Raw genomic sequence first — 922746 nt, 5'->3', positions numbered from 1 at the left:
ACTTGGCCAAGTCGCGGTGCCCCTGGGTCAGTTCGCCCTTGGGGTCACGGCGCGGGCCGAGCAGCGCTTCGAGTTCAGGCGAGAACAAATCGCCGATTTCGGGAATGCCGTCGGTCCACTGATATTGCGTGCCTTCCTTGTGATGCTTGAAATATTTCAGGTTGAGCTCGAAGCTGCCATCGCCCTTGAGCTTCACGATTTCGCGCATCGCGTCGATCTGGGTCGGCTGGCCATAGGGCGCGAGGCCCATCACCTTATATTCGTCGCCATAATGCGGGAAGCCGAGATACTGGGTCAGCGCCTGGTAGAAGATGCCGAGCGAATGCGGGAAGAACACGCGGCCCTGGATATCGATCTCGCTGCCATGGCCGATCGCCCAGGCCGCGCTGCTGAAATCGCCGAACCCGTCGACCGACACGACGCTTGCGTCCTGGAACGGCGAGACGTGAAAGGCCGATGACAGATGTGCGAGATGATGCTCGATCGGCGCGTGCACGCCCTTGAAGGTTTCGCCGGGGAAACTCTCCTCGAGATACTCGGCGATCCCTTTGCGCGCTTTGCGGTTCTTCAGCCGATCCATGACGAAACCGAGATCGGGCCGCTTGGTCGCGACATAGGCGATCTTGCGCAACAGATTGGCGCGGCTGTCCTGATTGACCGCGATGACATCGACATCGCCGAGCGTCAGCCCTGCCTCGGCAAGGCAGTAGCGGATCGATTCAGACGGGAAGCCCGCCCAATGCTTGATGCGGCGGAAGCGTTCTTCCTCGGCGGCGGCGATCATTACGCCGTTGCGCACCAGACATGCGGAAGAATCGCCGTGAAAGGCGTTGAGGCCCAGGATGATCAAGCAAAAGTCTCCGTGACTCGGCCGACGCTGGTACGCGGCATGACGATGTGGTGCGACCCCTCGCTCGAGTGCGCTTATACCGAAAATGTTGCAGTACGGAAGAGATCACAAATACCCAATTATCTCTTCGGGATATGCAGGGTTTTCAGGAACAGGGTGCGAACGCGGCCGGTGTTGCGCTCGAACAGCCACCACATCGCTGCGGCGTATACGAGGGCAGCGACGATCAGAGCAGTGGCGGCGGCAAAGCCTGCAGGACCGACCGCGAACTGTGCCGGTGCGAGCAGTGCGAACCATAACAAGGCGATCAGTGGGAAATGTACGACGTATAGCGTGAAGGAGATTTCGGAGAGCCAGAAGGAGAAGCGGCCATAAATCCCACCGGGATTGGCCAGTCGCGCAAGGCAGGGCAGTGCGGCAGCGCAAGCGATGCCGAGTAGGATATCGGTGGGAAGGCCCGACCGGGCGAGCGATGCTGCGAGCCCGACAAGGAACGCCAGTAGGATCGCGGCGGCGAGGAGGCGGAAGCGTCCCTCTGACATTGCGCGAACACCGTCGCCAAGCGACCAGGCGAGCGCGCCCATTACCCAGATGCTGCCGAGCGCGAGGATGGCGAATGGCAGAAAGGCCAGAATGGCGAGGGAGAGGATCGCTGCAGCCGCGCGGGCGCCGGGCGAGACACTGCGCCCCGCCAGCGCCAGCCAGGCAAACGGCACGAGGAAGTAATACCAGAACTCGTTGGCTAGGCTCCACAATGGCCCATTTGTGCCGAAGACTGGAACCGCGATCGTCTGAAGAAAGGCGATATTGCCGAGGAAGGCCGCCAGCGTCGGGGTGGGGTCGCTACCCGGATAGGGGCCGCTTGAGAGGATACCCCAATATTGCGCGCCATAGCCGCTGAGGCGAAGCAGATCGCGGCCAATCCAGTCGAGCAATGCCGTGGCGATCAATGCGGGGATCAAGGCAGTCCACAGTCGTGCGAATCTATGCACCGCATAATCAGGCAAGTTCCATTTGCCCTGGCGGATCTCGCGCATCGCCCGCCCGCCGACGAGAAAGCCGCTCAGCGCGAAGAACAGTATCACTGCCTGATGACCGAGGCCGCCGATCACGTAGAACGGCGCCAAGGCGAGTTTCGAGCCGGTCAGGTCGGAATAGTCGACGAACACGAAACCACGGACATGACCGACAAGTACCAGCAACGCAGCAAGGCCGCGGACCATGTCGAGATGCTCGAAGCGGCGTCCGCGCGGGCTGCGATGACTGGTCGCGTCGCTTTGGTGCCGCACGGCCTCATCTTCTGCGCCCCGATCTTCTGCGCGCTGAACCGACGTCACACATATCCCCCGGCGAAGATTTGCCAGTCCCGAGCAAAACCGTGCCGCACAAACCGCACGTTATGGCGCGACCAAGGCTTGATCGAGCATCGCGATGCCTATAGCCGCGCACTCGAAGGGGCAACCTTATGAATCGCGTAATGGTTACCGGCGGCGCGGGATATATCGGCTCGCACGCCTGCAAGGCGCTCCGGGCGGCCGGGTGGGAGCCCGTCGTCTACGACAATCTCGTCTATGGTCATCGCGAGGCGGTGAAATGGGGTCCGTTCGAGCAGGGTGACATTCTCGACGAGGCGCGACTTGCCGAGGTGTTCGCGGCATATCGACCGGTCGCAGTGATGCATTTCGCAGCTTTCGCCTATGTCGGTGAATCGGTCACCGATCCGGAAAAATATTATCGCAACAATGTCGAAGGCACGGCGGCGCTGCTGCGCGCGATGCGCAAGGCAGAGATCGGCCGGCTGATCTTTTCCAGCAGCTGCGCGACCTATGGCATGGCTGAGACGATCCCGATTTTGGAGGCTCAACTGCAGGCGCCGATCAATCCCTATGGCCGCACCAAGCTGATCGGCGAGCAGATCGCGCGCGACTACACGCATGCCTATGGCTTCGATTGCATCGCGCTGCGTTACTTCAACGCGGCCGGCGCGGATTTGGATGGAGAGATCGGCGAGGATCACGACCCCGAAACGCATCTGATCCCGCTGGTGCTGCAGGCCGCGGCGGGGATTCGTCCGACTATCACGGTGTTCGGCGACGATTACGATACGCCCGATGGAACCTGCATCCGCGATTATCTCCATGTTGCCGATCTCGCCTCGGCCCATGTCGCCGCGCTGGAGCGACTGGATGCCGGATCGAAGGGTTTCGCCGCGCTCAATCTCGGCACGGGGCAGGGGACGAGCGTGCGCGAAATCATCGAAGCGGCACAGCGGGTGACGGGAAGATCGATCCCGGTGACAATGGCGCCGCGCCGCGAGGGCGATCCGGCGGCGCTCGTTGCCGATCCGAGTGCGGCGAACGACATGCTCGGCTGGACGGCACGGCATTCGGATCTGGATACGATCATCTCGACCGCCTGGAATTGGCTCGACCTCAGCACGCAAGGGGCCCTGCGCCGTGCTTGATCAGATCACGCCGATGGTCATCACCTATAACGAGCAGCCCAATATCGCGCGGGTGCTCGACCAGCTGACCTGGGCAAAGCGTATCCTGATCATCGATAGCGGCAGCACCGACGAGACGCTGGCGATCATCGCGCGATATCCCCAAGCGGAGGTGGTGACGCGCAAGTTCGATACCTTCGCAGCGCAGTGCAATTTCGGCATGGGTCTGATCGAGACGCCGTTCGTGTTGTCGATGGACGCGGATTATGTCCTGACTCAGGCCTTGATCGACGAGATCGCGCAGCTGCGTCCGGCCATGGCAATATCGGGCTATCGCACGGCATTTCGTTATTGCATCTATGGCCACCGGCTGGGGGGACGCTGTATCCCGCGCGCGTGACTTTATATCGGCCGGAGCGTGGCGAATATGCCGATTTCGGCCATGGCCATAAGCTCGCGATCGAGGGGGCGGTCGAGGATCTGCGCGGAACGATCGACCATGACGACCGCAAATCGCTGCGCCGCTGGCTCGTGTCGCAGGACAAATATATCGTGCGCGAAGCGGATCATCTGCTGAGCATGGATCCGGCGAAGCGGACCAGGATCGAGACATTGCGTGCCATGGCCTGGCCGGCGCCATTTGCCGCCCTGTTCTACACGTTGATCGTCAAGCAATGCCTGTTCGACGGCTGGCCCGGCTGGTTCTATGCGCTGCAGCGCACCTATGCCGAGTTGCTTTTATGCCTGGAAATCGTCGATCGGAAGCTGGCAGCGCGTCAGCGGGATACCAGGCCTTCATAAGCTGTAACCATGCGCGCGGCGATCGCGCGCCAGCCGAAATGGGCGAGAGCGGCTTTGCGTCCCCGCACGCCCATTGCCTGCGTCTCGGCCGGCTCATCAATGAGCTCGCGGATCGCGATGCCGAGCGCTTCGGCGGTGGGTTCGGCAATCAACCCGCATTTCGCCTCCTTCACGACCTCGGCAACGCCGGCGCCGCTCGAGACGATCACTGGCTTTTCGCGGATCATCGCTTCAAGCACGGTGTTGCCGAAATTCTCGTTGAGCGAGGGGAGTATGAACAGGCCGCACTTGGCGAATAGCCATTCCTTGTCCGAACCGATGACGTTGCGGTCGATCAACATGACGCGATCGGCAACATCGGCATTGGCGATCGCCTCTTGTAGCTGGACGGCGTGATTTTCGTCATCGGTTCCGGCAATGATCAGGCGCGTTTCGGGGGCTAAGGCGAGCGCATCGATTAGCGCGACGAGGTTTTTCTTCCAGTTGAGGCGACCTAGATACAGCGCGTAACCGGGCTGTGCGGTTGCTGCGATGATATCCGGTGAGACGGTGTCGGGAATCGTCGGCGCATCGACCCCGTTAGGGATAATCACCTTGCACGGCGTTTTGAGGCCGAGCGCGTCGAAGTCGAGCGCTTCGCGATCGGCGGTGAAGTGGATCGCCGCCGCTTCCCGGATCGACCTGCGCTCGAACAGGGTGAGCCAGCCATTTTTGATGACGCTCGATTTTGCCCGGATCAGGTCAGCGACGAGCATGCCGCGCGGCGACAGGATGAACGGCGTTCCGGTCTTCTTCGCGGCGCGAGCTGCCGCCAGGGTGGGCCAGAGAAACACCGAATGAAGATGTACGATGTCGAAATCCGCGATCTGAGCCCGTAGTGCTGCACTCATTGTCGGCGCGCGGTAGAGACGACGCGGAGATCCGATCTGAAAATAGGTGACTGCGACGCCGTCCATATCCACCGGCATTCCCACAGGAACATCCGAGATACCGGGGCCATCGACATTGGTCGTGAAGACACTCACCCGGTGGCCCAAGGCGGCCTGGCCGGCGGCGAGGCCGTGGACCGAATAGATCGGTCCACCATATCGAACGGCCGGGAAATAGCTCGGTGTGACGTGAAGGATTTTCATGACGGCGCCGACCAGCCGAGCATATTGGTAACGATTCGGGCAACGCGCGTGCGATAATGTGCCCATTCCGCACCCTGAGCCGAGGCGAGCGCGGCGGGCCGCATCGCGCGGATGCCGGCGGGATCCGCGGCATATTTCGCAAGAGCCTGGGTCAAGGCATCTGCATCGTTGAACGGAATGATGGCGCCATTTTCTCCGGGCACGATGAAGTCGCTTGCGCCGACATGGTCGGAAGCGAGCACTGGCAGGCCGCACGCCAGTGCTTCCGGCACGACCAGGCCGAAAGAGTCGAAGCGGGAGGGCATGACCAGCAGGTCCGCCCAGCGGTAGAGCGTGGCGAGCTCGTCATGCGGTACCTTGCCAAGCAAGGTCGCGCGGGCGCCGAGACGTGCCACGAGATCGGGCATGCCGTCGGTACGCGCGGCGGCAACGCGGCAATCATAGGGGATGCCTTGCTCGACGAGAGTCTCGAGTGCGGTGGCGAGGAGGTCGGCGCCCTTTACCCCGGTAAAGCGGCCGACAAATGCCAGGCGCAACGGCCCTTCGTGCGGCATCTGGTCCAAACCGGGGCCGAACGAGCCCGGCTCGAAGCCCAGTGGCACGGCATGAACGCGGTCCTCCGGTACGCCGGCCGCAATATAGCTGTTCGCGGCGAGCGTCGAACAGCACAGGATATGATCGGCCAGCGCGATCTCAGCGTCCTTGCGAGCATTGACCCGGTTGCGGAATGCCGTCCCGATATCGTTCAGCCCGCCCTCGGCCTGCATGCTGTGATGGACGCTGGCGGCGTCGAGGATCGTGGGCAGGCCCAGCCGTTTTGCCGCCTTCAGCGTGTCGAGCGCCCCGTTTTCATAAGCGATTACCGCGCGGGGCGCTATTTTCGGCAACGCACGGGCGACGTTGCGATCGAACTGCGCGTACATATGGTGCGCAAGGCGATAGGCGAGAGGCAGCGGCAACAGCTTGTTGCCGGCACGAAAGATCAGGCCGGTCAGCGGGTGAAGCTGGTGATGCCCGGTCAATGTTTCCACCAGGGCAGGGCGAATCGGCGATGCGTGATGCAAGGTGGCATTCCACCCCGATTCGACCATTGCCGTGGTGAGCTGGTCGGCATGCTGCCGTCCGGCAATGGCGATCAGGATGTCGCAGGCGCGATCCCCGCCTTGGCCAGGGCGTCGCGGATTCCGTCCAGGCATTCGCGGTAACTCCAGTGATCGATAATCCGGTGGCTGGCCGCGCCCATTGCCATGCGTTTGGCCGGATCGGCAAGGACGCTGCGAATGGCGGCGGCAAGCGCGTCAATATCGCCGGACGGATAGGTTGCGCCGTTGACGCCGTCCCGCACCAGGTCGCGGACGCAACCGACTTCCTGCGACACGATGACGGGAAGCCCTGCGCACATCACCTCATTGACGATCAGCCCCCATGGTTCATTCTCCGACGGCAGGACGAACAACTCGCTGGCGGCGTAGACGCGCGGCAAGTCGCTCTGGTTGAAGAAGCCCGGGAAATGGATATTGGGATCGGCCGCCGCGACGGCGGCGTTGTGTAGATCGGCTTCGAGTTCGCCTGATCCGACCATCACGAGATGCGCGTCGAGGCCCGCGCGCCGGAGTCGAAGAAAGGCCTGGAGCAGATCGCCCGGGCGCTTGCGGGCCTGGAATTTCGAGGCGAACAGGATAATCGGCGCATGGTCGTCCACGCCGAGTCGCCGGCGCCAGTCCTTGCGTTCCTGTGGCGTGATCCGGGCGGCGGCGATGAAGCGATCATTGTCCACGGTGTAGGGAACGAGCGAAATTCGCTCCTCCGGCACGCCCATCGCGCGGTAGAAATCATGGTTGGCGGCACCGATCGCGAGCAGCCCGGTGCACTGGCGATAGAGCGCGCCGATGACCGCATGTCGTGCTGCCGCCTTTGCCGGGCTGATCCCGAGGCCGAGATGGGTTTCGCCGCGCATGAAGACGGGCACGCCCTTCAGCCGGGCTGCCGCCAGCGCGATCATCTTGGCCGCATAGCCATGGCCATGGATCCACAGCGCATCGTAGCGCTTTGGCGAGATTTCCGCGAAAAGCGCCGGAGAGACGGTCGAGAAGAAACCATAGGGTTCGATCGTGCCGACATTCCTGCCGATGAACCGCGACTCGTATCCGGCCAGCAGATCGACATCCCAGGTCACCGCCTTGCCGAAATCGCGATCATGCGCGCCGCGCAGCGAGAAATCGGACAGGTAAAGCGCGGTGATCTCCAGATCATCGGCACGGTTGAGGGCGGCGTAGAGCGGCGCGAAATACTGGATCGGATGAGTGTTGACCACAGCGATCCGGATCGGCCGGCCAGCCTGGCCGGTCGAGGGCATCATACCAGAGCCACTTCTCCGAGCGGATAGCCGCGCTCCAGATAATAATTCTGCTGCGATCGGCTTCGCCGCTCTGCCATCTCGATGCGGAACGCCGCGATCGAGACGCCGACGATCGTCCAGTACATCAATCCGCCGGTCGGGTTGTTGACCGTGAATAGTACGAGGTGGACCACGACGAAGATCAGGCTCGCCATATGCGTCGCGATCATCAGCGGCGATTTCGATTTTCGCAGATGGCCTAGCACCAGGATGATGACGAAGACCTTGGGAAGGAACACCAGAGTGAACCCGACAAAACCCAGTTCCTGCATAACGCGCGCGGTTTCCAGCTCATAGGCGTTGCCGTTGAGCCACCAGAGATAATCGCCGCCGATCAACGACATTGCAGCGTTGGAATTGCTGCCGATGCCAGTGCCGATGAGCGGAGAGGTCTCGAACGCATCGGCCGCCTCGGTAATCGGGGTGGCAAGCCGCGCGACCGCGCTGTCGGCGTTGTTGGCGCGGTATTCGAGCGCGGAAAAGGCAGTGCCGAAAATCGCCACGGTAGCGATGCCGACAACGGCCAGGCCGACCGCGAAGCGGAGTGCCACCTGGAACGGCAACAGGCCTTTCCAACCACCGATCAGCAAGAGGAGTGGACCCGCAAAGGCGAAGACGACCATCGGTGTTCGCGCACCCGTGGTCGCCGCGCCGCCGATGGACAGCGCCAATGCGGCCGTAACGATCAGCAGCGTCCGCCGCTTGGGGACCGATGCCAGCAACAGCGATGCCGCGAGCGGTGCCGCGAGCAGCAGGAAGGTCATGAATCCGCCGATATAGGAGAACGTGCTCGAGGTTCGCGCCCGCCCGTATTTGAAGTCACCTTCGCCCTGTTCGCCGAACACCGACACGACGGCCTCGACCCCTTCTTCATGGCTCACATATTGATTGACCCAGGACGTGGGCGGTTGGGAAAATTGATACAGGCCAAGCAATGCAATCGGAATCGCCAGATAGCAGGTCTGGATCATGATCTTGCGCAGCTGCAGCCGATCCTTGATGATATCGGGGATGATGAATGCCAGAGGCAGATAGATCAGGTAATTCTTCAATCCGAACAGGCTCAGCAGCGATGATGGCGAGTTGGGATTGATTAGCTGAATTACGCAATAGACGGCCTCGAGCAATAGCAGAAACAACAATGTCCCGCTCTTCGGGCCGAGGTCTTCGCTGCTGCGGGCCGAGATGAAATACCCGAGATAGGCGAAAACGAGGATGAAATCCTTGACCAGCAGGAGCTGCGACTGAAAGCCCGGCAAGACCCATTTACGCACTGCGCCTTCAAACATCGCCCAGACGAGCACCGCGATGATCGCTGTACCCCAGAAGCGTATCGCGGCGAAGCAGAGCACGATGATGATGGGTAGAAGCGGAATGAAATTCAGAAGCATCTCAAATGCGCCCCGTGGTCGCTGACGATTGCCGCAGCAGGCGGCCGATTACGTCCGCACTGCTTTTCAGCGAGTGCGGCTGATACCAGTTTTTCGCGCCGTGCTGCAACGCCTCAAGCGCGGCATCATCCACGACGGGCGTAGCGTCGTCCGCAGCGAGCTTGAGATAAGTCTTGCCCGGCCGAAGCCCGTCATTCTGTCCGGCGGCATCGCTGAGGCAGATCGGGACCGCACCATGAGCGCAATAGGCGGCGAAGATCGTCGATTTCGCCAGGCGGTCGGCGTCATAATCAAGCAGTCCGAACCGCGCGCTGCCGAGCTCCTCGCGAAGCACGGTGGTCGATGCCTTTCCGACGCTGCGGACGCGTGCCGCGCCGATCATTGGCGGCGGTGCTTCGGTGCGATGGCCGATGTCGATGATCTCGTCGATCTTGTTGGCAATGACGAACGCTTCGATCTGAGTGATCCGTTCGCGATAGACGGCGTCATAGATGCCGGCCCGGCCGAATATCGCAAGCGAGGCGCGTCGCTCTACCGCCGGAATCGGGTTCTCGATATCGCCAATGGTCGAGAAGACCGGCAACGCGATGGTCGATCCGGGCCGTTCGCCGCGCCAGCCCTCAAGCAGCGCGGCATAAGGGCCGGTGGTCGCAATGCCGGCCGTGCTGAGCCGCTGGATGCGTCGCGCCACCCAAGCCTGGATCGGGCCGAGCCAGAATGCGCTGCCCCAGATCGGGCCGGTCGCGAACAATTCGTGAAATATCGTGACGAAGGGGGCGGCCGCATGGCTGCGACGCCAGCGTTCGAGACCGGTTGCAAGCCATAACGGGGTGCCCTTGTCCTGATATCCGTAGCCGGACAGATGCAGCAGGATCGGCACGGGGGCGCCGCCGGTAATCCCGTCCAGGGTCGCGCGCAGTGCCGCGGATGTCCGCTCGGCAAGCTCGTGCGTTTCCCATTCGTCGCGCAACCGTTCGTGTGGCGGCAGTGGTGAACCCGAGACGAACACCGTCCGAATGGCATGATCGCGCAGCAACTGCTCGGCAAGGAGGCGTGCATAGTCGCCGACGCCCTCGGGCGAGATGGAACGGCGCGGAACGATCTGGATCAGCCTCGTGGTCATGGTCGTGCGGTCACCAGGCCGGGGCGGAATGCGCCGATGAGGCTGATCGCCAGCCCCTGCAACAACAGCGAGCCGCTCAGCATCATGCTGAGCAACAGCACCGACAACGGGGTGGAGAAGTCCCAGAAGGGCACGGTCGCAACCAGCAAGGCGATCTGAATCAGCGCGACGAGCGGGTCGAGCCGGACCCAGCCCTTGGCGCGATTGAGCAGGACGGTCGGGGTCGAAACGAGCGTGATTGCCGCGGTGGTGAGCGCGGCAAGCAACTCATGATCGAGCTGCGCATATTGCGGCCCGAGCAGCCAGAGCAGCGGCCCCGGCAGCAAGGCACCGACCGCGATCACGCCAAGTCCGACAATCGCCATGGCAGCCTTGGCGATCCAGCCAGCCAGGATGAAGCGGCGGATATCGGTGATCCCGGCAAGGCGTGGGACGATGACGACGATCGAGAAAGTCGACAGCACGCCGACGATCGCCGTGATACGGTTGACGGCGAAGACCGAGGCCACGACGTGCGGACCACCGAAACGCGCCGCCAACCACAGGATCACGCTGTCCTGCAACGCGAACGCCAGCACGGCGGGCGCGGCCGGCCCGACATAGCGCATGATCGCCTTGAACAGGCCGGGGACGGGAACGCGGTTGCGCTCGATCTTGCCGCGCAACATCCAACTGCTCGCCCCCAGCGTCACCGCAGAGCACATGAGACCGCCGAGCAAGGCCATCCAATAGGATCGCGAGATGCCCAGCACCATGATCGCCGCGGCCAGGACACGCATCGACTGGCCGGCAATGTCGCAGACATAGGAGCGGCGAAACCAGCCGAGCAGACGAATCATCTGCAGGTTGATGCCCGCGCTCATTTGCAGGAGCGCGCTGACCAGGAGGAGTGTCAGGGCGATCAGCAGCGCGTCGAGGCCATAATGCGAACGTTGGCCAACCGCAGGGAAGATCGCCGCGGCGATCAGGCCGACGCATAGAAACAGGATCAGGCGCAGGCGGCGAATGCCCACGAGATAGTCGCCGAACGCTGTGCCGCCCAGCCGCGCCCGTCGCCAGAAATAGGTGATCGAGCTGTTGAGACCGAGGTCGCTGGAAATCGTGACGAAAGTCAGCGTCGTCGCGGCAAGGCCGTAAAGCGCATAGTCCGAGATCGGCATGTACCGGACATATACCAGGCCGGAGATCATGCCGATTGCCTGTGCGAAGCCGCTCGACAGGCCGAACTCGAACAACAGGCGGAACCAGGCAATGAGGCGCTGACGCAACATGATGGAAATGTCAGGCCGCCGGTGCGATGTGCTCAGCCGCAATCAGGCGGCGGAGCAACTCGTCGAAATCGACTGTCGAGCGCCATCCGAGCAGCCGTTCCGCCTTGCCCGGGTCGCCATGGCTGGTCGCGATATCGGTTGCACGCATCAGATTCTGGTCGACCTCGACATGATCGCGCCAGTCGAGATTCTGGAGTTCGAAACAGCGCTGCACGAAATATTCGAGGCTATGGCTCTTGCCCGTCGCGACGACGAAGTCGGTGGCATGGTCGAGCTGCAGCATGCGCCACATCGCGTCGACATAATCCTCCGCCCAGCCCCAGTCGCGCACCACGTTCAACGCGCCGAGCTTCAGTCGCTCGCCTGATCCCGCCGCGATGCGTGCCGCCGCGCGGACGACCTTGCGGGTGACGAAGCGTTCGGGGCGCAGCGGCGATTCATGGTTGAATAGGATGCCCGAGCTGGCGAACAGGCCATAAGCCTCGCGGTAATTGGCAACTTCCCAAAAGGCGGTTGCCTTGGCGACACCATAGGGACTGCGTGGGTGGAACGGGCTTTCTTCGGTTGCGGGCCTGGTTTCGGTCGTTTCGCCGAAACATTCGCTGGACGCTGCGTTATAAAGCCGTGTGTTGCCGCCCATGAAGCGCAGCACTTCGAGGAGGTTGAGCGTGCCGAAAGCGATGCTCTCCAGCGTCTCGACCGGCTGAGCGAAGGAGAGGCCGACCGAACTTTGTCCGGCGAGGTTGTAGACTTCGTCCGGCCTGGTTTCCGACAGGACCTGGAGCACGCTGCGAAAATCCGTCAGCGTCATCGACAGGGTGGTGACCCGATCGAGAATGCCCAGCTGTGCGAGGTTCGAGAAGCGCGACACTTCCGCATCGCGTGAGGTGCCGAACACCCGATAGCCCTTGTCGAGCAGCAGCTTGGCCAGCAACGCACCGTCCTGGCCCGAAATCCCGCAGATGAGCGCGTGCTTGGTCAAGGCCTACCTCGTTGTGACGCCCCATTTTATTGCGGATGCGAAGAGCATGATTTGGCGGGCGAGGAAAGGCGTAAATGCAGCATGCGAGCCTGGCGCGGGCCGAAATCCCCTGGTTCAGGTGGTGGTGCGGTAATGATCGAGCAGATAGCGCGACCATTCGCGCGACAACAGGCCGTTATTGCCCGATGCGACAGCGCTGCGCTCCGCAAGGCCGTCTATACCCGACATCCAGCTGGCATAGGGAATACGGAAACCGGTCTTGCTGCGATGACGGTGCCAGCCGGGCAGGGCGATAACCGGCGCATCGGCAAGGAGTTGTTTGCCTTCGCCGGCCTTCAGGTGACCGATCAGCGGAGCCAGTTCGCGGAAGAGCGCGATATCGACCAGCGGGGTACGGATTTCCACACTGTGCCGCATGCCGGCCCAGTCGGCGTCGCGCAGCAGCTGATTGCGCATGTAGAAACCGAGTTCGAGCAATGTGACCGATGCCTGGTCTGAATCCGGCATCGGATCGAGGACGTCGTTCATCCGTCCGACGATACCCAATCGGGAAAGTCCGGCTTTCACGAACGCCGGATCGAGAATGGCGGAGAAATCATCGGGAAGTCGCAGCGCGCGACGCACCAGATATGCGCCCCCCAGCGTGCCGGTATAGCGCAACAGACCGGCCGCCTTGGGGTTGTTGGCGGCAAAGCCCGGCATCAGCGTCTTCACAAGCGTGCCGATCACGGGGCCGATTCCGGGCGTGCGTGCGATCAGACCATAGCGCGAATGCCAGGCCGGCACGTCGTTGAAGCTGGGATAGCCACCAAGCATTTCGTCGCCGCCGACACCCGACAAGGCGACTTTCAGACCCTGCTCCTGCGCGGCCTTTGCGACAAACCAGGTATTGATTCCGTCGATCGACGGCTGGTCCATGGTTGCCAATATTTCGTCGATATCGGCGAGGAATTCGTCACGGCCGATGCGCCGCACATTATGCTGTGCCCCGTAAAAGGCCGCGATGCGGCCGGCGATCGGAACTTCATCGTCATCCGTGCCTTCGAATTCATCGAAACCCAGCGTGATGGTGTGGATCGGGCGCGTCGCACCTTCCATAGCAACGCCGAGAATCGCCGCCGAGTCTATTCCGCCCGACAAGAACAAGCCGACCGGGACATCGGCGAGCAAATGCGCCTTGATGCTGTCGCGTACCGCATTGTGCGCACGACGAAGCGCGACGCCGTGGTCGATACGTTCGCGTTCCGCGGATACCAGGATTGCCGCGGCATCGACATAGCGACGCTGCATGACGCCACTTGCGTCGACGGTCATGCAATGGCCGGCCGGGAGCGAAGTGATATCGGCGTACCAGGTGAAGGGTTCCGGCACGCTGCCCAGCAACAGGAAACCAATCACGCCTGCCGGATCCCTTGCATCGCTGATCCCGCTGCCTGCACGAAGTGCGCGGACCTGCGATGCGAAACGAAAAACCCCATTCTTGTGGGAAAAGAACAAGGGTTTGATGCCGAATGCATCGCGCGCGAGAAACAGCGAGCGCGTGACATTGTCCCAAATGGCAAAGGCGAACATGCCGCGCAGCGTGTCGAGCATCGCCGGGCCATGTTGTTCGAACAGGTCGAGCAGGATTTCGGTATCGGAGGTGGTGACCAGGGTGCGACCGGCGGCAAGCGCTGCGGCGCGCAATTCGGGATAGTTATAGATCTCGCCATTATAGACGATGACGTAGCGACCATCGCGGCTTTCCATCGGCTGCAAGGCGCGATCGGATAGGTCAAGAATCGACAATCGCCGATGGCCCAGCACGCAGCCGCCATCGTCGTTCGCCCATAGACCAGCGCCGTCCGGTCCGCGACGAGCCATGGAGTCGCGTACCTTCACTACCTCTTCCCGCGCCGATACAGGCACGTTGGACGCATAGGCAAAAATGCCATTCAACCCACACATTAAGCGGTTGATCCCCCCAGACCAACAGAGTAATCTCTATATTAAACTATTGAAATTCCTTCAGAAATATCCTTTTCTCTTCGAGTGGTCACGGGCGGATCCCAACATCAAGTCCGTTTCGGTCCTGGTGATTCAGATCAACCGCCGATGGCATTTTATCGGCCATTAGCCAAACAACATTTCACCCAATCGGCGTCCGAAGTTCGGAAAGGCGAAATAGCCAAGGCCTTCCGGTATTTCCTTCGGGCCATTCAGCGCCTGGAAGATCGCGCTTTCCAGCTCGTCCAGATTCGCCGGATCGATCGCGATGCCGATCGCACCGTCACGGATCGCCTCGAATCCGCCATCGGAGCGACTTGCGATTGCGGGAACTCCACACGCCATGGCTTCGAGAAACACGAAGCCAAAGCCCTCCCCCGGCTCGGCATGGTGTAGACATCGGCCAGGCGGAAATAATCGGCTTTGCGCTCCTCCGGGACCATTCCGGTAAAGACGACATGGTCGGCGACGCCGTGTTCGGCTGCCTTGGTCTTGAGCCGCGCCATATCGTCGCCCTTGCCCGCCGCGACATAGATGAACGAGGGGTCCTTTGCCCGCAGGCGCGGCAGGATTTCGATCATCTCGTCAAAGCCCTTGGCGCGCTCCTCTCCGGCCATGCGTCCGAACGTCATCAGCACCTTGCGGTTCGCCAGCCCATATTGGGCGACCAGGTCGGCCGCCTTGGGGGCGATGCCATAGTCTTCGAGATGGATGGCGTTGGGCAGAATCTCGGTCCCCAGGCGCGGCGGGGTGGCCCAGGCCAGATAGCGTTCCAGCGTCACGCGGCTGATCGAGATCACCGTATCGATTCGCGAGACGCAGCGATCGGCCAGCGCGCGACCGGTCGGCTGCCAGACTTCGATCCCGAAGATCAGCATGACGAGCTTCGCGCGGCGGGCCGTTGCGATCAAGGCGCAGAGCGGCAGCAAGTTGATATGGCCGCAGATGACGATATCGGGCTTGGGCCCGGCCAGGCCGCGCGTCAGCGCGACGCGCGTAAAGCGCGCAATGCCGCCCAGGCCGTCGAGATTGAACACGAGCTTGGACGGCAGGTCGCCGACCGGCGGAACGGCGATCCGCGGCAAGGCCTCCGCACTCGCGACTTCGGGGAGGGCGCAGAGCGCATCCAGGAAGTCGCGATTATACTGCGAGATGCCGCCAAAGCCGCCATAGGCATCGGACAGGAGCATCAGGATATGCGCGCCTTTCGGCGCCGGACCGGTCATCGCGTCGCGAACACCGCCAGATGACATCGGCCTGTCCTCAACGGTCGCGGTTGGCAAAGAAGTCGATCGTCGATTTCAGGCCCTCGGCAAGCGGCACCTTCGGTTGCCAGCCGAGAATCGTCTGTGCCTTGGTGATGTCCGGCTTCCGCTGCTTGGGATCATCGGCCGGCAACGGCATGCGGATCAGTGGCGACCGCGAGCCGGTCTGCTCGAGCACAAGCTCGGCCAGTTCGATCATGGTGAATTCGACTGGGTTGCCGAGATTGATCGGTCCGGTGACTTCGGGGCCGGTATCCATCAGGCGGATAAAGCCATCGACCAGATCGTCGACATAGCAGAAGGAACGGGTCTGCGATCCATCTCCATAGATGGTGATCGGCTCGCCCTTCAGCGCCTGAACGATGAAATTGGAGACGACGCGTCCGTCGGCCGGATGCATGCGCGGACCATAGGTGTTGAAGATCCGCGCGACCTTGATCTCAAGATTGTGCTGGCGGTGATAGTCGAAGAACAGGGTCTCGGCGCAGCGCTTGCCTTCGTCATAGCAGGAGCGCGGGCCGATCGGGTTGACGTTGCCCCAATATTCCTCGGGCTGCGGGTGGACCGAGGGGTCGCCATAGACCTCGCTGGTCGATGCCTGGAATATCTTCGCCTTTACGCGCTTGGCGAGGCCGAGCATGTTGATCGCGCCATGCACCGAGGTCTTGGTCGTCTGGACCGGGTCATGCTGATAATGGATCGGCGAGGCGGGGCAGGCGAGATTGTAGATCTCGTCGACTTCGACATAGAGCGGCAGGCACACGTCATGGCGCATGAATTCGAGCCGCGCGTGATTGTGCAGATGCTCGATATTGCGTTTGGCGCCGGTGAAGAGATTGTCGACGCACAGTATCTCATGGCCCTGCTCGAGCAGGCGGTCGATCAGGTGCGAGCCGACAAAACCGGCGCCGCCTGTCACAAGGATACGTTTTCTGCTGTCGTAAAGGCGGGCCACGATATTCTCCGGGTAAGTCTTGAATTCAGGCCGCGTGTTGCGACCGAAGGTCCGCGCCATTGTCGAGGAACCAGCCGTAAACATCGGCAATCCCCTGGTTCAGCGATATCGAGGGCTTCCAGCCAAGGGCGTTCAGCTTCGTCGTATCGACCAGCTTGCGCGGCGTCCCGTCGGGGCGGGTGGCATCGAACGCGACCTCCCCCGAAAACCGACCGCATTCGCGACCAGATGCGCGAGGTCGGCGATGCTCACTTCATCGCCGGTGCCGATATTGACGAACTCGTCGTCGGAATAGCTCCGGGCAAGGAAAACCAGTGCGTCCGCGAGATCGTCGACATGGAGGAACTCGCGCAAGGGCGTACCGCTGCCCCAGACCGACAAGATATCCGCGCCGGCAAGCTTCGCTTCATGCGCCTTGCGCATCAGCGCGGGAAGTACATGGCTCGATTCCAGGTCGAAATTGTCGAACGGGCCATAAAGATTGGTTGGCTGGGCAGAAATGAAATCACAGCCATATTGCCGGCGATACGCCTCGCACAGCTTCAGTCCGGCGATCTTGGCGATCGCATACCATTGGTTGGTCGGCTCGAGCGGTCCGGTGAGCAAAGCGCTTTCGGCCATCGGCTGCGCCGCCATTTTCGGGAAAATGCACGACGAGCCGAGAAAGACGAGCTTGGCGACCCCGGTGCGACGCGCGCCCTCGATCACGTTGGTTTCGATCATCAGATTATCGTAGAGAAACTCGCCCGGCCGGTCGTTATTGGCCGCAATTCCACCGACTTTCGCCGCCGCGAGAAAGACCAGGTCGACCGGGTTGGCCGCCATCCAGGCGAAGGTCGCTGCCTGATCGCGCAAGTCGATTCTCGTGTCCGGCGAGACGATCGTGCAGCCTTCGTTCGCCAGCCGCCGGATGATCGCCCGGCCGACCATACCGCGCTCTCCGGCGACCCAGATCTTCTTGTCCTTCAGATCGAACATCGGCTCAGCCGGCCTTTTTGCGATAGGTGACGACCATCGATTTCGCGAGGGCGGGAATACGGCCGACGCGGTCGAAGCCGATCTCCTCGAATCCGGCGCGCGAGAACAGCGTGCCGAGCGTGTCACGGCTCCAGAATTTGATATGTCCGCCTTCCCACAGCGCGGTGAAGTGGTTTTCCATCTTGCCGCTGGCGGCGAGCACGAGATTCTTCAGATAGGAATGGTAAGGCGTGCTGATGATCGCGATGCCGCCGGGCGCGAGCAATTCGTCGATCGCCTCGGCATAGCGTTTCGGCGAGAAGACATGCTCGGCGACCTCAAGGCTGACCAGAGCATCGAACTGGCCGAAGCGCGCGGCGAGATTCTCGTCGGACGAACCGAGTTCGAGCCGGCATTGTGGGAAGTTCCTGTTGGCGATCTCGATGCCGGTTTCCGAAGGGTCGATGCCGGCAACCTCATAACCCAGCGCGGCGAGCGCAACGGCATTCGAGCCGTTGCCGCAACCGAGTTCGAACAGCGTCTTGCCCTTGGCATTGGCCTGGAGCGATGCGCGCACGGCCGGGAAAAGATAGGCATGGGTGTGCGACACCCCGCTATTGGAAAATCCATAGTCGACGATTGACGATGTCTGGGTCATGCCGGTTGCTCCAATTCCCGCTGGTGCTTCGGCCGGATCAGCTCTTGATCACATAGAGCGCAGCAGGGCGCTCCTCGTCCGGGCGGCGCGTCTCGGCCTCGCGAGCAATGACCTTCAGATCCTCGCGAACCATCTCGGCACACAGTTCGTCAAGCGTGGTGGTGGCCTCCCAGCCGAGCAGCCGCTTGGCCTTGGCCGGGTTGCCGATCAGCAGGTCCACCTCGGTGGGGCGGAAATAGCGCGGATCGACCTTGACCAGCGTCTTGCCGGTCTTGCTGCAGGTGCCGACCTCATCGACGCCGGTGCCGCTCCAGTCGATTTTCTTGTCGACCTCGGCAAAGGCTTTTTCGACGAACGAACGCACCGTCTGTGTCACGCCGGTGGCGAGCACGAAATCATCGCCCTTCTCATGCTGGACGATGCGCCACATGCCCTCGACATAATCGCGGGCATGGCCCCAGTCGCGCTTGGCATCGAGATTGCCGAGCCACAATATGTCCTGCAGGCCGAGGTGATTGGCGGCCACCGCGCGGGTGATCTTGCGCGTGACGAAGGTTTCGCCGCGCAATGGGCTTTCATGATTGAACAGGATGCCGTTCGACGCATGGATGCCATAGGCTTCGCGGTAGTTCACCGTGATCCAATAGGCGTACATCTTGGCGGCCGCATAGGGCGAACGGGGATAGAAGGGCGTCGTTTCCGACTGCGGCACTTCCTGCACCAGGCCGTAAAGTTCCGATGTCGATGCCTGGTAGATGCGGGTCTTGTCGACCAGGCCGAGCAGGCGGATCGCCTCCAGCAGGCGCAACGTGCCGATGCCGTCGGCATTGGCAGTATATTCCGGCGTCTCGAAACTGACCGCCACATGGCTCATCGCCGCGAGATTATAGATTTCGTCAGGCTGAACCTCCTGCACGATCCGGGTCAGATTCATCGAATCCGTCATGTCGCCATAATGGAGATGAAGCCGTGCGCCCGCCTCGTGCGGATCCTGGTAGATATGGTCGATGCGTCCGGTGTTGAACGAGGAAGACCGGCGTTTGATGCCGTGAACTTCATAGCCCTTCGAAAGAAGCAGCTCGGACAGATAGGCTCCGTCCTGTCCGGTCACACCGGTAATCAACGCGGTCTTCGTCATGAAATAGCGCTCCAAGCGTTATTCTGCGGCCCGTATCGGGGCGGCTCTGCAAGCGCCGTTGCCATAGCATCCTGCGCTTTTACGTCTAGTACCGCAGTTGCGAAGAGAAAGCACATGGTATCGGAACGCTCGATTGGCCAAGCAGCTGTTCTCACACAATTTTTATAAGAACTAGGTGCCTTTGTAGCTGCGATACCAGTCGACGAAACGCGGCACACCGTGCTCGATCGAGGTTGTCGGCGCATAACCGAGATCGCGCTGGATCGCGTCGATATCGGCAAATGTGTCCTTCATATCACCAGGCTGCATCGGTAACGGCACGCGGATCGCGGGCGTGCCGCAGGCTGCCTCGACCAGTTCGATCAGCCGGTCGAGCCGCTCCGATTTATGGTTGCCGATATTGTAGAGCCGGTGCGGCGAGATGCTGCCGCCGGCTTTGACCGCGCCGTCATCGGAGGGTGGATTGTCGAGGCAGGCGACGATGCCGGCGACGATATCGTCGATATAGGTGAAGTCGCGTCGCATATCGCCGCCGTTGAAGACATTGATCGGGCGGCCTTCGAGGATGGCGCTGGTGAACAGCCACATCGCCATGTCGGGCCGTCCCCAGGGGCCATAGACGGTGAAGAAGCGCAGGCCGGTCAGTGGCGTGCGATAGAGATGGGCATAGGTATCGCTCATCAGTTCGTCGGCGCGCTTGGTCGCGGCATAGAGCGAGAGCGGACGATCGGCGCGGTCGTCGACCTTGAAGGGCAGGGTCGCGTCGCCGCCATAGATCGATGAGGACGAGGCATAGACCATATGCTCGATATCGCGGTGACGCGCGAGTTCGAGCATGTTGAGGTGCCCGGCGATGTTCGAATGGATATAAGCGCGCGGGTTGTCGATCGAGTAGCGCACCCCGGCCTGCGCGCCGAGATGCACGATGCGATCGAACGCATGCGCCGACAAAGCGGTGTCGAGCGCCTTGTCGTCGGCGAAATCGAGTTCGAGAAACTCGAAGTCGCGATTTGTGCCGCGCCCGATCTCGGCGAGGCGCGCATGTTTCAGCCGCACATCGTAATAATCGTTGAGATTGTCGATGCCGATCACGCGCTCGCCCCGCGCGAGCAGCTGCCGCGTGACATGCATGCCGATAAAACCAGCGGCGCCGGTAACGAGGATCGCAGACTTGCTCATGTCCAGCCTCCTACGCGCAAGCCGTTGCCAGATCGATACCGTTTGTCCGTCGTGGTTCAGCCGGCGAGGCGAAGTGGTTCGGTGCGGGGTTTGAGATGCGGCTGGTCGGGCCAGATGCCACGCGTGTCATAGACGACCTTGTCCGCGCGCTCGTCGAGCGGGACCGATTTGAAGATGTCGTGATCGACCAGCACGATCATGATCCCGCAGCGCTCGATTGCCGTATCGATGTCGGTCAGCGTCGCGCCCGATCCGTCGAATGCTTCGGGCAGGGTGTCGGCATAGGGCTCGACCACATGCACGCGGTCGCCGAAGCGCCGGGCGAGCTCGCTTGCGACTTTCAGCGCCGGGCTCTCGCGGAAATCGTCGATATTGGCTTTGAAGGCGAGGCCGAGGCACGCGACCGGGGTGCCGGGATTGGCCTCGATCATCGCTGCGGCGCGATCGATCGCATAATCGACCTTGGCGTCGTTCACTTCGCGCGCGGTGCGGATCAGCGGCGTGTTGGCGCGGTCGGCATGGACCAAGAACCAGGGGTCGACCGCGATGCAATGTCCGCCCACGCCGGGCCCGGGGGAGAGGATGTTGACGCGGGGGTGACGGTTGGCGAGGCGGATCACCTCCCACACATCGACCTCCATCGTATCGGCGACCCGGCTCAGCTCATTGGCGAAAGCGATATTGACGTCGCGGAATGCGTTCTCCGTCAACTTGGTCATCTCCGCCGCGCGGCACGTCGTGGTGACGCAGGCGCCGCGCACGAAGCGGCGGTAAAAGGCGAGCGCTTTGCGCGCGCAACGCGGGGTGATGCCGCCGATCACGCGGTCGTTATCGATCAGCTCGACCAGGATGCGTCCCGGCAGCACGCGTTCCGGGCAATAGGCGATGGCGATGTCCGGCCCCTCACCGGTGGCGCCACCGGTCTTGCCGGGAACCTTGAGATCAGGCCGAAGCTGGGCGAGCAGATCACGAACCTTCTCGGTCGTGCCGACCGGCGAGGTCGATTCCAGGATCACGACATCGCCGGCCTTCAGCACTGTCGCGACGGTGGTCGCGGCCTGCAGGACATAACCGATGTTCGGCGCATGATCCTCGGCAAAGGGAGTGGGCACGGCGATGACGAACACATCGGCCGGCTCGATCTGCGTCGAGGCCCGCAGCGATCCGCGTGCGACCACGCCGGACACGAGCCCGTCGAGATCGACTTCCTCGATATGCACCTTGCCTGAATTGACGGTGTCGACGATCGACTGGGTCACATCCACGCCAAGCACCTGCGCGCCGGTCCGCGCGATCACCGCAGCGGTGGGAAGCCCGATATAGCCGAGGCCGACGACGACCACCCTTAACTGAGTATCCGAAATCATCGAGCGTCCCTGCATGTCCCTCGCGCAGGGTTTGGGCCAGGATGATAAATAATTCGCAAAGAACCCCGTCTCGCCCTATCCGGCGGCTGCCAAGGGGGCTTGGCACTGCGGGCAAAGTACGGGGGTAAAGTGCAGGCGAGCGGGGCGCTGAACAGGACTGGCGCGGGGCAGGCCCGATGGGCGTATTGGCCGGAGATTGACGGCCTGCGCACGATCGCCGTGCTGTCAGTGCTGTTGTTTCACCTCAGGCGCGGCGTGCTTCCCGGCGGGTTTGTCGGGGTCGATATCTTCTTCGTCATTTCCGGGTTTCTGATCAGCTCGATCCTGCTCGATGACATTGCGAAGGGCGAGTTCTCGGTCGGGCGTTTTTATCAGCGCCGCATTTCGCGGATTTTTCCGGCGCTGATCCTTGTCCTCCTTGCCACGCTCGCGGCGGCAAGTCTGATCTATTCGGCTCAGGATATGGCTTCCCTGGGGATCAATAGCGCCGCGGCGGCCGCCTCACTCATCAACATGAAGCTCGTGTCGCAGGGCAGCTATTTCATTCTGTCCCCCGATGCGCAGCCGCTGCTGCACTATTGGTCGCTCGCGGTGGAGGAGCAATTCTACATCGTCTTCCCGCTCTATCTCTATGTCGTAACCCGCTTCACGCGGTGGCCGCTGGCGATCACCTGCGTGGCTGCTGTTGCAAGCTTCGCATTGTGCGTCTGGCTGACGCCGATCAATCAGCCTCTGGCCTTTTATTCGCTGCCGACCCGCGCGTGGGAGTTGTTGACCGGATCGGGCATTGCGCTCTTCCGTGCGGGCGGGGGGCGGGTATCGCGCCCGCTCGCGCATGGATCGGTGTGGGGCGGTGTCGCCCTGATTGCCGGGTCGATCCTATTGCTACAGGAATCCGATACCTTCCCCGGCTGGATGGCGGCATTTCCGGTGATCGGCACTGCATTGCTGATCGCGCCGATCGGCGACGTCCGATCCGCGCCGCTCAGGCTGCTTGCGCATCCGATGATGGTTGCGATCGGCAAGCGATCCTATTCGCTTTATTTGTGGCATTGGCCGGTCTTTTCGCTGGTCGACTATCGACTCTACACAGCGAGCGAACCGACGCGCATGGCGTTGAAAATTGTGCTGACACTGGTGCTGACGCTCCTCAGCTATGGCCTGGTCGAGCGCCCCGCACGGGCCTATCTCAACGTTCGGTCACGCAGAGTGCCGATATTCATTGCCACTGGAATGCTCGTTGCACTGATTGCCGGAGGCGGCCTGTGGTTGCGGTCCGCACTCTATTTCGATGTGCGGCCGGGCACGATTGCCAGTGGCGGCGCCACCGTACGTGGCGGCAAGGCGGGGGTGGTGATTCTTTCCGGCGATAGCCAGGCGGCGATGTACGGAACCGAGATCGCTTCGATCGCCCGTACACGCGGCTTCACGCTTCATGCTCTGGGTACCGCCGGCCGCAATCAGTTGCCTGACGAGGATGGCACCTCATGGCCTGCCGTCGCCACGTTGATTGCTGAAAAGAAGCCCGATCTGGTGATCCTCGTCCATGCCTGGGGTGCAAAGCTGAAGGGCGACCCGGCAGCGTTGAAAAAGGCGCTGGGCGAAATCGCCGCCCATGCGGATCAGGTCCTGCTCGTCGCCGAGCCGCCGGTCGTGCCGGAAACCGTCAGTCGTGAGGGGCTGCGCGGTGGTTTCAGGCCGCCCTTCTTCGAGCCAGCTGAAAGTCGCGCTGCGCGAGCGGCGAGCATGGCCATGCTGCGCGGGGTCGCGAGCGACAAGGTGCATATCGTTGATGTTGCCGAACTGTTCGTCGATGCCGACGGTGCGTTACGCATCCTCGCCTCCGACGGACGGCTGAGCTTCGCCGATCCGCATCACCTCTCCGACAGCGGCACTGCGTTGACTCATCCGCTGCTTGATGAAGCGATTGCCAACGCTCTGGCGCAATGAGCGTGATGTGGCGCTAGCACACAACAATTCAAGGTAACTATTTGATAAATATGTAATTATGTGGATTTCTCGCCAAGGCTGCGGCGGGAGATATGTTACACGACCGGTGTAACATATCTCCCGCCGCTGGTCCTTCCCGGCTCTAGCTGTCGAGGCCCAGGCTTTGGGCGATGACCCCGGCGATCCGCTCGCTGGCATGGCCATCGCCGAACGGGTTGTGAGCGCGGGCCATGGCCGAATAGGCGCTCTCATCGTCGAGCAGAGTGGACAGTTCCGACACGATACGATCCGCATCCGTCCCGATCAGCTTTGCCGTACCGGCGGCAACGCCTTCTGGCCGCTCGGTCGTCTCGCGCATCACCAGCACCGGTTTCCCCAGCGCCGGCGCCTCTTCCTGCACCCCGCCCGAATCGGTCAGCGCGATCTCGCACAGGCTGAGCGCGCGGACGAAGTGTGGATAATCCAACGGGTCGATCCGCGCGACATTGGCGCGCGTGCCGAGCAACGCGTCCATCACTGACACGACATTGGGATTCGGGTGGACAGGGAAGAGAATCGCGGTGTCGGCACGGTCCGCAATGCGGTCGATGGCACGGGCGATATTGGCCATGCCGTCGCCGAAATTCTCGCGCCGATGCGTGGTGACGAGGACGATGCGCTTACCGGCAAAACGCGCTGTTATCTCGTCCAGTCCAGACGCCAGCGATGGGTCCGCGGCGAGCTTGGCCTGCGTCGCGTAGAGTGCGTCGATCACCGTGTTGCCGGTGACATGGATGCCGGCGGGATCGATATTCTCACGACGCAGCGCCTCGGCCGAAGTTTCGGTGGGGGCAAAATGCTGGTCGGCGATCGGCGCGACGATGCGTCGATTCACTTCCTCCGGCCAGGGCTGGTAGATATTGCCCGAGCGCAGGCCTGCCTCGACATGGCTGACCGGGACCTTGCGATAATAGGCGGTGAGTGCGCCAACCATGGCGGTCGCGGTATCGCCCTGCACGATCACGCGGTCGGGCTTTTCGGCGTCCATCACCTCGCCGAGGCTCGTCAGCAGGCGGGCGGTGAGGCGATCGAGCGACTGGCCCGGCTCCATGATGTCGAGATCGATATCGGGCGTGATACCGGCGATCGACAGCACCTGGTCGAGCAGCCCGCGATGCTGCGCGGTGACACAGGTACGAACTTCCAATCCGGGGAGGGCCTGGAGTGCGGCAACAACGGGGAACAGCTTGATCGCCTCCGGCCGAGTGCCGAAAACGAGCAGGACTTTGCGAGGAGCGGGCGTGGTCATATCGCCCGCATAGGTCGGATAGCCTTAAGGCCGCGCTAACCGCAGCTGGTGCAGCCTGGATCCTTGGGCAGGGTGATCGTACGGAAGCGGAAGGCAAGCGCATCGGCAAGCAGGATCCGCCCAGCGCTGTCATCACCGAAGTCGACAATCGCGCGGACCACTTCAAGCGCTGCAAGACTGCCCATCACGCCGGTCATGGCACCGAGCACACCCTGTTCGGCGCAGCTCACCTCGTCGCGATCGGGATCGCTGCCGACAAAACAGCGGTAACAGGGCTTGTCCGCCTCCCAGCCGCGAAACACGCCGAGTTGCCCCTCGAATTGACCGACCGCCGCCGAAACAAGCGGGATTCGCGCTGCAAGCGCGGCATTGGCCACTGCAAGCCGGGTCGCGAAATTGTCGCAACCGTCAAGCACGACGTCGGCGCCCGCAATCAATTCGGCGGCATTGGTTCGATCGATCCGCACGCTGTGCGTCTCGACGCTCACATTGGGATTGAGCCGTGACACCGCGATCGCCGTGGCAGCAACCTTGGGCTGGCCGATATCGTCGGTACCGAACAGGGTCTGGCGCTGCAGGTTGGACAAATCGACCGCGTCGTCGTCGATCACGATGAGCCGGCCAATCCCCGCAGCGGCAAGATACTGGATCGCCGGCGATCCAATGCCTCCCGCGCCGATCACCGCGACACTGGCCTGGCGCAGCCTGAGCTGGCCAGCGCCGCCGACTTCCTTCAAAACGATATGGCGGGCGTAACGATCGAGTTCCGCGTCGGAAAGGGTCATTTGCCCCAGGTAAAGGTCATGCTGGTCCGATACCAGGTGTCCGTTGCCGGCGATGCCTTGATATTATCGCGCGACATCTTGAGGATCAGGCCCGCGCTATATTGCTCGACCGTCGGGCAGTCGATCGCTTGCGGTACGATGCGCTTCACGCTGCCGCCGGGCACGATCAGCACGGCGAGCGAAATGTCGACCTGACTCAATCCATCGACTCGCTTGGGCGGAACGCAATGACCGGCCTTGACCTCGTCCTCGACGAAGCTGCTCAGGCTGGCGGGATAGTCGGGCTGCGTGGTGAAGGGCAGGGGGGCAAGCGCTGACCAGTCACGCGGCGGGCCGACATCGGGCGCGACAGCGGCCGCCTGCAGTGCAAGCGCCATGATCAGCGAAGCCGTCATCGTCCTGTCGACCCAAACCCTCCGGTACCGCGAACAGTATCGTCGAGGTTATCGACTTCGTCCAGCACAGCGCGCTGGACCGGGGCCGGAACGAGTTGGGCGATCCGCTCGCCGCGCGCAATGACGAACGGTTCCGTGCCGAGATTGGCCAGGATGATCTTCACTTCGCCGCGATAGTCGCTGTCGATCGTGCCGGGCGTATTGAGGCAGGTGACGCCATGCTTGAGCGCTAGGCCCGAGCGAGGCCGGACCTGTACTTCATAACCCTCTGGAATGGCGATGGCGAAGCCGGTCGCGACGGCCGCCCGCTCGCCGGGCGCCAGTATTTTGTCCTCGGCCGACACCACGTCCATGCCAGCTGCGCCATGTGTCGCATAGGCGGGAAGGGGAAGGTTTGCGCCGTGCGGGAGGCGCTTCAGGGCGATGGTGATCGGAGTCGTCATGGGCGTCTCAATAACGTTCGGAAGGCGCTTGTCGAAGGGGCGTTCTGCTCGTGTCCGGTAAAGCTGATATTGGATCAGGCACCCCTCGGCTTCAACGCCTCCGCAATCCGGGCCGCCAGCCGGGTGGCGACATCGGCCTTGGGAAGCTTTTCCCAGCTTTCGACCCCGGCATCGGTCACGATATGCACGGTGTTCGCTTCTCCCCCCATGACATCGCCCGAGACGTCGTTGGCGACGATCCAGTCGGCCCCCTTGCGCAGGCGTTTGGCGGTCGCGTGTTCGATGACTCTTTCGGTTTCAGCGGCGAAGCCGATGAGCAGATCCGGGCGTCGGGCACTTTTCGCGAGGCCTGCCAGAATATCCGGATTCTCGACCAGTTGCAGGACCGGCGGCGCGCCATGCTTCTTGATCTTCTGGCCCGCGCTCTCGACGCGCCAGTCGGCGACGGCGGCAACCATCACTGCGACATCCGCGGGAAGCGCCTGTGCCACCGCCGCTTCCATCTGTAATGCAGTCTCGACATCGACCCGGTCGACCCCTGCGGGGGTCTCGAGCGTCACCGGCCCGGCGATCAGCGTGACTCGCGCGCCGAGTTTCGCCAGCGCACCGGCAATGGCGAACCCCTGACGCCCCGAAGAGCGATTGGCCAGGTACCGCACCGGGTCGATCGGCTCATGGGTCGGCCCGGCGGTGACGAGGATATGCTTGCCGGACAGCATTCAGGCGGAAAGGTGATGCTGGATTGCGGCGAGGATCGCTTCCGGCTCGGGCAGGCGGCCGGGGCCATATTCGCCGCACGCCATCGGGCCTTCATCGGGCTCGATCACCGTGACGCCGTCCCCGCGCAGCGTCGCGACATTACGGCGAGTCGCGGCATGGCCCCACATGCGTACGTTCATCGCGGGGGCAGCGAGCACCGGCTTGTCGGTCGCGAGCAGCAATGTCGTTGCCAGATCGTCGGCGATGCCGGCCGCCATCTTCGCCATCAGGTCTGCGGTTGCGGGCGCGATGACGACCAGATCGGCCTCGCGGCTGAGCTGAATATGGCCCATCTCCGCCTCGTCCTTCAAATCCCACAAGGTCGTATAGACCTGATTTTCCGATAATGCGGCGAGCGTCATCGGCGTGACGAAATGCTGCCCACCTGCGGTCAGCACGCACTTCACCTCAATCCCGGCCTTGCGGCACAGCCGGATTACTTCGCACGCCTTGTAGGCCGCGATGCCGCCGCCGACGATCAGAAGGATTTTCATTGCCTCAGCTCCCTCTGGTCAGCCGGGTCACGGTGATCTTGCGCCGGGCTATTGCCGCGCTGACAAGATCGCGCAGGCCATCCGGCACAAAGGCAAGGCCGACCAGGATCGTGGGTGCGATCATCAGTCCCCAATAGAAGGTATCGACCCGTCCGAACAGGCCAAGCAAGGCGGCATAGGCGCAGAAGATGGCGAGCGCGCGCAGTGCCAGCGCATCGTTCCATGCCGCCCAGCCGAACAGGGTCAGGCCGATGAGCAGGGCAGCGATCCAGGCGGGCGCAAGGTTGAGCGCGGTCGAGAGCGTGATCGTCTTCACGAAGAAGCCAAAGCCAAGCAGTCCCGCCCAGCCCGGCGATGCGGGGTCGAGCGGACGGACGACCTGCCCGACGGCATGGGCGTGAAGCGCCACGACGGCTGCGAGGACGACGACCGGCACGCACCAGCCCAGCGCCTCGCGGCGATGCCCCTCGGCAAAGGCGAGAATGGCCATGATCGCGACATAGAGCGCGGCGGTTTCGCGGATCAGCATCGCGATCAGTCCGAAAGCGACCGCCTCGATCCAGCGGCCCGGCCGGCGCAGCGCAAGCGACAGTGCGATCAGCAGGCCCGCCCACACTTCATGGAAATTGGCGAGTTCGGGCTGGACGAACACCACCATTCCCGCGGCGAGCAGGACCAGTGCGATGAACAGGGGCGGCGCGCGCGCGAATGCCGGGCGCAGGCGAATGAACCAGGCGAGCATCACCGCGGCGGCCAGGATATAAAGCAGCAGAACGGTCACTTCGTTCGGCAGCGCCGCCTGCACGACCGCCAGCGTTGGCAGGCGGAAAGTGACGAACGGCCGCAGCGGATAATTGCCTGCCCGCAAGGCGTCGGCGGTGACGGTGTAATAATTGCCACCCGCCCGAACGCCGGAGACGATCGATTCGTAAAGGACGACATCGGCCTGGTCGTCGGCGCGCTGGGCGGGGTCGTGGCTCACCGGCGGGGGGCCGGGTGAGGCGAGGGCAGTCAAGGTGGCGGCGAGCAGGAAGGCTAGCAGCGCGATGCCGATCCGCGCCAGGGGCGGTTTGATCCCGGCAAAACGGCTTGGTGCGGTGAGCCAGAGCGGGGCGTGCAAGCGGGCCATCGCTAGCCGATGATCGCCCATACCGCCGCCGCGCTCACGACCGCGCTGAGAATGGCGACCGCGGCATAGCGCCAGCCGCCACCGATCCTCACCACTTCGATCTCGCGCAGCGGCGGCGTCGGCGGCGCGCCACCCGGCGCCGGATAGCGCAATTCGATATTGCGGATGAGGTCGGGCAGCCGCGCGAGCGTACGCAAGTCGGTGATGAGGCGGTCGGCGACCGCGGCTTCAGGGCCGAGCTCGGTCCGGATCCATTCGCGCACGAACGGCGCCGCCGATTCCCACAGGTTGATATCGGGGTCGAGGCTGGTCGCCACGCCTTCGACCATCACCATGGTCTTTTGCAGCAGCAAAAGATGCGGCTGAGTCTGCATGTCGAAATCGCGCGTGATATTGAACAGCCCGTCGAGCATCATGCCGATCGACATGTCCTTGACCGCCAGCCCGCGCATCGGCTCGCCCACCGCGCGCAAGGCCGTGGCGAACTCCGCGACATTGTGATGGGCGGGCACATAGCCCGCCTCGAAATGGATTTCCGCCACGCGTTTGTAATTGCCGGTGATCAGGCCGTAGAGAATCTCCGCCAGCCATACCCGTGCGCGCCGATCGATCCGGCCCATGATGCCGAAATCGATCGCTGCAATCTTGCCGTCGGGCAGCGCGAACAAATTCCCCTGATGCATGTCGGCATGGAAAAAACCCTCCGCGATCGCCTGGCGCAGAAAGGCATGCACCAGCGTATCGGCGAGCTTTTTGCGATCATAGCCCGCCGCGATCAGCGCATCGCGGTTGGACAGCTTGATGCCGTCGATCCAGGCAATGGTAAGCACCTTGGTCGTAGTGCGCTGCCAGTCGATCGCGGGAATGAAGAAATCCGGCTCGGCGGTCATCGCCTCGGCCAATTCGGAGGCAGACGCCGCCTCGCGCCGCAGGTCGAGTTCACGCAAGGTCCAGCGCTTGAAGGTCTCGATCACCAGACGCGGGCGCAATCGCGACAATTCGCCGCCCATCGCCTCGATTTGCGCCGCGGCCCATTGATAGGTGTCGATCGCCCGCGCGAATTCCTCCTCGACGCCCGGCCGCAGCACCTTGACCGCGACCTGGCGGCCATCGGTGGTGACGGCACGATGGACCTGGGCGATCGACGCGGCGCCGACCGGGACCGGATCGATCGACTGGAAAAGCTCCGCCGGGTCGCGGCCGAACGCTCGCGTCATCGCGGCGTGGATCGTCTCGTACGGAACCGGCGGCAGCGCATCCTGCAGGCGAAGCAGGTCGTGCGCCGCGACATCGCCGACGATATCGGGCCGAGTCGCCAGCGTCTGGCCAAGCTTGATCGCGGCAGGACCGATCGCCTGCAGCGCATCGGCATAGGCCGGCACCTTGGGCACGCGGGCGCCGAACCGGGCGATGCGCGCCAGGCGGCGCACCGGTATCGGCGTGTTGGGATCGCGCTCGATACCCCGCAGCGCGCCGTGGCGTGCGAGGATGCGGCCCCATTTGAGGAGGCGCCAGAGATGGACTGCGGGGGCGGTCACGAGCAGCTAGATCTTCCAGCCGCTATGGATCGCGACCAGCCCGCCCAGCATCGGCTCGACCTTGGTCTGCACGAAGCCGGCCTCGGCAATCATGCCCTTGAACTTTTCCATGTCGGGAAAACGGCGGATCGATTCGATAAGATAGCGATAGCTATCCTCATCCTGGGCCAGGAGCTTGCCGACCTTGGGTACGATTTTATGTGAATAGGCGTCATAGATTTCGCCGAAGCCGGGCCACAGAGTGGTCGAGAATTCGAGGCAGTAGAAACGACCGCCACGGCGCAGCACCCGATGTGCCTCGCGCAATGCCTTGGGAATATCGGTCACGTTGCGGATCCCGAAGGCGATCGTATAGGCATCGAAGAAGCGGTCGGGAAAGGTCAGTACCTCGGCATTGGCCTCGGTCCAGACCAGCCCGTCAATGCCGCGCTTGGCCGCGCGTTCCATGCCGACCTCAAGCATCGCCGGATTGATATCGGCGACCGTTACAGCCGCGCCGCTGGCTGCGAGGCGAAAGGCGATGTCGCCGGTGCCGCCTGCCATGTCGAGAATCTGTTCGTCCTCGCGCGGTTTTACCCGGCGCACGAAACGGTCCTTCCACAAGCGGTGCATGCCGCCTGACATCGCATCGTTCATCAGGTCGTATTTGGAAGCGACGCTGGTGAACACACCGCCAACGCGGGCGGTCTTTTCGGAAGCGGCAATATCTTCATAGCCGAAGGAGACGGTGTCGGTCATGGGCGTCGCTCTAGCTAAGCATCGGCTCAAGCGCAAAGCCGCGTTGACCCTTATTGTCATTCCCGCGAAAGCGGGAATCCCGCCGCCTCGATACTGGGTGGCGTAGAAGAAGCGGGATTCCCGCTTTCACGGGAATGACGGAGATCAGATGCCAGAACTTCCCGAAGTCGAAACCACGGTACAAGGTCTGCGTCCCGTCCTCGAGGGCCAGCGCCTGTCGAACGTCGAGACCCGACGCGGTGACCTGCGCCATGCTTTTCCTGTCGATCTGCGCCAGCGAATGACGGGCGCGGTCGTGACGGGCCTTGGCCGTCGTGCGAAATATGGCCTGATCGACACGGATCGCGGCGATACGATGATCTTCCATCTCGGTATGTCGGGACGGTGGCGAGTCGATCCGGGCGAGTTGCTGGCACACGACCATCTGCTGATCGACACCGATGCGGGGCGCCGACTCGCGCTCAACGACGCACGGCGATTCGGCTTTGTCGATCTGGTGCGAACCGACGCGCTCGATCTTTATCCGGCGTTCGCGGCGATGGGGCCGGAGCCGCTCGGGCCCGGCCTCACCGCCGATCACTTGCTGACCGCACTCACCGGGCGCAAGGCGTCGATCAAGCTGATGCTGCTCGACCAGCGCATCGTGGCAGGGCTGGGCAATATTTACGTCTGCGAGGCGCTGTTCCTGGCCAGGATCTCACCCAAACGCGCTGCGGGCCGTATTTCGCTGCCGCGACTCGAGCGGCTGGTCGAGGCGATTCGCGAAGTCCTGCTTGCCGCGATCGAGGCCGGGGGCTCGAGTTTGCGCGATTATGTCAGGCCCGATGGCGAGCTTGGCTATTTCTCCAAGCAATTCGCGGTCTATGGCCGTGAAGGGGAGCCATGCGCCTGTGGCGGTACCGTCCAGCGCTACAGCGAGGGCGGGCGTTCGACCTTCTGGTGTCCGAAATGCCAGCGCTGATGGTTGACCAACGAGGCGGTCTTGCGTAAGGACCGCGCTTTCCGGGGCCGTGGGCTTTGCCGCCTGCGCCCTTTTCTATTTTAGATCAGAGGGCTTCATGGCGAACACGCCACAGGCGAAAAAGCGTATCCGTCGCAACGATCGTCGCGCGGAAGTAAACGGCAACCGGGTTGGCCGCATCCGTACCTTCATCAAGAAGGTCGAATCGGCGATTGCGGCGGGCGACAAGGGTGCGGCGACCACTGCACTCGCAGCGGCACAGCCGGAACTGGCGCGTGGCGTTGCCAAGGGCGTGTTCCACAAGAACACCGCCTCGCGGAAGTTCGCGCGCTTGACCAAGGCAGTCACCGCACTCGGCTAAGTCTTTATGGCTTAGCGATAAACGCCCGCCAGGACCTGTCCCGGCGGGCTTTTTGTCGTCCGTGGAGCGGTGTTGGCGCATCCCGGGGGCACCCTGAAGCATGCTGCGACGCACCCCGAAATCGACCGCCGGAACATAAATAGAAAAGGCAGGATTCACCGCGATTCGCACCGGTACGATTCGGCCTGTTCTTAAATTAGTTATGCTAATACAGTGGCTTGTAAGATTTCTGACGGAAATCCGTGGCTCAGGCCGAGTCAACCGGATTATTTCAATTTTCTGACAGGCTCAGGCCTTGATCGACTCGCTGCGATCTTCATAATCAGCCCTTCGCCGCGACGCCATCAGTCGTGCGCGCTAATTGCGAAAGCTTTGCCGTCGGCGGACCTCGATTCCGGCTGCGCGATGCTTTTGCCGGTCGAAATCAAGCGATGCGGGGGCAGAAATCCAGCATCGCGCGGAGGGGTTAACGCGTGACGGGGATGGATAACGGGTCAGCCAAACGACCCGGACATCAGAATGACAGTGGGAAGGCATGGGCAACCGTGCGTGGCCATCTGCGCGAATCGGCAGGGGTGCGCCTGTTCGACCAGTGGCTGAAGCCGATCGAACTGATCGACAGCGGCGAGGCCGATACGATTCGGCTCGCGCTGCCGTCCGCTTTCATGACCAACTGGGTGCGCAACCATTACGCGGACCGTCTGGTTGCCGAATTCCGTGCGCTGCTGCCCGACATACGCAAAGTATCGATCGAGACTCGCGCCGCCTCGGTCGCTCCCGCCGTACTGACGGTCGAGACATCGAGCGCGCCGGTGGTCAAGCCTGCGGCGCCGTCCGCGCGTCCTGCACTCGATTCGCGCTTCACCTTCGATCGGTTCGTGGTCGATTCGTCGAACATGGTGGCCTTCAACGCCGCCAGGGCGCTGGCCGAACCCGGTAAGCCCCGCTTCAGCCCCTTGTTCCTTCATAGTGGCACGGGGCAGGGCAAGACCCATCTGATGCACGCGATTGGTCATGCCTTTCTTGCGGCATGCCCCGAGGCGTCGGTCATCCTGATGTCGGCCGAGCGCTTCATGTTCGAATTCGTCTCGGCGATGCGCGCCAAGGATACGCATGCGTTCAAGACGCGGTTGCGTGCGGCTGACATGCTGATGATCGATGACCTGCAGTTCATCGCCGGCAAGGACGCGACGCAGGAAGAGTTCTTCCACACCATCAACGAAGTGATGGGTGCGGGGCACCGGCTGGTGATCAGCGCCGATCGTTGCCCGCAAGGGCTCGATGGAGTCGAGACGCGGATCACGTCGCGCCTGTCGGTCGGCTTGGTTGCGGATATCAAGACGCCCGATCTGGCGCTGCGTCGCGCGGTGCTTGAGCGCAAGCTTGCCGATCTTCCCGAGGCGAAGGTGCCGGCCGACGTGCTCGACCTGCTTGCGACGCGCATCACGGCCAATATCCGCGACCTGGAAGGGTCACTCAACCGGCTGGTAGCCTATGCGCAACTGACCGGTGAGGCGATCGACCTCGACTTCGCGGTGGCGACCCTGGGTGATGTGCTGCGCGGCGCAGAACGCCGCGTGACGATTGATGAGATCCAGAAGGCGGTGTCGGCGCATTTCGAGCTGAAGCCGGTCGACCTGGTTTCGGCGCGCCGCGCCGTTGTCGTCGCCCGTCCGCGCCAGATCGCCATGTATCTGGCCAAGCGGCTCACCACCCGCTCACTGCCGGAGATCGGCCGCAAGTTCGGCGGCCGCGACCATTCGACCGTGATCCATGCTGTGCGCCGGATCGAAGCGCTGCGTGACACCGATCGTGAGATAGATGGAGCGGTGCGGATGCTGCTCAGGGAGTTGGAGGGCTAACCTTCCGGTCTAGTTGCCCGAGTCCCGGCTTTCGCCGGGGAGACAGTTCAGACGTTCAGGCCGACCGCACGCTGCGCTTCTGCCAAGGTTGGTGCCGCAAGTGCGGTCGCCCGGGCCGCGCCTTTGGAAAGAGCCTCGGTCACGGCACCCCGATCCTCCAGCAACCGCGTCAGCCGGTCACGAATCGGGCCGAGCTTTGCAACGGCCAGATCGGCGAGCGCCGGCTTGAACGCGCCGAAGCCCTTGCCAGCGAACTCGGTCATCACCGCATCCGGCGAAATATCCGATAGCGCCGCATAGATCGTCACCAGATTCTTCGCCTCGGGCCGGTCGGCCAACCCGCCAAAGCTGTCGGGCAGCAAATCGCCATCGGACTTCGCTTTTTTCAGCTTCTGGACGATCGTGTCGTCGCTATCGATCAGGTTGATGCGCGATCCGTCCGACGGGTCGGACTTGGACATCTTCGCCGATCCGTCGCGCAACGACATGATGCGCGGTGCCGCGGCCGAGATTAGAGGATCGGGTAGCGGGAACAGTTCGACGCCGAAATCCTGGTTGAACTTGGTCGCAATGTCGCGCGCGAGCTCGAGATGCTGTTTCTGGTCGTCGCCGACCGGCACATGGGTCGCTTTGTAGAGCAGCACATCCGCGGCTTGCAGCACCGGATAGGTATAAAGACCGACGCTTGCGCCCTCGCGATTCTTGCCCGCCTTGTCCTTCCACTGCGTCATCCGGTTCAACCAGCCGGTGCGCGCGGTGCCGCCCAGGATCCAGGCAAGCTCGCTATGCTCGCGCACGCGCGCCTGATTGAACAGGATCGCGCGGTCAGGATCGATGCCGGCGGCAAGCAGGGTCGCGGCCATCTCGATCGTGTTCGAATTAAGCTCTTTCGGGTCGATCGCGACGGTCAGGGCATGGAGGTCCGCCAGGAAGAACAGGCTATCTTCGCCCGGCCCCATCGCATCCTGCATCGCGACCCATTGCTTGATCGCACCGAGATAATTGCCGAGGTGGAGATTGCCGGTTGGCTGGATGCCGGAGACGACGCGCATTGGAACTTCTTTCACATCAAACAGGAGTACGACGCAGCAATGCGCGCAGATCGGCGGGGCGATAGGCGCGCAACACGAAGCAGGCGATCGCGTAGACCAGCCCGCCGGTGCCGACCAGTATGAACATCGCCAGCCAGCGAGTCAGGCTCGCTCCGGTGGTGTAGGGCGTGAACAGATCATCGAGGAAATACATCGCCACGCCCATGATCAGCGCCGCGCCGAGCAGCCGGACCGCGCGGTGACGCAGCCGCAGGTCAGCAACGAAATGTCCGCGCTTCTTCAGCGCCAGATAGAGCAGGGCGACGTTGACGCAGCTCGCCAACGCGGTAGCGAGTGGCGGCCCGAGATGTTGCAGCGGCACGATGAAGGCGAGGTTGAGTATCAGGTTGATCGCGATCGAAATGGTCGCGAAGCGCACCGGCGTTTTGGTATCCGAACGGGCATAGAAGCCGGGGGTCAGCACCTTGACCAGGATATAGGCGGGCAGCCCAACCGAGAAGGCAGCGAGCGCCCCGGCCGTCGCCAGCGTATCGGCGCTGGTGAATTTCCCGTGCTGGAACAGGGCGGAAATGATCGGCACGCCGCACACGATCAGCGCGATCGTGGCGGGCAGCGTGAAGAACAGCGCGAGTTCCATGCCGCGATTCTGCGTCTCCATTGCCTCGGTCTCGAGACCTTTGCCGAGCTGGCGCGAGATGGTCGGGAGCAGGACGGTGCCGAGCCCGATGCCGATCAGGCCGAGCGGCAGCTGGTTCAGCCGGTCGGCGTAATAGATGTACGAAACCGACCCTTCCGGCAGCAGGCTGGCAGCGAGCGCGGTCGAGATGACGAGATTGATCTGCACCGCGCCCGCTCCGGCGGCCGCAGGCCAGATCAGCGAGAGTAATTTTTTCACGTCCGGATTGAGGCGCGGCAGTCTGAGGCGAAGTTTTACTCCGCTCGATCGGCACGCCAGCACCAGCCAGAGGAGCTGCAGCGCGCCCGAGACGGTGACCGCGATCGCCTGGTTGCGCGCCGTGCCGAGCGGATCGCTGGCATGGAAGAACAGCAGGGCGGCAATCAGCGTTGCGTTGAGCAGGATCGGCGCCGCGGCGTTGACCCAGAATTTGTGCAGCGAATTGAGGATGCCGCCGAGCAGCGAGACGAGGCTGATCAGCAGCAGATAGGGAAAGGTGATCCGCGACAATTCGACCGCAAAGTCGAATTCGGCCGGAGAGACGCCATTGAATCCGCCCGACAGGGCCCAGGTCACCGGATAGGCGGCCAGCTCCATCACGATCGTCATCACGATCAGGATCGGCAACAGCACCGACAGCGCATCCTCGGCAAAGGACACGCCCTTGACCAGGCTGCCTTCCTCATCCTCCGCCATCTTGCGATTGAACATCGGGATGAACGCGGCGGAAAACGCGCCCTCGGCGAAGAGGGCGCGGAACATATTGGGCAAACGAAAGGCGATCAGAAACGCATCCGACGCGAAGCTCGCGCCGATGAAGCGTGCGAACAGCGAATCTCGCACCAGCCCGAGCACCCGGCTGGCCAGCGTCAGCCCGCCGACCGATCCGAGTGCACGGGTAAGGTTCATCGCGAATGCCTAGCCAGAAAATCCGTTCGGGCTGAGCCTGTCGAAGCCGTGTCCTTCTTGCCCGGCGGCGGAGAAGAAGAGCGGTCCTTCGACAAGCTCAGGACGAACGGAGGGGTTGGAGCGCGTATCGTATCAGGCCGTGCCGGTTTCCGCGGTGGTCACCGCTGGTTGGCCTTCGGCCAATGCCTGCTGCTGGTACAGCGCGGCGAAGTCGATCGGCTCGAGCAGCAGCGGCGGGAAGCCGCCATCGCGGATCGCATCGGCCAGCACGCGGCGCGCGAAGGGGAAGATCAGGCGAGGGGCTTCACCGAGCAGGAAGGGCTGGATGTGCTCGGCCGGCACGTTGCGGATGCCGAAGAGACCAGCATAGGCGAGCTCGGCGATGAAAGCGACCTGGCCATCAGCCTCGGCGCGGACGTCGATACGCAGCACGACTTCATGCACGTCTTCGCCGACCTGGCCCGATCCGATGTTGAACTGAACGTCGATCTGCGGCTGGGCCGGGTTCTGATAGACCGCCGGCGCGTTCGGATTCTCGAACGACAGATCCTTCACATATTGCGAAATAAGGCCGATCGCGGGCGTGGTGTCCTCGCCATTGGCATAGGGCTCGCCACCGTTCGCGCCATTGTCCTGTTCGTCCATCGAAACTCGATCCTCTTGTATCCGTAAAGAATTTGGCCCCCGCGTCCGATACCCTATCGCCACGTGCCGGTCGGGCGCGACTAGCAGGGGGCGACGGGTTGTTCAACGGGGGCGACATGTGCTTATCGTTCCGCTGCGTGCATCATTTGAAACATTCGCGCGTTGCGCCTATGTAGATCGTTCGCCGATATCGGAGACTTGGGTGTTTTACGTTGTTCTTCTCGCGATGGTGGCCGGGTTCCTGGCGCTGCGTCTGTACATGGTGCTCGGCAAGCGGACCGGGCATGAGCAGCCTTTGCCCAAACCGGCCGAGGACCGCGCACCGATCACTACGCTGCCGCGTCCGATCGAATCCGCGCCGGAGCCGCGCGAGCTGGTCAACCGCAACATCGATCCCAAGGCCGAGGCTGGCCTGCGCGCGATCGTCCATGCCGAACCGGGGTTCGACGTCGGCCAGTTCGTCGAGGGCGCGCAAAGTGCCTATCGCATGATTCTGGAAGCCTATTGGAAGGGCGACGAGGACTCGCTCGACTGGCTGGTCGAGGATGACGTGAAACAGGCATTCGCCGATGCGATCAAGGCGCGCCAGGAGGCCGGGCATGTGCTCGACAACCGGCTGGTGTCGATCGAGCGGGCGATCATCGCCGATGCCGGGCTTGAAGGCCGCAATGCGCGGATAACGGTGCGCTTCGATGCCGACATCGCCGCGGTGACGCGCGATGCAGAAGGTAATCTGGTTGCCGGCTCGCTGAGCGATGCAGTCGAGACGCATGATGTGTGGACCTTCGCGCGGACGCTGAAGAGCAGCGATCCGAACTGGAAGCTCGCCGACACCGACGAAGCTTGAGTTTTTGAACGGGGGAATGAGTATGCGCCGCTGCGGGGTGGTCGCGCTGGCGCTGATGTTGGGCGCGTGCGGCGGTGGCGTGGTGCCGCGTCCGTCCAATCCGTCGTCTCATGAACCGCCGGTCCGCAAGCCAGTTGCTGCCAAGCCGATTGCGCCGATAACGGTGGCGCCGCCGACAGGCGCGCTGAATGCAGCGGCCGCAGGTGTGGTGGGCGGGCCGCCAATCTCTTCATTGCCGATCACCGATGCCCAGGCGGTACGCGCGCTGGCCGCATTTCGGTTGAGCTGTCCATCGCTGATGCGACGCACCGATGCATCGGGTCTGACACGCGGTGCCGATTGGCAGCCGGCGTGCAGCGCGGCCGCCACCGTGCGTGGAAACGATGCACGGGCATTCTTCGAACAATGGTTCGAAAGCGTGCAGGTCGGCGACGGGCGCGCCTTTGCGACCGGCTATTACGAACCGGAAATCGCTGGCTCACGTGACCGGCGTAGTGGTTATGATGTGCCGATCTATGGCCGTCCCACCGACCTGATCGAGGCGGATCTCGGCCAGTTCAGCGACGATCTGAAAGGCAAGAAGATCCGCGGGCGGCTCGATCGCAATGCCCTGGTCCCCTATTATGATCGCACGCAGATCGAGGAGGGGGCGCTTTCCGGCCGTGCGCCGATCATCGCCTGGGCAGCGGACCCCGTGGAGATATTCTTCCTGCAGATCCAGGGCTCCGGAAGGCTCAAACTGCCCGACGGATCCGTGATGCGGATCGGCTATGATACCCAGAATGGGCGGGGCTATACCGGCATCGGCGCGCTGATGAAGGAACGCGGCCTGCTCAAGCCCGGGCAGACTTCGATGCAGGGTATCGTGGCCTGGCTACGTGAAAATCCCGCTCAGGGCCGCGACATCATGCGCGAGAACAAGAGCTTCGTATTCTTTCGCGAACAGAATGGCCCGCCACTCGGCGCACTTGGTCTGGCGGTGACCGGGCAGGTCAGCGCGGCGGCGGATCCCAAGTTCATTCCGCTGGGTGCGCCTGTGTTCCTCTCAGCCGACCGCACCGACGCGACCGGCCTGTGGGTGGCGCAGGACACCGGCGGGGCGATCCGCGGGGCCAACCGGATCGACACATTCTGGGGCGCCGGCAGCGAGGCGCGCGCGATCGCGGGCGGTATGAGCGCCCGGGGCTCCGCGTTCCTCTTGTTGCCGATCGGCACGCTCGACCGTCTGACGGCTGAGAAGGCATCGGCGGTCCGTTGAGGTTGTGGATCGGCCTCTAACTCCAGATGAGGCCGCGCTCTGGGCGCGAGTGCTCGAGACCGTCCGACCGTTGCGCGTGGCGAAGGCAAAGCCTTTTGCTGCAGTCGTGGGCGCAGGTGCCGAGAAAAGTCCGGCGCTCAAGACTGTGCCACTGCCGCCGTCCAAAATGCAGAAGGTCCGCAAAACCCTTCCGCTCCCTCCGCCACAAGCCCAAGCCGCCAAACCGCTCCCAAGGAAGGAGGAGCGAAAGGAGCATGCCACGCTCGACGGCAGCTGGGACCGTCAGCTTTCGCGAGGTCTGATCTCGCCCGATCGGACGATCGACCTGCACGGCCACAATCTGTCCACCGCTTATGCCACGCTCGATAACGCGCTCGACCGGGCGATCCGCGACGGCGCCCGGGTGATCCTGCTCGTTACAGGCAAGCCGCCGCGCCCCGAAAGCGAGCGCCCGCATGCGCGTGGGGCAATCCGTGCCGCAGTCGGCGACTGGCTCGCGGGATCGCGCCATGCCGTCGCGATCGCTGCCGTGCGCGGCGCGCATCCGCGTCATGGTGGGACCGGTGCACTCTATATCATCCTGCGAAAAGCCGCACTGAAACCCGGTAGCGCCAGAAAAAATTAACCTCTTGCGTCCAATGTCCGTTTTTGGACCGGAATGGCCGGATTGATACGGCAGGGGACCCGTAATCGCGATGGAGGGCGTATCGCTGAAGAGTCGCGCCATCGCGTTCGCGGTGTGCGCCGGCGCGGTTGCGTTCATTCTCGCGCTCGTCGCGACGTCCAATGGCACGATCGATATCGGCAACGTCTCACGTGCACTGATCCCGGCGATCGTCTGCGCTGCGATGTGCTGGGCGTCAGCGGAGCGGGCGATATCGACCACCGCATCGGCGATCGATTCCGCCATCGCGCGACTGACGCGTGCGGCGCATGGTGATCTCGATGGTGAAATCCCCGAGGAAATCGCTGAAAACGTACCACAATTGGCGAATGCAATGCGTGGTCTGTTCCAGCAGCTCAGCTGCAATCTGGAAAGCGTCCACCGCCTGGCGATGTTCGATCCGGTGACGGCGCTACCCAATCGCACCAATTTCCGCCGGACCTGTGAGCGTATGCTGGCGGACCTGCCTCAGGACATTCATGCCGCCCTGTTCTTCATCGATCTTGATCGGTTCAAGGTGGTCAACGATACGATGGGCCATGCGATGGGGGATATGCTGCTTGGCATGGTCGCCAATCGCCTGCGTGCCGTCGCCGACCGGGTGGTGACCGAGAGCGGCGCACCGCAGCCGTTGATCGGTCGTCTCGCGGGCGACGAGTTCACCATGTTCTTTCGCGATCTGCGCGACCCTGCCGACGCCGCGAGGATCGGACGCGGCATCCTGTTCGCGCTGGCCGAGCCGTTCGACCTGGCCGGCACCGATGTCGAAATCGGCGCGTCGATCGGCATCGCGGTGCGGCCTGAGCATGGCGTCAATCTGACCGACCTGATGCGCGCCGCCGACGCTGCCATGTACCACGCCAAGGCCAATGGCCGCGGCCGGGTGGAATATTTCAGTGCCGCGCTTGCCGAGGAGATCGCCGACCGTGTGCAGCTTGAAAGCGACCTGCGCGAGGCGATCGACCAGAATGAGTTTGCGCTGGTCTTCCAGCCGCAGATCAGCTTGCCGGGTGGGCGGATTGTCGCGGCAGAAGCGTTGCTGCGCTGGCGCCATCCCCGCGATGGGCTGAGGTTGCCGGCGACCTTCATCAAACGTGCCGAGGAAACAGGGCTGATCGTCGAGATCGGCGAATGGGTCATCGCGACCGTTGCCGATACGATCGCCCGCTGGGGCAAGATGGGGATCGAGCAGCGTCTTGCGATCAATATCTCGCCGCGCCAGCTCGACCATGTTGCATTCTTCCGCCGCCTGCGCGCGGCGATGAAGGCCGCCAATGCACCGGCCCATCTGCTTGAACTGGAAATCACCGAGACGCTGGCGATGCATTGCAGCAGTGAGGTGGTCGAGGCGATCGCACAATTGCGCAACGATGGCGCGACCATTTCGATCGATGACTTCGGCACCGGCTATTCCAACCTCGCGCGACTGCGCGATCTGCCGGTGGACCGGGTCAAGCTCGACCGCAGCCTGATCGAGCATATCGCCACCAACAATGAAGCGCGCACCATTGCCCATGCCGTGATCGGCCTGATCCACGGACTGGGCTGCGAAGCGGTGGGCGAGGGGATCGAGACCCAAGCGCAGGCCGATGTGTTGCGCGTGATCGGTTGCGACGTGATCCAGGGCTATGCGATCGCGCTGCCCATGGATGAGGACGCCTTCATCGCCTGGTCTCGCACCGACGAGCGCCGCGCGCTGGCGGGTTAGATAGGCTGCTCCACCAGCTTCCGGTACACGATGAAGCCGCTATTCTCGCCGACTTGATCGTAGAGCCGGCGCGCGACCGAATTGCCATCATGAGTCTGCCAATAAACACGTCCCGCACCAGCCAGCCGGGCGCGATCATGAACTGCGGCGATCAGCGCACTGCCGACGCCTTTTCCCCGTGCCGCTTCGGTCGTGAACAGGTCCTGCAGATAGCAGGTGTCGGCGATCGAGTTGGTGCTGCGGTGAAAGATGAAGTGCGTCAGGCCGAGCAATTGCCCATCGGCCTCGGCGACCAGTGCATGGACCGGCTCGTGCGGGTCGAGGAAGCGCTCCCAGGTCGTTCGCGTGATCTCCGCGGGGAGCGCGGTCGGGCCGGACCGTTTGTAAAAGGCGTTATAGCCGTCCCATAATGGCAACCAGGCCGCAAAATCGCCCCGCGTTACCGGACGTATATGGATCTGGGTCATTTCGATTCCTCCAGCGCGCGCTGGAGGATCTCGGCATAGATTCCGGTCAGCGCCATGAGGTCGTCAACTGCGACCGCTTCGTCCAGCTTGTGCATTGTCGCGTTGAGCAGGCCGAACTCCACTACCGGGCATAGTTTCGACAGGAAGCGCGCATCGGACGTGCCGCCGGTGGTCGACAGTTCCGGGCGAATGCCACTGCGCGCTTCGATCGCATCGCCGATCAGGGTCGAGAAATCCCCCGGCAGAGTCAGGAACGCTTCGCCCGAGATGCGCGCTATGAGCTTGCCTTCCGGCGCATGCGTCGCGACGATGCGCTCGATCCGCGCGACCAGATCTTCGCCGCGCTGCAGATCGTTGAAACGGATGCTGAGCCGGGCCGAGGCATGGGCGGGAATGACGTTGGTCGCGGGATTGCCGACGGTCACGTCGGTCACCTCGATGTTCGACGGCTGAAACCACTCACTGCCCCGGTCGAGTTCGATCGCGCCAATCTCGGCGAGGATCGCCACCAGCTTCGGGATCGGATTGTCGGCGAGATGGGGATAGGCGACATGGCCCTGCTTGCCCGGCACCTCGATCCACATATTGACCGATCCGCGCCGGCCGATCTTGATCATGTCGCCCAGCCGATTGACGCTGGTCGGCTCGCCGACCAGACACAGGTCGGGTGTCAACCCGCGCGCTGCCATGCGCTCGATGATCGCGACGGTGCCATAGGTCGCGGGACCTTCCTCGTCGCCGGTGATCACCAGGCTGATCGTGCCGTCGATCTCAGTCGGTATGGCCGCGACAAAGGCGGCGATCGCGCCCTTCATATCGACTGCGCCGCGCCCATGGAGCAGGCCGCCGCGAATCTCCGGCTCGAACGCGCCGCTGGTCCAGCCGCTGCCCGGCGGCACCACGTCGAGATGCCCGGCAAAGGCGAAATGCCGCCCGCCCGAACCTCGCACCGCGAGCAGATTCTCGACCGGCCCGTCGGGGGCTTCCCCGCTGACGAAGCGCTCCACCTCGAACCCCAGCGGGATCAACGCCGCCTCCAGCACGTCGAACACGCTGCCGCGCGCGGGTGTTACGCTGTCGCAGGCGATGAGCTGCTTGGTCAGGTCAACCGGGTCGATCACAAGTGTCTCCGTCATCCCCAGGAAAGCGGGGATCGTGCTTTTCTTCTGCCGCGGCGCGCGCGAAAGAAGAAGCGCGATTCCCGCTTTCGCGGGAATGACGGAAAAATGCGATGCCCAAACTTGACCTCGATGCCATCCCGCAGACCAATCGGACCGGTTATCCGCCGCACTATGCCGACGTCGTGCAAGGGCGCTGGTACCGCCGGCTCGGGCTGGCGAGCGGCCTGACCGATTATGGTGTCAGCCATGTCGTGCTCAAGCCCGGCGCCTGGTCGTCGCAACGCCACTGGCATGCGGGCGAGGACGAATTCGTCGTGATGATCTCGGGTGAGGCGGTGCTGGTCGACGATGATGGCGAACACCCGATGCGCCCCGGCGACTGCGCGGCGTTTCCGAAGGGCGACGGCAATGGCCATGTGCTGCAGAACCGTAGCGACGCGGAGTGCGTGTTCATCGCGGTCGGCCGGCCCAATGCCAGCGACTGCCACTACCCCGACATCGACATGTTCATCGCCGATGGCGGGGGTTTCACTCGCAAGGACGGGAGCGCGTTCTGATTGCGCCCTTTACCCCTCATTTCACCATCGCAGCACTCTGGTCGACCGGCACCACCGGTAGCCACACCCGGCTCGGCGTCGCGCCGCCGCGCTCGATCGTGACCGTCGCTTTGCGGTAGTCCGATTTCTTCGCGAGGAAGATGTTCGGCACATAGGCCTGCGGATTACGATCATAGAGCGGGAACAGGCTCGACTGCACCTGCACCATGATGCGGTGGCCGGGCTGGAAGACGTGGTTCACGGTCGGCAGGCGGAACTTGTATTGCTGCACCTTGCCCGCCGGGATCGGTGAAGGCTTGGCGAAGCTGTCGCGGTATCGCCCGCGGAAGATGTCGAGCGCGATCGGCAGCTGGTATCCGCCCATCTTCGGGTCGGTCGCGACCTCGTCCGGATAGACGTCGATCACCTTGACCACGAAATCGCCGTCGGTGCCGGTCGTCTTCGCGAAGATATCGGCGATCGGCGCACCCGAGACGCGCACCGCCCTGGTCAATACCGGTGTCTGATAGGTCATCACGTCGGGGCGTCCATCGACCCCACGCTGATCGCTGACCAGCCAGTCGCCCCAGCGGCCGTCGCCGAAATTCACCGGGCGCGGCAGATGCGGTACGGGCTTGGCGGGATCGGAGACATAGGAATCTTCGCCCGACGCGGCCTTGTCGAAGCCGAGCGCACCATCGTCCTGCAGATAGATGGGCGTGAGCGGCGCAGCGCAACCTTCCTGACATGCCAGCGGCCAGGTGGTGAAGCGGTCCCAGCGATTCTCACCGGTATTGTAGATCGTCGCGGCGGGCAGGGCGACCGGCGGGCCATCCTTCAGATACTGGTTGAACAGGGGCAGGACCATTTCATCGCGGAACTGCGCGGCGGTGTCGCCATTCCACTGGAACACGCCGAGCGAGCGGCCCTCGCGGTTGATCTGGCTATGTCGCCACGGCCCCATGACAAGGAAGTTGTTGCCGGTCTTGCCCTTGGCCTTCAGCGCCTCCCACGCAGTGATCGCGCCGTACATATCCTCCTGGTCCCACAATCCCTGTTCCCAGATGGTCGGGATGTTCGACGGGTTGGCGGCGAGTAGTTTGTCGAGCGCCTGGCCCTGCCAGAAGGCGTCATAGGATGGGTGTTCGATCATCCGCTGCCAGAAGGGTAGTTGATCGTATCCCGACTTCTTCGCCCAGTCGCCGGCCGAGCCGATGGTGCGGAAATTGTCGTAATCGTCATAGCCGCCGGTCGGTGGCGCCTTGCCTTCCCCCTTGTACCCGGTCTGTCCGCCGAGCCAGGCGATGTTGGCGAGGCGGAACGCGCCGTAATGCAACCAGTCGTCGCCCATCCAGCCATCGATCATCGGGCTTTCCGGCGCCGCGACCTTCAGTGCCGGGTGCGGTGCGAGCAGTGCCATGACCACGGTAAACCCTTCATAGGACGACCCGATCATGCCGACCCGGCCATTGGATTCGGGCAGGTTCGCCTTGTTCACCAGCCAGTCGATCGTGTCGTACGCATCGGTGACATGATCGACCTTGGTCCGGTTGAGCGGGCCGATCACCGGACGTGTCACGACATAGTCGCCTTCCGATCCGTACTTGCCGCGCACGTCCTGATAGACGCGGATATAGCCGGCCTTGACGAACCCTTCGTCCGCCAGCGGCAGCGTCGACAGCATGCTCGGGCTGGTCGACCGCTTCGCTCGGCCCATGGCGTCATAGGGCGTGCGCGTGAGCACGATCGGCGCGTTGGTCGCGCCCTTGGGTACGACGATGACCGTGTAGAGCCTGGTCCCGTCGCGCATCGGGATCATCATCTCGCGCTTGTCGTAATCGGCGTTCCCAACCGGCGGCGTGAATTTTGCCGGAATATCGCCACCCGGTGCCGCGGCGCTGGGTGACCTCGCATCCTGGGCGATCGCCGGTGACAGGGCGAGCGCGGAAGCCGCGACGAGCAGAAAGGGCTTGATCATGGCAGGGGATCCTGGGGAAGTCGTTGATCGTACAGTGGTGCCGCCGCGTGATGCCGAATGCAACCGACTGGTGCGGGAAAGCTGCCCGACGTCGCGATGCTGCAGGTCGCCGGCCTTGACGAACGGTCACAGAAGGAGGGCGGAGGCCGAGTTGAGGATGACCCTTGTCCTCGCGTCAACCGTCGGTCAGGAAATTGCCGAGGCGGCGGGCTGCGGGAAAAGACCCGCCGGGACCATGGCGGTCCGGTCCACTTCGCGCTCGCGCTGCTCGGCCAGCACCTGGCGGTACAGCGTGACATTGGCCCGGGCGAAACGAATCCAGGGCAGGTTCGCGGCGCGATCGAGCCCGCGCTGCCGCAGCGCAGCGCCAAGGCCGGCTTCGCTCGCGATGCGATGCAAGGCCGTTGCGATCGTCGCGACGTCGCGGGGATCGATCAGCAGCGCCGCACCACCGGCGACCTCGGGCATCGCCGACACATTGCTGGTCACCACGGGGCATCCGCACGCCATGGCCTCGGCGATCGGGTTGCCGAATCCTTCGTAGAGCGACGGATGGCACAGCGCGAGCGCGCCATTGTAGAGCATGATGAGCTGCTCGCGGTCGAGATGGGGTATGAACAGCACGCGGTCGGCCACGCCCAATGCGGCTGCACGCGGTAGCAGGGCCGCTGCCCCGTCGCCCTGCCGCTGGACGAAGACCAGCGCTACACCGGGATCGTCACGGAACGCCATGGCGAACGCCTCGAGTGCGGCGACATGGTTCTTGTAGGGCGCATATTGTCCGACGGTCAGTATATAGCGGCGACCGGCCAGTGCGGGCAGGGTGGCTGACCCGCCGTCCTGCGCAGCCAGTCGGCGAAAATCCGACGCGACACCCGATGAGGTGACGCAGGTCCGTTCAGCGGCCGCCGGATCGATCGTGGCGATCTCATCGCGCGTCGCCTGACTGACCGTCGCGATCCGCGCCGACCGGTTGAGAGCGTGCCTCAGACCATGGCGGTAAAAGGCGCGATCGATGCGACCGCGCAGGCCAGGTTTCGCCGCCCAGTCGGGGTGTTTCAACCACATCACGTCATGAACCGTGGTGATGCTCGGCATGGTCAGCCCATGGGGCAGGATGTTGGAGGGCGCGTGGAACAGATCGACCTGGCTCAGGTCGGTCAGGCGCGACATCATCCACATCGTTGCCGGACCATTGGCGGCAAACGTCACGGTGCGTTCCGTCACGTTCGGCGCACCGGACAGGATCGCGGGCGCCTCCGGGTGCTTGAGCAGCAGGAAGCGCAAATCGGGCGCCAGCGCGGGGGCATGGTCTACCAGTGCCTGCACCACTTCCCCGATCCCGCTCGGTCGCTCGCGAATATAGCGGCAATCGATGCAGATCAGCGGCGCGGGCGACACGGTGCGTTCCGCAACTCCGTTGATGTCCGGCTCCGCACCCGGCACGGCAATATTCCCGCTCGCCTCGGCCATCGGATCGGGACTGTTTCCGGGACGGGAAAGAGGGATGACGAAGAACCTTCAGTCGAGGGTTTTGATTTGCGCGGCGCGGCGCGTGTGATGCCTGTGCCGGGCTTTAATTGGCGGGAACCTCAAACTTCTCGATCACCCATTCTTCTTCCTGCGCGCCGGCGATCCAGTCCTGCATGAAGGGATGCTGGATTACCGCATCCATATAACCGGCAGCGAAACGGGCGATCGGCAGGCTGTAGGTGATGATGCGGGTGACGACCGGCGCGAACATGATGTCCGCTGCGCCGAACTCCCCGAACAGGAACTGGCCATCCCCGCCGAAGCGTGCCCGCGCCTGTGCCCAGAGTTCCATGATGCGGCCGAGATCGGCCAGCACATCCTCGTCCGGTTGCTTGGGCGGGAAGACCTGGCGGATGTTCATGCTGTGCTTGCGGCGAAGCGCGGTGAAGCTCGAATGCATTTCCGCCGACATCGACCGCGCCATCGCGCGGGCGCCATCGTCCTCTGGCCAGAATTTGGCGCGTTCGGTCTTCTCGGCGAGATATTCGACGATCGCCAGGCTGTCCCACACCACCGCGTCGCCGTCCCACAGGATCGGGACCTTGCCCGATGACGGGGCGAACTCGTCGCCCTCGCGGCGCTTGTCCCATTGCTCGTCATAGAGTGGCACGACCACTTCCTCGAACGGCAGTCCGGACTGTTTGCACGCGAGCCAGCCGCGCAGCGACCAGGAGGAATAGGCCTTGTTGCCGATGATGAGCTTGAGCATGCGGGTTCCTAGCCAAGATGGTGCCCGCGAGTCGAGGGCGCTCGCGTCGGGGTGCGATTTGCCGCCTAAGCTGGCTGTTATTCGGCGAAAAGTGTTTTTGGCTGCCGAGCGGGGCGGATTTTCAACGATTTTTATTTGATTCTCAATGGGTTGGATCTGATTGGCTGTTATCGAAGAACAGCCAGCGAACAGCCAGCGAACAGCCAGCATAACAGCCAGGTAACAGCCAGGTAACAGCCAGGTAACAGCCACGAACAGCGAAGGGCGCTGGCTGTTTTTGCCGGAACAGCCAGCGGCAGTTGGTTCGATATTCAGGCTGAGAAAGAGCGCGGCAGGGCACCGGATAATGCCCTGTCCGTCTCCACGTTGCCCTGATCCGTGCCGGCGTTGAATCGGGCGTGAGGCCCGCCGCCGATCGTTGATCCTAGAGGCCCTTGCTCGGGTTGATCAGGAACTTCTCACCCGTCGCCTTTTTCGCATAGGCGGCAATGATCTCGGGCTGCAGTGCCTCGGCCAGCGAGATTTCCGACGTGTAATGGCTGGCGAACGTGGTGGTCAGCTCGGCGGCAACGCGCGCGCGCATGCGCTGGCCGACCTCCGGGCCGGCCTTCATCAGGAAATAGGTCAGCAGAAAGCCGCCAATGCCCCAGGCCATGCCGGTGTTGCGGCCGATCTCGGTCGGACGCAGGTCGAGCACGCCATAGATATAGACCTGCTTGTGCGTGGTCGATCCGTAGCGGCTGTAGTCGGTCATCTTGCGCGTCGCGGCGACTTCCATCGCGGCGATGATCTGGCCGGCGAGCGGGCCACCGCCGACCGCGTCGAAAGCGAGCGTCGCGCCCGTCTCCATCAACGCGTCGATCAGCTTGGTGCGGAAATCGGGTGTGGTGCTGTCGACGACATATTTCGCACCGATATCGGTCAGGATCTTCGCCTGCGCCTCGCTGCGCACGATGTTCACCAGCGGCACGCCATCGGCGATGCAGATACGGTTGAGCATCTGGCCAAGGTTCGATGCGGCGGCGGTATGGACCAGTGCGGTATGACCCTCGGCGCGCATCGTCTCGACCATGGCGAGCGCGGTCAGCGGGTTGACGAAGCAGGACGCACCCTGTGCAGCAGTCGTGCCTTCGGGCAGCACCAGTGCATCCGATGCCTTCATTACGCGATATTGCGAGTACATGGAGCCGCCGAGCAGCGCGACGGTACGGCCGATCAAATGCTTGGCGTCATCGCCCGCGTCGACCACCACGCCAGCGCCTTCATTGCCGACCGCCATTGCTTCGCCGAGCCGGGCCTGGAGCGAGGGCAGGATGGCCGGGGCGACAGAAGCGGTCACGGTCGGGCGATCGGCGCTGCCGCCGGCCTTGATCGTCGACAGGTCCGCCGGGCCGAGCAGCAGGCCGAGGTCGGACGGATTGAGCGGCGACGCCTCGATCCGCACCACAACCTGGTCAGCGCGCGGGGCGGGGATCGCCACATCATCAAGCGACAGGCGCAATTCGCCCTCGGCAGTGATCAGCGAGCTCAGTTGCAGGCCGGTGGTGATGGTCATCGCGTCTCTCCCAAAATTATGGGTAGCGATATGCAACGGATGTCGCCGGAGCGCGAGGGGGAATCGGCGGGTTGAGGGAATGGGCGGGGCAACAGGAAATACGTGCTTCCCCGGCGCAGGCCGGGGTCCAGTTGGAATGGCTGATGTGACGGGCCGCAGCAGCGGTTACCGACTGTTTTCCGACTGGGCCCCGGCCTGCGCCGGGGAAGCGTGTCTTTGGAAGGAAGCGCCGCAATCAGCTCATTTGCGGTCGTTCTTTTCTCAGCCGATCGCTTCGAGCACCGCTGCGCGCAGCTCGGGAATCCCGAGCCCCGTCTCGCTCGACGTCTCCAGCACATCCGGATGCGCCGCAGGGCGCTTGCGCGCTTCCTCGGCGGTGCGTGCCGCGACTTCGGCGAGTTCGGTCGGCTTGATCTTGTCGGCCTTGGTCAGCACCAGGCGATAGCTCACCGCCGCCTTGTCGAGCATCTCCATGATCTCGCGGTCGACATCCTTGATGCCGTGGCGCGCATCGATCAGCACCAGCGCGCGCTTCAGTTCCTGGCGTCCGCGCAGGAAGTCGTTGACGAGGAAGCGCCACTTCTTGACCATGTCCTTCGGCGCCTTGGCAAAGCCATAGCCGGGCATGTCGACGAGGCGGAAGGCGAGAGGTTCGCCGACGTCGAAGAAATTCAGTTCCTGCGTGCGCCCCGGCGTGTTCGAGGTGCGCGCAAGCGAATTACGCCCGGTCAGTGCGTTGAGCAGCGACGATTTGCCGACATTGGAGCGGCCGGCAAAAGCGACCTCGGGCACGCTCGCATCGGGAATGAACGCCAGCGTCGGAGCCGATTTGAGGAACGCGACCGGCCCGGCAAAGGTCTTGCGCGCCGCCTCGATCAGCTCGGGGGTAAAGCCGAGCGGATCGGGGGTGACGGGGCCGGCAGGATCGGAGGCCTCGGTCATTTTGCCGCAGCCTCTTTCAATCCCGGATGCCGCGAATAGAGCAGCTTCTGCTGCAGGATCGTCAGCACGTTCGAGGTGATCCAGTAGACCTGCAGGCCGACCGCGAACGGCGCCATCACGAACATCAGCACCCAGGGCATGATCGCAAAGACCTGCTTCTGCGTCTCGTCCATCGGCGCAGGGTTGAGCTTGAACTGGAAGTACATCGAGATGCCGAGCAGGATCGGGATGATGCCGATCGCCAGGAATGCCGGGGGCGTGAAGGCGAGATAGCCGAACAGGTTGAGCGGCGTGAGCGGATCATGCGCCGACAGATCCTTGATCCACAGGATGAAGGGTTGATGGCGCATTTCGATGGTCAGCAGCAGCACCTTGTAGAGCGCGTAGAAGATCGGGATCTGCAGGAAGGTCGGCAGACAGCCGGCAAGCGGATTGACCTTCTCCGTCTTGTACAGCGCCATGACCTCCTGCTGCTGCTTCTGCTTGTCGTCCTTGTAGCGTTCCTGCAGCGCCTTCATCTTGGGCTGCAGCGCGCGCATTGCCGCCATCGAGGCGAACTGGCGCTGTGCGATCGGGAACATCAGGCCGCGGATCGTGACCGTCAGCAGGATGATCGCGACGCCGAAATTGCCGACCATCTGGAACAGCCAGTGGAGGTAATAGAAGATCGGTTTTTCGACGATGCGGAACCAGCCCCAGTCGATGCCGTGATCGAACAGCGCGATCCCTTCCTTGTCGGTATAGCGGTCGAGCAGCTTCACTTCCTTCGCACCGGCAAAGAAGCGCGAGGTCTGAGTGACTGCCGAACCCGGCTGGACCAGCCGCGGGGTGACCGCATAATCTGCCTGATAGGCTTTGTTCGGGCCCGGGCGGAACTGGCCATCGAATGCCACGCCCTGATCGGGGACCAGAGCGGTCAGCCAATATTTGTCCGTGAAGCCGAGCCAGCCGCCGGTGGTGTTGAACTTTTGCGGACCGGTGTCGACGTCACTGAAATTGACGTCGTAATGCGCGCCGCCATTATGCGCCGACATCGGGCCGATCTGCACCGTCCAGGTGTCCGGATCGTGAAAGATGCCGATACGGTTGATCAAGCCATACGCGGCGACGGGGACCGGCCCGGCACCGGCATTGGCGACAGTCTGGCGTACTGTGAACATATAGCCGTCATCGACCGAGATCTGGATGCGGAAGCGCTGGCCACTGGCATTGGTGGCATCAAGCGTGACCGGCTTGCCGATCGACAGCACGTCACCGGTCGCCTTCCAGATCGTGTCCGATGCAGGCGGCTTCAGGCCGTCGTCGCGCCAGCCAAAGCCGGCGAAATAGGCGCCCGCGGTGCCCGAGGGCGAGAGCAGGCGGATCGGCGGCGAATTCTTGTCGATGGTTTCCTTGTAGGTGACCAGCACCAGGTCATCGATGCGCGCGCCCTTCAGGTTGATCGACCCCTGCAGATTGGGCGTGTCGATGCGCACGCGCGGGGTTTCGCCCAGCACGATATTGCGGTCGCGCACGGCGGCGGAGCCATCGGCGGCGGGAACAGCGCCGGTGTTGGCGCCCGAGTTGGCGCCGGGATTGGGCAGGGGCTTGCTCTTGCCGTCGACAATCTGCGTCGTCGGCGGATTGGATGGAAAGAAATAGCTGACCACATATTGGCCGCCGAACATGATCAATGCCGCGAGCACCGCGAACAGGATGAAGTTCTTGTTGTCGTTGTTCACCGCGCTTGGATCCCGATCATGTTGGGGTAGTCTGAAATGAGCTGAAAATCAGGGAACTGGGTCATAACCCGACCCGCCCCAGGGATGGCAGCGCCCGATACGCCGCGCCGCCAGCCATCCGCCCTTCAGCGCGCCATAGCGGCGAAGTGCCTCTATTGCATAGGCCGAACAGGAGGGGGCGTAGCGGCAGGTGGGCGGCAGGACCGCCGACGGCCCGATCTGCCACAGCCGCGCCAGGCCGATAAGCAGCTTCGCCATCATCGCGCGATCTTCTGCAGCGCTTTGGCGAGATCGGTGCGGAGCTGCGCGAAATCGCGCTCGATGCCACCATTGCGGCCGATCAGCACATGGTCGGCGCCGCGAATGCCCGATTCGGGCAGCAGATCACGCGCGAGCGCGCGCAGTCGCCGCTTCATACGATTGCGGACCACGGCATTGCCGATTTTCTTGGTCACGGTGTAGCCGATTCGCATCGTCGCATCACCGTCGTCGCGATCGCGCACCAGCAGGACAAATCCCGGCATCGGTGCGCGCTTGCCGGCGTTCGCCGCGAGGAAGTCGCGGCGAACGGCCAGAGTCTTAACCCCGGCGTCGCCGGCTGTGATGTTCAGGCAGACAGCTTCTTGCGGCCGCGATTGCGGCGTGCGCGGATCACGTTGCGGCCGCCCGGGGTCGCCATGCGCGAGCGGAAGCCGTGACGACGGGCGCGCACGAGATTGCTCGGTTGAAAGGTCCGCTTCATCGGTCATTCCCTAAGAATTCTTACCCAAGGGGGTATTTCTGAATGTAAAAGGGCCGCCACGAGGACGGCCTTGAAGGCGGTGCCCATAAGCAAAGCCGGTGCCCAAGTCAACGCGTTCGCGCGTCTTCGGCGCGCGATTGGCGCCGGGCACGGCTCGCGCGGCGCAGGCCGCGGTCGGCCAGGTCGCCCGCTTTGGGCCAGCGCCGCTTCGCTCCGACGAACTGACGCTTCGCCCAAAGCGAGTTGCGCAGCATCAGCGCAAGCCCGGCGGCGAACACCACCACACCGCCCGGGCCCGGGATGATGCCGACCACGGGTGAAGCGATCACCAGCACGACGCCGAGCGAGAACAGGCCGGTACGCAGCAGCGGGCGAGGGGCTGTGACGGTCATGGGAAGGATGTGGGGAGGGTGTGTTGCTTGCACAAGGCACCTGGAGTCAGGAAGATTTGGGGCCGGGATGAAAAGCGCTGACGATCATGATCCGTTCAATTAGAGGGTGCGGCTCCACCGGAGACAGACATGCCCAATCCCGACCTCGCCCTGGATGACCTTGCTGTCGGCGACAGCTGGTCCGGCGGGCCGATCACCGTCACGGAGGCCGATATCATCCGCTTCGCGCGCGAATTCGATCCGCAGCCGATGCATACCGATCCGGACGTCGCGGCGCAGGGCCGGTTCGGCGGCCTGATCGCCAGCGGCTGGCATGTCGCGTCGCTGGTGATGCGCGATTTCGTCGATACGGCTCCATTCGGCGCGACGCCGATGCTCGGCTTGCGCGTCGACGAGCTGCAATGGCTGCACCCGGTGCGTCCCGGCGACATTCTGCAGATCCGGCGCGAGATCGTCGCCATCGCACGATCGAGGAGCAAGCCCGATCGCGGCACGATCAGCATGAAGATGACCGTCACCAATCAGGACGGGGCGGTCGTGCTGTCGTTCCTCAATCTGATCCAGATGCCGGCGCGGTCAGACGCCGGCGCCTGACACCGCATCCGGCGCGGTATCGCGCCGCGCGGCGAGGATTTGCGGGAGCCGGTCCTCGATCCAGTCGGCCAGGCCGGCGACCTTTTCCGCTGCTTCCTGGCCCAGCGCCGTCAGCGTGTATTCGACATGTGGCGGCACCACCGGAAAGGAGCGGCGGTCGACCAGCCCGTCATTCTCGAGGCATTGCAGCGTCTGCGACAACATCCGCTCGCTCACCCCGGTGATGCGGCGGCGCAGCGCGCTGAACCGCAAGGTCCCGCCCTGTAGCGCGACCAGCGTGAGTACGCCCCAGCTGCTCGTCATATGCTTCATGATGCTGCGCGACGGGCAATCGCGCGCGAACACGTCGCCGCGCTGCAGCCGCTCGGCCAGGTAGATGCGATCGTTATCCACCATTTTACACTAACCTTTTCGTACGTACTTATGATTAGTTAGCTAGGGCATTACCTGCGGGGCATCAACCATAGAAGGAGTGCCCCGCCCATGTACGCAATCACCGGAGCCACCGGCCAACTGGGTCATTTGGTCATTACGGCCTTGCTCGAGAAGGTCCCGGCCGGCGAGATCGTCGCGGTCGTCCGCTCCCCTGAGAAAGCGGCCGATCTTGCCGCGTTGGGCGTGGTGGTGCGGGCCGGCGATTATGATCGCCCGGAGACGCTGGCGGCCGCCTTTGCCGGGGTGTCGAAGCTGCTGCTCATCTCGTCGAACGAGATCGGCCGGCGCGAGGCACAGCATCGCACGGCGATCGAGGCGGCGCGCGATGCCGGTGTCGGGCTGATCGTCTATACCAGCCTGCTCCATGCCGACACGTCGACGCTTGATCTCGGCGTCGAGCATCGGGCCACCGAAGCATTGCTGCGCGATGCCGGCGTGCCGTTCGCCCTGCTGCGTAACGGCTGGTACACCGAAAATTATGCCGCCCGGATCGATGCTGCCCTGTCCACCGGCGCACTGGTCGGCAGCGCAGGGGCGGGGCGGATTTCCTTCGCTGCGCGTGCGGATTATGCGGCAGCGGCGGCCGCCGTGCTGACCGCCGATGAGGATCAGGGCGGCCGGATCTATGAGCTTGCCGGCGACAGCGCCTATACGCTGAGCGACCTTGCCGCGGAGATCGCACGGCAGGCGGGCAGGGATATCGCCTATACCGATCTGCCCGAGGCGGCTTATCGGGAAACCCTGATCGAGGCCGGCCTGCCCGAAATCTATGCCGGACTCCTGTCCGAAAGCGATGCGAAGTCGGCAGCAGGCGCATTGTTCGACGATGGCGGGGATCTTTCCGCGCTGATCGGCCGGCCGACGACGCCGCTGACGATATCGGTCGCAGCGGCGCTCGCCTGAGGAACGAGGTACCCCGTCCTCAGCAGAGCGCCTCCAGGACAGCCGGCGCGTCGCGTGTCAGCAACTCTTGCCGAAATGGATCAGTTTTGGAACACATTGCCGGCAATGACACGCTATCCATTCATAACCCTCCCCTTGGCCGTCATGATCGTCCGGATCATGACGGCCGTCTTTTTCATGGCGCATGCGGGAGTGCGGATCGCCAACGGCACGATCCCGCGCTTCGGTGCCTTTATGGAAGCGGCGGGTTTCCCTTACGGCATTCAGCTGGTCTGGCTCATTACGCTGAGCGAATTGATCGCCGGAACCTTGCTGATCCTTGGTCTTTATGTGCGCTGGGCGACGATCCCGCTGCTGGTCATTGCGAGCATGGGCATCGTCATCATCCACCGCCATGCGGGATGGTTCGTTGGCGAACATGGCACCGGGGGCAGCGAATATAGCGTCGCGCTGATCCTGTTGCTGCTGATTGTGGCAGCGAGCGACCGGTCATCCTCCACCAAAATGGACCGAAATGGAGCATAATTTGCGTATCCCGGACCATTGGGCGACGGATTGACCGTCGGTTCGGTGCAGGGGGGGCTCCGACCGGACCGGTGAGGCCAGCCTATTGCTTGTTTTCCCTCTCGGCCTTGCCCTTGTCGTACGCGTCGAGCGCGGCCTGATCTTCCGTCAGCACCAGCTCACAGGCCAGCAGCGTCTTGCCGGCCAAGCCTTCGCTCTCGCGCGCAATGATCGATACCACGCCCGCATCCGGACTTGGCTGCTCAGCTGCGGGCAGGGCGCGCGAATAGCCCTTGGTCGAAGCCCCGAACAGCGTCGAGCGTTCGCGGGTGAGGTTATAGCGTGCGGCGAGCGCGTCGGCTTGCTGCCCCTCGACCAGGACGCCGATCGACGAGCCGGCGAAGACCACTTCCCTGGTCTTGAAGCCGTCCTGCCCGATCTCGTGCGGCATTTTATAGACGGCCGCGGTGAGCAGCGATGTATCGGGCTTGGTGATCTTCTCCGCCGCTTCATACAGGGTGTTGGCGGAGTCCATGCTATAGGGTGGCTTGCACACAGCCGCGTCGAAAAATGGCGGCAGCGCGTCATCCGCCGCGCGAGCCGCGCCGCTGATCGGCGCCAGAACCGGGAGAAGCAGCAGCAGGGCTGTGCGACGAAGCGTGCGAGTCGATGTCATGCCTCTCCGCTGCCATGCATGGCGGCCCGTTGCAACGGTGCGGAGAGCGTCCTACCGCACAAGTTATGGAAAACGGCGCAAAATTGCGCGGACTGATAAATATATGTTCCGGCTATTCTTGGTTTCTGGTGCTGAAATTTGAGGTGGAATAGGTTGATCGAATTTAAAGTAGAATAGATTGGAATTAAATTTGCGAAATATCAAAAACAGTAATTATCATAATTGATATAATTCGGGATATTGCATTCACTTGATCGGTTAAATGTCGAAAATGACACGAAAATGATTAGTTTGTGCTGGCAGTGTTACACAAAATGTAACAATATTGACCTATCATCTGTGTAGCCGCCGCCCCAGCAGGACAAGAGGTCCTGAAGGGGTTTTGACACATGCGATATCATTCACGCTTCCGCCGGCATCTGCTTCTGGGCGGCGCCCTGCTGGCCATGACGGCATCGCCGGCGTTTGCGGACGAGAAGCCGGCTGCTGATCCGGTTGCGGTCGACACCGCTCCGGCGACGGACGCACCGGCCCCTGAGGCAGAAGGAGCGCAACTCGACGATATCGTCGTGACGGCAACCAAGACCGAAACCAATCTGCAGAAGACGCCGATCGCGATCGCGGTACTGAGCAACGCGGCACTGGTCGATCGCCATGTGCAGAGCCTGTATGACCTGGCCGATGGTGCGGTCCCCTCGCTGCGCGTCGCGACGTTCGAAGCGCGCCAGACCGCACTGACCATCGGCATTCGCGGCATCGTGCCGCTCGACGCCAACCAGCCCGCGCGCGAGCAGGGTGTCGGCGTCTATATCGATGGCGTCTATCTCGGCCGCCAGCATGGCCTGAACGCGGCGCTGTTCGATGTCGAGCGAATCGAGGTGCTCAAGGGACCGCAAGGCTCATTGTTCGGCCGCAACACCGAGGGCGGTGCGCTGAGCATCGTCACCAAGGCGCCAAGCGGCGTTTTCGGCGGGACCATTTCCGCCGGCGCCGGCAATTACGGCAGCCATAGCGGACAGATTCACCTCGACCTGCCCGAAGTCGCCAATGTCAGCGTCAAGCTCGACGCGATCGAGCAATATCAGGGCGCAACCACCAAGAACCCGCTCGCCGGCCAGACCGGTTGGAATTATTACGACCGTTACGGTTTCCGCGCCGCGGCGCGGTGGAAGCCGTTCGAAGGATTCACGGCCGATTTCTCCTATGATATGGGCCATGATTCCAACTCGCCATTCTACAGCCAGTTGCTGAACTACAATCCGAACCATTGCGTCGCCGGGCCGGTCTCGGCCAGCCCGAACTGCGTGTTGCCAGGTACCGCACCAACCACCTTTACCGGTGCGGTCAAGGGGCTGCCGCCGATCGTGGTGGTCAATGGCACCACGCGGATGAAAGTGGCCGATATCGGCGTGCCGCAGCAGCCCAGCATCGACAAGACGCATGGCTATACCGCCAATCTGAAATGGGCTGTGGCGCCGTGGGTCGAATTGCGCTCGATCACCGCCTGGCGCGACGTCAGCTCGAACCAGTGGGACAACAGCGGCGGTGCGCATCGTCCGCCGGTGACCGGCATTGGCTGCTCGGGTACCACCGGCTGCAATTTCAGCCGCTATAGCTTGGCCGATCTTTACCAGCATCAGTTCAGCCAGGAACTCCAGGCGGTCGGCCATTTCGACAAGATCGATTATGCCGTGGGCGCCTATTATTTCAACGAGACCGCCAATGACGATGCGGCGACACCGAGTTCCAACGCGTTCAACGCGACCGGCACCGCCGTCACTGTCCTTGATCCCTGCACGGGATCCGCCGGTTTCGGATCGCTGCCGAGCTGCCGCTTCATCGACCGTGCCAGCATTGCTCACGCCAAGAGCTATGCGGTCTACGGCCAGGCGACCTATTCGCCGATCGACACGCTGCACTTCACGGTTGGCGGGCGCGGAACCTGGGACGAGAAGGACGGCGCTCTGTACGTCGTCAACAATGCTCCCCGGCCCTTCACATTCAAGCAGAATACCAGCCGGTTCAATCCCACGGCGATCATTGCCTGGGACGCCGCCGACGGGATCAATCTCTATGCCAAATATGCTACCGGCTATCGCGGCGGTGGTGCAAGCTCGCGCTCGGTGACCTATCGTCAGTTCGGTCCGGAAGACGCCAAGTCCTATGAAATCGGCGCCAAGACCGAATTCTTCGACCATCGGGTCCGGTTGAACCTTGCCGGCTACATCATGAACCGCACCGGCAGCCAGATCGACTTCAGTTCGGTGTCGTTCGATCCGGTCACCGGCACGAACCGCAACACGATCGAAACGGTCAATGCACCAGGCAATACCAAGATCCGTGGTGTGGAGGCCGATCTGACGGTCAACCCGCTGCGCGGTCTGACGCTGTCCGCTTCCTATGCCTATACCTACACCAAGATTCCGCCGGTGGTGAACCCGTTCACCGGTGTGATGCAGAATGTCTATATCGTGTTCACACCGCGCAACGCGGCAAGCGGTGCAGTCGACTATGCCGCGCCGCTCGGCGGGATGACGTTGAAGTTCCACCTCGACGCCAATTATGCCGACGCAACCCAGACGTTCGATCAATATGCGACCAAGAATGACTCGTCGTTCGTCGTTAATGGCCGCATCGCGCTGGCCGATATCGAGCTTGGCGGTGGCAGCAACAAGCTGACTCTCTCCGTCTGGGCACGTAATTTGTTCGACAACCAATATGTCTATCGTCGCGATCCGACCAATAGCCTGGGGGGATTGCCCGCCGTCACCAGTGCCCCGGGCGTGACGCCGGTTGTTTACAGCCCGAATTCGGGCATCGGCAATATCCTTGGCGACTATGGCAATTTCAACGCGCCGCGCACCTTTGGCGTTGAGGCCGCGATCAAGTTCTGATCCTTTGTGACATCACCCGGCCCTTTGCAGGGGCCGGGGAGTGAAGATTCCTTCTGCCGACTTCCGTTCGTGTCGAGCGACGTCGAGAAACAGGCCGGATCGTCGGCCATGTTGCTCGGTCGCGCTCGACGCGAACGGTTTTTTTGTTGAGATATTCCAGAGACCGTTCTTTTTATGCAAATATCAATCAAGTAATTGATATATAACAAACTTATTTGCCTTGTGCTTGGGCGGCAGAGGCAGAGATATGGGACATATCCGGTGTCCCATATCTCCCGGCGCATGGCCTGAACCCGCTCATGTGTCGCGGATAGCACTCAATGACGGGATGGTCCGCTAATCGTCGATCGGCAGATCGACCACTGCGCGCAGGCCCGGCTCTGCATCGCCAAGTATCAGCGTACCATGATGCAATCGCGCGATCGCATCGACCAAGGTCAGGCCAAGCCCCTGGCCGTCGGGCTTGTCCGGTGCCTCGAGCCGTCCGAAACGCCGGATCACAGTCTCGTATCGATCGGCCGGAATGCCCGGTCCGTTATCGGTGACAATCACCCGAACCGCGCGCGCGCGCCGTTCCAGCATCAGGTCGATGCGCGTTCCAGGCGGAGTGTGGTGGATCGCATTCTCGACCAGATTGACCAGCATCTGCCGCAACAGATTGATATCGCCGCGGAGCGTTACGGCCGGGATCGCGCCGATGGCGAAGCCGCGTCCGGCATCCTCCGCCACGACCTGCAGCGATTCCGCCACCTCCTCGGCCAGTGCACCGAGATCGACCGGAGCGAATCGCTCACGGCGATGCCCGCCCTCGATCTCCCACAGCCGCAACAGGCTGGAGAAGAGATCGAGCAACTGGTCGGTCTGCGCCAGTGCATCGTCGATCTCGCTTTGCAGCGGATTGCCCTCGGCATGCCGGGCCATCGCCGCGATGCGGCCGCGTAGCCGGGCAAGGGGACTCTTCAGCTCATGCGTGACGTCGCGTGCGGCGTGCTTGATGTTCGCCATCAGCGCGTCGATCCGGTCGAGCATGCGATTGAAAGCTTCGGCCTGGCGGTCGAATTCGCTGTGCGTTCCGTCGAGGGGGATGCGGCTGTGCAGGTCGCCTGCGATCACTGCATCGACCGTGCGCTGCATCGCGCGCATCCGCCCGCCGATCGCCAGCGCGATGCCGATCGCGCCGCCGATCACGATCAGTGCAGTGATACCCAGCCCGATCAGCTGCGTGTTGGCGAGCAGCCGGTCGAACGCGACCACCTCGTCATTGTCGGAGACCACCACCAGCGTGCTGCCGTTCGTCAGGCGCCGGACCAGCGCGCGGCCATGGGCGACGCCATCGACCTGCGCCTCTTCGCCGAAGTTCGAATAGCCGAGGGGCAAAGGCCGGTGCGGCCGAAGCGTCCCTGCCAGCCGCTGTCCCGCCTTGTCGGTGAGCAGATAGAAGAGGTCGGCGGTGTCGTGGTTGCCCTGAGCGGCGATGATGCGCGCGGTCATCGCGGCGACATCGTCTTTCGCGCCGGCGATCGCGGACGCCTCGCTCGCCAGCCGCCGATCGACCTCCCATATCAGCGCATTATGGGCGACGGTGTAGTTGGCGGCGCGGACGGCGATCAAAGCGATCAGGAACAGCGCGACGAAGATCGCCAGGATCGCGCGCAGGGACCTGGGTCTGATCGTGAGGCTGCGCACCTCAGTCCTGGTCGCTCAACCGGTAACCGACCCCGCGGATGGTCTGGATCGGATCGCGCTCACCGGGCAGGTTGATCTGGGCGCGGAGCCGCCGAATATAGGATTCGGCGATGTTGGTGGTCGGCTCGAAATCATATTTCCAGACATTCTGATACAGCATCTGGCGCGTGACGATGCTGTTCGCGTTACGCACCAGCTCGCACAGCAGCTGGAATTCCAGCTTTTGCAGCTTGAGTATGCGGCCGGCGCGGGTGGCGCGATATTTGACTTCGTTCACCTCGATATCGCCGGCGGTCATGATGCCGGATTCATTCGTCCGCGTCGCGCGCCGCGCGATCGCCCGCAACCGTGCATCGATCTCCACCGCCGCTGCCGGCTTGACCAGATAATCATCCGCGCCGGCATCGAGCCCGGCCAGCCGCTGGTCGAGATCGCCCAGCGCGGTCAGCATGATGATCGGCATGTCGAGCCGGCGTTCGCGCAACAATTTGGCGACCGCGACCCCGTCGACATAGGGCAGCATCACATCGAGCAGGATCGCGTCGACCTTGTCGTCCGTAGCGATCGCGAGCGCGGCGCGGCCATCCGGCGCGACAATGGTGTCGTGTCCCAGTTCCGCGAGGTCGGCGACGAGTTGCTTTGCCGCGCGTTCGTCGTCCTCGACGACAAGAAGTCGCATCATGGTCGCCCCGGTGTGAGTCGTGACGAATGCAATCCCACCTTTACCGGCGGGATTCAAATGAACTGTGGCTGCAAGGGTCGTGAAAGCGCGGGCCGGAGGATCAATCGACGACCGACTTGCGCTGGCTCGCAAACCAGCTCTGCACCAGCGCTTCGACATCCTCGACGCCCAGACGCTCGCCGGCACATTTGATCCATAAAGCCCCCCGTTCCGCTGCACTGCGAAAGCGCAGGCTGCGCGCCAGGATCATGATCGGGCCACGTGCCAGTTCGGTGTTGCGGCAGATCGTCCTGCCGTCGATCTCGACCCGGTCCAGCCGATAGAGAATAGCCTCTGCTCTCATATCGGGTACCGGCATTTGGTCTCCACGCGCTCGTCGTCAAAGACTGAAGACGGAACCGATCGACGGATCCCGTATCGGGTCCAATTGTTACAGGCGGTATGCCCTATTCCGCTGCGCCATAAACCCGCTACCAATGGGATTCAGCGGGGAGAGGTGAATGGTTTCGGTCGTGTCGACAGTGGCGTATCTCGGGCTCGAGGCGCGTGCGGTCGAGGTGCAGGTGCAGCTCATCCCGGGCCTCCCCGCCTTCAATATTGTCGGGCTCGCCGACAAGGCGGTGGCGGAAAGCCGCGAACGGGTGCGCGGCGCGATCGCCGCGATGGGCCTGTCGCTTCCGCCCAAACGCATCGTCGCCAATCTGTCGCCCGCCGACCTGCCAAAGGAAGGCTCGCATTTCGACCTCGCCGTCGCACTGGCCCTGCTCGGTGCGATGGGCGTGGTCGATGCGGAGACGCTGGCAGATTATGTCGTGGTCGGCGAACTCGGGCTCGACGCGCGGATCGCACCGTCGCCTGGTGTGTTGCTCGCGGCACTGCACGCGTCGGAGATCGGCAAAGGCCTGATCTGCCCCGCGTCGCAAGGGGCGGAGGCTGCCTGGGCCGGGTCGATCCAGGTAATCGCAGCGCCCGACATCCTGTCGCTGCTCAACCATTTCAAGGGGCATGGCCTGTTGTCCCCGCCCGAGCCGGGCGACGCCGAGGAGGCGACGCACGGCCCCGATCTGGCACAGGTCAAGGGGCAGGAAACCGCCAAGCGTGCGCTGGAGATCGCCGCGGCGGGCGGGCACAATCTGCTGATGGTCGGTCCGCCCGGCGCGGGAAAGTCGCTGATGGCGGCGTGCCTGCCCGGCATCCTGCCGCCGCTTGACCCGGGGGAAGCGCTGGAGGTGTCGATGGTGGGCTCGGTTGCGGGGACGCTGAACGGTGGCCGGCTGACCCGCACCCGTCCGTTCCGTGCGCCGCATCATTCCGCGTCGATGGCGGCATTGGTCGGCGGCGGGCTGAAGGTGAAGCCGGGCGAAGTCAGCCTCGCGCATCTCGGCGTTCTGTTCCTCGACGAACTGCCCGAATTCCAGCGTGCGGTGCTCGATTCGCTGCGCCAGCCGCTGGAGACCGGCACGGTCAGCGTCGCGCGTGCCAATGCGCATGTCACCTTTCCGGCGCGCGTTCAGCTGGTCGCAGCGATGAATCCGTGCCGTTGTGGCCATCTCGGCGATGCCGCGCTCGCCTGTTCCCGCGCTCCCAGATGCGCGGCGGACTATCAGGCCAAGGTGTCCGGGCCGTTGCTCGACCGCATTGACCTGCACGTCGATGTCCAGGCGGTCAGCGCCGCCGATCTTGTCTTACCGCCGCCGACCGAGGGATCGGCCGAAGTCCGCGCTCGCGTTGCCGCCGCGCGGACGGTGCAGGCGGTGCGCTATGCCGATCATCCGGCGCGGACCAATGCCGAGATCGACGGGGCGCTACTGGAACAGGTTGCGACCCCCGACGAACCGGGCCGCAAGCTGCTCGCGCAGGCATCGGAGGCAATGCGTTTGTCAGCGCGCGGGTACACCCGCATCCTTCGCGTTGCGCGCACGATCGCCGACCTGGCGGGAAGCGAAGAGGTAGGACGCATTCATGTCGCCGAAGCGCTCAGCTATCGGCGTCAAGCGCCGAGGAGTTGAGAGAACCGCTTTCCCAGTTACGGCAAGGCATCCGCCCAGATTCGCTCTGAGAGCCACGATCAGCAGCACTGGCATCCAGGGCTGCAAGGAAGTCGTAAACGATCGCTATTCCGGGCTTCGTCGTGACCGGGCGTGCATTGGAACGACACCGAGAGGCGCGTCGCCTCTCAAGCGCCCGCGTGTCAGTGTTCCCGAATATCTCAAATCGGCCTTCCGACCGGAATGCCCGACAAATCGGCCGCCTTTATCGACGGATGACGAAGGCCGCCCTTCTGGATTCTCGAGCCAAACACTGAGTCTGCTACCGGCCACGCAGCAGCTATCGCATGAGGCGTCAGGCGCTATAGCGCAGACCCCGGAACGTCGCCCGTCCGCTGCCCGCGGCATACAGGCCTGGCCGCAGACTCAGAAAGCCGTCGGCGACATTGTGGTTGTAGCCCGTAACCTCGAAGGATCGCTCCTTCGTCCATGTGCGGCCCTCGGCGCTGTGGTAGAGGGTAACGATGTTCTCCTCATTGACGAGGCGCAGGTGGATACGGGAGGCGTTGGTAGCAGCACCTTGAGGCCAGCGTTCACGTTGTCCGATGCGATAAGCCTGGAAGCGGTCCTTGCCGAGGCCGAGGCCGCAGAACAGTTTCTCATTGTAGAACAGCAACAGCCCGGCCTCGACGTCGCCGTCAAGTTCCACCTCAACGTCGATCTGATAGGAGCGGTCGCCTGCCACGAACAGCAGCGGTGAGGAATCGGCGGGACCAGTGCCTTGACCCGCCAGCTGCAAGGTATCTGCCGCGATCCGCGTTCGCTTCAGATAATTGGTTCGCGGCGCATAGAAGCACAGCTTTTTGCCGATCGCGTCCGCGCGAAAGCCGGACAAGGGCTGGCCGCCCGGCGCGGCGCCGGGCGCCGGCATCGCCATGGCGCGCGAAAGGTCGCCACCTGTCGCCCGCGGCCAGCCGTCCGCGGTCCACACAATCGGCTCAAGCAGCATCTGCCGCCCGAGCGTGCGAAACCCGTTCTCATAGCCATGATAGACCAGCCACCAGCGCCCGTCCGGCCCTTCCACGGCGGTGGAATGGCCTCGCGACCACCACGGCTCGTCGCGGTGCGTGGTGCGGACTATCGGATTGTGCGGGCAATTCTCCCATGGGCCATGGATCGATTTCGATCGCGCGACCACCACCATGTGGCTGGTCGGCGGCCCGGCGGTACCGCCCTGCGCCACGAACTGGTAGAAATAGCCATCCTTGCGCAGGACCTTCGGCCCCTCCATCGCGAAGCCTTCGATGATCCAGTCTTCGGGGATCGGCCAGCCGTCATATACGTGCTCGATCGGTCCGGCGGCGGCAAGACCGTCGTCGCTGAGGCGCACCCGCTTGCCGCCGTTGAAGAACAGATATCGCTTGCCGTCCTCGCCCATAGCATGACCGGGATCGATCATGCCGTCGATCTTCATGTCAATCGGCTCGCTCCACGGCCCGCGCATCGACTGTGCGTGGATGACATAGGTGCGCAACGGACGGGCGTCGCCGTCCTGCGCGAGGACGGGGATATAGATGAAGTAGCGATCGCCGTGTTTCGCGATGTCGAGCGCCCATATGGTGCCGATGTTGGTCGTCAGTGCAGCGGCGACCGGCGTCCAGTTGACCAGGTCGCGCGAGTGCCAGATCGGCACGCCAGGATAATATTGGAACGATGAGAAAGCGGCGTAATAGTCCGCGCCATCCTTCAGCACCGTGGGATCGGGGTGATCGCCCGCGAGAACAGGGTTGAGATAGCGCCCATCGCCCAGATCGGCGCGCCGCTGACCTTCTATTCCTGCGCGCCAGCGCGCGGCGGGCGTGGGGCAGGGGACGCGCCGGTCGGATTGCGGCGCGGCGGATGCCGTTCGTGGCAGCGTCGCGCCAGCGGAGGCAAGCGCGAGAGCGAGGGCCTGACGACGGGTCGGGTTCATCATGCTCTCGCTTATTTCTTGCCGCGGTGGATGGGTTCGATCGTCGCCAGCACGACGTCGTTGCTTCGCATCGGCACATCCAGTGCATGGCGCCCATCGCGGCCAATTCGCACGATGCCGCTGGTTTCGGGCAGGTCGCGGGTCAGCGCTTGCAGCTCGGCGAGTTGCTTCGCGTCGAGCGACGCGGGCGATCCCATCTCCAGATAACGCGTGTGCGCGTCATTGGCGCGGAACCCGGTGCGGTGCAACGTCACGCGGTAACGGCCCGGCGTCAGCCCGGCGAAGCGGAGCGTGGTGGCCGGACCGTCGGTCGGGGGCAATATTCTGGTAAAGAACGGCCGGTTGCTGGTCCCCTGTACCGGCTGTCGCCAGTTCCACAGCAGCACGCCGGTCTTACCGCCCGCCGTCGCCGCGATCGAGGAAGCGTCGCGGGTGGCGATCTCGCGACCCTTCAGCGCATTGAGATACTTGTAGGCGAACCAGGCAGGCTTGCGGATTCCTTCACGATTCATCAGCCCAAAGCCGCCGTGGAAGGGGGTCGGTGGCGGCCCGGGCTCCTCGAACAGGTCACTGTAGGTCCAGTAGCTCATACCCTGCGCCAGCCCGCGCGTGTCGTGCAGTTTGGTCAGGATATAGGCGGCGCTGATATAGCTGTCGTGCACCGGATCGCGCGGGCTGTAGCTCGCGCTCCACTCGGTGAAATACAATGGCAGCCCCTTGAACCCCGTCGCGTCGATTTCGCGGCGCACCTTGCGCACGTCGCCGATGATCGCGGCGGGGTCGGACGACAGCTTGTTGTCGTCCTGGCCCTTTTCATCGAGGAAACCGCCATCGACGCCATAGGTGTGCGTCGTGACGAAATCGACCGGGATGCGGCGCTTCGCCGCGCGGTCGAGGAATTCGGGCACCCACGCCGCGCCTGCAGTGGCGGGCCCGCCGACGCGCAGCGCGGGATCGATCGCCTTGATCGTGCGGGCGCTGGATTCGTACAATTCGAAATAGGCTTGTTTGTCCGCCTTCTCCCAGAAGCCGTCGAGATTGGGTTCATTCCAAACCTCGAAGAACCAGGTTCGCACCTCGGCCTTGCCGTAGCGCGCCCGCATATGCCGGACAAAGGCATCGACCAGCGCTGCCCATTCCTTCGGTTTGGGGTGCGAGGTGTTGCCCTTCCAGTAGAAGATCGTCTGCTTTGATGTCGCGATTGCCTCGGGTGTGAAGCCCAGCTCGACGAACGGCTTGATGCGGCGCGCGCGGAGAGCGTCGAACAGGCGGTCGAGTCCAGTCCAGTCGTAGACGATGCGCCCATCCCGCAGCTTCACCGTACCGAGCACGTCGTGGAACGGCGCGTGGAAGCGGACATAGCGGAAGCCGAGTTCGTCCACCGCGGTCTTCAACTGCGCCAGACTGTCCGGGCGATCGAGGGTACCCGGGAAATCGGATCCCACCGAAAGTTTGAACGACTGGTCGAGCGGGGCTCCTGCACGGGCAAGGTCCACATCGATCGTGCGCGCCTGCGCGAACGTTGCCGCCGGAACGAGGCTCGCGATCGCGAAGGCTCCGGCGAGCACGGCCTGCCGGACCCAGCGTGCCGGGGTGTGAGAAGCTGTCATCGATCGACCTTCAACGGAATATTGCCTCAACCGCAGGGCAGACTCGGTTACCGTGCGATCCGGTTGTCTTTCATGCGGCTATCGCCATGCAGGTTCGCTCAATGAAGCGATCATGCGGCGGCATCTTTTCGGCGGCACGAGCCAGGGCGTCACGGCGTTCGGCGAAAAGTGCTGCAAGCCGGGTCGCATCGGTCTGGCCGGCGGTCGCGTCCCATCCCCGCGGCAAACGCTCCTGGCCGGTCAGGATCGCGACCCAGCTTGGTTCCTGGTGCGATTCGAGATCATAGAGCGGTACCCGCGCCGACGCGTCCCAGGTCGCCAGCTTGTGTGCAAGCGTATCCGGCAGCGTCATCGCGCGGCATTCCTGCCATAGCGGCTCGTCGCGCTGGGTGAGGCAATAATGCGCGATCAGGAAATCCCGAATCCGTTCATATTCGGTGATCGTCTGGCGATTATATTCGGTGACGATCGCCGGGTCGATCACGCCCGATGGCAGCAGCTCGATCAATCGTGCCAGGCCCGTCTGGATCAGCTGGATACTCGTCGATTCGAGCGGCTCCATGAACCCCGCGGCAAGCCCGATCGCGACGACATTATGTTCCCAGAATCTCGCGCGACGGCCAGTGGTGAATTTGAGCGGGCGAGGGTCCCCTAGTGGTGCGCCGTCGAGATTGGCGAGCAGGGTCGCTGCGGCCTCGTCATCGGACAGATGGCGGCTGGCATAGACCATGCCGTTGCCGGAACGATGCTGAAGCGGGATGCGCCATTGCCAACCGGCTGCGCGCGCGGTCGAGCGAGTGAAAGGCGTGAAGCGCCCGCCGCGGGCCGACCCGACCGCCATCGCACGGTCGCAAGGCAGCCAGTGCGTCCAGTCGACGAAATCCACCCCGAGCGTGCGGCCGAGCAACAGGCTTACAAAGCCCGAGCAGTCGATGAACACATCCCCTGCAATCTCGCGTCCGCCGTCGAGGTTGAGGGCGGTTACGTCACCGCTCTCGCCGTCACGCAGAACCTGGGCAATCCGCCCCTCGATGCGGGTCACTCCGTTGGCTTCTGCATGGCGGCGCAGCAATTGCGCATAGAGCCCGGCGTCGAAATGATAGGCATGTTTGAAGGCGGCGGCAGCGCCGTTCATTGCCTGTGGCGGCGCGAACCGGTCGCGCGAAGCGGCCGCCCAGGGCATTGACCAATGCTCGATCGGCTCCGGCATCCCGGCGGCGTGGAGGCGCAGCCAGTGATGGTGCGGGGGGACGCCATCAATGTCTTCGCCATAGTCGCCAAAGCCGTGGAAATGGCGGTTGCCGACCCGGCACCAATCGACGAATTCGATGCCGAGCTTGAACGTGCCCTGCGTCGCCGCGACGAAATCCGGCTCATGGATGCCGAGCACCTGGTTCAAATGCTGGATCAGCGGCACGGTCGCCTCGCCGACGCCGATCGTGCCGATCGCGTCGGATTCGACCAAGGTGATTTGCGCATAAGGGGCAGGGCGAAATCGCGCGAACAGTGCGGCGGCCATCCACCCGGCGGTGCCGCCACCGACGATGACGATGCGTTGCGTGGCGGTCACAAGGCTTCTCCCAATAACGAATAGCCAATGCCTAAAGGATCGTTCGTTTCGAGCGCCGTCAATATCGGGTCTCGCGCGGTGCTTCCATCGATAGCAAAACGCCTCGGTCCTGGGAGGGCCGGGGCGCGAGATGGGCAGCGCCTAGAAGACGCCGCGCACCAGGATCGAGAAGCGGCGGTCTGAATCGGTCCAGCTATAGCGCGGTTTCAGATCCGGATCGCCGACATCCAGGAATGTTCGCGAATTGAGCAGGTTGGTACCCTGAACGCCGATCTTGAAGTGTTTGTCGACGGCGTAGAGGATCGATCCGTCGAGCTGGCCATAACTTTCAGACCAGACCGGGAAGTTGATGTTCGCAGCCGACGTGGTCAACAGATAAGTCGATCGCCAGTTATATGCGAGGCGTGCCGAGATACCGTATTTCTCATAGATGCCGGTTACATTGAAGGAGTATTTCGACAGACCTTCAAGTGGCAACGCCTTCGCTGCCTGGGTTGTCTGATTGGCGTCGAACACGTTGATTGCGGTGTTCTTGCCACCGGTCGAGTCGACGAAGGTGAAGTTGCCTTGGAAGCCGAGCCCGCTCAGCGCTCCAGGCAGGCCGTCGAAGAATTGGGTGTAGCCGACTTCGAAGCCTTTGATCGTGCCGCGTGAGCCGTTGGTCTGCTGGGTTACGTCGAACGTGACGGTTTGACCGTTACTGGTATAGGTCTGCTGCGTCGTGCCGGCGAAGATATAATTGCTGATCCGCTTGTAGAAGGCCGCGAATGTCAGGCTGTTCGACCGCCCGAAATAATATTCCAGGCTGGTGTCGAACTGATTCGACCGGGTCGGTTTCAGGTCGGGATTGCCTGCGGTGCCGGTGAACGCCGTGCGTCGCCCGTTGACGCCGACGCCGTTGGCAATGCCGTTCGCATCGAACGAGAAGCTTAGCGACGTGAAAGGATTAAGCTGTGCGAAGGTCGGACGGACGATCGCCTTGGCTGCGGCGAAGCGCAGCTGGAGGTTGTCCTTCAGGAAGAAGCGCAGATTCAGGCTCGGCAGAGTGTCGGTGTAGCTGCCGCTCGTATCCTGCGTCAGCGCGCCGATATTACCTTGGGTGAATGCAATTGCCTGAGCGAGCAGGTTACAATCCGCTTGTGTCGCACCACCGGTGCCGACGGTGCAATTCGGGTTGGTGATCGTGCCGACGCGCAGCGCCGACCCCGTTGCGCCGGTTTCGGTCTTGATCACGCGCACGCCGATATTGCCATCGAAATGGCCAAGCATGCCGGCGTCCTGGCCGAAGCGCAGCAGCGCATAGCCGGCATAGGTCTTTTCACTCTGGTCGTTGATACCGCCCGAGACATTGTCGCCGGCCGGCGCAGCCAGCGAATAATCGCTGGAGAGTGGAGCCCAGCCCCAGCCAGCGGCCTGGGTGGCACGCAAATAGCTATAGGCATTGGCGGTGCCGTTGCTGACAAGGCTGGCACTTGGAAACCAGAAGCCCGGCCCGATCGACGGTACGTTCCCGCGGAAAAAGTTGTTATACGGCTGGAACATGGTCTGATTGGGCAGCCCTGGGTTTTGCAGCGCGCCTGGAACAGGAAGCCCGTTCGCACCGGTGAGGCCGGTCTGGTTGAGATAGATCTGGGGGCCGCCGCCCCAATATTGGGCCGACAGCAGCGACCAGTTGTAACCGGTCTGACGCGTGATCGCATTGCGATCGGTAGCCCGTGCGCCGATCCGGAACGATTTCAGGAAATCATTCTCGGTGAATGTATATTCGACATCGGCGCGTTCTGCCCATTCATGCGCTTCGTTGTCCTCGATATGATCCATCGCCGCGGCCCACCAGTACAGGCTGCGGTCGGTCAGTGTGCCACCGGCGGCGGTCGGAGAAATGCTGAGCGACGGATTGCCGCTGCTGAAGTCGAAATCGATCGTCGCGGGCGTGCCGACCTGAGTGAACGCGGTCATGCTGTACACCTGCGCGGTCGACTTCACATACTGAACATCCGCACCGAACGACCAATGGTCGTCGGGCGTCCAGCGCAGGTTGAGCGAATAGTCGCGGGTCTTCTTGACCTGCTTGCCCGAGCGCGTGTCGAAGTTCAGGTTGCGGTTGTTGAGCGTGCCGGCTTCGAGAACGTGGTCGTCGTTGTAGCGCAGGCCAGTGTTCACCAACTGAAGGTTGTTGTCTCGAAGGTTGGGGTTCGGCGTATCATAGTCGCCCACCGCATATTCAATGTCTTGCGGAGTGGCTTTCGAGATCAACGCTTCACCGGTGATCAGCAGCGTGTCGCTCGGTTTCCATTGGATCGATCCGTCAAAGGCGGTGCGCCGTTGCTTCCAGTCGATACGACGGAAACCCATGCCGGCGGGTACATAGACGTTCGCCCCCGCGGGAAGACCGTCTTGCGCATTGTCGAGCTCGGCGCGGTCATAACGTCCGGCGCTGATGCTGTCGGTCCGATTGCCGACATTGCCGATGGAGTAGGACAGCAGCACGCCGATCTCACCGACCGGTGTTTTCCAACGCCCGCTGCCCAGTATGTTGCCGGACTGGAAGCTCTTGTTGAGCAGATCGCCATAGGTCGAGTCCCCGGAGAAGGCGAAGATATAGCCGCTGGCGTCGAAAGGCTTGCGTGTACGTAAATTGACGATGCCGCCTATGCCACCTTCGACCAGTTCCGCCGAAGGGTTCTTGTAAACATCGACACCGCCGAGCAGGTCGGCCGAGACGTCTTCGAAAGAAAGGCCGCGGCCGTTGTTGGCGGAGAACACGTCGCGCCCGTTGAGTTCGGAGCGAACGAAGGAAAGACCGCGGATGAACACGCCGCCGCCTTCGGCAGAGAGACGCGCGGGGTCGCGATTCTCGTTGGTGCGCTGGAGCGTTATGCCCGGGATGCGCTGCAGCGCTTCGGACACCGAGCGGTCGGGCAGCGCGCCGATATCCTGCGCGGTGATCGAGTCGACGAGCTGCTCAGCATTGCGCTTTCGGTCGCGAGCACCTTCGAGCGATGCACGGATACCGGTGACGACGATATCGCCCTCGGTATCGCCAACCCCAGTGGGGTCGATGTTTTGGTCGGCAGGCTGGTTCGCGACAGCCTGTTCCTGTGCAAAGGCGGGGGCGGACAGGGCGATAATAGTCAGCGCGGCAACGGATGCCCCGGCGCGCAGAGCACGAATTTCAAGCCGGCGTGCGACGCCCGCAGATATAGTTGTGACAGCCCTCATTTCAGTTCCCCTCCTGAACCGTCCTCGATCAGGGACGGCATTTATTACCCGGCAATCCTACCTGCGCCTGTGTGATGATAGCGCTATCACAACCCGGCGCGGTGAATCGGCTCGTATGTTGCTTGCCCACCTGAATCAAACAAGCTGGCGATTGTTAGCATTGGGCCGAACCGGTAGCAACAGCAATATGCAACAATATGTGGACCGCTAACATGATGCCCCATATAGGCAACGGCAGGAGAGAGGCTCAATGCGCACCGTTCCCGAACGTGGACCCGCTACGCCGGATGAACTGGACGGAATCGTCGCTGCCGCACGCCCGATAGTGCTGCGTGGCCAGGTTTCGGACTGGCCCTCAGTCGCGGCGGAGCGGGCAGGGCGGCTCGATGCGTATCTGCGTGATGGCGCCAGTGCGCACCCCGCGTCATGTGTCGTCGGTCTACCCTCGATCGGAGGGTATTTTTTCTATCGCGAGGATATGGGGGGCATGAACTTCGGCCGCCGCGATGCGCCGCTGGGTGATGTGCTTGATCAACTCGCGCAGCAGAAGGGCACGGCGCCGGCGCTCGCGCTTGCGATGCAATCCGCGCCGACAGATGTCGTGCTGCCGGGCTTTGCGGAGGCCAATGTCCTGTCCCTGCTACCCGAAACGATCCGACCACGGATCTGGATCGGCAACCATATCCATGTTGCGACCCATTATGATTCGAGCGACAATATCGCCTGCGTGGTCGGCGGGCGGCGGCACTTCACGCTGTTCCCGCCAGACCAGGCGGCAAACATGTATATCGGCCCGCTCGAAGTGACACCGGCCGGCACGCCGGTCAGCATGGTCCGCGTCGATGCGCCGGATCTCGCGCGATACCCACGCTTCGCCGATGCGCTGGCGGTAGCCGAAACGGCCGAACTTGCGCCCGGCGACGCGATCTACATCCCGTATCTGTGGTGGCATTCGGTCCGTTCACTCGATCCGCTGAGTGTGCTCATCAATTACTGGTGGAACCCGCAGGCCGAGCCGCTTTGGCCGGTCGACGCGCTCCTTCACGCGCTCGCGACGATGCGCGCATTATCGGCGAGTCGTCGGGCGGCGTGGCGTCCGCTGTTCGACCATCTGGTGTTCGACGATGCACCCGCCGCGCACCTCCCGAAATCGGCGCGCGGGGTACTCGGCGATCTATCCGACGCGGAACGCCGCGCGCTGGCAGGGCATCTGGCAAAGCAACTCAGCGAACGATCCTGAAGACACGAAACGAATGCGGCGGAAGCGTGAGGGCGAAATCCGCCCGATCGGGAGCGGCTGTTGCGCTGCCGGCAATCGGGGCGGTCGCCGAAACAATTGTGCCCGACGGCAGCTCGACAAGTTGTCGTCCCGCCGCGTGGACGGCGACCGGTGTCGTCTCGCCGCGGAAAGACTGCACGACGAACGTGTCATTGTCATAGGCGAACAAGGAGACATGCGCGGGCGCCTCGATCATCACCGGCATATCGCTGCTCGCCACCTTGCGGATTTGCGCCAGCATCGCTGGCGGCATGGCATAGAGGTCGGCCGGGTTTTCGGGCACGGTCAGCATATAGAGTGTGCCTGCCGAATAGCGGTTCATCAGGATCAGCGGAAAGCCTTTGGCACCTGCCACACCGCGCACGATTGCCCAGCTATCGTTGGTATAGAAGCGGATGTCGGGGAACAGGATCGGCTTCTGCGTGCCTTCGGTCGCGTTAAGCGGGGTGCCGTTGCCCGCGCCATAGCCCTGAACGAACTGGTCGATCAGCACGCGCCGCCCGGTCGGTACCCATTCGGCGAGGTCGCGAAAGCCACGATCCTGCAGCTTTTCGACGAGCCCCGATGTGACGATGACGGTCGCGCCGCGCTTCAGCGCGCGCTGGATTTTTGCGACGATCATTGGGTCGGCGGCTGCGGCTTCGGTCAGCAACATCGTCTTTGCAGCTTCGGGAAAGTGCGGGGAAAGCTCGATCGGCAGGCCTATGGTACCGAGATAATTGTGCAGAAAATCCTCGCCACTCGACTGATATGGCTTGTAGCTCGCAATGCCGATCGGCTGGCCCAACTCGCCGAGCACGCTGTCCACCGTCTCCAGCGCATAGCCCGCGGCGCGGCCCCAGCCGGCGGGAAGGCGGGCGCCGCTTGCGCGCCACCGGCGTTGTTCGGCCTCCCAATCGAAACTCGTCTGCGCATTCGCCCAGGGACGCTGCCCGGCTTCGGCGGCGGCATCCTCGGACATTGGATGCCAGTTGAACAACGTGATCTCCGGCGCCTTGGCGAACAGCGTGTCCCAGAGCTGCTCGGCGTAGCGATCCAAGTCGCGTGTCGAAAAGGTGTCGACCCAGCCACCGCCATTCCCGCCGGGGCGGATGTTGCCGTAATAGCGGATGATCCCATAGCTCTCATATTGCTGGAGCAACTGGTCAGTCAGCGTCGGATCGCGTGTCTCGGTGCCGGTATAGATGCCGTCGAACGCCTGCGCTTGCTGATCGAGATCATAGCCGAGTCCCTGGAAATGTTCGTACCAGTTCGGGTATTTGATCACCATCTTCACGCGAGGATTGACCGCATGGGCGGGGGCCAGGACGAGATCGCGCGAAACCTTGCGCATCGTCTCCAGCCGGTATTGGGTCCAGCTCTGCTTTCCTTTGGCGGCGATGTCGGCATCGCTTTTTGAGGTGTAGAAGAAGAAATCGTCCAGGATCACCTCGTCGAAATGCCTGGCGGCGAGGCGCACCGCTTTTTCGCATTCGGCGCGGTCGGCGGGTTTTTCATAGTCGAAAGTGCCGAACTGTCCGCCCTCACCGCCCGCCGCCAGCGTGATGCCGCCGGCGGTCGCGATACCCTTTTCGGCGAAATAGCTTTTCACCCGTTCGAGCTCGTCATCGGTCGCGAAATCGCGGTCGCGGTACGCCTCGATATAGACCTTGTCGAAGTGAAGCTGGCTGGCCGCGCGGGCATATTGCCGGTCGAACGTCGCACGGTCGGCGAGCCGCCGCGCATCGCCGACCGCGATATAGATGGCGGCGCGGAAATTCTTGTATTTGGGTGGAATCGTGATCGCCGTCGGCGCGGTCTGGGCCATGGTTGGAAGCGCGAAAGACGTAGCCAGGAGCGCGGCGAACGCCGTGGTGCCAAGGCGCATGATCATTTCCCCCTGTGGTGGTCGCGCCGCGGCGCTGAAGATCGAAGCGCGCTGGTGATCGCGGCTGCGGCGACCGGCGCCATCCGCGTATACCCCATGGAGTTGGGATGCAGGCCATCACCGGTGCACTCCGCGCACAGCAGTCCGCGCTTGTCCGCCAGCGGCGCGGCGTAATCCGCGTAGACATAGCCACGGTGGCGGGCGAGGTCGCGCAGAGCGACGTTGATCGCGCGGAGCGTTTCCGGCGGGCGCTCCTTCACGACGTGACGCGCATTGTCGGTGTAATCATTGACCGGCAGGATCGACGACAAAATGATGCGGATACCGCGCGCATCGGCGATGTCCGCCATCGCGGTGATGTTGGCGAGGATCGTCGCGGGCGTTTCGACCTGGAGGAATCCCGATACGTCGTTGGTGCCGGCGAGGATGATCACCGCGGAAGGTTTGAGCGCGACGACATCGGTCTCAAACCGGACCAGCATTTGCGCGGTCACCTGCGCGCCGATGCCGCGATTGATATAGGGCTTGCCGGGGAATGCCGACGACAGATTCCACATGTCAGTGATCGAATCGCCGAGGAAAACCACGCGATGCTCACCTCGTGTCGGGGGCGGCAACGCGGCGTTGGCAGGAGCGTAGATATAACGCTCGCCGAAATCCCGCATCAGTGCCGGTACTAACTTCGCCCGAAACGGTCCGCCCCAAGGTCCCCAGTCCCGCGTTTCGACGACGGCAAGGCGCGCGGGGCTGCTCTGATAAGGTGGCGCATCCGCCGCGATCAGCGTGGCGGTAAGCAGGAACAGTGCCGCGCGCTTCATGCCGGAAACACGCCGCTGCGTTTGGCATAGGCCGTAAACAGGGATGGCCAGGCCGAAGCTGGAACCGTTTTGGGAAGCCGCGCGCCGAAACCATGCCCGCCCTGGTCGAAAGCGTGCAGTTCGGCGGGGCGCTTTGCATCGAGCATCGCCTGATAGAGCGCGATGCTGTTGGCAATGGGAACGAGCCCGTCGTCGCTGGCATGAGTCAGAAAGATCGGCGGCGTATCCGCGGTGACGCGCGTTTCGACCGAGGCGGCCTGGAGCGTCGCAGCGCTCTGCGCTGGGCCGAACAGCATGTCGCGGCTACCGCCATGGGTGAAGGGCGCCGCCAGACTCACCACGGGATAGATCAGCCCGGCCAGATCGGGCCGCGCCGAAAAATGGTCGGCGCCGTCGACCGGCGCATATGCCGTTTCCGCATGGCGCGTCGCGAGGCTCCCGGCGAGATGTCCACCGGCCGAAAAGCCGAGTACCGAGATGCGTTTCGGGTCGACTCCATAGCTGCCCGCATGGGCGCGGATCAGCCGCAAGCCGCGCTGCGCATCGGCCAATGGTACGGTCGCACGATCCGCCCAACCCTCGCCGGGCAGGCGATAAGTGAGGATGAAGCAGGTGATTCCTAGCGCGGTCAGCCAGCGGGCCTGCTCCTCGCCTTCATTATCCCAGGCGAGAAAGGCATAGCCGCCGCCGGGAATAAGCATGACCGCGCTGCCGTTAGGCGTTGCCGGGCGGCGGACGGTCAGCATCGGTCGATCGACGCCGGTGATCCAGCGATCGTTGAAGTCCGCCTTGGTGGAACGCTGTTCGATCTTGCGGATCGGGAGCTTCGCGGGCGCCCCGGGGGCGGTGCCGGGCCATAGCGCGATCGTCTCGTCGGGCTTGCCCTGCGCAAATAGCGGGGCGGCAAGCGCTGCCGTGGCCAGCCCGGTGATCACCGTGCGTCGCGTGGGGCCGCTCATTTTGGGCACACCGCGCCGGCGGGATCGGTCGCGAGCCGAAGGTCCGAGATTGCGATCGAAAACGGCGCGGTCGCTGTCAGCGCCATTGGCTCGGTCACTGCGGCCATGTTCGCACCCTTGTCGCGGAAGCATTTGAGCGGCACGCGCAGCACCTGCCACCCGCTCGTGGCAGAGATGATGGGGCCGATATCAACCTTGCCGCCGCCGAGCGACAGCATGGCGGGCCCGGCCGGCGCCTTTATCGTGCGGTACGTGATCTGCAGGTTGAGATCGCCATTGACCTCACGGACCAGCGCCAGTTCCGGGCCGGTGATCCGTGCCGTGCCGGCCTGTGTCCAGGTGAATTGCACCGCACCTTCCTGCGTGGTCGCACTGTCGGCCGCGCTACGCTGGACACCTGCATCGATTGCCAGTGAGAACGGTGCGGGCACCTTGCCACGCGTGAAGAACAGGCTGGTATTGGCAAGGCTTGCATCGACACCCGCCACCTCGCTCAGCGCGGGGACACTGCCCCCCCTTGGCGTAGCTGAGGCCATGGCCGAACGCGAACAGGGGATCATAGCCGGGGGTGCCCTTGTTAAGCGTGAACTGCCCTGCGGTTTTGGGCCAGCTATAGGATAGCCGCCCGGTGAAATCGCGCTTGCCGCCAATCAGCACATCGGCGATCCCGGCGCCTTCCGAACCCGGGAACCAGGCCGCGACAAACGCATCCGACTGGTTCATTTCCGGATTCACCCAGAGCGGACGGCCGGACAGGAAGACGGAGACGGTCGGCACGCCCGCCGCCTTCAGTTTTTTGAGCAGCGCCAGCGCCTGCTTGTCGCCCGCCTCGAATTCCAGCGTGCGGACGTCGCCGCGCATTTCGGCATAGGGCAGTTCGCCGAACACCACGATCGCAACATCGGGTTTGGCCGTGAAGCTGCCATCGGGTGAGAGTGTCGCGGTGCCGCCGCCCGCCTTCGCCGCCTCGGCGATGCCGGCGTAAATCGAGGTGGCACCCGGGAAGTCGGCATTGGTGTTGCCGTCGCCCTGCCATGACAGCGTCCATCCGCCGGACTGGCGGCCGATATCGTCAGCGGCGTCGCCCGCGACCAGGATGTTAGCGCTCGCCTTGATCGGCAGCACGCCTCTGTTCTTCAGGAGTACGAGGCTTTTCGCCACGGCATCGCGCGCAACCGCACGGTGCGTGGCAGATCCGATCGTATCGCTCTTCGCCTCCCAAGGTCGTGCCGGATCGAACAGTCCGAGCTTCATCTTGACCCGCAGGATGCGGCGCACCGCATCATCGATGCGCGCCATCGGAATCGTCCCCGCCTTCGCCGCAGCGAGGGTCGTTTCGTACATGCCCTTCCAGCTATCGGGCGCCATCGCCATGTCGAGCCCAGCGTTGAAGGTAGCAGGGCAGTCGGTATTGGTGCAACCGGGCACCTGGCCATGGCCGTTCCAGTCGCCGACGACGAAGCCGTCAAAGCCCATCCGGCCCTTCAGCACATCGGTCAACAGGCTCTTGTTGCCGTGCATCTTGATGCCGTTCCAGCTCGAGAAGCTGGCCATTACCGTCATCGTGCCATGGTTGATCGCGTCGGGATAACCCGCCGCGTGGATGCGGATCAGCGTCGCTTCGTCCACCTGCGTGTCGCCCTGATCGATGCCGTCCGCGGTGCCGCCATCACCCAGGAAATGCTTGGCGGATGCGGCGACACGACCGCGCTGGATGCCGCCCTTGCCTGGCAGGCCCTGCAAGCCATCGATCATTGCTCCGGCATAGGAGGCGACGATGGCGGGATCTTCCGAATAGCCTTCATAGGTTCGGCCCCAGCGATCGTCCTGCGGGACAGCGAGTGTCGGGCCGAACGCCCAGTCGATCCCGGCGGCAGCGGTTTCCTCCGCGGTTACCGCGCCGATGCGGCGGATCAGGGCGGGGTCGCGCGCCGCGCCGAGCGCGATATTGTGAGGGAAAATCGTAGCGCCGACGATGTTGTTGTTACCATGGACCGCGTCCACCCCGAACATCAGCGGAATGGTGACATGGCCGGGACGCTGCTCCATCGCGACCGCATTGAACGCGCGGCTCGTCGCGATCCAGGGTGCAGCAGGGGAGCGGTCCGGGCTGCCGATCGGCGGTGAACTGCCGCCCGCGAGGATCGAGCCGAGCGGATAGCGACGCAAATCCTCGGGCGTAATGGCACCGATGTCTGCCTGGATCATTTGGCCGACCTTTTCCTCGATCGACATCCGCACCATCAGTGCGGTGACCTTCGCCTCGGTCGCGGCATCGATCAGGCCTTGGCTCTTGGCCTTCGGCCAGAGTGCGGGATGTGCCTCACCGGCAACGGTCTGGGTCGACTCCTGCGCGGTCGCCGCAATCGCCGTGCCGCACAGCGCGGCTCCCAGCATGGCCCGGTACGCTCGTCCCATCTTCACTCTCCCACGTGCTTTTCAGGCAGCATAACCGATTGCTATGCTAGCGCTACCATAAATTGCTAGGCGACCGCTTTAAGACAGGCTGTGCAACACGCTAACACCTGCTAAATGCGTGCCAATGGTCACGAACCCCCGCAAGCCTCGCGCCGGCTCAGGCCGCCAGAGCGGCGCACCGACGATCGCCGATGTCGCGGCGCTCGCCGGCGTTTCGACAATGACGGTCAGCCGCGTGATCAACGCCGAGAGTAATGTCCGCGCGTCGACGCGGGAGGCTGTGAATGCCGCGATCGGCCAGTTGAACTATGCGCCCAATCGCGCGGCGCGTAGCCTGGCCGGTGCGTCGCAACTGCGGCTCGGGCTGCTCTATTCCAACCCAAGCGCCGCCTATCTCAGCGAATTCCTCGTCGGCAGTCTCGATCAGGCTGGGCGATCGGACATTCAGCTCATTGTCGAGAAATGCGAGCTTGGCGATCATGAGCGCCGGGTGGTCGAGCGGATGATCGGAAGCGGCATCGACGGCGTGATCCTGCCCCCGCCATTGTGTGATTCACGCAGCGTGCTCGACGTGCTGATCGCGGCCCGAGTGCCAACCGTCGTCGTTGCGACCGGTTGCCCGCCACCCGAATGCGCCGCGATTTCGATCGATGACCGCGGTGCCGCGCAAGCAATGACACGCCATCTGATCGAACTCGGCCATGCGCGGATCGGCTTCATTACCGGTAACCCCAACCTGACCGCGAGCGGCGAGCGGCTGGTGGGGTATCGGGCCGCCTTGACGGAAGCGGGCATGCCGTTCGATGAGAATCTGGTGGCCGACGGCCTGTTCACCTATCGCTCCGGGCTCGATGCTGCGGACGAACTGCTCGAGCGCGAGAATCCGCCTTCGGCGATCTTCGCGAGCAACGACGATATGGCGGCGGCAACGGTCGCGGTGGCGCATCGTCGCGGGCTCGATGTGCCGGGTGACCTGACTGTTTGCGGCTTCGACGACAGTGCGCTCGCGACGACGATCTGGCCCGAACTGACGACGATCCATCAGCCAATTGCGGACATGTCGCGTGCCGCGGTCGAGCTGCTCGCGGCCATGCTGCGCGCCAAGCGGGGCGGTGGCGAGGTGCGCCATGTGACGCTCGATTACACGCTGATCCGGCGTCAGTCCGACGCGGCGCCAAGGCGGCGGCCACCAGCCAGGACGCGCGGCTGATTATCCCCGGATCGCCATCGTGATCTCGCGGCGCGCGCCGGGGATGAGAATATCCGCTGCGCCGCGATTGACCGCATCGGGCATCGCGCTCACCGGCTCTGCACAGAAATAGTCTTCCCCCGGCGGTAGATAGAGATGCAGCATCGGCGTGCCTGTAGCCGACAGCGTGATGACCCCGTCGTCGCGCGCGATCGTCGCGCTTCCCGCCCAGCCGGTATAGCAATTGTCGATCAGGTCGCTGCGTATGACCGTCACTCCGACCGACCAGTCTCCGAACGCTGCCGGTTCGACGTGTTCGGTTGGCAGCAGGTCATCGTCGATCCGCCACACGCCTTTCGCCGTGAAAGCGAGCGTGCGAACACCATCACGAGTGAAATAGGGATGGAAGCCAAGGCTGACCGGCATCGCCCGATCATCGTCACTGGTGATAGCCAGCGCGACGTGCAGCCCGCCATCGTCGAGTACGAACCGTTGCGTCGCTCGGTAGCGCCAGGGCCAGGCGGCATCGCCATGGTGCTGATGGACGAGCGTGGCGCTCGTCGCATCCATCGTTTCGACCGACCAGCCTGTCAGCCAGCCCACACCGTGTAGTGGGTGCGTCTGGCTGACATGGTTGCGCGGCAACCGATAGACTTGGCCATCGAACGCGAACGCGCCGTCGGCGATCCGGTTGGCATAGGGAACGAGCGGGAAGCTGGCGAAGGCGAGCGGACCTGTCGCACCTGCGGGTGTCGGGCGCAACACGTCAACCCCTCGCCGGGTGAGCGAGGCGATCGCGCCGCCTATCTCTGGATCAAGTGTCGCGGCCCAGTCGCCGGCGGCGATTCTCATCCCTCCATGTCTTCCAACTCGCGTCCACGCGTTTCGCTGACCATCGCCTTCACGAAGAAGAACGATATCGCGGCGGCGACGGCATAGCCGATATAGGTCACCGCCAGCCCCGGCGAGACGACCAGCGACGGGAAGCTGACAGAGATCGCGGCATTGGCGATCCACTGCGCAAAACCCGACACCGCCAGTGCCGAACCGCGAATCTGATTGGGAAACATCTCGCCCAGCATCACCCACATTACCGGGCCCCAGCTGACGTTGAAGAAGATGACGTAAAGGTTGGCGGCGACAAGGGCGATGATGCCTGAATTGCCCGGCAGCGAGACCGCGCCGCTCGCATCGGTGACTGCGGTCGAGAATGCCCAGGCCACCACGGCCAGCGTCACCGCCATGCCGGCCGAACCGATCAACAGCAGCGGTTTGCGTCCGATCTTGTCGATCAGCGCAATGGCAAGCAGGCATGCGCCGATCGAGAGTACGCCCGACAGGATATTGGTCTGGAGCGCGTAATCCTCGGTGAAGCCGACCGCTTCCCACAGCGTGGCGCCATAATAGAAGACAACGTTGATACCGACGAGCTGCTGGAATACGGCAAGGCCGATGCCGACCCACAGGATCGGCCGGATTTTGCCGGTGCCCTTGTCGATCAGGTCGGACAGCTTGGGCCGATGATGGTCGGCGGCGAGGCTTGCGCGAATCTCGGCCACCTTGCGGCGCGCTTCGGTCGCACCGAACAACCGGGCGAGAACGCCTTCCGCCTCCGCATCGCGGCCCTTGACGACCAGGTAGCGCGGACTTTCCGGGATGAAGAACAGGGCGATGAAATAGATCGCGGCTGGAATGACCTGCAGCCAGAACATCCAACGCCAGGCCTCATAACCGCCCCACAGGATCGCGGTCGATCCACCTGCGTAGCGCGCGAGCGCGAAGTTCGCGACGAACGCGCCGGTCAGGCCGGAAATGATCATCACCTGCTGAATGCTGGACAGTCGCCCGCGCACGCTCGCCGGTGTCACTTCGGAAATATAAACGGGGGAGGTAACGCTGGCCGCACCTACGCCGAACCCGCCGATTATCCGCGCGAAGATGAAGATCGCCGAGGATTCCGCCGCGCCCGCCAACAGTGCGGAGAAGATGAACAGCGCCGCCGCCACCATCATCGTATTGCGGCGCCCGATCATGTCGGAGAGCCGGCCCGCGCCGAACGCGCCGATTGACGATCCGACGAGGATCGCACCGACATTGATGCCGACACCGAGCCGGCCAAGGTCGAACGCAGCCTCCAGCCCCTTCTGCGTTCCGTTGATGACGCCCGAATCATAGCCGAACATGAATCCGCCGATCGTCGCGACCGCGACGACCAGCGCAATGAGCGCCTTGTTGACCTGACCTTGTTCCACGCAATGATCCTCTCTGTTCGGACGCCTCTTGCGGGCGCTCAGCTATTGGCTCGTGTGACAGGCATTCCCGGTATCTTGACCGGAAAAGTGAAAACATCGCCGGCAAGCGGCTGCGCGGCGAGGGCATCAGCGCTCAATCCCTGCCGCGCGGTGGTCGCATAGGCGGTGCGCCCGTCGGAGCCGCCCAACGCGACCTTGGTGACGTTGGAGACCGGGAAGATTATCTCATCGGTCATGTGCCCGTCGGTGTCGTAACGCCGCGCCGCGCCGCCGCCATAAAAGGCGATCCACACGCCGCCCTCGGCGTCGCAGATCGCGCCGTCGGGATGGCCCTCGTCACCGGTGAAATGGAGGAAGGTCGCGCCGGCGCCGACATTGCCGACCGCGTCGATCGGGTGGATGCTGACGCGGCGCGCGAGCGTATCGACATGATAGAGCCGGTCGCCCGCCGGCGCGATCGCGGGGCCGTTGGTGATGACGCACGGATCGATCCCGGTGGCGCGCACCGCGCCGCCATCGAGCAGGAAGACGCGACCGCTCGCCATGGCCTCGTCATTGTCCATCGTGCCGAAATAGAGGCGGCCCGAGGGATGGATCGCAGCATCGTTGAGGCGGTTGGCGGGCAGATCGGGATCGATCTCAGCAATCCGGGTGAAAATCCCGCTCTCGGGCGAGAAGCGGTGCGGGCCGGACTGCAGCCCTGCGATCAGATCGCCCTTGGTGGCGGGGAGGATCCAGCCGATGAATTCGGGCGCGTCCCATTGGTCGAGCGCACCGGTGATCGGCACCTGGCGATAGATGCGCCGCCCCTTGATATCGACGAACCACAATGCCCCGTCGATCCATACCGGGCCTTCGCCAAGTTCGGCACCGACCGAAAGCAGGTGTGTTGCTTGCATCACCGCCACCCGGCGTCGACGAAATAATCGTGGCCGGTGCACATCCGCGCATCGTCCGAGGCGAGAAACAGGGCGAGCGCCGCCACGTCGGCGGGCTGGATGCGTCCGTCCAGACACTGCGCCGCGACGATCTCCGCCTCACCTGCGGGCGTGTACCATTGTTCCTGTCGCGGTGTTTGTACATTGCCCGGTACGATCGTGTTCACCCGGATGTTACTCCTGCCCAAGTCCCGGGCGAGTGCGCGGGTCAGCCCCTCGATCGCCGCCTTGGAGGTTTGATAAAGGACGAGATCGGGCAGCGCGAGGTGCCAGCTGATCGATCCGAAATTGACGATCGCACCACCGCCGGCGCGCTTCATCGCCGGGATCACTGCCTTGGCGGCAAAGAAATGATGGCGCAAATTGACGTTGAGGCGTTCCTCCCAGATTGCGGGCGTCACATCGTCGATGGTGTGGCGGTCATCGTTGGCGGCGTTGTTGATCAGGATATCGACCCCGCCGAGCGCGTCCTCCAGCGTCGCCATCACCGTCGCGACCTGGTCGAGGTCGGTGAGGTCGCAGCGGTAATAGACGGGGGGGTGAACGGCGTTGCTCGAAAGGCGCGTGGCCAGTGTTTCGGCTTCGCCGTCGGCGATATCGACGAACGCGACGTGTGCACCCTGCGCGACGAATGCCTCAACCAGCCCCGCACCGATCCCGGACGCGCCGCCGGTGATGATCACGCGCTTGTCCCGCAGGGTCGGGTACACCGCGCGGGAATCGGTCAGTGTCGTTTGCTGCAACATGTTGGTCTCCGTCGGCATCACGCCGAGAGCAGCCCGCGGGCCGCCAGATTATGCATCAGGTCGCCGATGCCGAACCGCCAGGCGGGCGCATCGCGCGACGTAGTGACGGTGTTGACGAGCGTTCCGAGTTGCGCACTCGAGATCGTCACCACGTCGCCGGGTTTGTGGGTAAAGCCGCGGCCTGGTTCGTCGCGGTCCTGCGTTGGCGCGAAGAGCGTTCCGCAAAACAGCACGAATCCGTCGGGATAGTGATGTTCGCTCATCGCCTGGGCAAGCAGCTCCTCCGGATCGCGGCTGATCTCTCGCATCGTACTCGCGCCTTCGAGGACATAGCCGTCGGTGCCGCGGATCGTTAGCGAAACATCGGCGGAGCGCACATCGTTCATGGTGAAATCGTCACCGAACAGCCGGATCAGTGGGCCGAGCGAACAGGAAGCATTATTGTCCTTTGCCTTGCCGAGCAGCAGTGCCGAACGCCCCTCGAAATCGCGCAGATTGACATCGTTGCCGAGCGTCGCGCCAACCGCGCGGCCGCTCGCATTGGCGACCAGCACCACCTCGGGCTCCGGATTGTTCCAGGTCGAATCCGACCGCACCCCGATCGGTGCGTTCAGCCCGACCGTCGACAGCACCGGTGATTTGGTGAATATTTCCGCATCCGGGCCGATCGCGACTTCCAGATATTGCGACCACATGCCGTCGGCGATCAGCGCCTCTTTGAGCGTCGCGGCCTCGGGAGATCCCGGCACCACCGCGCGGATGCTGCCGCCCAGTGCAGATTCGAGGCGGCCGCGCACGTCGGCGGCGCGCCTATGATCGCCGCGCGCGCTCTCCTCGATCACGCGTTCGAGCGCGGACACTGCAAAGGTGACTCCGGCCGCTTTGACGCATTGAAGATCGATGGGACTGAGCAGATGGGAACAGTCGATCGTGTCGAGGTCACCGATCGCTTCGCCCCCGTCGAACGCGTTCGCTTCGAGCAATGCGGAGACGGTAGGGGCGACACGCGACATGTCGAAGACCGCGCCGTCGCGGACCATGATCGGCAAGGGGCCGTCCCCGATATTGATTCGCCCGACGAAACGGGCCGCGCGCCAGTCGCGCGGCAATGCCTCGGCGAGTGGCAAGTGTTCTGTCGACACGTGATCCCCTCCGTTGTGTTAGCGGTATCGTCTATGCCATAGGGGATCGTCAAGGGACGTGTCGAATAGCGATGCGCCGAGAGATACAGAGGGGAGGCGCAAGAGGGTGAAGCACCGAATCGGGAGCATGATCGCGATCGCCGTACTCCTTTGCGGGAGCGGTCCCGTCGTCGCCAAAGAAAATGTCGCTACCCCTTATCGCTGGACCAACGTCGCGGTGGGGGGGGGTGGTTACGCCCCCAACATCATCTTCAGCCAGGCCGAACGCGGTCTCGCCTATCTTCGCACCGACATGGGCGGCGCTTATCGCTGGGACGCGACCGCCGGGCGCTGGATGCCGCTGCAGGATGGCAATGCGGTGCCGAGTTATATGGGTGTCGAGAGTATCGCGACCGACCCGCGCGATGCGAATATCGTCTATCTCGCCGCAGGGATGAGTGCGCGCCAGCCTGCCGCAATTTTGCGCTCGGCTGATCGCGGGGCAACATGGCGCGCGACGACGGTGCCGTTCGCGATGGGCGGCAACGAACCAGGCCGTGGCCTTGGCGAACGACTCACGATCGATCCCAACCGGACATCCACACTGTTCTTCGGCTCGCGCCATGACGGCCTGTGGCGCAGCGATGATTCGGGCGCGACCTGGATGAAGGTGACGGGTTTCCCGGTCGCGGGACTGGGGCAGCCGGCCGAGAAGCAGACGCATGGCGGCATCGCGTTCGTCGTTGTCGACCCGATCAGCGGCGAGGCGGGCCAGGGCTCGAAGCGGATCTGGGCGGGGCTGGCCGATCCCGCCGCGGAGCATCTCTTTCGCTCCGACGATGGCGGCAGGAACTGGGCCGCGGTGAAGGGACCGGCAGCCGATCTGCTGGCCACCAAGGGGGTGATCGGCGCCGACGGCACGCTCTATGTCGGTTATTCGAGTGGAATCGGCCCCAGTGATGCCAAGACCGGCGCGGTTTGGCGTTTCGCCGCTGACGGGGCTGCGCGCGATATCACCCCGGGCGATTACGGGATGGGCGGCTTCCTTGGTCTCGCTGTTTCCCGCAGCACGCCGGGTACGGTCGCCGTTTCGACGATCGATCGCTGGAATCCCGGGGACACGGTGTGGATATCGCACGATGGTGGTAAGGCGTGGGACGATGTCGGCAAGCGCAGCCGCCGCGATGTGGCAGCGACGCCCTATCTGCTGCACGAGGGTAAAGGCGCCGACTTCGGGCACTGGATTTCCGGATTGGCGATTGATCCGTTCGATGCGAGTCATGTCGCCTATACCACCGGAGCGACCGTCTATGTGGCGGATGCGCTGAAACCGACTGGCCCGATCGTGTGGAAACCATGGGTGAAAGGGGTCGAGCAGACCGCGATCATTACACTCGCCTCGCCGACCGGTGGTGCGTCGCTGATCTCAGGCTTCGGCGACCTTGCCGGCTTCGTCCATACCGATCTCGATCGGTCACCGGCACCGACCTTTATCGACCCCTATCTGTCGAACACCAACAACATCGACTATGCTGGCCGCGCGCCGAACATTGTCGTTCGCAGCGGCAGCCTTTACGCGAATCGCCCGCGCGAGGCGACGCTCGGCTGGTCGGACGATGGCGGGATGACATGGCATCCGCTCAAGGCGCCGGCGATCCGCCCGGCCGACGATCAGCCCGGCAAGCGCTACGATCTTGACGGGGACGCCGCGGTGATCGTCTCGGCCGATGGCGCGACCTTCATCGTCTGCACACCGGTTCCGCTCGTCACGCGCGACCGCGGTCGGAGCTGGGGATTGGCGCACGGGTTGAGGCTCAATGCTCGGCCGGTTGCCGACAAGGTCGATGCGCAGCGCTTCTATTCGGTCGATTTCGATCACGACGGGCTGCTTGTCTCGACCGACGGTGCGAAGAGCTTCGCTCCGGTCGCCGCTGCCGGGCTGCCGCCGCAACTCTGGCCCGGCAAGGTCTATTGGCGCGAACAGCAGTATCGCCTGGTGGCGTCGCCATTCGCCGCCGGGGATTTGTGGTTTCATGTCGGTGATGCGCTCTATCACAGCGTGGATGGCGGGCGCAGGTTCGCCCAGGCGAGCGGCAAACTGAAGGTCGAACTGTTCGGGCTCGGCAAGGCCGTGGTGGGTGCATCGGCGCCGGTAATCTTTGCGGTCGGCACGATGGGGACACAGCGCGGCATCTGGCGCTCGGTCGATGGGGGCAAGGACTGGACGCGGATCGATGACGACGCGCATCGCTGGGGCGGGCGCTACCGGGTAGTCTCGGGCGATCCGCGCATTGCGGGCCGCGTCTATCTGGGCACGGACGGGCGGGGGTTGTTCTATGGCGACCCGGCGGGAGGAGAGAAATGATGAAGCTGGTCGCGGCCGCCTTGCTAGCGGCATTACCATGCACGGCTTTAGCACAGCAGGCGACGCCGGTGCCGAAGATCGTCTCGAAGAATGGCCGCCACGCGCTGATCGTGGATGGCGCGCCGTTCACGATCCTCGGCGGGCAGGTCAATAATTCGAGCAACTATGCCGCGCCGCTCGATGCCGCCTGGGCGGTGCTCGACCGGGTTCACGCCAATACGGTCGAGGTGCCGATCGCCTGGCAGCAGGTCGAGCCGGTCGAGGGGCGGTTCGACCTGTCTTTTCTCCAGACGCTGCTCGATGCCGCGCGCAAGCATGACAAGCGCGTCGTACTGCTGTGGTTCGGCACGTGGAAGAATACCTCTTTCGCCTATACGCCTGACTGGGTGAAGCTCGACAACCGCCGCTTCCCGCGCATGAAAACCAAGGACGGCAAGGACCATGGCGTGCTGAGCGCGCATGGTGCGGCCACGCTTGCTGCCGATCGGCGCGCTTTCGTGAAGGTGATGGAATATCTGCGCGATCATGACGCGCAGAACACTGTGATCCTGGTTCAGCCCGAGAACGAAACCGGCAGCTATCGCAACCCGCGTGACTATTCGGCCGCCGCGAATGCGCTGTTCGCCAAGCCGATCCCGGCGGTGCTGGCGGCGCGGACCGGCAAGCGCGGCACCTGGACGGAGGCGTTCGGCGCGCAGGCCGATCGTGCCTTCAACAGTTGGTATGTCGCGTCCTATGTCGACGCGATCGCGGCGGCGGGCAAGGCGATCAAGCCGCTGCCGATGTACGTCAATGCGGCACTGGCCGGTCCCTCGAACGTGCCCGATCCCGATGGCGTGGCGAGTGGTGGGCCACAGCAGGACGTGCTCGACATCTGGAAGGCGGCCGGCCCGAATATCGATTTTGCCGCGCCCGATATTTATGATCGGGCGAGCGCGAATGTCGTTCAGTATCTCGACAAATATGCCCGTCCGGACAACGCGCTGATGGTGCCAGAGATCGGCAATGCGCGCGAATTTCACCGCTTTTTCTATGCCGCGCTGGGGCGTGGCGCGATTGGCTATGCGCCGTTCGGGCTCGATGCGACCGGCTATTTCAACTATCCGCTCGGCGCGAAGGATTTGGACGACGCAACGCTCGAACCGCTTGCGCTGCCTTATGCCGCGATCGGGTCGATCATGCGTGATTGGGCGCGAATTGCCTTCGAGCATCCGACATGGGGAGCGGCGAAGCCCGACGATGGCACGGCTCAGGCGACGGTGATGGGCGACTGGACGATCGCTGCGTCATGGGGCGAGTGGCAGTTCGGCATGAAGGACTGGACCTGGCTCAAATCCGAACCCGCGCCATGGGGCAAGGATCCGATCGGCGGCGTTGCCATCGCCCAGCTTTCGGCCAACGAATTCCTCATTGTCGGCGACCATGTCCGACTCAATTTCGGTACGGCCGATGGCAAGCCGAATGGCCTGGTCGTTCGCGTCGAGGAGGGTGTTTTCCGCGACGGCAAATGGGTCATGGCCCGGATATGGAATGGCGATCAGACCGATTATGGAATCAATCTGCTCGACCGGCCGCAGATATTGAAGGTCACAATGGGGCGTTACCGCTGAGCGGTGCCTGAGAAAGATGAAGGGGATGAACATGAAAAGAGCAATCATCGCGGTGCTCATGCTTGGTAGCGCTATCGGAACGGCGCAAGCGCAGACGTGGCAGAAGACGACGGACGGCGTGGTGGTGACGCCTGCCAACGGTCCGGCGGCGCGTGTCGAGCTCTCTGTCCATGGTGAGGGCATCATTCATATCGTCGCCCTGCCCAGGGGCGTTGAGGGCATCACCCGCACGCCCAGCCTGATGGCGCCCAATCCGCCGGTTACAGGGCCGTTTACTGTCGCCGAGACGAAGGGTCATGTCGTGGTCAAGGCGGCGAAGGCTGTCGCCGATGTCGATCTGACGACCGGGCAGGTCCGCTTCCTCGACGCCGCCGGGCGCGTTCTGCTTGGCGAAAGCGCGGCCCCGGTATTCCGGCCGACGACGATCGAGGGTAAGCCATTCGTCGCCGTCTCGCAGCAGTTCAATCGCGGGACCGATGAGGGGCTTTACGGCCTCGGCCAGCATCAGAATTCGCAGATGGATTATAATGGCGAGGACGTCGAACTCGCCCAGCACAATATGGACATCGCCGTCCCCTTCGTCATCTCGACGAAGAAATACGGCTTGCTGTGGGACAATGACGGGATCAGCCGCTTTGGGAATCCCAAGCCCTATACCCTGGTCGGCGAGGGGATGAGCGTCTCCAGCGGCGGCAAGGCCGGCTGGAAGGCGGAATATTTCCTCGACGGCAAATCCGCCATGACGCGGCAGGAAGCGACGATCGACTATCAGTTCCTGAAGGATCAGGCGAAATGGCCCGAAGCGGCCAAGGCGAAGACGGTCGCAGCGACTGGTGGTCAGAACACTGCCGGCAATGCGGTGCAGAAACAGACCGTGGTGTGGACCGGCGACGTACTGCCGGACGCGACCGGAATCCATAAATTCCAGCTCTACGGCTCGAGCTATTACAAACTCTATGCCGACGGAAAGCTGGTGCTGGATCGTTGGCGGCAGAACTGGAACCCTTGGTACGCCAATTTCGACCTGCCAATGACCAAGGGCAAGCCCGTCGCGATCCGGATCGAATGGGAGCCCAATGCGGGCTATATGGCGCTGCTCCATAGCGATCCGCTGCCCGTGCCCGATCGCCATTCGGTGTGGCTGACCAGCGACGTGGCGCAGGCCAAGAATTACTGGTTCGTCCCGGGCGACAGCATGGATGGCGTGATCGCGGGGTATCGCCAGTTGACCGGCAAGGCGGAGATGATGCCTAAATGGGCCTATGGCTTCTGGCAGTCGCGCCAGCGCTACGACACGTCGAAGGAGATCACCGACGTCGTCGAGAAGTACCGCTCGCTGAACATCCCGCTTGATAATATCGTGCTCGACTGGCGCTACTGGCGCGACGACGATTGGGGCAGCCATCGCTTCGATCCGAAACGCTTTGCGGATCCCAAGGTGCTGATCGACCAGGTCCATGGCGACAATGCCAATTTCATGATCTCGGTCTGGCCGAAATTCTATCCGACCACCGATACCTACAAGGAACTGACCGCCAAGGGGCTCACCTATCAGGGCAATCTGCGCCAGGGGAACACCGACTGGGTCGGGCCGGGGTATAAGAGCACTTTCTACGATCCCTATGCGCCGGAAGGACGTCGCATCTTCTGGAAGCAAGTCGAGGACCGGCTGGCGACATTCGGCGTCGATGCGTGGTGGGCGGATGCGAGCGAGCCCGACATGCATTCGAACCTGTCGATTCCCGAGCGGATCGATACGATGGGGCCGACCGCGATGGGCCCGGCCGCGCAGTTCTTCAACAGCTACCCGTTGATGAACGCGCGCTCCTTTTTCGACGGATGGACCAGCTATAAACCCGATGTGCGGCCGTTCCTGCTGACCCGTTCGGGCTTTGGCGGTTTGCAGCGTTACGGCGCCGCGATCTGGTCGGGCGATGTGGCGAGCCGCTGGTACGATCTGCGTGCGCAGATTTCTGCCGGCGTGAACGCCTCAATGTCGGGCATTCCCAACTGGACCCATGACATTGGCGGCTTCGCGCTCGAGGATCGCTATTCGACCAAGGTCCCGACCGCGGCCAATCTCGACGAATGGCGCGAACTCAATCTGCGCTGGTTCCAGTTCGGCGCCTTCTCCCCGCTGTTCCGCAGCCATGGTGAATTCCCGTATCGCGAGATTTACGAAATCAGCCCCGAAGGTTCACCGATGCGTGCCTCGATGGTCTGGTACGACATGCTGCGCTATCGCTTGATGCCGTATATCTACACGCTCGGCGCCGATACCTATGTGAAGGACGGCAGCATCATGCGCGGCCTGGCGATGGATTTCCCGGCCGATGTGAAGGCACGGCGGATCGACGACCAATATCTGTTTGGCGACGCGTTCCTTGTCGCACCGGTCACCGACTACAAGGCACGCACCCGCAGCGTATATTTCCCCGGCACCGGGAACTGGTACGACTTCTCGACCGGCAAGGCCTATCGCGGGGGTGCGCGCGCCACGGTCGATGCACCGTTCGAACGCATGCCGCTGTTCGTTCGCGCAGGCGCGGTGGTGCCGATCGGGCCGGTGACGCAATATGTCGACGAGAAGCGCGGTGCGCCGCTGACCATCGCGGTCTATGCCGGCGCGAACGGCAGCTTCTCGCTGTACGAAGATGACGGGCGCAGCGAACGATACAAGACTGGCGCGTTCAGTCGTATCCCCATGAGTTATGACGACCGCAGCGGCGTGGTCACGATCGGTGCGCGCGAAGGAGCCGGCTGGACGGGCATGCCCGCGACGCGGACGATCCGCGTGAAGTGGGTCTCGCCAGGCAAACCGGTGAGCGATGACAATGGCTATGATGCCGAGGTGACTTATACCGGCGCTGCGGTCACCGTCAGAAAGCGCGGATGATGCCGGCCGGATGGCATCGGCGCGGTGTGCTCGCCGGCCTCGCTGCGATGCCGGCGATGCCCGCGCTGGCGCGTCGCGGCGTCGTCGCGACGGGGCCGGTCCAGCCGACCTGGCCCTCGCTCGTCGAGCATTATCGCTACCCTGACTGGTTCCGTGATGCGAAGTTCGGGATCTGGTCGCATTGGGGTCCGCAATCGGTGCCGGAGCAGGGCGATTGGTACGGCCGACTGCTCTATATGCAGGGACATCCGATGTACCGGCATCACCTGGAAACGTATGGCCATCCTGCCGACACCGGCATGATGGAGATCCAGAATCGCTGGACCGCCGATCGATGGGACCCCGATGCGCTGATGAAGCGCTTTGTGAAAGCCGGGGCGAAATATTTCGTTTCGCTCGCCTGCCACCACGACAATCTCGATTGTTATGACAGCGCGCATCACGCCTGGAACAGCATGCGCGTCGGGCCGAAGCGTGACGTGGTCGGCATCTGGGCGAAGACCGCGCGGGCGGCCGGGCTCCGCTTCGGTGTCTCGAACCACGCCTCGCATGCCTGGCACTGGTATCAGCCCGCTTATGGTTACGACCCAGAGGGGCCGCGCAAGGGCCAGCGTTACGACGCCTATCGGCTGACGGCGGCGGACGGGCGCGGCAAATGGTGGCAGGGGCTTGATCCGCAGGCGCTCTACACCGGACGCCATATGGTTGCGCCCGACGAGATCGACACGATCGCGGCAATGGACACGTGGCACGCGGCGCATGACGGCCAGTGGATCGAAACCGCGCCGCCGGGCGATGCGCGTTATGCGCGGCAATGGCTGTTGCGACAGACCGATCTGATCGAGAAATATCGCCCCGATTTCTGCTACATGGACAATTACGAATTGCCGTTCGGGCCGATCGGGCTGGCGGCGGCGGCGGATTATTACAACCGCTCCATTCGTTGGCATGGCAAGGTCGATGTCGTCCTGACCGCCAAGCAGTTGAAACCCTATGCGCGGTTCGGGCTCGTGCAGGATGTCGAGCGCGGCTTTTCCGACCGTTTGTGGGAAGAACCATGGCAGACCGACACCTGCATCGGCGACTGGTTCTACAATCGCGCGCGTTTCACCGACCGCAGCTACAAATCGGCCGAGGATGTCGTCCAGCGGCTCGTCGACGTCGTCTCGAAGAACGGCAATCTGCTGCTTTCGATCCCGCAACGCGGCGACGGCACGATCGATGCCGAGGAAGAGCGTATCCTCGACGATCTCGCAAGGTGGATGGCGATCAACGGCAGCGCGATCTTCGGTTCGCGGCCATTCCATGTCTATGGCGAGGGGCCGACGCAACTCGCCGTCGGCATGCAGAATGAGGGCTCGTTCAAGGGCTTCGATACACGCGATGTGCGTTTTACGGTTAAGGGCGGCGCACTGAACATCTTCTTCCTGAAGCCGCCCCGCGGTAAGGTGAAGATCGCGGCGCTGGGCGCCACGCGTTGGCCAGGACGAATCGAGCGTGTGGAACTGCTCGGCGGCGGAGAGGTCACGTATCGGCATGGCGCCGAAGCGCTTGAATTGGATATGACCGCAGGTCCGGATATCGTTCCAGTGGTACGGATTAACGGGCGCGGAATTGAGCCTGCAAGAAATGGCGGGTCAGCGCGAGCGTTGGTGCCTACTGCCTCTCGGGCGCCGCTACCCGTATAATACGAACTTCTCCGTCGATCTTGATGGACGTGCCCAACGAGGCCGAGGCCTTTTGCATATGTCGCGGGATGCCAACTTTGAAAACGCCCGATCGAAGCCAAGATCGATCGGGTGCAGCCGAACTTCCTGCAGCCCGTTCTTTTGTCCGCTGCTTTGTGAGGCAATTCGCTGAGGACCTACGCCGTCGAAAAGCTTGAAGCCTGGGCAGCCTGCGAAGATGCGATTCTATTTCGGATCCAGCCTGAAACCGACATCGAGAAAGAACTGAAGTCAGGGTCTGGAAATTCGCAAGGCGCTCGCCTATAGGCTCTTAAATCGTCGATCAGTGGCCGTTAAAAGCGCCTCGTCGGCATGCGGGCGTGGTGGAATTGGTAGACGCGCCGGACTCAAAATCCGGTTCCGAGAGGAGTGTGGGTTCGATTCCCACCGCCCGCACCATCTTTCTTGGACGCACCTGGTTCATGGTGGCCCCGGCCATCATCCCGGTCCTTCGACAGATCGGCGGCGCCAGCGATTGCCGGCGCCGCCGTCCGGCCGGCTAGGCGATGCGTATCGCGATCTTGCCCTGGTGGCCCGCGCCGCGCAGATGGGCAAAAGCCACATCTGCCTGATCGAACGCAAACACTTCATCGATGACCGGACGAACACCGGACGCGATCGCCGCGCGCAAATCCGCGACGGCCCCGACATAGACGCCGCGCACCGCGACCGCCTTCATCAGGATCGCGCCGGTATTAACCGGGCCGCCAAAGCCGGTCAGCACGCCGACCAGCGCAACCTCGCCGCCATACCGGACGGCGATGAGTGCCTGATCGAGCGTGCCGGGTCCGCCGACATCGAGCACGAAGTCCACGCCCGCGCCACCGGAGATCTCCGCCGCGCGGGTGCCCCACCCAGGCGTGGTGCGATAGTTGATCAACTCGTCCGCCCCCAACGCGCGGGCACGCTCCAGCTTGGCGTCCGAACTGGAGGTGGCAATCACCTGTGCCCCGGCCGCCTTGGCCAATTGCAACGCGAAGGTCGAGACACCGCCGGTCCCTTCGACCAGCACGCTACTGCCCGGCCGGATGCCGCCACCGCCGAACAGGCACGCCCAAGCGGTCACGCCTGCGCAAGGATAGGCCGCCGCCTCCTCGAATGACCACGCATCGGGAAAGGGCACCACGCCGCTGGCGGGAACAGCGATGCGCTCGGCCAGCACGCCATCGACAAAGCCGCCGCCCAGCGCACCGGCCTGTTTCGTGACGCTGAACGCACCATCGATCCAGTTCGGCATGAAGCCGATCGTGACGCGCTCGCCGATCCGCCGGTCCGTGACGCCTTCGCCGATCGCTGAAATGACACCGGCGCCATCTGATAACGGGATCAGGTCAGCCCGCTGCGCGCCGCCATAGCGGCCCTGTCGCACGATCGTGTCGCGGTAGTTGAGGGTCGCCGCCTTGAGATCGACGACCACCTCACCGGGGCCGGGCAGCGGATCGGGTTCCTCGACAAGCAGGAGCGGTCTGTCGGTATCGGTCAGTCGATAGGCACGCATGGGTGATCCTCAGCTGTTGAAGCGAGGCTGGACGTAGTACTGAAGGATCGATAGCGTCAGTACGTACAAAATGAGCATGTACTATCATGAATGATACTACCCCCAACCTGCGCCGCCGCGCCGGCCGGACCGGCTGCGCGGTCGAGGCGACGATGAGCGTGCTGGGCGGCATCTGGAAACCGGTGCTGGTCTTTCACCTTCTCCCGGGACGGGTACGCTTCAACGCCTTGTGTCGGCTGACGCCGAATGCGACGGCGCGCATGATCACGCTGCAACTGCGCGAGCTCGAAGCCGACGGCATCATCCGGCGCATCGTCTATCCCGAAGTGCCGCCCAAGGTGGAATATGAGCTCACCGCGCTGGGCCGGACGCTTGAACCGATCCTGCTCAGCCTGCGCGAATGGGGTGCGGCCTTTCAGGACCGGCATGCGAATACTGCCGCCTGACCCGTAACGCGGCGATGTTGCCGGTGTCGTTCAGTACCGCGCGCAGAGCGCGATCAGCCAGTCGATAAAAGCGGGACGACTTTCGACCGCGCGGTAGACCACGAAATAGCCCATGCCGTCGTCGAGCATATGGGCAAAAGGCTGGATCAATGCGCCGCTCGCGAGCAAAGGTTCGAACAGTGCAGGGGTCAGCAACGCCACGCCTTCGCCCGCGACCGCTGCTTGCGCCAGCAAGTCCTGGGTGGGGTATTCGATCGTGCCGGTCGCCATGTCGACCGGGTCGACGCCGGCACCGCGAAACCAGGCTTCCCAGCCGCGATCGGTAATCAGTGGACCGTGGAGCAGGATGGCGGGGTCCTCGCCACAGTTGATCCGCCGCGCGAGTACGGGTGATAGCATCGGCGTGCGCTTCAGTCTGAGCAGGCATTCCTGCGCCAGCCCTGGCCATCCGCCGATGCCGCTGCGGATCGCGACGTCGCAGAGCCCGGGTTCAACTGTCCGTACCGTCTGTGTCACGTCCAGGCGGATCGGGTTGCCCCCAGGTTGCTGGCGATACTCGGCGAGAAACGGAGTCAGGAAGCTGGCGAATGTCGGGGTGGTGCTGACCAGCAGCGGCCGCTTTACCGGATCGCGCACAGTATCGACTGCGTTCCGGATGCGGACCAGAATATCGGCCATGTCCGACGCCAGCCTGGTGCCGGCTTCGGTCGGGCGCACCTGCGGCCCGTGGCGCACGAACAAGGGCTGGCCGATCTCGCGCTCCAGGTTTCGGATGCGCAGGCTGACTGCGCCCTGAGTGATGCCGAGCTCCTCGGCGGCGCGTGTAAAATTCAAATGCCGGACACAGGCGTCGAGCGCACGCAGCGAGTCCAGCGGCGGAAGTCTGGCGGCCATAGTATATCATTAGCAATACTTATGATAAAAGTCGCTATTGATCGTTATGGGTGAGCCAACGGCCAGGCTAGTTTCGGGTAATGATCTCTTCGCCGTTCCACGCTGATATAACCCGCCGTTCGCTCCTCGGCGGTGTGATGGTGACCCCCCTTATGTCTGGATCGATACTGCCTGCCCGGTCGAGTGCACCCTCGGATATTGCCCTGATCGAGGCGCCGACCAGCCTCGGGCTGCGCCCGCTCACGCCGGGTCATGAGCCTGGCTGCTGGCGTGCGCCTGCCGCCCTGATGCGGGCCGGGCTTGGCAAGGAGCTGCAACCACAGCGCCACGTCGCCCTGCCGCATCCCACCTATCGGTTCGATCGCGACCCGGGATCGACGATCCGCAACGGCACCAGCCTGCGCGCCTATTGCGGGGAGATCTCCGGCACCGTCGCGGCGGCGCTGAGCGACGGCCTGTTCCCGCTTGTGATCGGCGGCGATTGCAGCATTTTGCTCGGTTGCCTGGCTGGGGCGAAACGCAGTGGCCCCTGTGCGCTGATCCATGTCGATGGCCATGCCGATTTTTACCATCCGGGCAATTATGATGTGGCGCGTCCCGGCTCGGCGGCGGGCATGGATCTCGCGCTGGCAACGGGGCGGGGCGAAGCTTTGTTGTCGCGTTGGGGAGAACCGGCGATGCCGCTGGTCGACGATCTGCAGGTTGTACAGATCGGGGAGCGTGAAAGCGAGGTAGCCGATTATTCCTTCCCGGATTTCAGGACCTCGTCGATCCACAAGATGACGATCGAGTCCTTCCTGCGCGACGGCCCGGCCCGGGCGGGGGCTCAGGCGCTGGCCAGGTCGACCGGGCGTGTCTGGCTGCATGTCGATGTCGATGTGCTCGACCAATCGATCATGCCGGCGGTGGATTCTGCCCGGCACTCCCGGCATGACCTTCGATCAGCTCAGTGGCCTGATCCGCACTCTGTTGGTGTCGGGCCGGCTGGCGGGCGCGAATATCGCGATCTTCGATCCAGAACTCGACCCGACCGGAGCAATCGCCGGGCGGCTGGCGCACTGCATCGCAGCGGGCTTCCACGCGCTTCGGACGGCGCGTATATCCGGGTAATGTCTCCGCTTCGCTTCATGCTTCTGGCAGGCGTGCTGATTAGTCAGCCAGCGGCGTCGCGTGATGATGTAACCCCCTGGACACCCGTCGGGATCGCTTCAGACCAGTTCGAATCCCATGCTGCTTTCGACCCGGCGACCGGTGCTATATTCTTCGTGCGCAGCGCGAAGGACTTCTCCGGCTGGCGCATCCTCACCAGCCGCTGCTCACCGATGGGCTGGACACAGCCGGTCGATGCGCCGTTCGCCGGTGACGGCGTCGAGGCCGATCCGTGGTTCGAGCGAGGTGGGCGCGGGCTGTGGTTCATATCGACCCGTTCGACCGACGGCGTTCATCGCAAGGATCTCGACGTCTGGCGGGCCGAACGCGACGTTCGGGGGCGCTGGGGCCTGCCCAAGCGCTTGCCCGCGCCAGTCAATTCGACCGGCAACGAGTGGTTTCCGCGCATCGGGAAGGATGGATGGCTCTATTTCGGCTCTGATCGCCCGGGCGGCCTGGGCAAGACCGACATCTGGCGCGCGCGCCGCAACGGGACGCGCGGTTGGAGAGTCGAGAATGCGGGAGCGGGGCTCAACGGTCCGGGTGACGAGTATGAGGCATTGCCCGCGCCCGATGGTCGCTCGATGGTCCTGATGGCGAGCGATGGTTTGTATCTCACCCGCGCGACGCGGACCGGATGGTCGAAGCGGGTCAAGCTCGGCGCAGCGATCAACGCCACCGGATCGGAGATCGGGGCGTTATTCTCCCCAAGCGGCCGGTCGCTGATGTTTGCGCGAGACCTGAAAGGTCGGCGGAGCGGTGAGTTCTTCGTCTGGCACATCAATGGCCGCGAAGCATGGCCACCATCCTGCCCGGGAGCGACCGCGAGGTAGGGATCGCTTTCACCTGTTCTGCAGAATATCGTGTATGATATTGTAATTGTTCGATTCAATGGGGAGGCCATGACTGTGCACCTTTTCAAGGGCCCGGGTCGGATTTTCGCTGTGACGGCAGATGAAACGGGCGGCAATCTGCCCGCGCGTTACGCTCCCTGGACGGCATTCAAGTCGCTGGAGATGACCCGGGGTGAGGCGCTACCCGGCGTCGAGGTCGATGAGTGTCTCGACGATATCGAACGCTTTGGCTTCCACATCACAGATGCGCATGTTCGGATCAGGGACCAAGGGGCAGACTGAGGCCGCTACGCGACCCGTTCCGCGATCACGGCAGCGAAGCCGCCGAGGCGCCAGGCATCCGCATGCCCCGTGCTATGGATCACGCGCCACGCGTCCGGCGTTGCGGGTTGCCAGTCGACGGGCTCGGCCGACAGGTTGAATATGCAGAGCAGGCGTTGGTCAGGCGTCGCGCGTTCGAAGGCGAGGACCCTGTCGGATGCCTCGACAATCGTCAGCGTGCCGGTCATCAGCGCCGCATTGGCATGGCGCAGCGCGATCATCCGGCGGGTGACGTGAAGCAGCGAGAGTGGGTCGCCTTCCTGCCGGTCGACCGCCAGCGCTTCATGGTCGGGACCGGGCGGCAGCCATGGTCTGGCATCGGAGAAGCCGGCGTGCGGCGCGCCGGCGCGCCACGGCATCGGCGTGCGCACGCCGTCGCGCGACAGAGTCAGCGGCCAGTTCGCGATGGCTTCGGGATCGCGCAGATCCTCGAATGCGATCTCGACCTGAGTCAGGCCCAGTTCCTCACCCTGATAGAGAAAGACATTGCCGCGCAGGCACAGCAATAGCGCCATCTTCATTCGCGCGAATGTCGCATGATGCTCCGGTGCCGCCCAGCGCGACAGGGCGCGGGGCGCATCGTGGTTCTCGAATGCCCAGCTCGGCCAGCCAATCCCCGGCGCGTCGGGCCATTCGGCGAGCGCGTCGCGCACCAGTGTCGGCGTCAGGGTAGGGGCGTAGAGGAAATTGAAGCCATAAGCGCTGCTCAGCCGCGTATCGCCCGACGTGAAGGCGTGCATTTCCGCCTCGGGCGCGGGGCCTGCGACCTCCGCCACGGTAAAGCGGTCGCCGTCATAGCGGTCGATCAGGGCCCGTAGCCGTTCGAGCAGCAGCGGGATTTCCGGCTGGCTTTGATTGTGCAGATGCTGCTGATAATCGAATGGGCGTGTGCGCGGGCCGGTATCGGTCGCCGGCGGATTATCGGTCAGCGCGAGATCGTGCATCGAGAAGTTGATCGCATCGATGCGGAAGCCGTCGACCCCCCGATCGAGCCAGAATTTCGCGATTTCCAGCGTCGCGTCCTGTACCGCCGGCGCGTGTTGATTGAGCTGCGGCTGTTCGCTGAGGAAATTGTGCAGATAATATTGGCCGCGCCGCGCGTCCCAGGTCCAGGCGGGGCCACCGAATACCGATTGCCAGTTGTTCGGCGGCGACCCATCGGCTTTCGCGTCGGCCCAGACATACCAGTCGGCGCGCGCATTCGTCCGATCGGCGCGGCTTTCGAGGAACCAGGGGTGCTGGTTCGAGCTGTGCGCATAGACCTGGTCGATGATCAGTTTCAGCCCTAGCGCATGGGTGCGGGCGATCAGCGTGTCGAAATCGGCGAGCGTCCCGAACACCGGATCGACATCGCAATAGTCCGACACGTCATAGCCGAAATCGGCCATCGGTGAAGTGAAGAAGGGCGACAGCCAGACCGCATCCACGCCCAGCGACGCGATATGGTCGAGATGCCGGGTGATACCGGGCAGATCACCGACGCCATCGCCATTGCTGTCCGCGAAACTGCGCGGATAGACTTGATAGACTACGGCGCCGCGCCACCAGGGAAGGGGGAGCGTCACCATCTAGCGTGGCAACATGATGATGGCGTTCAGTCCACCCTCGGGCCGGTTCTCCAGCCGGATATCGCCGCCTGCATCGCGCACGATCGCGCAGGCCAGCGCCAGGCCGAGGCCGATCCCGCCGGTTTCCTTGTTGCGCGACGTTTCCAGCCGGGTGAACGGGTCGAACACGTCGGACAGCCGGTCCTCGGGAATGCCGGGCCCCTGATCGGCGACCACGATGCATACCTCATGCGGGCTGCCGATCACGCTGACCTCGGCACGAACACCATATTTGACCGCATTCTCGATCAGGTTGCGCACCGCGCGGCGCATAAGCGACGGGCGCAGCCGCATCTGCAACCGCGGCATCTCCGCGAAGGTCACGTCATGATCGAGATCGCGGAAATCCTCCACCACCGCATCGACCAAAGCGGCGAGGTCGACCTCGGTTGGCGGCTCGGACGGACGACCGAGCCGCGCCAGCGACAGAATATCGTCAAGCGTGCGGTTCATCTCTTCGATCGTGTCGGCCATCTTGTTGCGGTCGGTATCGTCCTCGACCGATTCGATCCGTACGCGCAACGCGGCGAGCGGCGTGCGCAAGTCATGGCCGATCGCGCCGAGCATACGGTCCTTTTCGTTGAGCATCGCGGTGACGCGCAGTCGGAGCGCGTTGAACGCGGCGATCACGTCGCGCACGTCCTGCGGCCCGCGCGGTTCGATCGGCACATCGGCCTCGCCGGGCTTGAAGGTCCGTGCCGCCGCCGCCAGCGAGCGCAGCGGGCGCGAAATGCGCCGCCCGATCCACAGCACCGGCAGCAGCACGATGCCGTACAGGATCAGCGTTTGCGCGATCAGCGACCAGAACAGCGGTGCTTCGCTGCGTTGCCATGGCGTGCTCAGCACCAGCCAGCCGCGGCCCGGCTGTTCCACCGCGATGACCAACTCGCCGCCCATCCGCGCGAAACGGCCGGCGCGGCGCGGGCCGAAACGGTCGAGATCCGGATCGTTCGGGTCGACCGGCCGGACGCTGGTGGTGAGGTTGCGGAAGTGAAAGCCGGCCTCGGTCAGCGCGTCCTTCATATTGCGCTCGACATCCCTGACATGCGGGCCTGCGTCAGGGGCCGGCGGTTGAGTTGCAAGCCGGACACCGCCGCGTAGCCGCTCGTCCGGGCGCAACGGACCGATATTGAGGCGCTCGCTTGCATCGACGAAGCGCGCCACGGCAGGGCCGATGACCAATTGCAGCCGCAGCTGTCGGCGCCCTTCAAGCAGCATGGCGAAATTGATTGCCTGGGCGATGAACAGGGCAATCGCGACGAGCAGCGCGATTTGCCCGGACAGGCTGTGCGGCCAGAGCCGGAGCCGCTTCACAATCGCGTGACTTCGGCCGCCAGCGTATAGCCGCCGCCCCATACCGTCTTGATCAGGTCGGGATTCTTCGCATCGAGCTCGATCTTGCGGCGCAACCGGCTCACCTGATTGTCGATCGCCCGGTCGAACGCGGCGGCTTCGCGGCCCTGAGTCAGGTCGAGCAGCTGATCGCGGGTCAGCACCTGGCGCGGCCGCGTGACCAGTGCCAGCAGCAGATTATATTCGCCGGTCGACAGCGGCACCGACACGCCTTCGCGGTCGACCAGCGCACGCTCGCCCGATTTCAGCACCCATCCGGCAAAGGCGAACGATCCGCTGTCGGGGGCATGCTGGCGCGTGCCCCCTGCGGCGGCGCGGCGCAGGATGACCTTCACCCGGGCGGAAAGCTCGCGCGGGGAAAAGGGCTTCACCACATAGTCGTCGGCGCCCATTTCGAGCCCGACGATGCGGTCTGTCTCCTCGCTGCGCGCGGTGAGCAGGATGACCGGGGTGTCGCTGGTCTCGCGGATATGGCGGCACAGGCTGAGGCCATCCTCGCCCGGCATCATGATGTCGAGGATGACCAGGTCGATGGCGTAAGCGGTCATGCGCGTCCGTGCGGCTTCGGCATCGCCGGCCTGAGTCACGCGGAACCCCTGCTTGGTCAGATATTGCGCGAGCGGTTCGCGGATCGAGCGCTCGTCATCGACGAGCAGCAGGTGCGGCGTGTCTCCCATCGGTTCGGGACTTAGCATGATAATTCCCAAGCGAAAGTGCCGGGCGGACCGCGGAGGAGGAAGGGCTGCCCGCCCGGCAACCGACCAATGGGGGGATTATTGGTCGGTATCTGGTTTGGATGCGCCGGCGCCGCGCGCTGCCTTTGCCCGGTCGCGGCTCGCCTCCATCTCGCCCTGGTCGATGAAGCCATCGCTATTGGCGTCGAGCTTTGCAAAGCGCTTGTCGTCCCGCACGCGCATCTCGTCGCGGCTGATCCGGCCGTCGCCATCGGTATCGATCCGCTGCAGCATCTTCGCGCGATGATCGCTGCGCAGGCCGCCCGTTGCGGCGCCCGGTGCGTTCGGCGTTGCGGCATCGGGCTGGCCACCCATGGGGCCACGGCGTGCACCCCTGGCGTCGCGCATGGCCTGCATCTCGTCGGCGGAGATCTTGCCATCGCCATTGGCGTCCATCCTGGCGAAACGCTCGCCGGCCTTCGCCAGATAGGCCGCTTTGGTCATCGGCGCGGCGGCATCGCCACCCGTGGCCGCCTGGCGGCCGGGACGCCGCATCTCATCGCCGGCGATCTGGCCATCGCCATTGGCGTCCATACGGGCAAAGCGCGCTTCGGCCTGAGCCATATATTCGCTGCGCGAGATGCTGCCGTCCCCATCGGTATCGGCGCGCATCATGCCTGCGCTCCGCCCGGCCTGGCCAGGCGGGTTGGCGATGGCGGCGCCGGCCAGCGCCGTGCTGGCGAGTGCGGCAGCGATCAGCAGCTTCTTCATGACAATTCCCTCGCAACGTCAGACGGGATCATCCGCGCCCTGAACAGCCTAATGCATCGGGGGTGTCGCGGCGCTGTGTCAGCGTGCGGGAAAATTGTCGCAAATTGTCGCAGGCGGCGCGTTTGCCATGGCTCGCAAAACAAGGCCCGATGCGATAATCGCGTCACCGGACCATCCTGAGGAAACCACCATGTTTGCGTTCATGCTCATCCTGTCGCTGGCACAATCTGCGCCGTCGGCGGGCGAGAAGGTCACCCCTCTGAAACCGCGCACCAACCCGGGGAGCTGGTTTCCACAGGATTCCTATCCGAAGCAAGCCAGCGACGAGCATGCTGCGGGTCATGTGTCGATCGAGCTCGATGTCGATGCGACCGGAAAGCCGACAGCCTGCAGAGTGACCGTCTCGAGCGGCTTTGCGTCGCTCGACGATCATACCTGCCGGATCGCCATGAAGAACGGGCGATATACGCCGAAGCGCGTCAACGGGCTCGCAGTCCCGACCAAGACGTTCATTCGGAACGTCATCTGGCGGCAGCCGTGATGGGATGGCCGAAGGCGATGGCTGACGGCTAGGCGAAGATCGCCACGCTCTGCGCACCTTGTGCGATCGGAACGCCGTCGGCGTTCCACATCGTCATGATCTGACTGGAACAGCCATTGCTGGCATGATCCGATTTGGCGGAGAGCAGCCACCAGCCGTTGGTGGTCGCCGGACTCGGGGTCAGCAGGTTGACGATCCAGGTCAGCGAGCTGATCGGGGCAGGGGTCTTGCCGAGGAGCTTGAACGCAGCCGGCGGCAGCGCATCGGCCAGCGCCATCACCTGCACCATCGGATCGAGCCCGTCATGCGCGCGCAGCCGCGCCCAGCGTAGCCATTCCGCTTCACCCCTGGCTTCATCTTTCAGGTCGAAGAATTTGAAATTGCCGGTGAAAAACTCTTCCGGCCCGGTGTAGAGCTTCGTGTCGGGCAAGGGCGGACGCAGCGTGGTGACGAGGCCGCCCTCAAGCTGGATGCGCGATTCCTGGTCCGACATGAACACGAAGGTCGCGCGATAGCCAAGTCCGGCGTCGGACACGATGTCCGCCTGAATGAACGCCGCGTTGCGCCCGCGGCGCAGCTTGGTGGCGGTGACGCGGACCTCGCCCGCCAAGGGACCGATGAACGCGACCAGCGCCGATCGCAGCGGCGGGAGGTCGGGCTCGCAAGCTTGCGCAGCGTGCAAGGCCAGCGCGCTCGACAGGCCGCCATAGGCGGTCCGCCCCTGCAGCCAGCTGGCCGGGATCGTGGTGCGAAATCCACCTTCGATCGGCGTCGCCGTCGCGAGGATATCCTGCAGCGATGTCATGCCGCGCTTGCCGCCAGCCGGTCGCGCAATTCGCGCTTCAGCACCTTGCCGATCGCGCTGCGCGGTAGTTCCTCGATCGCGTGGAGTTCGGCCAGGCGCTGAGTCTTGCCGAGCTGCGCGTTAGTCCAATCGCGGATCTCCTCGACGCTCGCGTCGACCCCGGTATGCGGGACGTAGAAGCCGACCGGCGTCTCGCCCCAGGCCTCGGACGGCACACCGATCACGCTGCAGTCCGCAACCGCCGGGTGCTGCGACAGCACCGCCTCCAGATCGGTCGGATAGATGTTGAACCCGCCCGAGATGATCAGGTCCTTCTTGCGGTCCATCAGGATCAGGAAACCGTCCTCGTCGAGGCGCCCGACATCGCCGTGGCGGATATATCGATTGCCCTCGGCATCGAACCATTCCGCCGCTGCCGACGCTTCCTTGCGGCCATGATAGCCGGTCATCATGGTCGGCGAGCGGCCGACCACCTCGCCCATTTCGCCCGGCGCAACTTCATTGCCGTCATCGTCGATCAGGCGGATCTCATGGCCCGGCAGCGGCTGGCCCACGGTGTGGAGCTTGTCGGGGAACATGGTCGCGATCAGCGCGGTGGAGGCGCCGCCTTCGGTCATACCGTAATATTCGACCAGCAGGCCGGGCCAGCGCTTGAGGATATCCGCCTTGAGCGCAGGCGAGAAGGGCGCGCTGGTGCAGGTCTTGAAGCGGAAGCTCGACAGGTCAAAACTGTCGAAATCGGGCAGCGCCATCAGCCGCTGATACTGTACCGGCACCAGCATGGTGTGAGTCGCGCGGTGGCGTTCGGCGAGTTGCAGATAGCCGCGTGCGTCGAACTTCTTCATCAGCGCCGCGGTGCCGCCCCAGCCCAGCGTCGGCAAGAAGCTGACCAGGGTCGTGTTCGAATAGAGCGGTGTCGCGATCATCGTCACCGCGTCGCCGAAACCGGCCGCGGAATTGCGCGCGATATGCGCCCAGCGCATCGTGTGGCTCTGCACGATGCCCTTCGGCGTGCCGGTGGTGCCCGAGGAATAGATGATGTTGAAGCCGTCCTCCGGCGCGATCGTCACCGGTGCGGGCGCGGCGCCTTCGGGGGCGAGCCAGGTGCCGAGCGATTTCAGATGCACCAGCTTGCCCGGAATACGCTGCCCGGCGAGTGTGGTCGCGGCGTCGGCGTCGATGAAAGTGATCGGTGCGCCGCAATCGGCGATCATCGCGACGATCGCCTCGCCGGTCGCCGACGGCGCGAGAGGTGTCGCGACGCCGCCGGCGCGCAGTGTGCCCAGGAATACGGCGGCATATTCGATCGAGGCGGCTGCGACGATCGCGACCGAATCGCCCTGCTTGACGCCATCGCGCTGCAGCGCGGCGGCGACGCGGTCCATCAGCGCATCGAGTCCGGCATAGTCGAGTTCGCCGCCGGCTTCGGCAAGCGCCAGCCGGTCGCCGCGCTCGGTGGCATGGGCGCGGATCAGGTCGGGCAGAGTAGCGAAGTCACTCTCGAGCAGGGCGGCGGCGGTCATCATCTCTCCCACGATCTCTACGAATTCCCAATGTTCGATCCGCTAGGCCAAGGGCGATGAAAATGCCATACGCACCGTTCGAAAAACGAATCCGCCGACACGATTCAGGGGTGAGGGACAATGCTCTTCTACGACGCCGTCAATCCGGCGCCCAATCCGCGCCGCGTACGCATCTACCTCGCCGAGAAGGGGTTGAGCGTTCCCACGGAGATATTGTCGATCATCAAGGGCGAGCATAAAAGCGAAGCATTCCGCGCCGTCAATCCGCTCGGCCAGATTCCGGCGCTGCAGCTCGATGACGGCAGCGTGATCACCGAAAGCGTGTCGATCTGCCGCTTCTTCGAGGCGATGCATCCCGATCCGCCGATGTTCGGGGTCGGTCCGAAGGGCGTGGCCGATGTCGATATGTGGACGAGGCGGATCGAGATGCGGCTGATGGTCCCGCTCGGCATGGTGTGGGCCCATACCCATCCGTTCACCGCGCGCGTGGTGAAGCCGCAATATACCGAGTTCGGAGAGAGCCAGCGGCCACGCGTTCTGACGGCGATGGCGGAATTCGATCGCGCCCTCCAGGGACGCGAATGGCTGGATGGGAAAGGATATTCGATGGCCGATATCGTGTTGCTGACGACGATCGATTTTGCCCGCTTTGTCGGGATATCGATGCCGGTCGAGCTGGAGACGCTCCGCGACTGGCATGACAACGCGTCCGCGCGCCCGAGTGCGCAGGCGTGAGTGGGGGGCATGAGCAGCGCCATGAAGGGATCGGTCGCGATCGTCACTGGCGGCGGGACGGGGATCGGCGCGGCGGTCGTGCGGCGGCTTGCCGAACGCGGCGTGCACTGCGTGATCAACTATGCCTCGAGCCGCGACGATGCCGAGGCGCTGGCGGACGAGGTGGGCGAGGGCGCGATCGCGGTGCAGGGCGATATCGTCGAGGATGCCGCGTGCCGCGCGCTCGCCGCCTCTGCGCTGTCGGCGTTCGGGCGGATCGATTTCCTGGTCAACAATTCGGGGCGGACCAAATTCGCCAACCATGAGGATCTCGACGCGCTGTCGGCGGAGGATTTCATCGACATCTACCGGCTCAACACGATTGCGCCGTTCCAGATGATCCGTGCCTGCGCCGCCGCGATGAAGCAGGGGCCGCACAGCGCGGTGGTCAATGTCGCTTCGGTCGCGGGAGTGTTCGGCAATGGATCATCGGTCGCCTATGCCGCATCGAAAGGTGCGCTGACGACGATGACCAAAAGTCTCGCCCGCTCGCTCGCCCCGGCGATCCGCGTCAATGCGGTCGCGCCGGGCTATGTCGGCACCGGCTGGTTCGAGAAGCGCCTGGGCGAGGCGGGCTTCGCGGCGCTCAATGCGCAGATCGCGTCGAAGACGCCGATGGCGATCGCACCGGGCCCCGACGATATCGCCGGGCCGATCGTCATGCTGCTCGATCCCGCGAGCCGGGTGATCACCGGCGAGACGATGCTGCTCGATGCGGGCGCGCATCTCGATGTGGGCCTGTCGCGCCGGCCGGGAAAGGAGATTTAGGGGCGATCGACCGGCTGCGGCGAGCGAGTTGCGTACGACATTTCGACTCGCATTGCGGCGGTTTTCCGCTGTTCGCCGGAATAAAAAAACGCACCCCTGTTATGTTGGATTTGGCGTGCGGATTTTCCGTATTCCTTCAAAGGGTTGCGGCCAATTTCCGCTGTTCCCGATAACAGGGGTGGAGCAGCGCAATAACAGCGGTGAGCCACCCCTGTTATTGCCCGAACAGCGGTCGCGGCAGCGCCCGGTTTTTTCCAGTCATGTCAAAGAGCGGGATGGGGCGCCGGCTGGTATCCCGTCCACCGCCACGCTGTCATGATCCGCACCAGGATTGAATCGACGCCGCCCGATTTTTCCGGTCGGCTTTTGGTGCCTCTTACTGGCTGAGCAGGCACACCGCTCCCTTCCGGCATGGGCCAGGTCACAAACTCAATTAGAACGGGCTTTCCGCTTTTTCCGTGCGGAACAGGCTGACATGCGTTTCGCGTCGGCTGATGCGCGGCGCTTTGGCGATCTTGCGCCAGGCGTCGAGAGACGCCTGATCCTCCCAGCGTTCGAAGACGTTGATCCGTTCCGCGTCGAGCGCATCCGCGCTGATCGCGATATCCAGACAGCCTTTATAAGCTCGCGCACGCGCCACCATCGGCGCGAACGCGGCAACGGCATGGTCCCGCGCGTCGGCGGCAGTGCGGGTATAGCCAGCGATGATGATCATGATCTTCTCCCACTGCACGTTGCGGGCAGCGCCATCCTCTTTAGTTATCTTTTATAACTATGCAACGGCCATAGCGCAGGGCTCGAAATAATTGCCGGCATGTCCGGCAATCCGGCTTGTCGGCGGCAAGTCCCTTCGCCAAACTGCGACAGCGCTGACAGACTCGCCCGCCGCAGCGCATATCAGCCTGAAAGGACCTCCCCGAATGAAGGCTCGCAGCCATTCCGCGTCGATCGTGCTCGCCGCATTGCTCACCACCAGCGCGATGCCGGCTCAGGCCGCCCCGTCCGATCCCCGCGCTGGCGAGCCCGCTTTCCGCGCGCTGTACAAGGAACTGGTGGAGACGGATTCGAGCTGGCCCGACGGCAGCTGTACACTGGCGGCCGAGCGCATGGGCGCGCGGCTCAAGGCAGCGGGCTATCCAGCCGGGGATGTGACCGTGATCGTCGACCCGGCGCATCCCAAGGAGGGCAATCTTTCCGCCATCCTGCGCGGCAGCAATGCGAAGCTGCCGGCGCTGCTGCTGCTCGCCCATATCGACGTGGTCGCCGCGAAGCGCGCCGACTGGACCCGCGACCCATTCGCCCTGGTCGAGGAGAATGGCTATTTCTACGGGCGGGGTACGTCGGACGACAAGGCGATGGCGGCTGCCTTTACCGATGCATTGGTCCGCTTTCGTCAGGAAGGCTATAAGCCCAAACGCACGATCAAGCTCGCGCTGACCTGTGGCGAGGAGACCGAAAAGGCGCTGAACGGCGTCGAGTATCTGCTCAAGAACCAGCCTGAGGCTCTGGCCGCCGGATGGGCGCTGAACGAAGGCGGCGGCGGGTCGCTGGACGAGGCGGGAAAGCCGGTCAGCAATGGCGTTCAGGCGGGTGAGAAAGTCTATCAGGACTATATTTTCGCCGCGACCGCGCCGGGCGGGCACAGCTCGCGCCAGGCGCCGCATTTCAACGCGATCGGCTGGATGGCGGAGGCGCTCGCCCGGGTGAACGCCTATGATTTCCCGGTCAATCTGACCCCTGCGGCCAAGGCGTTTTTCGGCGCGTCGGCGTCGCTCTATCCTGCCCAGACCAAGGCAATGGCGGCGGTCGGCGCGGGCAACGCGAACGAGGCGGATTATGCCGCAATCTCGGCGGCGAATCCGAGCTGGAACGCGACGCTGCGCACCACCTGCATTCCGACGATGATCTCGGGCGGCCATGCGACCAATGCTCAGCCGCAATCGGTGACCGCGAACGTCAATTGCCGCATCATCCCGGGCGAAGGCGCGGACAAGATCCTTGCCAAACTTGCCGAGCTTGGCGGTGACAAGGTGAAAGTCAGCTTTTCCGATCCGCCTCAGGCCGGATCGCCTGCGCCACCACTGACTCCGCAGATCATGGGACCGATCGAGGCGATTTCGAAGGATATGTGGCCGGGCGTGCCGGTGATCCCGCGCCTCGCGACCGGTGCGACCGACGGGCGTTTCACCAACGCTGCCGGGATTCCGACCTATGGCGTATCGGGGATGTTCGCCGATCCCGATGGTCAGGGCGTGCACGGCCTGAACGAGCGGATCCGGGTCAAGTCGCTGCTGGACGGGCGGGCGTTCCTGTACCGGCTGGTCAAGGCCTATACTGAGTAACGCCCGGCTTCATACCGGTGGGAGACAGAAGTGGTGACGGACCCGTCGAGCTTTGCGGCAGAATGGTGCGATGCCTGGAATGCGCATGACCTCGAGCGCGTTTTGGACCATTTTCACGATGACGTCCTGTTCACCTCACCGGTTGCCGCTGCGATCCTCCCCGAAACGCGCGGGCAGGTTCATGGCGAGGATGCGCTGCGCGCCTATTGGTCGGAAGGATTGCGGCGGATTCCCGACCTGCATTTCACGGTCGAACAGGTCTTTGCCGGCGTCGACACGGTCGTGATCCAGTATCGCAACCAGAAGGGCGTGTCGGTCAGCGAAGTGCTGATCTTCGATGGCGACAGGGTGAAGAGCGGGCACGGCACCTATCCGGTCGGTGCGGAGAATCCGGCGGGGGCGTGAGTTCTACCCTCCATTCGTTTCGAGCGACGTCGAGAATTGTGAGTAGCCAGAGCGAGATCGGACTCACTGGAATCGCCCTAAATCCGTTCGTGCTGAGCTTGTCGAAGCACCGCCTTCCTTCACCTGCGTTGGAAAGAGAAGAGCGGCCCTTCGACAAGCTCAGGGCGAACGGGAGGGAGTGGGGCAGAGTGCAATCTCGGTGTTCGGAGGAAATGAAGCTCAGACGTCCGCTGTGGCCGGCTCCGGCGGCGGCACGCGGTCGAGCACTTTCCACACGATCGTGCCGAGCGCGGTCAACGCCAGCACGCCGGCGACCAGGAACGCCGCGCCGGGAAAGCCGTGATCGACCCCCGTCGCAAGCGCCTGGGTGAGTAGCAGCGGCCCGAGGATCTGCGACACGCTGCCCATGCTGCCGATCCCGCCCTGCAGCGAACCCTGGCGCGTTGCATCGACCATGCGCGAGAGCAGCCCGTTCATCGCCGGGAAGACCAGTCCCGAACAGGCGCTGAGCAGGAACAGGGCATAGGCCTGCCAGCTGGCGGTGATGAAGGCGAAGATCAGAAAGGTCAGCCCGCCGCTGCCCAGCCCGATCACGAGTGCGCGACGTTCGCCGATGCGCGCGATGATGCGGCCCGACAGCCCGGCCTGGAAGATCACGCTGATCAACCCGACAAAGGCGAGGCTCCAGCCGATCTCGGCCGGACTCCAGCCGAAGCGGATCGCCGCCCAGAACGCCCAGGTCGCGGGATAGACCATGTGCGCCAGCTGCCAGAAGAACCAGGCGAGCAGCAGCGGGGCGGCATTGCCGGCGGCGAACAGCGGGCGGAATGCGCCGACGATATGCGCGTCGCGCAGGTGAAAGGGGCGGCGGTTTTCCGGCGCCAGCGTCTCGGGCATGGCGACGATCATCGCGAGGGCGTTGAGCAGCGCCAGCACCGCCGCGGCGACGAATGGCGCGCGCGGCCCGAAATCGGCGAGCAGCCCGCCGATCGCCGGCCCGATGATGAAGCCGACGCCAAAGGCCGCACCGATGAACCCGAACACGCCGGCGCGCTTTTCCGGTGGGGTGACATCGGCCAGCACCGAGCTGGCCGGGCCGTACACTGCGCCCGCGATCCCCGCGATCGCCCGACCGAGGAACAGCCAGGCGAGCGTCGGTGCGACCGCCATCAGTGCATAATCGGCGGAGAAGGCGAGCATCGACGCGATCAGCACGACCCGCCGCCCAAACCGGTCACTGAGATTGCCAAGCACCGGTCCGGCGAAGAATTGCGTGAAGGCGAAGACGACCAGCATATAACCGGCGATGCGCGTCGCCTGCTCCAGGTCGACGGCCCCGAGATGCGTGATCAGTTCGGGAAAGACCGGCATGACGATGCCGAAGCCGATGGTATCGACCAGCACGGCGGCAAGGACGATCGGTACGGCACGGTGTTCGAATCGCATGAGTGGCTCCCCTGCGGCGCTTTTAGCGGGTGAGCGCGATAGTCACAAAGGTGGAGAAAGGATGTCTCGCCATCGAAAAAGAGGTCAGACAAGTCGACGGAACGGCCGATCCCCTCCGCCTAGTCTTCGCTTGGATCTTGGGATTTCGAATGGTCGATCACCCGGATGGCGATGCGTGACTGCCTGAAACGTTGATAAGATCCCTTTTGCCGTCCGCCCGCCGCTCCCGACCCCGTTGCGCGGCGATACACCAGGCGGCCTCGCGAGAGGTCGCGGGCGAGATGCTTGTCGAAGATCGGCTTGATCCAGTTCGGTGTACCGGGTGTATCCGTTCTGAACGGCCTCCCGTTTGCATCCTTCGCCCGCATCAGTCCGTCCTGTCGTACGACCTCGCAGACCGGGCGCAGCTGGACCGGCAATCCGGCGGCATTGCGATAGGAGTTGTCGAACAGGACGGCGCGATCGCACAACCGCAACGCATACGGTAGCAAGGAGAGGCACCGGATATAGCGTTTTCGTATCCGGTCTTCCGGCACGTCATGCCCGCCCAGGGCGACACGCTGGGCAACGCGCGCGACGTTCAGATCGGGGGATTCGAGCGCAACGAAGAAGAGTATGACAATGTAATCGAGTTCCTTTGCGTGGCGCAGAATGTCGATCTTCGATTCATGCGACATCACTGTTTCGAACGAAAAGCTTTGCCCGTCGGCGAGGCAGGCCTGGCGTCGCTCGTCGGCAATGCGCTGTGCCTGTCCCGAGACCTCGGCAACCGTGCCGTTCAATCCAAGTGCGATATCGTCGGGATTGATATAGGTCCCCATCGCAATCCCGGCCTCCATAAGATGCCGGGTCAACGTGGTTTTGCCCGACCCGTTCGGGCCGGCGATCATCGTCAGAACCGGCCTATCCGGCATTTCCGGTCTTGGTGCTGCGGCTCTTGAGCGTCTTCGGCCTGCTCGTGGGTACCAGCCGGGCGGCGGGCGTTATCCCGGCCCGCTTTGCCTGTAGATCGGCTGCCGCCGCCGCTGTTTTGGCAAGCGCCGCGATCTCGGCCATCGAAAGTGTCGCGGGTGTCTTGGACATGATTTCATTCTATGCGCACGATCGACTTTTGCCAACCTCGCGGCAGAGCTGCATGTCCAAAGGCAACTCAAGGAAAAGGGACTCTCGATCGCCCTGGGCCGCGCAGGTTCGCACTCTCAGCCTCTCCGCCACTCGCGAACCTCTCTTTCACTCGCTGGCGAACTGTGTCACACCGCTGACCATACCCGATATTCAGATTCGGTCCCAAAGGAGAGGATTTATGGCGACTGCCGCCGAACTCGACGTTTCCGTCAAGCCGCTCGATGCCTTTCGCGCCGAAGCGCGCGAGTGGCTCGCCGCGAACTTCCCGCCTGCGCTGAAGGGCAAGGACAACCCGCTGTCGGCAATCGACGGGCCGACCGAGTTGTCGGCCGACGAAGCGGCGTGGAAAAAGGCGATGGGCGACAAAGGCTGGGGCGTCCCGACCTGGCCGGCGCAATATGGCGGCGGCGGTCTCGACCGGGCGCAGGCGCGCGTGCTGCAGGAGGAGATGGGCCGGATCGGCGCGTGGAACCCGATCGGCGGCATGGGTGTGATGATGTTCGGCCCGACGTTGCTCGAATATGGCAATGAAGCGCAGAAGAACGAGCATATTCGCGCGATCGCCAAGGGTGAAGTACGCTGGTGCCAAGGCTATTCGGAGCCGGGCGCGGGATCGGATCTCGCATCGCTGCAGATGTTCGCCGAGGACAAGGGCGATCATTACGTCGTCAACGGCCAGAAGACCTGGACCTCGGGCGGACAATGGGCCGATAAATGCTTCGCGCTGGTGCGCACCGATAAATCGAAAAAGCATGAAGGCATCAGCTTCCTGCTGATCGACATGACCAGCCCGGGCGTCGAGGTGAAGCCGATCCGGCTGATCTCCGGTTCGTCGCCCTTTTGCGAAACCTTTTTCAGCGATGTGAAGGTGCCCAAGGATAATCTGGTCGGGCGCGAGGGCGAGGGCTGGACGATCGGCAAGCGCCTGCTCCAGCATGAGCGGCAGAATCTGTCGGGCGGCGGATCGGCGGCGGGGCGCATGTTCGCCGGCAAGCCGGTCAGCGCGCTGGCCAAGGAATATCGCGGCACCGACGAACAGGGGCGGATTACCGACAGCGACCTGCGCATGCGTATCGTGCGGCACGAGATGGACCTGCGCGCCTTCTCGCTGACGCTGCGCCGCGCCGCACTGGAGTCGAAATCGAACCAGGGGCCGTCGGCGGCGACGTCGATCATGAAGAATGTCGGCGCACGCATCACTCAGGATCGTGCCGAGTTGGGAATCGAGATCATGGGCATGAACGGCCTGGGCTGGGAAGGCGAGGGCTTCACCGAGGACGAACTGACCCAGACCCGCACCTGGCTGTGGGGCAAGGCGGTGTCGATCTATGGGGGATCGAGCGAAATCCAGAACAATGTCATCGCCAAGCGCATCCTCGGCATGCTGGACCATCAATAATTGCCGGCCCTCTCCCCGCCGGGGAGAGGCAGGCAAGCAAGCGAAGCGATGCCGGGAGAGGGCAAGTGCGGAGAGGGCGGTGGGACACACTGCCTCTCTTCCCGCAGGGAGATGGAGTTAAGACAATGGCCGTACTCAACGACGAACAGACGATGCTGCGCGATATGGCGCGCGAATGGGCGGACAACGAAGCGCCCGTCACCGCTTTCCGCAGGATGCGCGACGCAGCGCCGGCGGAAGGGTTCGATGCCGATAGCTGGGCAGCGATCGGCCAGATGGGCTGGGCCGGGGTGGTCATCCCCGAAGAGCATGGCGGGTCGGCATTCGGCTATCTCTCGCTCGGCCTGGTGCTCGAACAACTTGGTCGCAACCTGACCGCGTCGCCGCTTGCTGCAACCGCCGCTGCATCGACTGCGATCGCACTCGGCGACAATGACGCGGCCAAGAGCGAATGGCTGCCGAAGATTGCTGCCGGTGAAGTGGTTGCGACGCTCGCGATCGATGAGGGCCCGGTACATGATCCGGCGAAGCTCGCCACCAGTGTTTCAGGCGGCACGCTGACCGGAACCAAGCAGTTTGTCGCGGAAGGTGATAGCGCGCAGCTCTTCGTCGTTTCCGCAGCCGATGGCCTGTACCTCGTCTCGGGCGACGCCGGCGTGGAGCGCTCCCCGCGTCACATGGCGGATTCGCGCAGCCATGCGCAGGTCAGCTTCGACGGCGCCAAGGCCGAGAAGCTTGGCGGTACCGAGCTGACCGCCAAGGTCGTCGATCGCGCGACCGCGGCACTCTGTGCCGAGATGCTCGGCATGGCGGAACAGGCGTTCGCGGTGACCAACGACTATCTCAAGGTCCGTGTCCAGTTCGGTCAGCCGCTTTCGACCTTCCAGGCGCTGCAGCATCGCATGGCCAAGATGTTTACCGAGCTCGAACTGGCGCGCTCGGCGGTCGAGGGCGCGCTTGAGGCAATCGATGCCGGCCGTTCCGACGTCGATCAGGCGGTCAGCCTGGCCAAGGCGATCATGGGCGACACGCTCCACCTCGTCAGCCGCGAGATGGTTCAGCTCCATGGCGGTATTGGCATGACCGACGAACATGATGCCGGCTTCTATCTCAAGCGCGCTTATGTGCTGGAGACGATGTGGGGCAACGCCGCCTATCACCGCGAGCGTTTCGCACAGCTCAACGGCTATTGAAAACCCGGCGGGACGGCGGCGATGCCGTCCCGATCCGGTACGGACTTTGAAAGATTCGAATACACGTTCTGGCCGACCCGGATGTTTTTGCCGGTATGACTTTTTGGCAACAGGCCTCAACAAGAGGGCAAGTTGGTGCGGGTTGTGCTTGACGTAACGGAAGTCTCTCTATCTATTCGAGTGTGGGGTACGGAACCGATCAGCGTTTCGGCCTAACGGGAGATAGAGATGCTCAAGAAGCAATATATGTCGGCGTGCGCCCTTGCGGTCCTGGCTCTGGGACTGGCGACGCCGGCATTGGCGCAGGATGCGCCCGCCGGCGCTGCGCAGGATCAGGTCGAAGACACCAGCACCGACATCGTCGTGACCGCGCAAGGCCGCGCTCAGGCGCTGGCCGATGTGCCGGTCGCGATTTCTGCCGTCACATCGGAATCGCTGCAGAATTCCGGCGCCAACGACATTCGCCAGTTGAACCAGCTTGCACCATCGCTGCTCGTCTCCTCGACCGGGTCTGAAGCCAATGGCTCGCCCCGTATCCGCGGCATCGGCACGGTCGGTGACAATCCCGGCCTTGAAAGCTCGGTCGTGGTGTTCATCGATGGCGTGTACCGTTCACGCTCGGGCATCGGACTCAACGAACTCGGCGAAATCGAGCGCATCGAAGTGCTGCGCGGGCCGCAGGGTACCCTCGGTGGCCGCAATTCGTCCGCGGGCCTGATCAGCATCGTCAGCAAGAAGCCGTCCTTTACCTTCGGCGGGAATGCCGAAGCGACCTATGGCAATTATGATTTCCTGCGCCTCGCCGGCAGCGTGACCGGGCCGATCTCCGAAAAGATCGCGGCGCGGATCGACGGCGTGTACGTCAAGCGCGACGGTTTCTACAAGGACGCGACCAACGATACCCGCGTCAACGATCGCAACCGCTATTTCGTGCGCGGCCAGTTGCTGTTCGAGCCGTCTTCGGACTTCAGCTTCCGGCTGATCGGCGACTTCAGCCGCCGCAAGGAGGCTTGTTGCGGCGCCACCTATGTCGATCGCAGCGTTAATCCCTTTATCGGCAATCTGAACAACCCGGCGACTCCGCTGACCACCGGTCTTCCGAATGGCAACAACATCGTCAATGTGCTGCGCGATCTCGGGCAGAATCTCGGCGGGCTCAATCAGGGTTACTCACGGAATATCTCGGTGTCGCGCGGCCGTACTTATGACGGCACGACGCAAGACTGGGGCGTTTCCGGTCAGCTCGACTGGGATCTCGGCGGCATCAACCTGACCTCGATCACGGCCTATCGCGATTATTACAATGAGCAGGGAACGGACACCGACTATAGCTCGGTCGATATTCTCTACAACGCCAACGATGGCAATAATCGACGCGAATTCAAGACGTTCACTCAGGAAATTCGCCTGCAGGGCAGCGCGTTCAACGACAAGCTCGACTGGCTGGTCGGTGGCTTTTTTGCGGATGAGAAGTTCCGCGGCAAGAGCAACCTGCGCTTTGGCAGCCAATATGGCCGCTTCGCGACGTGCCGTATCATCTCGGGCGGAGGCCTTGCCGGACTGTATTCGCCGACCAGCCCGGGCTGCGTAGCGCCCGGCGTCGGTCCGGCGACGCTCGCCGCGGTCGGAGGCGCCGATGTGGCTGCGGGCTTCATGACTCTCGATGGCATCAACGACCGCGGATCAACCGTCGACCGCTACAACCAGAACAGCCGCAGCTTCGCGGTGTTCACGCACAACATCATCCACGTCACCGACAAGGTCGATCTGACTCTGGGCCTCCGCTATACCGATGAGCGCAAGCGCTTTTCGGCGACCTTCGGGAACGATAATACCGGCTGTGTGGCGCTGCAGTCGACGCTGACCGACGATCTCGTCGCTGTCATTCCGCCCGGCCGGCCCAATGCCGGCCAGCCTGACGCTACGAGGCGGGCGCTTGCAGCGGGGCTGATCGGTCTGGGCTGCCAGGGCAATGCGACCGCGGAACTGAACGGCGTCAGCATCAGCGACAAGCGGCACGAGGACGAGTTCACCGGCACCGCGATCCTGTCATGGAAGCCGATCGACGACCTGCTCCTCTATGCGAGCTATTCGCGCGGCTACAAGGCCGGTGGCTTCAACTTCGATCGCTCCGCACTGAAGGCGCCGATCGTGGCACCGACCGCCACCTCGCCGCTGCCGACCACGACTTTCGCCGCAGTCGGTGGCGCGCAGGCGCTGGTCGGCAACCTTCAGTTCGAACCGGAAAAGGTGACCGCCTATGAAATCGGCGCGAAATACTCGACCGGGCCATTCAGCCTGTCGATTGCCGGTTTCCGGCAGGAGTTCAAAAGCTTCCAGCTGAACACGTTCGACGGCACCGTGTTCATCGTGCAGAACGTCAATGGCTGTGACGCTAGCCTGAATGGCGGAGATCGCGATCAGAGCACCTTCACGACGGCGCCGAACTACAATGCCTCCGCGTCGACCACTGGCCGGTGCGCATCCGGCGATGTCGGCTATGGCGTTCTCTCGCAGGGTGTGGAGCTGGAGGCCTCCCTGGTGCCGGCGCGCAACTTCCGCGTCTCGGCCGGCCTGACCTATGCCAAGACCAAGTATCGAGACAATCTGGTCGGCAATAATTCCGGCGCGCCGCTCAACCCGGCGCTGCACAAGCTGCCCGGCGACAATCTGTCGAACGCACCCGAGGTAGTGGTGACCGGGTCGGCCGCATGGACGCCGGACATCGGCAGCACCGGGCTTTCCGCTTTGTTCTATGTCGATACCCGCATGTCGAGCGACTATAACACCGGTTCCGACCTGTTCCCGCAAAAGGAGCAGGACGGTTTCGCGCTGGTCAATGCGCGGGTCGGCATCCGCGGCCCGAACGAGCATTGGTCGGTCGAATTCTGGGGGCAGAACATCTTCAATCAGAATTATGCCCAGGTTGCGTTCAACTCGCCGTTCCAGGCCGGCGCGAACACGGCGAACTTCCAGGATCCGCAATATCCTGGCGGTCGCCAGCTCCTGTCGCAGTTCCTGGCCGAACCGCGCACCTATGGCGTGACGCTGCGCGGCAAGTTCTGATCGTGACCGGCTTGCCCGTGCCGATATGGGCTGAATAACCTCCCGCCCGCCGTCCGATCCTTCGGGCGGCGGGTTTGTTTTCGATCTCCAGCGTAACCGGAGCTTTCATGCCTATATCCGCCGCGAGCCACCCCGAGCTCGACGACACATTGGCGCTGCGTCGCCGCACACTCACGCTTGCCCTGCTCACCCTGACCTATTTCTTCAGTTACATGGACCGGCAGATCCTCGCGATCCTGCTCGAGCTGATCAAGGCCGACCTGAAGCTCAGCGATACGCAACTCGGCCTGCTTGCGGGCTTTGCCTTTGCGCTCTTCTATGCCGGGCTCGGCATCCCGGTCGCGCGCTTCGCCGACAAGGCCAACCGGCGCAACATCATCGCCGTATCGCTTGCGCTGTGGAGCCTGATGACGGCCTTGTGCGGGCTGGCGCAGAATTACGTGCAACTGCTGCTCGCCCGGATCGGTGTCGGCGTAGGGGAGGCGGGGTCCAGCCCGCCGAGCCATTCGATCATCGCCGATCTCTATCCGGTCGAGAAACGCGCCAGCGCGATGGCGATCTATTCGCTCGGCGTGGTGCTTGGCGGCGGTTTCGGGACGATGATCGGCGGCTGGCTGGCGAGCCATTATGGCTGGCGGGTCGCGATTATCGCGGTGGGCATTCCCGGCATCATCCTTGCGGTGGTGGTGCGGCTGTTCGTGGTCGAACCCAAGCGCGGCCTGTCCGATGCCGCGCGGGTCGCCGACGACAGCGCGATGCCGAGCATCTGGTCGGCCTTTGCCGATATGTGGCGCAACGGCGCGGCGCGCCACCTTGTGCTGGCGGTGACGCTGACCTCGCTGATCGGCTATGCGACGACCAGCTGGGGGCCGAGCTATCTGCAACGCTCGCTTGGCTTCACCGTCGGGCAGGTCGCGCTGATCGTCGCGCCGATCGCGGCGATCATCGGCACGATCTCAGGCGTTGGCGGCGGACGCGTCGCCGACTGGGCGGCGAAACGCTGGGGCATCCATGCGCAAAGCTGGATGGTCGGGTTGCTCAAATGCGCCGCTTTGCCCTTCACCCTGTTGTTCTTCATGACCGATGTGCCGGCGGTGGCGATCGGTGCCTATGTGTTCAACATGCTGTTCGCCAACAGCTATCTCGGCCCGACCTTCGCCATGTTGCAGGGCCTGGCGCCGCTGCGCATGCGGGCGATGTGGGCGGCGATCACGCTGCTGGTCATCAACATGATCGGCCTGGGGCTTGGGCCGACCATGATCGGGGTGCTGAGCGACCTGTACCTGCCCTATGCGGGCAAGGCGGAATCGCTGCGCTGGGCGCTGATCACTGCCGTCGCCGCCACGCCCTGGGCGATCTTCCATTACTGGCGCGCGGGTGTGATGCTCAAGCGGCAGCAGGAAATGGTGGCGTAGCGCGCGCCAGCCTCTATCTCTGGGCCCATGCCTAAGAATAATGCGCCCAAACCAACTCCCGGCCTACCGACGCGCGAGCAGATTCTCGATTTCATCGCCACCTCAAACACGCCGGCGGGCAAGCGCGAGATCGCCAAGGCGTTCGGCCTGACCGCACAGCAGAAGATCACGCTCAAGGCGATGTTGAAGGACATGGCCGATGAAGGGCTGATCGACAGCGCGCCTGGCCGCGCCTTCCACAAGATGGGCGGGGTGCCCAAGGTGACCGTGCTGCGCATCGTCGATGCCGATGACGGCGGCAATGTCTGGGCCGTGCCGGAGAATTGGCAGGCCGAGGCGCCGGCGCCGCGGCTGCGCGTCCGCGAACGCAAGCGCGGTGCGCTGGGAGTGGGCGACCGCATTCTCGCGCGCACCGAAGAGGCCGGGAATGGCTGGATCGCGCACCCGATGAAGGCGCTGGCCAGGGGCGAGGAGCTGATCCTCGGCGTGCTGCGGCAGGAAGGCAGCAAGCTCTGGCTGCAGGGCGTCGAGAAGAAGGAACGGCGTGAATTCCAGGTTTCGGATGCGGGCGAAGGCAAGCCCGGCGACCTGGTCCTGGCGGAGAAGGCCGGCCGGCCGCCGCGCATCACTGCGCGCGTGACCGAAGTACTGGGCGATCCCTTCGCGCCGCGCAGCTTCTCGCTGATTGCGATCCACAAGCTCGGCATCCCCACGGTCTTTTCGCCCGAGACGATCGAGGGGGCCGAGAAGGTCGCCAGGACACCGCTGGGCGATGACCGTGAGGATCTGCGCCATGTTCCGATTGTCGCGATCGATCCGGCGGATGCGCGCGACCATGACGATGCGGTCTGGGCGACCCGGGACGACGACCCGAAGAACGAGGGCGGCTGGAAGGCGATCGTCGCGATCGCCGATGTCAGCTTCTATGTCCGCCCCGGATCCGACCTCGATCGCGAAGCGCGGCGGCGCGGCAATTCGGTCTATTTCCCCGACCGCGTCGTGCCGATGTTGCCGGAGGTGCTGTCAGCGGACGTGTGTTCGCTGAAGGAAGGCGCGGATCGCGGCGCGCTCGTCTGCCATATGCAGATCGGCAAATCGGGCGAGCTGAAATCCTGGCGCTTCACCCGCGCTGTGGTGCGGATCGCCGCCAATATCGCCTATGAGGACGCGCAGGCGGCGATCGATGGCGAGATCGAGCATCCGCTGACCGAAACTGCGCTGAAGCCGCTCTGGGCATGCTGGCACGCGCTTTACAAAGCGCGCGAGAAGCGCAGCCCGCTCGATCTCGACTTGCCCGAACGCCGCGTCGTCCTTGACGAGAAAGGCCGCATCATGTCGGTTGCGCCACGCGAGCGGCTCGACGCGCACAAGCTGATCGAGGATTACATGATCGCCGCCAATGTCGCGGCGGCCAAGGCGCTCGAGGCGAAGAAGGCGCCGGTCATGTACCGTGTGCATGAAGAGCCGAGCCGCGAGAAGCTGGTCGCGCTCAAGGACTATCTCAAGACCTTCGGCGTCGAGTTCGCGCTCGGCCAGGTCGTGCGCCCGGCGACCTTCAATCATATTCTCGACAAGGTCGGCGAGGTCGATTTCCGCCAGCAGGTGATGGAGCAGGTGCTGCGTACCCAGACCCAGGCCTATTACGCCCCCGCCAATCACGGCCATTTCGGGTTGGCGCTGGGCAGCTATGCGCACTTCACCTCGCCGATCCGGCGCTATGCCGACCTGATCGTCCACCGCGCTCTGGTCAGCGCCTACAAGCTCGGCCCGGGCGGGCTGACCGAAGGCGAGGCCGCCGGCATGGAGCGGATCGGCGAAGGGATCTCCGCGCTCGAGCGCCGCGCGATGGAGGCGGAGCGCGACACGATCGACCGTTATGTCGCGGCCTTCCTTGCCGAACGCGTGGGGCAGGTGGTCGAGACGCGTATTACGGGCGTGACCAATTTCGGTTTCTTCGCGACCGTCGAGGGGATTGGCGGCGACGGCCTGATGCCCGTGCGCGATATCGGCGGCGAATATTTCCGCTTCGACGAGGCGGCCCGCAAACTGGTCGGCGAGCATAGCGGCACCGAATATGCCAGCGGGCAGCGCCTCTCGCTGCGCCTTGCCGAGGCGAATCCCGTATCGGGTGCGCTGCGCTTCGAGATGGTCGATGGCAAGGGAGCGTCACCGGAGCGCGATGTTAAACCTGCGCGAGTGATCAAGCGGCGCGGTCGGCCGGCGAATATCCGGCATCAGGGACGCAAGCGATGATTGCGCGCGATGGCAGCCGCGTCGGGGTGCGCGTACGCGGGAGGACGGCGGAGATTTTCCTCGCGCGCCATGCGATCACGCCCGGGGATGCGATCGAGCATGTGCCCGCGGAGCGTGACCGCAGGGCGTTCGAGCGATTGCTGGCCAGGGGTATCGTTCGCGAGGTCGCGCCGGGGCGATACTGGTTCAACATCCCCGCCGCGCTTGCCGATGCCGATGCGCTGAGCCGGCGCATGGTGCCGATTGCGATCGTCCTGGCGCTTGCCATTGCGGGTATCGCGATGCTTTTCTATCGCGGTTGAGATGATGGTATGATGGGTCATTGATACGGAGCATGAGGCAGCGTTACTGCCCACTTCTCCCCTCCCATAAAGGGAGGGGCTTTATGGCCGATAAGCGTCGGGCCATTCACCCCGCCGTAAAGGTCAGCCCCGCGCGCTCCACCAACCGCTTGCGCAGTGCATCGCCCATCAGCGCACCCGGCGTCCACAGACCGCCGCCTTTCTCGCTGCCGCTGGGTACATCATGGACCAGGCACAGCGCGGCCTCGGAGATCATCTTGCTGGTCGATCCGTACCCGGGGTCGCGGTCGCCGGTGACTACTGCGTCGATCCGCGTACCGTCGGGCATCTCGCCGACGAACAACAGGTCGTAATAGCCGTTCTCGCGTTCTTCCTTCGACGGTCCTTCGCCGGGCTTCGGGCCCTTGTCGCTGGCGAGCGGGTTGATCCTGGCGATCGCCTCGGCCGCCGCCTTGCCCATATCGCCCAGGCCGGGGGCAACCATCATCTCGTCATAGACGAAGTCCGCGCCATAGCTCTGGCCGAGCAGGAAATTGGTGCGGTGGACATTCTTGGTGTTGATCGGCGCCATGATGAACGGCGCGACCCAGGCCTCGATCGTGCGGTCATATTCCGGCAACAGCCCCTTGGGCTGGCTCGGACCGGTAAAGCCCGGGGTCAGCGCGAACGGATTGACCAGCAGGCCGAGGATCGACGGATCCCTGGCGGCGGCGGCCAGCGTCGCCTTCAGGCTCGCGACCGTGCCGCCCGAGGCGCCGCCCTGCATTTTCCGCACCCGGCACTTCACCCGCGGCGCGGGCTTGCCGTATTTGGCCTTGGCCGCCTCCTGCAGGGTCAGCACGCCAAGATCGAACGGGATCGAATCGAAGCCGCAACTGAGCACGATCCGGGCACCGCTGCGCTTGGCGGTTTCGTGATGCGCGTCGATCATGTGCCGCATCCAGGCCGGCTCGCCGCACAGGTCGACATAGTCGGTGCCGGTTTCGGCACAGGCGGCGACCAGTTCATTGCCGTAAAGCTGGTACGGACCGACCGTGGTCAGCACGACCTGAGCTCGCTCGCACATCGCCTTCAGTGTCGCGGGGTCGTCGGAATTGGCGGCGATGAGGACCGTGTCGGCCGGCGCGCCGACCTCGTCTCGTATCTCTTGCAGTTTGGTCAGCGAGCGGCCGGCCATCGCCCAGCGCGGCGTGTTGGTCTGGATGAGATATTCGACCACCAGGCGGCCAGTGAATCCGGTGGCGCCGTACACGATGATATCGAAGTCGCGGGCCATGTCATTCTCTCCAGATTCATTACCCCGGACTGGTTCCGGGGCCTGTCGCGCCGATGGCGATGGCGCATCTTGCGGCACGGTGGGGGCCGGAACAAGTGTGGCGGGGGGTTATTTTGGAGGGTGATGACCGGCGTGTGTCCAGTTCCACGACTGCCCCGGCCAGCAGCGGGACCAATGGCAGAGCGAATATCTGGCTGTTCCTGGCTGTTATTTCGGAAAGTTAATTTTGCTGGCTGTTAAGTTGGATTTTCGGGTCTCATTTATTGTGTATTGTCAATGATTTATACCATGGCTGGCTGTTATCGAATAACAGCCAGGTAACAGCCAGCATAACAGCCAGCATAACAGCCAGCTAACAGCGAACGATGCTGGCTGTTATCGCCAGGAACAGCCAGCGCAGAACGCGTCAATATTTTCAGTCATGAGAAAGAGCGGGGCGGGGCTTCGCAGCACCTTGTCCGGCCTCGTGCTGCCCTGCTCCGTGCCGCTCTTGAATCGGGATATCGAAATCCGAAGCGGTGCGTCGCCGATTATGGATCCGTCCTAGGCCGCTTCGCTGAACTGCAAGCTCGCCAGCCGGGCATAGAGACCATTCTGCCCGATCAGCCCGCTATGCGTGCCGCTCTCGACGATTTGCCCGTCGCTCATCACGATGATCCGCTTTGCCGCGCGGACGGTGGCGAGGCGGTGGGCGATGACCAAGGTGGTACGCTGTTCCATCAGTCGTTCGAGCGCGTCCTGCACCAGCCGCTCGCTTTCGGCATCAAGCGCGCTGGTCGCTTCGTCGAGCAACAGGATCGGGGCGTCGCGCAGCAGAGCGCGGGCGATCGCCACGCGCTGGCGCTGCCCGCCGGACAGGCGCGCGCCGCCTTCACCCATGAAGGTGTCGAGGCCTTCGGGCAGCTTGCGCAGGAATTCGGCGGCATTGGCGGCTTCGGCCGCGGCCCATAGTTCGTCGTCGCCCGCTTCCCATTTGCCGTAGCGCAGATTGTCGCGTGCGGATGCGCCGAAGATCACCGTTTCCTGCGGCACCATGGCGATGCGGCGGCGGACCTCCGCAGGGTCGGCCTGGGGCAGGGGAACGCCGTCCATGCGAATCTCGCCGGCATCGGGATCGTAGAAGCGCTGGATCAGCTGGAACAGGGTCGTCTTCCCCGCCCCCGACGGGCCGACCACCGCGACCGTTTCGCCCGGCGCGATCGCCAGCGAAAAATCGGCCAGCGCGGAGACTTCGCGGCGGGTGGGGTAATGGAAGCGGACATGGTCGAACTCGATCGCGCCGCGTGCCGGCAAGGGCAGGGGGGTGGGATTGGCCGGCGCCGCGATCTCGGGCCGTTCGGCGAGCAGTTCACCGAGTCGCCCGGCTGCGCCCGCGCCGCGCAGCAGATCGCCATAGACCTCGGTCAGTGCCCCGAACGCCCCGGCAACGATCGCGCCGGTCAGGACGAACGCAGCGATCGATCCGCCGCTGATCCGGCCCGCAGCGGCATCGATCGCGCCTTCCCACAGCACCAGGGTGATCGATCCGAAGATCATGCAGATTACGATTGCGGTCATCACAGCGCGCAACCCGATTCGCCGCCGCGCCGCAGCGAAGGTCGCCGCCACCGCATCGGAGAAGCGCGTGGCTTCGCGCTGCTCCTGCCCGAAGGCCTGCACGATCTTCATCGCGCCAAGCGTCTCGGTTGCGATCGAACCGACATCGGCGACGCGATCCTGCGATGTGCGCGATTGATTGCGGATGCGCCGTCCGAGCAAGGTGATCGGCAGGATGATCGCGGGAATGCCCAGCATCAGCATGCCCGCCAGCTTGGGCGAGAGTGCGAACAGATAAATCAGCCCGCCAACGCCGGTGAAGCTGTTGCGCAACGCCACCGATACGGTCGTGCCGACGACCTGTTCGATCAATGTCGTGTCCGACGTGAGACGCGATGCGATCTCGGACGGGCGATTCTCTTCGAAGAAACGCGGCGTCAGGGTGAGAAGATGGCTTTGCACCGAGGTGCGGATGTCGGCCACGACGCGTTCGCCGAGCCATGAAACATAGTAGAACCGCACCGCAGTGGCGATCGCGAGCACCACGACGATCATCAGCAGATAGTGGAAGGAGGACGCGACAGCCTCGGCATGGCCGGGCACGAAACCGCGATCGATCACTTGCCGAAAGCCATAGGGTATAGCGATCGTCGCCGCCGATGTCGTGATCAGCGCCAGGCCGGCAATGGCGATCTGGCGCGGATAGCGCGACGCATGGTGCCAGACCATCGCCAGATCGCCCAGGCGGCGCTTCTCAGGCGGCTTGGCCGGCGTATCGGTCGGAGCGATTTGGGGTACGGAGTCGGCCATCGCCAGCGCCTAGCAGGACGCGGACCGTCTCTCAACGGGGCAAGCTGTCCAAGGGGCAGGGGATTTGTCGTATTACCAAGGGTATTGATTGCCAGTGCTGCACTGCACCACTATGCCCGGATGCTTAAGATAACCGTTTTTACCCGATAGGGGCGTCCATGCTCTATAATGCCTATGAAATGCAGCGCTCGATGCTCGCGGGGGCAAGCGCATTTGCCGATTTCAGCGCCGGGATGCTGTCGAATCCGGTCAACCCCTTCGCCTATTTCGGCGGCGGCCCGATCATGGGGTCCGCGCTCGAGGTTTTTGCGCATGCCTCCGCGCCGCGCGGCAAGCCGGCTTTCGCGCTCGATCATACGGTCATCGATGGACGCACCGTGCCGGTGGCCGAGGAAATCGTGCTGCGCAAGCCGTTCGGTCAGCTCAAGCGCTTCGCGCGCGAGAGCGTAACCGGCGGCCCCAAGCTGCTGATCGTCGCGCCGATGTCGGGCCATTACGCCACGCTGCTGCGCGGCACGGTGGAGCGTATGCTGCCAGTCGCCGATGTCTATGTCACCGACTGGCGCGATGCGAAGCTGGTGCCGCTCGCCGATGGACGGTTCGATCTCGATGATTATATCGATTATATCGTCGAATTCCTCGACGTGATCGGCACCTCCGGTGATGGCGAGCGGCCGCATATGCTCGCAGTCTGCCAGCCCTCGGTGCCCTGTTACGCCGCCGCGTGCCTGATGAGCGCCGACAAGCATCCCAATCGTCCCAAGACACTGACCATGATGGGCGGCCCGATCGACACGCGCGAGGCGCCGACCGCGGTCAACACGCTGGCGACCGAGCGGCCCTATGCCTGGTTCGAACAGAATGTCATCGCGACGATCCCGGCGACCTATCCTGGTGCCGGCCGCCGCGTCTATCCCGGCTTCCTGCAACTCGCCGGCTTCATGACGATGAATCTCGGCAATCACATGATGTCGCATTGGGAGATGTTCAAACATCTCGTCCAGGGCGATGACGAAGGCGCCGACGCGACCAAGGATTTCTACGAGGAATATCGCTCGGTCTGCGACATGACCGCCGAATTCTATCTGCAGACGATCGATGTGGTGTTCCAGGACCATGCCCTGCCCAGGGGCATCATGACGCATCGCGGCCGTCCGGTGGATCCGGCGTCGATCACCGATATCGCGATCCTCGCGATCGAGGGTGAGCGCGACGATATTTCCGGGCTGGGGCAGACCAAGGCTGCGCTGACCATCGCCACCAAGCTGCCGGCATCGAAGAAGAAATATATGATGGCCGAGGGCGCTGGTCATTACGGCATCTTCAACGGCAGCAAATGGCGCAACAAGATCGCGCCGGTGCTTGAGGAGTGGATGGCCAAGCACGCCTGACCACACCACGGGGAATGATCGTGACGTTCGCGGACTATCTCCAAGCACTGCGCCGCGTCTATGCCGATCACGAAGCGGGCCTGAGCCTGAACCAGCCAAATACGGCCGGCGCGCTGACCGAAGCGGAGACGCGGCTTGGTTTCGCGCTGGACGCTGGTTTGCGCGAAGCATGGCGGACCGCCGATGGCAGCGAAAATGAGGTGCGGGTTTTTCTCAGGCCGGGTTTCCTCACCGGATATGACTTCCTGTCACTGGCCTCGGCCGAAGAAGCCCGGGCCGGAATGGAACGCAGGTCGCCCCGATATCTTGGCTATGTCGAAGAGACGCCACGCGACCGGCGCATCCGTGACGGCTGGTTCCACGGCGGATGGGTTCCGTTCGCTACCTTTGGCGGCGGCTCGCTGCTGCTGATACAGGATCATTCGCCCGCTGAGGATGGGGCAGTGGGGCAGATCATTGCCTTCACCCATGATCCCGATGAAATCAGCTATGTGGCGCCGGATTTCCCGACCTTTCTTCGACTCTCGCTGAAGGGGGTTCAGGAGGATCCCGAGGAATTCCTCGAGATATTCTAGTTGCCGGCTCTCGAGGTCAGGATGGGCCGAGCGTGCGGTGGAAGGTCGGCACGTAAAACTCTGCCGTCGACGATAATTTGTCGGAATTGGCGCAAAGTTCGGCGACAATGACGCTTGGCGTGGCCCAAGGCTTTTTCGGGCCAAGCTCAGCATCCTGCTCTCGTACGGCTTCGTCGTCCATTTGATCCCCATCCGGTAACCGGTGCTGCTCGCGCGGGGCTATGCCGGCTCCGGATGAGGATCAAATTCGTACTGAGTCGCCGTCCATACGCTTCTGGTATGGCTGGCCCTGATGTCGCCGGCGTCTGTCAGGCGGCGGTCGTCTCGACCTTGGCGTGATGGCCTTCCTCGCTCTGGTCGATCTTGCCGCCGAACAGCATCTTGACCTTGCCGGCGAGCGACAAATCGCTTTCCCATAATTCGGCGCTGTCGATGTCGAAGCGGATCAACGCGAGATTGGGATCGTCCTTGCCGCCCGGGAACCAGGATTCGACTGGCTTCGACCATAATTTCTCGATCATTGCGAAGTCATTGTCCTGGCGCACCTTGCCGGACAGGCAAGCGAAGAAATCATGTCCCTTGGACACGAACTGCGCCATCGCCGCGCCGCCCTTGATGAGCCGGTTGTCCTTGCCAACGAAGAAGTACAGCGTGTCGACCTGATCCTTGTCGAGCTGAGCGGTCAGCGGTTCGCTATGCTCGCCGCTGTCGGTCAGGCCGATCATCAGGAACGGGCTGGCGGACAGTTTGTCCCATAGGGTTTGCTTGATTTCGGTGTTGGTCGACACGGTATCTCTCCTCGGTTCAGGGGGATAACGCTCGGGAAGGAAAGGGTTTCCGCTCGCTATTCTCCCCGTCATTTCCACGAAGGCGAGGACACCTATGGTAGTGGTTTGGCCGGTTGCAGTCAGTCGGCTTCTAGGCGGTGGGTGCACGTCAAGCGGACAGCCAGCGAATACCGCGGCTTGCCGCACCGCAAGCTTGCCCCTTAATATATGAGGCCCCACTCCGCTGATTTACGCCGCGAACTGTGCCCAAATATTCTGACGACGGACAATATCCATTTTGATGCAAAGCGAATCCTCATCAACGTTGCCGAAGGCCAGATTCAACCCGCGCCGCTTCATCTTTCTGGCCGCGCTGTGGATAACGATAGGGGCATTTTTCGGTTTTATCGTCGCTGGCGCGAACGGTGTGGCGCCCGATTCGTGGATACCATTCGTGGTGTTCGGATTCATCGCTGCAAGCTTCCTGTTCAGCAGCTTGTTCGTGGCGAGCATGTCACGCAATCTCAAACCGATCCTTGAGTCCGCACAGGGCGGGATTGCGAAACGGATTCTCGAGTCCGCCAAGGGCGGAATTTCGCCTGGCAGACGGGTACTGGCGCGTGTCGGCAAGCTTCAGGAAGCGGGGCTGACGGTTTCAAACTTCAAACATCTGTTCATCTTCACGCTGACGGTGTTTCCGGAACATGACGCTCCGTACGAAACGGTAATCCGCCAGTTTATCACGATGGGCGAGTTGCCCAATTTCTACACCGGACGTTTTGTCGTGTTTGTCGAAGATGCGGAGAGCCCCGGCTATGGCCTCATTGACAAAGACCCGCCAGAGGATTGGCAACAAAAGGCCGCCGAACCGCCCGACACGTACAAGACACAGAAAGCCGAGAGATCCTATCCCGACAAAGGCACGGGGTTGTTGGGCGGCGAACTGCATCTGTCCGCCCGGATGTCACCGGCACGGCTAACCGCCAATGTAATCGCGACGCTGGTCTTCCTTGTGCTCGGCTTCCTGGCTCCCTTTGCCTTGGTGACGGGCGGGATCGATACGGTGGCAACCTTCGTACAGGACTTGCCGAAAACACTCACCGGACGAGATGAAGGAAATTTCGATCGAGAGAAGCTCCGCAAGGTATATGATCGTGCTGTAGCCTATGCGGGCAACCGGCAAATCCACAGCATGAATATCTATAAGGGGTATGTGAAGCTTACGATCGAAAATCCAGCTCGGGAAAATGCTTACGACGACGTCGTCATGCGCGGCGCAGTCGTTGATTCCCGACCGGACGGGACAAGTGCTTCAATCAAGCCCGAAGAGACTTTCCGCATCTCCGATACGAATTTCGCAACACTCGAACATGCGCTGGGCGATGCGCTGATGCACGGAGACAAAAATCAGCTTCTTTATATCGGATTCCGCAATCGATCGGAGGCCTCGACAATAAGGAACAATAATACGTCCGGCATTACGATAGACGAGAGGAAATTCATTGTTGTCACAGTTGGGTTTGACGGCGATTATGGATCGACTTCCCGAACATATGATGTCGCGACCGGACAGTTTTTGAATTAGATCCGACAGTCATTGCGCCCTCTCAGGCGTAACTCACCACCTCGAACTCGATGCCGTCCGGGTCGAGGAAATAGAAACGCCGCCCCGGTTCGTAATTGCCGTGCGAAAAGGGCGTGAGCCCCAGCGCTAGCACGCGCTTTTCGACTTCGTCGAGATCGTCGACCAGCACGCCGATATGGTTGAGCGGCGCGCCTTTGGGATAGCGCGCGGTCAGATCCCGGCCGTTCGGGCCGGTATAGAAGGCGATATAGTCGGTTTCGCTCCCGGCATGGACGGTGAAGCCGCCGTCGCGCGCCGGGCCGCGCCAGCGTTCCTCCCAGCCGAACAGCATCTCGACCATTTGCGCCGAGCGCTCGGGATCGCTGACGGTGATGTTGGCATGTTCGAGTTTGGCCTGCGTCATGATGGGCTCCGTATTTGCCGATTCGCGTTGACGCACGGCTTGTGCAATCTCAACCTAAGTTGAGGTCAAGCGATTTTGAAAAGAAGCGATCATGCAGGCAAGCGACATCATCTCGATCGGCGATCTTGCGGCGCGCACTGGCGTGTCGGTATCGGCGATCCGCTTCTATGAGGCGAAGGGCCTGCTCAGCCCGTTCCGCAATGCGGGGCGGCAGCGGCGCTTTTTGCGCTCCGACATCCGTCGGCTGTCATTCATTCTGATCGCGCAGCAGCTTGGCCTTTCGATCGAGGCGATCGGCATGGAGCTGGCGAAATTGCCGGGTGAGCGCACGCCCAATGCGACCGACTGGCGGCGGATGAGTGGGGGGATGCGCCGGCTGCTCGACGAACGGATCGCGGCACTGACGCGGACTCGCGACCGGCTCGATGATTGTATCGGCTGTGGCTGCCTGTCGCTCAGGAAATGCGCGCTGTACAATCCCGGGGACCGCGCCGCGGCGAACGGTGCCGGACCGCGCTACGTGATGGGCGACTGCGCAGCGATGGGAGCAGAAGGGTTGGCGGACCGGGACGTGCCCGATCCGCCAACCAGTTGTTAGAGGACTTCGAACAGGCCGGCGGCACCCTGGCCGCCGCCGATGCACATCGTCACGACGACGTATTTGGCGCCGCGGCGCTTGCCTTCGATCAGCGCATGGCCGGTCGCGCGCGCGCCCGTCATGCCGTAAGGGTGGCCGATCGAGATCGCGCCGCCGCTGACATTGAGCAACTCATCCGGGATGCCGAGCTTGTCGCGGCAATACAGCACCTGCACCGCGAATGCCTCGTTCAGCTCCCACAGGCCGATATCGTCCATCTTCAGGTTGAAGCGCTGCAGCAGCTTGGGGATCGCGACGACCGGGCCGATACCCATCTCATCGGGCTCAGTGCCACCGACTGCCATACCGACATAGCGGCCGAGCGGACTCAGGCCGCGCTTGGAGGCGATCGCCTCTTCCATCAGCACGCTTGCCGATGAACCGTCGGACAGCTGGCTGGCATTGCCGGCGGTGATCGTCATGTCCGGGCCCATCACCGGCTGCAGCGCGCGCAGGCCTTCGATCGTGGTGTCGGCGCGGTTGCCTTCGTCCTTGGCGATCGTGACTTCCTTGTAGGTGACCTCCTTGGTCTCCTTGTTGACGATCGCCATGTTGGCGGTGACCGGCACGATCTCCTTGTCGTAATAGCCGGCCGCCTGGGCCGCGGCGGTGCGCTGCTGCGACTGGAGCGCATATTGGTCCATCGCTTCGCGACTGATGCCGTAGCGCTTGGCGACGACTTCGGCGGTGCCGAGCATCGGCATGTATACGTCCTTGTGCATCGCGATCAGCTCGGGATCGGGCGCGACGCGCATCTGCGGGGTCTGGACGAGCGAAATGCTTTCCACGCCGCCGCCGATGGTGATGTCCATATTGTCCGTGATGATCTGCTTCGCGGCGGTGGCGATCGCCATCAGGCCGGATGCGCACTGGCGGTCGACCGACATGCCGGCGACCGAGACGGGCAAGCCGGCGCGGAGCAGTGAGGTGCGCGCGATATTGCCGGCCTGGTGACCCTGTTGCAGCGCGCAGCCGAACACCACGTCATCGACCTCTGCACCGTCGATTCCGGCGCGCTCGACCGCGGCCCTGATCGAATGGCTGGCGAGCGTGGGGGCGGGGGTGTTGTTGAACCCGCCGCGATAGGCGCGGCCAATGGCGGTGCGGGCGGTGGAGACGATGACAGCGGAACGCATGAGTGATGATCCTCATTCTTCTCCCCTCCCTGCAAGGGAGGGGGCGGGTGGGTGCCGGCGCTTCAGCGCCGGCGGCAATGCTTGGGGCTGGTGTTGACGCTCGCTGCGCTCGCTACCCACCCATCGAAAGCTTACTGCCGGGTCGAAATGCCTCCCAGGCATTTCTCAATCATGCCGGGGGCATGATTGACCCGGCAGCAAGCCTTCGATCCTCCCTTGCAGGGAGGGGAGATAATTAGACGAAAATCTGGCTGATCCATTCGGCGATCATCGCGGGTTTGTCCTCACCCTCGATCTCGACGCTGAACTCATTGGTCTGCTGCCACTGACCGGGACGCTTTTCGGCGAATTCGATCAGTTTGAAGCGGCCGCGCACGCGCTTGCCGGAGCGGACCGGAGTGAGGAAGCGGACTTTGTTGCCGCCATAATTCACGCCCATCTTCACGCCTTCGATCGACACCGGATCGATGATCTTCGACGACAGAAGCGGCATCAGCGACAGCGTCAGGAAGCCGTGTGCGATGGTGCCGCCGAACGGTGTCAGCTTGGCCATTTCCGGGTTCACATGGATGAACTGGTGATCGCCGGTCGCATCGGCGAACTTGTCGATCATCTCCTGGCTCACCTCGACCCAGTCGGAAACGGATTCGGTACCGATACGGCCCGCCATTTCCTGTACGCTGATCGTCGTCATCGCATTCCTTTCGCGCCTGTTGGCTGGTTGCCGGTCAGATAGGCGTCGTCACCCCCCTTGGGCAAGCCTCGACCGACCGTAAACCGGAAGATTACCTGTTCCGTAGCGTCGCCGGACGACAAATCCGTGACTTTTCTATGTCGATGAAACGGACCCGATATTCAAAAGTGCCTGATGCCCGGATTCGTTGCACCGCGCACAGGGCATCCAAACCGGATCGATCGCTCAAGGCGCGGCTTGTTTCATCCGGCGATTCGCTGCCAAATCGAGCGGAGGGCATGACGATCCAGATTGCGGTGATCGCGACTGCGCTGGCCATGGCCGTGAGCGATCCGGGGACAAGACCTGTCTACGTCGCTATTTCGACCGCCAATGGCGGGTTGGGCCTTTAGGCGGCGTTGCTGAGATCGTTGCGGCCGGGCAGAGGCTTTCCGTCCGATCCTTCGATGAACGGCGAAGGTCCGGCCGCGGACACCGGCTGGGGATAACCCAGCAGAAAGCCCTGTGCCTCGTCGCAACCCTCGCGCCGCAGCACGTCAAGCTGGAGATCGGTTTCAATCCCCTCGGCGAGAACCGGTATCGACAGGCTCTTGCCGAGCGCCAGGACGGCGCGGATGATGGCGATCGTCTCAGGACTGCCATCGAGCTCGGACACGAACAGCCGGTCGAGCTTGATCTTGTCGAAGGGAAACGCCCGCAGGGTTTCCAGCGACGAATAGCCGGTGCCGAAATCGTCGAGCGCCACGCCGACGCCGAGCGCCTTGATCTGGCGCAGAACGTGAAGCGCATGGGCGCGATCGGCCATGATGGCGGTTTCGGTGAGCTCGATCTCCAGCCGGCGCGGCGGAAGGCCGGTGTCGAGCATGATCTGGTGGAACAGCCTGGGCAGATCGGCATGGGCGAGTTGCACCGGTGACACGTTGACCGCCACCTTCAAGTCGTTTTCCCAACCCACGGCGTCGGTGCAGGCACGGCGCATGACCCATTCGCCGAGCGGCAGGATCAGGCCGTTCTCCTCCGCGATGGGAATGAAGACGGACGGTGATATCGGGCCGCGTTCCGGATGCGTCCAGCGGAGCAATGCTTCATAGCCAGTCACTTCCTGCGTCGCGATCGAGGCCTGAACCTGATAATGGACCTCAAGCCGATTCTCGTCGATTGCGCGGCGCAGATCGTTTGCCAGTTCGCGCCGGTCGCGGATGATCTGGTCGAGCGGTGCATCGTAGAAGCAAGGCGTTGGCGACCCCTCACTCTTGGCGCGATACATTGCGAGATCGGCATTGTTCGCCAGAGTTTCGGCATCGCCGGCATCTTCCGGATAGACCGCTATGCCGATGCTCGCTCCGACGCTGGTATCGAACTGGCCGATCGAAAGCGGCGTCTTGAGCGCCGTCTCGATGCGGGTAACGAACGCAGCCAGCTGAAGGCGATCCTCGAAACGGGTGATGGCGACGAACTCGTCACCACCGAGGCGCGCGACCACGTCATGCCGGCCCATTTCGCCGCGCATGCGGTGCGCCAGCGCAGCCAGGACATCGTCCCCCGCCTTGTGGCCATGGACGTCGTTGATCTCCTTGAAGCGATCCAGGTCGATGGCGACGAAACCGAGGCGCGTATTGGTGGCACGCGCGATACCGAGCTGGCGCGTCAGCTCGTTCTGGAAGCCTACCCGATTCGGCAGGTCGGTGAGCGCATCGCTCATTGCCATGTGATGCAGGCGCTGCATCGCATCCGATCGAGTCCAGCGATCGATCAGCGCCGCGAACACGCCGGTGGCGATCACCACCAGTCCGACCAGCGCGGTGGCGAGGCCCAGTGCATGCATTTGCGCCGGATCGAGCGGAGTCGCGCTGAGCCGGAGCGGTACGATGCGCAGCGCGGTCATCGCCACGAAATGCAGTGTCGCGATGGCGGTGACGAGCAATCCCGTACCGATCGGGATGCGATATCGACCGAGCTGCCCGGTACCGAGCGCGGCAAACGCCGCGCCCGCAAATGTCACGGCACACAGCAACGATGCGATGACATAGGGCCATCGCCACTCGATGATGCCGTCGACGCGATAGGCGGCCATGCCGGTGAAGTGCATTGCGGAGATGGCGGCACCGACCAGAATGCCGCCGGCGATGGAACAGAGGCGGTTCTGGCGCCACGTCGCGACGGCGAGGCCAATACTCGTCCCGCCGATCGCGACGATCAACGAAACGATCGTCAGCACCGGGTCCAGGGCGACTGGCACGCCGGCCTTATAGGCGAGCATGGCGACGAAATGCGTGCACCAGATCGTTGCCCCGGCACCCACCGACGTCAGGAACAGCCATCCGAAGCGCTGCATTCCCGCCGTTCCCTGGGCGCGGTTGAACATCTGGACGATGGCGAACGCACCGGTGCAGCAGACGAAAACAGCGAGCATAACCAGCCATGGGTCATGTTCGCGAGCGATGCAAAAGGCGACCTCGGCCATGAACACAATCCGCAAATTGCGGACTGGCACGCTGCCTGGACCGCTAAACTATCACCGGTCTGCGCAGCAGCTCGTTAAAATGCCGTGAAAAATATACATGTTATACGTAATCGGCGGTCCAAACCGCATATTGGGCTGCTTAACCGCCCGCTCGGGGATAGGGCCGGGCCGGCGCCGGTTGTCGCCAGTACCGGGAAGCCGCAGCGAAAAGCCCGGCTTTCCGGCGCTTCAAGAATTCGGCTCAGCAAGCCCGGGCGTGCGGATCTGATCTGATGGTTAGAACGGCTCCTTGGCGACGAACTTGCCGTCCTTGTAGCTCGCCCCGAAATATACATCGACGCCGTGGATCTGGCCGTCGCGCACGGTCAGATATTCAGTGTTGCGGAACTGCGCGCCACTGTCGGTAGTGACGAAATAGGTCACGAACGCGCCATCGGCATCGACCGTTACCCGCTCGATTGCGAAATCGACGAAATGATCGCCACCCGGCCAGCACCGCTCAAAGAAGGTGTCGCGGTCGATCGCGTCGTCATAGGGGCTGGTGAAGGTGAAGTCGGCGGCGAGCAAAGCCTCGCTATCGTCGCGGCGGCGGTCGCGGAACGCCTCATATTGCGCGCGTACGACTGCCTCGTGGCTGTCCTGTTCGATCATGTCTGATGTCCGTCCTGGTCGACCGCGGATCGATCCGGCGACGGCACCGGTGGTCCTTTTGGCTTGGGCGGCGCTGCCTTCACCCTCGGCTCAACCGGTTCTTCCTCGCCCGGATAGGGATAGATCATCCCGCCCTGCGGCGCGGCAGTGAAGGCGGTCTGGGTCGGGTAGGCGAACTCGATATTCTCGTTGTTGAAGCGGCGGATGATCGCCAGCCCCACCGCGTTTCGCGCGTTGAAGAAATCCTCGTATGCGGCGGTTTCGGAATCGAACTCCAGGTCGAAATCATAGCTGCTGGCGCTGAAGTTCAGGAAGCCCGCGCGCACGAACTTGTAGCCGCAGCCCTCGACCACTTCCTTCAGCATGTCGGGCAGGTGATCCATCGTCTCGATCGGCGTCCATTGCACCAGTCCGAGCGTGAATTTGATGCGGCGATATTCGCGCTGGCTGTTGTTGAGGATTTCCTTGTCGAGCAGATTCTTGTTGGCGATGATCCGCTCTTCGCCGGTGGCGGCGCGGATCCGCGTCGATTTCAGCCCGATCGCCTCGACCGTGCCCGATGACTGGTCATAGGTGATCGCATCGCCGCGTCGGAAGGGGCGGTCGAAGATGATCGCCAGCGCGGCGAACAGATCAGCGAAAATGCCCTGTGCCGCGAGGCCGATGGCGATGCCGCCGACGCCGAGGCCCGCGACCAGGCCGGTCACATTGACCCCGAGATTGTCGAGCACCACGATCAGCGCGATCGCGAACAGCGCGAAGGTCACGAGCAGGCGAATGATGCCCATCGCGCTGCCCAGCGCTTCGCCCGAATAATGCTCGGACTGGGTGCGATGCTCGATCGAGCCGAGGATGATCTCGCGCGCCCAGATCGCAGCCTGGAACACTGCCGACAAGGTGAACAGGAAGTTGATCGTCGTAGTGATTTCGGGCGGTGCATTGGCGTAGCCGCTGACCAGTTTCGCCGCGACCATGATGATAAAGAAATTGCCGGTCTTGATGATCGCGCGGCCGAACACCTTGCCCCAGCCGGCGGTGCCCGGGCTGCGTTCGCACAATTTGTTGCCCAGCCGGCGCGCGAAAAACAGCGCAAGCACGATCGCAGTGGCGACTGCGATGGCGATGATGATCTGCAGCCAGTGCATCTGGAACCAGGCAGTGCTGGCGTTGATGAAGCTCTGCGCCTGCTGGTCGATATTGGCGGGATCGATCTTCGGCGTTCGCGCGGCGGCGATGGAGTTGTTGGTCGTCATATCGGGAGACCTAGGCGGCCTTGGCGCTGGGGCCAAGGCTTCCAGAGTCGAGGAAGTCGATCAGCCCGCGTTCCGCGCGCGACAGATATTGCGTGCGACGGGGCAGGGAGCAGCCCTCGCGAAATATCGTCTGTCCTTCCTTGACCAGAGCGATCAGTGCGGGGTGGACATAGGATTTTCGCGCAATGGCTGGCGTGTTGCCGAGTGCCTCGGTAACCGGCTCAAGCATCGCCTGCAGGCTGATGTCGTGATCGGCGCAGGCCAATGCCTCGAAGGCCAGCACGCTCGCGCTCCAGGTGCGGAAATGCTTGGCGGTATAGTCCTCGCCCATCGCGTCGCGGATATAGTCATTGACGTCGGATGAGGTGACCGGCCGCGCTTCGCCATCGGCATCGAGCCAGCGGAACAGATGCTGACCGGGCAGGTCGGAGCATTTCCTGACGAAGCGGCTGAGCGATCCGTCGGTGATGGTCAGCACGCGCAGTTTACCCGACTTGGCCTTGTATTGCAGCTTCAGCGTCTGGCCGCTGAGCCTGGCGTGACGCTTGCGCAGGGTGGTCGCACCGAAACTCTTGTTCGCCTTCACATAGTCTTCATTGCCGATGCGGACATGGCCGAGATCGAGCAGCCGCACGATCGCCGCGACCGCCGTCTCCTTGCCGATGCCGCGGCGCTTGAGGTCCTTTTCGACCCGGGCGCGCAGCTTGGGCAGGTCGCGACCGAATGGCGCGCACAGCTCGTATTTGGCGGATTCCTGGGCTGCGCGAAACTCGGGATGGTAGCGATATTGCTTGCGGCCCTTCTCGTCCCAGCCGACTGCCTGGATATGGCCATTGGCCTTGGGGCAGTACCAGGCATCGCGGTACGCGGGCGGCAGGCCAACCGCGTTGAGCCGGTCGATCTCGTCACGATCGGTGATGCGCGCGCCTTCGGCGTCGAAATAGCCCCAGCCAAGACGCATCTTCTTGCGCGTGATGCCGGGTTCGCTGTCGTCGCAATAGATGATCCTGGACATGGCGAAGGGAATGCGCGGGGCGGCGAGGAAGTTCCCTTCACTCCTCCCTGATACGAGGAGGGGGACCAGCATGGTGAAGGGGGAGTGCTGCAGGCGTGGTGCTTGAGGAGGCCCCTCTCCACCGCCGTGTGGCTCTCCTTTCCGTGTCGGGGAGGAGCGCGAGTGAATTGACCCATCGCTGCGCCGGGCGTTCGACCAGGTGATACAGCGCGACCGAACTTGCCAGCACCAGCATCAGGAACAAGCCGATCAACGCCGGCGATACCGCGTGAGGGTCATCGACAAAGACGAGCTTGAACGCAACGAACAGCAGGAAGTGACCTAGATAGGTCGCGTAGCTGATCTCGCCGAGATAATGCAGCGCGCCCTTGTCGAGCGGGTTGTGCCTCATGCCCGAAGTCAGTGCGAGCGTCAGCAACAGCGCAGCGAACAGCGCGGGCGCTGCCAATGTTTCAGGAAGACCGGACCACCACGACAGAGCGATAGCCACGATAATCAATACCGAAATGGCCGCAGGCGTGACGGGATGTGCTTTCCACCTCAGCCACAGCGCACAGATCGCAGTTCCGGCGGTGAACTCGGTCAAGCACCGGATCAGCCCGAAGCGGGTGATATCGGTGCCGAGCGTCAACGCCCCGCCGCGCACCATGACCGCATGGAGCAGCACGACCAGTGACCCGATCGCCGCCAGCACTGCCCAACTCGGTATGCGTCGCCAGTCGATCGCCAGCGTCAGAAAGGGGAAGAACAGATAGGCGCCCAGCTCCGCGCTGATCGACCAGCTCGGGTCGTTCCAGCTGAGCTGGTCGGTAAAACCCCAATTCTGTATCAGCGCGATGTGCAGCGGCAGCTCGCGGAACGGGTAATTCACATCGTCCTGTCGCCCGGTCACGGCAAACAGCAAGGCCAGACCCACCGCACAGGCGAGCATGAACAGGTGCAGCGGCCAGATCCGCGCGACACGCTTGCGCAGAAAGCCGGGTACCGCTGCGAAGCCCCGGTCGCGCAACGTCTCGCTCCAGCTCAGCCAGATGACGAAACCCGAAAGCAGGAAGAAGAAATCGACCGCCAGATAGCCCTTGGCGAGGAACGCCACCCATTCGGATGGGAGCCCTGCGATCGACAGACGGATATGGTAAAGCACGACGAACCACGCCGCGATGCCGCGCATGCTGGTCAGCGCGCGAAGTTCGGGTCTGGCGTTCATGACAGGATCGGTTCGAGCGCGGTCGGGCGGGCTTTCCGGATCGGTCGCCACGACGCTTCGCGCCGTTTGCGGGCGAGATAGGTGTCGAGCCCGATCTGCGCGCCGATCAGCATATAGACAAAGGGCTGGAAGGCGATGGCGATGAAGGTCGCACCGAGCAGATAGACGATGTGCCCGCTCTGCAGCGCGCTGGCCAGAGGCGCGATCCATTCCTCACCTGGCATCGGCTTACGATAGCGTCGGCGTAGCACCTCCATGCGTACGATACCGATCAGGTTGATGATCAGCCACAGCGCCAGTCCGGGATAGCCCTGTTCGCCGAGCATTTCGAAATAAGCGCTGTGGAAGGCGCGCGCCTGGTCGACCGTCAGCTTGCGCTCGATCGTCTGCTGTCCGGCGACTTTCTCGACCTTCTCGGTGTCGTAGCGGATCTGGTTCTGGCGATACATTTCAAAACCGCCGCCGAACGGATGGGCTTTGGCGTACTCCATCGTCCATTTCCACACCGCGAGCCGGGTCGAGGCGGATTCGTCTGCCTTATAGGTCTTGATCGTGCTCATTCGGTCGGTGAAGGTGCTGGGCAGGAAGGGAATGGCGGCGACCGCCATCAATGCCAGCGCGCCGACATAGAGTCCCTTGCGCTTCGTATCGCGGATCATCAGCACCGCGAGCAGCCCGATGCACAACAAGCCGGTACGGGTCGAGGTGCCGACCGGGATCAGCAGGCAGGCAAAGATCAGCGCATAGCAAAATGTCTTCACCATCCAGTCGGGCTTGAAGATCGTGCCGTGCCGCGTGAACCACAGGATCACCGGGATGATCGCGATCGCCACTGCGGAAATCGTGCTGCCCTCGTAGAGACCAGAATTGTTGGTCACCATCAGGTTGAGCTCGCCATAACCGCCGCCGCCCGACGCGATCGTCTTGATCCCCCCGACGATGATGATCGAGGCAGCGGACAGGATCATGATCAGCAACAGCGCCTCGATGCGCAGTTTGGTGCGCAAGGTCAGCGGCAAAAAGGCAGCGAAGGCCAGCGCCTTCCATACCCAGTCCCATTTATCGAGCGCCTCGATCGGGAAATCGGCGGAGCGCGTCGTCTGGGAACAATAGAGGAGGAGCAGGACGATGAGGAACTGGCGCGGTGCGATGCGCGTATCGCGCTTGTCATCGACCAGTGCCCAGGCAGCCACCGCGAGTCCCGCCGCGATCAGTGAGATCGGCACCGAATTGAGCATCAGATAGGTCAGCCGCTGCGGGCTGACGATGTCGATATAGACATAGACCAGGACGAACAGGAACGGCTTGCGAAACCCGAGCGCGAAGAAGGAAAGGAGAAAGGCGACGAAGACGAGATCACGCACCGGGCTTTCCTCCGATGGCCGATTTCGGGTCACTCGTCTGCGCTTCGGGGGTGTCGCCGGGTTCGGATTCGCGATCGAGATCGGGGCGGCGCAGCAACAGCCACGCAGCAAGCAGCATCAGGCCATGGCTGATCGCGAGCGCGAGATTGTCGATCATGTCGCCTTGTCCGTCCCTTGCTTCCGTTCGTGTTGGCGTTCGTGCTGGGCTTGTCGAAGCACCGTTCTTCTTTCATCGGTCGGCAAAGGAAAAACGGCCCTTCGAATAGCTCGGGGCGAACGGACGTTGGACGATGCTCTAGCGCCCCCGGGTTGACGGCCCGTTAAACACTGCTGTGCCAATCACGCTGGCGATGCGCATCCTCCACGTCCTTGATCATGGCCTGCCGTTGCAGAGCGGCTATACCTTTCGCACGCGTGCCATACTGAAGGCGCAGATGCGCCGCGGATGGCAGGTCGCGGCCGTCACCGGCCCGCGGCACGGGGCGAGCGATGTCATGTTCGAGCAGATCGACGGGATCGATTTCCACCGCACGCCGGTGATGAAGGCATGGCCGAGTCCGCTGGGCGAACTTCGCGAGATACACGGCTTCGCCAGGCGAATCGCGGCGGCTGTCGACGAGTTCCGGCCCGACATCCTGCATGCACATTCGCCGGTGCTGGATGCGCTTGCGGCGCTTCGCGTCGCGCGCAAACGCCATTTGCCGCTGGTCTATGAAATCCGCGCTTTTTGGGAAGATGCGGCGGTCGGCAACGGCACGGGCCGCGAGGGATCGCTCCGCTATCGCGCGACTCGCGCGCTGGAAAGCTGGGCGGTGGGCAAGGCGGACGCCGTCGCGGTGATTTGCGAAGGCCTGCGCCAGGATCTGGTGTCGCGCGGCGTCGATCCGGCGAAGATCATGGTGTCGCCCAATGGTGTCGACCTGACCGTGTTCGGCGCGCCACTCAACCATGATGCGCCGCTTGCCCTGTCGCTTGGCCTCAATGGCACGGAGGTGATCGGCTTTATCGGCAGCTTCTACGATTATGAGGGGCTCGACGATCTGATCGCGGCGATGCCGATGCTGGTCGCGGCGCGTCCCAAGGCGCATCTCGTGCTGGTCGGTGGCGGGCCGATGGAGGAGGCCTTGCGTGCCCAGGCCGCCGCGTCGCCCGTTGCTAAGCACATCAGGTTCATCGGTCGCGTGCCGCATACCGAGGTCGATCGCTATTACAGCCTGATCGATATCCTCGCTTATCCGCGCAAGCGCATGCGGCTGACCGATCTGGTCACGCCGCTCAAGCCATTGGAAGCGATGGCGCAGCGCCGGCTGGTCGCCGCGTCCGATGTCGGCGGTCACCGCGAACTGATTCGCGATGGCGACACCGGCACGCTGTTTCCGCCCGATGATCCCGCCGCCCTGGCGCATGCCCTGGCCGACCTGCTTGCCGACCGGAATCTCTGGGAGGAGCGGCGCGACAAGGGCCGCGCCTTCGTCGAGGCAGAGCGTAACTGGGAAATGAATGTTGCTCGTTACGGTCCTGTTTACCAAAAACTTACCGGCGCTGGTGCATCACGCGACTCATGGTCGCGATCTCCCGCAGTAAACGCCTGAATCTCTCGCTGGCGCCGGTTGCTGCCGGTGCTTTGGCTATGCTCGCAGCGCTGGTCTTTGCGCTGCTGCCCACCAATATTCTTGAAGGACTGGTGCTCGACAGCGGCATCGCCGCGCTTGTGCCCGCCGCTGCGCCGCCGCTCGGCGTTACCGCGCGCGCTGCGCTGATCCTGATCGTTGGCGGTGGCATTGGCCTGGTGTCCTGGTTCTCGCTGTTCCTGCTGGTCGGCGCGCGAACCATTTCCTTCTCCGGTAAGCCGGTGAGTGCCGATACGCCTGTATTGCGTCGTGCCGACGCCCATCCCGACGCGCCGGCGCGTCGCCCGGTCTATGCCAATCAGGATCTCGGCACTCCCTTCCTCGAAGTGCGCGCTCGTCCGGTCCATGCCATGGCCGAGGACTCCGAAGCGATCGACCTGGTGACCGAGCCTGAAATGGCTGAACCGGAAATCATCGCGCCGATGATCGAAGAAGCAGTGTTCGAACCTGCTCCTCTGCCCATGTCGTCGCCGATCCGCGCACCGGTCGTGGAACCGCTTCCGATTGTGGAGCAAGCTCCGATCGCGCGACAGGCCCCGATCGTGGAACACGTGCCAACCGTGGTGCAGAGTCTCGTCGAGCAAGACCTGCCTGCCGATCTCGATACGCCGCTGGCTGCGTATGATCCTGCCGCGATCCCGGACGAACCGATCGACTGGTTCCCGCCTCCCGCGCAGATCGCCTCGCGTCCGCGCCCGCCGGTATTCGATGCCAGCGAGCGCTTCGAAACGTTCGAACTGACTCCGTTGACACGCCCCGAACCGGAACCCGTTGTATCGGTGCCGACACCGGTCGCGCCAACCCCGCGCCGCGCATCGGACTATGATTCATCGGCGAGCATTCATGCGTTGCTCGACCGGCTGGAAAAGGGCGTGACTAGGCGTGAGGCCGTTGCACCGATTGCGCCTCCGCCGCCGCCGCACCGCGAAGAATCATTGCAGGAGGCGCTCGTCTCGCTTCGCCGGATGGCGATGCGCGGCTGACGATCATTCCTCGACGGTCAGCGCCTCAAGCTCGATCGTCACCTCATTTTCCGATCGCCGCACTGAATTGACCGCTACGCTGGCGAGCAGGTGCCCGCGCACGTCGATATCAGCCTCGGGCAAGGCGGCGAGCCAGTCGTCCAGCGCGGGCGATGCCGACGCCCGCAGGTTTACCAGATGCCGCGCGCCGGAAAAAGTTGCGCTGGCCCATGGCGTCCAGGTTGCCGTGGAGATCATCGCCGGGCAGCCCGCGCTTTGGGATTCACGCTCGATCGCGCGCGACAGCAATGTGCTGGGGTCGGCGCCGCGGCTCATCGCGACGCCCCAGCCTGAATGAATGCTTCGATCCGGGCAGCGGTTCGCGCACCCGGTTCGCGCCCATTGCGCAGGTCGCGCACCAGCCGCGGATCGTTCAGCGCCAGCCGCCCGAACCGTGTCTCCGGCATGTTGTTCGTGCGCAGATATATTTCGACCTTCCGTAACACCGACATCCTCACATCCTCACCGAGTCACGTTGATGTTCATGGTCTGTTCCTGCATTTCCAACTTGTCTAGGAAAATTCCTATGCTATTAGATCCCCTATGGATGCGATCGATCCACGCGCGGCTCTCGACGCTCTCGTGGCGGACAGCGGCGAGAGCTATGCCGCATTGTCGCGCATGCTCCGGCGCAACGACGCCTATCTTCAGCAGTTTGTGAAGCGCGGTACGCCCCGAATCCTGGCCGAACGCGACCGCAAGTTGCTCGCGGCCTATTTCAACGTCGATGAAACCCTGTTGGGTGGAACGCCGTCGTCGTCGGGTGCTGCGATGATCTCGGTGCGCCGGCTCGATGTTGCCGCATCGGCAGGGCCGGGCGGGCTGGTCGAGGATGACAAGGCGATCGGCGATGCCCGATTTGACCGGGCGCTGCTCGACACCCTCGGCATTCGTACCGGAAAGCTGGCGATGATCCGTGCGGAGGGAGATTCGATGAACGCACTGATCGAGGATGGCGATCAGATGCTGGTTGACGAAGGAGATCGGCGAACCGGCCCTCGTGGCGGCATTTATGTGATCCGGCTTGACGGCGCGCTGATGGTCAAGCGCGTATCGCGGAGCGGGGATCGCCTGACGATCGTGAGCGACAATCCTGCCTTTCCCGCGATACCGGAACGCGGCGTGGGCGATGTCGATGTTATCGGACGGGTGGTCTGGCTATCGCGCAGCTTGCGATAATCTTTCCGCTGATCGCGGAAGTTATCGTCTCCGGTCGAACAGCCAGATTGCAACGGCGATCGCGATGCCGCTGCCGCTGCCGATCAGGAAGCCTGCGGTGGGCTGCTCAAGGAACAGCCCGACAATCGCGCCGAGCACCGCGCCGAGTGCAATCAGGAAACCGCCGGCGGCGGGGGAGCGGGAAGTATTGGCCATGGCGCGCGCTCTGCCATGTCCCGTCTCTGGACGCCAGAGTCCCGCGACGGGATGGATGATCCATCTTTGGGCATGGCATTTAAACTTGTTTACCAATGTCATCCCCGCATTTGCGCGGGCAGGCGGTTCTGGCACGCGGATTGTAAGCCTTGCGCGCGGACGCCGCGGGGAAACTTATGTCGTATATGCCGTATCTTGCCAGCCATGACGTGGCCGACGCTACCGACCTTATCGCGCGCTTCGGCGACGATGCCGGTTTCGAAGCGGCGGCGCGGGCGGACAAGAGCCGGGATATCGGCAATCATCTCCATTTTTGCCGCTGGCGCCAGATCGAACGGCTGATTCTGCTGCTCTCGGTCGACCGTGCCGTGGGCACGGTTCACTAATCTCTCTCCCAAGCCCCCTGTTGCTCGGGGAATTGTCCGTCTAGGACAGGGCCATGTCGTTGTCGGTCGGGCGGCGTGGCGCGTTGTTGTGCGCCGCTGCGGGTCTTTTTGTAGTTGTCGCTCCCTGCGCTGATGCGCAGGACAGTGCAGGCACCGTTGCGCCCGACGTCGGCACGCTCGATCCCAACTCGCCGCTCGCGCCGCTGCCCGATATCGGCGTCGACTGGCCGGACCTGTCGGTGGCGCCGGACGAGCCGGTCGATCCATCGGCGACACCCGAACTCACGGGCGAGACGCGGTACAGCTTTGCAGTCGACGGGATCGATGCGGTCGCGACGCCGTTGCTGCGCCAGCGCTTCGATGCGCTGTCGACACTGAAGACCCATGACGGTGATCCGGCCAATGCGGCACAGCTCGACCGGCGCGCGCGTGAGGATGCGCTTTTGCTGACCGAATTGTTGCGTGCCGAGGGCTATTATGATGCGCGCGTGACCAGCCGGATCGAGCCCAAGGGCGGCCGTCCGCTGGTCACGCTCGATGCCGAGCCCGGGGTGCAGTATAAATTCGGCGGGGTCACACTGAAGGGCCTCGCTGCCGCCGGTGACAAGAGTGACGGGTTGCGCACGGCATTCGGCGTCAAGGCCGACGACGCGGTCAATTCGGATGCCATCGCCGCGGGCGAAGCGAATTTGCGCACTCAGATCGGGCAAAAGGGTTTCCCCTTCGCGACCGTTGGCGAGCCGGAGATCGTGGTCGATCGGAGCGCTCGGACCGCGACGCTCGAGATAGCCGTCGATCCGGGCGGCAAGCGGCTTTTCGGGCGGATCACGTCTCCGCCGAACAAGGTGTTCGACGCCGACCATATCGAGGATATCGCCCGCTTCACCCCCGGGCAGCCGTTTGACCAGAGCGCGCTGGTCGATCTGCGCCGCGCCCTGATCCAGACCGGCCTGGTGTCATCGGTCGATATCAAGCCGGTCGAGGGCAAGGATCCGGGTACGGTCGATATCGCGGTGGCGCTCGAACCGGCGCCGCCGCGCACCATAGCCGCCGAACTTGGCTATGGCACCGGAGAAGGGGCGCGGGCGGAAGTCAGCTGGACGCATCGCAACCTGTTTCCGCCCGAAGGCGCGCTCACCCTGCGCGGCGTGCTCGGCACCAAGGAACAACTCGCCAGTGTGATCTTTCGCCGCAACAATTATCAGGCACGCGACCGGGTCCTGACCTTCCAGGCGGTGGCCTCGAACCTCAATCGTGACGCCTATCAGGCAAAGACTTTCGCTTTGTCCGGGACGCTTGAGCGTCAGACCAACATTTTCTTCCAGAAGACCTGGACCTGGTCGCTCGGTGGCGAACTGGCCGCGTCGGACGAACGTGACGTCATCTTGAGCACCGGCGCGCCGCGTCGCCGTACCTTCTTCATCGGCGCTCTGCCGACCAGCCTCAGCTATGACGGCTCGGACGATCTGCTCAACCCGACCCATGGCTTCCGCCTGAGCGGGCGCCTGTCGCCGGAATTGTCGCTGCAGGGCCGGGTGTTCGGCTATGCCCGGGTACAGGTCGATGCCAGCGCCTATCAGCCGATCAGTGACGGGGTAATCATGGCAGGCCGCGTCCGACTTGGTACGATCGTCGGTGCGCCGCGCGATGCGATCGCACCGTCGCGGCGTTTCTATGCCGGGGGCGGTGCATCGGTGCGTGGCTATGGCTATCAGGATATCGGGCCGCGCGACCCCAATAACGATCCGATCGGCGGGCGCAGCCTGACCGAATTCTCGCTTGAGGCGCGTGTGAAGGCGTTCGGCAATTTCGGCGTGGTGCCGTTCATCGACGGCGGTAATATCTACACCTCACCTTTGCCGAAATTTGCCGAATTCCGTTTCGGCGCGGGGCTTGGCGTACGATATTATTCCAATTTCGGCCCGATCCGCATCGATGTCGGCACGCCGCTCAACCCGCAACCTGGTGATGCGCGGATCGCGGTCTATGTTTCGCTGGGGCAGGCATTTTGACCGAAGTAGCGGCCGCCGCGCCGGTCAAGCGCACGCGCTGGTGGCGCTGGCTCATCACCGCGTTGCTTGGCCTGGTCGCGCTGCTGGCGGCGGCGTTGTTCATTCTCGACACGAGCATCGGGCATCGCTGGGTCGCGGATCAGATCGCGGCTCAGAAACCGTCCAATGGACTGCGCTACAGTGTCGGGCGGATCGATGGCTCGCTCTTTTCCAAGGCCGTGCTGATCGACGTACGGATTCGCGATCAGAAAGGACTGGTATTCCGGGCGCCCCGTGCCGACCTTGAATGGTCGCCTTTTGCCTGGTTCTCGAACCGCCTCGACATCAGCCGCCTGGTCATTCCCCGAGCGCTCTTCGCCAAGGTTCCGGAGACGATCAAGACCGGCCGCAAGGGGCCGACCCTGCCGAGCTTCGACATCCGTATCGGTGAGCTGCGCGTCGATCGGCTGACCATTGCACCGGCAGTTTCCGGCGCTGCGCGCACCGCGCGGCTGGCGGGCAGGGCGGATATCCGCTCGGGCCGCGCGCTGGTCGATCTGACCGCTGTCGTTGCGGGGAGCGATACGCTGGTCGTGAAGCTCGATGCGGAGCCCGATCGCGACAGGTTCGACGCGGATGTCCGCGCCCGTGGCAGTGCGAGCGGTGTGCTGGCAAAGCTGATCGGCATTGCCCGTCCGATCGCGTTCGATGTGGCGGGGAACGGCACATGGAAGACCTGGCGCGGCAAGGCGCAGGGCGACATCGGCGATGTTCGCGCGATCGACCTGGCGCTAGGCAACAAGGCCGGCAGTTATTCGCTTACCGGGACCCTGACCCCGGCGCCCTTCACCAAGGGCAAGCTGATGCGCCTGACCAGTCCGCGCATCGTCGTGAACGGTGCGGCCACGCTGCTGAACCGGCGGCTGGACGGCACGCTTGGCCTGCGCTCCGCCGCTTTGGTCGTCGATGCGACCGGCGTGATCGATCTGGCCGAAAACAGCTATCGCAATGTCCGCGTCGCCGCGCGGCTGCTCCGCCCGCCAGCCTTGTTCCCCAATATGAGCGGCCGTAATATCCAGTTGCGCGCCATTCTCGACGGCGCCTTCGCCACCGCGGCGTTCGATTATCGTCTTACCGCCGATCGCTTCGCCTTCGACCAGAACGGTTTCGAAGTGGCGCGCGCCGCAGGCAAGGGGCGGTTGTCGAAATCGCCGGTGTCGGTGCCGGTCAAGTTCAGCGCAGTGCGCGTCACCGGCGTAGGAGACGTCGCCGGAGGCATCTTGCACAACCTGACGCTCGACGGCGTGTTGCGGGTGACCAGCAAATTCATCACCGGCGACAATCTTCGCCTGCGCTCCGACAAGCTTACCGGGCGGATCAATCTGATCCTCGACCTGAAGACCGGGCATTATGAGGTCGGCATCAATGGGGCACTTGGCCGCTACCTGATCCCGGGGCTCGGCATCGTCGATGTGACTTCTAAGCTGCAGGCGGTACCCGGGCCAAATGGCAAGGGTTTGCGCATCATCGGTAGCGGCACCGCGCAGATGGTCCGGCTCGACAATGCGTTTTTTCGATCGCTCGCCGGAGGGCTGCCGCGCATCGTCACCGGGCTGGAGCGGACCCCCGATGGAATTCTCCACTTCAAGGGGCTGGTGCTCACTGCACCGCAGATCCGCATCACCGGCACCGGTTTCAGACGCCGCGACGGCACCTTCTATTTCGAAGGCAGCGGGCGTCAGGCGACCTATGGCCCGTTCACCATCAAGCTTGACGGCCGAATTGAGAAACCGACGCTCGATCTGGTGTTCGAACGGCCCAATGAGACGATGGGTCTGACCAATGTCATCGCCCATCTCGATCCGACTGCGGAGGGCTTTGCCTTCACCGCACGCGGCGGGTCGCGGCTTGGACCCTTTACCGGTAATGGCGCGATCCTGTTGCCGCGCGGCGGCAACGCAATCGTGTCGATTACCCAGCTCGATGTCAGCGGCACGCGCCTGAACGGCGCCCTGGAAGTGGTCGATGGCGGCTTCAACGGGCGGCTGGCGGTGGCCGGCGGCGGCATTTCGGGCGAATTGCTGCTCCGGCCAGTGGGTGATGTCCAGCGGATCGAAGCGCATCTCGACGCCAGTTCGGCCAAGCTTGCCGATATGGTGACGCTGCGCCGGGGCCATCTCGATCTCGTTGCCCTGCTCGATCCGGCGGGGACCTCGATTGAGGCGACGGCGACCGGCAACGGCCTGAAACGCGGTTCGCTGACCATCGGGCGCTTTGCCGGCAATGCGACGCTGCGCGGCGGCGTCGGCCAGATCAAGGCCGCGATTTCCGGGTCGCGGGGTCGCGCCTTCGATATCCAGTCGGTGACCCAGGTGACAGCCGACAGCTATAGCGTCTCGGCGCAGGGAACGCTCGACCGTCGTCCGCTGAAGCTGATCACCCCAGCTGTCTTCACCCGCGACGGAGACGGCTGGCGGCTCGCGCCGACGAAACTGAGCTTCGCTGGTGGCGATGCCCAGATTGCGGGCCGCTTTACCGGCCGATCCAGCGCGATCGATGCGAGCATGACGCGCATGCCGCTGGCGATCCTCGATATCGGCTTCCCGGGCCTCGGGCTCGGCGGCAGCACCTCGGGCAAGCTCGCCTTTTCGCAAGGGGAGGGGCAGGCACCGACCGGCCGAATGGACATGACGGTGCGCGGCCTGACTCGGTCCGGGCTGGTGCTGTCGTCGCAGCCGATCGATGTCGGCATCGCAGCGGTGCTTCAGCCCAACAAGGCAGCGGCGCGTGCGATCATGTCGAGCGGTGGCAAGACGGTGGGGCGTGCGCAAGCGCAGCTGACGCCGCTTGGGTCGGGCGACCTCGCGACACGGCTTACCCATGCGCCATTGTTTGCGCAGCTGCGCTATAACGGCCCGGCCGATACGCTGTGGCGGCTCGCCAATATCGAATTGTTCGACCTTACCGGTCCGGTCGCGATCGGTGCCGATCTTGGCGGTACGATCAACGATCCCAGCATCCGCGGCGTGCTCCAGGCGAACGGTGCGAAGATCGAAAGTGGCGTTACCGGTACGGTGCTGACCAATGTCCAGGCGACCGGCCGGTTCGGCGGATCGAAACTGGTCATCGACCGCTTCAATGCCGATGCCGGCAAGGGCGGGCGGGTTTCGGGCACCGGCGTTTTCGACCTCGCTGCCGCGCGTGGCTTCGGTATCGACCTGTCCGTTCGCGCCGAAAATGCGCAATTGATCAACCGGGACGATATCGCTGCAACCGTGACGGGCCCGCTCAGCTTCAAATCGGACGGCTCGGGCGGTGTCATCGCCGGCGATGTCGTGCTCGACAAGAGCCGCTATCGGCTCGGTCAGGCGAGCGTCGCCAGTGCCGTGCCGCGCCTCAACATCCGCGAGATCAACATACCGGGCGGCGATGATGACGGCGATATCGTGCCGAGCAAGCCCTGGCGGCTCGACGTTCGCGCGCGCGCGCCGAACCGGCTGACAGTCAGCGGTCTTGGCCTCGCCAGCGAATGGTCAGCGGACCTGAAGATCGGCGGTGTGCCGGACAACCCCGCCATCACCGGCCGTGCCGACCTGATCCGCGGTGATTATGAATTCGCCGGGCGTGAGTTCGAGCTGGAACGCGGCATCATCCTGTTCGCGGGCGAGGTACCCGCCAACCCGTCGCTCGACATTGCGGCGAACGCGGATTCGACCGGCCTGCGTGCGACCATTCGCGTCACCGGCAATGCGCTGAAACCCGATATCAGCTTCGCCAGCGTTCCTGCCCTGCCGGAAGACGAACTCCTGTCGCGCTTGTTGTTCGGTACGTCGATCACCAATCTGTCGGCCCCGGAGGCGCTGCAACTGGCTGCGGCGGTGGCGGCGTTGCAGGACGGCAAGGGCGGTCTCAACCCGATCAATGCAGTGCGCCGCGCGGCAGGGCTGGACCGGCTGCGCATCCTTCCCGCAGATCCGCAGACCGGGCAGGGAACTTCAGTCGCGGCGGGCAAATACATCACGCGCAAATTGTTCGCGGAAATCATCACGGACGGCGCGGGCTATTCGGCGACCCAGGTCGAGTTCCAGGTCACGCGCTGGCTGTCGTTGCTGTCGAGTATCTCCACCCTTGGCCGGCAAAGTGCCAACGTCCGGGTGTCGAAGGATTATTGAGAACGCTTCGCTCGGGACCGGCGTACCAGGTGAATCCCGCCACCGATAATCGCCGCTCCGACCAGCACGCCGATCACGACATGCTCGACCGACTTTATCTTGCCGAAGAACCGCTCGATCCCATCGGCGAACACATAGCCGATGCCAGTGAACAGGACCGCCCAGACGGCGGCGGCCGCCGCATTGATCGCCGCGAATCTGTGCGTCCTGATCGCCGAGGTGCCGATTGCGATCGGGCTGACCGTCCTTAATCCGTAGAGAAAGCGGAACCCGAATACGAACGCGGTGGGGTGGTGCTCGAATAGCGTCAATGCGCGAGCGAATGCAGGCTTTGCCTCGATCCGCTTGATCCGCGGATGATCGCGAAACCGTCGTCCCAGCGCGAAGAACAGCTGATCGGCAATGAAGGAACCGGCCGCAGCGGCGATCGCCACGCCGAAGAAAGGCAACAGCCCGTTATGGGCAAGCAGCCCGCCGGTCACCACGATCGTCTCGCCCTCGATACCTGCGCCGAGGAACACGGCGGCAAGGCCGTAACGGGCCAACAAGGTTTCGATCGCCATGCCGATGCGTTGCCTGCGATCGATCGCCGACGCCAGCCCTGTGAAGGGACATTGTTACGGCGTTGTGAGGTTCGCGCTCATGTCATCGCGCGTCTTTACCAGTGCGTCGATCAGCGCGTCGGCAAGTCGCCCCGGCAATTCCGGCTCGAGGTGCGGATAGAGATCGGGCTCGATCACCTCCAGCTCCATCAGCGCCAGACTGCCATTGGCCAGCCGCAATAGATCGACCCGCGTATAAAGCGCCGGTTCGGGAAGCGCCGCGACAACGCGGTCGGCCAGCCCACGCTGATCGGCGTCCGGGTCGAAACGTGAGAAGATGCCGCCGAACTGCGGCTGAATGCGGAAATCACCCTCCGCCGCGACTTTGCGCACGGCGTGGCTGAACTCTCCGGCGACGTAGAGAAAGGAGAGTTCGCCTTCGCCCGATACCGCGGGCACGAAGGGCTGGATGATGGCGTCGTCCAGCGGCCTGACGGGATCGCTACGCCCGACGCGCACGGTGCGGTAGCTGCCGCCCGACACCTGCGGCTTGATCACCAGTTCGTCAGCACCGAAATGGTCGAAGGCCGCCGGGACGCTCGCCGCATCGGCACGCCCGAACCAGCTTGGGACGATCGGGATGCCGCCCGCCTCGAGCTCGGCGAGATAGGTTTTGCGCGTATTCGAGGCAAGCAATGCGGGTGCGTTGAACAAGGGCTTGTGCGCCGGCCATGCCGCCAGCATGGCCTCCCACCGCAGCACGTCGAGATGATAGCCCCAGGCGAACAACGCCAGCGCCGCGTCTCCGTCGTCCGGCCCCAGATCCCAGGGCCGGGGACAAAGCGTCATGCCGCGCCTGGCGAACGCAGCGCGATAGTCGCCCAGGATCGCTTCGGCGGCGGCGCCATATTCGCTGCCCGCCGCCGGCATCAATACATCGATGGTCAGCATCATGCCCGGTTACGCGGGCTCGCCGACGATCGTCTTTAACTCCATGAAGTCGGCCAGGCCATATTTGCCGCCTTCACGGCCATTGCCCGATTGCTTGTAGCCGCCGAACGGCGTGCCGCCGCCGCCGGCCCAGGCGTTGATCGTGACCAGTCCGGCGCGCAGCTTCGGCGCTACCTTGGCCGCTTCCGCCGGATCGCCCGAGATCGTCGCTGACAAGCCGTAATCGGTATCGTTGGCCATCTCGATCGCCTGATCGCCACTCTCATAGGTGGTGATTGTCGCGACCGGGCCGAACGTCTCCTCGCGATAGATGCGCATGTCCGGAGTCACGTCCGTGAACAGCGTCGGCTTGATGAAGAAGCCGGCGTTGCGCCCGTCAGGCCGTCCGGTGCCACCGGTGACCAGGGTCGCGCCCTCGTCGATCGCCGACTGGATCAAACCCTGGATCTTCTCGAACTGCGCCTTGTTGACCACCGGGCCGATATGCGCGCCCATCACGCTCGCCGCATCGACCGTGACCGCTTCCATGATCGACTTGACCACCTGCGTCGCCTCGGCCGCCTGGCTCTTGTGCACGAGCAGGCGGGTGGGGGCGATGCAGCTCTGCCCTGAATTGGCCAGCACGCCTTGTACCGTTGGCGGCAGCACGTCAGCGAGATTGGCACCCTCGAGCACCACGTTCGGGGCCTTGCCGCCCAGTTCCTGATGCACGCGCTTGACCGTCGCGGCCGCCGCCTGCGCCACCGCGATGCCAGCGCGGGTCGATCCCGTGAAGCTCACCATATCGACATGCTTGTGCGTCGACAGCGCGGCGCCGACGCCCGGACCATCGCCATTGACCAGGTTGAACACGCCCGCCGGCACGCCCGCCTTGTCGAGGATCTCGGCCAGGATCACCGCACAGCCGGGCGCTTCTTCCGACGGTTTCAGGATCATGGTGTTGCCGGCGGCAAGCGCAGGCGCGACCTTGGCGCAGATCTGGTTGAGCGGCCAGTTCCACGGCGTGATCATTGCGACGACGCCGAGCGGCTCGTGCACCACGCGGTTCTTGCCGACCTGCTCGGAAAAGCTGAATTCCTGCAACGCCTTCAGCGTGCCGATGAAATAACCCAGTCCGGCCGGGGCCTGCGCCATGGTCGCAAAGCCGATCGGCGCGCCCATCTCTTCGCTGGTGGCTGCCGCCAGATCGGGCATGCGCGCCTTATATTCCTCGATCACGCGCTGGAGCAGCGCGATACGGTCCGCAACGCTGGTCTGCGAATAGCTGTCGAAGGCCTTTTTCGCGGCAGCCACCGCCTTGTCGACATCGGCCTGGCTGCCGAGCGTGATTTCGCTCACCGGCTGTTCGGTCGAGGGATCGATCACCTCGTGGCGCTTGCCCCCATCGCTATCGATCCAGGCGCCATCGATATATTGCTTCAGGTAGCTTTTCATCTCGCTCTCCGATTTTTGAACCTGCGGTATGCTTCACGCGCCTAGATGGCGCGCGCAGCGATCCGTTGCAACCTGAAACGCAGCACCTATTTTCGCTTCGTCCTGGCAGGAGATCGACCGATGGCCCGTATTGCTCAAATCACCCGCACCGGCGGTCCGGAAGTCATCGAATGGGTCGATATCGACCTGCCACCGCCCGGACCAGGTGAAGCGCGGATGCGCAATACCGCGGTCGGGCTCAATTTCATCGACACCTATCACCGTAGTGGCCTCTATCCGATCGAGATGCCCGGTCGTCTGGGCGGCGAGGCGGTCGGCGTGGTCGAGGCGCTGGGCGAGGGCGTAAGAGGCCTCGCAGTCGGCGACCGCGTCGGCACGTTCGGCCCGGCACGCGGCGCCTATTCGACCGCACGCAACCTCCCGGCCGATCAACTCATCAAGCTGCCCGAGAACGTCGATGACCGGAAGGCAGCGGCGCTGCTGCTGAAGGGCGGCACGACCGAATTCCTGGTCGAGCGCTGCGCCAAAGTCGAGCGCGGCCAGACGGTGCTGGTCCATGCAGCGGCGGGCGGCGTTGGCCATCTGCTCGTCGGCTGGCTGAAGGCGGTCGGCGCGACGGTGATCGGCACGGTCGGCAGCGAGGAGAAGGCGGTACAGGCACGGGCCGCCGGTGCCGATCATGTCCTGCTTCACAAGCAGGTCGATGTCGCAAAGGAAGTGCGGGCGATCACCGACGGCAAGGGCGTCGGGGTGGTGTTCGACGGCATCGGCAAGGCGACCTGGGAGATATCGCTCGCCTCGACTGCCCGGCGCGGCCTGATCGTCAGCTATGGCAATGCGGGCGGTCCGGTTGATGGCGTGAATCTCGGCATCCTGGCGCGGCACGGCTCGCTGTTCGTTTCGCGCCCGACCATGGTCGATTATTATGTCACCGCCGAAGAGCGGAAGAGCGGCATCGACCGCGTGTTCGAAATGCTGGCCAAGGGAGCGATCACAGCGGAGATCGGCCAGACCTTCGCGCTGGAGGATGTGGCCGACGCGCACCGCGCGCTCGAGGCAGGTGAGACAAAGGGTGCGACGGTGTTGCTGCCGTAATGCCCGCCTTGACGGAGGAGGCGTGGAAGCCGGGCGGTCAGGCCATGGCCGACAGTCTTTTGAACACTGCCATCACTCGATCGACATCACCCGCACATAGCTTTCGAGCAGGCGCGCCCGGTCGCGAGTGAGCGTTGCCGCAGAATCCGCCTGCATGGGAACATACATCGTTCCCTGACGTGTCGCGTAGATTCCGCCCTGCGCATTGAATTCGCTGTCCCGATAGACAAGCCAGGCGCGCTGCGATCGTTGCAACTGGCCCTTTGCCGATGGCGGCAGCCGCCGCATCAATGTCGTGTAGGACGCATTCATTCGCCGATCATAGGCTTTCGCGGCCGCCTGCTCGCACTCGACCTGACCGGCTGTCGACGCATTGGCCGGCAATGCGAGGCAATGGTCCAGCGCGGCCTCCGTGGCATCGCCGGGCGGGGCGGCATAAGCCGCCGACGCCATTGCCGCGATCATGAGGGCAAGGATCGAGCGTATCGCGACCATTTCAGGACTGGCTGCTCTTCCAGCGTGCGAAAATGCCGGCGGCAGTCACGGCCGCGCCAAGGCCGAGCAGAAACATCGCCAGAGTGTTTCCGCCGACTTCACTATTATTGGCTGCGCTGATCGCGCGCGCCGCCGAGTCCGCGTCCGTTGCGGTCATGGCAGCAGCAAAGGCGGCTTCGTCGCATTTCGCCACCATGTCAGGCTGATCCCGCATCCGCTCCTTGCACTGAGCAGCGATCGCCACATCCGCCCTGGGCGGCCCGCCTGTGAAGTTCAGCGCAGCACCGGCCGCCAGCAAGACGAGCCCAAGGACAATCAGCAGCACAGGATTCTTCATTGCGGCCCTTTCGATGATCAACATACCGCAACACCGAACTGCCGGCCGGGGCATGTGTTCCGGACGAAAAATTTAATCGCAGGCCCAATCGACATTCAGACGGACAGTGGTTGCGATGCGAGTCGCCGTCACCAGGGTTGTGATTTTTCCGCTGTTGTTCGGAATAAAAAAAGCCACCCCTGTTAAGTTGGATTTTGGCGGTGGATTTTCTAACTGTTTTCAATGGGTTGATTTCCGCCACCGCTGTTATCCATAACAGCGGTGGGAAAGCGCATGAACAGCGGTCAGCTCACCGCTGTTCCTGCCGAACAGCGGCCGCAAAGCGTCCTGTATATTCCAGTCATGTCAAAGAGCGGGGCGGCGGTACCGGCTGGCTTCCCGTCCGCCGTCACGCTGGCACGACCGGCAGCGGGGTTGAATCGGCGCGGCCAGGTGCAGCGAGTGAATGCCGATCCAACCGGGGTTATCACCACTCGGTGCTGTTGAAACAAAAGGGGCGCCCGGATCGCTCCGGACGCCCCTGATGCGCAGCGGATCGTAGCGATCAGTAGCTGTAATACATGTCGAATTCGACCGGGCTGGGGGTCATTTCCCAGCGCGCCACGTCTTCGTACTTCAGTTCGATATAGGATTCGATCTGCTCCTTGGAGAAGACGTCGCCCTTGAGCAGATAGTCGTGATCGGCAGCCAGGCTTTCCAGCGCCTCGCGCAACGAACCGCACACGGTCGGGACCTGGGCGAGCTCTGCCGGCGGCAGGTCGTACAGGTTCTTGTCCATCGCCTCGCCGGGATGGATCTTGTTCTGGATGCCGTCCAGGCCGGCCATGAACAACGCCGCATAGCAGAGATACGGGTTGGCCATCGCGTCGGGGAAGCGCACTTCGACGCGCTTCGCCTTGGGACCGGTGCCGTATGGAATGCGGCACGATGCCGAACGGTTGCGCGCCGAATAGGCGAGCAGCACCGGCGCCTCATAACCCGGGACCAGCCGCTTGTAGCTGTTGGTGGTCGGGTTGGTGAAGGCGTTGACCGACTTGGCGTGCTTGATGATCCCGCCGATGAAGTAGAGGCAGGTGTCGGACAGACCGGCATAGCCATTGCCGGCGAACAGCGGCTTGCTGCCTTCCCAGATCGACAAATGGGTGTGCATGCCCGAGCCGTTATCTTCCTTGATCGGCTTGGGCATGAAGGTCGCGGTCTTGCCGTAAGCATGCGCGACCTGATGCACGACGTACTTGTAGATCTGCATGCGATCGGCGGTGGTGGTCAGCGTACCGAAGGTCAGGCCCAGCTCATGCTGTGCCGCAGCAACCTCATGGTGATGCTTGTCGCACGGCAGGCCCATTTCGAGCATGGTCGAGACCATCTCGCCACGGATATCGACCGCGCTGTCGACCGGCGCGACCGGGAAATAACCACCCTTGGCGCGCGGGCGATGGCCCATATTGCCGCCTTCATAGGTGGTGCCGGTGTTGGTCGGCAGCTCGATATCGTCGATCTTGTAATAGCTGGTGTTGTAGCTGTTTTCGAACTTCACATCGTCGAACATGAAGAATTCGGCTTCCGGGCCGACATAGACGGTGTCGCCGATGCCGGTGGTCTTGAGGTACGCCTCGGCGCGCTTCGCGGTCGAGCGCGGATCGCGGGCATAAAGCTCGCCGGTTGCCGGTTCGACAATGTCGCAGATCAGGATCAGCATCGGCGTTGCCGAGAACGGATCGATATAGATCGCGTCCAGATCCGGCTTCAGGATCATGTCGGATTCGTTGATCACCTTCCAGCCCGCGATCGATGAGCCGTCGAACATGAAACCGTCGGTCAGTTCGTCTTCACCGACGACGCCTGCGACCATCGTCAGGTGCTGCCACTTACCCTTGGGGTCGGTGAATCGCAGATCGACCCACTCGATCTCCTCATCCTTGATCTTCTTCAGGACGTCGTTCGCCGAATTCGCCATAATATCCCATGCCCTTTCGTGGTCGATAGTCGCTCCGGTCTCCCGGAGAATCATGTTACGTGCGCAGCGCCTGCTGTCACACAATGTTGCGGCGCGTCAAATTCCTTCGAGCCGCTTAAATCGCGTCGTCGTTGCGCTCTCCGGTGCGGATACGCAGCGCGGTCTCAACCGGGATGACGAAGATCTTGCCGTCGCCGATCCGCCCAGTCTGCGCCGCCGCGGCAATCGCCTCGACCACACGCTCCGCCAGGCTGTCCTCGACAACGACCTCAAGCTTCACCTTGGGCAGGAAGTCGACGACATATTCGGCACCGCGATAGAGTTCGGTGTGACCCTTTTGCCGGCCGAACCCCTTGGCCTCGGTAACCGTGATGCCCGATACTCCAACTTCGTGCAGCGCTTCCTTCACCTCGTCCAGCTTGAATGGCTTGATGATCGCTTCGATCTTTTTCACGCGTACTTGCCCCTGATGCCGGCGAAAGCGCCTCTTCCTACCGCGCGTCTTACAACAAGCGTGCCAGTCGTGCGAGGGGCGGCATACCGTGGGGCACCGGCGCGAGAAGGGAGAAATGCGGGTTAAGCAATGCCTAACGGCCGTGCATCTGCCGGCATATGCCTGCTTTTGAGGCAGGATTGATTACTAGCGAATTCGTGACTACATCATGTGGACACTAAGGATGATGCGATGACTGTTCACGCGACCATTGTCGGAGTCCGCGAGCTACGCGGCAAGCTGAGCGACTATCTTCGACGCGTCGCTGCGGGTGAGAATTTTGACATCGTGTCGCGCGGCAAGAAGGTCGCAGAACTCCGCGCGCCGGAACCCGATGCGAATTTTCGCAAGCCTGGTGCTCTCAAGGGGCGTGGCTGGATCGCCGATGACTTTGATACGTGGTCGCCCGAGATCGAGGCGACGTTCGATGCCGACATCTTTCCGCCCGATCGATGAGACTGTTGCTCGACACCCACGCGCTGATCTGGTGGATATTCGATCTGCCCAAGCTCGGCTTAAAGGCCAGGACCTTGATCAACGATCGTGGGAACGAGATATTGTTCAGTCCAGCATCGCCATGGGAAATGGCGATAAAGATCAGTACCGGAAAACTTGATATCGATGTCGGTGAGGCGCTCGCCGTGTTCGCCGAGCGCGGTTTTGTTCAACTCGATATCGCGAACAGCCATCTCATCGCGCTGGCCAGACTTGAACGGATTCATGGCGATCCGTTCGACCGAATGATCGTTGCCCAAGCCATGGTTGAGGGCGCGACGATCATGACAGAGGATGCGGCGATCGCTCGTTATGCCGTTGGTACGATAGGCTGTAGCTGAGCTCGCTCAGTAAGGCGGCTGGTGGAACCCGCCCGGGCTGACCGTGAAAATCTCATTGCCGTCTTCAGTGATGCCGATCGAGTGTTCGAACTGCGCCGACAGCGAACGGTCGCGCGTCACGGCGGTCCAGCCATCGTCGAGCAGTTTCACGTCCGGGCGGCCGATATTGATCATCGGTTCGATCGTGAAGATCATGCCGGGGCGCAGTTCCGGGCCGGTGCCGGGACGGCCGACATGGACCACTTCGGGTGCATCATGGAACAGCCGGCCGAGGCCATGGCCGCAGAAATCGCGCACCACGCCGAAGCGATGCTTCTCGGCATGGCTCTGAATCGCGTGTGCGACATCGCCCATCGTGTTGCCGGGCTTGGCCTGCTCGATGCCGAGCATCAGGCATTCATAGGTCACATCGACCAAGCGCTTCGCCTTGATCGGCACATCGCCGACCAGATACATTCGGCTCGAATCGCCGTGCCAGCCATCGACGATCGGGGTCACGTCGATATTGACGATATCGCCGCTCTTCAGCGTCTTGATGCCGGGAATGCCGTGGCACACGACATGGTTGATCGAGATGCAGCTCGCATGCGTATAGCCGCGATAACCGAGCGTCGCCGGGATACCGCCACCCGCGGCGATGAAATTGCGGATCAGGTCGTCGAGCTCGCCGGTCGATACGCCGGGCACGACGTGCGGCACGATCATGTCGAGCGTCTCGGCGGCCAGCCGCCCGGCCTTGTGCATGCCATCGAACGCATCGCGCCCGTGCAGCTTGATGGCGCCGGTCCGACCCAGCGGGGCGTCGGCGGTGACGGTTACATAGTCAGTCATAAAGACGATATAGCGAGCTTGGCCGGGCTTTGCGAGGGCGGTTTGAAGGTCTATGCGCAAGCCCATGACGACACGCATCTGGACAGCCGCGCTGGCGGTGATTGGCGACGAGATCCTGTCGGGCCGCACGCAGGACAAGAATGTTGCGCAGATCGCCGCGTGGCTCAACGTCCAGGGCATCCGTCTGGCCGAAGTTCGCATTGTGCCGGACAAGACCGATGCGATCGTCGAGGCCGTCAATATTCTGCGTGCACGCAACGATTATCTCTTCACCACGGGCGGCATCGGTCCGACCCATGACGACATCACCGTCGATGCGATCGCCGCAGCGCTGGGGGTAGGGGTGGAGTACCACCCCAAGGCGCTCGCCGTGCTGGAACGCTATTATACCGACCGCGGCGGCCTGACCGATGCGCGCAAACGCATGGCGCGGGTACCCGAGGGATCGGACCTGATCGAGAATCGCATGTCCGGCGCGCCCGGCATCCGGCTTGGCAACATCTTCATCATGGCCGGCGTGCCGCATATCACCGCCGGCATGCTCGACGCGCTGACCGGTACGCTGGAGGGCGGCCTGCCGGTCCTCTCGCGCACGATCGGCTGCTGGGTACCGGAGAGCGAAGTCGCCGACCTGCTCGGGGCGGTCGAACGGGCGCATGAGGGCGTCGCGATCGGCAGTTACCCATTCTTCCGCGATGGTCGCGTCGGCGCGAACTTCGTCGTGCGGGCGACCGATGCGGCATTGCTCGACGCGTGTATCGCGGAGTTGACCGAACGGCTCGAGGCGGACGGGCGGATCGTCATCGCCGACGGCATCTGACCTGGGAGGAGCGACCTCATGACAGTCCGAACCATGACCATCATCCTGGCCTGCGCCGCGCTTGCGGCCTGTGACGGATCGACCGCGCCTGCCGGCAACGCCGCGACCGCAGCGGCGCCCGACCCGATGGAAGCGAAGATCGCCGCTCTGTCCGAGCCGCTGCGCGAGGTGACATTCTTCCGCGCGATCAACGATGCCGATTATACCTGCCAGCGTATCGTCAATGTCGTGTCGCGCGGCCGGATCGAAGGCAAATTGTCCTGGGCGGTCGAATGCGAGCAGGGCGCGCAATATGTGATCGAACTGCAGCGCGGCGGCATCTTCCATGTCAGCGGCGTGCCGAAATCGGCGCGATCCTGATCGGGTGAGCGCCGGCCGCCGCTAGCCGGCGGTGTGCCCATAGGGCGATGCCTCGCCCAGCCATGGATCGCGTGTCGCACGTCGCCATTCGGTCAATTGCCGGCGCAGTCGTTCGAGCATGTCCCGCGCACCCGGCGCATCGACCAGATTCGCCACCTCATCCGGGTCGTTGCGCAGGTCGTACAGCTCTTCCGCTGGCCGCCGCAGATAGGCGGCCTGAGTGCGCCGCCCGAGCCGCAGCGACGGATTTGCGACAATCGCCTGCCAGCTCGGCGACCCCGCGACATCCCCGGCGATCGGATAGTCGAGTGGATGGGCGAGATTGACGATATAGCTGTGCGTCCGGGTACGGATCGCGCGCATCGGATAATATTGGTTGATCTCGTGAAATTCGTGGCTCGCAAAGACCGCGTCATGCTCCGGCGCATCCGTCTTGCCGAGCAACGGCAGCAGCGACCTGCCCGGCAGGGGCTGGCGCGGGCCCGCCGCCCCGGTCCAGTCGAGGATCGTCGGGACCACATCGATGAAGCTCACCATCGCGCGGTTGACCGCGCCGGCATCATGGCCGGGCGCATGGATGATCAGCGGCAGATGCAGCCCGGGGGCGTAGAGATTGGTCTTGGCGCCGGGAAAGGGGCGGCCATTGTCGCTGAGATAGAGGATCAGCGTATCCTCGCCATGCCCTGCGGCGTTGAGCCCGTCGAGCAGCAAGCCGATGCCACTGTCGAGCCGGCTTACCGACTCATAATAGGCCGCCAGGTCGGCCCGTACTGCGGGCAGGTCGGGCAGGTGGGAGGGCAATGGCACCGTCGCCGGGTCGTAATGGACCGGTGCGATGCGCGGCCAGTCGCCATTGCCATAACCGCCCGGCGCCCGGTGCGGATCGCTATAGCCGATCGTCACGAAAAAGGGCCGCTCCCCGGCCGAGCGGATGAAGTCGAGCGTCGCCCCGGCCATCGCGGCGACATCGCGCACGCCGCTCCGCTCGGGCAGCAGTTCGGCGTCATAGGGGAAGGCCGCATCGGGCCGGACATGCTTCTTGCCGACCAGCGCGGTCGCATAGCCGGCCTTTTTCAGCAGCGCAGGAATGGTCTCCACCCCGTCGAGCAGCGACTGGTTATGGAAATCATGCGCCAGCCCGTACATGCCGTTCTGGTGCGTGTAGAGCCCGGTATAGATGACCGAGCGGCTCGGGCTGCACGAGGAGACTGCGGCATGCGCATTGGCGAAGCGTGTGCCGGTGCGGGCCAGCGCATCGATATGCGGCGTGCGAACGCCGGTGCCATAGCATCCCGCATCAAGGCCCTGGTCATCGGCGATCAGCAGCAGGACGTTGCGCGCGGTGCCGGTGCGGCGTCCCGACGCTCCCACGCCGCTCGCCGGCAATGTCAGGCCGGTGGCGAAGGCCGCGGCAGAGGCCAAGAGCGAACGACGATCCATCGGCCATCTCCCATTTCGACCGCAAACATCCTGGCCGATCTCAACGTCTTGGCCAAGAGCGAAGCGGTCTGCGCAGCAGGTTCTTGGAACAGGGGAGATGGAGCGGGTGAAGGGAATCGAACCCTCGTCGTAAGCTTGGGAAGCTTCTGCTCTGCCATTGAGCTACACCCGCGACGCGCGCCGATTGCCACAGCCGGACGGCATCGGTCAATGTGAAGCTGGCGAATTCGCGAGATGCATCGGCGGATCGCTGTTTGACCCGCGCGACTCCCGTTTCGTCCCGCGCTCGCCGGCATGTGCGACGGGCCGTTCGATATCGCTGAAATCCGACGCAACCAATTGACCCGCGGATGCTTATATCGCCGATGAACAACCCCGACGCCCCCAGCAAGCAGTTGACCCGAGCCTATCGATTGTCGCGGGAAGCGAGCAATTGCCTCACCATCGCGATCGGCAGCCGATCGACCAGCGATGCGGCCGAACTGATCGACGAGGCGATCAAGCTCGCGACCCGCGCGCGCGAACTGCGCGAGTGCGCCTGATCTCCTGCGCCTAGGATCTGGCGCGTGCCGCGCGCCGTGGTGCCGGCCGTCAGGCCGCCCGGGCCGGTGCGCAGCAACGACCATTCCGACGGCAGGTAATCGACCGACATGTAGAAATAAAAGGCGCAGGATCCGTCGCGGCGATAACTGCCGCCCTTCAGCATGCCGAATGCGGTCGTGCCGCTGAACACCGGCGACCCACTGTCGCCGCCATTGCAGGTTGGTCCCGACACGGTGACCCAGGTCGGCAGGCACGGGCCGCCGCACAGATCGCCGGCCGGCGCGAAATCGGTCAGCTCGACCAGCGCGCAGCTATAGCCGGTACGCTCGCCGCGATGGCATACGAAATCGCCCGCCCGGGTCGCGGCGCGGCCGCGCTGCCCGGTGACCGGTCGCAATCGCGTCTTGGCGGTATCGGCATAGAAAAGCGGCGCCGGCATTTCGCTGCTGCCGTTGACCTGCACGTCGCGATAGCCCCAGCCCCATTGCGCGATGAAGTCGAGCGGCAGGTCGCCGCGCTGCCGATCGCGATAGGACAGCGCATCGAGGCAATGTGCGGCGGTCGTCACGCCATATCGTACCCCGTCGCTGACCGTGAAGCCGGTGGTGCAGACATAGCGTTTGCCGTCGGCCGGGCTGGTGCCCTCGACCCGCGCGCCGCCGGCAATGTCGAGATTCTTGTCGATCCGGTCGGTGATCCGCACCTGCACCGGCACGCCGGCGATCGCTTCGAGCCGTGTCTTGATCACGTCCGCGCCGGCAGCGCCATCGGACGTGCCGATCGTGACGGTCAGCTCTCCGGTGCGCGGGTCGAGCCCCATGCCCGGCGGCCGGCGCAACGCCGCGCGGATCGCGCTCTGATACCAGGTCATCGCCCAGATCACCCGCTCCCGCGACACGCGCGCGCCGGTGCGGAATAGGATCGGCACGGTCATCCCTCCGGCCCACACCGCCATCGTCGGGACCGGGGTATCGCCGGTCAGATAGACGATGATGCGATAGGCCGGCCGATGCTCGATCGCGATGCCGGCGAGCCGGTCGCGATACGTCTCGGCGATCCGGTCGGTGGCGGCGACGCTCTCCTCTTGCGCGGCGAGCCGGCGGATCGCCTCGTCGACCGGCACGCCGAACTGGCGGGCATATTCGACCCCGTCGCGTGCCCGTGCCTCTGCCGGCGTCTCGACGATTGGCGGCGGCTTTTGCTCCACTGCTTTGGTGGGAAGGGGTTGGACTGTGAGAGGGAGGGGGAGGCATCGGAAGAAGCGGGTGCGCCGGCGGCCGGCGGCGTCTGCGCCTTGCCGGGCATGCCGAGCGCCGCCGAAAACATCAGAAAAGCCGCGAGGATCACCGTGCGCACCGGTGCCCGCTAACAGGATTGGCAGGGGCTGGCGAGCACGACTCGCAGGAGCAGTGATGCCTGTTTGTCGACGGCCATGCATTCCAGGATCAGATGAAACGACTCATCGACAGAATTGCACGACTCGCCGCTCATGATATACAGTTCCACTGTTGAATCGAAACCGAGATCAACGCGACCACAGCGAGCGTTGTCACCTCTCTCGACGAGATGTGATGATACGCGATCGATCGGACATGAAATCAGGTGATATAGTATATATCATGTATATTATGCGGTATTTCTATCGCTATGTGAAAGAATAACTGAAAAATCTTGTGGAGAATAACTATATAGCCTCACCATATTCATGATATTTTCAACTAAATATGGATATTTGTACTTGTATTATAGAGTAAAAATCTACTAAAGATAGAAAATCTGTCTGGACTGTTTTTATATATTCCCGTAAAAGAGCCGCTGTCTCAAACAGACAGGTTCCACATGTCGCTTAAAAATATGGTATTGGACCGTTCCGCGGTCCTGCTGGTTGGCGTATGCGCCGGCGCCGCAATCGGGTTTTCGTTCATCGGGCACTCGGACTCCGCTCAATCCACAGTAATCGCGCGACCGATGTGCGCGACGGCACCGCTACCGGGCGTCGACAGGACGCCTGAGGTCGCGGCGGCGTTGCAATGCGCGGCGCCCGCCCAGCGACAATTGCTCGGCACGCTGAAAAAGGGCGGACCGGTGCGGATCGCAGTGTTCGGCGACAGTTTCGGCGACGGTGTCGCGTTCGGTCTCCAGCAGCAACTGACGCGCAAGGCGGGCTATGACGTCCTGAAATACAGCCAGCCCGCGACCGGTTTCACCCGCTACAAGCGGCTCAATCTCGAAACCCGCGCCGGCGAGCAGCTTGGCGAAGGGCCGATCGACATCGCGGTCATCTCGTTCGGTGCCAACGATGCGCAGGGGATCATTACCGACAAGGGCGAATATGCCGCACTGATGGGCCCCAAATGGCAGGGCCAGATCGGCGAGCGGCTCGACCGGTTCGTCGCCTTGCTGCGCCGGCATCATGCGATGGTCTATTGGGTCGGCCTGCCGCGCATGCGCGACGCGGCGCTCGATGGCGATGTCGGCGCGATCAACGATTTCTATGCCCGGCGCATGGCCGCGCTCGACGTGCCGTTCATCGATACAAGGCCGGTCGCCTCCGACGCCAAGGGGCAATATGCCGCCTATCTCGACGATCCCGCGACCGGCAAGCGCACCCTGGTGCGCGAAGGCGACGGCATTCATATGTCGATGACCGGCTATAAATGGATCACCCACGGCCTCAGCGAACGCATTCGCGGCTATGTCGAGGCGACGAAGAAGATCGAGACTGCCGGCGCAACATCCGTTGCGGCGGGCGGGCAATGAAAGCGGCCCTCGCCGCACTCGCATTGCTCGCGGCGCCTGTAGTGGCGCAGGCCGCGCCGTGCACCGGCCCGGTGTGCAATTTCGACACGCTTGCACCCTATTTCGCCAGACTGGCGGCGGCCGGCGATGGGCGCGGCATGCCGCCGGTGCATATCGTGCAGATCGGCGACAGCCACACGGCGGGTGACGCGCTGACCGGCGCCTGGCGCGACCTGTTGCAGGCGCGCTGGGGCAGCGGGGGCAGGGGCGTCCTGCCGCCCGGCCGTCCCTATGACGGCTATCTCACCCGCGGCGTCACCGCTGCCATGTCGCCCGGCTGGAGCATCGCGGCGACCTTCGGCAAGGCATCATCCGAGCCCCGCCCGCCACTTGGCCTGACCAGCTACAGCCTGACCTCGCTCCGCCCAGGCGCGGCGATGGGCCTCACCGCCGACCCGGCAATGCTGTTCGACCGCGTCACGCTCTGCGCGATCGCCGGCCCGGCGGCGGGGACGCTGGCGGTGCAGATTGGCACCGGCAATGAGCAGCGCCTCGACTTCGCCGCCGATACAGTCGTGCCGCGCTGCCAGACGATCCGCAGCGCCACGCTGCAATTCACTTTGTCGGTCACCGCGCTCGACCGCCCGGTCACCATCACCTCTTGGGCGACCTTCCAGGACGATGGCGGTGTCGCCTTGTCCAATCTCGGCGTGGTCGGCGCGCAACTCGTGCATTTCGGCCGTACCGACGACGCACTGCTCGCCGAGGAGCTGAAGGCTTACACGCCCGATCTGATCGTGCTGGCCTTCGGCACCAATGAAGGGTTCGCGCCGCGCTTCGATGGCGATGCCTACGAAGCGACGCTCCGCGCGCAGATCGACCGCCTGCGCACCCTGTCCGGCGCCGCCCCGATCCTGCTGCTCGGCCCACCCGATGCGCTCAGCCGCAATCCGGCGCTGCGCACCAATGCGCCGGGCATGGCGATTGGCTGCGCCGGATCGCTGTTCGCGCCGCCCGCACTCGACCGCGTCCGCGCCGTCCAGCGCAAGGTTGCCGGCGATCTCGGCATTGCCTTCTGGGACTGGCAGGCGCGAATGGGCGGGCCGTGCACGGCCGCGCGCTGGGTCGCTGCGGTGCCGCCGCTGATGCGCCCCGATCATGTCCATTTCCGCACCTCCGGCGGGGCGACGCTCGCGCGCCTGCTTCAGGACGATCTCGACCGCGCGATGCAGGATCAGTGAGATGCTTTTCCCAACCCTCAGCTTTGGCCTGTTCTTCCTGATCGTCTTTGCCGGTGTGTGGTCATTCCGGTCCAACGACTGGCGCAAATTGCTGCTGCTGGTCGCCAGCTGGGTGTTTTACGGCGCATGGGACTGGCGCTTCGTGCCGCTGCTCATCGTCTCGGCGGTGATCAACTGGGGCACCGCCGCCCTGATCGCACGCAGCGAGGATTCGCGCCGCCGCAAGGCGCTGCTGATCGGCGGTGTCGCGGTCAATCTGGCGATGCTCGGCTTCTTCAAATATTTCGATTTCTTCGCCGAACAGGCCGGCGGGCTGCTCGCGCTGTCTGGCATCGCGCAGAACCCCGCGCTGATGCAGGTGATCCTCCCGGTCGGCATTTCCTTCTTCACCTTTCAGGGCATCTCCTATGTCGTCGACGTGTCGAAGGGGCGCGTGCCGCCGGCGCGCCTGCTCGACATCCTGCTGCTCATGTCCTTCTTCCCGCACCTCGTTGCCGGGCCGATCGTCCGCGCCGCCGATCTGGTGCCGCAGTTTCAACAGGTGCCGCGGATCAATCGCGGCATGGTGTCGATGGGCCTGTTGCTGATCGTCTGGGGCCTGTTCAAGAAAGCGGTGATCGCGTCCGAGATCGCGACGCAGTTCGTCGATCCGGTGTTCACCGCGCCACAGCTTCACTCGTCGCTTGACCTGATCCTCGCAGCCTATGGTTATGCGGTGCAGATCTACTGCGATTTCTCGGCCTATTCGGACATGGCGATCGGCATCGCCGCATTGCTCGGCTATCGTTTTCCGCGCAATTTCGATCGTCCCTATCGCGCGGAATCGCTGCAGGAATTCTGGCGCCGCTGGCATATCAGCCTGTCGCGCTGGCTCCGCGACTATCTCTATATCGACGCGCTCGGCGGCAATAAGGGCGGCCGGTTCCGCGTCTATCGCAACCTGATGATCACCATGTTGCTCGGCGGGCTATGGCATGGCGCGAGCTGGACCTTCGTCATCTGGGGCGGGCTGCACGGCGCCGCACTGGTGGTCGAACGCGCCTGGTCGCGCGCGCGCCTGACAAAGGGTGTAGTGCTGCCGCGCTGGGCGCGCATTGCACTCACTTTCCATGTCGTGGTGCTTGGCTGGATCTTCTTCCGCGCGGCAAGCTTCGGCGATGCGCTGGCCTATCTCGGCGGCATCGTCGCCCCGGCACAGGACGGGCTGACCACGGTGACGCCATTGGTGCTGCTGCTGATCGCGTTCGGCCTGGCGATCCACGCGCTCTCCTGGGACGCGATGACTCGCGCGGCGCAGCGCATCCGCGCCTTGCCCGCGCCGCTGGTCGCGGCCGGGCTGGCGATGCTGATGCTGGTGGTCGACGCGATGCGCTACGAAGGGGTCGCCCCCTTCATCTATTTCCGCTTTTGAAGGGGCCGCTTCAATGGACAGCTATGAATTCCCGACCGATCTCCCTGACGATACCAATGACGGGGCCGATGGCAGCGCGGGCACGCTGCGCTGGACCGCGACGATCGTCGTCCTCACCACAATGTTCCTCGCGCTGTTCAATGCGCACACCCTCACTGGCTGGGCCGAGGATCTGCCGCCCGGGCCAGCGGTGGTGAAGGTCGTGGCCGCCGCAAACACCTGGGAACAGGCCACTGCCGATCTCGGCCTGGGCTCAGGCCATGCACGCATGCACAAGGCGTGGACCCGGCTCGAGCGCAAGGGCTGGTCGGGGGAGGGCGACGTCCAGATGGCGCAGCGCTGAATTGGTATCGGCATTGCCGTCATGTCGAAGCGAGGTGCGACTGGCCCGCCCAATCACCCATCCTCACCCCGCACCACGACCCTGCACGCCTTGGGATCGAACAGGATATCGTCCGCATAGAATTGCGTGATGTCCCCGCGCTCATTCTTGCGCTCGCTGATCTCCTTCTGCTGGGCGTCGCGCTCGAACACGTTGTAGATCGCGACTTGCGTCTGTTTCTGGTCGGCTTCGGCCTGCCGCACCAGCTCGGTCCAGCGGCGCATCGCGGTGGGATTGCCGTTCAGCGCGGCCAGCGCCAGCGATCGCATCACCGCCTGGCCCATCCGCATCTCGACCGTCTTGCCGTCGATCTCCACGGGCACCATGCGATACGCTTCGTCCAGGATCATCCCCCGGGTCGGTTCATCGGATCCGCGCAGGCGGTCGCCCGGCGCGCCGGTCGCGCGCGGGCGTCCCGCCGGGTTGCCCGATTGCCCTTTGCGGAATTGATGCTCGACCGGCGGCCGGCAATTCCCCACCGCATAGCCTTCGCCTTCGTGCTCCGCGGCATCCCATCGCCCGGTCTCTTCGCGGTTCATCGCGCCACTCCGGTGCACGAATCGATGATAGGCGATTCAATATAAAAGCTGGTCATGGCAGTGCTCCGTCAATGATGAACGATCACTCCCTCAAAGCCGATTTTGCGACCGGGTTGAATCGGTTCTCCCTGTTTAGAATCAGGTGCTCCCTGTTCGCGCCGCGGCCTCTCCCTGTTCCCGGGCATCATTCTCCCTGTTCCGGGATAACAGGGAGAATGACGGATATTTCGTTGAAAAACAGCGATATTATTTCCAGTAAAACCGGTCGATCGGGACAAAAAATATACCGCTCCCTGTTATTCTCCCTGTTATCGTCGATGAACAGGGAGCACGGCGCCGGCACCGCCGCGCATGAACGGCCAATGGAGAGCCTGATATGGAAACACTGCACCTCGTCGATCCGGAACTCCGCCCGCTGCTCGACGTCTGGCCGACCCTGACCGTTACTGCGGACAATCTCGCCGACATGCGCGCGCGCCAATTACCGTTGCCGGAGATCGACACCAGCGGTTCGACGCTCGAACGGTTGAACGTGCCCGGTCCGGCCGGCGCCCCCGAAATCGAGCTGCATGTCTATGCGCCGATCGGTGCCGCTGCGCCGCTGCCGTGCATCTATCATATCCATGGTGGCGGCTATATTGGCGGCGCGGCCAAGTCGATGGAGCCGGTCCACCGCCTGATGGTCGCTGACCTTGGCTGCATCATCGTCTCGGTCGATTATCGCCTCGCGCCCGAGACGGTGTTTCCGGGCGCGATCGAGGATTGCTATGCCGGCCTCGCCTGGACCTTTGCCAACGCCGCGCGTCTCGGCATCGACACTGGCCGGATCGGCGTGATGGGTGAAAGCGCGGGCGGCGGGCTGGCGGCGGCGCTGGCGCTGCTTGCGCGCGACCGCGGCGAATACCGGCTGGCATTCCAGCATCTGATCTATCCCATGCTCGATGACCGTACCTGCGTGTCGTCCGACCCGCACCCCGTCGCCGGCGAGTTCATCTGGCATGCCCACAACAACCGCTTCGGCTGGGCGTCGCTGCTCGGCGAGGAACCGGGCGGGGAGGGTGTATCGCCCTACGCCGCCGCTGCTCGCGCGGAGGATCTTACGGGCCTGCCGCCAACCTTCATCAGCACTGGCGGGCTCGACCTCTTTCTTGAAGAGGACATCGACTATGCCCGTCGACTTATGCGCGCCGGGGTTGCGACCGAACTGCATGTCTATCCCGGCGGCTTCCACGGCTTCGACATACTGCCGGGCACGCGTATCGGCGGGGCGGCTCGACGCGACAGCCGCGCCGCGCTCGCGCACTTTCTCAAATCGACGAATTGATGGCGCAGTGCGTCCGACGCGACTTCCGGCCGTTCCGGACCGACCTATCGGATAGGATTGCAATCATGCCCCGAACGATTATGGCCCATTGACGGCCAGCAGAGTCGAAGGGAGAGCGCCATGGAAGCCTTGCCGAAGCAGACACCGATCCAGGCAGTGATCGTGGCGCCCGAAATGACCACCCTGATCGGCATTGGCGACATGGACGGTGTGGTGCTTCCCGCCGAGTCCGCGCTGCTCGTCTACAACTTCGGCGGCGTCGGTACCCCGGCAACCTTGCGCATCGCCCATGATGCTGCGGTCGAGCCGCTCGGTGAGGCGGTGGAGGGACCGGCGAGCATCTCGTTCGTCGTCACGCATGAAGTCATGGGCCGGCTGTTCGGCTGGGACTCGGCGGCCGAGCACGGCCGACGCTATCATCTGACCTCGGAGCAGCGCGCCATTGGCCTTGCGCTGCGCGATTATCCGGCAGGGACATTCTGTGAAGCCTATCGCACCGGCAAGAGCATCGAATTGCTGTGCGAGACCGGCCGTCTGCTTGCTTCAGGCGAGCTGATCCCGGTCGCCGCCGACGGCGTCCTGTCGCTCGCCGACAGCCGCCGGCTGGTCGATGCCCGGCGCATCATCGACGAACGCTGGTCGGAGAAGCTGACGCTCGACGGGCTCGCGCGTGCCTGCGGCATCAATCGCGCCAAGCTCACCCGCGGTTTCCGTGAACTCTATCATTGTACCGTGGCCGAAGCTCTGGCCGAACGGCGCCTCGCGGAGGCGAGCCGCCGACTGCTGTCGACCGACCTGCCGGTATCGAAGATCGGCTATGAAAGCGGCTATCTCAACAATGCCAGCTTCGCGCGCGCCTTCGGCCGCCGCTTCGGTGTGTCGCCCAGCGAATATCGCGGTCGCACGCTCGCTGCCTGAAGCGGCTCGCGGCACGATGTCCGACACGATGATCGATGGCGGCGGATCGCTGGTCCGCCGCGCAATGGATGCGGTCAATGCCCATATCGTCGGGCAGAAGCTGCGCGTCGGCGATACCTTGCCGGGCGAAGGGCATTTCGCCGAGCAGCTCGGGGTCAGTCGTGCGGTGATGCGCGAGGCGTTCGGGGCGCTCGCCGCACTCAGGCTGCTCGATGTCGGGAATGGCCGCCGCGCACGGGTCGGCGCGATGGACGGGTCGGTCATGGCGACCTCGCTCAGCCATGCGATCAGCACCGACCAGGTGACGGTACCGGAAATCTGGGATGTACGCCGCACTCTTGAGGTACGCACCGCCGCGCTCGCTGCCGCCAACCGCAGCGCTGGTGATGCCGCGCGCATCACTGAACTGGCCGAGGCGATGGCCGGTGACACCGTCGATATGGCGGACATCACGCGCTACGATATCGAGTTCCATGACCGCATCGCTCGCGCCGGGCGCAACGCGTTGTTCGTGCAGATCGTCCAGTCCTTCGCCCCGTTGATGCAGGTCGCCGTGCCCGCCGCTTGGCGAACCCGCGTCTCGATCGAGCATCGCGACCTGATGATCGAGCGCCACCGCGCCATCGCCGTCGCGATCGCCGACCGCGATCCGGAGGCCGCTGCCGCCGCGATGGAAGCGCATTTCGACACCGCGGTCGGCGCAGTGCTGAGCGAACTCGCCTAGGCTGGGATACCATTGGTTCAATTGGTTGAACGACCGTCGTCCCGCGAAAGCGGGGATCCCGCTGCCTTGCCCCGCACTCGGAAGAAGAAGCGGGATTCCCGCTTTCGCGGGAATGACGGAGGGAGGTTCGTCTAAGGTCTCGACCCCAGCGGCCCGTTCAATTGCGAGCATCGGCGTTTCGCGATAAACAGGGCACTCAAGTGACGGGGGTCAGCCATGCTTCGCTATGTCGCCATGTTCTTGGGTCTTGTGCTGCTCGCGGGCACCACGTCGGCTGGCGCGGCCAGCTTCGATTGCGCCAAGGCCTCGACCCGGGTGGAGAAGCTGATCTGTTCCGACCCGCAACTTTCGCACCTCGATGACAGCCTGGCGGCCGCGTACCGCGAGGCGCTCAAGCTCTGGGACGGCCGGATTGCCGCCTATGTGAAGCTCACGCAGCGCGGCTGGATGGGGGAGCGCACCCTGCTGCCGGCCGGGACCGGTATGGGCGGGGTTTATTGTGAGGATGATGCGCAACGCCTGTCCTGTTTGCGCGGTCTCTACATCGACCGGATCGCGATCCTCAAAAGCCCCGGCTTCCGGCTGAGCGGCATGTATTATCGCGGCAAGGACATGCTCAGGATCACGTCGCGTCCGGGCGGGCTGGAACTGGGCCTCGCGCAGGCCGACCCCAATGCGGTGCAGGTCTTTACCGAAGAGGGCAAACCGGTGCCGGTGGCGGCCGGCCAGACCACGATCGTCTTTCCGCTGATGGGGGAGGGGAATGAAGCTTGCCGGCTCGAGGCCGCGTTCACCGTCGATGCCGTGGTGCTGACCTCGCGCGGCCCGTGCTCCGGTGCACGGCTGGGCGGCCGCTGGTTGCGCAACCAGGCCTTCGATCCCGAAGGCGAGCAGTTCTAGGCGGCGAATGGCCGCCGATTCAATATGACGGTTCGATGACCTATTGCTTTACCCGGCGAGTCTGATCAGTAACTCGCGAAATCTCGCGGGGGAAAAATGTCATTACGGGGGCGCCGCGCCATATTGGCCGGTTCAATGGGGTTCGTGTGCGCGAGCCTTGGGACAAGTTCAGCATTTGCTCAAGCTGTGCCAGGAGCGTTGCCAAGTCGTGAGCAGGTGGAGATTCCGCGCACGACCGGTATCAAGCCCGAGGCACGCGCAACGGTGCGCGACGACAGCCCCAAGGCCGCGACATGCCCGTTTGCTGACTCATCGATCGAAGTCCGCATCGATCGGCTTCGCTATGCCCAGCCCGACGGCACGTCTTTGCCGTCGGGGGCGCTCGATGCACTGAACGGCCTTGCGCCCGCGCCTGACGTGCGCAAACTCTCCCAGCTATGCGATCTCCGCGACAGCGCCGCCAACATCCTACGCGCCAGCGGCTATGTCGCTGGTGTGACGATTCCGCCGCAGGAGATCACCACCGGTGAGGCGATCCTGACCGTTATCCTCGCCCGCCTGACCGATGTTCGGATCGAAGGCGCTCCCGGGCCGTATCGCCGCGCGCTTGAGGCGCGGATTGCCCGACTCAAGGCGCTGCCGGCGCTCAACACACGCGAAATCGAGCGCATCCTGATCGGCGCGAATGACCTACCGGGATTGCAGGTGGCGATGAACCTCCGCGCCGCCGGCACCGGCCCGGGCGAGGTGACGGGTGACCTTGCCGTGCGCTACACGCCGTTCGCGATCCTCGCCAATGTGCAGAATATGGGATCGCGCACGCTGGGCCGCGAAAGCGGTACATTGCGGCTCGAATATTATGGGCTCACCGGCCATGCTGATCGTACCTTTATCGGCGTGTCCTCGACCGCCGATGTCGATGAGCAGCAGGTGGTTCAACTCGGCCAATATTTCGGCACTGATCGCGGCACGACATTTGGTGGGCGATTCAGCTACGCTTGGTCGCGTCCGTCGATCGGCGCACTCAAGCTGAGTTCGCGCTCCTTGATCGGCGGTTTCGATGTGTCGACTCCGCTGGCGCGTAGCGTGCGCGCCACGGCGGATCTCGGCGGCGGCTTCGAAATCATTCAGCAGCAGATTCAGCTCAAGACCAGCATCGGCGGTATCCCGATTACCGAGGATAAATTGCGCATCGCCTATCTGCGCCTCTCGGGTAGTCTGCGCGCGCCGCAATTCGCCGGGCCCGACCGCTGGGCACTGGGCGGATCGCTCGAAGTTCGCAAGGGATTCGACATTTTTGGCGCCACTGAAACCGGTCGACTGACGCCGGCCGGCTATGGGCCAAGCCGCTTCGACGGCGACGCAAGCGCGACGGTGGTTCGTGCCGGACTGAACGGTTTTGTCGGTCTTGGTCGATTGGTGAGCATTGGTGGGGTGGTGCAGGGTCAATGGGCGAGCGACCCGCTGCTTAGCTTTGAGGAGTTCTCGGTCGGCAACCTGACGCTCGGCCGGGGTTATGATCCGGGTGCGACCTCCGGCGATAAGGCGGTTGGTGCGCGGATCGAACCGCGCGTTCTGTTGCCGATCAAGTCGCGGATCGGCGCGCAGGTCTTCGGCTTCTATGACGTGGTGCGCATCTGGAACGAAGACCCGTTCACGCTGGAGGATGGACGCAGCCTGCGTTCGTTCGGTGGCGGCATTCGCGCCTCGCTGGCGGGCAAATTGTCGCTTGAGGCGATGTACGCACATCCGCTCGACCCGGAACTCCGATTCCCGGGCACGCGCCGCGCATCCGACCGCGTCCTGCTGTCGCTCAATTTCCAATTCTCCCCGCGCCGTTGAGCCGAGAGGAAATCGCCATGATCAAATGTATCAATCTCCGTAACAATCTTTCCGCCACCACCGTGCTGGCCGGTGGCCTGTTGCTGCTCGCGGCCCCTGCGGCAGCGCAGAATCTGCCTGATACGGGCAATGTCACCTCGGTGACCGCAGGCATCAGCGGCGGCGCGCCGGGGTCGACCAATCCCGTGTTTACGACCAGCGGGGCTGTCGGCGCGCAGACGCTGAAGGTCGATTTGAAGGATAACCGGACGATCCTGACCTGGGGGGGAGCGGGTTTGACGTCGCGACCGGCAATAGCGTTAATTTCAAGGATTCGCGCGAGACCAGCGGCGTGACCGGCCGTACCGATAATATTGCCGTGCTTAATCGTGATATCAGCGGGCATGCTTCGCAAGTGTTGGGTAAGATAACGTCCGATCCCAATGTCGGTGTATATCTAATCAATCGCGAAGGCATCTATTTTGGTGGTCAATCATCGGTCAATACCGGCTCCTTCTTTGCGAGCGACATTGACCTGTCAAACGACAATGACTTTTTGAACGGCAGTTCAACGCTGCGCTTTTCCGTCAGCGGTTCCGTCAATGGCGGCTACGGCATTCTTTTCGGCCAGGAAGGAACCGTTGGTACGAAGATCACGACGACTTCGAATGCGGGCGTGACCGGTGGCCGCATGGGCGATCTGGTGATCCTCGGCAGGCGCATAACGGAGCAAGGTTTCCGGGTGCCCACTCTGACCGCTAACGGTGGCGACGTCGCACTCGTTGTCGCTCGCGATGTGACGATTCAGAACAGTCCGGGCAGCCCGCTATCGCTGACAGTCACGACCGGTGTACCCGATGCGCGGCTTTTGCTGAGCGGAGTTACCATTAAGGGGCGGAACGTTCTTATCGGGGCCTTCGGTGAGACGGCGACCTCGATCGACATGATCGACGCATCAATTACGGCAACAGGTGCGGCATTGACCGATCGTGGCGTTGTGCTGACGGCGGATGTTGCAGTGCCCGGCATAACAATCGCCGATGACAGTGTTTTCGCCGCTGACGGTTATATCAGAGCCTTCAATAATTCGATCGTCAGCGCGCACGACATCAATCTCGCTGCGAGTGGTAGATATCAGCTTGGTAGCATTCGAGCGGCTGGAGCAGCCGACCTCTACGCTGGCGCGTCTGACAGTACGATAAATTCTGTCGAAGGAAAGTCGGCCAATTTCTATGGCAATGGCCCGGCGAGTGTGCAGAACAGCGTCGTCACCACTGGTGGTGATCTCTCGGTAACGAGCTCCCTGTTTTACGCTGGCAGCATGAATATCGCAGGCAATATCGTCGGTATGCCCAGCGGTTCCTTCATAAGCACGGGTGGGGCGACTGTAGCAGGTACGGTTTCGATCACAGCCGACGGTATTGCGCTCCAGGATCTCGTCGCGAATGGGAAGATCACGCTGACCAGCAGCAAAGGAGTTTCGGGACGCTCGCTGCGCTCAACCATGGGCGATTTAACTCTCACCGGGCCGACGGGAATCATTTTCGATACAGTATATGCCGGCGGCAAGCTCAATCTTACCTCCGACACACAAGTCTATGTTGGTGATGGAATGGGTGTCGGTGGCGTGACCATCGGTTCCAGCACCGCGCTCCTCGGGTTAGGTAACGTGGCCGCGGGTGCCAATGCCGATCTCGTGCTAAACGGCTTGGCGCTGATCTCGTTCAATAATGGTAACATAACTGTATTGCCAACGCTTTCTGCTGGTCGTGATATTACTGTTACCACTGGTGGACAAATCAGCACCAAGACAATCGATGCTGGACGCAATCTTTCAATTACAGCTGTCGATTGGCTGTCAGCCGATAAACTCACTGCAGCAAGTGGTGATGTCTCGGTGACGGTTACTGGCGGGGCGCTATCTCCAGGCTCCGGCTATAACGTCAGCATCAATTCGATCTCGGCGGGCACAAGCGCCAGCGTAAGCGGTCTCGCGCTGTATGTCGGCAACGCGACTGGCGGGGCCAACCTCACCCTGACCGCCGGCGAAGACGTCTATCTGACCAGTGCCAGCTCAGGCGGCAGCATTGGCGTGACCGCGACAAATGGTGTGGTCAATGTGCTCGGCAATATCACCGCCGGCGGGGACTATGCGGTTTCTGGCAAGGCTGGCATCAGCGTAAGCGGGGTGCAGCTGGCAAAAGGAGCGCTCACACTCGCTACCTCCTCTGGTGGGATCTGGGGATATGGGGTCGAACTCAGGAGCAACAGCGACGGGATCGGCAATGAAGCGCTGAGCCTGTCCGCGCTGTCGGACATAGTCTTGCGCGGCGGATCCAAGCTCTTCGGCGGCCCCATGGACCAGTCCGATATCGCGATACGTTCGGGCGGGGAGATGCTTTTCCAGGCGGGTTCGAACTTGTCAGGACGCAATCTGATATTGTCAGGCGCAACCTTCATCAACGACGCGGGATCAAATCTGCTCACGGCGTCGGGTCATTGGGTGATTTACCTCGCCCGACCGAATGGCCTCAACACCTATGGCAATCTCGACAGTCATAATACCGCGATCTGGAATGCAACGCTAGCGACGCGTGCACCCGATACGATCTCGGGCAATCGTTATGTATTCGCGTTTCAGCCGACGCTGACATTTTCCACGGTCGATTTCTCCAAGATCTACGGTGTGACTCTCAACGGCTCGTCTGGAATTCCGTTCGGCATAACGGGCTATCAGCCCGGAATTGATGGGGCCTTTCTTGCCGACACCAGCTCAACTGCCTTTTCCGGCGTGCCGTTGATCGGATCGAACGGTTTCGCCGAGCGTGCAACGGTCGCTGGCGGGGCCTATGGAACCTCGATCACACTCGGCTCACTGCAAAGCGACGCCGGCTACGCTTTCGCCTTCACCAACCCCGGCATGCTGACCGTAATACCCAAGGCGATTACCGGCACAGTCACCGCCAACAGCAAGATCTATGACGGGGCCGCCACGGGAAGTGGCACGGTTGCACTCAATGGCGTGCTTAGTGGCGATGGCGTCGGGACGACAGGCACAGTCTTCACTTTCGCCAACAAGAATGCGGGAATAGGCAAGACGGTCACTGTCTCAGGGACCCAACTGACCGGCGACGATTCGGGAAATTATGCCCTCACGTTTCCAACAACCGTATTGGCGGACATCCTGCAGAAAGCGCTCACCGGTACCATCACTGCTAACAACAAGGTTTATGACGGCACGGTCACCGGAACCGGCGCTATCGTTCTCAATGGCGTGGTGTCTGGCGACGATGTCGGCACCACCGGCACAATGTTCAGTTTCGCAAATAAAAATGCCGCTACCGGCAAAACCGTCAACGTCAGCGGGACCACATTGAGCGGACCCGATGCAGCCAATTATACGCTCACCCTCCCGGCGAGCGCGCTGGCCGATATCTTTAAAAAGGCGATCGCCGGCTCGATCAGCGTCAACGGCAAAACCTATGACGGCACAACCAGCGCGACCGGTGTGGTGACGCTGAACGGCGTCGTTGCGGGTGATGCGGTCGGCACCTCTGGCACAGCCATGGCCTTCGCGGACAAGAACGCCGGCACCGGCAAGACTGTCAACGTGAGCGGTACGACGCTGACCGGTGGTGATGCGGGCAATTACACACTGACCATCCCGACCTCGGCATTTGCCGATATCCTCAAAAAGCCCTGACCGGCACCGTCACTGCAAATTCGAAAACCTATGACGGGACCCAGGCTGGAACTGGCACCGTTTCACTTGGCGGCGTGGTGAGCGGCGACCATGTCGGCACCACCGGCACCGCCTTCGCGTTCGCGGACAAGAATGCGGGGGCCGGCAAGACACTGACTGTGTCGGGCACCGCGCTGACTGGCGCGGATGCGGGGAATTATACCTTCACCATCCCGGCCAGCGCTCTCGCCGATATCTTCCAGAAAGCGCTTGCCGGAACCGTGATCGTCAATTCCAAGACCTATGATGGCATCGCTGCGGGAACGGGGACCGTGACGCTGAACGGCGTTGTCAGCGGCGATGCAATCGGGACGACGGGCACAATCATCACTTTCGCCGACAAGAATGCCGGCACGGGCAAGACCGTGGCGATTACCGGCACCACGCTGACCGGCGCGGATGCGGGCAATTATACCATGACGCTCCCCGCGAGCGCGCTCGCCGATATCTTCAGAAAGGCGATCACCGGTTCGGTCACCGTCAACAGCAAGACCTATGACGGCATCACCAATGCCACCGGTACGGTCGCGCTGGACGGCGTGGTCGGCGGTGACGCGGTCGGCACTGCCGGCACGGTCCTGACCTTTGACGACAAGAAAGCTGGCACTGGCAAGACCGTCACCGTCAGCGGCACGACGCTGACCGGCGGCGATGCGGGCAATTATACGCTCACAATTACCACTTCCGCGCTCGCCGATATCCTCAAAAAGGCGATCAGCGGTACTGCTGCCGTCGATAGCAAGACCTATGACGGGACGACCAATGGGACGGGTAGCGTGGCGCTCAATGGTGTGGTCGCTGGCGACACAGTTAGCGCGACCGGCACCGTCTTCACCTTTGCCGACAAGAATGCCGGCGCGGGCAAGACGGTGAGCATCACCGGGACGACCCTGAGCGGGGACGACGCGCAAAACTACACCTTGGCGATCCCCTCGACCATGCTCGCCGACATCTTCAAGAAGTCGATCACCGGCAACGTCGCGGTTGACAGCAAGGCCTATGACGGCACGACCAGCGCGACCGGTATGGTGACGCTGAACGACCTCGTTGCGGGTGACGCGGTCGGTACCAACGGGACGCTCCTCTCGTTCGCCGACAAGAATGCGGGGACTGGCAAGGCCGTGACGATAAGCGGTACCGCACTCATCGGGGCTGATGGGGGCAATTATACACTTGCACTACCGTCGAGTGCACTGGCGGACATCCTCAAAAAGGCGATTACCGCGACGGTAACGGTCGCTGACCGGGCCTATGACGGCACCACCTCCGCCACAGGTACCACGACGCTCAACGGCGTCATCGCCGGGGACAGTGTCGGTACGGTCGGCACCGTATTTTCGTTTGCCGACAAGAATGCCGGAGCGGGCAAGGCCGTCGCGGTCAGCGGAACTACGCTGACCGGTGGGGATGCGGGCAATTACACGCTGACTGTGCCGGCAAGTGTGCTTGGTACCATCTCACGGCGTCAGGTTGATATCCGGCCTGACGATATCACCAAGGATCAGGGTACTCCCGATCCGGCGCTGACCTTTACGATCAGCGGCGGATCACTGGTGACGGGTGACTCGCTTACCGGCGCGTTGGGGCGTGCGGCGGGTGAGCTACCGGGCAATTATGCAATCCTGATCGGCACGCTGACCGGCGGGGCGAATTATGACCTGCACTTGCAGGGCGGCACATTCATGATCGTGACCCGGCTGTCGGATTCGATCGGGGAACTCCAGGCGCTTAGGGTGGTAATGCTGCCGGCGCAGATCCCTGACCTCAGCGCGTCGGGTGCGGCGGTGACGGTCGGCAAGCAGGACATCTGCGGCACCGACGAGACCTGCACTACGGGCAACTGATGCGGGATGGTCCCTTCCGGTGAGCCGGCATCGGAAGAGGGCGCCTTGAATGTGTGGCTGCCTCAGCTTTTCACCGCTTGCCTTGACGGTGCATCAGGCCTTTCTGTGCCATGCGCCATGTCAACTGGTCGAAGCGATCCTGGCCGAAGAACGGCTCGCCGTCGAACAGCATCAGCGGCACGCCGTAATGGCCGCCGGCGCGTTGCGCGTCCTGCGACGCTTCGATCGTGCGGTCGAAGCGATCCGGGTCGGCGGCGATCGCGGCGTCCAACTCGGCCAGGTCGAGCCCGGCCCGGCCGACAGCGCGGGCGAGATGATCGCCCTGATGCCAATTGTCGGTCGTGCCGTCCCAGATGATCCGGCTGACCTCGTCGATGAAGCGCAGGCCATGGCCGCGTTCGGCTGCCGCCTGGCCGAGCCGGGTGAGGCGGTGGATATGCGGCTGCTCCTTTGGATAGGTGCGCGTCACCGGGTCCATCAGCACTGGATCGGGCACCGGCCAGCGGATCGGCAGGCCGGCGAACTCGGCGCTGCGCCGCATGTCGAGCATGAAATAGCTGAACCACAGCGGATCGGATTTGGCGAAGAAGTCCGGCTGGCGGACAGCGATCGGATAGACCGGGCGGACGGTACAGGTGACGTCGTAGTCGCGCTCCAGTTCGACCAGCCGCCGTGTGACCAGATAGGAGTAAGGAGAACGGAACGACCAGTAGAGATCGTAGCCAAGCGTCACAGCGCGGCGCCTTGCCTCTTGAGATAGGGTTGCCCGGCTTCAGAGCTCATCGCCTGACCATCGGCGCGAACGAAGGAGTCGATGATCGCGCACAATTGCTCGGGTGCGTCCTCCTGCAGGAAATGGCCGGCATTCTCGATCGTCACATGCGGCTGGCCTTTGGTCCCGGGTACGCGTTGCAGAAAGGGCCGGGCGCCGCCCGCCGTCACCGGATCCTTGTCGCTGAAACAGGTGAGGACCGGCTTGTCGAACTGTTCCAGCGCCCCCCATGCGGCGAGGTTTTCCGGGACCGATGCCTGGTCGGGCTGGATCGGCACCAGCGTCGGGAAGATGCGCGCGCCGGCCTTGTAGCTCTCGTCCGGATAGGGCGCGTCATAGGCGGCCATCTCGGCGGCGCTCAGGTTCCGCACCACGCCGCCATTGACGATAAAGCCCGTAGGGAAGGGGTCGACCTTCTGGCTGAACTGGCGCCACGCCTCGAACGCGTCGGAAAAGCCCGAGCCGGTGGGCAGGCCGGTATTGCCGACGATCACCCGTGCGAAGCGGTCGGGAAAGGCGGCGACCAGCCTGAGCCCGATCAGCCCGCCCCAGTCCTGGCAGAACAGGGTGATGTCGGTCAGGTCGAGCGCCTGGAGCCAGGCGCTCATCCAGGCGACATGGCGTTCATAGCTATAGTCGCTGAGCGCGACCGGCTTGTCGGACTTGCCAAAGCCGATCAGGTCGGGCGCAATGACACGGTGGCCCTTCGCGGCGAGCGTGGGCACGAATTTGCGGTAGAGATAGGACCAGCTCGGCTCACCATGCATCAGCAGGACAGGAGCAGCGTCGGCGGGGCCTTCATCGACATAATGGAGGCGCAGTGCCGTGCCGTCCGCATCGACCACGGTCCGGTAATGCGGTGCGAAGGAATAATCCGGCAGGTCGGCAAAGCGCTCGTCGGGCGTTCTCAATACCAGCACGTCGCTCTCCTCGATATATTGGCATTGTAGATGCCATATGTTCAAGAAGGCGTCAACGGTTCGGTGGCGGCTTGCGGTTATCGACCAGGCGGAAACCGATATGGTCGGTGCCGAGCCCGCGTTCCTGGAATTGCCGCGCGGCGGGGCGATAGCGCGCGCAGTAATTGCCGGCGCAGAGATAGGAACCACCCTTGATGACATGCATGTCGGGCGCCGGGCCGGCAGCGTTGCTGGTCCATTCCCAGACATTGCCGATCATGTCGTGCAGGCCATAGCCATTGGCCGGGAAGCAGCCGACCGGCGCGCGGCCCTTGTACCCGTCCGTGCCGAGGTCGCGCTGCGGGAAGACTCCCTGATAATAATTGGCGGTGGGCTTGCCGTCGGCGGCGACCGGTTCGGGCAGCGCGCTTTGCCCGCCACGTGCGGCATATTCCCATTGCTCTTCGGTTGGCAGTTCCTTCCCCGCCCAACGCGCATAGGCGACGGCATCGTCATAGGCGATCTGCACGACGGGGTCGGCCTCATGACCGGCGATCGACTCTTTCGGCCCGGACGGGTGCCGCCACTGCGCACCGACCGCCCAGCGCCACCAGCGCGGATCGTCCTGCGAGGGCACGGTAAATACCGCAGACCCGGGTACGCGCATGTCGGGCGGCGCATCGGGCAGCACGGGCGGGTTGCGTTCGGCAAGCGTGCGGTATCCGGTCGCCTTCACGAAAGCCGCGAACTCGGCATTGGTCAATTCATGCGTATCGATCCAGAAGCCCTTGATCGCGATTGTCCGCGCCGGGCCTTCCTCGGGATAATAGGGATCTTCGCCCATGATGAAGTTGCCGCCGGGGATCCAGCGAATCGATGGGGCAGGGTCGGCGCAGCGGGCGGGCTCGGCGGTATCGGGCGCTCGGCCGCATGCGGCGAGCGACAGGATCGCCAGCGCCACGACGAGCCGGAACGATAGGGGGGCGAGGGTCACTCGGTATAGCGCAGCCAGAGATGTGAGCGCCCGACGATCGCCCGCATCACCTCGTTCAGCCGCTCGATCTGTCCACTCATATTGTACAGGGCACAGAAATCGGCTGCGATCGGTCCGATCGTCGCCGCATCGGGCGGCACTGCCCGCAACAGCCCGAGATAGGAGGCGCCGATGCCGATCAGCTCATAGCCATGAACTTGGGTGAAATGCCGCGCGACGGCCGTGGTCAAGGCGGGACGGAGATCGCACACGAAATAGCCATTGGGAAAAGCGGCAAGCGCGTCATGGCCCTGCTCGGCCGGCACGAGCATTGCCGACAATGGCTGATCGAGCAGCGATACGGGATCTCCCTGGTATTCGATCCACTCCGCCCAGCCTTCCTCATCGAGCGTGAGGCCATGACCGCAGGCATCGGTGAACGATGCATCGGCCACCATTCTCGCAAAGTTGCGCGCGCGGATCGGGAATTCGGCCTTGGTAGTGAGGTAGCCCAGATGCTCGCCATTCTCGAAGCGCTCCGGCGGCAGGTTGCTGAGATCGGCGCCGCTCGTATCGTCGAGATTGAGGACATCGCTGATATGGCCCGAGGTGTAGCTGGCCTGGGGAAAGTCATCGAGCGTCAGCAATGGCCGGAACCCGGGATGATCGGCGGCGATCCGCCGATACGCGGCAACCAGCTCGGCGAAAACGGTGATCCCGCTCAGCCGATATTCGTCGCACAGCCCGCCCGACGGGTTGGCGCGCTCTTCATCGCCGCAGAACCGGACGTCCATCGTCTTGCCTCCCCGGGGTCGCGCGGATCAACCGTCGCTTTGCTCAAGAACGGCATCGACCAGCCGCAGAAACACCGCCCGTGCCTCCGCCACGCCAAGCTCCTGGTCATGGCGCAGGACGCGCCAGCACTGGAAGCTGAGCGACATGTGCAGGACGTTGCTTTGCACCGGATCGGCGAGCAGCGCTGGCGGCAGGATCGCCTCGATCGAGCTGCGTTCGATGCGCAGCATGCGGCGATAATCCTGCATCAGGAAAGCCGACTGGAACCGCTTCAGGCTGGCGGTGATGCGATAGGGCAGGATTGCCTCATACACTTCGCAGCGCCGCGCTGCCAGTTCGCGCAGCTGTTCGCGCCAGCTGCTGGTGGTGAAGGGCCTGAGCATGACCGGCAGCACACGTGCCTCGATCGCCTCGGACATTTCACGGTAGAGCGAATCCATATCGTCGAAATGCCGGAAGACGGTGCGCAGCCCGACCCCGGCAGCCTCCGCCACCCGTGCCGCGCTCGGCTGGACATCGCCATTGCCGACCAGGTCGAGCATCGCCGCGACGATCTTTGCGCGGCTCGACACGCTGCGCTCGCGGCGTCCGTCGGGCGATCGGGATTTCGGGCCGGATGCCGGGGGCGTTGCCATGCGTAAGATCGAACTCCGGACCAGCTGTTAAAATGGCACTATACGCGCCAATAGATTGGTGGCAATGACGCATCATAGAAGGGGAGGGACGATGATGCCAGTCGCAAGCCGGCGCGCAAGGCGCGGTGTCGCGATGCTTGCCATCGCCGCGCTGGTCGTGGCGGGCGGCTATGCCCTGTTCCAGCACTACAAGATCTATCTGCCGGGCATCATCGGCCAGTGGCGTGAGCCGATCCTCGCCAATCGTCCGGTGGCGTGGGCGCAGGGGCCTGCGGTCGCACCGGTTGGCAAGCGGCCACCCAATATCATCCTGATCCTCGCCGACGATCTCGGCATGAACGATATCAGCCTGTATGGGCGCGGCGTCGCCAATGGTGCGGTGCCGACGCCGAACATCAACGCGATTGCCGCGCAGGGGCTGAACTTCACCACTGCCTATGCCGCCAATGCGACCTGTTCGCCATCGCGCGCGGCACTGATGACGGGCCGCTATCCGACGCGCTACGGCTTCGAATATACTGCCGTGCCGCCGAGTTTTGCCGCCAATCTCGCACATTCGGGCGGGCCGTCGCCTTATCCCATCATCTATCACCGCGAACTCGACCATGACCTGCTCGACTATCCCGAGATGGGCGTGCCGACGAGCGAGATCACCATCGCCGAAGTGCTGAAGGCGCGTGGTTATCACACCATGCATATCGGCAAATGGCATCTGGGCGAGGCCAAGGCGCTGCGGCCGACGGGGCAGGGCTTCGACGAGAGCCTCGGCTTTCGCGCCGGCGGGGGCATGTACATGCCCCCGGACGATCCGGGCGTGGTGAATGCCAAGCTGCCCTTCGACCCAATCGATCGCTTCCTGTGGCCCAATCTGCCTTATGCGGTCTATTGGGGCGACGATCAGCGCTTCAAGCCAGTCGGCCATGCCACCGATTATTTCACCGACAATGCGCTGAAGGCGATCGAAGCGAACCGCAACCGGCCCTTCTTCCTCTACCTCGCCTATAACGCGCCGCACACACCGCTTCAGGCGCTGAAGCGGGACTATGACGCCCTGCCGCAGATCAAGGACCATACGCAGCGTGTCTATGGCGCGATGATCCGGCAGATGGATCGCCGCATCGGTGACGTAATGGCGAAACTGAAGGCGCTGAACCTGGACAACAATACGCTGGTGATCTTCACCAGCGACAATGGCGGGGCGTGGTATACCGGGATTCCCGATCTCAACGCGCCGTATCGCGGGTGGAAAGCGACCTTTTTCGAAGGCGGCATCCGCATCCCGATGATGATGCGCTGGCCCGGTCATATCGCGCCGGCGACGACGCCGGTGATCGCGGACCATCTCGACATCTTCGCGACGATCGCGGCTGCGGCCGGAGCAAAGGTGCCGAGCGACCGGCCGATGGACGGCTTCGATCTGCTCGGCCCGCCACCGAAGCGCGATGCCTTGTTCTGGCGGTCGGGCGATTACCGCGCGGTGCGGCAGGGCGACTGGAAGCTGCAGGTGTCGAAGCGGCCGGACAAAGCCTGGCTGTTCGACCTCGCCACCGATCCGACCGAACAGGTCGACCTCGCCGCGCGCGAGCCGCAGCGCGTCGCGGCGCTGCGCGCGATGATCGAGCGGCACAATGCCGGGATGGCAAAGCCGCTCTGGCCGGGATTGATCGAGGGGCCGGTGCGGATCGACGTGCCGATCAACGCACCGTGGAGGCGAGGCCAGGAGTATGTCTACTGGGCGAACTGACCTGCCTCTTTGAATGTCGCGCTGAGCTTGTTTCAGCGTTCGAGCGAGAGTGTGTCGGGGGAGGCACATTCTTCGGCTGGCCGGGGGGCAAGCCTAAGCTCGAGCGCTGAAACAAGCTCAGGGTGGCGGGATTTGTGGTCGAATGACGAGACTTTAGCGCCGGTGATGCGTTCGGGGTCGCAATGAAAAACCTGTGGTTCATCACCAATCCATCCTCCGGCTCCGCCACGCCCGAGAAATGCGCTGCGATCGAGGCGGTGTTCGCGGAGCGCGGGCTGACCCTGATCGGACGAACCGGCTTTCCGGACGAGAAGCTGCCGACCCCGCAATCACTCGATTCGGCGAACGTCGATACCGTCGTGCTGTTTGCCGGCGACGGGACGATCAATGCGGTGGTCGGCGCGCTGGCCGAGTGGGGCGGCGCGATCCTGATCCTGCCGGGCGGGACGATGAACCTTCTCGCAAAGGCATTGCACGGTACCGCCGATCCCGCTGCGATCATCCATGCCGCGCATGAGGGCGGCGAGAAGGTCGCGCTGCCGTTCGTCGAGGCGGGGGCGCGTCGTGCGCTGGTCGGGTTGATCCTCGGCCCCGCCGCGAGTTGGGTGCGGGCGCGGGAGATGGTGCGGTCGGGCAGGATTCGCGGGCTTGGCCGGGCGATGCTGACGGCGTGGCGGCGCACCTTTGCGCGCGGGATCAAGCTGGAAGGCGTGCGGGGCTTGCGCGAGCGCGCCCAGGCGGTGTTCGTTCGCCCCGAGGTCGATCATCTCGATGTTGCGGCGGTCGACGCGCGCGATTTCCGTTCGATCACCGCACTTGGCTGGGAATGGCTCACTGGCGACTGGGTGGCGGCCGCCGCTGTCACCCAGGTTCGTGCGACAGTGATCCGCATTGCCGGGCACAAGCCGGCACTTGCCCTGTTCGACGGCGAGCCGGTGATGCTCGAGCCGGATATCCCGATCACTGGCGGGATGACTGCCCGGCAATTCCTGAAGACGATAAAGGCAACAGGATGAACGGGAGGACGATCCGGCTGTTCCATGTCAGCGATGTGCATTTCGGGCGAGAAGATCGCGCGGCGATCGCCTGGTTCGAGCGTCTCGTCCATGCCGAGCGGCCCGATGCGGTTATCATGACCGGCGATCTGACAATGCGTGCCCGGCACCGGGAATTCGCCGCCGGGCTGGCCTGGCTACAGGGCCTTGGTGTGCCGACCACGGTCGAGGTGGGCAACCACGACCTGCCCTATTTCAACCCGATCGCCCGTTTCTTCCGGCCCTATCATCGCTACGAGGCGGTCGAGCGAATGATCGAGCAGCCGCTCGACCTGCCCGGGATCATGATCGTGCCGATGGTCACTACCGCGCGTTTCCAGTGGCGGCTCAACTGGTCGAAGGGCCTGGTGAGCCGCCGGTCGTTGCAGCAGGCGTTGGCGCTGGCGGAATCGGCACCGGTCGGCACCTTGGTGTTCGTCGCGTGCCATCATCCGCTGATCGAACCGCGCACCAGTGCGACATCGGCGACGCGGGGTGGAGCGGCGGCGTTCTCCGCGCTGGCCAGGGCGGGCGTAGCGGCGGTGCTGACCGGCCATGTCCATGACCCGTTCGACATCGCGCATGAGGTCGAGGGGCGTAGGGTGCGGATGATCGGCGCGGGCACGCTGTCGGAACGGCTGCGCGATACGCCGCCGTCGTTCAACGAAATCCGGGTGGAAGGCGGCCGGTTCGATGTGAAGCTGCGCACGCTGAGCTCTGAGCCGGATGCGGTGTTGCCCAAGGAGAAGGCGGAGCCGGTTTAAGGCGCCGCACTCTTGGATATCATTCTGCCGCAGGGTTGCCCGGGCGATGCCGCATCCGTGTACGGCCAATGAATCCCGGAGCTATCGGTAACGGAAGTTCGGTGAACTGCGTTTCGAATCTGCTCTGCATTGCCTGTTAAGCCTCATCGCTCGTCAGCAGCTCTTGACTCTCTATTTGATCTGTAGTTTCTGTTAAAACAGAAATATCGGAATAGGAGGAAGAAATGGCAAGCCTGGCCAACATCCCCGCAGCGGCGCTCCTCCGCCATCCCGCGCCGCGCAACACGACCGTGGTCGACCCCCGATTCCGTCAGATGCTCGGCGATCATGCCTGGGCGTCCCTGCCGCCGAGCGTCCGGGCGCGGTTCGGGCGCAAGGCGCTCGCCACACAGACGATCAACTATGTCGGCGAAGTCAGCGAGTGCCGCATGAACCTGGCCGGACGCATCCTTGCCAATCTCTGCCGGCTGGTTGGCGCGCCCTTGCCGCTCAATACCGATACCGGGGTCGCGGCCGCAGTCTGCGTGACCGAGGATGCAGCGGGTCGCGGCCAGTTCTGGACCCGGCAATATTGCCGTCGCAGCGGCTTTCCGCAGATCATCCACAGCTCCAAGCGCTTCGCCGGGCCGACCGGGCTCGAGGAATATCTCGGTATGGGTTTCGGCATCGCGCTGGTGCTCAAGGTCGAAGCGGAAGTATTGTATTTCGACAGCGACCATTATTTCTGGCGCGCCGGGCCGCTCAGATTGAGGCTGCCGAAATGGCTCGCACCGGGGCGGTTGCGGATCGGTCATATCGATTGCGACCATGGCTGGTTCGCTTTCACTCTGGCGCTCGATCATCCCTGGTTCGGGACGCTGGTGCGCCAGACCTGCCAGTTCACCGAATATCGTCCGGGAGAGGCACGATGAACGATCCTGTCTTCGTCACGCTATTGTTCGCACAGGTCGTCATGGGCGGGTTCGACACCGTCTATCACCACGAACTGACTCAGCGCCTCGCCTGGAAGCCGGGCCAGGCGACCGAACTGCGCCTGCACGGCGTGCGCAACATGATCTATGCGCTGGTCTTCCTGATGCTTGGCTGGACCGAGCCCCATGGGCTGGCGGCGATGTTGTTGATCGGCGCGTTGTCGGTCGAACTCGGCATCACCTTGTGGGATTTCGTCGAAGAGGACCGGGTTCGCGCACTGCCCGCCAGCGAACGCGTGACGCATACAGTATTGACGCTCAATTACGGCGTGCTGCTGGCGATGCTCGCGCCAACGCTGGTGGCGGGTGCAAGGCAGCCGACGGCGCTCGTCGTGCAGGCGCATGGCATTGTCTCGCTCCTGCTGACAGTTTCGGCAATCGGGGTGATGATATGCGGCATTCGCGACCTGTTCGCGGCGGCGCGCAATCATCGCCTCGATGATACACCGGCAGGTGAACTTGCGGCTATGCTCGGCCCGCGCAAGGCAGTCCTGGTCACCGGCGGCACCGGGTTTGTCGGTCGCCGGCTGGTCGCGGCTCTAGTCGCGGCAGGGCATGACGTCACCGTGCTGACCCGCGACGCGCGTCGTGCGCTCGGACTGGTGACGCCGCTGAGGATCGTCACCGACCTGGCCATGCTGCCCGACGACTTTCGTTGCGATGTTGCGATCAACCTGGCCGGAGAGCCGATTGCAGCGAGGCGCTGGACGGCGAAACGGCGGGAATTGCTGATCGGCTCCAGGCTTGAGGTGACCCGTGCCTTGCTGGCCTTGGTGGCGCGGTTGGAACGCCGCCCCGAAGTTTTGATCAGCGGCTCCGCGATCGGCTTTTATGGCATCGACGATAAAGGTGCGATCGACGAGAGCGTTGGGCAGGGCAAGGGCTTCGCCGCTGAACTTTGCGCACGGTGGGAGACAGAAGCGCGACGCGCCGAGGGGCTTGGCGTGCGCACCGTGCTGCTGCGTACCGGGCTGGTGCTCGGCAATAGCGGTGGAATGCTGGCCGGCCTGTTGCCGATCTTCGAGACGGGGCTTGGCGGCCCGGTCGGCAATGGCCGTCAGATGATGAGCTGGATCCACCGCGACGATCTGGTGCGGCTGATCATCGCGGCTGCCGCCGATGCGGAAATCCATGGCGCACTGAATGCGACCGCACCCAATCCGGTGAGCAGTGCCGCCTTCGCAAAAGCGTTGGGCAAGGCCCTCCATCGTCCCGCGATCTTGCCGCTGCCTGCCGCGCCGTTACGGGTTGCAATCGGGGGCCTGGCTGAAGAGCTGCTGCTCGGCGGACAGAAGGTGTTGCCGGTAAAGGCGATCTTCCATGGCTTCCGGTTTCGCTATCCGCGCATCGAACAGGCGCTTGGCGATTGTGTCGGTCATCTGCCGGAGCGGCTCACGATGCCGGCCAGGCCGTTTGTCGAGGCGCGGCTGTTGCATTGAGCGAAGGGGAGACGAACCCGCCCCGCCGCGCGTGGGCAGGTCCCTCAGCGGAGCCAGCGCTGCATATGGGGAAAGGGCAGCGTGCCCTCTTCCGCGGCCCTTCGGGTATCGAACGCCAGGCCGAAATATTGCAACATCGGCAGGCCGACATAGGTGCCCTCGGCAAACAGGCCGGCCATGTGGCCGCCGCCGCCGCGATAGCCGCCGTCATGGAACACGATGCGGGGATCGAGATCCATCGCCAGCGCCGCCGCATAGGACCAGCATATCGCCGACATCTCCTCGCCCGGATCGGGGCTGACCATGTGCAGGGTCGGTCGTTTTTCGGGCTCGGTCACTGCGATATGCCCGGCTTCGTGCAACAGGTCGCCGGGCCAGGTAAGCTGGGCGGGGTCGACGATCAGCACGCCGTCGCGGATCGTCATGCCCGGCATGAAGGTTGTATCGTCCAGCGCGGCGATCGCAGTTGGGATACCGACACCTTCGATAAAGGCGAGGATCCGTTCGGTGGTGGCATCCGGGGCAAGGGTCGGTGCGGCTGTATCCATGCGCCAGCCTAACCCAATCCCGCGCAACGAAAAAGGGCGGCCCGCTGCCGGACCGCCCCTTCGCGTTTGATGGCGAGAAAGCTTAGCGCTTCGAGAACTGGAAGCTACGACGGGCCTTCGCCTTGCCGTACTTCTTGCGCTCGACCGTACGGCTGTCGCGGGTCAGGAAACCAGCGGCCTTGACCGGCGCACGCAGGATCGGCTCGAACTTGGTCAGTGCCTGGCTGATGCCGTGCTTGACCGCGCCGGCCTGGCCCGAAAGGCCACCGCCCTTGACGGTGCAGACGACGTCATAGGCGCCGTCACGCTCGGCGACGCCGAACGGCTGGTTGATCACCAGGCGCAGCGTCGGACGTGCGAAATACACCTCCTGGTCGCGGCCGTTGATGGTGATCTTGCCCGAACCCGGCTTGATCCACACGCGGGCGACGGCGTCCTTGCGGCGGCCGGTCGCATAGGCGCGGCCCTGCTTGTCGAGGATCTGCTCGCGCAGCGGCATCGGCTCACGCACGACGACCGGAGCGGCCGGTGCGTATTCGTCACCGGCGAGAACCGGGGCCGAGGACGCGACAGGTGCCGGCTGGTTGGTCAGGCCGGCGAGATCGGAAAGGGACTGGCGATTGTCGGACATCAGTTGCCCACCTTGTTCTTGCGGTTCATCGAGCCGATGTCGAGAACCTCGGGATTCTGTGCTGCGTGCGGATGCTCTGCACCAGCGAAGACGCGCAGGTTGCGCATCTGCTGACGGCCGAGCGGGCCACGCGGAATCATCCGCTCAACGGCCTTTTCGATGATCCGCTCCGGGAAACGACCCTCGAGGATCTTGCCCGCTGCGACGCCCTTGATGCCGCCGGCGTAGCCGGTGTGGCGGTAATAGATCTTGTCCTTGAGCTTGTTGCCCGTGAAGCGGATCTTGTCGGCGTTGATGACGATGACATTGTCACCGCAATCGACATGCGGGGTGAAGCTCGGCTTGTGCTTGCCGCGCAGGACATTGGCGATGATCGACGCTGCGCGACCGACCACCAGGCCGTCGGCATCGACGATATGCCACTTCTTTTCCACTTCGTGCGGCTTGGCCGACTTGGTGGTCTTCATCAGCGCCTTCATGGGGCCAGGACCTTTATCGTTGAAACGGAACGCGCCGCCCGATGAGGAGCGGCGCGATTGAGGCGGCTAATGATCGCAGGGCTTGTGAAAGTCAAGCAATCTGCGGGTTTCCTGACGGGTATTATAATACCAGGTTGACGACTGATCCTTATAACGCTCGTTTACCGATGGCATGTGCCGCGGATGTCGCTGCGATCAGCAGCAGCGCGGCATTGACCTGATGCGCGACGGCGATGTCGATCTGCACGCCGCTGAGCAAAGTGAAGATGCCCAGCAGGATCTGGAAGATGACCAGCGCGATCACCGCATAGGCCGAGCGCCGCGCGCCCGCACTCGCCGCGCGCCACGCCAGCGTCAGCAGGCCGGCGGTGGCGACAAAGGCGAACCAGCGATGAATGAACTGCACCACGACCGGATTGTCGACCGCATTGGTCCAGGCCGGCGTGGTCATCGGCACGCCGGCTGGGAACAGCGTGTCGCCCATCAGCGGCCAGCTCGCAAAGGCATAGCCGGCGTCGAGCCCTGCGGTGAACGCGCCGAACACGATCTGGACGAACAGCAGTAGCAGCGCCGTTGCGGCGAGCGGGGTGAAGCGTGCCGGCGTACTGAGCCGGTGCCGGGCGACGGCGCGCAGATCCATCGCAGTCCAGATGATGCCCGACAGGATCACCAGGGCGGTCACCAGATGCACCGCGAGCCGGATATGGCTGACATCGGTGCGCACCGACAGGCCGGAGGCGACCATCCACCAGCCGATCGCGCCCTGCAGTCCGCCGAGGGCAAGCAACGCGGTCAGGCGCCAGCCATAGCCGGCCGGAATGCGCTTCCGCATCGCGAACCAGATCAACGGCAGCGCGAACGCCATGCCGATCACGCGGCCGAGCAGGCGGTGCAGATATTCCCAGAAGAAGATCGCCTTGAACCCGGCGAGTGTCATGCCCTTGTTGAGCAGCTGATACTCCGGAATGCGCTGGTAATTGGCGAATTCGGCCAGCCATTGTTCCTGAGTCAGCGGCGGAATGATGCCGCTGATCGGCTTCCACTGGGTGATCGACAACCCCGACTCGGTCAGCCGGGTAATGCCGCCGACCATCACCATCAGCACGATCAGCGCGGCGACCGCGAACAGCCAGATCGAGACGGTGCGGGGACGCGCGGGATAAAGGGTCGAGGACGCTTGCAACATGCCGTGCGCCTAGCGCGAAACCGGTCGCGCGTCGATTGCCGAAGGCGCATCGTTCCGGCGCATCGTTAATGTCCGTTTCGGAACGAAAAACGTCGATGATATATTGTAACTCCTGCCTTTCTGTGCCACATCGGCTTCACGATGTCGGAACAAGTCTATCCTCGGTATCTCGGCTGGATCGAGTCGCATGCTGATCGCCTGGCGATCGGCCTGTCCGGGCTGTGCATGGTGCATTGCCTGACCAGTGCGGTTCTGTTTGCGCTGCTGTCGACCGCGGGGGGCTGCTGCTCGCGCCGATCTTCCATGAAGTGGGGCTGACCATCGCGATCGGCTTCGGCATCATCGCGCTGGGCCGCGGCATTATCACGCATGGCTATATGATGCCGGCGGCGGTCGGATCGATGGGGCTTGGTATCATGGCGGGCGCGATGAGCCTGCCGCATGACGGCAGCGGCGGCGAGACGATCTGGACTCTGGTCGGCGTCGGTATTCTCGCGCTCGGTCACGATCTCAATCGCCGCGCGGTCAACTGAGCGCCACCTTGCCGATTGGCGCGACAACGCCTAGATTCATGCCCATGGCCGCCCATCATCACCATCACGAACCGCAAGGCGCCGATCTCGCCAAGGCCGCGCAGGCGACGCTCGAGAAATCGGGCGAGCAATGGACTGCGATGCGCGAGCAGATCTTCAAGGCGCTGGCCAGTTTCGACAAGCCGGCATCGGCCTATGACATTGCCGAGGCGGTGTCGAAGGCCGAAGGGCGCCGCGTCGCCGCCAACAGCGTCTATCGCATCCTCGACCTGTTCGTCGCGTCGAACCTGGCGCGCCGGGTCGAAAGCGCCAATGCCTATGTCGCCAATGCGCACCCCGATTGCCTGCACGACTGCATTTTCCTGGTCTGCGACAGTTGCGGGCAGACGGTGCATATCGATGACGATCATATCACCAAGGGCGTCCGCTCCGCCGCGGCCGCAACCGGTTTTTCGCCGGTGCGCCCGGTGATCGAGGTGCGTGGCACCTGCGCCGAGTGCGATACGCCGAACTAAGCCAGCGCTTCGCATCTTAATATAGCGACCATGGTCATGTGCGATGCTGCTCGTCGGCGGGGTCGCGGCGATGTTGTTTTTCTCCGACAATAAGAAAGAGCGCGTTGGTATCAGTCCGGCAGGGACGGTGCATGCCCGATCTCGTGCGGTGGTTGAATCGCCGCGCGCGACACGGTTGCGGAGATAAGCGGCGACAGCGACCTCTGGCTCGTCAGGCGGATTGAGCCATAAGAGCGTGGCTCTCGCGTGCTGACGTTGAGCCTGACGAGACGTTTTCAAGCGAGATATGGGACACCGGAATGTGCCATATTTTGAGCCGTCATTCCGGCGAGGGGGTGGAGATATGGGACACCGGAATGTGCCATATTTTGAGCTGTCATTCGGGCGAGGAGGTAGAGATATGGGACACCGGGATGTCGCATATCTCAGGCCATCGCCTCGGTATCGATTGTGAAATATTACAGTTTTATATCAGATACTTATACTTGATGTTGTGCCGGCGGAGCAGGCCGGCCCGGTCAGAAGCCTGCCGCAACTTCGCGCATCGCCGGCGCACTGGGACCGATCTTCTCGATGCGGATCGCGGCCCGATTGTCCGGCAGATAAAAGTCCGCATCGAACGCATCGATGCCCATGGCTTTCAGATAGGCATCCAGCATGTCGAGCGTAAAACGGCTCTGGATCTTGCGTTGCGCATAGCGTGCCGGATCCTCGAATGGTTGAACCGCGCCGGCCGTGCTGAAGCTCCATTTATATCCGTCATAGGTCGATGCTACCGAGCGGATATAGTTCAGGAACTCGGTCTTGTGCGGCCCATAGATCTCCAAAATCGTCGCACCGAATAGCTTGTCTTCCGGCGCATGGGGGTTGGCCGTCGCCCGGACGCCCTCGCAACCAAGTTGCTGCGCGAGAAAGGAAACGGGTGCGAAAACATCCGTTCCGTCATGTCCATTATCGAGGAACGCAGTCCATGCGGAATGGGTCGGCAGAAACAGGAAGCGTCTCGTCTCTACACTGGTGAGCGGCAGCAACGACCTGAGTGCGTTCGGCAGCGGCCCGCTGACCGACTGCTGGGCCAGCCGCACGCCGCGCTTTTCCTGAATCCCGACCTGCCAATCCAGATAGGCGCGTGCGGCGCGATCCGGATCGCATTTCAGGAAGCCGATGGAGTTGGTGACCGGAGAAAAACGATTGTCGAGCAGGAAGCTTGTCACGTGCCACCGCCGTTTCCTGATGCGGGGAAAAGCCGCGGATAAACCACCCGGCCGCGATCGGAGAGCCGATAGCCGCTGTGCAGGCTTTCTGTCAGGCCGAGCTCCTTGAGCAATCTGATCTTCCGTTTCAGCGCCAGCTTTTCAATGCCAAGGCTATCGGCGATTTCGGCGGCGGTCCGTCCATCGCGCTCGCTGATCAGGCGGAGCGCCTGAGCCGTCCACGCACCGGATCGGTCGAGCAAGGCCAGTCGTGCCTGCAACGCGGCCACACCATGATCGTCAAGCTGATCATCCTGGCGGAGAGCATCGCGTGGGTCGGGGCCGGACAGATGGAATTCGATCCGGTAGGCCGTACCGTCCCGCCTTTTGGCGAGATCGTTCACGAGCCTCTCGCGTGAGTCGAATCCGGCCCGCCGAGCCTCATCGTCCGAGATTTCCGTGATCTCGATTGCCCTGACATCCCCGATCGCGAGTACGCCGATCGCTGTTCGCAACGAACCGCCCGTGCGCACCGTTGGTCTGGTCCAGTGCCGGAAGGCGAGCGTTACCCGACCTTCCTTGATGCCATCAAGAATATGGCTTTTAAACAGCATGTTGCGACCTTCCGGATATTCGCCTTAAACATCGTTGGACAGAGTCATATTCTGGATCCTTGCGGAAGTTCAGGCGCCCTGCCAAGATGGCTTGTATCGTCTATCGGAACGAAACATGGCCGACATTTCTGTCATTTTTGCTCTTACGCTTGCAGCAATTTCCGTATCTCTGCTCGTGATCAAGCGGGCTAGCCTGCAAACGGCTAGATATTTTGCCTACAGTGCAATGACGATTTTCGGAATGCATGCGATCGGCGTGCAAATTGTCGCGCCGATTTCATCGGCAACCGTTGAAAAATGCGAAATCGCCGGCGGTATCTGGCTTATTGCTGGCGTCGCAATAGTCATGGTTCGTGGCCTGCGCCGCGCCTTGGCAGGCGGTCAGCTGGAAGCGATCAGTCGCTAACATCTTGCCTGCGACATCGCTCGCAACGTCGCATTACCATCTCAGAGGCTCTTCCCCATCCGGACGCCGGGTACCGGCGGCCCCTCCGCAGACATCTTCACCACTCGCTCGATCGGTCGATATCCGCACGCGAGGTAAAGCGGTTCGCCCGACAGCGTCGCCATCATTTCAGCGCGCCTGAAACCGGCCGCGCGGGCGGCCGCTTCGGATAAAGACAGGATCAGCCGGCCGACGCCGCGCCGCACGAAATCCGGATCGGTGTACATTGCGCGAATCCGTGCCGGCTCGGTTGCCGGATCGAGTAGCCGGTCGTCGCGCAATTCGGTGCTGTGGTTGCCGCCATAGAGAGTCGCGCGGTGGCTCCAGCCGCCGCAGCCGGCGAGGCGGTCGCCTTGCTCGATCAGGAAATAGGTGCCGTCGGCGATCAATTGCGTGTCCAGGCCCATGCTCAGCCGGCTCGCGGCGACCTCTTCGGGCGACAGGAAGGGGCTTTGCAGCGAGTCGATCGCCCGGTCCATCAATGCGGCGATGGCGGGAATGTCGTCCGCAGTGGCGAGACGATGTGCGAAGCCGGGAAAGAAATCGGGAGGGGGGCTGGTCATCGCCCTTTGTCGTAGGGGGTATGCAGGTCGCGTCAAGAAGCTGTGCAGGTTGATCCGCGGCAATCGACACGAGTTGCCCGCTCGTCTAAGCTCGCGCGATGTCTGACGTTCCAGAAACGCCGTTGCTCGATACGGTTCATAGCCCTGCGGATCTTCGCAAGCTCCCGGTGGCTCAGCTTCGGCAACTCGCCGACGAGTTGCGCGCGGAGACCATTTCAGCGGTGGGCACCACCGGCGGACATCTCGGCTCCGGGCTCGGCGTGGTCGAACTGACCGTCGCGATCCATTATGTGTTCGACACGCCCGGCGACCGGCTGGTGTGGGACGTCGGCCATCAATGCTATCCGCACAAGATCCTGACCGGCCGGCGCGACCGGATTCGCACCTTGCGCATGGGCGGTGGCCTGTCGGGCTTCACCAAGCGCAGCGAGAGCGAATACGACCCGTTCGGCGCGGCGCACAGCTCGACCTCGATCTCCGCGTCGATCGGCTTTGCCGTGGCCAATCAGCTGTCGGGCAAGCCCGGCAAGGGGATCGCGGTGATCGGCGATGGCGCGATGTCGGCGGGCATGGCCTATGAGGCGATGAACAACGCGGCCCGCGCCGGCAACCGGCTGATCGTCATCCTCAACGACAATGACATGTCGATCGCGCCACCGGTCGGCGGGCTGTCGGCCTATCTGGCGCGAATGGTGTCGTCGAGCGAGTATCTCGGCCTGCGCAGCCTGGCCAAGAAGCTCACCCGCAAACTGTCACGCCGCGTCCATCAGGCAGCGGAAAAGGCTGAGGAATTCGCGCGCGGCATGGCGACCGGCGGGACCTTGTTCGAGGAACTCGGCTTCTATTATGTCGGGCCGATCGACGGCCATAATCTCGACCATCTCATCCCGGTGCTGGAAAATGTCCGCGACGCGGCGGAAGGGCCGATCCTGGTCCATGTCGTGACCAAGAAAGGCAAGGGCTATGCCCCGGCCGAGGCGTCGGCGGACAAATATCACGGCGTGCAGAAATTCGATGTGATCACCGGCACCCAGGACAAGGCACCACCCGGACCACCAGCCTATCAGAATGTCTTCGGCGATGCGCTGGTCGCGGCAGCCGCAAAGGATGACCGGATTTGCGCGATCACCGCGGCGATGCCGTCGGGGACGGGACTCGACAAGTTCGCCAAGGCCTATCCGGAGCGCTTCTTCGATGTCGGGATCGCCGAACAACACGCGGTGACCTTCGCGGCCGGCCTTGCGGCGCAGGGCATGCGGCCATTCTGCGCGATTTACTCGACCTTCCTGCAGCGCGCCTATGACCAGGTCGTGCATGACGTGGCGATCCAGAACCTGCCGGTGCGCTTTGCGATCGATCGTGCCGGACTGGTCGGCGCCGATGGCGCAACCCATGCCGGCAGCTTCGACGTGACCTATCTCGCGACCCTGCCGAATTTCGTGGTGATGGCGGCGGCGGACGAGGCCGAGCTGGTCCATATGACCTATACTTGCGCAATGCATGACAGCGGCCCGATCGCGGTGCGCTATCCGCGTGGCAACGGTACCGGCGTGGCGCTGCCCGCGGTTCCGGAGCGGCTCGAGATCGGCAAGGGCCGCATCCTGCGCGAGGGCAAGAAGGTCGCGATCCTGTCGCTCGGCACGCGCCTTGCGGAGGCGCTCAAGGCGGCCGACGCACTCGATGCGAAGGGGCTGAGCACGACGGTCGCCGATCTGCGCTTCGCCAAGCCGCTCGACGAAGCGCTGATCCGCAAGCTGCTTACCACCCATGAGGTGGCGGTGACGATCGAGGAGGGGGCCGTTGGTGGTCTCGGTGCGCATGTGCTGACGCTGGCGAGCGACACCGGGCTGGTCGATGCGGGTCTCAAGATCCGCACCATGCGCTTGCCCGACATGTTCCAGGATCAGGACAAGCCCGACAAGCAATATGCCGAGGCTGGCCTCGATGCCGATGCGATCGTCGAGACGGTGCTGAAGGCGTTACGGCATAATTCCAGCGCGGTCGTGGAGGGCGCGCGGGCTTAGCGGCCCCGGCGTTTCCACCGAAACGCATTCACCCGTTCGCCCTGAGCTTGTCGAAGGGCCGTTCTTCTTCTCTTCGTTGGAAGAGCGAGTGCGGTGCTTCGACAAGCTCAGCACGAACGGGAAGTGTTTTACCCCGTCACCGGCCGAGATAATGTTCCTGCGCGGCTTCGGTCGCGTTGATTGCCAGGATCGAGCGTGCATCGCCCGGCGCGCGCGGCTTGCCCTTCCTGTCGCTGCCGGCGGCGATAACCCGTTCGAGCAATTCCTGCCCTTCGTTCCACCAGCCGATGCCGCTCGCCGCATTGAGATGGCCCTGTTCGCCGGCGTCGACGAAATGGCTGCCCCAGGACACGGCCAGGCTGTGCGCGCGGTCGAGCTCGATCCATGGATCGTCGCGGCTCGCGACGACGATCGAGGGAAAGGGCAGGGGGGTGGTCGGGGTCGGGCCGAATGCCTTCAGTTCAGGCTGAGCCTTGGCCCGGTCGGCATCGGCCGGTGCGACCAGCAATGCACCGGCGACCGGCCAGCCATAAGGTTGCCGAGTCAGTTCCGCCCACCACGCGACCGCAAGACAGCCCATGCTGTGCGCGGCAAGGATCACCGGCGCCTGGGCCTGGCGGATCGCCTGGTCGAGCTTGGTCACCCAGGCATTACGGTGCGGGGTGTTCCACATGCCCAGCTCGACCCGGACCGTGTCGGGGCGCGAGCTTTCCCACAGGGTCTGCCAGTGGGACGGCCCCGAACCGCCCAGCCCCGGGACGGTCAATATGGTCGGTTGCGCAGGGTCGAACGGCGAAAAACTGCCCATCTTCTGTCTCCCGAATAACTGGCGAAAAACTGGTCGAGAAGACGTGGCCAAGCTTTGCTCTAGGGGACGCCGCGCGGCCACGCCTCCCATGTCGAAAGGTATTCCTACTGAAATGATAGGCAATAGGCATTGCGACGAAATGAGGACCGGCAGCGCCCATCGGAAAAACGCCCGTCGCCTGGACGCGATCCGGGTGGATTTCGTCGTGCCAGGTCAGCTCAATGGGATGATCGTAGCCTGGGCGACGGCAGCCAGTACCGGCGGCGTGCCGTCCGATTCGGACCAGACATCGGCGCGCACGATCACCTGCCGCTTGCCCGCCTTGACCACTTTTCCCGTGGCGCGAAGGCGATTGCCGGTGGCGGGCGAGAGAAAATTGATACTGTATGATCCGGTTACCACATCGCCGGCGACCGAGCTTGCCGCCCAGGCGCAGGCATTGTCCGCCATGAGCCCGACGATCGCGCCATGCGCGAAACCATGATGCTGAGTCATGTCGGGCCGCACGTCCAATGTCAGCTCGGCTTCACCCTGCCAGCAGGTGACCGGTTCGACACCGAGAAAATTGGTGAAGCCCGACGCCGCGACCGCGACTCGCTTCATATAGGCGACGGCTTCGTCATTGTCGGCGAATGCGTGCGAGGGCATGGGTCACTCCATTAAGTCTGTAAAGCAGACTATATCCCTGCTATGCCGACCGGCGCAACCTTCGTAGACATCCGCGATATGAAATCCTTCACCCCGTCCCGTTCCCCATGCCCGATCGGGCGCGCGTCACGGATCGTGGGGGACCGTTGGGCGCTGCTGATTTTGCGCGAGGCGTTTCTGGGCGCGGAGCGGTTCGAACAATTTCTCGATCGGCTCGACATCTCGCGTGCGGCGCTGACCTCGCGGCTCGGCATTCTGGTCGCGGCCGGCGTGTTCGAGCGCGTACCGCCGGAGGGAAAGCGCGCAGCCTATCGCCTGACCGACGCAGGACGAGACCTTCGGCCGACCATCGAGGCCTTGCGGGCCTGGGGTGACGCCTGGCTGTTTGCGGAAGAGGCTCGGGCCAGCAAAGGCACTGGCTGATCCTGGCCGGGCAGGCACAGGATCAGCCAGCAACAGGGCATGTTTTCAGCGCTTGCAGCCTCGTGCGCTTTGCAGACCGCGCAGGAACCCGCGCCGGGCAATGCCGGCGCTGACCGCCGCCTGCAGACGGCGTTCGGCAGGGCCTGCACCGCTGACTTCGCGCACCAGGCCGCGGAACGGGATGAGCGAATTCACCACTGCCGCGCCGCCGGCCTTGGCGATGTTCTGCTTCTTGGCCGATTGCGGACCGGTATAGTCAGGGCCGAGCACATCGGTGAGATCGTCGATCGAGGCTGCGATCTGCCGGCAGGTGCCGGCGCCGCCCATGCCATAGGGTGCGTTGCTCACCTCGACCAGCAAGGGCGGAATCTTGGTTTTCTCGATGCCGACATCGCGCACCGGCTGCGAGGCGACTTCCTTCACGTCGCTTGCCGTCGAACTTTTGTCCTGCGGATCCTTGTCCTGCGCCTGAACAGCGGTCAGGGGGCGGCCAGCAACGCCAGCGTTGCGACAAAGGACCATGGTGTCGTGATGCGGGTTCGGGATGTAGCAGCCATGGTCATACCTTATTGTTGCTGGCCGATGCGGCGAGCGTAACGATAACCGTTGCGCACCTGTCCGGTTCCGCCCCGCTTCCGCTATTGTACCGATCACGCCGTGCGTCGTCATGGCCGAGCCGCTAAAGAACGGCACGAATCGAGAAGACAGGCATGCCCAAGACTCGTGTTGACCAATTGCTCGTGGATCGCGGCCTGGTCGAAAGCCGCACCCGCGCCCAGGCGCTGATCATGGCAGGGCTGGTATTCGCCGGCGAGCGCAAGATCGACAAGCCGGGCCAGGCGATTGCCGACGACGTCCTGCTCGACGTGCGCGGGCGCGATCACCCCTGGGTATCGCGCGGCGGCATCAAGCTGGCGCACGGGCTCGACCATTTCGGCTGGGATGTCACCGGCGTGGTGGCGATCGATGTCGGGTCGTCGACCGGCGGCTTTACCGATGTGCTGCTCCAGCGCGGCGCGAAACGTGTCTACGCGGTCGATAGCGGCACCAACCAGCTTGCCTGGAAATTGCGCCAGGACGACCGGGTCATCGTTCACGAACAAACCAGTGCACGCATTCTGACTTCCGCGCATATTCCGGAGGCCGTCGACCTGATCGTCTGCGACGCCAGCTTCATCGGGCTGGCCAAGGTGCTCGATGTGCCGCTCGGCTTTGCGGTACCCGGCGCGCGACTGATGGCGTTGATCAAGCCGCAGTTCGAGGCCGGTCGCGAGGAAGTGGGCAAGGGCGGAGTGGTGCGCGACGCCGCGATCCATCGCCGCGTCTGCGACGAAGTGGCGGCCTGGTTCGGGTCGCGCGGCTGGAGTGTCGCGGGGGTCGTCGAAAGTCCCATCACGGGCCCCGAAGGCAATGTCGAATTCCTGATCGCGGCTGTTCTTCAATAAGCCAAAGTCGAAAACGTCCTGATTTCGTTCGCATCTGCGGAATTTAAAGCTCCGCTTCCGCTTGCGTTCTTCTATATTGCGAACAAGGTGTCGCGGGACCGACAGGGGCGCTTATCACGGCGTTCCGGCCCGCGGCAGGACGGAAGGGCGACTGAGTTGAGGGAAATCGCATCGAAACAGCAGCTTCGGCTGGCGTTCCTGCGCTGGGCGATGGTCACCGTGCCATTCATCCTGTTGCTCGGCTTCGCCTCGGCGCGGCTGGTGCCGACCGGCTCGGCGAATCGCTGGTACGCGGCGCTGACCAAGCCCGACCTGACGCCGCCCGACTGGGCGTTTCCGGTGGCCTGGACCATCATCTATATCTTCATGGGCCTGGCGCTGGCGATGATCATCCATGCGCGCGGATCGAAGCTGCGCGGCCCCGCCATCCTGCTGTTCGCACTGCAACTGGTGGTGAACTTGATCTGGAGTCCGTTATTCTTCGGCGCGCATCAGGTGTTCTGGTCACTGATCGTGATTGCGATCATGTTCGTGCTCGCGCTCGCGACGACGCTTCTGTTCGGGCGGATTCGTGCCGCGGCGGCCTGGCTGTTGGTGCCCTATCTGGCCTGGCTGGTGGTCGCAGGGCTCTTGACCTTACAGATCGATCAGTTGAACCCGAATGCCGAAACACTTGTGCCATCGTCGAGCAGCACCCAAATCAGCCTTTGACGATTTTATTCAGGAATAAAATACCCATGCAGTCCGACAACAAGCTCTTCGACGATTTCGTGAAGTTCGTGAACGGCGCCGCCGGCACGCTCGCCGGGGTCGGCCGCGAAGCCGAGGCCGGCGCCCGTTCGCGCGCGAAGGAATGGATCGGCGGGCTCGATTTCGTGTCGCGCGACGAGTTCGAAGCGGTCAAGGCGATGGCCGCCGCGGCGCGCGACGACGCCGATGCGTTGCGCGCACGGCTCGATGCGCTCGAAGGCAAGGGTACCGAAAAGCCGGCGAGAAAGCCGAAAGCCGGAGCCTGATCATCTTTTCCACAGTTTTTTCGAAAGCCTTGCCGGTCTGCGGCTTGCATGAGATCATCCACCCCGGCACCGCTGTGTATATGAGTGATGCCGCCAGGGGGCACGAGTGATGCTCGACGAAGCCGATTACGAACGCGACGATGCCGCGCCGATCGATATGCTCGAAAGCTATTTTTCGGCGCATGGCTGGGAGCATGAGCGCCTCGAGGATGAGGTGATCGCCAAGGTCAAGGGCAGCTGGACGCAGTACGAGCTTCGCGCGCTGTGGCGCGACGAGGACAGCGTACTGCAATTCCTCGCTTTCCCAGACATTCGCGTAACCGATGAGCGCCGCGCCGCGATCTACGAGGCGATCGGGCTGATCAACGAACAGCTCTGGGTCGGTCATTTCGAGCTCTGGTCGTCGAGCGGCATCCTGCTCTATCGCCACGCCGCGATGATCGAGGGCGATGGCGGCACCTTGTCGCTCGGCGCCGCTGAACTGCTGGTCGAATCCGCGATCGACGAGTGCGAGCGCTTCTATCCGGTGTTCCAGTTCGTCCTGTGGGGCGGCAAGAGCCCGAAGGAAGCGATGGCCGCGGCAATGACCGAGACGCAGGGCGAGGCGTGAGTTCGCCGCGATTATGGCTGGTCGGCTGCGGCAATATGGGCGGCGCGATGCTGCGCCAGTGGGTCGCGAGCGGGGTGGTGGCGCCCGACCGGATCGACATCGTCAACCGTGGTGACCGCGACTTCCCGGGCGGCGTGCGCCAGGCGCGCGACCTGCCGGACGGCGACTTGCCCGATATGGTGATGCTGGCGATGAAGCCGCAGCAGATCGACGATATCGCGGCGCGTTATGGCGAGCGGCTGGCTGGCGTGCCGGTGCTGATCTCGATCCTGGCCGGCGTCGAAGAAGCCGCGCTGGCGAAGCGCTTCCGTACCGGCGCGATCGTCCGCGCAATGCCCAATCTGCCGGTCGGTATCGGCAAGGGCGTGGTCGGCCTCTATTCGGAAAGCGCCGATGCGGCGGCGCGCGACCAGGTCGCCGCGCTGATGACACCGCTCGGGCTGGTCGAATGGATCGATGACGACGCGCTGTTCAACGTGCTCACGGCGGTTGCCGGCAGCGGCCCGGCCTTTCTCTACCGCTTCATCGATGCACTGGCCGCGGCGGGTGCCACGCTCGGTTTGCCGGCCGACCAGGCCGAACGGCTGGCGGTCGCCACGGTGCAGGGCTCTGCGCTGCTCGCGGCCGCGGCCGACGTGTCGCCGGCCATATTGGCCGATCGCGTGGCCAGCCCCGGAGGCTCGACGCGCGAGGGGCTGAATATTCTCGATCGCGAGGATGCGCTGAAGACGCTGTTGGTCGAAACGATCCGCGCTTCGGTCCGGCGCAATGCCGAAATGGCGGCCGCCGCGCGCCAGAGCGCCGTAGGCCTGGGTAGAATCACCCTTTTCCCGTTCGTGCTGAGCTTGTCGCACCGTCCTTCTTCTCCTCGCACCGGAACGAGAAGGACGGCTCTTCGACAGGCTCAGGGCGAACGGCAGGGCGGTAGCTCAAGCCGAAACCGCACCAAACGCCTTAGTTGGTGCCGGAATGGAGCCAATAGCGATTGCCTTGAAGGGGCCGCTATGGTCCCACTCTACCCTTAGGGAAACGGATCATCTTATCGATCCTGTGCTGCAACCGGCGCGTCGCTGTCGATCGCCGGGTTGAGCCCCTGTGTACCGCGTGGCCATGGTTCAGGAGATCGGTGATGCGCAGCACTCGCTCGTTCGGAAAGCTCACTTTGGCGGCATCGGTCGCCACCAGCCTGGTCCTGTCCGGTACCGTCCTGGCGAGTGGAGCGGTGGGGCAGGATACACCTGTTGCGGCGGCGACGCCCGCGGTCATCTTCCTCGATCAGGGCGGCGCCTGGACCGATGCCACACGGAGCGATTTCTACAGCCGGGACCAGGGGTCGCAGATGATCCCCTATGCCTGGCTCGCGGCGCTGAAGACGACCGATGGCCAGCCCTTTCTCGGCGATCAGCTGGCGCGCTACGGTTATCTGCCCAATCCTGGCGCCGACTTGCCGGTCGGCTTCACCAAGGCCGGCCCGGCGGGCCAGGAAATGGCCGGCATGACCTGTGCTGCCTGTCACACGCGCCAGATCAGCGTGGGCACGCAGCAATATCGCGTCGATGGCGGTCCGGCGCTGGTCGATTTCCAGGCATTGCTGTCCGACATGCTCGACGCGGTCGACCGGGTGCGGGCAACCAATGCGACCTTCGCCGCCTTTGCCGCGGAGATTTTGGGGGCGAACGCACCGAAGAAGAAGGTGACGCAGCTCCGCCAGGATGTGGATTTGTGGTTCTTGCGCGAAAATGCGCTGCGCACCGGCGCCTATCCCACGCCCTTATGGGGCGTCGGGCGGCTCGACGCGGTCAGCATGATCTTCGACCGGCTCGCGGGCCTCGATCTCGGCAAGCCGCCCAGCTATCTGATTCCGGGCAATATCAAGCTCGCCGATGCGCCGGTCCGCTATCCCTTTTTGTGGAACGCGCCGAAGCAGGATTACACGCAATGGCCTGGCTTTGCCGCCAATGGCAGCGACATTTACGGCCTGGCGCGCAACACCGGCGAAGTGGTCGGCGTGTTCGGCAAGTTCCGGCCGCGCAAATCCTTCTTCCACCTGTTCGGCGTGGACTTCCTCAACAAGGGTACGCCCAACGCGACCTCGGTCCAGTTCGACGGGCTGCTCAAGCTGGAAGATCTGGTCAAGCAGATCGGCGCGCCGAAATGGCCCTTTGCCATTGATCAGGCGCTGGCCGCGCGCGGGCAGGCGATCTTCAACCTGCCCGACAGCCAGGGCGGCTGCGTCTCCTGTCACGGCGTCACGCCGGGCGTGAAACGAATCCCGGGGCAAAGCACCTGGGCGACGCCGCTGCTCGATGTCGGCACCGATACGCGGCAATATGACATCCTGGCGCGGGAGTCGGATCCCGGCGTGCTGAAGGGCGCGCATATCCCGTTCCTGACCAAGCCGATCCCCAACCCGGCCACGACCTTCAGCCTGCTCGGCGTGGCGGTCGGCGGCGCGATCCTGCAGAGCGGGTCATGGGTGCCGGCGATCTGGCGCGACCGGGGTGCCAAGGCCAGTCTGGCTCTGAGCCCGGAGGTGCAGGCACCGACGCCGTCGAACGATGTGAAGCAGGCGCTCGACGATTCGTTCAACGAGGCGGCGGCGGCGCCCGCCGATGGCAAGCATCGCTATGAGTCACGCGTGCTGTTCGGTATCTGGGCGACCGCGCCGTATCTCCACAATGGATCGGTCGCGACGCTGGCCGACCTGCTCAAGCCGGCCAGCCAACGCGCCGCATCGTTCAAGGTCGGTGCCGCCTATGACATCCAGGCGGTGGGGCTGGCCGCGGTACAGCCGGGGCTCAACAGCGACCGGGTGACGACGGGCTGCGATAATCTCAATTCGGGGAACAGCCGCTGCGGGCACGAATTCGGCACGACATTGTCCGACGCCGACCGGCGGGCCCTGCTGGAATATCTCAAGATGCTCTGACCGGGTGCTCGTGCACCCGGATCAACTGTGTGCAAGTCGACAGAAACCCTGTGCCTCAGTCGCGCAGGCCCTCGACGCGGGTCCGTTCCTCGGCCGGGATCAGCCCCTCGAGTACTGCCCAGAAGCCGCCCACCGCCGCCTGTCCCGCACTTGCATAAGCGGCCGACAGGCGTTCGCGCAGCGCCTCGAACAACTCATTTTCCAGTGCGGCACCGTCCGCCGTCAACCGCAACAGCCGCTGCCGCCGGTCGCGTTCGCCGGGGCGTACATCGATCAGCTTTCGGTCGGTCAACTCATTGAGAACACGGCCCAAAGACTGTTTTGTGATAGCGAGCAGGCCAAGCAACTGGCTGACCGTCATGTCGGGCTGACGCGCTACGAAATAGAGCGCGCGGTGATGCGCGCGGCCCAGCCCCTGCGCCGCCAGACCGCGGTCGATTGACCGGGTCAGATGGCTATTGCCGAAATACAGGAGTTCCACGCCGCGCCGGATTTCGGGTTCGCGGAGGAACAGGGGTGAAGCAGAGGAGGTTGGGGCAGCCATGTTGACCCGTTTTGCCATCCGTCTTACGCGTTCGCAACCTGTTTGCCGCCCCGATCCGGGTGCGGCAGCCCCGAACCCGTAGAGGAAAGTCATGACCGCGAATACCGGCCTGTCGTTCGAAATCGAAGCCAATGCGTCGCCCGTTGCGGCCAATGAGCGCGCTGAGCGTTTGATCGATCCCGGGTTCGGCCGAGTCTTTACCGACCATATGGCGGTGGTGCGCTATACCGAGGGGCAGGGGTGGCACAGCGCAAAGATCCAGGCGCGTGCGCCGCTGCAAATGGACCCGGCTTCGTCGGTGCTTCATTATGCGCAGGAGATTTTCGAGGGCATGAAGGCCTATCGCCTCGCCGATGGCGGTACCGCGCTGTTCCGGCCCGAGGCGAACGCCCGGCGCTTCCAGGACTCGGCACGCCGCATGGCGATGCCCGAACTGCCCGAGGAGATCTTCCTCGAGTCGGTCCGTCGGCTGGTCGAGATCGATCGCGACTGGATCCCGGAAAGCGATGGCGGGTCGCTCTATCTTCGCCCTTTCATGATCGCGAGCGAAGTGTTCCTCGGCGTGAAGCCGAGCTCCGAATATCTCTATATGGTCATCGCCTCGTCGGTCGGCGCCTATTTCAAGGGCGGCGCACCGAGCGTCTCGCTCTGGGTATCGCAGGATTATACGCGCGCGGCGCCAGGCGGCACCGGCGCGGCGAAATGCGGCGGCAATTACGCCTCCAGCCTGCTCGCCCAGTCCGAGGCGATCCGTCATGGCTGCGACCAGGTCGTGTTTCTCGACGCGGTCGAGCGCCGCTGGATCGAGGAACTGGGCGGCATGAACATCTTCTTCGTGTTCGACGACGGATCGATGCTCACCCCGCCGCTGACCGGCACGATCCTGCCTGGCATCACGCGCGATTCGATCCTGAAGCTGGCACGCGAGCAGGGCATCACGGTGCGCGAGGAGCCCTATTCGCTCGACCAGTGGCGCGCCGATGCCGCGAGCGGCCGGCTGACCGAATCCTTTGCCTGCGGCACCGCCGCGGTGGTGACGCCGATCGGCAAGGTCTCGACGCCGGAGGGCAGCTTCACGATCGGTGGCGGCGGCGCGGGCCAACTCACCACGCAGATGCGCAGCCGTCTGGTGGAAATCCAGCGCGGCCAGGCACCCGATCCGCATGGCTGGGTCACGCGTCTCGACTGAACTGCGGCCGGCCGGCGCTTTGCCTCTTTTCATGAGGCATTCTCGGCCTTAAGGCCGCGCATTCTCGTTGGGGCGTCGCCAAGCGGTAAGGCAGCGGCTTTTGATGCCGCCATTCGCAGGTTCGAATCCTGCCGCCCCAGCCAGTTTCCTTTGCAAGCGGCCACTCGCCAAGCCGGTGATGCGCGGGGGCAGAGCTCCACACCGTGTCGGCGGCATCGATTCTCTCGACCTGCACCAGCGCGCCCGGCCGCTTATCCGAGGAGAGGCGGCGATCCCGCGGCTTTCGCGGCTTGCCGACCAGACCCAGGACACCGGGCTGCAGCTGAAGGCGGCCCTGTCCATGGTGCCGCCGCTTACCCCTGTTCCTCAAAATAAAAAAACATCGCGCGATAACAGGGGTCGTGTTGGATTCTGGATGATATTTCTTCGTTCCTGTTCAATGGCTTGAGGCCTCCCACCCCTGTTATTGAGATAACAGGGGTGGGACGGTTGATAACAGGGGTGGGCGGGCCGCCCGTTCAGCCCGGAACAGGGGCATATCCTGCAGTCGTTTTCATGATGAGAAAGAGCGTAAGCGAGCAATCGGAGATCGGTCAGTGCGACGCTGCTATCAACGCCATCCAAAGTGAATCGACGCTTGGGACCGTCCACGCGGCAAGTGCCCTGATCCTTGTGGCCATCGGCTCAATCAGCCGCGCTTCGCCATCTCGTCGAGTGCCGTGCTGATCCTGGTTGCCGTACTCCAGTTGCGATTGGTGCCGACCGCGCCAAGCGATTTCAGGCCGAAGCCGGCGATCATTTTCGAGCCCGCCATCTCGCCGGCGCCGAACCAGCAATAGAAATCACCGCTGGCGATGCGCTCGATACGCTCGGCGCCCTGGGCGCGCCGGCGCAGTTGTTCCAGGCCCTGATTGGGCAGCGGATCGCGCATCGCCCAGAGGATCAGGTGCGCCGGCTTTTCGTGCGCCTCATGCTCGAACGGATTGGCGGCGAGCATCGCGCGCCATTCCTCCGCTGTCTTGACGACGATCTCGGTGGCGCGGCCATATTCTTCGGCACAGGCCGCTTCGAGCTCTTGCTCCAGACGGCTCACGCTTTTGCGCGACCGGAACACGAGATTGCCGGTGGCGATCACCGTGCGGGCATCGGCCCCGCCGACTGCCTCGGCGATGCGCAGCAACGCCTCGCGCGTCAGCCGGCGGTCGCCGATCACCATGCTGCGGAACAGGGCGATCTTGATCGGCATCCGATCGCTCAGGCGCCGGCAGGGTTGCAAGATTGCAGGGCGTACATGGTGAAAGCCGTATGGCTCGACCTTTAGGTCGATGTCGATACAAGAGATCATCGGCTGTGAAGAGTTTTGTCATGTCCCGGATTTACCTGTCGCTTATCCTGTTGCTCGCTGCGCTCGGCTGGTCCGCGCCGGCAATGGCAAGCGGTGATTTCGGATGCTCGACCTCCTGGAAGCTGAAACATCGCGACATGACCGGTTGCGACAATATGGCGATCCTGTCGCCCGGCAACGATACGCGGGTGAATCTGGTGCTCCTGATCGGTCGAGGCGCTCCGAAACAAGGTCTGACCCCGCCGGACTCTGCAGCGAAACCGGGTGCCTTGTTCGATTGGGCGATGTTTGCGGGTTATAATTATTCCGGCCCGGAAACGACCGCCTATCTCAATTATGCCAATGGCGAGGGATCGCGCTGCCTGAGCAACCATTTGGGCGCCGATGATTTCGTGGCGGCGGTCGAGGCGGAGCGCAAGGTCCCGCAACGTGATCGCGACGAACTGGTCCGGGCCCGACGCGCCTTGCAACCGAGCTGCGCGGGCGCGGCCGGAGCGGCGCCGATCGCTCAGAGCATCCAGTCGCCGCGCGGAAAGCTGTTCGAGCGCTATCTGAGCGGCGCGGCAGCCTTTTATGCGGGGGACTATGACGCCGCCGCCACGGTGTTCCGCAGCCTGGCTGGCGCGGACCAGTCATGGATCGCGGAAACGGCGCGCTATATGCTGGCGCGCGTCGAAGTGAACCGTGCCCAGGTCGATGCCTTTGATGAATATGGTTCGCCGAAAGAGGGGTTTTCGGCTCAGGCCGGAATCATCGACGCGGCCGAGGCCAATCTGCGCGACTATCTCCGCGCCTATCCGCAGGGGCGCTACAGCAACTCGGCGCGAGGCTTGTTGCGGCGGGTCTATTGGCTTGGGCGGCGAACCGACAAGCTGGTGGCGGAATATGTCGCACTGTTTCGGCTCGCGCCGGAAAAGCGCGGTATCGATACCGCGGACCTTGCGCAGGAAGTGGACAACAAGCTCCTGCCGCTGCTCACCACAGCCAATACGACCGATCCGATCCTGCTCGCCGTGATCGATCTCGCGCGGATGCGCGGACCTGACAGCGATAAGCCAACGGACTGTTGCGGCACGCCGCTCACCCTTGATGAGCTGCAAGCGCAGCGCGCGCATTTTTCGGGCAATCCGGCACTGTTCGACTATCTGCTCGCCGCCCATGCGTTGTTCGTCGACAACCGTCCTGCCGACGTCCTGCGGCTTATTCCGGATGCGGCGCGGCAGCGCGTGTTCGACTATTTCCAGTTCAGCCGGCAGATGCTGCGTGGCGTGGCGTTGGAGCAAAGCCGGGATCGGAACGCGCGTGGTTTCTGGGTCGAGATGCTTCCCGGTGCGACATTGCCGTTCGAACGCCCCGCGCTCGAACTCGCGCTGGCGCTGCACGACGAACGTTCCGCTGGCCTCGAGCGTATCTTCGCCAAGGAATCGCCGGTTCGAGCACCGGATATCCGTGAGATATTGCTCAAGAATGTCGCGGGTCCGCAATTGCTCCGACGCCAGGCCAGTGACGGCAGCATTTCGCGCCACGAACGCGGCGTGGCGCTTGCCACCTTGTTGTACAAGGAGATGGGGCATGGATTGTATCAGGACTTTCTCGACGACCTGAAATCCGTGCCGGCCAATGCGCCGGTCGAGGGCAGCCTTTATGATTTTGCCGCGACGAATGACCCGCCATTGGGAGTCTTTTTGAAGCCCGGCAACATGGGGGATTATGGCTGCGCAACTTTCCGCCAGACCATGATGACGCTGGCGAAGGCGCCGCGCGATGTGACGGCGCGCCTGTGCCTGGCCGAATTCATGCGGGCGAACAATTTCGATCAGTCCGAGTTCGACCGCCAGCCACCCGCTGACCAGCTTGGCGGCACGCAATCGCTGTTCCCGGGCCAGCCCTATTCGCGGCTGGAAGTCTATAAATCGATTATCGCCGACCCGCAGGCGCCCGCGCGCGGCAAAGCCTATGCGCTGTATCGCGCGATCAATTGCTACGCGCCGAACGGCCGCAACGAGTGCGGCGGAACCGACGTGCCGCGCGCGCAGCGCAAGGCCTGGTTCTCCCGATTGAAGAACGACTATCCGACGTCGCAATGGGCTCAGGATTTACGATATTATTGGTGATCGATGATCCGCGGAGCGATCGCCCTGATCCTGCTCGCGGTCGCGAGTGTGTCGCAAGCACCGGTTCCCGCTGGGACGGTCGATGCGCGCCATTATGATGCGTTCTGGCTCTGGGCCGGGGTGAAGCCGCAACCGGTCCTGAAGCAGGCGAAGCGGATCTATCTGCTGCAAGGGCAGGTCGAGGCTGGTAACCCGGTTCGGCTGGTGCAGCAGCGCCCGGCCGTGCCGCATATCAAGGGCCGGGACATATGGATGGTGGTGCGGGTCGAAACGCTGGCCTGGTCGCCGCAGATCCATCAGCAGGTGAGGGCGCAGCTTGCCCGGTGGCGTGCCGCCGGCAATCACGTGGTCGGGATCCAGATCGATTTCGACGCCCGTACGCGCCATCTCGACCATTATGCCGTGTTCCTTGCCGACCTGCGCCGCCGCCTGCCGGCCGATTGCCGGCTGGGCATCACCGGATTGCTCGACTGGAGCGCCAATGGCGATCCCAGGGGGCTCGACGCACTGGCCGGCACGGTCGATGAGATCGTGCTGCAAATCTATCAGGGCCGTCGGGTCATTCCCGGCTATGCGAGCTATCTCTCCCGGCTTGATCGCATGAAGACGCCGTTCCGGATCGGTTTGCTGCAGGGCGGCGAGTGGCATCCGCCCGCCGCGCTGGATTCAAATCCGAACTTCAGGGGCTATGTCGTCTTCCTGCAAAACGGCGCGGCCGAATGAGCCGCGCCGGTCGCCCGAGCGTCGACGATCAGGCGCCGATCAGTTCGCGCCCGATCAGGAAGCGGCGGATTTCATTGGTACCTGCACCGATATCGTAGAGCTTGGCGTCGCGCAGGAAGCGCTCGACCGGCCATTCCCTGGTATAGCCGGCACCGCCGAGCGCCTGAATTGCCTCAAGCGAGGTCTTCACCGCATTTTCGGACGCCAGCAGGATCGCACCGGCCGCGTCGAAACGCGTGGTCTTGCCCGCATCGCAGGCACGCGCGACGGCATAGACATAGGCGCGGGCGGAATTGAGCGCGACATACATGTCGGCGACCTTGGCCTGCATCAGCTGAAAGCTGCCGATCGGCGTGCCGAACTGTTTCCGCTCGCGGACGTACGGCAGCACGACGTCGAGGCACGCCTGCATGATGCCGATCGGTCCGCCGGCAAGCACGGTGCGCTCATAATCGAGCCCCGACATCAGCACGCCGACACCGCCATTGACCGGGCCCATGACATTCTCGGCCGGGACTTCGCAATCCTCGAACACCAGCTCGGCGGTATCGGAGCCGCGCATGCCCATTTTGTCGAGCTTCTTCGAGACCGAAAAACCGGGCATGCCCTTTTCGATCAGGAATGCGGTGATGCCGCGCGGGCCGGCCTCGCCATCGGTCTTGGCATAGACCACCAAAGTGTCGGCCTCGGTCGAGTTGGTGATCCAGAATTTGGTGCCGTTGAGCAGATAGCGATCATTGCCCTGCAAGGTCGCCTTGAGCTTCATCGAGACGACGTCGGAGCCGGAACCGGCCTCCGACATGGCGAGGCTGCCGACATGTTCGCCGGAGATGAGCTTGGGGAGGTATTTCGCTTTTTGCTCGTCATTGCCCCAGCGGCGGATCTGGTTGACGCACAAATTGGAGTGCGCGCCATAGCTGAGCCCGATCGAGGCGGAGGCGCGGCTGACTTCCTCCATCGCGATGACATGTTCGAGATAGCCAAGGCCAAGGCCGCCCCATTCTTCCTCGACGGTGATGCCGTGCAGGCCGAGTTCGCCCATTTCCGGCCAGAGCGAACGGTCGAACTTGTTGTTCTCATCGATCTCTGCGGCGCGCGGTGCGATCCGGTCGGTCGCGAACCGCTCGGTCGTGTCGCGGATCATGTCGGCATTTTCGCCCAGGTTGAAATCCAGGGTCATGCTCATTGTCGCTCTCCAGAACTTGGTTGACCGGAACCCGGTTGGAGCTTCGTCCTACCCGCCGATCTGGCGATGCGCCACAGCGCCACTATGCCGATCAGCAGCCATAATATGTTCAACACGGTCGAAGGCAGCGCGCCATGCCAGCCGCTGTTGACGATGAAACAGGCCGCGCCGACCAGATTCATCCATTGGAATACGGCGGACTGGCCGGTCAGCCGGCCCGCCGAGACCATCAGATAGGCGACGAGAATAAGGATGGCGCCGGTCCATCCCACAATCTCGATCGCGATTATCAAGCGGCGAGGTTCCGCAGTACATATTGCAGGATGCCGCCGTGGAGGAAATATTCCAGCTCGTTGACGGTATCGATGCGGCAGCGGGTCATGAAGGTTTCGACCGTGCCGTCGGCGCGGGTCAGGGTGACCTCGACATCCTGGCGCGGGCGGATTTCGGCGACCTTCATGATGGTGAAGCTTTCCGAACCGTCGAGCTTCAGTGTTTGCCGCGTCACGCCTTCGGCGAATTGCAGCGGCAACACGCCCATTCCGACCAGGTTGGAGCGGTGGATACGCTCGAAGCTTTCGGTGATGACTGCGCGCACGCCGAGCAGGTTGGTGCCCTTGGCCGCCCAGTCGCGCGACGATCCGGTGCCATATTCCTTGCCGGCGATGACGACGAGCGGCACGCCGTCCGCCTTGAAGCGCATCGCCGCGTCATAGATCGGCATGACTTCGCCCTTGTACGACGACATGCCGCCTTCGATGCCGGGGACCATTTCGTTCTTGATGCGGATATTGGCGAAGGTGCCGCGCATCATCACTTCATGGTTGCCGCGGCGCGCGCCATAGCTGTTGAAGTCGGCCTTGCTGACCTGATGTTCCTGCAAATAGGTGCCGGCGGGCGAATCCGCCTTGATGCTGCCGGCGGGCGAGATGTGGTCGGTGGTGATCGAATCGCCGAGGATGGCGAGCGGCCGCGCCTCGATGATGTCCTGAACCGGGGCCGGGGTCATCGTCATGCCGTCGAAATAGGGCGGGTTGGCGACATAGGTCGACCCGGCGCGCCACTGATAGGTGTCGGAGCCGGTCACGTCGATCGCCTGCCACTTCGCATCGCCGGTGAAGACATGGGCGTAGCGCGACTGGAACATGCTGCGGTCGATATTGGCGTCCATCACGGCGCGGACTTCGGCGTTCGAGGGCCAGATGTCCTTGAGGTAGACGTCAGTGCCGTCGGTCGCCTGGCCGATCGGGGTGGTGGTGAAATCCTCGGTCACGGTGCCCTTCAGCGCATAGGCGACGACCAGCGGCGGCGAGGCGAGGAAGTTGGCGCGCACGTCGGGCGAGACGCGGCCTTCGAAGTTGCGGTTGCCCGACAGGACCGAGGCGGCGACGATGTCATTCTCGTTGATTGCGGCGGAGATCGGCGCGGCGAGCGGGCCGGAATTGCCGATGCAGGTGGTGCAGCCATAGCCGACCAGGTTGAAGCCGACCGCGTTGAGATCAGTGGTCAGGCCGGCCTTGTCGAGATAGTCGGTGACGACCTGCGACCCCGGTGCGAGCGAGGTCTTCACCCAGGGCTTGGGCTTCAGGCCGAAGGCATTGGCCTTGCGTGCGACCAGGCCGGCGGCGACCAGCACTGACGGGTTCGACGTGTTGGTGCAGCTGGTGATCGCGGCGATGACCACGTCGCCGTCGCCGATATCGTGATCGCGGCCCTCGACCGGAACGCGCTTGGCCGAACCGTGATTATAGACCTTGGCGAGGTCGGCGTTGAACGTGTCGTCGACCTCGGTGAGGATGACCTTGTCCTGCGGGCGCTTCGGCCCGGCGAGCGACGGTACGACATTGGCCATGTCGAGTTCGAGCGTGTCGGTGAACACGGGGTCGGGCATGTCGGCGAGGCGCCACATGCCCTGTGCGCGGGCATAGGCCTCAGTCAGGGCGATCTGTTCATCGGTGCGGCCGGTCAGGCGCATATAGTCGAGCGTCGCATCGTCGACCGGGAAGAAGCCGCACGTCGCGCCATATTCGGGCGCCATATTGGCGATCGTCGCACGGTCGGCGAGGCTGAGCGCGTCGAGGCCGGGGCCGAAGAATTCGACGAAGCGCCCCACCACACCCTTGGCGCGAAGCATCTGCGTGACGGTCAGCACCAGGTCGGTGGCGGTGATGCCCTCGGCCAGCTCGCCGATCAGCTTGAAGCCGACCACTTCCGGGATGAGCATCGATACCGGCTGGCCAAGCATGGCGGCTTCGGCCTCGATCCCGCCGACGCCCCAGCCGAGTACGCCGAGGCCATTGACCATGGTGGTATGGCTGTCGGTGCCGACACAGGTGTCGGGATAGGCGATATTGCTGCCGTCGGGCGCCACCGAGGACCAGATTGCCTGAGCGATATTCTCCAGATTGACCTGGTGGCAGATGCCGGTGCCGGGGGGGGACGACCTTGAAATTGTCGAGCGCCTTCGATCCCCATTTGAGGAATTCATAACGCTCATTGTTGCGCTGATATTCCAGCTCGACATTGTCCTCGAACGCCTGGGGCGTGCCGAATTCGTCGACCATGACCGAGTGGTCGATGACGAGATGGACCGGGACAAGCGGGTTGATCTTGGCCGCGTCGCCGCCAAGCTTGGTGATTGCGTCGCGCATCGCCGCCAGGTCGACCACGCAAGGCACACCGGTGAAATCCTGCATCAGCACGCGCGCGGGGCGATACTGGATTTCGCGGTCGGAGCGGCGCTCCTGCTGCCAGTCGATGATCGCCTGGACATCGTCGGTGGTGACGGTCTTGCCATCCTCGAAACGCAGCATGTTCTCGAGCAGGACCTTCATCGAGAAGGGAAGCCGCGAGATGTCGCCATATTTCGCCGCCGCGGTGGCGAGCGAATAATAGTCGTAGGACGTGCCGTTCACGTCGAGCGTGGTGCGGGCGGAGAGTGTGTCCTGGCCGATGGCGGTCATGTGGCGGAGTATCCTTCCATTAAGTGCGCGTACCGGAGCGCGGCGGGGAGGCGGGAAACCCGCGCGGGCGCGCTTGCGGCATGTGCGGATGCCTAGAGTCGGGCGGGCTTTAGCAAGGGGGTGCGGGTTGGGGAAGGGCGCGCGGGCGATGGCGGCCATGGGCATGGATGCCATGGGCGGCCTGTCGGTGACGGCCGGATATTCTTGAACGCATGGAGTCAGGCGTGGGCGGGTACGAGAGACAGTCTCGACCCGCCGCGTGCTTCAATCTTCATTATCGCCAAATCTCGGCAGCAACCGTGAGCGTTCTTCGCCTAGCACCGATTTGACCAGTTGGCCGAGCTCGGTGTTCCCGAGCAACCAGGAAAAATCCTCATTGGTTTCGGAAAAACGAGACGGCAGATTATCCCACGCCTCTTTGATACGGTGATCGGATAGCGATTTGGCCGGGATGACGAGCACTGAGGATTCGTAGACGTTACGATCACTATTGACGCCGATCATGAATCCCATGAAAAATTGCGGGGCTCGCTGGATTTCTTCGCGCAGTACCAGAAGTTCCAACCCTTCATGCCCTTCGATTTGCATGGCGGCATATACATTGCGAATGGATCGCAGAACAAACCCATGAGATTTGGTAAACGCCTTTGATCGCTGTTGATGACGGTGGGTTATGGATAGGTATGTAGTGAGGTCCTTTACATGCGATTTGACCGATAGCTCGGATTTCATAAATTCGTGACTGTTTATGGTCGATTTGCGAAGCACATAATGGTTTCCGACGAGTTTGCTCGACAATTCCCTCATGTCGCGCCCGGAGACATTAAGCCAACGCTGTGTCCCAATCGCGTAAGGGGCCAGCACCTCGTCAATCGTCGCCATATCCTCGTCGGCCAGGCGCTTCAGATGTAACGCATCACGATTGGCAAGAAAGACCTTGTGCACATCGGGGTGAAAGCGGTGATAGTCACCAACAATATAGTCATATAGAGCTTCAAGTGTTGTGTTTGTCTTGTTGATCCTATGAGCATCTGGTGTTCCGAGTCTGCTCACGGAATTGAGGAATTGGCGGATCGTATCCGATCCTACAGTCATTCTGGTTACGACTTCGATTCGCCGCGAAAGCCAGACAAAAGTATGTTTCGGTCCATTTCCGCGTGGGCTGTCCAACTGGGCGCGAATAATGGCTCCGACAGCGAGCGCGACTTCCGTTACATCGGGAAGGGCGCGCATATTCATTTTATAGAAGCTGGACATATCGGATCTCCCGAAAAGCCCGCCGCCCATCGGGCGACGAGCTTCCTTGATCAGGCAATCACCCCGGAAAGAGCGGCTGCCAGGAAAGTAAACGAGAAGAATATGGCGGCTGTTGTCACCAATGTGGATTGAAGAATGCTCCAGCCAGGCTTGCGGTACATGACATCTCTCCTTTTGCTATCGGCGCCGAGAGCCTGTTTGGCTTCTTCGGCAGAGCCTAATTGGTCTGCCAATTTCGGAAGAAGCGCAATGGGAGGGCCGGGTATAAATCCGGTGCAAAACCGGATAGATTTCGCTCTTATCGGACTAAATTCCGCGCACATAATATCATTACGACGGCGGCAGTTTTGACGCATCAATTGTACAACAGGAGGGGCGATTATGGTAAAAACTGCGCCGACTGAATTGGGTGTGGCTCAAAAATCATAGATTAGACCGGTTGAGAGAGAAAATACCGCAGATACATCCGGAACTCGACCACGGTGCCCGGCCGTACGAGCCGAAAGAAACACGGGCGGATCGGTACAGCGTCCTTTCAGAGGAGGTGATCGTGCGGCCTCGGGGTGCCGAGCTTGCGAGCCGGAATAGAGCCCACGGTATTTCGGTTTTTGCAAGGGAACCCTTGCCCCTGGAAACGGTTCGCCCAATAGACTGGGGCCAATGCAATTTCCCCGATGCAATTTCATCGCTGCTGAGGCCACACGGAGACACGATATGCGGACGATTCTGATCGGTACGGCGGCGCTGGCGATCCTTGGGCTGGCTGGCTGCAAGGAAAAGGCCTTGGAAACCGGTGCGCCGGTCGCGGGCGGTGCACGTGCGGTCGCGACGCTCAAGACTGCGGCGGGTGCCGAGGTCGGCCGGGTCACCGCCAGCGAGGTGGCCGGCGGCCTGCGCTTCACGATCGATGCGAAAGCCATGCCGTCGGGCACGCACGGCGCGCATGTCCATACGACCGGGCTGTGCGAAGGACCGGACTTCGCCAGCGCGGGCGGACATTGGAACCCGACGGGCATGAAGCATGGTTCGATGAACCCGCAGGGTCCGCATGAGGGCGACCTGCCCAATCTGATCATCGGCACCGATGGACGCGGGACACTCGGCATCACCATCCCGGGCGCGACCATGGCCGGCCTGCTGGATGGCGATGGCTCGGCGCTGGTCGTCCATGCCGCCGCCGACGACCTGATGACCGATCCGTCGGGGAACAGCGGCGCGCGGATCGCTTGCGGGGTGTTCGGGGCTAGCTGAGTGCTGCCTCGTCGAGCGGCCACCGGCCGACCGGCTCGTAACGCGCGCCGTCGCTGTCGAGATGGCTTTCGTAGAGAATGATATGGTCGGCCCGGAAAGGCTCGCTGCTCAGCGCGGCATGCGCGGCGAGCCATTGGGCGGTCTCGACTTGCTGGCCGGCACGCTTCGACAAGCGTGCGAGTGTGATGTGCGGGCGATAGGCGCGACCTTCCGGTGGCAGGCCGAGGCGGACCAGCGCATGATCGATCTTGCGATGCAGTGCCCCCAGGGGCTCATGCGGTACAACTCCGGCCCATAGGCTGTCATTGCCGCTCTGCGGATCGAACTGGCCGACCCTGGACAAATGCAGATCAAGCGCCGGAGACCGCACGCTTCCCAGCATGATGGCGATATCCTCGGCCATATGGCGATCGACCTTGCCGATATAGCGCAGGGTCAGATGTAGCTGCTCATCATCCTGCCAGCGCGCCTCCGGCACGCCGTCCATGATGTCGGCCAGAGTATCGCGGATCGCAGGCGGCGGGCGGAGTGCGACGAACAATCGATGCATCGCGCCGCTTTAGCCTGTGTCATACGGCCAACGCCAACCGCTTTTGCTTGAAAAGCGGGGCCGGAGCGGCGATATTCAACCTATCCGGCATCAAGTCGGGCATCAGGAGTTTATTCGACATGGCTAATTGGTCTGACCCCCAGCCGAACGCCGCGCCTTTCGCGACGGCGGGCGCGCGTACGGAAGCGTACGACGCGGGTCTCCGCGCCTATATGCTGTCCGTCTATAATTACATGACCTCGGGCATCCTGCTCACCGGCGTCATCGCGATGCTGTTCGCATCCTCGGGCTATGCCGAAGCGGTGTTTCTGAACCCGGGCATCCTGAAATATGTCATCATGTTCGCACCACTCGGATTCGTCCTGTTCATGAGCTTCGGCCAGGGCCGGATGTCGTTCGGCACGCTCCAGGCGATGTTCTGGGGCTTTGCGATCGCCATGGGCCTGTCGCTCTCGACCATCTTCCTGCGCTACACCGACACCTCGATTGCCCAGGCATTCTTCGCCACGGCAGCGGGCTTTGCCGGGCTGTCGCTGTACGGGTACACCACCAAGCGCGACCTGTCGGCGTTCGGCACCTTCCTGATCATGGGCCTGGTCGGGCTGATCGTCGCGATGATCCTGAACTTCTTCTTCCAGTCGCCGGTCATGGCGCTGATCATCAGCATCGTTGGTGTGCTGATCTTCGCTGGCCTGACGGCTTATGACACGCAGAAAACGAAGAGCATGTACGCCCATGTGGCGGGCACTGCCGATGAAGGCCGTGTGGTCATCATGTCGGCGTTGAGCCTGTATCTCGACTTCATCAACATGTTCCTGTTCCTGCTGCGCATCTTCGGTTCCAGCCGGAACTGAGGCGCGGCGCAGCGAGAAAATCCGGCCCGGCGGGGAAACCTGCCGGGCCTTTTTCTTTGCGCTGCGGAGACGAAGTTGAGCGAAGTCATGTTCCTGCAGGAACAAGCGCCTATGGCGAGGGGATTCGCCATGTCGCCGCCATGTCGGCCGCGACGATCATAGGAACATCGATGCGCCTCTCGATCGACGTCTTGCTGGATTATTTCGTCGACGACAGCGCGGAAGTGCTGCTGCAGATCGAGGCGGCGGCCATGGCCGATCAGCGGCTCGAACAGCAGGATCTGCGGGTTTATTGCGATAACCCGCTCCGCGCGATGAGCGGCGAGGAGGGGATCGGGCAGCGAACATGGGCGCGCGCCTCGGGCTCGTTTCAGGCCGAATATCGCGCGGTGGTGGCGATCGATCGCGCACCTGTCGATTTGTCGAGCTTGCCGCCGACCGCCATGGCCGAGCTGCCGGCGGAGGCGATTCCCTATCTCCTGCCCAGCCGTTATTGCGAGTCCGACCATTTCGAAGGTTTCGTTCAGAGCGAATTCGCCGGGCTGGAGGGCGGGGCGCTGGCCTCGGCGATCGGAGACTGGGTGCGCGAAAACCTGACCTATGCCTCGGGGTCGAGCAGTGGCGTGACCACCGCGATGATGACCTTTGCCGACCGGCGCGGGGTGTGCCGCGACTATGCGCATCTGCTGGTCACGCTGGCGCGCGCCGGGGGCATCCCGGCACGCTGCGTGTCGGCCTATGCGCCCGGCGTCGATCCACCCGATTTTCACGCGGTGGCCGAGCTCTGGCTGGCTGGCGGATGGCACCTGATCGATGCGACCGGCATGGCAAAATGCGGTGAAATCGCACGTGTGGCGGTGGGGCGCGACGCGACCGACATCGCCTTCATGACGGTGTTCGGCACGGCGACGATGTACAGACAGGTCGTGAAAGTCACTCGGCTGGACGACGCGGTACGGAACGGGGGCGTGGGCTGATCGTTCTACTAGCGGAACAGCCGAGAGAGGATTGGCCATGACCGAGGACAGCAAGACGATCGACCCGAAGGCGCTCGACAGCCTGTCGGTCGCCCCGCCCGACCCCGAGACGGATTCGGACCCGCATGAGAATGATCAGATCCATCACCCGCGCCAGAATGCCGGGCAGGATGAATCGATCATGAAACGGCTGGAAAAGGATCCGGAGAATGAGGATGCGAGGCTTGACGCCGCGCTGGATGAATCGATGGATGCATCCGATCCGCCGGCCTCGACTCAGCCGGTGCATAACGTCGCGCCGCCGGCGTCGTCCGGGTTCGATGCCGAAGCAGAGGAAAAGATTCAAGCCGACAGGAAATAACCCCGCCGCTCCGCGCATGCGGGAAGAATCCGGGAAAAATGTTGCGTAACTGTCGCACTCGGCGATGTTTTTGATCGCAGAGAACCGTTCGTCGCAACCTTTGTTGCGTCGCAGCAAGAACTATGATTCCATGCTTAACGCCGGACGACAGGGCGTTAAGCATGGCGTTAACCATCTTGGCGCATAGTTCATCCGGTCCAACAATGCGGGCGGGGTGACGACATGGCTTCGAGAATGAAACCAGCCAACGGCGCAATGACACTGGCTGAGATGAAGGAATTTGCCGGGTTCAGTTCGGCGACGCAGCGCTATGTGCGCCGTTCGCTCGATATCGGGCTCGATCGCGACGATGCGATGGCGCGCTGGTCGCGCGACGTGGTCGAAGCGGCGAGTATCCGGGCGCAGGCGCGTCTCTATGAGCGGCTTCCCGATATTCGCGCGATGGTCCCCGATGATAGCGGCCTTGACGCGGTCGAGCCTTTCCTCGCGCCGCTGATGACGGTCACCGCATTCGATCTGGGGCAGGGACGGCTGACGACCTTTTCGGCCTATCGTTTCCTGTATGAACGGCTGATCAGCGCCGACGTGCGCCCCTGGCTGCCGGCAGCGTTCTGCTCGGCGGCGGCGTTGCCGCACCTCCATCCCGATCTGCGGCGCAAATTGCTGCAGTCGATCAGCGAAGCGGCAGCCACGGCATCGGGCTGGTCGAACCGGGCGCCGGCCTTCTTCCCCAAATGGGTCGAGAAGGTCGATATGGCAGCGCTGCCGCACTGACCCGATGTTCGTCCCCAGCGAAGAAGCCCGGCCTTAACCGCCGGGCTTTTTTGTACCGGCGCCGCGGCTCATCGGCACGTGCGCCAGCTCAGCGTGCCGCGCTCCGCTTCGTCGAGATGCAGATGATCATGATGCGCCGCGTTGTATTCCGGCGACAGCGTGGTCGAGAACAGCCGGCACGCACCATTGCGCACGCTGCGCAGGAAGGTGCCCTTGTCGCCATTGTCCGCCCAGTCGCCGATTATCGTGATCTTCGTCCCATCCTCCAGCGTGAAGCCGGCAATATCGATCGCGTCAGCGGTGGCGTGCTCGCTCAATGGCCCGGTCGCACGGCCATAGATGTTGCGGCAATTATAGCTGCCGAGATGGTCGATGCTTGCCACGCGCTGCCCGAAATAGCGCCGCGCGGCGGGCTGGACGACAGTCCATTCCCACACCGACAGCGCGGCAGCGATCGGGCAGGAGGTACCGGTCGTGGCGGGCGCGTAGCTGGCAAGCCGTGAGCCGCCCGGCGCGAAGCGGACGCCGTCGGCATAGCCGCATCGCCCGGCGTTGACCGGCGGCATCAGCGTGTAGCTGACCCCCGCCTGGTCGAGCAGCGCACGGCATTTGGGAAAATCCCGCGTCAGCGCAGCCAGCTTGGTCCCGGTGAACATGCCGACCGGCTGGCCGAGGTCGAGCGGTGTCCAGGGCAGGTCCTGCGGCCGTCCGCGCAGCGCGGCGAACAGGGCGAGAAAGATCGCCAGTGCAATTGCCGCCACGACGCCCGCGGCGGCGATGCGGCGCAGGCTATTCATCCTCGCCCGATCTCATCACCCACGCATTGCGCTTGCGATTGCTTCCGACGCGACCGGATAGCCGATATCGGACGGGATACAGAGAAACTCCGCGCCGTCGCGCTCCTCGATCCAGGGCGTGACGGTCCTGATCGGATGCCGGATCGTATCGTCGACCGCATCGGCAAAGTCGCGATATTGTGCCAGTCGTTCGAGGTTGCGGCGCGTCGGAAAAATGATCCGCACATCGCCTGCGTCGGCATCGTCGAGCACCTGCCGCGCCGTCGTCCAGAGCAGCCGGACATTTTCGGTCGCATCGACCTGCGGCAGCGGCGCGTCGGCGGGCAAGCGAGCGAGATAGAAACGCGTGTCGAAGATCCGCATATGCGCATGACGTGGCAGCCAGCGCGCGAACGGGACGAGCGAAGAGGGATCGAGCGACAGGCCGGCATCGGCCAGCGCCTCGCCGAAGGAGGTGCCGCCGTGCAGCGCTGCACGTAGTGCGGCAAGTGTTGCTGGCGTGGGCGCGGGAGTCAGGCCGATCGGCATCGCCACTTCCTCGATCGTCTCGCGGATCGCGGCGACGCGCGCGGCCATATCCTCGGCATCGCCACCAAGGACCGTCGCCAGCGAATGGTCGCCGGGGTCGATCCGCCCGCCCGGAAAGACCAAGGCGCCCGCCGCGAATACCATCGCCTTGGCGCGTTCGACCATCAGCAATTCGGGCGGCCCGTCCGGCATGTCACGGAACAGCACCAGCGTGGCGGCGGGGATCGCGTCGGGAAACTCTTCGGGAAACGCATCGCTCATGGGGTCACCCTAATATCGCGCCGACCGCGGTGATAGTTCCTTGGCAGGCGCATCCGAATGCCGCTAGTCTTTCGTCCATGACCCATACCGCTCTTCGCGCGCTGCTCGGCGTTGCCCTTCTCGCCCCCAGCTTCGTTCTGGTCCCCACCGCCGCCGATGCCAAGCTGAGCACGGCCGAAGTGCGCATGGCGAAAACGGTCGATGCCGAATATGAGCGCTCGGTCGCGTTGCTGCAGAAGCTGGTCGATCAGAATAGCGGCACGATGAACTTCGCCGGGGTCGATCTGGTCGGCAGGATGATGCGCGCCGAACTCGAACCGCTGGGCTTCACGGTGGAATGGAAGCCCCAGACCGCGGCCAACCGCGCCGGGCACCTGATCGCCACCAAGAAGGGCAGAGCGGGCGCGAAGAAGCTGCTGTTGATCGGCCATCTCGACACAGTGTTCGAAAAGGATTCGCCGTTCCAGAAATTCACCCGCAAGGGCGAAGAAGCGGAAGGCCCCGGTGCCGGCGATGACAAGGGCGGGATGGTCGTGATGCTCGCCGCGCTGCGCGCAATGCAGGCGGCGGGGACGCTGAAGGACGCCGAGGTCGAGATCATGCTGTCGGGTGATGAAGAGGATGCCGGCGACCCGATCGAGGTGGCTCGTGCGGACCTGATCGCAGCAGGCAAGCGCGCCGATGTGGCGCTCGATTTCGAAGGGCTGTCGATCGAGGACGGCAAGGACATGGGATCGATCGCACGGCGCTCGTCCAACAGCTGGACGATCACCACGACCGGGAAGACCGGCCATTCCTCGCTGATCTTCTCGAGCGAATATGGCGATGGCGCGATCAACGAAATGACACGCATCCTGGCCGCGTTCCGCAAGGAATTGCCCGAGCCGAACCTGACCTTCAACACCGGCATCATCGCTGGCGGGTCGAGTGCTGCGCTCGATGCCGATGCGGTGCGCGCGACGGCGGCGGGCAAGGGCAATATCATTCCCCAGACGGCGGTCGCGCGTGGCGATTTCCGCACTTTGTCGCCCGAACAGACCGACCGCGTCCGCGCCAAGATGCAGGCGATCGTTGCGGCGCATGCGCCGGGCACCGATGCGAAGATCAGCTTCGATCCGGGCAGCTATCCGGCCATGGCGCCGACGCCCGGCAACAAGGCACTGCTCGATGCGCTGAACGCAGTGAACAAGGATATGGGGCTCGAGCCGATGGCGGCCCTCGATCCGCTGAAGCGTGGCGCCGGCGACATCTCGTTTGTCGCGAGTGACGTCGACGGGCTGGTCGGTCTCGGCACCAGCAGCCGCGGCGACCATGCACCGGGCGAGACGGTCGATCTCGACAGCATCCGGCGCCAGGCCAAGCGCGCTGCGATCCTGATGACCCGGCTCTCCGCGGCGAAATGACCACTGACGTGACCGCCGCCTTGCCGCAGCACCACGCGGCAACCCAGAGCGAGAAGCTCGTCATCGCCGCATCGTCGCTTGGCACGGTGTTCGAATGGTACGATTTCTACCTCTACGGCCTGCTCGCGACGATCATCACCGCGCAATTCTTCTCCGGCGTGAACGAGACCACCGGCTTCATCTTCGCACTCGCGGCGTTCGCGGCGGGCTTCGCGGTGCGGCCGTTCGGGGCATTGCTGTTCGGGCGGATCGGCGATCTGGTCGGACGCAAGAATACGTTCCTCGTCACCATGGGCATCATGGGCCTGTCGACCTTCGTCGTCGGCCTGTTGCCCAGCTATGCGGCGATCGGCGTCGCCGCGCCGATCCTGCTCGTCGTGCTGCGCCTGCTGCAGGGCCTGGCGCTGGGCGGCGAATACGGCGGGGCTGCGACCTATGTCGCGGAGCACGCGCCCAACCATCGCCGCGGGCTCTACACCAGCTTCATTCAGACCACCGCGACGCTCGGCCTGTTCGCGGCCCTGCTGGTGGTGATCGGCGTGCGTACTGCAATCGGGGAGGCCGCGTTTGCCGAATGGGGCTGGCGCGTGCCGTTCATCGTCTCGATCGTACTGCTTGGCGTGTCGCTGTGGATCCGCATGCAGCTCGAAGAGAGCCCGGTGTTCCTCAAGATGAAAGCGGAAGGCAAGGGCTCCAAGGCGCCGCTGACCGATGCATTCGCGAAATGGGGTAATCTGCGCATCGTCATCATCGCGCTGGTCGGTGCGGTCGCGGGACAGGCAGTGGTCTGGTACACCGGACAATTCTACGCGCTGTTCTTCCTGGAAAAGATGCTCAAGGTCGATGGAGCGACCGCCAATATCCTGATCGCCATCGCGCTGGCGCTCGGCACGCCCTTCTTCCTGATTTTCGGCTGGCTGTCGGACCGGATCGGGCGCAAGCCGATCATCCTCGCCGGCTGCGCGATTGCCGCGCTGACCTATTTTCCGCTGTTCCACGCGCTGACCAACGCCGCAAATCCTGCACTGGCGGCGGCGCAGGCCAGTGCGCCGGTGACGGTCACCTCCTACAACGATGCCTGTTCGTTTCAGTTCGATCCGATCGGCAAGAACCGTTTCGATGCATCGAGCTGCGATGTCGCCAAATCCTATCTCGCAAAGGCCGGCATTCCCTATGCCGCAGTCAATGGCGCGGATGCCGTGCTGCCGGGCGCGCCGACGCTCGACCGTCACACGGTGATCGCGGTTGGCGGCACAACCCTTGCGATGCCCGACCCGGCGGCGATGGCGCCAGACGAGCGCAAGACGGCAATCGCCAAATTCCAGAGCCAGTTGCAGGAGAAACTGACCGTTGCCGGCTATCCCGCCAAGGCCGATCCGGCACGGATCGACAAGCCGATGGTCGTTGCGATCCTGTTCGCGCTCGTGCTGCTGGTGACCGCCGTTTACGGCCCGATCGCGGCGCTGCTGGTCGAGCTGTTCCCGACCAACATCCGCTATACCTCGATGTCGCTGCCCTATCATATCGGCAATGGCTGGTTCGGCGGCTTCCTGCCGACCACGGCGTTCGCGATGGTCGCGGCGACGGGGGATATCTATTACGGCCTGTGGTACCCGATCGTGGTGGCCGCTTTGACCGTCGTGCTGGGACTATTCCTGTTGCCCGAGACCTTCCGTCGCAGCATCGATTAAAGGCTGCCTGGTCGTGATCGACCTTCGCCTCGCTAGAACAAGTGGCATGGCGACCCGCGTCATCCGGTATGTGTGTGCAGACCTCGCAATCGCTGGAGCATCGGGCATCGCATGGATATCGCACTCATGTCCTGCTTCCGATTGCACTCGGTATGGCTGGATATTTCAACGTGCGCCGCCGTGTGCTGCACAAGAAGTCGTCGCGCTTCCTGTTATGCGCTTTCGAGAATGGCGGTGCTGCGAACGAAGCCCGGCCGGCAGCTGAAGCCGCCGTCCCCCGGGAGTGGACGCGGTAGCTCCCGGCGAAGGTCTGGCGACACGCTGGTTGTCTGATGCTGGGAGATAAGAAGATGTGGCAGACTATCCAACGCTCGATCCTGGTGCTTGGTCTCGGGATCGCCGGCTCCGCCCAGGCCCAGGCCCAGACCGCGCCGCAACCGCCGGTCGGCCTGGTCGACGATCCGTGCATCGGCGCGCCACAGATCACCCCCGGACTGGAACGCTACCGGCAATCGCTGTTCGACCGCTCGCCCGGTGCGAAGATCGTTCCGCCGCCGGCCGCCGAGGTCGAGGCGTACAAGCTCGCCCAGGCCGAACAGGTCAAGCGCGATTGGGCCGGCCTGTGCCGCTATCGCGCTGACAATGCGCGCGTTGCCGCCCGGCCGGCGGCGGAACGGCGTATCGTCTTCATGGGGGATTCGATCACCGAGAACTGGTCCGTCGCGCACCCCGACTTCTTTGCGAACGGCGCGATCAATCGCGGCATCAGCGGCCAGACCACCCCACAGATGCTGGTGCGATTCGAAGCCGATGTCGTCGCGCTTCGGCCCAAGGCGGTACATATCATGGCCGGCACCAACGATCTCGCCGGCAATACCGGCCCGACGACGATGCGGGACATTCAGAACAACATCATCGCTATGATCGCGCTGGCCAAGGCGAACGGCATCCGCGTCTTTCTCGCTTCCACGCCGCCGGCCGGGTCATTCTCCTGGCGTCCGGGCCTCAAGCCGGCGGCGCAGATCATCCAGCTGAACGACTGGCTGCGCGGCTATGCCCGGCGCGTCGGTGCGACCTATCTCGACTATCATGCCGCGCTCGCCACCAGCGATGGCGCGCTGAAACGTGAATTGTCGCCGGACGGCGTGCATCCCAACAATGACGGTTATGCGGTGATGGAGCCAATCACCCGCCGCGCCATTTCATTACTGCGCTAGGCGGAGAGCCGGAGGCCGATTTTCCTTGTTACTTTGGCCCGGATCATCTTCTCCGGCGGTTTATTGGCGATCCCCGGTCGTCGCCACATAAACCAGCTCATAGACATAGGACTTCGCGCCCTTCCTGCTGACCCAGATGCCCTCGGGAGGGAAGTCGGGCTGTTCCGATGATGGAATATCCCAGGCGCGTCCGCTCAGCGCGCCATCCTCCCTGTTCCAGGTCGACCAGCCGAAGCGGGGATCATGAACGATCTCCACCAGCTTGTCGTTTCGTTCGTAGATCGCGGAGGCGCCGGCGCCGGCGCGCCTTTCGAATACATAGACCAGGCTATCCGATTGCCGTCTCAGTTCGAACCGTTCACGCATCGGGAGTACTCCGGCTGGTAACGGCATCCTGCCATCAGCTCGGGGCGATTTCGATCTCTTATCCCTGCTTTGCCGGGCGGCAGAACGGCACCAGCACCAGCGCAGCGATGAATAGCCAGGCCATGATGCGGAACACATCGTTGAACGCGAGCGTCAGCGCCTCGCCGCCGACGACATGGCCGAGCGTCGCCTTGGCCATCAGTAGCGCTCGATCGGGATCCGGGGTGGTCTGGCTGAAACGGGCGGCAAGCCGGGCAACCATCACTGCCGCACCATCGCCGATCGAGCCAAGCGTTTCGGACATGCGCAGCGCATGCAGCCGCGCGCCATCTTGCAGCCAGGTATTGACCAGCGCGATGCCGATCGCACCGCCCAGATTGCGCATCAGGTTGAACAGGCCCGAGGCATAGCGCAGCTCCGGCCCGGCAAAGCCGGTGAGCGCCAGATTCACGCTCGGCACGATGCACAGCATGATCGCGAAACTGCGCACCGCCTGCGGCCAGAACAGGGCGGCGAAGCCCCATTCGGGCGTCATGTACGAAAACAGCCACAGCCCGAGCGCGAACAGGCTCAGGCCGAAAGTGATGACGATGCGCGGATCGACGCGCTGCGACAGGCCGGCGGCGATCGGCACGCCGAGCATCTGCACCACGCCGGCGATGAACACCGTTGTGCCGATCTCCGACGCGTTATAGCCGCGCACCTGGCCGAGGAAGAGCGGCACGAGATAGGTCGCGGAATACAGGCCGAAGCCGATCACCAGGTTGAATACACAGGCGAAGATGAAGGTCGGGCGGCGGAACGGCGACAGGTTGACGATCGGGCTGGGCGAGCGGATCGACCGTTCGAGGAACAGCAGGAACGCGACGAACGAGAACCAGGCACCGGTGGCGATTGCGCTGTCCTCGAACCAGTCGTTGCGTGGACCTTCCTCCAGGACATATTCGAGCCCGCCAAGGAACACCGCCATCGCCGCGAGATGGACCCAGTCGATCCGCTTGAGCATCGACGGATTGGCGCGATCGACGCGGATAAAGGCGATCGCGAGCAGGCACACCAATGTGCCCGGAACGATGTTGATATAGAAGACCCAGCGCCAGCCGAACGCATCGGTGATCCACCCGCCGAGCGTCGGCCCGAGCGTCGGCGCGAGCACCGAGACCATGCCGAGGATCGCCGGGATCATCGCGCGCTGCTTGCCCTCGAACATGGCAAAGCCGGTCGCGAACACGGTCGGCACCATTGCCCCGCCGACGAAGCCCTGCAGCGCGCGGAATGCGATCATCGATTCGATGCTCCACGCCAGGCCACAGAGCGCACTCGCCAGCGTGAACAGCCCGGCCGACAGCGCGAACAGCCAGCGCGTCGACATCGACTGCGCGAGAAAGGCGGCGAACGGGATCATCACCAGCTCGGCCATCAGATAGGCGGTCTGCACCCAGCTGATTTCGTCGGCGCTGGCGGACAGGCCGGCGCGCACCTCGTTCAGCGACGACGCGACGATCTGGATATCGATCAGCGCCATGAACTGGCCGAAGGCCATCACGCCGAAGATCAGGAACTTGATCCGGTCGGGCAGCGCCATCGGGTTGATGGCCGGAGGGGCAGGGGAAGCGGCGGCGTCGGACATGGGCTCTCTTGCGGGACCCCTTGCACGCCGGGGCATCATTATATTATATGCATCATATAAACGGAGACGACAAGATGCGCTACGACAGCGATCATAAGAGCGAGACGCGCAAGCGCGTGCTGACGGAGGCCGCGCGGGATATCCGTGCCAAGGGGCCGGGCGGCATCGCAGTCGCCGGGATCATGGCGCGCGCCGGGCTGACCCATGGCGGTTTCTATGCCCATTTCAAATCGAAGGACGAACTGATCGCTGAGGCGATCGGCACCATGTTCGACGATGCGCGGGGCCGCTTCGACAAGGCGATGGCGGAAAGCGATCCGGCCGCCGCGCTGCGCCTCTATCTCGATTTCTACCTTTCGCCGCGCCACCGCGACACGCGCGAGCGCGGCTGCCCATTGCCTGCCTTGTCGTCCGATCTGGCGCGGCTCGATCCGATCCCGCGTGCCCGCTTCGGCGAAGGCGTTGCTGCGCTGACCGGGCGGCTGGCCGACGCGCTCGACCGGCACGGTATCGCCGATGCGACGGTTGCGGCATCCTCCATGCTGTCGGAAATGGTCGGTGCGGTATCGCTGGCGCGCGCGGTAGATGACGCGGCGCAATCCGATGCGATCCTCGAAAATGCTGCAGCCATGCTGCGGCAGCGCTTCGGGCTGGAGGTGGCGGAATGAGCGACCTCAGCGGACTGGAGCAATTGCGCCGGATGATCGCCACCGATGCGCAGCCACCGATCGGCCGGACGCTCGATTTCTCGTTGGTCGAAGTGGGGGATGGTCGTGCGGTGTTCGAAGGCGATCCCGATGGGCGGACCTATAATCCGCTCGGCACGGTACATGGCGGCTATGCCGCGACCCTGCTCGATTCGGCGTGCGGCATCGCGACCCACTCGAAGCTCGCGCCCGGACAAAGCTACACCACGCTCGAGCTCAAAGTGTCGTACCACCGCGCGATGACCGCCGACACCGGGCCGGTCCGTGCCGAAGGGACGATCACTGCGTTCGGGCGCCGTGTCGCCTTTGCCGAGGCGAAGCTGACCGACGCCAATGGCCGTCTGCTTGCATCTGCCACCTCGACCTTGCTGGTGATCACGCCATGAACGCCATTACCATGCCGCTCGACGTGCCCGTAAAGGCAAAGCGCAAGCTGCCCCGTGCGCTGGTCGTTGGTGCTGGCGCTGTCCTGCTCGCCGGCGCTGGCGCAACCTGGATCGCGATGCCCGGCGCAAGCGAAAGCACCGACAATGCCTATCTGCGTGCCGATACGACCATCGTCTCGGCACGGGTTGGCGGCACCGTCACCGAAATGCTGGTGCGCGACAACCAGCAGGTCCGCGCCGGCGACCCGCTGATCCGGATCGATCCGCAGGAATATGATGCGAAACTGGCGGTTGCCCAGGCCTCGGTCAGCGATGCCGATGCCGGCGTCGCCAGCGCAAGGGCCGCGCTCGTCACGTTCGTCGCCGACCGGCAGGTTGCCGAAGCGGACGTCGAAGTGGCGCAAAGTACGATCGCCTCGGCTGACGCCGAACGCCGCCGCGCCGAAGCAGACACCGTGCGCTATCAGGCACTGGCGGAGCGCGGCTTCGTGACTCAGCGCGATGCCGAACGTATCGCGGCGGCGGCGGTGGATGCGCGGGCGCAACAGCGCCGCAGCGTCGCCAGCCTGGCGGTCAGTCGCGACAGAGCGTCGGCGACGAGTGTCCGGCGTGCCGCGCTCGAGGCCGATCTGGCCAAGGCGCAAGCGGTGGCGGCGCGCGCGCGGGCCAGCCTGAGGCTGGCGCAGCAGGATCGCGGCTATGCCTTTGTGCGCGCGGCGGTCTCGGGCACGATCGGCAATCGTCAGGCGCAGACCGGCGACCTGGTCCAGCCGGGCACGCGCTTGCTGACCATCGTGCCGCAGGCCGGTCTCTATGTGGTCGCCAACTTCAAGGAGACTCAGACCGGCCGGATGCTGATCGGCCAGCGCGCGCAGGTGAAGGTCGACGCGCTGGGCGGCGAAGCACTGAGCGGGCGGATCGACAGCTTCGCGCCGGCCTCGGGTTCGGAATTCGCGCTGCTGCCGTTCGAGCCTGGATCGGGCAATTTCACCAAGATCGTGCAGCGCGTGCCGGTGCGTATCGCGCTTGATCCGGGACAGGCAATGCTTGCGCGGCTGCGCCCCGGGCTGTCGGTGACGGCAACCGTGCGGGTCAAGCCTTAGCGCGGGATTGAACGGCAGTAGCCCTGAGCCTGTCGAAGGGCATCACGGCACATGGGCTTCGACAGGCTCCGCCCGAACGGAGGGGAGAGGCTTATCCCGCCTGGGCCGTCTCGCGGTGGAGCAATGCCGCCATCGCGATGCCGCTCAGGATCAACACCATGCCGGCGATGTGATAGGGATGGAGCGCCTCGCCGAGCAGAGCCGCCGCCAGCCCCGCGCCGAACAATGGCATCAGGCTGATCGTCTGGCCGGCGCGTGCCGCACCGATCTCGTCGACCGCTGAGTTGAACAGGAAATAGGCTACCACCGACGGCAGGATCGCAACATAGGCGAACGCGCCGATCACCGCCGGCCGCCATGTGATGTCTGCAACGGCGCGCCATTCGGAAAGCGCGAGCGGCAGCATCGTCAGGGCCGCGATGGTGAAGGTGACGGACAGGAAGGTCAGCTGGTGGATTGCCGGCCGGATACGCAACAGGCTGGTATAGATCGCCCAGGCAAGCACCGCGCACAGGATCAGCAGATCGCCAAAGCCAAGCTGCAGCCTCGCCAACACTTGCAGGTCGGCGCGGACCACGACCACTGCCACGCCGAGTGTCGACAGGATGACGCCGCCGACCTGCCATTCCCCGGCGCGCTCGCGGAAAAAGACCGCATTGCACACCAGCACCAGTGCCGGGATCGCCGCCTGCAGCAGCAACCCGTTGGTCGCGGTGGTATGATGAAGGCCCCAATAGAGGAAACCGTTGAACCCCGCGACGCCGACCAGGCCGAGCAGCAGCACCGGCCGCCATCCCGCGAGCAGCGCCGCGCGGTCGCGGCGCAGCGAGGCCCATGCGATCGGCAACAGGATGATCAGCGCGCCGGTCCAGCGTACGAAGGCGAGGGTAAAGGGCGGGATATCGTCCTTCACTGCCCGTGCGACGATCGAATTGCCCGCCCAGAACAGCATTACGATTGCGAGCATGAGATAGGCGCGGGTGACGTTGGGGGCAGGGCGGATCATGGCGCATCCCTAGCGATCAGCTCCTCCGCAAGCCAGTGCGCGGGAGGCGCTCTCTTTCCCGTCTTTCCCCGTTTGTTTCGAGCGAAGTCGAGAAACAAACCACAATAGTTGCGCTCAGTTTCTCGACTTCGCTCGAAACGAACGGCAGGGTGATGCATAGAAGGAGACGGGAATTCCATGATCCTTTTTGGCCGATCGTGCGTATAACGTAACAATGTTCGCGCGCCGTCTCCGCACTTTCTTCACTGAGGAACAATGGACCTTCGCGCCGCACGAACGCGCGATGATGCCGGGATCGCCGGCATCGCCTGCTCATCCGACCGGGCGGCGCTTCGCTTATGGTGCGATCGCGATCCTGGTCGGGCTGACCGGCGGGCTCGGCAATGCGCTGATCTCGGTCAACACCACGACCTTGCAGGGCTCGCTCGGCCTCGATCCGGCGGAGATTGCGTGGCTGCCGACGGTCTATGTGATGACCAACACGTCGATCAACCTGCTGCTGATCAAGTTCCGCCAGCAATATGGCCTGCGTCCGTTCACGATGATCTTCCTCGGGCTCTATGTCCTGCTGACCTTCGCGCATCTGTTCGTGCATGATTTCTGGTCAGCGATCGCGGTGCGCGCAGCCAGCGGCATGGCGGCGGCCGCCCTGTCTACCCTGGCGCTGTATTACATCATGCAGGCATTGCCGGCGAAATGGCGGTTGAAGGGCGTGGTGCTTGGCATCGGCATTCCGCAATGCGCCTTGCCGCTGGCGCGACTCTTCTCGCCCGACTTGCTGGCGATGTCGCAGTGGCGCGCGCTATACCTGTTCGAACTTGGCCTGGCGTTGGTCTCGTTCGCGGCGGTCGCGTGGCTCAGGCTGCCGCCAACCGAGCGCAAGCCGGCGTTCGAGCCGCTCGATTTCGTCACCTTCATCCTGTTCGGTGGCAGCGTCGCCTTGTTCGCTGCCGTGCTCGGCGAGGGGCGGATCGTGTGGTGGACCGAGGCGAGCTGGATCGGCTGGGCACTGATCGCCGCGATCCCGATGTTCGGCGCCGCGCTGGCGATCGAGCATCGCCGCGCCAATCCGCTGCTCAACACTCGCTGGCTGGGCAGCGCCGATATCGTGCGCTTCACCATCGTCACGATCATGGCGCGCATCGTCCTGTCGGAACAGACCTTCGCTGCGGTCGGGCTGCTCAATACGCTGGGCCAGAACAATGACCAGCTCGGGCCGCTGTTCGCGATCATCTTTCTCGCCTCGGTCGCCGGCGTGGTGGCGAGTGCGGTGACCTTGAACGTCGAACGGCTGACTCACCCGATCATGCTCGCGATCGGGCTGGTCGCGGTCGCTGCTTTCGCCGATTCTTTCTCGACCAGCCTGACTCGTGCACCGCAATTCTATCTCACTCAGGCGGTGATCGCCTTTGCCGCGACCTTCTTCCTCGGCCCGGCTTTGCTGTTCGGCATGACTCGCGCGCTGCAACAGGGCGCTGGGCATATCATCAGCTTCATAGCGCTGTTCGGGATCGTCAATTCGATCGGCGGGCTCGGTGGCGCGGCCCTGCTCGGCACCTATCAGACGATTGCGGAAAAGGCGCACAGCGCAGCGATCGTCCAGTCGATCAGCCCGACCGATCCGCAGGTCACCGCGCGGCTGGCGGCGGGTGGGGCCGGGGTCGCGCGCGTGATCGGCGATCCCACGCTGCGCGCGGCGGAGGGCGGCGCATTGCTCTCCCAGACCGCGACGCGCGAGGCCAATGTGCTGGCCTATAACGACACGTTCCGGTTGATCGCGGTACTGGCCGCGCTCACTACATTGTACCTCGCTTTCCTGCTTGCGCGCCGCAGCTGGCGCGCTCGCCGGGCGGCGATGATCGAGGCTGCGACATGACCGATACCCAAACGCCATCACCAGGTCCGCCCCCAGGTTCTCCGACCCCACCGGCACCCCCGTCGCCGCGGCGCCGGTGACCGAGGAGCGCGCTGCCGAGGCACCGGCCGCACCGGTCGGGTCGGGCTGGAAGCCGCCGCGCGATTCCCGCACCGTGCTGATCGTCATCGCGGTGATCGCGGTCGCCGGGATCCTTGCGGTGCTTGCCGCCTGGCGGCTGCCGCCCTTTGCGAGCGATTTCCAGTCGACCGACAATGCCTATGTGCGCGGCCGCACCACGGTGATCAGCCCGCAGGTCAGTGGTTATGTGACTCAGGTGTATGTGCGCGACTTCGATGTCGTGAAGGCCGGGCAGCCGCTGGTCCAGATCGACGACCGCATCTATCGTCAACGCGTCGAACAGGCTGGCGCGCAGGTCGCCGGACAGGAAGCGACTCTGGCCAATAGCGAACAGGCGGCGCGGTCGCGCGCGGCAAGCCTGCAGGCGCAGGACGCGGCGGTCGCCAATGCGCAGGCGCAATTGCTCCGCGCTCAGGCCGACATGAACCGGATCAATGATCTGGTCACGGACGGATCGGTGTCGCTGCGCGAGCGCGACCAGACGCTGGCGGCGTTGCGACAGGCACAGGCCGGCGTGTTGCAGGCGCGCGCCGCGCGTGAGATCGCGCGGCAGGACATCCGCACCGTCGAGGTCGGCAAGGGCGGGCAGCAGGCCGGGGTGAGCGGCGCGGAAGCGGCGCGGCGGCTGGCGCAGATCGACCTCGACAATACGGTGATCCGCGCGCCCGAAACCGGGCGGCTGAGCGAAGTCGGCGTGCGGCTCGGCCAATATGTCACCAGCGGATCGCAGCTGATGTTCCTGGTCCCGCCCGAAACCTGGGTGATCGCCAATTTCAAGGAAGCGCAGACTGCGCGCATTCGCGTCGGCCAGCCTGCGAGCTTCACCGTCGATGGCCTGGCCAATGCGCGGCTGACCGGGAAGGTCGAGCAGTTGTCACCAGCCGCCGGATCCGAGTTCGCGGTGCTCAAATCGGACAATGCAACGGGCAATTTCACCAAGGTGCCGCAACGTATCGCCGTGCGCATCCGCGTCGATCCGGGGCAACAACTGGCAGCGCAGCTTCGTCCCGGCATGTCGGTACAGGCGCGCGTCGACACCGCCGGTGCGCCGAAGATCCGATGAACCTTCGGCTGCTCCCCTTGCTGCTTGCCGCCGCGGCCCCGGCATGCACTGGTCCACGACCCGAAGCGCCGGCGGCGACTGCCGTGGTCGCGCCGCCGGCCTGGCGCACGGCGCTTGGCCCGGGCGAGCCGGTTCGCGCGGACTGGTGGGCGGCATTCGGCGATCCGGTCCTGACCGGGCTGGTCGAGCGTGCCTTGACCAACAATCCCGATCTCGGCGCTGCCGCCGCGCGCGTCGAGGAGGCGCGTGCGCAGGAGCGGTTGTCGCGCGCGCAATTGCTGCCTCAGGTCAATGTCGCCGCGCCCGGCTCCGAAGCGCGCGCGCTCAACCCATTTGGTATTGCGACGACCAATACCGGCGCGCAACCGGCGATCTCGGCCAGCTACGATCTCGACCTGTTCGGCCGCTTGCGCCAGGCCAATGCCGCCACCCGCGCGCAATTGCTGGCGAGCGAAGGCGCGCGCGATACGGTGCGCCTGGGCATCGCGAGCAGCGTCGCGAGCGGGTACATCACGCTCCGCGCGCTGGACGCTCGCCTCGCGGTGGCGCGCGATACGCTTGCGTCGCGCGGCGAGGCGCTGCGCATTGCTCGCCGCCGTGCCGAAACGGGGTATACCTCGAACCTCGAACTGCATCAGGCGGAAGGGGAGTATCGTTCGACCGAGCAGCTTGTGCCGCAGGCCGAACTTGCGATCAGTCGGCAGGAAAACGCACTGCGCCTGCTGCTCGGCGAGACGCCCGGTGCAATCGTTCGCGGCACGGCGCTTACCGCTTTGTCAGCCCCGTCGATCCCGGACGGGCTGCCCGCCGACTTGTTGCGCCGCCGCCCCGACCTGTTCCAGGCCGAACAGAGCCTGGTCGCGGCCGATCGCTCGCTCGACAGCCTGCGCGCCGCCATGCTGCCCAATCTCAGCCTGACCGGATCGGTCGGTCTGGTCCTGTCCACCGCCTTGTCCAACCCGGTCGGCGTCTTCTCGCTCGGCGGCAGCGTGCTGTCCCCGATCTTCGATGGCGGCCGGTTGCGCGCCCAGGCCGATGCCGGCGCCGCGCGCCGCGATCAGGCTGCGTTCGCATACCGCAAGGCTGCACTCGCCGCGTTCCGCGAAGTCGATGACAGCCTGGCCGGGGTGCAGCGATCGGGCGAACAGGCCGTCGCCATCGCCGGGCAGCGCGATGCGCTGGCGGCGGCGCTGCGCAACGCCAGCAACCGCTACCGGGCCGGCTATTCTTCCTATCTCGACCAGCTCGATACGCAACGCGGCCTGCTCACTGCCGAACTGGCGCTGGTACAGGCACGCGCCGACCGGCTGACCGCCTATGTCGCGCTGTATCAGGCATTCGGGGGCGGGTGGTCGCAGCAGGATGTGGAACGCGTATCGCGCTAATATTTGCCCCTGTCACTCAAGCCGCCCGGCCGGCAATTTCGTCGGGCGAGGTGCCGTCGCAACTGGTTGGGCCGTCGCCCCACCGGCGGGCTTCCTTGAAATCGAGCGCGGCGGCGGCCTCCATGCGCCGCCGCAGACGTTCGATTTCATCGACCATCAGGCGAGCGTGCGCACGCCCGGCTCGCGCGCCCAATAGCGTTTGGCCGCGGCGGCGGTGAAACCCTTGTCGAGTGGAACCACACCGTCGTCGGGCGTCACCCCGGCCTTGTCGAGCAATGGCTGCGCTTCGGTGGTATGACCGATCGCCTTGAGATGGCCGAACGCATCCATCACGAATTGCACCGCCGCCGCTTCCTTGAGCAATGCCGCGCAGCCTTTGTCGGACAGCGCCACGACGATCGCATCGGCGAGCACCGAGGGATAACCGGCGAGCTGCGCGTCGGCCTTGAGCAGCGAGCCGTCGGACAGCTTCGCGCCACCGACGCGTGGCGCGACGATCACCGCGCGGGCGCCGGCATCGGTGATTGCCCTGGTCATGCTCGCAACGACCTTGGCGTCCGATCCGTCGGCGACGAGCAGCGCGATCGAATGGCCGGCGATATCCTGCGGCGCGCGGGGTCCTTCGATGATGCGCAGAGCAGGGGACGGGGTGAGATCCTGGGCCGGCTTGGCCGCTTTGGATGCCTTGGGCAGCGGCATGTTGAGTCCGGTGGCGACGCGTTTTGCTAGGTCGGGATCGACATTGACTAGGTTGGACAGCATCCGTGTGCGGACGTGCTCGAGGCCCACCTTGGACAGTTCGAACACCAGCGCCGAGGCGAGATGCGCCTGTTCCGGCGCCGCAAGCGAGCGAAAGAACAGCCGGGCCTGGCTGTAATGATCGGCAAAACTGTCGGGCCGGATGCGCAGCTTGTCGCCTTGCTCATCCTCGCCGTCGCGGTCGGGAAAGGTCGTGAACCCGCTCATCGGGCATTCACGAGGACCACCATCCTCACCCGCCTCGGACAGGCTGTTGGGCTCATAGTTCGCCCGCCCCTTGGGCACCGCCATCTGCATATGGCCGTCGCGCTGGAAATTCATCACCGGGCATTTTGGTGCATTGATCGGTAGCTGATGGAAATTAGTCGAGCCAAGGCGCTTCAACTGCGTGTCGAGATAGGAGAACAGCCGCCCCTGCAGCAGCGGGTCATTGGTGAAATCCACACCGGGCACGATATTCGCCGGGCAATAGGCGACCTGCTCGGTCTCGGCGAAGAAATTGTCGGGATAGCGATCGAGCACCATGCGCCCGATCATACGCACCGGCAGAACTTCTTCAGGAATGATCTTGGTCGGGTCGAGCACATCGAACGGCAGGCTGTCGGCGAAGTCCTGATCGAACGCCTGAATGCCCAGCTCCCATTCGGGGAAGTCGCCGCGATCGATCGCCTCGAACAGGTCGCGACGGTGGAAATCAGGGTCGGCCCCTGCGATCTTCACTGCTTCGTCCCAGCAGGTCGACTGTACGCCCTGTTTCGGCTTCCAATGGAATTTGACGAAGGTCGATTTGCCCTTCGCATTGACCAGCCGGAAGGTGTGGATGCCGAACCCCTCCATCGTGCGCAGCGAGCGCGGGATGGTGCGGTCTGACATCGCCCACATGATCATGTGAGTCGATTCCGGCATCAGGCTGATGAAATCCCAGAAGGTGTCATGCGCCGAGGCCGCCTGGGGATAGCCGGTCTGCGCCTCCATTTTTACCGAATGGATCAAGTCGGGGAATTTGATCGCATCCTGGATGAAGAACACCGGGATATTGTTCCCGACCAGATCCCAATTGCCCTCCCGGGTATAGAATTTGACCGCAAAGCCGCGCACGTCGCGCGGCGTATCGACGGATCCCGCACCGCCGGCGACGGTGGAGAACCGCGTGAACAGCGGGGTCTTCTCGCCGGCGCGCTGGAACAGGTCGGCCTTGGTGATGTCGGCCAGGCTTTCATATAGTTCGAAATAGCCATGCGCGGCCGAGCCGCGGGCATGGACGATGCGCTCCGGGATGCGCTCATGGTCGAAGTGGAAGATCTTCTCGCGCAGCACGAAATCTTCAAGCAGCACCGGCCCGCGCGCGCCGGCCTTGAGCTGATTCTGGTTGTCGGAAACGCGGATGCCCTGATTGGTGGTCAGGCCAGTCGCGGCCTCATCACCCGCCTGCTGATGGGTCTCGCCGCCATTGCCTGGCTTGATCGTGTCGGACTTGGCGTCGCTTTTGGTGACCATGGTGCGTTTCCTTTTGGATGTACCCGGTCAACCGCCGGGTACGCCCTTAAGGTCCGCCTTTTTCAGACCAACTTGCTTTCGATCAGGACGATTTCTTCCGCTTGAGCCGGCGCGCGTTGGCGGTCGCCTGTTTGTGGATCGGCGCGAGGCCAACCGCACTGAGGTTGGCGCTGCGCTCGGCGGTATTGATCGCATAGCGCGTAGCGCGCGAACCCGCGCTGCTCATCTCGGCCAGAGTCGGCGCGCGTCCGCGCAGCGCCATGCCCCAAAAGGCCTGGACTTCGGTCAGCAAGGCAGTTTGCATCGACCACCATTCATTGGCCACGGCCAGGCCGGATTTCGAAAAGGCGTCGACCTTTTCCGGAATCATGCGCGAGAACTCGGCATAATCACCGGCCAGCGGATTGCGCATCGCGGTGTCGATCATGCCCGTACGGCGCTCGACCACGCTGTTCGATGCCGCCAGCGTTTCCATCGCGCGCAGTCCGGTGCGCGACATATCTGTCCAGATCGATGTGAGGCGCAGCCAGGACGAAAAGGGATCGGACATATCGGGACTCTCCGTCACCCGGGATCGGGCGCATGGTGAACGCGGCGCATCGGTGAAAGGGCCCGGACGACGGGCTATATATTTATGGCGGAAAACTATGCTCGGCGCGGCAGGTCTGGTGGAGCTGAGGGGAATCGAACCCCTGACCTCTGCAGTGCGATTGCAGCGCTCTCCCATCTGAGCTACAGCCCCGCTCCACCCCGGCAGAGCCGGAGTGTCGCCTCTAGCGAGGCTTTTTCCGGGATGCAACCGGGTCCCTCACCGCCGTAAAAGACGACATTGCGCCGAGCCGCGCGTTGCGGGCGATGACGTGTGGAGCGGACCTCGACCGGAGCTTTTCTGCGACCTATTGATCGCTGATTGCCCTTCTTCTGCGGAAGGGCAATTGCGTGGTGGCGTGAGCTGAGGGCGATCTCCCTTTCTTGCTCTCGCTTGCGCGTCGCGCTCCTCCCCTCTCCCTGATCCGGGAGAGGGGATTTTGTTATGCCGGTTCAGTCCCGCTGCATTACCAGCAGCGGATAGGGGCGGCCCTCGCCGTCGAGCGGCTTGCGGTCGATCGTGCGGAAACCCCAATGTTCATAGATCGCGCAAGCGGCGTGATTCTGCTCATTGACCTCGACGAACAGCGGGACGCCCCGCGGCAGGGCGGCGTCGACCAGGGCGCGTCCGATGCCCCGACCATGACAGGCCGGATCGACGAATAGCGCGTTGATCTCTACGCCCTCCTCGACATCGATAAAGCCGAGCGGGCGATCATCATGATCGACCGCCACGGTGAAGGAAGCGGTCGGGAAATAGTCGGTGCGGACCATCTCGGTGATCCCGGCAAGGTCGTCAGGCGTCAGGAAATCATGCGTGGCGTGGACGGCTGCCTGCCACAGCTCGAACAATCTTGGCCGATCCGCATCGGCCACCGGTCTGATTCTCATGCGCCGCCGTTGAATGTGTCGCACTGGCGCGGGTCGCCGCTGTCGATTCCGCGTTTCAGCCAGGCCTGACGCTGCGCCGAGCTGCCATGGGTGAAGCTGTCGGGCACGACGCGGCCCTGTGCCTCGCGTTGCAGCGTGTCGTCGCCGATCGCCTGCGCTGCGGTCAACCCTTCCTCAAGGTCGCCCGGCTCCATGCGGTCGCGATTCTGCGCGGCCCACACCCCGGCATAGCAATCCGCCTGCAACTCGAGCTTGACCGACAGCGCATTGCCTTCGGTCCGGCTGCTGCGCTGCATCGCCGATTGCACCTTGTCGGACGTGCCGAGCAGATTCTGGATGTGATGGCCGAATTCATGCGCGATGACATAATCTTGCGCGAAATCGCCCTTCGCGCCGAAACGTTGTTCCAGTTCTGCGAAGAAGCTGGTGTCGAGATAGATGCCCTGATCGCTCGGGCAGTAGAACGGGCCCATCGCCGATTGCGCGGCACCACAGCCCGACTGGCCCTGGCCACCGAAGAACACCAGCTTGGGCGCGCGGAAATTGCTGCCGAGCAATTGCTGCCAGGTCTTGTCGGCGGAGCTGAACGCGTTGCACGCGGCGCGTGCCGATGCGTCGGTGGTGCAGGCCGACGCCGCGGTGCCGTCGCTTACCCGCGGTCGTTGCTGGCCGACCTGTTCGGTCGGGGCGGAAAGCTGCGAGATTCCGCCAAGGCCACCGCCGAAGAAGAACATCACCGCCAGCAACACCGCAACGCCGGCACAGCCGAACCGGCTGAACACCAGCGGGAGCAGGCCGAGCAGCAAGCCGCCGCCGCCGCCACCGCCGCCAAGGTTGAAACCGCCGCCACCCTGGCCGCGCTGATCCTCGACATTGATGTTGGGATCGAAATCATCGAGCCGCATGGCGAATGCCCCGTTCGTTGCCGTTATGCCATGAATGCGCAGGGAATGGCCTGGTTGCAAGAGAAGGTCCGATTCCTTCCATGACACCGAATTCATCAAACTGTCGTTGAACCGGGCGCATCGGTCGCCCATGTGCGACGCCATGGCCGATACAGACCCCGCTTCGAAGCCGCGCCGCAAGGCAAAGGCGATGCCGCTGCCCGAGTGCGTGGCGCTGGTGTTGCAGGGTGGCGGCGCGCTGGGCAGCTATCAGGCCGGGGTGATCGAGGGCCTGGCGAGCAGCGGAATCGAGATCGACTGGGTTGCCGGTATCTCGATCGGTGCGGTCAATGCGGCGATCGTTGCCGGCAATCCGCCCGAGCGGCGAGTCGAGCGGCTGAGCGCCTTTTGGGACACGGTAACGGGTTCGCTGCCCAGCTTCCCGATCTTCCCCAACGATCATGTGCGCGAATTCGTCCATGAATGGTCGGCGGGTTTTGTCGCGATGACCGGCGTACCCGGCTTTTTCCGTCCGCGGATGGTGGCGCCCGCCTTTGCCACGCCGGGGTCGCCCGAAGCGCTGAGCTTCTACGATTCCGCGCCCCTGAAGGATACGCTCAACGAATTGATCGACTGGGACCTGCTCAACCATGGCCCCGTACGGCTGTCGGTCGGCGCGGTCGATGTCGAGAGCGGCAATTTCCAGTATTTCGATACGATCGAACGCACCATCGATGCGCGTCACGTCATGGCGTCGGGCGCGCTCCCGCCGGGCCTGCCGCCGATCGAGATCGACGGACGGCTGTGGTGGGATGGCGGCCTGGTATCGAACACGCCGCTGTCGCATGTGCTCGACCATCAGAGTGACGAGATGCTGGTATTCCAGATCGACCTGTTCTCGGCCACTACCGAGAAGATGAAGACGATCATGGACGTGATGGCGCGAGAAAAGGAAATCCGCTTTTCAAGCCGGACACGCGAAGTGTCGAGCCAGTTGATGCGCCTGCGGCAGGATCGCGAGGCGATCCGCAAGGTGCTCGCCAAGCTGCCCGAGGGGATGCACAACGACCCCGACGTCGTCGCGCTGACCGCGCGCGCGGCGGAGGATCCGGTCAATCTTGTCCATCTGATCTACCGCGCCAATGCGTGGGAAGGGGGCAGCCGCGATTTCGAGTTTTCGGCGCGGACGATGCGCGAGCATTGGGAAGCCGGTCAGTTGGCGGTGGCCGAGACGATGGCGAATTCGCAACTGGTCGCGGCCAACATCCTGACCGGCAAGAGCGCCGCGTTCGACCTCACCACACGTTAAAGTTTCCAGCAAAGGAGTTTGTCGATGTTCCTCAAGGGCAAGAGCGCGATCATCACCGGGTCCACATCGGGCATTGGCCTTGCCTATGCCAAGGCGTTCGCCGCCGAGGGCGCGAGCGTCGTGATCAACGGTTTCGGCGATGCCGCGCAGATCGAGAAAGAGCGCGCGGCGCTTGAGGCGACGAGCGGCGCCAAGGCGCTCTACGATGCCGCCGACATGACCAAGCCCGACGAGATCGCGGCAATGGTCGCGCGCTGCCATGCCGAGCTGGGCGGGCCGGACATCATCGTCAACAATGCCGGCATCCAGCATGTCGCGCCGATCGAGGATTTTCCGGCCGACAAGTTCGAGGCGATCATCAAGATCAACCTGACCTCGGCCTGGTATCTGATCCAGGCCGCGGTACCGCTGATGAAGGCGGCCAAATGGGGACGGATCATTTCGACCGCCTCGGCGCACTCGCTCGTCGCGAGCCCCAACAAGAGCGCCTATGTGATGGCCAAGCACGGCATTGCCGGCCTGACCAAGACGATCGCGCTGGAAACGGCGACGCACGGCATCACGGTCAACTGCATTTCGCCGGGCTATGTCTGGACGCCGCTGGTCGAGGGGCAGATCCCCGACACGATGAAGTCGCGCGGGCTGACGCGCGAACAGGTGATCAACGACGTGCTGCTCGACGCGCAGCCGACCAAGGAGTTCGTCACGCCCGAACAGGTTGCGTCGCTGGCGCTCTATCTGTGTGGCGATGCGGCGAAGTCGATCACCGGCGCGAACCTGTCGATCGATGGGGGCTGGACCGCCGCCTGATCGGTCAGGCGCCGTTCGGGCAGGCCGGCCCTACCCAGAACGACCCGGAAAACCTGAAACGCCTTGGCAACCATGGCGAGACGTGGTTCGTTGACGGATACAGAGTCAAAAAACTGGTCGCGCATTGATGAAAAGATTCGGGTTCGCCCTGGCCGCTTGCGGGGCGCTTATGGCGTGCGGTGGCAAAGGTGCCAGTCCCGCGACAGCATCTACCCCTGCTGCGCTGGACTGGCGCCAGGTGGCGACCAAGGGCGACCGGATACGCCTGCGCAACTGGCGTGACGCCTGGATGACGGCGCTGGCCAAGGCGCAAGCGTCGGGCAATGGTCAGGCGATCGCGGCGGAGGGCGTGCTGTTTGACCCGGATCGTGCGTTGAGCAATGCGCTGCCGCCTGCCGGGAGCTATCGCTGCCGGGTGTTCAAACTCGGCGCCAACGGCACGGCGGCGCATGATTTCATAGCCTATCCCTGGTTCGGATGCCGCGTCGACGCCGAGGGCGAGGTGTCGAGCTTCTACAAGTCCAACGGGTCGCAGCGGCCGGTCGGGCTGGCATTTCCCGACGGCGATATGCGCGGCGTGTTCCTTGGTACGATGGTGTTCGGTGATGAGACGACGGCGCTCGATTATGGGCGCGACGCTGACCGCGACATGGCGGGGATCATCGACCGGGTGGACGACAAGAGATGGCGAATTGCGCTGCCCTATCCGAAGTTCGAATCCATCCTCGATGTCGTCGAGATCGTGCCTGCGAGCTAGGTCTGGTCGATTTGGGGGAATCCTTCCCCCGTTCGGGCTGAGCCTGTCGAAGCTCATGCACTGGGCGTGCCCTTCGACAAGCTCAGGGCGAACGGGAGTGTGGGGCAACTCATACCAACTGCATTGATGCCGACCTACCTCTACTGTTTCCCCGGCGAAGGCCGGGGCCCAGTCGGGAAGGTCGAGGCGGCAACGCGAAGCGCCAGACCAACAAACCCTTACCAACTGGGCCCCGGCCTTCGCCGGGGAAGCAGGTAGGATGAGTCAGCGTCAATGCGAGCTGTCTTGGCTCGGAAATGCCCAAGCAGCGTGAGTCATGCACGAAGCCATTGCGCTGGTAGCGCCGTGGCAATGCTGTTTTCCCGACACTGAGAAAGAGCGCGCCGGTATTAGTCCGGCAAGGGATGATATGCCCGATCCCGCGTCATGCTTGAATCGCCGCCAGCTCATCGAGGGGCGGGCGGTACGAGATATGGGACACCGGTAGTGCCATATCTCGGGCCTCCGGTTCGCGGCATCGCGAAAACAGGCGGCAGAGATATGGGACACCGGTAGTGTCATATCTCAGGGCCCCGTCAGCAGCACCGCGAAGACCGGCGGCAGAGATATGGGACACCCGCCGTCCCGATGAGTGGCTGGAATATTATAATTATTTATCAAGTAGTTAATGTATAATCAGCACTGGAGCGCTGCCAGATTCTGCGTGCGAATCCGGGCGATCGCCGCGCGTTACCGATCGCCGGTCGGGGCCCCTTCATTCACCTCGACATTGAGGCGCGGCGCGTCTTCGGCTTTCTCCGGGCGGATATAGATTGACGACAGCATCGGCTCGGCTGCCTTCAACTCCGCCTCGATCCGTTCGATCAGCGTCTCGGCCTCGCCCATCGACAGAGTATCGCGGAAATCGGCGCTGATCGCGACGAAGATCCTTTGCGGCGCCGTGTGGATCGTGCGGACGTGATTGACCGTGGTGATGTCGGGATAGCGATCGACGATCTTGCGGACCTTGGCGACGACCGCGGCATCGGCGCCTTCGCCGATCAGCAGACCCTTGGCTTCACGGGCGAGGAGGATCGCGACCAGCGCCAGCACCAGGCCGATCGCGATCGAGGCAATACCGTCGAGCCGCGCATCGCTGAAGAAATGGCTCGCCCAGATGCCGGTCGCGGCGATGATCAGGCCAGCGAGTGCCGCGCTGTCCTCGAACAGGATGATGAATCCCGCAGGGTCCTTGGATTCGCGGATCGACTGCCACCAGCCGGCCGATCCGCGCGTGGCGTTGAATTCGCGCATGGCGATGAACCAGGACGATCCTTCCAGCGCAAAGGCCACGCCAAGCACGATGTAATTGAGCGTCGGGTTGGACAATTCCTCCGGATGGATGAAATGTTCATAGCCCTCATAGACCGAGATGCCTGCGCCGACCGCGAAGATCAGGATGGCGACGACAAAGGCCCAGAAATAAAGCTCTCGACCATAGCCGAACGGGTGCTCCTCGTCGGGCGGTTGCTTGCCGCGCTTCTGGCCATAGAGGAGCAAGATCTGGTTGAGGCTGTCGATGACCGAGTGAAATCCTTCGGTCAGCATCGACGACGACCCGGAAATGCCCGCAGCGATGAACTTGGCCACCGCGATGCCGAGGTTCGCGGCGAGTGCCGCCAGGATGACCAGGTTCGACCCGCCTTGTTTGGATGCCGACATCGTGGATGGTCCTGCCTTTCGGCAGTCTTATGCGCCCGATGCCGGGAGCGCCAACGGAAATGCCCGCCGCGATTGCGCGCGGCGGGCATCCTTTCCTCCCCAGGAAACTCTCAAGGCCTTGGCAGTGCAGTGACGGACTTTACAAATCCGCCTGTCCACCACTGCGAAGTCGAGGTCGAACTCGCCTAGTTTCCGGGGCTGTGCCAGTCCTCATCGATATGCTGCTTGGTCATGTTGTCACGAAGGATCGACAATTTCTTTGTTGGTTTGTAAAGATATGACATTGAATGCGCTGCCCTGTGGCATCCGCACGGTGAGAGGTATCATGGCCGATCGCAAACTCTTCGCCGGGCACGCCATACGCCGGCTGCGGCGTCAGGCCGGCCTCACTCAGGCGGCGATGTCGGACGCGCTGGCGATCTCGCCCAGCTATCTCAACCTGGTCGAAAAGAACCAGCGGCCCTTGTCTGCGTCTTTGCTGGTGAAGCTGGCGGAGACGTTCGATTTCGATCCGCGCGCGCTCGCGGCGGGCGAGCCGGGTGGTGGGGAATCGGCGATCCGGCGGCGGCTGGCCGACCCGATCTTCGCCGATCTGGAAATCGATCGCAACGAGATCGAGGAATGGCTGGCCGGGGCTCCGGGCGGCGCGGAGGCATTTGCGCGCGCCTATGACCGGATCGGGGTCGGCGGCGGCGATGCGCCGGGGGCTTTGACGGCGGATCCGATCGGCGAGGTGCGGCGTGAAATCGAGCGGTGGCGCGGGCATTTCGCCGATCTCGACACGATGGCGGAAACCCTGGCCGACGAATTGCGGCTCGGCGCCGGCGATCTTTATGGTGCGATCTCGGATCGGCTGCGCGTCAAGCATCAGCTGACGATCCGTGTGCTGCCGGTCGATGTGATGCCCGATCTGCTTCGCCGGACCGATCTGCATGCGCGTCAGTTGCAATTGAGCGAAACGCTCGACCCGGCATCGCGGACCTTTGCCGCGGCTTATCAACTCGCGCAGATCGAGGCGCGCGGCGAGATCGAGGCGCTGGCCAAGGGGGCGGGCTTTGCCGATCGCCAGGCCGAGCGGCTCTACCGGCGGCACCTCACCAGCTATTTCGCCGCTGCCGTAATGATGCCCTATGTCCGCTTCCTGCGTGCCTGTGAGGCGACCGGCTATGATCTCGAATTGCTCCAGCGGCGTTTCGGCGCCGGATTCGAGCAGGTCGCGCACCGGCTGACCACCTTGCAGCGCGTCGGGGCCCGTGGGTTGCCGTTCTTCATGGTGCGGATCGACCGGGCAGGGCAGGCGTCGAAGCGCTTTTCCGGCGCGAGCGGCGCAGCGCTGGCCGAAGCGGAGGGGCGGTGTCCGCTGTGGCGACTGCATCATGCGTTCGACCGCCCGGGCAGCCTTGCGGTGCAGCTGGTCGAGCTGGAGGACGGCTCGCGCTGGCTGACCCTGGCGCGGTCGGTATCGCCGCAGGGCCGGCATTATGGCGCGGTGCCGGCGGAATTCGCAGTCGGCCTTGGTGTCGCGGCGGAGCAGGCCGGCTCGCTCGCGGTCGCGCGCGGCATCGACCTGAAGCGCGAAGCGACGCCGATTGGTCTCGGATGCCGGGCGTGCATGCGCGGAGGGTGTCCGCAGCGCTCCGCGCCACCGGCCGGGCGGACGCTGGTGATGAATGACCGCGAGCGCGGAGTCAGCGCTTTGACCTTCGGCGGCGATTGATGGAGGCATAGCATCGCGCGCGAGGCGTCTTGGTCTGGTGCCTCGATATTCCCTGCTGACACGGCGGCGATTTCTGCGACAAGCAGGGGAGGTCTTGGGGGAGATAAAGAATGCGCCGTCGTCCGATCGCTGCGCTTATTGCATTGTCAGCGATGCTGTCCGCTTGCGGCGGCGGGTCGTCAGGATCGGGCGGCGGATCAACGCCGACAGCGACTCCAACCCCGACACCGACACCGACGGCGGTGGCGGGCTGCTCACTGCGCGAGCGGCAGGATTGGGCGGCGGCACAGCTGCGCGAATGGTATCTGTTCCCGGAGACGTTGCCAACCGGCCTGAACCCGGCATCCTATAGCTCGGTCGACACCTATATCGACGCGTTGACCGCAACGGCGCGCAGCCAGCGGCGCGACCGCTATTTCACCTATCTGACCTCGATCGCCGAGGAGGATGCCTATTATCAGTCCGGCTCCAGTGCGGGGTATGGCTTTCGCCTCGGGCTCGATACGTCGGGGCGCCTGTTCATCACCGAAGCGTTCGAGAATACGCCGGCCCAGGCGAATGGCGTCGGCCGTGGTTCGGAAATCCTCGCGATCGGCACCAGCAATGCCAATTTGCGCACGGTCAGCGCGATTCTCGCTGCCGAGGGCACGACCGGGCTGATCAATGCGCTTGGTCCCGATACGGTCGGCACCACGCGCGTGTTGCAATTGGGCGGCGTCGGCGGCAGCCGCACCGTGACCATCGCCAAGGCCGATTTCGATCTGCAGCCGGTGTCGTCAATCTATGGCGCGAAGATCATCGACGATGGCGGGCGCAAGGTCGGTTATGTCAATCTGCGGACCTTTATCTCGACTGCGGATCCGCAGCTGCGTGCCGCGTTCGCCCAGTTCCGCGCTCAGGGCATCACCGATATCATCGTCGATGTGCGCTATAATGGCGGCGGCCTGGTTTCGATCGCCGAGCTGTTCGGCGACTTGCTCGGGCGCAACCGGTCAACCTCGGATGTGCTCAGTTACACGACCTTCCGGTCCGAGAAATCCTCCAACAACCGGACCCGCAATTATATTACGCAGGCGGAATCGGTCGGCGCGACCCGGATTGCATTCATCGGCACGGGCGGCACCGCATCGGCGAGCGAATTGGTGATCAATTCCACGCTCCCCTATCTGCACGCCAATGCCGGACTGATCGGCACCAACACTTATGGCAAGCCGGTGGGGCAGATCGCCCTCGACCGCGTGGCATGCGACGACCGTTTGCGCGTCATCGCATTCGCTACGCAGAATGCCGCGCGCCAGGGTGATTATTTCAACGGCCTGGCGGGCACGGTCGAGGCGAGCTGCCAGGCGTTCGACGATATCGGCCACCAACTCGGCGATCCGCAGGAATCCTCGACGCGGCAGGCGCTCGATTTCCTCGCCGGACGGTCCTGCACGGCGATCTCCGCCGCCCCCGTTTCGGCATCGGGACAGCGGACAGCGGCGCAGGCGCAGCGGCTCGCGCGGGAAAGCGAGCGGGAATTGTTGACCCCGACACGCCCATCGACGCCGCAGCGCGAAGTGCCGGGGCTGTTCTGAGGTTGTAATTTTATTTACAACATGACTCGCGAACTCGGCCGGATTTGACAGGTAAACTTTTTAGAATGGCGAATTGCCGTTCGATCGGCTGTAAATTTGTTTATCTCCGCATCATTCAATGAAGCGGGAATACTCAAATGACCTACCAGAACCACATCACGCAAACGGCTCAGCTGATCAAAAGCCAGAACGGCACCTGGGACGGGATCGACGCGGAAGCCGTCGCGCGGATGCGGTTGCAGAACCGCTTTCAGACCGGGCTCGACATCGCGCGCTATACCGCAGCGATCATGCGCAAGGACATGGCGGCCTATGACGCCGATCCGGCCAATTACACCCAGTCGCTGGGCTGCTGGCACGGGTTCATCGGCCAGCAGAAGATGATCAGCATCAAGAAGCATTTCGGCTCGACCGAGCGCCGCTATCTCTATCTGTCGGGCTGGATGGTCGCGGCGCTGCGTTCCGAATTCGGCCCGCTGCCGGATCAGTCGATGCATGAGAAGACCAGCGTGCCTGCGCTGATCGAGGAACTCTACACCTTTCTGCGCCAGGCCGATGCGCGCGAACTGGGCGGCATGTTCCGCGAGATCGACGCGGCTCGCGAGGCCGGTGACGAACTGACCGAGCAGCGGCTGTTGCAGGCGGTCGACAATTACCAGACCCATGTCGTGCCGATCGTCGCCGATATCGATGCCGGCTTCGGCAATGCGGAGGCGACCTATCTGCTGGCCAAGAAGATGATCGAGGCCGGCGCCTGCGCGCTGCAGATCGAGAACCAGGTCTCCGACGAAAAGCAGTGCGGCCATCAGGACGGCAAGGTCACCGTGCCGCATGAGGACTTCCTGGCGAAGGTTCGCGCCTGCCGCTACGCTTTCCTCGAACTGGGCGTCGAGGACGGCATCATTGTCACGCGCACCGACTCGCTCGGCGCCGGCCTGACCAAGCAGATCGCGGTCAGCAAGGAACCGGGCGATATCGGCGACCAGTATAACTCGTTCCTCGATTGCGAAGAGATCGATCCGACCACTGCGCGCAATGGCGACGTGATCCTCAATCGCGACGGCAAGCTGCTGCGTCCGAAGCGGTTGCCGTCCAACCTGTTCCAGTTCCGCGCCGGATCGGGTGAGGATCGCTGCGTGCTCGACTGCATCACGTCGCTGCAGAATGGCGCCGACCTGTTGTGGATCGAAACCGAGAAGCCGCATATCGAGCAGATCGCCGGCATGGTCGACCGCATCCGTGAGGTCATTCCCAATGCCAAGCTGGTCTATAACAACTCGCCATCGTTCAACTGGACGCTGAATTTCCGCCAGCAGGTGTTCGATGCCTGGGCAGCGGAGGGCCAGGACGTCTCGGGCTATGATCGCGCCAAGCTGATGAGCGTCGATTATGACGGTACCGCGCTCGGTGACGAGGCCGATGAACGGATCCGTACCTTCCAGCGCGATGCGGCGGCGCGGGCGGGCATCTTCCACCATCTGATCACCTTGCCGACCTATCACACAGCGGCGCTGTCGACCGACAATCTCGCCAAGGAGTATTTCGGCGACCAGGGCATGCTCGGCTACGTCAAGGGCGTGCAGCGCAAGGAAATCCGTGAAGGGATTGCCTGTGTGAAGCATCAGAACATGTCGGGCTCCGACATTGGTGACGATCACAAGGAATATTTCGCGGGTGAAGCGGCGCTGAAGGCCGGTGGCGCGCACAATACGATGAATCAATTTGCTGCCTGACGGCAGCGGGGAATCAGTCTGCCGCCTGACGACGGCGGGGAACAAAATCGCCGCCTAAGGCGGTAGAGAACCAGTTCGCGGGATAAGCGAACGGTACATCTCCTCGGGAGAGGATGGGGAGGCCCGGTGCGCAAGCGCCGGGCCTCTTTGCATGAGAGGCTGCCGGGTCTTCGCATGCGAGCTGAATGGTCGCAGGGCGCTCCTTGCTGTGGCCCGATTGTCACGCCCCAGCAATCTTTCGTTACACGATCGGCGCGTCACGAATGGGTCACAATCGCGGCCTAGCGGCGCGAAGAGGCGAGGGGTTCACGATCACGCACAGGCGATGAACCGTCCGGCTGAATGCCATGAATTGGCATTCATGCAACGGGCGGACGTCCGCGCGCGGTCGCAAGACGATTGATATTTCAGGTTTTTAGAGGGTCACAATGTCCAAGATCATGTTCGCACGTAAATCGCTGCTTCTGGGCGCCGCAGTCGGCGCGTTGTTCTGCGCCGGCACTGCCGTCGCGCAGGAAGCCCCAGCCGTCGCGGCGCCGGAAGCGGCGTCGGGCGACGGGCTCGAGGATATCGTGGTGACCGCCGAGCGCCGTTCGGAAAACCTCCAGAAGGTGCCATTGTCGGTCGGCGTGGTCGGCGGCGAAGATCTGCGTGCCTTCCAGGGCGGTGGCGAGGACATTCTCGCGCTCGCCGGCCGCGTTCCCGGCCTTTATGCCGAAACCACCACCGGCCGCATCTTCCCGCGCTTCTATATTCGCGGTCTCGGCAATATCGATTTCTATCTCGGCGCATCGCAGCCGGTGTCGATCATCCAGGACGATGTCGTGCTCGAGCATGTCGTGCTGAAGTCGAACCCGGTGTTCGACGTCAATCAGGTTGAAGTGCTGCGCGGCCCGCAAGGGTCGCTGTTCGGCCGCAATACCACCGCCGGCATCATCAAGTTCGACACGATCCGTCCGTCGAATGAATTCTCGGCCCGCGCCTCGGCGTCCTATGGCAGCTACAACACCATCACCTTCGACGGCGGTATCGGCGGCCCGATCGCCGGCGACGTGCTCTCGCTGCGCATCTCGGCTTTGTACCAGCATCGCGACGATTGGGTCGACAACACCTATAAGGGCCCGAGCGCCGACGGCACCGTATCGCCGAAGAAGAACGCGATGGGCGGCTTCAACGAAAAGGACATCCGTGCGCAGTTGCTGTTCACGCCGAGCAGCGATTTCTCGCTGCTGCTCTCGGCGCATGCGCGCGACTATGATGGTACCTCGACCATCTTCCACCGCGCCGCACTGAAGAAGGGCTCGAACGATATCTCGGCCGAGCCGCGCGACCGCATCGCGCTCGACGAGGCGGACAATAATCCGCAGGCCTACAAGACCTATGGCGAGCAGCTCAAGATGACCTATGACTTCGGTCCGGTCGCGCTCACCTCGATCACCGCGTTCGAAGGGTCGCATGGCTATAGCCGTGGCGATACCGATGGCGGCGCTGCCGCGAACTTTCCGGTCGGCGGTGTCGCCAATGGCTTTGGTGAGAGCCAGGGCAATCTGCGCCATCTCGGTCAGTTCACCCAGGAACTGCGCCTTGCCAGCGATGGCGACGGCAAGTTCAAATGGCAGATCGGTGGCATGTATTTCGATCAGCGCGACACAACCGAATTCTACCAGCGCGCCTATTTCCTGACCACGGCTGCCAAGAATCCGAACAATTTCGTCCGGCTGCACAATATCAACACCTCCTGGGCGGTGTTCGGCCAGGCGAGCTATGAAATCCTGCCGAGCCTGACCATCACCGCCGGCGTGCGCGAGACGAATGACACCAAGTCGACCCGGCTGCTCAAGGCATCGCTATCGGCAGCGGGCGTGGATGGCTATAAGGGCCGCCGCTATGTTCGTCTGTCGGACGACAAGCTCAGCTGGGATCTGAGCGCGCTGTACGAGGTCAGCCCGGAATTGAGCCTGTATGCACGTGCTGCGCGTGGTTTCCGTGGCCCGACCATTCAGGGACGGTCGGCCGTGTTCAACTCGGACTTCACCACTGCGGATTCGGAAACGATCCTGTCTTTCGAGGGTGGTTTCAAGAGCAGCCTGTTCAACAACACGCTGCGCCTGAATGCGACCGCGTTTACCTATACGGTCAACGACATCCAGCTGAACGGCAATGATTCGGACGGCAATGGCGTGCTGTTCAACGCCGACAAGGCGAAGGCTTATGGTCTTGAAGCCGATCTCGACTGGCGTCCGATCCGTAACCTGACGCTGACTGCGGGCGTCAGCGCGCTGCACAGCGAGATCAAGGACAAGCGCGTCTTTGCTCAGGTTTGTGCGCTGAATGGTGTGGTGGTTTGCACCGTGCAGGATCCAACGATCACCCGGCCCGTTTTCGGAGCACCGACCGTGTTTGCGCAGATCGACGGCAACCCGTTGCCGAACGCGCCGAAATACACCGTCGACATGACGGCACGCTACGATCTGCCGATCAGCGACAGCGGCAAGGTGTTCATCGCGACCGACTGGAACCTGCAGGGCTACACCAACCTTGTTCTGTACAAGACCAAGGAGTTCTATTCGAAGGGCAATTTCGAGGGTGGCCTGAAGGTCGGTTACACCGGCGGTCATGGCGATTGGGAAATCGCGGCGTTCGCCCGCAACATCACCAACGAGAAGAACCTGAAGGGTGTGATCGAGAACTACATGGCCGCTGTGTTCAACGAACCGCGCATCATCGGCATCTCGTTCAGCGGCAAGCTGCACTGAGTTTTACACCTGATGCCTGAAAAGCCCGCGGCGTCACCCGGCGTCGCGGGCTTTTCAATACCTGCCGCTCGCGCTTGAAGAAGTTTCGTGGCCGTTACGAAATTTCGGTGATAGCGATGCCGGCTGAGGATCGGAGCGCCGGATGGATATCGCCCTTCATTTCATCAACCGGTCAACCGATGCCGGCAATGCCCATATCGTGATCTTTCAGCAGGCAGCGGCGCACGATCTCGATGAGCCGCTTGCCGCACTGAAAGTCATTCGCAACCCGGGGATCGACGAACGTCATGATTTCGTCGCCGGTACGGATGCGGGCGAAGCGATCTGGATCGGTGCCGCGCGCAATGTCTGTGACGAGGACCTTGTGCCGCCCGAACTTGCGGCCGGCGGCGCAACGCTCGTGTCGTTCGCCGGGATTGCCGAGGCGACCATAATATTGTCCGGTGGCGGCGGCGAGCCGCAGGTCTTTTCGCTCACCGATATCGTGACGCGCTGACCCGAACCGAGTCAGGCGCCGGCCGCGTCCAGCCGGTCGAGTTGCGCCTTGCTCAGCTCCAGCGTCATCGACCCGAGCAATTCCTGAACCTGCGCCACGCTGGTCGCGCTGGCGATCGGTGCGGTCACGCCCGCCTGGGCGGCAAGCCAGGCCAGGGCGATCTGCGCCAGCGACGCCCCCGTCTCGGCGGCGATATCGTCCATCGCGGCAAGCACCGCCAGGCCCTTGCCCTTGATCAGCTCGCCCATCCGGCCGCCGCGCACGCTTTTGCCGAGATCGGCCTCGCCGCGATATTTTCCGGTCAGGAAGCCCGAGGCGAGACCGTAATAGGGCACCGCGCCGATATTGTGCGTAACGCAGTAATCCTGCAGTTCGCCTTCAAAGGCATGGCGGCTGACCAGGTTATATTCCGGCTGCAGCACATGATAGTGTGGAATGCCGGCAGCGGCGGCCGCCTCATTGGCCGATTTCAGCCGTGCGGCATGGAAGTTCGACGCGCCCAGCGCATTGATCTTGCCGGCCTCGGCCAGTTTGGCGAAGGCCGCGAGCGCATCCGTCTGGGCAACCGCATCATCGTCCTGATGCGCGAAATATAGATCGATCCGTTCGACGCCGAGCCGGCGCAGCGACGCGTCGCACGCGGTGGCGATGCGCGCCGGTGCCAGCTTCGCGCCACCCTCGCCGGGCAGCATCCCGACCTTGGTCGCGATCTGCACCTTGTCGCGCTTGCCCGATTGCTTGAGCCACTCGCCGATCACGCTTTCGGATTCGCCGCCCTGATGCCCGGGCACCCAAGCCGAATAGACGTCGGCGGTGTCGATCATCGTCCCGCCGCCATCGACGAACGCATCGAGCACGGCGAAACTCGTCGCCTTGTCGGCGGTCCAGCCAAACACGTTGCCGCCCAATACCAGCGGGGCGATATGAAGGTCGGTTGCGCCTAATCGACGTAGATCGGTCATTGTGGCTGGGCCTCGTTTTCGCCGTCGACCTCGATGGTGGCGGCATTGGCGTCGACGCTGTTCGCATCAAGCATCGCGGCGGCATCGTTCAGCGCCTGCGCCTCACCGGGCGTCACCGCTCCGGGGCTGTCGGAGCTGCCCGAGCCGCAGCCGGCGAGCAGGAAGAGCGCGCCCAGACCGATCGATTTGAGTCCAGACATTCGCGCCATCTCCCGGCTCGTTTTCGAGCGTGTTCAATCTGTCCCGCAGAGTATCGCAAGACAGGCAATCAAGGGTCGTTCCCCAAGGTGTCCAGGGGGCGGAGCTCCGAAAAGCCCCGCCCGTAATTCCTTTAGTCCTCGATCGCGTTGCCGGCATCCTTCAGCGCGGCGCCGGTCTTGTCCGCAGCTTTATCGGTGGCGTTGCCGAGCGCTGCGCTGGCATTGTCCATCGTCGCTTCGGCCGAGCCAAAAGCGCGGTCCGCCGCGGCATCGGTGTCGTTGACTGCCTGCCCCAGGGTCGCATTGGCATCGGCGGCGATCTGGTCGGCGGCCTGTGCGGTCTCGTTCTGCGCGGCGGGCGTGCAGGCGGCGAGCGCGGCGGCGGACAGGGCAGTGGCGAGAGCAACGATTTTCTTCATGAGAGCGATTCCCGGCTTGTTGATCAGGGTCGCGACGCTAGCGGAGCCGTCGGTCCGCTTCAATACGCACAGGTCGGCGCATGTTTCCCTGTTTGTTTCATGTCATCCGGCCATGCTGCGTTGACCTGATATAAAGATATCTTTATATCTTATATCGACATGACGATCGCACTCGACATCTTCCGCGCCCTTGCCGACACCACGCGGCTGCGCATCCTCGCCTTGCTGCGCTCGATGGAGCTGTCGGTGGGCGAGCTGGCGCAGGTGCTTGGGCAGAGCCAGCCGCGTGTCAGTCGCCATGTGAAGATCCTGTGCGATGCCGGACTGGCCGAACGCCGCAAGGAAGGCAGCTGGGTCTTTGTCGGTGTCGGCAAGGAAGCGCGGGTCGCGCCGGTGCTTGCCGCACTCGACGGCTGGGCGGCGATCGAACCGGATCATTGGGCAGTGGCCGATGTCGCCCGGCTGGCGGCGGTCCGCGCTGACCGCGCGGCTTCGGCGGCGGCCTGGTTCGAGGGCAATGCCGGCCAATGGGATGCGATCCGCTCGCTCCATATCGCCGAAAGCGAAGTCGAAGCGGCGATGTCGGCGGTGCTGGGTGATGCGCCGATCGGCCAGTTGATCGACATTGGTACCGGCACCGGGCGGATGCTCGAATTGTTCGCCGGGCGCGCCAGGGCGGCGCTCGGGATCGATCGCAGTTCGGAAATGCTGCGGCTGGCGCGGGCGAAACTGTCCGAGCGTGGCCTCGTCAATGCCGAGCTGCGCCAGGCGGATCTTTATGCCTTGCCGCTTGGCGATGGTGCGGCGGATGCGGCGATCATCCATCATGTCCTCCATTTCGCGCAGCAGCCGGGCGCCGCGATCGCCGAGGCGGCGCGGGTGCTGGCGCCTGGCGGGCGGCTGCTGATCGCGGACTTTGCCGCGCATGACCGCGAAGAGCTGCGCACCAAGGATGCGCATACCAGGCTCGGCTTTTCCGATGACCAGATCATGGGCTGGTTCGAGGCGAGCGGTCTCGCCGCGGCGCGGACCGAGACGCTCGAGGGCGGTGAATTGACGGTGAAATTATGGCTCGGCCGAAAGATCGCCCCGACTGATAAAATTCCGATGCATGAGGTGAAGGCGGCATGACGATTTCCATCAACCAGCTGGAAGAAGCGCGCCGCGCGCTTGATGCGCCGTTGTTCGCCGATGTCGCGGGCGACGCGGAGGTGTCGTTCGAATTCTTCCCGCCCAAGACCGACAAGATGGAAGAGGCATTGTGGGAAGCGGTCAAGACGCTTGAGCCGCTCGGCCCGCGCTTCGTCTCGGTCACTTATGGTGCCGGCGGATCGACCCGCGAGCGTACGCACGCGACGGTCGCGCGAATCCAGCGCGAAACGTCGCTGGCGGCGGCCGCGCATCTGACCTGTGTCGAGGCGACGAAGGAAGAGATTGACGAGGTGGCCGAGGCCTATTGGGCGGCGGGCATCCGGCATATCGTGGCGCTGCGCGGCGATCCGCCGGTGGCGGGGTCGAAATTCGTGTCGCATCCCGGTGGCTATGACAATGCCGCCGATCTGGTCGCGGGTCTCAAAAAGCTTCACCCGTTCGAGATATCGGTTGCGGCCTATCCCGAATGCCATCCGGATTCGGGCAGCGTCGATGTCGATCTCGACAATCTCAAGCGCAAGCTCGATGCTGGGGCGAACCGCGGCATCACGCAGTTCTTCTTCTCGCCCGAGGCCTATTTCCGCTTCCGCGACCGCGTAGCGGCGGCGGGGATCACCGCCGAGATCGTGCCCGGTATCCTGCCGGTGTCGAACGTTGCGCAGACGCGTAAATTCGCCGCGATGTGCAATGCCGAAATCCCCGACTGGATGGGGCGGCTGTTCGAAGGGCTCGACGATCATCCCGCCGCGCGCCAACTGGTCGCGGCGACGGTGGCCGCTGAAATGTGCCGCAAGCTCTATGCCGGCGGCGTGCGCAGTTTCCATTTCTATACGCTCAACCGTGCCGAACTGAGCTTCGCGATCTGTCATCTGCTGGGGATCAGGGCGAAGACGCAGGCCAAGGTTGCAGCCGCGTGAGTTTTCCCCGTTTGCCTTGCCCGGCCTTCGCCGGGGAAGTGCCCATGGTGTTTGGAGTGTGTCATGACCCCGCGTGAGAAATTACTGGCCGAAGCCGCCAAGCGCATTCTGATCACGGATGGTGCGTTCGGCACCGAGATCCAGAACTGGAAGCTCAAGGAAGAGGATTATGCCGGCGATCTCGGCCTGGCCAAGGATCAGAAGGGCAATAACGACATCCTCGCGCTGACCAAGCCCGAGGTGCCGGAGAAGATTACGCGCGAATATCTCGAGGCCGGATCGGATATCGTCTCGACCAACACCTTCAGCGCGAACCTGATCAGCCAGGCCGACTATGCCGCCGAGCATCTGGTGCGGGAGATCAATGTCGCATCGGCGCAGATCGCACGCCGGCTGGCCGATGAATTTGCCGCGAAGGACGGCCGCCCGCGCTTCGTCGCCGGCGCGATCGGGCCGACCAACAAGACTCTGTCGCTCTCGCCGGACGTCAACGATCCGGGCTTCCGCGAAATCGACTTCGATTATCTGAAGGGCGTGTACCGCGAACAGACCGACGCTCTGATCGAGGGCGGGGCGGACTTCATCCTGATCGAAACGGTGTTCGATACGCTCAACGCCAAGGCTGGCGTCATGGCGGTGCTTGAGGCGGCCGAGGATCTCGGGCGCGACGTGCCGATCATGATGTCGATGACGCTGACCGATCTGTCGGGACGCAATCTGTCGGGTCATACCGTCGAGGCGTTCTGGCACGCCGTGCGGCATGCCAAGCCGGTGACGATCGGGCTGAATTGCTCGTTCGGTGCAGAGCAGTTGCGACCACATGTTAAGACTCTGTCTCAAATCGCCGATACGCTGATCATGGTTTATCCCAATGCCGGCCTGCCCAATGAACTGGGTGAATATGACGAACAGCCGGCGACCACTGCCGGCCTGGTACGCGAATGGGCGGCGCAGGGGCAGGTCAATATCCTGGGTGGCTGTTGCGGCTCGACTCCGGCGCATATTGCCGCGATCGCCAAGGCGGTCGGCGAGCTGCCGCCGCGCGAACTGCCGGTGCCGCCGGTGGTGACGCGTCTTGCAGGCCTGGAACCGATGACGATGGCGGCTTGACGCCAAGGCCTCAGTTTGGGGCAAAACCTAACCCGTTCGTTTCGAGCGAAGTCGAGAAACGGGAGCTGGCACGACCTGATGGTTTCTCGACTTCGCTCGAAACGAACGGAATTATCTTGGCCTCTGCACCTTCCACCGCCCAGTTCGTCAATATCGGCGAACGCACCAACATTACCGGATCGGCGCGCTTCAAGAAGCTGATCATGGGAGATGATTACGCCGCTGCCGTGGAAGTTGCGCGGCAGCAGGTGGAATCGGGCGCGCAGGTGCTCGACATCAACATGGACGAAGGGCTGCTCGACGCCGAAAAGGCGATGACCACCTTTCTCAAGCTGATCGCCGCCGAACCCGATATCGCGCGCATCCCGTTCATGATCGACAGCTCGAAATGGTCCGTGATCGAGGCCGGGCTGAAATGCGTATCGGGCAAGCCGATCGTCAATTCGATCAGCATGAAAGAGGGTGAAGCTCAGTTTCTGTCTCAAGCACGAAAGGTCATGGCATACGGCGCTGCCGTGGTCGTGATGGCGTTCGACGAGGTCGGCCAGGCCGATACCCAGGCGCGGAAAGTCGAGATTTGCGGACGGGCTTATGATCTGCTGGTCGGGATCGGATTCCCGCCCGAGGACATCATCTTCGACCCCAACATCTTCGCTGTCGCGACCGGCATCGATGAGCATCGCCGCTACGCGATCGACTTCATCGAGGCGTGCAAGGAGATCAAAATCCGCTGCCCGCATTGCCATATTTCGGGCGGCCTTTCGAACCTGTCGTTCAGCTTCCGTGGCAACGAGCCGGTGCGCCGCGCGATGCACAGCGTGTTCCTCTATCACGCGATCCCCGCCGGGCTCGACATGGCGATCGTCAATGCCGGCCAGCTCGACATTTATGACGATATCGATCCCGAACTGCGCGAAGCGTGCGAGGACGTCGTCTATGACCGCCGCGACGATGCGACGGATCGGTTGATTGCACTCGCCGAACGCTATCGCGGCACCGATGCGGTGGCCGAGAAGGCGGCGGCGGAATGGCGCAGCCTGGATGTGAACAAGCGGCTCGAATATGCCCTGGTCAAGGGCATCGACCTGCATGTGGTCGAGGATACCGAAGAGGCGCGGCTTGGGTTCGCGCGGCCGATCGAGGTGATCGAGGGTCCGCTGATGGACGGCATGAACGTGGTCGGCGACCTGTTCGGATCGGGCAAGATGTTCCTGCCCCAGGTGGTGAAATCGGCCCGCGTGATGAAAAAGGCGGTCGCCCATCTGCTGCCCTTTATCGAGGCGGCAAAGGAGCCCGGCGCGCGCGGCAAGGGCAAGATCATCATGGCGACCGTCAAGGGCGACGTGCATGATATCGGCAAGAATATCGTCGGCGTGGTCCTGCAGTGCAACGGCTTCGACGTGGTCGATATGGGCGTGATGGTGCCCTGGTCCGATATCCTCAAGGCCGCGAACGAGAATGACGCCGACATGATCGGCCTGTCCGGCCTGATCACGCCGTCCTTGGACGAGATGGTCACCGTCGCCGAGGAGATGAAGCGTGCCGGCATGAAGATGCCGTTGCTGATCGGCGGTGCGACAACGTCAAAGGTGCATACCGCGCTGCGTATCGCCCCGGCCTATGACGGCCCGGTCGTCCATGTGCTCGACGCCAGCCGCGCGGTCGGTGTCGCTTCGACCCTGGTCAGCGACACGCAGAAGGATGGCTTCGTCCAGCGTACCGCGGACGAATATGAGGCAGTGCGGGTTGCGCGCGCCAATAAGGGGCAGAGCGAACTGGTCCCGATCGCGGCGGCGCGCGCCAATGCTTTCCCGACCGACATGGCACTCAAACCCGGCGCGCCGGCGCAGCCCGGCCTGCATATCTTCTCCGATTGGGATCTCAACGACCTGCGGGAAGTGATTGATTGGACGCCATTCTTCCGCGCCTGGGAACTGGCGGGAAATTATCCCGCGATCCTTCAGGACGCGATTGTCGGTGAAAGCGCGCGCTCGCTGTTCGACGATGCCAATGCGATGCTCGACAAGATCATTGCGGAGAAATGGCTGACCGCCAAGGGGGTGGTTGGCCTGTGGCCGTGCCGCCGCGAAGGTGACGATGTGGTGATCGAGACGGAAGAGGAAGTGCGCATGCCCTTCCTCCGTCAGCAGATCGCCAAGCGCGAAGGCCGCGCCAATATGTGCCTGACCGATTTCATCGATCCGGCGGGCGACTGGATCGGCGGCTTCGCAGTGACGGCGGGGCACGGCATCGAACCGCATCTCGCGCGCTTCAAGGCCGACAATGACGATTATTCCGACATCCTGCTCAAGGCGCTGGCCGATCGCCTGGCCGAGGCATTCGCGGAACGGCTCCATCAGCATGTCCGCACGACGTTGTGGGGCTATGCTGAAGGCGAACAGCTGACCAATGAGGCGCTGATCCGCGAACAATATCGTGGCATCCGTCCGGCGCCTGGCTATCCGGCATGTCCCGATCATAGCGAAAAGCCGATGCTGTTCGACTTGCTCGGCGCGACCGAGGCGACGGGGATCGTCCTGACCGAAAGTTTCGCGATGATGCCGACGGCGGCGGTCTCCGGCTTCTATTTCGGGCACCCTCAAGCGGAGTATTTCGGGGTAGCGCGCATCGGTCCGGATCAGGTGGCTGACTATGCGGCGCGACGTGGTGCGGACCTGCCGACGGTGGAGCGTTGGCTAAGGCCGAACCTCGATTGATCGTCATCCGGATCGAAACGTGCCGACCGCTCCGGCCGGGATCGCATAAGTGGCTTGCGCGGCGCAGGAAAGGGCATACTCTCCAGACAAAATAAAAGAGGGAGAAGGAGAGTATGCGATGGGAACCCTGAATGCGCTTGAAGGCTCGGGTGACGAGAGCCTGGTCATCCTGCAAAGCCTGCTTTGTCTGTTGCGCGAAAAGAATCTGCTGACCCGCGCGGATATCGAGGAATTGTGCGACCGCGTGTCGAGCCGTGCCAAACAGGCCGAATGCGCGCCTTTTCCGTGCAGCGAGAAAGCCGCGAATGTGGCGGCGGCCGAGATGGCCCGGATCGGCGGCTATATCGGCACCCGTTATGGCGGCAAGCATCGCCGCGGAGTGTGAGCGGCGAGCTTTTACGGCAGCGCTTTCCGCGCTGACCTGATCGCGGAGGCTGGCCTGGCTTGCTCGGCCTGAGCAAGTCGGGGAGCAGGCCGTGCGGTGCATCGCGGAACCGATTCAACAGCGATTTGGTCTGTGGCAGCGCAGAGCGGACGAACAGTCTCGGATTGTGGTCCGCTCTTTCTCATCATCGATATTCCGGATGATCCGGTCAGCTGAGAACAGCCAGAAAGCTGGCTGTTCGTTGGCTGTTATCTGGCTGATACGCTGGCTGTTACCTGGCTGTTCCTTGGCTGTTATTCGACAACAGCCAGCATCGAATAAGATGCTGATAATTAAAATAAATTCTCCGATAAATTCCAACTTAACAGCCAGCAAAAAACTTTTCCGCAATAACAGCCAGCCGGGCGGCGGCCGTGGGGCATTCATCACAAGGTTTCGAAGGTCGACGGTTAACTCTCAATTTGCCTTCCTTCGCTAGGCTCCACGCGGCATTCCCCGCCCAAAGGAGCCGCCTCATGCGCCGTATCATTCCATTGATCGCCCTTGCCCTGACAGTGCCTGCCGCCGCGCAACAGGGGCGGGCGCCGTTCACAATTCAGGAAACCGGGCAGGGTTTCGCCACGATCGACGATGCGGTGCAATCGGTGCGCATGGGCACGGCGACGATCCTGATCGCACCCGGCACGTATCGGCAGTGCACGATTCAGGCGGGCGGGCGCATCACCTTCAAGGCAGTCCAGCCGGGCACGGCGATCTTCGAGGGTGAGGCGTGCGAGGGAAAGGCGGCTTTCGTGTTGCGTGGCCAGGAATCGATCGTCGATGGCCTGATCTTTCGCGGCATCCGCGTCGATGACGGCAATGGCGCAGGCATCCGCACTGAAATGGGCAATCTGACCGTGCGCAATTCGATGTTCCTCGACAGCCAGGAAGGTATTCTGGGCGGCGAGCCGAGCGGGCAGAAGATCGTCATCGATCGATCGACTTTTACCGGGTTGGGGCAGTGCGACGAAACGGTGGATTGCAGCCACGCCATCTATCTCGCCAATCAAGGGTCGGTGACGATCACCAATTCACGCTTCGAGCGCGGCACTGGCGGACATTATGTCAAGCTGCGCGCGCCCAATGTCTCGATCACCGACAACAGCTTCGACGACACGGCGGGCAAGAAGACCAATTACATGATCGACCTGCCGGAAGGCGGCACCGGATTGATTGCGCGCAACACCTTCGTGCAGGGCCGCAACAAGGAAAACTGGACCGGCTTCATCGTCGTCGCGGCGGAAGCGCGGAAATATCGCTCCGCCGGTCTCAGGGTCGAGGGCAATGATGCCTCGCTCGCGCCGGGCGAGACGCGGTCACCGGCGTTCGTCGCGGATTACAGCCATGAACGTCTCGCGATTGGTGCTAACCGGCTCGGCGCCGGGATCAGGGCGTTCGAGACGCGCTGAACCTTATAGCCAGGGCCGCTTGGGCTGCGGCTCGGCCGAATACATCGTCAGATACTGGGCGAGGCGGGGGCGCGGTGAGCGATTGGGGCTTGCCCCATGCGGCAGGTCTTCGCGCCAGATGACCAGATCGCCCGCTCTGGCCGGAATCGTCACTGCGTCCGCCGACAGGTCTACTTCGCGTGGATGCCGATCGCCCAGACTATCGAGCCAGGCGTCGATGCGGCGATGGAAACCAGGCACGAGTTGCAGAGCCCCCTGATCGGCTGCGGTGTCGGTCAGGTAGAGGATGCCCTGCGTCCCGAACGGGATTGGCCGGGTCAGGCTGGCGTCCCAATGGAGATGGGGGCCGGGAAAGGGATCGCCCGGCCGCTCGGGCGGGTTGAAACTCATCCGGTCGGTGGTCATCCACAGATCGGCCGTGCCCCATAGCTGTGCGAACGCCTTGTGGATGCGTGACGAGCGGCGGATGACGGCTTGTGCCGGGTGCTGGAAATGCTGGATCATGATGCCTTGCCGGCGCGATCTGTCATACCAGCTGTCCGGATCCGCGGCTTGCCCGCCGACCAGTTCCCAGAGCGCCTCCGCTGCTGCTTCTGCCTCGGCGGCGGTGATCGCATTCCGCAACACCACCACGCCGTCTTCCGCCCAGCTGGCCAGTTCGGCGTCGTTCAGAGCAGGCGGGGCGGCATCGATCGCGGCGAGCTGCGATCGAACGAGGTCCGGCGGCACCGTGCCGTCGATCTGGGCATGATAGCGCGCCACCGTTACGGGATCGGGCATTCCCGCAATGTCCAGGATCCAGGCGACGAAGCCGTCATAATCGGGCCGCTGGCGGCCGGCATGCGTCGTCACCTGTTCGATTCCCAAACCCAGCGTGTCGAGCAGGGTGCGCCACTGCTCATAGGGCAGGGCCTCACCCGATCGCCCGGTCAGCGAGGCCCAATAGGTCGCCAAGCCGCGCACATGATCGAGCGGGCCGGCAAATGCGGCGGACAGTGGCGCGCTGCTCAACGGCAGGGTGCGCCTTTGCCTGCGCCGAGGTCGAGGCACTTGCCGTCGACTCCGGGCACGGGCAGGCCGATCAGCGCCGCGAGGGTCGGGGCGATATCGACCGTCTCGACGCCGGCCGGCTGCTCGAACCCGGTCATGCCCTTGCGCCAGAACAGGATCGGTACGCGGCGGTCGTAATTATAGGGGCTGCCATGCGTCGCGACATAGCCGCCACTGGCATTGGGAATAGGCGTGACGCGCGGCTTCAGGAACACCAGCAGGTCACCCGAGCGAGTCGGATCATAGGATGCGCGGGCCTTCTGGATGAACGACCAGTTCTCCGGCGGGCCTTTCGGCATCGGGCTTGCCGCGATCTGCGTGCCGGTCAGCACCTCGGCGACCTGCGACATCGCCTTGTAGCGGGCAATCGTCTCGGCGATCACCGCCTTGCGCTGGTCGGCGGTCAGGGCGGTGGAAATCCACACATCGCCATTGGGGATATCGCCGAACAGCAGCGGCATGGTCAGGCCGAGCTTCTGGCCGATGGCCCTGCCCATATTGGCCGGCGCGAGCGCGACATCGACGCGCTGCGCCTCCGGCATGCCTTGCAGGACTTCGCGCTCGGGCAGGTCGTTACCGCCATGGTCGGCGGTGAGCACGACCTGATAATCGACCCCGGTCCGGTCGAGCACATCGAAGAATGCGCCGAGCGTCGCATCGAGATTGGCCAGCTGGATGCACATCTCCGCGCCATCGGTGCCATAGGTATGGCCGACATAGTCGGTTGCCGACGCACCGACCGAGATGATGTCGGTCGCCGGGCCCTGGCCAAGCTTCATGTCCTGCACGAGCCCGGCGGCCAGCGCGACGATCGACGCGTCGAACGCGGGCGATGCGCGAAAGCCGCGCGTGTCGCCGGCTGCGCGCTCGAAATGGCCGGTGCCGACGGTCTTGTCGCCCCCGATCGGGATCGCCTTGTCGCGCACCGTGCACCAGGCGGGCACCTCCAGTGCAGGCTGGGCCCTGGCGATCAGTGCGGCGGTCGCGGTGTTGGCGCGGGTCACCACGCCGGGTTCGGCGCGCCCGGCATAGGAGACAAAGGCCTTGCCGTCCCACCACCACAGCTCGTCGACCTTGTGGCCGCCCATCATCACCGCGGCGCGGTCCTTGCCCGCAACAGAGACGACGCGGGTACGCGGATCGGCCGCTTTCATCCGCTCGCCCAGTGTCGGGACCTTCAGATGCTTGTCGGACACGGTGTATTTGCCCGAATTGCTGCCCGGCACGCTCTCGTCCTCGGCGCAATAGACCTGTTTGTCGGTCCGCGCCGCGGCCTGGTCGATCCAGTTGTTGGCGATGATGCCGGTGTTGGCCGGGCGGTTGCCGGTCAGAATGGTCGAATGGCCCGGGCAGGTCTCGGTCGCGGCATGACTCTGAAAGCCCGACGGGAACACGGCGCCCTTCAGCAGCCGGGCAAAACCGTCGGTGAAATAAGCCCGGTTCTTGTCGAGCAGGTCGGCGGAGAATTGATCGACCGAGATCGCCACGATCAGTTTCGGCGCGTTCTTGGGCGGGGTCATCTTGACCGGTGCAATCGCCGGTGCGGTCGATCCCGGTGCCGTTTGCGCGCTGACGGGTGTAGTGACGAGTGCTGCGGCAAGGGCCAGAGTCGACGCCAGAGTCTTCATGCTATTTCCTTTGGGCAGGCCGGTGCATTGCGCTTCGCGGCAATGTATGGGCGAGGTCTGATGATGCGGCAAGGATGCCCAATGCGCGGTTTGTATTGCCTGATTGTGACGCTGCTGGCGCTGATGGCCATCCCCGCCCGGGCGGAATCGCCCGCCGCTCCGGGGGCCGGGCCGCACCTCACCATTACGCTGGTGGCGGAAAGCGAACGGCCGGCGGCCGGGAGTGAGGTGACCCTGGCACTCGACACGCGCCCGGAGTCCGGCTGGCATGGCTATTGGCTCAATCCGGGCGATGCCGGCTTTCCGGCAAAGCTCGACTGGACCCTGCCGGCCGGTGTGACCGCGGGTGAACCGCGCTATCCGGTGCCCGGCACGCTGCTGATCGCCGGCCTGATGAACTATGTGTTCGAGAAGCCCTATGCGCCGCTGGTCACGCTGACGATCCCGGCGGGGCTGGCAGCGGGAAGCAAGCTCCCGGTGCGGCTGAAAGCCGCCTATCTGGTCTGCTCGGCGCAAGTCTGCGTGCCGGAAAATGCCGACCTGGCGCTCGATCTGATCGTTGGCGACGGATCGATCGCGCCGGCGGCGCGTGCGACCTTCGACGCCTGGCGGCGGGCGATCCCTAGGCCACTCGATGCCAGGGCGACCTGGCAGGTGACGAACGGCATCGCGACGATCGCCATACCCTATCCGGCGGCAGCGCCGCTCAAAGACGCCTATTTCTTTCCTCTGACCATGAACGCGATCGATTACGCCGCACCGCAAAAGGTCACGCGTGACGGCGACCGGGTGATCCTTTCGACCAAAGGCAAGACGGCCGGCGCGCTTTCCGGCGTGCTGCGGATCGGTGAAGGCCAGGGGCTTGCGGTGACGGCGGAGCCCGGCGTGGTTGCCGGGGCAACGCAAGGTGGCGGCGCGGCCGAAAGCGGCGGCGTGCTGGTCGCGACACTGTTGGCGTTCGGAGGTGCGGTGCTTGGCGGCCTGCTGCTCAACATCATGCCGTGCGTGTTCCCGATCCTCAGCCTCAAGGCACTAAGTCTTGCGCGCGGGCATCTCGACGAACGTGCGGCGCGGCGCGAGGCGCTTGGCTATACCGCCGGGGTCGTTGCCGTATGCGTGGCGCTCGGCGGCGCGATCCTGGCGCTCAGGGCAGGGGGCAGCGCGGTCGGCTGGGCGTTCCAGCTGCAGGACCCACGCATGATTCTGCTGCTGCTGCTGCTCACCGTGGCGATCGCGCTTAATCTGGGCGGCCTGTTCGAGATTCCGACCCCGACCTTTGTCGGCAATTCCGGCGGCGTGGGAGGCGCCTTTGCCACCGGAGCCTTGGCAGCATTTATTGCCACGCCGTGCACGGGGCCATTCATGGGCGTGGCATTGGGTGCAGCGCTGATCCTGCCCTGGCCCGCTGCACTAGCGGTGTTCGCGGGGCTCGGGCTTGGGCTGGCCTTGCCCTTTCTCGCGCTCGGTTTCGTGCCGGCCTTGCGCAAACGGTTGCCCAGGCCGGGGGCGTGGATGGAGACCTTCCGTCACATCCTCAGCGTGCCGATGTGGCTGACCGCGATCGCGTTGGCCTGGGTGCTGGGGCGCCAGGCTGGGATCAACGGCATGACGCTTGGCTTGATCGCCGCGCTCGGCATCGCCCTGATATTATGGTTGGCAGGCCGGCGACAGGCGCGCGGCTTGTCGTTCGGCGTCGCTGCGACGCTCGCTATGCTGGCGATCGCGGGCGGCGCGCTCGCCTTTGTCGAGCGATCGGCCGCCGCACCGGTACAGGCAGCGGGCAGCGAGGCATTCAGCGAAGCGCGCCTCGCCGCCCTGCGCGCCGAGGGGCGGCCGGTCTTTGCCTATTTCACCGCCGATTGGTGCCTGACCTGCAAGGTCAACGAAGCGGCGGCGATCGATCTCGCTTCGACCCGCGACGCGTTTGCGGCCGGCAAGGTCGCGGTACTGGTCGGCGATTGGACCGATGGCGATCCGGTACTCGGCCGCTTTATCGAGCAGCATAATCGCGCGGGCGTGCCGCTCTATCTCTATTACGCCCCCGGCGCGGCCGAGCCGCAGATCCTTCCGCAAGTGCTGACACCGGGCCTGCTAAGCGATCTGGCCAGGAAGTAGCAGGCAGTAGCAGGCAGTAGCAGGCTCCTTCGCGGCGCGACGTTGAAAGCCCTTGTGCGCCGCAGCAATTCGTCGCAGCATGGAACTTGTCGGTGCTGGGGGGCTTTAAGGTTTCGATGGGGAAACGACACGCGTTCGACGAGATCATGGGCCAGAGCGGTAGCGCCACGCCGCGCCCCGAACTCGCCGCGCTTGGCCGCTGGATCGACGAAACCCCCGATGGTGAACTGCGCCGCCGCCAGCAAAGCGCCGAGGCGACCTTCCGCCAGCTCGGCATCACCTTCGCGGTGTATGGCGATAGCGACGCGAGTGAACGGATCATCCCGTTCGACATCGTGCCGCGCATCTTCCTCGCTGACGAATGGGCGCGGCTGTCCGAAGGGCTGATTCAACGGGTCGAGGCGATCAATGCGTTTCTCGATGATATCTATGGCGCGCGGAAGATCCTTGATGCCGGCGTGCTGCCGCCCGACCTGATCTTCGGCAACCCGCAATTCCGTCCCGAAATCGCCGGCATCCGCCCGCCGCACGGCATCTGGGCGCATATCTGCGGCATCGATCTGGTGCGCACCGGCCCGGACGAGTTCTTCGTGCTGGAGGACAATGCCCGCACGCCCTCCGGCGTCAGCTATATGCTCGAAAACCGCGAAGCGATGCTGCGGCTGTGCCCCGAACTATTCCGCGAATTCCGCGTCGCGGCGGTCGATTCCTATCCCGATCGCCTGCTCGAAACCATGAAGTCGGTCGCGCCCAACGGCGTGGTCGCGCCGGTGTGCGTCGTGCTGACGCCGGGCCATTACAACTCGGCTTATTACGAGCACAGCTTCCTTGCCGATTCCATGGGGATCGAACTGGTCGAGGCGGCCGACCTGCTGGTCGATGACGATGTGGTGTGGATGCGGACCATTGCCGGGCGCGTGAAGGTCGATGTGATCTATCGCCGCATCGACGATGATTATCTCGATCCGCTGGTGTTCAACCCCAACTCGATGCTCGGTGTGCCCGGGCTGATCTCGGCCTATGCCGCGGGCAATGTCGCGCTGATCAACGCGCCGGGCAACGGCATCGCCGACGACAAGGCGATCTACAGCTACATGCCCGAGATCGTGAAATTCTATTCCGGCGCCGAACCCAAATTGCCCAATGTCGAGACCTGGCGCTGCCGCGAGCCGCAGGCGCTCAAATATGTGCTCGACCATCTCGAGCAGCTGGTGGTCAAGCTGGTCGATGGCTCGGGCGGCTATGGCATGCTGGTCGGCCCGACCGCGACGAAGCAGGAAATCGAGGATTTCCGTGCGGCGCTGATCGCCGAGCCGCATCGCTACATCGCCCAGCCGACCCTGGCGCTGTCGACCGTGCCGACGCTGAGCGATGCCGGCCTGTCGCCGCGCCATGTCGATTTCCGGCCTTTCGTGCTGATGGGGTCGAAAGGCGTGCAGGTCGTGCCCGGCGGCCTGACGCGCGTGGCGCTGAAGGAAGGGTCGCTGGTGGTGAACTCGTCGCAGGGCGGCGGCACCAAGGACAGCTTCGTGCTGATGGATGGCGGCAACGTGCAGCGGCAGGCCCAGTCGCACGGCGGCATGACGCAGAGCCAAGGCGCCTGATGCTCTCGCGTACCGCCTCCTCGCTTTACTGGCTTGGCCGATATATCGAGCGGGCGGATTTCATCGCTCGCCTGGTTGAGGCCACGGTGCGTCTCGATGTTCTGTCGCCGCGGCCAGCCGGAGAGGCGGCCTGGGCCAGCGCGCTGGCGGTGACCGAGACCGACGAGGCGTTCAAGGCGAGCGGAGAAACGGTCAGCCAGCAGCATGTCGCGCGCTTCCTGACGCTCGATATCACTCATCCGGGGTCGATCGTCCGCTGTCTCGACATGGCGCGCAACAATGCCAAGGCGGTGCGCACCGCCTTGACCCGCGAGGCGTGGACCGCGATCAACCGCGCCTGGCTGATGTTCAATGGCCGCTCGAGCCCGGGCGGAGCGATGGCGACGCTCAATCTGGTCGAGGCGGTCAAGACTGAAGCGCGCGGGTTCGAAGGCGCGATCCACCGCATGCTGCGCAACCAGACGACCTGGTTCATCCGTCTGGGCCAGGCGGTCGAGCGCGCCGACAACACTGCGCGGCTGCTCGACGTGAAATATCACCTCTTGCTGCCGGAGGGCGAGCGGGTCGGTGGTGTCGTCGATCGCGACCAGTGGACGACGATCCTGCAGACCGTCTCCGCCGTCACCGCCTATCGCTGGCTCTATTCGGAAGGATTGAAGCCGGCGAACGTGATCGACCTGCTGATTGCCCGGCCCGAATTGCCGCGGTCGCTCGCCGCGTCGTCGGAGGAGACATTGGAGATCCTCAACCTGCTCGCCAAGCGGACCGGTTTGCACGGCGAGGCGGATCGCATGGCACGCATGCGCCAGTCGCGGCTTGCCAAGACACGATCCGGGGAAGTGATCACGAGCGGGCTGCACCAGTATCTTCAGGCGTTCAACGCAGAGAACAACCTGCTTCACGATGCCATCGGGCGGCAGTTCAAATTCGGATGAGACTCACTGTCGATCATCGCACGACCTATCGCTTTTCGTCTCCGCAAGGGCGCCTCATCCAGCTCCTTCGCCTCACACCGGGCGGAACCGACGGTCAGGCAGTGGCCAATTGGGGGATCCATGTCGATTGTGACGCACGGATGCGCCACGGGCGCGACGGCTTCGGCAATCGCACCACCATGCTGTACGTCGAGGGGCCGGTCGAAAGCATCGAGATCGAGGTGTCGGGGGAGGTGCTGACCCATGGTAGTGACGGGGTACTGCACGGTGCAGTCGAACCGCTCCCGCCCGCCTTGTTCCGCCGCACGACGGTGTTGACCGAAAGCGACGCGGCGCTCGCGGCGTTCGCCGGCGATGCAGTAAGTGGGCAGGGTGATGCCGTCGGGCGGTTGCATGCGCTCAATCTGGCGCTGCACGACCGGTTCACGCTGGATCGCGGCCGTCCGGTGGCGGGGCGGACCGCAGCCCAGGCCTTTGCGCTGGGCACCGCAACATCTCGTGACCTCGCGCAGATATACACCGCTGCCGCGCGCGCGCTTGACGTGCCGGCGCGTTATGTCTCCGGCTACAGTACCGCCTGCTTCGCTGGGGACGTAAGCCCGGCGCCGCATGGCTGGGCTGAGGCGCATGTCGAGGGGCTGGGCTGGGTCGCGTTCGACCCCTGTACCGGCCTGTGCGCCGATGAGGCCTATGTTCGCGTCGCCGTCGCGCTCGATTCAGCCGGCGCAGCGCCCGTCGCAGGATCGCGGCTGGGGGAGGGCGATGAAGAGCTGGATGTCGATGTCATGGTCGAGAAGGGGCAGTAAGGCCGACCGACCGGATCGGGCCGGTGGTGTCAGGCGAGTTCGCCCTCAAGCGCAGCCTGGGTCGTTGCCGACACGGCGACAGGCTCGTCGACCAGCAAATGCCAGCCCGACGGCCCGAGCACCTCGAGCGGACGATAGCGCGTCTTATATTCCATCCGCGCCGATCCCTTCACCCAATAGCCCAGATAGACATAGGGCAGGCCGGCCGAGCGAGCGCGCAGGATGTGATCCATGATGATGAAATTGCCGAGCCCGGGACGGTCGGCGGCATCGGCGTCGAAGAAGCTGTAGATCATCGACAGCCCGTCGGCCTGCTGGTCAGTCAGGCAGGCGCCGATCAGCCGGCCCTGACGGCCGTTCTGCGCGGGCTCGCGATATTCGATGATGAAGCTGTTGACCGGCGAATGTTCGACCATGTCGGCATAATCGCCCTCATCCATGCCGGCCATGCCGCCACCGGGATGGCGCGACGCGAGATAGCGGCGCAGCAGCTGGAATTGTTCGTCGGTTGCCCAGGGACGGCATGCAGTGACGTCGAGATCGGCGTTGCGCTTGATCAGCTTGCGCTGGGTCGCATTGGGTTCGAATTCATGCGCCACGACACGGACCGAGACGCAGGCGGTGCAGCTGGCGCAGCTGGGGCGATAGGCGACCGACTGGCTGCGCCGGAAACCGATCCGGCCAAGCGCATCGTTCAGCTCACCGGCATGCGGGCCGTTCAGTTCGGTAAAGACCTTCCGCTCCTGGCGGCCGGGCAAATAGGGGCATGGTGACGGGCTGGTCACGAAAAAGCGTGGAAAACGAAATGGTGCAGTCACCGCCCGAAAGCCCTTTTTGCGCCGGCGCGAAGGCCCGGCTCAGGGGTGTTATGAATCGTGCTGATCGTGATGAAAAGCGGCTTTACCATGAATGAAGGTTAACGCAGTGCTTTTCGCTTAGAAAGGGCTGGTTTGCACAGTCTCGTACGCTGGCGAAACAATTTAGCGCATCGCTCTGCGATGCGGAAGTTGTCGGCATGCGGCTGGGCGCACGCCAGATTCGATTCACCGATTATCTTCACCAAATAACGCCGGCGACGCGGCGGTCGCCCGCCTGAGAAAGTTCGGTCGGATCAGGCGAGTTCGACCGGGCTCGCTTCATATCCCGCTTCGGTCAGAGCGACCATCAGCCGATCGAGATGTGCACGGTCGCGCGTTTCGCACTCGATATCGGTGATCAGGCCCTTGGCCGGCAGGGTCGTGAAGACGCGCTGGTGGTAGATTTCGATGATATTGACGCGCTGCTGGTCGAAGATCCGCGCGACGTTGAACAGAGCGCCAGGCTGATCCTGCAGGCGGATCCGCAACCGGGCGAGCCGGCCCGAGCGGGCCAGGTCGCGCAGCAGGACATTGGCAAGCAGCCGCGTGTCGATATTACCGCCGCACAGGATGATGCCGACAGTCTTGCCCCTGAAGCGCTCGGGATGCTGAAGCAGCGCGGCAAGGCCCGCGGCGCCCGCACCCTCGACCACCGTCTTCTCGATCTGGAGCAGCAGGCTGACCGCTTCCTCCAAGCTTCGCTCGCTCACCAGCACGATATCATCGACCAGCTGCCGGACCATCCCGCTGGTGATGACGCCGGGCTCCTTGACCGCGATGCCCTCGGCCAGCGTGTCGCCAGCGCAGGGCATATTGGTGCCGTTGATGCGGTTGTACATCGACGGAAAGAGTTCGGCCTCGACCCCGATCACTTCGATCGGGCGCCCGCCCGCCTTCTCGCTCACGGCGCGCGCTACGACCGCCATGCCGGAGATCAACCCGCCGCCGCCGATCGGTGTAATGAGCGTGTCGATCTCCGGCACGTCTTCGAGCATCTCGATCGCGACCGTGCCTTGTCCCGCGATGACGCGGACATCATCGAACGGGTGGACGAAGGTATAGCCGCGCTCTCCTTCCAGTTCGCGGGCATGGGCATAGGCCGCATCGAAGGTTTCGCCGTACAGCACGACATTGGCGTGGTGCCCCTCGGTCTGTGTAACCTTCACCGTCGGGGTGTTGGTCGGCATCACGATCGTCGCGGGGATGCCGAGGCGATGCGCATGATAGGCCAGCCCCTGGGCATGATTGCCGGCCGATGCCGCGATCACGCCCTTGGTCTCGGAATCGAGCTGCATCAGCGTGTTGAGCGCGCCACGCTCCTTATAGGCCGCGGTGAACTGGAGGTTCTCGAACTTGAGATAGACCGTGGCACCAGTCAGCTGCGACAGCGTCTTGCTGACGAAGGTCGGCGTCCGCACGATCGAACTGGCAATACGAATATGCGCGGCGCGTACGTCGTCGATAGTGACGGGGAGCTGTTCAGCGGCGGGCAGGGGATCGGTAGCCATAAGTGATCGCGCCTAGACCATCTGGCGCAGCGGGGGAACACGGCTTATGCGCTGCGCATGGCTGAAATCGCATTCATCGGAACCGGCGTCATGGGCGCGCCGATGGCGGGGCACCTTGTCACCGCCGGGCACAACGTCACCGTCTATAATCGCTCACCCGAAAAGGCAGCGGCATGGACGGCACGCCATGGCGGGCGATCCGCCGCGACCGCGCTCGAAGCGATTGCCGGCGCCGAGGTGCTGGTTACCTGTGTCGGCAACGACGCCGATCTCGACGCGCTGCTGCTGCAGAGCCCCGAAGCGATGGAGCAGCTGCGCGGCGGGCTGATCATCGATCACACCACGGTATCGGCGCGTATCTCACGCAATATCTGCGATGCCGCTGCGGCGTTCGAGATCGAGTTCGTCGACGCGCCGGTGTCGGGCGGTCAGGCTGGTGCCGAAAAGGGCGCCTTGTCGATCATGTGTGGCGCGCGTTCGCCGCAGGTCTTTGCCCGTGCCGAGGTGATCGTTGCGGCCTATGCCGCGCGGACGATCCATGTCGGCGGTCCGGGCGCCGGGCAGCAGACCAAGATGGTGAACCAGATCGCCATCGCCGGCGTGCTGCAGGGCCTGTCCGAGGCATTGCGCTTCGCTCAGGCGAGCGACCTCGACACCGCCAAAGTGTTCGAGGCGATTTCCGGCGGCGCGGCGCAGAGCTGGCAGATGGTCAATCGCTGGCAATCGATGAGCGAGGATCGCTTCGATTTCGGCTTTGCGGTCGACTGGATGCGCAAGGATCTGGGCCTCGCGCTCGATGAAGCGAAGCGCAACGGCGCGGTGCTGCCGGTCGCGGCGCTGGTCGATCAATTCTATGCCGAGGTGCAGAAACTGGGCGGCGCGCGCCAGGATACGAGTTCGCTGGTGAGGAGATTGCCGAAGTGAGGTATTTCCCGGCTGCGGCGGGCTTGGCGCTGGCGCTTTCCACTACTCCCGTTCTGGCTGACGCGCTGGTCGATAATGTCAACGGCATGACGATGGACAAGGATGGCAAGGTCATCCAGTTCACCGGCCTGGTGATGACTCCTGACGGCAAGGTGGTGAAGCTGCTCAAGCAGGGTGAGAAGCGCCCCGATAAGCTCGACTGGCGCGCCGATATGAAGGGCAAGGTCATGTTGCCCGGCTTTATCGACGCACATGGCCATGTGATGGACCTTGGCTTCCGAGCGCTCGAGCTCGATCTGTCCGGCACGAAGTCGCTTGAAGAAGCAAAGTCGAAGATCGCCGCCTATGCCGCCGCCAACCCGGACCGTAAATGGATCCTCGGCGGTGGCTGGAACCAGGAGGTCTGGGGACTTGGTCATTTTCCGACCGCAGCCGATCTCGATGCGGTGGTCAGCGACCGTCCGGTCTGGCTGTCGCGCGCCGACGGGCATGCCAGCTGGGGCAACAGCCTGGCGATGAAGGTTGCGGGCGTGACCGCCAAGAGCGTCTCGCCGGCCGGGGGCCGGATCGAAAAGACCGGTGCGCTGCCCAATGGCGTGTTTGTCGATGCGGCGCAGGCTCTGGTCGCCAAGTTGGTGCCACCGCCGCTGCCGCGCGACCGCAACAGCGCGCTGCTCAAGGCGCAGGAAATATTGCTCGGCTTCGGCATTACCGCCACCGCCGACATGGGTACCACGCTCGACGACTGGCTCGCCTATCGTCGCATGGGCGACAAGGGGTCGCTGCGCATCCGCATCATCAGCTACTCGTCAGGCGTCGAACCTGCGATCCAGATCGCCGGCAATGGCCCGACGCCGTGGCTCTACAATGACAAGCTGCGCCTGATTGGGGTGAAACTCTATGCCGATGGCGCGCTCGGCTCGCGTGGCGCGTGGCTCAAGGCGCCTTATGCGGATGCGCCAAAGGAACTCGGCCTCGGCTTCATGTCCGATGATGTGATGCGCAATCTGATGAGCCGTGCCGCGATGGACGGCTTTCAGGTCGCGGTCCATGCGATCGGCGACCGGGCGAATGCCGAAGTGCTCAATGCGATCGATGCGATGGCCGACACCTATAAAGGCGACCGCCGCTGGCGCGTCGAACATGCCCAGATCGTCGATCCGGCCGATCTGCCGCGCTTCGGCAAGAACGGTATCATTGCCTCGATGCAGCCGGTTCACCAGACCAGCGACCGCGGCATGGTCGAGGCGCGGTTGGGTGAGGCCCGCCTGACGGGGGCCTATGCCTGGGCGTCGATGCTTCGCAATGGTGCGGGGCTGGCGTTCGGATCGGACTATCCGGTCGAAAGTCCCGATCCCTTTGCCGGCTGGGCCACTGCCTTCACCCGGATGGACGCGAGCGGCCAGCCCTTTGGCGGTTGGCGTCCCGAAGAGCGGATAAGCCGTGAACAGGCATGGTGGGCTTTCACGGGCGGTGCCGCCTATGCCGGGTATGCAGAGGACAAGTTCGGGCGGCTCGGCGTCGGGCAGCGCGCGGATTTCATCATCGTCGATCGCGATCCTTTGCTCGCATCGCCGACGGACCTGCGTGCGACCAAGGTGCAGGAAACCTGGGTCGGTGGTGAGAAAGTGTGGGAGCGGCGGTAGAGGCGCTGCCCGGCACCCGCGATCGGTGCCGCACGCAAAAGGGCCGCGGCTCCCCCGGAGGCCGCGGCCCTGTCGATCCCCGATAAGGGGGAAGAGTGTTCAGGCGACTTCGGGAACCGGTTCCGCATTCTCGTCCGGCTCGCGCAGCACATAGCCGCGGCCCCAGACGGTCTCGATGTAATTTTCGCCGTCACAGGCCAGGCTGAGCTTCTTGCGCAGCTTGCAGATGAATACGTCGATGATCTTCAGTTCCGGCTCGTCCATTCCGCCATAGAGATGGTTGAGGAACATTTCCTTGGTCAGCGTGGTGCCCTTGCGCAGCGACAGCAGCTCGAGCATCGCATATTCCTTGCCGGTCAGATGGACGCGGCTGCCATCGACTTCGACCGTCTTGGCGTCGAGATTGACGGCAAGCTTGCCGGTGCGGATGACCGACTGGCTATGGCCCTTGGAGCGGCGCACCACGGCATGGATGCGCGCGGTGAGCTCTTCGCGATGGAAGGGCTTGGTGACGTAATCGTCGGCGCCGAAGCCGAAGCTGCGCACCTTGGAATCCATTTCGTTGATGCCCGACAGGATCAGCACCGGGGTCTGCACCCTGGCGACGCGGAGCTTTTTCAGCACGTCGTAACCATGCATGTCAGGCAAATTCAGGTCGAGCAGGATGATGTCGTAATCATACAGCTTGCCCAGATCGAGGCCTTCCTCGCCCAGATCCGTCGTATAGACGTTGAACCCTTCGGTCGTCAGCATGAGCTCGATCGCCTTGGCGGTCGTCGGCTCGTCCTCGATCAGCAACACGCGCATCGGCCGTTCCCCTGTCACTCGCGGCGTTCGATGCCCCCTTCGGCTCGACCCAACCTGCGAACAAACCATTAACCTGATCAGTGATGAAGGTAAAAGGTTAATTTCAAATTAATCGGCCTGACTCCACGAGTCGCGAGGAATCTCAAGTAGCGGATTCGTCGCAGAGGTTGCGGAACCGTTCGCTCAGAAAGGCAATCAGCGCCTCCACGCGGGCCGGGCGCAGGCTGCTCGGCGGGGTCATCAAGTGCAGCGCGATCGGCGGGCCGCGCCAGTCGGTCATGATCGCTTCGAGCGCACCGCTGAGCAGGTCGGGCCCGACGATGAAGTCGGGCAGGGTGCCGATGCCGAGCCCGGCACGGAGCGCCGGGAGCAACGCATCGCCATTATTGGCGCGGAGCGGCCCGGTCGGCCGAACCGCCGCTTCGCCACCGTCGGGCCCGGAAAAGCGCCAGGGTCCGGTGACATTGGTATAGGCGAAGCAGGGATGCTCGCCGAGCTGCGCCGGATGGGTTGGGCGGCCATGTTCGGCGAGATAGGCCGGGGACGCGACGATATGCGTCTTGATCGCGCCAAGACGACGGGCGCGCAGCGAACTGTCGGGCAGGTCGGCGATGCGCAGCGCGATATCGAAGCCTTCGGCGACGATATCGACCTTGGCATCGGAGAGATGCAGGTCGATCTCGATCCCGGGGTGCGCGGCGAGGAACTCGGCGACCGCGGGCGCGACCTTTGCCAGGCCAAGCGTCATCGGCGCGGTCATGCGGACCAGCCCGGTCGGTGCGGTCGCCGCATCGCGCGCCGCCTCTTCCGCCGCGTTGGCCTCGGCCAGGATGCGCGCGGCATGTTCGGCCAGGCCCTTGCCGTTCTCGGTCAGGGTGAGGCGGCGTGAATTGCGGTGGAACAGCGACTGGCCGAGATGCGCTTCCAGCCGGGTGATCGCCTTCGATACCGTCGCCTTGGACACGCCGATCGCATCGGCCGCGCCGCTGAACGATCGGTGATCGACCACGCTGGCGAAGATCGCCCAGGCTTCGAGATCGGGTAGGCGCATAATCAAATCCTTCCGGGGAGGATATATATCGTGAAACGATCAGTTTCCAGCGTTTCCATTTACCGCATGATCGAAAGGCCTATCTTGGCGGCAACAGATGAAACCCAGGAGGAGCTTCGACATGATCGGCACTCAGGAACCAACCAAGGGGCAGATCGACCGGCGTAGTTTCGACAGCCTCGGCCATGCCGACCATGGCTGGCTCAACGCGCGGCATCATTTCTCCTTTGCCGACTATCACGACCCCCGGCGGATGGGCTGGGGTGCGATCCGTGTGTGGAACGATGACGAGATCGCCGCGAACAGTGGTTTTCCGCCGCATCCGCACCGCGACATGGAGATCATTACCTATGTCCGCAGCGGTGCGATCACCCATCAGGATTCGATGGGCAACAAGGGCCGCACCGGCGCGGGCGATGTGCAGGTGATGAGTGCCGGCACCGGTGTACGTCATGCCGAGTATAACCTCGAACCCGAAACCACGACCCTGTTCCAGATCTGGATCGAACCAAGCCGTACCGGCGGCGCGCCAAGCTGGGGTGCCAAGCCTTTTCCCAAAGGCGATCGCAGCGGCAAGTTCGCGGTGCTGGCCAGCGGCTTTGCCGAGGACAAGAACGCGCTCCCGATCCGCGCCGATGCTCGCGTGCTCGGCGCGACGGTGAAGGCCGGCGAGAGCCTGACCCATAATGTGGGCGAGGGGCGCCACGCCTATCTCGTCCCCGCGACCGGCGCGATCGAGATCGACGGCGTGCGCTTCGATGCGCGCGACGGGGCTGCCCTTAGTGGCGGTCAGACGGTCGAGATCAAGGCGATCGAGGATGCCGAGATCGTCCTGGTGGACTCGCAATAACCCCATACTTCCCCGCCCCCTACGGGGAAGTCTTGGGAGGAGTTGATCGCTCCCCCAACGGATCAGCTCCTCTCTTACCCCTCCCGCTTTGACCCCTGATTGCGGGAGGGGGACCCATCACCTCAACCGAAAGGAATGTCCCATGACCAAGGTCCTCGTGCTCTATTACTCATCCTATGGCCATCTCGAGCAGATGGCGGACGCCGTCGCCGATGGCGCGCGCGCCGGCGGTGCCGAGGTGGATATCCGCCGCGTCCCCGAGACTGCCCCGCCCGAAGTCGCTGCCGCCGCGGGCTTCAAGGCCGACATTTCGCATCCGGTGATCGAAGGGATCAGCGCGCTGGCCAATTACGACGCGATCGTGATCGGCGCACCGACCCGCTTCGGGCGGATGCCCAGCCAGATGGCCTCGTTCCTCGACCAGGCCGGCGGGCTGTGGATGAGCGGTGCGCTGCACGGCAAGGTCGGCGGTGCCTTCACCTCGACCGCGACGCAGCATGGCGGACAGGAAACGACCCTGTTCTCGATCATCACCAACCTGTTGCACTTCGGCCTGACCATTGTCGGGCTGGACTATGGCTTCCAGGGCCAGATGGGCGTCGATGAGGTCAAGGGCGGATCGCCTTATGGCGCGACGACGATCGCCGACGGCAATGGCAGCCGCCAGCCGAGCGCGACCGAGCTCGACGGTGCGCGCTATCAGGGCAAGCGGATCGCCGAAACGGCAGCCAAGCTCGCTGCCTGAGCGATCGAACCTTGTTTGAACGGCCGGTCGATCCACATGGATTGGCCGGCCGTTCGCGTTTCAGGGTTTGGTCGGTGAGTTCGGTTTCGGCAGGGGCGCGGGTGCGAAGGGATTGGGCGGCTGGCGCACGATCCGCAGCCAGGAATCTGCCGTGTCCACTACCGCTGGCTTGGCCGGGAAGCTGGTGCGGGCCTGGGCGAAGATCGTGCGCGCCGTCGTGGCGCCGGGCGCCTTTGACGATGTCCCGACCCAGCGCCAATGCCATGGTTCCCAGGTGACCTTTTGTGGATTGCCGATCGGGAAGGATAGTTCGAAACCATATTCACGCGCATGCGCCAGCAACCAGCGGCCGGCTGGGGTCAGCGAGATACAGGCATCGACATCGGGACAGCCGGGTGCGGGGCGCAGGCCGAAATCCACTGCATAGCCGGTCGAATGTTCGCTATATCCCGGCGGCGCCACGACCCGCGCGCGCTCCATTGCGTTGTGATAGGGCTTGTCCGGACCGACCGGGCCGCAGAACACCGCGCGTTGCCGCTCGGTCGAGCGATGGCAGGACACCGCGCGCAGCGTCCCGGCGATTTCCGGCACCTCGCGCGTGGCGCGGATCAGCCGGGTCAGATCCACCGCCGCAGCGCGCTGGATCAGGCATTGGCCGAGCGCGAAGCCCGGCGGCGCCGCGACCAGGTCCGATGCGAGCGCGTCGCCATAGGGTAGATGGCCCAGGACGCGGCCATCGGTGCCTGGCGTGGCAATCTGATCGATGCAGAGCTGTATCGGGGCGGCCAGCGAGAGGGTTGGGATCAGCCCGGCCGCACAGGCGGCAAGGGCGATGAGATTTTTCAACAGGGTTCGCACGGGTGTTTCTCTGGCATGAGCGCGCGCGGAGTGGCAAGAGCGGCCCATGCTTGCAAATCATGTTCTTTTTCTCGACGGCGAAGCGCTGGTCATCGACAAACCCGCCGGGCTCCCCGTCGATCGTCCGCGCGACGGCTCGATCAGCCTCGAAAACCATCTCGATGGTCTGAAATTCGGCTTCAAGCGCTGGCCGGTCGCGGTCCACCGGCTCGACCGCGATACTTCGGGTTGCCTGCTTCTGTCGCGCAACCCGAAGGCGCATGCCCGTTTCCAGCAGGCGTTCGAACAGGGACTGGTCAGGAAACGCTATCTCGCCGTGCTGGAGGGAATACCCGAGGGCGAGAGCGGCATGATCGACCTGGCGCTGGGCAAGACCAGCACTGCAGAAGACGGTTGGCGCATGCGCGGCGATCCCGCCGGCAAGGCAGCACGTACCGGCTGGCGCCTGCTCGAAGTCAGGGATGGCCGCTCGTTCGTCGAATTCACGCCTGAAACCGGCCGTACTCACCAGATCCGCGTCCATGCCGCCGAAGTGCTCGGCGCGCCGGTGGTCGGCGACCCGATCTATGGTAGCGGCGGCAAGCATAGCCTGTTGCACGCCGCATCGCTGACCGTGCCGCGCGAGGGCAAGGATCCGATCATCGCCGAGGCGCCGTTGCCGGCGCGGTTCGTCGAGGCCGGATTCACGCTATAGTGTCCGGGCCGGTTTCGGGCGGTATTGCCCACGACGCCGGCAAATCGCGAAAATGGAGCCAGCTCCCATTCCGGCGCAATTTCGTCGCGTCGATTGATGACCATCGCTCAAGACGACGCGAGATACGGGCTTCCGCAACCTGTCGGCATGCCGTTCCCGGCCGCTATTGGGCGGGAGCGAGCGGGAATATCTCCGGCGGCAGGACGATCATTGCGTTGACGATCGATGAAAGCTGAGCCGGCGTAAGGCTCGCCGCCGTGCCGGAGCCTCCGGGCAGATCGACCGCCATCGTGATGGCATGAGCCAGCCATAGCGCAGACTCGATGTCCGCAAGCAGGTTCCGGTCATGGCCGAGCAGCGCCACCAGAGCAAAATAACTCATCCACAGCCGATCGATGCCGGCGAGATAAGCCGGATCGGTGAAATGGCTGTCGGCCATCCCATGATCGGCAAGCAAGCGCCGTATCTCGGCTTGCAACCTGTCCTGCCAGACGACGGCATCCTTGAACGGCTGGCGATACGAAGCCGCGATTCTCGGGAAGTCGCGGACCGGTCCCGGCAAATGGGCGAAGCCGGCGACGAAGCCGTCATGATAGGGGGGCTGGCCGTCGATGAAGGCGAGAGCGGCGGATTGAGCGGCCGCACGGTCGGTCCGCGCGGCAACCAGCGCGGTGTAGAAGGGGCTGGGTGCAGTGCCGGCATGATAGCCGATAAAGCCGGGGGCCTGCATGTCCCCGCGGCTGGCAGGGGCGTCGGTCATGTCGCGATCCATCGTGTTTCCTGTCGGGGTAGAGGTCGATACCCGGCGCACCCCGTCGGGGAGGCGGCGTGCGCGGTCGGGCTATTCCGAATTTGGCGTTGAAAGCTTAACACTCTCGCATGCGTGGTTTATTTCTGCGCGGAAGGCCGCTCAGTTCCGCGCGACAACCATATTACGGATGTCGCGCCAATATTCATCGGTGACATCGGTATCGATTTCGACCGGCATGGTGCTTTGATCGTACAGGCGATCGCGGCCGTCCTTGCGCGGACCGGAAATCCAGAAATGGCCTCCGGTCGTTTCGTCGAAGTAATTGGCCTTGAACCCCTGGCCGCTCAAGCGGCCGAATCTGCGCCCGGCATAATAGAGCGACAGGCCAGATTTCGAGAAGGTGACGCGGCCGATCCGCGCCGGCCCGTTCAGGCTGTCGCTCTTGTCCTCGATATACATGATGCGCGTCTTGCTGCTGCTCATCGACCGGTTCCCCTCTTTGCGCTCAATCGACCGGCTTGCCGCGCAGGCTCTTCACCGTCGACCGCTTCGCCTTGCCTTCCATCCGCCGCGCCTTGGCCGCCTTGGACGGCCGGGTCGGTCGCCGCTTCTTGGGCACGATCGTCGCCTCGCGGATCAGTTCGAACAGCCGCTCACGCACTTCCTGCCGGTTGAACAATTGCGACCGGGCGCCCTCGCTCTTCAGCACCAGCACGCCGTCGCGAGTCAGCCGGCTTCCCGCCAGAATCTCCAGCCGCGCTTTCACCGCTTCGGGCAAATTGGGCGAATTGCGCACGTCGAAACGCAGCATCACCGCGGAATCTGTGGTGTTGACCGATTGGCCGCCGGGCCCGGACGACCGGGCGAAGGATTCTTCCAGCTCGTCGCTGTCGATGGCGATCGATCGGGTAACGGGGAGCAGGGGCATCGAACCATCTTCTAGCGTAGCGAGGGGCGTTCCATAGCCCGGTTTGGCGGTGTATGTCGCCTTGCATGGCCAAGCCCGTTTCATCGTCGCCCGCGCCCCCGCGCATTGCTCCTTCATCCGGCCCGTCGCCCAAACCGTTGCGCCGCTACACCAGCCTGCCGGTGCTGCTCGACACGCTGCTCAAGCGACGGCTGACCCTGGTCAGCTATTCGGCCTGGAAAGACGCCAATGACCGCCGCTCGATGGAAGTCTATCAGGAGACGATGCATTACGGCTTTGTCGGCGCGATCTGCCTGACCGAGGCGCCCGAGACATTCCATCACTGGCAGGTGTTCGCGGGCGATACATCCGGCGTATGCGTCCAGTTCGACCGCGCCAATTTCGAACAGGTGATCGCCGGCACGCCGCACTGCCTGTTCGCGCCGATGCGCTATGTAAAGATCGACGAAATCGCCAAGATCGATGCGTCGGATATTCACAGCCTGCCGTTCCTGAAACGCCGCGGCTTTATCGATGAGGCCGAACTGCGTGTCGTCGGGCATGCGGTCGAACCGGTCACCGCGCTGCATATCGATATCGGCCCGGCCGTGCTGCGCCAGGTCACCTTCAGCCCGTTCATGCACCCCGAACTGGTCGCCTCCGCCCGCGCGGTAATCCACGGCATTCCGGGCTGGGAAAAGCTGAAGATCATCCAGTCACGACTGACCGACAGCGAGCGCTGGCAGCGCGCGCTGTCGTCATTCCCGCGAAGGCATGGGGTGGTCTATGGCGATGGCTCGTCGCCGGATGGGGGATCGGAACCGGGCTGAGTTTTATGGCGGGCTGACATGGCCCGGCATCCTGGTTTTCGACAATAAGAAAGAGCGAGCCGATATCCGTCGGCAAGCGATGACATGCCCGAGCCGGCGTCATGGTTGAATCGCCGTTGGCGACGATCAGGTCGAGAACTGAAGGGGCGGGAGAGATATGTTACACCAGTAATGTAACATATCTATTCTGCTGTGGTCTGCGACAAATTCAGAAAATATTGTTATATATCAGGTGTTTGGTGTATTTTTATTGAGGTCGGGCCCGGGCGCAGCAGTCACATGCAAGCCGCCTGAGTCCATGAACGCCCCGAGCCTGTGCTGCAGATGCGGTACCGCCCTGGCGTGGGTCACGAAGTCGCGGATCGGCATCATCGTCCAGCGCTGGCCTTCGTCGCCAAAGCGGATCCGCGCAACATCGTCATCGCCGATCGCCATGGCGCAGAAATAGGTATCCAGCCCGCCGGCCCGGCTGTGATGGCGCTCGATCAGCAGGACGTCGCCTGGATCGAGCAACAGTCCGAATTCCTCCTCGACTTCGCGCAGCCCGCATTCGACCGGGCTTTCGCCGTTCTCGCGCCCGCCGCCCGGCAAATCCCACAGTCCCGGAAAAGGGATGCCGGGCTTTTCATCCCTGAGATAGGCAACGGTATCTTTGCCATGGAGAAGCGCGATCTTCGTTCCACTGAAATCGGAACCATCCCACATGAACCTTGCTCCCTTGCCCGGGCCTCACCTGACTAGGCGGGATCGACATTCAGTTTTGTAGAGAATTCATCGCCCGCCCCTGCCGCCACTCCGGGCTTGTTCGATGCCGATCCCCTTCAATCACGGGATCGGCATAATCGAAAGCGATCGCCGCTTTCCAGCCATTGCGGATGTCCGTCATTTACAGCAAGTCGGGGACGTGGGTGGGGCAGGCAGCGGTTCGTGACATCTTTTCAACGTCGGTTACGATTTGCTCTGCCATTCAGTTTGCAAAGTCTCCTGCGCGGATAGCCAAGATCGAGGACCGCTGGACGCTGGAGGTCACCTTCATCCCCGAGCGCGATCTGCAGATTCAGGCGGTCGATATCGAAGATACGCAACTGATCATCGACTGACCGCTCGCCTCCGGTGCGGGGCATGTGCGGCACCGAGCCGCCGCGCAAAGCGGCTCAACGCCATAACCATGGCGCCGGTCCGGAGCGCCTCCCTTGCGACGACAAAGGCTCACCCTCATCTTGCGAAGCGAAACGCTAGCCGACATGAGGCCGGCAAAGGAATTCCCATGTTCGACTTCGCGATCAATGCCGACTCCAAGGCCGATCTCTATCACGACCTGCATGCCGCGCTCGACGCGCTGACCGCGGACGAGCCCGACGCGATCGCCAATATGGCCAACACCGCCGCCCTGATCTGGGAATATCTGCCCGATCTCAACTGGGCCGGCTTCTACCGTGCGGTCGACGACGAACTGGTGCTTGGGCCGTTCCAGGGCAAGGCGGCATGTATCCGCATCGCAATGGGCAAGGGCGTGTGCGGTACGGCGGCAGCGACGCGCGAGACGCAACTGGTCGACGACGTCTTCGCCTTCCCTGGCCATATCGCCTGCGACGCGGCGAGCCGGTCCGAACTGGTCGTGCCGATCGTCCATGAGGGGCGGCTGATCGGGGTGCTTGATCTCGACAGCCCCAGTCCCGCGCGCTTCGATGCTGATGATGCTGCCGGCTGCGAAACGCTGGTCGCACTGATCGCGGCGCGGATCGCGCGCTGACCCGTTCCGGGACATTCTGAATTCTGGTGGAAAACCGCCGGAAATGGTAACTCGATCGTTAAGAATAATCGAGGTCGTGCGGAGGGTGCGGCGTCTTATCGGGAGTGTTTACCATGCGAACCCTCATAATTGCTGCCTTTGCACTGATGCTTGGCTCCACCACGGCGCCTGCCGATGCGCAGCGACTCGGGGGGCAGGGCAACCCGCAGGCGGGTACTTTCCGCCAGATGCCGAATCGGCCGGCGATGCCGCAACAGCCGCGCCCGCAGACCTGGAATGGCGGCGGCCACTCCGCTGGCGGTCAGCGCTGGAATGGCGGCCAACGCTGGAATGGCACCCAGAATCGGAATGGCGGTCAACGCTGGAACACCAATCAGAACTGGAATGGTGGTCAACGCTGGAACGGCAACCAGCGCTGGAATGGTAACCAGCGTTGGAGCGGCGGGCGTTGGGGCGGCCAGGTCAGTGGACGCTGGTACGGCGGATCGCATGCCCCCGGCGGCTGGAAGGCCTATCGCCGCCCGGTGCGTGGCTGGACTCTGCCGCGCTACTGGATCGCACCGACCTTCTTCATCAGCGACTATTCGTCCTACGGCCTGTCGAGCCCGCCGAACGGCTATAACTGGACGCGCTATTATGACGATGCGGTGCTGACGGACAGCCGCGGCCAGGTTTGGGATTCGGTCAGCGGCCTCGACTGGGACCGGTATGACGATGGCTATGATGGCGGTCAGCATGGCTATGACGATGGCTATGATGGCGCGGATGCCGGCTATGTGCAGCAGGATTATTCATCCTCGCGCTACGGCGCGCCCTATGGTCAGCCGGGATATCGCGAACCATCGGTGGTCTATGCCGAGCCGAGCGAAGTCGTTCAGCCGCGCAACTATGCCGGGTCGAGCTATTCCACATCCAGCTATGGCGCTGGCTATGGTCAGGGCGGTTACGCCCAGAGCGGCTATATCAGCGGCGGGTACTGGTATCCGCCGGCCACCACCACGACCGTGACGGTGCAGTCCGCGCCGGTCATCGAAACCACCACGACCACCTATATCGACGAAGTCACCTACACGCCGCGCAAGGTCTACCGCGCAAAGAAGGTGTGGAAGGCGAAGCCGCGCCGTCAGTGCGGGTGCAATTGCGCTTGCCGCTGATCGGCTGAAGCCGTCCCTTCGGGGACAAAGGTGAGCGATTGAGCGCCGTGCGGGAAATCCCCGCGCGGCGCTTTGTCGTTGCGGCCGATTCAATGTCGAGCCTGCCCATGCCAGCGTCGCACCCGACGGCGCTCTGGCCAGTGCTTTCTCAACCGCTCTTTGACATTGTTGACGACAGATGATGCTTGGAGCGGTTTCGAGCTGAGTTGATCCAACACCCCTCGGTTGGCCTGAGCTTGTCGAAGCGTGAACGCCCGCCTTGGCAGGGCCATGAGACTCTAAAGCTAGATGACGTTAGGTAACTCTTCTCGGTCATACCCGCGAAAGCGGGTATCCCGCTGCCTTGCTCCGCACTGAGAAGAAGCGGGATTGCCGCTTTCGCGGGAATGACCGGTGGTTCAAGCAAATATCTTCCCACCCTGGGCGCGCGAGGGCGATCTCACCCCTGTTCCGGCAAGGCTGACCCCTGTTAATTCGCGTCCCACCCCTGTTACTGATAACAGGGGTGGGGTCTCATAAGTTATTGAAAAATGTCGTGAATTTTGAGTGCGAAATCCAACTTAACAGGGGTGGCTTTTTTTATTTGCCAATAACAGCGGAGTTGCCCGGCCTGCTCAGCGTTTTTCGCGCTCGCCGAAAGTCACCAGGCTCTCATCGCCATTGGCGGACAATGCCGAGACGCCGATGAAATTATCGTCGACCGGCACGTCCTTCAACACCGTGTCCGGCTTCGTCACGTCGACCGCATTGGTCCAGTTCTGCGCATCGCTGCGCCGCCAGCGCACACGATAGCTCGCGGCGCCGGGAACGGCGGCCCATTTGACGCTGGTATCGCGCGACAGGGCGCCGGACAGCGCGACGGTCGCCGGTGCGGCCGGGGCGGAGGCGAGGCGGCGGATCGTCGCGACATTGATCGCGGTGACCTTGGCAAGATAGTCGAAGTCCATCCGGTCGGGTGTGTCGCCATAACGCACGCCCTTGTCGGTGCGCAGGTCCTGGTGCTGCGCATCCCAATTCTCGACTGCCGAGGTGAAACGGATCGCGGGGAAGCCGAGCTTCAGGAACGGCTCATGGTCGCCGCCGCGGCCGAACCGGTCGGGGCGGCGGACGACGAACACGTCGAGCCCGGCGGGCAGGGTGGCCGCAACACCGTCGACCGCCTTGGCCAGTGCACGCGACGGGCCGTCATCCTCGCCGCCCGATGCGCGGCGCGCGATCTGCGCGGCGAGGTCTTCCGACGCGCGGACACCCTCGGAAAAGACCCGCACCCGATCGGCGACGCGCACGCCGCCCTGGCCCAGGCTGTTGCCGACGATGTCATTGTTGAGCATCGCACTGACGGTCCATTTCTTCTGCTGCGCGGTCTCGGCGAGCAATTGCCCGCCCCACAGGCCCTGTTCCTCGCCCGACAGCACCGCATAGACGATGGTCGCCTTGAACTTCTGCTTCGACAGCAGCCGCGCCGCTTCCAGCACCAGCGCGGTGCCGGAGCCATTGTCATTGGCGCCGGGCGCGTCGCTTGTCGCATTCATCTCGTTGCTCACGCGGCTGTCGATATGCGCGGCGACGATAACCACGCGGGTCGGCTCCTCGCCCTGCTGGAAGCCGAGCACATCGACGACATTGACGCCGTTGGGTGCGCGGGGGCCGACAAAGGTGCGTGCGATATTGGCGACGGTGATGCAGCCGTCACAGGCATCGGCAATCCGCGTCAGCTCGGCACCCGCCCAGCCGCGCGCCGCATCGATGCCGCGTCCGGGCTTGTCGGGGGTGGAAAGCGTGTGCCGCGTGCCGAAGCCGACCAGCTTTTCGACCGTCGCCTTGAGCCGCGCGGGGTCGGGTGCATCCTGCGCCGTGGCGGGCGTGGCGAGAATCAGGGCGGCGAGGGGGAGGGCAGGGATATAACGCATCCCGGCATGATGGCGGGGCGGGTCAGGCAGGGCAAGCGCCCGGTACTATCCCTTTTCCCGACACTCCTCGCGGGAGCACAAAAGTAAGGGGTAATCGCACTCGATCAATGCCGGTTCCTTAGCCGAGTAGGATAACGCCGACAGGCCCAAAAACGAACGGTCTATGCTGGTGCTCTCGAATTCTCAGCTCAGCCGGTCGATCGCGTCCCTGTCCAGCGATCCCGGAATGATCATCAGCGGGATCGGCAGCGCACCGGCATCGGTCCCGGCAAAATGGCTGACCAGCGGCCCTGGCGCGCCGGTCGCCGCTGCGCCGAGCACCAGCGCCGCAATGTCGGGATTTTCGGCGATCATCTCGCGGATGATCTTCGGACCGTCGCCCTGTTTCAGCGTGATCGATGGGCGCAGGCCCGATTCTTCCATCAACGTGCCGGCCGCGCCTGCGACCAGCGCTTCGGCATGCAGCCGCGCTTCTTCCTCGATCGTCGCCTGGACGCCGCCCCATTGCACGAAATCGACCGTCGGCAGCAGCGTCAGTATCTCCACCCCGCCGCCGGTCTTGACCGCGCGGCGCGCGGCGAAGCGCAATGCGATCACCGCCTCTGGACTTTCGTCGATCACCACCAGATAGACACGCATGCCTTCGCTCCCCTGCACATATAGGTGACGCGACGGTGTCTCCGGCGCAAGGGGCGCGTGTCCGGGGCGATGCCTGTCCGGCCCCCGGATCGGACGACCGGAGCGTTTTTGCGCGCACGCCGGTCTTGACCGGAGCCATGCCGGGGGCGAAGGAAACGGGCCGCTACGGATTCGGTCAGAGGACGCTACCTGATGCCCATCGAGATCAAGATGCCCGCTTTGTCGCCAACGATGGAGGAAGGCACGCTCGCCAAATGGCTGATCAAGGAGGGTGACACGGTCAAATCGGGCGATCTGATGGCGGAGATCGAGACCGACAAGGCGACGATGGAGTTCGAGGCGGTCGACGAAGGCGTGGTTGCGAAGATCCTGGTCGCCGAGGGCACCGACAATGTGAAGGTCGGCACCGTCATCGCGACGCTGACCGCCGAAGGCGAGGAAGCCGGTGCCGAGACACCAGCACCCAAGGCCGAAGCCGCCAAGGTGGAAGCCAAAGCCGAGCCTGAGCCCAAGGCTGAAGCAAAGCCCGCGCCGCAAGCCGCAGCACCGGCTCCTGCACCGGCGCCAGCCAAATCAGAGGGCGACCGGGTCAAGGCGAGCCCGCTCGCGCGCCGCATCGCAGCGGAAAAGGGCATCGAACTCTCGGCGCTCAGCGGATCCGGCCCCAACGGGCGGATCGTCAAGGCCGATCTGGAAGGCGTCAAGCCTGGCGCCACTCCAGCCGCCGGGGCGGATGCGCCCGCGGCTGCTGCGCCGGCTGCCGAAGCGGCGTCTGCACCGGCCGCTGCCGCAGCGAAGCCTGCCGCCATTCCGGACATCCCGCATGAGGCGGTCAAGCTGTCGAACGTGCGCAAGACGATCGCGCGCCGCCTGACCGAATCGAAGCAGACCGTGCCGCATATCTACCTGACGCTCGATATCCGGCTCGACGCGCTGCTCAAGCTGCGCGCCGATCTCAACGCAGCGCTCGAACCACGCGGTGTGAAGCTGTCCGTCAACGACTTGCTGATCAAGGCGCTGGCGGTTTCGCTGATGCGTGTGCCCAAGTGCAATGTGATGTTTACCGGCGACCAGTTGATCACCTTCCAGCGTGCCGACATCTCGGTCGCGGTCAGTGCGCCGTCGGGGCTGATCACGCCGATCATCACCCATGCCGATACCAAGGCGATCTCGGCCATCTCGACCGAGATGAAGGACCTTGCCGGCCGCGCGCGCGAACAGAAGCTCAAGCCCGAGGAATATCAGGGCGGCACCGCGAGCCTGAGCAATATGGGCATGTTCGGCATCAAGCAGTTCGAGGCGGTGATCAACCCGCCCCAGGGCATGATCATGGCGATCGGTGCGGGCGAGAAGCGGCCCTATATCATCGACGACGCACTCGGCGTCGCCACGGTGATGTCGGCGACGGGCAGTTTCGACCATCGTGCGATCGACGGCGCGGACGGCGCCGAACTGATGCAGGCGTTCAAGGCTTTGGTGGAGTCGCCCCTTGCTATGGTTGCTTAAGGGGATGACGCGGACGCTCGTCGAGCTTCTGCATATCGCGGCAGGCGTCGTCGCGACCGCCTTGATTGCGTCGCTCGCGGTATGGGCAGTACCGGCCGCGGGACGGACGATCTGGTGGGTCGCCTATTTCTCGATGCTGGCCGTCGCCTTCATGGGCATCCGCCCGCTGCGAATGGCGTGGAAGGCGGATCGCGCGCGTCGCAACGGCGCGAACCCGAATGAATGATCTCCTGCCTGCGGGCGCACCGGCGATCCGGGCGACCGGCATGGCGGCGGACGCCAACCCCTATGGCAAGATCTTCGTCGGCTGGCTGATGGGCCAGATGGCGCTGGCGGCGGGATCGGTCGCGTCGCGGCATTGCCGGGGCCGTGCGCCGGTGGTGGCGGCGGACGGGTTCAGCTTCACCGCCCCCGTCTCGATCGGCGACGAAGTGTCGTTCTTCGCCGAGATTGTCGCGACCGGTCGGACATCGATGACCGTCGCGGTCGAGGTATGGCGGCGCGACCGGCATGGCGAGGGCAGCGCCCGGGCCGCCAAGGGTAGTTTCACACTGGTTTCGATGGGGGAGGACGATCGGCCTTCCCCGCTGGTTTCATAAGGAAATATGCGTGGCTGATACCTACGACCTGATCATTCTCGGTTCCGGCCCCGGCGGCTATGTCGCGGCGATCCGCGCGGCGCAGCTTGGCCTGAAGACCGCGATCGTCGAACGCGAGCGGCTCGGCGGCATCTGCCTGAACTGGGGCTGCATCCCGACCAAGGCGCTGCTGCGCACTTCGGAAATCTACCATTATATGACTCACGCCGCCGATTACGGGTTGAGCGTGGAGAAGCCCGGTTTCGACCTGACCAAGATCGTCGAGCGCAGCCGCAAGGTTGCCGGTCAGCTCAACATGGGCGTCAAGGGCCTGATGAAGAAGAACAAGGTGACCGTGGTCGAGGGTAATGGCACGCTTACCGGAAAGGGCAAATTGTCGGTCAAGCAGGGCGACAAGGTGACTGAGTTGGAGGCGAAGAACATCATCGTCGCCACCGGCGCGCGTGCGCGCGACCTGCCGTTCGCCAAGGCGGATGGCAAGCGCATCTGGACCTATCGTCACGCAATGGTGCCGGAGGAGATGCCGACCAAGCTGCTGGTCATCGGATCGGGTGCGATCGGCGTTGAATTCGCCAGCTTCTACAATGATATGGGCGCTGATGTGACGATCGTGGAAATGCTTCCGCGGGTCGTGCCGGTCGAGGACGAAGAGGTCAGCGCCTTCATGGAAAAGGCGCTGACCAAGCAGGGCATCAAGATCCTGACCAGTGCGGGGATCGAGAAGCTCGAAACCGGCGCCAAGGGCGTCACCGCCTCGATCAAGGGTAAGGACGGCAAGGTCGAGACGGCCGAGTTCAGCCATGCGATCGTCGCGATCGGCATCGTGCCCAATACCGAGGAGATCGGGCTCGAGGCGCTCGGCGTCGAGACCGACCGCGGCCATATCAAGACCGACGGCTATGGCCGCACCAATGTCGAGGGGCTGTTCGCGATCGGCGATGTGACGGGCCCGCCCTGGCTGGCGCATAAGGCAAGCCATGAGGGCGTGGTCTGCGTCGAGGCGATCGCGGGGCAGAAGCCGCATCCGTTCGAGACCTGGAACATTCCCGGCTGCACATACTCACGCCCGCAGGTTGCGTCGGTCGGCTTTACCGAGGCCAAGGCCAAGGAAGCCGGGTATGAGGTGAAGGTCGGCAAATTCCCCTTCATCGGCAATGGCAAGGCGATCGCGCTGGGCGAAGCGGAAGGGTTCGTGAAGACGGTGTTCGATGCGAAGACCGGTGAGCTGCTGGGCGCGCATATGGTCGGCGCGGAAGTGACCGAGCTGATCCAGGGCTATGTCATCGCGCGCCAGCTCGAGACGACCGAGGCGGAACTGATGGAGACGGTGTTCGCGCATCCGACGATCTCGGAAACGATGCATGAAAGCGTGCTCGGCGCTTATGGACGAACTCTCCACATTTGACTGCTACGCGACGGCGGCACTGTATCGATCGATCATTTAACCTGGGGGCTGAACGACCATGCTGAAATATCTGGGCGCCGCAATGCTGGCGCTGACGTCCGTCTCCGCCGCCGCCGAGACGGTGGTCGTCACCGCCGACAAGATGGTCGATGTCATCACCGGGAAGGTGATCGAGAGCCCGGCGGTGGTGATCGAGAATGGGCGCATCACCAGCATCCTGGATTCGCGTACCGCTGACTGGAACGGCAAGGCCGTGAAGCATATCAACCTCGCCGGGAAGACGATCCTGCCGGGCCTGATCGACATGCACGTCCATCTGACGGCGGTCGCCGAGATCGGTGGTTATCGCGGCCTGCAATATACCGACAGCTTCTGGAGCGCAGTCGGCGTCGCCAATGCGAAGAAGACGCTGGCGGCCGGCTTCACCTCGGTGCGCAATGTCGGTTCGGCCGGATTTCAGGATGTCGGCCTGCGCGAAGCGATTGATGGTGGCTGGGTGCAGGGCCCGCGCATCACCACTGCGGCTTATGCGATCGGCGCGACCGGCGGGCATTGCGACGACAATAGTCTGCCCCCCTCGCTCGACCGGCAGCAGCCCTCGGTGATCAACACGCCGGAAGAAGCGCGCGCGAAGGTGCGCTGGCTGCACAAATATGGCGCGCAGGTGATCAAGATCTGCGCCACCGGCGGGGTCTTCTCGCTCGGTGACAGTGTCGGCGGGCAGCAGCTGACGGTCGAGGAGATGAAGGCGATCGCCGACGAGGCGCATATGCTCCATCTGAAGGTCGCGGCGCATGCGCATGGCGATGAAGGGATCCGTGCCGCGATCCTCGCCGGGATCGACACGATCGAGCATTGCAGCCTGGCGTCGGACGAGACGATCAAGCTTGCCGTGCAGCACCGCACCTGGTTCGACATGGACATCTATAACGACGATTATATCCTCGCGACCGGCACCAGCAACGGCACCGAACAGGAAAGCCTCGACAAGGAAAAGGCGATCGGCCTGAAGCAGCGCCAGACCTTCCAGCGTGCCGTGAAGGCGGGCGTGCCGATGCTGTTCGGTACCGACGCCGGGGTCTATCCGCATGGCGACAATGCGAAGCAGTTCGCCAAGATGGTCGAATGGGGCATGACCCCGATCCAGGCGATCCGCGCGGCCACCTCCGACGCGGCGGTGGCATTGGGCAAGACCGCCGATGTCGGCGCGATCGCGGTCGGACGTTACGGTGATATCGTTGCGGTGGATGGCGATCCGCTGACCGATGTGCGCGTGCTGGAAAAGGTCAGTGCGGTGATCAAGGGCGGCGAACTGGTCAAGTGATGCGGGTCGCCGCGGCATAGTCCGCGACGATCGGCTGATACTGTTCCATCGCCCGGAAGGTTGCAAAGCTGTGCCTGGCCTGGGTCTTTGCCCAGGGCAGCGCCTCGTCGGTATAGGTTTCGACAAAGGGCACAAACCAGCTCGGGTCGTCGAGCATGGTCGCGCGGACATTGACGAAGCCCATATCGGGCTCGATCCGGGTGAAGACCCAGCTCTTGCACCAGTCGCAATGATGGTGCTTCGCCTGATCGCCGTGCAGGCCACCGATCACGGCCTCGCCCCGGGTCACGGCAAAGCCGTCGCCCGGAACGCAGACCGTGGTGGAAAAGGCGCTGCCGGACATCTTCTGGCAGCCGGTGCAGTGACACACAGCGGTGAACAAGGGCGGGCGCGTGATGGTGAAGCGCAGCCGGTCGCAGCGACAGCCACCGATCATCGGCAAGGTCGGGTCGGTCATCATGGCGGATCCTTTCGCGCTGGACAGAGTGCTGGTCGGGCGGAACAATAACCTCGGAACGGGGGAGATGGTGACATGACGACAATCGCAATTCTATGGCCGGTCTTTGCCATGGTCGTGCTGGTGACGATCGTATGGTTCACAATGTTCGTGCAGCGGCTCGGCCATATGAAGCGCAACCCGCCGACCGCGCGCGATTTTGCCGACGGCGAATCCGCGTTGCGCTATTTCCGCCCGGTCGAGATGCCCGCGAACAACTTCGCCAATCTGTTTGAAATGCCGGTGCTGTTCTTCGCGCTGATCCCGCTGCTGATGATCACGCATCATGCGAACCATATCCAGGTCATTCTCGCCTGGATCTATGTCGTGCTGCGCGCGGTCCATAGCTTCATTCATATCGGCCCGAAAAAGATCCAGCCGCGCTTCATGGCCTATCTCTTGTCCTGCGCGGTGCTGATGGCGATGGGGATCGGCTTCTTCATCGACATGCTGAGCGCGGCGAACACGCTGTCGGGTATCGGCTGATACGATCGCGGATGACGGCGCTGTCAGCATGCGGTAAGCAGGCTGGGGGTGGGGGATGAATGATGCGGAACGTGAAGCTGTTATCGGCTGTGGCTGCGGCAATGGCGCTGATCGGCGCGGCCGATGTGCCGCCGATGGCGCGCGATCTGGGCGCCAATCTCGAACGCTTCGATTATCCCTGGCCGGTCCAGACCATGACGGTCGATATCGTCGGCCAGCCGGCCCGGATGGCGTTCATGGATGTGGCGGCCGACCGGCCCAATGGCCGTGCGGTCGTGCTGCTCCATGGCAAGAATTTCTGCGGCGCGACCTGGGAGAGCAGCGTACGGTCGCTGACCCGGGCCGGCTACCGTGTGCTGATCCCCGATCAGATCGGCTTCTGCAAATCCTCCAAGCCGCGCGCTGCCCAATATAGTTTCGCGATGATGGCGACCCTGACGCGCAAGCTGATGGAGTCGCGCGGCATCGCCAGGGCCTCAATCGTCGGCCATTCGATGGGCGGGATGCTCGCGATGCGCTTTGCGATCATGTTCCCCGACAGCGTCGACCGGCTGGTGCTGGTCAACCCGCTTGGCCTGAAGGACAGCAGCGAGGAGGGGCTCGGCTATGCCGATATCGACACCCTATGGGCCGGCGAGAGAAAGGCCGACTTCGCCTCGATCAAGGCCTATCAGTTGACCAATTACTATCACGGCAGCTGGAAGCCGTCCTACGACCGATGGGTGTGGATGCTGGCGGGCATGTATCAGGGGACCGGACGGGATACGGTGGCCCTGGTACAGGCCAAGGCCAGCGAGATGATTTATACCCAGCCCGTCGCACATGAGCTGGAACGGATCACGCCGCCCACGACGCTGATTGTCGGCACGCTCGACCGGACTGCGTTCGGACGACAACGCGCGCCCGCATCGCTGCAGCAATTCATGGAAGCGATCCCGCATGCCGCACCTGCCGCAGCGCGGCGGATGAAGAGCGCCGTATTGGTCCGGCTGGATGGCCTGGGTCATTCGCCCCAGATCGAAGCGCCGGAGCGCTTCGAGCCGGTGCTGCTGAATGCGGTCAGGCCGCTGCCGCGTCGTTAGACTCGACAAAGAGCGTTTCGTCGCTGGGCGCGCCGATCAGCATCGTCGTGGCCGGCGCGGCGCGCTCGAGCGTGCGTACGGCATCGATCGCGACATGCTTCAGCCGGCCATCGATCGATGCGCCATTCTCGATCGAGATCGTTTCATATTCGACGTCGCCGGTGATGCGCGCGGCACGCTCGATGGTCAGCTGACGCACCGATACGGCGCCGTCGATCGCACCGGCCAGCCGAGCAGTTTCGGCTTTGACGAGGCCGACGATGCGGCTCTCGGTTCCCTGGACGAGACTACCGCAATCGACATCGCCTTCGACCCGCCCATCGATGTGCAGGTCGGCCGTCGCCACGATATTGCCGGTGATGATCACATCGGGGCCCAGCACCGAAAACATGCCGCGCTTGGCCCCCGGTACATGCGGTTGCGACCCCGGTGAATTGGTCGCACCACCGGTGTCACGTCCGCGATTATTGCTGTTGAACATCGAATCGAATCCCCGCTCTCGAATCCACGAATCACGCAATTGCCTATCATAGGTTACCGCTCTGTTCGCAGCGCAGATCGTCAAACCGTGCGCGCGATCAGAGGATTGTCGTTCGCGGCGGGTTTGAGCAGCGGACGCGCAAGCTGGAAGGTCGCCGCGATCATCGCGACCGCGCCCAATATCGGGAGCGCATCGATGCCGCTGGCATGGCCAAGCAGGCCGAGAATCGACCCGGCCTGGACCAGCGCCGCGATGCGGATGCTGCCCAGGTCGCGCAGAGCGAGCGCCATGACCAGGGCTAGAATATTGGCGAGGAAGAAATCGCGTTCGTGCATGCCGGGCAACAGGCCCGCCATCAGCAATATACCCAATAACGCTACCGAGGTGGTCGACTTGTCGGTCAGTGGTTGCGCCGAGAAATGCGCAACATAGGCAATGGTCGTGCCGATCGCGGCGGCGAGGGCGAGGCCGAGCAGCGGTGTGCCGCCCAGCGGCAGTGTCTGTGCGATCGCCCAGATATTCGGCGCGTCGAAGGACAGAGCGACATAGGCATCAATCTGACGCTCAGAGGCGGATGCGAAATCGAAGACGGGCCTGCCAATGCACCAAGCAGCCATCATCGTCGCTGCGGTCGTCAGCGGCGCGATGGGCCAAAGCCGAATCGGCACCCTCCGATTGATCAGCAGCGCGAGGAAGAAGGGTGCGATCAGGAGCGCCTGTATTGTGAGGCCAAGGGCCAGGCCGCACCAGGCGAGCATCGTGATGGGGCGGCGCTGAATGGCGGCAGCGATCGCCATGACGACCGGCGTAGCCCAGAGCGTATCGTATCGACCCATCAGCCCTGCGCTGAGTGCGATGACCGGCAGAGCGAAGATCAGGGCGGCAGCGCGGTCGGCGTCAGTGACGCCGAGCAGGCGCAGCAGATAATGTGTCGCGAGCGCCAGCGCGGCAGTATCTGCCAGCGACAACAAAGTGATCGGTGTCGTGTCGTTCCCGGACGGCGGCAACGAGGCAAGCATGATGACCATGGAAACCGCCAACGTCATCGCGACAGGCGGCAGGATTACCGATGGGGGTGGGGGCCGAAATCGGCTGACGATCGACATGAATACCCTGTGACACAGGCGTGGTTGAGGGCGTGTTAAGCGTGTCGTGCAAATATCGGGTGAAACGTCGTTTTAGAGCTTCGCTTCGGCTCGTCCTCAGGTTAGGCTCGGTTCATCTCGAAAAAGGGGCAGTTGCCGGCAAAGTCCGGCCACACAGGGAAGGGGCGCCATGTCAGAAGGAAGGAAGATGGCCCCGAGGCTTGGGGTCTTTCAAAAACTCGCATGCAAGCTGGGGCACCATCATCGCGACGGGAACAATGTCCGTCGGGTACAGAAGATGTGGCGCAGCGTGTGCATCGGGTGCGGGGCGAGCATGGTCAAAACGGATGATGGCTGGATTCGTCGGATCGACCTGCCCGGCGCGGACACATCGACCAAGGCGGGCGAACACGGGCTCTGACGCTCGACGGAGTGCGGCCATCTTATTTGGCCGCTTCGGTTGCACCGCGCTTCGCACTGTGTTGATGTGCAGACAGAACGGACCGGAGGTGATGGATGGCGACAGCTCCCGCGGTTGATCGGCCGACGATACCGTCGCCGCCAGGGCTGCCGGTCGTCGGACATCTTCATCAGATCGCCCGGTCGGGACTCATCGGATATCTGCTGCGCGTCAGTCGTGAATTTCCCGGCGGCATCTTCAAGCTGAAATTCGGCAGCCGCGTCGGCCTGTTCGTCACCAGCCCGGATCTGGTCGCCGAATTGTGTGACGAAACCCGCTTTCGCAAGATGCCGGGGCCGGGCCTGCGCGTCGTGCGTAAATTCGCCGGGGACGGGCTGTTCACCGCATTCAGCGAAGAGCCCAATTGGGGCAAGGCGCACCGCATCCTGCTGCCGGCATTCAGCCAGCGCGCGATGCGCGGCTATTACGACATGATGCTCGAAGTCGCCGACCAGATGGTCGCGAAATGGAGCCGGCTGTCGGGCACCGATGTGCTGGTCGCCGACGACATGACCCGCTTCACGCTCGATTCGATCGCGATCGCCGGGTTCGGGCACCGGTTCGACAGTTTCGAGAAGGAGGAACTCGACAGTTTCCTCGAGGCATTGGCGCGGGTGCTGGGCGAATCGCTCAACATGATCACGCGGATGCCGATTCAGCAGCGCTTCGCGAAAAAGGCCGAGCGTCAGTATGAAGCGGACATCGCCGAGATGAACGCGCTGGTCGACGGCATCATCGCTGAGCGGCGTAAAAATCCGAACGACGGCAAGGATCTGCTCAACCTGATGGTCAGCGCGATCGATCCGGAAACGGGCGAGGGGCTGGACGATATCAATATCCGCTATCAGGTGCTGACCTTCCTGATTGCTGGGCATGAGACGACATCCGGCCTGCTGACCTTCTCGCAGCATTTGCTGCTGCGTCATCCGCACGTGCTGGCCCAGGCCTATGCCGAAATCGACCGCGTGCTGCCGGGCGACAAGCGGCCTGATTATAGCGACATCGCCAAGCTGGAAGTGATCGAGCGTATCCTGAAGGAAGCGATGCGGTTGTGGCCGACCGCGCCCGCTTTCACGCTCGCGGCCTATGAGGACGAAGTGATCGGCGGCGCCTACACGGTGCGCAAGGATCGCCCGATCAACGTCTTCTCGCCGGGCCTGCATCGTGATCCGAATGTATGGGAGGATCCGGACGAGTTCGACATCGATCGCTGGCTGCCCGAGGCGGAAGCCGCGCGGCATCCGCATGCCTATAAGCCGTTCGGCAATGGCGAGCGTGCGTGCATCGGCCGGCAATTCGCGATGGTCGAGGCGAAGATGGCGCTGGCCATGATCCTGCAGAAATTCGCGATCAGCGATCCGCATAATTACCGGCTGCGCATCAAGGAGACGCTGTCGATCAAGCCGGACGAATTCTACATGCGGGTGCGGCTGCGCCAGCCGCATGAGCGGATCGCGGTGCCGCTCGCTTTGGAAACGGTGGACGAGGAATCACCGGTCGCGGCGGTGTCGGGCAGCGGCCAACGTTTCGCGGTGATCTATGGATCGAGCTTGGGTACGGCGCGCGACATTGCCGAGGAGATCGCTGCGCGGGCGAATCTCGACGGGTTCGAGACCATTGTCCGGTCGATGGATGAGAGCTTCAAGGGCGGGTCGGAACCTGAGGACAAGGTGATCGTGGTGGTCACCGCGACCTATAATGGCCGGGCGCCGGACAGCGCGATCGAGGTCGAGCGCGGGCTCGATGCCGGCGCGTTCGACGGCGCGGATTGGTCGGGCGCGCGTTTTGCCGTGCTCGGCATCGGCAATTCGCAATGGCCCAATTACCAGAATTTCCCCAAGCGCGTGGATGCCGCGATTGAAGCGGCCGGCGCGACGCGGCTGCTGCCACGGGCCGAAGCCGATGGACAGGGTGATTTCGACGGCGCGGTCGCCGGCTTTGTGCGCGATTTATGGAAGGCGTTGGGTAGCGAGGCAGAGCCGAGCGAGTCGACCTCGACCCTGTCGCTGCAAGTAGTCGACACGTCAGACGTGCGCGCTCAAGCTTTGCCTGAACATGCCCAGCGGCTGGAGATCGTCGCGAATGACGAGATGATCCGGCCCGCCGACGGGTTATGGGATTTCGCCAAGGAGCCGCCCCGGCCCTCCACCCGGTTCATCCGTATTCGTCTGCCCGAGGGGCAGCACTACCACAGTGGCGACCATATCGCGGTTTATGCGCGAAATCGCCCGGAACTGGTGACGCGCGCGATCGAGCGGCTCGGGCTGGCCGGTGCCGCGCAACTGCGCGTCGACGGGCAGGGCGGGCGGTTCAAGCATCTCCCGCTCGGTCAGACCGTGACGGTGCGCCAGCTGCTGACCGACTTTGTCGAACTGTCCGATCCGCTGCCCAGACGCGCGCTTGGCGTGATTGCTGCGCAGACACGCTGTCCAAACACCAAACGCGAGCTGGCGCAGCTCGAGGAGACTTACGATGCCGAGGTCGCAGGTAAGAGGCTGACTTTGCTCGATTTGCTCGATCATCATCCGGCCGCCGAACTGTCGCTCGACAGCCTGGTCGAACTTTCGGCAGCGATTGCACCGCGTTTCTATTCGATTGCCTCGAGCCCGCTGGTCGAGCCGGAGATCGCCGACCTGATCGTCGGCACCATGGCGGCGCCCGCCTGGTCCGGCCTTGGCGAGCATCGTGGGTTTGCCAGCGGCTATATGCAGGGCGTGGCCGCAGGCGATCATGTCTTCGGTTATGTTCGGCGACCCAATCCGCCGTTCGCGCCGCCCGCCGATCCGACCGTGCCGATGATTCTGATCGGCCCCGGCACCGGCTTTGCGCCGCTGCGCGGGTTCATCCAGGAACGCAGCAGTCAGAAGGCGGCGGGCGAAGAGGTCGCGCAAAGCCTGTTGTTCTTCGGCTGCCGCCACCCGGATCATGACTGGTTCTGCCGTGACGAAATCGAGGCTTGGGCAAAAGAGCAGGTAGTCGATCCGTATCTCGCTTTCTCGGCGGTCGAGAGCCATCCGTGGAAATTCGTCCAGGACGCGCTGTGGGCCGAACAGGAACGGGTCTGGGCGGCGATCCAGGCGGGCGCACATATCTATTTATGCGGGGACGGGCGCTTCATGGCGCCGGCGGTGCGCGATACGTTGATCCGGATCCAGATGCAGCAGATTGGCGACGAGCATGCGCAGGGGTCGGAATGGCTTGAAACGTTGATCGAAGACGGGCGTTTCCACCAGGACGTGTTCGGGTTCGGCAAGTGATGCCGAGTGACATTCCGGCGAGTGGGTGAGTTGATCGAATAATAGCACCGCAAAGCGGGCGGAACGGGGAGAGAGTGATGCTGCAACTGTCGGGCCAGGATGCCTCGTTCGTCTATCTGGAGACGCCGCATACGCCGATGCATATCGGATCGGTCGGCATCTATGATCCATCGACCGCGCCGGGCGGGTTCGTGCGCTTCAAGGATGTGCTGAGTTTCATCGAGAGCCGGCTGGGCGGCGCGCGCAGTTTTCGCCAGCGGCTGGTGCGCGTGCCGTTCGATCTCGACCATCCCTACTGGATCGAGGATCCCGAGTTCGACATCGAATTCCATGTTCGCCACATCGCATTGCCCAAGCCGGGCGACTGGCGGCAGTTATGCATCCAGGTCGCTCGGCTGCATTCGCGGCCGATGGACCTGAGCAAACCGTTATGGGAGTTCACCGTCGTCGAAGGGCTCGACAATGTCGAAGGCCTGCCGCCGGGCTGTTTCGCCTTGGTGTCGAAGGTGCATCACGCCGCGATCGATGGCATGTCGGGGGTCGAGATGTCGGCCGCGGTGCATGATCTCGATGCAAGCATGAAGCCGCCGGAAAAGACCGATGACTGGCAACCCGAGAACATGCCTAATGTGGCCGACCTGCTGACGCGCAGTTATTTCAATTCGCTGCGCCAGCCGATGCGCGTGATGGAGACGATTGGCCGGTCCTTGCCCGGCATGGCCAAGCTCGCCGCGACGGTGAGCAAGGGCGATGTCAGCATCGCCAACACCAAGATGGCGCCGAAGACGCGCTTCAACGGCAAGGTCTCGGCGCATCGCGTCTGGGATGCAGTGCCGTTCAAGCTTGCTGATATCCGTGCAATGAAGGAGGCGGTGGCTGATGCGACGGTCAATGACGTGATCCTTGCGATCGTCGGCGGCGGCCTGCGGCAATATCTCGATGACAAGGCTGAGCTGCCCAAGGAGTCATTGACTGCGATGGCGCCGATCTCGGTGCGCGGCGAGGGCGAGAAGGCGGCGCTGGGAAATCTCGTCTCGGCGATGGTCATTCCGCTCGGCACGCATATCGCCGACCCGATGGAGCGGCTGCAATATGTCCATGACCAGGCGGTCAACTCCAAGGCGATGACCAATGCGGTCGGGGCGCGTACGCTGGCCGATTACAGCCAGTTGATCCCCTCGGGCCTCGCTGGGCTGGCGGCGCGGCTCTACACCCGCGTCGGGGCGGCCAACACGCATGCGCCGGTGTTCAACACGGTGGTGACGAATGTCCCGGGTAGCCGCGTGCCGATGTATTTCTGCGGCGCGCGCATGGTTGCGATGTACGGCACCGCGCCGGTGTTCGATTCGATGGGGCTGATCAATCCGGTCTATTCCTATGGCGACACCATCGCAGTGTCGTTCACCTGCGATCGCGACATGATGCCCGATCCGCAAAATTATGCGGCTGCGCTACGGTCGTCGTTCGAGGCGCTGAAGGCGGCAGCCACCGGCGCCCCGGCAACCCCCCTCAAAGTGGCCAAGGCGGCGCCGACGGTGAAACCCAAGGCGGCCGCCAAGCCCAAGACTGTGCCAATGAAGCCCGCTACCCCCAGGAAAACCGCGGCAAAACAGACCGCTACAGGCCGGAAACCGGCAGCCCGCAAGCAAGGAGCAAAATGATGGCCGACAAGAAGAGCACCGCCGACAAGGTGAAGGACACGATCAACGAACGCGTCGTCGATCCAGCGAAAAAGGCCGGCGAGGCGATGCAGTCATCAGGCAAGAAACTCGCCGAGGGCAGTTCGGCGGTGGGCCTGAAGATGCTCGACCAGGCTGAGGCGAACACGCGCGAGGCGTTCGCTGCGATGCGTGCCGCGGCGAGCGCCAAGGACCTGTCGGAAGTAATGAAGATCCAGGGCGATTTCCTGCGCGACCAGGGCAGCCGCAGCATGGGGCAAGCACGCGAGATCGGGGAACTGATCATGCAGTTCGGCAAGGACGCTGTCGCGCCGCTGCGCGGCAAGGACTGAGCCTTTTTCTTTGGAGCGGATTGGCCAGCCACGCACTTCCTGGGCATGGCTGGCCGTCTGATTCCAGGTGTCAGGCGTATAGAGCGTTCAATACCGCAATGATCATGACTCCGCTGGATCATGACGTTCTCATGAAGAAATTATGAAAAAAAGTTCATTTGAATTAATAACTTGGCAAGAGCACCTCGGTTGCGCCGGTTAAAGCCGGCTGATCGAGGAGATGGAAGATGTCATGGTCGACCACTACCGCACTATCGATTGCGGGAAGTCTATTGATTCTGGCAAGTCCTGCTTCGGCTCGGACTTATGATTGCTCGAAGGCCGGAAATGCCAATAAGGTTGCTTGCAAGGGAACGACGCCCGTCACCTCGCAGCCGGCAAAGCCCGTAGCTGTCGCACAGCCGAAAGCGGCCCCGGTCAAGACTGCGACGCCCGCAGCCACCGCAGCGCGGAACTATGACTGTTCCAAACCCGGCAATGCGAACAAGAGCGTTTGCAAAAGCGCGGCAGCGCCGGTGTCCCATGCCGCTCCCGTCGCAGTTGCAGCTCCGGCCAGAGCGCTGCAACCGCGCCCGGCGGTTCAGCGCGCAGCACCGGCTCAGCCATCGGCGCGGACAGTCGCGTGGACGACCAAGACCGGCAAGGTGCTGCATTATGACTGCTCAAAAGCCGGCAATCTGAACAAGCAGGCCTGCAAATAATATCGGCTGGGCCAATATCGGATGAATCGTCTGACGGGAGGGTAGAGCGGCTTTCCGTCAGCCGGCAACGCCTCAATCAAACGATTATGCGTGTCCGGCGAAGGGGTAGACCAAAGCCTTCAGTCCGTCGCGCTTGAACGGATGCCAGTCGCCATCGGCCTGTGCCAATCGGTCGGCAATCGCATAGAGCACCGCCGGGTTGACGCCCAGACCGCAATGGCTGCCATGGACCTGGATATTGTCGGTCTGCGGATCGCGCGGTTCGATGCAATTCTGCCAGGCAACGACGCCATCCTCGCGCGTGAAGATCGAGGTCGAGGGAACAGGCGGCGGGGCTTCGCTTTCGCGCATCTGCGACCGCGCATCGTCGCTGTCGATATGATGGCCGGTCAGTATCTGATAGGCGCGCCACGCATTGGTCGCGCGCGGTGATCCGGTAAAGGGCGAGCCGAGCGTAATGACCTGCCGCACCGCATCGGGCGCGCGACGGGAAAGCTGGCGCGCCATGACGCCGCCCAGGCTCCAGCCGACGATGCTGACTTTCTGGCCGGTCAGTTCATGCACGGCCTGCAGCCGGGCAACCAGCTTCTCGCCTTCGCGTCCGATCGCCTTGGGGCCGAGATTGCGGCCGAGCTCCCAGGCATGGGCTTCATAGCCGAGGCCGGTCAGGAATTTGCGCAGCACCGTGGTCGACATGTCGGAAGTGACGAAGCCCGGCAGCACCAGCACCGGGTGACCGTCACCGCGCGGTGCGGTCGCGAGGATCGGCGCGGCGAAGCCAAGGGATCCGAACTCGGCGAGTGCGCGGGGCAGTTCCGTCAGCGCGAGCAGCGCGGACGGCGCGCGGATCGCTTCCGGATTATATGCCTGACTTGCCATCAAATTTCCTTTCCTTCACTCCGGTCTAAATGCGCCGGATGTACTTATTGTTCATTCGTCGAGGCCGAAGGCCCGGTGTTGTGCGGCGATCCGCGCGATGTCGTGGCTGAGAATGGCGAGGTCATGCGGCTTGCCGGCGCGGTCGCGGACATGGTCGCGCAACAACGCTTCGGCGCGAAAGCCGAGACTTTCGAACAGCATGACCGACCCGATCTGGTCGGGAGTCATTTGTGCGGTGAGCTTCTCCAGGCCGCGTTCCATCGCCACCGAATAAATTGCCTCGAGCAGGTCGCGGCCGAGGCCGGCACCGCGCTTGCCCGGCGACACCAGCAGGCGGATCTCGCCGACATGCGCGCTCCAGCCGAGCGGATCGCGCACCAGTGCGGCAGTGCCGACGAACTTGCCATTGTCCTCGGCGACCAGGCTGTCGATCCAGCCTTCTTCGATGGCCGAAATCCACGCTTCGACGACGCGAGGGTGTTTCAGATCGCGGCCGAGGAACAGCAGGTCGTGTTCGGGCAAGGTTTCAGCAAAGGCGAGCATGGCGTCGCGATCGGCCGCCGCGAACCGGCGGATATGATGGCTCATGTCGATCGCTCCCCCAGCCAGTCGATCAGTTTTGGCCATAGCCGCTTGATCGCATTGCCCCCGGCGACAAGGCTGACATGCCCGCCCTTCATTGTCACCTGTTCCTTGTCGGTCGAGCCGACCTTTTCAATCAACGGCGCGGACGCCGCGGAGGGGACGATATGATCATGTTCTGCCGTGACATGCAGGAACGGCGCGGTGATCGCCGACAGATCGACCGGGCGGCCAGCGACTTCCATCGTGCCGTGATGGAGTTGGTTGTCCCACATCAGCTTCTTGGTCGTCTCGCGGAAATATTCGCCCGCCAGCGGTAGCGTGTCGCCGGCCCAGCGATCGAACATGCGAAAAGATTTGACGAATTCGTCGTTCCACAGATTGTCGAGCAACCGGATATTGCCTGCGATGCGCGCGCCGGGACGTAGCATGTCGAACGCGGTGTAGAGATAATCGGCCGGGCAATTGCCGAATGTATCGACCAGCTTGTCGACGTCGAAGAAGCGTTTGTCGGCCCAGGCCTGGAACATCTCCATCTTGGAGAAATCCACCGGCGTGGTGAAGCACACCAGATTCTTCATCGGCGCCGGATTCTTGGTAGAAATTGGCGGGTTGAGCGCTGCCCACAGAATCGAGAGCACGCCGCCAAAGCAATAACCGACCAGACTGAATTCCTCTTCGCCAGTTTCCTCCTGTACTCTGGCGATCGCGGTAGGGATGAAGTCGAGCACATAGTCGGCGAGTGTCAGGCTCTTCTCGTCGCGGCGTGGCGGCGTCCAGTCGAGCATGAACACATCGTATCCGGCCTTGAGCAGATACTCGACCAGGCTTTGGCCCGGCACCATGTCGAAGATATAGCCGCGATTGGTCGTCGCCATGACCAGTAGCAGGGGTACGCGATACACTTCGTCCGACATTGGGCGATAGTGATAGAGATTCATGGTGCCACGTTGAATCAGCAGATCCTTGGGGCTCGCACCGAGCGTTGGGCCGGATGAGGCGAAATATTCCAGCCCCTTGAAATTGCGCTGCAAGGCGCGGTCGAACGCGGTGCGGGCCTGGTCGAACAGGTCGGGGGCGCTCGCGTCCATGCTCACGCTGTCTCGCTCAATCTTTGGCCGGCGGTTTGCGGGTGCGTTTCGGCTTCGGGCGTTCGGGCGGCTTTATCCCAGCCTGTGCCATCAGCAGCGCCTCGATCCGTCCGACCGTTTCCTCAACGCCGCGCAAGCGTGCCGAGAGATCCTCGACTTCGCTGCGGCTTGGCATGTTGGCGGCGGCGAGCGCCTTGTCCATCATCTGGTGCGCGGCGGCCTGGGCTTTCATCTGAGCGGTGCTGGCGCCCTGCACGACCCGGGCGAACTCGCCCGACTTCATCATCTCGCCACCAAGCTGATTGGTCATCTGTTCCCATTGGCCGAGCATTTCGCGCATGAAGGCGGATGGGTCGGGCGTGGGAGGCAGTGCCATGGGTGCATCCTTCACCGCGCGCGCGTCGCCGTCAAGCAACTGTGCTGCACTTGCGCGATGCAGCATCGCCGCAGCATCAATTCGACGGCGGCCTGTTGGCTGGCGTGCCGGTGGGTACAGGGCCGTGTGCCGTAGCGTCGAGCTGCGCATCGCCGCCGAGCGTGCGATAGAGATCGACCAGGTTGGTCGCGCCGGTCAATTGTGTCGCGACCAGCGAACGCTGCGCGGAATAGAGCGAACGCTGCGCATCCAGGCTTTGCAGGAAGGTGTCGATCCCGCCGCGATAGCGCGCATCGGACAGGCGGTAATTGTCCGACGCGGCGGCGGCAAGCGATTGCGCCGCACGGGTCTGCGCTGCGATCGTTCCGCGGCGGGCAAGCGCGTCGGACACTTCGCGAAAGGCGGTCTGGATCGATTTTTCGTACGTGGCGAGCGCCGCGTCGCGCTGCGCCCTGGATTGCTCGACACCTGCCCGTCCGGCGCCGGCGCTGAAGATTGGGTAGCTGGCGCTCGGTGCGACCGAATAGTTGAACGCGCCGCCGGTAAACAGGCCGCTTAGCGCATTGCTGGCAAAGCCGAGCACTGCGGTCAGGCTGATGCGCGGGAACAGCGCCGCGCGCGCCGCGCCGATCTCCGCATTGCTCGCACGCAGGCCATATTCGGCCTGAAGTACGTCGGGACGGCGCAGCAGGATGCCGGAATCAAGCCCCGCAGGCAGTTCGGCGACCGTCTTGCCGGCTTCGTCGATCGTGCCGGGGAGTAGCGCGGTATCGACCGGCGCGCCGACCAGCAATTGCAGCAGATTGACGTCCTGCGCGAGGGCAGTGGTTTGCTGCGCCAGGTCGGATTGCGCCTGAGCGAGGACGAGTTGCGACTGACTGAGATCGGTGCGTGGGGCGACGCCGCCGTCGAGCCGCGCTTTGGTCAGCTTGACGCTGCGTTCAGCGCTGGCGGCGGTATCCTGTGCGATCTTGAGCAGACTCTGGTCGGCGGCATAGTTGAGCCAGGCATTGGCAATGTCGCCGACCAGGGTCAGCCGCGTTGCGCGGGCTGCGGCTTCGGTTGCAAAATAGCGGTTCTGCGCTGCGTCGGTGAGCGAGCGGACCCGGCCGAACAGGTCGATCTCGAACGCGGTGATGCCGAGGTCCGTGCTGTAATTGGTGCGCGCGCCGCCGCTGACCGCACTCCCGCCGGTATTGGTTCGACCCGTGCCGCTGTCCGCGCGGGTAACGCTTGCCGAGGCATCGACCTGGGGCAGCAGGTCGGCGCGCTGGATGCGATATTGCGCGCGCGCTGCGACGATGTTGGCGGCGGCGACGCGCAGGTCGCGATTGTTGATTAGCGCTTGTTCGATGATCCGCCGCAACCGGTCGTCGCGGAAGATGTCGCGATAGGAAACGCTCGGCAGCGTTGCCTCGCTCTGTTTGAGATAGGCGTCGCCGGCTGGCCAGGATGCCGGCACCGGAGCCTCGGGGCGGGCATATTTGGGCGCCATGCTGGTGCATGCGCTGAGCGAAACGCCAGCCAGGAGCAGGGCGAGCATGGGCCTCATGCGCTTGGCTCCGGTTTGGGCTCGTCATGCGGCGCCTCGTGATGGAGCTTCTTGAGCACGTCGCGGGTGCCGCGGCGGACCAGCACGAAGAACAGCGGGATGTAGAAGATCGCGAGGATCGTCGCGGTCAGCATGCCGCCGATCACTGCAGTGCCGATCGCGACGCGGCTATTCGCACCGGCGCCGGTCGAGATCGCCAGCGGCAGCACGCCGAAGATGAAGGCGAGGCTGGTCATCAGGATCGGGCGCAGGCGCAGGCGTGCCGCCTCGATCGCGGCGTCGATGATGCGCTTGCCCTTCTTCTCCGCCTGTTCGGCGAATTCGACGATCAGGATCGCGTTCTTCGCGGCGAGGCCCATCGTCGTGAGCAGGCCGATCTGCAGAAAGACGTCATTCTCCAGCCCGCGCAGCGTGACCGCAAACACCGCCCCGACCAGGCCGAGCGGAATGACCAGCAACACCGCGACCGGGATCGACCAGCTTTCATACAGCGCGGCAAGGCACAGGAACACGACAAGCAGCGAAATGGCGTAGAGGAACGGCGCCTGGCCCGACGAAAGCCGTTCCTGGAACGACAGGCCCGACCAGGCGACCGAGGTGCCCGGATATTGCGCCGCAAGCTGCTCCATCCGGTTCATTGCGTCGCCCGAGCTCTTGCCCGGCGCGGCCTGGCCCTGAATCTCGAACGCCGGCAGGCCCTGGAAGCGCAGCAGCGACGACGGCGCGGTCGACCAGGAGATGGTCGAAAAGGCCGAGAAGGGCGCCATCTGGCCATCGGCCGAGCGGACATACCATTGCGCGATATCGTCCGGGCTGTGGCGATAGGGTGCGTCGCCCTGAACGTAGACGCGCTTGACGCGTCCGCGGTCATTGAAGTCGTTGACGTAGCGGCCGCCCCAGGCAGTCGCGAGCGTTGCATTGACGTCGGCCTGGCTCAGGCCAAGCGCACTCAGCTTTTGCTGATCGATCTCGATCTTGAGCGTCGGCTGATCCTCGAGGTCGGTCGGGCGGACTGCGGCGAGGTCTGGATCGGCGCGCGCGGCGGCAAGCAGCTTGTCGCGTGCCGCCTTGAAATCGGCGCGGCTCATGCTGCCGGTGTTCTGCAATTCCAGGGTGAAACCGGCCGACTGGCCAAGCCCACGTACCGCCGCCGGTACCGTCACGAAGATGTCCGCATCACGCAGGCCGCCAAGTGCTTTCGACGCGCGCTGGGTGACCGCCTGGGCGCTGTTCTTGCTGCCCGGGCGGTCGGCCCAGTCCGTCAGCGCGAGGAAGCCGCGTCCGGTATTCTGCCCGCTCGCGCCGCCGCCGCCGCCACCGGCATTGGTGAACAGCACGCTGACATTGGCCTTTTCCTGGGTGAGGAAATATTGCTCGACCTGCTTCTGCACCGCGACCGTGCGGCCCTGCGTCGCGCCGGGCGGCAGGTTGAACTGGACCTGCGCAGCACCCTGGTCTTCGTTGGGCAGGAAGCCGGTTGGCAGGCGCACGAACAACAATGCGAGCAGCGTCACCACGCCGGCATAGATGAGCAGGAAGATCAGCTTGCGATCGACCACTTTTGCCACGCTGCTGGTGTAGCGTTCGGTCATCGTCTCGAAGCTGGTATTGAACCAGTCGCGCGCACCCTGAGTTTTGCGCGCGATCCAGCTATCGCCCTGCTTCTCCTCGCTACGCCGCCTCAGCAGCGTGGCGGTCAGGGCAGGGGTCAGGACGAGCGCAACGACCACCGACAGGACCATCGCCGACACGATGGTGACCGAGAACTGGCGATAGATCACGCCGGTCGATCCGCCGAAGAATGCCATCGGCAGGAACACCGCCGACAGCACCAGCGCGATTGCGATCAGCGCGACGGTGATTTCGTTCATCGATTCGATCGTCGCATCGCGCGGCGACATGTCGGGATTCTCGTCCATCAGCCGTTCGACATTCTCGACCACGACAATCGCGTCGTCGACGAGCAGGCCGATCGCCAGCACCAGGCCGAACAGGGTCAAGGTGTTGATCGAAAAACCGGCGAGCGAGAAAACGGCGAAGGTGCCGAGCAGCACGACCGGCACCGCGATCGTCGGAATCAGCGTCGCCCGCCAGTTCTGCAGGAAGACGAACATGACGATGACGACGAGGATGATCGCCTCGATCAGTGTCTTGACCACTTCCTCGACCGACAATTTGATGAAGGCGGTCGAATCCTGCGGAAAGGCATAGGCGAAGCCGTCAGGCATCGACTTGGCGGCATTTTCGATATCGGCCTTGACCAGTTCCGCGGTCGATAGCGCGTCGGCACCCGGCGCAAGCGATACGGCGATGCCGGCGCCGGGATGGCCGTTGACCCGGCTGACGGTCTGATAGCTTTCTGCGCCCAGTTCGACCCGCGCAACGTCGGACAGGCGCACGATCGATCCATCGCGGGCGGTCTTGACGATGATGTTGGCGAATTGCTCGGGCGTCTGCAGGCGCGACTGGGCGGTGACGGTCGCATTGAGCATTTGCGTCGTCGGCATTGGCTGGCCGCCGACTTCGCCCGCCGCGATCTCGGTATTCTGTGCGGTGATGGCGTTGATCGCGTCGCTCGGCATCAGCGAATAGGCAGCGAGACGATCGGGCCGCAGCCACACCCGCATCGCATATTGTGCGCCGAACACGTTGGTATCGCCGACGCCGGGAATACGGCCGAGCCGATCCTGGAAATTGGCGATCAGATAGTCCGACACGTCCTGGTTGGTGACGCGGTCGGTCTTGTCGTAGATCGACACCAGCAGCAGGAAGTCGGGATTGGACTTGGTGACCGTCAGGCCCTGTTGCTGGACCTGTTGCGGCAAGCGGCTGATCGCCTGCTGCACCTTGTTCTGCACCTGGACCTGCGCGATGTCGGGGTCGACGCCCTTTTGGAAGGTCGCAGTGATCGTCACCTGGCCACGCGAACTGCTGTTCGAGCTGAAATAGAGCAGGCCGTCGATACCGGTCAGCTGTTGCTCGATCACCTGGGTGACGCTGTTTTCCAGCGTTTCGGCCGATGCGCCGGGATAGGTCGCGCGGATATTGACGTTGGGCGGCGCCACGTCGGGGAATTGCTCGATCGGCAGCGTATAGATCGCGCCGATGCCGCCCAGCATGATGATGATCGCGATGACCCAGGCGAAAATCGGCCGGTCGATGAAAATGCGCGAGATCACCGGGGTCTCAGCCCTTGGTCTTGGCGGCGGATGCGCCTGATTTGGTGGGTGCCTGCAGTTTCTGCGGCGATCCGGCGGGCACGGGTTTGACGGCCTCGCCGTTCTTTGCCTTGGCGGTGCCCTCGACAATCACCTTGTCGCCCGGATTCAGGCCCGCCGTCACGACCCAGTCGGCACCGACCACGCGCTGGGTGGTAACCTTGCGCTCGATCGCCTTGTTGCCAGGACCGATCACCAGCACCGTGGTATTGCCCTTGGGATCGCGCTTCACCCCGGCCTGGGGAATGAGATAGGCGCTGGTATCGACCGATTGTGCGAAGGTCGCGCGGGCGAACATACCCGGCAGCAGCAGTCCTTGCGGATTGGGGAAGCGGGCGCGCAACGTGACAGTGCCGGTGCTTTCGTTGACCACCACTTCGGAGAATTCGACCGTGCCGGTCGGACCATAGACGCTGCCGTCCTCCAACTTCAGCCTGACGCTGGCCTGGGCGGGTACAAGGCCACCGCTGCTGAGCGCGCGCCGCAGCGTGAGCAGGTCGGCGCTGGATTGCTGGATATCGACGAAGATCGGGTCAAGCCGCTGAATCGTGGCGAGCGGATCGGCCTGGCTTGCCGTGGCCAGCGCGCCTTCGGTGAGCAGCGAGCGCCCGATACGCCCAGTGATCGGTGCCGGAACATTGGTGAAGCGCAGATTGATCCGTGCGGTGTCGAGCTGCGCGCGGTTCTGTGCGACGGCCGCCTTGGCCTGGCGCGCCTGGGCGGCAGCGTCGGTATAGTCCTGCTTGGCGACCGCCTCGATCTCGGCCAGCGGGCGGAAGCGGTCGGCCTTGGCGCGGGTCGCTTCGGCATTGGCCTGCGCACTGGCCAGGTTGGCGCTCGCTTCATTGGCGGCGGCGACATAGAGGCTCGGGTCGATCTGGTAGAGTGTCTGGCCCTGCTTGACGATCGATCCCTCGGTGAAAAACCGGCGGCGGATGATCCCCGATACCTGCGGACGGACTTCGGCGCTTTGATAGGCGGTGACGCGTCCGCCGAGTTCAGTCGAGAGCGGAACGCTGGTCTGCTGGGCGACGATATAGCCGACCTCCGGCGTGCCTTGTGCACCGCGCCGGCCAGCCTTGTCCTGCGCGCCGCCGCCCCCGCACGCAGTCAGCATGAGGGCGAGAGTCGCTGCTATCGATATCCGAGTCGGCGTGAAGTGGCGCAATCTAAATCCTACCCATCGCTGAAGACCGCCGACGCCGCGCGATGGCATCCTGAGTGGTCGCGGTCAAACCTACCAAAGCACTGCCGGTTCCTGATATCGACCGATAATCGCCCGATGCGACAATTTGCGACAATTTTTTAGCGCAGCAGCTTCACCAAAGCGGCGTCCAATGCGGACAGAAAGCGCGATCGATCGGCCTTGGCAAAGGGGGCGGGGCCACCGATCGAGTCACCCGCTCCGGCGCGCAGATCGGCCATGATCGCACGCGTCGCCACCGCCGCGCCGATCGAATTGGCGGTGAAAGGCTTGCCGGTCGGGCTGAGCACCGTCGCACCGGCTTTTATGCAACGGTCGGCAAGCAGGATGTCGGCGGTCACCACCACCGATGCCGCGTTTGACTGTTCGGCGATCCAGTCGTCCGCCGCGTCGAAGCCATCACTGACCACGACGCGGTCGATCAACGGGTGCTGCGGCACGCGGAAATGGCTGTTGGCGACGATCGTGACCGGCACTTCCAGCCGCCATGCGACCTTGTAGATCTCATCCTTGACCGGGCACGCATCGCCATCGACCAGGATGCGGATGGGTGGGTTCATATCAGGGGTGTCCCCCTTATATCAAAAGGGAATGCTTCCCCGGCGAAGGAGTATCGGGTCGGATCGTCCCCCGGACGATCCTTGAACATGCGGGGTATGTTCAACCCGATGCTGGTCCAGTCGGGAAGGCCGTGGTGACGAAGCGGAGCAGCCGTTACCGACTGCTCCTCGACTGGGCCCCGGCCTTCGCCGGGGAACGGCCAAAGCATGTCGGCTTCGCTCCCCATTAGCGGCTAATTCCGGGCCTTACCGCTGCCGGTCATTGGTGCGGCGGTGGGGCTTGGGCTTGTGCCGCGCGGCGGGTGGGCCGCTGGGGCGGGCGCTTGGTGTCAGGCGAGGGCGGCGCTCCGCCTCGCGTGGTTCGCCCTGGACGCTTTCGATCTTGATCCCGCCTTCGTCACCGCCTTCGGTACCTGCAGTGCGCAGCACCGAGGCATTGAAGCGGTTGGCGACGGCACGCGGTATCTGGAACAGAGTCTCGCTGGCGGAGATGCGGATCGCGCCGATCTCGCTCTTGGTGATGTGACCGCGACGGCAGATCAGCGGCAATAGCCAGCGCGGATCGGCATTCTGGCGGCGCCCGATATCCATGCGGAACCAGACGATATCCTCGAACCCCGGGCGATGGCCGTCCTGGCGCGGCGCAGGATCATTGCCCTGGCCGAGCAATTCCTCGGCGGCCGGCATACGAGCGCGGTGCAGGCGGACGAGCGCTGCGGCGATGTCCTCCGGGCTGCGCGTCTCGAGCAGCTTTGCGCCCAGCGCGCGATCATCGTCATCGACCTCGACCGGCTCGAGCAGAGTCACGAGCAGCCGTTCATGATCCTTGGCGTTGATGTCTTCGAGCGTCGGCGGGTTGATCCATTCGGAATTGATCCGCGCGCCTTTCAGCATCGATTCGACGCGGCGGCGGCGCGGATAGGGAACGATCAGAACCGCGGTGCCCTTCTTGCCCGCGCGGCCGGTGCGGCCCGAACGGTGCTGCAGCGTTTCGGCATCGCGCGGCAGTTCGACATGGATGACCAGGCTGAGCGTCGGCAGATCGATACCGCGTGCGGCGACGTCGGTCGCGACGCAGACGCGGGCGCGCTGGTCACGCAGTGCCTGGAGCGCGGCGTTGCGCTCGTTCTGGCTATGCTCGCCCGACAGCGCGACGGCGCTGAAGCCGCGCTCGATCAGACCGGCATGGAGATGGCGGACATTGTCGCGCGTCGCGCAGAACAGCATCGCGGTTTCGGCTTCATGGAAGCGCAGCAGGTTGACCACGACATTCTCGATATCGGCCGGCGCGCAGGTCACCGCCTGATAAGCGATATCGCCATGCCCGCGATCTTCGCCGACGGTCGAGATACGCACCGCATCTCGCTGATAACGCTTGGCAAGTGCTGCGATCGGCTTGGGGATCGTCGCCGAGAACATCAATGTGCGGCGTTCGCCCGGCGTGCCGTCGAGAATTTGTTCGAGATCCTCGCGGAAGCCCATGTCGAGCATCTCGTCGGCCTCATCGAGGACCGCGACGCGTAGCTTGCTCAGGTCGAGCGCGCCGCGTTCGAGATGGTCGCGCAATCGGCCCGGCGTGCCGACGACGATATGCGCGCCATAATTCAGCGCGCGGCGCTCCTTCGACGCGTCCATGCCGCCGACACAGGTGACGATGCGTCCGCCGGTCTTGGCATAGAGCCACATCAGCTCGCGGCTGACCTGCAGCGCGAGTTCGCGCGTCGGCGCGATGATCAGGGCAAGCGGACCTTGCTGGGGCAGCCGCCCCTCCTCGTCGAGCAGCTGTGCCGCCATGGCGAGACCGAAGGCGACGGTCTTGCCCGAGCCGGTTTGTGCAGAGACGAGCAGGTCGCGGCCGAGCGCTTCCGATTCGAGCACGCCGGCCTGAACCGGGGTGAGGGCGGTATAGCCGCGTTCGGTGAGCGCTTCGGTGAGAAGCGGAGGAAGGTTGGAAAAGGGCATGAGTCTCTCAAAAATAATGGGCTGCGCCGCCACCACGGCTAAGGCGCAACATGTTGTTCTGCGGTCAAATAGACTGTGCCGCGGCCCATCCGCTCGCCCATGCCCATTGGAAGTTATAGCCGCCCAGCCACCCAGTGACGTCGACCGCTTCGCCGATCGCATACAGGTTTTGTAGGCGTTTGGCTTGCATTGTTTGCGATGACAGTTCCGCGGTGCTGATTCCGCCCGCCGTGACCTCCGCCTTGGCATAGCCTTCGGTGCCGTTCGGGGTGAAGCGCCAGTCGGCCAGGCGCTGCTCCGCCTCGGTCAGTTTGCGGTCGGTCATGGCCGACAATTCGCCGCTCAAGGCAAGGCGGTCGGCCAATGTCTCGGCGAGGCGGGCGGGCAGGGCACTCGCCAGCGTCGAGGCGAAACCGGCGCGCGGGCGGGTGCGTTTCGCTTCGATCAGCCAGCCGCTGCCATGCGAAGGCAGGAAATCGATGCCGACCGTCTCGCTCGATCGCCAATAGCTGGAGATTTGCAGGATCGCCGGGCCGGACAGCCCCTTGTGGGTGAACAAGGCTGCCTCGCGGAACTGCGTCTTGCCGCATTTGGCGATCACCTCGGTCGCCACGCCGGAGAGTGATCGGAACAGCGTCTCGTCGCCGCCAAGCGTCAGCGGGACAAGCGCAGGGCGCGGCTCGACGATCTTCAGCCCGAAGCGCCGCGCGACATCATAGGCAAAGCCGGTCGCGCCCATTTTGGGGATCGACGGCCCGCCGGTTGCGAGAACCAGCGAGGTCGCGGTGACGGTGCGGTCGCCGATCGCGACTCGAAACTGGCCATCGGCATGATCGATCGCACCGACCGGCTGCCCGAGCGACAGGTCGACCTGTCCGATGGCGCATTCGTCGAGCAGCATGGCGACGATCTGCTTTGCCGATCCGTCGCAGAACAGCTGGCCGAGCGTCTTTTCATGCCAGGCAATGCCATAACGATCGACCAGCGCGATGAAATCGGCAGCGGTGTAGCGGGTCAGCGCCGACTTGGCGAAATGCGGGTTGGCCGAGAGATAGCGGTCGGGGGCGGTGTGGATGTTGGTGAAATTGCACCGCCCGCCGCCGGAGATGAGGATCTTCTTGCCCACTTCATCGGCATGATCGACCAGCAGCACGCGGCGCCCGCGCTGGCCGGCGGTGGCAGCACACATCAGGCCGGCGGCGCCGGCGCCAAGGATGATCGCATCATAGTTTCCGGTCACGGGCACGTGGTTACAATTCCTGTCGTCAGAATCCGGCCAAAACCTTGCGGTGCATCTGCCGGGCGGCGAGCCGCCTTCTCCCTGTTATTGGCCGATAACAGGGAGAATAACAGGGAGCGGCACTTTATCTGGCACGATTCTGGCCATTTGGTTGGATAAATTCGTTAGAATTTTCAATATGATAAGTATCGATCTCCCTGTTAATCAATAACAGGGAGATCGTCGATGCGGAACAGGGAGATGGAGAGGCAGGAACAGGGAGCTGCAATCGATAAAACAGGGAGTGCCGATTCAACGGCGCGGGAAACTCGGCTGTATTGTCGGTGATATCCATGTGTCCGGCGATGGCATGGACGCGCATCACATTGAATCGAGGGCGACAGCCTGGATCAGCGCAGCTTGGCGATATTCAGCGAATCCTCCTTGGCGCGTTCCTTGACCGATTCCTCGGTGCGGGTCAGCGCCTTGGCGATCGCCTTCAGGCCCATGCCCTTCTTGGCGAGCGTGTGCAGCTTCTGGATTTCATCCTGTTTCCAGGGCTGGCGGTGACGTTCGAATTTTTCGGCCATCATGACTCTCCGACTGCAACGCTATCGAGAATTTCTATGCTCTCGGGAACGCCGTTGAAATCGACTCGTTCGCCAATCTCTCCGCCGACCAGTGCCTGGGCGAGGGGGGCTGCGAAGCCGATGCGCCCCGCCGCCGGATCGGCCTCGTCGCCACCGACGATCTCGACCACCCGTTGTTTGCCGCCCATGCGAATCGTCACGCGCGATCCGATGCCGATCTCTCCCTTGGCCGGTGGGGTCGCGACTTCGGCGGTGGTCTGGCGGGTGTGCCAATAGCGCAGCTCGCGCTTCAGCACTGCCAGTTCCGGTTCCGCAGCGGCTTCGACCGCCGCTTCCAGTTCGATCACTTTCGCGTCGATCAGCTTCAAACCGCGCGGCGTAACGATATTCGGTCCCGGCGCGATCGGGATTTCGAATTTCGGCTCCAGATGCTCCTCGTCGCTTTCGCGACGGAATGCGACGCTCATGTCACTCTCCTCAATCCTCCCCCATGAAACATTCGAAGGCGTACCGCTACCACTTGGGGCAAGCTGTTTCCCATGCTAGGGGCGCGCCCATGCTGAATATCAACGGTATCACGGTGCGCCTGGGCGGGCGGACGATCCTCGACCGCGCGAGTGCGGCGCTGCCCCCGAAAAGCCGTGTCGGGCTGATCGGGCGCAATGGCGCGGGCAAATCGACCCTGATGAAGGTCATGATCGGCCAGCTCGAGCCCGATGACGGCGAGATCGAGATGCCGCGCAAGACGCGCATCGGCTATATCGCGCAGGAAGCGCCGTCGGGCGTCACCACACCGATCGAAGCGGTTCTCGGTGCCGACACCGAGCGCGCGGCATTGCTCGAAGAGAGCGAGACCTGCGAGGACCCCGACCGGCTCGGCGAAGTCTATGAGCGGCTGATGGCGATCGACGCTTATACCGCCCCGGCACGCGCCGCCGGCATCCTGGTCGGCCTCGGCTTTGACGAGGAAATGCAGAATCGTCCGCTCGACAGCTATTCGGGCGGCTGGAAGATGCGCGTGGCGCTCGCCTCGCTGCTATTCTCCGAACCCGATCTGCTGCTGCTCGACGAGCCGTCGAACCATCTCGATCTCGAAGCGACCTTGTGGCTGGAGAATTTCCTCAAGGCCTATCCGGCGATGATGGTCGTGATCAGCCATGAGCGCGACCTGCTAAACAATGTCGTCGACACCATCCTTCATCTCGAGGGCGGCAAGGTGACGATGTACACCGGTGGCTATGACAGTTTCGAGCAGCAGCGCGCCGAGCGCGCGGCGCAGCTTGCCGCCGCCAAGGCGAGCCAGGATGCGCAGCGCGCCAAGCTGCAGGATTATATCGCCCGCAACAGCGCGCGCGCCTCGACCGCCAAGCAGGCACAATCGCGCGCGAAAATGCTCGCCAAGATGCAGCCGATCGCGGCGCTGGCCGAGGATCCGACACTGTCGTTCGACTTTCCCAGCCCGGACGAACTGAAGCCGCCTCTGGTCACGCTCGACATGGCGGCGGTCGGCTATACCGAGGACAAGCCGATCCTGCGCCGGCTCAATCTGCGGCTCGATCCGGATGACCGGATCGCGCTGCTTGGCCGCAACGGCAACGGCAAGACCACGCTCGCCCGCCTGCTCGCCGCGCAGCTTGCGCCGATGGAGGGCGGGATGACCGCGTCGGGCAAGATGCGCGTCGGCTATTTCACGCAGTATCAGGTCGAGGAGCTTGATGGCGACGATACGCCGCTTGAGCATATGACGCGCATGATGAGCGGCAAGACGCCGGCCGCGGTGCGCGGTCAGCTCGGCCGGTTCGGTTTTTCGGGGCAGAAGGCGACGACCAAGGTCGGCAAGCTGTCGGGCGGCGAACGCGCACGGCTCGCGCTGGCGCTGATCACCCGCGATGCGCCGCATATGCTGATCCTCGACGAACCGACCAACCATCTCGACGTCGATGCGCGCGAGGCGCTGGTCCAGGCGCTCAACGCCTATGAGGGCGCCGTGGTGGTGGTCAGCCATGACCGGCATATGATCGAACTGACCGCAGACCGGCTGGTGCTGGTCGATAACGGCACCGCGACCGAATTCACCGGTAGTCTCGAAGATTATACCGACCTGATCCTGGGCAAGAACCAGCCCAAGCCGGATGGGACCAAGGGCGGTAAGAAGGACAAGAAGACGGCAGCACAGGATCGCGAAAAGGCCCAGGCGCTGCGCAAGGCGGCGCAGGATGCCGAGGCAGTGACGATCAAGCTCACTGCCGAACAGAGTGCGCTTGACAAGGCGATGTTCGACCCGTCGACCGCCGAGCCGGCATTGTCCAAATTGCCGATGAGCGAATTGATGAAGCGGCGCGCGGATGTCGCCGAAAAGCTCGAAGCGGCAGAGGCAAAGTGGCTGGAAGCGAGCGAGGCGCTGGAGCAGGCGGCCGTCTGATCGCCGCCAAAGTGGGGCATTCGCTTCTTTTGCCGATGCAGCATCCGGTTGCGCGGCAAGCGTAAAATCGCCACAAATAGCATGGCCGCGGGGGTGGTCGGCGTCATGGGGATAGCGCGCTTGTATCAGTATACCGTTTCCGGGCTGTCAGTGGCGAGCGAACTGGTCCTGCCCGGGCTGATCGCCGCCGAGGATATGCCGGGCGTCAGCCCCGACGTGGTCATTCGCGAAGGCGAGGTTCCCGGGGCACTCGAGGATGTGGAATCGCTTGGCCCGACCTGGCAGGTTGGCAAAGGCCGCTTCCTGCTCGAAGTCCCCGGTATATTGCGCATGCTGCTGACCGAAGGGCGTGAAATCGTCTTTGCGACCGCCGAGGGGGTCGCACGGGAAGAAGCGACGGTGTTCGTCAGCGGCACCGGTTTCGGTATCCTGCTGCATCAGCGGGAGCGCATCGTGCTCCATGCCAGTGCGGTCCGGGTGCGCGACAGCGCCGTGCTGTTCTGCGGGCCGTCCGGAGCCGGAAAATCGACCCTGGCGGCCGCCTTGTCGGATGCCGGCTATGATCTGGTCACCGACGATTTCTGCGGCATCGCGATGGATGCCGACGGACTGCCCTGGGTCCAGCCCGACGGGCGCCAGTTGAAGCTGTGGCAAAATTCGATCGACAGGCTCGACATGGCCGATCGCCGCGCGGCGCCGGTGCGCAAGGTACTGGAGAAATTCTATGTCGAGCCGCGCGCGGCGTCGACCGTCGCCCTGCCGCTGGCCGCGATCTATGTGCTGCGCGAGGCGCGGCCACCGGCAGTGCCGGGGATCCAGCGTCCCAATATCGTCGATGGCGCGCTGATGGTGCGCGGCAATGCCTATCGCCCGGCGATGGTGCGGCGGATGAATCAGCAGGCGCTCTATTTTCAGGCAGCCGCCGCGATCAGCCAGCGCGCCGGCGTGTTCACGCTGACCCGCGAGCTCAATTTCGCCAAATTCCCCGCCGTGATTGGCTGGCTCGAGGCGCATTGGACCGAACTCGGGCTGCTGGAGCAGGCGGCTTGAGAAAGACGTACTGGCTCGCCTCCTATCCGAAATCGGGCAACACCTGGTTCCGGTTGCTGGTCGCCAATCTGCGCCGCGACACGCCGGTCGATATCAACGATATCCCGGAGCGCAGCGGCATCGCCAGCGCGCGGGGCGCATTCGACTCGATCATGATGTTTCCGTCCGCGTTGCTCACGCATGAGGAGTGCGATCGGCTGCGCCCCATGGTGTATGAGGTGCTGGCGGAGGACGACCTTGAGGATCCCGACGAGGTCGAGACGAAGATCGGTCATACCCGCTTCGTGAAGACGCACGATTCCTATAGCTATAATCCCGACGGCAGCGCCTTGATGGCGGGAGCGAAAGGGGCCGATGGCGTGATCCTGATCGTGCGCGATCCACGCGATGTCGCACCGTCGCTCGCCAACCACAACCGTACCAGCATCGACGAGGCAATCGCGTTCATGGCCGATGCCGCGTCGAATTTTTGCGGCCACCGCGACCGCCAGCCCAACCAGCTGCGCCAGCAACTGATGGGCTGGAGCGGTTTCGCCGAGAGTTGGCTGTCACAGGTCGACATACCGGTGCATCTGGTGCGGTATGAAGACATGCACGCCGATACCAGCGGCGTGCTCGGCGGCGCACTGGCTTTTGCCGGTATTGATGCAGCACCGGATGAAACTGTGCGTGCCGCGGGGTTCGCCGAATTCGGGGAACTGAAGAAACAGGAGGAAGAGCGCGGCTTTCGCGAGGCGCCACGGCCAAAGATGGGCAAGGGGCCGGGCAGTTTCTTCCGCCGCGGGGTTTCGGGCGGGTGGCGTGATGAGCTGGATCTCGACCAGATTGCGCGGATTGAGCGTGACCACGCGCCTATGATGGCGCGACTCGGTTATGCGCCGGCTGAAAACGCGGCAGTGGCAAAGAGCGCGCCGCCGACACAGGACAGGATCGAAAGGATGACGGGTTGATCGAACGACGGGGTGACTGGCTCAGCGCGCGCGTGGGCGACGAGATCATGATGATGAGCGCAGAGAAGGGCAATTATCTCGGCGTCAACGAGGTCGGCGCGCGTATTTGGGAATTGATCGAGACGCCGAGCGACCTCGATACGGTATGCGCGACATTGCAGCGCGAGTTCGTGATCGAACCGGATATTTGCCGCGCCGAAGTCGAGATATTCCTGGAGCAGATGGAAAAACATGGCGCGGTTGCGATCACTCGCGCGTAAGGCCCGCACGCTTGGCGGCGTCGGCCATCACCGGCGTGCGCTGGTGATCGAGGCAGCCGCGAGCATGTTTTCAGCGCGTGTGCGGCTGTTGGTGTTTCCGTTCAGCAAGATCGCCAGGACCCTTGGCGCCTTCGTGCCGCCGAGCGATCCGCGCGTCGCGGGGCATGCCGAGGGCGCAACCGCTGATCAGGTGAAACTTGCCCGCGATATCGGCTGGGCGGTACGCGCCTCGGCGCCGTTCATGCCGTTTCGCTCGGTATGCCTGCAACAGGCCATGGCGGCGCAGGTGATGCTGCGGCGGCGCGGCATCGCCACCGTGATGCATTTCGGCGCGGGCCGTGGTGACGAGAAACCGATCGACGCGCATGCCTGGCTCGATGCGGCGGGGGTCAAGGTGACCGGCTATCCGATCGCGCCCAATCTCGCCGAAATCGGCTGTTTCGTCTGAGCGCTGTCTTCGGCATTCTGCGCTTCGATGGCGAAGAGGTTCCCGCGCGCGATCTCGATCGCATGCGGGCCGCACTGGCCGATCGCGCGCAGGATGGCGCATTCGCCGAAATAGTCGGGCCGGTCGGGCTGGGCGTTTGTCTGAGCCATCTCCGGCATGTCGATCTGGGCGAAATGCAGCCGCTATACGATCGGGCGAGTGGCATCATGCTGGTCGCGGACAGCCGGCTCGACGATCGCGAAGCGCTTGGCGCTGCACTGGATGTTCCAGCGGCGGATTTGCCGGCTACGCCCGACAGCGCGCTGATTCTTCGGGCCTATCTCAAATGGGGCGATGAGTGCCCCGCGCACCTGCTTGGCGATTTCGTCTTTGCCGTGTGGGACGGTCGCCGCAAACGGTTGCTGCTGGCGCGCGATCCTATGGGGCAGCGCGATCTCAGCTACCATCTCGGCGATGGCTTGCTGGCCTTTGCACCCACTCCCAAGGCGCTTTGGGCGGTGCCGGATGTACCGCGATCGCTGAACGACGACATGATCGGCCGGCGGCTGATGCAGGCGATGGACCTGCGTCCCGGTCAGACGATGTTCGACGGCATCCTCAACCTGCCCGGCGGGCACAGCCTTTCGGTCGGGCTCGACGGCACCGTATCGCTGCGCGCCTATTGGACGCCGCAGGCCGATCCTCAACATGTCGGGCGCGATGAAGCCTATTACCTCGCGGCGTATCGCCAAGTGCTGGGCGAGGCGGTGGCCTGCCGGTTGCGCGATCTGATCGCCGCGCCGGGCCTGCAATTGAGTGGCGGTTACGATAGCACGGCGATCGCTGGCCTCGCCGGTCCCGCGCTGGCGGACATCGGGCAGAAGCTTGTATGCGTCAGTTCGGTCATGCCCGCGGAGTATCAGGGCACGATCCGCCACGCGCGGCGCTGGGCCGAGATGTGCGCGCGCGACATGCCGTGGATCGACCTGCGCTGCATCACGCGCGACGGGATCGACGCAATGACCGATCTCGATCGCAACCTGGCGGAACGAGAGGCGCCGCGCTCGAGCTATGGCTTCGTCCATGACGCCATGCACGACACGCTGGCGGCAGCGGGTGCGCGGCTGGTGATGGACGGTCATGGCGGCGATTATACGCTCAACCCGCGGGGGCATGCGGCGCTGGCACGCTTTCTGAAGACCGGGCAGTTGCGGCGTTTCGCGCACGAATTTCGCGCGCACCTGCGCCGTTCGGGGCGTTCGTTGCGTACCACGATCATGCTCGACCTGTTGCCGCATATCGCGCCCTGGCTGGTTCCGAGCCTGTGGCGCAAAAGGTTGCGCCCTGCGCCCGCATGGCAGGGTCAGCCGGTTCAGCGCCAGTTCGCCGAGCAGTTGATCGCCGATGGCCTCGTTGATCCTGCGAAGCTGCGTTCTGCGCCGCGCGATCAGACCGCGATGCGCGCACGACTGTCGGAGACGATCGATCAGGTGCGCTCGGGCAGCGGGGCTGGCGCTGCGGCCGCCTGTCATGGCCTCACGCTGACCCGGCCGTTCCACGACAAGCGCGTGGTCGAGCTGGCCCTGGCGATTCCCGAAGATCTGTACCTGAAGGATGGCCGCAACCGCTATCTCGCGTGCCGCGCGCTGGCGGATGTCTATCCGCGCGAATTCCAGCATCGCTGGCGCCGCAACGATGACGAGATTCCCGACTTCCAGCGCATGGTCAGCAGCATCGCACCTCAGCTGCATGCCGAGTTGGACCGGATGGAACAGTCGGAAAGCCTGTCGCGGATGATCGACTTTCCCAGATTGCGCGGGCTGCTCGATGCACGCGGCCCCGACGATCACAATTCAGGCTGGGAGCAGGAAACGCAGGCGGCGCTGGGTGGCTATATGACGGCGCGATTCGTCGAATGGTTCAGGCGTGAGAACCGCTAAAGCATCATTCCTGCGCCATAATATATAGCCTTGACTATATAATAACGATCGCTAGATTTTTTGACTTCCAACCGGAAAAGGGGGAGGGCGGAAATGGTGTATCGAAAGATCCTGCTGGCGGCAGCGAGCGGCGTTGCGCTGATTGCGGGAGGCCAGGCTCTGGCGCAGGAAGCGCCGGCCCAGACGGCAAGCGTGCCGGATCAGGCGGCGGACAATTCGGGTGGCCTCGACGACATCATCGTCACCGCGCAGAAGCGCGAACAGTCGCTTCAGGACGTGCCGATCAGCATCACCGCCTTCAGCTCCGAATCGATCGCGGCGCTCGGCGCGCAAAGCGTCGGCGATCTCGATACCTACACCCCGGGCCTGTCGATCAACGATTCCTCGGTGACTCAGCCATCCTATACGATCCGCGGCGTCAGCACCGACGATTTCGGCATCGGCACCGATCCGGCGGTCGGCATCTTCATCGACGGCGTCTATTCCGCGCGTTCGGGCGCGGCGTTGATCTTTTTCAACGATATCGAGCGCGTCGAAGTGCTCAAAGGCCCGCAGGGCACCCTGTTCGGCCGCAACACCTCGGCCGGCGCGATCTCGATCATCACCCGCAAGCCGGTCGACAAACTCGAGGCTGCGGCGACGGTGCGGATCGGCAATTACGGCAAGCATCGCATCGACGCGATGGTCAATGCGCCGATCACCGACACGCTCTTCCTGCGGGTCAACGGGGTCTACAACAAGCGCAACGGCTATCTGACCGATGCGGTCACCGGCGCGCGCTATGAACGCGAGAATAACTGGTCGGGCCGCGCGGCGCTGCGTTTCGAGCCGAGCAGCGATACCGACATCACGCTCAGCTACGATCATGACGATACCGACAAGGACGGCCCCGCCGCGATCGGAATCAGCAAATTCGCGCTCAGCCAGGATCCGGAGGGTCCGTTCACCAACGATGTGCTCAAGTCGCGCGAGGCGCGCATCCTGAACGCGGTGACGCTGACCGCCAATCACGATTTCGGCCCGGTCACGCTGACCAGCATCAGCGCCTACAAGAAATTCACCACCAGCAACCGCGAGGACGAAGACGGCACCAATATCCGCGCACGCTATCTCGACACCGAGAATATCGAGAAGAACAGCAGCTTCTACCAGGAGCTGCGGCTGGCGCATTCGGGCGACACGCTGAATCTGGTCGCCGGACTAAGCTACTTCCAGGAGCGCGGGCGGCAGACGAGCAGGGTTACGGCATTCACCGACTCGATCGACACCACGCTGAATAGCGTCGTGCAATTTCCAATTTTTTCGATTCTCGATGGCGCCGGCTTGCCGGTATTCGGCTTGCCGTGGATCGAGGAGATGAACAACTACAGCCGCAACAAATCCTATGCGGCGTTCGGTGATGCAACCCTGGCGGTTACGCCGAAACTCAATCTTACCTTTGGCCTGCGCTATACGCGCGACGAGAAGAATTTCTCCTGGCTGAACGGCCCGCGCTTCTCACCGGGTTTGAGCGCGGTGACCGCGCCAGGAGCGCTGTACAATGCGATCATTGGCGCGCCGTTATTTCCCGACGCTGCGATGATCGACGTCAACACCTTCTTTGACGCCGTTGCGGGAGGGGACGTCATCTTCAACGCCGGTTCGCTCGAGGGGATTCGTTTCACCAGTAAGAGGAAATTCTCCGACGTCAGCCCGCGCTTCGTGATTGATTATAAGGCGAACGATGATGTGCTGCTCTTCGCCTCGGCCACGCGTGGCTACAAGGCGGGCGGTTTCAACAGCGTCGAGATCAATTCCTTCTTCGCGCCGGAATCGGTGTGGAGTTACGAAGCGGGTGCAAAGACCGAATTGTTCGACCGGCGCTTGCGGTTCAACGTCTCGGGTTATTACTTCAAATACAAGAACCGTCAGTCGATCGTTCTGGACAGTGCCGCCGGATCGGCCGTCCCGCAATATGTCACGCAATCGGGCGATAGCGAGGCCTATGGCATTGATCTAGAAACGCAATTCGTCGTGTCGAAGAGCCTGAAGCTCAGCGGCGTTGCGAGCTATATCGATTCGACCTGGTCGAAGCGCGTCGAACGGGATGTCGATATTTCCGGGCAGCCGACGGGAGAGCCGAGCTTCCGTTTCGTCCTCGGCGCACATTATGATCATCGATTGAATGGTGGCTCATCGATCTTTGCCGACGCCAGCTACAGCTACACCTCACGCGTTCGTCTCAACGGGGCGATCACCGATCCCGTCAAAGGCAGCGATGCGTCGATCGCGGACCTAGTCGATTTCTCCAAGCTCAAGAAATTGCGGTCGAGCCGCGAGATCGTCAATGCGCGGATCGGCTGGCGTTTGCCCAATGACCGGCTCTCGGTGGCATTGTTCGCGGACAATCTGTTCGACGTCCGCACGCCGCGAACGCTCAACCTGATTTCGGCCGAGACACTCGACACACCCTATGTCCGGATGGATCGCCCGCGTTTCTGGGGCATCGAGTTTGGGGTTCGATACTGACTATGGGGCAGGGACAGATCGAGAGTTCGACCAACACGCCCCAACTGCGCTTCCCGGCGGATTTCCGCTGGGGAGTCTCGACATCCGCCTATCAGATCGAAGGCGCGGTGACCGAGGATGGCCGCGGGACATCCACCTGGGACACATTCTGCGGCGAACCCGGGCGGATCATCGACGGGTCCAGTGGTGCCAGGGCGGCGGATCATTATCACCGCTACCGCGAAGATGTCGCGCTGATGCGCGATCTCGGCGTGACCGATTATCGTTTCTCCATTGCCTGGCCGCGGATCGTTCCCACCGGTAGTGGCGCGGTCAATCCGGCCGGGCTGGAATTCTATGATCGGCTGGTGGACGAACTGAACGGCGCCGGCATCAATCCGGTCGTCACACTGTTCCATTGGGACTTGCCACAGCCGCTGGAGGATGCGGGCGGCTGGCTCAACCGCGATACCGCCTACCGTTTCGCCGACTATGCGGCGATTGTCGGGGAACGGCTCGCGGATCGGGTCGGCATGTGGATCACGCTCAACGAGCCGATGGTGCTGACCAACTTCGCCTATGCGCTTGGCGCGCATGCGCCGGGGCGCACGCTGGGGGTCGGCGCGTTGCCGGTCGCGCATCATCAGTTGCTTGGGCATGGGCTGGCGGTGCAGGCGTTGCGCAGCGCCGGCGCGCGCCAGATCGGGATTGCCAATAATCAGGCGCCGGTCTGGCCGGCGAGCGATTCCGCCGAGGATCGCGGCGCGGCAGGTTTTTATGAAACGCTCGTCAACTGGCTCTATTCGGACCCGCTGTTGCTTGGGCGCTATCCGGACGGGCTCGAGGCAGCGATGCCGGGGCCGGTCGAGGATGATCTCAAGATCATCTCCACGCCGCTCGATTGGTATGGGCTCAACTATTATAATCCAGTGCGGGTCGGGGCACCCAATGCGCAGGTGCGGCATGTCGATTCATTCGAGATGCCGTCCGATCTGCCGTTCGATCTGCCCGAGATCGAGGGCTATCCCCGGACCGATTTCGACTGGCCGGTGATCCCCGACGGCCTGGCCGAGATGCTGCGCCTGCTGCGCGAGCGCTATGGCGATGCGCTGCCGCCGATCCACATCACCGAGAATGGTTGTTCCTATGCCGATGGCCCCGATGCGACGGGCCGGGTTTCCGATCAACGCCGCATCGAGTTTCTCGACGGGCATCTTCGTGCGCTGCGCCAAGCGATGGATGAAGGCGCTGATGTACGCGGTTATTTCACCTGGTCGTTGCTCGATAATTTCGAATGGGCAGCGGGCTATGCGCAGCGCTTCGGACTGGTCCATATCGATTATGACTCGATGGCGCGGACGCCCAAGGATTCCTATTTCTGGTATCGCGATCTGATCCGGTCTCAGGCGGTCGGCGGCGCATGACGACCGCCGCTCCAGTCGCGTGGCCGGCAGCCGTCGATGAACCGCGTAATGCGGTCGGATGGTCCTGGATCGCGGCGATTTCAGGCGCCAATTTCGGTTTGTGGCTCGCCTTGTTCGGGCCGATCCAGTTGCTGCTCGGGGTTCAAGCGCAGGCGATCTCGCCCGAGCATAAGGTGGCGGCGCTGGGGATCGTCACGGCGGCCGGTGCGGTCTGCTCGCTGGTCGCCAACCCGCTGTTCGGTGCGCTCTCCGATCGCACCGTATCGCGGTTCGGCCGGCGGCTGCCCTGGGTGTTCCTCGGCGCCGTCGGTGGCGCGCTGAGCCTGGTGTTGCTCGCCACGGCGCAGAGCATCACCATGATGACGATCGCCTGGTGCCTGGCCCAGACATCGCTCAACGCCATGTTCGCGGCGGTGGTCGCGGCGGTGCCGGATCAGGTTCCGGTCGCGCAGCGTGGCGCGGTCGGCGGCTGGCTCGGCATTGCGCAGATATTGGGGCTGGTCTGCGGGGTTGCGGCGGCGGAAGCCGCACTGCCGAGTATTGCGGCGGCGTATCTTATCCTTGTCGCGATCCTGATCGTGATGACGATGCCCTATCTCGCGTTGCGCCGCGATATCGTCCTTGACCGGCGCACTCGGCCGGCCTTTGCCTGGCGGCCATTTCTCGCCGGTTTCTGGATCGATCCGCGGCGCTATCCCGACCTGGGCTGGGCGTGGATGACGCGTTTCGCGATCAACCTCGTTTATGCCGTCGGCACATTATACCTGCTCTATTATCTCGGCGACGTCATGCACCGCCCCGATCCGGCCGGCGACGTCGTCACGATGACCGCGGTCAATGTCGTGACGATGGTTCTGGTCATGATCCCGGCCGGGTTCCTGTCCGACCGGCTGGGACGGCGAAAGAGCTTCGTCGTCGTGGCCGGAATCCTGCTGGCATGCGGCATGGCAATCCTCGCCGCCGGACCTGGCTGGACCGGTGCGTTGATCGCGGCTGCCATCCTCGGTGCGGGCTTCGGCATCTACACATCGGTCGAGTTCGCGCTGATCACTCAAGTGTTGCCCAGCGCCGCCGATCGTGGCCGCGACCTGGGCGTGATCAACGTGGCGAACGCATTGCCGCAGGTGCTGGCTCCGGCGATTGCGGCATTGGTCGTGAGCTATGCCGGCTACCCGATACTCTATGCGCTCTCCGCGGGGCTGGCGCTGTGTGGAGCGGTCATGATCCGTCAAATCCGGAGTGTGGCATGACCGGTTCTGATTCCTTTTCGCCGGTGCCTGACGCGACTGAAACGGCGGCGATGATCCGGCGCAGCGAGATCAGCGCGGTGGAAGCGGTCTATGCTGCGATCGCGCGGGCGGAGGCGCTGCAGCCGGTGCTGAATTTCATGGTCACGCCCTTATTCGAGCAGGCGCGTGTGCGCGCTGCGGGGCCAGACCTGAAGGGGCCGTTCGCCGGCGTGCCCTATCTCGTCAAGGATATGTACGACGTGCCCGGCGCGCCGACGCGCTGGGGTTCGCGCATGACGAAGGCGTTGCCTCCGGCGACCGCTCCCAGTTCGTCGATCGCCAAACTCGAAGAGCAGGGGCTGGTGGTGATCGGCAAGACCGCGCTGGGCGAGTTCGGGTTTCTGCCCACCACCGAACCGATCGCCTTCGGACCGACACTCAATCCCTGGGACCTGACCCGTACGCCGGGCGGCTCGTCCGGCGGCTCGGCGGCAGCCGTTGCTGCGGGTATCGTGCCGTTCGCCGATGCTGCGGACGGCGGCGGGTCGATTCGCATCCCGGCCTCGGCCTGCGGCCTGTTCGGGATGAAACCGTCGACCGGCCGGTTGGTCGGCGCACAGGCACCGGCAGGACGATTCGACCTGACCGTCGAACATTGCCTGAGCCGCAGCGTCCGGGATTCAGCAACTCTGTTTGCCGCCACCGAGCGACCAAGCGAGGAATCGGGGTTGCCCTTGGTCGGGCTGGTGACTGGCCCTTCGAAACGCCGGTTGAGGATCGGCTATCTGAGCGAGGGTATCGCCGCCCAGAAGCCGCATGCGGAAGTGGCCGTCGGCCTGGATGCCGTCACCGCCTTGCTCGACCAACTCGGCCATCATGTCGAACCAACGTCATGGCCGATCGACGGCAATGTCCTGGCCCGGGATTTCACCCTTGCTTTCTCGACCGGTGCAGCGGCGGCGGTCGGCATGGCGCGCGACATGCTTGGCCGTGAACCCGACGACACGATGTTCGAGCCCTTCACGCTGACTCTTGCGCATCTTGGCGCAACGATCAGCGCCGATGATGTGGACGCAGCGATAGACCGGCAGCGTGCCATGGTTCGGGCCTATCGGGACTGGTTCGCACGGTTCGACGTCATCCTGTCGCCGGTTCTCCTGACTCCTCCGGTGGCGATCGGCGAGATCGCCGGCGATGTGCCGCCCGCTATCCTGTCGGCGCGGATCTTCGAGTTCATGAATCTGACCAACCTGCAGAATTACGTCGCCGCGCCAGCGATGAGCGTGCCGCTGCACTGGACGGGGGATGGCCTGCCGGTCGGCATGCAGTTCGCCGCCGATATCGGCCAGGAACGGTTGTTGTTCGAACTCGGCTTCGAGCTCGAGGATGCGAGCCCCTGGGCGCACCGACGCCCGCCAGTCTTTGCAGTGGGGCATTGATCGCATGACATCGAACACCATTGCGACGGATGAGATCGACACCAATCATTGGGTCGGCGGCCAGGCCCTGTCGGGACGCGAGATCGTCGCGGCGCTGACATTCGGCGTGGTCGGCATCATGATCCCCGGACTACAGCCGCTGCTGCTCGGCGCGCTGGCCGAAAGCGGACGGTTGTCGGCGGAGCAACTCGGCTATGTCGCGACCGCCGAACTGCTCGCAATGGGAGCGTCTGCCGTGCTGGCCGGCGCCTTGTTCAAGCCGGTACGGTTGCGCTGGATCGCCGTGATCGCGTGCCTGGCACTCGCCGCCATTGATGGCCTGACCACTCATCTTCAGGGACTCGACCTCGTATGGGGACGAGCGGCGGCGGGCGTGCCGAGCGGCGTGCTGATCTGGATCACCTTGTCGATGATTGCGCGGTCACCAACGCCCGAGCGATGGGCCGGCATCTATCTCACCATCCAGACGCTGGCGCAGTTCCTGTGGGCGACGATGCTGGCCGCAATGGTGATGCCGCGCTGGGGTGTCGATGGCGGCTTCATGTCGCTGAGCGTGCTGTGTTTCGCGGCGATGCTGGCGGCGTTCGCGCTGCCGGACCAATTTGCGGCGTTACCCAGCGGTGCGACGGATAGCGGGTCGGCCGGCTTTCCCCGCGCGCGCGGCTGGATCGCGCTTGCCGCTTCATTTCTCTATCTCGCCGCGATCGGTGCGGTCTGGGTCTATAGCGAGCCGCTGTCGCGCCAGGCCGGGCATGGTGTCGCGGTGATCGGTGCTGCGGTCTCGATTTCGCTCGCCTGCCAGGTGGCGGGCGGTGCGATGGCGACGATGCTGGCGGGACGAGTGCGCTGGAACCATATGCTGGCACTGTGCGGTCTCGCCGGTTTGGGCGTGCTGGCCGGCTTTGCAACGCTTCCTTCCGCTGCCCTGTTCCTGCTCCTCTCGGGCCTGTTCGGGTTCATCTGGCTGTTTGCGCTGCCCTTCTTTGTGCCCATGGCGATCGAGGCCGATCCGACACGTCGCGCCGCTGTTTTGCTGGGCGGCGCGCAGTTGCTGGGCGCGAGCCTGGGGCCGCTCTTCGCGTCGATGCTGGTGAGCGATGCCGAGGCGCGTGGCGCATTGGGTCTGGGTGCCGCCGCTTTGTGTCTTTTCCTGATCATCACGACCTGGCTGCACCGTACCCGCGCGCACCAGGCCTTTGGTACGATCGGGAGCGAAATTTGACGGACATGACGCAACCCGCCGCAGCGGCCTCGACCGATGCCGTTGTCGTACCCAAGGCGCCGCCCAAACAGGCGCGCGCACAGCAAACTCGCGAACATCTGCTCGATGTCGCCGGCGAGTTGCTGGCCGAGATCGGGATGGAACGCATCTCGACCAATCTGATCTGCAACCGCGCCGGCGTGACGCCGCCCGCACTCTATCGCTATTTCGAGGATAAATATGCGGTGATCGAGGCGCTCGGCCGGCGCTTGATGGACCGCCAGAACGAGGTTCTGGTCGCCTGGATGGATCGATATCTGCCGCAAGGCATCGATGCCGTTAACGCCAATATCGAGGAACTACTGCGCGAAACCGCGCGAGTCACCGAATCCGAGCCTGGCGGTGTGTGGATCGAGCGCGCTCTCCACGCCACGCCGAAACTCGCCCATGTGCGCATCGAATCGCACCGCTACGTCACGGATCGCCAGGTCGAGGCCTATGCGCCGTTCTTTCCGCATATTCCGCGGCATGTGCTGTGGCGCCGCATCCGCATGGCGGTCGAATTTGGGTACGTCACCGACGAGATGTTGAGTGAGGAGGACAGCATCTCGCGGGATGACGTCTTTGCCGAGGCGGCACGCATGCTGCGCCTCGTGCTGCACGGCGAAGACAAGGGAGGGTCGGAATGACCGAGTGGCATAACTGGTCGGGCAGCGTTGTGGCGCGACCAGCGAATATCCTTCATCCGGAGACGGAGGAGGAGCTCAGCAGGCTGATCGCGCAGGCAGACAAGGTGCGCGTGGTCGGTGCGGGGCACTCCTTCATGCCGCTGTGCGAGACCGACGGCCTGCTGCTCTGTCTCGACGCGCTGGACGGTAGTATCGACGTCGCGCCGGACGGTCGCAGCGCCTGGGCTCCGGCCGGCTGGAGTCTCGCGCGTCTGACCCGCGCCTTATGGGACAAGGGCTACTCCCTGCCCAATCAAGGCGACGTCAATCCGCAATCGCTTGCCGGGGCGATCTCGACCGGAACGCATGGTACCGGTGCGGAACTCGGCAGTCTCGCGACCTTTGCGCGTGGTTTCCGGCTGGTGCTTGCCGATGGGTCGGTGGTGCAATGTAGCGCGACCGAGCGCCCCGACCTGTTCGAGGCGCAGCGCCTGTCGCTCGGGCTGCTCGGCGTGGTTACGCGGATCTCCATCGATCTCGTGCCCGCTTACCATCTCCAGGAGCGTCTCAGCGTCAAGCCGCTGGCGGAGGTCATGGAACAATGGACCGACCTTGCGGCGCAACAGCGCCATGTCGAATTCTGGATCTTCCCCTATTCCGACAATGTGATCCTGAAGACGCTCGAATTGTGCGACCCCGCGCCCGAGCCGAAGGTAACGTCGGACGTGTCGGAGCGGATCTTCAAAGTCTATTGCGAACTGGCCATGCTCGTGCCGGGAATGACGCCGATCCTGCAACGGACGCTGATGCGGCTGGTCGGGACCGGACGGCGGCGCGGGCCCGCCTATAGCGTATTCCCCTCGGATCGCACGACGCGATTCGAGGAGATGGAATATGAACTGCCTCGCGCTGCCGGCTTCCCCGCGCTGAACGAAGTTATCGCCTGGATCCGCAAGAACCGGCTGCCGGTGACCTTCCCGTTCGAATATCGCCTTGTTGCTGGCGACGATATCTGGCTCAGCCCGTTCAACAACGGGCCGGGAACGTCGGTCTCTATGCATCAATATGCGAAGATGCCGTGGCAGGCGGTGTTTGCCGCGGCCGAGACGATTTTCCGTGCCCATGGCGGGCGCCCGCACTGGGCCAAGCGGCATAATCTGACTGCCCGCGATGTCTATGATCTCTATCCGATGGCGGACCGCTTCAATGCGATCCGGCGCGAGGTTGATCCGGCCGCCAAATTCGCCAATGCGCATCTGACGGCCTTGTTCGGCATCGACCGGCAATCCCCTTGATCTTCAGGACCACTCCATGACCGACCTTCATCTCCACGACGGGCTTATCGATCAGCAGGGTTCGCGTGCCGCACTCAATACGCCGGTGCTGGTCATCGATCGAGACGCGCTCGATCGCAATATCGCGCGAATGGCCGATTTCGCCTCCGCCAAGGGCGTAAAGCTGCGGCCGCATGCCAAGACGCACAAGAGCCTGGATATCGCGCGCCTCCAACTCGCGGCGGGGGCAGTGGGCATTTGCTGCGCCAAGCTGGGCGAGGCCGAAGCGCTGACCGAAAGCGGTGAGATCGGCAATGTGCTGATCACCTCGCCGGTTGTTTCGGCACCGGCGATTGCTCGGCTGAAGACGCTTCACGACCGGATCGCCGATCTGATGGTGGTGGTCGATCACCCCGACAATGTCCGCGCGCTCGCGGCGGTGTTTTCTGCCGATCGGCCGCTCGGCGTGCTGATTGATATCGATCCGGGCATCCGCCGCACCGGTGTCGGCTCGCTCGAAGCCGCACTGGCGTTGGCGAAGGATATCGCGGCGCAGCCCTCGCTCAAATTCAACGGGCTACAATGCTATTGCGGCGTGCATCAGCATATCGCGTCCTACGCCGATCGCCGCACCGCGATCGAAGAGCGCACTGCCTATCTCTCCAGTATTATCGATGCACTTGCGGCGGCCGGTGCGCCGTCCGCGATCGTCAGCGGCGGTGGCACCGGGACGCACCGGATCGATGGCAATCTGGGCGCCTTTACCGAGCTGCAGGTGGGCTCCTATGTCTTCATGGATCGGCAATATGCCGAATGCGACCTGGGTGGTGATGGCGGGCAATTGTATGAAACGGCGTTGGTCGTCGATGCCCGCGTGGTCAGCGCCAACGCGCCCGGCATGGTCACCATCGATGCGGGCTATAAGGCATTCGCCACCGATGGCGGGTCGCCTGTGGTGCTCGCCGGCGCGCCTGAGGGGGCAACCTATCGTTTCATGGGTGATGAACATGGCGCGATCTTTCCCGTAGGGGAGGGGTGTCGTCTTGCCGATGTGGTGAGCCTGCAGGTTCCGCACTGCGATCCGACCGTCAATCTGTACGATGCCTATCATGTGGTCCGCGGGGATACGCTGATCGACATCTGGCCGGTCACGGCACGCGGGCGTTCACGCTAAAGGCTCTCGATGGTTCCTGGAATGCCGCTTGCGCCGGATCGAGAGTGCTGCCGGTGCCGGGCAGAGTGTACGGGGCTCAACGACAGATCAATCGACATAAGCAATCGCAACATTATCAGCGCTGGGTTGTCCTGCACCTCACCTTGTCATCGCAGCCAGGCGGCAATGATCAGTCCAAACCCGATCGCCGCACCTGCCAGCAGGATCGCTCTTCCGATCCATCGTCCGCTTGCGGCAATCGCCTCGGCAACATCCTGCCCGCTCGTGCCGGCGTTCGCCGAACCGCCCTCAAGTTTCTGGACGGCGGCGCGCAGCAGGCGCGGGGCGTCATCGCCGATCCTGGCGAGTTCCCAAAGCACGGCGCCAAGTGCCGGGCCCCAGTTCCCCGGTGACAGGCGGGCGGTAATGATCCGCATATAGGAGCGGCGCATCGCCGCCGAGAGATCGAAGCCGGGCTGGATGCCGGTCAGCACGCCATCGACCGTGACCAGCGCTTTGAAGATCAGCAACAGGTCGGGCGGCATCACCAGCCCCTCCTTGCGCAGCAGCGGCAGGAAATCGGCCACCATCGCGCTGAGGATCAGGCGCTGGCCGCCATGGCGCGCGACAAGCTGTTCCGCCGCGACCAGGATACGTTCGCGCGGCACGCCGCTGTCTTTCGACCAGATCATCAGCGTGTCCGCCAGCGCGGCCGGATCACCGGAGGTCAGCGATTGGACGAAACTCAGAAACTCCTCGCGCCGGCGCGGGCTGACATGGCCGATCATGCCCATGTCGAGCAGGGCAAGGCGATTGCCGGGAAGGCAAAGCAGATTGCCCGGATGCGGATCAGCATGGAAGCGGCCGTTGATCAGCACCATGTCGAGTACCACGTCGGCACTCAGGCCGGCGATCTCGGCCGGGTCGATCCCGGCGGCACGCAGCGTCTCGCCGTCGCGGGGCGGTACGCCATCGATATAGTCCATGACGAGCAGTGTCTCGGAGGTCCATTCCCAATGGATTTCTGGAATGACGAGTCGGTCGTTGCCGGAAAAATCGTCACGCAGCCGGTCGGCATTCCGGCCTTCATTGCTGAAATCCAGCTCTTCCAGCACCGCTTGCGTCAATTGCCTGACCATCGCGACCGGCGCGAAGCGGCGTGCCTCGGCATTGGTGTTCTCTGCGATCACCGCGACCTGAGCGATCAGGCGGAGATCGGCTTCCATGACCGGCCGGATGCCGGGGCGCCGAATCTTGAGCACCACCGGGCGCCCGTCGGCAAGCGTCGCCCGGTGAACCTGCGCCATCGAGGCGGCGGCCAGCGGGGTGGCGTCGAAGCTGGCAAAGGCGGTTTCCGGCGGCTGGCCGAGTGCTGCCTCGACCTCCGCCCGAAGCGTTTCGAAGGGCAGGGTCGGGGCGCGGCTGTGCAGATGCTCAAGCTCCTCGATCCATTGCGGCGGTAGCAGATCGGCACGTGTGGCAAGGATCTGCCCCAGCTTCACGAAGGTCGGGCCAAGCGCCTCCAGCGCGAGCCGGGTGCGATGGGGCAGGGTGTCGGCGTCGATTGCACCCTCGACCTCGCGCGCCTTCGCCTCAAGCCCGAGCCGCACGAGCAGGACATCGAGCCCATAGCGCGTGGCGATGCCGATGATCTCCGCGAGGCGATTGCGATCCCGGGCCGCAACCATGAGTGTCTTGATCATGCGGAGATGGATAGCGGATGAGCAGGGAGGAGGCGAGGCAGGAGCATGGCTCAGCCCGTCATTCTTCCAAAGGGCAGCAGTTTTCGCGCCAGCGTCGCCGCCGCCTTGCCGTTATTGGCGCGCAGCGCCGGCAGGATCGCCACGGCACTGCGCTTCATCAGGATATCGAGGGGGTGGGCGTGGCGGCGCGGGTCGCCGCTTCTGCCAGCTTGCGCGCTTCAGCGACAGCGCTGCTGTCGGAACGTATCCGCATCATCGCCGCCAGTCCTGGAAAGAATGCGCCCTGCCCGCCAAGCGCAACGGCGCGGGCCAGCGCCGCGTCACCTGCCTGCGCCTTGGCGCCCAGCATCGTCCGGGCCATGAAGCCGCCCAACTGGTCGATCGCATCGAGATGCCAGCCGGCAATGACCATTTGCGCCTCGGGATCCCGGGGATCGCGTGCGGCCAATGCTTCGAATATCGCCAGCGAGGCGCGTGCGTCGGACCGGCTTCGCGTGAGCTTGGCGCGGTAACCGATCGCCACGCCGCGCTGAAGCGTCGCCTCATGATCGCCGGGGCGGGCGGCCAATATCCGGTCCGAGTCGGCGATCGCTCGCCCGATCAGCGCCAGGGCCTTGGCCTTGTCGGTGGTCTGAAAGGCCGCCACGGACAATAATTCGCGCGGTGTCTCCGCCAGGGCCATGACGGGTGCGACTGCGAGCATCGCTGCGACACAGGCAATGACGGGGCGCGATATGGCCATGGTGATCGGCATGTAGAGCTCCTGGATGGCCTGGCAGTTGCGCGTGCCTGGTGATGAAATGCGCCTGCACGATGATGGCAGACTGCCTGCCCTGCCTAGTGGCTTTCGTTATCAGATGCGATGTCGGTGTTTGTCGATCGCGCTCGCAGGAGGTGATCGAGGACACCGGGGGTAATGCTGGAGCGCATCGTTGCGCTGTTCGGCAATTCGACCCCTTGCTCCGCCGGGCCAATGGGGCAACGCCTTGAAAACGCGTTTGCCTGACGGTTTTATCCTGAGCTTGCTGTTATCGGGAGCGGGACAACCCGGCGGCCGCCATGTCCAGGCGCGGGGCGCTGTTCAACGTTATGCCGGACGGGGCGGTGAGGGGAATGGCATGACGACATTTGCCGCCTCGCTCGCGACCGACAGCAGCATGATCCGCATCGACCGCAGTGCGATCCGCATCATTTTGGCCAGGTCCGGGTGGAATTGGTCGGCCGGTGGCACCGCGTCGTCATCTTCCAGCATGTCGAGCAGATGGCGTTCGTCGAGCGTGAAGGCGACATCCGAGGGACCGCCGGCTTGAAAGCGCCGCTCGAACCGGGCCTCGAACAGCATCATCACACTGTCGAGCACTGGTGCCAGAAGGCCGGCCCCCAAGGCTTCGAGCCGCTGATACAAGCTGACCTGCACCGGGTCCCCGGTATCGCGCGCGATACGCCAGCTCCGTGCGCCTTCGATGATGGTCCAGACGGCGGAGGGGGCGGGGGCGAAACGCATGGGGGTGCCTTCTCAACTGTCCCCTTCGCCTGACTCGCTTTTTGCGACTTATTCGCAAGCGATAGACGCGCTCTGTGACATCTGCAAGGCAGAATGCGGCGGTTTTCCGCCAAAATCTTATGGAATTGTGCAGGGTGCGGAGGATCGTCCGGTGCCCGCTGAAAAAGCAATTGCTTCCGATCGACAGCCTCCCCCACAATTCGCTAAACTTGCGGAGTTTGGCGGCGAGGAGGGTTCGCGGATGGCGGCTGACGAGATCGAGATCGGCAAGGTGCTGGATGAGCTTTACGACACCGTGTCCGGACCCGCCGGCCCACGCGACTGGTCGCGGCAAAAGGCGACCTTCCACGAGGACAGCCGGCAGATGCGCACCTGGATCGACGCCGACGGCAAGCCGGCGATCAAGATCATGGATCCGGAGGCTTACGCCGCCGACACGACCCCATTCTTTGCCGAGAATGATTTCTACGAGATCGAAACCGCGCGGCGGATCAACATCTTCGGCAACATCGCCCATGTGTGGAGCATCTACGAGGCGCGGCGCGCGCTTGATGCCGGCGATCTGGATCGGCGCGGCATCAACTCGATCCAGCTCTACAAGGACGAAAATGGTTGGCGTGTCATCAGCATGATCTGGGACAATGAACGTCCAGGCGTGACCGCCAGCCTGTAACGCCAGCCTATAACGCCATCCCATAACGAAGGTGCTTCGCCGCAGGCTGTCCTCGTCGCCAGTCCTTCGGCCAAGGCATTCCATCATCGGACGGTGTGCCGTTCGGCCATGTAGCGTCCTGGCGACACGCCGATCGCCTTGCGAAACATGGTCACGAAGCTGGGCAGGCTTTCATAGCCGAGATCGCTTGCCACTTGCTTGATCGAAGCACCCCCGGCCAACCATTTTACAGCGAGCATGACGCCGAGTTGCTGACGCCAGCGGCTGAAACTCATACCCGTCTCACGCGCGATCAGTCGCGCCAGGCTACGCTCGCTCAACCCCGCGCGCCCTGCCCAGACGTCCATCGTTCCTCGATCCGCCGGACAGTCGATCATCAACTCGACGATCCTGCGGAGGCGCTGGTCGGATGGCATCGGCAGGTGGAGATCCTCCGCCCGCGCCGACGCGATCTCGTCGAGCAGGACCATCACCAGCCGGGACTCCGCGCCACCCTCTTCATAAAGCGGAGGCAGCCTTGCCGAGCGGATCAGAAGCTCGCGCAGCAGCGGCGAAACCGAGACGGCGCAGCAGAGCTTGGGCAAGCGCGCGCAGAAATCCGGATCGACAAAGGCGTTATAGCCTTCCAGTGCTCCGGTCGTTTTGACGGCATGCAGCGCACCACCGGGGATCCAGATGGCGCTGCGTGGCGGTACGATCCACAGCCCTTCTTCGACCTCGCAACTGAGCGCTCCTTGCTGCACCAGCAGGAACTGGCCCTTTCGGTGACGATGGAAGTCGATTTCGATCTTGCGAACTTCCGCGATCGCGATGCCGACCGTTACGATCGGGCGGTGTATTTCATCCGGATCGAACCGGTCGGTCCCGGCGGATGGATCGCTTAAAATCGGCATGCTTGCCTCTGCCTCGGGGCATTGTTTTGGCGGAAATGAATAATATTCTGTCGGAACTTCGGAATGACGCCACCGGCGTTTGCCCTTATTCTCGTTGCACAAGCCAGTCGAGCCCGTTTGGATGCCGACACCATATGTCGGGCCGGGACACTGGAGGAATTTGCCTTGATCTATGATGTGGTGATTGCCGGTGCCGGCCCCGTCGGCTTGTTTCTTGCCTGTGAGCTGCGCCTTGCAGGGCTCTCCGTGCTGGTGCTGGAGCAGGCCGATGACCCGCGCTCTCCCCTCAAGCGCCTTCCGTTCGGCATGCGCGGTCTTTCCGCGCCCACCATTGAGGCCTTTTATCGTCGCGGGCTGTTGAAGGACATCGCCGCGCCGCAAGCCGTAAAACGCGAGGCCGAGGGCCGCAACGCTGCGAATGCCGCGCACTGGATGCAGCAGTCACGCCGCCCGGGCGGCCATTTCGCCGGGATCCAATTCTATCTGGATAGTATCGACACGTCGAAATGGCCGTATCGCCTGCCCGGTCCGGCCGGCACCAGCTTGGCGGTCGAGATGGAGCATTTCGAATCCGTCCTCGCCGCTCGTGCAATCGCGATGGGTGTGGAGGTCCGGCGTGGCCTCGGTCTCGATGGCTTCGACCCGTCGGAAAAGGACGTGACCGTTCGGGCCGGCGGCGAGGTTTTTCGTGGACAATGGCTCGTCGGTTGCGACGGTGGGCGAAGCACGGTGCGCAAGGCCGGCGGCTTTGAGTTTGTCGGCACCGATCCCGAATTCACCGGCTATTCCGTTCAAATCGAAATGGCGGACCCCGACCAGCTCAAGCCGGGGCGCCACTACACCCCGACGGGCATGTATACATACCAAAAGCCCGGCATCATCGCGATGGTCGATTTCGACGGGGGTGCGTATCACCGGACCCAGCCGATCACGGTCGATCATATTCAGGCGGTGCTGCGCCATATCTCCTGCACCGATGTGACGGTGACCGCCCTTGAGCTTGCGACGACCTGGACGGATCGCGCCTTTCACGCGACAGCGTATCGTCGGGGGCGAGTGCTCCTCGCGGGCGATGCCGCGCACATCCATTCTCCCTTGGGTGGCCAGGGCCTCAATCTCGGCCTTGGCGACGCGATGAATCTGGGGTGGAAGCTGGCGTCCACCATCCGCGGCGATGCGCCGGATGGGCTGCTTGAAAGCTATACCTGCGAGCGGCATCCGGTGGGCGCGCAGATTCTCGACTGGTCGCGCGCGCAGGTCGCGCTCATGCGGCCAAGCCCGGGTACGCGTGCACTTGAAGCCATCCTTCGTGATCTGATCGACACGCGCGATGGCGCGACCTATTTCGCCGAACGCGTATGGGGTGTTTCGCTCCGCTACGATCTTGGCGGCGACCATCCGCTGGTGGGGCGCAGTGTTCCCGACTTCGAACTGGTCAATGGGACGAGACTGGGTGAGCAACTCGGGGAAGGGAAAGGCCTGCTCCTCGACTTCGACGCCCGTCCCCCGCTTCAAATGCTGGCGAGCCGCTGGGGTGGTCGGATTACCTATATCGCAAGCGACGTCAGGGATCGCCTGGGCATCAGCGCAGTGCTCGTACGCCCCGATGGCGTGGTTGCCTGGGCCGGTGAGGCGGCTCCAGATCCTGAGGAAGCGGCCGAGGCAGCGTCGCGGTGGTTCGGCAGGCCCGGCGGGCCCCATGGGGCTGGTTGAGCCGAACGGCGCCAATCGAATTTGATGCGATACAAGTCGAGCGTTGACCGGCAAGATGTTACAACATATCTTGACTGTAGCGAAATGACTGTCACGTTCCACTGAATGCGAATGCACCGGCCATTTCGGCTAACCACCCCGCACCGACGCAGTGCGTCCAATGGGCGGGGCGACTGGCTGCGCATGGTCTGGCTCACCGCGTTGCTGGTCGCCCTGTCGTGGCAAAGCGTTGTCCTGCAGTCGCATGTCCACGCGCCCGTAGCGCCCTCGTTTGGGTTCACCGAACAGGCAGGGCATTCCTCCGGCGAACATCGGTCTCCGCTTGCGCCGGACAATTGCCCGCTCTGCGACGAAATCGATGCCGCCGGCGTTTATACGCTCGGCGCGTCGATCATCCTGGTCGAGCCGGTCGCTCATGCTTTCTGGTACGGCGCCGAGGAAAAGCCGCAATCGATCGATGGTGAGCCAGCCCATCATTGGCGCAGTCGTGCACCACCTCTCCAGCCTTTGATCTGATTTCGACGGGACCCTTGAGGTCCCTCGCACCGGATGCCGGCCTCGGCCGGCGTCCGCAAAGGTTCATGGAGTTTTTCAAAATGCGAAACGTATTTCTGACGGGCGCGGCGCTTGCCGCGCTCCTGCCCGCCTGTGCCCAGGCGCAGACCGATCCTCAGGCTTCGACCACTCCGCCGTCTGGTGCTGAGGCGCGGGGCCGCCCCGAGCCAGCAGCGAACAAGGGCGACATCATCATCACCGCATCGCCCTTTGCCGTATCACGCGACGACACGGCCGCCATTGCAGTCAAGGTCGACCGCAACGAGATCCTGGCAGCGGGGGGTTCCAGTCTTGCCGATTCGCTGGCGAGCGTGCCCGGCATTTCCGCGACCGGCTTCGCCGCCGGCGCGTCGCGCCCGATCATCCGCGGCATGGACGCGACCCGGGTGCGCATCCTGGAAAACGGCGTCAGCAGTTCCGACGTGTCGGACATCGGCCCCGATCACGGCATGCCGATCGACCCCCTGTCGGCGCAGAGTATCGAGGTCGTACGCGGTGCCGGGACCTTGCGCTATGGCAGCCAGGCGATTGGCGGCGTGGTCAACGCGATCAACAATCGCGTGCCGACCTTGCTGCCGACCGAGGCGCTGTCGGGCGAATTGAACGGAAGCTTCGGAACCGCCGCCAATACCGCGGAAACCTCCGGCCTGGCGGATGCGAAGCTCGGCAACTTCGTGCTGCACGCCGATGGCTTTTATCGCCATGCCGATGACTACGACACGCCGCTGGGCACACAGGCCAACTCCTTCTTCCGCGGTCATGGCGGGGCGCTTGGCGGATCCTATTTCTTCGGGCCGGAATCGAAAAGCCGGATTGGCGTGGCGGTCACGCAATATGACGCCAAATACGGCATCCCCAGCGACACGACCTATATCGACATGCGCCAGACCAAGATTCTGGGCCGCGCGTCGTTCGACCTGGGGTCGGGCGTGCTTCACACGCTCAACATCGATACGAGCTATGCAAATTATAAGCATGACGAGGACGATCCCGACGGCACGATCGAGGCGACCTTCAAGAACAAGGAACTGGATGGCCGTGCCGAATTGCTGTTCGGGCCGATCGGCCCGCTGAGCAACACCGCGCTGGGCGTCGAGGTGCAGCGTCGCAAATTCCAGGCGCTGGGGGCGGACAGAAGCTATCTGTTCCCAACCACGACGCAGAGCGAAGCGGCGTTCCTGTTCACCGAAATGCCGCTGTCAGATGCCCTCAAGCTGCAGGCGAGCGGCCGGGTCGAACATATCCATGCCGACGGCACGCCGGCATCGAACATCTTCACCAGTTCGGAATTCACGCCGGTCAGCGGCGCGATCGGCGCGCTGTATTCGCCGGCCCAGGCGGTCAAGTTCGGCCTGACTTTTTCAAGCACTGGCCGAGCCCCGGCAATCACCGAACTGTTCGCGCGCGGCGGGCATGACGGTCCTGACACGTTCGAGACCGGCGATCCCCGCCTCAGGATCGAGCGGGCCAATTCGCTCGAAGGTTCGGTCCGCGTGAACAGCGGCCGGTTCAAATTCGAAGGCAGCGTCTACAGCACCTGGTTCAAAAACTATATCTACGGCAATCTGACGGGCCGTACCTGCGATGACGATGGCGTGTGCAGCCTGGATCCCGATGGCGAACTGAAAGAGCTCAACTATCTTCAGCAGGGTGCGCATTTCCGCGGACTGGAGGGCATTGCCTCCTATCAATTGCTGAAGACCGAAAGCGGCGGGCTCGAGGTCAAGGCGCAGGGCGATTATGTTCGTGCAACGCTGGACGACGGCAGCAACGTGCCGCGCATCCCGCCCTATCGCTATGGCGGTGGACTCTCCTGGACCAGCAGCAAGCTCGACGCCGGCTTCCTGTTCCTGCACTCGGCGCGGCAGGATAATTTCGGGGCGTTCGATACGTCCACGCCCGGCTTCAACTCGCTCAATGCACAGGTCGCGCTGCATCCGTTCAAGGACCATCCCGGGATCGAGTTCGCGGTGGTGGGACAGAATCTGACCAACGATGTGCAGCGGGACGCTGCCGCGCTCAACAAGGATGTGGTGGTCATGCCGGGGCGGAACATCCGTTTCGTCCTGCGCCTCGCGACCTTCTGATCCGAATAGCCGCCGTCACTCGCCTGCGCGAATGACGGCGGCTTGTCGTGAGGACATAGCACGGAGCGTTGAACATGAACGCAATCCGACGGGGCGCAAGCGCGTTGGCGCGCGCATCGGTACGACGCACGCCCTCCTATCCGGCGTCGCTTCTGGCGAAGGATATCGTCAACCGACTGACGCAATCCGGCGTGCCGCTCAGCGCCTATGATCTGGCCACCGAACTCAGTGTCGATGGTCGCCGCATGTTTGTCGTCTCGATCTATCGGGCGCTTGCCAGGCTGTGCCTGGATCGCGTGATCGAGCGAGTCGAAATGACCTCCCGCTACCGCATCAAGGACGTCGATCGCGCCGTGCTGATGACGTGCACCGAATGCGGGCAAACCTTTGCGATACCGGCCGGTGCGGAACACGAAGCGCTCGAACATGCCCTGACCGGCGCCGGTTTCGTGACGAGCAAGCTCGCACTTGAGGCGGCAGGCACGTGCCTGGCTTGCCGGGACGATCAGGGCTGCAACTTGCTCAAGACCGCGTAGAGATGCGGGAGGCGTCGGTGACCGGGGCAAAATCCGAAGACATATTTCGGCGCAGATGGGGTGGAGGAGTCGCTCAAGCCTGCGTCATCTGCGCTTTGCCTGGCGCGAGCCAAATTTCATAAAATGAATTCAAGCATTTGCTTGGTGACCCCTACGGGAATCGAACCCGTGCTTCAGCCGTGAAAGGGCCGCGTCCTAACCGCTAGACGAAGGGGCCGTACCCGCGAGCGGGATGAGCAGGTGACGCGCCTAGGGAAATGGTGCGCGCGGGTCAAGCCGCTGTGTCGTCATATTTACGATGACACACCGCCTGAAGCTTGTTTCCATCGGGATCGCGCACATAGGCGCCATAATAATTGGCATGATAATGCGGCCTGAGACCCGGTATTCCCTCATCGCTGCCGCCGTTCGTCAACGCGGCGGCATGGAATGCATCGACTGCCGCACGATCGGGCGCAAGGAGGGCGGTATGCGGTCCGTTGCCGGGATGTGGAGCACCCCCATCGAACGGCGCTCCGATAAAAAGCTTCGGTCCCGCCAATTCGCCAAAGACGAGCCCTTGGTCGAGTTGAAATGGCTGGCCGATACCAAGGGCTGTCATCACCGGTTCGTAAAAGGCGCGCGAACGATCGATGTCGCTGCTGCCAAGGGTGATATGGCTGAACACGCCTCTCTCCTCAATCCGTCCCTTCAATCCGCCCATGCTGCGTCGTCGAGATGGAGTTCGGCGGCCGGGCGCGACCCCCAGTCATCGATCCGGGCACGTCCGGCGAGCCATAACTTGCGGTGCGGCGGGGCGCCAAGCAGGGCGAGTCCAAGCGCGGTATCGGCCTGCCGGAACGCGACGGTCTTGATCGTGCGCCCGTCATCGCCTGCGACCACCGCACGGACATGGCCGTTGCCGACGATATCCGCTTTGATGATGCGCACCGGTCCGGCCACCACCCGGGGCTGGGGCCAGCCCATGCCGTACGGCCCGCCCAGATCCATCGCCTCGACCAGCGCGGGGGTGATGCCGCCCGGCGCGAGCAACGCATCGAGCAACAGGGCGCGGTCGCCGATCGACCGCGTAACGGCATCGGCAAGGCGCGATTCGAGGAAATCGCCGAACGCGTCGAGCCGACCTGCGTCGATGGTCAGCCCTGCCGCCATGGCATGGCCGCCGCCGGCGACGAGCAGGCCGCTGTCCTTTGCCGACAGCACCGCGGCACCAAGGTCGACACCGGAGATCGAGCGGCCCGATCCCTTGCCCACGCCATGCTCGTCGATCGCAATGACGATCGCCGGGCGGCCATATTTCTCCTTCAGCCGGCCCGCGACGATCCCGATCACGCCAGGGTGCCAGCCATGACCGGCGACGACGATCACGGCCTGGTTGCTCTTGGTCAGCGCCAGCGCCTCGGCGCCCTCCTGTACCAGCGCCTCGATCGCGCGGCGCTCCTCGTTCAGCCGGTCGAGCTCTGCGGCGATATCGGCCGCTTCCTGCGGATCGCGCGTGGTCAGCAGGCGTACGCCGAGATCGGATTTTCCGACGCGGCCGCCGGCATTGATTCGTGGTCCCAGTGCGAACCCGAGATCGGTCGCGGTCGGCGCGCGCGTCAGGCGCGAGGCGGAGATCAGCGCGTTGAGCCCGATATTGCGCCGTTGCGCCATCACCTTCAGGCCTTGTGCGACGAACGCGCGATTGAGGCCCTTCAGTTGCGCGACATCGGCAACGGTGCCGAGCGCGACGATATCGAGCAGGTCGAGCAGGCGCGGCGGCTCACGTCGCTCGAAATAGCCGCGTCCCTTCAGCGTGCGGATCAGCGCTGCGCCAAGCAGGAAGGCGACACCGACCGCGGCGAGGTGACCATGCGCCGCACCCTCGGTCTCGTCGAGCCGGTTGGGGTTCACCAGCGCATGGGCATGGGGCAGGGCAAGCGCGCATTTGTGATGATCGACCACGATCACATCGACCCCGGCGACACGCGCCTGTTCGAGCGCGTCGAATGCCTGTGCGCCGCAATCGACCGTGACGATCAGGCTCGCGCCCTCGGCCTTCAGCCGCACCAGCGCTTCGCCCGACGGGCCATAGCCCTCCATCAGCCGGTCGGGGATATAGGGTTTCGCTTCAAGTCCCAGATCGCGCAGCAACAGGATCATCAGCGCGGCGGACGTTGCGCCGTCGACATCGTAATCGCCGAAGATCGTCACCGCCTCTTGCGACTGCACGGCATCGGCCAGCCGCTCGGCTGCCTTGTCCATGTCATGGAAGATCGACGGATCAGGCATGAAGCCGCGAATGCTGGGCGACCGGTGCGCCTCCAGTTCTTCGCGAGGACAGCCACGCGCCAGCAGCAATTGCGTGACCAGGTCGTCGGGCGCGAGATCCCGGATCGCGCGTGTCGGTTGCCAGCGCGCGCCAGCGCCAGGGCTGGCCGAGGATCGAGCGGGTAATGTTGAGAACAGTGCTCATTGGGGCGACGCGACGGGAATGATCTGAAAAAGCTGCATCGGCTCACACTGGCATATTTGCGCCACGCTGGCACGATTTGTTCTGCGGACGGATCGCGCTGCGTCGATATCGCCACGGCATAATTCCCGATTCAATGCGAACTGCCGATCGTGCCAGGATGAGGCCGGAGATGGTGTTCACGCGCCGTCCGGCTCTTTCTCATCGTTGTAAATCATGATCGCGATCGACCCCTGTTCCGGCAGAAATCGACCGCTGTTCCACCCCTGTTATTCAATAACAGGGGTCGATGGCCCCAAGTTATTGAAATATTGGTGTAAATACCTCGGAAAAATCCAACATAACAGGGGTGAAACAGGAGCGATTTTTTTAAAGGCGAATAACAGCGGAAAAACAGGGGTGGACCTTGGGATGGGATCACATTTGATTGGACCACCCGGTCATTCCCGCGAAAGCGGGAATCCCGCTTCTTCTTCTTCGTCTCAGTGCGGGGCAAGGCAGCGGGATACCCGCTTTCGGGGGTATGGCTGAGAAGGGTTCCCTAAAGTCATCTGGCTCTAGCGCCAATCCCGGATCACGCGCTCCAGTCCCGTCACGACCCGCGCCAGCCGCTCGTAATTCACCTTGTCGGGCGTGTCCGCCGCGGTGTGATAATGCGGATAGCGGAACGGCGCGGTATCGGTGATCATCAATGCCGGTATGCCAACCTGGCCGAACGACCAGTGATCCGACCAGTCGATTCCCTGGATGAAGGCCGGCGCGGCGCCGCCGACACTGGGGAAGGGGGCTCGCGCCCGGAACGATCCGATCGTCTTGCGCACGAACGACCGCGAGGAAACCGTGCCGGCAAAGGCGATGAAATCCCCTTTGTCCGGATAGAGCATGTCGAGCGGGGTGGGATAATGCTGGCTATGTGCGCGGTCGCTGTAGAAACCCATCGTCTCCAGCGACATCATGCCGATCACGCGCTCGCCCGACTGTTTCAGGCGTTTGGCATAGACCAGGCTGCCCATCAGCGGGGTCTGAAAATAGGGCGGTTCCTCATTGACGAACAGCACCAGCCTGATGCGATACCGCGCCTTGCCGCGCAGATCGGCGAGTTGCCGCGCCAGTTCGATCACTCCCGCGGTGCCCGATCCATTGTCGTTCGCGCCGGGGGCCAGGCCGGCACTGTCGTAATGCGCGCCGATCACCAGCGTCTGTGCGGTGGGGAGCGTCGGTTCGATCACCACTTCGATGTTACGTACGATCTGCCCATCGGCGCCAAATAGCTGGCGCTGCACCTTGTAGCCGATCCTACTCAACACGCCCTCGATATAGGCGGCGGATTGTTCGAGCTCTTCGGGATGTTCGATATTGTGCGGCGTGCTGGCGATTGCCTCGACATGCGCGCGCAACCGTGTCGCCAATGCGGCCTGATCGGCGGTCGGTGGCGGCAGCTTTCCTGCGTGGGAAATGCCCGGCACTGCGGTCATCCACAGCACCGCAGCCACGGGCAGCAGGAAGATCGCGGCGACGATCGATGCCGCCAGCACCTTTATCCTGCGCTCGCTCAGATCGCCGATCCACTGCAGAAACATCTGCGTCCCTTCACCACCACGTCATGCAGGGTAGCAGCGTTCCGGGCCGGTACTAGCCTTTCAGCCAGGCCCCTTCGCGGAACCATTTGGTGACGATATATTTGGTCCCGCGCACCACCGGCATGCCTTCGTGCAGCGTCTTGTCGTTGGGGCTGCCATCGGGGTTCATATTATTCCAGGCGAGCAGCAGGCCGCGCTTCGGCGCGACGCGGATGCCGGCCTGTGGGAACCAGGTCGCGCCGCCTTCCTCGACATCGTTGAGATAGATCATCGCGGTCCAGGTGCGCTGCCCGCCGCTTGCCTGCATCGCCGCCCAATAGCTTTCGCCCTGATGGAAATAGTCATGATGCGCGCGGAATTGCTGGCCGGGCGCGTATCGCTGGCCCTGCATCGTCTCGCCATGGCTCGGGTCGATGCCGAGCAGGCTGGCGATCGCTTCGTCGGTCGGGCGCACGTCGGGTGACCAGCGATCCATGTCGCAACTCTCGCTGGTGCGGAAACCGTCATCGGCCCGGTCCGACAACAGGGTCGAGGGACGGCGGTTGGCGTCGATTAGCTTGACCAGCTTGCCGCACTGCACCGGGTTGAGGAAATCGAGATGGTAATAGACCTGCGCGGCGTCGATCTTGGCGCGCTTGATCGCGGGATTGGCCTCGAGCCGGCGCGCGGTGGTCGCTCCGGCAAGCTGGCGAACGGGCGAAGCCAGTGTGGGCTTTTTGGCGAATAGGGTCACGACGGCGCAATTTGCCGAGCGAACGCCAAAAGGCAAGACCCGCCGGATTTCTCCCTCCAAAGACAAAGCCCGCCGGGTTTCCCCGACGGGCCTGTCCTGACGAAAAGAACTCGGCTTACCAGAAGATGCCGTACACCGTGTCGACCACTTCGCCGCTGTAGATATCGACCAGCAGCGCATCATTGTAATAGCGCACCCAGCGATATGGGCCATAAGCCTCCGGCAGGCCGTAGCCGTCCGTATCGTCGATCCAGTAACTCTGGTTGAACAGGATCGAACTCAGCGTGAAGCCGATCGAGAAACGGCGATATCCGCCATTCCAGCCATAGGGCGCGTAATAGCGCGGCAGGTGATAGGCATTGCGGTTGCGCAAACGCCGGTCGCTCCAATTATAGCGGCCGTCACGACGCCAATCGCGGTTCCAGGCGCGGTGGTCATTGCCGCGGTTGCCGCGCCAATCGCCATTGCGACCGTCATTACCGCCGCGATTGCCACGCCAGCCGCCATTATTGTCACGGCCGTCATTGCCGCCGCGATTGCCGCGCCAGCCGCCATTATTGTCACGGCCGTCATTGTCACCGCGATTGCCGCGCCAGCCGCCATTATTGTCACGGCCGTCATTGCCGCCGCGATTGCCGCGCCAGCCGCCATTATTGTCACGGCCGCCATTGTCACCGCGATTGCCGCGCCAGCCGCCGTTATTGTCCCGGCCACCATTGTCGCCGCGATTGCCGCGCCAGCCGCCGTTGTTGTCACGGCCGTCATTGCCGCCGGGGCGCGGCTGTATCTGTGGCCGAGGCTGGGGCTGCGGTTGCTGAACGTCGGGCCGCTGCACTTGCGGGCGGCCTTCCCAGCCGCGACCACCCTGTGGCCGGCCTTCCCAATTGCCGCGGCCCGGACCGTTGCCACGACCTTCAAAGTTCGGGCGTGGCTGGGGCTGGGGTTGCTGGATTTGCGGGGCCGGACGCGGGCTTTCGCTGCGCGGTTCCGCACGCGGGGCGCGTTGCTGACCGCCATCATTTCTGTCGCTTTGACGCATCTCGCGACCACCGCGATCTTCACGCTGGCCATTCATATCCCCCGCCGAAGCCATCGACGGGATCAGAGCTGTCGCGGCCATCAAGGCCGCCAATATCGATGCACGCATTTCGAACCCTTCCATAGCACCGGCGCACAAAGGCCCGGTTGATAGGCGTGATGTGCGCCATTCCCGATGAGCCGTTTCTGAATTGCGATGACAGCATTGCGAAAGGTTTCGGGGCAACGCCTATTTGGTGGGCAGCAGCGCGGGAACAAGCCTTGCCGCATCCGCCGGGTCGATCCCGGACGGGACACCAGCGGGAATTGTTTCGTCGCCGCGTTGCGCGCGCGCTGCACGCAGCACCGTCTCGACCAGGCGCGGGTAGATGCCGCAGCGGCACAGATTGGTGATGCCCTCGCGGATATCGTCCTCGGTCGGGTTGCCGTTCTTCTTCAGCAACACGGCAGCCGCCATGATCATGCCGGGAATGCAGAAGCCGCATTGCGGTACATTCTCGGCGATGAAGGCAAGCTGCGCCGGGTGATCGCGCTCGCGCGACAGGCCCTCGATGGTGGTGACGAAGCTTCCTTCGATCGAGCCAATCGTGGTCTGGCAGGAGCGCACCGCCTGGCCGTCGATATCGACCGTGCACGCACCACAATGACCGTTGCCGCAGCCATATTTCGTGCCGGTCAGATTGGACGCGTCGCGCAATGCCCAGAGCAACGGCGTCGCCGGATCCATCCGGTAGTGGACTGGCTGATTGTTGACGGTGAAGCGGGTCATGTGCCGACCTTAGCGATATGACGGGCTTTGCGAAACGGGGCGTTTCCGAACGGCGCATTGCCGGCGAACGACGTGCGGGCGATATTCCCTTCATGACATTGCCCAGCCTTTTCGTGCCCCATGGGGGCGGACCCTGCTTCTTCATGGACCCGGCCGGTGGTCCGCCGGATGCGATGTGGCGGCCGATGCAGGCCTATCTCGCCGGGCTGATCGCTTCGCTGCCCGAGCGGCCTCGTGCGATCCTGCTCGTCTCCGGCCATTGGGAGGAAGATGACATCACCATGCATTTCGGCAACGGCCAGCCGCTGATGTACGACTATTCCGGTTTTCCAGCGCATACCTATCACCTGCAATGGCCCGCGCCCGGCGCGCCGGATGTGGCGCGTCGCGCCGGTGAACTGCTCGCCGCGTCCGGCTTCCCGGTGCGCGAGGAATCGGTGCGCGGCTGGGATCACGGCGTGTTCATTCCGATGATGGTTGCAGTGCCCGGTGCGGACATTCCGCTCGCGCAAATGTCGCTGCGCAAGGATCTGGACCCGGCGGCGCATATTGCGATCGGCCGCGCACTGGCGCCGTTGCGCGATGAAGGTGTCCTGATCATCGGTTCGGGCATGAGCTTCCACAATCTGCGGGCTCGCGGGCCCCAGGTCACGCCGGTCGCCGACCAATGGGATGCGGCATTGACCGCAGCGGTGACTGATCCCGATCCGGCGGCACGGACCGAGCGCGTGATACGGTGGGAAGAACTGCCCCATGCCCGTTTCGCGCACCCCGAGGCGGAGCATCTGCTGCCGTTGATGGTCGCGCTCGGCGCCGGCGGCGATGATCCTGGGGTGTGCGATTATCGTGATCATGTACTGGGTTGGACTGTATCGGGATATCGCTTCGGCTAGATGATTTGCGAACGTTCCCAACGATTATACGCGAGCCCGATTGCCAGATAGTGCGGCAATGCGCCAAGGTGCTTTTCGAGTCACCGGTAGCGTAGACGCCGGACGATAGGGAGCGCCTGAATGCACGTTGATCCGACCACCACGGCACCAGGCACGCTGCCTGTCGATGAAACCGCAACCAAGGGCGTCGATGCACCCGACCTTCAGGTGTTCGTCTTCGCGCTGTTCTTCATCTTCGGCGGCATCACATCGCTGAACGATGTGATCATCCCGAAGCTGAAGGACCTTTTCACGCTCAGCTATGCCCAGGCACTGCTGGTGCAATCGGCCTTCTTCGCCGCTTATTTCATCTTCTCGATCCCCGCCGCCGCGATCGTGCGCAAGGCGGGCTATATGCGCGCCGCATCGATTGGCCTTCTGACCATGACGGCGGGCTGCCTGTTGTTCGTTCCGGCCTCGCAATCGGGCACCTTTGCGGTCTTCCTGCTGGCGCTGTTCGTGCTCGCCGCGGGGATCACCACGGTGCAGGTGGTCTCCAATCCGTTGATCTCGCTGCTTGGTAACCCGCGCACCGCACATAGCCGACTGACCTTTGCCCAGGCATTCAATTCGTTCGGCACCACGATCTTTCCTTATGTCGGATCGATCCTGATCCTCGGTTCGCTGGCTACGGTCGACGTCTCGACGCTGACCGGTGCCGCGCTTGACGCGTATCGCACGGCTGAGACGCAGGTGGTGGTGCGGACCTATCTCGGCCTGGCGGTTGTGCTGGTGATCGTCGCCGCGGTGGTCTGGACCCGCCGCAATCGCCTCGGCAATGTGGTCGATGATTCCGGCAGCGTCCTGAAAGCGTTCGGGCTGCTTGAGCGGCCGCGCTTCGGCCTGGGGGCGATGTGCATCTTCCTCTACGTCGGCGCTGAGGTTGCGATCGGGTCGCTGATCGTGAACTATCTGATGCAGGCTGAGGTGATGGGCTTGGGCGCGGAGAGCGCGGGCAAGCATGTGCCCTTCTATTGGGGCGGTGCGATGGTCGGCCGCTTCATCGGCGCATATCTGCTGCGCATCGTCTCTCCGGGCAAGGTGCTGGCGGCGGTCGCTACGGGCTCGATCACGCTGATCCTGATCTCCGCGAACACCACCGGCGCCGTCTCGGGCTGGGCGCTCCTGGCGATCGGCCTGATGAACTCGATCATGTTCCCGACCATCTTCAGCCTCGCCAGCGAAGGTCTCGGCCGTCGTGCGGCGGAGGGATCGGGGATCATCGCGATGGCGATCGTCGGCGGCGCGATCATCCCGCCGCTCACCGGCCTGATCGCGGATCACTCAACCCTGCAGTTCGCGATGCTGCTGCCGGCACTGTGCTACGCCATCATCCTTGCCTATGGTATTTACGCGCGCCGTCCTGCGCCGGAACTCGCGGCAAGCTAAGCGGTCAGCGCGGCGATCTCGTCGGGTGAGAATCCGCACTCGGCGAGGATCGTCGCGCTCTCCGCGCCCGTCGGCGATGTCGGCGCGACGGTCTCGCTGACCGAATAACGCGGGGCAGGAGCGGGCTGGACGATTCCGCCCACTTCGACGAACGCGCCACGCGCGACATTGTGCGGATCGGCGACCGCCTCGTCGAAACCGAGCACCGGCGCGAAGCACACTTCGTGCCCCTCGAACGCGGCGCACCATTGGTCGCGGGTGCGGGTCTTGAACATCTCGGTCAGGCGCGCCTTGAGCACCGGCCATTGCCGCGGGTCGAACTGCGCGGCCCATTCCTCGCCATCCAGCGCCATGACCTGGCGGAGTGTTGCATAGAATTGCGGTTCGATCGCGCCGATCGAAACCCATTTGCCATCGGCGGTCTCATAGGTGTCGTAGAAATGCGCGCCGCCGTCGAGCAGGTTGGTGCCGCGCGCGTTGCTCCAGCGGCCGGTACCGCGAAAGCCCCAGATCATGCTCATCAGCACGGCCGAGCCTTCGGTCATGGCACAATCGACCACCTGGCCCCGGCCTGTCGCCTTTGCGCTCAGGATCGCGCTGAGCATGCCGAAGGCGAGCATCATGCCACCGCCGCCAAAGTCCCCGACCATGTTGATCGGAAAGCCCGGCTTGCCGCCGGCCGGACCATAGGCATGCAAGGCGCCCGACAGTGCGATGTAATTGATGTCGTGGCCCGGCGCCTGGGCGAGCGGCCCGGTCTGGCCCCAGCCGGTCATGCGGCCATAGACGAGCCTGGGATTGTCGCCGATCAGCACGTCGGGACCGAGTCCGAGCCGTTCCATCACGCCGGGTCGGAACCCCTCGAACAGGCCGTCGGCGGTCGCTGCGATCCGACGCACCGCAGCGATCGCCTCTGGCTGTTTGAGGTCGAGCGTGATCGTGCGACGCGACCGCAGCAGCGGATCGGTGCTTTCCACAGTGACGCTCCTGGCGCCGCCTGGGCGCGCGATGCGGATCACCTCCGCCCCGTGATCGGCGAGCATCATGCCACAGAACGGACCGGGACCGATGCTGCCGATCTCGACGATGCGAATGCCCTGAAGCGGTGGCGCGGTCATGGGGCGGTCTCCGGATTGTCCGCCCCGAGCATCGGTGCTGCGCGGTCGAGCGCGAGGCTGGAGTCGGAGAAGGCGATCGGGGTACGCAGGCCGGGGAGCGTCTGGCCATCGCGATCGAGCGTCAGCGCCATGCCGCGATGGATCACTTGCGGATCTGCAAAGGCCTGAGCGACGGTGTTGATCGGCCCGGCAGGCACGCCGACACCTTCCAGCGTGGCGAGCAACGGGTCGCGATCGAGCAGCGAGGTTGCTGCGGTGATCGCGGCGAACAATGCCGGTTTGTGTTCGAGCCGCCCGGCATTGGTCGCATAGCGCGGATCGCTCGCCAGCGCATCGAGCCCGAGCGCACTGCAAAAGCGCTGATACTGAGCGTCATTGCCGACCGCGAGGATGAACCAGCCGTCGCGCGTCGGGAAGACGGCATAGGGCGACACGTTCATATGCGCGTTGCCGACCCGCGGCGGTGTGACGCCGCTGACGAAATAGTTCATCGCCTGATTGGCGAGCACGCCGGTCATCGTGTCGAGCAGCGACATGTCGATCTGCTGTCCGCGCCCGGTCTTCTCACGCGCCGTAAGTGCGGCCTGGATGGCGATCACCGAATACAGGCCGGTGAAGATATCGGCAAAGGCCACGCCGGTCTTTTGCGGCGCGCCATCGGGCTCGCCGGTCAGGTCCATGATCCCGCCCATGCCCTGGATGATGAAGTCGTAACCGGGGCGATGGGCATAGGGGCCGGTCTGGCCGAAGCCGGTGATCGAGCAATAGACCAGGCGTGGATTGAGTGCGCTCAGGCTGGCATAATCGAGGCCGTATTTGGCCAGTGCGCCGACCTTGAAATTCTCGATCACGACATCGGCGTCGGCGATCAGCGCATGGACTTGCGCCTGGCCTTCGGGCGTACGAAAATCGACCACGACAGACTTCTTGCCACGATTTGTGGCGTGGAAATATCCCGCATCGCGGCTGCCGTCGGGATTGGTGATGAAGGGCGGCCCCCAGGTGCGCGTGTCGTCGCCCTCCGGGCTTTCGACCTTGATCACCTCGGCGCCGAGATCGGCGAGCGTCTGGCCCGCCCATGGTCCGGCGAGGATGCGGGCGAGCTCGACGACCTTCAGGCCGATGAGGGGTGGCGCACCCATGGTCAGAATGCCGCAATCCCCGTGATCGCGCGACCGAGGATCAGCGCGTGGACGTCATGCGCGCCCTCATAGGTGTTGACGGTTTCGAGGTTCATCAAGTGACGCATCACCTGATATTCCCCCGAAATGCCGTTGCCGCCATGCATGTCGCGGCTCATCCGCGCGATGTCGAGCGCCTTGCCGACATTGTTGCGCTTGACGATCGAGACCATTTCCGGCGCGAACCGGCCCTCGTCCATCAGTCGACCGACGCGTAAGGAGGCCTGCAGCCCAAGTGCGATCTCGGTTTCCATATCGGCCAGCTTCTTCTGGTAAAGCTGGTTGGCGGCGAGCGGCTTGCCGAACTGGTGCCGGTCGAGGCCATATTGCCGCGCGGCGTGCATGCAGAATTCGGCCGCGCCGAGTGCGCCCCAGCTGATCCCGTAGCGTGCGCGGTTGAGGCAGCCGAACGGCCCCTTCAGGCCCTGCACTTCGGGAAGCAAGGCATCCTCGCCCACTTCGACGCCGTCCAGCATGATCATGCCGGTGATCGAGGCGCGCAAGCTCAGCTTGCCCTCGATCTTGGGCGTTTCCAGCCCCTTCAGGCCCTTTTCCAGGACGAAGCCGCGAATGCCGCCGCCATGATGGTCGGACTTGGCCCAGACGATGAAGACATCGGCGATCGGCGAATTGGAGATCCAGGTCTTGGCGCCCGACAGGCGATAGCCGCCGTCGATCTTCTCCGCCTTGGTGCGCATCCCGCCCGGGTCGGAGCCGGCATCGGGCTCGGTCAGGCCGAAACAGCCGATCCATTCGCCGCTCGCCAGCTTGGGCAGATATTTATGCTTCTGCTCCTCCGAGCCATAGGCGTAGATCGGATACATCACGAGGCTCGACTGCACGCTCATCATCGAGCGATAGCCGGAATCGACTCGCTCGACCTCGCGCGCGACCAGGCCATAGGCGACATAGGAGGCGCCGACGCCGCCATATTGCTCCGGCACGGTCGGCCCGAGCAGGCCCAGCTCGCCCATCTCGCGGAAGATCGCGACATCGGTCACTTCGTTCTGGAATGCGTCGATGATGCGCGGCGCGAGCTTTTCCTGCGCATAGGCGCGCGCCGTATCGCGGATCATCCGCTCGTCATCCTCGAGCTGGTCGTCGAGGAAAAAGGGGTCCGCCCAGTCGAATTGGCCCATGCCGCTCATGTCAGTCTCCAGAATCTGATCCGCCGTTGCCAGTTTGGCGGGGTTCTTGTCCAGCCGTGGCGGTGATTTGAGCGGCCTTGTCGATGGTCGGCGAACGGTCGGTGCGGTTGGTACCATGGGTTGGAGCAACTCGCAGCCGATTCAACCGGACGACAATATCGTGTTCAGTACTGACACTCTTCGAGTTAACTTTCGAGTAATAATGTTGAGACTGGTGTCCGTTTGATTTGGCTCTAATGCGGGGTCGATCAGCGGATTTATCTCATCCGAACGGGGGCAAATATGTGGCGGAAACAGAGGCTCTGGGCGAGCGCGGCTTGCCTTGTGATTGTCAGCGCGGCGGTTGATGCGCAGGCGCAGTCAATAACCTATCGCTATGACGAGTTTGGTCGGCTGATCGGCAGCACGTTCAGCGGCGGTGTGAACAATGGCCGGCAGACCGCGACATGCTTCGATGCCGTAGGAAACAGGATGCGCTATGACGCAACTGCTGCGGTTCCCGCGGCGTGTGGTGCTGGTCTGTCGATCACCCCCAGCGCGCAGGGCCTTGAAGGGGGGCGGCAACCTTCGCCGTCAGAAAAATCGGATCGACTGCGTCGGTCGTCACGGTATCCTATGCAACCGTCAATGGAACGGCTGTCGCCGGCTCGGACTATACAGCGGCGACAGGAACCCTGACATTCAATCCGACCGATACGGTCGCAACCCTTACAGTAGCATTACTACCCGATAATCTGCCGGAAGGCGTGGAAACTTTCACGGTGGTTCTTTCAAACCCGTCAGGTGCTTCAATATTGAATTCTACGGGTATGACATCGATCGCTGAAAATATCGATACGTGGTTTTCCCCTATAACTGCAGTATCGGGCCAATATCTCCTGTCAAAAGACGGCCGATTCAAATTGATAATGCAAAGCGACGGCGATCTCGTCTTGCTATTCGGTTCCGATAAAATCTGGTCGTCTCAAACAGCTGGAAACCCGGGTGCCTATGCAACATTCCAGGCAGACGGAAATCTGATCGTCTACAAAGCTAATGGGGCAATGGCCTGGGCCACTAACACCGCCGGCAACACAAATGCCCGATTGGTGGTCCAAAGCGACGGAAACCTGGTGATCTATCGATCGAATGGTACAGCGGCTTGGGCAAGTAATACGTGTTGCCGTTAATAACCCTATAAAGCTGTTGGATCGCAGAATATTTCTGTTCTAGAAAAGTTCTATGTATTTAGAGCTTTCTGCCAAAATATATCCAAATAGATAATAAAATTTAGCGGAGAAATTTGATGTCACGCAGGCTCTCGGGCACACGAGTTAGGCGGCATGATCGTATCTTGCTGGCGGTTGTCGCGGCTATTTCTTTTTCTAGTCCCGCGCTGGCGCAAACGGAAGCGCCGGAGGTGGATACAATTGATGAAAATGGTATAAATCTAAAATCATTACGTTTTAGCTCTAGAGCTGAAGATATTTCTATTGGAGCTGGAGAATTCCCGAGTCGACTTAGTATTAATAGAGTCAGTTCACCTGGTCGGTATCATGCATTCGGCATGGGGGATGCAATAAATCTCGATATATTTATTGGAAACGAATATAATGGAGACACGTCTCCTTTGTCGATGAGTAATAAGCAGGCACTTCGTCTGACGATGGGAGGTATAAGCCGGGTATTTGATGTAGATGGATCGCTAACGAGGTTTGAGCCGAGAGATCGTAGCGGTGGATACATTCTGAAAACAGATGAAAATGGAGTAATGGTATTAACCTATTATTCATCGACAGGAGGAGAGTTAAGATTTTTAGTTATTAATAATACAGTTTGCGGTAGAAGCGTCGAGGCCGTCGGGCAGGGAAATATTAACTGCTCCAGGATTTCGCGATGGAGGTCGGCTGAGGGTGTGGATGCCAATTTCTCTTACGCTGTGCGCGGTGGGAGGTCTGTTGGTGCTTTTAAAGAGACAGATTTATTGGAAGTATCTAACACTTTGGGGTTGTCTCTAAAGTTCACTTATTCGAGTTTCAAGGATTCTGGGAGATATACGGAGCCTACCTATGGCGTGACTCAGGTGGTGGCTTCCTCAGATCAACTCGGAGTATGCAATGAAGCAATCGCATGTTCTAGGAAAACGACGTATCAATATAATGTTCTCCCGCCGGTTCTACCAGATGTTTTGGATGACACTAGATTTTTAGTATCAAAAATCACTGATTCAATGAATCAGGAGACGCAGTATCTGCATCCTAGTGACGGAACGTTCCGTATTCGGCGTCCCGCCAACCCGAGTACGGATGCCATGGTTTTGACTATATTGTCGCAAGGCGCGTCAGGGAGCATCAGGCTGGCTGACGGCCTCGGAAATATCTGGAATTATTCGCAATCCGTCAGTTCCTCGAATGTAACGACAATAACGCGTACGGACCCGCTCAACAAATCTCGTGTTTATGAACTCGATGCGCGGGGAAATCTGGTGCGCTTCAAGGACGAGCTGCAGCAGGAGACGCTGTGGACTTACGATTCTGTTGGGCGCTTATACAGATCAAAACAACCAAATGGTGTTGTGACTGATCTGGGCTACGATGGCAGGTATAATATCCGTTATACCGAGGTCAGCGCTGACCCGCCCGGATCGGCCTCAGACATCGTGACTAGCGCCGTATTTGACGATCCGTGCGTCAATCCGAAAACCTGCAACAAGCCGAAGTCGACCACCGATGCGCGCGGAAATGTCACTGATTATACATATGACCCGGTTCACGGCGGCGTCCTGACCATCACCGGGCCGGCTCCATCAGTCGGACAGCCAAGACCGCAGACCCGATATACCTATGCTCTGGTAGCAGGCAGCTATGTCCTTTCGAGCACGTCCGCCTGCCGGACAGCAGCTTCCTGCGCGGGAACGGCGGACGAGATAAAAACTGTTTTCGGCTATGGCGCGAATGGCGTGCTGCCGATATCGACGACCACTCAGTCGGGTGATGGTGGCTTGGTATCCAGTACCAGCATGTCCTACGATGCTCTAGGTAATCTGGTGAGCGTGGATGGCCCTTTGTCGGGTACCAGTGACACGATCTATCGCAGATATGATCGCCTGGGCAGGATGGTCGGGGGAGTGGCGCCAGATCCCGACGGGGCCGAGAGACTAAACCGACCCGCGCAACGGATAACGTACAACGCTAACGGTCAAACCACCAAGACCGAGGACGGCTACGTCAACAGCCCATTGGATGCCGGTTGGGCGGGATTCACGGCAATGCTGTCATTGAGCAGCAGCTTTGATGTCAATGATCGTAAGCTGAAAGATGTGCGCGAGGCCGGCTTCGGTGGTGGGCCGGTTTCTGTAACTCAATACAGCTATGATGCCGTTGGGCGGCTCGATTGTACGGCAGTCCGGATGAATGCGGCGCAATTCGGTACGCTCCCGCCAACTGCATGCACATTGGGGCCGGAGGGAACGTTCGGTGCGGATCGTATCACCCGGAACACCTATGATGCGGTCGGACAGGTGATCAAGGCGACCTCGGCTTACGGAACTCCCCGCCAGGCGGATGTCGCTGCCATGACTTATACCAAGAGTGGAGAGGTCGAGACCGCAAGGGACGCCAATGGCAACACGACCACCTACAGCTATGACGGGTTCGGGCGCCAGATAAAGGTCCGCTATCCGCTTCCCGCAACGGCTTCGGGAGCAAGTTCGCAAACCGATTATGAGGAGTTGGGCTACGACGCCAACGGCAACATCACCAGCCGACGGCGGCGCGACGGGCAAACCATCGGCTATTCCTATGATGCGCTCAATCGGATGACGGTAAAGGATATCCCCGGCGGGACTGCGGCGGATGTCTATTATGGCTATGATCTGAGTGGGGCGCAGACGTTCGCCCGATTTGGTTCGGCAACTGGTGGCGGAATCGTCAACCTGTATGACGGGTTTGGGCGATTGCAGAGCAGCACCAACACGATGGGAGGCGGGGCGCAAGGGGTATCGTATCAGTGGGACGTCGCCGGCAATCGAACCAGGCTGACCCATTTCGATGGCGTATATTTCACCTATGACTATGACGGTGTTGGCCGCGTTACGAAGATCAAGGAGAATGGCGCCGCCACCATTGCCGAAATCGATTATAATGATGATGGACATCGTCGAAGCTTGACCCGCGGCGGCGTTACCACTTCCTATATCTATGGTATAGACGGCTGGCTGACCCAGATATTCGATGATCTCGCTGGCACCGAAAATGATCTCATGACGGGCTACGATAATAACAATGCAGGACAAATATATAGGAAGTCGCTTTCGAACGACGCCTATTCCTTCAAGGGGTATTTTGCCGCAAATGGTCAGCCGATCGCGGATATCAACCGATCATATACGACCAACGGACTGAACCAGTATGTCACGGCAAGCCCGGCGTCATTTTGCTATGATAGCAACGGCAACCTCACATCGGATGGGACCTCGGTTTATCGATACGATATCGAGAATCGGCTGATCGAGAAGCGTGCGCCGATCGGGACCGGCTGTCCCACCGACTATACGGGCGGTCTTGATGTGTCGCTGACCTATGATCCCTATGGCCGCTTGTGGAAGATAGCCCGTACGGTCGGCGGTAAATCGGTTTTCATCTATGATGGCGACAATCTGATAGGAGAGGATCTGGGGGCATCGGGAAGCGATCCGACAACTTTTCCTGCGCCGACGAGCCGGTACGTATTTGGCCCTGGTGCAGACGAGCCGATGATCTGGTACCCGGGCGGCACCTTGAATGGTCGTCGAAGCTTTCAGGTCAATGAACAGGGATCGATCGTATCGGCTGCCGATGCGACCGGCGCGCTGGTCGGCGTCAATGCCTATGATGAATATGGCATTCTCAGCTCGACGGTTGCGGCGCCGGGAACCCGGTTCGCTTATACCGGGCAGACTTGGATCCTTCCGCTCGGCATGTACTATTACAAGGCACGCATCTACTCGCCGACCTTGGGACGTTTCATGCAGACCGATCCGATCGGCTATGGCGATGGGATGAATCTGTATCAATATGTCGGAGGGGATCCAATCAATACTACCGACCCAAGCGGATTGGCCGGCAATTGCCCGTTCATTACTCTTTGTGCTGGCGGGGGTGGGGGGCTACCCGGCAACGACAATGGCAATGGTGGCGGCGGTGGGAATCCCATCCGTGACAATAGCGGCCAATCCAATTTCGGTGGCTGGAACGCATTGAACGGGATGGCCAACAATGCGTTGAAGTTTCGGAGTACGGTTGGCGCTGATACGTTGGCGAAAAAGGATTGCTATTTCACACCGGGAGTAATGACTTGCCGCCCTCGCGAACCAAGGCCTGATCCTAGAAAGACTGCGGCGAGAAACATCTTGGTTTGCAGTCTACTTGCACAGTCGCGCTGGAGCTTTGAAGGTGCGCAACAGCGCGCTTTGGACGTAAGGAATCCCGCACACGGCCCCAAAGATTGGAACAACGAGACATACCGGAATGCCGAGAATTTCCTGTATGCTGCTGAAAAGGGATACAATGATGCCGAGGTGTGGACCTATCAGAATCTAATAAAGCCTTTAAAGCGGATCACCCGTGGTAGTAGTCCATATTCTGTAGACGCATTGCAGGCGGGCTATGATGGTAATGATTTTCATAAAGCAACTAAGGCTGATATGAGGAATTGGTGTAAAAATGTGGGGTAAAAGATATTGGGGTCTTCGCGTAATCATAAACGCGACTCTAGCAATCTTGATGGCGCTCTATTTTGTTTCATTGCCTGAGAGAAGTTTGATGCTTTGGCCAAGGGTATTAACTACCATACTTCTTTTTGTTGGCGTTATTGGCTTGATTGCTGATATAAAGAGCGCCAGGATTTTTGGAGTTTTTGGTATCATTATTTCGTGGATTGTAATGTTGCTGCTTGCGCTTCCTGACTTGTCGCAGTCCACTACGCGTTTGGAAGTATATTTACGTGGTATGTTAATAACAGGGGCCGCCATCGTCTGGATGTCCTTATACCTTATGGCCGGGACGAAGGCGCTTAATATACAGGAGTTTAGCGAGCATGATTGAGCGCCTGAGCGCCTGAGCGGTTGGCATGCCGCATAACTGCAAATGGGCATTGCAAAGCAGCAAGTGTCGGGCAGATTAGCGCGGGTTTGTTGGACGGAAAGAACAAGTGGCAGACCATAAATACCAATGATCAGCTGGGGCACGCGGAAATCGCAGAACATCCTTGGTAAAATGCCAAAGGAATAGTTACGGTGGCGTCCAGGTGCGCTCTGCAAATTAGTACCAATTTTGGTTCTGGCGTAGTCGTTAGTTATACGTTCACATTTTACGTTGGTGTGCCTGTGTCGGCTGTTGCGATGTACGGTCGCCGCCGAAGAGGTGATAAATGCGAAGCGCCTGCATCAAGGTGGGATTGAAAAGGGCGCACCAATTAACGGCTGAACTAAACATCAACTGCCGCCTAAACCCCCAGCACCCGATCATCGAACAACCCGAACGCCAGCGTCGAGGCATAAAACGCCACCGCCCGGTCGCGCGGCATGGTGCCGGCCCATTTGCGCATGTCGAACGCGGCGTTCTGCAGCGCCATCAGCGCTTGCGCCGCGATCAGCGAGTCGATCGCACGGATCGAGCCTTCGGCGATGCCGTCGCTCATCGTGCCGGCATAACGGCGGGCGATGCGGTTCGAGCGTTCGACCATCGCGCGGCGTACGCTGCTGGGCAGGCCGTGCAGCGCCGTGGTGCGGAGCAGGGGGCCGCGTTCCGAGAACTGGATATCGCACAGCGTCGCGATGGTGCTCGACAGGCGGTGCCAGTAACTGCCGCCGCGTTCGTCGGCCTGATGCTGGGCATCGGCGATCGTGTCGAAGCTGCGCTTGTAGCAGGCGATGACCAGATCGTCCTTGGCGTCGAGATGATGGTAGAAGCTGCCCTTGGTGACGTTCAGCTCCGACGCGATCTTCTGTACCGAGGCGCCGCGATAGCCGAGTTCGTTGATCAGCCGCGTCGCGGCGAGCAGGAACGCCTCGCGCCCCGGCTCCGACTCGTCATGGTCGAGATCGATCAGCTCCGGCGTCCAGTCCTGGCCCATCGCGGCAATCCCGCGTTCGAACACATCCATCAGCCGCTTTTCGACCCGGTCGAACTGGTCGAGCTCGTAACGCACCAGCCAGACCGGCAGCCAGAAGGTGTTTTCGAGCAGGACGTGCGCGCGCGCGCCGAACAGGTCGGTCTGCGCGCGGTTCCTGCCCGGTCCCCACAAGCTGCGCGTCTTGCGGAACACGTCGCGCCAGGCGGCCATCAGCTGGCCGCGCATCGGTTCTTCCATCGCGCGCAGGTCGGACAGGACGGCGAACGGCGTTTCGAGTCCCTGCTCGATGCGGGTCAGTCGTTGCATGTTGATCGACAAATACCGGGCGACGCGCTGCTGCGGCGTCGGCTCCTTCATCGCTTCGTCGAGCATTTCCTGCAGCCGGTCGAGCGTGTTCTCGAAACAGGCGGTGGCGAGGTCGTCCTTGCGCTTGAAATAATAAGTGACGCTGGTGGTGTTGAGCCCGACACGGCGCGCCACGTCGGCGAAAGTCATGCCTTTCGCGCTCTGTTCGTTGATCGCCTGGGCGGCGGCGGCGAGGATCGCGTCGCGCTTCGCGCGGAAACGCTTCGTGCCGCTCTCGTCGTCCTGATAGGCTGTGTCCGGTTCCCCCATGACGGATATGTATCAGTATCTTTTCGAAGAAACAGTGTTTTTTCGAATGGCGCGATATCCGGCTATTTCATCGCTTATGACGCTTTACCGAAAACGCGGTACGGTCTAACGAACCCGGGCTAGAGCCGTAGGAGAAAGCATATGGATTTCACGTTGAGCGAGCGGGAGACCTATTTTCGGGACCGCGTAAAGAGCTTTATCGATCAGAATATCCGACCGCGGCAGGACGATTACAACAAGCAGAGCCATGAGGGCGATCGCTGGAAGGTGATCCCGGTGATCGAGGAGATGAAGGAAAAGACCAAGGCGGCCGGCCTGTGGAATTTCTTCATGCCGCCGCATTCCGGGCAGAGCCATGTCGACGACAGTTTCGAGTTCGAAGGCACACAGCTCACCAACCTCGAATATGCGTTATGCGCCGAGGAAATGGGCAAGGTCGGCTGGGCATCGGAGTGCTTCAACTGCTCCGCGCCGGACACCGGCAATATGGAGGTGCTGCATCGCTACGGCACGCTGGAGCAGAAGGAAAAGTGGCTCCGCCCGCTGATGAACGGGGAGATCCGCTCGGCCTTTCTGATGACCGAGCCGGCGGTGGCATCGTCGGATGCGACCAATATCGAGACACGCATGGAGCGCGATGGCGATCACTATGTGATCAACGGCACGAAATGGTGGTCGTCGGGCGTCGGCGATCCGCGCTGCAAGATCGCGATCACCATGGGCAAGACCAATCCGGAAGGGTCGCGCCACAGCCAGCAAAGCCAGATCCTGGTGCCGATGGATGCGCCGGGCGTGACCATCAAACGCATGCTTTCGGTTTATGGGTATGATCATGCGCCGCACGGGCATGGCGAGGTCGTGCTCGAAAATGTCCGCGTGCCGGTCGAGAATGTGCTGCTCGGCGAAGGGCGCGGGTTCGAGATCGCGCAGGGCCGGCTCGGGCCGGGCCGCATCCATCATTGCATGCGGACGATCGGCGTTGCCGAAATGGCGATCGAGTCGATGGCCAAGAGGTTGCTGACGCGCGTCGCATTCGGCAAGCGCATCGCCGATCATTCGGTGTGGGAGCAGCGTATCGCCAAGGCGCGCATCGATATCGAAATGACCCGGCTGCTGTGCCTCAAGGCGGCCGATATGATGGACAAGGCGGGCAACAAGTCCGCGCAACTCGAGATTGCGATGATCAAGGTGGCGGCGCCCAATATGGCACTGCAGATCATCGACGATGCGATCCAGGCGCATGGCGGCGGTGGCGTATCGAGCGACTTCCACCTTGCGCATGACTGGGCGGCGATGCGCACGCTGCGCTTTGCCGATGGTCCCGACGAGGTGCACAACCGGGCGATCGCACGCAATGAATTCGGCCGCTACGCCGATCTGCCCGAGGCGATTGCCGCCAAGGAGCAGGTGCGCCGCTAACGACCTCGACCGGCACCGACGAAACACCCCGGCCTGTACCGGGGGAATGGAGATGGAATGAAAGCAGCCGTTCTTTTCGAGCCTGGAACACCGCTTCAGATCGAGGATGTGACAATATCCAGCCCCGGCCCGCGCGAGGTGCTGATCCGCACCGTCGCGGTCGGTGTGTGCCGGTCGGATCTGCATTTCGTCGACGGCGCTTACCCGCACGCACTGCCGACCATTCCCGGCCATGAAGCGGCGGGCGTGGTCGAGGCGATCGGCAGTGACGTCTCCACGGTCAAGGTCGGCGATCATGTCGTGACCTGTCTCAGCGTGTTCTGTGGCCACTGCGAATTCTGCGTCACCGGCCATATGCATCTCTGCATCGACAGCAGCGTACGCCGTCCCAAGGGCACGGCATCGCGGCTGATGCTGGGCGACCGTATCGTGCATCAGATGCTCAACCTGTCGGCCTATGCCGAACAGATGCTGGTGCATGAACATGCCTGTGTCGCGATCGACCGGGACATGCCGCTCGATCGCGCCGCGCTGATCGGCTGTGCGATTACCACCGGGGCGGGTGCGGTGTTCAACGTCGCCGATGTGACGCCCGGCGAAACCGTCTGCGTGGTCGGCTGCGGCGGGATCGGGCTGGCTGCGGTCAATGCGGCAAAGATTGCCGGCGCGGGCAAGATCATCGCGGTCGATCCGGTACCGGAAAAACGCGCGCTGGCCGAAAAGCTCGGCGCGACGCACAGCGTCGATGCCCTGTCGGACACGGCGGCCGAGCAAGTGGTCGAGGCATCGCGCGGCGGTGTGCATCACGCGATCGAGGCGGTCGGCCGGCCGCAATCCGCGGCAACCGCGGTCAAGGTGCTGCGGCGCGGCGGCACCGCGACGATCCTCGGCATGATGCCGCTGGGCGAGAAGGTCGGGCTATCGGCGATGGACCTGCTTGCGGGCAAGAAGCTGCAGGGCGGACTGATGGGCGGCAATCGTTTCCCGGTCGATATTCCGCGGCTGGTCGATTTCTACCTGCGCGGCGATCTCGATCTCGACTCGATCATCGCCGACCGGCTGCCGCTCGCGCGGATCAACGATGCGTTCGACGAATTACGGCGCGGCGACAGCGTCCGCTCGGTGATCGAGTTCGCGTGATGGCGAGCGATGCGCAAAAGACCATGGTCGGCACCGTCGCGGTCGAGGAGCGCGATCGGCTTGATCTGGCGGCGCTCGATGCCTGGCTGAAGGGTCATGTCGCGGGCTATGCCGGGCCGCTCAGCTACACCAAATTTGCCGGCGGCCAGTCCAATCCTACCTATCGCCTGGAAACACCCGACCGTGCCTATGTGCTGCGGCGCAAGCCGTTCGGGCCGATCCTGCCCTCGGCGCATGCCGTGGACCGCGAATATCGCGTCATCGCCGGGCTGCATCCGACCGGTTTTCCGGTACCGCAACCTTACGGCCTGTGCGAGGACGATGCGGTGATCGGATCGGCCTTCTACGTGATGGAGATGGTCGAGGGGCGAACGATCTGGGACGGGTCGATGCCCGATGCGACACCGGCCGAGCGGCGCGCCCATTATGACGCGATGGTCGACACATTGGCGGCGTTGCACAATCTCGATTACGCGGCGGCCGGGCTCGAGGCCTATGGCAAGCCGGGCAATTATTTCGAGCGCCAGGTTGCACGCTGGACCAAGCAATATCGCGCCTCGGAAACCGAGCCCATGCCGGAGGTCGAGGCACTGATCGAATGGCTGCCCTCGACCCTGCCGGAACAGACACGCACTTCGGTGGTGCACGGCGATTTTCGCATCGACAACATGATCTTCGCTGCCGGTGAAGCGAAGGTGATCGCAGTGCTCGACTGGGAGCTGTCGACGCTGGGCGATCCGCTGGCCGATTTCTCCTATTTCCTGATGAACTGGGTCACTCAGCCCGAGGGGCGTTCGGGCGTGATGGGCCTGGCGGGCGAGGAAACCGGCATTCCCACGATCGAACAGGTGGTGGCGCGCTATTGCGCGGCGACCGGGCGCGACGGGGTGCCGCAGCTCGACTGGTATTTTGCCTATAATCTGTTCCGCCTGACCGGCATCGTCCAGGGGATCAAGAAGCGCATCGTCGACGGCACGGCATCGAGTGCGCAAGCGGCCAAGACCGCTGAGCGGGTCGGCGGGCTTGCCGCGGCGGCATGGGCCTTTGCGCAAAAGGCCGGCGCCTGACACGACCGAATAGGGAGAGGGTGAGGATGAGTTTGTTCGATCTGACCGGCAAGGTCGCCATCATCACCGGATCGACCAAGGGGATCGGCAAGGCGAGCGCATTCGAGCTGGCCGAACACGGCGCCAGGGTTGCGATCTCAAGCCGCAAGCAGGATGCCTGTGAGGCAGTCGCGGCGGAGATCAACGCGAAATATGGTGAAGGCACCGCGATCGCGGTCGCGGCCAACATCTCCGACAAGGACGGGTTGCAGAATCTGGTCGATGAGACGCGCCTCGCGTTCGGGCAGGTCGACATACTGGTCTGCAACGCCGCATCGAACCCCTATTACGGGCCGCAATCGGGTATCTCCGACGAGCAGTTCCGCAAGATTCTCGACAACAACATCGTGTCGAACCATTGGCTGATCGGGATGGTCGCACCGGAGATGCGCGAGCGGCGTTCGGGCAGCATCGTGATCATCTCCTCGATCGGCGGCATTCGCGGTACCCCGGTGATTGGGGCTTATGCGATCTCCAAGGCCGCCGACATGCAGTTGGCGCGCAACCTCGCGCATGAATTCGGACCTGACAATGTGCGGGTGAACTGCATCGCGCCGGGGCTGATCAAGACCGATTTCGCCCGCGCCTTGTGGGAAGACGAGGCGGCGACCGCGCGGCGCAATGCGACGACGCCGCTTCGCCGCATCGGCGAGCCCGACGAAATTGCCGGCGCCGTGGTGTTCCTCGCCGCACCGGCCAGCGCGTTCATGACGGGTCAGACGATCGTCATCGATGGCGGTGTCACGATCTGATGAGCTGACGCGCTAACCCATCCCCGTTCGTGCTGAGCCTGTCGAAGCACCATCCTTCTGAGAGCGATGCGGGGAAACAGAAAGAACGGCCCTTCGACAAATGCGGGGCGAACGGGAGTTGGAAGATGGCAAGGTTCACCGGCAAATCGATCATCGTTACCGGCGCGGGGTCGGGCATCGGGCGCGCGGCATCGTTGCTGTTCGCGAGTGAGGGCGGGCAGCTGCTGTGCGCCGACAAGAGTGATGCGGTGAATGAGACGGCCGCACTGATCGCCAGCGCCGGCGGCACGGCACATGCGCTCCAGATCGATGCCGGCACCGAGGAGGATGTGGTCCGCGCGGTCAATACCGCGTGCGACCATTATGGCGGGCTCGACGTGATGTTCGCCAATGCCGGTATTTCGGGCGGCATGGCCAATATCTTCGACACTGACGTGTCGCTGATCACCGAGGTGCTCAGGGTCAATCTGATCGGCCCCTATCTGGCGATCAAGCATGCCGCACCGAAGATTGCGGAACGGGGCGGCGGGGCGATCGTGCTCACCGCGAGCGTCGCGGGCATTCGCTCGGGTGCGGGCAGCCCGGCTTATTCCGCGTCGAAGGCGGGCGTGATCAACCTGGCGATGGTGTCGGCGCAGCAGCTTTCGGGATCGAATGTCCGCGTTAACGCGATTTGTCCCGGGCTGACCGAGACGGGCATGACCAAGCCGACCTTCGATTATGCCCGGGAAGCCGGCAAGACCGACCGCATCGGGCGGCTCAACCCGCTGCGCCGCGGCGCGCAGCCCGAGGAACTGGCCAAGGTCGCGGCATTTCTTGCCTCAGACGATGCGAGCTATGTCAACGGACAGGCGATCGCAGTCGATGGCGGCCTGTCGTCGAGCCATCCGGTGACCAAGCAGGAATATGGCAAGACGGCAGTTTAGGAGATTTCTGACACGTGGTTCGGTCGATCTGAACTCGCTGACGGACAGGTTTCTGAAGGGAGCCAAAGACAGAAATGAGTGCTTCCCCGGCGAAGGCCGGGGGCCAGTCGGGAGACAGGTGTAACTGCTGTTGCGCTCCATTATTTCTTCTATTTCAACTGGGCCCCGGCCTTCGCCGGGGAAGCATTCTTGATTTGAGAATTGCGCGTTAAGCTGCGTCAATAGCGAGGCCGAAAACGGATCGACCTCAGAAGGGGGAGAGAGCGATGACCGACACACCGACGGGCTATCCACGCGCCAGGGGCTGGTTCGCCGCCCTTGGTCTCATCCTCATCCTGGCCGGCGCATGGCTTGCCGCATCGATCCAGACCTCGGGTGGGATCAGTGTGCGCGATATCCGCTTCGCCGGCACCAACGGCACGACGATGAGCGCGTTACTCTACGTCCCGCGCGCCGCGACGGCGGCAACGCCAGCGCCGGGCATCCTTGCGGTGCACGGCTATATCAATTCACGCGAGACGCAGGATGGCTTCGCCATCGAATTCGCGCGGCGCGGCTATGTCGTGCTGGCGCTCGACCAGACCGGCCATGGTTACAGCGGTGGCAAGGCCTTTTCGAACGGCTTTGGCGGGCCGGACGGGCTCGCCTATCTTCGCTCGCTGCCAATGGTCGACAAGGAGCAGATCGGGCTGGAGGGGCACAGCATGGGCGGCTGGACCGTGCTCGCCGCCGCCGCGGCGATGCCTGATGCCTATCGCTCGATCGTGCTCGAAGGTTCCTCGACCGGCGCGCCCTACGCCAAGGACGGCAGCCCGGCCTGGCCGCGTAATCTGGCACTGGTGTACAGCCTGTACGACGAATTCTCCGGGCTGATGTGGGACAGTCCGCGCGCAATGGATCTTGCCGGCAGTGCAAAGCTGCAGCGCGTGTTCGGGTCGGGCGGGGCGGTCGAGCCGGGCAAGCTTTATGGTTCGGTCGATGCAGGGACGGCACGGGTGCTTTACCAGCCGGCAACCACTCATCCTGGCGATCATATTTCGTCCGCCGCGATCGGCCATGCGACCGACTGGTTCGCACGCACATTGAAGGGTGGTACGCCGCTGCCGGCGAGCGATCAGCTTTGGTACTGGAAGGAAATCGGCACCGGGATCGGGCTGGTCGGGTTCGTGCTGCTGATCCTCGGCACATTCGACCTCCTGCTGCGCAACACACCGTTCCGTGTATTGCAGGCGGCGGCGATCCCGGCGGTCGCCGAGCGCGACGCCCGTTGGCGGCGCGGCATGTGGCTGACGACACTGGTGCCGGTTCTGCTGTTCTTCCCTGTCTTCATCGCGATCTTTTTGCTGGTTCCGGCGACGGTGGTCCTGCCGCAGACCGTGACGACTCAGGTCGCGCTCTGGGCACTGCTCTGTGCGGGCGCTGGCATATTGCTGCGGCGCTTCGGCCCGGTGCCGGTGCCGACGCCCGCATCGCCCTGGCTGGCCGCGATCGGCCTTGCGCTGGCGACGGTGGCGGTCGGTTATCTGGTCGTCTTCCTGGTCGACCGTCTGTTCATCACGGATTTGCGCCTGTGGATCCTCGCGGTGAAATGGCCGAGCGCGTGGCAATGGAATATCGCGTCAATCTATCTGGTACCGATCACCATCGCCTATCTTGTGACCTTGCGCGGGGTGCACGGCCTGATGGTGCAGGGCGACAGCGCGGGGCGGCAGTATCGCACCGCGATGACCGCCATGGCGGGCGCCTTCGCCGGTGTGTTCGCGCTGGTCTATGCCGGCTTTTTCGTCACCGGCACGCTGATCACCGGCTTCGATCCGCTCAGCACGGTGATCGCGTTGCAGTTCGTCGCGATCCTGCCGGTGATCGCGATCATCGCGACCTTTGCCTGGCGGCGCACCGGGAGCCACCGTGCCGGTGCGCTGATCGTCGGGTTGCTGGTCACGCTTTATGTCTGCGCAGGGACCGCGACGCAGGGCTAGATGGGGATTTGACAGGCGTTCCGATCCTGCGCACCCTTGCGTCATACACGGGGAGGCAGCGATGCGGGGGTTTTTCATCGGCTTGGCGGCGTGCGGATTTCTGGTGAGCGCGGTACCGGCCTTCGCGCAGGATGCGGGAGACTCAGGGGCAGGAGCAGGAGGAGGCGAGGAGATCGTCGTCACCGGGATGCGCAGACTGGATCCCGACGACGACGACAATGATCGCGCCAAGGAAAAGCCGGTGCCCATGCCGGCGGCGATTCAGATGCTCCGCCGCACCGCCGACTTCGCGATTCAGCAGGTCGTCATTGTCGGCGACACCAGCGATGAGGATGAGCGCCACACCGAAATCTACGCGATGACGCGCAAGGCGATCGACCTTGCCCGCCAGGGCGGGGTGCAGGTGGCAAGCGGCGAGATCGTGGTCGAACCGTTGACGCCCGCCAATTACAAGGACCTGAAGATCGTCGAGGACGACCACAGCCGCGGCGAACTGGTCAAGTTTCTCGTCAAGGTGCCGCTTGAACCGAACATCGATGCGAAAGCGGCGCTCGCTCGGATCGACAAGTTCATCAAGCTGGTGCCCACCGTGGGTCGCGCCGAGATGAAGGCTTATAGCGAATTGACGCTGAGCGTGGTCAATCCCGAACAATATCGCGGGGCGATCATCGATCTGGTGGCGAAGGATATGGCGGCGACCAGTACGCGCTTCGGTCCCGGCTATGGCGTTGAGGTCACCGGGCTCGACCGGCCGGTACAATGGAAACGCGCAGGCTTGACCGAAGTGCAACTGTTCCTGCCGTCGGCGACGACGGTACGCCCGCGCAACTGAATGCGCTTTGTCGACAAGGGGGAGGATGGACATGCGGATCGTTTCGAAAATGCTGATCGCGACGACGATGCTCGGCGTCGCAGTACCGGCATTGGGGCAGGAAGTGCTCGTGACGGCGCAGCGGCGCGGTTATAATAATGGCGATGCGAGCTACAGCGACGGCGTCGTTGCGTCGTCGCGCCCGATCATCAATCTGAAGCGCACCGCGGATTATGCGGTGCAGACGGTCCGCGTGGTGGGTGATGCGCGTGATTCAACAACGCGGCGCAATGACCTGCGTGCCACGATCAGCAACATGATCGCGACCGCCGGAAAGGCGGGCGTCGAATTGGCGACGGGAAATTATGTCCTCGAGCCTCTGACGCTTGCCAGATACGGGAATCTGGCTTTCTCCGGCGACGGACGACCGGACACGGACCAGACCAGTTTCCTGGCCAAGGTTCGGCTCACGCCCGGAATGACCATTGACGCCGCGAAGGCAAAGATCGCGCAGTTCGTCGCGTCGGTGTCCAAGGTTGGCCGGTCGCAGGTCAGCGCCACCGACGGCCTGACATTGTCGGTGATCAACCCTGATCAATATCGCGGCCAGATCATCGACCTGATCGCTGCCGATGCCGCGCTCTCGGCCGCCAAGTTCGGTACTGGTTCCGGGGTCGATGTCACCGGGCTCGACCGGCCCGTCGAATGGGCGCGCGGGGGACCGACCGATGTGTTCCTGTTCCTGCCGTCCACCTATACGGTGCGGAAGCGCTGAGCGTCAGGTGGTGTTCGATGGCGCCGCCCGCGGCTCCAGCGCGGGCTTAGAGAAATGCCCGTCTCAGGCAAAACCCGTCCATGCTGACGGTTCCCCGGCGAAGGCCGGGGTCCAGTAGGGAAAGGTCGGGGTGATGACGTGGGAGGCGAGGCGCTCGGGCCGGGCGCCGATTCAACGCTACGGCGAAATATGAAAACGTGGCGATGGACGGGAAGCCATTCGGTTTTCCGCCGCGCTCTTTGACATGACCGGAAAAAATGCTCGCCGGCCCGGCTGGCTGTTATGGCCCGAACAGCCAGCAACGCTGGCTGTTATTGGCTGTTCCTTCGCTGTTATGCTGGCTGTTACCTGGCTGTTCGGTGGCTGTTATCCGACCTTAGCCAATTCAGCGTAATGCACTGAGATTAAATCTTAATCTGAGTAAAAAATCCAACATAACAGCCAGCAAGAATTTATTCCCGAAATAACAGCCAGCAATTCGTGCCACGGATCAGGCTTTTGCCGTCGTCGTCCAGCTGTCCACCACCCGCTCGAGAACGCTGAGCGGCACGCCGCCGACGCTGACGACGAGATCGTTGAACTGCTTCACGTCGAACCTGGCGCCGAGCGCGGTCTTCGCCTTGGTGCGCAGCCGGTTGATCTCGTTATGCCCGGTCTTGTAGCCGAGCGCCTGGCCGGGCCAGGCGCAATAACGGTTGAGTTCCGACCGGCATTGCGACGCAGTGTAGCCGGTCGCCTCGCCGAACCAGCGCATCGCCTGTTCCATGGTCCAGCGCTTGTGATGCAGCCCGGTGTCGGCGACGAGCCGACAGGCGCGGAAGTTCATCGATTGCAGATAGCCGAGATGCGCGAGCGGATCGTTGGCATAGGCACCAACCTCGTCCGTGAGCTGCTCGGCATAGAGTGCCCAACCTTCGCTATAGGCATTGAACGCCAGCAGAGTGCGGATCAGCGGCAGGCTATAGGTATATTCGCCCTGCCAGACATGCCCCGGTATTCCTTCATGACTGACAAGCGTCGGCAAGGCGAACCGCGGCCAGATGCTGGTGTCCTTCAGGTTGATGTAGAAATTGCCCGGAGACTTGCCGTCGATCGATCCGGCCCCGGCATAGGCGTTGGGCGCGCCGCCCTCGATCGAGACGGGGACACGCTTCACGATCAGCTTGCCCGCGACGACCTTGCCGAACACCTGCGGCATCTTGCCGCGAATGCCCGCCACCGTGCGGTTGAGATAACCGAGCAACTCGGTGCGCCCGGCGTCGGTACTGGGAAAAAGCAGGTCGGGCCGTTTGCCGAGTTCGGCCAGCCGCGCGCCCACGCTGCCCTGGGTCAGGCCCTGCGCCTTCAGGAGCACATCCATTTCGGCGCTAAGCTTCGCGACCTGTTCCAGGCCGGACTGATGGACTTCCTCCGGCGTGCGCTTGGTCGTGGTGCCGGCCTCGACCAGCCAGGCATAGGCGCGCTCGGCGTCCGGCAATTTCCACATGCCGGGCGTGTCGCTGGCCTTGGCTCGCACTTTGGTCAGCGCGGCTGCCTGACGCGTCAGGGCTGGGGCGATCCTGTCCTTGGCGATCTTCGCTGCGTTCTCGCCCCACGGGCCCGCGACGCCCGCCTTGCTGGCCTTCTCGGCGAACGACCGGATCAGGCCCCAGTCTGCGATCGGTTGGGTTGCGGCGCTGTTGAGCTGGCCTGCCGTGATGTCGAGCAGGAAGTTGGGCAGCATGATGCCCTTGGCCGCATCGGCCTCGATCCGCGCGGTCTCGGCATCGAGCGAGGCGGCATAGGCCTCCAGCCGCGTCAGATAGGCATCGGCGTCGGCGCGGGTGGCGATCTCGTGCTTGCTCTCCATCATATCGGGCACTTCGGCGAACGCGCCGGTACCCTGCGACACGATATAGGGCGTGCTGCGATAGGAGACATTCTGGTTGAGGATCGCGACATCGCCGCCGGGCAGCGCCGCCCAGCCGCCGACCGCGAGCTGATAGGCCGCCTGGACCACATCGACATCGAGCGCGACCTGGGCGGAGAGTGTCGCGCGGTCGATCGCTTCGAGCTGGCGCAGGCGGGCCCTGGCCGTATCGCGGTGGCTGGCGTCGCCGGCTGCGCTTCGATCGGCCAGCTTCGCCTTCAGTCCGCTGCGCTTGCCCGTGTCGATGCCGAGCGTCGTCGCATTGTCGGGGAAGGTCGCGAGCATTTCCTCCGCGATTGCGGCAAGGGCGTCCGCCGCTGCCGCATCGCCGGGCGCGCCGGCTTTGCCCGCGGCAAGCGCAGGGAATGTAGCTGCGACGCCGGCGATGCCGGCACCGGCGAGGAGGTTTCTACGATTGAGCAGCATGGGTGGTCCTGTGATGAGCGATTGGCGCCATGCTGCCACAGGTCGGGCGAGGGATGACAGCGAATTGCTGCAGCGGGATCACTCGCGCAGCCGCATCAATCCTTCCTGTGCGCAGCTGGCAACCAGTCGGCCGTCCCGCGCGTAGATCTTGCCGCGATTGAAGCCGCGCGCATGCCCCGCCCAGGGGCTGTCGGTCGTGTAGAGCAGCCAGTCGTCGGCGCGGAAATCCTCGTGCAGCCAGACCGAATGGTCGAGGCTGGTGCTCTGCAGCTTGTGAGTCATCCACGACACGCCGTGCGCGAGCGAGGCGGTGCCGAGCAATGACATGTCCGATGCATAAGCCAGGATCGCGCGGTGCATCGCGGCATCGTCGCCGATCGGCGCGACGACGCGGAACCAGCTGCTCTGGCGCGGCTCCTGCTTGACCGGGTGAAGCCAGCTACGCGGCGTGACCGGGCGGATCTCGATCATGCGCGGGCGCAGGAACTGATGGCGGAAGCGTTCGGGAATCTCGTCCATCATCGCGAGGCGCAGCTCGCGGTCGGACTTGAGTTCTTCCGGCGGCGGCACGTCGGGCATCGCATCCTGGTGCGCCAGCCCACCCTCGGGGGTTTGCAGCGAGCAGGCCATGTTGAGGATCGGCTGGCCCTTTTGCATGGCGATCACGCGGCGCGTGGCAAAGCTGCGCCCGTCGAAATCGCGCACCACGCGGTAGATGATCGGCAATTCCTCCGCCCCGGGCCGCATGAAATAGGCATGGAGCGAATGCGCGATCTTCGGCGCATCGGTCGAGCGCTGCGCGGCCTGCAGGGCCTGTCCGATCACCTGCCCGCCGAACACCCGGCCGAACCCGTCATTGCCGACCTTGCCGCGATAGAGATCGGTGTCGAGTTCCTCGACATCGAGGAGATCGACAAGCTCGGTGGCGAGCTGTTCGGGTGTGGGTTCGGTCATCGGAACGCGCCTATCAATAGCCCGCCGCGAGCGCCAGCCGGTCGGCATGGAAGTTCGCATCGCCGAACATCTCGGCCAGTACGCGGGCGCGCTTCATGTAGAAGCCGATGTCATACTCGTCGGTCATGCCGATGCCGCCATGCATCTGCACGCCTTCCTGCACCGACAGGGTCGTGGCCAGGGCGGTCATCGCCTTGGCGACCGACACTGCAGCGTCTGCCTTTTCGTCACCCTCGTCGAGCAATTGTGCAGCCTTGAGAACGGCGGCGCGCGCAACCTCCATTTCGGAATAGAGGTGCGCGGCGCGGTGTTGCAGCGCCTGGAAGCTGCCGATCGTCGCGCCGAACTGCTTGCGCTCCTTGAGATAATTGACGGTCAGGTCCATCGCGCCGCCGCCCACGCCGAGCAATTCGGCCGAAGCGCCGGTGCGACCAGCGCGGAGCAAACGGTTGAGCGGATCGCTGCCGGCATCGACTTCGCCGATCACCGCATCGGCATCGACCTCGACGCCGTCGAAGGTCAGGCGTGCGGCGAGGCTGGAATCGGCGAGGCGCTCGGCCTCGGAGGTCAGGTTGGCTGCACTCTTGTCGACTGCGAACAAGGTGATGCCCTGTTCGTCATCCGCCGACCCGGCGGTACGCGCGGCGACGATGATCAGGTCGGCGATATGGCCATGGGTGACGAACTGCTTCCTGCCGGACAGTTTGAAGCCATTGCCTGAGCGCTCCGCTTTCATCGCCACGGTGCCGCGGTGCTTGGCGGCTTCGTCGATCGCGAGAGCCGCGACGGTCTCGCCTGCGATTATGCCGGGGAACCAGCGTTCGGCCTGGGCGCTGCCCTTGAGCGCTTCGACCGCGGCGACGGCGGTGGACAGGAAAGGCGAGGGGGACAGGTTACGGCCGATCTCCTCGAGCACGACACCGGCTTCGACATGGCCGAGGCCCAGGCCGCCTTGGTCCTCACCGATCAGGATGCCGGTAAAACCCATTTCGGCGAAGCTCTTCCACAGGTCGCGTGAAAAGCCCGTCACGTCCTTCGCATCGCGCAGTGCGCGCATATGCGAGACCGGGGCGTGCTCGGCGACGAAATCGCGCGTCGTATCGCGGAGCATCGTCTGTTCGTCATTGAGATAGAGAGGCATCGAATATTCTTTCTTTTCGTCATCCCCGCGAAAGCGGGGATCCCGCTTCTTCTTCTGGCTGCGGGGCAAGGCAGCGGGATCCCCGCTTTCGCGGGGATGACAGTTAAGCTGAAGGCAAATCCAGGATCCGCTTGGCGATGATGTTGAGCTGGATCTCGCTGGTGCCGCCCTCGATCGAGTTCGCCTTGGTGCGCAGCCAGGCGCGCGCCGCGCCGCCGCCCGAGGAGCGTTCGCTCTCCCATTCAAGCGAGTCCGAACCGCCGGCCGCCATCATCAGTTCGTAGCGCGACTTGTTCAGTTCAGTGCCGTAATATTTCATCATGCTTGGCTGGGCAGGATGGGCGCGGCCGGCCTTGAGCTCGTCGATGAAGCGTTCGGACATCATGCCGAACGCTTTGGCGCGAACTTCGAATAGCGCGATGCTCGCGCGCAGCAACGGGTCGGCGAGCTTGCCGTCGTGATCGAGCCCGACGGTAGCGATCGCGCCGTCGATCAGCGGATTGCGACCGGTCGAGGCGAGACCCATGCCTGAGATCATCTCGCGCTCATGGCCGAGCAGGTATTTCGCGACGTCCCAGCCCTTATTCTCGTCATGGATGCGATTGGCCTTGGGCACTTTCACATTGTCGAAAAAGGTCTCGCAGAACGGCGAATAACCGCTGATCAACAGGATCGGCTTGGTCGATACGCCTTCGCTCGCCATGTCGAACAGCACGAAGCTGATCCCGCCCTGCTTGTTGGTCTTGTCGGTACGCACCAGGCAAAAGATCCAGTCGGCCTTGTCCGCATAGCTGGTCCACACCTTCTGCCCATTGACCAGATAGTAATCGCCCTTGTCTTCGGCGGAGGTCGCCAGGCTGGCGAGATCGGACCCGGCGTTCGGTTCGGAATAACCCTGGCACCAGCGGATTTCGCCGCGCGCGATCTTGGGCAGATGTTCGAGCTTCTGCTCCTCGGTGCCGTATTTCAGCAGCGCCGGCCCGAGCATCGAAATGCCGAACGAGTTGAGCGGGTTGCGCGCCTTGATCGCGGCAAGTTCCTCGCGCAGGATCTTGGTCTCGGCCGGGCTCAGCCCGCCGCCGCCATAAGCCTTGGGCCAGTCAGGCACGGTCCAGCCACGGCTGGCCATCGCGTCCATCCATTCCTTCTGACCGGGCTGGAAATCGGGATTGCGACCGCCCCATGTCGCGTCCTTTTCGGAACGGACGGGTTCGCGCATTTCGGGCGGGCAATTCGCCGCGAGCCAGGCGCGGGTCTCGGTGCGAAAAGTGTCGAGGTCGGTCATCTTGGTTCCTGAATCTGGCAGTTCAACCGATCGCGCCGTCGACAAGACGGGCGACCGCAATGGCGGTGTGATCACGGTGCGGCGCGGCAATCACCTGCATGCCGATGGGCAGGCCATCGGCGGTCTTGCCGATCGGCACTGCGGTGGCGGGGAGGCCGGGGAAGGTGGCGATGCCGGGCCAGGCGAATTGCACCGCGAACGGCGTCTGCTCGCCATCGATCGGCAGCATGCGGCTGCGCAATGCGGTGTCGTCATGCGCGAATGCGGCACTGCCCAGCACGGGCGCGAACACCACGTCGAACTCCTCGAACAGCCGCACCCAGGCGCGCTTGTTGCGCGCCTGATCGTCGAGCAGGTCGAACCATTGGATCAGCGTTGCGGGCGTGCCGCCCTGCGGTGCGAGGCCGCGGGCGATCGCAATGCCGAGCATGCGCATATAGTCGCTTTGCTGCTTTGCCAGATCGGGCAGCAGATCGGTCTTGCGCGTCACCAGCGCGCCCGCCGCTTCCAGCGCCTGTGCGGCCGTTTCGATCGCCGCGACGATCGCGGGATCTACCTTGGCCGATGGATGCTCGGTCAGCAGCAGGATGCGTAAGCCGCGCGGGCTTTCGATCGCGGCACGCGGTTGCGGCACATCGGCGACCAGATCGAACGCCAGCGCCAGATCGGCGCCGTCGCGCGCCATTGGCCCGATCACCGCCAGGACCGAGCGCGCGCCATCGGTGCCGGGGAAGAAATGTCCTTCGTTCGGCAGCACGCCAAAGGTCGATTTATGACCCCAGACACCGCAGAAATGCGCCGGCACGCGGATCGAGCCGCCAATGTCGGAGCCATATTCGAGCGGCACCATGCCCGAGGCGAGCGCCGCCGCCGCGCCGCCCGACGATCCGCCCGGCACACGCGACAGGTCATGTGGATTGCTGGTGCGGCCATAGACCGGATTGACCGATTGCAGATCGGCAAGGCTGACCGGCACATTGGTCTTGCCGAGGAAGACCGCGCCGGCCGCCTTCAGCCGCTGGACCGCAACTGCGTCCTTTTGCGCGATATGGCCGCGATGCGCCTCAAAGCCCCAGGTCGTCGGCAGGCCGGCGATGTCGTAGCTTTCCTTGATCGTCATCGGCACACCGAGCAGCGGCGCGGTGTCGCCGGCGGCGAGGCGGCGATCCATCTCCGCCGCCTGTTCCCGCGCACGATCGAAATCGCGCACGATCACCGCATTGATCGGGCCGTCGCGTTCCTCGATCCGCGCGATTGCGGCCTCGCACTCGAGGAGAGCGCTGCTCTCCCCGTTGCGGATCGCCGCGGCGGTTTCGAGTGCGGTCCGTTCCATCAGTTGAAACGCCCGCCGCTTTCCGCCTTGCTCTTCAGCAGTTCGGCGACTTTGAAGCCGTGCTTCTCCAGGCCGGCGACGATCTTCTTCAGGCCTTCGGTGTCGGCCCAGAACATCGGCCCGCCGCGATAGACCGGCCAGCCATAGCCATAGATCCACACCACATCGATGTCCGATGCACGCTGCGCCATCTTCTCCTCAAGGATCAGCGCGCCTTCATTGACCATGGTGTAGAGCGTCTTTTCGATGATCTCTTCATCGCTGATCTCCCGCTTCTGCAGGTTCGATTTGCTGCGGAATTCCTCGATGATCTCGGCGACGCGCGCGGACGGGGTCGGATTCCGCTTCTCGTCATAATCGTAGAAGCCCTTGCCGGTCTTCTGGCCCCAGCGGCCTTCGGCGGCGAGCGCGTCGCGGATATTCTCGATCCGGGTCGGATCGCGGTGCCAGCCGATATCGACCCCGGCGAGATCGCTCATCTGGAACGGCCCCATCGGCATGCCGAATGCGACATGGACGCGGTCGATCTGCTCGGGCGTCGCACCTTCCATCAGCAGCTTGTTGGCCTCGACCTGGCGCGGCATCAGCATGCGGTTGCCGATAAAACCGTGGCACACGCCCGCGACCACCGCGACCTTCTTGATCTTCTTGGCCAGCGCCATGACCGTCGCCAACACGTCGTCCGCGGTCTTCGCGCCGCGCACCACTTCGAGCAGCTTCATGACATTGGCGGGCGAGAAGAAATGCATGCCGAGCACGTCCTGCGGACGCGCCGTCACGGCGGCGATCTCGTCGATGTTGAGATAAGAGGTGTTGGAAGCAAGGATCGCGCCCGGCTTGGCAATCGCGTCGAGCTTGGTGAATATCTCCTTCTTCACCTCCATCGTCTCATACACGGCTTCGATGATCAGGTCGCACTCGGCGAGATCGGCGAAGTCCAGCGTCGGCTTCAGCGCACCCATCGCCTGCTCGACCTGTTCGGGCTTGAGCCGGCCCTTGGCGGCCGAGGCCTCGTAATTCTTGCGGATCACGCCGGTGCCGCGATCGAGTGCTTCCTGCTGCATCTCGACGATCGTCACCGGAACACCGGCCGACAGGAAGTTCATCGAAATACCGCCGCCCATCGTACCGGCGCCGATCACGCCGACGCGTTTGATGTCGCGCAGCGCGATGTCCGATGCGACGCCGTCGATCTTCGCGGCCTGGCGCTCGGCGAAGAAGATATGACGCTGCGCTGCGGACTGCACGCCCATCATCAGCTTCATGAATTCCTGACGCTCGAAGGCAATGCCTTCTTCGAACGTCGAGCCGTCCGCTGCCTTTTCGACGCAGGCGATGTTGGCGGCGGGCGCGTCGAAACCGCGGAAGCGCTTGGCGTTGTCCTTCTTGAACGCGGCGACCGCGTCCGGGTCGGGCGTGGCGGTCTTGCGGCTTGCGATTGGCAGAGGGCGCACGGCGGCGACTTCGCGGGCGAAGGCGATCGCGTCGGCGACCAGGCTGTCCTCGCCGGCGAGCCGGTCGATCAGGCCCACCTCAAGTGCTTTTTTGGCGCTGATCGGGTCGCCCTTGGCGGTCAGCTCCAGTGCGATCGGCACGCCGGCAAGGCGCGGGATGCGCTGTGTGCCGCCGGCGCCGGGGAGCAGACCGAGCTTCACCTCGGGAGTACCGATCTTCGCCGAGGGTACGGCGATGCGGTAGTGGCAGCCAAGGGCGGTCTCGCAGCCGCCCCCCAGCGCCGTGCCGTGGATCGCCGCGACGACCGGCTTGTCACTTGCCTCGATGATCTCGATCAGGGTCGGCAGGCCGGGCTCCTGCATGGCCTGGCCGAATTCCGTGATGTCGGCGCCGGCGAAGAACGTGCGGCCGTCGCAGCGGATCACCATCGCCTTGATCGATGCGTCGGCGAGACCTTCCTTGAGGCCGGCATCGAGCCCCTGGCGCACCGCGGCGCCGAGCGCGTTCACCGGCGGGTTGTTCGAGATGATGACAAGGATATCTTCATGGCGTTCGGTGGTGATCGGACCGGTCATTCTAGTCTCCTCTTTGTTCCCCGGCGAAGGCCGGGGTCCAGTTGGGAACGCTGGGTAATTCAGCGCCACCCATGATGATTCTGGCCTTCAACTGGCCCCGGCCTGCGCCGGGGAACAGGGTCAGGTCAGCGCGGAATAGATCAGCGTCTTCAGCTCGCGCCGGATCGGATAGACGTTCGATGGGCTCATCTGAGTCATGAAGATCATGTGCAGCTTCTCGACGGGGTCGATGAAGAAGGCAGTCGAGAACATGCCGCCCCAATAATATTCGCCGACCGAGCCCGGGATCATCGAGCGCGCGACATCGATATTGACCGCGAAACCAAGCCCGAAGCCGGTGCCGGCATTGGCCGCCTCGCTGAACAGCGACTGCGACATGGTCGCGAGGTCCGAACCGCCGGGCAGATGGTTCTGGGTCATCAGTTCCAGCGTCTTGCGTCCGACGATGCGCGCGCCGTCGAGCTCGCCGCCATTCAGGCACATCCGGCAGAAGCGATGATAATCGAGTGCGGTCGAGACCAGCCCGCCGCCGCCCGACAGGAGTTTCGGCTTGCGGCTCCATGCGCTTTCCGTACCGCGATCATACATCACGCGGCCCTTGCCGGTGACGAAGGTGTAGCAGTCGGTCAGCCGGTCGATCTTGGCCGCCGGCACCTCGAAGAAAGTGTCGTGCATCTTCAGTGGCGCGAAGATGCGCGCGCGGAAGAAATCGTCGAGCTTCATCCCCGACACGCGCTCGACAACCGCGCCGAGCACGTCGGTCGACACCGAATAGTTCCACCCTTCGCCGGGCGAGAATTCGAGCGGAATCTTGCCCAGCGCCCCAATAAAGCCGTCGAGATCGAGATTACCGTGCCAGTTCTCGATCTTGCCCTCGCGATAGGCGGCATCGATGTTGGAGCGGTTCTGGAAGCCATAGGTCAGGCCCGAGGTATGGCGCAGCAGATCGACCATGCGCATCGGCTCGGTGGTCGATCTGGTCGCGAACGGCACCCCGGCACCGCCGCCATTATAGACGCCAAGTCCCTTCAATTCGGGCAGTACATGATGGACCGGCGTATCGACCGCCACCAGCCCCTGTTCGACCAGCATCATGAAGGCGATTGAGGTGACCGGCTTGGTCATCGATGCGATACGGTACAGTGAGCTTTCATCGACCGGCTTGCCGCCTTCGCGCGCTGCACCCTGGCTGCTGAAATGGACGATCTCGCCGTCGCGCGCGATCAGCAGCTGGGCATTGGGGAGCTTGCCCGAATCGACATAGCGCTCCTTCAGCAGGCCATCGATATGGGCCAGCCTTGTGGCGTCCAGACCGTGCGATCCTGGCTTGGCGATCTTCATCTGGCTTTTCCATACCCCCGGTTCGAAACTGGTCGCACCCTATTGCCTTGAGTGGCGCGCGAATCAACACTAACCTTGGTTGGAACGGCAGATAAGCCAAACCCGAAGTTCAGAATATGGAGAGACGCGTCTTGGATATCGAACCTCTCATCGCGCTCGACCCCAGCTGGCCCGTGATCTCGCTGGCGCAGGCGCAGGCCGCGCTGACCGTGCCGGGCAGCAAGTTCGAAATGGACGTGGCCGAGATTCGCGGCGTGCCGACCCGGGTATGGAAATATGCGCCGCCGTCGCTCGCCTTCCTGATCCAGGCCGCCCGCGCCTATGGGCAGAATGTCTTCACCATCTATGAGGACGAGCGCGTCACCTATGAAGCGAATTACCGTGCCGTCGCGACGCTGGCGACGAAGCTGCTGGAAATGGGTGTGGCGAAGGGTGATCGGGTTGCGATCGCGATGCGCAACCTGCCCGAATGGCCGGTGATCTTCTTCGCTGCCGCCTCGATCGGCGCGATCGTCGTGCCGCTGAACGCGTGGTGGACCGCCGGCGAGCTGGAATATGGCATCGACGATTCGGGCACGCGTCTGTTGTTCGTCGATGATGAGCGGCATCAACGGCTGGTCGAGTCCGCTCCGGCGCTCCCCGCGGTGGAGCGGATCATGGTTGCGCGTGCGTCCGGCCCGCTGGAGGGCAGGGCGTCGCGGCTGGAGGATTTGATCGGCACGCCGACCGATTATGCCGCGCTGCCCGATGTGCCGTTCCCGCAGGTCGCGATCGACACCGACGACGATGCGACGATTTTCTATACCAGCGGCACGACCGGCCATCCCAAGGGCGCGCTCGGCACGCATCGCAATTTGATGACCAATATCATGTCGGCCGGCTATGCCTCGGCGCGATCGGTGCTGCGGCGCGGCGAAACGCCCCCCGACCCAACGCCGCGCACCATGCTGACGGTGATCCCACTGTTCCATGTCACCGCGTGCAGCGCGAGCATGATGGGGGTGATCGCGACCGGATCGACCATGATCTTCATGCGCAAATGGGACGTGGTGCGCGCGATGGAGATCATCGAGCGCGAAAAGGTCAACATCACCGGCGGCGTGCCGACCATCGCCTGGCAGTTGATCGAGCATCCCGACCGCCACAAATACGACCTCTCCTCGATCGAGGCGATTGCCTATGGCGGAGCGCCTTCGGCACCCGAACTGGTCAAGCGCATCCATGAGGAATTCGGCGCTTTGCCCGGCAATGGCTGGGGCATGACCGAGACGATGGCGACGGTGACGAGCCATTCGAGCGAGGATTATCTCAACCGCCCGACCAGCGCGGGGCCGCCGGTCGCGGTCGCCGACCTCAAGATCATGGACGATGAGGGCACGACCGAAATGCCGCTCGGCGAAGTCGGCGAGCTATGGGCGCGCGGGCCGATGATCGTGAAAGGCTATTGGAACAAGCCGCAGGCGACCGCGGAGACCTTTATCGAAGGCTGGGTGCGGACCGGCGATCTCGCCAGGCTCGACGAGGAGGGCTTTGTCTATATCGTCGACCGCGCCAAGGACATGATCATCCGCGGCGGCGAGAATATCTATTCGAGCGAGGTCGAGAATGTCCTCTACGCGCATCCGGCGGTGACCGACTGCGCGCTGATCGGCATCCCGCACCGGACACTCGGCGAGGAACCGGCGGCGGTGGTCCATCTCGCGCCGGGTATGGAAGCGACCGAGGCGGAATTGCAGGCCTGGGTGCGCGAGCGGCTTGCGGTCTTCAAGACACCGGTCGCGATCCGCTTCGTGCATGAGACATTGCCGCGCAACGCCAATGGCAAGATCCTGAAAAAGGATCTGAAGATATTGTTCGAGGACAGGGTTGGGGTGGCGGCCTGACGCGGTTAGACCGCGTCGATGCGATTTTTCCGTCGGCTCATGCTTTGCGTTGCTCCGGCCTTGCTGGGGGTGGCGGCAAGCGAGCCGCTGTCCGAATCGTTCGATGTCAGTGTGCCGCAGCTTCCGCAGATCGTCGCGACCGATGGCGGAAAAGCGGTCCGTTACGAGCTTCATCTGACGAATTTCGCCACGGTGCCGTTGGCAGTGCGCGGGATTCTCGTCACCGATGCCGATACCGGCAAAATCCTCAGGAGCTTCAGCCGCCGCCCGCTGCTGACGCATCTGATCCCGCTCTCCGGGACCAGGGACGACCCGAGTTCCGCGCGGGTGACGATCCAGCCAGGTGCAAGGGCTGTCCTCTATGTCGAACTGAGCGGACCATTGCCGCGGCGGATCGGCCACACTGTGGATTATGTCGCGGCCTGCGAGACGTGCCCGTTGCGTCTCGAAATCCCGGCGGTTGCGGTGAACCAGGCCGCGGCCGTGACGCTCGCGCCGCCGCTGGCAGCGGGCCCCTGGGCGGCGGTGCAGTCACCGGACTGGCCGCGCGGCCATCGCCGGGTGGTCTATACGCTGGACGGCAAGGCGCGCATTCCCGGACGTTACGCGATCGACTGGGTCGGCCTCGACGATGCCGGGCGCACGACGCGAGGTGATCCTGATCGCGCCGTGGATGCGATCGGCTATGATGCGCCGGTCCTGGCCGGCGCCGACGCGCGCGTTGCGGCAGTGCGTGACGGGATGGTGGAAAGCGCCTCGATCGCCCGCAATCCCGATCATGTGCTCGGCGATGGATCGGGCAATTATGTCGCGCTCGACCTGGGGCAGGGCCGCTACGCTTTCTACGAGCATCTGCGGCCGGGCAGTATCCAGGTGAAGGTCGGGCAGCGAGTCCGTCGCGGGCAGGCGATCGGCGCGCTGGGCTTCAGCGGCGACACGACCGGCCCGCATCTTCATCTGCACGTCGCGAACGGGCTGGATCCGCTCAAGGCGGAGGGCATTCCCTTCGTGATCGATAGTTATACCGAGATCGGCCGGTATGACGATATCGGCGCGCTTGGCAGCAAGCCGTGGCAATCGGCGGGACCGACGCGCAAGTCCCACGAATGGCCTGCGTCCAACGTTGTGGTGCGCTTTCGCTGAAAGTCAGAGGCCCCGGCGCATCCCGCGCCACATGAGACACCTGCGCCGGTAGCGCTGCGGCGATCCTGCTTTCGACAAAGAGAAGGAGCGTGCCGCGGCAAGTCCGGCAAGCGGTGACACGCTTCAGCGGGTCAGCCGACCACCTTGTCGACCGCCGTTTTCCAACCGGCCAGCCTTGCCGCACGTATGTCGGCATCGATCGCCGGCTCGAACGTCTCGACGCTGCCGCGCATGACGCTCGCCGCTTCGAGTCCGTCGAATAGGCCGCACCCAACCCCCGCCAGCATCGCCGCGCCCAGCGCAGTGGTCTCGGCGAATTTCGGGCGTTCCACCGATACGCCGAGCATGTCGGCAAGATCCTGCGCCATCCAGTCATTGGCGACCATGCCGCCATCGATGCGAACGCTCTGCCAGTCGACGCCATCGGCGGCAAAGGCGGTCTTCAGATCGTGCGCCTGATGCGCCATCGCCTCGAGCGCGGCACGGACGATATGCGCCTTGCTGGTCGAGAAGCTGAGCCCGGACAGTGCCCCGCGCGCCTCGGGCTGCCACCACGGCGCGCCAAGCCCCGAGAGCGCGGGCACGAGATAGACGCCGCCATTGTCGGGCACGCCACGCGCCAGCGCTTCGGTTTCGGCGGCGGTGCCGATCAAGCCGATCTCGTCGCGCAGCCATTTGATCAGGCTGCCCGCGACGAACACCGACCCCTCCAGCGCATAGGCGCGACGCCCGCCCAATTGCCAGACGATGGTCGAGAGCAGCCGGTTGCGCGAGGTCGGCGGGGTCGGTCCAGCCTGAGTCAGCACGAAAGCGCCGGTGCCGAAAGTCGCTTTTGTCTCGCCGGGCTTGAGGCAGGACTGACCGATCGTCGCGGCCTGCTGGTCACCGGCGATGCCGCAGATCGGGATCGGCGCGCCGAATAGCGTCGTTTCGCCGAACCGGCCGGCGCAATCGACGATCTCGGGCAGCGCCTTGCGCGGGGCGCCGAACAATTCGATCAGCCCATCGTCCCAATGCCCGCTGCCGATCGCCATCAGCGCGGTGCGGCTGGCGTTGGTCGCATCGGTGATGTGCACGCCGGCCCCATTTTCCCCGGCAGTGAGTTTCCAGATCAGCCAGCTTTCGATCGTGCCGATGGCGAGGCGGTTTCCGGCCTCCTTCAGCTGCGGCCAGTTCTGCATCGCCCAGCCGATCTTCGACCCAGAGAAATAGGGGTCGAGCAGCAACCCGGTCTTGGCCTGCACGGCGGGCTCATGCCCGGCTTCGCGCAGGTCGCGGCAGATCGCGGCGGTACGCCGGTCCTGCCAGACGATCGCCGGGGCAAGCGGCTCGCCGCTCTCGCGGTCCCAGAACACCACCGTTTCGCGCTGGTTGGTGATGCCGATCGCGGCGATCCGCTCCGCGCCGCCGGCCTGATCGACCATCGCGCGGGTGACCGCCAGGGTTCGCTCCCAGATTTCAGCAGCATCATGTTCGACGCGGCCCGGCTCAGGATAATGCTGGGTGAGTTCAGCGGCCTTGCTGGCCAGGCACTTGCCGTCGGGAGCGAAAAGCATGGCGCGGGTCGAGGTCGTGCCTTCGTCGATGACCAGGATCAGGTCGCTCATGTCGTGGCCTTGTCTGAGAGCAGGATACTGGCGATCAGGCCGCCGATTGCGAGAATGAAGGCCAGGCCGATCAATGCGGTCAAAAGACCCAGCGGGAAATTGCCCGGATTTGTGCTGGCCGGATCGAATAGTTTGCCGAAGAAGCTGCCGTACAGCATGCCCACGGCCACACCCCAGGACGCGGAAAAGAAGGATCGCGTCGCGCGCGTCGGACGGCCGACGGCGATCGCGGCGGCGATCATCATCGCGCCGGCCAGCATATCGTCCATCCAGAATGCGACCGGCCGCCCGGCGCCCCAGGATCGATACGCCTCGCCGGCCATGAGCAGAATTGCGCCGATGATCGCAATGATGCGCAGCGCCTTCATCTCGCGCGAACCCCTTGTCGATCGAGCCCACACCGCATCAACGCTCTCCCCATCCCGCTGCCTTTATCGGCATGGCGCGGAACGACCATATCCCACGATAATCAACCGCGACAACCGGCACGGCGACAGCATCGCTTGCGATAGCCGTCCGCGGAATTCATGCTGGATCGCATCGCTTTTCCCATCAACCACGGGTAGTCGAATAGCAGATCCGAGCGAGAGAAAGCGTTGAAGTCAGGGGACTGGCTCGGCGCAAGTGGAGGACCATCCGGATGGTGTTTGGCTGGAACAAGAAGAACCGCGCCGGGGAAAAGGATGACGCTATTGCCGAGCGCTGGAATCGGCCCGGGCGTGATTATGCGCGACGAATTAACGGGTTCATTGCCGACCAACGCGCCGGACGGGCTGTGCCTGACGATTGGCCAGGTGACTCGCGTGACCTGGATCTTGCCGGCAAGGTCATCGGCCAGGTCGAGCGGCTCCATCGCGACGGTCAATATGGTGCCGCCCGCAACCTGTTTGATCCGGCACATGAGCCGTTCATTCCGCTGCTCGATGAAGCGGGGCAGAATCTCAGCTGTGCGGTGATACTGGGCCCGGATGACTATCTGGTGCGTCTGGGATCAAGTTATCGACCCGGGCCGACACTGCGTATCACCGGCAATGAAACGGTCGAGCTGCCGGAGATACTGGCTGCCGCCACAAGCCGGGATCACGAGCTGTTGTTGCTGGTTCGCGCGCGGGGGTTCGCGATTTCCCGGGGCTTTGACGGCGCGGTTGTGGCGGAACTGCCCTGGCCGGAGGGTATCGAGCCCGGCGCGCTCGACGATATCCATATCAGCGAGGACGGCTTGCGTATCGCCTTTTGCCAGGACGACGCCCATGTCTGGCTGGGGCACGTCCTGCCGGATGGCGGCGCACATTGGGACAGAGTCTATCCTGATGATGCTTTTCTGGCGGAGCGGCGCGAAGAAGACGACGACCCCGATGAAGACGAAGCAGATGGCGGCTGGTCCGACAGCATGATGCATTGCGCGCTATCACCCGATGGCTGTTTCATCGCTTATGGTTCGCAATGCTATGGGCACTACATCGATGCGATCGATGGTCCCGGCAGGGTACGACGCTGGGCGGCGCTCGGATACATCAGCGAATATCCCCATAACGCATGTTTTTCCGACGATGGTGGTTTTGTTGCGCTCAATTCCTGCCATTTTTACCATGGGAGAACGCTCGGGGCGCGGATTGCCGCAGTCGAGGGGATCGTCACCGAGCCCTATCAAGAAACCGATCTGACCAGGGAGATTGACGGGGCCTTGCGGGTCTATGCCTCCACCTGGCTGCCTGCCGACGTTGCCGGTCACGCCTCCGGCGCCTTTGCCTTGGCAGGTGCGGGTTATCTCAACATCGTGACACCTGATGGGGAAATTTTAGCGAGGCAGTGTTTCGGTTCCAGTGCGTCATCGATCGATTACTGCCCCAAGAGCAAGCAATTGCTGTTGGGGTCTTATTCCGGTTTTCTGCATGTATATGATATCGCCGAAAACGAGGAAGCGGACCTTGCCATCGGCGATCGGCCGCGGCGCGAACGGTCGCGCTGGGTTTTATGGAAAGACCGTCCGCCTTTTCGTTGGTAGCCGAATAGGTGCGCGCGCAGATGATATCCCGCGACCATCCATCACGACAACTTGCGTGGTAGCTGTATCGGCCGCGATGGCTGTCCTCCGATTTGGCGCAGCGGATCGGGATTACAAGCCGCGGGAATTGAGGCTAGTGTCGCTGAGAATAGCGAGGGGCAGGTAAGAAGTGGCGGACAAGGCGACGGAAGAACAGAAGCCGATCGAGCCGCCGGTGATCACGCCGGCGTCGACATTCGGCGCGTTCGGCCTGCCGCTGGTCGGCACGGTCGAAGCGGGCGAGGATTCGCGGATCGCGATGCGCCGCGATCGCCTGCTTGCCGCCCTGACCCTGATCTGCGGCATCGGCCTGGCGCTGGCGCTGCCCTTCGCCCTGAAGGCCGGGGCGGAATTCTTCCTGCCGACCACCGCTGCGCTGGTCATTGCGATCGCGCTGGTGCCGGTGCTGGAATGGCTCGAGCGGCATCATGTGCCGTCTGCGCTGGCGGCGCTGACCTGCGTGCTGCTGTTCCTGGTCGCTGCGAATATCGCGCTGGCGGCGATCATCGTGCCGGCGACCGAATTCTTCCGCAAATTGCCCGACCGGATCGACCGTATCCAGATGAACATCCAGCCAGTGCTGGATCTCTATTCGACCCTGGAAAAATACATCAACCGCACGGTACGTCAGCTTGCCGCGAACGACGCGGTGCGCCAGCCGCAGACCGTCGCCGCGACACCGCCCAATTCGATTCTGGAACTCGCCGCGACCTCGGCGCCGACATTGATCATCCAGGTCTTCTTTGCGATCCTGGTGGTCTATTTCTTCCTTTCCGGCTGGACCCGGCTGCGCAAGAAGACGATCACCAGCCGGTCGAGCTTTGGCGGCGCGATGGCGACCGCGCGGGTCATTCAGGACGTGGTCGACGATGTGTCGGCCTATCTCGGCACGATCACGGTGATCAATCTGTCGCTCGGCCTGGTCATAGCCTTCACATTATGGCTGCTCGACATGCCGTTCCCGCTCATGTGGGGCGGCATCGTCGCCTTGCTCAACTACGTGCCCTATTTCGGACCGATCATCGCGGCGATGCTGTTGCTGCTCGGCGGGCTGATGACGTTCCAGGATGTGTGGGTCGCGGTGCTGCCCGCGATCATCATGATCGGCGCGCATCTGATCGAGGCGAATGCGGTGACGCCGTTCATCGTTGGGCACCGGCTGACCATCAACCCGATTCTGATTCTCATCTCCTTGAGTTTTTGGGGATGGGTATGGGGCACGACCGGCGCCCTGCTTGCGGTGCCGCTGCTGATCATCCTGCAGACCGTGATCGGCGCGGCGGGCAAGCCCGATATCGCCGGTTTCCTGTTCGAACACGGCACGTTGACGCAGCAGCGCAAGCGCCGCGGACGGAATGATTTGCCCGAAGGCTAAACAGTCTGTTGACAGGGTAGGGCACCTCGCTTAGGTGCCGCGCCTCACGCTTCATAAGCGGGTGTAGCTCAGTTGGTTAGAGCGCCGGCCTGTCACGCCGGAGGTCGCGGGTTCGAGCCCCGTCACTCGCGCCATTCCTCAGATGGAATGGCCCTGAACGCGATCTCGACCGATCAAGCGATCGATCGAAAAACCGCCGGCGCCGATCGTCGCGAAGACCAGCCCGAACAGGATCAGCGCGACCGACGGAAACGCACCGCGGATCCCCAGCACGGCGTCGACCATCACCAGCGCAACGATGAAATTGACGGTACAGATCAGGCCGGCCCAGCGCGTCGCCAGCCCGAGAATCAGCGCGATGCCGGTCAGGAACTGCGCCCAGACCGAGAGCGGGGCCATGATCTCCGGTGCCGCGAAGCGATTGTGGCGCAGAAACGCAGCGAACTCGTTCATCCGTTCGGTGCTGACGACATTGTCCCAGGTGCCCCAGACAAGGAACGCGCCGATCACGACACGCGCGAGGAGCAATGCGGCATCGCTCCCGCGTGCGAGAAAGTCAGCTTTTACCCACTCGCGTCGCATTGCCCGTCTCCACCTGGCGCCAGCGTCCCGTTTCCATCCAGAGCAGCATGCGCCGCATCGGCAGAATCCACAGCCAGATGATGCCGGTGACGACGTAAAAGACAAGCTGCAGCAGCCAATGCCACGTGCCCACCCAGTCGGATGCCGTCGCCACCAGTATGACCCAGATCGTGATCATCGCGAGAATTGCCAGCATGCCGACCGGCTTGCGCCAACTGGGCGTCATCGGGTGATCCATTCTCTTTCGGTGGCGATGGCGTGGAGCGGTACGTCCCACGACTCGACGGGTAGCGATTCGGCCTGCTGTATCGACCAGGCGATGCCGATACGCCAGCTGTCGGGAAAGCGCAGGAACGCGCGGTCATAATAGCCGGCGCCCTGGCCGAGCCGGTTGAGCGAGCGGTCGAATGCGACCAGCGGGGCAAGAATGATGTCCGGGCTGAGCTCGGCGGCATGTTCGGCCGGCTGGTGCAGACCGAAGGGTCCTGCGATCAGCGCCGCTTCGGTATCCCAGCTGAGGAAGCGCATCGGCGTCGCGCGGTTGACGATATGGGGCAGGGCGATGATGCATCCGGCTTCGACCGCAGCGCGCGCGAGCGGGCTTGGATCGGCTTCGCTGCCCATCGGCACATAGGACGCCACGGTCATGCCGTGCGACAGCCGCTCCAGATAGGCGGGGGGCGGGGTCATCACGGGGCATGTGGCCGCGACAAAGGCGTCGCGCGCGGCGCGCGTCGCGGTGCGCACGGCTTGCTTGTCGGGCATCATATCAAAATGCGGTGATTGTGGCGGGACCACCGTGGCCGTTTGCCTGAATATCCTCTGACGCCAGTAGCATCAGGTGGGGATCATGTACGACAGGCCAAGACCTGCGCAGGGACAACCCCCTAGGAAGAATAATCGCCTCAGGGATAATCGGTAAGGCTCGTACCGGGCAGTGCCCGCCACTTATTGTTATAGGGATTGAGAGGTTAATTCTCAAGTGCTTCGGCCAGGCTTTCCAACCGGTCGGCGAGTCGGTCGAGCAGCGCGCTGCTGACGCCTTCGGGCGGGCGGTTCTGGGCCTCGTCGAGCGAATCGGCGAGCATCAACGCAATGAACAGCATCGTACGTTCGGCATTGAGGCCACCTGCGGCACGCGACGCGGCTGCCCATTGCGCATCAAGCATGCTGGAAATGCGAAGCAGCTGGTCCTCTTCCCCATCCCGACAGGCAACGGTGTGACGGCGGTCGCCGATGGTCAGCGTGACGTCGGCCATCAGTCCTCATCCTCCTGCGCGATGATGTCGTCGAGTGCCGCAATCGCTTCGATCATGCGGCTGCGCAGCGCTTCATGACGGATGGCAAGGACCTCGGTTGCCCGGGCCCGGGCAGCCATGGCGGCTTCGATCCGGGCAATGGCGACCTCGATACGGTCGGTGGCGGAAGAAGGGGCATCGGCCATGTTGTTGCGATAGCACGGCTTCGCGCTGCGACAAGATCGATTTGGACCGCACCGGTTGACGCAGCGTTCGGGCCACCGCAAAGACCGCGCACATTATCGACTCGCCGGCTGCCCCCAACCAAGACTTTTTGCGCCAGGAGCTTTTGGGGCCCGGTAACCCGAGGAAACCGATGTCCGCATCCGATACCGATCTCGCTAATGCCATCCGCGCGCTTGCGATGGACGCCGTCGAGGCCGCCAATTCCGGGCATCCCGGCATGCCGATGGGCATGGCCGATGTCGCGACCGTGCTGTTCACCCGCTACCTGAAATTCGATCCCGCCGATCCGGCCTGGCCCGATCGCGATCGTTTCGTGCTGTCGGCCGGGCACGGGTCGATGTTGATCTACGCGCTGCTCAACCTGACCGGCTATGCGCGTCCGACGATGGATGACATTCGTCGTTTCCGGAAACTCGGCAGCCCCTGCGCCGGCCACCCGGAGAATTTTGAACTTGCCGGCGTCGAGGCGACGACCGGGCCACTGGGACAGGGCTTTGCCATGGCGGTCGGCATGGCGGTCGCCGAGCGGCATCTGAACGCGGTGTTCGATGACAGCCTGGTCGATCATAATACCTGGGTGATTTCAGGCGATGGTTGCCTGATGGAAGGTATCAACCACGAGGCGGTCGGCCTTGCCGGGCATCTCGGCCTCGGCCGTCTCAATGTGCTGTGGGACGACAACAAGATCACCATCGATGGCGCGACCAGCCTGTCGACCAGCGAGGATATTCCGGCGCGCTATCGCGCCAGCGGCTGGCATGTCGTGTCGTGCGACGGCCATGACACCGCCGATATCGCGCGGGCGATGGACGAGGCGCTGGCCGATCCGCGGCCCTCGCTGATCCAGTGCCACACGATCATCGGCAAGGGCGCGCCGAACAAGCAGGGCACGTCGGCGACCCACGGCGCGGCGCTGGGCGCGGCGGAAGTCGCCGCAGCGCGCGAGGCGCTCGGCTGGCCCTCGGCGCCGTTCGAGATTCCCGCTGATATCCGCGATACCTGGCTTGCCGCGGGCGCACGCGGTGCTAGTGTTCGCAGGGATTGGCAGGAGCGACTGGCAAATCATTCGGATCGTGTAGAATTCGAACGCCGCATGGCCGGCGACTTGCCGGCCGGCAATGTCGTCGCCAAGGCCTTTGCCGGCTGGACGAGCACGCCGCAGAATGTCGCGTCGCGCAAATCGTCCGAGCTCGCGCTCGACGTCCTGACGCCATTGGTACCCGAGATGCTCGGCGGATCGGCTGATCTGACCGGCTCCAACAATACCAAGGCCAAGGGGCAGCAACCGCTGACGCGTGCCGATTATGCCGGGCGCTATGTCTATTACGGCATCCGCGAATTCGGCATGAGCGCGGCGATGAACGGCATGGCGCTGCATGGCGGCGTCATTCCCTATGGTGGCACCTTCCTGGTGTTCAGCGACTATGCCCGTCCTGCGATCCGCCTCTCGGCATTGCAGCATGCGCGCGTGATCTACGTCATGACGCATGATTCGATCGGGCTGGGCGAGGATGGTCCGACGCACCAGCCGATCGAGCATCTCATGTCGCTCCGCATGATCCCCAATCTCGACGTCTATCGCCCGTGCGATGCGGTCGAGACGGCGGAATGCTGGGCGCTGGCGCTCGAGAAGAAGACCGGCCCCGGTCTGCTCGCGCTTTCGCGGCAGAATCTGCAACAACTGCGCACCGGTGGCGAAATGCTGAGCGCAAAAGGCGGCTATCGTCTGCGCGAGGCCAATGCGGCGCGCCGGGTTGTGCTGATCGCGACGGGATCCGAAGTGCATATCGCGATATCGGTCGCCGACCGGCTGGAAGAACATGGCATCGGCGCCGATGTGGTCTCGATGCCCTGCACCTCGCGCTTCGATGCACAGAGCGAGGATTACCGCGCCGATGTGCTGCCCGACGGCGCGCTGCGCGTGTCGATCGAGGCCGGAGTGACTTGGGGGTGGGAGCGCTACACTGGCGATGCCGGCCTGCGCTTCGGCATCGACGGCTTCGGTGCCTCTGCGCCGATCGAGCCACTATATGAGCATTTCGGCCTGACCGCGGATGCGATCACGCCACAGATTATTGCTGCATTGGATTAATGCCCCGGAATTAACGCCCAGCCGTTCGCCCTGAGCTTGTCGAAGGGTGCGCGCTTGGGCTTCGACAGGCTCAGCCCGAACGGGTTGAGGAGATCAGGAGGAAGACTATGACGATCAAGGTTGCGATCAACGGGTTCGGACGCATTGGCCGGCTTGTCGCACGCGCGGTGCTGGAGCGGGGCGATACCGGCCTCGAACTCGTCGCGATCAACGATCTTGCCGACGCCAAGTCGAACGCATGGCTGTTCAGCCGCGATTCGGTGCACGGCAAATATCCCGGCAAGGTCTCCGCCGAGGGCCAGGATTTGGTGGTCGACGGCAAGCGCATCCGCGTTACCGCAGAGCGTGATCCGGCGAACTTGCCGCACAAGGAACTGGGCGTCGACATCGTGCTGGAATGCACCGGCTTCTTCACCGACCGCGAAAGCGCGCAGAAGCATCTCGATGCCGGCGCCAAGAAGGTGCTGATCTCGGCCCCGGCCAAGGGTGTCGACCTGACCGTCGTGTACGGCGTCAACCACGACAAGCTCGAGGCGGGCCATGACATCGTCTCGAACGCTTCGTGCACGACCAACTGCCTGGCGCCGGTTGCCAAGGTGCTGAACGATGCGATCGGCATCGAGCGCGGCCTGATGACCACCGTCCATGCCTATACCAACGACCAGAAGATCCTCGATCAGATCCACCCCGATCTGCGCCGCGCACGCGCGGCTGGCATGTCGATGATCCCGACCACCACTGGCGCTGCCCGCGCGGTCGGTGAAGTCCTGCCGGAACTGAAGGGCAAGCTCGACGGCTCGGCGATCCGCGTGCCGACCCCGGACGTCTCGCTGATCGACCTGACCTTCACCCCGTCGCGCGACACGACCAAGGATGAAGTCAATGCGATCCTCAAGGCGGCGTCGGAAAGCGGCCCGCTTAAAGGCATTCTCGATTACACCGATGAGCCTCTGGTCTCGATCGACCTGATGCACACGCCCGCATCCTCGACCGTCGACAGCCTGGAAACCGCGGTGCTGGACGGCAAGCTGGTCCGTGTGGTCAGCTGGTACGACAATGAATGGGGCTTTTCCAACCGCATGGTCGACACGGCCGGCGCGATGGCCAAGTTCATCTGATGACCATGCCGTCGCCCCGGTTGCCGGGGCGGCGGTGCGGTATAGGGCGCGCCACGCGTCATTGATGTGATCGGGAATTGAGAAGTATGGCCAGGCCGTTCAAAACACTCGATGATATGGGTGATGTCGCCGGCAAGCGCGTGCTTGTCCGCGAGGATCTGAACGTGCCGATGGCGGACGGTGCGGTGACCGACGACACGCGGTTGCGCGCGACCTTGCCGACGGTAGGCGAACTGGCCGACAAGGGCGCGATCGTCTTGATCCTCGCGCATTTCGGGCGTCCCAAGGGGCAGCGCAATCCGGATCTGTCGCTGGCGATGCTGACCCGGCCCTATGAAGCGGTGCTTGGGCGCCCGGTGCGCTTCATCGGCGATTGTGCCGGCGCGGAAGCCGTGGCGGCGGTGGCCACGTTGCAACCCGGTGATGTTGCGATCCTCGAGAATACGCGCTTCCATGCCGGCGAAGAGAAGAACGATCCGGCGCTGGTCGCCGATATGGCGAAGCTCGGCGATTTCTACGTCAACGACGCTTTTTCCGCCGCGCACCGCGCTCATGCCTCGACCGAGGGCCTGGCGCATGTCCTGCCGGCCTTTGCCGGCCGCGCAATGGAGGTCGAACTCGATGCGCTCGACAAGGCATTGGGAAATCCCGAGCACCCGGTCGCCGCGGTGGTCGGGGGCGCCAAGGTGTCGACCAAGCTCGACGTTCTCAAGCACCTCGTTGCGCGTGTCGATCACCTGATCATCGGCGGCGGCATGGCCAACACCTTCCTGGCGGCACGCGGCGTCGATGTCGGCAAGTCGCTGTGTGAGCATGATCTGACCGGTACCGCGGAAGAGATTTTCGACGCGGCGGAGCGGGCGAACTGCACGATCCATCTGCCCTATGACGTGGTGGTGGCGAAGGAATTCCGCGCCAATCCGCCGGTCCGCACCGTCAATGTGCATGAGGTCGCACCGGACGAGATGATCCTCGATGTCGGCCCTGCAGCGGTCGAGGCACTGGCCGATGTGCTGAAGAATTGCCGCACCCTGGTGTGGAACGGACCGATGGGCGCGTTCGAGACGCCGCCGTTCGACATGGCGACGGTGGCACTGGCCAAGACGGCAGCGGCCCTGACGCGTGATGGATCCCTGGTCTCGGTGGCCGGTGGCGGCGACACGGTCGCGGCGCTCAACCAGGCCGGTGTCGGCGATGACTTCACCTTCGTCTCGACCGCGGGCGGTGCGTTTCTGGAGTGGATGGAAGGCAAGGAACTGCCTGGCGTCGCGGCCCTGACGCGCTGATACCGGGAACTTGCTGCATCGCAGCATAAATTGCCCGTGATTGGCCGTTGCGTCGGGGCTCGTGAAAACCCGCGGGCGCGGTCGGCTCTGCCGGCAACGTTCCATGACCGGCTCGCGCATCTCAGCCGCATGACTGACGAGAGCGGGGGAGGGCGCCTACCTCTACCGGTTTTTCATGCATCTGCTGCCTTAGGTCGACGGATCGACAGTCGGCGGCAAGCGTCGCTCTCGACTGTCCTTGATTCAATAGTGGTGCGCGTCATGGCAGGGTGAATCCCGATGGAGCGCTGTTCAGGCCTTCCGCCCGCTCTTTGACATGACAGGAAAATCTCGAACATCTCTGCGCTGGCTGTTCCGGCCATAACAGCCAGCATCGTTCGCTGATATCTGGCTGATAACTGGCTGTTCGCTGGCTGTTATCGACAACCGCCGGATTCAGCTTAAGCCTTTGAAAAAGGATGGCATCAAGCTTGCAATCTCAGCGTAATGGCCAGCAAAAAAACTTATCCCGGAATAACAGCCAGGAACAGCCAGCACAGCCCTTTCCAACTGGGTGCGACTCGCGGTTCGCCTTGCTTGGTTGAAACTCGATCCGTCCTAGGACGCCGGAACAGGCTCGTTGAGCAACGGCACCAGGTTGGCGTTCAGATCTTCCAGGTCGAAAGAGGCCGCCTTGGCATAGCGAATACGGCCACTGCGATCGATGATATAGTTGGTCGGCACCGCCTTGATCTGGCCATAGGGGCCGGAGATTTTCCGCACCGCCGGCATCTTCATCATCGCGAAGACCTTCTTCAGCTGATAGATTGGCAGGGATCCCTCGGTCGTTACCGCAAAAACCTTCAGTCCATTCTTCTGCTGCAATTCATAATAGCGATCGAGCAGTGGCAGCTCTTCCCGGCAAGGCGCGCACCAGGTGGCCCAGAAATTCAGCACGACGACGTTGCCGCGCAATTGATCCAGCGTGACCTTCGACCCATCGACCAAGGTGATTTCGAATGGCGGGGCCATGTCGCCGACCTTGGGAATTTTTGCGCCGACCAGAGCGAGCGCCATTACCCCAAGTCCCAACGCTTTGAACAACCCCCGCACGCGCTTCGTCATGTGACCATCCCCTGTCACCGAAAAGAATGTGTTGTGTTCCGTGACGCGTCAAGCACCGCTCGGCTCACCGCACATTGCCCCGCAGCGCTTGCCCCGCTAACAGCCGCGCCAGCACATTCGTATCGTATAGGGGATTATGATGACGCCGATCGTGAAGGCTATTCTCGACAAATATGAATCGGACAATCCCGGCGTTAAGGCGAACCTCGCGCGCATCCTGATGCAGGGCAAGCTCGGCGGCACGGGCAAGCTGATCATCCTGCCGGTCGACCAGGGTTTCGAACATGGCCCGGCGCGCAGCTTCTCGGTCAATCCCGCTGCCTATGATCCGCACTACCATTATCAGCTCGCGATCGATGCCGGCCTGTCGGCCTATGCCGCGCCGCTCGGCATGCTCGAGGCGGGCGCTGCGACCTTCGCCGGCCAGATCCCGACCATCCTGAAGGTCAACAGCTCGAATAGCTGGGCGACCGGCGCCAACCAGGCGGTGACCGCCGGCGTCGAGGATGCGGTGCGGCTTGGCTGCTCCGCGATCGGCTTCACCATATATCCCGGCTCGGACGATCTGTTCGACATGATCGGCCAGATCCGCGAACTCTCCGCCGAGGCCAAGTCGGTAGGCATCGCCACCGTCATCTGGTCCTATCCACGCGGCGGCGCGCTGCCCAAGTCGGGCGAGCTCGCGCTCGATGTCGGCGCCTATGCCGCGCATATGGCGGCGTTGCTCGGCGCACACATCATCAAGGTGAAGCTGCCGAGCGACCATATCGAGCAGAAGGAAGCCAAGCCGATGTATGAGGGCACCGACTGGTCGAAACAGTCGGACCGGGTGCGCCATGTCGTGCAGTCGAGCTTTGCCGGCCGCCGCATCGTGGTCTTCTCGGGTGGCGCCGCCAAGGGTGCCGATGCGGTCTATCAGGACGCGCGCGACATTCGCGACGGCGGCGGCAATGGCTCGATCATTGGCCGCAACACCTTCCAGCGCGAGCGTGGCGAAGCGCTGGCGATGCTCGAAAAGCTGGTGCGCATCTACAAGGGCGAAGAGTGAGTGACGACATGATCGTCAGGCGGCGCACCTTGCTGGGCGCCGCCATGGCGATCGCTGCGGTCGGCGCGTCGTCGCCGGCGATAGCATTTGGGGGCGCTTTGGAGGGGGCCATGGAAGAAACCGCAAAAGGCGAACCCTATGGTATGATCGCCCGGATATTGGCCAAGCCCGGTCAGCGCGCTGCACTCGCCGTGCTGCTGAGCGCCGGCACCGACATGATGCCCGGTTGCCTGAGCTATGTGGTGGCCGAGGATCTTGCCAATCCCGATGCACTCTGGGTGACCGAGGCGTGGGAGAGCAAGGCGGCGCATGGCGCGTCCTTGTCCCTGCCGGCGGTGCGGGAGGCGATTTCCAAGGCACAGCCTTTGATCGCCGGTTTCGACAGCATTGCGGAGACGCGGCCGATCGGCGGCGTGCCCGTCGCGCAAGAATGAGCGATCTCGCCTGGACCCGTGTCGATGAGTATATCGCGGCTTACCTGCTCGGTCCCGACGACGCGCTGGACGCTGCATTGGATGCCAATGAAGCCGGCGGGTTGCCGCCGATCGACGTGTCGGCGACGCAAGGGAAGCTGCTCCATCTGCTGGCACGCATCGCCGGCGCGCGCCGCATTCTCGAGGTCGGTACGCTCGGGGGGTATTCCACCATCTGGCTGGCGCGCGCACTGCCCGAGGATGGCCGGCTCGTGACGCTGGAGCTCGATCCGCATCATGCCGAGGTGGCGCGGGCCAACATTGCCGGAGCCGGGCTGGCGGACAAGGTCGATATCCGCGTCGGCGCGGCAGAGGACACGCTCAATGCAATGACCGCAGCGGATGAAGGGCCGTTCGACTTCGTCTTCATCGACGCCGACAAGCCCGGCAACGTCGCTTATCTCCGCGCCGCGATCGCGCTGTCGCGGCCGGGCGCAACGATCATCGTCGACAATGTCGTACGCGAGGGCGGGGTGCTTGAGGCCGCTAGTGACGATCCGCGGATTCAGGGAACGCGTGCCCTGTTCGAGGCTGTCGCCGCCGAGCCGCGGCTGAGCGCCACGGCAGTTCAGACGGTCGGCACGAAGAAATGGGACGGTTTTCTGATCGCCGTGCTAGGGGCGCCGGCATGACTGACATAGACCCTCTCGGCCCGCTCGACCCGAATTTCGCCGCACGCTTCACGCGCGATATCCGGCGCCCTCCATGCCAGCTCTATCTGATCTCGCCGCTCGATGTCGGCGGCACTTTCCCTGATCGCCTGGCGCGCGCGCTTGAGGCCGGGCCGGTGGCGGCATTCCAGTTCCGCGTGAAGGATGTGGACCAGCACGAGGCAACACGGCTCGGCGAGCCGCTGCGCGCGATCTGCGCCGCGCATGATGTGGCGTTCATCGTCAATGACAGCATCTCACTTGCCAAAAGGCTGGAAGCGGACGGCGTGCATCTCGGTCAGGAGGATGGCGACCCGCGTGAAGCGCGTTCGGTGCTAGGCCCCAATGCGCAGATCGGCGTGACCTGCCATGACAGCCGCCACCTGGCGATGGAAGCGGGTGAGGCCGGTGCCGATTATGTCGCGTTCGGCGCTTTCTACCCGACCACGACCAAGGCTGTCAGCCATGTGCCAGATCCAGTAATTCTGAGCTGGTGGGCGACCGTATTCGAAGTGCCGTGCGTCGCGATCGGCGGGATCACCCCCGCCAATGCCGCGCCGTTGATTGCCGCCGGCGCGGATTTCCTTGCCGTATCGCACGCCGTCTGGGGTGGGGACGAAGCGGCGGCAGTCAAGGCGTTCGGGGCCGTGCTGGGATGAGCGGGACGTTCAACGGCGGCTGTGAGTGCGGCGCGACGCGCTACCGCATGCACGGCGACCCGATCATGACCAATTGCTGCCATTGCCGCGACTGCCAGCGCATCACCGGGTCGGCTTTCGCGATCAACGCCATGACGGAAACCGATCGGATCGAGATACTCCAGGGCGAACCGCTCGTGCGAAGCCTGGAGCGCGAAGGGGCGGGCGATACGCGGGCTTGGCGTTGTGGCGTATGCGATACGCTGTTGTATGCCGATCATCCGATGTTCGGGGACAAGGCACGCTTCGTTCGCGCCGGGACGCTTGATCAGGGCGAGCTCCTCACACCTGATGCGCATTACTTCATCCGGTCGAAATATCCCTGGGTCACGATCCCGGTGGGGGTGGCGCAATTCTCAACGCTTCCGGAAGATGGCACTGGCGTCGATCTGGGCGAGCTGCGAACCGCTCGGCTGATGGCGACTTTGGTCGAGTCGCCGCACTAGGCGCTTACCAGTGGCGCACGCGTCCGGTATCGACATGGACGAAGCCGTCGCGTGGATAATAGCCGACACCGCCGCCGCCCAGCGCCATTGCCGCGCCGCGCAGTCGCTCAAGCGACACGCCCGGAATCATGATGTCGCTCGCCTTGCCGAGCATATGCTGGCTCTGGTTCGCTACGCCGGTATGTTCGCCGCCCCTCGCGCGAAGCGCTGCATTGGTCTTGGGTGAGCGATAGCCGGAGATCAGGTCGATCTTGCGCGATCCCGAGACGTCGAGCTTCTCGCGCAACTGCACCAGCAGCGACAATAATTGTGGGTCCATGTGAAACATCTCGCCGGTGCGCCAGTCGCGCAGGCCATGATTCAGTTCGGCCAAGCCTTCCGGCACCAGGCGCCCGGACCGGACGAAAACGGCATCGACGCTTTCATTGGTATGGACATTGCGAAGCGCGAGTCGCCATTCGTCGCTCGCGGCGAACGCCGGGAACGGCATCATCAGCGTGGCGCCACCGGCAACCGCCCCGCGAATCAGTGCGCGGCGTGACAGGACAGGTGTAACGGGATGCTCCAGGCCGGAAACATGCCCCCCAATCATCGTTGTCTCCATGAAGCAAGATGTAGGAGATTGAAACGGTGAGGAAAATCGCGACCGCAGCAGCTTGTCTGGCAATAGTCTCCATTGGTCCCGTTGGCGCAATGGGGCAGGGAACAAAACCCGCGGTGAAGCCAGCGCTCGATCGCTCGATTCTTCATGCCCAGGTCATTCTCGACCATCTCGGCTTTTCCCCGGGCGTGCTTGACGGCCGGGCAGGCAAGTCGCTCGCCGCTGCCCTGAAAGGGTTTCAGGAATCGCGCAACCTGAAGAAGACCGGTGCGCTGGATCGTGCGACGATGCGTGCGCTGCATCCGTTCCGCGGACTGCGTCCGACCAAGAATCTGTCGCTTGAGCCGGAAACGCTGGAGGGGCCATTTGTCGATCCCATGCCAAAGGATCCGGCTGAACAGGCCAAACTGCCCGCGTTGGGATATCGCTCGGCGCTGGAGAAGTTGAGCGAGATGTTCCACACCACGCCAGAAGTGCTGGTAGAGCTTAACGGTCCGACCGCCAGCCTCACGCCGGGATCGGCATTGGTGGTGCCCAATGCTTTGCCGGTATCGCGTAACTATGACCCGAAACTGCCGGCTGACTGGCGCAAGACGCTCTCCGACCTGAATGTCGACGCCAACCAGCCGCAGGGCGTGAAAGTGGTGGTCGACAAATCCGATCAGGTGCTGCGCGTGCTCGACAAGGACGGCAAGCTGGTCGGCCAGTTCATGGCGACGATGGGCAGCAGCAACGATCCGCTGCCGATCGGCAAATGGACGATCAAGGGCGCATCCTATAATCCACCCTTCCATTATAATCCGAAGCTGTTCTGGGATGCCGATAGCAGTGACAAGGCGGCAAGACTGCCGCCGGGGCCGAATGGTCCGGTCGGGGTGATCTGGCTCGATCTGTCCAAGCCGCATTACGGCATTCACGGCACGCCCGAGCCGAGTACGGTCGGCCGGGCGGAAAGCCATGGCTGTATTCGCCTGACCAATTGGGACGCGGCGCGGCTGTCGCTGATGATCAAGCCGGGCACGCCGGCGGTGTTCCAGCCCTGAGCGGCTTGCGCAAATTGGGCTATGGCCTGCTGGCTGCCCTTGCCGCGCTGATCGGCATTTGGGTGGCACTGCTGGTCTTTTTACCAGATGCGCCGGCCGGGGTCGCGCCGCATGGAGCTGTGTCGCGCGCAGTGGCGAAAGCCACGCCCGCCGCACCGACGGATATGGGGCATGCGGCGCTCGCCATGCCCGTCACGAGTGTTCCGCGCGAGCAGTTGCGCGACAATTGGGGAGATCCGCGCGACAATGGCCTGCGCGCGCATCATGGGACCGACATCATGGCGCCGGCCAACACGCCGGTGATCGCCGCTGCGCCAGGTACAGTAGAGAAACTTTGGAGCAGCGCGGCGGGCGGCACGACGATCTATGTGCGTTCGCCGCAGCGCAACTGGACCTATTATTATGCCCATCTTTCAGGGTACGCGCCGGGTCTGCATGAGGGACAGGTGGTGAAGACCGGCGACCCGCTCGGCTTCGTCGGCGACACCGGCAATGCAGGGGCAGGCAATTATCACCTGCATTTCGGCCTGACCCGCACGACGCCCGAACAACATTGGTACGAGGGGCAGGATGTCGATCCCTACCCATACCTTGCCGGAAAGCCCTCCTCCCGCTAAAGGCCGCCCCTTCGCTCTTTCCAGCTTGCAGGTTTCCCATGAAGATCAACGCGGTCGAGATTCGTCCCGGCAATATCCTCGAATTCGAAGGCGGCATCTGGAAGACCGTCAAGATCCAGCATACCCAGCCGGGCAAGGGCGGGGCCTATATGCAGGTCGAGATGAAGAATCTGATCGACGGCCGCAAGAACAATGTCCGCTTCCGTTCTGCCGAGAGCGTTGAGCGCGTGCGCCTCGACACGGTCGATTTCCAGTTCCTTTTCCGTGAAGGCGACACGCTGACCTTCATGGACAAGAATAATTACGAGCAGATCACGCTTGATGCTGACATCCTCGGCGATGCCGCTGCGTTCCTGCAGGACGGCATGGATGTCGTGATGGAATTGTGGGAAGAGCGCCCGATCTCGGTACAACTGCCCGATACGATCGAAGCGCTGATCGTCGAGGCCGACGCAGTGGTGAAGGGGCAGACCGCATCGTCGTCCTACAAGCCCGCGATCCTCGAAAACGGCGTACGTGTGATGGTCCCGCCGCATATCGGTGCCGGCACGCGTATCGTCGTCGATGTGTACGAGCAGACCTACGTAAGACGGGCCGACTGAATTAACGCCCGCCTGCCTGAGGAACGAGGAGGGGGCTGCCCCATCGTTGCTCGCGTGACACACACTTACCCGATCCCTCCCGCATGCGAGAGGGGAGGAGAATGACATGGTTTCCCATTCCGGCCTGATGACTGTCATGGATCGCGCCGCGCGCAAGGCGGGGCCGCGGCTGCGCCGTGACTTCAACGAGGTCCAGCAGCTCCAGGTCAGCCGCAAGGGCCCGGCCGATTTCGTGACGATGGCCGATCAGCGCGCCGAGCAGACCTTGTTCGAAGAGTTGTCGCGCGGCCGCCCGGATTGGGGTTTCCTGATGGAGGAACGCGGCGAGGTTGCCGGCGACCCCAACAAGCCTCGCTTCATCGTCGATCCGCTCGATGGCACGACCAACTTCCTGCATGGCATTCCGCATTTCGCGATCTCGATCGCAGTTGAGGAAACCCTGCCCAACGGCAAGCGCGAGGTCACTTCGGCGCTGGTCTATCAGCCGCTGACCGACGAAGCCTTCTGGGCCGAAAAGGGCCGGGGCGCCTGGGTCCAGTCCGAACGGCTGCGCGTATCTGCGCGGCGTGACCTGGCCGACTCGCTGATCGCGACCGGCATTCCGTTCCTGGGCCATGGCAATTTCGCCGAATGGAGCCGCATCTTCGGTGCGATCGCACCCGAAGTGGCCGGCATCCGTCGCCTCGGCGCGGCCTCGCTCGATCTTGCCTGGGTCGCGGCCGGGCGGTTCGATGGCTTCTGGGAATCGAACCTGCAGCATTGGGACACGGCGGCCGGCATGCTGCTGATCAAGGAAGCGGGCGGCTTCGTCACCGACTTTCGCGGCGGTGAGAAGATGGTCGAGCGCAGCGAATATCTCGCGGCAAACGACGTGCTGCAATCGAAGCTGCACAAGCTGCTCGCCGGGGCGTTGCGCTAGGCATTTGGCTCGCCGATTGCGCGGCTATTTGCGAGTCATTCTCACCCGTCAAAGCCTTGCCCGGTAACGGCCATCGGCCTAAAGCCGCGGCATCTGTTCGCACATGCGAGATGCCCTTTGTTCGACCTGTCGCAATATCTGCCGATCCTGCTGTTCCTGGGCGTAGCCATCGTCCTGTCCAGCGCGTTCGTGTTCCTGCCGATGATCGCATCGCGCTTCACCGGGTCGCACAAGCCGACCGCCGAGAAGCTGACCGAGTATGAATGCGGCTTCCCCGCGTTCGAGGATCCGCGCAGCCAGTTCGACGTGCGCTTCTATCTCGTCGCGATCCTGTTCATCATCTTCGATCTCGAAGCCGCGTTTCTCTACCCCTGGGCGGTGAGCGTGTTCAGCCTCGGGTGGACCGCGTGGATCTCGATGATGATCTTCATCGCGGAGCTTGCGCTCGGCCTTGTCTATGCCTGGAAGAAGGGAGCGCTGGAATGGGAGTAGAACTCACTGTGCCGCCGCCCGCCGGCACCTTGCCCGATGTCTCGTTCCTCAACGACATCAACGGCGAGCTCAACGACAAGGGATTCCTGGTTACCTCGACCGAAGATCTGTTCCAATGGGCGCGTACCGGGTCGCTATGGTGGATGACCTTCGGGCTTGCCTGCTGCGCGGTCGAGATGATCCATGTGAACATGCCGCGCTACGATCTGGAGCGTTTCGGCGCCGCGCCGCGCGCCAGCCCGCGCCAATCCGACGTGATGATCGTGGCGGGCACGCTGTGCAACAAGATGGCCCCGGCGCTGCGCAAGGTCTATGATCAGATGTCGGAGCCGAAATACGTCATCTCGATGGGCTCGTGCGCCAATGGCGGCGGCTATTATCATTATAGCTATAGCGTGGTGCGCGGTTGCGACCGGATCGTGCCGGTGGACATCTATGTCCCGGGTTGCCCGCCGACTGCCGAGGCCTTGCTCTATGGCATCATGCAACTGCAGCGGAAGATCCGCCGTTCCGGAACCATCGAACGGTGAGGGCGCCCGCACCGGCTTACGCCGCGAATGACGGCATCATCGACTCCGCTGGCGCAGTACTCGGGGCGGCTCTGCTGTCGTCGCTCGATGCGGTCGGCGAAGTCGCGCTCCATGTCGATCGCGTCTCGCTGGTCGAGACGATGGTCGCGCTGCGCGACACGCCCGGCCTCGAATATCAGCAGCTGATGGAAATCGCCGGCGTCGATTATCCGGATCGCGAAGATCGGTTCGAGGTGGTCTATTGTCTGCTCTCGCTGACGCGCAATCACCGCATCCGCGTGCATGTGCAGACCGACGAGGAAAAGCCGGTGCCGTCGGTGACGGGCATCTGGCCGGTCGCGGGCTGGCTCGAGCGCGAAGTGTACGACATGTACGGCGTGCTGTTCGAGGGGAATCCCGACCTGCGCCGCATCCTGACCGATTACGGTTTTCGCGGCCATCCGCAGCGCAAGGACTTCCCGCTCTCCGGGTTCGTCGAACTACGCTACTCCGAGGAAGCGAAGCGCGTCGTGTACGAGCCGGTGAAGCTCGCACAGGATTTCCGTACCTTCGACTTTACCTCGCCATGGGAGGGCGCCGAGTACATCCTGCCGGGCGATGAAAAGGCTGCACTGCCCGAAGCCAAGGGCGCGCCGACGCCGCTGAAGGCGGACGAGATCGTCAAGGCCGATGCGGCGAAGAGCGAAGCCACCGCACCGCCGCCCAAGCCGAAGACCACGGAATCGCCTGCGCAGACCGGCGCCGGCAAGGCCGAGCCTGATGCGACGCCCAAGCCCGCCGCTCCCGATCTGGTAAAGGCGCCGCGCAAGCCGCGCGCCAAGCCCGCCGCATCCGGTGATGCGCCTTCCAAGCCGCGTACGCGCAAGAAGCCGGATACGAACAATGGCTGATTATCTCGACGAGATCGAACGCCGCACGGATGCCGCTGATCCGACCTCCGGTGACGTGGAAATCCAGAACTATACGATCAATTTCGGCCCGCAGCATCCGGCCGCGCACGGCGTGCTGCGCCTGGTGATGGAGCTTGACGGCGAGATCGTCGAGCGGGTCGATCCGCATGTCGGCCTGCTCCATCGCGGCACCGAGAAGCTGATCGAGTACAAGACCTACACCCAGGCCTTGCCCTATTTCGACCGGCTCGATTACTGCTCGCCCCTCTGCATGGAGCACAGCTTCGTGCTCGCGATCGAGAAGCTGCTCGACCTCGAAGTGCCGATCCGCGCGCAATACCTTCGCGTCTTCTTCGCTGAACTGACGCGCATCTCGAACCATATGCTCAACCTGGGTTCGCACGTCATGGACGTCGGCGCGATGACGCCTAACCTGTGGCTGTTCGAGATTCGCGAAGACTGTATGAACTTCTTCGAGCGTGTGTCCGGCGCGCGCATGCATTCGGCCTATTTCCGGCCCGGCGGCGTGCATCAGGATACGCCGCTCAAGCTGCTGACCGATATCGCCGACTGGCTCGACACGCGCTTGCCGCGTTTGTTCGAGGATGCGATCAGCCTGGTCGCAGACAACCGCATCTTCAAGCAGCGCAATGTCGATATCGCCACGGTCAGCCGTGACGATGCGGTGAAATGGGGCTTTTCCGGCCCGATGATCCGTGGTTCGGGCATTCCCTGGGATCTGCGCAAGTCGCAGCCATATGACGTCTATGCCAAGATGAACTTCGACGTGCCGGTCGGCACGCGTGGCGATTGCTATGACCGTTTCATGGTGCGCGTCGAGGAAGTGCGTCAGTCGGCACGGATCATGAAGCAGTGCCTGAACGAGATGCCCGACGGCCCGATCGCGTCGCTCGACCGCAAGGTCGTGCCGCCCAAGCGCGCCGAGATGAAGCGCTCTATGGAAGCGCTGATCCACCACTTCAAGCTCTATACCGAAGGCTTCCATGTACCGGCGGGTGACGTCTATGTCGCGACCGAAAGCCCCAAGGGTGAGTTCGGCGTGTATCTGGTCGCCGACGGCAGCAACAAGCCGTATCGCTGCAAGATCCGCCCGACCGCGTTCAGCCATCTCCAGGCGATGGACTTCATGGCCAAGGGGCACATGCTCGCCGACACCACCGCCATTCTCGGCGCGATGGATATCGTGTTCGGGGAGTGCGATCGGTGATCGCCGGCAGCGTGAATAATTGGAATGCGTTGGTGCTGACGGCTTGTCTGTCATTCACTCTTTTATGTGTGCTCGTTGTCTCTGAGGTTATTGTCATGTCCCGTTGGGGAATGTGGGTTGTCGGTGCCATAGGCGTCTTCAGCCTCGCAACTTTTGGCAAGGGCCTTTACGCACGCCGAGCAATCGAGCCGACCGGAGCCGTTAATGGCTGAAGCACCTAAAATCCCTGACGAAGCCGAAACCCGCGCGCGCTGGGGCGCGTTCGCGTGGACCGACGAAAACCAGAAAAAGGCGAACGAGATCCTCGGTCGCTATCCCAAGGGGCGCGAGCAATCGGCGTCGCTGCCGTTGCTCGATCTCGCCCAGCGCCAGGTCGGTGCGGAAACGCAGACCCAGGGCTGGCTGCCGGTCCCGGTGATCGAGTTCGTCGCGCGCGTGATCGGCGTGCCCTATATGCGCGTCTATGAGGTCGCGACCTTCTACACCATGTTCAACATGGCGCCGGTCGGCCGCTATCATGTCCAGGTGTGCGGTACGACGCCGTGCATGCTCGCCGGATCGGACGATGTCCTGTCGGCGTGTAAGAATCATGGTCTGATCAAGGGCAAGACCACACCCGATGGCCTGTTCACTCTGACTGAGGTCGAATGCCTCGGCACCTGCGCCAATGCGCCGATGGTGCAGATCAACGACGATAATTACGAAGATCTCGATTACGACCGCACCACCGCGATCCTTGATGCATTGGCAGCGGGCAAGACGCCGCCGCCGGGATCGAGCACCGGGCGCAAGAGCAGCGAGCCCGCCGGCGGGCCGACCTCACTCAAGGCGATGGTCGACGAGAATCACGATTATCGGGGAGAATGGTGATGAACAAGAATACGCTCATCACCATTCTCGCGATCATCGGCGGCATTGTCGTGCTCGGCTGGGCGCTCAAGCTGACCTTCAAGCTGCTTGGCCTGTTGATCGTCATCGGCATCGGCCTGGTAATCTATTTCGGCGCGCAAAAGATGCTGGGAGGACCGAAGTGAACATTGGTCTGAACATCGCTCTGGTGACCGGACTGGGCATTTCGCTGACCATGGCCGCAGTCGCGCTGTGGTTCATCGTATCCGCTCGCCGCAATCGGAAGGGCGAAAAATAATGCTCGCCGACAAGGATCGCATCTTCACCAATGTCTACGGTTTTCAGCCGTGGAACCTTGCCGCCGCGCAGAAGCGCGGCGACTGGGATAATACCAAGGCGCTGATGGCCATCGGCCAGGATGCGATCATCGACAAGGTGAAGGCATCTGGCCTGCGCGGCCGTGGTGGCGCGGGCTTCCCGACCGGCATGAAGTGGAGCTTCATGCCCAAGGAACCCAAGCCTGACCGGCCGAACTTCCTGGTCATCAATGCCGATGAATCCGAACCCGGGTCGTGCAAGGACCGCGAGATCATCCGCCACGATCCGCACAAGCTGATCGAGGGTGCGCTCATCGCCGGCTTTGCGATGCGCGCGCGCGCCGCGTACATCTATATTCGCGGCGAATATATCCGTGAGGCGGAGACACTCTTCGCCGCCGTCGCCGAGGCGTATGACAAAGGGCTGCTCGGCAAGAATGCCTGCGGGTCAGGCTATGATTTCGACGTGTTCGTCCATCGCGGCGCCGGTGCCTATATCTGCGGCGAAGAGACCGCGATGCTCGAAAGCCTGGAGGGCAAGAAGGGCCAGCCGCGTCTCAAGCCGCCGTTCCCGGCCGGTGCCGGCCTGTATGGCTGCCCGACCACGGTCAACAATGTCGAATCGATCGCGGTCGTCCCGACGATCCTGCGTCGCGGGCCGGAATGGTTCGCCAGCTTTGGCCGCGAGAAGAACGAGGGCACCAAGCTCTTCCAGATCAGCGGCCATGTGAACAAGCCGTGCGTCGTCGAAGAGGCGATGAGCATCTCGTTCCGCGAACTGATCGAAGTGCATTGCGGCGGTATTCGCGGCGGCTGGGACAATCTGCTCGCGGTGATTCCGGGCGGTTCGTCGGTACCGCTGGTGCCGGCGGCGGAGATCATGGACGCGCCGATGGATTTCGACGGGCTCAAGGCGCTCGGCTCGGGCCTCGGCACCGCGGCGGTGATCGTCATGGATAAATCGACCGACATCGTCCGCGCGATCAGCCGCCTGAGCTATTTCTACAAGCATGAGAGCTGTGGCCAGTGCACGCCATGCCGCGAAGGCACTGGCTGGATGTGGCGCGTGATGGAGCGGATGCGCACTGGCGATGCCGATGTATCGGAAATCGACACGCTCTATCAGGTGACCAAGCAGATCGAAGGCCATACCATCTGCGCGCTCGGTGACGCTGCTGCCTGGCCGATCCAGGGCCTGATCAAGCATTTCCGCCCCGAAATGGAGCGGCGGATCATCGAAAAGCAGGGCGGCGGATTATCGCCGATGATGGAGGCGGCGGAATGATGTTCCGAGGCGTTGGCGTGGCCTGCCTGGCAATCGGGATGACCGTTCCTGCCGCAGCGGAAACGCGCGAACATGGCACGCAAGCCTCGATCAGGGCGGCGCAGGAGTTTGCAGCTTGCTTGGTGGAGCGCCGCAGGGAGGATGCCCGGCTGTTTCTCGATACGACGACACCGGACGTTGCCGCGCGAGTTAGTCGCCCGCTGTTTCGCGAGGCGGACTGCCTCAACCTGCCCAATGCGACCGCGTTTACCGAGTCAATGAAGGTGCAGTCGCCGGCTGCGATCCAGCGGGGGTTGTTGGCAGAAGCGTTGATCAACGGAATGATAGATCAGCCGGTACCGGAAGCTCAGCCGCTCAGGGCCAATTATCGCAATCCGTGGTTTAAGGTGTCCGCGCGGGAACAGGCCGTCGACGAGATGGCTATATGCGTTGCCGCGACAAATCCGTCAGGCATTATGAAACTCGTCCGCGCCGAAGCGGAAAGCGCCGAAGAGCGGGCTGCGATTGCGAGCCTTTCGCCATCGCTTAATCCGTGCCTGGTAACCAACGCCAAATTGATCGCCAATCGGCAATCGCTGCGCGCGGCGCTTGCCGAAGCGCTGTATCACCGTATCGCAACGCCCGAGTTGTTGATGACAGCGGAAGCTGGTGACGATCGGCCGGCCCCGACATCGGCGGTGAGAAACTGATATGCCTAAACTTAAAGTAGACGGGATCGAGATCGAGGTCCCCGCCGGCGCCACTGTGCTGCAGGCGTGCGAAATCGCCGGTAAGGAAATCCCTCGTTTCTGTTATCACGAGCGGCTGAGCATCGCCGGCAATTGCCGCATGTGCTTGGTTGAGGTGAAGCCTGGTCCGCCCAAGCCGCAGGCGTCGTGCGCCTTGCCGGCGGCGGACAATCAGGAAGTCTTCACCAATTCCCCGATGGTCAAGAATGCGCGCGAAGGCGTGATGGAATTCCTGCTCATCAACCATCCGCTCGATTGCCCGATCTGCGATCAGGGTGGCGAGTGCGATCTGCAGGATCAGTCGGTCGCTTATGGCCGCGGCCAGTCTCGCTATGACGAGAACAAGCGCGCCGTGACCGAGAAATATATGGGGCCGATCGTCAAGACGGTGATGACGCGCTGCATTCAGTGCACGCGCTGCATCCGTTTTGCCGAGGAAGTCGCCGGGGTCGAGGAAATCGGCGCGATCGGTCGCGGCGAGGACATGCAGATCACGTCATATCTCGAAAGCGCGGTGACCAGCGAGCTGTCCGGCAATGTCGTCGATCTCTGCCCGGTCGGTGCGTTGACCTCCAAGCCCTACGCCTTCGAAGCGCGGCCATGGGAGTTGAAAAAGACGCTGACCATCGACGTGATGGACGCGGTTGGCACCAATATCCGCCTCGACAGCCGTGGCCGTCAGGTGCTGCGCGCGCTCCCCGTGATCAACGAGGACGTCAATGAGGAATGGGCGAGCGACAAGACGCGCCATGCCGTTGACGGCCTGGTGCGCGGCCGGCTCGACCGGCCCTATGTGCGGACCAATGGTAAGCTGGTGCCGGCAACCTGGGATGAAGCCTTTGGCGCCATTGCGGCGGTGAATGCCGGTTCGAGTGTCGCGGCCGTGCATGGCGACCTGGTCGATAGCGAGACGCTTTACGCTGCAAAGGCGCTGCTTGGCGCGATGGGCTCGACTTTGCTCGAAGGGCGGCAGACCGGCATGGCGTACGACGCCACATCGATGGCGGCGGTCAATTTCAACACCACGATAGCTGGCACCGAAGACGCTGATGTGATCCTGCTCGTCGGCACCAATTTGCGCTGGGAAGCGCCGTTGGTGAACACGCGTATCCGCAAGGCGATCAAGAAGGGCGCGAAGGTCTTCGCGATCGGACCGGAGACTGACCTGACCTACAAGGTCGAATGGCTCGGCAGCGACCTTACTTTGCTCGGCAAGCTGCCCAAGGCCGCCGCCGATGCGTTCAAGGATGCGGCCAAGCCGATGGTCATCGTCGGCGGCGCGGCACTCAAGGGCGGCCACGGCGCGGCGCTGGCGCTGGTCAAGAAGCTCAATCTCGTTCGCACCCTTGAAGGCGGCGGGGTGTGGAATGGCTTCAACGTCCTGCACATGGCGGCGAGCCGCATGGGTGGCCTGATGCTCGGTTGGGCGCAGAAGGGCGGCATCGCCGATATCGCTGCGGCCAAGCCAAAACTGGCGTTCTTCCTCGGCGCGGACGAGGTGGATTTCTCGGCCTTCGACAAGAGCTTCAAGGTCTATATCGGGCATCATGGCGACAAGGGCGCGGCGCATGCCGATGTGATCCTGCCGGGCGCCAGCTATGCCGAGAAATCCGGCACCTGGGTCAATCTCGAAGGCCGCGTGCAGCGCGGCGAGCGTGCGGTGTTCCCGCCAGGCGACGCGCGTGAGGATTGGACGATCCTGCGGGCCTTGTCGGCGGTGCTGGGCAAGACCTTGCCGTTCGACACGATCGAGCAACTGCGTGCGGCGATGGGCGCGGACACGCCCGATCTCGCGACGCTCGGCCTGCGCAGCTTTGGCTGGAACCCGCCGGCGCTCGAAGCCAAAGGCGAGGGTGAACTCACCGGCTATCCGATCAAGGATTTTTACCTGACCAACGCGATCTGCCGCGCGTCACCGACGATGCAGCGCTGCTCGGCCGAACTGGTCCATGGCCAGGAATTCGCGGAGGCGGCGGAGTGAAGGGCGTGAGTTTTAATTGTTCCCCGGCGGAGGCCGGGGGCCAGGCTCGGCGCGCAGCGCCGATCGCGCTGTCGCGCGAGTCTTTCCCGGGCTGGGCCCCGGCCTTCGCCGGGGAACCGAAACTATGACCGCGTTCTTCCAAAACTGGGTCGGCATGCCGTTCGAATGGGCGTGGTTCACCTCCACCATCGTCGGCATTCTCGTCATTGCGCTGCCGCTGATGCTGGCGGTGGCCATGATCATTTACGCCGATCGCAAGATCTGGGCTGCGATGGCATTGCGTCGCGGTCCCAACGTGGTCGGTCCGTTCGGCCTGTTGCAGAGCTTCGCCGACGGTCTGAAGGTCTTCCTGCAGGAAACCATCGTACCCACGGCCGCGAACAAGGGCCTGTTCCTGCTCGCACCGATCATCACCTTCACGGTCGCGCTGATCGTGTGGGCGGTGGTGCCGTTCCAGGTCGGGGTGATGCTGTCCGACATCAATGTCGGCCTGCTCTACGTTCTCGCGGCTTCGTCGCTCGGCGTTTACGGCATCATCCTGGCTGGTTGGTCGTCCAACTCCAAATATCCGTTCTTCTCGGCGATCCGCGCCGCGGCGCAGATGGTCAGCTATGAAGTCGCGATCGGCTTCGTGCTGATCTCGATCGTATTGTGGACCGGCAGCTTCAACCTGTCGGCGATCGTCGAGGCGCAGAAGGGGCTGTACGGCTTTGCCAACGGCTTCATCTTCAACCCGCTGCTCTTTCCGATGGCGATCGTGTTCTTCATCTCCTCGCTGGCGGAAACGCAACGCGCGCCGTTCGACCTGACCGAGGCGGAGAGCGAACTGGTCGCGGGTTACCAGACCGAATATTCGTCGATGAGCTTCGCGCTCTATTGGCTTGGCGAGTACGCCAACGTCATCCTCATGTGCACACTCAACGCGACCCTGTTCTGGGGCGGTTATCTCCCGCCGTTCGACTGGGCGCCGCTCTACTGGGTGCCGGGGATCATCTGGTTGTTCGCCAAGATTCTGTTCTTCTTCTTCCTGTTCAGCTGGGTGAAGGCGACCGTCCCGCGCTATCGCTATGACCAGCTGATGCGTCTGGGCTGGAAGATCTTCCTGCCGCTGTCGCTGTTCTGGGTATTTCTCGTGTCGGGCTTCCTGATGCTGACACGTGTTGGAGTTCCGTCATGAGCCTTGCTCAGATCATCAAATCCTACACCCTGTGGGAATTCCTCAAGGCGCATGCGCTGACCTTGCGGTATTTCTTCAAGGCGAAGGCGACGATCAACTATCCGTTCGAGAAGAACCCGCTGAGCCCACGCTTCCGCGGCGAGCATGCGCTGCGGCGTTACCCGAACGGCGAAGAACGCTGCATCGCATGCAAGCTGTGCGAGGCAGTGTGCCCGGCGCAGGCGATCACGATCGAGGCCGAACCACGCGAGGACGGCAGCCGCCGCACCACGCGATACGATATCGACATGACCAAGTGCATTTTCTGCGGCCTGTGCCAGGAAGCGTGCCCGGTCGATGCGGTGGTCGAAGGACCGAATTTCGAATATGCGACCGAAACGCGCGAGGAGCTGATCTACGACAAGGCGAAGCTGCTCGATAATGGCGATCGCTGGGAACGCGCGATTGCCGCGAACCTTGCCGCCGATGCACCGTACCGTTAAGCGCCAGCCGACTTAGAGGGGCCTCCCGATTCCGTGATCCAAGCAATCGCCTTTTACCTGTTCGCGACCCTCGTGATCGTCAGCGGCGCGCTGACCATCACCGCGCGTAACCCGGTCCACGCCGTGCTCTGGCTGATCTTCGCCTTTTTCAACGCGGCGGGGCTGATGGTGCTGGTCGGCGCCGAATTCATCGCGATGCTGCTGATCATCGTCTATGTCGGCGCGGTCGCGGTGCTCTTCCTGTTCGTCGTGATGATGCTCAACATCGATTTCGCCGAGCTGCGTGCCGGTTTCGCGCGCTATGCGGCGATCGGCGTGGTCTTCGCGATCGCACTCGCGGCGGAGATCATGGTGGCGTTCGGTGCGTGGAGCGCGGGCGCGATCGAGCTTGGCCGTCGCGCCGCGCCGATCGATCCCACCATCAACAATATCGAAGCGATCGGCCGGCTGCTCTACACGCGCTACCTTTTCGTGTTCGAAGGCGCTGGCCTGGTCCTGCTGGTCGCGATGATCGGGGCGATTGTCCTGACGCACCGCGAACGCGGCGGGGTGCGCGCGCAAAATGTGTCGCGCCAGAACGCTCGCCGTCCGCAGGATGCGACGCGCAATACGCAGCCCGGCGTCGGGCAGGGGGTGGAGCTGTGATCGGGCTGACGCATTATCTGGTGGTCGCGGCGATCCTGTTCGCCCTCGGCGTGCTGGGCATCATCGCCAACCGCAAGAACCTGATTGTCATGCTGATGGCGATCGAACTGATCCTGTTGTCGGTGAACATCAATTTCGTTGCCTTCTCGGCCTATCTTCACGATCTGGTCGGACAGGTGTTCGCGATGTTCGTGCTGACCGTCGCCGCGGGCGAAGCGGCGATCGGCCTGGCGATCCTGGTCATTTACTTCCGCGGACGCGGTACGATTTCGGTCGACGACGTCAACCGGATGAAGGGGTAATCGCAGCGTGACGTCGATCCTCTTCATCGTTTTCCTGCCGCTGCTCGCTGCGATCGTCGCCGGCCTGGGCAACCGCATGCTCGGCAACGTGCCGACCAAGGTCATCACGACCGGCGCGCTGTTCCTGTCCTGCGCGCTGTCCTGGCCGATCTTCTTCAGCTTTATCGCCGGCAGTGCAGAGCCCAGCGTCGTGCCGGTGCTCCATTGGCTGCGTTCGGGCGATCTGCAGGTCGACTGGGCATTGCGCGTCGATGCGCTGACCGCGGTCATGCTCGTGGTCATCACCTCGGTCTCTGCGCTCGTCCATCTGTATAGCTGGGGCTATATGGCCGAGGACGACAGCCAGCCGCGCTTCTTCGCCTATCTCTCGCTGTTCACCTTCGCGATGCTGATGCTGGTGACCGCCGACAATCTGGTTCAGATGTTCTTCGGCTGGGAAGGCGTCGGTCTCGCCTCCTATTTGCTGATCGGTTTCTGGTTCAAGAAACCCAGCGCCAATGCCGCCGCGATCAAGGCGTTCGTGGTCAACCGTGTCGGCGATCTCGGTTTCATGCTCGGCATCTTCGGGACGTTCCTGGTGTTCGGGACCGTCTCGATCCCCGAGATCCTCACCGCGGCGCCCGGCATGGCCGGCTCGACCATCGGTTTCCTCGGCCATCGTTTCGATACGATGACCATCCTGTGCCTGTTGCTGTTCGTCGGTGCGATGGGCAAATCGGCGCAGCTTGGACTGCATACCTGGCTGCCCGACGCGATGGAGGGGCCGACCCCGGTGTCGGCGCTGATCCATGCCGCGACGATGGTCACCGCCGGCGTGTTCATGGTCTGCCGCCTGTCGCCGATGTTCGAAACCAGCGCGGTCGCACTGAGCGTGGTGACGACCGTCGGTGCCGCGACCTGCTTCTTCGCCGCGACGGTCGGCCTGGTGCAGACCGACATCAAGCGCGTGATCGCCTATTCGACCTGCTCGCAGCTCGGTTACATGTTCTTCGCCGCCGGCACCGGCGCGTACGGCGCGGCGATGTTCCATCTGTTCACGCACGCCTTCTTCAAGGCGCTGCTGTTCCTCGGCGCCGGCTCGGTGATCCATGCAATGCACCACGAGCAGGACATGCGTTACTATGGCGGGCTGCGGAAAAGCATCCCGATCACCTTCTGGGCGATGATGGCCGGCACGTTGGCGATCACCGGTGTCGGTATCCCCGCGGTGTTCGGCAATCATCTCGCGATCGGCTTTGCCGGCTTCCATTCCAAGGACGCGATCATCGAAGCGGCCTGGGCCTCGGGCCAGTCGGGCGCATCGATTGTCGGCATGATCGTCGCGCTGCTGACCAGCTTCTATTCCTGGCGGCTGATGTTCCTGACCTTCTACGGCAAGCCGCGCTGGACTCAGTCCGAGCATATCCAGCACGCGCTTCACGACGCGCATGATCATGACGATCACGCCGCCGCGCATGACGATCACGGGCATGACGACCATGCTCATGCCGATCATGCCCATGGTGGGGGTGATGGCACCGGCGGCTACCATCCGCATGAAAGCCCGTGGTCGATGCTCACTCCGCTCGTGCTGCTCTCGGTTGGTGCGGTCGCGGCGGGCTTCGCCTTCCATGGCTTCTTCATCGAGCCCCAGGCTGGGGAGATCTTCTGGAAGGGCAGCATCGCGTTCAGCGAGCATCTGATGCACGAAATGCACGAGGTGCCGCTGCTGGTGAAGCTTAGTGCGACGATCGCCATGGCGCTCGGCCTGTGGGGCGCGTGGATGTCCTATGTCCGTGCGCCAGCTTTCCCGGCACAGGTGGCGGACCAGTTCCGCGTGCTGTACCGCTTCCTGCTCAACAAATGGTATTTCGACGAACTGTACGACTTGCTGTTCGTGCGCCCCGCCTTCGCCATCGGCCGCCTGTTCTGGCATCGTGGTGACGAAAAGACGATCGACCGGTTCGGGCCCAATGGCTCGGCCTGGCTGGTCCAGCAGGGCACGCGCGTCGCGGGACGGTTCCAATCCGGATATGTCTATAGCTATGCCTTCGTCATGCTGATCGGCCTGACCGCCGCGATTACCTGGGCGATCACACGATGAGCGGCTTTCCGATCCTTACCGTGATGCTCGCGATCCCGGCGATCGCCGCGATCGCCTGCCTGTTCGTCAATGCGAATACGGCGCGCTGGCTCGCGCTTGGCGCGACTTTGGTCGATCTGCTGCTCGGCATCGGCCTGTGGGCGCAGTTCGATATCGGCGGGCCGCAATGGCAGTTCGTCGAACATCATGAACATCTGTTCGGGGTGTTCGGCTGGTCGCTCGGCATCGACGGTTTCGCGTTGATGCTGATCATGCTCAGCGTGTTCCTGATGCCGATCTGCATCGGGGCGAGCTGGAGCGCGATCACCAAGCGCGTGCCGGAATATATGGCCGCGTTCCTGATCACCGAAGTGCTGATGATCGGCACCTTCGCGGCGCAGGACCTGTTCCTGTTCTACATCTTCTTCGAAGCCGGCCTGATCCCGATGTATCTGATCATCGGCATCTGGGGCGGTGCGAACCGGATTTACGCCAGCTATAAATTCTTCCTCTACACGCTGCTCGGCTCGCTGCTGATGCTGATCGCGATGCTGTGGATGGTGCAGGAAGCCGGCACGACCAGCATTCCGGTGCTGCTCAACTATGACTTCCCGGTTCAGGCGCAGACCTGGCTGTGGCTTGCCTTCTTCGCCTCCTTCGCAGTCAAGATGCCGATGTGGCCGGTCCATACCTGGCTGCCCGACGCGCACGTCCAGGCGCCGACGGCGGGGTCGGTCATCCTGGCCGGCGTGCTGCTGAAGCTCGGCGGCTACGGCTTCCTGCGCTTCTCGCTGCCGATGTTCCCTGAAGCCTCGGCGCAGCTCGTCTGGCTCGTCTTCGGCCTGTCGGCGGTGGCGGTGATCTACACCTCGCTGGTCGCGCTGGTGCAGTCCGACATGAAGAAGCTGATCGCCTATTCCTCGGTCGCGCATATGGCGATCGTGACGATCGGCCTGTTCGCCTTCAATCAGCAGGGCATCGAAGGCGCGATGATCGTCATGCTCTCGCACGGCCTTGTCTCGGGCGCCTTGTTCCTGTGCGTCGGCGTGATCTACGATCGGCTGCACACGCGTGAGATCGACCGTTACGGCGGCCTCGCGATCAACATGCCGAAATATGCGCTGTTCTTCATGCTCTTCACCATGGCGTCGGTCGGTTTGCCCGGCACCAGCGGTTTCGTCGGCGAGTTTCTGAGCCTGGCGGGCACGTACAAGGTGTCGACCACGATCACCCTGTTGTGCACGACCGGCATCATCCTTGGCGCAGCGTACATGCTGTATCTCTATCGCCGCGTCGTGTTCGGCGACCTGACCAAGGACGATGTCCGCGCCATGCCCGATATGAGCTTGCGCGAAATCGCCTTGCTCGCGCCGATCGCGGCGGTCGTGCTGTGGATGGGCGTCTATCCGGAAAGCTTCATCGCGCCGATGCGCGGTGATGTGCAGACCCTGGTCGCTCGCGTGGCCCGCGCCACGCCTCCCGGCGACTCGCAATTGAAACTCGGCAAGCCCGCGCCCGCCGCGGCGCACGGCGCCGCACCTGCCGCGCATGAGGGCGCTCACTGATGGATTACAGCGCTTCACTCCTCATGACCCTGCCTGAGCTGGTGCTCGGGATCGGCGCGATCGCGCTGATGCTGGTTGCCGCCTGGGGCGGCCAGGCGTCGACCCGCGCCGTGTCCTGGACCGCGGTCGCGATCCTGGCCGGTGCCGGTATCTCGCTGATCGGCCCGGCCTCCAGCGGCGGTGAGGCATTTTATGGCCTGTACCGTGCCGATGCCTTTGCCGCCTTTGCCAAGGTGCTGATCTATATCGCCGCTGCGGTGGCGATCATAATGGCGCCGCGTTTCTTCGCGCGCACCACTGGCGACGATCTGCGTCCCGAATATCCCGTGCTGATCCTGCTCTCGGCGGCGGGCATGGGCATGATGGTATCGGCGGGCGACCTGCTGACGCTGTATGTCGGTCTCGAACTGCAGAGCCTTGCTGCCTATGTGCTGGCGAGCTTCATGCGCCGCGACACGCGCTCGGCCGAGGCGGGCCTCAAATATTTCGTGCTCGGCGCACTCGCCAGCGGCATCCTGCTTTACGGTATTTCGCTGGTCTACGGCTTCTCCGGCAGCACCATGTTCGACCAGATCGCCACGGCTTATGGCGCGGGCCATTCGCTCGGCCTGACCTTCGGGCTGGTGTTCGTATTCGCCGGCCTCGCCTTCAAGATCAGCGCCGTACCATTCCATATGTGGACGCCCGACGTCTATGAAGGCGCACCGACCCCGGTCACCGCATTCTTCGCCAGCGCCCCCAAGGTCGCGGCGATGGCGATGGCGGTGCGCGTCGCGATCGAGGCGATGGGCCCGGCAACCGATCAATGGCGCCAGATCGTGATCTTCGCGGCACTTGCCTCGATCATCCTCGGCGCGGTTGCGGCGATCGGCCAGAGCAATATCAAGCGGCTGCTTGCCTATTCGTCGATCAACAATGTCGGCTTCGTGCTGGTCGGTCTTGCCGCCGGCACCGAAGCGGGCGTCGCATCGGTGCTGTTCTACCTGACCGTCTATGTCGCCATGACCCTGGGCAGTTTCCTGGTCGTGCTGCAGATGCGCGACGCCGATGGGCAACCGGTCGAGACGATTGCCAGCCTGTCAGGCCTGTCGCAGACTCGCCCGGCTCTCGCGCTGGCGATGCTGGTCTTCATGCTGTCGCTTGCCGGCATTCCGCCGTTGCTTGGTTTCAATGCCAAGCTGGCGGTGTTCAATGCAGCGATCGGTGCCGGGCTTTATCCGCTGGCCGTGGTCGGCTTCGTCGCTTCGGTGATTGGCGCCTATTATTATCTGCGTGTCGTGAAGGTGATGTATTTCGACGAACCGGCACCGGCATTCGAACGCAATGACAGCATCGTCGAAGGCGGACTGATCGCGGCGGCGGCAGTCTTCGTTTCGCCGGTCGGCTGGGTGCTGCTCGCGCCGCTCGGTGCGCTGACCCTGGCTGCCGCACGGTCGCTGTTCTGAGCCATAGCATCCGCACCGTCGCCGAGACGGGATCGACCAACGCCGATATGCTGGCGCTCGCACGGAGCGGCACGGAGGAAGGCGTCTGGCTGCGCGCGGAGCGCCAGACCGGCGGTCGCGGGCGGCAGGGCAGGGCCTGGGCCTCGCCAGTCGGCAATCTCTATGCCTCGACCCTGGTGCGGCTGCGCGCCAGCGACCCACAGGCAGCCACGCTGGCATTGCTCACCGCGGTGGCGCTTGAAGAAGTGGTTCGCGCTTACCTCCCCCAATGTCATTCCCGCGAAAGCGGGAATCCAGCTTCTTCTTCCGCGAGCGCTGAAAGGCAGCGGGATCCCCGCTTTCGCGGGGATGACGGGGCGAGATCTTCGCTCCAGCTCAAATGGCCCAACGACCTGTTGCTCGGCGGGGCGAAACTCTCCGGCATCCTGCTCGAAGGAGCCGGGGATGCCGTGGTGATCGGCATCGGCGTCAACCTGGCGCATCATCCAACCGAGCTTGATCGCCCCGCCACCAGTCTCGCCGCGCAGGGTGTCGCGCCCGATCCGGCCGATTTCCTCGACACCCTGGCCGAGGCGTTCGCGCTCTGGCTCGCGCGCTGGCGCGGCGAAGGTCTCGCGCCGATCCGCGCGCGCTGGCTGGAGCGTGCGCATGCCGTTGGTACAGCGCTGACCGCCCGGCTGCCCGATGGCAGCGCGACCGACGGCCTGTTCGCCGGACTCGACAATGACGGCGCGCTTATCCTGCGCTTGGCGGATGGCACGACCCGTGTCATTCACGCCGCCGATGTGTTCCTGATCTGAAAGGCTGCCGCATGCTGCTCGCGATCGATGCCGGCAATACCAATGTCGTGTTCGCGCTGGTCGATACCGGTGGTGGCAGCGGCAGTGGCGTCAAAGCGATCAAGGCGCGCTGGCGCATCGCCACCGACCCGCGCCGCACCGCGGACGAATATGCCGTGTGGCTCAGCCAGCTGCTGACGCTCGAAGGCTATGATCGCAAGGACGTAACCGCGGTGATCATCGCCACGGTCGTGCCGCGCGCGCTGCACAATCTGCAGATGCTCGCGCGCAAATATTTTGGTGGCGAGCCGCTGATCGCCGGCCAGCCGCCGGTCGAATGGGGCATGCACCTCGATGTCGAGGAACCGCATGCGGTCGGCGCGGATCGCGCGGTCAACATGATCGCGGCGCATGCGCTGTATCCCGGCGACCTGATCACGATCGATTTCGGCACCGCGACGACCTTTGATTTTTCCGATTATTCGGGCGCGTACAAGGGCGGGATCATCGCCCCCGGCATCAACTTGTCGCTCGACGCGCTGGTCACTGCCGCCGCCAAGCTGCCGCGTATTGCGATCGAGGCGCCGACCGGCAATCTCTCGGTGATCGGCCGCGATACCGTCAGCCAGATGAATATCGGCATCTATTGGGGCTATATCGCGATGATCGAAGGGCTGGTCGCGCGCATGAAGGAAGAGGTCGGCCGGCCGGTAAAGGTCATCGCCACCGGCGGTCTGGCGACCCTTTTTGAGCAACACACCAATGTTTTCGACTATATCGAGGGCGATCTGACCATTCAGGGGCTGGCGATGCTGTGGGATCGCGCCCATATAAGGGCCTAGAGATTTGCGAGAGCGCGCCCGGGAATGGCGCCCCGCTCCATCCTCAACCAGATTATCGCGCTGAACGCGCACTCCTATGGCCGTCCGCTATCGCGGGACTGGCCGAACCAGAAAGACAATAATTTTAGTGACTAATCCAAAGAAAGAACTCCTTTTCGTCGCGCTCGGCGGCTCCGGTGAGATTGGCATGAACGTCAATCTCTATGGCTGCCAGGGCAAATGGCTGATGGTCGATTGCGGCATCACCTTCGCCGATCCGGCCTATCCCGGCATCGACGTGATCCTGCCCGACCTGCAATTCATCGAAGAACGCCTCGACGATCTGGTCGGCATCGTGCTGACTCACGGCCATGAAGACCATATCGGCGCGCTGCCCTATCTCGCTGAGGATCTCGGCGTGCCGCTTTATGCGACGGCGTTCACCGCCGGCCTGATCCGCGGCAAGCTCGAAGAGGAAGGCAATGCCGACCGCGTGAAACTTCACGTGAAGCGGCCCGGTGAGCCCTTTGATCTCGGCCCGTTCGGTGTCCAGTTCGTGCCCATGTCGCATTCGATTCCCGAAGCGAGCGCGCTGCTGATCGACACGCCTTATGGCCGCATATTCCATACCGGCGACTGGAAACTCGACGCGGCGCCGGTGCTCGGCAATCCGGCGACGACGGAACAGCTCGCGGCCATCGGCGATGCCGGCATTCTCGCCTTGGTGTGCGATTCGACCAATGTCTTCAATCCGGAAGCCTCCGGCTCGGAAAGCGATGTCCTGCTCGGCTTGATGGACACGATCGGCAAGGCCAAGGGCAGGGTGCTCGTCACCTCCTTCGCCTCCAACGCCGCCCGCCTCCACACGCTGGGTGAGGTCGCGCGTGAAACCGGCCGCGCGCTGTGCGTTCAGGGCCGCTCGCTCGATCGCATTCTGAAGGTCGCCCGTGCGACCGGCTATCTGAAGAATTTCCCCGAAACGATCGACGCCGATGCCGCGATGCGCCTGCCGCGCAACAAGGTGCTGGTCGTTGCCACGGGCGGCCAGGGTGAGGAGCGCGCTGCGCTTGGGCGCGTCGCCAATGGCCAGCATCCGATCAGCCTCGACGCCGGCGATACCGTCGTCTTCTCGTCGAAGCAGATCCCCGGCAATGAAGTCGCGATCGGTCGCATCCAGAACCAGCTTGCGGCGAAGGGCGTGGTGATGATCACTGACCGCCAGGCGCATGTCCATGTCTCCGGTCACCCCGGTCGCCCCGAACTGGCGCAAATGTATCGCTGGATGAAGCCCGATGTGCTGATGCCGGTACATGGCGAAATGCGCCATCTGATGGAGCAGGCGCGCTTCGGCCTGTCCGAAGGCGTGCCGCAGGCACTGGTGCAGACCAATGGTGATATCGTGCGGCTGGCACCGGGCGATCCGCAAAAGATCGGCCATGCCGCGGTCGGCCGCCTCGTACTCGATGGCGATGTGATCCTGCCGGGCGACGGGGCGACGATCAACGAGCGGCGCAAGCTGTCATTGTTCGGCCAGATATCGGTCGCGGTCGCGATCGGCAAGAATGGCGCACTGCTCGGCCAGCCGCAGGTCCAGCTTCAGGGCATTCCGGTCGAGGAAGACCGCGACCCGTTCGTTGCCGAGGCCATCGACGCCGTGGTCGAGGCAGTCCGCTCGGGCGGCCGTGATCGATCCAAACTGCGCGAGGGCGTCAGGCTCTCTGTCCGCCGTGTCGCGACGCGCTGGACCGGCAAGAAGCCGATCGTCGACGTGCTGCTGATCGAAGCCTGATCCGGCGATGCGGTGGACCTCGGCTCTCGCCATCTATTTCCTGTTCTGGGCCTTTTCGGTGTTCTTCGTGCTGCCCTTTGGGGTGCGCACGTCGGACGAGGCAGGGGTGGCGCGCGTGCCGGGTCAGGCCGAGAGTGCGCCGCATACCTTCCAGGCCGGCAAGGTCGCGCTCCGCGTGACCATCGTTGCCACGATCCTGTTCGGGCTGTTCATGCTCAACTATCATTTCGGATGGGTCACGCCGAACACTGTCGACCTGTTCGACAGGCTGGGCAACGAGGGGGCATAGGGGCGGGATTCGCCCTTTGAGCCTGGCTTCGCTGGTTCGGGGTCAGTGCGTTATCAGCAAGCATGACGTGCTGGAATGAAGGGGGGAGACATGACGTCAGCCGAGATTGACGAACCGCCGAGCCTCTCCAAACTCGACCTTATTCGGCGCTTCTTGCAAGCGACGGGCATCCAGGAGCGCATTGATACAGGCAGCTTCTTGCAGCGGTTCGCGCTGCCCGGCACGCCATTGTTCACGCGGCTATTAGATGGCGGCGCGGTACCGATTGATGCCGTAATGCAGGGGACGCGGAAGTTAGAGGCCGCATATGCCTGCCATCGACAAATATGGCAGGATGAATACGAAACCCATATCAACTGGGAGTTCACCGAGACCGAACTTCAGATCATAGTGGCTTTCTTCGAAGCGCCGGAAGGGCAGCACTTTCTTGAGGGGCGTTGGCGGATGGACGCCTATATCAGCACGAACACGGAGGAATTGGTCGAGCAGATTATTGCCGAAGCGGAGCGCGCCAGCCCCGCGCCTGATTGATCGGCGGCTTTTCGAAAATCGACTGGGTAGCACGCGACCCGATGTCGACCAGCTTGATCGTCCGCGAGGTGGATCCCCTTACAATTGGTACCAGTAGATAAACAGGCGAACCTCGTCCTGGCCCGCCGGCGCAATGCCCAGATTCAGCGATTCCGCCCCGCCGTGCCAGGGCAGCTGGACCGTTTCCAGCCCCTTGGCCTTACCGGGAGTCCATTGACCCTTATCCGCACCAAGATGGAAGTTCGCCTCCGCCTCGAATGGCGCCTGATCGGATTCCGGCATCGGCAACCGTGCCAATAACGCTTTCCAGTCGCCCATGGGCATCACTGCCACCAGCCGGGCTGAATCATCCTGCCCACTGTTCTGCTCGGCGAATTCGCTCTTGGCGGTGGGCGGCAGTTCAAGCCCAATCCGTTTCAGGATTGCAGCGGCGTCGCCCTGCGTCTTCTCGGTCGTCATCCGTGGTTTCTCCTGCGCGGGCGAAGCGCTGCATGCGATAAGGGTGAACGCCGTCGCCAGCATTGGCAAAGCCCGCATCACGATCGTCTTTGCCGTGTGAGAATAGATTGTTCGGGGGGAATGTGGCATCGCCATCCCAGGTAATGGCGCGGCGTACGGATCCGACGCAATCGAACTCGCGAGCAAGCCCCTGGCGGTGGAATTCGCCCATGAATTTATCGGTGACGAGCACGCCACCGATCACCACCGCCTTGCCGCCATCCCAATTATACCGGTCGCGAAAGCAATAGGTGAAATCCACCTCATAACGCCTGCCATTCTGGGAGGGGGTGATGGTTGCCTCACCCTTGCCCCAATAGGAGTAGCCGCCAATCGCGAAGTACCACTCCGGGTTCTCGCTCTCCTCGTTATACGAGCTTTCGGTGTTGCTTGACGTGAACAGATGTCGGCCGACCGGCATTCCCTGGAGGAAACGTTGCGCCTGGCGAAATTCAGCCACCATCGCGCGCTTCGCGCTGGGCACACAGCGAATCATATCCTCCAGATCGATCGTATAGGTCTGGCCCGAATTGTTGAGATAATGTCGCAGATGGCGGGTCGCGTTGACCCCGGGGTAAACCATGGTCGGCAACCCGACCGCGGCATCGAGGAGCGCGTATTGCGCGACCGTTTTGGCCGTCACCGGCTTGGATCTCCAGGGCCCGGCGCCTCGATCGGCGGGGGTGGGCGGATCGACGGTACCAGTGCGGTAATGCCGGCCCACGCTGTAAAAGTTCGAGATTGGGGTGGACGCGGAAGGGTAGCGGTTTGATCGTGACATGGGCGCGGACCTCAGCGCTGTATCGGCAAGCGACAGGGGTGGGGCGCCAAACGAAGAAACGACATTCGGTCTCCTGTGCCTGATTGTTGGCCGGAGGATATCATCGATGAACGCACGTTTATAGCCGATCCTACATCGATACAGCGCGTTGCGATGCCATCCTGCCATGGTTCGCTGTTGCTACGCCCAGCTCCCGGCGCGCCGTTGTTGAGGGCCTGGTGCCTATCGTCCAGTTCCGGTGAGGGCGATTCAAATCCAATATCGACCCTGGCAGCATATACCGGACGGGGCTCTACCGGGCCTTCGCCACGCTCTTTCTCATTGTCGTCAAAACTGAACGCTCGCGCATGCTGTTGCGTCGAAAACAGCATGCTGTTCCGTGCTGTTTTCATGCTGTTATTCAATAACAGCATAATTGATCGTAAGAGACTGGAAACAGGATAGAATTTTGAACCCGAAATCCAACTTAACAGCATGGAAAAAATTGGCGCCGAAATAACAGCAGAAACAGCATCATTTCGGCCCCGAATCGCTCTCGTGAAGAGATGTCGGCGAGTGGGGCGCCTCGCGGCGCGATCAGGTGCGCAGGCGCTCGATTGCCTGGGCGAGCGCAACGTACAGCTTGCCCATATCCGACGACAGCAAGGTCACGCCCAGCGGCGATCCGTCGCGTTGCGCCAGGATCGCGCGCAGCATCGCCTCAAAGTCGTGGATATAGCGATTGACCTGCTGGCGGAACGCCGGGTCCTCGTCATAATGCCGCAGGATCTCGCGCGCCTCTCCGGCGTCGAGCAGGCGCACCGCGCGGCGGGTGAAGACGCCGCGATCGCCCTTCAGATAGGCTGCCCAGGCACTGTCGGAGACTTCGGCCGAGACCGATTTGGTGATGTCGATCGAAACCGAGTTGAGCGATTCGATCAGCAGCGACACACGCCGGGCGAATGTATCGCGATCAGCGGCTTCGCGTTCCTCACGCGCATCCTCGATCCGGCTTTCGACCATCGCTGTCGAATCGGCGATGGCAAGCATCTGGCGCGTCAGCCGCTCGGATGCGCGTTGCGCGGCTTCCGCCGCCATCTCCGCGGCTTCGCCGATCGATGCGATCTGCTGCAGTACGGCATTGCCAGCGGCACGCTCCATCGCCGCGACGCTGGCCGTCTCGAGCGCCTGAGTCGCCTCCGGAATGACCGTGGCCAGCGTTTCGCGCGCGCGGTCGGCGGCGGCACTGGCAGTATCGCGGACGCGGAGCAGCGCTTCGACCAGCCGGGGTGCGGCTTCCTCGGCGAAGCGATGCGTGCGGCCGATCGTGTCGTCGACCATCTGGCCGAGCGCATCGGCCTTGGCCTGGCCGCTGGTCAGCGTTTCGAGCAATGTGCCCGACAGCTTGTCGACCGTATCGCGCTGATGCGAGATGACCTGAGCGATCGCTTCGATCGCGTCGTGCGTGCTCTCGGCCGCAGTAACGAGCGCAAGAAGTTCGGGCTTGGCGTCGCCGATGACCTTGCGGCTGTCGAGGATGCGCGTGTCGAGCCGGGTGAGCGCGTCGGGCAGCGTCTCGTCGATCTCGCGCGCTGCGGCGTCGAGCGCGAGCAATAGCCGCTCGGTCGTGGTGATTGCGCTGGTCGCCATCAGGTCGCCGGTCTTGAGCGCTTCGGTCATCGCATCGGCGGATCCGCCCAGCGCGCTGATCGATGCAGCGAGCGTCTGGGTTCGATCGACCCCCTGTGCGTGAAGCGCATCGAGACGTCCCGACACATGGGTAATGCCGTCGTCGAGTTCGACGATGATCGCGTCGCTCGTTCCCCGCTGCTGATCGAGTCGCGTAGCGATCCGGTCGATCAGCGCCTCGATCGTGCTCATCCGCGCGGCCAGCGCCTCGGCGCCGTCCTTGCCGGCACGGTCGAGCGCCGCCTGGTTGGTGCCGAGCATCGCCAGCATCGCTTCGCCCTGCGCAGTGATGCCCTTGCGCGCTTCATCGACGGCATCGGCGGTACGGCCGAGCAGGCCGTCGACCGCTTCCGACATCGCTTCGGTAATCTGTTCGAGCCGCGTGCCGGCGGTCTCGCCGGTCGCTTCCATCCGCGTGATGTGCGCGGCGAGTCGCTGCGCCGCGCCGCCGGCGACGGCATCGGCCTCGCGCCCGCGTTCGGCCAGCGCGGTCAGCTGCGCATCGAGTGCACCGGCCTGTTCTGTCGCGCTCAACCCGGTACGTTCAAGCGTCCGCGCCATTTCGGCTGTTTCGCTGTGCGCGCGGGGCAGCATCGCCATCAACACATCGAGCTTGGCATGGGCGATCGCCGCGGCCTCGGCCAGGGTCCTTGCATGCGTGTCTGTCTCGGCCACTTGAGTCGCAAGGCCGGTGCCGATCGTCGCCAGCTTGTTCGCGGCGCCGTCGCCCATCGCCATCAGCGCGGTGGTCTGTTCTGCGAGCTTGGTGCGATTGGCGTCGATCGTGCGCGACAGCACCGCGACCGTTCGCTCCAGGCTGGCGGCCTCGGCGCGCATCGCCTGAGCGGTGATGCCGAAACGATGCGCCTCGGCCCTGCTGGTGCGCAGCGCAAGGATCAGCAGGATACCGATCAGCGCCGGGGGGACACACAGCGCAGCGATGAAGCCGGTCAGCGCCATCGGCTCGGCCCGCGTCAGGCTCGGCCAGGACAGCCACAGCATCGCGCCGACCCAGCCGATCGACACCAGCACGCCGAGGGTGGGCGCGACCCAGCCGAATCGGGTGCGCGGCGCGTCATCGGCGTCGTCATCGTCGAACTCGGGTGTCAGTTCGGGCGTTTCGATGGGCAATGGATCCGACAAGATAAGATCATCCTCCGGGGCGGCCTTGCCGTGCCCCGGGCGGATATCGACAATGCGCGAACCCCCATTCATATCCATTGTTTACCACGATTTGCAGCGCCGGAAAGCGAATAGCGAAACCTCGCCTTAAGAGTTGCGATGTACGACAGCGGCATGGCGTATGATCCTGGTGCAATCGATGCGACGCTGGCGGCAGCGGTGGGTGACGAACCTGCCCTGATTGCCGAGCTGCGTGAGGCGTTTCTCGACAGCGTGCAGCGCGGGCTGGACGGCCTGGAGCGTGCGCGCGATGCGGAAGGGTGGCAAGCGGCGGCCTGGCGGCTGAAGGGCTTGGCGGCAAGCTTTGGCGCGATCCGGCTGATGGCGATCGCCACTGAAGCCGCGACCGTTCCGCCACATGATGTCGTCCTGTTGCGCAAGCTGCGCCGCGCGGTCGAGCGGCTCTGAGAGTCACTGGGAGAGTCACTGGGAGAGTCATCGGGAGCGCGGTTCGACGGCGTCTTCCTTTCGGCGCACGGATGGGTGCATCCATCTCCTAACCGCTGCCTCGGTCGATTGGGGCCGACGCGGGTCTTTGCCATTCGCGCCGTGACGCCCTAACAGCCGGATGATGCTGGCTGGATTGATTTTCGCGACTGAGGATGCCGACGACCGGCGCGGCACGCTGGCGGCGACCTTGCCGTTCGGTGGACTGACGCTGATCGAATTCCAGGCGCGGCTGGTGGTCGCCGCCGGCGCATCGCAGCTTATCGTTGTCGTTGCGCGGCTCACGCCCGAACTGCTTGGTGCGATCAGCCGGATCGGGCGGCGCGGCGTTTCGGTCGATGTCGTGCGCAACGCGGTCGAGGCCAAGCAGAAGATCCACCCGCTCGCGCGCGTGCTGGTCGTCGCCGATGGCCTGGTCACGACCGGCGATGTTGTCGCTCTGCTTGCCGGCGATGGCGAGGATGCGATCCTGACCATGTCCGACCGCGACGCGGTGCCGGGCTTCGAGCGTGTCGGTGTCGATGCCGCCTGGGCCGGTCTGGCGCGGCTCGATCCCAAGCGGATCGCCGAGGTGGCGGCGATGCCGAGGGACTATGACTTCCAATCAACGCTGCTGCGCGTCGCCGCGCAAGCTCAGGCCGTCCAGATTGCCATGCCGCCCGGTGCTGCCGGCGGTGCGCACGGCATCGAACGCGATTCGCGCACCTTGGCTGATCGCGGGAACGTCATCCTCGCGGCGCTGGTGTCCAAGCCAGTCGCCTGGGCCGACCGATTCCTGCTCGCGCCTCTCGCCCGGCTCGTGCTGCCCGCTTTGATGGCGCGCGGAATGCCGACCTGGGCCCTGGGAGCGACGGGGTGTGTGATCGGCCTTGGCGGGCTCGCAGCGATCTGGTTCGCCTGGCCAGGCACAGGGGTGGCGCTCACCATTGTCGCCGCGCTCGCCTTCACCATCGGGCAGGCGCTCGCCTGGCTGCGCGACGAGGAGGGGCTTTCGCGCGCGCAACGTACCGCGATTCCCGGATTCGCGGCGCTCGCCGCACTTGAACTCGGGCATGCCAGCATGCAGACCGGCACGGCAACCGGATGGACTCTGTCGATCACGCTGATCGCCGCAGCGGCGCTGGTCGAACGCGCTGCACATGACCGGACGCGACGGGCCTGGTGGGCGACGTCGGTCGCCTATCTGGTGGCGATGCTGATTCCGGTCGGTGCAGGATATCCGCTGATCGGGTTATCACTGGCGGCAATGTATGCCGGGGTGACGCTTTTCGCTGCCATTGAGGCATTTCGCGAAAAGCCTTAGTTTCGTTTTAACGACATTTCCCTAAGCCGAGACACATGTCGATCAACGTTCGCGACATGGATGATGGCACCCAGAGGGGGCCGGCCCGCTGCTTGTGCGCGCAGCCGGTGCAGACGCGCGTGCCGATCATCGGCTCGCGGTAGCGATCGACGATTTTTTCCTGCCCGATGATGCCCGGCTCGACGATCGATCGCGATCGGCGATGGCGACCGCGCTTGCCGCGATGGTGGTGTCGATCGACGGTGCGCTGCGGCAGCATGCGGCGCGCCTGCTGGCCGCCCGCGAAGAGACAATGTTGGCTGAGACCCTGACTGCGGCCAGCGTCTCGGTACTGGATCGCCTGGTCGTTGCCGGCTTGCTGCGCGATGTGGATCTGATGCGTGAGTTGATTGCGCGTGTGCAGCAGGATGCGCTGGGCGACGCGCTGCCGCCGGCCGCGCCCGACGAACCCGAAAAGCCCAGCCTGCTCGCGCGCCTGGTCAATCAACCCGATTCGGTCGTGGCGGCCGGGGCAATGGCGCTGATGACGGCGGAAAGCCGGCGGCGCGGCGCGATCGATGGCGGCATGGGCTCGCATACCGACTTGCCGGCCGATCTGCATCACCGGCTGGTCTGGTGGGTCGCGGCGGCTCTGCGCGAACGGTTCGCGACCGATGCCGACGCACCGATGGCAGCACTGGATCGCGCGCTCGCGGAAGCGGCTGCGCGGAGTCTTGCGGCACATGACGAGGGCGACCGGCTGGAAGCGGCAGCGATGCGGCTTGCGGCGGCAATCGAGGCATCGCCCGGGGAACTGCCCGCCTTGCTGCTCGAAACGATCGGCGACCGCCGCATCGCCCTGTTCATCGCCCTGATCGCGCATGCGATGGGTCTGGACTTCCACCAGGCGCGCGAGGTCGTGCTCGATCCCGATGCCGCCCGGCTCTGGCTGGTTCTGCGGGCGCTCGAGCTGGGCCGTGAACCGATCGCTCGCATCGGGCTCGCGCTATGCGAAGCCGATGCACGCCGCGATCTCGAGGCCTTTGCCGATCTCGATCGACACGATCGTCGCGACCCCGGCCGATACGGCGCGTGCTGCGCTTGCGCCGCTCAGGCTTCACCCCGATTATCGCGCTGCGCTGCGCGCACTGGCGCGGAAGCGGGCGTGAACATGCTCGATTCAAGCCTGCCGCCGGTGCGCGGTCTGCTCGATCCCGCCGGCCGGCTGATCGAGGCCGATCAGCGGTTGCACGAACTCAACACCCGGGCCGGTGGCGGCCTCGGCCAGCCAATCGCGATCCCGCAGGTCGCGACCCTCGCGCGGCTCGCTCAGCGGCTCGGTATCCTGATCTCGCGTGGCGTGGTCGCGGGCGATGGGGATGGCGACGTCGATCTGTGGGTTCGCGCCAATCCCGATGCTCAGGGTGTTCGTCTGGAGATCACTGGCTGGCGCATGCGCTCGGCCTGGCGCTCCGGCACGCCCGATGGCGAGCGCGAGGGCGATTTCCTGCGCAGCGGCGCTGACTGGCTGTGGGAGACCGATGCAGCGCTCAGGGTCAGTTTCCTGTCGATCACCGTGGGCGCGAAATACGGCTTCGATGCAGGCGAGATGCTCGGCCAGCCGCTGACGCGCCTGTTCCTGCTGGGGGAGGACCGCGAAGGCGCGTTTCCGATCCTTGGCGGGCTGGCGATGCGGCAGCGCTTTGACGATCAGCGCGCGACCGTTCGCCCCACCGGGCAGGCGGTGCGACTGGCTGCAACGCCGCGCACCGACAGCCAGGGCGCGTTTGCCGGCTTTATCGGCGCCGCGCACATGATCGATCCCGATCCGGCGCCGGTTGCGCCCTTTCCGGAAAATGAAGGCGTGTCGGGCGCCTTTGCCGCGCGGCTCGATGCGGCGCTGCGTTCGCCGTTGGGGCGGATCATCGCCAATGCCGACAGCATCAATGCGCAATCGGAGGGGCCGTTGCGTCAGGACTATGCCGATTATGCCGCCGATATCGCCAGTGCCGGCCGGCACCTGATGGGGCTGGTCGACGATCTGGTCGATCTGCAGGCGATCGAGCGGCCCGGCTTCAAGGTCGCGGCTGAACCGATCGATCTCGCGGACGTGTCGCGTCGCGCGGCGGGCCTGCTCGGTGTCCGCGCGAGCGGCGCCAAAGTGCGGATCGACAAGCCTGCGCCTGACGACATGCTCCCCGCGACTGGCGAATTCCGCCGCGCGCTTCAGATATTGGTCAATTTGATCGGCAACGCCGTGCGCTATTCTCCGGTCGACGGCATGGTGTGGATCCGCACCGAACGCGAGGGCGATATCGCCGCAGTGATCGTCGCCGATCAGGGCAAGGGCATCGCGATCGAGGACCAGAAGCGCATTTTCGAAAAATTCGAACGCGTCGACCCGCACGAAGCGGGCGGCAGCGGCCTTGGTCTTTATATCGCGCGCCGCCTGGCGCGAGCGATGGGCGGCGACATCACTGTCGACAGTGCGCCGGGGCAGGGCGCGCGGTTCGTCTTTACCTTGCCGTATCGCGAGTAACTGGGTCGGGTCGAATGTCGCCTGGCCAGGTCAGTCTCGCCTGGGCGGTTCCTGCAAATGTGGCAATGCGCTATGGCTGCTGCACCTGCAGTCTTCGCGAGTCCGTTATGACGCGATTGGATCGACGAACCGCTGTGCTGAGCCTTGGATTGGCCGCCGCCGGCCTCGCGGTGTCTGCGCGAGCCGGCTGGTGGCGACGCGGTGCCGAACCCGCACGCGCCAATCTGTACAATTGCGAAGGGTGCGAGGCGGTTGCCGAACGCGCACCAGCCGGGCTTCCGGCATCGCTGCGGATGGCAGGCAAGGCCGAGCCGGGCGAGCGCATGATCCTTACCGGCCGCGTGCTCGCCGCCGATGGCACAAGGCCGGCGGCGAATGTGGTAATCTATGCGCATCATACCAATGCCGCCGGGCGCTACGCCAACGGCACGAGCGAATCCGAATGGAGCCGGCGTCATGGGCGCCTGGGTGAAGACGGGCAGAGACGGCGTGTACACTTTTGATACGATCAAGCCCGCGCCCTATCCGAACGAGACTATGCCGGCGCACGTCCACCTGTTCATCGCCGAACCGGGGCATCCGGCCTATTATCTCGACGATGTCGTGTTCGACGGCGAATTCGGCGTCACGCAGGCCTATCGCCGGGCGCAGGAACTGCGCGGCGGAACGGGGATCGTTCGGCTGGAGCGGAATGCGGCCGGGGTATGGCTCGCCCGCCGCGACATAAGGTTGGAGCGGCACGCCTGAATTGGATCGTCCGGCTCAGAAACGCCGGCTGAAGACGATCAACCCGATCCCGAACAGCGCAATGATCGCGCCGTAGATCGCCCATTGGCCCTGCGCGAGCATGAAGCTCTGCGCAGGCCACATGATGAGGCCGAGGCCCTGACCGCAGAAGAACAGGCCGGACAGCGTCACCAGGACGCCGCCGGCCCGCAATGCGGTTTTGATCAACGCTTGTCCACGGTGACGTAGTCACGCTGCGTCGGACCAGTGTAAAGCTGACGCGGGCGGCCGATCTTCTGTTCCGGATCGGCGATCATCTCATTCCACTGCGCGACCCAGCCGACGGTGCGGGCAAGCGCGAACAGGGCGGTGAACATCGTCGTCGGAAAACCGATCGCCGACAGGATCACGCCGGAATAGAAATCGACGTTGGGGAACAGCTTTTTCTCGATGAAATATGGGTCGTTGAGCGCCATCTCTTCAAGCTTCAGCGCGACGTCGAACACGGGGTCGGTGACGCCGAGTTCGCCGAGGACCTCGCGTACCGTCTCCTGCATCACGGTCGCGCGCGGATCGTAATTCTTGTACACGCGGTGGCCGAAGCCCATCAGGCGAAACGGATCGTTCTTGTCCTTGGCGCGGGCGATATATTCCGGAATCCGGTCGACCGTGCCGATCTCGCGCAGCATGTTGAGCGCGGCTTCATTGGCGCCGCCATGCGCCGGGCCCCACAGGCAGGCAATGCCGGCGGCGATGCAGGCGAACGGATTGGCGCCCGACGAACCGGCAAGCCGCACGGTCGAGGTCGAGGCGTTTTGCTCATGGTCGGCATGGAGGATGAAGATCCGGTCGAGCGCGCGCTCGACCACTGGATTGACGACATATTCCTCAGCCGGCACGCCGAACGTCATACGCAGGAAATTGCCGGTGTAGGACAATGAGTTGTCGGGATAGAGGAAAGGCTGCCCGACAGTATATTTATACGCCATCGCGGCAATCGTCGGCATCTTAGCGATCAGCCGGTGGCTGGCGATCATCCGCTGGCGCGGATCGGTGATGTCGGCGGAATCATGATAAAAGGCCGAGAGAGCGCCGACCACGCCGCACATCACCGCCATCGGATGCGCGTCACGGCGGAAGCCGCGATAGAAGGTCGCGAGTTGCTCGTGCACCATGGTGTGGCGGCTGATCGTGTAGCTGAAATTGTCGAGCTCGTCCTTGGTCGGCAATTCGCCGTTGAGCAGCAGGTACGACACTTCCATGAAGCTCGACTGCCGGGACAATTCGCCGATCGTATAGCCGCGATGCAACAGCACGCCTTCATCACCGTCGATATAGGTAATCGCGGAATCGCAGCTGGCGGTCGAGGTGAAGCCCGGGTCGTAAGTGAACTTGCCGGTCTGGGCATAGAGTTTGCGGATGTCGATGACATCGGGGCCGACTGTGCCCGGCATCACGGCATAGTCCAGATCCTTGCCGCCAACGCTCAGCTTTGCGGTGTCGCTCATCGAATAGGTCCTTTACGTTCCGGCTCAGCTGGCCATCTGGTCGGCGATCCGGCCGAGGCTTTCGTCACGCCCGAGCAGGTCGAGCACTTCGAATATCCCGGGCGAGGTCTTCTTGCCCGTCAATGCCGCGCGCAACGGTTGCGCGACCTGACCCAGCTTCGTCCCCGCTTCGTCGGCAACTTGCCGAACCGCGTCTTCGAGTTTCTCCGTATCCCAGCCGTCGAGCGCGTCAAGCTTGCTGTGTGCAAGTGCGAGAATTCTGCGCCCGTCGGCGGTCAAGAGATCGGCCGCGGAATGGTCGATTTCAAGGGGACGGGTGCGAAACAGGAAGGCGGTACCGCTCGTCAGCTCGACGAGATTGGCAGCGCGCGGCTTCAGTGCCGCCATGCTGCGACGCAAAAGATCGCGCTGCCGGTCATCGACTTCGAAGTCGAGTCGTCCGGCCACCATATCAGCCAGCCGCGCATCGTCGGCGAGGCGCATATAATGACCGTTCAGGTTCTCAAGTTTTTTCAAATCGAACCGGCTTGGTGATTTTCCGACGCCGTCCAGAGTAAACCATTCGATCGCCTGTTCGCGGCTGATGATCTCGTCATCGCCATGCCCCCAACCGAGCCGGAGCAGGTAGTTGTTCAGCGCCTCGGGCAGGATGCCGAGTTCGTCGCGATAGGAATCGACCCCGACCGCACCATGCCGCTTGGACAATTTACCACCGTCCGAACCATGGATCATTGGCACATGGGCATAGATCGGCTCGGGCCAGCCCATGCCGCGAATCACCGCGAGCTGGCGGAAGGCATTGTTGAGATGATCGTCGCCGCGGATGACATGGGTGACGCCCATGTCGTGATCGTCGACCACCACTGCGAGCATATAGGTCGGCGTGCCGTCCGACCGGAGCAGGACAAAGTCGTCGAGCTCGGCATTCTGCACGGTGATCGAGCCCTGTACCTGGTCGACGATCGTCGTCGCGCCATCCTTCGGCGCCTTGATCCGCACCACATAAGGTGCGCCCTCCGGCGCTTCGCTCTCGTCCCGGTCGCGCCAGCGGCCGTCATAGCGCATGGGCAGTTTGGCGGCCTTTTGGCTTTCGCGCAGCGCGGTCAGCTCCTCGGCCGTGGCATAGCATTTATAGGCATGGCCCGAGGCAAGCAGTTGATGTGCGACCTCGGCATGGCGCGGTGCGCGCTCGAACTGAAAGATCGCCTCGCCGTCCCAATTCAGGTCGAGCCAGGTCATCGAATCGAGAATTGCGTCGATTGCCGGCTGGGTCGAGCGCGCGCGGTCGGTGTCCTCGATCCGCAGCAGGAACTTGCCGCCGCTCGCCTTTGCGAACAGCCAGTTGAACAGCGCGGTGCGCGCGCCGCCAATATGCAGGAAGCCGGTCGGCGATGGTGCGAAACGAGTCACGACCTGCCCGGGCACCGGGGTAGCCGCCGAAACGCCCGGAGCGGCGGCATCAGTAATTGCGCTCAAGCGCGCATCCTTTCAGAATTGAAATCAGATGGCCAGTTCAGCCGACCACGCCCCTAGCACGCGACCTTGGCCGCTTCAAATCGGCCTGGGCGCAGGTATGGCGTCCATGCGCGATGCGCTAGAGCGCTGGCTCGAGGCGGAACGCGACCAGTTGGTGCTGTGGCTGCCAGTGACAATCGGGGCGGGTGTTACTCTCTGGTTCGTGCTGCCCGACCCATTGTCATGGGGTACGGCGCTGACGGCGATGATCGCGATCGCTCTGTTGGCGTTTGCGGTGGGGCGCGGGGGCAGGGCAGGGCATGCTCTGGGCGTTGGCGTGCTGGCAATGGCGCTTGGCCTTTCCCTTGTCTGGTGGCGGGCGAACGATGCGGCGGGCGCTGTGCTGACGCGGCCGGTGATCACGACGTTCGAAGCACGGGTCGAAACGATCGAGCCGCTCGCGGCCCGCGACCTGGTGCGATTGCGGCTTGCGACGATCCGGGTCGTCGATCAGGCAGCGGACCGGTTTGGTCGTGCTATCCAGCTGCCCGCACATGTACGGGCCAATCTCGCCGAAACCGATGTGCCGGCCGGGCTGACGCGCGGTGCGACGATCCGATTGCAGGCACGACTGATGCCACCCCCGCAGCCCGCCGTGCCGGGCGCCTATGACTATGCGCGCGTGGCATGGTTCGACGAGATTGGCGGTACAGGGCGCGGATTTGCGCCGGTCACAATCGTGACGCCGGGCGATGCGCCAGGGGCGGGGCTGCGCGACCGGTTGTCGCGGCATATCCAGTCTCGCGTCGGGGGTAGCGCGGGCGGGATCGCCAGCGCGCTCGCGACTGGCGATCAGGGCGCGATCGCGGAGGAGGACGCCGAGGCAATGCGACGCTCCGGCTTGGCGCATCTCCTGTCGGTGAGCGGCTTGCATATCACGGCGGTCGTGGCGGCGACGATGCTGGTGGTGTTGCGCCTGCTTGCGCTGAGCCCATGGCTTGCGCTGCGCTTCCGATTGCCGCTGATCGCGGCGGCGGCGGGCGCGGCGGCAGCGATCGGCTACACCCTCCTGACCGGATCGCAGGTGCCGACGATCCGTTCCTGCGTTGCGGCGCTGCTGGTATTGACCGCGCTGGCGATGGGCCGCGAAGCGATGACCTTGCGACTGGTCGCGGCAGGTGCGGTGGTCGTGCTGCTGCTGTGGCCGGAATCGCTGGCGGGGCCCAGTTTCCAGCTTTCCTTTGCCGCGATTACGGCGATTATCGCGCTGCACGAGCATCCGCGCATCAAGGCATGGTTCGCGCCCCGCGACGAACGCTTGGTCGCCAAGATCAGGCGTAACCTTGGCTCGTTGGTGCTCACCGGGCTGGCGGTTGAGTTCTCACTGATGCCGATCGCACTGTTTCATTTCCACAAGGCGGGATTCTACGGTGCGGCGGCAAATATCGTCGCTATTCCCTGGACCACCTTCATTGTCATGCCGCTCGAAGCGCTGGCGTTATTGTTCGATCTGGTCGGCCTGGGGGCGCCGCTGTGGTGGCTGACCCAGGGAGCACTGAACCTGTTGCTTTGGCTGGCGAGGACGACCGCGGGCCTGCCGGGGGCCGTGGCGGCACTGCCGGCCATGCCGGATATCGCCTATGCCCTGATCGTGATCGGCGGCTTGTGGGTCGCGCTGTGGCGGACGCGGTGGCGACGGTTGGGATTCGCTCCTCTCATCGCCGGGGTCGTCTGGGCGCTGATGACTCCGGCACCAGATCTGCTGGTAACGGGGGATGGGCGGCATGTCGCGGTGCGGACGGCGCGTGGAGGGCTGGCGCTGCTGCGCGATCGGGTCGGCGACTATACGTCGGACATGCTGGCGGAAAATGGCGGTGTCGACGGCACGCCGCTGCTACTGGCTGATCAGCCCGAAGCACGGTGCAATCGAGATTTGTGCCTGACCGAGCGCAAGGTAGGAGGGCGAACTTGGCGCATCCTCGCCACGCGCAGTGCTTATCTGGTCCCGGCGCGCGAGCTGATCGCGGCATGCCGGGGCGCCGATATCGTGGTCAGCGAACGGCGCTTGCCCCAAGGCTGCACACCGCGCTGGCTGAAGCTCGATCGCCCGACCCTGGCGCAGACAGGTGGGGTGGCGATCACGCTATCCAACGGCAAAATCACCACCGTTTACCGGCCGGGCGACCGCCATCCGTGGCGGAACCCCGGCGCGGATATCAATCGTAGCGGCGCAACAGGCCGGCGAGCTTACCCTGAACGCGGACTTGGGCGGGGGAATAACGCTGGGGATCATAGGCACGGTTCGCCGGGTCGAGCCGAACCATTGCGCCCTCGCGGCGGAAATATTTGAGCGTCGCTTCGCTCTCCTCGATCAGCGCGACGACGATTTCCCCGTCGCGCGCGGTATCGGCGCGGCGGATGAGTGCATAGTCGCCGTCGAGAATTCCTGCTTCGACCATCGAATCGCCTGACACTTCAAGCGCATAATGTTCGCCATTGCCGAGCAGCGCCGCGGGCACCGCGAGCATCGAATGACCCTCGAATGCCTCGATCGGCACGCCGGCGGCGATGCGGCCGTGCAGCGGGATTTCGATCACATCGTTGGCGGGCTCGGGCAAGGTACGGATGTTGGGTGCAGTGACAGGCGTCTTGCGCGCGGCGTCGCCGCGTTCCGGCATCTTCAGCACTTCAAGCGCGCGGGCGCGATTGGGCAAGCGGCGGATGAACTGGCGTTCCTCGAGCGCACTGATCAGGCGGTGCACGCCCGACTTCGACTTGAGGTCGAGCGCCTCCTTCATTTCCTCGAACGAAGGCGATACGCCGGTTTCGGCAAGGCGGTCGTTGATGAAGCAGATCAGCTCATGCTGTTTGCGCGTTAGCATCCGTAAATCCTTCGTCGGAACAGACTGGGAACGTTGTCGCAATGTTCCGTTGGATTGTCAAGCGATGCGCAACACTTGGACCATATCTCCCGCGGCAGCGGCATGCGCATGGGGCGGACGGACGATCAGGCAGTCCGCGCGCGCAAGCGTGAGCAGCATCGACGAGTCCTGGATGGTGGAGGCGAAGACTCGACCATCGCGGGATTCCGCGCGCAGATAATCCTGGCGATGATCATTCGCGGGGAGAGGTTCGCCAAGCGTGGCGGTCGTCGTCACGGGCAATGGGTTGGCGGCTCCGGCCATGGCGGCGATCAGCGGTCGCAGGAACAACATCGCGGTGACGAATGCCGATACCGGGTTGCCGGGCAGGCCGAGCACCACGGTCTCGCCGATCCGCCCGGCCATCATCGGCTTGCCGGGGCGCAGTGCGATCCGCCAGAAATCCACGCTGCCCCCTGCTGCCTCCAGCGCGGGGCGGACCAGATCATGATCGCCGACCGAGGCACCGCCGGTGGTGACCAGAATATCCGCATCGACCTGGCCGAACGCTGCGGTCATTACATCGAGCCGGTCGGGCAGGATGCCGAGGTCGATCGTCTCGACCGGCAGGTCGGCGAGCAATGCGACGAGCATCGCACCATTACCTTCGGGCAGATCCGCGCCGGTAATCTGGCCCCCGGGCGGGACAAGTTCGTCGCCGGTGGCGGCGATGGCGACACGGATCGGCCGGTTGACCGCCAGCGTGCCGTGCCCGGCGGTTGCCGCGAGTGCGATCCGTGCGGCGGTGAGGCGTTCCCCATGGCGTACCAGCACATCGCCGGTTGAGAAATCCAGGCCCTTGCCGCGCATATTGCCACCCAGCCTGTGCGGCCCTTCGCCGGTCAGGTTGATGATGTCCCCGTCACGACCGGCTTCCTCCTGAACCATTACCGTGTCCGCGCCGTTGGGCATGGCCGCGCCGGTGAAGATGCGGACGGTTTCGCCAGTACCGACGATTCCGAAAAAGGGGCGGCCAGCGGCACTTTCCCCAATCAGCGCGAAGGGGCCTGGCAGGTCGCCGAAGCGGATCGCATAGCCGTCCATCGCCGAGAGATCGGTGGAGGGCTGGGTGCGCCGTGCAAGGATATCGGTGGCAGCCCAGCGGCCAGCCGCGCTGCGCAACGGCTGCGTCTCGCTGGGGACCCGGGCGACGAGCGCGAGGAGTCGCGACTGAGCCTCGGTGACGGGGAGAAGGGGCTTGGGAATCATGTGGTGAGGCGCGTGATCTGCCGTTCGGCCTCCCTCGACGGGTGACGGTAACGGTGAAAAGTGAATGGGAGCATGAAACCAACGCTGTCACATTTGGCGCTGGTGGGACAGACGGATTCTCTTCCCCGGCAATCTTATCGACCGACTCCTCGATGAACGACGCTGCCACAGCGGGTTCAGGAACGTTGGTCCATCGTCTACGCTTTGGGGGGCATCAAGGAGTTGGATGCCATGACCATGAAAATCTCCCAGCGCGTTCGCCAGGCGAGCGCTGTCATTGCGATCGCGGCGTCGCTGGCCCTTGCCGGCTGTAACCCAAAGGCGGCGACCGAAGAGAGCAAGGTCGCCTCTCAACTGCCTGAATTGCCGGCCACCTTGCCCCTCGCGTCGGGCGGGGCGACGGTGGTTCGATCCGCCGCAGCGGCTGCCGCACTTCCTGCAGCCAAGCCAATCCGGGTGGTACAACTGGCCGATCCGGGCCAATCCTATGCCTATGCTGACGATGCCCGGGGATTTGCCGACGCAATCGGCGATGCACCACCGGATTATGGCTTCGACTATGATGATGTCGAGCCATGGGCCTGGCAGGGGTATGACGATTCGATCGCGTTCGCCGAACCGATCGATGACGGCTATCGCTATTATTATTACCGGCCGGGTGCCGTATCGCCCTATTTCGTGCGCGACCATGACTATGGGTACGGCTATGATAATGGGCAACTCGCAGTGGTCTATGCCGCCAGCGGGGCGATCCTGCCTTACGCCGCCTATGGACCACGCCAGGACTATGCCGCGCGCTATTATGCGCGAGGCCGCGATCTCTACCGCTCGTCGCACCAGCGCCGCCCGGTGATCGCGGCCAATTGGGCGGCTCGCCAAAATGCCATTTCCGCGACGCAGGCGCGCTGGGCCGCGGCGCGGTCGCGTGAAGCCGATTGGCAGCGCTATCACGCCAGCGTGGTCCAACGGCAGCAGCGCCACTGGGGCCAGGAGCAAGTGCGTCGTCGTGCGGATACCGTGCGCTACGACGCATGGCGCGATCAGCGATTCAGCACGCGACCACCGCCACGCGCCATTCCAGCCGCCTGGACACTGGCGCCCTGGGCGCGTGACGCCAATCGTTACGCACCGGCCGCGCGCGGTTTTGCCGGTGATCAAGGCGAGCGCCAGCGCGCGGCCGCTGTCGAGCGCCGCCGTGTCGCTATGTTGGCGACACGACCGGTCGACGATCGCAGCGAAGTGCAGCGTGCAATGATCGAACGACGACGCGCGCTCGCCGAGCAGCAGAGCCAATTGCGCTTGCGGGAACGCGACAACGCCGAGGGCCAACGCATTCAGGCGGCCCAGCGTGCCGAGGCGGCGCGGCGCCAAGGCGAGCGAGCGCGACAGATCGCGGCGGGCGAAGTCGCGCAACGCGATCGGCAGGCGCGCGCGGTGGCGATGCAACGGCGCTACATCGCGATCGATCGGGATCAGTCGGCTCGGGTCGCGCAACAGACCAGGCGCGCCCAGGCACGGAATGACGAGCAAGCCCGCGCGGTACAGGCACGCCAACGCCAGCAGGCTCAATCGCAGGCGCGTGCGGCGCAGCTTCAGCAGCGTCGACAAGGCCAGGTTGCGGCGCAGCGGACCGAGGTCGAGCAACGCCGCCGGGGTCAGGCCAGGGCGGTCGAGGCCCAGGAGCGTCGCCAGGCGCTAGCGCAAACGCGCGCTGTCCAGATTCAGCAGCGACAACAGGGCCAGGCGCAGCAACGCCAGGCGCAAATACAGCAGCGCGCTGCGCAAGCTCAGCAACGTCAGGCGGGACAAGCTCAACAGCGCCAAGCTCAGGCGCAGCGCCAACAGGCTCAGGGGCAGGCTCGCGCTGCTCAGGCGCAACGGCAGCAGGTGCAAGCCCAGGCACGCGCGGCGCAGACGCAGGCGCGTGCCGCAACACGGCCGTTATCTGCCGCGCCTTCGGCAGGACCGCCGCGGCCCGATCGCGGCCCTGGTGGCCGGGGCCGTGATCCCCGGTAATCGGCGTAACTGGTCGGCCGATCAGGCCGACCAGTTGCCGGATTTGCCGCCGGTCTTCGACAATAAGCGCACACTGTCGATGATCATCGCCTTATCGATCGCCTTGGCCATGTCGTAGATCGTCAGCAGCGCGATGGAGACGGCGGTGAGTGCTTCCATCTCGACGCCGGTCTTGCCGTCGGTCGTGGTGGTGGCGATGGCCTCGACGCCGCTTTCGTCGATCTTCAACTCGATCGTGACGCGCGACAATGGCAGTGGATGGCAGAGCGGGATCAGGTCGCTGGTGTGCTTGGCCGCCATGATGCCGGCGACCCGCGCGACCGCGAGCACATCGCCCTTGGCGGCCGCGCCGTCGCGAATCGCGCTGACCGCGGCGGGGGACATGGTGATGCGTCCGGTGGCGATCGCCTCGCGCGCCGTGACAGGCTTGGCTGAAACATCGACCATCCGCGCGGCTCCGGCTTCATCGAGATGAGTCAGCCCGGTCACCCGATCAGCGCCCTGGTCGCGGCCTCGACATCGTGCTGGCGCATCAGCGCCTCGCCAATCAGGAAGCATTTGACGCCGCGTTCGGCCATTGCATCGAGATCGGCGCGCGTGGTCAACCCGCTTTCGGCGACGAAAGTACAGCCGGCGGGCGCTTTCGACACCAGTTCGTAGGTGCGGGCGAAATCGACCGTGAAGTCCCGCAGGTTGCGGTTATTGACGCCGATCAGCCGGGATTTAAGCTTCATCGCGCGGTCGAGTTCCTTTGCGTCATGAACTTCGACCAGCACATCCATGCCGCATTCCAATGCCGCAACTTCGATTTCCGCAAGCAATGTGTCGTCGAGCGCGGCCATGATCAGCAGGATCGCATCGGCGCCGATCGCGCGTGCCTCCGGCACTTGCCATGCATCGACCATGAAATCCTTGCGAAGCACCGGCAGGGTACAGGCGCCGCGCGCCGCGGTCAGGTAGGAATCGGCACCCTGGAACCAGGTCTCGTCGGTCAGCACTGACAGGCAAGCCGCGCCACCGGCTTGATAGGCGCGAGCATGAGCGGGTGGGTCGAAGTCTTCGCGGATCAGCCCCTTGGACGGGCTGGCCTTCTTGATCTCGGCGATCAGCGCATGACCGGCCGCGGCCTTTGCGTCGAGCGCGGCACGAAAACCACGCGGCGGCGTTTGTTCGGCGATCCGCGCATCGAGATCCGCCAGCGGCGTGGTCGCCTTGCGTGCGGTGACCTCAGCCCGCTTGGTTTCGAGGATGCGGTCGAGAATATCGGTCATGAATAAGCGATCCAGCGATCGAGCAGTGCGTTGGCCAGGCCGGAATCGATTGCCTCGCGAGCGGCGTCCGCGCCGTCGGTCAGCGTGTCGCTATGGCCCGCGACCATCAGCGCGGCGGCAGTGTTGAGCAATACGGCGTCGCGATAGCCGCCAGTCTCGCCGGCAAGCAGGCGACGCAACGCTGCGGCATTATAGGCCGGGTCGCCGCCATGGATCGCGGCGATCGAGTGACGCGGCAGGCCTGCATCTTCTGGCGCGATACGGGCCGGCATGTTCAGGCTGCCGACGCTGACGGCGATGCTTGGGCCGGCGCCGGACAGTTCGTCGAGCCCTTCCTCACCGGAAACCACCAGCGCAGCCTCGGTGCCGAGTTGTTCGAGCGCCCCGGCATAAAGCGGGACGTAGTCGGGGCGGGCGATACCGATCAGCTGACGCCCGACCCGCGCGGGATTGGCGAGTGGGCCCATCAGATTGAAGATGGTGCGGCGACCGATCTTCTTGCGGATCGGAGTGATGCGCTTCATCGCCGGATGGTGATTGCCCGCGAACAGGAAGGCGATGCCGATGTCGCGCAGGCTCCCTTCGGCCAAGCGCCCGGCGCGCTCCATGTCGAGGCCGAGCATTTCGAGCGTGTCTGCGGCGCCGGCCTTGCTGGAGGCGGCACGGTTGCCGTGCTTGGCGACCGGGATGCCGCACGCCGCGACGACCAGCGACACGGCGGTCGAGACGTTGAGCGTATGGTGCCCATCGCCGCCGGTGCCGCAGACATCGACTGCCCCGGCTGGCGCAGCGATCGGGATCAGGCGGGCGCGCAGCGCGCGGGCGGCCTCGGCGATCTCGATGCTGGTCTCACCGCGTTCGGTGAGCGCGATAAGAAAGTCGGCCACAGCCTCTTCCGAAGTCCGCGCATCGAGAATGTCGGCAAAGGCTTGTGCTGCGGATTCGTGCGACAGCGGTGAGCTGGGATCGGGCAGCAGGACGACGGCGGTCACGCCAGCGCCTTTACCGTGATGCCGGCCAGCCGCAGGAAGTTGGCGAGCAGGGCATGGCCGTGTTCGGTGGCGATGCTCTCGGGGTGGAACTGGACCCCGTGGATTGGCAGCGTGGCATGGCGGACGCCCATCACCGATCCGTCGCTGGCGGTGGCGTTGACGAGCAGGCCGTCGGGCGTGTCCTCGACGATCAGCGAATGATAGCGCGTGGCAGTGAACGGGCTGGGCAGTCCTTTGAACAGGCCGGTGCCGTCATGGCTGACAGGCGAGGTCTTGCCGTGCATCAATCCGCCGCGGACGACTCGTCCGCCAAAATGCTGGCCGATCGCCTGGTGACCCAGGCATACGCCGAGCAGGGGCTTGTGCGCCTCGGCGCAGGCCGCGACCAGATCGAGGCTGATCCCCGCCTCATTGGGCGTGCAGGGGCCGGGCGAGATCAGAAACGCCTGGGCATTGCTTGCAATCGCATCGCGGGCGGTGAGCGTATCGTTGCGCACGACCTTCACCTCGGCACCCAACTCCATCAGATAATGGACCAGGTTCCAGGTGAAGCTGTCATAATTGTCGATGACCAGGATCATGCACGCGCCGCTAGCGTGTTTGCGTCACTACGACAATCGGCACCGATCGTCGCGCGACCGTCACTCCGCCGCGATCGATAGCGGAACAGTGGCGCGAATCGGCTGGCGGTGAGGGGGCGCGATGCCGAAAAAGCTTCCCTGAGGATGATGTATTGTCTCGTCGCGTCGTTCTATTGGCGAGATAACGCGTACGCTGCCCGTTTTTGGCCCCAATCAGGGTAGAGGAGGCTCATACAGGGTGGAGCAATTGGCGTTGGCGGACGTTGATACCGCCACAGGAGTCGCAACCGATGATCCGTTTTCCCATTGCGTTTATGTTGCTCGCCCTACCTGCGGCGCTCGTTGCCCAGGATAAGCCGGCGGAGGATGCCAGCAAGCCGTTGAAGCGCATTCGCAATGTGCAGCTCAACCAGGGCGAGCGATGCCCGCCGGCGGCAGATGACGAGATCGTCGTGTGCGGGACGCTGGATGAGCCGTATCGTATCCCGAAACAGTTCCGCGAATCGAAACCGGACGCCGCCAATCAGAGCTGGGTCAATCGCGCCGCGACAATCGACGAGGTTGGCCGCGTCGCCGGCGGATTGCCCAATACCTGTTCGCCGGTCGGTACCGGCGGTCAGACTGGCTGTGTCACGAAGATGCTGCGTGAATACACGGCGGAGAAGGTGGAGAAGAAAAGGCTCGAATCGAGCGTTCCCTGACAGGGGGCTACCGATAGCGTCGCAACGAGCTGTGGCAGCTATTGGCCGAAGCCAGCCTCGCTGGCGCGCGCGATCGCTTCGCGGGCAGCCGCAAGCAGGGCGCCGGCCTTGGCCTCGCATTCTCGCTGCTCATAGGCCGGGTCGCTGTCGGCGACGATGCCGGCTCCAGCCTGCACGTGCATCATGCCGTCCTTCACGATCGCCGTTCTGAGCACGATACAGCTGTCCATCGAGCCGTCGGGTGAAAAATAGCCCACGCCGCCCGCATAGGCGCCGCGCTTCTCCGATTCGAGCTCGGCGATGATCTCGCACGCGCGGACCTTCGGCGCGCCGCTGACCGTGCCGGCGGGGAAGCCGGCAAGGAGCGCGTCGATCGCGTCGTGATCCTTGCCCAGTCGCCCGACCACGTTCGAGACGATGTGCATGACATGGCTGTAGAATTCGACGGTGTAGCTGTCGGTAACGGTGACCGTCCCGGCATCCGCGACGCGGCCGACATCGTTTCGGCCAAGATCGAGCAGCATCAGATGCTCTGCGCGTTCCTTGGGGTCGGCGAGCAGGTCGCTGCGGTTGTTCTGGTCTTCCCCGGCGGTTTTTCCGCGTGGCCGGGTGCCGGCGATCGGGCGAATGGTAACCTCACCATCGCGGACGCGGACGAGGATTTCGGGGCTGGAGCCGGTCAATGCGAAACCGGGCAGGTCGAGATGATAGAGAAAGGGAGAGGGGTTGATACGGCGCAGCGCCCGGTACAGTTCGATCGGCGGCAGCGCGAAGGGCAAAGTGAAGCGCTGCGCGAGGACGACCTGAAAGATGTCGCCTGCGACGATATAATCCTTCGCCCGGGCAACCATCTCGCCATAGCGGCCGGACGGCAGGACCGGGTCGAGCGTGACCTCGGGCAGGTCGAGCGCGCGCGCCGGGGGCGGCAGTCCGGCACTGGCCAGGCGCGCGGCGACCATGTCGATCCGCTCCTCGGCCTCGGCGATGATCGCCGCGGGATCGCGCGCGGCATCGGGCCAGACCGGCGCGACGATAAACAGGGCATCGGCCAGCCGGTCGAAGATCAGCACGATGGTCGGGCGCACGAACATCATGTCGGGCAGACCGAGCGGGTCGGCGTCGGGGCGCGGAAGCTTCTCCACCAGTCGTACGGTCTCATAGCCGAAATAGCCGACCAGGCAGGCAAGCGCGCGCGGCAGTTCGGCCGGCACATGGTCCATGCGGCAATCGGCGACCAGCGCGCGCAACGCATCGAGCGTGGGAGCATCGCAGGCGACGAAATCGTCGCGATCGGTGAGCCAATGGCGGTTGATCTCCGCCCGGTTCCCTTCCGCGCGGAAGACGAGATCGGGGGCGAGGCCGATCAGGCTGTGCCGGCCGCGGATCGCGCCGCCCTCGACCGATTCGAGCAGGAAGTCACCGCGCCCCGGCTCGATCAGCTTGAGCGCGGCGGCGACCGGCGTTTCGGTGTCGGCGATCTGCCGGCGCCACACCAAAGCCGGTCGGCCCGCTGCGAGCGCGCCGGCAGGATCGGACCCGCTGCCGGACCCCACAGGCTTAATTGGCGCCGCCCTGGCCGGTCAGCGCCGCCCGGACCGTGGCGATCGCCTTGTCGTTCTTCTTCACGCCGACCTGGCGGCGTATGGCCCCGACGAACTGCTCGGCATATTCATTGCTGAGCACCTTGCCGAGATCGGCGCGGGTCGCCTGGACGATGTTCGGTTGGTTCGCGGCATTACCGCGTTCGATATGGTTCAGATAGACGATCGCCCAGCCTTCGTTATTGCCCAGTTCGAGCAGCTTGCCGGTCTTTTCCGTCATGCTGAACATCAAGGCGAGCGGAGCCGGGACATTGCGGCCGGCACTGGCCAGCTGCGCGCGCGAGGCGTTGATCGGCTGGATCGGGGGCGCCTTCACACCGCTTTGCGCAAAGGCCTGCGCGATCGGCGTGCCCTTGTTGATCTTGGCGACGATATCGGCGGAGATCTTCCGTGCGGCGACCCGGGCGCGGTCGATCGCGAAGTCACGCGCGATGGCCGGGCGAATCTGCGCCAGCGCTGGTGCGGTCGCCGGAACGACGCGATCCAGGCCGACGATTGCAAAGCCGCCTTCCTGGTCCATCGGTACCAATTGTGGGCTGTCGCCCTGTTCCGCGGCGAAGGCTGCGGCGACCACCGGCAGGAAATCCGGGGCCGCCTTGACCGTCGCGTCATCGGGGTTGCGTCCGTCCGACAGCAATGCAGGAGTGACCTGCGCGGTCAGCTTCTGATCGGCAACGACCTCGGCAAAGGTCGCCTTGTCGGCGATCGCCTCGTCGATTGTATCATGCATCGCACTGAGCGCCCGGGCGGTCTTGTCCTTGGTCAGCGCGGCGATGAGTTCGGGCTTGGCCTGTTCCAGCGTCTTGCCCGCGACCTGCTCGATAGCATCGACGCGGACGACCGCGAAGCCGAGCGCCGAACGCAACGGTCCGACGACCGCGCCCTTGGCGGCGGCGAAAGCCGCGTCGGCAAGAGCGGCTGAGCTTTGCCCAGCATAAGTGGCCTTCTCAACCGCGGTCAGCGTGGCCGGCTCAAGCCCGGCGGCACGCGCGGCGGTTTCGATCGGTGTGCCTGCCTTCACCTTGGCGGCAAGGGCGTTGGCCGATGCCTGGTCGGCGAGGATGACCTGGACGAGCGTGCGTTTCTCGGTCGGCGCATATTTGGCGCGTTGCGCCTGATAAGCGGCGGCGACCTCTGCCTCCGTCGGCGTCGTGGATCCCTTGAGCTGGTCATGGGTGACGATGGCGTAGCGGATCACGCGTCGTTCGGGGACGGTGTAACGGGCGATGTTGCGCTTGTAGAAGGTCGCGACCTCGGCATCGGTCGGCGGCGCGCCCTCGGCCATCGCGCGGGTCGGAATGAAGCCGACCTGACCCTCGCGCTTTTCGAGCAGCAACGAAGCATAGGGCAAAGCAAGTTGCAGCGGCACCGGATTGGCGCGACCCATCTGCGCCATGAGCTGCTGCCCGATTATCGACCGTGCGATATCGGCGCGCACCTGCTGGTCGGTCAGCCGCTGCTGGGCGAGCAATTGCTCATAGAGTTTCTGGTTGAACTTGCCGTCCAGGCTTTGCAGCGAAGGAAAGCTTGCGATCTGACCATCGATCGCACGCTTGCTCACCACCATGCCTTGAGCCAGGCCGTATTGCTCGAGCGCCAAGCCATCGATCGTACGATTCAGACTGCCGTCGAGTCCGCCGTTGTTGACGAAGCTGATCATGTCCAGGCCGGGTTGCTGCTGGCGGGCATTCTCCATTTCGCTTTGTACGCGTGACCTGAGTTCGGTCTCGGTAAGCTTCCGCTTTCCGATCGTCGCCACGGTATCGCCGGTCGGCGTCGCCGCCGAATTGAGCCCATTGATGTCGGTCGCCGCGAACGCCAGCCCGATGATCGCGAGAAAGGCGAAGGTGATGATCAGGCCGACCTTTGAATTGATCAGGCGGCGGATAAGGCTGAGCATGAGGAACCGATCTGTTGAACGCGCGGAATTGCGACTGCTTTACGGGCAGCATCGCGCGGCTTCAAGCGTGTGCAGTCGGCCAATGGCGTCGGGTCGATGGAGACGGGCCGGATGGAGACGGCTTGTGGAGTCACGCGGGAGCGCTCTATCGGGCGGAGAAGGTTTTGGAGGGCACAGATGACACGACGCAAGCTGATCGCGGGCAATTGGAAGATGAACGGCGATCTCGCCGCACTGAGCGAGCCTCGACGCGATCGCCACTGTGGCGCTGGCCCATCCGGGCGTCGATGTCGGCATTGCGGTGCCGGCAACGCTGATTGCGGCGGCCGGGCGCGGCCCCGATCTCGCGATCGGCGCGCAGGATGTCCATGCTGCCGACAAGGGCGCGCATACCGGGTGCGTTTCGGCGGCGATGATCCGCGAGGCCGGCGCGCGCTTCTCGATCGTCGGCCATAGCGAGCGCCGAGCCGATCAGCATGAAAGCGATGCGGAGGTGAAGGCCAAGGCCGAGGCACTGCACCGCCAGGGTCTGGACGCGATCCTGTGCGTTGGCGAAACGCTGGAGGAACGTGACGCCGGGCGTGCCGAGGCGGTGGTGACGGGGCAGCTTGCGGGGTCTCTGCCCGAAGGTGCTGGCGCAACCTGGTTGTCGATCGCTTATGAGCCGGTCTGGGCGATCGGTACCGGGCGGACGCCGACCATCGCCGATGTGGCGGCGATGCACGGTGCGATCCGCGTAAAGCTGCGCGCGCTGATCGGTGATGAGGCGAATGCGGTACGGCTGCTCTATGGCGGTTCGGTAACGGGCGACAATGCAGGCCAGCTGCTCGGTGCGGGCGATGTCGATGGCGCACTGGTCGGCGGGGCGAGCCTGACGGCAGCGAAATTCGTGCCGATCATCGAAGCCGGGGCGGCACTGTAATTGACCGCTGTTTTCCGCTGTTATTTCGACAAAAAAACCTCACCCCTGTTATGTTGGATTTGGAACGCCAATTTTCAGCCCATTCACAAGGGCTTGACCCCTCTTCCGCTGTGTTCGTTAACAGGGGTGGAACAGGGGTGGAGCAGCGGAATAACAGGGGTGAGCTGACCGCTGTTACGATCAAAACAGCGGGCGCGAAAACGCGCGATATTTACCGGTCATGTCAAAGAGCGGGGCGGAGCGCCGTTGGCATCCCGTCCGGCGCAACGCTGTCATGACTCGCTCCAGGGTTGAATCGGCACCGCCGGCGCTGGCTGGCGATCCGTTTCGGAACCGCTATCGCTTACCCATAGCGCGTTTTGAGCAGCGCCCAGGTTGCCCTGAGGCCAAGCGCATCGCCGCCCTTGGGGCGCCCCGGTTTGGCCGATGGCCGCCAGGCGAAGGTGTCGAGATGGGCCCAAGCGGTCCCTTCGGGGATGAAGCGACGCAGGAACAAGGCTGCGGTGGTCGCGCCGGCGAAGCTGCTGTCGGCCGAATTGACCAGATCGGCGATGTCGGATTTGAGCAACTCGTCATAACCGTCCCATAGCGGCATGCGCCAGAGCGGATCGCCGACCTCGGCAGCCGCTGCGAATAGCGCCTCGGCCAGCGGCTCGTCATTGACGAAGGTCGCCGGGAGGTCGGGGCCGAGCGCGACGCGCGCCGCGCCGGTCAGCGTGGCGAAATCGATGATCAATTCCGGCTTGTCCTCGGCTGCCCTGGTGATCGCATCACCAAGCACCAGCCGGCCTTCGGCATCAGTGTTGGTGTTTTCGACCGTCAGGCCCTTGCGGCTCGCGAGCACGTCACCGGGGCGAAACGCATTGCCGGCGATGCTATTCTCGACTGCCGGAATGAGCAGATGGAGGCGAACCTTAAGCCGTGCGGCCATCACCAGCCCGGCCAGTGCCAATGCGTGCGCCGCACCGCCCATATCCTTCTTCATCAGCCGCATGCCGGCGCTCGGCTTGATGTCGAGCCCGCCGGAATCGAAGCACACGCCCTTGCCGATCAACGCGATGCGAGGATGTTTCGGGTCGCCCCATTCGAGTTCGATCAGTCGTGGTTCGCGCCCCTTGGCGGCCGCCTGGCCGACCGCCTGGATCATCGGATAGCCCTTGGCGAGCGGCTCGCCCCTGGTCACGGTCAGCGTCGCGCCGTGCATCTTGGCCAGCGTTGCAGCCTCGGCCTCCAGTTCAGCCGGGCCGAGGTCGGCGGCGGCGGTGTCGACCAAGTCGCGGACCTGTGCCGTGGCGGCGGCGAGGCGGACGGTCTCCTCGATCCTCGCAGGTTCCCCGGTGAGCAGGATGCGCGGGCCGATCGCCTCGCGCTTGCGATAGCGCTCGAAGCGATGCTGCGCGAGCATCCAGCCGAGCATCCCTGCGCCGGGTTCGCCGGTCGCGAGCCTGTAGCTGCCCTCGGGCAGCGACTCGCCGAGCGAGGCGATCCGCCATGGCGAACTGGCCGCCTCGTTGCACACCAGCAGCACCGACCAGTCTTCGGCCCCGTCACCCGGCAGGACGGCGCGGTTGCCCGCCTTACCGGTCAGGCGGTGCGCCGCGACCGCTGTTCGCACACGCGCGGGTTGGCTGGCGAGCCAGTCGGCGAAGGCGTCGGGATGGACGACATGAATGGTGCGAGCCGCCTGGCCGCGATCCGGCTGCAGCAGAGTGGCGAAGTCGGTCATTTCTGTACCTGCGCAACGAGGAATTGTTCGATCCGACCCCCATCGCCCGGTTCGGCATAGGTGCTGATCCCGACGGCGCGATCGGCAAAGGTGACGCGGAAATTTCGATTGACGAAGCCGCCGCGCAGTCGTGACTTTCCCATCTGGGTGAAGTCGCTGATCTTCCCGAGTGGCGCGAGACTGGCCTTGAAATCGGCCAGTACGACCGGCGTGAAATAGAAATCCGCATCCTCCGTCAACAGGCCGCGATCGAGCGTACCGTCGCGGAGCTGGTCGAATATGGTGCGAACCTTCTTCATCGCAGCGCTATCCGCGGCATCGGCGGGAGGCGGCGGTAGCACGGTCTTGATGATGCGCTGGGCGATCTCCTGATAGGCGTCGCCGGACCAGGTGTTGACCAGGACGGTCACCGCTGCCTTCTCGTCAGGAAAGACGATATTTTCGCTCAGAAAGCCGACTGCCTCGCCGCTATGCTCGATATAGCGACGGCCGTTCGAATTGCCGGTCGAGACGCCCAGGCCATAGCCATTGGTCGATCCGTCGGTCAGCCGCACGGCGGTTTCCTGTGCCGCCCAATCCTCGGGTGGCAGGATGGCGCGATTGAGGCGCGCAACATTCCATTTGGCGAGGTCGCGCGCGCTCATCGACAATTCGCCGGCCGCAAACAGCCAGCCATGCGCGGCGGGTGTCGCGACGCGAACGGGGCCGAGCGCGTTACGGCCATAGCCCTGCGGATAGCCCGGGCCCACCGCCAGGTCCTGATCGATCGCCTTGATCCCGAGCGGCTTGAAGATCTTGCGGTCGAGATAGGACAACAAGGATTCGCTCGAGACTTTTTCGACGATCATGCCGGCGACGACATAGCCCGTATTGGAATATTGCCATTGCGCGCCAGGTGCGAAATCGAGCGGCTTCTTCGCCCAGCGATCGACGATGCCCTGCGGCGTTACCGGCGTCGCCATCGCCTTGAAGCTGTAATCCTGCGGCCAATAGTCCTGCAGGCCCGAGGTATGGTTGAGCAGTTGGCGCAGCGCGATGGTATCGCCACCAGTGATGTCGGGGATATATTTCGAGACCTTGTCGTCGAGGCTGAGCTTTCCCTCATTTTCGAGCAGCAACAGCGCCGCCGCGGTGAACTGCTTCGACACCGATGCGATCTGGTACGGCGCATCGGCATTCGCCGCCTTCATGGTCTCAGACTGCTTGCCATAGGCCTTGGCGAAGACGATCTGGCTGCCCCGCACAATTGCGACCGACGCAGAGGGTGCGCCGGTTCTCGCGAGCGTCTCGGTCACGAGCGAGTCTATCTGGGTCGTTTCGGCCGGAGTCAGGGCCTGAGCGTAAGCGGCGGGCGCGGCGGTCAGCAAAGCGAGGGAGAGCAGCGGGCGAAGCGTCATCATGATCCTCTGGGAAGAGCGGAATGCATAGATGCACGAGCCGCACGTCCGCTTCCAGTCCCATGCGATACTGCCCGGACAGCGAATGCTGGCGATGCCAGGCAACTGTCCCGGTATCCGCCCATAACGAGAGGGGCAGGAGATTTGGATCACACCGTCACGTTGCGTCATCTGCCTGGTTCTGCGGCCTGGTGGCTGACCTTTCGCCATTATCGCAGCGAGCAGCGGTCGTTGTGGGTATAGTAAGTTGAATGTCGAAGAAAAGATAAGTTGGCCAAACCCAAAGAGAAGTTACAAGTAATGTGCAAATCAACACCAGATCGGTGGAAACTTTCCTTGAATCGCTCTCGAATGAGAGGATGATGTTCCCCGGGGCATGGCAGAGACAAGTCGATGCTCACCAAGGCAGGGAGGTTGTCATGGAATATGCATTCTTGGCGATGATGGGTTGGTGCGGGACGAAATGGCCCGGATGGTGGCGCGGGCCGCGGCCGCCGCAGCCTGACCCCTGGTGGTGGATCGTCAGCATTGCCGGCGCGGTCGGCGGGATTATCGCGGTGGCGGTGTTCAAGCCGGTGATCGGTGACGCCGGTTTCTTCGCCACGACGATTACCGCTTTCGCTGGCGGTATCCTGGTCGGCAGCATTGTCGACGGCATAGGTGGATTAACGAACAAGGGTTGAGCCACCCATTGTGGTGGAGGGAGACAGCATCTCGGGATGCCGTCTCCCTTCATTGCGTTTCCGTTGCCGACGGATTCGGCCCGGGGCTCGACCGATGCGTCTCATAACGGGCAGTACAGCGTTCTCGATCAGCCTGTTTGGCGGCGTGAAATAGGGAACTGTTATTGTCCCTTTTCGTTTGATCCCCGCACGCTCGATCAAGGACATTCGCCATGCCGAACCGCCGCAGCTGGGCCGCCATGATCCTGGGGTTCGTGATCGGGCTGATCGGACTGGTCCTCGCCATCGGTGGCGCCTGGCTCGCGGTGCTGGGCGGATCGCTATATTATCTCGTGACAGGCGTGGCGATGCTCGCCGCTGGGGTGCAGCTCATTCGCGGGCGCATGGCCGGCGTGTGGCTCTACATTGCGATCTTCGTGTTGACCCTGCTCTGGGCCTTCTGGGAGGTCGGCACCAACCCCTGGGCTTTGGTACCGCGCGTGATCGCGCCGCTGGTGTTGCTGTTCGCGGTGTTGCTGGTGATGCCGACACTGAGCCAGGCGGCCAATCGCTGGCGGATCGGGCTGGGCGCTTCCGCTGCCGTGCTGCTCGTCGCGGTGATCGGCGGTGTGGTGATCGGATCGAGCGCGCAATCCCCGGTGAGGGCAGCGCTGCCGTCTCAAGCGGCGCCGGGCATGACCGACAGCTCCGGCCAGGTGGTCGGTGCGGACTGGCCCGCTTATGGCGGCACCTATAGCGCGCGCCGCTTCTCGCCGCTGACGCAGATCAATGTCTCCAATGTCGGCAAGCTCAAGCGTGCCTGGCTGGCACATACCGGCGACATGCCGGCCACGCCCGATGCGGCCAAGATGTATGGCGCGGAGACGACGCCGCTGAAGATCGGCGATACGCTGTATATGTGCTCGGCCAAGGGAATCATGATCGCGCTCGATCCCGCGACCGGGGCGGAGAAATGGCGCTTCGACCCGAAGGTACCGGACAAATGGATTCCCTATACCGCGGCATGTCGCGGGGTGAGCTATTATGCCGTGCCCAATGCGACCGTCGGACAGGCCTGCGCGACGCGGATCATCGAAGGCACCCTCGACGCGCGACTGATCGCGGTCGATGCTGCGACCGGCAAGCCGTGTGCCGATTTCGGCACCAATGGCCAGGTCGATACCAAGATCGGCATGGGCGAAGTCTATCCCGGCCTGGTCTCGATCACCTCGCCGCCGACGATCGTGCGTGGGGTGGTGGTGACGGGACACCAGATCCTGGACGGGCAGGAACGCTATGCGCCGTCAGGTGTGATCCAGGGCTATGACGCGGTCACCGGCGCGCTGCGCTGGGGCTGGGACATGCTCAAGCCGGACTGGACCGGTGCACCGCCGGCGGGCCAGCAATGGTCGCGCGGTACCCCGAATATGTGGACCACCGCTTCAGGTGATGAGGCGCTCGGACTGGTCTATCTGCCGCTCGGTAATTCAGCAGTGGATTATTGGAGTTCGCTGCGCACGCCGATCGAGAACAGCTTCGCCAATTCGCTGGTCGCGATCGATGTCGCGACGGGCAAGCCGCGCTGGTCGTTTCAGACGGTGAAGAAGGATGTGTGGGATTATGATCTCGGAAGTCAGGCGACGCTGATCGATTATGCCGGTGTGCCGGCGTTGCTGCTGCCGTCAAAACAGGGCGATATCTATGTGCTCGATCGCCGGACCGGCCGGCCGCTGACCCCGATCGGCACGATCAAGGCGCCCGGGGGCGGGATCGAGCCGGCGGAGCGTTCGCCGACGCAGATCGTCTCACTGTGGCATACACTGCGCAAGGACCCGCTGACCGAGCGCGATATGTGGGGCATGTCGCCGATCGATCAGATGATCTGTCGCATCCAGTTCCGCCAGGCGCGCTATGCCGGCTATTTCACCCCGCCCGAGACCGGCAAATATACCGTCGAATATCCCGGCTATAATGGCGGCAGCGACTGGGGCGGCATTACGGTAGATCCGCAGCGCGGCGTGATCATCGCCAATTACAACGACATGCCCAACCATGTCCGGCTGGTGCCGCGCAAGATTGCCGACCAGCGCGGCTGGAAGACGCGCGAGCAGGCCGGTGGTCCGACCCCGGGCGCGGAAGGTGCGGGCGACCCGCAGGCGGGCACACCCTATGCGGTCGACGTCAATGCCGGCTGGCGGATGAAGTTCACTGGCCTGTTGTGCAAGCAACCACCTTATGGCGGGATCCGAGCGATCGACATCCGCACCGGCAAGACGATCTGGGATCGCCCGCTCGGCACGGCGCGCACCAATGGGCCGTTCGGCATTCCATCGATGCTGCCGATCAATATCGGCACGCCCAATAATGGCGGATCGGTGGTGACTGCGGGCGGACTGGTGTTCGTTGCCGCGGCAACCGACAATCTGATCCGCGCAATCGATATGCGCACCGGCAAGGTCGTATGGTCCGATGTGCTGCCGGCGGGCGGGCAGGCGACGCCGATGGTCTATGAACAGGGCGGACGCGAATATCTCGTGATCATGGCCGGCGGGCACCATTTCATGGAAACGCCGATCGGGGATTCTCTGGTCGCCTATGCCTTGCCGAAGAGCTGATTTTCAACGTCATGCTGAATTTGTTTGGCGCCTATCTCTTCTTGTGTTCCCGCGAAGGCGGGAACCCAGCCTGGGCTCCCGCCTTCGCGGGAGCACAAAGAGGGATTGCTCTCAATTTAAGCCGATCCCTTCGCCGATGGGATGAGTGCCAAATTGGTTTAGGGTGACGCTGGGGTTTAGGCCGGCACCCCGAACAGATCATGTTCGTCGGCATCCTCGATCTCGACGCTGACGATATCGCCCTGTTTCAGATGCCCTGCATCGCGCAGATGCACTTCGCCGTCGATTTCCGGCGCATCGGCCTTCGAGCGGCCGGTCGCGCCGTCCTCGTCCACTGCATCGATGATCACATCAAGCGTTCGGCCGATCTTCGCCTGCAGCTTGTCGGCAGAAATCCGCGCGGTCAGCTCCATCAATCGGGCGTAGCGCTCTTCCTTGATCTCTTCGGGTACCTGGTCGGGCAGGGCATTGGCCGCGGCGCCCTCTACAGGCTCGAAGCGGAAAGCGCCGACACGGTCGAGCTGCGCTTCCTCGAGCCAGTCCATCAGATATTTAAAATCATCCTCGGTCTCGCCGGGGAAGCCGACCACAAAGGTCGAGCGGATCGCGATGTCGGGGGCGATGGTGCGCCAGTTCTTGACTCGCTCGAGCACCTTCGCCTCGTTTGCCGGGCGCTTCATCAGCTTGAGCACATTGCGGCTGGCATGCTGGAACGGGATGTCGAGATAGGGGAGGATCAGTCCCTCGGCCATCAGCGGGATGACCTGGTCGACATGCGGATAAGGATAGACATAATGCAGCCGCACCCACGCACCGAGCTTGCCCAGCTCGCGCGACAGGTCGGTCATATGGGCGCGGACTTCCTCACCTTTCCACTGGCGCGGCTGATGGCGGATATCGACGCCGTAAGCCGAGGTGTCCTGGCTGATCACCAGCAGTTCCTTGGTGCCCGCCTCGATCAGCTTTTCGGCTTCGCGCAGGATCGCGTCGGGGCGCCGGCTGACCAGGTCGCCGCGCAATGACGGGATAATGCAAAAAGAGCAGCGGTGGTTGCAGCCTTCGGAAATCTTCAGATAGCTGTAATGGCGCGGGGTGAGCTTCAGGCCGCTTTCCGGCACCAGGTTGAGAAAGGCGCTGGGCGGCATCGGCGCCGCCTCATGGACTGCGCCGACCACTTCCTCATATTGATGCGCGCCGGTGACGGCGAGAACGTTGGGGAAGCGCGCACGGATCGTCTCGGCTTCCTTGCCCATGCAGCCGGTGACGATCACGCGGCCATTCTCGGCAATCGCCTCACCGATGGCTTCCAGGCTCTCTTCCTTGGCGGAATCGAGGAAACCGCAGGTATTGACCAGCACAACGTCGGCGCCGGCATAGTCGGGCGACATGGCATAGCCATCGGAACGGAGCTTGGTCAGGATGCGTTCGCTGTCGACCAGATTCTTGGGACAGCCGAGCGAAACCATGCCGATTTTCGGCGGGGTGGGGAGGATTGTTGCCATGGGAAGCGCGGCACATAGGCGATTATGACGGGATTTTCTAGTGACCCTATCTCTTGGCGCTTTGCTCGTCGCTCGTTCGGGCAGCAAATTGTGGCGCGAACGGCCAGCTTGCTCGACTTCGCCCGAGATGAACGGATAGAGTGATGGAGACGGGGTCGACAGGATCGGCTCCGATGGTGGAGCATTATGGCTGAGTTCGAATTGATCCCGCATCCCGCCTTGCCTCGCGGCCCCCTGAACAGGGTGACGGTCACCGCCGAGCGGCCGTCTCGCGATCTGCTGACCCTTCATTACCATGTGGCCGGCGCGATCGATGCCGTGTTGTGGCCAGTGCCGATCGCGCCGGCCTTTACCGACAATCTGTGGCAGCATAGCTGTTTCGAGGCGTTCATCGCGCCGGGCGCCGGTGACGATTATACCGAGCTCAACGCGTCGCCGTCGGGCGGATGGGCGATCTATGAATTTGACGGTTATCGCGACGGGATGCGCAATTCGCAAACCGCGCAGTATGAGAATGAAGGATGGCGCATGGCGCCGGATGCGGCCGAGCTGACGGTGTCGCTCACTTTGCCTCTACTTGCCGACGGGACTGTGTGGCAGGTCGGCCTGACCGCGGTGATCGAGGCGAAGGACGGCACCAAGTCCTTCTGGGCGCTCACGCACCCGACCGACACGTCCGAAATACCCGATTTTCACAACCGGGATTGCTTTACCGCTGAGCTCGCGGCACCCACGGCGGCATGAAATTCGGTCTCGATCGCCTTCTCGCCGACCCTGCGCTGCGCAAGCCACTCGAGGGTAAACGTGTCGCATTGCTCGCGCATCCCGCTTCGGTCACGGCCGATCTGACGCATTCGATCGATGCTTTGGTCGCAAGCGGTCTCAACGTCTCAGCGGTGTTCGGCCCGCAGCATGGCGTACGCGGCGACCTGCAGGACAATATGATGGAGTCGCCCGACTTCACTGACCCGATTTACGGCATGCCAGTGTTCAGCCTGTACGGCGAAGTGCGCCGGCCGACCGGCCAGTCGATGGGCACGTTCGACGTGATGCTGGTCGACCTGCAGGATGTCGGGTGCCGCATCTACACCTTCGTCACGACGCTACTCTACGTGCTGGAAGCCGCGGCCGCACATGGCAAGTCGGTCTGGGTGCTTGACCGGCCCAATCCGGCTGGACGACCGGTCGAAGGGCTGACATTGCTGCCGGGCTGGGAGAGTTTCGTTGGTGCCGGGCCGATGCCGATGCGCCACGGGCTTACATTGGGCGAGCTGGGGCATTGGTTCATCGACCATTTCAAGCTCGATGTGGATTATCATGTGGTCGCGATGGAGGGATGGGAGCCCGATGCGGCGCCCGGCTATGGCTGGCCGGCGGATCGCGTCTGGATCAATCCAAGCCCCAATGCCGCCAACGTCAATATGGCGCGGGCTTACGCCGGCACGGTGATGCTGGAGGGCACGACTCTGTCGGAAGGGCGCGGGACGACGCGGCCGCTCGAACTGTTCGGCGCACCTGATATCGACGCGCGTGCGGTGATCGCCGAAATGCACCGTTTCGCACCGGCATGGCTGGCCGGCTGCACGCTGCGCGATATCTGGTTCCAGCCGACCTTTCACAAGCATGTCGGCCAGTTGTGCAGCGGTGTGTTCATTCATGCCGAGGGGGCAGGATATGATCACCAGGCATTCAAGCCGTGGCGGGTGCAGGCGCTGGGTTTCAAGGCGATCCGGCGGCTCTATCCGGATTATGATCTGTGGCGGGATTTCCCCTACGAATATGAATTCGGCAAGCTCGCGATCGACGTGATCAATGCCGGTCCGGGTTTGCGCGACTGGGTCGATGACGCTCTTGCCGAGTCGCGCGATCTCGATGCGGTTACCGGCCCGGATGAGGCGGCATGGGTGGCCGAACGGGGCCGATTCCTGCTTTATTGACTTGTCGGACAACCGTTCGGCGCGGATTCGCGACATTCCGGCCCAAAATATTATATTTGGTAATGTTTCTGCAGCATCACGCTGGCGACTGGGAAGTCGTTTGCGGGGACGAATTCAGTGGAATCCAATCTTCATTATTACGCACGGCGCGCAATGCAGGAACATGCTGCGGCGCGGACGGCGGTTACTGCTGAAGCGCGCAGTCGCAGGCTTGCGCTGGCGCAGCAATTTCAGGCCAAGCTTGAGGCGTTGAACGCCTGATTCTCGGGCATCCAGCGACGACTCTATTCGATGATTTGAGCGGCCGTCCCCGATCACGGGGCAAGGGCTAGCTACACTCCCCGATTCTAACGCTTCCGCGTCAATTCCCGCATCCCGTCATCCAGTCCTGCCAGCGTCAGTGGATACATGCGGTCGTTCATCAATTCGCGGATGATGCGCACGCTTTGCGAATAGCCCCATTGCTGTTCCGGAATGGGGTTGAGCCAAACCGCTGCCGGATAGGTGGTCGTCATGCGGTGCATCCACACCGCGCCCGATTCCTCGTTGAAATGCTCGACGGAGCCGCCGGGATGGGTGATCTCATACGGACTCATCGAGGCATCGCCGACGAATACGAGCTTATAGTCGTGCCCAAACTTGTGCAGCACGTCCCACATCGGCGTCCGCTCGGTGAAGCGGCGCTTATTGTCCTTCCACACTCCCTCATATGGGCAATTGTGGAAGTAGAAGAATTCGAGATTCTTGAATTCGCTCGTGGCGGCCGAGAACAGTTCCTCGCACAGCTTGACCCAGGGATCCATCGAGCCGCCGACATCAAGGAACAGCAGCAATTTGACTGCATTGCGGCGCTCGGCGCGCATCACGACGTCGAGCCAGCCCTGGCGCGCAGTGCCGTCGATCGTCGCGTCGATATCGAGTTCGTCCGCGGCGCCTTCACGCGCGAACTTGCGTAGGCGGCGCAGTGCGATCTTGATGTTGCGCGTACCGAGTTCGCGCGTGCTGTCGAGATTCTTGAAGTCGCGCTGGTCCCACACTTTCAGCGCGCGCTTGTGCTTGCTCTCGCCACCGATGCGCACGCCTTCAGGATTATAACCGCTATTGCCATAGGGCGAGGTGCCGCCGGTCCCGACCCATTTGTTGCCGCCCTGATGCCGGCCCTGCTGTTCCTCGAGCCGCTTTTTCAGCGTTTCCATGATCTCGTCCCAGGAGCCGAGCGACTTGATCGCTTCCATCTCTTCAGCGGAGAGATATTTCTCGGCGACCGCTTTCAGCCAATCCGCGGGGATATCGGTGGGCGCCTGGCCGAAGGTGGTGGCGACCCCCTTGAACACCTTGGAGAAGACCTGGTCGAAGCGGTCGAGCAGCCCTTCGTCCTTCACGTACACGGCACGCGAAAGATAATAGAAATCCTCCGGCGTGCGATCGATCACGTCTGCATCGAGCGCTTCGAGGAGCAGGAGATGCTCCTTCATGCTGGCCGGAATGCCAGCGGCGCGAAGCTCGTCGAGGAAGTTCAGGAACATTGCGAATCCTTCGCCGGCGAGGTCATTTCGCGCTTTCCATGACTATATCCATGCGAGTGTCACCCGTCGCCAGGAGCTTCACGCTTGCTTGACGTGAGGTGCCCTCGGTTGCCGTGCCGGAAAAAAGAGCATTGATCTGGGTGACGGACGGAATCGCATCATAGCTGCCATAAATGTTCGCGACGCCAATCTCCGCCACCTTGAAATCATAGCCTGGCGATGTGAGCGCCTTTTCGATCACCAGCATCGATCCCGCGTCGTTGATGACACCCACAACGGTGTCTGGATCCGCCAATCCAACCGGTTGCAGCAGGTCGATCGAGCTATCGCCATGTTTAATGGTGCCACGCACGCAGGCCTGCTGGAGGCCGTTGTTCGGAAATGGCCGGGCAAGATCGTCCTTCTTGCCCTTGGGATCGATCGTGACAACGGCAGAGTTCATTGCAGCGGCGAGAACCCGAGCCGTTGTCTTGTCGGTTTTCGGGACAACTGCTGCCGGGCGATCGGCGGCCGGGCAGGGCGCGGCGAGCTGAAGCAGCCCGACCGGATGAACATAGGTGCCCTTGTCGATGCGTAGCCCGGCTAGGAGCCCGTCGAGCACGGCAACCACTTCGGATCGACGCTCTGCCGGGCCGCTGGCGCGCAACTTCACGATCCACCCCGACGCGCGCAAAAAGGCGGCTGCAGTTGCTACAGGTTCCCCGCCATTGACCTTCTCGGCCCTGCCGTCGGAATAAACCAAGCGAATGACCGTGCCGGGGTGCCCATCCGATGCGACCACACTCTGCTCGGTGAAGGTAATTGCTCCGAACCGACCGCGGATACTTCTATCGGTTTGGTACGCGGTCAGTGCAACGTCAGGATAAGCTGGCAGATAGACATAGGCGGTGCCGAAGATCTTGCGGTCAGGCGTTTCGAATTGCGCCACATTGTCCAATCCCTCGCCTTTGCGCGAAAATTCATGGGTCTCAGTCATTACCGCCGAGCCGGCGGTTTTGGACAATGAAAGATGGGCGGTCGGCACAGCGATGCGATCGCCCGAGGCTTGCCAGCTGAGCGGCGGTTTCTTGGCCGCGACGGCAGGCGCCGAGAGGAGGAGCGCAGCAGCGACCTGAACACCGACCCGCAATCTCATCCACGCTACTCCCATTGTTGGAATAGCGTGCCGCAGCGGGCCGGTTCGCGCAAGCGGGTCAGCGATAGGCGTCGATCAGCGCGCCGACGTAGTCGGGATCATTGCCGCTGAGCTCCGGCGCTGCATGCGCTCTGGTGACGGCGCGTCCGGCTGTCTTGTCCGGCATGCCGTAAATGAAGCCATAGACCGGATAGACGGTGCTACCCAGGCCGTCCATGTCACGGTACCAGACCTTCACTTCGCTCCAGTCTTTCTCCGGCGAGACGTCCGTCAGGGTCACGTCCTGCTCGGCATGGCCGCGCTCGCCATTCTGGCGCGACCAGTTGGCATGAGTGACCATGACGACGCGCGGCGTGACGACACGGCTGATCACCGCGACATGACCGAGATGCAGCCGTGGCGATTTTCGGAACACGACGACCGCGCCGACCTTCGGCGTGTCGCCGCGGCGATATTTGCCCTCGGCGGCGTCCCACCAGGTCCAGGCGTCGCCATAAATCTGGATCCCGGAAGCGGCCCGCGCAAAGGGCACGCACTCACCGACATAATCGAGCAGGGACTTGGCACCCGCGGGCATACTGACGGTCGAAACCGCGGCGGCGAGCCACACAAGGCGGGAGGATAGGTGTCCCATACCCCGCAGATCCTTGCCCATTTCGCGTGCCAAAACCGTTGGGAGGCGTGGTTTAGGGTGCAGTTACCATAATGCGGGAAGGCTGTTCCGGCCGGTGCAGCAGCGACACCAGCACGAATGAAATGATCATCAGCAGATACCAGGCGCCGAGCTTCTGCGGCGAAACCATCGACCATTCCGCCTTTTGCGAGGGATAGGCCCAGGCGCGCGTATAGGTTCCGATATTCTCGGCAAACCAGATGAACAATGCGACGAGAAACCAGCCGATCAGCAACGGCATCGACCGGGCCTTTCGAAACGGCTGAAACCACACCCGCGTCCGCCAGAACAATATTGCGGTCGCCGCGAAGAGCAGCAGACGCGCATCGGGCAGCCAGTGGTGCGCGAAGAAGTTGATATAGATCGCTGTCGCCAATGCGATCGTCATCCAGCGCGACGGGAAATGATCGTAGCGAAAATCGAAGATGCGCCAGACCCGTGCGATATAACTGCCGACTGCCGCGTACATGAATCCCGAGAACAGCGGCACGCCGCCGATGCGCAACAGGCTAGGCTCGGGATAGACCCAGGATCCGTGTGCCGTCTTGAATATCTCCATGATCGTGCCGACGACGTGGAAGATCAATATGAGCTTCGCCTCGCGCAGGCTTTCGAGGCGGAAGAGGAGCATTGCGGCCTGGATCAGGATCGCGCCGATGGTCAGCACGTCGTAGCGCGCGATCGGCGCATCGACGGGATAGAAGAAGTGCGTGGCGAAGAGCATTGCCAACATCAGAGCGCCGAACAGGCAGGCCCATCCCTGTTTGAAACCGAACAGCAGGAATTCATAGAGCGCCGCCGTCCAGCCGCGCGTCGGCTGCGCTGCTTCGAGGCGAGCGCGGACTTGGGCAAAACGGGTTGCGCCGGGCGGTGATACCGAAACGACTGATTCGCTTACGGTACCATCATTTGCTGGGTGCGGCTGACTGTCGACTGGATCCACTCTGCTCTCCCCGCCGGCCGGCCTGGTAATCGGCATGGTGCGGCAGGAGTAGCAGGAAACCGGGGGCAAGCAGCCCCTGCGCGAAAGCCTCCTCTAATATGCGTTAAAGGGGGTGGGTTTCTGGACACCGCTGGACTTGCGCTGTTCTACCAGCTCATGATCCCGGCGATTGCGCTCGTTCATTTCCGCCCATTCGGCCCTGGTCAGGCAATAGGATCGTGCCAGGATCGTGCCGGTCCCGACGATCGGGCGGCAAATCTTCTTTTCCTTCGCCGGCGGTGGTGCGGCTGAATCATCTGATTTTCCTGCGACTGCCCCTGCAACTGTTGGTGCCGCCACGAGAAGAGTGGCCAGCGCGGCCAACGACAATTGTGGAAAACGCACGGCAAACCTCCCTGATCAGGGTGTCTGCATAGGTCGATCGCGGGCATGGGTACCGGCATGTCGGCCAAACGTCATATATTGTCGGCCGAACGTCATGCCCTGACCATAGTTGGCAGGGCGAGGCAGATTACCCCTTGTTCTGCTGACGCTTGGCCATGAAGGCCAGCCGTTCGAACAGCATCACATCCTGCTCGTTCTTGAGCAATGCGCCGTGCAGCGGCGGGATCGCCTTGGTCGGGTCGCGGTTCTGCAGCACATCGAGCGGCATGTCCTCGTGCAGCAGCAGTTTGAGCCAGTCGAGCAATTCGCTGGTGCTCGGCTTCTTCTTCAGGCCCGGCACGTCGCGCACGTCGTAGAAGATGTCCATCGCCTTGTTGACCAGGATCTTCTGGATGCCGGGGAAATGGACGTCGATGATCGCCTGCATCGTGTCGCGGTCGGGAAATTTGATGTAGTGGAAAAAGCAGCGGCGCAGGAAGGCGTCGGGCAACTCTTTTTCATTGTTCGAGGTGATCACGACGATCGGGCGTTCCGCCGCTTTCACCGTCTCCTTGGTCTCGTAGACATGAAATTCCATACGATCGAGCTCCTGGAGCAGATCGTTGGGGAATTCGATGTCGGCCTTGTCGATTTCGTCGATCAGCAGCACCGGCGGCTTGGGGCGCGTGAACGCCTCCCATAATTTGCCGCGGCGAATATAGTTTGAAATATCATGGACCCGCTCGTCGCCGAGCTGACCGTCACGCAGGCGAGCGACCGCGTCATATTCATAAAGACCCTGCTGTGCCTTTGTCGTGGATTTGATGTTCCACTCAATCAACTCGGCATCGATCGCGTTGGCGATTTCATAAGCGAGGACGGTTTTGCCGGTGCCGGGTTCGCCCTTGACCAGCAGCGGGCGACGCAGCGTGACCGCCGCGTTGACCGCGACCTTCAGATCGTCGGTCGCGACATAACTTTGGGTGCCCTCGAAGCGCTTCATGCCGCAATCCCGTTTCATTTGAATACCGGGTTTGGCGATAGAGGGAATTCGGCTCTTGGCGCAAGCGCGCGATTCAAATGTCAGAGATGGTTGCGCGCGCTCGCACGTGCTTCGAGCAGGTCCCACAGCCCGCGATGCTGCGCCAGCAACTGCTGCGCGCCGAACGCCATCGCCCGCTCGACACCGGGTGTGTCGCCAAGGGACGCGGCGACGGTGGCGATTTCCGCCTCGATCGGTAGCGCCGATGCAGGTGGCGTGACCCCAAAGCGATTGGCGGCGGCATCAAGTGTCATCCGGATCGTCGCCCAGTCGAGCACCAGTGCGATCGCCGCGCCGGTCGCGCATCCCGCGCGGTCGGACTGGGCGAGCATCTCCAGTGCATGACGCTGACCGATCACGGCGGCTTCCGACTCGGCCTGGCCCGGGGTTGAGGGCAGGGGGCCTGCAGCAGCGGTCAGCGTGGCGAGATACGTGCGTTCGACGGCGAATCCTTCGGCCGCCTCGATCAACCAGTCCTGGGCAAGGGGTTGCACATTACGATCGGCAGCAAGATCGATCACGCCGGGATGGCGGCCATGCAGGGCGCAAAGCGCATGAACGCAGTCCGCGAAATCGCGTACCGCCACATGCCGGTTACCGAGCGTCCGCGGCATCGGGTGCGTCGCGCTGCCATCGGCGTCGGCAAGCGAGGCGATGATGCCCCAGCCGCTGTCCCGCCTTACGCTATGAGCCGAATCAAAAGCCATGATCCCCCGAATTTCCAATGCGCGAACCGGATCATTCCGGTTCGTGCTTCTCTGTCGGGTCAGGGGATATACCGAAGCACGTAAAGACCTGGTGTACTGGCGATTAATCCTGTCTCAACCAGAGTGTCGGGAAACGATCATCGCCGACACCGCCTCGATCGCCGCACCGCGTCGGAGCGCCGCCAGGCCGATCTGTACCGGCACCGCCTCACCCCGATTGACCAGCATGGTGGCGGAGACGGCCTTGGGATGGCCGCCGGCGATCACCGCTTCGATCGCTTCCGCAACCCCGACTCGGGAAGCGATGTCGAGCAAGGTTACGAAGCGAACGCTCGACAATGCATCGATAGACAAGCCGGAAAGCCTGGCGAGTGGGGCTTCGGGGTGATCGAGGTAGCCACGCAGGTTGATTCGCGCGCTGGCGATGCCGGGAATGGCGGCAATTGTCTCGCTGGTTGCGTGGCGTTCGGCCTCCGCGTCGCGCAGGTCGCTGGCGATCGTGACGTCGTGGACAAACAGTGCAACGCCGCCCGGATGCGGCTGGATCGAAATGGTCAGGCTACGATTGCCGTAACGGATCGACGGCAGGTCCAGCGACTCGGTCAGGCCCGATGCCGCGACGCGGTGGATTGCCTCGGCGAGAAATTGACGCGCGGCGTCGGGTCCCAGCGCATCGATCGAATGGCCGGGATCGACCGCTGTGCCGAAATAACAGCGCGCGGACCGGCTTGCGGCGGTCACACGCAGATCCTGATCGGCAAGAATGACCATGTCATCGACCGAGTCGAGCAATGCGGCGCTCGCCGGATCATTGCCGCCGGCACCGGCCGCATGGGGTGCGCAAAGGGCATCCATGACGTCGATCGATGTCAGGATCAGCCGCGGCCGTCCGCGATGCAGGATATAAACCGGCGAGCGTATCGCTCGCTCCTGCCAGACTCCAAAGTGACGCACCAGATCCGATGCCGTGACGATATGGTCGCGCGGGGGATCAAACGGAATGACTTGGGCAGATGCGGTCATGTCATTGCTCCCTTTCTTGGGAACCTGAACAAGCGGCGCTTATTGCCGCAACTGCAAGGCTACTGATCCGATCCGGTTGAGTATTTTACATGGTTACCGGGAGGAACCTCCAAAACGGATATAATTCATCCCGAATTTGCCGCGATTTCAACGCCGCCCGGCCGTGAATCATGGGATTCGGAACCATTGTCCGGTGGCGCAATGGTAAATAGGCGCCGCTAAAACTCGATCAAGACAAGAGGGAAAGCGGGGCACTTCAGATACCACCCACCAAGTTTCAGGGTTTCCGTCGGGATAGCAGGTCCCGCGCTTCCGACGGAAAAAGCGGCACGTCGCCACCCTCCGGAGGCGTGCCCGGTCCCGGCGGAAGAATGGTCCCCTTCCGCCGGGGCGCACTTCTCCCCGATTGCGAGCGCCTCGATCTATGATCTGCGCCGAACTGACGAGAGATTGCGTGACCGCTGCACGCTTCGCCTGGACATCCGTAACATAAAGACGGCGCACCGGCATAGTCGCCGTGCGCCGTTATTCATCCGGGCCGTTTGCCGATGCGATCGGATCGGCGGCGGATGTGCTTGTCGCTTGGACAAGCTCACCCGCCGGCCAGGGCCATTACTGGTCGAGGAAGCTGCGCATTTTCCGCGAACGGCTCGGATGCTTGAGCTTGCGCAGTGCCTTGGCTTCGATCTGGCGAATACGCTCGCGCGTCACGCTGAATTGCTGGCCCACCTCTTCCAGCGTGTGATCGGTATTCATGCCGATGCCGAAGCGCATGCGCAGCACGCGTTCCTCGCGCGGGGTCAAGCTGGCCAGGACCCGCGTGACGGTTTCCTTGAGATTGGCCTGGATCGCCGCATCGACCGGGATGATCGCGTTCTTGTCCTCGATGAAGTCGCCGAGATGCGAATCTTCCTCGTCGCCGATCGGCGTTTCGAGGCTGATCGGCTCCTTGGCGATCTTCATCACCTTGCGGACCTTTTCGAGCGGCATCGACAGGCGCTCGGCCATTTCCTCGGGCGTGGGCTCACGGCCCTGCTCGTGGAGGAACTGGCGGCTGGTCCGCACCAGCTTGTTGATCGTCTCGATCATGTGCACCGGAATACGGATGGTGCGCGCCTGATCGGCGATCGAGCGTGTGATCGCCTGACGGATCCACCAGGTCGCATAGGTGCTGAACTTGTAGCCGCGGCGATATTCGAACTTATCCACCGCCTTCATCAGGCCGATATTGCCCTCCTGGATCAGATCCAGGAATTGCAGGCCGCGATTGGTGTATTTCTTGGCGATCGAGATGACGAGGCGGAGGTTCGCCTCGACCATTTCCTTCTTGGCGATACGCGCCTCGCGCTCGCCCTTCTGCACCATGTTGACGATGCGGCGGAACTCGGCGAGGCTCATGCCGGTCGCCTGGCTGATCTCGGCGATCTCCATGCGAATCCGGTCGACGGCGTCGCTCTCATTCTCGACGAACGCGGTCCATTTCTTGTCGAGCTTGCCGAGACCCGCAATCCACTGCTCGTCCAGTTCGTGGCCGATATAGCGGTCGAGGAAATCCTTGCGCGGCACCTTGTGGCGCTCGGCAAGGCGCAGCATCTGCCCGCCCAGCGCGGTGAGGCGCCGGTTGAAGGCATAAAGCTGATCGACGAGATATTCGATCTTGGCGTTATGGAACTGGACGCTCTCGACCTCGGCGGTGAGGTCTTCACGCAGCTTGTGATATTTACGCTCATCCGCGGCCGACAGTTCGCCGCCGGCGCTCATCGCCTCCAAGCGTTGCTGCTGCACCTTGGAGAATTTCTTGTACAGCGCGGTGATGCTCGCAAAGCGCTCCAGCGCCTGCGGCTTCAACTGCTCTTCCATCTGCGCGAGGCTGAGGGTGTTGTCCTCCTCCTCGTCATCGGACGGACGCGGCGTGCGCCGCTCGGTCATCGAATCCTCGTCCTCGTCGGCGGGCGCCTCTTCAGGCTCCTCTTCTTCCTTGAAGGAAGGGCCGGCGGTCTTTTCGGAAATCTCGCCCGATCCTTCGCCATCCTCGTCGTCGGTCAGCGATTCGGGGGCCGGGTCCTTGGAAAGCATGGCATCGAGATCGAGGATCTCGCGCAGCTGCATCGTGCCCTCGTTGAGTGCGTTCGACCAGTCGATAATCGCGTTGAAGGTGATCGGGCTTTCGCACAGACCCAGAATCATCGTGTCGCGGCCGGCCTCGATGCGCTTGGCGATGGCGATTTCGCCCTCGCGGCTGAGCAGTTCGACCGCGCCCATCTCGCGCAGGTACATCCGCACCGGATCGTCGGTACGATCGATGACTTCTTTCTTCTTCACGTCGAGCGAGGGCGCGCTTTCCTCGGCGGTATCGACCGATTCGACCTCGTCCTCGGCCTGCTCGTTATCCTCGCCATCCTCGCCGGCTTCGTCATTTTCGACGATGTTGACGCCCATCTCGTTCAGCGCGGACATGACGTCCTCGAGCTGATCGGATGACATCTGATCCTGCGGCAGCGCCTCGTTGAGCTGCTCGTACGTGATGTACCCACGCTTCTTGGCGCGTGCGACCAGCTTCTTGATCGACGCGTCGTTAAGATCGATCAACGGCGCATCGGTCGTCTCGGTCGTATCAGTCATTCATTGCCCTCGGTACTAAAAGCTCTGGCGTCTTCGTTCGCCTGCACTAGATTTGCAAGCCGAGCGTCAAGCGCCTGTTGTTCCTTCACCAGCGCGACCTGCTTTTCGAACGCCCCGTCCCAATCGAACGAGGTATCCGAATAGTGCGCCTTCATCGTCGCCGTCGCCTCGGCCAGTGCCGCATCCACTTCGGGTCGAGACACCAGGATCGCGATCGCCTCGTCGAGGTCTTCGCGAGCCCGTTGTGGCTCGGCATCCTTTTGCGTAAACGAACACGATAATTGGTCGGCCCGCAGAAGATCATGCGCGATTATATCAAATTCAGATGAGGCCAATATGGTGAGAAGGCCCTCGCTATCAAGCGCTCCGCCATTATTTGCATCTTTAATCGCCAGATTCACCACCGCCTCGAACAATTTGGCGAGCGCTTCGTCGGCCAGTTTGAGTGATCCCAGCACCTCCATATGGCGTGCGATCTCGGCCGGGTGACGGATCAGACCGGCCAGAATTGCCTTGGCGAGGATGCGGTCGATGCCCGTGGCGCCGACGCTTTTCGCATAGTCCGTCACCGGGCCCACCGGCGGTTTCCATTTATCTCGCGGACCACCGCGCTTGCCCGGTACGAAAGGCGGGCGGGGAGTCCATTCCTTGCGTTCCTTCTCGTACATCTTGTCGAAGCGGCGGCGGAATTCGGCGAGATATTCGGTGCGGACGTCCTGGTCAGCGATCGCATTGGCGAGCTCGGTGAAGCGGCGTTTGAAGCCCGCCTTCTGTTCGGGCGTGTCGAGCGGCTCCGCGTCGCGTTCATGGTTCCATAGGCGATCGACCAGAGGTTCAGCGGCCTGAACCAGCGCTTCGAAAGCGGCCGGCCCCTTGGCGCGGACCAGATCATCGGGATCCTGACCCTGTGGCAGGGTGACGAAGGCGAGGCTGCGGCCCGGCCCGAGCATCGGCATTGCCCGGTTGGCGGCGCGGATTGCCGCTTTTTGCCCCGCCGAATCGCCATCGAAGCACAGGATCGGTACATCGGAAAGGCGCCATAGCCGTTCGAGCTGCGCCTCGGTCAGCGCGGTGCCGAGCGGGGCGACTGCCTCGCCGAACCCGGCCTGAGCGAGAGCGATGACATCCATATAGCCCTCGACGACCAGCACGCGGCCTGCTTTGCGGCTTGCGGCGGCCGCCTTGTCGAGATTGTAGAGCGTGCGGCCCTTGTCGAAGAGCGGCGTTTCCGGGGAGTTGAGATATTTCGGCTCGCCATCACCAATGATCCGTCCACCGAATGCGACGGTGCGTCCGCGCGGGTCGCGGATCGGGATCATCAGCCGCCCGCGAAAGCGATCGTACGGATCCTTGCCTTCGACCGAGATCAGCAGGCCAGATTCGACCAATAACGGGTCGCCATACTCCTTGAGCGCATCCTTGAGCTTCCCCCGCGAATCGGGCGCAAAGCCGAGCGCGAATTCCTTGGCGGTCGACGCCTTGATGCCGCGCCTCTCCAGGATCGTACGGGCTTCGGCGCCGCCGATGCCGTTCAACTGATCGGTGAACCAGCTTGCGGCATCGGCGCAGACTTCATGCAGCCCCTTGGCGCGCTCGGCCTTTTCCGCCGATTGCCGGTCCATCGCCGGCAATTCCATGCCTGCAGCCTGGGCGAGCTCCTTCACCGCGTCCATGAAGGGTAGGCCGCGCTGGTCGGTCAGCCATTTGATCGCATCGCCATGCGCCGAGCAGCCGAAGCAATGGTAGAAGCCCTTGTCGTCATTGACGTAGAAGCTCGGCGTCTTCTCGTTATGGAACGGGCAGCAGGCGCGGTATTCCTTGCCCGCCTTTTGCAGCTTGGTGGTGCGGCCGATCAGCGCGGACAGCAGGGTGCGGGCGCGGAGTTCGTCGAGGAATTGCGGGGTGAGGGTCATTTTGTTTCACCCCTCCCGCTTGCGGGAGGGGCAGGGGCGGGCTCGCGGTCAGCCACCATCGCCGCGTTCACGATATTTTCCAGAACACCGTCCATGTTCTCATTCAGGTCATTGTTCCAGAACCGGATAACGCGATAGCCTGCGGCCTCGATCGCTCGAGTCCGCGCTTCGTCATGCATTGCTGCATCGGCATGCTGGCTGCCATCCAGTTCGAGGACCAATTTGCATGATCGGCAAACGAAATCGGCGAAATATCCAGCGATCGGTATCTGGCGGCTGAATTTGAGGCCATTCAACCGCCCACCTTTAAGCTGCTGCCACAGCATCTGCTCATGCAGCGTCGCGTTGTTGCGCAGGTCACGCGCCCTTGCGGTCGGCCTTCCCAGCCGAAACCGAGAGCCCACCCCTCGATCCCCTCCCGCAAGCGGGAGGGGAGGAAGAAGGGCGTCGTTGTCCATTTACGACAAAGCCGCCTTCACCAGGCCGCTCGCCTTGCTCATATCCAGCGTCGTCGCATGCCGCGCCTTCAACTCCGCCATCACCCGGCCCATATCCTTCATGCCGCTGGCGCCCAACTCCGCCTTGATCGCCTCGATCGCGGCGCTGGTATCCGTCTCGCTCATCTGCTGCGGCAGGAAAGCCTCGATCACTGCGATCTCAGCCGCTTCCGCATCGGCCAGTTCCTGGCGCCCGCCCTTCACGAACATGTCGATCGATTCGCGGCGCTGCTTGACCATTTTCTGCAGGACTTCGACGACCAGCGCATCGTCGCTCTCGGGCGCCTTGCCGACCCGCGCTTCGATGTCGCGATTCTTGATCTGCGACTGAACGAGGCGGAGCGTGGCGGTACCGGCCTTGTCCCCGCCCTTCATGGCGGTGACGAGGGCGGTCTTGATGTCGTCGCGAATCATTTTAACGTCCTTCGAAGGCAATCTCGACGCCTAGCCGAACCGTCATGTCTTTAACAGATTGACGCATCGGGCTCGCGCCTCTAGCTCCCGCCCCTTAGCGACATTGAAACCCCATGGAGTGCCCGCCACGATGGCCGACGCCAAACCTATTGCTGCGCCTGAAGGAGCCACGGGGGTCTTGGTCCTCGCATCCGGAGACGTCGCATGGGGGCGAGGATTCGGTGCCGAAGGCGTCGCGGTGGGCGAAGTGTGCTTCCATACCGCGATGACCGGGTATCAGGAGGTGATGACCGACCCCTCCTTTGCCGGGCAGATCATCACCTTCACCTTTCCGCATATCGGCAATGTCGGCGCCAACCCCGAGGATCTCGAGGCTAACGACCCGCATGCGCTCGGCATCATCGTGCGCGAGGACGTGACCGAGCCGTCCAATTTTCGCTCGGTCGAGCGGCTCGACAGCTGGATGAAGACGCATGACCGGATCGGCCTGGCCGGGGTCGACACGCGCGCGCTCACGCGCCGCATCCGCACCGGCGGTGCGCCGAACGGCGTGATCGCGCATTCCGCGACGGGCGAATTCGATATCCCGAAGCTGCTGGAAATGGCGCGCGCCTGGCCCGGGCTTGAAGGCATGGACCTCGCGATCGAGGTCACGACCGAGACGCATTATGGCTGGGAAGGCGGCATCTGGCGGCTTGGGTTCGGCTATGACAACGCATCAGGCGCTGAGGCCCGCCCCCATGTCGTCGCGATCGACTATGGCGCCAAGCGCAACATCTACCGCAACCTCGTCAAAGCCGGCGCGAAGGTCAGCGTCCTTCCCGCCACCGCAACCTTCGATCAGGTCATGGCGCTCAAGCCCGATGGCATCTTCCTGTCGAATGGCCCGGGCGATCCCGCCGCGACTGGCGAATATGCGGTGCCGGTGATCCGGCAATTGCTCGAAACGCGCATCCCGCTGTTCGGAATCTGCCTCGGTCACCAGCTGCTCGGGCTCGCGGTCGGTGCGGAGACGACCAAGATGTTCCAAGGGCATCGCGGCGCCAACCACCCGGTCAAGCGGCTGAGCGACGGCGCGGTCGAGATCACCTCGATGAACCACGGCTTTGCGGTGATGAGCGAAACGCTGCCCGCGACGGCGCGCGAGACGCATGTGTCGCTGTTCGACGGCAGCAATGCCGGCTTCGAACTGACCGACCGGCCGGCGTTCAGCGTGCAATATCATCCCGAGGCGAGCCCGGGGCCTCAGGATAGCCTGTATCTGTTCGAGAAGTTCGTTGGGTCGTTGCTATGACAACTGCAAGAGCCATACCATATATTGCTGCGGCGCTTATTAACTATGCTCAGTCAGTCGAAGAGCAGGGGGTCATTAGGGGGGACGTTGATACTATCTCGGAGTTGGCAACTGCCGCCGTGGATTTCGACGTTTCAGAGCTCATTGCATCGGCCGCGTTGAATATTCTTGTGGAGACTGGTTTGGCGACGATCGCTAGCGATGATTTTGCGGGTAAGTTTTATAGAATTAACGGCGCGGGTCTGAGTGGGCTCGTTTCCATGGCCGCAGAACAGGGGCGTCTATTATCCAGGCAGATGCAGCGGGATGGGCTCTTTAATGAATCCGATGCATTGGAAAGCGGTGATTATACAGAGTTTTATCTTTTGAAATCCATTCCTGTTCTGCAGAAGTATTCTGATTTCGGTGCAGTTTGGCTGAATAAGGCTCTGCAGAATTTAAAAACAGAGCCCGACGATAGTGAAATTATACTGCCTAGTGACGCTGACTTACGTCAAACCCAAGCTCGAACTATTTCTTTAGATATGCATGATGCCTCAGTCGTAGGCGCTATTTCTACACTTGATGATCTATCAAAAGAAATCGATAGAAATAATGAAGTCGGAGACAAGTTGGGTGATGATAAAATTGTTATTCAGGCGGAATTGAAAGCTGCATCGATATTGCTTGCAGCTGGAAGGTTGAGAGTTAAGCCATTTATTCGGCTTTTGAGTAGTACATTGCGCTGGCTGATAGAAAAAGCCGCGGGAACAGTAGTGGCGGAAGCAGCAAAACACCTTTGGAAGCTTATCAGCGGGCTAGTTTTTTAATGCCAAAACGCACTGACATCTCCTCCATCCTCGTCATTGGCGCTGGCCCGATCGTGATCGGCCAGGCGTGCGAGTTCGATTATTCCGGCACGCAGGCGATCAAGGCGCTGCGCGAGGAGGGCTATCGCATCATCCTGGTCAATTCGAACCCGGCAACGATCATGACCGATCCCGAGCTGGCCGACGCGACCTATGTCGAGCCGATCACGCCCGAGATCGTCGCCAAGATCATCGCCAAGGAACGCCCCGACGCGGTGCTGCCGACGATGGGCGGGCAGACTGCGCTCAACACTGCGCTGGCGCTGTTCAACGACGGTACTCTGGAAAAATACGGCGTGCAGATGATCGGCGCCGATGCCGAGGCGATCGACAAGGCCGAAGACCGGCAGAAATTCCGCGAGGCGATGGACCGCATCGGGCTGGAAAGCGCACGCTCGGCGATCGCGCATACCATCGATGAGGCGCTTGCGGGGCTGGAACGCACCGGCTTGCCGGCGATCATCCGCCCCAGCTTCACCATGGGCGGCTCGGGCGGCGGGATCGCCTATAATCGCGAAGAATTCGAGGAGATCGTCCGCAAGGGTCTCGATGCTTCCCCGACCACCGAAGTGCTGATCGAGGAATCGCTGCTCGGGTGGAAAGAATATGAGATGGAGGTCGTGCGCGACCGCAACGACAATTGCATCATCATCTGTTCGATCGAGAATATCGATCCGATGGGCGTCCATACCGGAGATTCCATCACCGTCGCGCCGGCGCTGACGCTGACCGACAAGGAATATCAGATCATGCGCAACGCGAGCATCGCGTGCCTGCGCGAGATCGGCGTCGAGACCGGCGGCTCGAACGTGCAGTTCGCGGTCAACCCGAAGGACGGTCGCCTGATCGTGATCGAGATGAACCCGCGCGTGTCCCGTTCGTCCGCGCTGGCCTCCAAGGCGACCGGCTTCCCGATCGCCAAGGTCGCGGCGAAGCTGGCGGTCGGCTATACGCTCGACGAGATCATGAACGACATCACCGGCGCGACCCCGGCTTCGTTCGAACCCACGATCGACTATGTCGTGACCAAGATTCCGCGCTTCGCGTTCGAGAAGTTCAAAGGCGCAGAACCGATCCTGTCGACTGCGATGAAATCGGTCGGCGAAGTGATGGCGATCGGCCGCAACATCCATGAATCGATGCAGAAGGCGCTGCGCGGCCTGGAAACCGGTCTGAGCGGCTTCAACATGGTCGAGGCGCTGCAGGGCGCACCGCGCGCCGAGATCGAGGCTGCGCTGGCCCGCGCTACGCCCGACCGGCTGCTGGTCGCGGCGCAGGCGCTGCGCGAGGGCTTCACCGTCGCCGAGGTGCATGCGATCGCCAAGTACGACCCGTGGTTCCTGGAGCGCATCGCCGAGATCATCGCGGCGGAGGAGCAAGTCTGCTCGAACGGCCTGCCGCGCGACGCGGCCGGCTTGCGCAAGCTCAAGTCGATGGGCTTCAGCGATAAGCGCCTGGCCTATCTCGCGCTCAAATCGGCCAATCTGCGCGGCGGCAGCGAGCGTGGCATCGCGCGCGGCTCGGGCCTGATCCATGAGGCGGTCAAGGCGATGACCGGCGGCGTGACCGAGGACGAAGTGCGCGCTTTGCGTCACAAGCTCGGCGTGCGCCCGGTGTTCAAGCGTATCGATACCTGCGCTGCAGAGTTCGACGCGAAAACACCCTATATGTATTCATCCTACGAAGCGCCGAGCTTCGGCGAACCGGAATGCGAAAGCCAGCCGAGCGATCGCAAGAAAGTCGTCATCCTCGGCGGCGGGCCGAACCGGATCGGGCAGGGGATCGAGTTCGATTATTGCTGCTGCCATGCCTGCTTCGCGCTGGAAGAGGCGGGCTATGAGACCATCATGGTCAACTGCAACCCGGAAACCGTGTCGACCGATTACGACACGTCGGACCGGCTCTATTTCGAGCCGCTGACTGCTGAGGATGTACTCGAAATCCTTCATGTCGAGCAGCAAAAGGGCACGCTGGTCGGCGTGATCGTCCAGTTCGGCGGCCAGACCCCGCTGAACCTCGCGCATGCGCTTGAACAGGCCGGTATCCCGATCCTCGGCACGAGTCCCGACGCGATCGACCTGGCCGAGGATCGCGAGCGTTTCTCCGCTCTCGTCACCAAACTCGGCTTGCGTCAGCCCGCCAACGGCATCGCGCGCAGCCGCGACGAGGCGATCGCCGTCGCCGAACGGATCGGCTACCCGGTGCTGATGCGGCCAAGCTATGTCCTTGGTGGTCGCGCGATGGAAATCGTCGATTCGCCGATCCAGCTCGACGATTACATCCAGACCGCGGTGCAGGTGTCGGGCGACTCGCCCGTGCTGATCGACCAGTATCTGCGGGATGCGGTCGAGGTCGATGTCGATGCGATCTGCGACGGCACCGATGTGACGGTCGCCGGCGTGCTCCAGCATATCGAGGAAGCCGGCGTCCATTCGGGCGACAGCGCCTGCTCGATCCCGCCCTATAGCCTGTCCGAAGCGGTCATTGCCGAGATCGAGCGCCAGACGATCGCGCTGGCGCATGCGCTGTCGGTGGTCGGGCTGATGAACATCCAGTTCGCGGTCAAGGACGGCCTGGTCTATCTGATCGAAGTCAATCCGCGCGCCAGCCGTACCGTGCCGTTCGTCGCCAAGGCGATCGGTGCGCCGGTCGCCAAGATCGCGGCGCGGGTGATGGCGGGGGAGAAGCTCGCCGACCTGCCCAAGATCGATCGCCACATCGATTATTTCGCGGTCAAGGAAGCGGTTTTCCCGTTCAACCGTTTCCCCGGGGTCGATCCTGTTCTCTCACCGGAAATGAAGTCTACCGGCGAAGTGATGGGAATCGATAGCAATTTTTCGATCGCATTTGCAAAAGCAGAGCTCGGGGCCGGGACCATATTGCCTCGCTCGGGTACCGTGTTCATCAGCGTCAAGCCAAGCGACAAGTCAGTCATTCTGCCCGGGGCCAAGCTGCTTGCCGAGCAGGGTTTCCGGATCGTCGCGACGGACGGCACTGCGGCTTTCCTCGAAGCGAACGGCGTACCGGTCGAGCGCATCAACAAGGTGGCGCAGGGGCGGCCGCATATCGTCGACCGGATGAAGGACGGCGATATCGACCTGGTGTTCAATACCACCGAGGGCTGGCAATCGCTCAAGGACTCGCAACCGATCCGCGCGGCAGCACTGGTGCAGAAGATTCCGCACTTCACCACAGCCCCTGCAAGTGTCGAAGCGGCACAGGCGATTGCGGCTCTTGCAACGCACGACCTTGAAGTACGGCCTCTGCAATCCTATTATTCGCACTCGCACAACTAATTCCCCACATGAGAACAACGTGCGGGCGGGCCCATCAGGGTCGGCCAACGGGGAATTTTTGAAGACGAAGGACTAGAGGGATGGCTACCGTCGAAAAGATGCCGATGCTGCAAGAGGGCTATGAGAAGCTCAATGCGGACCTGAAACGGCTTAAGGCGGAGCGCCCCCAGATCGTCGACGCGATCGAGGAAGCGCGCGCCCATGGCGACCTTTCCGAAAATGCCGAATATCATGCCGCCAAGGAGCGGCAGGGCCAGATCGAGGCGTCGATCAGCGATATCGAGGATAAATTGTCCCGCGCGCAGGTCATCGACCCGAAGGAATTGTCGGGCGACAAGGTCGTGTTCGGCGCGACCGTGACCTTGCTCGACGAGGACGAAAAGCCGGTGAAGTACCAGATCGTCGGTCAGACCGAGGCGGATGCCAAGGGCGGGCGCATCTCGTACAATTCGCCGCTCGGGCGTGGATTGATCGGCCGCAAGGTCGATGAAGAGGTCGAAGTGACCGTACCGTCGGGCGACCGCTGGTACGTCGTGTCGAAGATCGAATTCATCTGAACGGGATCGACCTTCCGCGCGGACGCTTCACCGATGCGCTGATCGCGTTTTCGGTCTTCGTACTGCTGTTCGCTTTCGCCGTGATCGGCCTGGCCGAGGCGTCGATGATGTTCGGCTTCATTCCGCGAGATTTCGTGGCCAGCGGCTGGCGCGACGACCCGGTTCGGTCATGGCTGTCGCCGCTGGCATCGGCGTTTCTGGCGCGCGACTTCGTCTCTGCGACCTTCAACCTGATCTTCCTGCTGATCGCTGGCCGCTATGTCGAAAAGGCGTTGCGGCCGGTCGGGCTGGGTATTCTTCTCCTCGCCGGGGCTTATGCCGGCGCGCTCGCGCGCCTCGTGCTGACGCCCGGTTCGCTGCTGCCGAGCGCCGGGCTCGAACCGGCCGTCTTTGCGGTCATCGGCGCTTATTTCATGCTCTACGGTGTGCCCGGCGCCATCCCGATCGGCCATGGCAAGAGCCGCTGGGTGCAGATCGCGATGCTGGCCGGCGTCTGGCTCGGCATCCAGCTGGTCTTTTCGCTCATCGCACAGAGCTTCGAGCTGTCCGTTTCGATCATCGAACCGCTCGGCGGCCTCGCCGCCGGTGTCGCGCTGGCGCGGCCGCTGCTCAAATGGCAATATCGCCGCGCGTGACGTGAACGTGGCTCGTCAAAGCGTTCCCGAGCTGAGCTGATCTACCCCTTCCGTTCGCCCTGAGCCGGTCGAAGAGTACGCGCAGCGCATGGGCTTTGACGGTGTCAGCCCGAACGGATGGAGGGGATTCCGGCCAGGTCGATGCTCTGGCTCAAACCTACGCCGCGGGCGGTGACATCAGGTCCGGCTGGAGCAGCCGGTGCAGGTGCACCACGACATATTTCATCTCGGCATCGTCGACGGTCCGCTGTGCCGCCGAGCGCCATGCTTTTTCCGCGCTTTTATAGTCCGGGAACACACCGACGATCTCGATCGAATCGAGATCGTCGAAGTCGAGAGTGCGCGGGTCGCTGACGCGGCCGCCGAAGACGAGGTGGAGTTTGCTCATGATATGCGTGCCCAGGGAGAGGAGTCGCGCATGTCCTTAGAGCGAGGCTTCCAGCTATTGAAGTGCTATTCCTTCGTTTTCGCCGTCTGGGCCGCGGCGGCGCCTGCCGTCGCCAGCGCCTTCACGACGCCGCCGAGCAACTTGCCCGCCTGATCTCGTGCAGCTGCCTTGTTCAGCCCGAGCGAATCCAGTTCAGCTTTGCCGGCATCGCGTGCTGCCTTGGCGGCCGCGCCCGCGGTGTCGGTGATGCGCTTGCCGACCGGTGCCAGTAATTTGCCTTCGCGCTCGCTGCGCGGGACCAGCGCACCGATCACTGCACCCAGCGCGATGCCGCCGGCGAGCAGCGTCATCGGGTTGGCTTCAAGGCTCTCGGCGGTCGAGCGAGCGGTCTTCAGCGCGGTTTTCCGGCCCTTGTCGATCGCCTTGGCGGCCTTGTCATAGGTTTTTTCGATCGTGCTGCGCTTCGGGGCAGGGCGAGCGGCAGTGTTGGGGGTCGCGTCGGTCATGGTTTTGTCCTCTTGCCACGGGCGCCGGCCCGTTCCTTGGTCAAACTCGTCGGCGGGGCAGGGGTTGCATCGCCCGCCGGCTCGCGAGTGGTGGTTTCGGCTTGGGTTTCGCCGAATTCGCTGATCAGCTTCGACAGCGGCTTGCGTGCCAGGAAGATTCCGACAGCGGTCGCCGCGCCCGCCAGTGTCAGGGGGTGACGTTTCGCCGCCTCCAGGCCCTCGCGCGCCATTTCCTGCCCCGCTTCCTTCAACTCCTGGATTGCTTCGCGCGCCAGCGCCTTGGGGTTGAGGCGTGCCTGGAGTTCGACCAGCGTGCCGGCGAGCTTCTCGCGCGCTTCCGCCGAGCGCTTCTTCGCGAAAGCAAGGTCCGGCTCGTCGGTTTCGGTCTCGACGCTCATTCCGCGTGATCCTTGATCGCGGTGACCTTGCGGATCTTGTCGATCGCGATCTTCACCAGCACGGCGGCGATGGCCAGGCCTGACCCGATAACGATGACAATCGCCCAGGCCGGCCCGATCGCACGTGCCAGGATCAGCACCAGTCCGACAAACAGCGCGATAAAGGCGCTCTGGGCAAGCAGAAAGGCCGTCACGCCGAGCAGGATCGCGGCCTTGGCATCGCCAATCCGATCGAACAACTGCGCGCGGTATAGCCGAATCTCGGCTCGTACGAACCGCTCGGCGTCGTCGATCAACCGCGAGAACAGCCCTGCGATGCTGTTCTCGTCGGGCGACGGCTGATCGTCCATGTTACCCCCTGAAACCTGGCGCTGCCCGAATTGAGCCCGAGGCTAAGCCTTGTTGTCGGTTGTGCGGTCTGCGGCGTCGATGCCCGATTTAATCAGGCGGACCAGGACGAAGCCGATCGCTGCAGCCGTACCGATCGCGATCACCGGGCTCTTTTTCACGAAACCGCGCGCATCGGCGATCAGGTCGTCGATTTCCTTCGCCTTGAGCGATTCGGAAAAGCCCGACACCGCTTCGGCGGCGGTGCGGGCATATTGGCCATATTGCGCACCGATCTTCTCATCGACGGTGCCGGCGGCATCGTTGATCATCTTCGATAATTCGTCGAGCGCACCGCCTGCGCGCGCTTTGCCGTCCTCGGCATAGCTGCGTGCCTTGTTGCCGGCGTCCTTGGTGATTTTTGCAGCACCGTCCTTCAATGCCTGCGCCGAGATCGGGTTGGTGTCGTTCGCAGCCTTGCTGGTGGTCGTCTTCGGATTTTCGATGGGGTCCACGGTCGGGCCTTTCAGAGGTTTTGCGGGCTTTGGCTTGGGGGTCGGCTTGGCCGCGACGGCACCGTTCAGCGCTTTCGCCCGAGGCGTGGCGGTGGTGGCGGCCTTCTTCACCGGCTTGGCCGGTTTCGGAGCCTTGGGAGCGTCTTCGGCCATGTGAACCCTTTCTCGAATACTCGTGTCGATCAACCGGCCAGTATGGCTTCCGGTTCCATCGACCCCCCGCGAATTGCCGCCCGCGCCGTTAGCCGATAGAGGCTCGGCCCGCATCCACCGCAACCTTGGCGCCCGCCCACGATTAGAAGGATCGTTCCGTGACCGCAATCATCGACATTCATGCCCGCCAGATCATCGACAGCCGCGGCAATCCGACGGTCGAAGTCGATGTCATGCTCGAGGACGGCAGCTTCGGCCGCGCGGCGGTGCCCTCGGGCGCTTCAACCGGCGCGCATGAAGCCGTGGAGAAGCGCGACGGCGACAAGAGCCGCTGGTTGGGCAAGGGCGTGCAGGCGGCGGTCGACGCGGTCAATTCGGAGATCGCCTCGGTCGTGCTCGGCATCGATGCCGAGGATCAGGCCGATGTCGATCGCGCGATGATCGAACTCGACGGCACACCGAACAAGGCGCGGCTGGGTGCCAATGCGATCCTCGGCGTAAGCCTGGCGACGGCCAAGGCTGCCGCCGATGCGCGGGGTCTGCCGCTCTATCGCTATGTCGGCGGCGTCGCCGCACACGTCCTTCCGGTGCCGATGATGAATATCATCAATGGTGGAGAACATGCTGATAATCCAATCGATTTTCAGGAATTCATGATCGTTCCGGTGGGCGCGGATTCGCTGTTCGAGGCGGTGCGTTGCGGGTCCGAAATCTTCCACACGCTCAAGAAGGGGCTGCACGACAAGGGTCTCGCGACCTCAGTCGGCGACGAAGGCGGCTTTGCCCCCAACATCGCCAGCACCAGCGATGCGCTCGATTTCATCATGACGTCGATCGAGAAGGCGGGATACACCCCGGGTGACGATGTGATGATCGCACTCGATTGCGCGGCAACCGAGTTCTTCAAGAACGGAAAGTACGACATCTCGGGCGAGAACAGGATCCTGTCGAGCCATGAGATGGCGGAGTATCTCGCCGACCTGACGCGCCGCTATCCGATCTTCTCGATCGAGGACGGCATGGCAGAGGATGATTTCGAGGGTTGGAAAGCGCTGACCGACCTGGTCGGCAAGAAAGTCCAGCTGGTCGGCGACGATCTGTTCGTGACCAATCCAAAGCGCCTGAAGCAGGGCATCGCCGATGGCCTGGCTAACTCGCTGCTGGTCAAGGTCAACCAGATCGGCACGCTGACCGAAACGCTGGAGGCGGTGTCGATGGCCAATCGCGCCGGCTATACCGCAGTGATGTCGCATCGCTCGGGCGAGACCGAGGATTCGACGATCGCCGACCTCGCGGTCGCGACCAATTGCGGGCAGATCAAGACCGGCAGCCTCGCGCGCTCGGACCGGTTGGCCAAATACAACCAGCTGATCCGCATCGAGGAAGAACTGGGTGACGCCGGTCGTTATGCCGGGCGTGACGTGCTGCGCGGGTAAGATGGTAAATTAAAGCTTGATCCCCGAGTCGCGTGCAGTAAGAATCACGCAATGACAAAGCGTTCTCCCTTACGCCTCATGCTCCGCCGGGCCCTGGGCCCGGCGGTTCTATTGATCGTGATGGCGGTGTTCGGGACTTACGCTGTGCTCGGCCCCAATGGCGCGCGTGCTTATGGCGATATCAAGCGTCAGTTGACCAAGCGCGATGTCGAACTCGCCGCTCTCAAGCAGAAGCGGGCGGAGTGGCAGAACCGGGTCAATCTGCTCGATCCGAAAAAGGCCGACCCGGACATGGTGGATGAGCTGGTGCGCAAGAAACTGAACGTCGCGCATCCCGACGATGTCATCCTGCCGATGCAGCCCTAGGGCCAATCGACATTTAGTCGGTGGCTGATGAGTGTGTCGGACTAGTATCTGATATATAACGATATTATATGAATTTCTGCCGTAGCTCGGCCTGAGATATGTTACACGACCGGTGTAACATATCTCCCCCGTTTGCGGTGGGGTCGCCGGCGGCGATTCAACCCTGACACGGAATTGGGCATGCCATCCCGTACCGGACTTGTACCGATGCGCTCTTTCTCAATGTCAAAACCGGATAACACAGTGCGACTAGCGCCGATGGCGACCCGAAGCTCTGGGGCGGTTTCGAGCCGAGTTGCTCTGCTCCCGCCCGTTCGCCCTGAGGTTGTCAAAGGGCCGTTCTTCTTCTGCGGCAAGAAAGAACGAGCTTCGACAGCCCCGGATCAAGTCCGGAGCCGGGTAATTCCACCCAGCCTGATGTTGCTCTAGCCCTTGGCCGAGCAGAATTTGTCGAAATAGGCCTTGAGTGACTCCCCGCTCGCTGGCAGCTCGGTCTTCATCGCCCCCGATTTGCCATCCAGCGTCGCCAGCGTCAGCGCGAAATTCTTTGCGGTAAGGATCGCGTCACGAAACGCTTCGGCACTCTCAGCCTCCACGTTGAAGCTGCTCCGCGAGAATTGCACGGCCTTGAAGGGTTTTCCATCGATGTCGATCGCCATGGTTCCGCGATCCTTGCCATTTGTGTCGTAAGCGACGTCGAAGGGCAGGTCGACCGATGCGGCCCATTTCATATTGCTGGAACTGCCCCAGTTCGCCGGGCATCGCAGCGTTATACGGGTATTGCGAAAGGCCATCGGACCTTCGTTCGCCAGTCCCGCCAGGGTCAGGATGGCGGTTCCCTGAAAACTGTCGCTGCCGCCCGGGCTGGGCGCGGTGATCTGCCAGCGCTTGCCGGCAAGGATCTCCGTCCCACCGGCGAGCGCCTCTACCTTGCCGACATCGCCGGACTCCTTGAACCCCAGCGCAGCGTAGCAAGCGAGTTTCTGCTTGTCGTCGGCGATCGCGACACATTCGGCCAGCCGCCATCCCTGCGCCGAGAGAGTACCGGCGGCGGTGTCGAAGGCGGCCGGGATTGGTTGCCCATCGCCCTTGGTGCTGCCCGAACCTTTTGGCTCGCTGCTGCAGCCGCTCAACCAGGTGGCGGCCGCGATCAGGGAAATCGCCAGGGTGCGAGTGCGAATCATCAGGACTCTCCGGGGTTGTCCAGCCTTGGGGCTGATTCGAATGGAATATCAGCAATTCGATATAAATAGCTGCGAAGCAATATAATCTATCTTCTACTTGCCAAGAAATGTCAGCAGATCCTTGGTGAACCGATCACTCTCGGTGACGGTCAGGCCATGCGGCGCGCCATCATATTCGACCAGCTGCGCCCCGGCGATGCTTCTTGCCGCTTCTCGTCCGGTGGCGTCGATTGGAACAATCTGGTCGGCGGTGCCATGAAGCACCAGCGTAGGCACGCGGAACGCCGCCAGGTCCGCCCGGAAATCGGTATGGCCGAACGAGTCCGCACAAGCGAGGATCGGTTTGAGGCCAGCCAGCCGGGAAACTTGCCACGCCCAGTCGAGGATTTCCTGACTGACCGGGCTCGAGACCAGGCCGACCCCGAAGAATTGTTTGAAGAAGGTCGCGAAGAAGGCATGGCGATCCTTGCGGATCCCATCGCCGATCGCCCGGAGCTGCTCCTCGGGCACGCCGTGCTGATTGTCGTCGGTCTTCAGCATATAAGGCACGATCGACGAGATCAGGCCGGCGCCCACTACGCCTTTGCTGTCATGGCGGCTCATATACCGTGCGACTTCGCCGCCACCCATCGAGAAACCGACCAGCACGGCATCGTTATCGGCGCCGGTTGCCGCCATGACGTCAGCGAGATCATCGGCAAGCGTATCATAATCATAGCCGCTCCACGGCTGATCTGAACGCCCGAAGCCGCGCCGGTCATAGGCGATCGCGCGAAAGCCGGCATCGGCCAGCGCCAGCGCCTGTGCATCCCAGCTGTCCGCCGAGAGCGGCCAGCCATGGACCAGCACCACCGGCCGGCCGCTGCCCCAATCCTTCACATACAGGTCGGTGCCGTCGCGGGTCTTGATATAGGGCATGGGAAACTCCCGGATACGCTCGGATGGAACAGGCTGAACGAGCTGGCTCGGGGGCAGGTTCCGGCCGGACTGGCGCGCGCCATCGCAACCTGCCAGCATCGCGGCAACGACGACTCGAGAGGATTTTCATGCGACTGAAATTGCTGGCGGGGATTGCGGTCCTCGGGCTTGCTGCGTGTGCTCCGTCAACCACGACGGTGAGCAACACGACCATCGAACTGACGCTGCCGACCGCCAATTGGGCTGGTTTTCGCGATGCCTTTATTGAGGGCTGGTTCAAGATCGACCCGGCCAATGCAGTCTATCAGGGGCGGCATGATTTCGATGGCGGCCTGGGCGACTGGAGTGCGGCGGGGCTGAAGCGGCAGGGTGACTTCCTGCGCGATGCGATCGTCAAGGCACGCGCTTTCGACGCGGCGAAGCTGGGCAAGCAGGATGCGTTCGAACGCGATTATCTGGTCGGCGTTGCCGAAGGGAAGCTATTCTGGCTCGAGGATGCGGATCAGCCGCACACCAATCCGGCCTGGTATGTCGGTGCCGGGCTCGATCCCAATGTCTATATCGCGCGCAACTATGCCGATGCGCCGACGCGGATGAAGGCGATGATCGCTTTCCTGCAAAAAGTGCCGGCGGCGGCGGCGAATATCCGCGCCAATCTGAAAACGCCGATGCCGCTGAGCTATATCAATTACGGCGCCGCGGGCTTCAACGGCTTTGCCGATTACTACACCGGGGACGCGAAAAAGGCGTTTGCCGGCGTGCAGGACGCCGCGCTGCAAAAGCAGTTCGACGAGGCTGCGGGCCCGGCGTCGAAGGCGATGAAGGATCTCGGGAGCTGGCTGGAGAGCCAGAAGGCGACCGCGACACAGGATTTCGCGCTTGGCGCGGACAAATTCTCGCGCATGATCAAGATGACCGAGGGTGTCGACGTGCCGCTCGACCAGCTCGAGAAGGCGGGGCGTGCCGATCTCAAGCGCAATCAGGATGCGCTGAAGGCTGCCTGCGCCCAGTTCGCGCCCGGCGCGACCATTCCCGCCTGCATGGCGAAAATGAACGCCAACATGCCCGAAGGCGGGCCCGTTGCCGAGGCGCGCAAGCAGATTCCGCTGCTGAAGGCGTTCGTGATCGCCAAGGATATCGTCTCGATTCCCGATAACGAACAGGCGCTGGTCGAGGAAAGTCCGCCCTATAACCGGCAGAATTCCGCCTATATCGATCCGCCCGGGCCGTTCGAGAAGGGTATTCCGTCGATCTATTACATCTCGCCGCCCGATCCGAGCTGGAGCAAGGCGGAGCAGGACGGTTTCGTGCCGGGCAAGATGGACCTGCTGTTCACCTCGGTGCACGAAGTCATGCCGGGTCATTTTCTGCAGTTCCGCCACGCCAATGCCTCGCCCTCGCTCTTCGGTCGGCTGTTCGTCGGCTATGCCTTTGCCGAAGGCTGGGCGCATTATGCCGAGGAGATGATGTGGGATGCCGGCCTGAATGATGGCGATGCGGAGACGCATATCGGGCAGCTGTCCAACGCGCTGCTGCGCAATTGCCGGTATCTCTCGGCAATCGGCCTGCATGCGCGCGGCATGACGCAGGAACAGTCGCGCAAGATGTTCGTCGACGAATGCTATCAGGACGAGGGCAATGCCAAACAGCAATCGGCGCGCGGCACCTATGATCCGGCCTATCTCAACTACACCATGGGCAAGCTGCTGATCCGCAAGCTGCGCGACGATTGGGTCGCGACGCGCGGCGGGCGCAAGGCATGGAAATCATTCCATGACGAGTTCCTGAAATATGGCGGTCCGCCGATCCCGTTGGTGCGCCAGGCGATGATGGGCGAGCCGACGGCCAAGGCCGTCTTCTGACACAGGTCTCCGGGTCGCCCGGCTGCGGTTTCGCAGCCAGGCGACCCGGAGGTGTTGCGGCTTTATCGGCTGATCATATCGAGCAGCAGCTTCGCGGTCACAGCCGCCCCGTCGGTGCGGATCGTGCCCGCCATGGCGGTTGCTCGCGCGCAGGTTTTGGGCACCAGGGCGGTTTTGAGTGCGGCGGAGAAGGAGTCGAAGGTTGGTGCTGGTCCGTCATGGCCGGCGCCGATGCCCAGTTCGGACACCCGGCGGGCCCAATAGGGCTGATCCCCGATCTGCGGCACGACCAGCTGAGGCGCACCCGCTCGCGCCGCCGCCGTCGTGGTGCCGGCGCCGCCATGATGCACCACGGCGGCCACCCGACCGAACAAGACCTGCTGATTGACCTCTCCGGTGACGAAGCAATCGTCCCGGTCGTCGGTCAGTGCCAGGTCCGCCCAGCCTTGCAAAAGGAGTACGCGGCGTCCCTGCGCCCGGATCGCCTCGATCGCCACTCTTCCGGCCTCCCTGGCAGCGCTCATCGGCATGCTGCCAAAGCCGACATAGACCGGCGGGGTCCCGGCATCGAGGAACGCCAGCAGCTCCGTCGGCAGCGGGCGTTCGTCCGGCAGGATCCATGCGCCGTTCTGCACGACGTCGCGCAGGTCGGTCTGCTGCCATGGGCTCAGGACCGGATCTGACGCCAGCCACGGGCGGTCGGTAAAGACATGATCGCGCACATTGTTCACCGGCGGTAAACCGATCCATGTGCGGTGCGCATTGACCCCGCCACCGAACACCGCATCCATGGTCTGGATGTCCCGGTCCCACAGCACCCGGTTGTCGGTCACCTCCGCCGGAACGGGGTGGCCCGGATAGGCGTGCGGCCGGTGATGCGTCGAGGGCAGCCAGTGCGGGCAATAGGTCGCGTACACGTAACGGATGCCCAATTGCTCGGCGACCGACTGTGCCGCCGCGGTGGACGGGAACAGGCCGGCTGCCAAGATCAGGTCACACCCCTGAGCCGCCGGGGCGATCGCGTCGAACTGCGCCGCGACGATCTCGGCGGCACGCGTCGGCAGATCGACCGCCGCCTTGTTCTCCAGCGCCTTGGTCACCCATTCACGCACTGAAGAGAAGGCCGGTATCAAGGGCAAACCGGCGCGGTCCAGCAAGTCCATAAAATCCTGATCCGGCGGAGCACACACACGCACCTCAACGCCCATTGCGCGCAACTCGACCGCGAGTCCCGCTATCGGCTCGACGTCCCCGCGCGACCCATAAGTCGTTAATAGAACACGCATTTCGCTACTCCCATTTCTTGAGCTGGGTCGCGTTCATGGCGCATGTAGGGGGGACTTGCCGCAAGCCCCCCGGTCCGCTATACGCTCCGAATAGCAAGGGGGAATGCCTCCCATGCCCTTGGCGTCGAGTATCGATGCGCCCCCCTCGATCTCCAAATCATATGCCCTGCATCGGCTTGGCCTGTCCGAGCGAGTCGGCCAGGAGACGCTACTTCACTGAGCTCGCCGGCTGAACGTCCTGAGTTTCCTCGCGCTGCGGATTGCGGATCGAGGGGCGCAGGCGCGCAATGCTGCATAGCCCGGCGATCAGGGCGAGGCCGGCAGCGAACAGCGGCGGTGCCATGCCTGCACCGATGCCCATGGCGAGGAGCGCCGCGACCAATGTTGCGCCGGTGGTCTGCCCGACCAGGCGCACGGTCGACACCAGCCCGCCCGCGGCGGCAGCGCGCTCGCGCGGTGCGCTACCGATGATCAGGCGCGCATTGGGCGGCAGGAAGGTGCCGAAGCCCGATCCGCACAACGCCATCCGCCACGCCACATCGAAATAGCTTGGATCTGCCGGCATGAAGGCGATCAGCAGTAGTGCGGTGATCGAGATCGCCATGCCGATGCCGCCAAGAATACCCGCCGGGATGCGGTCCGACAGCCAGCCGGCCAGCGGCGCGACGATCATGTTGGTCAGCGGCCAGGGCGCGATCGCTGCACCGATCGCGGCGGCGGTGAAGCCGTATTCATGCAGCCGGAAGGGTGTCGAGATCAGCAAGGTCATCGACGCGATAAAGGCAGTGAAAGCTCCGACCACCGACAGCGCGAGCACTGGACGCGAAAGCAGGTCGATCGGCAGGATCGGCTGCGCCTCTCCGCGTTCGCGCCGCACGAACAGCACGCCGACCAGTGCACCGGTCAGCACGATCGCGCCCGAGACGATCGGGCTGTCGCCATGCACGCCGGTTTCCAGTCCGCCGATGATCAGCCCGAACATCGCCGCGCACATCACCCCGCCGAGCACATCGAATGGTTCGGGTCGCGGCTTGGGGTCGGGGAGGGCGCGACCCAGCGCGAGCGAGGCAAGCGCGAAGGGCACCGCGCTGGCGAACACCCAGGGCCAGGGTGCGATCGCCAGTACCAGTCCGCCGACAGTCGGTGCTGCAGCGGCGGCGCTTGATACCACGACCGAGTTGATGCCCAGCCCGCGGCCAAGTTGCTTGGCAGGATAGATCGACCGGATCAGCGCGGAAGACACGCTGAGTGCCGCGGCAGCACCCAGCGCTTGTGCAGCGCGTACGATCAGCAGGAAAGGCAGGCTCTTGGCGAAGAAGCACAGGATCGTCGCCACGGTGAAGATCAACTGGCCGTACTGGTACATGCGCTTCAGGCCAATGCGGTCGCCGAGTCCGGCGAGCGGCAGCAGCAGCATGACCAGCACGAGCTGATAGACGGTGACCACCGTGACGATTGCTGAGCTGTCGACCTTCAGGTCGCGGGCGATGGTAGGCAGTGCGACATTGGCCACGCCGCCGTCGATGATGACCAGCGCCGTGCCGCATGAAATCGCCGCGATGGCGGCGTAGCGGCGAGGCAGGGGAAGGCCGTCTTTCACCGGTTCCGAATAGTCCTTGTTCGCCGCGACGCAACCTCGACGCATTTGTCAGACATGTCTTGCTGCAATGCAGCATATTGTGCTAAGGTGCGAACATGAAGTATCCGGAACATGACGGCCCCGAGGCCGCGCCGCAGGGTCCCGTGCCGACCATTTTCGAAGCGATCGTGCGCAAGCGCTGCATCGGGCTGACCTATAACCGGGTCAGCATGACGATGGCGCCGCATGTCATCTATACCAAGCATGACGATCTGTTCGTCGATGGTGTGGTGGTCGATCGCGAGGGCAAGCCGCCCAAGGAATATAAGGTCGGCACCTTCAAGCTGACCGGCCTCAGCGAGCTTGCGCTGACCGATCGCCCGTTCGTGACCAGCGATCTCTTCGATCCAGGCTCATTCAAATATGCCGACGCGCTGATGGCGGTCGATCCGGCCTGAACCGCCGGACCTGGCCGCCGGGCTGAATCAGAGCCCGCCGCCGAGCGACCGGTAGAGCTCGACCAGATTGGTGCCGCGGTTAAGCCGGGTGGTGACCAGTTGTTGCTGAGCGGCATAGGATGTGCGCTGCGCATCCAGTGATACCAGGAATGAATCGATCCCCGCCGTATAGCGGGCCTGCGACAGCTTTGCGGCGACTCGCGCCGCTTCGGCGCGTGCGGTCTGTGCTGAAACCTGCTCGTCGATCGTCCCGCGCTGCGCCAGTGCATCGGCGACTTCGCGGAACGCGGTCTGGATCGTCTTTTCGTACGTTGCGACGGCGCCCTTCTGGGCCGCTTCGGCGGCGCGCAGATTGCCCTTGTTTCGACCGGCGTTGAACAGCGGCAGCGAAATGGCCGGCGCGACATTGTACGTGCCCGTGCCGTTGCCGAAGAGCCCGGAAAGCGCGGGGCTGATCGTCCCCAGCGTCGCGGTGAGCGAAATGCTCGGGAAAAAGGCTGCCCGCGCCGCGCCGATATTGGCGTTCTGCGCGATCAGCTGATGCTCCGCCTCGAGCACATCGGGACGGCGCAGCAGCAATTCCGACGACAGATTTCCCGGCAGCGCGCGGACCATCGCATCGCCCTCGCCAAGCTCGGCGGGAAGCAAAGCCGCATCGACCGTCGTGCCGACCAGCAGGTTGAGCGCATTCTGGTCCTGCGCGATCCGGGTCGAGAGCAGGGCGATATCGTTGCGGGCGGACTGATAGTTGGTTTCGGCCTGGCGTGCTTCCAGCTCGGACGCCACGCCGATTCGGAACTGCGCGCGAGTCAGCGACAGCGTCTGTTCGAACGCCTTCAGCGTCTCGCGCGACAGGCGCAGCTGGTCCTGGTCGGACGCCATGGTCAGCCAGGCCGACGCGATCTCGGCGATCAGGGTGATCCGGGTCGAACGCTGCGCTTCCTCGCTGGCGAAATAGCGCTCCTGCGCTGCCTTGGTCTGGTTGCGAATGCGACCGAACAGGTCGAGCTCGAACGCCGAAAAGCCGACATTCGCCGAATAGGTCGAGATATCGCTGGACGCTGCGCCGGCGACCCCACCAAAGCCGGCCGCTTGCGCAGCGGTGTTGGTATAGGTCGCCTGCCCGTTTGCATTGATCGTCGGCAGCAGGTCGGCACGCTGTACGCGATATTGCGCGCGGGCCTGGAGCACATTGGCCGCCGCCAGCCGCAGGTCGCGGTTATTGTCGAGACCCAGCGCGATGACCTGCCGCAGCCGATCTTCGACGAAGAAATCGCGCCAGCCGATCTTGGTCACGTCCGGCGCGTCGGTCGGCGCAGTCGGATAGACTCCGCCCTGCGGCAGGGTGGCGGGCACCGCGCCGACCGGACGGACATATTTCGGCGCCAGGTTGCAACCGGCCAGTGCGACGCTTGCAGCGAGCGCGGCGAGGGTATGGGAACGAAGGGTCACGGTCAGGCTTCCTGCGGTGCCGGGGAGGGGGCGTTGGTGTCGGGAGCGGCATCCGTGGATGTCTTCTCGCCACCATGGCCGAACAGGCGCAGGACAACGACGAAGAACATCGGCACGAAGAAGATGCCCAATATGGTGGCCGAGAGCATACCACCGACCACGGCGCGGCCGATCGCATTCTGCCCGCCCGCGCCGGCGCCGGTCGAGATCGCCAGCGGCATCACGCCGAAGACGAAGGCGAGACTGGTCATCAGGATCGGCCGCAAGCGAAGCTTGGCCGCGGCAACCGCCGCGTCGAACGCGTTCATGCCTTCTCGCATACGCTCTTCGGCGAACTCCACGATCAGGATCGCATTCTTCGCCGACACGCCGATCGTCGTGATCAATCCGACCTGCAGGTAGATGTCGTTGTTGAGGCCGGTCATCGCCGCGGCGAGCAACGCGCCGAGCACGCCGAGTGGCACCACGAGCATGACCGATACCGGTACCGACCAGCTCTCATAGAGCGCGGCAAGGCACAGGAAGACGATCAGCAGCGACAGGCCGTACAGTGCGGGTGCCTGGCCACCGGAAAGCTGTTCTTCATAGGACAGCCCAGTCCATTCAAGGCTCGTCCCTGGCGGCAACTTGGCATGGATTTCCTCCATCGCCTTGATCGCATCGCCCGACGAATAACCGGGCGCAGCGGTACCGAGCAGTTCCATTGCCGGCTGGCCGTTATAGCGGGTGAGCTGCGACGGCGCCTGTATCCAGTTCAGCGTCGAAAAGGCCGAGAAGGGCGCCATCGTGCCGGTCGCGCTGCGCACGAAGAATTTGTCGATGTCCTCCGGCGCCATGCGATAGGGCTCGTCGGCCTGGACATAGACGCGCTTGACCCGGCCGCGATCGATAAAGTCGTTGATATACGAGCTGCCCCAGGCAGTCGCGATGGTGCTGTTGATATCGGCCAGATCAAGCCCGAGAGCGCGCGCCTTGTTTTGATCGACGTCGACCTTGAGCTGTGGCGCATCGTCGAGCGAATTGGGACGCACGCCGACCAGGCGCTTGTCCTGCATCGCCATGCCCATCATCATGTTGCGCGCGGCGACGAGCTTTTCATGACCTATCCCGCCGATATCAATCAACTGCATGTCGAACCCCGTCGCATTGCCCAGTTCCGGCACCGCGGGGGCACGATGGTGAAGATCATTGCATCCTTGAACTGCGAGAGAGTGCCCATGGCGCGACCGGCAATCGCCTGCGCCTTGTTGGCTGCACCCGAGCGTTCGTCCCATGGCTTCAACCGGACGAACACGATGCCGCTATTCTGGCCGGATCCTGCAAAGCTGAACCCGTTGACGGTGAAGACGCCGTCCACATTAGCCTTTTCCGCAGTCATCAAATGGTCGCGCACCGCATCCAGGGCTTTTTCGGTACGGCTGCTGGTCGATCCGGATGGACCTTGGACCAGTGCCAGCATCATGCCCTGATCTTCATCGGGCAGGAAGCTGGTGGGCAGGCGCACGAATAGCACCGACATGCCGACCGCGATCAGCAGATAGACCAGCATCGAGCGCTTCCAGCCGCGCGCCATGCCTTTGACGCCGCCTTCATATTTGTTCTGGCCACGCTCGAACTTGTCGTTGAACCAGCGGAAGAAGCGCGCGAGCAGGCCATTGCCTTCGCTCTTTTTGGGATCATGCGGTTTCAGGATCGTCGCGCACAAGGCCGGTGTCAGGATCAGGGCAACCAGGATCGACAGGACCATCGCCGCGACAATGGTGATCGAGAACTGACGATAGATCACGCCGGTCGATCCGCCGAAGAACGCCATCGGCAGGAACACCGCCGACAGCACCAGCGCGATGCCGACCAGCGCGCTGGTGATTTCGTCCATCGATTTGCGCGCCGCTTCCTTCGGCGACAGATGCTCGGTGGTGATCAGGCGTTCGACATTCTCGACCACCACGATCGCGTCATCGACCAATAGCCCGATCGCCAGCACCATGCCGAACAGGGTGAGCGTGTTGATCGAATAGCCGGCGACCGCCATCACCGCAAAGGTGCCGAGCAGCACCACCGGCACCGCGATCGTCGGGATCAAGGTCGCGCGGAAATTCTGCAGGAACAGGAACATCACCAGGAAGACCAGCACCACGGCCTCGACCAGCGTCTCCACCACCTGCTTGACCGAAAGCCGGACGAACGGCGTCGTATCATAGGGATAGACTATTTTGACGTCGGACGGGAATTGCTTGGCGACTTCGGCCACGCGCGCCTGAACGGCGGTGACGGTGGCAAGCGCATTGGCGCCCGGCGCCAGCTTGATCCCGATGCCCGCTGCGGGCTTGCCATTATATTTGGCCGAGGCGCCATAGTTTTCCGCGCCGATTTCGACCCGTGCGACATCCCCGAGCCGCACGACTGACCCATCGGTATTGCTCTTCAGCGTGATGGCGGCGAACTGTTCCGGGGTGGTCAGACGTGACTGGACCGACACCGTTGCGTTGAGCATCTGCTCCTTCGGTGCAGGCTGCGCGCCGATCTGGCCGGCCGATACCTGGGCGTTCTGCGCCCGCACTGCGGTCGTCACGTCGGTCATGGTCAGCGAATAGGAATTGAGCTTCAGCGGATCGACCCAGATGCGCATGGCATATTGTGCGCCGAACACCTGCGTATCGCCGACACCGTTCACACGGCTCATCGGATCCTGAAGCCGGGAGACGGCATAATCGGCCAGATCGATATCGCTGTGCGACCCATCCTCGGAGTAGAGTCCGATAAAGAGCAGGAAGTTGGCGGTTGCCTTGGCGACCTGGATGCCCTGCAGCTGGACTTCCTGCGGCAGGAGCGGGGTGGCCGCCTGCAGCTTGTTCTGTACCTGCACCTGCGCGATGTCGGGGTCAGTGCCCTGTTCAAACGTCAGGGTGATCGTGACGATGCCATTCGAGCTCGAAGATGACGAGAAATAGCGAAGGTTGTCGATCCCCTTCATCTGCTGCTCGATGATCTGCGTCGTCGTATTCTCGAGCGTCTGGGCATCCGCACCCGGATAGGTCGCAGTGATCGAGACCGCCGGGGGCGCGATCGTCGGGAACTGCGCAATCGGCAGAGTGTTGATCGCCAACACGCCCGCAAGCATCAGGATGATGGCGATCACCCACGCAAAAATCGGGCGATCGATGAAAAAGCGGGCCATGAGTCTTTACTTCGCCTGAGCTGCGGGGGCGCCTGGGGCGCCGGCGGGCTGCTTTGCGGGGGCATTCGGGTTCCAGGGCGACGGCTTCACCGGCATTCCGGGACGCAACATCTGACCGCCTTCGACGATCACGCGATCGCCCGACTTCAGGCCCGAGGTTACCAGCCAGCTGTCGCCGACCGTGCGGCTGGTCTTCAGCTGGCGCAGTTCGACCTTGTCGCCGGCACCGACGACCAGCGTGGTCGGGTTGCCCTTTTCGTCACGGTTGACCGCACGCTGCGGCACCAGCATCGCCTGGGCCTGAGTGCCCTCGACCAGCTCGGCGCGCACATACATGCCGGGCAGCAACAGGCCGCGCGGGTTGGGGAATACGGCGCGGATCGTCTGCGACCCGGTGGTGGGATCGACCGACACATCCGTGAATTTCAGCGTGCCCTCGATCGGGTAGGTCGAGCCGTCCTCCAGCTTCAGCCGGACCCGCGCATCGCCGCCGGTCGAGACCTGGCCGGCAATCACTTGCTGGCGCAGCCGCAGCACGTCGGCGCTGGCTTGAGTCACGTCGACATGAATTGGGTCGAGCCGCTGGATCGTGGTCAGCGCATCCGCCTGCGAGGAGGTGACCAGCGCGCCGGTAGTATAGATCGAGCGCCCGATCCGGCCGGAGATCGGCGCGGTGATCGTGCTGCGGCGCAGGTCGATCTGTGCGGTGCGCAGTGCAGCCTGTTGCACGGCGACATCAGCGCGTGCCTGCTGCGCTGCGGTCACGGCATTTTCGTAATCCTGGCGCGAGATGGCGTTGATCGCGACCAACTCGCCATAGCGCCGTGCCAGCGCCTGGCTCGACGCGATCGCCGCTTGAGCCCGGCTCAGTGCCGCGCGCGCGTTGGCGACCTGTGCCGCATAGGGTGCGGAATCGATGCGATAGAGCGGCTGCCCAGCGCGGACCTGGTCGCCTTCCTGGAACAGTCGCGCCTGAATCAGGCCATTGACCTGTGGTCGAACGTCCGACGTCTCGAAGGCCGCGGTCCGGCCCGGAAGCTCATTGGTCAGCCTGATCGCCTGTTCGCGAATCGTGACGACACTCACCGGTGCGGGCCCGGGCTGCGGCTGCTGCGGCGCCTGGCCGCAGGCGCTGAGCGTCAAAACCATCAGGGGGCCGCGTAGCGAAAAAAACCATGCCATTCCTACCGGAGTTGGGTATGTGAGTGATCGTTCACTCTCTGTCGGGGCCGCTACTGCAAAGGCTCTGGCGGCGTCAAGGCTTTAGGAGAAGTTCGGGGCAATGAATTTGGTAGACCTTGTGGCGAAAGAGCCGAAAGGGGCGGAGATCCGGCGCCGTAAGATACTCGACTGCGCGCGGGCTCTGTTCATCGACCATGGATTCCACGCGACCGGCGTTGCCCAGATCTCTGCCATGTCGGGCGTCGCGGTGGGCCAGATCTATCGCGACTTCGCCAGCAAGGAGGACATCGTCGTCTCGATCGTACAGGACGATTGCGTCAGTTTCATGGATGCGGAAACGCTGCGCGATGCGATTGACCATCGCGACAAACCCGGCGTGCGTGAATGGCTCCGCCATTTCGTCAACCCGCAGGACGAGCGTGGCGATGAGGACGGGGCACGCCTGTTTGCGGAAATCATCGCAGAATCGGCGCGCAACGAACGGATCGCCAGCATCTTCACGACGATCCATGACGATGTCCGCGGCAAGACGCTCGACGCGCTCGAAGTCCTGTCGGAGGGAAAAGACGAGGTGCCTGCGCGGGAGGTCGTTGCCGATCTGATCGCGACCATGTCGCTGGGGTTGATGCACCACCGCATGATGCGCCGCGACCTGGCGATGGAACCGCTGGTCGAGGCGCTGGAGCGGATCATCGACCGCGAGATCGAAGCGCTGAGATCCGGGCACCAGTGACCTAGCGCGGTTTCCAGTCGGGTGGGGCGAGTTCAAAGCCCGCAAAATCGAACGCCGGCGTCACGACACAGCTGACCAGGGCCCAGCCCGCGCGCGCCTCGGCCGATTGCCAGGCTTGCGGCGGAACGATTGCCTGGGGCGCATCGCCGGTCAGCAAGTGTTCGCGGGCGTCTCCGTCATCGATCAGCAAGGTGAGCGGCGATCCGCTATGCCATAGCCAGAGTTCGGCGGCGTCGACTCGGTGCCAGTGCGAGCGCTGACCGTCTTCCAGCAGATACAGGATCGCGGTGGCCAGCCCGCGCCCGCCATCGGGCGCGGGCTGGCGCATCGTCTCACGGTACCAGCCGCCCTCGGGGTGCTGCGCCAGTGCGAGGCGGTTTATCAGGGTGGCCGGGTCGGTCATCTGGCACCGTTGTCGAGGAACTTGCGCACCAGCGCCACGGTGGCGGCCGGATTCTCCTCCATGATCCAGTGGCCCGATCCCGGCACCACATCCCCGGTCACGTTTGTCGCACCCGCGCGCATCACGGTTGCCATCATCGGGCCGAACGATTTTTCGCCGCCCAAAGCGAGGATCGGCATGGTCAGTTTGCCCTTCGCGGCAAGCCATGCACGGTTGTCGATCGCGTCCTGGTCGAAGGCGGCGAACTGCGCAAAGCCCGAATGCATTGCGCCGGGCATCGCGTAGAGTGCGGCATAGTGAACGCGTGAGCCCTCCGTGAAGCTGGCTGGCGTGGCGGAGAATTCATTCCAGAAACGGTCAAGATAGATGCGCTCACGCCCCGCGACCAATCGCTCCATGTCCGGCCCGCCAAAGCGGAAATGCCAGAGGAGCGGATTCTTCAGTATCTCCTCCCATGGACCGACGCCGGGGATCGGCGCGTCGATCAATACGAAGCGACCGACCCGATCGGAATGAAGTGCGGCAAAGGCGAAGCCGACCATATTGCCGATGTCATGCGTGACGAGGTCGACCTTGCCAACCTTGAGCCGGTCGAGCACCGCGACAACATCCCCAGCCTGCGTCTTCTTGTCGAACCCTCCGGCGGGCTTTGACGACAGGCCCAGGCCGCGCAGATCGGGGACGATCAAGGTATGGTCGCGCATCAGGTCGGCAGCCAACGGCGCCCACATGTCCCCGGTCTCGCCATAACCATGGAGCAGGACGACCGCTGGTCCCTTGCCACCCACGCGGACATGGATCGTCGCGCCATTGCCGCTGACCTCCTGTGTCTTGAAGCTGGCGGGAAAGGGCGGCACCTGTGCCGTTGCGGAGGCGGCGAGGGTCAGCGCGGCGAGCGCCGCAAGAGTGATGCGGATCATGATGGACCTCAATTCCTGATAAAGGCGAGGAGGTCGGGATTGATCACCTCCGGATGCGTCGTACACATGCCGTGCGGGAAACCGGGATAGATTTTCAGGGTCGGTTGCTGCACCAGTTTGGCGGAGAGCAGGGCCGCGTCCTGATAGGGCACGATCTGATCGTCGTCGCCGTGCAGGATCAGGCACGGGATATCGATCTTCCTGAGATCCTCGGTAAAGTCGGTCTCGGAAAAGGCCTTGATGCATTCATAATGCGCGAGGATCGAGCCGGCCATGCCCTGCAGCCACCAATGATCGATGATCCCCTGGCTGATCGTCGCGCCGTCGCGGTTATAGCCATAAAAGGGATACGGCACGTCCTTGTACATTTGCGCGCGGTTGGCCGCGAGCTGCGTGCGGAACCCGTCGAACACTTCGATCGGCAGGCCGCCGGGATTGGCGGCGGACTTGACCATGATCGGCGGCACCGCGCCGATCAGTACCGCCTTGGCGACGCGCGCCGTGCCGTGACGGCCAAGATAGCGTGCGACTTCGCCGCCACCGGTCGAATGGCCGATCATCACGGCTTGCTTGAGGTCGAGATGCTCGAAGAGCACGGCGAGATCGTCGGCATAGGTGTCCATCTCGTTGCCGGTCGCTGTCTGGCTCGACCGGCCATGGCCGCGACGGTCATGCGCGATGACGCGGAAGCCGGCCTGCAGGAAGAACAGCATCTGCCCATCCCAGTCGTCGGCGCTGAGCGGCCAGCCATGGCTGAACACAATCGGCTGACCGCTGCCCCAGTCCTTGTAGAAGATTTCGGTGCCGTCTGCAGTCGTGACGTAAGGCATGCGGTGTCTCCCGGAATGGTGCCGCGCGCGGCCGACTCCGGCCGCTTCATCGGTCGCCGGGATGATGCCAGCGCGGGTACCGCTCGACCAGTGGAGATCATCGTCTATTCGCAATAAACCCAAGTAAAATCGCCCGCAAATGGGTCGAACTTTCCCCTGTTCGCCCCTGTTATCGCGGCATGTATTTTCTGCCCCTGTTATGTTGGATTTCCGGGAAGAAATAACGCTTGATTTTCAGGAGTCTGCGATCGTTCGCCCCTGTTATGAATATCAGGGGTGGAACAGCGGATAACAGGGGTGAGCCATCCTCTGTTCGCGTGGTAACAGGGGACGCATCCTTTAGTGTATTCATCATGAGAAAGAGCGAGGCCGGACTTGAGGCGTTCCGTCCGGGCGACGCTGTCATGGATGATGGCGCTATTGAATCGCCGATCGGCGAATGCCTCAATTGGCACGGCGCGCGGGGATGGCAATCAACAACGCAGTCCGAATATCGGGGCGGCGGTTGCCGCCGCCCCGATCGTTCAGCGGCAGATGCGCACACGGCGATGGTGGCGCCATTCGGTGCGGCAATGGTCGCGGCGGTTGTTCCAGCCATAGCGATTGCCGCCATTGTGACGGTTGTACCGGCGGTCATGGCGGCGATCGTCGCGACGATCATAGCGGCGATCGCGGCGGTCGTAGCGGCGGTCGTCACCGCGAGCTTCGCGGCGGTCATGGTCGCGATATTGTTCGGACTGGCGCGACTGATCGCCGCGGTTGCCGCCATTATATTGCGCGCTGGCGCCGGCCGACATGCCGAGCATCGCCAGTGTGAGGCCGGCTGCATATAAGAGTTTCATGATTCATCCTCTCGGGTCCGGGATATCGGACTGTGGCGATGATACGATCCGCCAACGGCATCGTTCCTGAACCGCTTGGTCAGGTCCTGTATTGGTTGGCTGCGCTGATTGAGCGATGCCCGGATCCGGTGATGCTTATCGCACATGCACCTGCCGGTCCTGGCGAAAGGGCTCCCAGATCGAGATATCGCGGTCGCAAGCGAGCAAATCGGGCAACGCATCGTGCCACGCGGCGCGATAGGGACGCTGGAGCTGCACCTCGAGTACGTCCTGATGATTCTCCCAGGTCTCGTAGAGCATGTAGCGATAGGGTGATGACGGATCGCGGTGGAGTATGGCCTGATGAAACATCGGCTCCGCCCGCATCGCATCGAGCACGTCCGTCAACAGGGCCAGGAAACGATCATGCGCCGCGGGCAGGACGTCGAAGATGATCGTATAGGTTATGGCCATGTGCCGCGCTCCTCTTGTGTCGAATGCGCGGCGGGATGCAGGGTTGAGGCCGAAGCGTCGATTACCCGACGGGTAATTGCCCTCATCGCATGCCCCGATTTCGCGAAACCGGCGACGATGGCAAAGTGTCGTGATATGGGTCGGCAATGAACCGGACCCGCCCTGTTCCGCCGCAGCATGCAGGGCACCGCCCATGAACTTTGTGCAATTCCTGAAGTCGCTCGACGATTTTCTCTACGAAGCGATGAGCTGGCTGGTCTTCTATCCGATCACCCTGGTGCGCACGGTACAGCATCCGCAATCGATGATGGACTATGCCGACACCGAACTCGGCGACCGTGAGGAGGAACAATATACCGACACGCTGAGCCCGCCGCTGTTCCTGCTCCTGACCTTGATCCTGTCGCACCTGATCGAGCTGGCGCTGGTCGGCGAGAACCCGATCGTGAAGAGCAATCGCGGCGTTTCCATGCTGATCGACGACGATACCAGCCTGTTGCTGATGCGGCTGGCGATCTTCAGCATCTTCCCGCTGATCATGGCCGCTGGCCTGTTGCGGCGAGAGGGCACCCGCTTCACGCGCAAAACGCTGAAGCTGCCTTTTTACAGTCAATGCTATGTGGCCGCGCCGTTCGCTTTTCTGATCGGTTTCGCGGCGACCATCGCGCAATGCCATTGGAGCTGGTCTGGCCATGCCGCGCTGGCGATGATGGCGGTTGCGTTCCTGTGGTACGGCACGCAACAGGCGCGCTGGTTCGCCGGCCATTTGCATACGAGCCTGGTGCGCGGTTTCGGGATCGCATCGATCGGGATGATCGAATGCGTGGCCGTCTGCATCGTGGTGCTGCCGCTGCTATCCTGAACGACAGGGTCTGGACCCTAGAAGCGCCGGCCGTCGCTCCAGTCACCGATATCGCAGCTGCCACGGAAGTGTTCGATCCCGTCGATCGCGATCCGGCCGCTCCGGCGATCGATATCGACCCTTGGGCTATTGAGGCCGTTCAGGCGATATTTCGCGGTGATGCGGTTCCGGTCTACGCGCAGATTGGTCAGGTCCCACCAGCCGTCGCGGCCGCCCGAATGAATCGGCGCGACCAGCTTGCCGGTCAGATGGATGCGGCCACGCCCATTATAAATCTCCACCTGCACCTGGGAGTCGAAATTCTGTCGTCCACTGACATAGCCGCCGCGATATTCGTAGCGGCGGCGATCGTCATTCCACTCATAGCCCGACCGGTACTCAGCGCCCGGCTTGTTGCCTTCGCCATAGCAGATCAGGGTCAGCGACCCGCCGCGATCATAAGTGTCGTCATAGCCGCCGCGCCCGGGCGGCCGTCATTGTCCGGAGGATATCGGGATGGCCGCCGGTCGTCATCCCGATCCCGATCGTTTCGCCCGCGATAATCATCGCGCTGGCCGCACTCCACGGACGGGACGCTGTTGATCGCACTGTAGCGGCCGTTCGACGTGGTGATCTGCACGCATTGGCGGTTGCGGTCGTTCCACCACAAAGACCATTTCGCGGTGCCGCCGGTGGTGGTGCGGACGAAGCGATACCCGCGCATCTGCATCTGTGTGTCGCCGCCGGCGGCGCGCGCATAGACGAGATCGAGGAGATCGGACGGCGCCTGTGCGGGCGCACCCTGGGCGCCCGGCGCCAGCGTTGCGGCAGCGAACATGAAGGCGAGGGAGCTGACCATGGTCGTGCCTTTCGATAATCTTGTCGGCGTAACTCCGGCTAACCGATTCCGGCTCATCACGCGATGTGTTTTCTATCCGGTTCGGCCCCAGTTACAGTCGATATTGTTCGGATCGATGGACATTCATGTCGAAACCGAACCGGATCAAATAGTGATTGGACCATCCAAATAACCGGATTATGCGGGAGCATGACCAAATTCGACGGGGCAAGTCCCGATCATCATCACCTGAAAGCGGAAATCGATCGCTTGTTGTCGATCTGCGATACGCTGGGCGTCGGCGTCGTGGGCTGCTATCTGCAAATGGCGGCCGATACACTGGAAACAGAGATGTCCACGGCGTTTGTCGCGCCGGCACCGGTCAAGCAGCCTTATTACTCCAACTGATCTTGCCGGGCGGGTGCCGATGGCATCGCCCGGCGTCGGTCGAGCCGGACATGGCTCTTCCTGACCCTTCTCGTCGGGCGCGGGTAATCCGCGTCCGTTGTGATTCTCCCACCTTTGATCTTGCTTAACAGCGGCTTCCGCCTGATTAACGGCGCGAGGGAAGGGGGAGCCGTAGCGGGGAATGCCGGAATCGCGTTTCGACAGATTGACGCTGCGCCAGAAGGATTGTCTCCGGCTGGTGGCGCAGGGCTATACCTCGAAGGAAATCGGCCGCGAGTTGGGTATTTCATACTCGACCGTCGACAATCACCTGCTGGCGGCGACGCAGGCGCTGGGTGCCGGCAGCCGCGCCGAAGCAGCGCGCCTCTTCATGCGGCATGCGGCGGATGAAGGCGGGGATCAAGGCGAGTATCCGGTGGGGGATTCTACTGGGCAGCAACTGCCTAGGCAGCCGCAAACCCTTGCCGTTCAGCCATTTGTTGCCGATCCATTGCCCCGACAACAGCGGGGCCCGCAGGACATTCTGTCGCGGCTGGCCCCACCCATCGGGGGTAGAGACAATGACCTGACCCGTTCGCAACGATTGTCGGCGATCGCACGGATCGCCTTCTTTTCGGTGCTGGCTTTTGTTGCCTGCATCATGATCATTCGGATGAGCCTGCAAGCGCTGTCCTGATCACCGAACCCGTTATTCGTCCGCATTTTATCAACGTGCCGTGTTCCGGCGCGAGGAGATTCTCATGACTTTTTTGACCGAAGCCGCGGGGCGCGTCATTTCGAGCGACATGGTTGCCGTGTTCCACGCAACCGATGATGCGCTGCTGAGCAGCGCGCGTGTGGCGGCATCGATGCTGGAGGGAACTGCGAAATCCGACCTGCACCCCCGGGCCAAGCAGAAGCTGCTCGAATCGCTCAGTGCCGGGTTCGACAAAATGCTGGCCGGGCGCCGAGACATGGTGAACGCGCATGGCCAGATGATCGTGATCCAGCGGCAGAGCAATCTAGCGCCGGTCGGGTTTGGCTGCTGGGGCGCGCCGGAGAAGGTGCTGACGGGCCAGGATCGTGCCGCCCCGATGGTCGAGCCGATGCCATCGGCGGTCGCCTGAGCCTTGGAGGCCGAAGCCGCCGTCTTGACGCATTCGTGACGTCTGTGTTGGGGCAAGGCGATGGTGAGCCAATTATTTACGATCCTGTTATTTGCCAGCTGCGGCTATGCCTGCATTGCCGGCGGGAAAGACGGACGATGGATTTCGCTGTTCATCATCGCCGCGGCGCTGCTCAGCATCCCGGCATCGTATCTCGAACAAAGCTGGGCGCACACGCAGTTGCCGGTCCTTGGCGTCGACCTGTTGCTGCTCGGCGCGCTGGTTGCGGTATCGTTGCGCAGCCGGTATTTCTGGCCGCTCTGGATGACCGGGTTTCATCTCGGCAGCATCGCCACACACCTCGCGACGATCGCGGCACCGGTCCAGCTCAAGCCGATGTTGTACTTCGCGATGCAATCCTTCTGGAGCTTACCCATGCTGCTGGTGATGGTGGCGGGAATCATGTTCGACCGCCGTGCCGCGCGCATGCCGTCGCGGCACGCGTCGGGAGGCGGCGCTCGTGAGTTCGGCCGATCCGCCCTGCCGGGGCGCGATGGACTGGCGCGGCCTGACGACGAAACCCGCGTCCAGCCTTGATCTTCCGTGCCTGAACGAGGCGGGGCTTTCGGACGCAAGGCTGTTCGATGGCGGGCCGCCGGACCATCTGGACATCGTGCGCGATTATCTGCGCGCCCGACGCGGGCGTACTCAATTGCTGCCGGCGGAGCTTTTCGCCGAGCCGGCCTGGGACATTCTGCTCGATCTCTATGTGTCGCACATCGAGGGACGGTGCGTCAGTGTCGCGAGCGCTTGCGACGCTGCTGCCGTTCCCCCAGCGACCGCGTTGCGCTGGCTCGACCGGCTGGTCGTGCTTGGCCTGGTGCAGCGTGCGGGCAATTTCGACGACCAGCGCCTGTCGTTCGTTGACCTCAGCCCGACGGCGCTTGAAGCGATCGAGCGCTGGGTGGAGGATTTCCTGCTCGCGGCGCGACGTGGAGGTGCGGAAGGCTAGGGAGCGGGTGGAGCTCGCTTCCAACCGCGGCCAGGCGAATCCGTGTACGGTGTGGGACGAACCCGGTAATCGAGGCTTTATGCCGATGCTGCCTTCGCCTAGGATCGCAGCCATGCGGGGATTTCAAGCGACGCGGATCGGGAGCGTGGCGGTGGCCGTGTTGATGCTGTCGGCCTGTGGCGGCGGCAATTTTCGTCCCGTGAGCGATATGCCCGTCCGGATTGGTCAACCTTATCAGATCCGCGGTACGACCTATGTGCCGGCCGCCGATCCGCGCTACGACGTGCTGGGCTATGCCAGCTGGTACGGTAATGAATCCGGCAACCGCACCGCCAATGGCGAGCGCTTCCGCCCCGGCTGGATCACCGCTGCGCATACCACCCTGCCGCTGCCCAGCTATGTCGAAGTGACGGCGCTCGATACCGGGCGGCGGATCATCGTGCGGGTCAATGACCGCGGGCCGTTCGTGCGGGGTCCGCGCATCATCGATCTGTCGCGCGGTGCAGCGGAGATGCTCGGCATGAAGGCGCAGGGGCAGGCGCCGGTCCGCGTGCGCGCGGTCGAACCGCCGGAGAAGGACCGCAAACGCCTGCGTGAGGGCAGGCCCGCGCGCGACCTGTCGCCGGTTGGGGAGCGCGTGCTGCAGAATCTGCGTGCGCAATTGTCGGGGGCGGGATTCTAGCGAGGCGAAAGATCGATGGCCGAGACGGATGACACCTGATGATCGAAATGCCGGGTCTGGTCCCTGAACTGGATGTTATCAGCCTCGAAGCGTCGCTCGCCATCTATCGCGGCGTGCTGGGCTTTGAGCTTCTGGCGGAGCGCCCGGACGAAGGTTTTGCCTATCTCGGTCGCGGAAGGGCGCACCTGATGCTGCAGCAGGCGGACGGGCCGGGGCGACGGTTCCGAACGGCGCCGCTGGAGAAGCCCTATGGGCGCGGCATCAATCTGCAGATGGAAATCGACGATGCCGACGCGCTATACCGCCGGGTGGTCGATGCGGGTCTGACAATCGTTCTCGCGCTGGAGGAACGATGGTATCAGCAAGGGGCAATGAGCAGAGGCCAGCGGCAATTTGTCGTCAGCGACCCTGACGGATATCTGCTCCGGTTTTTCAGCACTCTGGGCACACGCGACGCATAGCTGCCCGACTGGGCGTGTACCGCGGTTACCTCACCATGATGAGCGGAGAGGAAAAATCGCATGCCGTGCCCCAGTTCCATATCCTGATCTCGCCCGCCTGGAGCTTTTCGAACGCGTCGGGCATGATCGGGCAGGCGCGGAGCTTGGCTGGCGAGGCCTTGGTAATCTGTCGCTGGATCTTGCCGATGATCGACCGCAATTTCACCCAGTCCACCTCATCCAGGAATTCCTCCGGAAAGATCGACTGGCCGCGCGCGCCCTTTTCGGTCCAGCACGTAATCGATGAATCGGCGAGGCACCCCATCTGATCATTGTTGCGGTTCACTCTGATGCAGGCAGGGCTGAGCAATATCGTCCGCCCCTTGCCTCCTAATTCTCTCTGCATTTCGGGTGTGAAGGTTATTCGGTCGATGCGCGGCTGGCCGCCGACACCTTGCGGCCAGGCGGTGAGAGTCCAGCCGCCATCATCGAGGTAGCGGGAGACGACATCCCAGCCCTCGAACCAGCGATTGGGTTTATCGGGCCGTGAATATCCCTCGAACAGCTTCATCTCCGGCACGTCGAAAAGCCATTGCCAGACCTGGGCAATGTCCGATTGGGTAGCGAAGAAGGTCATGGTCATTGGCTATTGTCGCCTTGCCGGCGGCATCGGTCTAGCGATCATACTCCGGGGGCGGCAGCTTCACGGGCGTGGGATTGAGTGTCACCCAATTGACGGCAAGCTCGCACATCCGGTTCGTATCGCCGTTTCGTCTCTTGATCTCGGTGATAATCTCCCGCGCGTCGGTCAATTCGGCGTCGGGAAGTGGGGTGCCGGTGCCGACATACGCGAGGAAGGCATCGGCCATTTTCCTGAAATCGGCGTCCCAATTGCCCCCGCCATTGCCGTCGATCTCGCGGCGGATCTTGCCGGCGATGCGGATCACTTCGCCCTGTGTGGTGCTGGCAGGACCTTTTGACGGGATCAGCAATTCCCAGAGTTCCTGAAAGCGGTCTTCCCAGCGCGCGGCCCTGGCTATGATCGGCGATGTGCCGTCATGCATGGCGCGGCGGGGAACTGGTGGCACGTCGAACAGGGCATAGAGTTTGTCGAGCCCGGCGCTTGTTTCGTCGAGATAGTCGGGGTTGAAACCGGCGCGATGAAATTCGAAACCGGTGCCAATCCGCGTGACGAACGCCTTCATTGCCGGCGTCTGATGCGCATCCGCCTTCCGGCGCGAGCCAAAAACGGCGGATAAAAGTCCCTTCTGCTTTGGCGCCTGGCGCCGGCCTTCCTCGATCAGCAGTTCCGCCAGCGTCGCCATGTTCTTGATATTGGCGTTGCTGCAGGACTGCAGCGCATGGGCCAGCGGCGTCTGTTTCGCGCGGTTGAGGGCATCGACCCGCGCGCCATGCTCGATCAGCAGGTGTGTGGTGCGGAGATTATAGTGTCCCGCCGCCTTATGGAGCGGCGTGCCGTGCAGGTTCTCGCCATGATGAAGGTCCGCGCCAAGCTCCAGCAGAATCTCGACATTCCCCTGCCAATGTCCTGCCCGCGAATGCAGCGGAGTTTCCCCATAGGTGTCGACCGCCGAGAGATCGGCACCTTGCTCGACCAGCCAGCGTGTCAGTCCGTCAGGACACTGGTTGAACGCCAACGCGGTCTGCTTGCGGTAGCCGCCCCGCGCATTGATGTCGCAGGTGTCGAAGATCGCCTTGAGCGCGTCCAGGTCGCCGCTTTCAAGTTGCGCCTCGAAATCCTTCGGCAACAACTTCTTCCTGGCTTTGGCCATGACGCACCTCCTGATCGCGATCTACAGGAATATGGGCCGATCGGAAGCCGCATCAGCGACGCATGCGCTGTGCTCGCCTGTCACGCGGCGGTGATGGCGTCGCCCAGGTTGAGCATCTCGCCGCGCGTCACGATTACCTTGTCGCCCAGCTTGACCGCGCCGAACAGCTTCTTCGCAAACGCGACCGGAATGCCGACGCAACCATGCGTGACGAAGCCGTCGCCGACCTTGCTGCCATGGATCGAGATGCCGTCATTGGTCATGCGCAGCATGTACGGCATCGGAGCGTTGTACAGGTTGGAGACGTGGTCGGCGTCCTTCTGCGTAATCGGGAAGATGCCGAGCGGTGTCGGTGTTCCCTCATCGCCATAGATAATCACCGCCGTGCCGATCTCATAGCCGGCGCGGAACACCGACAGGGTCTGCGCGGCGAGGTCGACCGTGACGACCATCTGGCCGGTCGCGGGCGCGCCGCTTTCGTCCCAATAGGAATCGCCCTGATGCATCGGGCCGGGGATCGACAGGATGCGCTTCACGACGAAGCGGGTGTTGACGGGCGCGGGCGCAACGGCCGGGATTGTTGCCGCCGCCTTGGCGGGGACGGGAGCAAGGTTGGGGGCGGGTAGCTTTGCACTGGCGATCGGTGTTGTCGCGTTCGTCGCCGGGGCAGCGATCAGGCCGATGCCACCGACGAACAGGGCCGCGCCGAACAGCAAGGGGGCGATCAACTGGATGCCCAGGGTCTTGCGGCCTGCCGCCAGGGGGATTCTCCAGCTCATCTGCCACTCTGTCCTGCAAAGCGGCGCGCGTCGCCAGCCCCTGTTTTCGAACGTGCCGGGCCGGGACGAATTAACGGGTCGTTTACCTTGATTGGCGGGCTACGCAGCCATGCGGGCGCATTGCGCATTGCCATCGCGAACCTGCTGGACGATCACGCTGCCATGCCATTCTTACCATCAGTGCCCCGAACGCTTGCGGTCTGCCTGTTGGCAGCGGCAAATCCGATCCTTGCTTCGCCAGCCCAGTCCACGATCGACAGCAAAAGAGAGGGGGCGCAAACAAGGGAGGGGCTCCGGAGCACCTACAAATCAGGGCTGTCGGCATGGGATAAGGACCATGATTCGCGCCTGAGCCGCGTCGAGTGGTCTATGATGGTCGACGCCGTTTATGCACCGGAAAATGTCCACCTCGAAGCGGAGGAGTTGAAGCGTGCGCGTGATGGGGAGATGGCATTCTTTTCCGCCACGGATGGCAATCACGACGGCTCGCTGACCTTGGAGGAAATGCTTCGCCTGCCGCTCGCCACGTTCGATTGCCTGGACACGGACCGCAACGACAGCATTGCCGCGGACGAAATTTCGGACGGCGTCGGGCATTGCGGGTCATTCGATGCCGGTTCCGGGAAGATCATTATGCCGACGCGCGGCGGCAATTGACGATCTGCTGGCTCTGAGTCCGCCGAACGACGCGCATCGGAGGCGTGCATAAGAACGCGCTCCGATACGCCGTGTTGGGTTCCGGGTTCAGCGATACGCAGGCGTAAGGACCGGCGCCCTCATCATGCCGCGACCTTGTTCCCCCGCGCCGCGATCAGGTTCGTCAGCACGGCGATGCGCTGGCGCTCAACCGTGGAATCACGCGAAGGGTGCGCCTGAAGCTGGTCGAGCAAGGCGCGCAGTTCCTTTTCCCATTGTTCGGTGTTGAGCTCGGACATGGTGCCTCTCCTCGGCGTCGTGATGTGCAGGTGAAAACGAGTATGGGGAGGAGTGAGTTCCTCAAGGGCGGCGCAGCAGGGCGATCGTGCCGTGCCCGCCATCGGCACAGACGCTGACCACCGCAAACGACCCCGACGGCTTCGCCCATAGCTCCTTCACCGCCTGGCTGAGGTCGCGCGCGCCGGTTGCGGCGAAGGGGTGGCCGATCGCGACCGACCCACCATTGGGATTGACCCGGTCCCACGGGAAAGGGCCGAAATCGAAGTCCACGCCCGCCCGGTCGCGCGTCCAGCCGGGCTTTTCCAGCGCGGCGACATTGGCCAGCACCTGCGCGGCAAACGCCTCATGGATTTCCCACAGTGCGATGTCTTCATATCTGAGGCCATGGCGCGCGAGCAGGCGGGGAATGGCGAAGCTCGGCGCCATCAGCAGCCCGTCGATGCCGTGATCGACCGCGGCGATCTCATGATCGATCAGCTCGGCATGGAAGGTCCCGGCTGGAAGCTTTGCCAGCCCCGCCTCGGTCGCCACCCAGCACGCCGCCGCGCCATCGGTGATCGGCGAGCTGTTGCCCGCGCTGAGCGAGCCCTTGCCCGACTTGTCGAATGCCGCGGGCAATGAAGCGAGCTTTTCCGCCGAGGTGTCGGCACGCGGATTGGCGTCGCGCGTGATCTCCGGCAGCGCGATCACCAGATCGTCGAAAAAGCCATTGTCCCACCCGGCCACTGCGCGCTGATGACTCTTCAGTGCCCAGTCGTCCTGCGCGGCACGGCCGATCTCCCAGATTTGCGCGGTCTCTTCCATATGGTCGCCCATCGTCCGCCCGGTGATCCGGTTGGCCCAGCCCTTGACCGGCAGGACGAGATCGTCGGGGGTCAGGGTCTGCAGCGCGGCAAGCGCTTCGCCGGGATTGGTACGGAACAACTTCACGATGCGCTTCGATGCCTCGAGCTTCAGGCCGATCGGCGGGTTGCTCATCACCTCGGCGCCGCCGACCATGACCAGATCGGTGCCGCCGCCGAGCAGCCCGGCCGCTGCGAATGCCGCGACCATGGAGGTCGAGCAGGCCAGCACCGCGGAAAAGGCCGGGACGGTGGGATCGAGTTTCGCGTCGAGCCAGATTTCGCGCCCGATATTGCTCCATCCCAGGCTCGGGATCACCGTGCCCCAGATGAACAGGTCGGGGCGGGCTTTCTCAGCCATCGCCTGGACCAGAGGTACCGAGAGGCTGATCGCATCATGATCCGCCAGCGCCCCGCCGCCGCGGCCGAACGGCGTCCGCAATCCAGAAGCGATAAAGGTTTTCAGAGCAAAACGCTGCATGCTGTGTCTCCGGGCGTGGCCGCCGATGCTGTTGCTGGCTGGAAGATCGGGAGCCAGTCGGGGAATGACAAGACGGGCCGTCATGCGCCGGAGGCAGGATGGTCATGCGCTCAATCCGGACGGCGAGTGCGGCTGAATCGTGCTGAACACCAGAAAGCAGCGAGAGTGCGCAGGGTCGGGCGATCCTCCAGCGAATGGCTTCATTCGGGCGCCATATCGCGCTATACTCCCCGCCATGACGTTCATCATTCTCAACCGCGCGGCTGCGTTTCCGCTGATCTGAGCGGGCCGATTGCGGCCTCGCTTCGTGCAGCGCTCATGGGCTGCCGATCCTTTGCGTTTGATATGATTGCGAGACACTCATGGACCTCGATCCTGCGCGAGCGCTCAGCGCCGCCGACATCCATTCGTTCATCCGCGACGGCTTTGTTCGCCTCGACCAAGCCTTCGCCAAACAGACTGCCGAACAGGCGCGCGCCATCCTGTGGCAGGCGACGGGATGCGATCCCGATGACCCAAGCAGCTGGACCCGCCCGGTCATCCGCCTCGATCAGTTCGGCCAGCCGCCGTTCCGCGAGGCGGCCAATACGCCGGTGCTGCGCCGCGCGTTCGACCAGCTGGTCGGGCCGGGACGCTGGATTCCCCGCGTCACGCTGGGGACGTTTCCGGTCCGCTTTCCCTCCTCCGATGCGCCTGGCGACACCGGCTGGCATGTCGATGTGAGCTTCGGGACCGATCATCCGGACTTCATGGAATGGCGCGCCAATGTGCGCAGCCGGGGCCGGGCGCTGCTGATGCTGTTCCTGTTTTCCGATGTCGGCCCGTATGATGCCCCGACCCGTATCCGGATCGGGTCGCACCGCGACATCGCCCGGCAGCTGGCGCCGGCGGGGGAGGCGGGGCTGACCCTGCGCGAGCTGGCGGCCGACGGCTTCGCGGCGTCGGCGCATCGGCCGGAAGTGCTGGCCGTGGGCGAGGCCGGCACGGTGTATCTGTGCCATCCGTTCCTGGTACATGCCGCCCAGCCGCATCGCGGCACGACCCCGCGCTTCATGGCGCAGCCCCCGCTATTGCCGCGCGAGCCGCTGTGCCTCGACCGGGCCGATGGCGGCTATTCGCCGGTCGAGCGGGCGATCCGGGAGGCGATCGGGACGCCGGGCGGGCCGCTTCTGTCGCCCTGACGGCCGGTCAGCGGTCGAGCCGAAGCGCATCGGCGCTATACAGCACGCTGCCGAAATGATGCCGCCACAAATTGGCGCCCAGATCGGCCGACCGATCGAGCGACGATCCGATGCTGAGCCATTTGAGCAGGGTCGGGTGAAGCCCGGCGTCGAACAGCATGAAGCCGGCGGCGAGGCAGCATGTGTCGGCCTGCACGCCGCACACCAGCACGCGGTCGACGCCAAGCGATTTCAGGTGATCGATCGCGTCGGCCGGCGGCAGATAGCCGTGTTTGATGAATATGCGGTCGGCCGGCACCAGGCTGTCGTCATCAGCGCCGGGATGCCAGCCGAGCTGCCGCTCGAACGGGGTTATCGCCTCGTCGTGCCGCTCGACCGTGGCGATGGTGTAGAGTCTCCGGCTCAGCGCCGTGATGTCGCGGATCATGCCCTCGGGCACCGCGAAGCTCGGTTGGACGTCGACGACGAGCAAGGCCTGTTTTCGAAAAATCATATGCAGCGCCATATCCGAACCAGCCCCGCGCCGAACAGGTTGCTTTCCAGAAACGCAGCTTTGATGACGAACGACAGGAGATATGGGACACCGGTTTGTGTCACCTTCGCTCTGCCCTGGTCTCGACAAAAATCCTGCATAATTCATTGAATATCAAGTACTTAAGATAATAATCTCCAATAGATTGCGCAATACAGGCAATGACTTCCGATCCCGACGCGCCGCTGCTGACCATCGAAGACCTGCGCCCTGTCGCGCGCTGGGCCGCCGATTGCGCCGAACGTGCGCTGCCGATTTTCGAAGCGAAGGCACCGGACGACACCCGTCCGCGCGAGGCGATCGCGGCGAGCCGGGCCTTTGCCGACAGCGGGATGCGCACCGCGGCGCTGCGCAAGATCGCCTGGGCAGCGCATGCCGCCGCGCGAGAGGCTGGCGATCCGGCTGCCGCGGCTGCTGCGCGGGCGGCCTGCGCTGCCGCGGCAACCGCATACACCCATCCGATTGCGAGCTCGCATCAGGTGAATCACATCCTCGGTCCGGCGGCTTACGCCGCGCAGGCGATCGCGCTCAGCGCGGGCGAAGCCGGCCACGGGGAGGCGGAAATTCACTGGGCGATCGCTCAGGCATCGCCGGAGGTCCGGCACGTCGTGCAGCGGATGCCGGAGCGTGCGCCAGGTAAGGGTCAATTGGGCGCGCTGTTCCTACAGCTGGAGATAGGGTTGCGCCGCTGATCGGGGATCGGCACCGTCGAGCCCCATGCCGGCGCTTGACTTTGGCCGCTCAGTCAAATCTCTGGACGGCACTGGGGGGCATCGATGAACAGATATTGGGGCAGCGCCGTGCTTGCGGCGGCGATTTCCGTGACGGGGAGCATGGCAGAGGCGAAAGAGGCGGCGAAACCCGCCAGCCCCTGGACCGGTTGCGGTGAAAACCAGGTCTCCGGGACGACCAAGTTCATGATGGGCCCGACCGCGGCCCGCGCGCTGACGCCCAGGACAGTGCCATCGGTCGGCATCGAACGCTGCACCGCGGCGCTCGATGCGCTGGATCCGCAGGCCGGTTGGGAGCGGCGGGCGGCGCTGCTGCGGTCGCGCGCCAAATTCCGGGTCGCGGCCAAACAGCATCGCGAGGCGCTGGCCGATCTCGATGCGATCGCCGCGATCGAGCGCCCCGATACGGCCTATGCGCGCAGCTTCGGCGTTTCGCTGCACATGCTCCGCGCGATCGCCTATCTCGAGGCAGGGCGGCGCGACGATGCGGCCGACGAGGCGGTTCGCGCGATGCAGGCGCGGCCGTGGAACGCCAGGATCGCGGGGTTCGCCTTCTCCCTGTCCGGCTTGCGAACCACGATCCCGCCGCGGGAAAAGGCGCGCTGGGACAATCTCGTCCGGCTCGACGGCGATTATATCGAGCGGCGTGCCGCGGCACTGGCGCGGGCGGGCGAATGGGCCGAGGCGCTGACCGACTGGCAGAATGTCCCGCTGGCGCCCGGTGGGATCGGCCAGACCTTCATCAACCTGCCCAACATCCGGGTCATAGGCATGCCCGGCCTCGCGGTGACCGGGGTGAATGCCGGGCGCACGGCACAGGCAGTGATCACCGCCGCCGTGGCCGGACGGTCCGACCTTGCCGAGCTGTGGCTGGAACAGGCGCGCAAGAACATTGCCGCGCCACGCGAGCCGACCGCGATCGAGCGCAATTTCAAGATCAATAGCGACCCGGCCGAGCAACGCGCCGCGCTCGACACATGGTCGCCGCTGATCGAGGCTGCGACCCTGCTCGGCAAGGGGGATGCGCAGAGCGCCGCGACCCGGCTGGAGGGCGTGAAGGAAATGCCGGTCGGCCAGATCACCCTGGCACTGATCCATGCCGTGATCGGCAAGCTGCCTGCCGACAGCCATCCGGGCCTGCGATCGGCTCTCGCCCAGGTCGAGGAACAGCATCAACTGGACGGCAATGAGCGCTTCGTTGTCGGATTCGATCCGGCGGCGCTGATCGACGGGATGCCCGATCATGAGGAGGTCATGCTCGCCAATCCCTACCGCTCCGCCGTCAAATTCCTGCGCGCGAACGGTTTTTCGGTGAAACTGGCGAAGGACGGAAAGAGCGCGGTGGTCACCTTCTTCGGCAACAAGTCGCACCCCTTCGCGCTCGGCGAAATGGCGTTGCTGCGCGCCGCCGAACTGACCGTGGAGCAGGGCAAGCCCGCGTTCAGGGTGACCGGCAATGACGAATATACCCAGACATCGACGATGACCATGAACGGCACCCCGGTGGGGCCGTCGACCGTGTCGGGGCATAGCGTCAATCTGACCGTCGAATTCGTCGATGCCGGGGCGTCCGACCGGCCGGAGAGCATCATCCAGGCGGCGGATGTGCAGGCGGCGCTGGCGCCGATTTATGTGAAGGCCGATGGGTCGTGACGGGAGGCGTTCAGGGACATTTGCGGCCACGTTCCGCGTGAGCTGCGCGGCCCTGAACCTAACCGCAAGACAATGGACGATCACCTTGGTCCAGCAGATCGCAACGCGGGCGCGGCGGGTTGCGCTCAAATCATACCCGACAATCGAAAACCATATGTAAAACCGGAAATGCGTTGTATTGGCGATACCGATATAACGAGAGTGACATGTTTATGACCACGGCCAACCTGTTTTCTCCCTTCACCTGCAAGTCGTTGACGCTCCGCAACCGGATCGTGATGGCGCCGATGACCCGGTCGCATTCGCCCGGCGGCGTGCCGACCGACGAAGTGGCCGGCTATTATCGCCGGCGCGCGGCGGCCGATGTCGGGTTGATCGTGTCGGAGGGGACAGGGGTCAATCGCCCCGCATCGCTCAACGATCCCAATGTGCCGCGCTTCCACGGCGAGGCCGAACTGGCCGGCTGGCAGAAGGTGATCGACGAGGTGCATAGCGTCGGCGGCGTGATGGCGCCGCAACTCTGGCATGTCGGCGCGGTCAAGACGCGGCACGCAGACTGGACGCCGCCGGGCGCCTATGACAGCCCTTCGGGCCTGTCCCGGCCGGGCAAGCCATTCGGCCAGGCGATGGCCGATCACGAGGTCGCCGACGCGATCGCCGCCTTTGCGCAGGCCGCCGCCGATGCCAAGAGGCTCGGGTTCGAGGCGGTCGAACTGCACGCCGCGCATGGCTATCTGATCGACCAGTTCTTCTGGGAAGGGACCAATGAGCGCAGCGATCCCTATGGCGGTCCCTCGCTGGTCGATCGTTCGCAATTCGCCGCGCAAATCCTGAAGGCGACACGCGCTGCGGTCGGCCCGGACTTTCCGATCATCATCCGCATCAGCCAGTGGAAGCAGCAGGATTATGCCGTGCGCATGGCCAATTCGCCGGCCGAAATGGAACGCTGGCTGACCACTTTGGTCGATGCCGGCGCCGACATCCTGCATTGTTCGCAGCGTCGCTTCTGGGAACCGGAATTCGAGGACCAGGGGTCGGACCTGAACTTTGCCGGCTGGGCGAAGAAGCTGACCGGCCAGCCGACAATCACCGTCGGGTCGGTCGGCCTGTCGGGCGATTTCTTCAGCGCGTTTGCGGGGCAGGGGTCGGAGACTGCCTCCCTCGACGAGCTGGTCCGGCGGCTGGATCGTGGGGATTTCGATCTTGTCGGGGTTGGGCGCGCCTTGCTGCAGGATCCGCTCTGGGCGACCAAGATCAAGGAAGGGCGGACCGGCGACCTTGAGGCGTATCGAGGGGACGCGCTAGCTACGCTGTCCTAGCTAGGCGATGGCGCTGTGCTCGCCGTCATTGGTCGGGGGGCGATGGTTCGGAGGATGGGCCATGGCGGCAGTTCGCTAATTGTCGCTGCGTCTTGCGGCCGAAGAGTGAGAAAAGTGGACTGTCACCGTAACTCAAAAGTGGAGTGTTGTCGTAAAGATGGATACATTATGCGGTCGGCGAAAACGGCGGAATGGAAGCACTGAGCTGTGTGGAGATAGGCAAAGTAAGGCGCCGACGTAATTCCTTTCATATCCTAGCGGGTTGTCGGGAGCGAAAAGCTCCGCTTATAACGAGCCCGAACCGAAAAACGTCCAGCGGGAGGTAACAATGGCCGAGAGCGATTTCGTCGTACCGGAGACCTGGATAACTTCGGTCGAGGTTGAAGGGCTTCATAACCGACTGAGTTTCACTGTGGCGCTCAGAGCTGGCGTAAATATCATTTATGGCAAGAACGGTATTGGCAAAACGACGCTTCTTCATGTGATTGCTAATTTGTCGGAAGGAGACGTCGCGCGGTTCTCTTTCCTAAGATTTAACCGCATAGAGGTTACTAACAATCATGGGCAGACCATTAAGTTAGTCAAGTCGGATAGTTCCTTAACGGTTTATATCGACGATCAAGAAACCTCCTATCAACACGGGATCAATGATCTCTCCGAAGCTGAGCAACAAGCTATTCGCGCTGCACTGGGAAATCGTGCAACTTATCTCCCGGCGTTCAGATCGGTTTTGGAGCGGATGCGTGAAAGTGCATACGCTGCCCAAGAAGATCGCGGCAGACCGGAGTATGAGGCGTTACGCCGATCAGAGTGGGAAGCCATTCAAACAGAAAAAGGTTATGACCGTGCGATGCGCCGCGAAGGAAATCTTTTAGAGTCGAATGTTTCAAAGACTCTTCGTTGCCGGGAGTGGTTTGGGCATTTTGTACCCGTCATCCGCTATCCTTCCATCACAGATGTTGTTGCTGGTCTAAGTGATGAATGGACTACCGCGCAGATTGCCATAAATAGGATCGAACAGAAGCAGTTTGAGACGGCTTTCGTGGAGATATTCTCCGCGATCGCAAAAGGAGACATCGCGACCGAAGATCTAGATCACGGCCCCTTGTTAGAGGAAATACGCGACCTGGTGACTCTTGATGATAGTCCTTTCCAAGGACCAACAAAAATGTCTGCATACTTGCAACTTGTTAATATCGCAGATAGCCCATCCAATGCTGGACGGAACTATGGCAATGTTCTTCAAATATATAGGGATAAGCTATTTGAGCGTAAAGTCGAAAGGGAGAATGCTCTAAAATCTGTTAACGCATTTCAAGATTCAGTAAACGTATTCCTATCAACGAAATCATTTTGCATTGGAAATCGATCTTCGTTTCGAACAAAGTTGCGGGAGCGATCGGTATTTATCGAGCCTGAACAAGGGAAACCTTATGGAGTGATGGCTTTGTCTTCTGGTGAGCGCCAGATCGTTACGATGCTATTTTCTGCAACTCGTTCGCTATTTAGGGGCGGGTGCTGCTTAATTGATGAACCGGAGCTGTCGCTTCATGTTGATTGGCAGAGAATTATCCTTAAGCAAATCGAAGGGCAACACCGAGGCCGTCAGATCATTGCATGCACGCACTCGCCTGAAATTGGCGCCGACCATGAGGATCGCGTTCAGTTTTTTGAACCGAGAATTATTCAGACGAGTGACGATGATAGCAATGAGTTAGAAGAGAGTGTTGGTCTGTGAGTACGAGTTACTCCCTTGGAGGCTATAGAATCGCAATTCAAGCTAGAACAGCAAAAACGATTTTAGTTGAGGGACGTGACGATAAGCTTTTACTGGACTCGTTAAGGCAATGCTGGGCCAACGTGCGTGGTATCGTCGTTGACTCTGTTGATATTATTTCGGACGTCGCGTTAACGGGCTTTGGTGCCAAGGCTAAAGTTGATCATGTCACTGCCAATATTCCCGCAGCGCTAAGTGTACTTGACAAGTTTGTCGCCTTTGTTGATCGTGAGTGGGAAGAGCTTATCGATCCGAATACGTCTGATCCTCTACCATGGTCCTTTCCATTACAGACTGGCATTCGTATTAAGACGCCTGGGCATTCGATCGAAAACTTTGGCTTTGCTAGAGAATTTGTTGAGGTTTATCTTCGACATTTCGGCGGTTCAGTGGCCACACCAGCATTACTTGCGGACGTGGGCGCTGCGATTCCAGAATTAATGAGAGCAGGTGCGGCTTTCTCGGAGATAGCACGAAAGCATAGCATTATTGGAAAGTGCGCCAATATCTTTGAATTATCCGACATCCATTGGAACGGCCGCTCAGTGACCTTGTCAATTTTATTGGAAGCACGCTTAGCGAGTCGCGGTGCGCAGAATGTCGTCGGACTGATAGCCCAGTTCACGAACGAGTATCACGGAAAGTGGTCGCAAGCGCCACTTTCTCATGAAACTCATTTCCATGCCCATGGCCATATTGGTGAGGCAATTCTTTGGTTCGGTATCGCAGAGATTGCGGTTAGTCATGGGTTTAGTGCCGAGATCGGTCGCGAGATCGCTTCTGGGCGACGGGAAGAAAAGCGGCGCGTGTGGCATACCTGGATGTGCAGTTTAGCACCGGCGACCCTAGCGCCGATCGACCAAGCACTAACATGAGCCGCTGAAACTGAAACTTCGGACCGGTCGTCCTATTGTTTGCTAGGCCCGCGTCACGTGGAATAGATGCATGGGCGGTTTAGGATCGCCTTGTGTTCGTAATAATGAGGCGATGACTTGCCAAAGCGGTAACAAGGCGGTTGTCGATTATTTCAAACGGGCAAAGGGTTGGACTGAGGCCGCTCGCTCCAGCGGCAATCGCTGACGAATCGGAAATGTCGCGTAACACCCTAGATTGCCCGAGCAGAGTCAAAATTGTGAGTCAGTCGCTTAGTGATCGGCCCCAAGCCACAAAAAACCCTACATTTTCGCATATTGTAGGGGTGACTGGCGGAGACGGAGGAATTCGAACTCATAGTACTAGTGAGCCGCCCGAATGCTAAAATAAGCATGATATTATCGCTCACCCGACAGTAACAAAACTATCCATAACCCGCTTCCGCCCCGCAGCCTCGAAATCGATCTCCAGCTTATTCCCCTCGATCTCGGCAATCTCGCCATAACCGAACTTCTGGTGGAACACCCTCATCCCGACCGCGACGTCGGACCGCCCCTTATTCCCGATGCTCACCGCGCTGGCCCGGCTTTCCACCACCCGCGAAGGCTCGCGAGTGAAGGTACGGCTGGTAAAGCTACCGCCCGGGTTCACGCCCGCCGCGCGCTGCCAGCCCGGGCCTCTTCCCGTACCGCGCGCCACATCCGCAAAGGGGTCGGCGCGTTCGGACCAGTTGGCGCGCCACAGGCTTTCGCCGCCGGACATGCTGCTCTCGCTCTCGGTATGTGCGTCGGGCAATTCGCCGACGAAGCGCGACGGGATGCTGCTGGTCCATTGGCCATAGATGCGGCGATTGGCGGCGTGGATGATGACCGCGCGGCGCCGGGCGCGGGTGATCGCGACATAGGCGAGGCGGCGTTCCTCCTCCAAGCTGGCCAGGCCGCCTTCGTCGAGTGAGCGCTGCGAGGGGAACAGCCCTTCTTCCCAGCCGACCAGGAAGACCGTGTCATACTCCAGGCCCTTGGCGGCGTGGATCGTCATGATCGTCACCTTGGCCTCCTCCGCCGCCGCCTCGTTATCCATCACCAGGCTGACATGTTCGAGGAACGCGGTCAGGCTCTCATATTCCTCCATCGCGCGGACCAGTTCGGTGAGGTTCTCCAGCCGGCCGGCGGCCTCGGCGGATTTTTCCACCTGCCACATCGCGGTATAGCCGCTTTCGTCGAGGATCTGGCGCGCCAGTTCGGGGTGCGGCGTATCATTGGCGAGCGCACGCCAGCGCGCCATGTCGCCGACCAGATTGCCGAACGCGCGGCGTGCCTGCGGGGTCAGCTCATCGGTGTCGAGGATGCGCGCGGCGGCGGTGGCGAGCGGAATGCCTTCCGCGCGGGCGAGCTGGTGCACTTTCTGCACCGCCTTGTCGCCAAGCCCGCGCTTGGGCACGTTGACGATGCGTTCGAAGGCAAGGTCGTCGGCCGGCTGCGCGACGACGCGCAGATAGGCGAGCGCATCGCGGATTTCGGCGCGTTCGTAGAAGCGGAAACCGCCGACGATGCGGTACGGCATGCCGATCGAGATGAAGCGGTCCTCGAACTCGCGCGTCTGGTGCTGCGCGCGGACCAGGATGGCGATGTCGTCGATGCTCTTGCCCGCGCGCTGGCAGCTTTCGATTTCCTCGCCGACGCGGCGTGCCTCTTCCGGGCCGTCCCATACGCCGATCACCTTGACCTTCTCGCCGTCGGGCTCGTCGGTCCATAATGTCTTGCCGAGGCGGCCGCTGTTGTTGGCGATCACGCCACTCGCGGCGGCCAGGATATGCGGGGTGGAGCGGTAATTCTGTTCCAGCCGAATGATCGCCGCGCCGGGAAAGTCCTTCTCGAACTTCAGGATATTCTCGACCTGCGCGCCGCGCCAGCTATAGATCGATTGGTCGTCATCGCCGACACAGCAGATATTCTTGTGTTCCTGCGCGAGCAGGCGGAGCCAGAGATACTGGACGCTGTTGGTGTCCTGATACTCATCGACCATGATATATTTGAAGCGCTCCTGGTACATTTTCAGCACCTCGCGGTCGCGCTTCAGGATGACCAGCATGTGCAGCAGCAGGTCGCCGAAATCGCAGGCGTTGAGCGCGATCAGGCGCGCCTGATAGGCGGCGTACAGCTCCTTGCCGCGGCCATTGGCGTAGAGCTCGCTCTCGCCGGCATCGAGATCGGCGGGAGTGAGCCCCTTGTTCTTCCACCCGTCGATCAACCCGCCCAGCGCGCGCGCCGGCCAGCGTTTCTCATCCAGATCGGCGGCGGTGATCAGTTGCTTCAAAAGGCGCAGCTGATCGTCGGTATCGAGGATGGTGAAGTTGGATTGCAGTCCGACCAGCTCGGCATGGCGGCGCAGCATCTTCGCGCCGATCGCGTGGAAAGTGCCGAGCCACGGCATGCCCTCGACCACATCGCCGACCAGCCGCCCGACGCGGTGGCGCATCTCGCGCGCTGCCTTGTTGGTGAAGGTGACGCTGAGGATCTCCGACGGCCAGGCGCGCTTGGTGAACAGCAGATGCGCGAGCCGCGCGGTCAGCGCCGCGGTCTTGCCGGTGCCGGCACCGGCGAGGACCAGGACGGGACCTTCGGTGGTCAGCACGGCCTCTCGCTGCGGCGCGTTGAGGCCCGAGAGATAGGGCGGGTCGTCGGGGGAAGGCGCGGGAAGACTCATCGGTGAACAGGTAGGGAACGCGCGCAAAGAGAGCAAGCCGGAATGGGGTTGCGCGGCGGCGGCTCTTGTGGAACAAAACAGGAAACAATGAGGGAATCAACGATGCCGACGGGACGATGCCATTGCGGGGCGGTGACCTATCAGACGACGGGCGAGCCAGTCTATCACGCGCTGTGCCATTGCGACGATTGCCGCCGCGCGGCGGGCGCGCCGATGGTCGGGTGGATGGCGCTGCTCGCCGGGCAAGTGACGGTATCCGGCGAGACCGTCACCTATGCCTCTTCGGAACATGGCCGGCGGCAATTTTGCGGCACGTGCGGGACGGGGCTGTTCTACACCAATGCCGAGGTGCTGCCGGGGATCATCGATATCCAGTCGTCGACGCTCGACGATGCCGCCGCCCATGCCCCGGCGATCCATGTGCAGGTGGCGGACAAGCTTGGCTGGGTCGACGGCATTGCCGGCCTGCCCGCGTTCGAACGCTATCCGGGGCAGTGATGTCGGCGGCACTGCGTGGTGACTTGTCCGCGTGCGACCGCTAGCCTGATCGCCGAACGCGCACACCGGAGGGGATAGGCATGGACGTCGTCGGACGCTGGCACGACTATATCGAGAGCAACGACCCGGCAAAGCTCGATGCGCTGATCGCCGAGGACGCGGTGTTCCTTTCGCCCGCGGTACATCGGCCGCAGGCCGGCAAGGCGCTGGTGATGCACTATCTCCGCGCGGCGATGGTCGTGCTCAACAATGACAGTTTCCGCTATGTCGACGAATGGCATGGCGAAGGTTCGGCGGTGCTCGAATTCGCGCTGAGCATCGATGGCATCGAGATCGAGGGCGTCGACATGATCCGCTGGAACGAGGCCGGGCTGATCACCGAATTCAAGGTGATGCTGCGGCCGTTAAAGGCACTGAACACGGTGATCCCGCGGATGGCGGCAGTGCTTCAGGGTGAGGCGACTTAGGGCAGGCTTATTTTCAGCATATGTTCGCGGCGGCGAGCAAACAGGGGTTCGCATAGAGGCGCAGAGCGCGCGGAAGTCCCAATGGGCGCTCCATCGCGCCCGTTATACCCAGCTGCGTTGATGCTGACTTATCTTTCACCTGCTTCCCCGGCGAAGGCCGGGGCCCAGTTGGTAGGCATTTGTTGGCCTGGCGCTTCGCGTTGTCACCTCGATCCTCTCGACTGGGCCCCGGCCTTCGCCGGGGAAGCAGTAAAGTTGGGTCAGCAGCAAGGCGAGTTGGTATTGCTCCCTGCTTACGGATCGGTTGGCCATTGCAGGCTGCCCATGCCGCCGGACACACCATCTCCGCGTCCTCTGCGCCTCTGCGCGAACCTTACTACTGCGCCACCGACCACCCGGGCCTGAAAGTCGACGCCCCGAGGGACACCGGCTTGCAGCGGCGGGCGTCATTTTCCGATGCAATGCCCGGCGGCTGGATAAGCGCGATTCAACAGCGATGCCTGTCATGGCAGCGAGACTATGGACGAGAGTGCCACAAGCCTCCGGCCCGCTCTTTGACATGACCGGAAAATCCTCAACGACTTGGTGCTGGCTGTTCCGGCCATAACAGCCAGCGTCGTTCGCTGTTATCTGGCTGATAGCTGGCTGATAAGCTGGCTGTTCGTTGGCTGTTATTCGGCGACGGAAATATAATCTAAATTATTGAAAATATTATATAAATTATCACATCGAGGACGAACTGGCGGCCTGCAAAAAAACAAATACCTGAATAACAGCCAGGAACAGCCAGCAAATGGCTCTCTTGTCCCAACTTGCAGTCCCGGCGCGAGCCATCGACGGCGATTGTCATGTGATTGTCATAATCCCGCGCAAGGGCGTGACCATGTCTACCACATTCCCCGCGACCCTTGCCGAGTCGCCACAACCTGCCTTGCGCGGCCGGTTCGACTCGCGCTCGCATCCGATTGCGAAATGGGTCTTTATCGGCGTGCTGCTTGGCGGGCTCGTATATGCCGGGCTCAGCGTGATGACCGATACGCGGGACGTGGGCGAACAGCTTGCGTTCGGCGCCTTCGCCTTTCTCGCGCTGGCGCTGGTGATCGCGCTGGGGTTCGAGTTCGTGAACGGGTTTCACGACACCGCCAATGCGGTCGCGACCGTCATCTACACCAATTCGATGCCGGCGCAGCTGGCGGTGGTGTGGTCGGGGTTCTTCAATTTCCTCGGCGTGATGCTGTCGAGCGGCGCGGTCGCCTATTCGATCATCACCTTGCTGCCGGTCGACCTGATCCTCAATGTCGGCAGCAGTGCCGGTTTCGCGATGATCTTCTCGCTGCTGCTGGCGGCGTTGCTGTGGAATCTCGCCACCTGGTATGTCGGCCTGCCCAACAGTTCGAGCCACACGCTGATCGGGTCGATCCTCGGCGTCGGCTTCGCCAATCAGCTGATCCAGTCGGGCGCGAAGGGCGGTACGGCCGGGGTCGAATGGGGGCAAGCGTACAAGGTGCTGACCGGGCTATGGATGGCGCCGCTGATCGGTTTCGCCGCCGCGCTGCTGCTGCTGTTCGTGATGCGCCGCGTGGTGCGCAATCCCAGGCTCTATGCCCAGCCCGACGCGGGCGCGCCGCCGCCGCGCGGCATTCGCGCGCTGCTGATCTTCACCTGCACCGCGGTCAGCTTCGCGCATGGCGGCAATGACGGGCAGAAGGGCATGGGCCTGATCATGCTGATCCTGATCGGCTGCGCGCCGACCGCCTATGCGCTGAACCGCTCGCTTCCGACATCGGCGACCCCCGCTTTCGTCGCCGCCGCAAACGGCGCAAGCGCGACTTTCGACGCCAAGGCGGGCGACGTGACGGTCACCCCGGCGGAGGCGCGCGGCGTGCTGACCCGGGCGCTGCAGGTCAAATCGGTCGATACGCCCGAGGTCTATGCCGCGATCGAGACGGTGTCGCGCGGCCTGGCGCAGCGCGTCGGCGATTATGGCGCGCTGAGCAAGGTGCCGGCCGAGGCGACGCCCAATCTGCGCAACGACATGTATCTGGTGCTCGACACGACCAAATTGATCACCAAGGCGAAGGATGCGGGGACACGATTCAGCGAACCGGAGCTGAAGGCGATCACGGCGTATCAGGGGCTGCTCGAACAGGGCACGCGCTTCATTCCGCTATGGGTCAAGATCACCGTCGCGATCGCGCTCGGCCTGGGTACGATGGTCGGCTGGAAGCGGATCGTGGTCACGGTCGGCGAGAAGATCGGCAAGAGCCACATGACCTATGGCATGGGCGCATCGGCGGAACTGGTCGCGGCATCGGTGATCCTGATGGCGGAGCGGTTCGGCCTGCCGGTATCGACGACGCACATCCTGACCTCCGGCGTGGCGGGCGCGTCGGTCGCCAATGGCCAGGGGCTGCAGGGGCGGACGATCCGCAACATGGCACTGGCCTGGGTGCTGACCTTGCCGGCCGCGATGTGTCTGTCGGGCGGGCTCTACTGGGTGATGCTGACCATCGTGCAGGCCGGAGCGACACGCTAACAACCTTTCGGCTGGTTCTGGGGAATTGTTGGGGCGGGACGAAATCACCTTTCTCCGTTCGGGCCGGACTTGACCGGCGCGGTGCGCCGCGCGAACGCTGCGGCATGACAAGCCCCATGAAAGCGCATCGCCGCGTGCTGCTCGCCAGCCTCATTGGCACCTCGGTCGAGTTCTACGATTTCTACATCTATGCGACCGCGGCGGCTTTGGTATTCGGACCGCTCTTCTTCCCGTCGGAGAGCCAGTCGGCGCAGCTGATGCTGTCCTATGCCAGTTTCGGGCTGGCCTTTTTCGCGCGGCCCTTGGGGGCGGCGGTGTTCGGGCATTTCGGCGACCGGCTGGGACGCAAATCGACGCTGGTCGCTTCATTGATGCTGATGGGCGGATCGACCGTGCTGATCGCTTTCCTGCCGGGTTATGCGCAGATCGGCTGGGTCGCGCCGCTGATCCTGTGCGTGCTGCGCTTCGGACAGGGGCTGGGGCTGGGCGGCGAATGGGGCGGGGCGAGCCTGCTGGCGGTGGAGAATGCGCCGCGCGGCTGGGAGAATCGCTACGGCATGTTCCCGCCGCTCGGGGCGCCGATCGGGTTCATTGCCGCCAATGGCTTCTTCCTGCTGCTCGGCGTGCTGCTCACCGACGAACAGTTTCGCGACTGGGGCTGGCGGGTGCCGTTCCTGGCCAGCGCGATACTGGTCGGGCTGGGGCTATGGGTACGGCTCAAGCTGACCGAGACGCCGGCGTTCCTCGATGCCGCCGCGCATGAGGCATTGCCCAAGGTGCCGATGGCGACGCTGCTGCGCACCCATCTGCGCCCGACGATTGCCGGGACGGTCGGGGTGATCGCGTGCTTCGCGCTGTTCTACCTAACCACCGCCTTCGCGCTGAGTTACGGCACGACTACGCTCGGGCATGGTCGTCAGGCCTTTCTCGGGCTGGAAATCGGCGCGGTGCTGTTCCTCGCGCTCGGCGTGATCGTATCATGCGTCTGGGCCGATCGTCGCGGTGCGGCGGCGATGCTGAAGCTCGGCTTTGCCGGATGCGTGATCGCGGGCCTGCTGATGGGTCCGATGCTTGGCGCGGCGTCGCTGGTCGTGGTGTTCGCTTGGCTCGCCTTCGCGCTGTTCGCGATGGGCTTTGCCTATGGGCCGCTGGGTGGGTGGTTGCCGTCGCTGTTCGAGCCGGGGGTGCGCTATACCGGTGTGTCGGTGGCGTTCAACCTCGGCGGGATCGTCGGTGGGGCGCTGGCGCCGATCTTCGCGCAAATGCTGGCCGATCGCGGTGGATTGAACCTGGTCGGGGCGTATCTGGTCGTTGCGGGCGTGCTGAGCCTGAGCGGGTTGATGCTGCTCAAGCGGCCCGCTTCGGCAGCTTGAGTCCCCATCCGCTCGTTCGAGCCCTAAATCGTCCGCAGGATCGTCAGCTTGGCCTTGCCGTGTACCCGCTCGACATCGATCGCGAAGCCGTCGACTGCGACGGTCTCGTCGCGTGCGGTCTCGATGCTGATCCAGGTCGCCGGACCGGTCCAGCCGAGGCGCGACAGCTTGTCGAGCGCGACCGCGCCCGCACCGGTGCCATAGGGCGGGTCCATCAGGATCAGGTCGAGCGGCTGCGTCACGCGGGCCAAGGCGAGCACGGATTGCGGACGGACATCGCCCTTCGTCTCGAGCTTGGCGAGATTGGCGCGCAACGCGTCGAGCGCGGCCTTGTCCTGCTCGACGAACACGCAACTTGCCGCGCCGCGCGACAGGGCCTCCAGTCCGAGCGCACCTGAGCCGGCGAACAGGTCGGCCACCGCCAGTTCCTCGAAACTGCCCAGGCGGCTGGTCAGCATCGAGAACAGCGCCTCACGGGTGCGGTCGGCGGTGGGGCGGGTGGCGTCGCCCTTCGGCGCGATGATCTGGCGACCGCGCCAGGTGCCGGCAATGATACGCATGCTTTACTTCCGGGTTTTCGGCGGGCGCGCCGGGCCGCCGGGCTTGCTGCCGCTGCGGGGTTTTGTCGGGCGCGAGGAGGGGCGGGCGTCGGCGCCTCGATCAGCGCGCGGCGGACGGGCAGGGCGATCGCCGTGTGGCGCTCGCGCATCGGGCTTGGCGCGGACGTTGCGGCCGAGTTCGGCGTTGAACACGCGCTTCGGCCGGTCGCCGCCTTCGCCGCCGACGCCCTGTTTGGGCTTGGCGTCGTAGAAGCGCTTCGGCTTGGGCGCTGCGCCGCTGGTCGGACGCGCATCGCGTGGTGGGCGCTCCCCGGGGCCCGGCGTCGTATCGGGCGCCCAGCCGGCCGGTTTCTGACCGCGAGGCGCGCGTGGCGGCCGTGCGTCGGTGAAGGATTCACGGTCGGCACGCGACGCGGCAGCGCGATCGATGCGCGGTGCGGGGGCCTTGGGCCGCGCGGGGCGCTTGTCGCCGATCGTCACCGGCTCGGGACGCGCTGCTCTTGGACCGGCCGATGGTGTGCGTCGATCGCCCGGACCCTCTGTGCGGCGTGGCGCGGGTGACGGCGGACGCCGCGCGCCGGCTACGACCGGCGTTGGTCTCGGCCGAGCGCTGTATTTCTCGTCCTGCTTGAGCCGCTCGGGTGGCGGGTTGCGGGTCGGGTTCTTGCGGAAGGCGACTACGTCATGCTGGCGTACTTCGCCGATATCGCCGGGCGGCAGGTCGCCGAGTACGAACGGGCCATAGCGGGTGCGGATCAGGCGCGAGACCTTGAGCCCGAGATATTCGAGCACGCGGCGCACTTCGCGATTCTTGCCTTCGGTCAGGATCATCTCGATCCAGACATTCGCTCCGGTACGGCGTTCGAGATTGGCGTTGATCGACCCATAGCGCACGCCCTCGATCTCGACGCCGTGGATCAGATCCTCGAGCTGCGCCTGAGTCACAGCGCCATAAGCGCGGGCACGGTACGCCCGTTCGACGCCGGTCGCGGGCAGCTCGAGCTGGCGCTTCAGCTCGCCATCGGTGGTGAGCAGCAACAGCCCCTCGGTATTGAGATCGAGCCGACCGACCGGAACCAGGCGCGGCAAGTCCTTGGGCAGCTTGTCATAGATGGTCGGTCGCCCGCCGGGGTCGCGCTCGGTCACCAGCAGGCCGGACGGCTTGTGATAGAGAAACAGGCGCGCAGGTGCGGCGGCCTGGACCGGATTGCCATCGACGGTCACACCGGCGAGCGAGGTCAGGATCGTCGCGGGCGTTTCGATCGCGACGCCGTTCAGCGCGACGCGGCCTTCCGTGATCATGCGTTCGACTTCACGCCGCGAGGCGATGCCGGCCCGAGCGAGCAGCTTGGCAATGCGCTGGGAATCGCGGGACGACTCCCCGGGCGCGTCTTTGGATGGCTTATTCAGGGTCACATTCCGGCTGATACAGGCAAAATGCGGGGTGACCCGAAAAAAATGTTGCGGCAGATCGCGCGACAGCGCGTTAAGGGACGCAGGCGTAACGAGGTTATGGGGAATTCTTCCCGGCCCAGTGTGTAAAGGCGGACCCCCGGACCATGTTGTTCGGCAAGAAAAAACGGCGAATTTGCAAGCTGTTGATCGTGGAAGACGAGCCTTTGGTTGCGTTCGACACGGAACATTTCCTGCGCGAGGCCGAATTCGAGATCGTCGCCACGGTCGATCGCGTCGTTGACGCGATGACGGTGATTCGCGGCGGGCATGATATCGACCTGGTACTGGTCGATATCAGCCTGGCGGACGGCAGCGGCATCGATGTCGCGCGCGAGGCGCACACGCACGACCTGCCGGTGCTGTTCGTGACCGGTGACTGCCCTGCGGGTGGGCAGGATGTCGCTGTGGGGTGCCTGGCCAAACCCTATACGCAGCGCGACCTGCTCACCGCGATCGACGTGATCGAGGCGGTACTCGAGGGCAAGAAGGCGAAGCGGCTGCCATACGGGCTGAAGCTGTTCGAAAAGACGGCGTAAAAGTCGCTTAGAGCCGCGCCTCCACTTCATCGTGGAAATGCCGCATGCCGGTTTCCAGCGTGCCCAGAGTCAGCCGGTCGATCGCGCCCGAGGAGAGCCCCTCCTGGCCGAGCGCGGCGGCGCGGAAATCCTCCGACGCGAATACGCCGCCGTCGAGCAGATTCCAGCTCTTCTCCCAATGCGCCAGCGCCTTTTCACTCGTCGGCGCCTCGGGGATCAGCATGAAATCCTCGATCAGCACGCGACCTTCCGACTGCGGCATCAGCGTCATCAGGTTCATGTAATCGGGACTGACGATCAGCACGGTGCCGGGGAACATCTGATAGGTATAGGTCATCGCCGCGCGCAGCGTCGGCCAGTCGTCCGACTGCGCCGCTGCCAGCGCTGCCTCGCGCCCGACCACCGATCGCTGATGCGGGCCGATTCGATCGCCGGTCGAGACGCCGTCCTTGAAGAACGGGCCGATCGTCGCGGCATGTAGCCGCTGGACGTGATAGCTTTCGAGGAACGCGTCCATGATCAGTTTCCAGTTCGCCGCCACGTCGTGGGTGCGGCGACGGAACAGATGCTGGCCGGCCATGTCGAAGGCGTCGAAATCATGACCCAGTGCTTCGGCTTCGGCGAAATCGGCCTGTTCGTCGAACGCGAACCAGATCAGTCCGCCGGCTTCGCGTGTAGGCAGGCGCCTGAGACCGAACTGAGTCTTGTCGAGGCCGGGAAAGGCGTCGGGTCGGGGCAGGCCGGAAAGCGCGCCGTCGAGCGTATAGCTCCAGGCGTGATAGGGGCAGATCAGGCGTGGCGCGCAGACGGCCTCACCGCCCTCGACCAGGCGCGTGCCGCGATGCTGGCAGACATTGAGAAAGACATGCGCAGCGCCGCTCTTGTCACGGGTGATGAGCAGCGGCTTGCCGAATCCGTCATGCGGCACGGCCATGTTCGGCTGCGGCAGCAGCGCGGACGGTGCGATGACCAAAGGTAGTTTGGAGAAGATCCGCTCCTGTTCGGCCGCATGACGCGCCGGATCGGTATAGGCGGTGGCATCGATATGCGTGATGCCCTGATTGGGGCGCGTGCCGCCATTCGCCAATATCGTGGCGAGCGCGAGTTGCCCCTCGGTTGGTCGTACGATCTTCACGGGTGCGTTCATCGACGCTTCCTCTCCCAGCTTTTCCCGCTAGTCTCTGCGTCTTGAGCGCGGGGAGCAAGAGTTTGATGGACGAAGCGGCGACCAGGCACGGCAAAAGCTGGCTGGACGGACTGAGACCCTATGTCGAAAAGGCGCCGGTCGCGTCCTTCTTTCTCGGGGTCTCGTCGGGCGTACCGTTTGCGATGATCGCGGCGACGCTGACCACGCGCCTGGCGCAGGTCGGCATCGAGAAGAAGACGATCACCGCCTTCACGCTCGCTTTTCTGATCTACAATCTCAAGCCGCTCTGGGCCTGGGTTATTGATGGCGTCCGGCTGCCCGGGCTGCATCGGCTCGGCCAGCGTCTGTCATGGCTGATCGTCGCCGGGTTGATGTCGGTCGCAGCGATCATCAACCTCGGATTGACCGATCCGACCGCGAGCATTGGCGCGACCGTTGTGGCGGCATTGCTCGTCGCGTTCGCCGGCGCGACCTATGACATCGTCATCGATGCCTATCGCATCGAGCTGCTCGAGCCGTATCAGATGGGCGTCGGCTCCGGGATGACACAATATGGCTGGCGGATCGGCTCCAACGGCGTGGCCGCGCTCGCACTGGTGCTTGCGGTCCGTTACGGCTGGTCGGTGGCCTATATCGCGTGCGCCCTGTTCGCGCTGTCGGCGATCGTCACCGGATTGATCGTCGGTGAGCCGGTGCGACACCGCGAACCGACCGGGCGACGCGGGATGAGTGAAATCGGCGCGTCGATCGTCGGGCCGTTCGTCGAATTCTTCCAGCGCCAGGGTGCAGCGATCATCCTGCTCTTCATCCTGATCCACAAGATCGGTGACACGCTGGGCCAGTTGGTCGTGCGTTTGCTGTTCGACGACCTCGGCTTCACCAATGACGAGATCGCGCTGTACGATGTCGGCGTCGGCTTCTGGACCTATCTGATCGGTATCTTCGTGGGCGGGGTACTCTATGCGCGGCTGGGTATGAAAAAGTCAGTGCTGATCAGCCTGATCCTGATGGCGGTGTCCAATGCCAGCTTCGCATTGCTGGCTGCGTCGGGCCATTCCAATCTCGGTATGGCGGGCGCGATCGGCTTCGAGAATTTCGCCAGCGGGATCGGTGGTGTTGCGGTCACCGCTTATTTCGCGGCCTTGTGCGACCTGCGCTTCACCGCCGCGCAATATGCGCTGATCTCTGCCGCCGCGAGTATCGTCGGGCGTATTCTGACCGGTACGACCGCAGGTGCGCTGGTCGAACGCTTCGGCTTCGTCAATTATTACTGGATGACCACTCTCGTCGCATTGCCCGGCGTGCTGTTGTTTTGGTGGATGATCCGGACTGGCATCGTGGACGGTGCAATCGGTACGGCCGGGACCGAGGCGGCGGAGGCTACGGCAGAGCGCGCTGAAGCACGACGCGTGGCCGATGAGGAGGAGCGCCAATGACGCGCCGGCAATATTCTGACCGCGGAGTCGGGATCACGGCCGAATGATCCTCTATCTCGCGATCCTCGCTATTCAGGTGATGCTGATCATCGATGTAATCCGCAACGGGCGGAACCAGTTGTGGATCATGGCACTGATGTTCCTGCCCGGGCCGAGCACGATCGCGTACCTCGTGATCGAGGTCTACCCGCGGTTGCAGGGCAATCGTCATGTGCGCACCGCGCGGGCGAACGTCGTCGCGAAGCTTGATCCGGAGCGCGAGGTTCGCACGGCGCGCGATGCGCTCGACCTGGCCGATACCGCCGCCAACCGCATCCGGCTGGCCGACGCACTGGCCGGATTGGGCCGTTATGATGACGCGCTGCCGCTATACCGCGAAGCGACCGAGCGCGGCCCGCTCGACATGCGGACCGGTGAGAAGCTGGCGCGCGCACAGTTCGAGACCGGCGCCGCGGCAGAGGCATTGGTGACACTCGACGCCAACCCCGCGCCGAGCACCCAGAGTGACCGCGACCGGCACGGCCTGCTCCGCGCCCGCATCTTCGAAACATTGGGGCGCAAGGAAGAAGCGCTGGCCCTCTATGCCGATCTGGTCACGCGCCTGCCGGGTGAAGAGGGGCGCTGCCGCTATGCCGCGCTGTTGCTCGATCAGGGGTGGGAGAAAAAGGCGCGTGCGGTGCTGGAGGAAGTCGAGGGGCGGATGAAGCGCCTCGACCGGCAACAGCGCGCGGCCGAGGCGGATATGTATCGCTGGGCGACGGAGAAACTTGCGACGTTGCGCGCGCAGGGTTAGGCCGCGATCGGCCGGCCAGCATCGGCGAATGCCTGAGTTACCGCGGTCGCGCTGGCCAGAACACCATCGGCATGGCGCAGGCCCAGCAGGTCCGCGAGCAGGAAATGTGCCGTTTCAGGGGCAGTTTCGGTGCGCGCCAGGACGGTCAGCAAGATGCTCTCCGCCGGCGTCATTCGGCCGCAGCAACAGGGTGCGATCGCGATCGGGCACTGCGCCGCGCTGGCGAGATCCGCCATGAAGGCGCGCATCAGCACCAGCGGGCGACGAAAACTCTCTCCGAAACCGGTGATCATCGCGTGCGTGGCGGGCGCATCGGACAGTCCGCGCGCGCCCATCCGGCGCATCGCGAACAGAGCCAGCCGGGCATTGGGGCAAGGCGGCACGGCGTGCGGCAGCAATGTCGCATGGGTGAGGGCCGGATTGGGAGACGACATTGGAGCGGGCGTCATGGGGGACTCCGTTAAGAACCCCATGATCGTCGCTTGTCCGTTATTGCAAGTCAATAGCAATAAGATCTAATCCGGTGCTTCGTCGTTTTCGGCGAGCACTTCACCGGCAAGATAGAGCGATCCGAGGATCAGAATGATTGGCGGGGCGGTGGAATCGCGTGCGATAGCGGTCAGCGCCGCGACGGAATCGGGTGCGACAAAGGCGGGAATGGTCATGGCACGCGCGATGGCGGCGAGATCCTCCGGCGCATGGCAATCATGGTCAGGGACCGGTACCGCATGGAGCGATGTGACGAACTCCCTGATCGGGGCGAGCAGTCCTTCGGGATCCTTGTTGGCGAGCATGCCGAGGACAAGGTGAATGCGCGAGCCGGCGTCGACGATTTCGCGAAGCGCGGCGGCAACCGCGATGCCTGCCGCCGGATTATGACCGCCGTCGAGCCAGAGCTGGCTGCCTTCCGGCAGAAGCGCGGTGAGCGGGCCTTGGCCGAGGCGCTGCATGCGTGCGGGCCAGCGTGCCGCCCCGGCGGCCGTTTCATACGCCTTGGGCGGGATTCTCAGCTGACGCTGGTGCCGCAGCATGGCAATGGCGAGAGCGAGGTTTTCAGGTTGATGCGGACCGGCAAGCGCGGGGAGCGGCGTCTCGATGCTGCCGGCCGTATCCTTGTACGTCAGATGCCGGTCGTCAGCGCTGAATTGCCAGGTCTCGCCAGCCGCCGAAACCGGCGCGCCAGCGGCATGTGCGACGCTGGCGACACGCTGCGCAACGGAGGCCGGATAGCGCATGGTGACGAGCGGCACGCCGGCCTTGGCGATGCCCGCTTTCTCGCCGGCAATCTCCTCGGCGGTGTTGCCGAGAAAGAATTGATGATCGACCCCGAGCTGCGCGATGCCGGTCGCGGCGGGGCTGGCGATGACATTGGTCGCGTCGAGCCGCCCACCCAGGCCGACCTCGACAATGCAGGCATCGGCGGGGGTGCGTGAAAAGGCGAGGAATGCGGCGGCGGTGGTGACCTCGAAGAAGCTGGCGCCGATGCCGTCGGCATGATCGAGCACTTCGGCGAGCAAGTTGGCGAGCGCATCGTCCTCGATCAAACAACCGGCGATCCGGATCCGCTCGTTGAAGCGCACGAGATGCGGGCTGGTATAGACATGCGCGGTCCGTCCCGCGGCCTCGATCGCCGCGCGTAGAAAGGCGCAGGTCGAGCCCTTGCCGTTGGTGCCGGCGACATGGAAGACCGGCGGTAGCCTATCCTGCGGGTTGCCGATCCGGGCGAGCAATTCGGTGACCCGCCCCAGGCCGAGGATATCGGCGCCGGGGGAGAGCGACCAGAGACGGTCGAGCTGAGTCTGCACCGCCGGAGAGGCGGAGGTGGCATGGTCGGGCATCAATTCCCCTCCGGCATCGATGATAGATGGACGAAGGCTAGGCCGCCTTCTTCGCGCAGAGATAATCGATCACGCTGGCGAGCGTCTCGCGCAGGTCCTTGCGATGCTTCACCATGTCGAGCATCCCGTGCTCGAGCAGATACTCGGCGCGCTGGAAGCCTTCGGGCAATTTCTCGCGGATCGTCTGTTCGATCACGCGCTGGCCGGCGAAACCGATCAGGGCACCGGGCTCGGCAATCTGCACGTCGCCGAGCATCGCATAGCTGGCGGTGACGCCTCCAGTCGTCGGATCGGTCAGCACGACGATATAGGGAAGGCCCGCATCGTGCAGCATGGCGATCGCCACGGTCGCGCGCGGCATCTGCATCAGGCTGAGAATGCCCTCCTGCATGCGCGCGCCGCCCGCCGCGGTGAAGATGATGTAAGGGCAGTTGTCCTCGATCGCATTCTCGACGCCGCGCACGAACGCTTCGCCGACCGCCAAGCCCATCGATCCGCCCATGAAGGCGAAGTCCTGCACCCCGACCACCGCTTTGTGGCCATGGATCGTGCCGCGTGCGTTGATCAGCGCATCGCCTTCGGAGGTCGCGGCGCGCGCGGCCTTGATGCGGTCGACATAGCGTTTTGTATCGCGAAACTTCAGCGGATCGTCCGGCACTTTGGGCAACGGGATGATCGTATAGCTGCCCTCATCGAAGACGTAGGAGAAGCGCAGGATCGGCCCGATGCGGTCATGATGGTCGCAATGCGGGCAGACATGGAGATTCTCCTCCAGTTCCTTGACGAAGGTCATCGTCCCGCATCCCTTGCACTTGTGCCAGAGATTGTCGGGCGTGTCCTTCTTCGCCGGAACGACGAACGAGAGCGCGTTACGGACGCTGGTCAGCCAGCTCATGCTAATTCCTTCCGGGCGGCGCGGATCGCCGTCGACAGACTTTCTATATAGGCGCGAACAGGGCCGGACGCAGCCTCGCCATGTTCGGCGATCAGGTCGATGATCGCGGAGCCGACCACCACGCCGTCCGCGACCTTGGCGATGGCCGATGCCTGTTCCGGCGTGCGGATGCCGAAGCCGACCGCGACGGGCAGGTCGGTCGAGACCTTGAGGCGGGCAACGGCTTCATCGATCGACACCTGCGCCGCCTGTTGCAGGCCAGTAATGCCGGCCACCGACACATAATAAAGAAAACCGCTGGCGCCATCGAGCACGGTTGGCAAACGCGCCACATCGGTGGTCGGCGTGGCGAGACGGATCGGGTCGATCCCGGCGGCACGCAGCGCCGGGCCGAGTTCCTCGTCTTCCTCCGGCGGGATGTCGACGCAGATCACGCCGTCCACGCCCGCGTCCTTTGCCGCGGCAGCGAACCAGTCGGCACCGCGAATGGTCATCGGATTGGCATAGCCCATCAGCACCAGCGGCGTTTCCGGATGGCGGGCGCGGAAGGCCTTGGCGATGGCGAGGATATCGGCGGTTTTGGTGCCGGCACCGAGGCTGCGCAGGTTCGCGGCCTGGATCGCCGGGCCATCGGCCATCGGGTCCGTGAACGGCATGCCGAGTTCGATCACGTCCGCGCCGCCCTCGACCAGCGCGTCGAGGATCGTGGCGGTGGCAGCGGGGTAGGGTCGCCGGCGGTGACGAAGGTCACCAGCGCGGGGTGGCCTTTGGCGAAGGCAGCGGAGAGGCGGGTCATTCGGCCCACCCCTGCATGGGCTTGGGCCAAATTTTGTCGAACAGCGTCGGCATCCTCAACAGTATCAAGACTGCCACGCTGCCGCTCAATCCACCAACCAGATGCCCCGGAAAGCGCATTGAGATCGCAACGGATATTGCGGTCAGAACAAGCAGGATTGTTGCGACAAAGGCAATTCGGGCGAGCGTCCGCTTCACATCGACACTCCCAGCGCTTCGGCGACGGTGAAGATGTCCTTGTCGCCACGCCCGCACAAATTGGCGAGGATGATCTGGTCGCGGTTCATGTCGCGCGCGCGCTTCGCGACGGCGGCGATGGCGTGGCTCGGTTCGAGCGCGGGGATGATGCCTTCGGTGCGGCACAGAAGCTGGAATGCGTCGAGCGCCTCGACATCCGTCGCGCTGGTGTATTCGACCCGGCCGATCGAATGCAGCCAGCTATGCTCCGGCCCGATGCCGGGATAGTCGAGCCCGGCCGAGATCGAATGCGCTTCGGTGATCTGGCCGTCCTCGTCCTGCAGCAGATAGGTCTTGTTGCCGTGCAGGATGCCGGGCGCGCCGCCGGCGAGGCTGGCGGCATGTTCCTTGTCGAGGCCATGGCCGGCCGCCTCAACGCCGAGCATCGCGACGTCCTTGTCGTCGAGGAAAGGGTGGAACAGACCGATCGCGTTCGATCCACCGCCGATCGCCGCGACCAGCAGGTCGGGCAGGCGGTTGATGCGCCCGAGCATCTGTTCGCGCGCCTCGCGGCCGATCACGCTCTGGAAATCGCGCACCAGCTCCGGATAGGGGTGCGGGCCGGCAGCAGTGCCGATGATGTAGAAAGTGTCATGGACGTTGGCGACCCAGTCGCGCATCGCCTCGTTCATCGCATCCTTCAGCGTATGCGCGCCGCTCTTCACCGGGCGGACTTCCGCGCCGAGCAATTTCATGCGGAACACATTGGGCGCCTGACGTTCGACGTCCTTGGCGCCCATATAGATCACGCAGGGGAGCCCGAAGCGCGCACAGACGGTCGCTGTGGCGACGCCGTGCTGGCCCGCGCCGGTCTCGGCGATGATCCGCGTCTTGCCCATGCGCATGGCGAGCAGGATCTGCCCGACGCAATTATTGATCTTGTGCGCACCGGTGTGGTTGAGCTCGTCGCGCTTGAACCAGATTTCCGCGCCTTTTCCTTCGGGCGCGGACTCGCGCAGCGCCTCGGTCAGGCGTTCGGCATGGTAGAGCGGGCTCGGCCGGCCGACATAATGTTCGAGCAAATCCTCAAACTGCGCCGTGAAGGCCGGGTCGGCCTTGGCGGCGCGATAGGCCGTGTCGAGGTCGAGGACCAGCGGCATCAGCGTTTCCGCGACATAGCGGCCGCCGAAATCACCGAAATGGCCACGTTCGTCGGGCTGAGCCCTGAACGAATTGGGCGCGAGGGGTTGAGAAGCGTTCATCGTGGCGGGCTTTACCACCCTCTTCGTTGGTGTCGAGCGGGTTAGAGCGTTGCGACGGCCTTCAGGAAGGCGGCGATCTTCGTCTCGTCCTTGATACCGGGCGCGCTTTCCACGCCGGACGAGACGTCGACCAGCGTCGCTCGCGTGCGGCGGATCGCCTCCGCGACATTGTCGGGATCGAGTCCGCCGGACAGCGCCCAAGGCATTGGATGTCGAAAGCCGTCGAGTAATGCCCAGTCGAACCGCACGCCCATTCCGCCTGGCAGTGCTGCGCTTTCGGGCGTTTTTGCATCGTAAAGGATGCGGTCCGCCGCGGCCGTATAGGTCCGTGCGGCGTCCAGGTCGGTACGAGTCTTCACCGCGACCGCAGCCCAAAGCTCCAGGCCGGTGCGCGCCTTGATTTCGGCCACTCTGACAGGGCTGGTCTTGTGGAGTTGCAGTGCGTCGAGCCGGCCGGCGTCGATCGCAGACTCGATCTGGGCATTGTCGGGATCGACGAAGACGCCGACCCGGGCGACATGATCGGGCACGCGCGCGGCAAGCTGGGCTGCGCGTTCGCGCGACAGGTGCCGCGGCGAGGGCGGGAAGAAGACGAAACCGACATGACTCGCCCCGCCCTTGATCGCGGCATCGAGGGTTTCCGGCGTCGACAGGCCGCAGATTTTGGCGGTGATGGGCATTCCCGCCCTCTAGCGCCATTCGCGCGAAAGCGTGACTCCCGTTTGGGCTTTGCAGAGGAGAAGAAAAAGCAGCGGAACTCTACAGCGTTGCGCCGATATCCCGCGCTGCCTGATCCGGATCTTCCGCCTGGGTGATCGGTCGCCCGACCACCAGGATCGAGGCGCCGGCATCGATCGCTTCGCGCGGGGTCACGACGCGTTTCTGGTCGCCCACACTGCCATTTGCCGGGCGTACGCCGGGGACGACGAAGAATCCCTTGGGCCACAGTGCTTTGGCGGCGGCGACTTCGGCACCGGAACAAACCACGCCATCGACGCCGGCCGACATCGCCAGCTCGGTCAGCCGCATCACTTGCTCATGCGGGTCGCCGGCATAGCCGATCGAGCGGAGATCGCTGTCGTCGAGGCTGGTCAGCATGGTGACCGCGACAACCTTGGTGCCGGTCGGCGCGGCGGCCTTGGCATCCTCGAGCATGGCACGGCCGCCGGCGGCATGGACGGTGAGGATGGCGGGCTCGAGCGGGCGCAGCGCCATGATCGCCTTGGCCACGGTATTGGGGATGTCGTGGAATTTCAGGTCGAGGAAGATCGGCAGGTCGAGCTCGGCCATTTCGCGCACACCGGCACGACCATTGGCCATGAAGAATTCCAGGCCGAGCTTGATGCCGCCGACATGGTGACGGATTTTGGTGGCCAGTGCATGCGCCTTTGCCATGTCGGGCGTGTCGAGCGCGGCGAAGATGCGGCTGCTCATGCGACGCCCGGCGGCACGGCGGTGGGGACGGACGCGGGCGGCACCGATGGCGTGGATAATGCGGGGGGCGATGCCGGTTCCGGGTCGGGAGCGAGAACCGGCGGCGGCGGTGCCGCGGTCGCGTCGCGCAGATCGGTCATTGCGCGCTGCGAGGTGGAAAGACGATTGCGCAAGCGCCAGATCACCGCGCGGTAATAGGCCATGGCCGGGAGGAAACCGATCAGGAAGGTGACGAGCAGCAGCAGCGGCAGGTTCACCTCGGCGATCAATCCACCCCACAGTTTGAGCGGTACGGTCGTCCAGTTCCCAATCGTGAAGATCGCCGCGATAAAGGCGAGCAGGCACCAGAAGAGGATTTTCAGGAATTGCATGACGCCACGCTAACGCGAGCGATGGCGATTGGCCAGCCCATGCGGGATCGTTACGGTGTCATATCGGTGCAGATGTCCGCCGTCATGCTGAAACAAGGTCAGGGCGACGAAACCAAGTATAGCTACCCAATCTCCTTTCGCAGGCTCTCGATCAGCGCCGTGATCGCGGTGAGCTTGGGCGCTTCCTCATCGAGGATCGCGTGGAACACGGCGCGCTTGATTGCGGCGATGCGGCCGGGTTTCAGACGGGCCGTATCGGGCAGCGAGGATACGACGATGTCGATCACCCGTTCGGACCCATGGAGGCGGCCCCACAGATAGTCATTCTCGCGATACGCGCGGCTGAAGAACGCGCCGAACGCGTTGAACTGGATGCCCTTCAGCGTCGCTTCGGCGCCGCCGCCGCGGATCGATCTGGCGTCGTCGGGTGCGATACGGTCGACCTTGACCGGATCGAATTCGTCCAGCCCTTCGCCCTGCAGCAGCGGCAGGGTGGCGACATCGAAATAGGGAAAGCCGAGATAGGTCAGCAGCATTGGCCGCTTCACCTCGCGCTGCAGGCCGGCAAAGGCAGCGGAGAGCCGCTGCTCGGTCTGTTCGTCGAGCGTCTTGAGGTCGAGCGACGCGGCAAGCTTGTCGAGCAGCGGACCGGCGTTACCGCGCAATTGCCGCACGTCGCGGCGCAGGGCGGCGTGATGCTCCGTACGTTTGACGTCGAGATAGGCGGACAGGGAGATATAGATCGCCTCGCGCAGCTGGCCGATATCCGCATCGGCATTCTCTTCCTCCAGCGCGGTCAGACGGCGGGCCATCAGGCGCAGCCGGCGGATGCGGAAGCCGAGATCATAGGTGCGCAGGAAATCGATCGTCGTTGCGCTGGCGCCATCGCTGAACGACGGGGTCATGTCGTCGAAGCCGCGTTCGCGGACCGCAGCGGCGATATGGCCGCGAATGGTTGCCCAACGCTGCGGCCCGGGCTCGCTCCCGACATGATAGAGCAGGTCCGTGATCAGTTCGATCACCCCGGTGATCTTGAGATGGCCATAAGCGACATAGCCATAGCCGGCCTTGCTCGCGGCGGCGGCCTGGGCGCGGCGGCGCCAATGACCCAGCCGCGCGGGCGTCGGGGAATCGAGGAACAGGGTATAGTCGAACAGCGATTCGACCTGTGCCTCGACCTCCGGGCGAATCGCCTCGACGATCATCCGCATCCGCTCGATCCGGCGCGAGCGCCCTTCGATCGCTTCGAGATTGTCACGGATCGGTTGCTGACGCGGCAGTTCGGAAACCGCGCCAAGGATCGTCTGGAAAAAGCTCGGCGCAGCCTGCGCCTTGGCTCCGAGGTTGAGCTTCATGCCGGGGGAGGGGTCGATATAGACGAAGCGGCGGTCGACCTGGCGGCGTGCGGGGCGTTCGCGCAGTGCATCGATCGCCGGCTTGAACGGGGCGTTGGCAAGTACCGATCCGTCGATCAGCACGGCCTCTTCTTCCGCACCGATCGCCGCCTGGCGCGGCAGGATGCGCTTGAGGAATTCCTTGCGGCTGGGCCAGTCCATGCCGCGCTGCTTCAGCACGCGATCCATTTCCTTGACCGTGAAAGGTGGGAAGGCGCCGGGAAAGCTTGATGTGGCGCGGCCGGCAAAGGCGAGTTCGGCCGGATGGGCGAGGGTTTCGCCGGCCATGCCGCGATCGGTGAAGTTAACCACCAGCCGGTGCTCGGTTTCCATCACCTCGGAGGGGGAGTTGAGGCTCAGCCGCTCCGGGTGGCCGCGAAAATCGGTCACGGTGACGAACAGGTCGAGCGGCTGGCCGACCGGCAGCAGGCGCTCGCTCTTGGGCCCTTTTTCCATCGCGTCGAGCGCGTCGAGGATCAGATTGGTGAAGCGCTCACCGCCAAAGGGCGGCGCGAACCAGCGCGAGCGGATGAAGTGCGACAGCTTTGCCCGCACCTCGTCACGCGCACCCGCTTCGACAGTTTCGTCGATCTTGTCGCCGCTGCGCCGTCCCGCCATCCAGGCGATCGGCAGTGCCCAGACCTTGGTCAGTTTCGACGCCGGTGCGGCGTCTTCCGCGATCAGCGCCTCGACATCGGCGGAATCGAGCCAGAGCTGGGTGAGCGGTTCGAGGCTCTGGCCGGTGGTGATCGCCTGAGCCAGAAAGACGCCGTTGAGGCCGCCCGCGCTGGCTCCGGCGATGATGTCGACCAGTACGCGCAGGCGAATCCCGGTCTCATCCTCGATTTCCTGAAGCAGGGCGCGGTAGATGCCCTGGCTGCCGCTGATCGGGGCCTGGCCGTCGAGAAAGGCGCGGCTGGCGCGGGCGAGCCGCCAGATCTCCTTGGAGATGCCGTGCATATAGACAGCGAGGCTGATGCCGCCATAGCAGATCAGGGCAAGGCGGAGTTCCTTCTCGCGCATCAGGCGGGGCTGCCGTCGATCAGCGCCCAGACGGGCAGGTGATCCGATGCCTTGCGCGCGGCTGCACTGTGATGGACGCCGCAATCGACGATGCGCAGGTCGTGCGACACCATGATCTTGTCGAGCCGGCCGACCGGGCGACGGGCGTGAAAGCTCGGCCCGGTGGCGGCGAAACTGAAATGATGCGCGAAATCGCGCAGACAGCCCGATCCGGCGCTCCAGTCGTTGAGGTCGCCCATCATGATGGTCGGCCGTTTCGTGACGCAGGACTCGACATGGCTCAGGATCGCATGTGCCTGGCGCCGGCGCCACAGGCCCGACAGGTCGAGATGCATGCCGACCACCCGAATCGGCGCGCCATCGACCCGCACATCCGCCATCACTGCGCCGCGCGGTTCGAGCGTGGGCAAGTGAATCGCTTCGCAATCCATTACCGGCGCATCCTTGCGCACGAGCAGGCCATTGCCGTGCCACCCCATGCTCGCCGCGCGGATGCCGAACGAGACCGCCTTCCACGGGCTATGCTCGCTCAGCAGGTGCGCGCTGATCACCGCGGCCTTGCCCCCGAAGCGCCGGTCGCACTCCTGCAGCGCGATCACATCGGCATCGATTTCGCGCAGCACCTCCAGGATACGCTCCGGGCTTCGGCGGCGGTCAGTGCCCACCCCTTTGCGCATATTGTAGCTGGCGACTTTTATGGGGCGGTTCGGGATCATGCGGGTAGGTAACGCCGCCCTTCAAAAATGGTGCCCCTGTCGGACGAGGCCGCGACCGGGTGCGATCCCTCTTTCGTCAGTTGGTCGCCTAAATCAAGCGGTCGCGTTTGCGCAAAAAGCAACGCTGGTTTTCGCATATGGTTATTCTCCATGTCGGATAGTGCAGAGGCGGTCCGGTTTTTCCCGATAATAGGTAAGGGCAAGCCGGCATTGGCCCGGCGAGCAATGATATGCCCGGCTCTGTGCGATGGTTGAATCGTCATCGAGGGCGAGCGGCGGGAGATATGTTACACCAGTGATGTCCCATATCTCAGGCCGCGGCTTCGGTGGGTGAGTTGAGATATGTTACACCGGTGATGTCGAATATCCCGGGCCACCGCCTCGGTGGGCGAGGTGAGATATGTTACACCGGACTGTCCCATATCTCTTGCGCTGACACTTTTGCGGGTGGTTAAAATAACTGTTATATATCAGATATTTATCTTGTATATTTAGCTTTTCTGGCAAGGCGTTCGGGGGTATTGGTTCATCCAGCTTTGCCCGCAGGAGATGGGCTCGCGCTGCCGGATATCCGTCTGGCCGGATCTCGATATGGCTTGGGCCGTCCGTGGGGGCCGGTTCGTGATTCTGGCCAGGAATGGTGCCGGTTGCAGGAATCGAACGCGCGACCTTCGGTTTAGGAAGCCGTTGCTCGACCAGCCGAGAAAAAGGGCAGCGCCCTGAAAGCCGCAGAACCTTTGACCCGCTTGCGCATGTTCATCCTCCATCCCGCCCTAAAACCAGCAACCCCTTGCGGAACGGAGGTGGGCGGCAACTGGCAATCTGCCGGGCGCGCCCGGCGGGCCGCGTCCAGAGGGAGCGCTGCCCACACGCGCGACAAGATGATGCGCTTCCGCGGATTCGGCGGTGCCCCGAGTTGCGGTGGGGGCACAACTGATGAGGCGCTTCACAGCGTTCAAATCTGACCATCTTCCAACGATCTCCCGGGCTGGACGTCCGGTCCAAAGGGCTGCACTAATAATTATTACTGATATAATGTTTAACGATTATCAATTTGACTTACCCTTGCCCGTCTTCAGATTGATCGAAACCGGAAAAATCAAAAAGGGGGGGACTACAATGAACCAAACAGCTATGTGCGGCGTGCGGATTAAACGCCTGGTTTGGCTGACACTGCTGGCAAGCGCGAGCCTTGGTCACGCTGCCGTGGCACAGGCGGCCGGCGGGCAAGAAGGTCCTCTGCCCGCGACCGACACGGCATCCACCGAGGACGAGATCGTCGTCGTCGGTTCGCGTCTGGCGGGTGGGCCGGCAAAGACGGGCACCCTGCCGGTCGAGGTCATCGGGGCGGACGAAATCGCCGCCACCGGCGCGACGACGTTACAGCAGGTTCTGACCCAGCTGCCGTCGGCCGCCGGCGCGATGAAGCTCGACGGATCGGACATATACGGCGTCGCATCGATCAATTTGCGCGGCCTGGGTGATCGCTACACGCTGGTCCTGGTCAATGGCCGCCGCATCGTCGGCGAAGGCCCCGGCAATCTCAACCTGATCCCGACCAACGCCATTGAGCGTATCGAGGTGTTGAAGACCGGCGCTAGCGCCGTCTACGGTACCGATGCGCTCGCCGGCGTCGTCAACGTCGTCCTCAAGAAGAGCGACGACGGGCTGCGCGCAAGCCTCCGCTATGGCGCGGCCGACCGCGGCGGCCTGAGCACGCTCGACGGTTCGCTGTCGTTCGGTACGGAAAGCGAGACCACGCGCTTCTATGCCATCGCCGGCTATTACAAGCGCGAACCGCTGCGTCAGGCCGATCGCGGCGCCGGATCGAACGACGCGCGCGCGTTCGGTGGATATGACGGCCGCAGCGACTTCACCTCGCCGGCCAATTTCGACCTCAATGGTGTCCAGTATATCCTGAATACAGATCGCGTCGGGCCGGGGCAGTTTTCCAACAATCCTGCCGATTATCGCCCCTTTGATTTCGAGCGCGATGCGCATGATCGGGCCGCTTGGGGGGCGACGTTCATCGGGGAGTCCGAACGATACAGCGGTTATGTCAGCCTGGAGCACGACCTGTCCCCCAGCACAACGCTTTACGGCGATCTGATGGCCAAGACCGAAAAGATGCGCGTGACCGCCGGCAGCAATGTGCTGCCGATTGGGGAAGGCGGGCTGATCGGGCCGGTCCCGGCGTCGAACCCGTATAATCCGTTCGGCACCGACATCTCGGGCCTGAATCTGCGCCTTCTGGACCTCGGGCAGAGCGGCACCATCGTGCGCAACCGCGAAATCCGCGCATCGGTCGGGATTCGCGGCGAGCTGGGCGGGGGCTGGAAATATGACGTCGGCACTGATCTCTATAGCGGGAACCAGCGCATCTCGTTCTTCGGATCGGCCGGCTTTTCGTCCGTCGGGCTGAGGGCCGCGCTCAATCGTACCGGTGCGGATGCGCTCAATCCCTTCTGTAACCGGTGCAACACCCCGGCCCAATTGGCGGGGGTGAAGGCGGACCTGACGACGACGCAAAAGGTCACCGCCTGGAACATCAGCCCGACCATTTCCGGCGAACTGTTCGACACGGGCTCCGGCCCGGTGAAGCTGCTGTTCGGCGTCGAGTATCGCAATCTCGTGCTGACAGAGGACTATTCGACCGGACTGCAGGACGGCACCGACCTGTTCGGCCGGCGCCTGGTTCCGTTTAAATATAGCCGCAACAGCAAATCGGTGTTCGGTGAACTCAAGATCCCGCTTCTCGGGGAGGGTGAGATCAACCCGGAACGGTTGGGCGTGAGCATTGCCACGCGCTACGAACGGTTCAGCGACGCTGGCGGCGCCTTCGTCCCGGCCGTGTCGGCAGCGCTGGAGGCGGTGCCCGGATTCCTCGTGCTCCGGGCGTCCTATAACAAGGCGTTCAATGCACCGTTCCTGAGCGAGCTCAATCAGCCGGAAACCTTCTATATCGAAAATTTCAACGACCCGAGAAACAACAATCAACCGCTGCGCGCCCGCTTCGTTTCGGGGGGCGATCCGAATCTGAAGCCTGAGAAGGCGGACAATTTCTCAGCTGGCTTCGTCATTAAGCCCAGTTCCATGCCCGGTCTGACCTTCGGCGTTGATTACTTCTCGATCCGGCAGCGCGACGTCATCGTCGCGCCCGATGCAAATGCCATCGTGCTGGGGCGTGTTGTTCCTGCCCGGCCATTCGTGGAGGGTGTGAACGTCGATGGCGCTGGCAGCGACATCATCATCTACCAGAACCTTTTCAATGGAGGATCGAAGCAGTTCAGCGGTTTGGATGGGGAACTGTCCTATTCCTACAAAATGGGAGAGGCTGCGCTCAAGACGACGATCACCGGCAGCTACCTGCTTGATGTCAAGCTTGATACGGGCAACGGCGCGGGCAGCCAGAGTGTGCGGGGTACCTACGACCCGTCATTCGGCGCCTATCCGCGTTTTCGTTCCCGCGCGATCCAGTCCGCGACGATTGGTCCGGTGAGCGCCAGCGTGACGCTGAACCACGTCTCTTCGCTGCAGGACGCGGTGCCCGGGGGCGTAATGGGTTCGGCGCGGATCGGTGCCTACGACACCGTCGATCTCAACGCCATGATCGACATCGGCAAAATCACCAACAGCGGCGTGCTTGGCGGCACCGTTCTCACGGTCGGGATCGACAATATCGGGAACAGGCGCTCACCGTTCATCCTCGGCCTCAACGAAGTCGACTTGAACGGCACCTACGACCTGCGCGAGCGGTTCTTCTACGTCGGCATCAGCAAGAAGTTCTGATAGGAGGTGCAGGTGAAACGCGCGCGGCCGATCACGCCGCCGGCGCAGCGGTCACGGCCGACAAAGGACATATATTTGGGGGACGATGTGGTCCGGCTTCTGCTGGATCATATCTCCCCCCTTTTGTATGGCCGATCGTGCCATATGCCCGCCAATGGGCCACTTGCACGACCCGTACGCAGACCGATCGCGGGAGGCTTGATATGGCGCCTGAAGGCCAAATAGTAAGAAAATTCCATGAAAATTAGCTTTGACATGGATTTGCTAAGAACTCTTGTCGCTTTCGCGGATACCGGAAGTTTCAAGGCGGCATCTCAAATAATATTTCGATCTCAGCCAGCCGTCAGTACACAGATGAAAAAACTTGAAGAGATGGTTGGAGTAGATTTGTTCGTCAAAAAGGGACGGGAGATCGTTTTCACCGAGAGCGGAGCAAAATTTGCTCTTCAGGCGAGACAGATATTGTCCCTGCACGACAGAGTGGCCGACGATTGGCGCAGAAGAATAGTTTCAGGAAAGGTAAGATTTGGGATTCCAGATGATTATGCTCAGATTGTGCTTCCGAACATATTGAATAATGTCATCGATAAATATGAAGATTTATCCGTCGACATATTGACTAATACATCGCCAATTTTGATAAAAATGCTCCAAGATGGTGAACTGGATCTCGCGGTGATTGCGACATCGTCTCCGCTGGAGGATGATATTGTTCTGCGACGCGAGGAGGTCGTGTGGGTCACGGCCCCTGATCGCGACACGCACAAGCAATCCCCGCTTCCGCTGGCTTTGTTCTCGGATGATTCCCCTGTTTATCGGACAACTTTGGCGGCGCTGCAGCGCTTCTCAACGTCAGGCGGGGAAGAACCGCTGCGCTTCCGTATTGGCGTCACGAGCAAAAGCTGGGTCGTGCTGACGACCGTGGCCGCCAACGGCTATGCCGTCACGACGATGGCGAGAAGCGTCGTTTCGAGCGGTTTGCGGATTTTGACTGAGGAAGACGGTTTTCCCCAACTCGGGCAGATCGCCCTTGTTCTGCGCGGCACGCCCGATAGCCAGTCGATTGCCACTTCGCACCTGGCTCAGGAGATTCTCGATTTCTTCAAGGCGAAGCCAGTGCCAAACTGAAGATCGGCGCCGATAGCGGGCGCTTTGCGATTCCCGCCGACCTCGGTCTCAAGGCAATCGCTCATCTAGTTCCCGAATCGGCTTTGCACATAGGCAGGTGATTTTACACCCGCTCCGGTCAACAGGATAACGGTGGTCTCTCTCGCATCAATCTCTCCGGCCTCGACCAGCGATTGAAAGGCTGCATTGGCAACGGCGGAGGTCGGCTCGACGAACAGGCCCGAGGCCGCCAAGTCGAACAGCGCCGCTGCGATCTGGTCTTCCGATACGGCCACCATCTTGCCGTTCGACCGCCGGATAGCCTCCAGAACCTGACGCAAGCGTACAGGAAAGCGGATAGAGGCTCCCTCGGCAATGGTCGGCGCCACATCGATCGATAAGGCATCGAACGTGTTCGCCCGCCATGAAGCTGTGATCGGCGCGCAATGCGCCGGCTGAGCCCCGAACAGGCGAGGCAGTCGATCGATCTGGCCTGCTGCGAGCAATTCGGAAAAGCCAATGTCGCAACCTAGGACATTGCTGCCCGCGCCGGTCGTGATGATGACATTGTCGGGCGCCTTGTAGCCCAGATCTTCCCATATCTCGTACGCCGTCATCTTCGTTCCCTGAAGGAAGAAGGGGTGCCAGTTGTGGCTCGCGTAAAATATCTTCTCGGCCTGTCGCAGCGCCTCGCGCTCGGTTGCGTCGCGCGGTCCCGGCACTAGTTGCACCTCGGCGCCGAAAACCTGCATTTGTGCGATCTTGGCCGGGGACGCGCTCTCCGGAGCAAGGATGCGGACGCGCATGCCCGCGGCAGTACCATAGGCGGCAATCGCGGCGCCGCCATTGCCCGAGCTATCCTCCAGGATAGCGGGGACGCCCAGTTGCTTCAGAAACGAGACCATCACCGCGGCCCCCTTGTCCTTAAAGCTGCATGTGGGTGAAAACCATTCAAGCTTGAACAGCCCCGTCTTGCCGCCGACCTTGCGTTCCACCATCGGGGTACAGCCTTCGCCAAGCGATACAGGCTGGCCGATCTCAACCGGTAAGGCCGCAGCATAGCGCCATAGGGTTCGGGATGCTTTATCGATGTCATCCCGCGAAATTCCGGGAAGCGATTCAACCATCAACGGAGAACCGCTTTCTGCGCGCCAACGCGGTTCATCCATATCATAAGTCTTGTTCGTCGACGGATCGACAAATCTGGCAGGCGCTGCGCTCATCTGGAATTCTCGAATCAGGACGTCATTCGCCGGCATTGGCGAAGTGCGCGCATATCGTCCGCGGTGCGTGCCTCTTCAAATCAGTAATGTCGAAGCGAGACATTCGAACTAATCAATTGTCCGGGGCTGGTCGCACCTTATCGTCAAATTTCCAGTCTGCCGGGTCGGGCAAGCAGGGGGGCGGCGAATATGAAACACAAATGGGGGCGAACGGCCGCTCGGAACATGATCCTGCTTTCCGGCATGGCCCTGCTTACCGGCATTCCAAACGCGACGGCGCAGTCGAGGCCCGGCGCCGCCGCGCTGACGTCTCAACCGGCGCTACTGCGTCTGGACGACGGCGGCCTTGTCGCGATCCGTCAGGGATGGTTCCGCGTTCCGGAAAACCGGGCAACGAAGGACAGTCGCCAGATCGAATTGCCGTTCATCCAGATTCCATCGGCCAGCAAAGATCCCGCGCGCCCGGTCATTTTCCTGCTTGCGGGCGGTCCCGGCAGTTCGTGGATCGATTTCTTCAACGGCCCCCAAGGCCGTGAGCAGGTTCTTTTCTATCGTCAGTTCGCCGATGTCGTCCTGTTCGATCAACGTGGCGCGATTCATGCTGCACCGGCTCTCGACTGTCCTGCGGTCGAGCGCATTCCTGCCGCAACGCCGCTGACTGATGCCGTCTATATCGACGCGATGCGCAAAGTGGCTATGGCGTGCAAGACGGGCTGGGAAAAGGCGGGCGTGGATCTGCGCGCTTATGAAACCATCGCTAACGCCGCCGACGTCGATGCCTTGCGAGCCGCATTGGGCTATGGCCGGATCAGCCTGATCGCTGGCAGCTACGGGTCGCATCTCGCGATCGCGCTCATGCGCTATCACCCGCAATCGATCGAGCGGGCGATCATCTGGGGAATGGAGGGGCCGGACGATACATACGACATCCCCGACGGAATCCTGCAAAGCCTGAAGACGCAGGCGGCAGCAGCGGAAGCCGACCCCAAACTGCGTCCTTATCTTCCGCCGGGCGGCCTGATCGCGGCATTGCGGACGGTTGTGGCCCGGCTGCGCGAACGGCCGACGACGGTGGAGATCGAAGGCGGCGGCACCATCACCCTCGGTGCCCTCGACCTGCAACGTGCGCTGACAACCCAAGCGAATCGCGGCGGCGAATGGCCCGCCTTCGTCACTGCGCTCTATCGCGGCGACTATCGTCCGCTCGCCGATATAGCGCTGCGCCAGCGCGATATCCGGTTGAGCCGCAGCGTGCTTTTCGCGATGGACTGCGCCTCGGGCCTCAGCGAGGTGGGACAGCGCCTGATCCGCGACAGTCCCGCGACACCGCTGCTCGGCGACATCAACCTGCCTTATTTCGCCACCTGCGACATCTGGGACAGCCCCGATCTCGGACCCTCGTTCCGCGCGCTGCTCCAAACTGACATTCCGATCCTGTTGTTCCATGGCGACTGGGACGTATCGACGCCGCTCGCCAACAGCCAGGCGGCGATACGCGGTTTCTCGAAAGGCAAATTCGCGGTCGTCCACGGCGGCACCCACGGCGTGTGGGAAGAGCTGTTCCAGTATTGGATGCCGCTGCGGAGCACCGTGCGCGACTTCATGCTCGGCGACGATCCTGACCTGCCGGCAGAGATTGCTCTTCCGGCGATCGATTACCGTATCCCTGAAGAATGAGGCAGCCGATGTCCTTACCTCTCCACAGTGAAGAACAGATCGCTGGACCGCCCAGGATTGCAGGAGACCATTCGGGCGGCTTTCGCCTTCCAGAATCCGGTTCGTTCAACGCATGTCCTATGCGCCGCGTCCGCACTCGCCCTCAGCGTAGGGTGTGATCGCGATGCATGACCGAAACAAGGATTGCCTCGCTGCATTGCGTGAAGGGAAAACAGGCACCTGGATTCGTCCGCGCATCTCCGGCGCGGATGCGCTGGGCCATGTCATCAGCGGCGGAGACGTCGATGCCGCCGCCGAACGCTTCGTGCGTTTCGCTCCCATCTTGACCATGCTTTTCACCAGCGGCGCGTGGGATGGGCATATCGTGTCCGAGCTGCTTGATTTTCATGGCCCCGACGATGCCAACTGGTTGGTGAAGGGCGATCATGCGCTGCCCATGACGGGATCGATCAAGGCGCGGGGGGCGTCCATGAACTGCTCTGCATCGTCGAGCAGATCGCGCTCTCCAACAACCTGTCCCTGGATCGGCTGACCACTCCCGAGGCGCGATCGATCCTTGGCAGCTATCGGGTCGTGGTCGCCAGCACCGGGAACCTTGGATATAGTATCGGGGTCGTTGGACGCGCTTTTGGGCTGGTGGCGGAAATTCATATGTCCGCCGACGCGAAGGCATGGAAGAAGGATCGTCTTCGCGACATCGGCGCCGATGTCGTCGAACATGCGTGCGACTATTCGGAGACAATCGCCCGTGCTCGCGTCGCTGCGGAGAATCGCCGCGATACGATGTTCGTCGATGATGAGGGTAGCCGCCATTTACTCACTGGTTATGCCGTGGCCGCGGACGAACTTGCCCGCCAGCTCGATGCCCGTGGTGTTCGCGTTGACGCCGAGACGCCGCTGGTGGTTTATTTGCCTTGTGGCGTCGGCGGCGCTCCGGGCGGCATCACCTATGGCTTGAAGCGTCGCTTCGGCGACGCTGTCGCCACCGTGTTTGTCGAGCCGGTGGCATCGCCGTGCGTGATGGTGGCATTGGCGTCGGGCCTCGCGTCGCCTCCCTCGGTCTATCAGTTCGGCTGCGACAATGGCACGATCGCGGACGGTCTCGCCGTGCCCCGCGCCTCTGCGCTGATGCTGGATGCGGTCGGCGAGGCGATTGACGCGGTGGTGGCGGTAACGGATTCGGCGATGCTCGATTGGGTCCGGACCGCCTGGAACCGATCGGCGTTGCGACTGGAGCCGTCGGCGGCAGCCGCCTTCGCGGCGCATGCCCCGTTCAATCTCGCCGCCAAGCACGAACCGGAGTGGCCGAGACTCGACAGGGCGACACATCTGTTCTGGGCAACGGGTGGCTCGAAAGTCCCGGATCCTGAATTTACCGCGCTGTTGTCGCCGGACTACGCCGACGCAGAAGGATAGATGAGGGGGATGGCCGTGACCGCTGGAGATTATTCAGGACGCCTGATCCATGACTGTATCGCGCTACGGGAGAATGACGAAGATTCTCCCCGTGGAAGCTGCATCGCGCCAGCGAGATTCCGATCAGTTGCATTGGCGGCGTTCGTTTTCAGTTCCCTGGCCGCCCAGCCTGTTCTCGCCAGGCAACCCTATGACATTCTTGTAAAGGGCGGCACGATTTATGACGGGTCGGGGCAAAAGCCCTTTCGCGGCGATGTCGGCATCCGGGACGGCAGGATCGTCCATGTCGGGCGCCGCACACAGGGGCGTGCCTTGCGGACCATCGACGCGCGCGGAAAAGCCGTCGCCCCCGGCTTCATCAACGCAATGAGCCAGACGGCCCTTTCCCTTTTGACCAGTCCGTTGGCCGAAAGCGACCTACGGCAGGGCGTCACTCTGGTGGTCGTGGGGGAGGGAACGTCTGCGGGACCACTGACGCTGGGAATGCTGGAGGAACTGCATCGGAGCGGCGGGGTGCCGGCCGATCTACAATGGCGGACATTGGATCAGTTCGCGAAGCTGCTGAAGTCGCGGGGAATCGCGGTCAATGTCGCGTCATGGGTCGGCGGTTCGACCTTGCGCCAAAATGTCGTGGGCCTTGCAGATAGGGTGCCATCGGCCGACGAGCTTGCCCGCATGCGAGCGCTGGTCCGGGAGGCGATGGAAGACGGTGCATTGGGAGTTTCGACCGCACTCATCTATGCGCCGGGAGCCTATGCGAAGACCGACGAACTGGTCGCACTTGCCGAACAGTCGGCGCAATGCGGCGGTCTGTTCGCCAGCCATATCCGCAGCGAAGGCGATCGCTTTCTGGAAGCGCTGGACGAGCTGATCGCCATCTCGCGTCGCTCGGGCGCACCGGCCGAACTTTTCCACATCAAGGTCGGCGGCCCCGCCAACTGGCCGGCGATGCCCATCGCGCTCAACCGGATCCAGGCCGCACGCGAGGCGGGAATCCGCATCAGCGCGAACATGTACAGCTATGCCGCGTCCGGCACTGGACTCACCGCGTCTATTCCCCCTTGGGTACAACAAGGTGGGTGGGATGCTTTCATGGCGCGGATCAAGGATCCCGCCATCCGTGCGCGGGTCATCGCCGAGATGCGCGATCCCAAGCCGGATTGGGAAAATGTGATGCGCGGGGCGGGCGGTCCCGATGGCGTGGTCCTTTCCTCCTTTCGAACCGATGCGCTGAGGCGGTTGGCCGGCAAAACGTTGGCCGAGATCGCGAAATTGCGCGGCACCGACCCCGAGGAAACGCTGCTGCAACTCATCGAGGAAGACGGCAGCCGGATCGAGGCCTTCTATTTCACCATGAGCGAGGACAACTTGCGTCTGCAATTGCGCCAACCCTATGTTTCCATCGGTTCCGACGCGGCGGCGCTTTCGATCACGCCCCAGATCATCAAGAGCGGCGCGCATCCGCGCGCGTTCGGTACCTTCGCCCGGATATATGCGAAATACGTCCGCGAGGAGAAGGTGCTGACGATGCAGGAAGCGGTGCGGCGCATGACCAGCCTTCCTGCCGCGCACTATCAACTGGGCGATCGCGGCTGGCTGAAGCCCGGCTTCACGGCCGATGTCGTAGTGTTCGATCCGGCGCGGATACGCGATCGCGCCACCTATCAGCAGCCTTTCCGCTTTGCCGAAGGGGTGGAGGAGGTGCTGGTCAACGGGGTGCCCACCGTCGTCGGCGGAGAGCCGACCGGCGCGCTTGCCGGCCGGTTCGTGCGCGGGCGGGCGTGGACCGGCCGCAAGGATGGCGGATGTCGCGCCGCTGCAAATGATTGGCCCTGGCCGCTCGCGTAATGAGCAGCGCAAGTCATTTAGGAGAAGATCATGCTAGCCCTGACCGCACTTGCCTTGTCCGTGTCCGGAGCGCCGGTCGACGATGCCGCCATTCGCGCGTGGGTTCGTGAACGAGCGACACCGGTCCGCACCGTGGAGATCGTCCCGGACGACGAAGATCTAACTCCCATCGGCAAGCTGGCAGAAAATGCGCGGGTTTTTGCCTTGGGGGAGGAGGGGCATGACGCCCGCGAATTCTGGAAGCTGCGCAATCGCCTGTTCGCCTATCTGGTCGAGAAGAAGGGCTATACCGCGATCGCCGCGGAGACCGGCTATGGCGGCTCGATCGCGGCCAATGACTATGTGCTGGGCGGAGATGTCGATCCGGCGACAGCGGCCAGGGGTGTCTTTTCCTGGACCCCAGGCGCCTATGCCGAAAATCTCGAACTGCTCAACTGGATGCGCGCCTATAATGCGCGCCGGACGACGAAGCGGAAGATCCAATTCTATGGGCTGGAGATGGTCGGCTGCATGCGGCCGGACGGCGCATCATTACTGGCAGCGACATCCACCTATCTCGCGCGCGTCGCCCCAGACCATACGCGGGATCTGCGCCACCGCCTTTCGGCCATGGGTCCTACGTTCAATCGTGCCGCCTATCCCCCGCTGTCCGAGGAAGCGCGCAGCGAGATGACGGTCGCGGCACAGGATCTTGTCTCGCTGTTCGAACGCAATCAGAAACCGTGGATCTCCAGGTCATCGACCAAGGAGTATTTCGAAAATTACAGGCTGGCCGTGGCGGCACGCCAGTTCGCCGCTAATCTCCGCATGGTGAATCAGGGACGCGACATCGCCGACGCCGAAACGCTGCGGTGGGTATTGGAGCGCGAGGGGGCGGACGGGCGCGTGTTTGTTTTCGCCCACAATATGCATATCACCAAATGGCGCGGGCAGCCGGACGATCCGTTGATGCTGCACAGCAGCTTCGGTGAACTGACGCACGATTATCTGGGCGATCGGCTCCAATCGGTTGCGACGGTGTTCGAGGGCGGTGATGGCCGAGATATCCTGGGCATTTTCCGGCCGGCCAACCGGACCTATCGGATCGCGCCGACGATCGAGGGAACCGCCAATGCCCTGCTCGCGGGAGTTGGCTCCGATCGCTATTTCCTGTCGTTGAAGGACGACGGGGCTTCACCCGCTGCCAGCCGGTGGCTGACGACGCCGACGCAGTTTTGGAATCTCAATACGCCAGATCAGGACACGCTGATTCCATCGGCGGCGTTCGACGGGATCATCTTCATCCGGTCGCTTACCCCGCACGTGCCACTCGCCGCAAAGCCTCTTCAGCCCGAGGCGTTCCCCTGTGAGCCCGGGGTACCGGAGCGATGACCGGGATGCAGGCTCATATGCCGTGATCGCCAGCCTTCTGTGTGCCGCGCCGGTCCAGGCGAAAACGCAGGACGGTACAACCGGTCGGCGTACCGCCTCAGCGCGCCACGGACGCGGGAATCGCGGATTGAATCGCGCCTGCGCCAGCAAGAATATTTGCGCGCGCGCCGCGATTTCGATTGGCCTGCTTCACGATTGACGCTCAACTGATCGTCTGCAAGGCTTGATTGCGTGGCGAATATCAACCTCGAGCTTTCTCTTCTCCGCACGCTGGTCGCCTTTGCCGACTCGGGCAGCTTCAGCTTGGCCGCGCAACTCGTGGGGCGAACCCAGCCGTCCGTGAGCATGCAGATGCGCCGATTGGCGGACTTGGCGGGCAATGAAATTTTCGAGCGGCGTGGACGCCATATCAACCTGACCGACTTCGGTATCAAGATGGCCTTGCAGGCCCGTGACATGCTGACAATGCATGACAGAATCGTTGATGATCTACGCGGTTCGGTAGTCCAAAACCCTATCCGCATCGGGATTCCGGATGATTATGCGACGATCGTTTTGCCGCGGATCATGGAACATCTGGATCGACTTCACCCGAACGCCCCGATGAACATCACCACCAGTACGTCGCCCAAGCTCAATAGGTTGCTTGAAAGCGGCGATCTCGACCTGGCGATCGTCGCGACGGCCAGCCCCGAAAAACGTGATGTCTTCATTCAGCGGGAAACGATCGTTTGGGTAAGCGCGCCCGATCATGACGTTCATCGTCGCAACCCCCTGCCTCTCGCCCTGTTTTCCGATGAATCGCCGATCTACCGGGCAACCGTCGCAGCGCTGCCGGAACTGAAATGTCCCAAGGGCAATGTTCGCGACATCGATATTCGGTTGCGTAGCGGCAGTTGGTCGGTGTTGACGACGGCGGTGACGCATGGATTTGCGGTGGCGACAATGGCGGAGGCCGTCGTTCCGCCGCATTTGCAGATCATGCGTGAGGCGGATGGCTTTCCGGACATCGGCCATATCGACATCGTCTTAAGGCCGACATCGGACAGCCAGTCGGTCACCACGGCCAAGCTCATCAAGGAAATATTGAAGACGTTTCAAAGCGAATCTCACCCGGTTTAAGTGTCGGAAGCTGCACGTCATGACGATCGGCGAATCTGCGCGTCTGCACGTCGTCTAATCGCAGAGAGCAGGCCAGCGCGGAACGCGTGAACGATCAAGGGGATCTATCCCACGCCCCTGGTGGAGATGTGCGTCCCAGAACCGACCGCCGTGCCATCGAACAACGGAAACCGTGCTGCCGTGGCAAACCTCAGGTTCAAAGCTTTGCGGTATGATCAATGACTTGTTGGTCGAATTTCAAGGATTCAGAGCGGTGCTCCGGCGAGATTCGAACACGCGGCTTACGGTTTAGAAAACTGCAGTTCAACCAGCCAACTCAACCCCGCATACATCCGGGAGCCGCAGAAATCTGCGGCTTTCAGAGCTATGTGACCTGTTCCGAAAGCGTCAAGCAAGAATTAGGTCACAAATTTGGACACAAAGCGGGCGATTGGAATGGCCGAAGCGACCAGCTTTCCCGGTTCATCTTGGAATAGCATCGCAAGGTGGTGCGACTGTGCTGACTCTGCGAATCTCCTCCTTGGTCCTGACGCCCTTAATCAGCGACTACCCCGTAAACAGGGGATTGAAATCGGACTGCCGGGCGACGAGGCTGCCCCATCGCGTATGGACCGATGCGCAGGCCCATTGAAGCATGAGTGAGCGAGAGACGTGAAAGCGAACGTCGTCATTGTCGAGGACGATCCTCTCGTCGCCGCTCATGTAGGACGCGGCGTGGCAGCGCATGACGGCTTGTCACTAGTGGCCACGACAGGCACGCTTGCGGGCGCACGGGCTTTGCTCGACCGGAAGGTAGATCTGTTCATCCTCGATCTCGGCCTTCCCGACGGAAGCGGGATCGAACTGATCGAGGAAATCCGCGCACGAGGCGGTCTGGAACCGAAAATACTCGTCCTTTCGGTGCTGGGCGATCAGGACACGGTGCTGGCAGCTGTACTTGCAGGGGCGGACGGCTATCTGCTGAAAGACATCGACAGCCTCGACGTCGGCCGGCAAGCCGCCGATGCATTGATCGGCGGCGCGCCGCTGTCGCCCAGCATTGCGGCTTATGTGCTGCGGCACCTGCGCCGGCAGCGCGAAGACGCGAAACCCGACGACACGGACCCGCCACTGTCGCCACGCGAAATCGAGCTGCTGCAGCTGCTGGCGCGCGGGTACAGTAACCGGCAGGCGGCGGCCGAACTCGAAATATCGCCGCACACGATCGGCGATCATGTGAAATCGATCTACAGAAAGCTCCGGGTGAGCAATCGGGGCGAGGCCATGGTGCGTGCCTTTCGCAGCGGATTGCTGCGCCAGTGAGGATAGTGCCCCGGTTGAGGGGATGGCGTCGCGCGCTCGCGATCATCCTAGGGGTGCAATTGCTGTTCTGGGGCGCCTATGCGCTCATTGTCGCCGGCCTGCAGCCGGCGGGCACGCTGGAGCTTTACCGGCTGCCCGCGGCGCGGGCGTTGCTGGCGTCCGAGCAGGGCCAGTCGAGCGCTTTTGCGGCCGGGCTTTCAGGGCCGGCCCTGCTGCGCATCCCTGGCTGGCAGCCGGTAATCCTGTATCCCGCTCGGGCGAGTCTGTTGACGCGGGACGAAACGGCGACCGGGATTGAATGGTCGCTCACCTGCCTGGAAAACCCCTGCCCAAAGGCGGTGACTGCCTATGCCGGGCCTTTCGACCCTATGGACCAGGCGGCCGACTGGGAAAAATTCCTGCGTTTCGACATGGTATGGCTGGTCGTCGCAACCGAAATCATGATGGGAGCGGCGCTGCTGGTGCTGTTGCCGGTCAACCGATTTTCACGCCTTCAGGGTATTACCGGCCTGCTGCTCATCCTGGTCGGCGTCGATGCCTGGCTCACGACTTTTGGGGCACTGAGCCTGCCCTATGGCTGGTTTCCGCTGCTGCGCTACGGCACGGAATATCTGATGTTGACGATGGCGGCGCTTGCCGTGAACGGCTTTGTCGACTGGCGGCCGCGCGAGGCCTGGGCCGCCTGTGGCTGTTTCATCGTCGTCTTCACCATATTGCTCGGGACCATGATCGCGGGCGCCAGCTTCGCGGCAATCGTGCCCTGGCTCGATGCGATCACACTGACCCTGTTGCTCGGATATGGCGTCGTCGCTTTGCTGCGGATGGGGCGGACGGCGCCGGGGCCGGCGATCCGGGTACTGGCGATATTGCTCGTCGCCCTTGCCTCGATTGCCTTCGACCTGTTCCTCCTGCCGCCGCCGACCGGCTTCGCGCTGCAGGCATCGGTTCTTGCCCCGCCGCTGACGATGTTCGGCATCCTGTTCGAGATCGCGTTGCAGGGGCATCGGCTCAATCAGGAGGCGGAGGAGGCGCGCAGCGATCTGGAGCGTCAGGTGCTCGAACAGGACGCGAGCCTGCTGCGCTCATCGCAATTGCTGCGTCATCAGGAGCGGTTGATCGCGATCGACGCCGAGCGCCAGCGCCTGCTGCGCGACATGCACGACGGGGTGGGCGGTGTGCTGACACACCTTCTCCTCGATGTCCGCGAGAATCGACTGACTGCACCAGAAATCGAACAGGGACTGCAATCCGCGGTCGATGACTTGCGAAATATGGCGAGCGCGATCGACGCAGGCAACGAACCGATCGACGAAGCGCTGGCGATGTTCCGGGAACGCATGGTGGGCCGTCTCGTCCGATCGGGCATTGCCCTGGACTATCGCTGCACGCTGCCGATCCCCGCGCCGAGCCTCGACGTCCGGCGGTTGCTCAGTCTCTACCGGCTGCTGCAGGAAGGCATCGCCAACACATTGCGCCATGCGTCTGCGACGAGGATCGACCTTGCGGTGGAGCAGGGCGACGATGGCGCCATTCTCGTCATCTTGTCGGATGACGGCACGGGATTCGAGCCCGATAGCGCCGCCGGCGCGGCGGGCGAAGGGCGAGGTTTGGCCAACATGCGCCACCGCGCCGCCCAGATGGGCGGCCGCCTTGGCATCGAAAGCGCGGCCGGGCTGGGTACGCAGCTGACCTTGGCCATCCCGATCGCCTTTGCCGCAGGACGAAAAGCGTGAACTGATCACATTATCATCCCGGCATCCCCTGAACGCGGGATTGTTGTGACGGCCCCAAGGTGGGAAATTTCATCGCTGACGTAACCAACGCCAGTCCTGACGGGACTGGCGCTCGCAGCGTGGGCGGTGAGGGGGAAGGTCGAAGTGCCGGGCAACCGCAAGATCATGAACACCGAGCGACAGGGGCTTGCGGCGGTGGGGGTGAGCCTGCCGATCGCGTCAATGTGCCTCACCGGTGTTCGGCGAAGAACGCTTTTTCCGAACTGGAAATTCAGGGGAGTTGGATAATGGTATCTCGACGCATTGTATTGGGCACGGCGGTGGGCGCCGCGACGATCGCTTCGCTTCCCTTGTTCGCCGCGGAGAATCCCGCCAGCGGCCCGATTGCGCGCTATGACATAAAGGCGGGGACGGTTTCCGGCACGGCTGCGATGGGCACTGGCTCGATGATAGGCATGATGCTCGGTGGTCGAACGGGCAACAATGTCCAGCATGAGCTGCTGTTGCGGCTGGGATCGTCGCAAGTCGCGACCAAGGGCGAGCCCAGGGCAGAGCATTTCATGCCCGCCGCAGCCAGGCTCGGCAAATCGGTGCTTCTGAGCACACCCAGGGTGGAACGCGAAGAGGGGGATCAATTGCCGCAGAAGCCGAAGGGCCGGCTGTTGCTCTTCTGGGGCTGCGGTACGAATGTGCCCAAGGGGCAACCCGTGGTCATCGACTTTGCCAGGGCTGCTGCCGGCCAGGCGCCTGCAGGCATATGGACGACCACGATCCCGCGCGATCGAGGGCCCAGCTTGCAGAATAGCCGGACGTTCGGTCATTGGCCCTATGACGATGGCAAATCCGCAAAGCCGGACAGCTCGTTGATCGGCGCGCATCGCATCGCCAGCAACTATGCGCCGGAAATAGGTTTCACGGCCACCAGGGACTTCATGCAGCCCTTGCAGGTTACCAACCGCCAGCAAGCCGGTGGTGCAACCATGCTGAGCTGGAACAGCATTGCTGATGCGACCGGATATCTGGCGTTTGTCACCGGCGGCAAGATGGGGCCGAATAGCGAGATGGGTGATATGGTGATCTGGACCAGCAGCGCCACGCGTCAATTCGGCGGCGGGCTGTCGGACTGGCTTTCGCCGGTTCAGGTGGCCGGTCTGGTGAAGGACAGGACCATCCTGCCCCCTGCCGCCACAAGTTGCGTCGTTCCGGCCGAAGTGCGGCAGGCAATGCCGGACTTCAGCTCAGGCACCTTGACCGCTTTCGGGCCGGAAGAGGATTTCTCCTATCCGCCGCGCCCGGCCTCTGCCGCCGCCGCCTGGCGGCTCGAATGGACGGCCCGGATCCGGCATCGTTCCGTGACGAGCTGGGTGGAAGCGCAGGGCAGGTCGATGGGTGCCACGGGGCTGCCGGGTGGGCAGGCGCGGGAGAAACAGGAACCGCAGAAGCGGTGCAAACCCAAGGGTCTTGGCGGAATGCTGGGTGGGATCGTACGCGGTGGAGGCGGTTGCTGATTTCCTCCCCTGTGGCGAGGCAAACCCCGAATTTACCAACATTATCGTACTGACATCCCCTGAACGCGGGATTGATGTGGCGCTGTCGGCGCAGCACAAGTGCGGCCGGATCTCTCCAGCGGGAATGGAGAGCAATCAAACGATTACGGTCCCGCCGACGGTGGCGTGGGGTGGATGCCTGCGCGCGCCGCCTTGCATACCCGCGCGGCCGGCCGTCGCAAGGGGACAGGAACGATGACCGCAAGGAATTCCGGCAACAGCAATCGTTCGCGAACGATCTCCCTCAAGGCATTGTCGCTTACGACCTCGACACTCGCGCTCCTTGCGATCGCCGTCTCGCCTCAGTCAGTGCATGCCCAGACCTATACTGGCAACGACACGACCAACGGCCCGTTCAACTCCCCGGGCCTCGCGCAATTCAGAGATTCCAGCAAGCTAGATGCGGCGGCGGCCAATACGGTGACCGATGGGACGCAGATGTTCTACGACACCAGCACGCTGGACGCGTCGGTAGCCAATGCGGTGAACGGCGGGCTGCAATATTTCAAACAAGCCAGCGTTCTCACCGCGCGGGCGGCTAACAGCATCCACGGCGGACAGCAGGACTTCAGCGGCGACAGCATCTTGAACGTGAATGTTTCACGCGCGATCGGCGGCGGAACACAGTATTTCAGGGAACGCAGCAGCCTCAACCTCAATGTCGCAAACGCTATCGGTGGTGGGACCCAGACCTTTTTCGAATACGCTACCCTCAACATCCGGGCCGCCAATGCGCTGGACAACACCAATGCTCTGATTTTCAGCAATCAGGTCGGAGGCGGCATCGGGGGTTTCATGTACCTAAATGGTATCGATACCGTCGTTGGCCGTATCACCAGCGCCGCCAACAACAGCGGCTGGATCGCGAACAATGCGGCTACGGCCGCAACCCTGACGATCGACAGTTCACTGCTCGGCGATTCTTCTTTCTCGGGGGTCATTGCCGATGGGGGTGCTCCGCTTGCGCTGGTCAAACGCGGGTCGGGTGCGCTCACCCTTTCCGGCTCGGATGGCTATTCGGGCGGGACAACGATTGAAGCGGGCACATTGCTGCTCCGTGGTGGCGGCTCGCTGGGCGCGCAGACCGGTTCGCTCACGATCTACAGCGGAGCGGTGCTCGACCTTGGTGGTGCATCCGGAAGGGTTGGCGGGCTCTCCGGGGCAGGTACCATCACCACTACCCAGCCATCGTCCAATGGCCACCTGTTTTCCATTCTCGATCAACCGGCGGACATGACGTTTTCCGGCGTCATCAAGGACGGGATCGACAGCGCCGCCGGTGGCGCGGCGATTCAAGTCGGCCTGCGCAAGGCAGGCGCCGGCACGCAGACCCTGAGCGGCGTCAATACCTATACTGGCGGGACGACCATTGAATCCGGCATGCTGCGAGTCGCTGGCAACGGGACATTGGGCGCGGCCACCGGGTCGCTCAACATCGGCAGCGGCGGCACACTCATTTTTGACACTACGGCCCTGAAGGTCGGCTCGCTCTCCGGCGCAGGCACTATCACCCGGTCGAACTTCAATCCCGGCATGCTCACCGTCGATCAGGCGATCAACACCAATTTCAGCGGCGCCATCAACGACTATTTCGACGAGATCAACGGCGTCACCACCATGACCGGGCTGACCAAGGGCGGCACTGGCACGCTGACCTTGAGCGGCAACAGCGCCTATACCGGCGCCACCAATGTGACGGGCGGCACGCTGCTCGTCGACGGGGCGCTGGGCAACGTAATGTGGGGCCCCATTCAGCTCGGCACGTCGCAGGTTGCGGTGGCGTCAGGCGGCAGCCTGGGCGGAGCCGGCTCGATCAGCGGCGGCGTTTCCGTCGCATCCGGCGGCACCCTCATCGGGCGGGCCGGCCAGACCCTGTCGATGGGGTCGCTGGCGCTGGATGGCGGCTCGGTGGTCGATGTCTCGCTCGGCGCACCGGGCAACACCCGCCTGTTCGAGGTCGCCGGCAATCTGACGCTTGCCGGCACGCTCAACGTGGCCGATGCGGGTGGCTTCGGCAATGGGCTCTACCGCCTGTTCGACTATGATGGGACGCTGACCAACAACGGGGTGACCGTTGGCGCGACGCCAACCGGCTATGCCGCTGGCGACCTTACCGTGCAGACGTCGGCCGCCAATCAGATCAACCTGCTGGTCGGGGCGGTCGCGCCCGGCTCCTACAACTTCTGGAACGGCGCACAGACCACGCCCAACGATATGGTCAATGGCGGCGCGGGCACCTGGACCGCGGCCGGGACGAACTGGACGAACGCGGGCGGCAGCGCGAGCGGCGTCTACGATCCGGCCGCGATGCTGATCTTTCAGAGCACGCCCGGCACGGTGACGGTCAGCGCAGGCGGCGGCGCGCTCGACGTGAACGGCGGCATGCAGTTCTTCGTCGATGGCTACACGGTAGCGGGTGACGCGCTGAATCTCACGGCGGCCGCCACGCCGATCCGCGTCGGCGACGGCAGCGCAGCCGGGGCGAGCATGACCGCGGCCATTTCCTCCGCGCTCACCGGGACCGGCGGTCTCGACAAGACCGATCTCGGCACGCTGACACTAACGGGCGCCAGCAACTTTGGTGGCGAGATCGACATCGACGGCGGCACACTCGCGATCCGCAATGGCGGCAGCGTTGCCAATGGTGCCGGCGTGATCGCGAAGGACGCCGGCACCACAGGCACAATCGTGGTCGATGGCGCGGGCTCGATGTGGAAGAGCAGCTCTGGTGTTCTCGTCGGGGTCGGCGCGAACAGCAGCGGCACGTTGAACATCACCAACGGCGGCAACGTTCTCCAGACCGGCGGCGACGGCATCGTCGGCTATGGGGCCACTGGTACGGCCACGGTCGATGGCGCGGGTTCGACGTGGATCAACAGCGGCACGACGAGCGCCATTCAGGTCGGTTGGGGCGGCGGCAGCGGTACACTGAGCATCATCAATGGCGGCAGCGTTTCCGACACGTTCGGTCAGATCGGCTATTCTGGTGGCGACGGCATGGTCACGGTCGATGGTCCGGGTTCGACATGGACGAATAGCAGCAACCTCAACGTCGGCGCATTCGGCAGCGGTAGGTTGAACATCAACAATGGCGGCAGCGTTTCCAGCGCCACCGCCATTGTGGGAAACGGAACCGGTGCCAATGGCACGGTCACAATCGATAGCGCAGGCTCATGGACCAACAACGGCTCCCTTGTAGTCGGCCAGGGCGGTTCCGGCACGCTGAACTTGAATGGCTTGGCGGGCGCGCGCGGCGTGCTGAAAACGCAAAGCATCACAAAGGGCCAGGGCGCCGGCGCCGTCAATTTCGATGGCGGCATCCTGCGCGCCGCGAGTTTTAACGGCGACCTGCTGGGAAACTTCGCCGCGGGAGACGTGACGATCAAGGCGGGCGGCGCGTTCATCGACAGCAATGGCGGGGCCGGCAGCATCTCCTCGTCGCTGGGCGGCATAGGTGCCCTGACCAAGCAGGGTGCAGGCTCGCTGACCCTGACCGGCGCGAACACCTATGCCGGCGGCACGGTCATTGAATCCGGTACGTTGCAAGTCACCAGCACCGGGACATTGGGCGCCACGACCGGGGCGCTCAGCATAACGAGCGGGGCCATGCTCGATCTTGGAGGCACGTCGCAGACGGTCGGTGCGCTGTCGGGCGCGGGCAACATCACCAGCACTGTCCTGGGCAACCTGAGTCTGCTGACTGTCGATCAGGCCACCAATACCATTTTCTCCGGCATCATCGGCGACGGGTTCGATTCCATTGCGGGCGGTACGGCCCAGGTCGGATTGTCCGTGCTCGGCGGGGGCGTTCTCAGGCTGTCGGGGGTGAATAGTTATACCGGGCCGACCACAATTTTCGGCGGCGGCGAAATCCAGGTCGATGGTTCGATCGCCAGCGCCGTTACAGTCAATAGCGGCGGCGCATTGTCCGGTGCCGGTACGATCTTCAACGCGGTGACGCTGAACCACAACGGCGTTCTGGCCGGAAAGTCGGGTCAGACATTGACCATGAACAGCCTGACTCTGAATGATGGGTCGGTAGTTGTCGCGGTTCTCGGGGCACCGTCCACGACTGAATTGTTTAAGGTCCACGGTGATCTGGTGCTTACCGGAACCTCAACGCTGGGTGTTTTTCCCGACACCGGCTTCGGCGCGGGCCTCTATCGGGTGATCAGCTTTGACGGCAACCTGACTGGCGGCGGCAGTCTAACGGTCGACCCGGCGGCGAACCCCGCGTGGAACCTCGAGGTTCAGACCGCAGCCCACCAGGTCAACTTGCTGGCGGGCACATCGGCCAACCCCGGCGCCTTTGCCTTCTGGAACGGTGCGCAGACAGCGCCCAACAATATGGTCAATGGCGGCACAGGCATGTGGAGCGCTGCTGGAACCAACTGGACGAATGCGGGCGGGAGCGCGAGCGGCGCGTACGATCCGGCCGCCATGCTGATCTTCCAGGGAATGCCCGGCACGGTGACGGTCAGCGCAGGCGGCGGCGCGCTCGATGTGAACGGCGGGATCCAGTTCTTCGTCGATGGCTACAAGGTAGCGGGTGACGCGCTGAACCTCACGGCCGCGGCCACGCCGATCCGCGTCGGCGACGGCACCACTGCCGGGGCGAGCATGACGGCGACTGTCTCCTCCGTGATCACCGGTAGCGGCGGTCTCGACAAGACGGACCTCGGTACGCTCGTTCTTTCCGGGTTCAACACCTACACCGGTGACACGACGATCTCGGCGGGCACGCTGAAGTTCGACGTCGACCTGGGCGGCACGCTTGGCGCACCCACTGGAGCGCTTGCGATCGCCGGCGGCGCCACGTTTGATCTGACCGGTACCAACCAGACGGTCGGCGCGCTGTCCGGTGCTGGCAGCATCACCAGTTCGGTATATGGTGGCCGGCAAAGCCCGCTCACGGTCAATCAGGCGACCAACACCAGTTTCAGCGGTGCGATCACAGACGGATACATGACGGGTGCCGGGGACGGCACCGTATGGCTGATCAAGGAGGGTGCGGGCGCGCTGACCCTGACCGGAAACAGCACATTTGCCTTCACGACCGTCGATGGCGGTACGCTGGCGATCGCAAATGGCGGCACGGTTGCGAACGAAACCAGCTATTTGGGTAACGCGGCGGGCAGCAATGGTACGATTCTCGTCACCGGCAGCGGGTCTATGTGGAGTACGGATTATCTGTACCTCGGTTACGCGGGCGCGGGCACGCTTACCGTCGCGGATGGCGGCAGGGTCAGCATCGACACGGTGGATATGGCGCACGCAAGCTCCGGCAGCGGCACGTTGAATCTGAACGGTACGGTCGGAGCGCGCGGTGTGCTGGAAACGGGCTTCGCGGGGGGGAACCGCGGTGAGGTGACAGTCAATTTCGACGGCGGAATCTTGCGCGCCACCGATGCCGACACTTTACTGAACGGCGGCGCCCCAGGCTCGGTGACGATCAAGGCGGGCGGCGCCTTCATCGACAGCAATGGTTATCAAATGGAGATCGCCTCTCCGCTAGGCGGCGTCGGCGCGTTGACCAAACTGGGCGCTGGGACGCTGACCCTGACCGGCACCAACAGCTATGCCGGCGGCACGATCATCGACACAGGGACGTTGCAGCTTGCCGGGGCGGGGACGCTGGGTGCGCCGACCGGAGCCCTCACCATTGCGGCCGGCGCGGCGCTCGATCTCGGCAGCACATCGCAGACGGTCGGTTCGCTGTCCGGCGCGGGCGATATCACCAGTACGGTGACGACGGGGACACCCAGCCTGCTCACCGTCGATCAGGCCACTGACACCATTTTCAGCGGCGCCATCAAAAATGGCATCCAGATACTCAGCCCCGGTAGCGCCACCCTCCCGCCGATTCTCGCGCCAACCCTTGTCGGGTTGACCAAATCGGGCACGGGTGCGCTCACCTTGAGCGGCAGCAACACCTATACCGGCGATACCAATGTGACCGGCGGTATGCTGCTCGTCGATGGAGCTTTGGGCAATACCAAGGTTGCGGTTGGGTCGGGTGCTGCCCTGGGCGGCGGCGGCACGATCGCCGGCGATGTTTCCGTGGCGGATGGCGGTACCCTTTTGGGGCGGGCGGGCCAGACCCTGTCGATGGGGTCGCTGGCGCTAAGCGGCGGCTCGTTCGTCAATGTTTCGCTCGGCGCACCATCGACGACCGGATTGTTCAACGTCGCGGGCGATTTGGCGTTGAACGGCACGCTGAACGTCGGGTCTGCCGGCGGCTTTGGAGACGGGCTCTACCGGCTGTTCGATTATGGCGGCGCGCTGAGCGGTTCCGGCCTCGCCATCGGCGCGACGCCCGCGGGCTATGCCGTTGGCGACCTGACAGTGCAGACCTCGGTCGCCCATCAGGTAAACTTGGTGGCCTCGTCGGGACCGTACATCTTCTGGGACGGCGCCAATACCACGGCGAATGGAACAGTCGACGGCGGCTCCGGGATATGGAGCGCTGCCGGCACCAACTGGGCCAACACCAATGCCACCGCCAATGGCGCCTATAGTCCCGCGACCATGCTGATCTTCGTCGGCACGCCTGGCACCGTGACTGTGGATGCGGCCGGAGCCGGCGCGCTCGACATCGGCACCGGTGTTCAATTCGCGAACAATGGCTTTGTGGTGCAGGGCGACGGCCTGTCCCTGACCGGGGGAGCCACTGCTATTCGCGTGGGCGACGGCACTGCTGCGGGTGCGGGCATAGCTGCGACCATCGGCTCTGCGCTCGGCGGCTCCGGCCGCCTCGACAAGACGGATCTCGGCACCCTGATCCTCACCGGCGCCAATAGTTACAGCGGCGGCACGACGATCTCGGGCGGCACGCTACAACTCGGCAATGGCGGGACAACGGGCTCGATCCTCGGCAGTGTGACCAATAACGGCACACTGGCTTTCGACCGTTCGGATATCGTGACCTACGATGGCACAATTTCCGGATCCGGCGCGCTCAACCAGATCGGCGCCGGCACGACCATTCTCGCTGCGGCGAACAGCTATGCCGGCAGCACGACGATCTCGAACGGCGCGCTGGAGATCGCCGCAACCGGCAGCGTCACCTCGGACATCATCAACAATGCCGCCTTCCGGAATGCCGGCACGGTGGCAGGGCGCATGACCAATAATGCCGGGGCGACCTTCACCCAGACGGGCGGCAGCGTCGCGAACGGTGTGATCAATGCCGGCACGGTCAACGCCAATGGCGGTGCGCTGAACGGCGCCATCGCCAACAATGCGGGCGGCATCTTCACTGTCGGCGGTGCTGTAACTGGCAACGGCATCTTCAACAATGCCGATGGTGCGACGCTCGCCGTGACCGCGACCGGCAGCTATGCCATTGCCGGGCTCCTGAGCAACAGCGGCAGCGTTACCATCGCCCAGGGCGGCTCGCTGACCGCCCCGGCCGGCATCCGCAACAATGCTGGCGGTGTCATCACCAACAATGGAACGGTGACGGATGCTCTCGATAATGCCGGGACCGTCACCAACAACGGCACCTACAATGCCAGTGTCGCCTCCAATACCGGCACCATCAACAACAGCGCCGGCGCGACCTGGAACGGCAATTTCAACACGGCGGGAATCGTCAACAATGCCGGCACGATCAACGGCAGCCTGACGCAGAGCGGCGGAATGACGGCCAACATCGGCGCGGTCACCGGCATGGTCACGGTGCTGGGTGGCCTCTTCACCGGCACGGGTTCGGTCGGCGGCCTGAACATCGCCGGCGGCGCGACGGTCGCGCCGGGCGGCAGCGGTATCGGCACGATGACTGTGGCCGGCGCCATTACCTTCAATCCAGGCTCGATCTATCAGGTCGCCGCGAACGCCGCCGGACAAGCCTCCCGCATCAACGCGACCGGGCAGGCTATCGTCAACGGCGGGACGGTCAGCGTGGTGGCTGGCGGGGGCAATTACCGGCCGCAGACCGACTATACGATCCTGACGGCGACCGGCGGCGTCAGTGGCACCTTCGCCGCCGTGACCAGCAACCTTGCCTTCCTCGATCCTTCGCTCCGCTACGATGGCGGCAACGTCTATCTGCGGCTGCGTCGCAACGACATCAGCTTTGCCGGGGTCGGCCAGACGGCGAACCAGATCGCGATCGGCGGGCCGACCGAGAAGCTGGGCTGGGACAACCAGGTATTCGACGCGGTCGTGAATCTCTCGGCCGATCAGGCACGCGGGGCCTTCGACCAGCTTTCAGGCGACATCCATCCATCGATCCGCACCACGTTGCTGGAGGATAGCCGCTTCGTGCGCAACGCGGTCCGGGACCGTTTGGAGGGAAGTGCCGGCGACGAAAGAGGTGGTGTCTGGGGGCAGGTGATCGGCTCGTGGGGGCATTCCGGCAATGATGGCAATGCGGCACGGCTTGACCGCTCGACCGGCGGCCTGCTGATGGGCCTCGACGCCGGAAGCGAGAATGTCCGGCTGGGTGCCGTCTGGGGCTATAACCGCACCAGCATCGACGCCGACGTACGGGGATCGGCGGGTACGATAGATAGCTATCACGTCGGCGTCTATGCGGGCGGCCAATGGGGTGCGGCAACAATCCGCACCGGCATCGCCTATAGCTGGAGCGACCTGCACACGACGCGGAACATCGCTTTTCCGGGCTTCAGTGACACGACGCGGGCGAGCTACAATGGCGGCACGGTCCAGGCGTTCGGCGAACTCGGCTATGGCTTCGATCTCGGCCGCACCAAGATCGAACCCTACGCCAATATTGCCTATGTCCGCGCGCGCACGAGCGCGTTCAGCGAAAGAGGCAGCGATGCCAAGCTCTCCGGGGTCAAGGCAGCGACCGCTGTGACCCTCGCGACGCTCGGCTTGCGGGCCGCGACCGGTTTCGACCTGGGCAACGCCCATGCGACGCTACGGGTCGGAGCAGGATGGCGCCATGCGTTCGGCGATGCCACGCCGGTCACGGCAATGCGCTATCAGGCGGGCGGCGGCGCATTCCCCATCTCGGGCCTGCCGATAACCCGTGACGCCGCTGCCATCGATGCGGGTCTCGATGTCGCCATTTCCGATTCTGCGATCATCGGTATCTCTTATGGAGGCCAGTTTGGAGCCCGCCTCTTCGATCAGACCGCGAAGGCGAGCCTGACATTCAGGTTCTGAGATGGCGGCGATTGGACCACTTCCGCTGTACACCGCTCTTTGATTATGCCGTGGCCGGATTAGGAAAGCGACGGTAGAAGCTCGCACGGCTCACGCCGGCCCGCTGACCTGCTCCCCATTTTCAGGCCGCGGATAAGTTAGCTTCGGTGTCCATATGCCCCCGGCGTGGGCGGTTAGTAAACTCGGCGGGTGCCAACCCGCCAAGGCTGCTGTGCGGACGCACGTTGTTGTAGTTCGTCCGCCATGCCTCGGTGATCCGTCTCGCTGTTGCCAGCGATTCGCCGCCGGTACAGCCACAGCTTCTTTCCGCCGGCGCGAACTTCAATCGAGAGCCCCGGTGTGGCCGGGTCAACTTGATTTCCTGCTTTCAGCGCATCGATGCTGGCAGGTGTCAGGGGCCTTCCTTCTTTCCATTTTCCGACTCCAGGCCGGTCTGCAGGTCAAAAATCAGGTCACAAATCGGGAGCCAAGAGGTGTCCAGCCGGGTCTAACCCGGTCGAATCCAGGTAAACCTTTTGGGCGACTTTAAATTTGTGGGATCAATGACTTAAGGGCCGAATCACTAGGACTCGGATGTGGTGCCGGTTGCAGGAATCGAACCCGCGACCTTCGGTTTACAAAACCGCTGCTCTACCAGCTGAGCTAAACCGGCGATCTTCAGAAAACCGCGGGATTCTGCGGCGCTGGTTCCTATCTGATCTTGGCCCTGAAGGGTCAAGAGGAAATTGGGGTGCGAAACAGGTCGCAACGCGAGCCGGTTGACCAGGCTCGCGCCACCCGGTCGCTGATCGGGTGGCGCTTGCAATGTTCGGGAAATCAGGCGGGCTTGCTGGCCGCCTTGCGACCTGCCGGCTTCTGGCCGGGCTTGCGGCCAAGGCCGATCTTCTTCGCCATTTCGCGCCGCGCAATCGAGTAGTTCTCGGCGACCATTGGATAATCGGTCTTGAGATTATAGCGCTGGCGATAGTCTTCCGGCGACAGGCCATGCGTCGACAGATGCCGGCGCAGCGTCTTGTAGGGCTTGCCGTCGATCAGCGAGATGAGGTGATCCTTCGATGCGAGCGACTTGCGCACCGTCACGGCAGGCGTGAAGTCTTCGCCGGACGCCGCATCTTCGCCGGCGGCCGATCCGGTGCCCGACGAGCCGGTTGCCAATTCATTGACGGTTGCATGCATCGTCCGCAGAAATGCCGGAACCTCGTCGGCGGACACGCGGTTATTCTGGTTGGACAGCCAAGCGATGGTCAGTTCGGTTGCCAGTTCGACGGCATTCAGGGAAGTTTCTTCGGTCACGATATTCTCCACTCGCAGTAATGCTCTGCGCGCCGAGCATATCGTCAAGATCGGTCAATTGCTACAATAATAGAACTATTGGAACTTCCAGATCATCTGCCGAGCGGATGGAAAAGACTCTCGGAATGCGGCTAGGCCCGGATCCGTTGGATGAATGCCTCGACGATGCGGTTGAATCGGTGGGGGTCATCAAAAGCGCGTGCGGCCAGCATCGCGCCGTACACTGCCGCCATGAACGTCTCCGCCTCGATCGTCGGTGATGCGGCAAGTTTCATCGTGCCCTGCTTCACGCCGAGCGCGAAGACCAGTTCGAGCCATCTGGCAAGATCGACGAAGTGCCCGCGGACAGAATTCGCGACTTCTTGCGGCAGGCTCGGCAACTCGGCGGCGAGGATCGCGGCAAGGCAGAATGGCGCAGTCTGGTCCTTGATGCAGCGCTCCCAATAGCCGGTGTACATCAGCAGTTGGTCCATTGCCTCGGGCGAGCCCTGATCGAGAGCGGCGATCTGCGCCCGGATGGCCATGCGTGCCTGCTCCACGACGGCGACGACCAGATCGACCTTGGATGGGAAATGGTGGTGTATGCTTGCGTTGCGGATGCCAAAGCGCTTCGCCAAGTCTGCGTAGCTGAACCCATTATACCCGCCGCGCATAATCAGCTGGGCGGCGCCGTCCACCAATTTTCCCGCCGTATCGCTCAAGATCGCGCTCATGTTCCCTACCTTCTGATAGGTCGATATATTTCGCGGCCAACTGATTGCAAGCCGCGAAAACCTGGCCTCGACCGTTGCATAACGTCGCCGTCACATCCGCCCGTCCGCCCGGGTATCGACCGGGATGGACGATGAAGGGGGTTGATTACCGCTAGTCTACCTTCTAGTAGGTAGACAATCAAACGGAGCAGTCATCATGTCAATCCAAGCCATCGACCAGCACCCCATCGAATCTTCCTCCAGCTGGCTCAAAAGCTATTATTTCATCCGCTTCGCGGTTTCGGCCATCTGGGTCGCGGCTGCCTTTACGATAGCGAAGAGCATGCCGGCGCTCGCAGCCGTCATGCTGGTCGCCTATCCGGCATGGGACGCGCTCGCCAACGTCATCGACGCCAGGCAGAGCGGCGGGCTGGGTCGCAACAAGAGCCAGATGCTGAATTTCATCGTCAGCGCGATCACTGCGGCGGCCGTCTTCGTCGCGCTCGGCAGGAGCATGAATGCAGTGCTCGCCGTGTTCGGCGCATGGGCTGCACTCGCTGGCCTGTTCCAGCTGGTGACGGGCGTCCGCCGCTGGAGGGCCGGGGCACAATGGGCGATGATCCTCAGCGGCGTTCAGTCTGCGCTCGCCGGCATCTTCTTCGTCATCATGGCTGGCGGGACCAAGGCCGTCGGCATTACGGATATCGCCCCGTACGCGGCGTTTGGTGCGTTCTACTTTCTGATATCCGCGATCTGGCTGACGGTGAGCGATGCTCGTCACGGCTCGAATCGCGTCGCCGCCTGAACGTCACTGAAAAGAGCGGCCTGAATGCCGGAATTCGGAGTGGTGCCGGGCGCTGGACACAAACCGGCGGTATCAATTTCACAAGGCGGCTGCCCCCGCGCCGGAGGGCAGAGGCCGTCGAGTCAGGGCACGCCGAAGGTCCAGCCCTCCGTGCGGGCAATTTCGGGAGTCATGGCAACGGGCTGCCACAACTCGCGTCGATGCGCATTGGCACGGAGCCAGGCGGCGGTGAGGATCGCATCGGTCGCGTGGTCGGTATAGCGGGCAAGCGGGACGTGCGGCCGTGAACCGATTGCCGCTAGAGCGGTATCGAGCGCGGCCGCATCACGAAGCTTGCTCAGGCCTTTGCGAAGTCCCGAGGCGCGGGCGGCGATCGCGGTGTAGATCTCGACGATGCACGCGCCGTTTTCCGGAATAGGATCGAGCGGCCAGACGGGAATTGCTCCACCCAGGTGATACAACACGCGCATGCCGGCAAAACTTGCCTTGGCGACCTGCGCCGCGCCGATCGCGTCATAGACGGTGGTCGGCTTGCCGCCGCCATTGGCCTTGTGATGCGCCTCGACACGGCGGAGATGCATGAAGTCCGCCTTGGCACCATCGGCCGCGCCGAGATAGAAATGCGTGCCGCGCCGGTCTTCGAGGAACGATGCGGCGCCAAGATCGGCATCGGGGCTATGTGCATCGACATAGGCCCAGAAATCGCGCGGATTGGTGGTGACGGATTCGCCGGGAAGATAGGCGCCGCGTTCGAGAAAGGGCGGTGAGAAGCTGAAGTCGAATCCGACCAGCAGTGGCGTATTTGCACGGGCGCGGAGCCAGTCGAGAATTTCGGTTCGCGACCAGGCTTTGCCGGGGGGATCGACGATCACCGGCGCGGCATCACCGGCTTCGCACAGCGCCAGCGCAATGCCGGGATGGCTGCTGCCCTTGGCGCCCGACCAGTCGATCGCTGCGAATTGGGAGAAATGATCAGGGACGGTCGCCACCGCGCTCCGCTCGCTGCGCGCCGGTGGCACGATCCCACCAGGCGCGTTCGATCAATGTCTTCAACCGCTCCGGGTCGGCAGCGTCGGTCCGCACCAGCACTGTCGGCCAGCCTTCATATTGCGGCGTCTGCCAGAAGCAGTCCGGGTCGGTTTCTTTCAGCACCTCGATCTCCTCACGCGTGGCACGCAGGACGAATGTGCCGGGTGCCCGGCCTTGCGAGATAAGCTGTTGTCTACGGATTTGCGGTGAGGTCGATCCTTTCGCGCCGACGCCGATCGCGACGCCGGGAAGCGACAGCGCAAAGGCGACCGCCTCGTCCCAGCCGAAGCTCATTGTTTCGCCTTGCGCGGCTTCACTTCGGGCTTTGCGGCGGCCCAGTCGTGCGCGCGTTCGATCATCGCATGGACCCGTTCGGGATCGCTGCTGCCATAACGGACCAGCAGGCCCGGCCAGCCATGATAGTGCGGCGTCTGCCAGAAACTGTCGGGGTCCGTCTCGATCAGCATTTCCTTGGTGTCCTGATCGATCGCCAGCACGAACGATCCCGCCTCGCGGCCGGTATGAATGAAGGCACGACCATTGGAGACGATCTTGACCGCCGGACTGCCATAGCTGGTCGAAATACCGGTATCGGGCAAGGCGAGCGCGAAGGCAGTGACGCTGTCCCAGTCGAGGCTCATCGTCCGCCGTCCCTGGCCCCACCGTCCTTCATCTCCTGCCACCAGGCCATGCGCTCTGCGATGCGCTTTTCCATGCCGCGGTCAGTCGGTTCGTAAAAGGTCTGCGGGCTCATTTCCTCGGGCCAGTAGTTCGACCCGGAAAAGCCGCCTTCAGCATCATGGTCATAGGCATAGCCCTTGCCGTAACCGATATCCTTCATCAGCCGGGTCGGTGCATTGAGGATATTCTGCGGCGGCATCAGCGAGCCGGTTTCCTTCGCGCTGCGCCATGCCGCTTTTTGCGCCACATAGACGGCGTTCGATTTGGGCGCGGTCGCGCAATAGAGGCACGCCTGGGCGATGGCGACTTCGCCTTCGGGACTGCCGAGGAAATCATAGGCGTCCTTGGCGGCAAGGCACACCACCAGCGCATTCGAATCGGCGAGGCCGATATCTTCGCTGGCAAAGCGCGTGATGCGGCGCAGGAGATAGAGCGGTTCCTCGCCGGCGGTCAGCATGCGCGCGAGATAATAGAGCGAGGCCTGGGGATCGCTGCCGCGCATCGATTTATGCAGCGCGGAAATGAGATTGTAATGGCCCTCGCGGTCCTTGTCATAGACTGCGACGCGGCGTTGCAGAAATGCCGATAGACCGGCCGGGTCGAGCGGCTCGGGCAGGTCGACCGAGAACAGCGTCTCGGCCTGGTTGAGCAGGAAGCGGCCATCGCCATCGGCCTGCGCGATCATGGCCTCGCGCGCCTCGAGCGTGAGGGGCAGGGGGCGTTCCTCGACCTCTTCAGCGCGGTCGAGCAGTTTGCCCAATGCGGCTGCATCGAGCCGGTGGAGGATCAGCACCTGCGCACGGCTGAGCACGGCTGCGTTGAGTTCGAACGACGGGTTTTCGGTGGTCGCGCCGACCAGCGTGACGGTGCCGTCCTCGACATAGGGGAGGAAACCGTCCTGCTGTGCACGGTTGAAGCGGTGGATCTCATCCACGAACAACAAGGTGCGCTTGCCGATCTTCGCGTGCTCGCGTGCCTCAGCAAAGGCTTTCTTGAGATCGGCCACGCCGGAAAAGACTGCGGAGATGGCGACGAAGCGCAGATCGACGGCATCGGCAAGCAGTCGTGCGATGGTGGTCTTGCCGGTGCCCGGTGGGCCCCACAGGATCATCGACGACAGGCGGCCGGCCGCGACCATCCGGCCGATCGCACCCTCGGGGCCAGTGATATGTTCCTGCCCCACGACATCGCCGAGCGTGCGCGGACGCAGCCGGTCGGCCAGGGGCGCATTCTCCGCGATGGTCTCGCGGGCAGGGGGATCGAACGTCGCGAACAGGTCGGCCATCTGTTGAAGATAGGGGCGTGCGCGCGCGCTCACCACCCCGTTTACACAGGATGTTCCCCGGCGAAGGAGTATCGGGTTGGATCGTTCCGCGGACGATCCTTGAACATGCGGGGCATGTTCAACCCGATGCTGGTCCAGTCGCAATGGAGAAGGGAACTGGCGTGGCGCTCCGTTCCGCAAATCCTTCCGACTGGGCCCCGGCCTTCGCCGGGGAAGCGATGGAGGGAGAGGGGGCCCTCAAAGCGATGAAATTTTTTCACCCTCCCTATTGTCTAAACTGTTTCAAGATATATCTTAGTGCCATCGTGACATATGAAAGGTATATGATGTTCAATACACAGAGAGGCGGCTGCCATGGCCGCATGGGCGGTCATCACATGGGTCCGCGCGGTGGTTCGCGTCGCTGGGGTCCGTTCGAGGTCCGCTGGGAAGTCAGCGATGAGGGCCGCGGCGGTCGTGGCCGGGGTCGTGGACGGATGTTCGATGGCGGCGAGCTCAGGCTTGTGCTGCTCAAGCTGATCGCGGATCAGCCGCGTCACGGCTATGACCTGATCCGCGAGATCGAGGAACTGACCGGCGGTGCCTATGCGCCGAGCCCGGGCGTGGTCTATCCGACCATCACCTTGCTGTCCGATATGGGGCTGATCGAGGAACAGGTCGCCGAGGGCGCCAAGAAACTGTTTGCGGTCACCGAAGCCGGGGCGGCGCACCTCGCGGAAAACCAGGAACAGGTCGATGCCCTGTTCGCGCGGCTCGCCGAAGTCGGTGCGCAGCGTGAGCGGACCGATGTCGCGCCGGTACGTCGCGCGATGCACAATCTTCGCTCGGTGCTCCAGCATCGGTTGATGCGCGAAGATATCGAAGGCGATGCGCAGCATGAGATCGCAGCATTGCTCGACGAGGTCGCGCAGAAGATCGAGCGGCTGAAATGAGCGCGGTGGCGGCTGTCGCTTCGGTTCCGACCGCGAACGGGAGCCGCTACCTCCAGCAATTATGCAAGCATTGGCAGCATAATCTGGAGGTGGCGTTCACCCCCGAACACGGCACCGTGGTGTTCCCGAAGAACGCGCGCGGCGCCGACTGGCCCGGTGACGGGCTGGTGACGTTCGATGCCGGTGCCGAGGCGCTTGAGGTGCGGATCGATGCGAGCTCCGTCGGGCAGCTCGACGGGTTGAAGGATGCGGTTGCGCGTCACCTCGACCGCTTCGCGTTTCGCGAAGCACCATTGGCGTTCGACTGGAAATAAGCCGCGCGCGACGGGCGCGGCTTCAAAGTCCGCGGCGTGCCATCACGTCGAGATAGGTGTCGATCACCGTCTGGTTGATCGCGTCCCACTCATAGGCCGCCGCCCTGGCATGGCCCGCCGCGCCCGCAGCGTGGCGGGCCTCGTCATTCTGGACCAGCCGCGCGATCGCGTCGGCATAAGCGCCGACATCGCGTGGCGGCACGAGATAGCCGTTCACGCCCTCCTCGATCAGGTCGATCGCGCCCGTGGCGCGCGCCGCGACTACCGGTACGCCGGCCGCCATCGCCTCCAGCGTGACATTGCCGAACGTCTCGGTCACGGATGGATTGAACAGCACATCCATCGACGCGACGGCACGGCCGAGATCGTCGCCGCGCTGGAATCCGGCAAAGGCCGCATCGGGCACGCGTTCCGCGAACCAGTTGCGCGCCGGGCCGTCGCCGATCACCAGCACACGGTGCTTCACGCCGCGTCGCTGCAGCGTCGTCACCACATCGGCGAAGATATCCAGTCCTTTTTCCAGCACGAGACGGCCAAGAAAGCCGATCGCGACCTCATCATCGGCAATGCCGAGCGAGCGGCGCCAGGCGAGGTCGCGCGCGCCGGGGCGGAAACGGTGATGATCCACACCGCGCGACCAGATCGACACCGGCGTCGTCACGCCCCAGCTGCGGATCAGCGTCGCCACCGAGTCTCCGGGCGTCACCACCTGATCGAACCGGTTATAGAAGCGGGTCAGCAACCGGATCATGATCGGTTCGAGAAAACCCAGGCCATAATAGCGCGGATACGTCTCGAACCGGGTATGGAGCGAGGCGACCGCCGCGATGCCATGCTTGCGCGCATAGCTGACCGCGCGGTGGCCCAGCATTTCGGGCGCCGAGACATGGATCACATTGGGCGCGAATGCGGCCAGGTCGCGCCGGATGCCGGCGGGCAGGCCGCGCGCGATCTTGTATTCGTCGCGACCGGGAAGTTTCAGCGACGGCACGCTGACCAGGTCGCCGGTCGGCGCGAAGGCCGGACGGCGGCTGGTCGGCGAATAGACGCGCACCGTCACGCCCTGTTTCAGCAAATGCCCGACAAGCAGGTTCAGCGCCTGGTTTGCCCCGTCGCGCGTATAATTATAATTGCCGCTGAAGAGGGCTACGCGGAGGTCGGTTGCCTGCATGGTGGCGGGGCATAGCGAAGCCGGAGGCGCGTGACTATCTCCACCGCGAAGGAGACCTCCATGACCGATCTTGCCGATTTTCCGATCACGACCCGCTGGCCGGCGCAACATCCCGACCGTATTCAGCTTTACGGCCTGCCGACCCCCAATGGCGTCAAGGTATCGATCATGCTGGAGGAGACCGGCCTGCCTTATGAGCCGCACCTCGTCGATATCGGCAAGAATGAGAGCTGGACCCCGGAATTCCTCTCGCTCAACCCCAATGGCAAGATCCCGGCCATCATCGACCCCAATGGCCCGGGCGGCGCGCCGATCGGCCTGTTCGAATCCGGCGCGATCCTGATCTACCTTGCGGAAAAGACCGGCAAGTTCCTCTCCGCCGATCCGGCCACACGCTATGAAACGATCGCCTGGCTGATGTGGCAGATGGGCGGCCTTGGGCCGATGTTCGGCCAGCTTGGCTTCTTCCACAAATTCGCCGGGCGCGAATATGAAGATAAACGGCCGCGCGATCGCTATGCGGCTGAATCGAAGCGGCTGCTCGGCGTGCTGGAGCAGCGGCTCGAAGGGCGCAGCTGGATCATGGGTGACGAGTACAGCATCGCCGATATCGCGACTTTGGGATGGGTCCGGAACCTGATCGGCTTCTACGAAGCCGGCGAGATCGTCGAGTTCGACACGCTGAAGAATGTGCCGGCCTGGCTGGAACGCGGTCTGGCGCGGCTTGCGGTGCAGAAGGGGTTGGCGATTCCGGCCAGAGCATAAGGTCTATTTATAGTGCGGCACCCTCTTTCTCCCCTCCCTGGAAGGGAGGGGTTGGGGTGGGTACCGCCGAGGCACTCGGCGGTTCTCGACAGAACAAGTTCGGCGCTTCCTTCCGGATTCATCATCACGTCGCTGTTCCACAGGCGAATGACGGTCCAGCCCAGATTTTCAAGATAAGTGGTTCGCTCAGAATCGTAGTCAGCCTGGTCATGATGCTGGCTCCCATCGAGTTCCACTGCGAGCTTTGCCGTCCGGTTGGCCAGATCGATGATGTACCGGTTGTCGACCGAAAGCTGCCGCGTGAACGCAGGCCGATAGCGCGATAACAGTTTCCACAGCACGCGCTCAGCATCACTCGGCTCTCGCCGCATTGCTCTGGCTCGGTCGGTCATTAGTTTCGAAACGCGGCGCATGAGGGAAGCTTAGAACGGCTCGCTGTGCTCGCCAACCCACCCCTAACCCCTCCCTTTCAGGGAGGGGAATAAGTTGTCTGTTCCCCTATCGTTCCATTTCTGATAGCGCGCGCTGATGGCAAAACCTCAGAAACGCTATGTCTGTCAGGCCTGCGGATCGGTCTCGCATCGCTGGGCGGGGCAGTGCGCCGATTGCGCGGAATGGAACACCCTGGTCGAGGAAGCGGGCGGCACCGTCACGCCGTTTCAGGCCAAGCATAACCTTCAGTCCGGCGGCCGCGCGTTCCAGTTGGTGGGTCTCGACGCCGAGATCGCCCTGCCCGAGCGGATGCCGAGCGGGATCGCCGAACTGGACCGCGCTCTTGGGGGCGGCTTCGTCGAGGGATCGGCGACGCTGATCGGCGGCGATCCGGGGATCGGTAAATCCACCTTGCTGTTGCAGGCTGCCGCAAAGATGGCGCTGGCCGGGCTGTCGATCGTCTATGTCTCGGGCGAGGAAGCGGCAGATCAGGTACGGTTGCGCGCGCGTCGGCTCGGCCTCGGCAATGCGCCGCTGCAACTCGCTGCGGCGACCTCGACGCGCGATATCCTGACCACGCTGGGGCAAGGGCGGCCACCCGCGCTGCTGGTGATCGATTCTGATCCAGACGATGCATTCCGACCTGATCGAAGGCGCGCCGGGCACGGTCAGCCAGGTGCGGGCGTCGGCACAGGAGCTGATTCGCTTCGCCAAGGAGCGCGGCACCGCAGTGGTGCTGGTCGGGCATGTCACCAAGGACGGCAGCATCGCCGGTCCCCGCGTGCTCGAGCATATGGTCGACACCGTGCTGAGCTTCGAAGGCGAGCGCAGTCATCAATATCGTATCCTGCGCGCGATCAAGAACCGCTTTGGCGGCACGGACGAGATCGGCGTGTTCGCGATGGTCGCCGAAGGGCTGGCCGAGATATCCAACCCCTCGGCATTGTTCCTGACGCAGCGCGATGAAGGCGTGACCGGCACAACGGTGTTCCCGGCGCTTGAGGGCACGCGGCCGGTATTGGTCGAGATACAGGCTTTGGTGGTGCGGCTGGCCTCGGGAGCGACGCCACGGCGTGCGGTGGTCGGCTGGGACTCGGGCCGGCTGGCGATGGTGCTGGCGGTGCTCGAGGCTCGCTGCGGGCTGAGTTTCTCGACCTCGGAAGTCTATCTCAACATCGCCGGCGGGTATCGGGTGCAGGATCCGGCAGCCGATATGGCGGTCGCCGCCGCTCTGGTCTCCGCGTTGAGCGAGCGGCCCGTGCCGGTCGATGCCGTGGCGTTCGGCGAAATCGCGCTGTCTGGCGAGATCCGGCCGGTCGCACATGGCGCGCTCCGATTGAAGGAAGCGAGCAAGCTCGGGTTCGAGCGGGCGCTGGTTCCTGCTGCCGTGACGGACGACAAGAGCGGCCTGAAACTCACCGGGTTCAGGACCCTCGGCGATTTCGTCGATCATATGCTCGGGCGTGGGTAGCGCCGACCGGTTCGGCGCTCTATCTCCATCGCTCTGGGACAATCACCCCGCGGTCGTCTCGCGCGACGTCGAGAAACCTTGCCACGATCTCAGCGGCCTGTTTCTCAACGTCGCGCGAAACGAGCGGTCAGGGGCGAGCGAGCGCTAAAGGCATGAAGGCACGATGGGACTGACCGCACTCGATATCCTGGTGCTGATTGCCGTGATCGGTTCGGCCGGCCTTGGGCTGATGCGCGGCTTCGTGACCGAAATATTGTCGCTGTTCGCCTGGGTCGCGATCGTTTTCGCGCTGAAGCTGTTGCACATGCCGGTTTCGGCGATCCTGGCGCCGATGGTCGGCACGGCATCGGGCGCGGCGGTGCTGGCCTTCGCGATCATTGCCGGCGTGACCTATTTCGGCGGGCGGATGGTGGCGGGCGCGCTCGGCAACCGGACGCGGACGTCAGTGCTCGGACCGGTCGATCGCGCGCTCGGCTTCGGCTTCGGCGCGATCAAGGGCCTGATCCTGGCGAGCCTGGTGTTCCTGCTCGTGGTGCTGGTGACCGATACGATGAGTGGCGGGGCGTCGCATCGCCCTTCATGGCTGACCGAATCTCGCACCTATCCGTTGCTCAACACGACCAGCGCAAGCATCGCCGATTTCGTCGACCGGCGACGCAAGGGGCAGCCAGTGTTCGGCGCGGGAGACAATATGACCGAGAGCGGCTCCAACATGACCCGGGGAGCACGGCGATGAACGCACCGCTCTACAATACCGAAATCCTGCGGCTCGCCGCGACCATCCCCCTGTCAGGACCGACTGACCGACCCGATGGGATCGTCGGAAAAACGCTCGCCGGTGTGCGGCAGCCGGGTGACGGTCGATGTCAATCTCGACGCCGAAGGCCGGGTCGGTGAGGTCGGCATGCTGGTCCGGGCGTGCGCGCTGGGACAGGCATCCTCTTCCCTGCTGGCAGCAGACATTGTCGGCAAGACACCACAGCAACTGGCCGAGGCCCGCGACGCGCTGACCGCATGGCTGGCAGGTGAAGGACCGGTGCCGGGCTGGACGGGATTCGACCTGTTCGTGCCGGCCTTACCGCATACCGCGCGGCATGCTTCGATCCGCCTCGCTTTCGAAGCCGCTGCTGACGCTGCCGCTCAGGCCGCGCGCTGATGGAGCACGGCGCTTCTCTGCTTCGCGACGGCGTTGTGTTGCTTGGCTTCGGCCTGATCTTCGTGCTGATCTTCCGGCGCTTTGGGCTCGGTGCCACGCTGGGGTATCTCGTCGCCGGCGCAGTGGTCGGGCCGCAACTGCTCGGCCTGGTCGGCGGCGCCGAATCGAAGATGGGCATTGCCGAGCTCGGCATCACCCTGTTGCTGTTCATCGTGGGGCTTGAGCTGAATCCGTCGCGGCTGTGGCGGATGAAGCAGGAGATTTTCGGGCTCGGCACGCTGCAGGTCGTGTTGTGCGGCCTCGCCATTTCCGCCGTCGTGTGGGTCGGGACGCGATCATCGGTCGCCGCCACGCTGGCGCTTGGCCTGCCGCTCGCCCTGTCCTCGACCGCTCAGGTCCTGCCGATGCTGCAGTCGGCCGGACGCATGCGCACGCCGTTCGGAGAGCGCGCCTTCTCGATCCTGCTGTTCCAGGACCTGTCGATCGTGCCGCTGATCACGATCATCGCGGTGATGTCGCGCAATCCCGCCGATGCCGATGGCCCACCGGGCTGGCTGCTGTTCATCTATACGCTGATCGCGATCGCCGGGCTGATCCTGGCCGGGCGCTTCCTGCTGCGTCCCTTGTTCCGCACCATCGGCAATATGGGCGAGCGCGAGATGTTCGTCTTTGCGGGGCTCTTCACCGTCATCGCCAGCGCGGCGGTGATGGAATCGCTCGGCCTGTCGACTGCGCTCGGCGCATTCGTCGCCGGCGTGATGCTGGCGGATTCGCCTTATCGCCATGAGCTGGAGGCCGATGTCGAGCCGTTCCGCTCGATCCTGCTCGGTCTGTTCTTCCTGACCATCGGTATGTTGCTCGATCTGCATGCGATCGCCGAACGGCCCTTGTTTGTTGCGGGGATGGCGCTGGCCCTGATCGCGACCAAGGCGGCGATCATCATGGGCATCGGATTGCTGTTCAAGATGCGCTGGCGCGAGGCGCTGGCGCTCGGTCTGTTGCTCAGCCAGGGGGGCGAATTCGCCTTCGTCCTGTTTGCTCAGGCGCAGAATGCGCTGTTGATCGCGCCCGAGGCGGCGAGCCTGTTCGGGGCCATCGTCACGCTGTCGATGGCGACGACACCATTCCTGATGCGGGTGACTCAACGCATCCGGACCGAGCCGGTCAGGCTGGAGGATCGCGAGGGGCCGACCTCGGACGGTGCCAATGCACTGATCGTTGGTTACGGGCGGTTCGGCCAGACCGTAGGCCAGATGCTGGTTGCGCAGGGCATTCCGGTGACCCTGATCGACAATGATATCGAGATGATCGACGTAGCCGGCAATTTCGGCGCGAAGGTCTATTATGGCGACGGCACGCGCATGGATTTGCTGCGCCAGGCCGGCGCGGCGGAGGCGGAACTGATCATGTTCTGTCTCGACAAGGATCAGATCGGCCCGGAAATGGTCGAGGCGGTACACAAGGCATTTCCCAAGGCGGAGATTTTCGTGCGTGCCTATGACCGTCGTGCGCTGCTCAAGCTGAAGGATGCGCCGACCTCGGGCGTGGTGCGCGAGGTAATGGAATCGGCGGTCAAGATGGCGAGGATGGCGATGCGCAGCCTCGGAATCGAGGAGGAAGAGATCGTCCGGACCGAGGAGCACTACCGGGCGCGCGACAAGGAACGGTTGAAGGCGCAATATGAGGCCGGCGATCTCCGGGCCGCGCGCGACCGGATCATCACGCAGGATCCCCGGAGCGGCATCGACGAGTCCGGCTCGATATGACGACTTGTTTGATATGAAGAATCGTCCGCTGCGCGATCGGCTGGGCTTCGCGGTGGCGGGCTGGCAGGCGGCGTGGCGGAGGGAGCGTAGCTTCCGGACTCAGGCGTGCTGCGCGGTATTGGCGATCGTCGCGCTGCTGATCCTGCGTCCATCGCCAATCTGGTGGACTCTGATCGTGGTGACGAGCGCGCTGGTGCTGGCGCTCGAGCTGATCAATTCGGCGCTCGAGGCAGTGATCGACCGGTTCCATCCGAAGATTCATCCCGAGATCAAGGCGGCCAAGGATATGCTGGCGGGCGCGGTGCTGGCGATCAGCGTCGCGGCCTTGATCGTCGCGGTGGCGCTGGTCACCACACAAGCGCCGGCTTTGCTGGGGGAACTCGCGACATGGCAATGATGAGGCTGACTGCGATGATGACGGCGTGGCCGGTGCTGATTGGGCTGGTATTGGCTGTCCCGCTATCGGCCAGGGGGCGTGCCGGCGTCGCACCGGAATTTCGGCATATCGATGCGCGCACGATCAAATCCGCGCGATTGGTCCTGTCCGAGATCTGGCCGATCAGCGATTTGGCCAAGGGGGAGAAGGGGTATTATGCCAAGCGCAGCGACGGCGTTGTTCCCGTCCGCCGTGCAAAGACATGCTGGCTGACACGCGGGCAGATTGCCGTGACGATCGCTGCGCTGAAACGGGCGCGACCGCGCAGCGACGATCTCGACGCGCTCAGTGCGGACATTGCGATTCACTACCGAACCAAGGCGGGCAAGGAAATCGTTGCGGTGATCAGTGACCCCGACCCCGGCGAACCGCTGCTGATTTTCTTCGACGATCGTCTGGCGACACTGAAACAATCCGATAGAGGCCGGATCAAACGCGTTGCGGCGCAAGCGGGGTGTGGATGACACAGATATTGATGATTCTGGCGGCGCTTTCGGGCGCGCTTGCGGTTGGGGCGGGCGCATTCGGTGCGCATGGTGCGAGCGGTGCTGCCGCGGAATGGCTGAAGACCGGCGGGTTGTACCAGTTGATCCATGCGGTTGCCGCGCTTGCCGTGCTGCGCCTCGACGCGAAAGGACCGGCAGTGCTGTTCCTGTCGGGCGGCGCGCTCTTCGCCGCCTCCCTTTATCTCATGGCGCTAGGGTTGCCGCGATCGATTCTCGGCCCGATCACACCAATCGGCGGCATGCTGTTGATCATCGGCTGGCTGTGGCTGGCCTGGGTCGCGTTCCGCACGCCGGCCTGAGTATCGGCTCAGGCCGACACGCGCTCCGCCTGCGCGTCGAGGAAGCGCGTCACGTCGGCCAGCTCCACCGACTTGTCGACAAAGGTCTGGCCGATGCCGCGCGCGAGCAGGAAGGGCAGGGTGCCGGCATCCATCTTCTTGTCATGCAGCATGTGCGCGACCAGCGTTGCGCCGTCGGCCTGAATGCCAGCGGCAGACACGCTGTCGGGCAGCTCGACAGCTCGCAAATGTGCCGCAACCCGCCTGGCGTCCTGGCCCGGGCAAAGCCCGCGTTCCGCCGAATAGCCGAACGCCAGCGCCATGCCCGCCGCGACACCCTCGCCGTGCAGCAGTCGGTCGGAAAAGCCCGCCTCGGCCTCCAGCGCATGGCCGAAAGTATGGCCGAGGTTGAGCAGCGCGCGCTTGCCGCTGGTCTCATACTCATCCTCGGCAACGATACGCGCCTTGGCGGCGATGCTGTGGGCGATCGCATGGGTGCGGGCGTCGGCATCGCCGGCGAGCAGGGCGGAGGCATTGGCTTCGCACCATTCGAAAAAGCCAAAATCGTCGATCAGGCCGTATTTCACCACTTCGGCATAGCCGGCGCGGACCTGGCGCAGCGGCAGCGTGTCGAGGGTGGTTGGATCCACCAGCACCAGCGCCGGCTGATGGAAGGCGCCGATCAGGTTCTTGCCGGCGCGCGAATTGATCGCGGTCTTGCCGCCGACCGACGAATCGACCTGGGCGAGCAGCGTGGTCGGGATCTGGACGAAGCCGCAGCCGCGTTTGACGATACTGCAGGCAAAGCCGACCAGATCGCCGATCACGCCGCCGCCGAGTGCGATGACATGATCGCCGCGTTCCACGCCATGGTCGAGCAAGCTGTCGGTCAATAGTTCCAGCGTTGCCCAGCTCTTGCTGCCTTCACCGGGCGGGGAGCACGATTGCGTCGCTCGCGACGCCCGCTGTGTGCAGCGACGCCTGTAATGTGGCGAGATGCGGCCGAAGATTCTCGTCGGTCACGATCGCCATCGTCCGCCCGCGCGACAGCGGCGCAAGATGCTCGCCCGCCCCGGCAAGCAGGCCGTTCTCGACCATAACCGTGTAGCTTCTCGCGCCCAGCTCGACGGTAATGATGGTCATGAGCCGAGCGCTTTCAGGATTGCGTTGACGGTAACTTCGTGCGGAGCGTGGTGGCTCGGCACCCGGATCGGCGCCATCGCGTAGAACGGGTTGCGCACCTTGGCGAGTTCGATCAGCACGTCGCGCGGATTGCGGCCGCGGAGGAGCGGACGGGAATCGCGGCGCTGCACCCGATCGGCCAGCACATCGGCGTTGGCGTCGAGCCAGATCGCGATCGCCTGCTCGAGGATCAGCGTGCGGGTGTCGTCGTTTATGAAAGCGCCACCGCCGGTCGCAATGACCTTCGGCGTGCCGTCGATCAGCCGCGCGATGACGCGGCGTTCGCCGTCGCGGAAATGCGCTTCGCCGAATTTTTCGAATATATCGGCGACCGACATACCTGCAGCGGCCTCGATCTCATTGTCGGCATCGACGAAGGGCAGGCGCATGCGCGCGGCGAGCCGACGGCCGACGGTTGACTTACCCGCACCCATCAGGCCGACAAGGACGATAGGCAGGCCGGTCCAGGGCTCGGGAGGGGAGTGGCTTTGCAACATTGCGCCGGGGCTATACAGCGACCCCGCGTCTGCGGCAAAAGGTCGCTGCTCTCGACTTGTAATTCGTTTTCACAGGGTTTTTTTCATGTCCCGCTTGATGGTTACGCTCATCGTCGTTCTGGTCGTACTGATCGGCGGACTGTTTCTGCTGGCCGGAAGCGCCAAGGAAAAGGCGCCGGTTCGAGTCGAGAAGGTGGTTCCGCTTGCGAATCTCTCGAACTAGCGCTTCGCTCGGCGCACTGGCGATAATGTTGCTTGGCGCGGGAATACCCGCGCTGGGACAGGACAAGCCTGAATCGCTGCTGCCACCCGGATTCAACGAACCGGTCACGACGCCTGCGCCGGCTCCGCCGCCGCGCCCACGTCCGACGACGCCCGCAACGACGCAAGTGCCGCGTCCGACGGCGTCCGGAGTCGTGGCCGTGCCGACATCCGGGGCAACCGACGTGCCGGACGCGCCTGTCGCGGAGGCGACGCCGGCGCCGGTCGACCCCACGCTGCCGCAAGTTACGACGAGCGTTCGGTACGAGATGCCGGACTATGCTCGGCGGTCGCTGGCCAGCGTCGGGGCTGCCGGCCCAGCCGAGGGCGCGCTTGGGCCGACGGCATTCCGCGGCGCCGATGGCATCTATCTCGAAGCGCTGATGCGGTATCTGGACGCGCCGGTCGCTTCGCGCTGGCTGTCGATCGGCCTGCGCCGGGCGCTGATGGCGCGAATCGACACGCCCGCGCGGGTCAATGGTGCCGATTTCGCCGCCGAGCGAGCCTGGCTCCTCGTTCGCATGGGCGAATCGGTTGCGGCGCGCGCGGTCGTGCAGAGCGTCGATTCGGACAATTACACGCCAAAACTCTATCAGGCGGCGATGCAGGCGGCGCTGGCGACCGGGGATCCCGGCGCGCTGTGCTCGCTGGCCGATCAGGGCGCCAAGGTTGCGCGCGAGCGCGCCTGGTTGCTCGCTCCGGCTATCTGCGCGGGGCTGGCCGGATTGCCGGCCAAATCGACCCCGGCGCTCAACGCGGCCGAAAAGGCGGGGGTCGCGCGTGGCATCGATATTCTGCTCGCCAAAAAGGTCGCCGGCACCGGGTCGCGCGGTCGCCAGGCGATCACGATCGAATGGGATGCCGTCTCGCAGCTGACCGCGTTCCGCTACGGCTTGGCGACCGCTACCGGCACGGAGATTCCCGACAGCTTGCTCAAGACCGCCGCGCCGCATGTGCAGGCATGGCGTGCGCTGTCGCCGATGCTGGATACGCGCAGCCGGATCGCGCCGGCCGACTATGCCGCGGCGCGCGGTGTGCTCTCCAACGCGGCTCTGGTCGATCTTTACGGCGCACTTGATGCCGAGGACGATCAATCGATCGCCGAGATCGGCGTGGCCCGCGATCTGCGTACCGCCTATAATGGTGCGACCCGGGCCGAGCGCATGGCCGCCCTGCGCACTCTGTGGGATGAACCCAAGACCGCCGATGGCCGGTTTGCGCGACTGATCCTGACCGCGCGCGCCGTAGCACGCCTGCCAGTTGATACGGTGGAGGCCGATGTCGACCGCGTCGTCGCATCGATGCTGACTGCGGGCCTGGACAGTTTCGCGCAGCGCTGGCGGAGTCGCGCCGAGCGAGGCAGCGACGCCTGGGCGATGCTGGTGCTGGCCGAAACCGATTCAGGCACTGGCTATAGCTATGGCGATGTCAGCGGTTATGCCGGGAAGAATGACGGCACCGGACTGAAGCGGCGGATGTTCTTTGCCGGGATGGCCGGGTTGGGCAAGATTTCCGCTGCTGAAGCGGAGAGTGGGGCGCGTTCGCTCGACGTGCCGATCGGCAATGAAAATGGCTGGACCCGGGCGATCGACCGTGCCGCGCGACAGAACCAGCCTGGCCTGGTCCTGCTGCTTGCGGCGATCGGGATGCAGACCAGTGACTGGCATGGGGTTCCGCCTGAGGTGTTGTTCCGTACGGTCAGTGCGCTTCGCGCGGTCGGCCTGACCGGCGAGGCACGGATGATCGCTGCCGAGGCGATTGCACGGCTTTGACTGCGCCGGTGGACCGGTCGCCGCCCGACAGGGATTTGGTCGAGCGGTTCCTGGAAATGATGGCGGCGGAGGCCGGGGCGGCGAAGAACACGATCGCCGCCTATCGCAGCGACCTGATGCTCGCATCCGAGCATCTCAAGGGGCGGCTGGCAACGGCATCGCCGGCCGATCTTGGTCGTCTGGGCGAGCATTGGCTGACGCTGTCGCGGTCAAGCGTGGCGCGCAAATCAGCGGCGTTGCGGCGCTTCTACGCTTTTCTCGCCGATGAGGGGCATCGCGCCGACGATCCGGGTGTCGCACTGCCCCGTCCGGGCGCGCAGCGTGCGCTGCCCAAGACGCTTGGCCATGGCGATGTCGATCGGCTATTCGCTGCCATTGCCGCAAGGATCGCGCGCGATCCACCCGATCCAAACGATCTTCGCCTGCTCGCTTTGGTCGAACTGCTTTACGGATCGGGGCTGCGCGCGACCGAACTGGTGTCGCTGCCGCGCAATGCCATCGCACCCGACCGGCCCTATCTGATTCTGCGCGGAAAGGGGGGGCGCGAACGGCTGGTGCCGATCTCGGATCGTGCGCGTGCGGCTGTGGCGGGGTGGCGTGATCATGTCGCCACCGATCGTGCATGGCTGTTTCCATCCGGCAAGAGCCATTTGTCGCGCGTGCGCCTCTATCAGTTGATGAAGGCGCTGGCGGCGGAAGCGGGCATTCCGCCGGACCGGGTCAGCCCGCACGTTCTGCGCCATGCCTTTGCGACTCACCTGCTTGAGGGCGGCGCGGATCTGCGCGCACTGCAATCGATGCTTGGCCATGCCGATATCGCCACCACCGAGATTTACACCCATATCGACAGCGCGCGGCTGGTCGAACTGGTCAACAGCCGTCACCCGCTGACCGATGCGAAGCACCGGCCGGACGCAAAGGAGCGCGTTGACGTGAAAGGGCAGGGGGCTTAACCGACGCGACCTGATGGCAAGCTTCCTCGACTTCGAAAAACCGATCGCCGACCTGCAAGGGCGGATCGATGAACTGCGCGAAACCGCCGCCGACGGCACGGTCGATATCGACGCCGAGGTCGCGCGGCTACAGGCCAAGTCGGACAAGGCGCTGCGCGATACCTATGCGCGGCTGACACCGTGGCAGAAGACTCAGGTCGCGCGGCACGGCGAGCGCCCGCATTTCCTGACATATGTCGCCGGCTTGTTCGACGGCTTCATGCCGCTCGCCGGTGATCGTGCCTTTGGCGACGATCAGGCGATTCTCGGTGGCTTTGCGCAGTTTCGTGGCCAGCGGGTGATGGTGATCGGCCATGAAAAGGGCGACGATACCGCCAGTCGCCTGCGGCACAATTTCGGCATGGGCAAGCCGGAGGGCTATCGCAAGGCGATCCGCCTGATGCAGCTGGCCGATCGGTTCGGCCTGCCAGTCGTTACTCTGGTCGATACCTCAGGTGCCTTTCCCGGTGTCCAGGCCGAAGAGCGCGGCCAGGCCGAAGCGATCGCGCGCTCGACCGAGCAGTGCCTGGCGCTTGGGGTACCGATGGTCGCGGCGATCGTCGGCGAGGGCGGCTCGGGCGGCGCGATTGCGCTGGCCGCCGGCAACAAAGTGCTGATGTTCGAGCACGCCGTGTATTCGGTGATTTCGCCCGAAGGCTGCGCGTCGATCCTGTGGCGCACCGCCGACAAGGCGGCTGACGCGGCAGAGGCGATGAAGGTGACGGCGCAGGACCTGAAGGGGCTGGGTATCATCGACACGATCGTGCCGGAACCGCTTGGGGGCGCGCATCGCGATCCGGCCCTGGCGATCGCGACATTGGGCGATGCGATCGGCGACGCACTGGACGAATTGAATGGCCACGACTCGAAACAATTGCGTCAGGCGCGCCGTGAAAAGTTTCTTGCCATGGGGCGACTCTGAAGATCGAGCTAACAGGCAATTAACCATAGCTCTCGCGAATAACAGAAAAAGGGCGGCGGAACCGAAGTTCCGCCGCCCAATTCTTTTAAGCTTTAGAAAAGCTCAGGTAGCCTTCATGTTCGACGACACGTTCGTGAACGTGGTCTTCAGCTGGTTGCCCAGGCCCTGCATCGCGGCGATTGCGGCGACGGCGATCAGTGCGGCAATCAGGCCGTACTCGATGGCGGTGGCGCCCTTGCTATTCTTGATGAAGTTGCGAATCTTCTGCATTTCCGGTCTCCCTTGTCAGACTTCAGTTACCCGGCTGAACCGGAGAACCGGGACAGCAACCACAGGTGTAGGAGCGCTAGGTTGATGAAAGTTTAAGCTGGGGCGAAAAAACGCGTCGCGGATGCGATTGTGCGGAACTTTTTATTAGTTCGCGCGTGCGTTTTCCATTTTGTTGTTCACATTGCCCCACATGCCGGTGGTCGTGTTGGCGACCTCGACAAAGGCGGCGATCATGGTGATGACGACCAGCGCGGCGATCAGGCCGTATTCGATGGCGGTGCCACCTTTGCGATTTCCCGCCAGCCTTTTTATCGCGCTCATGATCATGCGGGTTCGCCCGTGTCGGATATAGACACCCGATTTAGGGCAGGAGAGTTAATCAATGGCGAACGCCGTCATCGAAAGAGCGGAACTGGTCCTATTTCCCGTCGTCGCCGCTGCGCTGATCGATGGTGAGGGCAGGGTATTGGTCCAACAGCGCCCGCCAGGGAAGATGATGGCCGGACTGTGGGAGTTCCCTGGCGGCAAGCTCGAACCCGGCGAAACACCGGAGGCGGCGCTGATCCGTGAGTTGCACGAGGAACTCGGCATCACGGTTTCGGCGGCGAGCATCGTACCCACCGCCTTTGCCAGCGAAAGGCTGGGTGAACGGCATTTGCTGCTGCTGCTCTATCTCTGCCGTACGTGGAGCGGAACGCCGCGCGCGTTGGATGCGGTGGCGATCGACTGGGTCGCACCGGCCGACCTCCATGCTTTGGCCATGCCGCCCGCCGATCTGCCGTTGATCGGCCTGCTCGAGCGGCTGATCTGAGATGGTGGCTTTTGCCGGCACGCTCGGGATATGATCGTACGCGGCGACGGGGAGCACAAGCGATGAAACGGGGACTGATCGGCAATCTGCTGCGCGATCTCGAGGCACCGATCGAGGCGCGGGGCTTTGGTACGGGCTGGTTTGCGGGGTTCTTCTCGCTGGTATTCGCCGTGGCCGGGCTCTGCTTCGTTGCAGCGCTTCGCTGGCCCGACTGGTTCGCCATGCCACAGCTCGAACTGGTCCGCGGGCAGAGCGGCTTTCGCGCCTTTGTCCATGTCACTCTGCTTGCCGCTTATGGTCTGGCGCTGCTCAGCCTGTTGCTCCGGCCGCGCAAGGCACTGGGCGCCACTGCGTTGATCATCGCATTGGTCGCCACCCTGCTTGGCGGTGCAGCCGTCCAGCCGGCCGAGAGCCATAATTGGGGGATCTTTTTCGGGATCGATTTCTTCGCGCTGAACATGATCGCGACGGGGCTGATGTTTGCCCCGATCGAACGAATCTTCCCGCACCGCGGCGATCAGCGCCTGTTCCGCACCGAATGGCGCGAGGATCTGTTCTATTATCTTGTCAGCTCGATGATGGTGCAGCTGATCACTTTCCTCGCGCTGGCGCCGTCGACCTTCATCATGGCCTCGACCAGCAATTTCGGCCAGTTCCGCGCTTGGGTCGGCGGCCTGCCCTGGCTGGTGCAGTTCGCTGCGGCGATGTTCCTCACCGATCTGATGCAATATTGGTTTCACCGCGCCTTTCACCGCTGGCCCTTTCTATGGGGATTCCATGCCGTGCATCATTCGGCCAAGTCGATGGACTGGCTGGCGGGTTCGCGAATGCACTTCGTGGAAATCATCCTGCTGCGTGGCGTGACCTCGCTGCCGCTGCTCACCTTCGGCTTCGCGCCCTCGGTGATGCAGGCCTATGTCGCGATGGTCTATATCTACGCCTCGCTGGTGCACGCCAATCTGCGCGGTGATTTCGATACGCTCGGCAAGTTCCTCGTCACGCCGCGCTTCCACCATTGGCACCACGGGATCGAGGATGTCGCGATCGACAAGAATTTCGCGATCCACTTCCCCTGGCTCGACCGGTTGTTCGGCACGCATCATTTCCCCAAGGGCGAATGGCCCTCGGGATATGGCGTGATGGAGGAAGTGCCGCGCGGCTATCGCGCGCAATTCGCCTATCCATTCCGCAATTTGTTCAAGCGGAAGGCCGGCTAGAATGATTTCGAGCTGAGTTGATCCACTCCCTTCCGTTCGCCCAAGTTCAGCACGAACGGAAGATGTGATTCCATCCAGGTCGACGAGATTCTAATCAGTCGCTTTCAGCAGCTTCAGGAAATCGACATCGGACCAGCGCTTGGCCGGGTCCTTTGGCGGATTCATCAACGCGGCGATATCCAGATCGGCCATGCGCACGATCGTCAGCCCGAGCGACGGAATGACATAGAGCCGCTGGTCCCCGGCGCCGGCGGCAAGGACGATATCGGCGGGCAGTTCCGCCGCCCTCCGCCCGATATCGGTGCCGGCGGTGATCGGGTCGGCCGCTTTCCCTACATGCGGCAGCCACCAGGTCAGGCCATAGGCTGGATTGACCGCGCCGCTCTTGAACATTGCAGCGAAGCTGGCCGGGTCGACGATCGGCTTGCCTGCCACCGTGCCGCCGGCGCGGATGAATTCGCCGAACTTCGCCCATTCCGCCGCGGTAAGTATCGCACCTTGCGGCAGCAGCGGATTGCCGTCGATGCCCTTGCGCCAGTCGGCATAGCGCAGGCCGATCGGATCGAGCACGCGCCGCGCGAGATAGGCCAGCACGTTATCCGATTGTCCGGCCGCTTTCAGCTTGCGCTTCAGGATTTCGCCAAAGCTCTGCATCGGCGTCGGGCCGTACAGAAAGCGGGTCCCCGGATCGGCAACGAGCGCACCATCGAGCGAGTCCCGATAGGTCGGCGGCTTGCCGATCACGCTCGGCTGACCGCTGGTCATCGAGAGGATCTGCCGGATCGTGATCCTGCTTTTCTGCGGATCGCCTTGCCATTCGATCAGTGTCGCCGAGGCCGGCTCATCAAGGGTGAGCAGGCCATCCTGCACGGCGGCTGCGGCCATGATGCCGACGAAGCTCTTGGTGCCCGACCAGAGCTCGTGCGGGGCCGTGTGGCCACCCTGCGCCGTATCGCAGACGATCTTGCCATGATCGAGCACATGGACCGCCACGCCCCGATGTGCGTCGGAATAGCGCGTTGCGGCGGCGCAGGACATGGCGTCGGGCTTCGCCGTCGCGGGCGCGGCGATCGTCATGGCGGCAAGCATCGTCGAGATGAGCAAGGCCGGGCGCATATGCCTCTCCAGTATGAGTCGTTATATTATCGATAATATTGCATATGCTGGCGAATACGCGCTACCGATAAGTGATCAGCCGGGTATATCTAGGGCCATGACCGATAGCATCGCTTCCGAACCGCCGCCGCAGGACCGCCTGATTGCCGACGCCCTGATCGAAGACATTGTCGAGTGGCGGATCAAGCCGGGATCATGGATCCGCGAGCGCGAGATCGCCGAGCGTTTCGGCGTCTCCCATGCCCCGGTGCGCGAAGCGTTCCGCCATGTCGCCAATATCGGCTTCATCCAGGTTGTGCCGTGGCGCGGCGCGCATGTGATCGAGATCGACCGGCATGCGGCGACCGAAGTGCTGGAGTTGTGGAAAGCGATGTTCGGCGTGGTCTGCCGCCTCGCCGCGACGACGATGTCGGATGAGGATGGTGCCGAACTGTTGCGCCGGGTGGAGGCGTACCGGGCGATCGTGCGGCAAACCGACAATACGTTCGAGCATCTGGCGGTATCGAACCGGGTCGGGGCGTTCATCGCGCGGCGCTGCGGCGCGGCGCTGGCAACCAACATGCTCGACCGGATCGCCCTGTTCGCGCGCTGGCAGCACCATGTGATCTCTGCCAATCATTTCAGCGAGAAGGGCGGCCACCACTCGGCCGAACTATTCGCCATATTGTGCCGTCACATCGTGGCGCGAGAGCCGGATGCGGCCGACGATGCCGCGCGCGCTCTGCTCGGCTATCTGCAGGATGGCTTCACCGCACCACTCGAAGAATATCTTGCGACGAAAAAGGTGGATCCGCCCAAGCGGCGCGCCCGCAAGGAGTAATGGCGAATGGCGGCACCGACGCGGCGCGATGTGTTGACGGCATCGGGGGCGACTCTTGTCGCGGCGCCGGCTGCGGCGCTGGCGGATCCGGCAGTCACCGATCGCCTGTCTGCCGATCTCGACCGGTATATCGGCTTCGGCAACAAGGCGTCGGGTGGCGCCGGCGATACCGCCTGCGGTGAATGGCTGCAGGCAGAACTGGCGGCGGCCGGCTTCCGGGTCGAGCGCCAGACCTTCACCGTGCCCTGGTTCGAGGCACGCCATGCATCGCTGACCATGGGCCGCGACTCGGCACCGCTCATTCCGCAGGCCATCGTCGTGCCGACCGGGGCTGGCGGCGTCTCCGGGCCGCTGGTGCGGATCGACCCCGGCGCCGGCGCGAGTGGCCCGCTCAGGGGAGCGGTCGCCTTGCTCGATCTGCCGTTCCAGCGCTGGTCGAGCGCGGTTGCCAAACCGATCCGCGAACCGGTGACGGCCGCATTCGCCGCGGGCGTGGCCGGTGTCGTGATCGTCACCAATGGCCCGACCGGTGAAGCGCTCGCACTCAACGCCACGGGCACTGCGCCAATGTTTCCCGGACCCGTAGGCGTCATTGCCCCGAAGCAGGCCAGGCCGTTCCTGGCCGACGCGATCGCCGGCAGAAGGGCGACATTGCGGATCGACGGGGAGGGTGGGGCACGCGCCGCGTTCAACCTGATTGGACGGATCGATCGCGGGGCGGAAGATTGGATCGTGGTGTCGACACCGCGATCGGGCTGGTTCGATTGCGCGGGCGAACGCGGTCCGGGTATCGCCGTGTGGCTTGCGCTGGCGCGCTGGGCCGGGCGTGAACTGAAGAGCCATAATCTGGCGTTTCTGTGCAACAGCGGCCACGAATACGAGAATCTGGGATCGGAACATGCGCTGCGCGCTGCCGCCCCGCCGCCCGGCCGGACGACATTCTGGCTTCATCTCGGCGCGAACGTCGCATCGCGCGACTGGCACGAACTCGGTGCAGGGATGCTCATGCCACTGCCGAGCGCCGACCCGCAGCGTTTCCTGGTCACCAGCCCGGCATTGGTCGATGTGGCGCGGCGTGCCTTTGCCGGGCAGTCCGGGCTCGAAATGGCGTATCCGTCGGGGCAGGGATCGGCGGGCGAACTGACCAATATTCTTGCCGCGGGATATGCCGGCGTCGCCGGCATTTTCGGCGCGCACCGCTTCCATCATGCCGCGACCGATGATGCGCGCTGCGTCAGCACGGTGCACGCGGCGCAAGTGTTCGACTCCTGCAGGGTTATGATCTCCGGGATTTCCGCGCTTTAGCGCGGCAAACGCCAACTTCATTGACAAGCGGGGCGTGGAATCGTCTAAATTATCGATAATTCGAGTATGACTCGATATCGGCAAGGGGTGGACGATGACTCGCAAGGCAGTGCTGCTGGCTTCGGCCGGATTGATTTCCGCAATTCTTCCCGCCGCCGTGCAGGCACAGGCTACCTCGGAAATCGAAGATTCCACCGCCCTTGGCGCTGACGACAATCAGGGCGATGTGGTGGTCACCGCACGCCGTCGCGAAGAGCGGCTCGCCGATATTCCGACTGCCGTCTCGGTGATCGATGCGGAGTCGCTGGCCAGCCGGGGCGGCGCGACCGATTCCCGCGAATTGCTCGCCGATCAGCCGAGCGTCCGGTTCAACAATCTCAACTCGTCGATCACCTCGGAAATCTCGCTCCGCGCTTCATCGACCGCGCGGGCGACCAATGGCGACCCGAGCATCGGTCTGTACGTCAACGGCGCCTATATCGGCGGCGGCGGGGTCGGCGGGCGGAACTTCACCCGGCTCGATTTTCTCGATGTCGGACGGATCGAGGTGCTGCGCGGCACTCAGGGTGCGCTTTATGGCCGCAACGCCGTGGGCGGCGCGATCAACATCGTATCGGCGCAGCCGCAATTCGATACGTCGGGCTTCATCAAGGCGCGCTACGATTTCGAGACCGAGGGCAAGCAGGTCCAGGGGGCAGTGAATGTCGCCCTCAGTGATTCGGTCGCGGTGCGCTTCAGCGGCGACGGCATCTCGCAGAATGGCGGTTTCTTCTACAATCCCGACCACGACACCTATTTCGATCGCCAGAAAGGCTATGGCGCGCGCGCGCAAATCCGCTTCAAGACCGGGCCACTCGACCTGACCCTGCTGGCCGAGCGCCAGGATCTCGATACGCCGTCGATCCATTATCAGGTATCGATCGCGCGCGGCACGCCCGGCTACCCGAACGGCTTCACCCAGCCGAAATTCTCCTATTCCTGGAATACCCGGCCGCGCGCGACGCAGGATCACAACACCTATCAGGCGTTCGGTACGCTTGATCTGGGCGGTGTGACGCTCAGCGCGACCAGCTATTATCGCAATCGCAAGTCGCAATATGATCTCGACAATGACGGCATCGACGCGGCGACGGTTGCCGCGGCGGTCGCGGCGGGGCAGATTCCGCTGGCAACGGCGCAGCGTACCGATGTGTTCGGCGCATCCTATGTCATCGACCGGACCAGAAGCTTCAATCAGGACCTGCACCTCAGCGGCACGGGGTTGGACGGCAAGCTGACCTGGCTGATCGGCGGCGACCTGCTGATCCTCAACAGCGACTATCAGGTCACCACGTTTCGCACCCCGACCGCGCTCAACATCTCGACCGGCACGCGTGCGCCGGTGTCGCTCAGCTACAAGAGCTATGCGGGCTATGGTTCGCTCGGTTACGATGTGACCGACAGCCTCAATCTGACCGGTGAAATCCGCTATACCAAGGATGATCGCTCGCTCAGCGGACGGTTGTTCGATCGCGGCACCGGCACTCCGGCGGGCGGTGCGGCCCGCGTCATCGACGTCCGGATCAAGCCTGATAACATCGCCTATAACGTGACGGCTGCGTACAAGGCAGGCGGCGGCGTTCTGGCCTATGCCAAGGTCGGGTCGAGCTACCGCGCCGGCGGCTTCAATACCAATCTCGGCGACCCGCGCCAGCCCAATGCCATCCCGGCTGCGTTCGGCAACGAAAACTCGACCACCTATGAAATCGGCGTGAAGGGGGCGCCGGACCGGTCATTGTTCTTTGCGTTCGCCGGCTATTACAACAATCTCAGGAGCCTGATCGCGCAGCTCGACAATGGCTGCATCCTGACCAACCCGACCTGCCCGGTTGCGGCGACGACCTATCTGACCAACGCCGGCGACGCCAAATCCTATGGCGTCGAGGGAGAGCTGACCATGACTCAGCCCGTCGCCCATGGCCGCTTCCGCGCGTCGCTCAGCGCGTCATGGCAGGGCGGCAAGGTGACCAGCGGGCGCTACGACACTCTGCGTTTGCCGCAGGTGCCGGATTTCATCGGCGCAGTGAACCTGAACTTCCGCCACGGCTTTATCGGCCAATCGACCTTGGTCGCCAACGCGCTCTATTCGGTTCAGTTCGGCGGCCTGCAGGAATTGCGGGTTAATTCGGTCAAGCTCGACGATTACAGCCTGGTCAATCTGCGTCTCGGCATCGAGATCGACAGGGCGACCTTCAGCGTCTTCGCCAATAATGTCGGCAATCAGGTGTACCGTGTTGCGCGCGATACGACCGTCAACCGCTACAGCACGCCGCGCGTGATCGGTGTGGACGCATCCTATCGCTGGTAGGGCAGGTATTGCCGGAGCGGGACGCTTGCGGATGGGCCTGCGTCCCGCTGCGCCATCGACCGGCAATCAGCACCATCATGCCGCGGCTTTTGTCGGCGCCAGCAGGTTGAGCGCGGCATATTGCAGCAGCATGATGGTCTTGCCGTCCTGGATCGCTCCGGCGCCAATCATTTCAAGCGCAGCGTCGATGCCGAGTTCGATGACCTCGATATCCTCGCCTTCCGATGCATTTCCGCCGCCCCGTCCGGTGCGCATGATCGGGTCATATTCAGCAACGAAGAAATACAGCCGTTCGGTGACGGAGCCGGGGCTCATATAACAGCTGAAGATCGCCCGGGTGGCGCCAAGCGTCAAACCCAGCTCCTCTTCCACTTCGGCGCGGATACGGTCCTCGGGTGACGCTTCGTCAAGCAGGCCGGCCGCCGCCTCGATCAGCAGATCGTCGCATCCGTTGACATAGGCGGGAAAGCGGAACTGCCGCGTCAGCAACACCGTCCGGCGAATGGGGTCATAGGGCAGCAAGGTGGCGCCATTGCCCCGATCATAGGTCTCTCGATTCATCGTCTGCCAGCTGCCATCGGCGCGCCGCCAGTCAAAGCTGGTCTTTTTCAGAACGTACCAGTCGTCCGACAGGGTGGTGACGTTGTGAATGCGGATTCGATCGCTCAGTGACATGTGCGTATTTTCGTGCAATATCGTGCAGAGTCAAGAAGGATGTGTCAGAGAATGTTGACCGAGCAACGCAAGCGCCACCTTCTTTCCCTGCTCAAACAGGACGGACGGATCGTGGCGAAAAGCGTGGCGGCCGGCCTCGGGTTGTCGGAAGATACGATCCGGCGCGATTTGCGCGAACTTGCTGCCGAAGGTCTCCTGCAACGAGTTCATGGTGGCGCACTGCCGGCATCTCCCGCGGTGGGAACATTGGCCACCCGGTTGTCGATCGGTGCGGCCGACAAGGCTGCAATCGGGCGATATGCGGCGTCGATGATCCGGCCGGGACAGACTGTCTTTGTCGATGGCGGCACGACCGCGATGCAACTCGTCAATCATCTCGATCACCGGCTGATGGCGACGATTGTCACGCACAGCCCACTCGTCGCCGGCGCGTTGGCGGACCACGCCGTCGATGTGCTGTTGATCGGCGGCAAGCTGTTCAAGCATTCGATGGTGAGTGTGGGCGTCGCCGCGCTGCGGGCCGTGAGCGAGATCCGGCCCGATATATTCTTCATGGGCGTCACAGGTGTTCATCCGACCGCAGGGCTGACCACGGGTGACCCGGAAGAGGCGGCAATGAAGCGGGCGATCGCCGATACTGCCGCGGAACTCGTGGTCATGGCGTCGTCGGAGAAGATCGGCGCCGCATCGCACTTTGTCATCGCACCGATCGAGCGGACCGATATTCTGATCACCCCAGCCGGCACCGATCAGGATTCCAGCACGCAATTCACGGCGCTCGGGGTTGACGTGAGGCGGGTCTAGGAGGCCCGCAAACGGACGGTCGTGCGTTTGCCGTCACATCTGCACATTGGAGGCCCGACCGGGAATCGAACCCGGGTGCGAGGATTTGCAGTCCTCTACGTCACCACTCCGCCATCGGGCCCCGATGCGAGCCGCGCGAAATGCACAGGGGGCGGGGTACCTGTCAACCGCCACCGTGAACATTGCCGAGAAAATCAGCCAGGCCGGTTGCAACGCTCGCTTGGCGCGGAGGCAGTCGCACGATACAAGCCGGCCAGAGAAACAAGTGTATTGCGTGACTAAAACAGTTGTGCAACAAGGTGGCACCATGAAATTGACGGCAATCGACTCCGACCGCTTTACCGCCATGCGCCATGCGATGGTGGCAAGCCAGTTGCGCACCAACGCGGTCAGCGACCCGCGTGTGGTCGCGGCCATGGCGCGTGTCCCGCGTGAGGCTTTCCTGCCCGCCGAGGCGCAGGCGCTTGCGTATCGCGACACCGCGCTGCCGCTTGGGCAGGGACGCTTCCAGAATGTGCCGATCGCGACCGGACGGCTGCTGACCGAGGCTTATCTGCTCCCCGCCGACAAGGTTCTGCTGATCGGTGCGGCTGGCGGCTATACCGCCGCTGTGCTCGCCGAACTGGTGACGTCGGTGGTTGCCGTGGAAAGCGATGCCGCGCTCGCTGCACTGGCGCGCGAGGCGCTGGTCGGCACGGCCGGGGTGACGCTGGTCGAAGGACCGCTCGAGACCGGGCACGCCGCTGGCGCGCCCTATGATGTCTTGATGGTCGACGGCGCGGTCGAGCAGCTGCCCGATTCGCTCGTCGCGCAATTGCGCGATGGCGGACGCGTCGTCGCCGGAATCGCCGACCGTGGCGTCACCCGGCTGACATCGGGCCGCAAGAGCGAAGGCGGTTTCGCGTTGCTCGATTTCGCCGACATCGATTGTGTCCCGCTGCCTGGCTTCGCCCGGGCCAAGACCTTCACCTTCTGAAAGATGCCGCTGATTATGCGTCGGACCTATTTTCTCGTCGGAACCGCGCTGGCGCTGGCTGCCGCACCCGCGTCGGCGGAAACGCTGCGCGATGCGCTGGTCAAGGCGTACAACACCAACCCGACGCTGTCGGGCGAGCGCGCCCGTGTCCGGTCGCAGGACGAGAATGTGCCGATCGCCAAGGCGCAGGGGCGGCCCTCGTTGAGCACGGACGGCGGGTTCACTCAGAATGTCCTCAATGGCCCCGGCGCGACGAGCCTCAATTCCCCTGAGCGCACGCTCAATGCGACTGCCCGGTTCTCGGTGCCGCTCTACAATGGTGGTGCGGTAAAGAATTCGGTGCGCGGCGCGGAAACACGCGTCGAGGCCGCACAGCTTGGTTTACGCGGGACTGAAGCCGATCTCTTCAACGCAGTGGTCGGCGCGTACATGGACGTCATTCGCGACGAAGCGATCGTCGGATTGAATCAGCAGAATGTGAAGGTTCTCGACGTCAATTTGCAGGCGAGCCGTGATCGCTTCCAGGTCGGTGATCTGACGCGCACCGACGTTGCCCAGTCGGAGGCACGTCTCGCCGTCGCGCGAAGCCAGTTGCAGACCGCGGAATCGCGCTTGATCTCCAGCCGCGAGAATTATGTCCGGCTGGTCGGGGATGTGCCCGGTTCGCTGGAAACGCCCCCTGCCGTTCCCGGCACGCCGGCCGGCTCGGAACAGGCGGTCGAGATTGCGCTCGACAACAATCCCAACCTGCTTGCGGCACAGAAGAACCGCGACGCGTCCGATTTCGACATCAAGGCTGCACGGGCCGGCCGTCTCCCGCGCATCAGCGGCGTCGCGACTGGCAATTATTTCAACTATCTCGGCACGCTCGGCGATGGGCTGAATGTGCCGGGCGGCCTTGGGTCGCAGAACGGCACCTCGGCGAGTGCCGGCCTGTCGTTCACGCTGCCGCTATACCAGGGCGGGCTTCCTGCCGCTCAGGTTCGCCAGGCACAGGAGCGGCGCGGCCAGGCGATCGAACAGGTCACCGAAACCGAACGGACCGTCATCGCCAACACGCGCTCGGCCTATGCGGTATGGAAATCGTCGGAAGAGGTGATTGCATCGTCCGAAGTCGCGGTGAATGCCAACAAATTGTCGCTTGAGGGCGTCCGCGCCGAGAACAGCGTCGGCAACCGCACGATCCTCGATATCCTCAACGCCGAACAGGAATTGCTCAACTCGCAGGTCACGTTGGTGACGGCGCGGCGCGATGCCTATGTCGCACGCTTCGCATTGCAGGTGGCGATGGGCCGGGCCGAGGCGCGCGACCTGGGACTCGACGGCGGGCCGCTCTATGATCCGGTGACCAACTACAAGCGGGTCCGTGGCAAATGGAACGACTGGGCCTCGGACCCGGCGCCGCAGCCGGTCGCCACCAGCACCCGGCAGACCAGGGCGCAGGGCTCGGAAGTCACCCGTCCGCTTGACCCGATCCTTGACGCGCCGGTTGACAGGGGTACTGCAAATCCCGCAGGTGAGCCGAAGTAGGACCGCTCTCGATGCGGTTGCTCGGGTTTTAAGGGTTGCCGATGGGGGATGTCAGCGCCGAACCGTCGATGGAGGACATCCTCTCGTCGATCAAACGCATCATCGCCGAAGAGGGCGACGCGGCCGTGTCTGCGCGGAACGCGCGCAAGCCCGCTCGTCCTGCTGCGCCGGACTCACCGGCCGATATCGATGATTTCGGCCATAGCGAGATCCTTGAACTGAGCGACCCGGTACGCGCCACGCAGCCGGTCGTGATCAAGGCGCCCGCGGCGGACCCCCAGCCACAGCCCCAGACGACGCCAGCCGAATCGATTCTCTCGCCTCAAACCACCCAGGCAAGCCGCGGCCCGCTCGAGGCCTTGTCGCGCATGGTGGTGAAACCCGAAGTGGCTGGATCGGATACGCTCGAGGGCATGGTGCGCGAGATGATTCGTCCGATGCTGCGCGACTGGCTCGATTCTGCATCTGCCGGCGATGGTCGAGACGATGGTCGCGCGTGAGATCGCCCGCATCACGGGGCAACCCCGCTAAGACGATTTCGAGCTGGGTTGATCCGCCGCCTTCCGTTCGCCCTGGGCCTGTCGAAGGGCAGGCGCAGCGAATGGACCTTCAACGTCGAGCCGATGCCGCCTTTTGGCGCGGACCGTGCGGCGGATTGGGCATAGTCGCGACGCACGGCGTGCAGGTCGATGGTCTCCGGCAACCGCATATTGCGCGTCACCCCGAAGGCCTCGCGCGTAAGCGACGGGTCGCTTGGAGCCCCTGGCGATTGTTTGCCGACCAGGTCTCCGCCGGCCGATTCAATTGCCAGCCCGGTCATATCAATATGCTGCCCATGAACCCTCACCATATCAAAGCAACATTGCCCGATCGGTCGAATCGGCGCTCCCTGTTATGTCCTCCCGCACTCCCTGTTCGGGCCGCGGCATCTCCCTGTTCCGTGGTGACGAACTCCCTGTTCCGGATTAACAGGGAGAATTGCAATCAAGCTGTTGATATAAAATGCGATTTTATCCAACAAATGACCCGAGTCGCGCCAAAAAAATATGCCGCTCCCTGTTATTCTCCCTGTTATCGCTCATGAACAGGGAGCGGGCTCGCGATCGGTAGCCGGTTTGAATGGCGGTTGGAGCAGTTTCGCGCTGAGTTGCCCCCTCTCTCCCATTTGCCCTGGGCTTGTTCAGCGCTTGTCCCCTTCGATCAGGGGACGGAATAATCGAGAGTGATCGCCCCTTCCTTAGTGCTCCCGCGAAGGCGGGAGCCCAGACTGGGTCCCCGCCTTCGCGGGAGCACAAGCTTCCTTTCTGAAGGAGATATGCTGACTTGTTCCGGGGATGACGGAATATTTCGAAAAGCAAACTCTCCAAATCTGAATGTCGATCCGCTCTGGATCCGTTGTTGTCGGGTATCTTGCATGGGCCATGGTCGGGGCGTTGCTCAGGCGGCGTCATCTGCTCTATCGTTGCGCTCATGAAGATGATCCTGTCCGCGAGCCTGATCGCGATCGCTACAGCCTCCACTCCGGCCGCTGCCCGCCAACTCACCATCGACGACGTCACCATGCTCTCGCGCGTGTCGGCTCCCGATGTCTCCGCCAATGGCCATTGGCTGGTCTGGCAGCAGCGCGAGACCGATCTGGCGGCCGACAAGGGGCGCTTCGACCTGTGGCGGCTCGACTTGACGAAGAAGAATGCGAAGCCCGAAAAACTCGCTGCGGAAGCGGATGTCAACGAAACCAGCCCGCAAATCTCCGCCGATGGCGCGACGGTCTATTTCCAGTCGGACAAAGGCGGAGATGACGCTATCTGGTCGATCGCGATCACTGGCGGCGAGCCGCGCAAGCTGACCGGTTTCCAGGGCGGTTTCGGCGGTTTCAAGGTCGCGCCGACCGGGGACAAGATCCTGGTCTGGGCGGATCGCAAGCCCGGCGCGCCGAGCCTCGCGCCGGCGATGGTCAAGAAGGATCCGAATGCCGGCGCGGCGCGGTCCTATGATCAGATGTTCGTGCGGCATTGGGATAGTTGGAGCGACGGCAGCCGCTCCCAATTGTTCGTGCTGCCGCTGACCGCCGACGGTGCGAGCGGCGACGGCGTGGCGATCGGCGGCAAGCTGATCGGCGATGCACCGTCCAAGCCCTTTGGCGGCGGCGAGGAAGTGGCGTGGAGCCCCGACGGCAAGACGGTCTATTTCGCATTGCGTGAGGCGGGCCGGATCGAGCCGCTATCGACCAATCTCGATATCTTCGCTGTCCCGGCCGATGGTTCGACGGCGCCGGTCAATCTGACCGATGCCAATGACGGCACGGACAATCTGCCGACCATCTCGCCCGATGGCCGCAGCCTCGCCTATTTCGCGATGAAGCGTCCCGGCTATGAAGCCGATCGCCAGGTGCTGATGCTGCGCGATCTCGCCACCGGGCAGGTGCGTGCACTGACCGAGGCCTGGGACCGTTCGGTCGCGTCGATCGCCTGGGCGGGGAACGGCAAAACCCTCTATGTCACGGCGGACGATACGCAGGAAACGCCGGCCTTTGCGGTCGACGCGGCGACCGGAAAGGTCACGCGCCTGACGCAGCTGGGGCATGTGTCCGGTGTCGTGCCGACCGCCAAGGGCATCGTCTTCGCGCTGAACAGCCTGACCGCGCCGGACGATTTCTGGCTGCTCTCGGGCAGGAAGACCACGCGCCTGACTGCGGTCAATGCCGGAAAGCTTGCCGGGATCGACATGCCGGCGGTGACGCGGTTCAGCTTCACTGGCGCGAACAAAGACACGGTCTGGGGCTATGCGGTGAAGCCCGCCGGCCTCGCGGCGGATGCCAAGGTGCCGGTTGCGTTCATGGTCCATGGCGGGCCGCAGGGGTCGAGCAACAATAGCTGGTCGTACCGCTGGAACCCGGCCGTATTCGCCGGTGCCGGCTATGGCCTGGTCGCGGTCGATTTCCACGGCTCTACCGGTTACGGCCAGGGCTTCACCGATGCGATCACCAACAATTGGGGCGGCTGGCCACTGGAGGATCTGCAAAAGGGCCTCGATGCGGCGACGACCAAATTCGGCTGGCTCGATGGCGACAATGCCTGCGCACTCGGCGCGTCCTATGGCGGCTACATGATGAACTGGATCGCGGGGCAATGGCCCGACCGGTTCAAGTGCCTCGTCCAGCATGACGGCGTGTTCGACGCCCGCGCCATGGCGTACGAGACCGAGGAATTGTGGTTCGACGAATGGGAACATGGCGGCAAGGCCTATTATGAGGATCCTGCCGCGTTCGAGAAATGGAACCCGGTCAACCATGTCACCAGCTGGAAGACCCCGATGCTGGTGATCACCGGCGAGAAGGATTTCCGCATTCCCTATACGCAGGGGCTGGCGGCATTCACGGCGCTGCAGCGGCGCGGCATCCCGTCGCGTCTGGTCGTCAATCCGAACGAGAATCATTGGGTGCTCAAGCCGAAGAACAGCCGTCAATGGTATGGCGAGGTGCTTGGCTGGCTAGGGAAATATACCGGGAAGGCCAAATAGCCTTCTTCCGTTCGTGCTGAGCTTGTCGAAGCACCGCCCGTCTTCGAGCGAAGAAAGTGCGGCCCTTCGACAGGCTCAGGGCGAACGGAGGTTTTCATTCGTGAAGCAAACGGTAAAGCCGCAATGCTATGACCGAACTTCCCAAAACCTTCGACCCCGCCGAAATCGAATCCCGCTGGTACGCCCATTGGGAAGATAAAGGCCTGTTCCGCCCCGATCGCCCCGGCGCGGAGCCCTGGACGATCGTCAACCCGCCGCCCAATGTGACGGGCAATCTGCATATCGGCCATGCGCTCGACAACACGCTGCAGGATATCCTCGCGCGTCACGCGCGGCTGAAGGGCAAGGATGCGCTGTGGGTGGTCGGCACCGACCATGCCGGCATCGCGACGCAGATGGTGGTGGAGCGCAACATGGCGCTGCATCAGCAGAAGCGCACCGACTTCACGCGCGAACAGTTCGTCGAGAAGGTCTGGGAATGGAAAGCGGAAAGCGGCGGCATCATCACCCAGCAGCTGCGCCGCCTCGGCTGCTCGATGGACTGGAAGAACGAGCGTTTCACCATGGACCCGGGCTTTTCCAAGGCCGTGCTCAAGGTGTTCGTCGACCTCCACAACCAGGGCCTGCTCTACCGCGACAAGCGGTTGGTGAACTGGGATCCCGGTCTCGGCACCGCAATCAGCGATCTCGAGGTCGAGACGCGCGAAATCAACGGCCAGTTCTGGCATTTGCGCTATCCGCTCGAGGACGGTTCGGGCTTCATCTCGGTCGCGACGACGCGCCCGGAAACGATGCTCGCCGATATGGCGGTCGCGGTGAACCCGACCGACGAACGCTACACCGCGCTGATCGGCAAGCATGTGAAGTTGCCGATTACTGGCCGGCTGATCCCGATCGTCGCTGACGAGCACGCCGATCCGGAACTCGGCTCGGGCGCGGTGAAGATCACGCCGGGTCACGATTTCAACGATTTCGAAGTGGGCAAGCGCGCCGGGTTCAAGGCGGCCGACATGCTCAACATGCTCGATGCCAAGGCACAGGTGCAGCAGACCAGCGACGGGCTGATCCCCGCCGAACTGATCGGCCTGACCACCGCCGAAGCGCGCAAGGAAGTCGTCGCGCGGCTGAAGGCGGGCGGATTCCTCGTTCCGCACATCGACAAGGAAGGCGCGGAACACGAGTCCGAACCACGCACGATCCAGACGCCTTATGGCGACCGGTCCGGCGTGGTGATCGAGCCCTGGCTGACCGACCAATGGTATGTCGATGCGGCAACGCTTGCGAAACCGGCGATCGAGGCGGTCAGGTCCGGCGCGATCAAGATCGTGCCCAAGACCTGGGAAAAGACCTTCTTCAACTGGATGGAGAATATCCAGCCCTGGTGCGTCTCGCGTCAGCTCTGGTGGGGGCACCGTATCCCGGCATGGTTCGCCGAGGATGGCCGCATCTTCGTCGCCGAGGATGAATCCGGCGCGCAGGCGCTGGCGGGGAGAGGGCGTTGCGCTCACCCAGGACAGCGACGTGCTCGACACATGGTTTTCCTCTGCGCTCTGGCCCTTCGCGACGATGGGCTGGCCTGAGGATGGCAATCCGACCCTGCACGGCCGTTATCCCAATGACGTGCTGATCTCCGGCTTCGACATCCTGTTCTTCTGGGATGCGCGGATGATGATGCAGGGCATGCACTTCATGAAGGAGGTGCCGTTCCGCACGCTCTATCTTCACGGCCTGGTCCGCGCCGCCGACGGCTCGAAGATGTCGAAATCGAAGGGCAATACGGTCGACCCGCTCGGGCTGATCGACCAGTATGGCGCCGACGCGCTGCGCTTCTTCATGGCGGCGATGGAAAGCCAGGGCCGCGACATCAAGATGGATGAGAAGCGGGTCGAGGGCTATCGCAACTTCGCGACCAAGCTGTGGAACGCCGCGCGTTTCTGCCAGTCGAACGGCATTGCCGCGAGCGCCACGCTCGAAGCGCCCAGGGCCGATCTGGCGGTCAATCGCTGGATCATCGCCGAGACGATCCAGACCGTGCAGGCGGTCGATCTCGCGCTGGCGGACTATCGCTTCGATGGCGCGGCCAATGCGATCTATCAGTTTGGCTGGAGCCGCTTCTGCGACTGGTACATCGAACTGATCAAGCCGGTGCTCGGCCAGATGGACGCGCCCGCGTCCGGTCCCGAAGCGGACGAGACGCGCGCCGTGGCCGGCTGGGTGCTCGACCAGCTGCTCGTGCTGCTCCACCCCTTCATGCCCTTCATCACCGAAGAGCTGTGGTCGAAGATGGGCGCGCGCGACACCGACCTGATCGTCGCGAAATGGCCGATGGCCGATGCGCGCTCGATCGATCCGGAGGCGAGCAAGGAAATCGACTGGCTGATCCGTCTGGTCAGCGAAGTCCGCACCGCGCGCAACGAGCTCAACATCGTGCCCGGCGCACGCATGAAGGTCTATGTCCGTGACGGCTCCGCCGCGACCTTCGATCGCCTCGCACGGCAGGCTGCCGTGCTCGGTCGTCTCGCCCGGATCGATTATGTTGCCGGCGAGCCGGCCGAGGGCGGCGCGATCCAGATCGTGGTCGATGAAGCGACCTATATCCTGCCGCTCGAAGGCGTGATCGACCTCGACGCCGAACGCGCCCGCCTGACCAAGGCGATCGCGGCGGCGGAGAAGGAGCGCGATGCGTTGGCGGGCCGGCTCGGCAATGCCAGCTTCGTCGAACGCGCCAAGCCGGAGGCGGTAGAAAAGGCCAAGGCGGACCATGCCGACAAGGCGGTCGAAGCCGAGCGGCTGACCGCGGCGCTCGGGCGGTTGGGGTGATCGTCCATACCGGCTATAAGGGGCTGATTGGCTCTCCCTCGCTTTCCATGGGCTGTTCCCCGGCGAAGGCTGGGGCCCAGTCGCGAAGGCCGCTTTTGCCGGGCGCCGCATACCGCAACGATTGCCTCTCGACTGGGCCTCGGCCTTCGCCGGGGAACGGACTTATCCATGCTTGTTCGGTCACAGACTCAGCCAGGGCGGAGTAAGGCAGGGCAATGGCAACACAACCGACCCGTCCCGGTCAGCGCGACCTGACGACGGGACCGATCCGCCGCACTCTGCTGTTGTTCGCGCTGCCGACGCTTGCGTCGAATATCCTGCAGACGCTGAACGGCGCGATCAATTCGATCTGGGTCGGGCGCTTCCTGGGGGAAGGCGCCCTGGCGGCGACTTCCAATGCCAACATCATCATGTTCCTGACGTTCGGTGCGGTGTTCGGGTTCGGCATGGCAGCGACGATCCTGATCGGCCAGAGCGTTGGCCGACGCGATATCGAAGGCGCGCGCCGCGCATTCGGGTCGGCGGTCGGCCTGGTCGTCGGTGGCGCGATGGTGATCGCGGTGCTCGGCTGGATCTTTGCGCCGGATATCCTGCACCTGCTCGCCACACCCGGCGACGCGATGCAACTGGCGCTCGACTATCTGCGCGTCATCTTCCTTGGCTTGCCCGCCTCGATGCTGCTCGTCCTGCTGACCATGGGCCTGCGCGGCTCGGGCGATTCGATGACGCCGCTCTGGTTCATGGGCCTGACGGCGCTGCTCGATACGATATTCAACCCACTGCTGATCATCGGTGTCGGTCCGTTCCCGGCACTCGGTATCGCAGGCTCTGCGCTGGCGACGCTGGCGGCGAACCTGATCTCGGTCATCGCCTTGCTCTTCTATATATATCGGCGCGACTTGCCGATCCGGTTGCGCGGCCCGGAACTGCGCTTTCTGCTCCCAGAGGCGGCGCTGGTACGCACGATCGTCGGCAAGGGACTGCCGATGGGAGCGCAGATGCTGGTCATGTCGACCGCCGGCCTGACCATGGTCGGGCTGGTCAATCGGCTCGGCGTGGACACCGCCGCTGCTTATGGCGTGACGCAGCAGCTTTGGGGCTTCATCCAGATGCCCGCGCTGGCGATCGGCGCGGCGGTCAGCGCGATGGCGGCGCAGAATATCGGCGCTGGCCGTTGGGATCGGGTGGCAAGCATCACCAATGCCGGGCTGCTGACCAATTTCGTTCTGACCGGCGCGATGGTCGTAGCGGTGATCCTGTTCGACCGGCCGGTGATGGGGCTGTTCCTCGGCGATCACAGCCCGGCTCTGCCGATCGGGCGGCATATCCAGCTGATCGCGAGCTGGAACTTCGTGCTGTTCGGCATGACCATGGTGCTGTTCTCGACGGTGCGCGCCAATGGCGCGGTGTGGGCACCTCTGCTGTCGCTGATCGTGGCGCTCTATCCAGTGCGGATCGGCTTCGCTGTCTTCGCCAAGCCCTGGCTCGGTGCGGATGCCCTGTGGTGGAGCTTCCCGATCGGTTCCAGCGTCACGCTGGCATTGGCGTTCCTTTATTATCGCTATGGCGGGTGGAAGCGTGGCGTCCTCGCGGTCCCACCGGATCCGGAAGAGACCGGCGAAGCGGCACATGCGACGAGTGAGCCTGCAGGTCGGCAGCATCCGACCGGGTAGGAGGGCCGGTGTGCGAACGATCAGGCCGGCACCATGACCTGGATGATTCCGGCGGCAACCCGGGCCGTCACCGGTGTTTTCGCCAGAACTTCGCCATCGATCGAGATCGGCAAGGGCGGCTCGGTGCGAAGCTTTAGCGACGTGCCGCTGATCTCCACCGTGGTTTCGTGCCGTGCGTCGAGCCGCAGGACACTTGTCGCCCAGTTCTGGATCAGCCGGCGCTTCACATGGCCGGTCACCGCCTGAACAACGATCACGCCATTATCGACTTCCGCCTGGTCGTTCAGCGCGGTGCCGCCATGATAAGGACCGTTGGAAATGCGTACTTCGACCGCCGGAATGCGCTGCTCATCCGGGCCTTCACCGACGATCAGTGTGAACGGCTTGAAATGGAGAAACTCCCACGCCGCCCAGCCGAGATAGCCGATCCGGCCGAGATATTTCTTCAGCCCATGCGGCACGCTTCGCGCAATCTGCGGGGAAATGCCGATCGCCGCGCAATTGGCGAAATAGTCGCCATCGATCATGCCGAGATCGATCCGTTTGAGCTGGCCGGTAGCGAGCACCGCAACCGCTCCCTCGACATCGAGTGGGATGCCCAGCGTGCGGGCGAAGCTGTTGGCGGTGCCGAACGGCAATATCGCGAGAGCTGTGCCGGTCCCGACGAGCTTGTCGACCAACCCGCTGATCGTGCCGTCGCCGCCGCCGAGGATCATCAGGTCGGGCTTTTTCGCCAGTGCGCGATCGATCACAGCCTCCAGCTGGTCGGGGTTTTCAACCGCATGCGCGTCGACCGGAAAGGGCAGCGCTCTCATGGCGGCGCAGGCGCGTTCGAACAGCGCCTGGCCTTTGCGCGACTTGGCATTGACGATCATCGCGGCGGAACGAATCTGGGACATTAGCCGGGCTGACTTTCGCTGTTATTGTCAGCCCCAACGCGCCGGGCGCGGTTTCGCCCCCGTAACGCTTGCACGCTGTGGCGCGATCAATCAAAAAGCGCGCCATGTCCGCTCAATATCCAGCCCTCCGTCTCCGCCGCACCCGCGCATCCGCCTGGAGCCGTCGGCTTCATGCCGAAACCATACTCACCCCCGCCGATCTGATCTGGCCGCTGTTCATCGCCGAGGGGCAGGGGGTCGAAGAGCCAATCCCGTCCCTGCCGGGCGTGTCGCGCTGGTCGGTCGACGGAATCGTCGCGCGGGCGAAAGAGGCGCGCGATCTGGGCATTACTTGTATCGCATTGTTCCCGAACACGCCTGCGGGGCTTCGGACCGACGATGGCCGCGAGGCGCTCAATCCCGATAACCTGATGTGTCGCGCGATTCGCGCGATCAAGGACGCGGTGCCGGACATCGGTGTGCTGACCGATGTGGCGCTCGATCCCTATACTGCGCACGGCCATGACGGGCTGGTCGATGCGGCCGGCTATGTCATGAATGACGCCACAGCAGAGATACTGGTCGGCCAGTCACTCAACCAGGCGGCGGCGGGCGCGGACATCATCGCGCCGTCCGACATGATGGATGGCCGCATCGGCCTGATCCGCGAGGCGCTGGAAAGCGGCGGCCATCACAATGTGCAGATCATGTCCTACGCCGCCAAATATGCGAGCGCCTTTTATGGGCCGTTCCGCGATGCGGTCGGTTCGCGCGGGCTGCTGAAGGGCGACAAGAAGACGTATCAGATGGATTCGGCCAATGCCGAAGAAGCGATGCGCGAAGTCGCGCTCGACCTGGCCGAGGGTGCGGACAGTGTGATGGTCAAGCCGGGCCTGCCCTATCTCGATATCATCCTGCGGGTGAAATCGGAGTTCCAGGTGCCGGTCTTCGCCTATCAGGTGTCGGGCGAGTATGCGATGATCGAGGCGGCGGTTGCGGCCGGTGCGGGCGAGCGCGACGCGCTGGTGCTCGAGACATTGATGGCGTTCAAGCGTGCGGGCTGCTCGGGCGTGCTGACCTATCATGCGGCCCATGCGGCGCGCCTGCTGCGCGCATGATCGAAACCGAACGCCTGATCCTGCGCTGGCCGATTCCGGCTGACCATGCCGCGCTGCACGCGATGTGGGCAGATCCGTCGGTGATGGTCGATCTGGGCCCGGTCAAGACGCCGGCCGACAGCGATGCGGCGCTCGTGCGCCACGCGGGGTATCGGGACAGCCATGGTCTTGGCTTCTGGACTGTCGAACTGCGGCAGGATGGTAGCGTGATCGGCTTTTGCGGGCTGAAACCCGGCGCCGAGAATACGCCGGCTGAAAACGAAGTGGAGATCGGCTGGATGCTCGGCCCACTTTGGTGGGGTAAGGGCTATGCGCGCGAAGCGGCGATGGCGAGCCTCGATTGGGCCTGGACGAAGCTGGCGGCACCGCGGGTCGTGGCGATCACTGCGGCGCGCAACCTGTCGAGCCAGCGGCTGATGGCGCGGCTCGGTATGACCAAGCGTGCCGCGAATTTCGAGCATCCGGCCTTCCCCGAAGGCGATCCGCTTCGGGACAGCGTGATCTTCACGATCGACCGTCCGGCCACGGCATGATTGCGACCGAACGCCTGATTCTGCGCGCGTGGCGCGACGATGATTTGGTGCCGTTCCATGCCATGGGCCAGGACCCGGAAGTGATGCGCTATCTTGGCCCGCCATTGTCGCGCGAGGCGGTTGCCGTACAGATCGCGCGCCAGAATGCGCTGATCGATGAGACAGGCCATTGCTTCTGGGCGCTGGAGCGGCGCGAGGATGGCGCGTTTCTGGGCTTTTGCGGGGTCAAGCTTGGCCCGCCGGGCACGCCGATCGCGGGGCAGCTGGAGATTGGCTGGCGGCTTGCGCGCTCCTTCTGGGGGCAGGGCTATGCCAGGGAAGCAGCGCAGGCGAGCCTCAACTGGGTCTGGGCCAATCTCGAGGCGACCGAAGTTGCGGCGATGACGGTTCCCGGCAATAGCGCCAGCTGGGGGCTGATGGAGCGCCTCGGCATGACGCGGATGGTCGAGGAGGATTTCGACCACCCCGCGCTGGCCGAAGGCGATCCGCTGCGACGCCATATCGTGTACAGGATCGCACGACCCTGATGCCATTTCCGGCAGTGCCTGCTCGTTTCGCGCGGCCCCTGTTTGTCGTCACGATCCTGACGGGATCGTTCTTGTTGTTTCTCGTCCAGCCGATGATTGCACGGATGGCCTTGCCTCGGCTCGGCGGCGCACCGGCGGTATGGAACTCGGCGATGCTGGTCTATCAGGCCTTGCTGCTTGGCGGTTATGCCTATGCACATTGGCTCGGCCGGCTTGGCCCGCGCCGGCAGGCGGTGATCCATCTTGCCATATTGCTGATCGCGGCGCTGTGGTTGCCGATCGGATTGATGTCGATGCAACTGCCCCCCGATGCACAACCAGCGATCTGGGTGCCGTGGCTGCTAGGCGCGTCGATTGGCCCGTTATTCTTCGCCGTGTCGGCGCAGGCGCCGCTCCTGCAGCGCTGGTTTAGCATTTCAAGTAAGGGAAGCGATCCCTATGCTCTCTACGCGGCATCGAATTTCGGCAGCTTTGGCGGGCTGATCGCCTATCCGCTTATTGTTGAGCCCGAGCTGGCGATTCGCGGTCAAAGCATCCTGTGGAGCGCCGGCTATGGGCTCCTGATCATCTTTGTCCTCATCTGCGCGCTGACTTTGCCACACCGGCCGGTGACGGTGGTCGACAAATCGGCTGCGGTCAGCGCACCACCAGCTTGGAATCGTGTCACGCTTTGGATCGCGCTGGCGCTGGTACCGTCTGGGCTGATGCTCGCGACTTCCACCTTCATCACTACCGATATCGTGGCGATGCCGCTGCTTTGGGTCATGCCGCTTGGCCTATATCTGCTGAGCTTCACGATCGCCTTTGCCGGCAATCGCATGATCGCCGACCTGCTCACGCGGATCGCTCCAGTCACGATCCTGCTTTTCGGTGGGGTGATGGCGACCGGCTATCAGCACCAGCCCTATCTGACCGCCTGTCTGGCGCTCGTCCTGCTGTTCATGGCGGCGGTCGCGTTGCACACTGCCATGTACAGATTGCGGCCAGCGCCCGATCGGTTGACCGGTTTCTACCTCGCCATGGCGGTGGGCGGCGCGCTTGGCGGCGTATTCGCTGCGTTGATCGCGCCTTTGGTGTTCGACTGGACCTATGAATATCCGATTCTGATCCTGGCCGCAGGCGCGCTGGTGCCGCAATCCTTCCTGGTCGATCCGGTCCGGCGGCTTTGGCGTGGAACCGCCCGGCGACGACGAATCGCGACACTGGCGATCGGGCTGGTCACGCTGGTGCTGATCGTGACGGTAATGAGCGATCCTGCGACGCTGGATTCCGAAGGTAAAGCGCCATCCCCGTTGGCGTTCTTCATCATCGTGGCACTCGGCCTGATCGCCGTGGGACGGCGCGTGGCGTTCGTGATTGTGCTGGCGGGCGCGTTGGTGGTGTTTGGCGGTTATCGATCGATCGTCATCTCGATGGAGCCCGGGGCGCGGGTGCGAAGCTATTTCGGCGTCTATACGGTGCGCAGCGGCCCAATGTTGCAGGAACTTGCCCATGGTACGACCGTCCATGGCACGCAGCTGATCGGCAGCGAAGCGCGTGAGCGTACCCCGACCGCCTATTATGTCCGTAAATCCGGCGTTGGGCAGGCTATGCTGGCATTGCCTGTCCTCTATGGCGACAAGGCAAGAGTCGGCGTGGTCGGCCTGGGGGCCGGGACTCTCGCCTGTTATGCGCGGCCCGGCCAGGATTGGCGTTTCTATGAGATCGATCCTGTCGTCGTGCGCATCGCGCGCGATACCGGCCAGTTCACCTTCCTGTCGCGCTGCCTGCAAAATCCGAAAATCGTGATCGGGGATGCGCGGCTCAGCCTGGGTGCCGAGGCGACTGGTGCGCTGGATATCCTGGCGCTCGACGCCTTCTCGTCCGATTCGGTGCCCATGCATGTCATGACGACCGAAGCGTTCGCCACTTATGGCCGGGTGCTGGCGCATGACGGCGTGCTGCTGGTCCATGTGTCGAATCGCTTTCTCAACATGGAGCCAGTCGTGTCATCGGCGGCGGTCGCGGGTGGATGGAGCGCGGCGCAGCTCGAATATTATCCCGGCAGTGATGCGGGCCCGGCCGAAAGCGCGTCGATCTGGATCGCCTTGTCGCGCGATCCGGGCACCATCGCCACGCTAAAGGCCCGCGATTCTGCCTGGGCACCGGTGCCGCGCTACCCGCATTTCACGCCTTGGAGTGACGATTATTCGTCCATCCTGCCGCTGGTGAAAGGCCTGTGGTAAATCAGACTGCGGGCATCGAGGCTTGCAGGGTTTCAATCCTTTTTGTCTGCAGGTCCAGTTCGGCCTGCGCCGCGTCGCGAGCGGCTTCAAGCGAAGGATAAGGCGGCTTTCCTGCCGCGGCGCGTGCGATCGTCGCATCTTCCAGATCGGTGAGTGCTGCTGACGATGTCGCGCGGAACGCGTCCAGCTCGGCCAGCGCAGTCTGCGCTTCGATCCAGCGATCACTGCCGACTGCCTGGCCTTGGGCTGCTTTAGCCAAAGCTTGCGCTCTGGTTGCGGCAGTTGCGAAATCCTTTTTCGCGGTGTTGATCGTCGCACCGACCTCGGTAATCCGCCGGTCGAGTGCCGGATCCGGCTCAAGCGCGACCGGCGCAACCACCGGCTCGGCGTCGCCACGCGATTCGATTGGGCGCGGCAACAGCGAAGGATAAGGCCCCTTGCTCCGCTCCGCACAGCCGGTTGCGATCAGGGTGAAACCCGCGATCAAGGCGAGGCGCGCAAGGGGCCGAGCAAGGGGGCGGGCAGGAGTTTGGCGGTGCATCATCGCTTATTGCTCTATGCGTCGCATCAAGCATGCGCAACGCACTTGCGCCCCGCGCATCACGCCTCTATGAGCCCCCTTCCAGTGCGCACCCGTAGCTCAGCTGGATAGAGCATCAGACTACGAATCTGAGGGTCGGGCGTTCGAATCGCTCCGGGTGCGCCAATTTTTCAATAGCTTAACTTTCCCCTCGGGGACCGTTCCGACTTTCCCCAGTCGGAATTCCGACTTTTTTAGATTTGTCGGATCTCGCGCGCCGTCGCCATCGCGATTCGGTTGCCGCGACGGAAAATGATTTTCCTGACTGGTGATTTCGATGTGAGTGGTTTGATCTGCCGCTTTTAGCGGCCGACAAAAAGGGATTCGAGAAAATCATCCCGTCAAATTTCAGCTTTTATATGCCATATTCGAGCAAATGTATAAATTATTGAGCGATAGAGAGCGTATGCATATTCGTTTCATTAAAGAAATGATCAAAGATCCTTCCAAAATCCCGGCATGTACTCGCCGGACTCGCCAATGAATGAGGATAGGTTGTTACAAGACTTTTATCGAACGGAAGTTTTTCGTGCCGTGCTCCGGCCAATCTTGACGCTGAACTTTATCCATTGGATGAACTGACCGCGTGCCGAAAACTCCGATGAATCGGAACGGCCGCAAGGGTCGGCCCCCGCCGACCCACCAACAGGAGCGAAATGTCTATGCGTACCCGTTCATTGTCAGCTTGCGCCGCAGTTGCCGGCCTCCTTCTGCTCGGTGCCTGCTCGGGCGGCACCAAGGCGGGCGATACCGCCGCCAACACGGTAGATGCTGCACCGGCAGCCCCGGCTGCCGCGAAAATGCCCAAGGCAGGCCTTTGGGAGCTCAAGACGACGTCGATGGGCGTTGCGGTCCCGGCAATGAAGGTTTGCGTCGGAGAGACCAAGCCCGGCGACAATCCATTCGTTGCGAAGCAGGCGGGCGCGAACTGCACCAAGAGCAATGTGACGTCCAATGGATCGGGCTATGACATCGATTCGGAGTGCACGTCCAACGGTATGACCATGACGACCAAGGGCAGCGTCACGGGTGATATGTCCAGCGCCTACAAGGTCGAGATGGCCACGACGATGAAGGGCCCGAACCTGCCGCCCGCGGCGCAGAAGGAAACCAAGGTCGTCATCGAAGCGAAGTATCAGGGCGCTTGCCCGGCGGACATGCAGCCCAAAACGGCTGGCTGATCCGGTGAGGGAGGGGAAGATCGCTTCCCCTCCCAAGCTGGACGCTGCTGAAAGGCTGCAGCAGTTCGGGTCAATTGCGTGCCAGATATTGATGGATCTGGGCGACCACCGCCGCCCCTTCACCGATCGCGCCGCCGACGCGCTTGACCGATCCCGCCCGGACATCGCCGATCGCAAAGACACCGGGCACACTGGTCTGCAGGGTCAGCGCATCCTGGCCGGTGGCGATAAAGCCCTTTTCATCCGGTAGCACGGCGCATTCGCCGAGCCATTCGGTTGCCGGATCGGCGCCCACGAACATGAACACATTGCGAATCGGCGCTTCCATGCTGTGCCCCGAATCGCGATTCTTCCAGGTCACCTGCTCCAGCCCGGCAGTGCCGCCATCCAGTGCGACCACCTCGGTCCGGCTCATCAGTTCAATTCGTGGGTTGGCGGCGATGCGGTCGATCAGATAGCGCGACATGGTGGCGGCCAGCCCATCGCCGCGGACCATCATCCGTACCTTGGCGGCATGGCCGGCAAGATAGACCGCTGCCTGACCCGCCGAATTGCCGCCGCCGACCAGGATGATTTCCTGCCGGCTGCAGAATTGCGCCTCGACCGGGGAGGCCCAGTACCACACACCGCGTCCCTCGAACTCTTCGAGCCGGGTCAGGGCAGGGCGGCGGTACCGCGCACCCGATGCGATAACCACGCTGCGCGCGCGATAGATACGGCCATCGTCGATATGCAGCCGGTGGATGCCGTTGGCGTCGCTGCATTCCAGCGTCCTGACACAGGCTGGAATGGCGATCTCGGCACCGAATTTCTGCGCCTGGACAAAGCCGCGCGCGGTCAGCGCCAGGCCGGTGATGCCGGTCGGGAAGCCGAAATAATTCTCGATTCGTGCGCTGGCGCCAGCCTGGCCGCCAAAGCCGCGCGCATCGAGCACCAGCACCGACAGGCCTTCGGAGGCCGCATAGACCGCGCTGGCCAGGCCTGCCGGCCCCGCACCGACGATCGCCACGTCATAGACGCATTGGTCGTCGGGTTTGCCGATCATGCCCATGGCGACCGCGATGTCGGTATCGGACGGCGCGCGGAGCACGGTGCCGTCGGGCAGGATCGCGAGCGGCCAATCGGTCGGCACCGGCTGAAGATGCGCGACGATATCCGCCGCTTCGTCGTCCGTCGCCGGATCGAGCGACCGGAAGGGCAGGCCGTTGCGGCGCAGGAAGCCGGCGATCCGGACGCGGCCGGGATCGTCGCCCGGCGCGATCAGGATCGGGCCGCCCGCCGCCGCATCGATCAGGCGAGTCCGACGCAGGATCAGCGCACGCATGATCCGTTCGCCAAGATCGGCCTCGGCAACGATCAGCGCGCGCAGGTCGGCGGGCTTGAGGATCAGCGCGTCTACGGGCTCTGCGGCGTCCGCATCGACCAACGCGGGACGGCCGGACAGGCTGGAGATTTCGCCGATCAGCGATCCCGGCCCATGTTCAGTGATCGGGCTGACATGGCCGGCGCCGTCATGCTGGACGATCGATACACGCCCCGAGAGCACGACCAGCAGCCCGATGCCGCGATCACCGGTGGCGAAGAGCCGCTCGCCCGCCTGATAGCTGCGCTGCCCGCCAAACCGGGCGACGCGGGCGATGTCGTCGGCCGATAGAATGGGATACATCTGTTCGCGGCGCTGCACCGGGACGAGTGCCGGCGGCGTCTCGTCATGATCGTCGATCGTTACAGCCATTTGACGCGCCGGAACCGGACATAAAGCGCGGTGCACAGCGCCAGGATCACCGCGACCGTGACGAAATAGCCGTATTTGGTCTTGAGCTCCGGCATATATTCGAAGTTCATCCCGTAGATACCGGCGATCGCGGTCGGCACGGCGAGGATCGCGGCCCAGGCGGCGAGCTGGCGGGTGATCGCGCCCTGGCGCTGCTGTTCGAGCAGGGTGCTGACCTCGAATACGGAGGTCAGCACGTCGCGCAGGCCGCCGACCATATTTTCGACCCGCCGGACATGATCGAGCACGTCCTTGAAATAGGGCTTTGTCTCGGCGTCGATGCACGGCACGTCGAGGTTGAACAATTTGCTCGTCACCTCGCCCATCGGGCCGATCACGCGCTGGAATCGGATCACCTCGCGACGCAGCGTGAACAGGCGCTTGGTGTCGTCGTATGACAGCGATGCATCCATGGTCTGGGTCTCGATCTCGAGCACTTCCTCCTCGATCGTCTCGACGATCGGCAGATAGCCATCGACGATGAAGTCGAGAATGGCGTGGAGGACATAATCGACGCCGTGGCGCAAGAGCCCGGGTGCCGCCTCGAGATGCGCGCGCAGGCCGCTATGCGCCCGGGCGGAGCCGTGACGGACGGTGATGATGTGATTGGGGCCGACGAAGATCGCGGTTTCGCCATAGTCGATATGATCGTCGTTCAGATGCGCGGTGCGGGCGACGACGAACAGCTGGTCGCCATACACGTCGATCTTGGGCAATTGATGCTTGTTCTGGGCATCCTCGACCGCCAGCGGGTGCAGGCCGAATTTCTCCTGCAGCGTCTCCAGTTCGGCATCGGTCGGCTCGTGCAGGCCGATCCACACGAATTCCTTCTTGTCGCCATGGCACGGCGTCGGTTCGTCGATTTCGATCGGCCGGATGCGCTGGCCGTCACGGTAGAGAAAGGCAGCGATTACGCTCACGGGCACCTCATTCGACGTCTCGGAGCGCCGGAGGTAGCAAAGCGCGTGCGAAACGTCGCGTTCCGAAATGCGCTCAACCCAGCACCTGTCAGCCGCCCGGTGACTGGCCGGCGTCCCGGATCGCCGCCAGAACCCGGTCAGCCAGTTCCTCGCGGCAGATCAGCAGGTCGGGCAGGAGCGGATCGACGCAATTATAAACCAGCGCACTGCCGTCGATGCGCGAGGCGTGCAGCCCGGCCGCCAGGGCCACGGCGACCGGTGCGCAATTGTCCCATTCATACTGGCCGCCGGCATGGAGGTAGATGTCGGCGCGACCCTCGACCACCGCCATCGCCTTGGCGCCGGCCGAGCCCATCGGGATCATTTCCGCATCGAGTGCTGCGGCGACGGCAAGTGCAATCTCGGGCGGGCGCGAGCGGCTGACCACCATGCGCGGGCGAGTGCCGAGCGGCGGGTATTCGGGCGGCGTGTCGTCAGTGACGAACACCTTGTGCGCGGCGGGCAGGGCGACCGCGCCGGTGACCGGCACGCCATCGATCGCCAGGCCGATATGCACCGCCCAATCGTCGCGTTCCTCGGAAAATTCACGCGTGCCGTCGAGCGGATCGACCACCCAGACGCGTCGCGCCGAACAGCGCGCGCGGTCGTCAGCGGCTTCCTCGGACAGGATGAAGTCGTCCGGTCGCGCGGTGCGCAGATGCGCAATGATCGCGGCATTGGCGCGTTCGTCGCCGCGCTTGCCAAGCGTTGCGCCCGAGCAATCCCCGGTGGCGCACAGCGTGCGGAGCAAGTCTCCTGCCTCCAGCGCCACGGCGCGGGCCAGTTCGGCATCGGTTTGCAGCGTCTGTGTCAAAGGTCCGGACTCCACACGCCCATGATATGTTCGACGATCCGTTCGGCGGCGGCCTCCGGCGTTTCGCGTGTCGTGTCGACGCGGACATCGGGATTGACCGGTGCCTCGTAAGGACTGGAAATGCCGGTGAAATTGGCGATCGCGCCGCTGCGCGCCTTGGCATAGAGCCCCTTCACGTCGCGCGCCTCCGCCACGTCGAGCGGCGTGTCGATGAAGATCTCGACGAACTCACCATAAGGCAGCATGCCGCGGACCAGCTCGCGTTCGGCGCGGAACGGCGAAATAAAGGCGGTCAGCACGATCAACCCGGCATCGGTCATCAGCTTGGCGACTTCACCGACGCGGCGGATATTCTCGATCCGGTCGGCATCGGTGAAGCCGAGATCCTTGTTGAGGCCATGGCGGATATTGTCGCCGTCGAGCAGGAAGCTATGGCGGCCCAGCGCGTGCAGTTTCTTCTCGACCAGATTGGCGATGGTCGATTTGCCCGACCCGGACAGGCCGGTGAACCAGAGCAATTTTGGATTCTGCCCCTTTTGCGCGGCATGCGCGGCGCGGGTGATATCGACCGCCTGCCAGTGCACGTCCTGCGAGCGGCGCAACGCATAGGTCAGCGTGCCCGCTGCGACGGTCGCATTGGTCAGCTTGTCGATCAGGATGAAGCCACCGAGATCGGTCGAATCGGCATAGGGTTCGAAGACGATCGGCCGGTCGGTATAGACTTCGGTCACGCCGATATCGTTGAGGCCGAGCGTCTTCACCGACAGTTCGGCCAGCGTATTCACGTCAATCGCATGGCGCGGCTGCTGGATCGTCGCGCTGACTGTCTGGGTCGCCAGTTTCAGCCAATATGCGCGACCCGGAAGCAGTTGCTCCTCCGCCATCCACACCAAGGTTGCCTGGAACTGGTCGGCGACCTGTGGCGGTGCCGCTGCGGCGACGATCACATCGCCACGTGAGCAATCCACCTCGTCGGCGAGCGTCAGCGTCACCGACTGGCCGGCAACTGCTTCGTGCAGGTCGCCGTCCATCGTCACGATCCGTGCAATCGTGCTGGTGCGCCCGGAGGGCAGGACGCGCACCGCGTCTCCCGACCGGATCGATCCGGTCGCGATCGATCCGGCAAAGCCGCGGAAATCGAGGTCGGGCCGGTTGACCCATTGGACCGGCATACGGAACGGACCTGCCTGTGCCGCATCGCCCTCCAGGTCGATCGCCTCGAGATGCTCGATCAGCGCCGGTCCCTGATACCATGGCATCGCCTCGGAACGGCTGGCGATATTGTCGCCGGCCAGGCCTGACAGCGGGATGGCGGTGAAGGTATCGATCCCGATCGATGCGGCGAAGTCGGCATAATCGGCCACGATCTGGTCGAACACGATCTGGCGGTAATCGACCAGGTCCATCTTGTTCACCGCCAGCACGATGTGGCGGATGCCGACCAGATGGGCGAGAAAGCTGTGGCGCCGCGTCTGAGTCAGCACGCCCTTGCGCGCGTCGATCAGGATCACGGCGCAGTCGGCGGTCGATGCGCCGGTGACCATGTTGCGGGTATATTGTTCGTGGCCGGGCGTATCGGCGACGATGAATTTGCGCTTTTCGGTCGCGAAGAAGCGATAGGCGACGTCGATGGTGATGCCCTGTTCGCGCTCGGCGGCGAGGCCGTCGACCAGAAGTGCGAAATCGATATTTTGCCCCTGCGTCCCGACCCGCTTGCTGTCGGCTTCGAGCGCAGCGAGTTGATCCTCGAAGATCATTTTCGAATCGTAGAGCAGGCGCCCGATCAGGGTGGATTTTCCGTCATCGACCGAGCCGCAGGTGATGAAGCGCAGCAGCGACTTGCGCTGATGCAGCGCGAGATAGGCGCCGATATCGGCGGCGATCAATGCGTCGGGAGTATAGAGATGATCGCCATGACCTTCGTCATCCCCGCGCAAGCGGGGATCCCGCTGCCTTGTCTCGGTCGCGACAGAAGAAGAAGCGGGATTCCCGCTTTCGCGGGAATGACGGTTGAGGGGAGCGTTGCTCATCAGAAATAGCCCTCCGCCTTCTTCTTTTCCATGCTCGCGCTCTGATCATGGTCGATCGCGCGGCCCTGACGCTCGCTTGTAGTGGTCAGCAGCATTTCTTGAATCACCTCGGGCAAGGTTGCTGCCTCGCTCTCGACCGCGCCGGTCAGCGGGTAGCAGCCAAGGGTGCGGAAGCGGATCGAGCGTTCGACCGGCGCTTCGCCGGGGCGGAGCCGGAAACGATCGTCATCGACCATCAGCAGCAGTCCGTCGCGCTCCACGGTCGGGCGTGGTGCGGCGAGATAGAGCGGAACGATCTCGATATTCTCGGCCAGGATGTACTGCCAGATATCGAGCTCGGTCCAGTTGGACAGCGGGAAGACGCGGAAGCTTTCGCCCTTGGCCTTGCGCGTATTGTAGAGCCGCCACAATTCGGGGCGCTGGTTTTTCGGATCCCAGCGCTGATGCGCCGAGCGGAAGCTGAAGATCCGTTCCTTGGCGCGGCTCTTTTCCTCGTCGCGCCGCGCGCCGCCGAACGCCGCATCATAGCCGCCGGCCTCAAGCGCCTGTTTCAGCCCCTCGGTCTTCCACAGATCGGTATGCAGGCTGCCATGATCGAACGGATTGATTCCGCGCGCCTCGGCATCGGGATTCTTGTGGACGATCAGCTCCATGCCGGCCGCCGCTGCGGCGCGGTCGCGCAGCGCATACATGTCGCGGAATTTCCAGGTCGTATCGACATGGAGCAAAGGGAAGGGTGGTCGCGCGGGGAAAAAGGCTTTCTTGGCCAGGTGCAGCATTACCGCCGAATCCTTGCCGACCGAATAGAGCATCACCGGGCGCTCGGCCTCGGCGACGACTTCGCGCATGATATGGATGCTCTCGGCTTCGAGGCGCTGGAGATGGGTAAGGGTGACGCTCATTCTCGCCTCAGATAGTGGCGAATTGCCGCGGCGCGATCAACTTATGCTGTTGCGCCTTAAAGCTGAGGGTCAGTCGGCCTGTTGGCGCTCGATCGAATCGAGGATTCGCGCACCCGCCATGAACACCGCGACCGGGCAGACCGAGAAGAGCAGCCAGCCGCCGACCCCGGGATATTGATGGAGGTAATGCACCCCGCGTTCGACCGCGCCGAGGCCAAGGCCATAAATGACCAGGAACGCCTCGAACTTGGACTTGATGACGAACAATCTGGCGAATTTGGTCCACATGCCAGTGATGAAGCAAGCAGCGGACCAATGGCGGAAACGCGCGGTTTCGTTTTAACGAATATGGTTACCTGTCAATTAATCCGACAATCTTACGTTCATCGAGGCCCAAGTTCGTTGAGGCCGAGCGCCTCCAGCAGCGCCGTGCGCGCTCGCTCGATCGTCGCGATCAGTGCCGGATCGGCGATCATCGCGGAATCGATCCGTTCGGGCCAATGCGCCGCGACCACCGCGGCGATGCGGTCGAGTTTCGCGTTATCGACCAGAAAGCGCGGATCGACCTTTGCCGGGTCGCATACGACGCGCAGCCGCAGACAGGCCGGGCCGCCGCCATTGGCCATCGACTGGCGCACATCGACAACTTCGAGATGGCGGATCGGGCCATTGCCCGCCACCATGTCCTGCAGCCAGGACCAGACCGCGGCATTTTCGCGTGCTTCCTCGGGCAGGATCAGCGCCATGCCGCCGGAAGGCAAAGTGACGAGCTGCGCGTTGAACAGATAGGATGAGACGGCGTCGGCCAGGCTGACTCGCGCTGCCGGGACTTCGACGATCTCGACTTCGGGCAACCGGTCGCGCAGTTCCTTGTAGAACCCTTCCTTGCCCTCGAACGCCAGTTCATGGGTGAACAGCACGCGCTCGTTCGCGACCGCCACGACATCATTGTGGAATGCGCCGGCGGCGATCGCCGCTTCGGATTGCGCGACGAACAGGGTGCGCGCCGGATCGAGCCGATGACGCCGCGCCACGCTGGCGCTGGCTTCGCGGTGCTGGCGGGCAGGGAAGGGGCCGCCCGATACGCCATAGACGAACACTTCGACCGCGGGCCGGCCATGTTCGACGCAGAGCCGCATATGGTTGGCCGCGCCCTCATCGCCGAACGGCGCCGGAACGGCGTCATGAACGGCGAAGGCGGGGTCGGCAAAGGCAATGCGCAACTGCGCGAGCGTGCCGCGCCATTCATGGCTGCGATGCGGCATGGTGACGAGATTGGCGGCGCTGAGATGGCACCGCCCGTCGGCGGTATCGGGCGCGGGCGAGACGGTCGCGGCATTGGCGGCCCACATCGCCGAGGCCGACAAGGCCTGTGCCTGAAGATGCGGGGCGGCATCGGCATAGCTGGTGGCGAGGCTTTCGAGCCAGTCGTGATCGGGCCGCGCCAAGGGCAGCAAGATGCCCTGAGTCAGGCCGAGCGCGATATTGGCGCGCATCTTGGAGATGCCCTCCAGCGCCGCGGCGCGCGGTTGCGATACCTTGCCGGCATTATTGGTCGCGGCGAGATTGCCATGGCTGAGCCCGGCATAATTGTGGCTCGGGCCGATCAGCCCGTCGAAATTGATCTCGGTCAGCATTCAGACGCGCCCCGCATAGCTTGCCATATCGCCCGGACCGACGCCGAGCGCCGCCGCACAGGCCTGGTCGATCGTGATGCCGTCGTCACCCCGGCGAATGCGGGCGTGCGAGCAGCGAAAATCGGCCAGCCGGCCGGTGGCGACCAGTGCCTGATCGCCGCCTTCGTCATCTACCGCGACGACCTGGGTGGTCACCGCTTCGCGGATGGTGCGGACATTGTCGGTCTTGGTGGTCATGGTCGGGCCGCCGTCGAAAATGTCGACATAGCGTTCGAACGCGAAGCCTTCATTTTCCAGCATGCGCATCGCGGCGCGGCCGGACGGGTGTGGCAGGCCGATCGCCGCACGCGCGCTTTCCGACAGCATCGCAGTGTAGATCGGATGCTGCGGGAACAGGTCGGCGATGAATTGATGTCCATGGATCGCATTGAACTGATCGGCGTCCTGGAAATTCATTCCGAAGAACCGCCCGGCCAGCCCGTCCCAGAAGGGCGAGCCGCCCGCTTCGTCGATGATGCCGCGCAATTCGGCGAGGATCCGGTCGGCGAAACGCGCACGATGATTGGCGATGAACAGATAGCGGCTGCGCGCGAGCAGCATGCCGAGCCCGCCGGCGCGTTCGCCGGGGTGAAGGAACAGCCCGCCGACCTCGCTCGCGCCTTCAAGGTCAGTGGTCAGCGCCAGATTTTCGGCGTGGAAAGTGCGGTTCAATTCCTTGCTGTGCTGCGACAGGGTGCTGAGCCGGTAGCTGTAAAAGGGATAGCGTTGCCCGACCTGAGAGAAGAGCTGGCAGGTGCCACGCACTTCGCCGGTATCGACATTTTCCAGCACGAGGACGAACAGATCGTCGCCAAGCGCATCGTCATCGCGCGCAAAGGCCTGCGCCGCGCGGTCGAGCTTGGTCTGCAGCGAGGCGCGGTCGGGCGGCAAATTGGTGAAACCGCCCCCGGTCAGCTTGGCCATTTCATAGAGCGCCTGCAGGTCCCCTTGACCGGCGGCGCGGATGCGAAAAATTCATGAAAGTCCCCGTTCGGCGATACGCATGATGGTGAGGGCGGAGAGCGCGGCGCGCTCGCCCAGGCTGTCGATGATAAGGAATTCGTCGGGTGAGTGAATCGCGCCGCCGCGCGCGCCCATCGTGTCGACCACCGGCACGCCGCAGGCCGCGATATTATTGCCGTCGCACACGCCGCCCGAATGGCGCCAGGCAATGTCGAGGCCGAGATCGGCGCCGGCATGTTTGACCAGGTCGAACAATTTTGCTGCCCCGTCATCGATCGGCTTGGGCGGACGGTTGAAGCTGCCATGGACTTCGATCCGGACATCATGCCCGGCGGCGACCATCGCCACCGCGCTGTCGATATGCGCCCGGGCGCGAGTGATCTCCTCCAGCGTGGCGGGGCGGAAATTGACGCGCAGGATGGCGAGGTCGGGGACGACATTGTTCGGTCCGCCGCCATCGATCCGCGCCGGGTTGACCGCCAGCCGGGGGCCGCGCGCCTGAGTCAGGCGCAGCGCGAGATCGGCTGCCGCGACGATCGCATTGCGCCCGTCCTCGGGATTGCGGCCGGCATGGGCGCTGAGGCCATGGACGACGATCGAGAAATTGCCCGTGCCGCCACGTGCGCCGGCCAGCGTGCCGTCGGGCAGAGCGGGCTCATAGGTCAGCGCGGCGATCTTGCCGCGGGCGGCGCGCGCGATCAGGCCGGCGGAGGAGAAGGAGCCGGTTTCCTCGTCGGAATTGATCACCACCTCATAGCCGATCCGGTCGCGCAGCGGCGACGCCTCGACCGATTTGAGCGCGGCGAGCATCAGCGCCAAGCCGCTCTTCATGTCGGCGACGCCCGGGCCGTTGAGCGTGCCGTCATCGCGGAAGGTCAGCGACTGGAACGGGTGATCGACCGGATAGACCGTGTCCATATGGCCGGTGAACAGCATCTGTGCCGGTGCGTCGGGGCGGACCCTGAGATGGAGATGCCTGCCATGCGCGAGCGGGGTGACGGTGCCGTCCATACCGACGCTTTCCGCTGCCTCGGGCTCGACCAGGGCGATCTCGCCGGGGAGTGCGGAGAATTCGTCGACCAGCAAGGCGGCGACTTTTTCAAGGCCGGCGAGATTGCGCGTGCCGCTGTTGATCTCGCTCCAGCGTTCGACCTGCGCCAGCATCGGCTGGCTGCGTGCGACATCGAGCGCGTCTGATTCTGCAGTTGAAAGAACGGACATCGGCCTCGTCTAGCGAGTCAGATGGCCCCGCTCCACCCACTTTGGTTGCGCTTCAGAAACTATAGACCAAAGACGCGCGGCTGGTGGTGTCCGTACCGACACGCCCGATCGGCGGCATGCTTTCATATTGCACGCTGTAGGAAAGTTTTGCGGCAAGCGGGCCGATCAGCTTGGCGTTCAGCGCGGTGGTGCCGGTGATGCTGCTGTTGAAATGCTGGATATAGGCCGAGGCATCCTGGCTGAGCGTGATGGCGCTCGACAATTTCCAGTCGAAATCGATCGAGCCGCGCGCGGCGATGCTGCTCTCCACCGTCGTATCGGTGTAGTTGGTGTGGCGATAGGCCGGGCCGAGTTCGACATCCAGTTTCATGCCCGGCTGCTTGATCGCGCTGTATCCGGCGCCCAGCGACGCCGAATAGCGGTCGGTATAGCCGAGGAACCGGTCGCTTTCATATTGTGCCGCGCCATAGACATAGCCGCGCTCGCCGAATTTGAAATTGGGCTCATAGGCGGCGAGATAATGCTCGCGGCTGACCAGTCCCAGGCTTTCCTGATAATCCGCGGCGAGCCGGACCTTGTGGCGCCAGCGCAGCGTCTCGCGCTGCAGGTCGAGCGCGGCGCTGAGGCCGATATTCTCGGTATTGCCGGTGGTGAAATAGCCGCCAATCTCGGCGCGGCCTTTCCAGAGATCGAACGGCCCCGCCTCGCGCAGCTTTTCCTGCAGCTTGGCCAGGCGGTCGGCGCGCCAGGCAGCGGCGATCGCGGCGATCGCATCGGCATTATCGGGCGCGGCGGCGCGGGCATATTTGACGATCGTCGCGACCTCGCCGTCATTGCCCGAAGCAAGGGCCGCGTCGAGCATGGCCCTGACCTGCGGCGGAATCGCCGCCGGATCGGCGTTGGCGAGGAGGAGTGGGGCGGCGAGCAGCAGCACGGCGGCGGGCAGCAACGAAGCGGCGGGCAGGGTGGGGAGGATGCGCACCAGTCGGGCATAGCGTCCAAAGCATTGTTCCGGAACCGGGTGCAGCAACAAAATATCGTTGGTTGGGGTCATTTGATCGCGGGGGTGGTCAGATCCGTCGTTCCGATGGCGGGGCAGGAAGAGGGCGCGCGCGGAGGCGCGGAGGACGCGGAGGTTTTTTCAGGCGCGGTCATCGCGCTTCGATACTTGCCTGCTTGCGGAGCGGTCGTTCCTTGCGGATTGACCGTTTCGTGGCGCGCATCCTCTCTGCGTCCTCCGCGCCTCTGCGCGAGCCGTGATCTATCTTGCGTGTTCCCCGGCGAAGGCCGGGGCCCAGTCGGGAAGATCGTGGTAACGAAGCGAAGCGCCAGCCAACAACTGCTTCCCGCCTGGGCCCCGGCCTTCGCCGGGGAAGCAGAAAGAAAAGGTTCGCGATCGAGCTCAATCCCAGTTTCCGGGTCGTAAATCGGCATAGAGTTGCTCCCATTCCTCCTCCTCGGTGAGTTTGCGCACGCGGCGATACATCTCGGGCCACACCAGTTCCTCACGCGGCAGGACCGGTGCGGCGAAGGTCAGCGCGAGCGCATCGGCATCGTCGGGCGAGGCCAACCCGCGCGCTTTCATATGCTGTTTCTTTTCGAGCAGGATCGAGACCTGATCGGCGGCATAGCCATATTCGACCCCGGTCAGATCGGTGGCCAGTGCGTCGTCGTCGGGGATCGCGCCGGCCTCCAGCCAGCCGCGCATGTTGCTCCACATCTCGGAGCGCTTGTTGGCGGTCCTGACCCGCATATCGCCCGACCAGGCGGCGTCTTCGCCCTTGCCGCCGAACCAGACTTCATGGACATTGGCGACACCGAGCTGGCGCAACCGGTCGACCACCGCGGCACCGATATTGCCGGCATCGACGAAGATCGCATCGGGCCGGTATTGCTGCGCCGCCAGCGCGACATCGCCGGCCAGCGTCATCGCATCGGTCTGGCGCCAGCGCTGCCACGGCCGGCTGCGCGCATCGCGGCCGCAGCGGATGGCGAGCGTCGAATGATCATCGCCAAAGCGCGCGCAATCGAGCCCGAAAATGATCGGATCGCTGACGAGATTGTGGAACTCGCGGACGCGGGCTGCATCGACCACGTTGCTGGCGATGAACTGCATCGAGGAGGCGCTGGGGAACTGGCCGCGCACCCGGACCCGCACAATGTCGCTGTCCTCGCCATAGGTCGCGACCAGCTCATCGAGATAGGCCTTGTTGGTGCCCTCGACCTTGCGGCTGTCGATTTGCGCCGTGTTCCACAGATGGCGGTGCGCGCCGAAGCAATCTCGGAATGCGCCGGAGTTGCTGGTCGGGTTGCCGAAGGCGAGGAAGATGATCTCCGTTTCCTCGTCGGTCAGTGCGCCGAGCGCCACTTCCCATACTTTAGCGGGAATGCCGCTGGCTTCGTCGAACACCAGGATCAGGCGCTTGCCCTGATTGTGCAGGCCAGCGAATGCCTCGGTGTTGGTGAGGCTCCAGGTGACCAGATCGGCGCGCCAGCTTCGGTCATGGCCCGGGGTGGTCGAGACGAGCGACGTCGCGCCGACCCGGAACCAGTCGCTGGTCAGTGACAGGTTGGACCATTTCGCCAGTTCTGGCGCGGTCTTGGTGAGGAGTTGGTTTTCGGTGTTGGCGGTGACGACGACGCGCGTGTCGACGCCGGTATCGAGGCCCCATTTGATCAGCATCGCGATCAGCGCCGATTTGCCGATGCCGTGGCCCGAAGCGCGGGCGATGCGGCATGGGGTGTGCTGGGTGGCAGGGTTTTGGAGATGCTCCCGGATCACCTCCATCACCTCGCATTGCCATGCGCGCGGGCCGCTAACGCCCTTCAGCGCGCCTTCGCCCCAACGATAGGCGAAGTCGGCATGGGCGAGAGGATCAAGCCTGAAGGCATGCATATACTCGACAAGATCATCGTCCGGCGCGGCGTCGGCCGCTGGATTATTCTCGGGCATGATAGCGCAGTGCCTCGTGAGATTCCGGCGATTTCCGGTTGGCGACCCGGGCGGCCGCCTTGCGGAGTTCTTCGGCCCAATTCCTATCCTTCTCAGGCGGCGGGGTCGGTCGTGCCCAGAGTCCGGGGCGGCGCGCGCGCAGCCATTGCAGCGCGGCGGCGGCATCGGGGCGGACTTCGCGCTGGTAGCGCACGATCACCGGCTCCGTCGTGCCGGTCGGGTAGTAGACGCTGACCGCTTCCTCCTCATAGCCGATCGCACGCTCGTACAGCGCGCGTTCGACACGGTCGTCGGCCACATCCTTCCCGAGCCGGGTCGCCTCGGCGAATTCGGGATAGGCGGCGCGCCAGCGGAAGATGGTGCTGCGCGAGACGCCGAATGCTGCGGCAAGCTCGCGATCGGTCAAGCCCTCGGCGTAGAGCTCCTGCGCCTGGCGGACATAGTCGGGGTCGAAGGTTGAAGGGCGTGTTTCCATGCTGCCGGGATAATGGCGATTGCAGGGGGTTTGAATCGAGGGCGCGATAAAAGGCGCGGGGAGATATGGGACACCGGTTTGTTCCATATCGCTGGCGCGCGGCCATCGCTAGCGGCGCATAAATATATAATTATATCAATATCTTATGAATTTATGCGAGGCACGCATAGCGAGATAAGTATTGTGCCCCCCGAAATAGAATTGCCGGCCCGGCGCGACAGCAGCATTGGCTCAGTCCGGCAGCGCCCAGCGTATTTTGGGTCGGAACCGCACCCCAATCGCGTTGTCGCCGTTCTCCAGCTGCTCCTTGACGATCGCACGCATATACAGGCGATCAGCCATACCCGTGAAATAGGGTGCGTTTTCCGGGGGATCGAAGGATATATCCTGGCAGATGACCGACCGATCCGTTTGGACCTGACATTCGAATAGCTGAGCGCCCGCGCGTGCCTCACGCCTCGCTCGCGCCGGATAATTATCCCCTCGAAGAGCGGTGCCGGCTTGCAGCACGATCTGCCTGACATCAACCAGCACACCAGTGGTGAGGTCGATCGATGGCCGGGGCATCTCCCGGGTTCGCACCGTCAGTCTTGCCAGCCTGAAGAAAGGTGGCTTGTTTCCTTCCGGGGCATGGGCGCTAAAATTTATCGCCGTGCTCCAGAATGGAGAAACGGCACGCGGCGGCAACCCAAGGGCTGCGCGGTCGATCGCCGGAAAGACCGGCAGTGCCGATGGGGCCATGGCACGCAGCAGCTGTATTGCGAGCGACTGCTCCCGATCCGACCAGCTGTCGGGCTGGCAGGTGCGGCGGTCGATCGCGCCGTCATCGCCGATCTCGCAGGTGATCTGCTTTTCCAGCGCAGGCACCACGCCGCCCCATTGCGTCGTATGGCGATACCGTTCCGCGATGGAGAGTATTGCGGGGTCGATCTCGATCGGCGGCACGTCGTGCGTTTCGGCGGTGAACGGAGTTTTGCCGGCATCACCACCACCACTGGCGATTTGCGCAGGCGCGGGCATTGCCGCCGCGACGGACACGGAAGCGGCGGCGCAGAGCATCGCCAATATCTTCACTGGTTTGATCATTACCGCCATATATCCCCCGGATGCTCGATCCGTCTTCAAGCACCGGATGCTGGCGGTTTCAATGTCTCGCTTCGCCCCGAATGAATGTGCTTCCCCGCGCCGGACTCAACTGCGGCGCTGAAGCAGCGCCAGTACGACCGTGGATGCGGCAAGGATGGCGGTGAGGGTCAGCGGCGCGATTGCGCCATAGGTGTCCACGGCATAGCCGCCGACCACCGCGCCGATGGTGATGGCGACCTGGAACGAGACGACCATCAGGCTGCCCGTCGCCTCCAGTGCGTCGGGCGCGGCGCGAGACAGGTTGGTCGGCAGCACCACCGGCGCCATGCCGAACGCGAAGCCCCACAGCGTCACGAAGATGAAGGCGACCGCGACATGCGCGCCGGCGAGCACCAGGGCGAAGGCGGCCAGCCCCATCAGCGCGCTGGTGGTCACCAGGGCCATGCGGATATTCGCATCGGCCAGGCGGCCACCGGCGACATTGCCGACCACTGCGGCGATGCCGAACCCGAGCAGCGCGAGAGCAATGGGAACCGTCGGCAGCAGCGCCACCTGTTCGAGGAAGGGGCGGACATAGACCGACCCGGCGAAATGCCCCGTCATCAGCAAGAGAATGGCGAGCATGCCGAGCTGGATGCCACGCCGCCGCGTCAGCCGCAGGACGTCGGAGAGGCTGTTGCTGGTGGTTGCCGGCAAGCTCGGGAGGCTCAGCGCCTGTAGCAGCATGGCGAGCGCGGCCAGCCCCGCCGTCATCGCCATCGCGACGCGCCAGCCCAGCCAGTCGCTGATCAATGCGCCCAGCGCCGGCGCCGCGATGGTGGCAAGCGATACGCCGAGCGTGACGATCGCCATGCCTCGGCCGATCGAATTGACCCCGGCCACCCGCGCCACGACCGCGACCGACAGCGCCCAGAAGCCGCTGAGCGCGATGCCGAGCCCGGCCCGGCCGAGCAGCAACCACCAGAAATCGGTCGCCAGCGCGGCAAGGATGTTGGAGCCGATCGCCAGGGCGCTGAGGCCGACCAGCACAGTCTTGCGGTTCAACCGGCCGATCAACACATTGCTGAACAAGGCGGTCACGGCGCCGACCGAGGCGGTGGCGGTGACGACCTGCCCGGCGACGCCCTGGCTGACGCCGAGATCGCGCGCCATCGGCGTCAGCAGGCCGGCGGGCAGGAATTCGGCCGAGACCAGCGCAAAGCTGGCGGCCGCCATCGAGAGGACCGCAAACCAGGTCGATGCGCCCCATGCGGCTTCGTCCGGCGCGGGGCTGTCGCTGGTTGTCGCCGCGCCGTCGAGGTGCAGGGCTATCGTGTCGGACATGAAGAACCTCCTGGATGGGAGGGCCTATATAGGGTGGCGTTTTCGGATTATCTGTATCCTATGATCCGAATTCCATGCCTATTCGTCCGGAATTGGTGCGGCGCACAATGCCCGGCGAGACGCGCGTGATGCGCTTGAAGGCGCGAGCGAACGATGCCTCGGACTTATAGCCCAGGCGGCCGGCGACCGCGGCGACCGACTGGTTGCCCTGGCCGAGCCATTCGCGGGCAAGCTGCATGCGCAAGCCTGCGAGGTAGCGCGCCGCACCTTCGCCAAGGACCGTGCTGAAGCGTTCGGCAAAGACCGATCGCGACTGGCCGGCCAGCGCGGCGAGGCTTTCGAGCGTCCAGCCATGGCCGGGGTCGCGGTGGATGGCGGCCAGGACACGGCCGAGATGGGGGTCGCGGATCGCGGCGAGCCAGCCGATGGTCGAACTGTCGGCACCATCCACCCAGCAGCGGATGAGCCGCGCGGTGAGCAGATCGGCCATGCGCGACAGGATCGTGGCGCTGCCCATGCGCGGTTGCGACGCCTCCACGGTCATGGCCTCCAGCAAGGGGCCGATGATCGGATCACTGGCGGCCACGTCACAGCCCTTGATCAGTGGCGGCATCAGGTTGATCAGGGGGTGAAGCGCATACGCGTCCAGCGCCATGGAGCCGCAGAAAAGCGTGCTGGTCGCGCCGGTCCCTTCGCGCACGACCTCACAGACATTGCCGCCCAGCCCGACCACCTGACACTCCTTGAGGCAGTCGTTGACGACATGGGGAGAGCTGGCCAGCCGGTGCGCGATGCCTTGCGGCAACAACACCAGATCGCCGTCATTGAGCGGCTGCCAGCCCTGCGCCTCGGTGTGGATGAAGCATGGCCCCTTGCTGACGAAGTGGAAGCGCAGCAGGTCCTGATGCGGGAAGCCGATGCTCCAGGGGTGCCGGAGTTCGCAGCGGCCATAATTGACGCCGCTCAGGCGGAAGTCCTGCAGGACCTGGCTGAGCGCGTCCATCGCGACTGGGGGTGGGGAGGGGCTGGACGATGGGGTGGGCATTTGGGTGATTTATGTGCCGGGCGTCTGGGTCGCAACTGGGTGATGAGAGGGCGGTGAGGTTGAGGCGAGAGTCTTCCGTGTGGCGTCGGGCTGCTTGCTTAAATCCTTGCCAGATCCTGTTTTGAACCGGGTTGGCCAAGGCCAGCGCACAACTGATACGGGCGCATTTGATACGGGCGCATTCAACCATCTATACAGCATCAGCCGATTGCGGGCGGGTCAGGGGTTAAGTAAACTGTCACCGTAATGTGTTCGGCAGATGGCCTAATGTGATTAGCTTGTTGCTCCGACCGCGTGCATTATCTTGCCCATAACGACGCGCGAGACATTGATTAAATGAGCAACGAAACGCCAAATGCGGCTGAAGCGCCGGGCGAGATCACAGCCGACCGGCCGCGCACCAAGCTCGAGGAAGATGAACTCGGCTATCGCGATTTCGCCGAAGCGATTGCGGCGGGTCTCGCTTCGCGCGCTGGTGACGACGGCTTGGTGATCGCGGTCCACGGCAAATGGGGCAGCGGCAAGACCTCCGCGGTTAACATGGTTGTCGATGCGCTGGCCAAGCGCGAGGCGATCCTCGACGAGGATACACGAACGATCGTTGTGCGGTTCAACCCCTGGTGGTTCTCCGAACAAAAAGACTTAACGCGCGCATTTTTTGGCGAACTAAACGCCTCGATCGGCCAAAAGCTGTCGGTCGGGGTCCGCGACGGCCTGCGGCTTATCGCGAAGAAGGTGACCGGCGCAACCGATCTCGTCTCGGCTGCACTGGCTTGGACGCCGGCGGGCGTGCTCGCGAAACCGATCGCCGATGCGATCAAGGCCGCGGGCGAGGAAATCCCTGACGAGCGCAGTCTGGAGAATGTCCGCGATGATCTCGCCAAAGCCCTCCGCAACGAGAAGCGCAACATTGTCGTGATCATCGACGACGTCGACAGACTTGTCGCCGACGAAATCCGACAAATTTTCCGGCTCGTGAAGTCGGTCGCGGATCTACCGCGCGTGACCTATCTCCTCGTGTTCGACCGTGACATCGCGGTCCGCGCACTCGAACGACCTTCCGATCCCGACGGCCCCGAATGGCTTGAGAAGATCGTTCAAGCGTCTTTCGATTTGCCGCCGGTAGCGCAAACCGATCTCAATCGGCTGTTCGTGCATCGACTCAGCTTGATTGTCGGCGACGAGCCGGTAATTGACGTCGTGCGGTGGGGCAATATCCTGCATGGAGCGGTCGCACCTTGGCTGCGTACCGCGCGCGATGTAGGCAGGCTGGCTAACGCGATCGCCATGGCATGGCCGGCCGTAAAAGGGGAAGTCGATATCCCCGACTTCATCGCGATCGAGACAATGCGCCTATTCGAACCGGCGCTCTACAGGTTCATCCGCCACCATCCTGACGAGTTGACCGGTGCCGAGCCGCATCACGGTGGCCGTGAGGATCGCGACGCTTTCGGACAGATGCTTCTCGCCACAGTCGATGAACACCGACATAGCCGTGTGAAGCGCGCATTACCCTATCTCTTCCCGCGGCTCGATGCGATCTTTTCGAACACTTGGCATGGCGGAGATTGGCGGCAGACAGAGCGCGAGCGCCGTGTGTCGTCCAAGCGGCGATTTCCAGTCTATTTTAGTCTGGGACTGGGGGATGGCATCATCTCGTCGGCTGAGATCGAGGCATTCCGGACAAGCTTTGACGATCCGGCGAAGACCCGCGCAGCGGTTCAATCTTTTGTCGATGCGCACCGACGCGCCGGCGGCACCAGAGCGAGCGTACTGCTTAATGCGCTGATGGCGCGAGCGGATGATGTTGCGGTCGCCGACGCCGAGAAAACGGGCCGCGCGCTGCTCGCGGCGGCCGACCTTTTTTTAATCCTATTGATGGCCAGCGCACTCCGGAGGATTTGCCGATGCGCTGGGCGGTCTCATTCGCTATCGAGCCGGTGCTCGCTAAGTTGACTCCTGAAGGGCGCGCGGCGCTTCTTGCCGAAGCGGTCGAGGGACCATCGCCTATATTTGCTACGTATATGGTGACGAGGATGAGTGTCGAACATGGCCGCGCCGGCGATCAAGAAGCAAAGAGCGAGCACGAACGCAGCCTGCCACTCGCGGCGGTGGTAGATCTAGAACAGGCGCTGGCGACGCGGATCGCGCGGGACGCAGCGTCGGGCGCGCTTGTCCAATTCGACGATGCCGCTGGCATGATGTGGACTTGGGCAAACCTAACGAGTGAAGCGACGGTGCACGACTGGATCGCGAGTAAATTCGACGAGCCCAGCTTCGCCGCTTGGTTGATGAAGACCTTCACTGGCGAGGGCACTTCGCATTCGTTCGGCGATATGGTCGGCCAGCGAATTTACACGGTTAGTCGCGACAGTCTCTCGAAGTTGCTCGATGTCGATAAGTTGCAGGCGATTGCAGAGCAGATGGTGGCGGACGGCAAGGACGACCACAGCGCCGCCGAGCATTTTCTCGCCGGCCTGAAGGATCGCTTCTAGTGATCATCTGCAGCACGTCTCACGGGTGACAAGGCGTTCATTAGTGCAGCTACTTTTTCTGCCCCATGATCGAAAGCTGCCAGACGTCTTGCGGCCAAAACTGAGCAGTTTGGTAGAGCATCTCGTTTACACCGAGAGGGTCGGCGGTTACGGTGACGTCAACTAAACAAACGCACTAAACTAAACGTCGCCGAAACTTAACCTCCGTCACCGAAACCCACCAGAACCAGACCTCCCTCAACTCACCCCGGATGGGCTGCCGACCAGCGGCCATTCTGGGTTCGCCCGCCATAACCATAGGCATTGCCGTTCACCTCATGCACGAGGACATAGCTTTCCTCATGCAAGGGCCCGAGCAACGCCTGCATGCCGTGAAAGGCGGCGTTGACGAACGCGATCGTGTCGGTCTTCACATTGGTGCCGCTGGTGATCTTGATGTCGAGCCAGAAGGCGGACAGTCCGTTATCGGTGGGGTGGCTGCCGGCGATGAACCAGCTTTCGGGCGCGGCGGGTTCGACCAGGACGGCGGTCACGCCCTGATCCTTGAATTACCGTGACACGTGCAACAATCCCTTATCTTCGGAGGGGCCGCATGAAAGGGGGTTATTGCACGTGTCACCGAAACCCGCGCGTCACCGAAACACCGGTTGCAGCGGCGCTGTCACCGCATTTCCCGAACGCCCACCCAATTCTGAGGGTTACTCCGCAAGATCGAAGCGGGTGGCGCGCGCCGAGCGCTCCTTGCCGGTTCGCCGGGTGAGCGCGGCATAGAGTTCGGGGCGCCGGCCGGTCATCCAGCGCCGTCCGCTGCTGGAGCGGACCAGGGTGAGATCGAGATCGGCGATGACGATATCGTCCGCGATCGACCTGCTTTCGGCGACGATGCGGCCATAGGGATCGAGGATCATGGCGTTGCCGGTGCGCAGCTCGTCCTCGTCCCGGCCCACGCCGTTGCTGAACAGGACGAAGACGCCATTGTCATGCGCCCGCGCGGGGAGCCAGCGCAGGAGCCATTCCCGGCCATTGGGTCCCGCGAACGCGCGCCGGAGGGGTTCCGGATCTTCGTGCCGGCCTTCCCACAGGTCCAGCGGGATCGGCTTCATGCCATGCGGGCTGCGCGAGTGCGTCCCGCCGGTCTGGTGCGGCGCGAGGAGAATATCGGCGCCGTCCAGCGCGCAGGCCCGGACATTCTCGACCAGATTATTGTCCCAGCAGATCAGGATCGCCATGCGCACGCCCCAGGGCGTGTCGAACACCGTGAAGCCATCGCCGCTGCGGATCAGCGGATGCTCGAACGCGTGCAGCTTGCGATGGGTATGGCCGGAGCCGTCGGGAAGGCAGAGGCGATAGGCATTGTAGAACTGCCCGTCGGCAGCACTCTCCAGCCATCCGACGCCGATGGCGAGGTCGAGCCGCGCAGCGAGCCGCGCCACGCGGCGCAGCGACGGGCCGTCTTCGGGTTCCGCAAGACCTGCCAGGCCGGCCGCATCGAGCCCGGGAATGTGCCAATATCCGGTGATGCACATCTCGGGCATCAGCGCGAGTTCGGCGCCGGCGGCGCGCGCGTGGTGTGCGAACGCGGCAACCCTGGCGAGATTATACGCCTTGTCGCTCGCCCGATGCCGGAACTGGACGGTGGCTGCTCGCAATGTCGATGTCATTTCCCGTCTCCAGCGGATTGGATGGGCGGGATTTACGGTGGTGGTTCATAAATCACAGTGAGAAATTTTCCGTCTGTGATAATCGATGGGAATGGAAGTATCGCAGCTTCGCGCGTTCGTTACGCTCGCCGATCTGCAGCATTTCGGCCGCGCGGCCGACCGGCTGCACATCACTCAGCCCGCACTGACCAAGCGGCTTCAGGCGCTGGAGGCGAGGATTGGCGCCAGATTGTTCGAACGCGACCGGACCGGCACGGCATTGACGCCGGTCGGGAAAGCGCTGGTGGCCGATGCGGCCAGGATCGTCGCCGACGCGGAGGCATGGTCGGCGCGTGCGCGCGCTGTCGTGAACGGCATTGAGGGCCGTCTCGACATCGGCTTCGGCCTCTCGACCATCGACCTCGCGCCGAGACTGGTGGGGGCGTTCCGCCGCGCTTATCCGACTGTGGCGGTGTCGCTGAACGACTTCTCGTCCAGTGAACAGATCGAGCGCCTGCGCGACGGCCGCCTCGATCTCGGTTTCGTGCGCTTTCCGGTCCCGGCTGCGGATATTGCGAGCCGCCCGCTGATGACCGGCCAGCTGGCGCTCGCCAGCTTTGCGGATGGGGCCGGGACGCGCGGCACCGCTGACCTGCAGTCGCTCAACGAGATCGGGTTCATCCTGATCGACCGGACGCGCGGGCCCGGCCTGCGCGCGCAGATCGACCGGTGGTGCGATCTGCGCCGCTTCGCCCCGCGCATCATTCAGACCGCTGATGATATCCAGACGGTGCTGGCCCTGGTCGCCGCCGGCGTCGGCGTGTCGATCGTGCCGCACCAGGCGGCGCGGCTGATGGGAGAGTCCGTTGCGCTCGAGCCGTTGAGCGGCGCGGAGGCGGAGTGGAGCCTTGGCGCGGCCTGGCGCTCCGGCGCCAGCAATCCGGCATTGCGGAATTTTCTTGGACTTATGGACAGCATGGCCGGGGTTGCTGGGCCATCCGCGGCGGAGGCGAGCTAGGCCTTGGCTGGGCGTCATTCGCCAATCGTGCAATGTCGCAACGACACCTTCAGCCTTATTCAGGGGCCTGAATCAGTCACTTGCTCACCCGGCAAGCCGGCTTATGAATTCACGGCCCGGACAACATCCTGCGGATTGGACATATGGCGCTCAAACGAATGGACAATATGGGCATCGTCGTCGACGACCTCGATGCAACGATCGATTTCTTTCGCGAGCTCGGGCTTGAGCTCGAAGGGCGGGGCGCGATCGAAGGAGAATGGGCCGGACGTGTCACCGGGCTGGGCGATCAGCATGTCGAGATTGCCATGATGCGCACGCCGGACGGCCATAGCCGGCTCGAACTGTCCCGCTTCCTCAGGCCGGCTGTCGTCGCGGATCACCGCAACGCCCCGGTCAATGCTCTGGGCTATCTTCGCGCCATGTTCACCGTGGATGATCTCGACGAGACGCTTGAACGGCTTCGCAATCGCGGCGCGCAGCTCGTCGGCGACGTGGTCCAGTATCAAGACACGTACAGGCTCTGCTACATTCGCGGGCCTGAAGGCCTCCTCATCGGCCTTGCCCAGGAACTCGGCTGAGCGCTCAGGCCAGATAATCCGCAAACCCGGCCAGCACTTCATCGTACAGCGCCTTCTTGAACGGCACGATCACCTCGGGCAGTTCGGCCGGGTCGGCCCAGCGCCAGGCGCGGAATTCCTGGTGCTTCGTCGCGATGTCGACATCGCTGTCCTTGCCGAGGAAGCGGTAGAGGAACCAAAGCTGGCGCTGGCCGCGCCATTTTCCCTTCCACACCTTGCCGATCATGTCGTCGGGCAAGTCGTAGTACAGTTCGTGGTCGATCGTCGCGATCAACTCGACCTTGTCGGGAGTGATGCCGGTTTCCTCAGCCAGCTCGCGGATCGCGGCCTGTTCGGCGTCCTCGCCGTCGTCGATTCCGCCTTGCGGCATCTGCCAGGCCTCGAGCGTTGAATCGATGCGCTGGCCGACGAATATCTTGCCTTGCGCGTTGAGCAGCATGATTCCGGCGCAGGGGCGATAGGGGAGGGTTGCGGGGTCGGTCATGATTTTGTCCCGGTGAGATCGGTCGAAACTGAGATCCTCCCCCGTGCAGGGGAGGATCTGCAGCGCTAACTCGCAGCTTGGGCCATCACACGATTGGCTTCCGCCTCGGCGATGATGGTCCTGAACGCCGCCAATGCCCCGGCGACATCGCCTTGCGACGACGGGATCGCCTGGCGCAGCGTGATGAAGCCGTGGACGTTGCCGACGGCTTCGCGGAAGATCGTCGGCACGCCGGCGGCGATCAGGGCGGCGGCATAGGCGCGGCCCTGGTCGCGCAAGGGATCGAGGCTGGCGGTCACCACCAGCGCGGGCGGCAGCCCGGCGAGCGGGCCGAGCAGGGGTGAGGTGCGGATATGGGTGCGTTCGGCCCGATAGGCGGCCTCGAACCAGTTCATGCTGTCGCGGGTGAGCAGATAGCCTTCGGCGAATTCGCTGAAGGAGGGAAGCTCGCGGCTTGAATCGGTCGCCGGATAGATCGGGAATTGCGCGATCACCGGGACCTTTGCGGGGGCATCGCGCAGCGCGACGGCGGTGACGATCGACAGGTTGCCGCCCGCGCTGTCGCCGCACACGATCAGGCTGGTGACCGAGCGGCCGAGCTCGGCCGGGCTTTGCGCGACCCAGCGCGCGGCGGCTTCGCAATCGTCCGGCGCAGCGGGCCAGGGATTTTCCGGCGCAAGGCGGTAATCGACCGAGACGACCGGAAGATCGAGCACGCGCGCGGTCTCGGCGCAGAAGCTCGCATGGCTGACGATATCGCCGATAACGAAGCCGCCGCCATGATAGAACAGCACCACCGGCCCCGGCTCGCGCGAGGCGCGGGCGTCGAACAGGCGGGCGGGGATGTCGCCGGCGGGGCCGGGGATCTTCAGGTCGGTGATCGTCGCCAGTTCGCCGAGCGGCAGGTCCGCGACGTCCTTCATCGCGACATACAGTGCGCGTGCGGCGGTCGCATCGAGCTCGTGCATCTTCGGGCCCGGCACATTGTTGAGATAGGTCAGGAAGCCGCGGACATCGGGGCGGACGAACGGATCGGACATAGAGCGGCGTCTCCTGACGGGGCCGGAGCATGGCGAAGCCCGGCATTCGCGCTTACCTAGGCACGATGATCGCCCTCGTCCATCATCCGGATTATGTTGCGCCGGCCCCGGCGCGCAGCAGCTATCCGTGGAACAAGAACGGCCTGATCCGCGATCTGCTGAGGGCCAGCGATGCGGCGCTGGAGTGGTTCGAGCCCGACGCGATGCCGGTCGCCTGGCTGGAGGCGGCGCATGATGCCGACTATGTCGCCGAAGTGCTGGAAGCGCGCGTGCCGGCGATCAAGGAGCGGCGGATCGGCTTTCCCGTCACGCCGCTGGTCGCGCGGCGTGCGGCGGTGGTGCCGGGCGGCACCTGGCTGGCGGCGCAACTGGCGCTCGATCGCGGCTTTGCCGCCAATACGGCCGGCGGCAGCCATCATGCACTGGCCGATACGGGCGCGGGCTTTTGCGTGTTCAACGACCTGGCCGTCACCGCAATCCGGCTGGTCGAGGAACGCATTGTCGAGCGGGTGCTGGTGGTCGATTGCGACGTGCATCAGGGCGACGGGACGGCCGCGCTGACCGCCGGGCGCCCGGAGATCGCGACCTATTCGATCCATGCCGAGAAGAATTTTCCGGTGCGCAAAGCCCGCTCGACGCTGGATGTGCCGCTCGCCGACGGGGTCGGGGATGATGCCTATCTCGAAACATTGCGCGCCACGCTGACGCCGCTGCTCGATGAATTCCGGCCCGGGCTGGTGCTGTATCAGGCGGGTGTCGATCCGTTTGCGGGCGATCGGCTTGGCCGTCTCAGCCTGACGCTGGACGGGCTGGCGCGGCGCGAGGCGCTGATCGCCGGGCTGATGATCGAGCGTGGCATCGCGCTCGCCAGTACCGTGGGGGGCGGTTATGGGCTGGATGCGCTGGAAGTCGCCCAGCGGCATGTGCGCTCGATCCTCGAGCTGGGGGGTGTCTTTGAAAAGAAGCGGTTGCACCCGCCCGCGCATTTTCTACCTTGGGCTCGCAGCGTCGCGGGCCTAGACGACGCACACTGAAGTTTACAGGATGATGACAATGGCGACCGCCGTCCATGAGGTGACACCCGAAGAGGCGTCCGCCCACCCGCTTGCAGAATCCGTCGTGGTTCGTTTCGCCGGCGACTCGGGCGACGGTATGCAGCTGACCGGTGGCCAGTTCACTCTTTCGACTGCGCTGTCGGGCAACGACCTGGCCACCTTCCCCGATTTCCCGGCCGAGATTCGCGCGCCGCAGGGCACCTTGTTCGGTGTGTCCGCCTTCCAGATCAATTTCGGATCGACCGCGATCGAGACCGCGGGCGATGCGCCCGACGTGCTGGTGGCGATGAACCCGGCGGCGCTGAAGACCAATGTCGAGGCGCTGAAGCCCGGCGGGCTGATCATCGCCGATGAAGGCGAATTCTCGAAGCGCAACCTCGACAAGGCGAAATATGAGGTCAGCCCGCTGACCGATGGCAGCCTGGCCAAATGGCAATTGCTGGCCTTCAACATCTCGCAGCTGACGCTCGATGCGGTGAAGCCGTTCGGGCTCGGCAACAAGGAAGCGCTGCGCTGCAAGAATATGTGGACGCTGGGGCTCGCGCTGTGGATGTTCGATCGTGACCGCCAGCCGATCGTCGACTGGCTGAAGAGCAAGTTCGCCAAGATGCCGGTACTGGCCGAGGCGAATATCGCCGCGCTCAACGCCGGCCATGCTTATGGCGAGACCGCCGAGCTCGCCGGGCCGATGAAGCAGCATCATATCGCGGCGGCGCCGGCGGAGGAGGGGCTTTACCGCACCGTCACCGGCGCGGAGGCGATCTCGCTCGGGCTGGTCGCGGGCGTGCAGCTGGCCGATGTGCCGATGTTCTTTGGCGGGTACCCAATCACGCCGGCTTCGGCGATCCTGCATCACCTGAGCCGGCTCAAGGAATATGGCATCACGACCTTCCAGGCGGAAGACGAGATCGCCGCAATCGCCAGTGCGATCGGCGCGTCCTATGCCGGGCAGCTTGGCGTGACGTCATCGTCGGGACCGGGCATTGCGCTGAAGGGCGAGGCGATGGGGCTGGCGATCATGACCGAGCTGCCTTTGGTCATCGTCAATTCGCAGCGTGGCGGTCCTTCGACCGGCTTGCCGACCAAGACCGAGCAATCCGACCTGTATCAGGCGGTCTATGGCCGTAATGGTGACGCGCCGATGCCGGTGATCGCCGCGCGCTCGCCCGCCGATGCGTTCGACTGTGCGATCGAGGCGGTGCGCATCGCGGTGCAATATATGACTCCGGTGATGCTGCTGACCGACGGCTATATCGCCAATGCCGCGGAGCCGTGGAAAGTGCCCGACATGAGCAATTACGCACCGTTCCCGGTGACCTATCTCGACCATGTGCCGGAGGGCGGGTTCCTGCCCTATGGCCGCGACGAGAAGCTGGCGCGTCCCTGGGTCAAGCCCGGCACGCCCGGCCTGCTCCACCGCATCGGCGGGATCGAGAAGCAGATCGGCACCGGCAATATCGAATATGGCGCCGCCAACCACCAGAAGATGACCGAGATCCGCCGCGACAAGGTGGCGAACATCGCCATTCCCGATCAGGAGGTCGAGCTTGGCGAGACGAGCGGAAAACTGGCGATCGTCGGTTGGGGATCGACCTTCGGGCCGATCCATCAGGCGGTGCGCCGTATGCGCCGCAAGGGGCATGACGTGTCGCATATCCATATCCGCCATATCTGGCCGATGCCCGCTAATCTCGGAGACTTGCTAAAGGGTTACGAGAAGATCATCGTGCCCGAGATGAATACCGGTCAGCTCAAGACGGTGCTGCGCGACCAGTTCCTGGTCGATGCCCGGCCGCTCAACAAGATCTCCGGCCAACCCTTCATGATCTCCGAGATCGAAGCCGCCATCGAAAGCGCACTCGCATGAACGACATGACTCCAATCGCCAAGACCACGCCGAAGGACTGGGAAACCGACCAGGAAGTGCGCTGGTGCCCGGGTTGCGGCGATTATGCGATCCTGAAGGCGGTGCAGCGGACCATGCCCGAATTGGGCGTGTTGCCGGAAAATACCGTGTTCGTCAGCGGCATCGGCTGCTCGTCGCGTTTCCCTTATTATATGGAAACCTACGGCTTCCACACCATCCATGGCCGTGCGCCGGCGGTGGCGACGGGGGTCAAGCTGGCCAATCCCGATCTCGACGTGTGGATCATCACCGGTGACGGCGATGCGCTGTCGATCGGCGGCAACCACACGATGCATTTGCTGCGCCGCAACCTCGATTGCCAGGTGCTGCTGTTCAACAATGAGATCTACGGCCTGACCAAGGGGCAATATTCGCCGACCAGCCGGGTCGGTACGCGTTCGCCCTCGACGCCGTTCGGCTCGGTCGACCGGCCGGCCAGCCCATGTGCGTTCGCGCTGGGTTCGGGCGCGCGCTTCGTTGCCCGGGCGATCGACGTGAACAAGAATCTGCCGAGCGTCCTCAAGGCCGCGCATGCGCACAAGGGCGCGAGCTTCATCGAGATCTATCAGAATTGCATCGTCTATAATGACGATGTGTTCGCCAGCTTCACCGACAAGGACAAGGCGCAGGCCGGGCAGCTGTGGGTCGAGCATGGCCAGCCTTTGCTGTTCGCTGGCGGCACCAAGGGCATTGCGCTCGATCAGGAGCGGCTGATCCTCAAGATCGTCGATGTCGTCGATGGCGACTGGGCGGCGGCCAAGGTCATCGTCCATGACCAGACCAACCGCGCGGTCGCGCATATGCTGGTCGAACTGCCGCTGGGCACCTTCCCGGTCGCGCTTGGCGTGATCTACAACGACCCGGCGCCGACCTTCGAAAGCGCGGTGGTCGCACAGAACAAGCAGGCGTCCGAGGGCAAGAAGCCCGACCTGCAGAAATTGCTGTCGCAGGGGCAGACCTGGCAGGTGGAAAAGCAGCCGCACGCGATGTGATGACCCCAGCGCTGGCCTTGCTTGCGTCGCTGCCCTTGCTTGCGTCGCTGCCCTTCGCGCAGACTTCCGAACCGCCGGCTGCAAGGCCGCATCTGTCGATCGTCATTGCCAGGATGGTGACGAAGAAATGGACCGGGGAAGACACGTGTCCCCCAGATTTCATCTGCATGCGATATCCCAATCGAGCGACATTCGATCGGGGCAAGACGATCAGCGGACCGTCCGTTCCGGCAAAGTTCGTTGGCCGTATCTGGGTTCATGCCGTCCAGCCCAAGACAAGGCTGGGAATGCTGGTCGAACGGGTCGGCGATCGCTATGAGATTCGTGCCTAGGTCTATCCATCAAAAGATCATAAATTCTGCTTTCAACAAACGGTATTGGCGGAATTTTCGGTTGATTTGACCGGTGCGAACAGGGACGGTGAGGATGCCTGCATTGCCGAATGACTGACCCAGTTCTGCTCTGGCTGCGCCGGGATCTGCGCCTGAGCGATCAGGCCGCGCTGACCGCCGCTGCTGCCGAGGGGCCGGTCATTCCGGTCTATGTCCTCGACGACGACACGCCGAAGCATCGCAAGATGGGCGCCGCCTCGCGCTGGTGGTTGCACCATAGCCTCCGGTCGCTTGACGCCAGTTTGCGCGACAAGGGTTCGCGGCTGACCCTGCGACAGGGTAAGTCCGGTGAAGTGCTGGCCGAACTTGCCAGGGAAACCGGCGCGACGCGGGTGCATTGCCTGCGGCATTACGAGCCATGGTGGCGCAATGCCGAGCGCGCCGTTGCGGCGTCGCTCGATCTTGTCTGTCATGATGGCAATTACCTGACGCCGCCGGGGTCGGTGACCACTGGCGCAGGGCAGCCCTACAAGATCTACACACCGTTCTGGCGCGCGCTGAACGAGCATATGCCGCCGCCGCAGCCCGCGCCGGTGCCGCGCGAGATTCCGGCGCCGGAGCATTGGCCGAAAAGTGAGGACCTGGACGATTGGGGTCTGCTGCCGACCAGGCCTGACTGGGCAGGAGGCTTTCGCAAGGAATGGTCGCCTGGAGAAGCCGGGGCGGCCGAAAGGCTCGACGACTTCATTCCCAAGGCCGCGCATTATGATATCGGCCGCAACCTGCCTTCGGAGGAATCGAGTTCGCGCCTCTCGCCGCATCTGCATTTCGGCGAGATTTCCCCTGCCACGGTATGGCACCACGCGATCCGGGCGCGGGGAGACGCGACCATTTTCCTGAAGGAGATCGCCTGGCGCGATTATGCGCAGAATGTGATCCTGCAATATCCCGATTATGGCAAAACCAATGGCCGGGCGGCGCTGGACGGTCTGGCCTGGCGCAGCGGCAAGACGGCCGATGCCGACCTCAACGCCTGGAAAACAGGGCAGACCGGCTATCCGATCGTGGATGCCGGCATGCGCCAGCTCTGGGCCACCGGCTGGATGCACAATCGCGTGCGGATGATCGCGGCGTCCTTCCTGATCAAGCATCTGCTGATCGACTGGCGCATCGGCGAGCAATGGTTCTGGGATACGTTGGTCGATGCCGATTACGCGAGCAATAGCGTCAACTGGCAATGGACCGCCGGCACGGGCGTCGATTCAAACATGTTCGTGCGAATCATGGCGCCGCTCACTCAGTCGGAGAAGTTCGACGCAGGCGGTTATATTCGCGAATGGGTGCCCGAGCTTGCCGGGCTGGGTGACGATGCGATTCACGATCCCGATGCGTTCGGGCGGCGCCCGGCAGTCTATCCGGTAAAGATCATCGGCCACCGCGAAGCGCGGGAACGCGCGCTTGGAGCCGCCAGACAGGCGAAGTGACGGCACCATCAAGAATCGCTTTTCGCCGCCCCGCGCCGGGTGCATGAGGCTGCGGATATGAACGCAACCGTGCCAAACAGGGGGCGCCGGTTCGGGACGCGCACAGCGCGGGGAGTGGGAAGCGCCGGCTGGCTGCTCAACCGCTTTTCGTGGGCGTTCCACCGTATCCTCGACCGCATCGACCGGGGGCTGGAACAGGGCGCGATCGAGGTGTCGTTGCCCGATGGATCGCGACGCCTGCTCGGCGGGCGCGCACCGGGGCCGGTGCCGGTGGTCGACCTGCGCAGCTGGCGGGCGTTGCTCCGACTGGTCCGCAACGGCTCGGCCGGCTGGTATACCGCCTGGGTGGCTGGGGAATGGTCCAGTCCCGACCCGGTGCCTCTGTTCGACCTGTTCATGCGCAATGGGCGGTCGCTCGGCGATACGGCGCGGGCCGGCGGCATGGCGCGGCTTGCACGGCGCATCGGCCATTGGCTGCGCCGCAACGACAAGGCCGGTGCGCGGCGCAATATCGAATTCCATTACGATCTCGGCAACGACTTCTACCGCCTGTGGCTCGACCCGGGCATGACCTATTCGAGTGCGTTGTTCGCGGAGCCGATCGACCCGGCGCAGTCGCTCGGATCAGGGCAAGCGGCCAAGCTGCAGGCGATGCTTGACCGCACCGCGACCAAGGCGGGCGACACGATCCTCGAAATCGGCAGCGGTTGGGGCTCGTTTGCCGAACTCGCCGCGCGCGCAGGGCGCAAGGTCCATGGCATCACGCTGTCGGCGGAGCAAAAGGCGATGGTCGACCAGCGTATCGCCGATGCCGGGCTGGATGGCGTCACCGTTTCGCTGACAGATTATCGCGATGTCGCCGGAAGCTATGACGCGGTGGTCAGTATCGAGATGGTCGAGGCGGTCGGGCAGCGATATTGGCCGGCCTATCTTCGCGCCATTGCCGATGCGCTGAAACCCGGCGGTCGCGCCGCGATCCAGTATATCATCATCGATGACGCGCTGTTCGAGGGGTATGCGCGCAACGTCGATTTCATCCAGCGCTTCGTTTTTCCGGGCGGCATGCTGCTGTCGGAAAGCCGTTTCCGTGCGCTCGCCGAGCGCAACGGGCTGGCCTGGCAGGACCGGGTCGGCTTCGGCCAGCATTATGCCGAAACGCTGCGACGCTGGCGGGTGAATTTCGATGCCGCGGTCGAGGCAGGGCAGCTTCCGCCGGAATTCGATACGGATTTCGTGGACTTGTGGCGCTATTATCTGATGTATTGCGAAGGCGGATTTCGCGGCGGCGGTATCGATGTCGCGCAAGTGACGCTGGTAAAACAATAAAAGGGGAGATGAGGATGCGGCGGCTGGCGATATTGGGCGCGGTGGCGCTGGCGGGGGTCGCAACTCATGTCGAGCGGAGCCATGCGCAAGCGGTCGAATCGCCTGAAGTCCGCCTTTCGACCGGCGATGCGGACAAATTGCGCAGCGCGGGTGCGACCATCCTGTTCTGGTCGCAAGCACAGCGCGACGAGAACTTCCCGGCCATGGAGAAACTGTTTCCCGGCCATATCGTCAAGGCGGGAGGCAAGATCCATCCATTGCCGCAGGGCAAGCCGCTGCCGCTCGATGCCGCGGTGGTCGACGCCTATATGGCGGCGCAGAATGTCGCCGGCCTGATCGTCCTGCAGGACGGCAAGATCCGGCTCGAACGCTATGCCCGGGGCTATTCCGCCGAGGGGCGTTACACATCCTTCTCGGTCGCCAAGTCGTTCAGCTCGACCCTGGTCGGCGCTGCGATCCGCGACGGCTATATCAAGTCGGTGTCGGAGCCGGTGACCAAATATATCCCCGACCTGGCCGGCAGCGGCTATGACGGCGTGACCATCAAGCAACTGCTGACGATGACCTCGGGCGTCAGATGGAACGAGAATTATACCGATCCGAAATCCGACGTGGCGACGATGTATGCCAAGCCGGTGCCGGCGGGCGTCGATCCCACGGTCGCCTATATGCGCACCTTGCCGCGCGAAACACCGCCGGGCGAGAAATGGGTCTACAAGACCGGCGAGACCAATCTGATCGGGGTGCTGGTGACCAAGGCCACCGGCAAGCCGCTCGCAACCTATCTCAGCGAGAAGGTGTGGAAGCCCTATGGCATGGAGCGCGACGCGTTTTGGATGATCGATCAGTCGGGCCAGGAAATCGGCGGCTGCTGCCTGTCGGTCTCGCTGCGCGATTATGCGCGGATGGGCCAGCTGGTGCTCGACGGCGGCAAGGGCATCGTGCCCGCCGGCTGGTTCGCCGATGCGACTCGCGCGCAGGTCGAGACCTCGCCGGCTTATGGCTATGGCTATCAATGGTGGACTTATCCCAACGGCTATTTCGGCGCGCAGGGGATTTTCGGCCAGAGCATCTTCATCGACCCGGCAAAGAAGATCGTCATCGCGGTGTCGGGTGCCTGGCCGAAAGCGACCGGCGACGATCTGAAGGCGGAGCGGGCGGTGTTTCAGCTTCAGGTGATCGAGGCGGCGGGGAAGTAGGTCCTGGTTTCTGCTCGGTGCTTAGCCCCTTCGGTCAAGGGATTGGCATAGTCGAGGGGGATCGCCCCCTCCTTGTGTCCCCGCGAAGGCGGGGACCCAGTCTGGGCTCCCGCCTTCGCGGGAGCACAAGCTTCCTTATGTAAAGGGAATAAGCGCCAAACAAGTTCGGGACTATGTCAGTCTCAATCAGTCGATCCGCTCGAAATGCCCGGTGTCGAAATCATCGGCGAGCAGCGCGACGATCCGGTTCGCTACCACTTCCGGTTCCTTGACCGAGGCGGGGTCCTCGCCGGGATAGGCGCGCGCGCGCATCGCGGTGCGGGTCGCGCCGGGATCGATGATCGCGGTGCGGATCGAGCTGATTCGCTGCATCTCGTCGCCATAGGCCGCGATCAGCGTCTCGAACGCGGCCTTGGATGCGCCATACAGCCCCCAGAAGGCGCGCGGCTTGCGCCCCACGCTGGAGGTGATGCCGAGCAGGCGGGCACGCGGCGATTTGCGCAGCATCGGATCGAACGCAGCGATCAGCGCGGCCTGGGCGCTGACGTTGAGCGTCAGGACCTGCGCCAGTTCCTTCGCATCGATCGCCGGTACCGGCGCGAGACTGCCGAGCATGCCGGCATTCAGCACCATGATGTCGAGCTGTTCCCAGCGTTCGCCGATCGCCGCACCGAGTCGGGCGATGCTGTCGGTCTCGGTCAGGTCGAGCGGCGCGATCGTTGCGCTGCCGCCGGCGTCGAAGATCGCGGTCTCGACCTCTTCCAGGTCCTTGGCGGTGCGCGCGGTCAGCACGACATGCGCGCCCGCCGCGGCAAGCGCCTTTGCGGTCGCGGCGCCGATCCCGCGGCTCGCGCCGGTGACGAGGGCGATCTGGTTGGCGAAGGGTTTGTCGGTCATCATTCTTCCTCCGCCACCCCCCGCCGCCCAAGGGCCGGGGGTCAGCGTGACGTTTGAGAATTTGGCTTAGCTGACCCGCTCGGCCAGCAGCGCGAACTGATCGACCGATGCGACGTCGTCATGATCGGTCAGCATGGTCGGATAATCGCCGGTGAAGCAGGCGTCGCAATGGCTCGGCCGGGTATCCGACCGATTCGCTTCGCCCAGCGCCTTGTACAGGCCGTCGATCGACACGAACGCCAGGCTGTCGGCCTGGATATAGCTGTTCATCTCGTCGATGTTCATGTTGGCGGCGAGCAGCTTGCCACGCTCCGGCGTATCGACGCCGTAGAAGCAGCTGTGCCGGGTCGGCGGGCTGGCGATGCGCATATGCACCTCGGCCGCGCCGGCATCGCGCATCATCTGCACGATCTTCAGGGAAGTCGTGCCGCGCACGATCGAATCATCGATCAGGACGACTCGCTTGCCCTTGATCAGCGCGCGATTGGCATTGTGCTTCAGCTTGACGCCGAGATGCCGGACCTCGTTGTTGGGCTGGATGAAGGTGCGCCCGACATAGTGCGAGCGGATGATGCCGAGTTCGAACGGAATGCCCGATTGCTGGGCATAGCCGATCGCGGCGGGCGTGCCCGAATCCGGCACCGGGATGACCAGGTCGGCATCGACCGGGCTTTCGATCGCCAGCTGCGCACCGATTTCCTTGCGTACGGTATAGACGCTGCGGTCCTCCGAGATCGAATCGGGGCGCGAGAAATAGACATATTCGAAGATGCAGGGCCGCGGTTCGGTCGGCGCGAAGGGGCGATGCGACGATACCTCGCTGCCCTTGACGATGACCAGCTCGCCCGGGTCGATCGAGCGCACGAAGGTCGCCCCGACCACGTCGAGCGCGACGGTTTCCGACGCGAAGATGATCGCATCGTCGAGCTTGCCCATCACCAGCGGACGGATGCCGAGCGGATCGCGGCAGGCGATCATGCCTTCCGGCGTCATCACGATCAGCGAATAGGCGCCCTCGACCCGCTTCAGCGCGTCGATGAACTTGTCGACAAAGGTGCGGTAGTTGGAGGTGGCGACGAGATGGATGATCGTCTCGGTGTCGGAGGTCGACTGGAAGATCGAGCCACGCCGCACCAGGTCGCGCCGCAGCCGCATCGCATTCGAGATATTGCCGTTATGCGCGATGGCGAAGCCGCCCGAGGCGAGATCGGCATAAAGCGGCTGGACGTTGCGCAGCGCGGTCTCGCCGGTGGTCGAATAGCGCACATGGCCGCAGGCGACATTGCCGCGCAGCTGGCCGATGATCGCCGGGCTGTCGAAATTGCCCGCGACATGGCCCATTGCGCGGTGCGTGTGGAATTCGGCACCGTCGAAACTGGTGATTCCCGCCGCCTCCTGGCCACGGTGCTGCAGCGCGTGCAGGCCGAGCGCGACGAGCGCGGCGGCGCCTTCGCTGCCCGAGGCGCCAAAGATGCCGCACTCTTCGCGCAGCTTGTCCCCATTTGCATCGGGGAGGTCGAACGGATTGGTTGTCAGCATGGCGCCCTTCGGGGAGTAAGCGGCGCCCGCCATATAGGCATGCGATCCGCGTTTGTCGCGTTTTTGTCACATCGATCGGGACCAATCTGCCGCATCGGCAGTTTTCCGTGGATCAGGAGGCACTTAGTCATGGTCAAAAATCACGGCCCGACGGTCAAGAACGACAAGCTCTATGAGGATTTGCGCCGCGACGGCGCGTCGAAGGAGAAAGCCGCGCGGATCGCCAACGCCAAGGCGGCCGGCACGCTCGACCATCGCAGCACCCAGCTGGAGGATCGCAGCAAGGCGGATCTGCTGAAGGAGGCGCGCGAGATCGGCCTCGAGGGCCGCTCGAGGATGGACAAGGCCGAACTGGTCAAGGTGATTCGCAAGGGGTGAGTCGGGGATACCGAATCTAGGCGAGGAAGCTTGTGTCCCCGCGAAGGCGGGGACCCAGTCTGGGCTCCCGCCTTCGCGGGAGCACAAAGGAAGGGGCGATCAGCGAGACTTGGTGTGAGCCGCCCGCTTTCGCCCGCTTCGCGCCCGGCGTATGGCTGGGCCATGCCTGATTCCCGCGATATCGGCCTCGAGCTGAACCCCAATTACGATGCGAACGGCCTGATCACCGCCGTCGCGACCGACCGTGCGACCGGTGAACTGCTGATGCTCGCGCACATGAATGCCGATGCGCTCGCCGCGACGATCGCCACCAGAGAGGCGCATTTCTGGTCGCGCAGCCGGAGCAAGCTGTGGAAAAAGGGCGAGACGTCGGGGCATGTCCTGCACGTCACCGATATCCGCATCGATTGCGACCAGGATGCGATCTGGCTGATCGTCGATCCCGCCGGTCCTGCCTGCCACACGGGTGAGCGAAGTTGCTTCTACCGCCGGATCGATGGCGATGCGCTGAGCCCGGTAGAGTGAAAGCCAGGCCGATCCTGCTCTTGCTGGCGCTGGCCGCCTGTTCGCGCCAGCCGGAGTCGCCGGCCAAAAAGGCGACGCCGGCGAACGGGCTGGAGGCCGCGGCGATCGAGGCCGGTGTGATTCCCGATCCCGACAGCAGTGACATTACCGGGCTCTATGCCCGCGACACCGACCGGGTGTGCATCGTTCCCGCCGCCAGCGCCTACCGGATTGGCGTGTTCGTCGATTATGGCGATCAGAATTGCGGAGGCAGCGGGGTGGTCACGCGGGCAGGAGAGACGCTGACGCTCGATTTCCCCATCGCACCGGGCTGCAGTTTCGACGCGCGATTCGAAGGCGACCGAATCGCATTCCCGGGCAAGGTGCCCGACGCCTGCGCGAAACTGTGCGAACGCCGTGCCTCGATCGCCGCGCTCAATGTCGACCGGTTGAGCGAATCGATCTCGGAAGCCTCCACGCTGCGTGACGCGAAAGGCAAACTGCTTTGCGGCGGTGCCAATTGACATTGACGTTCACGTAAGCGGCACTAGAATGCGCGGCATGTCGACCGTCGCCGCCTATGCCGTCGTTCCGCAACGTGCCGATCGGGATCATTTTTCGATCTCCGATTTGTCCGCCGAGTTCGGCGTGACCGCTCGCGCCTTGCGTTTCTATGAGGACGAGGGGCTGATCGCCCCCGAACGACGCGGCACGACGCGCATCTATTCGCATCGCGATCGCGCACGGCTTGCCTGGATCCTGCGCGGCAAGCGCGTCGGCTTTTCGCTGACCGAAATCCGCGAGATGATCGATCTTTACGACATTGGCGATGGCCGCAAGGCGCAGCGCCAGGTGACCATCGAGCGCTGCCGCGAGCGAGTCGCGCTGCTGGCATCGCAGAAACAGGACATCGATGCGGCGATCGCCGAACTCACCGACTTTGTCGCCGTCCTCGAAAATTCCCAGATTCCCTGAATTCCAGCAAGGCTGAAGGACTTACAATGCCGCAATATACGCCCCCGGTTCGCGACGTGCGCTTCATTCTCGAGCATGTCGTCGGGCTCGACCGTTACGCCAATCTGCCGGGTTTCCAGAACGCGACCCCCGATGTGGTCGACGCAGTGCTCGACGAGGGCGGCAAGTTCGTTGCCGAAGTGCTGTTCCCGCTCAACCATTCGGGTGACCAGGAAGGCTGCACGCGTCATGACGATGGCAGCGTGACCACACCCGCCGGGTTCAAGGAAGCCTATCAGGCGTTCGTCGAATCCGGCTGGGGCACCTTGTCCGCGCCGGAGGAATTCGGCGGCCAGGCAATGCCGCATGTCGTGTCGACCGCGTTCCAGGAATTCATGATCTCCTCGAACATGGCGTTCGCCATGTATCCCGGCCTAACGCATGGTGCGATCGCCGCTTTGCTGGTCAAGGGCACGCCCGAGCAGCAGACGAAGTATGTCCCCAACATGGTGTCGGGCAAATGGGGCGGCACCATGAACCTGACCGAGCCGCAATGCGGCACCGATCTCGGTCTGATCCGCACCCGTGCCGAGCCGCAGGCCGATGGCAGCTATGCGATCACCGGCACCAAGATCTTCATCTCGTCGGGCGAGCATGACCTGACCGAGAACATCATTCACCTCGTGCTGGCCAAGACGCCGGGCGCGCCGGACAGCTCGAAGGGCATTTCGCTGTTCGTTGTGCCGAAGTTCATGGTCGGTGACGATGGGGCGCTGGGCGCGCGCAATGCGGTGTCGTGTGGCTCGATCGAGCACAAGATGGGCATCCACGCCAATTCGACCTGCGTGATGAATTATGATGGTGCGATCGGCTGGCTGGTCGGCGACGAGATGAAGGGTCTCGCCGCGATGTTCATCATGATGAACGCCGCGCGGCTTGGCGTCGGGCTGCAGGGACTGGCAGTGGGCGAGACGGCCTATCAGAATGCGGTGCAATATGCGCAGGATCGCCGTCAGGGCCGCGCGCTGACCGGGCCGAAGGAGCCGAACGAAAAGGCCGACACGCTGTTCGTCCATCCCGACATTCGCCGCATGCTGATGGATGCCAAGGCGCTGACCGAAGGACTGCGCGCATTGTGCCTGTGGGGAGCGCTGCAGGTCGATCTGGAGCATGCCGCGGCGACCGATGAGGAGAAGCAGCTCGCCGCCGATCTGATCGGCCTGCTCACCCCGGTGATCAAGGGCTATGGCACCGACAAGGGCTATGACATCGCGACCAATGCGCAGCAGGTCTATGGCGGCCATGGCTACATCGCCGAGTGGGGCATGGAGCAATATGTCCGCGATGCCCGGATCGCGATGATCTACGAAGGCACCAACGGCGTGCAGGCGATGGACCTGGTCGGCCGCAAGCTGGCGCAGAATGGCGGCCGCGCGGTGCAGGCCTTCTTCAAGGTCGTCGCCGACGATGTCGCGGCGGGCAAGGCAGATCCGGCCACCGCCGCGTTCGCGACGGCGCTCGAAAAGGCAGCCGGCGAGCTGCAGGCGGCGACCATGTGGTTCATGCAGAACGGCATGCAGAACCCCGACAATGTCGGCGCCGGCGCGCACAGCTATATGCACATCATGGGCATTGTCGCGACTGGCCTGATGTGGCTGCGCATGGCGAAGGCCGCGGTGGCGCTGAAGGCGGCGGGCGAGGGCGATGCCGCTTTCCTCGACGCCAAGCTGGTGACCGCGCGTTACTTCGCCGAGCGGATCATGCCTGACGCCGGTGCGCTGCGCCGCAAGATCGAGGGCGGTGCGGAAGCGTTGATGACGCTGCCGCCGGAGATGTTCGCGGCTGCCTGAGGGGCGGACGGCGACTGGAGCAGCGTGACCTCTGATTAACCCGCCACCGTCATTCCCGCTTTCGCGGGGATGACAGAAAAGGGTAATTTCAGAGCCATCTGATTTTAGACGCTTCCGCGCTCATTATCCCGATGCGCTGCCTCGCCCGGGGGCCGCATCGGGCGACTTACGGTCTGGTTGCCGGTATTGTGGTCGGCTGCGGCGCCGGCTTTATCGGGCTGGCTGAAAACTCGCTGCGGCGTCGGACACCGGTCAGGCCGTCCGTTGCCGGTTTCAGCGTGGTCGACAATGGCGGCGGCAGGACCCGCGCGCCGGGCAGGTTTTCGAGCCGGAAGGTCTCGGTCGGGCGAACCACGGGCACGAACACCTGCAGCTTCATGCACTGGTTCAGGTCGGGGCGACGATATTCGGCGCAATTCCACAAGGCCTTGTCATAGCCCTTGGCACGGTCGCGCAGATAGCTGAACGACATGGCCGCGACCTGATTGGACTGCAGCGGCAGCGCGGCCGGGGTCTTGGCCTTGCTGTTCCATGCCATGACCTTGCAATAGGGCCGCTCGCCGCAGGTTGCCGAGGCCAGCGTGGCAAAGCTTTCGGGCGGCATTTTTGCATCAAGCGTGATGAGAAAGCTGTTCGTATCGGTCGCGATCGGCGGCGGCAGGGTGCCGGCGAGCGCGGCGCCTTCGATCGTCGCTGCGGCCGCCTCCTCCAGCGCGGCGCCCATCCGGTGCGCGTCGGACAATGCGGCAAGCTTCGCGATGACCGGCTCGCTCGACAGGACGCGCCGGCCGAATGCAGGCGGCGTGCCCCACCAGCCGGTCCAGCGGAAGAACAGATGGGTGCGGACCTTGGTGACCTTGTCGAGGCTCGAGCTCCAATACGGCACCACCCAGTCGGTGTGATAATGCGTCGAATAGCCGACCGGTTTGAACACCGAGCCGGTCAGCGCCAGGATCGCGGTCTCCCGCGCCCGTTTCCATGCCACATCCGACCAGCGGTGCCGGACGAGTGCGCCATCGCAGGTGAAGGTGAACTGGCAGCCGGTGGAGCGCTCCGACCCCTGGAACACTACGCCGCAGATCGTCTTGGGAAAGGCGGGATGGCGGGTGCGGTTGATGATGACCTGCGCCACGGAGCGCTGGCCGAGCGTATCGTCGCCTGCCTCGTACAGCACGGCCGCGGCCATGCAGTCGATCGCGCGTGCCTTGTCCTCATCTGTCCCATCCAGCGCGAAGGGTCGCGCCGCGGGATTGGGCGCGGTCGAATAGGGAATCGTCGCGTTGAAGCTGCGCGCATCGTCCGGCGGCAGGTCCTGATATTTGAGCGGTTCGACCGGCGGCAGTTCCGCCTGGGGGACGATACGCTGCGGCGGCATGACGATGTGGCGATACGGCCGGACCGGCGGTGCAAAGATGACGATCAATGCCGGCACGGCGATGGCGGCGATTGCCAGCAGGGCGAGCAGCAGCCGAAGCGCGATGCCCGGCCGCATCGCGACGCTCGAACCGGCGAGGGTAGGGGATTCTGGTCACGGAAGGGGCGTCAGCAGCGGTCGGTCTGGAGCGGGAAGGGGATCACGGTCGGCTCCTGGCGGATCGGGCAGCGGCCTTTAGCGCAGAATGCCGGGAATGAGAAATCGGGCATGCGAATGGCGGCTTTGCCCATTTTTATATCGCTTCCCCGGCCTTCGCCCGGGAAGCGATATAAAAGAAGTGATAAAAGGGTTGGTCAGCTTTCCGGGAGGAAGTCCGGCACCGACAGATAGCGCTCACCAGTGTCATAGTTGAACCCGAGCACCCGGACATTCGCCGGCAGCTCGGCCAGCTTCTGGCTGATCGCGGCAAGCGTCGCGCCTGAGCTGATCCCGACGAGCATGCCTTCCTCGGTCGCTGCGCGGCGTGCGAAATCCTTGGCGGCGCCGGCCTCGACCTTGATCGCGCCGTCGATCGCCTGGGTATGGAGATTGGCCGGCACGAAGCCCGCGCCAATGCCCTGGATCGGGTGCGGGCCGGGCTGGCCGCCGGAAATGACCGGCGAGGCCTCGGGCTCGACCGCATAGACTTTGAGGTCAGGCCATTCCTTCTTGAGCGTCTCGGCGACGCCGGTGATATGGCCGCCGGTGCCGACGCCGGTGATGATCACGTCGATCGGCGAATCGCGGAAATCATTGAGGATCTCCAGCGCCGTGGTGCGGGTATGGACCGCGATGTTGGCCGGGTTCTCGAACTGTTGCGGCATCCAGGCGCCGGGGGTCTGATCGACCAGCTCGAGCGCGCGCTCGATCGCGCCCTTCATGCCCTTTTCGCGCGGCGTCAGGTCGAAGGTCGCGCCATAAGCAAGCATCAGGCGGCGGCGTTCGAGCGACATGCTCTCCGGCATCACCAGCACCAGCTTGTAACCCTTGACCGCGGCGACCATCGCCAGGCCGACGCCGGTATTGCCGCTGGTCGGTTCGATGATCGTTCCGCCGGGCTTCAGGTCGCCCGAGGCTTCCGCCGCCTCGACCATGGCGAGCGCGATGCGGTCCTTGATCGATCCGCCGGGATTGGAGCGCTCCGACTTGATCCATACTTCGCGGTCGGGGAACAGTTTCGCCACGCGGATGTGCGGGGTGTTGCCGATCGTCTCGAGGATCGTGCTGGCTTTCATCGTGCTGCCTCCATCTCAATGTCTGCGGCGTCTCGCGCCGTTTCGGGTGGATCGAACGTCTTTGCGTTGCGGATGCTGGGGAACAGATAGGTCCACAGGATCGTGACCACAATCGCCCCGCCGCCGCCAACCAGCACTGCGCCGACCGGCCCCAGCCCTGCGGCGAGGAACCCCGATTCGGCCTCGCCCAGTTCATTGGAGGCCGAAATGGTCAATTGCGAGACCGCGCCGACCCGGCCGCGCTTGTCGTCCGGCGTGTAGAGTTGAATCAGCGACTGGCGGATATAGACCGAGAACATGTCGGCAGCGCCCGCCACTGCAAGGGCGATCAGGCTGAGTACCATGATCTGCGACAGGCCGAAGACGATCGTCGCGGTGCCATAGACCAGCACCGCAACGAGCATCTTTGGGCCGACATTGGTCTTGAGCGGGCGGAACGAGAAGAACAGCGCGACGATCGAAGCGCCGACGGCGGGTGCCGCGGCGAGCGCGCTCAACCCCTGTGGGCCGACCTTCAGGATATCGTGCGCATAGATCGGCAGCAGCGCACTGGTGCCGGCCAGGAAGACCGCGAACAGGTCGAGCGTGATCGTGCCGAACACCATCTTGTTCTGCCACACATAGGTCAGGCCGTCGGCGATCTGCTTCAGCGGATGAGCGTTGCCGACGGCAATGGAGCGCGGCACCTTGCCGATCAGGAATACACAGACCAAAGCGATGGCGAACAGCGCGCTGGCGAGCCAATACGCGCCCGAAGGGGTGATCGCATAAGCGAATCCGCCGACCGCCGGGCCGATGATCGTGCCGACCTGCCAGGAGATCGAGCTGAGCGCGATCGCGGTCGGCAATACTTCGCGTGGGACCAGATTGGGGGCGAGCGCACTGAAGGCGGGACCGGAAAAGGCACGCGCAAGGCCAAGCAGTACGGCGACCCCGAACAGCACCGGCAGAGTCATGGCGCCGTCGAGCGTGACCGACGCGAGAATCAGTGCACAGCCGAGCTGCAACGTCACCGTCACGCGCGTGATCCAGCGGCGGTCGAAGCGGTCGGCGACCCAGCCGCTGATCGGCGTGGTCACGAACAGCGGCACGAACTGCAACAGGCCGATCAGCCCGAGCTGCGCCGCGGCGGCGCTGGGCGACATGGTCTGGCGCGCGATGGTGTAGGTCTGCCAGCCGATCACGATGATCATCGCGTTCTGCGCGATCGTCATGGCGAAACGCGCCGCCCAATAGGCGCGGAAATTGGCAATGCGGAAGGGGTGCGGGGCGGAGGCCATTGCCGAGACCTTTAGGCGCGAGGATTGCGGCGGGGCAATCGCCGATTGCTTTGCAGGCGCAAACTTCGCCTGTTTTCCCAGACGATTGATGTCCGGCCCGAAAGGGGCTTATAGGCACCGCTTCCTCCCCTACGGAAACGAGGTTTTCCCATCGTGGCAAAAGCCCCCGCCGCTAACAAACCAGCCGCCCGCAAAGCTGAACCGCCGACGCCCAACCGCGAACGCCCCGACGAGCCCAAGCTCTACAAGGCGTCGAAGGAGGAACTGCTTGAATTCTACAAGCAGATGCTGCTCATTCGCCGCTTCGAAGAGAAGGCCGGGCAGCTTTACGGACTCGGCCTGATCGGCGGATTCTGCCACCTCTATATCGGCCAGGAAGCGGTCGCGGTCGGCCTGCAATCCGCGCTGTCGGACAAGGACAGCGTGATTACCGGCTATCGCGATCACGGTCATATGCTGCTCTGCGGTATCCCGCCCAAGGACGTCATGGCGGAGCTGACCGGGCGTCAGGCCGGCATCTCCAAGGGCAAGGGTGGCTCGATGCACATGTTCAGCGTCGAGCATAAATTCTATGGCGGCCACGGCATCGTCGGCGCGCAGGTCTCGCTCGGTACCGGCCTTGGCTTCAGCCACAAATACAAGGGCGATGGCGGCGTGTGCCTCGCTTATTTCGGCGATGGCGCGTCGAATCAGGGCCAAGTTTACGAGAGCTTCAACATGGCCGAGCTGTGGAAGCTGCCGGTCATCTATGTGATCGAGAACAACCAGTACGCGATGGGCACCAGCGTCAACCGCTCCTCGGCGGAAGACCAGCTCTATCGCCGCGGCGAAAGCTTCCGCATTCCCGGCATCCAGGTCGACGGCATGGACGTGCTGGCGGCACGCGGTGCGGCGGAAGAGGCGCTGGCCTGGGTCCGCGCCGGCAAGGGGCCGATCATCCTCGAAATGAAGACCTATCGCTATCGCGGCCATTCGATGTCCGACCCGGCGAAATATCGCAGCCGTGACGAAGTCCAGGCGGTGCGCGACAAGTCCGACCCGATCGATCATTGCAAGAAACTGCTCGAAGCGGAGGGCGTCAAGGAGGACGAACTCAAGACGATCGAACAGGAAATCCGCAAGATCGTCAACGAAGCCGCCGACTTTGCCGAGAGCGCGCCCGAACCGGAGCCCGCCGAACTCTATACCGACGTGCTGGTGGAAACCTACTGATGCCGATTGAAATCAAGATGCCCGCGCTCTCCCCGACGATGGAGGAGGGCACGCTTGCCAAATGGCTCGTGAAGGAAGGCGATACGGTCAAGTCCGGCGACATCATGGCCGAGATCGAGACCGACAAGGCGACAATGGAGTTCGAAGCGGTCGATGAAGGCACGATCGGCAAGATCCTGGTCGCCGAAGGTACCGACAATGTGAAGGTCGGCACCGTCATCGCCACGCTGAATGCCGAGGGTGAGGATGCGACCGCGGCCCCGCCTGCGCCTGCCCAACCGGCACCCAAGGCGGAACAGCCGACTGAAAAGGCTTCCGAAACGCCGGCGCCGCAACCGCAGGTCAAGACCGGTGCAGGTCATGAGCCGACCAAATATGACGGTCCGACCGACCCGGCGATCCCGGCCGGGACCGAGATGGTCAAGCTCACGCTGCGCGAAGCGCTGCGCGACGCGATGGCCGAGGAAATGCGCCGCGACGATCGCGTGTTCCTGATGGGCGAGGAAGTCGCGCAATATCAGGGCGCCTACAAGGTCAGCCAGGGCCTGCTCGACGAATTCGGCGACAAGCGCGTGATCGACACGCCGATCACCGAATATGGCTTTGCCGGCGTCGGTACCGGCGCGGCGATGGGCGGTTTGCGCCCGATCGTCGAGTTCATGACCTTCAACTTTGCGATGCAGGCGATCGACCACATCGTGAATTCTGCCGCCAAGACCAACTACATGTCGGGCGGCCAGATGCGCTGCCCGATCGTGTTCCGCGGACCCAATGGCGCGGCGAGCCGGGTCGGCGCGCAGCACAGCCAGAATTACGGCCCGTGGTATGCCAGCGTACCCGGTCTGATCGTCATCGCGCCCTATGACGCGGCCGACGCCAAGGGCCTGATGAAGGCCGCGATCCGCAGCGAGGATCCGGTCGTGTTCCTCGAAAACGAACTACTCTATGGCCGCACTTTCGAAGTGCCGAAGCTGGACGATTATGTCCTGCCGATCGGCAAGGCGCGCACCATGCGCGAGGGCAAGGATGTGACGATCGTCAGCTATTCGATCGGTGTCGGCCTGTCGCTCGAGGCTGCCGAGGAGCTGGCCAAGGAAGGCATCGACGCCGAGGTCATCGATCTGCGCACGTTGCGCCCGCTCGACAAGCAGGCAGTGCTCAGGAGCCTGAAAAAGACCAACCGCATGGTCGTGGTCGAAGAAGGCTGGGCGACCTGCTCGATCGCGTCGGAGATCGTCGCGATCTGCATGGAAGAAGGGTTTGACGACCTCGATGCCCCGATCCTGCGCGTCGCCAATGAGGATGTGCCGCTGCCTTATGCGGCCAACCTCGAAAAGCTCGCGCTGGTCAGTTCGGCCAAGATTGTCGAGGCGGTGAAGAAGGTGACGTACCGCTAGCGAAATTAATCCCTGACCGGGCCATCCCGGTCAGGGATAAGAGCCGGACCAATGCCGAATTCAGCAGCGCGATATCGCGGCACCTTCGGTATTGAGCAGTTCCTCGCCCTGGGATGTCGTCTTGGTGGTGAGGTCCCGCCGGTCGCGCACCGACATTGACGCGACCTCGACGAAATCTCTGCTCGGTGCGAGTGAGCCCAGACCGATCAGCGGTACATATTCGTAATATACCTCGACATACATTGTCGCATTGCTGTTCTGGACGGTCACCTGGCGGGTGGCCGGGCCCATTCCGTCCATATTATCGCGGCCTGCCAAACCATAGGTCGAGACATGGTCGGTCTTCGTGCCGCGACACCGCTGCCATTTGATCCGGTACTTTCCGGCATGTGCCGGATCGATTTCAAGACTCGAGAGAATTACCCGGCCATGGCCGTAGAGCGGGATTTCGCCCGCTTGCAATTGGGCACCTGTCAGCAGGTCGTTGACGTCGGTCTCCGTCACCGTTTTTGCGCTCAACTGGCTTCCATTACCCATGCGCGCGGCATTGTCCGCGACATGAAGCGCGATCTGGCTGATCCGCATCTTGACCGTGATGTAATTGGTCAATTCGGCGCCGGTCAGGCTCATCAGGACCAGAATCGGCAGGACAAAGGCGAATTCAAGCACCGCCGTGCCGCTCCTGCTGACCCATAAACGGCGCGTGATGCGAAGGAGGGTGATATTCATAATGGGCAGTACTTTACGATACCGACGTAATTGCTCTGGTCGCTGAAAGGCTGGTTTTCGAGCACCGTCGTCGCGGAGATGCGGGTCGTGCTTGCTTCGGCCCGCGCCGCCGGAGTCGTGGCAATCAGGTTGTAGAGCGGGAAGAAGCGCGGATAGCTAACGGACACGGTGTAGACGGTGCGGTCCTTGGCGTTGCCCTGGCCGCTGCCACCACCGTCTGCGTCCCAGGTGTTGGTTCCGTTCTCATCCTGATACGGTTCACCCTCATCACAAGTGCCGTTATGGTTGGTGTCGGTAAATGGCTCGGCCACCGGAGTCGCGATGGCGTCATAGCTGCGAAAGAATCTGCGGCTGAAAGTGATGGTCGCATTGGTGGCGATCGCGCGCACGGAAGCACGCACCTTGTTATCGAGCGCAATCTGCTGAGCTTCTGCGGTACCCGATTCCAAGGCTCCATCTCGGGCGACCTTCTGTACAACGCCTTGCAGCACTGCCCTCATGTAGAGCGAATGGGCGGTGTCGAAGGCGCCGAGCAGCAGCAATCCCATGACCGGCGCGACGATTGCGAACTCGATGGCCGTCACGCCGCGTCTGTCGGCGGCGATCCGGGCAAATGCTTTGCGGCTCATCGTGTCAGCCTCAGCTGCGAAATCTGATTGGCGATGTCGGCAAATGTCCGCTGAAGCTCTGGTGAATTGCGTGCGGAAAAGAACCGGCCCGATGTGGCGCAGGTGCGCATCTGTGTTTCAACCGCCGGTGCGCTCGCGCCGAACCAGATCACCCACAAGGTGATGTTCTTGTTCTTGATCGCCGTGCACAATGCGTTGGTCCGTGCATTGACCTGATCGGTCAACGTGCCCGGCTGGCTGTCGGAAGAGCAGCCGCTGGTCGGGACCTGCGACGGATCGGTTTGCCGCCGATCGTACCAGGCCAAACCATAAGCCTGATAATTCATCGTGCTGGTACAGGATTCACCGTCCGTCATGAAGATCAGGTGGCGCTCAATCTCTCCGCCGCCGGGAACTGTGGTTCCGTTCGGCAGGGTGTTGGGCAGTGTGAATTCATTCTCCGCGCGGAAGATTCCGGTCGGGGACAACAAGCGCGCGCCCCAGACCAGGCCGATGTCATGATATGTGTTGCTGCCCTTGTGAAGAGAATCGACATAGGCGTCAAAAACGCTCGGATCGGTCCATTTCTTCATCTTGGTTGCCGAAGTGAGGCAGGAATAGCTTTCGCCAGTATAGCTCTGGTTGAAGGTGGTGACATCGTCCGTCGTGTATGAACCACTATTGGAATAGCTGCTCTTGCGGGGGTAGATGACCTGATTGAGGACGGGCCCCCATTGGGTTTCCGTGTTGCTTGCCGATGGTGCGGAATCGATATCGAGATCGTTGGCGCCGGCCGGGATCGGGCTGTAGCTTGCCTGACGCACGGTGTGGCGTTCCTCGACGCAACCGTCCCATGTTACCGTCATGTCGGTATGATTGTCGCCGATGGGCAGCGTCATGCTGCTGTTCCAGCCGCTGCCGTTCTTCAGGCCGGAAACATTCAGATTCGTCTGCTTGTACAACCAGGCCGGGAAAGGCAGGACATTGGCAACATTCTGGGTCGAGCGATTCCAAAATGCCCGTCGTTCCAGCTGCCGTTCACGGTACTGCAGCTTGCAGGTTCGGTTGTTGCCCGATGTTCCGGTCGAATTGATGGTATAGTTGCGATGCTTGGTCATCACATAGGCACGCCATTGCGTAGCGGATTCCTGGTCGGCCCACGAACTTGGATTGCCGTTGATGGTATAGGTATCGGCCGGCACCGCGATCCCGGTGGTCGAACTGCTGCAACTGCTGTTCTTGTTGATCGTCACCGCAGCGACCGATGTGTCGACCCATGCACCATAGGCCTGGGCATTGCGGGTCGAACTGTCCCACGACGAAAACAGGCCGTACACCGTCGTTCGCTCGCGAGACTGGTACGGCCAGCTGTCGGCAAAATAGCTGCTGGGCAGCAAATAGCCGACGTTGACGTTGGTGTCATAGGGCACAAAGCCGAAGCGGACCTGTACCTGATCGCCGGTCCCCCCACTTGGCGTGCCCGCAACACAGGTAGCGTTGGTGTTCAGTCGGGCGACGATCTCATAGAAACATTTCACCGCAATCTTCAGGCCGTCGAGCTTGGGCGCTGTGTCGCCAGCCAGTGTGTCACCCATGGAACCGGTGTTATCGAGTACGAACATCACATCGGTATTGGGCAATCGCATTTCTGCGTCACAGGTAACGGACAGCGTTTCGGTCGACTTCTGAAAGATCTTCATCAGTGTCATCGGCAGCACCGTCGATGCGCTGCCCGATACTTTACCTGCGCTTTCCGTGAACGTTTTCGAGACCGTTCCCGAACCATAGGAGCCCGATTGAAAATTGGCATCGAAGAATTGCTTCGCCACGTCATTATCGTCGGTACCCCATACGCCGCCGCCCATCGCCTTGCGGCCAGCGAGGGCGCCGGCATCGCAGGCGTGTTGCAGTCGCGTCTTGGTGATGTACATGCGACTGATGTCGATGCCTCCGCCGACCAGCCCCGCGAGAGGGATCAATGCCGCCGCCATGATCGCCAACGTGTTGCCACGGACGTCGCGTGCCAGCCGCCCCAGAAAGCCACGCGCCACCGTTTGCTCGATCGCCCTGATCCCCGACATTAAGCCGCCCCGCAATAATCGTATTGGTCCCAACCAGGGGCCTATGCGTCGGGAAGGGATAATCGCGGCTCAAGCGACGTGGTTAACGTTACGCTCACGATCTGGGAGGCGATTGCGCCGATGACCGACCCCGAGCGCATTCTGGCCCTGTCCTATGCGCCGCCTTCGCAGCGCGCGGGTGTGTCGGCGCTGTTTGCGCTCGACGATGCGTTGGCGGCGGTCCTGCGCACTACCAGCGAGCCGATGATCGGCCAGATGCGGCTGACCTGGTGGCATGAAGCGCTGAGCCGGCTGGATAGCGGCGTCGTGCCGGCGGAGCCGGTGCTGGCGACGCTGGCGGCGGAGGTGATCCCGCACGGCATTTCGGGCGCCCGGCTGGCCGACATGATCGATGCCTGGGAAGTGTTGCTCGATCCCGACCTCCCCGATGATGCCACGCTGGAGCAATATGCGGCGCGCGGCGTCATCCTGTTCGGTGCCGCCGGAAGCTTGCTGGGGATCCCGCCATCCGATCCGGTCGCCCCGGCTGGACGAGGTTGGGCGCTGGCCGACCTGGCGCGGCATATCCAGGACGCTGACGTCGCACGCCGCGCGCTTGGCCTGGCGCAGGGGCCATTGGCGGCGGCCACCGCGGCGCGGTGGAGCAGGGCGGGCCGGCCACTGGGGGCGCTTGCCCATCTTGCGCGGCTTGATCTTGCCGTGCCGCTTGGCGAGGCGATTGCGCGGGGCGCGCCGCGACGCGTGTGGCGCGTCTTGATTCATCGCCTGTCGGGACGTTAGCTTCTGTTCATCCTGGCTGAGCGATAACGCCGGCGGGACTGAAGAACGGGGAGAGTGGGACGATGTGGCGCTATGTGGCAGGCGGCGTGGCGGCATTGCTGCTGATCGGGGCGGGGGTCGTGCTGTTCAATGGCCCTGCACGTTCGGTCTCTCCATTGGCGGCGGTCCCGCCGCGTGCCGGCCAGGTCGCCGATGACGATGAAGCGATGCCGGAGACGATCCCGGAGGCTGGCGCCAAGACGCGGGAGGAGAAGCGCTTCAACCGTTACGACAAGGATCGCAACGGGATTATTGCGCGCGAGGAGTATCTCGCGCAGCGCCGCAAGGCCTATGCGAAGCTCGACACCAACCATGACGGGCAATTGTCGTTCGACGAATGGGCGACCAAGGCGACCACCAGGTTCGCCGAGGCGGACAAGGACAAGTCCGGCAGCATGAATGCCGTCGAATTCGCCACGACTGCGCCGAAGCGCAAGGTCAAGGCAAAGCCGGACTGTCCCGCAGTTGCCGCACCGCGGGACGAGGACAGCTGAGGAGAGCGGGGGCGGCTTCCCGGTTTCGACTTCCGCCGCGTGCCCAGCCATGGCTTGACCCAACTTCACTGCTTCCCCGGCGAAGGCCGGGGCCCAGTCGAGAAGGTCGAAGTGACAACGCGAAGCGCCAAGCACCAAGCCAACAAATGCTTACTTACTGGGCCCCGGCCTTCGCCGGGGAAGCAGGTGGAAGATAAGCCCGCATCATGTGAGTTGGTAACAGCCAGCATTGGCCCGGCATATTTTCAGGATCCAGGATGCCATGTTCGATACTGGATCGAATCAGGCTGCGCGGCCGCCAGTGGCTGCTACCCATTCCTCGAGCGCCGCGCGGGCCCGATCGGTGTACATCTTCTTGCGATCGGCCTTTTTGGTGCGGCCTTCGATCGGCGGGAACAGCCCGAAATTGACGTTCATCGGCTGATAGGATTCGGCCTCCGCGCCGCCGGTGATATGGCCGAGCAGCGCGCCGAGGGCGGTCTCCACCGGGGGCGGCGCGAGCGTGCCGCCGGCCAGTTCCGCCGCCGCAAAGCGTCCGGCTAGCAACCCGATCGCGGCGCTTTCGATATAGCCCTCGCACCCGGTGATCTGCCCGGCGAAGCGAACGGTCGGGCGCGCCTTCAGGCGGAGGGTTTCATCAAGCAGGACGGGTGAGCGGATGAAGGTGTTGCGATGCAGCCCGCCGAGCCGCGCGAACTCGGCATTCTCCAGCCCCGGAATGGTGCGAAACAAGCGGACCTGTTCGGCATGTTTCAGCTTGGTCTGAAAACCGACGATGTTCCACAAGGTGCCCGAGGCATTGTCCTGGCGCAGCTGGACCACGGCATGCGGCCAGCGCCCGGTCTTGGGGTCGTCGAGCCCGACCGGCTTCATCGGCCCGAAGCGCAGCGTGTCGAAGCCGCGTTCGGCCATCACCTCGATCGGCATGCAGCCCTCGAAATAGGGCGTGTCCATTTCCCAGTCGCGGAACGGCGTCTTCTCGCCATCAATCAGCCCCTGATGGAAGGCGGCGTACTGATCGCGGTCCATGGCGCAGTTGATGTAATCCTTGCCTTCTCCCTTGTTCCAGCGCGACTGGAACCAGGCCGTCTCCATGTCGATGCTGTCGAAATGGACGATCGGCGCGATCGCATCGAAAAAGGCCAGCGCTTCGGAGCCGGTCGCAGCACCAATGCTCTCGGCCAGCCCCGCAGCGGTGAGCGGTCCGGTCGAGATGATCACCGGGCCGTCGGCGGGGATCGTGTCGACTCGCTCGCGCACGATGGTGATGTTGGGATGCGCCTCCAGCGCAGCGGTCACGCCGGCCGAGAAGCCGTCGCGATCGACCGCCAGCGCGGAGCCGGCCGGCACCTTGTGGATATCGGCCTCGCGCATGATGATCGAGCCGAACGCGCGCATTTCGGCATGGAGCAGGCCGACTGCATTGCTGGTCGCATCGTCGGAGCGAAAGCTGTTCGAACAGACCAGTTCGGCCAGGCCATCGGTATGATGTGCCGGGGTCATCTCGCCCGAGCCGCGCATTTCGGAGAGCTTTACACAGTACCCTGCTTCGGCAAGTTGCCAGGCGGCTTCGGAACCGGCCAGGCCGCCACCGATGATCTGAATGTCATGAGTCATGCGCGTCAGATAGCGAGGCCATCGACCAACACAAAGTTTCTTGTCCGATGGGCTGCGAACCTCGTGCTGGACGGATGGCGCGGCCCGACGAACGGTTGTGGCGATTGAGGCGGAGATGCCAAGCTGCCGGGAGCCCTTGCCGTGGTTGGCGCCTCCTCGCTGCGCCCCTGAAACCGATCCTTTGTTGATGGGGGACGACGCCGTCGCTAGGCAATCGACATGAATGTCGACCATCGTCTCGCAACCTATGGAACGCTCGCACCCGGCAGGCCCAATCATCACCAGCTTTCTCACCTTGAAGGAGATTGGCGGGTCGGGAAGGTCAAGGGCACGATGGTGCAGAAGGGGTGGGGCGCGGCGCTTGGATACCCGGCCCTGGTGCTGGCGGACGATGGCGACGACATCGACGTCCAGCTCTTTGTGTCGCCGGACTTGCCGGCACACTGGGAACGGCTCGATGCGTTCGAGGGAAGCGAGTATCGGCGCGTCCAAGTCCGGGTCGAGACGGCCAAGGGCTTGCTGGAAGCGTGGATCTATATCGACGCGGATCAGCGCGCTTAGCGTCTGAGCCGGAAAATTCGCGCGTTGCCCAACAAGCCAGATCCGATATCTGGGATGCCACTTGTCGTCAGGGACCTTCGGCCAATGGGCATTCTTCCCAGCTGACGCCGCGGCGGCAGAGCAGCGCACAGATTGCGCCAGTGATCACCAAAGCGATTCCGGGGATGGATACCGTGCTATCGGGTTCTGCGAGCATCGTAACGAACGCCATCGACAAGACACCGGCCAATGCCCAACTGACCGGCAATTGCATGGCCGGGTTGCGGCCGCCCAGCCACATCATCGCCTGGAGCCCGATAAGGTTCGGAACGATCGACAGGAACGCGCCACCGATCATGCTGAACATCGTCAATGGCAGGAGCGCGGCGACCCAGCTCCAGTCATTCGGCAGTTGCACCGCCGCACTCATATCCGTCGTCCATATGGCGATGCCCATGCTGGTGACGTAGATCGGGCCCGCCAGGAAGGTCGCCAGCGCAAAGCCGTGATAGTTTGTCGCCGCACGATGACGAGTGGGCATCATCACTCTCCAGATATGCAGTGGCGGGGCAGTACGCCCGCCCCGCCCGAATTGCTCACACGGTCAGTTTTGCGGAATCGCCCTGTTCGTTCAGCCAGCCATTCACCTTGCGGCCGAACTGCGCGATCGCGCCCATGTTGAAGAAGTGCATCGCGCCCAGCACCACGACTGCCAGCCCGACCTTGCCGCTGAGGAAGCGTATCGCACCGGTCAGCGTGGTCGGTTCATTGCCAAGGCTCAGCGTCAGGGTGATGAATCCGATATTGATGAGATAGAACCCCACCACCAGCAAATGGTTGGTGGACCGCGCCAGTACTTCATTCTGGCCGAAGCACTGGATCAGGAACACGACGCCATTTTTCGACAATGTGCGCGCGACCCAGATGGTGATGGCGATCGTGATGACCAGATACAGGGCATAGACAGTCTCGACCATGGCTTGTTCCTTTTTCAATCTGAAGTTTCTGTAATTTGAGAAATATCGAGGCGTGGCAGGGCGGAAGAGAGGGCATGATTGTCTCCTCAGTCCTTGGACTTGCCGGGAATGAAGCGTGCGACCTTGCCGCCGAGCTTCATCAGCGTGACGAGCGTCGGTTTGGGCAGGACGCGGACCTGATCGTACCAGGTGCCGAGCGTGGAAAGGAATTCATGCATCCGCGTGATGCGGTCGCGAACATGTTCTGGCGCCTTGCCATCGGCTTTCAGCCGCTCCGACAATTGCCTCATCAATTCGATCGTCGGGTCGATCTCGCGCCGCTTGCGCTCGGCGGCGATGCGCATGAGCATTTCCCACAAATCGGTTTCGGCAGTGAAATGGTCGCGCCGGTCGCCCTCGACATGGACGCGGCGAACAATAGCGTAACCCTGCAGTTCCTTGAGCGCGGTCGACACGTTGGACCGTGCGAGGACCAGGGTCTCGACAATCTCCTCGGCATGCATCGGACGGTCGGACAGATAGAGCAGGGCATGGATCTGCGCGACCGAGCGGTTGACGCCCCAATGCGTGCCCATCTCTCCCCAATGCAGGATGAAGGCCTTGACGTCGGGATGCTCGGTTATCTGCATGTGTCTTTCATTTCTGTTATTTCAGAAATACAGGATGTGGTGAGTTAGGTCAAGGGCCGGCTGGATTGGGGCGATCGACCTTCTCAATACCGTCATCCCCGCGAAGGCGGGGATCCCGCTTCTTAGCAACGGTTGAGAGTGAGCGGGATTCCCGCTTTCGCGGGGATGACGGTGGGAGAAACGAAAAACCAAGCTTTGGTTCATTGCCTGGCAAGAAGGGCCACGTCGTTATTGCCATATTCACCGCCGCCTGATAGCCGGCGCGCATGTCGATGAAGATCAGCACCATGAGCATTATTAAAACGACCGCGAAAGCGGGCGTTCTCTGGTGCGCGTGGTGATCCCCACGACATAGCAACAGAGGCCCCGCCGGAAACGGACGGGGCCAGTCGATCCAGACAGCGCCGTCCTCCGCATCATGGAAGGAAGCGTTATGCTGAACACACTATCCAATCCCAATTCTCTCCGACACGACGACGGTTCTGCCGATACGCCGGTGATCGCCCCGATGATCGCTATCGTCGGTGCGACCGGCGCGGTCGGTGTCGAGCTGATGCGATGCCTGGAAAAGCGTGGCTTCCCGGTCGGCGCCCTGCGCCTGCTGGCGTCGGCGCGATCGGCCGGCAGCACGCTGCCTTATGGCGCGGACCAGGTTCAGGTCGATGAATTGCGCGACGACAGTTTCGCGGGCGTCGATGTGGCATTGTTCTCGGCCGGAGCGACCATTTCGCGCCGCTATGCGCCGATCGCGGTCGCCGCCGGTGCAATGGTCGTCGACAACAGCTCGGCGTTTCGCATGCAGGCCGATGTTCCGCTGGTCGTGCCCGAAGTGAATGGCGCGACGCTGGCCGGACATAATGGCATCGTCGCCAATCCCAACTGCGTCGCCGCGATCATGACCATGGCATTGGCGCCGCTGCACCGCGCCGCGCCGATCCGGCGGGTCTTTGCCGCCACCTATCAATCCGCCTCGGGCGCCGGCGCGGCGGCGATGGAGGAGTTGCGGCAGGCGACGGCGGCACATCTGGAGGACCGGCCGTTCGAAGCGAAGGTCCTGCCGCATCCCTATGCCTTCAACCTGTTCAGCCACAATGCCGATATCGATGGCGAGAGCGGCTATAATGGCGAGGAATTGAAGGCGGCGGCCGAGACGCGGCGCATTCTCGATACCCCGGACCTGCCGATCGGCATTACCTGCGTCCGCGTGCCGGTGCTGCGCGCGCACTCGATCGCACTCAGCGTGGAGTTCGGGCGGCCCGTTTCACCGGATGAGGCACGTGACCTGCTTGCCGCGGCGCCGGGTGTGCGGGTGGTCGACGACCGCGCTGCCAACCATTTCCCCATGCCGTCGGAGGCCAGCGGGGTCGACGATGTGCTGGTCGGCCGGATCCGCACCGACCTCGGCGATCCGTCCGGCCATACGCTCGCCTTGTTCGTGTCGGGCGACCAGTTGCTGAAGGGCGCCGCGCTGAATGCCGTGCAGATCCTGGAGCGCCTGCTCGGCCGCTGATCGTCGTTGCAAGCCGCATGGCGTGATCCGCCAGGATTGCGCCATGCGGCTAAACCGATGCGTCGCTCATGCGTTATGTCCGGCAGCCAACTCAGCAAGGGACAGCAACATGATCGACCATATCGGCCTTGCCGTGACCGACATTGCCCGGTCACGCGCCTTTTACGAGGCGGCGCTCGCACCTTTGGGCATCCGCACGATCGAGGTTATCGACCCGAGCCAGACCGAGAGCGGCGGCACCGCAGTGATGATGGGCGCCGATGAAATCTTCTTCGTCATCGCCGACAATGAAGCGATCGGGGAGGGGACGCATGTCGCGTTTCGCGCCGCGTCCCGTGATGACGTCGATGCCTTTCATGCCGCCGCCCTGGCGGCCGGCGGGCGCGACAATGGGGCACCGGGAATCCGGAAGAGATATCATCCCGATTATTATGCCGCATTCGTCCATGACCCTGACGGCATCAATGTCGAGGCTGTGTGCCATCTGCCGGAAAGCTGACGGTCTCTGGGCCGCGAAAGGCGGGGCTGACACTGGCGTGCGATGCGATACAAGGTGGGCCATGTCGAACCGCCTTCTTTTCATCGCTGCGCTGATTGCCGGGGCAAGCTATTACTTCGTCGATCATGTTCTGGCGCCCGGGACGGCTGCGATCGTCTGGAAAGGGGCGGGTGTCGGGCTGCTCGCCTTATGGGCGGCGACACAGGCGCGCGATCGTGCCGGCTGGCTGATCACGGCGGTGCTTGCGCTCGGCGCGCTGGGTGACGTGCTGCTCGAGACGTCGGGACTGACGATCGGTGCGTTGGCATTTCTTGCCGGGCACCTTGTGGCTGTCGGCCTGTATCTCACGCATCGCCGCTCGGGCGGTGCCGCGGATTGGGCTGTCGCGGCGCTGATACTGGTCGCAACGCCGGTTGCGGCGTGGTTGCTGCCAACCGATCGCGGCGCGGCACCGGGTATCGCGCTGTACGCGACCGGCCTTGGTGCCATGGCGGCCAGTGCCTGGCTCAGCCGCTTTCCGCGTGGCTATGTCGGCCTTGGTGCGCTGCTCTTCGTGGTGTCCGATCTGTTGATTTTTTCACGGATCGGTCCGTTGTCCGCATCGCCCGTTCCCAATCTTCTGATCTGGCCGACCTATTTCGGCGGTCAGGCGCTGATCGCCTGGGGGGTGGTCGCGGCACTCGATCGAACGAGGCGGGCATGAAGATTTTCACGATCGGATATGAAGCCACGACGATGGCCGATTTCCTTTCGGCACTGACCGGTGCCGGGGTCGAGCGGGTGGTCGATGTGCGGGCCTTGCCGCTGTCGCGGCGTCCGGGCTTCTCGAAAAACACCCTCGCCGCATCGCTGGCCGCGGCCGGCATCGGCTATGTCCATCTCAAGGCACTGGGCACACCCAAACCGGGTCGCGATGCTGCCAAGAAGGGCGATGTCGCGACCCTGAAGTCAGTCTATGCGGCACAGCTCGATTTGCCTGAGGCACAGGTCCAGGCGGCGCAAATGCTTGAACTTGCCGCCGAGAAGCCGTCCGCTCTGCTGTGCTTCGAGCGCGATCCCTGCCATTGCCACCGCACCCTGCTGCTCGCGGCGGTGGGCGAAGGTGCCGAGGTGGTAGACCTTTACCCATGATCCATACGCTGGCGGTTTCCGGCTACCGCTCGCTGCGTGAGGTGACGCTGGCCCTGGGCGACGTGACGGTCGTCACCGGCGCCAATGGCAGCGGCAAATCGAGCCTCTATCGTGCACTGCGCCTGTTGTCGGATGTCGCGCAGGGCAGGGTGATCGCCTCGCTGGCGGCTGAAGGCGGATTGACCTCGACCTTATGGGCCGGGCCGGAGCGCTTCAGCCGCGAGATGAAGGCAGGAACACAGCCGGTCCAGGGCGTGGTGCGTGACGGGCCGGTCAGCCTGAAGCTCGGCTTTGCGGGGGATGATCTGGGTTATGCGATCGACCTCGGCCTGCCGATCCCGTCACTGTCGCGCTTTGCCGCCGATCCCGAAATCAAGGTCGAGGCGGTATGGAATGGTGCGGTATTGCGGCCGGCGATGCTGGTCGCGGAACGGCGCGGCCCGAGCGCGCGCATTCGTGGCGAACGCAGCGGTCAATGGCATGACAGCCGGACGGGACTGTCGTCGTTCGATAGCATGGTCACGCAGTGCGCCGACCCGGCCGATGGCCTCGAACTGCTGATGTTGCGTGAACGGATGCGGCGCTGGCGCTTCTATGACGATCTGCGCACCGATCGCGCCGCGCCCGCGCGCCGCCCGCAGGTCGGCACCTTCACGCCGGTGCTGGCCGGCGACGGCAGCGATATCGGTGCCGCGATCCAGACGATCATCGAGATCGGCGATGGCGATGCGCTGCAGGAAACGGTCGGCGATGCCTTTGCCGGCGCGCGCATCAGCATTGGTGCGGATTTCGAGGTCGAAATGCACCAGCATGGGCTGTTGCGACCGATGCGCGGCGCCGAATTGTCCGACGGTACGCTCCGGTATCTGCTGCTGATGGCCGCCTTGCTGTCGCCGCGGCCGCCTGAACTGATGATCCTCAACGAACCCGAGGCGAGCCTTCACCCCGACCTGCTGGCGCCGCTCGCACGGCTGATCTCGCTCGCTGCACGGGATTGCCAGATCATCGTCGTGTCGCATGCCGCCGCGCTGGTCGATGCGCTGGTCGGACATGCGCTGACGCGGCAGATCGTGCTGCGGAAGGAACTTGGCGAAACCCATGCGGAACAGCAGGATGCGCCACCGAAATGGGCATGGCCGACGCGCTGAGTCCTGGCATTGCCGAGACGAGTTGTGCGCCATTCGAGCGTGACTATTGTGATCGGGAGAGCGAAAGGCATGACATGCGAAAGCAAGTGATATTGGCACTGGCGGCCTTGTGCATCCCGATCACCGTGGCGGCCTGTGATGGTATCCAGGGGGCCGCGCAAACCGTCCGGGCTCAGGGGCTGGCGGAGGCGCGTGCCGGGTACAGGACGCAGCTGGTCCAGCAGACCCGCGATGGCACGCGAGCGCCGCAGCCGCCCACGGGCGTGCTCGACCTGATCCATTACAAATCACCGGCGGGGCAACTCGCCGCCTATATCACGCCGCACCCGGCAGGTGGCGGCCGCCATCCGGCGATCATCTGGATTTCCGGCGGCGACAGCAATTCGATCGGGAATTTCTGGGACAAGGCGGATCCCGAAAACGACCAGACCGCTGCCGCGTTTCGCGATGCCGGGATCGTGACCCTGTACCCCTCGCTGCGCGGCGGCAACGACAATCCGGGCTATCGCGAAGGGTTTTACGGCGAGGTCGACGATATCCTGGCGGCGGCCGACTATCTCGCGGCGCAGGAGTATGTCGACCCGCAGCGCATCTATCTCGGCGGGCACAGCACGGGTGGCACGCTGGTTCTGCTGACTGCGGAGATGAGCAAGCGGTTTCGCGGAATATTCGCCTTTGGCCCGGTCGCGGAGGCGAGCGATTATGGCGGTCAGTTCTTCTATGCCGACCTGAACGACGCGACTGAGGTCAAGCTGCGCTCACCGATCCACTGGCTCGGGTCGGTGACAAGCCCGACATTCGTGTTCGAGGGTGCGGACCAGGGCAATGGCGATTCGCTGGATGCGCTGAGCGCCGAATCCAGCAATCCGCAGCTGCATTTCTACAAGGTGCCGGGACGCACCCATTTCAGCATCCTGGCGCCGGTCACGGCGGTGATCGCGCGCAAGATCATCGGCGATGCTGCCGGCAAGGGGACGGTGTCGTTCAGCCAAGCCGAGCTGAACATGGCGCCGCGCTGATTGCGTGGAGATTGAACCACCACCGTCATTCCCGCGAAAGCGGGAATCCCGCTTCTTCTTCTGAGTGCCGACCCGATGCCTTTCGCGGGGGTAGCAGTGAGAGTCACGTCTAAGAGTTCACATATAAATATCTGATATATAATAGTTTATATCAGAATCACGCCGAAACGGCGACGGGAGATATAGGACATTTCGGTGTCCCATATCTCCCGTCATCGGTGAGCTTCGCGCGGTCGCCATGAGTGATTCAAGCATGACGCAAGGTCGGGCATATCATCCCGTGCCGGGCTTGCACCGGCGCGCTCTTTCTCAGTGTCGGAAAACAGAGTGTCGCGTATCTATGCGCGCTAGGGTGCGTTTTAGCCCGCCACCGGAAGCTTGACCGACCCGTCCGCCAGCCGTTCCAGCGGCCCATAGGCAAAGACGGCTTCAAGCAGCAGCGGGCCGTAGAGATGCGGGAACAGCTGCCCGCCGCGCGATTCTTCCCATTTCAGTGAAGCGCCGAACGAGCCGAGATCGACCGCCGCGACATGCAGGTCGGTCCGGCCGGCGAAATGCTTGTCGACCGTCTCGGTCAACTGCTCGCAGGTGGAGAGGTGGATATAGCCGTCGGCCAGATCGATCGGTGCGCCGAGGAAAATCCCGTCACGTTCCAGCACCGCCATCTGATCGGCGGTCAGGACCTTATAGGCCGTGACGGGAAATTCGCTCATTCGCCATCCTCCGGCGTGGTCCCGGCGTCGTCGATACCAGCGTCATCGATGCCAGCATCGTCGGTCGCGCCGGTGTCCGGTGCCGGCAGCGCCGCCACATCGGCGGGATCGGCCTCGGGTTCGTCTTCGCTTTCTTCGATCCGGGCAGCCGAGACCACATGCTCGTCCTTGGCGACATCGAACAGCTTCACGCCGGCCGAGCTGCGGCTGATGATGCGGAAGCCCTGATCGTCGCCGCGTTCATGGCGCAGTTCGATCGGCATGCGGATCAGCTTGGCCTGGTCGGTGACCAGCATCAGCTGTTCGCCATGTTTTGACGGGAAGCTCGCCACGACATCGCCGTTGCGGGCGAGATTGTCGATATTGGTGATGCCCTGACCACCACGCCCGATGCGGCGATATTCATAGGCCGAGGACAGCTTGCCGTAACCATTGGCGCAGACCGTCAGGATGAACTCTTCCCGCGTACGCAATTCGGCGAAGCGTTCCGCACTCATCGTCGGTTCGCCGTCCTTTTCCGGCTTCCACGGTGCGAAGCGGACATATTCCTCGCGTTCTTCCTGGCTGGTACCGACACGGTGGAGGATCGACAGCGAGATGACCTCGTCATCGCCCTTCAGCGAGATGCCGCGCACGCCGGTTGCGGTACGGCTCTGGAATTCGCGCACGTCATCGCCGGCGAAGCGGATCGCCTTGCCCTTGCGCGTTGCGAGCAGCACATCGTCGGTCTCGTTGAGCAGCGCAACGCCGATCAGGCGATCGTCGCTCTCGTCATCGAAGCGCATCGCGATCTTGCCGTTGTTGGGCACGTTGGTGAACGCGTCCATCGAGTTGCGGCGGACATTGCCCTTGGCGGTCGCGAACATGACGTGCAGCGCACCCCATTCGGCCTCATCCTCGGGCAGAGGAAGCACGGTCGAGATCGTCTCGCCCTCGGCCAAGGGGAGCAGATTGACCATCGGCCGGCCGCGTGTCGCGGCACCGCCCTCGGGCAGGCGCCAGACCTTCTTGCGATAGACCTTGCCGTGAGTGGAGAAGAACAGCACCGGCGTGTGCGTCGAGGTGACGAACATTTCGGTGACCACGTCTTCATCCTTGGTCGCCATGCCGGCGCGGCCCTTGCCGCCCTTGGCCTGGGCACGGAACGTGTCGAGCGTGGTGCGCTTGATATAGCCCTGCATGGTCACGGTCACGACCATGTCCTCGCGCTCGATCAGGTCTTCGTCGTCGATACCGTCGGCGGCTGCGGCGATCTCGGTACGGCGCGGCGTGGCGAACTGGTCGCGCACGGCGGCCAGTTCTTCCTTCATCACTTCATAGAGCTTGGCGCGGTCGGCGAGGATCGCGAGCAATTCGGTGATCGAGTCGGCGAGTGTCTTGAGTTCGTCGCCGATCTCGTCGCGGCCAAGCGCGGTCAGGCGGTGCAGGCGCAGGTCGAGAATCGCACGGACCTGCACGTCGGACAGGCGATAGATTTCGCCCTCCTGCTTGTCCTCGACGGCCTCGACCAGGCGGATATAGGGCGCGATCTCGGCGATCGGCCATTCGCGCGCGGCGAGTGCGGCACGCGCGACGACCGGACTTGCCGACCCACGAATGATGCGTACGACCTCATCGAGATTGCTCACGGCGATGACCAGGCCGAGCAAGATGTGCGCACGTTCGCGCGCCTTGGCCAGTTCGAATTTCGACCGGCGCGTGATCACCTCTTCGCGGAACTTGACGAAGGCTTCGATGATGTCGCGCAGGTTGAGCGTTTCGGGCCGCCCGCCGCGGATCGCCAGCATATTGGCCGGGAAGCTCGATTGCGCCGGTGTATGGCGCCACAATTGGTTGAGCACGACTTCCGGGGTCGCGTCGCGCTTCAGGTCGATGACGATGCGCACGCCGTGACGGTTCGATTCGTCGCGAATGTCGCTGACGCCCTCGATCCTTTTGTCCTTGGCGGCTTCGGCGATTTTCTCGACCAGGCCGTTCTTGCCGACCTGATAGGGAATTTCGGTGAGCACGATCGAGCGGCGATCGCCACGGCCTTCCTCGACCTCGTAGCGCGAGCGCACGATGATTGAGCCGCGTCCTTCCTGATAGGCCGAACGGCAGCCCGCACGACCGAGGATGATCGCACCGGTCGGGAAATCGGGACCGGGCACGATTTCCATCAATTCTTCGACCGTAATCCCGCCATTCTCGATATAGGCGAGGCAGGCGTCGATCACTTCGCCGAGATTGTGCGGCGGGATGTTGGTCGCCATGCCGACGGCGATGCCGCCCGCGCCATTGACCAGGATATTGGGGAAACGCGCCGGCAGGACGGTCGGCTCTTCGCGCGACCCGTCATAATTGGGCGCGAAATCGACCGTGTCTTTCTCGATGTCCTGCAGCAGCGCCATCGCCGCCTTGGTCAGCCGCGCCTCGGTATAGCGCATCGATGCCGGCATATCCGGGTCCATCGATCCGAAATTGCCCTGGCCGTCCATCAGCATCACGCGCATCGCCCAATCCTGGGCGAGGCGGGCGAGCGCCATATAGATCGAGCTGTCGCCGTGCGGATGGTAATTGCCCATCACGTCGCCGACGATCTTGGCGCATTTGCGATACGGCCGGCCGGGGACGAAGCCGCCCTCCTGGCTGGCGAAGAGAATGCGGCGATGCACCGGCTTCAGCCCGTCGCGCACATCGGGCAGCGCGCGGGCGACGATCACGCTCATCGCGTAATCGAGATAGCTGGAACGCATTTCGTCGACGATCGAGATCGGCGAGATATCGGAAGGGTCGGCGAGGAGTGTCTCGTCGGTCAAATTTCGAAGCTTTCGGGTTGTGTGACGTTGTGGTTACGTCACTAGCCCATCAGCTTCGCGCTGACCACCCCCGCACGCGTACGAGCGCGCGCGAGGGACGGTCGATCCGGGACTTATTTGCAGGCCTTCTTGGTCGCGTTTCCGGCCTTGGAGCAATTATAGGTGATCTGCTTGCCGGTAGAGGTTTTGGTCGTGACCATGCGGCCTGCCGGGGCGGCTGCCGCGACTTTGGTGGTCCGATGCGTGGTGACGGCAGCCTGAGTCCTCACCGCCGGTGTGCGAGCGGCCGGCGCAACCGTGGTTTTGGTGGTCGCGACGGTCTTGACCGCAGCGGTTTTCGCCACCGGCTTGGCGGTTGCAACACCGGCGGCACCGGCAAACAGCGCCGATGCGGCGAGGATCGAGGTGATCAGTGTCTTCGACATGGGTACAACTCCTGTCCAGTGCGACGCGGTATCGCGCCACTGATCAGGGTAGTGCGCCAGGGCGGGTGTCGGCGATGTGACCCGCAGGTGAAATGATTGTCATGCGGGGATTTCGGCGCCGTCCCAGCCAAAGAATTTGCCGCTGTCCGGTGCTCGCAACCCGTCGATGACATCGAGCAGCTGGACCGCCGCACGGTCGGGAGCGAACAGGTTTCCGGGCGTCACATTGCCTTGAAACGGGCGGGACAGAGCCGTGTCGACCGTGCCGGGATGCAGGCCGACCACGATCGAACTGCTGTTGCGGCGCCTTTCCTCGATCGCGAGGGTGCGGATCAGCATGTTGAGCGCTGCCTTGGAAGCGCGATAGCCGTACCAGCCGCCAAGCCTGTTATCGGCGATGCTGCCGACCCGCGCGGTCAACGCGGCGAAAACCGTGCGGCCGGTTCTGGGCAACAGCGGCAGAAAATGCTTGGCGAGCAGCGCTGGGCCGATCGCGTTGATCGCAAGAGTTCGGGCAAGCCAGTCGGGATCGAGCTCGGCATAGGCCTTTTCGGGACCATGATCGTCCTGGTGAAGCAGGCCCGTCGCGACAAAGATCAGCGTCGGTGCCGGGCCCGTCGCCACAACCGCAGCAGCAGCGGCAATGCTGGCCTCGTTGGTCAGATCGATGTGCCGCCTGCCGCTCCCGCTCCGGGCAAAACCGTGCACGAGATCGAACGCGCCCTCCTCGATCAAAGCCGCTTCGAATGCGCCGCCGATGCCGCCGGACGCACCGATCACGACCGCTGCGCCAGTCAAGCGGCGCCTCGCATGAAGCGCCACTGCGTGTCGTTGCTCTCGGCCGGGTCGAAGCGATAGCCGTCAGTGTCGAAACCCTGCATCGCCTCGACGTCGCTGATGCGGTGCTCGCATAGCCAGCGCGCCATCATGCCGCGCGCGCGCTTGGCGTTGAAGCTGACGAAACGCGGCCCGTCCGGGCCGGGCTCGCGGAAATCGACCTGGATGACGCGAATATCCTGCGGCAGCTTGCCGGCGACTGCTGCCCAATATTCCTGGCTGGCCAGGTTGAGTACGACGCCAGACCCTTCCTCGGCGGCATCCTGTGCGAGCAGGTGTGCGATGCGGCTGCCCCACCAATCGTAGAGACTCTTGCGCCGCGGTGCCCAGCGCGTGCCCATTTCCAGCCGATAAGGTCGCATCGCATCGAGCGGGCGGAGCAGGCCGTACAGGCCGGACAGCATCCGGACATGATCCTGGGCAAAGGCGATCCCCGCCTCATCGACGGTCCGTGCCTCGAATCCGGTATAGACGTCCCCGGCAAAGGCGAAGATCGCCGGGCGATCGGGCGCATCGCCGAATCCGGCGAACCGATCCGCATTGAGTTTCGCCAGCGGCTTGGAAATATCCATCAGCGCCGCCAGCCGTTTCTGGCTGAGATTCGCCGCCGATGCAGCCAGTCCCGCCGCCTCTGTCGCGAAACGCGGCTCGGTCGGGGTCACGGCCGGAATCGGCTTGGCGTAGTCCAGGGTTTTTGCAGGGGAAAGCACAGCGATCATCCGGCCCGGTTAGCGGCGCGATCGGTCATGGTCAAAGCGATGCTTCGATGCACGGAACCGAACGGCATGTTCGATCGTCGTGCGGCGCGTGCGGGAGATGCCTTTCCTACCGCCGCTTGCTTGAACCCGAAGCCGGGGGTGGCTACAGCGGCCGGGCCAGGATGGCGCCGCGCGCCGCCAATAGGAGAGTTCCATCGTGAAGACATTGTCCCGGGCCGCACTGGCGGCCATCTTGATCGCCAGCACATCGAGTGTCGCGATCGTGGCTCCGGCCTATGCGAAGAAGAAAGAGGAAGCCAAGGCGCCGGGCCTGCAACTCAGCAAGGAAGCGCGCGAATTCGCAGTCAAGATCGATGAAGCCGCGCGCGCGCGCGAAGCTGCACCGGCCGAGGGCAAGGCACAGGCCGACGCGGCGTACGCCGCTGCTGTGGAAGCCAATCTGCCGGGCCTCGAGAGCGTGGCGAAGAACGACGATGAACGCTATCTCGCCCAGGCCTATCGGCTTCAGTTCGAAGTCCTCAAGATGGGCAATGGCGGCAACGACAATGCCATGGCCGCCCCGCTCGATGCGCTGCTCGCCAATCCCAAGACGCCCAAGGAAGCTATTGGCCGTTACGCGTTCACACGCGGCAACATCGCATTCAACGCCAAGCAATACCCCGTCGCGCTGAGCAATTATGCCAAGGCGAAGGAGGTGGGCTTTACCAACGCCGACCTGCCGTTGCTGATGGCGAAGGCGAAGGTTCTCGGCGGTGACCCGGTTGGCGGGATTGCCGATATCGAAACTGCGGTGGCGGCGGACCGCGCGGCCGGCAAGCCGGTGTCCGAAGATCTCTACACTTACGCCATTACCGCGCTGCAAAAGACCAACGACAATGCAGCGGTCCAGCGCTGGACGCGCAACTGGCTGCATGCTTTCGGTACGCCCAAGAACTGGCGCACCGCGATCTATGTGTTCGGTTTCCAGGGTGCCGGTGCCAAGCGCATCGACAAGAAGCAGCGCGTCGACCTGTTCCGCCTGATGCGCGCGACCAATGGTCTTGCCGGCCAGGACGATTATCTCGAATATGCCGAGCTGACTTTCTCGATCGGTCTTGGCAGCGAGACGATTGCCGTGCTCGACGAGGGCAAGAAGAACGGCAAGATCCCGGCGTCGAGCACGACCGCGTCGCAGTTCCGATCCGACGCCGTCAAGCAGATCGCCACCGAAGGAACGCTGGCCGCGCAGGAAGCCAAGGCAAATGCAGCGAAGACCGGCACTGTGGCGGCCGATACCGGCGATTTCTGCCTGGGCAGCGGCAATTATGCCAAGGCGATCGAGATGTACCGACTCGCGCTGACCAAGGGATCGGTAGACGCCGATGAAGTGAATACGCATCTCGGTATCGCGCTGACCGCGACGGGCGACAAGCCCGGTGCAAAGGCAGCGTTCGCGCTGGTCAAGAATCCGCCGCGCAACGAAATCGCGACGCTGTGGACAACCTGGATCGATGCACCGGCGGCGGGCGCGCCCGCCGCATAAGCGGCTCGGTTCGTCCCCAAAAGTGAGAAGGGCGGCAGCGATGCCGCCCTTTTTCATGAGGATCGGGTGTCAGGAAGGGCGGACGGGTATCCCGGGCACCGACTTGGCGGTTCGGATCGTCAGGGAAGTCTTGACGCTTGCGACATTCGGGGCCGGGGTGAGATGCGTCGTCAATATATCCTGGAAACTCTTCAGGTCGCCGGCAACGATCTTCAGGATGAAGTCGATTTCGCCATTGAGCATATGGCATTCGCGGATTTCCGGGATCGCGGCGACATGATCCTCGAATGCGGCGAGATCGTGCTCGGCCTGGCTGCGCAAGCTGACCATCGCGAAGACGGTTATCGGATATCCCAACGCCGCCGCGTCGAGTTGTGCATGATAGCCCTTGATCGCTCCGGCATCCTCCAGCGCGCGGACGCGGCGCAGGCAGGGCGGGGCGGTCAAACCGACCCTTTCGGCGAGCTCGACATTCGTCATTCGTCCATCGTCCTGCAACAATCCCAAAATCTGCCGGTCGATTTGATCAAACGCCATTGCGTACAACTCCCGCGCGACGCGAATTTTCGCGTGCGTCTCTGTGGTTCAGCATAAGATAATTGCGGGGGAACGCAATTGTCCCACATTGCTACGTCCCGAAATCAACAGTTCCTCAAGCCGCGTATGGCGGTTAAGAAATTATTACGGCGCGCCTTTCGCGCGTCGATACGGGGGTACCGGTTTGCGCTTCGACGATAGCCTTGAAACGGTCCTCTCGGCAGATATGTCGACGCCGTTTGGCGCGCAGTCGGCATGGCGCCAACTGGTCGACCTGATCGGTCGACGCCGGGTGCCGGTAAGCCCGGCAGCGATCACGCGTCTCAAGGCGATTCGCGTGCAGGTGCCGCCGCCGGTGCGCGCGGCGAGTGCCCGGTCCCTGTCCTATGCCGATCCCCCGGCTGAACTGGTGCATCTGTTCGCCGAGGATGACATCACCATCGCGGCGCCGGTGTTGCGCGTCGCACGGATGCGTGCTGACCAATGGATCGATATGCTGCCCGGCCTGTCGCCGGCCGGCCGGTCGATCTTGCGCCACCGTCGTGACCTCGCGCCCGAGGTTCGCCGTGCACTGGAGAGCTTCGGATCGGTAGATTTCCGTCTGTCCGCGGCTGGCGGCGAAGCGCTGTTTGAGGCTGGCGTTGAGCCGGGCGGAATCGACACCGACTTCGAGCTTCCGAAAATGCCGTTGCCCGGCCCCAAAACCGGAATATTGCGGGGCGAGTCACAGGCAGCTGAGATCGAGCCGGTGGATGCCGTCATCCTGCCGATGCAGACTGCCCCCGCCGAATCGGCATTTGTCTCGCTTGGGTCGGTCGCACTTGGCCTGCCGGTCGTTGCCGAGGCGTTGCGTCAGGCGGAAGGAGGTGATGCTCCTTCGTCGGGAACCGACCCGCTCGACAGCCAGTCCACCGGGCCCTTTGAGATCAACGAACTGCTCCAGCGTATCGACGCCTATCAGCGTCAGCGCGAGGACAAGCCCAGCATTCCCTTGTTGCGGAGCGATAATGACGCTCAGCCGGCGCTGTTCGATCTCGAGCCTGTCCAGTCGCCCAGTTTCCGGTTCGAAACCGATGCGGCCGGAATCGTCCGCTGGATCGAAGGAGCCGCGCGTGCGCCATTGATCGGCCTGCCGCTCGATTTCGCCGCATTGCCCAATGGATCACGCGTCGACGGCGTCGCGGCAGGTGCGTTCCGCCGTCGTGCCGGATTTGCCAATGCCCGCCTGGTCGTCGAGGGCAATTCGGATGCGGCGGGGCAGTGGCGGATCACCGGCATCCCGGTATTTGACCGCGAAACCGGACGGTTCACCGGCTATCGTGGCACCGCCCGTCGCCCTCGCGCGGACGAAAGCGCGGAACCGGCGCGCGTCTCTCGCAACCCGCAATCGGACGCGTTGCGCCAGCTCGTCCATGAATTGCGCACACCGACCAACGCCATTGCCGGCTTTGCGGAGATGATCGAGACGCAACTGCTCGGGCCCGTTCCGCAGCCCTATCGCGACCATGCCAGCCAGATCCGCAGTCAGGCCGCGGACCTGCTGACGGCAATCGACGATATCGATCTGGCGGCGCGGATCGAATCCAACGCGCTCGACCTTCGGCCCGGCACGGTTCCCGTCGCATCCCTGCTGGCGCAGATCGCGGACGATCTTGCGTCTCTCGCGCGATTGCGCGGCACCGTTCTGATGATCAAACCCGGCTCGCCGGAAATGGCCATTGCGGGCGACGACCGCGCCGTCGAGCGGTTGATCGCTCGGCTCATGGCGACATTGGTCGCGTCGGGCAGCAAGGGTGAGAAGATCGAGATCGGCGCTGAATCCGGTCCCGACGCGCAGGTCGTGCTGACCTTCGATCGCCCGCAGTCGCTTGCCGCTTATGGCGTCGAGAGCATCCTGACGATCGACGCCGAGGCGGAAGCGGAGGCCGAGGGCGCACCGTTGCTTGGGACGGGCTTTGCACTCCGGCTGGCGCGCAATCTCGCCAGTGAGCTTGGCGGCGCGCTGGTGATCGGCGAGCAGGCCTTGACTTTGCACTTGCCTGCCGCCGTTATCGCGCCTGTGGAGCAGGTTTCTTCCAGCTGAGCGTGGCAGGGATCGCCTCGCCCTCGATCGGGTCGATCCATCGCCCCGCGCCACCGGCCGCAGCCGACCGGGTCTTGTGGTCCGACGATTTCGGCACGCGATTCACGATCATGGTCGATACCGAGGAAGAGTTCGACTGGAGCGCACCCTTGTCGCGCGAGTCGCGCAACGTCTCGGCGATCGGTGCGCTGCCCGAGGGACATCGCCGTTTTGCCGACTGCGGCGTGCCACTGACCTATCTGGTTGACCATCCGGTCGCGACCGACCCTTTGTCGATCGACATCTTGCGCGACGTCCTGACAGATGGTCGCTCGGCGATCGGCACGCAGCTTCATCCCTGGGTCAATCCGCCGTTCGAGGAAGCGCTGACCCCGGCCAATAGTTTTGCCGGCAATCTGCCAGAGACGCTGGAAGCGGCGAAGCTCGGCGTGCTTACCAATGCCATCGCGACAGCATTCGGTGCGTCCCCTTTGGTCTATCGCGCCGGGCGTTATGGAATAGGGCCCGCTACCGTAGCGTTGCTGGCATCGCGCGGTTACCGGATCGATAGCTCGATGCGCGCTTGTTATGATTATAGTGCGGAAGGTGGCCCGGATTTCCGGGCGGTCGGCAATCACGCATTCCATGTCGGCGGGATGATGGAGTTGCCGCTCACCACCGTTTTTACCGGCCTGGCCCGTCATGGCGGTGCCGGGCTTTACGAGGCGCTCGGCCGTATTCCGAAAGGGCGTGGGCTGTTCGCTCGTACCGGCTTGTTATCGCGCGTTGCCCTGACGCCGGAGGACATGCCGCTCGCCGACGCGCTGGAGGCAATCGCCGTGGCGCTGGGGCAGGGGGTGCGGGTGCTCAACTTCTCGTTCCACTCGCCATCGCTCGCGCCGGGGCACACGCCCTATGTTCGCGATGCTGCGGATCTCGCTGTGTTCAATCGCTGGTGGGACAAGGTGCTGGCGGATCTCGATCGGCGCGGCGTGCGCCCCGTGTCGCTCGCCGAATTGATTGCCGCGGGCACGCGACCGTAAAGCGCGGCTTGCCAGCGGCGGCGCGCCTCCGCTAACGGAACAGACGGTGGGGCCTGTAGCTCAACTGGTTAGAGCTGCCCGCTCATAACGGGTAGGTTGCGGGTTCAAGTCCTGCCGGGCCCACCAACACCGTCTGCATGGCATGGACATGCTATCCAGAACTCATTGTTGATCAATGGCTTCGACCGACGCCGCAATCGACGCGAAATCGACGAGCGGAGCGTCCGGCGATCAATCTGAAAATGCCGGCCCGGACATCTTCGATACACATTCGAGATTGAGCGGGGCGCCGGGATCGCGAAGGAACGCTATTGTCAGTTGCCCTCCGCAGCGATTGAACATCGCACCATGGGCCTGGCCCGGAATCAGTACGAATCGAGCGTTGGGCATGGTACGCAGAAGACGCCTCCCCCAGTCGGGCGGGGTGACAGGGTCGAATTCGCCAGCGAGAATCAATATCGGCACGTCGCTTGTCACGGCCTCGTTGGCAGATGGCTCTGCGGCGCGCACGCCCCAGGCCGCACAGGTTTCCAGTGTCGCGGTGCGTCCGTCCACGCCCCCTAATCCAAGGCCGGGTGAGATTTGCGCCTCCATCCGCTCGCGCTTTTCAAACGGCATTTCTTCACCGCACCATATGGAAAGCCGCTGGCCCCAGTTGAAACTGGACGGGCCAGGCTGGAGCAGCGGAAGCAATCCCTCAATGCGGTCGTTCGCAACCTCATCCATCAAATGGGGCAGTGCAGGGATCAATCGGGGCTGCTGAAGCGCCGCACCGATGGCTTCGACAATGTCGCGACCACGCAGGACGCGGCCGTTCGGCGCGGTGATACCCTTCCGATCGGCGCGTGCGATCAGCGCAGCGAACCGATTTCGGAGATCGGGGTGCCGCGTATCGCATACGGGATCGCTCGCGCATCCATCAAAGACAAGGTGGATCGCGCGCCGAAGTGCGGATCCGGCCATCTCGTCATAGTTGATGTCGACCGGCAAAACGGAGTCGAGCACGACGCTGCGGACCCCCTCCGGGTGCCGCGCGAGCACCGTCTGCGCCAGGCGTGTGCCATAGGAATAGCCAATCAGATTCCACTGCCGAACACGGAGCAGACGGCGTAAATCCTCAAGGTCGTCAGCGGATTCGGCAGAGGTATAGCCGTCAAGATCAATCCCGGACGCAATCAGGGCCGTGCGGCAGCGTTTCGCCGCAGCCGTTTGGGCATGCCCCGCCGCGCTGGCGGCCCGGAGCTGGTTCAATTCAGGGCAGGCAAGCGATGGCTGCGCGAACTTGTTGCCGCGGCCCTCGAGCAGGATCTGGTCGCGCTCGGCCAGAAATGGATTACCCTTGCCCGTCGTACGGCCCTCGACGCTGCTGAGGCCTGGTCCCCCCGGCAGATAGACGACCGGATCAGGAGCAGGGGTAATTCCAGTACTGCGCAGGATCATCACCGGAAGCCTGATGGTCCGGCTGGCGGGCTTGTTGCGGTTTTCGGGGACAATGAGCATGCCGCAGTCGATCCGTTCACCGTCCGCAACAGGAATCGCACAGTCTACCTTCTCAAAACGTGCTGCTGCGTTCTCCGGTCGCGGCGTCGCGGCCATCACCGGTGCAGCGATCAGGCACCCCACCACGGCAGCAAGGATGCGATTACCGAAGATGACCAAAACAATTCCCCTTGTTGAGCATGGTGTATTGCATCTGTATGTCACCCATGCAAATCGTGCGTTTTGCATGTTCGGCCCTGCTGGAATCGCCTCAAACATGCGTTGCCTACGAAAGTCTTCGTTGACTCCTACGAAGTCCTTCGTATAAATCGATGCATGGCCAGTACCGATCTCCCCAAACCCACCGAAGCCGAACTGGAGCTGCTCGCGGCGCTGTGGGAGAAGGGTGAGGCGACGGTGCGCGAGTTGTTCGACGGCCTCAGCGGCGACCGTCCGCGCGGCTATACTTCGGTGCTGAAGACGCTGCAGATCATGACCGAGAAGGGCTTGGTCGAGCGGACTGAGCAGGGCAAGGCGCATGTCTATCGCGCTGCCGCCAGCCGGAGCGACACGCGAAGCCAGTTGCTGCGCGACCTGACCACACGGCTGTTCGCGGGATCGGCCGCACAGCTCGCGATGCATGCACTGTCGATGGAAACGGTCGACGCTGACGAGCTTGGCGAGATTCGCAGGCTGATCGAGGCGAAGAGACCGAAACCGTGACGCTGCATGCCGACGCGCTTGCCTGGACGCTGATCCATTTCTGCTGGCAGGCAGCGGCGATCGCCCTTGTCCATGGCGCTGTCGACCGGTCTCTTTCCGGAATCAGCAGCCGCGCACGCTATGGCCTGGCGCTTGCCGCGATGCTGGCGATGGTCGGCGCGGCCATTGTCACCTTGGTCCATCAGGAAATGCTGGCACGGGTTGCCGCGCTCTCCGCCATCATCCCGATCGCCGGCCAAGGCGTGGCACTGGCAGACATGGCAATGGATGCCGGAGCCGGGTTCCGGCAGGTGTCGGCCTGGTTCCCGACCAACGGGGCATTGTTATTCTGGCTCGACATGGCGTGGCTTGCCGGGGTGTCGTTGCAGTCGGTCAGGGCGATCGGCGGATGGATCGTGCTGCGCCGTCTCGTTGGTGCGGCGGATATGGTGGTGCCGGTGGCCCTGTCGGCAATGGCCGACGGGTTATGCGCCCGTATGAACCTGCGTCCGGTCGCGTTGCGGCTGTCCCGGCAGGTCTCCGGGCCGTTTGTGATGGGCCTGTTCCGTTCCGTCGTGGTCGTGCCGCTTTCCGCGCTCGCTGCCTTGTCACCCGATCAGCTTGAGGCGGTGCTGGCGCATGAACTCGCCCATGTCCGCCGCGCCGATTATTTCTGGAACTTGCTGCAGACCTTGGTCGAAACCCTGTTCTTCTTCCATCCCGCGATATGGTGGATCGGGCGCAGGCTGCGCGAGGAACGCGAACATTGCTGCGACGATCTGGCGTTGGCAGCGTGCGGCAACCCGCTGGCCTTCGCCACCGCCTTGTGCACGCTGGAGGCGGCGCGAAGCCCTGGTCTGGCCCTTGCGCTCGACGGGCATCGACCGGCCTCGGCGTTGCGTCGCAGGGTCGCGCATATCCTGGGAGAGGCAGTGCCGGCACCGCATCGCGCGGCATCGCTGCTGCTTGCGGGCATCGCCGCTCTAGGCCTGTGCGCGGTCTCGGTTCTTCCGCACGCGCGTGCATCCATTGTGCAGCCTGCCCGGGCCAAAACCGTGCAGATCCGGCCCGTCGCCATAGCCGGGACTGCGACGATCGCGACTGACGCCAGCCGAACGGAAGCAGCTGGGCCAGCCGCGCCCGAGCCGCTCGCCGTCACCACCGCAACCGATCCAGCGAGCGTCGATCCTGTACCGCTCACGCCGTCGACACCGCAGGCGCCACGCGCCGAATCCTATGAGGAAGCGATGCTGCAGGCCGGCTACGCCGGCGAGATGCGTGCGCTCCCGTCATTGGAGCAGGACGGTGTCACGCCCGATTATCTGCGCACCATCCTTGCGCTTGGGCTGGGCGCCCCCAATGCCAAGCAACTGAGGATTCTCTGGTCGAACGGCGCCCGCGCCGCCGATCTCGAGACGTTCCGCGCGGTCGGAGCAGCGCCGTCGACCCTCTATGATTTCGTCGGCTATAGCCTGTTCGGCGTGACCCCGGCGCTGATCACCGGCATGCGCGAGGCCGGCTTCGATGGTATTCCGCCAGGCAGGCTGGTCAAACTCGCCAAGGTCGGGGTCACGCCGGCCTATGCCGCCGCGGCGAGACGGGCGCGGCCTGACATCGACCTCCGACAGCTGATCGGCCAGCGGATGGACGAGAATGACAGGGAACGCGCCGCGAGCGACGGAGCCGGCGGCGGCTAGCCACCGGCCAGTCACAGCATTGACGACAGTACCGACGATGTGACGGCGGACGCCCATGGCTTGTCCGCGAAAGGAGAAGCGATGAGACGCATGACCCCATCTTCCAAAGGCCATCGCTGATGCCGTCGGGCAGGAGCGCAATGGCCGAATGGGCGCTGAACATGGCCGATATATGCCCGCCAAGCGGCGCGGACATCGATGCGGCACGCGCCGCGGCAGGCCAGTTGTCGCGGCTCGATCGCGGTGATGGCGTGGTCAGCTTACGCGCCGGAACTGGCCGGGAAGCGATCAGGCTGCCGATGACGGTCTTCCGGGCGCTGCTGCGCATGGTGGCGGAAACGGGCAAGGGCAATGCCGTCGCCGTGGTCCCGCTGGAGGCGGAACTGACCACGCAACAGGCGGCCGATTTGCTCAACATGTCGCGCCCCCAGCTCGTCAAACTGCTGAAGCAGGGCGAGCTGACCTATCGGATGGTCGGTACGCACCGCAAACTGCCGGTGCGCGACGTGCTGGCGTACCGTGCGGCCCGTACTGTCCCGTCGGGAATTCCCGCGCAGGAAGATGCTTGATGCGGATCGGAGTTTTCCTGCGCGGTGCGATCACGCTCCTGGCGCTTGCCGCCATACCGGCGCGTGCAGCGCCTGATCCTGGCGCACAGGTCGATGCGATCATGCGGCGCCTGATGGCCGAGCGCCATGTTCCCGGCGCGCAGGTCGCAGTGGTTCGCGGCGGCCGGGTTGCGCTGCTACGTCATTATGGCATCGCCAACTTGCAGACGCCGGTCGCCGTCACCGACTCCACGATCTTCTCGGTCAATTCGATCACCAAGGCCTTTACCGGTGTCGCCGCGATGCGCGCTGTCGAGGCGGGCCGGCTCGACCTGTCGAAACGCGTTGGCGACTATCTGAGTGATCTGCCCGAAGCCTGGCGCGGCGTGACTGTCCGGCAATTGCTCAGCCATAGCTCCGGCCTGCCCAATTTCGCGGGAAGCGCAGGCAGCAAGCAGGGCGAGGAGGCGGCGGCCTGGGGATGGGCGCTGGCTCAGCCGGTGCGCTTCCCGCCCGGAGAGCGTTTCGACTATAGCCAGACCAATTACGCGCTGCTCCAGAACATTCTCAACGCGCTGGACGGCCACCCGCTCGACGCGCCGGTCGTGCTCGCTCAGACCGCGCTGGTCGGCATGCCGGGGACAGGCCTGCATGACAGCCGCGAGGTCGTGTCCGGCAAGTCGGCCGCCTATGCCCTGGAGAATGGCGCACCGCGCGGCCTGTTCGAGACTTTTTCGCCCAAGCATCGTGCCGCCTCGGGCATGGACAGCACCGCCGCGGACATGGCGCGCTGGATGAACGCTATCCTCGATGGCCGCTTGCTCGGCGCCGCCGCGCGGCAGACGATGTGGACGCGCGTGCCCTTCACCAATGGATCGCTCGGCCAATGGGGTATGGGCTGGCTGGTGATGGACCGCGTACGGCATCGCAGCGTGGGCATGACCGGCGGCTCGCGCTCGGCGATGTTCCTTTATCCCGACGACAATGTCGGCGTGGTCATCCTGACCAACCTCGCTGGCGCCACGCCGGAGGATATGGCCGACCAGATCGCCGCGCTCTACATCCCTGGCATGCAGCTGGAGGGCGTGGGGGCACTGCGCGCGGCGCTGGACCGGCAGGGCTATGGTGATGCCTCTGCCGTCCTGGCCGGGCTTCGACGCGATCCCGGATTCCGGGTCGATGAGCATGAACTCAACGACTGGGCATATCGCTTGCTCAGCTTTGGCAAGCCGAAAGAAGCGCTGGCGGTGATGAAGATCGGGGTCGAGTTGTTTCCGCGCAGCGGCAATGCCTATGACAGCCTGGCCGACGCCTATGCGATCAATGGCGAGAAGGCGGCGGCGATCGCCAGCTATGAGCGGTCGATTGCGCTCGACCCGAGCAACGCTCATGCCGTGCAGCGCCTGAAAGCGTTGCGAAAATAACCCGGCGCGGAGAGGCGTTCACCGGTAGTCGCATGTAAAAAGCACAGCTTTGCGGCCACACCGCTTGCATCCGCCCCATCAACCCGCGTAGAGGCCCCCATTCGTCGGGGAGTGGCGCAGTCTGGTAGCGCGCCTGCTTTGGGAGCAGGATGTCGCAGGTTCGAATCCTGTCTCCCCGACCATCACCGGTTTCGACGGTTTTCAGAGCGTTCTGAAAATGGCCCAGTCCCGCGCATGGCATATCGCTTGAGCCAGGGGCGGCGAAAACTGCGCTAACCGTCTGCGGAATCCCCAATCGCTGTCGATCGCCTGAAAGCCTCTCTTTCAGAGCTCGGATCGGTGACGAAAGCCGGTACGGGCCGTCGGTTCAGGCGGATCGATACAAAAAAAACGCGCCACCCAATGGGTGTGGTCGCGCCTCCCTCGTCAGGCGCCCGCCGCATCGACTGTCAAATTAAGTGCTCGTTTCCGTCATCATTCCGTCGCCTGATCATCGCGAAAGCGCAACGCGCCGACCCTAGCGGGATCGCCAGATCCGCCAGAGATTAAAGGGAAGCGCGAATGATCAAGAAAGCCAAGCTGGCCGGCCTGGGCATGGCCATCCTGTCGATGATGTGCGGCACGTCGGCCTTCGCTCAGGCGGTCGCCGAAGCGACGCCGGTCGATACCGGGAACTCGGATGAGGACATTATCGTGACAGGGCGTGCCGGCAGCGGTGAGCGCACCAAGCTGGAGACCAGCTATGCAATCACCACCTTGTCGAGCGAGTCGCTTCGGTCGCGTGCGCCGTCCAGCGTTACCGAGACATTGAAATCGGTACCGGGCTTCTGGGTCGAGGCCTCGGGCGGCGAGGGCAGCGGCAACGTCCGTGCGCGCGGTATCCCGGTCGATGGCTTCGGGTCGATCAACCTGCTCGAGGATGGCCTGCCCGTGCAGCATGATCCCGCGCTGGGGTATCTCAATGCCGATCAGGCATTCCGCATGGACGAATCGATCGACCGGATCGAGGTCGTGCGCGGTGGTCCGTCGTCGGTCTTTTCACCCAATGCGCCGGGCGGCGTGGTCAACTTCATCACCAAGCGGCCGGGCGAGAATTTTTCGGGCAATGCGCGGATTTTGTACGGCCCGACTGCTGACCTGTATCGCTTCGACGGCTGGATCGGCGGGCCGATCGGCGGGGGCTGGAAATTCGATGTTGGCGGTTTCTATCGCAACGAACGCGGTGTCCGCGATCCTGGGTATACCGGCAACAAGGGCGGTCAGATCCGCGCCGACCTGTCGCGCGACTTCGGCAACGGCCATGTCAGCCTCAGCTACAAGCGGTTGGCCGATAACGCGATCTTCTACACCGGCATTCCGCTCAGCAAGGATCGCAACGGCGACATCGTGGGCATTGCCGGCTTCGACCCGCATTATGGCACCACCGCGAGCCGTGCGAGTGCGTTCCTGACGCTGCGCAGCGCCAATGGCCCGGTCTCGTTCGACAATACCGATGGCAGCAGCATCCGTCTGGATCAGTTTTCGGCGATGGCGGACTGGGAATTCGGCGACGGCTGGACGCTGTCGAACAAGGCGCGCTACCGCGATTCGAGCACGGTGCGCAATGGTGTCTACCCGGCCGCGATCAATACCGGCGCGGCGTATGTCGGCTCGAAACAGACCGCGCTGCTCAACGCCTACCCCGGCGCCACGCGCGCCCTGCTTCGCTACACCGACACCGGCGAAGCCTTCAATCTTGCGGGCCAGAACGGCAATGGACTGATCTTCGAGAACAGCGCGCGGCCGGTTTCGGTCGATGAGAGCGAATTTCTCGACGATCTGCGCCTGACTCGCAAGTTCGACCTGTTCGGCCAGACGCATGATATCGCGTTCGGCGTCTATTTCGCGCATATCGACGAGACGTTCCGCCGCTATTCGGCGACCGCCCTGCAGGATGTGTCGGACAATTCGCGCCTGCTCGATCTCGTCGCAGTGAATGCCGCCGGCCAGGTCGTCGGTTCGCTGACGCAAAACGGCGTGTCACGCTATGGCTCGGAATTTGCCAATGGTTCGGGTTCGTCGGATACGATCGCCGTCTATGCGTCGGACGAGTGGCAATTGACGCCGCAACTCCGGCTCGACGGAGGCATCCGCTATGAGCGTGTCACGACCAAGGGATCGCAGGAGGGGAGCAAGACGGTCGATCTCGGCGATGCCTCGACGCTGGCGGACAACAGCGTGCTGACCGGGAACGGCATCTTCACCCCGTTCGATCGACGCTTCGATCATGTCGGATTCACGATCGGCGCCAATTGGCAGTTCAGCGGCTCTGCCGGCGTGTTCGGCCGCTATACGTCCACCTTCCGCCTGCCCAGCGTGGGCAGCTTCATTACCAGCGCCACGGCGGTGCCCGTCATTCAGGGTATTCGCATGTGGGAAGCCGGGGTGAAGGCCGCGACCCCGTTGTTCAGCGTCTATGCCACGGGCTTTCTGACCGATTTCGATTCCTTCTCGATCTCGAACTTCCAGTTCAACAGTGGCACCGGCGGCTATACCTCGCAGACGGTCTATACCGACACGCGCGCTTATGGCGTCGAGCTGGAGGGGACGATCCGGCCGGTCGACTGGTTCGACTTCACGGTCAATGCGACGGTTCAGGAAGCCACGTTCCGTAACCTGCGCTTCAATGAGCTGTCCGGCACGACGCTGATCCCGCGCGACTATTCGGGTAATCAATTGCTGCGCGTCCCGAAAATCGCGCTCCGGGCGACGCCGGGGGTCAATTTGTTCGACAAGCGCTTCCGCGCGCAAATGGATGTCGAGCATTATTCGGATCGCTACGCGGATGCCGCAAACACGTCGAAGTTACCTGCTTATACCGTGATCAACGCCAGCGTCCGCTTCGGCCTCACCGACCAGATCACGCTTTGGGCCTATGGCGACAATCTGACCAACAAGCTCGGCCTGACCGAGGGCAATCCTCGTGCCGGCGAGCTCACCAGCGGTCAGGCGAACGATCAACTGTTCATCGGGCGGCCGATCGTCGGTCGCAACGTCCGGTTCGCGGTGGATTTCAAATTCTGATGATGCGTGTTCGCACCCTGATCCTTCTCTTGTTCCTCCTGGCCGTCGCTTCTCCGGCGGCGGCCGAGTTGGCGGTGCCGGCCGATTTTCAGGTCATGGGGGTGGTGACGAGGGCCGATCACCAGCATTACCGGGACGTGCCGTTCGATGTGCCGGCGGGCGTCGAGCGGATCACCGTGATCCTGTCCTATGACAAGGCGAACAAGACGGTCATCGATATGGGGGTGCGGGACCCCATGGCCTTCCGTGGTTGGAGCGGGGGAACCCGCGACCGCTTCACGATCAGCCCGAGTGATGCGTCGCCCGGTTATCTCGCCGGCGCGATTCCCGCTGGCCGCTGGCGAGTCGTTCTGGGCGTGCCCAATGCCCGGGCGGGAAGCCGCAGTACCTATACCGTCAGCGTCTTTTTCGACCGCGGCAAGAAGCGCAAGGCGACTGCCGCGATTGCCGGTCCGCCGCTGAACGATGCGCCCGGCTGGTATCGCGGCGACCTGCACATGCACGACGCCAATAGCGATGGAAGCTGTCTCAGCCAGTCCGGCAAGCGCGTACCCTGTCCCTTGTTCCGCACCGTCGAGGCAGCGGCGCGGGCAGGGCTCGATTTCGTCGCCGTCACCGATCACAATACGGTCGCCCATTTCGGAGCTTTGCGCGAACTCCAGCCCTGGTTCGACCGGCTGCTGCTGATCCCGGGCGTAGAAGTCACCACTTTTGGCGGCCACGCCAATATCTTCGCACCGTCGCATGTCGTCGACTTCCGGGTCGGCGGTAAGCAGGTGCCGACCGTCGCGGCGCTCGAGCGCAAGGTGGCCGAGGCGGGCGCCATCATGTCGATCAACCACCCCGCGCTGCCGTCGGGGGAGCTGTGCATGGGGTGCGGCTGGACCTGGCCGGCGACCGACTATGCAGGGATCACTGCGATCGAAGCGGTCAACGGCACCATGGCGGAGGGCCCTTTGGCGGGGATCGGCTTCTGGTACGCGCGGCTCAACGAAGGGCACCGCCTGACCGGTATTGGCGGGAGCGACAATCACGATCCCGATATGTCCCCCGGCAAGGCGCCGATCGGTCGACCGACCACGGTCGTCCATGCCGAGTCGCTGTCTACGTCCGCGATTATCGACGGCATTCGCGGCGGGAACGTGTTCATCGACGTCGACGGCAGCCGCGACCGCCTCCTGGAGTTGCAGGCCGTCTCCGGCACTGCCAGTGCCGCGATGGGCCAGACCTTGCCGCTGAGCGGATCGCTCGAGCTCAAAGTGCATGTCGTCGGCATGTCCGGGGGCAACATCCAGGTGATCGCCAACGGGAGCCCCTTGGGGGCGTTACGGGCGCCGGTGACCATGGCCGATCAATGGAGCTCGTTCGCGCTGGATCGGGCTATGGCCTGTGGCTGGATCAGCGCGACCGTGCTGGCGGGCGGCCATCCCAAGCTGATCGGAAATCCGATCTATATCCGATGCGCCTGATGCGATGGTGATTGCGCCGCGATCGTGAATATTGTCTTGGCCGTCCGGTAACCGCCAGGCGAGACCTATCATGCGCACCATTTCCGACGATGTCGCAGTCAGGCTTTATCATTTGGGTGACGACGGTGTCGCGGCAACCCTGCTGTACGGAACACTGGCTGAAGCCTTGACGCTTGCCGCAGCGCAGCCCGGGGATGTGCAGGACGAGCTGTTCCTGCAAACCAGCAACGATGTCGTCAGCTATCTGGATTATATCGAGGGATAGCGGCGATCAGCGCGCGTGAGCGCCACCCGTCGATCGCGCTTCGGCGCATGCACCTGAAGCCTTTCGAGCCGAGCTGAACCCGTTAACAGCGATTCAATGAAGCTGTGGGATGCGGCACTGTGACGGTCGGACGAGACGCCAGCCCGGCGCGCTCGTCCTGCTCTTTCACATGGCCGCGAAGCACCGGGTGATCCTCGCCCCTGTTTCGACCGAAGTGGCCCCTGTTATAGCCCCTGTTACGCCCCTGTTTTCATAACAGGGGCGAAGCCAGCGATGTAGCTGAAAACAGACGCTTAATCCGGCGGCCGGATCCAACATAACAGGGGCGAGAAAATACAATCCCGAAAACAGGGGATAACAGGGGCGGGAAGCTGACGGCGCTGGTCGATCAACTTGGATCGGAAACATCGTGGCGTCGCTATCGCATTGCCTCCTGCCGCTTTGCCTGGCGCAACAAAAAGGCGCCCCCGAAGGGACGCCCTGTCTGCTCAAACCGATCGGGCCGAAGCCCGACCGAGCTGATTACATGTTGTCGACCTTGGCGTCCGCGGCTTCGCGAACATTGTCGGCAGCTGCGTTCAGGTTGTCAGCAACGTTGCCGGCATTCTCGGTGATCGCGTCGGCAGTGTTCGAAGCTGCTGCTTCGAGGTTGTCGGCGCCCATTTCGAGGTTGTCGGCAACCATCTCAGCGTTGTTTTCAACGGCTGCGGCTTCCGGGGTCTTGGTGCAAGCAGCCACGGACATCAGGCCGGCGGCGGCGAGAACAAAGGCGATTTTCTTCATGCGGTTGCTCCCAAGCATAGCAATATTCGCGGCCAGCCCGAATGCTGTCACGAAGCTTGAGCAAATAGCGGCGAATATCGCACCGTCAATCGCAATTTGATCACGATCCTGCCTTAATTCAGCTTGCCGCAAGGTTCTGCTCACTCGGTTCGTCGCTTATTTCGGGGTTACCGCCCCAATTTCCTCAGGTGCGTTGGCGATCACGGCGAGCATCGTGGTCCAGGCTGCCACATTCTGGCTGAGCTGTGCGGGGTCGATCCGATCCAGCGTATCCTCGGGCGTGTGGTGATAATCGAAATAGCGCTGCCCCGACTGATTCAGGTCGATTGCGGCGACGCCAGCCTTCATCATCGGTCCCACATCGGCTCCGTCACCCGCAAGTTCCTTGCCGCGCACAATGCCAAGCGGTGCCAGCGCCGCCGCGAGGCGATCGCCGGCCGCCTTCGCGCTGTCCGGCAGATTGGTTTCGACTCGCCAGACACGATCGGCACCGAAATCCGATTCCGCAGCGGCGGCATGGCGTTCCTTGCCATGCGCCTCGGCATAAGCGCGCCCGCCAAAGCCGCCGACTTCTTCCGATCCGAACCAGACCACGCGAATCGTCCGGCGCGGCTTGGGACCGGTGAGGAAATATTTCGCGGCGGCCGCGGTAATCGCAATTCCTGCACCGTCATCGATCGCGCCGGTGCCCAGATCCCAGCTGTCGAGATGGCCCCCGATCAGCACCACGCCGGCCGCCGGGTCGGAACCCGGCACTTCGGCGACGACATTGCCCGATTCCTGCGTGCCGATCTGGCGTGGCGTTAGCACCAGTTTGAGTGTGATCGGCTTGCCGCGCGCAACCATGCGCGAAAGATTGTCGGCATCCGCGGTCGATAGTGCGGCCGAGGGAATCGGCGTTACGCCGGCGGCGAAATTGGTGAGGCCGGCGTGCGGGCCGCGGCCATGGTCGGAGCCGATCGAGCGAATGACGATCGCCGCCGCGCCCTTGGTCGCGGCGATGTTCGGCCCGGCAAAGCGCGCAAGACCGAAGGTGCCATAGGAAGACCCGTCCTGAGTCGCGACCATCGCGTTCGAGACGAAGGCGATCTTGCCCTTCAAGCTGCCTTCCGGCGCGGCCTGGAGATCCTGGACGCTGGGGAAATAGACGATCTCCGCCGTCAGCCCTTCTGGTGGAGTGGCGCCGGAATTGCCCAGTGCGGTGAGGCGCAGCTTTTGCGGGAAGGGGGAAACCACTTCGGCAGTCTCCTCGCCGCGCACCCAGACCGGCATCTGATAGGGTTCGATCCGGACATTCTTGAACCCGAGCGCCTTCAACTTCGCGACGCTCCAGGTTCGCGCCCGTGCCTCAGCCTCAGTGCCGGCAAGGCGCGGTCCCACCTCGGTCGTGATCCCTTCGATGATATCGTATGCCACCTCGTCCTTCAGGGCGGCATCACGCAGCTTTGCCACGTCGGCGGCGACCGATGCGGAAGCCGCGGAGGTCGGGCGGTTCTGGGCCAGGACCGGGGTGGTGAGGGCAGTGGCGGCAAGCGCCGCGATCAGGGCTGTGGTGCGCGACATAGGGTCTCCATTTGCCCCGAGCCTGTCGGCTCGCAAGGCGAGCGTCGCTCAACGGCTTTTTTGTGATGGCGAGCGGCTTAGAGCCAAGGGCAGGGGTTCCACAAGCGTCGCGCGCACGGAATTTGCGGCGGGCGATGTTTGCCAACCGCGCCAACGCCCACTACATGCGCCCCGACCTTTTCGAACATCCATTTCGAACATTCAATCTCGCGGAGCACGACCCCCGATGGCCGTCCAGTATAGCTATGTGATGAAGGGTCTGACCAAGACCTTCCCCGGTGCCGCCAAGCCGGTGCTCAACAATATCCACCTGCAGTTCCTGCCGACCGCGAAGATCGCGATCATCGGGCCGAACGGGTCGGGCAAGTCGACCCTGATGAAGATCATGGGCGGCATCGACCCCGATTTCACCGGTGAGGCCTGGGCCGCCGAGGGGATCAAGGTCGGTTATCTCCCGCAGGAGCCGCAGCTCGACCCGACCAAGACCGTGATCGAGAATGTGAAGATGGGCGCCGGCCCCGTCGCGCAGATGGTCGAGCGCTTCAACGCGATCACTGCGGAGATGGGCGATCCGACCGACACGACCGATTTCGATGCGCTGATGAACGAAATGGGCGAGTTGCAGGAAAAGATCGACGCGGTCGATGGCTGGGCGCTCGACAGCCAGCTCGAACAGGCGATGGAAGCATTGCGCTGCCCGCCGAGCGATTCGCCGGTCACCAACCTTTCGGGCGGTGAAAAGCGCCGCGTTGCGCTGTGCAAGCTGCTGCTCGAAAAGCCCGATATCCTGCTGCTCGACGAACCGACCAACCATCTCGATGCCGAAAGCGTTGGCTGGCTGGAGAATTTCCTCAAGGAATATACCGGCAACGTCATTCTCGTGACCCATGACCGCTATTTCCTCGACAATGTCGTGAATTGGGTGCTCGAGCTCGATCGTGGGCGCTATTACACCTACGAATCCAACTATTCCGGCTATCTCGAAAAGAAGGCCAAGCGGCTCGAACAGGAAGAGCGCGAGGAGCAAGGCAAGCAGAAGGCGATCCAGGACGAGCTCGCCTGGATCCGCCAGACCCCCAAAGCGCGCCAGACCAAGTCCAAGGCACGTATCCGCGCGTTCGACGAACTGGTCGCTGCGCAGGAGAATCGCACCGTCGGCAAGGCCGCGATCCTGATCCAGATGCCCGAACGCCTTGGTGGCCGGGTGATCGAGGCGAAGGGCTTGACCAAGGCTTATGGCGACAAATTGCTGTTCGAGAATCTCGACTTCAACCTGCCGCCGGGCGGCATCGTCGGCGTGATCGGCCCGAACGGCGCGGGCAAGTCGACCTTGTTCAAGCTGATCACGGGCCAGGAGCAGCCCGATGGCGGCGAGATCGAGGTCGGCCAGACCGTCAAGCTTGGCTATGTCGATCAAAGCCGCGATGACCTGACACCGACGAAGACCGTCTGGGAGGAAGTGTCCGGCGGTTCCGACGTGTTCCGCTTCGGCAAGCAGGAAATCGGGACGCGCGCTTATGTTGGCGCGTTCAACTTCAAGGGCCAGGACCAGCAGAAGAAGGTCGGCCAGCTGTCAGGCGGTGAGCGCAACCGCGTCCATCTCGCGAAGATGCTGAAGGAGGGCGGCAACGTCCTGCTGCTCGACGAACCGACCAACGATCTCGACGTCGAAACACTGCGTGCGCTCGAAGAGGCGCTGGAAAGCTTCGCCGGCTGTGCCGTGGTCATCAGCCATGACCGCTTCTTCCTCGATCGCCTCGCCACGCACATCCTCGCGTTCGAGGGCGACAGCCATGTCGAATGGTTCGAAGGTAATTTCGAGAGCTATGAGGAAGACAAGCGCCGTCGCCTGGGTGATGCGGCGGACCGCCCGACGCGCCTCGCCTACAAGAAGCTTACACGCTGATCACGCGGTATCCCCGACCGATGCTCAATCGGTCGGGGCAATGACTTAAGGGCGTTCGGCTGAGGTTTTCGCCCGGATCGCTTCGAATTCGGAGCCCTTGCTCCACGCCGGCCAGCTGCGCGAATTGGCGAGCGATCCGCCGATGGTCTGGAACAGTGCCACATCCGCCGCCGCGCCGCGCAGGTCCCAGCCGGCGGACCAGGCATCACAGGTCTTGTGGTAGCAGGTCATATATTCATCGAGCCATTTCTGGCCGGCGGCACGCCCACCGGCTTTCAGGTCCGATGCGCCGCCCAGCGCCATCAGCAGTAACGAAGGCACGCCCCGGCGGACGACGGAGAAATGATCGGCGCGATAGAACAGGCCGCGCTCGGAAAACGTCTCCGGCGTGATCACGCGATCCTGCGCTTTCGCCGCCGCCGTCAGGTCCGCGTCGAGCGAGGAATTGCCTGCGCCAACCAGTATCACGTCGCTCGCCGGGCCTGCGGTTTGCAGAATGTCCAGGGTCAGGTTCGCAACCGTCTTGCCGAGCGGGCGAAGCGGATGGGTGGCGTAATATTCGGACCCGAGCAGGCCGCGCTCTTCCCCAGTCCACAATGCGAAGACCATGGTCCGGTCGGCGCGCGGCGCTGCCTTGAGTACGCGCGCCAGTTCGAGCACGCCGGCGACACCGAGCCCATCATCGTTGGCGCCGGGGCGGATCGTCTTACCCTGTGCATCGGCCGGGCCAGCGCCATAGGCGTCCCAGTGCGCGGCGAACATGATACTTTCCTCCGGGCGTGTCCGACCTGGCAGGGTGGCCAGGACGTTGGCGCTTTCGATCCGCTCGACATTGACCGGCAGCGCGGCGTTGAAGCGCAGGCCCTTGAGCTCCACTGGCCGGAACGCGGCCGAGCGTGCCTGGACCCGCAGTGCGGCAAGATCGAGCCCGGCGGCAGTGAAAATGCGAGTTGCGGTATCGTGCTCGATCCATCCCTGCAGCGGGATACGCGGATCGTCGGCTGCGCGCACAATGTCGAAATTCTCGCCGTTCGACGCCGCCACCGTACTCCAGCCATAGCCGGCCCCGGCGGTGTCATGCACGATCAGCGCGGCGATCGCCCCGCGCCGTGCGGCTTCCTCGAACTTATAGGTCCAGCGCCCATAATAGGTCATGCGGCGCCCGCCGAACCTGCCCGCGGAATCCTCTCCAGCCACGGCTTCAAAATCGGGATCATTGACCAGAAAGACGGCGACCTTGCCCTTCAGGTCGATGCCCTTGAAGTCGTCCCAACCTGCTTCGGGCGCGCTGACACCATAGCCGACGAACACCAGTGGAGCCGCAGCGATGTCGATCCGCGGCGTATCGCGCACGGTGGTCAGGTTGACCTGAGTCGATTGAGCGAGCCCGATGGGCTGGCCATTGGCGACTGTCAGCGAGACCGATCCCCCTGAGCCGATCCGGGTGTGGATCAGCGGCACCGCTTGGGTCCAGCTGCCCTTGTCGCCGCCGGGCTCAAGTCCCATCGCCTTGAAGCGCGCAATCAGGAAATCGATCGTCTTGCGTTCACCGGCCGTCCCCGGGGCACGTCCCTCATACTCATCCGACGCCAGCGTCTTCACGACGTCCGACAGGCGCGCCGGATCGACGGTTGCGCGTGGCGGCGCGGCATCCCGCGCCAGTGCCGGCGGCGCCAGCAAAAGGGCTCCGGTAGCGATGATCAGTCCGCGCATGGCGACCTCCTTATTTTTTCAGTTTGACGAATGCCCCGCCATCGCGGCGATCGACGATGAAGCCAGGGACGGCCTCGAACATGTCCGACAGCCGGCCATAGCCATAATTGCGGACATCGAAACTCGACCGATTGCTGGCGCGCAGGCCGACTTCGCTCAGCGAGGCGAAACCGCCAGCATCGCGTTTCGAGGCGTTATAGGCGTCGATCAACATGCTCACCACCTCGGACTCGATCCCCTCCCGCACTTTGCCTGGAGTCGTCGACGCGGGGATGGGAGGTGCGGGCTCCTTTCGTGCGACCAGTTCAGCGACGTCGATGAAACGATTGCAGGCCGCTCGAAAGCCCTCCGGCGTGGTGGATCGCCCAAAACCATAGACCTTCAGCCCATCCTGACGGATACGTGTCACCAGCGGCATGAAATCGCTGTCCGACGACATGATGCCGAAACCGGTCACGCGGCCGCTGGCGAGCAGGTCCATCGCGTCGATCGTCATCTTCATGTCGGTCGCGTTCTTGCCCTTGGTCAGGTCGAACTGTTGCTGCGGCTCGAGCGCGTACCGCAGTGCGACCGCTTCCCAACCCTTCAAGGCCGGCTTGTTCCAATTGCCATAGATGCGGCGGACATTGACGGTGCCGAGATCGGCAAGCGCGGTCAGCACGGGGTCAATCGCGACGGGTGAAGCATTGTCTGCATCGATCAGCAGCGCGACATTGCCGGTGGGAAGGGTATCGGTCATTACGCCATTCTGCACCGGGTAAACGATGGCGTCACCCCGCGTTTATCGCTTCAGGCGGTAAATCGCTTGGTGAATCCCTTGGGCGCGCGTTCCGTGTCGGGGCGCGCTTCGAGGCTGTCGATCCGGGCAAGCTCCGGACCCTGCCGGCATGCGTCGAGAAAGGCCGTTACCGCATCTCCGTCGCCGATCACCAGCATCTCGACCCGGCCGTCCCGCAGGTTGCGAACCCAGCCGGTTACGCCGCTGTCGTGCGCCCGACGCACGATCCAGTCGCGAAAACCGATATGCTGAACCTTGCCGCTGATAAAGACACGTTGCGTCGACGCCATTCCACCCCACCCATTTACCCAACGAACACCCGGTAAGAGCGCCGTCATGGCAGGCCTAGCACAGCATCCCCATGTTGCGACGCAAGCTGCCGGGAATCCGTCGTATTCCCGGCAGCCTTGGTCGTGCTGCGAGCCGTCAGGCGCGATTGCGGGCTGCGTCGGCACTCCAGGCGCCGGCGCCTGCAGCTGCAAGGTAGAGGAAGATGAAGCAGTACAGGATTGCCGCTTCGCCGCCATTGACCGATGGATATAGGCTCTTGGGTGCGTGAGCCATGAAATATGCCACCGCCATCATACCCGACAGGATGAACGCGACCGGTCGGGTGAACAGACCGATGATGATCAGCGCGCCGCCAACCAGCTCCAGGGTGCCCGCGGCGTACAGCAACGGATTGAGCGGCATGGGGAAGGGCGGGATGTTGAAGAATTTCGAGACGCCGTGATGCAGGAATGTGACGCCGGCAACGATGCGGAGCAAAGCGAGTAGTTTGGGTGACCAGTTGGCTGGTATCGGCATGACGGATATCCTCTTGTTTCGATACCGCATCGTTTCACGCACATGTCGGTGGGTCAATCAGTCGAGGCGAAACGCTCGGTTGCCGGATAGGCGATCGCAATGACTTCATATTCCTTCTCGCCGCCGGGCAGGATCACACGGCGGACATCGCCGACCGCGGCACCGCGCAGCGCACGGGCGAGCGGCGCGCCCCAGCCGATCCGGCCTGATCCGGTTTCGGTTTCGTCATCGCCGACGATGGTCAGGACGCGTTCGGCATCGTCTTCATCGGCAATGGTGACGGTCGCGCCGAAAAAGACCCGGTGGCGATCCGGTTGCGCCGCCGGGTCGATCACCTTGGCCGCCTTCATGCGCCGGGCCAGCCAGGCGAGCCGCCGGTCGATCTCGCGCAGCCTTTTGCGGCCATAGATATAGTCGCCATTTTCCGACCGGTCGCCGTTGCCGGCTGCCCAGGAAATAACATCGACCAGCTTGGGCCGTTCCTCACCGAGCAGCTGGCGATATTCGGCGCTGAGCGCGGCATAGCCGGCGGGCGTGATGTAATTAGGCTGATCCATGGGCTTCAGCCCGGTCGCTGCTTGCCCAGATACCAGCTGATCCGGTTGGCGCCGGAGGAGCGTGACCGTGCGGGGTTCATCAGATCGTAGACGACCGCATTCTCCAGCACGCGCTGTACGTAATTGCGGGTTTCCTGGATCGGAATCGCCTCGATCCAGTCGATCATGTCGACCGTACCGGTGCGAGGGTCGCCATTGGCGCGGAGCCATTTGTTCACGTTGCCCGGCCCGGCGTTATATGCTGCGACGGCCAGCGGGTAGCTGCCATAATTATTGTAGATGCGCTGGAAATAGGTCGATCCGAGCTGGATATTGTAATCGGTATCGGTGGTCAGTGCGCCAGCATCATAGGACAGGCCCATCTTGCCGGCGGTTTCGCGTGCGGTGCCGGGCATCAACTGCATCAGCCCGCGCGCGCCGGCATGGCTGATCGCGGCGCGGTCGAACTGGCTTTCCTGGCGGGCGATGGCATGGATCATCGTCCAGTTGCTCGCCTGAGTTTCCGGCACGCGTACATTGGGGAAGGCCACTGAAGTATAGTCGGTGAAGCCGTTCTGCAGCGCACTGCGGCCCACCATCACGCCGAGGTCGGGCCGGCCGAGCGTACGCGACAATTCGGTCGCCAGGATGTGATCGCTATCCGTCTTTGCGTCGATCGCAATCTGGCGCACGAACGCGGTCTGATCCTCCCAGCGCCCGACCGTGCCGAGATACTGCGCGGCACGCACCGTTTCGCGTGCATAGAAAGCGTTGCTTACCGCATCGGTGACCTGACGCGGCGCGGTATTGGCCGGCGGCGTCATCGGCTGGCCGAGGCGTTCGATGGCCAACTGACCATAGAACAGGTCACGATAGCCGGCGGCTCGCGTGAAGAACGCATTTGCCTCGGTCGTGCGTCCGGCCGCCTCGGCCGCACGGCCCGCCCAATAATAGCCCTTGGACTGCGACTGTGGCGTCAGTGATCCCTGAGCATAGCGTTCGTACATGCCGACCGCATCGGCAGGCTTGTAGAGTTTCTTGAGAGCGGTCTGCCCCGCCAGCCATACCAGGCTGGTGTAATCGTCGCGCTCGCCAAGTGGCGTCCGGCTGATATCTGTACCCGCGGGATAGGCGTCATCGACCTTGCTCGCGATGTCATAGGCCGTCTGATACTGGCTGTCGTTGGCGGCGCCGCGTGCATTGGTGAGCAGCACCTCGAACCACTTCTCGACATCGCCGGGCCGGTTGGTCAGCGAACGGGGACGCGCCAGCCAGGACCGCGCGCTCGGTCCGGCATTGTTGTTGCGCAACCATGTCGCGCGGTCGGCGATATAGCCGGGGTCGTTGGCGCCGGCTGCCTGCGTCGCAGCGGAAAGATCTGAGGCATTGGCGGCGTTGGTGCGGAAGGCGAGACGTGCCTCGAACAGGGCGCGCCTGCCCGGGCTGACCAATGCCATCTGGCGTTGCGCCGATTGCGTCGAGCCCTGCCACAACAGCTCGTCCATGCGGGCGTCATGGTCTTCCGGACGGAGCGCTCCCGCGAAGCCCGAGATCAGCTTCGCCTCGTCGGTTACCGAAAGCGGTCCCGACACCCAGGCTTTGCGTGCCGCGAATTGCGCTTCGTCCCGAGCTCCGGTCAGCGCTAGCGCTTCAGCAAACCGTGTCTTGCCCGTCCCGGTCAGCGGCGGGTGGCGGCGGAAAAACGCAACGGCAGTTGCTGGCGACCAATTGCCGGTTTCCATCGACCGTTCAGCGGTACGGCGGAGCGCATTCTCTCCGGGCCAGCCGGGGTGCGCGATCAGGAAACGGGCATAGCTGTCGAACGGATAACTACTCGATTGACGCAGCGAATTCCATTCGCTGATCGCCGCGGCCATTGCGCTGCTTTGGGGAGTCTGCCCCTGGAGCAATTGCTGCGCACGGCCCCAGCCGAGCTGTTCCTGCGGTACGCCTGACGCGACGGCAAGTCCGGATACGCCGGCAAAGAACACTGCCGATTTGAAGACCGATGCTATCATATGGACAGAATAGGCGATCGGTCCCTATTTGTCCCCCACAAATCACGAAAAAGTGGGGATTCGTCGCCCCGCGGGAGCAAATCAACCATGTTTTCGGGATCGATCCCGGCGCTCGTCACGCTGTTCGAGGCGGACGGCTCCTTTGCGGAAAATGCCTATCGCGATTTCGTCGAGTGGCAGATCGCGGAGGGCTCTGCCGGTCTGGTGCCATGTGGCACGACCGGTGAAGCGGCGACGCTGAGCGCGGAGGAGCATTTCCACGTCGTGCGCGTCTGTGTCGATCAGGCGAAGGGCAGGGTCCCGGTCATCGCCGGTGCGGGATCCAACGACACGCGCGTGGCGATCCAGAATATCCGGGCCGCGAAAGACGCGGGCGCCGATGCGGCACTGATGGTCCCGCCTTATTACAACCGTCCCAATCAGGAGGGTATCTTCCGCCATTTCGAAGCGGTCGCCAATTCGTGCGATTTGCCGATCGTCCTGTACAATGTTCCCGCCCGCACCGTCACCGATATCCATGTCGAAACGATCGGCCGGATCGCGAAGGCTTTCCCGAGCGTGGTTGGACTGAAGGACGCGACCGGTATCATTCAGCGCGCCTCGGCTCAGCGTGACATATGCGGTGAGGCCTTCTGCCAGCTATCCGGCAATGACGATATGGCGCTGGCGTTCAACGCCAGCGGTGGCGTGGGATGCATTTCAGTCACTGCCAATATCGCGCCAAGGCTGTGCGCGGAGTTTCAGGCGGCTTGCGCTGCAGGCGATTATGCCAAGGCGCTGGCGCATCAGGACAAGCTCTTTCCGCTGCATACGGCATTGTTCACCGACGCCTCTCCGGGGCCGGTGAAATATGCCCTGGGCCAGGTGAAGCCGGAATGGCCGACCGGTCTGCGCCTGCCGATGACCTGGCCGGGTGAGGCCAGTCAGCATGCCGTGGATGCGGCGCTGAAGCAGGCGGGAATTCGTTGATATCGGCGCAATAAGCCGTTTCACGTTCAATCGCTGGTGCGATTTTCTAATCGATCCTGGCTGTTATTTCCGGGAATGAATTTTGCTGGCTGTTAAGTTGGATTTTTCGGCCAAAATTACTTATGTATTTCAGATGTTTATGTCCGACCTGGCTGTTATCGAATAACAGCCATGGAACAGCCAGCATAACAGCCAACCGAACAGCGAATAACAGCCAGCACGCTGGCTGTTATTGATCGGAACAGCCAGCCGACCAAATCGGCGGATCAGGCCGATGGTTTTTCCAGTCATGAGAAAGAGCGGGACGGTGAGCCGACCGGTTTTTCCGTCCGCCGCCACGATTTCATCATCCGCCATATTGTTGAATCGGCGCTCCCGGCCACCTCATTGTCGTCAAATGCAGCCCCATCGCACGATCGGATGGTGACGATATCTCAGGGGAGATGCGCACCCGCTTCCAATCTGCCGCGCTCGCGCCTACATGCCCACCTCCCATGGCACGTCCCAAACCCGCTACCTTCGAAAAGACCAAGATCGTCGCCGAGAACCGGCGCGCCAAGTTCGATTATTCGATCGAGACGGTCTACGAGGCGGGCATCGCGCTGACCGGCACCGAGGTGAAGAGCCTTCGTACCGGCCAGGGCTCGATTGCGGAAAGCTACGCCGAGGTCGATGATGGCCAGGTCTGGCTGATCAATTCCAACGTGCCGGAATTTTCCCATGGCAATCGTTTCAACCATGAGCCGAAGCGCCCCCGTAAATTGCTCCTTCATGAGCGGGAGATAAACAAGATGCACGGGGCGGTGGCGCGCGAAGGGATGACCCTGGTGCCGCTGTCGATCTATTTCAATTCGTCGGGCAAGGCGAAGGTGGAACTGGCATTGGCGAAGGGCAAGAAGGCGCATGACAAGCGCGAGACGATCAAGGAGCGCGACTGGAAGCGCGAGCAGGGAAGACTGATGCGTGATCGTGGCTGAGCAGGGGGTGTTCGCCAAGTTCGTCGCATGGTGCCGCCGCAACATGCCGACGCGCGAGAGCATGGAAAGCAACCGCTTTCTCAAGCCCGTCGCGCACCGCGTGCTGCGGCCCGAGCTGTGGCGCTTTACCCGCCGGTCAGTGCCGCGTGGCGTTGCGCTCGGCATGGTGACCGGCATCCTCGCGCCCGTCGCGCAGGTGCCATTGTCGGCGGTCCTCGCGCTGCCGTTCCGCGCCAATATTCCGGCGGCGGCGCTGACCACTTTCATCACCAACCCCTTCACCACGCCACCGCTTTGGGTCGCGGCCTATTGGATCGGACGCTGGGTGTTGCGACTGGATGCGCATGTGCCGGGGAGCCCGATCGCCGATACTGTTGCCGCCAATGCGAGCTGGCTGAGCTGGATCATGTCCGAAGCCGCGCCGGCGACGATCGTCGGACTGTTCGTGATCACGATCGTTTTTGCTGTGGTCGGGTATGTCGGCAGCGCACTGGGCTGGCGCCTGTGGATCGCGCGCAAATGGCGCAATCGCCACCGGTCCAAACTGGTGGAACCTGCAAATTGACGCAGCGTATTGTTTGACTAGAACACGGCATCCTCCTCCTGTCCCCAGGGATGTCCCAATGTCCAGATCACGCATCACCACCCTGTTTTTGTCGATCTCCGTTTTCGCAATCTGCGCCGCCGCCAGCGCGCCGGTGACCGCCCCCGATATGACGGCGGAAATGCCCGCGCCGACGGCAGCCAAGCCATCCATCGGCAGCTTCGGCTTTGACGAAACGGGCATGGACCGCGGCGTTGCGCCGGGCGACGATTTCTACGGTTTCTCTAATGGAACCTGGTCGGCAAACACCCCGATCCCCGCGGACAAGGCCAATTATGGTGCGTTTGACCTGCTGCAGGATCTGTCGCGCGATCGCACCAGGGGTATTCTCGAGGTTGAGGCGGCCAAGCCCGGATCGAAGATCGGCGCCGCCTATGCCGCCTATCTCGATCAGGCAACGATCGAAGCAAAGGGACTGACTCCGATCAAACCCTGGCTCGACCGGATCAAGGCGCTGAAATCCGGCGCGGGCTATGCTGCGCTGGTGGCCGAGGCGGATCGCAACGGGGTTGGCGTACCTTTCAATGCCGGGGTCTCGCAGGATCAGAAAGATCCGGAACATTATGCGCTGCAGATGCGCCAGGGCGGGCTGGGCCTGCCGGATCGTGATTTCTACATCGACGCGAATGACGCCAAGCTGGTCGCTGCAAAGGCGGCTTATCAGGCGCATATCGCCAGGATGTTCACGCTGGCGGGTGAATCCGATGCGGAGGCGCGCGCCAAGGCGGTGGTCGATTTCGAAACCGGCATCGCCCGGATCAGCTGGACCCGCGCCGAGAGCCGCGACGCCAACAAGACCTACAACAAGATGACTGGCGCCGATCTTGCCAAAGCTGCGCCCGGCTTCGACTTCGTCACCTATTTCAAGGGGATCGGCATCCCCGCCGCGACGGTGATCGTCGGCCAGCCAAGCGCAATCACCGGTACGGCCAAGCTGATCAGCGAAACGCCGGTGAGCGTCCTGAAGGATCAGCTGCTGATTCGCTCGCTCGATGGTTTTGCGAATGTGCTCCCGGCAGCGTTCGACAAGGAAGCCTTTGCGATGTTCAGCACCGTGCTGTCGGGTACCCCGGAGCAGCCGGCGCGATGGAAGCGGGGCGTCGATTATACCAGCGGCATCCTGACCGACGATGTCAGCAAGCTTTATGTCGCACGCTATTTCCCGCCGGAGACCAAGGCGGCGGCCGATGCGCTGGTCAAGAACATCATCGCGGCGATGAATGTGCGGATCGACAAGCTCGACTGGATGGCACCGGAAACCAAGGTGAAGGCACATGCCAAGCTGGCGGCCTTCACGCCACGCATCGGCTATCCCGACAAATGGCGCGATTATGCCGCGTTGCGCATCGTGGCCGGCGACGCATTCGGCAACACGCTGCGCGCCAATCAATGGGCGCATCAGTATAATGTCGAGAAGCTCGGCAAGCCGATCTATCGCTGGGAATGGGGACTGGCTCCCATGACGGTCAATGCCCAGGCCAACCCGACTTTGGTCGCAATCACGTTTCCGGCGGCGATACTGCAGCCGCCCTTTTTCGACCCCAATGCAGACGCAGCGATCAATTATGGCGGCATCGGTGCAGTCATTGGTCACGAGATGAGTCATCATTTCGACGATCAGGGATCAAAATATGATCTGAAAGGCCAGCTTACCGACTGGTGGACGCCCCGGGACGTCGAAAGCTTCAAGAAACTGACCGGCAATCTTGTCGCGCAATATGAGACTTATGAACCGCTGCCGGGTCGCAAGGTCAATGGCACCCTGACCCTGGGCGAAAACACTGCCGATCTCGCGGGTCTGAGCGCTGCGTTCGATGCTTATCATGCGTCGCTCGGCGGCAAGCCTGCGGCGGTGATCGACGGCTTTACTGGCGACCAGCGTTTCTATCTCGGCTGGGCGCAGGTGTGGCGGCGCAGCTATCGCGAGGCGGATCTGATCCAGCGGCTCAAGACTGACCCGCACGCCCCGTCGCAGCAGCGGGCATGGATCGTCCGCAATCTCGATCCCTGGTACGGCGCATTTCAGCCCAAGGCAGGCGAAAAACTGTATCTGACGCCGGAACAGCGCGTCCGGATCTGGTAATCGGCTTGACGCGACTCCGAGGGCGGCCAAAGAGGGGCGGACGATGGCCAGTCTTCCCACCCCTCCCGCTGCTTCGCTCAGTCCCGCACGCACCGCGGCGCTGATCGCGAGCGGGTGCGGTGCGGCGGCGGCGCTGGTCATTCTCGGACTGGTTGGCAGCCTTGCGATTGCGGGTTCCTTCCTCGCCACTGGTCTGGTTATCGCGGGCGGCCTTGTCGCCGCGCGACGCTTGTTCCCGCCAGTTCGCCCCGGTGAAGTCGAGGCCGACTGGACCGTCGCGCGCACGCTTGCCGCAAGCAGCGCTGACGCCGTTGCCATCACCGATCGCGCTGGTCGCCTGATCTGCGCCAATGACCGCTATGAAACATTGTTCGGTGGCTTTCCGACCCCGCCGGGTCTGCCGGTCGACGATGCCGGCATCGACCGCCTCAGTGCCGCCGGGCGCGCCGCATGGCGCGATGGTGAAGCCGGAGTCGACCGCCTGCTTGCGCGGGGCACTCCACTTATGGCGCATGTCGAGCGGGCGGGGCGCGACGAGGATTTGCTGGTGTGGCGCTTCCGCGGCGCAGAAGGTCTCGATCTCGCCTCCTCGGTCGAAGGGATGATCGGGGGGCTACGGGTGATCGTCTAGCCGCGGCCGGCATCATGACCGCGTTGATCGGCCCCGACGGCCGTATCCGTGCCGCCAATCGAGTGTTTCGCGCGCGCGCGATGGGGCATGAGGAAGGCGCGATTACGGGGCGCGATTTTGCACGTTTCCTGATCACCGACAGTCATGGCCTGGTGCGGTTCGAACGTGAGGGGCTGACCGGCATTCCCCTGCGCGTGCTGCAAATCCCGTTCCTCGAGGGCGAGGATGCACCGATGCTCATCGCCTTGCTCGATGATGAGGGTGGCGGCGAAACGCCGGCGATCGGAGCCAGCGCCTCGGCGCATGTGCGCAGCCTGGTCAGCCTGATGCCGTTCGGTATGGCGCTGGTCGATCGCGACGGCCGCTTCATCCAGATGAACGACGCCTTTGCGCGCGCGGCCCTGGTCGATGCCGCCGCGCCGCCGCTCTATCCGGGCGATCTGCTGGTGCGTGAGGACAAGGGTGTCGTCGCCGACGCGATCCGTCGCTTCGCCAATGGCGCGACGCATTCGACCGATCTTGCCGTGCGGCTGAAAGACCATCCCGATGAGCCGGTTGCGCTGTCGATCGCCGGCGCGCGCGGGCTGGGCGATGCCGCCGTACTGCTCAGCCTCAAGGATAATGGCGAAGAAACCCGGCTCAAACGCGAAGTCGCGCAAGCGACCAAGATGCAGGCAGTGGGTCAACTTGCCGGGGGCGTGGCGCATGATTTCAACAATATCCTGACCGCGATCATCGGGCATTGCGACCTGATGCTGATGCGCCACACGCCCGGCGACAGCGATTATGACGACATCCAGCAAATCCGCGCGAATTCGAACCGCGCGGCCAGCCTGACCCGCCAGCTGCTCGCCTTTTCGCGCCAGCAGACCTTGCGGCCGCAGGTACTGCAATTGCCCGACGTCATTTCCGAAGTGTCGAACCTGCTCAAGCGGCTGCTCGGCGAAACGGTGGCGCTCACCGTCAAGCATGGCCGCAATCTCGGTCCGGTGCGCGCCGATCCCGGCCAGCTCGAGCAGGTCGTGGTCAATCTCGCGGTCAACGCGCGTGATGCGATGCTCGCGCGAGATCCACGTGGCGGCGGGACGCTGTCGATCCTGACCAAGTCGGTTTCCATCGCCGATGTCCGCAAGATGGGATCCGACATCCTGCCGATCGCCGACTATATCGCACTTGAGATCGCCGATACCGGCAGCGGCATCCCGGCCGATATCCTGCCCAAGATCTTCGAACCCTTTTTCACCACCAAGGAGGTGGGGAAGGGGACCGGGCTCGGCCTGTCGACCGTTTATGGCATCGTCAAACAGTCGGGCGGTTATATCTTCGCCGACAACAACAAGGCCGGCCCCGGCGCGATCTTCACCATCTATTTGCCCGTTCATACCGCGAGCGGCATCGTCGAAGCTTCCGCGCCGGCCACTGTCCGCGCTGCGCCGAAGGAAAAGCCGGCCGACCTTTGGGGCACAGGGACGATCCTGCTGGTCGAGGATGAGGACATGGTTCGTGCCGTGGCCGAACGCGCGCTCAGCCGCCAGGGCTATACGGTGCTCACGGCCGAACATGGCGAAGCGGCGCTGGAGGTGCTGGCGCGCAGCGAGAAGCCCGATCTGCTCATCTCCGACGTGATGATGCCGCTGATGGACGGTCCGACCATGGTTCGTCAGGTTCGCCAGCGCTATCCCGACCTGCCGATCCTGTTCATGTCAGGCTATGCCGAGGAGACACTGCGCAAGTCTATCGACCTCGACAACGTACAATTTCTTGCGAAACCCTTTTCGGTTCAGCAGCTTGCCGAGGCAGCTCGTAGCGTTTTGATGCCGAAATGACTTGGCGGCGCGCGCTGTGTTTGGCTAAGGGCGCGAGATGAGCTCACCGCAGAATATCCTCATCGTTGAGGACGAGCCCCTGATTGCCATGATGCTCGAGGATTTTCTCGATGTGCTTGGCAAGAAGCTGGCTGGCAGTGTGGACAATATCGCTGACGCGCTTCAGCTCGTCGAAGCAGGCGGGATCGATGCCGCCATTCTCGACGTGAATTTGCGCGGCGGAGAGAAAAGCTTTCCGATCGCGGACGCGCTTGCCCGGAACGGCATTCCGTTCGTGTTCGCAAGCGGTGGAACCTCCGAGAGCATTTCCGAAGCGCATCGGGATCGCGCGACGCTGGCCAAGCCCTTCACGATGGACGGAGTTGCCAAGGCACTGGATGCATTGGGCTGATCCCGATCCGTCGAAAAAGAAGTTTCGCAGGACTGCTATAATTTCTTCCGGTGCTTCCTCCGGGAAGACCGGTGCTTCCTCCGGGAAGAAATGCCCCGCCGAGACCGATTTGCCAAGGACATCGCGACACCAGCCGCGTCACAGGTCGAGTGGACCGCCGTCATCGATATACCAGTCCGCCAGGCCATTCTTCGCGCGAAGATGTGAGTTTCACCAGTATGGCGATTTCTCCTGCCGATTGGATGGGTTCGGCAGTTTAACGCGCATGCCCGGGAAAGGCTCGCCACGGGTACCGTGAAAAATCTCATGTTCCGCTCTTGTTCTATAGGAACAAACGCGATACATGGTTCCAACATGCATTGAATGCGTGGCGGTATAGGTCTAGCGGCGGAGGCTCCAATGGCGGCGAATTTGAAGGTCATCGACAGCAAAATGGCAGTTTCCAACGATAAGGCGGCCACCGAGCGCCAAAAGGCGCTCGACGCCGCACTCGCACAGATCGACCGTGCCTTCGGCAAGGGGTCGGCGATGAAGCTCGGCTCGAAGGAGACGATGCAGGTCGAAGTGATCTCGACTGGCTCGCTCGGTCTCGACATCGCGCTCGGCGTCGGCGGCTTGCCGCGCGGTCGCGTGATCGAGATCTATGGTCCGGAAAGCTCCGGCAAGACCACGCTCGCGCTGCATGTCATCGCCGAAGCACAAAAGGGCGGCGGTACCGCAGCGTTCGTCGATGCCGAGCACGCGCTCGACCCGGTCTATGCCAAGAAGCTCGGCGTCAATATCGACGAGCTGATCGTATCGCAGCCCGATACCGGCGAGCAGGCGCTCGAGATCGTCGATACGCTGGTTCGCTCCAATGCGATCGACGTACTGGTGATCGATTCTGGTCGCTGCGCTCGTGCCGCGTGCGGAAATCGAGGGTGAGATGGGCGACAGCCATGTCGGCCTTCAGGCGCGCCTGATGTCGCAGTCGCTGCGCAAGCTGACCGGATCGATCAGCCGTTCGCGCTGCATGGTGATCTTCATCAATCAGCTGCGCATGAAGATCGGCGTAATGTACGGCAATCCGGAGACCACGACCGGCGGCAACGCGCTGAAATTCTATGCCAGCGTCCGGCTCGATATCCGCCGCACCGGTCAGATCAAGGATCGCGAAGAGATCATCGGCAACACCACCCGGGTGAAGGTCGTCAAGAACAAGGTCGCACCGCCGTTCAAGCAGGTCGAGTTCGACATCATGTACGGCCAGGGCGTGTCGAAGATCGGTGAGATCCTCGACCTCGGCGTCAAGGCCGGCCTGGTCGAGAAATCGGGCGCCTGGTTCTCCTATGACAGTGTCCGCATCGGCCAGGGTCGTGAGAATTCGAAGACCTTCCTCAAGGAAAACCCGGAAATGTGCGATCGCCTGGAAAAGTCGATCCGCACTCGTACCGACAAGGTTGCCGAGGAAATGATGGCCGGCCCCGAGCCAGAGGATGATGGCGAGGAGATGTGAGGCCTTCCTCTCCCGACGGGGAGAGGGATGGTGTCACGATCACGCCAGTTTCAAGTCGGCGTCCCGCGCGTCGCAAACACATGGGAAGGCCCGCCTGTCATGGCGGGCCTTTCGCGTTTCATGGCGTTTTCGAGTGAAGGCTGTCGCCCGAAGATCGTGACTCGCTCGACATCATCTCCCGAGCCGCTAGCGTGCCGAGAAAGCAGGAGAGGACTGCCATGACCATCATCGTCCATCATCTCGAAAACTCGCGCTCGCAGCGTATCCTGTGGATGCTCGAGGAGCTTGGGCTGCCCTATGAGATCAAGCGTTATGAACGAAACAAGGCGACGATGCTCGCCCCGCCCGAGCTCAAGCGCATTCACCCGCTCGGCAAGTCGCCGGTGATCGAGGATACCGACGCAGAGGGGGGACGCGTGATTGCCGAGACCGGTGCGATCGTCGAATATCTGGTCGAAAAAGGCGACGGCAAGCTCGGCCCGCTGGCGCACCGCGATTCGGTGCTGCGCTATCGTCAGTTCCTGCATTATGCCGAGGGTTCGATGATGCCGCCGCTGCTGCTGAAACTGGTCCTCGCGCGCATTCCCTTGTTCGGCAAGAAGGCGATGAAGCGTATCCAGCCGATGATCGACGTGCATCTCGACTATGTCGAGGCAGAGCTTGCCAGCCGACCCTGGTTCGCCGGTGACGAAATGACCGCGGCGGACATCATGATGAGCTTTCCGCTCGAAGCTGCGCGGAGCCGTGCTGGGCTTGATGCGTCACGTCCCGCGACCATCGCCTGGCTCGACAAGGTTCATACCCGCCCGGCTTATCAGGCCGCGCTGGAGAAGGGCGGACCCTATGCTTATGCCTGAAGGGTAACCGTCCGAGGATCAGATCAGCGCGATACCGACCGCGCCGTTGACCAGGTCCCGCACGGCATCCAGGATCGCATTGATCGCTTCCTGTACCAGTTGCATGGTCAGTGCGGTCATTGCGACGATCACGCTGACCGCAGCGTTGACCTGCATCTGGAACAACAGCTTGATCGCCTCGGGCTTGAAGCCATTATCGGGTTCGGCCAGCGCTTCGATCTGGATCGCGATCTTCTTGAGCTCGGGGATCGCATAGGTCTGCATCTCAGCCCAGATGCCGCCGGCAAGACCTTTACCGGCATCGATCATCTTGTCCGCCAGCGTTCCTACATCGATCCCCATCACCCGTTCCTCCGGATTATCGCGCCCGCTTGGCGATTTCGACAGTGATCGCCGCCCGGAGCTGAGCGCCGACGCCGCCATCGATGAACTGGCCATGCGCCATTGGCGGCAGACCGGCATCGCCCTGGATCTGGTGCACCTTGGCCATGTTGCCATAGCCGTCCTGGATCAGCCGCAGCAGCACGACCTGGCAATCGTCCTTGGGCAAGGTGCCGATCGTGCCGCGCACATCCTCCGGGATGCGAGCCAGTGCGAAGGCGCGCGACACCAGCGCGCTCGAGGGGCAATCGTTGAGTATGCGGTGCGCCTCGGCTCGCACGACCAGCGCACCGACCTTCGCGGTCGCGGTTTCGTAGAAATCGCTGTTCTTCGCATAGCTGCCTTCGGGCGTGCCGCGCAGCGAGATCATCCGGTCGACGAACGCTGTCGTATCGCTGTAAAGGGCCGTCAGCCCGCTGTCGATCTGCTCGTCATAAGGCGGCACCAGCAGGATCGGAGCGCAGCCGTTGAGCAACGCGACCGCAATCAGCCCAGCCAGAACCAATCGCAACCGCTGCCAGATCATCACCGATCGCCTCATCACCAACTACAGTTCGATGCCGTTGTTTCACGCACGAAACAACGGGTCCAGCGGAAAGCGTTGGCCGAAACAGATTGGGCCTTCCTTCCCGGCCAGACCCTTGAGCGCAATATCAGACATCCGCGCAGTGGCTCAGGGCACATGTTGAAGCGCCGCCGATGACATGGCTGTGAGGACATGATCGCGGGTTTCGGGACGAGCGGGGGAGATATGTTACACCGTAAATGTAACATATCTCCTGCCGTCCATCGGCTGAACGCCAATATAATTTTTTATATATCAGATACTTAATGTGATTCGATCGTCTCGAAGCACGAATGCGCCGGATTGAACGCCCGGCTTCCTATCCCATCAATCCCTTGGATGGAGCGTGCGGCGGTTCGATCTCCGCAGGCTCGCGTGGATCGAGATCGCCCTCCCATTTCGCCACCACCGTCGCGGCGACAGCGTTGCCGATGACGTTGGTCGCCGAGCGGCCCATGTCGAGGAAGTGATCCACCGCCAGAACGAGCAGCAACCCGGCCTCCGGGATCTTGAACATCGGCAAGGTCGCCGCGATCACCACCAGGCTGGCGCGAGGGACGCCGGCAATGCCTTTCGATGTGACCATCAGCACCAGCAGCATGGTCACCTGCTGCCCCAGGCTCAGTTCGATCCCGTAAGCCTGCGCGATGAACAGCGACGCGAAGGTCATGTAGATCATCGACCCATCGAGATTGAACGAATAGCCGAGCGGCAGGACGAAGCTTGAGATCTTGGGCGGAACACCAAAGCGATCGAGCGCTTCGAGCGTACGCGGGTACGCCGCCTCGGAGGAGGCGGTCGAAAAGGCGAGGAGCAACGGCTCGCGGATGTAGCGCACCAGCAACCCGGTACGCTTTCCGATGAACAGGAAACCGATCCCGATCAGCAGCGCCCACAATGAGAACAGCCCGATATAGAAAGTGCCCATGAAGTAGGCGAGGTCGCCGATCACGCCGGGGCCGCGCTCGGTCAGGGTGCTGGCGACCGCCGCGAACACCGCAAAGGGTGCGAATCGCATGACGTAATTGGTGACCTGAAGCATCACTGCCGCGAGGCCTTCGATCCCGCGTACCAGCGGCGCGGCCTTTTCGCCGACCGCCGTGATGGCGACGCCGATGAACAGCGCGAAAATGACGATCTGGAGGATCTCATTGTCCGCCATCGCCGCGATCCCGGATGCGGGAACGACATGGGTTACGAACTTGGCGAGATCGAACGCGCTTTGATCCACACCGCTCGCGGCGGTCGCGGCCGGAATTGCCAGGTTCAGCCCGACACCCGGCTGGAACAGATGAACCAGGATGAGCCCCAGCGTCAGCGACAAGAGGCTTGCGCACAGGAACCAGGCGACCGAGCGCAGCCCGACCCGGCCGAGCGCACCGGTATCGCCCATATGCGCGATGCCACCCACCAATGTTGCGAAGACCAGGGGAGCGATGATCATCTTGATCAGCCGCAGGAACAGGGTCGTCACGATCGAGAGATAATAAGCGATGTTCTTGAGTTCCGCCGCCGCTGCGGGGGTACCGTCATCGATGATGGCATTGAGCGCCCAGCCGACTACCAGGCCCAGCACCAGCCCGAGCAGGATAAACCATGTAAGGCGCTTGGCCATGAAATTCTCCGAGAAACGATTACCGGTAGGGAAGGGGATTGCGACGGCGCGGTCAAGGACCGTATCGCTGTGTCTGCCGGGTTAGGAAAGAGAATGACGATGCAGCGGCCGTTTTTGATCGATCGACGTCGGATGGTGGCGGGCGTCGCGGCGCTTCCGCTCCTGGGCAGGGCTGGTGTCGCGCACGCCGCGGATCCGGACCTTTCCGCGCTAAGCGATATCACTTCTGCGACCCGGGCGATCGGCGGCGCGGAGCGTGCGGCGCGCATTGTTCAGGCCCAGAAGCTGATGAAGGCCAATGGCATCGGGGCGGTGCTGATCGAATCGGGATCGAGCTTGATCTACTTCACCGGCGTTCGTTGGAGTCGGAGCGAGCGGCTGACCGCCGTGGTAATTCCGGTCGAGGGCCTTCCCTGCATCGTCACTCCCTTTTTCGAGGAACCGTCGATCCGCGAATCGCTCGGTATCGAGGCCGATGTGCGGGTCTGGCAGGAAGATCAGGACGCGCTTGGCGTTGTCGCCGGGTTCCTTCGCGACCGAAAACTGGCCGGGCGCCCGATCGGTATCGAGGAAACGACGCGCTATTTCGCGGTCGATGGTCTTGCCCATGCGCTGCCCGGTGCGAAGATCGTCTCCGCCAACCCCGTCGTTCGCGGATGCCGGATGATCAAGACGGCGACCGAGATCGCGCTGATGCAGGCCGCAACCGATGTGACCATTGCGGCCTATCGCTGGACATATCCACGCATCGAAAAGGGCATGACACCGCAACAGATCGGGGCGCTGATGAATGCAGCGACGCGCAAACTGGGCGGCAGCCCGGAATTCGCCTTGATCCTGCTGGGGGAGGCCGCCGCCTATCCGCATGGCAGCGGCAAGCCGCAGCTGGTGAGGGAGGGCGAGGTCGTGCTGATGGACTGCGGCTGCACCGTACAGGGCTATCAGTCCGACGTATCTCGTACCTTTGTGTTCGGTGCAGCGAGTGCGGAGCAGCGCAAGGTCTGGGATCAGGTTCGCGCGGGACAGGCCACCGCCTTCGCTGCAGCGAAGCTCGGGACACCCGCCGGTCAGGTCGATGATGCCGTACGCCGCTACTACACTGCCAACGGCTATGGCCCGGATTATCGGCTGCCGGGGCTGTCGCATCGCACCGGCCATGGCATCGGCATGGACGGGCATGAGCCGGTCAATCTGGTGCGCGGTGAAAAGACGCCGCTCGCGCCGGGCATGTGCTTCTCGAATGAGCCGGGGCTCTATTTGCCCGGCAAGTTCGGTATTCGGCTGGAAGATTGTTTCCATATGACGGCAGCTGGGCCGAAATGGTTTTCGGTACCGCCGACCTCGATCGACAAGCCATTCGGGTGACGCAGCGCATACCGGTTCTCATCAACAGGGAAGGCGGTGCTGCGGCGGGGAAGGGCGCTGCATTGTCCGACGAAGTGCACGCAGCATTTGCCGAAGCCGGCTTGGAGATCGATCTTGAATTGCTGGATGCAGACGATATGCGCAGCGCCGCCCGGCGCCTGACCGATGCACCATTGGTGATCGTAGGGGGCGGAGATGGCACGCTGGGCTGCGTGGCGCGCGTTCTGGTGGACCATGGCAAGAACGGTGCACTCGGCATCCTCCCGCTCGGCACACGAAACCACCTCGCCCGCGAACTGGGTATCCCGCTGGATCTCCCCGGGGCGGTGGCGGCCATCGCTTCGGGGATCAGGCGGCGGATCGATGTCGCCTGGGCGGGAGAGCAGATGTTCCTCAACAATGCGTCGATCGGCCTCTACCCGGAAATGGTGCGAGTCCGCGACGATACCCAGCGTCGGCACAAGGTCGCGAAATGGCTCGCCGCCATTTCCGCCAGTGCCAAGACCCTGCGTCGCGCCCGTCATCATCGGCTGCGTCTGAAGAGCGCCGGTCGTGATCGCGAGATCATCACTCCCATGCTGTTCGTCGGCAACAATCATTACGAGATCGAGGAAGGGCATCCCGGCAAGCGCAGCGGGCTCGATGACGGGCTGTTGTCCATCTTCGCGATCGGTCCGAGCCATCGCTTCGCCCTGATCGGCTTTGCCGTTCGCGCGCTCTTGCGACGAGTCCATCGCGAGCGGGATTTCGTCGCGATCGGCGATGTACCGGAACTGGAGATCGGGGGGACGTCCCGCTCGGTCGAGATCGCTCTCGACGGCGAGGTCATGGAACTGGATCTGCCGCTCAAGCTGCGGATCGATCCGCTGGCGCTGACCGTCATCGCGCCACCGCTGCCGGTGGCTTGAGTAGGGAGCAGTCCTCGCCTAGATCGGCGGGCATGACATCGACCAACGACATCCGCCGCAGCTTCCTCGACTATTTCGAGTCCGCCGGTCACGCCCGCGTCCAATCCGCGCCGCTCGTGCCGCAGAACGATCCGACCCTGATGTTCGTCAATGCGGGAATGGTGCCGTTCAAGAATGTCTTCACCGGCCTCGAAACGCGGCCTTATGTCACTGCGGCGTCGAGCCAGAAATGCGTGCGCGCCGGCGGCAAGCACAACGATCTCGACAATGTCGGCTATACCGCACGGCACCATACATTCTTCGAAATGCTCGGCAATTTCTCGTTCGGTGATTATTTCAAGGACCAGGCGATCACTCATGCCTGGACCTTGCTGACCAAGGTCTGGGGCATTCAGCCCGAGAAGCTGACCGTCACCGTCTATCATACCGACGACGAGGCGTTCGACCTGTGGCGCCGGATCGCCGGCTTGCCCGAAGAGCGCATCATCCGCATCGCGACCTCGGACAATTTCTGGACGATGGGCGACAATGGCCCATGCGGACCGTGTTCGGAAATCTTCTACGATCATGGCGACCATATCCCGGGCGGCCCGCCGGGCAGCCCCGACGAGGATGGCGACCGTTTCGTCGAGATCTGGAACCTGGTGTTCATGCAATATGAGCAGGCCGACAATCAGATCGTCGCCGACCTGCCCAAGCCATCGATCGATACCGGCATGGGTCTGGAGCGCATCGCTGCGGTGTTGCAGGGCGTGCACGACAATTATGATACCGATACGTTCAAGGCGCTGATCGCGGAATCGGGCGCGCTGACCGGGACGTCCACCACTGGCGACAATCAGGCCAGCCATCGCATTATCGCCGATCATTTGCGGACCAGCGGCTTCCTGGTCGCGGACGGCGTGCTCCCCGCCAATGAAGGGCGCGGCTATGTGCTGCGCCGCATCATGCGCCGCGCGATGCGTCATGCGCATCTGCTCGGCGCGAAAGAGCCGTTGATGCACCGGCTGGTGCCCGCGTTGATTGCCGAGATGGGCGCCGCCTATCCCGAATTGCTGCGTGCGCAGGCATCGATCGAATCGACGCTGTTGCAGGAAGAGAAGCAGTTCCGCCGTACGCTGACCAACGGCCTGCGCCTGCTCGATGAAGCGACGGCGAGCCTGGCACCAGGCGCCACGCTGCCCGGTGAAACCGCGTTCAAGCTCTACGACACGTTCGGTTTTCCCTATGACCTGACTGAGGATGCGCTGCGTTCACAGGGGTTCGGGATCGATCGTGAAGGCTTTGATGCCGCAATGGCCAAGCAGAAGGAGAACGCCCGTGCCGCCTGGAAGGGCTCGGGCGCCAAGGCTTCGGACGAAGTCTGGTTCGACATTGCCGAGGAATTGGGCGGAACCGAATTTATCGGCTATTCGGCCGAAGGCGGACAAGGCCAAGTCCTGGCGATCGTCAAGAATGGCAAGCGGGCCGAGAGTGCGTCAGCGGACGAAACTGTCGATATCGTGTTCAACCAGACGCCCTTTTACGCCGAAAGCGGCGGGCAGGTGGGAGATCGGGGGACCGTCGGCAACACAGATATGCTGGGCGTAGTCGAGGACACGCAGAAGCATCTTGGCCGTGTATTTGCTCACACAACCAGGATCGAAGACGGTGAAATCAGGGTCGGCGATACCGTCGGCTTGTCGATCGACCGTGACCGTCGGAATCAGATCCGCGCCAATCACAGCGCGACCCATTTGCTCCACGAGGCGCTGCGCCAGCGGCTTGGCCTGCATGTCGCGCAAAAGGGCAGCTTGGTTGCACCCGATCGCCTGCGCTTCGATTTCTCGCAGCCAAGTGCGGTCGATCCGGCGCGGATCGGTGAGGTCGAAGCCGATGTGAATCGCCACATCCGCGCCAACGGTCCCGTCTCCACGCGCCTGATGACGCCCGATGAAGCGATCGAAGAAGGCGCAATGGCGTTGTTCGGCGAGAAATATGGCGACGAGGTGCGCGTCGTCTCGATGGGCAGCGAGGACGGGAAGACCTATTCGCTCGAACTGTGCGGCGGCACTCATGTCGCGGCGCTGGGCGATATCGGCCTGTTCAAAATCATCAGTGAAAGCGCGACACAGAGCGGCGTGCGCCGCATCGAAGCGCTGACCGGCGAGGCTGCACGGCAATATTTCACCGGCCGTGACGAGAAACTGCGCGAGGCTGCCGCCGCGCTGAAGGCGAGTCCGGACGAGGTCCCGGCGCGTGTCGCAGCCTTGGTCGAAGACCGACGGCGCCTTGAGCGCGAACTGGCGGAAGCGAAGAAGGCATTGGCGCTCGGCGGTGGGGCGGGGGCCGCTCCGGCCGGACCGGAGCAGGTCGGCGGGGTCAATTTCGTCGGTCAGGTGATTGCCGATTTCGATGCCAAGGGCCTGCGTGGCGCGGTCGATGAAGCCAAGCAGCGGATCGGTTCGGGCGTTGTAGCGATCGTCGCAGTCAATGAGGGCCGCGCGTCGATTGCGGTCGGCATCTCCGACGATCTGGTGGCGACGCACAATGCCGTCGACCTTCTTCGCCGCGCGGTATCCGTGCTGGGCGGGCAGGGCGGCGGTGGCCGGCCCGATATGGCGCAAGGTGGCGGGCCGGAGGGCGACAAGGCCGATGACGCCGTCGCGGCGATCCGGGCAGCCCTGGAAGAGGCCAAAGCGGCAGCCTAGGGGCGTCGGGCGCATGGGGTTCCGAGCGAGCTGTGCGGATAGAGCTGAAGGGACTGGCGGCGGGAGATATGTTACACCGGTCGTGTAACATATCTCCCGCCGCGTTCCGGTGTAAAATCCATATAATTTGATATATATCAAGTAGTTAGCTTGATGGTTGAAGCTGAGCGGCGTCGTCGGCCTGACCGGCTCGCCCGTCAGGTCGCAACGACCGAGATTGGCGGATCTGGTGGTCTTGCTACGGAGCGTTATTCTCGCCCAATACGCTGGGTCCGGAGGATTTGCGCTGCAATCGCCGGATGCGCGGCTCGCGTTCAAGGCTTGCCGCCGCCATGATTTCCTTGCGCAGTTCGTCGCGCTTTTCGTGGATCGATGCGATCACCGGCCCGACCGCGACGCCGAGATCGACCAGCACGGCCTCAGACAATTGCAGCGAGCTTTCCAGCGTTTCCGGCACGGCATCGGTGGCCCCGGCGCGGTAGAGTTCCGCAGCATGTTTCGTATCGCGCGCGCGCGCAACGATGGTCAGCCCCGGAACCCAGCCGCGCACGCGGCGGGTGAGGCGAACCGACAGGACCGGGTCGTCCATGGTCAGAATCAACGCCTTGGCGCGGCCGAGATTGAGACGATCGACCAGCTCCGCCCGGGAGACATCGCCGAAGATCACCGGATAGCCCTCGGCGCGGGCGGCCGACACCGCATCGATATCGGCCTCCACCGCAATGAAGGGCTGGCCATGGACCTTGAGCATGTCGGCGACCATCCGCCCCACCCGCCCGAATCCGATGACCACCGTTCCCGGGCCATCCGGTGGAATTTCCGCTTCTTGATCGCTTTTGTCTCGTTGTTCGATGCGGCGCGCGACCTTCTTGCCCAGTTCAGCGAGCAATGGGGTCAAGGTGAGCCCGATCGCGGTCACGGTCTGCCAGAAATTCGCCGTGGCCGGCAGGATCAACTTCGCTTGCGCCGCGGCGCCAAGGACGATGAGGGTTGTTTCCGACGGGCTGGCCATCAGCACGCCGGCCTCGGCCGCGACGCCATTGCGAATGCCGGAGAGTTTGAGCAGGCCGAAGGTCATCGCCGTCTTGATCGCAACCACGGCGGTGATCGCCAGCAACAGGCTGACCCAATTGTCGAGGATGAGCCGGATGTCGAGGCTCATGCCGACGGTGATCAGGAACACGCCGAGCGCCAATCCCTTGAATGGCGCGGTGATGACCTCGACTTCGCTGTGATATTCGGTCTCGGCAATCAGCAGGCCCGCAAGCAGCGCTCCGACGATCGGCGACAGGCCGGCGGCGGTGGTCGCGAGGCTGGCGACAATGACAACCAGCAGCGATGCAGCCAGAAATAGTTCCGGGCTCTTGGTCCGTGCTGCCTGGGCGAAAAGGCGCGGCAGGAAGATCCGGCCGGCGACGAAGATCACCGCGATGGTGAACAGGCCACGCATCGCGACGCCCAATATCCCGCTCAATCCATCGCCGGCCGCGCTCGGTGCGAGCGCGGCAAGTGCGAAGATGATCGGTACCAGCGCGAGGTCCTCGAACAGCAGCATCGCAAAAGACGTCTTCCCAACCGGGCTTGCAGTACCCGCGATCGGCAACACCAAAGCGGTCGACGACAAAGCGAGGGCCAGGCCGAGCGCAGCCGAACCCGCCCAGCTTTGGCCGAGTAAATGGAGCGCGAAACCGATGAACAATGCGGATCCCAGCAGCTGGGCGGCGCCCGTCCCGAACACCAATTGCCGCATCGCCCATAATCGCTTGAGCGAGAGTTCCAGCCCGATCGAGAACAGCAGCAGGATGATGCCGAATTCCGCGAACGGCTCGATCGAGTGCGCATCCGAGATTGTAACATAGTAGAGCCAGGGATAATCTCGGACGAGCGAACCCAGGCCGGACGGGCCGACCAGCAACCCGACCAGGATGAAGCCGATGACCGGGCTGATCTTGAAACGTGCGAATGCAGGGATGACAATACCGGCTGCGCCGAGAATGACGAGTGCGTCGCTGAATCCTGCGTTACTGAGCGGTGATGCCATCCGTGCATCTAATCGTAACGCGAGCGGTTTGTCAGCCGATGACTGAGCGAATTTCCGATCTGGTCATTATTGGCGGAGGGCCGGCGGGAATGGTCGCCGGCCTGCTATTCGCTCGCGCCGGCGTCAAGACGCTGGTGCTTGAGAAACATGGTGATTTCCTGCGCGATTTTCGGGGTGACACCGTTCATCCCTCGACCTTGCGGGTTTTTCACGAACTTGGCTTGCTCGATGCACTTTTACAGCGCCCCCATAATCGGGTCGAGCAATTGGGTGGTCGCATCGCGGGGCAGGAATTGACGCTTGTCGATTTCCGTCATCTCCGCGTCCCCGCACCGTACATCGCGCTGATGCCGCAATGGGAGTTCCTCGATTTCGTTGCAGATCAGGCACGGGGCTACCCCGCATTCAGCTTGAAACAGGATTGTGCGGCGGTCGATCTGATCGAGGAAGGCGGTCGTGTCAGCGGCGTTCGCACCATGGATGGCGCGGAGATCCGCAGCCGTCTGGTCCTTGCCTGTGACGGGCGCGATTCGCATTTTCGCGCCGGCCTTCCGCTCACCACAGTCGGCGCACCGATGGATGTGTTCTGGTTTCACATTCCGAAAAACGCGCAGCCGCAGAATGACAGTATGGGCGTGTTCGATACTGGGCGGCTGTTCGTTCTGATCGACCGAGGAGACTATTGGCAGTGCGCCTTTGTTTTTGCCAAGGGAGGCGCAGAGAAAATCAGAGCCGAAGGCCTTGATGCCTTTCTCGCTCGTGTTCGGACGGTCGGGCCGGAAACGGCAGCGGTCGGCGAAAGCGTGAAAAGCTGGGACGACGTCAAGCTGCTGACGGTGACGGTCGATCGACTCGATCGCTGGCATCGCCCGGGCCTGCTGGTGATCGGTGACGCAGCGCATGCCATGTCGCCGATCGGCGGTGTCGGGATCAATCTCGCGATACAGGATGCGGTCGCCGCCGCCAATGTGTTGGCAGGTCCGATGGCGCGGGGTGATGATGTCGATGCGTTCCTGGAACAGGTCGAACGGCGCCGAATGTTGCCGACGCGACTCACTCAAGGTGCGCAGCGCGCGATCCAGAATCGCATTATCCAGCCACTGCTGGCGGGCACCAAACCGATGAAGCGACCGCCGTTCGCCGCTCGCCTGCTCAATTCGGTGCCGCTGCTCCGACGATTGCCGGCGCGGGTATTGGGGCTCGGCTTCCGGCCGGAACATGTCCGATCGCCGGTCGCCGAGCCGCCACGTTAGATTCCTATTTGGCGCCCATCGCGGTTTCGAGATTGACGCGCACCGCTTCGAAGAACTGCTCGGTGGTCATCCAGGGCTGTTCCGGACCGATCAGGATCGCGAGATCCTTGGTCATCTTGCCGCTTTCGACCGTGTCGATGCAGACCTTTTCGAGCAGTTCGGCGAACTCGGTCACTTCGGGCGTGCCATCGAACTTGCCGCGATATTTCAAGCCACCGGTCCAGGCGAACACCGATGCGATCGGATTGGTCGAGGTCGCCTTGCCCTGTTCGTGCATGCGGAAGTGGCGCGTGACCGTGCCGTGCGCCGCTTCCGCCTCGACCGTCTTGCCGTCCGGGGTGAGCAGCACCGAGGTCATCAGACCGAGCGAGCCAAAGCCCTGCGCGACCTGATCCGACTGCACATCGCCATCGTAATTCTTGCAGGCCCAGACGAATTCGCCGTGCCACTTCAGCGCCGACGCGACCATGTCATCGATCAGGCGATGTTCATAGACGATGTTCGCTTCCTTGAACTTGTCTTTGAATTCGCTCTCGAAAACGTCCGCGAAAATGTCCTTGAAGCGGCCGTCATAGGCCTTGAGGATGGTGTTCTTGGTCGAGAGATAAACCGGCCAGCCGAGATTGAGGCCGTAATGCATCGAGGCGCGCGCAAAATCGCGGATCGAATCGTCGAGATTGTACATCGCCATCGCGACGCCGGCCGAGGGGAACTGGAACACTTCCTCGTCGATCACCGTACCGTCATCGCCCTCGAACACCATGCGCAGCTTGCCCGGGCCGGGAACGCGGTAATCGGTCGCGCGATACTGGTCGCCAAAGGCGTGACGGCCGACAACGATCGGGTGAGTCCAGCCCGGGATCAGGCGGGGGACGTTTTTCATCACGATCGGCTCGCGGAACACCACACCGCCCAGGATGTTGCGGATCGTGCCGTTGGGCGATTTCCACATTTTCTTCAGGCCGAATTCCTCGACCCGCGCTTCGTCCGGCGTGATTGTCGCGCATTTCACGCCAACGCCGTATTTCTGGATCGCGCGGGCGGATTCGACGGTGATCTTGTCATCCGTCTCGTCACGCTTCTGGATGCCGAGATCGTAATAGTCGAGGTCGATATCGAGATAGGGAAGGATCAGACGCTCACGAATCCACTGCCAGATGATCCGCGTCATCTCGTCGCCGTCGATCTCCACGACAGGCGTCTTCACCTTGATCTTCGCCATCGATACTCTTTCCGTAAGGGAGGTTTCGCCAAGCGTCTAGGAGCAAGGCGGGCCGCGATCAACCTTGGCAAGCCAGAGAAATGGTTTGATGGCGATGAAGCTGTCGATCGCGCGCTGGAGCGTTGTCACGCTGCGCTGCGATGGATAGAACAACGCCATGTCATCATTCGATAAACCGCCGGTGGCGAACCCGACCATTAGATGGCGGTTCCCCGACATGCACCCTGAAGGGCGCAAATATGTTCTGATCGCAGGCGTGGTCGTCATGCTGTCGCTGATCTTCTGGGATTTCTGGGCATGGCCCTTGATCGGCCTCACCCTTTGGGTCGCGGCCTTCTTTCGCGACCCCGTCCGTGTAACGCCGGCGGGAGAGGGGCTGATCATTGCTCCGGCCGATGGCCTGATCACGATGATCGAGCGTGTGCCCGTGCCGCGTGAGCTGGCCGGAGAAAATGGTTTGGGCGATGCGCCGCTGATCCGCGTATCGATCTTCATGTCGGTGTTCGATGTGCACATCAACCGCACGCCGATCGCCGGCACGATCCGTCAGGTCGTCTATATCTCGGGCAAATTCCTCAATGCCGATCTCGACAAGGCGAGCGAGGAGAATGAGCGTCAGCATATCGTGGTCGAGGGGCGCGATGGCCGCCGTGTCGGCATGACGCAGATCGCTGGCCTGGTGGCGCGGCGTATTCTCGGTTTCGTCAAGCCGGGCGACATGGTCGCCACCGGTCAGCGCGTCGGGCTGATTCGCTTCGGCAGCCGGGTAGATGTCTATCTGCCGGATGACATTGCCTGCCAGGTCGCGCTTGGACAACGCAGCGTGGCGGGGGAAACGGTTCTGGGCCGGCTCGGCGGCATCGTGCCGACCGGCATATCCCAGTGACCTATTCAGTGTCTCCCCGCCGGTGAATCGTCGTCCCCGACAATTCACGCGTGGTCTGCCGTTGCGCGCGGTCGCACCCAATGCGGTGACCGCACTGGCGTTGTGCTGTGGCTTGACGGGAATCCGTTTTGCGATCTCCCATGATTGGGAAATTGCCGTCGCCCTGATCCTGATTGCTGGCGTGCTTGACGGTCTCGACGGCAGAATCGCTCGAATGCTGCACGGCGAAAGCAGATTCGGTGCGGAACTCGATTCGCTGGCGGACGCGATCTCATTCGGCGTGTCGCCCGCCTTGATCCTATATCTCTGGTCGCTGTCGACCTTGCCGCGGATCGGCTGGCTTTGCTCGCTGGTGCTCGCGGTGTTCTGTGCGCTGCGCCTGGCGCGCTTCAACGCCAATATCGATGTCACTGAACAACCGCATAAATCGGCCGGATTTCTGACCGGCGTTCCCGCACCGGCTGCCGCCGCGATGGCATTGCTGCCACTGTTTTTATGGTTCTGGACCGGCGAAGCGGTGTTCCGCTCGCCTTATCTTGTCGCGCCCTGGGTGGCCGCGGTTGCCTTGCTGATGGTATCGAGCGTCGCCACCTATTCGTGGAGCTCGCTCAAGTTGCGCCGGAATATCCGGTTCGAGGCGCTGGCGGTGTTCGTTCTGCTTGGGGCGGCGATCATCTCTGCGCCGTGGCATACGTTGTCGCTGTTGTGCATCGCCTATATCGCGTCGCTGCCGTTCAGCGTCTCATCCTATGCGCGGGTCAAGCGGCTGCGCGGAGCACAACCGGCGTCGCAACCGCCCGCGACGGAGGCAAAAAGCGTCGATCCCTGACCACCAGACGATGGGTTGCCGACAGGATCGGGTCTTCGCGCCCCGACAGGATCGCGGTGATCCGCGGCATCGCAGGAAGCAAAGTATAGGCGAACACGGCGATCGCAGCGGCGAAGGCGCCAGTGAAAACCAACAGTGCGACGATCATCATCATTGCCCAACTCCCTGAATTCCGGGCCAAGGTCAGGATACGCCAACAAGAGCAGCGTCGTTCCGTTCCATGTCCGCCTTACGGACACTGTATGTTCCACTGATGTTCTGCATGTCAACACTTGATTTGCAGGATCGCTTCGGATAGAGGGCGCGCCTTCACACCGCATGGGAAGCACACATCGCCGGTGTCCGCCTAGTTCGCCCCTTGGGTGCGCTTGACGGATTACTCGCTTCCCAGAGGCTCAACCGGAAAGGAACTATCTTATGGCGGCACCTGTCGTCTCCATGCAGCAATTGCTCGAAACGGGCGCGCATTTCGGCCACCAGACGCATCGCTGGAACCCGAAGATGAAGCCTTACATCTTTGGCGACCGCAACGGCGTCCACATCCTCGATCTGTCGCAGACCGTGCCATTGTTCGCACGCGCGCTCGAATTCGTCGCAGCATCGACTGCAGCCGGCGGCAAGGTGCTGTTCGTCGGCACCAAGCGCCAGGCACAGGAGCCGGTCGCCGAGGCCGCGCGCCGGTCGGGCCAGCATTTCGTCAACCATCGCTGGCTGGGCGGCATGCTCACCAACTGGAAGACCATCTCGGGTTCGATCAAGCGCCTCAAGACGCTTGAAGAGCAGCTGACCGGCGACACGCACGGCCTGACCAAGAAGGAAGTGCTGCAGCTTACCCGTGAGAAGGACAAGCTCGAGCTGTCGCTCGGTGGCATCCGCGACATGGGCGGCATTCCCGACGTGATGTTCGTGATCGACGCGAACAAGGAAGAGCTGGCGATCAAGGAAGCCAATACGCTGGGTATTCCGGTCGTCGCGATCCTGGATTGAACGTCTCGCCCGACGGTATCGCTTTCCCGGTACCGGCGAATGACGACGCCAGCCGCGCGATCCGCCTGTATTGCGAAGCGATCGCGATCGCCGCGACCCGTGGCGGCCAGGAACAGCAGCAGCGCCGTGGCGTTGATGTCGGCGCTCTGGAGCGTCCGCCGGTCGAGGAAGCTTTGACCGTCGCGCCGGCCGCTGAAGAAGCGCCGATTGCCGACACCGTGGTCACTGCCGAAGACTTTGCCGCACCTGAGGCGCCCGCCGCCGAAGCACCGGCAGCAGTTGAGGCCCCGGCCGCAGTTGAAGCTCCGGTAGAACCCGAGGCACCCGCTGCCTCGACCGAGCCTGAAACGGCTGCTGAGGGCGAGCGCCAGATCGACGCCTGAGCGTCGCGGAACTGACATGCGGGCGGGGTAAGGCGCAGCCTTTCCCCGTCCGTACCCATATTCCCCATATTAATTTTCTGGGCACAAGAGGAATTTGACATGGCCGAGATCACGGCAGCAGCGGTGAAGGACCTGCGCGAGAAGAGCGGCGCAGGCATGATGGATTGCAAGAAGGCGCTGACCGAAGCCGGCGGTGACATGACTGCGGCGATCGACTGGCTGCGCGCCAAGGGCCTTGCGTCCGCCGCAAAGAAGTCCAGCCGCACTGCGGCCGAAGGGCTGGTCGGCATCGAAGTGTCCGGCACCAAGGGTGCAGCGGTCGAGGTCAATTCCGAGACCGATTTCGTTGCCAAGAACGTGCAGTTCCAGACCTTTGTGCGCGACGTGACTTCGGTCGCGCTCGAGCTCGGCGATCTCGATCGATACGATCAAGGCGGCATCGCTTGGCGGCAAGACCGTCGAGGAAGTGCTGACCAACAACATCGCCACGATTGGTGAAAACCAGACGATCCGTCGCGCCAAGCGCCTCGAAGTCACGTCGGGTGCGGTGGTGCCTTATGTGCACAATGCGGCGGCTCCCGGCCTGGGCAAGATCGGCGTGCTCGTTGCGCTGGAAAGCGATGCGGGCGCCGATGTGCTCGAACCGCTCGGCAAGCAGATCGCGATGCACATCGCGGCGGCTTTCCCGTTGGCACTGAACGAAGACGATCTCGATGCCGAGATCGTCGAGCGCGAGCGTGCGATCGCCACCGAAAAGGCAGCCGAGAGCGGCAAGCCGGCGGATATCGTCGCCAAGATGGTCGATGGTGCGATCGCCAAGTATCGCAAGGAAAACGCCCTGGTCAGCCAGTTGCTGGTAATGGATGGCAAGACCAAGATCTCCGACGTGGTCGCCAATGCCGCCAAGGCAGCGGGCAAGACGATCGTGCTCAAGGACTATGTCCGCTTCCAGCTCGGCGAAGGCATCGAGAAGGAAGCCAGCGACTTCGCCGCCGAAGTCGCCGCAGCATCGGGCGTCAAGCAGCCTGCTTGATCCGACATATCCTTTCCCCGCACCGGGAGAGGGCACCAGAAGGCCAGGGCCGACACTTAGTCGACCCTGGCCTTCTTGGTAAAAGAGGCGGGTAATTCTCCCGCCTTCCCGCTTCCCATGGCCGGTCGCGCCGACTAAGGTCCGCGCCGCCCCGTCCGCCAGTATGTTGGAACCTTGTGACTGTACTTCGCTTCAAACGCATATTGCTGAAATTGTCGGGCGAAGTCCTGATGGGCGAGAATGGTCTCGCCATCGATCCGGCCGTCACTGCGCGCGTCGCGGGCGAAATCGCGGACGTGAAGGCGCAAGGCTATGAGCTGTGCGTCGTTGTCGGCGGCGGCAATATCTTTCGCGGCCTGGCTGCGGCCGCCAAAGGTTTCGAGCGTGCGACCGCCGACCATATGGGCATGCTCGCGACCGTCATGAACGCGCTCGCCGTGCAGAATGCGCTTGAGCAGATCGGCGTCTCCACTCGTGTGCAATCGGCCATTTCGATGGACAAGATATGCGAGCCGGTGATTCGCCGCCGCGCCGAACGCCACCTGGAAAAAGGCCGCGTGGTGATCTTCGCCGCAGGCGTCGGCGAGCCCTATTTCACCACTGACAGCGGTGCCGCGCTGCGCGCCGCCGAGATGAAGTGCGATGCCTTGTTCAAAGGTACTTCGGTCGACGGCGTCTATGATGCCGATCCGAAAGTCGTACCGGGTGCGACGCGTTACAACACGGTCAGCTACGATACGGTGCTGGCCAAGAATTTGAAGGTGATGGACGCCAGCGCCATCGCGCTTTGCCGTGACAACAATATCCCGATCGTCGTTTTCAACATCCGTGAGCATGGCAATTTTGCCGCCGTTCTCGCAGGTGAGGGCGTGTCGACGACGGTTCAGAAGGAGCAGTAACCATGGCAGCTTATGACAAGGCGGATCTCGAACGCCGCATGGCCGGCAGTGTCGAAGCGCTTAAGCACGACCTGCAGGGCCTGCGCACCGGTCGCGCCTCGACCTCTCTGCTGGATCCTGTGACGGTCGAAGTTTATGGCGCGCACATGCCGCTCAACCAGATTGCGACGGTATCGGCACCCGAGCCGCGCATGCTGTCGGTACAGGTATGGGATAAATCCAATGTCGGCCCGGCCGACAAGGCGATCCGCTCGGCTGGCCTCGGCCTCAATCCGATTGTCGACGGCACCACGCTGCGCCTGCCGATCCCGGATCTGACCGAGGAGCGCCGCAAGGAACTCGCCAAGCTTGCGGGAAAATATGCCGAGGATGCGCGCATCGCCGCGCGCAATGTCCGTCGCGACGGCATGGACAGCCTGAAGGCGGACGAAAAGAAGGGGCTGTTCGGCGAGGATGACCGCAAGCGCCACGAAACCGAAGTCCAGAAGCTGACCGACAAGACGATCGGCGAGATCGACGCCACGGCATCGGCCAAGGAAAAGGAAATCCTCGGCAAGTGATGCCCGTGCCCGCCACGGCTGCGCCTCCCGCTGCCGGGACGACGCATTTGCCACGCCATGTTGCGATCATCATGGACGGCAATGGCCGCTGGGCGAAGAAGCGCTTCCTGCCGCGTTTTGCCGGGCACAAGGCGGGGGTCGAAGCGGTTCGCGCCGTGACGCGTGCGGCGCGTTCGATGGGGATCGAGGCGCTGACACTTTACGCCTTTTCATCGGAGAATTGGCGCCGACCCGAAGAGGAAGTGAGCGACCTGATGGGGTTGCTTCGCTTGTTCATCCGCACCGACATCGACGAACTGGTACGTGAAAATGTGCGGTTGCGCGTGATCGGCGATTATCGGCGCTTTTCGGCCGATCTCGTGGCTCAGGTTGAGGATGCGATTGCGCGCACGGCGAACAATAGCGGTCCGATATTGGTGATTGCGCTCAATTATGGCGCGCAGGCCGAGATCGCGGCGGCCGCCCGGCGGCTTGCCGCCAAAGCTGCGGATGGTGCACTGGACATCGCCCATATTGACGAGGCGGCGATCGAAGCCGAACTCGACACCAGCGACTTGCCACCGCTCGACCTGCTGATCCGCACCTCGGGTGAAGTGCGCCTGTCCAATTTCCTGCTGTGGCAGGCGGCCTATGCCGAACTGCTCTTCATCGACACATTATGGCCCGATTTCGACGCCGCGGCGCTCGAAAGCGCAGTTGCCGAATTCGGTCGGCGTCAGCGGCGTTTCGGCGGCCTTTGACCATGAAAAGCTCCGATCTTGGGCTGCGGTCCGCCGTCGCCGTGCTGCTGGTTGTGGTCGCGGCGCTGGCTTTATGGTGCGGCGGGATCGGTTTTTGGCTGGTCTGCGTCATCCTGTCGTTGGTCATGATGGCGGAATGGGCCGATCTTGATGGAGTCGATCGGAAAACCCGGCGGATGGCGCAGTTCGCCCTGTCAGTGCCGCTCGCGCTGATGGCACCGGCTTCACTGGTCATCGAGGTCCATAATTTCTTCACGCTCGGCCTGCTGGCCGGTGCGGCCATTTTCGTCGCGATCGTGACGCGGCGACCGACGCTGGCGGCGGGCGTGATCTATTGCGGACTCCCGGTACTGGCGCTGGTCTTCATGCGCCGGCAGGACGAAGGCATCGTCTTTACTCTATGGGCGCTGGCATTGGTCTGGGCATGCGATATCGGCGCCTATTTCGCCGGCCGTGCGATCGGCGGCCCGAAGCTGTGGCCCGCAATCAGCCCGAACAAGACCTGGGCCGGGCTGATCGGCGGCGTCGCGCTGGCAAGCCTGTTCGCGATGGTCATGCACGTCTTTTACGGCTTGCCGTGGCGCATGACCCTGGCAACGCCGGTGCTGGCGGTGCTCGCGCAAGGTGGCGATCTGTTCGAAAGCTGGCTGAAGCGCAGGGCAGGGGTCAAGGATAGCGGTAATATCCTGCCCGGCCATGGCGGGGTGCTCGACCGGCTCGACGGGTTGGTGCCGGTGGCGCCGATCGCTGCGTTTCTGGTCATCCTGCCGCGATTTTATCCTTGAAGACGATCACCATCCTTGGTGCGACCGGATCGGTCGGCAGTTCGACACTCGACCTGGTCGAGCGCGAGCCCGAGCGCTTCGAAGTCCTGGCGCTGACCGCCAATTGCGACGTCGCAAAGCTCGCCAAGGCCGCAGTTCGCACCAATGCGCGTCGCGCGGTCGTGGCGGACGAACGGTGCTTGCCGGCGTTGCGCGACACCCTGGCCGGTACCGGCATCGAGACGACGGGCGGCGCACAAGCATTGCTCGATGCGGCGGCCATGGGTGCGGACTGGACCATGGCGGCAATCGTCGGCTGTGCCGGGCTCGAACCGGTGATGGCGGCGGTCGAACGGGGCGGCACGGTGGTGCTCGCCAACAAGGAGCCGCTGGTCTCGGCGGGGGATGTCGTGCTTGCCGCAGCCAAGCGCCACGGTGCGACCCTGTTGCCGGCGGATTCCGAGCACAACGCCATTTTTCAATGCTTCGATTTCGATCGGCCCGAAGGCATTCGTCGGATCATCCTAACCGCGAGCGGCGGCCCGTTCCGCGACTGGTCGATCGAGGAGATGCGCGGCGTGACGCCGGAGCAGGCGATCGCGCATCCCAATTGGTCGATGGGCGCAAAGATCTCGATCGATTCGGCTACCCTGATGAACAAGGGGCTCGAACTGATCGAGGCGGCGCGGCTGTTTCCGATCTCGCACGAGCGGATCGAGATTATCCTGCACCGGCAGTCGGTGATCCATTCGCTGGTCGATTATGTCGACGGCTCGGTGCTCGCCCAGCTTGGTCCACCCGACATGCGCACGCCGATCGCGCATTGCCTTGCCTGGCCGGACCGCATGGCGACACCGATGGCGCCGCTCGACCTGATCGCGATCGGCCGGCTCGATTTCGAGGCGCCCGATCCGGAGCGTTTCCCGGCGCTGCGGCTGGCGCGTGAGGCATTGGAGGCGGGCGGTGCGCGTCCGGCAATTCTCAATGCCGCCAACGAGATCGCGGTTGCGGCGTTCCTTGACCGCCGGATCGGCTTCCTCGAAATTGCCGCAATCGTCGCCGATACGCTGGATCGTTACGACCCGCCCGCCCCGGAGACGCTCGATGCGGTATTGGCAATCGACGCCGAAGCGCGGAGGATCGCGGGCGAACGTGTGAAGGATTGCGTGATTTGATCCAGACCCCCGGCCTCTGGCTAACCATCCTGGCATTCGTGCTGGTGATCGGACCGCTCGTGTTCGTTCATGAAATGGGTCATTATCTTGCCGGTCGCCTGTTCGGCGTGAAGGCCGATGCGTTTTCGATCGGCTTCGGCCGCGAGATTTTCGGGGTGACCGACAAGCGCGGCACGCGGTGGAAGTTCGGCTGGCTGCCGCTGGGCGGCTATGTCAAATTCGCCGGCGACATGAATGCGGCAAGCCAGCCCGATGCTGAATGGTTGTCACTTCCCGCGGAAGAGCGCGCCAAAACTTTTCAGGTGAAGCCGTTATGGCAACGCGCAATCATCGTCGCGGCGGGACCGGCGGTGAATTTCCTCCTTGCGGTCCTGATCCTGATGGGATTCGCTGTCGCTTATGGTGATAGCCGCACCACCACCGTCGTTGGCGCGGTTGAAAAGGGCAGTGCGGCGGCGGCGATCGCACTGCAGCCCGGTGATCGCATCACTTCGGTGGGGGGGCGCTCGGTCGAATGGTTTGAAGATATTCGCCGCTATGTCCGGATTCGAGCCGGCGAACAGGCCGAGGTCACTTTTGACCGCGGCGGTACGTCGATCCGCCGCACGGTGACGATCGGCACGCAGATTCAGCGCGACCGCTTCGACAATGAGTACCGCCTTGGCTTGCTCGGCGTCGCGCCGGCTCAGGCCGTTCGCGTTTCGGTCGGGCTGCTGGAAGCGCCCGGTGTCGCTGTTCGTGGCGTACGCGATATCGTCACCATGATGGTTGAAACGCTCGGCCAGATCATCACCGGCAAGCGCTCGGTGAAGGAACTCGGCGGGCCGCTCAGCATCGCCAAGGCGTCGGGCGAGCAGCTGGCGCTGGGCCCCGATGCCTTTGTTTTCCTGATCGCTCTGGTGTCGATTAACTTGGGGTTCATCAACTTGTTGCCAGTTCCCATGCTGGATGGTGGCCATTTGTTTTTCTATGCGATCGAGGCGGTTCAGCGGCGGCCGGTCAAGCCGCAAGTCCAGGAATGGGCTTTTCGCGGAGGTTTGGCGGCACTGCTTGCGCTAATGATGCTCGTAACGTTCAATGATTTGGGCGCTTTTGGGCTGTGGAAGAATTTGGCCGGGTTGATCGGCTGACGCGGTTGAGGCAGGGCAGGCGAATTAAGCGGCCCGCGTAATTTTCTCCGGTTGGGGTGGACAGTGACAGCGATCAAGGTTTCGAAATTCGGCGCTAGCGCCACGGCGGCGTTGCTTGCGGGCACGATGCTGTCGGGCATCGCCGGCGCACAGACCGCGCCGGCTCCCGCCGCGCCCCGGGCTGCCGCGCCCCAGGCCGGTGCGCCTCAGGCCGCTGCACCGGAGACTCCGGTCCCTGTCGCGGCACCGGTGACGCGCGCGATCAAGTCGCTCCGCGTCGAGGGATCGCAGCGCATCGAGCCTGATACCGTGCTCTCCTATACCAAGTTGCGCGTCGGCCAGGCCTACACCAATGAGACGCTCGACCAGGCGCTGCGCGACCTGCTGGCGAGCGATTTCTTCGCCGATGTGTCGATCGCCGGCGTCGAGAGTGGTGACATCGTCATCCGCATCCGGGAGAACCCGGTGATCAATCGCATCGTGCTTGAGGGCAACAAGCGCCTCAAGTCCGACAAGATCACCAAGGAAATCAAACTCGCCCCGCGCCAGATTTTCACGCGGACCGCCGTGCGTCAGGATGTCGCGAGAATCGTCGAACTGTATCGCCGCCAGGGCCGCTTCGGCGCCTCGATCGAACCGAAGATGGTCGCGCTCGACCAGAATCGCGTCGATGTCGTGTTCGAAATCAGCGAAGGGCCGAAATCTAAGGTTCGCCAGATCAACATCATCGGCAACGAGGTGTTCGACGATGACAAGCTGCGTGAGCAGATGGCGACCAAGCAGGCGCGGTTGTTCCGGCTGCTCAGCTCGAACACGAGCTACGACCAGGATCGCATGGCGTATGACCAGCAGAAGATGCGCCAATTCTACCTGACGGAAGGCTATGCCGACTTCAAGGTGACCTCTGCCGTTGCCGAACTCAGCCCCGACAAGTCCGACTTCATCATCACCTATGTCGTGGAAGAGGGGCCGCGCTACAAGTTCGGCGACGTCACCGTCGATAGCTCGATCCGCGACTTCAACAACGAGGCGCTGGCCAAGGGTTTGGCGATCAAGAAGGGCGACTGGTACAACGCCAAGCTGGTCGAAAGCTCGGTCGACAGCCTGAGCGAGACGGCCGGCTTGTTCGGCTACGCCTTTACCGAAGTGAATCCGGAATTCCAGCGCGACCGTGAAACGCTCACCATGTCGCTGAACTTCAATATCGCCGAAGCGAAGCGGTCCTATGTCGAGCGCATCGACATCAACGGCAACACCAATACGCAGGACAAGGTGATCCGGCGCGAAATCCGGCTTTCGGAAGGCGACGCGTTCAACAGCTTCCAGGTCAAGCGTTCGCAGGACCGGATCAACTCGCTCGGCTTTTTCCAGGAAAAGTTCGAGATCAAGCAGACGCCCGGATCCGCCCCGGACCGGGTCGTCCTGACCGCCGATGTCGAGGAAAAATCGACCGGCGAATTGCAGCTTTCGGCCGGTTTCTCCAGCCTTGAAAGCTTCATCGTCCAGGCGTCGATCCGCCAGCGCAATTTCCGCGGCAAGGGACAGGAACTGCGCGCGAGCGTCAATTATTCCAGCTATTCCAAGTCGGTGGAGCTGGGCTTTACCGAGCCGTATCTGTTCGACAAGAATATCGCGATCGGCGGTGACATCTTCCGCCGCGATTACAACTCGTTCAACTATGTCGGTGACGATCGCAAAACGACCTACAGTCAGGTCTCGACTGGATTCCAGATCCGCGCGGGCATTCCGCTCACCGAATATTGGTCTGCATCGGCCCGTTACGGCCTGACGTTTGACGATGTGAGCCTCGATAGCCAGTATTTCACCGGCGGTCAGTGCGATGTGGTCAAGGCGGGCAGGTATCTCTGCGAAGCGATCGGCAACCGCGCGACCTCGTCGGTCGGCTATTCGTTGATCTTCGACAGCCTTAACAGCCGGTTGCGCCCAAGCCGCGGTCAACGATTGGTGCTGAGCCAGGATTTTGCCGGCCTTGGCGGTGACGTGCGCTATATCCGCACACGTTTCGACGCCGACAAATATTGGGGCCTCGGCGGCGGCTTCATCCTGTCGGCAAGCGTCGAGGGCGGTTACATCCATTCTCTTGAAGGTAGTCGCGGTCCGGGCATTGACAAGGTGCGCATCACGGATCGTTTCTATCTTGGTGAGCCGGAATTCCGTGGTTTCGACATTCGCGGCGTCGGGCCCCGCGTCCAGCGCATTCAGTACACGACGGTCGATGGCAAGCAGGTTCTGGACACCGACAAGAACAACATCATCGACGATGCGCTGGGTGGCCGGGCCTATTATTCCGGACGACTGGAACTGGAAATCCCGCTCAGCGCCGGCGCGCGCGAGCTTGGTCTGCGTCCGTCCATCTATCTCCAGACAGGCGCACTGTTCGGTATTACCAAGCCACGGCCGACGATCGAATTCGAGACGGTGAACGGCGTCGTCCAGCCCAAGGTCTCGCCGGTCCTCGATACGGCCGGCAATCCGCTGTATTACTTCACCCAGGCGGACGGCAATCAGGTCGTCACCAGCTGCCCGGCAGGCATTCCCGACGCATCCGGCACTTGCAATGGCGGCAGCGGAAACACGGCGCTGACCACGACACAGCTACCCTTCAAGGAGCAGTTCGTCGGCAATTCGGCCAAGCCGCGTTTGTCGATCGGTGCCGGTGTCAACTGGACCTCACCCTTTGGTCCGCTGCGTATCGACCTTGCATATGCGCTGCTCAAGGATAAGGGCGACGACACCAAACTCATTACTTTCAACGTAGGGACATCCTTCTAATGAATATGCACAAGAAGCTTCTGTTGGCCGCGGTGCTGGTAGCCCCCGGCGCAGTCATCGCCGCCACTCAGGCGCAGGCGCAGACCGTTGCGGTTGCCGACCCTGAAGCGGCGGTCGAGAATTCAAAGGTCTGGGCTGCGGCACAGGCAGAGATCGGCACGACCTACAAGACGCAGCTCGACCAGGCGAAGACGCGCGGCGATGCGATCGCGGCCGAACTGGCCCCGCTTTACAAGAAGTTCGATACCAATGGCGACAATCAGCTGAGCCAGGCTGAAATCGCCACCGCGCGGAGCACGCGTGCGTCGGAACTGGCGCAGATCGAAGCCAAGGAAAAGGCGGCGCAGGAAGAGCTGGGCCGCATGACCGCACAGCCATCGCGCGCGCGTGCCTATGCGATCGAGCAGATCACCGCCAAGGTGAACGAAGCCGTCACCAATGTCGTCAAGACGCGCAACATCTCGGTGCTGATCCGCCCGAACGCTGCGTTCTTCGCCAGCCCGGCCGCTGACATTACGCCGGCGATCACGACCGAGATCGATCGCCTTTTCCCCAAGGCGAGCATTACGCCGCCTGCCGGCTGGCAGCCCGGTCAGCAGGGCCAGCAGGCCGGTGCCGCCGCAACGCCCGCAGCGCCGGCGACCGGCGCGAAGCCCAAGAAGCAGCCCGAAAGCCGGTGACGGATACGGTGACCGCGGAAGCGCTTGGCCCGCTCGATATCGGGCGGGTCATGGCCGCGCTGCCGCATCGCTATCCGATGCTGCTGGTTGACCGCGTCGAGGAACTGATCCTCGACCGGTCGATCGCGGCGATCAAGGCGGTGACGATCAATGAAGGCTTTTTCCAGGGACATTTCCCCGGGCGGCCGATCATGCCCGGCGTACTGATCGTCGAGGCGATGGCGCAAGCAGCAGGCATCCTTGCGGTCGAATCACTTGGCCTCGCCGGTTCGGGCAAACTCGTCTATTTCATGGCGATAGAGGGCGCAAAGTTCAGAAAGCCGGTAGAGCCGGGAGTGCTGCTGCGGCTCGAAGTCGAATTCGTGCAAAAGCGTTCGAGCGTATGCAAGTTCGCCGGCCGTGCTACGATCGACGGACAACTTGCCGCCGAAGCGAATTTCACCGCGATGATCGCGGATCCTCCCAAATCCTGACGATACAGACGCGGCGTATCGCATCTTGCGTCAGAAACGCTGGCTCCCGGGCGGGGCTGCGCTTGTGTTTCACCAGCGCCTTCTGTAAGGCGCGCCTTCCTTCAGGCTGGTCGGAACCAGCCACTCTCGGAGATTTGACGTGAAGAAAGACATCCATCCCGATTATCACACCATCAAGGTGCAGATGACCGATGGCACCGTGTACGAGACCCGCTCCACCTGGGGCAAGGAAGGCGACACGATGACGCTCGAAATCGATCCGCTGGCGCATCCGGCATGGACTGGCGGTCGTGGCACGATGCTCGACACCGGCGGCCAGGTCGCGCGCTTCAACAAGCGCTTCGGTGGGCTCACCCTCAAGAAATAAGGCTGTCGCGCGCCGTCGTTAACGGCACGTTAGCCAAGCGAGCATAGGCTTCCCCAGGTTGTCGGCGGTCCGTCGTCCGCACGAAAGGGGAGCCATGTTCGCTGCCGAATACGAACCTGCTGTCATGAGCAACGGACTCCGGCGAACGCCGCGGGCGCCGGTGTCGCTCGATGCGCGGATCGGGCGGGGCGGACTCGATCGCACCTTGTGCAAGGTGAATGACCTGTCGGTGCACGGCGCCCGCATCCATAGCTATTCAGGATTGCGCAGGGGCGCGGTCATTTGGCTGACCTTGCCGCTGATTGGCCAGATCGCCGCCACGGTCATGTGGGCCGATGATTTCGAGGCCGGCTGCCAATTCCATCACCCGCTCGACGATGCAGTGTTCGAGACGCTGGCTGCGCTCAGTCCAAAATAGATTGAGCGGCGGTGGGAGGGCCATTATACGTATGCAAGCCGATGTACGGCCCTGCTTTCTTCACGAGATCGATTGGGGCCGGACGGGAACGCGGCGATGAATTTGTTATGCTCGATCCTCAACCACCGTCGCGACGCCGCACGGGTGTGGGATGACGGTCATAATTACCGCGCGCCGTGTCGCCGGTGCGGCCTTCCACTGATCAAGGCAACCCTCGGTGATTGGCGCCCGTTCGACGCGACCCGTGATTATCAAACCGATGGCGCTCCGCGCAAATCACGTCCCGACAGCCGCTAGGAATTGACGCCCGAATTGCTGCCATGACCGCCATATCCTTTGGGACGGCCATCGCTACCTCCTTGATCGTCTTCAAAAGCTGTTGGCTCGGCGCGGCGAATCCGGCCGCCTTTCGCTTCAGATAAATTCCTGTTCGATCGTGTCGCTGGCATGGATGCAGGTGATTTCCAGCCGTCCTGTCCCGACATTCTCGAAACGATGCGGAATACCGGCGGGTCCGACGAGTATGTCTCCCGGATAACCCCGGATTTTTTCATCACCCACGGTGAACTCGGCTTCGCCTGTCCTGACGATCCAGGTTTCCGAATAGGGGTGTACGTGCAAGCCAGGCCCCTGACCCGGTTCGTTATCGACCAGGAAAAACGATACCCCGCCGCCATAATTGCGGCCTTCGAAGCGCACCGTGCGGCTCTCGCCCGCCTGCGGCTCCCGATGACGAAGGACACTGTACATGGACGTCTCCTTTAAAACTATCTCGACGAGAAGATATATTCCGCAGAACTATCTTCCTGTCAAGATACCTTCCTTGATGGCGATTGATGCGCTATGCTTTGACCCCGGCGCAGCTCGCGCCCGAGGCGTGACCTGATGAATGAGCTTGAAGCAGGCGAGGGCGCTGCAGGCGGTGACCATATCGACCGGCTGCGTCGGCAATGGGCGCTCGAACTGCCTGACCTCGATACCGAGGCTATGGCGATCCTGGGCCGCGCCTATCGACTGTCGAATCTGGTGCGTGCGAGTATTGAGGCGACATTTGCGAACTTTAACCTAGACCGTGGGGAGTTCGATGTGATCGCGACCTTGCGGCGCTCAGGGCCGCCTTACCGGCTGACCCCGACCGAACTCTACACCTTGCTGATGGTCTCGTCGGGTGGCCTCACCCACAGGCTTGATCGGCTGGAGAAAGCGGGGCTGATTCAGCGCGAAAAAGCGCCGCGCGACGGCCGTAGCGTGTTGGTGGCGCTAACCCAGGCAGGCATTGAGCTCGCCGAGCAGGCCTTCCGCACGGACATGGCGAATGAATCCTCTTTCCTGCACGCTCTGGACGCAAAGGAGCGTGAGGTGCTCGCGGTCTTGTTACGAAAGCTGATTGTCGGAATTGAAGGCAAGGCGCTCCCCGCAGCAGGCTGAGCTTGCGGGCAGAAGTCATGCAACCCTGGTGGTTCATATCACTTTCTGCGAGCCACGATGTAAGGTCGGTGGTCATTGCCCTTTGTCGCGTGGCTTTCAGTAGCAAGAATGTCGAAGCCTGCAGCGCTTATGTGCTGGCTGAGCTCCGCTGCTCGAAACACACCCGCATAAGGTGCTTTGCCGACCGCGCGCATCGCGGGAAGGGCAATCCGGATAAGCGGATTCATATCCCCGACACAGGGCGTCTTTGAGATGAACAAGCCATCCGCCGCAAGCAAGGCATGGATGCGGTGCAGCGTGCCGGGCAGGTCGCGGACCAGATGGAGATAGTTGAATCCCAGAACGGCATGGAACGGTCCGGCGTCCGAGGTAAGCGCTTCTGCGGTCGCGGTGCGGAAGACAAGCGCCGGGGCAGGGTCGGCAGCGTGCTTGTCCATGGCAATCGCGATCATTCCAGTGGAAATATCGGTCGCAAGATAATTTTGAACATGGGCGGCGAGTTGAAGTGCCGTCGTGCCTGTTCCGCAGCCCAGTTCCAACACGCTGTCACCCGACCCCAACAGGGCGCGGGTCCGGTTGAGCGTGCGTTCATATCCGGCCTGGTCGCCAATCGTCCCCATGGCGTATTTTGGGGAGACCCGGTCCCAGAAACGGGCGTCACTCGCGCTGCTCATGGCTGTTCCTCGCAAACATCTTCGCTGAGGATAATCGGGCTGCATGAACGGGGTCTTGCCTGGCTTCGGTGTCGTCCATTTCGGCAGGAAGATCATAGTGGCGCAAATTTCGAACAGCGGACTGTAGGGTAAGACCTTGGCCGGCGGCGGATAGGATCGGTTTTTCATGCGCGTCGATATCGTTGCGCGGCTGGCGGTCAGCAGGCGTTTAATTCTTAAGTCGTTTAGCCATTACAATCCGCGTCCCAAATGGGTGGCGGAGCTATACCGCCCAAATAAAGCGGATCAACGACATGGTAAAAGCGAAAGCAAAAGCATAGCCAAATCGATCCAATTTGACCAAATTCTGCCCCCTCTTGTCCCTCAATTTTCCAATCAGCATCATAACTCCGCCGATAAGGATCGGAGTTATAAAGAGATTGGGTATTCGGAAATTAGGATTTCGGATAGCTGATGTCGGGAAAATCCACAGGCTGATGCCGCCGGCGATTGCGCCCAACAGGATAAATCCAATCGTAGAGAGCGCCGGATGCCTTGGCTTCCTGACCGTGTCTGCAAGGCTGTGAAGGCCTAGTTCGACCAATAGCTCGAAAAATATTTGAAGTAAGATTTCCCCAAAAAACTGAAGGATCACCTCAAATATGAACTCCATGGCCTCGCCACCTCAGCGTTGGACAATGGCGGAAGAGGTGGGATTCGAACCCACGGAGAGCTTGCACCCTCGCTGGTTTTCAAGACCAGTTCCTTAAACCACTCGGACACTCTTCCACACCGATGCAGCGGCCACTCGGCTATCTCACCCGCGCGTTGTGGCGCTTAATGCGCCGACGTGGCGGAGCGCAAGCCCGGAATGCCGGCACTGAACGATGCGGTCGCGGCGCTTTGTGCCCCGGGCGCGACCATCGGGGTTTGTCTCGCGGTGCTGCTGTGGCAAGGTCGGTCGGTATTTGGGAATTTGATCAGAATGAAGCAGTGGTTCGGGGCGGTGCTCGCCGCCTGTGTATGCGTGATGACAAGCGGATCGGCTCATGCCCAGGATGAGGCCGGTTTCCAGGAGTATCTCGTCACGCTCAGGGCACAGGCGCAGGCACAGGGGGTGAGCCGTGCGACGCTCGATGCGGTCATGCCGACGCTGACGCTCAACACCCGGGTGATCGAACTCGACCGGGCGCAGCCCGGGGCCAGCCCCACCACGTCCGGCATCCTCAATTTCGCGCCCTACAAGGCGCGCCATGTCGATGCCTCGCGGATCAATCGCGGGCGCACCGCCTATCAGGCGCAGCGTTTCCGGCTGCAGCGGATCGAGCGCGAGCTTGGCGTGCCCGAATCGATCATGGTCGCGATCTGGGGACATGAGACCAATTACGGCAGCGTGATGGGTAATTTCGACCTGCCGCGTGCACTTGCGACGCTTGCCTTTGAAGGACGCCGCCGCGAGCTGTTCTCAGCCGAGTTCATCGCAACGCTGCAGATGATGGATCGCGGCCTGCCGCGCGGCCGGTTGCTGGGCAGCTGGGCGGGAGCGACAGGCGGACCACAATTCCTGCCGTCAATCTATCTGCGCCTCGCCAAGGACGGCGATGGCGATGGTCTGCCCGATATCTGGACCAGCGATGCCGATACGCTCGCTTCGATCGGCAATTATTTCGCCAATGCCGGCTGGCGCGCCGGCCAGCCCTGGGGATTTGCGGTCAACGTACCCGCGGGGTTTGATCGCAGCTCGATCACCAACCGCACCTTGTCGCCCCGCTGCCCCAGGGTATTCGAGCGGCACAGCGCGTGGAAGACGATGGCCGAGTGGCGCGCGCTTGGCGTTGCACCGCAAACCCGGACCTTGCCGGGCGACCGCGTGCTGGCGACATTGCTCGAACCCGATGGTCCGGGAAAAACCGCTTATCTGCTAACCGGAAATTATCGGGTTATCCTCGATTATAATTGCTCGAATTTTTACGCTCTTTCGGTCGGGTTGCTCGCGGATGCAGTTGAACAATAGATTTGCCATTGGTTTCACGGTCTTGCTCGCAGCGTGCGGCGGGGGCGGGGGACATGCGGCGACGCCGCAGCAGCAATCCAATGGTTCGAATGACGGGGCCGCTCGTGGCGCCCGTTACGCACCGCCGCCGCCGTCCAATCGCGTGGAACCGTCGCAACAGGCGCGCCCTTCCGAGCCGCTGCCGGCAGATATGCCGTCCGGTCCGGGGCCACGCGGCACCTCGGGCGAGCAGCAGCGCTATGACGAAGTCGGCTTTGCGAGCTGGTATGGCGAGGAAGTGGGCGGCGGTCGCACTGCATCTGGCGAGCCGTTCAATCCCGACGCCATCACCGCGGCGCATAACAGCCTGCCGCTCGGATCGTTCGTCGAGGTTACGGCGCTGGATAGCGGGCGCACGATCGTCGTGCTGGTCAATGACCGCGGCCCGGGTGCCGGCGATCGGCTGATCGACCTGTCGCGTGGTGCCGCACAGTCGCTTGGCCTCAATGGCCTTGCACCGGTGCGCGTACGCCTGGTCAACCCGCCACTCCCCGAACAGATCGCGCTGCGTCAGGGGCGGGCGGCGTCACAGCGCATCGATGCACCGCCGACGCTGCTCACCGCATTGCGCCGCAAGCTGCCGGCGCGCGCGGCGGCAACTCCGCCACAGCCGGTACGGGGACGGCCTGTGCCGGCGAACCGTGCATCGGCAAATCCCTTAGCGGCAAACCCTGTACCGGTACGGGGGGCAGCGGTTCGCGCTGCGCCGGGCGCATCCTATGCGCCACCGGGCGAGGTGCGCCAGCGCCCGGCGCCACCGCCCGAACAACCGCGCCAGCGGCCAGTGGCGGCGCCACGCGGCGGGCCGGGCCTCTATGTCCAGGTCGCAGCCCTGTCGAACGCCGGTCGGGCCAAGGCATTGGCCACGCAGCTTGGCGGGCGGGTCGAAATGGCCGGATCGATCTTCCGCGTGCAGATCGGGCCGTTTGCAAACAACGCTTTGGCGCAACGGGCGCGTGACGATGTGGCGAGACGTGGTTATGGAGATGCGAGGATCGTGAAAACGAACTGAGTCATCCCCTAGCGTTACGGACTGCCCATGAAGAACATGCCGATCAAGAAGCTCGCCGCCGCCTCCGTCATCGCCCTTGTCCTGGCCAATCCGAGCATGGCCGCCGCGCCTGTGTTCGAGACGCCGGCGCCGGTCGCCTATCTGACTGACCTGTCGTCGGGCGCCGTCCTTTATTCGAAGGATCCGGACCGGCGCATGCCGCCCGCGTCGATGGCGAAGATGATGACGGTCTATGTCGCGTTCGACATGCTGAAGAAGGGCGAGATCAAGCTCGACCAGCAGTTCGACGTCCGGCCCGAGACGTGGAAGCAGTGGCATGGCCCGGCTGCGGGATCGACGATGTTCCTGTCGACCGGTGAGAAGGTCAGCGTCGAGAATCTCCTGAAGGGCATCGTGACGCTCTCCGGCAACGATGCCTGTGTCGTGCTGGCCGAGGGCATTTCCGGCACCGAAGCGGCATTTACCGAGCGGATGAACCAGGCGGCCAAGCGGCTCGGCCTGACCAACAGCCATTTCGGCACGTCGAACGGCTGGCCCGACAATGGCGTGACCTATGTCACTGCGCGCGACCTCGCGAAGCTGGCGGCGGCGACGATCAAGGACCATCCGGATTATTACAAGAAGTTCTATTCGCTGCCGAATTTCACCTGGGGCAAGACGCTGGGCGCCGGTGCCGACATCACGCAGGCGAATCGCGACCCATTGCTTGGCCGCGTTGCCGGGGCGGACGGGCTGAAGACCGGCCATACCGATGAGGCCGGCTATGGTTTCACCGGCTCCGCGCAGCAGAATGGCCGCCGCCTGATCATGGTCATGGCCGGGCTGACCAGTTCGAACCAGCGGATCGAGGAATCGGTCAAGTTCATGAACTGGGGCTTCCGCGCCTGGCAGGCCAAGCCGATCGTCGCCAAGGGCCGCAAGGTCGAGACCGCAGAGGTCCAGCTTGGCACTGCGAGCAGTGTCGGCTTGGTTGCGCCATCCGACCTGACCGCGACTCTGCCCGCGGGCGCCGCGCCCGACATTCAGTTGCGCGTCGTTTATAACGGCCCGATCAAGGCTCCGATCAAGGCGGGCCAGCATATCGCCGACCTGGTCGTGACGACCCCCGACATGCCGGCACAGAGCCTGCCGCTGGTGGCCGACAAGGATGTCGATGAGGCGGGCTTTTTCGGCCGTGCCTGGGCTGGCCTGATGGGCCTGTTCGGCGGGTGAGGGGACGCTTCATCTCGCTCGAAGGCGGCGAGGGGGCGGGTAAATCGACTCAGGTCCGGCGCCTCGCCGAGGCGCTGGGCGCGCGCGGGATCGAGACACTGGTCACGCGTGAGCCGGGCGGCAGCGAAGGTGCCGAAGCGATTCGCGGCTTGCTGATGCAGGGTTCGGTGACGCGCTGGAGCCCGCACAGCGAAGCCTTGCTGTTCGCAGCGGCGCGCGCGGACCATGTCGAAAAGCAGATCCAGCCTGCGCTTGGTGCCGGGACCTGGGTGATTTGCGACCGGTTCATAGACAGCAGCCGGGCCTATCAGGGCGTTGCTGGCGGAATCGACGATGCGGCAGTGCTCGCGCTGCACGGCTTCGGATCGCGCGGCCTGCTGCCAGACCGCACCTTCATCCTCGAAGTCTCGCTCGACCAAGGCCGCGCACGGGCGGATGACCGCGATGGCGCCGCAGCGGACCGGTTCGCTGCACGTGGCGACGATTTTCATGCCCAGGTCGCGTCCGCGTTTCGGGGATATGCCGAGCATGAGCCCGACCGGATACGCCTGATCGATGCATCGGGATCGCCCGAGACGGTAACCGAGGCTTTGCTCGCCGGCCTGGTCGATCTGCTGCCATGACCCTGCCGATCGGCAATGACGCCGCACATGCCGCCTTTGCCTCGGCGATGACGGGCGGGACATTGCACCATGCCTGGCTGTTCGCGGGCCCCGAAGGCGTGGGTAAGGCGACTTTCGCGCGGATTGCTGCGCTGCGCCTGCTGGCCGAAGGCGCAAACCCCGGTTCGTTGCCGCCCGGCTATGACGTGCCGGGCACGGATCGCACGCGCTCGCTGATCGCTGCCGGATCGCATCCCGATTATCGCGAACTGACGCGCCAGCCCAAGGATGCCGACAAGCCGGGGCAGGATCTCGCGCGGAGCATTCCGATCGCGCAGGTCCGTGCATTGGGACCGATGTTCGCGACCACGCCATCCATGTCGTCGCGTCGTATCGTCCTGATCGATGCGATCGACGAGGTGGAGCGACCCGGTGCCTCGAACGCCTTGCTCAAGAGCCTGGAGGAGCCGCCGGCCGGCACGATCTTCCTGCTGATCAGCCATGCGCCCGGCCGGTTGCTGCCGACGATCCGCTCGCGCTGTCGCCTGCTGCGCTTCGATCCGCTCGACGATGCGGCAATGGAGCGTGTGCTGCGCGCGCAATTGCCGGATGCCAATGCCACCGAAATCGCGGCGCTGGTGACGGCGGGGCAGGGCTCGCCCGGCCGCGCGCTCGGCTTTGCCGGGCTCGATATGGCGGCGCTCGACAAGGCGATGACCGGTATCGCCAGGGATGGCGACCCGAGCAATACGCAGCGCGCCAAGCTGGCCAAGCTTTTGTCGCCCAAGGCGGCGCAACCACGGTACGAGGCGTTTCTCGACCGCGCGCCTGCCTTCATCGCCGCCGCTGCACCGGCGAAGCATGGCGCTGCGCTGCAGACCGCCCTGAACAGTTATGACGCCGCGCGCGCATTGTCCGCCAGTGCACGCAGCCTGTCGCTCGATGCGCAGGCGACGGTGTTCGAGATGGCCGGTCTTGTCGCGACTCTGGCCGAGCCGGCCCGGTCGTGAAGGCGAAAGCTCGCTGTTCCTGGCTGTTAATCGCGCGATATTGTTTTCCTGGCTGTTAAGTTGGATATCTACTGAGGATTTCCTGTTTAATTTCATGATCTTGCAGGGCGCTGGCTGTTATCGAATAACAGCCAGTTATCAGCCAGTTATCAGCCAGCATAACAGCCAGGTAACAGCCAGCTAACAGCCAGCTAACAGCCAGCTAACAGCCAGTGTTGATGGCTGTTTCTGCGATAACAGCCAGCCATGGCTGTGATCCCGGATCGACGATGAGAAAGAGCTGCTGTGCCCGCCATTGCGCGCGAGAGCATCTCCTGCCTCAGTTCAGGCCGACATTGAATCGTGCGCAAACGATTGTGTCGGTGGTTCTAATCACCGGAAAACCGCGCTAGGAGGCGCGCATGGGCGACCCTTATTATATCACCACCGCGATCAGCTATCCCAATGGACGCCCGCATATCGGCCACGCTTACGAAGTGATCGCGACCGACGCGATCGCGCGCTATCATCGCCAGGCTGGGCGGGATGTGCGGTTCCAGACCGGGACCGACGAACATGGCCTGAAAATGGTTCAGACGGCACGCGACCGGGGCGTGGAAACGCGCGCGCTCGCCGATGAAATGTCATCCTATTTCAAGGAGATGAATCAGAAACTGAACATCTCCTATGATCGTTTCATCCGCACGGTCGAGCCCGAGCATCATGCCGCCAGCGCAGCGATCTGGCAGGCGATGGCCGATGCCGGGGACCTGTATCTCGATCGCTACGAGGGCTGGTACTCGGTCCGCGACGAGGCGTTCTATGACGAGAAGGAACTGGTCGACGGGGAAGGGGGCAAGCTTTCCCCGCAGGGGACGCCGGTCGAATGGACCGCGGAGGAGACCTGGTTCTTCCGCCTGTCGAAATATCAGCAGCCATTGCTCGACCTCTATAACGCACAGCCCGACTTCATCCTGCCCGAGACGCGGCGCAATGAAGTGATGCGCTTCGTCGAGGGCGGCCTGTCCGACCTGTCGGTGTCGCGCACCAGCTTCGATTGGGGCGTGAAGGTGCCGGGCAGCCCGGGGCATGTGATGTATGTCTGGGTCGATGCGCTGACCAATTACCTGACTGGCGCCGGCTATCCCGACAATGCCGCTGATTTCGCGCGCTACTGGCCGGCCGATCTGCATGTGATCGGCAAGGATATCGTGCGATTCCATGCCGTTTACTGGCCAGCCTTCCTGATGTCTGCGAAGCTGGCGCTGCCGCGGCGGGTGTTCGGGCATGGTTTCCTGCTCAACCGCGGCGAGAAGATGTCGAAGTCGGTCGGCAACGTCACGGACCCGATCGAGCTGGTCGAACGGTTCGGGGTCGATGCGCTGCGCTATTTCCTGCTGCGCGAAGTGAGCTTCGGCCAGGACGGCAGCTATTCGGAAGAGGCGATCGTTACGCGCTGCAATGCCGATCTCGCCAATAATGTCGGCAATCTCGCGCAGCGCTGCCTGTCGATCGTCGCCAAGAATTGCGATGGCAAGGTACCGCCGGCGGGGCCGCCGACGGAGACCGAAGAGGCCCTGCTGGCCAGCGTTGCGGCGGCCGAAGCCGGTTTGCATGCGGCGATGGGTGAACTCGCGCTGCATAATGCACTGGAGGCGGTGTGGTCGGCGGCGCGTGACGCCAACCAGTATTTCGCCGATGCCGCGCCGTGGAGCGTGCGCAAGACCGATCCGGCACGGGCCGATACCATCCTGCACTTCACGATCGAGGCGATCCGCCGCATCGCGATCATGGCACGCTGGGCAATCCCTGACGGTGCGGACCGGTTGCTCGACCTGCTCGGACAGAATGCCGATGCGCGTGACTTTACCGCACTGAACCGGCCGGTCGCGTCTGGCACGATCTTGCCTGCGCCGAGCGGCGTGTTCCCGCGGCTGGAACTGGCGGCGGAGCCGGGTTGATGCTTGCCGACAGCCATTGCCACCTGAATTACAAGGGGCTCGCCGAGGATCAGGCGGGCGTGCTCGAGCGTGCCCGCGCGCGGGGCGTGACAGCCATGCTCAACATCGCGACGCGCGAGAGTGAGTGGGACGATGTGCTGGCCACTGCCGAGCGCGAGGCCGATGTCTGGGCGACGGTCGGAATTCATCCGCATGAGGCCGACCAGCATGCGCATATCGACACCGCCAAGCTGGTCGATCGCGCGCGGCATCCGCGCGTCGTCGGCATCGGCGAAAGCGGGCTCGACTATTATTACGACCATAGCGACCGCGAGCGGCAGCAGATCAGCTTTCGCGCACATATCGCTGCGGCACGCGAGACCGGATTGCCGATCGTCGTGCATACGCGTGACGCCGAGGAGGATACCGCTGCGATCCTGCGCGACGAGCTGGGGAAGGGGGCCTATCCCGGCGTCATCCATTGCTTCACTGCCAGCGGTGCTTTTGCCGATATCGCGCTCGATCTGGGCTTCATGATCTCGATTTCGGGGATCGTGACGTTCAAGAACGCGAAGGACCTGCAGGAAACCGCTGCACGCCTGCCGCTCGACCGGCTGCTGATCGAAACCGACGCGCCGTTCCTGGCGCCGGTACCGCATCGTGGCAGGACCGGAGAGCCGGCATTCGTCGCGGACACCGCGCAATTCCTGGCCAATTTGCGTGGCGAGACGGTCGAACAGCTGACCGAGGCGACGGCGCGCAACTTCCATCGGTTGTTTGCCAAGACCGTCGCGTGAAAGCGGGCCGGTGAAGATCCGGATCCTCGGATCGGGCACCTCCTCGGGCGTGCCGCGGATCGGCCCCGATCACGGCGGGGACTGGGGCGAGTGCGATCCGACGGAGTCACGCAACCGCCGGACCCGCGCATCGGCGATCGTCGAGACCGACACGACCCGGATCCTGATCGACACCAGTCCGGACATGCGCGAGCAATTGCTCAGCGCCAATGTCTCGGATGTCGATGCGGTGATCTGGACGCACGATCATGCCGATCATTGCCATGGCATCGACGATCTGCGGCAACTCTATCATGCGCGCGGCCGGCCGGTGCGCGGGCTGGCGCGACCGGCGACGCTTGCCGCGCTGAGCGAGCGTTTCGCTTATGCCTTTAGCGGCCGTGACGGGTATCCGCCCACGATCCATGGCGAAATCCTGCCCGACAGGATCGAGATTGGCGACATTGCGATCCGTGTGGTCGATCAGCCGCACGGCAATATCAGTTCGGCGGGACTGCGCTTCGACCATGATGGCCGATCGATCGGCTATGCCACCGATTTCAATATCTTAAGACCTGATATGCGATCATTATATCAGGATCTGGATATCTGGGCGGTGGATGCACTGCGGCGTTTTCCGCATCCGACACATCCCGAATTGTCAGCGGTGCTGGGGTGGATCGAGGAACTGCGTCCGGCCAGATCGGCGCTGATCCATATGGACCATTCGATGGATTATGCCAGTTTGCTGAGCGAATTGCCGGCCGGAGTCGAGCCGGGCTATGACGGGCTGGAGCTGAGCACATGACCGATGGCCAATCTGCCGGCGTGATCTTCTCAGTGCTGTGCCTGGTGCTGGCGGTCGGTTCGCTGGCCGGGCGGCGTATTCCGCTGAGTTTTGCGGTCAAATCGGCGCTGGCCTGGGCTGCGATCATCGGCATCATCTATCTCGGCGTGATCCATCGCTCGGCAATTGTCGGCAGTTTCAATGACTTCGAGCATTGGGCAAGCATCGGAAAGCAGCAGACCGACGGCAAGACGATCCGTATCGCGCAGAGCGATGACGGGCATTATTATGCGCGCGCGACGATCAACGGCGTCACGCGGTCGATGATGATCGACAGCGGCGCGACCACCGTTTCGCTGTCGGAAGCAACCGCCAACGCCGTGGGCGTCAAATTCGACAAGAATAGCGAACCGGTCCAGCTCCAGACCGCCAACGGCATGGTCGATGCGTGGCGCGCAACCATCAAGCAGCTAGATATCGACGGATTGCATGCGCGCGATATCAAGGCGGTGGTATCGGCCAAATTCGGCGATGTGGATGTGATCGGAATGAATTTCCTGTCGCGGCTGCGTTCATGGCGGGTGGAGAACGGTACGCTGGTGCTTGAACCGACGGAGAGCGGAAATGAGCCGAATGCCGATACTGATTTAACATAATGTGTATTATCGGACTTAGGTAGAATGGTGCCCGGTTCGAAATGCCCTCTCAGCAGGATGACCGGGCTTCAAAGGAATATCCCGTCCCCGGCAATGCGGCGTTGCTTTTGCGCAGAGCAATGGAGTTTATCAGAAACGTCAGAATGACTCGATCTCGACAACTTGTGAAAGTTGGTGGCTGTGAGCCGGATTTGATGAGAAATTTTGTTCACTTGGTTCTTGGCGTCATGGCCCTTGCATCTGCAAGTCAGTCGCGCGCGGCCGAAGGATGCGGCATGTATCCCGAAGCGGTGTACGAGACTGTGATAGCCTCAGGATGGTCTGACTGTGATTTGAAAGACGCAGGTGAACCAACGTTGTGGCAGAAGATTCCGAACGAGCTGAAGCAGGTTACGCGGTTCGTATTCACTGAAGGCCATGGCTCGTTCTTCCGGTTCGTCACGATCACGGAGAAGCTGGATGGTACCGGAGAGATGAAGATAGGCGGTGCGGATCACGATAAGCGCGATCATGCCACCCGCCCCCCTCATCGTTCCCGGCAGCTTTCCCGGGAACAGATTTCCAGACTGAATGCTCTGGGAGCGCAATCCGACCCATGGAAATTTGACGTCGGATCCTGGGATGGCGATGAAATCTATATGCACTGCCAATTGCTCGAAATGGAGCGGGCGAATGCCGACGGCTACAGATATTCGTCAGTCAGCATAGGGTGCAGCCATCCTACTAAGTTGATGCCTTTAGTGGATGAGATCGTTCGTCTGGCTGGATTGGAAACCATCAATGGAGGGCGGCTCTACCGCTGAAGCAAGAAGCCTGCCTGGGACACCTTCCCTTTTCGCCACATATGTCGAGCGGCGATCGCAGTTGCAGGCGCAGTTTGCGCAACAGCCGGGCGAGTTCGTTGCGTTCAATTTCGCTGAGACCCGAGACGGCCTGTTCGGCTTGTTCGAGTAACTCAACCCGGCCGTGCGTAAGCTTTTTCCGGCATCGTTTTCAAACAGATGCCCCAGATGCACGACGCGACCGACGACTGCCATTGCCGAGACATCAAGTTCGGAACGCTCACGTTGCCATGCAATCCTGGTCCATCGGGGAAGTCATGACGGCACCTTTTATCAGCTTCGCGAAGATCCAGTCGCAAAACAGGCTATCTAGGACTTTCTGAAAACAGGAAAAATGACCGGCCTTCCAGTCGCGATTTGCACCCCCGGCGGGCCGTGGGAAAGGTGACGGAGCCCGGCGTTGACCGCGTACCGCGCGTTGCGCGGATGGCGGCATTGCTGCTACGCGAAAGGGTGACTTTCAAATCAGAAACAACGTCCGTGAGCGACGAAGCCGCCCCCGCTGCTGCCATGGACCGCCTTGTCGCGATCATGGCGCGCCTGCGCGATCCGGCCACAGGGTGCGAATGGGATTGCGCACAGGATTTCGCGACGATCGCCCCCTATACGATCGAGGAAGCCTATGAAGTCGCCGATGCGATCGCACGCGGCGACATGGCCGACCTCAAGGATGAACTGGGCGATTTGCTGCTCCAGGTCATCTTTCACAGCCGCATGGCCGAGGAATCCGGCCTGTTCGCTCTCAGTGATGTCGCGACCGCGATCAGCGACAAGATGGAGCGCCGCCATCCCCATATCTTCGGCGGCGCGGCCGAAGGCGGCCATTATCTATGGGAGAAGATCAAGGCCGACGAGCGCGCCGCAAAAGGCGAAGCCAGCACGCTGGACGGCGTGGCGATCGGCCTGCCCGCCCTGCTTCGCGCCGAAAAACTGCAGAAGCGCGCGGCACGCACCGGGTTCGACTGGCCCGATGCGGCGGGACCACGCGCAAAGGTGATCGAGGAGATTGCCGAGATCGATGCGGCCGACATCGATCAGCGCGAGGAAGAGGTCGGTGACCTGCTCTTCTCGGTGGTCAACTGGGCCCGCCACCTTGGTGTCGACCCCGAAGCGGCGTTGCGCGTGGCCAATGCCAAGTTCGAGGCGCGTTTCAAAGCGATGGAAGCCGAAGCCGGCGAGAGCTTCGCCAGTCTTGATCTCGATGCCAAGGAAGCCCTGTGGCAAGCGGTCAAGCGTCACGCCGGCTAAGGATGAAGCGTCAGCAGCCACCAGTCGGGCATCGCGCCCAGGCGGATGGGCGCGGATCCTGAACCAAGCCCAGCGGTGACGACGGTCAGGCGACCGGGATCGCGAACCAGCCCGCAGCGATAACGAAGCATGTAGAGCGGCTTCCAATGGTCGCGTGGCGCGCGCGTAATCAGCGGGCCAAGCCAGGGCAGCACGACCTGTCCGCAATGAGTATGCCCTGCCAGCACCAGTGGAAAGCCGGGCGGCAGGTTCGGGACGATATCGGGCGAGTGAGTGACGATGATCGGCGCGCCGCCAATCCGGCGCGCCGCGGCGATCGAGCGGGCGATATCCTCATGGCCGGAGAAACGATCGCCGATGCCGATAATCGCCAGCGGGCCACGCCGTTCGGCCTGATTTTCGAGAGTGATGATCCCGGCCTTCTCCAGCGCGGAGCGGATTGCGGTGGGAGACGTCCAGTGATCATGATTGCCGAGCACCGCGAAAACGCCGAGCGGTGCGCGCAGCCGCGAGAGGGGCGCGGTCAGTCCTGTCGCCCGTGCCTCAATCCCCTCGGCGTCATGCCCGGTCACGAAATCGCCGGCGATCACGATCAGGTCGGGGCGAGCCGCGTTCACCTGATCGACGATATTGGCCAGTCGTCCCGGCCGCATGCCGTGGTTGCCGAGATGGATGTCGGACAGCAGTGCAACCCGGACCGGAGGCGTGCCGGCGGCCAGGCCGGGCATCTTCACCATTGCCCGTCGCATGATCGGTATGGCCTGAACATTCGCCAGGCCGATCGCGGCAATGATCAGGATCAGTGCCGACAGACCAGCGACAGTCACCAATATCGGTCGCCATATGCGCGTTGCCATCCCGGCGCCCATCCCCCTCAGACGCCCGGCTTCGCGGCGGCGGTCAGGCGCCGCGCTGGCTGAACCGGTCGTAATCGCGCGGCGACATGCGCACCTCATAGATCGCCTGATCGTTCTCCACATCCTGGCCGAGCACTTCACCATGTGCGTGCAGCCAGGCTGCGCCGGCGCCATCGGCCGAATCGAGTGTGATGCTGTAGCGGCGATGATTTTGCGTCAACATCGCGGCGATGGTCTGGATCAGCGTATCGACCCCTTCCCCGCTCAGTGCCGAGATCGCCACCACGTCGTCGCGACGTTCCGCTTCGCCAAGCAGTTCGGTGCGTTCGTCATGGTCGAGCAGGTCGAGCTTGTTCCATGCCTCTAGCCGCGGCGTTTCCAGCGCGACGCCAATATCCTTCAATACCGATTCGACATCGGCGCGCTGCGCGGCGGTGTCGGGATGCGCGATATCGCGGACATGGATCAGTACATCGGCGGAAATGACTTCCTCAAGCGTCGCCTTGAATGCCGCGACGAGCTGGGTTGGCAGTTCCGACACGAATCCGACGGTGTCGGACAGGATCGCCTTGTCGAGGCCCGGCAGGCTGATCTGGCGTAGCGTCGGATCGAGTGTGGCGAACAACAGGTCTTCCGCCATGACGTCAGCGCCGGTCAGACGATTGAAAAGCGTCGACTTTCCGGCGTTGGTATAGCCGACCAGCGCAATCACCGGCCAGGGCGCGCGCTGGCGCCGTTCGCGGTGCAGGCCACGCGTGCGGCTGACCTGTTCGAGCTCGCGCTTCAGCCGCGCCATGCGGTCGCGGATCAGGCGCCTGTCGGCCTCGATCTGGGTTTCACCGGGGCCGCCGAGAAAGCCGAAGCCGCCGCGCTGGCGCTCAAGATGGGTCCAGCTGCGCACCAGCCGGCCGGCCTGGTAATCGAGATGCGCCAGTTCGACCTGCAATCGCCCTTCAGCGGTCGCGGCGCGTTCGCCGAAAATCTCCAGGATCAGGCCGGTGCGGTCGATGACCTTCGCGCCAAGCTCCTTTTCGAGATTACGCTGCTGCACCGGCGTCAGTGAGGCGTCGAACACGACGAGTTCGGCCTCTTCCATCCGCACCGTGGCGGCCAGCATCTCGACCTGCCCGCTGCCGAGCAGAGTCGAGGGCCGTGCACCGCGCACGCGATAGGAGACTTTCTCTGCAACGACGACGCCGATCGCCGCGGCGAGACCGGCGGTCTCCTCCAGGCGAGCGGCTACGTCGCGTGAGGACGCACCATGTTCGGGAAACACGACAACGGCACGGGCACCACGCGAGAATTCATCGCGATCACGTTCGAAACCTGTGGTCAAACCTCGTCGCTATCCGTTGTTTCATCAGCCAAATTCAGCGGATTGGCCGGCTGGATGGTGGACACTGCATGCTTATAGACCAGCTGCGACATGCCGTCGCGCTGGAGCAGCATGCAGAACAGGTCGAAGGCTGCGATCTGGCCCTGCAGCATGACGCCATTGACCAGGAACATGGTCACATTGTCATCCGACTTGCGCACCGCGTTGAGAAAGATTTCCTGCAACAGGGGCGCGCGCTTCTGGGCTTCGCCGACCGCATTGACGATCGCTGCGACGTCGACGGTACCCGAGGGCATGATGGTCGAAATGGCGTGCTTGTAGATCAGCTGCGACTGGCCGTCGCGGCGCAACAGGACCGAGAAATTGTCGAACCAGGTTACGATCCCCTGCAATTTCACGCCTTTGACGAGAAACATCGTCACCGGCGTCTTTGAGCGCCGGAGGGCATTGAGGAACAGGTCCTGAAGAGAGGTTTGCTTGTCGGCCATCGGTCGATCCTTTGTTCTTGGCGGGTTTTCCCGCTGTGCGCCGGTTCCCGGCGTCGGAATGGGCGCTATCGGGCGCTTGTTGCTAATCTAGGGATGCGACAGTCTCGCGTCTACTCCCTCACGTCTACTCCCCCACATCTATTCCTCGCGTGTTTCGGTGATCCCGAGCAGCTTGAGTTTGCGGTGCAGTGCGGAGCGTTCCATGCCGATGAAGTGCGCGGTGCGTGAGATATTGCCCGAGAAACGTCGGATCTGGACGCGCAGATATTCGCGTTCGAACGTCTCGCGCGCCTCGCGCAGCGGCGACCCCATGATTGCGTTGGTGCCGCCGCCCATATCGCCCGGCTCGCCCAGTACTTCGGCCGGGAGCAGGTCGAGATCGATTCTGCCCGATCCGGTCGCCCGGTGCGAGGATGATCGTGCGTTCGACCACATTGCGCAGCTGGCGGACATTGCCGGGCCATTCATAGGATTGCAGTGCGACCATTGCGTCGGGTGCGATTTCCGGCGTCGGGACGCGTCTTTCCGAGGCGTAATGCGCCATGAAATGATTGACCAGCGCAGGGATATCCTCGCGCCGCTCGCTCAGGCCGGGGATCAGCACCGGTACCACATTGAGGCGGTAATACAGGTCCTCGCGGAACCGCCCCTCGGCGATCTCGTACATCAGGTCGCGCGAAGTCGCGGAGACGACCCGGACATCGACCTTGACGACGCGCTGGCCCCCGACCCGAGTAAAGCTCTGATCGGTCAGCACGCGCAGGATCCGGGCCTGGGTGGCGATCGGCATATCGGCGATCTCATCCAGAAACAGGGTGCCGCCATGCGCCTGTTCGAGCAGACCGGGGCGAACGATGTCGCCGCTTTCCTCGGCGCCGAACAATTCTTCTTCGACGCGTTCGGGAGTCATGCGCGCCGCGCTGACGATCACGAAGGGTGCATCGGCACGCTGGCTCCAGCCATGAAGCAGGCGCGCGGCGACTTCCTTGCCGACGCCGGCCGCCCCCATCACCAGCACCCGGCTGCCGGTCGAGGCGACCCGTTTCAGTGTCGCGCGGACGCCGTTGATCGCGGTCGAGCTGCCGGTCAGGTCATTGTCGCGCCCGGCGCTGGCGCGGAGCGAGGCGACTTCGCGGCGCAAGCGCTCCGTCTCGGTCGCGCGGGCGACCATCAGCAGCAGCCGCTCGGCCTCGAACGGCTTTTCGATGAAATCGGCGGCGCCACGGCGGATTGCGGCGACCGCGGTATCGAGATTGCCATGGCCGGAAATGACCAGCACGGGAATCGACGGATCGCGGCGTTTCAACTCGTCGAGCAGTTCCAGCCCGTCGAGGCGCGACCCCTGCAACCATACGTCGAGCAGGACGAGCGAGGGGCGGCGTGCGGCGATCGCCTCCAGCGCCGCATCGCTGTCGGCGGCGCTGCGCGTTTCATAGCCTTCGTCTTCGAGCACGCCCGAGACGAGTTCGCGAATGTCGCGCTCGTCGTCGACGATGAGGATATCGAGTGCCATGGGTCAGGTCCGATTTCGTGTGAGTTCAGTGGGGCGACGATCGTCGCAATCGGCAGCGCCGGCATCCGCGCCGTTACCGGTATCCATTGCCGCGAGCGCGGCCGCGTCGAACGTCATGATGACCAGCGTTCCGCCGCCCTCCCGGTCGCCGAAGGAGATCGTGCCGCAATGCTCCTCGACGATCTTCTTGACGATCGCGAGGCCAAGCCCGGTGCCGCGGGCGCGGGTCGTCATATAGGGTTCGACGATGCGGTCGCGCCCGGCGGGCAGACCGACGCCATTGTCGGCCACGGTGATGCGGACCGTGCGGTCATTGTCCCGGCCGACCGTCATGGCGATCTCTCCCGCCCCCTCGCCGTCGACCGCTTCGATCGCCTCGACCGCATTCTTCACGATATTGGTCAGCGCCTGGCCGATCTGGCGACGGTCGCAGACCAACTCGAGGCCGGGATCGTCATTGGCCATCACGAAGCGAATCGCCGGGTGTGCGACCTCGTGCAGGAACAGAGTCTGCTTGGCGATGTCGCCGATCACCTCAGGCCGGAACAACGGCTTGGGCATCCGCGCGAAGGAGGAGAATTCGTCGACCATGCGGCGCAGGTCGCCGACCTGGCGGATGATCGTCTCGGTCAGGCGGGCAAAGGTGCCGTCGTCGCTGGCGATCTGCTTGCCATAACGGCGCTGGAGGCGCTCGGCGGCAAGCTGGATCGGGGTCAGCGGGTTCTTGATCTCATGCGCGATGCGGCGCGCCACATCGGACCAGGCGGCGCGGCGTTGATCGAGCAATTGCTGCGTGATGTCGTCGAAGGTCAGGATCGGCCCGTCCTCGGAACGCGCGATCTTGACCGCGAGCGTCTTCGCCTCGCCGCCGGCATCGATCTCGACGATCGCATCGCGCGCGTCGCTGCCGATCAGCGCGGCCAGTTCGGGCGATACATCGCCAAGCGAGCGCCCGACCGGATTGCTGTCGCCGGTGTTGAGGAATTCGATGGCGGAACGGTTGATCAGGCGGATGGTCCCGTCCCCCGCGACCGAGACAACACCGGCCGACACGCCCGACATCACCGCTTCGATCAGCGCACGACGGCTTTCGAGTGCACCGGTCTGTTCTTGCAGGCGCCCGGTCATCTGGTTGAAGGCATTGGCGAGCGTGCCGACCTCATCCTCGGTCTTGGGTGCGGGAACGCGCGCGGTCAGGTCTCCGTCGCTGACCCGGCGCGCGGCCGCAACCAGTTCGCCGACCGGGCGCACCAGCCGATCAGCCACGGCGAGCGCGATCCATACAGCGATGCCGATGATCAACAGCGAGATGCCAAGCAATGCGGCATTGAAGCGCAATTGCAGCGCCCGCGAGCGCGACTGCAGCACGCGATAGTCGGCCAGGATGGCATCACCACGCTTGAGCTGCCCTGCCAGTTGCTCATCGAACACCCTTGCGGTGTAGAGATAGGTACCACTGCCATAGTCCAGCGCGACAATGGCGCCCGCCCGATCGTTGTTCTGCACCGTCACATACGGAGCGCCGCGATCAATATCGTCCATCATTTGCGTGGTGACGATATTCTTCAACGGCCGGCCATAAGGATTAAGGACGGCGAGCGGGTCCTTCTCGTTGCGGCGCAGGATCACTGCTTCCGACAATTCGCGGTTATAGGTCTGGAGGAACAACAGTTCACGGAACCGGGGGCTCACGATCGACAACTGGCGCAGATCGGCGGCCAGATCGCCGCTCATCGCCTTGGTCTGATCCGCGACTCGGTCCAGTTCTCGCTGGTAGTTCTCGCGCACCAGTGTGCTCGCATTCTCGAGCATGCCGCGCGCACGATCCGACGACCAGAATTCGACGCCATATTGAAATAGCAGCGACGCGAAGATCACGACGAGCAAAGTGGGAACGGCGGCGACCATCGAGAACATCGCCACGAGCTGAACGTGAAGCCGCCCGCGCCCGCCCAGCGGCGACCGTGCCGCGCGCCGCATCGCCACGCGACGCCCGAGCAGCACCATCAAGGCGATGCCGGGCAGCAGGTTCGCGACCAGGAGAAGCGCAATGATCGTCGGGGTAAGCGAGCGCTGCGGCGCCTCGCCGCCGGTCACGACGAAGTAGGTGCCGACCGCGATCGCGATTGCCACGCCCAGTACGAGCAGTTCGACAAACGGCGTGACACTGAACCGGCGGCTCTGCGTTTTCATCTCAGTCGAAGGAGCCAATCCGGCGTGCATCGTGTCTTTGGTACAACGATACCGTGGCAATTAGAACACAGAATCCAACCTTTCAACGCGTCTCAGGCTCGGTCGAGCGCCCTGCGACCGGATCGATGCCGAGCAGGTCGAGCCTTTTTCTCAACGTGTTGCGATTGATTCCCAGCGCCCGTGCCGCGCGCAGCTGATTCTGACCATGCCGGGCGAGCATCGCTTCGATCAAGGGGCGCTCCACCTCGCCGATGATGCGGTCATAGAGCGACCCGTTATCGAGCGCCGCCGGCTCCTCGCGCGCCAGCCGCTCGATCCGCGACCGCACCGCCGCCTCGATCCCGGGGTCGCCTTCGAAGATCGTTGGCGCGGTCGCGGCGGCGCCGAGCATGGCGCGCACTTCATCGGCGTCGATCCGTTCGTCACGGCTGAGCACGGCCATGCGTCGCATGATATTCTCGAGCTCGCGGACATTGCCCGGCCAGTCGTAGTTTTCGAGCGCGACGATCGCGGCCGGAGCAAGTTGCTTCCGTGGCAGGCCGCTCTCCGCCGCCTTGTCGAGGAAATGGCGTGCAAGCAGGGCAACATCCTGCCGCCGCGCGCGCAGTGCCGGCAGGGTCACCGGCACGACGTTGAGGCGATAGAACAGATCCTCGCGGAATTGCCCGCCGCTCACCAGTTGCGCCAGGTCGCGATTGGTCGCGGCGACGATGCGGACATCGGCGCGGATCGTCCGTGCGCCGCCGACCGTGGTAAACTCGCCCGATTGCAGCACGCGCAGCAGGCGAGTCTGCGCCTCCATCGGCATGTCGCCGATCTCATCGAGGAAGAGCGTGCCGCCTGCCGCCTGCTCGAACCGCCCGGCAGAGCGCGCCTGTGCGCCGGTAAAGGCGCCGCGCTCATGGCCGAACAGTTCGGCTTCGATCAGCTCGCGCGGGATCGCCGCCATGTTGATCGCGACGAACGGCGAGCGGCGGCGCGTGCCGAGGTCATGGATCGCACGCGCGACCAGTTCCTTGCCGGTGCCGGATTCGCCCGAGATCAGCACGGTGAGGTCGTTCGACACGACGCGGGCGATCACGCGATAGACATCCTGCATCGCTGGCGAACGGCCGATCAGCGGCAGCGTATTGTCGTCCTTGTCGATTGCTTCGAGCGGTGCGCCCTGGCGGCGGGCAAGCGCGCCCTGCACTGCGCGCGACAGGGCATCGAGATCGAACGGCTTGGGGAGATAGTCATAGGCGCCGACCTCGTTCGCGCGGACCGCTGTGCTCAGCGTGTTCTGCGCCGACAGGACGATGACCGGCAGCGCCGGGTGCTCGGCGGTCAGCCGGGCGACACGGTCCAGGCCGTTGCCGTCGGGCAGCACGACATCGGAGATCACCACGTCGGGCAACCGGATCGCCAGCTGCACGTCGAGTTCGGCCAGAGTCGCCGCAGTGGTGACAATGTGCCCCGCACGGCGCAGCGATTGCGCCACCACGGTACGGATCGCGGCATCGTCATCGACGACCAGGATAGTGCCGCTATTCATCGAGGACACACCCTAACTCCCTCTCGGCAACAGAATACGGAAGACGGTCGCCTCGGGCATGCCTTCGCGGGCGTACTGGATGATCCCGCCCATATCGCGCACCAGCTTGTCGACCAGGGCGAGGCCAAGCCCCTGCCCCTCCGGCTTGCCGGAGATGAACGGGTCGAACAGATGCTCGGCAATGTCGGGGGAGCGCCCGGACCATTGTCGATCACGCAGATCTCGATCGGCAATGGCTGGCGCGGACGGCCCGGCGCGGCGCTGACCGCCATGCCGTGGCGATAGGCGGTGGCAAGCGTGATGCGTGCATCGGCCTGCTGGACCATCGCCTCGGAAGCATTTTTGAGCAGGTTGAGGATCACCTGGAGGAGCGCGTCGCGATCGACCAGCGCCGGCGGCAGCGACGGATCGAAGCGCTCTTCGATCGTGACGTCACGCGCGAAACCGGCCAGCGCCACGCGGCGGGCATGATCAAGCAGCGGATAGATATTCTCCGGGGCCGGGTTGAGCGGCCTGGTGTCGGTGAAGTCCTGCATCCGGTCGATCAGCGCGGCAATGCGGTCGACTTCAGTGGTGATCAGCGTGGTAAGCTCGTCCGCCCCTTCCCCGCCGGTCGCCAGCAACTGCGCCGCGCCGCGGATGCCGGAAAGCGGGTTCTTGATCTCATGTGCAAGCATCGCTGCCGCACCGACCGCGGCGCGCGCGGCGGAGGCGCGGTCGGCGCTATGGCCCATGCGGCGCGAGGCAGCGGCGTGGTGGAGCGTGATGGTACGCCAGCCGGGATGGTCGGCAACCAGCCCTTCGATGAAATCGACCCGCATCCGCCCGCCCCGCGCCGTGTCGATCTCGGTATCGAACGCGGCAAAGCCATGGCTGTCACGGCCATTGTCGTCGCGTGGCGACTGGAGGATCGATTCGACCGGCTGGCCCACCATTGCGCGTTCGGACAGGTTGAGCAGCGTTTCGCACTCGGCATTGGCGTGCGCGACGCAACCGGCGGGATCGATCACCAGTACCGCCACCGGCAATGCCGCGAAGAGATGCGCGAATTCCGGACCGGCGGCAGCATCCGGTGCGGTCATGACGTCACGCCGCGACCGCTTTCGGTGCCGGATCGCGCGACTGTTCAAATTGGGGCGCGTAGAAATCGGCGAGCATTGCCTGCACCGTCTTCGGGTCGGCAATCTGGTTCACACGATTGCGGAACTCGGCCGATCCATGCAGCCCGCGTGTGTACCAGCCGATATGCTTGCGCGCCATATTGACGCCGGTTTCATTGCCATAGTGCGCGAGTATTTCATCATAATGCTCTGCGATCACTTGATATTGTTCGTCGATCGTGGGGTCGGGGACACGCTGGCCGCTGGCGAACCATTCCATCACCTGGGCAAGCAGCCAGGGCCGGCCATAGGCGCCGCGCCCGATCATGACGCCATCGGCACCAGATTGCTCCAATGCCGCCTCGGCATCCTCGATCGAGCAGATATCGCCATTGGCGATCACCGGCACGCTGACTGCGTCCTTCACCCGGCGGATAAAGGCCCAGTCGGCATTGCCCTTGTACATCTGGTTGCGAGTGCGGCCATGAACGGCGATCAGCTTGACGCCGAGGTCCTGGGCAATGCGCGCAAGTTCGGGCGCGTTGAGACTGTCGTGGCACCAGCCCATACGCATCTTCAGCGTGACCGGCACGCTCACCGCCTCGACCACGCCTTTGATGATCGCACCGGCATTGTCGAGATCGCGCATCAGCGCCGACCCGGCATCGCCATTGGTCACCTTACGCACCGGGCAGCCCATATTGATGTCGATGATCGCCGCGCCACGGTCCTCGCTCAGCTTGGCCGCCTCGCCCATCTCATACGGGGTGCAGCCGACCAGCTGCATCGACACCGGATCCTCGATCGGATCCCAGGCGGCCTTTTGCAACGACTGGCGCGTCTCGCGGATCGCCGCCTGGCTGGCGACCATTTCGGTTACGTTGAGCCCCGAGCCATAGCGGCGCACGAGCTTGCGGAATGGCATATCGGTCACACCGGTCATCGGCGCGAGCACGACAGGGCGTTCGATCCGGACGGGTCCGATCTGGATGGGGGATAGGGTTTTCATGAATGTGCCTGAAAAACAGGCAGTACGCGAGATAGGCCGCAATGGCAAGATTATCAGCGCCCGAAATGGACGACGAATCCCGCACCCTCTCCCTGTTATTGGGCGATAACAGCGAGAATAACAGGGAGCGGTATATTTTTTGCGGCGAATCCGCTCATTTTGTTGGATAAAATATATAGCAATATCAGCTGGTTGAATTCCATTCTCCCTGTTACTCCGGAACAGGGAGAATGATGGTGCGGAACAGGGAGCGTTGACCCCCGGAACAGGGAGTTCGGCGTGAGATAACAGGGAGCGCCGATTCAACCGGTGCGACAAGTCTGGTTCAAGGATGGCGGCGTTCATGGAGCGATGCGCTGCCACGATCGGCCAAGTGATTGAATCGGGGGCGGTGCATAAAACGGACCGAGATACATGCTGAACGCCGACAGCCCCGCTCCGGGTGTCTGAAAACACCTGATTGTCGTGCAGTGGGCGGGACTTGCCTTGCCATTTCAAAGCCGTCACTTTCCGATCCCATTGCCGTTTCATGAGGGACAGGCGATCGAGCGATGAAATTGACCACATCAATATTTGTGGGACTTGCGGGACTTGGCTCGATCCTCGCGGCCGTTTCCACATCCAGCCCGCCACTCACCGCGGCAAGCGCAAGTGATAATCGCGCTCCGGCAATCTGGGAGCCATCACCGGGCCACGTGCAGGAAGCAATATGGGCTGGACCAGTCCCCGACCCTTTACCCAATGCTAAACCTGAATCGGTGGGTCCCCCACCGGGCCGGGAATGGTGGCCAAGGGCAAACGACGTCAGCAAGCCTACTATGACGATCTACTTGCCCAAGGGGCAAAATACGGGTGCGGCTGCGGTGGTCTTGCCGGGCGGCGGCTATCAGTTCCTGGCCATGGATCTGGAAGGAACAGAAATCTGCGACTGGCTCACGTCCAGAGGCATCACCTGTGTCCTTTTGAAGTACCGGGTGCCGGATTCCGGCCCGACATTGCGGGATGGCAAACGCTATTATCCCAAGGTGCCCACGGCCTTGCAGGACGCACAGAGGACGGTTGGTCTGGTACGTCAGCGCGCCAAGCAATATCGCATTGATCCCAATAAGATCGGGGTAATCGGATTCTCCGCCGGGGGGCATCTGGCAGCGGCATTGAGTACCAATTTCGCAAAGCGTGCCTATGCGCCGGTGGATGGTGCGGACAGGCTGAGTTGTCGCCCGGACTTCGCCATCATCGTTTACCCCGGCCACCTCTGGGCGCACGAAGACGAAGATAAAGCCACTCGCGATCCATCTGACTTGAAGCTGCGCCCCGATATAAAAGTGAAAGCCGATACACCGCCGACATTCCTCCTGCATGCCGAAAACGACACAGTAGATAGCGTTCAGCAATCCCTGACGTATTATGTGGCTCTCAAGGAAGCAGGCATCCCTGCCGAACTACATGTTTATGCAGAAGGCGGACACGCGTTTGGCGTTCGTCCAACCAAGTTACCGGTTGGGCGCTGGACGCAATTGGTAGAACTATGGTTGCAGTCTATCGGCACTCTGTCGGCGCTGCCGGTCGCGAAGGACGTGTTCGCCAGGCGCAGCAAACCCGATCGAGCCACTGATCCGGTGGGGCGCTGAAATGGAGACGAAAATGCGCGGGACAACACGGAAGCGGGCGGCGCTCTCGTCGAGGTGCCCGCTGTCTCTCGCATGCGGTTCGACGATCTGGACGTGATCGCGGACGCCGCGGTCGATGGCATGGCCTAGCCTGGACTCCCCATTGGCCGGTCCGCGAGCGAATATGTTCGGGTGATTTGATCGAGCTGTGGCGCGACCGCCCCTCCGCCACGCTGGAATGCTACGCAGTCTGGCCGGCTGCCCAATATCTGCCCCTACGCTCCAGGATGGCGATCGACCTGCTGGCCGCCGAACAGCCTAAAGGGCTGGGGCGCTGACGCCGGATCGCTCGCTCTTTTCCGCCTAGTCGCGTAGAACCTCACCGGCGCTGTCGGTGCAGGCTCAAGCGATACGGGGGGCGGTTGTCATTCACTCGACGCCCGTACGATGCGACACCTCGATACTAACTAGGCTGCACGACCTCCTTGCATGGATTGTCGTCATCAAGCGCTGCGACAGCCGCCTCCGACGCAACCCCTGCGGTCAGTTGCAGGCATCCGGTTCGTGCGGTTTTCCAGGCTTCATATTGCTGGGCCCGCGACTGCGCGATCGCAGCTCGATCATTGCTGACGATCCAGGGCTTGCCACAGGGAAGATCGATCATCGCGATCGAAGCCTTGAGCACCGCGACCGTGTGCGTCAGCGAGGCAAGGGCGCCAATGGTGGGGGCCGGACTATTCATGATGCTGGCCAGCCGCTGGCACTGCTGCCCATTGGCGCTGCCAACATCGTCGTCGCGTTGATCGCGATCCGCCGCATTCGATGCAATTGCCGGATCGTGCGACGCGACTAATCCGCGTTTTTTCGCGAGTTTGGAAAAATCTGCGACGCAATATTGGTCGTTTTCACTATCGTCACAGCCTCGGGTAATTGTGCCCGACCCATTGAAATTGCGGTGGTCGGGCGAATTCCCCGGCACGAACGAGTTCCAGGTATATCTGCCGTTCTGAACACCATCGACATAGGTTGCAGATGTCTCTGTCCAGTTTCCCTTCAGACTTCCGTTCACGGTGACTCTTTTGAAAACGCCGGATCCATTTATGGGTTGCCCGGCAACGCATTCCCCCGTCCAGAGGAAATCATCCTCTTCGGAATCGATGAAATTCCCGTTTCCCCCAAACTCATAACTGAAGCAGCCTCCCCGGAAAAAGACCTTGGCGACGTTGAGATCGTCGAGCTCGGGCGCGTCGAGGTCGGCACGGCCGCCGCTGCCGGTTTGCGCTGAAACGGCGCCCGGAATCCCGAGCCACACGATGGCGAAAGCAGTCAATGTCCGGCGCATATATTTCCCCCTCAAAACAATTGCCTGGCGAACATGCCTTGCCCGAGGCAGTCCCCAATGAAGACGGTGTAATCCCGCCCTTGCATCCCGCTTCCCCCGTTCGGGTGAAGGATGCACCTTGGTACCATATTCGTCACGGCGGCAGTCCACCAATTGCGGTCGCCTGCAGCGACGCGATCCGCCGGACGACACCAAATCCGCGACCGGAGATTCGGGACACGGTCCAACACCGGGACGATGAACGCCAATCCGAAACCAGTGAGGAAATATCAATAACATATTGATATTACTATATATTAACAGGACCCCCGCGCCGGGGCTGGCAAAGGAAATGTGACACGACCGGTGTAACATATCTCTGCATCCACTGGCCGTCCGTGGCCGCCACTGTCCCATCCCCGGATTCAAACCCCGTGCGGCGACTGCTATCGCACCGGCGTGGAAATACCCCCGCCCTTCCCGCACACACACCCGGCCCCCGACGCGATCGGCCATTGCGCATGCCGAATAGCGGGTGGCGAGGCGGTCGGGCATGGGCTAGGCGATCGGCATGACGGCCAGTCCTGCCTCCCGCCCCGCCCCACCCCACCCCGCCGGACCTCGCACTGCGGCGATCATCGTCGCGGCCGGCCAGGGCCTGCGCAGCGGTGGCGACGGCCCGAAGCAGTTCGCGCCCGTCGCGGGCAAGCCGATGATCGCGCACAGCCATGCCACGCTTGCCGCGCATCCGGCGATTGGCCGGGTGATCGTCGTGATCGGCGACGGCCAGGATGCCCAGCTCGACAAGGCGCTCGGCCCGGTCGAGCGGGTGACCGGGGGTGCCACGCGGCGCCTGTCGGTCCTGGCGGGGCTGGAGCACCTCGCCGAAACCGGCATGGATCGCGTGCTGATCCACGACGCAGCTCGCCCTTTCCTGCCCGTGGCGGTGATCGATCGCCTGCTCGCCGCGCTGGACGAGGATGGCGGCGCGGTTCCCGCCCTGCCCGTCGCCGACACGCTTGCGCGCGGCATGGAGGTGCTCGGCGCCGGCGTCTCGCGCGACGGCCTGTTCCGTATCCAGACGCCTCAGGCGTTCCGCTTCGACGCGATCCTCGCCGCACATCGCGGCTGGAGCGGCGACGAACCCACCGACGATGCGCAGATGCTGCGCAAATCAGGAGCGACCGTGGCTTTGGTCGAAGGCGATGCGATGCTCGAAAAAGTGACTTATCCGGCCGATTTCGTGAACGCGGAAATGCGTCATGCCGCCACGATGCGCGTGCGCAGTGCGACCGGCTATGATGTCCACCGCCTCGCCGAGGGTGAGGAATTATGGCTCGGCGGTGTGCTCATTCCCCATGACAAGGGATTGTCGGGGCATAGCGATGCCGATGTCGCGCTTCACGCGATCACCGATGCCTTGCTCGGCACGATCGCCGAGGGGGATATCGGCACGCATTTCCCGCCCAGCGACCCGCAATGGCGTGGCGCGGATTCGGCGCAGTTTCTCGAACATGCCGCAGCGCTCATCCGCGCGCGCGGCGGGATCATCGATTTCATCGACCTGACGATCATTTGCGAAACACCGAAGATCGGCCCGCACCGCGCGGCGATGCGCGACCGGGTCGCAGCGCTGTTGCGGCTCGCTCCCGGCCAGATTAGCATCAAGGCGACGACGACGGAGCGGCTCGGTTTCACCGGACGCGGCGAAGGAATCGCCGCCCAGGCAATTGCAACGATCAGGATCATGGGGGACGCATAATGACGAAGCGGCGGATCGGGCTGACGGCAGCCATTACCCTCTGGGCCGGAATGGGCGCGACCGGCGTTCAGGCGGCCGAGGCTGCGGCCAAGCCCTGCGTGACCCCGGCCGAGGCTTCGGGGTTGATGCTGTTCATCGCCCCCGACGCGATCAAGGCCGTCGGCGAAACCTGCGCGACTGTGCTCCCGGCCGACGCGCTGCTGCGTCAGACATCGGGCGCGTTCATCGACAAATATCGCGCCGAAGCGGATTCGGCATGGCCATCGGCGAAAGCAGCATTGGCCAAGATTGCCGGCGACGAGATGAAGCCGGCGCTGGAGAATGATAGTTTCAAGCCGATGATAGCGTCGTTGATGGCACCGGTCATCGCCAAGGACATCAAGCCAAAGGATTGCGCTCAGATCGACCGGATCGTCACGCTGATCGCGCCCCTGCCGCCGCGCAATGCCGCCGAACTGATCGTCACCCTGGTGCAGTTGAGCGGCGAGAAGAAAGAGAATTCCAAGCTGCCGGTCTGCCCTGCGGGCCGGAATTGACCATGGACACCATCCTGCCCGCGGCGTTGGTCGATGCCGCTCGGCGCGTCGTCGACGCCAACAAGGCGATCGGGCGGCGGATCACCGTCGCGGAAAGCTGTACCGGTGGCCTGGTCGCGGCGGCGATCACCGAAATTCCCGGATCGTCCGATGTGCTCGAAGCGGGCTTTGTGACCTATTCCAATGATGCCAAGTTGGAATTGCTGAACGTCAGTCCCGATATTCTCGAAACCTTCGGCGCGGTATCGATCGCGGTGGCGTGGAACATGGCGCAATCGGCTTTGGAGATGAGCGGCGCGGACGTCGCCGTCGCCATCACCGGCGTTGCCGGCCCCGGTGGCGGTACCGAAAAGAAACCGGTCGGGACGGTCGTATTCGCACGTGCCGAGAAAGGCGCAGATCCCGGCCATGTGGTGGCGGATCGCAAGGATTTCGGCGACCTCGGGCGCGGCGGCGTCCGGCTTCAGGCGGCGCTGTGTGCGCTCGAACTGCTGTTGCCATCGGCGGAGGACGAGCCGGCATAAAGCACTGCGGCGCGATCCTCGAACGCGCCGATCATCTTGCGCAGCGCCGATCCGAACACTTGCCCGGCGAGCATCTCGAACATCTTGTTCTTGAATGCGAAATCGACGCTGAAATCGACCAGGCAGGCCCCTTGGCCATCGGCACGAAAGGTCCATTCGTTGCGCAGATATTTGAGCGGCCCGTCGAGATAATCGACCCGGATATGGTCGGGGCGCTGCTTCTCGACCTTCGAGGTGAAGGTTTCGCGCAGTCCCTTGAAGCCGACGATCATGTCGGCGACCATTTCGGTCGGGCTGTTCGACCGCACGCGGATTGCCGTCACCCAAGGCAGGAATTCCGCATAACGCCCGACATCGGCGACCAGGTCGAACATCTGTTCCCGACTATAGGGCAAGCGGCGGGTTTCTGAATGGCGGGGCATCAGGCGCGGGCGAGCTTCGCCTCTCTTGCCGCGCGCAAGGCTGCGAAATCGTCGCCGGCATGATAGCTCGACCGGGTCAGCGGCGATGCCGCGACCAGCAGGAAACCTTTCGCGCGCGCGATCGCGGCATAGGCGTCAAAGGCTTGCGGCGTGACGAAGTCCAGCACCTTGGCGTGGCGCGGGGTCGGCTGCAGATACTGGCCCATGGTCAGGAAATCGATGTCGGCCGAACGCATGTCGTCCATCACCTGATGCACTTCGAGCCTTTCCTCGCCCAGCCCGACCATCACGCCGGATTTGGTGAAGATCGACGGATCGTGGCGCTTGACGCTTTCGAGCAAGCGTAGCGACGCATAATAGCGCGCGCCCGGCCGGATCGTCGGATAGAGACGCGGCACGGTTTCGAGATTGTGGTTATAGACGTCGGGTCGCGCCTCGACGATGGATTCAACCGCGGCCTGTGCCTTGTTCCTGAAATCCGGCGTGAGGATTTCGATGGTCGTTTTCGGCGTCGTGCGGCGCAGCGCCTGGATCACCTTGACGAATTGCGACGCGCCGCCATCGGGCAGGTCGTCACGGTCGACCGACGTGATGACGATATGTTCGAGGCCAAGCTCAGCCGCCGCATCGGCGGTGTGTTGCGGTTCCAGCGCATCGACCGCGCGCGGCATGCCGGTCTTCACATTGCAGAAGGCACAGGCGCGGGTGCAGGTGTCGCCGAGGATCATCACCGTCGCGTGCTTCTTGGTCCAGCACTCGCCGATATTCGGGCACGCCGCTTCTTCGCATACCGTATTGAGATTGAGCCGCCGCATCATCGCCTTGGTCTCGGCAAATCCGACGCTGGTCGGTGCTTTGACGCGGATCCAGTCGGGCTTGCGCTGGCGTTCCGGGCGGGGGAGCGGAGTCATGTCGGTCATGGGGTCGCAGATAGCGATGCTTTGGCCCGCTTGCCACCCCCCGTTCCCGGTGCAAAAGGAGCGCCATGACCGGCTTTTCGAATCTCATCCAGGGCTATCACCGCTTTCGCGACTCGTCCTGGGCGCAGCAACGCAGCCGCTGGGCGGTCCTCAGCGATGGACAGACGCCAAGCGTGATGGTGATCGCCTGTTCGGACAGCCGGGTCGACCCGGCACAGATTTTCGATACCTCGCCGGGGGAGATCTTCGTCGTGCGCAATATCGCCAATCTGGTGCCGCCATTCGAGCTCGATGGCGGCCGGCATGGCGTATCCGCCGCGCTGGAGTTCGCGGTGACTCAGCTTCAGGTGTCGGAAATCGTGGTGATGGGGCATGGCTCATGCGGCGGCGTCCATGCCGCGATCCAGCAGACTTTTGCCGGCAAGCCGCCGGGCGAAGGCGGGTTTATCGACCATTGGATCGACTTGCTTGATGAAGCGCGCGACGACATCGTCGCGCGGCTGGGGACCGGCCCGAACGCGGTGCGCGCCCTGGAGATGGAAACGGTGCGGGTCAGCCTCGCCAATCTGCGCACCTTTCCGTGCATTCCCGAGCGCGAGGCGGCTGGCACGCTGACGCTGCACGGCGCCTATTTCGCCATTGCCGACGGCTTGCTGCATGTGATGGACGATAAAGGCCGCTTCGATATCGCCTGATCAGCCGTCGCGTCCGGCGCGGCGATGATAGGTCAAGGCGAGACGGATACAGGCGGATAGTTCGGTTTCCGGCACGGCATCGCCAATCCCAAGCGTGATCGCGCGATCGCCCTCGAAACTGAGCGTCTCGAACATCGATCTGAAAGTATCGACCAGGCTGGTCTTGCAGTTGAAGTACAGGGCATAGCGATCCGGCACTGCCGGTTTCCAGGCGATGCGGATCGTACTGCCGCTGCCCGATGCCTCGGTCAGATAGGCCGGCTCGCCCCATTTCAGCGTCTCGGTCAGCGCACCGACGGCATCCGTCTCGGCCGCGACCGCGAAGATCAGATCGCGGATGGTCATCAGCGCCGCGCGAGCATCGGCCGGATAGCCGGCAAACACCCGCGCGACCGGATCCGGCATCATCCCTTCAACGCCTTGCGCGCCATTTTCTCCACTGCCGGGTCGAGCGGCGGCGGGGTCATGTCGATATTCGCCTCCAGCCGGTCGGCGATCGCGGTCAGCGCGGCGATGCGCGCCGCCTTTTTGTTGTTGCCATCGATTGCGCACCACGGCGCCCAGCGCGTGTCGGTACGGCGGAACATCTCCGCCATCGCATCGAGATAGGCGCCGCGTTTGTCGCGGTTGCGATAATCGTCGGCACCGGTTTTCCAGCGTTTCCAGGGATGATCGAGTCGCGCCTTGAGCCGTTCGTCCTGCTCGGCTTGCGTGGTGTGGATGAACATCTTGACGATCGTGGTGCCCGAATCCGCCTGTTGTGCCTCGAATTCGTTGATCTCGTCATAGCCGCGGCGCCACTGCGCCTCGGTCGCAAAGCCCTCGACCCGCTCGACCAGCACACGGCCGTACCAGCTGCGGTCGAACACACCGATATTGCCGTCCGCCGGCAATCTTTTCCAGAAGCGCCACAGGAAATGGCGGGCGAGTTCGTCGGCGGTGGGTGCGGCGATCGGCCAGACCTCGAAATTGCGCGGGTCCCATTCGGCGGTCATTCGCTGGATGATCCCGCCCTTCCCCGCCGCGTCCCAGCCCTCGAACAGGACGATCGCGCGCTTCTTGTGCACGATGTGCGCGACCTGGATATGGGCGAGGCGCTCCTGGACCGCGATCAACGCGTCGGAATAATCGCCGTCGAACTTCTTGCCCGATTCATAATCGGATAGATTGATGCTCATATCGACATCATAAACTCAGGCCGACGGGATTTGCACTTCCCAATTGCCGCGCCGGCGCAGCACGAACCAGTAATAGCCGGCGGACAGCGCGATCTGCACGCCGGTCATGATCAGGGCGGCGCGACCGCCCTCCTCGACATCGATCCAGCTTGCCCAGGCGACGCCGGCCAGCGCAACCAGGGTCAGCACCGGCGCGACGGGGTAGAACGGCATGCGGTAATGGGCATGCGCCGTCCGCCCGGTGCGGCGCCCGACGATCGCGGCGACGCAGATGCCGGCATAGATCACGATCAGCCCGGTGCCGCTGAGGATCAGCAGCAGCTGAATCGACAGGAAGCAGCAGGCGACCCCGATCGCGCCGATCAGCAAGGTGCCGATCCAGGGCGACCCGAAACGCGGATGGAGGGTGGTGAGCCAGCGATCGAGTGGCCGCCCCCAGGATCCGTCGCGCGCGGTGCCATAGAAGAAGCGTGCGCAGGCCAGCACCCAGGCGATCACCGCATTGACGATGGCGATCACCACGCCGATCGCAACCCAGCCGGCGAGCGTGTCGCCGCCGCGCGCCGCGACGAGCAGGCCGAAGGGATCATCGGCGCTCAGAAACGCAGCCAGGTCCCCTGCCCCCATCAGCCCGCCAAGGACGGGCAGCACCTCCAGCAATACTGTCAGGACGAGTGCGGCGAGGATCGCGCGGGAGATGCTGCGCGAGGCATCGTGCATCTCCTCGCCGAAATAGACCGCCGAGCCATAGCCGTTGAGCGCGAAAATCGCGATCGAGGTGGCCAGGCCGATCTGGGTCAGGGTGGTCGGCACCAGCCCGGCCGGGGAAGGCATCACCGGTGCGGTGAGGAATTCGGCTGCCGAGCGCGCGGCGCCGTGAAAGCCCAGCACCGCAACGACGATCAGCGCGAGCACTTCGAACAGCAAGAAGATGCCAGTCATCCAGGCGTTGATGCGGATGCGCAGGATTGCGATGAAGGTTGCGCCGATCACCACCGCGATCGCCACCGGCACTTGCGGCAGGCCCGGCACGATGGTCGACAGCACCGCGCTGATGCCGAGAGCGGCGACGGGAACGAAGAAGATATTGTTGAACACGTTGACGCCGAGCATCACGAAGCCGGCAAGCGGCCCCAACGTATGCGCGACCGCGACATATTCGCCGCCTGCGACCGGCCAGGCCGAGGAGAGTTCGGCATAGATGAAGGCGGTGGCGATGCACACGATCCCGGCCAGGATCAACGCCCAGATCGCGCCGGTGCCGGCGACCTGCAACATGCCGGGAATGATCACGAACACCGACGAGGCGGGCGTGGTGACCGAGAGCGTCAGGAACAGCACACCGAACACGCCGAGGCTGCGCACCAGCCGGGACGGCGGTTCGGGCGTCAGCTGATCATTGAGCATGCCTGTCCCGCCTCTGCCCGTTCGCGCCCCCTGCGCGTGGGAAGCGCCCATGCGGCACACAGAGATGCAGGACAAGCCCCGACGCTCTTGGCAAATATGGCTCCGGCTCCCCCGTCATCCCTGCTTTCGCAGGGCGACGGGACTATTAAGATCAGCGTTTATGCAGGCTTGATGGCCTGAGCGTCGACCGTGCGGATGTTGAGTTCCTTGAGCTGCTTCGACGTCACGAATGCCGGCGCGCCCATCATCAGATCTTCCGCCTTTTGCGTCATCGGGAAGACGATCACTTCGCGGATATTGGGCTCATCGGCGAGCAGCATGACGATCCGGTCGACACCTGGCGCGGAACCGCCATGCGGCGGGGCGCCGCATTTGAACGCGTTGATCATGCCGGCGAAGTTGGTATCGACATCGGCCTGGGTATAGCCGGCGATCTCGAACGCCTTGTACATGATCTCCGGCTTGTGGTTCCGCACGGCACCCGACGACAATTCGATGCCATTGCAGACGATGTCGTACTGATAGGCCAGGATATCGAGCGGGTTCATCGTCTCCAGCGCTTCCATCTCGCCCTGCGGCATCGAGAAGGGGTTGTGGCTGAAATCAACCTTCTTCGCGTCCTCGTCATATTCGAACATCGGGAAATCGACGATCCAGCAGAATTCGAAGCGATTCTGGTCGATCAGGCCGAGCTGGTCGGCGACACGCGTCCGCGCCAGGCCGGCAAGCTTCGCTGCCTGCGCTTCCTTGCCTGCGGCGAAGAAAATGCCGTCGTTCGGGCCGAGGCCGAGCGCGTCGGCGATCGCCTTCATGCCGTCCTGGCCGTGATTATTGGCGATCGGGCCGCCGAATACGCCGTCCTTCTGCGTCGCATAGCCCAGGCCGGGAAAGCCTTCGCCTTGTGCCCAGCTGTTCATGTCGTCGAAGAACTTGCGGCTCTTCTCATGCGTATTGGGCGCCGGCAGCGCGCGCACCACGTCGCCGCCTTCGACCATCGAGGCGAAGCGCCCGAAGCCTGAACCCTTGAACAGCTCCGACACATCGGTGATCAGGACCGGATTGCGCAGGTCAGGCTTGTCGTTGCCATATTTAAGCATCGATTCGCGGTACGGGATGCGCTTGAACGGCAATGGCGATACGGTGCGGCCCTTGCCCTGCCAGTCGGCAAATTCCTCGAACACGCCGTGCAGCACCGGCTCGATCGCCGCGAACACATCGTCCTGTGTGACATAGCTCATCTCGAAATCGAGCTGGTAGAATTCGCCGGGCGAGCGATCGGCGCGGGCATCCTCGTCGCGGAAACAGGGCGCGATCTGGAAATATTTGTCGAAGCCGGCGACCATCAGCAACTGTTTGAACATCTGCGGTGCCTGCGGCAGCGCGTAGAACTTGCCTGGATGGACACGGCTCGGCACCAGATAGTCGCGCGCGCCCTCGGGCGACGAGGCGGTCAGGATCGGGGTCTGGAATTCGGTGAAGCCCTGCCCGATCATGCGGCTGCGGAGTGACGAAATGACGTTGGAGCGCAGCAGGATATTGGCGTGGAGCCGCTCACGCCGCAAATCGAGGAAGCGGTAACGGAGACGGATATCCTCGGGATATTCATTCTCGCCGAACACCGGCATGGGCAATTCCTGCGCCGCCGACTGCACCACGACGTCACGAGCGCGTATCTCGATCTCGCCCGAGGGCAGGTTCGCATTCACCGTCTCGGGCGAGCGGGCGACCACATCGCCGGTAATCGTCACGACGGATTCGGCGCGCAATTTGTCGAGTGCGGCGTGAGTCGGGCTGTCGCTATCGGTGACGATCTGCGTGATGCCGTAATGGTCGCGCAGATCGACGAACAGCAGATTGCCGTGGTCGCGCTTGCGGTGAATCCAGCCGCTAAGCTTGACCGATGTTCCGACATCGGCGGCGCGGAGCTGTGCGCAGGTGTGCGTGCGATAGGCGTGCATTCGGATTCTCACTCTGGTTCGTCACCCTAGCGCAAGCCGGGATCTCGCGCCGCAAGCGCGCGCGCCATAACGGGAGATCCCGGCTCGTGCCGGGATGACGTAAATATGTGGGGCCGCGCTTCTCTTTCCATGCCGCCTTTGTCAACCCGCGCTCCCCTCGCTATGGCGTTGCGATGCATATCCATGACCTGATCACCGACAGCGCGACCCTCGCCAATCTCTGCGCCCGATTGTCCCAGGCGGACTTCGTCTGCGTCGACACCGAGTTCATGCGCGAGAACACCTTCTGGCCGGAACTCTGCCTGATCCAGATCGCCGATGTGAACGAGGCGGCGGCGATCGATCCGATGGCGGCGGGGCTCGATATGACGCCGCTGCTCGAGCTGCTGGTCAACAATGAAGACGTGCTGAAGGTTTTCCATGCCGGGGGCCAAGATCTTGAAATCGTCTATAATCTGACCGGCAAGACGCCGCATCCCCTGTTCGATACCCAGGTTGCGGCGATGGCACTCGGCCAGGGCGAGCAGATCGGCTACTCCAATCTGGTCGATTCCTATCTCGGCATCGTGGTCGACAAGGGCGCGCGGTTCACCGACTGGTCGCGCCGCCCGCTCGATGCGCGGCAGATCGAATATGCCATCGGCGACGTCACCCATCTGGCGAAGATCTTCCCCAAGATGCTCGCGCGGCTGCGCAAAACCGGGCGCGGCGAATGGCTCGACCAGGAAATGGAGCGAATCGGCGATCCGGCCAATTACGCCAATGACCCCGAAGAAGCGTGGAAGCGGATTCGCATCGCTGGCCGCAAGCCCGATGTGCTCGGCCGACTAAAGGCGCTGGCGCGCTGGCGCGAGCTTGAGGCCCAAAGCAAGGACCTGCCGCGCGGCCGAATCGTCAAGGATGAGACGATTGCCGATATCGCCGGTCACCCGCCACGCAAGCAGAGCGACCTGGCGAAGGTGCGCGGGCTGTCCGCAACCTGGGCGGGCAATGACATTGGCGGGCGGCTGATGGCGGCGCTGGAGGTAGCGGTGCCGATGTCGGCGGACGAGATGCCGGTGCGCGACGACCGCAAGCCCGGCCTTGGCAAGGACGGGGCGCTGGTCGCCGACCTGCTCAAGCTGCTGCTCAAGATTCGGTCGAAGGAAATCGATGTCGCATCGCGCCTGCTTGCACGCAGCGAGGATCTCGAGGCGCTGGCGGCGGGCCAGCGCGATGGCCTGCCGATCCTGCAAGGCTGGCGATTCGATCAGTTCGGCCGTGATGCGCTGGACCTGGTCGAAGGACGACTGGCCTTTGCTGTGGTAAACGGCAAGCTCAAGATGACCCGGACGGAGGACGTGACATGAAGCTGATTCTTGGAACCTCGCTGCCGTTGCTGCTGTTGTCGGCTTGCGCAATGGATGGCCCGCCCCAGCGTCCCGGCCCACCCCGCGCCTGCAACGCCGACCCGGCGCAGCAATTCATCGGCCGGCCGGGATCGGCCAGGACGGTGGCAAGCGCCAAGCGTCGCGCCGGTGCGCGCACCGTGCGCCGGATCACGCCGGGGATGATGGTGACGATGGATTTCCGGGCGGATCGCCTGAACGTCTATGTCGACGCGCAGGGCCGGGTCGAGCGGCTCAGCTGCGGCTGAGTTACATCAGCCTGAGGTCAGCTCGCGGGTGGTGGTGCGGCACCGAACAGGCTGTCGGCGAAAAGGTCGAGCGTGCGCTGCGACATGCCGGTATTGTTGAGAATGACGACGGTCGAGCGATCGTCGAAGCGGTGGCCGAGCACCGAGCGATACCCTTCGGTATTGCCCGTTTCCCACCCCGCCAGCCGGGTTGTCCCGTCAATGGTCAACGAGCGGATACGGCCGCCCAGCGCATAATTGTCATTCGGCGCGTTGATCGTTTTCAGCTCGCGGAGCGAGGTGCTCGATAGAAAACCGGTATCGAACACCAGATGTGCTGCGCGCAGCAGGTCGGCGGCGCTGCTGTAATATCCGCCTCCGGCCGCCATGATCTCCAGACGACGCACTTGCATACGCGCCGGCGGCGTACCGCGATAAGAGGCCGCGGGGGTCGGCAGATCGCGGCTCGTTCGAGTCGCATCGGTGTGTTTCAGGCCCAGCGGATCCAATGTGATTGTACGCACTACCTCCTGGAATGGCTGGCCGGTTGCCGCCTCGACCATCGCCGTGATGATGAACCAGTTGGTCAGCGCATAATCGAATTGGCTGCCGGGCTCGAACGCCAGATCGGCGGAGGCGTACAATTTCACTCCGTCGGCAGCGGATACTTCGCGGGTCAGCACGTCCGGATCGAGCTTTGCGGCCGGCAGGAACATGCTCGGGATGCCGCTGGTATTCGACAGCAGGTGGCGAAGCGTGACCTTGGCGCCGGTATCCGCCCGATAGTCGCGCAGGACGGCGGTGATCGGCGCATCGAGCGACAATTTTCCGCGCTCGACGAGCCTCAGCACCGTCACTGCCGTCAGCCATTTTGAGATCGAGGCGATGGCGTAACGGGTATCGATCGTCGCCGGCCGCCCAGCCTCGCTATCGGCCATGCCGAAGGCGCGCGCATAGTTTGGCTTGCCGGCTCGGCCCGTCATGACGATGCCCTGAAACCCTTGCGCCTTCACAAAGGCGTCGACGGTCGGATTGTCCTGCTCGGGCGGTCCATTTGCGAAGCCTGTTGCGGGACTCAGGCCAAGCAGCGCGCCCGTCACAAGCAATTGCCGACGATCGATCACACGCCCCTCCCCACTTCCAGATGCATATTCACTGGCTCGGAAAAGATGAATGCCGGCTGACGTCAGGAAGACGACACCGATAATGGTTCACGTCCAAGGGCTGCCGCCAGCGCCTTGTGTCGCCGCTCCACGGCTTCGCCGTACAGGGGCGCGTCGCCGGGTTCCAGATGCAGCGCGAGCGTCGATGCGCCGACGAAGAGGCGCGATCGCTGCAGCGGCCCGGCAAGGCCGCCGCTCAACCTCTGCCCGAGGCGCATTGCGAGCCCCCATGCCGTCGCGCGCTTGAGGTCCTCCGGTGGCGCGAGTTGGTTGATCGGTGGTGGCGTCTCCGTGCCACCGCCAAGGCTGGTGAACAATGCCTGGGCCATCAAGGCACGACCCGGCGCGTCGATTGCGACCCAATTGCCGTGGAGCGCGATCTCGACGCCGCGTTCGGCGCGGAATTCCGGATTGGCACGCCAGCCCACATCGGCAAGCTGGCAGGCGGCATGACGCAGCCGTGCCATGCCGGGCGTATCGTCAGCGAACAAAGGCGCGATCCAACGATCGAGCAGGTCGCCATGTTCGGCAAAGCGACCATGACGACGCCCCTCGTCACGCGTCGCGACGATCAGCGGATCTTCCGCGCGGATCATCGGGTCGAGTTGGCTGTACAGCAATCCTTCGCGCAAACCGAACGCGGACACGATCGTCGTTTCGCTGCCGAGATATTTGAACAAAGCAGACAGCAGGGCGGCGCCGTCGCCCAATGTCGCGGCGCGTCCCGAGGACAGGCCGGGGATGGCGCGCAGCCGTCCCTTGGTGACATGACTGATCGTTCGGCTCATTCGCGTGATCGCAGCGGGCGCCATGGTGTATTGATGAATGATCGGCAGCGGGTATCCGTTCAGATGCATGTCGAGCCGCGCCAGTGCCCGCCAGGTGCCGCCGACCAGATAGAGCGGCAGCTTCTGGCCGCGTCCTGACCAACCCGCGCCTTTCAACCCCTTGGCGACCTGACGTTCGAGTGCGCCCTGCCCGCCCTTGATGCGGATCGGCCCGACCCGGAGCACTCCAAAGGGAAAGGACACGCGGTCGCGGACCTCGCCATCCGACACGCGCACCAGTTCCAGGCTGCCGCCACCCAGATCACCAACGATACCATCGGCGTCGGGGATCGCTGACAGCACGCCCTGGCCCGCGGCCATGGCCTCCTGTTCGCCCGACAGTAGTTCGACGTCGAGGCCGAGGGACCGAGCGGTGTCGAGCAGGATATGGCCGTTGGAGGCCTCTCGCACCGCGGCAGTCGCAACGGTGCGCAGTCGGGTGACCTCCATCTCATGCGCGACCGCAGCAAAGCGCGCCAGAGCATGGCCGGCCTTTACCAACCCTTCGGGGGCGATCTTTCCGGTTTCCGACAAGCCTCGACCAAGCCCGGCCATGACCTTTTCGTTGAACAGGATCGCGGGCAGTCGCTCCGGGCCTTGATAGATCACCAGGCGGATCGAGTTGGAGCCGATATCGATGATCGCGGTACGTGGTTCCCCTGCCGAATCGGCCTTGGGCTTACGGAACGGGAGAGTCGGCATCGCCGGCTTCAACGCCGACGACGCAGCGAAAGTTTCGGCACGGATTCGCCGAGCTCGAGCGCGGCACCGCGCCCCGACAGCGACGGGTTGGTCATGAAGTAGCGGTGCAGATTGAACGGCCGGTCGCCCGGATCGTCACGGACATAGCTGCCGTCGGCGTGCAATTCCCAGCTTTGTTCATTGTCGATCAGATTGGCGACCATCACCTGGTCGAGAATTTGGTCATGCACCGTCGCATTCTCGATCGGCAGCATATATTCGACTCGGCGGTCGAAATTGCGCGGCATCCAGTCGGCCGAGGAAATGAACAGCTTCGCGCCGTCATTGGGCAGTGCCTTGCCATTCCCGAACGCCCAGATGCGGCTATGCTCCAGGAAGCGGCCGATCACCGATTTGACGCGGATATGTTCCGACATTCCCGCCACGCCCGGACGGAGGCAACAAATGCCGCGAATGATCAGCTCGATCTCAACCCCGGCATTGCTTGCCTCGTACAGCTTCTCGATAATCGCCGGATCGACCAGCGAGTTCATCTTCGCCCAGATCGCCGCGGGCTCGCCCGCCTTGGCATTGGTGATCTCGGCGTCGATCATTGCGACAAGATTGGGCCGCAGATCGCGAGGCGACAGACTGATCAGCGCCATGTCCTGCGGTTCGACATAACCGGTGACATAATTGAACATCTGCGCCGCATCGCGACCGAGGCGCGGATCTGCCGTGAAGAAGCTGAGATCGGTATAGATCTTTGCGGTGACCGGATGATAATTGCCGGTGCCGAAGTGGCAATAGGTACGGAATTGCCCGGCCTCGCGCCGCACCACCATCGACACCTTCGCGTGCGTCTTCCATTCCATGAAGCCATAGACGACCTGGACGCCGGCGCGCTCCAATGCGGAGGCCCAGACGAGATTCTGCTCCTCGTCGAAACGAGCCTTCAATTCGACCACGGCGGTAACCGATTTGCCCGATTCAGCGGCCGCAATCAGTGCATTGATGACGGCGGGCTGCTTCCCGGCGCGATACAATGTCTGCTTGATCGCCACGACATCGGGATCGGCTGCGGCCTGTTTCAGGAAAGCGAGCACGACCTCGAACGTCTCGTACGGGTGATGGACAACGATGTCCTTGGACCGGATCGCCGCGAAGCAATCGCCGCCGAACTCCCGGATCCGTTCCGGGAAGCGAGGGCTGTACGGTGTGAACTTCAGGTCCGGGCGATCTTCGTCGACGATCGCATCCAGATCGTTGATGCCAAGAAAGGTGCCGCCTTCGGTCACGAAAGAATCCGCGCCCCCCAGTTCGTCACGCAGCGCCGAAGACAGCCGCTCCGGCATGCCCGATTCGAGCTCGAGCCGGATAACGCGCCCGCGCCGGCGACGCTTGATCGCATTGGCGAAGTAGCGGACGAGATCCTCGGCCTCTTCCTCGATCTCGATATCGCTGTCGCGCAGTACGCGAAATTCGGCCGCGCCGTGCACGTCATAGCCTGGGAAGATCAACACCGAGAACCGCTTCACCAGCGATTCGATCGCGACATAACGTGCGCGGTCGCCAGACCCTTTCCTATCGGGCAGCCGCACGAAGCGCGCCATGGTCGCAGGAAGCATCACCAGTTCGCGAATCGGCTCGTTGTCGGACTGGCGAACCAGGTCGAACATCACCGCCAGCCCCTTGTTGGGCATGAACGGGAATGGATGCGCCGGGTCGAGCGCTTGCGGCGTCAGGATCGGGAATATCTGTTCGCGGAAATGCGTTTCGAGCCAGGACAGGTCGGCGACATCGACCGCACCATCGATCGTCTTCGATCCCAGCACTTCGATCCCGGTTTCGGTGAGTTGGTGGCGCAGATCGCGCCATACCTCGCGCTGGCTCTGCACCAGCGCATCCGCCTCACTCACCACAGCGGCCAGTTGCTGGCCGGCAGTCATCCCGTCGGCCGAGCGGCGATCGACATCCTGCGCCAGTTGCCCCTTCAGGCCGGCAACGCGGACCATGAAGAATTCGTCCAGGTTCGAACCGGAGATCGACAGGAAACGCAGCCGTTCGAGCAACGGATGTGCGGTGTTGCATGCTTCCTCGAGCACGCGACGGTTGAAGGCCAGCCAGGAAAGCTCCCGGTTGAAATACCGTTCGCTGTCGCCGCCCTCCGCAAAGGGATCGTCGTCGTCATCAAGGCGCGCGATATGGGCGGGACGGGTCATGGGAGGCTTTCGTCTGAATCTTTGGCGTCAGGGGTATTGGGGGGTGCGATTCGGGCGCCCGGTCGGTGATAAGCCCGATTTCCGACAAAGTCGCGCGTGCGAGCGGGATTGACAGGCGTTTCCGGCGTTCCATCACTTCCTGGTCGAGCGCATCCACTGCGCGGAGCAGGGCGATATGGCTGCGCTCGACCCGCGCGAGCAGCCATTGGATCAAATCGGGCCGCGCATCGAGGCCGCGGCGCAGGAACATGCGCTCGAACAGCGCCTGCATCAGTACGTCGTCCGGCGCACCGATCTTCGCGATCGGGCTCGCGGTCAGGCGCGAGCGTAGATCGGCCAGCTTGACCGTCCATTCGGGCGGTGCGGCATCCGCGACGATGACCAGCGGGTGACGCGTCTCCTGCGCGCGGTTCCAGGCGTGGAACAACGCCGTCTCGCTCTGTCGTTCGGCATCGTCGATGATCGTCCCGCCACTTTTTGCGGCAAAGATGCGCGCCAGCAGGCTGCGGCCCGATTTGCGCGGGCCGGTGAGCACCACCGACATGACCGGCCAGGACGCCCAATGCTCGAGTTGCTGGACAGCACGGGAATTCGACTCGCTGACCAGGAACTCGTCGTCACGCGGGTCGGCTGGCCATTCGAACGGCAGCGCGATCTGGCTCATCAGCCGGTCGCGTTTTCCGCGGGCGTCGGGGCCGGTGTGCCGCCTTGCGACGGTTGCCCCCCACGCCGGATGCGCAATGTCGTGCCGACACCCTGGACCTGCCACCCACGCGATTCGAGCGCGGCATGAAGCGCCGCCGGATCGCCGTCATAGCCGACCCGCATCACCGATACGCCGCCAAGTGCAAGGCTGCTGGTCAGCGCCGAGCGCACACCGGGAATCGTGCGCATAGCCGCTTCGGTTGCCGATACGGCGCCAGCTCCTGGTGTATCGAACTGGATCGACACGATCGACCGCGCCTCGCCGGTCGGGGTTGGTCCCGTCGCGCCCGGGAGCGTCGTCTCGTCGTCCGGCAGGTCCTCGATCACCGTCGGCGCAACCGGCGGCGGCACATACGCAAGGCTCGAGTCGGTCTGGAGCAGGCCGGACTGCAGTGCCGACTGATAGGCCTCGTCGATGCGCTTGACCCCGGCATCGAGCAACGCGTCCAGGCCGTCGCCGCTGCCGACGCGCAGGCTGAACTTGGCGATCAGGTGATTGTCGGGCCCGTGTCGCGCTTCGAACACGCCGACTACCGGGCCGCCCGGCCATTGGCGATACAGCCGCACCACCGGCACGAGAATGTCCGATGCGCCATATTGGTCGAGGATCGTACGCCACCAGCCGCGTCCGGGTCGTCCAACCTGGCCGACGTTGAGCAGCATCGCATCCGGACCGGTACCGGCGGGGCGAATATAGTCCACCGCACTATTGCCGGTGCGGAAGCGGCCCCAGGCTTCCTGCCAATCGGTCTTTCGCTCGAAAACCTGCCCAGTGCCGCCGGACCATTGCAGCGGAAGGACCAGCATCGGCGGCGATCGCAGCGCCTGCCCGCCAACGCCAAGCAGGCCGCCGGCACGGGCGCGGCTGAACAATACGCCGAGGCGCGCGACATAACGGTTGGGGCCGATCTGCTCGTCCTCGATCACGATCCCCGAGACCATCGAATCGAGCGTTCCGTCCGACAGCGTCCCGCCGCCGCCGCCAAGGCGCTTCGACAGCATCGCCCAGCCCTTGCGCTGTGCGACCTTCCACCCGGCATAGCGCGCCGCGTCGGCAGTCTTGCCGGTCACGTCGACCTGGATGCCGCTAACCTCGAAACTGCCTGACCCGTCGGCTGCGGTCATTGGTTGGTCTGGTGCATCGGCCTGCGCGATCACCATCCCGCCGGTCGCGATAAGCGCCAGCGTGAGAGCCAGATGGGACGGGCGAAGAAAGCGGCGGACAAACATTGCGGCCCTTTTGGCGAAGCAAGCGTGGAAATCCAAGCGAGATATGGTTAGGCGGCAAGGATGAGTGAAACTGAACCGGGTAATGCACCCTATACCTATGCCCAAGCGGGCGTCTCGATCGCCGCCGGCAACGCGCTGGTGCGTGCGATCGGACCATTGGCCAAGGCCACGCGCCGCGCCGGTGCCGATGCCGATCTCGGCGGATTCGGTGGTTTCTTCGATTTGAAGGCCGCCGGCTTCGTCGATCCGTTGCTGGTTGCGGCCAATGACGGCGTGGGCACCAAGCTGAAACTGGCGATCGAGCACGACCGACATGACGGCGTGGGAATCGATCTGGTCGCGATGTGCGCCAACGACTTGATCGTTCAGGGCGCCGAGCCGCTTTTCTTCCTCGACTATTACGCCACCGCGAAGCTCGACTCCGCAGTCGCCGAACGCGTCGTCGCCTCGATTGCCGATGGTTGCCTTCAGGCCGGCTGTGCGCTGATCGGCGGTGAAACCGCTGAAATGCCCGGCATGTATGCGCCGGGAGATTATGACCTGGCCGGCTTCTGCGTCGGTGCGGTTGAGCGCGACCGGGTGCTGACCGGGCGCGACATCGCGGCGGGTGACGTGATTCTCGGGCTTGCCTCATCCGGCGTGCATTCCAACGGCTTCTCGCTGGTCCGCAGGCTGGCCACCGACAAGGGCTGGAAACTCGACCGCCCGTCACTGTTCGATCAGGAGATGTTGCTGATCGACGCACTGATGGCGCCGACGCGGATTTATGTGAAGAGCCTGTTGCCGGTGCTCGCCGAGGGACGGATCAAGGGACTGGCCCATATCACCGGCGGCGGGCTGCTGGAAAATGTGCCGCGTGTCCTCCCCGCGGGCGTGCATGCGCGAATTGATGCCGATGCCTGGCCGCAGCCCCGGTTGATGGCATTCCTGCAGGCGCAGGGAGCGATCGAACCCGAAGAAATGTCGCGCACCTTCAATTGCGGGATCGGCATGGCGGTAGTCGTGGCTGCCGAAGAGGCGTCCGCCGTGACTGTCGCGCTGCAGTCCGGCGGTGAGACGGTCTTCACGATCGGCACGATCGAGACAGGCGAGCGCGGCTGCACCGTGAGCGGATCGATCGAAACCTGGGGTGCACGCGCCGATTGGACAGCGACGCACCTTGCATAAGGTCGGTATTTTGATTTCGGGCCGCGGCTCGAACATGATGGCGCTGGCCGAAGCTGCCAAGGCGCCCAACGCCGCTTACCAGGTCGCGCTCATCGCCTCGGACAAGCCCGACGCCGCTGGCCTGGCTTGGGCCAGAACCAACGGTATCGCGACCTTTGCCCAATCCCCGAAGGGAATGCCCAAGGCCGATTACGAGGCAATGATCGATGCCGCGTTGCGCGAGGCAGGCGTCGAGAGCATTGCGCTGGCTGGCTATATGCGCCTGCTCTCCGATGATTTCGTCGCACGCTGGCGTGACCGGATCGTCAATATCCATCCGTCGCTGCTGCCCAAATATAAAGGCCTCGACACTCATGCGCGCGCGATCGATGCGGGCGATACGGTCGCCGGATGTTCGGTTCATATCGTGACCGAAGAGCTTGATGCCGGCGAGGTGCTTGGCCAGGCCGAGGTTCCGATCCTGCCCGGCGATACCCCCGATCGGCTCGCGGAACGCGTGCTGGCCGCCGAGCATCGCCTTTACCCGCAAGTTCTGGCAGACTTTGTCGCGCGATGAGTCCCGATCCCGAATCCGTACTCGCCAAGGTCCGCGACGCCGCGCTCGGATTTCCCTCGACCTATGAGAAACTGTCGCATGGCTCGCCCGGATTCTTCATCGAAAAGGGCAAGGCTTTCGCCTATTTCTGGCACAATCATCATGGCGACGGCGAAACGGTCACGATCGTCAAGACGAGCGGACTTGAGGAGCAGCAGATGCTGATCGAGGCCGACCCGGATTTCTATTATTCGCCGCCCTATCTAGGCCCTTCCGGCTGGATTGCGATGCGGCTGGATGGCGTGGATCTCGACTGGGACCGCGTTGCTGACCGGATCGCGACGAGCTGGGAAATGGTCGCGCCGCGCCGATTGCTGGAGGCTGGTGGACGATGAACGACGAAACGCCCGCCGCGCCGGACATGCCGCCAGAACCCGCTGCGGCCCCTCCCCAACCATCACCATCGATCGAGACCGTCACGCAGCAGGCGGTCGATCGCGCCGAAGCAGCCGCGACGCGGCGGCGCTGGGTCACGCTGGCCGAACTGGTCGGCGTCGCCGGGCTGATCATTGCCGCCGCCGGACTGTGGATGAGCTGGTCCGACCGCCGTGCCGACGATCAGGCGAAGCAAGTGGAAAAGGCCAGCGAGGCCAAGGTCCGCACGCTGGTCATGCTGAAGGGCACCGTGGAAAAAGGCGGCGACCGCCTGAAACTGTCCGATGCCGCGCACGACGTCCAGAATATCGATGTCACTTTCCCGTCAGCGCTGGGCATCGCTGCGCAGAACAGTGTGCTGGAGCCGCGGATCGAGGCGAGCTGGTTCTCGGGCCCGTTGCTGAGCTTGACCGACAATGGCCCTGACAGCCAGGAAGGGCGCTTGCCCGTACTGATCACCGCCAGCTATTGGGATGCCGATACCGAACGGCGGGATACCGCGATCTATGACGTGGTGTGGAAGACCAAGGGCCGCATGCTGCTCGGGCGGGCACTCCATGTCGAAGGGCTGATGCTGCGCGAACGGGCCGGATCGAAGGCGCGGCTCGATGCGATCTGGGCGCGTGAAAAACCCAAGCCCGCGAAATAACCTAGAGGGTGAGCGCGTAGACCGGGTCTTCATGGACCTCGGAGCCGACCTCGAAGCGGCGCGTGCCGATCATCGTGAAGCCGTTGCGCTCGTAAAAGGCGCGGGCGCGGGCGTTATATTCCCACACGCCCAGCAACATGCGGCGATGGCCTAGCCGGATCGCATCCTCGGCCGCGCGCCTCATCAGCGCAGGACCCACGCCGGAGCCGTGCGTCTGCTTCATCGTGTAGATACGGCGCAGCTCGATATCGCCGGGCTGCTGCTCGATCGGAAAATCCGGTGTGGTCAGTACGGCGTAACCGACCGGCGCGCCGCCGGGTTCGACCTCGGCCAACGTGACGATCGTCCCGGGATCGCGGGTCCAGTCGGCAAAGACCTCGACCGCGTTATTCTTCTGGCAATGCGCCAGCAAATCGGCACAGCTCAGCACCAACGCATAAGTATCGAGAAACGCCGCATTGGCGACGAGCGATAGGGCGGCCGCGTCTTCCGGACCGGCCTGTCGCACGCGCCACTGCATCTTCAGCCGACCAATTCTTCTGGCTTGAAGAAATAAGCGATCTCGATCGCCGCATTCTCGTCGCTGTCCGAACCATGGACCGAATTGGCTTCGATCGATTCGGCCAGTTCCTTGCGGATCGTGCCGGCATCGGCATTGGCCGGATTGGTCGCGCCCATGATGTCGCGGTTGCGCTGCACGGCGTTCTCGCCTTCCAGCACCTGCACGACGACCGGGCCGGAGATCATGAAGTTGACCAGGTCGTTGAAGAACGGGCGCTCGCGATGAACGCCGTAAAAGCCCTCGGCCTGATCCTTGGTCATCTGGATGCGCTTCGATGCGACGACGCGCAGGCCGGCCTCCTCCAGCATCTTGGTGACGGCGCCCGTGATGTTGCGGCGGGTGGCGTCGGGCTTGATGATCGAAAACGTGCGGTTCGCGGCCATGACCGTGAAGCTCCTGTATCTTGAATGATGTCGAAAATGGCGGAAAGTCGCGGCTCTCTAGGCGGGGCCCCGCCTCAATGCAAGATCGCTGCGATTAAGCAGCCTGTTCCCAACGACCATTGTCATTCTGTTTCCAGTAGCGCCGTTCGATCCCGTCACGATCAGCGAGCGCCTTCCATGCGCTGCGCGCTTCGGCGATGCGGTCGCCATCGAAGAAGTGGAACGCGCGATCGAAGCCGAGCGCTTCCTCGCGCCAGAGGCCATCGACCAGCGCGATATAGCGCGCATCATTGGCGGCAAGCGTGTCCGTGGCGATCAGGATCGGCTGGTGCGCGTCGCCTTCACCACCCGCCTCGCCATGCGGCAGGAAGCTCTCGGCCGAATAGGCCCAGAGCAGCCGGTCGAGCGCCGCTCGCTGTGCGCCGCTTTCGGCGACGATCAGCAACCGCCCGCCGCCCGACAATATCTTCTCCGCAATTTGCGGCAAGGCCCGGTCGAGCGGCGTGACGGTCAGATGATAGAAATCAACCTGCATCGATTCTGGCATCAGCCTTCGAAATTGTCCGCGACGAAGCGGTCGAGCAGGCGCACGCCATAGCCGGTCGCGCCCTTGTCGAAGGTCGCGCCCGCCTTGTCGGCCCACACCATGCCGGCGATGTCGAGATGCGCCCAGCGCACCCCGGTTTCGATGTAGCGTTGCAAAAATTGCGCTGCAGTAATCGAACCCGCGCCGCGCGGACCGACATTCTTCATGTCGGCGATCGGGCTGTCGATCAGCTTGTTATAGGTGTCCGACAGCGGGAAGCGCCACAACAGGTCGCCCGACGCTTTGCCCGCGGCGAGCAGTTCGTCGGCAAGCGAATCGTCATTGGCGAAGCAGCCGCCATGTTCATTGCCCAGGCTGATGATCATCGCGCCGGTGAGCGTCGCGAGATCGACGATCGTCTTGGGGCGGTGCGTTTTCTGTACCCAGGTCAGCGCATCGCACAGTACCAGGCGCCCTTCGGCGTCGGTGTTGAGCACTTCGATCGTCTGGCCCGACATCGATGTGATGACGTCGCCCGGGCGCATCGCGGCGCCATCGGGCATATTTTCGACCAGGCCGCACACGCCGATCACATTGGCCTTGGCTTTGCGCGAGGCGAGCGACTTCATCGCTCCGACCACCGCGCCGGCGCCGCCCATGTCCCATTTCATGTCTTCCATGCCAGGGCCGGGCTTGAGCGAAATGCCGCCCGTGTCGAAGGTCACGCCCTTGCCGACCAGTGCCACCGCGGGGTCGCCCTCACCTGCGCCGTTCCATTTCAGCGCGAGGAGCCGCGCTTCGCGGGCCGAGCCCAGGCTGACGCCGAGCAGTGCACCCATGCCGAGATCGCGCATCGCCGCCTCGTCGAGCACGGTCACTTCGAGACCCAGGCCCTGGGTCTCGGCCAGCACTTTGGCCACGAAGCTCTCCGGATAGATCACGTTCGGCGGCTCGGCCACCAGCGTACGGGTCAGTTCCAGTCCTTCGGTCAACGCCTTTTGATGCGACCAGGCCGCTTCGGTGCCTTCCGGCGCGTTGAGTAAAGTGATCGAGGTCAACGTCGGCTTGGCCTTTTCGGGCAGCTTGGTGCGGTAGATATCGTGCCGCCAGCTGCGCTGCGCCGCCGCGGCCGCGAACCGGGCGGCGGCCTTGGGCGCGGGATCCGCGCCGGCAAAATCGACCGTCACGGCCTCGACGCCCGAGGTGAGCAGTCGGGCGGTCAGCGCGCCGCCGGCCTTTTCATAATCCGCTTCGCTGCCATTGCCGGCGCCGAGTAGCAGAATCCGGCGTACGCCATCGCCTGCACCGACAAAGACTTCGGCAATTCCAGCAGCTTCGCCGTCGAACCGGCTGCTGCGCGCCGCGCCCAGCGCGATCTTGCGCGCTGCATCATCAAGCCCCGGAAACGTCGCTCGCTCCAGCGCATCCTTTTCGACCAGCAGCGCAAGCGGCGTGCCGGAATCGGCGGGAGCGGCGGAGAAAAGGATCTGCATGGAAACCTCGGTCGATTGAGATTGGGGGATGAGTCGCCCCCTCTAGGCCAGCGAAGCCAGACTGGCAAAGTGCCCGCGGCCGCCGACTCCATGTCTCAGCGAGATTGCGGCGGACGTCTCGTGATGCGATAGGGCAAGCGTTCGCGCGTCATTCCGGCGCGTCTGGGGGTGTGTTTCCCGACGTGAAGCGTTCCGATCTGCTTTTGACGTGTGCCCTGGCCGGTGTGACGCCGCTCGCCCTGATTCTTGCGCCGGGTGTGCAGGCGCAGGACCTGCAGACGCGTACCGTCCCGCCGCCACCGCCCTCCGCAACACCGTTGCCGACGACCGATGAACAGGTGCAGTTCACCGCCGGCACGCTTGAATACGACCTCAATAATGAGGTTGTGACGGCCAATGGCGATGTCCGCATGTATCGCGGCGGCGACCGGCTGCGGGCCGACAAGGTCGTGTGGAACCGCAACACCGGCAAGGTCCTTGCGACCGGCAATGTCGCGGTGACCAATCCGGGTGGCGATACTGCCTATGGCGATTCGATCGACCTGACCGATTCCCTGAAGGACGGCGTGGTCGACAATATGCTGATCGTGCTTGAACGCGGCGGCCGCCTTGCCGCGCGCAAGGGCACGCGGGCACTGGATGAGACGGTGACGCTCGACGATGCCGCCTTCACGCCCTGCGCGGTGACCACGTCCAAGGGGTGCCCCAAGGAGCCGTCCTGGAAGATCACTGCCGTCAAGATCGTCTATCGCCCCGACCGCGAGCGGGTTTATTATGACGGTGCGCAGATCAACCTGTTCGGCCTGCCGTCGATCCCTTTGCCGAGATTCTCGCACACGGTCAGCGACGGCAGCGCGAGCGGCTTGCTGAGCCCCGATTTCCGCTACGGCCGGGTCAACGGCCTGGAATATTCGCAACCCTATTATTTCCGCCTGGCGCCCAATCGCGGCCTGATCGTCACGCCGCGCGTGTTCAGCAACGCTCTGCCGATGCTTCAGGCCGATTACAGCGCGCTCGACAGCAAGGGGGCGTACCGTATCGGTGCCTATGCAACGGTCAGCCGGCGCAGCGACGATCTCGGCTCGGCAGCGCCGCTGGTGACGGAAATGGCGTTTCGCGGCTATCTCGACGGCGTCGCCCGGTATCAGTTCGACGAGAATTGGAGTGTGAAGGCCTCGCTACGGCTGGCCACGGACCGCACCTTCTTGCGCCGGTACGACATCTCCAATGACGACCGGCTCCGCTCGACCGCGAGCCTGGAGCGGATCGATGCGGACAGCTATTTCGCCATCACCGGCTGGGCGGTGCAGACGCTGCGCATCAACGACAATCAGAGCCAGCAGCCGATCGCCTTGCCCGAACTCGACTATCGCCGTCGTTTCAATGACGGCCTGCTTGGCGGCAAGTTTCAGATTCAGGTCAACACGCTGGCGATCACGCGGACCCATGGCGAGGATACGCAGCGCGCTTTCGCCAGTGCGCGCTGGGATTTGCGCAAGCTGACCTCGTTCGGACAGGAAGTGACCTTCACTGCCTTCGCCCGCGGCGATGTCTACAACGCGAACGACACGCTCGCCACGACGATCCCGAGCTATCGCGGCACCGAAGGTGTGCATGGCCGCGTAATGGGCACGGTCGCGATCGATGTGAAATGGCCGTTCATCGGCGAATTCCTGGGTGGCACGCAGCGCCTGACACCGCGGTTTCAGATCGCAGCGTCGCCCAAGACCGAAAATCTCGACATTCCCAATGAAGACGCGCGTGCGGTCGATCTCGACGATTCCAACCTGTTCGCGCTCAACCGCTTCCCCGGTTATGACCGGTTCGAGGATGCGACGCGGTTCACCTATGGTCTGGATTGGGCGCTGGATCTGCCGGGCCTGTCGATCAAGACCAATGTCGGGCAAAGCTATCGCCTGGGTCAGCGACCGGTAATCTTTCCGGACGGGACCGGCCTGACCGACCGTTTTTCCGACATTGTCGGCCGCAACGAGATCCGCTTCCGCGATTTCGTGTCGTTCACACAGCGCTACCGGCTCGACAAGGACAGTCTGGCGGTGCGTCGCAACGAGCTCGACCTGACCGTCGGGTCGCGCAGTACCTATCTGCTGGTCGGCTATTTGCGGCTCAACCGGAACATCGATCCGGCGCTTGAAGACCTGCAGGACCGCGAGGAAGCGCGGCTTGCCGGCCGGGTCCAGGTTGCGCGCTTCTGGTCGCTATTCGGCTCTGCGGTCTTCGACCTGACCGATCGCAATGAGGATCCGCTGTCGGCGTCGGATGGTTTTTCTCCCGTTCGCCACCGTGTCGGCGTCAATTATGAAGATGATTGTCTGCGCTTTGGCCTGACCTGGAAGCGCGATTATCAGAATGCCGGCGACGCCCGCGCCGGCAATAGCTTCCTGTTGAGTCTGGCATTCAAGAATCTTGGCCGCTAAGCTTGGGTTCACCTGCCCTGTTTCATGGATTTACCGCCGGGACGCGACGGCGCGATATGGGATATTGAACGACGTGATGATTTCGAAGACGAAGGCGGCCCGGACCGGCCGCGCGGTTGCTTTCCTGGCGGGCCTTGCGGTTGCCGGCACCGTGGCCGCACAAACCGTGAGCGACAACAGCGTTCCGAGTACCGGTCTCGACATTCCCGCCAATATGCAGATTTTCGGCAAGGTCGACCCGAACGTCCGCAAGCCGACCGCAATCGTCAACGACAGCGTCATCACCGGCACCGATGTCGACCAGCGCGTGGCCTTGATCGTTTCGGCCAATGAACTCAAGCTCAGCGCAGAGGACAGGGATCGCCTCAAGCTGCAGATTCTGCGTCAGCTGATCGACGAGACGCTGCAGATCCAGGAAGCCAAGACCAGCGACATCACGGTGACGCAGCCGGAGATCACTCAGAGCTTCGACCGCGTGTCGCGGAACTTCAAGCGCAGCCCGGCCGAGATGCGTACCTATCTGCGCTCCGTCGGGTCGTCCGAGCGATCACTGAAACGCCAGATCGAGGGCGAACTTGCCTGGCAGCGCTATCTGCGTCGCAAGGTCGAACCCAACGTTAATGTCAGCGACGAGGAAGTGCAGGGTATTCTCGACCGCATCAAGGCGTCGAAGGGTATGGACGAATTCCATGTGAGCGAAATCTATCTGTCGGCAACTCCCGAACGCGCGCAGCAGGTCAATGCCACCATGCGCCAGATGATCGAGAAGATTCAAAAGGGCGAAGCACCGTTCGAATATTTCGCGCGTAACTCCTCCGAAGCCTCGACCCGCGCGGTCGGCGGCGATCTCGGCTGGGTTCGTGCTGCGCAGCTGCCGGATTCGCTCGCCGCCGCGGCAACGTCGATGCAGGTCGGCCAGGTCGCCGGGCCGATCGAAGTGCCGGGCGGCTTTTCGATCCTGTACCTGGTCGACAAAAGGCAGGTGCTGACCGCCGACCCGCGTGATGCGCGCCTCGCCCTGAAGCAGCTGACGGTGCGGTTCCCCGCCGGCACGACCCAGGCGGGCGCCACCGCGCGCGCGGCGGAGTTCGCCAAAGCGGTGCAGACCATTCAGGGCTGTGGCGGCGTGGCCAAGATCGCCGGCGATATCGGCGCCGAAGTGGTCGACAGCGACGCGGTGTCGATCCGCGACCTGCCGCCCGCGCTGCAGGAAATCATGCTGAAGCTGCAGGTCGGCCAGGCGACGCCGCCGTTCGGATCGGCGCAGGACGGCGTCCGCGCGCTGGTGGTGTGCGGCCGCGACGATCCGCGTAACGGCGACTTGCCGCAAGCTGAGGCGATCCAGCGCCAGATGGAGCAAACGCGCGTCAATTTGCGTGCGCAGACGCTGCTGCGCGATCTTCGCCGCGACGCGGTCATCGATTATCGCTGAGCGGCCCGTCCGATGACCCTGCCGCTTGCCGTTTCGATGGGCGACCCTGCCGGGATCGGGCCCGAAGTGATCGCCAAGGCATGGCTCAAACGCGATGCGCATGCGCTCGCGCCGTTCTTCGCGGTCGGCGATGCACGCGCGATCTCGGCTGTCTGGCAAGGGCCTGTCGCCCGGATCAGCGACCCGGCCGAGGCTAACCAGGCCTTCGCCACCGCCCTGCCCGTCCTCAATGTCGAGGATGGCGGTGAGATCGTGCCCGGCCGGCCTGACGTCGATGGCGCGCGCTGCGCGCTGCACTCGCTCGAAATGGCGGCCGGCCTTGCGCGATCGGATGCCGCCCGTGCGCTGATCACTGGCCCGGTGTCGAAGGCACAACTCTATCAGATCGGCTTCAATTATCCGGGCCAGACCGAATTCATCGCCGAACGCTGTGGCATTGCCGGCGACAATGCGGTGATGATGCTGGCCGGGCCGACACTGCGCGTGGTGCCGGTGACCACGCATGTCGCGCTGGACAAGGTATCGGCGATGCTCTCGATCGAGTTGATCGTCGCCAAGGGCCGGGCGACGGCCCGCGGGCTGCAGCGCAATTTCGGGATTGCCGCGCCGCGCCTCGCCTTTGCCGGGTTCAACCCGCATGCCGGCGAAGGCGGCGCGATCGGGCGCGAGGAAATCGACTTCATCATCCCGGCGATCGCGCAGCTGCGCGACGAGGGCATCGATGCGACCGGCCCGTTCGCCGCCGACACCATGTTCCACGACCGCGCGCGCGTCACCTATGACGCGGCGATCTGCTGCTATCACGACCAGGCGCTGGTGCCGCTCAAGACGCTGCATTTCGATGAAGGCGTCAACATCACGCTCGGCCTGCCGATCGTGCGCACCTCGCCCGACCACGGCACCGCCTTCGGTATCGCCGGTCAGGACAAGGCCGAGCCCGGCGCGATGATCGCTGCGATTAAGATGGCCGGAGAAGCGACCGCGCGCCGCGCCGCCGCGGACGCGTGACCGACACATTACCGCCACTGCGCGAGGTCATCGCGCGCCATGGACTGACCGCGAGCAAGGCATTGGGGCAGAACTTCCTGCTCGACGGACAATTGCTGTCGCGCATTGCGCGCGTGCCGGGCGATCTGAAGGATGCCGAAGTGTTCGAGGTCGGTCCCGGCCCCGGCGGCCTGACCCGCGCCTTGCTTCAGGCGGGTGCGCGCGTGACCGCAGTGGAGCGCGACCGCCGCTGCATCCCCGCGCTTGCCGAACTGGGCGATGCCTTTCCCGGCAAGCTGCGCGTGATCGAGGAGGATGCGCTGGAGATCGACGCGGCCGCCCTGTTCGAGGGCAAGCCGCACATCGTCTCCAACCTGCCCTATAATATCGGCACGGCACTCCTGGTCCGCTGGCTCTCGGCCGGCTGGCTCCCCTGGTGGTCGAGCCTGACGCTGATGTTCCAGAAGGAAGTCGCCGACCGCATCGTCGCCGGGACGGATGACGACGCCTATGGCCGGCTTGCGGTGCTCGCCCAGTGGCGCAGCAGCGCGAAGCTCGCCATGCCGGTCCACCGCTCGGCTTTTACGCCGCCGCCCAAGGTGATGTCCGCTGTGGTGCATATCGTGCCGCAGGCGGCCCCCGAGGGCGTGGATTTCGCGGTGCTGGAACGCCTGACCGGTGCCGCGTTCGGGCAGCGGCGCAAGATGCTGCGCCAGAGCGTCAAGGGCGTGCCCGGCGCACTAGCGGCGCTGGAGCAGGTCGGGATCGAAGCGACCCGCCGGGCGGAAACTGTAAGCGTCGCGGAGTTTACCGAGGTGGCGCGCGTGATGAGCGCGTAAGGAATTTTGCACGCCGGTTCTGGCGATCCTGTGTTCGACACTGAGAAAGAGCGCGCCGGTATATGCTCGACGAGAGATGAGATGCCCGATCCCGGGTAATGGTAGAATCGCCGCCAGCAACAAGGCTGAGGGACTGGCGGCGGGAGATATGGGACACCGGTATGTCGCATATCTCATGTCTCATACCCCGACGTCACTTCGCCATGAGATTTTGACAATATCGTTATATATCAAGTATTAACTTGAGCACTTAAGTTGTAATCGATCACCGTTGAGCGCGCCCGCTCCGGTCGTGCTCCTTACACCTCGTCTATATGGTATCACCCGAGCGATCCCGGCTCAGCGTGAACGGCGTGGGTTTGATCTACCCTGCTCCAGGGTCGGATCACAATTTCCAGCCCCGAGATGGAGAGCCTGGAAAATGCGATAACATGCGGCATCGGTACCGTTCACCGAAGACGATTTGCTGTACAAGCAAACTCAGTCGTCCCAAGAAATCCCGCAATTGCAGGTACCCTGGGGCGGATCGAAGGTGCAGGGCAACATAATAGGGGCTGGCGCGATTACCGACATTCCACCCTTCGTGATCGCAGCGCTGGTCCTGCTCTTCCTCGTCCAGTTCGCTGTACTAGCCTTCTTCCTGATCCGCGGAAAAATGCGGCGCGCACGCTCACCGGTCATTCTTCGCCCGGGCGGCAGCGTGGAGATTCCGCTGGTTGCCGCCTTTGGCGGGTGGAAAGGCATCCCGTGGATCTCGATGACCGATTCCAACCTCGCGCCGCTGCTGGTCCTGCACCAGACCGATTTCGAATACCGCGTGATCCGACTGAAACGCCGGCCCTATACGGATATCAGCAAAGTCGACCTGCGCATGGCGATCGGCACGGTCAACATCGTGCTCGACTTCGACAATTCGGTAAGAAACTTCGCCGGAAATACCGCGAACAAGGAAAATGCCCGGAAAGCATTGGATATTCTCGCGAGCAAAGGCTGCCCGCTGAGCGAGCGCGTGCGCGTCTTCCTCTCAGATCCTGCCCTGACTCTTATTCCTTAGCGGTTGCCGGCTTCTCGGGCACCTTGGTCTGCGCCGCCGCCGTCACGATCGGCGGCCCCTTGGCGATCACTGCCGCCAGCGTCACCGCCTCGGGACAGGCCGCCTTGCCGCACAGGGTCTTGATCTTGCCGAGGTTCGCCTTGGCCTGGATCACCGCGCCCTTGGCGACCAGGGCCTCGCCCTGGCCCTGCAGCGCGACGCGATCGTTCGGCTCAAGCAGCAGCGCCTCGCGGTACAGGCGGATTGCCTTGCCGGGCAGGCCGCGTGCCTGGGCCACGTCGCCGAGCACGATGAACGCGGCGCGATTGCGCGGATCGACCACCAGGGCGGTTTCGAGCGCGTCGGTCGCGCCGTCCAGATTGCCCGCCGCCTGCGCTGCCTTGCCCTGCGCAAGCAAAGCCATCGAGCGCGGGTCGATCTGATCGTCGGGGCGCTGGCCATGGAGGGCAGTCGATACCGTGAGCAGCGTCAGGGCTGCGGCGGCGGCGACGGACGAATAACGCATGATGCTCTCCAACAGGGGCAGAACGGGTTTTGTCACAATGGTTCGGCTAGCATGGCCGTTTCAGTCTTGCGACAAAAAACCCGTCGGTATCATCATGCGCCGGTGTGAGCCGGATGCCGGGGCCATGCGTTCGCCCGGCGGGCAAGTCGAGTTGGTCGACACTCCACTCCGGATGCTCGCCGAGGAAATGTGCGACTTGCCCCGCTCCTTCGTTGTCGAGCAGCGAGCAGACGATATAGATCAGCGCCCCGCCCGGCTTGACCAGGTTCGCGCCGATCTCGAGCACATGCGCCTGGGTTGCGACGAGCCGCTCGATCCGGTCCGGGGTCAGCCGCCAGCGCGCCTCGGGGTTGCGCCGCCAGGTGCCGGTGCCCGAACAGGGCGCATCGATCAGCACGCAATCGCTGTTGCCCTGCCAATCCTCCAGTGCTTCGGCCTCGCGCGTCGGGTTGAGCAGCCGCGTCTCGATGATCGTCGCCCCGGCCCGCGCGGCGCGCGGCGCCAGGCGCGACAGGCGGTTGCGATCGGTATCGGTGGCGAGCAGCACGCCGCGATTATCCATCGCCGCCGCCAAGGCGAGCGTCTTGCCGCCGGCTCCGGCGCAAAGGTCGACGATGCGCATGTCGGGCGCGGCCTTCGCCGCCATGGTGACGATCTGGCTGCCCGCATCCTGTACCTCGATCGCGCCGTCCTTCGCCGCCTCCAGCGCCTCGACATTGGTACCCGAGGGCAATCGCAGCGCATCGGGCAATGCGGCGATCGGTTCGGCACCCTCGATCGGCTCGGGCGCGGGCTTGAGGCGGTTGATCCGTACGTCCAGCGGCGCGCGGTCGATCAGCGCGGGGAGTTCTTCCTCGCCGATGCCGGAATCGAGCAACTTGGCGACGATCCAGTCCGGGGCGGTGCCGATCTTGCCCGCGGTTTCGCTCGCACCGATCGCGGCCGGGGCATGCGCCGAGCCGTCGAACAATGCCGCGATATCCGGATCGGCCTGCGCCAGCGCGAGCATCGCCGCCCGGCCGCTTTTGGGGCGATCGCCCAACTGCCGGATCGCCGCATAGACCAGCTCGCGCACCGCGCGCCGATCCTTGCTGCCGGCATAGCGCCGCTCGGCGAAATACCGCGCGATCAGCGTGTCGGCCGCCGCGCCCTGGTCACGCGCGGCGACGACGATCGCATCGAGCAGCTCGATCGCTGCCTGAATTCGTGCCGATGGTGTCATTTGATATTCCAGACTTCGTCATGCCGGACTTGTTCCGGCATCCACTGCGCCGCTTAGGCTATAGGCGTTGCTCTTGCGGCACGGTGGACCCCGGAACAAGTCCGGGGTGACGAAGAAAGCCTACCGCGTCGGATAATTCGGCGCCTCACGCGTGATCGTCACGTCATGCACATGGCTTTCCATCAGCCCCGCACCGGTGATCTGCACGAACCGCGCGCGCTTCTGCAATTCCTCGATCGTCGCCGATCCGGTGTACCCCATTGCCGCCTTCACGCCGCCGACCAACTGGTGGATCACGTCGCGCGCCGGCCCCTTGAACGCGACCTGCCCCTCAATGCCTTCGGGCACCAGCTTGAGCTGATCCTTGATATCGCCCTGGAAATAGCGATCGGCGGAGCCTGGCCCATCGCGCCGACCGACCCCATGCCGCGATAGGATTTATACGCCCGACCCTGATAGAGGAAGGTTTCGCCCGGCGCTTCCTCGGTGCCGGCGAGCAGCGACCCGATCATCACGCTCGACGCGCCGCCGGCCAATGCCTTGGCGATATCGCCCGAAGTACGGATGCCGCCATCGGCAATGATCGGAACGCCGCTCCTATGGCCTTCGGCGGCGCATTCCATCACTGCGGTCAGCTGCGGTACGCCGACCCCGGCGACGACGCGCGTCGTGCAGATCGAGCCCGGCCCGATGCCGACCTTGATCCCGTCCGCCCCGGCATCGATCAGCGCGCGCGCGGCTTCCGCCGTCGCGACGTTGCCGGCGATGACCTGCACCGAATTGCTCAGCTTCTTCACCCGCTCGACCGCGCGCGCGACGTCGCGGTTATGGCCATGCGCGGTGTCGATCACGATCAGGTCGAGCTCGGCATCGACCAGCGCCTCGGTCCGCTCGAACCCCTTGTCGCCGACCGTCGTCGCCGCGGCGACGCGCAGCCGGCCCGCCGCGTCCTTGGTCGCATTGGGGTAATTGACCGCCTTTTCCATGTCCTTGACGGTGATCAGGCCGACGCAGCGATAGCTCTCATCGACCACCAGCAGTTTTTCGATCCGGCGTTGATGCAGCAGGCGGCGGGCCTCGTCCTGCGACACGCCGCTCGACACGGTGGCGAGATTCTCATGCGTCATCAGTTCGGCGACCGGCTGGCGCGGGTTGCCGGCAAAGCGTACGTCGCGATTGGTCAGGATACCGACCAGCTTGCCGTCCTTCTCGACCACCGGAATGCCGCTGATCCGATGCCGGGTCATCAGCGCCTGCGCTTCGGCCAGCGTGGCGTCGGGTGCGATGGTGATCGGGTTGACCACCATGCCGGATTCGAAGCGCTTGACCTGACGCACCGCGGCGACCTGCTCGTCGATCTCCATATTGCGGTGAAGCACGCCGATGCCGCCAAGCTGCGCCATGACGATCGCCATGTCGGCCTCGGTCACCGTGTCCATCGCCGAGGACAGGATCGGGATGTCGAGCTTGATGCCGCGCGTCAGCTGAGTCGATGTGTTGGCCTGGCTGGGAACGATGTCGGACTCCGCCGGATACAGCAGAACATCGTCGAAGGTGAGGCCGAGGCGGATTTCCATGGGGTGCCAGTTCCTGCGCGGGGGAGAATCGTGGCGGCTCATGTAACCAAAGGTGCCGATAAGCGCTAGGGTCCGCGGCACCGCATTTGGCTGTTCTTGCCCAACCGATGTGCTAAATCTGGTGCGACCGATTGGAAGAGGGCGATATCATGGAATTGACCGCAGGCGTGCTCGTGCTGGCGCTGGTGCTGCTCTACCTCTTCACGAGCATCAAGATCGTCCGGCAAGGCTATCAATATACGATCGAACATTTCGGCCGCTTCACGACAACGGCGCGCCCGGGGTTCAATTTCTACCCTGCCTTCTTTTATCGCGTCGGCCGCCGCATCAACATGATGGAGCAGGTGATCGATATTCCGGGGCAGGAGATCATCACCAAGGATAACGCCATGGTCGCGGTCGACGGCGTGGTGTTCTTCCAGGTGCTCGACGCGGCCAAGGCGGCGTATGAAGTGTCCGAACTCTATGTCGCGATCCTGCAGCTGACCACGACCAATCTTCGCACCGTGATGGGCTCGATGGACCTCGACGAGACCCTGTCCAAGCGCGACGAGATCAACGCCCGGCTGCTCTCCGTGGTCGATCACGCGACCACCGCCTGGGGCGTGAAGATCACCCGCGTCGAAGTGAAGGACATTCGCCCGCCCGCCGATATCGTCAACGCGATGGGCCGCCAGATGAAGGCCGAACGCGAAAAGCGCGCCAACATCCTCGAAGCCGAAGGCAGCCGCGCATCGGAGATCCTGCGCGCCGAGGGCCAGAAACAGTCGAAGATCCTCGAAGCCGAAGGCCGGCGCGAGGCGGCGTTCCGCGATTCGGAAGCACGCGAGCGCGCTGCCGAGGCCGAGGCGACCGCGACCAGGGTGGTGTCGGTCGCGATCGAGCAGGGCAGCCCACAGGCGATCAACTATTTCATCGCGCAGAAATATGTCGAGGCAGTCGGCAAGTTCGCCACCTCGCCCAACGCCAAGACCATCCTGTTCCCGGTCGAGGCGACACAACTGATCGGTACTTTGGGCGGCATCGGCGAGATCGCGCGCGAGGCGCTGGCGGATCGTCCGGCGGCATCGCCTGCCGCCCCTGCCCGCCCGCGCGTTCCCGTGACGCGGGGTGAGCAGTGACGATCGACGGGATGAGCGCCGGCGCATTCTGGCTCATCGCGGCGCTGGTGCTGGGCGTCACCGAACTGGTCCTGCCCGGCGTCTTCCTGGTCTTCATCGCGATCGCCGCGGCGATCACCGGCGTGGTGATGCTCGCGCTGCCCGACCTGCCGCCGATCGTGCAGTTCGCGTCCTTTGCGATCTGGAGCGGCGTTGCGGTGATGATCGGGCGCCGCTGGTATCGCGACTATCCGGTCGCCTCGAGTGATCCGATGCTCAACGATCGTGGCGCACGGCTGATCGGTGAGATCGTCACGGTCGAGCAGGCGATCGAATCCGGTTCCGGCCGGGTCCGGCAGGCCGATGGCAGTTGGCCGGCACGCGGGCCGGATGCCCCGACCGGCGCGCGAATGCGCGTGGTCGCGATCGAAGCCGGCGTGCTGGTGGTCGAGACGATCGCCCTTCCCGCCGCCTGACGGCCCCCGGCTCGCGCCGGGGACCCGGGGATTACCCTTTCGGGATCATTTCTTGCCGAACAGGCCGCCGGCCAGGCCGGCGATATCGTCGAGCGGGTTACCGTCGCCGTCGCGATCGAGCAGCCCGCCGACCTTGCCCAGGATGCCATCGGCACCGCCGGACGCACCGAGCAGGCTGGCAAATTGGGCAAGCGACCCTTCACCGCCGATATGGCCGACGACCTGCTGCAGGATGTCCGGCGAAATGCCTGTGGTCGAGGCGGCGGTCGCCACGGTATCGCCGGGTTCGGGATGCGCCTGGCCCAGCGCGGTCACCGCACTTTCGGCTTGCTCCGGTGTCAGGCCGACCTTGGCGGCAAGGTTCGCGATATCGACATTGCCGGCAACCTGGCCAAGCAGTCCATCAAGCAATCCCATGATCAATTCCTTCGACTCGAACGGTGCCCTAAGCGGCATCGCACGCTAAGCCGAACCGGCCCTGCACACGAGCGAATCCTGATGGCGCGAACCGCGACCGGGACGCAGCGCCCGATCTGGCCGACCGAATGACGACGCGGCCGGCCGGGAATACCTCAGCCGTTATGCTTAGTGCCCCACTCAGCGCCCCAATTCAGCGCCCCGTGAGCTTGCCCGCCATGCCGAGGATATCGTCAAGCGGATTGCCGTCATGGTTCAGGTCGATCAGCGATCCGAGCCCGCCCCAGCCCGACGCCGTCGGTGCTGCCGGGGCCGGTTGTGGCGCCGCCTGCTGACCGCCGCCGAGGATCGACCCGACAAGGCCACCGAGCATGCCGCCAAGACCGCTCTGCGGGCTTTCCGATGCGGCGCCGGTCGACGAAGCGCTCGCCTGTTTCGCCAGATAGCCCGCGACCGCCATGGCCAGCAGCGGCAGCATCTTCTTGAGCAGATCCGACGACACACCGCTTTGCGCTGCGGCATGGTCGGCTACGGTACGGCTGACATCCTTCGAACCGAAAATCTGGCCCAGCACGTTGTTACCGGCATTCACGTCGCTGGCGCCGGGCGCGAGGACATTGGCGAGCAGGCCCCCGCCGCCAAGGCTGCCGAGAATGCCCGCAAGGCCGGCCAGACCGTCAGGATGCTGTTGCGCCTGCCCCTTCATGCCGCCGAGGATCGCGGGGAGCAGTGCCGCGGCGCCCGCCTGCGCTGTGCCTTCGTCGATGCCGAGCTGGCTGGAAATGGCGCTGATACCGCCCGCCTGATTGATGATGTCCATTACGTTCATCTGTCGCGCTCCTTGCGGTCCGGGGTCAGCCTAGGACCGAACGGCAATGCTGTCAGCCTGAATCGCCCCGCGGCGAAATCAGGGCAAAGCGACCAGGTCGGGTGGCACGAATCCCCTCCGCGCAGCGACGGAAAACAGGCGTTTCCGGCTGTAGAAACGCAGCGGCCAGTCGCGCAGCCCGATCGGGGACGCCAGCAGCGTATTGACTGCCTCGACCAGCGCTTCGCCCGGCGCACGGCCGGACAGATGCAGCCTGATCCCGGCGACGAAACAGCGCGTGATCGTGTCGTGATAGCCCTGCGTGTCGTCATTCACGCCGCCGACGCTCTCATTATAGGCGGAGATGATCGCTGCGATCCGCGTATCGACGTCGATATCGGGCCGATCGCGGATCAGCCACAGGGTCGCGCCGAGATGCGCCTCATGCGTCCATTCCGCCTTGGGCAGCGTGCACGCGAGCAACCCCTCCCCGATCCGGCGGATCGCGGCGTCATCGGCAAAAGGGCGAAATGGCAGGTCGGTCATCGTATCAGGCTTTCCTTGGTGCCCGATCCGATGACCGGGCTGTTACACAGTCTGGGCGGTTCGGGAAGCAGGTGCCGATTGTCGCACGCCCTCATCGACATGGTCTGCGAACTGGGCGAAATTGTTGACGAACTCATCGACCAGCTTGGCCGCCGTCGCGTCATATTCAGCCTTGTTCGACCATGTTTCGCGTGGGTCGAGGATCGCGCTGTCGACGCCCGTCACCGCAACCGGCACCTTGAAGCCGAAATTCGGATCGGTGCGGAACTCCGCGTCGTTCAGGCTGCCGTCGAGCGCGGCATTGAGCAATGCGCGGGTCGCCTTGATCGGCATGCGCTTGCCGACGCCGTATTTGCCGCCGGTCCAGCCGGTATTGACCAGCCAGCAATCGACCCCGCCCTTGGCGATCCGCTCCTTCAGCAGATTGCCATAGACCGATGGGTGGCGCGGCATGAACGGCGCGCCGAAACAGGTCGAGAAGGTCGCGCTCGGCTCGGTCACGCCGATCTCGGTGCCCGCGACGCGCGCGGTATAGCCCGACAGGAAATGGTACATCGCCTGGTCCGGCGTCAGCTTCGAGATCGGCGGCAGGATGCCGTAGGCGTCCGCGGTCAGGAAGATGATGTTGCGCGGCACCGGCCCCATATTCTTCTCCGACGCATTCGGAATGAAGTCGATCGGATAGGCGCCGCGGCTGTTTTCGGCGAGGCTGTCATCGTCAAGGTCGAGCTGGCGTGTGACCTGGTCCATCACGACATTTTCCAGGATCGTGCCGAACCGCTTGGTCGTCGCAAAGATCTCCGGCTCGGCATCGGCCGACAGGCGGATCATCTTGGCGTAGCAACCGCCCTCGAAATTGAACACGGCGGTGTCCGACCAGCCATGCTCGTCGTCGCCGATCAGCGTGCGGCTGGCGTCGGCGCTGAGTGTCGTCTTGCCCGTGCCCGACAGACCGAAGAACACGGCGGTGTCGCCATTCGCGCCCATATTGGCCGAACAATGCATCGGCATCACACCGGTCGGCGGCAGCAGGTAATTGAGCAGGCCGAACACCGACTTCTTCATCTCGCCGGCATAACGCGTGCCGCCGATCAGGATCAGCTTCTCGGTGAAATTGACCGCGATCACCGTCTCGCTGCGGCAGCCATGCTTGGCCGGATCGGCAACGAAGCTCGGCAGGTCGATGATCGTGTAATCGGCGACGAAGCCGCGCAGCTGGCTCTCTTCCGGTCGCACCAGCATCGTGCGGATAAAGCTGTTGTGCCAGGCAAGTTCAGTCACGACGCGGACGTTGACGCGGTGCTCGGGCTGCGATCCGCCGAACAAATCCTGGATGAACAGATCTTCCTTGCTCTTCAGCGCAGCGAGGAAATCGGTCTTCAGCGCGGCGAAATGCTCAGGAGACATCGCCTTGTTGCTCTTGCCCCACCACACAGTGTTCTCGGTCTCGGCATCGCGGACGATGAATTTGTCCTGCGCCGAGCGTCCGGTATGCGCACCGGTTTCGACGACCAGCGGGCCGTCGGCGGACAATTTGCCCTCGCCGCGTGAGATCGCGGCCTGAATCAGGCGCGCAGTGACCAGGTTCCAGTGCAGATTGGCGCGGGTCTCGATACCCTGCGCTTCAAGGCCGGCGTCGGGAATGCGATCGCTCACGTTTGTCTCTCCGAATAATGCAGTGCGGGCGTTGCCGCATACCAATGTGATGATTGGGCGCATATCGCCGCCACGCCGGAGCGTCAAACATTGGGCCAACGGGCGCACGCCAACTGCGCCGGAACCGCGCTCATGCGCGCCGGACGTCAAATGCTCCACCCTCTCACTGCCGAACGATTGCGGTCTGGATTTATCCAGGAATAGATATATTCTTATTTAAATTCCATAAAAATATCAAACTGGAGAGGATTATGCTGACTAAGGCGTCGACTCGGTCCTGGCAGGAGAAGGGATATTTCTTCGAACGCAGCCTGATTGCGAAGGAGCGCGTTGCACAGATCGAGGCCGAGACAATCGCGGCCATCGCCGCCGATCCGCCGGCGGCGCATCTCGGTGAGCGCGTCTATCTCACCGCACAGGATCTGCTGATCTATCCCGAGACCGCGCCAAGCCCGGTCGCGCGCAACCCGGAGGATTATATCGCCAAGGTGTTCAACTGCCACGCAGTTGGCGCAGCGCATGAACTGGCGGTCGACCCGGCGATCACCGCGCGGCTGGCCAACCTGCTCGGCCCCGACATCGACTGTTTCCAGAGTCAGTTCATCTTCAAGAACCCGGGCGTGATCGGCCAGCCCTGGCACCAGGACGGCTATTATTTCCGTTATGACCGCCAGCCGCAGATCGGCGTGTGGGTCGCGCTTAGCGCCGCGACGATCGAGAATGGCTGCCTCTGGGTGCTGCCGGGTTCACACCAGGCGAACATCATCCATGAGCATGTCCCCGACCGGCGTCCTGAAACGCTGCAGGGCTATCTCGAGATCGTCTCTCAGGACACATCGGCGGACGAACCCGCGCTGATGGAGCCGGGCGACGTGCTGTTCTTCCACAGCTATCTGATGCACCGCTCGACCGACAATGTCGCCGACTATCGCCGCTCGGCGATGGTCTATCATTATGCCGAGGCGGGGACGCAACCGGCCGATCCGCTTGCGGCGGCGATGCTTGCGCCGGTCAACCGCTGGGTGCCGGCGCGGCGCAGACTCTAGCGGCCTTCCCCTCCTCCGTTCGGGCTGAGCCTGTCGAAGCCCGCGGACCAATTCATCTCAACCAGCGGTGCAGGCGATACCAGCGACTTCGATCAGCCGCGGATCGTCCAGCCGCGGTGCAGGCGCATCGGCAGGAAAGGCGCGCGCCAGCGCCTTGGCGATGCGGTCGGCGACTGGTTGGTTATACCAGCTTTCGTCCGGCGCCAGTTCGCGCCCCCGATCGCCCGACTATAGCGATATTGTCCCCAATAGATTGCCAGCGGTTCCTCCAGCGCGTTGAGCGGATTTCGCATCGAGGCGGCCGCAGGACATAGCCGCAGATAGGCCGTTGAAAGGCGCTGCCGGATACCATCATCCATGCCCGCCGAGAGGTAGTGCGCAAATTCGTGCAGCACGATCGGCGCCCAATTCATTTCCTGCATGTCGGCGTTCGGATTGGATTGCAGCAGGATATACCGCCCTCGCACCTTGGCCTGAGTGGTGGCGCGATCGGGCCACCACACGAACCGCGCGGTAAAGGCCGGCGCGGGCGGTACACGGTAAAAGGCCCGCATTTCGGCGATGAAACCGGCCAGCTTCGGATCGGTCAGCTCTGCTGCCAGCCGTTTATGCTGCGCGCCAAATCGCGATTGTGCAGCCAACAAGGTCGTCGCACGTGGCGCGAAGCGCGCGACATAGGCACGCAGCATCGCTCGATCGCTGGCCGGCTGCGCCGCAATTGCCGTACGGGCGCTCTGCGCGAAATCGGCTCCGGCAAAGAACGGCCTGGAGAATGGGTCAAGATCACGCAGCGTCTTGGCCGCCAATACGGTCATTGGTCCGGAGGCCGGTTCATCCCGCGCCACGGGCGCAGTGCGCAGCCGAAAGGCGCGATAGGCGGCGAGCAGGCGACGATCTCGTGCGCTCAATCCGTATTGCCGCGACCAATCCGCGCCATAGGCTGATGCAGTATAACCCGGCAACCAGTCAGGCAGATTGTCGAGCAGGATGAATATATCGGTCGGCCGGTGGTATTGCACGTCGACGGGTGGCGAAGGAGCGAGTGCCGCGCTCGCCATGGTTGCGTAGATCGTGAACGGCGCACAGATGATCAGGAAGCGACTCATGACGCGGCGGTAGGATGGGCGGATGCTCCTGCCAAGCGCCTCCTGTTTTCGCGTAATTCCACGCGCGGCCCGCTGGACCGTCCGATTCTATCGCTCGCCCGGGCGTGCCATGGGCCGGGCATGGTCCAACCAAACGCCCCACAACCACAAACCCTGCACCGGATGAATCCGCCGTCCGCTGTTCCCACCCCTGTTCCGGTCCATTCCACCCCTGTTAATCACCGCTGTTCCATAACAGCGGTGATGCAATGTATGATGCTGAAATACCGCCATAAATCCGCAGCCAAAATCCAACATAACAGGGGTGGTTTTTTTATTCCGCCAGAACAGCGGTCCGCCGCCCCGCAAATGGCGACCGCGCACCGGACAAGCCGGTTGAGCGGGCCCCGGCTTTGCACTACCTCAACCGTAACAAACCATGAGGCTGCCGAATGACGGCGACAATCGCGCTGGTCGATGACGACCGCAACATCCTGACATCCGTGTCGATCGCGCTGCAGGCCGAGGGCTTTGTGACGCGGGTCTATTCCGACGGCGAAACCGCGCTCAAGGCGCTGATCGAGAATCCGCCCGACCTGGCGATCTTCGATATCAAGATGCCGCGCATGGACGGGCTGGAACTGCTCCGGCGGCTGCGTGAGAAGCAGGCAACGCCGGTCATCTTCCTGACCTCCAAGGATGATGAGCTCGACGAGGCGCTGGGTCTCGCGATGGGCGCGGACGATTATATCGCCAAGCCTTTCTCGCAACGCCTGCTGATTGCCCGCATCCGCGCGATCCTGCGCCGCACCGAACTGGCCCAGGCCGGGCCGGCCGGCGATGAGGAATCGCCGGGCGGCGAACTGGAGCGCGGGCGACTGACCATGGATACCGCGCGGCACCGCGTGACCTGGGGCGGCGCCAATGTCACGCTGACCGTGACCGAATTCCTGATCCTCGAAACCCTGGCGCAGCGGCCGGGCATCGTGAAGACGCGCAACCAGCTGATGGATGCTGCCTATCAGGACGATATCTATGTCGATGACCGCACCATCGACAGCCATATCAAGCGCGTGCGGCGTAAATTCCGGCAGATCGACCCCGAATTCGATGCCATCGAAACCCTGTATGGCGCCGGATATCGCTTCTCCGAGGAATGATGCGTGAGACTGACGACGGCGAGCTGACGCTTCGCTGGTCCGGCCGTGTTTCGCTCACGCCGCGGATCCTGTTCGTCAATATTTTCGCGCTTGCGCTGCTGGCCGGCGGGTTCTTCTACCTCGATTCCTATCGCAGCCGGATCGTCGACAGCCGTGTCGCCCAGGCCAGCCGCGAGGTAAGGCTGATCGCCGAGGCGATGCGCTCGGTTCAGCCGGCGCGCCGCGATGCACTGGCGCTGCGCCTCGCCCGCGATACCGGGGCGCGGCTGCGCCTTTATGACGAGGCGGGGACGCTGATCAGCGACACGCGCTCGCTCGGCCTTCGCAACGTCGTGTTGAAGGACCCCGATAAACAGGATTGGGGTCAGGGTGCCGCGCGCTTCCTCGACGCGATGATCGATACCGTGGTCGGCACGCCGCGCGCGCCACTCTATCGCGAGCGCAGCGCCGGGTTCGACTGGCCCGATGTGCGCACCGCGCGCAACACCGAGACCGCACCCGCGACGGTGTGGCGCGCGCCCGACCGGACGCCGGTGATCACGGCCGCCGCCGCCATATCGGGGCTCAAGGGCGTCCAGGGCGTGGTGATGACGACAATGAACGCGACCGACATCACCCAGACGGTGCGGGTCGAGCGCTTCCGCCTCAGCGTCGTGCTGCTGATCGTCGCGATCGTCTCGATCCTGTTGTCGCTGTTCCTCGCACGGACGATCGTGCGGCCGTTGCGCCGCCTGGCGCGCGCGGCGGTGCGGGTGCGGCTCGGGCGCGCGCGCGAAGTGGTCGTGCCGCGCCTGCCGACGCGCCGCGATGAGGTCGGCATGCTCGCCCGCGCTTTGTCGGACATGAGTCTTGCGTTGCGCGCGCGGATCGATGCGACCGAAGCGTTCGCCGCCGATGTCGCGCATGAGATGAAGAATCCCCTCGCCTCGCTTCGTTCCGCGGTCGAGGGCCTGTCGCGGGTGCGCGACCCGGAACTGCAGGAGCGGCTGCTCGCTATCGTACGCGACGATGTCCATCGCATGGACCGGTTGATCACCGACATTTCGGAGGCATCGCGGCTCGATGCGCAGCTCAGCCGCGCCAAGTTCGAACCGGTCGATATCGGCGCGATGCTCGACGCTCTGCTCGCCCAGCGCGACGATCGCGGCATCGAGCGTGGCATCCGGTTGCGCTTCGATCATCGCAAGAGCGACCGGCTGATCGTGATGGGCGAAGGATCGCGGCTCGAGCGCGTGTTCGAGAATCTGGTCGACAATGCGGTGTCCTTCTCGCCCGATGGTGGCCTGATCACCATCGCTGCGGCACGCGACCAGGACGAACTGGTCATCAAGGTCGAGGATGAAGGGCCCGGTGTGCCGGAAGAAGCCCGCGAGCAGGTATTCAGCCGGTTTCAGTCGCTGCGCCCCGAGAGCGAGGAATTCGGTAAGCATTCGGGTTTAGGCCTCGCCATTGCGCGGACCATCGTCGAGGGGCATCAGGGATCGATCGTGGTCGAATCGCGCGAGGATCGATTGAGCGGGGCACGTTTCGTGGTGACATTACCCCTAAGGGATCGCAGATGAGCCGCGACTCCAAATTTCCGCCAAAAACTGCCGGCGTCTCGACCGAGACGCTGCACGTGTCGACCGTGGCCATCGACGGCCGGGCCGTGTTGATCGAAGGACCGTCGGGGGCCGGCAAGTCGGATCTCGCGCTGCGCCTGATCGATCGCGGCGCGGTCCTGGTCAGCGACGATTATACGATCCTGATCCGCAACGGCGAAACATTGCTCGCGACGGCGCCGGTCACGATCGCCGGCAAGATCGAAGTACGCGGCATCGGTATTGTCCCGATGGAGCATGTCGAGCGAGTGCCTGCTGCTCTGGTGGTGCGGCTGGCCGGCGGATTCGACCGCATGCCGCTCGAACGGATGGAGCGAAAGATCGCCGGGATCGCGATCCCCGAAATCACGCTGGACGCGCATGAGAACGCCGCGCCGATCAAGGTCGAGCTGGCATTGCGGCGAATCATAGCGCCGGCATGAGCCGCGACCCCAAGAATATCCTGCTCGTCACCGGCATGTCGGGCGCGGGCAAGTCGACCGTCCTCAGGACGCTTGAGGATCTCGGCTGGGAAGTGGTCGACAATCTGCCTTTGCTGCTGCTCGACCGGCTGCTGTCGGCGCCGTTGCCGGAAAGCGCGGAGAATGCATCGCAGCCGCTGGCGCTCGGAATCGGCGCCCGAACGCGCGATTTCGATCCCGAACGCGTGGTCAAGCGAATCGAGAAGCTGCGCGCGGAACATGGCCATGACATCGGCACGCTGTTCCTCGATTGCGCCGGCGGCGAGCTCGAGCGACGCTATTCCGAGACGCGGCGGCGCCATCCATTGGCGCTCGACCGGCCGGCAAGCGACGGCATCGCGCGCGAACGCGAGCTGCTTGCCCCTTTGCGGGGTTGGGCGAACCGGCTGATCGACACGACCAGCATGACCGCCAATGAACTGGCGCAGAATGTCCGCGAGACTTTTTCCGGCGAGAAGCTCGGCGCGCCGACCCTGTCGGTGACGTCGTTCGGTTTTGCCCGCGGCGTGCCGCGCAATGCCGATCTGGTGTTCGACATGCGTTTCCTGCGAAATCCGCATTGGGTCGAGGCGCTTCGGCCGGGAACCGGGCTCGACGCCGATGTCGGTGACTATATCGCGGACGACCCTGCGTATGACGCCGCGCTGACCCAGATCGAATCGCTGCTGCTGCTGTTGCTGCCGCGCTACAGGGCCGAAGGAAAATCCTATGTGACGGTCGCGTTCGGCTGTACCGGCGGGAGACACCGCTCGGTGCATGTCACGGAACGGGTAGCCCAACGGTTGCGCGACGAAGGATTTTCGCCCACGGTCACTCACCGCGATCTTGCCGCGGCGCCCCAGGACTCGCTGGAGGGTGCACCGGCAAGTGGGCCTGGAAGTGGAACTGTTTTGCAATGATCGGCCTGGTTCTGGTGACGCATGGGCGCCTCGCCGATGAATTCGTGACCGCGATGGAGCATGTTGTCGGCAAGCAGGATCGTATCGCGACCATCGCGATCGGCCCTGACGACGACATGGAAGCGCGCCGCAGCGATATCGCTGACGCGATCGCTCAGGTCGACACCGGTCACGGCGTCATCCTGCTGACCGACCTGTTCGGCGGCACCCCTCCAATCTCGCCATCTCGCTGATGGAGAAGGGCCGGGTCGAAGTGATCGCCGGGATCAACCTGCCGATGCTGATCCGCCTTGCCTCGGCACGGACCCGGATGAAAGTGGTCGATGCCGTCGCGGCGGCGCGCGAGGCGGGGCGGAAATATATTACCGTCGCTTCCGAGGTGCTTGGCGAGGCTGCCGCTTGATGCCGGTGCAACGGACGGTCCTCATTACCAACAAGCGCGGCCTTCATGCGCGGGCCAGTGCCAAGTTCGTCACCCTCGCCTCGACTCAGCCGGTCGAGCTGTCGGTCGAGAAGGACGGCGCGGGCAGCGTCACCGGCACCTCGATCATGGGCCTGATGATGCTCGGCGCGGCGATGGGCGATTCGATCACCATCAGCGCCGATGGCGACGGTGCCGAGGCGGCGGTCGGCGCCTTGTGCGAGCTGGTGGAAGCCAAGTTCGGCGAGGATTGATGCCGCGTGAGATTACCGCCTTTTCCAACCCGCTGATCAAGCGGGTGCGCGAGCTGCGCGACAAGCGTCACCGCCGCGAACAGCGCCAGTTCCTTGCCGAAGGACTGCGCATCCTGACCGAAGCACGCGAAACCGGGCGCCTGCCCCAGACCCTCTTCTATGCGGCCGCCAGCGCCGGCCATCCTCTGGTCAACGCGCTGTCGATCGACGTCGAGGCAGCGGGCGGCGAGTCGATTCAAACCACGCCCGACATCCTGTCCAAGCTGTCGGGCAAGGACAATCCACAGGCGGTGGTCGGCGTGTTCGACGAATTTGCCAGTTCGCTCGACGCGCTCGAGCGCGGCAAGGCCGATATCTGGCTGGTCGCCGAAAGGCTGCGCGACCCGGGCAATCTCGGTACGATCCTGCGCACCGGCGATGCGGTCGGCGCCGGCGGCCTGATCCTGATCGGCGAGAGCGTCGACCCTTTCTCGGTCGAGGCGGTCCGGGCGAGCATGGGTGCACTCTTCACCGTACCGGTGGTGCAGGCGGAATGGTCGGAGTTCGTGCCATGGCTGCGCAGCGGTCCCGGCCAACTGGTCGGTCTCAGTCTCGATACCGAAAGCGACTACCGCGCCGCGCGCTATGCCTCGCCGACCTTCCTGCTCACCGGCAATGAAGCGCAGGGCATGCCGCCCAACTATGCCGCCGAGTGCGACCTGCTGGTCAAGATCCCGATGCTGGGCAAGGCCGACAGCCTCAACGCAGCGGTGGCGACGGCAGTGATGGCCTATGAAGTATTGGCGCAGCGCCGCGGCTGACGGCGTGCCGATCGGCTGCGTCATGATCGGTTCAGCCACGCAGCGCTAGCCGCGATGGTTCAAGGAGATCCGCCATGAAGTTCGCCCTCACCCTTGCCTTCGCCGTGCCCACCATGCTGCTGGGCGGCACCGCGCTCGCCCAGCGGGAGCGCGCGCCGCTCTATGAAGCGGTCGGCACTGAACCTGGTTGGACGCTGGTGATCGACCGCGACCTGATCCGCTATGTCGGCGATTATGGCCGGACCAGGGTGACTGCCTCCACGCCTGAACCGCGACCGAGCTTCAACGGCAGGCGCTATGTGGCCGACCGCATCACCGTCGATATCACCAATGTCCGCTGCAGCGACGGGATGAGCGACCGGGTCTATCCGGACAAGGTGACGGTGACGATCGGGCGCCGCACCGTGAGCGGATGCGGTGGCAGGTCGATCGTGGCACCTGCCCCCGCCCCTGCATCGTTGCTTTCCGGCGCGTGGCGGATCGAGAGCGTCGGCGGCCTGCCGACGCGGGGCCCGAAGCCAGCAACGGTGACCTTTACCGGCAACCGCATCGGCGGCAGCACCGGCTGCAACAATTTCGGCGGCACCTATCGTTTCGAGCGTGGTTTCCTGGTCGCGGGCCCCTTGATGGCGACTCAGATGGGCTGCCAGCCCGGGGTAATGGCTCAGGAGCTGGCCATCCTCGGCGCGTTCAATCAACGGCTGAGTATCAGCTCCAATCGCGGCGGAAAGCTGGTGCTGAGCGGGCGTGGCCAGGCCCGACTCGTGCTGGTGCCGACATTCCCCGGACGGCGGTGATGCGCGTCGTCAGATCGATTTCGGCCGGTTCTTCTTGATGTACTCAAGCTCGCTCTTGGCATTCACGTTGTTCGGATCGAGCTTGAGGCATTTCTGCAGCAGCGCCTCCGCGTCATCCCAGCGGCCTAGCTCGACCATGACATAGGCGATGCCGAACCAGGCGCGCCCCAGATCCCTGGCGCGGTCCGGGCCGGAAGACTCGGCCGCCTCCTCGGCGCGCCGATAGGCATCGAGCGACGCAGGCCAGTCCTTGAGCTGTTTGAAGGCGTATCCCAGCTCGTTGAGGTACTGGGCACGATGCGGCCGCATCGCGATCGCTTTCTGCAGAAACGGTATGCCGGCGTCGGGCTTGCCCATGTCGATCAGGACATAGCCTTTGCCCCACAGCGCCAGACACCAATCGGGCGCGATGGCGATGGCATTACGGGGCGGTTTCGCGGCAGCGGATTCGGTGAGGTAAAGCAGGGTCTCCTGCGCCCCTTCGGCGCAGAAGATCTGGCTCTTTTCATTACGATGAAGCGCTTCATACTCGGCAAGCAAGGGATCGAACAGCTGCAGGGCGAGAGCATTATTCTTGGCGAGCAAGGCAGTGAGCGCCTGACTGAGTCGCGCGTCCCGCACTTTCTCGACCGGTGCTTGTTGATGCGTTGCCGGCACGCTGGGAGAAGCGCCGGCGGTTCCGAGCAATAGCGCGATCAAGAGTGCCACGATTCACCTCATTGGTTGTCGAACGGTATCACTTCTGCACCCCGGCCTTGTAGTTGCCGAACTCGGGCGACAGGAAGCGCAGATTCTCTTCCCGCAACGCCGCGCCGGCATCATCATACAGAAATGGCAGAAAGGCGTAGCGCTTGCCGCGAGTGACGGGCGTCGCTTCATGCAGCAACGAGCAGGAAAAGACGACTGCGCCGCCAGTCGGTGCGCGATAGGTGCGTCCGCCGAATTCGGGAAAACGCAGATCGCCCCCCTCATAGTCTTCGGCATTGAGGTTGATCGTGCAGGCGAATTTACGATGCGCCGTACCCTTGGTGGTGTTGTCGCGGTGCGCGCGAAAATGGCCCCCGCCTTGATCGTCATCGTAACAGGCGACGATCCAGCGTTCGATCCGCGTCGCATCGAACTGAAAGGCGCGGCTGATCATCGGGCGCAGGAAGCGGTTGAGACGCACCCTGAGCGCCGCGATCAATTGCTCGTCCTCGATGGTACAGTCCGACCGCCGCTTATGGGCATGGTCGACCTTGAGGACGGTCATTCCATTCTCTTCGCGCATGAAGCCGGACTCCTCACCGCCCTGTCGCTCATAGAGCTCGATCAGCTGGCGACAGAGTGCGGGCTCCAATATGCGCGGCGCGATCAGCACCGGCGCACTGACATCCTGGCCATGATCCCGACTGTGCCCGATCAGCGCCTCAAGCCCGGCCATGATCGTTTCGCCGTCGGAGATCTCGGCACGGTCGACAACGCGGAGCATCGCATCGAGCAGCAGCCAATGCGGGCGATAGCGCTGTGCCTCTCGTTCGTTATCGACTGCGCCATATCGTCCGGATACGGCCCGATCCTGATCGAGGAACCAGCGGATGCCGGGCAATGAAGGCTCGATGCGCTGTTCCGTGACATCGCGCGGATCGATCGAGACGCCGAAGAAGCAGGCATTGGCATCGTCGAACAGATGCCGGTGACGTTCGACCACCTGCAGGGCGGCCTGGCTTGCGGGCCAGCCGGCGCTGCCATGGAACAGCAGGACGATCGCCCGGCCGGCAACGGTGTCGAATGCGTAACGCGGACTGCCGCCAAGTGCGGCGGCGTGGAACCAGGGTGCGAGGTCTCCGGGGACAAGAAGCTTGGCCATCGCCAACGGATACCGGATCGGTCGATGCTGTAAACCTTTGCCCGGTCGGGACTTACTCGGCCGCCTCATCCAGGCTGCTTTCGAGCAATGCCGGCGCGTCGCCATAGCGCGCCAGTGCCTCGACGGGGGGGACGTCCTCGATCTCGCGCGCGCCCGGCTCGATGTTGAGGTCCTTGAGCTTGCGTGCCGTGACCAGCGTACGGCTTTCGAAACTGGAAACAAAGGCGTTGTAATTGTTGACCGCCGAGGTCAGTCCGCCCCCGACCTTGCGCAGATCTCCGGCCGCCTTGGCCAGCCGGTCGTACAGTTCCTTGCCCAGTTCGCCGATCTGGCGCGCTTCCTTGGCGAGCCGTTCCTGGCGCCACACCGCCGAGACCGTGCGCGCGATCGCGATCAGGTTGGTCGGGGTGGCGAGCAGCACGCGCTTTTCGAACGCGAAGTCCCACAGAGCTGGTTCCTGTTCGAGCGCGGCCGACAGAAAATGCTCACCGGGCACGAACATGATGACATAATCCGGGGCATCGGCGAACTGGCTCCAATAGGCCTTGTTGCCGAGCCCATTGATATGCGCCTTCATCGATGCGGCGTGCAGCACCAGCCCGCGGGTTCGCTCGTCTTCATCCACCGCGCCAAAGGCGTCCTGATAGGCATTGAGCGAAACCTTGGCGTCGATCACCAGGCTGCGGCCACCCGGCACCCTCACGATCGCGTCCGGTCGTAGCCGTCCGCCTTCATCGCCCCCCGCTATGCTGACCTCGGTCTGGAAATCGGTATGTTCGGACAGGCCGCAGGTTTCGAGCACATTCTTCAATTGCTGCTCGCCCCAGCGGCCACGCGATTTGGGCGCGTTGCGCAGCGAATTGACCAGCTTCGCGGCCTCGCTGCTGACCTTCTCCTGACCGACGCGTAGCCCTTCGAGTTGCCCTTTGAGCTGATCGAAGGCGCCCTTGCGCTCGGATTCGACCTTGGTGACCGTCTCCTCATATTTCAGCAGGCGGTCGCTGACCGGCTGGAGCATCGATTTGAGGTTCTGGCCGGCGGTTTCCTCCGACTGTTTGAACCGCGCATCGGCGCGGGTGAGGAAAGTCTCCTGCGCTTCGATGAGCAGCTTGTTGGACACCTCGGCGAACTGCGCAGCCATCAAATCCTTCGCCTCGCGCAGCTCGGTCAGGCGCGCCTCGAAGGCGCCGGCCTGCGCCTTCAGCGTGGCAAGATCGGTGCGCGCGATGTCGCGCTCATCGCGAATGATCTCGAGCGTCCCGGCAAGTTGCACGGCTGCCCGCGCCCGCTCCTCGGCCAAAGCGAGATCGACAAGGACACGTTTATACTCTTCGGCGCGCGCATCGCGCTCGGCGCGCATCTCGGCGCTTCCCCTTCCGCCGAGGAACCAGCCCGCCCCAAGCCCTGCCAGCAGAGCGACAATCAACAGTAACGAAATGGTCAGGCCGGTCATTTGGAATCTCGATGGAACATTGCAGGAACCCTAGCGTGGAGGATTGTGTTGCGCCAGCCCTTGGCTAGGACGGGCGCCATGCAGACCGACATCGCGATTTCCCGCGCCGCCATCCTGAAGCCGATCAATGAGATTGCCGCCACGCTATCAATCCCTCCCCAGGCGGTCGAACCCTATGGTCATTTCAAAGCGAAGATCGACCTGTCCCGCGTCCCGGCGACGGGAAAACAGGGCAAGCTGATCCTCGTCACCGCGATCAACCCGACCCCGGCCGGCGAGGGCAAGTCGACCACTTCGGTCGGGCTGGCCGATGCGCTCAACCGGATCGGCAAGCGCGCGATATTGTGCCTGCGCGAGCCATCGCTCGGGCCGTGTTTCGGCACGAAGGGCGGAGCCGCTGGCGGCGGTTATGCCCAGGTCGTGCCGATGGAGGATATCAACCTCCATTTCACCGGCGATTTCCATGCCATCACATCGGCGCACAATCTGCTCGCGGCGATGATCGACAATCACGTACATTGGGGGAATGCGCTCGATATCGACGTACGGCGGATCGTGTGGCGGCGCGTGCTCGACATGAACGACCGGGCGCTGCGCGACATCGCCCAGTCGCTCGGCGGTCCCGCCAATGGCTACCCGCGTGAGAGCGGCTTCGACATCACGGTCGCGTCGGAGGTCATGGCGATCCTGTGCCTGGCGAGCGATCTGGAAGATCTCGAGGCGCGATTGGGGCGGATTGTCGTCGCCTATACGCGCGGCAAGCAGCCGGTCACCGCGCGCGACCTGAAAGCCGATGGCGCGATGGCGGTGCTGCTGGCTCAGGCCGTGAAACCCAATCTGGTGCAGACGCTGGAGGGCAATCCGGCGTTCGTCCATGGCGGGCCGTTCGCAAACATCGCGCATGGCTGCAATTCGGTAATCGCCACCCGCGCCGCGCTTGGCCTGGGCGATTATGTGGTGACCGAGGCGGGATTCGGAGCGGACCTGGGCGCCGAGAAATTCTTCGACATCAAATGCCGTCAGTCCGGGCTGAAACCGTCAGCGGCGGTGATCGTCGCGACCGTGCGCGCGCTGAAGATGAATGGCGGTGTGGCCAAGGCGGATCTCGGCATCGCCGATCCCGAGGCTGTACGGCGCGGCGGCGTCAATCTGGCGCGGCATATCGAAAATGTGCGGCAGTTCGGGGTGCCGGCGATCGTCGCGATCAACAAATTCTCGACGGATACCGAGGCAGAACTTGAAGTGATCCGCGAAATCGCCGCGGCGCAGGGGTCCGAAGCGATCCTGTGCACGCATTGGGCCGATGGCGGCGTGGGCGCACAGGCGCTGGCTGAAAAGGTCGCCGAACTGTGCGATCATGCGACGCCGCAATTCGCGCCGCTCTACGACGACGGATTGTCGCTGTTCGACAAGATCAACACCGTCGCGACGCGTATCTATCGCGCGGAAGAGGCGATTGCCGATCCGGGCGTGCATGCACAGCTGAAACGGTGGGAGGATGCCGGGTTTGGCGCCCTGCCCGTCTGCATGGCGAAGACCCAGTACAGCTTCTCTACCGATCCGGCGAAGCTCGGCGCCCCCACCGGGCATGTCGTGCCGGTGCGCGAAGTGCGGCTGTCGGCGGGCGCGGGATTCGTCGTGGCGATCTGCGGTGAGATCATGACCATGCCGGGATTGCCGCGCGTGCCGGCGGCGGAGTCGATCCGGTTCGGGGCAAATGGCGAGATCGAAGGGCTGTTCTGACTTTTTGGCAGGAGGACATTTGATCGAACCGCCCTGTCATTCCCGCGAAAGCGGGTATCCCGCTTCTTCTCAGTGCGGGACAAAGCAGCGGGATACCCGCTTTCGCGGGTATGACGGAAAAGAGTTTACCTGACTCGATCGGAACCACCGCTTCTCCCCCAGGGGAGAAGGCCAGATACCCTCAGGCCGCCTTGCGCGCCTTGGCCAGCTTCTTCAGTACCATGTCGCGCTTCAGCCGCGAGATATGGTCGATGAACAGCACGCCGTTGAGATGGTCGATCTCATGCTGGATCGCGGTCGCCATCAGGCCGTCAAATTCCTGCCCATGCGCCTTGCCGTCGCCATCGAGCCATTTGATCGTGCAGCGCGCGGGGCGCTCGACCTCGGCATATTGCTCGGGAATCGAGAGGCAGCCCTCAGTATAGGAAGCGATTTCGTCGCTGACCGACACGATCTCCGGATTGATGAAGACATGCGGTACCCGGACCGGCTTGGCGTCCTTCTCGTCGCTTTCCGGCTCCTGCAGATCGATCACGACGATGCGCTGCTCGATCGCGACCTGAGTCGCGGCTAGGCCGATGCCACGCGCATCATACATCGTGTCGAACATGTCGGAGACGATCGCGCGGATTGAATCGTCCACAGCGGCGACGGGCTTCGCTACGGCGCGCAGGCCGGGATGCGGGACTTCGAGGATTTCCAATATTGCCATTGCCGCGAGCTAGGAAAGAGCGGGCCTGACGTCAAGCGACCGGTCGTCGCGCCCGCAACGCCTGCGCCAGCGTGCCTTCGTCGAGATAGTCGAGTTCGCCACCCACCGGCAGGCCATGAGCGAGCTGAGTCACGCGGATCGGGAAGCGCTCGATTCGCTCGGCGATATAATGCGCGGTGGTCTGCCCCTCGAGCGTTGCGTTCATCGCCAGCACCACCTCGTCAGTGCCGCCGGCTTCGATCCGGCGCACCAGCGAATCGATCGTCAGATCCTCCGGCCGAATGCCTTCCAAGGCCGAAAGCCTGCCGCCAAGGACATGGAAGCGTCCGGGAAACAGGCGCGAGCGGTCAAGTGCCCAGAGATCGGCAACCTCCTCGACCACGCACAACGCGCGCGAATCGCGGCGCGGGTCGGTACAAATTCCGCACGGGTTAGTTGTATCGATATTACCGCAATTCGAGCAGGTTGCGAGGTTTTCCTCGACTGCGTTCAAAGCATTGAGCAACGGCCCGAGCGCGGTTTCGCGCTTCTTGAGCAAGTGCAGCACCGCGCGCCGTGCCGAACGCGGCCCCAGGCCGGGGAGCCGCGCCAGAGCCTGTGTCAGGGCTTCGATCTCGGGAGATGCCATTTGGAACAGATAGGGGGTTGCGCTGCCCTCCGGCAAGCGGCCAGAGCATAGACATGCGGATCATCTTCATGGGCACGCCCGAATTCTCGGTGCCGATATTGCAGGCGCTGGTCGACGCCGGCCACGATGTCGCGGCGGTCTATAGCCAGCCGCCGCGCCGTGCGGGGCGCGGCAAGGCGCTGACTCCCTCCCCGGTTCAGGCGCGTGCCGAGACGCTGGGGCTGACGGTGCGGACGCCGATCTCGTTGCGCGATGCGGAGGCGCAGGCGGAATTCTCAGGTTTCGGGGCCGATATCGCGGTTGTCGCGGCTTATGGATTGATCCTGCCGCGTGCGGTGCTCGACGCGCCCCGCCGCGGTTGCCTGAACGTCCATGCGTCGCTCCTGCCGAGATGGCGTGGTGCCGCGCCGATCCAGCGTGCGATCCTCGCCGGCGATGACGAGACGGGCGTCTGCATCATGCAGATGGAGGCAGGTCTCGACACCGGGCCGGTCCTGCTGCGCGAGGCGACCGCCATTGACGCCAGGACCGCCGGCGAACTGACCGATGAACTGAGCGCAATGGGTGCGCGGCTGATGGTGAAGGCACTTGCCGATCTGAATGCCTATCCGGCCGAACCACAGCCGGACGATGGCGTCACCTATGCTGCCAAGATCGACAAGGCCGAGGCCCGGATCGATTTCACCCGCAGCGCGATCGAGGTCGAGCGCCAGATTCGCGCCTTCAACCCGGTACCGGGTGCCTTTTTCGAAGTCGCGGGCGAACGCATTCGAATTCTCGAAGCCGTGGCAAAACCCGGCTCGGCTCAGCCCGGGCTGGTCATTGGTGACTCGCTGGAGATTGGCTGCGCGGATGGCGTACTGGTGCCGGTTCAGGTCCAGCGCGCCGGGCGTGGCGTCATGACGTCAGTCGAGTTGCTGCGCGGCTTTTCGGTTCCGGCCGGAACGGTTCTGACGTGACACGCTTTGCGCTGACCGTCGAATTCGATGGCCGGCCCTTCATGGGCTGGCAACGTCAAAGCCACGGACCAAGCGTCCAGGCAGCCATCGAGGCGGCGGCGCTGGCGATTACCGGCGAGACGGTGGCGGTGCACGCGGCGGGACGCACCGATGCCGGAGTCCATGGGTTGGGCATGCGCGCGCATGTCGACGTCATGCGGCCGATCACCCCGTTCCGGCTGATGGAAGCACTCAACGCGAAGCTGCGGCCCGATCCGGTGGCGATTCTGGCATGCGAGATCGTGCCGGACGACTGGCATGCGCGCTTCACCTGCCTGGCGCGGCATTATGAGTATCGCATCGTCACACGCCGGGCGCCGCTGACCGTCGAACGCGGGCTGGCCTGGCGGGTACCGATCGACCTTGATGCCGACGCCATGGCCGAGGGCGCAGCGCGGCTGGTGGGACGCCATGACTTCACCACCTTCCGCTCCGCGCATTGCCAGGCCGACAGCCCGGTGCGCACGCTCGACCGGCTCGATGTGGTGCGCGAGGGCGAGCGGATCCTGGTACGGGCATCGGCACGGTCCTTCCTGCATCATCAGGTGCGCTCGATGGTCGGGTGCCTGGCGCTGGTCGGTCAGCGGAAATGGTCCGCGAACGATATGAGTGCCGCGCTGGAGGCCCGGGACCGGGCGGCACTTGGGCTCAATGCACCGCCCGACGGGTTGTTCTTTCTCCGGGCGGACTATCCCTGACCGGGCCACCGCCATCGCTCACCCTGAATGGAGATCGCTTGGGGTGATGTCAGGCTCCAGTGTCTTATTTTTTGTATTTAAATATCTGATATATAATGATATTATTCGGTCTCTTTGGCCGGACGGTGGCCCGACATATGCGACAGACTGGTGTCCCATATCTCCAGCCTCTTACAAGGACGGTCTGAGATAAGCGGGATTTTGGGGGCAGATATCCCGCCGACGCGATAGCCCCAGAAATATCCGACACTTCCGGTGTCCCATATCTCCCGTCGCCCCGCCCGGAGGTCCGTTGCCGGCAGCGATTCAACCATCACTTGGGGTCAGGCATCTCATTGCTTGCCGGGCTTGTACCGGCACGCTCTTTCTCAATGTCGAAAACATCTGGATCCCTCAGAGATAAGCCTCTGGGGTCTTATCGACTTGAGTGGAATCACCTTTTCCCGCTCGTGCTGAGCTTGGCGAAGAACGGCTCCCTTCGACTGCCTGCCAAGCTAGCGACTGAACCGCGCCGCCAGTTCGACATGGGTCGACCAGCGGAACTGACCGACCGGCTGGATCCAGTCGAGCGTATATCCGCCTTTGCACAGCATCTCCGAATCGCGTGCAAAGCTACTGGGATTGCATGAAACATAGGCGATCACGGGGGGGCGGGAATCGGCCATCAGCAATGCCTGTTCACGGGCTCCGGCACGAGGCGGATCAAGGATGATCGCCTGGAACCGATCCAGTTCTGCGACGGTCAACGGGCGCCTGAACAGGTCGCGATGATCGGCAAAGATCTGGCGACGGGCCAGCGCTGCGGCCGATTTGAGCGAGCCGATCGCGTCGCGTGCCGCTTCTCCGGCATAAACGCGGCCGGGCAGCGCGAAGGTGAAGGTGCCGAGGCCGGCGAACAGATCGGCAGTCGTCGTCGCTTCCCCGATTGCCTCCCGAACGGCCGCGATCAGCGCCGCCTCCCCCTCCCGCGTCGCCTGCAGAAAGGCGCCGGTTGGCAATGCGACCGGCACCCCGCTCAGGGAGATGGTGACTGGCTCAGGTTCCCAGCGCACCTCGGGGCCAAGGCCGCTGTCGATCGCGAAGCGTGCGACATTGTGCCGGGCGCAGAAGTCGCTGATCGCTTCGGCCGCTGCGAGCCCTTCCGGCTCAATCCCTTCGATCAGCAGGTCGATACCTTGGTCGGCCTCGGTCAGATGCAAGCGCGCTCGGCGGTTCTTCCTGAGGAATTTGGCGAGCAGCGGTCGCAGCGGCGCGATCACCGCGAACAGTGCCGGGGTGAGGATATGGCACTCCTCGATATCGACCAGGACATGGCTGGCATTCTCGCTGAAGCCGATCTGGATGCGGCCGCCCTTCATCTCGGCCTGCAGTACGGCACGGCGGCGGCTGAACGGCGGCGACAATAACGGCGTGCGGATGTCCGTTTCCAGGCTGTGTGCTGCCAGTGCGCCGACGATGCGGTCAGTGATGAAGTCGCTGTAGCTGGAGTCATCGAGATGCTGGAGCTGGCAGCCGCCGCAACGCGGAAAGTGGCGGCATGGCGGCGCCTGATGATGCGGGCCCGGAATGACGTCACCGCTGATCGTGAGCTGATCGCCCGGCGCTGCGAGTGCGGCATGACGACCATCGGCAGTGATGCCGTCGCCTCGGGCGGCGACGCGGACGATGGTATCGGTCATAGTCTGCTCCTGACGGCCGTCAGGGCGTCTGCAAGATCATCGGCAATAAAGGCGCCACGCAGCCGCCGGGCGGCGCGGGCATGCGCCCATACGCCGGCACAGGCGGCATCGAAAGCAATGTTTGCATTCCCCGACAGGAAAGCGCCGACCGCTCCGGCCAGAACGTCGCCGGTGCCGGCGGTCGACAGCCAGGCATTGGCGGATTGCGCAACGCGAACCGCCCCTTGCGGCGATGCGATGACGGTATCGGCGCCCTTGAAGATGATCGTCGCACCCGATCGCAAGGCAGCAGCACGAGCGCGGTCGATCTTGCTCTCCTCGCCCTTCCCGAACAGCGCATCGAACTCGCCCGCATGTGGCGTCATGATGACGGGAACGGCGCGGTTTCGAACGACATCGAGACGCGCGGTGTCGAGCAGGTGAAGCGCATCGCCGTCGATCACCAGGGGAACGGCTGACGCCAGAGCCTGATCGAGGCGAGCGCGTGCCTCGTCGCCGCGTCCGAGGCCGGGCCCGATAATCAACGCGCCGATGCGCTTGTCGGTCAACGCATCCGGCGTGAACGCCTTGCGCACGATGGCATGGGGTTGCAGGGCGCCATGCTCGGCGAGCAACAGAACATAGCCGGCACCCGCCCGGAGCGCCGCGATAGCGGACAGTTCGGCGGCTCCCGGCATGTCGCCACCGACGACCGCGACCATGCCGCGCGAATATTTATGCGAGTCCGGACCCGGCATCGGCAGATCCGGTGCGGCCAGCACCATGACGTCACTGGACGCCGGCACGCCGATATCGAGCACGCGTATCGCACCGCACAGACCGGCGGCTGGGTAAAGCAGATGAGCGGGTTTCGGCGCCCCAAGCGCCAGCGTGACGTCAGCGGCGGGAATATCGCCAAGCGCCACGCCGCGGTCGGTATCCACGCCGCTCGGCAGATCGACCGCGATCGACAAGCGGGCACGAGCGTTCAGCCGCCGCAGTGCGGCGACGATCGCCGGGTCGAGCGCACGCGACAGGCCGGTGCCGAACAGGGCATCGACCAGGATCGGTGCGGATTTCGTTTCGGCCAGCGTCTCGACTGGCCCGGACCAGCCCGCACAGGCATTGCGGGCCGCGTCGGTCGCCGGCGGCGCGAGCGCAGCGACGCGCACCGGCAGGCTCCAGGCCCGCAACGCCGCGGCCGCGACATAGCCGTCGCCGCCATTATTTCCGGGACCGCACAGGATCAGCACTTCGCTGCCCGATGCGAGCCGCCTGATTGTCTGAGCGACCTCGGTTCCGGCGCGGGCCATCAGAATGTCGACGGAGGTTCCGTCGGCAATCGCCGCCTCTTCCGCCGCGCGCATTTTCGCTGCAGTTACTACAGGTTTACCGGAAAGTGGCGTCATGGCTTCGCGGCAGCGGGTCCGCGTACGGTGGCCGGCAGACGATAGCGATCCCCGCCCAGCGCCACCTCGATCTTGTTGTCGGCCAGCACGGTGACCTCGGCCTGTTCAGCCCCGTCGGCCGCGATCACTCCGCGCCCGTCCTTGGTCACCAGCAGACGGTGGAAGGCACCGTCGGGATGGCGCACGGTCAGGATCAGTCCATCGGCCGTAGTCTCACGATCGACGGTGCAGACGCGCGCGAAATCGCGTGAACCGCCCTGGGCACAGACCAGCTCCCCCTTGTCCTCGATCGCGGCGCGCTGTTCGGCCTCGACCTTGGCAAGAGTGGAATGGTCGGTCTTGGTCTCGCCGCAGGCGGCCAGGCTCAGCGCGGCAACACTCAGTGCGACTGGGAGAAGAAGCAGGCTTTCGCTAGATATCCGCATAGACATGACGTTCGGCACTGGCTCCCGGGTGCGTGACCGCCCCCTTATAGGCCGGACCGACCGTTGCCGCATAGCGCCACAGCGCACCGGACTGGTAGTCGTTCACTCGAGGCTGCCAACGGGCCCGTCGCTCAGCAAGCACATCATCCGCGACATCCAGGTCGATCGTTCCCACTGCCGCGTCGATGCTGATGATATCGCCGTCCTCCACCAGCGCGATCGGCCCGCCATCGGCCGCTTCCGGCCCGACATGGCCGATGCAGAATCCGCGCGTCGCGCCCGAAAAACGGCCATCGGTGATCAGGGCGACCTTCTCGCCAAGGCCAAGACCATAAAGTGCGGCAGTGGTCGACAGCATCTCGCGCATGCCGGGGCCGCCCTTGGGGCCCTCATAGCGGATCACGATGACGCAGCCCTCGACGATTTCGCGCGCCTCGACCGCCGCGAAACAATCCTCCTCACAATCGAACACCCGCGCGGGGCCGCTGAACTGCAGGCGGTGCATGCCCGCGACCTTCACGATCGCGCCATCGGGTGCGAGGCTGCCGCGCAGGCCGACCACACCGCCGGTCGCGGTGATCGGCGTCTTGACGTCATAAATGACCTTCTGGTCGGGGTTCCAGGTAACCTGGTCGATATTCTCGCCCAGCGTCTTGCCGGTCACGGTCAGGCAATTGCCGTCCAGGAACCCGCCCTCGAGCATCGTCTTCATCAGCATATAGACGCCGCCCGCCTCGTACATGTCCTTGGCGACATACTTTCCGCCCGGTTTCAGGTCAGCGATATAAGGCGTTGATTTAAAAGCCTCTGCAACGTCGAACAGATCGAACTCGATCCCCGCCTCATTGGCCATGGCGGGAAGATGCAGCGCGCCGTTGGTCGAGCCGCCGGTTGCCGCGACGACGCGGGCGGCATTGATGAACGCCTCGCGGGTGCAGATGTCGCGCGGGCGGATATTCGCCTCAAGCAGCGCCATGACCTGATCGCCAGCCGCGCGCGCAATCTCGTCACGGCCGCGATAGGGCGCCGGCATCATGTTGGAATTGGGCAGCGACAGGCCGATCGCTTCGCCGACACAAGCCATGGTATTGGCGGTGAACTGACCACCGCACGCGCCGTGCCCGGGGCAAGCGACCTTTTCGAGTTCGATCAGTTCCTGCAACGGGCATCCGCCGGCCGCATACTGGCCGACCGCCTCGAACACATCGACCACGGTGACGTCCTTGCCGTGATAGCTGCCGGGCAGGATCGATCCGCCATAGACGAAGATGCTCGGCACATTGAGGCGCAGCATCGCCATCATCATGCCGGGAAGCGATTTGTCGCAGCCGGCAAAACCGACCAGCGCGTCATAGCAATGGCCGCGCACGCTGAGTTCGACCGAATCGGCGATCACCTCGCGGCTGACCAGCGAGGATTTCATTCCCTGATGACCCATCGCGATTCCGTCGGTGACGGTGATGGTGTTGAACCGGCGCGGCATGCCACCGCCTGCGATAACACCGGCTTGTGCCGCGTCGGCCTGGGCATCGAGCGTGGTGTTACACGGCGCGGAATTGTTCCCGGCGCTCGCGAGCCCGACGAACGGCCGGGCGATATCCTCTTCGGAGATGCCCATGGCGTAGTAATAGCTGCGGTGGGGCGCGCGTTCAGGGCCGACGGAAACATGGCGGCTCGGCAGGCGAGACTTGTCGAATATGCGGGTCATGCGACAGCCTATGTCGCGGGAGAGGCCTTTGACGCAAGTCTATTGCGTATGGTTTCGAGCGTCGAGCCAAGAATTTCGCCCCAGCGCGCGACGCCCGCGGCATGGGCGATCTCGTCATTGCGGACTTCGATTGCCAGACTGGCGATGCCATTGGCCTCGCCGTGCCGGTTGAGAGTCGCGTTGAGAATGCGGCCGGAATAGGGCTCATTGTCGCCGGTCGGGATGCCCGCTGCGCGCAACAGCTCGACGGCGAGATGCGCAGCGCGGGTATCGCGATTGTAGAGAATGCCCGCTTCCCACGGACGGCGCCCTGCCCCGCCATGCTCGAGCTCGGGCGTGAAACTGTGGATCGAGGCGAGCAATACCGGCTGATGTCGCCGGACCAGTTGGGCGAGTGCGCGATGATAGGGTGCGTGAAACTGTACGATGCGCGCCGCGCGATCGGCGTCGGCATTGCCCGGGATCACATGCCCATCGCTGATCGCCGGGATCAGTGACGGATGATCGGGCTGGCGGTGGAGATCGATGACCAGGCGCGATACGGTCGCAAGGATTGCGGGCGCGCCGAGCTGCGCGGCAAGGGTTCGGGTCAGCGGTTCCGCGCCGATATCGATCGCAATATGCTTGTCGAGCAACGCCGGGTCGATGCTGAGATCGATGCCCTGCGGCACGGCGTTGGACGCATGATCGCAGATCAGCAGGATGCCGCCGCTCTTGCCGTCGATAAGGGTCGGGGTGCTCATATGGAGACGAGAAGAGCGGCAGGACGCAGCCCACCGCTCTTCCGGTCAGATGGCGCGCGGGGGGACCGTGGACCATCAGCGGACGCGGCACGCAGGGCGACGGATCCGTTCGACCGGTACGGAGCAAGAGCGGTGCCAGATGCGTCGTAAGAAGGGCGAGCGTGGAGACGAGCTTGATTCTGTGCCGATCTGGGACGGAATAGTGTCATGCGAGTGTCGATTCGAGACACCACCAGCCGGGTCGGCTGGCGCGGATCGCGGCCATGGCAATACCCCGATCCCGGTCTGTTTCGTAGAGCGCGAAGCAGGTCGCTCCGGATCCGGACATGCGGACCAGCATCGGATCGGCATACTGCGCCAGTTGGTCGAGCACCTCCCCGATTACCGGCGCGGCAACACGGGCCGGTGCTTCGAGATCGTTTCGGCCGCTGCGCGCGCGATCGAGCAAGGGCCCATTGCCGATCGGGCCGCGATCACCCCCGTCCCAGGCGCTGAACACCGTGGCGGTCGACACGGCAACCCTGGGATTGACCAGCAACACGGGTGTTCCCGACAGGCCGGCCAGCGGCTTGAGTTGCTCTCCCCTGCCCGTACCGATCGCGCTCCGGCCGAGCAGACAAGCCGGTACGTCTGAGCCAAGCGTCTCTGCGCAGGCGATCAGCCGGCGATCGTCGAGCGGAACGTCGTGGAGTCTGGCGAGGGCGCGCAACGTTGCAGCAGCATCCGCCGACCCGCCCCCGATACCCGAAGCGATGGGCAGATTCTTTTGCAGCACTATTGATATTTCACTCGGTAAATCAAACTTCTGCGCGAATATCTTTACGGCGAGCATCACCAGATTATCGCCGTCCGCCGCCAGATCGGCTGCAAACGGGCCATCGATATCGAACCCTGAAGATCCCTGCGTCAGCCGCACTTCGTCCCCATCCGTCAGGAACGCGAACAGCGTCTCGATCTCATGATAGCCGTCGGCGCGGCGCGCACGCACGTGGAGCGCGAGATTGATCTTGGCCGGCGCCTTTTCGATGATCACGGGCGCTGGGTGCCCTCGACCGGGCCGGAAGCGATCTTGGCAGCGAGCCGCGCGGTGTCGCCGGGGTTGGCGACAATCGCCGCGGCGCGCCAGGAATAGCGCGCCTCGTAGCGGCGGCCTACGGCCCAATAGGCATCGCCGAGATGCTCGGCGATATCGCCATTGGCGGGTTCCGCTCGCGCGGCGCGTTCGAGCAGCGGCAGGGCGCGGGGCGCGTCGCCAGTGCGAAAATAGGCCCAGGCAAGCGAATCGGTGACGGACGCGTCGTTGGGAGCGAGACTGCTGGCGCGTTCAAGCATCGCACGCGATTCCGCGATCTTTTCACCGCGCTCGATCCGGGCATAGCCAAGATAATTGAGCGCCAGCGGTTCGTCTGGCGCCAGCGCTACAGCCTTTTCCAGCGCCTTGCGTGCTTCCGGCCAACGTTTCGCCTGATCGAGCGCACTGCCGAGTTGAAGATAATGCGCCCAGGTTACCTCATTGCCGACGCGCTTGATCGACAGCGCGAAGGCCTTGGCCGCGTCATTATAGCGCCGCGCAGTGAGGAACAGGCCGCCGAGCCGCGTTGCATCCTCGCTGTCTGCGCCGGGCGCAGCCGATAGCGCCGTTGCCGCAAGCAGTGCTCTCGCCGAATCGCCGGCGCGGTTGAGCACCGTAATGCGTGCGTCGAGCGCGACGGCGTGAAACGGGCTGTCGGGGCCGATCGCCTGCAGAACCAGCAGCGCGCCTTCGCTGGCATCATTCCGCGACAAGGCGTCGGCGAGCAGCAACCGCGCCCGGTCATTGTCCGGCTCGACCCGCAGCGCGGCGCGGATCAGGGCGATCGAGATCGGCGTCGGATCGCCTTCCGCTAGATCGGCGGCGAGCCTGAGCAGCAGGCGCGACAGGCCGAACCCGGCCGATGGCTTCACGCCATTGCCGAGCCGCGAACGGAAAGCGACGATCACCCGGTCATCCCCGCGCAACAGCGCCTGGGCGAGATCGCCGCGCCCCTCCCCCGCGAGCAACTGCGCGGCGTTGACTCGCAAGTCGAGGCTCGCCTGATCAGTGCCCAGCAACGCCTGCAGCGCGATCACCCCTTCATCGATCCGCCCGCTCGCGATCAACAGCAGCGCGCGATTTTCGGTATTGAAGCGGCGCGCGATCGATTTGCCCTTTGCCGGATCGAGCCCGGCCAGCGCGTCGCCTCCGGCGCCGAAGGTCACCCATGCCCGGAGCGAGGCCTGGGCAAATTCGAACGGTCCCTTGCCAATCCGATCCAGCGCCACGTTCTGGGCGGGAAGGTCGTTCTTCCTGATCGCCGTGGCGAGCGCGAGCAATGCCGCGTCGGGCGGCCCTTCGCCATTTTTCTGAAGGACCGCCAGCGACCGATCGATCAGTGCATCGTCGCCCGCCTCCAGCGCTTCACGATAGGCGCGCCGCGCGACGGTGACGCTGTCCGGCGCCTGGAGCAGCGCCTTGTCGTAACCCGCCACCGCAATTTGCGTGCGCCCATCGCCATCGGCAGCGCGTGCGCGCGCATAAGCGGTAAGATCGACGGTCGACCCGACATTGGCAAACACCGGGCCCGTCGCACCAAGTGCGAACCCCAGCAGCAACAGGCGGTTACATGTTCGGATAGTTCGGCCCTCCGCCGCCTTCGGGGACGACCCAGTTGATGTTCTGGGTCGGATCCTTGATGTCGCACGTCTTGCAGTGGACGCAGTTCTGGGCGTTGATGACGAATTTGGGATCGCCGGTTTCTTCGCCCACAATCTCGTAAACGCCCGCCGGGCAATAGCGTTGCGCCGGCTCGTCATACATTGGCAGGTCATACTCGACCGGGATGGCCGGATCCTTGAGCGTCAGATGGACCGGCTGATCCTCCTCGTGATTGGTGTTCGACAGGAACACCGAGGAAAGGCGATCGAAAGTCAGCACGCCATCAGGCTTGGGATAGGCGATCGGCTTGACCAGGTCCTTGCGCCACAGCGTCTCATTGTCCTTGTGGTGCTTCATCGTGAAGGGCATTTTTATGCCGAGATGCTCGGCCCACATGGTGATGCCGGCCAGACCCGACCCGATCAGCTCGCCGAACTTCTCGACCAGCGGCAATACATTGCGGACCTTGGACAATTCCTTGGCCACCCAGCTGGTCTGATACGCGTCGGGATAAGCGCCCAGTTCGTCATGTTCGCGACCCGCCGTCACGGCGTCGAACGCCGCCTCGGCAGCCATCATGCCCGATTTCATCGCGGTATGGCTGCCCTTGATGCGCGGTACGTTAAGAAAACCGGCGCTGTCGCCGATCAACGCACCACCAGGGAAGACCAGCTTCGGTACTGCCTGGAATCCGCCATCGCTGATCGCACGCGCGCCATAGGAAACCCGCTTGCCACCCTTCAGGATCGCCGCGATTGCCGGATGTGTCTTCCAGCGCTGCATTTCCTGGAACGGCGAGAGATAGGGGTTGGAATAGTTGAGCCAGGTGACGAAGCCGAGCGCGACCTGACCATTGGCTTGGTGATAGAGGAAGCCGCCGCCATTCGAGCCCTCGGTCTCGGTTAACGGCCATCCCTGGGTATGGATCACGCGGCCGGGAAAGTGATTTTCGGGATCGATGTCCCAAAGTTCCTTGATGCCCAGGCCATAGACCTGCGGCTGGCTGTCTTTGGCCAGGTCGAAATTGCGGATCAGTTCCTTCGAAAGGTGCCCGCGCACGCCTTCGCCGAAGAAGGTGTATTTGGCGTGCAGCTCAAGGCCCGGCGTGTAATCCGGCTTGTGCGTGCCGTCGCGCGCCACGCCCATATCGCCCGTCGCCACGCCCTTGACCGAGCCATCGGCGTTGAACAGCACTTCCGCAGCCGCAAAACCGGGGAATATCTCGACGCCAAGCTCTTCCGCCTGCCCCGCCAGCCAGCGGCACAGATTGCCCAGGCTGCCGGTATAGGTGCCCTTGTTGTGCATGAAGGGGGGCGTGACGAAGTGCGGCATGCCGAACTGCTTGGTCCGGGTCAGGATCCAGTGCTGGTTGTCGTTGACCGGCACTTCCGCCATCGGGCAGCCGCGCTCGCGCCAATCGGGGATCAGCTCGTCGAGCGCCTTTGGATCGACGACCGCGCCCGACAGGATATGCGCGCCGACTTCGGAGCCCTTTTCCAGCACACAGACCGACAGGTCGCTGCCCTTTTCGGCGGCAAGCTGCTTCAGCCGGATCGCCGCGGCCAGCCCTGCCGGGCCTGCACCGACGATCACCACGTCATAGGGCATCGACTCACGGTCGCTCATCTTCGTCCTCCGTCGTGACGTCCTCACACGCGCGCTCGTCGCGTCCCGGGAACGTCTTGTCCTTGTCCCGGTGCCAGCGAATTGACCGCGCCGTCAACTAGTGACTCTAAGACAAGTGATGGGGGCTGACCAAAATTTCGACTGGCGACACGCCGCTGCAAGCGCAATCGACTGGTGGCGCGAGGCCGGGGTTGATGCGACGATCGACGAAGCTCCGCGCAACTGGCTGGCGCGCGTAGCGGCGACGCCCGTCGTCGAGACTGCGCCCGATGTCGTGGCGCCGTTCGTCTTGCCCGATACGATGGATGCCTTTCTCGCCTGGCGGTCGGGGCCCGATGCGCCAGAAGCCGGCTGGCCGGAGCAAATGATCCCGGCGCAAGGCACTGTATCGTCGGATCTGATGGTGCTGGTAGACCTGCCGGAGCGCGAGGACGCAGCAACCGCGACGTTGATGAGTGGCGCCGTCGGACGATTGTTCGATCGAATGCTTGCAGCGATCGGGCGCGATCGCAATTCGGTTTATCTCGCCGCCGTCTGTACAGCCCGGCCGACGAGCGGGCGGGTCACGCCCGAAATGGAAGAACGGCTGCACGAACTGGTTCGGCATCATGTCGCGCTCGCCGCGCCAAAACGGGTGCTTTTGCTCGGCAATGCGCCGAGCCGTGCGTTGCTTGGGGCGGATGCGGCGCGAGCGCGCGGTGGTTTACGAACGCTTAACCTTAAGGTTGGCACGGTGGAAACCGAGATTGAGGCGGTCGCGAGTTTCCATCCGCGCTTCCTGCTCGAAAAACCGGCTTTCAAGGCCGAGGCCTGGAAAGACCTGCAGATGTTGATCGGGGGATTGGATTCATGATCCGAAACGCAACCGGAAAGGCCCTGCTGGCCTGTGCAATGGCGGTGGTTCCACTGGGTCATGCTTACGCGGCCGACACCGCCGACGGTGCCATTCCCGACACGGCTCGCGTCGATGTGGCCCGGTCGGGGACCGGCATCCCGGTGCAGTTGGATGCCACCCAGCGCGATGGCTATCGCGCGGTTTTTGCCAGCATCCGGGCGCAAAAATGGCTCGATGCGCAGATCCAGCTCGATTCGATGAAGCCCGGCCCGCTCCATGCCATCGCCAAGGCCGAACTGCTCACTGCAAAGGGATCGCCCAAAGCCGATCTCGACCCGCTGATGAAGTTGCTGAACGAAGCGCCGGAACTGCCCCAGGCGACGCAGATACTGACCATGGCGAAATCGCGCGGCGCGATCGACCTGCCCTCCCTGCCTGAAACGCGCCGGCTCACCTGGCTCGGCAGTGCGCCGGTCCGGACGCGCGCCAAGAGCATCAAGAGTGATCTTCTCGCCGCCGAACTGGCAATCAGGATGCAGCCCTTCGTCAAGGCTGACCAAGGTGCCGAGGCGCAGGCCTTGCTCGACGCGACCCAGGGACTGACCCCTGAGGCGCAGACGGAATGGGAGCAGAAAGTCTCCTGGATCTATTATCTGCAGGGCGACGATGCGAATGCCAGAACGATGGCCGCCAAGGCCGCTCGCGGCGTCGGCGACTGGGCGGTTCAGGGTGACTGGGTCAATGCGCTCGCCGCATGGCGTCAGCATGATTGTACGGCAGCAGAGAGCGGTTTCGAGACCGTTGCCGCGCGAGCGAGCGACATCGAACTTCGCGCCGCCGGCCAATATTGGGCGGCGCGTGCCGATATGGCATGCGGCCGGCCCGAACGGATCGAGGCGCGGCTGAAAAGCGCGTCGCAATATCGCGAGACATTCTACGGCCTGCTCGCGCGCCAGACGCTGGGCATCCGTGACACCACGCCGCGCACCGCCAGCTATATCGCGGGCGACTGGCAGGCACTCGGCCGTCGGCCCAATATCCGTGTCGCTGCCGCTTTGGTCGAAATCGGCGAGAACAACCTCGCCGATGAGGTGATCAAGCAGCAGGCGAAACTGGGCGATCCGAGTGAATTCGGCTCACTGGTCCGGCTGACCTCGACGCTCAATCTGCCCGGCACCCTGGTATGGCTAGCGCATAACGGCCCGGTCGGCGCGGCTGCGTCGATCGAGGCGCGCTACCCTGCCCCGAACTGGACGCCCGATGGCGGCTGGCGGGTCGATCGCTCTCTGGTTTATGCCCATACGCTGCAGGAATCCAAGTTCCGCACCGATGTGGTGAGCAGCGCGGGTGCCTATGGCCTGATGCAGGTGCGTCCCGGGGCGGCAAGCGATATCGCGCGCAAACAGGGCCGCAGCTTCGATCGCTCCGCTCTCACCCGCCCATCGACCAATATCGAGGTCGGGCAAAGCTATCTCGAACAATTGCGCGACCTGCCGCTGACCGGCGGGCTGCTGCCCAAAGTGATCGCGGCCTATAATGCCGGGCCGCTGCCAGTGCAGATCTGGAACGCCCAATCGCGTGATGGTGGCGATCCGCTGCTCTACATCGAATCGATCCCCTATTGGGAAACGCGCGGCTATGTCTCGACCGTGCTGCGCAACTATTGGATGTATGAGAGCCAGAGCGGCAAGACCGTGTCGCCGAGCCGGGTCGCGCTGTCGCAGGGCATGTGGCCCCGCTTCCCCGGGCTTCCCGGCGCATCGTCGGTCAGGCTGAGCGCAAAGGCGCCAAACGTGTCCTTCAGTGCCAATTGACGAGAGCGCCGCATTCCTGCCGGTCAGGATCGCGGTGATGACGGTGTCCGACACTCGCACGATCGCCGACGACCGGTCGGGCGACGCGCTGGTCGATCGGCTGCTCGCTGCGGGGCATGTGCTCGCTGACCGGACGATCGTCCTCGATGACGTTGCGACGATCGCCGGCCGGCTGACGCGGTGGATCGACGACGATCAGGTCGACTGCGTGATCACCACCGGCGGCACGGGCGTGACCGGGCGCGACGTGACGCCCGAAGCGATCGAACGGGTTCAGGACAAGCCTATTCCCGGTTTTGGCGAGTTATTCCGCTGGCTGAGCTTCCAGACGATCGGCACGTCGACGATCCAGTCGCGCGCCTGCGCGTGCGTGGCGCGCGGCACCTATATCTTCGCGCTGCCGGGATCGACCGGTGCGGTGAAGGACGGGTGGGACGGCATCCTCAGGGATCAACTCGACAGCCGGCACAAGCCCTGCAACTTCGTCGAGCTGATGCCGCGGCTGATGGAGCGATAAACGGCGGCGATATTATTTCGCCGCGTCCTTGGCGGTCTCTTTCGCCGGCTCGGCCTTTTCATTCAGGAACTTGCCGAGCGAAACGTCCATCTGCGCATACCATTCGATATAGTCGATGAAATTGGCATAGGTCGTTTTGCCGATTGCGCTGAGATAGATATACTCCACCAGATCGCCATCCGCGTCGATCGCCACCTTCAGAAATCTTTTGTCGCGATTCCACTCATTGGCCAGCGCCGGCGAGAAATGCGGCTGTTTCTTGTACCAGGAAAAGAATTCGAGCGAATCGCACCCGGTGTTGTTCTTGCAGCCATAGAAGCGCACGGTGAACTCGCTGCCGTTGACGCCGCTGGCGATATATTCCTGGCCGGACTCGCTCTTCTTGATGTCCGCCTTGTACCCCGCCTGCATCATCACCCCGGCGACAGTCTTGATATCGCTGATATCGATGACGCGGTCCTGAGCCTCGCCCTTTGCCAGCGCGGGCGTGGCGACGGCCAGGGCGCCGGACAGCGCCAGTGCGGAAATGGCCATTCTCAACATCATTCTCTCCTGAAGCCCCGCCATGATCTACCGCGACAATCGCCATGTTCAACCGGAGACTGTTCCGGATTCCCGATATCCGCCCCCGTAAGCGACTGTTAAATCCCTGACGCTATCATGCCTGCGATCCTTCGAGAGGCATTCTGCATGACCGCGCCGATTTTCGATCTGACCAACAGGCTGAAGGCCAAAGCCGAACTCACGCCCGACGATACGCTGGCAATGCGCCGGGTTGCCTGGCCCGACGGCATCATCGACCCGGCCGAGGCCGATGCGATCTTCGATCTGAACACCAGCGTGAAAAGCAGTTCGCGCGAGTGGGTCGATTTCTTCGTCGAGGCGATGAACGCCTATCTCGTCGAGCAACAATCGCCCAAGGGCTATATGGATGAGGCCAAGGCCAACTGGCTGATGGCGAAGATCGACATCGATGGTCGGGTGGACTCGCTCGGCGAGCTGGAATTGCTGGTCAAGGTGCTGGAAAGCGCCCCCAACGTGCCTGACTCCCTGAAATCTTATGCGTTGCGCCAGATCGAAACGATCGTACTGACCGGCACCGGCCCGACCCGCGACGGCGGTTCACTGGATGCCGGATCGATCAATATCACCGAGGTCAAACTGCTGCGTCGGCTGCTCTATGCGCAAGCCGGTGACGGTCCGGCATCGGTCAGCCGCGCCGAGTCCGACATGCTGTTCCGCATCAAGGATGCCACGCTCGCTGCCGCCAATGCGCCGGAATGGCAGACCCTGTTCGTCCAGGCGGTCGGCAATCATCTGATGGCGCATGGCGATTATCAGGCACTCAGCCGCGAGCGCGCGGCCGAACTCGACGGTTTCATGAACGATACACGATCCGGCGTCGGCGGCTTTCTTGGTCGAATTGCGGGATCCAGCGTCAAGGGCGGGTTTCGCACGGTCTTCGGCAAGAAACCTCAGTCCGTCGATCATGATGCCGCTGTCGCCGCCGATCGCGCTGTGGTTGCGGATGAACAGGCATGGTTGACGTCACGGATCGATGCCGACCAGGGATTGGATCCGCTGGAAAAGGCGCTTCTCGCTTTCATCGCCGCGGAACGATAAACGGCCGGGCAGAAGCTCCTGCAGCAAATGGGGCGGCTATCAACCGGATGCGAAAGCGTCGTCCGCCCTGCAATGCCAACATCACGAGACAGGTCGACGTCCTCTCAGGATGTTCTTGTTGTGTTCCGAACGATCTGCTAAATCGGAGCGATGGCCGGAAATCGCCCGACGCGTGGCGCCACGCTCAATCGTGACAGTGTCCGCTTCAACCTCCCCGAGCGCGAAGCGGACGGCGACTGGCTTGATGCGCAGGGCGATATTGACGGCGAAGCACCCAAGCTGCGCACCACGGTGACGATCGAGAAACCGCGCACGATCATCACCCGCAATCAGTCGCCGGACGTCGGCTTCGACCGCTCGATCAACCCGTATCGCGGGTGTGAACATGGCTGCATCTATTGTTTCGCCCGGCCGACGCATGCCTATCACGATTTGTCACCCGGCCTGGATTTCGAGAGCCGGTTGTTCGCCAAGCCCAGCGCGGCGATCCTGTTGCGCGCCGAACTGTCGAAGCCAGGCTATATCGCCAGGCCGATTGCGTTCGGGACCAATACCGACCCTTACCAGCCGATCGAGGCCGAATGGCGCATCACGCGCGCATGCATCGAGGTGCTGGCCGAGACCGGCCATCCGCTGACCATCACGACCAAATCCGATCGCGTCGTGCGGGACATCGATCTGCTGGCGCCGATGGCGGCACGCGGGCTGGCGGCAGTGGCATTGTCGGTGACCTCGCTCGATCCGCGCATCGCCATGACGATCGAGCCACGCGCCCCCGCGCCCGAAAGGCGACTGGCGGCAGTTCGCAAACTGGCCGATGCGGGAATTCCGACCCATGTCTCGATCGCGCCGGTCATTCCAGCGATCACCGATCACGAGATGGAACACCTCCTCCAACGCGCTGCCCAAGCCGGCGCGCGCACGGCATCCTTTCTGCCGGTGCGCCTGCCACATGAGGTTGCCCCATTGTTCCGCGCATGGCTCGATACGCATTTTCCCGACCGCGCGGGCAAGGTGATGGCAACGATCCGGGACATCCGCGGCGGGCGTGACAATGATCCCAATTTCGGCACGCGGATGCGCGGGCAAGGGCCATGGGCGGAACTGCTCCGGACGCGGTTCCACATCGCGTGCCGGAAATATGGATTGAACGGCGACCGCATTATCGTGCGCAGCGATCTGTTCCGGGCACCCAGAGGTCCGCAGGGCGACCTGTTCGGCTAGGGCGGCCCGGCGGGATGCCCCCTTCCCGCCGGGCGCGCTTTGCCGCATGGTTGCATCGTATCTACGACCTGGGGGTTGCATGTTTTCGACGGCGGGGCTTGTTCTGCAATTGAGCTATGCGCTGCTGGTCGCGGCGATGCTCTCCGGCAAGCCGCGCTTGATGCGATTGCTGATCGCGCTGGCGGCGATCCTCATCCTCTTGCGTGCAGCTCTGCTGGTTCATGACGGCGCGGCGATCGTGTGGATGGCAATTCTGCTCACTGCCTGGCTGTTGAAACTATGGGGCGACCGGCGCGAAAATGCCGCGACGACGCTGTTCGACGAGCGGGAGGAAGCGATGCGGAGTGGGTGTCTGAACGACCTGCCGCGCGGCGCCGCCCGCCTGTTCATCGATCAGGGTTTGTGGCTCGAAGGAGCGACCGGCGAAATTCTGACCAACGAAGGGCAGACGGTCGACCATATCTATTTCCTCGCCAGTGGAGAAGCACGGGCAAGCAGTGGCGGCCGGACCGTGGGCATGTGTCGCCCTGGCGATCTGATCGGTGAAGCGACTGTCCTGTCAGGCGGCGCCGCGACGGCTACCGTCACCCTGGTATCGCCAGCGACCTTCTGGTGCGCTTCGACCGCCGATGTCCGACAATTTCTCGATGACCATGACAGCCTGCGTATCACGATCGAGCGCAGCTTCTCAAACGCGCTGAGAGAGAAATTGCGCGCCGCCAATCGCCTCATCGCCACCAGCTAGCGTGTCGAGCACAGCCGGCGACTTCAGGCAGAGGCGGAAGATATGTTACACCGGTCGTGTAACATATCTCGGGCGCCGACTTCAGCCGAGCGACTGGACTGCAACACCGGAGGCGGGAGATATGTTACACCGGTCGTGTAACATATCTCAGCCGGTGCGGTGACCGATGGTCTATATAATATTATTTTATATCAAACGTTTATATTGAATTGGTGATGCTGGGCATGAAGCAGGGCGGCATGCCCTCAATTGAATATCCGGCCGGTTCCGGCCGTCACCTGGTCACTCGAATACCCCAGCCGGCGCAGTTCATCCTGAGAGATCGGCTCGATATCGGCAAACGTCGCGAATGTGGTCGCGCAGCCAGGACAAGCGAACGGGATAATTTCGAACCGCTGCAGATCGACCATCGTGCCGGTTTCTTCGCACACCCCGAACACATGGCGACAGTCCGGGCAGCGGGCGAAGATCAGCGCGCCCTCGCCGCGACAGCACGGACAGCGTGGCTGTGTCAGGGTGTAATGGGTTGTATCGGGCATGCGGCTGTCCCCGGGCGGCAGAGCGGCAATGAAGCAGACATTGTCATGGAGCTTCCTTCCTGAGCGATCCGGCCAATCAAGAACATCCATTATGGAGTAGACACACTGAGATTGCAGGGCATTTTTATTTTTCGTTAGCGAGGACAGCTTTAGCTACACAAGCATAGGAGAAACCGATGTTTTCTGTCCTAGCTTGCATTCAACACCAGCATGATTGGCGGCTGATTGTCGTCGCGGCGGTAATTTGCCTGATCGGTAGCTTCACCACCATGCTTTTGTTCCAGCGCGTGCAGGAATGCGACCGCGCGCACCGATATCGCTGGATGGCGACGGCGGCGGTTACTTGTGGCACCGGCATATGGGCGACGCATTTCATCGCAATGCTCGCTTATGACAGCGGCTTCCCGATCCGCTATGCGCCCTATGCGACGGCCCTGTCGATTATCGTCGCGATTGCTACCGCCGGCGTTGCCAGCATCGTGGCGCATGGGCGCGGCAGTGCCGCATCATTTGCGGGCGGCGGTGCCGTGCTTGGCCTTGGCATTGCCGCCATGCATTTCACCGGGATGGCGGCGATCGAAGCGCCGGCACGGCTCAGCTATGATGTGCCGGTGACCGTATCGGCCGTGCTGGCCGGCACCATATTCGCGTCCCTCGCTCTGGTGGCATTCCATGCTTTCCGTGGCATCCGGCGATTTACGATCGCCACGGCGCTGTTCGTCCTGGCAATCTGCAGCCTCCATTTCACCTCGATGAGCGGCATCACGCTGCGGCCCGACCCCAGCATTATCGTCACTGGCGCATCGATCGACCGTTCGCTGCTCGCCGGCATTGTCATTGCCGTTTCAACGGCACTCAGCCTCGCAGCGTTCGGCGCTGCCTTTCTCGACCGCCATCTCACCGACCTGAGAGGGCTGGCCAACGCATCGCTCGAAGGCTTGCTGATCGTCCGGGACGATCGGATCCTTGACATCAATGAACGTCTTGTCGAGCTGTCGGGCTGGACATCATCCCAGCTGACCGGTCGTTCACCGACCACCATACTCGTGCTGGGACCGGAAGGCCTGAATTGCTGCAGCGACACCGACGGGCCGTCCGAGATCACGCTTCTGCACGCCGATGGCGGCGAGATTCCGATCGAGATATTATGCCGGACGATCGAATATCGCGGACGCGAATCCCATGTCCTGGTGGTTCGGGATATCACCGAACGCAAGAAATCGGAGCGCAGGATCGAGCATCTGGCGCACCATGATGCACTGACCGACCTGCCCAATCGCGCGCTGTTCGACGATCGCATGGATCTGGCGCTGCGCCTTGCCGCGCAACGGGATGAGCAGGTCGCAATTCTCTGCCTTGACCTGGATCGTTTCAAGGCTGCCAACGACATCTTCGGCCATGGCGAAGGCGATCGCATCCTGCGCAAGGTGGCCGACATTCTCCGCGACGTGACGGGCCCGACCGACACGATCGCGCGACTTGGCGGGGACGAGTTCGCGATCATCCAATCCGGCGCTCCTCAGCCGGAATCGGCCGGCCAGCTCGCGGACCGCGTGCTGGCCAGCTTTGCCGAGCGGATGAACATGGCCCGCGATCCCAAGGCTGTCGGCGTTACCATCGGCATTGCGGTTTTCCCGGCCGATGGATCGAACAGCGATGAATTGCGTACCAATGCGGACACCGCGCTGTATCGCGCCAAGGGCGCCGGTCGCGGCACCGCCTGCTTCTTCGATGCAGCGATGGACGAAACCGCCCGCATCCGGCGTGAACTGGGACATGACCTGCGGCGTGCGATCCTGCGCAACGAGCTTTCCGTCGCTTATCAACCACTGATCGCTGCACGGACCGGCCAGGTGGCCGGCTATGAGGCGCTGTTGCGCTGGATTCATCCGGAACGCGGGGTGATCGGCCCCGCCACCTTCATTCCGATCGCGGAGGAGAGCGGCACGATCGTCGATCTCGGCGCATGGGTGCTGGAACAGGCCTGTGCCGAAGCCGCGCGCTGGGCGGAACCGCTGACCATCGCGGTCAATGTCTCACCGGTGCAGTTTCAGCTGCCCAATTTCTGCGAACAGGTGGCGGACGTGCTGAGCCGGACAAAGCTGGACGGCACCCGGCTTGAACTCGAGATCACCGAAGCGGTCCTGATGCGGGATCGCGAAGCCGTTCTGGTGCTGTTGCATCGCCTGAGGGCACTTGGCGTGCGCATCGTGATGGACGATTTCGGCACCGGCTATTCGTCGCTCAGCAATCTACAAAGCTTCCCGTTCGACAAGATCAAGATCGACGGCAGCTTCACGGCGGCGATCGAACATGACGAAGCCGCGCGATCGATCGTCCGGGCGATCATCGGGTTGGGTCACAGCCTCAATTTGCCGGTTGTGACCGAGGGGGTCGAGACAGAGGCGCAGCGCCTGATCGTCACCGAACAGAATTGCTCGCAATTGCAGGGCTTTCTGCTCGGCAAACCCGGCGCGGAGCCCAGCAGCGCAGTTCTCCCGGCGGAGATTGTTCAACTGGACAGCGCACGACTGAATCGGGCTTGAGGCTCGCCGATCCGGCATGTGATGCCGGATCGAAGCTCCCAGCCAACCTCCAGATCGCCATCCGCTTGGGTGAAAGCTCCTTCCCCGTTCGTGCTGAACTCGTCGAAGCACCGTCCTTCTTCTGCGTTGAAAGAGAGAAGAACGGCCCCCTTCGACTGCCTGCCAAGGCAGGCGCTCAGGACAGGCTTCGACAAGCTCAGGGCGAAAGGAAGGGAGTGGATCAGCTCAGGTCAAAATCGCTCTAGGCCGCCGCCAGTTTGTAATCCTTGAACCGCGCGCGCAGTTCGGTCTTGAGCAGCTTGCCGGTGGCGGTGTGCGGCAAGTCGTCGACGAACACGATCTCGTCCGGCAGCCACCATTTCGCGACATGATTGCTGAGATGCGCGGTGATTTCGTCGGGCGTGACGTTGCTGCCCGGCTTCCGGACTACCAGCAGCAGCGGGCGCTCGTCCCATTTGGGGTGATAAATACCGATCGCGGCCGCTTCGCCGACCCCGGCGCAACCGATCGCCGCGTTCTCCAGCTCGACCGAGCTGATCCACTCACCGCCCGACTTGATCACATCCTTGGCCCGGTCGGTGATCTGCATCGTTCCATCGGGATGGAGCACCGCGACATCACCGGTGTCGAACCAGTTGTCGGCGTCGACCGCATCGGCATCGGCCTTGAAATAGCGTTTCACCACCCAGGGGCCGCGGATCTGCAGCCGGCCGGAGCTGACGCCATCGCGCGGCTGCTCGCGATCCTCATCGTCGAGCACGCGCAATTCGACGCCAAAGGGAATTGACCCCTGGCGCGACACCAGATCGAGCTGTTCGCCCAGGGTCATTTCGTCCCAATGCGGCGGCGGGAAACCGGCGGTGCCGATCGGCGAGGTTTCGGTCATTCCCCAGAGATGCTTGACCACCACGCCCATGCCCATGATCCGCTCGATCATTGCGCGCGGCGCGGCCGAGCCGCCGATCGTCACCTGTTGCAAATGACGCGGTTCCTCTCCGGTCGCGTCCATGTGCTGGAACATCGACAGCCATACCGTCGGCACACCGGCGGAATGCGTCACCTTCTCGTCGTTCATCAGCCGGCACAGTACCTTCGGATCGTTGACCGCCGAATAGACGAACTTCGCACCCGACATCGCGCCGGCATAGGGCAGCCCCCAGGAGGCGGCGTGGAACATCGGCACGATCGGCAGCACCACGGCGTTGGCGGACAGGTTGAACACCCAGGGCGCCACCTCAGCCATCGCATGGATGATGGTCGAGCGATGTTCGTAGAGCACACCCTTCGGGTTGCCTGTCGTACCGCTGGTGTAGCAAAGCATGCACGGGTCGCGCTCCGGACCCTCGACCCAGACGTAGTCGCCATCTTCGGCCGCGATCAGCGCCTCGAAACCATCGGGGCCGTCATCGTCGAACGCGACATAATGCTCGATGCTGGTCCATTGCGGCTTGAGCCGGTCGACCAGCGACTGGAATTGCTTGTCGTAGAACAGCACCCGGTCTTCGGCATGGTTGGCGATATAGACCAGTTGCTCGTCGAACAGCCGAGGGTTGATCGTATGGATCACACCTCCAATGCCGATCGCACCGTACCAGGCGACGAGATGACGGCTATGATTCATGGCCAGGGTGGCGATCCGGTCGCCCTTGCCGCAGCCGAACCGTTCAAGCGCCTGGCAAAGCTTTCGTGCATCGCGGGAAATGCCGGCCCAATTGGTGCGCGTCTCCTGCCCATCGGCATAGACGCTGACGATCTCCCTGGTGCCATGCTCGCGCGCGGCGTGGTCGATCAGCCTCGGAACCCGAAGCTCGAAATCCTGCATTCCACCCAGCATTCACACCCTCTCTTGTCATCCAACCAGAGCGAGCCTCGTCTCGGAGGTTCTCAGCTCGACATCGCCGACATCCTGCAGGGTCTCGATGCGTCCGGCAAGCTCGCCGTCGAGCAGAAAGTCGCGACCGAGCAGCACGCGCGCGGTACCGCCGCCGGGAAGGGCTGCCCTGATCCATACCTGGCCACGCCCGCCGCGATGCTCGGCGAGCATTTCGGCCAGCGCCCGGACGGCCTCGGGAGTCTCAATGGCGGCTTCGAGGACGAAGCGAGCATTATTGGCCAGTGCCTCGAACGGCTGGATCCGCTTGATCGTGACGCGAGGCGATTCCTCGCCCGGGCGACGGTCGAGCTCGACGGTCAGGATACCGCAGCCGCCGTTCCGCGCCGCTTCCTCAAGCTCCGCTGCCACCACGTCATCGAAACAGGTCGCGACGAACTGGCCGGACGGATCGGACAGGGTCGCCATCAGGTAGCGCCGGCCCTTGGCCGAGGTGCGCCAGCGTGCATCCTCGACCAGCGCGGCCATCGTCGCTCCGGCGCGGCTGCCATCGTCAGGAATGGAGAGATCACCTAGTGCCGCAAAATTGCGTGCGCCATGCGCGCGGGCGAGATGACCGTGACGGTCGACCGGATGCGCGGAGAAATAATAGCCGAACGCTTCCTTCTCCTGCTCCATGCGTTGAGCCAGCGTCCAGCGTGCGCTCAGCGGCAGCTTGATCGCCGGTTCCTGCGCCTCGCCTTCGCCGAACAGACCACCCTGCCCGCTGACCTTCATCTCCTGCGTGCGGGCAGCAGTGGCGAGCAACGTTTCGGCGATGGCGAAGATACCGGCGCGGTTGGTGTCGATCGTATCGAACGCCCCGGCGCCGGCCAGGCCTTCAAGCTGGCGCTTGTTGAGCAGACGCGGATCGACCCGGCGCGCAAAATCGTCGAGCGTGTCGAAAGGGCCATTGGCGACGCGTTCGTCGACCAGCTTCTCCATCGCGCCCTCGCCCACGCCCTTCAACGCGGCAAGTGCGTAACGTACGGCGAGCCCGTCATCGTCATACTCGACGCTGAACTCCGCCTCGCTTTCGTTGACGCACGGTGCATGGCATTTGACCCCCATGCGCCGCATGTCGTCCGCGAAAATGGCGAGTTTGTCGGTCAGGTGCAGGTCGTAGCACATCGACGCGGCGAAGAAGTCGTGCGGATGATGCGCCTTCAGCCAGGCGGTCTGATAGGCGAGCAGCGCATAGGCGGCGGCGTGCGACTTGTTGAAACCATATCCGGCGAACTTGTCGATCAAGTCGAACAGCTCGTTCGCCTTGGGCGCGGCGATCTTGTTGACCGCCATGCAACCCTCGACGAACCCGGCGCGCTGGTCGTCCATCTCCTTCTTGATCTTCTTGCCCATCGCCCGGCGCAACAGATCGGCCTGGCCCAGGCTGTACCCGGCCAGCACCTGCGCGGCCTGCATCACCTGTTCCTGATAGACGAAGATGCCATAGGTTTCGGACAAGATCTGTTCGAGCAGTGGATGCGGATAGGTGATCGGCTCGCGCCCGTTCTTGCGCGCGCCGAAGCTCGGGATATTGTCCATCGGGCCCGGACGATAGAGCGACACGAGCGCGATGATGTCGCCGAAATTGGACGGGCGGACCGCCGCCAGCGTACGCCGCATACCTTCGGATTCGAGCTGGAACACGCCGACCGTGTCGCCCTTCTGGAGCAGCTTGTAGACGCCCTCATCATCCCAGGCGAGCGCATCAAGGTCGATCTTAATTCCACGTTTTGCAAGAAGTTGCACCGCCTTCTTCAGAACCGATAGCGTTTTCAATCCGAGAAAGTCGAACTTCACCAGGCCCGCCGCCTCGACATATTTCATGTCGAACTGGGTGACCGGCATGTCCGATCGCGGATCGCGATAGAGCGGCACGAGCTGGTTGAGCGGACGGTCGCCGATCACCACGCCGGCGGCATGAGTCGAGCTGTGCCGCGGCAATCCCTCGAGCTTCATCGCCAGGTCGAGAAGGTGCTTCACCCCGTCATTGTTGCGATATTCCTGCACCAGCTCGCTGACGCCATTGAGCGCCCGGTCGAGCGTCCAGGGATCGGTCGGGTGATTGGGAATGAGCTTGGCCAGCCGGTCGACCTGGCCATAGCTCATCTGCAACACGCGGCCGGTGTCCTTGAGCACGGCACGAGCCTTCAACCGCCCGAAGGTGATGATTTGCGCCACGTGATCCGAGCCATATTTCCGCTGCACATAGCGGATCACCTCTTCGCGCCGCGTTTCGCAGAAATCGATGTCGAAGTCGGGCATCGACACGCGTTCCGGGTTGAGGAAGCGTTCGAACAGCAAGCCGAGTTTCATCGGGTCGAGGTCGGTAATGGTCAGCGCCCAGGCGACGACCGAGCCGGCACCCGAACCACGGCCCGGACCGACCGGAATGTCATGATCCTTGGCCCATTTGATGAAGTCCGCGACGATCAGGAAATAGCCGGGAAAACCCATCTGGATGATGACGTCGAGCTCGAATTCCAGCCGCTCGCGATAGGGAATGGTCCAGTCGTCGGGCGTATCGCCTGCGAACGGCAGGTTCTGGAGCTCCGCGATCCGCCGCAGCCGCATGTCGAGCCCGGCCCGCGCATCGACACGCAGCGCTTCGGATTCGGCGTCACGGTCGCCGGCAAGACTTGGCAGGATCGGCTTGCGTGCCGGAGCCGCCACGGCACAGCGCTGTGCGACGACCAGCGTGTTGGCGATCGCTTCGGGCAGGTCCGCGAACAGCATGCGCATGTCCTTGGCCGGCTTCATCCAGGCGTCGGGCGAACTGCGCGGGCGATCGTCGCTGGCGATATAGGTCGAATTGGCGATGCACAGCATGGCGTCATGCGCCTCGCTGAAATCCTCATCGGCAAAGCAGCACGGGTTGGTCGCGACCAGCGGCAGGTCGTGTTCATAGGCCAGGTCGAGCAAGCCCGGCTCCGCCCTGCCCTCGACCTCGTCGAGCCGCCGCGTCAGCTCGATATAGAGCCGGTCACGGAACAGCGACTGCAGCCGGTCGAGATAGGCGCGGGCACGATCCTCCTGCCCTTCCGCCAGCAGCCGCGTCAGGCCACCCTCGCGGCCCGCAGTCAGCGCGATCACGCCATCGGTACGCCCTTCGAGTGTCGCGAAATCGACATGCGGCGCCTGTTCGATCGGCCGGTCGAGATGCGCCATCGACACCAGCGCGCAGATATTCTGATAGCCGGCCTCATCCTGCGCATAGAGCGCGAGCCAGTCGAGCGGCGCCTCCACGCCTTCGGGCATGTCGGGCCGTGCGACGCCGAGCATCGCGCCGATGATCGGCTGCACTCCGGCCCCCTTCGCCGCATCGGAAAAGGCCATCGCGGCATAAAGGCCGTTGCGGTCGGTCAGTGCGGCGGCCGGGAAACCCAGTTCCTGGGCGCGTTTGGCGATCGCCTTCGGCTCGATCGCGCCATCGAGCATCGTGTAGGACGAGAAGATACGCAAGGGTACGAACGCGGAATGAGGCATGATGCCGTTATGCGGATAGTGACGCGCCAAGGGAAGCGTCGAGGGCTCAAAAAGCTGTGGCTAACTTCGATGCCGGCGATCATTCCCATGACGGGATGACGAGGCTGATACGCCGCGCTTGCAGAGAGAATTTCGTTGGAAATGCCGCCTGCCTAATAGGCGCCATGCATAGCAAATACAGCCATTATGGTTTCAACCCGTTCGACTTATCGCAAACAAGAATAGGATGTCTTGCGATTGACATGGACCTGTGAAACTCTCTCCATAGCAGGTAATTCGAGTCACATCCGGCGCATCGGCCAGATAAGATACGGGGGCAACTTGTATGGCGACGTTCAACGGCACCAGCGTAGCTGATTTTTATACCGGCACCGCGTCGGGAGATTTCATCTACGGCAATGGTGGTGACGACGACCTGGCCGGCGGAGCGGGTTCGGATTATATCGATGGCGGGTCGGGAAACGACTTTCTTTTCGCCTATCTCGGGCTGGACACCGATACCTCCGCCGACACCTTGCTTGGCGGGGATGGCAACGACCATATCTTTATCGGCTATGGCGACAGTGCGAATGGCGGCAACGGCACCGATAACCTGTTGCTCTTCATGAACAACGCCTCGTCCGCCGTAAACATCGACTTTACCGGCCTGTGGTTCGGCGGCAGCGCCACATTGGGCGGCGGCACGATCCAGGGCTTCGAGAATCTCGATTCCGCGGTCGGCACGGCCTTCAACGACACGATGATCTCAGGGTCGCTCGCAGGGAAGATCTGCAGCCTGCTTGGCCAGGGCGGCGGTGATTCGCTCACCGGCGGTGCCGGTCACGATCATCTGACGGCGGGAATGGGCGGCCTTTCGGCGCTGGGAACGGATATCTATTATGACGTGCTCATCGGCCTTGGCGGCGACGACGTCCTGTCGTTCGGAATTGGCGATTATGTCGATGGCGGTTCCGGATTCGATACGCTTGAGTTCGATGCCGGCGCCAGCGCGACCGGCGTGACGATCGACTTCACGACCCTGTTCAGCACCGGCACCGACACCATTCTCGGCACCTATATCAACAGCGTCGAGGACATCGAGTGGGTATATGGTTCGCTATATAGCGATACCATCAACGCGGGGTCGGCATCGACCAAGGCGTCGCTCTTTGGCCGGGACGGCAATGACACGCTGATCGCGGGCTCGGCCAGCGACACGCTGACCGGCGGCACTGGTGCGGATACCCTGACCGGCGGCGGCGGCAGTGATGAATTCGTGTTTGCCGCGGGCGATATCGGCGGCACGACCTGGGCGACGACGGACCTGATCACCGATTTCAGCCATGCAGCGGGTGACAGGATCCGCCTGTCGGACATCGACGCCGTCGCGGGCGGCTTCGACAACGCCTTTTCCTTTATCGGGACCGGATCGTTCACCGGCGTCGCGGGTCAGCTGCGCTACGAAATCGCCGGCGGGGTGACCACCGTCTATGGCGATACCAATGGCGACGGCATCGCCGATATGGCGATTGGCTTCAGCAGCGCGGTCAGTCTCGTCAGTGGTGACTTCTTCCTTTAGCGCGGCGCCGACAGCAGCTTCTCGATATCCGCCTCGATATCCCCAGGCTTGGTCGTCGGGGCATAGCGGGCGATCGTCTTGCCGCTGCGATCGACCAGGAATTTGGTGAAGTTCCATTTGATCCCGGTCGAGCCGAGCAATCCGGGGGCGTCGCTACGCAATTTCTGGAACAGCGGGTCGGCGTCGGATCCGTTGACGTCGATCTTGGCGAACACCGGGAAGGTCACATCATAGGTCAGGCTGCAGAAATTGGCGATTTCCGCCGCATCTCCCGGCTCCTGGCTGCCGAACTGGTTGCACGGAAAGCCAAGCACTTCGAACCCGCGATCGGCATATTTGCGGTGCAGCGCCTCAAGCCCCTCATATTGCGGCGTGAAACCACATTTCGAGGCAGTGTTGACGATCAGCAGCACCTGGCCGGCATAAGCGGACAGATCGACATTGCTGCCATCGGCGGCCTTGACGCTCAGATCGGTCACAGCGGTCATGCGGTCGCTCCTTCATGGCGCGCGAGCAGATAGTCGAGATTGGCGCGGACGCCTGGCCATTCGGTCGCGGTGATCGAATAGACCACGGTGTCGCGCAAATGGCCATCGGGCATCACCATATGGTTGCGCAGCACGCCGTCGAGCTTCGCACCGAGCCGCTCGATCGCGCGCCGCGAACGCTGATTGAGCCAGTCGGTGCGCAACTGCACGCAGCTGCAGCCGAGCGCCTCGAACGCATGAGACAGCAACAGCCGCTTCGCCTCGCTGTTAAGGCCGGTGCGCTGCACCCGGCGGGAGTACAGTGTGCCGCCGATCTCGACCCGCCGATGCGCTTCGCTCATGCGCATGAAACGGGTCGTGCCGGCAATCGCGCCCTCGGCATCGACCACCGCAAAGGGCATCGCCCGGCCGGCCTCTCGTTCACCGATCAGCTTCGTCATCCAGCCCTGGATCGTGTCGGCATTGGGCACGAAGGTGTAGAATTGGTCGGCCAGATCATCTGCGATCGCGGCAACCAGCGCGTCGCTGTCTTCGGTCAGGAGCGGACGGAGCGTAACATGCCGCCCGGACAGGGTCGGTGTGGTCGTCCAGGCCGACATCCGATCAGCCCGCCGAACCACGGCGCGGCGTCGTCATGCCAGCCGTCCCTCATGAAGCCGGACCACGCGGTCCATCTTCAGTGCCATGCGCTCATTATGAGTCGCGACCAGCGCCGCCGACCCTTCGTGACGGACCAGGCGGAGGAACTCGGCTAGAACGATATCGGCCGTGGCCTCGTCCAGATTCCCCGTCGGCTCGTCAGCCAGCACCAGTGCCGGGCGGTTGGCCAGCGCGCGGGCAACCGCGACGCGCTGCTGCTCGCCACCGGAAAGCTGGCTCGGCCGGTGAGTCAGGCGTTCGCCAAGGCCGAGCGCGGTCAGCAGCGATTCGGCACGATCATCGGCCTGGGCGCGGGTGCGGTCGCGGATCAGCTGCGGCAGGACGACATTTTCCGCGGCGTTGAAATCGGGCAGCAAATGATGGAATTGATAGATGAAGCCGAGATAGTCGCGGCGCACCAGGGTGCGGCCATGCGCATCGAGCTTGGCCGCTTCCTTGCCGGCGATCCGGATCGATCCGCCGAAACCGCCCTCCAGCAAGCCGATCGCCTGAAGCAGAGTCGATTTGCCCGACCCCGACGGGCCAAGCAGCGCGACGATCTCCCCTGCCCCGACGGTCAGATCGACACCGCGCAGCACCTCGATCGTGACGTCGCCCTGCGTGAAACTGCGCGTCAGGCCGGAAACTGCGAGGATCGGCTCACTCATAACGCAATACCTGGACCGGGTCGGTGCTCGCTGCCTTGAACGCCGGATAGAGCGTGGCGAGGAAGCTGAACACCAATGCCATCAATGCGATCACGACGATCTCCACCGGGTCTGTCTTGGACGGCAGTTCGGTGAGGAAACGGATCGCCGGGTCCCACAAATTCTGCCCGGTGACGAACTGGACGAAATTCACCACACCCTGCCGGTAATAGAGGAAGATGAAGCCGAGGATCAGGCCGGCGACAATGCCGAGCGCACCGATCGTCGTACCGACCACCATGAAGATGCGGATGAGGCCGACCCGCGTCGCGCCCATGGTGCGCAGGATCGCGATGTCGCGGGTCTTGGCGCGCACCAGCATGATCAGCGATGAGAGAATGTTGAACACCGCGACCAGGATGATGATCGACAGCACGGTGAACATCGCGACTCGCTCGACCGCCAGCGCCTCGAACAATTGTGCGTTCATCTGACGCCAGTCGGCAATCACCGCGCGCCGCCCGATCTTGTCCGCAAGCGGCGCCAGGATCGTCGCTACCCGGTCCGGATCGACCGTCTGCACTTCGATCATACCGACGCTGTCGCCGAGCAGGAGCAATGTCTGAGCATCCTCCATCGGCATGATCACATAGGCCTTGTCGTAATCATACACCCCGATCTCGAAGATCGCTCCGACGGTATAGGAAACGATGCGCGGCACCGTGCCGAACGGCGTGGTTTGTCCCTGCGGGCTGATCAGCGAGATCTCGCTGCCGACCTGCGCGCCCAGCGCATCGGCGAGGCGCGACCCGATCGCAATCTTGCCGCTGCCCGGTGCCAGGCTGGCCAGCGACCCCATCACCACCTTGGTACTGATCGTCTGGTTGCCGCGAATATCCTGGATGCGCATGCCGCGCACCAGCACCGCCTCGACCCGGCCATTATAGCTGGTCATCAGCGGCTGTTCGATCATCGGCGTCGCGCTGGTCACGCCCGGCGTCGCCTGGGCGGTCCTGACCATGTCGCGCCAGTCGGGAATCCGCCCGCCGATCCCCTGCACTACCGCATGACCGTTCAGTCCCACGATCTTGTCGAACAGTTCGGCGCGAAAGCCGTTCATCACGCTCATCACGATGACCAAGGCGGCGACACCCAGCATAACCGCGACCAGGCTGATGCCGGCAACGAGGAAGATGAACGCCTCCCCCTTGCCCGGCAGGAGGTAGCGCCGCGCGATCATGCGTTCGTAGCGTGACAATATCATGGGTGCCGGTAACGCCCGCCCGAGGAATGACAGCGCCGCTCTAGGGTCCAAACCCAATCACCGCAATGGTTGGGACGGCGCGGGTCTTGCGGCAAACGAACCGCACCCCGAAGCACGCATGCATTACTGGCAACTGATCCACCCTGTTGCGCAATCGCCACAGGATCGCCGCAATCGAACCAAACTGGTCACATTGGCGGTGACAAACGGCGGCACCGATCCTAGCACTTCCAACACTGAGACACAGGCAATGGCCGTGGTTCGGGGAATGCTTTCAGCGCCGCCTTGAAAACAGGGTGTGCAGCGAGGGCGGGACAAGGGGGCTGACGAGCGATCGTCACGCAGGCGCCCGGGCTGGAAACGGTCCGGGCGTTTGCTTTTTCAGCCCCGTCGCTTTTTTCAGCCCAGTCGTTTCTTCGGTCGAGTCACTTCTTCAGGCCAATCATATCGACAGGATCCTGACATGCTGGCCCTCTCCCGCGTACGGGAGAGGGCCAGCATGGGTCAGAACGATGCGCTGAGCGTCAGGCCATAGGTCCGCGGATCGCCGGGGTTGCCGGATACAAGGCCGGTATTGCCGGGCGTGGTTGCCAACAGTTCGAAATATTTGGCGTCGAACGCGTTGCGCACCCAACCGAAGATGTTGAAATCGTCGGTGCGATAACCGAGGCGGAAGTTCGCCAGCGTGTAGCCATTGATATCGGTGTAGATCGACCGCGAGGCATTCGACGAGAATTTCGAGCGGTTGTTGGCATCCGCGCCGAGATAGACCTCGCCATCCTTGCCGAAGATCTGCGCCGGCACATTATACTCGCCGCCGAACGAGAAGGCCCATTTCGAGATGCCGGGCAACCACTGGCCCGAAATGTCGCAGACCAGCGGGCTCGGCTGGCCGGGGACGCCGACCAAACCGCCAGGGTTGCCGGCCGGGGCAGCGCTACCGCCCGAACGCTCGGGCGGGCACGGCGCGTTGGTGAATTTGGTATACTCATGATCGGTAAAGGCGCCGTTGACGTACAGGTTGAAACGCTCCGATGGCCGGATCGAGAAGTCCGCCTCGATACCGCGCACACGTACCTTGTCCGCATTGGCGAGATAGCCGCGCAACGTGGAGTTGGCACCATCGTTGACCAGCGCCTGATAATCCTTGATCGAGGTCCAGAACCCGGTGAGGTTCAGCGTTGCCTTGCGGTCCCAGAATTGCGACTTCAGGCCGATTTCGAAATGATCGACCTTTTCCGGTTTAACCTGAGCGAATTGGGTTTGGGCGACACCGGCCGCCACCGGCACGCCATTCAGATTGAGGCCACCGGATTTGAAAGTATGCGCATAGGTCGCATAAAACAGGATGTCGCGCGACGGCTTGTACGATGCGGTGAAATCATATGATGCATTCCAGGCGCGATACGCTTCGTCCCTGAACGCCTGCGGCGTCAACGCAGTGCGTTGCTCGATCTGGCGCGGGTTGCCGCCGGTGGCGGGCACAAGATTACCCTGTGCGTCGCGAACGATGCTCACATAGGAGCCGACCTTGTCGTCATAATTGACGCGTATGCCGGGCGAGAGAGTGATCTCGTCGGTCACTTTCCAGTTCAGCTTGCCGAACAGCGCACCGCTGAAATTCTTCAGGCGGATATCGTTGCTCGCATTCAGCCCGTCGAGCACGGTGGGATCGAGGTAGAGCAACGGGTTTCCTGGCGCCGTCGTATCGCGCACCGTTGGACTGATCAGCCAGCGGCTAGCGGCCGAGCCCTGACGCTGCGTGCCGGTGGTATGAATGTCCTGATAAAAAGCGAAAGCGCCGACCACATAGTCGAAGCCATTACCTTCGCCTGCATAGCGGAGTTCCTGGGTGTACTGGTCCTGCTTGGTCGGGTTCTGCGACAAGGTGGTGATCGGCAGGCCAGTGAAATCGCGATCGTTCGCCGGCAGCCAGTCCCAGAACCGCCACGCGGTGACCGAGGTTAGCGTGCCAGAGCCAAGTTCGAGCTCGGCGCGCAGCGAGGCGCCGCCCAGGATGTTGCGGGCATTGAGATCCGCGTCGAGATCGGTCAGGCGATCGAACGGATTGGTGCTCGGCACTGCATAGCCGAGTTGGGAGGTAAGTGAGGGATATTGCCGGTTGGCGGGGCGCTGTGTCGGGCCGTAGCGGACATAGATCTGCGCGCAGCATTCCGGGTTCTGGCGATTATAGTCACCGGACAGCGTCACCTTGAAGCTGTCGCTCGCTTTCCACAGGATCGCACCACGGAAGCCGATATTGTCCTGCGCGTTGACATAATTGCCGCTTGCTACGTTGTAGATCGTGCCGCGGCGGCTGGTGACGGAGAGGCCGATGCGCGCGGCCACGGTGTCGCTGATCGGGCCTGAAACCGATGCCTTGGCCTGTTTGAATTCGAGGTTGCCAGCGGTGACTTCGGCACGGCCTTCATAAGAGAAGCTCGGCGCCTTGGAGGTGATGTTGATCGCGCCCGCGACGGTGTTCTTGCCGTACAGCGTCCCCTGCGGTCCGCGCAGCGTCTCGACCTGCTGCACATCGAGGAAATCGAGCGTGGCGACCGCGACACGGCTGAAATAGACCTGGTCGATATAGACGCCGACGCCCTGGTCGATCCCGTCATTGGTCAGGCCGAGCGGCGCACCGAGGCCGCGGATGTTGACCGATGAGTTGCGTGGATTGGACGAATAGAATTGCAGCGTGGGCTGAAGCTGCTGAAGCCGCTGCACGTTGAAGCTGCCGGTCGTGTCGAGCTCCTTGACGCCGACGACCGAGATCGCGATCGGCACGTCCTGCACCGCTTCCGCGCGACGACGTGCGGTGACGATGATGTCGGATGCGACCGAGCTGCGCTGAACATCCTCTTCATCGCGCTCCTGCGTGCCGGGAACAGCCACTGTCGGCGAGACCTGCGGCGGCGCAACGGCTTCCGGAGAGGTCTGCGCAATCGCTGTCGAAGCCAGCAAAGCGGAAAGTGTGTGAGCGAGCATGAATGATTCCCCCCTAGAGAAGAGCTTAAACTCTACTATTCCAGTGGGAGTTCTATCCGCTGCGTTCTTGAGCGCCCTAAAGTTGAACTTTACGCTGACGCAAATCCGCGCTTTTTCGCTTTGATGCTTCGGTGAACCGACCCAAATCAGCGCTGCGCGGTGCCATTGGCAAACGACCCTCCCCCGTTTCGGGAGAGGGTCGTACGGTCGAGCAGCCCGTCGATACGATCGACATCACCCTTCGCGGCGAAGCGATTCCCGTGACGCTATTGCCCGCAGCTTGCCATTCCCATTTGCTTGAGATTGTTCATGGCCTGCGCGCGCGTCGGGCGGATTTCTCGCGCCCTGTTCACGCCCTGCGCCGCCGCGTTGCCGGCCCCCGTAGCGCCGTCGAATACCCGCACGTGCGGCTTGCCCTGACCGCGCGCGCCGGACTTCTGCGTTGCCGCATCTGTCGGGCAGCCCTTATCGGCATCGCGCAGATCCTTCGGCCCATCCACCCGGGCGGACAGGGGCGCGGCGGCGAACAACAGCGAACCAAATGCCGCCATGATAACAAACTTCTTCATCGAAAAATCCTTTCAATCTATACCGTTATGAGTTGATTCAGCCACAATTCCGGTTGGCCAGGCCGATCTGTTTGAGGGTATTCGACGATTGCATCCGTGCAGCCGGAGCCCCGTCATCCGGCTCCGCCGCCTTGGCGCATATCTGGCCTGCGGACACCGAACGCCGATCGGGTGCGCCAGCCTGGTCGGGTTGCGCGCGGCCGCGGATCAGCGAAGGTATCGCGATGGCCGCTGCCGGATCGGCTTCCGCATTCTTCAGCGCCTCCGGGCCGGAGGCTGTCCGTGCCGAGGCCGGCATCGCGATGAGCAGCATGGCTGCGCTCAACGCAGCCGGAACGATGTTGATTTTCGGCATGACAGATCCTCGATCCTGATTGCCGTTCCTCGGTTGGTCGGCGTCTGACGGCGCATTAGCGGTGAGACCCGCGAACCGGCAGGTGCAGCGACACGCAGCGACAGGCGCAACGGTTGTGCAACCGTTACGTGGCGGCAATCGCCGGAGCCCGATTCAACTGCAGAACGCGTGCGGGCAACATGCGCTCAAGGCATGCTGCCTGCTTGCACCGCTCTTTCTCATGGTTGGAATAAACAGGGAGAGGATCACTCCCTGCTTCACCGGAATAACAGGGAGCCGATCTCCCTGTTATCCAGGCACATCTCCCTGTTATCGAATTAACAGGGAGGCCTTATGCAAGTCATTGAGCAGGCGGGTTTATTTGACACGAAAAACAAGTTTTCCGGTCCGGAAGAGGCTGAAATAAATGCCGCTCCCTGATAATCTCCCTGTTCATCGGACAAAACAGGGAGAAAGCCCGGGTTTCAGACCAGCCGGCTCTGCTTGACCGCGGCTTCGACGAAGCTGGCGAACAAGGGATGCGGGTCGAACGGCTTGCTCTTCAATTCGGGGTGGAACTGCACACCGATGAACCATGGATGGTCAGGCCGCTCGACGATTTCGGGCAAGGTGCCGTCGGGCGACATGCCGGAAAAGACCAGCCCGCCCTTTTCCAGGACATCGCGATAGCCGGTATTGACCTCATAGCGGTGGCGGTGACGCTCGCTGATATCGTCGCTGCCATAGATCGAGGCGACGACGCTGTTGCCATCGAGCTTCGCTTCATAGGCGCCGAGGCGCATCGTGCCGCCCAGATCGCCGCCTTCTTCACGCTTCTGAATACCGTCGGCGGTCATCCATTCGGTGATCATGCCGACCACCGGTTCGTCGGTCGGGCCGAACTCGGTCGATGAGGCATTGGCGATGCCACCCAGGTCGCGCGCACCCTCGACGCACGCCATCTGCATACCGAAGCAGATACCGAAATAGGGCACGCGGCGCTCGCGTGCGAAGCGCACGCTGGCGATCTTGCCCTCCGCGCCGCGCTCGCCGAACGCGCCGGGGACGAGGATCGCGTGAAGCGGCTCGAGCTTGGCCGCGACGTCGCTGTCGGTCTGTTCGAACAGCTCGGCGTCGATCCACTGGATGTTGACCTTGACCCGATTGGCGATGCCGCCATGGACCAAAGCCTCGTTGAGCGACTTGTAGGCATCGGGCAGGCCGACATATTTGCCGACCACGCCGATCGTGACTTCGCCCTCGGGATTCTCGAGCCGGTCGACAATATCGATCCAGCGATCGAGCTTGGGCGCTTCGCCGGGCTCGATCCCGAACGCACGCAGAACTTCCGAATCGAGTCCTTCGGCGTGATACTGCATCGGCACGGCATAAATGCTCTTGGCATCGAGCGCCGGAATGACGGCGGCCTGGGGCACGTTGCAGAACAAGGCGATCTTGGCGCGGTCGCTGGCCGGCAGCGGCTGTTCGCAGCGGCATACCAGCACATCGGGCTGTACTCCCAATGCGGCGAGTTCGCGTACCGAATGCTGGGTCGGCTTGGTCTTCAACTCACCGGCCGCTGCGATATACGGCACCAGGGTCACATGGATGCTGACCGACTGGCCGCGGCCGAGATCGTTCCGGAGCTGGCGAATCGCCTCAATGAAGGGCAGCGATTCGATATCGCCGACGGTGCCGCCGATCTCGCACAGCACGAAGTCGAGGTCGTCGGTCTCCGCCTGGGCGAATTCCTTGATCGCGTCGGTGACGTGCGGGATGACCTGCACCGTCGCGCCGAGATAATCGCCGCGCCGTTCGCGCGCGATGATCTGCTGATAGATCCGGCCCGAGGTGACATTGTCCGACTGGCGCGACGGCACGCCGGTGAAGCGCTCATAATGGCCAAGATCGAGATCTGTCTCCGCCCCGTCATCGGTCACATAGACTTCGCCATGCTGATAGGGCGACATGGTGCCGGGATCGACGTTCAGATAGGGATCGAACTTGCGAATGCGCACGCGATAGCCGCGCGCTTGCAGGAGAGCCGCGAGGCTCGCCGCCATGAGACCTTTGCCGAGCGAGGAAACCACGCCGCCGGTGATAAAAATGAACCGCGCCATGGGAGCAAAGGCCTAGCGTCGTTTAGGGTCGCGCGACAAGCGCGCGACTCCGAAAAGCTGTCAGAAATCCGCTAAGTTGCGGATTGTGGCTGAGATTATTGCGCGAGCGGAACTGCGCTATTGTTCACCGGTGCGGTCGCGTTCGCCGCGAGCGCTGCTGCCGTTGCCGCATCATCGGCAGGAGGTGCCGCAGCCGGCGCCGCCACTGGCTTGCGTGCGAGGGTCGGATCGATCGTCACCGCCTGACGGGTCGAGGCGAGCACCGCGAGCACGATGCTCAGCGTGACGAATACTGTCGCCAGAACCGAAGTCGCGCGAGTCAGGAAGTCGGCCGCGCCGCGTGCCGACATCAGCCCCGATGGGCTGCCCCCGTCCCCAGCCCGCCGCCTTCCGACCGTTGCATCAGAATGACGCCGACCAGGAAGGCCGCGACAACGGCATGAACGACGAGGATAAAGGTGAACATGAGTGGGTGCGCGATCTTTGGATGAGGAAAGCGGCCACATAGGCGAGGCGGCCGTTTCGATCAACCACCGCACAGGCGAAACGTTCTGGCGGCTAAGATGAACATTTCGCCTCCGCACTGAAACCAGCCGCGCTTGCGGGCGTTATGAACACCGATGTCCTGCCTTCGGGCATTGCGTAACGTGGAATTCTATTGTGGCCACCATCCTTGAACGTTCCCCCGCAGCGGCGGGTTCTACCCTCGGCTCCTGGATGCAGGCACTGGTCGATTATGTACGGTCCGGCGAACCCGACCTGACCAATCGCCAGATGGCGCTGCTTCTCGTCGTTTATCTCAGACCGGGCCCGCATACGGTGCGCGGGCTTGCCCGCGTGCTGAATGTTTCTAAACCGGTCGTCACGCGCGCCTTGAACAGACTTGGTGCGCTGGGCTATCTGCGCCGTCAGCGCGACGATACCGACAAGCGCAATATCTTCGTCGCGAAGACCAATGAAGGGGCAGAGTTTCTTGAAGAGTTCGGGCAATTCCTCGGCGATGCCGAGCAACCCGCCGCCCGCCGGGCCAGCGCGTAGGAGCTTTGCGCTTACCGGGCCGTCGGTCACGCTCGATCCGCGTACCAACGCCGTCCGCCGCGATATCGCGGACATTCGTCTCGCCGAGCACGTCTTCGCGCCGCATTACGCGGCGCCGTTGCCGATGGTGGTTGCGACACGGACGACCCTGCGGAGCGAGCGGCCGCTGGATTCCGCGTCGATCGCCATCCTGATGCCAGAGGACCTGTTCGAGGTGCTTGAATATGCTGGCGACGACGCTTGGGGAATCGCACCAGCTCACGGCCAGGTCGGCTATATCGCCGCGGCCGCGCTGGCGCCCTACGTCCAATGAGCATCAGCGTCTTCATCGATGGCGCCGCGGGCACCACTGGCCTGGAGATTCGCGAGCGGCTTGCCGGACGAGTCGATATCGCGCTCGTCGAGATCGATGACGCACGGCGCAAGGATCCCGCCGTCCGTGCCGAGGCACTGAACGATGCCGACTTCGTTATCCTGTGCCTGCCCGACGACGCCGCGCGCGAAGCGGTGGCGCTGATCGACAATGACCGCACACGGGTAATCGACGCTTCCACCGCGTTCCGCACGGCGGAGGGCTGGAACTATGGCTTTCCCGAGCTCGAGCCCGGCCAGCAGGCGGCGATTGCCGAGGCGAAGCGGGTGAGCAATCCGGGCTGCTACCCGACCGGCTTTCTCGCGCTGGTGCGCCCGCTGGTGCGCATGGGCCTGGTGCCGGTCGACTGGCCGCTCACGGTCAATGCGGTGTCGGGCTATTCCGGCGGCGGCAAGGCGATGATCGCCGAGTTCGAGAGCGCGAATCCACCCCCGGCCGCGCGCACCTATGGGCTCGGCCTTGCGCATAAGCATGTGCCGGAAATGCAGAAGCATGCGCGGATCGAGCACCCGCCGATCTTCATGCCTTCGGTTGCCAATACCTATCGTGGCATGATCGTGGAGGTGCCGCTGCCGCTGCATGCGTTTCCACGCCGGCCGAGCCTGCATGTCTGCGAGGCGGTGCTGAGTGAGGCGTATCGTGACTGTGCGCTGATCAATATCGTCGAGGGCGATGCCGCCACCGTCGCGATCGAGGCCGATGCAGGCACCGACCGCCTGACGCTTCGCGTTTGCGGCAATCCCGAAACCGGCCAGGCGCGGCTGATCGCGACGCTCGACAATCTCGGCAAGGGTGCGGCGGGTGCTGCGGTGCAGAATTTGAACATCATGGCGGGATTCGACCCGATCGCCGGGCTGACCGTCTAACGCATACATATTCCCGTTGGCGGCGCGCCTCCCTCAGGCTACCGCGCGGCACGGCGAATTAAGGAGATATCATGCGCAATCCAGTGGCCAAGCTGCTCCTGTTCGGTGCGACCGGCGATCTGGCGCAGCGTATGCTGCTCCCGTCGCTCTATGGCTTGCATGCCGACGGATTGTTGCCGGAAGAGCTGACAATCACCGGCACGGCGCGGTCCGAGCATGACGATGCCAGCTTCCGCAAGTTCGCAAAAGGTGCGCTCGACGAATTCCTGCCTGCCGACCGCAAGGACGAGAAGGCAATGAAGTCGTTCATCGAGCGGCTGGGCTATCAGCCGCTCGATGCGACTGACATGGCGCATTATAAGGATCTGGCGAAAAAAGTCGGCGATGTCTCAAAGGGTCTAGCAATCTTCCTATCGACTGCGCCGTCGCTGTTCGAGCCGGTGATCAAGGGACTGGCCGGCGCTGGCTTGGCCGGGGAAACCGTGCGGATCGGGCTCGAAAAGCCGCTCGGTTACGACTTGGAAAGCAGCCGAGAGATCAACGACACGGTGGCCACTGCGTTCAGCGAGGACCGCACGTTTCGTATCGACCATTATCTCGGCAAGGAAACGGTCCAGAACATCCTCGCGCTGCGCTTCGGCAATTCCTTCTTCGAGCCGGTGTGGAATGCGCGCGGCATCGACAATGTCCAGATCACCATCGCCGAGACGGTCGGGCTGGAGGATCGCGCGGGCTATTATGAGAATGCGGGCGCACTACGCGACATGGTCCAGAACCATATGCTGCAATTGCTCGCGCTGATCGCGATGGAACCCCCTGCTCGCTTCGACGGCACAGCGGTTCGCGACGAAAAGGCCAAGGTGTTCCGCTCGCTGCGCCAAATGGCCCCGGCAGATGTTCCGCATCTCACCGTCACCGGCCAATATGCCGCAGGCGCTGTCAATGGCGAGATCGTGAAGGGTTATGCCGATGAGCTGGGCAAGCCGTCGAACACAGAGACCTTCGTCGCGATCAAGGCGCATGTCGATAATTGGCGCTGGCAGGGCGTGCCTTTCTATCTTCGTACCGGCAAGCGCATGCCCGCGCGCCGGTCCGAGATCGCGATCCAGTTCAAGGCGGTGCCGCACTCGATGTTCGGCGACCGTGGTGGCCTGCTCCAGCCCAACATGCTGATCATCCGGCTCCAGCCCGAGGAATATGTCCGGCTGCTGGTGATGGCGAAGGAACCCGGGCTCGACCGCGACGGCATCCGGTTGCGCGAGGTACCGCTCGATCTCAGCCTCGACAGCGCCTTTGCCGGCACGCGGCGGCGCATCGCCTATGAACGGTTGCTGCTTGATTTGATCGAGGGCGACCCGACCTTGTTCGTGCGCCGCGACGAGGTCGAGGCGCAGTGGCAATGGATCGACGCGATCCGTGCAGGCTGGGAAGCGAACGGGGTGAAACCCAAATCCTATGCCTCGGGCGGATGGGGCCCATCGGCTGCGATCGCGCTGACCGAGCGCGACGGAGTCACGTGGCAGGATGATTGAGTTTTGACCTAACGAACCACCGCTCGCCCTGAGCTTGTCGAAGGGCCGCTCTTCTTCTCCGACATTCCGCCGAAGAAGAACGGTGCTTCGACAAGTTCAGCACGAACGGCTTTCATTTTTCAGATTTATGGAACGGACAGATGAGCGAAGAAATCGAATGGTGGGATTATGACGACGCCGACGAAATGGCGGATGCGGTCGCGGGCGATATCGCCTTTGTGATCGAAAGCGCGATCGATGCGCGCGGGGCGTGCGTCATCGCCCTGGCCGGCGGCAAGACCCCCCTGCCCATCTATACCAAGCTCGCTGCGACCAAGCTCGACTGGAAGCGCGTCACGATCATCCCGACCGACGAGCGCATCGTGCCGCTCGGCGATCCGCTGTCGAACATCACCGCGATCGGCAAGGTATTCATCCCCAAGGGCGCGCGCGTGATCCCGATCGTCAGCGAAGCCGCCGCCGATTACAAAGCGGCGGGCCGCGCAGCGGATTCGCGCCTTGGCGATCATCACTGGCCGCTCGACCTGTGCCTGCTCGGCGTCGGCGCGGACGGCCATACCGCCTCGATCTTCCCCGGCCCCGATTATGAGGAAGCGATTGCCGGCCCGCGCGAACGCCGCGCGCTTGGCGTGATGCCCGATCCGCTGCCGCCCGAGGCGCCGGTGCCGCGCGTGACGCTGAGCCGCGCCGCGATCGTCTCGGCTCGTGCCCTCACGCTCGCCGTGACCGGCGACGCCAAGCGCAAGGTGATCGAGCAGGCAATCAAGCAGGGTCCCGCCTCGCCCTACCCGATCGGCCGCGTGCTCGCCGACGCGGAATTGCCGGTCGACATCCATTGGAGCCCCGCATGACGCTCAACGCTGCTGTCGCGGCCGTCACCGACCGGATCATCGAGCGATCGAAGCCGACGCGTGACGCCTATCTCGCGCTGATCCGGCACGAGCGCGACAGCGGCATCGAGCGGCCCATGCTCGGCTGCGCCAATCTGGCGCATGGCTATGCCGGTACCGACGAAGATCGTGACGCGATGAAGCCGGGCACGGCGATGAACATCGGCATCGTCACGGCCTATAACGACATGCTGTCGGCGCACGCGCCCTATTATCGCTACCCCGAACAGATGAAGATCTGGGCGCGCGAAGCCGGCGCGACGGCGCAGGTCGCCGGCGGCGTGCCGGCGATGTGCGACGGCGTGACGCAGGGCTATCCCGGCATGGAATTGTCGCTATTCAGCCGCGACACGATCGCGATGAGCACCGGCATCGCGCTGAGCCACGGCATGTTCGAGGGCGCGGCGCTGCTCGGCATCTGCGACAAGATCGTCCCCGGCTTGCTGATGGGCGCGCTGCGCTTCGGTCATCTGCCGATGATTTTGATTCCCGCCGGACCGATGCGCACCGGCATTCCCAACAAGGAAAAGGCCCGCGTCCGCGAGCTTTATGCCGAGGGTCTGGCGACGCGCGACGAACTGCTCGAGGCGGAGATCGCCGCCTATCACGGCAAGGGCACCTGTACCTTTTACGGCACCGCCAATTCCAATCAGATGATGATGGAAGTGATGGGCCTGCACATGCCTGGCGCCGCCTTCGTCAATCCGGGCACCAAATTGCGCCAGGAACTGACTCGCGCCGCGGTCCATCAACTGACGAAGATCGGCTGGAAGGGCGACGATTACCGCCCGCTCGGCGAATGCGTCGATGAAAAGGCGATCGTCAACGCGGCGATCGGACTGCTCGCGACGGGCGGCTCGACCAATCACCTGATCCATCTGCCTGCCATTGCCGCCTGTGCGGGAATCGTGATCGACTGGGAGGATTTCGACCGGCTGTCGAGCGCCGTCCCGCTGATCGCGCGCGTCTATCCCAATGGCTCGGCGGATGTGAATGGCTTCGAGGATGCGGGCGGCATGCCGTTCGTGATCCGCGAGCTGATTGATGCCGGACTGATGCACCGCGATATCCGGACCGTCGCCGGCAATGACCTGGCCGATTACGGCAAGACTGCGACGCTCGATGGCGAGGCGCTGAGCTGGGTCGATCCCGGCGAGAGCAAGGACGATACGATCCTGCGTCCGGCGAGCGCACCATTTTCGGCGGAGGGCGGCTTCCGTATCCTCGCCGGCAATCTCGGCCGGTCGTGCATCAAGGTCAGTGCGGTCGAGCGTGACCGCTGGACGATCGAAGCGCCGGCGCGGGTCTTTTCGACTCAGCAGGAGGTGCAGGACGCGTTCAAGGCCGGCGAACTCGACCGCGACGTCGTGGTGGTGGTGCGCTTCCAGGGGCCGCGCGCGAACGGCATGCCCGAGTTGCACAAGCTGACGCCGCCGCTCGGCGTGCTGCAGAACCGCGGGTTCCGCGTTGCTTTGGTCACCGATGGCCGCATGTCCGGCGCCTCGGGCAAGGTGCCGTGCGCGATCCATTCGAGCCCCGAGGCACTTGGCGGCGGCCCACTCGGCAAAGTCCGCGACGGCGACATCATTCGAGTGTCGGCAGAAACCGGCGAACTGGTCGCACTTGTCGATCCGGCGGAATGGGCCGCGCGCGAGTTCGCCACTGCGCCGGCTCCGGCGATGGGCACGGGCCGCGAACTCTTTTCGATCATGCGCGACCGCGCGAACGAAGCGGAGCGCGGCGGTTCCGCCATGCTCGCGGCAATGGGTTGGTAGAATTGGGGGACTGGTAAGCATGGAAGTCGTCACGGTCGACATCGGTGGGACGCATGCCCGCTTCGCCATCGCCGAAGTGGCCGATGGCCGCGTCGTCTCGCTTGGTGAGCCGACCACCCACAAGACGGCGGAGCATGCCAGTCTGCAGACCGCCTGGCAGGCGTTCGGCGCTGCGCAGAAGCGTCCCCTGCCCCGTGCGGCGGCGATCGCGGTCGCGTCTCCGGTCGGCGGTGAGGTGATCAAGCTGACCAACAATCCGTGGATCATCCGACCCGCGCTGATTCCCGAGCGACTCGAAGTCGATGACTATGTCCTGATCAACGATTTCGGTGCGATCGGCCATGCCGTCGCCCAGGCGCCGGACAGCGAGTTCCTGCATCTGGCGGGTCCTGACCAGCCCTTCGTGGAGACCGGCGTGCTGACCGTATGCGGTCCCGGCACCGGACTGGGCGTAGCGCAGGTGTTGCGCACGCCGCAGCGCTACCATGTGCTCGAGACCGAAGGCGGGCATGTCGATTACGCGCCGCTCGACGGGATCGAAGATGCGTTCGTCAAGCATCTGCGCAAGAAGTTCACTCGCGTCTCGACCGAGCGCATTGTCGCCGGCCCCGGGATCGTCGGCATCTATGAGACGCTCGCAGAGATCGAGAACCGCGCGATCCAGCGGCTCGACGACAAGGCAATCTGGACCATGGCGCTTGAGGGCAAGGACAGTCTCGCGCTCGCCGCGCTCGACCGCTTCTGCCTCAGTCTCGGTGCGGTGGCGGGCGACCTTGCGCTCGCGCACGGGGCCAAGGGCGTGGTCATCGCAGGTGGCCTGGGCTTGCGGCTCAAGGAGCATTTCGCGCGGTCGGGCTTTGCCGAGCGATTCGTCGCCAAGGGCCGCTTTCAGCAGATGATGGCCGCGATTCCGGTCAAACTGATCATTCATCTCCAGCCGGGCCTTTACGGCGCCGCGGCCGCATTCGCACAGGAGCACACGTCATGACCGGCATCGAAGCAATCATGCGGACCAGCGCGGTCATCCCGGTGCTGGTGATCGACGATGCCGCAACCGCCCGTCCGCTCGCCGAGGCTCTGGTCGCCGGCGGCCTGCGCGTGCTCGAAGTGACGATGCGCACGCCTGCGGCGCTGGATGCGATCCGCGAGATGAAGCAGGTGCCCGGCGCGATCGTCGGTGCCGGCACGGTGGTGACCCTGGAACAGTTCGAGCAGGTCATGGATCTCGATGTCGAGTTCATCGTCTCTCCCGGTCTTACCGAAAAGCTCGGGCGTCCGATCGTCGATAGCGGTGTGCCCTTTCTGCCCGGCATCGCCAATTCCGGCGACATCATGCGCGGGCTCGACCTCGGGCTGACGCATTTCAAATTCTTCCCGGCCGAGGCTTCAGGTGGATTGAAGGCGCTGAAGGCCTTGGCCGCGCCCTTCTATCAGGCGCAATTCTGTCCGACCGGCGGCATCACCGAGGCGAGCGCACCGGATTGGCTGGCGTTCGCCCCGGTGCTGTGCGTCGGCGGAAGCTGGGTGACCGGCGGCACCATGGCCGAGGTGGAAGCCAAGGCACGCGCGGCAAACGCGTTGCGGCGATAGTCCGGAAGGCATCTTCTCGGACGAGAGGTTGGTTTTTTATTGAACGCTGTCTAATGGTTACCGCCTCGGCTCGACGATAAGGGATCATGGCCAGACGATCGGATCATACGCGCGAGGAATTGAAGGCGATGATCGTCCGCGAGGGCCATCGCCAGATTTCGGAGGTCGGCTTCGCGCATTTCTCCGCCCGAGAAGTGGCCAAGCGGATCGGCTATTCGATCGGCACGCTCTACAACGTGTTCGAATCCTATGACTTGTTGGTCCTGGCGATCAACGCGCGGACACTGGCCCTGTGGCAGGCGCATCTCGAGGCACGGCTGGACGGAATCGAGCAAGGCCGGCTGCGCACTCTGGTCGAGGCCTATTTCGAATTCGCCATCCTCCACCGCCATGCCTGGACCGCGCTGTACGACCACCGTCTTCCCGACGATGTACGAGCGCCGGAATATTATCGCGAGCAGATCCGGTCGCTGACCGGCATCGTCCGTGACGAGATCGCCGCCGTGCTGCCGGAAGACAAGATGGATGAGGCCGACGCGCTGACCCGATCGCTTCTGGCGACGGTGCACGGCCATTGCTTCTTCACTCTCAACGGCACCTTCCAGCTGCTGGGCGAAGAGACCCCACTGGAGACTGTCTATCGCCGGGTGCTTGAAACCATTGCCGCCGTCTGAGCTCTTTACAAAGAAATGAACACCGTTCAATATTAGCTCATGAACGCGATTCGGGGCATTGGATTTCGTCTGGCGGGCAGCGGCAGAGCGCTGCCACGGTCACTTGTTCCTTCGACCGACATCGATGCCAGGATCGGCGCCGAAGCTGGCTGGACCGAAGCCAATTTCGGAATCGCGACGCGCCATTATGCCCAGCCGGACGAAACGAGCTCGATGCTAGGGGCACAGGCAGGTGCGGTCGCGCTGGCCGATGCCGATTGGAATGCGGAGGATCTCGACGTGCTGATCGCCGCCTGCGGGGTGATGGAGCAGCCGATCCCCGGCACTGCGCCGCTGATCCAGCGACGGCTGGGCATTGGCGGCGGCGGCATTGCAGCGTTCGACGTCAATGCCACCTGCCTCTCCTTCCTTGTCGCACTCGACACCATGTTGATGGGTATGGCGTTGGGTAAATGGCGGCGCGGGTTGATCGTTTCGTCCGATATTGCCTCTGCAGCACTTGATTATGGCTCGCCCGAGGCATCGGCGATCTTTGGCGATGGCGCCGCAGCGATGGCGATCGAGGCGGGCGGGCCGAGCCGGATGCTGGCTATGCGGCTCAGCACCTTTGGCGATGGGGCGGATCTATGCCGGCTCGAAGCAGGCGGTACGCGGCTTCGTCCGCATGACGATATCGAGGGTTTCCTTGCCGTAAGCCGTTTCCGAATGGACGGGCCTGGCCTGTTCAGTGCCACAGCCCGGCGCTTTCCGCCATTTCTGAAGCGCCTGCTCGCCGATTCGGACATGCCAATCGGTGCCATCGATACGATCATCCCGCACCAGGCTAGCGCCGCTGCGCTCGAGCATCTCAAGCGTTCGGTACCGGACGGCCATGCCAGAACGGTCGATATCTTCCGCGACCACGGCAATCAGATCGCGACCGGCATGCCACACACGCTGCATGTCGCGCGAACAAGCGGACGCACCCCGCCAGGCTCGCACAGCCTGCTGATCGGCACCTCGGCCGGCGTATCGCTGGGCGGCGCGGTGATCCGCTGGTGAGCCGTCATGCCCTTGTCACCGGGGCAACGGGCGGGCTCGGCCGTGCCTTGGTCGGCGCGTTGATCGATGATGGCTACCGCGTCACCGCGACCGGGCGCGATGCGCGGATCGGTGCCACACTTGGCGTGCCGTTCGCCGCCGCCGATCTGGTGACCGACCCGGTTGAGCCCCTGACAGATGGTGTGGATGTGGTGTTTCACCTTGCCGCTCTGTCGTCGCCCTGGGGAAGGCGAGATATGTTTCAGCGTATCAATGTGGCGGCAACCGACCGCTTGTTGCGGGCGGCACAGGCGGCCGAATGCCAGGCGTTCATCCATGCCTCGACCCCATCCATCTACGCCGAGCGCCGCAATCGAGATCGGATTGAGCGAGGACAGTCCAGTCGCGAACCCCTTCGCCAATGACTATGTAGCGACCAAATATGCCGCCGAACAGATCGTGCTGGCGGCCAATGCACCCGATTTTCGGACCGTGGCGCTACGGCCGCGCGCAATCGTCGGGCCGCATGACACGGTGCTGCTCCCGCGCCTGATGCGGGCGGCGGCGCGCGGACGCTTCCCATTGCCCGGCGACGGACAGGCGCTGATCGAGCCGACCGATGTGCGCGACGCGACGGCGGCGTTCATCGCCGCCGACCGGCACCGCGAGGATGCAGGCGGCCAGGCAATCAATATCTCCGGCGGCGATCCGCGGCCGGTGCGCGAGCTGCTTGATTTGCTTTTCGCCCGAATGGGGGCCGTTGTGCGGTACAAAGCCGTACCCATTCCGCTTGCCCTGGCCGTGGCGGGCGCAATGGAACATGTTGCAGCGCTGTTACCGGGACGGCCCGAGCCACCGGCGACGCGCTACACGATCATGACTCTCGCTTATTCGCAAACCCTGTGCCTCGACCGTGCCAAGGCGCTGCTCGGCTGGACACCGCGTCACCGCGTTGAAGCGATGGTCGATCATGCGCTGCAGGCGCGGGAGCCCGATAATGCGTGAGACGATCGTTACCCTGATACGCGCCGGCCACTGCGTTCATCCACAGCGCATGACGATCCGCGACGGAAGCTGGCGTCCGGCAGTCTTTCCGGCGCTGTCGATCCTGATCATCCATCCGGTCGAGGGGCCGATACTGTTCGATACCGGCTATGATCCCGCCTTCTTTGCCGCAACCGAGCCCTTTCCGGAACGCTTCTACCGCTGGCTGACGCCGGTCACGCTGGCGGCAGGTGCCGAGGTTGCGGCGCAGCTGCAGCGCTTCGGGCTGGCGCCGGGTGATATCCGCCACCTGATCCTGTCGCACTTCCATGCCGATCATGTCGCCGGCACGCATGCCTTTCCCAATGCGGCGATCCATTGCTCCAGGACGGGGCTCGACGCGGCTTGTTCGAGTGGACGTTTTGCAGCGGTACGGCGCGGCATGCTGCGCGCGTTGTTGCCCGCCGACATCGCGGCGCGGGCGCGGTTCTTCGAAGACGCCCCGCGCATGATGCTCCCCGGCGCGTTGCAGCCTTTCGACATGGGCGCGGATATTCTCGGCGACGGCAGCGTGCTGGCGGTCGAACTGCCCGGACATTGCCCCGGGCATTGGGGCGCGGTGATCAACGACAGCGCCCATGGCGAGCATTTCCTGGTCGCCGATGCAGCCTGGTCGACCGATGCGATCCGCCGCGACATGCCGCCGCCGGCGATCACCAGCAATTTGCTCGGCAGTGCCAAGCGGGTCGAGGCGACCTTGCGGCGGCTCAACGCACTGTGGCGCCGCAATCCGGAGATCCGCCTCACGCCCGCCCATTGCCTCGAGCGCGCCGCCGAAGCCGAGCCGGGTGGAATTAGCGCGTGAAGGCGTCGCAACTCGACAGCCGTGCCATCTGGTATGCCGCGAGCAACGAGGACACGCGCAGCGAATGCCGCGCGCTGCAACCGAAAGGCCGTCGCGTGCTGAGCATTACCGCCAGCGGATCGCGGACCTTCGACCTGCTGATCGAAGACCCGGCATCCATCATCTCGATCGATCAGAATCCGGCTCAGACCGCTCTCGCCGAACTGCTGGCATCTGCTTACCGACGCCTCAGCTACGGTGAATTTCGAGACTTTGCCGGTATCACCCCTTCAACCGACCGTGACCGGCAATTCGCCCGATTGGCGCCCGATCTGTCACCGGATGCCCGGCAGTTCTGGGAGCATCATCCCAAGCACATCGCGACCGGCATCATCTATTGCGGCAGATGGGAAGGGTTTCTGCGATCGATCCAGAAGCTCGCGGGCAGCCGTCGTCGCGATCTTGCCGCACGACTGCTGACCGCGGCGACACTGGATGCCCAACATGGATTGTGGCGCGGCACCTGGGATGACCGTCGCTGGCGGCTGTTCCTGCGATTGTTGTCGATCCGATTTCTGTGGACACACGTTGCGCGCGAACCGGGTATCGCCTTTGTCGCCCCGGATTTCGACATTTACCGCTATGTACGGGCGCGGTTCGATCATGTCGCTAAGCACCATTTACTGTCGGAAAGCCCCTTCGCCTGGCTGATGCTGAACGGTACTTATCCGTCACAGGCCCTGCCCCCCTATCTGAGCGAGGCGGGATTCGCGCAGATCCGCACGCGGATCGATCGGGTGCAATTCGTGACGGCTTCCATACAGGATTTCCTGCGCGACTGCGCACCAGACAGCCTCGGCGCCGTGTCGCTGTCGGACTATTCCTCCTATTGCGATGTCGAGGTGCAGCGCGGCGTATGGGCCAGTCTGGCAAGGGCCGTGACGGCAGACGGGCGTGTGTGCGAAAGAAAATTCTTCAACAAATCGGGGACCGATCTGCCCGAGGCGTTGGGATTCACGCGTGACCGGGCTCTCGAAGATCAGCTCTTCCGGGAGGACCGAGCTTTTTTCTATTCCTTTGTCGTTGCTGGAAAGGGCTGAAGCGATGTCGGATATATGGCCGGCCGCTGTCAGGGATGGATGGCATCCGGTTGCCTATGCCCGCGCCGTTCGCAGCAAACCGCTCGCTACGCGGCTGATGGGGCGAGCTTTGATGGTCTATCGCCATTCGACTGGCGTCGCCGTGTTCGACGACCGCTGCCCTCACCGCAACGTCCGTTTGTCGCAGGGGTGCGTGAAGGGTGACGCCATTGTCTGCCCTTATCATGGTTGGGAGTTCAGGCCCGACGGTCAATGTACCAGGGTACCCGGATCCGCGAGCTGCCCCGCCGTCGCGGCACGGTCACACCCGGTGACGGTCAAGAATGGACTGGTCTGGACCAGCTTGGCCGAGAATCCGTCACCTTTTCCGGCATTGCCGAGCGAGATCGGGAACGCCGCCTTTGATAACTACTGGTGGCCGGTCAAGGGATCGACCGCGAACCTGGCCGATGCGATCGAGAATTTGCTCGACCCGATGCACTCCTATTTCCTGCATCCCGGGCTGGTCCGCGCCTCCCGTACGCCTAATTCGATGCAAGTCGACCTGACGCTCGGGCCCTGGGGCTGCGAAGCGCGCTACACCGAAAATCGCGCGACGATGACTTGGCTGCAGCGGGTGAGCGAGGGGGACAGAGTCCATAGCTATGGGCGCTATTTTGCGCCGACCATCGTGCAGATCGCATTCGAGGACAAGCGTGGCCTGACGATTGCCATTACCGTGATCCTGGCCCCCGAAGATCACCACCGGACACGACCCTATGCGCATTTCGCAACGCGCAAGGGATTTATGCCGGCTTGGCTCAAACGCGCCCTGATCACGGCGTTCAATCTGCCGATCCTGTTTCAGGATCGCGCCGCGCTCGCCGATCAGGCACGCAATGCTGCGCGTTTCGGCGGACCGGACTATGCGATCGGGCCGGTCGATTTTTTCGGGCCGACGATCTGGCGGCTGTTGAACGGCAAGCCCCAAGCCGAAGAGCGAAAGACGTTTCAGATCACGCCCTGATCCGGCGACCATTCGCGTCGAACCCGGCGCAGTTTGCGGTCGAACGGAATGGCGATGCCGCGCGTGACGGTGATTTCCAGAGCACCGATGCCGATATCTTCGGCAAGCGTCGTCAGGGCTGCCTTGACCGCATCATCGGCTGCCGCGCCAAGTCGATCCGACAAGGCAATAGCGATGCTGCGCGGGCCGGTCTGCACGATCCGGAAATCGTCAATCGCGCGGTCGCTGTCGATCACGGCGTTGCGCAGCACATCAGGCGTGACCATACGGAACCTGCCGTCCGCGGCCAATAGCTGGAACACGTCGTCCTGCCGCCCCTCGATCCGCGCCACGGCCTGGAGCGGCGATCCGCACGCGCAAGGGCGATCGGACAATGCCAGCAAGTCATTCATGCGGTAACGCGCCATGACTTGGGTGGAGCGGGTAAAATCGGTGATCAGCGGGATGGCGAGGCCGCTGTCGCCGGAAGGCTGCCATTCGAAATGCACGGCATCCTCCGCGAGATGGAGCGTGCCCTGGGGACAGGCGACGCCGAACAATCCTTCTGTCGCCATATAGATTTCGCGCACCTGCGCGCCAGTCGCGGCCTCGATCACCCGTCGATCGAGCGGGTCGAGCACTTCGGCGCCGCTGAAGATATTGCGCGCCGGCAGCCGGTCCATCTCGGCGAGACGGCGCAAGACCTTGGGCGGCGCGACGATCGTGTCGGGCGCAAACTCGGCCAGTTGATCGGCCCAGGCATCGACGCCCTGGGCAAGATCGAAAAAGCGCAAGGCAATGCGCCGCCCGCGTTCAGCCGAGCGGTACAGCGTCGAGAAACCCGGTAGGGCGAGTGCGACGCGGTGCCGTCGCCACAGGATATCGGGCAGCGTCTTGGCGAGGATCGTGCCGAGCCAGACGAAACGCTCCGCCTCGCTGATCACGAAATAACCGCGATTGCCGCTGGTACCGGTGCTCTGACCAATCGGATAGCCCCGTACGCGATCCTCACCCCGGTCGATCGCGCTGCGGACTTCATCCACGGTGATTCCGGGTCGGTTGAAGGCAGCAAAGTCGGCGAGCAAACTCGCCTTGTCGACGATCGGCAGATCGGCGAGGCGATCCACGGGCCGGCCGGCATAGGCGCGGACGCGAGGCACAGACCGGGCGAGAAAGGCTTCGATGCGCCGGGCCTGCCATGCACGGACGTCATCGGATGTCTTCAGGCGGCGAGCGAGCGATCGGGTTCGCCAAAAGGCCGACACGGCGGTCAGGATCGGCGGCATCATCATCCCCCAAATGCGCCGGTCCGGACATGGCCGCCGCGCCGCGTGCCGATCACATCTCTCCGCGCGCGCGCCTGATCGCATACCATTTCTGGACATTGGCATTATGCTGTTCAAGCGTGTCGGCAAAGACATGCCCGCCAGTGCCGTCGGCAACGAAATAGAGCGCATTGGATTGCGCCGGATCCAGTACCGCGTCGATCGAACCGCGCCCCGGGTTGGCGATCGGGCCCGCCGGCAGGCCGGTCATAGCATAGGTGTTGTAACCATTATCGGCCTGCAGTTCCGAACGCAGGATACGGCGCCCGAGCGGACGCCCCTTGGTCACAGGATAGATCACGGTCGGATCGGCCTGAAGCGGCATGCCGCGTTTCAGCCGGTTCGAATAGACCGCCGCGACCAGGCGCCGCTCGCTCGTCTTGCCCGTTTCCTTCTCGACGATCGAAGCCAGGATCAACGCGTCGCGCGACGTCGTCACGGCAATGCCGGGTTTGCGTTTTGCCCAGGCTGCGGCGAGATATTGCGTCATGGCGCGCTGCATCCGCTTGACCATCGACGCGCGCGTGTCGCCGCGCTGGAAGCTGTAGCTGTCGGGCATGATGGAGCCCTCTGCCGGCACGTCCACCGGCCCTTCCAGCTCGTCCTTTTTCATCAACGCTTCCTTGACCGTCACCGACGGCCAGCCCGGCGCGATCATGACGAAGCGCTGCAGCGTCTTGCCGCCCTGCAGCAGCTTCAGGATATCGGCCCGGCTGAGATGCGCGGGCAAGCTATATTCGCCCGCCTTGATCCCCTGCCCGCCGCCAAAGATGCGCGCAAGCAGCTTGAAATTGCTCGCCGATCCGATCGCGCCGGCCTTTTCGAGCTGATCCGCGGCCTGCCCCATGCCGGTGCCCGGCGCGATGCTGATCGTGATATTGCGCTTAAGCGGCCCGCTGCCGCCCCAATAATAGACCACACTCATCGCCGCCACGATGGTGATGAGCGCCAGAATCAGCGCGGAACAGCCGAGTTTGCGCACACCAGGTCAGATCGCGCGCATGACGAGGCTGGCATTGGTGCCGCCAAAGCCGAACGAGTTGTTCAACACCGCCTTCACTTTGCGTTCCTTCGCCTTGTGCGGGACGAGATCGACGCCAACGCAATTCTCGCTCGGATTGTCGAGGTTGAGTGTGGGCGGCACGATCTGGTCGCGCAGCGCGAGGATGCAGAAGATGCTCTCCACCGCGCCGGCACCGCCGAGCAGATGCCCGATCGCCGACTTGGTTGAGCTCATCGACAGCGTGTCGATATTGTTGCCGAACAGGCGGCGCACTGCATTCAGCTCGAGCTCGTCTCCAAGCGGGGTCGAAGTGCCGTGCGCGTTGATATAATCGATGTCCGCCAGCGACAGGCCCGACTTCTTCATCGCCATTTCCATCGAACGGAACGCGCCCGACCCTTCGGGGTGCGGCGCGGTGACGTGATAGGCGTCGCCTGACAGGCCATAGCCGATCACCTCGGCGTAGATCTTCGCACCGCGCGCCTTGGCGTGCTCATATTCCTCGAGGCAGACGATACCGGCCCCCTCGCCCATCACGAAGCCGTCGCGATCGACGTCATAGGGGCGGCTGGCGCGTTCCGGCGTGTCGTTGAAATTGGTCGAGAGCGCGCGCGCCTGAGCGAATCCGGCGATGCCGAGCGGGCAAATCGCGCCTTCCGCGCCGCCGGCGAGCATCACATCGGCATCGTCCATCGCGATCATCCGCGCGGCGTCGCCGATCGAATGCGCGCCGGTGGAACACGCTGTGACGACGGCATGATTCGGGCCCATCAGACCGTATTTGATCTGCACCTGGCCAGTGATCAGGTTGATCAGGCGACCATGGACGAAGTGCGGAGAGACTCGCCGCGGGCCCTTTTCGTGCAGCACGATCGATTCGCTGGCGATGCCTGGCAGGCCGCCGATCCCGGCGCCGATCGAGCAGCCGGCGCGATATTTCTGCTCTTCGGTCATGTCGAGCAGACCGGCGTCTTCCAGCGCCTGGCCGGCTGCGTCGATGCCGTAGATGATGAACGGATCGACCTGGCGCTGCACCTTGTGATCGACACGTTTGCCTGGATCGAAGCCATATTCATGCTCGGGCGGCTTCACCTCGCAGGCGATGCGGCAGGCATAGTCGCTGGCATCGAAACGCGTGATGGTGCCCGCGCCCGATTTGGCCGCGAGAATGTTCGCCCAGGCCGTTTCGACGTCTGCGCCGAGCGGGGTGACGAGTCCAAGTCCGGTTACGACAACGCGGCGCATGGCGAATCTCCGTAATTCATCTGCAAAAGCGAACGGCCCCCCGCCCCCTGTGCGACACGATAATGTGCGACACGCTGGGACGGGGAGCCGGTCATGTGTTCAGCCAAACGATGGGCGCGGGCGACGCGATTGCATCGACCCAAGCCCGCCGATCAGTCCTTATGCTCGTCGATGAAGGTGATCGCGTCCTTGACGGTCGTGATCTTCTCGGCGGCGTCATCAGGGATTTCGACGCCGAATTCTTCTTCGAACGCCATCACCAGCTCGACGATGTCGAGGCTGTCCGCGCCAAGATCGTCGATGAAGCTCGCGTCCTCGGTCACCTTCTCGGCCTCGACGCCGAGATGCTCGACGACAATCTTCTTAACGCGGTCTGCGGTCTCGCTCATGGTATCGTCCCTCTATTGCTGGGGGTTTTGGTAATTCCCGAACGCACGTAGAACGCGTCCGGTGCCCGCGCAAGGGGGCGTCCTTCAGATCATGGCCATCCCGCCGTTCACATGCAACGTCTGTCCCGTAACATAACCGGCCTCCCGGCTGGCGAGATAGACCACCGCCGCGCCGATATCCGCGCCTTCGCCCATCTTGCCGGCCGGAATGCGTGCGTTGAGCGCTTCCTTCTGCGCATCGGGCAACTCGTCGGTCATCGGCGAGGTGATGAAGCCCGGCGCGACACAATTGACGGTGATGCCGCGTGACGCGAGTTCCTGCGCCAGCGCCTTCGACATGGCGGTCAGCCCGCCCTTGGACGCGGCGTAATTCGCCTGGCCGGGATTGCCAGTCGTACCCACAACGGATGTAATAGAGATGATCCTGCCGAAACGCGCCTTCATCATCGGGCGGGCGGCCGCGCGGGCAAGGCGGAAGGCAGCCTCGAGATTGACGCGGATCACCTGATCCCATTCCTCGTCCTTCATGCGCATGACGAGATTGTCGCGCGTCACGCCGGCATTGTTGACCAGGATATCGAGCTTGCCGAACGCCTCGACCGCCGACGGCACCAGCGCATCGACCGCGGCGCCATCCGACAGGTTGCAGGGCAGCGCGACATGATCACCGCCCAGGCTCACCCTGAACGCCTCCAGCTTGTCGGTATTCGATCCGGATACGGCAAGGCGCGCACCCTGCGCCGCCAGCGCCTGCGCCACGGCCGAACCGATTCCTCCCGAAGCGCCGGTCACCAGCGCGGTCATGCCTGTCAGGTCGAACATCTCTTAATCTCCACTTAAAGCCCTCTCCCCTCTGGGGAGAGGGTTGGGAGAGGGGCAGTAATGAGAGCCAGCGCTTTGGACTGCCCCTCTCCCCGGCCCTCTCCCCGGAGGGGAGAGGGGGAATTGCATTAAAGCGCCTTCGCCAGCGCCTCGATATCGTCCATCGTGACCACGCTGGTCACCTCGACATCGGCCACGCTGCGCTTGACCATCGGGCCCAGCACCTTGCCGCCGAATTCTAAGAAATGCTCGACTCCGGTCGCGGCCATCGCGATCACCGATTCGCGCCAGCGCACCATGCCGGTGACCTGCTCGACCAATAGACGACGGATCGTGTCGGCATCGCCGACCGGTGCGGCGGTGACGTTGGCGAAGACCGGGACCAACGGGGAATCGATTCGCGCCTCGGCCAGTGCCTTTTCCATCGCATCGGCGGCAGGCTGCATCAACGGGCAGTGGAACGGAGCCGACACCGGCAGCAGGACCGCACGCTTGGCGCCCATGTCCTTGGCGAGCGCAATGGCGCGCTCGATCGCGCCGCGCGCGCCGGAGATCACCACCTGGCCCGGATCATTGTCATTGGCGACGGTGCACACCTCGCCCTCGGCCGCGGCTTCCGCGATCGCGCGAGCCTTGTCGACGTCCGCGCCGAGCAGGGCGGCCATCGCGCCCTCGCCGACCGGCACTGCGGCCTGCATCGCCTGCCCGCGATGCTTGAGCAGCAGCGCCGTGGTCGCCAGGTCGATCGCACCCGCCGCGCATAAGGCGCTATATTCGCCGAGCGAGTGGCCCGCGACATAATCGGCCTTGTCGGCCAGGCGAATGCCGCCTTCCTGTTCCAGCACGCGCAACGTCGCGATCGCATTGGCCATGATCGCCGGCTGGGCATTCTCGGTCAGCACCAGCTGATCCTCGGGACCCTCGGTCATCAGGCGGAACAGATGCTGGCCAAGCGCCTCGTCGACTTCCTGGAAGACGGCGCGGGCGACCGGGCTGGCTTCGGCGAGCGCCTTGCCCATGCCGACGGCCTGGCTGCCCTGTCCGGGGAAAATGAATGCACGCATGTTCTGGCTCCTGATCAGGCGCGCCGGACTAGGAAGATGAACGGGTGAAGGCAAGCCGCGACATTTTGCGACCATTTCGCCGGTGTGGCGGCACATCGCTGCGACACCCGGCCCCCAGATAGGTGAGGACGCCGCAATGAGGCGCCAACATTTCCTGAGGAGGAAGTCGATGAAGAAGTTCATTTTCGCAGCGCTCGCCGCATCGGTCGCGCTCAGCCCGATCGCCGCGGCGCCTGCTTTGGCCGCGCCGCAGCAGCACCAGAACGACCGCGGTTATCACGGCCAGCAGCGCAAGGTGGTGGTGAAGAAGGTCGTCAAGCGGACCCCCGCCCGGACCTATCGCAGCAATTGGCGCAAGGGCGAGCGTTTCGACTATCATCAGGCGCGCAACTATCGCCAGATCGACTATCGCCAGTATCGCAAGCTGAAGGCACCACCGCGCGGTTATCGTTATGTCCAGTCGGGCAACGACGCAGTGCTGGTCGGCGTGACCTCGGGCATCATCGCCGCGGTGATCGCGGGCGCCCTGAACTAATCGTACCATCAGACGCATTGGCCTTCCATGGATGGGCGGCGGAGACGAGGGTTTCCGCCGCCCTTTCCTTGCTGCGCCGTCAGTGGGGTTGGCGAAGCGCACGCCGCTCTGCCATAAGCCGCCGGCAACAGAACCGGAGCCTTCCGAATGCGCATTCGTCCGTGGATATTGGTATCGGCCGTCGCTGCCGTCGCATCGGCTCCCTACATCGTCATCGGCCAGGTCCGCGCCGGCTATCTGCCGTCAGGCGCACTCGACATCATGCAGGTGCTACCGCCGGCGCCGGTCAAGGGTGACCTGCGCTACGAACATGATCGCCAGGTCTTCAAGGCGACCCGGGCAATGCTGACGACGCCGCGCGGCGACCTTGCCACGCGTGATGTCGCGACCGGTATTCCCTATATGGCGAGCGCATATAGCTGTGCGGTCGGCGTGAATATCACCCCGGAAAACGCCCCGCTGACGATCAAGCTGATCGCCAAGTCCGGAATCGATGCCAACACCCAGTCCGGCGCCGCCAAGAACGCCTTCAAGCGGCTGCGCCCCTTCCAGATCGACGAGGGCAAGATCTGCCAGCCAGCCGATGAACTGAAGAACAGCTTCGACTATCCCTCGGGCCACACCACCTGGGGCTGGACCTGGGCCTTGATCCTGGCCGAACTCGCGCCCGATCGCGCGACGCCGATCCTCGCGCGCGGCCGTGCCTATGGTGAAAGCCGGATCGTCTGCGGCGCGCATAATGCCAGTGCGATCGAGGCCGGGCGGATCACCGCCTCGGCAACGCTGGCCGCGGATCATGGCCAGGCCAGCTTCCAGGCAGACGTCGCGGCTGCGAGGGCCGAACTGGCCGCGCTGCGCGCGAATCCGGCGACCGCGAAGCCCGAAGGGTGTGATGCGGAGGCTAAACTGGTCGCTCAGCCGATCCTCTAACGCTTGCCTTCCGCCCGAAAATCGCTAAGGACGCGGCATCCGGGGTGGAGAGCATGGCTCTTCGCCCCTGATTGCTTTGCAAGAAGCAGAAGTACGAGACGATAGCCGGAGGGGCGGTGCGCATGGTGCGTCCGTCAGCGATCGGCCAAGACGAAGGACAAGACATGGCTCTTTACGAGCATGTGTTCCTTGCGCGCCAGGATCTGGCACAGGCGCAAGTGGATGCACTGGCTGAAAACGCCACCAAGATCATCACCGACAACAAGGGCAAGGTCGTGAAGACCGAATCCTGGGGCCTGCGCAGCCTGGCGTACAAGATCGCCAAGAACCGCAAGGCGCATTATGTGATGCTCGAAATCGACGCCCCCGGCGATGTCGTCGCCGAGCTGGAGCGCCAGACCCAGATCAACGAAGACGTGATCCGCTACATGACCGTCAAGGTCGACGCCCTTGAAGAGGGCCCGAGCGTGATGATGCGCAAGAGCGATCGCGACCGTGAACGCCGTGGCGACCGTGAAGGTGGTCGTGGCGACCGTCCCGACCGGGGCGATCGTCCCCGTCGCGACTTCGACGGCGAATAAGGAGCATATAGACAATGGCACGCCCATTTTTCCGCCGTCGCAAGAGCTGCCCCTTCTCCGCGAAGGATGCGCCCCGGATCGACTATAAGGACGTCCGTCTGCTGCAGGGCTTCGTGTCCGAGCGTGGCAAGATCGTCCCGAGCCGCATCACCTCGGTGAGCGGCAAGAAGCAGCGCGAACTCGCCCAGGCGATCAAGCGCGCGCGTCACCTGGGCTTGCTGCCCTACATCGTTAAGTAAGGAGCGGACCCATGGATGTTATCCTGCTGGAACGCGTCGAAAAGCTCGGCCAGATCGGCGACGTGGTCAAGGTGAAGGACGGGTTCGCCCGCAACTTCCTCCTGCCCAACAAGAAGGCGCTGCGCGCCAACGACGCCAACAAGAAGGTCTTCGAAGCCAATCGCGAGAAGATCGTCGCCGACAACAATGCACGCCGCGGCGAAGCCGAGGTCGAGGCCAAGTCGATCGACGGCATCACGCTGACCCTGATCCGTCAGGCGTCGAACACCGGTCAGCTGTACGGCTCGGTCGCGGTGCGTGACCTGCTCGAGCTGCTCGAGACCGAGGGCCACAAGGTGCCGAAGTCGGCGATCGTGCTCAACAAGCCGATCAAGGCGATTGGCGTGCATGACGTGAAGGTTTCGCTCCACGCCGAAGTCGCGGTGATGATCAAGGTCAATGTCGCACGCTCGCCTGAAGAGGCAGAGATGCAGGCACAGGGCGTCGACGTCATGTCCGCAATGTTCGAAAAGGACGAAGCGGGCTTTGTCGAAGCCTATGATCCCAACGCCGAGCCGGGCGCCACTGCCGAGGTCTCGGCTGAGGCTCCTGCCGCCGACGAAGAGACGACCGAAGGCTGAGCCTTTCGGTACGACACATAGAGAAGGGCCGTCCGGAGCGATCCGGGCGGCCCTTTTTTTGCCGGAAGCAGATCGCGGCAACGTCACATCACGGTCATCCGATCAGGCCGAAGGTCCGCGCCAGGAAAATCAGGACGATGGCACCCAGGATCGAATAGACGAAGCCGGCCGGATGGAAGGGCTGGTCCTTCGTCGCAGGATGGAGCAGCCGGCCGATAAAGCCCGCCACGAACGATCCCGCGATGCCGAGAACGGCACTCATGATCAGTCCCATATGAACCGCGCCGGGATAAAAGAACCGCGCCAATATGCCGACGATCAGGCCGACGATTACCATGCTCACATATTGCATAAGCACCTCTCCATGGGGCGTGGCCATGATCCGACGACGATGGTCCGCGCCACCCGCATCAGCGGACGATCGGAACGGCGAGTCAAGTGTTGGTTAATCGCGCTCAATCAGGTCGTGAGCGCGAGCCATTGCCGTCAAAGAATCGGATCACGGCACCGCAACACAGGCGCCGACCACAGCGGCCAGTGGGAGTAGGGCGAGAAACAGGGGGACGATGGTTTTCATGATGCTTCTGTTCTGTTTCGATGACTTGCCCTGAAAATGCGCGCCGGATGCAAAGGTTGCCCTCAGCTGAACAAGAATCTTTTCGCGATATCCCGGAACCTTTTCGCGTCGAACAGATATCGCGCACATGCCGCAAGCCTTCCGGAATCGAGTTCGTTGACGCCGTTCTCGTCCAGGAATTGCCGGAATGGTTTCGGGTCGTCTTCAATCTAGCCTCAGGAAAATAAAATAGTCAATGCTATCCTTTTTCTCTCGGGCCGATCGATCGGCGATATTCTCCTCACCAGCCGAGATAGACGCGCAATGGATTCGCCGGGTCGGACAGAAGCTTGATGGTCAGCACGAACGACATGAGCACCAGCAAGGGGCGAACACCCCGGCCGCCGAAACGCATCGCCAGATGGGCACCGACCTGATTGCCGGCGATGCTGGCCGCCGCCATCGAAAACCCCAGCAGCCAGATCACCTTGCCACCGGCGATCATCACGGTCAGCCCCGCAAGGTTGGTACAGAAGTTGAGGAATTTAGCGTGGGCGATGGCCCGAACCAGGCCGAGTCCGCCCAGCGCGACCAGCGCGGTGGTGAAAAACGATCCGGTGCCGGGTCCGAAAAAGCCGTCATACAGCCCGATCATGCCGACGATCATGGTCAGCCCGGCGACACCGAGGCGGCTATGGCGATCCATATCGCTCATCTTCGGTGCGACGAGGAAATAGATCCCCATCGCAATCAGTAGCACCGGCACGAAGCCGGCGAGAAAAGACGGGTCGACCTGCTGCACCGCAAACGAGCCGAGCCCTGCCCCAACCAAAGCCGCCAGCGCCGGCCAAGCAAAGCGGCGAAAGTCGACATGCCCCTTGCGGGCAAAGGCGAGGAACGCCCCTCCCGTCCCGAAGGTGCTCTGCAGCTTGTTGGTCGCCAGTGCGGACACCGGCGGAATCCCCGCCGCCATCAGCGCTGGAATGGTCAGCAATCCCCCGCCCCCGGCCAACGCATCGATCAGACCGGCCAGAAAGGCGACCACGCAGAGCAGTCCGAGGATCTCGATCGTAAGATGCATGGGGCGCTTTAACAGGGAGGTTTGACGCTGCAACCATAGTGGCCGGTATCCGGACTGCGACGCGTGCCGTTTCCCGATTCAACGCCGGTGCGGACCATGGCAGCTTGAATCGGTACGGAGCGTCACACACGTTTCCGCCCCGCTCTTTGACATGACTGAGAAATATTGAGCCATCCGGCGCTGGCTGTTTCGGCCGGAACAGCCAGCACCTTCGCTGTTCCCTGGCTGTTATGCTGGCTGTTACCTGGCTGTTATTCGATAACAGCCAACACCTATCAAACCATTGAAACAAATCGATATTTTTGATCGAATGCATCAACTTAACAGCCAGCGAATTGTATTTTCCGAATTAACAGCCAGGAACAGCCAACAGACCGCGCTGATACTGGTTGCGAAACGCCGTCCGATCTCGCCTTTCGCGGGGTGTCATCCTGCGAAATCAAGGGTGCGGATCGATCTATTTCCGCCCGAACAGCTTCTCGATATCGCCATGCGCCAGCTTTACCCAGGTCGGTCGCCCATGGTTGCATTGCCCCGAATGCGGCGTGACCTCCATTTCGCGGAGCAGCGCATTCATCTCGGTCACCGACAGGATGCGTCCGGCGCGAACCGAGCCGTGGCAAGCCATGGTCGCGGCGACATGGTCGAGCCGTTCCTTCAGGCTCAGCGCTTCGTCGAACGCGGCGAGTTCATCGGCCAGGTCAGTGACCAGACCGATCACATCGCCCTGCCCCAGCATCGCCGGCACGGCGCGGATCAGCATCGCGCGCGGGCCGAAGCGCTCGAGGTCGAGGCCGAACTCGCTCAGTTCCTCCGCGCGCGCCTCAAGCCGGTCGCAGGCGGGTTCGTCGAGTTCGATCACCTCAGGAAGCAGCAGCGCCTGGCTCGCGACACCGCCAGTCGCCATGGCTTTGCGCATCCGTTCCAGCACCAGGCGCTCATGCGCGGCATGCTGGTCGACCAACACCAGGCCATCTTCGGCTTCGGCAACGATATAGGTCTTCGCCACCTGGCCACGCGCAACGCCGAGCGGATAGCTGGTCGTTTCCGGCGGCGGCGCATAAGCCGGTTCGGCTCGCGCCATGGGCGGCGGGATGAAGCTCGGCCTGCGATCCTGGACGGCGTAGCGTGTCTGGGGCGCTGATGAAGGCGGCGCGTCCCATTGTTCCACATCCTGCCGGTCCCAGAGCTGCGGCGCAGGCGGCGACATTGGCTCACTTTGCCATGCCGCCATCGCATCGCTGCTCGGGCGCTGCGCGCTACGGTGGCCGGCCTCGTCGAGTGCGCGGCGCAGACCGCTGACGATCATGCCGCGCACCATCGCGGGTTCGCGGAAACGGACTTCGGTCTTGGCCGGATGGACGTTCACATCGACCGCGTCGCTCGGCACGTCGAGGAACAAGGCGACCACGGCATGACGGTCGCGCGCGAGCAGTTCGGCATAGGCACCGCGCACCGCACCGACCAGCAGCCGGTCCTTCACCGGGCGGCCATTGACGAAGAGATATTGATGATCGGCAATGCCGCGATTGAAGGTCGGCAGGCCGGCGATTCCGCCAAGCTTCAGGCCCTCGCGTTCCAGTTCGATGACAATGCCGTTTTCGACCAGCCCGCGATCGGTCAGCGCGGCGACGCGGTCGGGCAGGCTCTCCCCGCCTGACACCGACAGGACGCGTCGGCCGTCATGCTCGACCGAAAAGCCGATATCGGGGTTTGCCATGGCGAGGCGCTTCACCACGTCGAGACAGGCGGCATATTCCGACCGGGCCGAACGCAGGAACTTGCGGCGTGCCGGCACGCGTTCGAACAATCCGTCGACACGCACCCGCGTGCCGGGTGGGATTCCGACCGGCCCTTCGGAGTCGAGCAGGCCATTATCGACCACGCGCGACCAGCCTTCCGCGCCGCGCACCCGGCTCTCGAGCGTCATGCGCGCGACGCTGGCGATCGAGGGCAACGCTTCACCGCGAAAACCGAGCGTCGTGACCGCTTCGATCGCTTCGTCGGGGAGCTTGGAAGTCGCATGACGCTCGAGCGCCAGCGCCATATCGGGCGGTGTCATGCCGCAACCGTCATCGATCACCTCGATTCCGTCCACACCGCCGGCGCGCAGGCGGATATCGATGCGAGTCGCCCCCGCATCGACTGCGTTTTCGACCAGTTCCTTCAACGCACTGGCGGGCCGTTCGACCACTTCACCGGCAGCGATACGATTGACGAGATGTTCGGGGAGGCGCCGTATTGACATGGGTGATGCTGTAGCCCAAGCGACGGCATCCCGCGACCCGCATCTACAGGCATCCAGAGCGTGGAATTTCCGCACTGGATCTTTCGGATATAATCGTTTCGCGGAGGATCGGTGCGAACTGCCAGTTCCCGTAAACGCGGGGGCGGCCTGAAACGGAATAATCAATGAGCTTCTTCTCGAAACTTTTCAGGTTTTCATCGCACGACATGGCGATCGATCTCGGGACCGCGAATACCGTCGTGTATCTGCGCGGCCGGGGCATCGTGCTGAACGAACCGTCGGTGGTCGCGGTCGAGACATTGAACGGCGTCAAGCGAGTCAAGGCGGTTGGCGACGACGCCAAGCTGATGATGGGCAAGACCCCCGACAGCATCCAGGCGATCCGCCCCTTACGCGATGGCGTGATCGCCGACATCGATGTCGCCGAGCAGATGATCAAGCATTTCATCCATAAGGTTCATGGCGGGCAGCGGCGCTTCTTCCGCTGGCCGCAGATCGTGATCTGCGTGCCGTCGGGGTCGACCTCGGTCGAGCGCCGCGCGATCCGGGACGCCGCATCGAATGCCGGCGCATCGCAGGTCTGGCTGATCGAAGAGCCGATGGCGGCCGCGATCGGCGCCGACATGCCGGTGACCGAGCCGATCGGTTCGATGGTGGTCGATATCGGCGGCGGCACGACCGAAGTCGCGGTGCTGTCGCTGCGCGGCCTCGCCTACACCACCTCGGTCCGGGTCGGCGGCGACAAGATGGACGAAGCGATCGTTTCCTATGTCCGTCGCAACCATAACCTGCTGATCGGCGATTCGACTGCCGAGCGCATCAAGCAGGAAGTCGGCGTCGCCAAGCCGCCACCCGACGGCATCGGCCTGACCATCCACGTCAAGGGCCGCGATCTGGTCAATGGCGTGCCGAAGGAAATCCAGATCAACCAGGGCCAGATCGCCGAAGCCCTGTCCGAACCGGTCGGCCAGATCGTCGAGGGCGTGCGCATCGCACTCGAGAATACCGCACCGGAACTGGCGGCCGATATTGTCGATCAGGGTATCGTACTCACCGGCGGCGGTGCGTTGCTCAAGGGTATCGACGAAGTGTTGCGTGACGAGACCGGCCTGCCGGTAACGATCGCCGACGATCCGCTGATCTGCGTCGCGCTCGGCACGGGTCGCGCGCTCGAAGACCCGGTGTTCCGCGGTGTGCTGCACAGCGCCTGATCGGGTGCGAGCGTACGCCGTGATGCTTTTTTGTCCTCGTGCCTTTGAACCGGCACGGGGCTTTTAAGGGGGTAAGATGGCGCCGTCTCGCAACCGGCGCCCGGGTTTTTCGCGGCGGGCGCAATATGGTTTGTTCCTGGGTTATGTGATCGCGGTCGCCGGAGCGATTGTCGCGGTGGTCCTGCTTGTCTTCGCGACATTGAACCCGCCTGCCTTCGCTCCCCTGCGGGCGGCCGTAGCAGAAGTGACGACTCCGATTTCTTCGGGGTTCGCGGGGCTCGGGCGCGGTATCGCGTCGATCCCAACGGGAATCGGCAATCATTTCACGGTCATGCAGAAAAATGCCGCGCTGCGTAAAGAGCTGGAGGCCAACCGCGCCCTGCTGCTGCGCGCGCGAACCTTGTCCTATGACAACCACCGGCTGAAGACATTGCTTCATTTGCGCGAGCGCGTCGCCGATCCGGTGGTCGCGGCACGGCTGGTTAGTTCTTCCGGATCGAGCACGCGTCGGTACGCGGTGCTCAATGCCGGCTCGTGGCAGGGCGTGCGTATCGGACAGCCGGTCCGCGGCCCGGAAGGGCTGGTCGGCCGAATCCTGGAAACCGGACCCAACACGGCGCGCGTGCTGCTCATCACCGATCCCGAGAGCATCGTGCCGGTACGGCGCACGCGTGACGGGCTGCCGGCACTGGCCGCGGGGCGCGGCGATGGCATGATCGACGTCCGGTCGGTCAGCGTGTCGAATGTCGCGTTCGAGCCCGGTGACGTGTTCGTGACATCGGGCACCGGCGGCATCTATTCGCCCAATGTCCCGGTCGCACGCATCGTGCGCCGGTCGCGCGACACCGCGCTCGCACGGAGCTTCGCGCAGCCCGACACGCTCGATTTCGCGCTGGTGCAGCAAGGTTTCATGCCGATCCAGCAGCCCACGCCCCCCGCCACCACGACCGCCCCCGCGCCATGAGAGCACCGGCCCGCAACCCGTTCGACCCGACACCCGCGCCGATGCTGCAGCGGATCATCCCCGCCGCGTCGGTGATGATCGCCTCGCTGATCACCCTCTGGCCCTATGTCGCAAGCTTCCCGCTACTGCCGCCGCTCGGTCTGCTCGTGCTGCTCGGCTGGCGGCTGATGCGGCCCGACGCGTTCGCGATCTGGGCGGCATTGCCGCTCGGCCTTTTCGACGACCTCGTGTCGGGTCAGCCTTTGGGCAGCGCCATGCTGCTATGGATGATCTGCTTCTTCGTCATCGACACGATCGATCAGCGCTTGGTGTTCCGCGATTTCTGGCAGAATTGGCTGATCGCTGCCGGCGCGACCGGCTTTTGCCTGATTGCGGGGCGGCTGATTGCCGCGCCGATCGGCGCGCATGTCGATACCGTCCTCTTGATGCAAGCCATCATCTCGATCATGTTGTTCCCGCTGGTCGCACGGTTCTGCGCGTGGCTGGATGGCAAACGCGAAGGCGCATGAAAAGGCGCGCACCCTGACCATGCGGAACGTTACCGAAGCGTCCCAAACCTATAGTTTCAGCCGCCGGGCGATGATGCTCGGCGTGGGGCAAGGTCTTGTCGCCGTGACTTTGGCCGGGCGCATGACCTGGCTGGCCGTCGCCGAGAATGAACGCTACCGCATGCTGGCCGAGAGCAACCGCGTCAACATGACGCTGGTGCCGCCCCGGCGCGGCTGGATCGTCGATCGTCACGGCGCCCCGCTGGCCAACAACCGCACCGATTTCCGCGTCGACATCATCCCCGACCGGCTCGAGGACAAGGATCGCGTGCTCGCGCTGCTGCGCGACATCCTGGCCTTGCCGCCCGAAGAGATGGATCGCATCGCCACCGACCTGAAACATGCGGCGGGATTCCAGCCGGTGCAGGTCGCGGAGAATCTCAACTGGGAGCAATTTGCCGCCGTCAGCGTGCGCCTGCCCGAACTGATCGGCGTCGCGCCGACGCGCGGTTTCGCGCGCAGCTATCCGGCCGGTCCGGCGGTCGCGCACTTGACCGGCTATGTCGGCGCGGCGTCCGCCGAGCAATATCAGAAGACCAAAGACCCGTTGATGGTCACACCTGGTTTCAAACTGGGCAAGGATGGGCTTGAGAAGACGCTGGAAAAATCACTGCGTGGCGAACCTGGCGCGAAGCGGGTCGAGGTCACGGCACGCGGCAAAGTGGTCCGCGAGCTAGAAACGCGCAGTGACACGCCGGGTCAGACCGCGCGACTGACAATCGATGCGGGCCTGCAGGAATATGCCGCCAGACGGCTGGGCACAAACAGCGGATCCGCGGTGGTGATCGATTGTGACAGCGGCGACATCCTGGCGATGGTGTCGATGCCCGCTTATGATCCGAACAGTTTTTCCGACGGAATCAGCCATCTCGAATGGAAGATGCTGTCGGACGACGATCACGTCCCGCTGATGAACAAGACGCTGCAGGGGCTGTATCCGCCGGGGTCGACGGTCAAGCCGATGAACGCGCTGGCGCTCCTGATGGCCGGGGTCGACCCGCATGCACGGGTCAGCTGCTCCGGCGCGATGCGGGTCGGCAATGGCGTATTCCATTGCCACAAGCGCCGCGGGCATGGGCCGCTCGACATGAAGAATGCGGTCATGCAGAGCTGCGACATCTATTTCTACGAAATGATCCGCCGGGTCGGCTATGATGCGATCGCACCAGTGGCGCGGATGTGCGGACTGGGCGAGAAATATCATCTCCCGTTCGACACGCAGCGCTACGGCACCGTCCCCGACAGCGCGTGGAAGTTGAAGAAATACAAGGACGCCTGGACCGTCGCGGATTCGCTCAACGCGTCGATCGGCCAGGGCTATGTGCTCGCCAACCCGCTGCAGCTGGCTGTGATGGCGGCGCGGATCGGCTCCGGCCGACACCTCCAGCCGCGCCTGCTGATGAACGGGCGCGCGCCGCTCGCTGCCCCGCTTGCTGCAAGCGCCGAGCATCTTGCGATCGTGCGTGACGCGATGTTCGGCGTGGTCAATCAGGGCGGCACGGCAGGATCGGCGCGATTGCAGGTCCCGGGCATCACACTGGCGGCCAAGACCGGCACTGCACAGGTTCGTCGTATCACCATGGCCGAGCGCGGCAGTGGGGTGCTCAACAACCGGCAGCTCCCATTCAAGCTGCGCGATCACGCGCTGTTCGTGTGCTTCGCGCCGGCCGACAAACCCAAATATGCCGCCGGCATCGTGCTTGAGCATAACGGCCATTTGATCCGCAATCTCGACACACCGCTGATCGCGCGCGACATCATGACCTATATGTTCGATCGTGATCGCGCATTGGCGGCGCTTGCCGAAGGTGAGCCGACTTGGGGCGGCGACATCGCGACACGCGGCGCGGCACAGGCCGCCGCGTTCCGCGCTGCCGCCAATGCCCCGGCGCCCGGTGTCGGCGCGGCGACCGAGACCAATGCCACCCAGCCGACCGCCGCGCCGGCCGTGGAAGCCGCGACCGCGGCGCAGAATGCGACCGCCGAGGCGCTGGGTGCCGCGACTGCATCGGGCAACGGCATCGCCCAGGTCGGATCGACGGAGTCACAGGAATGAACCCGGGCCTCAACTTCGTCCCCGCCCCGCTCGCGCAGCTACCTTGGCGGATTATCTTGCTGGTGATCCTGATCGGCTGTTTCGGACTTGTCGTACTCTATTCCGCGGCCGGCGGCTCGCTTCGGCCCTGGGCGCTCAACCAGGGGATCCGGTTCTTCATCCTGCTCGCCGGCGCGATCGCATTGTCGCGGGTGCGGGAATCGGTGTGGAGCAATATCGCGCTTCCGGTCTATGCCGGGCTGGTCGTCGCGCTCGTGCTCGTCGAATTGCTCGGCGCAGTGCGCGGCGGCAGCCAGCGCTGGCTTGATCTCGGCATTATCCGATTACAGCCGTCCGAGTTCATGAAGCCGTTTATCGTGCTCGCCTGCGCCAAGTTCTACGACATGCTGCCGCCCAACGAGACGCGGCGTTTCGGTGCGATCTGGCCAGCGGCACTGCTGATCGGCGTGCCGGGCGCGCTGGTCATGCTGCAGCCCGATCTGGGCACCGCGCTGATGATCTGCATGGGCGGCGTGGTGGTGATGTTCCTGGCAGGCGTGCCGCTGAGGCTGTTCATCGGCGGCGCGCTGGCATTGGGCGCGGCGATCCCGCTCGCGGTCAATTTCGTGCTGCACGGTTATCAGCGCAACCGCATCCTGGTGTTTCTCAACCCCGAAAGTGATCCACTCGGTACGGGCTATCATATCAGCCAGTCGAAGATCGCGATCGGCTCGGGCGGCATTTTCGGCAAAGGCTTCCTCAACGGGACGCAGAGTCATCTGGATTACCTGCCAGAGGGCCATACCGATTTCGCGCTGGCGACGATGATGGAAGAATGGGGCCTGATCGGCGGAATATTGCTGATCATCGCCTTTTTCGCCGTGATCTTCTGGGGCGTGAATGTCGCGCTGCAGGCCCAGACCAAGTTCGGCCGGCTTACTGCGGCGGGCCTAGCGACGACGATCTTCCTCTATGTGGCGATCAACATGTCGATGGTGATGGGCATCGCGCCGGTGGTCGGTATCCCCCTGCCCTTTATCAGTTTCGGCAGTTCGGCGCAGCTGACCGTGCTGACCTGCCTCGGTATCCTGATGTCGATCGACCGGCAAAATCGGCAAACTTCGCGCTGGTAGGCAAAAAAGGCGAATTTCGGGTTTGCATTTCGCGGCGGCAATGGTAACGCGCGCCCTCCCCGACAGCGGTGGCGCTTCCAACGCGCCGATGACGCCGCACCGGATATGGACGCATAGCTCAGTTGGTAGAGCAGCTGACTCTTAATCAGCGGGTCCTTGGTTCGAGCCCAAGTGCGTCCACCATATTTTCAATGACTTAGCGCCCATTGTGAGCAGCGGTCAGCCGCCAAGGCCGGAACCGCATGCGCAGTAATGCCGTCCTCGGTGAGTTCGGCGGTCAGCGCTGCGAGCCGTCCGGCGCTCCGGCCTGTGAGAACGATTTGCCAGCCTTCACGGCCGAACCTGCGGGCAACCGCCTGACCGACGCCAGGGCCGGCGCCGATGATCATGATGGAGTTGGACATGGTGCACTCCTTGTGTGGGGCTGCTAGCCGTCCCTCTCTCGAAGTACGGCCGGTCAGATTGTGGGAAGGTCAGGCGAGCACCTCGGCGAGTTCGATCAGATTGCCGAAGGGGTCGCAAAAGAAGGCGAGCTTGCGGCTGATCGCCGGGAGCACGAACGGCTCGGTGACGATGGTGACGCCGCGGGCGCGCAGCTTCTCGACTGTCTCCTCTACGCTGGTCACGTTGAGGCAGAAATGATGGTAGCCAGCGTACTTCAGGCTGTCGCCGAGGTCGGTGTAGGGCCGCACGTCAGTTGGCTGCGGCTCACCCCCGCCGAGGATCTCGACATAGAAATGGTCGTCGGCCGCGGGCGCGACATAAGCGAGTTGCTCGTCGGCATAATCCCAGGTCGCGACCACGCGGAAATCGAGCACATCGACGTAGAAGCGAAGAGCCGTCTCGAGATCGGGCGTGCGCACCGCAACGTGGTGGCCGCGCATGTCGGCGAAGGGCGAAGCGCTGTTGGGCGCGGGCGGAATGAAGTCGGCCATGATAGAGTCCTTTCAGGCTAAAATTGCTTTTGAGATCGAGGTGGGTTGCCGATCACCCGGCAGGCGTGACGCGCGCCCAGAGGTCGTTGAAGGCGATCGCGTCGAAGAAGGCGGCGGCGCGGATCACGCGGCCGTTCTTCATCTGGAAGAACCAGGCGTAGGTGTTGACGTAAGGCTTGCCGTCGCGCGCGGTGCCGGCGGCGTCGAAGTGGATCACGACGCGATCGGCGTCCGCAGTGATGCTCTTGACCGTCGGCTTGATGCCGATCGACATCCGCGCATTGAACGGACGGATCACGTCGCTAAGAAAGTCCTCCTTGGTCGGGTAGGTCTTCGAAGCGACCGAATTGCCCTCGATCGTCCAGCTGGCCTCGTCGGCGAGCAGTTCGAACGGGTTGCCCGTGCCGGCCTTCCATGCGTCGAACTTCCCCTCGACCGCTGCCTTGTTCTGACTTGTCACGGTGGGCGAGATGCTCTGCGCTTCAGCGTGGGGCGCGAGGGCGAGGATGCCGATGCTCGCGGCGGCGAAGCCAAGGGCGGCACGCGCGGCAAAGGGCGCCCAGAAAAGGGTGGTGCTGGTCATCGTGTTTCTCCGGTAGTGAAGTGGAGCGACGGCGGGTCACCGTCGCTCCGGGGGTGGGATCAGATTTCGGCGGTCCAGGCGGCGGCCTGCGCGTCTTTCAGCATGTCCTCGACGAATTGCGGGCAGACGTTGCGGACCTTGCCGGTGTCGGCGGGCACGATCGCGATCATCCGGTCGATCATTTCCTTGGGATCGAGATGGCCCTGCGGGCTGGCGAGCAGCGCATCGAACGTCGCACGAAGTTCGCCACGTTTGGTGAAGTTCTTCGCGTCGTCGAGCCAGCGGAACGCGGTGTCCGCCATCGTCTCGTTATAGCCGGTCAGATAGGCGCCCGGGTTGATGGTCTGCACCTTGATGCCGAACGGCGCCACTTCCTGGGCGATCGCCTCGGCGACCGATTCCAGCGCGTGCTTGGTCGAGACATAGGTGCCCCAGCCGGCCGGCGTGAACAGCCCGCCCATCGACGAGGTGAACACGATCTTCTTGCCTGACTTTCTTTCGGGGACCCATTTCGCAATGAACGCCTGCGTCAGCTCGAGCGGCTTGAAGACGTTGATCTCGTAATTCTTGCGGACCAGATCGAGCGGGATTTCGCTGACCGGGCCGCTCTCGCCATAGCCGGCGTTGTTCCAGAGGATGTCGGCGTCGAGCGTCTGGATGAACGCCATGTCATAGGGGTCGAGCAGGTCGAGCTTTTCCACCCGGACATTGTCGAGTCCGAGATTGGCGACCTTGGTGCGCAATGCCGCGACTTGGGGTGAAATCTGCGCGGTTGCGATGATGTTGTGGCCTGCCTGGGCCATGCCGATCGCGGCGGCTTCGGCGAAGCCCGAACCGGCGCCGGTGATGAGGATGGTCTTGGTCATGGGAATATCCTTCGTCTGCTGGGTAGTGGTGTTGGTAGAGGAAGAGTCAGGCGGTGAGCGCGTCGACCGCGGCCTGGGCGATTTCGAGATCCTGGGCAGGCGCGCCGCCCGAGACACCGACTGCGCCGACGATCTCGCCGTCGGTCGCGATGACCGGCAGGCCGCCCGGAAAGGGCATCAGACCGCCATTGCTTGCCTCGAGATTGTGGGCGGGAGCGCCGGGCTGGCAGTAGTCCCAGACTGCCTCGCTGCTGATCTGGAACAGCGCCGAGGTGCGAGCCTTGCCGATCGAGACGTCGATGCTGCCGAGCACCGCATTGTCCATGCGGGCGAAGGCCTTGAGGTGGGCGGCAGCGTCGAGCACCGCGATATTGGCGGCGACGCCGAGGGTGTGGGCGCGGGCAGCGCCGGCGGCGAGCATCGCATCTGCCTGTGCAATCGTGAGGGTCATCGTCTTGCTCCTGGTTGCCGGTGCCCGGCTGACAGGAGCTATTTGCGCTGGTTTCATTCGCGCGATTAGACGATAAGTTTTCTCATCAGTGCTGAGCGAGAATCAGTAATGCGGACGACCGACCTCTCCGAGCTTGCCGCCTTCGATGCCGTCGCGCGGCATCGTAGCTTCCGTCGGGCGAGCGAGGAGCGCGGGGTGACAGCGTCGGCGATCAGCCATGCGGTTTCCAATCTCGAGGCCCGGGTCGGCATCCGCCTGCTCAATCGCACGACGCGTAGCGTCTCGCTGACCGATGCGGGGGCGATGCTGCTCGCGCGGCTATCGCCCGCCTTCGGCGACATCGGTTCGGCGCTCGATGCGCTCAACCAGTTTCGCGACACACCGTTCGGCAAGGTGCGGATCAATGCGCCGAATTCGATCGCGCCGTTCGTTTTGGGGCCTGTGATCGGACCACTGATCGCGGCCAACCCCAATCTCGAACTCGAGATCGTCGCGACGGATCGGCTAGTAGACATTGTCGAGGAAGGCTTTGACGCCGGCATCCGGCTTGGCGAAAGTCTGCGCGACGGCATGACGGCGGTAAAGATCAGTCCGCGATTGCGCTTCGCCGTAGTCGGGTCACCGGGCTATTTCTCCAGCCGCCCGATACCGAGAATACCCGCCGACCTCACATCGCATATCTGCATCCGCAACATGTATCCGAGCGGCGTCGGCTATCCTTGGTCGTTCGCGCGCAATGGCGAGGAAATCGATATCGACGTGAATGGGCCGTTGGCGCTTCACGATCACGAGCTGATGATCGAGTCAGCGCTGGCTGGTGTTGCGCTTGCCTATGTCTGGGAAGACCGCGCACGACCTTATGTTGAGAGCGGCCGATTGGTCGCATGTCTCAACGATTGGATCGTGCCGGAAGACTGGCTCTACCTCTACTATCCGACCCGAAAATATCTTTCGGCAGGCCTGCGCGCAGTTATTGAGGCTCTACGAGCCGGATAATCCCAGACGCCACGATGGAGGAAGTAGCCCATAATTTATGGCGGCTTTCGGCGTCAGTGCTCGTTCAAGTGAACGACCGAAAGTGGGGCGCGAAGCAGTCATCGCGCCTGCCGTGATTGGGCACTCCCGCGCTGACAGGTAACAGTCTCCTGCCAGCGCTCCGGATCGGCTTTGGCCATCATTCCTGACCAGCATGCCACATGTCCGACGAAACGAGCGATGCGCTTTCGCCAACTTCTGCCAGTCTTCGACGAACCGGTCGGCACGCCGTTCTGGGTTCGCGCGCATCTCCGCCTCGAGCGCCATAGCGCGGATGGCGTTGCTGGTCCGGCCCTGAGACGCCTCGCCGATCAGTCCCCTATCACGCGCAAATGCGGAACGCAGATCGCGGGCCGCCTCCGGTTGCACGGCGTCGAGGGCTTCACGCGCCTTGTCATAGGCGATGCGCTGATGCGGCAGCTCAGTGTAGCCGTCATTGCGCATCCGCATAATGTCGACGGTCGCGCGCGCGAATCTCTGCACAGCGTCACCCCGCTCACCATAACCAATCCCTGATAGGCGAGGACGATTGACGCATCGAGCAGGGCCAACGACACCAACCTGCGATATCGCGCCATGTCCACCTATTGGGCAACGATGGAAGCCTGGGCGCCGAAGTGCGCCCATGCATTTCGAGATCGTTCGGCGACATGCGTCCGTGAAGGCGGTGTCGAGTGCTGCAAGAACCTGCTTCGTCTGTTCAGATGTTAACGATGCGCCTAGAACAATGGCGAGACCTCGACGCACCTGTCGGCGTCGGAATAGGATGCCAGGACGATTGCACGGCGGGTGCTGGAACGGATGCTCCCCTAGCGTCAGGCCGATCCACTCGGATCTGTCATTGGACCGGACATTTCACGCGACCCTGGCGCACGCGTGAAGGGCAGCGAGCCGGTCTGGCGCTCGATCATGCGGTGGACCACCGGCGGTGCCGGTCCCTCGTGCAGCGCGGCAATCTGGGCACTATTATCAGCGTCGGCATGAGTGCGCCGCTGGTTGTGGCGAACATAATCGAGCCAGGTCGGCACATGATAGCGCTCGACCCACAATGTCGGATCGCCGAGATCACGCAGCAACGTCCAGTGCCGCGCGCCATCGCGGCGGCGGATGCGTCCGCGCTCGCCCATGACGCGAAGAAAGGTCACGATGTCCTTCTGCGCGATGCGATATTCGATCGTGACTACCACCGGACCGCTGCGCGATTCGATCGGGACTGCCGTCTCCGGCTCGGTCCAGCGGCTGAGCGGATCGAGGTTCAGTTCCTCGACCTGGGGCAATGGCAGGCGAAAGCCGATCAGCGCTCCGGCCAATTGCAGCGCCGCGGCGGCGAGCAGCGCAGCCGTCACGCCGCGATTTTCCGCAATCACGCCGAACGCCCAGCTACCCGCAGCCATGCCGCCAAAAGCCGCCATCTGATAGACGGCGAGCGCCCGCGCTACGACCCAGCGCGGCGACGCCATCTGCACCGTGACGTTGAAGGTCGAGAGCGCCAGCACCCATCCCGCGCCAGCGAGCAGCAGCGCGACGATCGTGCCGGCCATGACATGGCTGGCGGCAGTGGCAGCCGTGCCGAGCGTGAGGCCGAGTGCGCCGATCAGGACGATCCGCTCGGTCGAGACGCGGTGGCGCAGCCAACCGCTGGCAAGCGCCCCACCCACCGCGCCGACACCGAATGCGCCGAGCAATACGCCATAGGCCAAGGCGCCACCGCCCATCAGGTCGCGCGCGACCAGCGGCATCAGCGCCGGCACTGCGCTCGCGGCCAGGCCGAACAGGCTGGCGCGGAGCATGACGACGCGCAGATTGGGTGACATGGCGACATAGCGCAGCCCCGCGCCCATCGCGACACCGAGCCGTTCGCGCGGGAGCAGGCGCGGCGGCGTCTCGGGCCGCCAGCGCACAAGTACGACGATCAGGCCGACATAACTCACCGCATTGGCGAAGAAGGCCGTCGCTGCACCCGCCGCCGCGACGATCAGGCCGCCGATCGCCGGACCGACGCTGCGCGCGATGTTGAAGCCCATCGAATTGAACGCGATCGCGCCGGGTAGCACGGGGCGTGGCACCATGTCGCCGACCGAGGCCTGCCAGGCCGGACCGTTGAACGCCGTGCCGCAACCGATCAGGAAGGTGAAACCGAGCAGCAGCCAGGGACTGAGCAGGCCGAACCAGGCACAAGCGGCAAGCCCGGCCGAGACGATCAGCATGAAGCTCTGCGCCCAGAGCATGACCAGCCGGCGATCGAGATTATCGGCGACCGCCCCGGCCCAGAGCGAAAGAAGCATGATCGGCAACGTAGTCGACGCCTGGACCAGCGCGACGAACTGCGGGGAGGTAGCGAGCGACACCATCATCCAGGAGGCGCCGACCGATTGGATCAGGCCACCGAAATTGGACGCCAGATTTGCGATCCAGATCTCGCGAAAGATCGAGATTGAAAAAGGCGAGACGGGCCTTGCGGAGTCGGGCGCGGATCCGGACATGGGATATCGATGCGGCAAGAGATCAGCGATGCCAACCCGCGCCGCCGCCTTTTATAACTTGGCCAAAATACTTTTCTCGCGACAGCTAAGGTAAACGCGGGTTGCAAAGATTCAATATAACACATTGATATTACACATTTTAATGAATGCTATCTAAACCGACCGGGCGCTCGACATCTCGTAAAATCGTTGGAGAAGGTCGCTCATCTCGAGCCTGAGATATGAAACAGACCGGTGTCCCATATCTCCCCAGCTCCGTCATCAGGCCCGACACTCACACCGTTCGGCGTACACTTAGACGACGGGAGAACCCTAGACTGCCCGGGACAGATAATGCGATCGATTCAACCCCGCCCGAACAGGCATTACATCCCAGGTTGCTCACCTACCCCAGCCCGCGCTTTCACATTTTCAGCTATGCCAAATCCGCTTTTTCATAAACTGGCTGTACGACCAGCAAATTTATGCTAGGTGAGCGCGATGGTCCCGCAAAGCGGTCATAGAGGTGCGTAACGGCGCACCGATAAAGAGGGAGAGGCGTTTGCGATGCTGAAATTTACGATCATGAGTTCGACACTTGCCATCGGCACGGCGCTGCTGGCGGCACCTGCCACCGCGCAGACGGCAAGCCCGGACGAAACCCAGTCCGGTGCAGAACAGGCGGCCGATACCGGCCTGGGCGACATCATCGTCACTTCCCAGCGCCGGAAGGAGACGCTGCTCAAGGTGCCGGCATCGGTCGAGGTATTGAGCGGCGACCGGCTTCAGGCCGCACACATCAACAATCTCGCAAATGTCCAGGAGATATCGCCCAGCCTGAGCGTGTCCCAAACTTCGAACCCCAGTAACGCCATTTTCACCATACGCGGGATGGGGACGGCCGTCCGTGGCTCCGAACAATCGGTCGGGGTCTATATCGACGGCGTGTTCCGCGGCCGGCCCGGTGCCGCCTTGCAGGATTTGCTCGACATCGAGCGCGTCGAGGTGCTGCGCGGACCTCAGAGCACATTGTTCGGCCGCAACAATTCGGCTGGCGCGATCAATATCTCGACCTCACTCCCCGATGTGAATGCCTTTGGCGTATATGCCGAGGGTACTTATGGCAATTTCAACACGATCCAGGCGCGTCTTTCGGTCAATATCCCGCTGGTGACTGACAAGCTCGCGCTGAGCGTGGCGGTTGCGGAGAATTACAGCGACGGCTTCCTGGACGCCCCCAACCTGCCACGCGGACGAAGCAACGCGCGCGACCGGCAGAGCATCCGCGCCCAGCTCTACTGGACGCCGACCGACGCAACCCGCGTCCGGCTGATCGGCGACTATTCGCAGATGAATGACCGTTGCTGCTCCTATCTGCCGCTGTTCGTTTCCGACGCCGCCGTTGCAACACCTTTTTCATTCAATGTGCGCGGCGGATTTATCGGCTACACCCCTCCGACGCCGGGCACCCGTGGCGTGTCGCCGAGCAATCCCGCGAGCACCGGAACATTCTATCGACCGTTCGATCGCAGGTCGACGCAGGATTCGCCGTCGGGAGAGAAGGCGCAGGACAAGGGTGTCTCGCTTCAGATCGACCAGGATTTCGGTAATCTTACCCTGACGGCAATCGGCGCGCATCGGCGTTTCCAGAGCGATTCCAGCCTCGACATCGACGGTGTCGATTCGGCGATGATGAATGTCCGGTCGAGCCCATCGAGCGCCATCAAGGAGACGTCGGCGGAAGTCCGATTGCAGAATGCAGCGGGCAGCCCGGTCGAATTCGTCGTCGGCGGTTATTACTTCAACCAGAAGACCATCGACACCAACATTCTACAGATCCGGATCAAGCCCGCTGCCGCGACGATCAGCTTCTACAACTCGGTCGGCGCCGGAACGGCAAAGAGCGGTGCGCTGTTCGGTCAGGCGACCTATAATCTCACCGATGCGCTCCGCATCACCGGCGGCCTGCGCTACCTGAGCGAGGACAAGACGGGGCATGTCACGGTCGCCCCCGGTTCCTTTTCATTCCCTGGCGACGCGAAGCGGAATGACGATGCGCTGATGGGATCGGCGACGATCGCCTACCAGCCGAGTCCCGCAGCCAATTTCTATCTTCGTTATGCACGTGGCTACAAATCGGGTGCGATCAATCTTCTTCGGACCAGCGCGAACGAGCCGTCGGTCGCGCCCGAGACGACCGACGCGTTCGAGGCGGGCGCGAAGTTCCGCCTGTTCGGCGACCGGCTGAGCACCAATATCGCGGTCTATACCCAGACCGTAAACGATCAGCAGGTTCAGGCCTTCAATAGCCAGACATCATCGTTCCTCACCCTGAACGCCGCCAAGGTCCGTTCGCGCGGGGTCGAAGCGGAAATCCTTTATCGCCCGGTCAAGCCGCTCGCGTTCAGCGCCAGCGTGAACTATCTCGACGCGAAGTATCTAAGCTTCCCGGGCGCCCCGCCGCCCGCCGGTAGCGTTGTCCCCAGCCAGGACCTCACCGGCCGGCCGCCACCCAATGCGCCGCGCTGGACGCTGGTCGGCGGCGTCAGCCTTGACCAGCCGCTCAGCGACACGGTTCGCTTGCTCGGGAACGTCAATTTGCGCCACGCGACGAGCTATTACACCGATCTGCCGCTGACCGAGGCTTTCCGGAACGGGAACACGGATTTCCTGAGCGCCAGCGTCGAGCTTGCCTTGCGAAACGGCTTCGGCATCCAAGTCTGGGGGCGCAACCTGACCAAGGAAAATACCTATCTCGGCGGCATTGGCACGCCGGGCGGTAGTGGAAGTCTCGCCGTCTTCGTGAACGAGCCCCGGACCTATGGCCTGACCTTGCGGTTCCGCCATTGATCGGGACGCCCGGCCGCGACCTTCACGGTCGTGGCCGGGTCTGCCGCAAATCTAACATTGGCATCCCGGCGGGCGCTGTGCTTACCTGCCGGTTACAGTCATCGGCCCTCCCACGATCAGGTTTCCAGCGAGCGCATGCCCTCACCCACCGCCCCCGCCCCCGCCCCTGCACCCGGGCGCGTCAAACCCGTCCGCCGCAAACAGGAAGACCGGACGGCCGACACGCGGCGGCGCATCCTTGAAGCCACGATCGGCTGCCTCTACCGGATGGGATATAGTGCGGTCACGATTGCAGTGGTGGCGAAGGAGGCCGGCGTCAGCCGCGGCATCATTTCCTACCATTTCGCCAGCAAGGCGGATCTGATGGTCGCGGTCCGCGACGCGGTCCATCTCGAAGAGATCGCGGCTGATCGAAGAGACACGCAGACGGATCGGGACGGAAGCCTATCTGAACGAACTGCCGCGGCATGTCCTTTCGGGCATGTTGCGCGAGCCGGGAATCGCGGTGGACGAGATATTGCTCGCGGCGCGCGCGGACCCCGATCTCAGCACGAAACTTCGCACCGCCGAAAGCAACATCGAGCACAGGGTCCTGAGCGGACTCAAGGGCTATTATGCCGAACTGGGGATAGAGCCTCCGCCCAATCTTGCGATCATCATGCGCGTGTTCGTCGCTGCATTTCGCGGCCTTGCAATTACCGAGCTGGTGCAGGGCGAAGAGGCCGATACCGAAGCCAGCGTCGCCTACCTCATGGAGCTCTTTGGGCAGCTGAACATCGCGCGAGCCCGCGACCACACTCCGGGATCGTCATAAGGGCACCCGCACCTCTGGAATAGCCTGCACGCGCTCGTGCGAGCCGGCGCCGAGCAGTTCGGCATCACGCCCCGGAAGGGCAAGCTCAACGGACGCGCCTTCCGGCACATTGACCTGGACTCGCAACTCGCCTGCATCGAGATCCCAACGTACGCGAAGCAGCCCCTGCCGCGTCTCCCACGCCGTTTCCGCCCAGCTCACGCCCCCACCGGGCCGTGGCGCGACACGATAACGTCCGTCGACGGCCGATAGTGGCGCGATGCCACCGATCGTGCGGTGCATCCAGTCTGCGACCGCGCCGAGCGCATAATGGTTGAAACTGGTCATTTCGCCGGGGTTGATCGAGCCATCCGCGAGCATCGAATCCCAGCGTTCCCATATTGTCGTCGCACCCATCCTCACAGGGTAGAGCCATGACGGGCATTTGGTCTCAAGCAGCATGGCATAGGCATCGTCGAGATGCCCCGTCCTGGCGAGCGCGTCGCAGACATAGGGCGTGCCGGCAAATCCGGTGCTGATCCGGTGGCCAGAGGCGCGCGCGAGTTCGGCGAGCCGTTCTCCGGCAATCGGGATGTCGGCTTGGTCGAGAATGCCGAAAACGATGGCCATCGCATAGACGGTCGTGCAGTCGCTCTCGATCCGTCCATCCTCGACATAGGCAGCGTAAAAGGAACGGTGCAAAATCGCCGCCTTCTCGGCAAACTCCGCCTCATCGTCTCGGTCGAGTACGGCAGCCGCCTCGGCAACGAACCGCAGCGAACGATAGAGGCTGATCGTGGCGACCACGCCCGCGTCGGCCTTCGCCGCCAACGGGTTCTGCGGCGGCGCTTCGGGATCCAGCCAATCCCCGAACTGGAAGCGACCTTCCCAAACGCCGCGATCCGAAAGTTGCGACCAGGCCCGGTTCACATGTGCGACCTGCGCATCGAACGTCTCGGCGAGAACGCGCTTGTCGCCATAAGCGTCCCAGATGGCGCGTGGGACCCACACCACGGCATCCGACCAGATCGCGGTCGTATCGATCATCTTGAACAAGGGCCTGGCGTCGAAATATTTGAGAATATCCGGAACGACCCATGGCACCAGGCCATCGCGCTGCGCCTGTTCGATGCGCAGGTCGCAAAGCCATTCGCGCAGGAAGTCCTCGACGTCGAACAGAAAAGCCGCGGTCGGCGCGAACACTGCGAGGTCACCGGTCCAGCCCAGCCGCTCGTCGCGCTGCGGACAATCGGTCGGCACACCGACGAAATTGCCCTTGGTGCTCCAAAGGACATTGCTGTGGAGCTGATTGAGATCATCGTTCGAGCAGCGGAACCAGCCTGTGCGCTTCAGGTCGGATCCGATGACCACCGCTTCCACGCCGCCATCGCGCGCCAAGGCCTCGATCCCGCCCGGCCAGCCGTCGATCTCGGCATAACGGAAGCCGTGAAAGACCAAGGTGGGTTCGAGCAGATCCTCGTCGCCGCTGAGTGTATATATATCGGTCGCCTTGGCCGATCGGAGCGGCCTCACGCCAAGCTCCTCATGCTCGATAATTTCGGCGTGGCGGATCGTCAGCATGTCGCCCGCCGCGCCTTTGACCTTGACGCGGATCCAGCCGACGAGATTCTGGCCGAAATCGACGAGAAGTTTCCCGGAAGGCGATGTCCACAAATGCCTGGGCGCTAAAGTCTCGATGCGCCGTATCGAGGGACCGAACTGGCGATCGAATTTACCCGTGTCGAACTCGACCATTTCGGCAGGCAGCCAGCCCTTTGCCGCAAACCCCGGCCGCAACCAGTCGACATCGATCAATCGGGCATCGATCGACTGGCCGTTATAGATGTTCGACCGGCTGATCGGACTCGTACCGGCGAGCCAGTCTCCGTCGGTCGCAACGATCTGCCTGTGCCCGTCGGCAAAGTGGAGATGAAGCTCGGCAAAACCGGCCGGTCGCTCGCCATATGTCACATGCGGCGGAACGAAGAGCGGTGTCGCGTACCAGCCGTCGCCGAGTTGAAGAGCGAGCGCATTTGCGCCCTCCGACACGAGCCCGGTCACGTCGCTGACCGTATAGCGCACTCGCCATTCGTAGGACGTCCAGCCCGGCGCGAGAAGGTCGTCATTGACCGGCGCGCCGTTCAGCCATGCCTCGACCACCCCCAAAGCCGAAAGCAGCAATGTCGCCTGGACTATCTGACCGTGTCCCTCGTCCAGCGCGAACTCGACTCTCAGGCGCGGCGCCGTCTCGATCGCGATCGGCGCGGCGATCATGTTGCCGATACCGGGTACCGGGGCGTCGATGCCCAATTGTCCGCTCATTGGAATCCTTCGAATATCTTGACGATCCGGGGAAGCGCATCGCGAGCCTCAGGAAGGAAAGTAAAGACGGGCCAGCCGTGAATGAGGCCCGGCATGATGACGAACGCCATTGTCATTCCCTCGTCGCGGCTCCGCTGCTCGAGACGGGCGGTGTCGGGATAAAGCACATCGCGCGTGCCCGCGAAGACGGTGACCGGCGGAAGCCCCTCCATACTGGCGAACAGCGGGCTGACCCGCCCGTCCGCCGGATCGAGCGCACCTGCCCATTGTCGGCCGGACCATCTGAGCGAATCCACCGTCATCAACGGATCATCGATCGACAATGATCGCGGATCGGACAGCGTGACATCGAGCCAGGGAGCGATCAGCAGCAGGTGCGCGGGCTGCGCGCCGCCGCGACGGACAAGTTCCTGCGTCACGGCGAGGGCGAGTCCGCCGCCAGCCGAGTCCCCGATGACCGAAACGGATGCGCCTGACGCCAAGGCCTGCGCGACGAGGTCGGTCGCCTCTGGAATAACGAACGCCGCGGTCCCGCGCGGCGCCAGCGGATAGAGCGGAACCAGCGCGCAGCAACCAAGCTCTCTCACCAGCGTCGCGATCCAGCTCCACTGAAAGCTCGCCATCTGGGCGATATAGGCGCCGCCGTGGAAGTAGATGAGCTTATGTGCGCACGCCGCGCCGCCCTCGGGCTCGAGACGCCAGACCGGCCATTCACCGAAATGGTCAAGCGAGGCCGTCACCCCGTCCAGGCTGGCCGCCGGCGGTCCGGGAGCCGGGAGCGGCGCGCCTGCCGAGGCCGCGGTTGCCCCGGCAAGCTTGACGAGCTTGCCGGCAGACCGGTGCCGGATCCGCGCCAGATACGCCACCGCGACAATCAGCTTGTGCCGCAAACTCGTGCCGTTACCCACCCTCTCCGGCCGCGGCGTCATGGATGAAACGGCGCCGCTTCGACCTCGAACTCGCTATGCTGGTCGCGCGAGCGAAAGACGACCCAGGCGGCGGCAACGCCGATGAATGTCGTCACCGCGAGGATGCCGTAGAGCGCCCGGACACCGATCTCCTGAAGCAGAAGCGGCGTCACCGACGCCGCGGCCGCGGCAACCAGGCGCGCGATCGCGATGATCGTTCCCTGGGCGGTCGTGCGCACGAGCGTCGGGAAGGATTGCTGAGACCAGACACGATACATCCCCTCAAAGGCGAAGGAGGCGCCGATCGCGTTCAGGAAAAAGGCGAAGACCAGAGTTGTCGCGGAAAAGCCGAACGTGGCGATGACCAGCGGCATCAGCACGAAACACACCGCGCCGAACTGGAAATAGCGGAAGCGCACAGGCTTGTCGGCAATCCTCATGAACCAGAGGAAACCGATGAGCACGAGGGGGAGCGACAGGAAGGAAAATTTCGCGGCCGACGAGACGGTAAAGCCCGCCTCCTTCACCATCATATAGCTCAAATACTGGCCGTTGGTGTTCCCAAGGATGCTCGTGCCGACATAGAAGATCGACAGGCCGATGAAGGGGACGAGATAGGGCGCGCGAAACAGGATCGACACCTTCGCCGATTCGCCCTTCCGCGCGCCATTATCTACTTTTCGCGCCGCACGTGCATCGAGCCAGAGCTGCGATTCCGGGATCGTCAATCGTGCGAGCAGCACGATCACCGAAACAAGAACGACATGACCGAAGATGAAATAGATCGCGTTGCGGCCGAGATCGCCGAAAAGCGCCACGCAAATACCATTTGCAGCGATACCGATAAGCCAAAGCAGGTTCGAAAAACCGAGTAATCGGCCACGATTTTCGTCATTCGCGGCCTCGGAAATCGTCGCGAGCGACACCGGAAGATCGGCACCGATCGCGAAGCCCATGACGGCCACGCCGAGAAGGATGGCGGTAAAATCCTGCGCCGTCATGAGCGCCAGCGCGCCACCGATGATGAAGAACATAGTGATCACGAATACCGGCCGACGGCCGAAGCGATCACCAAGGCGGCCGCCGACAGCGGCGCCGATCGCCATCGTCAGCGTCAGGGCGCTCGCTGCGATGCCGACCTGCCCGGCCGAAAGGCCGAGCTGCTTTTCGAAGATGACAAGACTGGCGCTGAAGGCCGTGATCGCAGCAGCGTCGATATACGATGCCATGCCTGCCACAGTCCCGGACCACCAGGGGTTGGCTGTAAGACTGGACCGGACGGGAGATGACATCGCCCCTCGATGTGCGGTTTCCAAAGTCATCTGCTCTCCCTCGCATGGCGCGTGTCACCTCTCACCTTATTGCGGCGAGCACCGTTCAAGGACATTTGCGCACTTATCGATCAATAGCAATCAATATAGATCACAGCGAGCCATTGCAGGCCACGGACAGATCGCCGCCAGCCCATGCCGCTGCGCCAAAGCAAAACTTCTGCGCTGCGAATTTCTGTGTGCGTTGCATATCCTATAAGATTAATAGAGATTGAAAGAGGTAAACAATGCCAGGAGGCCGCCCATCGGCTCCGAGCACAGAGCCGCGCAGGAGCCTTCATGAACGTCGCTACCCAGATCCGCCCTGTCGCAGCAACCGACCGCAGCCCGCTCGATTTTCTCTGGTTCATCCCATCGGGCGGCGATGCGCGGTATCTGGCATCGCCGACTGGCGAGCGTGCACCCACGCCCGGCTATCTGCGTGAAATCGCGGTCGCGGCCGACCGCCTTGGATATTACGGCGTGTTGATGCCGACCGGCGCGGCCTGTGCCGATGCCTGGATCACCGCCGCTTCAGTCGCTCCCTTTACCGAGCGATTGAAACTGCTCGTGGCGCTGCGCCCGGGCCTGACCGCACCCGCCGAAGCTGTGCGCCAGGCGGCAGCGCTTGATCGGCTGAGCGATGGCCGTGCGTTGCTCAACGTCGTGACCGGCGGCAGCCCCGTAACGCTCGCCCAGGACGGCATATTTCTCGGCCATACCGAACGCTACGAGCAGACCGCCGAGTTCCTCGACATCTGGCGCAAGCTGGCGCGCGGCGACACGGTCACGCAGGAGGGAAAATATCTCTCGATCAGCGGCGGCAAGCTGTTATTCCCCTTCGTCCAGCAACCACACGCGCCGATCTGGTTCGGAGGCTCTTCCGAGATCGCTCGCGAGATCGCCGCCGAACATGTCGATGTCTATCTCGCCTGGGGCGAGCCGCCACAACAGCTGAAAGAGATCATCGACGATGTACGCGAGCGCGCCGCGAAGCGCGGCCGGACGATCCGCTTCGGCCTGCGCATCCATTTCATCGTGCGCGACACCGACGACCAGGCCTGGGCGGCCGCACATGACTTGATACAGCATGTATCGGACGAACAGATCGCCCAGTTCCAGGCGATGCTGACCAAGGGAACGGATTCGGTCGGCCAGAGCCGGATGCAGGCGCTGCACAAGGGGAGCCGCGACAACCTCGAAATCGCCCCCAATCTATGGGCCGGCATCGGCCTGGTTCGCACCGGGGCGGGCACCGCACTGGTCGGCAGCCCGGACAGCATTGCCGATCGGCTGCAGGAATATGCCGATATCGGCATCGATACGGTGATCGGCTCAGGCTATCCGCATCTCGAGGAAGCGTATCGCGTGGCCGAATTGCTCTTCCCGAAACTCAACCTGCCGCATCACCGGCGCGAGACATTGCCCCCGGTCCTGCCCTTCCTGCCGCCGATCGCCGGACAGAAAGCGGCGGGACGGATGACCTGAGCTGCACTGTTATGAGTTGCCCCTCCCTCCGCCGTTCGCCCTGAGCTTGTCGAAGCCTGTCCTGAGCGCCTGCCTTGGCAGGCAGTCGAAGAGGGCCGCACGAACGGGAGAAGTGAATTCACTCCAATCTATACTACGCTAGCGCCTCAGCAGCCGATCCAGGATTACCCCCTCGATCCGCGCCAATTCGGCATCGCCATGGCGGCGTGGCCGCGGAATATCGACGCGGATATCGAGCGCGATCCGCCCCGCCTCCAGCACGATCACCCGGTCGCCCAGCGCCACCGCTTCGGCAACGTCATGCGTCACCAGCAGTGCGGAGAAGCTCTCCGCCGCCCAGACGCGCTCGAGCAGGCCCTGCATCTCGATCCGGGTGAGCGCGTCGAGTGCGCCGAGCGGTTCGTCCAGAACCAGCAGCCGCGGGCGACTGATCAAGGCGCGCGCCAGTGCCACGCGCTGGCGTTGCCCGCCGGACAGATTGGCGGGCCATTCCCCCGCCTTGTCGGCCAGCCCCACTTCATCCAGCCGTTCATCGATCAGCCGGTCGCGCGTCGCCCGATCGACGATCCCGCGCGCACCGACCGCAACATTGTCGCGCACCGTCGCCCAGGGCAGCAGGCGCGGCTCCTGAAAGACCACGCGCGACGCGGCGATATCCGTCTCGACCCGCCCCTCGCTCGGGGTGAGCAATCCCAGGACAGCGCGGAGCAACGTGCTCTTGCCGCAACCCGATCGCCCGACGATCGAGACGAACTCGCCCGCGGCAAGGTCGAGATCGAGCCGGTCGAGTACGCGATTGGCGCCGAACTCGACGGTCAATCCGCGCACGGCGACGGAAGCCCCCGCACGCGGCGTGTGGCCGGGGTCGATCACCCGCAGATACGGTGCACTCATGGCTCAGGCCTTTGCATAAGCGGGGTTCCAGCGCAGCAGGCGCCGTTCGAGCAGGCGCGTCAGGCTGTCGGCAAGCTTGCCGAGTGCGGCATAGACGAAGATCGACAGCACGATGATGTCGGTCTGGCTGAACTCGCGCGCCTGCATTGCCATATAGCCGATGCCCGAATTGGCTGCGATCGTCTCGGCGACGATCAGGGTCAGCCACATGATGCCAAGCCCGAAGCGCAGCCCGACCAGGATCGACGGCAGGGCACCGGGAAAAATCACCCGCCGGAACAGCTCCCACCGCGTCATGCCATAGCTTTTGCCCATTTCGATCAGCTGCGGATCGGTCGAGACGACGCCGTGATAGGTATTGAGGTAGATTGGAAAGAAGATCCCCCACGCGACGAGCAATATCTTGGCCTGCTCGCCGATCCCGAACCACAGGATGACCAGCGGCAACAACGCAAGGTGCGGGATGGTCCGCACCATCTGCAAGGTCGGGTCAAGCAGGCGCCGGCCGGTCGGCGACACACCGCACAACAGGCCAAGCAGGAAACTGACGGCGCCGCCCGCGACCAGTCCGGTCAGCGCCCGCGCCGTGCTGACCGCCAGATTGGCGACAAGCTGACCATTGGCGATCAACTCCCCAGCCGCCTTCACCACCGCGGTCGGCGCGGGCAGGATGTTCGACGGCAACAGCCCCGCGGTCGACGCCAGTTGCCAGGCGAGCAGCAGCCCGACCGGCACGATCGCCGGGGTGATCGCGCTGTCGCTCAACCGCCAGCGCCGCGCGGCGCTCATTGCGCCGGCGTCCAGCCCTGCCATGCCGCCTTCGCCGCATCGACCTTGATCGGGATCACCTTGGCGTCGAACAGATAGTCGGACACGCGCTGCTGCGCGGCGATATCGACCGGCGTGACCGGATCGACCGCGAACAGGAAATCCTTGTAGCGATCGAGCATGCCCTGCAGCACCGCCGGCGGCAATCGCGTCGCCTTGGCGACCTCATCGCGGTAATAGCTGCGGTTGGCATTGCCCCATTTCGCCTCGGTGCGGAGCTCGTCGAGCGTCGCCTTCAGCACATCGGTCCGGTCGCGCACGAAGCTCCCCGAGGCGACGTAAAAGGCCACGGTTCGCAGATCGGCCTGCGGTACGGCGATTTCGCGTGCTCCGCCGCGCAACTGCGCCAGCGTGAAATACGGATCCCAGGTCAGCCAGGCGTCGATCGAGCCATTGGCAAGCGCGGTCTGTGCGTCACCCGGCGTGAGATTGACCGGCTCGATGTCGGACAGTTTGAGGCCGATGCTGCCAAGCGCGGAGGCGATAGTATATTCGGACGACGACCCCTTGGTATAAGCGACCTTCTTCCCCTTGAGATCGGCAAAGGTGCGGATCGCGGACGCCTTGGGCACGACCAGGCCACTGCCGACCAGGCCGGGCAAGCTTTGCGTCGCGACGTAGTAGAGATCGGTTTTGGAAGCCTGGGCATAGACCACCGGCGTATCGCCGACGAGGCCGATATCGACAGCCCCGGCGCGCAAGGCTTCGATCAATGGCGGTCCGGAGGAGAATTCGACCCATTTGACCGGCCCGAAGCCGCGTGCCTTCAGCCGCTTTTCGAACTCGCCACGTTGCTGCGCCACGAACGGTGCGCCGTTCTTCTGGGTGGCGAACACGATACCCTTGTTCGCGGCCGCCTGTTTCGGCGCGCCGCCGCATGCAGCGAGTGACAGTGTGGCGGCAAAGCCGGCAATAGCGGCGAGGATATGACGGCGGTTCATGCTGCGATCTCCTGAAGCGCGGCTGGTTCGGGCAATAGCTGACGGCTCGGCTGTCCATCGACGCCGACTGCAACCTGTCCGTCGAGCGTCACGCGGCGCACGACGCGGTGCTGGTCGCCATAATCGTCGATCGCATAATGCTGGGTGGCGCGATTGTCCCAGATCACCACATCGCCTTGGGTCCAGCGCCAGCGCACGGTATTTTCCAGCCGCGTCACATAGCTTTGCAGGATGTCGTAGATGCGCTGCGACTCCGTCGTCGTCAGACCGATGATGCGCTTCACGAACGCGCCCAGCAGCAAGGTCCGCTCGCCGCTTTCGGGATGCACGCGCACGACCGGATGCTCGGCCTCGTAGACGGTCGATGCGAAGACATGCCGGTGGATCGCAAGTTCGCGCTCGCTCGCCTCGGGGCGTACCGCGGCATAATCATAGGCGTTGGTGTGAACTGCACGCAGCCGGTCGGCGAGAGCGCGCAGATCCTCGGGCAGGTTCTGATAGGCGGCGGCGGTGTTGGCCCAGACGGTGTCGCCGCCGGCTGGGGGAATGGTCACCGCGCGCAGGATCGAGGCAAAAGGATAGGCCTCAACAAAGGTGACATCGGTATGCCAGTTATTGGCGCGCCCGCCGAGCTGGGAATCGAGTTCGAACAGGAAATCGCCGCCCCGGCTCGGTACTGTCGGATGCGCGACCGGCGTGCCGAAACGCTTGCCGAATGCCTCATGCCCGGCATCGTCGAGATGCCCCTGCCCGCGAAAAAACAGCACCTTGTGCCGCACCAGCGCCGCGCGAACCGCTGCGAGCGTTGCGTCGTCGAGATCGGCGCCCAACCGCACGTCGCGCACTTCGGCGCCGATCCGGCCGCCAACCGCGGCGATCTCGATCGGACTGTCGGGATCGGGAACATTGAGATACGCATTCGCAAGCGACGTCATGATCTTTCTCCTGTGAGAATGAGGCGTGATGGCCGGGCGGGCATCAGAACCGCCCCTTGACGGTGGCGCCGAAGGTGCGCGGATCGCCCAGCACCTTGATGAAGGGATTGACCGCGGTCGCCTGGCCAATGCCCACGGCGTAGCGCTTGTCGAGAACGTTGCGGCCCCAGAACAGCAGCGAATATCTGTCGTCCGCCGTGCGGATGCCGATCCCGGCATTGGTCAGACCATAACCTTCCTGCGCGCCATAGGCGGAATAGGGATTGAGCAGGTTCGTCGCGCTGCGATAGGTCTGATTGACATATCCGTTTAGATTGAACCGGTCGCTGACCGGCGCGTCATAGGCGATACTGGCCTGGCCGCTCCACTTGGCCGACCCGACC

General features: G+C 63.5%; 832 protein-coding genes, 13 tRNA genes, 1 other RNA gene and 27 pseudogenes (2 of these 873 running past the window's edge). 449 read left to right on the top strand and 424 right to left on the bottom strand.

Annotated elements, in window-relative coordinates; translation table 11 throughout:
• Positions 1–850, bottom strand: partial view of a carbamoyltransferase family protein gene (locus H3Z74_RS12710; protein ID WP_187760029.1) — the 5' portion only. Its footprint begins 902 nt before the window's first position; only the first 850 of its 1752 coding nucleotides appear in the window; the start codon lies at positions 848–850; its stop codon lies beyond the left edge, outside the window.
• Positions 851–969: 119 nt separating this feature from the next.
• Complete coding sequence (locus H3Z74_RS12705; RefSeq protein ID WP_187760028.1) at positions 970–2139, bottom strand: acyltransferase family protein; 1170 nt, start codon at positions 2137–2139, stop codon at positions 970–972.
• Positions 2140–2315: 176 nt separating this feature from the next.
• Between H3Z74_RS12705 and galE the strand changes: the two genes are divergently transcribed.
• The 3 genes from galE to H3Z74_RS12690 are packed head-to-tail and all read left to right on the top strand — an operon-like array spanning position 2316 to position 4094.
• A complete protein-coding gene (gene galE, locus H3Z74_RS12700; protein WP_187760027.1) occupies positions 2316–3314 on the top strand; it encodes a UDP-glucose 4-epimerase GalE in 999 nt (332 codons plus the stop codon).
• Entirely contained in the window at positions 3307–3693 is a 387-nt protein-coding gene (locus H3Z74_RS12695) for a glycosyltransferase (RefSeq protein ID WP_187760026.1), read from the top strand. Before galE ends, H3Z74_RS12695 begins: the two co-directional genes overlap by 8 nt.
• Complete coding sequence (locus H3Z74_RS12690) at positions 3690–4094, top strand: glycosyltransferase family protein (RefSeq protein ID WP_187760025.1); 405 nt, start codon at positions 3690–3692, stop codon at positions 4092–4094. Before H3Z74_RS12695 ends, H3Z74_RS12690 begins: the two co-directional genes overlap by 4 nt.
• Here H3Z74_RS12690 and H3Z74_RS12685 read toward each other — a convergent pair.
• From H3Z74_RS12685 to wecC, 15 genes and pseudogenes are all read right to left on the bottom strand, one after another.
• On the bottom strand, positions 4070–5227 hold the full coding sequence (locus H3Z74_RS12685) for a glycosyltransferase (protein ID WP_187760024.1): 1158 nt from the start codon (positions 5225–5227) through the stop codon (positions 4070–4072). The two genes, H3Z74_RS12690 and H3Z74_RS12685, sit on opposite strands and share 25 nt — an antisense overlap.
• Entirely contained in the window at positions 5224–6423 is a 1200-nt protein-coding gene (locus H3Z74_RS12680) for a glycosyltransferase family 4 protein (protein ID WP_187760023.1), read from the bottom strand. The genes H3Z74_RS12685 and H3Z74_RS12680 overlap by 4 nt, the downstream gene beginning before the upstream one ends.
• Positions 6363–7583: a glycosyltransferase family 4 protein gene (locus H3Z74_RS12675; RefSeq protein WP_187760022.1), complete on the bottom strand. Its 1221-nt coding sequence runs from the start codon at positions 7581–7583 to the stop codon at positions 6363–6365. The genes H3Z74_RS12680 and H3Z74_RS12675 overlap by 61 nt, the downstream gene beginning before the upstream one ends.
• Complete coding sequence (locus H3Z74_RS12670) at positions 7583–9016, bottom strand: O-antigen ligase family protein (protein WP_187760021.1); 1434 nt, start codon at positions 9014–9016, stop codon at positions 7583–7585. The genes H3Z74_RS12675 and H3Z74_RS12670 overlap by 1 nt, the downstream gene beginning before the upstream one ends.
• A 1-nt stretch (position 9017) precedes the next feature.
• Positions 9018–10139, bottom strand: a complete 1122-nt coding sequence (locus H3Z74_RS12665; RefSeq protein ID WP_187760020.1) for a hypothetical protein — start codon at positions 10137–10139, stop codon at positions 9018–9020.
• Positions 10136–11410 (bottom strand): polysaccharide biosynthesis protein, encoded by a 1275-nt coding sequence (locus H3Z74_RS12660; RefSeq protein WP_229726550.1) that lies wholly within the window; start codon positions 11408–11410, stop codon positions 10136–10138. Before H3Z74_RS12660 ends, H3Z74_RS12665 begins: the two co-directional genes overlap by 4 nt.
• Before the next feature lie 10 nt (positions 11411–11420).
• On the bottom strand, positions 11421–12392 hold the full coding sequence (locus tag H3Z74_RS12655) for a GDP-mannose 4,6-dehydratase (RefSeq protein WP_187760018.1): 972 nt from the start codon (positions 12390–12392) through the stop codon (positions 11421–11423).
• 114 nt (positions 12393–12506) lie between these two features.
• Complete coding sequence (asnB, locus tag H3Z74_RS12650) at positions 12507–14339, bottom strand: asparagine synthase (glutamine-hydrolyzing) (protein WP_229726549.1); 1833 nt, start codon at positions 14337–14339, stop codon at positions 12507–12509.
• 165 nt (positions 14340–14504) lie between these two features.
• Positions 14505–14995 (bottom strand): annotated as a pseudogene (locus H3Z74_RS24885) (glycosyltransferase).
• A gap of 646 nt (positions 14996–15641) precedes the next feature.
• Positions 15642–16658 (bottom strand): UDP-glucuronic acid decarboxylase family protein, encoded by a 1017-nt coding sequence (locus H3Z74_RS12640; RefSeq protein WP_229726548.1) that lies wholly within the window; start codon positions 16656–16658, stop codon positions 15642–15644.
• A gap of 72 nt (positions 16659–16730) precedes the next feature.
• Positions 16731–17576, bottom strand: coding sequence for a GDP-L-fucose synthase family protein (locus H3Z74_RS12635; protein WP_326838791.1), 846 nt, complete (start codon positions 17574–17576; stop codon positions 16731–16733).
• A 4-nt stretch (positions 17577–17580) separates the two neighbouring features.
• Positions 17581–18213, bottom strand: coding sequence for a class I SAM-dependent methyltransferase (locus tag H3Z74_RS12630; protein WP_187760015.1), 633 nt, complete (start codon positions 18211–18213; stop codon positions 17581–17583).
• A gap of 37 nt (positions 18214–18250) precedes the next feature.
• A complete protein-coding gene (gmd, locus tag H3Z74_RS12625; protein ID WP_187760014.1) occupies positions 18251–19351 on the bottom strand; it encodes a GDP-mannose 4,6-dehydratase in 1101 nt (366 codons plus the stop codon).
• 171 nt (positions 19352–19522) lie between these two features.
• On the bottom strand, positions 19523–20530 hold the full coding sequence (locus H3Z74_RS12620; protein ID WP_187760013.1) for an NAD-dependent epimerase/dehydratase family protein: 1008 nt from the start codon (positions 20528–20530) through the stop codon (positions 19523–19525).
• A 56-nt stretch (positions 20531–20586) separates the two neighbouring features.
• Complete coding sequence (gene wecC, locus H3Z74_RS12615; protein WP_187760012.1) at positions 20587–21897, bottom strand: UDP-N-acetyl-D-mannosamine dehydrogenase; 1311 nt, start codon at positions 21895–21897, stop codon at positions 20587–20589.
• Between the two features lie 99 nt (positions 21898–21996).
• Between wecC and H3Z74_RS12610 the strand changes: the two genes are divergently transcribed.
• Positions 21997–23847, top strand: a complete 1851-nt coding sequence (locus H3Z74_RS12610) for an acyltransferase family protein (protein WP_187760011.1) — start codon at positions 21997–21999, stop codon at positions 23845–23847.
• A 142-nt stretch (positions 23848–23989) separates the two neighbouring features.
• Here the strand turns inward: H3Z74_RS12610 and wecB are convergent, their stop codons facing one another.
• From wecB to H3Z74_RS12570, 8 genes and pseudogenes are all read right to left on the bottom strand, one after another.
• On the bottom strand, positions 23990–25135 hold the full coding sequence (gene wecB, locus H3Z74_RS12605) for a non-hydrolyzing UDP-N-acetylglucosamine 2-epimerase (protein WP_187760010.1): 1146 nt from the start codon (positions 25133–25135) through the stop codon (positions 23990–23992).
• 35 nt (positions 25136–25170) lie between these two features.
• Positions 25171–25920 (bottom strand): HesA/MoeB/ThiF family protein, encoded by a 750-nt coding sequence (locus tag H3Z74_RS12600; protein ID WP_187760009.1) that lies wholly within the window; start codon positions 25918–25920, stop codon positions 25171–25173.
• Positions 25917–26315, bottom strand: a complete 399-nt coding sequence (locus H3Z74_RS12595) for a hypothetical protein (RefSeq protein WP_229726547.1) — start codon at positions 26313–26315, stop codon at positions 25917–25919. Before H3Z74_RS12595 ends, H3Z74_RS12600 begins: the two co-directional genes overlap by 4 nt.
• Positions 26312–26758: a dUTP diphosphatase gene (gene dut, locus H3Z74_RS12590; RefSeq protein WP_187760008.1), complete on the bottom strand. Its 447-nt coding sequence runs from the start codon at positions 26756–26758 to the stop codon at positions 26312–26314. The genes H3Z74_RS12595 and dut overlap by 4 nt, the downstream gene beginning before the upstream one ends.
• 74 nt (positions 26759–26832) lie before the next feature.
• Positions 26833–28011, bottom strand: a pseudogene (coaBC, locus tag H3Z74_RS12585) (bifunctional phosphopantothenoylcysteine decarboxylase/phosphopantothenate--cysteine ligase CoaBC).
• Between the two features lie 4 nt (positions 28012–28015).
• Positions 28016–29140, bottom strand: coding sequence for a glycosyltransferase family protein (locus tag H3Z74_RS12580; protein WP_187760007.1), 1125 nt, complete (start codon positions 29138–29140; stop codon positions 28016–28018).
• A 2-nt stretch (positions 29141–29142) separates the two neighbouring features.
• Positions 29143–30678 (bottom strand): 2-polyprenylphenol 6-hydroxylase, encoded by a 1536-nt coding sequence (gene ubiB / locus H3Z74_RS12575; RefSeq protein ID WP_187760006.1) that lies wholly within the window; start codon positions 30676–30678, stop codon positions 29143–29145.
• A 6-nt stretch (positions 30679–30684) separates the two neighbouring features.
• Positions 30685–31416 (bottom strand): class I SAM-dependent methyltransferase, encoded by a 732-nt coding sequence (locus H3Z74_RS12570; RefSeq protein ID WP_187760005.1) that lies wholly within the window; start codon positions 31414–31416, stop codon positions 30685–30687.
• Between the two features lie 148 nt (positions 31417–31564).
• Between H3Z74_RS12570 and mutM the strand changes: the two genes are divergently transcribed.
• The 3 genes from mutM to dnaA all read left to right on the top strand — a co-directional run bounded on the left by mutM (position 31565) and on the right by dnaA (position 34600).
• On the top strand, positions 31565–32377 hold the full coding sequence (gene mutM / locus H3Z74_RS12565) for a bifunctional DNA-formamidopyrimidine glycosylase/DNA-(apurinic or apyrimidinic site) lyase (RefSeq protein WP_187760004.1): 813 nt from the start codon (positions 31565–31567) through the stop codon (positions 32375–32377).
• 97 nt (positions 32378–32474) lie between these two features.
• Entirely contained in the window at positions 32475–32738 is a 264-nt protein-coding gene (rpsT, locus tag H3Z74_RS12560) for a 30S ribosomal protein S20 (RefSeq protein WP_187760003.1), read from the top strand.
• A gap of 482 nt (positions 32739–33220) precedes the next feature.
• Positions 33221–34600, top strand: a complete 1380-nt coding sequence (gene dnaA, locus H3Z74_RS12555) for a chromosomal replication initiator protein DnaA (protein ID WP_187764299.1) — start codon at positions 33221–33223, stop codon at positions 34598–34600.
• Between the two features lie 47 nt (positions 34601–34647).
• Here dnaA and trpS read toward each other — a convergent pair whose 3' ends face one another.
• The 3 genes from trpS to secB all read right to left on the bottom strand — a co-directional run bounded on the left by trpS (position 34648) and on the right by secB (position 37882).
• Positions 34648–35652 (bottom strand): tryptophan--tRNA ligase, encoded by a 1005-nt coding sequence (gene trpS / locus H3Z74_RS12550; protein ID WP_187760002.1) that lies wholly within the window; start codon positions 35650–35652, stop codon positions 34648–34650.
• Positions 35653–35668: 16 nt separating this feature from the next.
• Positions 35669–37237 carry a murein biosynthesis integral membrane protein MurJ gene (murJ, locus tag H3Z74_RS12545; RefSeq protein ID WP_187760001.1) on the bottom strand — a complete coding sequence of 523 codons (1569 nt, stop codon included), beginning with the start codon at positions 37235–37237 and terminating at the stop codon, positions 35669–35671.
• Positions 37238–37369: 132 nt separating this feature from the next.
• Positions 37370–37882: a protein-export chaperone SecB gene (gene secB, locus H3Z74_RS12540; RefSeq protein WP_187760000.1), complete on the bottom strand. Its 513-nt coding sequence runs from the start codon at positions 37880–37882 to the stop codon at positions 37370–37372.
• A gap of 202 nt (positions 37883–38084) precedes the next feature.
• Here secB and H3Z74_RS12535 point away from each other — a divergent pair, with 202 nt between their 5' ends.
• The 4 genes from H3Z74_RS12535 (at position 38085) to H3Z74_RS12520 (ending at position 42359) form a co-directional block, all read left to right on the top strand.
• Positions 38085–38729, top strand: coding sequence for a Tim44/TimA family putative adaptor protein (locus H3Z74_RS12535; RefSeq protein WP_187759999.1), 645 nt, complete (start codon positions 38085–38087; stop codon positions 38727–38729).
• A 16-nt stretch (positions 38730–38745) separates the two neighbouring features.
• Positions 38746–39987, top strand: coding sequence for a murein transglycosylase A (gene mltA / locus H3Z74_RS12530; RefSeq protein ID WP_187759998.1), 1242 nt, complete (start codon positions 38746–38748; stop codon positions 39985–39987).
• A gap of 106 nt (positions 39988–40093) precedes the next feature.
• Positions 40094–40612: a Smr/MutS family protein gene (locus H3Z74_RS12525; RefSeq protein ID WP_229726546.1), complete on the top strand. Its 519-nt coding sequence runs from the start codon at positions 40094–40096 to the stop codon at positions 40610–40612.
• A 70-nt stretch (positions 40613–40682) separates the two neighbouring features.
• Positions 40683–42359, top strand: coding sequence for a putative bifunctional diguanylate cyclase/phosphodiesterase (locus H3Z74_RS12520; RefSeq protein ID WP_187759996.1), 1677 nt, complete (start codon positions 40683–40685; stop codon positions 42357–42359).
• Here the strand turns inward: H3Z74_RS12520 and H3Z74_RS12515 are convergent.
• Both H3Z74_RS12515 and dapE read right to left on the bottom strand, forming a co-directional pair.
• Positions 42356–42826 (bottom strand): GNAT family N-acetyltransferase, encoded by a 471-nt coding sequence (locus tag H3Z74_RS12515; protein ID WP_187759995.1) that lies wholly within the window; start codon positions 42824–42826, stop codon positions 42356–42358. The genes H3Z74_RS12520 and H3Z74_RS12515 overlap by 4 nt on opposite strands.
• Entirely contained in the window at positions 42823–43962 is a 1140-nt protein-coding gene (gene dapE / locus H3Z74_RS12510) for a succinyl-diaminopimelate desuccinylase (RefSeq protein ID WP_187759994.1), read from the bottom strand. Before dapE ends, H3Z74_RS12515 begins: the two co-directional genes overlap by 4 nt.
• A 95-nt stretch (positions 43963–44057) precedes the next feature.
• Between dapE and H3Z74_RS12505 the strand changes: the two genes are divergently transcribed.
• Positions 44058–44504 (top strand): cupin domain-containing protein, encoded by a 447-nt coding sequence (locus H3Z74_RS12505; protein ID WP_187759993.1) that lies wholly within the window; start codon positions 44058–44060, stop codon positions 44502–44504.
• A 16-nt stretch (positions 44505–44520) separates the two neighbouring features.
• Here H3Z74_RS12505 and H3Z74_RS12500 read toward each other — a convergent pair whose 3' ends face one another.
• The 10 genes from H3Z74_RS12500 to H3Z74_RS12455 all read right to left on the bottom strand — a co-directional run bounded on the left by H3Z74_RS12500 (position 44521) and on the right by H3Z74_RS12455 (position 54055).
• On the bottom strand, positions 44521–46461 hold the full coding sequence (locus H3Z74_RS12500) for a CocE/NonD family hydrolase (protein ID WP_187759992.1): 1941 nt from the start codon (positions 46459–46461) through the stop codon (positions 44521–44523).
• 186 nt (positions 46462–46647) lie between these two features.
• Complete coding sequence (locus tag H3Z74_RS12495; RefSeq protein WP_187759991.1) at positions 46648–47934, bottom strand: glycosyltransferase family 4 protein; 1287 nt, start codon at positions 47932–47934, stop codon at positions 46648–46650.
• Between the two features lie 103 nt (positions 47935–48037).
• Positions 48038–48703: a glutathione S-transferase family protein gene (locus H3Z74_RS12490; RefSeq protein ID WP_187759990.1), complete on the bottom strand. Its 666-nt coding sequence runs from the start codon at positions 48701–48703 to the stop codon at positions 48038–48040.
• Between the two features lie 424 nt (positions 48704–49127).
• Positions 49128–50258 carry a zinc-binding dehydrogenase gene (locus tag H3Z74_RS12485; RefSeq protein ID WP_187759989.1) on the bottom strand — a complete coding sequence of 377 codons (1131 nt, stop codon included), beginning with the start codon at positions 50256–50258 and terminating at the stop codon, positions 49128–49130.
• A gap of 261 nt (positions 50259–50519) precedes the next feature.
• Positions 50520–51200: a ribosome biogenesis GTP-binding protein YihA/YsxC gene (gene yihA / locus H3Z74_RS12480; RefSeq protein WP_187759988.1), complete on the bottom strand. Its 681-nt coding sequence runs from the start codon at positions 51198–51200 to the stop codon at positions 50520–50522.
• Complete coding sequence (gene yidC / locus H3Z74_RS12475; RefSeq protein ID WP_229727077.1) at positions 51197–52867, bottom strand: membrane protein insertase YidC; 1671 nt, start codon at positions 52865–52867, stop codon at positions 51197–51199. Before yidC ends, yihA begins: the two co-directional genes overlap by 4 nt.
• A 102-nt stretch (positions 52868–52969) precedes the next feature.
• Complete coding sequence (gene yidD / locus H3Z74_RS12470) at positions 52970–53182, bottom strand: membrane protein insertion efficiency factor YidD (RefSeq protein WP_034160257.1); 213 nt, start codon at positions 53180–53182, stop codon at positions 52970–52972.
• On the bottom strand, positions 53179–53445 hold the full coding sequence (rnpA, locus tag H3Z74_RS12465; RefSeq protein WP_229726545.1) for a ribonuclease P protein component: 267 nt from the start codon (positions 53443–53445) through the stop codon (positions 53179–53181). The genes yidD and rnpA overlap by 4 nt, the downstream gene beginning before the upstream one ends.
• An 83-nt stretch (positions 53446–53528) precedes the next feature.
• Positions 53529–53663 carry a 50S ribosomal protein L34 gene (rpmH, locus tag H3Z74_RS12460; protein WP_010162954.1) on the bottom strand — a complete coding sequence of 45 codons (135 nt, stop codon included), beginning with the start codon at positions 53661–53663 and terminating at the stop codon, positions 53529–53531.
• A 107-nt stretch (positions 53664–53770) separates the two neighbouring features.
• Positions 53771–54055, bottom strand: a complete 285-nt coding sequence (locus tag H3Z74_RS12455) for a hypothetical protein (protein ID WP_229726544.1) — start codon at positions 54053–54055, stop codon at positions 53771–53773.
• A gap of 129 nt (positions 54056–54184) precedes the next feature.
• On the opposite strand from H3Z74_RS12455, the gene H3Z74_RS12450 reads away from it, so the two are divergent.
• On the top strand, positions 54185–54649 hold the full coding sequence (locus H3Z74_RS12450; protein WP_187759986.1) for a MaoC family dehydratase: 465 nt from the start codon (positions 54185–54187) through the stop codon (positions 54647–54649).
• Here H3Z74_RS12450 and H3Z74_RS12445 read toward each other — a convergent pair.
• Positions 54632–55045 (bottom strand): winged helix-turn-helix transcriptional regulator, encoded by a 414-nt coding sequence (locus H3Z74_RS12445; RefSeq protein WP_187759985.1) that lies wholly within the window; start codon positions 55043–55045, stop codon positions 54632–54634. The two genes, H3Z74_RS12450 and H3Z74_RS12445, sit on opposite strands and share 18 nt — an antisense overlap.
• Before the next feature lie 87 nt (positions 55046–55132).
• Between H3Z74_RS12445 and H3Z74_RS12440 the strand changes: the two genes are divergently transcribed.
• Both H3Z74_RS12440 and H3Z74_RS12435 read left to right on the top strand, forming a co-directional pair.
• Positions 55133–55987: an SDR family oxidoreductase gene (locus H3Z74_RS12440; RefSeq protein ID WP_187759984.1), complete on the top strand. Its 855-nt coding sequence runs from the start codon at positions 55133–55135 to the stop codon at positions 55985–55987.
• A 159-nt stretch (positions 55988–56146) separates the two neighbouring features.
• The gene (locus H3Z74_RS12435; RefSeq protein WP_187759983.1) at positions 56147–56512 is read left to right on the top strand and encodes a DoxX family protein; all 366 of its coding nucleotides are present in this window, start codon (positions 56147–56149) and stop codon (positions 56510–56512) included.
• A gap of 82 nt (positions 56513–56594) precedes the next feature.
• Here H3Z74_RS12435 and H3Z74_RS12430 read toward each other — a convergent pair whose 3' ends face one another.
• On the bottom strand, positions 56595–57167 hold the full coding sequence (locus H3Z74_RS12430) for a hypothetical protein (protein WP_229726543.1): 573 nt from the start codon (positions 57165–57167) through the stop codon (positions 56595–56597).
• Positions 57168–57556: 389 nt separating this feature from the next.
• Here H3Z74_RS12430 and H3Z74_RS12425 point away from each other — a divergent pair, with 389 nt between their 5' ends.
• Positions 57557–60061, top strand: a complete 2505-nt coding sequence (locus tag H3Z74_RS12425) for a TonB-dependent receptor (RefSeq protein ID WP_187759982.1) — start codon at positions 57557–57559, stop codon at positions 60059–60061.
• 336 nt (positions 60062–60397) lie between these two features.
• On the opposite strand, the gene H3Z74_RS12420 is transcribed toward H3Z74_RS12425, so the two are convergent.
• From H3Z74_RS12420 to H3Z74_RS12410, 3 genes are all read right to left on the bottom strand, one after another.
• Complete coding sequence (locus tag H3Z74_RS12420) at positions 60398–61747, bottom strand: HAMP domain-containing sensor histidine kinase (protein WP_187759981.1); 1350 nt, start codon at positions 61745–61747, stop codon at positions 60398–60400.
• A 1-nt stretch (position 61748) separates the two neighbouring features.
• On the bottom strand, positions 61749–62426 hold the full coding sequence (locus tag H3Z74_RS12415) for a response regulator transcription factor (protein ID WP_187759980.1): 678 nt from the start codon (positions 62424–62426) through the stop codon (positions 61749–61751).
• A 103-nt stretch (positions 62427–62529) separates the two neighbouring features.
• Positions 62530–62787, bottom strand: coding sequence for a hypothetical protein (locus tag H3Z74_RS12410; RefSeq protein WP_187759979.1), 258 nt, complete (start codon positions 62785–62787; stop codon positions 62530–62532).
• A 142-nt stretch (positions 62788–62929) separates the two neighbouring features.
• Here H3Z74_RS12410 and H3Z74_RS12405 point away from each other — a divergent pair, with 142 nt between their 5' ends.
• The gene (locus H3Z74_RS12405; RefSeq protein WP_187759978.1) at positions 62930–64438 is read left to right on the top strand and encodes a YifB family Mg chelatase-like AAA ATPase; all 1509 of its coding nucleotides are present in this window, start codon (positions 62930–62932) and stop codon (positions 64436–64438) included.
• Between the two features lie 334 nt (positions 64439–64772).
• On the opposite strand, the gene H3Z74_RS12400 is transcribed toward H3Z74_RS12405, so the two are convergent.
• The 4 genes from H3Z74_RS12400 to H3Z74_RS12385 all read right to left on the bottom strand — a co-directional run bounded on the left by H3Z74_RS12400 (position 64773) and on the right by H3Z74_RS12385 (position 72791).
• Positions 64773–66389, bottom strand: a complete 1617-nt coding sequence (locus H3Z74_RS12400; protein WP_187759977.1) for a family 43 glycosylhydrolase — start codon at positions 66387–66389, stop codon at positions 64773–64775.
• A gap of 11 nt (positions 66390–66400) precedes the next feature.
• On the bottom strand, positions 66401–67999 hold the full coding sequence (locus tag H3Z74_RS12395; RefSeq protein ID WP_187759976.1) for a GH39 family glycosyl hydrolase: 1599 nt from the start codon (positions 67997–67999) through the stop codon (positions 66401–66403).
• A gap of 70 nt (positions 68000–68069) precedes the next feature.
• A complete protein-coding gene (locus tag H3Z74_RS12390) occupies positions 68070–69569 on the bottom strand; it encodes a tryptophan halogenase family protein (RefSeq protein ID WP_187759975.1) in 1500 nt (499 codons plus the stop codon).
• A gap of 141 nt (positions 69570–69710) precedes the next feature.
• A complete protein-coding gene (locus tag H3Z74_RS12385; RefSeq protein ID WP_187759974.1) occupies positions 69711–72791 on the bottom strand; it encodes a TonB-dependent receptor in 3081 nt (1026 codons plus the stop codon).
• A 250-nt stretch (positions 72792–73041) separates the two neighbouring features.
• Here H3Z74_RS12385 and H3Z74_RS12380 point away from each other — a divergent pair, with 250 nt between their 5' ends.
• Complete coding sequence (locus H3Z74_RS12380) at positions 73042–74031, top strand: cupin-like domain-containing protein (protein ID WP_187759973.1); 990 nt, start codon at positions 73042–73044, stop codon at positions 74029–74031.
• Here H3Z74_RS12380 and H3Z74_RS12375 read toward each other — a convergent pair.
• The 4 genes and pseudogenes from H3Z74_RS12375 to H3Z74_RS12360 form a co-directional block, all read right to left on the bottom strand.
• Positions 74015–75937 carry a hypothetical protein gene (locus H3Z74_RS12375; protein ID WP_229726542.1) on the bottom strand — a complete coding sequence of 641 codons (1923 nt, stop codon included), beginning with the start codon at positions 75935–75937 and terminating at the stop codon, positions 74015–74017. The two genes, H3Z74_RS12380 and H3Z74_RS12375, sit on opposite strands and share 17 nt — an antisense overlap.
• Positions 75938–75939: 2 nt before the next feature.
• Positions 75940–76755, bottom strand: coding sequence for a GDSL-type esterase/lipase family protein (locus tag H3Z74_RS12370; protein WP_187759971.1), 816 nt, complete (start codon positions 76753–76755; stop codon positions 75940–75942).
• Positions 76752–77714: an alpha/beta hydrolase gene (locus tag H3Z74_RS12365; RefSeq protein WP_187759970.1), complete on the bottom strand. Its 963-nt coding sequence runs from the start codon at positions 77712–77714 to the stop codon at positions 76752–76754. Before H3Z74_RS12365 ends, H3Z74_RS12370 begins: the two co-directional genes overlap by 4 nt.
• Positions 77711–80132: pseudogene (locus H3Z74_RS12360) on the bottom strand (glycoside hydrolase family 3 protein). The gene H3Z74_RS12365 and the pseudogene H3Z74_RS12360 overlap by 4 nt, the downstream one beginning before the upstream one ends.
• Before the next feature lie 124 nt (positions 80133–80256).
• Here H3Z74_RS12360 and H3Z74_RS12355 point away from each other — a divergent pair.
• The gene (locus tag H3Z74_RS12355) at positions 80257–81342 is read left to right on the top strand and encodes a LacI family DNA-binding transcriptional regulator (RefSeq protein ID WP_187759969.1); all 1086 of its coding nucleotides are present in this window, start codon (positions 80257–80259) and stop codon (positions 81340–81342) included.
• Here H3Z74_RS12355 and H3Z74_RS12350 read toward each other — a convergent pair whose 3' ends face one another.
• The 5 genes from H3Z74_RS12350 to H3Z74_RS12330 are packed head-to-tail and all read right to left on the bottom strand — an operon-like array spanning position 81343 to position 86399.
• The gene (locus H3Z74_RS12350; RefSeq protein WP_187759968.1) at positions 81343–82173 is read right to left on the bottom strand and encodes an aldose 1-epimerase; all 831 of its coding nucleotides are present in this window, start codon (positions 82171–82173) and stop codon (positions 81343–81345) included.
• Complete coding sequence (locus H3Z74_RS12345; RefSeq protein WP_187759967.1) at positions 82170–83573, bottom strand: sugar porter family MFS transporter; 1404 nt, start codon at positions 83571–83573, stop codon at positions 82170–82172. Before H3Z74_RS12345 ends, H3Z74_RS12350 begins: the two co-directional genes overlap by 4 nt.
• A gap of 38 nt (positions 83574–83611) precedes the next feature.
• Complete coding sequence (locus H3Z74_RS12340; RefSeq protein ID WP_187759966.1) at positions 83612–84472, bottom strand: SMP-30/gluconolactonase/LRE family protein; 861 nt, start codon at positions 84470–84472, stop codon at positions 83612–83614.
• A complete protein-coding gene (locus tag H3Z74_RS12335; RefSeq protein WP_187759965.1) occupies positions 84472–85257 on the bottom strand; it encodes an SDR family NAD(P)-dependent oxidoreductase in 786 nt (261 codons plus the stop codon). Before H3Z74_RS12335 ends, H3Z74_RS12340 begins: the two co-directional genes overlap by 1 nt.
• A gap of 17 nt (positions 85258–85274) precedes the next feature.
• Complete coding sequence (locus H3Z74_RS12330; RefSeq protein ID WP_390901752.1) at positions 85275–86399, bottom strand: fumarylacetoacetate hydrolase family protein; 1125 nt, start codon at positions 86397–86399, stop codon at positions 85275–85277.
• A 127-nt stretch (positions 86400–86526) separates the two neighbouring features.
• On the opposite strand from H3Z74_RS12330, the gene H3Z74_RS12325 reads away from it, so the two are divergent.
• From H3Z74_RS12325 to H3Z74_RS12305, 5 genes are all read left to right on the top strand, one after another.
• A complete protein-coding gene (locus H3Z74_RS12325; protein WP_229726541.1) occupies positions 86527–88743 on the top strand; it encodes a WD40/YVTN/BNR-like repeat-containing protein in 2217 nt (738 codons plus the stop codon).
• Entirely contained in the window at positions 88743–90353 is a 1611-nt protein-coding gene (locus H3Z74_RS12320) for a DUF5597 domain-containing protein (RefSeq protein WP_187759964.1), read from the top strand. The genes H3Z74_RS12325 and H3Z74_RS12320 overlap by 1 nt, the downstream gene beginning before the upstream one ends.
• A gap of 31 nt (positions 90354–90384) precedes the next feature.
• Positions 90385–93249: a TIM-barrel domain-containing protein gene (locus H3Z74_RS12315; RefSeq protein ID WP_187759963.1), complete on the top strand. Its 2865-nt coding sequence runs from the start codon at positions 90385–90387 to the stop codon at positions 93247–93249.
• A gap of 47 nt (positions 93250–93296) precedes the next feature.
• Complete coding sequence (locus tag H3Z74_RS12310; RefSeq protein ID WP_229726540.1) at positions 93297–94937, top strand: alpha-L-fucosidase; 1641 nt, start codon at positions 93297–93299, stop codon at positions 94935–94937.
• Between the two features lie 353 nt (positions 94938–95290).
• A tRNA-Leu gene (locus H3Z74_RS12305) sits at positions 95291–95375 on the top strand.
• Positions 95376–95475: 100 nt separating this feature from the next.
• Here the strand turns inward: H3Z74_RS12305 and H3Z74_RS12300 are convergent.
• On the bottom strand, positions 95476–96474 hold the full coding sequence (locus H3Z74_RS12300; RefSeq protein ID WP_187759961.1) for a zinc-dependent alcohol dehydrogenase family protein: 999 nt from the start codon (positions 96472–96474) through the stop codon (positions 95476–95478).
• 86 nt (positions 96475–96560) lie between these two features.
• Between H3Z74_RS12300 and H3Z74_RS12295 the strand changes: the two genes are divergently transcribed.
• Entirely contained in the window at positions 96561–96920 is a 360-nt protein-coding gene (locus tag H3Z74_RS12295) for a winged helix-turn-helix transcriptional regulator (RefSeq protein ID WP_187759960.1), read from the top strand.
• 30 nt (positions 96921–96950) lie between these two features.
• Here the strand turns inward: H3Z74_RS12295 and H3Z74_RS12290 are convergent, their stop codons facing one another.
• Positions 96951–97814 carry a LysR family transcriptional regulator gene (locus tag H3Z74_RS12290; protein WP_187759959.1) on the bottom strand — a complete coding sequence of 288 codons (864 nt, stop codon included), beginning with the start codon at positions 97812–97814 and terminating at the stop codon, positions 96951–96953.
• A 152-nt stretch (positions 97815–97966) separates the two neighbouring features.
• On the opposite strand from H3Z74_RS12290, the gene H3Z74_RS24395 reads away from it, so the two are divergent.
• Both H3Z74_RS24395 and H3Z74_RS12275 read left to right on the top strand, forming a co-directional pair.
• Positions 97967–99796 (top strand): arginase family protein, encoded by a 1830-nt coding sequence (locus tag H3Z74_RS24395; RefSeq protein WP_229726539.1) that lies wholly within the window; start codon positions 97967–97969, stop codon positions 99794–99796.
• 69 nt (positions 99797–99865) lie between these two features.
• The gene (locus tag H3Z74_RS12275) at positions 99866–100099 is read left to right on the top strand and encodes a hypothetical protein (RefSeq protein ID WP_187759957.1); all 234 of its coding nucleotides are present in this window, start codon (positions 99866–99868) and stop codon (positions 100097–100099) included.
• Between the two features lie 5 nt (positions 100100–100104).
• Here H3Z74_RS12275 and H3Z74_RS12270 read toward each other — a convergent pair whose 3' ends face one another.
• The 4 genes from H3Z74_RS12270 to H3Z74_RS12255 form a co-directional block, all read right to left on the bottom strand.
• Entirely contained in the window at positions 100105–101706 is a 1602-nt protein-coding gene (locus H3Z74_RS12270) for an alpha-glucosidase family protein (RefSeq protein ID WP_187759956.1), read from the bottom strand.
• Positions 101707–103017, bottom strand: a complete 1311-nt coding sequence (locus tag H3Z74_RS12265; protein ID WP_229727074.1) for a sensor histidine kinase — start codon at positions 103015–103017, stop codon at positions 101707–101709.
• A gap of 38 nt (positions 103018–103055) precedes the next feature.
• Complete coding sequence (locus H3Z74_RS12260) at positions 103056–103775, bottom strand: response regulator (RefSeq protein ID WP_187764293.1); 720 nt, start codon at positions 103773–103775, stop codon at positions 103056–103058.
• Between the two features lie 96 nt (positions 103776–103871).
• A complete protein-coding gene (locus H3Z74_RS12255; RefSeq protein ID WP_187759954.1) occupies positions 103872–104543 on the bottom strand; it encodes an EF-hand domain-containing protein in 672 nt (223 codons plus the stop codon).
• Between the two features lie 190 nt (positions 104544–104733).
• On the opposite strand from H3Z74_RS12255, the gene H3Z74_RS12250 reads away from it, so the two are divergent.
• Complete coding sequence (locus H3Z74_RS12250) at positions 104734–105084, top strand: energy transducer TonB (protein WP_187759953.1); 351 nt, start codon at positions 104734–104736, stop codon at positions 105082–105084.
• Between the two features lie 28 nt (positions 105085–105112).
• Here H3Z74_RS12250 and H3Z74_RS12245 read toward each other — a convergent pair whose 3' ends face one another.
• Together H3Z74_RS12245 and H3Z74_RS12240 are read right to left on the bottom strand one after the other, a co-directional pair.
• Entirely contained in the window at positions 105113–105889 is a 777-nt protein-coding gene (locus H3Z74_RS12245) for a thioesterase family protein (RefSeq protein ID WP_187759952.1), read from the bottom strand.
• Positions 105886–107412 (bottom strand): class I adenylate-forming enzyme family protein, encoded by a 1527-nt coding sequence (locus H3Z74_RS12240; protein ID WP_187759951.1) that lies wholly within the window; start codon positions 107410–107412, stop codon positions 105886–105888. The genes H3Z74_RS12245 and H3Z74_RS12240 overlap by 4 nt, the downstream gene beginning before the upstream one ends.
• A 120-nt stretch (positions 107413–107532) precedes the next feature.
• Here H3Z74_RS12240 and H3Z74_RS12235 point away from each other — a divergent pair, with 120 nt between their 5' ends.
• Positions 107533–108147 carry a glutathione S-transferase family protein gene (locus H3Z74_RS12235; protein WP_187759950.1) on the top strand — a complete coding sequence of 205 codons (615 nt, stop codon included), beginning with the start codon at positions 107533–107535 and terminating at the stop codon, positions 108145–108147.
• Positions 108148–108156: 9 nt separating this feature from the next.
• Positions 108157–108954 carry an SDR family NAD(P)-dependent oxidoreductase gene (locus H3Z74_RS12230; RefSeq protein WP_229726538.1) on the top strand — a complete coding sequence of 266 codons (798 nt, stop codon included), beginning with the start codon at positions 108157–108159 and terminating at the stop codon, positions 108952–108954.
• Positions 108955–109387: 433 nt separating this feature from the next.
• On the opposite strand, the gene H3Z74_RS12225 is transcribed toward H3Z74_RS12230, so the two are convergent.
• Positions 109388–109669, bottom strand: coding sequence for a putative quinol monooxygenase (locus tag H3Z74_RS12225; protein ID WP_187759949.1), 282 nt, complete (start codon positions 109667–109669; stop codon positions 109388–109390).
• Between the two features lie 205 nt (positions 109670–109874).
• Between H3Z74_RS12225 and H3Z74_RS12220 the strand changes: the two genes are divergently transcribed.
• The gene (locus tag H3Z74_RS12220; protein WP_187759948.1) at positions 109875–111296 is read left to right on the top strand and encodes a M20/M25/M40 family metallo-hydrolase; all 1422 of its coding nucleotides are present in this window, start codon (positions 109875–109877) and stop codon (positions 111294–111296) included.
• Positions 111297–111326: 30 nt separating this feature from the next.
• A complete protein-coding gene (locus H3Z74_RS12215) occupies positions 111327–111701 on the top strand; it encodes a nuclear transport factor 2 family protein (protein WP_187759947.1) in 375 nt (124 codons plus the stop codon).
• A gap of 219 nt (positions 111702–111920) precedes the next feature.
• On the opposite strand, the gene H3Z74_RS12210 is transcribed toward H3Z74_RS12215, so the two are convergent.
• From H3Z74_RS12210 to H3Z74_RS12200, 3 genes are all read right to left on the bottom strand, one after another.
• Positions 111921–113147 carry an MFS transporter gene (locus tag H3Z74_RS12210; protein ID WP_187759946.1) on the bottom strand — a complete coding sequence of 409 codons (1227 nt, stop codon included), beginning with the start codon at positions 113145–113147 and terminating at the stop codon, positions 111921–111923.
• Positions 113148–113266: 119 nt separating this feature from the next.
• Positions 113267–114001, bottom strand: a complete 735-nt coding sequence (locus tag H3Z74_RS12205) for a hypothetical protein (protein ID WP_187759945.1) — start codon at positions 113999–114001, stop codon at positions 113267–113269.
• 49 nt (positions 114002–114050) lie between these two features.
• Entirely contained in the window at positions 114051–114230 is a 180-nt protein-coding gene (locus H3Z74_RS12200) for a hypothetical protein (RefSeq protein ID WP_187759944.1), read from the bottom strand.
• A gap of 220 nt (positions 114231–114450) precedes the next feature.
• Between H3Z74_RS12200 and H3Z74_RS12195 the strand changes: the two genes are divergently transcribed.
• The 6 genes from H3Z74_RS12195 (at position 114451) to H3Z74_RS12170 (ending at position 123900) form a co-directional block, all read left to right on the top strand.
• Complete coding sequence (locus tag H3Z74_RS12195) at positions 114451–115671, top strand: acyl-CoA dehydrogenase family protein (RefSeq protein ID WP_187759943.1); 1221 nt, start codon at positions 114451–114453, stop codon at positions 115669–115671.
• A 125-nt stretch (positions 115672–115796) separates the two neighbouring features.
• Complete coding sequence (locus tag H3Z74_RS12190; RefSeq protein WP_187759942.1) at positions 115797–116864, top strand: acyl-CoA dehydrogenase family protein; 1068 nt, start codon at positions 115797–115799, stop codon at positions 116862–116864.
• Positions 116865–117092: 228 nt separating this feature from the next.
• Complete coding sequence (locus H3Z74_RS12185; RefSeq protein WP_187759941.1) at positions 117093–119930, top strand: TonB-dependent receptor; 2838 nt, start codon at positions 117093–117095, stop codon at positions 119928–119930.
• Between the two features lie 107 nt (positions 119931–120037).
• The gene (locus H3Z74_RS12180) at positions 120038–121345 is read left to right on the top strand and encodes a spinster family MFS transporter (RefSeq protein WP_187759940.1); all 1308 of its coding nucleotides are present in this window, start codon (positions 120038–120040) and stop codon (positions 121343–121345) included.
• Positions 121346–121372: 27 nt separating this feature from the next.
• Entirely contained in the window at positions 121373–123598 is a 2226-nt protein-coding gene (gene rnr, locus H3Z74_RS12175) for a ribonuclease R (RefSeq protein ID WP_187759939.1), read from the top strand.
• A complete protein-coding gene (locus H3Z74_RS12170; protein ID WP_187759938.1) occupies positions 123595–123900 on the top strand; it encodes a hypothetical protein in 306 nt (101 codons plus the stop codon). The genes rnr and H3Z74_RS12170 overlap by 4 nt, the downstream gene beginning before the upstream one ends.
• 106 nt (positions 123901–124006) lie before the next feature.
• Here the strand turns inward: H3Z74_RS12170 and H3Z74_RS12165 are convergent, their stop codons facing one another.
• Both H3Z74_RS12165 and H3Z74_RS12160 read right to left on the bottom strand, forming a co-directional pair.
• Positions 124007–125176, bottom strand: coding sequence for a saccharopine dehydrogenase family protein (locus H3Z74_RS12165; protein ID WP_187759937.1), 1170 nt, complete (start codon positions 125174–125176; stop codon positions 124007–124009).
• A 543-nt stretch (positions 125177–125719) separates the two neighbouring features.
• The gene (locus H3Z74_RS12160; RefSeq protein ID WP_187759936.1) at positions 125720–127522 is read right to left on the bottom strand and encodes an ABC transporter transmembrane domain-containing protein; all 1803 of its coding nucleotides are present in this window, start codon (positions 127520–127522) and stop codon (positions 125720–125722) included.
• Between the two features lie 158 nt (positions 127523–127680).
• Between H3Z74_RS12160 and H3Z74_RS12155 the strand changes: the two genes are divergently transcribed.
• Together H3Z74_RS12155 and H3Z74_RS12150 are read left to right on the top strand one after the other, a co-directional pair.
• On the top strand, positions 127681–128913 hold the full coding sequence (locus H3Z74_RS12155) for a polyhydroxyalkanoate depolymerase (RefSeq protein ID WP_187759935.1): 1233 nt from the start codon (positions 127681–127683) through the stop codon (positions 128911–128913).
• A 14-nt stretch (positions 128914–128927) separates the two neighbouring features.
• A complete protein-coding gene (locus H3Z74_RS12150) occupies positions 128928–129488 on the top strand; it encodes an SMI1/KNR4 family protein (RefSeq protein WP_187759934.1) in 561 nt (186 codons plus the stop codon).
• Positions 129489–129504: 16 nt separating this feature from the next.
• Here the strand turns inward: H3Z74_RS12150 and H3Z74_RS12145 are convergent, their stop codons facing one another.
• Both H3Z74_RS12145 and H3Z74_RS12140 read right to left on the bottom strand, forming a co-directional pair.
• The gene (locus H3Z74_RS12145) at positions 129505–129669 is read right to left on the bottom strand and encodes a hypothetical protein (protein ID WP_187759933.1); all 165 of its coding nucleotides are present in this window, start codon (positions 129667–129669) and stop codon (positions 129505–129507) included.
• 127 nt (positions 129670–129796) lie between these two features.
• Positions 129797–130276, bottom strand: a complete 480-nt coding sequence (locus tag H3Z74_RS12140) for a pyridoxamine 5'-phosphate oxidase family protein (protein WP_229726537.1) — start codon at positions 130274–130276, stop codon at positions 129797–129799.
• Between the two features lie 280 nt (positions 130277–130556).
• Here H3Z74_RS12140 and H3Z74_RS12135 point away from each other — a divergent pair, with 280 nt between their 5' ends.
• The gene (locus H3Z74_RS12135; RefSeq protein ID WP_187759931.1) at positions 130557–131840 is read left to right on the top strand and encodes a hypothetical protein; all 1284 of its coding nucleotides are present in this window, start codon (positions 130557–130559) and stop codon (positions 131838–131840) included.
• 22 nt (positions 131841–131862) lie between these two features.
• Here the strand turns inward: H3Z74_RS12135 and H3Z74_RS12130 are convergent, their stop codons facing one another.
• Positions 131863–132243 (bottom strand): VOC family protein, encoded by a 381-nt coding sequence (locus H3Z74_RS12130; protein WP_187759930.1) that lies wholly within the window; start codon positions 132241–132243, stop codon positions 131863–131865.
• A 91-nt stretch (positions 132244–132334) separates the two neighbouring features.
• Here H3Z74_RS12130 and soxR point away from each other — a divergent pair, with 91 nt between their 5' ends.
• Complete coding sequence (gene soxR, locus H3Z74_RS12125) at positions 132335–132841, top strand: redox-sensitive transcriptional activator SoxR (RefSeq protein WP_187759929.1); 507 nt, start codon at positions 132335–132337, stop codon at positions 132839–132841.
• On the opposite strand, the gene H3Z74_RS12120 is transcribed toward soxR, so the two are convergent.
• The 9 genes from H3Z74_RS12120 to H3Z74_RS12080 all read right to left on the bottom strand — a co-directional run bounded on the left by H3Z74_RS12120 (position 132838) and on the right by H3Z74_RS12080 (position 142821).
• Positions 132838–134016, bottom strand: coding sequence for an acetyl-CoA C-acyltransferase (locus tag H3Z74_RS12120; RefSeq protein ID WP_187759928.1), 1179 nt, complete (start codon positions 134014–134016; stop codon positions 132838–132840). The genes soxR and H3Z74_RS12120 overlap by 4 nt on opposite strands.
• A gap of 235 nt (positions 134017–134251) precedes the next feature.
• A complete protein-coding gene (locus H3Z74_RS12115) occupies positions 134252–134710 on the bottom strand; it encodes a MaoC family dehydratase (RefSeq protein WP_187759927.1) in 459 nt (152 codons plus the stop codon).
• A gap of 388 nt (positions 134711–135098) precedes the next feature.
• A complete protein-coding gene (locus tag H3Z74_RS12110) occupies positions 135099–137174 on the bottom strand; it encodes a putative bifunctional diguanylate cyclase/phosphodiesterase (RefSeq protein WP_229726536.1) in 2076 nt (691 codons plus the stop codon).
• 276 nt (positions 137175–137450) lie between these two features.
• Entirely contained in the window at positions 137451–137825 is a 375-nt protein-coding gene (locus H3Z74_RS12105; RefSeq protein ID WP_187759926.1) for a nuclear transport factor 2 family protein, read from the bottom strand.
• The gene (locus H3Z74_RS12100; RefSeq protein ID WP_187759925.1) at positions 137822–139078 is read right to left on the bottom strand and encodes a mechanosensitive ion channel family protein; all 1257 of its coding nucleotides are present in this window, start codon (positions 139076–139078) and stop codon (positions 137822–137824) included. The genes H3Z74_RS12105 and H3Z74_RS12100 overlap by 4 nt, the downstream gene beginning before the upstream one ends.
• A 10-nt stretch (positions 139079–139088) precedes the next feature.
• Entirely contained in the window at positions 139089–140093 is a 1005-nt protein-coding gene (locus H3Z74_RS12095) for a DNA topoisomerase IB (protein ID WP_229726535.1), read from the bottom strand.
• Between the two features lie 37 nt (positions 140094–140130).
• Entirely contained in the window at positions 140131–141300 is a 1170-nt protein-coding gene (locus H3Z74_RS12090; protein ID WP_187759924.1) for an acyltransferase family protein, read from the bottom strand.
• Complete coding sequence (locus H3Z74_RS12085) at positions 141297–142664, bottom strand: putative O-glycosylation ligase, exosortase A system-associated (RefSeq protein ID WP_187759923.1); 1368 nt, start codon at positions 142662–142664, stop codon at positions 141297–141299. The genes H3Z74_RS12090 and H3Z74_RS12085 overlap by 4 nt, the downstream gene beginning before the upstream one ends.
• Positions 142657–142821: a hypothetical protein gene (locus tag H3Z74_RS12080; RefSeq protein WP_187759922.1), complete on the bottom strand. Its 165-nt coding sequence runs from the start codon at positions 142819–142821 to the stop codon at positions 142657–142659. The genes H3Z74_RS12085 and H3Z74_RS12080 overlap by 8 nt, the downstream gene beginning before the upstream one ends.
• A gap of 193 nt (positions 142822–143014) precedes the next feature.
• On the opposite strand from H3Z74_RS12080, the gene H3Z74_RS12075 reads away from it, so the two are divergent.
• Together H3Z74_RS12075 and H3Z74_RS12070 are read left to right on the top strand one after the other, a co-directional pair.
• Positions 143015–144256 carry a TIGR04063 family PEP-CTERM/XrtA system glycosyltransferase gene (locus tag H3Z74_RS12075; RefSeq protein ID WP_187764289.1) on the top strand — a complete coding sequence of 414 codons (1242 nt, stop codon included), beginning with the start codon at positions 143015–143017 and terminating at the stop codon, positions 144254–144256.
• 32 nt (positions 144257–144288) lie between these two features.
• Positions 144289–145278, top strand: a complete 990-nt coding sequence (locus H3Z74_RS12070; protein WP_390901750.1) for a hypothetical protein — start codon at positions 144289–144291, stop codon at positions 145276–145278.
• A gap of 3 nt (positions 145279–145281) precedes the next feature.
• Here H3Z74_RS12070 and H3Z74_RS12065 read toward each other — a convergent pair whose 3' ends face one another.
• Positions 145282–145593, bottom strand: a complete 312-nt coding sequence (locus tag H3Z74_RS12065; protein ID WP_229726534.1) for a hypothetical protein — start codon at positions 145591–145593, stop codon at positions 145282–145284.
• Positions 145590–145769: a hypothetical protein gene (locus H3Z74_RS12060; protein WP_187759920.1), complete on the bottom strand. Its 180-nt coding sequence runs from the start codon at positions 145767–145769 to the stop codon at positions 145590–145592. Before H3Z74_RS12060 ends, H3Z74_RS12065 begins: the two co-directional genes overlap by 4 nt.
• 91 nt (positions 145770–145860) lie before the next feature.
• On the opposite strand from H3Z74_RS12060, the gene H3Z74_RS12055 reads away from it, so the two are divergent.
• A complete protein-coding gene (locus H3Z74_RS12055) occupies positions 145861–146496 on the top strand; it encodes a S24 family peptidase (protein ID WP_187759919.1) in 636 nt (211 codons plus the stop codon).
• A 21-nt stretch (positions 146497–146517) separates the two neighbouring features.
• Here H3Z74_RS12055 and H3Z74_RS12050 read toward each other — a convergent pair whose 3' ends face one another.
• Positions 146518–146691, bottom strand: a complete 174-nt coding sequence (locus tag H3Z74_RS12050; protein ID WP_187759918.1) for a hypothetical protein — start codon at positions 146689–146691, stop codon at positions 146518–146520.
• Between the two features lie 176 nt (positions 146692–146867).
• On the opposite strand from H3Z74_RS12050, the gene H3Z74_RS12045 reads away from it, so the two are divergent.
• Genes H3Z74_RS12045 through H3Z74_RS12035 form a run of 3 tightly spaced genes read left to right on the top strand, consistent with a single transcriptional unit; the run spans position 146868 to position 153240 of the window.
• Entirely contained in the window at positions 146868–147077 is a 210-nt protein-coding gene (locus H3Z74_RS12045; RefSeq protein WP_187759917.1) for a hypothetical protein, read from the top strand.
• Positions 147078–147130: 53 nt separating this feature from the next.
• On the top strand, positions 147131–149089 hold the full coding sequence (locus tag H3Z74_RS12040; RefSeq protein WP_187759916.1) for an autotransporter assembly complex protein TamA: 1959 nt from the start codon (positions 147131–147133) through the stop codon (positions 149087–149089).
• Positions 149086–153240, top strand: a complete 4155-nt coding sequence (locus H3Z74_RS12035; protein WP_229726533.1) for a translocation/assembly module TamB domain-containing protein — start codon at positions 149086–149088, stop codon at positions 153238–153240. Before H3Z74_RS12040 ends, H3Z74_RS12035 begins: the two co-directional genes overlap by 4 nt.
• Here H3Z74_RS12035 and H3Z74_RS12030 read toward each other — a convergent pair.
• Genes H3Z74_RS12030 through H3Z74_RS12020 form a run of 3 tightly spaced genes read right to left on the bottom strand, consistent with a single transcriptional unit; the run spans position 153234 to position 156167 of the window.
• The gene (locus H3Z74_RS12030) at positions 153234–153803 is read right to left on the bottom strand and encodes a DedA family protein (protein ID WP_187759915.1); all 570 of its coding nucleotides are present in this window, start codon (positions 153801–153803) and stop codon (positions 153234–153236) included. The two genes, H3Z74_RS12035 and H3Z74_RS12030, sit on opposite strands and share 7 nt — an antisense overlap.
• Positions 153804–153857: 54 nt before the next feature.
• Positions 153858–154733: an ATP-grasp domain-containing protein gene (locus tag H3Z74_RS12025; RefSeq protein WP_187759914.1), complete on the bottom strand. Its 876-nt coding sequence runs from the start codon at positions 154731–154733 to the stop codon at positions 153858–153860.
• Between the two features lie 9 nt (positions 154734–154742).
• A complete protein-coding gene (locus tag H3Z74_RS12020) occupies positions 154743–156167 on the bottom strand; it encodes an aldehyde dehydrogenase family protein (RefSeq protein ID WP_187759913.1) in 1425 nt (474 codons plus the stop codon).
• A 120-nt stretch (positions 156168–156287) separates the two neighbouring features.
• Between H3Z74_RS12020 and H3Z74_RS12015 the strand changes: the two genes are divergently transcribed.
• A complete protein-coding gene (locus tag H3Z74_RS12015) occupies positions 156288–157262 on the top strand; it encodes a quinone oxidoreductase family protein (protein ID WP_187764091.1) in 975 nt (324 codons plus the stop codon).
• A 72-nt stretch (positions 157263–157334) separates the two neighbouring features.
• Here H3Z74_RS12015 and H3Z74_RS12010 read toward each other — a convergent pair whose 3' ends face one another.
• The 4 genes from H3Z74_RS12010 to H3Z74_RS11995 all read right to left on the bottom strand — a co-directional run bounded on the left by H3Z74_RS12010 (position 157335) and on the right by H3Z74_RS11995 (position 160505).
• Positions 157335–157727: a lysozyme inhibitor LprI family protein gene (locus H3Z74_RS12010; protein ID WP_229727042.1), complete on the bottom strand. Its 393-nt coding sequence runs from the start codon at positions 157725–157727 to the stop codon at positions 157335–157337.
• Between the two features lie 31 nt (positions 157728–157758).
• Positions 157759–158094, bottom strand: a complete 336-nt coding sequence (locus tag H3Z74_RS12005; protein ID WP_187764089.1) for a hypothetical protein — start codon at positions 158092–158094, stop codon at positions 157759–157761.
• 544 nt (positions 158095–158638) lie between these two features.
• Positions 158639–160051: a type I glutamate--ammonia ligase gene (gene glnA / locus H3Z74_RS12000; RefSeq protein ID WP_187764088.1), complete on the bottom strand. Its 1413-nt coding sequence runs from the start codon at positions 160049–160051 to the stop codon at positions 158639–158641.
• Between the two features lie 115 nt (positions 160052–160166).
• Positions 160167–160505 (bottom strand): P-II family nitrogen regulator, encoded by a 339-nt coding sequence (locus tag H3Z74_RS11995; protein ID WP_183112272.1) that lies wholly within the window; start codon positions 160503–160505, stop codon positions 160167–160169.
• 231 nt (positions 160506–160736) lie between these two features.
• Between H3Z74_RS11995 and H3Z74_RS11990 the strand changes: the two genes are divergently transcribed.
• Both H3Z74_RS11990 and H3Z74_RS11985 read left to right on the top strand, forming a co-directional pair.
• Positions 160737–161000 carry a type II toxin-antitoxin system Phd/YefM family antitoxin gene (locus H3Z74_RS11990; protein ID WP_187764087.1) on the top strand — a complete coding sequence of 88 codons (264 nt, stop codon included), beginning with the start codon at positions 160737–160739 and terminating at the stop codon, positions 160998–161000.
• The gene (locus tag H3Z74_RS11985) at positions 160997–161380 is read left to right on the top strand and encodes a type II toxin-antitoxin system VapC family toxin (RefSeq protein WP_187764086.1); all 384 of its coding nucleotides are present in this window, start codon (positions 160997–160999) and stop codon (positions 161378–161380) included. Before H3Z74_RS11990 ends, H3Z74_RS11985 begins: the two co-directional genes overlap by 4 nt.
• Positions 161381–161386: 6 nt before the next feature.
• Here the strand turns inward: H3Z74_RS11985 and map are convergent, their stop codons facing one another.
• Entirely contained in the window at positions 161387–162211 is an 825-nt protein-coding gene (gene map / locus H3Z74_RS11980) for a type I methionyl aminopeptidase (protein WP_187764085.1), read from the bottom strand.
• A gap of 64 nt (positions 162212–162275) precedes the next feature.
• On the opposite strand from map, the gene H3Z74_RS11975 reads away from it, so the two are divergent.
• Together H3Z74_RS11975 and H3Z74_RS11970 are read left to right on the top strand one after the other, a co-directional pair.
• Positions 162276–163031, top strand: coding sequence for a competence/damage-inducible protein A (locus tag H3Z74_RS11975; RefSeq protein ID WP_187764084.1), 756 nt, complete (start codon positions 162276–162278; stop codon positions 163029–163031).
• A gap of 18 nt (positions 163032–163049) precedes the next feature.
• Positions 163050–163391 carry a hypothetical protein gene (locus tag H3Z74_RS11970; RefSeq protein WP_229727041.1) on the top strand — a complete coding sequence of 114 codons (342 nt, stop codon included), beginning with the start codon at positions 163050–163052 and terminating at the stop codon, positions 163389–163391.
• 21 nt (positions 163392–163412) lie between these two features.
• Here the strand turns inward: H3Z74_RS11970 and H3Z74_RS11965 are convergent, their stop codons facing one another.
• The 3 genes from H3Z74_RS11965 to H3Z74_RS11955 all read right to left on the bottom strand — a co-directional run bounded on the left by H3Z74_RS11965 (position 163413) and on the right by H3Z74_RS11955 (position 166581).
• Complete coding sequence (locus tag H3Z74_RS11965; RefSeq protein WP_187764083.1) at positions 163413–164831, bottom strand: sulfatase family protein; 1419 nt, start codon at positions 164829–164831, stop codon at positions 163413–163415.
• A 98-nt stretch (positions 164832–164929) separates the two neighbouring features.
• Positions 164930–165003: transfer RNA gene (locus H3Z74_RS11960), tRNA-Gly, on the bottom strand.
• 234 nt (positions 165004–165237) lie between these two features.
• Positions 165238–166581, bottom strand: a complete 1344-nt coding sequence (locus tag H3Z74_RS11955) for a S1 family peptidase (RefSeq protein WP_229727040.1) — start codon at positions 166579–166581, stop codon at positions 165238–165240.
• Positions 166582–167342: 761 nt separating this feature from the next.
• Between H3Z74_RS11955 and H3Z74_RS11950 the strand changes: the two genes are divergently transcribed.
• Genes H3Z74_RS11950 through H3Z74_RS11935 form a run of 4 tightly spaced genes read left to right on the top strand, consistent with a single transcriptional unit; the run spans position 167343 to position 171108 of the window.
• Positions 167343–168134, top strand: a complete 792-nt coding sequence (locus H3Z74_RS11950) for an SGNH/GDSL hydrolase family protein (RefSeq protein ID WP_229727039.1) — start codon at positions 167343–167345, stop codon at positions 168132–168134.
• Positions 168131–169354, top strand: a complete 1224-nt coding sequence (locus H3Z74_RS11945; protein ID WP_187764081.1) for a GDSL-type esterase/lipase family protein — start codon at positions 168131–168133, stop codon at positions 169352–169354. The genes H3Z74_RS11950 and H3Z74_RS11945 overlap by 4 nt, the downstream gene beginning before the upstream one ends.
• Position 169355: 1 nt before the next feature.
• A complete protein-coding gene (locus H3Z74_RS11940) occupies positions 169356–170765 on the top strand; it encodes an MBOAT family O-acyltransferase (RefSeq protein WP_187764080.1) in 1410 nt (469 codons plus the stop codon).
• 13 nt (positions 170766–170778) lie between these two features.
• Positions 170779–171108: a hypothetical protein gene (locus H3Z74_RS11935; RefSeq protein ID WP_187764079.1), complete on the top strand. Its 330-nt coding sequence runs from the start codon at positions 170779–170781 to the stop codon at positions 171106–171108.
• Positions 171109–171161: 53 nt separating this feature from the next.
• Here H3Z74_RS11935 and H3Z74_RS11930 read toward each other — a convergent pair whose 3' ends face one another.
• A complete protein-coding gene (locus tag H3Z74_RS11930; protein WP_187764078.1) occupies positions 171162–171686 on the bottom strand; it encodes a DUF5681 domain-containing protein in 525 nt (174 codons plus the stop codon).
• A gap of 376 nt (positions 171687–172062) precedes the next feature.
• On the opposite strand from H3Z74_RS11930, the gene H3Z74_RS11925 reads away from it, so the two are divergent.
• The 8 genes from H3Z74_RS11925 (at position 172063) to H3Z74_RS11890 (ending at position 182959) form a co-directional block, all read left to right on the top strand.
• Positions 172063–173010 carry an alpha/beta hydrolase gene (locus H3Z74_RS11925; RefSeq protein ID WP_187764077.1) on the top strand — a complete coding sequence of 316 codons (948 nt, stop codon included), beginning with the start codon at positions 172063–172065 and terminating at the stop codon, positions 173008–173010.
• 120 nt (positions 173011–173130) lie between these two features.
• Positions 173131–173928: an AraC family transcriptional regulator gene (locus H3Z74_RS11920; protein ID WP_187764076.1), complete on the top strand. Its 798-nt coding sequence runs from the start codon at positions 173131–173133 to the stop codon at positions 173926–173928.
• A gap of 16 nt (positions 173929–173944) precedes the next feature.
• Positions 173945–174652 (top strand): FadR/GntR family transcriptional regulator, encoded by a 708-nt coding sequence (locus tag H3Z74_RS11915; RefSeq protein ID WP_187764075.1) that lies wholly within the window; start codon positions 173945–173947, stop codon positions 174650–174652.
• 216 nt (positions 174653–174868) lie between these two features.
• A complete protein-coding gene (locus H3Z74_RS11910; protein ID WP_187764074.1) occupies positions 174869–175552 on the top strand; it encodes a lysozyme inhibitor LprI family protein in 684 nt (227 codons plus the stop codon).
• Between the two features lie 198 nt (positions 175553–175750).
• The gene (locus H3Z74_RS11905; RefSeq protein ID WP_187764073.1) at positions 175751–177394 is read left to right on the top strand and encodes a ShlB/FhaC/HecB family hemolysin secretion/activation protein; all 1644 of its coding nucleotides are present in this window, start codon (positions 175751–175753) and stop codon (positions 177392–177394) included.
• 17 nt (positions 177395–177411) lie between these two features.
• Positions 177412–177729 (top strand): hypothetical protein, encoded by a 318-nt coding sequence (locus tag H3Z74_RS11900; protein WP_187764072.1) that lies wholly within the window; start codon positions 177412–177414, stop codon positions 177727–177729.
• Entirely contained in the window at positions 177726–181076 is a 3351-nt protein-coding gene (locus H3Z74_RS11895; RefSeq protein WP_187764071.1) for a beta strand repeat-containing protein, read from the top strand. Before H3Z74_RS11900 ends, H3Z74_RS11895 begins: the two co-directional genes overlap by 4 nt.
• Positions 181049–182959, top strand: a complete 1911-nt coding sequence (locus H3Z74_RS11890) for a beta strand repeat-containing protein (RefSeq protein WP_326838815.1) — start codon at positions 181049–181051, stop codon at positions 182957–182959. Before H3Z74_RS11895 ends, H3Z74_RS11890 begins: the two co-directional genes overlap by 28 nt.
• A gap of 70 nt (positions 182960–183029) precedes the next feature.
• On the opposite strand, the gene H3Z74_RS11885 is transcribed toward H3Z74_RS11890, so the two are convergent.
• Genes H3Z74_RS11885 through H3Z74_RS11865 form a run of 5 tightly spaced genes read right to left on the bottom strand, consistent with a single transcriptional unit; the run spans position 183030 to position 187033 of the window.
• A complete protein-coding gene (locus tag H3Z74_RS11885; protein WP_187764069.1) occupies positions 183030–183692 on the bottom strand; it encodes a 2-hydroxychromene-2-carboxylate isomerase in 663 nt (220 codons plus the stop codon).
• Positions 183689–184651 carry a haloalkane dehalogenase gene (locus H3Z74_RS11880; RefSeq protein WP_187764068.1) on the bottom strand — a complete coding sequence of 321 codons (963 nt, stop codon included), beginning with the start codon at positions 184649–184651 and terminating at the stop codon, positions 183689–183691. The genes H3Z74_RS11885 and H3Z74_RS11880 overlap by 4 nt, the downstream gene beginning before the upstream one ends.
• A 52-nt stretch (positions 184652–184703) precedes the next feature.
• On the bottom strand, positions 184704–185624 hold the full coding sequence (locus H3Z74_RS11875) for a formylglycine-generating enzyme family protein (RefSeq protein ID WP_229727038.1): 921 nt from the start codon (positions 185622–185624) through the stop codon (positions 184704–184706).
• A complete protein-coding gene (locus H3Z74_RS11870; protein WP_187764067.1) occupies positions 185621–186397 on the bottom strand; it encodes a hypothetical protein in 777 nt (258 codons plus the stop codon). Before H3Z74_RS11870 ends, H3Z74_RS11875 begins: the two co-directional genes overlap by 4 nt.
• A gap of 27 nt (positions 186398–186424) precedes the next feature.
• Complete coding sequence (locus H3Z74_RS11865) at positions 186425–187033, bottom strand: TetR/AcrR family transcriptional regulator (protein WP_229727037.1); 609 nt, start codon at positions 187031–187033, stop codon at positions 186425–186427.
• 94 nt (positions 187034–187127) lie between these two features.
• Here H3Z74_RS11865 and H3Z74_RS11860 point away from each other — a divergent pair, with 94 nt between their 5' ends.
• From H3Z74_RS11860 to H3Z74_RS11840, 5 genes are all read left to right on the top strand, one after another.
• The gene (locus tag H3Z74_RS11860) at positions 187128–188777 is read left to right on the top strand and encodes a sulfatase-like hydrolase/transferase (protein ID WP_187764066.1); all 1650 of its coding nucleotides are present in this window, start codon (positions 187128–187130) and stop codon (positions 188775–188777) included.
• 182 nt (positions 188778–188959) lie between these two features.
• Entirely contained in the window at positions 188960–189793 is an 834-nt protein-coding gene (locus tag H3Z74_RS11855; protein ID WP_187764065.1) for a diacylglycerol/lipid kinase family protein, read from the top strand.
• A complete protein-coding gene (locus tag H3Z74_RS11850; protein WP_187764064.1) occupies positions 189790–190575 on the top strand; it encodes a metallophosphoesterase family protein in 786 nt (261 codons plus the stop codon). The genes H3Z74_RS11855 and H3Z74_RS11850 overlap by 4 nt, the downstream gene beginning before the upstream one ends.
• A gap of 224 nt (positions 190576–190799) precedes the next feature.
• Positions 190800–191486 (top strand): DUF4166 domain-containing protein, encoded by a 687-nt coding sequence (locus H3Z74_RS11845; protein ID WP_187764063.1) that lies wholly within the window; start codon positions 190800–190802, stop codon positions 191484–191486.
• Positions 191483–192985 (top strand): TIGR01777 family oxidoreductase, encoded by a 1503-nt coding sequence (locus H3Z74_RS11840; RefSeq protein WP_187764062.1) that lies wholly within the window; start codon positions 191483–191485, stop codon positions 192983–192985. The genes H3Z74_RS11845 and H3Z74_RS11840 overlap by 4 nt, the downstream gene beginning before the upstream one ends.
• 44 nt (positions 192986–193029) lie before the next feature.
• Here H3Z74_RS11840 and H3Z74_RS11835 read toward each other — a convergent pair whose 3' ends face one another.
• The 4 genes from H3Z74_RS11835 to H3Z74_RS11820 all read right to left on the bottom strand — a co-directional run bounded on the left by H3Z74_RS11835 (position 193030) and on the right by H3Z74_RS11820 (position 195829).
• On the bottom strand, positions 193030–193533 hold the full coding sequence (locus tag H3Z74_RS11835; RefSeq protein WP_187764061.1) for a hypothetical protein: 504 nt from the start codon (positions 193531–193533) through the stop codon (positions 193030–193032).
• 82 nt (positions 193534–193615) lie between these two features.
• Positions 193616–194164 carry a 30S ribosomal protein S9 gene (gene rpsI, locus H3Z74_RS11830; RefSeq protein WP_183112301.1) on the bottom strand — a complete coding sequence of 183 codons (549 nt, stop codon included), beginning with the start codon at positions 194162–194164 and terminating at the stop codon, positions 193616–193618.
• Positions 194164–194643 (bottom strand): 50S ribosomal protein L13, encoded by a 480-nt coding sequence (rplM, locus tag H3Z74_RS11825; protein WP_034158053.1) that lies wholly within the window; start codon positions 194641–194643, stop codon positions 194164–194166. The genes rpsI and rplM overlap by 1 nt, the downstream gene beginning before the upstream one ends.
• Positions 194644–194791: 148 nt before the next feature.
• A complete protein-coding gene (locus tag H3Z74_RS11820) occupies positions 194792–195829 on the bottom strand; it encodes a COX15/CtaA family protein (protein WP_187764060.1) in 1038 nt (345 codons plus the stop codon).
• 141 nt (positions 195830–195970) lie between these two features.
• Here H3Z74_RS11820 and H3Z74_RS11815 point away from each other — a divergent pair.
• Positions 195971–196362, top strand: a pseudogene (locus tag H3Z74_RS11815) (MerC domain-containing protein).
• A 44-nt stretch (positions 196363–196406) separates the two neighbouring features.
• Positions 196407–196877, top strand: a complete 471-nt coding sequence (locus tag H3Z74_RS11810) for a Fur family transcriptional regulator (RefSeq protein WP_187764283.1) — start codon at positions 196407–196409, stop codon at positions 196875–196877.
• Positions 196878–197395: 518 nt separating this feature from the next.
• Here the strand turns inward: H3Z74_RS11810 and H3Z74_RS11805 are convergent.
• Positions 197396–198091: a hypothetical protein gene (locus H3Z74_RS11805; RefSeq protein ID WP_187764059.1), complete on the bottom strand. Its 696-nt coding sequence runs from the start codon at positions 198089–198091 to the stop codon at positions 197396–197398.
• Positions 198088–198684 (bottom strand): ASCH domain-containing protein, encoded by a 597-nt coding sequence (locus H3Z74_RS11800; protein ID WP_187764058.1) that lies wholly within the window; start codon positions 198682–198684, stop codon positions 198088–198090. Before H3Z74_RS11800 ends, H3Z74_RS11805 begins: the two co-directional genes overlap by 4 nt.
• A gap of 115 nt (positions 198685–198799) precedes the next feature.
• On the opposite strand from H3Z74_RS11800, the gene H3Z74_RS11795 reads away from it, so the two are divergent.
• The gene (locus tag H3Z74_RS11795; protein WP_187764057.1) at positions 198800–199090 is read left to right on the top strand and encodes a hypothetical protein; all 291 of its coding nucleotides are present in this window, start codon (positions 198800–198802) and stop codon (positions 199088–199090) included.
• 41 nt (positions 199091–199131) lie between these two features.
• Here H3Z74_RS11795 and H3Z74_RS11790 read toward each other — a convergent pair whose 3' ends face one another.
• Positions 199132–199692, bottom strand: a complete 561-nt coding sequence (locus H3Z74_RS11790; protein ID WP_187764056.1) for a GNAT family N-acetyltransferase — start codon at positions 199690–199692, stop codon at positions 199132–199134.
• A gap of 98 nt (positions 199693–199790) precedes the next feature.
• Here H3Z74_RS11790 and dxs point away from each other — a divergent pair, with 98 nt between their 5' ends.
• A complete protein-coding gene (gene dxs / locus H3Z74_RS11785) occupies positions 199791–201716 on the top strand; it encodes a 1-deoxy-D-xylulose-5-phosphate synthase (RefSeq protein WP_187764055.1) in 1926 nt (641 codons plus the stop codon).
• Positions 201717–201852: 136 nt separating this feature from the next.
• Here dxs and H3Z74_RS11780 read toward each other — a convergent pair whose 3' ends face one another.
• Both H3Z74_RS11780 and H3Z74_RS11775 read right to left on the bottom strand, forming a co-directional pair.
• On the bottom strand, positions 201853–202524 hold the full coding sequence (locus H3Z74_RS11780) for an RBBP9/YdeN family alpha/beta hydrolase (RefSeq protein ID WP_187764054.1): 672 nt from the start codon (positions 202522–202524) through the stop codon (positions 201853–201855).
• Between the two features lie 213 nt (positions 202525–202737).
• Positions 202738–203172: a PaaI family thioesterase gene (locus H3Z74_RS11775; RefSeq protein ID WP_187764053.1), complete on the bottom strand. Its 435-nt coding sequence runs from the start codon at positions 203170–203172 to the stop codon at positions 202738–202740.
• Between the two features lie 135 nt (positions 203173–203307).
• Here H3Z74_RS11775 and H3Z74_RS11770 point away from each other — a divergent pair, with 135 nt between their 5' ends.
• A complete protein-coding gene (locus H3Z74_RS11770; RefSeq protein WP_229727036.1) occupies positions 203308–203595 on the top strand; it encodes a winged helix-turn-helix transcriptional regulator in 288 nt (95 codons plus the stop codon).
• A gap of 45 nt (positions 203596–203640) precedes the next feature.
• Here the strand turns inward: H3Z74_RS11770 and H3Z74_RS11765 are convergent, their stop codons facing one another.
• Positions 203641–204117 carry a hypothetical protein gene (locus H3Z74_RS11765; protein WP_187764051.1) on the bottom strand — a complete coding sequence of 159 codons (477 nt, stop codon included), beginning with the start codon at positions 204115–204117 and terminating at the stop codon, positions 203641–203643.
• A 188-nt stretch (positions 204118–204305) separates the two neighbouring features.
• On the opposite strand from H3Z74_RS11765, the gene H3Z74_RS11760 reads away from it, so the two are divergent.
• The 6 genes and pseudogenes from H3Z74_RS11760 to H3Z74_RS11735 all read left to right on the top strand — a co-directional run bounded on the left by H3Z74_RS11760 (position 204306) and on the right by H3Z74_RS11735 (position 209595).
• Positions 204306–205040 carry a TlyA family RNA methyltransferase gene (locus H3Z74_RS11760; RefSeq protein ID WP_187764050.1) on the top strand — a complete coding sequence of 245 codons (735 nt, stop codon included), beginning with the start codon at positions 204306–204308 and terminating at the stop codon, positions 205038–205040.
• Positions 205041–205196: 156 nt separating this feature from the next.
• Positions 205197–205751, top strand: a complete 555-nt coding sequence (locus H3Z74_RS11755) for a TspO/MBR family protein (RefSeq protein ID WP_187764049.1) — start codon at positions 205197–205199, stop codon at positions 205749–205751.
• Positions 205752–205777: 26 nt separating this feature from the next.
• On the top strand, positions 205778–206056 hold the full coding sequence (locus H3Z74_RS11750) for an accessory factor UbiK family protein (RefSeq protein ID WP_187764048.1): 279 nt from the start codon (positions 205778–205780) through the stop codon (positions 206054–206056).
• A gap of 109 nt (positions 206057–206165) precedes the next feature.
• The gene (locus H3Z74_RS11745; protein WP_187764047.1) at positions 206166–206666 is read left to right on the top strand and encodes a type III secretion system chaperone family protein; all 501 of its coding nucleotides are present in this window, start codon (positions 206166–206168) and stop codon (positions 206664–206666) included.
• Positions 206667–206701: 35 nt separating this feature from the next.
• Positions 206702–207460, top strand: a pseudogene (locus H3Z74_RS11740) (pyrroline-5-carboxylate reductase family protein); the annotation flags it as partial.
• 335 nt (positions 207461–207795) lie between these two features.
• Positions 207796–209595, top strand: a complete 1800-nt coding sequence (locus H3Z74_RS11735; protein WP_229727035.1) for a di-heme-cytochrome C peroxidase — start codon at positions 207796–207798, stop codon at positions 209593–209595.
• 55 nt (positions 209596–209650) lie between these two features.
• Here H3Z74_RS11735 and H3Z74_RS11730 read toward each other — a convergent pair whose 3' ends face one another.
• Positions 209651–210139 carry a MarR family transcriptional regulator gene (locus H3Z74_RS11730; RefSeq protein WP_187764045.1) on the bottom strand — a complete coding sequence of 163 codons (489 nt, stop codon included), beginning with the start codon at positions 210137–210139 and terminating at the stop codon, positions 209651–209653.
• A 91-nt stretch (positions 210140–210230) separates the two neighbouring features.
• Here H3Z74_RS11730 and H3Z74_RS11725 point away from each other — a divergent pair, with 91 nt between their 5' ends.
• Positions 210231–211328 (top strand): branched-chain amino acid aminotransferase, encoded by a 1098-nt coding sequence (locus tag H3Z74_RS11725; protein ID WP_187764044.1) that lies wholly within the window; start codon positions 210231–210233, stop codon positions 211326–211328.
• Between the two features lie 68 nt (positions 211329–211396).
• A tRNA-Gln gene (locus tag H3Z74_RS11720) sits at positions 211397–211471 on the top strand.
• A 545-nt stretch (positions 211472–212016) separates the two neighbouring features.
• On the opposite strand, the gene H3Z74_RS11715 is transcribed toward H3Z74_RS11720, so the two are convergent.
• On the bottom strand, positions 212017–212574 hold the full coding sequence (locus H3Z74_RS11715; protein WP_187764043.1) for a DUF1697 domain-containing protein: 558 nt from the start codon (positions 212572–212574) through the stop codon (positions 212017–212019).
• A gap of 119 nt (positions 212575–212693) precedes the next feature.
• Here H3Z74_RS11715 and H3Z74_RS11710 point away from each other — a divergent pair, with 119 nt between their 5' ends.
• Complete coding sequence (locus H3Z74_RS11710) at positions 212694–214787, top strand: tetratricopeptide repeat protein (RefSeq protein WP_187764042.1); 2094 nt, start codon at positions 212694–212696, stop codon at positions 214785–214787.
• Between the two features lie 3 nt (positions 214788–214790).
• The gene (locus H3Z74_RS11705) at positions 214791–215510 is read left to right on the top strand and encodes a DUF3142 domain-containing protein (RefSeq protein WP_187764041.1); all 720 of its coding nucleotides are present in this window, start codon (positions 214791–214793) and stop codon (positions 215508–215510) included.
• 28 nt (positions 215511–215538) lie between these two features.
• Here the strand turns inward: H3Z74_RS11705 and H3Z74_RS11700 are convergent, their stop codons facing one another.
• From H3Z74_RS11700 to H3Z74_RS11685, 4 genes and pseudogenes are all read right to left on the bottom strand, one after another.
• Positions 215539–216696 (bottom strand): isovaleryl-CoA dehydrogenase, encoded by a 1158-nt coding sequence (locus H3Z74_RS11700; RefSeq protein ID WP_187764040.1) that lies wholly within the window; start codon positions 216694–216696, stop codon positions 215539–215541.
• Entirely contained in the window at positions 216693–216989 is a 297-nt protein-coding gene (locus H3Z74_RS11695; protein WP_187764039.1) for a CBU_0592 family membrane protein, read from the bottom strand. The genes H3Z74_RS11700 and H3Z74_RS11695 overlap by 4 nt, the downstream gene beginning before the upstream one ends.
• A pseudogene (gene acnA / locus H3Z74_RS11690) lies at positions 216986–219659 on the bottom strand (aconitate hydratase AcnA). Before acnA ends, H3Z74_RS11695 begins: the two are co-directional and overlap by 4 nt.
• A gap of 264 nt (positions 219660–219923) precedes the next feature.
• Entirely contained in the window at positions 219924–220916 is a 993-nt protein-coding gene (locus H3Z74_RS11685; protein WP_187764038.1) for a hypothetical protein, read from the bottom strand.
• Positions 220917–221630: 714 nt separating this feature from the next.
• Between H3Z74_RS11685 and H3Z74_RS11680 the strand changes: the two genes are divergently transcribed.
• Positions 221631–222167 (top strand): superoxide dismutase family protein, encoded by a 537-nt coding sequence (locus H3Z74_RS11680; RefSeq protein WP_187764037.1) that lies wholly within the window; start codon positions 221631–221633, stop codon positions 222165–222167.
• On the opposite strand, the gene thpR is transcribed toward H3Z74_RS11680, so the two are convergent.
• Positions 222160–222717 carry an RNA 2',3'-cyclic phosphodiesterase gene (thpR, locus tag H3Z74_RS11675; RefSeq protein ID WP_187764036.1) on the bottom strand — a complete coding sequence of 186 codons (558 nt, stop codon included), beginning with the start codon at positions 222715–222717 and terminating at the stop codon, positions 222160–222162. The genes H3Z74_RS11680 and thpR overlap by 8 nt on opposite strands.
• Positions 222718–222836: 119 nt before the next feature.
• Between thpR and H3Z74_RS11670 the strand changes: the two genes are divergently transcribed.
• From H3Z74_RS11670 to H3Z74_RS11655, 4 genes are all read left to right on the top strand, one after another.
• Positions 222837–223571, top strand: coding sequence for a Bax inhibitor-1/YccA family protein (locus H3Z74_RS11670; protein ID WP_187764035.1), 735 nt, complete (start codon positions 222837–222839; stop codon positions 223569–223571).
• A gap of 170 nt (positions 223572–223741) precedes the next feature.
• Positions 223742–224548, top strand: coding sequence for a transglutaminase-like domain-containing protein (locus H3Z74_RS11665; RefSeq protein ID WP_187764034.1), 807 nt, complete (start codon positions 223742–223744; stop codon positions 224546–224548).
• 37 nt (positions 224549–224585) lie between these two features.
• Positions 224586–224909 (top strand): hypothetical protein, encoded by a 324-nt coding sequence (locus H3Z74_RS11660; protein ID WP_187764033.1) that lies wholly within the window; start codon positions 224586–224588, stop codon positions 224907–224909.
• A gap of 222 nt (positions 224910–225131) precedes the next feature.
• Positions 225132–225683: a hypothetical protein gene (locus H3Z74_RS11655; RefSeq protein WP_187764032.1), complete on the top strand. Its 552-nt coding sequence runs from the start codon at positions 225132–225134 to the stop codon at positions 225681–225683.
• A gap of 68 nt (positions 225684–225751) precedes the next feature.
• Here the strand turns inward: H3Z74_RS11655 and H3Z74_RS11650 are convergent, their stop codons facing one another.
• Complete coding sequence (locus H3Z74_RS11650) at positions 225752–226480, bottom strand: extensin-like domain-containing protein (RefSeq protein WP_187764031.1); 729 nt, start codon at positions 226478–226480, stop codon at positions 225752–225754.
• Positions 226481–226495: 15 nt separating this feature from the next.
• On the bottom strand, positions 226496–227269 hold the full coding sequence (locus tag H3Z74_RS11645; RefSeq protein WP_187764030.1) for an NUDIX hydrolase: 774 nt from the start codon (positions 227267–227269) through the stop codon (positions 226496–226498).
• A gap of 77 nt (positions 227270–227346) precedes the next feature.
• On the opposite strand from H3Z74_RS11645, the gene H3Z74_RS11640 reads away from it, so the two are divergent.
• The 3 genes from H3Z74_RS11640 to H3Z74_RS11630 all read left to right on the top strand — a co-directional run bounded on the left by H3Z74_RS11640 (position 227347) and on the right by H3Z74_RS11630 (position 231580).
• Positions 227347–228672 carry a M20/M25/M40 family metallo-hydrolase gene (locus H3Z74_RS11640; RefSeq protein ID WP_187764029.1) on the top strand — a complete coding sequence of 442 codons (1326 nt, stop codon included), beginning with the start codon at positions 227347–227349 and terminating at the stop codon, positions 228670–228672.
• On the top strand, positions 228669–230363 hold the full coding sequence (locus H3Z74_RS11635) for an MFS transporter (protein WP_187764028.1): 1695 nt from the start codon (positions 228669–228671) through the stop codon (positions 230361–230363). Before H3Z74_RS11640 ends, H3Z74_RS11635 begins: the two co-directional genes overlap by 4 nt.
• A gap of 350 nt (positions 230364–230713) precedes the next feature.
• Positions 230714–231580, top strand: a complete 867-nt coding sequence (locus tag H3Z74_RS11630) for an SGNH/GDSL hydrolase family protein (protein ID WP_187764027.1) — start codon at positions 230714–230716, stop codon at positions 231578–231580.
• Between the two features lie 60 nt (positions 231581–231640).
• Here the strand turns inward: H3Z74_RS11630 and H3Z74_RS11625 are convergent, their stop codons facing one another.
• Both H3Z74_RS11625 and H3Z74_RS11620 read right to left on the bottom strand, forming a co-directional pair.
• On the bottom strand, positions 231641–231946 hold the full coding sequence (locus H3Z74_RS11625) for a hypothetical protein (RefSeq protein WP_187764026.1): 306 nt from the start codon (positions 231944–231946) through the stop codon (positions 231641–231643).
• A 58-nt stretch (positions 231947–232004) separates the two neighbouring features.
• On the bottom strand, positions 232005–233576 hold the full coding sequence (locus H3Z74_RS11620) for a DHA2 family efflux MFS transporter permease subunit (RefSeq protein WP_187764025.1): 1572 nt from the start codon (positions 233574–233576) through the stop codon (positions 232005–232007).
• 74 nt (positions 233577–233650) lie between these two features.
• Here H3Z74_RS11620 and H3Z74_RS11615 point away from each other — a divergent pair, with 74 nt between their 5' ends.
• The 3 genes from H3Z74_RS11615 to H3Z74_RS11605 are packed head-to-tail and all read left to right on the top strand — an operon-like array spanning position 233651 to position 235772.
• Positions 233651–234244 (top strand): TetR/AcrR family transcriptional regulator, encoded by a 594-nt coding sequence (locus H3Z74_RS11615; protein WP_187764024.1) that lies wholly within the window; start codon positions 233651–233653, stop codon positions 234242–234244.
• Positions 234241–234669, top strand: coding sequence for a PaaI family thioesterase (locus H3Z74_RS11610; protein WP_187764023.1), 429 nt, complete (start codon positions 234241–234243; stop codon positions 234667–234669). Before H3Z74_RS11615 ends, H3Z74_RS11610 begins: the two co-directional genes overlap by 4 nt.
• Positions 234666–235772: an HlyD family secretion protein gene (locus H3Z74_RS11605; RefSeq protein ID WP_187764022.1), complete on the top strand. Its 1107-nt coding sequence runs from the start codon at positions 234666–234668 to the stop codon at positions 235770–235772. The genes H3Z74_RS11610 and H3Z74_RS11605 overlap by 4 nt, the downstream gene beginning before the upstream one ends.
• Positions 235773–235863: 91 nt before the next feature.
• Here the strand turns inward: H3Z74_RS11605 and H3Z74_RS11600 are convergent, their stop codons facing one another.
• Positions 235864–236778: a DMT family transporter gene (locus H3Z74_RS11600; RefSeq protein ID WP_187764021.1), complete on the bottom strand. Its 915-nt coding sequence runs from the start codon at positions 236776–236778 to the stop codon at positions 235864–235866.
• Between the two features lie 214 nt (positions 236779–236992).
• On the opposite strand from H3Z74_RS11600, the gene H3Z74_RS11595 reads away from it, so the two are divergent.
• From H3Z74_RS11595 to H3Z74_RS11585, 3 genes are all read left to right on the top strand, one after another.
• Positions 236993–238654, top strand: coding sequence for an MFS transporter (locus tag H3Z74_RS11595; protein WP_187764020.1), 1662 nt, complete (start codon positions 236993–236995; stop codon positions 238652–238654).
• Between the two features lie 76 nt (positions 238655–238730).
• Positions 238731–239837, top strand: a complete 1107-nt coding sequence (locus H3Z74_RS11590) for an HlyD family secretion protein (RefSeq protein ID WP_187764019.1) — start codon at positions 238731–238733, stop codon at positions 239835–239837.
• Positions 239834–241222, top strand: coding sequence for an efflux transporter outer membrane subunit (locus H3Z74_RS11585; RefSeq protein WP_187764018.1), 1389 nt, complete (start codon positions 239834–239836; stop codon positions 241220–241222). The genes H3Z74_RS11590 and H3Z74_RS11585 overlap by 4 nt, the downstream gene beginning before the upstream one ends.
• A gap of 16 nt (positions 241223–241238) precedes the next feature.
• Here H3Z74_RS11585 and H3Z74_RS11580 read toward each other — a convergent pair whose 3' ends face one another.
• The 6 genes from H3Z74_RS11580 to ypfJ form a co-directional block, all read right to left on the bottom strand.
• Entirely contained in the window at positions 241239–241379 is a 141-nt protein-coding gene (locus H3Z74_RS11580; RefSeq protein WP_187764017.1) for a hypothetical protein, read from the bottom strand.
• A complete protein-coding gene (locus H3Z74_RS11575) occupies positions 241379–243478 on the bottom strand; it encodes a catalase (protein WP_187764016.1) in 2100 nt (699 codons plus the stop codon). The genes H3Z74_RS11580 and H3Z74_RS11575 overlap by 1 nt, the downstream gene beginning before the upstream one ends.
• Positions 243479–243560: 82 nt before the next feature.
• Positions 243561–244028 (bottom strand): hypothetical protein, encoded by a 468-nt coding sequence (locus H3Z74_RS11570; RefSeq protein WP_187764015.1) that lies wholly within the window; start codon positions 244026–244028, stop codon positions 243561–243563.
• A gap of 116 nt (positions 244029–244144) precedes the next feature.
• Positions 244145–244220, bottom strand: a tRNA-Ala gene (locus H3Z74_RS11565).
• A 299-nt stretch (positions 244221–244519) separates the two neighbouring features.
• Positions 244520–244957 carry an acetyltransferase gene (locus H3Z74_RS11560; RefSeq protein WP_187764014.1) on the bottom strand — a complete coding sequence of 146 codons (438 nt, stop codon included), beginning with the start codon at positions 244955–244957 and terminating at the stop codon, positions 244520–244522.
• The gene (gene ypfJ, locus H3Z74_RS11555; protein WP_187764013.1) at positions 244954–245862 is read right to left on the bottom strand and encodes a KPN_02809 family neutral zinc metallopeptidase; all 909 of its coding nucleotides are present in this window, start codon (positions 245860–245862) and stop codon (positions 244954–244956) included. Before ypfJ ends, H3Z74_RS11560 begins: the two co-directional genes overlap by 4 nt.
• Before the next feature lie 142 nt (positions 245863–246004).
• Here ypfJ and H3Z74_RS11550 point away from each other — a divergent pair, with 142 nt between their 5' ends.
• From H3Z74_RS11550 to H3Z74_RS11540, 3 genes are all read left to right on the top strand, one after another.
• Entirely contained in the window at positions 246005–247150 is a 1146-nt protein-coding gene (locus tag H3Z74_RS11550) for a patatin-like phospholipase family protein (protein ID WP_187764012.1), read from the top strand.
• Between the two features lie 24 nt (positions 247151–247174).
• Complete coding sequence (locus H3Z74_RS11545) at positions 247175–247960, top strand: 3-hydroxybutyrate dehydrogenase (RefSeq protein WP_187764011.1); 786 nt, start codon at positions 247175–247177, stop codon at positions 247958–247960.
• A gap of 238 nt (positions 247961–248198) precedes the next feature.
• Complete coding sequence (locus tag H3Z74_RS11540) at positions 248199–248717, top strand: DUF4893 domain-containing protein (protein WP_229727034.1); 519 nt, start codon at positions 248199–248201, stop codon at positions 248715–248717.
• A gap of 729 nt (positions 248718–249446) precedes the next feature.
• On the opposite strand, the gene H3Z74_RS11535 is transcribed toward H3Z74_RS11540, so the two are convergent.
• Positions 249447–250418: a cation diffusion facilitator family transporter gene (locus tag H3Z74_RS11535; protein WP_187764009.1), complete on the bottom strand. Its 972-nt coding sequence runs from the start codon at positions 250416–250418 to the stop codon at positions 249447–249449.
• 325 nt (positions 250419–250743) lie between these two features.
• Here H3Z74_RS11535 and H3Z74_RS11530 point away from each other — a divergent pair, with 325 nt between their 5' ends.
• The 5 genes from H3Z74_RS11530 to H3Z74_RS11510 all read left to right on the top strand — a co-directional run bounded on the left by H3Z74_RS11530 (position 250744) and on the right by H3Z74_RS11510 (position 258697).
• Positions 250744–252135 (top strand): helix-turn-helix domain-containing protein, encoded by a 1392-nt coding sequence (locus H3Z74_RS11530; protein ID WP_187764008.1) that lies wholly within the window; start codon positions 250744–250746, stop codon positions 252133–252135.
• A 110-nt stretch (positions 252136–252245) separates the two neighbouring features.
• Positions 252246–253712 (top strand): S41 family peptidase, encoded by a 1467-nt coding sequence (locus tag H3Z74_RS11525; RefSeq protein WP_187764007.1) that lies wholly within the window; start codon positions 252246–252248, stop codon positions 253710–253712.
• Positions 253713–253849: 137 nt separating this feature from the next.
• Complete coding sequence (locus tag H3Z74_RS11520) at positions 253850–255445, top strand: isocitrate lyase (protein WP_187764006.1); 1596 nt, start codon at positions 253850–253852, stop codon at positions 255443–255445.
• 428 nt (positions 255446–255873) lie between these two features.
• Positions 255874–258201, top strand: coding sequence for a TonB-dependent receptor (locus tag H3Z74_RS11515; RefSeq protein WP_187764005.1), 2328 nt, complete (start codon positions 255874–255876; stop codon positions 258199–258201).
• Positions 258202–258343: 142 nt separating this feature from the next.
• The gene (locus H3Z74_RS11510; protein WP_187764004.1) at positions 258344–258697 is read left to right on the top strand and encodes a hypothetical protein; all 354 of its coding nucleotides are present in this window, start codon (positions 258344–258346) and stop codon (positions 258695–258697) included.
• A gap of 11 nt (positions 258698–258708) precedes the next feature.
• On the opposite strand, the gene H3Z74_RS11505 is transcribed toward H3Z74_RS11510, so the two are convergent.
• The 3 genes from H3Z74_RS11505 to H3Z74_RS11495 all read right to left on the bottom strand — a co-directional run bounded on the left by H3Z74_RS11505 (position 258709) and on the right by H3Z74_RS11495 (position 260278).
• Complete coding sequence (locus H3Z74_RS11505) at positions 258709–259659, bottom strand: aldo/keto reductase (protein ID WP_187764003.1); 951 nt, start codon at positions 259657–259659, stop codon at positions 258709–258711.
• Positions 259656–259859 carry a hypothetical protein gene (locus H3Z74_RS11500; RefSeq protein ID WP_187764002.1) on the bottom strand — a complete coding sequence of 68 codons (204 nt, stop codon included), beginning with the start codon at positions 259857–259859 and terminating at the stop codon, positions 259656–259658. The genes H3Z74_RS11505 and H3Z74_RS11500 overlap by 4 nt, the downstream gene beginning before the upstream one ends.
• A 131-nt stretch (positions 259860–259990) precedes the next feature.
• Positions 259991–260278 carry a hypothetical protein gene (locus H3Z74_RS11495; RefSeq protein WP_187764001.1) on the bottom strand — a complete coding sequence of 96 codons (288 nt, stop codon included), beginning with the start codon at positions 260276–260278 and terminating at the stop codon, positions 259991–259993.
• A 159-nt stretch (positions 260279–260437) separates the two neighbouring features.
• On the opposite strand from H3Z74_RS11495, the gene H3Z74_RS11490 reads away from it, so the two are divergent.
• From H3Z74_RS11490 to H3Z74_RS11465, 6 genes are all read left to right on the top strand, one after another.
• Complete coding sequence (locus H3Z74_RS11490; protein ID WP_187764000.1) at positions 260438–261409, top strand: ArsR/SmtB family transcription factor; 972 nt, start codon at positions 260438–260440, stop codon at positions 261407–261409.
• Positions 261406–262347: a methylenetetrahydrofolate reductase gene (gene metF / locus H3Z74_RS11485; RefSeq protein WP_187763999.1), complete on the top strand. Its 942-nt coding sequence runs from the start codon at positions 261406–261408 to the stop codon at positions 262345–262347. Before H3Z74_RS11490 ends, metF begins: the two co-directional genes overlap by 4 nt.
• 63 nt (positions 262348–262410) lie before the next feature.
• Positions 262411–263457: a homocysteine S-methyltransferase family protein gene (locus H3Z74_RS11480; RefSeq protein ID WP_187763998.1), complete on the top strand. Its 1047-nt coding sequence runs from the start codon at positions 262411–262413 to the stop codon at positions 263455–263457.
• Between the two features lie 116 nt (positions 263458–263573).
• Complete coding sequence (gene metH, locus H3Z74_RS11475) at positions 263574–266174, top strand: methionine synthase (protein ID WP_390901749.1); 2601 nt, start codon at positions 263574–263576, stop codon at positions 266172–266174.
• Positions 266175–266292: 118 nt separating this feature from the next.
• Entirely contained in the window at positions 266293–266559 is a 267-nt protein-coding gene (locus H3Z74_RS11470; RefSeq protein WP_187763997.1) for a hypothetical protein, read from the top strand.
• 515 nt (positions 266560–267074) lie between these two features.
• Positions 267075–268007, top strand: a complete 933-nt coding sequence (locus tag H3Z74_RS11465) for a right-handed parallel beta-helix repeat-containing protein (protein WP_187763996.1) — start codon at positions 267075–267077, stop codon at positions 268005–268007.
• Positions 268008–268010: 3 nt separating this feature from the next.
• On the opposite strand, the gene H3Z74_RS11460 is transcribed toward H3Z74_RS11465, so the two are convergent.
• Positions 268011–269018 (bottom strand): phytanoyl-CoA dioxygenase family protein, encoded by a 1008-nt coding sequence (locus tag H3Z74_RS11460; RefSeq protein ID WP_229727033.1) that lies wholly within the window; start codon positions 269016–269018, stop codon positions 268011–268013.
• Positions 269015–270685, bottom strand: a complete 1671-nt coding sequence (locus tag H3Z74_RS11455) for an alkaline phosphatase family protein (RefSeq protein ID WP_187763995.1) — start codon at positions 270683–270685, stop codon at positions 269015–269017. Before H3Z74_RS11455 ends, H3Z74_RS11460 begins: the two co-directional genes overlap by 4 nt.
• 81 nt (positions 270686–270766) lie before the next feature.
• Here H3Z74_RS11455 and H3Z74_RS11450 point away from each other — a divergent pair, with 81 nt between their 5' ends.
• From H3Z74_RS11450 to H3Z74_RS11435, 4 genes are all read left to right on the top strand, one after another.
• Positions 270767–272800 carry a protein-disulfide reductase DsbD family protein gene (locus tag H3Z74_RS11450; RefSeq protein ID WP_187763994.1) on the top strand — a complete coding sequence of 678 codons (2034 nt, stop codon included), beginning with the start codon at positions 270767–270769 and terminating at the stop codon, positions 272798–272800.
• Positions 272801–272916: 116 nt separating this feature from the next.
• Positions 272917–274404 carry a circularly permuted type 2 ATP-grasp protein gene (locus H3Z74_RS11445; protein ID WP_187763993.1) on the top strand — a complete coding sequence of 496 codons (1488 nt, stop codon included), beginning with the start codon at positions 272917–272919 and terminating at the stop codon, positions 274402–274404.
• A complete protein-coding gene (locus tag H3Z74_RS11440; RefSeq protein WP_187763992.1) occupies positions 274404–275339 on the top strand; it encodes an alpha-E domain-containing protein in 936 nt (311 codons plus the stop codon). The genes H3Z74_RS11445 and H3Z74_RS11440 overlap by 1 nt, the downstream gene beginning before the upstream one ends.
• Positions 275336–276145: a transglutaminase family protein gene (locus H3Z74_RS11435; protein ID WP_187763991.1), complete on the top strand. Its 810-nt coding sequence runs from the start codon at positions 275336–275338 to the stop codon at positions 276143–276145. Before H3Z74_RS11440 ends, H3Z74_RS11435 begins: the two co-directional genes overlap by 4 nt.
• Positions 276146–276174: 29 nt before the next feature.
• On the opposite strand, the gene H3Z74_RS11430 is transcribed toward H3Z74_RS11435, so the two are convergent.
• Together H3Z74_RS11430 and H3Z74_RS11425 are read right to left on the bottom strand one after the other, a co-directional pair.
• Positions 276175–276963, bottom strand: a complete 789-nt coding sequence (locus H3Z74_RS11430; protein ID WP_187763990.1) for an arginyltransferase — start codon at positions 276961–276963, stop codon at positions 276175–276177.
• A gap of 293 nt (positions 276964–277256) precedes the next feature.
• Positions 277257–278510 carry a threonine ammonia-lyase gene (locus H3Z74_RS11425; RefSeq protein ID WP_187763989.1) on the bottom strand — a complete coding sequence of 418 codons (1254 nt, stop codon included), beginning with the start codon at positions 278508–278510 and terminating at the stop codon, positions 277257–277259.
• A gap of 57 nt (positions 278511–278567) precedes the next feature.
• Here H3Z74_RS11425 and H3Z74_RS11420 point away from each other — a divergent pair, with 57 nt between their 5' ends.
• Complete coding sequence (locus H3Z74_RS11420) at positions 278568–279434, top strand: NAD(P)-dependent oxidoreductase (RefSeq protein WP_187763988.1); 867 nt, start codon at positions 278568–278570, stop codon at positions 279432–279434.
• 23 nt (positions 279435–279457) lie between these two features.
• A complete protein-coding gene (locus tag H3Z74_RS11415) occupies positions 279458–281080 on the top strand; it encodes an amidohydrolase (RefSeq protein WP_229727032.1) in 1623 nt (540 codons plus the stop codon).
• 99 nt (positions 281081–281179) lie between these two features.
• Here H3Z74_RS11415 and ctrA read toward each other — a convergent pair whose 3' ends face one another.
• Complete coding sequence (gene ctrA / locus H3Z74_RS11410; RefSeq protein ID WP_187763987.1) at positions 281180–281887, bottom strand: response regulator transcription factor CtrA; 708 nt, start codon at positions 281885–281887, stop codon at positions 281180–281182.
• Positions 281888–282029: 142 nt separating this feature from the next.
• Positions 282030–282938 (bottom strand): LysR family transcriptional regulator, encoded by a 909-nt coding sequence (locus H3Z74_RS11405; protein WP_187763986.1) that lies wholly within the window; start codon positions 282936–282938, stop codon positions 282030–282032.
• Between the two features lie 121 nt (positions 282939–283059).
• Between H3Z74_RS11405 and H3Z74_RS11400 the strand changes: the two genes are divergently transcribed.
• Positions 283060–283788: a pirin family protein gene (locus H3Z74_RS11400; protein WP_187763985.1), complete on the top strand. Its 729-nt coding sequence runs from the start codon at positions 283060–283062 to the stop codon at positions 283786–283788.
• Positions 283789–283930: 142 nt separating this feature from the next.
• Entirely contained in the window at positions 283931–284533 is a 603-nt protein-coding gene (gene wrbA, locus H3Z74_RS11395; RefSeq protein WP_187763984.1) for an NAD(P)H:quinone oxidoreductase, read from the top strand.
• A gap of 60 nt (positions 284534–284593) precedes the next feature.
• Here wrbA and H3Z74_RS11390 read toward each other — a convergent pair whose 3' ends face one another.
• Entirely contained in the window at positions 284594–285379 is a 786-nt protein-coding gene (locus tag H3Z74_RS11390) for a M15 family metallopeptidase (RefSeq protein WP_229727031.1), read from the bottom strand.
• A gap of 58 nt (positions 285380–285437) precedes the next feature.
• Here H3Z74_RS11390 and H3Z74_RS11385 point away from each other — a divergent pair, with 58 nt between their 5' ends.
• Positions 285438–286085 (top strand): RluA family pseudouridine synthase, encoded by a 648-nt coding sequence (locus tag H3Z74_RS11385; protein ID WP_187763982.1) that lies wholly within the window; start codon positions 285438–285440, stop codon positions 286083–286085.
• A 163-nt stretch (positions 286086–286248) separates the two neighbouring features.
• On the opposite strand, the gene H3Z74_RS11380 is transcribed toward H3Z74_RS11385, so the two are convergent.
• The 3 genes from H3Z74_RS11380 to arfB all read right to left on the bottom strand — a co-directional run bounded on the left by H3Z74_RS11380 (position 286249) and on the right by arfB (position 287764).
• Positions 286249–286845, bottom strand: a complete 597-nt coding sequence (locus H3Z74_RS11380; protein WP_187763981.1) for a hypothetical protein — start codon at positions 286843–286845, stop codon at positions 286249–286251.
• A gap of 150 nt (positions 286846–286995) precedes the next feature.
• Entirely contained in the window at positions 286996–287319 is a 324-nt protein-coding gene (locus H3Z74_RS11375; RefSeq protein ID WP_187763980.1) for a 1-deoxy-D-xylulose-5-phosphate synthase, read from the bottom strand.
• 22 nt (positions 287320–287341) lie between these two features.
• Positions 287342–287764, bottom strand: coding sequence for an alternative ribosome rescue aminoacyl-tRNA hydrolase ArfB (arfB, locus tag H3Z74_RS11370; protein ID WP_187763979.1), 423 nt, complete (start codon positions 287762–287764; stop codon positions 287342–287344).
• Positions 287765–287829: 65 nt separating this feature from the next.
• On the opposite strand from arfB, the gene H3Z74_RS11365 reads away from it, so the two are divergent.
• Complete coding sequence (locus tag H3Z74_RS11365; RefSeq protein WP_187763978.1) at positions 287830–288573, top strand: hypothetical protein; 744 nt, start codon at positions 287830–287832, stop codon at positions 288571–288573.
• A gap of 228 nt (positions 288574–288801) precedes the next feature.
• On the opposite strand, the gene H3Z74_RS11360 is transcribed toward H3Z74_RS11365, so the two are convergent.
• On the bottom strand, positions 288802–289278 hold the full coding sequence (locus H3Z74_RS11360; RefSeq protein ID WP_187763977.1) for an NUDIX hydrolase: 477 nt from the start codon (positions 289276–289278) through the stop codon (positions 288802–288804).
• A gap of 170 nt (positions 289279–289448) precedes the next feature.
• Here H3Z74_RS11360 and H3Z74_RS11355 point away from each other — a divergent pair, with 170 nt between their 5' ends.
• From H3Z74_RS11355 to H3Z74_RS24625, 3 genes are all read left to right on the top strand, one after another.
• A complete protein-coding gene (locus H3Z74_RS11355; protein ID WP_187763976.1) occupies positions 289449–289673 on the top strand; it encodes a hypothetical protein in 225 nt (74 codons plus the stop codon).
• A 167-nt stretch (positions 289674–289840) separates the two neighbouring features.
• Positions 289841–290326, top strand: a complete 486-nt coding sequence (locus H3Z74_RS11350; protein WP_187763975.1) for a GAF domain-containing protein — start codon at positions 289841–289843, stop codon at positions 290324–290326.
• 113 nt (positions 290327–290439) lie between these two features.
• Positions 290440–291480, top strand: a complete 1041-nt coding sequence (locus tag H3Z74_RS24625) for an RcnB family protein (protein WP_187763974.1) — start codon at positions 290440–290442, stop codon at positions 291478–291480.
• 614 nt (positions 291481–292094) lie between these two features.
• Here H3Z74_RS24625 and H3Z74_RS11340 read toward each other — a convergent pair.
• Positions 292095–293390, bottom strand: coding sequence for a M28 family peptidase (locus H3Z74_RS11340; protein ID WP_187763973.1), 1296 nt, complete (start codon positions 293388–293390; stop codon positions 292095–292097).
• A gap of 183 nt (positions 293391–293573) precedes the next feature.
• Entirely contained in the window at positions 293574–294029 is a 456-nt protein-coding gene (locus H3Z74_RS11335; RefSeq protein WP_187763972.1) for a universal stress protein, read from the bottom strand.
• 192 nt (positions 294030–294221) lie between these two features.
• Between H3Z74_RS11335 and H3Z74_RS11330 the strand changes: the two genes are divergently transcribed.
• The 5 genes from H3Z74_RS11330 to H3Z74_RS11310 are packed head-to-tail and all read left to right on the top strand — an operon-like array spanning position 294222 to position 298863.
• The gene (locus tag H3Z74_RS11330) at positions 294222–295535 is read left to right on the top strand and encodes a pyruvate dehydrogenase complex dihydrolipoamide acetyltransferase (RefSeq protein WP_187763971.1); all 1314 of its coding nucleotides are present in this window, start codon (positions 294222–294224) and stop codon (positions 295533–295535) included.
• Positions 295536–295539: 4 nt separating this feature from the next.
• Complete coding sequence (locus H3Z74_RS11325) at positions 295540–295761, top strand: hypothetical protein (protein ID WP_187763970.1); 222 nt, start codon at positions 295540–295542, stop codon at positions 295759–295761.
• Positions 295754–296134: an acyl-CoA thioesterase gene (locus H3Z74_RS11320; protein ID WP_187763969.1), complete on the top strand. Its 381-nt coding sequence runs from the start codon at positions 295754–295756 to the stop codon at positions 296132–296134. Before H3Z74_RS11325 ends, H3Z74_RS11320 begins: the two co-directional genes overlap by 8 nt.
• 10 nt (positions 296135–296144) lie before the next feature.
• Positions 296145–297539 (top strand): dihydrolipoyl dehydrogenase, encoded by a 1395-nt coding sequence (gene lpdA / locus H3Z74_RS11315; RefSeq protein ID WP_187763968.1) that lies wholly within the window; start codon positions 296145–296147, stop codon positions 297537–297539.
• 58 nt (positions 297540–297597) lie between these two features.
• Complete coding sequence (locus H3Z74_RS11310) at positions 297598–298863, top strand: Xaa-Pro dipeptidase (protein WP_187763967.1); 1266 nt, start codon at positions 297598–297600, stop codon at positions 298861–298863.
• Here the strand turns inward: H3Z74_RS11310 and H3Z74_RS11305 are convergent.
• Positions 298856–299320: a GFA family protein gene (locus H3Z74_RS11305; RefSeq protein WP_187763966.1), complete on the bottom strand. Its 465-nt coding sequence runs from the start codon at positions 299318–299320 to the stop codon at positions 298856–298858. The two genes, H3Z74_RS11310 and H3Z74_RS11305, sit on opposite strands and share 8 nt — an antisense overlap.
• A 75-nt stretch (positions 299321–299395) precedes the next feature.
• On the opposite strand from H3Z74_RS11305, the gene H3Z74_RS11300 reads away from it, so the two are divergent.
• The gene (locus H3Z74_RS11300) at positions 299396–299845 is read left to right on the top strand and encodes an MAPEG family protein (RefSeq protein WP_187763965.1); all 450 of its coding nucleotides are present in this window, start codon (positions 299396–299398) and stop codon (positions 299843–299845) included.
• Between the two features lie 62 nt (positions 299846–299907).
• Positions 299908–300927 (top strand): alpha/beta fold hydrolase, encoded by a 1020-nt coding sequence (locus H3Z74_RS11295; RefSeq protein WP_187763964.1) that lies wholly within the window; start codon positions 299908–299910, stop codon positions 300925–300927.
• Here H3Z74_RS11295 and H3Z74_RS11290 read toward each other — a convergent pair.
• Both H3Z74_RS11290 and H3Z74_RS11285 read right to left on the bottom strand, forming a co-directional pair.
• Positions 300905–301408: a bactofilin family protein gene (locus H3Z74_RS11290; RefSeq protein ID WP_187763963.1), complete on the bottom strand. Its 504-nt coding sequence runs from the start codon at positions 301406–301408 to the stop codon at positions 300905–300907. The two genes, H3Z74_RS11295 and H3Z74_RS11290, sit on opposite strands and share 23 nt — an antisense overlap.
• Positions 301409–301488: 80 nt before the next feature.
• Entirely contained in the window at positions 301489–302436 is a 948-nt protein-coding gene (locus H3Z74_RS11285) for a hypothetical protein (protein WP_187763962.1), read from the bottom strand.
• 573 nt (positions 302437–303009) lie between these two features.
• Between H3Z74_RS11285 and H3Z74_RS11280 the strand changes: the two genes are divergently transcribed.
• From H3Z74_RS11280 to H3Z74_RS11265, 4 genes are all read left to right on the top strand, one after another.
• Positions 303010–306210: a bifunctional cytochrome P450/NADPH--P450 reductase gene (locus tag H3Z74_RS11280; RefSeq protein WP_187763961.1), complete on the top strand. Its 3201-nt coding sequence runs from the start codon at positions 303010–303012 to the stop codon at positions 306208–306210.
• Between the two features lie 77 nt (positions 306211–306287).
• The gene (locus tag H3Z74_RS11275) at positions 306288–307871 is read left to right on the top strand and encodes a WS/DGAT/MGAT family O-acyltransferase (protein ID WP_187763960.1); all 1584 of its coding nucleotides are present in this window, start codon (positions 306288–306290) and stop codon (positions 307869–307871) included.
• Positions 307871–308221: a phasin family protein gene (phaP, locus tag H3Z74_RS11270; protein ID WP_229727030.1), complete on the top strand. Its 351-nt coding sequence runs from the start codon at positions 307871–307873 to the stop codon at positions 308219–308221. The genes H3Z74_RS11275 and phaP overlap by 1 nt, the downstream gene beginning before the upstream one ends.
• Positions 308222–308448: 227 nt before the next feature.
• A complete protein-coding gene (locus tag H3Z74_RS11265; protein ID WP_187763958.1) occupies positions 308449–308922 on the top strand; it encodes a hypothetical protein in 474 nt (157 codons plus the stop codon).
• An 84-nt stretch (positions 308923–309006) separates the two neighbouring features.
• Here H3Z74_RS11265 and H3Z74_RS11260 read toward each other — a convergent pair whose 3' ends face one another.
• From H3Z74_RS11260 to H3Z74_RS11205, 12 genes are all read right to left on the bottom strand, one after another.
• Positions 309007–309801, bottom strand: a complete 795-nt coding sequence (locus H3Z74_RS11260; protein ID WP_187763957.1) for an esterase/lipase family protein — start codon at positions 309799–309801, stop codon at positions 309007–309009.
• Between the two features lie 51 nt (positions 309802–309852).
• Positions 309853–310389: a GNAT family N-acetyltransferase gene (locus H3Z74_RS11255; protein ID WP_187763956.1), complete on the bottom strand. Its 537-nt coding sequence runs from the start codon at positions 310387–310389 to the stop codon at positions 309853–309855.
• Positions 310386–311474: an alpha/beta fold hydrolase gene (locus H3Z74_RS11250; RefSeq protein ID WP_187763955.1), complete on the bottom strand. Its 1089-nt coding sequence runs from the start codon at positions 311472–311474 to the stop codon at positions 310386–310388. Before H3Z74_RS11250 ends, H3Z74_RS11255 begins: the two co-directional genes overlap by 4 nt.
• A gap of 16 nt (positions 311475–311490) precedes the next feature.
• Positions 311491–311850, bottom strand: coding sequence for a poly(R)-hydroxyalkanoic acid synthase subunit PhaE (locus tag H3Z74_RS11245; protein ID WP_187763954.1), 360 nt, complete (start codon positions 311848–311850; stop codon positions 311491–311493).
• 76 nt (positions 311851–311926) lie between these two features.
• Positions 311927–313393: an efflux transporter outer membrane subunit gene (locus tag H3Z74_RS11240; RefSeq protein ID WP_390901748.1), complete on the bottom strand. Its 1467-nt coding sequence runs from the start codon at positions 313391–313393 to the stop codon at positions 311927–311929.
• A 5-nt stretch (positions 313394–313398) separates the two neighbouring features.
• Positions 313399–316581, bottom strand: coding sequence for an efflux RND transporter permease subunit (locus H3Z74_RS11235; protein WP_315443093.1), 3183 nt, complete (start codon positions 316579–316581; stop codon positions 313399–313401).
• 7 nt (positions 316582–316588) lie between these two features.
• Positions 316589–317737, bottom strand: coding sequence for an efflux RND transporter periplasmic adaptor subunit (locus tag H3Z74_RS11230; protein WP_187763952.1), 1149 nt, complete (start codon positions 317735–317737; stop codon positions 316589–316591).
• Between the two features lie 188 nt (positions 317738–317925).
• Positions 317926–318384, bottom strand: coding sequence for a YaiI/YqxD family protein (locus H3Z74_RS11225; protein ID WP_187763951.1), 459 nt, complete (start codon positions 318382–318384; stop codon positions 317926–317928).
• A 246-nt stretch (positions 318385–318630) separates the two neighbouring features.
• A complete protein-coding gene (locus H3Z74_RS11220) occupies positions 318631–320346 on the bottom strand; it encodes a DEAD/DEAH box helicase (RefSeq protein ID WP_187763950.1) in 1716 nt (571 codons plus the stop codon).
• Between the two features lie 64 nt (positions 320347–320410).
• Complete coding sequence (locus H3Z74_RS11215; protein ID WP_187764277.1) at positions 320411–321535, bottom strand: BaiN/RdsA family NAD(P)/FAD-dependent oxidoreductase; 1125 nt, start codon at positions 321533–321535, stop codon at positions 320411–320413.
• Positions 321536–321975: 440 nt separating this feature from the next.
• Positions 321976–322158, bottom strand: a complete 183-nt coding sequence (locus H3Z74_RS11210) for a hypothetical protein (RefSeq protein ID WP_187763949.1) — start codon at positions 322156–322158, stop codon at positions 321976–321978.
• Complete coding sequence (locus H3Z74_RS11205) at positions 322155–322622, bottom strand: GreA/GreB family elongation factor (protein WP_187763948.1); 468 nt, start codon at positions 322620–322622, stop codon at positions 322155–322157. The genes H3Z74_RS11210 and H3Z74_RS11205 overlap by 4 nt, the downstream gene beginning before the upstream one ends.
• Before the next feature lie 89 nt (positions 322623–322711).
• Here H3Z74_RS11205 and H3Z74_RS11200 point away from each other — a divergent pair, with 89 nt between their 5' ends.
• From H3Z74_RS11200 to H3Z74_RS11135, 14 genes are all read left to right on the top strand, one after another.
• Positions 322712–324577 (top strand): ABC-F family ATP-binding cassette domain-containing protein, encoded by a 1866-nt coding sequence (locus H3Z74_RS11200; RefSeq protein WP_187763947.1) that lies wholly within the window; start codon positions 322712–322714, stop codon positions 324575–324577.
• A gap of 81 nt (positions 324578–324658) precedes the next feature.
• Complete coding sequence (locus tag H3Z74_RS11195) at positions 324659–325627, top strand: hypothetical protein (RefSeq protein WP_187763946.1); 969 nt, start codon at positions 324659–324661, stop codon at positions 325625–325627.
• Positions 325624–326577: a sulfotransferase domain-containing protein gene (locus tag H3Z74_RS11190; protein ID WP_187763945.1), complete on the top strand. Its 954-nt coding sequence runs from the start codon at positions 325624–325626 to the stop codon at positions 326575–326577. Before H3Z74_RS11195 ends, H3Z74_RS11190 begins: the two co-directional genes overlap by 4 nt.
• On the top strand, positions 326574–326837 hold the full coding sequence (locus H3Z74_RS11185) for a PqqD family protein (RefSeq protein WP_187763944.1): 264 nt from the start codon (positions 326574–326576) through the stop codon (positions 326835–326837). Before H3Z74_RS11190 ends, H3Z74_RS11185 begins: the two co-directional genes overlap by 4 nt.
• Positions 326809–327285 (top strand): lasso peptide biosynthesis B2 protein, encoded by a 477-nt coding sequence (locus tag H3Z74_RS11180; RefSeq protein ID WP_187763943.1) that lies wholly within the window; start codon positions 326809–326811, stop codon positions 327283–327285. Before H3Z74_RS11185 ends, H3Z74_RS11180 begins: the two co-directional genes overlap by 29 nt.
• A 62-nt stretch (positions 327286–327347) precedes the next feature.
• Positions 327348–329204 carry an asparagine synthase-related protein gene (locus tag H3Z74_RS11175; protein WP_187763942.1) on the top strand — a complete coding sequence of 619 codons (1857 nt, stop codon included), beginning with the start codon at positions 327348–327350 and terminating at the stop codon, positions 329202–329204.
• 93 nt (positions 329205–329297) lie between these two features.
• Positions 329298–331712: a TonB-dependent receptor gene (locus tag H3Z74_RS11170; protein ID WP_187763941.1), complete on the top strand. Its 2415-nt coding sequence runs from the start codon at positions 329298–329300 to the stop codon at positions 331710–331712.
• 2 nt (positions 331713–331714) lie between these two features.
• Positions 331715–333115 (top strand): GH1 family beta-glucosidase, encoded by a 1401-nt coding sequence (locus H3Z74_RS11165; RefSeq protein WP_187763940.1) that lies wholly within the window; start codon positions 331715–331717, stop codon positions 333113–333115.
• Positions 333112–334365, top strand: coding sequence for an MFS transporter (locus H3Z74_RS11160; protein ID WP_187763939.1), 1254 nt, complete (start codon positions 333112–333114; stop codon positions 334363–334365). Before H3Z74_RS11165 ends, H3Z74_RS11160 begins: the two co-directional genes overlap by 4 nt.
• Entirely contained in the window at positions 334362–335783 is a 1422-nt protein-coding gene (locus tag H3Z74_RS11155) for an amidase family protein (RefSeq protein WP_187763938.1), read from the top strand. The genes H3Z74_RS11160 and H3Z74_RS11155 overlap by 4 nt, the downstream gene beginning before the upstream one ends.
• A gap of 4 nt (positions 335784–335787) precedes the next feature.
• Entirely contained in the window at positions 335788–337005 is a 1218-nt protein-coding gene (locus H3Z74_RS11150; RefSeq protein WP_187763937.1) for an MFS transporter, read from the top strand.
• A gap of 5 nt (positions 337006–337010) precedes the next feature.
• Complete coding sequence (locus tag H3Z74_RS11145; protein WP_187763936.1) at positions 337011–337673, top strand: TetR/AcrR family transcriptional regulator; 663 nt, start codon at positions 337011–337013, stop codon at positions 337671–337673.
• The gene (locus H3Z74_RS11140; RefSeq protein WP_187763935.1) at positions 337670–338947 is read left to right on the top strand and encodes a D-arabinono-1,4-lactone oxidase; all 1278 of its coding nucleotides are present in this window, start codon (positions 337670–337672) and stop codon (positions 338945–338947) included. The genes H3Z74_RS11145 and H3Z74_RS11140 overlap by 4 nt, the downstream gene beginning before the upstream one ends.
• 16 nt (positions 338948–338963) lie before the next feature.
• Positions 338964–340100 carry a DSD1 family PLP-dependent enzyme gene (locus H3Z74_RS11135; protein WP_187763934.1) on the top strand — a complete coding sequence of 379 codons (1137 nt, stop codon included), beginning with the start codon at positions 338964–338966 and terminating at the stop codon, positions 340098–340100.
• A gap of 146 nt (positions 340101–340246) precedes the next feature.
• Here the strand turns inward: H3Z74_RS11135 and H3Z74_RS11130 are convergent, their stop codons facing one another.
• The 3 genes from H3Z74_RS11130 to H3Z74_RS11120 all read right to left on the bottom strand — a co-directional run bounded on the left by H3Z74_RS11130 (position 340247) and on the right by H3Z74_RS11120 (position 343286).
• Entirely contained in the window at positions 340247–341782 is a 1536-nt protein-coding gene (locus tag H3Z74_RS11130) for an ABC1 kinase family protein (RefSeq protein WP_187763933.1), read from the bottom strand.
• Between the two features lie 157 nt (positions 341783–341939).
• Positions 341940–342536, bottom strand: a complete 597-nt coding sequence (locus H3Z74_RS11125) for a hypothetical protein (RefSeq protein WP_229727029.1) — start codon at positions 342534–342536, stop codon at positions 341940–341942.
• Positions 342537–342869: 333 nt separating this feature from the next.
• Entirely contained in the window at positions 342870–343286 is a 417-nt protein-coding gene (locus tag H3Z74_RS11120; RefSeq protein ID WP_187763932.1) for a hypothetical protein, read from the bottom strand.
• 241 nt (positions 343287–343527) lie between these two features.
• On the opposite strand from H3Z74_RS11120, the gene H3Z74_RS11115 reads away from it, so the two are divergent.
• Positions 343528–343959, top strand: a complete 432-nt coding sequence (locus tag H3Z74_RS11115; protein WP_187763931.1) for a hypothetical protein — start codon at positions 343528–343530, stop codon at positions 343957–343959.
• An 83-nt stretch (positions 343960–344042) separates the two neighbouring features.
• Here H3Z74_RS11115 and H3Z74_RS11110 read toward each other — a convergent pair whose 3' ends face one another.
• Positions 344043–344852, bottom strand: a complete 810-nt coding sequence (locus tag H3Z74_RS11110) for an AraC family transcriptional regulator (RefSeq protein ID WP_187763930.1) — start codon at positions 344850–344852, stop codon at positions 344043–344045.
• A gap of 165 nt (positions 344853–345017) precedes the next feature.
• On the opposite strand from H3Z74_RS11110, the gene H3Z74_RS11105 reads away from it, so the two are divergent.
• The 4 genes from H3Z74_RS11105 (at position 345018) to H3Z74_RS11090 (ending at position 349743) form a co-directional block, all read left to right on the top strand.
• Positions 345018–346565 (top strand): FAD-dependent monooxygenase, encoded by a 1548-nt coding sequence (locus H3Z74_RS11105; RefSeq protein ID WP_229727028.1) that lies wholly within the window; start codon positions 345018–345020, stop codon positions 346563–346565.
• A 111-nt stretch (positions 346566–346676) separates the two neighbouring features.
• Positions 346677–347081 (top strand): hypothetical protein, encoded by a 405-nt coding sequence (locus tag H3Z74_RS11100; RefSeq protein WP_187763929.1) that lies wholly within the window; start codon positions 346677–346679, stop codon positions 347079–347081.
• An 80-nt stretch (positions 347082–347161) separates the two neighbouring features.
• Positions 347162–349207, top strand: a complete 2046-nt coding sequence (locus tag H3Z74_RS11095; RefSeq protein WP_187763928.1) for a TonB-dependent receptor — start codon at positions 347162–347164, stop codon at positions 349205–349207.
• Between the two features lie 74 nt (positions 349208–349281).
• Positions 349282–349743 (top strand): Fur family transcriptional regulator, encoded by a 462-nt coding sequence (locus H3Z74_RS11090; protein ID WP_187763927.1) that lies wholly within the window; start codon positions 349282–349284, stop codon positions 349741–349743.
• 142 nt (positions 349744–349885) lie between these two features.
• Here the strand turns inward: H3Z74_RS11090 and H3Z74_RS11085 are convergent.
• The 7 genes and pseudogenes from H3Z74_RS11085 to H3Z74_RS11055 form a co-directional block, all read right to left on the bottom strand.
• Positions 349886–349960, bottom strand: a tRNA-Glu gene (locus H3Z74_RS11085).
• Positions 349961–350014: 54 nt separating this feature from the next.
• The gene (locus H3Z74_RS11080) at positions 350015–350410 is read right to left on the bottom strand and encodes a VOC family protein (RefSeq protein WP_187763926.1); all 396 of its coding nucleotides are present in this window, start codon (positions 350408–350410) and stop codon (positions 350015–350017) included.
• Positions 350411–350433: 23 nt separating this feature from the next.
• Positions 350434–352198: pseudogene (gene recJ / locus H3Z74_RS11075) on the bottom strand (single-stranded-DNA-specific exonuclease RecJ).
• Positions 352199–352752: 554 nt separating this feature from the next.
• Complete coding sequence (locus tag H3Z74_RS11070; protein WP_229727027.1) at positions 352753–353775, bottom strand: M28 family peptidase; 1023 nt, start codon at positions 353773–353775, stop codon at positions 352753–352755.
• A gap of 52 nt (positions 353776–353827) precedes the next feature.
• Complete coding sequence (locus tag H3Z74_RS11065) at positions 353828–354508, bottom strand: prolyl hydroxylase family protein (protein ID WP_187763925.1); 681 nt, start codon at positions 354506–354508, stop codon at positions 353828–353830.
• A 115-nt stretch (positions 354509–354623) separates the two neighbouring features.
• Positions 354624–355628: an RcnB family protein gene (locus H3Z74_RS11060; protein ID WP_229727026.1), complete on the bottom strand. Its 1005-nt coding sequence runs from the start codon at positions 355626–355628 to the stop codon at positions 354624–354626.
• A 147-nt stretch (positions 355629–355775) separates the two neighbouring features.
• Complete coding sequence (locus H3Z74_RS11055) at positions 355776–356315, bottom strand: (2Fe-2S)-binding protein (RefSeq protein ID WP_187763923.1); 540 nt, start codon at positions 356313–356315, stop codon at positions 355776–355778.
• A gap of 92 nt (positions 356316–356407) precedes the next feature.
• Between H3Z74_RS11055 and H3Z74_RS11050 the strand changes: the two genes are divergently transcribed.
• Entirely contained in the window at positions 356408–357208 is an 801-nt protein-coding gene (locus tag H3Z74_RS11050; RefSeq protein ID WP_187763922.1) for a DODA-type extradiol aromatic ring-opening family dioxygenase, read from the top strand.
• Between the two features lie 120 nt (positions 357209–357328).
• Positions 357329–358636, top strand: a complete 1308-nt coding sequence (locus tag H3Z74_RS11045) for a sugar MFS transporter (protein WP_187763921.1) — start codon at positions 357329–357331, stop codon at positions 358634–358636.
• Here H3Z74_RS11045 and H3Z74_RS11040 read toward each other — a convergent pair.
• The 3 genes from H3Z74_RS11040 to H3Z74_RS11030 are packed head-to-tail and all read right to left on the bottom strand — an operon-like array spanning position 358633 to position 362083.
• Entirely contained in the window at positions 358633–359754 is a 1122-nt protein-coding gene (locus H3Z74_RS11040) for a CaiB/BaiF CoA transferase family protein (protein ID WP_187763920.1), read from the bottom strand. The genes H3Z74_RS11045 and H3Z74_RS11040 overlap by 4 nt on opposite strands.
• Positions 359751–360896: a CaiB/BaiF CoA transferase family protein gene (locus tag H3Z74_RS11035; RefSeq protein WP_187763919.1), complete on the bottom strand. Its 1146-nt coding sequence runs from the start codon at positions 360894–360896 to the stop codon at positions 359751–359753. The genes H3Z74_RS11040 and H3Z74_RS11035 overlap by 4 nt, the downstream gene beginning before the upstream one ends.
• A 2-nt stretch (positions 360897–360898) precedes the next feature.
• Complete coding sequence (locus H3Z74_RS11030; RefSeq protein WP_187763918.1) at positions 360899–362083, bottom strand: acyl-CoA dehydrogenase; 1185 nt, start codon at positions 362081–362083, stop codon at positions 360899–360901.
• Between the two features lie 581 nt (positions 362084–362664).
• Between H3Z74_RS11030 and H3Z74_RS24880 the strand changes: the two genes are divergently transcribed.
• The 3 genes from H3Z74_RS24880 to H3Z74_RS11010 all read left to right on the top strand — a co-directional run bounded on the left by H3Z74_RS24880 (position 362665) and on the right by H3Z74_RS11010 (position 368145).
• Positions 362665–363252, top strand: coding sequence for a Calx-beta domain-containing protein (locus H3Z74_RS24880; RefSeq protein WP_187764274.1), 588 nt, complete (start codon positions 362665–362667; stop codon positions 363250–363252).
• Between the two features lie 116 nt (positions 363253–363368).
• Complete coding sequence (locus H3Z74_RS11015; RefSeq protein WP_187763916.1) at positions 363369–367775, top strand: RHS repeat domain-containing protein; 4407 nt, start codon at positions 363369–363371, stop codon at positions 367773–367775.
• Between the two features lie 49 nt (positions 367776–367824).
• A complete protein-coding gene (locus H3Z74_RS11010; RefSeq protein WP_187763915.1) occupies positions 367825–368145 on the top strand; it encodes a hypothetical protein in 321 nt (106 codons plus the stop codon).
• 400 nt (positions 368146–368545) lie between these two features.
• Here the strand turns inward: H3Z74_RS11010 and H3Z74_RS11005 are convergent, their stop codons facing one another.
• Positions 368546–369790, bottom strand: coding sequence for a TetR/AcrR family transcriptional regulator (locus H3Z74_RS11005; protein ID WP_187763914.1), 1245 nt, complete (start codon positions 369788–369790; stop codon positions 368546–368548).
• 141 nt (positions 369791–369931) lie between these two features.
• Between H3Z74_RS11005 and H3Z74_RS11000 the strand changes: the two genes are divergently transcribed.
• The 8 genes from H3Z74_RS11000 (at position 369932) to H3Z74_RS10965 (ending at position 378698) form a co-directional block, all read left to right on the top strand.
• On the top strand, positions 369932–371209 hold the full coding sequence (locus H3Z74_RS11000) for an acyl-CoA dehydrogenase family protein (protein WP_187763913.1): 1278 nt from the start codon (positions 369932–369934) through the stop codon (positions 371207–371209).
• A gap of 57 nt (positions 371210–371266) precedes the next feature.
• The gene (locus H3Z74_RS10995; protein WP_187763912.1) at positions 371267–372349 is read left to right on the top strand and encodes a Zn-dependent alcohol dehydrogenase; all 1083 of its coding nucleotides are present in this window, start codon (positions 371267–371269) and stop codon (positions 372347–372349) included.
• Complete coding sequence (locus H3Z74_RS10990) at positions 372349–373416, top strand: phosphotransferase family protein (protein ID WP_187763911.1); 1068 nt, start codon at positions 372349–372351, stop codon at positions 373414–373416. Before H3Z74_RS10995 ends, H3Z74_RS10990 begins: the two co-directional genes overlap by 1 nt.
• 26 nt (positions 373417–373442) lie before the next feature.
• Entirely contained in the window at positions 373443–374207 is a 765-nt protein-coding gene (locus H3Z74_RS10985) for an SDR family NAD(P)-dependent oxidoreductase (RefSeq protein ID WP_187763910.1), read from the top strand.
• A 125-nt stretch (positions 374208–374332) separates the two neighbouring features.
• Positions 374333–375133 carry an SDR family NAD(P)-dependent oxidoreductase gene (locus tag H3Z74_RS10980; RefSeq protein ID WP_187763909.1) on the top strand — a complete coding sequence of 267 codons (801 nt, stop codon included), beginning with the start codon at positions 374333–374335 and terminating at the stop codon, positions 375131–375133.
• Positions 375134–375399: 266 nt separating this feature from the next.
• Positions 375400–377112, top strand: coding sequence for an alpha/beta hydrolase family protein (locus H3Z74_RS10975; RefSeq protein WP_187763908.1), 1713 nt, complete (start codon positions 375400–375402; stop codon positions 377110–377112).
• Positions 377113–377173: 61 nt separating this feature from the next.
• On the top strand, positions 377174–377944 hold the full coding sequence (locus tag H3Z74_RS10970) for a TonB-dependent receptor (protein ID WP_187763907.1): 771 nt from the start codon (positions 377174–377176) through the stop codon (positions 377942–377944).
• A gap of 31 nt (positions 377945–377975) precedes the next feature.
• A complete protein-coding gene (locus H3Z74_RS10965) occupies positions 377976–378698 on the top strand; it encodes a TonB-dependent receptor (protein WP_187763906.1) in 723 nt (240 codons plus the stop codon).
• 490 nt (positions 378699–379188) lie between these two features.
• On the opposite strand, the gene H3Z74_RS10960 is transcribed toward H3Z74_RS10965, so the two are convergent.
• From H3Z74_RS10960 to H3Z74_RS10930, 7 genes are all read right to left on the bottom strand, one after another.
• On the bottom strand, positions 379189–381033 hold the full coding sequence (locus H3Z74_RS10960) for a DUF885 domain-containing protein (RefSeq protein ID WP_187763905.1): 1845 nt from the start codon (positions 381031–381033) through the stop codon (positions 379189–379191).
• A 78-nt stretch (positions 381034–381111) separates the two neighbouring features.
• The gene (locus tag H3Z74_RS10955; protein WP_187763904.1) at positions 381112–381987 is read right to left on the bottom strand and encodes an acyl-CoA thioesterase; all 876 of its coding nucleotides are present in this window, start codon (positions 381985–381987) and stop codon (positions 381112–381114) included.
• Between the two features lie 13 nt (positions 381988–382000).
• On the bottom strand, positions 382001–383128 hold the full coding sequence (locus H3Z74_RS10950) for an acyl-CoA dehydrogenase family protein (protein ID WP_187763903.1): 1128 nt from the start codon (positions 383126–383128) through the stop codon (positions 382001–382003).
• Positions 383129–383231: 103 nt separating this feature from the next.
• Entirely contained in the window at positions 383232–384413 is a 1182-nt protein-coding gene (locus H3Z74_RS10945; protein ID WP_187763902.1) for an acyl-CoA dehydrogenase family protein, read from the bottom strand.
• 22 nt (positions 384414–384435) lie between these two features.
• Positions 384436–385746 carry an amidase family protein gene (locus H3Z74_RS10940; RefSeq protein ID WP_187763901.1) on the bottom strand — a complete coding sequence of 437 codons (1311 nt, stop codon included), beginning with the start codon at positions 385744–385746 and terminating at the stop codon, positions 384436–384438.
• The gene (locus H3Z74_RS10935) at positions 385746–387776 is read right to left on the bottom strand and encodes a 3-hydroxyacyl-CoA dehydrogenase NAD-binding domain-containing protein (RefSeq protein WP_187763900.1); all 2031 of its coding nucleotides are present in this window, start codon (positions 387774–387776) and stop codon (positions 385746–385748) included. The genes H3Z74_RS10940 and H3Z74_RS10935 overlap by 1 nt, the downstream gene beginning before the upstream one ends.
• A gap of 120 nt (positions 387777–387896) precedes the next feature.
• Positions 387897–389117 (bottom strand): serine hydrolase domain-containing protein, encoded by a 1221-nt coding sequence (locus H3Z74_RS10930; RefSeq protein WP_187763899.1) that lies wholly within the window; start codon positions 389115–389117, stop codon positions 387897–387899.
• A gap of 116 nt (positions 389118–389233) precedes the next feature.
• Here H3Z74_RS10930 and H3Z74_RS10925 point away from each other — a divergent pair, with 116 nt between their 5' ends.
• Positions 389234–391000: a class I adenylate-forming enzyme family protein gene (locus H3Z74_RS10925; protein WP_187763898.1), complete on the top strand. Its 1767-nt coding sequence runs from the start codon at positions 389234–389236 to the stop codon at positions 390998–391000.
• Positions 391001–391018: 18 nt separating this feature from the next.
• The gene (locus H3Z74_RS10920; protein ID WP_187763897.1) at positions 391019–392143 is read left to right on the top strand and encodes a M23 family metallopeptidase; all 1125 of its coding nucleotides are present in this window, start codon (positions 391019–391021) and stop codon (positions 392141–392143) included.
• 131 nt (positions 392144–392274) lie between these two features.
• Here H3Z74_RS10920 and H3Z74_RS10915 read toward each other — a convergent pair whose 3' ends face one another.
• Both H3Z74_RS10915 and H3Z74_RS10910 read right to left on the bottom strand, forming a co-directional pair.
• The gene (locus H3Z74_RS10915) at positions 392275–393750 is read right to left on the bottom strand and encodes an FGGY family carbohydrate kinase (protein WP_187763896.1); all 1476 of its coding nucleotides are present in this window, start codon (positions 393748–393750) and stop codon (positions 392275–392277) included.
• Positions 393747–394118 carry a hypothetical protein gene (locus H3Z74_RS10910; protein ID WP_187763895.1) on the bottom strand — a complete coding sequence of 124 codons (372 nt, stop codon included), beginning with the start codon at positions 394116–394118 and terminating at the stop codon, positions 393747–393749. The genes H3Z74_RS10915 and H3Z74_RS10910 overlap by 4 nt, the downstream gene beginning before the upstream one ends.
• A 272-nt stretch (positions 394119–394390) precedes the next feature.
• Here H3Z74_RS10910 and H3Z74_RS10905 point away from each other — a divergent pair, with 272 nt between their 5' ends.
• From H3Z74_RS10905 to H3Z74_RS10895, 3 genes are all read left to right on the top strand, one after another.
• Positions 394391–395755, top strand: a complete 1365-nt coding sequence (locus tag H3Z74_RS10905) for a hypothetical protein (protein WP_187763894.1) — start codon at positions 394391–394393, stop codon at positions 395753–395755.
• 298 nt (positions 395756–396053) lie between these two features.
• Complete coding sequence (locus tag H3Z74_RS10900; RefSeq protein ID WP_187764273.1) at positions 396054–397169, top strand: AI-2E family transporter; 1116 nt, start codon at positions 396054–396056, stop codon at positions 397167–397169.
• A gap of 57 nt (positions 397170–397226) precedes the next feature.
• Positions 397227–397303 (top strand) — tRNA-Asp (locus tag H3Z74_RS10895).
• A gap of 4 nt (positions 397304–397307) precedes the next feature.
• Here H3Z74_RS10895 and H3Z74_RS10890 read toward each other — a convergent pair.
• The 6 genes from H3Z74_RS10890 to H3Z74_RS10870 form a co-directional block, all read right to left on the bottom strand.
• Positions 397308–397751, bottom strand: a complete 444-nt coding sequence (locus H3Z74_RS10890; RefSeq protein WP_187763893.1) for a DoxX family protein — start codon at positions 397749–397751, stop codon at positions 397308–397310.
• On the bottom strand, positions 397726–397989 hold the full coding sequence (locus H3Z74_RS10885) for a DUF2842 domain-containing protein (RefSeq protein WP_412034836.1): 264 nt from the start codon (positions 397987–397989) through the stop codon (positions 397726–397728). Before H3Z74_RS10885 ends, H3Z74_RS10890 begins: the two co-directional genes overlap by 26 nt.
• Positions 397974–398516, bottom strand: a complete 543-nt coding sequence (locus tag H3Z74_RS10880) for a 5-formyltetrahydrofolate cyclo-ligase (RefSeq protein ID WP_187763891.1) — start codon at positions 398514–398516, stop codon at positions 397974–397976. Before H3Z74_RS10880 ends, H3Z74_RS10885 begins: the two co-directional genes overlap by 16 nt.
• Before the next feature lie 22 nt (positions 398517–398538).
• A non-coding RNA gene (ssrS, locus tag H3Z74_RS24920) (6S RNA) lies at positions 398539–398695 on the bottom strand.
• Between the two features lie 27 nt (positions 398696–398722).
• Positions 398723–399010 (bottom strand): cell division protein ZapA, encoded by a 288-nt coding sequence (locus H3Z74_RS10875; RefSeq protein WP_187763890.1) that lies wholly within the window; start codon positions 399008–399010, stop codon positions 398723–398725.
• Positions 399010–399195: a hypothetical protein gene (locus tag H3Z74_RS10870; RefSeq protein ID WP_187763889.1), complete on the bottom strand. Its 186-nt coding sequence runs from the start codon at positions 399193–399195 to the stop codon at positions 399010–399012. Before H3Z74_RS10870 ends, H3Z74_RS10875 begins: the two co-directional genes overlap by 1 nt.
• Before the next feature lie 170 nt (positions 399196–399365).
• Here H3Z74_RS10870 and tkt point away from each other — a divergent pair, with 170 nt between their 5' ends.
• The 3 genes from tkt to H3Z74_RS10855 all read left to right on the top strand — a co-directional run bounded on the left by tkt (position 399366) and on the right by H3Z74_RS10855 (position 403731).
• Positions 399366–401327, top strand: coding sequence for a transketolase (gene tkt, locus H3Z74_RS10865; protein WP_187763888.1), 1962 nt, complete (start codon positions 399366–399368; stop codon positions 401325–401327).
• A 107-nt stretch (positions 401328–401434) separates the two neighbouring features.
• Positions 401435–402445: a type I glyceraldehyde-3-phosphate dehydrogenase gene (gene gap / locus H3Z74_RS10860; protein WP_187763887.1), complete on the top strand. Its 1011-nt coding sequence runs from the start codon at positions 401435–401437 to the stop codon at positions 402443–402445.
• An 86-nt stretch (positions 402446–402531) separates the two neighbouring features.
• Complete coding sequence (locus H3Z74_RS10855) at positions 402532–403731, top strand: phosphoglycerate kinase (RefSeq protein ID WP_187763886.1); 1200 nt, start codon at positions 402532–402534, stop codon at positions 403729–403731.
• Between the two features lie 597 nt (positions 403732–404328).
• Here the strand turns inward: H3Z74_RS10855 and H3Z74_RS10850 are convergent.
• A complete protein-coding gene (locus H3Z74_RS10850; RefSeq protein WP_390901746.1) occupies positions 404329–404835 on the bottom strand; it encodes a TlpA family protein disulfide reductase in 507 nt (168 codons plus the stop codon).
• Positions 404836–404974: 139 nt separating this feature from the next.
• Here H3Z74_RS10850 and H3Z74_RS10845 point away from each other — a divergent pair, with 139 nt between their 5' ends.
• The 5 genes from H3Z74_RS10845 to H3Z74_RS10825 are packed head-to-tail and all read left to right on the top strand — an operon-like array spanning position 404975 to position 408150.
• Positions 404975–405883 carry a class I fructose-bisphosphate aldolase gene (locus tag H3Z74_RS10845; protein WP_187763885.1) on the top strand — a complete coding sequence of 303 codons (909 nt, stop codon included), beginning with the start codon at positions 404975–404977 and terminating at the stop codon, positions 405881–405883.
• Positions 405880–406317, top strand: a complete 438-nt coding sequence (locus H3Z74_RS10840; RefSeq protein WP_229727025.1) for a putative quinol monooxygenase — start codon at positions 405880–405882, stop codon at positions 406315–406317. Before H3Z74_RS10845 ends, H3Z74_RS10840 begins: the two co-directional genes overlap by 4 nt.
• A complete protein-coding gene (locus tag H3Z74_RS10835) occupies positions 406314–406988 on the top strand; it encodes an O-methyltransferase (protein ID WP_187763884.1) in 675 nt (224 codons plus the stop codon). Before H3Z74_RS10840 ends, H3Z74_RS10835 begins: the two co-directional genes overlap by 4 nt.
• Positions 406985–407665, top strand: coding sequence for a thiamine phosphate synthase (gene thiE / locus H3Z74_RS10830; protein WP_187763883.1), 681 nt, complete (start codon positions 406985–406987; stop codon positions 407663–407665). Before H3Z74_RS10835 ends, thiE begins: the two co-directional genes overlap by 4 nt.
• Positions 407662–408150 (top strand): GFA family protein, encoded by a 489-nt coding sequence (locus tag H3Z74_RS10825; RefSeq protein WP_187763882.1) that lies wholly within the window; start codon positions 407662–407664, stop codon positions 408148–408150. The genes thiE and H3Z74_RS10825 overlap by 4 nt, the downstream gene beginning before the upstream one ends.
• A gap of 4 nt (positions 408151–408154) precedes the next feature.
• Here the strand turns inward: H3Z74_RS10825 and H3Z74_RS10820 are convergent, their stop codons facing one another.
• Positions 408155–408742, bottom strand: a complete 588-nt coding sequence (locus H3Z74_RS10820; RefSeq protein WP_187763881.1) for a DUF882 domain-containing protein — start codon at positions 408740–408742, stop codon at positions 408155–408157.
• A 101-nt stretch (positions 408743–408843) separates the two neighbouring features.
• On the opposite strand from H3Z74_RS10820, the gene H3Z74_RS10815 reads away from it, so the two are divergent.
• The 25 genes from H3Z74_RS10815 to H3Z74_RS10695 all read left to right on the top strand — a co-directional run bounded on the left by H3Z74_RS10815 (position 408844) and on the right by H3Z74_RS10695 (position 432119).
• Positions 408844–409794, top strand: a complete 951-nt coding sequence (locus tag H3Z74_RS10815) for a L,D-transpeptidase family protein (protein WP_187763880.1) — start codon at positions 408844–408846, stop codon at positions 409792–409794.
• A 5-nt stretch (positions 409795–409799) separates the two neighbouring features.
• Positions 409800–410411: a M23 family metallopeptidase gene (locus H3Z74_RS10810; protein ID WP_187763879.1), complete on the top strand. Its 612-nt coding sequence runs from the start codon at positions 409800–409802 to the stop codon at positions 410409–410411.
• 38 nt (positions 410412–410449) lie between these two features.
• The gene (gene efp, locus H3Z74_RS10805) at positions 410450–411013 is read left to right on the top strand and encodes an elongation factor P (protein ID WP_187763878.1); all 564 of its coding nucleotides are present in this window, start codon (positions 410450–410452) and stop codon (positions 411011–411013) included.
• Between the two features lie 106 nt (positions 411014–411119).
• Positions 411120–411932: an inositol monophosphatase family protein gene (locus tag H3Z74_RS10800; protein ID WP_187763876.1), complete on the top strand. Its 813-nt coding sequence runs from the start codon at positions 411120–411122 to the stop codon at positions 411930–411932.
• A 117-nt stretch (positions 411933–412049) separates the two neighbouring features.
• A complete protein-coding gene (locus H3Z74_RS10795; RefSeq protein WP_187763875.1) occupies positions 412050–412424 on the top strand; it encodes an NADH-quinone oxidoreductase subunit A in 375 nt (124 codons plus the stop codon).
• Entirely contained in the window at positions 412415–412954 is a 540-nt protein-coding gene (locus tag H3Z74_RS10790) for a NuoB/complex I 20 kDa subunit family protein (protein WP_187763874.1), read from the top strand. Before H3Z74_RS10795 ends, H3Z74_RS10790 begins: the two co-directional genes overlap by 10 nt.
• Entirely contained in the window at positions 412951–413844 is an 894-nt protein-coding gene (locus tag H3Z74_RS10785; RefSeq protein WP_187763872.1) for an NADH-quinone oxidoreductase subunit C, read from the top strand. Before H3Z74_RS10790 ends, H3Z74_RS10785 begins: the two co-directional genes overlap by 4 nt.
• Complete coding sequence (locus H3Z74_RS10780; RefSeq protein ID WP_187763870.1) at positions 413837–415072, top strand: NADH-quinone oxidoreductase subunit D; 1236 nt, start codon at positions 413837–413839, stop codon at positions 415070–415072. Before H3Z74_RS10785 ends, H3Z74_RS10780 begins: the two co-directional genes overlap by 8 nt.
• Positions 415073–415276: 204 nt before the next feature.
• Entirely contained in the window at positions 415277–415942 is a 666-nt protein-coding gene (locus tag H3Z74_RS10775; protein ID WP_187763869.1) for a complex I 24 kDa subunit family protein, read from the top strand.
• Positions 415942–416106 carry a hypothetical protein gene (locus H3Z74_RS10770; protein ID WP_187763868.1) on the top strand — a complete coding sequence of 55 codons (165 nt, stop codon included), beginning with the start codon at positions 415942–415944 and terminating at the stop codon, positions 416104–416106. Before H3Z74_RS10775 ends, H3Z74_RS10770 begins: the two co-directional genes overlap by 1 nt.
• Before the next feature lie 112 nt (positions 416107–416218).
• The gene (gene nuoF / locus H3Z74_RS10765; RefSeq protein WP_187763866.1) at positions 416219–417523 is read left to right on the top strand and encodes an NADH-quinone oxidoreductase subunit NuoF; all 1305 of its coding nucleotides are present in this window, start codon (positions 416219–416221) and stop codon (positions 417521–417523) included.
• 38 nt (positions 417524–417561) lie between these two features.
• Positions 417562–418212, top strand: a complete 651-nt coding sequence (locus tag H3Z74_RS10760) for a hypothetical protein (protein WP_187763864.1) — start codon at positions 417562–417564, stop codon at positions 418210–418212.
• Position 418213: 1 nt separating this feature from the next.
• A complete protein-coding gene (gene nuoG, locus H3Z74_RS10755; protein ID WP_187763863.1) occupies positions 418214–420232 on the top strand; it encodes an NADH-quinone oxidoreductase subunit NuoG in 2019 nt (672 codons plus the stop codon).
• A 124-nt stretch (positions 420233–420356) separates the two neighbouring features.
• Positions 420357–421409 (top strand): NADH-quinone oxidoreductase subunit NuoH, encoded by a 1053-nt coding sequence (gene nuoH, locus H3Z74_RS10750; RefSeq protein WP_187763861.1) that lies wholly within the window; start codon positions 420357–420359, stop codon positions 421407–421409.
• Entirely contained in the window at positions 421406–421891 is a 486-nt protein-coding gene (nuoI, locus tag H3Z74_RS10745) for an NADH-quinone oxidoreductase subunit NuoI (RefSeq protein WP_187763860.1), read from the top strand. Before nuoH ends, nuoI begins: the two co-directional genes overlap by 4 nt.
• A 33-nt stretch (positions 421892–421924) precedes the next feature.
• Positions 421925–422536 carry an NADH-quinone oxidoreductase subunit J gene (locus H3Z74_RS10740; protein ID WP_187763858.1) on the top strand — a complete coding sequence of 204 codons (612 nt, stop codon included), beginning with the start codon at positions 421925–421927 and terminating at the stop codon, positions 422534–422536.
• Positions 422533–422838 (top strand): NADH-quinone oxidoreductase subunit NuoK, encoded by a 306-nt coding sequence (gene nuoK, locus H3Z74_RS10735; RefSeq protein ID WP_034161248.1) that lies wholly within the window; start codon positions 422533–422535, stop codon positions 422836–422838. The genes H3Z74_RS10740 and nuoK overlap by 4 nt, the downstream gene beginning before the upstream one ends.
• 7 nt (positions 422839–422845) lie before the next feature.
• Complete coding sequence (gene nuoL / locus H3Z74_RS10730; protein WP_187763856.1) at positions 422846–424921, top strand: NADH-quinone oxidoreductase subunit L; 2076 nt, start codon at positions 422846–422848, stop codon at positions 424919–424921.
• Positions 424918–426465 carry an NADH-quinone oxidoreductase subunit M gene (locus H3Z74_RS10725; protein ID WP_187763855.1) on the top strand — a complete coding sequence of 516 codons (1548 nt, stop codon included), beginning with the start codon at positions 424918–424920 and terminating at the stop codon, positions 426463–426465. Before nuoL ends, H3Z74_RS10725 begins: the two co-directional genes overlap by 4 nt.
• Positions 426465–427910 (top strand): NADH-quinone oxidoreductase subunit NuoN, encoded by a 1446-nt coding sequence (gene nuoN, locus H3Z74_RS10720; RefSeq protein ID WP_187763853.1) that lies wholly within the window; start codon positions 426465–426467, stop codon positions 427908–427910. The genes H3Z74_RS10725 and nuoN overlap by 1 nt, the downstream gene beginning before the upstream one ends.
• A gap of 47 nt (positions 427911–427957) precedes the next feature.
• Positions 427958–428710 (top strand): biotin--[acetyl-CoA-carboxylase] ligase, encoded by a 753-nt coding sequence (locus H3Z74_RS10715; RefSeq protein ID WP_187763852.1) that lies wholly within the window; start codon positions 427958–427960, stop codon positions 428708–428710.
• 11 nt (positions 428711–428721) lie between these two features.
• A complete protein-coding gene (locus tag H3Z74_RS10710; protein WP_187763850.1) occupies positions 428722–429531 on the top strand; it encodes a type III pantothenate kinase in 810 nt (269 codons plus the stop codon).
• A gap of 187 nt (positions 429532–429718) precedes the next feature.
• On the top strand, positions 429719–431299 hold the full coding sequence (locus tag H3Z74_RS10705) for a ribonuclease J (protein WP_229727024.1): 1581 nt from the start codon (positions 429719–429721) through the stop codon (positions 431297–431299).
• Positions 431300–431306: 7 nt separating this feature from the next.
• Complete coding sequence (locus H3Z74_RS10700; protein ID WP_187763847.1) at positions 431307–431588, top strand: DUF1467 family protein; 282 nt, start codon at positions 431307–431309, stop codon at positions 431586–431588.
• 90 nt (positions 431589–431678) lie between these two features.
• Positions 431679–432119: a DUF2059 domain-containing protein gene (locus H3Z74_RS10695; RefSeq protein ID WP_187763845.1), complete on the top strand. Its 441-nt coding sequence runs from the start codon at positions 431679–431681 to the stop codon at positions 432117–432119.
• Positions 432120–432197: 78 nt separating this feature from the next.
• On the opposite strand, the gene H3Z74_RS10690 is transcribed toward H3Z74_RS10695, so the two are convergent.
• The 3 genes from H3Z74_RS10690 to H3Z74_RS10680 form a co-directional block, all read right to left on the bottom strand.
• Positions 432198–432578 (bottom strand): hypothetical protein, encoded by a 381-nt coding sequence (locus tag H3Z74_RS10690; RefSeq protein ID WP_187763844.1) that lies wholly within the window; start codon positions 432576–432578, stop codon positions 432198–432200.
• A complete protein-coding gene (locus H3Z74_RS10685) occupies positions 432520–433260 on the bottom strand; it encodes a hypothetical protein (RefSeq protein WP_187763843.1) in 741 nt (246 codons plus the stop codon). Before H3Z74_RS10685 ends, H3Z74_RS10690 begins: the two co-directional genes overlap by 59 nt.
• 714 nt (positions 433261–433974) lie before the next feature.
• On the bottom strand, positions 433975–436209 hold the full coding sequence (locus H3Z74_RS10680; protein WP_229727023.1) for a coiled-coil domain-containing protein: 2235 nt from the start codon (positions 436207–436209) through the stop codon (positions 433975–433977).
• Positions 436210–436362: 153 nt separating this feature from the next.
• On the opposite strand from H3Z74_RS10680, the gene H3Z74_RS10675 reads away from it, so the two are divergent.
• The 6 genes and pseudogenes from H3Z74_RS10675 (at position 436363) to H3Z74_RS10650 (ending at position 441263) form a co-directional block, all read left to right on the top strand.
• Positions 436363–436656 (top strand): Hpt domain-containing protein, encoded by a 294-nt coding sequence (locus H3Z74_RS10675; RefSeq protein ID WP_187764270.1) that lies wholly within the window; start codon positions 436363–436365, stop codon positions 436654–436656.
• Between the two features lie 163 nt (positions 436657–436819).
• Positions 436820–437998 carry a hypothetical protein gene (locus H3Z74_RS10670; RefSeq protein WP_187763840.1) on the top strand — a complete coding sequence of 393 codons (1179 nt, stop codon included), beginning with the start codon at positions 436820–436822 and terminating at the stop codon, positions 437996–437998.
• Between the two features lie 202 nt (positions 437999–438200).
• Positions 438201–438944: pseudogene (locus H3Z74_RS24770) on the top strand (DUF2336 domain-containing protein); the annotation flags it as partial.
• 204 nt (positions 438945–439148) lie between these two features.
• Positions 439149–440516, top strand: a complete 1368-nt coding sequence (locus H3Z74_RS10660) for a sensor histidine kinase (RefSeq protein ID WP_187764269.1) — start codon at positions 439149–439151, stop codon at positions 440514–440516.
• Positions 440517–440623: 107 nt separating this feature from the next.
• Positions 440624–441019: a dioxygenase family protein gene (locus H3Z74_RS10655; protein ID WP_187763839.1), complete on the top strand. Its 396-nt coding sequence runs from the start codon at positions 440624–440626 to the stop codon at positions 441017–441019.
• Complete coding sequence (locus H3Z74_RS10650) at positions 441006–441263, top strand: hypothetical protein (RefSeq protein WP_187763838.1); 258 nt, start codon at positions 441006–441008, stop codon at positions 441261–441263. Before H3Z74_RS10655 ends, H3Z74_RS10650 begins: the two co-directional genes overlap by 14 nt.
• Positions 441264–441278: 15 nt before the next feature.
• On the opposite strand, the gene H3Z74_RS10645 is transcribed toward H3Z74_RS10650, so the two are convergent.
• From H3Z74_RS10645 to gltX, 3 genes are read right to left on the bottom strand one after another with little or no spacing between them, the layout of a single operon-like run.
• Positions 441279–441470: a hypothetical protein gene (locus H3Z74_RS10645; RefSeq protein ID WP_315443047.1), complete on the bottom strand. Its 192-nt coding sequence runs from the start codon at positions 441468–441470 to the stop codon at positions 441279–441281.
• The gene (locus H3Z74_RS10640) at positions 441467–442750 is read right to left on the bottom strand and encodes a citrate synthase (RefSeq protein ID WP_187763837.1); all 1284 of its coding nucleotides are present in this window, start codon (positions 442748–442750) and stop codon (positions 441467–441469) included. The genes H3Z74_RS10645 and H3Z74_RS10640 overlap by 4 nt, the downstream gene beginning before the upstream one ends.
• A gap of 24 nt (positions 442751–442774) precedes the next feature.
• Positions 442775–444217 carry a glutamate--tRNA ligase gene (gltX, locus tag H3Z74_RS10635; protein WP_229727069.1) on the bottom strand — a complete coding sequence of 481 codons (1443 nt, stop codon included), beginning with the start codon at positions 444215–444217 and terminating at the stop codon, positions 442775–442777.
• A gap of 115 nt (positions 444218–444332) precedes the next feature.
• Here gltX and H3Z74_RS10630 point away from each other — a divergent pair.
• Positions 444333–446402, top strand: a pseudogene (locus tag H3Z74_RS10630) (ComEC/Rec2 family competence protein); the annotation flags it as partial.
• Positions 446403–446421: 19 nt separating this feature from the next.
• Here the strand turns inward: H3Z74_RS10630 and lexA are convergent.
• Together lexA and H3Z74_RS10620 are read right to left on the bottom strand one after the other, a co-directional pair.
• Complete coding sequence (gene lexA, locus H3Z74_RS10625) at positions 446422–447087, bottom strand: transcriptional repressor LexA (RefSeq protein WP_187763832.1); 666 nt, start codon at positions 447085–447087, stop codon at positions 446422–446424.
• Between the two features lie 57 nt (positions 447088–447144).
• On the bottom strand, positions 447145–448335 hold the full coding sequence (locus H3Z74_RS10620) for a molybdopterin molybdotransferase MoeA (RefSeq protein WP_187763830.1): 1191 nt from the start codon (positions 448333–448335) through the stop codon (positions 447145–447147).
• Between the two features lie 231 nt (positions 448336–448566).
• Here H3Z74_RS10620 and H3Z74_RS10615 point away from each other — a divergent pair, with 231 nt between their 5' ends.
• On the top strand, positions 448567–450351 hold the full coding sequence (locus tag H3Z74_RS10615; protein WP_187763829.1) for a hypothetical protein: 1785 nt from the start codon (positions 448567–448569) through the stop codon (positions 450349–450351).
• A gap of 21 nt (positions 450352–450372) precedes the next feature.
• Here H3Z74_RS10615 and moaC read toward each other — a convergent pair whose 3' ends face one another.
• From moaC to H3Z74_RS10595, 4 genes are read right to left on the bottom strand one after another with little or no spacing between them, the layout of a single operon-like run.
• Complete coding sequence (gene moaC, locus H3Z74_RS10610; protein ID WP_187763827.1) at positions 450373–450840, bottom strand: cyclic pyranopterin monophosphate synthase MoaC; 468 nt, start codon at positions 450838–450840, stop codon at positions 450373–450375.
• Positions 450837–451622, bottom strand: a complete 786-nt coding sequence (gene trpC, locus H3Z74_RS10605; protein ID WP_187763826.1) for an indole-3-glycerol phosphate synthase TrpC — start codon at positions 451620–451622, stop codon at positions 450837–450839. The genes moaC and trpC overlap by 4 nt, the downstream gene beginning before the upstream one ends.
• Positions 451619–452614 carry an anthranilate phosphoribosyltransferase gene (gene trpD / locus H3Z74_RS10600; RefSeq protein WP_187763825.1) on the bottom strand — a complete coding sequence of 332 codons (996 nt, stop codon included), beginning with the start codon at positions 452612–452614 and terminating at the stop codon, positions 451619–451621. Before trpD ends, trpC begins: the two co-directional genes overlap by 4 nt.
• Positions 452611–453195 (bottom strand): anthranilate synthase component II, encoded by a 585-nt coding sequence (locus tag H3Z74_RS10595; RefSeq protein ID WP_187763823.1) that lies wholly within the window; start codon positions 453193–453195, stop codon positions 452611–452613. The genes trpD and H3Z74_RS10595 overlap by 4 nt, the downstream gene beginning before the upstream one ends.
• Positions 453196–453485: 290 nt before the next feature.
• Here H3Z74_RS10595 and H3Z74_RS10590 point away from each other — a divergent pair, with 290 nt between their 5' ends.
• Entirely contained in the window at positions 453486–453896 is a 411-nt protein-coding gene (locus H3Z74_RS10590; RefSeq protein ID WP_187763822.1) for a hypothetical protein, read from the top strand.
• A gap of 38 nt (positions 453897–453934) precedes the next feature.
• Here H3Z74_RS10590 and trpE read toward each other — a convergent pair whose 3' ends face one another.
• Both trpE and H3Z74_RS10580 read right to left on the bottom strand, forming a co-directional pair.
• Complete coding sequence (gene trpE, locus H3Z74_RS10585) at positions 453935–455449, bottom strand: anthranilate synthase component I (protein ID WP_187763820.1); 1515 nt, start codon at positions 455447–455449, stop codon at positions 453935–453937.
• A gap of 4 nt (positions 455450–455453) precedes the next feature.
• Positions 455454–457397, bottom strand: coding sequence for a peptidylprolyl isomerase (locus tag H3Z74_RS10580; RefSeq protein ID WP_187763819.1), 1944 nt, complete (start codon positions 457395–457397; stop codon positions 455454–455456).
• 177 nt (positions 457398–457574) lie between these two features.
• On the opposite strand from H3Z74_RS10580, the pseudogene tpiA reads away from it, so the two are divergent.
• Positions 457575–458319, top strand: a pseudogene (gene tpiA, locus H3Z74_RS10575) (triose-phosphate isomerase).
• Positions 458320–458662: 343 nt separating this feature from the next.
• On the opposite strand, the gene H3Z74_RS10570 reads toward tpiA, so the two are convergent.
• Positions 458663–460045 (bottom strand): leucyl aminopeptidase family protein, encoded by a 1383-nt coding sequence (locus H3Z74_RS10570; protein ID WP_187763817.1) that lies wholly within the window; start codon positions 460043–460045, stop codon positions 458663–458665.
• Positions 460042–461442, bottom strand: coding sequence for a serine hydrolase domain-containing protein (locus H3Z74_RS10565; protein ID WP_187763815.1), 1401 nt, complete (start codon positions 461440–461442; stop codon positions 460042–460044). The genes H3Z74_RS10570 and H3Z74_RS10565 overlap by 4 nt, the downstream gene beginning before the upstream one ends.
• 419 nt (positions 461443–461861) lie before the next feature.
• Here H3Z74_RS10565 and H3Z74_RS10560 point away from each other — a divergent pair, with 419 nt between their 5' ends.
• Together H3Z74_RS10560 and H3Z74_RS10555 are read left to right on the top strand one after the other, a co-directional pair.
• Positions 461862–462125, top strand: a complete 264-nt coding sequence (locus H3Z74_RS10560; RefSeq protein WP_187763813.1) for a hypothetical protein — start codon at positions 461862–461864, stop codon at positions 462123–462125.
• 212 nt (positions 462126–462337) lie between these two features.
• Positions 462338–464719, top strand: coding sequence for a membrane-bound PQQ-dependent dehydrogenase, glucose/quinate/shikimate family (locus tag H3Z74_RS10555; protein WP_187763811.1), 2382 nt, complete (start codon positions 462338–462340; stop codon positions 464717–464719).
• Between the two features lie 176 nt (positions 464720–464895).
• Here the strand turns inward: H3Z74_RS10555 and rimO are convergent, their stop codons facing one another.
• Complete coding sequence (gene rimO, locus H3Z74_RS10550; RefSeq protein WP_187763810.1) at positions 464896–466221, bottom strand: 30S ribosomal protein S12 methylthiotransferase RimO; 1326 nt, start codon at positions 466219–466221, stop codon at positions 464896–464898.
• Between the two features lie 186 nt (positions 466222–466407).
• Here rimO and H3Z74_RS10545 point away from each other — a divergent pair, with 186 nt between their 5' ends.
• The 3 genes from H3Z74_RS10545 (at position 466408) to H3Z74_RS10535 (ending at position 468419) form a co-directional block, all read left to right on the top strand.
• Positions 466408–466965: a DOMON-like domain-containing protein gene (locus tag H3Z74_RS10545; protein ID WP_187763809.1), complete on the top strand. Its 558-nt coding sequence runs from the start codon at positions 466408–466410 to the stop codon at positions 466963–466965.
• The gene (locus H3Z74_RS10540) at positions 466962–468158 is read left to right on the top strand and encodes an exo-beta-N-acetylmuramidase NamZ family protein (RefSeq protein WP_187763808.1); all 1197 of its coding nucleotides are present in this window, start codon (positions 466962–466964) and stop codon (positions 468156–468158) included. The genes H3Z74_RS10545 and H3Z74_RS10540 overlap by 4 nt, the downstream gene beginning before the upstream one ends.
• 117 nt (positions 468159–468275) lie before the next feature.
• On the top strand, positions 468276–468419 hold the full coding sequence (locus H3Z74_RS10535; RefSeq protein ID WP_187763807.1) for a hypothetical protein: 144 nt from the start codon (positions 468276–468278) through the stop codon (positions 468417–468419).
• Positions 468420–468505: 86 nt separating this feature from the next.
• On the opposite strand, the gene H3Z74_RS10530 is transcribed toward H3Z74_RS10535, so the two are convergent.
• From H3Z74_RS10530 to H3Z74_RS10475, 12 genes are all read right to left on the bottom strand, one after another.
• Positions 468506–469684 (bottom strand): vWA domain-containing protein, encoded by a 1179-nt coding sequence (locus H3Z74_RS10530; protein WP_187763805.1) that lies wholly within the window; start codon positions 469682–469684, stop codon positions 468506–468508.
• A gap of 22 nt (positions 469685–469706) precedes the next feature.
• A complete protein-coding gene (locus H3Z74_RS10525) occupies positions 469707–470819 on the bottom strand; it encodes a hypothetical protein (protein ID WP_187763803.1) in 1113 nt (370 codons plus the stop codon).
• 58 nt (positions 470820–470877) lie between these two features.
• Positions 470878–471396 (bottom strand): CHAP domain-containing protein, encoded by a 519-nt coding sequence (locus H3Z74_RS10520; protein WP_229727022.1) that lies wholly within the window; start codon positions 471394–471396, stop codon positions 470878–470880.
• A gap of 109 nt (positions 471397–471505) precedes the next feature.
• The gene (locus tag H3Z74_RS10515) at positions 471506–472435 is read right to left on the bottom strand and encodes a DUF817 domain-containing protein (RefSeq protein ID WP_229727021.1); all 930 of its coding nucleotides are present in this window, start codon (positions 472433–472435) and stop codon (positions 471506–471508) included.
• 93 nt (positions 472436–472528) lie between these two features.
• Positions 472529–472798: a hypothetical protein gene (locus H3Z74_RS10510; RefSeq protein ID WP_229727020.1), complete on the bottom strand. Its 270-nt coding sequence runs from the start codon at positions 472796–472798 to the stop codon at positions 472529–472531.
• Positions 472799–472946: 148 nt separating this feature from the next.
• Positions 472947–473801 carry an AAA family ATPase gene (locus H3Z74_RS10505; RefSeq protein ID WP_187763799.1) on the bottom strand — a complete coding sequence of 285 codons (855 nt, stop codon included), beginning with the start codon at positions 473799–473801 and terminating at the stop codon, positions 472947–472949.
• An 80-nt stretch (positions 473802–473881) separates the two neighbouring features.
• On the bottom strand, positions 473882–474547 hold the full coding sequence (locus tag H3Z74_RS10500; RefSeq protein ID WP_187763798.1) for a DUF6975 family protein: 666 nt from the start codon (positions 474545–474547) through the stop codon (positions 473882–473884).
• Positions 474548–474661: 114 nt separating this feature from the next.
• On the bottom strand, positions 474662–475570 hold the full coding sequence (locus H3Z74_RS10495) for a nitrogen regulation protein NR(II) (RefSeq protein ID WP_187763797.1): 909 nt from the start codon (positions 475568–475570) through the stop codon (positions 474662–474664).
• Between the two features lie 612 nt (positions 475571–476182).
• The gene (gene rpoD / locus H3Z74_RS10490; protein ID WP_187763796.1) at positions 476183–478192 is read right to left on the bottom strand and encodes an RNA polymerase sigma factor RpoD; all 2010 of its coding nucleotides are present in this window, start codon (positions 478190–478192) and stop codon (positions 476183–476185) included.
• The gene (dnaG, locus tag H3Z74_RS10485; protein WP_187763795.1) at positions 478189–480105 is read right to left on the bottom strand and encodes a DNA primase; all 1917 of its coding nucleotides are present in this window, start codon (positions 480103–480105) and stop codon (positions 478189–478191) included. Before dnaG ends, rpoD begins: the two co-directional genes overlap by 4 nt.
• A complete protein-coding gene (locus H3Z74_RS10480) occupies positions 480102–480563 on the bottom strand; it encodes an endonuclease domain-containing protein (protein WP_187763794.1) in 462 nt (153 codons plus the stop codon). Before H3Z74_RS10480 ends, dnaG begins: the two co-directional genes overlap by 4 nt.
• Complete coding sequence (locus H3Z74_RS10475) at positions 480564–481016, bottom strand: GatB/YqeY domain-containing protein (RefSeq protein ID WP_187763793.1); 453 nt, start codon at positions 481014–481016, stop codon at positions 480564–480566. It abuts the gene before it with no gap.
• Between the two features lie 130 nt (positions 481017–481146).
• On the opposite strand from H3Z74_RS10475, the gene carA reads away from it, so the two are divergent.
• The 5 genes from carA to H3Z74_RS10450 all read left to right on the top strand — a co-directional run bounded on the left by carA (position 481147) and on the right by H3Z74_RS10450 (position 487646).
• Complete coding sequence (gene carA / locus H3Z74_RS10470) at positions 481147–482310, top strand: glutamine-hydrolyzing carbamoyl-phosphate synthase small subunit (protein ID WP_187763792.1); 1164 nt, start codon at positions 481147–481149, stop codon at positions 482308–482310.
• Positions 482307–483119 carry a hypothetical protein gene (locus H3Z74_RS10465; protein WP_187763791.1) on the top strand — a complete coding sequence of 271 codons (813 nt, stop codon included), beginning with the start codon at positions 482307–482309 and terminating at the stop codon, positions 483117–483119. The genes carA and H3Z74_RS10465 overlap by 4 nt, the downstream gene beginning before the upstream one ends.
• Complete coding sequence (gene carB / locus H3Z74_RS10460; protein ID WP_187763790.1) at positions 483119–486454, top strand: carbamoyl-phosphate synthase large subunit; 3336 nt, start codon at positions 483119–483121, stop codon at positions 486452–486454. Before H3Z74_RS10465 ends, carB begins: the two co-directional genes overlap by 1 nt.
• An 80-nt stretch (positions 486455–486534) precedes the next feature.
• Positions 486535–487011: a transcription elongation factor GreA gene (gene greA, locus H3Z74_RS10455; protein WP_034161200.1), complete on the top strand. Its 477-nt coding sequence runs from the start codon at positions 486535–486537 to the stop codon at positions 487009–487011.
• A gap of 80 nt (positions 487012–487091) precedes the next feature.
• Positions 487092–487646, top strand: coding sequence for a rhomboid family intramembrane serine protease (locus tag H3Z74_RS10450; protein WP_187763789.1), 555 nt, complete (start codon positions 487092–487094; stop codon positions 487644–487646).
• A 157-nt stretch (positions 487647–487803) separates the two neighbouring features.
• On the opposite strand, the gene H3Z74_RS10445 is transcribed toward H3Z74_RS10450, so the two are convergent.
• The 5 genes from H3Z74_RS10445 to H3Z74_RS10425 all read right to left on the bottom strand — a co-directional run bounded on the left by H3Z74_RS10445 (position 487804) and on the right by H3Z74_RS10425 (position 489933).
• Entirely contained in the window at positions 487804–488034 is a 231-nt protein-coding gene (locus tag H3Z74_RS10445; RefSeq protein ID WP_187763788.1) for a DUF4170 domain-containing protein, read from the bottom strand.
• A 65-nt stretch (positions 488035–488099) separates the two neighbouring features.
• Positions 488100–488540, bottom strand: coding sequence for a hypothetical protein (locus tag H3Z74_RS10440; protein WP_187763787.1), 441 nt, complete (start codon positions 488538–488540; stop codon positions 488100–488102).
• Complete coding sequence (locus H3Z74_RS10435) at positions 488537–488938, bottom strand: DUF3618 domain-containing protein (protein ID WP_187763786.1); 402 nt, start codon at positions 488936–488938, stop codon at positions 488537–488539. The genes H3Z74_RS10440 and H3Z74_RS10435 overlap by 4 nt, the downstream gene beginning before the upstream one ends.
• Complete coding sequence (locus H3Z74_RS10430) at positions 488935–489288, bottom strand: phage holin family protein (protein WP_187763785.1); 354 nt, start codon at positions 489286–489288, stop codon at positions 488935–488937. The genes H3Z74_RS10435 and H3Z74_RS10430 overlap by 4 nt, the downstream gene beginning before the upstream one ends.
• A gap of 42 nt (positions 489289–489330) precedes the next feature.
• Positions 489331–489933, bottom strand: a complete 603-nt coding sequence (locus H3Z74_RS10425) for a hypothetical protein (RefSeq protein WP_229727019.1) — start codon at positions 489931–489933, stop codon at positions 489331–489333.
• Positions 489934–490091: 158 nt separating this feature from the next.
• On the opposite strand from H3Z74_RS10425, the gene eno reads away from it, so the two are divergent.
• Both eno and H3Z74_RS10415 read left to right on the top strand, forming a co-directional pair.
• Positions 490092–491369 (top strand): phosphopyruvate hydratase, encoded by a 1278-nt coding sequence (eno, locus tag H3Z74_RS10420; RefSeq protein ID WP_187763784.1) that lies wholly within the window; start codon positions 490092–490094, stop codon positions 491367–491369.
• A 78-nt stretch (positions 491370–491447) separates the two neighbouring features.
• Complete coding sequence (locus H3Z74_RS10415) at positions 491448–491735, top strand: FtsB family cell division protein (RefSeq protein WP_187763783.1); 288 nt, start codon at positions 491448–491450, stop codon at positions 491733–491735.
• A 425-nt stretch (positions 491736–492160) separates the two neighbouring features.
• Here H3Z74_RS10415 and H3Z74_RS10410 read toward each other — a convergent pair whose 3' ends face one another.
• Positions 492161–492919 carry a hypothetical protein gene (locus H3Z74_RS10410; RefSeq protein ID WP_187763782.1) on the bottom strand — a complete coding sequence of 253 codons (759 nt, stop codon included), beginning with the start codon at positions 492917–492919 and terminating at the stop codon, positions 492161–492163.
• Positions 492920–493012: 93 nt separating this feature from the next.
• Positions 493013–493837 carry an alpha/beta fold hydrolase gene (locus tag H3Z74_RS10405; protein WP_187763781.1) on the bottom strand — a complete coding sequence of 275 codons (825 nt, stop codon included), beginning with the start codon at positions 493835–493837 and terminating at the stop codon, positions 493013–493015.
• A 128-nt stretch (positions 493838–493965) separates the two neighbouring features.
• Between H3Z74_RS10405 and H3Z74_RS10400 the strand changes: the two genes are divergently transcribed.
• Positions 493966–495699, top strand: a complete 1734-nt coding sequence (locus tag H3Z74_RS10400; protein WP_187763780.1) for a DUF885 domain-containing protein — start codon at positions 493966–493968, stop codon at positions 495697–495699.
• 62 nt (positions 495700–495761) lie between these two features.
• Here the strand turns inward: H3Z74_RS10400 and H3Z74_RS10395 are convergent, their stop codons facing one another.
• A complete protein-coding gene (locus tag H3Z74_RS10395; protein WP_187763779.1) occupies positions 495762–496985 on the bottom strand; it encodes a glycosyltransferase in 1224 nt (407 codons plus the stop codon).
• 208 nt (positions 496986–497193) lie between these two features.
• Positions 497194–498630, bottom strand: coding sequence for an MFS transporter (locus tag H3Z74_RS10390; RefSeq protein ID WP_229727018.1), 1437 nt, complete (start codon positions 498628–498630; stop codon positions 497194–497196).
• Between the two features lie 50 nt (positions 498631–498680).
• On the opposite strand from H3Z74_RS10390, the gene H3Z74_RS10385 reads away from it, so the two are divergent.
• On the top strand, positions 498681–499022 hold the full coding sequence (locus H3Z74_RS10385; protein WP_187763778.1) for a WYL domain-containing protein: 342 nt from the start codon (positions 498681–498683) through the stop codon (positions 499020–499022).
• 27 nt (positions 499023–499049) lie between these two features.
• On the opposite strand, the gene H3Z74_RS10380 is transcribed toward H3Z74_RS10385, so the two are convergent.
• The 3 genes and pseudogenes from H3Z74_RS10380 to H3Z74_RS10370 all read right to left on the bottom strand — a co-directional run bounded on the left by H3Z74_RS10380 (position 499050) and on the right by H3Z74_RS10370 (position 504801).
• Positions 499050–500474, bottom strand: coding sequence for an efflux transporter outer membrane subunit (locus H3Z74_RS10380; RefSeq protein WP_187763777.1), 1425 nt, complete (start codon positions 500472–500474; stop codon positions 499050–499052).
• 2 nt (positions 500475–500476) lie between these two features.
• Positions 500477–503652 (bottom strand): annotated as a pseudogene (locus H3Z74_RS10375) (efflux RND transporter permease subunit).
• A 6-nt stretch (positions 503653–503658) separates the two neighbouring features.
• Complete coding sequence (locus H3Z74_RS10370; protein WP_187763776.1) at positions 503659–504801, bottom strand: efflux RND transporter periplasmic adaptor subunit; 1143 nt, start codon at positions 504799–504801, stop codon at positions 503659–503661.
• A gap of 133 nt (positions 504802–504934) precedes the next feature.
• Here H3Z74_RS10370 and H3Z74_RS10365 point away from each other — a divergent pair, with 133 nt between their 5' ends.
• Positions 504935–505567 (top strand): TetR/AcrR family transcriptional regulator, encoded by a 633-nt coding sequence (locus tag H3Z74_RS10365; RefSeq protein WP_229727017.1) that lies wholly within the window; start codon positions 504935–504937, stop codon positions 505565–505567.
• Position 505568: 1 nt separating this feature from the next.
• Here H3Z74_RS10365 and H3Z74_RS10360 read toward each other — a convergent pair whose 3' ends face one another.
• The 5 genes from H3Z74_RS10360 to H3Z74_RS10340 all read right to left on the bottom strand — a co-directional run bounded on the left by H3Z74_RS10360 (position 505569) and on the right by H3Z74_RS10340 (position 509015).
• Entirely contained in the window at positions 505569–505970 is a 402-nt protein-coding gene (locus H3Z74_RS10360) for a cupin domain-containing protein (protein ID WP_187763775.1), read from the bottom strand.
• The gene (locus tag H3Z74_RS10355) at positions 505967–506890 is read right to left on the bottom strand and encodes an alpha/beta fold hydrolase (RefSeq protein WP_187763774.1); all 924 of its coding nucleotides are present in this window, start codon (positions 506888–506890) and stop codon (positions 505967–505969) included. The genes H3Z74_RS10360 and H3Z74_RS10355 overlap by 4 nt, the downstream gene beginning before the upstream one ends.
• Positions 506891–506898: 8 nt before the next feature.
• Positions 506899–507720 (bottom strand): alpha/beta fold hydrolase, encoded by an 822-nt coding sequence (locus tag H3Z74_RS10350; RefSeq protein ID WP_187763773.1) that lies wholly within the window; start codon positions 507718–507720, stop codon positions 506899–506901.
• A 524-nt stretch (positions 507721–508244) separates the two neighbouring features.
• Positions 508245–508562, bottom strand: a complete 318-nt coding sequence (locus H3Z74_RS10345) for a hypothetical protein (protein WP_187763772.1) — start codon at positions 508560–508562, stop codon at positions 508245–508247.
• 135 nt (positions 508563–508697) lie between these two features.
• Entirely contained in the window at positions 508698–509015 is a 318-nt protein-coding gene (locus H3Z74_RS10340) for a putative quinol monooxygenase (RefSeq protein WP_187763771.1), read from the bottom strand.
• 193 nt (positions 509016–509208) lie between these two features.
• On the opposite strand from H3Z74_RS10340, the gene H3Z74_RS10335 reads away from it, so the two are divergent.
• Positions 509209–509877, top strand: a complete 669-nt coding sequence (locus H3Z74_RS10335; protein ID WP_187763770.1) for a hypothetical protein — start codon at positions 509209–509211, stop codon at positions 509875–509877.
• Between the two features lie 17 nt (positions 509878–509894).
• Here the strand turns inward: H3Z74_RS10335 and H3Z74_RS10330 are convergent, their stop codons facing one another.
• Complete coding sequence (locus tag H3Z74_RS10330; protein ID WP_229727016.1) at positions 509895–510164, bottom strand: hypothetical protein; 270 nt, start codon at positions 510162–510164, stop codon at positions 509895–509897.
• A gap of 131 nt (positions 510165–510295) precedes the next feature.
• On the bottom strand, positions 510296–510694 hold the full coding sequence (locus H3Z74_RS10325) for a hypothetical protein (RefSeq protein ID WP_229727015.1): 399 nt from the start codon (positions 510692–510694) through the stop codon (positions 510296–510298).
• Between the two features lie 210 nt (positions 510695–510904).
• On the opposite strand from H3Z74_RS10325, the gene H3Z74_RS10320 reads away from it, so the two are divergent.
• The 7 genes from H3Z74_RS10320 (at position 510905) to H3Z74_RS10290 (ending at position 514342) form a co-directional block, all read left to right on the top strand.
• Positions 510905–511102 carry a hypothetical protein gene (locus H3Z74_RS10320; protein ID WP_187763768.1) on the top strand — a complete coding sequence of 66 codons (198 nt, stop codon included), beginning with the start codon at positions 510905–510907 and terminating at the stop codon, positions 511100–511102.
• 181 nt (positions 511103–511283) lie between these two features.
• Positions 511284–511778 carry a helix-turn-helix domain-containing protein gene (locus tag H3Z74_RS10315; RefSeq protein WP_187763767.1) on the top strand — a complete coding sequence of 165 codons (495 nt, stop codon included), beginning with the start codon at positions 511284–511286 and terminating at the stop codon, positions 511776–511778.
• 64 nt (positions 511779–511842) lie between these two features.
• Positions 511843–512208, top strand: a complete 366-nt coding sequence (locus H3Z74_RS10310) for a hypothetical protein (RefSeq protein WP_187763766.1) — start codon at positions 511843–511845, stop codon at positions 512206–512208.
• Between the two features lie 63 nt (positions 512209–512271).
• A complete protein-coding gene (locus tag H3Z74_RS10305) occupies positions 512272–512784 on the top strand; it encodes a hypothetical protein (RefSeq protein WP_187763765.1) in 513 nt (170 codons plus the stop codon).
• On the top strand, positions 512741–513199 hold the full coding sequence (locus H3Z74_RS10300) for a MarR family winged helix-turn-helix transcriptional regulator (protein WP_187763764.1): 459 nt from the start codon (positions 512741–512743) through the stop codon (positions 513197–513199). The genes H3Z74_RS10305 and H3Z74_RS10300 overlap by 44 nt, the downstream gene beginning before the upstream one ends.
• A 112-nt stretch (positions 513200–513311) precedes the next feature.
• The gene (locus H3Z74_RS10295; protein WP_187763763.1) at positions 513312–513881 is read left to right on the top strand and encodes a septal ring lytic transglycosylase RlpA family protein; all 570 of its coding nucleotides are present in this window, start codon (positions 513312–513314) and stop codon (positions 513879–513881) included.
• Positions 513882–513919: 38 nt separating this feature from the next.
• A complete protein-coding gene (locus H3Z74_RS10290; RefSeq protein ID WP_187763762.1) occupies positions 513920–514342 on the top strand; it encodes a bleomycin resistance protein in 423 nt (140 codons plus the stop codon).
• 25 nt (positions 514343–514367) lie between these two features.
• Here H3Z74_RS10290 and H3Z74_RS10285 read toward each other — a convergent pair whose 3' ends face one another.
• The 3 genes from H3Z74_RS10285 to H3Z74_RS10275 all read right to left on the bottom strand — a co-directional run bounded on the left by H3Z74_RS10285 (position 514368) and on the right by H3Z74_RS10275 (position 516893).
• The gene (locus H3Z74_RS10285; RefSeq protein ID WP_187763761.1) at positions 514368–514964 is read right to left on the bottom strand and encodes a hypothetical protein; all 597 of its coding nucleotides are present in this window, start codon (positions 514962–514964) and stop codon (positions 514368–514370) included.
• Between the two features lie 31 nt (positions 514965–514995).
• Positions 514996–516114, bottom strand: coding sequence for an ankyrin repeat domain-containing protein (locus H3Z74_RS10280; RefSeq protein WP_187763760.1), 1119 nt, complete (start codon positions 516112–516114; stop codon positions 514996–514998).
• 80 nt (positions 516115–516194) lie between these two features.
• Positions 516195–516893: a L,D-transpeptidase family protein gene (locus H3Z74_RS10275; RefSeq protein WP_187763759.1), complete on the bottom strand. Its 699-nt coding sequence runs from the start codon at positions 516891–516893 to the stop codon at positions 516195–516197.
• A 120-nt stretch (positions 516894–517013) separates the two neighbouring features.
• Here H3Z74_RS10275 and H3Z74_RS10270 point away from each other — a divergent pair, with 120 nt between their 5' ends.
• Positions 517014–517550 (top strand): EF-hand domain-containing protein, encoded by a 537-nt coding sequence (locus H3Z74_RS10270; protein ID WP_187763758.1) that lies wholly within the window; start codon positions 517014–517016, stop codon positions 517548–517550.
• A 122-nt stretch (positions 517551–517672) separates the two neighbouring features.
• Here H3Z74_RS10270 and H3Z74_RS10265 read toward each other — a convergent pair whose 3' ends face one another.
• Positions 517673–517828 (bottom strand): hypothetical protein, encoded by a 156-nt coding sequence (locus H3Z74_RS10265; protein WP_187763757.1) that lies wholly within the window; start codon positions 517826–517828, stop codon positions 517673–517675.
• 61 nt (positions 517829–517889) lie between these two features.
• Positions 517890–519152, bottom strand: a complete 1263-nt coding sequence (locus tag H3Z74_RS10260) for an acetyl-CoA C-acyltransferase (RefSeq protein ID WP_187763756.1) — start codon at positions 519150–519152, stop codon at positions 517890–517892.
• Between the two features lie 362 nt (positions 519153–519514).
• Between H3Z74_RS10260 and H3Z74_RS10255 the strand changes: the two genes are divergently transcribed.
• Entirely contained in the window at positions 519515–520333 is an 819-nt protein-coding gene (locus H3Z74_RS10255) for a phytanoyl-CoA dioxygenase family protein (RefSeq protein WP_187763755.1), read from the top strand.
• 7 nt (positions 520334–520340) lie between these two features.
• Here H3Z74_RS10255 and H3Z74_RS10250 read toward each other — a convergent pair whose 3' ends face one another.
• Positions 520341–520826, bottom strand: a complete 486-nt coding sequence (locus H3Z74_RS10250; RefSeq protein WP_187763754.1) for a cysteine hydrolase family protein — start codon at positions 520824–520826, stop codon at positions 520341–520343.
• A gap of 200 nt (positions 520827–521026) precedes the next feature.
• Here H3Z74_RS10250 and H3Z74_RS10245 point away from each other — a divergent pair, with 200 nt between their 5' ends.
• From H3Z74_RS10245 to H3Z74_RS10225, 5 genes are all read left to right on the top strand, one after another.
• A complete protein-coding gene (locus tag H3Z74_RS10245; protein WP_187763753.1) occupies positions 521027–521557 on the top strand; it encodes a putative immunity protein in 531 nt (176 codons plus the stop codon).
• An 84-nt stretch (positions 521558–521641) separates the two neighbouring features.
• Positions 521642–523249, top strand: coding sequence for a hypothetical protein (locus tag H3Z74_RS10240; protein WP_187763752.1), 1608 nt, complete (start codon positions 521642–521644; stop codon positions 523247–523249).
• A gap of 206 nt (positions 523250–523455) precedes the next feature.
• On the top strand, positions 523456–524568 hold the full coding sequence (locus H3Z74_RS10235) for an NADH:flavin oxidoreductase (protein ID WP_315443016.1): 1113 nt from the start codon (positions 523456–523458) through the stop codon (positions 524566–524568).
• Between the two features lie 328 nt (positions 524569–524896).
• Positions 524897–526306, top strand: a complete 1410-nt coding sequence (locus H3Z74_RS10230; RefSeq protein WP_187763751.1) for an AAA family ATPase — start codon at positions 524897–524899, stop codon at positions 526304–526306.
• 122 nt (positions 526307–526428) lie between these two features.
• Positions 526429–527220 (top strand): hypothetical protein, encoded by a 792-nt coding sequence (locus tag H3Z74_RS10225; protein ID WP_187763750.1) that lies wholly within the window; start codon positions 526429–526431, stop codon positions 527218–527220.
• A 403-nt stretch (positions 527221–527623) separates the two neighbouring features.
• Here H3Z74_RS10225 and H3Z74_RS10220 read toward each other — a convergent pair whose 3' ends face one another.
• Positions 527624–529924, bottom strand: a complete 2301-nt coding sequence (locus tag H3Z74_RS10220; RefSeq protein ID WP_187763749.1) for an ATP-dependent helicase — start codon at positions 529922–529924, stop codon at positions 527624–527626.
• 102 nt (positions 529925–530026) lie between these two features.
• Here H3Z74_RS10220 and H3Z74_RS10215 point away from each other — a divergent pair, with 102 nt between their 5' ends.
• From H3Z74_RS10215 to H3Z74_RS10200, 4 genes are all read left to right on the top strand, one after another.
• Complete coding sequence (locus H3Z74_RS10215; protein WP_187763748.1) at positions 530027–530422, top strand: GFA family protein; 396 nt, start codon at positions 530027–530029, stop codon at positions 530420–530422.
• Between the two features lie 80 nt (positions 530423–530502).
• Complete coding sequence (locus tag H3Z74_RS10210; RefSeq protein ID WP_187763747.1) at positions 530503–530889, top strand: nuclear transport factor 2 family protein; 387 nt, start codon at positions 530503–530505, stop codon at positions 530887–530889.
• A gap of 883 nt (positions 530890–531772) precedes the next feature.
• Positions 531773–533425, top strand: coding sequence for an inorganic phosphate transporter (locus H3Z74_RS10205; protein WP_187764262.1), 1653 nt, complete (start codon positions 531773–531775; stop codon positions 533423–533425).
• Between the two features lie 104 nt (positions 533426–533529).
• On the top strand, positions 533530–534798 hold the full coding sequence (locus H3Z74_RS10200; protein WP_187763746.1) for an MFS transporter: 1269 nt from the start codon (positions 533530–533532) through the stop codon (positions 534796–534798).
• Positions 534799–534821: 23 nt separating this feature from the next.
• Here H3Z74_RS10200 and rsmD read toward each other — a convergent pair whose 3' ends face one another.
• Together rsmD and H3Z74_RS10190 are read right to left on the bottom strand one after the other, a co-directional pair.
• Complete coding sequence (gene rsmD / locus H3Z74_RS10195; RefSeq protein WP_187763745.1) at positions 534822–535358, bottom strand: 16S rRNA (guanine(966)-N(2))-methyltransferase RsmD; 537 nt, start codon at positions 535356–535358, stop codon at positions 534822–534824.
• A 3-nt stretch (positions 535359–535361) separates the two neighbouring features.
• Positions 535362–536660, bottom strand: coding sequence for a pseudouridine synthase (locus H3Z74_RS10190; RefSeq protein WP_229727014.1), 1299 nt, complete (start codon positions 536658–536660; stop codon positions 535362–535364).
• 257 nt (positions 536661–536917) lie between these two features.
• Here H3Z74_RS10190 and H3Z74_RS10185 point away from each other — a divergent pair, with 257 nt between their 5' ends.
• Positions 536918–537349 (top strand): response regulator, encoded by a 432-nt coding sequence (locus H3Z74_RS10185; RefSeq protein ID WP_187763744.1) that lies wholly within the window; start codon positions 536918–536920, stop codon positions 537347–537349.
• Positions 537350–537356: 7 nt separating this feature from the next.
• On the opposite strand, the gene H3Z74_RS10180 is transcribed toward H3Z74_RS10185, so the two are convergent.
• On the bottom strand, positions 537357–538496 hold the full coding sequence (locus H3Z74_RS10180) for an aromatic ring-hydroxylating oxygenase subunit alpha (RefSeq protein WP_187763743.1): 1140 nt from the start codon (positions 538494–538496) through the stop codon (positions 537357–537359).
• 65 nt (positions 538497–538561) lie between these two features.
• On the opposite strand from H3Z74_RS10180, the gene H3Z74_RS10175 reads away from it, so the two are divergent.
• Both H3Z74_RS10175 and H3Z74_RS10170 read left to right on the top strand, forming a co-directional pair.
• Positions 538562–539932 (top strand): MFS transporter, encoded by a 1371-nt coding sequence (locus H3Z74_RS10175; protein WP_187763742.1) that lies wholly within the window; start codon positions 538562–538564, stop codon positions 539930–539932.
• A 43-nt stretch (positions 539933–539975) separates the two neighbouring features.
• Positions 539976–540725: a tetratricopeptide repeat protein gene (locus H3Z74_RS10170; protein ID WP_187763741.1), complete on the top strand. Its 750-nt coding sequence runs from the start codon at positions 539976–539978 to the stop codon at positions 540723–540725.
• Here H3Z74_RS10170 and H3Z74_RS10165 read toward each other — a convergent pair.
• From H3Z74_RS10165 to H3Z74_RS10115, 11 genes and pseudogenes are all read right to left on the bottom strand, one after another.
• A complete protein-coding gene (locus H3Z74_RS10165) occupies positions 540722–541174 on the bottom strand; it encodes a DUF6628 family protein (RefSeq protein WP_229727013.1) in 453 nt (150 codons plus the stop codon). The genes H3Z74_RS10170 and H3Z74_RS10165 overlap by 4 nt on opposite strands.
• Positions 541175–541240: 66 nt before the next feature.
• A complete protein-coding gene (locus H3Z74_RS10160) occupies positions 541241–542563 on the bottom strand; it encodes a bifunctional folylpolyglutamate synthase/dihydrofolate synthase (protein ID WP_187763740.1) in 1323 nt (440 codons plus the stop codon).
• A 37-nt stretch (positions 542564–542600) separates the two neighbouring features.
• Positions 542601–543458: an acetyl-CoA carboxylase, carboxyltransferase subunit beta gene (accD, locus tag H3Z74_RS10155; RefSeq protein ID WP_187763739.1), complete on the bottom strand. Its 858-nt coding sequence runs from the start codon at positions 543456–543458 to the stop codon at positions 542601–542603.
• Positions 543455–544254 (bottom strand): annotated as a pseudogene (gene trpA, locus H3Z74_RS10150) (tryptophan synthase subunit alpha). Before trpA ends, accD begins: the two are co-directional and overlap by 4 nt.
• Positions 544251–544451, bottom strand: a complete 201-nt coding sequence (locus H3Z74_RS10145) for a hypothetical protein (RefSeq protein WP_187763738.1) — start codon at positions 544449–544451, stop codon at positions 544251–544253. The pseudogene trpA and the gene H3Z74_RS10145 overlap by 4 nt, the downstream one beginning before the upstream one ends.
• Positions 544448–545692: a tryptophan synthase subunit beta gene (gene trpB, locus H3Z74_RS10140; protein ID WP_187763737.1), complete on the bottom strand. Its 1245-nt coding sequence runs from the start codon at positions 545690–545692 to the stop codon at positions 544448–544450. The genes H3Z74_RS10145 and trpB overlap by 4 nt, the downstream gene beginning before the upstream one ends.
• Before the next feature lie 41 nt (positions 545693–545733).
• Entirely contained in the window at positions 545734–546372 is a 639-nt protein-coding gene (locus H3Z74_RS10135) for a phosphoribosylanthranilate isomerase (RefSeq protein WP_187763736.1), read from the bottom strand.
• A gap of 79 nt (positions 546373–546451) precedes the next feature.
• On the bottom strand, positions 546452–547126 hold the full coding sequence (pyrF, locus tag H3Z74_RS10130; RefSeq protein WP_187763735.1) for an orotidine-5'-phosphate decarboxylase: 675 nt from the start codon (positions 547124–547126) through the stop codon (positions 546452–546454).
• A complete protein-coding gene (locus H3Z74_RS10125; protein WP_187763734.1) occupies positions 547123–547497 on the bottom strand; it encodes a lipopolysaccharide assembly protein LapA domain-containing protein in 375 nt (124 codons plus the stop codon). The genes pyrF and H3Z74_RS10125 overlap by 4 nt, the downstream gene beginning before the upstream one ends.
• Before the next feature lie 122 nt (positions 547498–547619).
• Positions 547620–549914 (bottom strand): patatin-like protein, encoded by a 2295-nt coding sequence (locus tag H3Z74_RS10120; protein WP_187763733.1) that lies wholly within the window; start codon positions 549912–549914, stop codon positions 547620–547622.
• Positions 549914–550591, bottom strand: coding sequence for an endonuclease/exonuclease/phosphatase family protein (locus H3Z74_RS10115; RefSeq protein ID WP_229727012.1), 678 nt, complete (start codon positions 550589–550591; stop codon positions 549914–549916). Before H3Z74_RS10115 ends, H3Z74_RS10120 begins: the two co-directional genes overlap by 1 nt.
• A 1074-nt stretch (positions 550592–551665) precedes the next feature.
• On the opposite strand from H3Z74_RS10115, the gene H3Z74_RS10110 reads away from it, so the two are divergent.
• Positions 551666–554419, top strand: a complete 2754-nt coding sequence (locus tag H3Z74_RS10110) for a TonB-dependent receptor plug domain-containing protein (protein WP_187763731.1) — start codon at positions 551666–551668, stop codon at positions 554417–554419.
• Between the two features lie 237 nt (positions 554420–554656).
• Positions 554657–555547 (top strand): LysR substrate-binding domain-containing protein, encoded by an 891-nt coding sequence (locus tag H3Z74_RS10105; protein WP_187763730.1) that lies wholly within the window; start codon positions 554657–554659, stop codon positions 555545–555547.
• Between the two features lie 65 nt (positions 555548–555612).
• Here the strand turns inward: H3Z74_RS10105 and H3Z74_RS10100 are convergent, their stop codons facing one another.
• On the bottom strand, positions 555613–556749 hold the full coding sequence (locus H3Z74_RS10100; RefSeq protein WP_187763729.1) for a threonine synthase: 1137 nt from the start codon (positions 556747–556749) through the stop codon (positions 555613–555615).
• A gap of 225 nt (positions 556750–556974) precedes the next feature.
• Between H3Z74_RS10100 and H3Z74_RS10095 the strand changes: the two genes are divergently transcribed.
• From H3Z74_RS10095 to H3Z74_RS10055, 10 genes are all read left to right on the top strand, one after another.
• On the top strand, positions 556975–558426 hold the full coding sequence (locus H3Z74_RS10095) for an alpha/beta hydrolase (RefSeq protein ID WP_187763728.1): 1452 nt from the start codon (positions 556975–556977) through the stop codon (positions 558424–558426).
• Positions 558427–558580: 154 nt separating this feature from the next.
• Positions 558581–558958, top strand: a complete 378-nt coding sequence (locus tag H3Z74_RS24375) for a PALP domain-containing protein (RefSeq protein WP_229727011.1) — start codon at positions 558581–558583, stop codon at positions 558956–558958.
• Complete coding sequence (locus H3Z74_RS10090) at positions 558871–559842, top strand: D-serine ammonia-lyase (protein WP_326838814.1); 972 nt, start codon at positions 558871–558873, stop codon at positions 559840–559842. The genes H3Z74_RS24375 and H3Z74_RS10090 overlap by 88 nt, the downstream gene beginning before the upstream one ends.
• 132 nt (positions 559843–559974) lie before the next feature.
• Positions 559975–561690 carry an N-acyl-D-amino-acid deacylase family protein gene (locus H3Z74_RS10085; RefSeq protein WP_229727010.1) on the top strand — a complete coding sequence of 572 codons (1716 nt, stop codon included), beginning with the start codon at positions 559975–559977 and terminating at the stop codon, positions 561688–561690.
• A gap of 30 nt (positions 561691–561720) precedes the next feature.
• A complete protein-coding gene (locus tag H3Z74_RS10080; protein ID WP_187763726.1) occupies positions 561721–563061 on the top strand; it encodes an erythromycin esterase family protein in 1341 nt (446 codons plus the stop codon).
• Between the two features lie 231 nt (positions 563062–563292).
• Positions 563293–564183: a LysR substrate-binding domain-containing protein gene (locus tag H3Z74_RS10075; RefSeq protein ID WP_187763725.1), complete on the top strand. Its 891-nt coding sequence runs from the start codon at positions 563293–563295 to the stop codon at positions 564181–564183.
• Between the two features lie 651 nt (positions 564184–564834).
• Complete coding sequence (locus tag H3Z74_RS10070) at positions 564835–565485, top strand: response regulator (RefSeq protein WP_187763724.1); 651 nt, start codon at positions 564835–564837, stop codon at positions 565483–565485.
• A complete protein-coding gene (locus H3Z74_RS10065) occupies positions 565482–567218 on the top strand; it encodes a sensor histidine kinase (RefSeq protein ID WP_187763723.1) in 1737 nt (578 codons plus the stop codon). The genes H3Z74_RS10070 and H3Z74_RS10065 overlap by 4 nt, the downstream gene beginning before the upstream one ends.
• A gap of 287 nt (positions 567219–567505) precedes the next feature.
• A complete protein-coding gene (locus tag H3Z74_RS10060) occupies positions 567506–568726 on the top strand; it encodes a hypothetical protein (protein WP_229727009.1) in 1221 nt (406 codons plus the stop codon).
• Positions 568727–568960: 234 nt separating this feature from the next.
• Complete coding sequence (locus H3Z74_RS10055; RefSeq protein ID WP_187763722.1) at positions 568961–577900, top strand: autotransporter-associated beta strand repeat-containing protein; 8940 nt, start codon at positions 568961–568963, stop codon at positions 577898–577900.
• Positions 577901–578081: 181 nt separating this feature from the next.
• Here H3Z74_RS10055 and H3Z74_RS24875 read toward each other — a convergent pair.
• From H3Z74_RS24875 to H3Z74_RS10035, 4 genes and pseudogenes are all read right to left on the bottom strand, one after another.
• Positions 578082–578180 (bottom strand): annotated as a pseudogene (locus H3Z74_RS24875) (integrase core domain-containing protein); the annotation flags it as partial.
• A 296-nt stretch (positions 578181–578476) separates the two neighbouring features.
• A tRNA-Thr gene (locus H3Z74_RS10045) sits at positions 578477–578552 on the bottom strand.
• A gap of 164 nt (positions 578553–578716) precedes the next feature.
• Positions 578717–579196 (bottom strand): Ros/MucR family transcriptional regulator, encoded by a 480-nt coding sequence (locus H3Z74_RS10040; RefSeq protein ID WP_187764258.1) that lies wholly within the window; start codon positions 579194–579196, stop codon positions 578717–578719.
• A gap of 128 nt (positions 579197–579324) precedes the next feature.
• On the bottom strand, positions 579325–579906 hold the full coding sequence (locus tag H3Z74_RS10035; protein ID WP_187763720.1) for a TetR/AcrR family transcriptional regulator: 582 nt from the start codon (positions 579904–579906) through the stop codon (positions 579325–579327).
• A gap of 196 nt (positions 579907–580102) precedes the next feature.
• On the opposite strand from H3Z74_RS10035, the gene H3Z74_RS10030 reads away from it, so the two are divergent.
• The gene (locus H3Z74_RS10030) at positions 580103–580690 is read left to right on the top strand and encodes a DUF308 domain-containing protein (protein ID WP_187763719.1); all 588 of its coding nucleotides are present in this window, start codon (positions 580103–580105) and stop codon (positions 580688–580690) included.
• Between the two features lie 122 nt (positions 580691–580812).
• On the opposite strand, the gene H3Z74_RS10025 is transcribed toward H3Z74_RS10030, so the two are convergent.
• The 4 genes from H3Z74_RS10025 to H3Z74_RS10010 are packed head-to-tail and all read right to left on the bottom strand — an operon-like array spanning position 580813 to position 583685.
• Positions 580813–581679: a hypothetical protein gene (locus H3Z74_RS10025; protein WP_187763718.1), complete on the bottom strand. Its 867-nt coding sequence runs from the start codon at positions 581677–581679 to the stop codon at positions 580813–580815.
• Positions 581663–582013: a hypothetical protein gene (locus H3Z74_RS10020; RefSeq protein WP_187763717.1), complete on the bottom strand. Its 351-nt coding sequence runs from the start codon at positions 582011–582013 to the stop codon at positions 581663–581665. The genes H3Z74_RS10025 and H3Z74_RS10020 overlap by 17 nt, the downstream gene beginning before the upstream one ends.
• Positions 582010–582360: an MmcQ/YjbR family DNA-binding protein gene (locus H3Z74_RS10015; protein WP_187763716.1), complete on the bottom strand. Its 351-nt coding sequence runs from the start codon at positions 582358–582360 to the stop codon at positions 582010–582012. The genes H3Z74_RS10020 and H3Z74_RS10015 overlap by 4 nt, the downstream gene beginning before the upstream one ends.
• On the bottom strand, positions 582357–583685 hold the full coding sequence (locus H3Z74_RS10010; protein ID WP_187763715.1) for a replication-associated recombination protein A: 1329 nt from the start codon (positions 583683–583685) through the stop codon (positions 582357–582359). The genes H3Z74_RS10015 and H3Z74_RS10010 overlap by 4 nt, the downstream gene beginning before the upstream one ends.
• A 326-nt stretch (positions 583686–584011) precedes the next feature.
• On the opposite strand from H3Z74_RS10010, the gene H3Z74_RS10005 reads away from it, so the two are divergent.
• Positions 584012–584617 carry a PadR family transcriptional regulator gene (locus tag H3Z74_RS10005; protein ID WP_229727008.1) on the top strand — a complete coding sequence of 202 codons (606 nt, stop codon included), beginning with the start codon at positions 584012–584014 and terminating at the stop codon, positions 584615–584617.
• Complete coding sequence (locus H3Z74_RS10000; RefSeq protein ID WP_187763714.1) at positions 584614–584931, top strand: DUF2218 domain-containing protein; 318 nt, start codon at positions 584614–584616, stop codon at positions 584929–584931. Before H3Z74_RS10005 ends, H3Z74_RS10000 begins: the two co-directional genes overlap by 4 nt.
• Before the next feature lie 22 nt (positions 584932–584953).
• On the opposite strand, the gene H3Z74_RS09995 is transcribed toward H3Z74_RS10000, so the two are convergent.
• A complete protein-coding gene (locus H3Z74_RS09995) occupies positions 584954–586102 on the bottom strand; it encodes a glycosyltransferase family 4 protein (RefSeq protein WP_187763713.1) in 1149 nt (382 codons plus the stop codon).
• A 60-nt stretch (positions 586103–586162) separates the two neighbouring features.
• Between H3Z74_RS09995 and H3Z74_RS09990 the strand changes: the two genes are divergently transcribed.
• Positions 586163–586867 carry a glutathione S-transferase N-terminal domain-containing protein gene (locus H3Z74_RS09990; RefSeq protein WP_187763712.1) on the top strand — a complete coding sequence of 235 codons (705 nt, stop codon included), beginning with the start codon at positions 586163–586165 and terminating at the stop codon, positions 586865–586867.
• Here H3Z74_RS09990 and H3Z74_RS09985 read toward each other — a convergent pair.
• On the bottom strand, positions 586750–587238 hold the full coding sequence (locus tag H3Z74_RS09985) for an endonuclease domain-containing protein (protein WP_326838813.1): 489 nt from the start codon (positions 587236–587238) through the stop codon (positions 586750–586752). The genes H3Z74_RS09990 and H3Z74_RS09985 overlap by 118 nt on opposite strands.
• Before the next feature lie 157 nt (positions 587239–587395).
• On the opposite strand from H3Z74_RS09985, the pseudogene radA reads away from it, so the two are divergent.
• From radA to H3Z74_RS09950, 7 genes and pseudogenes are all read left to right on the top strand, one after another.
• Positions 587396–588770 (top strand): annotated as a pseudogene (gene radA / locus H3Z74_RS09980) (DNA repair protein RadA).
• A gap of 163 nt (positions 588771–588933) precedes the next feature.
• Positions 588934–589506: a CvpA family protein gene (locus tag H3Z74_RS09975; RefSeq protein ID WP_187763710.1), complete on the top strand. Its 573-nt coding sequence runs from the start codon at positions 588934–588936 to the stop codon at positions 589504–589506.
• A pseudogene (locus H3Z74_RS09970) lies at positions 589503–589926 on the top strand (iron-sulfur cluster assembly scaffold protein). The gene H3Z74_RS09975 and the pseudogene H3Z74_RS09970 overlap by 4 nt, the downstream one beginning before the upstream one ends.
• Positions 589926–591692: a cation:proton antiporter domain-containing protein gene (locus H3Z74_RS09965; protein WP_187763709.1), complete on the top strand. Its 1767-nt coding sequence runs from the start codon at positions 589926–589928 to the stop codon at positions 591690–591692. Before H3Z74_RS09970 ends, H3Z74_RS09965 begins: the two are co-directional and overlap by 1 nt.
• Before the next feature lie 13 nt (positions 591693–591705).
• On the top strand, positions 591706–592089 hold the full coding sequence (locus H3Z74_RS09960) for a diacylglycerol kinase (protein WP_187763708.1): 384 nt from the start codon (positions 591706–591708) through the stop codon (positions 592087–592089).
• Entirely contained in the window at positions 592080–592592 is a 513-nt protein-coding gene (locus H3Z74_RS09955) for a hypothetical protein (RefSeq protein ID WP_187763707.1), read from the top strand. Before H3Z74_RS09960 ends, H3Z74_RS09955 begins: the two co-directional genes overlap by 10 nt.
• Positions 592589–592933, top strand: coding sequence for a DUF423 domain-containing protein (locus H3Z74_RS09950; protein WP_229727007.1), 345 nt, complete (start codon positions 592589–592591; stop codon positions 592931–592933). Before H3Z74_RS09955 ends, H3Z74_RS09950 begins: the two co-directional genes overlap by 4 nt.
• An 8-nt stretch (positions 592934–592941) precedes the next feature.
• Here H3Z74_RS09950 and aroB read toward each other — a convergent pair.
• Positions 592942–594055: pseudogene (aroB, locus tag H3Z74_RS09945) on the bottom strand (3-dehydroquinate synthase).
• On the bottom strand, positions 594052–594591 hold the full coding sequence (locus H3Z74_RS09940) for a shikimate kinase (protein WP_187763706.1): 540 nt from the start codon (positions 594589–594591) through the stop codon (positions 594052–594054). Before H3Z74_RS09940 ends, aroB begins: the two are co-directional and overlap by 4 nt.
• 85 nt (positions 594592–594676) lie before the next feature.
• Here H3Z74_RS09940 and H3Z74_RS09935 point away from each other — a divergent pair, with 85 nt between their 5' ends.
• The 4 genes from H3Z74_RS09935 (at position 594677) to H3Z74_RS09920 (ending at position 598538) form a co-directional block, all read left to right on the top strand.
• On the top strand, positions 594677–594814 hold the full coding sequence (locus H3Z74_RS09935) for a hypothetical protein (RefSeq protein WP_187763705.1): 138 nt from the start codon (positions 594677–594679) through the stop codon (positions 594812–594814).
• A gap of 199 nt (positions 594815–595013) precedes the next feature.
• Entirely contained in the window at positions 595014–596624 is a 1611-nt protein-coding gene (locus H3Z74_RS09930; protein WP_315442989.1) for a hypothetical protein, read from the top strand.
• A gap of 56 nt (positions 596625–596680) precedes the next feature.
• Entirely contained in the window at positions 596681–597577 is an 897-nt protein-coding gene (locus H3Z74_RS09925; protein ID WP_229727067.1) for a tyrosine-type recombinase/integrase, read from the top strand.
• Positions 597578–597590: 13 nt separating this feature from the next.
• Positions 597591–598538, top strand: coding sequence for an acetyl-CoA carboxylase carboxyltransferase subunit alpha (locus tag H3Z74_RS09920; protein ID WP_187763702.1), 948 nt, complete (start codon positions 597591–597593; stop codon positions 598536–598538).
• Positions 598539–598640: 102 nt separating this feature from the next.
• On the opposite strand, the gene H3Z74_RS09915 is transcribed toward H3Z74_RS09920, so the two are convergent.
• Positions 598641–598808: a Flp family type IVb pilin gene (locus tag H3Z74_RS09915; RefSeq protein ID WP_187763701.1), complete on the bottom strand. Its 168-nt coding sequence runs from the start codon at positions 598806–598808 to the stop codon at positions 598641–598643.
• 144 nt (positions 598809–598952) lie between these two features.
• Positions 598953–599135 (bottom strand): Flp family type IVb pilin, encoded by a 183-nt coding sequence (locus tag H3Z74_RS09910; RefSeq protein ID WP_187763700.1) that lies wholly within the window; start codon positions 599133–599135, stop codon positions 598953–598955.
• Between the two features lie 55 nt (positions 599136–599190).
• On the opposite strand from H3Z74_RS09910, the gene H3Z74_RS09905 reads away from it, so the two are divergent.
• Complete coding sequence (locus H3Z74_RS09905) at positions 599191–599619, top strand: (deoxy)nucleoside triphosphate pyrophosphohydrolase (protein WP_187763699.1); 429 nt, start codon at positions 599191–599193, stop codon at positions 599617–599619.
• Positions 599620–599681: 62 nt separating this feature from the next.
• The gene (locus H3Z74_RS09900; protein WP_187763698.1) at positions 599682–600836 is read left to right on the top strand and encodes a sterol desaturase family protein; all 1155 of its coding nucleotides are present in this window, start codon (positions 599682–599684) and stop codon (positions 600834–600836) included.
• Positions 600837–600926: 90 nt separating this feature from the next.
• On the opposite strand, the gene H3Z74_RS09895 is transcribed toward H3Z74_RS09900, so the two are convergent.
• Positions 600927–601952 carry a serine hydrolase domain-containing protein gene (locus H3Z74_RS09895; RefSeq protein ID WP_187763697.1) on the bottom strand — a complete coding sequence of 342 codons (1026 nt, stop codon included), beginning with the start codon at positions 601950–601952 and terminating at the stop codon, positions 600927–600929.
• A 97-nt stretch (positions 601953–602049) separates the two neighbouring features.
• Here H3Z74_RS09895 and H3Z74_RS09890 point away from each other — a divergent pair, with 97 nt between their 5' ends.
• From H3Z74_RS09890 to H3Z74_RS09880, 3 genes are all read left to right on the top strand, one after another.
• Positions 602050–602772, top strand: a complete 723-nt coding sequence (locus H3Z74_RS09890; protein WP_187763696.1) for a GntR family transcriptional regulator — start codon at positions 602050–602052, stop codon at positions 602770–602772.
• 6 nt (positions 602773–602778) lie between these two features.
• A complete protein-coding gene (locus tag H3Z74_RS09885) occupies positions 602779–604077 on the top strand; it encodes a hypothetical protein (RefSeq protein WP_187763695.1) in 1299 nt (432 codons plus the stop codon).
• A 94-nt stretch (positions 604078–604171) separates the two neighbouring features.
• Complete coding sequence (locus tag H3Z74_RS09880; RefSeq protein WP_187763694.1) at positions 604172–606424, top strand: TonB-dependent receptor; 2253 nt, start codon at positions 604172–604174, stop codon at positions 606422–606424.
• 75 nt (positions 606425–606499) lie between these two features.
• On the opposite strand, the gene H3Z74_RS09875 is transcribed toward H3Z74_RS09880, so the two are convergent.
• Positions 606500–607099: an NUDIX hydrolase gene (locus H3Z74_RS09875; protein ID WP_187763693.1), complete on the bottom strand. Its 600-nt coding sequence runs from the start codon at positions 607097–607099 to the stop codon at positions 606500–606502.
• Positions 607100–607150: 51 nt separating this feature from the next.
• On the opposite strand from H3Z74_RS09875, the gene H3Z74_RS09870 reads away from it, so the two are divergent.
• Positions 607151–607903 carry a DeoR/GlpR family DNA-binding transcription regulator gene (locus tag H3Z74_RS09870; protein ID WP_187763692.1) on the top strand — a complete coding sequence of 251 codons (753 nt, stop codon included), beginning with the start codon at positions 607151–607153 and terminating at the stop codon, positions 607901–607903.
• 47 nt (positions 607904–607950) lie between these two features.
• Here H3Z74_RS09870 and H3Z74_RS09865 read toward each other — a convergent pair.
• A tRNA-Cys gene (locus H3Z74_RS09865) sits at positions 607951–608024 on the bottom strand.
• A gap of 186 nt (positions 608025–608210) precedes the next feature.
• Between H3Z74_RS09865 and H3Z74_RS09860 the strand changes: the two genes are divergently transcribed.
• Genes H3Z74_RS09860 through H3Z74_RS09850 form a run of 3 tightly spaced genes read left to right on the top strand, consistent with a single transcriptional unit; the run spans position 608211 to position 610909 of the window.
• Positions 608211–608879, top strand: a complete 669-nt coding sequence (locus H3Z74_RS09860) for a protein-L-isoaspartate O-methyltransferase family protein (RefSeq protein WP_187763691.1) — start codon at positions 608211–608213, stop codon at positions 608877–608879.
• Positions 608880–608894: 15 nt separating this feature from the next.
• A complete protein-coding gene (locus H3Z74_RS09855; protein WP_187764255.1) occupies positions 608895–610409 on the top strand; it encodes a TolC family outer membrane protein in 1515 nt (504 codons plus the stop codon).
• A gap of 41 nt (positions 610410–610450) precedes the next feature.
• Complete coding sequence (locus H3Z74_RS09850) at positions 610451–610909, top strand: DUF2497 domain-containing protein (RefSeq protein ID WP_412034833.1); 459 nt, start codon at positions 610451–610453, stop codon at positions 610907–610909.
• Positions 610910–610920: 11 nt separating this feature from the next.
• Here H3Z74_RS09850 and H3Z74_RS09845 read toward each other — a convergent pair whose 3' ends face one another.
• A complete protein-coding gene (locus H3Z74_RS09845; RefSeq protein WP_187763690.1) occupies positions 610921–611229 on the bottom strand; it encodes a hypothetical protein in 309 nt (102 codons plus the stop codon).
• A 650-nt stretch (positions 611230–611879) separates the two neighbouring features.
• On the opposite strand from H3Z74_RS09845, the gene H3Z74_RS09840 reads away from it, so the two are divergent.
• The 3 genes and pseudogenes from H3Z74_RS09840 (at position 611880) to H3Z74_RS09830 (ending at position 618421) form a co-directional block, all read left to right on the top strand.
• Complete coding sequence (locus tag H3Z74_RS09840; protein ID WP_187763689.1) at positions 611880–613928, top strand: S9 family peptidase; 2049 nt, start codon at positions 611880–611882, stop codon at positions 613926–613928.
• 128 nt (positions 613929–614056) lie between these two features.
• Positions 614057–616748, top strand: a pseudogene (locus H3Z74_RS09835) (valine--tRNA ligase).
• Positions 616749–616963: 215 nt separating this feature from the next.
• Positions 616964–618421, top strand: a complete 1458-nt coding sequence (locus H3Z74_RS09830; protein ID WP_187763688.1) for an MATE family efflux transporter — start codon at positions 616964–616966, stop codon at positions 618419–618421.
• Positions 618422–618441: 20 nt separating this feature from the next.
• Here H3Z74_RS09830 and H3Z74_RS09825 read toward each other — a convergent pair whose 3' ends face one another.
• Entirely contained in the window at positions 618442–619320 is an 879-nt protein-coding gene (locus H3Z74_RS09825; protein ID WP_187763687.1) for a diacylglycerol/lipid kinase family protein, read from the bottom strand.
• Positions 619321–619424: 104 nt separating this feature from the next.
• Here H3Z74_RS09825 and hemB point away from each other — a divergent pair, with 104 nt between their 5' ends.
• From hemB to H3Z74_RS09805, 4 genes are read left to right on the top strand one after another with little or no spacing between them, the layout of a single operon-like run.
• On the top strand, positions 619425–620417 hold the full coding sequence (gene hemB / locus H3Z74_RS09820) for a porphobilinogen synthase (protein WP_187763686.1): 993 nt from the start codon (positions 619425–619427) through the stop codon (positions 620415–620417).
• The gene (locus H3Z74_RS09815; RefSeq protein WP_187763685.1) at positions 620414–620950 is read left to right on the top strand and encodes a GNAT family N-acetyltransferase; all 537 of its coding nucleotides are present in this window, start codon (positions 620414–620416) and stop codon (positions 620948–620950) included. The genes hemB and H3Z74_RS09815 overlap by 4 nt, the downstream gene beginning before the upstream one ends.
• Positions 620947–621477: a GNAT family N-acetyltransferase gene (locus tag H3Z74_RS09810; RefSeq protein ID WP_187763684.1), complete on the top strand. Its 531-nt coding sequence runs from the start codon at positions 620947–620949 to the stop codon at positions 621475–621477. Before H3Z74_RS09815 ends, H3Z74_RS09810 begins: the two co-directional genes overlap by 4 nt.
• A complete protein-coding gene (locus tag H3Z74_RS09805) occupies positions 621477–623702 on the top strand; it encodes a spermidine synthase (protein ID WP_187763683.1) in 2226 nt (741 codons plus the stop codon). Before H3Z74_RS09810 ends, H3Z74_RS09805 begins: the two co-directional genes overlap by 1 nt.
• Position 623703: 1 nt before the next feature.
• On the opposite strand, the gene H3Z74_RS09800 is transcribed toward H3Z74_RS09805, so the two are convergent.
• Complete coding sequence (locus tag H3Z74_RS09800) at positions 623704–624189, bottom strand: hypothetical protein (RefSeq protein WP_229727004.1); 486 nt, start codon at positions 624187–624189, stop codon at positions 623704–623706.
• Positions 624190–624331: 142 nt separating this feature from the next.
• Here H3Z74_RS09800 and H3Z74_RS09795 point away from each other — a divergent pair.
• Both H3Z74_RS09795 and H3Z74_RS09790 read left to right on the top strand, forming a co-directional pair.
• Positions 624332–624408, top strand: a tRNA-Arg gene (locus H3Z74_RS09795).
• 536 nt (positions 624409–624944) lie between these two features.
• Complete coding sequence (locus H3Z74_RS09790) at positions 624945–625463, top strand: DUF3617 domain-containing protein (protein ID WP_187763681.1); 519 nt, start codon at positions 624945–624947, stop codon at positions 625461–625463.
• A 70-nt stretch (positions 625464–625533) separates the two neighbouring features.
• On the opposite strand, the gene H3Z74_RS09785 is transcribed toward H3Z74_RS09790, so the two are convergent.
• The 15 genes from H3Z74_RS09785 to H3Z74_RS09715 form a co-directional block, all read right to left on the bottom strand.
• Positions 625534–627198, bottom strand: coding sequence for an FAD-dependent oxidoreductase (locus tag H3Z74_RS09785; RefSeq protein ID WP_187763680.1), 1665 nt, complete (start codon positions 627196–627198; stop codon positions 625534–625536).
• Positions 627189–628157 (bottom strand): magnesium/cobalt transporter CorA, encoded by a 969-nt coding sequence (corA, locus tag H3Z74_RS09780; RefSeq protein ID WP_187763679.1) that lies wholly within the window; start codon positions 628155–628157, stop codon positions 627189–627191. Before corA ends, H3Z74_RS09785 begins: the two co-directional genes overlap by 10 nt.
• 88 nt (positions 628158–628245) lie before the next feature.
• Positions 628246–629010: a 3'(2'),5'-bisphosphate nucleotidase CysQ gene (locus H3Z74_RS09775; RefSeq protein WP_229727003.1), complete on the bottom strand. Its 765-nt coding sequence runs from the start codon at positions 629008–629010 to the stop codon at positions 628246–628248.
• Entirely contained in the window at positions 629007–630947 is a 1941-nt protein-coding gene (gene cysN, locus H3Z74_RS09770) for a sulfate adenylyltransferase subunit CysN (RefSeq protein WP_229727002.1), read from the bottom strand. The genes H3Z74_RS09775 and cysN overlap by 4 nt, the downstream gene beginning before the upstream one ends.
• A gap of 92 nt (positions 630948–631039) precedes the next feature.
• Positions 631040–631942, bottom strand: a complete 903-nt coding sequence (gene cysD, locus H3Z74_RS09765; protein WP_187763676.1) for a sulfate adenylyltransferase subunit CysD — start codon at positions 631940–631942, stop codon at positions 631040–631042.
• Positions 631943–632011: 69 nt separating this feature from the next.
• Positions 632012–632230, bottom strand: coding sequence for a hypothetical protein (locus H3Z74_RS09760; RefSeq protein ID WP_187763675.1), 219 nt, complete (start codon positions 632228–632230; stop codon positions 632012–632014).
• A 95-nt stretch (positions 632231–632325) separates the two neighbouring features.
• Entirely contained in the window at positions 632326–633579 is a 1254-nt protein-coding gene (locus H3Z74_RS09755; RefSeq protein ID WP_187763674.1) for an N-succinylarginine dihydrolase, read from the bottom strand.
• On the bottom strand, positions 633580–634542 hold the full coding sequence (locus tag H3Z74_RS09750; protein WP_187763673.1) for an arginine N-succinyltransferase: 963 nt from the start codon (positions 634540–634542) through the stop codon (positions 633580–633582).
• Positions 634543–634593: 51 nt separating this feature from the next.
• Complete coding sequence (locus tag H3Z74_RS09745; RefSeq protein WP_187763672.1) at positions 634594–635802, bottom strand: hydrolase; 1209 nt, start codon at positions 635800–635802, stop codon at positions 634594–634596.
• Between the two features lie 52 nt (positions 635803–635854).
• A complete protein-coding gene (locus tag H3Z74_RS09740; protein WP_229727001.1) occupies positions 635855–636784 on the bottom strand; it encodes a DUF481 domain-containing protein in 930 nt (309 codons plus the stop codon).
• A 420-nt stretch (positions 636785–637204) separates the two neighbouring features.
• Complete coding sequence (locus tag H3Z74_RS09735) at positions 637205–638755, bottom strand: terminase (protein WP_187763670.1); 1551 nt, start codon at positions 638753–638755, stop codon at positions 637205–637207.
• On the bottom strand, positions 638742–639230 hold the full coding sequence (locus tag H3Z74_RS09730; RefSeq protein ID WP_187763669.1) for a helix-turn-helix domain-containing protein: 489 nt from the start codon (positions 639228–639230) through the stop codon (positions 638742–638744). The genes H3Z74_RS09735 and H3Z74_RS09730 overlap by 14 nt, the downstream gene beginning before the upstream one ends.
• 231 nt (positions 639231–639461) lie before the next feature.
• Positions 639462–640325, bottom strand: a complete 864-nt coding sequence (locus H3Z74_RS09725) for a hypothetical protein (protein ID WP_187763668.1) — start codon at positions 640323–640325, stop codon at positions 639462–639464.
• 96 nt (positions 640326–640421) lie between these two features.
• Positions 640422–641639 (bottom strand): MFS transporter, encoded by a 1218-nt coding sequence (locus H3Z74_RS09720; RefSeq protein WP_187763667.1) that lies wholly within the window; start codon positions 641637–641639, stop codon positions 640422–640424.
• Positions 641640–641697: 58 nt separating this feature from the next.
• Positions 641698–642684, bottom strand: coding sequence for an AraC family transcriptional regulator (locus H3Z74_RS09715; protein WP_187763666.1), 987 nt, complete (start codon positions 642682–642684; stop codon positions 641698–641700).
• A gap of 336 nt (positions 642685–643020) precedes the next feature.
• On the opposite strand from H3Z74_RS09715, the gene H3Z74_RS09710 reads away from it, so the two are divergent.
• Positions 643021–644640, top strand: a complete 1620-nt coding sequence (locus tag H3Z74_RS09710) for a KAP family P-loop NTPase fold protein (protein ID WP_187763665.1) — start codon at positions 643021–643023, stop codon at positions 644638–644640.
• The gene (locus H3Z74_RS09705) at positions 644592–645179 is read left to right on the top strand and encodes a hypothetical protein (RefSeq protein ID WP_187763664.1); all 588 of its coding nucleotides are present in this window, start codon (positions 644592–644594) and stop codon (positions 645177–645179) included. Before H3Z74_RS09710 ends, H3Z74_RS09705 begins: the two co-directional genes overlap by 49 nt.
• A gap of 242 nt (positions 645180–645421) precedes the next feature.
• Here H3Z74_RS09705 and H3Z74_RS09700 read toward each other — a convergent pair whose 3' ends face one another.
• Positions 645422–645712: a hypothetical protein gene (locus H3Z74_RS09700; RefSeq protein WP_229727000.1), complete on the bottom strand. Its 291-nt coding sequence runs from the start codon at positions 645710–645712 to the stop codon at positions 645422–645424.
• A gap of 165 nt (positions 645713–645877) precedes the next feature.
• Positions 645878–646840, bottom strand: a complete 963-nt coding sequence (locus H3Z74_RS09695; protein WP_187763663.1) for a nitrilase-related carbon-nitrogen hydrolase — start codon at positions 646838–646840, stop codon at positions 645878–645880.
• An 85-nt stretch (positions 646841–646925) separates the two neighbouring features.
• Here H3Z74_RS09695 and H3Z74_RS09690 point away from each other — a divergent pair, with 85 nt between their 5' ends.
• The gene (locus H3Z74_RS09690; protein WP_229726999.1) at positions 646926–647837 is read left to right on the top strand and encodes a LysR family transcriptional regulator; all 912 of its coding nucleotides are present in this window, start codon (positions 646926–646928) and stop codon (positions 647835–647837) included.
• 167 nt (positions 647838–648004) lie between these two features.
• Positions 648005–648418, top strand: coding sequence for a VOC family protein (locus H3Z74_RS09685; protein WP_229726998.1), 414 nt, complete (start codon positions 648005–648007; stop codon positions 648416–648418).
• A 4-nt stretch (positions 648419–648422) separates the two neighbouring features.
• Here H3Z74_RS09685 and H3Z74_RS09680 read toward each other — a convergent pair whose 3' ends face one another.
• Complete coding sequence (locus H3Z74_RS09680; protein ID WP_187763661.1) at positions 648423–648902, bottom strand: RNA pyrophosphohydrolase; 480 nt, start codon at positions 648900–648902, stop codon at positions 648423–648425.
• A gap of 65 nt (positions 648903–648967) precedes the next feature.
• On the bottom strand, positions 648968–649942 hold the full coding sequence (locus H3Z74_RS09675) for an alpha/beta hydrolase (RefSeq protein ID WP_187763660.1): 975 nt from the start codon (positions 649940–649942) through the stop codon (positions 648968–648970).
• A gap of 65 nt (positions 649943–650007) precedes the next feature.
• Between H3Z74_RS09675 and H3Z74_RS09670 the strand changes: the two genes are divergently transcribed.
• From H3Z74_RS09670 to H3Z74_RS09640, 7 genes are all read left to right on the top strand, one after another.
• The gene (locus H3Z74_RS09670) at positions 650008–650976 is read left to right on the top strand and encodes a histone deacetylase family protein (RefSeq protein WP_187763659.1); all 969 of its coding nucleotides are present in this window, start codon (positions 650008–650010) and stop codon (positions 650974–650976) included.
• 19 nt (positions 650977–650995) lie between these two features.
• A complete protein-coding gene (locus H3Z74_RS09665; RefSeq protein ID WP_187763658.1) occupies positions 650996–652864 on the top strand; it encodes a 2-oxoacid:acceptor oxidoreductase subunit alpha in 1869 nt (622 codons plus the stop codon).
• Positions 652861–653895, top strand: coding sequence for a 2-oxoacid:ferredoxin oxidoreductase subunit beta (locus H3Z74_RS09660; protein ID WP_187763657.1), 1035 nt, complete (start codon positions 652861–652863; stop codon positions 653893–653895). The genes H3Z74_RS09665 and H3Z74_RS09660 overlap by 4 nt, the downstream gene beginning before the upstream one ends.
• Positions 653895–654227, top strand: coding sequence for a hypothetical protein (locus H3Z74_RS09655; RefSeq protein ID WP_187763656.1), 333 nt, complete (start codon positions 653895–653897; stop codon positions 654225–654227). The genes H3Z74_RS09660 and H3Z74_RS09655 overlap by 1 nt, the downstream gene beginning before the upstream one ends.
• A 110-nt stretch (positions 654228–654337) precedes the next feature.
• A complete protein-coding gene (locus H3Z74_RS09650) occupies positions 654338–655711 on the top strand; it encodes a cryptochrome/photolyase family protein (protein ID WP_187763655.1) in 1374 nt (457 codons plus the stop codon).
• A gap of 57 nt (positions 655712–655768) precedes the next feature.
• Entirely contained in the window at positions 655769–657037 is a 1269-nt protein-coding gene (locus H3Z74_RS09645; protein WP_187763654.1) for an SAM-dependent methyltransferase, read from the top strand.
• Between the two features lie 14 nt (positions 657038–657051).
• Positions 657052–658236 (top strand): serine hydrolase domain-containing protein, encoded by a 1185-nt coding sequence (locus H3Z74_RS09640; protein WP_187763653.1) that lies wholly within the window; start codon positions 657052–657054, stop codon positions 658234–658236.
• Between the two features lie 186 nt (positions 658237–658422).
• Here H3Z74_RS09640 and H3Z74_RS09635 read toward each other — a convergent pair whose 3' ends face one another.
• Both H3Z74_RS09635 and purF read right to left on the bottom strand, forming a co-directional pair.
• The gene (locus tag H3Z74_RS09635; RefSeq protein WP_187763652.1) at positions 658423–659133 is read right to left on the bottom strand and encodes an SDR family NAD(P)-dependent oxidoreductase; all 711 of its coding nucleotides are present in this window, start codon (positions 659131–659133) and stop codon (positions 658423–658425) included.
• A gap of 66 nt (positions 659134–659199) precedes the next feature.
• Positions 659200–660672 carry an amidophosphoribosyltransferase gene (purF, locus tag H3Z74_RS09630; RefSeq protein ID WP_187763651.1) on the bottom strand — a complete coding sequence of 491 codons (1473 nt, stop codon included), beginning with the start codon at positions 660670–660672 and terminating at the stop codon, positions 659200–659202.
• Between the two features lie 129 nt (positions 660673–660801).
• Between purF and H3Z74_RS09625 the strand changes: the two genes are divergently transcribed.
• The 5 genes from H3Z74_RS09625 (at position 660802) to H3Z74_RS09605 (ending at position 664358) form a co-directional block, all read left to right on the top strand.
• Positions 660802–661050, top strand: a complete 249-nt coding sequence (locus tag H3Z74_RS09625) for a DUF7218 family protein (protein ID WP_187763650.1) — start codon at positions 660802–660804, stop codon at positions 661048–661050.
• Between the two features lie 162 nt (positions 661051–661212).
• Entirely contained in the window at positions 661213–661575 is a 363-nt protein-coding gene (hisI, locus tag H3Z74_RS09620; RefSeq protein ID WP_187763649.1) for a phosphoribosyl-AMP cyclohydrolase, read from the top strand.
• Complete coding sequence (locus H3Z74_RS09615; RefSeq protein ID WP_187763648.1) at positions 661572–662078, top strand: hypothetical protein; 507 nt, start codon at positions 661572–661574, stop codon at positions 662076–662078. Before hisI ends, H3Z74_RS09615 begins: the two co-directional genes overlap by 4 nt.
• A 37-nt stretch (positions 662079–662115) precedes the next feature.
• On the top strand, positions 662116–662529 hold the full coding sequence (locus H3Z74_RS09610; protein WP_187763647.1) for a MerR family transcriptional regulator: 414 nt from the start codon (positions 662116–662118) through the stop codon (positions 662527–662529).
• A 26-nt stretch (positions 662530–662555) separates the two neighbouring features.
• Positions 662556–664358 carry an acyl-CoA dehydrogenase C-terminal domain-containing protein gene (locus H3Z74_RS09605; RefSeq protein ID WP_187763646.1) on the top strand — a complete coding sequence of 601 codons (1803 nt, stop codon included), beginning with the start codon at positions 662556–662558 and terminating at the stop codon, positions 664356–664358.
• Between the two features lie 166 nt (positions 664359–664524).
• Here the strand turns inward: H3Z74_RS09605 and H3Z74_RS09600 are convergent, their stop codons facing one another.
• From H3Z74_RS09600 to H3Z74_RS09590, 3 genes are all read right to left on the bottom strand, one after another.
• Positions 664525–665850 (bottom strand): cell wall hydrolase, encoded by a 1326-nt coding sequence (locus H3Z74_RS09600; RefSeq protein ID WP_187763645.1) that lies wholly within the window; start codon positions 665848–665850, stop codon positions 664525–664527.
• A 236-nt stretch (positions 665851–666086) separates the two neighbouring features.
• Positions 666087–667007: a cysteine synthase A gene (gene cysK / locus H3Z74_RS09595; RefSeq protein ID WP_187763644.1), complete on the bottom strand. Its 921-nt coding sequence runs from the start codon at positions 667005–667007 to the stop codon at positions 666087–666089.
• Positions 667004–668287 (bottom strand): MFS transporter, encoded by a 1284-nt coding sequence (locus H3Z74_RS09590; protein ID WP_187763643.1) that lies wholly within the window; start codon positions 668285–668287, stop codon positions 667004–667006. The genes cysK and H3Z74_RS09590 overlap by 4 nt, the downstream gene beginning before the upstream one ends.
• Positions 668288–668440: 153 nt before the next feature.
• Here H3Z74_RS09590 and pdhA point away from each other — a divergent pair, with 153 nt between their 5' ends.
• Both pdhA and H3Z74_RS09580 read left to right on the top strand, forming a co-directional pair.
• Positions 668441–669499, top strand: coding sequence for a pyruvate dehydrogenase (acetyl-transferring) E1 component subunit alpha (gene pdhA / locus H3Z74_RS09585; protein WP_187763642.1), 1059 nt, complete (start codon positions 668441–668443; stop codon positions 669497–669499).
• Complete coding sequence (locus H3Z74_RS09580) at positions 669499–670896, top strand: pyruvate dehydrogenase complex E1 component subunit beta (protein WP_187763641.1); 1398 nt, start codon at positions 669499–669501, stop codon at positions 670894–670896. Before pdhA ends, H3Z74_RS09580 begins: the two co-directional genes overlap by 1 nt.
• A 60-nt stretch (positions 670897–670956) precedes the next feature.
• Here H3Z74_RS09580 and H3Z74_RS09575 read toward each other — a convergent pair whose 3' ends face one another.
• Genes H3Z74_RS09575 through H3Z74_RS09565 form a run of 3 tightly spaced genes read right to left on the bottom strand, consistent with a single transcriptional unit; the run spans position 670957 to position 674347 of the window.
• A complete protein-coding gene (locus H3Z74_RS09575) occupies positions 670957–671625 on the bottom strand; it encodes a TadE/TadG family type IV pilus assembly protein (protein ID WP_187763640.1) in 669 nt (222 codons plus the stop codon).
• Positions 671622–672254 carry a TadE/TadG family type IV pilus assembly protein gene (locus H3Z74_RS09570; protein WP_187763639.1) on the bottom strand — a complete coding sequence of 211 codons (633 nt, stop codon included), beginning with the start codon at positions 672252–672254 and terminating at the stop codon, positions 671622–671624. Before H3Z74_RS09570 ends, H3Z74_RS09575 begins: the two co-directional genes overlap by 4 nt.
• Positions 672251–674347, bottom strand: coding sequence for a TadE/TadG family type IV pilus assembly protein (locus H3Z74_RS09565; RefSeq protein ID WP_229726997.1), 2097 nt, complete (start codon positions 674345–674347; stop codon positions 672251–672253). Before H3Z74_RS09565 ends, H3Z74_RS09570 begins: the two co-directional genes overlap by 4 nt.
• A gap of 45 nt (positions 674348–674392) precedes the next feature.
• Between H3Z74_RS09565 and H3Z74_RS09560 the strand changes: the two genes are divergently transcribed.
• Together H3Z74_RS09560 and H3Z74_RS09555 are read left to right on the top strand one after the other, a co-directional pair.
• Entirely contained in the window at positions 674393–675094 is a 702-nt protein-coding gene (locus tag H3Z74_RS09560) for a squalene/phytoene synthase family protein (RefSeq protein WP_229726996.1), read from the top strand.
• Between the two features lie 62 nt (positions 675095–675156).
• On the top strand, positions 675157–675627 hold the full coding sequence (locus H3Z74_RS09555; RefSeq protein WP_187763638.1) for an EF-hand domain-containing protein: 471 nt from the start codon (positions 675157–675159) through the stop codon (positions 675625–675627).
• Between the two features lie 282 nt (positions 675628–675909).
• Here the strand turns inward: H3Z74_RS09555 and trmFO are convergent, their stop codons facing one another.
• Positions 675910–677244: a methylenetetrahydrofolate--tRNA-(uracil(54)-C(5))-methyltransferase (FADH(2)-oxidizing) TrmFO gene (gene trmFO / locus H3Z74_RS09550; protein ID WP_187763637.1), complete on the bottom strand. Its 1335-nt coding sequence runs from the start codon at positions 677242–677244 to the stop codon at positions 675910–675912.
• A 219-nt stretch (positions 677245–677463) separates the two neighbouring features.
• On the opposite strand from trmFO, the gene H3Z74_RS09545 reads away from it, so the two are divergent.
• Positions 677464–677805: a gamma-glutamylcyclotransferase family protein gene (locus tag H3Z74_RS09545; RefSeq protein WP_187763636.1), complete on the top strand. Its 342-nt coding sequence runs from the start codon at positions 677464–677466 to the stop codon at positions 677803–677805.
• A gap of 67 nt (positions 677806–677872) precedes the next feature.
• Here H3Z74_RS09545 and H3Z74_RS09540 read toward each other — a convergent pair whose 3' ends face one another.
• The 4 genes from H3Z74_RS09540 to H3Z74_RS09525 form a co-directional block, all read right to left on the bottom strand.
• Positions 677873–678325, bottom strand: a complete 453-nt coding sequence (locus tag H3Z74_RS09540) for a hypothetical protein (protein WP_187763635.1) — start codon at positions 678323–678325, stop codon at positions 677873–677875.
• Between the two features lie 55 nt (positions 678326–678380).
• Positions 678381–678761: a hypothetical protein gene (locus H3Z74_RS09535; protein ID WP_187763634.1), complete on the bottom strand. Its 381-nt coding sequence runs from the start codon at positions 678759–678761 to the stop codon at positions 678381–678383.
• A gap of 86 nt (positions 678762–678847) precedes the next feature.
• Positions 678848–679390, bottom strand: coding sequence for a GbsR/MarR family transcriptional regulator (locus H3Z74_RS09530; protein WP_187763633.1), 543 nt, complete (start codon positions 679388–679390; stop codon positions 678848–678850).
• 49 nt (positions 679391–679439) lie between these two features.
• A complete protein-coding gene (locus tag H3Z74_RS09525; protein ID WP_187763632.1) occupies positions 679440–679679 on the bottom strand; it encodes a hypothetical protein in 240 nt (79 codons plus the stop codon).
• Between the two features lie 144 nt (positions 679680–679823).
• Between H3Z74_RS09525 and H3Z74_RS09520 the strand changes: the two genes are divergently transcribed.
• The 6 genes from H3Z74_RS09520 to H3Z74_RS09495 all read left to right on the top strand — a co-directional run bounded on the left by H3Z74_RS09520 (position 679824) and on the right by H3Z74_RS09495 (position 684697).
• Entirely contained in the window at positions 679824–680900 is a 1077-nt protein-coding gene (locus tag H3Z74_RS09520) for an aspartate-semialdehyde dehydrogenase (RefSeq protein WP_187763631.1), read from the top strand.
• 109 nt (positions 680901–681009) lie between these two features.
• The gene (locus H3Z74_RS09515) at positions 681010–681399 is read left to right on the top strand and encodes a VOC family protein (RefSeq protein ID WP_187763630.1); all 390 of its coding nucleotides are present in this window, start codon (positions 681010–681012) and stop codon (positions 681397–681399) included.
• A 61-nt stretch (positions 681400–681460) separates the two neighbouring features.
• Positions 681461–682102 carry a lysoplasmalogenase gene (locus H3Z74_RS09510; RefSeq protein ID WP_187763629.1) on the top strand — a complete coding sequence of 214 codons (642 nt, stop codon included), beginning with the start codon at positions 681461–681463 and terminating at the stop codon, positions 682100–682102.
• The gene (locus H3Z74_RS09505; RefSeq protein WP_187763628.1) at positions 682099–682530 is read left to right on the top strand and encodes a DUF488 domain-containing protein; all 432 of its coding nucleotides are present in this window, start codon (positions 682099–682101) and stop codon (positions 682528–682530) included. The genes H3Z74_RS09510 and H3Z74_RS09505 overlap by 4 nt, the downstream gene beginning before the upstream one ends.
• Positions 682527–683678 (top strand): AAA family ATPase, encoded by a 1152-nt coding sequence (locus H3Z74_RS09500; RefSeq protein ID WP_187763627.1) that lies wholly within the window; start codon positions 682527–682529, stop codon positions 683676–683678. The genes H3Z74_RS09505 and H3Z74_RS09500 overlap by 4 nt, the downstream gene beginning before the upstream one ends.
• 74 nt (positions 683679–683752) lie before the next feature.
• A complete protein-coding gene (locus tag H3Z74_RS09495) occupies positions 683753–684697 on the top strand; it encodes an alpha/beta hydrolase family protein (protein ID WP_229726995.1) in 945 nt (314 codons plus the stop codon).
• Between the two features lie 359 nt (positions 684698–685056).
• Here the strand turns inward: H3Z74_RS09495 and H3Z74_RS09490 are convergent, their stop codons facing one another.
• The 5 genes from H3Z74_RS09490 to yaaA form a co-directional block, all read right to left on the bottom strand.
• Positions 685057–685410, bottom strand: a complete 354-nt coding sequence (locus tag H3Z74_RS09490; RefSeq protein ID WP_187763626.1) for a DUF952 domain-containing protein — start codon at positions 685408–685410, stop codon at positions 685057–685059.
• Positions 685407–688208, bottom strand: a complete 2802-nt coding sequence (gene gyrA, locus H3Z74_RS09485) for a DNA gyrase subunit A (RefSeq protein ID WP_187763625.1) — start codon at positions 688206–688208, stop codon at positions 685407–685409. The genes H3Z74_RS09490 and gyrA overlap by 4 nt, the downstream gene beginning before the upstream one ends.
• Positions 688209–688321: 113 nt before the next feature.
• Positions 688322–688633, bottom strand: coding sequence for a hypothetical protein (locus tag H3Z74_RS09480; protein WP_187763624.1), 312 nt, complete (start codon positions 688631–688633; stop codon positions 688322–688324).
• A 99-nt stretch (positions 688634–688732) separates the two neighbouring features.
• Entirely contained in the window at positions 688733–689431 is a 699-nt protein-coding gene (locus tag H3Z74_RS09475) for an SDR family NAD(P)-dependent oxidoreductase (protein ID WP_187763623.1), read from the bottom strand.
• Positions 689428–690189 carry a peroxide stress protein YaaA gene (yaaA, locus tag H3Z74_RS09470; RefSeq protein WP_187763622.1) on the bottom strand — a complete coding sequence of 254 codons (762 nt, stop codon included), beginning with the start codon at positions 690187–690189 and terminating at the stop codon, positions 689428–689430. The genes H3Z74_RS09475 and yaaA overlap by 4 nt, the downstream gene beginning before the upstream one ends.
• Before the next feature lie 196 nt (positions 690190–690385).
• Here yaaA and H3Z74_RS09465 point away from each other — a divergent pair, with 196 nt between their 5' ends.
• Positions 690386–691711, top strand: coding sequence for a hypothetical protein (locus tag H3Z74_RS09465; protein ID WP_187763621.1), 1326 nt, complete (start codon positions 690386–690388; stop codon positions 691709–691711).
• Between the two features lie 69 nt (positions 691712–691780).
• Here H3Z74_RS09465 and H3Z74_RS09460 read toward each other — a convergent pair whose 3' ends face one another.
• A complete protein-coding gene (locus tag H3Z74_RS09460; RefSeq protein WP_187763620.1) occupies positions 691781–692248 on the bottom strand; it encodes an Lrp/AsnC family transcriptional regulator in 468 nt (155 codons plus the stop codon).
• A gap of 226 nt (positions 692249–692474) precedes the next feature.
• Here H3Z74_RS09460 and H3Z74_RS09455 point away from each other — a divergent pair, with 226 nt between their 5' ends.
• The 3 genes from H3Z74_RS09455 (at position 692475) to H3Z74_RS09445 (ending at position 695479) form a co-directional block, all read left to right on the top strand.
• A complete protein-coding gene (locus H3Z74_RS09455; protein ID WP_187763619.1) occupies positions 692475–694331 on the top strand; it encodes a sensor histidine kinase in 1857 nt (618 codons plus the stop codon).
• 11 nt (positions 694332–694342) lie between these two features.
• Positions 694343–695353, top strand: coding sequence for a polysaccharide deacetylase family protein (locus H3Z74_RS09450; protein ID WP_187764250.1), 1011 nt, complete (start codon positions 694343–694345; stop codon positions 695351–695353).
• A gap of 49 nt (positions 695354–695402) precedes the next feature.
• A tRNA-Ile gene (locus tag H3Z74_RS09445) sits at positions 695403–695479 on the top strand.
• Between the two features lie 105 nt (positions 695480–695584).
• On the opposite strand, the gene H3Z74_RS09440 is transcribed toward H3Z74_RS09445, so the two are convergent.
• Positions 695585–697012 (bottom strand): alpha/beta hydrolase, encoded by a 1428-nt coding sequence (locus tag H3Z74_RS09440; RefSeq protein ID WP_187763618.1) that lies wholly within the window; start codon positions 697010–697012, stop codon positions 695585–695587.
• Between the two features lie 156 nt (positions 697013–697168).
• On the opposite strand from H3Z74_RS09440, the gene H3Z74_RS09435 reads away from it, so the two are divergent.
• The 8 genes from H3Z74_RS09435 (at position 697169) to H3Z74_RS09400 (ending at position 706000) form a co-directional block, all read left to right on the top strand.
• Positions 697169–697555 carry a BlaI/MecI/CopY family transcriptional regulator gene (locus H3Z74_RS09435; RefSeq protein WP_187763617.1) on the top strand — a complete coding sequence of 129 codons (387 nt, stop codon included), beginning with the start codon at positions 697169–697171 and terminating at the stop codon, positions 697553–697555.
• Positions 697552–699231: a M56 family metallopeptidase gene (locus H3Z74_RS09430; protein ID WP_187763616.1), complete on the top strand. Its 1680-nt coding sequence runs from the start codon at positions 697552–697554 to the stop codon at positions 699229–699231. Before H3Z74_RS09435 ends, H3Z74_RS09430 begins: the two co-directional genes overlap by 4 nt.
• A gap of 119 nt (positions 699232–699350) precedes the next feature.
• On the top strand, positions 699351–699800 hold the full coding sequence (locus tag H3Z74_RS09425; RefSeq protein WP_187763615.1) for an excisionase family DNA-binding protein: 450 nt from the start codon (positions 699351–699353) through the stop codon (positions 699798–699800).
• Positions 699800–701203 carry a serine hydrolase gene (locus H3Z74_RS09420; RefSeq protein ID WP_187763614.1) on the top strand — a complete coding sequence of 468 codons (1404 nt, stop codon included), beginning with the start codon at positions 699800–699802 and terminating at the stop codon, positions 701201–701203. The genes H3Z74_RS09425 and H3Z74_RS09420 overlap by 1 nt, the downstream gene beginning before the upstream one ends.
• Positions 701204–701308: 105 nt before the next feature.
• Positions 701309–701385: transfer RNA gene (locus H3Z74_RS09415), tRNA-Pro, on the top strand.
• A 379-nt stretch (positions 701386–701764) separates the two neighbouring features.
• A complete protein-coding gene (locus H3Z74_RS09410; protein WP_187763613.1) occupies positions 701765–704266 on the top strand; it encodes a TonB-dependent receptor in 2502 nt (833 codons plus the stop codon).
• A 2-nt stretch (positions 704267–704268) separates the two neighbouring features.
• Positions 704269–705735 (top strand): CehA/McbA family metallohydrolase, encoded by a 1467-nt coding sequence (locus H3Z74_RS09405; RefSeq protein WP_187763612.1) that lies wholly within the window; start codon positions 704269–704271, stop codon positions 705733–705735.
• Between the two features lie 70 nt (positions 705736–705805).
• Positions 705806–706000 carry a hypothetical protein gene (locus H3Z74_RS09400; protein WP_187763611.1) on the top strand — a complete coding sequence of 65 codons (195 nt, stop codon included), beginning with the start codon at positions 705806–705808 and terminating at the stop codon, positions 705998–706000.
• Positions 706001–706522: 522 nt separating this feature from the next.
• Here H3Z74_RS09400 and H3Z74_RS24765 read toward each other — a convergent pair.
• Both H3Z74_RS24765 and H3Z74_RS09390 read right to left on the bottom strand, forming a co-directional pair.
• Positions 706523–706927, bottom strand: a complete 405-nt coding sequence (locus H3Z74_RS24765) for a hypothetical protein (RefSeq protein WP_315442944.1) — start codon at positions 706925–706927, stop codon at positions 706523–706525.
• Between the two features lie 12 nt (positions 706928–706939).
• Positions 706940–708346 carry a M20/M25/M40 family metallo-hydrolase gene (locus tag H3Z74_RS09390; RefSeq protein ID WP_187763610.1) on the bottom strand — a complete coding sequence of 469 codons (1407 nt, stop codon included), beginning with the start codon at positions 708344–708346 and terminating at the stop codon, positions 706940–706942.
• Positions 708347–708572: 226 nt separating this feature from the next.
• Between H3Z74_RS09390 and ettA the strand changes: the two genes are divergently transcribed.
• Positions 708573–710252, top strand: coding sequence for an energy-dependent translational throttle protein EttA (gene ettA, locus H3Z74_RS09385; RefSeq protein WP_034159569.1), 1680 nt, complete (start codon positions 708573–708575; stop codon positions 710250–710252).
• Between the two features lie 45 nt (positions 710253–710297).
• Here the strand turns inward: ettA and H3Z74_RS09380 are convergent, their stop codons facing one another.
• The 6 genes from H3Z74_RS09380 to H3Z74_RS09355 form a co-directional block, all read right to left on the bottom strand.
• Entirely contained in the window at positions 710298–711965 is a 1668-nt protein-coding gene (locus H3Z74_RS09380) for a M28 family metallopeptidase (protein ID WP_187763609.1), read from the bottom strand.
• Positions 711966–711975: 10 nt separating this feature from the next.
• Positions 711976–712704, bottom strand: coding sequence for an NYN domain-containing protein (locus H3Z74_RS09375; protein WP_187763608.1), 729 nt, complete (start codon positions 712702–712704; stop codon positions 711976–711978).
• A gap of 50 nt (positions 712705–712754) precedes the next feature.
• Positions 712755–713033, bottom strand: coding sequence for an acylphosphatase (locus tag H3Z74_RS09370; protein WP_187763607.1), 279 nt, complete (start codon positions 713031–713033; stop codon positions 712755–712757).
• A 136-nt stretch (positions 713034–713169) separates the two neighbouring features.
• Positions 713170–713550 carry a DoxX family protein gene (locus H3Z74_RS09365; protein WP_187763606.1) on the bottom strand — a complete coding sequence of 127 codons (381 nt, stop codon included), beginning with the start codon at positions 713548–713550 and terminating at the stop codon, positions 713170–713172.
• A gap of 53 nt (positions 713551–713603) precedes the next feature.
• Positions 713604–714107 carry a transcription elongation factor GreB gene (gene greB / locus H3Z74_RS09360; protein WP_187763605.1) on the bottom strand — a complete coding sequence of 168 codons (504 nt, stop codon included), beginning with the start codon at positions 714105–714107 and terminating at the stop codon, positions 713604–713606.
• Positions 714108–714112: 5 nt separating this feature from the next.
• A complete protein-coding gene (locus H3Z74_RS09355) occupies positions 714113–716104 on the bottom strand; it encodes a lytic transglycosylase domain-containing protein (RefSeq protein WP_187763604.1) in 1992 nt (663 codons plus the stop codon).
• 87 nt (positions 716105–716191) lie between these two features.
• Between H3Z74_RS09355 and dapA the strand changes: the two genes are divergently transcribed.
• Entirely contained in the window at positions 716192–717073 is an 882-nt protein-coding gene (gene dapA, locus H3Z74_RS09350; protein ID WP_187763603.1) for a 4-hydroxy-tetrahydrodipicolinate synthase, read from the top strand.
• A 129-nt stretch (positions 717074–717202) separates the two neighbouring features.
• On the opposite strand, the gene H3Z74_RS09345 is transcribed toward dapA, so the two are convergent.
• The gene (locus H3Z74_RS09345) at positions 717203–717430 is read right to left on the bottom strand and encodes a hypothetical protein (protein ID WP_187763602.1); all 228 of its coding nucleotides are present in this window, start codon (positions 717428–717430) and stop codon (positions 717203–717205) included.
• A gap of 137 nt (positions 717431–717567) precedes the next feature.
• Between H3Z74_RS09345 and smpB the strand changes: the two genes are divergently transcribed.
• The 7 genes and pseudogenes from smpB (at position 717568) to H3Z74_RS09310 (ending at position 725937) form a co-directional block, all read left to right on the top strand.
• Positions 717568–718050, top strand: coding sequence for an SsrA-binding protein SmpB (smpB, locus tag H3Z74_RS09340; RefSeq protein ID WP_187763601.1), 483 nt, complete (start codon positions 717568–717570; stop codon positions 718048–718050).
• 43 nt (positions 718051–718093) lie between these two features.
• A complete protein-coding gene (locus H3Z74_RS09335) occupies positions 718094–718615 on the top strand; it encodes a DUF2062 domain-containing protein (protein ID WP_187764248.1) in 522 nt (173 codons plus the stop codon).
• A gap of 58 nt (positions 718616–718673) precedes the next feature.
• Positions 718674–720737, top strand: coding sequence for a M13 family metallopeptidase (locus tag H3Z74_RS09330; protein ID WP_187763600.1), 2064 nt, complete (start codon positions 718674–718676; stop codon positions 720735–720737).
• A 43-nt stretch (positions 720738–720780) separates the two neighbouring features.
• A pseudogene (locus H3Z74_RS09325) lies at positions 720781–723194 on the top strand (hybrid sensor histidine kinase/response regulator).
• A gap of 37 nt (positions 723195–723231) precedes the next feature.
• On the top strand, positions 723232–723585 hold the full coding sequence (locus tag H3Z74_RS09320; RefSeq protein ID WP_187763599.1) for a response regulator: 354 nt from the start codon (positions 723232–723234) through the stop codon (positions 723583–723585).
• Between the two features lie 399 nt (positions 723586–723984).
• Positions 723985–725080, top strand: a pseudogene (recA, locus tag H3Z74_RS09315) (recombinase RecA).
• Between the two features lie 218 nt (positions 725081–725298).
• On the top strand, positions 725299–725937 hold the full coding sequence (locus H3Z74_RS09310; protein WP_187763598.1) for a glutathione S-transferase family protein: 639 nt from the start codon (positions 725299–725301) through the stop codon (positions 725935–725937).
• A gap of 18 nt (positions 725938–725955) precedes the next feature.
• Here H3Z74_RS09310 and H3Z74_RS09305 read toward each other — a convergent pair whose 3' ends face one another.
• From H3Z74_RS09305 to H3Z74_RS09295, 3 genes are all read right to left on the bottom strand, one after another.
• Entirely contained in the window at positions 725956–726279 is a 324-nt protein-coding gene (locus H3Z74_RS09305) for a hypothetical protein (protein WP_187763597.1), read from the bottom strand.
• A 16-nt stretch (positions 726280–726295) separates the two neighbouring features.
• Entirely contained in the window at positions 726296–726844 is a 549-nt protein-coding gene (locus H3Z74_RS09300) for a hypothetical protein (protein ID WP_229726994.1), read from the bottom strand.
• A gap of 358 nt (positions 726845–727202) precedes the next feature.
• Positions 727203–728498, bottom strand: coding sequence for a dicarboxylate/amino acid:cation symporter (locus H3Z74_RS09295; RefSeq protein WP_187763595.1), 1296 nt, complete (start codon positions 728496–728498; stop codon positions 727203–727205).
• Positions 728499–728597: 99 nt separating this feature from the next.
• Here H3Z74_RS09295 and H3Z74_RS09290 point away from each other — a divergent pair, with 99 nt between their 5' ends.
• The 3 genes from H3Z74_RS09290 to alaS are packed head-to-tail and all read left to right on the top strand — an operon-like array spanning position 728598 to position 733461.
• Positions 728598–729863 carry a M24 family metallopeptidase gene (locus H3Z74_RS09290; protein ID WP_390901737.1) on the top strand — a complete coding sequence of 422 codons (1266 nt, stop codon included), beginning with the start codon at positions 728598–728600 and terminating at the stop codon, positions 729861–729863.
• The gene (locus H3Z74_RS09285) at positions 729860–730771 is read left to right on the top strand and encodes a diacylglycerol/lipid kinase family protein (protein WP_187763593.1); all 912 of its coding nucleotides are present in this window, start codon (positions 729860–729862) and stop codon (positions 730769–730771) included. Before H3Z74_RS09290 ends, H3Z74_RS09285 begins: the two co-directional genes overlap by 4 nt.
• A 32-nt stretch (positions 730772–730803) precedes the next feature.
• Positions 730804–733461, top strand: a complete 2658-nt coding sequence (alaS, locus tag H3Z74_RS09280; protein ID WP_187763592.1) for an alanine--tRNA ligase — start codon at positions 730804–730806, stop codon at positions 733459–733461.
• A 238-nt stretch (positions 733462–733699) separates the two neighbouring features.
• Here the strand turns inward: alaS and H3Z74_RS09275 are convergent, their stop codons facing one another.
• The gene (locus H3Z74_RS09275) at positions 733700–735502 is read right to left on the bottom strand and encodes a cation:proton antiporter domain-containing protein (protein WP_187763591.1); all 1803 of its coding nucleotides are present in this window, start codon (positions 735500–735502) and stop codon (positions 733700–733702) included.
• A 38-nt stretch (positions 735503–735540) separates the two neighbouring features.
• Here H3Z74_RS09275 and H3Z74_RS09270 point away from each other — a divergent pair, with 38 nt between their 5' ends.
• Complete coding sequence (locus H3Z74_RS09270) at positions 735541–736755, top strand: FAD-dependent oxidoreductase (RefSeq protein ID WP_187763590.1); 1215 nt, start codon at positions 735541–735543, stop codon at positions 736753–736755.
• 4 nt (positions 736756–736759) lie between these two features.
• Here the strand turns inward: H3Z74_RS09270 and H3Z74_RS09265 are convergent, their stop codons facing one another.
• A complete protein-coding gene (locus H3Z74_RS09265; protein ID WP_187763589.1) occupies positions 736760–737977 on the bottom strand; it encodes an NADP-dependent isocitrate dehydrogenase in 1218 nt (405 codons plus the stop codon).
• Positions 737978–738013: 36 nt separating this feature from the next.
• Positions 738014–738136 (bottom strand): hypothetical protein, encoded by a 123-nt coding sequence (locus tag H3Z74_RS24620; RefSeq protein ID WP_268234779.1) that lies wholly within the window; start codon positions 738134–738136, stop codon positions 738014–738016.
• On the opposite strand from H3Z74_RS24620, the gene H3Z74_RS09260 reads away from it, so the two are divergent.
• The 15 genes and pseudogenes from H3Z74_RS09260 (at position 738135) to H3Z74_RS09190 (ending at position 752094) form a co-directional block, all read left to right on the top strand.
• A complete protein-coding gene (locus tag H3Z74_RS09260; RefSeq protein ID WP_187763588.1) occupies positions 738135–738863 on the top strand; it encodes a phosphatidylserine decarboxylase in 729 nt (242 codons plus the stop codon). The genes H3Z74_RS24620 and H3Z74_RS09260 overlap by 2 nt on opposite strands.
• A gap of 22 nt (positions 738864–738885) precedes the next feature.
• On the top strand, positions 738886–739692 hold the full coding sequence (pssA, locus tag H3Z74_RS09255; protein ID WP_229726993.1) for a CDP-diacylglycerol--serine O-phosphatidyltransferase: 807 nt from the start codon (positions 738886–738888) through the stop codon (positions 739690–739692).
• A 417-nt stretch (positions 739693–740109) separates the two neighbouring features.
• Positions 740110–740864 (top strand): annotated as a pseudogene (gene rpsB, locus H3Z74_RS09250) (30S ribosomal protein S2); the annotation flags it as partial.
• Between the two features lie 297 nt (positions 740865–741161).
• Positions 741162–742095: pseudogene (tsf, locus tag H3Z74_RS09245) on the top strand (translation elongation factor Ts).
• Between the two features lie 176 nt (positions 742096–742271).
• Positions 742272–742994 (top strand): UMP kinase, encoded by a 723-nt coding sequence (gene pyrH / locus H3Z74_RS09240; protein ID WP_187763586.1) that lies wholly within the window; start codon positions 742272–742274, stop codon positions 742992–742994.
• A gap of 2 nt (positions 742995–742996) precedes the next feature.
• On the top strand, positions 742997–743554 hold the full coding sequence (gene frr / locus H3Z74_RS09235; RefSeq protein ID WP_187763585.1) for a ribosome recycling factor: 558 nt from the start codon (positions 742997–742999) through the stop codon (positions 743552–743554).
• Positions 743554–744294: an isoprenyl transferase gene (locus H3Z74_RS09230; RefSeq protein WP_187763584.1), complete on the top strand. Its 741-nt coding sequence runs from the start codon at positions 743554–743556 to the stop codon at positions 744292–744294. The genes frr and H3Z74_RS09230 overlap by 1 nt, the downstream gene beginning before the upstream one ends.
• Before the next feature lie 2 nt (positions 744295–744296).
• A complete protein-coding gene (locus H3Z74_RS09225) occupies positions 744297–745079 on the top strand; it encodes a phosphatidate cytidylyltransferase (protein ID WP_187763583.1) in 783 nt (260 codons plus the stop codon).
• Entirely contained in the window at positions 745076–746233 is a 1158-nt protein-coding gene (locus tag H3Z74_RS09220) for a 1-deoxy-D-xylulose-5-phosphate reductoisomerase (protein ID WP_187763582.1), read from the top strand. Before H3Z74_RS09225 ends, H3Z74_RS09220 begins: the two co-directional genes overlap by 4 nt.
• Positions 746230–747363: a M50 family metallopeptidase gene (locus tag H3Z74_RS09215; RefSeq protein WP_187763581.1), complete on the top strand. Its 1134-nt coding sequence runs from the start codon at positions 746230–746232 to the stop codon at positions 747361–747363. Before H3Z74_RS09220 ends, H3Z74_RS09215 begins: the two co-directional genes overlap by 4 nt.
• 72 nt (positions 747364–747435) lie before the next feature.
• Positions 747436–750156, top strand: a complete 2721-nt coding sequence (gene bamA / locus H3Z74_RS09210; RefSeq protein ID WP_390901754.1) for an outer membrane protein assembly factor BamA — start codon at positions 747436–747438, stop codon at positions 750154–750156.
• Between the two features lie 5 nt (positions 750157–750161).
• On the top strand, positions 750162–750836 hold the full coding sequence (locus H3Z74_RS09205) for an OmpH/Skp family outer membrane protein (protein ID WP_229726992.1): 675 nt from the start codon (positions 750162–750164) through the stop codon (positions 750834–750836).
• Positions 750837–750886: 50 nt separating this feature from the next.
• On the top strand, positions 750887–751309 hold the full coding sequence (fabZ, locus tag H3Z74_RS09200) for a 3-hydroxyacyl-ACP dehydratase FabZ (RefSeq protein ID WP_229727065.1): 423 nt from the start codon (positions 750887–750889) through the stop codon (positions 751307–751309).
• 139 nt (positions 751310–751448) lie between these two features.
• Entirely contained in the window at positions 751449–751676 is a 228-nt protein-coding gene (gene rpmE / locus H3Z74_RS09195) for a 50S ribosomal protein L31 (RefSeq protein ID WP_034159539.1), read from the top strand.
• A 124-nt stretch (positions 751677–751800) separates the two neighbouring features.
• Positions 751801–752094, top strand: a complete 294-nt coding sequence (locus tag H3Z74_RS09190) for a PilZ domain-containing protein (RefSeq protein ID WP_229726991.1) — start codon at positions 751801–751803, stop codon at positions 752092–752094.
• A gap of 414 nt (positions 752095–752508) precedes the next feature.
• Here the strand turns inward: H3Z74_RS09190 and H3Z74_RS09185 are convergent, their stop codons facing one another.
• Entirely contained in the window at positions 752509–752844 is a 336-nt protein-coding gene (locus H3Z74_RS09185; RefSeq protein ID WP_187763577.1) for a cupin domain-containing protein, read from the bottom strand.
• A 135-nt stretch (positions 752845–752979) separates the two neighbouring features.
• Here H3Z74_RS09185 and H3Z74_RS09180 point away from each other — a divergent pair, with 135 nt between their 5' ends.
• A complete protein-coding gene (locus tag H3Z74_RS09180) occupies positions 752980–753522 on the top strand; it encodes a MarR family winged helix-turn-helix transcriptional regulator (protein WP_187763576.1) in 543 nt (180 codons plus the stop codon).
• 38 nt (positions 753523–753560) lie between these two features.
• On the opposite strand, the gene H3Z74_RS09175 is transcribed toward H3Z74_RS09180, so the two are convergent.
• The 3 genes from H3Z74_RS09175 to H3Z74_RS09165 all read right to left on the bottom strand — a co-directional run bounded on the left by H3Z74_RS09175 (position 753561) and on the right by H3Z74_RS09165 (position 754964).
• Positions 753561–754364, bottom strand: coding sequence for a class I SAM-dependent methyltransferase (locus H3Z74_RS09175; RefSeq protein WP_229726990.1), 804 nt, complete (start codon positions 754362–754364; stop codon positions 753561–753563).
• 94 nt (positions 754365–754458) lie between these two features.
• The gene (locus tag H3Z74_RS09170) at positions 754459–754848 is read right to left on the bottom strand and encodes a hypothetical protein (protein WP_187763575.1); all 390 of its coding nucleotides are present in this window, start codon (positions 754846–754848) and stop codon (positions 754459–754461) included.
• Between the two features lie 26 nt (positions 754849–754874).
• Positions 754875–754964: transfer RNA gene (locus H3Z74_RS09165), tRNA-Ser, on the bottom strand.
• Positions 754965–755160: 196 nt separating this feature from the next.
• Here H3Z74_RS09165 and H3Z74_RS09160 point away from each other — a divergent pair.
• The 11 genes from H3Z74_RS09160 to mazG all read left to right on the top strand — a co-directional run bounded on the left by H3Z74_RS09160 (position 755161) and on the right by mazG (position 766292).
• Positions 755161–756189 (top strand): lytic murein transglycosylase, encoded by a 1029-nt coding sequence (locus tag H3Z74_RS09160; protein WP_187763574.1) that lies wholly within the window; start codon positions 755161–755163, stop codon positions 756187–756189.
• 190 nt (positions 756190–756379) lie between these two features.
• Positions 756380–757240 (top strand): septal ring lytic transglycosylase RlpA family protein, encoded by an 861-nt coding sequence (locus H3Z74_RS09155; protein WP_187763573.1) that lies wholly within the window; start codon positions 756380–756382, stop codon positions 757238–757240.
• Between the two features lie 36 nt (positions 757241–757276).
• Complete coding sequence (locus H3Z74_RS09150; protein WP_187764245.1) at positions 757277–758452, top strand: D-alanyl-D-alanine carboxypeptidase family protein; 1176 nt, start codon at positions 757277–757279, stop codon at positions 758450–758452.
• On the top strand, positions 758449–759075 hold the full coding sequence (gene tmk / locus H3Z74_RS09145) for a dTMP kinase (protein ID WP_187763572.1): 627 nt from the start codon (positions 758449–758451) through the stop codon (positions 759073–759075). Before H3Z74_RS09150 ends, tmk begins: the two co-directional genes overlap by 4 nt.
• On the top strand, positions 759072–760064 hold the full coding sequence (locus H3Z74_RS09140) for a DNA polymerase III subunit delta' (RefSeq protein WP_187763571.1): 993 nt from the start codon (positions 759072–759074) through the stop codon (positions 760062–760064). The genes tmk and H3Z74_RS09140 overlap by 4 nt, the downstream gene beginning before the upstream one ends.
• A gap of 401 nt (positions 760065–760465) precedes the next feature.
• Positions 760466–762004 (top strand): methionine--tRNA ligase, encoded by a 1539-nt coding sequence (gene metG / locus H3Z74_RS09135; protein ID WP_187763570.1) that lies wholly within the window; start codon positions 760466–760468, stop codon positions 762002–762004.
• A complete protein-coding gene (locus H3Z74_RS09130) occupies positions 762004–762780 on the top strand; it encodes a TatD family hydrolase (protein ID WP_187763569.1) in 777 nt (258 codons plus the stop codon). The genes metG and H3Z74_RS09130 overlap by 1 nt, the downstream gene beginning before the upstream one ends.
• A 10-nt stretch (positions 762781–762790) precedes the next feature.
• Positions 762791–763567 (top strand): MBL fold metallo-hydrolase, encoded by a 777-nt coding sequence (locus H3Z74_RS09125; RefSeq protein WP_187763568.1) that lies wholly within the window; start codon positions 762791–762793, stop codon positions 763565–763567.
• Positions 763564–764202, top strand: a complete 639-nt coding sequence (locus tag H3Z74_RS09120) for a retropepsin-like aspartic protease family protein (RefSeq protein WP_187763567.1) — start codon at positions 763564–763566, stop codon at positions 764200–764202. The genes H3Z74_RS09125 and H3Z74_RS09120 overlap by 4 nt, the downstream gene beginning before the upstream one ends.
• A 41-nt stretch (positions 764203–764243) precedes the next feature.
• Positions 764244–765005 carry a hypothetical protein gene (locus H3Z74_RS09115; RefSeq protein ID WP_187763566.1) on the top strand — a complete coding sequence of 254 codons (762 nt, stop codon included), beginning with the start codon at positions 764244–764246 and terminating at the stop codon, positions 765003–765005.
• A 549-nt stretch (positions 765006–765554) separates the two neighbouring features.
• Complete coding sequence (gene mazG / locus H3Z74_RS09110; protein WP_187764244.1) at positions 765555–766292, top strand: nucleoside triphosphate pyrophosphohydrolase; 738 nt, start codon at positions 765555–765557, stop codon at positions 766290–766292.
• On the opposite strand, the gene H3Z74_RS09105 is transcribed toward mazG, so the two are convergent.
• From H3Z74_RS09105 to dusB, 8 genes and pseudogenes are all read right to left on the bottom strand, one after another.
• A complete protein-coding gene (locus H3Z74_RS09105; RefSeq protein WP_187763565.1) occupies positions 766289–767119 on the bottom strand; it encodes a metallophosphoesterase in 831 nt (276 codons plus the stop codon). The genes mazG and H3Z74_RS09105 overlap by 4 nt on opposite strands.
• Before the next feature lie 73 nt (positions 767120–767192).
• Complete coding sequence (gene hflX / locus H3Z74_RS09100) at positions 767193–768485, bottom strand: GTPase HflX (protein WP_187763564.1); 1293 nt, start codon at positions 768483–768485, stop codon at positions 767193–767195.
• The gene (gene hfq, locus H3Z74_RS09095; protein WP_229726989.1) at positions 768482–768973 is read right to left on the bottom strand and encodes an RNA chaperone Hfq; all 492 of its coding nucleotides are present in this window, start codon (positions 768971–768973) and stop codon (positions 768482–768484) included. The genes hflX and hfq overlap by 4 nt, the downstream gene beginning before the upstream one ends.
• Positions 768974–769097: 124 nt before the next feature.
• Complete coding sequence (gene ntrX / locus H3Z74_RS09090) at positions 769098–770486, bottom strand: nitrogen assimilation response regulator NtrX (protein WP_459440453.1); 1389 nt, start codon at positions 770484–770486, stop codon at positions 769098–769100.
• Between the two features lie 3 nt (positions 770487–770489).
• Positions 770490–772679 carry a sensor histidine kinase gene (locus H3Z74_RS09085; protein ID WP_187763563.1) on the bottom strand — a complete coding sequence of 730 codons (2190 nt, stop codon included), beginning with the start codon at positions 772677–772679 and terminating at the stop codon, positions 770490–770492.
• A gap of 82 nt (positions 772680–772761) precedes the next feature.
• Positions 772762–774213 (bottom strand): nitrogen regulation protein NR(I), encoded by a 1452-nt coding sequence (gene ntrC, locus H3Z74_RS09080; protein WP_187763562.1) that lies wholly within the window; start codon positions 774211–774213, stop codon positions 772762–772764.
• Positions 774214–774225: 12 nt separating this feature from the next.
• Positions 774226–775295: pseudogene (locus H3Z74_RS09075) on the bottom strand (two-component system sensor histidine kinase NtrB).
• A gap of 4 nt (positions 775296–775299) precedes the next feature.
• Complete coding sequence (gene dusB / locus H3Z74_RS09070; RefSeq protein ID WP_187763561.1) at positions 775300–776322, bottom strand: tRNA dihydrouridine synthase DusB; 1023 nt, start codon at positions 776320–776322, stop codon at positions 775300–775302.
• 818 nt (positions 776323–777140) lie between these two features.
• Here dusB and H3Z74_RS09065 point away from each other — a divergent pair.
• Both H3Z74_RS09065 and H3Z74_RS09060 read left to right on the top strand, forming a co-directional pair.
• Positions 777141–777953 carry an alpha/beta hydrolase gene (locus H3Z74_RS09065; protein ID WP_229726988.1) on the top strand — a complete coding sequence of 271 codons (813 nt, stop codon included), beginning with the start codon at positions 777141–777143 and terminating at the stop codon, positions 777951–777953.
• Between the two features lie 176 nt (positions 777954–778129).
• Entirely contained in the window at positions 778130–778270 is a 141-nt protein-coding gene (locus tag H3Z74_RS09060) for a hypothetical protein (RefSeq protein WP_187763559.1), read from the top strand.
• A 125-nt stretch (positions 778271–778395) separates the two neighbouring features.
• On the opposite strand, the gene H3Z74_RS09055 is transcribed toward H3Z74_RS09060, so the two are convergent.
• Positions 778396–779274: a hypothetical protein gene (locus tag H3Z74_RS09055; RefSeq protein ID WP_187763558.1), complete on the bottom strand. Its 879-nt coding sequence runs from the start codon at positions 779272–779274 to the stop codon at positions 778396–778398.
• A gap of 550 nt (positions 779275–779824) precedes the next feature.
• Here H3Z74_RS09055 and H3Z74_RS09050 point away from each other — a divergent pair.
• From H3Z74_RS09050 to H3Z74_RS09040, 3 genes are read left to right on the top strand one after another with little or no spacing between them, the layout of a single operon-like run.
• Entirely contained in the window at positions 779825–781015 is a 1191-nt protein-coding gene (locus tag H3Z74_RS09050; protein ID WP_187763557.1) for a bifunctional 2-C-methyl-D-erythritol 4-phosphate cytidylyltransferase/2-C-methyl-D-erythritol 2,4-cyclodiphosphate synthase, read from the top strand.
• Positions 781015–781551 carry a hypothetical protein gene (locus H3Z74_RS09045; RefSeq protein ID WP_187763556.1) on the top strand — a complete coding sequence of 179 codons (537 nt, stop codon included), beginning with the start codon at positions 781015–781017 and terminating at the stop codon, positions 781549–781551. Before H3Z74_RS09050 ends, H3Z74_RS09045 begins: the two co-directional genes overlap by 1 nt.
• A 2-nt stretch (positions 781552–781553) precedes the next feature.
• Positions 781554–782075, top strand: coding sequence for a CinA family protein (locus H3Z74_RS09040; protein WP_187763555.1), 522 nt, complete (start codon positions 781554–781556; stop codon positions 782073–782075).
• On the opposite strand, the gene H3Z74_RS09035 is transcribed toward H3Z74_RS09040, so the two are convergent.
• A complete protein-coding gene (locus H3Z74_RS09035; protein ID WP_187763554.1) occupies positions 782015–782497 on the bottom strand; it encodes a type II toxin-antitoxin system RatA family toxin in 483 nt (160 codons plus the stop codon). The two genes, H3Z74_RS09040 and H3Z74_RS09035, sit on opposite strands and share 61 nt — an antisense overlap.
• Positions 782497–783417 (bottom strand): lipoyl synthase, encoded by a 921-nt coding sequence (gene lipA, locus H3Z74_RS09030; protein ID WP_187763553.1) that lies wholly within the window; start codon positions 783415–783417, stop codon positions 782497–782499. The genes H3Z74_RS09035 and lipA overlap by 1 nt, the downstream gene beginning before the upstream one ends.
• Before the next feature lie 65 nt (positions 783418–783482).
• Between lipA and H3Z74_RS09025 the strand changes: the two genes are divergently transcribed.
• On the top strand, positions 783483–784112 hold the full coding sequence (locus H3Z74_RS09025; protein WP_187763552.1) for a carbonic anhydrase: 630 nt from the start codon (positions 783483–783485) through the stop codon (positions 784110–784112).
• On the opposite strand, the gene H3Z74_RS09020 is transcribed toward H3Z74_RS09025, so the two are convergent.
• The 4 genes from H3Z74_RS09020 to aspS all read right to left on the bottom strand — a co-directional run bounded on the left by H3Z74_RS09020 (position 784113) and on the right by aspS (position 788655).
• Positions 784113–784517 carry a DUF1801 domain-containing protein gene (locus H3Z74_RS09020; protein WP_229726987.1) on the bottom strand — a complete coding sequence of 135 codons (405 nt, stop codon included), beginning with the start codon at positions 784515–784517 and terminating at the stop codon, positions 784113–784115.
• Entirely contained in the window at positions 784517–785290 is a 774-nt protein-coding gene (locus H3Z74_RS09015; RefSeq protein WP_187763550.1) for a polyphosphate kinase 2 family protein, read from the bottom strand. Before H3Z74_RS09015 ends, H3Z74_RS09020 begins: the two co-directional genes overlap by 1 nt.
• 15 nt (positions 785291–785305) lie before the next feature.
• Positions 785306–786697, bottom strand: a complete 1392-nt coding sequence (locus H3Z74_RS09010; RefSeq protein WP_187763549.1) for an APC family permease — start codon at positions 786695–786697, stop codon at positions 785306–785308.
• Between the two features lie 158 nt (positions 786698–786855).
• A complete protein-coding gene (gene aspS / locus H3Z74_RS09005) occupies positions 786856–788655 on the bottom strand; it encodes an aspartate--tRNA ligase (protein ID WP_187763548.1) in 1800 nt (599 codons plus the stop codon).
• Between the two features lie 173 nt (positions 788656–788828).
• Here aspS and rnd point away from each other — a divergent pair, with 173 nt between their 5' ends.
• Both rnd and H3Z74_RS08995 read left to right on the top strand, forming a co-directional pair.
• Positions 788829–790004, top strand: a complete 1176-nt coding sequence (rnd, locus tag H3Z74_RS09000; protein WP_187763547.1) for a ribonuclease D — start codon at positions 788829–788831, stop codon at positions 790002–790004.
• Positions 790001–790291 carry an I78 family peptidase inhibitor gene (locus tag H3Z74_RS08995; RefSeq protein ID WP_187763546.1) on the top strand — a complete coding sequence of 97 codons (291 nt, stop codon included), beginning with the start codon at positions 790001–790003 and terminating at the stop codon, positions 790289–790291. Before rnd ends, H3Z74_RS08995 begins: the two co-directional genes overlap by 4 nt.
• A 17-nt stretch (positions 790292–790308) precedes the next feature.
• Here the strand turns inward: H3Z74_RS08995 and H3Z74_RS08990 are convergent, their stop codons facing one another.
• The 5 genes from H3Z74_RS08990 to H3Z74_RS08970 all read right to left on the bottom strand — a co-directional run bounded on the left by H3Z74_RS08990 (position 790309) and on the right by H3Z74_RS08970 (position 797098).
• A complete protein-coding gene (locus H3Z74_RS08990) occupies positions 790309–791394 on the bottom strand; it encodes a serine hydrolase domain-containing protein (protein ID WP_187763545.1) in 1086 nt (361 codons plus the stop codon).
• A 62-nt stretch (positions 791395–791456) separates the two neighbouring features.
• Positions 791457–792962, bottom strand: coding sequence for a Ppx/GppA family phosphatase (locus tag H3Z74_RS08985; protein ID WP_187763544.1), 1506 nt, complete (start codon positions 792960–792962; stop codon positions 791457–791459).
• Positions 792963–792970: 8 nt separating this feature from the next.
• Positions 792971–795163: an RNA degradosome polyphosphate kinase gene (locus H3Z74_RS08980; protein ID WP_187763543.1), complete on the bottom strand. Its 2193-nt coding sequence runs from the start codon at positions 795161–795163 to the stop codon at positions 792971–792973.
• Complete coding sequence (locus H3Z74_RS08975; protein WP_187763542.1) at positions 795132–795827, bottom strand: HdaA/DnaA family protein; 696 nt, start codon at positions 795825–795827, stop codon at positions 795132–795134. Before H3Z74_RS08975 ends, H3Z74_RS08980 begins: the two co-directional genes overlap by 32 nt.
• Positions 795827–797098, bottom strand: a complete 1272-nt coding sequence (locus H3Z74_RS08970; protein ID WP_187763541.1) for a heavy-metal-associated domain-containing protein — start codon at positions 797096–797098, stop codon at positions 795827–795829. Before H3Z74_RS08970 ends, H3Z74_RS08975 begins: the two co-directional genes overlap by 1 nt.
• Before the next feature lie 60 nt (positions 797099–797158).
• Here H3Z74_RS08970 and purM point away from each other — a divergent pair, with 60 nt between their 5' ends.
• The 4 genes from purM to H3Z74_RS08950 are packed head-to-tail and all read left to right on the top strand — an operon-like array spanning position 797159 to position 799884.
• Complete coding sequence (gene purM, locus H3Z74_RS08965) at positions 797159–798265, top strand: phosphoribosylformylglycinamidine cyclo-ligase (RefSeq protein WP_187763540.1); 1107 nt, start codon at positions 797159–797161, stop codon at positions 798263–798265.
• Between the two features lie 34 nt (positions 798266–798299).
• Positions 798300–798821 (top strand): phosphoribosylglycinamide formyltransferase, encoded by a 522-nt coding sequence (purN, locus tag H3Z74_RS08960; RefSeq protein ID WP_187764242.1) that lies wholly within the window; start codon positions 798300–798302, stop codon positions 798819–798821.
• Positions 798818–799195: an MmcQ/YjbR family DNA-binding protein gene (locus H3Z74_RS08955; RefSeq protein WP_187763539.1), complete on the top strand. Its 378-nt coding sequence runs from the start codon at positions 798818–798820 to the stop codon at positions 799193–799195. Before purN ends, H3Z74_RS08955 begins: the two co-directional genes overlap by 4 nt.
• Complete coding sequence (locus H3Z74_RS08950) at positions 799192–799884, top strand: hypothetical protein (protein WP_187763538.1); 693 nt, start codon at positions 799192–799194, stop codon at positions 799882–799884. Before H3Z74_RS08955 ends, H3Z74_RS08950 begins: the two co-directional genes overlap by 4 nt.
• 1 nt (position 799885) lies before the next feature.
• Here the strand turns inward: H3Z74_RS08950 and H3Z74_RS08945 are convergent, their stop codons facing one another.
• The 4 genes from H3Z74_RS08945 to H3Z74_RS08930 all read right to left on the bottom strand — a co-directional run bounded on the left by H3Z74_RS08945 (position 799886) and on the right by H3Z74_RS08930 (position 802848).
• Positions 799886–800404 carry a GNAT family N-acetyltransferase gene (locus H3Z74_RS08945; RefSeq protein WP_187763537.1) on the bottom strand — a complete coding sequence of 173 codons (519 nt, stop codon included), beginning with the start codon at positions 800402–800404 and terminating at the stop codon, positions 799886–799888.
• 2 nt (positions 800405–800406) lie between these two features.
• On the bottom strand, positions 800407–800829 hold the full coding sequence (gene ndk / locus H3Z74_RS08940; RefSeq protein WP_187763536.1) for a nucleoside-diphosphate kinase: 423 nt from the start codon (positions 800827–800829) through the stop codon (positions 800407–800409).
• 94 nt (positions 800830–800923) lie between these two features.
• On the bottom strand, positions 800924–801364 hold the full coding sequence (locus H3Z74_RS08935) for a DNA polymerase III subunit chi (RefSeq protein ID WP_187764241.1): 441 nt from the start codon (positions 801362–801364) through the stop codon (positions 800924–800926).
• An 11-nt stretch (positions 801365–801375) separates the two neighbouring features.
• A complete protein-coding gene (locus H3Z74_RS08930) occupies positions 801376–802848 on the bottom strand; it encodes a leucyl aminopeptidase (RefSeq protein WP_187763535.1) in 1473 nt (490 codons plus the stop codon).
• A gap of 182 nt (positions 802849–803030) precedes the next feature.
• Here H3Z74_RS08930 and H3Z74_RS08925 point away from each other — a divergent pair, with 182 nt between their 5' ends.
• The 5 genes from H3Z74_RS08925 to H3Z74_RS08905 all read left to right on the top strand — a co-directional run bounded on the left by H3Z74_RS08925 (position 803031) and on the right by H3Z74_RS08905 (position 809598).
• Positions 803031–805286, top strand: coding sequence for an LPS-assembly protein LptD (locus H3Z74_RS08925; RefSeq protein WP_187763534.1), 2256 nt, complete (start codon positions 803031–803033; stop codon positions 805284–805286).
• 76 nt (positions 805287–805362) lie between these two features.
• The gene (locus H3Z74_RS08920; RefSeq protein WP_187763533.1) at positions 805363–806718 is read left to right on the top strand and encodes a peptidylprolyl isomerase; all 1356 of its coding nucleotides are present in this window, start codon (positions 805363–805365) and stop codon (positions 806716–806718) included.
• Between the two features lie 12 nt (positions 806719–806730).
• Complete coding sequence (pdxA, locus tag H3Z74_RS08915) at positions 806731–807726, top strand: 4-hydroxythreonine-4-phosphate dehydrogenase PdxA (RefSeq protein ID WP_187763532.1); 996 nt, start codon at positions 806731–806733, stop codon at positions 807724–807726.
• The gene (gene rsmA / locus H3Z74_RS08910; protein ID WP_187763531.1) at positions 807723–808544 is read left to right on the top strand and encodes a 16S rRNA (adenine(1518)-N(6)/adenine(1519)-N(6))-dimethyltransferase RsmA; all 822 of its coding nucleotides are present in this window, start codon (positions 807723–807725) and stop codon (positions 808542–808544) included. The genes pdxA and rsmA overlap by 4 nt, the downstream gene beginning before the upstream one ends.
• Before the next feature lie 583 nt (positions 808545–809127).
• Entirely contained in the window at positions 809128–809598 is a 471-nt protein-coding gene (locus tag H3Z74_RS08905) for a hypothetical protein (RefSeq protein WP_229726985.1), read from the top strand.
• Here the strand turns inward: H3Z74_RS08905 and H3Z74_RS08900 are convergent.
• The 3 genes and pseudogenes from H3Z74_RS08900 to guaB form a co-directional block, all read right to left on the bottom strand.
• Positions 809588–810103, bottom strand: a complete 516-nt coding sequence (locus H3Z74_RS08900; protein ID WP_187763530.1) for a tetratricopeptide repeat protein — start codon at positions 810101–810103, stop codon at positions 809588–809590. The genes H3Z74_RS08905 and H3Z74_RS08900 overlap by 11 nt on opposite strands.
• A gap of 46 nt (positions 810104–810149) precedes the next feature.
• Positions 810150–811325 (bottom strand): RsmB/NOP family class I SAM-dependent RNA methyltransferase, encoded by a 1176-nt coding sequence (locus tag H3Z74_RS08895; protein WP_187763529.1) that lies wholly within the window; start codon positions 811323–811325, stop codon positions 810150–810152.
• A gap of 120 nt (positions 811326–811445) precedes the next feature.
• A pseudogene (guaB, locus tag H3Z74_RS08890) lies at positions 811446–812902 on the bottom strand (IMP dehydrogenase).
• 149 nt (positions 812903–813051) lie between these two features.
• Here guaB and H3Z74_RS08885 point away from each other — a divergent pair.
• Together H3Z74_RS08885 and H3Z74_RS08880 are read left to right on the top strand one after the other, a co-directional pair.
• Positions 813052–814023, top strand: a complete 972-nt coding sequence (locus H3Z74_RS08885) for an SPFH domain-containing protein (protein WP_187763528.1) — start codon at positions 813052–813054, stop codon at positions 814021–814023.
• The gene (locus H3Z74_RS08880; RefSeq protein WP_229726984.1) at positions 814020–814478 is read left to right on the top strand and encodes an NfeD family protein; all 459 of its coding nucleotides are present in this window, start codon (positions 814020–814022) and stop codon (positions 814476–814478) included. The genes H3Z74_RS08885 and H3Z74_RS08880 overlap by 4 nt, the downstream gene beginning before the upstream one ends.
• Positions 814479–814523: 45 nt before the next feature.
• Here the strand turns inward: H3Z74_RS08880 and H3Z74_RS08875 are convergent, their stop codons facing one another.
• The 4 genes from H3Z74_RS08875 to H3Z74_RS08860 form a co-directional block, all read right to left on the bottom strand.
• Positions 814524–814895: a hypothetical protein gene (locus tag H3Z74_RS08875; RefSeq protein ID WP_187763527.1), complete on the bottom strand. Its 372-nt coding sequence runs from the start codon at positions 814893–814895 to the stop codon at positions 814524–814526.
• Between the two features lie 193 nt (positions 814896–815088).
• Positions 815089–815724 carry a DUF937 domain-containing protein gene (locus H3Z74_RS08870; protein WP_187763526.1) on the bottom strand — a complete coding sequence of 212 codons (636 nt, stop codon included), beginning with the start codon at positions 815722–815724 and terminating at the stop codon, positions 815089–815091.
• A 78-nt stretch (positions 815725–815802) separates the two neighbouring features.
• Positions 815803–816249 (bottom strand): hypothetical protein, encoded by a 447-nt coding sequence (locus tag H3Z74_RS08865; protein ID WP_187763525.1) that lies wholly within the window; start codon positions 816247–816249, stop codon positions 815803–815805.
• Positions 816250–816291: 42 nt separating this feature from the next.
• Positions 816292–817905: a phosphoenolpyruvate carboxykinase gene (locus H3Z74_RS08860; protein ID WP_187763524.1), complete on the bottom strand. Its 1614-nt coding sequence runs from the start codon at positions 817903–817905 to the stop codon at positions 816292–816294.
• Positions 817906–818156: 251 nt separating this feature from the next.
• On the opposite strand from H3Z74_RS08860, the gene H3Z74_RS08855 reads away from it, so the two are divergent.
• Positions 818157–818951, top strand: coding sequence for a phytanoyl-CoA dioxygenase family protein (locus H3Z74_RS08855; RefSeq protein WP_187763523.1), 795 nt, complete (start codon positions 818157–818159; stop codon positions 818949–818951).
• Between the two features lie 92 nt (positions 818952–819043).
• Here H3Z74_RS08855 and H3Z74_RS08850 read toward each other — a convergent pair whose 3' ends face one another.
• Positions 819044–820057 (bottom strand): hypothetical protein, encoded by a 1014-nt coding sequence (locus H3Z74_RS08850; protein ID WP_187763522.1) that lies wholly within the window; start codon positions 820055–820057, stop codon positions 819044–819046.
• 431 nt (positions 820058–820488) lie between these two features.
• Here H3Z74_RS08850 and H3Z74_RS08845 point away from each other — a divergent pair, with 431 nt between their 5' ends.
• The 8 genes and pseudogenes from H3Z74_RS08845 to H3Z74_RS08810 all read left to right on the top strand — a co-directional run bounded on the left by H3Z74_RS08845 (position 820489) and on the right by H3Z74_RS08810 (position 826429).
• Entirely contained in the window at positions 820489–821196 is a 708-nt protein-coding gene (locus H3Z74_RS08845; RefSeq protein WP_187763521.1) for a response regulator transcription factor, read from the top strand.
• Entirely contained in the window at positions 821196–822758 is a 1563-nt protein-coding gene (locus H3Z74_RS08840; RefSeq protein WP_187763520.1) for a sensor histidine kinase, read from the top strand. Before H3Z74_RS08845 ends, H3Z74_RS08840 begins: the two co-directional genes overlap by 1 nt.
• Positions 822755–823219 (top strand): HPr kinase/phosphorylase, encoded by a 465-nt coding sequence (locus H3Z74_RS08835; RefSeq protein WP_187763519.1) that lies wholly within the window; start codon positions 822755–822757, stop codon positions 823217–823219. The genes H3Z74_RS08840 and H3Z74_RS08835 overlap by 4 nt, the downstream gene beginning before the upstream one ends.
• Positions 823216–824157 carry an RNase adapter RapZ gene (gene rapZ / locus H3Z74_RS08830; RefSeq protein WP_187763518.1) on the top strand — a complete coding sequence of 314 codons (942 nt, stop codon included), beginning with the start codon at positions 823216–823218 and terminating at the stop codon, positions 824155–824157. Before H3Z74_RS08835 ends, rapZ begins: the two co-directional genes overlap by 4 nt.
• Positions 824154–824560, top strand: a pseudogene (locus tag H3Z74_RS08825) (PTS sugar transporter subunit IIA). The gene rapZ and the pseudogene H3Z74_RS08825 overlap by 4 nt, the downstream one beginning before the upstream one ends.
• Positions 824560–824832 carry an HPr family phosphocarrier protein gene (locus H3Z74_RS08820; protein ID WP_034158322.1) on the top strand — a complete coding sequence of 91 codons (273 nt, stop codon included), beginning with the start codon at positions 824560–824562 and terminating at the stop codon, positions 824830–824832. The pseudogene H3Z74_RS08825 and the gene H3Z74_RS08820 overlap by 1 nt, the downstream one beginning before the upstream one ends.
• Complete coding sequence (locus tag H3Z74_RS08815) at positions 824832–825632, top strand: TrmH family RNA methyltransferase (RefSeq protein ID WP_187763517.1); 801 nt, start codon at positions 824832–824834, stop codon at positions 825630–825632. Before H3Z74_RS08820 ends, H3Z74_RS08815 begins: the two co-directional genes overlap by 1 nt.
• Positions 825633–825706: 74 nt before the next feature.
• Positions 825707–826429: an META domain-containing protein gene (locus tag H3Z74_RS08810; RefSeq protein ID WP_187763516.1), complete on the top strand. Its 723-nt coding sequence runs from the start codon at positions 825707–825709 to the stop codon at positions 826427–826429.
• A gap of 9 nt (positions 826430–826438) precedes the next feature.
• On the opposite strand, the gene H3Z74_RS08805 is transcribed toward H3Z74_RS08810, so the two are convergent.
• Genes H3Z74_RS08805 through H3Z74_RS08795 form a run of 3 tightly spaced genes read right to left on the bottom strand, consistent with a single transcriptional unit; the run spans position 826439 to position 829731 of the window.
• Entirely contained in the window at positions 826439–827137 is a 699-nt protein-coding gene (locus tag H3Z74_RS08805) for a tetratricopeptide repeat protein (protein WP_187763515.1), read from the bottom strand.
• 28 nt (positions 827138–827165) lie between these two features.
• Positions 827166–828278 (bottom strand): 2OG-Fe(II) oxygenase, encoded by a 1113-nt coding sequence (locus tag H3Z74_RS08800; RefSeq protein WP_187763514.1) that lies wholly within the window; start codon positions 828276–828278, stop codon positions 827166–827168.
• Positions 828279–828330: 52 nt separating this feature from the next.
• Positions 828331–829731 (bottom strand): DNA recombination protein RmuC, encoded by a 1401-nt coding sequence (locus tag H3Z74_RS08795; protein WP_187763513.1) that lies wholly within the window; start codon positions 829729–829731, stop codon positions 828331–828333.
• A 78-nt stretch (positions 829732–829809) separates the two neighbouring features.
• Between H3Z74_RS08795 and H3Z74_RS08790 the strand changes: the two genes are divergently transcribed.
• Positions 829810–831474, top strand: a complete 1665-nt coding sequence (locus H3Z74_RS08790; protein ID WP_187763512.1) for a formate--tetrahydrofolate ligase — start codon at positions 829810–829812, stop codon at positions 831472–831474.
• A gap of 181 nt (positions 831475–831655) precedes the next feature.
• On the opposite strand, the gene def is transcribed toward H3Z74_RS08790, so the two are convergent.
• Positions 831656–832186 carry a peptide deformylase gene (gene def, locus H3Z74_RS08785; protein ID WP_187763511.1) on the bottom strand — a complete coding sequence of 177 codons (531 nt, stop codon included), beginning with the start codon at positions 832184–832186 and terminating at the stop codon, positions 831656–831658.
• A 31-nt stretch (positions 832187–832217) separates the two neighbouring features.
• Positions 832218–832814 carry a recombination mediator RecR gene (recR, locus tag H3Z74_RS08780; protein WP_187763510.1) on the bottom strand — a complete coding sequence of 199 codons (597 nt, stop codon included), beginning with the start codon at positions 832812–832814 and terminating at the stop codon, positions 832218–832220.
• 53 nt (positions 832815–832867) lie between these two features.
• Here recR and fmt point away from each other — a divergent pair, with 53 nt between their 5' ends.
• Both fmt and truA read left to right on the top strand, forming a co-directional pair.
• Positions 832868–833773, top strand: a complete 906-nt coding sequence (fmt, locus tag H3Z74_RS08775; protein WP_187763509.1) for a methionyl-tRNA formyltransferase — start codon at positions 832868–832870, stop codon at positions 833771–833773.
• Positions 833770–834510: a tRNA pseudouridine(38-40) synthase TruA gene (gene truA / locus H3Z74_RS08770; protein ID WP_187763508.1), complete on the top strand. Its 741-nt coding sequence runs from the start codon at positions 833770–833772 to the stop codon at positions 834508–834510. The genes fmt and truA overlap by 4 nt, the downstream gene beginning before the upstream one ends.
• A gap of 494 nt (positions 834511–835004) precedes the next feature.
• Here the strand turns inward: truA and H3Z74_RS08765 are convergent, their stop codons facing one another.
• The 8 genes from H3Z74_RS08765 to H3Z74_RS08730 all read right to left on the bottom strand — a co-directional run bounded on the left by H3Z74_RS08765 (position 835005) and on the right by H3Z74_RS08730 (position 844753).
• Positions 835005–836189 (bottom strand): class I SAM-dependent RNA methyltransferase, encoded by a 1185-nt coding sequence (locus H3Z74_RS08765; RefSeq protein WP_187763507.1) that lies wholly within the window; start codon positions 836187–836189, stop codon positions 835005–835007.
• Entirely contained in the window at positions 836186–837535 is a 1350-nt protein-coding gene (locus H3Z74_RS08760) for an NAD(P)H-hydrate dehydratase (protein ID WP_326838809.1), read from the bottom strand. Before H3Z74_RS08760 ends, H3Z74_RS08765 begins: the two co-directional genes overlap by 4 nt.
• Before the next feature lie 38 nt (positions 837536–837573).
• Positions 837574–838002, bottom strand: a complete 429-nt coding sequence (locus H3Z74_RS08755; RefSeq protein ID WP_187763505.1) for a hypothetical protein — start codon at positions 838000–838002, stop codon at positions 837574–837576.
• Positions 837989–839710, bottom strand: a complete 1722-nt coding sequence (gene ilvD / locus H3Z74_RS08750) for a dihydroxy-acid dehydratase (protein WP_187763504.1) — start codon at positions 839708–839710, stop codon at positions 837989–837991. The genes H3Z74_RS08755 and ilvD overlap by 14 nt, the downstream gene beginning before the upstream one ends.
• A gap of 8 nt (positions 839711–839718) precedes the next feature.
• The gene (locus H3Z74_RS08745; RefSeq protein ID WP_187763503.1) at positions 839719–840453 is read right to left on the bottom strand and encodes an N-formylglutamate amidohydrolase; all 735 of its coding nucleotides are present in this window, start codon (positions 840451–840453) and stop codon (positions 839719–839721) included.
• 205 nt (positions 840454–840658) lie between these two features.
• Positions 840659–841486, bottom strand: coding sequence for a 4-(cytidine 5'-diphospho)-2-C-methyl-D-erythritol kinase (locus tag H3Z74_RS08740; RefSeq protein ID WP_187763502.1), 828 nt, complete (start codon positions 841484–841486; stop codon positions 840659–840661).
• On the bottom strand, positions 841483–843084 hold the full coding sequence (locus H3Z74_RS08735) for a tetratricopeptide repeat protein (protein ID WP_229726983.1): 1602 nt from the start codon (positions 843082–843084) through the stop codon (positions 841483–841485). Before H3Z74_RS08735 ends, H3Z74_RS08740 begins: the two co-directional genes overlap by 4 nt.
• A gap of 7 nt (positions 843085–843091) precedes the next feature.
• Positions 843092–844753: an electron transfer flavoprotein-ubiquinone oxidoreductase gene (locus tag H3Z74_RS08730; protein ID WP_187763501.1), complete on the bottom strand. Its 1662-nt coding sequence runs from the start codon at positions 844751–844753 to the stop codon at positions 843092–843094.
• Positions 844754–844871: 118 nt separating this feature from the next.
• On the opposite strand from H3Z74_RS08730, the gene H3Z74_RS08725 reads away from it, so the two are divergent.
• The 3 genes from H3Z74_RS08725 to moaB are packed head-to-tail and all read left to right on the top strand — an operon-like array spanning position 844872 to position 847919.
• A complete protein-coding gene (locus H3Z74_RS08725; protein ID WP_187763500.1) occupies positions 844872–845606 on the top strand; it encodes a uracil-DNA glycosylase in 735 nt (244 codons plus the stop codon).
• Complete coding sequence (locus tag H3Z74_RS08720) at positions 845603–847402, top strand: lytic transglycosylase domain-containing protein (RefSeq protein ID WP_187763499.1); 1800 nt, start codon at positions 845603–845605, stop codon at positions 847400–847402. Before H3Z74_RS08725 ends, H3Z74_RS08720 begins: the two co-directional genes overlap by 4 nt.
• A complete protein-coding gene (gene moaB, locus H3Z74_RS08715) occupies positions 847392–847919 on the top strand; it encodes a molybdenum cofactor biosynthesis protein B (RefSeq protein WP_187763498.1) in 528 nt (175 codons plus the stop codon). The genes H3Z74_RS08720 and moaB overlap by 11 nt, the downstream gene beginning before the upstream one ends.
• Positions 847920–847931: 12 nt before the next feature.
• On the opposite strand, the gene H3Z74_RS08710 is transcribed toward moaB, so the two are convergent.
• Complete coding sequence (locus H3Z74_RS08710) at positions 847932–848462, bottom strand: YbjN domain-containing protein (protein ID WP_229726982.1); 531 nt, start codon at positions 848460–848462, stop codon at positions 847932–847934.
• Positions 848463–848609: 147 nt separating this feature from the next.
• Between H3Z74_RS08710 and H3Z74_RS08705 the strand changes: the two genes are divergently transcribed.
• From H3Z74_RS08705 to H3Z74_RS08685, 5 genes are all read left to right on the top strand, one after another.
• On the top strand, positions 848610–849542 hold the full coding sequence (locus tag H3Z74_RS08705; RefSeq protein ID WP_187763496.1) for a hypothetical protein: 933 nt from the start codon (positions 848610–848612) through the stop codon (positions 849540–849542).
• 150 nt (positions 849543–849692) lie between these two features.
• Positions 849693–850766 (top strand): PA0069 family radical SAM protein, encoded by a 1074-nt coding sequence (locus H3Z74_RS08700; protein ID WP_187763495.1) that lies wholly within the window; start codon positions 849693–849695, stop codon positions 850764–850766.
• Positions 850767–850845: 79 nt separating this feature from the next.
• The gene (locus H3Z74_RS08695; protein WP_187763494.1) at positions 850846–851511 is read left to right on the top strand and encodes a Crp/Fnr family transcriptional regulator; all 666 of its coding nucleotides are present in this window, start codon (positions 850846–850848) and stop codon (positions 851509–851511) included.
• A gap of 215 nt (positions 851512–851726) precedes the next feature.
• Positions 851727–852113, top strand: coding sequence for a hypothetical protein (locus H3Z74_RS08690; protein WP_187763493.1), 387 nt, complete (start codon positions 851727–851729; stop codon positions 852111–852113).
• 113 nt (positions 852114–852226) lie between these two features.
• Positions 852227–854596 carry a bifunctional diguanylate cyclase/phosphodiesterase gene (locus H3Z74_RS08685; protein ID WP_187763492.1) on the top strand — a complete coding sequence of 790 codons (2370 nt, stop codon included), beginning with the start codon at positions 852227–852229 and terminating at the stop codon, positions 854594–854596.
• A 241-nt stretch (positions 854597–854837) separates the two neighbouring features.
• On the opposite strand, the gene H3Z74_RS08680 is transcribed toward H3Z74_RS08685, so the two are convergent.
• Both H3Z74_RS08680 and dnaE read right to left on the bottom strand, forming a co-directional pair.
• Entirely contained in the window at positions 854838–856430 is a 1593-nt protein-coding gene (locus H3Z74_RS08680) for a long-chain fatty acid--CoA ligase (protein ID WP_187763491.1), read from the bottom strand.
• Between the two features lie 15 nt (positions 856431–856445).
• Entirely contained in the window at positions 856446–859955 is a 3510-nt protein-coding gene (dnaE, locus tag H3Z74_RS08675) for a DNA polymerase III subunit alpha (protein WP_187763490.1), read from the bottom strand.
• Positions 859956–860280: 325 nt separating this feature from the next.
• On the opposite strand from dnaE, the gene H3Z74_RS08670 reads away from it, so the two are divergent.
• On the top strand, positions 860281–861513 hold the full coding sequence (locus H3Z74_RS08670; RefSeq protein ID WP_187763489.1) for a calcium-binding protein: 1233 nt from the start codon (positions 860281–860283) through the stop codon (positions 861511–861513).
• On the opposite strand, the gene H3Z74_RS08665 is transcribed toward H3Z74_RS08670, so the two are convergent.
• The 9 genes and pseudogenes from H3Z74_RS08665 to secG form a co-directional block, all read right to left on the bottom strand.
• A complete protein-coding gene (locus tag H3Z74_RS08665; RefSeq protein ID WP_187763488.1) occupies positions 861510–862001 on the bottom strand; it encodes a glutathione peroxidase in 492 nt (163 codons plus the stop codon). The genes H3Z74_RS08670 and H3Z74_RS08665 overlap by 4 nt on opposite strands.
• Complete coding sequence (locus H3Z74_RS08660; protein ID WP_187763487.1) at positions 861998–862600, bottom strand: GNAT family N-acetyltransferase; 603 nt, start codon at positions 862598–862600, stop codon at positions 861998–862000. Before H3Z74_RS08660 ends, H3Z74_RS08665 begins: the two co-directional genes overlap by 4 nt.
• 33 nt (positions 862601–862633) lie before the next feature.
• Positions 862634–863308, bottom strand: a complete 675-nt coding sequence (locus H3Z74_RS08655) for an ABC transporter ATP-binding protein (protein ID WP_187763486.1) — start codon at positions 863306–863308, stop codon at positions 862634–862636.
• A complete protein-coding gene (locus tag H3Z74_RS08650) occupies positions 863301–864551 on the bottom strand; it encodes a lipoprotein-releasing ABC transporter permease subunit (protein ID WP_187763485.1) in 1251 nt (416 codons plus the stop codon). The genes H3Z74_RS08655 and H3Z74_RS08650 overlap by 8 nt, the downstream gene beginning before the upstream one ends.
• A 504-nt stretch (positions 864552–865055) precedes the next feature.
• Complete coding sequence (locus H3Z74_RS08645; protein ID WP_187763484.1) at positions 865056–867539, bottom strand: TonB-dependent receptor; 2484 nt, start codon at positions 867537–867539, stop codon at positions 865056–865058.
• A 266-nt stretch (positions 867540–867805) separates the two neighbouring features.
• Positions 867806–868108, bottom strand: coding sequence for a hypothetical protein (locus tag H3Z74_RS08640; RefSeq protein WP_187763483.1), 303 nt, complete (start codon positions 868106–868108; stop codon positions 867806–867808).
• Positions 868109–868145: 37 nt separating this feature from the next.
• Complete coding sequence (locus H3Z74_RS08635) at positions 868146–868463, bottom strand: hypothetical protein (RefSeq protein ID WP_187763482.1); 318 nt, start codon at positions 868461–868463, stop codon at positions 868146–868148.
• Between the two features lie 464 nt (positions 868464–868927).
• A complete protein-coding gene (locus H3Z74_RS08630) occupies positions 868928–870562 on the bottom strand; it encodes a CTP synthase (RefSeq protein WP_187763481.1) in 1635 nt (544 codons plus the stop codon).
• Between the two features lie 95 nt (positions 870563–870657).
• Positions 870658–871028, bottom strand: a pseudogene (gene secG / locus H3Z74_RS08625) (preprotein translocase subunit SecG).
• A gap of 251 nt (positions 871029–871279) precedes the next feature.
• Here secG and H3Z74_RS08620 point away from each other — a divergent pair.
• From H3Z74_RS08620 to H3Z74_RS08550, 14 genes and pseudogenes are all read left to right on the top strand, one after another.
• Complete coding sequence (locus tag H3Z74_RS08620) at positions 871280–871600, top strand: MarR family transcriptional regulator (protein WP_187764237.1); 321 nt, start codon at positions 871280–871282, stop codon at positions 871598–871600.
• Positions 871518–871913: an SH3 domain-containing protein gene (locus tag H3Z74_RS24370; protein WP_229726981.1), complete on the top strand. Its 396-nt coding sequence runs from the start codon at positions 871518–871520 to the stop codon at positions 871911–871913. Before H3Z74_RS08620 ends, H3Z74_RS24370 begins: the two co-directional genes overlap by 83 nt.
• Entirely contained in the window at positions 871910–872839 is a 930-nt protein-coding gene (gene argC / locus H3Z74_RS08610; protein ID WP_187763480.1) for an N-acetyl-gamma-glutamyl-phosphate reductase, read from the top strand. The genes H3Z74_RS24370 and argC overlap by 4 nt, the downstream gene beginning before the upstream one ends.
• A 71-nt stretch (positions 872840–872910) precedes the next feature.
• Positions 872911–874371, top strand: coding sequence for a glucose-6-phosphate dehydrogenase (gene zwf, locus H3Z74_RS08605; protein ID WP_187763479.1), 1461 nt, complete (start codon positions 872911–872913; stop codon positions 874369–874371).
• Positions 874372–874511: 140 nt separating this feature from the next.
• A complete protein-coding gene (gene pgl, locus H3Z74_RS08600) occupies positions 874512–875222 on the top strand; it encodes a 6-phosphogluconolactonase (RefSeq protein ID WP_187763478.1) in 711 nt (236 codons plus the stop codon).
• Positions 875219–877036, top strand: coding sequence for a phosphogluconate dehydratase (edd, locus tag H3Z74_RS08595; RefSeq protein WP_187763477.1), 1818 nt, complete (start codon positions 875219–875221; stop codon positions 877034–877036). The genes pgl and edd overlap by 4 nt, the downstream gene beginning before the upstream one ends.
• 19 nt (positions 877037–877055) lie before the next feature.
• Positions 877056–878024 carry a glucokinase gene (gene glk / locus H3Z74_RS08590; protein ID WP_187763476.1) on the top strand — a complete coding sequence of 323 codons (969 nt, stop codon included), beginning with the start codon at positions 877056–877058 and terminating at the stop codon, positions 878022–878024.
• Positions 878021–878626 (top strand): bifunctional 4-hydroxy-2-oxoglutarate aldolase/2-dehydro-3-deoxy-phosphogluconate aldolase, encoded by a 606-nt coding sequence (gene eda / locus H3Z74_RS08585; protein WP_187763475.1) that lies wholly within the window; start codon positions 878021–878023, stop codon positions 878624–878626. Before glk ends, eda begins: the two co-directional genes overlap by 4 nt.
• 86 nt (positions 878627–878712) lie before the next feature.
• Positions 878713–879300, top strand: a complete 588-nt coding sequence (locus tag H3Z74_RS08580) for a TetR/AcrR family transcriptional regulator (protein WP_187763474.1) — start codon at positions 878713–878715, stop codon at positions 879298–879300.
• Positions 879301–879339: 39 nt separating this feature from the next.
• Positions 879340–880341, top strand: a complete 1002-nt coding sequence (locus H3Z74_RS08575) for a 3-oxoacyl-[acyl-carrier-protein] synthase III C-terminal domain-containing protein (protein ID WP_187763473.1) — start codon at positions 879340–879342, stop codon at positions 880339–880341.
• Positions 880338–881051 (top strand): annotated as a pseudogene (locus H3Z74_RS24870) (NAD-dependent epimerase/dehydratase family protein); the annotation flags it as partial. The gene H3Z74_RS08575 and the pseudogene H3Z74_RS24870, both read left to right, overlap by 4 nt.
• Before the next feature lie 266 nt (positions 881052–881317).
• Positions 881318–882169, top strand: a complete 852-nt coding sequence (locus H3Z74_RS08560) for an MBL fold metallo-hydrolase (RefSeq protein WP_187763470.1) — start codon at positions 881318–881320, stop codon at positions 882167–882169.
• The gene (locus tag H3Z74_RS08555) at positions 882166–883248 is read left to right on the top strand and encodes a DUF3419 family protein (RefSeq protein WP_187763469.1); all 1083 of its coding nucleotides are present in this window, start codon (positions 882166–882168) and stop codon (positions 883246–883248) included. The genes H3Z74_RS08560 and H3Z74_RS08555 overlap by 4 nt, the downstream gene beginning before the upstream one ends.
• A 97-nt stretch (positions 883249–883345) precedes the next feature.
• Positions 883346–884254, top strand: coding sequence for a Rieske 2Fe-2S domain-containing protein (locus tag H3Z74_RS08550; protein ID WP_229726980.1), 909 nt, complete (start codon positions 883346–883348; stop codon positions 884252–884254).
• Here the strand turns inward: H3Z74_RS08550 and H3Z74_RS08545 are convergent.
• From H3Z74_RS08545 to fabD, 6 genes are all read right to left on the bottom strand, one after another.
• On the bottom strand, positions 884239–885519 hold the full coding sequence (locus tag H3Z74_RS08545) for a F390 synthetase-related protein (protein WP_187763467.1): 1281 nt from the start codon (positions 885517–885519) through the stop codon (positions 884239–884241). The genes H3Z74_RS08550 and H3Z74_RS08545 overlap by 16 nt on opposite strands.
• A gap of 52 nt (positions 885520–885571) precedes the next feature.
• Positions 885572–886540, bottom strand: coding sequence for an endolytic transglycosylase MltG (gene mltG, locus H3Z74_RS08540; RefSeq protein WP_187763466.1), 969 nt, complete (start codon positions 886538–886540; stop codon positions 885572–885574).
• 6 nt (positions 886541–886546) lie between these two features.
• Positions 886547–887806 (bottom strand): beta-ketoacyl-ACP synthase II, encoded by a 1260-nt coding sequence (gene fabF, locus H3Z74_RS08535; protein WP_187763465.1) that lies wholly within the window; start codon positions 887804–887806, stop codon positions 886547–886549.
• A gap of 152 nt (positions 887807–887958) precedes the next feature.
• Entirely contained in the window at positions 887959–888195 is a 237-nt protein-coding gene (locus H3Z74_RS08530) for an acyl carrier protein (protein WP_187763464.1), read from the bottom strand.
• Between the two features lie 84 nt (positions 888196–888279).
• A complete protein-coding gene (gene fabG, locus H3Z74_RS08525; RefSeq protein ID WP_187763463.1) occupies positions 888280–889017 on the bottom strand; it encodes a 3-oxoacyl-[acyl-carrier-protein] reductase in 738 nt (245 codons plus the stop codon).
• 128 nt (positions 889018–889145) lie between these two features.
• On the bottom strand, positions 889146–890081 hold the full coding sequence (gene fabD / locus H3Z74_RS08520) for an ACP S-malonyltransferase (RefSeq protein WP_187763462.1): 936 nt from the start codon (positions 890079–890081) through the stop codon (positions 889146–889148).
• A 169-nt stretch (positions 890082–890250) separates the two neighbouring features.
• Here fabD and H3Z74_RS08515 point away from each other — a divergent pair, with 169 nt between their 5' ends.
• The 5 genes from H3Z74_RS08515 to rplI all read left to right on the top strand — a co-directional run bounded on the left by H3Z74_RS08515 (position 890251) and on the right by rplI (position 892986).
• The gene (locus H3Z74_RS08515) at positions 890251–890616 is read left to right on the top strand and encodes an RcnB family protein (RefSeq protein WP_187763461.1); all 366 of its coding nucleotides are present in this window, start codon (positions 890251–890253) and stop codon (positions 890614–890616) included.
• A gap of 147 nt (positions 890617–890763) precedes the next feature.
• A complete protein-coding gene (locus H3Z74_RS08510) occupies positions 890764–891546 on the top strand; it encodes an acid phosphatase (RefSeq protein WP_187763460.1) in 783 nt (260 codons plus the stop codon).
• 164 nt (positions 891547–891710) lie between these two features.
• Entirely contained in the window at positions 891711–892127 is a 417-nt protein-coding gene (gene rpsF, locus H3Z74_RS08505) for a 30S ribosomal protein S6 (RefSeq protein WP_187764235.1), read from the top strand.
• A gap of 14 nt (positions 892128–892141) precedes the next feature.
• The gene (gene rpsR / locus H3Z74_RS08500) at positions 892142–892366 is read left to right on the top strand and encodes a 30S ribosomal protein S18 (protein ID WP_034158365.1); all 225 of its coding nucleotides are present in this window, start codon (positions 892142–892144) and stop codon (positions 892364–892366) included.
• An 11-nt stretch (positions 892367–892377) separates the two neighbouring features.
• Complete coding sequence (rplI, locus tag H3Z74_RS08495) at positions 892378–892986, top strand: 50S ribosomal protein L9 (RefSeq protein WP_187763459.1); 609 nt, start codon at positions 892378–892380, stop codon at positions 892984–892986.
• Positions 892987–893080: 94 nt separating this feature from the next.
• Here the strand turns inward: rplI and H3Z74_RS08490 are convergent, their stop codons facing one another.
• The 3 genes from H3Z74_RS08490 to mutL form a co-directional block, all read right to left on the bottom strand.
• Positions 893081–893323, bottom strand: a complete 243-nt coding sequence (locus tag H3Z74_RS08490; protein WP_261300121.1) for a GlsB/YeaQ/YmgE family stress response membrane protein — start codon at positions 893321–893323, stop codon at positions 893081–893083.
• 520 nt (positions 893324–893843) lie between these two features.
• A complete protein-coding gene (locus tag H3Z74_RS08485; protein WP_187763457.1) occupies positions 893844–894623 on the bottom strand; it encodes a TSUP family transporter in 780 nt (259 codons plus the stop codon).
• A 457-nt stretch (positions 894624–895080) separates the two neighbouring features.
• Positions 895081–896871, bottom strand: coding sequence for a DNA mismatch repair endonuclease MutL (gene mutL, locus H3Z74_RS08480; RefSeq protein ID WP_187763456.1), 1791 nt, complete (start codon positions 896869–896871; stop codon positions 895081–895083).
• Between the two features lie 164 nt (positions 896872–897035).
• Between mutL and H3Z74_RS08475 the strand changes: the two genes are divergently transcribed.
• The 6 genes from H3Z74_RS08475 (at position 897036) to H3Z74_RS08450 (ending at position 902945) form a co-directional block, all read left to right on the top strand.
• Positions 897036–898082 (top strand): rod shape-determining protein, encoded by a 1047-nt coding sequence (locus H3Z74_RS08475; protein WP_034158371.1) that lies wholly within the window; start codon positions 897036–897038, stop codon positions 898080–898082.
• 76 nt (positions 898083–898158) lie between these two features.
• The gene (gene mreC / locus H3Z74_RS08470) at positions 898159–899046 is read left to right on the top strand and encodes a rod shape-determining protein MreC (protein ID WP_187763455.1); all 888 of its coding nucleotides are present in this window, start codon (positions 898159–898161) and stop codon (positions 899044–899046) included.
• Positions 899043–899555 carry a rod shape-determining protein MreD gene (gene mreD / locus H3Z74_RS08465; RefSeq protein WP_187763454.1) on the top strand — a complete coding sequence of 171 codons (513 nt, stop codon included), beginning with the start codon at positions 899043–899045 and terminating at the stop codon, positions 899553–899555. The genes mreC and mreD overlap by 4 nt, the downstream gene beginning before the upstream one ends.
• Positions 899533–901650, top strand: coding sequence for a penicillin-binding protein 2 (gene mrdA / locus H3Z74_RS08460; RefSeq protein WP_229726979.1), 2118 nt, complete (start codon positions 899533–899535; stop codon positions 901648–901650). The genes mreD and mrdA overlap by 23 nt, the downstream gene beginning before the upstream one ends.
• A complete protein-coding gene (gene rodA / locus H3Z74_RS08455; RefSeq protein ID WP_187763453.1) occupies positions 901647–902762 on the top strand; it encodes a rod shape-determining protein RodA in 1116 nt (371 codons plus the stop codon). The genes mrdA and rodA overlap by 4 nt, the downstream gene beginning before the upstream one ends.
• A 107-nt stretch (positions 902763–902869) precedes the next feature.
• Positions 902870–902945: transfer RNA gene (locus H3Z74_RS08450), tRNA-Lys, on the top strand.
• Between the two features lie 5 nt (positions 902946–902950).
• Here H3Z74_RS08450 and H3Z74_RS08445 read toward each other — a convergent pair.
• From H3Z74_RS08445 to H3Z74_RS08425, 5 genes are all read right to left on the bottom strand, one after another.
• Positions 902951–903166 (bottom strand): SDR family NAD(P)-dependent oxidoreductase, encoded by a 216-nt coding sequence (locus H3Z74_RS08445; protein WP_187763452.1) that lies wholly within the window; start codon positions 903164–903166, stop codon positions 902951–902953.
• 69 nt (positions 903167–903235) lie between these two features.
• The gene (locus H3Z74_RS08440; RefSeq protein WP_187763451.1) at positions 903236–903697 is read right to left on the bottom strand and encodes a VOC family protein; all 462 of its coding nucleotides are present in this window, start codon (positions 903695–903697) and stop codon (positions 903236–903238) included.
• A 52-nt stretch (positions 903698–903749) separates the two neighbouring features.
• On the bottom strand, positions 903750–904280 hold the full coding sequence (locus H3Z74_RS08435; protein ID WP_187763450.1) for a nuclear transport factor 2 family protein: 531 nt from the start codon (positions 904278–904280) through the stop codon (positions 903750–903752).
• A gap of 59 nt (positions 904281–904339) precedes the next feature.
• On the bottom strand, positions 904340–905146 hold the full coding sequence (locus H3Z74_RS08430; RefSeq protein ID WP_187763449.1) for an SDR family oxidoreductase: 807 nt from the start codon (positions 905144–905146) through the stop codon (positions 904340–904342).
• A 46-nt stretch (positions 905147–905192) separates the two neighbouring features.
• Entirely contained in the window at positions 905193–905597 is a 405-nt protein-coding gene (locus H3Z74_RS08425; RefSeq protein ID WP_187763448.1) for a GlcG/HbpS family heme-binding protein, read from the bottom strand.
• Positions 905598–905705: 108 nt separating this feature from the next.
• Here H3Z74_RS08425 and H3Z74_RS08420 point away from each other — a divergent pair, with 108 nt between their 5' ends.
• Together H3Z74_RS08420 and H3Z74_RS08415 are read left to right on the top strand one after the other, a co-directional pair.
• Positions 905706–906593 carry a LysR substrate-binding domain-containing protein gene (locus tag H3Z74_RS08420; protein ID WP_187763447.1) on the top strand — a complete coding sequence of 296 codons (888 nt, stop codon included), beginning with the start codon at positions 905706–905708 and terminating at the stop codon, positions 906591–906593.
• A 171-nt stretch (positions 906594–906764) separates the two neighbouring features.
• Positions 906765–907148 carry a hypothetical protein gene (locus H3Z74_RS08415; RefSeq protein WP_187763446.1) on the top strand — a complete coding sequence of 128 codons (384 nt, stop codon included), beginning with the start codon at positions 906765–906767 and terminating at the stop codon, positions 907146–907148.
• Between the two features lie 299 nt (positions 907149–907447).
• Here H3Z74_RS08415 and H3Z74_RS08410 read toward each other — a convergent pair whose 3' ends face one another.
• Complete coding sequence (locus H3Z74_RS08410) at positions 907448–909115, bottom strand: MFS transporter (RefSeq protein ID WP_187763445.1); 1668 nt, start codon at positions 909113–909115, stop codon at positions 907448–907450.
• A 564-nt stretch (positions 909116–909679) separates the two neighbouring features.
• Here H3Z74_RS08410 and H3Z74_RS08405 point away from each other — a divergent pair.
• From H3Z74_RS08405 to H3Z74_RS24360, 3 genes and pseudogenes are all read left to right on the top strand, one after another.
• A complete protein-coding gene (locus H3Z74_RS08405; protein WP_187763444.1) occupies positions 909680–911944 on the top strand; it encodes a TonB-dependent receptor in 2265 nt (754 codons plus the stop codon).
• 135 nt (positions 911945–912079) lie between these two features.
• Positions 912080–912259: pseudogene (locus H3Z74_RS24865) on the top strand (hypothetical protein); the annotation flags it as partial.
• Between the two features lie 166 nt (positions 912260–912425).
• Positions 912426–912758, top strand: coding sequence for a hypothetical protein (locus H3Z74_RS24360; protein ID WP_229726978.1), 333 nt, complete (start codon positions 912426–912428; stop codon positions 912756–912758).
• Here the strand turns inward: H3Z74_RS24360 and H3Z74_RS08395 are convergent.
• The 3 genes from H3Z74_RS08395 to H3Z74_RS08385 are packed head-to-tail and all read right to left on the bottom strand — an operon-like array spanning position 912753 to position 917196.
• Positions 912753–915059: an alpha-L-rhamnosidase gene (locus H3Z74_RS08395; protein WP_229726977.1), complete on the bottom strand. Its 2307-nt coding sequence runs from the start codon at positions 915057–915059 to the stop codon at positions 912753–912755. The two genes, H3Z74_RS24360 and H3Z74_RS08395, sit on opposite strands and share 6 nt — an antisense overlap.
• On the bottom strand, positions 915056–915988 hold the full coding sequence (locus H3Z74_RS08390; protein ID WP_187763442.1) for an alpha/beta hydrolase fold domain-containing protein: 933 nt from the start codon (positions 915986–915988) through the stop codon (positions 915056–915058). Before H3Z74_RS08390 ends, H3Z74_RS08395 begins: the two co-directional genes overlap by 4 nt.
• Complete coding sequence (locus tag H3Z74_RS08385; RefSeq protein WP_187763441.1) at positions 915985–917196, bottom strand: MFS transporter; 1212 nt, start codon at positions 917194–917196, stop codon at positions 915985–915987. The genes H3Z74_RS08390 and H3Z74_RS08385 overlap by 4 nt, the downstream gene beginning before the upstream one ends.
• A 381-nt stretch (positions 917197–917577) precedes the next feature.
• Here H3Z74_RS08385 and ssuD point away from each other — a divergent pair, with 381 nt between their 5' ends.
• Positions 917578–918765 carry an FMNH2-dependent alkanesulfonate monooxygenase gene (gene ssuD, locus H3Z74_RS08380; RefSeq protein WP_187763440.1) on the top strand — a complete coding sequence of 396 codons (1188 nt, stop codon included), beginning with the start codon at positions 917578–917580 and terminating at the stop codon, positions 918763–918765.
• A gap of 138 nt (positions 918766–918903) precedes the next feature.
• Here ssuD and H3Z74_RS08375 read toward each other — a convergent pair whose 3' ends face one another.
• The 5 genes in view from H3Z74_RS08375 to H3Z74_RS08355 are tightly spaced (at most 43 nt apart) and all read right to left on the bottom strand, a layout consistent with a single transcriptional unit that may run on beyond the window.
• Positions 918904–919659 carry an ABC transporter ATP-binding protein gene (locus H3Z74_RS08375; protein ID WP_187763439.1) on the bottom strand — a complete coding sequence of 252 codons (756 nt, stop codon included), beginning with the start codon at positions 919657–919659 and terminating at the stop codon, positions 918904–918906.
• 3 nt (positions 919660–919662) lie between these two features.
• Entirely contained in the window at positions 919663–920472 is an 810-nt protein-coding gene (locus H3Z74_RS08370) for an ABC transporter permease subunit (RefSeq protein ID WP_229726976.1), read from the bottom strand.
• Positions 920445–921428, bottom strand: a complete 984-nt coding sequence (locus tag H3Z74_RS08365) for an aliphatic sulfonate ABC transporter substrate-binding protein (RefSeq protein ID WP_187763438.1) — start codon at positions 921426–921428, stop codon at positions 920445–920447. The genes H3Z74_RS08370 and H3Z74_RS08365 overlap by 28 nt, the downstream gene beginning before the upstream one ends.
• Positions 921425–922363 carry a TauD/TfdA dioxygenase family protein gene (locus tag H3Z74_RS08360; protein ID WP_187763437.1) on the bottom strand — a complete coding sequence of 313 codons (939 nt, stop codon included), beginning with the start codon at positions 922361–922363 and terminating at the stop codon, positions 921425–921427. The genes H3Z74_RS08365 and H3Z74_RS08360 overlap by 4 nt, the downstream gene beginning before the upstream one ends.
• 43 nt (positions 922364–922406) lie before the next feature.
• Positions 922407–922746: the final stretch of a TonB-dependent receptor gene (locus H3Z74_RS08355; protein ID WP_187763436.1), read on the bottom strand. It continues 1991 nt past the right edge of the window; the window shows 340 of its 2331 coding nt (coding positions 1992–2331); its start codon lies beyond the right edge, outside the window; the stop codon is at positions 922407–922409.

It is taken from the genome of Sphingomonas alpina (assembly GCF_014490665.1).
GTDB lineage: Bacteria > Pseudomonadota > Alphaproteobacteria > Sphingomonadales > Sphingomonadaceae > Sphingomonas > Sphingomonas alpina.
The sequence above is the reverse complement of the archived record's forward strand: the minus strand, read 5'-3'. Positions and strand labels throughout refer to the sequence as shown.

Excerpts from the sequence above, each read along its gene's own strand:
- H3Z74_RS10430 (WP_187763785.1), bottom strand. The coding sequence starts at position 489,288 with ATGGACGATCAGCCGTCGCCCGACGAGAACAGCATCGCAGGGCTGTTC.
- H3Z74_RS10215 (WP_187763748.1), top strand. The coding sequence starts at position 530,027 with ATGCCGACGGGACGATGCCATTGCGGGGCGGTGACCTATCAGACGACG.
- H3Z74_RS12160 (WP_187759936.1), bottom strand. The coding sequence starts at position 127,522 with ATGGCCGACTCCGTACCCCAAATCGCTCCGACCGATACGCCGGCCAAG.
- H3Z74_RS11520 (WP_187764006.1), top strand. The coding sequence starts at position 253,850 with ATGACCTACCAGAACCACATCACGCAAACGGCTCAGCTGATCAAAAGC.
- H3Z74_RS09365 (WP_187763606.1), bottom strand. The coding sequence starts at position 713,550 with ATGCCGATACCAGCCAACTGGTCACCCAAACTACTCGCTTTGCTCCGC.
- H3Z74_RS11050 (WP_187763922.1), top strand. The coding sequence starts at position 356,408 with ATGACATTGCCCAGCCTTTTCGTGCCCCATGGGGGCGGACCCTGCTTC.
- H3Z74_RS11200 (WP_187763947.1), top strand. The coding sequence starts at position 322,712 with ATGCTGAATATCAACGGTATCACGGTGCGCCTGGGCGGGCGGACGATC.
- H3Z74_RS10310 (WP_187763766.1), top strand. The coding sequence starts at position 511,843 with ATGACTTTTTTGACCGAAGCCGCGGGGCGCGTCATTTCGAGCGACATG.
- H3Z74_RS10030 (WP_187763719.1), top strand. The coding sequence starts at position 580,103 with ATGTCAATCCAAGCCATCGACCAGCACCCCATCGAATCTTCCTCCAGC.
- H3Z74_RS10125 (WP_187763734.1), bottom strand. The coding sequence starts at position 547,497 with ATGCAATTCCTGAAAATCCTCTTCTGGTGCCTGCTCGCCTTTATCGCG.
- H3Z74_RS10190 (WP_229727014.1), bottom strand. The coding sequence starts at position 536,660 with ATGATCACGGAAGGCCGCGTCGCGCTGAACGGCGTCGCGATCGAAACG.
- H3Z74_RS10825 (WP_187763882.1), top strand. The coding sequence starts at position 407,662 with ATGAGCGGGACGTTCAACGGCGGCTGTGAGTGCGGCGCGACGCGCTAC.
- H3Z74_RS09750 (WP_187763673.1), bottom strand. The coding sequence starts at position 634,542 with ATGGCCAAGCTGACCGGGGGCGGTTTCACCAATTTGCCGCCCGACCGC.
- rnpA (WP_229726545.1), bottom strand. The coding sequence starts at position 53,445 with ATGCCGGGATTTGTCCTGCTGGTGCGCGATCGCGACGACGGTGATGCG.
- mrdA (WP_229726979.1), top strand. The coding sequence starts at position 899,533 with ATGGCAAACGCGAAGGCGCATGAAAAGGCGCGCACCCTGACCATGCGG.
- H3Z74_RS10835 (WP_187763884.1), top strand. The coding sequence starts at position 406,314 with ATGAGCGATCTCGCCTGGACCCGTGTCGATGAGTATATCGCGGCTTAC.
- H3Z74_RS11280 (WP_187763961.1), top strand. The coding sequence starts at position 303,010 with ATGGCGACAGCTCCCGCGGTTGATCGGCCGACGATACCGTCGCCGCCA.
- H3Z74_RS11780 (WP_187764054.1), bottom strand. The coding sequence starts at position 202,524 with ATGGGCAGTTTTTCGCCGTTCGACCCTGCGCAACCGACCATATTGACC.
- H3Z74_RS11140 (WP_187763935.1), top strand. The coding sequence starts at position 337,670 with ATGACCGAGTGGCATAACTGGTCGGGCAGCGTTGTGGCGCGACCAGCG.
- H3Z74_RS11935 (WP_187764079.1), top strand. The coding sequence starts at position 170,779 with ATGGACAGCTATGAATTCCCGACCGATCTCCCTGACGATACCAATGAC.
- H3Z74_RS10770 (WP_187763868.1), top strand. The coding sequence starts at position 415,942 with ATGAACAAGAATACGCTCATCACCATTCTCGCGATCATCGGCGGCATT.
- H3Z74_RS09690 (WP_229726999.1), top strand. The coding sequence starts at position 646,926 with ATGGGAATGGAAGTATCGCAGCTTCGCGCGTTCGTTACGCTCGCCGAT.
- H3Z74_RS08865 (WP_187763525.1), bottom strand. The coding sequence starts at position 816,249 with ATGACCGACCTGCCATTTCGCCCTTTTGCCGATGACGCCGCGATCCGC.
- H3Z74_RS10925 (WP_187763898.1), top strand. The coding sequence starts at position 389,234 with ATGGAGAGACGCGTCTTGGATATCGAACCTCTCATCGCGCTCGACCCC.
- H3Z74_RS08385 (WP_187763441.1), bottom strand. The coding sequence starts at position 917,196 with ATGGCATCGTATATCGACGCTGCTGCGATCACGGCCTTCAGCGCCAGT.
- H3Z74_RS09190 (WP_229726991.1), top strand. The coding sequence starts at position 751,801 with ATGAGCAACGGACTCCGGCGAACGCCGCGGGCGCCGGTGTCGCTCGAT.
- H3Z74_RS11035 (WP_187763919.1), bottom strand. The coding sequence starts at position 360,896 with ATGGGTGCGCCACCCCTCATCGGCCTGAAGGTCGTCGAGCTCGCCCGC.
- nuoH (WP_187763861.1), top strand. The coding sequence starts at position 420,357 with ATGACCGCGTTCTTCCAAAACTGGGTCGGCATGCCGTTCGAATGGGCG.
- fabZ (WP_229727065.1), top strand. The coding sequence starts at position 750,887 with ATGGCCGCGCTGCCGCATCGCTATCCGATGCTGCTGGTTGACCGCGTC.
- H3Z74_RS11600 (WP_187764021.1), bottom strand. The coding sequence starts at position 236,778 with ATGATCCGCCCTGCCCCCAACGTCACCCGCGCCTATCTCATGCTCGCA.
- H3Z74_RS10555 (WP_187763811.1), top strand. The coding sequence starts at position 462,338 with ATGCCGAACCGCCGCAGCTGGGCCGCCATGATCCTGGGGTTCGTGATC.
- trpC (WP_187763826.1), bottom strand. The coding sequence starts at position 451,622 with ATGACCGATATTCTCGACCGCATCCTCGAAACCAAGCGGGCTGAGGTC.
- H3Z74_RS08550 (WP_229726980.1), top strand. The coding sequence starts at position 883,346 with ATGGGGCGAGCTTTGATGGTCTATCGCCATTCGACTGGCGTCGCCGTG.
- H3Z74_RS11810 (WP_187764283.1), top strand. The coding sequence starts at position 196,407 with ATGGCCGCCCATCATCACCATCACGAACCGCAAGGCGCCGATCTCGCC.
- H3Z74_RS11040 (WP_187763920.1), bottom strand. The coding sequence starts at position 359,754 with ATGACCGCGCCACCGCTTCAGGGCATTCGCATCGTCGAGATCGGCAGC.
- H3Z74_RS09175 (WP_229726990.1), bottom strand. The coding sequence starts at position 754,364 with ATGAAAAACCGATCCTATCCGCCGCCGGCCAAGGTCTTACCCTACAGT.
- H3Z74_RS09840 (WP_187763689.1), top strand. The coding sequence starts at position 611,880 with ATGAAGATGATCCTGTCCGCGAGCCTGATCGCGATCGCTACAGCCTCC.
- H3Z74_RS09425 (WP_187763615.1), top strand. The coding sequence starts at position 699,351 with ATGCCGTCGGGCAGGAGCGCAATGGCCGAATGGGCGCTGAACATGGCC.
- H3Z74_RS11090 (WP_187763927.1), top strand. The coding sequence starts at position 349,282 with ATGAACGCAATCCGACGGGGCGCAAGCGCGTTGGCGCGCGCATCGGTA.
- H3Z74_RS10435 (WP_187763786.1), bottom strand. The coding sequence starts at position 488,938 with ATGAGCGTCGAGACCGAAACCGACGAGCCGGACCTTGCTTTCGCGAAG.
- ntrC (WP_187763562.1), bottom strand. The coding sequence starts at position 774,213 with ATGAATAGCGGCACTATCCTGGTCGTCGATGACGATGCCGCGATCCGT.
- H3Z74_RS08545 (WP_187763467.1), bottom strand. The coding sequence starts at position 885,519 with ATGCCGCCGATCCTGACCGCCGTGTCGGCCTTTTGGCGAACCCGATCG.
- H3Z74_RS12495 (WP_187759991.1), bottom strand. The coding sequence starts at position 47,934 with ATGGCCGAGGCGAGCGGGAATATTGCCGTGCCGGGTGCGGAGCCGGAC.
- H3Z74_RS08660 (WP_187763487.1), bottom strand. The coding sequence starts at position 862,600 with ATGTCGGCCTGGACGACCACACCGACCCTGTCCGGGCGGCATGTTACG.
- H3Z74_RS09825 (WP_187763687.1), bottom strand. The coding sequence starts at position 619,320 with ATGTCCCAGATTCGTTCCGCCGCGATGATCGTCAATGCCAAGTCGCGC.
- H3Z74_RS08650 (WP_187763485.1), bottom strand. The coding sequence starts at position 864,551 with ATGATATTGTCACGCTACGAACGCATGATCGCGCGGCGCTACCTCCTG.
- H3Z74_RS09680 (WP_187763661.1), bottom strand. The coding sequence starts at position 648,902 with ATGACCGACCCCGCAACCCTCCCCTATCGCCCCTGCGCCGGAATCATG.
- soxR (WP_187759929.1), top strand. The coding sequence starts at position 132,335 with ATGCAGGCAAGCGACATCATCTCGATCGGCGATCTTGCGGCGCGCACT.
- fabF (WP_187763465.1), bottom strand. The coding sequence starts at position 887,806 with ATGCGCCGCGTTGTCGTAACCGGACTTGGACTCGTCACCCCGCTCGGC.
- H3Z74_RS10940 (WP_187763901.1), bottom strand. The coding sequence starts at position 385,746 with ATGGAACGGACCGCACTCGAAACCGCCGCGGCGATCCGCAACGGGGAG.
- H3Z74_RS09955 (WP_187763707.1), top strand. The coding sequence starts at position 592,080 with ATGGCAATGATGAGGCTGACTGCGATGATGACGGCGTGGCCGGTGCTG.
- H3Z74_RS11260 (WP_187763957.1), bottom strand. The coding sequence starts at position 309,801 with ATGGCAAGTCAGGCATATAATCCGGAAGCGATCCGCGCGCCGTCCGCG.
- H3Z74_RS11095 (WP_187763928.1), top strand. The coding sequence starts at position 347,162 with ATGCGAAACGTATTTCTGACGGGCGCGGCGCTTGCCGCGCTCCTGCCC.
- H3Z74_RS10855 (WP_187763886.1), top strand. The coding sequence starts at position 402,532 with ATGGCCAGGCCGTTCAAAACACTCGATGATATGGGTGATGTCGCCGGC.
- H3Z74_RS08530 (WP_187763464.1), bottom strand. The coding sequence starts at position 888,195 with ATGAGCGAGACCGCAGACCGCGTTAAGAAGATTGTCGTCGAGCATCTC.
- rplM (WP_034158053.1), bottom strand. The coding sequence starts at position 194,643 with ATGAAGGCGCTGATGAAGACCACCAAGTCGGCCAAGCCGCACGAAGTG.
- H3Z74_RS08875 (WP_187763527.1), bottom strand. The coding sequence starts at position 814,895 with ATGGGATTGCTTGATGGACTGCTTGGCCAGGTTGCCGGCAATGTCGAT.
- H3Z74_RS09455 (WP_187763619.1), top strand. The coding sequence starts at position 692,475 with ATGTCGACGCCGTTTGGCGCGCAGTCGGCATGGCGCCAACTGGTCGAC.
- H3Z74_RS08430 (WP_187763449.1), bottom strand. The coding sequence starts at position 905,146 with ATGACCAAGACCATCCTCATCACCGGCGCCGGTTCGGGCTTCGCCGAA.
- H3Z74_RS11945 (WP_187764081.1), top strand. The coding sequence starts at position 168,131 with ATGAAAGCGGCCCTCGCCGCACTCGCATTGCTCGCGGCGCCTGTAGTG.
- H3Z74_RS11495 (WP_187764001.1), bottom strand. The coding sequence starts at position 260,278 with ATGAAGAAAATCGTTGCTCTCGCCACTGCCCTGTCCGCCGCCGCGCTC.
- fmt (WP_187763509.1), top strand. The coding sequence starts at position 832,868 with ATGCGGATCATCTTCATGGGCACGCCCGAATTCTCGGTGCCGATATTG.
- H3Z74_RS09890 (WP_187763696.1), top strand. The coding sequence starts at position 602,050 with ATGACCGATAGCATCGCTTCCGAACCGCCGCCGCAGGACCGCCTGATT.
- rnr (WP_187759939.1), top strand. The coding sequence starts at position 121,373 with ATGCCTAAGAATAATGCGCCCAAACCAACTCCCGGCCTACCGACGCGC.
- H3Z74_RS12685 (WP_187760024.1), bottom strand. The coding sequence starts at position 5,227 with ATGAAAATCCTTCACGTCACACCGAGCTATTTCCCGGCCGTTCGATAT.
- fabD (WP_187763462.1), bottom strand. The coding sequence starts at position 890,081 with ATGCGTGCATTCATTTTCCCCGGACAGGGCAGCCAGGCCGTCGGCATG.
- H3Z74_RS10280 (WP_187763760.1), bottom strand. The coding sequence starts at position 516,114 with ATGGCCAAAGCCAGGAAGAAGTTGTTGCCGAAGGATTTCGAGGCGCAA.
- nuoF (WP_187763866.1), top strand. The coding sequence starts at position 416,219 with ATGCTCGCCGACAAGGATCGCATCTTCACCAATGTCTACGGTTTTCAG.
- H3Z74_RS09515 (WP_187763630.1), top strand. The coding sequence starts at position 681,010 with ATGATCGACCATATCGGCCTTGCCGTGACCGACATTGCCCGGTCACGC.
- ndk (WP_187763536.1), bottom strand. The coding sequence starts at position 800,829 with ATGGCCGCGAACCGCACGTTTTCGATCATCAAGCCCGACGCCACCCGC.
- H3Z74_RS09870 (WP_187763692.1), top strand. The coding sequence starts at position 607,151 with ATGTTGACCGAGCAACGCAAGCGCCACCTTCTTTCCCTGCTCAAACAG.
- H3Z74_RS12520 (WP_187759996.1), top strand. The coding sequence starts at position 40,683 with ATGGAGGGCGTATCGCTGAAGAGTCGCGCCATCGCGTTCGCGGTGTGC.
- H3Z74_RS08870 (WP_187763526.1), bottom strand. The coding sequence starts at position 815,724 with ATGAACGTAATGGACATCATCAATCAGGCGGGCGGTATCAGCGCCATT.
- H3Z74_RS10365 (WP_229727017.1), top strand. The coding sequence starts at position 504,935 with ATGAATTTGGTAGACCTTGTGGCGAAAGAGCCGAAAGGGGCGGAGATC.
- H3Z74_RS10060 (WP_229727009.1), top strand. The coding sequence starts at position 567,506 with ATGGTATCTCGACGCATTGTATTGGGCACGGCGGTGGGCGCCGCGACG.
- lexA (WP_187763832.1), bottom strand. The coding sequence starts at position 447,087 with ATGCTAACGCGCAAACAGCATGAGCTGATCTGCTTCATCAACGACCGC.
- H3Z74_RS09850 (WP_412034833.1), top strand. The coding sequence starts at position 610,451 with ATGGGGGATGTCAGCGCCGAACCGTCGATGGAGGACATCCTCTCGTCG.
- H3Z74_RS12025 (WP_187759914.1), bottom strand. The coding sequence starts at position 154,733 with ATGCTGACCATCGATGTATTGATGCCGGCGGCGGGCAGCGAATATGGC.
- H3Z74_RS10970 (WP_187763907.1), top strand. The coding sequence starts at position 377,174 with ATGCGGGGGTTTTTCATCGGCTTGGCGGCGTGCGGATTTCTGGTGAGC.
- H3Z74_RS11560 (WP_187764014.1), bottom strand. The coding sequence starts at position 244,957 with ATGAGAATCAGACCGGTGGCCGATGCGGATCGGCCAAGATTGTTCGAG.
- H3Z74_RS10260 (WP_187763756.1), bottom strand. The coding sequence starts at position 519,152 with ATGCAGCGTTTTGCTCTGAAAACCTTTATCGCTTCTGGATTGCGGACG.
- H3Z74_RS12300 (WP_187759961.1), bottom strand. The coding sequence starts at position 96,474 with ATGCGTGCCTATCGACTGACCGATACCGACAGACCGCTCCTGCTTGTC.
- yidC (WP_229727077.1), bottom strand. The coding sequence starts at position 52,867 with ATGTTCGGCGGCCAATATGTGGTCAGCTATTTCTTTCCATCCAATCCG.
- H3Z74_RS09600 (WP_187763645.1), bottom strand. The coding sequence starts at position 665,850 with ATGCGGCCGGGCATCGCGCTTCGGCTGCTGCTCGCCCTGCTGGCAATC.
- ilvD (WP_187763504.1), bottom strand. The coding sequence starts at position 839,710 with ATGACCCGCATATTCGACAAGTCTCGCCTGCCGAGCCGCCATGTTTCC.
- dapE (WP_187759994.1), bottom strand. The coding sequence starts at position 43,962 with ATGACGGAGACACTTGTGATCGACCCGGTTGACCTGACCAAGCAGCTC.
- H3Z74_RS11290 (WP_187763963.1), bottom strand. The coding sequence starts at position 301,408 with ATGTTCAACAGCAATAATCGCGGACGTGACACCGGTGGTGCGACCAAT.
- H3Z74_RS11030 (WP_187763918.1), bottom strand. The coding sequence starts at position 362,083 with ATGAGCGGCATGGGCCAATTCGACTGGGCGGACCCCTTTTTCCTCGAC.
- H3Z74_RS09790 (WP_187763681.1), top strand. The coding sequence starts at position 624,945 with ATGCGTACCCGTTCATTGTCAGCTTGCGCCGCAGTTGCCGGCCTCCTT.
- H3Z74_RS12640 (WP_229726548.1), bottom strand. The coding sequence starts at position 16,658 with ATGGCGCGGACCTTCGGTCGCAACACGCGGCCTGAATTCAAGACTTAC.
- H3Z74_RS12630 (WP_187760015.1), bottom strand. The coding sequence starts at position 18,213 with ATGACCCAGACATCGTCAATCGTCGACTATGGATTTTCCAATAGCGGG.
- H3Z74_RS08895 (WP_187763529.1), bottom strand. The coding sequence starts at position 811,325 with ATGACACCATCGGCACGAATTCAGGCAGCGATCGAGCTGCTCGATGCG.
- H3Z74_RS11640 (WP_187764029.1), top strand. The coding sequence starts at position 227,347 with ATGACCCATACCGCTCTTCGCGCGCTGCTCGGCGTTGCCCTTCTCGCC.
- H3Z74_RS08790 (WP_187763512.1), top strand. The coding sequence starts at position 829,810 with ATGCAGACCGACATCGCGATTTCCCGCGCCGCCATCCTGAAGCCGATC.
- H3Z74_RS08985 (WP_187763544.1), bottom strand. The coding sequence starts at position 792,962 with ATGCCGACTCTCCCGTTCCGTAAGCCCAAGGCCGATTCGGCAGGGGAA.
- H3Z74_RS08920 (WP_187763533.1), top strand. The coding sequence starts at position 805,363 with ATGATTTCGAAGACGAAGGCGGCCCGGACCGGCCGCGCGGTTGCTTTC.
- H3Z74_RS10230 (WP_187763751.1), top strand. The coding sequence starts at position 524,897 with ATGGCCGAGAGCGATTTCGTCGTACCGGAGACCTGGATAACTTCGGTC.
- H3Z74_RS11110 (WP_187763930.1), bottom strand. The coding sequence starts at position 344,852 with ATGCCGATTTTAAGCGATCCATCCGCCGGGACCGACCGGTTCGATCCG.
- H3Z74_RS09225 (WP_187763583.1), top strand. The coding sequence starts at position 744,297 with ATGAAAAGCTCCGATCTTGGGCTGCGGTCCGCCGTCGCCGTGCTGCTG.
- rsmD (WP_187763745.1), bottom strand. The coding sequence starts at position 535,358 with ATGCGTATCATTGCCGGCACCTGGCGCGGTCGCCAGATCATCGCGCCG.
- H3Z74_RS10905 (WP_187763894.1), top strand. The coding sequence starts at position 394,391 with ATGGTGTTTGGCTGGAACAAGAAGAACCGCGCCGGGGAAAAGGATGAC.
- H3Z74_RS08745 (WP_187763503.1), bottom strand. The coding sequence starts at position 840,453 with ATGAGCACCCCGACCCTTATCGACGGCAAGAGCGGCGGCATCCTGCTG.
- mazG (WP_187764244.1), top strand. The coding sequence starts at position 765,555 with ATGGACCGCCTTGTCGCGATCATGGCGCGCCTGCGCGATCCGGCCACA.
- H3Z74_RS08510 (WP_187763460.1), top strand. The coding sequence starts at position 890,764 with ATGCGCATTCGTCCGTGGATATTGGTATCGGCCGTCGCTGCCGTCGCA.
- H3Z74_RS12045 (WP_187759917.1), top strand. The coding sequence starts at position 146,868 with ATGTCGTATATGCCGTATCTTGCCAGCCATGACGTGGCCGACGCTACC.
- H3Z74_RS09290 (WP_390901737.1), top strand. The coding sequence starts at position 728,598 with ATGCAGCGGCCGTTTTTGATCGATCGACGTCGGATGGTGGCGGGCGTC.
- H3Z74_RS12095 (WP_229726535.1), bottom strand. The coding sequence starts at position 140,093 with ATGTCCAGGATCATCTATTGCGACGACAGCGAACCCGGCATCACGCGC.
- def (WP_187763511.1), bottom strand. The coding sequence starts at position 832,186 with ATGGCAATATTGGAAATCCTCGAAGTCCCGCATCCCGGCCTGCGCGCC.
- H3Z74_RS10390 (WP_229727018.1), bottom strand. The coding sequence starts at position 498,630 with ATGCGTCGAGGTTGCGTCGCGGCGAACAAGGACTATTCGGAACCGGTG.
- H3Z74_RS09935 (WP_187763705.1), top strand. The coding sequence starts at position 594,677 with ATGTCCCGCTTGATGGTTACGCTCATCGTCGTTCTGGTCGTACTGATC.
- H3Z74_RS10205 (WP_187764262.1), top strand. The coding sequence starts at position 531,773 with ATGTCTACCACATTCCCCGCGACCCTTGCCGAGTCGCCACAACCTGCC.
- H3Z74_RS11610 (WP_187764023.1), top strand. The coding sequence starts at position 234,241 with ATGAGCGACCTCAGCGGACTGGAGCAATTGCGCCGGATGATCGCCACC.
- H3Z74_RS12295 (WP_187759960.1), top strand. The coding sequence starts at position 96,561 with ATGAATGATACTACCCCCAACCTGCGCCGCCGCGCCGGCCGGACCGGC.
- H3Z74_RS10415 (WP_187763783.1), top strand. The coding sequence starts at position 491,448 with ATGCTCCGCCGGGCCCTGGGCCCGGCGGTTCTATTGATCGTGATGGCG.
- H3Z74_RS12260 (WP_187764293.1), bottom strand. The coding sequence starts at position 103,775 with ATGGGAGACACGCCGCACCTGCTGCTCGTCGATGACGAGCGCTCGATC.
- dnaA (WP_187764299.1), top strand. The coding sequence starts at position 33,221 with ATGGATAACGGGTCAGCCAAACGACCCGGACATCAGAATGACAGTGGG.
- H3Z74_RS11480 (WP_187763998.1), top strand. The coding sequence starts at position 262,411 with ATGACCCCGCGTGAGAAATTACTGGCCGAAGCCGCCAAGCGCATTCTG.
- H3Z74_RS10875 (WP_187763890.1), bottom strand. The coding sequence starts at position 399,010 with ATGGCCGACGTCACGCTGACCATCGGCGACCGCCGTCACACCGTTGCC.
- H3Z74_RS10290 (WP_187763762.1), top strand. The coding sequence starts at position 513,920 with ATGATCGAAATGCCGGGTCTGGTCCCTGAACTGGATGTTATCAGCCTC.
- murJ (WP_187760001.1), bottom strand. The coding sequence starts at position 37,237 with ATGAACCTTACCCGTGCACTCGGATCGGTCGGCGGGCTGACGCTGGCC.
- H3Z74_RS12015 (WP_187764091.1), top strand. The coding sequence starts at position 156,288 with ATGGCCCGTATTGCTCAAATCACCCGCACCGGCGGTCCGGAAGTCATC.
- H3Z74_RS08795 (WP_187763513.1), bottom strand. The coding sequence starts at position 829,731 with ATGACCGGCCTGACCATTTCGTTACTGTTGATTGTCGCTCTGCTGGCA.
- H3Z74_RS09300 (WP_229726994.1), bottom strand. The coding sequence starts at position 726,844 with ATGATCTGGCAGCGGTTGCGATTGGTTCTGGCTGGGCTGATTGCGGTC.
- H3Z74_RS10405 (WP_187763781.1), bottom strand. The coding sequence starts at position 493,837 with ATGCCCTATATCAAGACCCGCGACGGCACCGACCTGTATGTGAAGGAT.
- edd (WP_187763477.1), top strand. The coding sequence starts at position 875,219 with ATGACGCTCAACGCTGCTGTCGCGGCCGTCACCGACCGGATCATCGAG.
- H3Z74_RS10615 (WP_187763829.1), top strand. The coding sequence starts at position 448,567 with ATGACCATGAAAATCTCCCAGCGCGTTCGCCAGGCGAGCGCTGTCATT.
- H3Z74_RS08820 (WP_034158322.1), top strand. The coding sequence starts at position 824,560 with ATGCCGGTGCAACGGACGGTCCTCATTACCAACAAGCGCGGCCTTCAT.
- H3Z74_RS10015 (WP_187763716.1), bottom strand. The coding sequence starts at position 582,360 with ATGAGCCTCGACTGGGACAGCGTCACTGCCTTCGCGCTCGCCTTGCCC.
- H3Z74_RS09715 (WP_187763666.1), bottom strand. The coding sequence starts at position 642,684 with ATGCCCACCCCATCGTCCAGCCCCTCCCCACCCCCAGTCGCGATGGAC.
- H3Z74_RS11630 (WP_187764027.1), top strand. The coding sequence starts at position 230,714 with ATGTGGCAGACTATCCAACGCTCGATCCTGGTGCTTGGTCTCGGGATC.
- H3Z74_RS12600 (WP_187760009.1), bottom strand. The coding sequence starts at position 25,920 with ATGACCCTTTCCGACGCGGAACTCGATCGTTACGCCCGCCATATCGTT.
- H3Z74_RS10055 (WP_187763722.1), top strand. The coding sequence starts at position 568,961 with ATGACCGCAAGGAATTCCGGCAACAGCAATCGTTCGCGAACGATCTCC.
- H3Z74_RS09410 (WP_187763613.1), top strand. The coding sequence starts at position 701,765 with ATGATCAAGAAAGCCAAGCTGGCCGGCCTGGGCATGGCCATCCTGTCG.
- H3Z74_RS12040 (WP_187759916.1), top strand. The coding sequence starts at position 147,131 with ATGTCGTTGTCGGTCGGGCGGCGTGGCGCGTTGTTGTGCGCCGCTGCG.
- tkt (WP_187763888.1), top strand. The coding sequence starts at position 399,366 with ATGTCCGCATCCGATACCGATCTCGCTAATGCCATCCGCGCGCTTGCG.
- dxs (WP_187764055.1), top strand. The coding sequence starts at position 199,791 with ATGTCTGACGTTCCAGAAACGCCGTTGCTCGATACGGTTCATAGCCCT.
- H3Z74_RS10885 (WP_412034836.1), bottom strand. The coding sequence starts at position 397,989 with ATGGATCACCCGATGACGCCCAGTTGGCGCAAGCCGGTCGGCATGCTG.
- H3Z74_RS09905 (WP_187763699.1), top strand. The coding sequence starts at position 599,191 with ATGGCGAACGCCGTCATCGAAAGAGCGGAACTGGTCCTATTTCCCGTC.
- hemB (WP_187763686.1), top strand. The coding sequence starts at position 619,425 with ATGTCCGCTCAATATCCAGCCCTCCGTCTCCGCCGCACCCGCGCATCC.
- H3Z74_RS11525 (WP_187764007.1), top strand. The coding sequence starts at position 252,246 with ATGCGCCGTCGTCCGATCGCTGCGCTTATTGCATTGTCAGCGATGCTG.
- H3Z74_RS12445 (WP_187759985.1), bottom strand. The coding sequence starts at position 55,045 with ATGGTGGATAACGATCGCATCTACCTGGCCGAGCGGCTGCAGCGCGGC.
- H3Z74_RS10850 (WP_390901746.1), bottom strand. The coding sequence starts at position 404,835 with ATGACGAAGCGCGTGCGGGGGTTGTTCAAAGCGTTGGGACTTGGGGTA.
- H3Z74_RS10800 (WP_187763876.1), top strand. The coding sequence starts at position 411,120 with ATGGTTTCCCATTCCGGCCTGATGACTGTCATGGATCGCGCCGCGCGC.
- H3Z74_RS11440 (WP_187763992.1), top strand. The coding sequence starts at position 274,404 with ATGCTCTCGCGTACCGCCTCCTCGCTTTACTGGCTTGGCCGATATATC.
- ssuD (WP_187763440.1), top strand. The coding sequence starts at position 917,578 with ATGAACGTCGCTACCCAGATCCGCCCTGTCGCAGCAACCGACCGCAGC.
- pgl (WP_187763478.1), top strand. The coding sequence starts at position 874,512 with ATGAGCGAAGAAATCGAATGGTGGGATTATGACGACGCCGACGAAATG.
- H3Z74_RS11450 (WP_187763994.1), top strand. The coding sequence starts at position 270,767 with ATGCGCGGTTTGTATTGCCTGATTGTGACGCTGCTGGCGCTGATGGCC.
- H3Z74_RS11360 (WP_187763977.1), bottom strand. The coding sequence starts at position 289,278 with ATGTGGGATGGTTCCGATTTCAGTGGAACGAAGATCGCGCTTCTCCAT.
- H3Z74_RS08980 (WP_187763543.1), bottom strand. The coding sequence starts at position 795,163 with ATGACCCGTCCCGCCCATATCGCGCGCCTTGATGACGACGACGATCCC.
- rpoD (WP_187763796.1), bottom strand. The coding sequence starts at position 478,192 with ATGACTGATACGACCGAGACGACCGATGCGCCGTTGATCGATCTTAAC.
- H3Z74_RS12165 (WP_187759937.1), bottom strand. The coding sequence starts at position 125,176 with ATGGCCCGCGACTTCGATATCATCGTGTACGGCGCCACCGGATTCACT.
- dnaG (WP_187763795.1), bottom strand. The coding sequence starts at position 480,105 with ATGACCCTCACCCCGCAATTCCTCGACGAACTCCGCGCCCGCACCCTG.
- H3Z74_RS08765 (WP_187763507.1), bottom strand. The coding sequence starts at position 836,189 with ATGACCGATACCATCGTCCGCGTCGCCGCCCGAGGCGACGGCATCACT.
- H3Z74_RS08365 (WP_187763438.1), bottom strand. The coding sequence starts at position 921,428 with ATGAACCGCCGTCATATCCTCGCCGCTATTGCCGGCTTTGCCGCCACA.
- H3Z74_RS10995 (WP_187763912.1), top strand. The coding sequence starts at position 371,267 with ATGAAAGCAGCCGTTCTTTTCGAGCCTGGAACACCGCTTCAGATCGAG.
- H3Z74_RS09925 (WP_229727067.1), top strand. The coding sequence starts at position 596,681 with ATGATGGCGGCGGAGGCCGGGGCGGCGAAGAACACGATCGCCGCCTAT.
- H3Z74_RS11305 (WP_187763966.1), bottom strand. The coding sequence starts at position 299,320 with ATGACCGACCCGACCTTGCCGATGATCGGTGGCTGTCGCTGCGACCGG.
- trmFO (WP_187763637.1), bottom strand. The coding sequence starts at position 677,244 with ATGACTCATGACATTCAGATCATCGGTGGCGGCCTGGCCGGTTCCGAA.
- H3Z74_RS08995 (WP_187763546.1), top strand. The coding sequence starts at position 790,001 with ATGAAGCTGATTCTTGGAACCTCGCTGCCGTTGCTGCTGTTGTCGGCT.
- H3Z74_RS10695 (WP_187763845.1), top strand. The coding sequence starts at position 431,679 with ATGACGTCAGCCGAGATTGACGAACCGCCGAGCCTCTCCAAACTCGAC.
- H3Z74_RS12340 (WP_187759966.1), bottom strand. The coding sequence starts at position 84,472 with ATGCAAGCAACACACCTGCTTTCGGTCGGTGCCGAACTTGGCGAAGGC.
- H3Z74_RS10185 (WP_187763744.1), top strand. The coding sequence starts at position 536,918 with ATGTTGTTCGGCAAGAAAAAACGGCGAATTTGCAAGCTGTTGATCGTG.
- H3Z74_RS08835 (WP_187763519.1), top strand. The coding sequence starts at position 822,755 with ATGAGCCGCGACTCCAAATTTCCGCCAAAAACTGCCGGCGTCTCGACC.
- H3Z74_RS09345 (WP_187763602.1), bottom strand. The coding sequence starts at position 717,430 with ATGGCGGATGATGAAATCGTGGCGGCGGACGGAAAAACCGGTCGGCTC.
- H3Z74_RS09760 (WP_187763675.1), bottom strand. The coding sequence starts at position 632,230 with ATGTGGACCAAATTCGCCAGATTGTTCGTCATCAAGTCCAAGTTCGAG.
- H3Z74_RS08440 (WP_187763451.1), bottom strand. The coding sequence starts at position 903,697 with ATGGCCGACTTCATTCCGCCCGCGCCCAACAGCGCTTCGCCCTTCGCC.
- H3Z74_RS09375 (WP_187763608.1), bottom strand. The coding sequence starts at position 712,704 with ATGACCGATACCCTTCCCACCGGCAATGTCGCGCTGCTGATCGATGCA.
- H3Z74_RS09610 (WP_187763647.1), top strand. The coding sequence starts at position 662,116 with ATGTCGACCGTCGCCGCCTATGCCGTCGTTCCGCAACGTGCCGATCGG.
- H3Z74_RS09495 (WP_229726995.1), top strand. The coding sequence starts at position 683,753 with ATGCGAAAGCAAGTGATATTGGCACTGGCGGCCTTGTGCATCCCGATC.
- H3Z74_RS11655 (WP_187764032.1), top strand. The coding sequence starts at position 225,132 with ATGGCTTCGAGAATGAAACCAGCCAACGGCGCAATGACACTGGCTGAG.
- H3Z74_RS11735 (WP_229727035.1), top strand. The coding sequence starts at position 207,796 with ATGCGCAGCACTCGCTCGTTCGGAAAGCTCACTTTGGCGGCATCGGTC.
- H3Z74_RS09295 (WP_187763595.1), bottom strand. The coding sequence starts at position 728,498 with ATGGCCAAGCGCCTTACATGGTTTATCCTGCTCGGGCTGGTGCTGGGC.
- H3Z74_RS10240 (WP_187763752.1), top strand. The coding sequence starts at position 521,642 with ATGAACAGATATTGGGGCAGCGCCGTGCTTGCGGCGGCGATTTCCGTG.
- yihA (WP_187759988.1), bottom strand. The coding sequence starts at position 51,200 with ATGACCGAGGCCTCCGATCCTGCCGGCCCCGTCACCCCCGATCCGCTC.
- H3Z74_RS12570 (WP_187760005.1), bottom strand. The coding sequence starts at position 31,416 with ATGACCGACACCGTCTCCTTCGGCTATGAAGATATTGCCGCTTCCGAA.
- H3Z74_RS09855 (WP_187764255.1), top strand. The coding sequence starts at position 608,895 with ATGCGTCGGACCTATTTTCTCGTCGGAACCGCGCTGGCGCTGGCTGCC.
- H3Z74_RS11705 (WP_187764041.1), top strand. The coding sequence starts at position 214,791 with ATGATCCGCGGAGCGATCGCCCTGATCCTGCTCGCGGTCGCGAGTGTG.
- H3Z74_RS11055 (WP_187763923.1), bottom strand. The coding sequence starts at position 356,315 with ATGACCCGCTTCACCGTCAACAATCAGCCAGTCCACTACCGGATGGAT.
- H3Z74_RS11550 (WP_187764012.1), top strand. The coding sequence starts at position 246,005 with ATGGCCGATACAGACCCCGCTTCGAAGCCGCGCCGCAAGGCAAAGGCG.
- H3Z74_RS12170 (WP_187759938.1), top strand. The coding sequence starts at position 123,595 with ATGATTGCGCGCGATGGCAGCCGCGTCGGGGTGCGCGTACGCGGGAGG.
- H3Z74_RS10815 (WP_187763880.1), top strand. The coding sequence starts at position 408,844 with ATGGGGCAGGGAACAAAACCCGCGGTGAAGCCAGCGCTCGATCGCTCG.
- H3Z74_RS09205 (WP_229726992.1), top strand. The coding sequence starts at position 750,162 with ATGCACAAGAAGCTTCTGTTGGCCGCGGTGCTGGTAGCCCCCGGCGCA.
- H3Z74_RS11205 (WP_187763948.1), bottom strand. The coding sequence starts at position 322,622 with ATGAGCGTCGCATTCCGTCGCGAAAGCGACGAGGAGCATCTGGAGCCG.
- H3Z74_RS10325 (WP_229727015.1), bottom strand. The coding sequence starts at position 510,694 with ATGTTCGCTGCCGCAACGCTGGCGCCGGGCGCCCAGGGTGCGCCCGCA.
- mreC (WP_187763455.1), top strand. The coding sequence starts at position 898,159 with ATGGCGCCGTCTCGCAACCGGCGCCCGGGTTTTTCGCGGCGGGCGCAA.
- H3Z74_RS10370 (WP_187763776.1), bottom strand. The coding sequence starts at position 504,801 with ATGGTTTTGACGCTCAGCGCCTGCGGCCAGGCGCCGCAGCAGCCGCAG.
- H3Z74_RS09330 (WP_187763600.1), top strand. The coding sequence starts at position 718,674 with ATGTCCAGATCACGCATCACCACCCTGTTTTTGTCGATCTCCGTTTTC.
- H3Z74_RS12290 (WP_187759959.1), bottom strand. The coding sequence starts at position 97,814 with ATGGCCGCCAGACTTCCGCCGCTGGACTCGCTGCGTGCGCTCGACGCC.
- H3Z74_RS11970 (WP_229727041.1), top strand. The coding sequence starts at position 163,050 with ATGACAGTCCGAACCATGACCATCATCCTGGCCTGCGCCGCGCTTGCG.
- H3Z74_RS09370 (WP_187763607.1), bottom strand. The coding sequence starts at position 713,033 with ATGGCGTCGACGCAACGTGTCTTTATCAGCGGCAAGGTTCAGCATATC.
- H3Z74_RS11545 (WP_187764011.1), top strand. The coding sequence starts at position 247,175 with ATGTTCCTCAAGGGCAAGAGCGCGATCATCACCGGGTCCACATCGGGC.
- H3Z74_RS12270 (WP_187759956.1), bottom strand. The coding sequence starts at position 101,706 with ATGGTGACGCTCCCCCTTCCCTGGTGGCGCGGCGCCGTAGTCTATCAA.
- H3Z74_RS08730 (WP_187763501.1), bottom strand. The coding sequence starts at position 844,753 with ATGAGCGACCGTGAGTCGATGCCCTATGACGTGGTGATCGTCGGTGCA.
- H3Z74_RS09490 (WP_187763626.1), bottom strand. The coding sequence starts at position 685,410 with ATGAGCGAATTTCCCGTCACGGCCTATAAGGTCCTGACCGCCGATCAG.
- H3Z74_RS12250 (WP_187759953.1), top strand. The coding sequence starts at position 104,734 with ATGTTTGCGTTCATGCTCATCCTGTCGCTGGCACAATCTGCGCCGTCG.
- H3Z74_RS09670 (WP_187763659.1), top strand. The coding sequence starts at position 650,008 with ATGATCGCCCTCGTCCATCATCCGGATTATGTTGCGCCGGCCCCGGCG.
- H3Z74_RS09270 (WP_187763590.1), top strand. The coding sequence starts at position 735,541 with ATGACTGAGCGAATTTCCGATCTGGTCATTATTGGCGGAGGGCCGGCG.
- fabG (WP_187763463.1), bottom strand. The coding sequence starts at position 889,017 with ATGTTCGACCTGACAGGCATGACCGCGCTGGTGACCGGCGCTTCGGGA.
- accD (WP_187763739.1), bottom strand. The coding sequence starts at position 543,458 with ATGAGCTGGCTGACCAGCGTCCGTAACGCGCTCTCGTTCGTCGTTCCG.
- H3Z74_RS09950 (WP_229727007.1), top strand. The coding sequence starts at position 592,589 with ATGACACAGATATTGATGATTCTGGCGGCGCTTTCGGGCGCGCTTGCG.
- H3Z74_RS08800 (WP_187763514.1), bottom strand. The coding sequence starts at position 828,278 with ATGGCCAAGCTTCTTGTCCCCGGAGACCTCGCACCCTGGTTCCACGCC.
- H3Z74_RS08705 (WP_187763496.1), top strand. The coding sequence starts at position 848,610 with ATGACCGCGCCGATTTTCGATCTGACCAACAGGCTGAAGGCCAAAGCC.
- H3Z74_RS11510 (WP_187764004.1), top strand. The coding sequence starts at position 258,344 with ATGGATATCGCCCTTCATTTCATCAACCGGTCAACCGATGCCGGCAAT.
- H3Z74_RS10700 (WP_187763847.1), top strand. The coding sequence starts at position 431,307 with ATGCGGTGGACCTCGGCTCTCGCCATCTATTTCCTGTTCTGGGCCTTT.
- H3Z74_RS11500 (WP_187764002.1), bottom strand. The coding sequence starts at position 259,859 with ATGTCTGGACTCAAATCGATCGGTCTGGGCGCGCTCTTCCTGCTCGCC.
- H3Z74_RS12310 (WP_229726540.1), top strand. The coding sequence starts at position 93,297 with ATGCCGGCGATGCCCGCGCTGGCGCGTCGCGGCGTCGTCGCGACGGGG.
- H3Z74_RS08630 (WP_187763481.1), bottom strand. The coding sequence starts at position 870,562 with ATGGCGCGGTTCATTTTTATCACCGGCGGCGTGGTTTCCTCGCTCGGC.
- H3Z74_RS10595 (WP_187763823.1), bottom strand. The coding sequence starts at position 453,195 with ATGATCCTGGTCATCGACAATTATGACAGCTTCACCTGGAACCTGGTC.
- H3Z74_RS11230 (WP_187763952.1), bottom strand. The coding sequence starts at position 317,737 with ATGCTGACTGCGTGCGGGGGCGGCGGCGCGCAGGACAAGGCTGGCCGG.
- H3Z74_RS09650 (WP_187763655.1), top strand. The coding sequence starts at position 654,338 with ATGACTGACCCAGTTCTGCTCTGGCTGCGCCGGGATCTGCGCCTGAGC.
- H3Z74_RS09010 (WP_187763549.1), bottom strand. The coding sequence starts at position 786,697 with ATGCTCAATGATCAGCTGACGCCCGAACCGCCGTCCCGGCTGGTGCGC.
- H3Z74_RS08815 (WP_187763517.1), top strand. The coding sequence starts at position 824,832 with ATGCCGCGTGAGATTACCGCCTTTTCCAACCCGCTGATCAAGCGGGTG.
- H3Z74_RS09665 (WP_187763658.1), top strand. The coding sequence starts at position 650,996 with ATGGCGACCGCCGTCCATGAGGTGACACCCGAAGAGGCGTCCGCCCAC.
- H3Z74_RS10920 (WP_187763897.1), top strand. The coding sequence starts at position 391,019 with ATGCGATTTTTCCGTCGGCTCATGCTTTGCGTTGCTCCGGCCTTGCTG.
- H3Z74_RS09785 (WP_187763680.1), bottom strand. The coding sequence starts at position 627,198 with ATGGCTGTAACGATCGACGATCATGACGAGACGCCGCCGGCACTCGTC.
- H3Z74_RS11570 (WP_187764015.1), bottom strand. The coding sequence starts at position 244,028 with ATGTCCGATCCCTTTTCGTCCTGGCTGCGCCTCACATCGATCTGGACA.
- H3Z74_RS09505 (WP_187763628.1), top strand. The coding sequence starts at position 682,099 with ATGAAGATTTTCACGATCGGATATGAAGCCACGACGATGGCCGATTTC.
- H3Z74_RS10950 (WP_187763903.1), bottom strand. The coding sequence starts at position 383,128 with ATGCCTCTCTATCTCAATGACGAACAGACGATGCTCCGCGATACGACG.
- H3Z74_RS09115 (WP_187763566.1), top strand. The coding sequence starts at position 764,244 with ATGCCCTCTCAGCAGGATGACCGGGCTTCAAAGGAATATCCCGTCCCC.
- H3Z74_RS12190 (WP_187759942.1), top strand. The coding sequence starts at position 115,797 with ATGGCCGTACTCAACGACGAACAGACGATGCTGCGCGATATGGCGCGC.
- H3Z74_RS12135 (WP_187759931.1), top strand. The coding sequence starts at position 130,557 with ATGCAAAGCGAATCCTCATCAACGTTGCCGAAGGCCAGATTCAACCCG.
- eda (WP_187763475.1), top strand. The coding sequence starts at position 878,021 with ATGACCGGCATCGAAGCAATCATGCGGACCAGCGCGGTCATCCCGGTG.
- rapZ (WP_187763518.1), top strand. The coding sequence starts at position 823,216 with ATGAGCCGCGACCCCAAGAATATCCTGCTCGTCACCGGCATGTCGGGC.
- H3Z74_RS11380 (WP_187763981.1), bottom strand. The coding sequence starts at position 286,845 with ATGACCGACGCCCCTGCCAGCCGCGGGGACATGCAGGCCCCCGGCTTT.
- H3Z74_RS12240 (WP_187759951.1), bottom strand. The coding sequence starts at position 107,412 with ATGACCGCCGCCGCCCTGCTCGAGAGTGACTTCGCTACTCTGCCCGAC.
- H3Z74_RS11470 (WP_187763997.1), top strand. The coding sequence starts at position 266,293 with ATGGGAACCCTGAATGCGCTTGAAGGCTCGGGTGACGAGAGCCTGGTC.
- H3Z74_RS08580 (WP_187763474.1), top strand. The coding sequence starts at position 878,713 with ATGGCCAGACGATCGGATCATACGCGCGAGGAATTGAAGGCGATGATC.
- ctrA (WP_187763987.1), bottom strand. The coding sequence starts at position 281,887 with ATGCGCGTGTTGCTGATCGAGGACGAGCCGACGACCGCCAAGGCGATC.
- H3Z74_RS10235 (WP_315443016.1), top strand. The coding sequence starts at position 523,456 with ATGTTTATGACCACGGCCAACCTGTTTTCTCCCTTCACCTGCAAGTCG.
- asnB (WP_229726549.1), bottom strand. The coding sequence starts at position 14,339 with ATGTGTGGGTTGAATGGCATTTTTGCCTATGCGTCCAACGTGCCTGTA.
- H3Z74_RS12450 (WP_187759986.1), top strand. The coding sequence starts at position 54,185 with ATGCCCAATCCCGACCTCGCCCTGGATGACCTTGCTGTCGGCGACAGC.
- H3Z74_RS09885 (WP_187763695.1), top strand. The coding sequence starts at position 602,779 with ATGGCGGCACCGACGCGGCGCGATGTGTTGACGGCATCGGGGGCGACT.
- H3Z74_RS12405 (WP_187759978.1), top strand. The coding sequence starts at position 62,930 with ATGGTTTCGGTCGTGTCGACAGTGGCGTATCTCGGGCTCGAGGCGCGT.
- H3Z74_RS10545 (WP_187763809.1), top strand. The coding sequence starts at position 466,408 with ATGGCTGAGTTCGAATTGATCCCGCATCCCGCCTTGCCTCGCGGCCCC.
- H3Z74_RS10505 (WP_187763799.1), bottom strand. The coding sequence starts at position 473,801 with ATGAAGCGCTTCGAGGGCACCCAAAGTTATGTCGCGACCGACGATCTG.
- H3Z74_RS12220 (WP_187759948.1), top strand. The coding sequence starts at position 109,875 with ATGAAGGCTCGCAGCCATTCCGCGTCGATCGTGCTCGCCGCATTGCTC.
- H3Z74_RS12440 (WP_187759984.1), top strand. The coding sequence starts at position 55,133 with ATGTACGCAATCACCGGAGCCACCGGCCAACTGGGTCATTTGGTCATT.
- H3Z74_RS12155 (WP_187759935.1), top strand. The coding sequence starts at position 127,681 with ATGCTCTATAATGCCTATGAAATGCAGCGCTCGATGCTCGCGGGGGCA.
- H3Z74_RS12320 (WP_187759964.1), top strand. The coding sequence starts at position 88,743 with ATGAAGCTGGTCGCGGCCGCCTTGCTAGCGGCATTACCATGCACGGCT.
- H3Z74_RS11730 (WP_187764045.1), bottom strand. The coding sequence starts at position 210,139 with ATGGCTGCCCCAACCTCCTCTGCTTCACCCCTGTTCCTCCGCGAACCC.
- H3Z74_RS12130 (WP_187759930.1), bottom strand. The coding sequence starts at position 132,243 with ATGACGCAGGCCAAACTCGAACATGCCAACATCACCGTCAGCGATCCC.
- H3Z74_RS11490 (WP_187764000.1), top strand. The coding sequence starts at position 260,438 with ATGACGATCGCACTCGACATCTTCCGCGCCCTTGCCGACACCACGCGG.
- H3Z74_RS12055 (WP_187759919.1), top strand. The coding sequence starts at position 145,861 with ATGGATGCGATCGATCCACGCGCGGCTCTCGACGCTCTCGTGGCGGAC.
- H3Z74_RS08435 (WP_187763450.1), bottom strand. The coding sequence starts at position 904,280 with ATGACCAGCACCACCCTTTTCTGGGCGCCCTTTGCCGCGCGTGCCGCC.
- H3Z74_RS09120 (WP_187763567.1), top strand. The coding sequence starts at position 763,564 with ATGACCGATGGCCAATCTGCCGGCGTGATCTTCTCAGTGCTGTGCCTG.
- H3Z74_RS10335 (WP_187763770.1), top strand. The coding sequence starts at position 509,209 with ATGAACTTTGTGCAATTCCTGAAGTCGCTCGACGATTTTCTCTACGAA.
- H3Z74_RS11375 (WP_187763980.1), bottom strand. The coding sequence starts at position 287,319 with ATGAGCAGCAGCAAGACGCGCATCATGTATATCGAGGACAAGAGCGAC.
- H3Z74_RS10715 (WP_187763852.1), top strand. The coding sequence starts at position 427,958 with ATGCTGGCGCTCGCACGGAGCGGCACGGAGGAAGGCGTCTGGCTGCGC.
- H3Z74_RS11685 (WP_187764038.1), bottom strand. The coding sequence starts at position 220,916 with ATGTCCAGCTTCTATAAAATGAATATGCGCGCCCTTCCCGATGTAACG.
- H3Z74_RS11680 (WP_187764037.1), top strand. The coding sequence starts at position 221,631 with ATGCGGACGATTCTGATCGGTACGGCGGCGCTGGCGATCCTTGGGCTG.
- H3Z74_RS09845 (WP_187763690.1), bottom strand. The coding sequence starts at position 611,229 with ATGACCGGGCTGGCAATTGAATCGGCCGGCGGAGACCTGGTCGGCAAA.
- H3Z74_RS08755 (WP_187763505.1), bottom strand. The coding sequence starts at position 838,002 with ATGCGGATATCTAGCGAAAGCCTGCTTCTTCTCCCAGTCGCACTGAGT.
- H3Z74_RS11795 (WP_187764057.1), top strand. The coding sequence starts at position 198,800 with ATGGCCGACATTTCTGTCATTTTTGCTCTTACGCTTGCAGCAATTTCC.
- H3Z74_RS09655 (WP_187763656.1), top strand. The coding sequence starts at position 653,895 with ATGACCCCAGCGCTGGCCTTGCTTGCGTCGCTGCCCTTGCTTGCGTCG.
- H3Z74_RS10465 (WP_187763791.1), top strand. The coding sequence starts at position 482,307 with ATGACAACTGCAAGAGCCATACCATATATTGCTGCGGCGCTTATTAAC.
- H3Z74_RS24370 (WP_229726981.1), top strand. The coding sequence starts at position 871,518 with ATGAAGGGGCAGAGTTTCTTGAAGAGTTCGGGCAATTCCTCGGCGATG.
- H3Z74_RS10440 (WP_187763787.1), bottom strand. The coding sequence starts at position 488,540 with ATGACCGACGCGACCCCCAACACTGCCGCTCGCCCTGCCCCGAAGCGC.
- H3Z74_RS08700 (WP_187763495.1), top strand. The coding sequence starts at position 849,693 with ATGGCCGGAAATCGCCCGACGCGTGGCGCCACGCTCAATCGTGACAGT.
- H3Z74_RS09965 (WP_187763709.1), top strand. The coding sequence starts at position 589,926 with ATGGAGCACGGCGCTTCTCTGCTTCGCGACGGCGTTGTGTTGCTTGGC.
- H3Z74_RS10300 (WP_187763764.1), top strand. The coding sequence starts at position 512,741 with ATGGACTGGCGCGGCCTGACGACGAAACCCGCGTCCAGCCTTGATCTT.
- H3Z74_RS10165 (WP_229727013.1), bottom strand. The coding sequence starts at position 541,174 with ATGACGCCCGCTCCAATGTCGTCTCCCAATCCGGCCCTCACCCATGCG.
- H3Z74_RS10005 (WP_229727008.1), top strand. The coding sequence starts at position 584,012 with ATGTTCAATACACAGAGAGGCGGCTGCCATGGCCGCATGGGCGGTCAT.
- H3Z74_RS09535 (WP_187763634.1), bottom strand. The coding sequence starts at position 678,761 with ATGGTCGAGACTGTCTATGCCCTGTATCTGGTCATCACGATCGCCATC.
- H3Z74_RS10095 (WP_187763728.1), top strand. The coding sequence starts at position 556,975 with ATGATCCTGCTTTCCGGCATGGCCCTGCTTACCGGCATTCCAAACGCG.
- H3Z74_RS08760 (WP_326838809.1), bottom strand. The coding sequence starts at position 837,535 with ATGCGCGCGGCGGAAGAGGCGGCGATTGCCGACGGAACCTCCGTCGAC.
- H3Z74_RS11585 (WP_187764018.1), top strand. The coding sequence starts at position 239,834 with ATGAACCTTCGGCTGCTCCCCTTGCTGCTTGCCGCCGCGGCCCCGGCA.
- H3Z74_RS09150 (WP_187764245.1), top strand. The coding sequence starts at position 757,277 with ATGCCGATCAAGAAGCTCGCCGCCGCCTCCGTCATCGCCCTTGTCCTG.
- H3Z74_RS12230 (WP_229726538.1), top strand. The coding sequence starts at position 108,157 with ATGAGCAGCGCCATGAAGGGATCGGTCGCGATCGTCACTGGCGGCGGG.
- H3Z74_RS08695 (WP_187763494.1), top strand. The coding sequence starts at position 850,846 with ATGTTTTCGACGGCGGGGCTTGTTCTGCAATTGAGCTATGCGCTGCTG.
- H3Z74_RS12315 (WP_187759963.1), top strand. The coding sequence starts at position 90,385 with ATGAAAAGAGCAATCATCGCGGTGCTCATGCTTGGTAGCGCTATCGGA.
- H3Z74_RS10035 (WP_187763720.1), bottom strand. The coding sequence starts at position 579,906 with ATGAGCGCGATCTTGAGCGATACGGCGGGAAAATTGGTGGACGGCGCC.
- H3Z74_RS09510 (WP_187763629.1), top strand. The coding sequence starts at position 681,461 with ATGTCGAACCGCCTTCTTTTCATCGCTGCGCTGATTGCCGGGGCAAGC.
- H3Z74_RS10670 (WP_187763840.1), top strand. The coding sequence starts at position 436,820 with ATGCTGGCTGGATTGATTTTCGCGACTGAGGATGCCGACGACCGGCGC.
- H3Z74_RS08405 (WP_187763444.1), top strand. The coding sequence starts at position 909,680 with ATGAGTTCGACACTTGCCATCGGCACGGCGCTGCTGGCGGCACCTGCC.
- H3Z74_RS09500 (WP_187763627.1), top strand. The coding sequence starts at position 682,527 with ATGATCCATACGCTGGCGGTTTCCGGCTACCGCTCGCTGCGTGAGGTG.
- H3Z74_RS11725 (WP_187764044.1), top strand. The coding sequence starts at position 210,231 with ATGACCGCGAATACCGGCCTGTCGTTCGAAATCGAAGCCAATGCGTCG.
- H3Z74_RS10705 (WP_229727024.1), top strand. The coding sequence starts at position 429,719 with ATGAACGTCAATCTCTATGGCTGCCAGGGCAAATGGCTGATGGTCGAT.
- H3Z74_RS11245 (WP_187763954.1), bottom strand. The coding sequence starts at position 311,850 with ATGGCACTGCCTCCCACGCCCGACCCATCCGCCTTCATGCGCGAAATG.
- H3Z74_RS09320 (WP_187763599.1), top strand. The coding sequence starts at position 723,232 with ATGAGCTCACCGCAGAATATCCTCATCGTTGAGGACGAGCCCCTGATT.
- H3Z74_RS09390 (WP_187763610.1), bottom strand. The coding sequence starts at position 708,346 with ATGTCGCGCACCACAGCCCTGATCGCGGCGCTTGCCGCCACTGCCCTC.
- H3Z74_RS11135 (WP_187763934.1), top strand. The coding sequence starts at position 338,964 with ATGACCGACCTTCATCTCCACGACGGGCTTATCGATCAGCAGGGTTCG.
- H3Z74_RS12415 (WP_187759980.1), bottom strand. The coding sequence starts at position 62,426 with ATGCGACTTCTTGTCGTCGAGGACGACGAACGCGCGGCAAAGCAACTC.
- H3Z74_RS08410 (WP_187763445.1), bottom strand. The coding sequence starts at position 909,115 with ATGTCCGGATCCGCGCCCGACTCCGCAAGGCCCGTCTCGCCTTTTTCA.
- H3Z74_RS10975 (WP_187763908.1), top strand. The coding sequence starts at position 375,400 with ATGACCGACACACCGACGGGCTATCCACGCGCCAGGGGCTGGTTCGCC.
- H3Z74_RS10120 (WP_187763733.1), bottom strand. The coding sequence starts at position 549,914 with ATGCGCGAGAAGGAACTCCGCCTTGCCCTGATCTGCTATGGCGGCATC.
- H3Z74_RS12180 (WP_187759940.1), top strand. The coding sequence starts at position 120,038 with ATGCCTATATCCGCCGCGAGCCACCCCGAGCTCGACGACACATTGGCG.
- H3Z74_RS09480 (WP_187763624.1), bottom strand. The coding sequence starts at position 688,633 with ATGTCGAAGACACTGATCACCTCGATCCTCGCCGCATCGGCGCTGTTT.
- cysD (WP_187763676.1), bottom strand. The coding sequence starts at position 631,942 with ATGAGCGTCACCCTTACCCATCTCCAGCGCCTCGAAGCCGAGAGCATC.
- H3Z74_RS08685 (WP_187763492.1), top strand. The coding sequence starts at position 852,227 with ATGTTTTCTGTCCTAGCTTGCATTCAACACCAGCATGATTGGCGGCTG.
- H3Z74_RS09975 (WP_187763710.1), top strand. The coding sequence starts at position 588,934 with ATGGGACTGACCGCACTCGATATCCTGGTGCTGATTGCCGTGATCGGT.
- H3Z74_RS11355 (WP_187763976.1), top strand. The coding sequence starts at position 289,449 with ATGTCCGTCATTTACAGCAAGTCGGGGACGTGGGTGGGGCAGGCAGCG.
- rplI (WP_187763459.1), top strand. The coding sequence starts at position 892,378 with ATGGATGTTATCCTGCTGGAACGCGTCGAAAAGCTCGGCCAGATCGGC.
- H3Z74_RS11420 (WP_187763988.1), top strand. The coding sequence starts at position 278,568 with ATGGCTGAAATCGCATTCATCGGAACCGGCGTCATGGGCGCGCCGATG.
- H3Z74_RS09705 (WP_187763664.1), top strand. The coding sequence starts at position 644,592 with ATGCGCTGGGCGGTCTCATTCGCTATCGAGCCGGTGCTCGCTAAGTTG.
- H3Z74_RS09730 (WP_187763669.1), bottom strand. The coding sequence starts at position 639,230 with ATGGAAACACGCCCTTCAACCTTCGACCCCGACTATGTCCGCCAGGCG.
- H3Z74_RS08620 (WP_187764237.1), top strand. The coding sequence starts at position 871,280 with ATGCAGGCACTGGTCGATTATGTACGGTCCGGCGAACCCGACCTGACC.
- H3Z74_RS08375 (WP_187763439.1), bottom strand. The coding sequence starts at position 919,659 with ATGAGTGCACCGTATCTGCGGGTGATCGACCCCGGCCACACGCCGCGT.
- H3Z74_RS12010 (WP_229727042.1), bottom strand. The coding sequence starts at position 157,727 with ATGATCGCGGCAATGGCGTCGGCGGCTTATGCCGCCCCGCCCGGCGAT.
- H3Z74_RS10990 (WP_187763911.1), top strand. The coding sequence starts at position 372,349 with ATGGCGAGCGATGCGCAAAAGACCATGGTCGGCACCGTCGCGGTCGAG.
- H3Z74_RS10935 (WP_187763900.1), bottom strand. The coding sequence starts at position 387,776 with ATGACCGGTCCGATCACCACCGAACGCCATGAAGATATCCTTGTCATC.
- H3Z74_RS09570 (WP_187763639.1), bottom strand. The coding sequence starts at position 672,254 with ATGAGCCGCAAAGCATTTGCCCGGATCGCCGCCGACAGACGCGGCGTG.
- H3Z74_RS11445 (WP_187763993.1), top strand. The coding sequence starts at position 272,917 with ATGGGGAAACGACACGCGTTCGACGAGATCATGGGCCAGAGCGGTAGC.
- greA (WP_034161200.1), top strand. The coding sequence starts at position 486,535 with ATGGCTACCGTCGAAAAGATGCCGATGCTGCAAGAGGGCTATGAGAAG.
- H3Z74_RS10820 (WP_187763881.1), bottom strand. The coding sequence starts at position 408,742 with ATGATTGGGGGGCATGTTTCCGGCCTGGAGCATCCCGTTACACCTGTC.
- H3Z74_RS09180 (WP_187763576.1), top strand. The coding sequence starts at position 752,980 with ATGAATGAGCTTGAAGCAGGCGAGGGCGCTGCAGGCGGTGACCATATC.
- H3Z74_RS08975 (WP_187763542.1), bottom strand. The coding sequence starts at position 795,827 with ATGAGCCAGATCGCGCTGCCGTTCGAATGGCCAGCCGACCCGCGTGAC.
- H3Z74_RS09305 (WP_187763597.1), bottom strand. The coding sequence starts at position 726,279 with ATGGGGATCGATGTAGGAACGCTGGCGGACAAGATGATCGATGCCGGT.
- H3Z74_RS10320 (WP_187763768.1), top strand. The coding sequence starts at position 510,905 with ATGACCAAATTCGACGGGGCAAGTCCCGATCATCATCACCTGAAAGCG.
- H3Z74_RS08640 (WP_187763483.1), bottom strand. The coding sequence starts at position 868,108 with ATGAAGAAGTTTGTTATCATGGCGGCATTTGGTTCGCTGTTGTTCGCC.
- H3Z74_RS10105 (WP_187763730.1), top strand. The coding sequence starts at position 554,657 with ATGAAAATTAGCTTTGACATGGATTTGCTAAGAACTCTTGTCGCTTTC.
- H3Z74_RS11535 (WP_187764009.1), bottom strand. The coding sequence starts at position 250,418 with ATGTCGGCATCCAAACAAGGCGGGTCGAACCTGGTCATCCTGGCGGCA.
- H3Z74_RS10180 (WP_187763743.1), bottom strand. The coding sequence starts at position 538,496 with ATGAACGCACCCGTGAAGATCGTACGACCAACCGAGGGGCAACTCGCG.
- H3Z74_RS10780 (WP_187763870.1), top strand. The coding sequence starts at position 413,837 with ATGGCTGATTATCTCGACGAGATCGAACGCCGCACGGATGCCGCTGAT.
- H3Z74_RS09710 (WP_187763665.1), top strand. The coding sequence starts at position 643,021 with ATGAGCAACGAAACGCCAAATGCGGCTGAAGCGCCGGGCGAGATCACA.
- H3Z74_RS12455 (WP_229726544.1), bottom strand. The coding sequence starts at position 54,055 with ATGACCGTCACAGCCCCTCGCCCGCTGCTGCGTACCGGCCTGTTCTCG.
- H3Z74_RS11000 (WP_187763913.1), top strand. The coding sequence starts at position 369,932 with ATGGATTTCACGTTGAGCGAGCGGGAGACCTATTTTCGGGACCGCGTA.
- H3Z74_RS10760 (WP_187763864.1), top strand. The coding sequence starts at position 417,562 with ATGACCGTTCCTGCCGCAGCGGAAACGCGCGAACATGGCACGCAAGCC.
- H3Z74_RS10945 (WP_187763902.1), bottom strand. The coding sequence starts at position 384,413 with ATGACCGACCTCGACACTTTTCGCACCGAGACCCGCGCCTGGCTCGCG.
- H3Z74_RS08900 (WP_187763530.1), bottom strand. The coding sequence starts at position 810,103 with ATGCGTTATTCGTCCGTCGCCGCCGCCGCAGCCCTGACGCTGCTCACG.
- H3Z74_RS12080 (WP_187759922.1), bottom strand. The coding sequence starts at position 142,821 with ATGATCGACAATCTCGCGCTCGCGATCAGCCATGGCCTGATGCTGCTT.
- thpR (WP_187764036.1), bottom strand. The coding sequence starts at position 222,717 with ATGCATCGATTGTTCGTCGCACTCCGCCCGCCGCCTGCGATCCGCGAT.
- H3Z74_RS11530 (WP_187764008.1), top strand. The coding sequence starts at position 250,744 with ATGGCCGATCGCAAACTCTTCGCCGGGCACGCCATACGCCGGCTGCGG.
- H3Z74_RS12020 (WP_187759913.1), bottom strand. The coding sequence starts at position 156,167 with ATGAAAAGCTACCTGAAGCAATATATCGATGGCGCCTGGATCGATAGC.
- H3Z74_RS10955 (WP_187763904.1), bottom strand. The coding sequence starts at position 381,987 with ATGACCGAACCCACACCCGAACAGCTCGCCACCGAGCTTGTCGATCTC.
- H3Z74_RS08490 (WP_261300121.1), bottom strand. The coding sequence starts at position 893,323 with ATGGTAATCGTCGGCCTGATCGTCGGCATATTGGCGCGGTTCTTTTAT.
- rpmH (WP_010162954.1), bottom strand. The coding sequence starts at position 53,663 with ATGAAGCGGACCTTTCAACCGAGCAATCTCGTGCGCGCCCGTCGTCAC.
- H3Z74_RS11130 (WP_187763933.1), bottom strand. The coding sequence starts at position 341,782 with ATGATCAAGACACTCATGGTTGCGGCCCGGGATCGCAATCGCCTCGCG.
- H3Z74_RS09420 (WP_187763614.1), top strand. The coding sequence starts at position 699,800 with ATGCGGATCGGAGTTTTCCTGCGCGGTGCGATCACGCTCCTGGCGCTT.
- H3Z74_RS09900 (WP_187763698.1), top strand. The coding sequence starts at position 599,682 with ATGAAACGGGGACTGATCGGCAATCTGCTGCGCGATCTCGAGGCACCG.
- H3Z74_RS11915 (WP_187764075.1), top strand. The coding sequence starts at position 173,945 with ATGTCCGACACGATGATCGATGGCGGCGGATCGCTGGTCCGCCGCGCA.
- H3Z74_RS11765 (WP_187764051.1), bottom strand. The coding sequence starts at position 204,117 with ATGGTCCTTTGTCGCAACGCTGGCGTTGCTGGCCGCCCCCTGACCGCT.
- H3Z74_RS08560 (WP_187763470.1), top strand. The coding sequence starts at position 881,318 with ATGCGTGAGACGATCGTTACCCTGATACGCGCCGGCCACTGCGTTCAT.
- carB (WP_187763790.1), top strand. The coding sequence starts at position 483,119 with ATGCCAAAACGCACTGACATCTCCTCCATCCTCGTCATTGGCGCTGGC.
- greB (WP_187763605.1), bottom strand. The coding sequence starts at position 714,107 with ATGGATCAGCCTAATTACATCACGCCCGCCGGCTATGCCGCGCTCAGC.
- dnaE (WP_187763490.1), bottom strand. The coding sequence starts at position 859,955 with ATGCCTCATTCCGCGTTCGTACCCTTGCGTATCTTCTCGTCCTACACG.
- H3Z74_RS08710 (WP_229726982.1), bottom strand. The coding sequence starts at position 848,462 with ATGTTGAGAATGGCCATTTCCGCACTGGCGCTGTCCGGCGCCCTGGCC.
- H3Z74_RS08840 (WP_187763520.1), top strand. The coding sequence starts at position 821,196 with ATGCGTGAGACTGACGACGGCGAGCTGACGCTTCGCTGGTCCGGCCGT.
- H3Z74_RS10675 (WP_187764270.1), top strand. The coding sequence starts at position 436,363 with ATGGCGTATGATCCTGGTGCAATCGATGCGACGCTGGCGGCAGCGGTG.
- H3Z74_RS11255 (WP_187763956.1), bottom strand. The coding sequence starts at position 310,389 with ATGAGCCATCATATCCGCCGGTTCGCGGCGGCCGATCGCGACGCCATG.
- H3Z74_RS10350 (WP_187763773.1), bottom strand. The coding sequence starts at position 507,720 with ATGCCTTACGTCACGACTGCAGACGGCACCGAAATCTTCTACAAGGAC.
- H3Z74_RS12620 (WP_187760013.1), bottom strand. The coding sequence starts at position 20,530 with ATGAGCAAGTCTGCGATCCTCGTTACCGGCGCCGCTGGTTTTATCGGC.
- H3Z74_RS08945 (WP_187763537.1), bottom strand. The coding sequence starts at position 800,404 with ATGCAGTGGCGCGTGCGACAGGCCGGTCCGGAAGACGCGGCCGCCCTA.
- H3Z74_RS10410 (WP_187763782.1), bottom strand. The coding sequence starts at position 492,919 with ATGATTCGCACTCGCACCCTGGCGATTTCCCTGATCGCGGCCGCCACC.
- H3Z74_RS11700 (WP_187764040.1), bottom strand. The coding sequence starts at position 216,696 with ATGAGCATGACCCTGGATTTCAACCTGGGCGAAAATGCCGACATGATC.
- H3Z74_RS11820 (WP_187764060.1), bottom strand. The coding sequence starts at position 195,829 with ATGTTGCAAGCGTCCTCGACCCTTTATCCCGCGCGTCCCCGCACCGTC.
- H3Z74_RS09045 (WP_187763556.1), top strand. The coding sequence starts at position 781,015 with ATGACGAAGCGGCGGATCGGGCTGACGGCAGCCATTACCCTCTGGGCC.
- H3Z74_RS10870 (WP_187763889.1), bottom strand. The coding sequence starts at position 399,195 with ATGGCCGATGCCCCTTCTTCCGCCACCGACCGTATCGAGGTCGCCATT.
- H3Z74_RS10275 (WP_187763759.1), bottom strand. The coding sequence starts at position 516,893 with ATGAGCTGGAGAATCCCCCTGGCGGCAGGCCGCAAGACCCTGGGCATC.
- H3Z74_RS11840 (WP_187764062.1), top strand. The coding sequence starts at position 191,483 with ATGAACGATCCTGTCTTCGTCACGCTATTGTTCGCACAGGTCGTCATG.
- H3Z74_RS10345 (WP_187763772.1), bottom strand. The coding sequence starts at position 508,562 with ATGAAACTCTTATATGCAGCCGGCCTCACACTGGCGATGCTCGGCATG.
- H3Z74_RS09275 (WP_187763591.1), bottom strand. The coding sequence starts at position 735,502 with ATGGCATCACCGCTCAGTAACGCAGGATTCAGCGACGCACTCGTCATT.
- H3Z74_RS11220 (WP_187763950.1), bottom strand. The coding sequence starts at position 320,346 with ATGCCCTTTTCCAACCTTCCTCCGCTTCTCACCGAAGCGCTCACCGAA.
- H3Z74_RS09635 (WP_187763652.1), bottom strand. The coding sequence starts at position 659,133 with ATGACCGACAAACCCTTCGCCAACCAGATCGCCCTCGTCACCGGCGCG.
- H3Z74_RS08690 (WP_187763493.1), top strand. The coding sequence starts at position 851,727 with ATGCTGGGCATGAAGCAGGGCGGCATGCCCTCAATTGAATATCCGGCC.
- H3Z74_RS11745 (WP_187764047.1), top strand. The coding sequence starts at position 206,166 with ATGCTCGACGAAGCCGATTACGAACGCGACGATGCCGCGCCGATCGAT.
- H3Z74_RS11985 (WP_187764086.1), top strand. The coding sequence starts at position 160,997 with ATGAGACTGTTGCTCGACACCCACGCGCTGATCTGGTGGATATTCGAT.
- H3Z74_RS12150 (WP_187759934.1), top strand. The coding sequence starts at position 128,928 with ATGATCGTGACGTTCGCGGACTATCTCCAAGCACTGCGCCGCGTCTAT.
- rpsF (WP_187764235.1), top strand. The coding sequence starts at position 891,711 with ATGGCTCTTTACGAGCATGTGTTCCTTGCGCGCCAGGATCTGGCACAG.
- dut (WP_187760008.1), bottom strand. The coding sequence starts at position 26,758 with ATGACGACTCCGATCACCATCGCCCTGAAGCGCCTCCCGCACGGCGCA.
- H3Z74_RS09575 (WP_187763640.1), bottom strand. The coding sequence starts at position 671,625 with ATGAATATCACCCTCCTTCGCATCACGCGCCGTTTATGGGTCAGCAGG.
- H3Z74_RS11595 (WP_187764020.1), top strand. The coding sequence starts at position 236,993 with ATGTTCGCGCGCCGTCTCCGCACTTTCTTCACTGAGGAACAATGGACC.
- H3Z74_RS11240 (WP_390901748.1), bottom strand. The coding sequence starts at position 313,393 with ATGCTCGCCCTGCTCCTGGCTGGCGTTTCGCTCAGCGCATGCACCAGC.
- recR (WP_187763510.1), bottom strand. The coding sequence starts at position 832,814 with ATGGCATCTCCCGAGATCGAAGCCCTGACACAGGCTCTGGCGCGGCTC.
- H3Z74_RS11850 (WP_187764064.1), top strand. The coding sequence starts at position 189,790 with ATGAACGGGAGGACGATCCGGCTGTTCCATGTCAGCGATGTGCATTTC.
- H3Z74_RS08635 (WP_187763482.1), bottom strand. The coding sequence starts at position 868,463 with ATGCCGAAAATCAACATCGTTCCGGCTGCGTTGAGCGCAGCCATGCTG.
- yaaA (WP_187763622.1), bottom strand. The coding sequence starts at position 690,189 with ATGATCGCTGTGCTTTCCCCTGCAAAAACCCTGGACTACGCCAAGCCG.
- H3Z74_RS10570 (WP_187763817.1), bottom strand. The coding sequence starts at position 460,045 with ATGACCGACTTCGCCACTCTGCTGCAGCCGGATCGCGGCCAGGCGGCT.
- H3Z74_RS11405 (WP_187763986.1), bottom strand. The coding sequence starts at position 282,938 with ATGCGCCTACCCGATCTCGAAGCCTGGGCGATCTTCGCCAGCGTGGTC.
- H3Z74_RS12030 (WP_187759915.1), bottom strand. The coding sequence starts at position 153,803 with ATGGCGATCGAAACCTTGTTGGCCCGTTACGGCCTTGCCGCCGTGTTC.
- H3Z74_RS11045 (WP_187763921.1), top strand. The coding sequence starts at position 357,329 with ATGCACGTTGATCCGACCACCACGGCACCAGGCACGCTGCCTGTCGAT.
- H3Z74_RS10425 (WP_229727019.1), bottom strand. The coding sequence starts at position 489,933 with ATGGCCGAAGACGCTCCCAAGGCTCCGAAACCGGCCAAGCCGGTGAAG.
- H3Z74_RS09895 (WP_187763697.1), bottom strand. The coding sequence starts at position 601,952 with ATGCGCCCGGCCTTGCTCATCTCGACGATGCTTGCCGCCATGACGATC.
- ettA (WP_034159569.1), top strand. The coding sequence starts at position 708,573 with ATGGCCGTCCAGTATAGCTATGTGATGAAGGGTCTGACCAAGACCTTC.
- H3Z74_RS11580 (WP_187764017.1), bottom strand. The coding sequence starts at position 241,379 with ATGGTCGATGAAATCGAACGTCTGCGGCGGCGCATGGAGGCCGCCGCC.
- H3Z74_RS10900 (WP_187764273.1), top strand. The coding sequence starts at position 396,054 with ATGCGCCGCGATCGCCTGCTTGCCGCCCTGACCCTGATCTGCGGCATC.
- H3Z74_RS11060 (WP_229727026.1), bottom strand. The coding sequence starts at position 355,628 with ATGGCCGCGACAGCTCTGATCCCGTCGATGGCTTCGGCGGGGGATATG.
- H3Z74_RS10540 (WP_187763808.1), top strand. The coding sequence starts at position 466,962 with ATGAAATTCGGTCTCGATCGCCTTCTCGCCGACCCTGCGCTGCGCAAG.
- H3Z74_RS09580 (WP_187763641.1), top strand. The coding sequence starts at position 669,499 with ATGCCGATTGAAATCAAGATGCCCGCGCTCTCCCCGACGATGGAGGAG.
- H3Z74_RS08475 (WP_034158371.1), top strand. The coding sequence starts at position 897,036 with ATGAGCTTCTTCTCGAAACTTTTCAGGTTTTCATCGCACGACATGGCG.
- trpS (WP_187760002.1), bottom strand. The coding sequence starts at position 35,652 with ATGCGCGTCGTCTCCGGCATCCAGCCAACCGGCAATCTCCACCTCGGC.
- H3Z74_RS09065 (WP_229726988.1), top strand. The coding sequence starts at position 777,141 with ATGACGATCTACTTGCCCAAGGGGCAAAATACGGGTGCGGCTGCGGTG.
- H3Z74_RS10725 (WP_187763855.1), top strand. The coding sequence starts at position 424,918 with ATGAGCGGCTTTCCGATCCTTACCGTGATGCTCGCGATCCCGGCGATC.
- rpsR (WP_034158365.1), top strand. The coding sequence starts at position 892,142 with ATGGCACGCCCATTTTTCCGCCGTCGCAAGAGCTGCCCCTTCTCCGCG.
- H3Z74_RS11320 (WP_187763969.1), top strand. The coding sequence starts at position 295,754 with ATGAATGATCTCCTGCCTGCGGGCGCACCGGCGATCCGGGCGACCGGC.
- H3Z74_RS24360 (WP_229726978.1), top strand. The coding sequence starts at position 912,426 with ATGTTGCGCGAGCCGGGAATCGCGGTGGACGAGATATTGCTCGCGGCG.
- H3Z74_RS12335 (WP_187759965.1), bottom strand. The coding sequence starts at position 85,257 with ATGTTGCAGCAAACGACACTGACCGATTCCCGCGCGGTGTACCCGACC.
- H3Z74_RS11855 (WP_187764065.1), top strand. The coding sequence starts at position 188,960 with ATGAAAAACCTGTGGTTCATCACCAATCCATCCTCCGGCTCCGCCACG.
- H3Z74_RS09335 (WP_187764248.1), top strand. The coding sequence starts at position 718,094 with ATGCCGACGCGCGAGAGCATGGAAAGCAACCGCTTTCTCAAGCCCGTC.
- alaS (WP_187763592.1), top strand. The coding sequence starts at position 730,804 with ATGACATCGACCAACGACATCCGCCGCAGCTTCCTCGACTATTTCGAG.
- H3Z74_RS11925 (WP_187764077.1), top strand. The coding sequence starts at position 172,063 with ATGGAAACACTGCACCTCGTCGATCCGGAACTCCGCCCGCTGCTCGAC.
- H3Z74_RS12505 (WP_187759993.1), top strand. The coding sequence starts at position 44,058 with ATGCCCAAACTTGACCTCGATGCCATCCCGCAGACCAATCGGACCGGT.
- H3Z74_RS09055 (WP_187763558.1), bottom strand. The coding sequence starts at position 779,274 with ATGCGCCGGACATTGACTGCTTTCGCCATCGTGTGGCTCGGGATTCCG.
- H3Z74_RS09520 (WP_187763631.1), top strand. The coding sequence starts at position 679,824 with ATGCTGAACACACTATCCAATCCCAATTCTCTCCGACACGACGACGGT.
- H3Z74_RS09130 (WP_187763569.1), top strand. The coding sequence starts at position 762,004 with ATGCTTGCCGACAGCCATTGCCACCTGAATTACAAGGGGCTCGCCGAG.
- H3Z74_RS09310 (WP_187763598.1), top strand. The coding sequence starts at position 725,299 with ATGACCATCATCGTCCATCATCTCGAAAACTCGCGCTCGCAGCGTATC.
- H3Z74_RS12350 (WP_187759968.1), bottom strand. The coding sequence starts at position 82,173 with ATGAGAATCGCCGCCGGCGACTGGGCCGCGACACTTGATCCAGAGATA.
- H3Z74_RS08655 (WP_187763486.1), bottom strand. The coding sequence starts at position 863,308 with ATGAGTGAGCCGATCCTCGCAGTTTCCGGCCTGACGCGCAGTTTCACG.
- H3Z74_RS10965 (WP_187763906.1), top strand. The coding sequence starts at position 377,976 with ATGCGGATCGTTTCGAAAATGCTGATCGCGACGACGATGCTCGGCGTC.
- H3Z74_RS08720 (WP_187763499.1), top strand. The coding sequence starts at position 845,603 with ATGATCCGAAACGCAACCGGAAAGGCCCTGCTGGCCTGTGCAATGGCG.
- H3Z74_RS12235 (WP_187759950.1), top strand. The coding sequence starts at position 107,533 with ATGCTCTTCTACGACGCCGTCAATCCGGCGCCCAATCCGCGCCGCGTA.
- H3Z74_RS09155 (WP_187763573.1), top strand. The coding sequence starts at position 756,380 with ATGCCGTCCGGTCCGGGGCCACGCGGCACCTCGGGCGAGCAGCAGCGC.
- frr (WP_187763585.1), top strand. The coding sequence starts at position 742,997 with ATGGCAGCTTATGACAAGGCGGATCTCGAACGCCGCATGGCCGGCAGT.
- H3Z74_RS11225 (WP_187763951.1), bottom strand. The coding sequence starts at position 318,384 with ATGAACCCACCCATCCGCATCCTGGTCGATGGCGATGCGTGCCCGGTC.
- H3Z74_RS09265 (WP_187763589.1), bottom strand. The coding sequence starts at position 737,977 with ATGGCGAAGATCAAGGTGAAGACGCCTGTCGTGGAGATCGACGGCGAC.
- hisI (WP_187763649.1), top strand. The coding sequence starts at position 661,213 with ATGCCTGATTCCCGCGATATCGGCCTCGAGCTGAACCCCAATTACGAT.
- H3Z74_RS09625 (WP_187763650.1), top strand. The coding sequence starts at position 660,802 with ATGGTCAAAAATCACGGCCCGACGGTCAAGAACGACAAGCTCTATGAG.
- H3Z74_RS11435 (WP_187763991.1), top strand. The coding sequence starts at position 275,336 with ATGAGACTCACTGTCGATCATCGCACGACCTATCGCTTTTCGTCTCCG.
- phaP (WP_229727030.1), top strand. The coding sequence starts at position 307,871 with ATGGCCGACAAGAAGAGCACCGCCGACAAGGTGAAGGACACGATCAAC.
- H3Z74_RS08885 (WP_187763528.1), top strand. The coding sequence starts at position 813,052 with ATGGAATTGACCGCAGGCGTGCTCGTGCTGGCGCTGGTGCTGCTCTAC.
- H3Z74_RS08390 (WP_187763442.1), bottom strand. The coding sequence starts at position 915,988 with ATGACGCCGCGGCCGGAGAGGGTGGGTAACGGCACGAGTTTGCGGCAC.
- H3Z74_RS10530 (WP_187763805.1), bottom strand. The coding sequence starts at position 469,684 with ATGTTCCTGAACTTCCTCGACGAGCTTCGCGCCGCTGGCATTCCGGCC.
- H3Z74_RS12365 (WP_187759970.1), bottom strand. The coding sequence starts at position 77,714 with ATGAGCGGCCCCACGCGACGCACGGTGATCACCGGGCTGGCCACGGCA.
- H3Z74_RS09640 (WP_187763653.1), top strand. The coding sequence starts at position 657,052 with ATGCGGCGGCTGGCGATATTGGGCGCGGTGGCGCTGGCGGGGGTCGCA.
- H3Z74_RS10110 (WP_187763731.1), top strand. The coding sequence starts at position 551,666 with ATGTTTAACGATTATCAATTTGACTTACCCTTGCCCGTCTTCAGATTG.
- H3Z74_RS09545 (WP_187763636.1), top strand. The coding sequence starts at position 677,464 with ATGAATGTCGACCATCGTCTCGCAACCTATGGAACGCTCGCACCCGGC.
- H3Z74_RS11165 (WP_187763940.1), top strand. The coding sequence starts at position 331,715 with ATGGGGCAGGGACAGATCGAGAGTTCGACCAACACGCCCCAACTGCGC.
- H3Z74_RS09685 (WP_229726998.1), top strand. The coding sequence starts at position 648,005 with ATGGGCATCGTCGTCGACGACCTCGATGCAACGATCGATTTCTTTCGC.
- H3Z74_RS10520 (WP_229727022.1), bottom strand. The coding sequence starts at position 471,396 with ATGCCCGCGGGTGCCAAGTCCCTGCTCGATTATGTCGGTGAGTGCGTG.
- H3Z74_RS12355 (WP_187759969.1), top strand. The coding sequence starts at position 80,257 with ATGGTCACGAACCCCCGCAAGCCTCGCGCCGGCTCAGGCCGCCAGAGC.
- H3Z74_RS12665 (WP_187760020.1), bottom strand. The coding sequence starts at position 10,139 with ATGACCACGAGGCTGATCCAGATCGTTCCGCGCCGTTCCATCTCGCCC.
- H3Z74_RS09460 (WP_187763620.1), bottom strand. The coding sequence starts at position 692,248 with ATGGCGTTTGATCAAATCGACCGGCAGATTTTGGGATTGTTGCAGGAC.
- H3Z74_RS09380 (WP_187763609.1), bottom strand. The coding sequence starts at position 711,965 with ATGCGCGGACTGATCATCGCTACCGGAGCCCTTTTGCTGGCGCCGCCG.
- glnA (WP_187764088.1), bottom strand. The coding sequence starts at position 160,051 with ATGGCGAATTCGGCGAACGACGTCCTGAAGAAGATCAAGGATGAGGAG.
- H3Z74_RS11115 (WP_187763931.1), top strand. The coding sequence starts at position 343,528 with ATGGCGGCTGACGAGATCGAGATCGGCAAGGTGCTGGATGAGCTTTAC.
- H3Z74_RS11975 (WP_187764084.1), top strand. The coding sequence starts at position 162,276 with ATGACGACACGCATCTGGACAGCCGCGCTGGCGGTGATTGGCGACGAG.
- H3Z74_RS10340 (WP_187763771.1), bottom strand. The coding sequence starts at position 509,015 with ATGGCCATAACCTATACGATCATCTTCGACGTCCTGCCCGCGGCGCAT.
- wrbA (WP_187763984.1), top strand. The coding sequence starts at position 283,931 with ATGACCAAGGTCCTCGTGCTCTATTACTCATCCTATGGCCATCTCGAG.
- H3Z74_RS09815 (WP_187763685.1), top strand. The coding sequence starts at position 620,414 with ATGATCGAAACCGAACGCCTGATCCTGCGCTGGCCGATTCCGGCTGAC.
- efp (WP_187763878.1), top strand. The coding sequence starts at position 410,450 with ATGAAGATCAACGCGGTCGAGATTCGTCCCGGCAATATCCTCGAATTC.
- H3Z74_RS12375 (WP_229726542.1), bottom strand. The coding sequence starts at position 75,937 with ATGCGCCTTGGCACCACGGCGTTCGCCGCGCTCCTGGCTACGTCTTTC.
- H3Z74_RS10980 (WP_187763909.1), top strand. The coding sequence starts at position 374,333 with ATGGCAAGGTTCACCGGCAAATCGATCATCGTTACCGGCGCGGGGTCG.
- H3Z74_RS12050 (WP_187759918.1), bottom strand. The coding sequence starts at position 146,691 with ATGGCCAATACTTCCCGCTCCCCCGCCGCCGGCGGTTTCCTGATTGCA.
- H3Z74_RS10790 (WP_187763874.1), top strand. The coding sequence starts at position 412,415 with ATGGGAGTAGAACTCACTGTGCCGCCGCCCGCCGGCACCTTGCCCGAT.
- H3Z74_RS09035 (WP_187763554.1), bottom strand. The coding sequence starts at position 782,497 with ATGCCCCGCCATTCAGAAACCCGCCGCTTGCCCTATAGTCGGGAACAG.
- H3Z74_RS10880 (WP_187763891.1), bottom strand. The coding sequence starts at position 398,516 with ATGCCCGACAAGCAAGCCGTGCGCACCGCGACGCGCGCCGCGCGCGAC.
- mltA (WP_187759998.1), top strand. The coding sequence starts at position 38,746 with ATGAGTATGCGCCGCTGCGGGGTGGTCGCGCTGGCGCTGATGTTGGGC.
- lipA (WP_187763553.1), bottom strand. The coding sequence starts at position 783,417 with ATGACCGACATGACTCCGCTCCCCCGCCCGGAACGCCAGCGCAAGCCC.
- H3Z74_RS10560 (WP_187763813.1), top strand. The coding sequence starts at position 461,862 with ATGGAATATGCATTCTTGGCGATGATGGGTTGGTGCGGGACGAAATGG.
- H3Z74_RS09530 (WP_187763633.1), bottom strand. The coding sequence starts at position 679,390 with ATGCAGATAACCGAGCATCCCGACGTCAAGGCCTTCATCCTGCATTGG.
- H3Z74_RS10395 (WP_187763779.1), bottom strand. The coding sequence starts at position 496,985 with ATGCGTGTTCTATTAACGACTTATGGGTCGCGCGGGGACGTCGAGCCG.
- H3Z74_RS10385 (WP_187763778.1), top strand. The coding sequence starts at position 498,681 with ATGAAGTATCCGGAACATGACGGCCCCGAGGCCGCGCCGCAGGGTCCC.
- hfq (WP_229726989.1), bottom strand. The coding sequence starts at position 768,973 with ATGGCCGACAAGCAAACCTCTCTTCAGGACCTGTTCCTCAATGCCCTC.
- H3Z74_RS09405 (WP_187763612.1), top strand. The coding sequence starts at position 704,269 with ATGCGTGTTCGCACCCTGATCCTTCTCTTGTTCCTCCTGGCCGTCGCT.
- H3Z74_RS11860 (WP_187764066.1), top strand. The coding sequence starts at position 187,128 with ATGCCAGTCGCAAGCCGGCGCGCAAGGCGCGGTGTCGCGATGCTTGCC.
- H3Z74_RS09830 (WP_187763688.1), top strand. The coding sequence starts at position 616,964 with ATGGCAACACAACCGACCCGTCCCGGTCAGCGCGACCTGACGACGGGA.
- H3Z74_RS11005 (WP_187763914.1), bottom strand. The coding sequence starts at position 369,790 with ATGGGGGAACCGGACACAGCCTATCAGGACGACGAGAGCGGCACGAAG.
- H3Z74_RS09185 (WP_187763577.1), bottom strand. The coding sequence starts at position 752,844 with ATGTACAGTGTCCTTCGTCATCGGGAGCCGCAGGCGGGCGAGAGCCGC.
- H3Z74_RS11155 (WP_187763938.1), top strand. The coding sequence starts at position 334,362 with ATGACCGGTTCTGATTCCTTTTCGCCGGTGCCTGACGCGACTGAAACG.
- H3Z74_RS11660 (WP_187764033.1), top strand. The coding sequence starts at position 224,586 with ATGACCGAGGACAGCAAGACGATCGACCCGAAGGCGCTCGACAGCCTG.
- yidD (WP_034160257.1), bottom strand. The coding sequence starts at position 53,182 with ATGATGGCGAAGCTGCTTATCGGCCTGGCGCGGCTGTGGCAGATCGGG.
- rnd (WP_187763547.1), top strand. The coding sequence starts at position 788,829 with ATGCATATCCATGACCTGATCACCGACAGCGCGACCCTCGCCAATCTC.
- H3Z74_RS11990 (WP_187764087.1), top strand. The coding sequence starts at position 160,737 with ATGACTGTTCACGCGACCATTGTCGGAGTCCGCGAGCTACGCGGCAAG.
- H3Z74_RS10115 (WP_229727012.1), bottom strand. The coding sequence starts at position 550,591 with ATGCGCAAAGGGGTGGGCACTGACCGCCGCCGAAGCCCGGAGCGTATC.
- rimO (WP_187763810.1), bottom strand. The coding sequence starts at position 466,221 with ATGGCAACAATCCTCCCCACCCCGCCGAAAATCGGCATGGTTTCGCTC.
- H3Z74_RS08485 (WP_187763457.1), bottom strand. The coding sequence starts at position 894,623 with ATGCATCTTACGATCGAGATCCTCGGACTGCTCTGCGTGGTCGCCTTT.
- H3Z74_RS09745 (WP_187763672.1), bottom strand. The coding sequence starts at position 635,802 with ATGTCCGTTCTTTCAACTGCAGAATCAGACGCGCTCGATGTCGCACGC.
- H3Z74_RS11800 (WP_187764058.1), bottom strand. The coding sequence starts at position 198,684 with ATGCTGTTTAAAAGCCATATTCTTGATGGCATCAAGGAAGGTCGGGTA.
- H3Z74_RS12670 (WP_187760021.1), bottom strand. The coding sequence starts at position 9,016 with ATGCTTCTGAATTTCATTCCGCTTCTACCCATCATCATCGTGCTCTGC.
- H3Z74_RS09810 (WP_187763684.1), top strand. The coding sequence starts at position 620,947 with ATGATTGCGACCGAACGCCTGATTCTGCGCGCGTGGCGCGACGATGAT.
- H3Z74_RS09040 (WP_187763555.1), top strand. The coding sequence starts at position 781,554 with ATGGACACCATCCTGCCCGCGGCGTTGGTCGATGCCGCTCGGCGCGTC.
- H3Z74_RS12185 (WP_187759941.1), top strand. The coding sequence starts at position 117,093 with ATGCTCAAGAAGCAATATATGTCGGCGTGCGCCCTTGCGGTCCTGGCT.
- H3Z74_RS10475 (WP_187763793.1), bottom strand. The coding sequence starts at position 481,016 with ATGATTCGCGACGACATCAAGACCGCCCTCGTCACCGCCATGAAGGGC.
- H3Z74_RS12395 (WP_187759976.1), bottom strand. The coding sequence starts at position 67,999 with ATGACAGCTTCTCACACCCCGGCACGCTGGGTCCGGCAGGCCGTGCTC.
- H3Z74_RS10255 (WP_187763755.1), top strand. The coding sequence starts at position 519,515 with ATGGACCTCGATCCTGCGCGAGCGCTCAGCGCCGCCGACATCCATTCG.
- H3Z74_RS12680 (WP_187760023.1), bottom strand. The coding sequence starts at position 6,423 with ATGCCTGGACGGAATCCGCGACGCCCTGGCCAAGGCGGGGATCGCGCC.
- H3Z74_RS08810 (WP_187763516.1), top strand. The coding sequence starts at position 825,707 with ATGAAGTTCGCCCTCACCCTTGCCTTCGCCGTGCCCACCATGCTGCTG.
- H3Z74_RS10500 (WP_187763798.1), bottom strand. The coding sequence starts at position 474,547 with ATGGCTTTTGATTCGGCTCATAGCGTAAGGCGGGACAGCGGCTGGGGC.
- H3Z74_RS10265 (WP_187763757.1), bottom strand. The coding sequence starts at position 517,828 with ATGTCCGAGCTCAACACCGAACAATGGGAAAAGGAACTGCGCGCCTTG.
- pyrF (WP_187763735.1), bottom strand. The coding sequence starts at position 547,126 with ATGAGCAGCCGCATCTTCGCCGCGCTCGACACGCCCGACATGGCAAAG.
- H3Z74_RS09755 (WP_187763674.1), bottom strand. The coding sequence starts at position 633,579 with ATGCTGACCGAGATCAATTTCGACGGGCTGATCGGCCCGAGCCACAAT.
- arfB (WP_187763979.1), bottom strand. The coding sequence starts at position 287,764 with ATGCCCCTGCTCCCCGTTACCCGATCGATCGCCATCGACAGCGACGAG.
- H3Z74_RS12210 (WP_187759946.1), bottom strand. The coding sequence starts at position 113,147 with ATGCGATTCGAACACCGTGCCGTACCGATCGTCCTTGCCGCCGTGCTG.
- H3Z74_RS11605 (WP_187764022.1), top strand. The coding sequence starts at position 234,666 with ATGAACGCCATTACCATGCCGCTCGACGTGCCCGTAAAGGCAAAGCGC.
- H3Z74_RS10360 (WP_187763775.1), bottom strand. The coding sequence starts at position 505,970 with ATGACCGACCCGGCCACCCTGATAAACCGCCTCGCACTGGCGCAGCAC.
- H3Z74_RS12110 (WP_229726536.1), bottom strand. The coding sequence starts at position 137,174 with ATGGCCGAGGTCGCCTTTTGCATCGCTCGCGAACATGACCCATGGCTG.
- H3Z74_RS09735 (WP_187763670.1), bottom strand. The coding sequence starts at position 638,755 with ATGCCCGAGAATAATCCAGCGGCCGACGCCGCGCCGGACGATGATCTT.
- H3Z74_RS12430 (WP_229726543.1), bottom strand. The coding sequence starts at position 57,167 with ATGACATCGACTCGCACGCTTCGTCGCACAGCCCTGCTGCTGCTTCTC.
- H3Z74_RS09675 (WP_187763660.1), bottom strand. The coding sequence starts at position 649,942 with ATGTCCGATCCGTTCGTCCGCCCCGATGTCCGCGGCTTCCTGACCTAT.
- H3Z74_RS10890 (WP_187763893.1), bottom strand. The coding sequence starts at position 397,751 with ATGCGACGCGAGTGGGTAAAAGCTGACTTTCTCGCACGCGGGAGCGAT.
- H3Z74_RS11615 (WP_187764024.1), top strand. The coding sequence starts at position 233,651 with ATGCGCTACGACAGCGATCATAAGAGCGAGACGCGCAAGCGCGTGCTG.
- H3Z74_RS10080 (WP_187763726.1), top strand. The coding sequence starts at position 561,721 with ATGCTAGCCCTGACCGCACTTGCCTTGTCCGTGTCCGGAGCGCCGGTC.
- H3Z74_RS12660 (WP_229726550.1), bottom strand. The coding sequence starts at position 11,410 with ATGTTGCGTCAGCGCCTCATTGCCTGGTTCCGCCTGTTGTTCGAGTTC.
- H3Z74_RS08670 (WP_187763489.1), top strand. The coding sequence starts at position 860,281 with ATGGCGACGTTCAACGGCACCAGCGTAGCTGATTTTTATACCGGCACC.
- H3Z74_RS10915 (WP_187763896.1), bottom strand. The coding sequence starts at position 393,750 with ATGAGCGACCTGATCCTGGTCATCGACGAAGGCACGACCTCGACCCGC.
- H3Z74_RS10175 (WP_187763742.1), top strand. The coding sequence starts at position 538,562 with ATGGACGAAGCGGCGACCAGGCACGGCAAAAGCTGGCTGGACGGACTG.
- H3Z74_RS08970 (WP_187763541.1), bottom strand. The coding sequence starts at position 797,098 with ATGTTTGTCCGCCGCTTTCTTCGCCCGTCCCATCTGGCTCTCACGCTG.
- H3Z74_RS08420 (WP_187763447.1), top strand. The coding sequence starts at position 905,706 with ATGCGGACGACCGACCTCTCCGAGCTTGCCGCCTTCGATGCCGTCGCG.
- H3Z74_RS10250 (WP_187763754.1), bottom strand. The coding sequence starts at position 520,826 with ATGATTTTTCGAAAACAGGCCTTGCTCGTCGTCGACGTCCAACCGAGC.
- H3Z74_RS09880 (WP_187763694.1), top strand. The coding sequence starts at position 604,172 with ATGACTCGCAAGGCAGTGCTGCTGGCTTCGGCCGGATTGATTTCCGCA.
- H3Z74_RS24395 (WP_229726539.1), top strand. The coding sequence starts at position 97,967 with ATGTCTGGATCGATACTGCCTGCCCGGTCGAGTGCACCCTCGGATATT.
- H3Z74_RS09695 (WP_187763663.1), bottom strand. The coding sequence starts at position 646,840 with ATGACATCGACATTGCGAGCAGCCACCGTCCAGTTCCGGCATCGGGCG.
- H3Z74_RS10590 (WP_187763822.1), top strand. The coding sequence starts at position 453,486 with ATGATCCGTTTTCCCATTGCGTTTATGTTGCTCGCCCTACCTGCGGCG.
- H3Z74_RS09645 (WP_187763654.1), top strand. The coding sequence starts at position 655,769 with ATGAACGCAACCGTGCCAAACAGGGGGCGCCGGTTCGGGACGCGCACA.
- H3Z74_RS11070 (WP_229727027.1), bottom strand. The coding sequence starts at position 353,775 with ATGTTTCTGCAGTGGATCGGCGATCTGAGCGAGCGCAGGATAAAGGTG.
- H3Z74_RS11920 (WP_187764076.1), top strand. The coding sequence starts at position 173,131 with ATGGAAGCCTTGCCGAAGCAGACACCGATCCAGGCAGTGATCGTGGCG.
- H3Z74_RS11930 (WP_187764078.1), bottom strand. The coding sequence starts at position 171,686 with ATGAACCGCGAAGAGACCGGGCGATGGGATGCCGCGGAGCACGAAGGC.
- H3Z74_RS11625 (WP_187764026.1), bottom strand. The coding sequence starts at position 231,946 with ATGCGTGAACGGTTCGAACTGAGACGGCAATCGGATAGCCTGGTCTAT.
- H3Z74_RS11455 (WP_187763995.1), bottom strand. The coding sequence starts at position 270,685 with ATGAAGACTCTGGCGTCGACTCTGGCCCTTGCCGCAGCACTCGTCACT.
- H3Z74_RS11250 (WP_187763955.1), bottom strand. The coding sequence starts at position 311,474 with ATGGACGCGAGCGCCCCCGACCTGTTCGACCAGGCCCGCACCGCGTTC.
- H3Z74_RS08930 (WP_187763535.1), bottom strand. The coding sequence starts at position 802,848 with ATGCAGATCCTTTTCTCCGCCGCTCCCGCCGATTCCGGCACGCCGCTT.
- H3Z74_RS11275 (WP_187763960.1), top strand. The coding sequence starts at position 306,288 with ATGCTGCAACTGTCGGGCCAGGATGCCTCGTTCGTCTATCTGGAGACG.
- H3Z74_RS11385 (WP_187763982.1), top strand. The coding sequence starts at position 285,438 with ATGCTTGCAAATCATGTTCTTTTTCTCGACGGCGAAGCGCTGGTCATC.
- purF (WP_187763651.1), bottom strand. The coding sequence starts at position 660,672 with ATGCTGACAACCAATCCGTTCGACCTCCCCGATGCAAATGGGGACAAG.
- H3Z74_RS09020 (WP_229726987.1), bottom strand. The coding sequence starts at position 784,517 with ATGCCGGATCCGGTCGCGCGGGTGTTTGCCGGCTATCCGGCCGATGCT.
- H3Z74_RS12145 (WP_187759933.1), bottom strand. The coding sequence starts at position 129,669 with ATGGACGACGAAGCCGTACGAGAGCAGGATGCTGAGCTTGGCCCGAAA.
- H3Z74_RS10020 (WP_187763717.1), bottom strand. The coding sequence starts at position 582,013 with ATGAGCTTCGGCTGGGACGAGGCGGTCGCCTTTGCGCTGTCGCTTCCC.
- mutM (WP_187760004.1), top strand. The coding sequence starts at position 31,565 with ATGCCAGAACTTCCCGAAGTCGAAACCACGGTACAAGGTCTGCGTCCC.
- H3Z74_RS11835 (WP_187764061.1), bottom strand. The coding sequence starts at position 193,533 with ATGGATACAGCCGCACCGACCCTTGCCCCGGATGCCACCACCGAACGG.
- H3Z74_RS10565 (WP_187763815.1), bottom strand. The coding sequence starts at position 461,442 with ATGACGCTTCGCCCGCTGCTCTCCCTCGCTTTGCTGACCGCCGCGCCC.
- H3Z74_RS12490 (WP_187759990.1), bottom strand. The coding sequence starts at position 48,703 with ATGCTCAAGCTCATCATCGGCAACAAGGCCTATTCCTCCTGGTCGCTG.
- H3Z74_RS11350 (WP_187763975.1), top strand. The coding sequence starts at position 289,841 with ATGTTCGACTTCGCGATCAATGCCGACTCCAAGGCCGATCTCTATCAC.
- H3Z74_RS10000 (WP_187763714.1), top strand. The coding sequence starts at position 584,614 with ATGAGCGCGGTGGCGGCTGTCGCTTCGGTTCCGACCGCGAACGGGAGC.
- H3Z74_RS11210 (WP_187763949.1), bottom strand. The coding sequence starts at position 322,158 with ATGATGGCCGAAAAATTCGAACGTCACCGCCAGCCCTGGAAACAGGAT.
- H3Z74_RS11465 (WP_187763996.1), top strand. The coding sequence starts at position 267,075 with ATGCGCCGTATCATTCCATTGATCGCCCTTGCCCTGACAGTGCCTGCC.
- H3Z74_RS11295 (WP_187763964.1), top strand. The coding sequence starts at position 299,908 with ATGCGGAACGTGAAGCTGTTATCGGCTGTGGCTGCGGCAATGGCGCTG.
- H3Z74_RS12075 (WP_187764289.1), top strand. The coding sequence starts at position 143,015 with ATGCGCATCCTCCACGTCCTTGATCATGGCCTGCCGTTGCAGAGCGGC.
- H3Z74_RS10170 (WP_187763741.1), top strand. The coding sequence starts at position 539,976 with ATGATCCTCTATCTCGCGATCCTCGCTATTCAGGTGATGCTGATCATC.
- H3Z74_RS10285 (WP_187763761.1), bottom strand. The coding sequence starts at position 514,964 with ATGACCATGACCTTCTTCGCTACCCAATCGGACATTGCCCAGGTCTGG.
- H3Z74_RS11180 (WP_187763943.1), top strand. The coding sequence starts at position 326,809 with ATGGCGCGGTTGCGATCACTCGCGCGTAAGGCCCGCACGCTTGGCGGC.
- cysK (WP_187763644.1), bottom strand. The coding sequence starts at position 667,007 with ATGAAAGCCAGCACGATCCTCGAGACGATCGGCAACACCCCGCACATC.
- metG (WP_187763570.1), top strand. The coding sequence starts at position 760,466 with ATGGGCGACCCTTATTATATCACCACCGCGATCAGCTATCCCAATGGA.
- H3Z74_RS10010 (WP_187763715.1), bottom strand. The coding sequence starts at position 583,685 with ATGGCCGACCTGTTCGCGACGTTCGATCCCCCTGCCCGCGAGACCATC.
- H3Z74_RS11195 (WP_187763946.1), top strand. The coding sequence starts at position 324,659 with ATGGCCGCGGGGGTGGTCGGCGTCATGGGGATAGCGCGCTTGTATCAG.
- H3Z74_RS10910 (WP_187763895.1), bottom strand. The coding sequence starts at position 394,118 with ATGAAGGCGCTGCGCATCATTGCGATCATCGGCGCAATTCTGCTCATG.
- H3Z74_RS11120 (WP_187763932.1), bottom strand. The coding sequence starts at position 343,286 with ATGCGTTTCGCCCCCGCCCCCTCCGCCGTCTGGACCATCATCGAAGGC.
- H3Z74_RS12635 (WP_326838791.1), bottom strand. The coding sequence starts at position 17,576 with ATGTTCGATCTGAAGGACAAGAAGATCTGGGTCGCCGGAGAGCGCGGT.
- H3Z74_RS10210 (WP_187763747.1), top strand. The coding sequence starts at position 530,503 with ATGGACGTCGTCGGACGCTGGCACGACTATATCGAGAGCAACGACCCG.
- H3Z74_RS10480 (WP_187763794.1), bottom strand. The coding sequence starts at position 480,563 with ATGGACAACGACGCCCTTCTTCCTCCCCTCCCGCTTGCGGGAGGGGAT.
- H3Z74_RS09910 (WP_187763700.1), bottom strand. The coding sequence starts at position 599,135 with ATGATCATGAGCGCGATAAAAAGGCTGGCGGGAAATCGCAAAGGTGGC.
- H3Z74_RS12385 (WP_187759974.1), bottom strand. The coding sequence starts at position 72,791 with ATGAGGGCTGTCACAACTATATCTGCGGGCGTCGCACGCCGGCTTGAA.
- H3Z74_RS10845 (WP_187763885.1), top strand. The coding sequence starts at position 404,975 with ATGACGCCGATCGTGAAGGCTATTCTCGACAAATATGAATCGGACAAT.
- trpB (WP_187763737.1), bottom strand. The coding sequence starts at position 545,692 with ATGAACGCTTCTCAACCCCTCGCGCCCAATTCGTTCAGGGCTCAGCCC.
- H3Z74_RS09995 (WP_187763713.1), bottom strand. The coding sequence starts at position 586,102 with ATGCAGGCAACCGACCTCCGCGTAGCCCTCTTCAGCGGCAATTATAAT.
- map (WP_187764085.1), bottom strand. The coding sequence starts at position 162,211 with ATGACTGACTATGTAACCGTCACCGCCGACGCCCCGCTGGGTCGGACC.
- H3Z74_RS11710 (WP_187764042.1), top strand. The coding sequence starts at position 212,694 with ATGTCCCGGATTTACCTGTCGCTTATCCTGTTGCTCGCTGCGCTCGGC.
- H3Z74_RS11100 (WP_187763929.1), top strand. The coding sequence starts at position 346,677 with ATGCACCGGCCATTTCGGCTAACCACCCCGCACCGACGCAGTGCGTCC.
- H3Z74_RS12245 (WP_187759952.1), bottom strand. The coding sequence starts at position 105,889 with ATGACATCGCTGCAGGATATCCTCGCGACGGCGACGCCGATCGAAGGT.
- dusB (WP_187763561.1), bottom strand. The coding sequence starts at position 776,322 with ATGAAAACCCTATCCCCCATCCAGATCGGACCCGTCCGGATCGAACGC.
- H3Z74_RS09660 (WP_187763657.1), top strand. The coding sequence starts at position 652,861 with ATGAACGACATGACTCCAATCGCCAAGACCACGCCGAAGGACTGGGAA.
- H3Z74_RS11845 (WP_187764063.1), top strand. The coding sequence starts at position 190,800 with ATGGCAAGCCTGGCCAACATCCCCGCAGCGGCGCTCCTCCGCCATCCC.
- H3Z74_RS08680 (WP_187763491.1), bottom strand. The coding sequence starts at position 856,430 with ATGCTGGGTGGAATGCAGGATTTCGAGCTTCGGGTTCCGAGGCTGATC.
- H3Z74_RS08370 (WP_229726976.1), bottom strand. The coding sequence starts at position 920,472 with ATGGCAGGGCTGGACGCCGGCGCAATGAGCGCCGCGCGGCGCTGGCGG.
- H3Z74_RS08575 (WP_187763473.1), top strand. The coding sequence starts at position 879,340 with ATGAACGCGATTCGGGGCATTGGATTTCGTCTGGCGGGCAGCGGCAGA.
- H3Z74_RS11335 (WP_187763972.1), bottom strand. The coding sequence starts at position 294,029 with ATGCGTGTCTATCTGGTGGTGATCGACGAAAGTCCAGAGGCGGTGATC.
- H3Z74_RS12115 (WP_187759927.1), bottom strand. The coding sequence starts at position 134,710 with ATGACGACGATCAGCGTACAGGAAATGGCGGGCCGTATCGGTACCGAA.
- H3Z74_RS10315 (WP_187763767.1), top strand. The coding sequence starts at position 511,284 with ATGCCGGAATCGCGTTTCGACAGATTGACGCTGCGCCAGAAGGATTGT.
- H3Z74_RS10135 (WP_187763736.1), bottom strand. The coding sequence starts at position 546,372 with ATGCCCATCACCGCCAAAATCTGCGGCCTGTCGACGCCGGAAACCCTC.
- H3Z74_RS11340 (WP_187763973.1), bottom strand. The coding sequence starts at position 293,390 with ATGCGTTATATCCCTGCCCTCCCCCTCGCCGCCCTGATTCTCGCCACG.
- H3Z74_RS11400 (WP_187763985.1), top strand. The coding sequence starts at position 283,060 with ATGATCGGCACTCAGGAACCAACCAAGGGGCAGATCGACCGGCGTAGT.
- H3Z74_RS11330 (WP_187763971.1), top strand. The coding sequence starts at position 294,222 with ATGCCCATCGAGATCAAGATGCCCGCTTTGTCGCCAACGATGGAGGAA.
- H3Z74_RS11145 (WP_187763936.1), top strand. The coding sequence starts at position 337,011 with ATGACGCAACCCGCCGCAGCGGCCTCGACCGATGCCGTTGTCGTACCC.
- H3Z74_RS12275 (WP_187759957.1), top strand. The coding sequence starts at position 99,866 with ATGACTGTGCACCTTTTCAAGGGCCCGGGTCGGATTTTCGCTGTGACG.
- H3Z74_RS10690 (WP_187763844.1), bottom strand. The coding sequence starts at position 432,578 with ATGACGACCGAGAAGACGCAGGGCGACGCCGCTGCAATCCTGAAACGG.
- H3Z74_RS11635 (WP_187764028.1), top strand. The coding sequence starts at position 228,669 with ATGACCACTGACGTGACCGCCGCCTTGCCGCAGCACCACGCGGCAACC.
- H3Z74_RS11650 (WP_187764031.1), bottom strand. The coding sequence starts at position 226,480 with ATGAATAGCCTGCGCCGCATCGCCGCCGCGGGCGTCGTGGCGGCAATT.
- H3Z74_RS09960 (WP_187763708.1), top strand. The coding sequence starts at position 591,706 with ATGAAGAATCGTCCGCTGCGCGATCGGCTGGGCTTCGCGGTGGCGGGC.
- H3Z74_RS08445 (WP_187763452.1), bottom strand. The coding sequence starts at position 903,166 with ATGTCCAACTCCATCATGATCATCGGCGCCGGCCCTGGCGTCGGTCAG.
- H3Z74_RS09435 (WP_187763617.1), top strand. The coding sequence starts at position 697,169 with ATGGCCAGTACCGATCTCCCCAAACCCACCGAAGCCGAACTGGAGCTG.
- H3Z74_RS09540 (WP_187763635.1), bottom strand. The coding sequence starts at position 678,325 with ATGCCCACTCGTCATCGTGCGGCGACAAACTATCACGGCTTTGCGCTG.
- H3Z74_RS11775 (WP_187764053.1), bottom strand. The coding sequence starts at position 203,172 with ATGCCCTCGCACGCATTCGCCGACAATGACGAAGCCGTCGCCTATATG.
- H3Z74_RS09555 (WP_187763638.1), top strand. The coding sequence starts at position 675,157 with ATGTGGCGCTATGTGGCAGGCGGCGTGGCGGCATTGCTGCTGATCGGG.
- H3Z74_RS08395 (WP_229726977.1), bottom strand. The coding sequence starts at position 915,059 with ATGAGCGGACAATTGGGCATCGACGCCCCGGTACCCGGTATCGGCAAC.
- H3Z74_RS11760 (WP_187764050.1), top strand. The coding sequence starts at position 204,306 with ATGCCCAAGACTCGTGTTGACCAATTGCTCGTGGATCGCGGCCTGGTC.
- H3Z74_RS11715 (WP_187764043.1), bottom strand. The coding sequence starts at position 212,574 with ATGCCGATCAAGATCGCCCTGTTCCGCAGCATGGTGATCGGCGACCGC.
- H3Z74_RS10960 (WP_187763905.1), bottom strand. The coding sequence starts at position 381,033 with ATGCTGCTCAATCGTAGAAACCTCCTCGCCGGTGCCGGCATCGCCGGC.
- H3Z74_RS09590 (WP_187763643.1), bottom strand. The coding sequence starts at position 668,287 with ATGGCCTCCGCCCCGCACCCCTTCCGCATTGCCAATTTCCGCGCCTAT.
- H3Z74_RS11645 (WP_187764030.1), bottom strand. The coding sequence starts at position 227,269 with ATGAGCGATGCGTTTCCCGAAGAGTTTCCCGACGCGATCCCCGCCGCC.
- H3Z74_RS09720 (WP_187763667.1), bottom strand. The coding sequence starts at position 641,639 with ATGTCCGACACGATAGCCCTGCACCTCGACGGCGCGGCGACAACCAGC.
- H3Z74_RS11505 (WP_187764003.1), bottom strand. The coding sequence starts at position 259,659 with ATGACCGATCTACGTCGATTAGGCGCAACCGACCTTCATATCGCCCCG.
- H3Z74_RS11665 (WP_187764034.1), top strand. The coding sequence starts at position 223,742 with ATGCGCCTCTCGATCGACGTCTTGCTGGATTATTTCGTCGACGACAGC.
- H3Z74_RS09160 (WP_187763574.1), top strand. The coding sequence starts at position 755,161 with ATGAAGCAGTGGTTCGGGGCGGTGCTCGCCGCCTGTGTATGCGTGATG.
- H3Z74_RS11870 (WP_187764067.1), bottom strand. The coding sequence starts at position 186,397 with ATGGACGTCCGGTTCTGCGGCGATGAAGAGCGCGCCAACCCGTCGGGC.
- H3Z74_RS24625 (WP_187763974.1), top strand. The coding sequence starts at position 290,440 with ATGCGAACCCTCATAATTGCTGCCTTTGCACTGATGCTTGGCTCCACC.
- H3Z74_RS11910 (WP_187764074.1), top strand. The coding sequence starts at position 174,869 with ATGCTTCGCTATGTCGCCATGTTCTTGGGTCTTGTGCTGCTCGCGGGC.
- H3Z74_RS10100 (WP_187763729.1), bottom strand. The coding sequence starts at position 556,749 with ATGAGCGCAGCGCCTGCCAGATTTGTCGATCCGTCGACGAACAAGACT.
- pdxA (WP_187763532.1), top strand. The coding sequence starts at position 806,731 with ATGACCCTGCCGCTTGCCGTTTCGATGGGCGACCCTGCCGGGATCGGG.
- H3Z74_RS11175 (WP_187763942.1), top strand. The coding sequence starts at position 327,348 with ATGCGGGCCGCACTGGCCGATCGCGCGCAGGATGGCGCATTCGCCGAA.
- H3Z74_RS08665 (WP_187763488.1), bottom strand. The coding sequence starts at position 862,001 with ATGACCGCTGTGACCGATCTGAGCGTCAAGGCCGCCGATGGCAGCAAT.
- H3Z74_RS12225 (WP_187759949.1), bottom strand. The coding sequence starts at position 109,669 with ATGATCATCATCGCTGGCTATACCCGCACTGCCGCCGACGCGCGGGAC.
- H3Z74_RS09050 (WP_187763557.1), top strand. The coding sequence starts at position 779,825 with ATGACGGCCAGTCCTGCCTCCCGCCCCGCCCCACCCCACCCCGCCGGA.
- aspS (WP_187763548.1), bottom strand. The coding sequence starts at position 788,655 with ATGCACGCCTATCGCACGCACACCTGCGCACAGCTCCGCGCCGCCGAT.
- H3Z74_RS09015 (WP_187763550.1), bottom strand. The coding sequence starts at position 785,290 with ATGAGCATCAATCTATCCGATTATGAATCGGGCAAGAAGTTCGACGGC.
- H3Z74_RS12005 (WP_187764089.1), bottom strand. The coding sequence starts at position 158,094 with ATGAAGAATCCTGTGCTGCTGATTGTCCTTGGGCTCGTCTTGCTGGCG.
- H3Z74_RS11215 (WP_187764277.1), bottom strand. The coding sequence starts at position 321,535 with ATGTGTGCTGCCACCGCCGGCCAGCGCGGGCGCCGCGTGCTGCTGGTC.
- H3Z74_RS10220 (WP_187763749.1), bottom strand. The coding sequence starts at position 529,924 with ATGAGTCTTCCCGCGCCTTCCCCCGACGACCCGCCCTATCTCTCGGGC.
- gap (WP_187763887.1), top strand. The coding sequence starts at position 401,435 with ATGACGATCAAGGTTGCGATCAACGGGTTCGGACGCATTGGCCGGCTT.
- H3Z74_RS09355 (WP_187763604.1), bottom strand. The coding sequence starts at position 716,104 with ATGATAGCATCGGTCTTCAAATCGGCAGTGTTCTTTGCCGGCGTATCC.
- H3Z74_RS09940 (WP_187763706.1), bottom strand. The coding sequence starts at position 594,591 with ATGTTGCAAAGCCACTCCCCTCCCGAGCCCTGGACCGGCCTGCCTATC.
- H3Z74_RS09085 (WP_187763563.1), bottom strand. The coding sequence starts at position 772,679 with ATGAAAACGCAGAGCCGCCGGTTCAGTGTCACGCCGTTTGTCGAACTG.
- H3Z74_RS09525 (WP_187763632.1), bottom strand. The coding sequence starts at position 679,679 with ATGGTGCTGATCTTCATCGACATGCGCGCCGGCTATCAGGCGGCGGTG.
- H3Z74_RS08935 (WP_187764241.1), bottom strand. The coding sequence starts at position 801,364 with ATGCAGGTTGATTTCTATCATCTGACCGTCACGCCGCTCGACCGGGCC.
- H3Z74_RS10245 (WP_187763753.1), top strand. The coding sequence starts at position 521,027 with ATGACTTCCGATCCCGACGCGCCGCTGCTGACCATCGAAGACCTGCGC.
- H3Z74_RS10660 (WP_187764269.1), top strand. The coding sequence starts at position 439,149 with ATGCTCGATTCAAGCCTGCCGCCGGTGCGCGGTCTGCTCGATCCCGCC.
- H3Z74_RS08845 (WP_187763521.1), top strand. The coding sequence starts at position 820,489 with ATGACGGCGACAATCGCGCTGGTCGATGACGACCGCAACATCCTGACA.
- H3Z74_RS24620 (WP_268234779.1), bottom strand. The coding sequence starts at position 738,136 with ATGGCGTTGTTCTATCCATCGCAGCGCAGCGTGACAACGCTCCAGCGC.
- carA (WP_187763792.1), top strand. The coding sequence starts at position 481,147 with ATGGCCGACGCCAAACCTATTGCTGCGCCTGAAGGAGCCACGGGGGTC.
- H3Z74_RS12515 (WP_187759995.1), bottom strand. The coding sequence starts at position 42,826 with ATGACCCAGATCCATATACGTCCGGTAACGCGGGGCGATTTTGCGGCC.
- H3Z74_RS11160 (WP_187763939.1), top strand. The coding sequence starts at position 333,112 with ATGACGACCGCCGCTCCAGTCGCGTGGCCGGCAGCCGTCGATGAACCG.
- metF (WP_187763999.1), top strand. The coding sequence starts at position 261,406 with ATGACGATTTCCATCAACCAGCTGGAAGAAGCGCGCCGCGCGCTTGAT.
- H3Z74_RS09260 (WP_187763588.1), top strand. The coding sequence starts at position 738,135 with ATGTCATCATTCGATAAACCGCCGGTGGCGAACCCGACCATTAGATGG.
- H3Z74_RS11620 (WP_187764025.1), bottom strand. The coding sequence starts at position 233,576 with ATGTCCGACGCCGCCGCTTCCCCTGCCCCTCCGGCCATCAACCCGATG.
- H3Z74_RS11010 (WP_187763915.1), top strand. The coding sequence starts at position 367,825 with ATGGCGCTCTATTTTGTTTCATTGCCTGAGAGAAGTTTGATGCTTTGG.
- H3Z74_RS12105 (WP_187759926.1), bottom strand. The coding sequence starts at position 137,825 with ATGATCGAACAGGACAGCCACGAGGCAGTCGTACGCGCGCAATATGAG.
- H3Z74_RS10930 (WP_187763899.1), bottom strand. The coding sequence starts at position 389,117 with ATGAAGATCGCCAAGCCAGGATCGCACGGTCTGGACGCCACAAGGCTG.
- argC (WP_187763480.1), top strand. The coding sequence starts at position 871,910 with ATGAGCATCAGCGTCTTCATCGATGGCGCCGCGGGCACCACTGGCCTG.
- mreD (WP_187763454.1), top strand. The coding sequence starts at position 899,043 with ATGAGAGCACCGGCCCGCAACCCGTTCGACCCGACACCCGCGCCGATG.
- ypfJ (WP_187764013.1), bottom strand. The coding sequence starts at position 245,862 with ATGCGGCTCGATGATTTCGATCCCAACATCAATGTCGAGGATCAGCGC.
- H3Z74_RS11790 (WP_187764056.1), bottom strand. The coding sequence starts at position 199,692 with ATGACCAGCCCCCCTCCCGATTTCTTTCCCGGCTTCGCACATCGTCTC.
- H3Z74_RS09860 (WP_187763691.1), top strand. The coding sequence starts at position 608,211 with ATGAAATTGACGGCAATCGACTCCGACCGCTTTACCGCCATGCGCCAT.
- H3Z74_RS10200 (WP_187763746.1), top strand. The coding sequence starts at position 533,530 with ATGACAAGCCCCATGAAAGCGCATCGCCGCGTGCTGCTCGCCAGCCTC.
- H3Z74_RS08850 (WP_187763522.1), bottom strand. The coding sequence starts at position 820,057 with ATGAGTCGCTTCCTGATCATCTGTGCGCCGTTCACGATCTACGCAACC.
- zwf (WP_187763479.1), top strand. The coding sequence starts at position 872,911 with ATGCGCAATCCAGTGGCCAAGCTGCTCCTGTTCGGTGCGACCGGCGAT.
- H3Z74_RS12195 (WP_187759943.1), top strand. The coding sequence starts at position 114,451 with ATGGCGACTGCCGCCGAACTCGACGTTTCCGTCAAGCCGCTCGATGCC.
- H3Z74_RS12435 (WP_187759983.1), top strand. The coding sequence starts at position 56,147 with ATGACGGCCGTCTTTTTCATGGCGCATGCGGGAGTGCGGATCGCCAAC.
- galE (WP_187760027.1), top strand. The coding sequence starts at position 2,316 with ATGAATCGCGTAATGGTTACCGGCGGCGCGGGATATATCGGCTCGCAC.
- H3Z74_RS12425 (WP_187759982.1), top strand. The coding sequence starts at position 57,557 with ATGCGATATCATTCACGCTTCCGCCGGCATCTGCTTCTGGGCGGCGCC.
- H3Z74_RS11750 (WP_187764048.1), top strand. The coding sequence starts at position 205,778 with ATGCAGTCCGACAACAAGCTCTTCGACGATTTCGTGAAGTTCGTGAAC.
- H3Z74_RS11170 (WP_187763941.1), top strand. The coding sequence starts at position 329,298 with ATGGTGTATCGAAAGATCCTGCTGGCGGCAGCGAGCGGCGTTGCGCTG.
- H3Z74_RS08855 (WP_187763523.1), top strand. The coding sequence starts at position 818,157 with ATGCTGACTAAGGCGTCGACTCGGTCCTGGCAGGAGAAGGGATATTTC.
- H3Z74_RS10495 (WP_187763797.1), bottom strand. The coding sequence starts at position 475,570 with ATGACCGCATCTGCCCAAGTCATTCCGTTTGATCCCCCGCGCGACCAT.
- H3Z74_RS10525 (WP_187763803.1), bottom strand. The coding sequence starts at position 470,819 with ATGAGATTGCGGGTCGGTGTTCAGGTCGCTGCTGCGCTCCTCCTCTCG.
- H3Z74_RS11900 (WP_187764072.1), top strand. The coding sequence starts at position 177,412 with ATGATCAAATGTATCAATCTCCGTAACAATCTTTCCGCCACCACCGTG.
- H3Z74_RS09230 (WP_187763584.1), top strand. The coding sequence starts at position 743,554 with ATGCCCGTGCCCGCCACGGCTGCGCCTCCCGCTGCCGGGACGACGCAT.
- H3Z74_RS09915 (WP_187763701.1), bottom strand. The coding sequence starts at position 598,808 with ATGCAGAAGATTCGCAACTTCATCAAGAATAGCAAGGGCGCCACCGCC.
- H3Z74_RS12100 (WP_187759925.1), bottom strand. The coding sequence starts at position 139,078 with ATGACGACCAACAACTCCATCGCCGCCGCGCGAACGCCGAAGATCGAT.
- H3Z74_RS11515 (WP_187764005.1), top strand. The coding sequence starts at position 255,874 with ATGTCCAAGATCATGTTCGCACGTAAATCGCTGCTTCTGGGCGCCGCA.
- H3Z74_RS11670 (WP_187764035.1), top strand. The coding sequence starts at position 222,837 with ATGGCTAATTGGTCTGACCCCCAGCCGAACGCCGCGCCTTTCGCGACG.
- H3Z74_RS10775 (WP_187763869.1), top strand. The coding sequence starts at position 415,277 with ATGGCTGAAGCACCTAAAATCCCTGACGAAGCCGAAACCCGCGCGCGC.
- rodA (WP_187763453.1), top strand. The coding sequence starts at position 901,647 with ATGAACCCGGGCCTCAACTTCGTCCCCGCCCCGCTCGCGCAGCTACCT.
- H3Z74_RS11950 (WP_229727039.1), top strand. The coding sequence starts at position 167,343 with ATGTGCGCGACGGCACCGCTACCGGGCGTCGACAGGACGCCTGAGGTC.
- H3Z74_RS12485 (WP_187759989.1), bottom strand. The coding sequence starts at position 50,258 with ATGACCATCACCACCGGCCTGCAACTGAGCTCGCTGATCACTGCCGAG.
- H3Z74_RS10295 (WP_187763763.1), top strand. The coding sequence starts at position 513,312 with ATGCGGGGATTTCAAGCGACGCGGATCGGGAGCGTGGCGGTGGCCGTG.
- gmd (WP_187760014.1), bottom strand. The coding sequence starts at position 19,351 with ATGACGAAGACCGCGTTGATTACCGGTGTGACCGGACAGGACGGAGCC.
- H3Z74_RS11300 (WP_187763965.1), top strand. The coding sequence starts at position 299,396 with ATGACGACAATCGCAATTCTATGGCCGGTCTTTGCCATGGTCGTGCTG.
- rpsI (WP_183112301.1), bottom strand. The coding sequence starts at position 194,164 with ATGTCCGACAATCGCCAGTCCCTTTCCGATCTCGCCGGCCTGACCAAC.
- smpB (WP_187763601.1), top strand. The coding sequence starts at position 717,568 with ATGGCACGTCCCAAACCCGCTACCTTCGAAAAGACCAAGATCGTCGCC.
- glk (WP_187763476.1), top strand. The coding sequence starts at position 877,056 with ATGGAAGTCGTCACGGTCGACATCGGTGGGACGCATGCCCGCTTCGCC.
- H3Z74_RS12370 (WP_187759971.1), bottom strand. The coding sequence starts at position 76,755 with ATGAAGCGCGCGGCACTGTTCCTGCTTACCGCCACGCTGATCGCGGCG.
- H3Z74_RS09985 (WP_326838813.1), bottom strand. The coding sequence starts at position 587,238 with ATGCGGCGAGAGCCGAGTGATGCTGAGCGCGTGCTGTGGAAACTGTTA.
- H3Z74_RS10160 (WP_187763740.1), bottom strand. The coding sequence starts at position 542,563 with ATGCCCGACCATGCCACCTCCGCCTCTCCGGCGGTGCAGACTCAGCTC.
- H3Z74_RS12410 (WP_187759979.1), bottom strand. The coding sequence starts at position 62,787 with ATGCCGGTACCCGATATGAGAGCAGAGGCTATTCTCTATCGGCTGGAC.
- H3Z74_RS12580 (WP_187760007.1), bottom strand. The coding sequence starts at position 29,140 with ATGGCCCGCTTGCACGCCCCGCTCTGGCTCACCGCACCAAGCCGTTTT.
- H3Z74_RS11265 (WP_187763958.1), top strand. The coding sequence starts at position 308,449 with ATGTCATGGTCGACCACTACCGCACTATCGATTGCGGGAAGTCTATTG.
- H3Z74_RS09920 (WP_187763702.1), top strand. The coding sequence starts at position 597,591 with ATGGCAAGCTTCCTCGACTTCGAAAAACCGATCGCCGACCTGCAAGGG.
- H3Z74_RS10400 (WP_187763780.1), top strand. The coding sequence starts at position 493,966 with ATGCGACTGAAATTGCTGGCGGGGATTGCGGTCCTCGGGCTTGCTGCG.
- H3Z74_RS09875 (WP_187763693.1), bottom strand. The coding sequence starts at position 607,099 with ATGTCACTGAGCGATCGAATCCGCATTCACAACGTCACCACCCTGTCG.
- H3Z74_RS11310 (WP_187763967.1), top strand. The coding sequence starts at position 297,598 with ATGCTGAAATATCTGGGCGCCGCAATGCTGGCGCTGACGTCCGTCTCC.
- mutL (WP_187763456.1), bottom strand. The coding sequence starts at position 896,871 with ATGTCAATACGGCGCCTCCCCGAACATCTCGTCAATCGTATCGCTGCC.
- H3Z74_RS11425 (WP_187763989.1), bottom strand. The coding sequence starts at position 278,510 with ATGGCTACCGATCCCCTGCCCGCCGCTGAACAGCTCCCCGTCACTATC.
- H3Z74_RS08425 (WP_187763448.1), bottom strand. The coding sequence starts at position 905,597 with ATGACCCTCACGATTGCACAGGCAGATGCGATGCTCGCCGCCGGCGCT.
- H3Z74_RS09140 (WP_187763571.1), top strand. The coding sequence starts at position 759,072 with ATGACCCTGCCGATCGGCAATGACGCCGCACATGCCGCCTTTGCCTCG.
- H3Z74_RS11285 (WP_187763962.1), bottom strand. The coding sequence starts at position 302,436 with ATGGTCATCATGCTTGCCTCGTTGCCGCCGTCCGGGAACGACACGACA.
- H3Z74_RS09025 (WP_187763552.1), top strand. The coding sequence starts at position 783,483 with ATGACCGGCTTTTCGAATCTCATCCAGGGCTATCACCGCTTTCGCGAC.
- thiE (WP_187763883.1), top strand. The coding sequence starts at position 406,985 with ATGACTGACATAGACCCTCTCGGCCCGCTCGACCCGAATTTCGCCGCA.
- H3Z74_RS08950 (WP_187763538.1), top strand. The coding sequence starts at position 799,192 with ATGAACGACGAAACGCCCGCCGCGCCGGACATGCCGCCAGAACCCGCT.
- H3Z74_RS11575 (WP_187764016.1), bottom strand. The coding sequence starts at position 243,478 with ATGGTCACCAAAAGCGACGCCAAGTCCGACACGATCAAGCCAGGCAAT.
- H3Z74_RS10580 (WP_187763819.1), bottom strand. The coding sequence starts at position 457,397 with ATGCTCAGCCTTATCCGCCGCCTGATCAATTCAAAGGTCGGCCTGATC.
- H3Z74_RS12090 (WP_187759924.1), bottom strand. The coding sequence starts at position 141,300 with ATGAACGCCAGACCCGAACTTCGCGCGCTGACCAGCATGCGCGGCATC.
- H3Z74_RS11015 (WP_187763916.1), top strand. The coding sequence starts at position 363,369 with ATGTCACGCAGGCTCTCGGGCACACGAGTTAGGCGGCATGATCGTATC.
- H3Z74_RS12065 (WP_229726534.1), bottom strand. The coding sequence starts at position 145,593 with ATGAGCCGCGGCGCCGACCCCAGCACATTGCTGTCGCGCGCGATCGAG.
- H3Z74_RS11365 (WP_187763978.1), top strand. The coding sequence starts at position 287,830 with ATGGCCAAGCCCGTTTCATCGTCGCCCGCGCCCCCGCGCATTGCTCCT.
- H3Z74_RS09805 (WP_187763683.1), top strand. The coding sequence starts at position 621,477 with ATGCCATTTCCGGCAGTGCCTGCTCGTTTCGCGCGGCCCCTGTTTGTC.
- H3Z74_RS09605 (WP_187763646.1), top strand. The coding sequence starts at position 662,556 with ATGCCGCAATATACGCCCCCGGTTCGCGACGTGCGCTTCATTCTCGAG.
- H3Z74_RS08360 (WP_187763437.1), bottom strand. The coding sequence starts at position 922,363 with ATGACGTCGCTTGCGAATGCGTATCTCAATGTTCCCGATCCCGACAGT.
- H3Z74_RS09170 (WP_187763575.1), bottom strand. The coding sequence starts at position 754,848 with ATGGAGTTCATATTTGAGGTGATCCTTCAGTTTTTTGGGGAAATCTTA.
- H3Z74_RS12400 (WP_187759977.1), bottom strand. The coding sequence starts at position 66,389 with ATGAACCCGACCCGTCGTCAGGCCCTCGCTCTCGCGCTTGCCTCCGCT.
- H3Z74_RS12325 (WP_229726541.1), top strand. The coding sequence starts at position 86,527 with ATGATCGCGATCGCCGTACTCCTTTGCGGGAGCGGTCCCGTCGTCGCC.
- nuoN (WP_187763853.1), top strand. The coding sequence starts at position 426,465 with ATGGATTACAGCGCTTCACTCCTCATGACCCTGCCTGAGCTGGTGCTC.
- H3Z74_RS08515 (WP_187763461.1), top strand. The coding sequence starts at position 890,251 with ATGAAGAAGTTCATTTTCGCAGCGCTCGCCGCATCGGTCGCGCTCAGC.
- H3Z74_RS12255 (WP_187759954.1), bottom strand. The coding sequence starts at position 104,543 with ATGAAGAAGCTGCTGATCGCTGCCGCACTCGCCAGCACGGCGCTGGCC.
- H3Z74_RS09990 (WP_187763712.1), top strand. The coding sequence starts at position 586,163 with ATGACCGATCTTGCCGATTTTCCGATCACGACCCGCTGGCCGGCGCAA.
- H3Z74_RS10355 (WP_187763774.1), bottom strand. The coding sequence starts at position 506,890 with ATGATCCGCATCACTCTTGCGGCGCTCGCCGCGCTGACCCTCGCCGCC.
- H3Z74_RS10655 (WP_187763839.1), top strand. The coding sequence starts at position 440,624 with ATGACGCGATTGGATCGACGAACCGCTGTGCTGAGCCTTGGATTGGCC.
- H3Z74_RS11965 (WP_187764083.1), bottom strand. The coding sequence starts at position 164,831 with ATGGATCGTCGTTCGCTCTTGGCCTCTGCCGCGGCCTTCGCCACCGGC.
- H3Z74_RS09725 (WP_187763668.1), bottom strand. The coding sequence starts at position 640,325 with ATGGCGGTAATGATCAAACCAGTGAAGATATTGGCGATGCTCTGCGCC.
- nuoG (WP_187763863.1), top strand. The coding sequence starts at position 418,214 with ATGCCTAAACTTAAAGTAGACGGGATCGAGATCGAGGTCCCCGCCGGC.
- wecB (WP_187760010.1), bottom strand. The coding sequence starts at position 25,135 with ATGACCACGCCCGCTCCTCGCAAAGTCCTGCTCGTTTTCGGCACTCGG.
- H3Z74_RS10710 (WP_187763850.1), top strand. The coding sequence starts at position 428,722 with ATGCTGCTCGCGATCGATGCCGGCAATACCAATGTCGTGTTCGCGCTG.
- purM (WP_187763540.1), top strand. The coding sequence starts at position 797,159 with ATGAGTGAAACTGAACCGGGTAATGCACCCTATACCTATGCCCAAGCG.
- H3Z74_RS10985 (WP_187763910.1), top strand. The coding sequence starts at position 373,443 with ATGAGTTTGTTCGATCTGACCGGCAAGGTCGCCATCATCACCGGATCG.
- H3Z74_RS11325 (WP_187763970.1), top strand. The coding sequence starts at position 295,540 with ATGACGCGGACGCTCGTCGAGCTTCTGCATATCGCGGCAGGCGTCGTC.
- H3Z74_RS10445 (WP_187763788.1), bottom strand. The coding sequence starts at position 488,034 with ATGAGCAAACTCCACCTCGTCTTCGGCGGCCGCGTCAGCGACCCGCGC.
- rpsT (WP_187760003.1), top strand. The coding sequence starts at position 32,475 with ATGGCGAACACGCCACAGGCGAAAAAGCGTATCCGTCGCAACGATCGT.
- nuoI (WP_187763860.1), top strand. The coding sequence starts at position 421,406 with ATGAGCCTTGCTCAGATCATCAAATCCTACACCCTGTGGGAATTCCTC.
- purN (WP_187764242.1), top strand. The coding sequence starts at position 798,300 with ATGATGGCGCTGGCCGAAGCTGCCAAGGCGCCCAACGCCGCTTACCAG.
- H3Z74_RS08645 (WP_187763484.1), bottom strand. The coding sequence starts at position 867,539 with ATGCTCGCTCACACACTTTCCGCTTTGCTGGCTTCGACAGCGATTGCG.
- secB (WP_187760000.1), bottom strand. The coding sequence starts at position 37,882 with ATGGACGAACAGGACAATGGCGCGAACGGTGGCGAGCCCTATGCCAAT.
- H3Z74_RS09400 (WP_187763611.1), top strand. The coding sequence starts at position 705,806 with ATGCGCACCATTTCCGACGATGTCGCAGTCAGGCTTTATCATTTGGGT.
- H3Z74_RS12675 (WP_187760022.1), bottom strand. The coding sequence starts at position 7,583 with ATGCCCTCGACCGGCCAGGCTGGCCGGCCGATCCGGATCGCTGTGGTC.
- H3Z74_RS10620 (WP_187763830.1), bottom strand. The coding sequence starts at position 448,335 with ATGATTCCCAAGCCCCTTCTCCCCGTCACCGAGGCTCAGTCGCGACTC.
- H3Z74_RS12200 (WP_187759944.1), bottom strand. The coding sequence starts at position 114,230 with ATGTCCAAGACACCCGCGACACTTTCGATGGCCGAGATCGCGGCGCTT.
- dapA (WP_187763603.1), top strand. The coding sequence starts at position 716,192 with ATGTTTTCGGGATCGATCCCGGCGCTCGTCACGCTGTTCGAGGCGGAC.
- H3Z74_RS11125 (WP_229727029.1), bottom strand. The coding sequence starts at position 342,536 with ATGCCGATCACCATGGCCATATCGCGCCCCGTCATTGCCTGTGTCGCA.
- H3Z74_RS12595 (WP_229726547.1), bottom strand. The coding sequence starts at position 26,315 with ATGACGGCTTCGCTGATCATGGCGCTTGCACTGCAGGCGGCCGCTGTC.
- H3Z74_RS12500 (WP_187759992.1), bottom strand. The coding sequence starts at position 46,461 with ATGATCAAGCCCTTTCTGCTCGTCGCGGCTTCCGCGCTCGCCCTGTCA.
- H3Z74_RS11150 (WP_187763937.1), top strand. The coding sequence starts at position 335,788 with ATGACATCGAACACCATTGCGACGGATGAGATCGACACCAATCATTGG.
- H3Z74_RS08725 (WP_187763500.1), top strand. The coding sequence starts at position 844,872 with ATGGGGGCTGACCAAAATTTCGACTGGCGACACGCCGCTGCAAGCGCA.
- wecC (WP_187760012.1), bottom strand. The coding sequence starts at position 21,897 with ATGATTTCGGATACTCAGTTAAGGGTGGTCGTCGTCGGCCTCGGCTAT.
- H3Z74_RS12380 (WP_187759973.1), top strand. The coding sequence starts at position 73,042 with ATGCGCACCGTTCCCGAACGTGGACCCGCTACGCCGGATGAACTGGAC.
- H3Z74_RS12120 (WP_187759928.1), bottom strand. The coding sequence starts at position 134,016 with ATGCGTTCCGCTGTCATCGTCTCCACCGCCCGCACCGCCATTGGCCGC.
- H3Z74_RS11940 (WP_187764080.1), top strand. The coding sequence starts at position 169,356 with ATGCTTTTCCCAACCCTCAGCTTTGGCCTGTTCTTCCTGATCGTCTTT.
- H3Z74_RS12060 (WP_187759920.1), bottom strand. The coding sequence starts at position 145,769 with ATGTCGGTGTTACGGAAGGTCGAAATATATCTGCGCACGAACAACATG.
- H3Z74_RS08955 (WP_187763539.1), top strand. The coding sequence starts at position 798,818 with ATGAGTCCCGATCCCGAATCCGTACTCGCCAAGGTCCGCGACGCCGCG.
- H3Z74_RS11865 (WP_229727037.1), bottom strand. The coding sequence starts at position 187,033 with ATGGCAACGCCCCCGGCATCCGGCCCGAAATCCCGATCGCCCGACGGA.
- ntrX (WP_459440453.1), bottom strand. The coding sequence starts at position 770,486 with ATGGCACTCGATATCCTCATCGTCGACGACGAGCGCGACATTCGCGAA.
- H3Z74_RS10640 (WP_187763837.1), bottom strand. The coding sequence starts at position 442,750 with ATGAGCGACACCGCAAAGCTGAGCGTTGGCGGCAAGGATCTGGACTAT.